The following is a 922746-nucleotide window of genomic DNA, read 5'->3' as shown; positions in this document are numbered from 1 at the left end:
GCGAGGGCAGCCGCGTGGCTCGTGGTTAGGCAAATCCGGGCGGGTGCGCGGGTAGTCGGTTTGTTGGGTTTCCCAGGTCACGAGGCCATTTTTTACGTAGATTTTCCAGCTGCATGAACCGGTGCAGTTCACCCCGTGGGTAGAACGTACGACTTTGTCATGCTGCCAGCGGCTTCTGTATCCATCTTCCCAATCCCGGTTGGTATTCAGAATCTGTCCGTGCCCATCGGCAAAAGTTTCACCCTTCTGTTTGAAGTAGCGAAACCGGTCCAGGAATTTACTCATCGGGTCTCTCCTGTTTGGAGCCTGTCGGCTCTCTGATAAATCGACATTGCTGAATTTGCAGCGAAATTAACGCTCTGAAAGAAGAAGGGAATTGATGGGGATCAAGATGAATCGGCTTAGCAATCACACGGAATTTTACATATACCACCTTGGTAGTAGTATTTTCTGCATTTTAACTTGCTGTTATATAAGCTTTTTTGTGAGTATTTTACGATTTAACATCCCATGTAGAGATGTTAATGGTATTAAGGGGTAGATGATTTTTATCCGTCGGCGTACCGCCTTTTATCAGGCCAAAAAAAAGGCGCGATTCCTCGCGCCTGATAATCAAAAAGTCGTACTTATTTTTTAGTTTTACGCCCGTATACCACCCATGTAATAAACACACAGGCAATATAGAACACGAGGAAGACTTTCATCGCCCCAGCCGGAGAACCGGTTAATTCCAGAGATGTACCGAAAGCTTTTGGAATAAAGAAGCCGCCGATTGCGCCAATTGCGGAAATAAAGCCCAGCGCGGCCGCCGTATCGGTCGCGGCTTCACGCATCGCTTTCTCTTCAGAACCGCCTTCGGCTTTAACTCGATCCATCGTCAGCTTACGGAAGATAACGGAGATCATCTGGAAGGTAGAACCGCTACCCAGCCCGGCGGTCAGGAACAGCACCAGGAAGACAGCGAAGAACGCGGTGAAGTTACCGCCCACGCCATCAGCAGGCAGGGTCATAAACAGCAGCGCACTGAAGACCGCCATCAGGATAAAGTTAATCAGCGTAACACGCGTGCCGCCCAGACGGTCGGAGATCGCCCCACCCGCAGAACGCGCCAGCGCACCGATAAACGGGCCGAAGAAAGCGTAATGCAGAATCTGCACTTCCGGGAACTGAGTTTTCGACAGCATCGCGAAACCGGCAGAGAAACCGATAAACGAGCCGAACGTTGCCAGATACAGCAAGCTCATGATCCACAGGTGGCCGCGTTTCAGAACCGGTAACTGCTCGCGCAGGGACGCTTTCGACGCTGCCAGTTCGTTCATGCCAAACCAGGCCGCGAGGGTGAAGAATGCCAGGAACGGTACCCAAATCCACGCCGCATTCGCCAGATAAAGCTGAGTGCCATCCGGCTGCTCAACGCCCTGGCTACCAAACGCCGCAAAGATAGAAAGGGAAATCGCCAGCGGTGCAACCAGTTGCATGACGCTCACGCCCATATTCCCCAGGCCGCCGTTAATACCCAGCGCCCCGCCCTGTTTCTCTTTCGGGAAGAAGAAACTGATGTTTGCCATACTCGAAGCGAAGTTCGCGCCGGCAAAACCACACAGCAAAGAGATAATGATAAAGGTGCTAAACGGCGTAGAAGTATCCTGCACCGCAAAGCCTAACCACACGCAAGGGATGATAAGGATCCCGGTGCTAAACGCCGTCCAACGGCGACCGCCCACCAGCGGCACCATAAAGGAGTAAGGTACACGCAGCAGCGCACCCGACACCGATGGCAGCGCCGTCAGCATAAACAATTGATCGGTAGTAAACTGGAAGCCGACTTTCGGTAAATTTACCGCGACGGCACTAAACAACATCCACACACAAAACGCCAACAGCAAGCACGGTACGGAGATCCATAAATTTCGGCTGGCGACGCGGTGACCGCGCGACTGCCAAAATTCGGGATCTTCCGGGCGCCAGTCAGTAATAACTGCGCCGCTTGCCCGTTCCGGGGTAGTTGAGTGACTCATAGACACCTCTGATTATTAATATCAACCACTGGCACAATAGGGTTTACACCGCGAGGTAAGTTGATATAAATCAAAGGAAAAGTCGTCATTATTCTGCGCAAAAATACATCATCACCCTTAATGAGTAGACCTTTATGCGTAAAAAGACCTGATATTTCACATGGCTGAAAGGGATATACTCCTGTCCTGTGAACTTCTCTACTATCATGGCAATTAAGGGGTAATCCTTTAGGGGTATGGGTATACTCCAGGCGATAGCCGAAAATAACGCCACTACCGGGGAACCACCCCGTCAGGGATCCTGCTGTATATGTTTAAACGTCTGTTTACACCACTGACGCTGGTTAATCAACTGGCACTCATCGTCCTGCTCTCTACTGCCATCGGCGTGGCGGGCATGATCACTTCTGGCCGCCTGGTTGATGGCGTTCAGGGTAGCGCGCACGCCATTAATAAAGCCGGCTCGCTGCGTATGCAAAGCTACCGACTGCTTGCCGCTATCCCGATTAATGAGCATGACAACGCACTGTTTGATGAGATGCGTGCCACCGTATTTAGCCCGGAGCTCATCGTCGCCGCGCGACGCGACGGTCAGCAGGCGCAACTGCTGGCATTGCAACAATACTGGCAGTCCAGCCTGGCACCGGGGATCCGCCAGGCGCACAGTCAGGAAGCGGTTGCGGATGAAGTGGCTAATTTTGTTGGGCGCATTGACCAACTGGTCACTGCCTTTGACCACACCACGGAAAAACGCATTCACCACGTTGTCTGGGTTCACCGTGCGATGGCGGCAATTATGGCGCTGTTACTGCTGTTCACCGTTATCTGGCTGCGCGCCCGCCTGCTGCGTCCGTGGCAGCAACTGTTGAGCATGGCGCGCGCCGTAAGTCATCGCGATTTTACCCAGCGCGCGCAAATCAGCGGCCGCAATGAAATGGCAACCCTCGGCATGGCACTGAATAATATGTCGGAAGAGCTGGCGGAAAGTTACGCATCACTGGAACGCCGGGTTCAGGAAAAAACAGCGGGACTGGAGCAGAAAAACGCGATTCTCGCGTTCCTTTGGCAGGCCAATCGTCGCCTGCACGCCAATGCCCCGCTCTGTGAGCGTATTTCGCCGGTTTTGAACGGTCTGCAAGGTTTAACCCCACTGCGCGAAATCGAAGTGCGCGTTTACGATATTGAAGATGAAGAGAATCATCAGGAATTCAGCTGCCATTCCGGCATGGCCTGCGATGATAAAGGCTGCTATCTGTGTCCCCGTGACGATCTTCTGACGCCGGACGGCGGCAGCACGCTGAAGTGGCGCTTAACCGATAGCCACAATCAATACGGTATTTTACTGGCGACGCTACCGCATGGCCGCCAGCTCAGCCACGATCAGCAACAGCTGGTCGACACGCTGCTGGAACAGTTGACCGCAACGCTGGCGCTTGACAGACACCAGGAGCGCCAGCAACAACTGATTGTAATGGAAGAGCGCGCCACCATCGCCCGCGAACTGCATGACTCTATCGCCCAATCACTCTCCTGTATGAAGATGCAGGTCAGTTGCCTGCAAATGCAGGGCGCAGACTTGTCGCCCGAAAGCCGTGAGCTGCTGGGGCAAATTCGTAACGAACTGAACACATCGTGGGCGCAATTGCGTGAGCTACTCACCACGTTCCGGCTACAGCTTACCGAACCGGGTTTGCGGCCGGCGCTGGAAGCCAGCTGTCAGGAGTACAGCGCGCACTTTGGTTTCCCGGTGCAGCTCGATTATCAGTTGCCACCACGCTATGTTCCGTCACATCAGGCAATCCACGTCTTACAAATTGCCCGCGAAGCGCTGAGTAATTCCCTTAAGCATGCGCAGGCCACTGAAGTCAAAGTTACCGTCACGCAGCAGGATAATCAGGTCAAACTGGTGGTGGCGGACAACGGCTGCGGCGTACCGGTTCACGCCGAGCGCAGCAACCATTACGGACTCATTATTATGCGTGACCGCGCGCAGAGCCTGCGCGGCGACTGCCAGGTGCGACGCCGTGAAAGCGGCGGTACCGAAGTGGTGGTCACGTTTATCCCTGAAAAACCTCTCTCAACTCAACAAGGAGATATCCATGAGTAATCAGGAACGGGCAACTATCCTGTTAATTGACGATCATCCGATGCTCCGTACTGGCGTAAAACAGCTCATCAGTATGGCGCCGGATATTCAGGTCGTTGGCGAAGCCAGCAATGGCGAGCAAGGCATTGAACTGGCTGAAGCGCTCGATCCCGATCTGATCCTGCTCGATCTCAACATGCCCGGTATGAATGGCCTGGAAACCCTCGACAAACTGCGCGAGAAAAGCCTTTCTGGCCGCGTGGTGGTGTTCAGTGTTTCGAATCATGAAGAAGATGTGGTCACCGCCCTGAAGCGCGGCGCAGATGGTTATCTGCTAAAAGATATGGAACCAGAAGACCTGCTGAAAGCGCTGCAACAGGCCGCTGCCGGTGAGATGGTACTGAGTGAAGCATTAACGCCTGTGCTGGCTGCCAGCCTGCGCGCCAACCGTGCCACGTCAGACCGCGATATCAATCAGCTTACCCCGCGCGAGCGCGATATTCTGAAACTGATTGCACAGGGTCTGCCCAATAAAATGATCGCCCGCCGTCTGGATATCACAGAAAGCACGGTGAAAGTGCACGTGAAGCATATGCTGAAGAAAATGAAGCTGAAATCCCGCGTTGAAGCTGCCGTTTGGGTTCACCAGGAACGCATTTTCTAAGGATTCGCCTGCCAGCTATTCCCCTCTTCTGGGAAGCTGACAAGCGGCTCGGTCAGTGACAAAGTAATCTCATTCGACGACACACGCTGACCGTGTTTATCCTCCACCACCACTTTCAGATGCCAGCGGTTGCTGGCGCCTTCGTTGTAATCCCATTCGGGGATGATGATGCTCCAGCCGCTCGCGCTATTACGTGAGGCTGGCGGCGTCAGGCTAAGAGCCTGAGTATCCCCCTCCCAACTGAGGGATTTAATCCCATCCAGACTGCGGATTTGCAATTTAAGCTGCACCGTTTCGCCGCCGCTGAGATCCCAGGGTGGCGTTGCCAGGTAGACGGTTAAATCTTTGCGCTGACGCGACTCCATCACCGGCAAAGCATTGCGTTCCGGGCTATCGTAGCGGCTGCCACGCAGGGAACGCGTCATCGCCACTTCATCGGCCTGAAGCTGTTTTTTCAATGGCACGCCAAAACGATAATTGAGTTTCATCCCCAAATTGTTCTGGCTGACGCCGCTTTCGCCCTGCTTATGCTGCGCACTGAAAGTCACCAGCGGCACCGGCGTATAATTGAGCCCAAGCGAAACCGCTACCGGGTTGTGATACCCCGTACCGCTGTGGAACAGATCGACATTATCGCCAAAATACTGCTCCAGACTCAGGCTGGTATTGATGTGATGATAAGAGGGGATCCACGCCTGCGCGGTGACATCGTAGCCGCGCGCCATACGCTGCTGCAGCGTCGCTTCTGTATTGGACCAGGTACGCAGCGGTTGGTAATAGTTGGCGGAAAAACGCAGATACTCGCCCCAGGCTTCCGCGCCCAATCCGCCACGGTCGAGGTTTTCATCCAGCAGATTGTCATAAAAGGTGTTGTACCCGAGCAACCATTTCCCGGCGACCCAGCGCTGACCCAGGCCCACATTACCGATCAATCCTTCATCCTGCTGCGCCAGACCAAGCTGGCTCCAGGTGAGGTAATCCCATTGATCCTGCAACGGCACAAACCAGCTACCGTGGCTACCGGTAAAACCACCGTCATCATCCACCTGCAGCGCCACGCTGGTATTGCCCCAGGGCGACAGCCAGTTTTCCAGCGTCTGATTCACCTCACCGCTCACCTGATCGCGGATCTTAGACAGCGCAAACATGCGCGCCTGCTCACCGGTATCCAGCCCGTTATCAACCATACTGGCTTCGCCAAAGGCTTTTGCCATTTCGGCAAGATGCTTTTCGCCTTCATTACTCTCTTTTGCCATGCCGAGATCGGGAAGATTATCCTGATTATTATCGAAGGGATTTTCGGCCTGCTGGATAAAAGATGAACGCGCAGCGCCGCTGGCACTCGCCAGCAGCAATAACAACCAGAACGGAGAACGGAAACGTGAGACTAAAAGCATTTTTTTAGTTTATCGCGTTTGCTTAACCATTTCAGCTCTAAGGGGGATTTCGGGAAAATTCTGGTTCTATACCCTCACCCCGGCCCTCTCCCTGAGGGAGAGGGAGAAACGATGCAGATCCTAAACGTAAGTGCGATCGGTCCCCTCTCCCTCAGGGAGAGGGTTAGGGTGAGGGTGTCCGCTCCCATCACAAATAAACCCTCTCAACTCCGGCACACACGAACCACAGTTTGTCCCACACTTCAGTTTTTGTCCTAATGCTTCTACAGAGGTACATCCCCCGGCGATGGCTTGTCGAATTCGCGTCTCCCCCACGCTAAAACAGCTACAGACAATTCGCCCCTGTGCGGGTTGCCCATTGACGCGGCCATTTAATAACGCATGTCGATCCGCAGGCGTGTGTGGCGCGCTATTAAACGCCGCCTTAATCAGCGCCAGTTCGATAACAGGCAATGTTTCAGCGCTCCACAACCCAAGCATTAATCTGCCTTCATGCCATGCCAGCAAATGACAAAGTGATCCTGCCCGCGCAGTCTGAACCAGCCAGTTGCGCTGCTGGCAAAACCGCAGCAGCTCATCATAGATAACCTTATCGCCGCAGAGCGTCAGGTGATGTAAGCCGTCAATCGCCTTACGCCACCACTGTACGTGATTCGGTAGCGGAATCGGCTCACGAGAAATCAATTCTCCTTGCCACGCCGGTTGCCAGGGCGCAATGCGTACCGCAACCTGTTTGCTTTCCGGTTGCCCGGAGTGCGGATCGGTCACCGCTTCAACCAGCGCATTCACTTTTCCCTGACGCGCGAAGCAGGCATTCCAGTGCATTGGCACAAACAGCGCGCCCGCTCGCTGTCCTGCCTGAATCGACACTTTGGCCACCATGACACCTTGTCTTGAGGTGATTCGGGCGAAACCACCTTCGCTAAGGTGAAAATGGTCTGCATCCTGAACCGAAACCTCCACCGTCGGCAGAGCAATATGCTGCATCAAACGCGGCACGGTGCCTGTGCGGGTCATGGTGTGCCACTGATCGCGAATACGACCGCTATTGAGCAGCAGAGGATAAAGCGGCCCGATGCGCGCCCGGGTCGGTTGCGGTTCGACGGGCACCATTCGCAGCCGCTTATCCGCCCGCCAGCCCGAAAGGAGATCCAATGCGTCACCGCAAGTACGCACTGGCCAGCGTACAGGAGCCAGCGAATCCCACTCTGCACGGGTCAAGTTCGCGAGCCCGCTAATATCGAACGCGCGCTCGCCGTGGTTTTCGACGCCGGAAAGTGCAGCATGCTCACAAAATACCTCATGGGGATGCTGCCAGCGGAACGCATCGCCATAGCCCAACGCGCGTGCCATCTGAGCGATAATCCACCAGTCGGCTTTTGCCTCGCCGGGTGCAGGAAGAAACGCGCGCTGACGCGAAATACGTCGTTCTGAATTGGTCACCGTGCCGTTTTTCTCACCCCAGCTCAGGGCCGGAAAACGAACATGCGCGTAACGCGAGGTGTCGGTATCGGCGGCCACCTCAGAAACGATGACCAGCGGACACGCCGCCAGCGCCTGACATACCGCATGACTGTCCGGTAACGAGACGGCCGGGTTAGTCCCCATAATCCACACGGCCTTGACGTCACCGCGCCCAATCGCAGCAAACAGATCGACCGCCATCAAACCCGGCGTTTGCGCCAGCCGTTCCGTTCCCCAGAAACGGGCAACACGTGCCAGATCGTCGGGTTCAAAGTTCATGTGCGCCGCCAGCATCGTCGCCAGGCCGCCAACCTCCCGGCCTCCCATTGCATTCGGTTGCCCGGTCAGCGAAAACGGCCCGCATCCGGGGCGAGCGAATTTTCCACAGGCCAGATGAACATTGATTATTGCATTGCATTTATCGCTGCCGCTGGCGGACTGATTAATGCCCATCGTGTAGAGCGTAACCACGCGCGGCGCGGCGATAAACGCCGTATAAAAATCAGTGACTTCCCGCTCCGTCAGGTCACAAAATGCCGCGACCCGCTCCACCGGCCAGGGCTCTGCAGAATTCCTTGCCGCCTGCGCATCCGCATATTTCTGAACGAATTTCCCCTGCTGCGCAATTTCGCGCAGCAACCCCACGAATAGCCCGGCGTCGCTACCGGGCGTAATGGCCAGATGACTATCCGCGATATCGCAGGTCGCAGTACGCCGTGGATCGATAACCACAATCCGCATCTGCGGATTCATCTGCCTCGCTTTCACCAGACGCTGATACAGTACCGGATGCGACCAGGCAGCATTTGAGCCGACCAGCACCACCAGGTCGCTGTTTTCAATATCTTCATAGCTACACGGCACCACATCCGCCCCGAAGGCGCGTTTGTAGCCCGTCACCGCCGAGGACATACACAGACGAGAGTTGGTATCAATATTGGCCGCGCCGATAAATCCCTTCATCAGCTTGTTAGCCGCATAATAATCCTCCGTCAGCAGTTGCCCGGAGGCATAAAACGCCACCGCCTGTGGCCCGTGTTCATCGATAATCGCCCGCAGGCGCCCCCCCGCCTCATCGATCGCGTGCTGCCAACTGACGCGCTGCCCCGCTACTTCCGGGTGCAACAACCTGCCCGACAGTCCCGTCGTTTCACCGAGCGCCGCGCCCTTCACGCACAGGCGACCAAAATTGGCCGGGTGCGCGTCATCGCCACGCACGTTGACCACGCCCTTCTCTTCGCACGCGATCACTCCGCAGCCTACGCCGCAGTAGGGACATGTGGTTCGGGTTTCAGTCATGAAGCCTCCGCGCGCAGCAGTAACGGCTGATTACTGACCCACACGGTGCCGTTCTCCACTTTCACCGGCCAGGCGCGCACCACAGCTTCTCCGCTATCGCACTGTCGGCCATCACGCAGACGAATACGCCGTTTGTAGAGCGGCGAAATAACAATGGGTTCACCCGCCGCATCACCCAGCAGACCGCGTGACAGGACGTTTGCCTGGCTACCCGGCTCAAGGTTATCAAGGGCATAGACGTTTTCGCCAAAGCGGAACAACGCAATTTGCATCTCACCGAGGCGCGCGCCAATCCCGGCCTGAGCGGGGATCGCGGTCAGCGCGCAAATCGCCTGCCACGGTTTTGTGCTGACATTACGCGTCGGCATAACCGGCATCTCCACCGGCTGCAACTGCCCACGCACATCATGACGCTGTACCGCCTCATCCGGCATGTCGCTGTTAACGTATGAGCGGAACAACGCCAGCCGCTGCGGGTCGTTCAGCGTGGTACGCCATTCACACTGATAGCTGTCGATGACGCGCGCCATTTCCCGCTCCAGCTCGTCGGCAATACCGAGGCTATCGTTAAGAATCACCTCGCGCAGATAGTCAATTCCCCCCTCAAGGTTATCCATCCAGGTGCTGGTGCGTTGCAGGCGGTCGGCTGTACGAATATAGAACATCAGAAAACGGTCAATGGTGCGCAGCAGCGTGGCGTCATCCAGGTCGCTGGCAAAGAGATCGGCATGACGGGGTTTCATACCGCCATTGCCGCACAAATAGAGATTCCAGCCTTTTTCGGTAGCGATCACACCCACATCTTTACCCTGCGCTTCCGCGCATTCCCGAGTGCATCCCGACACTGCCATTTTGATCTTATGCGGCGCGCGCAATCCTTTGTAGCGGTGCTCCAGCGTCACGGCAAGCGCGGTCGAGTCCTGCACGCCGTAGCGACACCAGGTTGAACCAACGCACGATTTCACCGTGCGTAATGATTTTCCGTAGGCGTGTCCGGTTTCGAATCCGGCGTCAATCAGCTCACGCCATATGGCAGGCAACTGCTCCAGACGCGCGCCGAATAGATCAATTCGCTGGCCGCCGGTAATTTTGCTGTATAGCTGATAACGCTTAGCGACCTGCCCGATAGTGATAAGGCCATCCGGCGTCACTTCGCCCGCAGCCATACGCGGCACGATGGAATAGGTACCGTCTTTCTGGATATTCGCGAAGTAGCGATCGTTGGTATCCTGCAGCGGTAAGTGTGCCGGTTTCAGCAAATAATCATTCCAGCAAGAGGCGAGAACAGAGGCCACAAGCGGTTTACAGATTTCGCAACCGTCGCCCTGACCGTAGCGGCTAATCAGTTGCTCAAAGGTATGGATACGGTTAACCCGCACCAGGTGATAAATGTCCTGTCGCGAATACGCAAAGTGTTCACAAACGTCTTTCTTAACCTCAACGCCCTGCCGGGCAAGCTGGAATTCCATCACCTGCTTCGCCAGTGCGCTGCATCCGCCGCAGCCCGTTGCCGCTTTGGTGCAGCTTTTGATGGCTCCCATCTCCGTTGCGCCCTCCAGGACCGCGTGGCAAATATCACTTTTACTGACGTTATGACAGGAGCATATTTGCGCGCTGTCCGGTAGCGCCGCCACACCCAGCGCTTTAGGCGCACTCCCTTCAACCGCGGGTAAAATCAGCGACGCAGGTTGCGCCGGGAGCGCAATTGCATTGAGCATCATTTGCAGCAGCGTAGGGTAATCGCGGGCGTCACCCACCAGTACACCGCCGAGCAGCGTTTTGCCGTCGGCGCTCACCACAATTTTTTTGTACACCTGCGCTGGGCCATCTACCCATTGATAGCTCTGGCAACCCGCCGTGCGCCCCTGGGCGTCGCCAAATGAGGCCACATCCACGCCTAACAGTTTCAGCTTGGTACTCATATCTGCGCCAGTAAACGGCAGTTCCGTACCGGAAAGTGTCGCCGCCACGGTACGCGCCATCTGGTAACCCGGCGCGACCAGACCGAAGATTTTGTTTTCCCACAGCGCACATTCGCCAATGGCAAAGATATCAGCGTCCGAGGTGCGGCAGTGGTTATCCACCATAATGCCGCCGCGCTCTCCCACGCTCAGGTTGCCGCTACGGGCTAGCGTATCCTGAGGACGAATGCCCGCCGAAAAGACCACCATGTCGGTCAGCAGCGTTTCGCCGTCGGCAAAACGCAGGGTCAGGCCTTCCGCCGTGTGTTCAATCGCGGTCGTCGTCTTACTGGTATGTACACCCACGCCGAGTTCGCTGATTTTCTCGCGCAGCATCGCTGCGCCGCCGTTATCGAGCTGTACCGCCATCAGATTAGGCGCGAACTCAACCACGTGCGTTTCAAGTCCTAACTGACGCAGTGCATTGGCCGCCTCCAGCCCCAGTAGTCCGCCGCCTATCACCACACCCCGCGCCGCCGTTTTGGCATGCGCTGCAATGGCATCCAGATCGTCCAGGGTGCGGTAGACAAAGCAGCCCGGCAAATCATTACCGGGTATCGGCGGAACAAACGGCCAGGAGCCGGTCGCCAGCACCAGTTTGTCCCAATGCAGTTCATGCCCCTGCGCATCACGCAGCAGGTGCGTTTGCGGGTCGATAGCCGCCACCGCCTGCGAAAGGCGTAATTCGATGCCGTTTGTGGTGAAGAAATCATCTTCCACCAGCGATAATGAAGCTGCATCGCGCCCGGAGAAGTATTCCGAGAGATGTACGCGGTCGTAGGCGGCATAACGCTCAGCACCGAAAACCACAATCTGATAGTGCTCATGCAGGTTTTGTTGTACACATTGCTGCAGAAAATGGTGGCCGACCATGCCATGCCCCACCACCGCAAGTGTTGGTTTGCTCATGATTTGTCTTCCTTCAGCCGTTGGCTGCGCTGTGAATTGGTCGAATATCCAGCCCGGCTGTGCGGGTTGGAGGGAGTGGATAAGATCGGTAAACGTGGCGGCAGCGGCGCAATCACCCATCAGCAACACACCGCGGAGCCTGCCATCGCGCAACAGCAGACGCCGATAATGGCCGCTTTGTGGGTCGAATGAAGACCAGACGTCGTCATTTCCAATCGCCTCTACCTGGCCTGCGCTAAAGAGGTCGATACCGGTCACTTTCAGGCGAGTGCCGCTATCCTGCCAGTGAAAATCCACCTGCAGCATGCCCGCAAGACGCGCACTGAGCACCTCGGCCTGCTGCAAACAAGGTGCAACGAGACCCCAGGTCTGCCCGTCGATTTCGCAGCATTCACCGATAGCACTCACACCCGGCACGGCCGTTGCCAGTTGGCGATTGACCACAATCCCTCGCTGGCAATGCATTCCGCTTCGTTGTGCCAGGGCAATATTGGGACGGACACCGGCTGCAATAACGACGCGTACTGCGGGCAGGCAACGGCCATCCTTGAGTTCAACAAACCGCTCGCGAATCGCGCGCACGTTCGCGTTGAGTTCGCAACGGATCCCTCGCGCTTGCAGGTTTTGCACCAGTAGCTGACTCGCCTGACTGTCGAGCTGCTGTTCCATCAGTTTGTTGCCACGATGCAACAACGTGACGTTGTCACCTCTCAACGCCAGTGCCGCCGCCGCTTCCACGCCCAGCACACCGCCGCCGATAACCACGGTATCACCGGGTGTCGCCAGCATGGCCTGTACATCCGCCAGGGTGCGAAAGGTGTGGACATGCGGCAAAGCAATGCCGGGAAACGGCGGCATAAACGGCAGCGACCCGCAGGCAAACACCAGCTCATCCCAGGGCAATTCGCCATGGGAGGTGACAACGCGCCGCGTTCGCGTGCAGACCTGCTGCGCCGTCTCGCCCTGCCGCACGCGAATATTGTTTTCCGCATACCATTCAGGCGATTGCAGCAGCGTCTGGCCGAAGACTTTTTCACCACTCAGCACGGGTGAAAGCTGGATGCGGTTATAGGCCTGATAGGGTTCATCACCAATTAAGGTGATGGCAAACGCCCCCGGCGCGACCTTCACCAACCGCTCTGCCAGACGGGTTGCCGCCATGCCATTGCCAATCATCACCAGTTTTCGCATCGCGCGTCCCCTTACGCCGCTTTGGGCTGTTTTTCGTAAAGGAAATGCAGAATTTGCTGGCGCAAATGGTGGTAACGAGAGTCATCGGCCAGCAGCACGCGGTTGCGCGGGCGCGGAAGGTTGACGTCAAGAATCTCGCCGACCGTTGCCGCCGGGCCATTCGTCATCATCAACACCCGGTCAGAAAGCAGCACCGCTTCATCGACGTCGTGGGTAATCAGCACAATGGTGGTATTGAGCGCCTGCTGAATCTGCATTACTGAGTCCTGAAGATGTGCCCGGGTCAGCGCATCCAGTGCGCCAAACGGCTCATCCATCAACAGCACTTTCGGCTTCATCGCCAGCGCGCGGGCAATGCCGACGCGCTGCTTCATCCCGCCCGAGATTTCCTCCGGGCGTTTATACAGCGCATGGCCCATCTGCACCCGCTCAAGATTGTGAACGATCCAGTCGTGACGTTCGGCTTTGCTCATGCTTTTGTGGAAAACGTGATCTACCGCCAGCGCCACGTTGTCGAAGCAGGTTAACCATGGCAGCAGTGAGTGGTTCTGGAAAACGACGGCGCGCTCCGGGCCCGGGCCCGCAATTTCACGGTTGTCGCAAATCAGCCCGCCTTCTGTCGGGAGCGTTATCCCGGCAATCAGATTAAGCAACGTCGATTTGCCACAGCCGGAGTGACCGATAAGGCTTATCGTTTCACCTTCGTGGATATCGAATGACACGTTTTGCAGCGCCAGAAATTCACCGCTGGTGGTGTGGAATCGTTGGCTGACAGCCTGAACCTGAATTAAGGGTTTCATCATGCGCTCCTTATTTATCCTGCCAGCTGAAACGGCGGGCGATCAGCATCAACCCTTGTTCCAGCACCAGCCCAACCACGCCAATAATGACGATGGCAATGAGAATGTTTTCGACGTTGAGATTGTTCCATTCATTCCAGATCCAAAAACCGATCCCCAGCCCGCCGGTGAGCATTTCGGCAGCGACGATCACCAGCCAGGCAATCCCGATGGAGAGACGCACGCCGGTCAGTACCGCTGGCAGCACCGCCGGGAAAAGGATCTTGCGCATCACCGTCCATTCTGAGAGCTGTAACACGCGCGCGACGTTGAGGTAGTCCTGCGGAATACGACGCACGCCTTCTGCGGTATTAATAACCATCGGCCAGATTGAGCAGATAAAAATGGTCCAGCTGGACGCAGGCTCCGCTTTCTGGAACAGGAGGAGGCCAATCGGCAGCCAGGCAAGCGGACTTACCGGGCGCAGCAGCGCAATCAGTGGCGAAAACATGCGTGAGAAAAAGAGAAAACGACCTATCAGGAATCCCAGGGGAATCCCCACCAGCGCGGCGAGGCCAAAGCCCACCGCCACCCGCTGGAGAGAGGCCAGCACATTCCAGCCCACGCCCACATCGTTCGGTCCATTGTTATAGAACGGGTCAGCAAACAGCGTCAGCGCGGAATCCAGTGTGCTGAGCGGCGTCGGAAAACCTTTGCTGTTAATAGCGGCAAGTTGCCAGGCCAGCACCAACAACCCCAGCCCCAGTACCGCAGGAACGGTACGCTCGGCAATATTACGCAACACGCGTCCCGCAGGAGGCACGCGTCGGCGCACCTGTACCGGCGGGAGTGTAATCACTTCGCCCGGAATAGCCGGTGCGGCAGCCGGTTTGACATTTAGTATCTGTTTCATCTCAGGCTCCTCTACGTTGAATGGAAAAGCTGCGGGCATACCCTTCCGGGTCGCTACCGTTCCACACCGTTCCGTCCATCAGTGTGCTGCTGCGTAACAGACTTGAGGGCGGAGTAATACCGCCAACCGCCTGTGCCGCGTCTTTCCAGATATCCGTGCGGTTAATGCGTTGCGCGATGGCCAGATAATCGGGTTCCGTTTTAAGAAGTCCCCAGCGGCGAAATTGGGTTAAGAACCACATCCCGTCGGAGAGCCACGGGAAGGTTACTTCGCCCTCCGCGTAAAAACGCATAGGATGCGTATCCTGCCAGCGACGGCCGATGCCATTGTCGTATTCACCCAGCATGCGGCCTGTGAGGTACTGTTCTTTGGTGTTCAGCCAGCCGCGACGCGAGAGGATCTGAGCGGTTTCACGTTTATTTTCTGGTGACGCTTCAATCCAGCGTGCGGCGTCAATGAGCGCCGCGACCAATGCGCGACTGGTATTGGGATTCTGCTCCACCCATTCACGACGCGTGCCGAGCACTTTCTCCGGGTGCTCCGGCCAGATATCCTGCGTGGTCGCCGCCGTGAAGCCGATGCGGTCGTTAATCGCCCGCGCGTTCCACGGCTCGCCAACACAAAAGCCCACCATGTTGCCGATGCGCATGTTCATCACCATCTGCGGCGGCGGTACCACTACGGTGCGCACATCGTCAAAGGGATGAATGCCGCCGCTCGCCAGCCAGTAATAGAGCCACATGGCGTGGGTACCGGTCGGGAAGGTGTGGGCGAAGGTATAAGCGCCCGGCGTGCTCTGACCAATCAGCTTTTTCAGCGCCGGCAGGTCTGTCACGCCTTTCTCCTGTAACTCTGCAGAAAGCGTAATGGCCTGCCCGTTGCGGTTGAGGGTCATCAGGTTTGCCATCGCCTTCGGCTTACTGGCGATACCCAACTCCAGCCCGTAAAGCAGCCCATAGAGCACATGCGCCGCATCCAGTTCGCCATTGACCAGTTTGTCGCGCACCGCCGCCCAGCTCGCCTCTTTGCTGGGAACAAGCGTAATGCCGTACTTTTTGTCAAAGCCCTTCAGCGAGGCAATTGCCAGCGGTGCACAATCGGTTAGCGGGATAAACCCCACTCTTACCATCTCCAGTTCGGGCTTATCCGAGCCCGCCGCCCACGCCGAATGCATCAAACCCGGCAGCAACATCGCGCCCCCCAATGCCGCCCCTGCCTGTAATAAACGCCGTCGAGAGAGTGAAAATGCATCGCCCATAGCTGCTCCCACATATAAAAAAAAAGCGCCCGGCAGTGCTTACACACTGCGGGACGCCGTTATCCTGATGGTCTGAGGCCGCCGTTGGCCCGCAACCGATGATTTACAGGGAATAATGCAATTCAGATGCCAGGTCGTAAATAACCGTCAAATCGGCATTAAGTGGCCAGGCAACCGCCTTCGACGCACTCTTTGCAGGCAACTCTGCTCAGGAAGAGTGCAATCAGGCAGAAAGATCGCGCTGCCACAGTGCGCTGACCGTTAACAGCGCACGCGCCACGTCCACCATGCGCTGATTTTTATCCATCGCCATTTTGCGCAGACAGTGCCATGCCTGCTCTTCATTCATTTGCTGATGTGCCATCAACACACTTTTGGCTTTATCGATGACTTTGCGCTCTTCGAGCATCTCTTTTAGCGATGCCAGTTGCCCGGTAAGTACTTCCAGTTCTCGCGCCTGTTGGCGCACCAACGGCATCAGTTGCCGATCCAGGGGGAATAACAGGTTATCGCTGGCAGGATCATCGAGCGGTACCGCATGTTGCGCCTGCGCGTCATCGTCGCTCAGCAATATCACGACCTCCGCAATGAGATCGCTTATCAGTGATTCCTCAAGGCTGCGAAGTTGCTCCAGACGCTGTGTTTGTAGGCCAAACCAGCGCAGTGCCGCCTCGCCGCCGTCGGGCGCTGGCTGACGCGTGCAGGCAATGCGACGCAGCTGTTCAATTGCAATGCCCGCCTGCGCGTGTTCATTGAACAACGTTTTCAATGTCTGGTTTGCCAGACTTAAAAACCCGTCAAAGCAGGGCTGCTGGCCATCAATTCTGTCAACCAGCTGCTGGCGAAGATCGTCGCTAAACTGCCCCAGCGTAAAGCCCTGTGCCCCCAGCGCACGTTCCTGCCCTACCAACTCTTTCCCCTGCATAAAGCTATAAAGCGCGACAAGTCGCCCGACCAACGCGGGATCATCAATGGTGTCGTTGAGTTGGGGAATGATACTGAGCAGATGGCGTATCATCCGACTATAGCGAGCCGTCGCGGTGCCGGCGTCCACACGTTGGGTATTAATGGCATGGCGCAAATCGGGCAACTGCTCCAGCGACCAGACGGCGCTGGCGATGCGCTGGCACAGCCCGGAGGCCACAGGAACCGCCTGCGGGTCAAGCAGCCGCATGAATTCGCCCGCTCGCTCATCCACCAGTGCTGCACTGGCCCGACGTTCAGGTTCATATAAACGGCCACCCGAGCATAACCAGATGTTGGATGCACCGCGTTCGCACTGTAACATGTGCACCAGATGGCTCAACTGGCTTACCAGTTGGCCCTGTTGCGCCAGCTGTTGAAGCTTACCTTTCTGAACCTGGCGCGCATAACGAAACCACTCGATTGCGCCGGGTGTCGTGTCAGCACGATTGATCATGCTCCCTCCCGGTAACGTCTCTTTGATTAACCAAAGCAATAAACGTGCCTTTTTGAAGGAGTAGAGATGCAACATATTGTGATCGTCGCTAACGGTGCTGCCTATGGTAGCGAATCCCTGTTCAACAGCCTGCGCCTGGCCATTGCCCTGCGCGAGCAACAGGGTGACCTCGATCTGAAACTTTTTTTAATGTCGGATGCGGTCACCGCTGGACTCCGCGGGCAAAAACCGGCAGAAGGCTACAATATTCAGCAGATGCTGGAGATCCTCACCGCGCAAAATGTTCCCGTTAAACTGTGCAAAACCTGCACCGATGGCCGGGGCATTACCGCGCTGCCGCTGATTGATGGGGTGGAAATCGGTACGCTGGTCGAACTGGCACAATGGACGCTGGCCGCTGATAAGGTGCTAACGTTTTAATTTTGTGTTTAGTCGACTTTACTGAATTCAGGGGCCATTGCCGAAGATTATTCCCGGCTGGCGCGCGTTATCTGGTCAATCACGCGCCACGCTGAATGGTTTCAGGTATATCCTCACTTTTGTTGAATCATTCTCAAATTTGTTGATCGAAATCATCCTCCTCCCCCTCCCTATTTGGTGTTATCAATGCGTGATTTGTGAACAACATCACATGCAGGATATCCGTCGCAGGGAGTGCATTCACAGAAAGATTCGGGGTTGAGATGGCGATGGTTAAGGCGAGTTTGACGTTATTTGGTGGGGATACGGTCGTGGTTCGTTGCTCAGAGCGCTGCCATATTCATTTGATGAGCGCCAAAAGCAGCAACAGCGATATTCTGAGCGTACAAAACAGAGAGAGCGCCTATCTTACGGTGCCTTACAGCGGTACCTGGAATGTGTTGATTGACAGCCACAGCCAGTCGCTGGAACATTCAATCAGCTATGTTGCAGCCTGATAAAACGCCCGGAAGCTGGAAAACTTCCGGGCGTTTTTTATGCCAGCCCCGGTTGTGGGTGGATCCCCAGCAAACCCCGAACGTATTTAATCAATTCATTGAGCCCCTCGTCGGGCATGCCAAGCTTTTGTAGCTCTTCATCCAGTGAGAAAAGATACTGCGCATTAGTACCCAGCGGGCCACTCGCCGCCGCAATCAATGGCGCGATCACCTGTACGCTGGTATCCGCTTCGTACTGTGGATGGCGTGGATCCATAATAAACACCAGCGCGTTAACCATACGCCCGTCATCCAGTTCAAGCTTGCACCAGGTAGGCAAATAACAACCGGTGATCATCTCGCGTTTCCAGAGCAGCGAAAGCTCATCTTCAACCGTCGCCTCTGGCAACTGATAGGCGATGCCGGTGGTGCGCCCGCCCTCTTTTAGCGCCAGCATACGACCTGGCTGGCAGGCCGTCCCACGCCCGGCAGTCAGGCGCAAACAAAATGCCCGGTGCCAACCGACAAGCGTACCGGTGCAGGAGTCGGTAAATTCCAGCGCCGGATTCCACATCAGGGAACCGTAGCCAAAAATCCACACCGGCCCGTCATCTGGCCGACACGCCAGCGTAGCGGCCAGGGATGCCGCGCGTTGCTCTGGAGACCAGAGCAGCGATTCCTCAATAGCGCCAAACGCTGTTGTACAATCCGCCTTCATTAAGAAATCACGTGTAATCACTCTCAACCTCCGCCACTGCATCACGTCCGTGCGTATTATTCAGACCTCTGGTTTTAGCAAATAGCGAACCAGGCAAATTCTCATCTGCATTTGCCTTTCCCTGAGTTTTATTGCTTAAATATTATCCAGCTTTATTAAACAATATGCAATTGTGCATCCAGCGGCAAGGGTATTGAACTGTTGGCAGGGGCTATAGGATAAACGTGCTATTGGCCTATTTCTTTTTGTGCCATTTTTCATCTTCTCCTTTTTCATAGTCATGCTTCACTGCAGCCCAGGCCACGCGGTGGGCGGTCTCCTCGCGGGTAGCGTCATCCCGGCGGTCGGATTTATCCTTGTATTGTTGCCAGGCGCTGTTAAACGCTTCTTTGTAGATCTCCTGGGCATGAGCGGGCAAAACGTGTTGTACGCTATCCGGTAAATCAGATTTGCTTTTATAGGGCATAGGGCCTCCTGTTAGTGACTTCAGGATAAGTATGGCTCAATGCGCTGCGATGGTGCATTAATTCAGAATATTACTCATCATTCACACCTAAACATCTGCTTTTTAAGCATTAATTATAGATAACAAACATTTTTGACAACTCGAATTAAAAGTTATCAATCAGGGTAAATTTTAGTAAAAAATAGTTATATATAAGACGTTGTCTGTTAATTTATAAACTTATGCTGTGACGATTAGAAATATTCTAAGTATATAATTATAAACACCTGCACTAACGGAGATGGACATGACGCATGTACAAGAGGCGGTAAAAACCCGCCATAAGGAGACTTCTCTCATTTTTCCGGTTATTGCGCTGGCAATATTGTTCTTCTGGGGAAGTAGTCAATCATTGCCAGTCGTCGTCGGGATTAATATCCTGGCGCTTATCGGTATTCTTAGCAGCGCATTCAGTGTTGTTCGCCACGCCGACGTACTGGCGCACCGCCTTGGGGAACCGTACGGTTCTCTTATTTTAAGTCTTTCTGTCGTTATTCTGGAAGTGAGCCTGATTTCCGCGCTCATGGCGACGGGTGATGCCGCCCCTACGCTGATGCGCGATACGCTCTATTCCATCATTATGATTGTTACCGGCGGCCTGGTGGGTTTCTCACTATTGCTGGGCGGGCGTAAATTTGCGACGCAGTACGTCAATCTGTTCGGTATCAAACAGTATCTGATTGCCCTCTTCCCGCTGGCGATTATCGTACTGGTGTTCCCAATGGCGCTGCCAGGAGCGAACTTCACGATCGGCCAATCTTTGCTGGTGGCACTGATTTCTGCCGCGATGTATGGCGTATTCTTGCTGATTCAGACGAAGACGCACCAGAGCCTGTTTGTCTACGAACATGAAGACGATGGCGACGACGATGACCCCCATCATGGTAAACCGTCCGCCCATAGTAACGTCTGGCACGCCGCGTGGCTGATTGTGCACCTGATTGCTGTCATTGCCGTTACCAAAATGAATGCTAATCCTCTGGAAACGCTTCTCACGACTCTGAACGCACCTGTCGCATTCACCGGTTTCCTGGTGGCGCTGTTAATACTGTCGCCTGAAGGCCTGGGCGCACTGAAAGCAGTCCTGAATAATCAGGTACAGCGTGCGATGAACCTGTTCTTTGGTTCCGTCCTGGCGACGATTTCCCTTACCGTTCCGGTTGTCACGCTGATCGCCTTCATGACCGGCAATGATCTGGTGTTTGGGCTCGGCGCACCGGAAATGGTCGTCATGGTTGCATCATTAGTGCTGTGCCAGATCTCATTCTCCACCGGGCGTACCAATGTGCTGAACGGAGCCGCGCATCTGGCGCTGTTTGCCGCCTATCTGATGACCATCTTTGCCTGATTACGTGTCCCGGCAGCCGGTATTGCGAGCGTCCGCGAGAATGCGACCGAAACGGCTGCAAACGATGATGAAAAACCGGAAGGCTTTTCGCATCGCGCGTCTTTTGAGAGTGAAGTGCGCAATGCAGACAACGTAGAATCCGCACCAAGCCGGAATCATCCGGTGAGGCGCAATGTTGCGGGGGCTTGATCCCCGGCGGCGTTGGTTGCTGGAAAGAGAAAACCCCCGCACGTTGTAAGGCGTAAACCTGACAACATAACGGGGGCCATTCTTGAACCACAACAATTCAAGGATAGCCGCGAATCGTTGTCATGACAATAGGCGGCTATATGACGCTCGTGCAGTTTAGCGTGATGTTCTGGCACGACCTGGCAGCCCCAATCCTTGCGAGTGTTATCACCGCAGCGATTGTCGGCTGGTGGCGTAACAGGAAGTAATGTGAAGGCGGGTGTCTGGCTGTCGTGATGACAACATGCGCCCGAAACGGGCCGCAGGGGTAACAACCTGCGGCCTTTTTTGTCGCTGGCACAAATTAAAAAGCCTTACTGTTAACAGTAAGGCTTTGATAGAAATGCAGTAACGCGTGATTACTTGCTGGTATCGAGCTCGTCGAAGCTTTTCACCAGGTCGTCGATCGCTTTCATCTGCTTCAGGAAGGGTTCCAGTTTATCCAATGGCAGCGCGGACGGGCCGTCGCAACGCGCGTGGTCTGGGTCTGGATGTGCTTCAATGAACAGGCCCGCAATACCGACCGCCATACCGGCGCGAGCCAGTTCGGTCACCTGCGCACGACGACCACCAGATGCTGCACCAAACGGGTCGCGGCACTGCAACGCATGGGTAACGTCGAAGATAACCGGTGAGTTGTTGGACGCTTTTTTCATTACGCCAAAGCCCAGCATATCGACAACCAGATTGTCGTAACCGAAGTTTGCGCCACGGTCACACAAGATCACTTTGTCATTACCGCCTTCGATGAATTTATCGACGATGTTTCCCATCTGGCCTGGGCTTACGAACTGCGGTTTTTTGACGTTGATGACCGCGCCGGTTTTCGCCATCGCTTCCACCAGGTCGGTCTGACGAGCAAGGAATGCAGGCAGCTGAATCACATCCACCACGTCGGCAACCGGCTGCGCCTGGCTGGCTTCGTGAACGTCGGTAATGATTTTTACGCCAAAGGTCTGTTTCAGTTCCTGGAAGATTTTCATCCCCTCTTCCAGGCCCGGGCCACGGTAAGAGTGAATGGAGGAACGGTTAGCTTTATCAAACGACGCTTTGAAAACGTAAGGGATACCCAGTTTCTGGGTAACGGTAACGTAGTGCTCACAGATGCGCATCGCCAGGTCGCGCGATTCCAGCACGTTCATGCCGCCAAACAGCACGAACGGCAGGTCGTTTGCTACGTTGATATCACCAATACTGACCACTTTCTGTTTCATAAGATCGCCTTATTAGGGTAAATACTCCAGTCATCTCGGGATGCGTCCAGGCATTCCTGCCAATAATGACGTCACATAATTGCCCGCGAGTATAACCGGAATCCCAGGATTTTAGTGAAGGGTAATTTGTTTCTGCGCGATAGTGTTTATCTGCGCGCGAATCATCTCGCTAATCGGATCTTCCGGGCACTGTTCGACAAAATAACTCAGGTCATTCAATGCAATATGCTCACATTCCAGTTGCGCATAGATAAGCCCGCGATCGCGAATTTCATACGGATCTTCCGGGTTAAACTGCAACAGCGCTTCACTGGTGCGCAGCGCCAGTTCCATCTGCTGTTCTTCCATTAATGCCGATTTCAGGGTATCGAGCAGTTTACGGATCACTTCCGCATTATCGGCTTCGTCGAGATCTTCATTGAACAGCTCCGCCATTGGGCTGATATTGCCTTTCAGCCACACTTCCAGCGTGTGTTCATCCAGCGTATCGCCGTTAAACGGGTTGATAAGCCACAACTCTTCGTTGTCAACATCCGCGCGCAACAGCAACTGGGTCGGGAAAATCACCGGCACCACAGGAATCGAAAGACGCTCGGCAAGCCAGAGCATAATTGCACCAAGCGACACGGCGCTGCCCTGGCGATTTTTCAATACCTGATCCAGCCATAACGCGTCCGAAAGACGATAAACGCCTTTTGAATCGCTGAAATGCCATTCATGATAGAAGAGTTCAATCAGGCGTTCCATCTGCCGGGTCAGCGTCCAGGAGGGGCTGATCTCCTCCTGCGCCAGCGCCAGCAGGCACTCCAGTTGTTCATTTACGCGCTGTGTCGGGAAATCATCACGGATTAACTCTGACACCAGAACCATGCCTTCGCACAGCGGCGCTTTATTAAATTCAAAATCAGCCAATGACTTCATACCTTACCCCAACAACGGAACTTTAGTGATGGCGAGTTTAACGATGATGCACAACACCACCAGCCCCAGTAGAAAGGCAATAAAGCCTCGCTGCTGACTGCGCGGACAGCGACGTCCGAGCGCAACAAAACCCAAAACGATGTAGATGATAACGCCAAACAGTTTCTCCGTCAGCCACGTACCTTGTGGGGTGAAGGGATAAACATGGGCCGTTACCATCAGCGCGATACCGCTCAGCAGCAGCACGCTATCTATAGTGTGCGGTAATACACGTACCCAACGCAATTTCAGACGTGAATCATTACTCCACGTCCACCAGTAGCGGAGCGCAAAAAGCGAGACTGAAAGAATCGCGCTGACAACATGGATAGGCAGAATGACGTTAAACAGGCTCATTGCGCGGCTCCAGGCCAGATGGCAAGCGTCAGGCGATCATTATTCCCGTAATCTTTGCAGGTTTGCGCCTGCAGATAGCCCGCGTCGGTAAACAGTTGGCGTACCGCGTCACCCTGCGTCCAGCCATGTTCCAACAGCATGACGCCACCGGACAACAGCGCCTGTCGGCCCTCATGGATAATCTGCGCGAGATCGGCAAGCCCTTCATCGGCGGCAACCAGCGCTGTTTTAGGTTCGAAGCGAACGTCACCCTGAGCAAGATGCGGATCCTGTTCATCAATATAGGGCGGATTACTGACGATCATGGCGAACTGCTGCCCGGCGAGGGCGCTGAACCAGTCACTTTGCAGAATAGTCACGTTGTCTATGCCCAGCGTTTGCGCGTTCTGCTGCGCCAGCGCGACGGCATCGGCGATAAAATCGACAGCCGTCACGCGGCAATCTGGTCTTTCGCTGGCAATCGCCAAAGCTATCGCGCCGGTGCCGGTACCTAAATCGAGGATCTCACAGGGCTCTTCAGGCAAGCGAGCTAACGCCTGCTCCACCAGACATTCGGTGTCCGGGCGAGGAATCAGGGTGACGGGAGACACCGCCAGCGGCAGTGACCAGAATTCGCGCATGCCCACTAAATGCGCAATCGGCTCACCGCGTTCGCGGCGTGCCAGCAGCGTATCAAGCGGCGCCCGTTCAGCGGACGTCAATACCGTTTCGTCAAACGCCATGATAAACGTTCGTGTCTTACCGGTGATGTGTCCAAGTAAGATCTCAGCATCCCGGCGCGGGCTTTCACTCTCCCGCAGCCGTTCAAATGCCTGTTTCAGCCACTGTTGGTAAGTCATCATTCCTGGTCGGATAGCGCCGCAAGCTGGTCGGCCTGATATTCCTGAACGATAGGCTCGATCAGCATATCCAGTTTGCCTTCCATGACTTCATCCAGACGGTAGAGCGTCAGGTTAATGCGGTGATCGGTCACACGCCCTTGCGGGAAGTTATAGGTACGATTACGGTCGCTACGATCGCCCGTGCCCAGCAGGTTACGGCGCGTGGACGCTTCCGCCTGCTGACGTTTAGCTATTTCAGCGGCACGAATGCGAGAACCCAGCACGGAGAGCGCCTTCGCTTTGTTTTTGTGCTGCGAACGTTCGTCCTGACACTCCACCACAATACCGGTTGGCAAGTGGGTAATACGGATTGCCGAGTCGGTGGTGTTAACGTGCTGACCGCCCGCGCCCGAGGAGCGGAAAGTATCGATACGCAGCTCTGACGGGTTGATATCGGGCAGCTCGGCTTCCGGCAGCTCCGGCATCACCGCAACGGTACACGCCGAAGTATGGATACGCCCCTGCGATTCCGTTGCCGGAACGCGCTGCACGCGGTGTCCGCCGGATTCAAATTTCAGACGGCCATACACGCCTTCGCCGCTGATTTTGGCGATCACCTCTTTGAACCCGCCATGCTCACCTTCGTTGGCGCTCATGATTTCCACACGCCAGCGGCGCGCTTCTGCATAGCGGCTGTACATCCGGAAGAGGTCACCCGCAAACAGCGCGGCTTCGTCACCGCCGGTGCCAGCGCGCACTTCAACGTAGGCGTTGCGTTCGTCATCCGGGTCGCGCGGCAACAGCAGAACCTGAAGTTGTTGTTCCAGCTCTTCTTCCCGCGCTTTGGCGTCCTGTAATTCTTCCTGCGCCATTTCGCGCATTTCCGGGTCGTCCAGCATCATCTGGGCGGTTTCAATATCGTCCTGAGCCTGACGCCAGTCAGTGTAACAACGTGAAACGTCGCTCAGCTGCGCGTACTCGCGCGACAGCGCCCGGAAACGCTCCTGATCGGCGATGGTCTCTGCATCACCCAGCAGCGCCTGAACTTCTTCATGGCGCTCGTACAGAGCTTCCAGTTTGGCAACAATAGAAGGCTTCATTGGCGTAAATGCACCTTGTAATAGAAAGAGTTGTGCTACTCCAGCCCGAGGCTGTTGCGCAGAATATGCAGGCGTTCGTCATCCCCGTCACGGGCGGCCTGCTGAAGAGATTTGGTTGGAGCGTGGATCAGGCGGTTGGTCAGCTTACGCGACAGGTCCTGCAAAATAGCCTGGGCGTCGCCGCCCTGCTCCAGCGCCGCAAGCGCTTTCGCGGTGAGCTCTTCACGCGCCATTTCGGCCTGTGAACGGTATTCGCGAATGACATCGCTGGCGCTTTGCGCGCGCAGCCAGGCCATAAATTCGCTGGTTTCCTGCTCGACAATGGTTTCAGCCTGCACCGCAGCGGCTTTGCGCTGGGCAAGGTTGTGCTGAATGATGTTTTGCAAATCATCCACGCTGTAAAGATAGGCGTTAGCCAGTTTGCCCACTTCGGGCTCGACGTCACGCGGTACGGCGATATCCACCAACAGCATCGGCTGGTTTCGGCGGGCTTTTAACGCACGTTCGACCATCCCTTTTCCGATAATCGGCAGCGGGCTGGCGGTAGAACTGATGATGATATCCGCGTCTTTTAAGCGCTCGTCGACATCGCTTAACGCAATCACTTCCGCGCCCACTTCCTGCGCCAGCACCTGCGCGCGTTCGCGGGTACGGTTGGCAATCAGCATCTTCTTGACGTGATGTTCACGCAAATGACGCGCCACCAGTTCAATGGTTTCGCCTGCGCCGACCAGCAGCACGGTGACGGTAGAGAGTGATTCAAAAATTTGTCGCGCCAGCGTACAGGCCGCAAAAGCTACAGACACTGCACTTGCACCGATATCGGTTTCGGTGCGCACGCGTTTGGCGACCGAGAACGATTTCTGGAACATGCGCTCAAGTTCGCTGGCATGCAAATGCCCCTGCGCGGAATCCGCGAAGGCTTTCTTAACCTGTCCAAGAATTTGCGGCTCGCCCAGCACCAGCGAATCGAGGCCGCTCGCCACGCGCATCAGGTGGCTGACGGCATCGTTATCCTGATGCCAGTACAGGCTTTCACGCAGCTCGGTTTCGTTCAACTGATGGTAGTCGCATAACCAGCGCACGATGGCGTCGTGAAGGTTGTCCTGCTCTTCCACACTCAGGTATAGCTCGGTGCGATTACAGGTCGACAACACCACGCCCCCCTGCACCATTGGCTGAGCCAGCAGGCTCTGCAGCGCCTGGTCAAGCGTATCCGGCGAAAACGAAACACGTTCTCGCAGCGCTACCGGTGCTGTTTTGTGGTTGATGCCAAGCGCTAAAAGGGTCATGTTGCGGGAGTAGTACCAGCGTTGATAAGGTTAGTCTGAGCGCATCATACAGGATGCGCGAGATCAATAAAAGAGACGCTCCCCTTTTGGAGTAGTGTCATCGCTCACCTTCTGTTCAATCGGATAGCCAAGAGAATTTAATGATTTAAGACAACTTGAGCGTAGACGCTGCTCCGCCGCGACGCTAGCATTAAGGGTTATAACTGCTACCTATCGCAAGGATTGTCATTATCATGACCCTGTCTGACTTTCGCCTGATTCGTCTGCTGCCGCTGGCAAGCCTCGTTCTTACCGCTTGTGTGACCACACCACCGCAAGGGCCGGGGAAAAGCCCGGACTCGCCACAGTGGCGTGAACATCAGCAGGAAATTCGCAAGCTGAACCAGTATCAAACCCGCGGTGCATTCGCGTATCTCTCTGATGAACAAAAAGTTTATGCGCGCTTCTTCTGGCAGCAGACCGGTCAGGATCGTTACCGACTGCTGCTAACCAACCCGCTGGGCAGCACCGAGCTGTCGCTTACCGCGCAGCCTGGCTCAGCGCAGTTGGTCGACAATCAGGGCAAAACCTACACCGCCGAGGATGGCGAAGAGATGATTGGTAAGCTCACCGGCATGCCGATTCCGCTCAACAGCCTGCGTCAGTGGATTTTAGGCCTGCCGGGCGACGCGACCGATTACACACTCGACGACCAGTATCGCCTGCGCGAAGTGAATTACACGCAAAACGGCAAAACCTGGAAAGTGGTGTACGGCGGTTACAACGACCAGAAACCGGCGCTGCCTTCAAATATGGAACTCACTGAAGGTTCCCAGCGCATCAAGCTGAAAATGGATAACTGGATCGTGAAATGATGACCCGTTGGCCCTCTCCCGCAAAGCTGAACCTGTTTTTATATATCACCGGGCAACGCGCCGACGGTTATCACGAGTTGCAGACGCTGTTTCAGTTTCTCGACTACGGCGATACCTTAACCATCGAGCCGCGTCAGGACGGGCAACTGCGCCTGCTAACGCCGCTTAAGGACGTGCCGGACGAGGATAATCTCATCATCCGCGCCGCGCGCCTGCTGATGAAAATGGCGGCGCAGACGCAGCGCTTGCCTGAAGGCAGCGGCGCTGACATCAGTATCGAAAAACGGCTGCCAATGGGCGGCGGTCTCGGTGGCGGCTCGTCTAATGCCGCCACGGTACTGGTCGCCCTGAATCATCTCTGGCAGTGTGGTTTTTCAGAAGATGAGCTGGCCGCGATTGGCTTAACGCTGGGCGCCGATGTGCCCGTATTTGTTCGTGGCCACGCCGCCTTTGCCGAAGGCGTTGGCGAGCAACTCACGCCCATCGATGTAGCTGAAAAATGGTATCTGGTTGTTCATCCTGGCGTCAGTATTCCTACGCCAGTGATTTTTAAGGATCCAGATTTGCCCCGGAATACGCCCAAAAGGTCAATAGACACGTTATTAAAATGTGAATTTCGCAATGATTGCGAGGTTATCGCAAGAAAACGTTTTCGCGAGGTTGATGAGGTGCTTTCCTGGCTGTTAGAATACGCGCCGTCGCGCCTGACTGGCACAGGGGCCTGTGTTTTTGCTGAATTCGACACAGAACTCGCTGCTCGTCAGGTGCTGGAGCAAGCCCCGGAATGGTTTAATGGCTTTGTGGCTAAGGGTGTCAACCTTTCTCCACTCCATCAATCCATGCTTTAGCCGGGCAAGCTGAGTTTCGGTGACAACGTCACCCTGTTCCAGACGTTGCATCGCGCTCTTTAATACACCGCCTGGGAAGAATATAGCCTGGCCCGCACAGTTTTTGGCTGATTCTTTCCACCAATGGACGCATGCCTGAGGTTCTTCTCGTGCCTGATATGAAGCTTTTTGCTGGTAACGCCACCCCGGAACTAGCACAACGTATTGCCAACCGCCTGTACACTTCTCTTGGCGACGCCGCTGTCGGTCGTTTTAGCGATGGTGAAGTCAGCGTACAAATTAACGAAAATGTACGCGGTGGTGATATTTTCATCATCCAGTCCACTTGTGCTCCCACCAACGACAACCTGATGGAATTGGTTGTTATGGTTGATGCTCTGCGTCGTGCTTCCGCAGGCCGTATCACAGCCGTTATCCCTTACTTTGGCTATGCCCGTCAGGACCGCCGCGTGCGTTCCGCGCGTGTACCCATTACGGCAAAAGTTGTCGCTGACTTCCTGTCCAGCGTCGGCGTTGACCGCGTACTGACCGTTGACCTGCATGCTGAACAGATTCAGGGCTTCTTCGACGTACCGGTAGATAACGTATTCGGTAGCCCAATCCTGCTCGAAGATATGCTGCAACTGAATCTGGACAACCCGATTGTGGTTTCCCCGGATATCGGCGGCGTTGTTCGTGCTCGCGCCATCGCAAAACTGCTCAACGATACCGACATGGCTATCATCGACAAACGTCGCCCGCGTGCGAACGTTTCTCAGGTGATGCACATCATCGGTGACGTTGCTGGCCGTGACTGCGTTCTGGTAGACGACATGATCGACACCGGCGGCACACTGTGCAAAGCAGCTGAAGCCCTGAAAGAACGTGGTGCAAAACGCGTATTTGCTTACGCAACCCACCCGATCTTCTCTGGCAATGCGGTAAACAACCTGCGCAACTCAGTTATCGACGAAGTGGTCGTCTGCGATACCATCCCGCTGTCGGATGAAATCAAAGCGCTGCCTAACGTTCGTACACTGACCCTGTCCGGGATGTTGGCCGAAGCGATTCGTCGTATCAGCAACGAAGAATCCATTTCTGCCATGTTCGAACACTAATCGAACCTGGTTAAAAAACCCGCTGCGGCGGGTTTTTTTGTCTATAGTAACTATTTGTATGACCTATGCCTCCTTCACCTGCCATTCACATGACAGATGATGCGCTCACGGATGAAACATTATTGTGAATAAAATCTTCTCCTCACAGGTGATGCCTTTCCGCGCTCTCATCGATGCGTGCTGGAAAGAGAAGTACACCGTATCCCGCTTTACACGCGATGTTATCGCCGGGATCACTGTCGGTATTATTGCTATCCCGCTGGCGATGGCGCTGGCAATCGGTAGCGGCGTGGCGCCACAGTACGGCCTGTATACCTCTGCCGTTGCAGGGATTGTTATTGCCCTAACCGGGGGCTCCCGCTTTAGCGTATCCGGGCCAACAGCCGCCTTTGTCGTTATCCTTTATCCCGTATCACAACAGTTTGGCCTCGCCGGGCTGCTGGTCGCCACGCTGATGTCCGGGGTATTTTTGATTCTTTTTGGCCTTGCGCGTTTTGGCCGCTTAATCGAATACATTCCTCTTTCTGTCACGCTGGGCTTTACCTCCGGTATTGGTATCACCATCGGGACAATGCAGATTAAAGACTTCCTGGGTCTGCAACTGACGCACGTGCCGGAACACTATCTGCAAAAGGTCGGCGCGCTGTTCATGGCGCTGCCTACCACCAATTTTGGCGATGCGGCGATTGGTATCGTCACGCTCGGCACGCTTATTTTCTGGCCACGCCTTGGCATTCGCCTGCCAGGCCACCTGCCCGCGCTGATTGCCGGCTGCCTGGTCATGTTTATCGTCAACATGTTGGGCGGTCACGTCGCGACTATCGGCTCTCAGTTCCACTACGTACTGGCGGATGGTTCGCAGGGTAATGGCATCCCGCAACTGCTGCCGCAACTGGTGCTGCCATGGGATATGCCGGGTTCAGACTTCACGCTAAGCTGGGCATCGCTACGCGCCCTGCTGCCTGCCGCCTTCTCAATGGCGATGCTGGGGGCGATAGAGTCTCTGCTCTGCGCCGTGGTGCTCGACGGTATGACCGGCACCAAGCACAAAGCCAACAGTGAACTGATTGGTCAGGGGCTGGGAAATATTGCCGCGCCGTTCTTTGGTGGCATCACCGCCACCGCCGCCATCGCCCGTTCTGCCGCCAACGTGCGTGCCGGGGCAACTTCACCCGTTTCTGCGGTGATCCACGCGATACTGGTTATTCTGGCGCTGCTGATCCTCGCACCGCTGCTCTCCTGGCTGCCGCTTTCAGCGATGGCCGCCCTGCTGCTGATGGTGGCATGGAACATGAGTGAAGCGCATAAAGTGGTTAACCTGCTTCGCCGCGCGCCGAAAGATGACATCATCGTGATGCTTATCTGTATGTCGCTGACGGTGCTGTTCGACATGGTTATCGCCATCAGCGTCGGGATCGTGCTGGCATCGCTGCTGTTTATGCGCCGTATCGCGCAGATGACCCGCCTGTCGCCGGTGAATGTAGACGTACCCGATGATGTACTGGTACTTCGCGTGATCGGCCCTCTGTTCTTCGCCGCTGCCGAAAATTTGTTTACCGATCTGGAATCACGTATTGCAGGTAAACGCATTGTAGTGCTGAAGTGGGACGCCGTGCCGGTACTGGATGCAGGCGGCCTGGATGCCTTTCAGCGCTTCGTTGGGAAATTACCGGAGGGATGTGAACTGCGGGTGTCGAATATGGAATTCCAGCCGCTGCGCACGATGGCGCGTGCCGGAATCAAACCGATTCCTGGTCGTCTGACCTTCTTCCCGAACAAAGAAGCGGCGCTGGCCGATATCAAATAGCAAAATGGCTCCTTCTGGAGCCATTTTTTTTATCAGATATCAGTGACTGGTGCGTTTGTCGCGGCGACAACGTTTGTCATAGTGGCGTACCCACCAGTATCTGTCGCAAACCTGTTCGTGTCCGCCGACACGCGCCCCGGCAAGCCAGAGGATTGCGCCGATAAAGATGCTTAACACAGCACCGTGCGCGAAAAACTGTGGCAAATTGAACTGTGGCAACTGGTTTAAGATAGAGTAGCCGACACCGCCGACCATCACGACCAGGCCCAGACCCATGAGCACATTACCGAGTAACGAAGCGTTTTTACGTTTCATATGTCACCTCCGAGCTTTTGGGCTTAAGGGAAATATCCCTTCTCCTTGTGTGTAAAGTATAGACACCACTTTTGGCAATTTGTGCGATGGTGATCGCAATTACGAACATTAACGCAACAAAACTTTACATTTAAGTTACTGAATTACATCAAGTCCGAATGGTCACCCGAATGAACTATTCAGTTTTTGCCGCTTTGGGCGCTTATTTTTGTCAAGTGCGCGATCACCACGTAAACTACGCGCCAGAAATACGACCAGTGCAGGAATAATAACGTGACGATTAAACTGATTGTCGGCCTGGCTAACCCCGGCGCAGAGTATGCTGCGACGCGCCATAACGCGGGTGCCTGGTATGTCGATTTGCTGGCGGAGCGCGCACGTGCCCCGCTGAAAGAAGAAAGTAAGTTTTTTGGCTACACCTCGCGCATTAATCTGGCGGGTGAAGACGTGCGTCTGCTGGTGCCAACCACATTCATGAACCTGAGTGGCAAAGCCGTCGCCGCGCTGGCAACGTTCTATCGTATTAATCCGGATGAAATTCTGGTGGCGCACGATGAACTCGACCTACCCCCGGGTGTGGCGAAGTTTAAGCTCGGCGGTGGTCATGGCGGCCATAATGGATTGAAAGACATCATCAGCAAACTGGGTAATAACCCCAATTTTCATCGCTTACGCATTGGAATTGGCCATCCGGGCGATAAAAACAAAGTTGTCGGTTTTGTTCTCGGCAAACCGCAGGCATCTGAACAGAAGCTGATCGACGAAGCGGTAGACGAAGCAGCCCGCTGTACGGAAATCTGGCTGAAGGATGGCTTAACCAAAGCCACCAACCGTTTGCACGCCTTTAAGGCGCAATAACCGTTGAACTGCGGCATTTTTGCCGCATGCCGTGTATAATAGGCAGAGTTATTTACTTTTCTGATACCTGTTATCTCTAACAGGTTGATTATCAAAAGATTAAGGTGATTTAAACATGGGATTTAAATGCGGTATCGTCGGTTTGCCTAACGTGGGCAAATCCACCCTGTTCAATGCGCTCACAAAAGCAGGTATTGAAGCGGCGAACTTCCCGTTCTGTACCATTGAGCCGAACACCGGTGTTGTACCCATGCCCGACCCGCGTCTGGACCAGCTGGCTGAGATCGTTAAACCCCAGCGCATCCTGCCAACCACCATGGAATTCGTCGACATCGCAGGCCTGGTAAAAGGCGCGTCCAAAGGTGAAGGTCTGGGCAACCAGTTCCTGACCAACATCCGCGAAACGGAAGCGATTGGCCACGTGGTTCGCTGCTTCGAAAACGACAATATCATCCATGTCTCCGGCAAAGTGGATCCGGCAGAAGATATCGACGTTATCAACACCGAACTGGCGCTCTCTGACCTTGATACCTGCGAACGCGCGATTCACCGTGTGCAGAAGAAAGCCAAAGGCGGCGACAAAGATGCAAAAGCGGAACTGGCGGCTCTGGAAAAATGCCTGCCGCAGTTGGAAAACGCCGGCATGCTGCGCGCGCTGGATTTAAGCGACGAAGATAAAGCCGCTATCCGCTACCTGAGCTTCCTGACCCTGAAGCCGACCATGTACATCGCTAACGTCAACGAAGACGGCTTCGAGAACAACCCATACCTGGATAAAGTGCGCGAAATCGCTGCTGCCGAAGGTTCTGTGGTCGTTCCGGTGTGTGCTGCTGTCGAATCTGATATCGCCGAGCTTGACGACGAAGAGCGCGACGAATTCATGCAGGAACTGGGCCTTGAAGAGCCGGGCCTGAACCGCGTGATCCGCGCAGGTTACGCCCTGTTGAACCTGCAAACCTACTTCACTGCGGGCGTGAAAGAAGTGCGCGCATGGACAATTCCTGTCGGCGCGACGGCACCGCAGGCAGCCGGTAAAATCCACACCGACTTTGAAAAAGGCTTCATCCGCGCCCAGACCATCGCGTTTGAAGACTTCATCACCTATAAAGGTGAACAGGGTGCAAAAGAAGCCGGCAAAATGCGTGCAGAAGGGAAAGATTACATCGTGAAAGATGGCGATGTGATGAACTTCTTGTTCAACGTCTAAGACAGTTAGTTCTCATCAATGTCATAAAAAATCCACGCGAATGCGTGGATTTTTTTAATGTCATGCCTGCTTTATGAGCCACTGCGCCGCCGTGGTCGTGTTGATAGCGTGCAGATAATTGAAAGTTGTTTTTTTATCCCACGCGATGCCGTCAGGTCTGGCGAAAGCTAGCCGGTATTTTGCGCCCACATCATCAGGATTATCGCGCACCTCATCCTGAAGCTGTTTTCTGACGCGTAATTCTCTTTTTACTTCTGTTTTCCAGTGCTCCTGCATTAAATCAGCCAACTGATTATAGGTGAGCGTATCCCCGGCGATATAGACAATCTCATTACGAAAAGCGGGTTGATGAAAGAATATCGTTGCCGTCAGCCGACCGATATCTTCAGGGGTAGTCAGCGTGATTGCATACTGCCAGTCACCCAGGCCATAAACCGTTTTTCTTTGGGTATCAACGACACCAAAACTGGGCTCAAAGAGGTAGCTGGTAAAAATACCGGTAGAAACAATGACCCACTCAGTTGCGTTCTGCCCCCGCAGCAGATGGCGAACGTTAAGCTGCTCATCCCATACCTGTTGTCCGCTACCTTTGCCGATGACATCATAATCTACGCCGAACTGCCACGGGAAATAGCGTTCTACGCCTGCGTCCAATACCGCCTGCGTCACCTTCATCTGCGTGCCCGGCCCTCCGACAAAACCACTGCAGTTGATAACCGCATCAAAAGAAGCAAAGATCTTACTCAGCTCTGAACAATCATTTTTCTCCAGATCCCCTATGACGACCGTCACGCCCAGTTTCATTAGCTCATCAAGCCTATCCTTACGCGAGCCTGAAATGGCGTTAGCCGCCTCTTTTCTGAGTAACACACTGATTTTCACCTGCCCATGTTGAGCTTTGTCACTCATCGCCCGGATAACCTGGATGCCGAGTTCCCCCGCGCCGAGGATAAGCACTGTATTTACAGATTTATTTTCACGCTTCATGCTTGTCTCCTGTCGTAGTACAGGCTCATCCTGACATCTGACAGGGTCTGGCTCAATTAGGCACATGAATGATACCGGAGGCGGGATGACGTCTGAACAGGAAGCATTGCTGAAGTTTTCAAAAGAATTTTGCGACGAATTAAGCCACGACGATGAAGGTTTGAAGCGTGAGATCCTTGCCCATGTTGGTAATCGCTGGTCGCTGGGAGTGTTACACATTCTGGGTACTGGCGGCGCGCTTCGTTATGGCGAGATACGACGCAATCTTACGGGTGTGACTCAAAGAATGCTGACCCGAACCCTACGGCATCTTGAGCGGGATGGGCTTATCTCTCGCTGTGATTATCAGGAAAAATTGCCAAGAGTGGTTTACGCGATTACGGTTATGGGAAAAGAGATGCTTCTGCAGATGTTGCCATTGTGGTCGTGGATCATCACATCCACTGATAATTTCAGGGTTGCCAGGGAAAAGTATGACGGCAATTAAGAAACGTACGATGACAATCTGACGACTCCTACAGCCTGAAAAAATCCACGCACTCGCGTGGATTTTCACAATCTACCCTCACTCCCCCAGCGCCCGTCTTATCTCCACCAGCGCATTCGGATCCTCAATCGTGGTTAAATCACCCGGGTCTCTTCCCTCACAAATCGCCTGCATCGCACGCCTGAGCATTTTGCCGGATCGCGTTTTCGGCAATTGTGAAACAAAGTAAATTCGCGCCGGTCGTCCGAAATGACCAATCTGGTCATCCACCCGATGCTGGATTGCCTGCTCTTCCTCCTGCGCCACATCGCGTAGCAGCAGACTATCACCCTGTTTAGGAATAACAAACGCCACGGCAACCTGCCCTTTTACCGCATCCTTTACGCCCACTACCGCCACTTCCGCGACGTTACCGTAGCCGGAGATGCTCTCCTCAATCTCGCGCGTGCCGAGGCGGTGTCCGGCGATATTAATCACATCGTCCGTGCGCCCGAGGATAAAGTAATAACCGTCATCATCCCGAATCCCCCAGTCAAAGGTCGCGTACACAGGGCGCTCGAACAGCGACCAGTAGGTATTGACGAAACGCTCATCATTGCCCCAGATGGTCTGAATACAGCCCGGCGGCAGCGGCCCTTCAATCACCACCATGCCCTTTTCATTTGCCGCGCATTCCTGGCCGGTATGTTCATTGAGCAGCTTAACGTGATAGCCGAACATCGGCACGCCAGGGCTGCCAAGACGAGTTGGGCGATCGCTAAGCTCGCGGGCAATGGCCATAATTGGCCAGCCAGATTCCGTCTGCCAGTAGTTGTCGATGACCGGGATGCCCAGCGTTTCGGTCACCCAACTGGCGGTCGGTTCATCCAGCGGTTCCCCGGCGAGATACAGCACTTCCAGCGACGATATATCGTGGTTGCGAATTTGCGCAGTCGGGAATTTTTTCAGCACACGGATAGCGGTCGGTGCCGAAAACATTCGGCTAACCTGATACTTTTCAACGATCTTCCACCAGACGCTACAATCCGGCCAGGTCGGGGTACCTTCAAAAACCACCGTCGCCGTGCCCGCCAGTAGCGGCGCATAAACGATATACGAATGCCCCACCACCCAGCCAATATCCGAGGTGCAGAAGAACACACCGCCCGCTTTACCGCCAAAAATCGTCGCCATCGTCGTCGCCAGCGCCACGGCATAACCACCGACATCGCGCTGAACGCCCTTCGGTTTCCCGGTGGTGCCGGAGGTGTAGAGAATGCAGGAGGTTTCGCTCGATTCTAACCAGACAACCGGCACCAGGGCATCGAGATGCTGCTCACGTAGCGTCGCGTAATCCACATCACGTTCAGCCACACGCTGCATCGGCGCCAGCCCGCGATCCACCAGCAGCACCCGTTTTGGCGGATGTTCCGCCAGCGAAATGGCATCGTCGAGCAGTTTTTTATAAGGGATCACTTTGCCCCCGCGCGATCCGCCATCCGCAGAGACGATCAGCACCGGACGCGCATCATCAATCCGCGCCGCCAGGCTGTGCGAGGCGAACCCGCCAAACACCACCGAGTGAATCGCGCCAATGCGTGCGCAGGCCAGCAGCGTAATATGCGCTTCGGCGATCATCGGCATATACACCAGCACCCGGTCGCCGCGGGAGACGCCAAGCGTTTGCAGCATCGCTGCCGTGCGATTCACCTCGGCGTGCAGCTCGCGGAAAGTAAATGTTCGCTCCTCACCGGTTTCCGCCGACACGGCAATCAACGCCAGCGCCTCCGGTTGTGTGGCAAGCCAGCGATCGATCGCGTTATGGCATAAGTTAGTCGTACCGCCGCAAAACCAGCGGGCAAACGGCGGGTTGTCATAGTTGAGCGTGCGCGTAAACGGCGTTTGCCAGTCGATGCGCCGAGCCTGCTCGGCCCAGAATGCCTCCGGGTCGTCAATCGACCGCTGATAGAACGTCTCATAAGACATCGAAGTCTCCTTCTGAACGGATCAGATGACGAACAGATCGAGGAACGCGTTGACCGGCATCTGCTCCAGACGCTGACGGTCCAGGGAGGCCTCCAGAATGCGTTGCTGCTGACGCGCCGGGAACTGGCGCGCCAGGTTGGTTTTAAATTTCTCAATCAGCAGCGGGATCCCCTCTTCACGGCGACGGGCGTGGCCAATCGGATACTCCACCACCACTTCCTCAAAGCGGCTACCGTCAGAAAACTCGACGGTTAAGGCATTGGCAATTGAGCGTTTTTGCGGATCGTGATAATCGCGGGTAAAGGCCGGGTCTTCGTGGCAATGGGTTTTAGCGCGCAGAATATCAATGCGCGGGTCGCTGGCGATATTCTCTTCATAGTCTGCTGCCGTCAGGCGGCCAAACAACAGCGGGATGGCGACCATGTACTGAATGCAGTGATCGCGGTCGGCGGGGTTAGTAAGTGGCCCTTTTTTATCGATGATGCGAATACAGGCTTCATGCGTGCGAATAGTCACGCGCTCAATATCCGCCGCTGTTTTCCCCGCCGCGACCATTTTTTGATGTAACGTCATCGCGGCTTCCACGGCTGTTTGCGAGTGGAACTCTGCCGGGAAGGAGATTTTAAACAGCACGTTCTCCATCACGTAGCTACCGTAAGTGCGCTGGAAGCGGAACGTTTCCCCTTTAAATGAGACATCATAGAAGCCCCAGGTTTTGGCGGTCAGCGCCGTGGGATACCCCATCTCGCCCGTCTGCGCCATCAGTGCCAGCCGCACCGCGCGTGATGTGGCGTCACCCGCCGCCCAGGATTTACGCGTGCCGGTATTCGGGGCATGCCGATAGGTACGCAGCGACTGCCCATCAACCCACGCCAAAGAAACAGCGTTTAAGATCTCATCACGGCTCAGGCCCAGCATCTCAGCCACCACCGCCGTCGAGGCCACTTTCACCAGCAGCACGTGGTCTAACCCAACTTTATTGAAGGCATTTTCCAGCGCGATGCAGCCCTGAATTTCATGCGCCTTAATCATGCCCGCCAGCACTTTCTGCATGGTGAGCGGCGCTTTACCCACGGCCACCGCGTTACGCGACAGCCAGTCGGCGACCGCCAGAATACCGCCGAGATTGTCAGAGGGATGCCCCCACTCCGCCGCCAGCCAGGTATCGTTGAAATCGAGCCAGCGGATCATCGCGCCAATGTTAAAAGCCGCCTGCACCGGGTCGAGCTGGAACTGGGTGCCCGGTACTTTGGCGCCGTTGGGCACAACCGTTCCCGGCACAATCGGCCCCATCAGTTTTTTACATGCCGGATACTCCAGTGCTTCCAGCCCGCAGCCCAGCGTGTCGAGCAGGCAGTAATGCGCGGTATTCCACGCAACGCCAGAATCAATCTGGTAATTCATCACGTAATCCACGATATCGACGATTTCCTGGTCGAATGCCTGATGAAGATTGGTCATCGGTTGAGACATATTGGTTTTCCCGTTTTCGTTATTGTCAGAGGTAAGCAGGTGAATTACTGGCGATTTTCCAGCGCGACAAAAGGTTTATCTTCCGGCCCGGTATAGTTGGCTGACGGGCGGATGATTTTATTGTCCTGGCGCTGTTCTATGACGTGGGCCGACCAGCCCGTCACACGCGCCATCACAAACAGCGGCGTGAACATCGCGGTGGGCACGCCCATCATGTTGTAGGAAACTGCCGAGAACCAATCGAGATTGGGGAACATCTTCTTGGTTTCCCACATCACCGTTTCCAGGCGGTCGGCGATGTCATACATCTTCATGGAACCCGCTTCACGGGAAAGCTGATGGGCGATGGTTTTGATCACCTGATGGCGCGGGTCGGAAATCGTATACACCGGGTGACCGAAGCCGATAACCACTTCTTTGTTGTCGATACGGCGGCGAATATCCTGCTCGGCTTCGTCCGGCGTTTCATAGCGTTGCTGAATATCGAGTGACACTTCATTGGCCCCGCCGTGCTTCGGCCCGCGCAGCGCGCCAATCCCGCCGATAATGGCGGAATAGATATCCGAGCCGGTTCCGGCAATCACCCGCGAGGCGAACGTTGAGGCGTTAAATTCGTGTTCGGCGTAGAGGATCAGCGAGGCGTGCATCGCCTTCACCTGGCTTTGTGGCGGTTTGTGTCCGTGCAGCAGGTGCAAAAAATGACCACCAATGGAGTCGTCATCGGTTTCCGGCTGAATACGCTCACCGTTGTGGCTGTAGTGATACCAGTAGAGAAGAATGGAGCCGAGCGACGCCAGCAGCTTGTCCGCGATATCGCGTGCGCCGGATACCGAATGTTCCTCTTTCTCTGGCAATGTACAGCCCAGCGCAGAGACGCCGGTGCGTAACACATCCATAGGGTGCGATGCCGCTGGCAGCGATTCCAGCACGATCCGCACGTTGGCAGGCAAGCCGCGCAGCGCTTTCAGCCGCGTCTTATACGCGTGCAACTCATCACGATTGGGCAGTTTGCCGTGAATCAGCAGATATGCCACCTCTTCAAACTCGCAGTGCTTCGCGAGGTCGAGAATGTCATAGCCGCGATAGTGCAGATCGTTGCCGCTCTTGCCCACAGAGCAGAGTGCTGTATTTCCGGCAGGCACCCCGGAGAGCGCCACGGATTTTTTCGGTTTTGTGGCAGTCGTGTTTTGCAAAATGGTCGCTTCGCTCATACTGGCCTCGTCTTATTATGGATGTGTAGGGTAAAACCGATTACTTGCCGCGTTTGCTGGCAAACAGGGCGTCGAGTTTCTCTTCAAACTGGTAGTAGTTGATGCTTTCGTAGAGTTCGCTGCGGGTCTGCATGATGTCGATAACGCTCTTCTGCGTGCCTTCCTGTCGCAGGACGTTATAGACCTGTTCCGCGGCGCGGTTCATGGCGCGGAAGGCCGACAGCGGATAAAGCGCCATCGCCACGTGCGCGCTGCGCAGTTCGTCAGTGGTGAACAGCGGCGTCGCACCGAATTCGGTGATATTGGCAAGAATCGGTACCTGCACCGCATCGGCAAACTGGCGATACATCGACAGCTCGGTAATGGCTTCCGGGAACAGCATGTCGGCCCCGGCTTCGATATAGGCGCGGGCGCGTTCGATGGCTGCCTCCAGCCCTTCCACCGCCAGCGCGTCGGTACGCGCCATAATCACAAAGTCCGGATCGGTACGGGCATCCACGGCGGCTTTAATGCGATCGACCATCTCTTCGGTTGAGACAATCTCTTTATTCGGGCGATGGCCGCAGCGTTTCGCTCCCACCTGATCTTCAATATGCAGCCCCGCCGCACCGGCTTTACTCACCGATTTCACCGTACGCGCCACGTTAAATGCCGAAGCGCCAAACCCGCTATCAACGTCCACCAACAGCGGCAGCGAACAGACATCGGTAATACGGCGAATGTCGGTCAGCACATCGTCCAGACCAGTGATGCCTAAATCAGGCAGCCCAAGCGACCCCGCCGCCACGCCGCCGCCGGAGAGATAAATCGCCTGAAACCCGGCCCGCTGCGCCAGCAAAGCGTGGTTTGCGTTGATGGTGCCTGCAATTTGCAGCGGTGATTCTTTGCTCAGTGCCTGGCGGAACGCCTGACCCGGTGATTGAGTGCTCATGCACACCTCTTTGTTGTTTAAATGTTGCTTTCACGTAACAAAACAAGAGCAAGCGATGTGCCAGAACGGCTGCGTGGGATCACAAAAAACAAAACAGCAGAATATTGATAATAAAATCATCATGTTGAATGCACTGCTTCACGCGATATCGCGTAAGCATGCGGGTAAAGCGCTTCAGCTAACGTTTCAGGGATTGTTTCGCCTCTTGATTTTGAAACATCTATGAAACACAACTACAACAGATCAGGTCTCCCTCATGTGAGTGCGTTGTCATGACCGATAACATCACGCCAGCGGCAAAACCGGTTATCTGGACCGTCTCAGTGACGCGCCTGTTTGATCTGTTCCGCGATATCAGCCTTGAGTTCGACCATCTGGCGACCATTACGCCGATTCAGCTCGGTTTTGAGAAAGCGGTGCAGTACATCCGCCAGAAACTGGCCACCGAACACTGCGACGCGATTATTGCCGCCGGTTCGAACGGCGCGTATTTGAAAAGTCGCCTCTCGGTGCCGGTTATCCTTATCCACCCCGGCGGATTTGACCTGTTACAGGCGCTGGGCAAAGCACGCCGCGTGGCCGACCGGATCGGCGTCATCACCTACAAAGCGCCGCTTCCCGCGCTGCAGGAGTTTCAGAAAAGTTTTCATCTCCCGCTCGATCAGCGCAGCTATGTCACTGAAGAGGATGCCCGTAGCCAGATAACCGAGTTGAAAGCCGCCGGGATCCGCGTAGTGGTCGGTGCCGGGCTAGTGACCGAACTCGCCGAAGAGGCCGGGCTTGCGGCAGTCTTTCTCTATTCGGCTGCCACGGTGCGCCAGGCGTTCAGCGATGCGCTGGATATGACCCGCCTTCCCGACACCGTGCGCAGCACCGCCCAACGCGACACCCTGCGTACCCGCTACGGCCTGGGCGATCTGGTCGGTGAATCGGCAATAATGGAACAGGTGCGCCGAACGATTCTGCTCTATGCGCGTTCCCCGGCGGCGGTGTTAATTGAAGGCGAAACCGGCACCGGGAAAGAGCTGGCGGCGCAGGCGCTGCATCAGGAGTATTTTGCCCGCCATCGCCCACGCGCGGGCCGTGGCTCGCCCCCCTTTGTAGCGATCAACTGCGGGGCAATAGCGGAGTCGTTGCTGGAAGCCGAGTTGTTTGGCTATGAAGAAGGCGCGTTTACCGGCTCGCGACGCGGCGGGCGCAGCGGCTTGCTGGAAACCGCCAACGGTGGAACGCTGTTTCTCGATGAAATTGGTGAAATGCCGCTGCATCTGCAAACGCGCTTGCTTCGCGTACTGGAGGAAAAGCGCGTGACGCGCGTCGGGGGGCAACAGCCGCTGAGCGTTACGTTTCGCGTGGTAAGCGCAACGCATTGCGATCTGCAACAGGCGGTTGCCGAGGGGCGTTTTCGTGCCGATCTCTTTTTCCGCCTGAGCGCCTTACGTCTACGCATTCCCGCTCTGCGCGAGCGTGGTGACGATATCGCCCTGCTGGCGCGACGCTACCTGACGCAATCGCTGGCGGCACTGGATTCGCCCCTGAGCGACGCCCTTCATCGACGCATCACACTCTGCCTGCCCCCGCTGTTGCGCTACGCCTGGCCTGGCAACATTCGCGAACTTCGCAATCTCTGCGAGCGGCTGGCGCTGCTGCTCAGTAGCGACATGATCGGCGATGAACGAGAGCTTGCAACGCTTCTGCCAGAGCTGTATGACGCGGAAGATACGCTCACATTTGCACCATCAGCCACCGAAGCGCTGGCGCAGTGTGGCGGCGATCGCAGCGCCGCCGCGCGTTATCTGGGCGTCAGCCGCACCACATTCTGGCGACGGCTGAAAGCGGAACAGAAATAAAGAGCGCTATAGGAAAAGAGTGAGAATACACGTTAACATTTTTGATTCTTTATCACTACATATAATAATAGTTACCATTATGTTTACTATTGTTTTACTTTAAACAAAAAGATATCATGAAATAAAATTCAGTTTTACTATCAATTTACTAGTATACTAAGAACAACAGGGAAATATTATGATCTTCCACGAAAGTACCATCCGTGATAAACTTGCAGAAAACCTCGACATTATCGAAAGCGGACTTAGATTAGTAGCTAAAGAGTACTATCTTAAAAATGAATTTGGCGCTAATGGTAGTATCGATATTCTTGCAAAAGATGAATATGATAATTATGTGGTTATCGAACTTAAACGTAGCAACCAGGCTGCCAGACAAGGTATTCATGAGCTATTTAAATATTTATCAATACTAACGGCACAACTTGGCGTTGGGACAAATAAAGTCAGAGCCATTTTAATTTCGACAACATGGCATGAACTTAAAGTCCCATTTGCTGAATACTTAAAATCTACACCATACTATACCATCGGACTGCAACTGAACATCGATAGCTCAGGTACACCTCTATCGACGAGTAGGATTCCAGAAGTAGTAGAACAGCATCCATTAAAAATATCACCCCAACAGAAAATTTATCTTTATAAAAATAAACAGAGCCGGGATAAGATGTCTGCTGTGATTTCAGATGCTTTTACTTCCGCAGGGATAAAAGATCACTTTTTAATCCATTGCGATCATAAAGACAATGACCCCCAAGTAATTTTCAAACATGGGATATACCTTGTTTTTTCATCACCTTTCCTCACATTAAACGACCATGAAATAAGAGAATACAAAAAAAGGATAAACTGGGATTCTGATCTATATGATCCCGAAGAAAATTTCCTTTGTGCTGTATCTAATGACCATCTCCACGCTGATTCCGTTGAGATTGGCTACCCAGAAAAATTAAGAATAATATCAGACTCATGGTCATTATTCATCGGCGACCGCAAAGGCAGATTCGCACTGAACAATGAACTAGTTACAGATGATGAACTCATTAATGATGCTATGGGTATAGATGGAGGATCATCGTTTTACTTTTACAAAACAACATCACCAAAATTTGTAAAACAGTGGTCACAAGCAATTAATAATTTAAAACAAGTAGCACTAGGTAATTCTTTATGGCAGAAAGCTGTATCTGTTACCTTGAAAGAAATACAGAAAAATGATAATGATGCCAAGGTTTCTATTGCCAGCTACAATACTGCAAATACCCCGCTTACATTATATGCTTTATGCAATAATAAATTTGATTACACACCATTCATTCAAATAGTGAGTAAAGAGTCAAAAGGTACTCGATTCATTTTTTCTATATTTCAATGGAACAACATTAAAATCACTATAAGTCCAGATGGTTTCTTTAATAAAACATATGGCAGCTTTACCAATTGGATGGCTTACCAACACTTTGGCGAAACATTTATTAAAGACGACTCTGCACGAAAAAATTCACACATTGACTACCCTTTATTTGAGATCTGGCTACCAGATGCTGATGTAGGGCAAAAAGTTACAATTAATTCCATTACTCTTATAAATGGGAAAATTAAAAAAGTATTAATCCCCCAACTCCCTAATGAAAACCATGATTGTTTTATACACAAAAATCATGATTTTTTCATTCCTTATGAGAACATGATGAGTTCTATAATGGCGAATACGTTTAAATAAAAATATGACAAAGAGATTGATAGTGTGTGCGTTTAGATTTTTCCCGGTAACGCTTCGCTTACCGGGTCTGCAAATTTACACACTCCATGGCATAGCCGGTCGGGTGAGCATAACATCACCCGGCACATGCGCAGAAACTAGTGGTTAATCAGGTTTGTCAGTAGCCACGGGTGCTTTTATTCTCCCTTCGTTAAATCGCCACCAATCCCCGCACGCCCTGCGCCTCCATTTCATCACCGCGCCCGCGCTGGATAATCGCCCCGCGCGACATCACCAGATAGTTATCCGCAAGTTCGGCAGCGAAATCGTAAAACTGCTCCACCAGCAGAATCGCCATATCACCGCGATTGGCGAGGCTTCTGATCACCGCGCCAATCTCTTTGATGACCGATGGCTGAATACCTTCGGTCGGTTCATCAAGAATAAGCAGCTCCGGGCGACAGGCAAGCGCGCGGCCAATCGCCAGTTGCTGCTGTTGCCCGCCGGAGAGATCGCCGCCGCGTCGCTGTTTCATTTCACGCAGCACCGGGAAAAGTTCATAAATCTCTTGCGGAACGGCACTGGCGTCACGCCCGGAGAAACGCGCCAGCCCCATCAACAGGTTTTCTTCTACCGTCAGACGCGGGAATATTTCGCGCCCCTGCGGCACATACGCAATCCCTTGCTGCACGCGCTGATGCGGCTTCATCCCGTTAATCACCTTCCCTTTCCAGCGGATCTCACCAGATTTCGCCGGAATCACGCCCATCAGACATTTCAGCAGCGTGGTTTTGCCCACGCCGTTGCGCCCTAACAGGCAGGTGATTTCCCCCGGCGTGGTGTCGAACGATAAGCCACGCAGAATGTGGCTGCCGCCGTAATATTGATTAAGATCCTGAACCTGCAACATATTAGCGCCCCAGATAAACGTCGATAACCTGCTCATTGGCCTGCACGTCGCGCAACGAGCCCTCCGCCAGCACCTGCCCCTGATGCAGCACCGTCACGTGGTCGGCGATACTTTCGACAAATCCCATATCGTGCTCAACCACCATCAATGAGTGCTTTCCTGCCAGCGTCCGAAACAGTTCAGCGATGTATTCCGTTTCCGCATCCGTCAGCCCGGCGGCGGGTTCATCCAGCAGCAACAGATGCGGCTCCTGCACCAGCAGCATGCCAATTTCCAGAAACTGCTTTTGCCCGTGGGATAACAACCCCGCGGCGCGCTGACTGGCGTCGGTAAGACGCAGCAGATGCAGCACCTCATGGATGTGATCCCGCTGCTCACCGCTGAGTTTAGCGCGCAGGCTGTGCCACACGGATTTGTCATTTTTTTGCGCGATTTCGAGGTTTTCCAGCACCGTCAGCGCGTCAAACACGGTGGGTTTCTGAAACTTGCGGCCAATCCCCGCGCGGGCAATCTCAACGGGCGATAAGGTGCGCAGATCGATAGTCTGATCGTAAAAAATCCGCCCATTATCTGGCTGCGTTTTCCCGGTGATCACATCCATCAGCGTGGTTTTGCCCGCGCCGTTAGGGCCAATCACGCAGCGCAGTTCACCCACGCCAATGGACAATGAGAGATCGGTTAACGCACGAAAGCCGTCAAAGGTGACGTTGATTTTTTCCAGTTGCAGCACCGGGTCGGTTTTGCCGCGATAGCGATCCTGTGGCAGCGGCTGGGTAAAAAGGGAATCAGTCATGCTTCCTCCGTTTGAGCAGGCCAATCACGCCGCGTGGTAAAAACAGGGTCACCAGAATAAACATCAGGCCGAGGAAAAAGAGCCAGTAGTCCGGGAAGGCGACGGTAAACCAGCTTTTCGCACCGTTCACAATGCCCGCGCCCAGCACCGGGCCAATCAGCGATCCGCGACCACCGAGCGCCACCCAAATCGCCGCCTCAATAGAGTTAGTGGGCGACATTTCACTGGGGTTGATAATGCCCACCTGCGGCACATACAGCGCTCCCGCCAGGCCACACAACACCGCTGACAGCGTCCAGACGAACAGCTTGAAACCACGTGGATCGTAGCCGCAGAACATCAGGCGATTTTCCGCATCGCGCACGCCGGTCAGCACGCGGCCAAACTTGCTGCGAGTCAGCGCCACGCCGATTGCCAGCGCCGCCACCAGCAGCAACACGGTGGCGATAAACAGCGCAATGCGTGTGCCCGTCGCCGACACAGGGAAGCCTAAAATGGTGGTGAATCCCGTAAAGCCGTTATTGCCGCCAAAACCGGTTTCGTTACGGAAAAACAGCAACATACCCGCGTAGGTCAGCGCCTGGGTCATGATCGAGAAGTAGACATCTTTGATGCGCGAGCGGAAAGCGAAGTAGCCAAACAGCAGCGCCAGCAGGCCAGGTACCAGAATGATCAGGCACAGCGCCCAGGCAAAATGCTGGGTACCGACCCAGAACCACGGCAGTTCCGTCCACGAGAGAAATGACATAAACGCCGGTAAGCTGTCGCCCGCGGCCTGGCGCATCAGGTACATGCCCATCGCGTAGCCGCCAAGGGCGAAGAATAACCCGTGTCCAAGCGAGAGCAGACCGGCGTAGCCCCACACCAGATCCAGCGCCACGGCGACAATCGCATAGCACAGAATTTTGCCGATTAGCGTAAGCGTGTAGGTTGACATCGCCAGCGGATGCGCCGCAGGCAACAGCGCCAGAAACGGCAGAATCAGCAGCGCGATGAAAATCAACGCGCCGAGTGCGCCCGACACACGCGGCGCGCGGCGGGCTAAAGTCAGTGTCAGTGGCTGGCTCATCAGTCAATCACCCTCCCTTTGAAGGCAAACAGCCCCTGTGGCCGCTTCTGGATAAACAGTACAATCATCACCAGGATGGCGATTTTACCCAGCACCGCACCAAGCTGCGGTTCGAGAAACTTATTCAGCACGCCCAGGCCCAGCGCGGCCACCACGGTACCTGCCAGTTGCCCAACACCGCCGGTCACCACCACCAGGAAGGAGTCGATGATGTAACCCTGTCCCAGCTCCGGCCCCACATTGCCCAACTGAGATAACGCCACGCCGCCCAACCCGGCAATGCCGGAACCCAGCCCAAACGCCAGCATATCCACACGCCCGGTCGGTACACCGCAGCAATCTGCCATCCGGCGATTCTGTGTGACCGCCCGTACGTTCATTCCGAGACGGGTTTTATTGAGCAGCAGCCAGGTCAGCGCCAGCACGCCCGCCACGAAAACAATCACCGCGATACGGTTGTACGGCAGCACCAGATTCGGCAGCGCGTTCCAGCCGCCCGATAACCACGCCGGGTTCGCCACTTCCAGGTTCTGCGTGCCAAATATTACGCGCACCAGTTGGATCAGCATCAGGCTGATCCCCCACGTCGCCAGCAGCGTTTCCAGCGGTCGCCCATATAAATGGCGAATGATCGTGCGCTCAAGCAGCATCCCGATCACGGCGGTGATGGCGAAAGCCACCGGCAGCGCCGCCAGTGGGTAAAGTGCCAGCCAGTCCGGCGCGTATCGGGCAAAGACGTCCTGCACCAGCCAGGTCGCGTATGCGCCCAACATCAGCATTTCTCCGTGGGCCATATTGATAACGCCCAGCAAGCCGTAAGTAATGGCCAGGCCCAGCGCCGCCAGCAGCAGAATCGAGCCCAGTGATAAGCCACTAAACGCCAGCCCCAGCCATTCGCCCCATTTCAGGCGTTGCTGGATCTGTTTCAGGCTATCGGCAGCCGCCTCGCGTACCGCCGCATCCGGTTCGTTTTCTGGCTGGGTGAGACGGTTCAGACTCGCCTGTACCTGCGGGTCGCTGGCCTCGCCCAGTAATTTCACCGCCTGCAAACGCTGGGCCGGGCGGCTATCGGTTAACTGTAATCCGGCGACCGCGATACCCAGCGCCTGATGTACGGCGTTATTCTTTTCAGCAGCAAGACGCTGGCTGAGAAACGGCAACTGATCTGCCTGCGCGCTGGTCTGCAACGCCTGCGCCGCCTGCAACCGCACAGCATCGTCCGGGCTTACCAGTTGATGCGCCGACAGCGCACTGACGACCAGCCCACGCAGGCGGTTATTCATAAACACTTTTTTCGTCGCGCCTGCGGGCACAGCGTCGCCCTCCAGCGGCGTCAATGTGCCCTGTTGTTGTGAAAAAAGCTGCCCCTGGGTGTCCATCACCACCGTTTCACGGTTCAACGCCTGTAACAGCGTCAGACGGGAAGCGTCCGGCGTTTGCGCCCACTGTTGCAACAACTGCGCCTGCTGGCTGCGGTTCGCCTTGCCGTACTCTTCGGCGGGGCCGGCCAGCGCCGAGGTTGCCATCAACAGACAGCTAATAAAAAGAGTGCTTAAAATTTTCATCGTGTCGGTGTCTTCTTTTGTGGCCCGACGACGCCGGGCCAGCCAACCGTTGGCAGAGGCGTCATCCGCCCCCACCGCTGCGATTATTTACCGCCCGTCTTCACCGGACTTTCCGATTTTTTATCATTGCCCGGAATGTACGGGCTCCACGGCTGCGCGCGCACCGGTTGTTCGGTCTGCCATACGACGTTGAACTGGCCGTTATCTTCGATTTCGCCAATCATCACCGGTTTATGCAGGTGGTGATTAGTGGCGTCCATGGTGAGGGTGAAGCCGCTCGGCGCAGCAAACGATTGATTCGCCATCGCTTCCCGCACTTTATCAACATCCGTGGTGCCTGCTTTTTCCACCGCCTGAGCCCACATGTGGATACCGACATAGGTCGCTTCCATCGGGTCGTTGGTCACCACGGTATCGGCGTTCGGTAATTTATGCGCTTTGGCATAGGCGCGATAATCCGCCACGAATTTGCTGTTCACCGGGTTGCTGACCGATTCAAAGTAGTTCCACGCGGCCAGGTGACCCACCAGCGGTTTGGTGTCAATGCCGCGCAATTCCTCTTCGCCGACAGAGAACGCCACCACCGGCACGTCGGTGGATTTAATGCCCTGATTTGCCAGCTCTTTGTAGAACGGAACATTGGAGTCACCGTTGATGGTGGAGATCACCGCCGTTTTACCGCCTGCGGAGAATTTTTTGATGTTAGAGACGATCGTCTGATAGTCGCTGTAACCAAACGGCGTATACACCTCTTCAATGTCTTTATCCTGAACGCCTTTTGAATGCAGGAACGCGCGCAGAATTTTGTTGGTGGTGCGCGGATAAACGTAGTCGGTGCCCAGCAGGAAGAAGCGCTTCGCCCCGCCACCGTCTTCGCTCATCATGTATTCCACCGCCGGGATAGCCTGCTGATTAGGCGCGGCCCCGGTATAGAACACATTTGGCGACATCTCTTCACCTTCATACTGCACCGGATAGAACAGCAGGCCGTTCAGTTCTTCAAATACCGGCAGCACCGATTTGCGCGACACCGACGTCCAGCAGCCAAACACCACGGCGGCTTTATCCTGGCTCAGCAGCTGGCGCGCCTTTTCCGCGAACAGCGGCCAGTTGGACGCCGGATCAACCACCACCGGCTCCAGCTTTTTACCCAGCACGCCGCCTTTGGCGTTGATTTCATCAATGGTCATCAGCGCCATATCCTTCAGCGGCGTTTCTGAAATCGCCATCGTGCCGGAGAGCGAGTGCATGATGCCGACTTTAATGGTGTCTGCTGCGTATGCCTGTAACGAGATGCCCATGCTCAAAAACGTCGCGGAGAGGGCAAAAGCTTTCAGTAAAGAACGTCTTTTCATCACTAAACCCCTAAATAATATTGATTAATGTCTCCGCAGATGCGGAGCGGGAACGTCTTACAACCTGGCCTGCTGAAGCCGGTGCAGGGTAATTTTTCTGACCTCGGCTTTACTCTGTGAAATGTGTTCCGTCAGCAGGCGCTGCGCCTCTTCTCTTTGCTGACGCAGCACCGCCTGCAAAATGCGCGCGTGCTCCTGATAGGTGGCATCCACGCGGTCCTCGCGGGTGAAGTCGAGATGGCGAATAATGCGAATCTTTTCCGTCAGCTCGATATGTACGCGCACCATTTCTTCGTTGCCGCTGGCGCGCACCAGTGTGGTATGAAAAGCCTCGTCATGGCGCGAAAGCGTTTTGCCAGGCGCCATGCGCGGCGCGTCTATCCAGAAATCCACCAGCGGCGCGAGGTGGTTCTGGCATGTTGCGGGCGGCATGTCGCACAGGCGCTTTACCGCTTCACACTCCAGTACGATGCGAAAGTCGTACAGCGCTTCGAACCATGCGAAGTCAAAGGGTTTGACTTGCCAACCGCTCCGGCTGTACACCTGCACGTAGCCCTCCTGTTCGAGACGAAACAGGGCCTGACGCACCGGCGTACGGCTGGCGGCCATCCGCTCTGAAATTTCGTTTTCGCTGAAATGCTCACCGGGCATCAGGCGAAAATCGAAGATGTCATTTTTCAGCGCGTGATAGATGCGCTCACCAAGGCCGGGGCTACGTTTGCTGCTTTCCATTCCGCCCCCTTACTCCAGCCACAGCAGCGCATCACCGGGGCTGACCGGGTGCCCCGGCTGACAGGCGATGCGTTTCACTGTTCCCGCTTTAGGTGCGTGGATCGCCAGTTCCATTTTCATCGCTTCGACGATGATCAGCGGCTGCCCGTCCGTCACCTCATCGCCCGGTTTCACCAGCACTTTCCAGATGTTGCCGTTCATATCGCCGGTCACGGCGAACGCATCATCATCGGCTTCCTCGATGACGACCTGATGCGGGCGTTCTGCGTCGACGGCTTGTTCATCCATCTGCCAGCGCGCGACTTCGCTTTCAAAGGCCAGCGCCTGCTTCTCGCGGAAATGGCGAATCTCGTCAGCGTTGTCCTCAAGGAAGCGCAGATGCTCGGCAAAATCGAACTCGCTCTCTTCGATGCGCACGGTGGCCCGTCCTTCACGGAAATCATCACGCAGTTGATTGAGTTCGCTTTCGCTGACCGGATAGAAGCGTACCTGGTCGAAGAAGCGCAGCAGCCACGGTTCGCCCGCCGCGAACTGACGGTTTTTGAGGAATTTGTTCCAGATAGGCAGCGTGCGCCCGACCAGTTGATAACCGCCGGGGGAGTCCATGCCATAGATGCACATATACATGCCGCCAATACCGACCGTGCCTTCGGCGGTAAAGGTACGCGCCGGGTTGTATTTCGAACTCAGCAGGCGGTGACGCGGGTCAATGGGTACAGCGCAAGGTGCGCCCAGGTAAACATCACCCAGCCCGAGGATCAGATAGCTGGCATCGAAAATCGTGTCACGCACCGCCTCCCGGCTCGCCAGCCCATTGATGCGCTGAATGAAATCAACGTTATTTGGCAGCCACGGCGCACTGGCGCGAACCGTATCCTGATAGCGGCTGACGGCGTCCAGCGTGGCGGTGTCTTCAAAAGCCATCGGCAGCCAGACGATGCGCGACGGGACTTTCATCGCGCTGACATCGCCCATGTGCGACTCCTGCTCCAGAAGAATCGCCACCAGCGCCTGCTGGCTGATTTCACGGCTGTCGTAGCGCACCTGTAGCGAGCGCACGCCCGGCGAAAGCTCTTTAACACCCGGATGTGATAAATCGTTCAGCCGCGCCATAAGCAGATGCACGCGCAGGCGCAGCGCCAGATCGAGGACGTTGTCACCGTATTCAATCAGGATGTAGTTATCCCCCGCCTGGCGATAGACGATGGCGGGCGTTGTCACGCTGGCGGGCAACGACACCAGCGCCGCCGCCGAGACGCCATCACGCGCGGCCAGCGATGGCACGGCAAATGTCGCCAGATGGCTGGACTGGAGTGTATCGATCGTGCGATCCATCGCCTTTTCCCGTGCGACGGCATCGGCCACGCTTATCGGGTAGAAGCGAATCGTGTCGCCCGGCTTCACCTGCCCCACTTTCCATAGCTCCGCTTTCGCAATGGTGACCGGGCAAACAAAACCGCCAAGACTTGGCCCGTCGCGCGTCAGGATCACCGGGAAATCACCGGTGAAGTTAATCGCGCCAATCGCGTACTCGCAGTCATGCACGTTGGAGGGGTGCAACCCGGCTTCGCCACCGTCCGGGCGAGTCCATTCCGGTTTTGGACCGACCAGACGCACGCCCAGGCGATTAGAGTTGTAATGCACCTGCCATTCACTGGCGAAAAAATCATCAATCGATTTTTGACTGAAGAAATCCGGTGCGCCGTGTGGGCCATACAGCACGCCGATGCGCCAGCTATCGCCATACTCTGGCACCAGCGACGCGGCCAGCGCCTGCGGTTCGCTCACCGGTGCAGGCGTAGTACAGGCGCTCAGCTCCGGGCGCGAAACGGGCAGCAGATCGGCGACTTTCAGCGTGCGTCCGGCATGGCCGCCAAACTGGCCCAGCGCGAAGGTGGAACGGCTTCCGAGGTACTCCGGCACATCAAAACCGTTACGTACGGCGAGGTACGCGCGACACCCCGCTTTTGCGCGCCCAAGGCTGAGGGTTTGCCCGCGTTTAACCGTGACCGGCTGCCAGAGCGGCACGGGCGTCTCATCCAGCAGCGCCTGACAATCAGCCCCGGTGAGGGCAATGACCGCGTCTGTGTGAAAACGCAATACTGGCCCCTGAAGCGTAAATTCCAGCCCGGCGGCGGTGTGGTGATTGCCGACAATGCGGTTCGCCAGCCGAAAGGCGTAATCATCCATCGGCCCGGACGGCGGTACGCCGATATCCCAGTAACCGAGGCGCCCCGGATAATCCTGAATACTGCTCCAGGTGCCAGGCTGCAGCACTTCAATCACCGGCGATTCTGCCTCTACGCTATCGAGCCAGCGCGTCCAGACGCGGCCTTCTGTGAACGCCTCGCTTGACGTTATCTGACGCAGATAATCGAGATTGGTGGTGATACCGTGCAACCGCGTGGCATTCAGCGCCTGAGCCAGTTTGTCCAGCGCCGCCTCGCGGGTATCCGCATGCACAATCAGCTTGGCAATCATCGGGTCGTAAAATGCAGAGACGTCACTGCCCGTCGCCACGCCGCTGTCAATGCGTACACCGTCCGGGAAGGCGACTTCCGTTAGCACGCCGGGGCTCGGCTGGAAGTTCTTCAGCGGGTTTTCCGCATAGATGCGCACTTCCATCGCCGCGCCCTGCGGGGCCTGCGCCAGACGCGCCCAGTCGATGCTTTCACCGGCGGCGACGCGCAGCATACACGCCACCAGATCCAGCCCGGTAACGCACTCGGTGACCGGATGCTCCACCTGCAAACGGGTGTTCACTTCGAGGAAGTAAAATGCGTCCTGCTCGGGGTCATAGATAAATTCCACCGTACCTGCGCTGCGGTAATTCACCAGCTTGCCCAGCTCAACGGCGGCATTCAGTAGTGCTTCGCGCGTGGCTTGCGGCAGATTCGGCGCGGGGGTCTCTTCCACCACCTTCTGATTGCGCCGCTGAAGAGAGCAGTCGCGCTCACCCAGGGCGACAACATTGCCGTTGCCATCGCCAAAGATCTGCACTTCGATATGCCGGGCGCGATCGATACAGCGCTCAATAAACACGCCGGCATCGCTAAAGAACTGTTCGCCGAGACGACGCACGCTCTCCCACGCCTGCACCAATGCTTCACGGTCGGCGCAGCGTGTCAGACCAATACCGCCGCCACCCGCCGTGCTTTTAAGCATCACCGGATAGCCAATTTTCTGCGCCGCGTTTAGTGCCTCGTCAATGGTGTCCAGCAGCCCGGTTCCCGGCGTCATCGGCACACCGGCCTGCGCCGCCAGTTCGCGCGCCCGGTGCTTTAAGCCGAACTCGCCAATCTGCTGCGCCGTCGGGCCGACGAACGCGATGCCCGCCTGCTCGCAGGCATCGGCAAACGCCAGGCTTTCCGAGAGAAAACCGTAACCCGGCCAGATGGCCTGCGCCCCGCTTTCCTGTGCGGCAGCGATGATTTTGTCGATGCGCAGATAACTGTCGCTGGCTTTCTCCCCACCCAGCGCCAGCGCGATATCCGCCTGTTTAACGTGTTCAGCGTTTTTATCCGCGTCGGAATAGACCGCAACGCTGGTAATGCCCAGACGCGTTAAGGTACGGATAGCACGGCAGGCGATTTCACCGCGGTTAGCAATCAGGACGGTGTTAAACATGATGCGTCTCCTTGCGGCCAACCCAGTGGCGCCAGCCTTTAAATTCAGTGATATCGGTGGCGTCATCCAACGCCGCCGGTTCGCAGATAAAGCCTTTCACCCAGCGCCCGTCGGCCAGTTCCAGCGAGCCAATCCCCAGCGGGGCGGTAATTTCAGCGACAAACTCGCCAAAGCGCGCCAGCGGGATATCCCACAGCTCCACCTGGATGGCTGCGCCATCGGCATAACGCGCGATGCCCGGCTTTGGCGGCTGCGTGTTCGCCAGCGCAAAAAGCCGATAGCGGGCGGCGGTTTCTGTCGCTTCAACAAACACCGCATCGCGCTGAGTCAATTGGAAATTGAGCGGCATACCGCGCAGATGTGCGCCGACAACGGCGACGCGAACGTGATGCGCGGAAAGCGGCAGCGACGAAGAGATAGCCGGGAAGGCGTGTCCGGTTGCGCCCAGCGGCAGGGCTAACTGTTGCTGCCAGCGGCGACCAAAATCGGCCAGCGCGCGGTCATGCCAGGCCGGCGCGAGCAGCGTAATGCCAGCGGGTAAGCCATCCGCACGGAACGGGGCCGGCAGCGCGAGGGCGCTGAGATCGGCAAGGTTGGTGAAATTGGTGTAAGTGCCAAACTGCGAATTAAAGCGAATGGGCTCGCGCGCCATATCAGCCAGGGTATGAATGGTTGGTGACGTCGGCACCACCAGCGCATCAACCCCGGCGAGCGCGGTCTGAATCTTGCGTGCCAGCTCTGCCCGCAGATATTCGGCTTTAAAAGCCTCAACGGCGCTGTAGTCCAGGCCTGCGGCGATGATGGTATGCACCGTAGAGTCCATCTGCTCCGGGTGATTCAGCGTGTCACCCACCGCCACGGTGCGCTCGGCCACCCACGGGCCCTGGTAAAGCTGTTCCGCCAGTTGATAGAACGCTGTGAAATCGATGGGCTTTAGGGTCACGCCGCTTTCGCGCAGCGCACCGAGCGCCGCCTGCCAGGCCTGCTCTGCCGCACTATCGTCAAAGAACACCAGCGCATCCGGAATGGCAAGTACCGGGTTTTGCGAAAAAGTCGCAGGCGCAGTTGCCGGGTTGCTTCGGGAATAGGCATCCTCGGAGTCGAACCCTCCAGCGAGCGTGGCAACTTGCCAGGCGTCGTCCACCGTGAGGGCAAATACCGAGAGCGTGTCGTTCAGACGACAGGCAGGGAAAACCCCGGTCGCTGAGAGCCAGCCTTTGGTCGGCTTCAGCCCGACAATATTGTTGAACCCGGCGGGCACGCGGCCTGAACCGGCAGTATCGGTGCCTAATGAAAACGGCACCAGCCCGCGCGCCACCACCGACGCAGATCCAGAACTGGAACCGCCGCTCACATAATCGGGGTTAAACGCATTCGCGACGGCACCGTAAGGAGAACGCGTGCCGACCAGCCCGGTGGCAAACTGGTCCAGGTTAGTTTTACCGATAAGGATCGCGCCCGCCGCTTTCAGTTTCGCCACGGCGGTGGCGTCACGTTCCGCGACGTTGGCAATCGCCGGGCAGGCGGCGGTCGTTGGCCAGCCAGCGGCGTCTACGTTGTCTTTAATCGCAAAGGGAATACCAAACAGCGGATAACGTTCTGGCTGTTGTTGGTAGTGCGGCAACAGGGCATCAATTTGCTCGCGAAGCTGCGTTTCGCTGGCAAGCACGATCCACGCATTATCCTGCGCAGACAGCGAATGAAGATGGTCATGTAATAAAGCAAATACGTTGTCACTATTTCGCGCAATGGTCTGTTGCCATTCGCCAAGTGTTTTTCCGGTCATCACTGTCATGTTGGAATTCCTGTTGGTATACAAGATGGAATTCATATAGCAACCGGCATGCCAAATTATTAACCTATTGTTTTAAAAAAGATTAACTCATCACCATTATTATTTATAAGAATTAACTGCACCCTTTCAGAACATGCGTGAGCGATAACTGTGCAAATATTCATCAGTAAAAATAATGACCAGTAAGACAGCGAAAAGATATTCCAATGATTAAGGGGCTTTCATTTTTAACCTGACGCAATGGGATCCGCGCTGAAAAAACAGCAATTAATCACGCAAATCGCCACGGCGAAGAGGAATTTCAACTAAGGTTTTCATCAGGTTGATTGCAGCGCTCCTGCTGTTTGCCGAAATGGAGAAAACCGATGAAGAACATTGCTGCGCATCCTGTTGCGCGCCACACCCTGACCTTAAGCGCTCTGCTGCTGGCTTTTGCCGCGCAGGCGCAGGAGGAGTACCCGGCCTCCCCTGATATTCTGCTTGGGCCGCTGTTTAATGATGTGCAAAGCGCGAAACTCTTTCCCGATCAAAAAACTTTTGCCGACGCGGTGCCCAAAAGCGACCCGTTAATGATCCTCGCGGATTACCGTATGCAAAAGAGCCAAACCAGCTTTGACCTGCGCCACTTTGTGGAGATGAACTTCTCGCTGCCGCAGGCGGGCGAAACCTATGTACCGCCCAAAGGGCAGACCCTGCGCCAGCACATTGATGGCCTGTGGCCGGTCTTAACCCGCACCAGCGAAACGGCGGAAAAGTGGAGTTCACTGCTGCCGCTACCGAAACCCTATGTGGTACCCGGCGGGCGCTTTCGTGAGGTGTATTACTGGGACAGTTACTTCACCATGCTCGGCCTCGCGGAGAGCGGGCACTGGGATAAAGTGGCCGATATGGTGGCAAACTTCGCCTGGGAAATCGACACCTGGGGGCATATCCCCAATGGTAACCGCAGCTACTACTTAAGCCGTTCACAACCGCCGTTTTTCTCGCTGATGGTTGAGTTACTGGCAAAACATGACAGCGACGCGCTGAAAACCTATCTGCCACAAATGGAAAAAGAGCACGCGTACTGGATGGAGGGCGCGGAAAGTCTTCAGCCTGGCGACGCCAACAAGCGGGTGGTGAAACTGCGCGATGGCGCTCTGCTGAACCGCTACTGGGATGATAACGATACGCCGCGCCCGGAATCCTGGCTCGATGACGTGACCACCGCGAAGAAAAACCCCAATCGCCCGGCCACGGAAATCTATCGCGATCTGCGATCCGCCGCCGCATCGGGTTGGGATTTCAGCTCACGCTGGATGGATAACCCCCAGCAACTGGGCACCATTCGCACCACCAGCATCGTGCCCGTCGATCTGAACGCGCTGATGTATAAGATGGAAAAACTGATCGCCGAAGGCAGCAAAGCCGCGGGCGATACGGCGAAAAGTCACCAGTACGATACCGACGCCAACGCGCGCCAGAAGGCTATCGAAAAATATCTGTGGAACGATAAAGAGGGTTGGTACGCCGATTACGATTTGAAGTCGCACAAGGTGCGTAATCAGTTGACCGCTGCCGCCCTGTTCCCGCTGTACGTGAATGCCGCATCCCATGAGCGAGCAACCAAAGTGGCGGCGGCAACGGAAAGCCGATTATTGAAACCGGGCGGCATTACCACCACGACCATTAACAGCGGGCAACAGTGGGATGCGCCAAACGGCTGGGCACCGTTGCAGTGGGTCGCCGTGGAAGGGTTGCAGAACTATGGTCAGGAGAAAGTGGCGATGGATGTCACCTGGCGCTTCCTGAGCAACGTGCAGCACACCTACGACAAGGAGAAAAAGCTGGTGGAAAAATATGATATTACCTCCACCGGGACGGGCGGCGGCGGCGGCGAATATCCGCTACAGGACGGCTTTGGCTGGACCAACGGTGTAACGCTGAAGATGCTGGATTTGATTTGCCCGAAAGAGAAACCGTGCGATACGGTGCCGGATGCGCCAGTGCAGGCGGCGAGGTAGGGCACCCTCACCCCGCCCTCTCCCTGATGGAGAGGGAGAAAACCAGCGCAGGTCTGCAAAACCGGCTCGGTCGGTCCCCTCTCCCTGAGGGAGAGGGAGAAAACCAGCGCAGGTCTGTAAAACCGGCTCGGTCGGTCCCCTCTCCCTGAGGGAGAGGGTTAGGGTGAGGGGGAAAAATCCTCACCATCAAAACGTATAACTCGCCCCCACCTGCACCGTGCGATCGCGGCCAATCCAGCAGTTGGTGCTGTCGTAGCAGCTGAAGGTTTCTTTGTTGGTCAGGTTTTGCGCGCTGGCCTTCAGCATCAAGCCGTTCAGGCTGCTGTCGAGGGCCGACATATCGTACGATATCGCCATATCATACTGCGTCGTACCGCCCAGCTTGCCTTCGTTATTGGCCGGCGAAATCTCCATCGGCCCGGTGTAGCGCACCCCCGCGCCCAGAGTGAGGCCGCTTAACAAGCTGCCATCAAAGGTGTAATCGCCCCACAGGTTAAACGCATTTTCCGGCACCTGCGTTGGGCGTTTGCCTTCATAAGTTTCATCCTCCGTGTTGATAGCGTGCGTATAGGCGTAGTTGGCAATCAGGTTGAGGTTGTCCGTTGGACGACTGACGACAGAGAGCTCCGCGCCTTTCGATTCAATCTCCCCTGTCTGGCGGTAGTTCCAGCTTGGGTCTGCGCTTACCACGTTTTTCTGGCGGATGTTAAACACCGAGGCGGTAAAGGTCGTCGCGTACTCTGCCAGCAGGTATTTCACCCCGCCCTCCACCTGTTTGCTGGTGGTCGGTTTCACGTCCTGCGCGGTCAAATTGCCGCGCGGCGATACCGGCAGGAAACCTTCCGAGTAGCTGATAAACGGTGATAACCCATTTTCAAAGGCATACAGTGCGCCCAGGCGTTTGGTGACGCGATCCTGCGAGATCCACGCTTTTTGCTGGTCATTGAGATAATCCGTGGTAGCCGACTGATACTCATCATAGCGAATGCTGCCTAGAATATTCAGGCCGCCGAACTCCACCTGATCCTGGAAGTAATACCCTTTCTGGTTGTAAGAAAGACGGTTTTTCTGCGCGGAGTAAAGCCCTAAATTATCGCTGGTGATCTGCGAGTAATCCGGATGCAGCATATCGATGCCCGGCGTGGTCGAGGCGTAGCGATAGTTATAATGCGAATTCAGTTTCTGGTAATCGAACCCCGCCAGCAGGTGATGCTGCCAGTCGCCCAGCGCGAAGGTTTTGGTAACCTGGTTATCGATATTAAAACTGTGCAGATCTTCATCGGTAGTATAAGCAAAGCGGTTCAGTTCATACACGTTTGCGCTGCCCGCATTCCCGGTGGAATAGGCGCTGCGCTGATGGGTATCGATATCAAAATAACGCGCTTTCTGGGCGATGCCCCAACCGCTGTCGAATTCATGCTCGAAGCTATACCCCACCATCCACTGGCGCTGCTCGAAGCCGCTCCACTTATCACCCGCAAAGTCGCGACGCCCGGCGTAGCTGGAACGCAGATACGAAAGCGGTAATGGATTGGACGGCGTCAGGCTTGGCGTATTTTGCGCCAGCGCGTCAAATGTCAGGCGTGTTTTATTATCGGGTTGCCAGGTGACGCTCGGCGCAACCAGGTAATCTTCGTAACGCGTGGTGTGCGGCTGGTCGTCGCCTTCACGCGCTTTACCCAGCAGGCGGTAGCTCCAGTCGCTGTCGAGGATACGTCCGGTAGAATCCAGATACCCCTCTTTCAGGTTGCGGGTACCGGTGTTAAACCCTACTTCCGTGCGCTGCTCGGTTTGCGGCTTTTTCCCCTGAATATTCACCAGCCCGCCCGGCGAACCGTTGCCGTAAAGCACCGAAGACGGCCCCTTCAGAATATCCACGTTTTCAATCAGCAGCGGGTCAATACGCGCTTTGGTGTTGCCGTTGACGTTATAGGGCAGTTGCAGGCCGTTATAAAATTCATTGTCGACGGTAAAGCCACGGATTTTATATTCGCTCATGTAGCTGGTGCTGCCGCGCACTTCCGTCGAAACGCCCGGCGCATAGCGCAGGATCTCATTAACCGAGTTGGCGTGGCGTTGGCTAATTTCTTTACTGCTGATGGTATTGATGACCTGCGGCGTTTTGCTCTCCGCGACAGCCGATTTGGTGGCGCTGTTAGTCCAGGCAGGCAGTTCACTGCTCCCCTGTGAACCGGTCACGACCATAGTGGTTTCAGCATTGTCGGCCAGGGCCGGTGTGGCGAGTGCAACGGCAATCATTGCCGAGAGCGTACGATAGGCGAAGCGCATAATGTTTGTCTGACCAATTATTAGAATAAAGAATGCTAATTATTCTCATTTTTATTTGATGCGCAATAGCCAGACGCCCGGCGGAAGAAAAATTTGTGGAGAATCAACAGAAAGGAAGAAGAACGGCCCCGAACGGGGCCGTTGCAGCGTGATGCTTAGTTGTTGCGGCGCAGGAAGCGGAAGATAACCAGCACGACAATGGCACCCACAACGGCGACCAGGAAGCTGTGCATATCAAAGCCCATCGCGCGATCGCCAAAGCCCAGCGTGGTGGCAATCCAACCGCCCACCACCGCACCGACGATCCCCAGCAGGCAGGTCAGAATAAAGCCGCCGCCGTCTTTTCCCGGCATAATCAGTTTGGCAATAACACCCGCAATAAGACCAAAAATAATCCAGGCAATAACACCCATTTTTACCATCCTCCAATTAAAAAAACCTCAAAAAAAGCGCCGACATTCTGCGCCGCTAATGTTTCAAGTATAGGTAATTACTCTTAAAAATCTCGCCGCTACGCTTATTTTTATTCATGCGTTGAATATGTTTGACCTGAACATGCCCTTATCCCCCGCACGCCGTGCAGAAAGCGCACAAAAAAATTTTTTCACTGTGGCTGAAGTTTCCTGGGCGTCAACCGATAACAACCAGACGGTTTATCCTTCAGAAGAGATAGCAGATGAATCAATACCCTTCGCAATTCCTGAAACAAAACCCGCTGGCCGTATTGAATATTCTGCGCGATCTTCATCGCGATAACGTGCCGCTACGCGTCTCATGGGGAAGCGGGCAGTTTATCAGTCGCCTTCTGGAGGTGAGTAAAACCGCGCTGGTACTCGATTTTGGCAGTCAGGAGTACGAAAACCGCGCGGTACAGCGCGTGGAGAACGTCACCATCACCGCCGAAACCGCCGGCGCTAAAATGGAGTTCACGGTGACACAGCTGCAGGCGGGCGAACATCAGGGACTTCCGGCGTTCATTCTTCCCGTTCCACCGACACTCTGGTTTATTCAGCGGCGTGAATATTTCCGCATCACCGCCCCGCTGCATCCGCCCTACTTTGGCAAAGTGCAGCTCCCCGGAAAACAGGCGCTGAGCTTTCGAATTTTTGACCTGTCGCTGGGAGGAATGGGCGCGCTGCTGGATAGCCAGCCGGAAGGTGATTTACAGCCGGGAATGCGTTTTTCTCAGTTGGAGCTGGATATGGGGCAATGGGGAAAATTCCATTTTGATGCGCAATTGATTGCGGTCAGCGAGCGCACAGTGGTCGATCATAAAAACGAAACCGTCAGTACGCCGCGGTTGAGTTTTCGATTTTTGAACGTTAACCCGGCGGTGGAACGCTCGCTCCAGCGCATCATTTTTTCGCTGGAGCGAGAGGCGCGTGAACGCGCCAGTAAGGTTCGCGATTAACTACATCGCATCCATGGCTTTCTGCATTTTCCAGATATAGCGCGGTGCCTGCGGAGCCGGATGGTTTTCGACAACGTGTTCGAAGAACTCGTCTTTATCCAGATCGTTGATTTTGCTGATAGCTTTTTTACGATCGGAGGAGAACGTCCGCAACAGCGCGCCCGCGCCGTTAGCGTAAGAGACCATCAGCGCGTACTGCATCACTTCCGGGTCTTTAATGCCCGCCAGCGAGCCATGTTCCAGTATGCTCAGATAAGCCGCGCCCATAGAGATATTACGCTCCGGGTTTTTCAGCTCGCTGGTGGACGGTTGACCGCGCCAGCCCATATGCCGGTAGACGTCCAGCCCGGAGGTCGAGGCCTTCAACTGCATCAGGCCAACAGCGTTGGATTTACTGACCAGATTCGGGTTGCCGCCGGATTCGACCGCAATGATGGCGGTGATCAAACGCGGGCTCACGCCCCACGCCGCACCGGCTTTTTCGCTAATTGGCATCCATTGCATTGCGCGCTTTACCGGCACCTGCGGATCCCAGGGCGGGTTTTTGTAATCCTGTTTTGAACTGCATCCGGCAAGTAACACAATTAAAAAAGCAAACCATCTCAATTTCACGCAACTATCCTTTTTAGCTCAAGTATGTCGCCAGTAATGACAATAACGGGTTCAGGCGGCATGATACTCGTTTCGTTCTCTGCAAGGAATTGCCATGTCACAGTTTCATCTGATCGCCCCGTCGGGCTACTGCATCAATCAATCCGCCGCCGAAATGGGCGTTAACCGGCTGATAAGCGCAGGGCATCAGGTCAACCATCAGCAGGTCATTCCTCGGCGCAGCCAGCGCTTTGCGGGCGTCGAAAGTGAACGTCTTGCCGATATCAATCAACTCGCCGAACTAACAGGTAAAAATCAGATAGTGCTGGCGGTACGCGGCGGCTATGGCGCAAGCCGTCTGCTGGATGCCATCGACTGGCCGTCCCTAATCGCGCGCCAGCAGCAGGATCCGCTGCTTATCTGCGGGCACAGCGATTTCACCGCTATTCAGATGGGGCTGCTGGCAAAAGGTGACGTCATCACCTTCAGCGGGCCAATGCTGGCGGGGAATTTTGGCGCGGAAACCCTGAACGACTTTACCGTACATCACTTCTGGCAGGCACTGCGTAATGAAACCTTCACGCTGGAATGGACGGGTGACGGGCCGCAATGCCGCGAGGAAGGTAAACTGTGGGGCGGAAATCTGGCGATGCTGACGTCGCTGGTGGGCACGCCATGGATGCCGCAAATCCACGACGGTATTCTGGTGCTCGAAGATATCAACGAACATCCCTTCCGCGTGGAACGCATGCTGCTACAACTGTTGTACGCCGGTATTCTGCCGCGTCAGAAGGCGATCGTTCTCGGCAGCTTCACCGGAGCCACACCAAACGATTACGACGCAGGTTATGATTTGCAAACCATGTACGACTATTTGCGTTCAAAGCTGGCGATTCCGGTCATCAGCGGGCTCGATTTCGGCCATGAACAGCGCACGGTCACGTTGCCACTGGGTGCGCAGGCGAAGCTGGTGCATACTTCAAGCGCCACCACGCTGACTATCACTGGGCATCCCACCCTGACGGAATAAAAAACACATTTATTACTCTTATTGTTTCAGTGTTCACGCGCTAATTATGATAACTTTTTGTAACTAGCTTGTTCGTTATCGGGGAGTACGTGAACATTGGACGCCGCGGCAGTCATTAGTCTCTTTATTTTGGGTTCAGTCTTAGTAACCTGCAGTATTCTTTTAAGTTCATTCTCTTCCCGCCTCGGTATCCCGATTCTGGTTATCTTTCTTGCCATTGGTATGCTCGCAGGCGTAGATGGCATCGGCGGCATTCCTTTCGATAATTATCCGTTCGCCTATATGGTAAGTAACCTGGCGCTGGCGGTGATCCTGCTGGATGGCGGGATGCGCACTCAGGCGAGCTCATTTCGTGTCGCCCTTGGCCCGGCCTTGTCACTGGCAACGGTAGGTGTGTTAATCACTTCGGGGCTGACGGGTATCGCGGCGGCCTGGCTGTTTAACCTTAACTGGATTGAAGGCCTGCTGATTGGCGCGATTGTCGGCTCGACGGATGCGGCGGCGGTGTTTTCCCTGTTAGGCGGCAAAGGGCTGAACGAGCGTGTCGGCTCGACGCTTGAGATTGAATCCGGCAGCAATGACCCGATGGCGGTCTTTTTGACCATCACCCTGATCGAGATGATTCAACAGCATGAAACGGGCTTAAGCTGGATGTTTGCCGTGCATATCATTCAGCAGTTTGGTCTGGGTATTCTGATTGGCCTCGCGGGGGGGTATCTGCTGTTGCAGATGATTAACCGCATCACGCTGCCGACCGGGCTGTATCCACTGCTGGCCCTCAGCGGCGGGATCATGATTTTTGCCATTACCACGTCGCTGGACGGCAGCGGTATCCTCGCCGTGTACCTTTGCGGCTTCCTGCTGGGTAATCGCCCCATTCGTAACCGCTTCGGCATACTGCAAAACTTCGACGGGCTGGCGTGGCTGGCGCAAATCGGCATGTTCCTGGTGCTCGGTCTGCTGGTGACGCCGTCTGACCTGCTGCCAATTGCCGCTTCCGCCCTGCTGCTGTCGCTGTGGATGATTTTCTTTGCCCGCCCATTATCGGTGTTTATCGGCCTGCTGCCGTTTCGCGGGTTTAACCTGCGCGAGCGCATTTTCATCAGTTGGGTCGGTCTGCGTGGCGCGGTACCAATTATCCTCGCCGTTTTCCCGATGATGGCCGGACTCGATAACGCGCGTCTGTTCTTTAACGTCGCCTTCTTCGTGGTGCTGGTGTCGCTGCTGCTTCAGGGCACCTCGCTCTCCTGGGCGGCGAAACGCGCCAAAGTGGTGGTGCCGCCTGTCGGCTTGCCAGTGTCACGCGTTGGGTTGGATATTCATCCGGAAAACCCGTGGGAGCAGCTTATTTATCAGTTGAGCGCCGACAAATGGTGCGTGGGTGCTGCGCTGCGTGACCTGCATATGCCGAAAGATACCCGCATCGCCGCACTGTTCCGCGATAACGTGCTGCTGCATCCGAACGGCAGCACACGGTTACGCGAAGGCGATATTCTGTGCGTAATTGCCCGCGAGCGCGATATTCCGGCGCTCGGCAAACTGTTCAGTCAGTCGCCGCCTGTGGCGTTGGATCAACGTTTCTTTGGTGACTTTATTCTCGAAGCCAGCGCCAAATTCGCCGATGTGGCGATGATTTACGGTCTTGACGATGTCGAGGAATTTCGCGATAAGCAGCAGTCGCTGGGCGAGATCGTTCAACAGTTGTTAGGCGCAACGCCAGTTGTTGGCGATCAGGTCGAGTTTGCCGGAATGGTGTGGACGGTCGCGGAGAAAGCCGATAATGAAGTCGTTAAAGTCGGGGTTAAAGTCGCAGAAGACGAGGCGGAATAACCGCCTGAGATTGTCTGATGCGCTTTGCTTATCAGGCCTAAGGGGATTAGCGATCTTTTGTAAGCCGGATAAGGCGTTTACGCCGCATCCGGCAACACAGTTACACCGTCACAACTGGCACGCGCGGCGCCAGCGCGCACATTAACTCGTATCCCACGGTACCGGCGCAGGCAGCAACGTCATCAATTTTGATGCTGTTGCCCCACAATTCGACGGGTGCGCCAATTCCCGCATTCGGGCACGGCGTCAAATCCACCGCCAGCATATCCATGGATACTGTTCCCACCGTGGTGGTGCGCACACTATCCACCATCACCGGCGTACCCGATGGCGCAATGCGCGGATAACCGTCCGCGTATCCACAGGCAACAATACCAATACGCTGCTCCTGGGTGGCGGTAAAGCGACTGCCGTAACCCACCGTGTCGCCCGGTTTCAGGTTTTGCACCGCGATAATCTGACTGCTCAGGGTCATCACCGGTTTGATACCGCTGTTTGCCACATCCTGCCACTGGCCGGAGGGTGACGCACCATAGAGAATAATGCCCGGGCGTACCCAGTCATAATGCGTTTGAGGGTGCCAGAGCGTTGCGGCTGAATTGGCAAGCGAGCGCGGGCAATCCAGCCCTTCTGCCGCCTGTTCGATTCGCTGCATCGGGCGTTCGACACCCTCGCTTTTTTCTGCGTCCGCGAAATGTGACATCAACGTCATCGCGCCGACGTTCGGCACTTTGCGCAGGATCTGCCACACGGTACTGACGCGATCCGGCGTAAAGCCGAGCCGGTTCATGCCGCTATTCACTTTCAGATAGATATCCAGCGGTGCATGCAGTTTTGCATCCTGGATGGCTTTAATCTGCCAGTTACTGTGGACGCTGGTGGTTAAGCGATACTTATCAAATAGCTCCAGCTCATCGGCATGGAAGAACCCTTCCAGCAGCAGAACAGGCCCTTTCCAGCCCCACTCGCGAAGGCGAATGGCGTCTTCAAGGTTGAGCATCGCAAAACCATCCGTATCGCGTAGCCCACCCCAGACATGCTTCAGGCCATGCCCATAAGCATCGGCTTTTACCACCGACCAGACACGGGAGTTCGGTGCCGCACGCCGTACAACGTTGAGATTTTGCCGCAACGCCGAAAGATCGATGCTGGCTTCTACAGGACGAGACATGCTTTCTCCTTATTGATGAGCGCCGTGCAGATGCTGAGGACGCAACGGCGTAAAGCCCGGCGAGTAGCGCGCCACGCTTAGATCGTCATAAGGAATGGCAGGCGTACGCCCGGAGATTAAATCGCTGATTAACTGCCCGGAACCGCAGGACATCGTCCAGCCCAGCGTGCCGTGGCCCGTGTTCAGCCACAGATTTTTGAATGCGGTTTTGCCAATGATTGGCGTGCCGTCCGGCGTCATGGGGCGCAGGCCGGTCCAGAACGTGGCTTGTTCAATATAGCCACCGCGCGGGAACAGATCGCCCACCACCATTTCCAGTGTTTCACGGCGAGGTTGCAGCAGTTCAGTGTTGAAACCAACAATTTCTGCCATCCCGCCAACGCGAATACGATTATCAAAACGCGTAATGGCAATTTTGTAGGTTTCATCAAGGATAGTCGAAACCGGTGCACCCGCCTCTTCCTTCACCGGAATGGTGAGCGAATACCCTTTTAGCGGATACACCGGAATGTCCACCAGCCCTTTGAGCATCGCGGTGGAATAGGAACCAAACGCCATCACGTAAGCATCGGCTTTAATCAATTCATCGCCGCACTTCACGCCATAGATGTGCTCACCTTCCCGCAGCAGCGCATCGACAGGCGTGTTATAGCGGAAGGTAACGCCCGCGTTTTCAGCCATCTGCGCCAGACGCTGGGTGAATAGCTGACAGTCGCCGGTTTCATCGTTCGGTAAACGCAGGCCCCCCGTCAGTTTGTGCGCCACGCTTGCCAGCGCAGGCTCAACCTCGGCAAGTCGGGCGGATTCCAGTAATTGATACGGCACGCCCGCGTCTTCCAGTACAGCAATGTCGCGCATCGCGTTCTCATACTGCTGTGCGGTGCGGAAAAGCTGCAACGTGCCGCCCTGCCGTCCTTCGTAGGCAATCCCGGTGGATTCACGTAGCGCTTTCAGGCAGTCGCGGCTGTACTCCGCCAGACGCACCATGCGGCCTTTGTTTTCCATGTAGTGGCGCGTGTCGCAGTTGCGCAGCATTTGCCACATCCATTTCAACTGGAACTGCGTGCCATCGAGGCTTATCGCCAGCGGTGCGTGGCGCTGGAACATCCATTTAATCGCCTTCAGCGGCACGCCCGGCGCCGCCCAGGGTGCCGCGTAACCGGGGGAGATCTGCCCGGCATTTCCGGCGCTGGTCTCCATTGCCGGGCCCGCTTCCCGATCGATAACCGTAACCTGATGTCCTGCCTGACTTAAATACCAGGCGCTGGTCACGCCCACTACGCCACTTCCCAGTATGACAACGTGCATAGCTACTCCAGAATCGAATTGAGTAAAAGAACAATCTTCTGATTACAAATTGATAACCCAGATGAAAATATTATTCAACATAGGCTTTTTTTATGGTGACGTAGTTCACATACAACCCCGCCAGCGCTGGCATGCGAGAATCAACATCTCCTGCTAAGCAATAATTTTACCCAGCATAATATGCTGCATAATTGTAAAAATATCGTCATCAAAATGAAGAAATCGCGAAGAAAAAAATGGGTGCTTGTTACAGTTTTTCCCAGGTGTTCTATTCTTTTACTGAGGCTCTCCAGACAGAGAGAGTCGCCAACAATGAGGGCGCGCTAATGGCAACGATTGATTCGATGAATAAGGACAGCACGCGTTTAAGCGACGGACCCGACTGGACATTTCCCCTGCTGGAAACCTATCTGGTTGAGATAGACCGGGTAGCCAAACTCTACCGGCTGGATACCTATCCCCATCAAATCGAAGTCATTACCTCTGAGCAGATGATGGATGCTTATTCCAGCATCGGGATGCCAATTAACTATACCCACTGGTCGTTCGGTAAGAAGTTTATCGAGACTGAGCAGGCCTATAAGCATGGCCAGCAGGGGCTGGCCTATGAGATTGTGATTAACTCCAATCCCTGTATCGCTTATTTGATGGAGGAGAACACCATTACCATGCAGGCACTGGTAATGGCGCACGCCTGCTACGGGCATAACTCCTTCTTTAAGAATAACTATCTTTTCCGTAGCTGGACGGATGCCAGCTCCATCGTCGATTACCTGCTTTTCGCCCGCAAATACATTAGCGAGTGTGAGGAACGCTATGGTGTCGATGAAGTGGAAAAACTGCTCGACTCCTGCCATGCGCTGATGAACTACGGTGTGGATCGCTATAAACGTCCGCAAAAGATCTCGCTGCAGGAGGAGAAAGCCCGGCAGAAAAGCCGTGAAGAGTATCTGCAAAGCCAGGTGAATATGTTATGGCGTACTCTGCCGAAGCGTGAAGAGGAGAAAACGGTGGAATCCGCGCGCCGTTACCCTTCCGAGCCGCAGGAGAACCTGCTCTATTTTATGGAGAAAAACGCGCCGTTACTGGAGCCGTGGCAGCGCGAAATCATGCGCATTGTACGTAAGGTAAGCCAGTATTTTTATCCGCAGAAACAGACGCAAGTGATGAACGAGGGCTGGGCCACGTTCTGGCACTACACCATTCTCAACCATCTGTATGATGAAGGGAAAGTGACCGAGCGTTTTATGCTGGAATTTCTGCACAGCCACACCAATGTGGTCTTCCAGCCACCGTATAACAGCCCGTGGTACAGCGGTATTAACCCCTATGCGCTGGGCTTTGCCATGTTCCAGGATATCAAACGTATTTGCCAGACGCCGACGGAAGAAGACCGCTACTGGTTCCCGGATATGGCGGGATCGGACTGGCTGGAAACGCTGCATTTTGCGATGCGCGATTTTAAAGATGAAAGTTTTATCAGCCAGTTCCTGTCACCAAAAGTAATGCGTGATTTCCGCCTGTTTACGGTACTGGATGACGACCGCAATAACTATCTGGAGATCTCAGCCATTCACAACGAAAGCGGCTATCGCGAAATTCGCGCCCAGCTTTCATCACAATATAATCTCAGTAACCTGGAGCCAAATATTCAGGTGTGGAATGTGGACCTGCGCGGCGACCGTTCGCTGACGCTGCGCTATGTGCCGCACAACCGCGCGCCGCTGGACAAAGGCCGTCGTGAAGTGCTCAAGCATGTGCACCGTCTGTGGGGCTTTGAAGTGCATCTTGAGCAGCAAAATGCGGATGGCAGTGTTGAATTACTTGAGCGTTGCCCGCCGAGACCGAGCGCGTTGTGATACAAAAAAGCCTCTCAATTGAGAGGCTTTTTCTATGAATGCTTACACGCCGCCCGGCATACTTTTCTGCATCCGGTGCCAAATCTCGCCACTGTCATGGCCATAACGACGCACGGTTTCATACACCTGGTCATGCAGACCCTGCTCACACAGTTCGGTTAAGCGGTGATAGAACCCCAGCGCGCAGCTACGCGCTTCCGGATTGGCGAAATAGTGACGACCAATTCGGGTATAGAGCCCTTTCATACCGTTCAGAATCAGGCCATAAATCGGGTTACCAGAGGCAAACGCCAGACCACGGAAAATGTTGTAATCAAGCTCGGCAAACGCATCGGCGTAGTCTTCGACTTCGCGCGCGGTGGCCAGCACCTCCAGCGCTTTGTCAGGATGCTGACGAAACGCGGTGCGGATAAAAATGGTGGCGATGTTGGTACGCACGGAAAGCAGGTTATCGAGCAGTTGCGGGACGCTTTCGTGATCGAGACGCGCCAGCGTTTCCAGAATATTGAGGCCTGACGTTTCCCAGAAGTTGTTTACTTTCGTTGGCTTACCGTGCTGGATAGTCAACCAGCCATCACGGGCCAGACGCTGCAACACTTCACGTAAGGTTGTACGGGTCACACCAATCAGTTCAGAAAGTTCGCGCTCGGCAGGCAGAATAGACCCCGGAGGAAAACGGTTATTCCAGATGCTTTCAACAATATACTCTTCCGCGAAACCCGCCGGGCTTTGCGCCTTAATGACCATAGTTAGAATTTCCATTACACAGCGTTGCAATCCACTCATCATACCAGACCGCTTCAACAGCAGATAGCACACGAAGCGAATTAAAAAGGGATCGCCGTTTCATTTTTTGATTTTCCTTTTCCGCACTTAAGGGCGTTTTTTGCGGCGATCTCTGCTAGAGTTTCAGCCCTGGTTGTAACAAAAGATGACTTCTACGAGGCAGACTATTGGTCATGGAAATCTCATACTGTCGCGCGTTATGGCGCAACTTTCTCGGGCAATCGCCCGACTGGTATAAACTTTTACTCCTGATATTCCTGGTAATTAACCCGATTATCTTTCTCGTTAACCCTTTTCTCGCAGGATGGCTGCTGGTTATCGAGTTTATCTTCACTCTGGCGATGGCGCTCAAATGCTATCCGTTGATCCCCGGTGGGCTGCTGGCGATTGAAGCAGTGATTGTCGGTATGACCTCAGCCGAACATGTGCGTGAAGAGGTTGCGGCTAATCTCGAAGTGTTGCTGTTGCTGATCTTCATGGTCGCCGGTATCTACTTTATGAAGCAGCTGCTGCTGTTTATTTTCACCCGCTTGTTGCTGAGCATTCGCAGCAAAATGTTGCTCTCGCTGGCGTTTTGCCTTGCGGCGGCGTTCTTGTCAGCCTTCCTTGATGCGCTGACGGTCGTGGCGGTGATCATCAGCGTCGCAGTGGGTTTCTACGGCATTTATCACCGTGCGGCGTCAAGCCGTACTGACGATGACGATCTGCTCGATGATAGCCACATCGATAAGCACTATCGCGAAGTACTGGAGCAATTCCGCGCGTTTCTGCGCAGCCTGATGATGCACGCAGGCGTCGGCACCGCGCTTGGCGGCGTGATGACGATGGTTGGGGAACCACAGAACCTGATTATCGCCAAAGCCTCTGGCTGGCACTTCGGGGAGTTCTTTATGCGGATGGCCCCGGTGACTGTGCCAGTGTTTATTTGCGGCATCACCACCTGTCTGCTGCTGGAGAAATTCAAGCTGTTTGGTTATGGAGCCACGCTTCCGGAGACTGTGCGCAAAACGCTGCATGATTTTGATGAGCGAAGCCGCAAACAGCGCTCGCGCCAGGACACCATGCGTCTGTGCGTTCAGGCGATAATTGGCGTCTGGCTGGTGCTGGCACTGGCTTTCCACCTGGCAGAGGTTGGGTTAATTGGTCTGTCGGTTATCATCTTTGCCACCTCGTTTACCGGCATTACCGATGAACATGCCATCGGCAAAGCTTTCACCGAGGCGCTGCCTTTCACCGCGCTACTGACTGTCTTCTTCGCGGTCGTGGCGGTGATTATTGACCAGCATCTGTTTGCGCCGATCATCGACTTTGTGCTGCAAGCCTCGCCGCACGCACAACGTTCGCTGTTCTATATCTTCAATGGTTTGCTGTCGTCGATTTCCGACAACGTGTTTGTGGGAACCGTCTATATCAACGAAGTGAAGGCCGCGCTGGAGTCGGGTGCCATCGACCTCAAACAATTTGAGATGCTGGCGGTCGCGATTAACACCGGCACTAACCTGCCCTCCGTCGCCACACCTAACGGCCAGGCGGCATTCCTGTTCCTGTTGACCTCGGCGCTGGCACCACTCATACGACTTTCTTATGGCCGCATGGTCTGGATGGCGCTGCCATACACCATTGTACTAACGGTGGTGGGGCTACTGTGCGTTGAATTTGCCCTGCAACCCGCCAGCAACTGGCTGTTGGCGCTGGGTTGGATCCCTTCCCCACATCTGCCTTAAGACGGTACTGCCCGGCCAATAGTGCCGGGCAATTAATGTTCATTTACGTAATAATTGCTAAACGTCAGTGGCGGCAGAATTTTTTTGGTTTACACTGCTGCTCTTAAACATGTTCCAGGGAAATGATTATGTTGCGATATTTGAACCAGTGCTCACGAGGCCGTGGCGCGTGGTTGTTGATGGCGTTTACTGCCTTTGCACTTGAACTCGTGGCGCTGTATTTCCAGCACATTATGCTGCTTCAGCCATGCGTCATGTGTATCTACGAGCGTTGCGCCCTGTTCGGCATTATGGGTGCAGGTATTGTCGGTGCCATCGCCCCGAAAACGCCGCTGCGTTACGTCGCCATGGTGATTTGGATTTACAGCGCAATTCGTGGTTTACAGCTTGCCTGGGAGCACACGATGATTCAGCTGCATCCTTCACCGTTTATGACCTGCGACTTTGCCGCACGCTTCCCGACCTGGCTGCCACTCGATAAATGGCTGCCACAGGTATTTGTCGCATCCGGCGACTGCGCGGTGCGTCAGTGGTCGTTCCTGTCGCTGGAAATGCCGCAGTGGCTGGTCGGTATCTTCGCGGCCTATCTGGTGGTCGCCGTGCTGGTGATTATTGCTCAGCCGTTTAAGCCAAAAAAACGCGACCTGTTTGGTCGATAAGAAAAACGCTCCCGAGGGAGCGTTTTTTGTAGGGGGCTTAGTCAAATACGCCATTAATAATCGCTGTGACAACAGCGGTGCTAAGGGCAACCAGAACGAGGTCGCGACCGACAATACGCCATTCATAGCCTGGATAGTAAGGTAATTCATTCAACATCGATGCGGGCACCGCTTTTTTTGCAATTCCCGGAGGAAGCGGTTTACCGCGGGCGACATTCCTGGCAATGCCTGGCGGTAGCGCGGCATAGCCTGTTAAACCGTAATTGACGGCAAGATCACGGGCGCGGGAAACAGGGATATCGCGGCTAACATGGTCAGGCTTACCGTAATTTTTACGGTGCTCCTGACTTCCGGACGATTTGCCGCTGGCCTGCCCATTATTTCCCTGTCCTTTGCTTGCGTGATTTCCCTGATTACCGCTATTACCATGGTTACCACTATTGCCGTGATTGCCCCCATTACCATTGCCATTGCCATTGCCGGGGTTTGCAAAAACGGGTGAGGCGACAAGCAAACACGTTATTGCCGCCGCAAGAAGAGTCTTAAGAGTACGAGGCTGATACATGATAGTTGCTTCCCGAATTGAATATCCATATTAGTGATAATGGATAATGGCAATTAGCTCAATCTCATTAACTCTTAATTTTCATTCAGGGTCTATTTTCAGTATGGAGGCACCTTAATCCGCCCACTCCGGCTTATTAAGGATAGGCTGTAGTATTTTTTAAGTGTGCGTTGAAGTGAGCTGAAAGCAGTCATAAAGCAAAGCGTTAGCGCAAGACGAATCACTGCCTACATAGGTTTTGAGTTGTTTTGCGCTAATTTTTTGCCCCACCCATGCCCCATCCACCCCCTACCTTCCTCCCTATCTATACTTAACGTTCGACTACTGGAGGTTTCCATGTGCGGACGTTTCTCTCAATCAATGACCCGTGAAGATTACCTGGCATTAATCGCTGAAGAAGCTGAGCGTGACATTCCGTTCGACCCGGAACCGATTGGCCGGTACAACGTGGCGCCAGGCACTAAAGTTTTGCTGTTGAGCGAACGAGATGAACACCTACACCTCGATCCGGTTTACTGGGGCTATGCTCCAGGATGGTGGGATAAGCCACCATTAATAAACGCACGCGTCGAAACAGCGGCAACCAGTCGGATGTTCAAATCGCTCTGGCAACATGGCCGGGCGATAGTCTTTGCTGATGGCTTGTTCGAATGGAAGAAGGAAGGCGACAATAAGCAGCCGTACTTCATCCACAGGGCAGACGGTAAGCCGATATTCATGGCAGCGATCGGCAGTACACCGTTCGAACGCGGAGATGAAGCAGAAGGCTTTCTGATTGTCACGGCTGCTGCCGATAAAGGACTGGTCGATATCCACGACCGCAGGCCACTGGTCTTGTCACCGGAGGCAGCGCGCGAATGGATGAGGCAGGATGTGGGCGGGAAAGAAGCGCAGGAAATTGTTTCCGACGGTTCGGTGCCAGCAGATGCATTTATCTGGCACACAGTGTCGCGCGTTGTTGGCAATGTTAAGAATCAGGGCACTGAGTTAATCGAGCCCTTTGATCAAATTAACTAATAATAATCGAATTTGTCACACTGGTATGTTTAATACTAAACAACAATGGTAGTTATAACCAAACTCTCTCAAATGTGGCTAGTTTTAGCAAAAGTGTCAAAATAACTTCTCGGTTACGCCGACTCTAAAAATCCATACCATCTTCGCAATAAATCATAAAATTTCAAAAGATGCCCTTGATTATTATGTACTTCTTATTCAAAATGTTGTATTGCAATTGGCCACTGAGAATAATTAATGAAAGTTATAGTTTTAGCGATTCTTTTATCTATAAGTTTATCAACTTATGCAACTAGTCAGTTTGTTGTAGCTCACCGCGGTGCTAGCGGCTATCTTCCTGAGCATACACTGGAGGCAAAGGCTCTTGCCTTTGGGCAAGGAGCAGATTATCTAGAGCAAGATTTAGTAATGACAAAAGATGATCAGCTTCTGGTTCTTCACGGGCTTGTCTTAGATAATGTGACTGATGTAGCTACCCGCTTCCCAGGAAGGGCAAGAAAGGACGGACATTTCTATGCTATAGATTTCACTCTGGCTGAAATTAAATCTTTAAATGTGACAAACTGGTTTCATTTTGTTGACGGAAAACCTACGCCGGGATTCAAAGACAGATTCCCAATTTTTAAATCAGAATTCCATATGCATACATTCGAAGAGGAAATTGAGTTTATTCAGGGCTTAAACTTTTCAACCGGAAAGAATATTGGAATCTTTCCGGAAATTAAGGCCCCCTGGTTCCATCTTAAAGAAGGGAAAGATATCACAGCTAAGGTGCTATCAGTTCTCAAAAAGTACGGATACACATCAAAAAATGACAATGTATATTTGCAATGCTTTGACTTCAATGAAATAAAAAGAATAAGAACAACATTAGGCCCAACCCTTGGAGTTGATGTAAAACTAGTGCAACTAATTGCATACACAGACTGGAACGAAACACAAGAAAAAGTTAACGGGGAATGGGTTAATTATAATTATGACTGGATGTTTGAGCCCGCAGGTATAAAAACCATTTCAAAATATGCAGATGCAATATCTCCAGATTATCATATGTTGTTAAATAACAGTAAAAACAAATCAGTAACAACTACAGGGCTTACTGCTATCGCGCATGCTAATCATCTACAGGTTATACCTTATTCAATTCTCTCTGATCGCCTTCCTTTATACGTAAAAACAGTTGACCAACTGTATCAGTTGTTATACGAAAATGAAAAAGTAGATGGACTATTTACAGATTTTCCTGACAAAGCAATAAACTTCTTAAAAAGGCAGAAATGACACTTCAATTATAAAGCCCATTTAAGTGGGCTTTATAAATTAAATAGCAGGGTTATCGTCGAATTTTCCGGTGCGCGCATCATTTATTATGTATGTAACCACTCCAAAAACATCTATTGCACTTCCGTCGTCAAGTCCGCGCGCCCTCTCCTTCCTGCCTGTCTCCATGCTCTCCAGATGCAAACTTGGGAACATGCGGTAATACCGAATGACAAACTGCCCATCAATGGAACAAATGACGATCGAACCATCATAGGGGTTTACTGCTGAGTCCACAACAAGCAGCGCACCTTGCTTTATGCCAGCACGTAAAATAGCTACATCAGACCTGACATAGTAGGTTGCAGAGGGATGGCTGATAAGCTCAGCATCCAGCGAAATTTCGCGCTCCACATAGTCCTTGGCCGGGGATGCAAATGCCATATCAAAGCCCTCCGTTCGGGTTGTACATGAACCAGGTCTTGTTCTCCCGTGATCAGGAGTGATGTCTTTGAAGCAGATGGTGTATCTGGCTATCCACTGATTTGCCTCTTCCATGCTGAGGTCCCAGTTAACCTTTAGTAGTTCCCGAACAAAATCAGCGGTTTTCACAATCCTGCGGCCTGACCTTTCATGCACAATAGAGGCCCTGAAAGCGATTTCGATATCTGAACGACGCGGCATGGAGTCACCTCAAAATGCATACTGTATGCATATACAGTACGCCTTATTCTGATAGTCGATCAAGTTGTCTGTTGGTGCTAAACTTCTGCCTTCTCAGAATTGACTGATTTTTCTAATGTTAAAACTTTTTGCTAAGTACACATCGATTGGCGTACTCAACACGCTCATTCACTGGGTCGTGTTTGGTGTTTGCGTGTATGGCCTATCCACAAGTCAGGCATTGGCGAACTTTGCTGGGTTCGTGGTAGCAGTCAGCTTTAGTTTCTACGCTAATGCTCGATTCACTTTTAAAGCATCCACTTCCACGCTGCGTTACATGCTTTACGTTGGGTTTATGGGAACGTTGAGTGCTGCCGTTGGTTGGGCTGCTGACAGATGTGGCTTACCGCCAATCGTCACACTGGTGGCGTTCTCTGCCATCAGTCTTGTATGTGGCTTTTTCTATTCTAAGTTCATTGTCTTTAGGGAAGCGAAATGAAAATTTCTCTGGTCGTACCGGTCTTCAATGAAGAAGCCACGATACCGATTTTCTATAAAACGGTTCGAGATTTCGAGGGGCTAAAGCAATACGATGTTGAAATCGTGTTCATTAATGACGGAAGCAAAGACGCAACAGAATCAATTATTAATGCGCTTGCTGTTGCTGACCCCCTTGTAGTGCCTTTGTCATTCACCCGAAACTTCGGCAAAGAGCCTGCACTATTTGCCGGACTTGACCATGCGACCGGTGATGCAGTTATCCCAATTGACGTTGACCTGCAAGACCCAATTGAGGTCATTCCGCACCTGATAGAGAAATGGCAGGCCGGTGCGGATATGGTGCTTGCTAAGCGCTCTGACCGTTCTACTGATAGCCGACTGAAGCGTAAATCTGCTGAATGGTTCTATAAGCTTCACAACAAAATCAGCAATCCGAAGATTGAAGAGAACGTCGGTGATTTTCGTCTGATGTCTCGTGAAGTTGTGGAAAACATAAAACTCATGCCAGAACGCAACCTGTTCATGAAAGGCGTCCTGAGCTGGGTTGGTGGCCGCACTGATGTTGTCGAATACGCCCGTGCGGAACGCGTTGCCGGAAATACAAAATTCAACGGGTGGAAGTTGTGGAACCTTGCTCTTGAAGGGATAACTAGCTTCTCTACCTTTCCGTTACGCGTGTGGACGTATATTGGCCTGATTGTAGCGGGAGTTGCTTTCTTGTACGGCGCCTGGATGATTATCGATACACTGGCTTTCGGAAACGCCGTCCGCGGTTATCCATCCCTGCTGGTTTCAATCCTGTTCCTTGGCGGTGTGCAACTTATTGGGATAGGTGTTCTTGGTGAGTATATAGGTCGCATTTATGTCGAGAGTAAAATGAGACCAAGATACATTCTGAAAAGGAGTGGCAAAAATGGGAAATAATAAATCTTCAAAATATACATATTATATAATATGTGGCATCTGCTGCATTTTTGCCATTTATTTCACATCTAGATTCAGCGTGAAATGGATAGCAGACCCTGACGCTGCTAATAGCCCTATAGTCTGGCGAGCCTTTTTACATGAGGGATTCTCAGCGTTTAAGCATTGGACTCCAACATTCGATAACTGGTACTTCACAGTTTACCCGTTAAACTTCGCTCTTTTTTATATATTGAACGATGACGGGATAGCACCCATAGTGATATCATCAGCAATATTTATAATACTAGTATCAATATTGTCATCTAAGATTACCCTTAGATTTTCTGGGTATATTCCTGCTACCGCAGCGTTGATTTCAATTACCTTTATTTCTCCGGACTTATATATTAACGGATATTACGGGCACCCATTCTCTCATAACTCTACAAATGCTTATGGATTTATAGCTTTAGCGTTGTATTTCTCATCTCTAACTGGGGAAAAAGTTTTTCATGCCATTCTTATTGGTGTTATTTTACTAATTTCTAGCGCTTCCGATCCATGGATACAAGCTTCATTCACTATCCCAATCCTTATTTCTGAATTCTACAACGCATATATTAACAAAGAAAGAAGGCCTTATGCAGCTATATTGCTTATCGCTTTTTTGCTGTCTATAACAAACAGCATACAGATCTTTTTTAACCTACCTGTGCATGGCTTTAAAATAACATCATTAGACCAAATGCTTGATAATTTCGAGCGCGCGGTTATTTTAACCTCTAAAATTCTACCTATATGGGTTGAACAAAACATAATCTTGTCATATTTTAGTTTTGTTTTTTGGATGTTTGCCTTCCTTTTTTCTGCATATACATTATTCAAAAAGGGTGGTGTGTATAGCATAATTTCTTTATTTTTCATTATGTCAATACTTGGAATTTACTCATCCTCAATTATTGGAGATCAACTTCCACATCAAAGATTCTATCTTAATGTGGCACCTGTGGTTTTAATTACTTTATCCATTTGCGCGCACTATAAAAGGATTTTATATATTCCTATAATACTAACCCTTGGAGTGTCATTATACGCTTATGCAACCACCACGTTAAATTACAATACAAATAAAAACATTGATGAGTATATTACTTTTCTCAAAAAAAATGACCTCTCTTATGGTTATGGTAGTTTTTGGGGAATGAACATGACTGTTAATTGGTTATCTAAGGGAGCATTACATATAACGCCTGTATATTTTGATAAAAAAACTGGTTTTGTTGATTTCAAAAGTGTAAGGGTGCAGACGCTTGCTACATGGCATACAAAGGCGTTTATTGAATCTCAACCAAATAGACAGTTCATATCAATTAGCAAGGGAACGTCTGGAGACAGATGTGCTGATATAGAAATATGCATCGCAGGTATAAAAAAACAAATAGGACAGCCTGATGAAATACTCCATCATTCTGGAATGACGTTCCTTGTCTATAATATCCCAATTAAGACAAATATATAATTATTGCGATATTTCCATTATACCAAAAAAAGTAAGCGTCGTCGTGACATACGGCGACGCAGCTCTTATGGATCCTGATACTGCGTCAAAAGAAATTATTGATGGCCTATTGGGTATAGCAGAACTGCTAGATCCTAGGTTTGTTGTCAACCTCTTAACATCCTGAACAATATACCCTGATGGAGGGGTAAAGTCTGCATATTGCCCATTAGTCCCATCGATCACACCATTAACCGAAGACTATGATGTTCTGCGCCACCTGTTTTTACCAATGAGGCTCCATGATGTTGAAGGTGCACACCAAATATCCATACTCCTGCAACCTTCTGTGGTAACCCTAGACTTCATCGACTCCGAAGGGCTAAATGACACAGGGGCCATTCCTGTCTCAGGTGTAAATCCAACGTATCCACCTATGAATGAATAAATGCTACCGGATGATTGTATGTTGCAGAGATATCGAGTGCTACTCGTTTCCGTTCCGATATTCCCCATGTAATATCCAGTATTCTCAACAATTAGTGATAAGTTGCCAGAAATATTGTTTAGATAAGATCTTTGAGATGGAGGAAGTTGAATCCTAGATGAGGAGGTTCCACTTATAGCCCTAATCGCTGAATCTGCCCCATCATTTCCTGTGCTCATCTTATAGTGATCATCAGGGAAAAACGAAAATGATGTTTTTAAATTGACATTCCCCCCTGACTGCACAACGTGAACACCTTGGAACTTTTCTATCCCCATAATGAAAGAGCCCCCTTCCGAGGGCCCAATTATGGTAATACCTGAGGCCGTTTCGTTATTTGAATCATAATTTTGGTCAGTGGTCACAACCCCTTTAAAATATCCTGTATATTGAGAATAATAATCTGAACCTATAGTGATAGGAAATGGAGTAACATCGACTCTTATATCGAATTGATTTGAGGTTGTTGTGCCTCCACCTGCACGCTCAGGGTCAGATAAAGTTGGAACAACAAAATATCCTTTATGACAGGAATCTACACGAATTCTTCCTCTATTACCCCAGAATGACCATGCATACAATCCATACTCGGATCCCTGTAAAGATAAGTCATACACTCCCTGAATGCCATTTCCACCATGCAAACATATTGTATTGGTTCCTTTTGTTGGCGTTCTTCTTGCCACGGGATATCTAAGCTTGAATCCATCAAACACGACACCTCTTTGAAATACATCTGCCGCTCCTGATGGGGCAGGCATTACTCGGACGATGTAACACTGCCCAAAAACTGGCGTTGATGATGGGAAGTTGCGAATCATCGTTGTTGCTGGCTTGTCGTATTGAACGTTAGCGTTTCCCTTCCACTTACTATTTTCACCAAGTTGTAAGCCATTATCACCGAAATGATATTGCGCATAAGATGGGCACCGAACCTCCTCCTTCCCCCGAGCATAATTCTCAGCAGCCTGACACGCTGCCCAGTCAATGGTCTGCGTCAGTGAGGTAACAAATGGGTATACGGCCTGCGCTGCTGCAAGAGTCGCATAACGCTCAGATAATGGATGTACCGTACCATCTCCGATGGCGCCAAACTGCTCTGGTGTAACCCAGGTGATGGCCTGCTGAAGATTCCCCCCAGGTTGAAGGCCGATTGATGCCGCCCCGGCTACAGTAGCCAGATATGCGCGCAGAGACGCATCGCCTATCCCAACCCATGCACCAACACCAACACCAACACCACCAGATGAAGCAGGGGTTGAGCCGGCATCCACGTGTTTTGGCAGTGGGCCATCCCAGCGATAATACTCACCGCTTACCTCATCACGAAGCGCCTGGTTAGGCAGGGTAATGTCGGCTCCGTCCTGGAATGAGTCAATTAGCACCCATCCCATAGATGAAATAGCCTGCTGAATAAGCCAGCGAAGCCCTTCTATCGTGTAATGCTCTCCACCGAAACGATCGACGTACTTAGATTCAAAAGAAGTAACGAATTCGTCAATTTTCCCGGCGTTAAATTTCAGATCGCGAGGTGATTCGCTTGGAACAGGCAAGTTAGTTGGTTGCGTAGTCATATTTATTCCATAAAAAACCCGGCGCAGTTGCCGGGTTGGGATTGTCTGAAAGCGTCTTATTGATAGATAGCGTCGCTGTATTCTGCGACGGTAAGAGATACCGTGTTATCGGTGTTCGGTTTAATGCTGTTAACTGTCCATAACTGGCTGTCCAGCTCCTCCACTGTCGCAATTAGATAGCGTGACGGAAGCTGCACGGAATCACCATTCCAGATGTTGAGCTGAATATCTGGCACCGCCGCGGTGAAGCCGTATTTTGTGTCGTTACGTGCCGTTGCCGGATAACGCAGCGTCGGCTTACCAAGGACGTCGGTAACCAGCACATACATCGTGCCAGTGAAGGTGATCGGTTCGCTGGTATCGAAGCTGTTGCCGGTTCGCCCGGTGATGTACCCGCCCTGCTGGTTACTGTCGTAGATATCTGCGATCTGGACGACGCTGCCGACTTGGATAATCCCGTCTTCGAATACCTTCGAGTTCATCTTCGTTCGAGAGTAAAGCAGCCGCTTAGTTTCCCGCAGCGCGCGCTCGCGGGCCTGGTACTCGTTCCGGAATCCGGCTATCTCCATCTTGTTGGGGTTCTCAGCTTCCTGTTCAACAATGGTGCCGTTCAGAACTCGGTAATTGATATAGGTCTTATTGTTCGTCGTCGGGTGGACATACGACACCTGAACCCCGTCATAACCACCGGGAAGCGTGGTTTCATACGTGATCTTGTACTCGTCCGTTTTCATGTTAGCCCGGTTGAATACTGATGCCGGATGCGTAACTTTCTGGTCTCTGGTGAACGTCAGCACGCCATCATCCCAGTAGGCGGTCACGCTGGCAGCGTTACAGATGGCCTGCACACGATCACGCAGCGAATCATTCTCATCATCAAAGGTGTAATCGAAGTACCCGAGGCGCTCGTCAGAAAGGCTCACGGCGATGGAGTACAAGCCGTACAGATCGATACTCGCTACTGGTTGATTGCCCATAACGAGCCAGGTATGCGCCACGGCATCAGCAAAAGAACGCGAAGGCCGGAGTGTGTACCCGCGCACCCACTGTCTATTCACAACGGTTGAGCGTGGCCAATTAATGGCCTTCGGAAACAAACTACTCGCTCGACGGGAGGCCGCATGATGCCAAAAACTTAGGAACAGCGTAACGCGCTTATCTCTACCGCCCGTCGCTGTAACGAAGAACTCAAAGCCGCAATGAACCAGAAGCCAAAGCCGAAATTCGACGCGGTAAGTCGCCCACTGCTCAAGAAGCATTTCGAGAAGCTCAAAGACCTGGGCATTCCATTCACTCTCTTCACATGGACTATCGGAGTGATGAACAAGCAATTCAGGGAGTACTAATATGGCGGACATTATTGATTTAGCAGCAGAAATCGAAGAGTTACAACGTAACTTCGCACTCAGTAAGCATCACCGTACCGGTAATCTCGTTTCTGCTGAGTTATGCGAAGAGTGCGGAGAGGATATCCCTCCTCCGCGGCGCACAGCCGTTCCCGGCTGTCAAACCTGCGCGAAGTGCCAAAGCGTAATTGAGCTCCGGAATAAACAGAGAGGCATATGAGGAAAGGTTGAACTGCCAGCTCGACCTTATGCAATGACACAACTGATAGCCGATTCACTGAGTCGGTTATCGGATGTAACCAACCCTAGTTTTGGCCCGGCTCGCCCGGGCGTTTTTTTGCCTGGAGAAAACCCTGAGCGACATTATCCAACTGACGCCAAATAAATGGGTATCTGAAGAGGTGCTGATGACGATTACCGGCCTCACTAAAAATGCCATTAAATCTGCTCGCGAAAAGTCCTGGCTGGAAGGTCGCGAGTATCGACACTATTCCGGCGACTGCCAGCCTAAGGACAACAGTCCAATACTCTACAACCGTCATGAGATTGATAACTGGGTAGAACGTCAACGCCCGGCGATCCCCCGTCAAAAATCTGCTTAAATACCCTCTCTTATAAACCATGAGGATGATTTATGACTAAGTATCCAACAGGAGTGGAAAACCACGGCGGCACGCTGCGAATATGATTCATGTATCAGGGGATAAGAGTTCGCGAAAGTCTTGGCGTTCTGGACACGCCAAAGAACCGAAAAGTGGCTGGTGAATTGCGAACTTCCATCTGCTTTTCCATAAAAATGGGTTCATTTAACTATGCCACTCAATTTCCTGATTCACCAAATCTCCGCAAGTTCGGTTTTGTTCGCCCAGGCGTGACAATAAAAAATCTGGCTGATCGCTGGCTTGAATTGAAGCGTATGGAGATTACTCAAAACGCACATAACCGCTACACCTCATACATCAAAATCTGCACAGAAATGTTGGGTGAAACAACCGCTGTTGCTGCTGTATGTAATGAGGATATCCAGCTGCTCAGGAAAGAACTACTAACGGGTTATCAGATATGCGGAAAGTTTCAGGTTAACCGTTCGCTGAAAAAAGGGAGGACAGTACGAACGGTAAACGTCTATATGAGTTGTCTGGGGGGAATGTTCAGGTTCGCAGTACAAAATGGGTATATTGGTAAATCACCATTTGAAGGCATTGAACCGCTACGCAAAAGCCGGGCGGATCCAGACCCACTAACACGTGAAGAATACTGGCGACTGCTTGACGCCTGCCCATCTGAACAGATTCGCAACCTCTGGATCCTTGCAGTGAATACAGGAATGCGCCATGGTGAAATCTGCGCCCTGGCCTGGGAGGATATCGACCTGAAAAACTGGACGATAACAATCAGCCGCAATATCGCGATAAAGGGCCATTTTACTCCACCAAAAACTGAAGCCGGCGTCAGGACCATCACCCTAACCGAGGCCGCTATTCAGGCACTGAAAAGCCAGATGGCCTACACCCGCATGGGGAAGCAACACTGCATTGATGTGCATCTTCGCGAGTTCGGAAAGATTCGACAGGATCCGTGCACGTTCGTCTTCGTACCGAAATTAACTGCCAGAAATGGAAAAGGAGGAGAATGGTATGCAACAGGTTCGTTTGGCACCACCTGGAACAGCATGCTTAAGCGCGCCGGAATACGCCATCGCCGGGCATATGAATCAAGACACACTTTTGCATGCTGGGCATTAAGCGCCGGGGGTAACCCAAACTTCATTGCCTCGCAGATGGTACACACATCCGCACAGATGGTTTACAACGTTTACGGAAAATGGATGACCGATAATAACGGCAACCAGATGGACATTTTGAACGCTAATTTCGGAGGTAATGCCCCACTCATGCCCCAGGCACAAAATCAGTAAGCAAAAACTCCTTTCAATTCAACGCATCAATCCGCCCACTCCGGCTTATTCAGGATATGATCCTGCCAGTCGCGGACTTCCGACTCTTTCACCGCAATATGACGTACAGAAATCCGCTCACCGTGCATTGCCGCTTTCGAACCTGTTAACAGCGGATGCCACTTTGGCAGATCTTTCCCCTCCGCCAGCAGGCGATAGGCGCAGGTGTGCGGCAACCATTCGAAGGTCGGCAAATTCTCGCGAGTGAGTTTGATGCAGTCCGGCTCATAGTCGAAGCGACGTTCGTAGTTACGGCACTGACAGGTTTTGATGTTCAGCTGACGACAGGCAACGTTGGTGAAATAGATTTCATCCGTGTCTTCATCCATCAGTTTATGCAGGCAGCACTGCCCACAACCATCGCACAGCGATTCCCACTCGGCGTCAGTCATTTCGTCGAGAGTTTTGCTTTGCCAGAAAGGTAATTCGCTCATAAGGATGTCCACATCAAAAACCGGGGTGCACCTTATAACCAGTCTGGCACAGGGATGCAAGTTTTGCCGCCCAATCAGGGCGGCAAGAAGGGATTACAGCACGCGGGTTGAGAGAGAAAGACCGTTGAACTGTACGGTCAGTTCATCGCCGCTCACTAAAGGCCCCACGCCTTCCGGCGTACCGGTCAATACGACATCGCCCGGTTTAAGAGTAAAGAAGCGGCTCATGTAAGCAATCAATGGGACGATTTTGTGGATCATGTCGGCCGTCGTGCCTTGCTGGCGCACTTCACCGTTAACCGTTAACGCCAGCGGCGTATTCTGCGGATCGGTTTCGAACTCGGCCGCCGGAATAAAACCAGAAATCGGACAGGAATTATCAAAGCCTTTGGCTTTTTCCCATGGTTGCCCCGCTTTCTTCATTTTTCCCTGCACATCGCGCAGCGTGAGATCCAGCGCCACACCATAACCCGCAATCGCTTTTTGAACGTGTTCTTCGGTTGCCTGACGCAATGTTGCGCCAATCAGTACCGCCAGTTCGACTTCATGATGGACTGAACCCAGTCCCTGCGGCAACACCAGCGGCTGGCGAATATCACAAAGCGCGGTTTCCGGTTTGATAAACAACACCGGTTCATCCGGAATAGCGCTGCCCATTTCCTGAATGTGCTTTGCGTAATTACTGCCAACACAAACAACTTTACTCACCGGATAATCGAGCAGTGCGCCTTGCCAGTTATGATGCTGATACATTCGTTTCCCCTATTCGTTTTTCAAACATATTTGTTATAACTAATAGACTCATTTTTCGACCAACATCAATAACAGACCAGGATTAATCTTGCGGTTTACCTGATTCGGCCAGATGCTGTTTCAGTAAATTCTCCGGCGGCGGCGGGATCTGTAAATAATATCCCTGATCTTTGAGTGCCTGTTTAACTTTCTCAAGATCGGCGTTCACCAGCTGTTTACGCCCATCCAGCGGCAGCAGCATCGCCAGCTGCGGTTGGCCAAAGCCTTTCATTAGCTCCTCAGGCACGCGGGAGAAATCGTCTCTTTTTTCGACATAAAGATAGGTTTGGTCGCGTTTAGCGCTCCGGTAGATCACACAAAACATACTTTTACTCTTTTTAATGCGTAATTTCGACATACGCTAACATCAATCAAACCCGCACCACAAGCCAGCCGCCACCATTTTTGTTTGCAGATTTTTGCACCCTTCACCTCATTTATGCCAATCCTGTGGCACAAATCTGTCACAGCATTTCCTCCTCCCTTTAATCAGTCCTGGCCATCACGCCTATACTTTCAGTTCGACTACTGGAGGTATCCATGTGCGGACGTTTCTCTCAATCAGTGACCCGTGAAGATTACCTGGCGTTAATCGCCGAAGAAGCCGAGCATTAAATCACCGGGTTATCATCATCCACCGCCCGGTTAATCAGGAAGGTCAGAATCCCCTTCACATCCACTTCGTCAAGAACATCTCCTTCCAGAACTTCACCGTCAACCGTTATCAGCGCATCACCTCTACGCCTGGCAAAGTGACAGCCACCCGAGTATGAAATCAGGTAGGTGCTATCTGGCGTCGGCTTCATACCCTTCTCTATCACAGCAAACCCATGCGATGTTTCAATAACCAGACTATTGGTCGTGACTCCGCATATAGTCTCTATGGTGAGCGTGCGTTCAATATAGTCTTTTGCTGGCGATGGAAATCCCATGGTTGCCTCCACTCTTGACACTGGATAAAAACACAGTATAAATACTGTATATCCAACCAGTAAAGAGGGAAGCTAAAATGTTTGTGGAATTGGTTTATGACAAGCGCAATGTGGCAGGACTTCCGGGTGCTCGTGAAATCATCCTGTCTGAGCTTACTAAACGTGTTCACCGGATTTTTCCTGATGCAGATGTGAAGGTGAAGCCGATGCAGGCGAACGCCCTAAATAGTGACTGTACGAAAACAGAGAAAGAGCGGCTTAACCGCATGCTGGAGGAAATGTTTGAAGAGGCTGATATGTGGATGGTGGCAGACTGATGGACATCGATAACATCATTATCTCTGGTGTCAGAATCTACTTTCCACCAGATAACACCCTACCCACGCCATCTTCAGACATGCTCACCTTCGCCGTAATCAGAGATGAGCAGGAGTTATCTGACTACTTTCTGATGATCCACAAAGATGGAAGATGGGGCCTGGCTACAGCCCGTTTATTCAAAGAACCGGCTGAGGCTATCAGTACGGCAACCAAAATCGGGCAAAACATGTGGTGACCGCATTATTAACTTATATACTCTCTGCACGCGCCAGGGCATGAACAACCTGGTCGCTTCCGCAGCCCGTTACGATAATCAGCGCGGCTGCGGCACTCTTAGTTAGTCCTGCTGAGGAGCATTCGACTCTTCAGCCTTAAACTTCCTCATCGCATTAATCGCTTCTTCCTGCTTTTGATTCCAGATACTGCAAACTGGCATCTCAACACGTACAGAAACAAACTGATCTTCCGGAATATCAACCGGGTCACCATTAGCTACGCCTTCAATTTCATTACGGGCGAATATAGGCGAGTTCGGATGATTTCGATGATACGTTTTAACCAATACAGAACCATCAGCATCAACCTCATAGTCCAGCCAGATTAGCGGCTGCTTATTGCGGTCTGTAGGAATGTCAAAACCGCCGTCTACACCACCCCATGCGGCGTCAGCGTTCAGGCCTGTGCATCCTTCAATAAGATATTCTCCGACGCTCAGGCGTGTTACAGAACAACCATCTGATTCATCGTTGAGCACGAACCTACCGTCGCCAAATAGCTTAACTACTGGCGACGCTGCTTTGAGTGTTCCATCACTGGCTTTGGTTGTGTTGCCCGTGCTGTATATTTCACGCCATGAATTCCACACACCTTCCGTTGTCACCCTGAAAAATGCACGGCCTTGCCCACTGTATGAAAGGCCCCATTGCCCCCTCCAGGAATCCGGAGCAGTTGGATGTAACGCTACGTTGCTCACTCCAAGTGTCGAGCCGGCCATTCCTCCAGGGCTCCCAACATTTTCAGCAAGTATATTGTAGAGGCCATTTTTAAGCGTGGTTACATTTCCTGCTGCTGAACTATCGATACGAACCCCTGCAGAGCCGCCAAGGCCAAACGCCCCAACTTTCATAACTCTCCCACTCGTAGCATCATCAAGTGATGTCTGAGAATCATTTGTGGCGCTACTTCCTAAACCGAGGCTTGTGCGAGCATCTGCAGCTGTCTTTGCGCCGGTCCCGCCCTGGGCAATACTCAGTGCTGTAGTTAACCCTTTCAGCTCTGTGATATCGCTATTTGCCCCTTTCCGGGCGAGTCCACCGATGGCTGGAATGGTTACACTGGTCCCATTAATCGTTGCGGTGATGGTCTGGTTCGCTGAGGTGCTGGCGAACGTCTCCCACGCACCAATATTCTCGTCATACTCTTTGATGAGCTGCGACATGGCCTGTGCCAGTCCATCAACCGAGATAATGTCCGACACAAGAATTCCATACTTTTGGCCGCTCAGCGCCGGGGAAGCAGCAGGCGTAACCGTCATTGACGTGGCGCTGTTCACGGATGAAATCTGGAACAGTTGCACCGGGTTAGACATCACGATAATCGTCTGGCCAGCGCGAACTTGGCTGGCTGGTGCCGTCCAGTTTGTGCCGGTGCCGGTTGCGGTATTTCCGTTAATTGCGATGGTGCCGGTGTTATAAAGCATGAACTACCTCACGATAATAACGATCGTTAAAAGCGATCAATCGTGTAAAATTGATCGCTCATATCAATCTGACTATTTTTTAAACTCAAATAAAATGGAAGTTCCCGCATAAACAGGAATGTTGAAATGAAACTTTTATTTGCTGCAGCGCTTTTGCTGTTGGCTGGATGTACGAACAAACACACAGATAACACATTCCAGATGGATTACCCGGTTGATGCAGCTCGTTTATCGCTGGGTGGTGATATTCACGTAAATATCGACTGTGCCACCAGGGAGGTGGATGTTATTTCAGACAGTAGCAATGGAATATTCAGCCGCCATATTAATAAACGGTTAAGTAATATTTGCTATAAAAAAACGGATAAGCTGGATGTGATTTATCGCTTTAATTCAGCAAAGGGCGTGAAACAAGATATGATTGCGACTCATTATCCTCGCGTTCCTCCAGTGTCAAATTCCAACAAACTGAGCGATGGGGATTCTTAAGCCCCGCCCCTGAAACGTCTGGCTCCAGTTGCGCTGATTATTTGAAATGTATCTACCCTGCAGCTGCGAGCCAGTCCATTTGAGCACCACGCCTGAATACCCGACAACCGTACCATCATCGCTGAGATTACCTGGGCAGTTGTTTACCAGAATCCAGGGGTTGAAGCCTAAACTGACTGAAAAGGTATTGTTCTGCAGGTCATAGTTCGCTGGTACATCAAAAAAACCAACTACTCTCGGCATCTTAGAGGCTGATGCAGCACTCCAGATAAGGCTACCGGCACTATCAAACACATCGAGATAGCCGCTCTGGATGCCAATATTTCGCGCAGTCCGGATCATGCTACCAGCATTATCTTCAAGCATATCAGCACCAGGAAAACCGTATTTGTTCGTGCCCAGCTGCAGCCACCTTAAACGGCCGTCATTCCAGAATGACTGCTGTGTAAAGCCGAGCGTACTGCCATCACCAAACGGACTGTTAACGCGGTAAGCGCCTTTGTCGGTAACGGCCCCCAATGCGCGCTGATCGTAAAACAGGGTCGACCTATTTTGTGAGTCCACCAGCAGTTTCCCGGCGTTGTTGTAAACTTCAAATCCGCTCATTGAAAGTTATAAACCTCAACATTGAGAGTAATTGCGGCACTTCCACCCGTGGGGAGATAGTAGAGAGTAAAGCCGCCGTTATAAGTGCGGCAAAAATACTCGTTTACAGTCACTCCAGTTGAAACGATTGTGACAAACGTACCGTCCTGCGTTGCGCCAGAAAAAGCGACATTTTTTGACGTCTCTCCTGAAGCAAGCGAAACCGTTGCGCTGCCCATGTAACGGATCGCGTAATCGCTTAAATCCACTGCAACCCGCCCTGCACTATCCCAGCACTGCAAACCCTGTGGCATTACCATAACCCCATTCTGACGCGCAGCACGTTGTTGCTGTCGTAGATGCGAATGAGAGTGCTGGATATCAGCATCCTCCCGCCCCCGGCCACGCCATTGATTTCGAACGTTCCACCTTTATCAAGCTTCCAGCCTGCAGAGCCAGCCACATAGTTATTCGACTGGATATAGTTGCCAATTTTGGCGTTCTCAATGGTGCCGTCCTGGATGAAGCTGGCCCGGATGAATGTCTGCCCGTTCTGGATCACGAACGGCAAAGCCACGCTATTTCCGGCTGCCGTGGTGACGGCGAAGCGATCAGCCAGGAAGATAACCTGCGACTGCATGCCGGATGGCGTATTCTCCACGCCGATACCCATCCCCGCGGCGTAATACTGCCCGTTGCTGGCCACACCCACTTTGATTGAATACATCGCAGACATTTTGCCGTTCACATCAGCAATCGCATTAGCGTTTGTAGTAATGGAGGACGTATGCCCTTCAACCGTCGCAGTGATGGCGTTGATTTGTGTGGCCGTCGCCTGCTGATAATTCGAAACCGTCTGGCTCAGGCTGTTAATGGAAGCTTTGTTACCAGCGACATCCGTCTCCAGGCTCAGCAGCGATTCAGTAGTGGCCTGCTTCTCATCGACGATAACCTGATCAATGCGGTCCAGTTGCGCGCTGTTTCCGGCAACCGTGGCTGAGAGCGTTTTCCGCGTGGCGACCTGCGCCAGGTTGCTCTGAATAATCGCATAGGCGGAGTTCTTCACCTGCCCGGTCACACCATCCATACTTAACGCGATTTCATCGATTTTTACTTCAGCCTGCGCCAGCCCGTCAGCGTTCTCCTGAATATCTTTGGCCTGTTGCTCAAGGTCATCGACAGCCTGTTTAATATCATCAGCCATGCCGGCGACTTTCTCGCTGGTATCTACGGCATTTTCCATCATGTCCTTAAATACCTCGGAGTCTTTCATATCCTCCAGGATGGAATCCGTGATATCACTAAAGTCATCCGTTGGCTTTCCAGAAGCCTCAACAAAATCAGAAACGCCAAATGCATTACGAGTTCGAACATAAACGTAATAAACATGGTCAAACTTAAGTTTTTGGATGGTCCACTGATTGCCACGGCCAAGGAATTGAGCTTTATTCTCAATGTCGTCGGTCAATGGAATCGGAGTCTCACCTGCGTACCAAAATTCAAAAGAAGTATCAGATGTGGCAGTAACAGACATGACCGGAACTAAAGTGGCCTGAAGTGGGCCAGGTATCCACTGAACCGAGTTCGGGGACTTAGGCGCTCCGATAATCAGGCTTACCTGAGTCTCAGCGCCTTTCATTCCATTTTCGTTTCGACCACGAACACCGAGCGTGTAACTTCCTGCATTTAGACCGTAAAACTCATATCGGAACTGATCAGTCTCATACTGAGCCACCACCTTCCCATCAGCACTGTACACGTACAGTTCAAACATCAGCTTTTTTGTGGTTGTAGCTGTTTCCCAGGTTGCTGTGACCTGAATGGTCTCAGAATTTGTGTTAATGATGCGCAGATTTTCAATGTTTGGCACACGGTAGCCATTAAGGGTATCGCTGGGAATGTCAAAAACAGCCCCCTCATCAACAATGGCCTGCTTGTTGGGGTCATGCTGAGAAACTGTGATGCTGTATGTAGAGTTGTTATCCGTCTCTGCAACGCTCAATATGCGGAATAGTCTGGTGGCTACATTACTGGTAGATATAGCAAACACGGTTCCGTCTCGAACCCATGCCGGTGCCGTTTTCAGCGTTACAACGTTACCTGAGACGCGTGCTATTTCGTATTTTACGAACTTACCATCACTACCCATTACCGACATTGCGTCACCATCAGCAATCAGCGAAGAGTCGATAGCGTCAACAGTAATGTCGGTGCCTGAGTGCGACATGATGCGCCCACCAAGCCGCGCACCAGCATAGTCATTGTCCATAATTTCTACAATATCGCCCGGAGTGAAGCGAATCGCGTCTCGGGCCATCTGAAACGACAGACGACTGCTCTCACGTTTCGCGGTTTCAAGTAACCACTTCCCGGCTCGCCATGCCTGCCCCCTGGACGTACACCCAAACGCTTCAAGGGTAGTTTCGTTGTAATTGCCACGAGCAATCATCTCGTCGTCAGAAACGTACTCCTTAACCTGCTCCCATCCATTATCCGGATCAGTCCAGGACACAACCACGGCATTGTATTTCTCTGAGCGCTTAACAGAGCTACGGCTGAACTTGCCGTCTACCACGTTAGCATTCGTAATCGTCGCAACCGGGTCCTGAGGCGCATCGAGCATGACAGACAGGCGCATCCCATCCCATAAGGCGACACCACGGAACATAGCGGCAATCTTATCCAGGATATCTCTGGCCGTTGCCTGTTCAGTAATGTAGGCGTTGAGTGTCATGCGAGGTTCCTGCCCGCCATAACCATCATCGACAAGTTGATCGCAATACTGAGACAGAACATAAAGCGCCCCATCATCAACATCGATATATCCAGCCCGACGCGCCAACCCAAAGCGCTCATTCTTCGCCATTTCACGGAAAAGCCACGCCGGATTGTTCGTCCAGGCTTTCTTGAACCCACCCAGCCATAATCCGGTATAAGTCCTGCTGATAGGATCGTAGTTATCAGGGATGTCTACTATCAGGCCTCGAAGATGATATGTGCGGCTAGGAGTGTCGGTGTACTGGTCACGGTCGACGACTGCACCGGCAATAGCTGAGAACGGATAGTTAAGGTTGTCATCGGTTATTTCTGTATAACTGTTCCACACAGTGCCATTGGTGAGAAGGTCGCTGGTACTGTCTGGAGTGATACGGCGGACACGGATATCGAATGGCTTGATATCTGGTGCGTCAATTACATGAGCTTCCAGATATTCGCCGGATATTTTACCGGTGATCGTTACTGTTTTTGCAATTCCCCAACCTGATGCATTAGTTCTGGTCTCCACAACCATCGTTACTGTCGCATTCTTCTGGTTGCCTTTTGAGTCCTGCTCAACCAGTGCTGATACACCAACGTTGAAGCGAACACGAGTGACATCCTGATCGGTAACTGTTCGAACAAGCGGCGTATCATAGGTTACTTCAGTGTTGACGATGGTCGTTGCTTCAATGGCTGCAAAACCGTTAATCGGATCCTGAGTTTCAGAGCCCGGACGCCAGGCCACACTAACACCATTGACACTCGTATTGCCGTTGGCATCGGTTACAGGTGTTTTGTTCAGCATGAACGAAGATAAATGCTCCTGATCAACTGGGCCGTAAATAGGCCCTTCGCTGATAAGGTCGAGAACGCGGTAAAACTGTTTGGATTTGAGGTTATCGTCGAGAAGTTTGGGGGTTGAGGATTTACCGCCACCAGAAGACATAGTTGCCCCTTAACTGATTGATTCTGTCCAGTCCATATTGTTGGATGTATCGATGCCAAGGCTTATGACATTGCTACCAACCTGCATTTCACCCAGCAGGATGGGAACCGGGTTTCCCTGTCCCACGCGGTTTTCCGCACTGGTGAACGAGTTATTCGTAATGGAATTTGTTTCTGCAGCCTCGGCAGAGGTTTTGGTCTTCATATTTCTTGCTGAATAAACGGAGTACGCGACCGATGCAGCAGCCAGGCTGATTGCAATCCAGCCTGCTACACCGATTTCAATACCAGCACCCTCCACCACCGGTACGAATATGACCGTTGTACCGCTTTGCAGATGTCGATCCATGTGCCAGCGCATTGATGCTGATTCGATGTCATCGCCAGCAATGCGGAGTTTGACTCTGGAATTGAGGAAAGCCTTTTTAAATTCGTGGTCTTGAGCAAGAAGTAATCGCAGCCCCTGCGCAGGAGTGTCGACATTTAATTCGACTTTGCTGAAATATCTGCGTAGATGCCCTGCAAATTTAAAGATGAGCACTGTTCGTGCCTCCAGATTGAATGCATTTGTTTTACGAATGCCGGGCGCATTGGTTCTCGCCTGCTTAAATGGCCGGCACAGTCGTGATGTAGGACCAGATTGTCATTAAGCAAAACCATCGCATGGCAGGGATCCGCGCCGGGGAATGGCTGGCGGATTATCACGTCTCCCGGCAACGCCTCTGACGGACATACCCGACGGAACCCAAACCGAGGAAGGTTTGTCAGATAGAGATTCTCCCCACGAAGCCACCACCCGCTTGTCCTTACAAAGTCTGGAAGGTCGATCCCGCAAAGATGATAAGCATCCCGGAACAGGGTGTAGCAGTCGGTTACTCCATGTTCAAAGCAGCGGCCAAGCAAATGAGGCGCCGGGCGAAATGTTCTCAATACACCGTTGCAGGCCAGTATCCACGGCAAGCCTGATGAAATTTGTGCTCGTCGATCGGAGCTTGATAGTGTCGGTAAATTCATCGGGTGAGAATGGAACACAGCCGTAACTTCTCCAGCTTCTTCGGCAGCAAGCCAGTCATCATCAGCAATGCGAAACTGGTTGCGTGGGTCAGGATGACTATTGCGGCAGCGAAAAAGCCTCTCCCCGTCGATGATTAGCCCGCATACTTCATCCTGCGACGATGCCGCATAATCGAGTAATTCTTGCATCAGGAGACCTTCTGAGAACCGGGAAAACTGCTAATTGGCATGGGTTCTGGGCGTGGGAAGCGGAATCGGCAACCACTGCGACGATGAGAACACTTATCCTTGGCAAGGTCAGTCGTAGGGTTATCGCGCTCATCAGCAACTGCCGGGCCGTCATACCCACATCCGAGTCCGCGGTATTGCCACTGACAAACGTCTGCGAGAATGGTTCGGGCCGGGATAATGGCATTGTCGCAGTCGATCGGGGTCGCCAGCGTATAAGTCACCTGCTCAGATGTCTCTTCGGTTAGTTCTTCTACAACGTAACGGGATACGGCTTCCTGCGTAGGATCCGCATCAGGGTTGCCGTTGGGGAAGTTAACAGCGTCGAGATACTTCACAGGCACCTGACGGCGGGTAATCACGACGCCGAGCATGTCGTCAAAGTCGTGGTTTATGCCCGTCAGTAAACCCGTGACGTTCGCCACCACCATTGTTGGCCGGGCATATGTGCCTTCGTTCTTTGACTCGAACCCTTCGACTGCTATCGGGTATGCCTGGTACTGATTCCCCTTCCAGATCACATTTCCGTAATATCCATTGGTGCCGGAATGGAACCGGATAAGGTCTCCGCCAAAGGGTTGCAGGTCAGCTTCAAACAAATCGATGAATGCTCCTACTCCGGCGTCTACGCTGTCGATAATTAGATTTGCTGGTATGTCGCGCACGGCAAACTCCCATAAAAAAAGCCGCTCGACGGCGGCTACTGATCTTTTGTCAGGATGTGAAACAAAATAAAGAGGGGTTAGGCTGAAGCTTCAACACAAAAGGAGGTTTTATGTCTGGCCTGATAAACCCAAAAGACTCACCAGAAGAATCAGCGTATGCATTATTGATTGAAATGATTAGAGCCCAAAGAGTACCCGTTTACTCCAGCGGAAATATTTCTGGTCTTCTATCAATGTATGACCAGGCAGTGCAGCATTTTAAAGATGAGGATAAAGAAAGCAGTTAATATCCATCGCAAAGCCTGATAAAGCTCTCACGAACGGATTCGGCAACAGCTTTGGCCTTTTCCGTTCGTTTATCATCTTCCCACGTCGATACCCCTTCAAGTTCGCGAGAAAGCGTTTTTGCTGCTGCTTCAATTACATGATCAGGTAGTTCGGTAAACTTCATAATAATCCCCTTATCGTGGCACCTGCTCAAACGTGGCCGTCAGTTCAAACAGCGGCCCGGTCTTTGTCATATTCCAGGATCGGCAGACAAACAGCGCCTGCACTCCGGTATCTGATGGCGTCCAGTAGAAGGATTCAACCGCGCCCCGTGCTTTTAGGAACGCCTCAGCATCCTTAGCGGGGTTGCTACGGCAAGCTCCGCTGACGCCGCGAAAGGTAAGCGAGTATTTATCCATTAACGGGTTGATACCCTTCACCTGTCGCTGTTCGTAACCGTCACCGAGTTTAACAACGGCTACGTTCGGCGTTCGCTCAACGGAGTAGGCTTTCTGCGGTGTCCATGTGAATGTTTCTGGCATGGATTACTCCCAATAAAAAACCCGCCGGAGCGGGTTTAGCGTTCTCGTTGCTTGAATCAAAAAGCCGACACTAAGGTGGCAAGTTGCTTTTTGGCCTCTTCAAACACGCGACTTTCGATAACTGAAAGAGATGCCTCTTTGTCCAGAGGCAGATGCACGTTAACCAGCACACTCTTAAGATGCGTTTCATAATGGAAAACAACTCTTGCGATAATTCCAGAGCCATTATCATTATCAAATGCCGTTATATCTTCGATATGGTAATCCATTTAATTCTCCTTTTTAGTTTGTCGATCTGATATATGGGGAGTTAACGGCTTTTTTCAAGCATCCCATTTGGTCGCTGTTCGTTTCTGATAGCCCTCAATGCTGCGTTATATGCTACTTTATCGAACTGCTTAATGGTCTCCTGGCTGTTTGGACTGCCCTCAAAATGATAATGATTGGTCTGTTGAATAACCACCCCACCACCCCCACCCGCCTTATCCGCCGATATCACCTTCCCTGACTGGTTAGGAATGAACATCTGCTGACCACCAGCAGTCTGGAAGATTTCAGAGCGCCCATCCTCGTTGACACGATAGGCGTTGCCACCAGATACCGTGCCGCCGTAGCGACGACCGCCGCTCATGCTGACGCTAGCAATATTTGAAAGAACAGATGCTCCAGCAGAGGCAACGGCTGCATAGTTAGCAAAACGCTGTGCAGTAGTTAATGAATCAGGAGCATTCAGCGCCTTGAGCAAAGCACCGTTAAAATCCAGTGTTGCGGCAGCAATCGCAAATGATTTGGCAGCAGCAAACATTGCGACATAAGCACTATTAGCCTTCCCAGCAGTATTGCTGATTATTCCGGCCAAGCTATCGAAGCCAGATGATGCTGCGTTCAGTATAGAAATGGTAGATGCTATCTGGCTGTCAGCTTCTTCCTGTGCAATTTTCTTCCTAGCATTCGAGGCCTGCTCCTGGATGGCTGTTTTTGCATCCTCATATTGCTGAACACTTAAGACGCCCATTTGTTGATACTGAGCCAACGCCGCCAGTTTCTGCTGCTCCTGAAGGTTTATCTGGGCTACAGGGTCTTGCACCGCGCCTGTTACAGCGTCTGGCGTGGTTTTGTTAGTAGCGATCTCCTGATCTGTGAAACGCTTGGCCTGTTCAGCCTGAGCGCGATTCTTAATGGCAGTGGTTACTTGCCATATGGCTTTAGCCTGCTGCTTCGCCTTAGCTATCTGCTCATTAGTCGCCTTGTTTCCCAGAGCTACAACAGCGTCATATTGAGCTAGCTCTAGTGATCCTTCTGCATATCCTGTGTTCAGGCGATCGAGTGCGGCTTGCTGTCTGGCGAGAGACTCTGTCGCTTCGTCGGACTGTTTCTTGGTAGACTTCCCGCCACCTCCCTTTCCTCCCTTATTGTTATCGGTCTGAGGTATCTCCACATGCGCTGTTTTTTCAGCCTGCCCAGAAAGCTCTTTTAAATCCCCGGTAAGATTGGCAATTTTCTCGCTTAATACATCGACTTGTTTTGGAGGTTCATCTCCTATAAGTCCGTCAGCTAAAAGTTTTCCAAGATATCCAGGGTTAAGTTTTGAAATAGCACCAGCGAGAGACCATAGTTTATCCGCAGTTGATGTTGATGAGTCACCGAGTAACTCGATGTATTTCGCCAACCCATCAATAACAGTAACCGCTGCGCTTGATGCTCCAGTTGCGTCATTTATTGAGGAGACAAGTTTTGCAAATGATGTTTCGAGAGAGCCGGTAGCTTGTGATAATGAACGAGGAAGCTTATTAAATTCCTCGTTAACAACTTCCGTTCTGTCCTGTATAGCATTCAGAGCATCTTGCGCTGTCAATTTTCCATCGAGCATTCGCTGACGCAACTCGCCCATGCTAATACCCATACCAGCAGCAATCTGTCTTGCTAACTCAGGCATCTGTTCGAGGATTGAGTTAAATTCTTCTGCTCTGACGGTGCCTGACGCAATTGACTGTCCAAACTGGCGAAGAGCATTCGACATTTCTTCTGTCGAGTTTCCTCCTATGCGCCCAATTTTTTGCAGCGTATCGGTCAGATTTAAGACCTGAGAATTTGATGCGCCAGCTTCCTTAAGAGACGATGTCAATGTTTCCCACAGTTTGGTTGTATCCGACAGACTGGCGCCTGTTTTTGACGATATTTGCGTCAACGATTGAAACGTTTCTTTTGCTGTGGAGGCATCAGTTGAAAGCCTGGCTATCCTTGCCTGGAGTTGTGTCATGTTGTCCGCAAGCTCAAGGAATTTCTTCCCCCACTCAACAATCAGCGCAACAGAAATAGCGGCAGACAGTTTGCTTATTGTCGTAGACAGCTTTGACGCAGAATTATCAGCCTTCTTAAACCCCGTATCCATGTTATTGGTTACAGATGTAACCTGCTTGTCAGCACGCAGCAACTGAGCCGTATCGGCCTTAATTACATATTCAATATCACCTACGTTCTCGGCCATTTCATTTTCTCCAGGCAATAAAAAACCCCGCCGGAGCGAGGTTTGTAGAATTGGTTTTAGTTAGTAACCTTGTATGGCGTTTATAGCCTGTGACCGCTGAGAGCGATCTATGATGTCTCGCGTAGTTTGCATGTCAACTTGTGCGCTTTGCTTTCCTGTCTGGATATAAGTATCGCAGTCAGCCTTGCTTATACTCAGATCTCCACGTCGAGCAAGCTCAGCCTGGATTTTAGGCATTATTTCTGTATTCCCATACCCCATAGCCTGCCCCTTCAAAACACAGAGACCCGCATCGTCATACGAAGTCATTGGTTTTTCCTGTGCGCAACCAGAAATGAATGATACGGAAGCCACAAGCGCTATTAAGAAAAATGTTTTTCTCATTTTTGGGCTCCTTGAGACGCTTCAGCGTATGCCTGTGCCGTTTTCTGCGTCGATTCCAGCATATCGTCTGTAAGCGTCTGCTGCCCCCACTTGGTGACCTTTCCGTTTACAAAGGTGACTGTCAGTCTATCTGTAGCTAACTGCTCATTGTCGACAACGGTGTACCCATAAACGGCTTTATTCCAATAAATCCAACGTTCCCGCTCTTGGTTGACATCAGTCCTCCGCGGAGTACCCATGACCTGCATTACGTCGTTTTTGCTCATCCCAAGCGAGAGCAACATTGATTTTTGGTTGTAGTCTATTTTTTGCACTGTGGGAGCACAGGCTGTAATTGTTAACGCTGAAACGCCAAGTAACGCTGCGCAAAGCCACTTTTTCATATCCCTATCCCCTTTGGTTTGTTTGCCAAAATGTTAGCACGGTATATGAGCGAGGCAATGCAAAAGAAAAAGCCACCAGTAGGTGGCCTTGTGCAGATTAACGGTTTTCGCAACCCATCTGAGATTTATCAATGATCTGCGTACCTTCCACCCGGAAGCCGTAGGTTCCGAACAGGAAAGCATGGTTGAGCTGGTAAATGACCACATCACTCAGACCAACAGCGCACTTATCTTTCTCAATAGCGCGATCCATTGCAGTTTTAACACTCGGGATGCCGAGTGGGAAAATCACAATTGGCGCTTTATCTTCGCCAGTTACGCGCTGACCTTTTTCGAATTTTGCTGCGTTCAGATTATAGTTTTTGGTACTGCCAACAGTCATGTCAGCAACACGCACGGTACACCCAGACAACAGTAAAGCTCCAAGAGCTAAAGCGACTACCTTTTTCATTTAATGTTTCCTTTGATTGCAATCGGAAACATCCTAACATCATGAAATGACAGGTCAACGACAAAACCCGCAGTTGAGCGTGTCACCGCTGCCTACATAATGCCAGGCAAATACATTTGAACTTCATCAGCAACACGATCCCGTGCTGCGTTCAGTAGTTGCTTGCGGCCGCCGGAACCCCATCTGGCCATCTGGCTGGCGCATTGGCTGATCTGCTTGGTTTCAGTATTGATGATGTGGTCAATTTTGTTCAGGCGGGACATGGCACTGATGCCGAGGCGAACCACCGTTCGGAACACCTCATATACTTCAATCTCAAATTCCGGCTTAATCCATGCGGCATAACGGATCGCCAACAGTTCAACACCCCAAACGCCTGGTTCATCCCCACCTTTAATAACATTAAGTGGTTGAATTTGTTCCAGAGTGCTTTTTTGCACTTTGGCTTTTAGTGCTTTTATGAAGCGCTTAACTTGAGCACTACGCAAAAACTGACTTGGGCGCTGCTGTTCTGTTGCCTCTCCGTTTGCCACTGCGGCAGCGTGAAGATCATTGAGGTTGTAGCGCCCTTCGTTATCGACGCGAACGGATACGCCGTTTACAGATACGGTTGGATAGTGCATGAGGTTTACCTATAGAAAGTGAGCCTGTCACACAGAGATAGCCGCCCCAGAGTACAACTAACTCTCAGGCTCGCTTTCTGTAGGCTCTAGGATTATAACGTGCGCGTGTGAAGCGCGTTGGGTTTATTGCTGGTATAAAAAAGCCCCGCAGGTGCGAGGCTGTTTGTGTTGTTCTTAAGTTGATTAATGCGGCCCGTTCCGTTGCGCGTCGATCGCCAGCATTCGTTCAGCCCAGTCCATGACTTCGTCGTATTTTTCCTGAGTCGGCACTCTGGCTTTCTCTTTCTGCGGAAATTTAGCGTTCATGGCGGCGCGGAAGCTGGTCATTGTCATGTTCCATGCGTCTGACTCGCTCATGCCGAGGTGAGCAACAGCGGTGTAGACGAATGACCGTACATCGAATTTGTCGCTGTATTCGCCTTTCTTACCTTCGAATTCTTCCGGTGGCTGGTCGCCCATTACGCCATGAAGCATCAGGTGGCGGGCAAGCAGGATAACATCCTCGATCGGAATGGCTCCCGGCTTAAACAGCAGCCGTCCTGCCGTGTTCACCGAGTACGAACCAATCACCTCTGCAATGTTACCCTCTGAGCAATGGCGAACTATGCTGGCAGCCGACGCTGCCATTTCAGCAAAGCAGCGAGCGTTGACAGCCTTCATGGTCTGGATATCAGTGATGCGGTGTTTCGGATAATGCCCGGCATGAACCTTAACGAAAGCATCAACAATCTGTTCCGGTGAGCCAATACGCGACATAGCGAGGAATGACGGATTGAGAAATATCTCTTTGCTACCGGCCCGAATGACAGCCTGGCCGATATCGGTTATTGCTTTCATGAAGCCTCTCAAAGAAAAAGGGGCTTCCGCCCCTCATGCTTACTCTGCGTTGACGATAACCGTCGCGGCGCCAGACGTCAGACTGCCAGCGGTGGTCGAAGTGATCTGACAGGTATAAGCCCCGGCATCATCTTCTGTAACGCTCGCTTTGGTGTAAGTGGAAGACGTGGCACCACTGATATCTTCGCCATCATGCTTCCACTGATAGGTCAGCGCCGAGCCATCAGAAACCGTTGCGGACACTGACAGATTCAGCGCATCACCAACGGTCAGCGTACGATTCTGCGGTTGAGCGGTGATAGTAATGACCGCACCAACGTCGCGCACGTCCACGCTACCAGCACTGGATGCTTCAATAGACCAGGTGGCAACGTCATCGTGCGGCGCTTCATCCTGCCATGAGGTCACCATGAACGGCCCTTCGGTAATATCGTTTGGAGAGATGATCTTCAGCCAGACATACGGCTGGTTACTGGTCTCTGCGGGTGGGTTATAGACGTGGCGTTTAAGCGCGTTCTGCGCATAAACATCTTCTTTGCGGGTAACGCCGTCACCTGAGAACGAAATGTTCTTGTAAGTAACGAGGTTTTCCTGCGTGAATGCAGCGCTCATATCGGCAGTTGCATCAGCGGTTTCCCATTCTGCGCCTGTCGTTTTGCCTCGCATCATGCCAAGGCGTGTATAGTCACCGTTTGAGGGTTGGACTTCCGGGCAGGAAATCGCGTAATAAACAACGACGTCACGCCCTGTGAATGCACCAGCTTCACATGCCATGTTTGTATCTCCGTTTTATCGGGAAATGATGGTTTGAAAGGAAATATCGAAGAGGTAACGACCTTCTTCTGTTTTGATGGCGGTGATGCCGCCGATTGGCTGCATCGAGATGATGCACTCAGTTTTGTAGTCGTCGATCATCGCCTGGCGGATAGCGTCGGCGCGGTCTTCAACCTGGTTAATATTGCTGTCGTTCTGACCTGACAGGAGGAGGATTCTGAAATAATCGCGGGTTATCGCCTCTTCTGGCTTGCCGCCGCCGTTCTGCTGGATAACGATAAAGCGATCGCCTGCTGATTCTTCAGAATCTTTCCAGAATCGACTCTGAACACGATAACCAACATCAAATCCATGCGACTGCAACCACGCTCTCAACGCGTCATACACTTCGCTACGTGTCATACTTTGTACCCTTGCTTGATGATGGCCTTTATCTCGTTGAGACCGTCACGCTCAAAGCCCTTACGAAGGAAGTCTGGTTCACCGTCCGGGTCCCAATAATTACCGCTACCGTCTGGTCTTGGCTTGCCTTTCAGTGTCCCCGGTGCGGCATTAACGGCGGCGGCGTAGTTTGCCGCATAGCCCACCCTTCCCATCATTCCTGACGGCATTAGCTCTAGCTTCTTGTACTGGCTGTTAATGAGAAAGGATGTTTTTGCAACCGGGGTAATTAAGGCTGCGTGATTGGCGCCAGCATTCATGACTTTATACAGAACTTTCTCCGTTCGGATGCCAGCTATATCACTCAACACCTTGCGGGTGTTCATCTGAACACGCTTGATACCTTTAACGGGCATACCACCACCTGACTATTTGAATAAACGCAGCGTGGCAAGCGAAACCTAGAGCAAAGCAAGCTAATCCAAGCGAGAACATAAATCACCTCACGTCATAACCTTATAATCGGGTTCCTCACCAAATGGTGACATATCCCATTCGGTCACCGCTTTGATGACATTGGCACCAGCCTTCAACGGATCGGCTTGAGTTGTTGTGTCACCTCTGGCGATGTACCAGTCACGCTTCGGCATGGTTGCATCGACGCCGTTACGCTTCAGTTCAGTGAAGAAAATCAGGTTCGTGGTGAACTCTTTCCCGCTGGCATCTACAGCAATTTCATTGTTCGCCGTCCAGGTGCAGTCAATCAGGTATGGAGTTCCGTTTGTCCAGGTGCTGTTCCAGTCGTCGTAGACGCGCGGATAGATTGTCGCAACGTTGGTGTAACTCCAGCGCGCTGTTTCAGACATTGCCATCCTCCCACCGGATCACCTCCGGTTTCTCCGCTGCCACCTTCCTGCACAGCAAATACCAGTCACCGTTACTTTTCACATAGCCGGTAACGCGCTTACCACTGTCGGTCATCACCCAGACCTTAACGAACGGATCAGGCAATCGCTGCTTAACCGATATCCACATCAGCGGTCTCCAACAAAAAACCCGCCGAAGCGGGATTATTTAGTATCAAAATTCTCTAGCGAACTCTCCGTGAAGTGATGACCTGGTTTTGCTTAGCCACTCCTCTACTTCGCTGCGTGATTTAGATGAAAAATGATTTCTCACACCCTTCACTTGAATACTTCCACGCCACGCTCTATCGGCCTTGTTCCAACTCAACCCCTTAACGCCGGTTGTGTTTTTGGAGCTGCGCTTTTGGTTTTGAAGGTTCTCTGAGACGCTGGCTAGCCTTAAGTTTTCAATATCATTATTTGTCCTTACCCCATCAATGTGATCAATCTGCATACCCACAGGTATTTCTCCATTGTGGAGCTGCCAAACAATGCGATGGGCGGCAATTTCCTTTCCATGAAGCTTTGTCCGGTAATAACCATAAGAACTAATGCAACCCACTTCATCACCAGCCTTTATTCTTAGGCCAATATTTATTTTCCACCTAAGAAATGATGGCGAACTCGGGTCATATGAGAAGTATTCAGATAGAATAGATTCAGCATGCTCGTTACCTCCATAACGACGATGTGGTTAGAGCCGAACTCATGTTAGCGCATGATTCGGCTTGTTTATTTTACCACTCACTGTATACATAAACAGCAAATTAGTCGTTATTTCGGCAAAAACAGCCACCTTTGCCAATCCAGATACCAGCAAACGCTGTATTGGTCGGGTCTGGAGGGATGAGGTCATTAGCACAGCCGTGTTTGTCAGCGCCACGCAACAATGCCAGCGCCCCTTTCCAGCGGTCTGAAAACGACTGATACCGGAATGAACGCGATGCACCATTGGGTGCTGTCTGTGAACTGATGTATTTATCACCCTGCCCTAGCCCCATGAGCGCCAGCAGGTAGAGCTGAATCAGGAGCGCCGTCGATGCCGGATAATGCGCATCAAGACATTCCTGAATGCTGTTGGCCTGGTCGACGAGAGCCTGAAGAACAAAACCGGGAATGGTAATTCCCTGGCCCTCCAGATACTCTTTGGCCTGTTCCAGCGTCACCATAACTATTCCAACCCTGATAATTTATTGAGTTGAAGGTCGCAAAGCGCGCGAAGATGCCTGAGGAGAATCAATCGTTCCACGCTCGACGAGTCTTTAACCAGTTCGGTGGTGCTGGATATCGCAAGACTGATCTCGTTGGCGACGCTCAACGATGAAATCTCAGAAAACTGCGTGTAAGGCAATGGTTGCTTCATATCTTCTGGGATCATGTTATGCACCTTATTAGCCCCGCCGGAACGGGGCATAAAAAAACCGCTTTCGCGGCGGTTATTCAGCAGGGAACAGTTTTTCGAGTTCACCATCAGGCAACAATTCACCGAGCTTTTCAGCCCCGAGATTGCCTTTAAACTCGATACCCAGCTCCGTCAGGCGCGCTGCGATAATCTCTTTTCGGGATTTCACATCCGTACCTGCATCTGGCGTCGCCGGGGTTAGCGCAGCGTCAGAGAGTTTCATAACATGAGGCTTAAGCGCAGGATGCAGTTTCTCAATTTCAACCACATCACCGATGTTCACCCCATGCCATGCTCTGGTTACCTGGTATTTAGCCATGTTGTTCTCCTTATGCCAGATTCGCGCCGTACAGCACACCGGACAGGCCTTCGCCGTCTTTCTTAATTTGCAAACCCTCAGCGCTCATAATCTGGAAATTATAATTCGACTGGGGCATTGGGCGCGGCAGAGGGACAACGCCGACAGCCATACCGACCAGCGGAGAAATCACGTCCTGACGACGCTCATAGGCGAGGAACTCATTGCCGGAAAGCGCGTAGGTCATCTGGATAGACTTCGCAGGAATGAACTTACTGATCGCATCCAGAACCGTTCCGCTCAGTAACGCATTGGTGCCGGTGTTAATGTCTACCAGGTATGGCTTCGCCATGTTGGCCCACACTTCCGGGCTAACCCACAGCTTGTCGTAAGCAGTTACTTTGTTGGTGCGAGCCGTCAGGCAAAACGGACCGGTCGGGCCGAAGAAGGCCAGCAACTGCGCCGGGGTTGCAGTGGTAAGGTCGATGTTGGCGCCGCCCGCTCCGCTGCCCAGGTTGATCTTCTGCGTGTTACGGTGGTTTTTCATCCCCTGAGCTGGCAGACCATCAACAACAATGCTGGAGTCACCGTTCAGATAGAAGTTGACGCGCTTCTTGTGGAACTTACGCAGCTTAGCAGACTGAGATTCCAGCACCAGATCGATGCCGACAGTGCTCAGACCTGCCGCGTGTCGCCAGTTGACGCCGTAACCGGCAGTGAATACCGGGATCGGGTCACCATCAGAACCGAATTCAGTATGGTCGAAGGAATACGGCGCCTGACCATCGATGCTGATTGACACGTCATCAGCGATGTCACCAGACACGTTATACAGCTTCGCGGTTTTGCCGATAGGCAATACAGTCTGCACGCCCATCAGGTCATTGACGATTTCCATGCCAATTTCCTGATCGCGCATCTGGATAATCTGGCGGTCAATCTCAGCCCAGAATTCACGAGCGAAGCCACCAACAGCGTTAGCCGCCAGCATTTCGGGGGTCATGCTCTGGCGATATGCGTTAACCATCATGTCGTGATGATGGTTGAAAATGTTGCGGTTGGCCCACAGCTCATTCCAGTGCCCGCGCAGTCGGCTGTTAGCAGCCAGTGTTTCGGGGGTAAAATACATTCTTATTCTCCTGAATTTTCTGCCGGGGCAGCTACAGTGCCAACGCGCATACGCACGCGGATGAAATCGGTAGTGCTGGCGGCAATGGTTGCATCATCCTGGCTGTAGCCGATCACCGAATCGGTGTCCGCCGTTGCCTTGGTGAACTGACCATTTTCGCCCAACTTAATCGGGTCATCCTTGGCGTAGGTTCCCGCCACACATAGCAGGGCCAGCTCACGGCCTTCTTCTACGTAGTTGCCCACAGCCGAATCACCAGCGGGAACTGCTTCGGTGATTTTCAAGCCTTGATGGTAGGCGACGTCGATGATGTAGAGACGACCAGTAAGCGCTGTAGCCTGCGCAAACTCATTGTCGCCATTGATAACAGCAGCCGTTCCAGGCAGCAGTGCTGCGGCTGCGGCGCGGGTTTCGGTCTTGTACAGAGACTGACCGTCGATATTAACGCGACGATAACGTGCCATTAGTCTGGCTCCTTATTTGAAATATTCGTCAGGGTTAGGCGCACCGGTTTCTTTCTGCTGTTGCGCAGAGTTGGTGCCCAGCGGCGCGGATTCACCGATTGTTTTAAACATCGCATCCAGCGCTTCGCCTGAAAGAGCGTTAGCCACGATCTCGCCGTGAACTTTCGCCACCGCTTCACGCTTGGTTTTCTCTTCCGCGCGTGAGTTTGCGGTCAGGGTTTCGGTCAGCTTGTCTTGATTGGCCTGTAGGCCGGTGATCGCGTCCTTAATCGGATTCAGGGCTTCGGCGAAGTTGGCGGCCAGACCTTTACCGATTTCGCTGATCAGCTCTTGTTTCTCTTCAGTGGTTAAAGGCATGTCGCCCTCCGTTTTGTGGTTTGGTGCAGGCTGTTCCTGCGGTGTGAAAAATGATTTGAGCTTGTTGACGACAGCAACCCATGAGCTCTGGCGTTGAACCTCTGTCCCGGTATCGTCAAAGACAATCTTTCCGCCTTCAGACTTGTATCCGTAAACCTTCGGATCGCCATTATTGAGGATGATTACGGCCTGTGAGTCGGTGAAATCAGCCACCCACGCATATTCTTTCTCGCCGGGAGCGAATTTATCTTTCGCAGCCTTCTCCAGCCTCCGCTCTCGCTCGCGGTAGGTTTCGCCAACCAGCGCGCCGGAATTAGCCTTCAGTGGCGTGGCAAGGTCGGCATTCACCATCATCCCGACACCCTGCTCGGGCGTTGCTGCGCCAACCTCATCCAGAAGAATGGCGTCATGATCCATCGCATGAATTTTCGCAACCCAGTTAGCTCCCAGAGCTTTTTGTTCTTCGTTCGCCTCCAGTTCTTCCAGGAATACGGCAACACTGGTATGAATTGGCGGTACATCCTCGCCCTTCTCCAGCGATTCGAGCCGTTCAAGGAGGCGTTTGCCGTCATCAGTACGCCCGGCTACCTCAACGTCGATCCATTTTTCGACATAGACCCGATTGCCTGACTTCTTGACGTTTTTGTTCCATGCGCCGACATACCCCACATTCAACCCTTCCGGGCTGAAAGCCGAAACAAACTGACCGTTGGCCTGTGGATGCCCCAGCGGTGCCAGCGTCCCCTCAAGACCGGTATAGTGCTGGTCAATCTCGCTAGCCGGATAAAGACCGCCATTCATAACCACGTTTGCCGGGAGGGTATAGGAAGGAACAACCCAGTGCTCACGCCCGTTGTGTTGTTCTCGCCGGATAGTCTTACTGTTCACCTTGGAGGTGACGTTCACTTGTATTGGCATGAGTTAACCCTTCGCCCACTGGTAGCCACGGGCTTTCATTGTGTTAAATGTTTTCTGAGCTTTATCGATGATGGTGTCGCTTAGCGGCTTGCCGTTTTCATCGACCAGTACCGCGATCGTGGAGCATTTGCAGTTCACGCTGTTTGCATCCTTAGCCCACCACTCCCGTTGTTCTTCTGCGGTGTACAGGTGAGCGTGGCGCGCGGCATGCGTGCTACGGGTCGTCGGGCTTAGCGCTGATATATGCATCTGCTTTGTACGGATGCCATATTGCTCCCTGGCTTCGTCGTCCTCGTCCAGGCGCGCGCGACGCAAAGCCGTAGTAATCTCCGTCCGGGCTATACGATTAGCCCGGCGAGACTCAATACCTGTCTGCTCAGTGATGCGCCTCGCTATCTCCAGCGGGTTCTGTCCGCGCCCCAGCCCATCAGTCAGTATCCGCGCCATATCTGCTTTCACAGTGGCACTGAGGTTCTTCATTTCCTCAAAGGTGCGAGCGCGAACCAGAATCAACCTGCGACGGTACGGCTCACTCAGGAGGATTGCCGATACGCTTTCCTGTCCTGCCGCGTACACAGCAGACTGTTGTGACAGATTGGCGAACTCCTGCGCCGTGCCGCGCTGATAAGCAGGGTTGACGTAATCAGTCCAGAACCAGAACCCCGTCTCGTTATCTGCACCCAAAATCTCATCCACCAGCAATGAGGCATTGCTGAGTAGCATTGATAGCTGGGTGGAGTCGAGGTCGAAGGTGTAGCGCTGGTTTACTGATGGTGATGCAGGAATGCGGTCAAGAATGTCCTTGTAGGCTTTGCCAATGCGTTTCATTCGCCTGGCGAACTCGTTCATTGCTCCGCGCTCAAGGCGGTCTGCGCCTGTCGGATCTTTAAGGTTTCCGGGTAGTATCGGTGACTTCGCTTTCTTCTTCGTCATCATCTACCTCTGGAAGTGGCTCAGGAGATCCCTCATACCCGGCCGCTACACGAATCTCTTCACCAGTAAACACCTGCTCGCCTGTCGCCAGCGATGCGCTGTTTATTTGCGACATCTTCTGCGCGGCATCCAGTTTTTCACTGTCGCTTTGCGCGTTGAGGTCGTCCCATATGACTGTTTTCTGCCCAATCGGGTCGATTATTCCGAGGTCAATCAACTTGTCACAGAAGTCCTCAATTTCGAATGACAGGTCGCCACGGCGAGACTGGCAGCGAGTATTGAAGTATTTCTGGTCTTCAGTGCTGGACCGCTCAGCCTGCTGGTTACCAACCAGAATGCGCGTCGGGATATCAACTCCGGCGGCAGCGGTTTGCAGGTTGACGTTATAGGTTGCTGACGGATCAGCCACAGCAGTAACCAGCGGTGTCACCGTGGCCCCTTGGGTTGTCATCAAAACATCGTTGCCACGGTTCATTTCCCCGGCAACTTCGTTAAACTTATCCTGCAACTCGTCGATGCTCACGCCATACAGCGACGCCAGATTATTGAAGTCGATTTCCTTTTCGAAGTTAACGTTGAGCTGACGCGCGGCGTTTTTCAGGAATGACTCACCGGAACCACCTTCCACCTTCTCCAGGCTGACAAAGGCGTTATAAGCTGGCTCAAGGAAGCCAATCGCATCATCGGTATAATCACCAAGGATGAAAACGCGACCAGGGTGGATATCGACACGGCGAGAGGAACCATTGGGTAGAATTTCTGTGTACTGCCACATCTTCGGCTGGCCGTAGTTCTTTGAAACCAGTCCGTCATGCCATTCGCTGACTTTCAGCGAGCCAGCCCATGAAATGCTTACTTTCTCCAGACCTCGCCCTTTCGTTGGCTCAAGATTCCACGCTTTATTGTCGCGGATATGAAGGAGAATCCCTGCGTATCGACCAACAAGACGCCGCCGATCGGCATCAAGGAACGCGCGCCATAGTCGATTGGTGAAAACCTGTTTAGCTCTGGACTCCCACTGTGTCTCCTTGCGAGTTTCATCTGACTTCTCACCCTCAATGATTTCAGGGTTTGACTGCCAGCATTTGCCAACAAGCTTTTCGACAGCGCCGTGAGCGATACCGCCACGCCGGTAGAGTTTATACAGATCGTCGAAGGTTAATTCTTCTTTGAATCCGTATTCCGCCCAGGCACAATTCCTTTTTGCGTCTAATCCAAGGCTTGGGGTAAGCAGAGCCATTCTTGAGCGAGCAAGCCTAGCGTCATTTATTGCATGGTTCACGGCCATCTGTAATTTGCTCATGTAGATGCTCCGTGATTATTGTGAAACCCGCTTAATTCGTTAGCTAAGATTCTGGCTTTAACTGCGTCTTCAATATTTGAGAAATACCCAAGATGCTTGCTTTTTCCGTTAACCATTATCATTGCCCGCCACTTTTGGCAGTCATTACGCCAGTGAACGCCGTTATGCCCGCTCTTGTTATTGCGGTGTAAGCTCTGATTCCTCTGGTTCTCTTTCCTCGACGCAATTCTCAGGTTGGATATTCTGTTGTCAGACCTGATGTGATTAATATGATCAATATCCTCGGCGGGGTAATAACCATGACAGAACAGCCATGCCAGACGATGAGCGCGGTGAATTGTTCCGCCAAAGTTTATTTTTAAATATCCTTGTTCAGATATTGTCCCAGCGACCTTTACGGCCTTCGTCGAGTTAAATAAATTCCATCCACGATCAGTGGAAAAATGATCTCTCGGACGCACTTTCCAGACAAACAATCCAGTTTCTGGGTTGTAGTCAAGCGCATCCTTAAAAAAGGATGTGTTTTTGTTCATGTCGTGTCCGTCAGATTAAAGCAGGCGCTTAGGTATCATCATGCCAACCCCCTGCTGTTTACGTTTGATATGCCCATCAAGGGAATAGCGGACTGCGTCCCAGGTATGCTCATCCCCGTCAGCCAGTTTCGGCAATACCTCGCCAGTGATGCGGTCCGTTTTGTACGACCACATGCGGGCCTCTCGCGCTACGTTCTTGCAACGCGGATGGATAATTATTTCATCGAAGCCGCGAAGATGTGCTATCCCATCCTCAACGCTACCCTGCCACTTCTCAGCAGCTGAGATATTGAAGCCCTGCCGCTTGAGATAACTGATCGTCTCGGGTCGCGCGGAGTCGGCCTTGATGGGCCAGTCACGCGAACCGGGAATTGTGTCGTACAACTCTGGCATGTGGTCGAGCTCTGTCTGCTGCCCGTATGCCTCGTACTCAATGTACAGCCGGTTATGCAGGATGAACGAGCGCACCAGCGTGTTAGGGTCTTTGGCGAAACCGAAGTCTGCACCGAAGAACAGGCGCTCAGCTTCTTTCCATAGCTGGTCCGAGAACTCAGCAATCCGGTATTTTCCGGCCAGCACCTGCTTATCAGAGTTTTCTAGGTAAGCACCTTCCCACACCCATGCGTATGTCGCCGGGTCTAGGCGGCGCTCATCATTGATGCGCTCACCTTCCAACACGTCGGGGAACCAGGGGTTATCCGTGTAGTTCATCTCAACGGTGATGCAGTCGTCGCCGGCTTCTTTGCGGAAACGTTTATCCGTTGCGCTGCCGTCGCGCTCCGGGTTCCACGTCACCCAAATCTCTGAACCTTCCTCACGAACGGTCGGGCTCAGCTTCTGCCATGCTATTTCGCTGACTGATTCAGCCTCGTCCACCCAGCAGAGTAGGATGCGCGCTTTCGACTTGATGCTGTCGAGGTTATGCCGCAGACCGCAGAAAACGTAGTTAACGCTCTTGTCGATGGTGCGGATGTACTTCTCGCCGATATCAAAGTTGGAAGCCAGCCAGGGAACAGACAGGATCGCCTGTTTCACCTCCTGCATGCTCGACTCTTCCAACGAGTTCATGAACTCACGCGCGCAGAGCACCACGCCGCTCTCGCCGTTCATCATCGACTGATACGCCTTTACGGCAGTCATCAGTGCGAATGTGCGCGTCTTGGCGCTACCACGTCCACCGTGCGAGCACCGGTAACGCTTATTCACCGCGGTGAACAGTGGCGCAAGCTTTGCGGGGATTGGCAGCTGAACGGCGTTACTCATGATTTGGGCTCAACTGGGAGTAGCTGGATCACGGTTGGCTTCGGAGTCATGGTTCCATCGGATGAGGTGTGATCGACAATCTGCTTATCCAGTCCAACCAGCTTGGCCTTGCCCATTGTCGCAGCCACAGCAGCTGATGATTGTGGCGTTTCTGCGCTCAAGGCTTTCTGCCTGGCCTCTTCCAATTCAGCCAGGAGAGAATCGACAGTAACGTTATGGCGCTGCTTAATCTCTCCCTGAAGTTCTTTCACCCTTAGTGCTACCTTAGCGTTATCCAGAAGTTTGCTGGCGTTTACGTGCACTGCTTCTGGCTTCATCTTGTCAGCAGCATACGCCGTCCGATAAGCCTCTGAAGCTTTACCCGTTTCGATGTATGCCTGACAGAAAGCCTCTTGCTTAATTGTCAGACTTGCCATTCGTTACTCCGTTATCTCTTTACAGGCTCATACTTCAACTTCTGGCTAATGCCATACTTAACGATGAAGTTACCCACCTTTTGGTGATCAGGCTCGCACCGCATCATCAAGCAGAGCATTGTCAGCGTCTTGATGTAAACGGGAAGCCACCACCTGCTTTTGATTTCAACTGACAGTCTGCTCATCGCCATTGGTGTCTTCCTCTGTCGGTACCGGCGTGAACTCCACGCGCTTCACATCGGCCGGAGCGAAGTAAAGCCACTGTCCCGTCTCCGTCGCCAGCGGCACAAAGCCGTTAACCAGCTCTGGCTGACGTCGTGACATCTTGCCCGTGAAGGTTTCGCCTGTTTGGGTGGTTAGCGTGATTTGGTAGATGTCAGACATGATTACCTCTTTGCCTTGTCGCAGCTGTTGCCCTGCTTCTCAGAAGTGCTTAGCCACTTACGGCTTACCCGTCAGCAAAATGTGATCACCATCCTTGCGGGGTTACACAGATCATTATCGAAGCCCCTCAGAGAAGAGCTTCTGTAACGACCTACTTATTTTCGGTCTGCTTATCCCATTCCTCGCGGAACTTGGATGGGTTGTCGAAACCTTCACTGCACTGGTTGGTTTTCATCATTTCGCCCTTTCTCAATTTTGCGAATTGCTGCCCGGTCGATGTTGCACTGACCGACGATCCCGTAAAGTGTCGCGTTCATCGAAACACTGTCACCGTATGAGGGATTGTCTGGCAGATCAGGCACATCAAGGCGCGACGTCAGCTCCGCCGGAATGTTCAGGGCCGGCTGCTTTATTACTCGGTATTCCACGGGCGGCTTCTGCTGCTGCGCGCAACCGCTCAACAGCGGCATCAGGAACAGGAGCAGCAGCGCACTTATCTGCCGCCAGGTAGCGCTTAATCTCGCTCTGGAGCATTCGGTTCTGCTTGGCCGACTCAGCCCGTTGTTCTGCGACTTCAGACATGACCACGTTTTGCCTGTTAACGGCGCCAGCAAGTTCTTTAACGCTCCCCGCCAGATCGTCATTTTTAGCCCTCAGGTCGTTGATCTGCACATCCTTGCTGTCGTTAAGCTGTGTGAGCCTGTCGTTCGTCGCCGTCAACTGATGATTGCGGGCATTTAGCCCCCACAGGCAGATAGCGACAAGGATGATGAACGCGCAAGGAATGAGAATGTGCGCATTGTTTTTGAAAATGCGGAATAAACTGATTAACCCGAACATAAAACCCCCTTAGCTTTAGTCAAGCGGGCTTTCCTGTCCTCCAGTCCGTTGGTACCACCGTTGATGATTCTGGTGATGCGGCTAACATCATCTGAGTCAGCGATAGCGTTAAGTCCGTGATTGCTCCACCAGGCAGCTGCGGATTCGGCAGCATATTGAGGCTGAGTAAGTAGTTCCGGGCTCTTCACGGTATCAACGCCAAGCTGCTTCACCAGCGCGGCGTAATTCGCTTTACCCGTCACCTGAATCAGGCCGCGCCCGCGGTAACGATATCCATCACCACTGTTGCGATCGCCGTTCCCGTTCCGGTTGGCGTAGATGATGCTGCCAATCATTTTCTGGTCGGCCGGGTGAGCATTCTGGCCGGAATCAACACGACCATATCTGAAAGCATCTTCCTGGCTGATTCGATTTCCGAACATCGCCAGCAATGCGCCGTAGCGGTAATTAAGGCTCTCTTCCACATGCGCGAAGCCAGATGATTCATGCCCCACCTGTGAGAGAAAGTGAGCCTGCCTTAACGGCGTGCTTATGTCGTACTTCTGCATTGCAGCGAGCACGACTGGAAACCACTTTCCGGCCAGTGCCGCACTGGTGCCCGTTGCTTGCTGGAATTTACTGAGGGTCAGCATTTGCTTTGTCTCCCGGTTCACTCAGGCCAAGGCGACGGCGCGCATAGGCGAAAAGAGAATCCACCCCCACATACCCGACGCCAGCCGAGATCGGCCAGCAAAGCTCAGGAGGGAAATTCCAGTTGAAGATTGCCCATATAGCCGTGAGTGTCGGCTGAGCGAAGAAGCAAAGGATCCCGCACATCGTTGCGCCGGCGATCCGGTCTTTCCACTTTGATTTCGCGCCGCGCGAGGTAGCGAGTATCGACATGACAAAAGCCAGTACCGAATAGCCAGCTTCGTTTTTGTGGTTTACAAGCCACGCAAGCATCACCGCCCAGGTATCTGGTCTGTCTTGCATAGTGGTTTTCTTCATGTTCGCACCTGCTTGGTGCTGGTTGGTTAGGTCAGGCCCTCGGGACGATTTAACAAGTAGGCGTGTCGATGATGGTTCCCGGGGCCTGGAATAAAAAACCCGGCGACAGGCCGGGAAGATGAGGGTAAGGCAATGTCGGCTCTAGGGTCGAAGGGTCCCAGGTAGTGGGTTCTGTGTGTGGCGATCGGACTCGAACCGATACTCAGGTTCAGCATTAGCATCATGCCTGCCCTGCCGGATAACCGGTTGATGCATTACTCTACCCATTCAACCCGCAAGCGGGAATTGAGTTACACCACAACGGACAGAGCACTGAGCATTTCGTTGGCGCTCCATGCTGCTGCGTGGGTTGGGTTATGAGCCCTTCACGCCAATGCTCTTTCCTGTTGTGTAGAAACGAAAAAGCCCAAGGCGTTAACCTCGGGCTTAAATTCTTTGTGTCGACAATCAAAGCTATGGCGACGATATCAGATTTACATGAAATATATGCGTTTCAATCCAGTTTTGCAAGACTTCTATCGAAATTTGTCGCCTTTTGTTGTGAACGTGATCGCGTAACCTGCAACAAAGCACCGCTGTCCAGGCGAAGGAAGATACGTCTCATCTCCACCCAGCGGTCCGTAAACGTTTCTGACCAGTTCTTTGGCGTTACGCCCACCAGTTCCGCGAGCACCTGATATTCGTACATCTCACGCCCTGCCAGTTCAGCTTTGACGTCCTGCACCGCCAGCCAAATTAGCTTCTTCAGGCGCTCCATCGTCTTGCCGGCTACTTTCTTCGCACCGAGTTGTTCCCGGAACTCTGCCCAAGCCCACTGAGTGATCGCCACCTGGTACTCGAAGCGAATGTTCTCGCTGTAGTTCCACAGCAGCCACGCTTTCTGATGCTCTTCCAGCGACAGGACTGCGCGTCGCCAGGATGCCGTAACGAACTCAACCGGCCCAACCAGCGCGATGGATGAGCCTTTGGCGCGGGACTGACTGCCGCTCATCGCCGGGCCGTCCGGGTTAACTTTCCTGCCGGTGACCGGGTCGGTTATTTTCTTCCGCCCCCGGCTTCGCGCCGTCGCCTCAAACATCGCGTTCTCGGCGAAAGCCACCAGTTGCCCTTTCGTTGCCCCGCTCATATCTGCGGTAGCCACAATGAGCTGCTGACGTACGTATTCCAGTTGCTGACTGTTCATGCGGCTTCCTTATGTGGCTGGTTGGTTTTGGTCTGGCTGTGCTTTGCTACTGGCGGCAGGTTGGCGCGCTTAACGCTTTCGGCCTGATACCGCAGGAAATCTGTGTGGTTCATTCAGCCTCCAGTTCGGTGATGGTCAGTTCAAGCCTGCCGCCTTTGACGATTGGCATCCTCTTCACGCTGTAGTAGTCGACCTGCTGGTCATCGAGCCAGAACCCGGATTTCGTCAGGGCGTCGAAAGCAGCCTTTTGCAAGTTATCCAGGTCTCGTCGGCGGCGATCCGGCATGTGGCACTCGATACGGATTTTCACGGGTGTTGCCAGGCCAATATCCAGCATTGAGTCTTTGATGATTCTGCCGACGCTGTCGCGGTACGCCTGCCCCTCTGCGCTGATGTGCGTGCGTCCGCGGTTATGCCGGTAGTAGCGGTTGTTGCTCGGCGGCCACGGGAGGCTGATGCGGTATTCATTCATGCTTTTACGAGCCCCTCTTTAAGCCAGATGACCTGCGTGCGAGCCATACCTTCAAGCGCGCACTCTTTTGCATATTCCGCATCGACCAGGCGTGTTCGGCGATCAATCTCGTCGTGACAGCTGCTGCATGCGATGGTTGCGATCAGGTCAGGTGGCTTGATTCCGGTCCCGCAGAGCCCAGCAATACGGATATGAGCCAACACTGAGGTTTCTGCATTACCGTTGCAGACTCCCGGAATGCGCACCTGACATTCTCGGCCGCGTGCGGCTTTGCATAAGTTAGCCATGCGTCCTCCTCGCCGCGAGACGCAGCCATTTCTGATCCACCAGGCTGGCGGTGTAGCCCTTCAGTGTCGGGATGTCGGACGGCTTAACCGCGGCCTTGCGCTTGCGGCGCGCCGGAACGCGGAAGATTTCGTTGGTGATGACGCGGGATAGTGGAGTAGACATCACGCCTCCTGCTTATCGCGCAGCAGCTGGTATTCACAGCTCTGCGGAATGGTCAGATGGCAGCCGATGTTCATCGCCCAGGCTTCGACTTGGCACAGGAAGATGTACATTTCACCGGTTTCCAGCTCTGACGTATGGCGGAGGGATTGGACCGTGGTTACTTCTCCGGACACGACGTCTACCCGGTCCTTGCTTTCGTAGCCGAGATAGGTGTGCTTCATCGCGTCCTTGACCCACTCAGGCGTAGCGAATGCCTTGCCCCGGGCGATGAGGTACTCACTGATTTCCGTGTACCACATGTGGCTGAGCGCGTTCTGCGACAGGCTGCGCCTCTCTCGCCACGGCTTCACCTGCAGGCGGAAGCATTGCCCGGCATCCAGCAATGGCTGAATCTGCTGGCCTATGGCCGCGAAGTTGCCGCGATGGAGTTTGATGCCGTCTACTGGCAGAGTCATACGGCCTCCTTAACGGAAACCGCAGAATGCAGAAAATCGCAGGTGCATTTCTGCATCTGTGACAAGGTGAGGAGTTCAGATTGTGGTCGCATTTAAGTCCCCTTAAATGCGCAGAAGTCACCGCTGGGTGTTCATGCCTGCGGTGACTTCATTATGGCTGCTTGATTATTAAAAATCAAAGCTTCAGTTAATCAACCCGGCCATTTGTTGAGCTGATCAGTGATAATTGATGGCTTGTCTTTTACTGTTACCGTTTGCCCGTTAGTCAACACAATTTCCGTATAGTGACCGTTTGATTTAAAGCTGATGATATGATCTCTGTTGAGAAAAACAGGATGACCTGCATTGTTGGTTAGTTCAATAATCATGTAATTACCTCATTTTAGTGAGTTTATTTTATATCAGATTATTTATTATTTTGTCAGTCTCCATTACCTGGAGGGTTGTACACAGCTGAGCATCGCGAACATAACGAAGTCGAATGGGTTAGGCATTGCGATTACCTTTTGGCCGGATGATGTGGATCGTCATTCCGCTTTCGGTGGTGATAACCACTCTCTGACCAGGCTCGATTTCTGCCAGCCTGAATGCCTTATAAAACGAGTCCATAGCCAGGGTTTTATCGTCCTTGCGATTCCACAACCTCCATCCGCTGCGAATCAGAACTCCTATTAACCAGCTATACGCTTTTGCAACCAGGTAAAACCATGCGATCACCATCGTTGCAAAAAATAACCAGTCCGTCGCACTGAAGTCTTTGAATGCGTCCATCACTTCACCTCCTGCTGCGGTGCTACTGGGTACGCACTACCTTCCTACCCTGGCTCATTGCTTCCGGTGCATGCATGCCTGTGGTCATTGGCGTGCGGACAGCGCTTATTTCCGCATTCAGGGCAGACGACAAATCTCATGTCTGTAAGCGTTATAGGGCGGCAGGTTCGGCACCAGCAGTCTGGGGCGTTGATAGCGTCACGTTCTGCAAAGATTTTCTCAGCGTCGATTTCAATGCCGGAGTTGCGAATGGTTTCCACCGCATCGCGCAACTTGTTAGCCGTCGTTACAGGTTCGGCACCCTGAAGCATGGCGGCGCGGCAGGCTTCATCTACCATCGCCTCTACATTTTCGAGTAGCACGTAGCTGTATTGCTGGCCACTAATCCACTCCTTGCGGCGCGGTAAAGCTCTCTGGTCAGCCACTAAGGAGCGCAGTCGCTTCAGAACGTCTGGCACAGATACCGGGGCTGGCGGGGCGGATTCCAGCTCATTGATACGATTGCGAAGGGCTGCTATCTCCATCTCGGCAGCATCGGCATAATGAACGTTTGAATACTCTTTAAGATGTCCGCATGCCATCATGAAACCACGGTGGTGCTCGCGGTTAGCTCGTCCAATCTCTTCTTCGATACGGCGGTCTTTGGCTTCAAGCTCATCCAGCAGCGCCAGCACGGTTTCAGGGGTTGCCAGATCCTCAAATGCGTCCACCAGGTAAAATCCATACTTCTCGGGGTTGGCCTTCTCCGCCGCTTCACGTAATGCGCGTTTGTCGATGTTGCTCATTGGGCGGCTCCTTGGCGAAGTTGGGCGGCAAAAAGCTGAAGATACAGGGCTGCTGAACGATGATGCTCCGCTGCGATTGGCGCTTCTTTTTCACTGCGCTGCGCAAGTTGGTTTAACTCTGCGATAGCGATATCAACACCATGAGCACGCACTTCAGCCAGGAAAGCCTGGTACGCAGGAATCTGCAACACCGCCAGTGAACGAATCATTTTCTGCACTTCCGGCGGGCATTGCTCATAGTGTTCGTCTGTGATGAACACGGCGTCGTTGTGAATTGTTTCAACTGCACTCAGCTCCGCAGCCAGCGCCGCGCATCTGGCTTCAAGTGCGGCGTAGTCTTCGTAATCGACCATATCGCCTTCAGCGCTCTCTACCACGTCGCAATGGCACGAATGCTCATCACAGGCCACCCACTCATAACGTTTCACGCTCATACCCCTACCCTCCCCCAAACCATCAATACTCGCTTCATAGCCGGACTGTTCCGGCACTCCTGAAATATTCCGTTGGTGCAGCTGCGCGCGGTACCGTCCTGATCTTCCGGCGTCGCCAGGCGATAAGTCACCGTTCGCCAGACCTTGCTCACCCGGACAATCTTGCGGGACCTCTCCAGATCGATAGCGTTCTTCGTGATGCAGTTAATGGTCATGCCGCACTCTGTAGCCACATCCTTCGCGGTGAAGGTCCGGTGCGTTTCGAGATAACGCAGAATTGCCTGTTTGCCTTTCATTAGAAGCCCCCTTTCTTTTTCGGCTGCTGCTCGCGCCCGCGGCGTTCTGCGGCGGCGGCCTGCTGGTCTGTGTCGTAAATTGCACCGTTGATCTGATTGCAATAAACCGTGCCGGTATTGCCGTGGCGGTTGAGTCGCAGGATTAACTCGGTTTCTCCAGGCGGCACGCTGTCATCGAAAGCACCTTCCCGGTGGATGCCAACCCAGTAGTCGCAGTCCTGCTCAATCTGTCCTGTGTCGCGGGAATCGCTCGGTAACGGGCGTTTATTCACTCGCTTCTCCAGTTCGCGGTTGAGCTGGGTCAGCAGCACGACGACGCAGCCAAGCTCTTTGGCGAGATTCTTCAGACCTTTGGTGATCATCCCGTAGGCAAGGTCATTACGGTCGGCTTTTTCGGCGGTCATTAGAGTCAGGTAGTCAACCAGAATCATTCCTACGCAGCCCTTCTCGCGCTTGATTCGGCGGCTTTCGCTAACGATGTGCGCCAGTGACAGGCCAGGAGTATCGTCGATGTACAGCATGTCGATTTCACTCAATCGCCCGGCGGTGGCGATCGCCTTCTTAAAGTCGCCGTCGTAATCGCCCTGGTACTGGTCATCGGCGTCATCCGTGGCTGGCATGTAAAAAATGCTCGGGTTAATGCCGGACTTCTGTCCAACCAGTTTTTCGAGGATCTGGTCCCCTGGCATTTCGAGGCTGAACATCAGTGCTGGCTTTTTCTCCCGAACCGCGCAGTTGATCGCCATCTTCCCGTACAGGGTTGTCTTGCCCATTTTTGGCCTTGCGCCAATCACGAACAGAGAGCCTTTAACCAGACCTTTCGGCGCCAGCAGTCGGTCGAGTGACGGGATTCCGGTACTCATTCCGCGCTGTTCGCCTGAAGGGTCAAATCGCTTCTCCAGATCTGCTACCCAGTCATCCATAACCTCGCCGAACGACCGCAACCCACGGCGACTTCCGGTTTTTGAATGGTCTGCGAGTTGGGTGAAAATACCCTGAATGGCCTCGTACTTCTGCGTGGCGCTCATGCCGTTGCGGGAATACAGCAGCTCAGTAGCTTCGGTCAGTCGGCTGATGCCATAGCGCTCCATTGCGGCTTCCCGGACTGACGCAGCGTATGCCACGATGTTTGCAGCGCTGGGAGTGTTCTTGGCGATCTCTGCCAGGTAAGCAAAGCCACCTACCTGCTCCGCGAGCCCTTTGCCTTCAAGCGCGTCAAACAATGTCAGACCATCGACTGGCTTGTTGTCGCGAAACATCTGGCGCATCTCGGCAAATATCAGCTGGTGAGGTCGGCTGTAGAACGACTCAGGCTTGAGCATCGCCAGAACCTTCTGGACTCGCTCACTGTTGTCATCGTCCAGCAGCAGGCCACCGATAACGCTTTGTTCTGCTTCGGGGTTGTGAGGAACGGTTATCATCTCAGAGGTCATCGCATGCTCCCTCTCGCGTCTTGGCGTAAACATCAACATTCAGGAAGAACTCAATGGACTTTTTACGCCATGTCTTTCCTGTGCGCTGGTCTGGTCTGTTTTCCAGCATCCAGCGGCAGTTGGTGGCGATGTAATTCAGATAAACTTCCCAGTCGTTCAGGGTGAACGCATGTCCGTCCAGTTGCCGGGTGACTTTGCTGGCTTTCTGCCAGAAAGTTCGGATCAGGTTTCTCCGCTTGTCAGTCAGGATATTTATTCCCTGAGCTTCAGGAAGAATCTTGCGGTATACATCGACCACCTGCTCACAACTTAAAGACGGTTTTTTCTGGTCTGGAATTTCTGAGGAAGATGCACTCTCTCTTACGTTAGTAAGAGAGTTATTAGTTATATTATTGTTTATGGACAACTGTTGGACATTCGTTGGACAGATACCCTGCTCAGGCCTTTCCTGATGCGGTGTTGCGTTGGACAACTGTTGGACATTCGTTGGACAATTTTGAGCCTGAAAATCGTCATATTTGCATATGGTTATCAGGCTAAATTTCCTCTCTTTCGACTCAGTTTTAATCATCCCTTTTGACTCAAAGGTTCTTAGTAAACTTCTAACCTTGTTGTCCGGAATAAAGGTTTCCATGACAAGAGTTGGACGTCCTGTGATCATCTGACCACGACCAACAATCATCTCACCGATATCAGTCATTACTACGGTATCTGCATGGTTAGCCTTGAGGATCAGGTGAAGCCATAAGTGGACGGCCTGAGAGTCCTTATAGAGCTTGCTATCCATGAACTGGCGGTGCAGATAGACAAAGCCCATGTTTGCCGCCCCTTGAGATGTTTCAGCGCGTTCTGAGCGCCTGTAGTCTGCTAACTTAACGACTGCCATGCTTCACCCCTGCCTTAGCCATTGCGATACGAATAACGCCAACAAGACGCTCTGCGAACGCCTTATTTTTAGAAGCAGCAACGACCAAACCATCTGGTGAATCAGGGTGTCGAATCTCTTCTTTTTCCTGGTACTTTTTGCGTTTAGCCATTAAAATGACTCCTGTAAATTGCTTTAAAAATCCATCGTGATTTGGTCAGATCGCTCGGTTGCCGCCGGGCGATTTTTCTTTGTCAGCACCGCAGCTACTTCTCTTGCCAACCGCGCCATATCATCATCAACGACACCCCATTCCAGAACTGCCAGCAGCATTGCCATCTTCGGCAGCCACGTTTCTTTCCAGCGGGTAATCTGTGCCTTATCGACGCCGATCTCTTTAGCTACGTTGTTGCCACCTTTCATAGCGATACGGTTAAGCAACCAGGATTCAATGCGACGGGCATTGACCTTGTTGCGGTTAATTGAGTTTTCCATTTGTTAAATTCCTAGAGTGTTAAATAGTTAAATAGGCCAATGCGCAGACACGCATAGCCATTAAGACTTGTTGTTTTGAATTGCCCTTTTTCAGGGCTGAGATGTGTAAGAGCGGGTGGTGCTTATGCTGCGTTAGATTCGCGGCGGGTACTTGGGAACGGCTTCAACTCTTCAGCAGACACTGAACCATCGGCATGAACAATTACCGTGATATCGCGCTTCGCGGTTAGTGCTTTGAAAATGGCGCTTTGATAAACCCCAAGGTCTTGAGCTGCTTTAGTCTGACCGAAACGTTGAGCGTAATCTTTAAGCTTTATGCGCTGATCCATACGACCTCCTTAGTGCATGTCCATGATTATCACCGCAGGAGGTATTTGTGTCAACACGTGCGGTGTTATTAAATTATTCCTTCCGGTGTTAGAATCAAACTATGAGCATAAAAAAGAAACCCTTAACAGCAGAACAGCTTGAAGACGCAAAGCGTCTAAAGGCGATTTATGAGAGCAAGAAGTCAATTCTTAAGCTCTCACAGGAATCAATCGCTGATGCTTTAAGCGTCGGTCAGTCAGCTATTGCAGCTCTTCTCAATGGCGTAAATGCGCTGAACGCAAGTAACGCAGCAGCACTTGCAAGGGTGCTCCAGGTGAGCGTTGGTGATTTTAGCCCCTCTCTCGCTTCAGAAATTGAAGAAATGTACAAGGCAGTGTCTTCAGAGGGGGTGACCAGCAATGACTTTGACTACCCCGTATTCTCCCACGTTCAGGCCGGGATGTTCTCTCCTGAGTTCCGTACGTTCACAGAACGCGATGCGGAGCGCTGGGTAAGCACGACCAAGAAAGCCAGCGACAACGCATTCTGGCTTGAGGTTGACGGGCATTCAATGACTGCTCCTGCTGGTTCTCGCCCCAGCTTCCCGGAAGGTATGCTGATTCTGGTAGACCCGGAAGAGCCGGTAGACCCTGGTGACTTCTGCATTGCTCGCCTTGGCGGCGATGAGTTCACTTTCAAGAAGCTGATTAAAGACAGCGGGCAGGTTTTCCTTCAGCCGCTGAACCCACAGTTCCCGATGATACCGTGTAATGACCAGTGCCGGGTTGTGGGTAAAGTAGTGGCTTCGCAGTGGCCTGAAGAGACGTTTGGGTGAGACGAAGCTGCGGCTGGTCTGATCGGCAAGGTGCTCTGGTCGGCGCATAGCTGGTAGCAAGAGCCAGAGTATAGGATTGAATGGTTGGCAAGCGATTAAACAAAAATACATTCTAAAATATTGAAAGGATTTGTATGGCTGAGTTGCTGGAGTTAGAGTTCACTGAGGATATTTATTACTCTATTGGAAACAACCCAAGCATTAAGGAAATCATAGCCTCCTTGCAGGGCTGGGAAGCCCTAATAAAGCAGTCCAGAGGTGTTCTTTCAGAATTAACAGGATCTCACGTTTTAGACGTGGATGTTCGAGTTAGTAAACTGGAAGTTGGATCGCTGAAAGAAAAATTACTCATTAGACTTTTCTTTGCCAATGAGGAAGAATTAGACAAATTTGTTGATGGTGTTAGAACCAAATATATAGGGGAAGGCAAAGTGAGGAACGCTCTTTTGTGGGCTGTCGTTATCGCCCTTGCTGGCACCGCTTTTCTTTCCTTGGCCAAGCTCATGGCCCCGAACACTACTTCTCATTTTGAAGCCAATAATAATACGATTATCAATATTGGCGCCGGACAGACAGAGATTACGCCTGAGAGAATTCAAGCGATCATTGATAGTAGCGTCACCGATAAAAAGGTACTAGCCAAAAGCGCTGTCAAAATTCTCTCTCCAGCAAGAAACGATGAGAATGCAACTCTCGTAATTGGGAGTGGGGACGTAAAATATACGATACCTGCTGAAACTATAAGAAAGGTTCCCACTGACGTGGAGTTTCCCCCAGATACATACACCCGAGATCACAGTGATGTCGACCTTGAGATCAGGGCTACTGACTTGGATAACCCTGAAAAATGGGCTGCAGTGATACCAGGTTTGGTTGACAGAAGAGTGAAGTTAGTTTTGGCTCCTGGCATAAACCCGGATGAAATAAAAAGAATTTATACAGCCAGAGCTGACGTTACTATTACGTATAAGCATACGTCCTCTAAAAGCAACCCATATCAGCCATCCGAGATTTTTCTCAAGTCTATCATCACTGATAATTGAATACTGACTCCCGGCCACCGCGCCGGGTTTTTTATTGCCCACCCATAAAGCTATCCCCCATTCTGCCGATAACTATCCAGCCTGAAGCTGATAACAATAACTATCGCAACACTACCTGCCCGCCCGTGCGGGCTTTTTTATTGCCCCTTCCTCACCAACTCCGCAGCATCCCTGTTAGCTCCCTTCCCTATCACGTTTCCTGTTTCCTTCCGGTACTGCTTCAGCTTGTCGATGATGTTTTGCTGGGTCATGGGTAAATCAGCCAGTGACAATTCCATAATCGCCCGCCCCATCGCCTAAACCCTCATATTTATACGCTCATCTTTCAGTTCTAATTGTTTTTTTTCGAGCGCAAATCCGTGAAACAAAAAATAAATACCTGTCAATTACAACAAGTTAAGCATCTGCGGTAATATTTTATCTCTTGCGGTGTTGACTTAAATACCACTTGCGGTGATTATTATACCCATCAGCAGGACGCACCACTCACCAGGAAGGTGAAGCTCTTAAAAATTTAGCCCTGAAGAAGGGCAGCATTCAAAGCAGAAAGCTTTGGGGTGAACGCAGAAGATGCCTGTGACAGATGGCACTTTGCACGGATACACGCGACCGGATTTAGTCACCCGGCTGTGCTCACCACCAAAGCTAACTGACAGGAGATCCACAATGGATGCACAAGCACGCCGCCGCGAACGTCGCGCAGAGAAACAGGCCGAATGGAAAGTTGCAAATCCCCTGTTGGTTGGGGTAAGCGCCAAGCCAGATAACCGCCCTGTTCTGTCGTTGAGTCGCAAGCCGAAATCACGCGTAGAAAGCGCTGTGAAACCGATTGATTTAACGGTGCTGGCTGAGTACCACGAACAGATTGAAAGCAACCTACAGCGCATCGAGCGTAAGAATCAACGTACCTGGTATAGCAAGCCGGGCGAACGCGGCATTACCTGCCACGGAACGCAGAAAATGAAGGGTAAATCAATTCCGCTGATTTGAGGTTGCCGATGAAAAACAGCATCAAATGCCCAGTGTGTGGGAGGGATTTCGACCCGAGAACGCCCTTCTGCCATATCAGCAAATATCACAGCGCAGCGAAAAACTGTGAGCTGGAGAAGATTCGAGACGCCAGACGCAGATATTACACACAACATTCAGGCCGATAGCTCTTTGCGAGGGGCTGACGGTAAACAATCAGAGGGGTGGCGAGGGAGTGATCCTCGCCTGACATTTTACGGGATGGTTTTCATCACACTATCGAGATCTCTCTTTTCAAACTCAGAACACCACCCGCAGGTAGCGCAATGAAAAGTCGAATCACTGAAGTCGGCACCGACCGCTTTAAAACAGTTGGGACAATAAACCGCCCTTGCATAGCCACCAGAGGTATCTTTTCTAAAGGCCGCAGTGCGATGAAGGACAAACTGCTTCTGTGCCCTATAAGCCTCTATTTGCTTCGTAAGTTCTACGTTTTTTGCTATCGCTTCGGCAAGTTTCTGCTCGGTGGCAGCATGGGTTTTCTGAAGTACGTCAATCTGCTCGCCAATGAAAACGATGCGTTCTCGAAGCACCTCGTTGCTCTGGATCGTCGAGAGAGCACCAAGTCCGTTTTTAAGGGACGCGATGATTAATCCTACATCCATGATTAGTCCTTAATTGTCTGTGGAATAACCAATTTATCAATTTCCTTTGTCTGTGGAAAGCAAGGAAACCACGCGCCGGGCGTGGATAAATATCCCGGCACTAACTGGAATGTTTTGTAGTGGGGTGTGGCTGGGCCTGCATGGACTGATCACCCATGAAAACTTCGGTTCGAATCCGGAGCACTCCACCACAAAGCATTTCTCCCGCATCAGCGGGTAACGACAGAGGGTAAGTAAATGATTCGTCTTAACAACGAAATTAAGAATCAGCTATGCCATAACCTGCTTCTCGCATCCCCATTATTTGAGAAAGCGAAAGCGGCGGTTAATGACAGGGCGAAAATTGTTGAAGAAATTCGACAGGCATTGCTCAAGCAGGAAAACACTAGCGATGAGCAAATAACTAAGGCTCGGGAAGATTTCAAAGATAACTCGTTCATCAAGATGCAGGTCGCCGCTAAAACTGCAATTTTGAAGGTCATTATCAATGGTGAGTATCACGAATTAGCCAGGAACGGTTTGGATCATCGCTATCGCCACCGTGGAAAACATATTGGTAAGCACGATCTTGAAAGTGACCTGTTCTTCGGAACTTCCTTCGCTCCTGTAGTTGATTCGGGTTTCGTTCCTGAAAGTTACAGCACGCTGAAGAAGGTTGGAAAATTACACGACCGACTTACTGAATCGACGGTAATCATCAACGTTCTTTACGATGAAGTTGATGCCTTCCAATTGCAGGTTAAAGGTGCTCTAACCAAAGTCTCAACTGTTAAAAAACTGGCTGAGATGTGGCCTGAGGCAGTGCCATATTTGCCTGAGGTGGAACGCCGTGAAGCGACCAGCACCGCACTTGCCATTCCCGTTGAAACGCTAAACGCCCTTTGCGGCATACCAAAGAATGAATGACCCGCTCCGGCGGGTTTTTTATCGGCCATACATAGGCAGATTTTCGAGTCTGCCCATTTATGACAACCGGCGGCCATCCACCGCCCATTAGCGCAGAAGTCTTGTTTAACGTTCGGCGGCGCGGCCTTAAGCGCGGAGATGATTATGAAATACACCATGAAAGTTTACGCTAACTCCTCTGAATATGGCGCCTACCTTAAAAGCAGATTTTGTGGCGATAAAAGGGGTCAGTCATTTGAATGGGCCGGTCACCGCTGGGCGTACGAAGTCACCAGATTTGACGATGCCGGCGATTACGACCTGCTTTACCGGTTTGATGACAAACCATATCCAGAAGAAGTTTCAGTCACTACAGATGACATGACGATCCGTGACTACTTTGCGGCTAAGGCTATGGCAGCAATTGTGCGCAGATGGGACGGGCATTCGTTTGGTGGCGGCCCGGAATCTCCACAATACAAAGAATTAGCCGAAGATGCTTATTACATTGCCGACGCAATGCTCCGCGCCCGGGAGGTATCATGACAGTCACCCACAACGGCAAGCAGTACACAGCCAAAAAACTCAACGATAACGAGTGGCAGCTGACGTCGGTATCGGCACCGCGCGACAAGCTGACGCTTAACCGCCAACAGATGAATATCGCCGGCCTCCTGAAACAGGTTGAGGTGAAGGTATGATCAACCACTACGGCACCACCCCGCTCATTCGCCAGTGCGTCACGCCCGGCATGATGGCAATGCATGAAGGCCGCACCTATCGAGTCTCAGCAGTCATCCAGGAGCGCAAATGGGTATACCTGCACACCGATGCAGAAATCATCCGCCTCAGTGACTGCGTGATTGACGTCCTTCTCGACGGTCACGGCAACCCTATCCAGCACTAACCACCCTACTCAACCGATCGGCCTGGCTAAAAGCGGGCGGGATCTGCACATCCAAATTTCAGGAGTTCAGTCATGAACGCATACCTCACTTACGACCGCATCGAAGATCGGCGCTGGGTTGAACAGCAGCTCACCGACGAGAAAGAGAAGTGGATCGACGACCGGGCGCAGAAAATCATCGACATGATGCCAAAAGAGCCGTCTGGCCTCTTCCACTTCACGGTCCCGATCGACTCCAGCCCATACGAAGGACTTCGCAGCGATAGAGCTGGCGAGGCCTACAACGATTTCATTTCGGCAGTTGCTTACGCCCAGGCGGAATACGACTGGGAACACCGTACCGGCTGCCCGTTTTAAGGAGAGAGTTAATGGCCCGCAGAAATTTACTCCACAAATCGAAATTAGCCGACTTTAAGGAGTGGCTCTCGATGAACGGAATTCAGTGGAGAGATGGGAAAGGTAGTTACCAGGTGATCCAGGTGAATACGGGATGCGGCTGGACACCGATTTATGACAGCAGCAAAGAGCGACGCGAGCATTTCACCATTCAGGATGCTCTCAGGCCTTTGGTAAACAGATTCATCAGAGAGGCTGCAAAATGACAGATTCAAAAACACATTACCGCAAGGCATTTGACTCTCCTTACCTGAGCAGCGCCGACATCGTTGAGCCAACGGTGCTGACGATCGCCCGCGCAACGTTAGAAAACGACAAAACAAAAAAAACCAAAGACGTTTTTAACACTGCTTATTTTGAAGAGCGCGAGCTGCGCCCTGGCGAAAAGCTCAAGCCGATGATTCTGAATGCCACGAACAGCAAGATGCTGAAAAGCATTACCGGATCCCCATTCCTTGAGGATTGGGTAGGCGTGAAGGTCACTGTTTACGTCGATAAAAATGTCCGGTTCGGAAAGGAGTCGGTTGAAGGCCTCCGCTTAAGCCCGGCGCGCGTTACAAAGCCGGTGCTTTCGCCGGAAAAAACGCAGGCATGGAATAACGCTAAGGCCGCCTTCAAACGCGATGGGAACCTTGATGCAGTGCTGGCGAGAATGGACATTTCTCCGGAGCATCGCCGCCAGCTTGAGCAGGAGTGTTCATCATGATCTGGCACGACGTCGAGCAAAACGGTGAAGAGTGGGATGCTCTTCGCCTAGGTAAGGCCACCGCGTCAAACTTCTGCCTCATTATGGCTAACGATGGAAAGGCGTTTGGCGAACCAGCCAAGCGTTACGCACTTCAGTTGGCTCTTGAGCAGATTAAGGGTTGCAAGTCTGAGTTTGGCTTCTCAAACGACCACATGGAGCGCGGGCACGAACAGGAGCCAATTGCCCGCATGCTGTATGAAGAGATGAACTTTGTCGATGTGAATAACGGCGGGTTCTTTGATCACGAAACGTATGGCGACAGCCCCGACGGCCTCGTTGGCCAGGACGGGCTCGTTGAGATTAAGTCGGTCATTGCCGCCACTCACTACTCCACCCTCACCCGCGGCTCCTTCGATCCGGCATACAGATGGCAACTGGTCGGGCACCTTGATTGCTCCGGCAGGGATTGGGTGGACTTCATCAGCTACTGCTCAGACTTCCCGGACGGTAAGCAGCTCATCGTCTATCGCCTTACAGCTGCTGAATGTGAATCAGAAATAGCCCGGCTTCGCGCGCGCAGAAAAGACTTCCTCGAACTTGTTGCGGACACGAAGCGCCGCATTCTGGAGCTCGAATGAAACGCACACCTTTCTACCGCAGGCCCGGGCGCACAGGGCAATTTTCCGGCCTCCGTGAGCGGGTTATCTGGATGATTCAGACGCGTGGTCGCCCGGTAACCGGCAGCGAAATCGCCGAGAAGTTCGGCGTAACGCTCATCGAGTTTAACCGGGTTGCCAACGGCATTACCCGCGGCTCCGGACAGATAGCTCAGATCGTTGAGTCGGAAAAATGGATCAACGAGGACGGCATCTGCGACCGGAAATTTAGCCTGGCCAGCAAGCCGAAGGTCGTAACACCACAAGGTAAATCGCGCCTGTTCACCCGGCGCGCTATAGAGCAATCACAGGAAGGTAGACGGCAGGAGTGCATTGAACGTGCCGCCCGCCGTAGCCGCCTGATTGCTCAGGGCATCTACATCGACGAAATGGAGTCAGTGCTATGAAAGCGTGGTCTCTCGAAGAGCTGGCGCTGCTGTGGCGACACTCAAACGCTGAAGTCGCTGAGATTACCGGCCGCTGCATTGAAGAGGTAGGAGATAAGCGGCTGCAAACCAATATTGAGCGCAATGGCTGGGATGTTAACGATCCGGAGCGGGAGGGTGCATGATTCATTTTCACGGCGGACCAATAACCCCTGATACATGCGCACTGAAGGCATGGAAAGGCCGTCATGCATTTATCAGCTTCGCTAACCCTGGGCAACTTAAGCTTGCCAGTGAGGTAACTCAATCTTTCGCACTTGATAACGGAGCCTTCAGCTTCTGGGATAAGGGCCAGCCTGTTAACTGGTACGACTATTACGAATTAGTTAAGGAGTGGATGAATCACCCTCGTTTCGCATTTGCAGTTATCCCTGATGTTATCGGTGGAACCAGCGAAGAGAACGATGCGCTTATAGCTGAATGGCCACACGGTAAATTCGTCGGTGCGCCTGTCTGGCATATGAGCGAACCCGACGAGCGTTTCATTCGTCTTTGCCATGAGTTTCCTCGTGTTTGCATAGGTTCAATGGGTGAATACGATGCAAAGCGACCACGCGCCTGTAGGGCAAAATTGCGAGACCTTATCCGGCACGTAGTCGATTCAAATGGCTATCCGATTACCAAGCTCCATGGCCTTCGCATGCTGAATAAAGACATTTTTACTCACATACCCCTTTCATCAGCTGACAGCACAAACGTTGCGCGCAATATCGGTATTGATAAGGCATGGGATAAATCAGCCTATGCGCCAGCCAGCAAAGAAACCAGAGCCGCTGTGCTGGTAGAACGCATAGAGGCCTTTAACTCTGCAAGTTCGCTGAATTACGACGCAGAACGCGATCGGTTCACACCACAACTTGCTTTCGAGGTGTAATTCCATGACCGGAAAATACTCTCTTATCTACGCAGATCCGCCCTGTTCTTACGGCAACACAATCAGTAACGGCGCCGCTGCCGATCACTACTCCACCATGAAGTTAATCGACATCAAGCGTCTGCCAGTGTGGGAACTTGCCGCCGAAAACGCAGTGCTGGCGATGTGGTACACCGGTACGCATAACCAGGAGGCCATCGAACTGGCTGAGGCCTGGGGTTTTACCGTTCGCACGATGAAGGGCTTCACCTGGGTGAAGCTGAATCAGAACGCCGAGCTACGCATCAATAAAGCCCTGGCCGAGGGTGAAGTTGCCGACTTTTACGACTTCCTCGATCTGCTTAACTCAGAGACGCGCATGAACGGCGGCAATCACACCCGGGCCAACACCGAAGACCTGTTGATTGCCACCCGCGGCGCCGGGCTGGAACGTAAGCACGCCGGGATTAAGCAGGTGGTATATAGCCCGCTCGGAGCGCACAGCGAAAAGCCGTGGGAAGTGCGTCATCGGCTGGAACTGCTTTACGGTAATGTGCCGCGCATTGAGCTGTTCAGCCGCAGCGCGGCTCCAGGCTGGCACCACTGGGGAAATCAGTGCGCCACCGCCGCGGTTGAATTGCTGCCCGGCTGCGCCATCGATGTTGTTAAGACGGAGGCCGCATGACGCCAGAAAATGACAACGCCATCCGCGCCGCCTGCCGCCGCTGCACCGAGGAAATCCAGCAGGCCATGCGCAAGAAGCCAAAGCCTAACTGGAACGAAACGGTGCCTCCCATCATCAACAAGCATCACAAGAAAATTGAAGCTCTGGGAGTTAGTCTCCTGGAGTTCGTCGTATACACAGGGCGGCTTAATCGCCGCTTCGGAGTTGAATCGTGAAAAGATTTCTTTTTACCACTGAGGTCAAGCTAGCAGAAGGTTCGCAGACCTTCAGAGTGGATGATGAAAGCCTGGAAGAAGCCATCGAGATTCTTGAAAGTGGCGGAGGGGATATTTACGAACACGAAGTTGAGGTTGTCGATATAGGCGAATTTAAGTTCGATCGCGAAACTGACCTTGCTGACTTCGGTGACTTTCCTGAAGGCGGTGCAGCATGACCAAATACGCGAAACTGGATAGCGAAGTATTAAGCGCTATCGGCGCTCAGCCAACCTCTTTTTCGAAGCTATTTAGCCCTTCCGTCAGGCAGGAGTGCCTCGTCATTGCTGAAGCAGAAGGAAAGCACCCGATGGACGTCTTCCGCATCCTTGATCGCCGGCTCCAGTCGCTCAGGAAGCTTGGCGTTATTCAGCACGTCAAAGGTAAAGGGTGGATACAGCCATGAAATCGCAAATCACCATGTCGCTAAAGCGGCCTTTTTTATTGCTGGCGTTCACATTCAACCGAATTAACCGACAGTTCCGGGAGCATTGACCATGGCTGACATCATCGATACCGCAGCAGAGATTGAAGAGCTTCAGCGTAACGCTGCCCTTTCCGCTCACCGAGTAAACCGCAACGCCGTATCAGCTGAGCGTTGTGAAGAGTGTGGCGAGGATATCCCGGAGCCGCGACGCGCCGCCGTACCCGGCTGCCAGACGTGCGCAGAGTGCCAGGGAGTGATCGAATTAAGAAACAAGCAGAGGGGGATCCAGTGAAAGAGCGCGGAATGATTTTTAATGAGTATCAGGTGCGCGCCTTGCTTGATGGCAGCATGACGCAGGTTCGGCGCCCTATCAAATGGCGTCAGACTCGGGCTACTGAAATTGCAGAGCGCGACGACGGAAGCATGTGGCCATGGAGCGAAGATGCGGAGCACGTGTGCGATTACTGGCATCCATGTCCATTCGGTGCAGTTGGCGATGTTATTTACGTCAGAGAGTCATTTTCACGGCTCGACTCATTTAACTTCTTCGATCCCGCAGTGCCTCATGAAGTACCGGATTTCTGGTATTGGGCCGATGGTGATCCGGAGTGGGGAGACTGGACGCGCCCACAATCTGGCGCAGTAATGCCTCGCGCCGCCAGTCGAATTACCCTGGAGATAACCGGCATCCGGGTCGAGAAACTTCAGACGGCCAATGAATCGGACTTACTGAATGACCTTGGAGACATGCTTGAACACTGCGAAACCGTAGCTGGACGAGCCTTCAACCATGCCGAGCATTATGCGATCGCTGGCGTTCCGGTGGGTCTTTGTCCAGAAATGCACGGCTTTAAAGCGTGGTGGGATAAGACCAATGGCGCTGGTAGTTTCGACTCCAACCCCTGGGTCTGGGTAATCGAATTTAAGGTGGTTGCCAATGTTCAGGATAATCCAGCCTAATACCTGGTACGCCGATCCCCACGGTGCGCCCTGCAAAATCCTCCGCGCTACACACGAAGTCATCCACTACACACGCAACGGTCGCAGCTGCATAGCCAGCATGGGCCGCTTTCAGCATGAATTCGAACCGCTGACCAAAGCACAGGCTGAGCAGATCGAAGAAGAAATAGAAACAGCAGAACACCTGAAGAAGCTGCGCGCCCAGCGTGCGGCGTAAGGAGAACTATGAGCACCATTCAGGACATCCAAAATCAGCTATCAACTCTGGTCACCGAGGCGCACAAAGTGGCGTGTTCCCTCGATATAGGTGACGAGCGAACCGAGGCCTTTGAGCTATACGAAGCGCTTCGTCGACTTCAGCGGCAGGGCGCCGCCGGAGAGATTCTCTCAGCAACTAACCCTCTTCTCGCCTCGCCTTATTACGATGAAAACTGGGAGGAAGATGAAGACGAATAACACAACTGATAGCCGATTCACTGAGTCGGTTATCGGATGTAACCAACCCTCGTTTTGGCCCGGCTCGCCCGGGCGTTTTTTGCCTGGAGTAAGCATGGATAAAGAACCATTCATGAAAATACCCGCCTTCGCTGCCCGCATCTGTGTATCGCCAAGCACCATCTATCGCAACCCTGCGCGGTTCCACATGTTCAAAGTTGGCGGTTCCTGGCGAGCTAACGAAGAAAGCGTGGCAAATTTTTCCAAAACCTCTAACAATGTCTTCCGGCTGGCTGTGGTCGGTGAGGAGTCAATGAAATGCCGATCTACAAAAGAGGTAAAAACTACTGGGTTGATATCTCAGCTCCGGACGGAACGCGAATTAGACGCTCTACTGGAACCGAGGAGAAAGTCAAAGCACAGGAGTACCACGACAAAATAAAGCATGAGCTGTGGGATGTGACGCGACTTGAGAGAAAGCCGGTTCATCTGTTCGATGAAATCATCCTCCTTGTATTAAAGGATGCGGAAGACCAGAACGCATACGAAAACAAGAAAGGCTATGCCCGGTACTGGCTCCGTGTGTTTAAGGGCCGGGTGATCACAGAGATTCAGGGATACGAAATAGCAAAGATGATGCCCACGCACTCTCAGCATAAATCGAGAAAGCCCCTGGCTAATGGAACCGTTAACCGGTATCGCGCGTTCATTATCAGAGCATTTTCACTGGCACTGAAAAACGGATGGATCGACCACCGCCCCTATGTTCCGGAGTTAAGAGAACCAAAAGTAAGGGTACGGTGGATCCGGAAGTGGCAGGCCAGAGATTTAATCGATTCTCTCAGGACAGATATCATGCGCAGAATAGCCTCCTTCGCCCTGCTTACCGGAGCAAGGCGCGGAGAGATCCTGTCACTCACATGGGAAAACGTGGATTTCGAGAACAGGAACGCTATTGTCACTGCTGAAAATGCAAAATCAGGTAAGGCACGACCAATGCCTTTAAATGAAGAAGCAATCAGAATTCTACGTGAATGTGATATGTCGTGCGAATACGTATTCACCGTAGACGGGAAAAAATTATCAGATATTGACCGCGCTGATTTTGAACAAGCGTTAATTGCATCCGATATATCTGATTTTCGTTTTCACGATCTGAGACACACCTGGGCGAGTTGGCATGTTCAGAATGGAACCCCTTTAATGACCCTTAAGGAATTAGGGGGATGGGAAACTCTGGAGATGGTTAAAAAGTACGCTCATTTAAGTGCTGAACATTTGAACAGGTTTGTAGGTTCTGTCACGTTTTTGGCACAGGAAAACGAACTCGAAACTATGCGTAATAAGAAAATTGCCGCATCCAACTGATGCATATGGCTTTTTTAATGGTCAATTTTGAGAGGCTCCATTCACAAAATAGACTTTTACTCTTATTTAAGCCCGTGGTGACTTGCCTCTATATATCAGTGACTATAACATGCCTGATAGTCTTCGGAATATCACCGCATTGTGCTGGATGATAAATAGCAAATTGAGTAAGGCCAGGATGTCAAACACGCCAATCGAACTTAAAGGCAGTAGCTTCACTTTATCAGTGGTGCATTTGCATGAGGCAAATCCCGAGATTATTCGTCAGGCGTTAGAAGACAAGGTGGCTCAGGCTCCGGCTTTTTTTCGTCACGCGCCGGTGGTGGTAAACGTCAGTAGTCTGGAAGAGACGACCCAATGGCAGCCGTTGCAGCAGGCGATTAACGCTGCGGGCTTGCGTATTGTAGGCGTGAGCGGTGCGAAGAACCCGCGAATGAAAGCCGAAATCGACAAAGCGGGCCTACCTTTACTCACTGAGGGTAAAGAAAAAATCGCCCGCCCTGCTCCCGTCGAACCGCAACCTCAGCCAGAACCTGCCCCAACTGTTAGCACGATCACAAAAACGCGATTGATTGATATGCCGGTTCGTTCCGGTCAGCGCATTTATGCGCCAAACTGTGATCTGATTGTTACAAACCACGTAAGCGCAGGCGCTGAGCTTATCGCTGATGGTAACATTCATGTGTATGGCATGATGCGGGGACGCGTGCTGGCTGGCGCATCTGGCGATCGAGAAGCACAAATTTTTTGTACACATCTGGCAGCGGAATTAATGTCCATTGCCGGGGAATATTGGCTGAGCGATCAAATCCCAGCCGAGTTTTATGGCAAAGCGGCGCGTCTGCGCTTAGACGACAGCGCTTTGACAATTCAACCGTTTAATTAATCCCTTTTAACAAGGAATTTCTATGGCACGCATTATTGTTGTGACTTCGGGTAAAGGGGGCGTGGGCAAAACCACCTCCAGCGCGGCCATCGCGACTGGTTTGGCGCAGAAGGGAAAGAAAACTGTCGTTATCGACTTCGATATCGGCCTGCGTAACCTCGACCTGATTATGGGCTGTGAACGCCGCGTTGTGTATGATTTCGTTAACGTTATTCAGGGCGATGCCACGCTGAACCAGGCGCTAATAAAAGATAAGCGCACGGAAAATCTGTTTATTCTCCCGGCGTCTCAGACTCGTGATAAAGACGCATTGACTCGCGAAGGCGTCGAGAAAGTGCTCGACGAGCTGAAGAAGATGGAGTTCGACTTTGTTGTCTGCGACTCCCCGGCGGGTATCGAAACCGGTGCGCTGATGGCGCTTTACTTCGCTGATGAAGCGATCATCACCACTAACCCGGAAGTCTCTTCCGTGCGTGACTCCGACCGTATTCTGGGCATTCTGGCCTCAAAATCGCGTCGTGCGGAAAACGGTGAAGAGCCTATCAAAGAACACCTTCTGCTGACCCGCTACAATCCGGGTCGTGTAAACAAAGGCGATATGCTGAGCATGGAAGATGTGCTGGAAATTCTGCGCATCAAACTGGTCGGCGTTATCCCGGAAGATCAATCTGTGCTGCGCGCATCCAACCAGGGTGAACCGGTTATTCTGGATGCAGTGTCGGATGCAGGTAAAGCCTACGCCGACACCGTGGATCGTCTGTTGGGAGAAGAACGTCCTTTCCGCTTCATTGAAGAAGAGAAGAAAGGTTTCCTCAAACGCCTGTTCGGAGGATAAATTATGGCATTACTCGACTTTTTTCTCTCACGAAAAAAGAGCACCGCGAATATCGCGAAAGAACGCTTACAGATTATTGTGGCAGAACGCCGCCGCAGCGATGCTGAACCGCATTACCTGCCGCAACTGCGCAAGGACATCCTGGAAGTCATCTGTAAATATATTCAGATTGACCCGGAAATGGTGACCGTACAGCTGGAGCAGAAAGACGGGGATATCTCGATTCTGGAACTTAACGTGACCTTACCAGAAGCGGAAGAGTCGAAGTCCTGATATCACTGGTCGATGTGAGAAAAACCCCGGATGGCACAGGCCACCGGGGTTTCTTTTTTAGCGCGGATACTCGGCGAGCAGCGCGTCAAGACGGCCACTCAGCAGTTCGCCGCGCCAGCCGGAGATCATCTCCGGTGCGCTGGCGAAGGTTTTCAGTTGCCAGTGCCAGTTCAGCAACTGGTTAATCTGGCGACGCGACGCCAGTAGTTCAGCACTGACGCCAGACTCCTGCCCCACTTCCTGCACCAGCGCTTTAATCTCTTTAAACGCCTTGCGATAGCCCGGCATATCCATCAGGTTCAGCAGCGGCTCCGGCAATGCGTCTTCGGGCAGTGCCTGCGCTTTTGCCACCAGGCTCAGCAGCGTTTTACCATGGAAGCGGATTTCGCTACCGGAAAGACCCAGGCTATCGAGCTCGCCCATGCTGCCCGGCATATAGCGTGCCACGCTCCACAAATGTTCTTCACGCACCACAAAATTCACCGCCAGATCGCGCTCACGGGCTTTACGCAGACGCCAGTCGGCGAGAAGTTGCAGGCACGCCAGCTGACGCGTACGCAGCTGCCAGGCGTTGGTGATGTCGCGCCAGGCTTCAGCCGGGTCAACCACTTCCTGACGGCGCTGCTGCATAAGACGACACTCATCCAGTGCAGCATCTAAGCGACCAGCCTGTTCTGTTTCCGCCATCAGCTTATGCGCGATAGGGAGCAGATACCAGACGTCTGCGGCCGCATAGATGCATTGACGCTCGGTCAGCGGGCGCGCCAGCCAGTCGGTACGCGATTCGCTTTTATCCAGTTTAACGCCGGTATACTCTTCCACCATTGCCGCGAAGCCCCAGGACATTGGGCGTCCACAAAACGCGGCCAGAATTTGGGTGTCAATCAGCGGTTTTGGCATTGAACCGAAAACATTCAGAAACACTTCCAGGTCTTCACTGCCCGCGTGCAGAAACTTGGTGATATCCGTATTCTGCAAAATCGCCTGTAGCGGTGCCCAGTCGGTAATGCCGAGCGGATCGATAAGCGACGTTTGCTGTCCATCAAACAGTTGAATTAATCCCAACTGCGGATAATAGGTTCGGGTGCGGACAAACTCAGTGTCCAGCGCGATGGAAGTGACCTGCGAAACGGCATCGCACAAGGTGCTGAGCGCTTCGTTGGTGGTGATCATCTGATAGTTCAAATCATACTCTCTTAGGTTGCGCCCAATAAAAACGCCGGCATAGCCGGCGTCTGGCGACTTAAAAATTTCTCAGCCTTTATTCTCTACTTTAGTACGGGCTTCGTCACGTAATTCTCGTCTCAAAATCTTACCAACGTTAGACTTCGGTAATTCATCACGGAATTCGACAAGTTTTGGCACTTTATAGCCCGTCAACTGGCGTCGGCAGAAGGTGATGAGCGCGTCATCGGTTAACGAGGCATCTTTCTTAACGACAAAAATTTTCACCGTTTCGCCGCTACTTCCCGCCGGTACGCCGACGGCGGCCACTTCCTGAACGCCAGGATGCTGCATCACCACATCTTCAATTTCATTTGGATACACATTGAATCCAGAGACCAGAATCATGTCTTTTTTGCGATCGACAATGCGCAGGAAGCCCTCGTCATCCATTACCGCGATATCGCCGGTATGCAGCCAGCCGTCTTTGATGATTTCGTCTGTCGCATCCGGACGCTGCCAGTAGCCAAGCATCACCTGGGGCCCTTTCACGCACAGTTCGCCCGGCTCGCCGTGCGCCACTTCGTTATCGTCGTCGTCCACAAGCTTAACGTCGGTGGACGGCACCGGCAGGCCAATGCTGCCGCTGTGATAGTCGATATCATGCGGATTTACGCTCACCAGCGGCGAGCACTCCGTCAGACCATAGCCTTCCAGCAGATACTGCCCGGTCAGTTTTACCCAGCGGTCGGCAACCGCATGTTGTACCGGCATACCGCCACCTGCCGAAAGGTGCAGCGTCGAGAAATCGAGCTGCTGAAACTCTTTGTTGTTCAGCAACGCGTTAAATAAGGTATTCACTCCGGTCATCGCGGTAAACGGATACTTTGCCAACTCCTTCACCAGCCCCGGAATATCGCGCGGGTTGGTGATTAACACGTTCTTACCGCCCAACTCAATAAACAGCAGGCAGTTCATGGTGAGCGCAAAGATGTGATAAAGCGGCAGTGCGGTGATCACAAGCTCCGTACCGCGATGCAACAGCGGCCCGTAGGTGGCGTTAACCTGTTCGAGGTTGGCAAGCATATTGCGGTGCGTGAGCATCGCGCCTTTCGCCACACCGGTAGTACCGCCGGTATATTGCAGGAACGCGAGATCGTCAGCGCTGATCTCAGGTTTAACATACTGAAGCCGATAGCCGTTGTGCAGCGCGCGACGAAAAGAGATAGCATCAGGCAGGTGGTATTTCGGCACCAGACGCTTAATGTACTTCACCACAAAATTAACCAGCGTCCCTTTCGCGGTGGAAAGCTGATCGCCCATGCGCGTCAGAATAACGTGCTTTACCTGGGTTTTCTCGACCACTTTTTCAAGGGTATGGGCAAAGTTGGAGACGATCACAATCGCTGCCGCACCGCTGTCGTTGAGCTGATGCTCCAGCTCACGCGGGGTGTAAAGCGGGTTGACGTTAACCGCAATCATGCCCGCGCGCAGAATACCGAACAGCGCGACCGGATATTGCAGCAGGTTCGGCATCATCAACGCCACGCGATCGCCCTTCTGTAACCCCAGCCCCTGCTGAAGATAGGCGGCGAACGCACGACTGCGCTCTTCCAGTTTACGAAACGTCATCACTTCGCCCATGTTGACGAACGCGGGCTGATCAGCATAGCGCGTCGTGGCATGTTCGAAGAGTTCAACCAGGGATTGATAACGGTCAGGATTGATATCCGCCGGCACATCGGACGGATAACGGTTGAGCCAAACCTTCTTCAAAGTATCACCTCTAAAATGCGTATTCGTCGTCATCACAACCCCAATTAATAAACCATCCGTTAACATAATATTAACTCAGCGTACCAGTTTATTAATTACACAAAACGCAGGTTGCGAAGCGCGTCACTTTTTATTTTTCTAGTACCAGCTAAATAAAGAGACAGCGGACTAGCCGCTGTCTCTTTTCTTTTACAAATCAATTCGTTATTCAGTAACGATAGTTTGTACCTGAGCGGGGCCGGGGTTATACCATCCCCAACCACCATAGCCATATCCCCCACGCCACGGATGCGGGCCGTAGAACCAGGGATCGATCGGCTGCGGTGGCATCACCACCTGCTGGGTCACGCGCCAGCGTTTATAGCCGGTGACCTGAACACGCAGATATTGGTAGGCGGTATTGCCTATCTTGCCTTCCACCGTACCCGCGATCGGGCCGACCACCGTGACCAGTTGCCCACGGAAATCGACGGGATCGAGGAAACCGCTCACATCGGCATAAATTCGCCCGCGTGAAGGTTCGCCAAGAATCGGGCGCGCACCGCTGTCGAGCGGCACGGTAGCAATTTCCAGACGCGTATTCCCGTTGGTATTCTGCACATTGACGACTTTCCCACCGAAACGGGACTCCTGGCCGACATACAGTTGCGGCGACGCCATCACGCGCACCAGATCCTGCTGCGGCGTGGGGCTACTGCCCTTAATAGCATCCGGCACGCTGACGCAGCCACTCAGTGCGATGGCAATGAACCCCGCAAGAGCAACGCGAACGACCGCTTTTTGACCCGCCATGATGCAACTCCTTTTTCTCAGTATTTACTTACTAAGATTCATTCACGGCCCGGAAGTTTCTTCCATGCCACTTCGTTGCGTAAATATTTAGGTTCGGCTTTCTCAACGGCGACGGTTTTGCCCTGCTCCAGCAGATAAACCGCGATGGGCAGCATGTCTTCAGCCGCGGGCAGTAGTACCTCACCATCGGTAATCGTGAGGTGCGTGACGTCGGCGGCCAGATCAGGCCATGCCGGCCAACCGGTTCCCACGGTGACCCATTCACCGGATAACTGCATAAGGCGTTCTTTCACCGCTTCTGGCTTCAGCACCGCTTCACTCTCTTCGCCGTGCCAGATCCCCTGGTCGTCGCGAACGTACTCCGCCCAGTAGACCTCGCCCATTCGCGCATCAATGGCTGCCAGAACACGCGTCGCGCCGCTTTTGCGGAATGCGCCCTGCGCCATCGTCGCAAGCGTCGAGACACCAATCATCGGCAGTTCAGCACCCAGCGCCAGCCCCTGCGCAATACCGATACCGATACGCACACCGGTAAAACTACCGGGCCCACGGCCAAACGCCAGCGCGTCTAGCTCCGCTAAGGTGACGCCACTTTGGCTAAGAATATCCTGCACTACAGGCAGAATGCGTTGGGTGTGTTCACGAGGACAGAGTTCAAAATGAGCACAGATTTCACCGGTATTCCACAGGGCAGCCGAGCAGGCTTCCGTGGCGGTGTCGATAGCCAGAATTCGCATGATTCGTCGCGCTCTCGCAATTGCAGATCAATAAAATGGCGCGCATCTTAGCACACTTTGTACCAGGCTGCGCCCCTGTTAACGAATGGATGACATCGCCAGGAAGCGCACCGCGCGTCCGATATCTCGCGTGCGCGGCGCAGGCGGCAGGCTGGCAAGGAAGGTTGCGCCATACGGACGCATCACCAGTCGATTGTCGCAAATCACCAGCACGCCACGATCGTCCGTGTCGCGAATCAGACGCCCCACGCCCTGTTTGAGGGTGATGACCGCATCCGGAAGCTGTACTTCTTCAAACGGATCGCCGCCACGCAGACGACAATCTTCCATTCGCGCCTTAAGCAATGGATCGTCCGGCGAGGTAAAGGGCAGTTTGTCGATGATCACCAACGAGAGCGCATCGCCGCGCACGTCCACGCCTTCCCAGAAGCTGCTGGTCGCCACCAACAGCGCGTTCCCGGCACTGACAAATTGTTGCAGCAGTTGGCCTTTACTGGTTTCGCCCTGAAGCAACACCGGTAACGTCATGGTGGCGCGGAACTGTTCGGCAAGGTCGCGCATCATGGCGTGTGAGGTGCAAAGCATAAAACAGCGCCCATCGTTGGCTTCGATGATCGGTTTTAACATGGCCGCCAGATGACGCGCCGCGCCTGGCTGATTAGGTAATGGCAGGTTGCGCGGCACGCACAGCAGCGCCTGATGCGCATAGTCAAACGGGCTCGGCAACAGAAGTGAGTGCGCCTCTCCGATGCCGAGGCGATCGGTGAAGTGATGCAGATCGTCGTTCACCGATAAGGTGGCCGAGGTAAAAATCCAGCTACCCGGCTTCTGCGCCATCACTTCTTTGAATTTATCGGCAACCGTGAGCGGCGTGAGCGCCATGGTAAAGTGGCGTGAGTTGCATTCATACCAGTAGCTGTAACCGGGCTGGTTGACGTCTTTCAGCCGCTTGAGTCGCGCACGATACAGCGTCGCACGTTCAAAGGCCGCATCCAGCAAGACTGAGCGCCCGAGCGAGAGTTTGGCGACGTCATAGCAGAGCTCCAGCGCATCATCTAACAGCAGAAGCGCGCGCTGAATGGTGTTATCCGCCAGCAGTTCACGCAGATTCCCGCGATAGCCAGGGTCACCCAACTGCAAGCGGAAATCCTGGGTGGCCTGCGCCAGGCGGTCGGCACATTTTTGCAGTTGTTGAGTGTCTTTCAGTTCCGTGCGGTAGGCGATGGTGATGTCTTTGGCGAGATCTAACAGCTGTCGGCTGGAGAGCGATTGGCCAAAATACTGGCTGGCGATATCCGGAAGCTGATGCGCTTCATCGAAAATCATTACCTCGGCTTCGGGAATGAGCTCACCGAAACCGCTCTCTTTAACCACCATATCGGCCAGAAACAGGTGATGGTTGACCACCACCACATCGGCATCCATCGCTTTTTTACGCGCCTTCACCACAAAGCAGTCGGCGTACTGGGGGCAGTCGCTACCGAGACAGTTGTCATTGGTGCTGGTCACCAGCGGCCAGGCCTGCGAATCTTCCGCGACGCTGACACAGGTGCTGATGTCGCCATCTATTGTCTGATTCGCCCACGAGCGTAGCAAAATCACATCGCTTAACGTGTTGACGGGCAGATCGCCGCCCGCGAGCGCCTGCTGTTCAAGACGTTCAATACACAAGTAGTTGGAACGCCCTTTCAGCAACGCCAGTTTACCTTTGAATTCCAGGGCTTTTGCCACCGTCGGTAAATCACGGCTGTAGAGCTGATCCTGCAACGCTTTCGAACCAGTAGAGATAATGACCTTTTTATCGGCGCGCAGCGCGGGCGCAAGGTAGGCGTAGGTTTTTCCGGTGCCGGTTCCCGCTTCCACCACCAACGGCTCGCCGTCACGGATTGACTGCGCCACGGCGTGCGCCATCTGACGCTGCGGTTCGCGTGGTTTAAAACCGGTAATCGCTTTCGCTAACTGACCGTCTGCTGCAAAATCGTCCGTCACACTGCCCCCTGTTTATTTGGACAGTGATTATGTCAGGCCGACCGTCCTTTCGCCAGTCGAACGGATGACGACCGGGCAACAATATGGCACTCTTGCGCCCTTAAAGGAATTTCAACAGAGGAAACTGCAATGACGATTACGCGTATTGATGCCGAAGCCCGCTGGTCTGATGTCGTGATTCACAACCAGACGCTGTACTACACCGGGGTACCGGAAAATCTGCAAGCGGATGCCTACGAGCAAACAGCAAACACCCTGGCGCAGATTGACGCAATTTTGCAAAAACAGGGTAGCGATAAAACCAAAATTCTTGATGCGACGATTTTTCTCGCCAATGGAGATGATTTCGCCGCCATGAACAAAGCGTGGGATGAATGGGTTGTTGCGGGCCATGCGCCGGTGCGTTGCACCGTGCAGGCCAGATTGATGAAAGCGGAGTATAAGGTCGAAATTAAAATTATCGCCGCGGTGTAATGCCCTACTCTTCTTCATCCTCATCTTCAAATCGCGCCACGATCTGTTCTCCCTTGTGAGTGGCGCGAATTTCTGCGGCGACCTGCGCAATCGCTTCGCCGCTGCTCACTCCCTGAGAAATGAGTTCATGAATACGTTCTACCGCTTGTTGCTGCTGCTCGTGGGTCAGCGAAGGTAATCCTGCAAACATCTTTGACTCCTGCTACATTGTTGGCGCTTATTATTTCACGCTGTTTGGGTTTGAGGAAGATGTTACTCCCGTCAATGATTACGCTACCGTGGCGACAGGATGCCGCCGAGCACTATTTTGCGCCGTTAAGTCACCAGCCATGGGCGATGTTGCTCCACTCGGGTCATGCAGAGCATCCTCACAGTCGTTACGACATTCTGGTTGCGCAACCTCTCATCACCCTGGTGACGCTCGGCGAAACAACCACGATTACGCGCGGCAGTGAGCATACCGTGTCAACGCAGGATCCGCTCTCGCTTTTACACGCTGAAGTGGATGGTTGTGCATTTAATACCACTCCCCTTGCCGATTTGCCGTTTATCGGCGGTGCGCTGGGGCTTTTCGGCTACGATTTGGGTCGCCGCTTTGAGCAGCTTCCCCATCATGCGCAGCAGGATATCGACCTGCCAGATATGGCAGTGGGTATTTATGACTGGGCGCTGATTGTCGACCATCGTCGCCAGACGGTAACGCTGGTCAGCCAGAATAACGTCCAGGAGCGCCTGGACTGGCTGCTGAATCAGCAGAAGCAATCGGGGCGGCCATTTACGTTAACCTCGGCGTGGCAGGCAAATATGAGCCGGGAAACCTACGGCGAAAAATTCCGCCAGGTACAGGCGTATCTGCAGAGCGGCGATTGTTATCAGGTCAACCTTGCTCAGCGTTTTCAGGCGAGCTATACCGGCGATGAATGGCAAGCGTTCATTCAGCTTAACCGCAGTAACCGAGCACCGTTCAGCGCGTTTATCCGACTTGAAGAAGGCGCGATTTTAAGCCTCTCGCCGGAGCGGTTTATTCTGCTGGAACAAGGCGAAATTCAGACGCGACCGATTAAAGGTACGCTTCCCCGTCTGGCCGACGCCACTGAAGACGCAGCACAGGCTGAACGGCTGGCGAATTCACCGAAAGATCGCGCTGAGAATCTGATGATTGTCGATTTGATGCGCAACGATATTGGCCGCGTCGCGGTGCCGGGCAGCGTTCGCGTACCGGAGCTGTTTGTGGTGGAGCCCTTCCCGGCGGTGCACCATTTGGTGAGTACGATTACCGCGACCTTGCCGGATACGCTCCACGCCAGCGACCTGCTTCGTGCTGCATTCCCCGGCGGTTCAATTACCGGTGCGCCGAAAGTGCGGGCCATGCAGATTATCGACGAACTCGAACCGCATCGCCGTAACGCCTGGTGCGGCAGCATTGGTTATCTCAGCGCCTGTGGCAATATGGATACCAGCATCACCATTCGTACCGTCACCGCCTGGCGTGGTCAGGTTTACTGTTCCGCAGGAGGTGGTATCGTGGCAGACAGCAACGAAGCCGCGGAATATCAGGAAACGTTTGATAAAGTTAACCGTATTCTGCATCAACTGGAGTCTTAACCATGGCATCCCCCGCTCTGAACCTGGACGATTTTCTCTCCCGTTTTCAACTGCTGCGCCCACAGGCGAACCGCTTAGCGGTCAATCAGCGGCAGGCGGCGGTGCTGGTGCCCATCGTGCGGCGTCCTGAACCGGGATTGCTGTTAACCCAGCGTTCGGCAACGTTGCGCAAACATCCTGGTCAAGTAGCGTTCCCCGGCGGCGCGGTCGATAGCACCGATGCGTCGCTGATTGCCGCCGCGCTGCGTGAAGCGCAGGAAGAGGTGGCCATTCCGCCAGAGAGCGTTGAGGTCATCGGTATGCTGCCCCCGGTTGATAGCGTGACCGGTTTTCAGGTTACGCCCGTAGTTGGCGTGATCCCGCCAAATCTGCACTATCACGCCAGCGTCGATGAAGTCTCATCCGTTTTCGAAATGCCGCTGGCGGAGGCGCTGCGACTTGGGCGTTACCATCCACTCGACATTCATCGCCGTGGAGATTCACACCGTGTATGGCTTTCGTGGTACCAGCACTATTTTGTCTGGGGAATGACCGCCGGCATTATTCGTGAACTGGCGCTACAGGTAGGCCTGAAACCCTGACTATACTTAGCGTAACAGCAAGATGTTCGGCATTAGTAAAATAGTATCGATTCATTAGTTTAATTCATGTGAATAGTTCAGCCGAATATCCGGTTCCCTCATACACTATGCGCAATTATAACATCGTTGCCGCAACACGCCGGCAACCCTGTCAGGAGTAACAACGTGATTAGTATATTCGACATGTTCAAGGTGGGGATTGGCCCCTCATCTTCCCATACTGTAGGGCCGATGAAAGCAGGCAAGCAGTTCGTCGATGACCTGGTCGAAAAAGGTTTGATTGATGATGTCACCCGCGTGGCGGTTGACGTCTACGGTTCGCTCTCGTTAACCGGTAAAGGTCACCATACTGATATCGCCATTATTATGGGCCTCGCGGGCAACGAGCCTGCGACGGTCGATATTGATGCTATTCCCGCGTTTATCCGCGATGTCGAAACCCGTGGCCGGCTGCTGCTGGCGCAGGGACGCAAAGAAGTCGATTTTCCGAAAGACAACGGCATGCGCTTTCACAACGGCAACCTGCCGCTGCATGAAAACGGTATGCAGATCCACGCCTGGGCGGGTGAAACGGAAGTCTATAGCAAAACCTATTACTCCATCGGCGGCGGTTTTATCGTCGATGAAGAGCATTTCGGCAAAGACTCGGTCGATGAGGTAAGCGTGCCTTACCCGTTCGCGTCCGCGACCGAAATGCTGAACTACTGCAAAGAGACCGGCCTGTCACTTTCCGGCATGGTCATGCAGAACGAACTGGCACTGCACAGTAAGAAAGAGATTGAAGCGTATTTTGCGAATGTCTGGCAGACCATGCAGGCCTGTATCGATCGTGGCATGAACACCGAAGGCGTGCTGCCGGGGCCGCTGCGCGTACCGCGTCGCGCCTCCGCCCTGCGTCGTCTGCTGGTTGCCAGCGATAAGCTTTCTAACGACCCGATGAACGTGGTCGATTGGGTCAATATGTTCGCGCTGGCAGTGAATGAAGAGAACGCCGCCGGGGGGCGCGTGGTCACTGCGCCGACTAACGGTGCCTGCGGGATCGTGCCAGCGGTGCTGGCCTACTACGATCACTTTATTGAATCCGTCAGCCCGGATATCTACATTCGCTACTTCCTCGCCGCCGGGGCGATTGGTGCGCTCTATAAAATGAACGCCTCTATTTCCGGTGCGGAAGTGGGTTGTCAGGGTGAAGTGGGCGTGGCCTGCTCCATGGCGGCTGCGGGTCTGGCTGAGCTATTGGGTGCCAGCCCGGAACAGGTTTGCGTGGCGGCGGAAATCGGTATGGAACATAATCTGGGTCTCACCTGCGACCCGGTGGCAGGTCAGGTTCAGGTTCCGTGCATTGAACGTAACGCTATTGCTTCGGTAAAAGCGATTAACGCCTCACGGATGGCGATGCGCCGCACCAGCGAGCCGCGCGTCTCTCTCGATAAAGTCATCGAAACGATGTATGAAACCGGGAAAGATATGAACGCCAAATACCGCGAAACCTCCCGCGGCGGCCTCGCGATTAAAGTACAGTGTGACTAACCACTCGTCGCCCATCTTCGGATGGGCGATTTATTTCTCTCTTTTCCCTCACTTTTTTCTTCGCGCACCGCTAAACTTGCATGTGTTGCCGTGAAAGGCTCTGGCCAGGTATTGAGCATCGGATATGCAATCTGCGCACTGGATAGTAAAACAATATCTTCATAAGCGTATTCTTCTCTGCGTTCTGGTGGCGCTGGGTGTCTTTTCGCTTACGCTGGGTATTGGATTTATTTTACAGCGTAGCGAAAATAAACAGCAGATAGAAAGCTATACCCTGCGCGCGGTCACCACGATGGAAAAGATCCTGCGAAGTCTGGAAAAAGAGCGTATTGACCTGCAGCCTCTCATCGGAAAACCGTGTAATGACAACCTGTTACAGCTTCGTCAGCAGGTCGCAACCTTAAAAACTGCACGCTCAATTTTCCTGGTCAAGGACGGTATTCTTTACTGCTCCAGCGCCTTTGGCGAGCGCAACATTCCGTTGCGCAAGTTGCAGCCCAGGTTAGCCGCCAGCACGCCAAATATCATCCTCACCATAGATCGTTCGCTGGTCAAAGGAAGTCCCGTTTTGATGCAGTGGTTCCCGGCGGCACAGGACGATCGCAATGGCGTAGTGATCGGGATTAACATTGATTTGGTCAGCGAGATGATTCTCGACCCTTTCCCGCCGCTCATTACGCGCACCAGTCTGGGTATTGATAATGCCTATTACATGGACGGCGTGGGTATTAGCGAGCAGCGATTGCAGCGTAAAGGTGAGATGTTCTATTCGCAGGCATCCCGGGCATACCCTTTCAGCATTGCCGTTAGCGGCCCCTCATTCTGGACGCTGGCATTGCATGAGTTACCCGGCAGGCTACCGCTGGCGCTGATCCTCAGTCTGCTTTTCGCATGGATAACCTGGATTGCCACCGCCAGGCGTATGAGCTTCTCCTGGGAAATCAACATGGGCATCGCCCAGCGCGAATTTACCCTTTTCTGCCAGCCGCTGATGAACACCCGTGCCCAGCGCTGCGACGGCGTTGAGATCCTGCTGCGCTGGAATAATCCCCGTCTCGGCCCGATTGCGCCAGATGTGTTTATCCCCATTGCCGAAGCCAAAAATCTGATCCTGCCGCTGACTCGCTATGTGCTCAATGAAACGGCGCAACAGCTGCATTACTTTCCCGCCGATCCCAAGTTCCATATCGGCATCAACGCTGCCGCGGCGCATTTCCGTGATGACAAGTTGCTTCTTGCAGACCTCAACAACCTGTGGTTCAGCGTAAATCCCACCGTCCAGTTAACCATTGAACTAACCGAGCGCGACGCGCTGCACGACGTGAACAGCAAGCTTTTACGCGAGCTGCACAGCAAGAAAGTTCAGCTGGCAATTGATGATTTCGGCACCGGCAACAGTTCGCTCTCGTGGCTTGAGAAACTGCATCCCGATGTGCTGAAAATTGATAAATCATTTACCCACGCGATTGGTACTGATGCGGTTAACTCAACGGTGACGGACATTATCATTGCGCTGGGACAGCGGTTGAACATTGAGTTGGTGGCGGAAGGGGTGGAAACGCCGGAGCAGGCAAACTATTTGCAGCGCCACGGCGTGCATTTACTGCAGGGTTATCTCTACGCGCCGCCGATGCCACTGGCGGAATTCCCCCAGTGGCTGGCGAAGCATAACGGGCTACCTCCGCCCGCTATGCCTTAAAGGTTCGCGTTACTCTTCTTCGTCATGTTCTGACGGTTGCTTCACCACGCGCACCTGGTCGATGCGATAATTATTGGCTTCGGTGATGGTTATCTGCAACGGCGCCAGTTCAATCACATCACCTACCTTCGGAATATGACCGTTAACGGCGATCACCAGGCCCGCAACGGTGGCGATATCCTCTTCGTCGTTGACCAGATTATCGATATCCAGCGCCTGTTGCAGCGCGTGCAAATCGGTACCGCCCTTCACAATCCACCCTTCGCCATCGGCGACGATCTCCGGCGTTTCATCGGCGTCCGGGAACTCACCGGCGATCGCTTCCAGCACATCCAGCGGCGTGACCAGGCCCTGTACTACGCCAAACTCATTGGTGACGATAACAAAGCTGCCTTTCGCCCGACGCAGTACGCCCAGCAGATTAATCGGGTCAAGCGTATCTGGCACCACAATGGCCGGATGGGCTGAGGCAATAGCCGCCACATCATCTCCGGCTTCCAGTGCCACCAGCATCTCTTTGGCGCGAACGATACCGATAACCTCATCCAGTTCGCCACGACACACCGGGAACAGGCTGTGCGGCGACGAAAGCAGCTGTTCGCGGATTTCGTCTTTGCTGAGGTCAGCATCGACCCAACTGATTTCGCCACGCGGGGTCATGATGCTGCGCAGGGAACGCGAAGCCAGCGTCAACACGCCGTTAATCATATAGCGCTCTTCTTCCGCAAACGCACCTTCAGGTACTGACACAGGCGTAGGGTTATCCCCTTCCTGTTGCGGGCTGGCCTGCTTACGGCTGCCCATCAGGCGCAGAATGGCATCTGCCGTACGCGCACGTAATGGCAGCGTTGACTGATGACGAATAAAGTTACGACGCGCAATCTGGTTAAACAGTTCGATGATGATTGAGAAACCAATCGCCGCGTACAGGTAGCCTTTCGGAATGTGGAAACCGAAACCTTCCGCCACGAGGCTCAAACCGATCATCAGCAGGAAGCTCAGACAGAGCACCACCACCGTCGGATGCTGGTTGACGAAGTTCGTCAACGGCTTTGAAGCCAGCAACATCACGCCCATTGCAATCACCACTGCCGCCATCATGACAGGCAGATCGTTCACCATCCCCACGGCGGTAATGACCGCATCAAGGGAGAAGACGGCATCCAGCACGACAATTTGCAGTACCACAACCCAGAAGCTGGCGTAGCCTTTGCCGTGTCCAGCATCGTGCTGGCGGTTTTCCAGCCGTTCATGAAGCTCGGTTGTCGCCTTAAACAACAGGAACAGACCACCCAACAGCATGATCAAATCACGCCCGGAGAACGAGTAATCCCACACGCTGAACAGCGGCGCGGTGAGCGTGACCATCCACGAGATCACCGAGAGCAGGCCCAGACGCATTATCAGCGCCAACGACAGGCCGATCAGGCGTGCTTTATCACGCTGTTTCGGCGGCAGTTTATCCGCAAGGATCGCAATAAAGACCAGGTTATCAATACCCAGTACGATTTCCAGGACGACAAGCGTCAACAAACCGGCCCAGATTGACGGGTCCATTAACAATTCCATGAGCGACTCCAGCTAATAAGATGACGCGTCATCGCGCTGTCAAATACAGGCGTGACAATTTCGGACAAAAGGGAACGGTGGCGCGGCTGGCCGGGGTGTACTGCACAAATGTGCGATGTGAACGTGTAAAGGCGTCGGTGACGGTCCATACTTTGGGCTGCTGCCCTATACTCCTGCAAAATTAAACGGAAGCTAAACATAGCAAAAACTGATCACAATTTGGCAAAGATTTACCTGTCTTTGCAATAAGTAAGATTATTTTTTGCGCCGCAAAATAATTGGCCCCCTTTGACTAAATTACGGATCTTCATCACATTAATTATTTTTTCACTATCTAAAATAATTCTCGGCAGTTATTAATTTTTTCTCTCAAACCCTTATCTGAATCGATTCGGTCACGATATCGCTTCAACAAGCATCAGCCCGCCTGATGCAACGATAATAAAAGGAGGTAGCAAGTGACGATTGCTATTGTAATAGGCACACATGGTTGGGCAGCAGAACAACTGCTGAAGACGGCAGAGATGCTGTTGGGCGAGCAGGAAAATGTGGGTTGGATCGATTTCGTGCCTGGCGAAAACGCCGAGACATTAATCGAAAAATACAACGCACAGCTGGCAAAGCTTGATACCAGCAAAGGCGTGCTGTTCCTCGTTGATACCTGGGGCGGAAGCCCGTTCAACGCGGCCAGTCGCATTGTCGTCGATAAAGAACAGTATGAAGTCATCGCGGGCGTCAACATTCCGATGTTAGTGGAAACGCTGATGGCGCGTGATGATAACCCGTCGTTTGATGAGCTGGTGGCGATTGCCGTTGAAACGGGTCGTGAAGGCGTGAAAGCGCTGAAAGCGAAGCCGGTTGAAAAAGCCGCGCCAGCCCCGGTCGCAGCGAAACCTGCGGCTCCGGTTAAACCGATGGGTGAAAATGACTACATGGTCATTGGCCTCGCGCGTATCGATGACCGTTTAATCCACGGTCAGGTCGCTACCCGCTGGACTAAAGAAACCAACGTCCGCCGCATCATCGTCGTCAGCGATGAAGTTGCCGCAGATACCGTACGTAAAACCCTGCTGACGCAGGTTGCTCCTCCGGGCGTAACCGCGCATGTGGTTGATATTGCCAAGATGCTTCGCGTCTACAACAACCCGAAATACGCGGGTGAACGAGTGATGCTGCTGTTCACGAACCCGACGGATGTCGAACGCCTTGCTGAAGGTGGTGTGAAATTCACCTCCATCAACATCGGCGGTATGGCCTTCCGCCAGGGTAAAACTCAGGTGAATAACGCCGTTTCGGTCGATGAAAAAGATATTGAAGCGTTCAAGAAGTTGAACGCCCGTGGTATCGAGCTGGAAGTCCGTAAGGTCTCCAACGATCCGAAACTGAAAATGATGGATCTGATTAACAAGATTGGCAAATAAGCTATCTCGTTAATTGTCACTCAGTTTTCACACTTTAGTCTTACGTTTATAGGAGAAGTACAATGGAGATTACCACTCTTCAAATTGTGCTGATATTCATCGTTGCCTGTATCGCAGGTATGGAGTCGATCCTTGATGAGTTTCAGTTCCACCGTCCGCTGGTGGCATGTACCCTGGTCGGTATCGTTCTTGGCGATATGAAAACCGGTATTATCATCGGTGGTACGCTGGAAATGATCGCCCTGGGTTGGATGAACATCGGTGCGGCGGTTGCGCCTGACGCCGCGCTGGCATCCATCATCTCAACCATTCTGGTTATTGCAGGTCAGCAGAGCATCGGCGCCGGTATCGCGCTGGCGATTCCTCTGGCTGCGGCAGGCCAGGTTCTGACCATCATCGTACGTACCATTACCGTGGCCTTCCAGCACGCAGCGGATAAGGCGGCCGATAATGGCAACCTGACGGCACTCTCCTGGATCCACGTCTCCTCCCTGTTCCTGCAGGCGATGCGTATCGCTATCCCGGCCGTGATCGTGGCAGTGTCCGTGGGTACCAGCGAAGTACAGAACATGCTGAACGCGATCCCGGAAGTGGTCACCAGCGGTCTGAACATCGCCGGCGGTATGATTGTTGTCGTCGGTTACGCCATGGTTATTAACATGATGCGTGCAGGCTACCTGATGCCGTTCTTCTACCTGGGCTTCGTTACCGCTGCTTTCACCAACTTCAACCTGGTTGCGCTGGGTGTGATTGGTGCGGTAATGGCGATTCTGTACATTCAGCTGAGCCCGAAATATAACCGCGTTGCGGGTGCTGCGGCTCCGGCTGCTGGCGCGAACGATCTTGATAACGAACTGGACTAACAGGTGAGCGACATGGTTGATACAACTCAAACTACCACCGAGAAAAAACTCACTCCGAGCGACATCCGTGGCGTGTTCCTGCGTTCAAACCTGTTCCAGGGTTCATGGAACTTCGAACGTATGCAGGCGCTGGGCTTCTGTTTCTCCATGGTGCCGGCGATCCGTCGTCTGTATCCTGAGAACAACGATGCGCGTAAACAGGCTATCAAGCGTCACCTGGAGTTCTTTAACACCCATCCGTATGTTGCGGCACCGGTTCTCGGCGTAACGCTTGCGATGGAAGAGCAGCGTGCTAACGGCGCTGAAATTGACGATGCGGCTATCAACGGTATCAAAGTCGGTCTGATGGGCCCGCTGGCAGGCGTCGGCGACCCGATCTTCTGGGGTACTGTGCGTCCCGTCTTCGCGGCGCTCGGTGCAGGTATCGCGATGAGCGGCAGCCTGCTTGGGCCTCTGCTGTTCTTCATCCTGTTTAACGTAGTGCGTCTGGCGACCCGTTACTACGGTGTGGCGTATGGCTACCGTAAAGGTGTCGATATCGTTAAAGATATGGGCGGCGGCTTCCTGCAGAAACTGACTGAGGGGGCGTCAATCCTCGGCCTGTTTGTCATGGGGGCATTGGTTAACAAGTGGACGCACGTCAACATTCCACTGGTGGTTTCGACCATCACCGGTCAGGATGGCCAGACGCGTGTCACGACTGTGCAGACAATCCTGGACCAGCTGATGCCGGGTCTGGTGCCGCTGCTGTTAACCTTCGCCTGTATGTGGCTGCTGCGTAAGAAAGTTAACCCGCTGTGGATCATCGTTGGCTTCTTCGTCATCGGTATCGCGGGCTACGCTGTCGGCCTGCTGGGTCTGTAATATCTGTTGTGCGCCGGGGGCTTACGCCCCCGGTTTTTTTATTCGGAGGCTTAATGACAATAACGGATTGGGTACTGGTTTTCTTCATCATCGCGCTGCTGGCTTTTGCCATTTACGACCAGTTCATCATGCCCCGCCGTCATGGCACCACGCTGCTTTCTATCCCCCTTCTGCGTCGTAACCGCATCGATGGTGCAATTTTCGTCGGTCTCATCGCGATACTTATCTATAACAACATCAACAATAATGGTGCACAAATCACCACCTGGCTGTTATCGTCTCTGGCATTGATGGGTCTTTATCTGTTCTGGATCCGCAGCCCCAAAATCATTTTCAAATCGGCGGGTTTTTTCTTCGCCAATATCTGGATTGAATATCCGCGGGTGAAACAGATGAATTTATCTGAGGATGGTGTTCTGGTCATGCAATTAGAACAACGACGTTTGCTGGTTCGCGTGAAGAATATTGACGACCTCGAAAAAATATCCAAGCTTCTGCTTTCATCTCAATAAGTTACAAATATAGCCAGCGCTATGATTGTGCTATTTTCCAGCACGTCAAACATAGCTCTGGCTATATCAGCACAATAAACCCACGATATTAATTAACGTTTTTCTCACCTTATTTCGAAAATGAAAATCGTTATCATTTAGTTAAAAGAAATAACACTTTCTGTTCTTGGTTTATATTCTAAAAATATGTTAAGGTTGCGTCCGTCGTTGGGGAGTAGCCGATTTTCAGTCATCTGAAAATGTGCGTGTCAACATACTCGTTGCAAAACGTGGCACGTACGAACCATTCAAACGCGAATGGTTAGGCGAGACCATAGATACGCTTACTGCTGTTTACTGGGGGCAGGAGTGTGTCATATGGATATTCCCGGTCTGGACGCTCTGATGAACGCATACGCAATTATTCTCCTCGCCCTTGGCATGTCGATGGATGCTTTCGCTGCATCGATGGGTAAAGGTGCCACACTCCACAAACCAAAATTTTCTGAAGCCATTCGTACCGGCCTTATCTTTGGCGTTATCGAAACCCTTACTCCGCTGATTGGTTGGGGGCTGGGTATGCTCGCCAGCCGCTTTGTGCTGGAGTGGAGCCACTGGGTGGCGTTCGTGCTGCTGGTCTTTTTAGGCGGACGAATGATTGTCGAAGGATTCCGGGGCGATGATAGCGATGAAGAGTGCGAACCGCCCCGCCGTCACAGTTTCTGGTTATTAGTGACCACCGCGATTGCCACCAGCCTTGATGCGATGGCAGTCGGTGTCGGTCTGGCGTTTTTACAGGTTAATATTCTGGTGATGGCGTTGGCCATCGGCTGTGCGACCTTCACCATGTCGACGCTGGGGATGATGATTGGCCGCTTTATCGGCCCGCTGCTTGGCAAGCGGGCTGAAATTCTCGGCGGTCTTGTGCTCATCGGCATTGGCGCAGAAATTCTCTACAGCCATTTCGCCGGTTAATCGTCCAAACGCTGCCAGACATGAATAGCAAAATCGGTCTGGCAGTCAAAGTGTTCCTGCCCTTTCAGCGTCTCCCACACGTCCGGTTTAGCGCGCCAGGCAAACGGCGTCATCTGCAATAACGTCACCGCTTCTGTTCCACTTAACTGCATCGGGTATGCCAGCGCATCGTGCGTTTGCAGCGTGAAGCCCGGCAACGTTTCCGAATGCGGTGCATGCAACTGAACTTCATCGTAAATCAGCCCTTTTAGCTCGACTAAATGTCGCGGCCCTGGGGTGACGGTAATCACCCACCCGCCGGGTTTGACCACTCTGGCCAGCTCTTCAGGGTTACAGGGCGCGTAAATACGTACTACCACGTCCATGCTATTCGCCTCAAACGGCAAACGCTGACTCGAAGCCACACAGAAATCGACATTAGCGTAGCGCTTCGCCCCGGCGCGAATAGCGTTTTTCGCCACATCCAGTCCCCATGTATGGCCTGCTATCTCTGCAAAAGCATGTGTGTAGTACCCTTCCCCACAGCCAATATCCAGCAAATGCGCTGGCTTTATCCCGTCAAGCTTCGCGCAAATGGCATCGCGTAACGGTTGATAGTGTCCGGCATCAAGGAACGCGCGGCGCGCCTGCATCATCTCTGCGCTGTCGCCCGGATCGCGGGAACGCTTATGCTGCACGGGCAGTAGATTGACATAGCCTTCTTTTGCCATATCAAACTGATGGCGTTGAGGACAGCAATAGCTGTTTCCGCTGCGGGTGAGCGGCGCGTGGCAGAGCGGGCAACTCCAGGACATAACAACTCCGGGGGAATATTGAAAGGGCGAAAGTGTAACGCTTTTCGCCCCTGAGTGGGAGGATTTACAGTGCAGGCGCGCTTGAAGATGTATGCATAACAATCAAATTATCTGACCCCTGCGGCAAACCATCCGGCATAACGTTTTCCAGACGGAGAACATCGCCCATTATCTGGCTGAATACCGGGGCGGATACCGCACCGCCGTAATACTGCCCGTTCTGCGGTTCGTTGATCACGACGACCAGCGCAAATTGTGGATTGCTGGCGGGCGCGACGCCTGCGGTATAGGCGACATACTTATCGACATATTTCCCGTCGTCGCCAATTTTCTTGGCGGTGCCGGTTTTCACCGCGACGCGATAATCACGAACGGCGGCTTTTGTCCCGCCGCCCCCCGGCAGCGCCACGCTTTCCATCATATGCTCAACCTGATGTACCAATGTTTCGGGCATCACCCGATGGCCGATGACCGGCGGATCAATACGGGTAATGGAGAGTGGGCGCGAAATACCAAAACCGCCGATAGTGGCATACACGTGTGCCAGTTGCAGCGGCGTGACCATCAGACCATAACCAAATGCGAACGTCGCGCGATCCAGCTCGCCCCAGTAACGTCGATGCGGTAACAGCCCCTGACTTTCACCAGTTAAGCCCAGCCCGGTCGGTTGCCCGAAGCCAAACGCGGTGTAGGTATCCAGAAGCTTTTGTACCGGCATAGCCAGTGAAAGACGCGAGACGCCCGTGTCACTCGATTTTTGCAAAATACCGGTTAGGGTGAGCTCTGGATAATAGCCCACGTCACGAATACGGTGCCCGTCCAGTACATAAGGATGGGTATCGACCACACTATCGGGACGAACAATGCCCTGCTGAAGCGCCGTCATGATCACTAAGGGTTTCACCGTGGAACCCGGTTCGAAGGTATCGCTGATTGCGCGGTTGCGGAAATCATCCAGCGTTGCAGCTTCGCGATTGTTTGGGTTGTAGTCCGGGTAGCTCGCCATCGACAATATTTCACCGGTATCAATTTTTACCAGCACCGCCGCGCCAGACGCGGCTTTGTTCCAGCGCACGGCGTTATCCAGCGCGTCTTCCGTCACCGTTTGCAGGCGTTCATCAATACTGAGCTGAATGTTATGTGCGGGAACCGGGGCTACTTCAGTAATGTTTTCGATCACCCGGCCAAATTTATCTTTACGTACCCGGCGCAACCCCGGCTTGCCAATAAGCTGGCTGTTAAAGCTTTTTTCAATACCTTCAATGCCCTGATCGTCAACATTCGTGAAACCAATCAGGTTCGCCGCCACGTGTCCTGCGGGGTAAAAACGACGCGACTCTTCGCGCAGATTAATTCCCGGAAGATGCAGCTTATCAATCCACTGCGCCTGAAGCGGATCCACCTGACGGGCAAGATAGAGAAATCGGCTGTGTGGGTGCGCGTTGACACGAGCCTGCAAAGCGCTCAGGGAGAGGTTCAAGGCTTTCGCCAGCGCCTGCCAGCGGTTATCGAACCCCACTCCACCCTTCTCCATCAGGGTTTGCGGATCGACCCAAATGGCGCTGACCGGCACACTCACGGCCAATGGTCTGTTTTCGCGATCGACAATCATGCCTCGTGGCACATCAATCGGTTCTTCGCGCACCGAGCGCATATCTTCCTGCTTGACCAGATTATCGGGAGAGACAATTTGCAACCAGCCAACTCGCGCGAGGAGGAAGCCCAGACAGCTTAAAATAACGGCGCATACCAGGCCAAACCGGACGGGGGTAAAATGAGGGGGCTTCCCTCGGGATTTATCTTGCACTCTGACTCCAGCGTTAAAAAGCAACGGACTGATTTAACAGGAATAGTTCAGAGATTCATCGTCTAACTATGCTAATAAGCTCGTGGATTTGCAACAAAGGACGACCAGAAGGGAAAAACAGAAACATCTCGTAAAGAATGTAAAAAGCCCCGCATTTGCGAGGCTTTAAGGCTGATTATGATGCGCGTACGCATCAAAGCATCAGTGGCAGTCGAATCAGATTGCAGTTACGTTAACTGCAGCGGGGCCTTTCTGGCCGTCCTGAATTTCGAACTCAACGTTCTGGCCTTCAGCCAGAGTTTTGAAGCCGTTACCCTGGATTGCAGAGAAGTGTACGAATACATCTTTGCTGCCGTCAGCCGGAGTAATGAAGCCAAAACCTTTAGACTCGTTGAACCACTTAACTTGACCTTTAATCTTTGCCATTTGCAAAATTCCTTAGAGTGTTTTCTTCGCCCGTGGGCGCATTCATAGATAAAACTGAGACATGACTGCATGAGGCACTAATATAAGGTTCGGCAGAGAAGCGGTATTCAACGTCAACGTGTTTACTCAGGACTTCTTTACTGATAATGCCATACATAGACAGAACTGTACCTCGTTTAACCCAAAACGTGTTATCACATACAACGATAATAATGGCAAGCCATTTTTAAACGTGTCTCGATCAGCCGCACAAATCATACAACAATCATTTGATCGACTACGCATTTATGCGGCAAAGCGTTATCTGATGCGCCCCGGCTCGTGTCTTAAGCCTCACCTACCTTACGGTAACGTAAGACTTTTTTACCATAGACCAGGATTTTCATTCCGTCCAGAAAAGCGAAGCGGCATCAACATTTTTTTATATCCTTAGAATATTTTCGCGCTAATTTTCAAAAGGTGCATTTCGGTAACCGGTTATAAGCAAGTAACATTTCGCTATACCGCTACGCTGATTCACGAAAGCAAAATAATGTCCTTAGGTTGCACCAAAATAATGAACGTTTAATGACAGAATGCCATCACTGCGCAATAAAAACGTTTCGCTAATAGCGTACGGCAAATGCGGCTAGCGGGTTGCGCAAATAAAGTCGATATCCATCACTCATACATTTAGATGATGGATAAATATACAAAACGATAAAGTGATAAAAAATTAATTATAAATACAATGAGATACGAACCCAGGAATGTGAGGCAACAACGAGTCAGGTCAGTGATGCATCAGGAAAGGGGAAGGTAAGGAGAGGTAACACCGTCAATGACAGCGGATGCACCGCTTCGGTGCAACCTACGGACTCCGGCAGCCTGGTCAGACAGCCGGAGTGAAGAGGAAAAGAGATTATCGTTCCGCCACCAGACGAATGAAATCATCTTCATCTTCGTTTTTTGCTTCAACGGCTTTCTCAGTGACTGCCGGTTTTTCAGGTTCATTAGCTTCACAGAGTCGACGCAGCAGCGCATTCTGACGCTTTTGCTGATCCAACAATGCTTCAAGCAGTTCTATTTGCTCACTGGTGCGCGAACTTGCACGGTTAACAAAGAACCAAAGTACCAGCCCTACAATCAACAGCAGAACAGATATCACGACAGACGCCAGATTTAATGCCCCAGAACTTACTAGATCACTCATTTCACCACCTCAATAGGAACGGACTATTCTACCACTCGCATTAAGGAAGGAAATCGTTGATGGCAAAAATGTTTTACCAGGGAATGAATTTATTGATGCTACAGATTCCGTTAAAGAACTGTACATCCTGGTCGCACAACACGTTGAGCGTCTGAGTCCAGAGCAGCAAACAGGCCGCCAGTACGACAATCAGTAACACCCACCGAAATTTTTTCACTCCACACTCCACGACTTATAGCATTAACAGATGATCAAATTAACACGGACATCTTAAACCGCGGCTAACTGTACAGATAAATTCTGCTTTTAGGAATCATGGAGTTGTCTCGCAATATTGAAAAGCTACTCTATCATCAAGGATAGAAAAGACGTGAGGATGTCATGAGATTTGCGATCAGAACAATTATTATACTGGCCATTGTCTGGATTGGCATATTGCTCAGCGGTTATGGTGTGTTAATCGGCAGTACTGAGAACGCTGGCGGTTTAGGTCTTCAATGTAAATATCTGACCGCGCGAGGCACCAGCACAGCACAATACGTTCATTCCAATAGTGGGATTATTGGCCTGACCGATTGCCCGGTCCTGCGAAAAAGTGAAACGGTCATTGATAATGGATAAAAAAACGCCGCGATACCGCGGCGTTTTTGATTAGGTGTCTTATCAGAACGGGTAATCGTTATAGCCTAACTGCTCTGAAATTTTACGCGCCGCCGTATGCAGCATCGCAACATACTCGTGCAGGCGCTCTTCGGAGAAACGCAGCGTCGGGAACGAAATACTTAACCCCGCAATAACCACGCCAAAACGGTCGAAAACCGGAACGCCGATGCAGCGCAGGCCCTCTTCCTGCTCTTCATTATCTTCCCCGTAACCCTGCTGGCGAACCAGATCCAGCACCGGCATCAGTTCCTCGGTGCTGGTGATGGTACGATCGGTGCTGTGTTTGTATTCCACACCCTGCAGAATTTCACGCACTTCATCGCGGTCGCGCCAGGCCAGCAACACTTTACCAATGGCGGTGCTATACAGCGGGTTACGACGGCCAACGCGGGAGTACATGCGCAAGTTATACATCGAGTCAATTTTATGGATATAGACGATACTGTCTTCGTCCAGCGCACCAAGGTGAATCGTCTCTTTCGTCAGACGTGACAGTTCACGCATCTGAATATCTGCACTACGAATTAAATCGACGTTCTGTAAAGCGCGGGCGCCAAGTTCAAATAGCTTCAGCGTTAACGAATACTTTTCAGATTCCCCTTCCTGGGCAACGTATCCCAATGATTTCATGGTCTGCAAAAAGCGATAAACAGTGCTTTTCGACATCATGACACGCTGCGACAGTTCGGTAATTCCGATTTCGCGCTCTTCACCAAGCGCCTGCAGGATGCCAAAAACCTTCAATACTGAAGAGACAGAATCTGGCTGTTTATCCAAATCTGCAACTGCCATTTATCACCTCATCGCAACTGTTTTATAAAAAATAGAACCGGTTTTTATTATAATTTCGCAAAGCGCTCGTCGCAATGAATCTTCTGCAACCTGGTTACAAATCTGCGACATACAGCCGAATAATCAATGCTAAAATAGTTTTCTGACAAATAATTTCTCAAAAACCGCATTTTTCCCATGGATAAAAAAATTTCGGATGGCTTACCCGTACCTCAACGGTATGGCGCCATCTTAACCATTGTGCTCGGTATTACGATGGCGGTGCTCGATGGGGCTATTGCTAACGTGGCTCTGCCCACCATCGCCAGCGATTTGCATGCGTCTCCGGCGGCATCTATCTGGATAGTCAACGCCTATCAAATTGCGATAGTCATCTCGCTACTGTCGCTGGCTTTCCTGGGCGACATGATTGGCTATCACCGGATCTACAAAATCGGTCTCATCGTCTTCACCCTCGCTTCGGGGCTATGTGCGATGTCGAATTCACTGGAGATGCTCACGCTCGCGCGCGTGGCACAGGGTCTTGGCGGCGCGGCGTTGATGAGCGTGAACACCGCGCTCATACGGCTTATCTATCCGCAGCGGCAGTTAGGACGCGGCATGGGGATCAACTCGTTTGTGGTTGCTGTCTCCTCAGCAGCCGGGCCGACCATCGCCGCGGCGATTCTCTCTGTGGCGTCATGGCAGTGGCTATTCCTCGTGAACGTGCCGCTCGGCGTTATCTCGTGGTTGCTGGCGGTGCGTTATCTGCCCGCAAACGGCTTACGCAGCCAGGCAACACGCTTCGATCTGCCCAGCGCAATCATGAATGCCCTGACGTTTGGTCTGCTGATCACCGCACTGGGTGGATTTGCGCAGGGGCAATCGACCACGCAGGTGGCGGCGGAAGTGGTGCTGTTACTGATCGTCGGATTCTTTTTCATCCGTCGTCAGTTGCGTCTACCGGTGCCGCTATTACCGGTCGATTTATTGCGCATCCCATTGTTCTCGCTCTCTATTTGCACGTCAATCTGCTCTTTCTGCGCACAGATGCTGGCACTGGTGTCGCTCCCTTTCTTCCTGCAAACCATGATGGGGCGCAGCGAAGTGGAAACAGGATTACTGCTGACGCCCTGGCCACTGGCAACCATGGTGATGGCCCCTCTGGCCGGTTATCTGATTGAGCGAGTCCACGCCGGATTTCTGGGCGCGTTCGGCATGGCGGTGATGGCCTGTGGGTTATTTGCGCTCGCCCTGCTGCCCTCTTCGCCTTCCGATCTGGATATCATCTGGCGCATGATCCTGTGCGGTGCAGGGTTCGGTCTGTTTCAGTCGCCCAATAACCACACCATTATTTCCGCCGCACCTCGACAGCGGAGCGGTGGTGCCAGCGGGATGCTGGGTACGGCTCGCCTGCTGGGGCAAAGCACCGGCGCGGCGCTGGTAGCGTTGATGTTTAATGCGTTTGGCGATAGCGGAACACATGTGTCGTTGCTGCTGGCGGGAAGTCTGGCGGTGGTTGCGGCCCTGTTTAGCGGCTTGAGGGTGACGCAACCGCGCGTACAGGGCTAAAAAAAGCGCCTCAATTGAGGCGCTTTTTACTATTTCAGGTATTCACCGGTACGCAGCGCTTCGATACGCTTGTCCAGCGGCGGGTGAGTCATAAACAGCTCACTCAGCGTTTTCGACTTACCGTTGATGCAGAAGGCCATCATAGTGCTGGCTTCCTGTGGTTCGTAGCTGGTCTTCAAACGTTGCAGGGCAGCAATCATTTTTTCACGCCCTACCAGACGTGCTGAACCGGCATCCGCATGGAATTCACGGTGACGTGAGAACCACATGGTGATAATGCTGGCCAGAATACCGAAAACCAGTTCAAGAACCATGGAGACAGCAAAATAGATAAGTGGGTTACCATTGCCGCCCTCTTCGCCTTCATCACGGTTACCGCTCAGGAAACCGGCAGCAATCTGCGCAATAATACGTGAGATGAAGATAACAAAGGTGTTTACCACGCCCTGAATCAGGGTCATCGTCACCATATCACCGTTAGCCACGTGGCTAATCTCGTGGGCGATAACCGCTTCAGCTTCGTCACGGCTCATGTTTTGCAACAGGCCCGTACTGACCGCGACCAGCGACGCATCACGGCGCGCGCCGGTGGCGAAAGCGTTGATGTCCGGCGCATGGTAGATAGCGACCTGCGGCATAGCAATGCCAGCCTGGCGCGATTGTTGCGCCACGGTGTCCATCAGCCAGCGCTCTGTTTCGTTACGCGGCTGCTCGATAACTTCCCCACCCACAGATTTCAGGGCCATCCATTTCGACATCATCAGCGAAACGAGAGAACCACCAAAACCAAATAGCAGAGCCATAATCAGAAGGCCCGTCATGCTGCTCGACTGAATTCCTGTCAGGCTTAGCACCAGCCCAAACACAACCATCACAGCAAGGTTGGTCAACAGGAAGAGCGCGATTCGCATCATAATTTACTTTTAACCTCGTTTTAACAAAACGCACTAAGCGATTACCCACATCGTATGGGTATTAATACAATTTTCAACTATCCACGGCGGGTAAGTCACGAGAAAGACACAACTTTACATTTTTTCTCACACTTGCTTACGCGCAGTTTAGAGATGTAAAAAAACAGGCACAATTGCTTGTGCCTGTTTTAATAAGGGAGAATTACTTGCTGGCCGCAGGAGTTGCGGATGGCCTCTCTTTTTCAAGATGCGCCAGGTCAACCGCAATATTCACGGTTTCATCCAGATACGGATCGGGCTCCTGATAATCCTTCGGCAAATCGTCGATTTTCTTCAGCAACGGTTTACCCTCACGTTTGTAGCGATCGTTAACGCGGGCCAAACGTGTGGCATCATCTTCCTGGTTCTCTTTTTCACGCTGAGCGTAATTTAAAGAGACGATGTTGCGCTTGTCCTTCATTGCGTTAAAGCGCGCGATATCCTTTATGATGTACTGGAATTCAGGATCTTTCGCGATACGCGCATTATGCAATTTCAGCAGTTCCGGGCCAAACGGCGTTAAATCATCAGACTTCACATAGGTCGCAGCGTCGATGCTGTCCCACGGTAATGCGTTGTCTTCAAACTTCTCACCCGTTTCCGTCTCTTCTGAACCGGTCGGCATCAGGATATCAGGTGTTACACCTTTACGTTGCGTACTGCCGCCGTTAATGCGGTAGAACTTCTGAATGGTGTATTGAACGGAACCCAGCGCTGGCCATTCCGGGCGCAGCATTTGATCGTAAATGCGATTCAAAGAACGGTACTGCTGAACGGTGCCTTTCCCGAAGGTCGGTTCACCGACGATCAGTGCACGTCCGTAATCTTGCATGGCGGCCGCAAAAATTTCAGATGCCGAGGCGCTGAAACGGTCAACCAGCACTACCAGCGGGCCTTTGTAGTACACCACGCCGTCATTGTCGCTATCTTCACGCACTTTGCCGTTATTGTCGCGCACCTGCACGACCGGGCCGGACGGAATGAACAAGCCAGAGAGCGATACCGCTTCGGTTAATGCCCCGCCGCCGTTAGTACGCAGATCGATGATAACGCTGCTGACATTCTGTTTTTCCAGTTTCTGCAGCTGTACCTTAACCTCTTCCGTCAGGCCAACATAGAAACCAGGTATATCGAGCACACCCACTTTCTCTTTGCCGACGGTTTTCACCGACATTTTCACGGCGCGATCTTCCAGACGAATACGTTCGCGCGTCAGGGTAACGATTTTGGTTTTCGCCCCTTTACCCGCCGGCAGGATTTCCAGGCGAACTTTACTGCCCTTCGGCCCTTTAATCAGCGCCACGACATCATCCAGACGCCAGCCGATCACATCGACCATCCCTTTTCCGGCCTGGCCCACGCCAACGATTTTATCGCCAACCGTGATCGCTTTACTCTTCGCCGCGGGGCCACCGGCCACCATGGAGTTGATAACCGTGTAGTCATCATCCATTTGCAGCACTGCGCCGATACCTTCCAGAGACAGGCTCATTTCGGTATTGAACTGTTCGGTGTTGCGAGGAGAAAGGTAGTTGGTATGCGGATCGATTTCCCGCGCGAATGCGGTCATCGCCAGCGAGAATACATCTTCGCTATTGGTCTGCGCCAGACGACGAATCGCGAATTTATAGCGACGCGTCAGGGTTTCGCGGATCTCTTTTTCATCTTTACCGGTCAGCTTCAGGCTTAGTTCGTCGAACTTAACTTTGCCATCCCACAGGGCGTTCAGCTCGGCTTCATCTTTTGGCCATGGCGCTTTTGCGCGGTCAAGATTGAAGGTGTCGTTGCCGGTGAAGTCCATCGGGCGTTCAAGCACTTTCAACGCGTACTGATAACGTTCGAAACGTCGCTTTTGCGCCAGGTTGTAGAGATCGTAAAACACGTCGAGCTTGCCCGATCGTAGCTCATCGCCAATCTGCCCTTTCTTCGAAGCAAACTGCGCAACGTCGCTGGCCAGCAGGACGTTGTGACTGTAATCGAGCAGGTTCAGATAGCGGTCAAAAATCTTGGCGGAAAAGGACTGGTCGAGATCGAACTGACGATAATGAGAACGGGTAAAGCGCGATGTTACGCGCTCGCTCACCGTTGCGTGCTGAGTCTCTTCCTTCAGAATCGGAATTTGATCAACACGGGTAATATCTTCCACCGCTAAGGCGTGGCCTGTTATTAAAAACAGGCCAGCGAGGGCGGAGAGCCTAAAAAGTTTGTTCATGCCTGGCCCGGCCTCCGTTTCAGAACACCAGGTGTTCTGCGCGTACTATCATTGACATACCAGAAGTTAGCTGCACGCGGACACCGTCTTTGGTGATTTCCAGAATCGTGGCGTCCATTGCGTTATTGCCCGCTTTGACTTTCAGGGATTGACCAACGGTCAGCGCAGAAATGTCGGAAACAGGAGTAAGCTTTTCTTCGCGTACGGCTTTTGCAGCAGGTTTAGCATCGCGCGGTTTACGCTCAGCGTTTTCTTTGCGGCGAACCGGAGGACGCGGCTTACGCTCGCGACGCGGTGCGTCACCTTCACCGGCAGCAGCGGCGGCTTCGCGTTTTTTCGCCTGCTGTTCAGCACGTTGAGCCTGAACACGGGCTTTGGCTTCTTCAAGCTGCTGACGAGCGTGGGCAACGTGCTGCTCATCAAGTTCACCACAAGGGTTACCGTCGAGGTCGACACGTACCGCACCAGCTTTGATACCGTAAAGGTAGCGCCAGCTTGAAGTATAAAGACGTAAAGCGGAACGTAATTGGGTTTTGCTGAGGTTCATCTCACCATCAACACGCTCGACAAGATCCTGAAAAATACCGACTTTCAGAGGACGAGCTTCACCTTCGGCACTGAAACAGCGCGGAAAACGTTCGGCCAGAAATGCGATAACTTCTTTACTGCTATTCAACTTAGGTTGATTTTCCATGAAATTTCCTGATTACAACGGACGTAGCCAACAAGCCGCAGGCATGAACAGGCGTCATTATAATGACGCCATCGTTAAATGCTACGTTATCCGTTGATTATCCTTCGACGCGGGCAAAGAATTTTTGATAATCGGTGCCAGAAAGCACATTTTCAAGATGACCGACCAGTTCTCGCAGCCCCTGCTCGTCTTCTTCGCTAAAGCGCGAATAGACCGGGCTATCGATATCCAGTACGCCAATCACTTGTCCGTTAACGACCAGCGGCAGTACGATTTCGGAGTTACTGGCGCTATCACACGCGATGTGACCGTCAAACGCGTGCACATCTTCCACGCGCTGCACTTCATTCTTCGCCACCGCCGTACCGCACACCCCTCGACCAACCGGAATGCGCACGCACGCCAGTTTGCCCTGGAACGGCCCTAAAACCAGCGTATCACCTTCCAGCAAATAAAAACCTGCCCAGTTTACATCCGCCAGACGTTCAAAAAGCAACGCGCTGGTGTTAGAGATTACAGCTAAAAAACTGTTCTCACCTGCCATCAATGCCTGAAAATCGCGGTTAAGATCCGCGTAAAGTTCTGTTTTGTTCATTATTAAACCACTATTGTCTACTTCAATTACTGATACTATCGACGACGCATACCCCTATAAAATAAGCATTAAATGCGTCAGGGCTCAAGTTCAATCCATTCATGAGTTAAGATAGAGTTATACATTCATTCTACGATGTAATAAATGCCACTAAAAACATCACGTATTACACCGACACAGAAAATTCGCATTCATGCGATAGGCGATCCTATTCCGCAGGCACAATACCAACGTTGCCCGCAGTGCGATACGCTTTTTCAGTTACCGTCGGTTAAATCGCACCAATGCGCCTATTGCCCGCGCTGCAATGCCAAAGTTCGCGACGGTCGCGACTGGTCGCTAACGCGTCTTGGCGCCATGGCAATCGCCATGATGTTACTGATGCCGTTCGCCTGGAGCGAGCCCCTGCTACGCCTGCATCTGCTTGGCGTACGTATTGACGCGAACGTACTGCACGGTATCCAGCAAATGACCACTCAGGGCGATCCCATTACCGCCGCGATGGTATTGTTCTGTAGCGTCGCCGCGCCAGCGGTGCTGGTCATCGCCATCGCCTATCTCTGGTTTGGTAATATTCTGGGGATGAACCTGCGCCCGGTGCTGCTGATGCTGGAGAAGCTTAAAGAGTGGGTCATGCTGGATATTTATCTGGTCGGGATCGCCGTCGCGTCCATTAAGGTGCAGGATTACGCATTTCTGCAACCCGGTCTGGGCCTGCTGGCGTTTATCTCACTGGTGGTACTCAGTATTCTGACGATGATTCATCTGAATATCGAAGAACTCTGGGAGCGCTTTTATCCACAACGTCCGGTGACCCGCCCTAATGAAGGGCTGATGGTATGCCTGGATTGCCATCACACCGGCTTTCCTGACTCACGCGGGCGGTGCCATCGTTGCCATGTTCCCCTCTACAGGCGGCGTAGGCAGAGTCTGCAAAAATGTTGGGCGGCGCTGATTGCCTCAATCATTTTTCTGCTCCCGGCAAACTTTTTACCGATTTCGATTATTTACGTTAATGGCGGGCGACAGGAAGATACCATCATGTCAGGGATACTTTCTCTGGCGGACAGTAACGTCGCCGTTGCCGCCGTGGTATTCTTCGCCAGTATCCTGGTCCCGTTTACCAAAGTCATCGTGTTGTTTACGCTGCTCATCAGCATTCATACCAAATGTGAACAGGGTTTACGCACACGCATTCTGTTGCTGCGATTCGTAACATGGATTGGTCGCTGGTCGATGCTGGATCTGTTTGTGATCTCGTTAACCATGTCGCTGATTAATCGCGATCAGCTTCTCGCCTTTACGATGGGCCCCGCTGCATTTTATTTCGGTGCCGCGGTTATTTTGACTATTCTTGCTGTTAATTGGCTGGACAGCCGCTTACTTTGGGACGCTCATGAGTCAGGAAACGCCCGCTTCACCGACTGAAGCGAAAATTAAAGTTAAACGTCGCATTTCACCTTTCTGGTTGCTGCCAATCATCGCGTTGCTGATTGCAGGCTGGCTTATCTGGAACAGTTACGAAGATCGCGGCACCACCATCACCATCGACTTTATGTCGGCGGACGGTATCGTGCCTGGCCGTACACCCGTGCGCTATCAGGGCGTGGAAGTGGGTACGGTGCAGGACATTCGCCTGACCGACGACCTGAACCGTATCGAAGTGAAGGCCAGCATCAAAAGCGATATGGAAGACGCGCTGCGTGACGATACCCAATTCTGGCTGGTGACGCCGAAGGCCTCTCTGGCCGGGGTTTCCGGGCTGGATGCGCTGGTCGGCGGTAACTATATCGGCATGATGCCCGGAAAAGGCAAAGCACGCGATCACTTCACCGCGCTGGATACACAGCCCAAATATCGCCTGAATAACGGCGAGCTGATGATTCACCTTCACGCACCAGATCTCGGCTCGTTAAGCAGCGGCTCGCTGGTCTATTACCGTAAAATTCCCGTTGGACGCGTGTACGATTACGCCATTAATGCCAACAAACGCGGTGTGACCATTGATGTACTGATTGAGCGCCGTTTCACCAACCTGGTGAAAAAAGGGAGCCGCTTCTGGAACGTGTCGGGTATTAAAGCCGACGTGGATTTGAGCGGCGCGAAGGTGCAGCTTGAAAGCTTAACCGCGTTGGTTAACGGGGCGATCGCCTTCGACTCCCCGGAAAACTCAGCGGTGGCGGCGCAAAATGACGAGTACGGCTTGTACGAAGATCTGGCTCATAGCCAGCGCGGTGTTATCGTTAAATTGCAGCTTCCCAGCGGCCAGGGGCTGAAAGCGGGTTCCACTCCTCTGCTCTATCAGGGGCTGGAAGTGGGGCAACTGACCAAACTGAATCTCAACACCGACAGCTCCGTAACGGGTGAAATGACCGTTGATCCCAGCGTGGTTACGCTGCTGCGTGAGAAAACCCGCATTGAGCTGCATGAGCCGAAACTGTCGCTTGAGAACGCCAACCTCAGCATGCTCCTCACCGGTAGCACCTTCGAGCTGGTACCCGGCGAAGGTGAGGCGCGCGATAGCTTTACGGTTCTCCCGGCCAGTAAGACACTGTTACAGCAGCCAGATGTCATGACGCTCTCCCTGACCGCGCCGGAAAGCTATGGCATCGATGCCGGGCAGCCGTTAATTCTGCACGGTGTAAAGGTCGGCCAGGTGATGGAGCGTAAGCTAACCAATAAAGGCGTCACATTCACCGTTGCTATCGAACCGCAATATCGTGAACTGATCCATGGCGACAGCAAGTTTGTGGTGAACAGTCGCGTGGATGTCAAAGTCGGCCTTGACGGCGTTGAATTCCTCGGCGCGAGCGCCAATGAGTGGCTGAGCGGCGGGATCCGCATTCTGCCCGGTGAAAAAGGTGAGATGAAAGCCGACTATCCGCTTTACGCCAACCTGGAAAAAGCGCAGGAAAATAGCCTGAGTGAACTGCCCACCTCCACCCTCACCCTGACGGCGGAAACCTTGCCGGATATTCAGGCGGGTTCCGTGGTGCTGTATCGCAAATTTGAAGTAGGTGAAGTCATTACCGTAAGCCCTCGCGCTAACGCGTTTGATATCTCGCTGCACATCAAACCAGAATACCGTTCCCTGCTGACCCCTGACAGCGTGTTCTGGGCTGAAGGCGGCGCAAAAGTACAACTGAACGGAAGCGGGTTAACCGTACAGGCCTCGCCGCTGTCTCGCGCCCTGAAAGGCGCTATCAGCTTCGATAACCTGAGCGGCGCGGGCGGAAATACCCGTAAAGGTGACAAACGAATTCTGTTTGCGTCTGAAACCGCCGCGCGTGCGGTGGGTGGGCAAATTACGCTGCACGCCTTTGATGCTGGGAAACTGGCGGCAGGCATGCCTATCCGTTATCTGGGCATTGATATTGGACAGGTACAAACGCTGGAGCTGAACGCCGGGCGCAACGAAGTTCAGGCGCGCGCGGTGCTTTATCCGGAATATGTGAAGACCTTCGCTCGCCGCGGCAGCCGTTTCTCGGTGGTGACGCCGCAAATTTCCGCAGCCGGTGTAGAACACCTCGATACTATCCTGCAACCTTACATCAACGTTGAAATGGGCCAGGGTTCGCCACGCCGCGAATTCGAATTGCAGGAAGCAACGATTGCTGATTCTCGTTACCTTGACGGATTGAACCTGGTTGTGGAAGCGCCAGAAGCGGGTTCGCTGGGGATTGGCACACCGGTGCTGTTCCGTGGTATCGAAGTGGGAACAGTAACGGGTTTGACACTTGGATCGCTCTCCGACCGTGTGATGGTTGAGTTACGCATCAGTAAGCGCTATCAGCATCTGGTACGCAACAACTCGGTCTTCTGGCTGGCATCAGGTTATAGCCTCGATTTCGGACTGACAGGCGGTGTGGTGAAAACCGGCACCTTCAATCAGTTCATTCGCGGCGGCATTGCCTTCGCCACGCCGCCAGGCACACCGCTCGCGCCGAAAGCGCAGGCAGGCAAACACTTCCTCCTGCAGGAAGAAGAGCCGAAAGAGTGGCGTGAATGGGGCACGGCCCTGCCACGTTAATGTAAACGCCCCGGTGTCACTGCGCCGGGGCGTTTATGCTAAACTGCACGCTCTCTGTTTATGTGTGGTACTCCCCAGTGGCTCAAAACTCTGTCTTTCTTCCCGATGAATTCCTCGCGCAGATGCGTGAGGCCATGCCTGCTCACCTCGCCTTTGACGATTTTATTGCCGCCTGTCAGCGCCCGCTGCGCCGCAGCATTCGTGTCAATACATTGAAAATCAGCGTTGCCGATTTCCTGACGCTCATCGCCCCTTATGGCTGGCAACTGACGCCAGTGCCCTGGTGTGAGGAAGGTTTCTGGATTGAACGCGAAGATGAAGAGTCACTGCCCTTAGGGAGCACCGCCGAGCACCTTAGCGGTCTGTTTTATATTCAGGAAGCCAGCTCGATGCTGCCCGTCGCCGCGCTGTTTGCTGGCGAAGCGGTGCCAAAACGGGTGATGGACGTTGCCGCCGCGCCCGGCTCGAAAACCACGCAGATTGCCGCTCGCATGGGCAACCAGGGTGCCATTCTCGCCAATGAGTTTTCCGCCAGCCGGGTAAAAGTGCTGCACGCCAATATCAGCCGCTGCGGTATCGCTAACGTGGCGTTGACGCATTTTGATGGTCGAGTCTTTGGTGCGGCAGTACCGGAAAGTTTTGACGCCATTCTGCTCGATGCGCCGTGTTCTGGTGAAGGTGTGGTGCGTAAAGATCCCGACGCGCTGAAAAACTGGTCGGTACAAAGTAATCTTGAGATTGCCGCCACGCAGCGAGAGCTTATCGACAGCGCTTTTCACGCCCTGAAACCCGGCGGCACGCTGGTCTACTCAACCTGTACCCTCAACCGCGACGAAAACGAATCGGTGCTGGCCTGGCTGCTGGAACAGTATCCGCAGGCCGTGGAGGTTGAATCGCTGGCAACGCTGTTCCCGTCAGCTAAAGAGGCACTCACGCCCGAAGGTTTCCTCCACGTCTTCCCGCAGATTTACGATTGTGAAGGCTTCTTCGTCGCGCGTCTGCGTAAAATCGCCTCGGTCGAGCCTCTGCCAGCACCGGGCTACAAAGTGGGTAAATTCCCGTTCACGCCGATGAAAACCCGCGAATCCGCGGTCGTCACGGAAGCTGCCGCTCAGGTCGGACTGTTCTGGAATGATGCACTTACCCTGTGGCAGCGCGATAAAGAGATTTGGCTCTTTCCGGCTGAGATCGAACCGCTGCTCGGAAAAGTCCGTTTCTCGCGCATTGGGCTTAAACTTGCCGAAACGCATAACAAAGGTTATCGCTGGCAACACGAAGCGGTGATCGCGCTGGCTGAAACCGATAAACTTGGGCATGAACTGACCCAGGCTGAGGCTCAGGAGTGGTATCGGGGACGTGATATCTACCCGGAAATCACGCCAAATCACGACGATGTGGTGGTCACGTATCAGGGCTTCCCGCTCGGGCTGGCGAAACGTATCAGTTCGCGGCTGAAAAACAGTTATCCGCGCGAACTGGTTCGCGATGGTAAACTTTTTGCCGAAAACACCTGATGAGCGCGCAAAAATAGCGCACTTTTTGACTGGCGATATTCTCGTCGTTGGCTACGCTAAAAAATGGGCGACCTGAACTGGTCGTACCACAATCTTAGCGACCAACGGAGAGCATCATGAGTAAAACCAACGTACGCATCGGCGCATTCGAGATAGATGATGCCGAGCTGCATGGCGAGCAGCACGGTGAACGAACGTTAAGCATCCCCTGTAAATCCGACCCTGACTTATGTATGCAACTGGACGCCTGGGATGCAGATACCAGCGTCCCTGCCGTACTCAACGGCGAACACTCTGTCCTTTACCGTAAACATTACGACCAACGTTCTGATGCCTGGGTACTGCGCTTCGCATAACCCAAAAGGAACCCGCCCACAGGCGGGTTATTTATTTGCATAACCTTCCCCGCCGCTGCTCTTCATCCCCTACACTTAATTCTTAACGGATCCGTTGTGTCATAACCTGATTATCAGACTGAGGGCAGGATGTTCGCACTGGTTTTGTTCATCTGCTACCTTGACGGTGGCTGTGATGATATTGTCGTGGATGTATATAACTCGGAAAAACAATGCCTTGCTGCGATGGACGATCAGCGGCTGCGTCGTGGGGGTTGTTTTCCTATAGAGGATTTTGTGGACGGGTTTTGGTATCCCGCCCACGAATATAGCGATTTTTGAGGGTAGCGATCAGTGCGGAGACGCCGCATGATAGAGTGACGCTTCGCCGCGAGGACGCGTTTTAAAGCGACGATGCACCCACAGATACTGTTCCGGCGCACGCAAAATCTCATTCTCAATGATTTTATTCATATAGCTGGCCGCATCGATTTCATCATTCACCGGATAATCAGACATTACGTCACTGATGTGCAGCACATAACCTTTCTTATTCGCTTTACGCACCATGGTGATGCTGAGCATTGCCGCGCCTGACAGACGTGAAAGCACCCAGGTGCCGTTAGTGGTTGCGGCTTCGTTTACCGAAAAGAACGGCGCAAAAACGCTGCCTTTTGGGCCGTAATCCTGGTCAGGGGCAAACCATACGGCTTCACCTGCTTTCAATGCCTGCACCAGACCACGTAAATTGCGGCGATCGATCATCGCTTTATTGGAACGCAGGCGACCTTTGGTCTGTACCCACTCCATCAGCGGATCGTTGTGCCGGCGATAGGTTGCCATCATTGGGCGACATAACCCCATCACCCTGCCGCCGAGTTCCAGTGACATAAAGTGTACGCCGACAACCATAACGCCACGATGCTGCTGTAACGCTTTGGTGAGGTTATCGTAGCCTTCAACGTCAAACCATTTCTTGACGCGGGCATCACTCCAGAACCAGGCCATACCGGTTTCAATCAGGCCCATCCCAAGCGACATAAAGTTTTGTTCAAGCATCGCTTCACGTGAAGCCGCATCCATCTGAGGGAAGCAGAGTTCAATATTACGTGCAGCAATGCGCTCGCGACGCTTAAGAAAGCGACGTGACATTTTACCCACCGTTGAACCGAGGGTATGTAAGACAGGATAAGGAAGCTGGACGATGAGCCAAAGCACACCTAAGCCGAACCACGTTAACCAATTACGCGGGTGCAATAACCGGGTATCAAATTCTTTTGACATCATTTTTTCCTGAAGCATGAAAAAAAGTAGCGCGTAAGGAAAAAATGAATCCTTTTCATCACTCTTTATGCGGTACGTATAAGAGTTTGACAGTAATACGTTCGGCTAATTCACTTTCAGGACAAGACTTTACAAAAGAGACCTGAAAAAAGAAAAAAACTTACCGGAAGGCTGTAACTTAACTCATGGCTAGAATGCACTTTTTTTAGCAAAAAGGATAGCGCGATTTGTACCCACCACACGATTACCTTAAAGCCTGAGCGCCCCGCCAGACGGGCGATGCGCAGATTTGCTCACTCACGCAGATGATTAATCAGGCAATTCCTAAAACGTTTGCAGCGAATCACTATCGATACATTCTAAGAACGTATTCACTGAATAAATATTTTTTATTTTCAGCATAATCTTAGGCAACTAACAATATTTTAGAAAAGAGACCAAACAGATTAGGGAAAATAATTTTTTTGGGTTGTAATATTGATAAATATCACTAATCATAAAAAAGCACACCACACTAATAATTAGCGAGGAAATTGATTTTATTAGGCTCTGGTTACCCAAATGCTTCTTTGGTAGAATCTTAAACGAAGATGTTTGACCAAGTGTAATCTAGAATGCCTGTTTTCTTCGACGATAAATGGACTACTCTCCACACCGTTCTGGGCTAATGCTGTGGCACAGTGCCAATGAACTGACTTCGAAGTTAAACGGCCTTACGGAATACGCTTCACCAGCAACACCAATCAAACAATAAATTAACATAAAATTGACCAACATGGATCCAGTATGTCCAATACACCGACCGTCTCCATTATCATACCCGCTTATAATTCTGGCCTGTTTATACATATCATACTGGATTCATTGATTGCCCAAACCTGCAAGAATTTCGAAGTCATTGTTGTGAATGATGGTTCTGCGGATAACACCGGCGCGGTGGTTGAAGGGTATATTTGTAGCAGCCCGCTTAACCTTAGGCTCATTACACAGGAAAATGCCGGCGTTTCAACCGCAAGAAACGTTGGGCTCGACAATGCTCAGGGTGAGTTTTGTATATTCATCGATAGCGATGATTACGTTGAACCCCATTTTTTGGAAAAATTATTATGCAAGCAAGAAGAAACCTCTGCGGATGTTGTCTATTGTGGCTGTAATCAGGGTGGACGTAACAGCGTTAAACCGCAACCCGCAACCTTTCAGGAAGGAAATTTATTACGCCAGAGGATTCAGCGAGAAGTGCTTTTTCATCTTGGTGGGGTCTTAATCAGAAGATCATTTTTAATACGTGAGAATATAAGATTTAATACTGAACTTGCATTAGGTGAAGACCTCCTCTTTACCTACACTATATTAGCAAAACAGCATCTACATGCTGTTCCTGAGTATTTATACCATCAAACCTATCGCGAAAATTCAGTGATGAATAGCGCATGGTCAAAAAAAGACTATGAACACAATGCGCGGGCAATGGACGTTATCTACAGCACAATGATAACGTTATGCCATGACTCACAAAAAGAAGTCATTGCGCCCCTATTGAAGAATATGGCAATTGCCGCCAAAATAAAATTCTTATGGGGATTATTACAATCCAAACAATTTAATCCAGTAATAGCTTACCTCGACGAAAAATTCCTTGAGCTATCGCCAATAGAAATTAAAGCATTAAAGTCTAAAGAAAGAAAAAAATACAAAGTCATTATGTCAAAAAACAAAATTGTTTGGACATTGTATTTTTTGTTTCGTAAGAAAAAATTTTGAATTCCGATAGTTAACCCGTAGAATCCGATTCGTAGAACCACCTGCACCTTCCTGCATACGTAGTGGTACACGATGTGAGCGGTGAGTTGGTGAGCCACACAAGTTGACGTTTGAGGATTTTCTGGTGCATTACACATTCTTAAAAGAGTGCCTACGGGTAGAAGTGATTGGCGGAAAAGATAAAAAATTCTCGTGGCCTCGCGCTATTCGCCATGCATGGCGTCAGCCTAAGCGCCGCTTCCTGTTTTGGTGGCGTATTGCATCCTATTTGCACTCTACAGGTGGTAAAAACAATAAGAAACTTGCGGCTTATCTCAACAGACGTCTGATCCGAAATTATCATACAGAAATTGGACTTGCCGCCAGGATCCAACCCGGTTTTTTCATTGCTCACTACAACGGAATCGTGGTCACGTCTTATTGCGAGATTGGCAAAGGTTTTACATTACGCCAAAACACCACTATTGGTATTAAAACGCTGGGTAAACGTGATGATGAATACAAAATCATTATCGGCGATAACGTTGCTCTTGGCGCAAATAGCTGCATCATTGGTGACAACCTCTCCATAGGTAGCAATGTCGTCATCGGGGCAATGTCTTTTATCAGCAAGGATATTCCGGATAACTGCACCTACTACACGAAAAAAGAGAACGTCATTGAGCGGTATGAAGTTTAGCCCTCCCCTGAGGTTGTCATAGGTCTAAGATAAGAACCGTGCGACGGATAGATTTGTAAGGTAATTGTTAATGCTTTTTTGTTGTGGTATAACCAACAGGAATGGCCCCGTTGCCAGATAAAAAGAGACCGAATACGATTCCTGTATTCGGTCCAGGGAAATGGCTCTTGGGAGAGAGCCGTGCGCTAAAAGTTGGCATTAATGCAGGCTAAGTCGCCTTGCTCTATAAGAATAGATGACCGTGCCAGGTTTTCCAGTCCGCGACGAAAGCGGCCAGAAAATTTCGGCGTCAGAAAACGGCAGATAATAAAAAAACCGCTCGCACATTCACAGAATGGCAGCGGTTTTTTATTTGGAATCAATTAGATGTTTTAGACAATTAGCATAGCTTTTCGGCGCGTTCGATAAACGGAGCCAGGCTCATTTTCTCTCCCGGACGCGCAGGATCATCAATTTGTATGATGCTAAGGGGCTGCGCGGTGGTCTTCCCGGCTTTAACCTGCTCTTGCGCCTCTGCGTTCAGCGGATACTGAACCAGTGTGCTTGGGTTTATCACATACAGCGCATTACCCGGGCGGCACGTCAGCATGACCTCTTCCCGATTAAACGCCCATTTATCTTTCCCCACCTCAAAGCGGCTGACGGTGATAATTTGCGGGGCAGCCAGCGCAGAACCCGCCGTCGTTAACAATAAAAGAGACAGAACGATTTTTTTCATATCTTCGCCATTATTTAAAAAGGTTCCCAGGTGGCAAACAGGCTGACGCATGCCAGCACCAGCGCCCCAAGAATAAGTTCAACCTGCGTAGCTCGCAGGAAAAAGCGTTGCGTAGCGGGCTCAGCCATGACCATTCGCGGCACAACAACGTAGCGGTTCACCAGCGCAATGACCACCATCATGGCGACCAGCGCACATTTTAACAGCAGCATGCGGCTATAAGGTGTGTCCAGCGGCCAGCCATTCTGAATTAATAACGCGTTTACGATCCCCGTCAGGACAACGCCCGCCACGGCAAGATGCCCGTAACGGGAAAAACGCATCATGGTATAAATTGCTGCCTGCCGCCAGCGTCCTTTTGCCAGTCGCAAACAATAAAGAAATGGCAGTAAGCCGCCAAGCCAGGCTGCCGCAAACAGCAGATGCAACGCATGGTTACTACGCTGAAACGCGCCAATGGCACCCTCGCGCATTGCCGAATGTCCGGTGCCTGCCAGCAGGATAAACTGCGCCGCCGTCAGGAGTAGCAGCAAACGCATCATCTGGCGCGGTTTCACCCAACCAATGGTTAATGCCACCCCCGCCAGAATGATCTGCCATAGCCAGACACCGCCAAATTGTGTCGCCGCAACGGCAAACCAAACTTCAGGCTGCCAGACGTCGCGCCAACCATCGCCCATCAACCCACCCTGCACCATCAGCATCAACAGTGCTGAAGCAGCACAGGCCAACAGCGAAAAATGAATCAGCGGTGCAAAGCGCTGGCTGAAAAGACGGCGCAGCGGCGGTGGTGCCCACCAGCCGCCATAAAGCGCACATCCGAGCACCGCCATCAGCGCGGCAAAATGTACGAAGCGTAAGCCAACATAAAGCGTCGTCAGCATACTATTTTACGCGAAACTGATACTGACCCTGGGTTTTATGCCCATCCACCGACACCACGTGCCAGTTAACGGTATAGACTCCGGATGCCAGCGGTTGATTAATCGGAACCGTCAGTTGCGTTTTATCGGTTTCACTGCGCACCGCTTTGCCCGTTTCGACTTTTTTATCATCCGCTCCGGTGAGCGTCACGCCGCTGAAGCGTGATTCGACCCCTTCAGAGAAATGCAGCGTGATAGATTGCGGTGCGGAGCTCACTTCACTTTCCGCGGCAGGCTCCTGGTGTTTAAGGTGGGCATGCGCCCAGGCAGCCGGGGCAGAGAGGAAGCCGGTAAAAACCAGCGTAGCGCAGAGTACGCGAAGGACGCGGGATCCCATATTGTTCATTCCCTTTTGTTATGGATGTAGCTGAAAGAATAACCTTGTATAATTCCTGAGTCGAGATGTGCCGCCATTAAGCTTGCCATTCTGTGAGACTCTTAGTAACGTTGCGCCCTGAAAAGGAGAGAATCTGATGCATACGAATCTGGCTAAACTACCTCAAGATGAGATGGATAAAGTTAATGTCGATCTTGCTGCCGCAGGCGTCGCCTTTAAGGAGCGCTATAACATGCCAGTGGTCGCCGAAGTGGTGGAACGTGAACAGCCGGAACACCTTCGTGACTGGTTCCGCGAGCGTTTAATCGCCCATCGTCTGGCCTCCGTTTCCCTTTCGCGCTTGCCTTACGAGCCTAAACAAAAATAATCCTTACGGACTGTTACACTTCCTTACGGCGAACGGTGTAAACTTCTTCAGGAAATTCTGAAGTAACGACCCACTGACCTCTTGTTGAAGGAAGCAACTATGCTGGCATGGTCTATTGCAGCGGCGCAGTTCGCGCCGCAGAACGGCAGCCTCGCCGAAAATATTGTCCACCATCTGCGTTTTATCCACGCCGCGGCGAAACTGGAATGTAAGGTATTAATTTTTCCGGAATTATCCCTGACTGGCCTGACGGGCGAATCCGGGCTCCCCTCACCTCCTGGCGATGAACAATTACAGCCACTTTCAGATGCGGCTCACCAGCATCAGATAACGATTGTCGCCGGTTTACCGGTGGAGGAAAATGGTCTGCGCTGCAAAGGTGTCGCCATATTCTCCCCCGACACAGCGAAACCGTATACCTGCGCGCAGGGAAACGGCACTTGCCTGACGCCGGAGTCGCGTTATATCAGCGTGTTGAATCTCAATAACGATGGCTGCGATCTTTCGCCACAGGCGTCGCTGTTGGCCACCCTCACCAGCACCGCGGAATCACAGCAAAGCCTGAATACGCAACGTTTACAGTGGTTTGCGCGTAAACATTCCATCGCGGTGCTTAAATCGAACTATAGCTGTGAGACCTTCTCCGGCGGCAGCGCTTTATGGGATGAGACCGGGCAACTGATCGTCCGGGCAGATCAGGGAGAATTGCTGGTGACCGGCAGAAAAAGCGCTCAGGGTTGGCAAGGCGACATCATTCCATTACGCTAGCTTCTTTTAGGCGGGAGTAAGCCATGTTACGCGTGATCGATACCGAAACCTGTGACCTCCAGGGGGGCGTCGTAGAGATAGCTTCTGTCGATGTTGTAGATGGAAAAATCACCAACCCGATGAGTCACCTTGTTCGCCCCGATCGCCCGATCAGTGCACAGGCGATGGCTATCCATCGCATTACAGAAGAGATGGTTGCCGATCAACCGTGGATTGAAGAGGTGCTGCCCTTTTATCAGGGCAGCCCGTGGTATGTCGCGCACAACGCCAGCTTCGACCGTCGCGTTCTGCCAGAGATGAACGGCGAGTGGATTTGCACCATGAAAATGGCGCGTCGGTTATGGCCCGGTATTAAATACAGTAACATGGCGCTGTATAAATCCCGCAAACTGAGCGTCGCTACGCCGCCGGGGTTACATCATCACCGTGCGCTGTATGATTGCTACATTACCGCCGCATTATTGATTGATATTATGGATGTTTCTGGCTGGTCGCCGGAACAAATGGTCGACGTCACCGGGCGTCCGGCGCTGCTGCGCACCTTTACCTTTGGGAAATATCGCGGTAAAGCGGTCTCGGAAGTGGCAGAAAACGATCCAGGTTATTTACGGTGGTTGTTCAACAACCTGGATCGGATGAGCCCGGAACTGCGCCTTACCTTGAAGCACTATCTGGGCGAATAACTTAGCGTTCGTTTCTGCCGGGTAAGGTGCCCTGCGCGAGAGCAATCAGAAACGTGAATTCGAGTGCCACGCCTTCATAACTTTTGAAGCGCCCCGATTTCCCGCCATGCCCGGAATCCATATCCGTACACAGCAGCAGAAGGTTATCATCGACCTTCTGCTCACGCAGTTTCGCCACCCATTTTGCGGGCTCCCAGTACTGCACCTGAGAATCATGCAACCCGGTGGTGACCAGCAGATGGGGATACGCTTTTGGCTGTACATTGTCGTAGGGGCTGTAAGACTTCATGTAGTGGTAATAGGTTTCATCCTGCGGATTTCCCCACTCTTCAAACTCTCCGGTAGTCAGCGGAATCGACTCGTCCAGCATCGTCGTCACAACATCCACAAACGGCACCTGCGCTACCACACCGTGGAACAATTCAGGACGCAGATTAATGGCGGTTCCCATTAACATTCCGCCTGCGCTGCCGCCCATGCCATAACACAGTCTGGCATCGCCGTAGCCCTGCGCTAACAGCGCATCCGTTACGTCCAGGTAGTCATAGAAGGTGTTCATCTTCTTCAGGAATTTACCGTCTTCATACCACTGCTGGCCCAATTCGCCGCCGCCGCGAACGTGGGCTATGGCATAAACGAACCCGCGATCGAGCAGACTCAGACGGCTAGCGCTAAAGTCAGCATCCATACTCGCGCCGTAGGAGCCGTAACCATACACCAGCAGCGGATTTTTTCCTTTGCGGAAATGTTCACGGTGATATACCAGCGATACCGGAACCTCTACGCCGTCGCGAGCCGTGATCCACAGATGTTCGCTCTGATAACATGCACCGTCGAAGCCTTTAACTTCCTGCTGTTTCAGCACCCGACGCTCACCGGTGTCCATATCCAGCTCAAACAGTGTGTCCGGCGTGGTCATTGACGAATAACCATATCGCAGACGCGAGGTTTCCGGCTCCGGATTGTAGGCAACCCAGGTGACATAGGCTGGGTCATCAAAGGCAATTCCGCTCTCTTCACGGGTATGGCGATTAATTTGCCGCAGGCTCGTCAGGCCGTGCTGACGCTCCTCCAGCACCAGCCAGTCGGTAAAAAGCGTAAAACTTTCGAGCATCACATCATCGCGTGCCGGAATCAGCGTTTGCCACTGTTTCTCATCGCGCACGTGGCTACGATAAAGACCAAAGTTTTTCCCTTCACGGTTAGAGCGAATATAGAAGTGATGCTGGAAGTGATCGATGCTGTATTCGTGATCTTTTCGACGCGGCAGGAACACGATCGGTTCGGCATCCGGCAGCTCAGCATCAAGAAGCCGCATTTCGCTGGTCGTGGCGCTGGAGAGCGCAATCACTACATAGTGTTTCGAAGATGTTTTATGCAGGCTGACATAGAACGTATCATCTTTCTCTTCATAGACCAGCGTGTCCTGCGCCGCTGGCGTACCGATGCGATGGCGCCATACCTGCCACGGCAGAAGCGTCGTGGGGTGCTTACGAACGTAGTAGAGCGTTTGTGAATCATTGACCCAGACAATACCGGGAGAAACGTTCTCCAGCACTTCAGGGTACCAGTTCCCGGTTCGCAAATTGCAAAAACGCAAACCGTACTGGCGACGAGAAAGATAATCTTCGGTGATCGCCAGCAGATCGTTGTCCGGTGATACCGTCAGCCCGCCAAGCGTATAAAACTCGCTGTGCGCGGCGCGCTGATTGGCGTCGAGAAGCAGATCCCAGGGTTCCCACTCCCCTTTTTGCACCGACTGGCGCTGATAAATCGCGTACTCGCAGCCTGGCTCATAAATCTGGCGATAGCGATAACCGTTTTTGATATAGGGCGCAGACTCTTCCCGCTGAGGAATACGGTCGATGATCTCCTTGAGCACGCGCTCCTGAAGGTCGCGCTGAGAATCCATCACCCTTTTTCCGTAATCATTTTCCTGATGCAGATAGTCGAGAACCTCTGGCTCTGCGCGATTGTCGTCGCGCAGCCAGAAATAGTTGTCGATACGCGTATCGCCATGAAGCGTCATGGCGTGAGGAATTCGTTTCGCTTTTGGCGGCATGTCATTGTTCTTCTGTATTAGTCACACCCTATAAGGGTGGACAAATTAAACGACGATGCAAGCGAAACCTGTGACAAGACGTTTAAAGTTGCTGTTTTTGTTGCTGCAAATCCTGCTCAATGCCTTCTCGCACTTCTGGCGGTAGCTTCAGCGCATCGCCCAGCGCATTGAGATAACTGCGCTCCATAAAGTGATCGATATCTATCGCCGCACAACTTACAAAGTAAAGCTCTAAAGCTTCCTCTTCGTTATGCACATCGCGCGCCAGACGCTGCGGGTCGAGCGGCTGCTCGATAGCCTGGGCGATTAGCGCGCGCCCCTGCTCTTCAACACCGGCTTCGCGCAGTTGCTGTTCGATAGCCGCCTGTTCTTTGGCATCGATATGCCCGTCGCTTTTGGCAGCGAACACCAGCGCCAGAATCAGCCGCTCGGTACGGACATCCAGCGGCGCGGCAGGTTCACCGTATTTCTGCTCTGTTTGCGGGTTGCCCTTTAACTTATCTTTATATTTGTTCCATAACACGCTGCCAGCCACCGCGCCACCGCCAACGAGCAGCGCCCCGGTGCCGTATTTCGCCAGCATTTTGCGCGAGGATTTACTGGCGACCAGCAACCCCGCCAGCCCGCCCAGTGCGCCAGGCACCAACATTTGGCTGAGATCTTTCTTTCCCTCACCCGATTTTTGCCCCAGCAGCGATTGCAGTTGATTAAGCCAGCCAGACATATGACCTCCAGTAATATTTTGCGATTCTTCCAGCGTAAGTGAGCGCTTGTCAGGATATGTCTGCTGCGCATAAAGATGCGCAAATTTAAGGCGATATCGCCGGACTAACCTCGACAGCAAGACAGACGCAAACGTTTTCGTTTATAATGCGCGAAATTTTGACAGACGATGGAAGATGCAATGACTTTATTAGGCACAGCCCTGCGCCCTGCGGCGACACGCGTAATGCTATTAGGTTCTGGCGAACTCGGAAAAGAGGTTGCCATTGAGTGCCAGCGACTGGGAATCGAAGTGATTGCTGTCGATCGCTATGCCGATGCGCCAGCCATGCATGTCGCTCACCGCTCGCACGTGATTAACATGTTGGATGGCCAGGCGCTGAAAGCGCTGGTCGACGCTGAAAAACCGCATTTCATCGTGCCGGAAATCGAAGCCATCGCGACCGACATGCTGGTTGAGCTGGAACGTCAGGGCCAGAACGTTGTGCCCTGTGCGCGCGCCACGCAGCTGACCATGAACCGCGAAGGCATTCGCCGCCTGGCTGCCGAAGAACTCAAGCTTCCCACGTCGGCATATCGCTTCGCCGATAGCGAAGCTGCGTTCCGTGATGCCGTCACGGAAATTGGCCTGCCCTGCATCATCAAACCGGTGATGAGTTCATCCGGCAAGGGTCAGAGCTTTATCCGCAGCGAAGCGCAGCTCGCCGACGCCTGGCAGTATGCCCAGCAGGGTGGCCGTGCGGGCGCGGGGCGTGTCATCGTCGAAGGCGTGGTGAATTTTGATTTTGAAATCACCCTGCTGACGGTGAGCGCGGTTGATGGCGTTCACTTCTGTGCGCCGGTCGGTCACCGTCAGGAAGAGGGCGATTATCGTGAATCATGGCAGCCGCAGCAGATGAGTCCACTCGCGCTGGAACGTGCGCAGGCTATCGCTCGCGACGTCGTGCTGGCGCTGGGCGGTCATGGCTTGTTCGGTGTGGAACTGTTTGTCTGTGGCGATGAGGTTGTCTTCAGCGAGGTTTCCCCACGCCCGCATGACACCGGGATGGTGACGCTGATTTCTCAAGACCTCTCCGAGTTCGCCCTGCACGTCCGCGCGTTTCTGGGCCTTCCGGTTGGCGCGATTCGCCAGTATGGCCCGTCGGCCTCAGCGGTTATTTTGCCGCGTTTACAGAGCCAGAACGTTACCTTTGATAACGTTAATAGTGCGGTAGGTGCGGGCCTGCAGGTTCGACTGTTTGCTAAACCTGAAATCGACGGTACGCGTCGAATGGGCGTGGCGCTGGCGACAGGCAATTCGGTTGACGACGCCATCGAGCGGGCTAAAACGGCCGCCGCGGCAGTGATCGTGAAGGGATAAAAAAGCGGGCCATTGGGCCCGCTTCTGGTTGCTTGCAACGTGCTCTTTGTTCTTGCCGGATGCGGCGTAAAGCCTTATCCGGCCTACAAAGTGTTGCACATTCAAGATATTGCAGGCCGGGCAAACGCAGTGCCACCCGGCATGGTCACGCGATTACAGCGTTGCAGTCTCTACAGCTTCACGAGCCAGTTTGGTAATGCGATCGTAGTCGCCTGCTTCCAGCGCATCCGCCGGAACCAGCCAGGAACCCCCGACGCACAGAACGCTTTTCAGCGCCAGGTAGTCGCGGCAGTTTTTCAGCGAGATACCGCCAGTCGGGCAGAAACGAACCTGAGAGAACGGACCTGCAATCGCCTGCAGCGCTTTCACGCCGCCATTTGCTTCGGCCGGGAAGAATTTGAACTCTTTCAGACCGTGATCCATACCCAGCATCAGTTCAGAAACAGAACTAATACCCGGGATCAGCGGGATAGTACCTTCGGTTGCTGCTTTCAGCAGAGAGTCAGTCAGGCCCGGGCTGATAGCGAACTGCGCACCTGCTTCGGTGACTTCTTTCAACTGCTGTGGGTTAGTGACAGTACCCGCACCCACGATAGCGTCCGGCACTTCTTTAGCAATCGCGCGGATAGCGTCCATTGCACACTCGGTACGCAGAGTCACTTCCAGCACGCGTACACCGCCTGCCACCAGCGCTTTTGCCATCGGCACAGCGTGTTCCAGCTTGTTCACTACGATAACCGGTACAACAGGGCCAGTCGTCAGGATTGCTTCTGCAGTGGTTTTCCAGTTTTTCATCAGATTATTCTCTCGCCAGATCTAAAAACGTATCATCTTAAAATGTGATGCAGGTTGCGCCCTGCTCTGCGCCGGAAAGATTCTCGCGCAGCGCGCTGAACATTTCGCGGCCAGTACCGATACGGGAGGCGCTCATGTCAGGAATGTGCGGTTGACGTGCGGTCAGTTCGGCCTCATCGACCAGCAGCGTTAATTCGCCGGTCTGCCCGTTGACACGGATCATATCGCCGTCACGTACTTTTGCCAGCAAGCCACCATCGTAGGCTTCCGGGGTGACATGAATTGCTGACGGCACTTTACCTGATGCACCAGAGAGCCGTCCATCGGTTACTAACGCAATTTTGAAACAGCGGTCCAATAATACACCAAGTGGCGGCATGAGTTTATGTAATTCTGGCATTCCGTTCGCTTTTGGCCCCTGATGACGCACAACAACCACGCAATCTTTGTCCAGCAGGCCCGCTTCGAAGGCTGGCAGGACATCATGCTGGCTCTCAAAGACCACGGCTGGCGCTTCAATAACCTGGTTTTCTACCGGCACAGCGGAGGTTTTCATCACCGCACGGCCAAGGTTGCCGCTCAGCACTTTCGTGCCGCCATGTTTGGAGAACGGTTTGTCGAAGGAGGCGATGATGTTTTCATCCAGAGACGCGGTCGCGCCTTCTCGCCAGTCAAGTTTGCCGTTATTCAGCCACGGTTCCATGGTGTAATGAGACAGACCGAAGCCCGCCACGGTGTTCACATCTTCATGCAGCAAGCCGCCTTTCAGCAGTTCACGCACCAGCACCGGCACACCGCCCGCCGCCTGGAAGTGATTAATATCCGCCGGGCCGTTCGGATACAGACGCGCCATCAGCGGCACAACGTCGGAGATTTCAGAGAAGTCATCCCAGTTGATGATGATGCCGGCAGCACGCGCCATGGCGACCAGGTGCATGGTGTGGTTGGTGGAGCCACCGGTTGCCAGCAGCGCAACGATACCGTTGACCACCACTTTTTCGTCGATCATCTGACCAAGCGGCATCCATTCGTTACCGTTACCGGTCATGCGGGTCACCTGACGGGCAGCAGCCGCAGTCAGTTCTTCACGCAGCGGCGCGTCCGGGTGGACAAATGAAGATCCTGGTAGCTGCATCCCCATGAACTCAATAACCATCTGGTTAGTGTTCGCGGTGCCGTAGAACGTACAGGTACCCGGCGCATGGTAGGAAGCCGCTTCGGATTCCAGCAGCGCGTTACGATCAACTTTGCCTTCCGCATAGAGCTGACGAATACGGACTTTTTCTTTATTCGGCAGGCCGCTGGCCATCGGGCCTGACGGAATGAAGACGGACGGCAGGTGACCGAACGAGAGCGCCGCCATAACAAGCCCTGGGACGATTTTATCGCAAACGCCGAGATATAGCGCGCCGTCAAACATATTGTGGGACAGGCCCACCGCCGCAGACATCGCAATCACTTCGCGGCTCAGCAGGGAAAGCTCCATCCCATCCTGGCCCTGGGTTACGCCATCGCACATCGCCGGCACGCCGCCCGCAACCTGACCGACAGCGCTAACGCTGTGCAGCGCTTTACGAATGATATCCGGATAATGCTCATACGGCTGGTGCGCAGAGAGCATGTCGTTATAGGAGGTGATGATCGCAATATTGTTACGCAGCATGCTTTTCAGCGAGGCTTTATCCTCTGCGCCGCAAGCCGCAAAACCGTGTGCCAGGTTACCGCAGGCCAGCTGGGAGCGATGAACGGTTTCTGTCTTCGCACGCTTGATGCGTTCAAGGTAGGCAGAACGGGTATCGCGCGAGCGGTCGATAATGCGATTTGTTACGCGTAACAACACAGGATTCATAAAAGCTCCTCAAAATTTTTCTGTCCAGGCTCCAGCGACATAAGGTTTTGATTAGCACTTTCTGCCACAAAACCCCCGTATTCTGTAGCTCAGGGGCAAACATCTGAAGATAGTGTAATAAAAAAAGCCCCGGGGGTGAATCCACCCGGGGCTTAAATGCATAAAAATAGCACTACATGCTGTGTTAGATCATGTTACCGGTAAAATACCCCAATGGGATTACCGGATTTCCTCACTCAAACTCGTTCCAGGAACGGCCATCGCGGGTGATCATGGCCACGGACGCCACCGGCCCCCAGGTGCCAGCCTGATACGGTTTCGGCGGATCCTGATCGGCTGCCCACGCTTCAGTGATGGAGTCGACCCACTTCCACGCCTCTTCCACTTCATCGCGACGCACGAACAGCGCCTGAATCCCGCGCATGGTTTCCAGCAGCAGGCGCTCGTAGGCATCCGCCAGGTGCGTTTGATTGAAGGTTTCGGAGTAGCTCAGATCCAGCTTGGTGATCTGCAGATTATGTTTGTGGTCCAGACCCGGCACTTTGTTCAGCACCTGAATATCCACACCTTCATCTGGTTGCAGACGAATCGTCAGTTTATTCTGCGGCAGCTCCTGCCAGGACTCTTTAAACAGATTGAGTTCCGGGTTTTTAAAGTACACCACGACTTCAGAGCATTTTGTCGGCAGTCGTTTACCGGTGCGCAGGTAGAACGGCACGCCTGCCCAGCGCCAGTTGTCGATATCAACGCGAATAGCGACAAACGTTTCTGTATTGCTCTGTTTATTGGCACCCTCTTCTTCCAGATAGCCCGGCACTTTTTTGCCCTGAGCAAAGCCTGAGGTGTACTGACCGCGTACGGTTTTTTCACGCACGTTAGAACGGTCGATACGACGCAGAGATTTCAGTACTTTTACTTTGGCATCGCGAATGCTGTCAGCAGTCAGATCGGACGGCGGCGACATCGCAATCATGCACAGAATCTGCAGCAGGTGGTTCTGAATCATATCGCGCATCTGACCAGCCTGGTCGAAGTAACCCCAACGGCCTTCGATACCGACTTCTTCCGCTACGGTGATTTCCACGTGATCGATGGTGCGGTTATCCCAGTTATTCACAAACAGAGAGTTCGCAAAGCGCAGCGCCAGCAGGTTCAGAACCGTTTCTTTACCCAGATAGTGGTCGATACGGTAAACCTGACACTCTTCAAAGTATTCCCCCACCTGGTCGTTGATTTCACGCGAAGTGGCAAGCGAAGTACCCAATGGTTTTTCCATCACCACACGCGCAGGCTTGGCGTTCAGCTTCGCTTCACCTAACCCTTTGCAAATCGCGCCGAACGTATTTGGCGGCATCGCGAAATAGTTAATGGTGACACGGTTTTTCTGATCCAGCATCGCGCCAAGGCGGCTGAAGGCGCTGGTATCGTTGACATCCAGATTGCAGAAATCCAGGCGGCCACTCAGGGTCTCCCACAAACCTTCATCAATTTTCTCCTTCATGAAGGTTTCGAGCGCCTCGCGTACTACTTTGGTGTACGCCTCTTTGTCCCAATCCGCGCGCCCTACACCGATAATGCGGGTTTCAGGATTGATCTGACCGGCTTTTTCAAGCTGATACAGGGAAGGCAACAATTTACGACGCGCCAGGTCACCTTTCGCGCCGAAAATGACCAGATCGCATGCCTGGGCCGTTTGCGTTACCGCCATGTCATTCTCCTCAGTTGTATTTCCTGGTTCTTATGCCAGGCTACAGTTGTAATTTTATTACACCGCACTGTACTGTGTTTACTAACTTACCGAAACCTTTTACCGCCTTAGACCGCACAAATGGAAATATCTGCGGCCTGGGATCTGGGCAAAGCCCTAATTTTGTTCGTTCTTTCGCCCTGTTCTAGAATGCAAAAATTCGACGTTGATCATGTTATGAAAAAAAACAACATTTTTTGCTGTTGTTTATCCCCTTTCATCAACCTTGAGGGGTATATTCTTGCTAAAACGCCTGCAGATTTCACCCATTAATGGAATCGTTTCAATCAATGAGCGCCCCATCACGATGAACATGCTGGAAAAAATTCAGTCGCAACTGGAAAACCTTAGCAAATCCGAACGTAAAGTGGCGGAGGTGATCCTTGCCGCGCCAGAGCAGGCTATCCATTCGAGTATCGCAGCGCTGGCGCTGGAAGCCGAGGTCAGCGAGCCGACGGTTAACCGTTTTTGCCGCAGCCTGGAAACGCGCGGCTTCCCTGATTTTAAGCTTCATCTTGCCCAAAGCCTTGCCAACGGTACACCGTATGTTAATCGTAATGTGGATGAAGATGACAGCGTAGAAGCCTACACCGGGAAAATATTTGAATCTGCGATGGCAAGCCTGGCGCACGTGCGTCAGTCGCTGGAGATGTCGGCAGTAAATCGGGCGGTCGATCTGCTTACCCAGGCCAAACGTATCGCCTTCTTCGGGCTGGGCTCTTCCGCCGCCGTCGCCCACGACGCCATGAACAAATTTTTCCGATTCAACGTTCCGGTGGTCTATTCCGATGACATCGTCCTGCAACGCATGAGCTGTATGAATTGCAGCGAAGATGACGTTGTGGTGCTCATTTCACATACTGGCAGAACGAAAAGTCTGGTGGAGCTGGCACAACTGGCGCGTGAAAACGATGCCATAGTGATTGCACTGACGTCGGCAAACACGCCGCTCGCGCGTGAAGCCACCCTTGCCATTACGCTCGACGTTCCTGAAGACACTGATGTTTATATGCCTATGGTTTCCAGGCTGGCACAACTGACGGTTATCGACGTGCTGGCCACCGGTTTTACGCTACGCCGGGGCGCGAAATTCAGGGATAACTTGAAGCGAGTCAAAGAAGCGTTAAAGGAATCGCGGTTTGATAAAGAACGTATGACACACAGCGATAACCATTAAAAATCGTAAAGGCACTACTGATTAGTCATTCGGCGTTAACACTGCATTCGCAGTGCTACCTTTCAGGAGCCGAATCCATGTTCACGCAACACCTGGTTGTTTAAGTTAACGGAGTATTACATGTCCAGAAGGCTTCGCAGAACCAAAATCGTTACCACGTTAGGGCCGGCCACTGACCGCGACAATAATCTTGAGAAAGTGATTGCCGCAGGCGCCAACGTTGTACGAATGAACTTCTCTCACGGCACGCCGGAAGATCATAAACTTCGCGCAGATAAAGTACGCGAAATCGCGGCGAAACTGGGTCGTCATGTGGCTATTTTAGGCGATCTTCAGGGGCCAAAAATTCGTGTATCAACCTTCAAAGAAGGTAAAGTTTTCCTCAACATCGGCGATAAATTCCTGCTCGACGCTAACCTGGGTAAAGGTGAAGGCGATAAAGAAAAAGTCGGTATCGACTATAAAGGTCTGCCTGCGGACGTGGTTCCGGGCGACATTCTGCTGCTCGACGATGGTCGCGTGCAGCTGAAAGTGCTGGAAGTTCAGGGCATGAAAGTGTTCACCGAAGTAACCGTGGGCGGCCCGCTTTCCAATAACAAAGGTATCAACAAACTGGGCGGTGGTCTCTCTGCCGAAGCCCTGACAGACAAAGACAAAGCAGATATCGTCACAGCGGCAAAAATCGCGGTCGACTATCTTGCGGTCTCCTTCCCGCGCTGTGGCGAAGATCTGAACTACGCTCGTCGTCTGGCACGCGAAGCAGGCTGCGATGCGAAAATTGTGGCGAAAGTCGAACGCGCGGAAGCCGTGTGCAGCCAGGACGCGATGGATGACATCATTCTGGCCTCCGACGTGGTGATGGTGGCGCGTGGCGATCTGGGCGTTGAAATCGGCGACCCGGAACTGGTGGGTATTCAGAAAGCATTGATTCGCCGCGCACGTCAGCTGAACCGTGCCGTGATCACCGCCACCCAGATGATGGAATCGATGATCACCAACCCGATGCCAACTCGTGCGGAAGTCATGGACGTGGCGAACGCCGTGCTGGATGGTACCGATGCGGTGATGCTCTCTGCGGAAACCGCAGCTGGCCAGTATCCGTCTGAAACTGTCGCGGCAATGGCGCGCGTGTGCCTGGGTGCGGAAAAAATCCCCAGCATCAACGTTTCTAAGCACCGCCTGGACGTACAGTTCGACAATGTGGAAGAAGCGATTGCGATGTCTGCCATGTACGCGGCAAACCACCTGAAAGGCGTCAGCGCTATCATCACCATGACCGAATCTGGCCGTACCGCGCTGATGACGTCACGTATCACCTCCGGTCTGCCGATTTTCGCCATGTCTCGCCATGAGCGCACCCTGAACCTGACCGCGCTGTATCGCGGCGTGACCCCGGTTCATTTCGATAGCGAAAGCGACGGCGTTGCGGCGGCCCATGAAGCCGTTAATCTGCTGCGCGACAAAGGCTATCTGGTTGCCGGTGATCTGGTGATTGTGACTCAGGGCGACGTCATGGACACCGTGGGTTCCACCAACACTACGCGTATTTTGACCGTCGAATAAAAATTATCTTTTACCAGAACAAAGGCCTCTTCCTAGGAAGAGGCCTTTTTTTGGTAACGAGCTGGCTGTAAATTGCCTGATGGCGCTTCGCTTATCAGGCCTACGGGATAGGTTACGTGTGTAAAACTACTCCGGATATCTCTCGCTCGGTTTATACGGCTTTATATCCCCAGGCTTGCGCGTTTTCAGCAGTTTCAGAATCCAGGTGTACTGTTCCGGATGCGGGCCGACAAAAATCTCCACTTCTTCATTCATGCGGCGCGCAATGGTGCGATCGTCTGCTTCCAGTAGATCGTCCATCGGCGGGCGCACCAGAATAGTTAAACGATGCGTTTTGCCATCATAGACCGGGAACAGCGGTACAACGCGTGCACGGCACACCTTCATCAGACGGCCAATCGCCGGGAGCGTGGCTTTATAGGTCGCGAAGAAATCAACGAACTCGCTGTGCTCCGGGCCGTGATCCTGATCCGGCAAATAATAGCCCCAGTAGCCCTGACGCACCGATTGGATAAACGGCTTAATGCCGTCGTTACGCGCATGCAGGCGACCGCCAAAACGACGACGTACGGTATTCCACACGTAATCGAATACTTTGTTGCCCTGATTGTGGAACATGGCGGCCATTTTCTGCCCCTGCGACGCCATCAGCATTGCCGGGATATCCACACCCCAGCCGTGCGGCACGAGGAAAATGACGTTCTCGCCCTTCTCGTGCATTTCGTCGATGATCTCTTTACCCTGCCAGTCGACGCGCGGCAGAATTTTCTCTGGCCCGCGAATCGCCAGTTCAGCCATCATCGCCATCGCCTGCGGCGCAGTGGTATACATACCATCAATGATAGACTCGACTTCTGCATCACTTTTATCCGGGAAGCAGTAGCGCAGATTGATTTGCGCGCGGCGACGAGCGCTTTTACCCAGGCGCCCGGCTAACCGGCCAAGCGTACCCAGTAAGGGGTCGCGAACTTTCGCGGGTAAACACGCGGCACCCGCAAAGGCGAACACGCCCAGCCACGCCCCCCAGTTCTTGGGATGACGAAACTCTTTTTCAAATTCAGGAATGTATTCACTGTTCTTTTTGGTTGTTTCCATGCTTATTCCATGAAGAGCGCTTCTGGTGCGAAACGATTACCGATAGTTTAGCGAGGCGCTCTGTTTCACACAAAAGAAAAAGCCGGTGACGCTGAGTACACCGGCTTTAATTGCCTATAAATCAAGCGAAATTAATCAAAACGCAGTTGCGGAAGTACCTGTTTAACCTGCGCCAGATAATCCGTACGATCGGAGCCGGTCAGACCTTCCGTACGCGGCAGTTTCGCCGTCAGCGGGTTCACCGCCTGCTGGTTGATCCACACTTCGTAGTGCAGGTGTGGGCCGGTAGAACGTCCGGTATTACCGGAAAGCGCTATACGATCGCCACGCTTAATTTTCTGCCCAGGTTTCACGAGGATTTTACGCAGGTGCATGTAACGGGTGGTATAAGTACGGCCATGACGAATCGCCACGTAGTAGCCCGCAGCACCGCTACGCTTCGCCATCACCACTTCACCGTCACCCACGGCCAGAACTGGTGTGCCTTGCGGCATAGCGAAATCGACGCCACGGTGCGGTGCAACGCGACCAGTAACCGGGTTCAGGCGACGCGGATTAAAGTTGGAAGAGACACGGAACTGACGCGCGGTCGGGAAACGTAAGAATCCTTTTGCCAGCCCGGTACCGTTACGGTCGTAATATTTACCGTCTTCGGAGCGGATCGCGTAGTAGTCTTTGCCTTCAGAACGAATGCGCACGCCGACCAGTTGGCTCTGCTCGCGCTTACCGTCAAGCATTTCGCGCGACATCAACACGGCAAACTGGTCATCTTTTTTCAGTTTACGGAAGTCCATCTGCCACTGCATCGCTTTGATGACCGCACTCACTTCGGTGCTGGTCAGGCCTGCGTTACGTGCACTGGTCACAAAGCTGCTGCCTACAGAGCCTTTCAGCAGACTGTTCACCCACTCACCCTGCTGCGTCTCGGCACTCATTTTAAAGCCGTTAGCCACGCGGTCGTAGGTACGGGTTTCGCGACGGGACATTTCCCAGGTGAGCTGTTGTAAATCGCCATCCGCCGTCAGCGTCCAGGAGAGCTGCTGGCCGATTTTCATATTACGCAGGTCTTTATCCGCCGCCGCAAGACGGCTGATATCACCCATATCAATACCATACTGATTGAGGATGCTGCTGAGAGTGTCGCCTGTGGAGACAACATACTCATGCTGGTTATCCGTTTTTTCATCCAGTTCATCCTGCGGAATAGCTTCATCTTCCTGTGCAGCCTGGTCGATAGGCTCGCTCGCTTCCGGCAACAAAGAACGGATTTCTTTCTGTTCCAGCTCGATGGTGCGCACGATCGGGCTGGATGTTGGGTGATAAACGTATGGTCGCCATACGGCGACCGCTAAAGTCAGGACTGTCAACGACCCCAGCATAACGCGGTGGGGTCGCGGCAAATTGTTAAACGCCAGGGCGACAGAGCGGGCTATCTGTTGCACGTATTCACTTCCTCATTAATCTCCTTTCAGGCAGCTCGAATATTGGTTCGCGAGTTGACGAAGAAACGTCGCGTAACTCTCTTTGCTCAATTGAATGTTCGTACCCAGAGGATCTAACGTGCCCATACGCACAGAAGTTCCCCGGGCCACCGCTTCAACGACCGCTGGCCTGAACTGTGGCTCAGCAAAAACGCAGGTTGCTTTTTGCTCAACCAACTGTGTTCTGATTTGATGTAAACGCTGCGCACCGGGTTGGATTTCAGGGTTTACGGTAAAGTGGCCAAGCGGCGTTAAACCGTACTGTTTTTCATAGTAGCCATAGGCGTCATGAAAAACGAAATACCCCTTCCCTTTCAGCGGTGCCAGCTCGTTGCCAACCTCTTTATCGGCTGCGGCTAATTGTGCCTCAAAATCCTTCAGGTTGGCGTCGAGTTTGGCTCGACTCTGCGGCATAAGTTCCACTAATTTGTCATGGATTGCAACCGCTGACAGCCGCGCTATCTCTGGCGAGAGCCACAGATGCATGTTGTAGTCGCCGTGATGGTGATGTGCGTCACCTTTTTCATTCTCATGGGCTGCGTGATCGTGGTCACCCTCATGGTCATGATCGTCGTCATCACCACCTTTCATGAGCAACGGTTTCACACCATCAAGCTGGGCAACGGTGACTTTATTTTTATCGGAAATGCTTTGCGCTGACTTATTCATGAAAGCTTCCATTTCCGGCCCAATCCACACGACTAAGTCCGCGTTCTGTAAGCGTTTTACATCTGAAGGACGCAACGAATAATCATGCTCAGACGCGCCGTCAGGGAGTAAAACCTGCGTTTCGGTGACGCCATCGGTGATAGCTGAAGCGATAAATCCAAGCGGTTTGAGGGAAGCGACAACAGCCGCGTCAGCGCGCTGAACGGCGGCACCGCTCAACGCAATCGATAAAGCAGCGAAAAGAAGCGTATTTTTCTGTAACATAATGCGTCTGATAATCGTAATGAATAAGTGGAATGTGATATTATAACATTCACTCACTTGTGCAACCCTTAATTGCTATGACGAATCTTGTAACACTGGAAAATGTTTCGGTCTCATTCGGCCAGCGCCGCGTGCTGTCTGACATTTCACTGGCTCTCAGGCCAGGACGCATTTTGACGTTGCTCGGACCGAACGGGGCGGGTAAGTCGACACTGGTACGCGTGGTATTAGGGCTGGTAGCACCCAATGAAGGCGTGATCAAGCGCGAAAGCAAATTGCGCATCGGTTACGTGCCGCAGAAATTACACCTTGATGCCACACTGCCATTAACCGTAGAGCGTTTTTTACGCCTGCACCCGGCAACTAAAAAAGCGGATATCCTTCCGGCGCTGAAGCGTGTACAGGCCGGTCATTTACTTAACGCCCCGATGCAGAAACTCTCCGGTGGCGAGACGCAACGCGTTCTGCTGGCGCGTGCGCTGCTCAACAGCCCGCAATTGCTGGTACTGGATGAACCGACGCAGGGCGTCGACGTTAACGGTCAGGTCGCGCTGTATGATCTGATTAACCAGCTACGTCAGGAACTGGACTGTGCGGTGCTTATGGTTTCGCACGATCTGCATCTGGTGATGGCAAAAACTGACGAAGTTTTATGCCTGAATCATCACATTTGCTGTTCCGGCACGCCGGACGTGGTGTCTATGCACCCTGAATTTATCTCCATGTTCGGCCCGCGAGGCGCAGAACAACTGGGTATCTACCGTCATCAGCATAACCATCGCCACGATTTACAGGGTCGTATCGTTTTGCGTCGGGGAAATGGTCACTCATGATTGAATTGTTACTGCCCGGCTGGCTGGCCGGGATGATGCTGGCGTGCGCCGCTGGCCCGCTGGGTTCGTTTGTGGTCTGGCGCCGCATGTCCTATTTCGGTGACACGCTCGCCCATGCGTCATTATTAGGTGTGGCGTTTGGGTTACTGTTGGATGTAAATCCCTTCTATGCGGTTATCGCCGTGACGCTGTTTTTAGCCGGCGGGCTGGTATGGCTGGAAAAACGCCCTCACCTTGCGGTCGATACCTTACTGGGGATTATGGCCCACAGTGCGCTGTCGCTGGGTCTGGTGGTTGTCAGCCTGATGTCGAATATCCGCGTGGATCTGATGGCGTATTTGTTTGGTGATTTGCTGGCGGTGACGCCAGAAGATCTGATTTCCATTGCCATTGGCGTCGTTATTGTGCTCGCAATCCTCTTCTGGCAGTGGCGTAACCTGCTGTCGATGACTATCAGCCCGGACCTGGCGTTTGTTGATGGCGTCAAGCTTCAGCGCGTGAAGCTGCTGTTGATGCTGGTGACGGCGTTAACCATCGGCGTGGCAATGAAGTTTGTCGGCGCATTGATTATCACGTCATTGTTGATTATCCCTGCCGCGACGGCGCGTCGTTTTGCACGAACGCCGGAGCAAATGGCGAGCATCGCCGTTGGCGTAGGGATGATTGCGGTTACCGGTGGCCTGACCTTCTCGGCGTTTTATGATACACCGGCTGGCCCGTCAGTCGTCCTGTGTGCAGCAGTGCTGTTTATTTTCAGTATGATGAAAAAGCAGGCTCAGTGAACCGTTGAGACGCCGGATGCGGCTTCGCCTTATCCGGCCTGGGAATACGGTTGTGCAGGTCGGATAAGATGCGCGAGCATCGCTATCCGACACGGTTCTCAGGGCATTTCCGGTGGCGTAATGCCAAAGTGATTCCAGGCGCGCACCGTCGCCATACGTCCTCGCGGCGTACGTTGCAGAAAGCCCTGCTGAATCAGGTAGGGCTCCAGCACATCTTCAATGGTTTCCCGCTCTTCGCCAATTGCCGCCGCCAGGTTATCTAACCCCACCGGGCCGCCGAAGAATTTATCGATCACCGCCAGCAGCAGCTTGCGGTCCATATAATCAAAGCCTTCCGCATCGACATTGAGCATATCCAGCGCCTGCGCGGCGATATCCGCTGAAATGGTGCCATCATGCTTCACTTCCGCGAAGTCGCGAACGCGACGCAGCAGGCGGTTGGCGATTCGCGGCGTACCACGCGCGCGGCGCGCCACTTCCAGCGCGCCCTCTTCGCTCATCTCAAGCCCCATAAAGCGAGCGCTACGACCAACAATATGTTGCAGGTCAGGCACCTGGTAAAACTCAAGACGTTGAACAATACCGAAACGGTCGCGCAGCGGTGATGTTAATGACCCCGCCCGTGTAGTCGCACCAATCAGCGTAAAGGGCGGCAAATCAATTTTAATCGAGCGCGCCGCCGGGCCTTCGCCAATCATGATGTCGAGCTGATAATCCTCCATCGCCGGATAGAGCACCTCTTCCACCACGGGTGACAGTCGATGGATTTCATCGATAAACAGCACATCATGCGGTTCGAGATTCGTTAGCATCGCCGCCAAATCGCCTGCTTTCTCCAGCACCGGGCCGGAGGTCGTACGCAAATTCACGCCCATTTCATTGGCGACAATATTAGCCAACGTGGTTTTACCCAGCCCCGGTGGGCCAAAAATCAGCAGATGGTCGAGCGCGTCGCCACGCAGTTTCGCGGCCTGAATGAAAATTTCCATCTGCGATCGCACCTGCGGCTGGCCAATATACTCTTCCAGTAATTTTGGCCTGATTGCGCGGTCTACTAAATCTTCCGGCAGCGTGCTTTCTGCACTAATCAGACGGTCTGCTTCAATCATCCTCTACCTCACAGCGCAGCGCGTAACGCTTCGCGGATCAATGTTTCGCTATTGGCATCCGGACGCGCAATTTTGCTGATCATCCGGCTGGCTTCCTGAGGTTTATAGCCCAGTGCCACCAGCGCGGCAACCGCTTCCTGCTCTGCATCATCCGTCGCCGGGCTTGCCGGAGAGGTGAGCACCAGGTCAGCGGCAGGGGTAAACAGGTCACCGTGCAGACCTTTGAAGCGGTCTTTCATTTCGACAATCAAACGCTCGGCGGTTTTTTTACCAATGCCCGGCAGTTTCACCAGTGCGCCAAGTTCTTCGCGCTCAACGGCATTGACGAACTGCTGCGCCGACATACCGGAGAGGATGGCCAGCGCCAGTTTAGGCCCTACGCCATTGGTCTTAATCAATTCTTTAAACAGGGTACGTTCCTGTTTGTTGTTAAAGCCGTACAGCAGTTGGGCATCTTCGCGCACCACGAAGTGGGTGAAAATGATGGCTTCCTGCCCCGCTTCCGGCAGCTCATAGAAGCAGGTCATCGGCATATGGACTTCATAGCCGACGCCGCCCGTTTCCAGCAGTACTAACGGGGGTTGTTTTTCAATGATGATGCCTCTGAGTCTGCCTATCACATGACGCTCCTGCGTTAATGGCTCTGATACAAAGGTGTATCATAAAAAAATGCTGGATAGATATCCAGCGAGGGATGAAGAAAAAGCAGAAACTAGCATCACCACCGCCATTGTCTGTACCTCCGATGATAAAATATTCATCAGGAAATAAAATCTTCTTACTATTACCATTTAACAAAATTATGTATTAATAAAAAACGTGCACAAGGCTTTCTGCTCATTGCAATTTGTGTTATTCACTATATCGTTTGTGAAAATAAGGGACTTGTACAATGGAATTTTATAAATCTGAGAAATATGAAGTAGGCGATATTGTTTTTACAACAATAGGAACACGTCTGTTTGGTCAAATATCAGAAGCCTCGCAGTGTTGGTGTAATCACGTCGGAATAATAATTGGTCACGATGGAAGTGACTATCTGGTTGCTGAAAGCCGCGTTCCACTCTCCACCACGACCACCTTAACCCGATTTATTGCACGTTCAGCCTGCCATCGTTTTGCGATAAAACGCCTAAAAGGTGGCCTGGACGAATCACAAAAAAAAGCGCTTATTGAGCAAGTCCCCTCCCGATTACATAAACTTTATCATACTGGCTTTAATTACGACTCTTCCCGCCAATTTTGCTCAAAATTTGTGTTTGATATTTATAAACATGCCTTATCGATAAATGTCGGAGATATTGAATCATTCAGTAAATTATTATCCGTTAACCCGAACGCCAAACTCACCTTCTGGAAATTCTGGTTTCTGGGTTCAATTCCATGGGAGCGAAAAACCGTGACACCAGCCAGCTTGTGGCATCATCCGAATTTAGTGCTGATTGATGCAAAAGGGATAGAAACGTCTCAGCCAGAACTGGCTGAGACGCTATAACTAACGCAGCCGCCCACGCGCCAGATTCAGCCGCGATTCGCTCATTTGCATCGCATTCTGGCTGACATGGCAGTGGGTGATGGCAATCGCCAGCGCATCGGCGGCATCAGCCTGCGGATTCGCGGGCAGTTTCAGCAACGTGCGCACCATGTGCTGCACCTGGCTTTTTTCCGCACTACCGATACCTACGACGGTTTGCTTAACCTGACGGGCAGCGTACTCAAACACCGGGAGATCCTGATTCACCGCCGCGACAATCGCCACGCCGCGCGCCTGCCCCAGCTTTAACGCGGAGTCGGCGTTCTTCGCCATAAAGACCTGCTCAATGGCAAAATAATCAGGCTGAAACTGGGTGATAATTTCGCTGACGCCAGCGTAAATAAGCTTCAGGCGGGACGGCAGGTCATCCACTTTGGTTCGAATGCAGCCGCTACCGAGATAGGTAAGCTGCCTGCCAACCTGGCGGATGACGCCGTAACCGGTGATGCGTGAGCCGGGGTCAATCCCGAGAATTATCGACAACACGCACCTCCGGTTGTTGAGTGAACGGCTCCATTACAGAGTCGCTGCTACCTCATCAGAGATTTCACCGTTATGGTAGACTTCCTGCACGTCATCACAATCTTCCAGCATGTCGATCAGACGCAGCAGTTTTGGCGCCGTTTCTGCGTCCATGTCTGCTTTGGTGGATGGGATCATGGAGACTTCGGCTTCATCGGCTTTCAGGCCAGCGGCTTCCAGCGCATCACGGACTGCGCCCATCTCTTCCCACGCGGTGTAGACGTCGATTGCGCCATCGTCGAAGGTCACAACGTCTTCTGCACCGGCTTCCAGCGCCGCTTCCATGATCGCATCTTCGTCGCCTTTCTCGAAGGAGATCACGCCTTTTTTGCTGAACAGGTAAGCAACGGAACCATCAGTGCCCAGGTTGCCACCGGTTTTGGTGAATGCGTGACGCACTTCCGCAACGGTACGGTTACGGTTGTCAGACAGACATTCAACCATAACCGCAGTACCGCCAGGGCCATAACCTTCATAAATGATGGTTTCCATGTTCGCATCATCATCACCGCCCACGCCACGTGCGATAGCACGGTTCAGGGTATCACGCGTCATGTTATTAGACAGCGCTTTATCGATTGCCGCACGCAGACGCGGGTTGGAACCCGGATCGCCGCCGCCCAGACGAGCAGCCGTTACCAGCTCACGAATGATTTTGGTGAAGATTTTACCGCGCTTGGCATCCTGTGCCGCTTTGCGGTGTTTGGTGTTGGCCCATTTACTATGACCTGCCATAAATATTTCCTCAAAAAGCGCGCCCTATCAGGCGGCGTTAATTACAAACTCTTCAATCGCCTGCCGGTTGCTCCACGACTTGGTTAATGCCGCGGCGTCCACAGCATTAACCCAGCGGTAGGTCAAATGTTCAGTGAACACGATCTCCCGTTCGTGAGGGAGCGCAAGGCAAAACCAGGATTCGGTATTGCGCATGACGCCCGGTGCATAGCGATGACGTAAATGACTGAAAATTTCAAACTCCACCGTACGCTGACAATCCATAAGATTCAGACGCTCCGCGAAAATATCGACAGAGACCTCTTCCTTTACTTCACGCGCGGCGGCCTGCGACGCGGTTTCCCCCTCTTCCACGCTGCCGGTAACCGACTGCCAGAAATCAGGATCATCGCGCCGCTGTAGCATCAGCACCCGCTTCGTGTCCTCGGCATAAATCACCACGAGAATCGAAACGGGACGCTTGAATGACATATTACTTGTTCTCCGCAGACTCTTTTGCTTCCTTCGCCACGACCTGAATGTTCAGTTCCGCCAGAGAAGCCGGATTCGCGAAGCTTGGGGCTTCGGTCATCAGACAAGCGGCTGCCGTGGTTTTCGGGAAGGCGATAACGTCACGGATGTTATCGGTGCCGGTCAGCAGCATGGTCAAACGGTCAAGACCGAATGCCAGACCCGCGTGCGGCGGCGTACCGTATTTCAGGGCGTCGAGCAGGAAGCCGAATTTTTCGCGCTGTTCCTGTTCGTTGATCCCCAGAATGCCGAATACGGTCTGCTGCATTTCGCCACGGTGGATACGCACGGAACCGCCACCCACTTCATAGCCGTTGATAACCATGTCGTACGCGTTGGCTACCGCGTCTTCCGGCGCCGCTTTCAGTTCGTCAGCGGTCATGTCTTTCGGCGAGGTGAACGGGTGGTGCATCGCCGTCAGGCCGCCTTCACCGTCGTCTTCGAACATCGGGAAGTCGATAACCCACAGCGGTGCCCATTTGGACTCGTCGGTCAGGTTAAGATCTTTACCCAGTTTCAGACGCAGTGCGCCCAGCGCATCGGCAACCACTTTTTTGTTGTCCGCGCCGAAGAAGATCATGTCGCCATCTTGTGCGCCGGTGCGCTCAAGAATCGCTTCTACGATTTCCGCATTCAGGAATTTCGCCACCGGGCTGTTGATGCCTTCAAGACCTTTAGCACGTTCGTTAACTTTAATATAAGCCAGACCTTTCGCGCCGTAGATCTTCACGAAGTTGCCGTATTCGTCGATGAGCTTACGGGTCAGTGCAGCACCGCCCGGTACACGCAGCGCAGCAACGCGGCCTTTCGGGTCGTTTGCCGGGCCGGCGAAGACTGCAAACTCAACGTCTTTCAGCAGGTCAGCCACGTCCACCAGCTCCATCGGGTTACGCAGATCCGGTTTATCGGAACCGTAACGGCGTTCAGCTTCGGCGAAGGTCATGATCGGGAAATCACCCAGATCCACACCTTTGATTTCCAGCCATAACTGACGCACCATCGCTTCCATCACTTCACGCACCTGCGGTGCCGTCATGAAGGAGGTCTCAACGTCGATCTGGGTGAACTCCGGCTGACGGTCAGCACGCAGGTCTTCGTCACGGAAGCATTTTACAATCTGATAGTAGCGGTCGAAACCGGACATCATCAGCAACTGTTTGAACAGCTGCGGAGACTGCGGCAGCGCGTAGAATTTACCTTTGTGTACGCGAGACGGTACCAGGTAATCGCGCGCGCCTTCCGGGGTCGCTTTGGTCAGCATCGGGGTTTCGATATCGAGGAAACCGTGGTCGTCCATAAAGCGACGTACGAAGCTGGTGATTTTCGCGCGGGTTTTCAGGCGTTGCGCCATTTCCGGGCGACGCAGGTCGAGATAGCGGTACTTCAGACGCGCTTCTTCGGTGTTAACGTGGTTTGAATCCAGCGGCAGTGAGTCTGAACGGTTGATGATGGTCAGATCAGACGCCAGCACTTCGATTTCACCGGTGGCCATGTCGGCGTTGACGTTTTTCTCGTCACGCGCACGCACGGTGCCGGTGACCTGAATGCAGAACTCATTACGCAGTTCGGAGGCCAGCTTTAATGCATCGGCACGATCCGGATCGAAAAACACCTGCACGATGCCTTCGCGGTCACGCATATCAATGAAGATAAGGCTACCGAGATCACGACGACGGTTGACCCAACCACACAGAGTCACCTGCTGCCCAACGTGGGACGGTCGAAGCTGTCCGCAATATTCTGTACGCATGAGATATCCCTTAACTTAGCCGCAGGCACAACTGTCGCAGCTTTAGCTGAATGTCACTACTGGATGAAAAAAGGGGGCTATTATACTGGAAATTCTCGCTGGCGATAAGCCCGGCGCGCTTTATACGCACGTTTGCTGAACGCTTATTGCGCAGACTCACAAAAATTAACAAAATAGAACCCGCTGATAACCGCTCAGGCGTCGTAAGGTATTGCTCTGTTTGCCTGTTTAGATGAGAAACGTGATGTTGAATATTGATGCGAAAAAAACCGCGCTGGTGATTATTGACCTGCAGGAAGGCATTTTGCCTTTTGCCGGTGGCCCCCATTCTGCGAGTGATGTCGTCACCCGCGCGGCTAGACTGGCGGAAAAGAGCCGCGCAGCCGGTTCGCCGGTAGTGATGGTGCGCGTGGGCTGGTCTGCTGATTTTGCTGAGGCGCTGAAACAACCGGTTGATGCACAGGCGGGCGCGCATGCTTTGCCAGACAACTGGTGGGCCTATCCGCAGGCGCTTGGCAAACACGAGAGCGATATCGAAGTGACAAAACGCCAGTGGGGCGCATTTTATGGCACCGACCTGGAATTACAGCTGCGCCGTCGCGGTATCGACACCATTATTCTGTGCGGCATTTCCACCAATATTGGCGTGGAATCCACCGCGCGCAACGCCTGGGAACTGGGCTTTAATCTGATCATCGCTGAAGACGCCTGTAGCGCCGCCAGTTCGGAGCAACACCAGGGCAGCATGACGCATATTTTCCCGCGCATCGCCCGCGTGCGCAGCACTGAGGAGATAGTTCAGGCACTATGATTTACATCGGTCTGCCGCAGTGGTCACATCCCAAATGGGGACGCCTGGGCATCAGCGGGCTGGAGGATTATGCCCGCTACTTTAATTGCGTCGAGGGCAATACCACGCTCTATGCCCTACCGAAAGCGGAAATCGTCACCCGCTGGCGCGAGCAAACGCGCGATGATTTTCGCTTCTGTTTTAAATTTCCGGCGACCATTTCCCACGAAGCAAAACTCCGCCACTGCGGTGACCTGACGACAGAATTTTTCCAGCGGATGTCGCCGCTGGAAGACAGGATTGGGCAATACTGGCTCCAGTTGCCCGCTACGTTTGGCCCACAGGATCTCCCGGTTTTGTGGGCTTTCCTCGATAGCCTGCCGAAAAATTTCACCTACGGTATAGAGGTGCGCCATCCACAGTTTTTCGATAAAGGCGACGCCGAGCAGCTACTGAATCGCGGGTTGATAGTACGCGGCGTCAATCGCACTGTTCTCGACAGTCGCCCGGTGCATGCCGCCGTGCCGCACAGCGAGGCTATTGTTGACGCCCAGCGTAAGAAACCGAAAGTGCCGGTGCACGCCATTGTCACCGCCCAAAATCCGATGGTCCGGTTTATCGGTAGCGATGATATGGCGCAGAATCAGGCATTTTTTGCCGCATGGTTGAAGAAACTCCCCGAATGGACAACCGCCACCACACCTTATCTGTTTTTACATACACCCGATATTGCCCAGGCGCTGGAGCTGGTTGACGCGCTCTGGCATGACCTGCAAACGGCTCTGCCGGAAATCGGTTCTGCACCCGCGATCCCACAACAATCTTCTCTTTTTTGATAATCCTACCTATCATAGTGAATGCCATCTGCCAGCGAGAAAGGGAGTTTGTATGGTAAGTGCGCTTTATGCCGTACTGGCCGCACTGTTGTTAATCAAGTTTTCCTTCGATGTCGTTCGTCTGCGTATGCAATATCGCGTCGCATACGGTGACGGCGGTTTTAGCGAACTGCAGAGCGCGATTCGTATTCACGGTAACGCGGTGGAATATATCCCCATCGGCGTGATTCTGTTGCTATTTATGGAAATGAACGGTGCGGAAACCTGGATGGTTCACCTGTGCGGTATTTTGCTGCTGGCAGGCCGTTTAATGCATTACTATGGTTTTCATCATCGCCTCTTTCGCTGGCGTCGCTCTGGCATGAGCGCGACCTACATTTCGCTTCTGCTCATGGTGCTGGCAAATCTGTGGTATCTGCCGTGGGAGTTGGTTTTCTCACTCCGTTAGCGCACAATACGCCGTTTTCGTTTTTTCGGATTTTACGTTATGTCTCACCGCGACACGCTTTTTTCTGCGCCAATTGCCCGTCTCGGCGACTGGACCTTTGATGAACGGGTAGCCGAAGTCTTCCCGGATATGATCCAACGCTCCGTCCCCGGCTACTCCAATATCATCTCAATGATCGGCATGCTGGCGGAACGCTTTGTGCAGCCGGCAACCAATGTCTACGATCTCGGCTGCTCGTTGGGTGCGGCAACGCTCTCCATTCGCCGAAACATTGCCCATGAGAGCAGCAAGATTATCGCGGTGGATAACTCGCCGGCGATGGTGGAACGCTGCCGTCGCCACATTGATGCTTATAAAGCGCCAACGCCGGTTGAGGTGATTGAGGGTGATATTCGTGATATCGAGATTGAGAACGCTTCGATGGTGGTGCTCAACTTCACTCTGCAATTCCTTGAACCCGCTGAACGTCAGGCGCTACTGAACAAAATCTACAAAGGGTTGAATCCGGGTGGCGCGCTGGTGCTGTCGGAAAAATTCAGCTTCGAAGATGCGACCGTCGGTGAACTGTTGTTCAACATGCACCACGATTTCAAACGCGCCAATGGCTACAGTGAACTGGAGATCAGCCAGAAACGTAGCATGCTGGAAAACGTGATGCTCACCGATTCCGTCGAAACCCATAAAGCACGTCTGAGCCAGGCCGGGTTTGAACATAGCGAATTGTGGTTCCAGTGTTTCAACTTCGGTTCACTGGTGGCGTTGAAAGCGGGAGCGGCGGCATGATTGAGTTCGGCAATTTTTACCAGCTGATTGCGAAAAATCACCTCTCCCACTGGCTGGAAACCCTCCCTGCGCAGATTGCCGCCTGGCAGCGCGATCAGCACGGGTTGTTTAAGCAGTGGTCAAACGCCGTTGAGTTCCTGCCCGAAATCACCCCGTGGAAACTGGATCTGCTGCACAGCGTGACCGCCGAGAGTGAAACGCCGCTCAGCGACGGGCAAATCAAACGCATTGATACGTTAATGCGCAACCTGATGCCGTGGCGCAAAGGCCCCTATTCACTTTATGGCGTGAATATTGACACCGAATGGCGCTCTGACTGGAAATGGGAACGCGTGCTGCCGCACCTTTCAGACCTGACCGGGCGCACCATTCTGGACGTCGGCTGCGGCAGCGGTTATCACATGTGGCGCATGATTGGCGCGGGCGCGCATCTGGCGGTGGGAATCGACCCTACCCAGTTATTCCTGTGTCAGTTTGAAGCCGTACGCAAACTGCTGGGAAACGACCAACGCGCGCATCTGTTGCCGCTCGGCATTGAGCAACTTCCGGCGCTGAAAGCCTTTGATACCGTGTTCTCAATGGGCGTGCTGTATCATCGCCGCTCGCCGCTGGAACACCTTTGGCAGTTGAAAGATCAACTGGTGAGCGAAGGTGAACTGGTGCTGGAAACGCTGGTGGTTGAAGGTGACGAAAATACGGTGCTGGTGCCCGGCGATCGCTACGCGCAGATGCGTAACGTTTATTTCATCCCCTCTGCCCCGGCATTAAAAAACTGGCTGGAGAAATGCGGCTTTGTTGATGTGCGTATTGTGGATATGTCCGTAACGTCCACGGAAGAACAGCGTCGTACCGAGTGGATGGTAACCGAGTCACTGGCCGACTTCCTTGACCCGAACGATCCGACCAAAACGATTGAAGGTTATCCGGCTCCGCTGCGCGCGGTGTTGATTGCCAAAAAACCTTAAGTCCTTCGCAACGCCTGATGCGCTGCGCTTATCAGGCCGACAAAGTATCGTAGGTCGGATAAGGCGAAGCCGCATCCGAAAATTCACCGCCTGCACCATGCCTGATGCGCTGCGCTTATCAGGCCTACGAAGCATCGTAGGTCGGATAAGGCGGAGCCGCATCCGACATTTCACCCACCGCAATACCGCACCACTAATCTCCGTACAACCGGATGCTGAGAATGTTGGAAATCGATCTGCCGTTCCAGTGATATTCCAGGTGCTCGGTCTGAAGGATCTTCGTTACCAGACAAGGCCGATACAGCACATAACAGCTGTGTCCGACATGGCGGACGGAACAATAGTGAATGCCGTCCACATTTTGCGCCTTCTGTTGCTGCGCAAAGGCCTTCGACTGGCTGTAATCAGTGGCATGATAAATCGAAGATGAGAGGTAAGGCTCCTGGGTGATATCCACCAGCGTGGCATTAAACTCCGTGTAAAGCACCCGCATCTGAACTTTCTGCGCCGGCTCATTGGTGTAACCAAAAATACGCTCCTGATGGTACACCGTCTCTTTCACCGCCGTATCAAGCTGCGGCGCGCAGTAATACCCGCCGAAATCCCCGGTGGTGAAACGTGCGCCTTCCGGGTTCACATGCGTAAACGCCGCCATAACATAGCTACAGCCATGGACGCCAACAAGCCAGTCTTGTTTTGGCACTCTTGATAACGTGCCCACTTGTTCCTGCAACCGCTCGTTGGTAATGGCTTCGACTGCCCATACGGCTTCTAATTCATCATTACTGGCAACATCTTCAAATAAATCGATAGTGGGATAACGGCTGGGGATAATGCGATACGCCGTTGCGCTTTTGAAGGTGGTGAAGATGGGGGCGTCATTAATCAAGCCATCCCCCCTCGCCAGGCCTGAAGGCGTGTGGCAACTTCGTAAAGGTCGGCAACCCGACCTCCGCTCATCACGTCCATTGCCGAACGCCCGGCGAAGAAAGGATGATTATTGGGTTTACGCACCCAGCCATAAATACTGTCTTCCGCGGTGAACAACACGCGCAGGCACTTATGAATATTGAGGATGTAGCTCATCCGCTCAAGCGTGTCCGCACTTAAACGAATGCCCCCGCTTACTTCTTTATATTTGTTCAATGTTGAACGTGAGCTCACCCCCAGCAGTTTTAACTGTTCATCGGTGGTGCATTGCCATTTATCGAGGATACGGAACACCACGGGCAGCGCTTTGCTGGTATCAATTGCACTTTTTTCATGCTGCTTGTGCACGCTTGCCATATATCCTCCTGCGACTTCGTGGCATTAATCACTATTAATATACGAACAATATTAGTGCATTTGTACATTTATGTACACTGTCAAATATTGCCGCGTCGCGCGGATTGGCAGATAAAAAAAGGCCCCTGTTGAATGGGCAGGGGCCTGGTACAAGCAAACATCATATTGGGCGACATGATGCGCGGTAAAAATCGGTTAGTCGGCGTGGTGTGCGATAATCGCCTTCATTTGCGCAACGGCGGCGGCGTCGACAGCATAGCGTGAGTACTCATCCGCGTCCGGGTCTGTTGACATGGAGAGCCCCGGATTACGATAACGCATTGCCGAGGGGATCCACTGCCCGGCAGAGCTGTGAACTTCCTTCACACCCGCCTCAAGAAACAGTTCAAGGTTGCTGGCCCTGACTCCTGCCCCCGCCATAATGATTGGAGCATCGGCACGGGCAATAAGTTCCCGAATTAATGCAAGACCTTTTTCCGCTGACGCTTTTTGCCCGGAGGTCAGCACGCGTGCCACACCCAGTTCTGCCAGCGTATCAATGGCTTGCAGGGGATCTGCGCACATATCAAACGCGCGATGAAAAGTCACCGCTAATGGCCCCGCCGCCGCCATAATTTGCTGCATCCGCGCGCTATCAACGTGACCGTCTTCATCCAGCACGCCAATCACCAGGCCGGGGAAACCCAGCTCGCGAACGGTACGCACATCATTGAGCATCGCCTGAAACTCACCGTCGGTATAGCAAAAATCCCCGCCGCGCGGGCGAATGATCGGATGTACCGGAATCGACACCTGCTCTCGCGTGGATTTCAACACACCATAAGAAGGCGTCAGCCCACCTTCCAGCGGCGCGGCACACAATTCGATGCGATCGGCACCGTTTTTTTCTGCGCTCAGCGCGCACTCCATGCTGTAACAGCATATCTCCAGCACTGTCATTCGATTCTCCATAACTCAAAACCGGGCGGATCATGACACGGTTCGCGGATCCAGACCCCGCGTCACTTCACATTGTTACACTGCCTGTTCGCTGGCTACGATCGCTTCAATCGTCCAGGGATGAAATTTGAGGGTGACTTTACCGTCGGTCACGGCCAGGGTCGGATTGGGCAGGCGCTCCTTCTCCCCTTTCGGTGAGCTGGTTTTTACAACAATCCCCGGCTGGCTTAGCCCTTCATCGCTCATTAGCGCTAACGCGCGGGCATTTAAGGTTTCCGGTTCTCCCGGCAGCACAATTTCAATATGCTCCCAACCCTCGTGGGGATAGCGCTTTTCGCCCGGCCAGGGAAGCTCGACCACGCTGAATTGCCAGTGCGCCACGCACACAGGTTCTCGCAGTTTAAACAGGCAGATGGGACGGCCATTGATCATATTTTCCGAGAGCAGTTCTCCACACTGTTCCAGGCCACGACGCCAGCGCTCAGCAGTGACATTTTGATGGCAGCGAAGCGAAATATGGTCAGCATCCAGCGGCGCAATATTCAATCCCAGGCGAGTGGAAAGATCTGTTAACGCCTGAACGAAACGCGGGAGATCCGCGGAAATATCATTCAGTTCTTCAATTGTCTGCCAGTTAGCCATTTTCCCACTCCCGTTTGCAATAAAGGCGCTAATCTACCCTGTTGTTCGCGGTGAACCAAGATCGGCGGCGACATGAGTGGTTATTCATTAATCGTGCAGGCGCATCTGACGGTTTGTAACGCGTCCCTGATGCTGACGCCATCAGGCAAATGCAGTATACTCCCGCCTTAATTTATCCACACCCGACGCGGCTCTTAACGGGATGCCACGTCTTTCAATGTAAGGTATTTCGGTGAATATTCAGGCTCTTCTCTCAGAAAAGGTTAGCCAGGCCCTGATTGCGGCAGGCGCGCCTGCCGATTGCGAACCACAGGTTCGTCAGTCAGCAAAAGTACAGTTCGGCGACTATCAGGCTAACGGCGTGATGGCGGTTGCGAAAAAACTGGGCATGGCGCCGCGACAACTGGCAGAGCAGGTCCTGTCTCACCTCGACCTTACCGGTGTCGCCTGCAAAGTTGAAATCGCAGGCCCGGGATTTATCAATATTTTCCTCGATCCGGCCTTCCTGGCCGAGCACGTCAACAACGCGCTGGCTTCCGATCGTCTGGGCATTACCCAGCCTGCACCACAAACCATCGTGGTTGACTACTCTGCGCCTAACGTGGCGAAAGAGATGCACGTGGGTCACCTGCGCTCCACCATTATCGGTGATGCCTCGGTGCGTACCCTGGAACTGCTGGGCCACAAAGTGATCCGCGCAAACCACGTCGGCGACTGGGGTACCCAGTTCGGCATGCTGATCGCGTGGCTGGAAAAACAGCAGCAGGAAAACGCTGGCGAAATGGAGCTGGCTGACCTCGAAGGTTTCTATCGTGATGCGAAAAAACACTACGACGAAGACGAAGCGTTTGCCGAGCGCGCGCGTAGCTACGTGGTGAAACTGCAGAGCGGCGATGAATACTTCCGCGAGATGTGGCGCAAGCTGGTCGATATCACCATGACCCAAAACCAGATCACCTATAACCGTCTGAACGTGACACTCACCCGCGATGACGTGATGGGTGAAAGCCTCTACAACCCAATGCTGCCGGGCGTCGTTGCTGACCTCAAAGCGAAAGGCATGGCCGTTGAGAGCGAAGGCGCAACCGTGGTGTTCCTTGACGAGTTCAAGAACAAAGAAGGTGAACCTATGGGCGTCATCATTCAGAAAAAGGATGGCGGCTACCTCTACACCACCACCGATATCGCCTGCGCGAAATACCGTTATGAAACCCTGCATGCCGACCGCGTGCTGTACTACATCGACTCCCGTCAGCATCAGCACCTGATGCAGGCATGGACCATCGTACGTAAAGCCGGTTATGTACCGGAGTCCGTACCGCTGGAACACCACATGTTCGGTATGATGCTGGGTAAAGACGGTAAGCCATTCAAAACCCGCGCCGGCGGTACCGTTAAACTGGCAGATCTGCTGGACGAAGCGCTGGAACGTGCCCGTCGTCTGGTCGCCGAGAAGAACCCGGATATGCCAGCTGAAGAGCTGGAAAAACTGGCCAATGCAGTCGGCATCGGCGCGGTGAAATATGCGGATCTCTCTAAAAACCGTACCACCGATTACATCTTCGACTGGGACAACATGCTGGCGTTCGAAGGGAACACTGCGCCGTATATGCAGTATGCCTACACCCGCGTGCTTTCCGTGTTCCGTAAAGCAGGAATGGAAGAGCGCGAGCTGCTGAACGCAACGGTTGAGATTAAAGAAGATCGTGAAGCCCAGCTGGCCGCACGCCTTCTGCAGTTCGAAGAAACCCTCAATGTGGTCGCGCGTGAAGGTACACCGCACGTCATGTGTGCCTACCTGTATGACCTGGCAGGTCTGTTCTCTGGCTTCTACGAGCACTGCCCGATCCTGACCGCTGAAAGCGAATCTATTCGTAACAGCCGTCTGAAACTGGCGTTGCTGACGGCGAAAACGCTGAAAACCGGTCTGGATACGTTGGGTATTGAGACGGTAGAACGGATGTAACAAAGAAACCCGGCGAAAGCCGGGTTTTTTAATTGCAGCCTGGTGCGCGTTATTCTTGCCGGATGTGGGCGACAAAATAGGCACCGTCCCGGTAGGCCGGATAAGCAAAGCGCATCCGGCACGTTACCCAATCAAAAATACTTGCGCAGATACTCCGTCAGACACAAAATCGCCATCGCCTGCCCATACGGCATAGACGTCAGCGGGATCTCGCGATAGAAATCGAGATTCGAACCCATCCCGGTGCCAAATGAGGTTTGCAGCAGTTCCCCTTCCGGCGAAATGTGTTTCACAATCCCTTTAATCGCTTTTTCCGCCACGTCCGCATACTCTGCCCCCACGTAGCGCTTACGCACGGCTTTGAGGATCCCGTAGGCAAACCCCGCCGTTGCAGACGCCTCCAGATAAGAGTTCGGATCGTCGAGCAGCGTGTGCCACAGCCCGCTTTCGTCCTGGCATTTCGCCAGCGCCTCAATCTGCGCATTCAGCACCTGCACCAGATAACGACGCACGGCGTTGTTTTCCGGCAAATCCACCAGTTCCAGGAAGTCAGGGATCACAATCGTCAGCCAGCTGTTGCCGCGCGCCCAGCGGGCGTTGGCGAAGTTATGCTGACCATCGTAAGTCCAGCCATGGAACCAGAGACCGGTCTCCCGATCCATCAGATTCTGTACATGCAGCAGGAACTGATAGACCGCCTCTTCAACATATTCCGGTCGATTGAGCAATTTACCAATTTTCGCCAGCGGCAGTACGGTCATCATCAGCGTGTCATCCCACATCTGTTGATGGTTTTCCTCCGCCAGCGTAATGTGCTGCATGCCGCCGTGATTGGTACGCGGCATTTCGTTCATCGCCCACTCAGCCCAGCTATCGAGCCACGGCAGATACGCCGGATTACCGGTCTCTTCATAGCGATACGCCAGCGTCAGGAACGGTGCCATAGTGTTGACGTTTTTGGTGGTTGCCCCCTCGGCAAAGCGATCGGCGAACCAGTTGTCGATGATGTCACGCATCGCCACATCGCCGGTCTGCTGGAAGTACTGATGAATACCGTACAGACCGACGCCGTGCGTCCACTCCCAACCTGCCCAACCTTTGGTATCAATCACGCGGCCATCGTCGAGGCGCAGCAGGAACTGACCGGTTTCATCCTTAATGTTGACCAGATTGTTGGTCACCGTCTGGATCAAAGCCTTCAGTTCTTCCCGGGAGATAAAACGCTCAGGTTGACGTAATAACGCGCTGTGTTTTACCGGCCAAACTTTCATATCCATTAACCTCTGTGATAAGTCGAATTCAATGTGACACCCTGCTTAAGCGATGGCGCAGCAGGTTTGTTACGATTCAAATAACCAATATTGTTGTTGCCCCACAGGGATTCATAGGGCATCCCTGCCAGCATTTCGACCGTAGCGCGAGCATCCGGAGTGATGCTTTCCGGCATCGTGCGGCCAGACTCACGCATTTTCGCCGTCTCTTCACGCAGCACGCTGTGCGTTTTCAGATTCAGTTTGAAACGCAGGGAGACAAGGAAGCCACAGGCCAATACCAGAATGGTGCCGAAGCTTAAGATCATCAGGATGGTGTGGCTCACTTCCGGCGGCTGAACTTTTTGCCCGGAGACGAAACCCGACATCTGCATGATGATACCCACCAGCATTACCGCGCCCGCCTGAGATGCTTTACGCGTCAGCGTCATGATGCCCGCGAAGATCCCTTCACGGCGCTGGCCGGTAATTACCTCATCAACGTCAGAAATGTAGGTATAAGTGTTCCACGGCACATAGTTGATACCACCGCGTCCCAACCCGGCAATCGCTGAGATCAGCAGCAACAGAGAATAGACGTCGCTCATACCCGCGTAATAAAGCATCGCGTAAGAGAGTGAACCCAGACCAAACAGCACCACCACCATGCGGTAAGACGGCGCAGGCCCGAAGCGGATGCACAGCGGGATCATGGCGATAACCGCAATAAACTGGAAGATAGCCATGGTGCCCAGCAGATTAGAGGCCACGGAGGCTTCCTGCATCAGCACAAAGACGACGTAGTAGGTAAACACCGCGTTAAAAACGTCCTGCGCGATATAGCCACCGAGGTACATTCCCAGGTGCTGGCGGAAAATTTTTATCCGCAGCGTAGAGGTCAGTTCGGTGATCAACCGGCTCATGCTCTGCGCAAACGTCAGGTGTTTTTTCTCCTCTTCCGCACGCAGCGCAGCTTCCGTCCACTCTTCACGCGGGCGCTCCCAGGTAAAGAACCAGACAAATGTCAGCATCATCGCGCACAGCACCGAGAAGACCAGACTTGCGTAGAAGAAGGAGATGGCGTTGTCTTTGCCGAAGGTGGTCAGCAGAATACCCGGCAGGAAAGAGGCCAGAATCGCCGACATCTGCGCCATAGAAATACGCGCGCCGGAGAACTTGGTTTTCTGTTTGAAGTCGTCGGTCATTTCCGGCACCAGCGTTTCATACGGCACCAGAATCATGGTGTAGACAATATCGAAGATCAGATACGTCAGCAGGTAATACCAGAATCCCATATCGCCGACCCACATGAAGGAGTAGCTGAAGACGCAGGGAATGCCGAGCAGAATAAAGAACTTACGACGACCAAAGCGTTTTCCAAGCCAGGTCGAGCCAAAGTTATCGGTTAAGAAGCCCATCAGCGGACTGACAACGGCATCAAGCACGCGTGCCGTCGCAAAAATGAACGTGGCTTCAATCGGCGTCAAGCCGCAAAAGGTGGTGTAGAAATAGAGCAGCCAGGCTGCCGTTAACGCAGTGGTGCCTGCGCCGAGAAAATCCCCTGACCCGTAGGCAAGGTAGTTAGCTAATCCAATTTTTCGTGTTTTCATCGCCGTGGATCCTGTGCTTTTTAAAAGCCCCCCTGACATGCAAAGGGAGGACTGACACGGCTACAGTAAAATCATGCAAAGCTTGATACCTTTCCATTATTGCCAGCGGAATCCATTCACTGGCAAAAATGCAAAGAGTGGTGGCACGTGCTTCACTGATTTATAAAACAACGTTTCTTTTCAATCAAAAGAAGGGACCAGAAATGCGAGACGCGCTACAGATTGGCGAGGCAGATGGCGAAAGAAAGCACAACTAGCGATAATTCACAATCACCTCGTAACGACGAATTTTCAGTGGCGGAATCAACCTACCGCCTCCGGGCACTTGCCAGATAAAGCGCAGTGATTCCATTGCAGTCACGCTATTGAACGCGTGTGTCGTTCCACTTTGACCGTCCAGCTCGACACAGCGCGTTGATGAGCACAGGCGCGTTTGTAAACCAGCAGGCGTCGGCCCGATAAGCTCATAGCGCCACGCGACCAGCGTCATTTTGCCCGCGACAGGCTGAGTCGCACTCAGCGGTAGAGAGGATGCCGCTTCACCACGATAGTTCAGCGTCATTCCCGCGCGGCTGGCCTGCCAGGCCCCCTCACCTGCTGCGTGAACGGTAAGGGGCAAACACAATAACAGCAGCGACTTCATCATCATTTACCACCAATCGTCGCGGTCATGCGGATATTACGGTTGTCCGAGAGTTCCAGGCTTGAGAGCACCACCAGTTGCGGCAGGCTGCGGCGTAAGAAGCGCGACAACAGCGGACGCAATGCATGATTCACCAGCAGCACCGGCGGTGCGCCGAGCATCTCCTGACGCGCCAGCGCCTCCTGGGTTTGCGCCAGTAATCTATCCGCCAGCCCCGGCTCCAGGCCGCCGCCGCTCTGTAATGCCTGCAGCAACAGACGTTCCAGCGGCACATCCAGGCCAATCACCTGCACTTCATCGCTGCCAGGGAACCAGCGCTGAGTGATAGCCCGCCCCAGCGCTACGCGCACCACCGCCGTCAGCTCATTCGGATCGTGCTGCACCGGCGCGTGTTCCGCCAGCGTCTCCAGAATGGTGCGCATATCGCGAATCGGCACTTTTTCATCAAGCAGATTCTGCAGCACCTTGTGCAGCGTGGTGAGCGTGACCACGCCCGGTACCAGATCTTCCGTCAGTTTTGGCATCTCCTGGGTGACGCGATCCAGCAGTTGCTGTGCTTCCTGACGCCCAAACAGCTCCGCAGAGTGCTGGCTTATCAAATGGTTAAGATGTGTGGCGACCACGGTACTGGCCTCTACCACTGTAAAGCCCTGAATTTGCGCCTGCTCTTTTAATGCATTCTCAATCCAAATCGCCGCCAGCCCGAATGCGGGATCGACCGTCACCTCGCCGGGCAGCGTACCCGCTGCCGTGCCGGGGTTAATCGCCAGCCAGCGCCCCGGATAAGCCTCACCGCTGCCAATCTCAACACCTTTAAGCAAAATGCGATAGCGCGCAGGCGGTAGATCCATATTGTCGCGGATGTGCACCACCGGCGGCAGGAAGCCCATTTCCTGGGCGAATTTTTTACGAATGCTGCGAATACGCCCCAGCAGTTCGCCGTCCTGCTGGAAATCCACCATTGGGATCAAGCGATAGCCGACCTCCATGCCCAGCGTGTCTTCCAGCTGTACATCATTCCAGGTGGCCTCAACCGCCTGCGTGTTCTCCACGGGTTTGGTTTGCGGTGCCGGTTCCGGTGCTTTCATTTCGCGTCCACGCAGCCACCAGGCGAGCCCGAGCAGTGCAGCAGTAAACAGCAGGAAGACAAAGTTTGGCATCCCTGGCACCAGCCCAAGCAGGCCTAACACCGCGGCACTGAGCATCATCACGCGCGGGTTGCTGAACAGCTGGCCGACCATCTGCTGACCCACATCTTGCTCGGTGCTGACGCGGGTCACAATCACGCCCGCTGCGGTAGAGATAACCAGCGCCGGGATCTGCGCCACAAGGCCGTCACCGATTGTCAACAGGGTGTAGGATTCCGCCGCTTTGCCCATCGGCAGCCCGTGCTGTAAAACCCCCACCAGCAGGCCACCGATGATATTAATGACCATGATCAGGATCCCGGCGATGGCATCGCCGCGCACAAACTTACTTGCCCCGTCCATCGAGCCGTAGAAATCGGCTTCTTGCGTCACTTCGCTACGGCGCTTTTTAGCCTCTTCTTCGCCGATGATCCCAGCGTTGAGATCCGCGTCAATCGCCATCTGTTTGCCGGGCATGCCGTCCAGCACAAAGCGCGCGCCCACTTCAGCGATACGTCCGGCACCTTTGGTGATCACCATAAAGTTGATAATCACCAGAATGATGAACACCACGATACCGATAGCAAAGTTACCACCGACCAGGAAGTGGCCGAAGGCTTCCACGACTTTCCCCGCCGCCGCGCCGCCAGTATGCCCTTCCATAAGGATGATACGTGTTGATGCCACGTTGAGCGCCAGACGCAGCAACGTAGTAAAGAGAAGAATGGTTGGGAAGGCGGCAAACTCCAGCGTCCGCTGGGTGAACATTGCCACCAGCAGCACCATAATCGACAGCGCGATGTTGAAGGTAAACAGCAGGTCGAGAACGAATGCGGGCAGCGGCAGCACCATCATCGACAAAATCAGCAGGATCAACACCGGCCCGGCGAGAACCTGCCACTGGGTCGATTTAAAATTGCCGGGCAGACGCAGCATTGCAGCCAGATTAGCCATCAGAGTCCTTCTCATTCAAAAAATCCAGCGCCTCGGGCACCGGCAGGTTATCAGGTTTTTTCGGCGGCGTTCCGCCCGCCAGACGCCAGCGTTTTAGCTGCCAGACCCAGGCCAGCACTTCCGCCACAGCGGCATACAGCTGACCGGGAATTTGCTGCCCCACTTCCGCGTGACGATAGAGCGCACGTGCCAGCGGTGGGGCTTCTAACATCGGTACGCGGTTTTCTTCGCCCAGTTCACGAATACGCAGCGCCACCAGCCCGGCACCTTTTGCCACCACGCGCGGGGCGCTCATTTTGTTTTCGTCGTACTGCAACGCAACCGAATAGTGCGTCGGGTTATTAACGATGACATCCGCCTTCGGGACGTCCGCCATCATTCGCCGCCGCGCTGCTGCGCGCTGCATCTGGCGAATGCGCCCCTTCACGTGCGGGTCGCCTTCGCTCTGCTTAAATTCATCGCGAATGTCCTGGCGCGACATGCGCAGCTTTTTAAGGTGGCTGTAGATCTGCCAGAAGACGTCAAATCCCACCATTGGGATAATCGCCAGCACCACCAGCAGGGCACAAAAACCGACCATATTCAGCGCGTTGCCCATCGCCACCAGCGGTGATTCACTGATAAGCCGCATCATGTCCGGCCAGTGCAGCCACAAGAACAGCCCGGCCATGCTGCCCATCAGCAGCGATTTCATCACCGCTTTCATCAGTTCCGCCGCCGTCTGCGCCGAGAACATGCGCTTAATCCCCGGCAGCGGGTTAAGTTTGTCGAGTTTGAACGCCAGCGATTTAGTGCTGAACACCAGCCCGCCGAGCATCACCGGAGCCACCAGCGCCACCACCACCACGCCAACAATCAGCGGCATCAGCGCCAGCATCGCCTCTTTCAGTAGCAGGATTATCTGCCCCAGAATCAGATTGGGATCGTTGATAATCGAATGATCAAAACGCAGGCCGGAGGAGAGCAAACTGGCTAACCGCCGGGCGAGGGACTCCCCGCCAAGCCAAATGACGCAGACGCCCACCAGCAGGATCAACAGCGAGGTTAATTCGCGGGAACGCGGAATTTGCCCCTCTTCCCGGGCCTTTTCTAACCGTTGGGGTGTGGGGTCTTCTGTTTTATCGTCGTTTTCTTCTGACACGCGGTGGCTCTCACAGACTCATCCACGGTCATTATTACGCGAGAGGGAAAGAACAATCGGAGGAAAAGCGGCGTAAAACGGGGGGAACTCCCCCGTTTACGCCGCAGGGATTACGCCAGCAGATACGTAAAGGTATAACGGCCAGAGCCCAGCGCGGCACGCACTCCCTCTGTGCAGGCGACGAAAGCAACCCCATCATCGTTCAGCACGCGCTCGGCGCCCTCCAGCACCACATCTGCGCGGGTATTTGGTGGAATGACCACCGAGAGCGTCAGCATTTTCTCGCCGTCGCGCTGCCAGTGCACGCCAATGTTCCCGTAGTTTGACTGATACGATGCCTTCAGCCAGCGAATATCGCCACCCGGCAGCGGGCGCAGATGAATGCGTTTAAAACCAGGCTCGCTTTCGTCCGGATTGATGCCCGCCGCCGCGCGATACAGCCACTCTCCAATCGCGCCATACGCGTAATGATTGAAGGAGTTCATATCCGGACTCCACATGGTGCCATCGGGTTTAATGCCATCCCAGTGTTCCCAGATGGTGGTCGCCCCGGCATGTACCTGGTAAAGCCAGGAGGGAAAATCCTCTTTCAGCAGCAGTTGCCAGGCGGCCTCTGTTTGGCCGTTTTCGCTCAGCGCATGGCAGAAGTACGGCGTGCCAACAAAACCGGTCACCAGGTGCCCGTCGTTCTCCTCCAGCAGTTGCAGCAGCGTTTGTACCGTGCGTTCGCGAAACGCGGTGGGCACCAGGTCAAAACAGAGCGCGAGAATATGCGCCGTTTGCGTACGTGCCGTCAGACGTCCGGTCGGAGTGAAAAACTCCTGTTGGAAGCGCGCAACAATGGCCTCATGCAGCGCCGAATACGCCGCATAATCGGCCTTATTGCCCAACACCTGCGCCGTGCGTGCAAACAGTTTTGTCGACAGCGCATAGTAAGCCATACAGATCAACTCATTCGGCGTCGCGCCAAAATAGCTTCCCTCTTTCGCATCCAGTGCCACCCAGTCACCAAATTGCAGGCGATAGCGCCACATATGCTCCACCGCGTGCGCACGCATAAAATCAACCCACGCTTTCATGCTGTCATATTGCTGGCGCAGAATAGCTTTATCGCCATACATCAGATACAGCGTCCACGGGTTGATCACCGCCGCATCGGCCCAGGCTGCGGCGGAGTGCGTCCGCCCGTGTGACAGAAAACGGTCGTTATCGCACTTCCCGGTTAAAATATCCGGCACCACGTGCGGCACGCCGCCTTCTTCCGTTTGGTCATATTTCAGGTCGAGCAGCCACTTGCTGAAGAAATTGCGCGTCTGCATCAAATAGCTGGCAGTACGGCAGAAAATTTGCGCGTCACCGGTCCAGCCCAACCGTTCATCGCGCTGCGGACAGTCGGTGGGCACATCAACAAAATTGCCCTTCAATCCCCAGACAATATTGTGGTGCAACTGGTTAAGGTCATCCCGCGAGGTCTCCAGCGAACCGGTTGGCTGCATAGCGGAATGCAGAACAACCGCACAAAAGTCTTCAGGCGCTGGCGTTCCCGGCCACGCGTCTATGCGCACATAGCGAAATCCCTGGAAGGTGAAGTGCGGGTGATAGTGTTCATCCTGGCCGCCGCGCAGGGTGTAGTCCACACACTGTTTAGCGGTGCGCAGGTTATCCAGATAGACATTGCCATCCGCGTCCAGCACTTCAAAATGGCGTAAAACCACCTTTTGCCCGCGTTCGCCACGGACGGTGAAATCAACCCAACCGCTCAGGTTCTGGCCAAAATCGAGCACCTTATCGCCCTGTGGGGTTACGATCATCGCGATCGGCTGTAGCCGCTCAACAGCCTGTACCGCGCAAGAGGTTTGCGGGGTTAAAACGGATTTATCCGCCGCGAGGAGTGTGACGTCGCGCCATAAAGTCGCGGTGAATCCGGGTTGACTCCACCCTACCTGCTCGAGCCTGGCGTCGTAGATTTCACCATCATACAGTTCGGAGAACACAATTGGTGCGTCGGACGCCTGCCAGAGACCATCCGTGGCGATGACCACTTCCCGGCCATCGCGATAACGCACCACTAGCTGGCCGATGAACGCCGTTTGTTCGCCATAATAGTTGCGATAACGGTTAAAACTCATATCACCTTTGTACCAGCCCGCACCAACCATGGCTCCCAGCGCATTTCCGCCCGGTTGTAGCAGCGAAGCAACATCATAGGTTTGATAACGCAGATGATGGTGATAGCTGGTCCAGCCCGGCGACAACTCATCCTGCCCGACACGCTGCCCGTTGAGGTATAGCTGATACAGCCCCAGCGCACTGGCATGAACTATTGCCGATACAATCTCGCCATCTGGTAGCGCAAATTCACGGCGCAGGAGAGTTCCCTTAGACCTCTCTTTATCCGCAGGCGTTTCCGCTGAAATAAACGCAGCCTGCCACTGTGCTGCCGGTAATCCCGTGATAAACCGTGCCGTCGGGCTCCAGTCACTGACATTGCCCTGGTTATCGTGAATTTTTACCCGTACGACATAGTGCGCCGATGGCGTTAACGACAGAGCAGGCAGCGTAATATTCGCTGACTCTGCGCTGCGAACGTCGCCGCTGTCATAACACAACGAGGTAAAACCCTCGTCCTGCGCTATCTGTATCTGCCACGCGATTTGCTCTACGTTGCGTTGGTCGCTGGCGATAATCCACCCCAGCACCGGCAGTGTTTCAACGCCAGTCAGGGTTGATTCGTAATCTAACGTTATCCGTTCAACTGCTAACATGATGCTTCCCTTACTGATTAACTGTAAATGTCACGGCACTGTGCGCCGCCGACGTCTGCGAAGAGACGATCTCACCTTCATCATTAAATTCATTACGCTGCTTACCGTGGAAGCACAGCCAGCCGATAACCATCCCGGCCACCACGATTGCGGTTAACAGGCAGTAGAGAACGATGGGCCCGGCGGTCAGCAAAACCGGTGTCACAAAGGCCAGCAGGCCGCAGGTCAAACGCGCGACGCCCACGATGACGCCCTGCGCGGTGGCGCGCAGCATGGTGGGAAACGACTCCTGCGCCCACACTTTCATGATCCCTTCGAAAGCAAAACCGGTGCCGATGTTGGTAAAGAGCAGACAACAGAACCAGGAGAGCGGCGAGAAATTCAGCAGCACTGGCGTGAAGTAGCCCACTGACATCATTACTGCGCCGAAGATAAAGAACGGAATACGCTTTGCGGTATCGACGATGCGCATAAACATCAGGCCAGATGCCACGCTTACAGGCAGAATCAGCAACCCCCACAGCGAGTTAGTAGAAACCGAAATACCCACCACATTAACGGCAACATAAGTACCAAACTGTCCTCCGGTATTCGCCGCCAGATTGGTAAAGGTGTAGAACGCGCACAGGGAGAGGAACGGCCACAGGTATTTTTTATCCAGCAAATCGCGCCAGCCGTTTTTCTGCGCGCGCACGGTTGCCACGCCGCGCCGCAGCTCATCACGGGCGACCAGCCACAGCGGTGACTCAGGAATTGACCATCGCAGTATCAACAGCACCAGCGCCACCAGGCCAACGTGCATATACATAATCTGCGCGCCCACCTTCCCCCAGTCGCCCACGATAGCGGAGATCCCCATTGTCGCGCCAATCCCCACCAACCACAGCAGGTTAGACAGACCAATAATTTTGCCGCGATTATTGTCGTCCGCTGCTTCGGAAATAGTCGCCAGGGAAACGGGTAAGTCAGCCCCGGTCGCCAGCCCGACAAACAACGTGCCGAATACCAAAAATGGGAAGCTCAGGCCAAAGGCCATTGCCAGCGTTCCGATTAAAATCATCGCCATCGTGATAATAAAAACATTGCGTCGGCCAATCCGGTCGCCGAGTCGCCCACCGCAAAATGCACCGACAGCAATACTCAGGGTTAATAAGCCCGATAAAATACCGATTTCCAACGCAGTCAGACCTATCGTTTTTTGGTAAATAACCAATGCGGTGCCATTTGATACAATTGCTGCCGAGTCTATATACGATGCCATTCCTGACACCACCCCAACATACCAGGGGTTTGGTGTTTTATTTTTTGACATAACGAGTCCTTAATCCAGAGCGCGACTGGAGAGACACAAAAGCCTCTCAGCCGTGGAGTTACAATAAATTTTTCTGTTATTAGCCTGAAATTAAATTGCCGTTAAAATCCGCGAATGAAGCTCTCGTTCGCGGCTCGGTGAATACTTAAAATAGCGCTTATAAGATTCCGTTAAGCGAATACCATTCATAAAGCCACAGCGTACCGCAATCTCACTCACCGTTTTATCGGTTGTGCGGAGCAGTTCTTGCGCTTTCAATAATCGAAATAACATCTGAAATTTGACGGGCGTATATCCGGTGACGCGCTTGATAAAGCGAAACATCGTGCGTCGGGCGATTCCGTTTTCATCACTGACCGCGTTCCAGTCCAGATGCCGCAGGCTGCTGGTTTTCAGTGTTCGAATGAGATTGGCCCGTCCCCTCTCTTCGGCGCTTAACGTTTGTGCTTCCCGGCCGCAGTGGCAGAGCGCGTTAAGGATATTAAAGAAAGCGCCCTCAATAGCCGAAAAATAGAGCACATCATAGACGCTATCATTGCGGGAGATGATTTCCTGACTCCAGCGCTCAATACTTTGCAGCACACTACAGGTTAAAGTTATTTCATTCTGCCGCAGTAGATGCTCTTTCACCATTGCCAGCAATACATCCATTTGTTGTAAAAAATAAAAATTGCGCGTCCGCCTGACCAGAATATTAATAACGGAAAGATTATTCGTAGAAACATAACTGTGCGTGTCATTGGTAGTCACGAGGAAGAAATCGCCTTCGCAAATAAATCTCACTTCATCATTAATGATATGAAACCCACTACCGTTACGGACAATCACAATTTCATCGAAATCATGTCCGTGCACACCTTCCATCAATTGATTATTCATTGAAAAAAGGCAGAACGTATGTTGTTCAGAGAGAAAGAATTCACTATCCCGTAAAATTCGCATAGCCCCTCCTATTTTATTAAAGGCAAAAACATTGCCTTAATAAAGAATAAGGTTTCATACTATTAATATTATCTTTCCTTGTGCTGGAGACTATTTAAGCGCATTAATTATGACAAGTCTATATAGGGGAGTGACACTCAGACGTAAACCTCTGTGATGTCTGTGTCAATTTGGGGAAAGAAGATGTGTAAGGATTATAAATGGCAGCTTCGCTTATCCGACATACCCGAAAGTAAGCCGGGTTAGCGAAGCGCCCCCGGCATCAATCAGAATCCTAGACTGTCCAGCAAATCATCAACCTGATCCTGGCTTGCGACCACGCCCGCTTTCGAGGTGTCCACCTGTGGGCCATTGAGCAGGCTTTCGTTTTCACGCTTAGTGCGTGACGCCGGTTCCGGCATGTTTTCCAGCAACACCATTAACAGCTGGCGCTCAATCTCCTGAATGACATCCATCATCCGCTTGATAACCTGACCGGTGAGATCCTGGAAATCCTGAGCCATCATAATTTCCAGCAGTTGGGCATTGGTAAAACGGGTGTGCTCCGGTACGTCTCGCAGATACTGGCGCGTGTCGGTGACCAGCTCACGCGCGTCCGATAGCGCGATGGGGTTTTCAAACCAGGCATCCCAGCGCGTACTCAGGGCGTTAGCGTTTTTCTCAAGCGTATCCTGGTGCGGCTGCGATGCCTCGACGCTGTTCAGCGCGCGTTCGGCGGCCTGCGCAGTCATTTGCACCACGTAGTCCAGACGATCGCGCGCATCAGGGATCGCTTCCGCCGCTTCAGCTATCGCTTGATCAAGCCCCAGTTCGCGCAGGCTGTCGCGCAGCATGCGGGTCAGGCTGCCGATACGCGCAATGATATCAGCAGCAGAGTGTTCGTCATCGGGCTTAATGGGGGGGTGTATCATCGTCATCTCCTCACATGCCCAGCTTCTCGAAAATCTTATTCAGCTTCTCTTCAAGCGTCGCGGCGGTAAACGGCTTCACCACATAGCCGCTGGCACCGGCCTGTGCGGCGGCAATGATATTCTCTTTTTTAGCTTCTGCGGTCACCATCAGCACTGGCATCGCGGCCATTGCACCATCGCTACGAATGGTTTTCAGCAGCTCCAGTCCGTCCATATTCGGCATGTTCCAGTCAGAAATCACGAAGCCAAAGCCGCCCGCCTGCAGTTTATTCAGCGCATCAACACCGTCTTCCGCTTCTTCAACATTATTAAATCCCAGCTCCTTTAGCAGGTTACGCACAATGCGGCGCATGGTGGAAAAGTCATCCACAACCAAAAACTTAAGCTCTTTATCCGCCATTCACTTCTCTCCTGTTATATACGTATTGCCTGTCCGGCACTGATTTTCGCCAGCATTTGCTGGCTTATCTGACTGAGATCGACCACTTCGCTGACGCCACCCATATTGATGGCTTCGCGCGGCATGCCGAACACCACACAACTCGCCTCGTTCTGGGCGATGGTCCAGGCACCCGCCTGGTGCATCGCCCGCATTCCTGCCGCCCCGTCGTTGCCCATCCCGGTAAGGATGACGCCAACGGCATTACGCCCCGCATGCTGAGCGACAGAATGAAACAACACATCCACCGACGGGCGATGGCGATTTACCGCCGGCCCATCGTGAATTTTGATTTGATAGTTCGCCCCGCTACGCGCCAGTTCAAGATGGCGATCGCCGGGGGCAATATAGGCGTGTCCAGGCAGGACACGTTCGCCGTCTTCCGCTTCTTTCACACCAATCTGGCATAGCTTATTGAGTCGATCGGCAAACGATCGCGTAAATCCTGGCGGCATATGTTGGGTAATCAACAACGCCGGGCTGGTCACCGGCAGCGGCTGCAACACGTGCCGAATGGCCTCTGTTCCGCCGGTCGATGCGCCAATCGCAATCAGCTTTTCCGAACTCAGCAAGGGGCCACTTTTTAAGGTCGCCGGCGCGATTAACGTTTTATGCGCGGAAATCTGCGCCCGCGCTGCCGCGCGCACTTTGTCGGCAATCATTTCGCTGTAGGCCAGCATCCCTTCGCGAATACCCAACTGCGGTTTGGTGACAAAATCCACCGCCCCCAGCTCCAGCGCGCGCAGCGTCACTTCCGATCCTTTCCCCGTCAATGAGGAAACCATCACCACCGGCATCGGACGCAGGCGCATCAGCTTCTCAAGAAAGTCGAGTCCATCCATGCGTGGCATCTCGACGTCAAGCGTCAGGACATCGGGGTTAAATTTTTTGATCAGATCGCGCGCCACCAGCGGGTCTGGCGCAGTGGCAACCATTTCCATATCGCTGTGGCTGTTGATAATCTCGGTCATGATTTGCCGCATCAATGCGGAATCATCCACCGACAGCACCCTGATTTTACTCATCCGTTTTCCTTACCCAGCGCGTAAACCGTTTGCCCCCGCAGGCTGAATTCATGCACGAGGTGGCTGAAGTTCTCCGAATGCCCGGCAAACAGTAATCCGCCCGGTTTCAGCAGCGGAATAAAGCGGCGGAGGATTGCCTGCTGGGTCGCTTTATCGAAATAGATCATTACGTTACGACAGAAAATCGCATCGAATGGCCCCGGTACGTTGTAATGCCTTTCCAGCAAATTGACGCTGGAAAAATCAACAAAATCGCTCAGTTCCGGGCGCACCTTTACCAGCCCGGCATGCGGGCCAGTGCCGCGCATGAACCAGTTTTGTAGCTGCTGTTGCGTCAGGGTTTTCAGCTCTTCCTGTCGGTAGATACCAGCCTGCGCTTTATTAAGGACTTCTGTATCAATATCACTGGCATACACCCTCCATCGCCCTGGCGCGTTGCCGAGCGTCTGGGCGAGCGTCATAGCGATGGAATAAGGTTCCTCGCCGGTAGAAGCCGCGGCGCTCCAGACACGATATTCGCCACGCCGTTTTGCGGCATGCTCCGCAAGCGTCGGGAAATGGTGCGCCTCACGAAAGAAAGCCGTAAGGTTGGTGGTCAGGGAGTTAATAAACGCCTGCCATTCGGTGCTTTCGGTATTCCCTTCCAGCAACGATAAATAGTGACCAAAATCATCCAGCCCAAGCGTGCGTAAGCGCCGCACCAGGCGGTTGTAAACCATATCGCGCTTATGATCGGCCAGCACAATACCCGCGCGCTGGTGGATCAATTGGCTTATCCGACGAAACTGCGCGTCGGAGAGTTCGAGACGCTGCGTCATCGATGTAGTTAACGACGAGGGAAGTGATGTCATAGCGCCTTCTTTCATTACGTTCAGGAAACCGCAGGCTGTGCGTTCGGCACAACTCGCTCAGGAGAAACAGGAGTCAGTTCTTCAATCTTAAATACGGATACCAGGGAAGTGAGCGTATCGGCCTGCCCGGTTAATTGTTCCGTTGCAGCGGCACCTTCTTCCACCAGCGCGGCGTTTTGCTGCGTCACCTGATCCATCTGGCTGACGGCAAGCGCTACCTGTTCAATGCCGCGACGCTGCTCATCCGACGCCGAGGCAATTTCGCCCATGATGTCGTTGACCTGGGTAACCGAGTGAACAATTTCGCCCATCGTTTTGGCGGCAGTATCCACCAGAGCCGATCCTTCCTGCACGCGGGCCACCGACTCTTCAATCAATACTTTGATCTCTTTCGCCGCCTGGGCGCTGCGGCTTGCCAGGTTGCGCACCTCACCCGCCACCACCGCAAACCCGCGCCCCTGTTCACCCGCGCGTGCCGCCTCTACCGCCGCGTTAAGCGCCAGAATGTTGGTCTGGAAGGCGATGCCATCAATCACGCTGATGATGTCGCCAATCTTCTGTGAACTGGTGGCAATGCTTTGCATGGTATGGGCGACGTTTAATGCCTGATCGCCCCCCTGCCGCGCGGTATGCGCCGCGTTGCTGGCAAGGAGGGATGCCTGACGCGCGTTATCAGCGTTCTGCCCGACAGTCGCGGTAAGCTGTTCCATGCTGGCCGCCGTTTCCGCCAGTGATGCCGCCTGCTGTTCGGTACGCGATGAGAGATCGTTATTGCCTGCGGCAATTTCGGAAATGCCCGTATGCATGGCGTAGCTACTTTGACGAACCTGACTGACGGTGTTGCGCAACGCATCCTGCATCGCCTTCAGCCCGGCAAAAATCGCGCTGATTTCGTTTTTTCCGTACACCGCAATCGGGCGAGCAAGGTCACCTTTGGCAATGCTGTCAAAATGATCGCTGACAATCTTTAACGGCGACACAATCATGCGCCGCGACCACAGCAGAGAACCCGCGGTGATCAGCACCGCCAGCACCACCATGGAGAGAAACATCAGCTGTGAACGCTGATAATCTTGCTGGCTTTCCGCTCGCGCATCATCAATATACGCGTCGATGTGGCGCTGCCAGCCCTGGTAATCCGCATCAAATCTGGCCTGCATTTTTTGCACCGGCGAGCCAAGGAAATCGGCAAGCTGATTGGTTTCGAGCCAGGTGGCCTGATGCTCAAGGCCGTTACGCCAGGCGTTGAAGCTGGCTTCTGTCCGCTCGCCCAACTGGCGCGATTCGGTAGAGCGTTGTTCAATCGACTTAAAAGCAGCAAATTCGCTGTCGGCCAGTTTGAGCGCCTGGCGCGCGTCCACCATCCCGGCTTTGATTTCATCAAGCGGATAGCCAAGCGCAGTCAGCGTGCCCGTGCGATTCAACACCTGGCTGGTCTGCAACAGTGCGGCTCGCGCCGCCATCAGCGAACTAAGCTGCTGGCCACTGTGTTCAATTTGCTCAAGGTTTTGTTGCCCGTCGCGAAAGGCCCAGAAAGAGAGGCCGTTGCTGCCAATCTGTAACAGGCCGCAAAGTATCAATATCAAAAACAACGTGGTCGAAATGCGAATACGAGTAAACATCACCACTCCTGTTACGCAGGCAATCGCGCCTGACTCAAATTAAAAGGTTTCCCAGTTTTCTTCTGACCGCGAGACCGCTGGCTGAACGACAGGGGCTGACGCTGTTTTTGGCGAGACGAGCGCGCGCGTGGACGACGCCAGACGAAACGCGCTAACCGCTTCGCTCAGCTTGCCTGCCTGCTCTTCGAGCGCAGCCGCCGCGGCTGCTGATTCTTCAACCAGCGCGGCGTTTTGTTGTGTCACTTTGTCCATTTCAGTCACCGCCAGCGCGACCTGATCTATCCCGCGGCTCTGTTCATCAGAGGCTGAAGAAATTTCGCCCATAATGTCGGTCACACGGGTGACGGCATTGACAATCTCATGCATGGTTTCCCCGGCGCTTTCCACCAGCCGGGAACCCGCATCAACCCGCTCGACGGAATCGTCGATCAGCGCTTTAATCTCTTTTGCCGCCTGGGCACTGCGGCTGGCCAGGTTTCGCACTTCCCCGGCGACCACGGCGAACCCTCTCCCCTGCTCACCGGCTCGCGCGGCTTCCACGGCGGCGTTCAGCGCCAGAATATTGGTCTGGAAGGCAATGCCATCGATGACGCTGGTGATGTCAGCGATTTTCTGCGAGCTACCGGCGATGTCGTGCATGGTGCTCACCACATCATCCACCACGTTGCCGCCGCGACGCGCCGTTTCCGATGCGCTTTGCGCCAGACGTGATGCCTGACGCGCGTTATCTGCGTTCTGTTTTACCGTCGCGGTGAGCTGTTCCATGCTGGCTGCCGTCTCTTCCAGTGAGGCGGATTGCTGTTCGGTACGTGAAGAGAGATCGTTATTCCCGGCAGCGATTTCGCTGGTGCCGCTGTAAATGGCATCGGTGCCCTCGCGAACACGGGTAACCGTGTCAATTAACGCGTGCTGCATATGGTTCACGGTATCCGCCAGTTGGGTCAGTTCATTGCGTCCTTTCAGCACCAGTTCGGGCGTCAGGTCACCGTTGGCGATATGGCGGATGTGGGTCATGACATGATTAAGCGGCGTCAGCAAAATACGGCGAATGCCAAACCACACGGCCAGCAGCACCGCGGCCAGTACCAGCGCCAGTATCATCAGTTGCCAACGGGCAAACTGATAATCGTGGCTGCTGGTTGTAAAGGCCTGCTGATAAAGAGACTCACTCTGCGCGCGGTACACGCCCATCGCCTCACCCATGGCGTTCTGTTTACCCTGCGTAGGTTGGGCAAAATAGGCGTCCATATTCCCCTGCTCCAGGAAACCAATCAGCTCCTGTAAGGCCGCGAAATAGGCCTGCGTTTGTTGCGCAACGCGCTGGCTGACCTGAGCCATTTCCGGGTCAACCGCCGCCTGATTAAATCGCGTGATGTGCGCCTGAGCCTGCGCCAGCGTCGATTTGGCATTCTTCAGTAAATCGGTTTTGGCGCTGCTTTGAAGATTACTGGTATCCATCATCATGCGCGCCGATGAACGACTGAGGTTAATACGCGTTTGCAGCATGAGATCCCAGGCATCCGTCAGTTCGGCCTGTTGGGTACGCAAGGTGTTAGAGAGCACAAAACTATGCTGGTTTTGCGAAAGCGATGAAAAGAGTAATCCCCCGGAGAGCAGTTGCAAAAGTGCGAATACGACCAGCACCAACATCAGCAGGGTGACAACGCGGATACGGTTTAACATACAACACCTTCTCGATGACGTGATATCGCTGTTATCGGCAAGGAGAAGTGAAACTTTAAGCAGAGAAACAGTAATCCTCCGCACGAATGCGCAAAATTACAACGTTTCCGATAAACCCTAAAAAATAGTTGTAAATCTGTCCGCTTTAATTCAATTTATACTACGAATGAATTAATGGAATTACATAATAAAAAATCATTGATCATCATGTTAATTATTCGTTATATGACGGGGAAATTTTAAGTGGCAAACGCAAATAAACTCACGGTATTTATCGTGATTTTCATGCTGGCGGGGATACTCACCGGCGCAATGATCCATTCCTACGCATCAGCAGACTCCATCACCGCATGGTCTGATAACATCACCCTCCTCACCGATATCTTCCTGCGACTCATTAAAATGGTTATTGCGCCGTTAGTGTTCAGTACGCTGACCGTGGGCATTATGCGTCTGGGAGAAACGTCGACGATTGGTCGCGTTGGCGGGAAAGCGATGGTGTGGTTTATCACCTCATCCGTGCTGTCCATCCTGGTGGGGCTGTTTATTGTCACCCTGGAACAGCCGGGTAGCGGCATGAACCTGGCTGTCCCAACCGGTACGATTGAAACGGGGCTCGCCACCAGTGGTATGTCGCTGAAAGCCTTCCTGGCGCACACCATTCCAACCAGTATCGCAGGGGCAATGGCCGATAACGAGATCCTGCAAATCGTGGTCTTCTCCATGTTCTTCGGCATTGGCGGTGCATCGTTGGGGCAGAAATTCAACGCGCCGCTGGTTGCTGCGCTGGACGTGGTTTCACATATTATGTTGAAGGTGACGGGCTATGTGATGTATGTGGCTCCGCTGGCCATTTTCGCCGCCATCTCTTCGGTTATTGCCAAAGAAGGTCTTGGCATTCTGCTGAATTACGCTTCTTTCATTGGCGGTTATTATCTGGCGATTCTGCTCACCTGCCTGGTATTGATAGGCGTTGGCTACATGGTGCTGAAAAAAGAGATTTTCCGCCTGGTCAATATGCTTAAAGATCCGGTGTTGGTTGCCTTCACCACCAGCAGCTCTGAAGCGGCGTACCCAAAAACGCTGGAACAACTGGCGAAATTTGGTTGCTCGCCGAATATTGTTTCTTTTGTTCTGCCTATCGGTTACTCCTTCAATCTGGTCGGTTCGATGGTGTACTGCTCGTTTGCATCCATGTTTATCGCCCAGGCCTACAATATTCATCTGAGTTTCTCTGAAATTACCGTGTTGATGCTGACGCTAATGCTGGCGTCAAAAGGTATCGCCGGGGTACCCCGCTCCGCACTGGTGGTGCTGGCCGCCACCATTCCGAGCTTTAACATTCCGGTAGCCGGGATCCTGCTGCTGATGGGAATTGACCACTTCCTGGATATGGGGCGTTCCGCGATTAACGTGCTGGGTAACGGCGTTGCGGCGGCGATGCTGTCACAGAATGAAGGGATGCTGAGCGACGGCGAAGCGCAAGAAGTGGAACAGCAGGAAGTGCAGGCTTAACGCATCTGCATTATGCAGGCTGTAAGATTGCCGGATGCGGCTACGCCTTATCCGGCCTACAAACCGCACCCAACCCGTAGGCCGGATAAGCGGAGCGCATCCGGCAATGCACAAACCACACCTATCCGGCATTTTTTACGCTGCTTGCGTCGCCGTACTGTCCAGCAGCGCCATCTCATCGCTACTCAACAATTTCTCAATATTCACCAGAATCAGCATGCGGTCGCCCAGCGCGCCAAGCCCGGTCAGGTATTCCGTCGATAGCGTCACGGCAAATTCCGGCGCGGGACGAATTTGATCCACCGCAAGCGACAGCACATCAGACACACCGTCCACCACAATGCCCACCACCCGCTGGCCGAGATTCAGCACAATCACCACCGTATTGTCGTTGTACTCCACGTCCTGCTGGCTGAATTTCACACGCAGATCGACGATCGGCACAATCACGCCGCGTAAATTGGTTACGCCTTTAATAAACGCGGGGGTATTGGCGATACGGGTCACCTGATCGTAGCCGCGAATTTCCTGCACCTTCAGAATATCGATGCCGTACTCTTCGTCACCAAGGGTGAAAACCAAAAACTCCTGGCCCGAGGGCTCGCCCGCCAGTTTTGCTACGCTGTTCATACCGGTCATATTATTTCCTTCTTTATTCAGGCGGCGACATGCGCCAGACGTTTTTCACGATTAAGACTTTGCAGGGCCGCGACATCCACAATCAGCGCCACGCTACCGTCTCCGAGAATGGTGGCAGCAGAGATGCCCGGCACTTTGCGATAGTTACTTTCCAGGTTTTTCACCACCACCTGATGCTGACCAATCAGTTGATCGACCAGCAGCGCATAACGACGCCCGGCACTTTGCAAAATCACCACTATGCCCTGGGTGGCTTCGGTTTTGGCCCCCTGCACATCAAACACTTTCCACAATTCCACCAGCGGCAGATATTCACCGCGCACTTCCAGCACGCGCTCCCCGCCCGCCAGCGGATGCAAATCTTCATCACGCGGCTGGAGCGATTCCATCACCGCATTGAGTGGCAAAATAAAGACTTCGTCACACACCTTCACGGACATGCCGTCGAGGATTGCCAGCGTCAGTGGCAATAAAATACGAATGGTGGTGCCTGTGCCCTGTTTCGATTGAATCTCGACGTGGCCGCCCATTTCCTGAATATTACGTTTCACCACATCCATGCCAACACCGCGTCCGGAAACGTCCGTCACCTGCTCGGCGGTTGAGAATCCTGGTGCAAAGATAAGCATGCCCACTTCGTCATCGGTCATGTTGTCGTGAACCGCCAGCCCCTGCGAAAGCGCTTTCGCCAGGATGCGTTCGCGGTTCAGACCCGCGCCATCGTCGGTGACCTCGATACAGATATTGCCACCCTGATGCTCCGCCGAAAGGATAAGATTGCCGACCTCTGATTTCCCCGCGGCGATACGCGTTTCCGGCAGTTCAATCCCGTGATCCAGGCTGTTACGCACCAGATGCGTCAGCGGATCGATAATCCGTTCGATAAGACTTTTGTCGAGTTCCGTCGAACTGCCCTGTAACGTAAGCTCAATCTGTTTACCGAGCTTGCTCGCCAGGTCGCGTACCAGGCGCGGGAAGCGGCTAAACACATACTCCATCGGCATCATGCGAATAGACATCACCGATTCCTGCAGGTCACGGGCATTGCGCTGTAACTGGCCCATGCTGGTGATGAGATCGCCATGCTGCACCGGGTCGAGTTCCGTCGAGCGTTGCGCCAGCATTGACTGAGTGATAACCAGTTCCCCCACCAGATTGATAAGCTGATCCACCTTCTCCACCGCGACGCGAATACTGGTGGATTCACTGGCACGCGCCGGTTTTTCACGTTCCGTGCGCGCAGCGGCAACAGGCACCAGCGTTGGTGTGGCGACGGGTTTACTCTGTTCAGGTTCTTGCGCAGGCTCACTATTGAACGTTATCTGATCCGCCTCGATAACAAAGCAGAGCACCGCCACGATATCGTCCTGATTCACATCGCCTTCAAGGATCGCGCTCAGACTATCGACGCTCATGGTGACCTCGCTGAGCGTGGCAAGGTTGCCCAACTCTTCGCGCAACATCTCTGGCTCGCCCGGTTTCAGGCGTGAAAGTGTGATCCGTAATGTTCCCTGCGGTGGAACCGCTTTTTCGACCACGGTCAGCCGGGTGGCTGGCGGCGCGCTCTCGCCTTTGGCTTCCAGCGCCAGCTGACGCAGCGCCTGGCAGATGTATTCAAAACTGGCGGCATCCGGCTCCTGTGAGCTTTTATAGGCGTCGAGCTGTTCCTGCATAATATCTTTGGTTTCCAAAAACAGGTTGATAATGTCGGTATTGAGCGGCAATTCCCCCCGACGCGCGTCGTCGAGCAGGTTCTCCATTAAATGGGTGGTTTCCTGCAATACAGAAAAGCCGAAGGTGCCTGCTCCTCCTTTGATGGAGTGCGCCGCCCGAAAGATGGCGTTCATCTGTTCGGTGTCGGGATCGGACGGAACCAGATCCAGCAGGTGCTGCTCCATATCGGCCAACAGTTCGTCGGCTTCATCAAAGAAAGTCTGATAAAAATCGCTGATATCCATGCTCACGCAATCACCTCTGATCGGGTTGTGGCGGTGTTGGGCTTTGTGTCGCCGGTGGCGACGGTAATGCACTTATCGGTTCATTCTGGCTTTGCGCGTTCTCGTGGAGAATCGCCTGCTCGGCCTGGTTGTTGAGCACCAGCAAACTGATCCGGCGGTTGATAGCGTCATCGCCACCATGGCTTGCGAGGCGCATGGTGTTTGCCATCCCCACCACACGCAGCACTTTGCCTTCACTCAACCCGCCAATCACCAGCTCGCGCCGGGAAGCGTTGGCGCGATCCGCCGAAAGTTCCCAGTTGCTGTATCCGCGCTCGCCGCCCGCATAGGGATAATCGTCCGTATGGCCGGAGAGACTGATTTTATTGGGAATTTCATTCAGCACCGGGGCGATACCGCGCAGGATATCGCGCATATACGGCTCCACTTCGGCGCTGCCAGTTTTAAACATCGGCCGGTTCTGGCTGTCGATAATCTGAATGCGTAATCCCTCCTGAACGAGATCGATCTTCAGGTGCGGGCGCAGCGCTTTCAGTTTGGGATCGGCTTCGATCAACTGGTCCAGCTCGCCGCGGATCCGCTTCAGGCGGTTGGTTTCCATCCGCTTTTTCAGTTCATCCATGTTGGGCTGTTTATTGACTTCGCCCTGCTGCTGCGTGACGTCATCCCCGCCGCCGGGAATGGGACTGTCACTGTTCGACATTCGCGGGCCGCCAGTCACTGCCGTCGCCAGCGGTGTACGGAAGTATTCGGCAATTTGAATCAGCTCTTTGGGGCTGGAGATGGAAATCAACCACATCACCAGAAAGAAGGCCATCATGGCGGTCATGAAATCGGCGTAGGCAATCTTCCACGACCCGTGGCCGCCTCCGCCATGCGATTTGGCTTTGCGTCTTTTGACAACGACAATCGGGTGCGGCTGATTTTTCATGCGTCCTCGGTCGTGGTTTGCTGCGCCGTCGGATTACGCACCGCCCGAACATGTTCTTCCAGTTCAACAAACGACGGACGCTCGCTGGTGTAGAGCGTTTTACGACCAAATTCGACCGCGATCGGCGGCGCGTAACCATTGAGATTCGAGAGCAGCGTAATTTTGACGCACTGCATCATTTTGGTGGTTTCCGCGCTTTTTTGTCTGAGCACGCTGGCCAGCGGCGAGACAAAACCATACGCCAGAAGAATACCCAGGAACGTACCGACCATCGCGTGGGCGATCAATGCCCCCAGCTCTGCCGCCGGGCGATCCGCCGAACCCAGGGCGTGAACAACCCCCATCACCGCCGCCACAATGCCAAACGCCGGTAACGAGTCGCCTACCAGTGCCAGGCTGTTGGCAGGAACTTCGCTTTCGCTTTCAAAGGTTTCAATTTCCTCATCCATCAGCGCTTCAATTTCGAAGGTGTTCATATTGCCGCTAATGATGAGTCGCAGATAATCGACGATGAAATCCAGCATGACGCTGTCAGCCAGAATACGCGGATAGCTGGCGAAGATTTCACTTTCGCGCGGGTTTTCAATGTCGCGCTCAAGGGAGAACATCCCTTGCTGGCGCGATTTGGCCATCAGGCGATAGAGCAGCGCCAGCAGGTCCATATACATGGTTTTGGTATATTTCGAGCGGCGAAAAAGTAGCGGCAGGGCTTTAAGTGTGCCCTTTATCGCTTTCCCGTTGTTACCGACGATAAACGCACCAACGCCGGCGCCACCGATAATAATCAACTCAGCGGGTTGATACAGTGCCCCAAGGTGCCCGCCGGTCATGGCATAACCGCCGAATACTGTCCCGATGACGACCAGGTAACCGATTAAGATAAGCACGTTTCATCCTTCCACTTTTGACCAGGCTGAAGGACAGATAAAAGCGTCGCCGAACGACAGGCAAAAAAAAGCAGCGGTCACGGGCCCCGCTGCTGGAGTGTTTGCCACACCGTTCCGGCTAAACAGCTTGCTCTATCTGTTCATCCAGCAGTTGTGGATTACTATCGGCAGCGTTGTCGGAAAGTTTACGTCTTTTTACGGCGCGGGATGGCGGCTGGCACAGACTGCAAACAAAGCTGCCCGCCGGTTGATGTGCGTGAGTGATAAAATTACCGCCGCAACTGTTGCAGTGCGACAGTTCCAGCATACCGCTCTCAACAAAACGCACCAGCGTCCAGGCGCGAGTCAGCGCCAGAAGCGGGGCTTCATCCTGAGCGGGACACTGTTCCAGGTAGAGTCGATATGCCTTAATAACGGCATCAACGCCCGAGCATAACCCGGTGCTGAGAAGAAATTGCCAGGCATTGCAGAACATGGAAGAGTGGATATTCTGCTCCCACGTCATAAACCAGTCCGTGGAAAACGGCAGCATCCCTTTCGGCGGCGGGCTACCGCGCAGCTCTTTATAGAGTTTAATCAGGCGACCACGGCTTAGCTGCGTTTCACTTTCCAGCATCTGTAAACGCGCGCCCAGCGTAATCAGCTCCATCGCAAGCTGAATATCGCGGGCTTCCTGGACAATACTTTTTTCGCTCATGCTCAGGCCCTTTTCTTACGGCCGGAATCAGCGGTCTGGCTGGCGTCGTTCAGTAAACGCGTAGAAAGAAGAATGCCGGTGTGGATCTGTTGCAGGTCGTCGACCCGGGAATCCTGTGTGAGCTGGGTGATCGTTTGATGACTGTCGAAGCGGAATTGGCAAACCAGTTGATTGGTTTCCGCCAGTTTCACCATCTGCGGAAGCGTCAGGTCACCGAGCGTTGTGGCCATCTCTTCGTTTATGCCCAGGCGAAACATGGCTGACGCTTTATCCTGACCGATAAGGCGTTGCGCAAGGAGTAGATAGGACAAATTGATGTCATAGATATGTTTTAGCAACTCGGATGTATACATTTTCCCCATCCCGAATAACCAACTATTGTTTTAATGCGGTTAGACCGCACACCCCGTGATGTCGTCGGGAAATCCCGATAAAAAAAGAAAAAGCCGAAATGCATAGCCGATGATGACAGACATATCGGCAAGTTCGCTTTAGGTTATAAAGCAACAATTTTAAACATTTCTTACAAATGACTAAGAATTTTCCTAAATCCACGCAACTTTACCCGCCAGCTATGACACATACAATCTGACCTTAGGGTAAATTTAGGAATTATGTGATTTATGTCACATAACATACCTGAATGTTAACACTCAATCCATCAGATTACGTTGTTAATTGATCATTTATTATCCAAATGACTCTTTTTTCTATTCTTCAGGGACGAATATTCATTCAGAAGAAGGAACGGTGACTCGTTAAGAGGGGAACAATAGTGAACAGAGGATTGACAGAAGCGCCGATAAAGGACTTAGCACCGAATAATATAAATTTATATTTAAAATTCATACAATTAAATAAAATTTAAATTCATATAATCCCTAAGGTAAATCATTCGCAATTTGTTAATCATCTATATCTAATTGTTAATTGATTATTGTTACTTACCGAAAGCGGTTACATCCACACTAGAATTTGCAACATGACCGCTTTTTGCACTATTCCGGACTTAAGAATAATTAATGCATATATTGAAGTCGCTCACAGTTACATTTGAAACCACCCTTGCAGTCAGGCCGCAAAAAGAGTATGAGCTTAAATATGGTTAGTGAAGTGTCCTGCAAGGAGGTTTGATGCCTTACTCTCACCTGTTAGTGGCGGTTGCGCCTACCCCAGAAAGTCACGCCCTGTTACGCAAGGCGGTTTCAATTGCGCGCCCACACAATGCCCGCGTCAGTCTGATCACGTTTTCAACCGATCCGGAAATGTATAACCAGCTGGCAGCGCCGATGATGGAGAATCTGCGTGAGTTGATGCAGGAGGAGACCCAACAGTTTCTTGATACGCTGGTTGAACAAGCCGACTACCCGATCTGGAAAACCCAAATTGCCAGCGGTGAATTGTGCGAAAGTATTAAATCCTGGTGCCAGCACTATCAGGTCGATTTGGTTATCTGCGGTAACCACAATCAAAGCTTTTTCTCTCGAGCCACCTGCTCAGCGAAGAATATCGTCGGCAGCAGTTGTGCCGACGTTTTGCTTGTGACGTTGTAACACTCCCTATGCGACGCCGGTTTTGTCAGTTCCGGCGTCATTCTTTCCTTATGCCAGCTTTGGGAACGCCGCCACTTTACTCTCCATCTGACTCTCTTCGCTACGTGGCGTGATGCGCTTCAGATCGCTCATAAACTGCGCCTGCCAGTGATGAATATCATTACGCGTGATGATCTCCAGCATTTCCGCATGGCGTGAGATACGCTCGGCGAGCGGCATATTCAACGCTCTGTCCAGCGCCGTTGCCACTTCGTCGCGATCGTATGGATTCACAATCAGCGCAGACGTCAGTTCATTGGCGGCTCCGGCAAACTGCGAGAGCACCAGTACGCCGGGGTTTTCCGGATCCTGCGCGGCAACAAACTCTTTGGCCACCAAATTCATTCCGTCTCGCAGCGGCGTGACCAGGCCAACATCGGAGTAACGGAAAACTTTCATCAGTAATTTACGGTCAAAATGCTGATTCAGGTAATAGAGCGGCGTCCAGCCAAGCTGGCCGTACTGCCCGTTAATCCGTCCTGCCGCCGTTTCCAGTTGATGACGAATATCCTGATAAGCCTGCACATCGCCACGCGATGTCGGCGCAATCTGGGTGTAACGAATTTTGCCATGATGCTGTGGAAATTTTTCCAGCAGCGCTTCATAGGCCTGAAAACGTTCCGGCAGGCCTTTGGAGTAATCCAGTCGCTCGACCGAGAAGATGTTTTTGACGTTTTTCAGCTCGGCTTTCAACTGCGCGAGTTTCGGCGGCAATGGCCCTCGCGCTTGTTTGGCGATTTCTTCTGGTTCAATCCCAATCGGATAAACTTCCGTGCGGAAGGTTTTTCCCCAGGCCGTGTGCGTTTTACTGCGCGTGGTAAGACGCGTTTGCGCACTGACACAATCGAGGAACGCCAGTCTGTCGTTTTCCGTCTGGAACCCCAGGAGATCATAATCGCAGAGTTGTTCCAGCAGTTCAGCGTGCGGCGGTAGCGCATTGAAAATTTCCGGCGTCGGAAAAGGAATGTGCAGGAAGAATCCGATACGGTTATTCACGTTACGCTTACGCAGTTCGCTGGCGAAAGGCAGCAGATGGTAATCGTGAACCCAGATGTCATCATCGTCTTGCAGCAACGGCAGCAGTTTATCTGCCAGTTTACTGTTTACTCTAAGGTATCCGTCCCAGCATTCACGCTGGAAAGTCACTAAATCCAGTCGATAGTGAAACGCAGGCCACAGCACAGCATTGGAAAATTGATTGTAATAATGTTCGTGATCCTGTTCGTTCAGCGTAAATGAAGCCCAACTGATGTTGCCCTGTGTCACTTTGTGCAGCGGGGTATTTTCATCACCGATTTCTCCATTCCAGCCAAACCAGAGCCCGCCCTTCGACTTCAATGCGCCCATAATCCCCACGGCCAACCCACCGGCGCTGGCCTTTTTGTCATCCGGAACTGCAATACGGTTAGATACTACGACTAAGCGACTCATAGCCATCTCTCCTGTTAGTAAGCGCGTTTTGTTTTTGATTTTCAGCCGCGTTTTGCAACCATTGGTGAACGGCCCCCACATCAGGCAAACGTGACTTCGCCTGTGTGTCCCCCATCCCCACTTTAATTGATAACCCACCCAGTCTGTTTACGACGGCAAAGCCCGCCTCATCCGTTAAATCATCGCCAATAAACACGGGCATCTTGCCGCGAAACGGTGCTTCCTGCATAAAGGCCTCAATTGCCGCACCTTTGTTAATGCCTCTGGGTTTAATTTCCACCACACACTTGCCCGGCTGAAGCGCCAGTTCGGGAAACTGCGTGACCATCTCCTGCGCCAGCGTCACGATCGCCGCCTGATGCTGCGGTGCCTGACGATAATGCAGCGCAAACGCCATGCCCTTGGCTTCGAGCTCCGCCCCTGGCAATAACGCCAGCGCCTCACTCAGTCGTCGTTCCACGCGTCGTGCCGTTTCATCATCGAGCGCAACGATATGCGTTTTCCCGTTGATATCGCGGCGTTCCGCCCCGTGAACGCCCGCCAGAGGAAAGCGATACGGACTGGCGAGCCTGTCAAGCTCTACCATTGAGCGCCCTGAAATCAACGCTACTGCACCGTCATGCGCCTGCGATAACCGTGACAACGCATCGCGAACGGGCTCGGGTATAGCAACATGATCGGGATGCAGTTGGATCCCAGCGAGAGTGCCATCAAGGTCAAAGAAAAAAGCGACATTTTCAGTTGGTGCAGGGGGTACAGATATCAGGTCAGCCACCCTGGGTTCCTCCTTATCAGTGAATGATTCAGTAATGTGTTATCAAAAAGTTAGCAACTTAAGTATAGACAGTGTGACACGGCTCGCCATTTTCAAATGAAAACGCCGGGGGGATTAGCCACCGGCGTTGTCAGTACATACACTTAAAAATTGAGTCCGTTTTTTAAACGGCCCGTTTCGCTTTTTGTTTATAACGGTCGAAAATGACCGCCGCCAGCAGAATCAAACCGCGAACCACATACTGCGAGAATGGCGAAATATTCAGCAGGTTCATGGCGTTTTCCACTGTTCCCAGAATCAGGATCCCGGCCACGACGTAGGAGATTTTTCCGATACCGCCTTTTAGCGACACGCCGCCCAGCACGCAGGCTGAGATGACGATCAGCTCATAACCGATAGAGGTCATCGGCTGTCCGCTGGTCATGCGCGAGGCCAGAATAATCCCCGCGGCCGCCGACACCAGGCCTGAAAGAATAAAGATGATAATTTTGGTGCGAACCACGGGAACACCCGCCAGACGCGCAGCCTCTTCGTTCCCACCAATCGCCAGGGTATTGCGCCCAAAAGTGGTCTTATTCAGTAATAATCCGAAAATGATTAAACAGGCGACAGTTAGCCAGATTGGTGCTGGTAAACCGAGCCAGTTGGCATACCCAAGTTCAAAGAAACGCTCATCTTCAATCCCTACCGCTTTACCATCAGAGATGATATAGGCAAGGCCACGCACAATCTGCATGGTGGCAAGCGTGGTGATCAGCGCGTTGATTTTCAGTCTGGCAATAACAAAACCGTTGACCAGACCGCTCAGCACGCCCAGCATCAGCCCGGCGAAGACGCCAATCCACAAACTCTCTGTTAGGTTGATCACCACCGCAGTGGTGACGCCAGCGCAGGCAATCACGGATGCGACGGAGAGGTCAAAATCGCCGGAAGCCAGACAGAACAGCATTCCACAGGCGACCATCCCGGACATGGATATCGCCAGCCCCAGCCCCTTCATGTTGACAAAGGAGGCGAAGTTCGGCACAAAAATCGCGCAGCCGATAAACAGTACCGCGAAGACAACCAGCATGCCGTATTGATCCCAGATACGGCCAAAGCTGAGTGATGGTCGGCGTGCGCCGGAAGTCGTTACAGAAGACATCATAAACTCCTTTCTCAGGCGACGGCCTGACTCACTTTAGGCATAGCGAGGCTTAACGCCTGCTGTTCATTCGCGCTGCCATGCAGCAGTTCACCGGCAATTTCGCCTTCGCGCATCACCACGATACGATCCGCAACGCCGAGCACTTCTGGCAGGTCGCTTGAGGCGAACAGCACCGCTACGCCGGACGCCGCCAGGGCGTAAATGACGTTATAAATTTCGTGCTTCGCCCCTACATCGATGCCGCGCGTGGGCTCATCAAGCAGAATGACTTTCATCTCTTCCGACAGCCAACGCCCCAGAATCGCCTTCTGCTGGTTACCGCCGGAGAGATTCATAATCAGTTGCTCAGCACCCGGCGTTTTAATATTCAAAGATTGAATATGATGATCCGCGTTGCGCGCTTCCCAACCCTTGTTGATGAGGCACCCGGCGTGAATATTGTTGCGGCGCGCACTGATGTTGATGTTGTCGCGTACGGAGTGAACCGGAATAATCCCTTCGGCTTTGCGATCTTCCGGGCACAGCATCATGCCTGCACGAATGGCATGGGCGGGCTTATCAATGGTGACCGCTGCGCCATCGATATAGACCTGACCGCTGGATATTTTGTTGCCGCCAAACAACCCCTTCATCAGTTCGCTGCGCCCGGCCCCAACCAGACCAAACAGGCCAACGATTTCGCCGCTACGTACCGTGAGGGAAATGGGTGTTCGCACGCCTGGCGCCTTTACCTTTTCCAGCCGCAGGCGTTCCGCGCCGTGTTCGCGTGGCTGCCAGCCATAAATATCGCCAATATCACGCCCAACCATCGCCTGCACCAGGCTGTCGTGGTTCACTTTTTCCATATCGCTGAAGGTGCAGACATAACGCCCGTCTTTAAAAACGGTGATAGCGTCGCTCAGGGCAAAAATTTCCTCCATGCGATGAGACACATAGATGATCACGCGGCCTTCGTTGCGTAGCTCACGGATGACGCGGAACAGATTTTCGATTTCGCGTGCAGAGAGTGAGCTGGTCGGTTCATCGAAGGCGATGACTTTGGCGTTACGCGCCAGTGCTTTAGCAATTTCCACCATCTGCCACTGCCCGATTGAAAGGTACTTCAGCGGCGTATCGGGGTCGATATCGAGCCCCAGATGCTGTAATTGCAGCCCGGCTTCGTAGTTCAGCAGCGAGCGGTTCACAATGCCGCCTTTGCTGGGCAACTGACCGAGATAGATGTTTTCCGCGACGGTCATTTCCGGCACCAGATGCAGTTCCTGATAGATAATCGCTACGCCAGCATTCAGCGCGGCGGTGGTATCAGCAAAGGCGACATCCTGCCCACGCAGCGTTAGGGTGCCCGCCGTCGGCGCATAGTTGCCGCTTAGGATCTTGAGCAGCGTAGATTTCCCGGCACCGTTTTCACCCATCAGCGCGTGTACCTGTCCGGCATAGCAGTCGAAGCTGATATCGGATAATGCTTTCACGCCCAGGAAGGTTTTGGAAATGCCGCGAAACGAGAGATAAGGGGTTGACTGTTGCATAACCACTCCTGAATTGCAGGGTCACTTCTCCCCCGACACGCTGGTCGGGGGGAAGGCGTCACGACTTAGAGACCTTTTTTCGCCAACTCTTCTTTAAAGTTATCGCGGGTAATCAGTACCACGTCGGTGACTGCGGTAAATTTCGGCGGCTCAACGCCCTTTTCAACCCAGTTGTAGAGCATTTCGCTGGTTTTATAGCCGTGAATGTCCGGGCTTGGCAGCAGAGAACCATAGAAGCCCGTGGCCTGCGCCTTCGACAGTTCGTTCACCGCATCCACACCGTTAATGCCGATACCGATGACGTCTGCCGCTTTAAAGCCCTGGCCTTCCGTCGCGCGCACGCCGCCCAGAACGGTGTTATCGTTCATGCCGACAATCAGCCAGTGTTTCACGCCTGGATGCTGAACTAACATGGAGTTACCGGCATCAAACGCGCCGGGAATATCATTCGATTTGGTTGGAACCTGATAAATCTGTTTTTCCGGGAAGCCCGCGGCTTTCAGTGCCTCCAGCGAGCCGGTGGTACGGCGACGCGCGGTATCCAGCTCGTTAGCAGTGATCGCCATCACGGCGGTCTCTTTCACGTCCCAGCCGCGTTTTTGCATCTCTTTATAGAGCTCCTGCCCTTGACGCGCGCCGATTTCGCTGGCCGCCATCATCACCAGCGGAACGGTATCCATCGGCTTGCCCTTAGCGTTAACGAACTGGTCATCGACGGTGATCACTTTCATGTCATAACCGCGGGCTTTCGCCATAATCGCCGAGCCCAGTTTCGGATCCGGCGTGCAGATAACAAACCCTTTCGCGCCGTTAGCCGCCAGGCTATCGATGGCGTTCAGGGTTTTCTCGCCGTCGGGCACGGCAATTTTAATAACGTCAAAACCCAGATCTTTACCGGCTTTGTCTGCAAACTTCCATTCGGTCTGGAACCACGGCTCTTCCGGCTGCTTCACCAGAAAACCGAGCTTCAGGTTTTCCGCCATAGCTGATTGTGACATAACCGCTGCCAGGCCGATGGCGGCCAGCGCTTTAGTGAATTTGTGCATGGTATACTCCAGCCTTAGTGCTTTTATTTGTAGGGAAATAATCGGTTTAAAATTTTAATTAGGACATAAAACAACGTATTAGCCGTTTCGTTAACGGCATTACGGTTGTTAGCACATTAATAGCGGGAAAATATTTATCCATAAGAGAGCCGCATCACACCGCAGAATTACAGTAGTTGCATGCATGGATTTAGCAGAAAATGACATACAGAAAGGGCGAATTGTCTGACAATTCGCCCCGGTAATAGCATGATAATCTATATTGTTAGCTAACCCATCCTTGTTCAGGGGTTACCACGAATAGTAAATGTGGTCTGCGTGTTCGCGTACTGGCGCTTCGTCACCTAATAAGCGTGCCGCCACAGTAAAGGCAAAATCAAATACATGACCAAAACCTTTACCGCTGATAAGATTCCCCTCTTCCACGACCGGGGCGTCGATATACACGCCATCAGTAATATCCTGCCATAAGTCGCCGGAACAGACATAGCGGCGCCCTTTAAGCAAACCATTACCTGCCAGCACGCGAGCAGCAGCTGAACAAATCGGGCAGAGATATTTCCCCGCCTCATCATGCGCGGCGACAAATTTCACGACATCTTTATTCGCAGCCAGATTGACACTGCCCTGCGGCCCACCCGGCAGAACCACGGCGTCGTAGATTTTATCCCTACGTTCTGCAAGTGTCGCATCTGCTACCATCGGAATATCGTGGTAGCTCACCACCGCACGAGATTCAGCGCAGGACACCAGTTCAACGTGAATATGCAAACGACGCAGAATATCAATTGTGACAATCGCTTCACCTTCTTCGAATCCGGGTGCTAACAGCACGGCAACCTGTTTCATGATAACTCCTGTTTTATCGTAAGCGGGGATTTGCCAAATAATTGCGCGTGAACCGATCGACCTCATATTGGCAAAAATGATCTAAAACAATTTCCTGGTTATTGAAGTGATTGTTTACCCAAAAACCAAACAAAAATAAACCACTGTTTCATTTTATTATGTGAAGAGTACGTAATGCCTGACAAACAGTGAAGTGGTTTTTTGTGATCCCGCCAAAAAATGTTAATGCGATCACAAACAAAGCTGACAGGTAATATATTCACTATATAAATCATACAACTGTAATAATTCATTACGGTCACGCGCGTAGAGATAATCCTTTTCTGGAATATAGTTGTAACAAAAAGTAAATGAACAAACTTAAGAGTTTTCTTAGGCTGGAGTGCGCGGTATTATTTTTCGAGCCGAGTCAGGAATCGTACATCGGTCACATTCAGAGGTCATTGAATATTACATTCTGTTATTGTTCTCTGACGCGTAAATAGCGTGATTTAAACGTAAATTAATTCAGGCTGCTTCATTGTAGCGTATCAATTTAAAGTAAAAATCCGCCTGTTAACGTGAGTTGTCCCTTCCAGGAAATAAGGATATTGGTATGGCAGTCCCAGGAATGGTTCAAAAACTGAATACTCAAATGAACCTTGAGTTTTACGCATCTAATCTCTATCTCCGTCTGAGCGAGTGGTGTTCTGAACAACGCCTCAACGGCACCGCGACTTTCCTTCGCGCGCAGGCGCAAACCAGCGTCACCCAAATGATGCGGGTATTTGATTACATGAAGAAATCTGGCGGCTATCCGGTCGTGAAAGCCATCGAGCCACACGAAGAACAGTGTGCATCACTCGAAGAACTCTTCCTGAAGACCATTGAAGAGTACAACCAGCGCAGCACTACGCTTTCTGAGTTGGCCGAGCAGGCAAAGGTTCTGCGCGACGACAGCACGCTGAACTTCCTGACCAATCTTGAAGAAGAGCAACAGCAGGATGGCGTTTTATTGCAGGCCATTCTTGAGGAAGTACGCAACGCCAATAAAGCGGGGCTGTGTATGCAACAAACCGATCAGCATCTGCTGAACGTGGTGAATCACCAGGTGCATTAATCCCTTCCCAAGCGACAACCGGCAGCATAAACCTGCCGGTTGCATAACCCGTATCAATCAGTGTGCTTCACCCTGCGGTGTAAACTTCAGCTCAATCAGGGCAATGGCTTTTTGGATCGCGCGCAGCGTGACCGGATCAGCTGATGGGTGCCCAGCGAAATCAATAGATTTCAGTTGAGTGGACATTTTCTCACGCACTTCGACGGGGGCGATGACATCGATGACATCAAGAATTTGCTTAATGACCAACTGGCAGGCTACCACGTCGGATACCAGTTCTTCATCAGCAGTCAGGTTCTGGGACATATACGCTCCTTAACATTTAGGGGTACTATGGTACCCGAAAGGAACGAAGCGTGCTCCTTGCAGACATAAAAAAACCTGCCGTGGCAGGTTTTTTTATCAGAACATAGCGCCTGGCGGTACGTCTTTGAAAGTTTTGCAATAGTTCTCGAACATGCTTTTGAGGATTTTGCGCATGCGTTGTTTCATTGTGATGCTCCGATTTTGTTACACAGGTGTTATTGTCTTTTGACACATAGTATGACATTCATCACAAAAATCAACCAAAACGAGATATGCGTCACGTTTAATTTTTCAGCAAACCGCGATTAAGATCTATTATCTGAAACAAATCCGTTACTTAGCTAAAAACTTATATTAGAAAAATTGCAGATTATTTTGATAGGGTAAAACAAAAATGAGTGAGCCTCTCCAGGCACAAAACAAGCGCGGACTGTCGCCTGCTGCTCTGTTGGTTGCCGGGGCGTTTTTTATGGAGTTTCTTGATGGCACCGTGATCGCCACCGCCCTGCCCGACATGGCCAAAAGTTTTGGTGAAGACGCCGTCGATCTTAACATTGGTATCAGCGCCTATCTGATCACACTGGCCGTTCTCATCCCCGCCAGCGGCTGGATTGCCGACCGATTCGGCGCACGGAAAATATTCACCCTGGCGCTGGCCATTTTTACCCTGGCATCCGTATTTTGCGGCCTGGCAACCACCGTCGATAGTTTTGTCGCCATGCGCATCCTTCAGGGAATGGGCGGCGCGCTGATGGTACCCGTTGGACGTCTGGCAGTTCTGCGTACTACACCAAAACATCTGCTCATCACGGCTATCGCCACGCTCACCTGGCCCGCGCTCATCGCCCCCATTATCGGGCCGCCGCTGGGTGGGTTTATCACCAGCGTCGCGGACTGGCGGTGGATCTTCTTTATTAACGTTCCATTGGGCATTATCGCCATTTTGCTGTCGCTACGTATCATTCCCGACATCCGCGATGACGAACGCCGCCCCTTTGACCTGCCTGGTTTTCTCGCTACCTCGGTGGCGATGGTATGCCTGGTGTGCGCCATGGAAGCGCTGGGCGGTCAACGCATACACAATTGGGTGGTGTTGACACTCTTTGCTATTGGCGGATTGGCATTTTATTACTCGCTGTACCATTTCCGGCGAGCCAAATGGCCGATGATCCGTCTGGATGCGCTGAACGTACCGACTTTCCGGGTCACGATGTACGGAGGATCGCTATTCCGGGCTTCAATCAGTGCGGTGCCTTTCCTGCTGCCGCTGCTTTTTCAGGTCGGTTTTGGGATGGATCCGTTCCATTCAGGCCTGCTGGTACTGGCGGTATTTGTCGGCAATCTGACCATCAAGCCCGCCACGACACCGCTGATTCGCTGGCTGGGATTCCGCCGCCTGTTACTGATTAATGGCGCTTTGAACGTTGTGGCTCTGGTCGCCTGCGCCTTCTTAACGCCACAAACTCCCGAGTGGGCCATATTACTGGTGCTCTATTTAGGCGGCGTATTCCGCTCCATCCAGTTCACCGGCGTGAGCACGCTGGCTTTTGCCGACGTGCCCGGCTCGCAGATGAGTTATGCCAATACGCTGTTCAGCACCGCCAGTCAGTTAGCCATTGGACTTGGGATCACCCTTGGGGCAATCGGTATTCGTCTGGGGGAGAAAGTGAGTGAAGTGCTGGCACTCGGCGCCATGCCGGGAATAAGCTTCAGACTGGCGTTTGTGTTTATCGCTCTGATCTGTCTGGTTGGGATGATGGACACGCTACGGCTGACTAAAGATGCTGGTGTGTCGGTATCTCAAAAGGTGAAAGCATAGAATCAAAAATCCCCACACCGCTGGGGATTCAGATTGCTGACGGAGTGCACTTTGTTCTTGCCGGATGCGGCGTAAACGCCTTATCCGGCCTACAAAATCGCAGTAATTCAATATATTGCAGAATTCTTGTAGGCCTGGTAAGCGGAGCGCATCAGGCAATTTCGCGTTTGCCATCAGTCTCTATCCCCACGCAAGTGGGGATTTTCATTTCATACAGAATTACCCGAGGATCTCACGCACAAACGCTTCGATCTCTTTATTCTGGCAATTTTCAAAGAAACACTGCTGGAAACGCTGGCCAGAAACGGCGGTTTTCACCAGCTCCGGGTCAATCGCACGCAGCGTATCAAGATAGTTTTCCTTCACCACAGCCGCTTTCACCTGGTTCAGAATGCCCGCGTTACGAACCTGCGGTTCTTTACGCTCTGGCGGATAACCTTCCCCGTTGCGACCGGTAAAGGCTTTTTCAAAAATAAAGCGCACGTTCAGCTCCGCGCCCCAGCCGAAGCCTTTCGCGAAGGGCAGCGACAGTGCGTTACCGTTGTTGATCTGCGCGAAAAGGAAGGCATCAGCCGGATCGATGCAGTAACCACATACCACACCCGGGTGGATGTTCAGGGACATCAGCGCCCCCTGGCCGGTACCGCATCCAGTTACGACGAAATCAACCGCTTTGGAATTCAGCAGGATGCTGGCCATGATACCCAGGTGAATATAGGTCAGATGATGGTCATTTTCATCGCTCATACCTACGTTGAAAACCGGGAAGCCTTTTTCATCGGCAACCGCTTTTAACTCATTATGAATGATGGCGTTTTTGCTGGCCTGGCTGTTTTCCATCATCAGTGCAATTTTCATTCTTTCCTCTCCTGAATGCAGCGCGGGCGTCTCCCGCAAGGGTTCGATAACAATGTATCAACCTTACAACCTCACAAACATACTTTCAAATTTTATGAAAAATGGTTTTAAAAATCACAGCAAGGCTCACATTTTTGCTTTATCAGACGCCCATCGTCGCCATAAGAAAGCACGGTTATCGTCTTTAATCGGAAGATTGCCCACACCGGCATGTGACAGGATAGAGCAATGATAGATTGCCCCGGGTAACACCATGAAAACATTCTTAACGATTAGCGCTATCGCGCTTGTGCTATCTGCCTGTAGCGTCCACCGAGAGGCCGCCGTGAGCGAAATGGATGCGACCAGCGGCGTCGTGCGTCTGACTTATGGCCAGGCAATGTTGCAGAACGCAAAGACCGATGACTATGTCGCGAACGGGACGGCGACAAAAGCTTGCCAGCAAATGGGATACGCCTCTGCCTTTGCTTACGGACAGCCAATTACCACCTGTGTTAGCAGCAGCGGGCCATTATGTATTAACGAAAGCGTGACGCTGCAGTATCAATGCAGAGGGATCGCTGTTACACCAGTTGCACCCGCATGGAATTAAATTCTACGCCGGAATAAATTCCGGCGAATTTATTATGCCAATGCGTTTTATTCCCATTCGCATTATTAAATAAGGTTTTTTAATTTTACCTTTTGCAAATAATTTAATAACAACTTATAGTTCCTCCATAATTAATTATGCCTTTATGGAGCCTGACAATGTTAAAAGCGGAAATGATCGAGAAATTAAATCAACAAATGAATCTCGAGCTTTACTCCTCCCTGCTTTATCAACAGATGAGCGCCTGGTGCAGCTTTAATAGCTTTGAGGGCGCCGCTGCATTTCTGCGCCGCCACGCTCAGGAAGAGATGCAGCACATGCAGCGTCTGTTCGATTACCTGACCGACACCGGTAGCCTGCCATGCATCCACAGTGTTGCTTCACCGGTGGCAGAATACGCGTCACTGGACGATCTTTTCCGCGCCACCTACGAGCATGAACAATTGATTACGTCTAAGATCAATGAGCTGGCGCATGCCGCGATGACCAATCAGGATTATCCAACCTTTAATTTCCTGCAATGGTATGTCGCTGAGCAACACGAAGAAGAGAAACTGTTTAAATCTGTGATTGATAAATTGACCCTCGCCGGAAAAAGCGGTGAAGGCCTCTACTTTATTGATAAAGAGCTCTCTACGCTCGATACTCAGAATTAATTAACGGGCAGCGGCGTTATTTCGCCGCAGCTTATTAATGTCGACAAATTTTACTTTCCGCCGTGGTGAATCCCGCATCCACCGGAACAAACTTGCCTTTTTTCTTCAGAAATGCAACCAGCTCAGCTGCGGTCATATTTTCTGCCGAACAGGTATGAAAACGCGCGCTCTCACCGAAACGGTTTTCAATTGCCAATACCAGACTCTCTTTTGAATAAGATTCGCCTGATGCGATCATCATATTCAGCACTTCATGACCGTGAATAGATTCCATAATGCCTCCGCTAAAACCGTCACATTAACCTGCATTTGATATACCTTTTTTGCGCTAGCGCAGGCTTTCTTAACTCACTTTATTCGTAAACTTTTTATTACACACCCTGTAATCGTGATTTGACGAATCGTCTGGTTTCACATAACCTGCGCGACATATTCGTGTCGTATATACGTGCAGTCGTAGAGGAAAGCGTGAAGAACCGTACCCTGGGGAGTATTTTAATCGTAGCGGGCACCACCATTGGTGCTGGTATGCTGGCGATGCCGCTGGCTGCGGCTGGCGTCGGCTTCGGCGTAACGCTGGTGCTGTTAATTGGGCTTTGGGCATTGATGTGCTACACCGCCCTGCTGTTGCTGGAAGTGTATCAACACGTCCCTGCTGACACCGGCCTTGGCTCTCTCGCACACCGCTATCTCGGCCGCTATGGTCAGTGGCTAACCGGTTTCAGCATGTTATTTTTAATGTACGCCCTGACTGCCGCCTATATCAGCGGTGCGGGTGAGTTGCTGGCCTCCAGTCTTAGCCAGTGGTTTTCCGTCAATATGCCGCCCGCTATTGGTGTACTGCTGTTCACGGCGATTGGCGGCACGGTGATATGTATTGGCACATCGCTGGTCGACCTTTTCAACCGCTTCCTGTTCAGCGCCAAGATTATTTTTCTGGTGGTGATGCTGGCGCTGCTGCTGCCACACATTCATAAAATCAATTTGTTGACGCTGCCGTTGCAACAGGGTCTGGCGCTATCGGCCATCCCGGTGATCTTCACCTCATTCGGTTTTCATGGCAGCGTACCCAGCATAGTGAGCTATATGAATGGCGACATTCGTAAACTACGTCGCGTGTTTATGATTGGCAGTTTCATTCCGCTGGTCGCTTATCTCTTCTGGCAGTTGGCGACACTGGGTAGCATTGAGTCCAGCGTCTTTGCCGGTTTGATGGCACAGCATACGGGGCTTAACGGTCTGCTGGAAGCGATTCGCGCCGTTGTCGCGTCAGCCCACGTCGAACTGGCGGTACATCTGTTTGCCGATCTGGCGCTGGCAACCTCTTTCCTCGGCGTGGCTCTGGGCTTGTTTGATTATCTGGCGGATTTGTTCCAGCGTCAGAACGGCGTACGCGGTCGCCTGCAAACGGGTGGCATTACCTTCCTGCCGCCGCTGGCCTTCGCCCTTTTCTATCCGCGTGGTTTTGTGATGGCGCTGGGTTATGCGGGCGTAGCACTGGCGGTGCTGGCGTTGATTATTCCATCACTGTTGACGATGCAGAGCCGTAAACATCACCCACAAGGTGGTTATCGCGTCGCTGGCGGAACGCCCGCATTATGGTTTGTGTTTACATGTGGGATTGCGGTGATTGCGATTCAGGTAGCGATAGCGGCAAATCTTTTACCTGCCGTAGGCTAAAAAAATGCCGGGTGATACACCCGGCATTTTTTCATTTATTGGCACAGCACTGTTTGTATTTCTTTCCGCTGCCGCAGGGGCATGGCTCGTTACGCCCCACTTTCCCATCATTTCTGACAGGCTGCTGCACCGGCGTCATTTTCGGATGCGCCATCCAGTAACCATGCAACATGAGCGCTGCCGGGCGGATCTTGTCGATACTTTCCAGATACTCTTCAGCCGTGAAGTTATCCAGCGCCTCTGCTTTCTGCTCTTCACCGTGCAGTCCGATGGCATCCAGCTCTTCCTGTAACGCAGGCGGCAAACCCGACCAGTCGCTTAAGCCCACGCCACGCATATAGCCATAGCACCACTCTTCCACAACCGTCAGCTCCTGGCCCTCTTCCTCGCGCGTGCCGAAAAGAGGTTCAAACTGATCGGGATACTCATTCAGACGCTCAGCAATATCGCCCATATGTTGCAACGTAAGGTTGATGAAACGATCGCGCTCACGGTCCGCTGACCAGCGCGGCACGCTATCCGCCCCACCCCATACAGCCAGAAGCCAGTCTGCCGGCTCAATCTCTTGTGGCGAGGAAAGGATGGCCGTGAGCATACCGTCCAGCTCGGAAACGTCGAGAATCGATTTATCCGTCGAATATTTCTCGATGGTCTCATCCAGCCATTCCAGCTCGCTTTCGGTTAAGGGTCCTGTTTTCATTTTTGATCTCATCACGTTTATAAGGGAGCGTTCAGACAAGTATTGAGGGAGAGCAGGATAAATGGAAGCAAAGAAAAACAGATACAAAAAAACCACCCGGAGGTGGTTTCACGACACTGCTTATTGCTTTGATTATTCTTTGCTTTCCCATGGTACCCGGAGTGGGACTTGAACCCACACAGCGCGAACGCCGAGGGATTTTAAATTCTACGCAGGATCAATGAGTTAGATAGCAGTACATTGCGAAACTTCGCTGCAATTGTCCATCTACTTTACTGTAATTGGCAGTAAATAGATAGACTTGGATAACTTTGAGCACAGAGTCAGCACAGGTAAGCCCCCCCTGGCACGGAAGCCCAAGTGCCAATCTCAGTACATGAATAACGTCTAAAAATGTAGCTTGGCTGTACCTGTACCAGGTCAGCTATGGTGGTGGTTTGCCACTAATGTTCGTTCCCCTTTCCAGTCTGATAAGGGTGATACTATTTATGAAAGACCATTGGCATTTTCTTTCGAAATTTGATTTTATGATGAGTATGTGGGTTAATGTTGAGAATTGGTATGGAAATCCAAGATTTTGTAGGTCATTACAAAAATCATCCAGTGCTTTTCATCGGCACCGGTTTTAGTCTTAGGTATCTTCAAAACTCTTTTGGCTGGAATGAATTACTTGAGTTTATATCCAATGAACTCACGGGTAATGAGGAGTTTTACTATGACCTTAAAGCAGAATCAATGGAGAATGGTGAATATAGTTATGACCTTTTGGCAACAAGGCTTGAGATAGAATTCAACAAATGTCTTGCAACTGATCGGAATGGCAAATTCGAAGCCATTAACGATATTTTTTATAAAAACATGAAAGAAGGCAAGAAACTGAGCCGTTTTAAAATTTATATAACAGAAATACTTAACGGCTTATTGATAAGACCCGAAAAAAGCAATGAAATTGACGCTCTAATTAGAGCACGTAAAAACATTGGTTCCGTCATAACCACGAATTACGATCGTTTATGTGAAAAAGTTTTTGAGTTCAACCCGTTAATAGGGAATGATATTCTTCTTAGCAACCCCTATGGCTCAGTTTACAAAATACATGGTTGTGTAACCGACTCAGACAACATAATTATAACAAGAGACGACTATAATAACTTCAATAATAAATACGAATTAATCAGGGCCCAACTCCTTTCTATTTTCATACACAACCCTATTATATTTATTGGCTATAGCATAAGTGATTCAAACATTAAGTCCCTGTTAAAAACTATTTTTTCATATGTAAATGTCAACACTGAACTAGCAAAGAAGATTCGCGATAACTTCCTGCTAGTTGAATATGCACCTGGTGATCATACGACAGAAATAACCGAGCATGATATTGATATTGAGAGCATGGCAACTATCCGCATCAATAAAATCAAAACAGATAACTATACTGCTATATATGATGCACTTTCAAAACTAGTCCTTCCAGTTTCCGCGATGGACATCAGGAAAGTGCAAAAAGTTTGGAATACTATTAAAAGCGGCGGAGAAATAAAGGTAAATATAACAGAAAACATCGATGAACTAAAAAATGAAGATATGGTTTTAGCCGTTGGTTCAGAACGGACTGTTAAATATGAATTCCAAACCAAAACTGAAATGATTCAAAATTATTTCAAAATAGTTGATGAAGCAAACTCACAACTTATATCATTACTGAATAAGCAAGTCATATCAACTCGTGAAAGGTTCCCGGTTTTCGCATTCAGTTCAATTTGTGAGAATCTCATTAATGAAGAAAAATATAAAAATCGCCAAGTTGATAAAATTATCGCTGACTTAAAGGGTTATGTTAAAGAATGCGGAAATGAATACTCAACAATAACTGACATAACGGATAACTTACCTGACTGGAAAGTCATCGGTGGAATCATGTATTCTGTTATGGATGATAATATATCAATAGAAGAATTAAAGAATTATCTTGAAGAACACTCCGGACGGTGTGACACGGATTTCAGAAAATTATTATGTCTTTATGATTACTTAGCATTTTAAATGTTCGATTTTTTTTACTAAACCGCCTTTAAGGCGGTTTAGTAAATTAAAGTTACCAACGCAAAACCTGCCAGTACTTACCATCAATGCTGCAATGTTTAAACATTATGAGTTCGACTGAAAATCTTCGATTATCTTCTGATTGTAATCATCCAGATACTTTTGCAGTTCATCCCTGTCGATCAGACGTACCAAGGCTGATTCAGCTAACTCTTTCGCAGAGCGTGTGAAGTAGGAATTAGTCACAACCATCGCCTCATCACAACCATAGAATGTTTTAGCAGAGATCACCTGCTGCACCGCCGAGTTACCTACAGAACCAGAATAATTTTTCGCCTGAATAACCATATCCTTACCAAATCGAGTGACGAAGAGATCTGCCCCCTGATCTTGCGTTCTCTTGGTTTCTTTGACGTCATAGCCCATAGTCTGGAATACTTCCACAAGGAAATCTTCAAACTGGAAACCGTCCATTGCATCAACTAAATACATGGTGACGAATTTGTTAGGGTTAAAATGTTCGAGCCGTGTAGCTAATCTATCAACCAGAATATCAAAATAAATATGTTCGCACACAGCTAAGTATTTTTTAACTTCATCAAATGAAACTAAAGGAACACCAGGCGTAGCCTCCGCTTTTTCATTGAACTCTACTGATGAGAACTCTATTTTATTGCTCCATATATAGAATAGAAACAATGAAAGATCTGCCCTAAAAGTGGTACCCGCTTCCTCAATCCATGACTTCAAGGATTCAGTAAGTGTGGATTTAATATGCCGTTTAACTTCCTTAGCGAAACCATAATAAAGAGCGTTAAATGACGTGGTAAGGAGTAATTTATCTAATAGCTCAGGTAACTGCTCAAGCTCATTGAACCCTTTTCTGACCAACACCTCACGGAAAAGTTGTAATTCGGAGTATGTACCATTATCTGTTGAGTAATCTGCTTCCGATTTATTATTATGTGAGAATCTGGAAGTGTAAATGAAGTTAGTAAAATATGGATCTTTTAAACTGGAGTATTTTTCGAGAACATTTTCAAGCAATTGATTAAGCTGAGTTTGCTCTTTCTTTTTCCCAAATAGATCTTTTAGAACACCCTTTGAACGATACTGAAATTCGGGATAAAACGATGGATTCAATGGTGTCATACGTTGTATGTCTATTGCTTGTGCGGTCGATGATGCTGAACCCCATGCAGACGTTTTTACAGGCGAAACTCCACTACACCAGGGACAATTAACCTCAAAAGTCGTTCTACTGCAAGTATCACACTGATAAATCATTTGAATATTCTCCTTTTATTCCAATATCTGTCTATTCGGCGCTTCAATTACCAGCCTAATAATCCACAATTTAAAAAGATCGTCATCACTCAGTCATATTACTTTATGTTCTTATTTTTGAGTCCATCCACTTAGTCATACCCTTAAGAAGAACCAGTGCATCTTTTTTGCTTCTCGTATTCCCCCAAAAACTCAGTTCAAGCACTTTCCCCTTCCCAGTAATTGATACTTCATAGTCCTCAGGGCTAGCTGTTGGAATGAAATCTCCAGCACTTAAAGCAACTCTTATTTCTTCTTTTAGTGCATTAACTTCAGGGTAATCATCTGAATGTATCCATCCATATACGTAGAACTCAGCTTCATCTCGTCCATCCTCTGAAGGGCGATAAACTAACGTAATTCCTGTTTTACCTTGCCCCCAGCATCCCGGCATCAGATGAATTGCTTTATAGTAACCCTTCCAGTTATTAATACCTGTTGCAATATGAATATCAGGCAATACCTCTGAGACAACCGATTTAGCTTCCTCGGTGATAGCATTTTGGTACATTTCCAGCAGTTGAACCGATTTTATCAAAGCCGTGAAATTTTCAGTGACAAACTCCACATTTTTATCAGATACCTTATCCATACTAACCTCACTCAATTTTTTAAGATGACTTAAAAACTCCTGATAAAAAAAAGTCCACTTGCTGAACCCTTGATTCATCATCTCCAACCCCAGACGTCGGATGGCGGTTTCCAGCAGCAGTGAATAATTGATAAGTTGCCAACCGTCTACGCCTTTAGCGCTGTTACCGTCAGGCTTTAATATACAGCGAAATAGTTTTTGATTGTTGCCGCCGTAACTATCAATGAGACTTACATAGCTGGGAAAAGGATTATATGTATCAGCCAGAACTTTATGCTCAATACCTATAATGAATTCATCATGTCTGATAAGAATATCAATATATTTCCCATCTTCTGTTCGGGCCTCTCTCATTAACTCCAGAGAAGTGAAATCAATTTCATCAACATCGAGGGAATCATCCAGGCAACATAGCAATGCTTTGAGCAACCATGGCGGCACCATTTTCTGGGCTCCCATAAACAAAGCCATCAAATCCGTAGTTGGATTTTCGAGATATCCGGAACCTCCCAATTCAAAGAAATTGAATTCAATATCATCCTCAACCGAGATGCCTTTCAGTTGTTCAATAAATTCGATAGCCAACGCTTCAGAATGCAATTCAACCTCCCTTTAACAATCATATTTACTATGCCATTTATTTGATATTTCAGTTATTGAAAACTGTCACTGTTAATCAATATCCATGCAGAAAACTAAAACATTATTCATTAATCCTTTTGCGGGCAATATCTATCTCTATCGCCATTTTAATTTCATCTTTCTTGGATTCTATAATCCTAATATCTTTTTCCATACTTTCAATTAAAGCATTAAGTGTTTTTATTTTTTCAGGATCAGTTTCATATTTTAACTTTACCTCCGGTTCATTCATTTTCATTCTTATTGCATGAATTTGTTCGTTAAGAGGTTTTGTCTTTTCATTTATGATTCTGTTTTTCTCATTGAACCAATGCATGCCTTTATTAAAACGTTCCAGCCCGGCATTTGTATCATTTAGCACCCTGGCTACAACATTTGATACTTCTCCTGATTTACTCTTTCTTTTACCGAGAAGTTTTATTAATAATCCAGAAACAACAATCACCGGAATAGCCACATAAGTTAAATAGACACCAACATAGCTGACAGTTAGTAATGTCAGGACATAAAGAATTAGAGTGGTATAAAAAATATACTTTGATACTGAATACATAACTTCCCCGATTAGTTTCTAAATTAGAATAAGCCCCAAAATCACATATCAGTCAACAACATCCCCGCCATCCCATCCAGTCGCTTCTTGACCTTTTCCCACCCCGGCATGACCTGCCCCATCAGACGGTAAAACTCTTCGCTGTGGTTGTGCTCAGCCACATGGCATAACTCATGTAGCAATACATAGTCGATACATTCTGAGGACGCTTTCACCAGCCATGGATTCAGAGTCAGACAGCCTTTTGCAGAGCAGTTACCCCATTGCGTTTGCATCGCCCGCAGACGTATCGGCGGACGCTCATTAATCCAAAGGGTCTGCGGTATCAGTAAATCAAGCCTGCGTTGAAAGACATCTCTGGCGCGTTCCCGATACCATTCGGCCAGCAACGCTTTAACTTTTTCTGCCGATTTGTGCCTGACCGACACTTCCAGTCGCCCACGCAACATTTTCACTCGTTGCGGCTCCGTAGCGTCTTCTGTCACTTTCAACTGATATTGCTTGCCAAGATAGTAATGGCTTTCTCCGCTGACATACTGACGCGGAACAATGTGTGTCTGCTGCTCCCTGAAATCACGCAGTTGCTGATAGATCCAGCGCCCACGTTTTTTCAGCGCAGACAATACCTCGTGCCCCGGTGTTTCAGGCGGTACAGAGGCCACAACCCGGCAGTCCGGATAAACCTTGATGAGCACCCTGCCCTTTACGACCTGACGCGGAACACACTGTACGGTGATGACCTCATCACCATAAACAATGCGTAACGCTTTCACTGCTGGCGACTCTTTTTCACTCATGTTTTCATCAAACCAACGCGCAGTATCTGGATGATAGTTTCCACAATACGGTTCACCTGGATCATTCCAGCCCCTATCTCCCGGCAGGACGTAAACAGCAGAGGTAAAAGATTTGTCTTGACCGCTTTCTCTATATCCTGAGGGTTCAGGGAATTTTCTGCTACTGCTTTGACGATAATGCTGTCCACCTCAAAGGCTAGCTTCGTCCACTTCTCCTGCACCTGAACATCGTTTACCGCAAAAACCTCAGGTAGCTCTTTTTTAAATACACCGTAATACGCCTGAGCATACTTGTTCACCGCCAGTGCATCCGGGATGTCGCTGAGCTTACGGGCTTCAACTTTTTCTTCAAACTCCCGGAATAGGAGATACTGTTTTAGTGGATGGTCGAACAGTTTTTCTGCTTCTTCGATAGCCATGCGCAGGAGTCTGGAAAATGCCTCCTGAGCGTACGGGTCATCACGCAGCTCCTGCTCAATCATCTTCGTCACACGGGTTTTAATGATGTCGGTTTCATTGCGGGTTTTATTGTTATCCCACTCTTCGGGTTTTTCGCTCTTGCCCATTTTACCTACTTCATACACGCCATCCGGTTCACGAACCTCAACGCCAGTGACATGCTTATCCAGCAGTTTTTTCACCTGCTCGGCGTAGTCGTCATAATTGACCTGCTCTCCACTTACCTGCATTGCCCACTGGCGAAGGCTGGACATCTGTTTTACGGTTTCTTTATAGAGATTTCGGTCTTGTTCCGTAAAGCTCTTGTCGGTGAAGAAGGTAGCGGACTGCAGTGCCACTTTCAGGCATCCGGCAAAGGCCGTTAACGCCTCGAAGAAATCATCACGGGTTTTCTGATGGATATCGACCATCTCTCCGTCACGTTCTTCCATTTTAGGCACCAGTACCGCACGTAACTGCTCAGTATCATTTTTGTTTTTAACACCGGCAAATATGGCCCACAGCTGGTTATACAGATGCGGTAGACGCTTGTATTCAGAGCTCATGGCGCTGTACAGCCCGTCAATATCTTTGATGTCGTATCCGCCCTGAGTTCGGGAGGCGAGGTCCTGATATTTGCCGATAGTCGTGTCCAGTTCAGCCAGAATGCCGCGATAATCTATCAGCAGGCCAAACTTTTTCAGTGGATGCAGTCGGTTTACCCGGGCAATCGCCTGGATAAGGTTATGGGATTTAAGCGGCTTGTCGATATACAGCACGGTATTCTTTGGTTCATCAAATCCAGTGAGCAGTTTATCGACGACAATCAACAATTTAAGCTTATCATCGGTATCGAAACGACTGATGATATTGCGGGTATACACGGACTCATCCTGCGTGCCGACGTTATCCTTCCACCATTTAGTCACTTCCGGCAGTTTGCTTTCATCCACTTCGGTATTCCCTTCCCGGGTATCCGGCGGGCTGATAACTACTGCTGACTCAAACAACCCGGCTTCATCAAGATACTTTTTATATTTGATGGCGGAAATCTTGCTGTCGCAGGCAAGCTGGCCTTTCAGCCCCTCATCAATATTCTTCGAGAAGTGCATGGCGATATCGAGTGCGATCAGCCGGATGCGGTCATCTGCACTGTAAACCTCACCCTTTCGGGCATATTTACGCTTAAGGTCGGCTCTTTGCGCTTCGCTTAATCCATCGGTAATACGGTCAAACCAGGCATCTATTGCCCGGTCGTTTACCTCAAGATCAGGAATACGTTCCTCATAGAGCAGAGGCGTCACGGCCTGATCTTCTACCGCCCGCTGCATGGTATAAGCGTGGACAATCGGCCCGAATTTATTGGTGGTCTTATCTTCTTTCAGCAATGGCGTACCGGTAAACGCAACAAAGGCGGCGTTCGGCAGAGCCAGTTTCATACGAACATGGTTCTCACCCCCCTGGCTACGGTGTCCTTCATCAATCAGAACGATGATGTCGGGGCTGGTGTTGACGCATTCAGGCAATTTTGTCGCTGAGTTAAATTTCTGGATAAGGGTGAAGATAATGCGTTCTTTACCAGAGCCAATCTGCTGTGCCAGTTTCTGGCCAGAGGTCGCCATTGCTTTGGCCTTATCATCCTTTCCGGCCAGTTCGCCACCAGAAGCGAAAGTGCCGCTGAGCTGCCCTTCAAGATCGACACGGTCCGTCACCACCACAATGCGACACTGCTTCAGGCTGTCATGAAGAATCAGCGCCTTACTGAGGAACACCATGGTGTACGATTTACCGGACCCCGTGGTATGCCAGATCACCCCACCTTCTCTGCCCCCGTCCGGTCTGCGGGTGCTTATGCGTTCCAGCAGCCTTTTAATCCCGAACACCTGCTGATAGCGGGCGACAATTTTTCCGGTTTTTTTATCAAACAGGGTGAAGAAGCGGGTCATCTCCAGCAGACGTTCCGGTGAAAGCAGACTGATGAGCAGCTTATCCTGCCCGCTGACTGCCAGTTCCCCCCCATCGATTAACTGTTGATACCATTTGAGATCGACTGAAGGACGATGATCAAACAACGCATGAATTTGTTCAGTCGATAACTGATGGTTGCGCAGCGCATACATCTGCGGATCGGTAATATCTTCTTCGCGCCATGCCGCCCAGAATTTCATTGGCGTATGGCATGTACCGTAGCGCCCGTCATGACCGTTAATCGAAAGTAATAACTGGCTGTAGACAAACAGCTGCGGGATTTCATCGTTGAACTGGTTGCGGATACTCTGGGATATCCCCTCGTCAATGGTTGGCCCTTTCTTGCCATGACCAGCCGGGCTTTTCGCTTCAATAACAGCCAGCGGGATACCATTAACAAAGCAGACAATATCTGGCCTCCGGGTTTCAACACCACCTGACCGCAATACCGTAAATTCTTCAGTAAAGTGGAACTGGTTATTTTCCGGATGTTCCCAGTCAATCAGCGCAATGGTGGGGTTCACCTTTTTGCCATCGACAAACTCCGTAACGGCGATCCCGTAAAGCAGATGGTTATACATCCGCTCATTGGCTTTCAGCAGCCCTTCATTCAGCGCCGGAGAACAGACCTGTGATATCAGGTTATCCAGCGCTTTTTCCGATAAGCGGCATGTTTTACCGCCCACCATAAAGTAACGCTCCGACAACACTTCACGCAGAATCGGGCGTAGCACCACCTCGTCCTGTTTATAGCCCCGGCAGTCCATAATCTGTTTCGGGGGTAAAAACGTCCAGCCAAGGCTGGTCAGTAACGTCAGTGCCGGGATTTTGGCGCTGTATTCTTCCTGGAATTTTGGCGTGTACGTCTGGTTCATCATTAATCCTTTTCTTTCTGGCGCTACTCGCTACTGGTCACATGAAGATTCATCAATGCAGACAGCACTTCTTAAATTTTTTACCGCTGCCACACGGACACGGGTCATTTCGCCCGGGCATGTTTTCTGCCCCCTTCACTGGAACAGGCCGGGATGATGCCTCTGACATTCTCACTGACAACCAGTACTGATAAAGTGCCAGTGCAGCAGGCTGAATAAGGGAAATACTTTTCTCAAACTGCTCTCCGGTCATTTTCTCAAGTACAGGAAAATTCTTCTCCACGCCATGAAGAGCGATCACTTCCAGAGAAGGCCGTAACTCACCGGGAAGACCAGACCAGTCATCCAGTGACTTTCCTTTCATATAACCAAAACACCACTCTTCCACAATGGTATATTTTTCCCCCTTTACCTCACGCTCATTGAAAATCGGCTCAAACAGTTCAGGGGCGTCATAAAGGCAACCAGCGATATCGTTCATATGCTGAAAACACAGCCCCACAAAACGCGTCATCTCTTTTTCAGTGGTCCAGCGAGGGTGGTAATCACCTCGCCCCCAGATAGCACTGAGCCAGGTATTAGGGGAAATCGTATTCGGGCCAGAGACAATCGCTGTCAGAAAGCCATCCAGCTCAGAGAAACAGAGCACAGAGTCATCATTGCCGTATTTCAGCAACACCTCTTCCAGCCAGTCGATTTCCCGGTCAGTCAGTGGACCGCTTTTCGTCAGTTTCATTCGGCAACCGCCTCATCGACCTTAACACGACGTTTGCCAGTCAGTAGCTGTTGCATCAGGGCTTTTTTCTCATCTCTCAGGCAGGCGAGTTTTTTCTCAAGTGTGGAGATTTCAGCATCTGCAGCAGAAAGTACGGCTGCGATTTTTTGCTGTTCTTCAACACAGGGGAGTTTAAGCTCTAACTTTATCAATTGCCTTTTTGAGAGGTTGTAGCGAGTTGCTCCCTGACCTAATGTCGAAATTTGACGGCGTACATGTTCACTACGGAATAGGTAACGAGCATATTTTGGAATAAGAGTCTCGAAGTTATTCAATCGAAATCCGAAGCAAAATGAGTTTAAGAAAACCTCACTAACCTCTTCCAATAAAACCGAAGACATCCCAACCTCTTCTGGCGTCTCCGATGATGTAGTGAAAAATATATCGCCGTACTTTACAACGGATTGGCGCTCATCATCATTAACCTGTACGTACTCTAGGTTTTGAATATCGATTCTGGAATTTTTGAAAATATTGATGTAAGGGATATATGGCTTACCTGCACCAAAATCCTCCTTGGTCTTCCCTGTTAAACCGGTATAGGTATCACCCAAGTTGCCGAAAATGGTATATTCCCACTCCCCACTAAACCTCACCCCATTCTCATCCCGCAACCGCTTCCTTCCAGTAAGCAATTGCTGCATCAGGGCTTTTTTCTGCTGCTGACTGTTGGTGAGAAGCTTTTCCGTCACCGAAATCGCCTTATCCCAGATTGACAGGATTTCCGCGATTTTTTTTTGTTCCGCCAATGGGGGGATAAGAACTGGTAACTCCTGTACCTGTTTAGCGGATAAGTTAGCTTGCTTCGTTCCACCTGGAAATGAATACAATACAGATAGAATCAACTCACTCCGGAGTAGGTTCAAAATATAACCAGAGCTCGAATTATTTTTAGGAACTATCTTTAGTACCCGCTGGTTTAGCAATGAGTATTGAGTGTTTGAAGGAATTTCAACTGTAAAACCATAGTCACGTTTTCCCATTGTGCCCGTCATAGACATGACTAAATCACCTGGCTTCACCAAGAACTTTTTATAGTCAACTTTAAAGGAGTCCGGTAAATACACAGGGTTACGGTTTAAATCTAACGAATTCTGGTATAGATTGCCCATCCTAAGCAAAGGAATACCTGTTGGAACAAAATCTTCACTTCTAAAGGCATATCCCATAATTGTATCTGCCAAATCATTTAAGGTTCCAAGCGTCCACCCCTTAGGCACCATAACCCAACTCCTCCAGATAACCCGCCATCTGCATTTCCAATTTCGCCAGTTCCGCTTTCAGTTGATCACGCTCAGCACGCACGGCCAGCAAATCAATCTCGTCTTCTTCTTCAAAGGTATCGACATAGCGCGGAATATTAAGGTTGTAATCATTGTCCTGAATCTCCTTCAGGCTGGCGAGATAAGCATATTTCTCGACGTTATCCCCTTCACGATAGGTGTTTACGATCTTCTGGATATTTTCTGCGCTGAGCTGGTTCTGGTTTTTTCCCGCCTTATATTCACGGCTGGCATCGATAAACAGCACCTTGTCATCAACTTTCTGCTTTTTGAAAATCAGAATCGCAGCCGGAATCCCCGTACCGTAGAACAGTTTTTCCGGCAGACCAATTACCGCATCCAGCAAATTTTCGTCGATCAGTTTCTGGCGAATTTTACCTTCGCTGGAGCCACGGAAAAGCACACCGTGTGGCACAACTACGCCCATACGGCCAGTTCCCGGTTTCAGGGTTTCGATCATATGCGAGATAAAAGCGTAATCTCCTTTAGTCTTCGGCGGTACACCGCGACGAAAACGGCCAAACTTATCGTTCTCGGCCTCGTCATGGCCCCACTTATCGAGGCTGAACGGTGGGTTAGCGGTCACGATATCAAACAGCATCAGGTCGCCATTTTTATCGAGCAGCTTCGGGTTACGAATGGTATCGCCCCACTCGATTTTATGGTTGTCTTCCCCGTGCAGGAACATATTCATTTTCGCCAGCGACCACGTAGAACCGATCGCTTCCTGACCGAACAATGCATAGTTACGACTATCATGCCCGGAGACAATTTTACGCCCACACTTCATCAATAATGAACCGGAACCACAGGCTGGATCGCAGATGGTATCACCCGGTTGCGGATCGAGCAGTTCTGCAATCAGGTCCGAAACTTCCGGCGGGGTATAGAACTCCCCGGCTTTCTGCCCACCGCTGGCGGCAAAGTTTTTGATCAGGTATTCGTAAGCATTGCCGATAACGTCCAGCGTACCGACACGACTCGGCTTCAGGTTGAGATCTTCACCGGCGAAGTCTTCCAGTAGCTGACGCAGGATGGTGTTTTTCTGTTTTTCTTCACCCAGACGGTCAGTGTTAAACGAAATATCCTGGAACACGCTTTTCCCGGCATCTTTCAGTTTGGTGCCGTTAGCTTCTTCAATAGCGTGTAGTGCCTGATCAATACGCTCGCCGTTGCCCGGCTCATGGCGACGCTCGTAAAGAGCATAAAAGCTGGCGCTTTTCGGCAGCACAAAACGCTCGTTAGCCATCATCGCTTCAATCAGTTCCGGCGCATCACCGTACTGTTTTTTGTAATCGTCATAGTGGTCCTGCCAGACATCCGAAATGTACTTAAGGAACAGCATTGTAAGGATAAAGTCTTTATAGGTGTCAGCACTGATGGTGCCACGGAACGTATCGCACGCGGCCCACAGGGCTTTGTTGATCGTATCCTGACTGATTTTGTCGTTCATGAATCATCCTGGTATGAAGAAAAGCTAGCGATGCAGGGCTTTGCATCGTAAAAAATTGTGGTAAATGATACCTCAAGAAACGCCCCTGGACACACCTGAATCACAGTATCTTTACGGAAATTGTCCACCTGATACCGACAGATGACTTACTAATTTCCTCATGTTTACAAGTTAATAAATTCTAATGATATTAGCAGGATAGACTCAATGTAAGCTATGGTGTAAAACTGCTGTTGGGGTAAATAGCCTACTCATGCTCTTGTAATCACAGCACTACCTTGCAAACCTTCATCAGTAAAAGGGTATCTGACCTAAATAAACGAGGCACATTATGTTTGAAAACTTTCTTGAACACCCTAAACGAGAACAAAAAAACGCTAACCTTCTCGCTAAATATCAGAATGACATTGATAAATTATCCGAAATTTTTACTGAGGATGATTTACTACACCTGATGACTCAAGAACAACCAGATGGCACATGTAAGATGCGCCCCTCATTAGCCTCTATCGAGATTTTCGCGCCCTCCGCATTATTATCCAATTATATTAATTTTTTTCAGCATACTGATTACCTTGAAAAATGGTGCAAACTACAACGTAAGGAGTTCGACGTACTGTCCATTAATATCTACGGCCTTAATTCCACTAAACAAAATAGAATTCCGGGTAATGTTTTAAAGGAAGTCGATGCATTTCTGGAACAATTACTCAATAACGCAACCAACGACCCAACACATCCGATATTCACATTACTAAATATTCTTGATACACTTGTGGATGTAAAGACATATCAAAATAACAAACTCTACATCTGGAATTGTAAGTTTTCAATATCGATTCATAATATAGCACTCAAAATTGCCCGCAGAAAAATCATAAACTATATCAAATCCTCGGATTTCACTAATTCACTCCCGAAAGTTTCAAATCTGCAAGCCCAGGATGCTGCCCTCCTTTTCTTTGCAAGATTTTGTGATGGATTTTATTTTCACTTTCTATTGCAAATATTAGACAAGATGAAAAACTCCGGGCTTATTAAAGATAATTGCCTCAACCACCCCGCTATGTTTCAATTGATTACTCTTGCAATGTTACCCCATGAGGTCATGCAACACTTTATTAATGAAAAAAACGATGCAATTACATTAACCAGCCCCGACCGATTTGTTATTGATGAAACCATTCCCCGAAACAAAGAAAACATGACAGGAATACAAAAAAACATAAACCAGATCTTACACAAGACCTATATTTACATTGCACTACTTTTATTTCCCAAATGGAAGCCCACAGCCAAAGAAATCATCCTTTTCCTTGAAGGTAAGAGTAAAACTGTTAAAGGATTGTTAGATCTAAAATCGACAGCACTGGGACTAAGTTCACAGATTAACGATGTAGGTCGTCTCAGCAAAGAGGAATATGTCACCCGATTACTATCACTTGCTCAGGCTAAATGAAATTATGGCGTCACAACCCACAGAGAATTGACCTCTGTAAATAAAAAGCACAGTTTTAAATTGAAATGATGAACTGTGAAAATGACAACTCGCAATTAGTTCACCAGACATCGTATTTTTCCTGGCACACATTCACAGGAGAACTACGATGTCCATTATTGATCTGCGTTTCAGCACTAAATCACTTCAACAACTGCCACATCCGAAGATAGGTTGTCAGGAATACCGTGATATTCACTGCCCCCATCTGCGGGCACTTGTTTATCAAAATAGCATCACTCTGGCATTTCGGGCGACCATCAACAATCAACGGATTTATGAAACACTGGGCACTTTTCCACTCCTCGGTGTAGAGGATGCCCGCCTGCATACCATGATTCTGCTCGGTCGCAAAAAGCGCCTTGCCTTACAGTCCCGCCGTTATACCGTTGAACAGGCTATCAACGACTTATGGCTTCCTGATATGCAGCTATATAAGAAAAGCCCTCAGTCTGAACTGTCGAAGCTCAATCGCTATATCCGTCCCTTCTGGGGACAGCGTCGCCTGCGTGATATTACTGCCGGTGAAATCGAAAAATTCGCGGCTGACCTGCGTTCAACATTACGTCCGGCAACCATAAACCGCCTCCTAGCACTACTCTCTAAGATATGCTCTCTGGCTGTACGCGCTGAATGGATAAATCATTCTCCGATGACCCACGTTCGTTATCTGAAAGAGAACAACGTCCGGTATCGCACACTTTCTGCCACTGAAATTCCATTATTTATTGCTGCCGCTGAGGCCCTGAATACGCCCGCTGCTGATGCCATATTGCTTGCACTCTATACCGGTATGCGTATTGGTGAAGTTTGTACGCTGAAATGGGATTACTGGCATCCAGATGCACAGCAATTACTTCTTCCGGATACCAAATCTGGACATCCATTCACCTGCCCGCTTGCTGCTCCCGCAGCAGCCATTATTCGGCGACAAGAGAAACTGGCACTCAGTACGTCCTGGGTTTTTCCACGCCTGACCGATGCAACTCGTCAGTTGAGCTATCCGCGTGAAACCTTTTCCCGAATCTGCCGGGATGCTGGCATTGAAAATCTGCGAATGCACGATCTCCGCCGGACGTTTGCCAGTCGTGTGCTACAGACAACAAGCGATATAGCCATGGCCTCCCGGTTACTGAATCACCATTCACTCACTGCCACCCGCCGCTATGCGTTTCACAATGCAGCGGACACTCAGTCGGTAGTTGCACAAGTGGTTGATACATTTAAATAAAAAATCTGACGGCATGAGCTGTGAGTTTTATGACGTGTAATCAAACTGCACAGCTCTTATTGTTTGAGCACTGCAGGGCCCGGCAGTGACTGACAGAACCTATAAACACCTTTAGCTCTGAGGAGCCCTGATATGTACATCAACAGTAAACAGCTTGCTATTCGCTGGGGTATTGCACCCAGCACCATTGCCAGTGACGTTACCCGTAACCCGAGCAAGCTCCCTCCGTTCATCCGGCTGGGACGTGCGATCCGTTTTCCCGTGGCTGAGGTGGAAGCCTGGGAAAAACAGCACATCACAAATACACAAACTTCGCGCTAATTTGACTTTCAAGGAGTAAAAACAATGAAAACCTCAAAAATACTCAGCTTTGACTACCTGGTTAACGCCAGCGACATACTTATCCCTGTCTCTGATGTCATCAGCATCAGTCTCGTTGAAAACCGCCTCAATTTTATCAGTCGGGCGTGCCGCCTGCTGCACACCGAGTCTTTTGATACGGATGAAGCAGCGAAAACAGCGTTTAACACCTATGCCCGCAACTTCGAAAGTAACCTGCCTGAAGAGGCTGTCTACCGGGGTAATAACTGCATTGCCCGACTTAAGTTCGTCTACGGCATCAGCCTGTTCCAGAACGCAGAGCGGGCTATCCTGACGCTCACTAATCGTTATGGCGGAACGCTCGTCAGTGAATCAGCCAAACCTGACACTCTTGATGAGGCATTTCAGGAACTGGCTACCACTCTTGGTGGTCGCGAATTTGAAGGAGTGGGCTTTCGTTGGTTGCATGCTAATTGTCTTCTCTCCTCGCGACTCTTGCCGATGGTAGAAAAGACCCCGAATGGCATCGTCATTAAAGTCAACGATAACTTCGTATCTTTCGTAGCAACGAAAGACGAAGAACAAAAAGAACAACTGTTTGCTGAGATCCGTACAGCCCTCGCCTGATTTCCCCTTACTTCTCGGTGCCAGTAATGGCACCGTTCACCTGAATAAGAGAAGCCCCAATGTTTGACATGAATGCACTGCTCGCAGATGCGGCGGGAGTGACGCAACCTGTCGCCCGCTCTGCTAAAACACTTGATAACTTTCCGTTAATACCGCAAAAGTCAAAAAATCGACTGGACGTCAGCAGCGAGCTACATCTTGATATCGGCTTTGATACTGAATATGTCTATAACCCACATACAAAGCAAAACGACATTCTGTCTTATCAGAGCTATGTCGTGCTGCCTGATGGAAAGGGTGTTCCCGGAATCCTGTACCCCGCCAGCGCCCACAAAAAAGATCGCCTGTCGCTGAAAAACTTTCTCGCGAAAACCCTGACGCCGCTATTGAAGAATGAGCAGATTAACGAATGGCCGGGTTCGATTACGCTGTATGCTCATTTTCTGCGAGCGGATGTAGCCTCATTTTCCGATTTCTGGAGCGATCACAAAATACTGCTGAAAGGAATTCGCAGTACAGTTAGCAGTTTTAAAAACCGCTACGGTATTGATTTTGATGAAGTCGAAAATCGTCGTGAAAAAAATAGCCTCATCACGTTTGATAAACGGACCAGCCCGCCCCGTTGCAGCAATGTGACGTTCACCGATACGTTGTTGATCACTCCGGGTGGGATGGGGCTGGCGGAATGTGGCCAATTACTTGGTCTGCCGAAACTCACCATTCCAGCACCTTATTCAATCAGCGATATGCGCCAGTATTTAAAAGGCGATCGACGCGGTTTCGAAGCTTATGCAGTTCGTGATGCCGAAATTGCCGTGCGCTATGCCTTACAGGTGAAATCGTTCTGCACTGAAAGTCTGATGATTGAGCGCATCCCCACCACGATTGGTGCGATGGCTGTTTCCCGGTTTCTCAAGACCATTAAGGAAAGCGGCCAGTCTCCTGAAGTCTGTATGGGTACCCGGACAATATCGCAACAGTGCTGGAATCCGGATACTCATGGATTCAGAACGTTAAAATCGACGCAGAGTATACCCGCAAGGGAACTCTATGAGACGTTCGCCATAAACTGCTATCACGGCGGTCGAAATGAGTGCTTTATGATGGGCATCACCCCTGAAAGCCAATGGTATGACTACGATTTGGCAGGCGCATACACCACTGGCCTGTTAGATGTTTTGCAACCCGATTATGACAATCTTTATACGAGCCAAAATCCTGAGGAATTTTGCGGACATACCATGGGATTTGCGCTGGTCAGTTTTCGGTTCCCCGACATGGTACGCTACCCCTGTCTGCCTGTCAGAACCGACCAGTACGGATTGTTTTTCCCTTTGACAGGCGAGTCTTGGGCGACCGCCCCGGAAATAGCCCTCGCACTGTCTCTGGGTGCGGAAATAGCTATTCAGCACGGTATTATAATCCCATGGCTTCAATATAAATCTGATAATGCCTCGTCCCCGACAAAACCAGCAAGCTCCGTGTTTTTACCCTTTGTGCAACAGGTTCGCGAAAATCGTAATCGCCATGATAAAGGGTCTCTGGAGGAGAAATTCTGGAAAGAGATCGGAAATTCTTTGTATGGAAAACTTGCTCAGGGTCTTCACGCAAAGACTGCATTTGATACCGCCCGTGGGCTGAACAGCCCTCTGCCGCCTTCGTCAGTCACCCAGCCATTCTTTGCTGCACATGTCACGGGATTTGTCCGCGCGGTGGTGGGCGAGTTGATGAATACACTTCCCCCGAATACAACCGTGGTCAGTGTGACTACAGATGGTTTTCTGACAGATGCCTCTACCGAGAATATCGATATGTCTGGTCCGTTATCGTCACGTTTTCAGGCGTTATGTGACATTGCGGATCCGGGCTCGTCTATGCTGACCTGTAAACATCAGGTCCGACAACTTGTCGCCATGAAAACCCGGGGACAGTTGACCTATAAAGAACTTGCAGGCTACCCAATCGTACACGCCCGTGCAGGAGTTAAACCCCCTGCTGATATTCCACGCGACGACTATAACCGCTATATGGTGGACCTCTATCTTAACAGGGCTCCGGGTCAGAAGCTTCGCAGGGGCTCTCTCATTTCAACCCGTGACATGTGGTTGAATGAAAGCGACCTTGTCGCCGTTGAATCGGATATCCGGTTAAATCTTGAGTTCGACTTTAAGCGCCAACTGATCGCCCCAACGATGAATGATGGCCATTTGTTGATGTATTCCCGTCCGTGGAATGATATAGCGCAGGCACTTAAGCAACGCCAGCTTTTTGATGACTGGCGGCAGACACATACCCTGAAAGACGAATCCGACTGGGAGGACTGGTGTGATTTTCTCTATTGCAGAAACATTTTTACCCCTCTGAAACTGAAAGTAGGACAAAATCGAAGCGATGACGTCCTTGTTCGCCTTTTCCTGCGGGCCCTGGCTCAATATCAATGGGGGCTTACGCCGGACGACAGAAAGCGACAAACCAGTGTGGAGATAGCTGCATGGCTGGTCGAGGCAGGCTACTCTGTGACACCCAGCGATGTAAAAAATGCAGGTCGGGCTAAGCTCCCACCCATTATCTTTGATTCCCTGACTGCCCGAATGAATCGCCTGATGGACCTTATAAAGCTGGTATATCCCGGCTTCGCATTGCCCTCGGCCGTGTTGTAAATCCTTCACGCTGAATACCTGTTTGCTAAGCCCACTCTCCCTGTCGTGGGCTTTACTGTTTGGGGGTAATGAGGCACTGGTAATAAAGCTGCTTCCCGCAACCACCACAACATGGACAGGTTGAGTCCACAAAAACCATACAGAAAATATATCACTGAATTTTATGGTTTTTATTTTTTAGAAATTCTGCTTCAGCCTGGACTCATCTTGTCCATCATCCTGCTGAAAATATCCTTCCAGCTTCAATTGATTGGATGCCTGAATGGATAAGCATGACAAACTTGGGTATCGCCTTGGATTGATACTGACTCGCCTTAACAACGGTGAATCGGTCACGGTGAGTGGGCTCGCTGAAGAGTTTAATGTCTGTGATAAGACCATCCGGCGTGACCTTACGCAGCGACTGGCTTATCTCAACCTTCTTCGCAGTGGTAAGAAATACCACCTTCCCGTTGGCGTTCTGGGACAGCGCAGCAATACGGACTTGCGCCGATTTACGCGTATTCTGGGTATTGACGGGTTATTTCCACGCTGGGATGACCGCCTGTTAGGCATATTGCTGGGCAATGCCGAAAATAATCCATTTCTGATCAAGCAGCGTCCCTACGAAAATTGTGGGGTTTTTATGACTACGTTGAATACATTGTCAGACGCGATTCGCGGCAGCAAAAAAATAAGCTTTATGTATAAAGCGAAACGTTACAGCGCTATTGAACCCTATCGTCTCGTCAGTGACCGAGGGATCTGGTATCTCGCTGCTATTAAGGGAGGTGTGCTGAAAAGTTTCGTCATTTCAGCGATGAAACAGGTTCTCCCCAGTAACATGTCATTTTCCATGTCGCCGGAAATTCATCTGCAAATCGAGAATGCTGAAAGTATCTGGTATGGCGCAGAGCTTACTGAAGTACTGATGTCAGTTTCTGCACGTGTAGCCCCGTGGTTCTTGCGCCGTGCGCTGTTACCGGGTCAGGAAATTATTCACACTTCCGCAAGCGGTGATTTGCTCGTGATTTCACGGGTGGCTCACTTCGGCCAAATTATCCCTCTCATCAAATACTGGATGCCCGAGGTTGAAGTTCTAAAACCAGCATCGATTCGTAATCAGGTTACGCAAGACATACGCCTTGCCCTGAAACGATACGAGCAGAATGAAAGTACGGAATCAACCGGAGATACCTCTAATGAATAAAGATGAAAAAGCGCTCGAGAATTTTTTCGAAAACATAGCAACGGACTTACTCAGCGGTCTTCTTGACGCCAATGATAATGAACAGAATGCGCATCTTAAAGCCTGGCTTGACGCGCCATTCAATGTGGTTCCCGAAAACCTTCTCCGACATGCCGAGATGATTTGCAATCACTTCAGTGCTGGTGAAGACGGTCATTTGTTAATGCACGGTATTGATGATCAACTGGCCGCAATGAACCTTTCCCGCAAGGAACGCTTCAGCCCTATGAAAAAAGGGATCGTCGGTTACGCGGCACCCCGTGATCTGGAAAAAGTGAATGCCTTGCTAAAAGTAATTATTTCTTATTACGAGTGTGCGTTAATTAAAGCGAGAATGGAGAATGGTGCTCAAGATGAATAATACAGAAACTAAAAATCGAAATCCTGTGAAGGATGCTCTTGAAATATTACCTGAAAATATCAGGGACAGTATTGCCCGACGCATCAATGACGTTATCAGTTATGAGCCGGTCATTGGCATTATGGGAAAGACCGGAGCCGGGAAGTCCAGCTTATGTAATGCGATTTTTAAGGGTGATATTTGTGCAGTCAGCGATGTCGCCGCCTGTACCCGTGAAACGCAGGAAATGCGCATCCAGTTTGGCAAACGCTCAGTGCGGTTGATTGATATTCCGGGTGTGGGCGAAAATGCTGAGCGTGACGCTGAATATGAACAACTTTATCGTGATCTGTTACCACAGCTGGATCTGGTTCTCTGGGTGATTAAAGGCGATGATCGCGCCTTTTCTGCGGATGAACATTTCTACAAAAATGTGCTGGCCCCTGCTGGCGGTGAGGCTAAAACACTGTTTGTGCTTAATCAGGTCGACAAAATTGAGCCATTCCGTGAGTGGGATGTTGTCAACGCCCGGCCTTCTCCATCCCAGATGCAAAATATCCTCGATAAAGAAGCATATATCACACAGCGATTTGGGTTTACTGACCATCCGGTGATCGCTGTCGCCGCCAGTGAGGGATACAATGTGACCCATTTGGTGGAGGCAATGGTTCGTGCGCTCCCAAAGCACGCTCAAAGCGGCGTCGCTTCTCAGGTGAGAGACGAGCACAAAACCCGTACAGTTACAGAAGAGGCAACGGAAGGATTTGGTGATACCGTTGATCGCGTTCTTGATGATATTATTGATAATACCCTGCCAGTGCCTTTGCGCGTGGTCGTAAAAGCCGCCAAAAAGGCCGTAGTCAGTGGATTAAAAAAGGCCTGGAACTGGATTTTCGGCTGAATATATAAAAACATAGCGGGGGCGATGGCTCCCGTGTAAGTTATCTCAGGTTAAGAGACACAACCTAACCCGAAGATCCCACAAGGTTTTCAAATTATATCTGTAAAGCTAAGAATGGTGGTTTAGCTTTGCACCTGGAAGCAGAACCACCTATAAGGACATCTCCCCCCATGAAATTTAAATATCTTGCGTTATCCCTACTCGTAAGCTTGCCTGCCCTGGCTGAATCATCCCTTATTGCGTGCAGCCCTAAAGACAAAAGTGGGGATGACTCTGCAAGTATTTGGCCGAGCCCCTATTTGTCACAAAACAAACTCTGTTTCAACATAAGTGCCAATTCAGGTAGTACGTGTGTTGCTAACGGGAAAAGTACTTCCTGGTTTACTGAAGCCGTAATTGTTGATATTGATGGCGAACCACAAGGACGGGATGATACCTGGTTCCGGGTTGTACATCCCATAATCACTGATGAAAAAATAGAGTATGTGATCGAGGGTTCAAGAGATAAAAAAAATTGGGGGGGTGTATCACATGTCTCGATTAACAGACTTACGGGAGAAGCGGTAGACTGGTTTATCGCCGACCAAGGTGGAACATCTTATCAGTGTCATCTGGAAAAACGAAAAATCTGACTGGCATTATATTGTGCCTGAAGAATACGGGAGCTTATGCTCCCGATATTATTCTTAAGGACTCAGAGTTTAACAAGTCCTGCTTTAAGAGCCAGACGGACACATTTATTGGCTTCCTGCATAATCACCTCCTGTGGATATCGGTTCATTTCCCGATATCCATCAGATTTAGCCATGCGACCTTCCATTCCGGCATTATCCAGGACGGTTTTCCAGGCATCCCGTATTTTCTTTGAATCCTTTTCTCCCACGCCCCCCGACAGCGTTCCGAATAACTCTTTCGTATTGTTATTGAGATGTTTATATTCAGCAGCGTCCGGGTCTAATAGCATGGCCATTTTTGTTGATTGTCGGGTCGCTTCATAGCAGAGCCCTGCCGTTTCAAGCGATATTTTGGCTGCAAACGAGGTGGTAGAAAATCCTATAACAAAAAATGTAATAACAATCTTTTTCATGATATGAAGCCTCGGTAAATTATGCGTGTGATATATATTTCAGGAGAAGGGTAATATGAGGGAGGGACAGGTTATGTCCTGGTTGATAAAAATATTTCGATACCTCGTTCTTAGGGGGTTCCAAAAATATCTGCTTTCAGCCGGTTTGTATTATCTGGCATTAATAAAAAACCCTCAGATACCCTGTCTGACGCGCTCTCTTATCAGAGGGGCCAGTCGCACTTTGCCGGGTGCAATCACCTCTGTTACGGTTTCCACTCTCAATAAGTCACGCTGCCCTGTGCGATGGCACACGGAAAACTGCTGGCAAATGTCATCGACTGACAGGGTATTGCCCGTATAAAGCTGAAGTAAGATCCATCCCAGTCTCTCGGCTATTTTCTCGCCTCGTGTTCGGTGCATAGTCCGTACCTTTATGGATTTGAAATTAAGAACCCTCACTCACAATTGCGTCTAACCAACTGTAATATCGACATAATTTTAAGGGTGTAAAACGTCCGTTGGGGTAATGATTAACAGACATCCCCCTGATTGGTCATTTAGGGGGAATGTTGGTAAAACCACGAGGGATCTGAGATCCCCCGTGTCTGCACTTGTTTATGCGAACAGCCAGGAAAAAGAGACATCATCTCCATGCTGTGATGCACGCAACATGCAGTAGATTACAAAGCCGCCCGCTTTCTTCCTGTTCATAACGGGTCAACAACTTTCCACAGTTACCGTTACCCGGTAAATCCCCATAGAGAGATACTCCATAAAATTACGCTCCCACAGGGACCAGAGTTCATTCCTCTCTGCTGCCAGTGAAATATCCCCAATCAGATAATGGAAGACATAATTCCCCGACCAGCAAAAATCAATTTCTTTTTCCAGCTCAGGGTAGACACGCCCCATATAACTAAAATCTGTGACATAATCAAAATACCATTCATTATTCTTACGGATAAACCGTATTTCAACGGGATGAAAGCCCCCGGATTCTGCACTGTAGTCCGGATCGCGGAAATTAATAACCACTGCCTCAGTTATTTTTTGTAAAACCTGATTTGCCAGAAGAGTAGTAATATGCTGCTGAAATTCTTTAGTAACAGGCAGAGTTAATCCTGCCTGTTTTAAGGCATATTGGGTTTGCATAATAAATTTTCCTTTAGAAAGTAAATAGTGGTGTGTGGTGATTTCTGGTTGTATAACAGTGCAGGAAATAAATTAATCCTCTGTAATCTTTCCCTGGCTACTGATCGTATTAAGTTTATTCAACCGCTCCCTCCAGTCCGGGTATAATACATGAGTAAATAACTTCTCTGGATGTGCCTCCAGCAGACATATATCCGGGGAGCGTAAAACAGCAGCCAGAAAACCTGCATTGTTGGCGCTTGCCCCTTTGAATAGCGGCCTGAATACTCCGGATGAGAAGCCGGTAGCAGGTTGTGTTTCCAGAACAGTTGCAATCTTAGAAAGTGAGATCCAGTCCTTAGAGAACAACCCTCCACAGCCATTTGCCACCAGACGAAGATAAAGTTCATTGTCCACCTCTGATATCGCCAGTTGCCATGTCAGAATACCACTTGCCTTAGGACTGATTTTTTCTGCCTGGCCTGTTTCAATGAGCAACTGATAGTCTTTTACATCAGATAATGTTTGTTCATCTGCACTGAGATTTTCATGAATAACCTCTGCCTCATTTTTAATCTCCTTCGAAACTGACTCAACATTATTTTTAACTAATTTTGATTTACTCATTTTGCGTTCCTGGTTTTGCTTGTTTTTAATAGCGTGATTCGGCCATAGAAATTAATAAATCAATACCCTTCAGAGGGCAATCGGGGTGAAATAACAGATAAATACCGTTCCCGTTATCTTCCGTAACAGAAAGCATCAGGTAATAGTCATCTGTCAGACGGACTACAAATTCTGGATTTTCAATTAACTGATGAATCACATTTAATACCTGCGCTTTAATATCTTCAGGTACATCATCGGGCTCGACATATATTAATGTCACCCCGACTTCATCCCAGAAACTCATTGCAGAGTATTCATCTTCAAATGGGAGTACCAGCTCTGTTTTCAACAGACTCATTACTGACTCCGGAAGAAGGAGCGACGGCAGGTCTTGCCAGTTTGAGATAAATTTCATTGAATAATCCTCATAAACAAAAAACCCGATACGTTTTAAGTATCGGGGTTACACAGACAGGGTAAAGAATCTGGAATTGCCTTCAGTGGTCATCTATATTCTTTCATAATATCCACAATCCTTGCAGATAAGCACTGGCGCATTATTCCTTTCACGCTGTTCAAGGAATCCAAATAGACGCTGTATCGCCCTGATGATTTCTTTAAGCAATTCTGGTAATTGCTCCGGGCTAATATAACCGGATGTCGATGTCAGAAACCGGTCATCGCGAGTCACCTTTGCTATATTTCCGGCAGTTTCTGTGACTGTATTCCGACTACCGCACTTAGGGCACTTTAACGGCATAATCATTCTCCACGTTTAAGAGATGCAAAAATCACTGTTCTTTACTGGTAGCTACGGGGGGTAAAAGAAGGTCGGTAACACCCTGCCCGGTCTGACGCATTCGCTCTGGTGTCAGTTTTGCGTAGCGCTCCGTACTCTGAATACTGGCATGCGCAAGCTGGGCTTTAACGTCATACAGACTGTACTGTCCGCTGGAGACAAGTAATGATGCGACGGAATGGCGCGTAGTGTGGAAACAGACTTCACTTTTATCTATCCCGCACTCTGCCAGTATTTTTTCATAGGCCCACCGGGGTTCTGATATTGGTTTTCCATTATCTTTTACGGCAAACAGATAGGGGTTGCTGCCAGCCCGTGGGATCGAATCAATAATAGATAATGCAACATCACTGAGATACACAGTTCTGCTGCGACCATTCTTAGTATAAGGAATGAATAACGACCTGTTATCCCGATCAATATGTTTGTGCATGACGTTAAGCATTTCTGATTTGCGGGTACCGGTTAACAACAGCATTGCTATCAGTCCCCCCGCAGCCTTATTAGGATATCGTGCTGCAGCGTCGAGGATCCTTCTGATCTCATCGGCGTCAAAAAAGCGCGTCCGCTGATTATTCTCCTTCAGCAAAGGGATCTTATCGGCTTCATTCTTCTCCAGGACATCCTGTCGTAGCGCATAACGCCCCATAGTTTTCAGAACAGCCAGTGCCCTGTTACAGGTAGACGGTGCATACTGCTGGCCGTGAATACGACCCTCAAGCATGTCGAAAAGCACCTGCTGGATTTCCCGGGCCCGAAGGTCGCAGTAACGTATCTTCCCCAGACGAGGTTCAATGTATTGCGTGAAACGCTGAACATCCTTATCCCAGGACTTTTTATGGCGCTTGATGAACGGAACATAGGTCTGGTGAAAAAACTCACTAAGTGTTGGCATCGCACGATAATTATCGCGTTCTGCTTTAGGGTCATTTCCCAGTGCAATCGCCTCCTTGTGACGACGAGCTATCTGACGGGCTGTCCCCACATCAATTTCAGGGAATCTGCCAATACTGATACTTTTTTTGGTACCGTGGAATGTGTAGCGCAGGAGGAAACGTTTGTTACCCGTTCGACCTGAGAGGCATTTGAGGCCAATGACCTCGGTATCAGATACCTCAAGCTCTGTAGATCGGGTATCTGTGTTTGCCGGAAGGGCTTTGATGGATGAATTGGTGAATCGGAAGGATTTTTGCATATTTATCCTCATATATCTGATTGATATCATGAAAATAATATATATCTGAAGGTGTTTTTATTACGGGGCAGGATTGAAGAATGGAAAGGCTATTAGACGCGTACAAACGGATATTACAGGAAGTTGACGCCCAGTCATTTAACCTGAATGAAGATAAATACTCAGGCGTCTTTTTACCCGTGCCGTTTGAAGAATACTGGCATTCACCGGTAAAAATCATGCTGGTTGGACGTGAAACCGCTGGCTGGAATACACTGAATGGTAAGAATACGATATCACGGGTGTTGGGACTTATACCTGACGTCACCATCGGGCAGGTGGTTGAAGAAGCTGTAGATCGTTACAGGAAACATCTTCCGGTACAAAATTATGGCACCGCCAACCTCAAATCACGTAGCCGCTTCACGCAATATCATTTCAGGCTGGCCCGGGAGCTTAATATCCCTCCTCAGGCTATCGTGTATGCCAATCTACTCGCGTGGGATTACGACGGACTGACCCCTCTCAATCGCCCTCAAAATGAAGTGCAGGAAGTCATATTAGCCTCGCTGAAGCTACTGGCGGTACAAATTAAACACCTTGAGCCTGATTTCATCATCTTTGCATCTGGAGCCCGGAGAACAGACTACATCATAAAACAGGTGCTTACTGAGCTAGGCGGCTATGAGACTTCTTCAGTCACTCCGGGGAAGCTGTGGGAGTTCAAAACAGGTAATACAATCTGTTTCAGAATTGCCCATCCAAGGGCTATGCGCGGACACCAGAAGTACAGAGATGAGGTGATTGCACGAATTAAGCAACTTTGTAGTAAGGGCGGCTAGAGCATTACAGCTTGCTCAGCAGGCCCCCTTCCCGGAAGAGTTCCGGAAAACAGGCAAAGCGGCCTGGTTCTCTATGCTGGAGGCGACACGTTCGATTCGGCATTGCCAGGCCGGAGATTGCAGCTCATTGCACCCCGTGAGCACAGGATATGCACAGGACATGAATTTCAGGCACAAAAAAACCACCCGGAGGTGGTTTCACGACACTGCTTATTGCTTTGATTATTCTGATGTTTCCCATGGTACCCGGAGTGGGACTTGAACCCACACAGCGCGAACGCCGAGGGATTTTAAATCCCTTGTGTCTACCGATTCCACCATCCGGGCTCGGGAAGAAAGTGGAGGCGCGTTCCGGAGTCGAACCGGACTAGACGGATTTGCAATCCGCTACATAACCGCTTTGCTAACGCGCCTTTAAAACTTAACACCCGCAACTGCCGATGTTTTAATTTGGAGCGGGAAACGAGACTCGAACTCGCGACCCCGACCTTGGCAAGGTCGTGCTCTACCAACTGAGCTATTCCCGCGTCATCAAGTTGATTTGCTAACCACTTGATTTTGCTATCGTCTGGCAATCAGTGCCGCCGTTCGATGCGTTGCATTCTACTTATCTGACGCACTGAGTCAACGGTATTTTTAGCAACTTTGTGTTGTTTGCTGAAAATTACGCCGAAACGATCACTGTTCAAGCAAATCTGCACGCGCAGCGTTCAAATATTGCAGCATTGACCACAGCGTCAGTACCGCCGCAAACAGGAACAGTACGATACCGGCCCACTCCACCCACTCATTGGGACGCCACAACAGCCACGCCAGGGCCGCCATTTGCGCAGTGGTTTTCACTTTGCCAATCCAGGAGACGGCCACGCTGCTGCGTTTACCCAGCTCTGCCATCCACTCACGAAGGGCAGAAATAATAATTTCACGGCCAATCATAATGGCAGCCGGCAGCGTCACCCACCACGTGTGATAGTGTTCAACCACCAGCACCATAGCGATGGCCACCATCACTTTATCGGCTACCGGATCAAGAAATGCGCCAAAACGCGTACTCTGGTTCCAGCGACGCGCCAGATAGCCATCAAACCAATCGGTTACCGCGGCAATACAGAAGATCAGTGCACAGGCGAACGGCGCCCAAACAAACGGGAGATAAAACGCCAACACAAAGAACGGGATAAGGATGACGCGGAACAGGGTAAGCAACGTAGGAATATTATATTGCATGCAAGGTAACTATCTGTTGTTAGTAAATATTAGCCCTATGTTGCTACAGAGCCCCTAATGTTTCAACGAGTAGAAGATCTTTTCTGCCAGGCCGTGTGAGATACCCGGAACTTTCGCTATCTCTTCAACGCTGGCGTTTTGCAAACCCTGTAGGCCGCCCATGTACTTAAGCAGCATCTGGCGACGCTTCGGCCCGACGCCTTCGATAGTCTCCAGCGTGCTGGTGCTCTTTACTTTAGCGCGTTTTTTACGGTGCCCGGAAATCGCATGATCGTGTGATTCGTCACGAATATGCTGGATAACATGCAACGCGGGGGAATCTGGCGGTAAGCTAAAGCCCTCACCTTCCGGTTCAAAAAACAACGTTTCGAGCCCGGCTTTACGATCGCTGCCTTTTGCCACACCAAGCAGTAAAGGATGGTTTTTATCCCATTTGACATCAAGCTCGGCAAAAACGGCTTTCGCCTGACCCAGTTGCCCTTTGCCGCCGTCGATCAAAATAACATCCGGGATCTTACTCTCTTCTATATCTTTACCATAGCGGCGGCGTAGCACCTGGTTCATTGCCGCGTAGTCATCACCCGGTGTGATGCCCGTAATGTTATAGCGACGATACTCGGCGCGCAGCGGCCCATTCGCATCAAACACCACGCAGGAGGCCACGGTCTGCTCGCCCATCGTATGACTGATGTCAAAACACTCCATCCGCTTAATCTCAGGCAGTTCCAACTGTGCTGCCAGCGCTTTCAGGCGCTGATGCACGGTGGACTGTTGCGAAAGTTTGGTGGTGAGCGCCGTCGCCGCGTTGGTACGGGCAAGTTTCAGGTAGCGTGCGCGGTCGCCGCGCGGTTTAGTTTCAACGTGGATGCGCCGCCCGGCCAGCTCCGACAACGAATCGGCCAGCAGGGTTTTATCGCTGAGCGCAAAGTCGAGCAGGATTTCCCCCGGCAGAGTACGCATCTGGCTACCCTGGAAGTAAAACTGACCGACAAAGGTTTCCACCACTTCGTCAAGCTCCGTACCGCCGGGCACTTTCGGGAAGTAGCTGCGGCTGCCCAACACTTTGCCCTGACGGATAAAGAGCACATAGACGCAGGCCATTCCTGCCTCAAACGAAACGCCAATGACGTCGAGGTCGTCGCCGTTATTCGAGACGAACTGTTTCTCAGTCACGCGTCGTACCGCCTGAATCTGGTCGCGAATGCGCGCCGCCTCTTCAAACTCCAGCGCCTGACTGGCTTTCTCCATCCGCGCGATCAGCATGGTTAACACCTGATCGTCTTTCCCGGCGAGGAACAGGCGCACATAATCGACCTGCTGCGCGTACTCTTCTTCGCTGACCAGCCCGGCGACACACGGCCCAAGACAGCGGCCAATCTGGTATTGCAGACAGGGACGCGAGCGGTTGCGGTAGACGCTGTTCTCACACTGACGAATCGGGAAGATTTTTTGCAACAGCGCCAACGTTTCCCGCACGGCATAGCCGTTAGGGAACGGGCCAAAATATTCCCCTTTCGCATGCTTCGCGCCACGGTGCATCGCCAGCCGCGGGTGGGTATCGCCGCTCAGGAAAATAAAGGGATAAGATTTATCATCACGCAGCAGCACGTTGTAACGTGGCTGGTAGAGTTTGATGTAGTTGTGTTCCAGCAGCAGCGCTTCGGTTTCCGTGTGCGTGACGGTCACGTCGATCTGCGCAATTTGCGCCACCAGCGCCTCCGTTTTACGGGAAGAGACCTGGCGACGAAAATAGCTGGAGAGGCGTTTTTTAAGATCTTTGGCTTTACCGACGTAAATAACGGTGCCACCGACATCATACATACGATAGACGCCGGGCTGGCTGGTGACCGTTTTCAGGAAGGCTTTTGAATCAAAAACTTCACTCACTGACTTGCTAACGACTCCGCATTACACAGACCATGGCGAATTGCCAGGTGAGTCAGTTCAACATCGCCATGAATGTTCAGTTTGCTGAACATGCGATAGCGATAACTGTTCACCGTTTTAGGACTCAGATTCAACTGCTCTGAGATCTCATTTACTTTTTGGCCTTTGGTGATCATCAGCATAATCTGCAATTCGCGTTCAGACAAACTGGCGAATGGCGATTCTGTTTTTTCCGGCTCAATCTGACTCAGGGCCATCTGCTGCGCGATATCAGATGCAATATAGCGCTGGCCAGAGAATACAGAGCGGATGGCATTCACCACTTCTTGCGGTGCTGCCCCTTTGGTTAAATAGCCAGCCGCCCCTGCCTGCATAACCCTGGCGGGGAGCGGATTTTCGGTATGAACGGTTAACATAATCACTTTTGTGTCAACCGCAGAGCGCGCAATTTTACGCGTGGCCTCAAGGCCGCCGATGCCCGGCATGTTCATATCCATCAGAACAACATCAACGGGATTAGCGCGGCACCACTTCACAGCGTCTTCGCCGCAGTTAACTTCACCGGTGACCCTAATACCTTTTGTATCTTCGAGAATGCGTCGTATCCCTGCGCGCACCAGTTCGTGGTCATCAACAAGAAGGACGTTGATCAAAGGAATAATCTCCAGAATAGGGATAACGCTACTGCCTCTTAATTCACGCCCATAGTACCGGGTTTTATATCAATTTTGAAAGTCTAAAAGTGTCACAGCGTCGATTTTGATCTCGTTTTTGGAAATTAGAATGTACATCTGATGGAAATGTCTTAAAAACAGTGAGATGCGAAGCACTCTTTTTACAACTTTCTACGCAATTTGTCCGTATATGGACAATTTTTCGCAGATGAGAAATACGCAATATAATATGTAACAATAATTAACGATGAGAGAACCAGATTTAAACATTTTGTGTGCATAATCACTGTTCTGGCCATTTTTAATTATCAGGAGAGGCGAAAGTAACGGGTAAAAAACAAGCACTCCATTTTTTATGCTGGCTTGTGGTATACTTCGCGCCCTTCACTATCCAGTATCGCGCACCAGCGCAGAAATCATACGAGGCAATAAATGAGCACACCTGATTTTTCCACCGCGGAGAATAACCAACACCTGGCCCAGGAGGTATCCTGTCTGAAAGCCATGCTGACCCTGATGCTGCAGGCAATGGGTCAGGCAGATGCTGGCCGCGTGATTCTCAAAATGGAAAAGCAAATTGCACTGCTGGAAGATGAAGCCCAGTCTGCTGTATTTTCCAGCACCGTTAAGCAAATTAAACAAGCTTACCGCCAGTAATAAAAAACCGGCTGTAAGCAATGCCTACAGCCGGTTTTCCGTCTGACACGCAGAACATTAAACAGAGTCAGATAAGACCAATCGCTACCGCATAGCAGGCAATCTGCGTTTTATTCGGCGCATCAAATTTCTTCTGCATATTCTTTTGGTGGAAGTTCACCGTATTCTCGGAAATTGACAGAATCATCGAAATCTCCGCCGATGTTTTCCCCTCTGCCGTCCATTGTAGTATTTCCAGTTCACGTTTACTGAACTTCATCTCCCTCGGCATGACCATTTCATCCTCAACGCGTAATAGCGCAAGAGAACTCATCTCTAATAACATTTGCAGGCGAAGTTCAATTTCATCACTATCTGGCCCTGCTTCTGTCGCGTGTGTTCGTGATACCGAAAAGAAACTATGAGCATGATTTGGAAGCATCAGACATTGCGTCGCGCCCGTACGCAGACCATGATCTCGTGCGGCATCCCACAACTCCTGGGCTTCGCAGAATAACGCATCGTCCCACCGTAAATGCCCAAAACGGAAATTGCCCTGCTTCAGAACCGGATCGACTGCCATATAATTAGCGGCTTTATAATGCGACATCCAGGCGTCAGGATAAGTGGTATAGAGTGAAGTTTTAGGCCGCGTGAACGGCACCGGATGGCGCACGCACAGCGAGAAGAAGTCATATTCAAGGTGTTCGGTTTGCTGCTGCAGAAGCGTATAAATTTGGTCGCTGGTTGATGCGGATTGAAAACGATGCAGCATCTCCCGCCGCCAACTGAAAAAGTCACTGTCCCTCATAACGAACGAGAAAGCCTCTTATTGAGAATTATTTTTATCAATACAGAAAACTAACACATAAACAGTGCTTATATGTATAAAATATTACATTCTCGCAAAATTATCTTAATTTTCAGCTGACAGGCGAAGAGATATCCGGGCAATTACCGTCCTGATTTTGGTTAAGGACGGTAATTGATTTCGGTTTACTGCATGAGGAATTTTTCGAGGAACTGACGGGTACGCGCCTGCTGCGGATTAGCAAACAGCGCTTTCGCCTCGCCCTGCTCCACAATGCGTCCCTGATCCATAAAGATAGCGCGGTCGGCGACATCACGCGCGAAACTCATCTCGTGCGTCACAATAACCATAGTGCGCTTCTCCTGGGCCAGTTGACGGATGGTGTTTAATACCTCGCCGACCAGTTCAGGATCCAGCGCAGACGTCGGTTCATCAAACAGAATCACATCCGGGCGCATTGCCAGCGCACGGGCAATAGCCACTCGCTGCTGCTGCCCCCCGGACAAGCGACGCGGATAGCTCCCCTCTTTCCCGGCCAGGCCCACTTTCGCCAGCAATTCACGCGCGCGGGCGCTGGCTTCAGCTTTATTTTCACCTTTAACAATGACCGGGCCTTCAATGATATTTTCCAGCACCGTCCGGTGAGGAAATAAATTGAAACTCTGGAAGACAAACCCTACATGCTGGCGCAGACGGCGGATTAACCCCTTCTGCTGGCTGATGGATTTTGCCGTGTCGATGGTAATATCACCCACCCGAATGGTGCCGCCTTCCGGCTGCTCCAGTAAATTAATACTGCGCAGCAGCGTGGTTTTCCCCGAGCCGCTCGGCCCGATAATCGCCACCACTTCACCTTCATTTACCTGCAAATCGATGCCATGCAGCACCGTCTGACCATGGAACTTTTTCACCAGGTTTTTTACGTCGATGGCACTCATTTTGGATCACGCTCCTGGCGGTTAAGCTGATTTTCAAAGTAGTTTTGCAGCGAGGAGAGCACCGTCGCCATCACCCAGTAGATCAACGAGGCCGCGAGGTACATGGTGAACACTTCCAGCGTGCGCGACGTGATAAGCTGCGCCTGACGGAACAGCTCTGGCACCTGAATCGTCGCCGCAAGCGAGGTGTCTTTCACCAGGCTAATAAAACTGTTCGACAACGGCGGCAGCGCAACGCGTGCAGCCTGCGGCAGAATCGCCCGGCGCAGCGTTTGCCACGGCGTCATCCCGATACTGGCGGCAGCTTCCCACTGGCCTTTATCGATAGAAGAAATTGCCGCACGCAAGGTTTCAGACGTGTACGCCGCCGTGTTCAGCGACAGGCCAATCATCGCTGACGGGATAGGATCTAATTCGATGCCAAACTGCGGCAGGCCGTAATAAATCATAAACAGCTGTGCAATAAGCGGCGTACCGCGAAAAACAGAGATGTAGAAACGCGCCAGCCAGCGCACCGGCCAGACTTGCGACATCCGCATCAGCGCCAGCAGGAACCCCAGCACCAAACCAAAAAACATGCCGCCAATACTCAATTGCAGCGTGAACACTGCGCCTTTGAGCAGATACGGCAGCGAATCAACAACCAGTTGTATACTCTCTTGCATAAGTCTTTTTCTACGTTAGATATGCGGATGATAGGCGAAGAGCGCAGGCGCGCCGCCCGTATGAACAAACAGAATCGGCCCTTCATCCTTAAAGCGTTTCTGGGTAATACCGTCGATAAGCCCGGCCATTGCTTTACCGGTATAAACCGGATCCAGCAGAATGCCTTCCAGGCGCGAAAGCAGTTTCACCGCTTCCATACCCGCTTCATTGGGCATGCCGTAAGCCGGGGCAAAGTAATCATCCCACAGCAGAATATCCGCACTGGCGCTCACTTCAAGACTTTCAGCGACCGCCTGTTGCAGCGTCACCACTTTTGGTTTTTGGTCCGCGACGCTGCGCGAAACGGTTACGCCAATCAGTTCCGCATCCGGCATCACCTGTTCAAGGCCTACCGCCAGCCCGGCGTGGGTGCCGGCGCTGCCGGAGGCCACTACCACGGATGAGAGAGCCACCGCGCCTTCACACTGCTGAGCGATTTCCAGCGCGCTCTCTACATAGCCCAGCGCGCCCAGCGCGTTAGAGCCACCGACCGGAATGACGTAAGGGCGAAAACCCTGCGCTTCGATGCGCGTCGCCAGTTCAGCCAACTGCGCGTTCGGATCGATCAGCGCGTCGCACATTTCCACCTGAGTATTGAACAGATCCAGCAAAAGGCGGTTACCGTTACTCAGGTAGTTTTCCGCCGTGGTGCCAATCGGATTTTCGAGCAGCGCCACGCAGTGCAGGCCGAGCTTCGCCGCCACCGCTGCCGTCTGGCGCACGTGGTTCGACTGAATGGCCCCGGCGGTAATCAGCGTATCTGCGCCTTCACGTAGCGCATCTGCGGCCAGAAATTCCAGCTTGCGCAGTTTATTGCCGCCCATCGCCAGCGGCGTGACGTCATCGCGTTTGATAAAAATGTCGCGCCCTAAGTAATCGGAAAAACGCGGCAGATATTCCAGCGGCGTCGGCGCGCCAATAAATTCGAGGCGCGGGAAGCGCGTTAAGTTTTGCAGAGACATGAAACCTCCTGACTGAATTCTCTTGATTATGCACCCAGTTGCCGCGGAAATAAAAAAAGGCGCTCTGTTAGCGCCTTTTTTAAGCAGCTTCGATTATTTTGTCACGTCAGCGCCGAACCATTTTTCAGACAGCGCCTTCATGGTGCCGTCTTTCTGCATGGCATCGATCGCGCCATCGATCGCTTTCAGCAGGTCTTCATTGCCTTTGCGCAGCGCCACGCCAGATTCCTGGTGGGAGAACGCTTCGCCGGTTACCGCCAGCGTGTTATTGGTTTTCTTCACCATATCCAGCGCCGCCAGACGGTCAACCAGAATAGCATCAACACGGCCTACGCGTAGATCCTGGAATTTCGTCGGGTCATCATCATAGGTACGGACATCAACGCCCTGCACATTCTGACGCAGCCACTCTTCGTAGTTGGTACCCAGCCCCACGCCCACTTTTTTACCTTTCAGGTCAGCCGGGGTTTTAATGGAGCCTTCATTGCCTTTTTTCACCAGCGCCTGAATACCGGAGATGGTATACGGGGTAGAGAAATCATATTTTTTCTTACGTTCAGGTGAAATGGTCACCTGGTTAATCGCCACATCAATGCGTTTGGAATCCAGAGAGGCCAGCATTCCGTCCCATTTGGTCGGTTTAAGATCGGCTTTCACGCCCAGATGTTTTGCCAGATCGTTGGCAAAATCGACTTCAAAACCGGTCAGTTTGCCATCATCACCCTGGAAGCTGAACGGTGGATAGGTGCCTTCCAGGCCCACGCGCAGGGTTCCGCGCTCTTTCACCTGGTTAAGCAGATTCTCCGCCGCGAACGTGTTCGCGCTGACACCTGCCATCAAAGCCACTGCCATCACGCCCATTAATGCCTGACGACCGAAAAGTGCTAATTTCATTATACCCCCGAAAAGATTGCTTTTTTTGTAGTGTAGGCCGTTTGTGAAAACAGACAAACACCAGACAGTTATAAGCTATTCCGTTTTAATATATATCAGAGGTCGCGGGATACGCGAAATTCTGACCCGGTGCCATGCCAGCCCGATTAACAAATTGCGTATATTTTCGTAGCGCAATACGATAATTATTGGTGCTGGTCTGCGGCAACCAGGGAATTAATATCTCATCCGGCGCGCCTTTCTGCAGCAGATTTCGGGGAATATTATTTTTTACAAGATGCTCGCCCAGACGCCGTAAGCGCACAACGTACTCGCGCACCGTGCCGGGGCTCATTTCGGTCTGTTCAAAGAGATACTGCTTAAAGCCGATAATGTCGAAGAAATCACTCTGCTCTTTGCAGTGCAGATCGCCGCAGAAACGGCATAACGCGGCCCACTCGCCACGCTGCTGCAACCACGTTTCCTCGTCCACCAGCATATCCAGCCGGGCGATGGCAAGCTTGTTAACAATTTCGCCAAGGCGAACAAGCGTTACCCGATCGAGCGCTTTATGGCAGTGAGTACAATGTGTTTGGCTGTGTTTAAAGTCTTTAAGATAGCGGCTTAGTGGCCGTCTTTTTAATTGCTGCATAGTGATGAAAACTCCACGTCGTCATTGCTTATGCGGCATTACTCCAGCTTACCCAGCTTCGTGCGCAGGCGTTTGATTGCCTGGCTATGCAACTGACTGACTCGTGACTCTCCGACTTCCAGTACCGCGCCAATCTCTTTCAGATTCAGCTCTTCCTGATAATAGAGCGTCAGCACCAATTTTTCCCGCTCAGGGAGGGCTTCGATGGCCTCCATCACGCGCAGACGGAGATTCCCCTCCAGTAATTGGTGAAGCGGGTTTTCCTGCTGATTGGCTTCCGTCACCATCTCGACGCTATCGCCATGCTCTTCCCGCCACTCATCGTAGGAGAATAACTGGCTGTTATTGGTATCGAGTAACATCTGACGGTACTCTTCAACGGGAATACCCAACCGATGCGCAACTTCTGTTTCGGTCGCGTTACGGCCCAGTTCCTGTTCCAGTTGCCCCATCGCCTGCGCAACTTCACGCGCGTTACGCCGAACGCTACGCGGTGCCCAGTCACGGCTGCGTAGTTCGTCCAGCATCGCCCCACGGATGCGTTGCACTGCGTAAGTGGTAAATGCCGTGCCCTGCAGAGCGTCGTAGCGTTCAACGGCATTCAATAACCCTATGCCGCCCGCCTGGAGCAAATCGTCAAGTTCCACACTCGCCGGCAAACGCACCTGAAGGCGCAGCGCCTCATGGCGCACCAGAGGGACGTAACGTTGCCATAGCGAGTGTTTATCCATTACACCATCAGCGGTATAGAGTGAATTCACGATAAACAGCCCTGCATTAATTAAGTTATCGGCACAATTATCCGTTTCTGCATGATTTTTAATTGAGGGAATAGTGGGTGAAATGAGGGGTTATTTGCGCAGTCGGGGAAGAGGAAACGTGAAAAACCCCGCCGGAGCGGGGTTTGCGTGGGGCAGGCGATTAGCCCTGCAGCAGAGACAGAACCTGCTGCGGTACCTGGTTGGCTTTGGAGAGCACGGAGTTACCGGCCTGCTGAATGATCTGCGCTTTCGACATGTTGGACACTTCGGTCGCATAGTCGGCGTCCTGAATACGGGACTGCGCTTCAGACAGGTTGGTGGTGGTGTTGTTCAGGTTGGTGACCGCGGAATCCAGACGGTTTTGTACCGCACCGAGGGAGGAGCGGAATTTGTCGATCTGGCTGATAGCGTCGTCCAGGGCTGCCAGCGGAGACGTGGTTTTACCATTTGGAATGGCGGTCACAGTGTTGGTGGCGCTGGAAAGGTCAGCCCCGCTCAGGTCAGCAGCAGCATAAGTTTTGCCTGATGCTGCATCGACAACAATTTCGGTTTTGCCATTATCACCACCCAGTTTTACAGCGGCATCGGTCACTGCTTTACCGTCAGCATCGGTATAGCTTGCGGTTTTGACAGTGACTTTACCTGTGGACTCATCAACGTTGGCGGCATACAGGCTGCCATCTTGTGCTTTGATTGCGTAAGTAGCAGTATCGTTGCCTTTCTCATCCTGAAGTTTAACGAGAGAAGCACCAGTGCTGATGCCTGCTGTTGCTGTATCTGTATTGTCAAAAGTCACGGTTTTAGCACCTACGCCAGTTGCCGTATTCGCGACGGAGTTAATGGCTGTGGTGTCAGAAATAGTCGGAGTTGGAGATACAACGGTCCCTGTGGTCAGGCTGATCTTACCTGCATCCGCTGAAGTACTATCGGAATCGATAGTAACCTCATAAAAACCATCTGTACTATCGGTAGATCCTGTTACCTCAGCATAATATTTATTGTCATCACCCTTCACAATCTTGCTGATATTACCATCACCAATTGTGAGCGCTAGTGCATCCAGATCCGCGGTTGAGTTTTGTAGAGCAACGGTACCGCCCGGTGCAGCAGAGCCACCAACAGAGGTAACAGCAGCACTGGTTTTCACCGCATCATTATTTTTAACGCTGAAGCCATCCAGACCCAGTGTATGGGAATCGATCTGCTGCAGGTCGATATTGATTGTCTGACCATCATTTGCACCCACCTGAATAGAAAGGGTGTCATTCTTAGCCAGTACGTTCACGCCGTTAAACTGAGTCTGACCAGAAACACGGTCAATTTCACTTAAACGAGATTTAATTTCGTCCTGAATAGAAGACAGGTCAGAATCGGAGTTCGTTCCGGTAGTTGCCTGTACAGTCAGTTCACGCACACGCTGCAAGTTGTTGTTAATCTCAGACAGTGCGCCTTCGGTGGTCTGCGCCAGAGAAATACCGTCGTTGGCGTTACGTGCAGCCTGAGTCAGGCCTTTAATGTTAGAGGTAAAGCGGTTAGCAATAGCCTGGCCCGCTGCATCATCCTTTGCGCTGTTGATACGCAGACCGGAAGAGAGACGCTCGATAGACGTCGACAGAGCAGACTGGTTTTTGTTGATGTTGTTCTGAGTGATCAGCGAGAGGCTGTTGGTGTTAATGACTTGTGCCATGATTTCTTTTCCTGTTTTCAAGTCTACGGTTTAGGTATTGGGCTTCCACCCTTCGGCTTCGTCGCCGTCAAACCTGTTATCGTCTGGTCACTCACAACCTTTAGAATTTTTTTCTAGCCGCCGAAATACTCTCCTCACACCGCCCTATTCTCGCCATTAAATAAGCAAAATTAATCGTAAACTTTGTGCCATTCCCGCCGATAACCCCGGTATTCGTTCTACGTGTCACACGATTAAGGAATTCATCATGGCAAGTATTTCAACGCTGGGCGTCGGGTCGGGTTTGGATCTGAGCGGCATTCTGGATAGTCTTGAAGCGGCGCAAAAATCGACGCTGAAGCCTATTTCAACGCAGCAGAGTTCATATACTGCGAAGCTGAGCGCTTACGGCACATTAAAAAGCGCGCTGGAAACCTTCCAGACCGCCAACACCGCGCTGAATAAAGCCGACCTGTTTACCGCCACCTCCACCACCAGCAGCAGCACCGCCTTCAGCGCCACCACCACCGGGAGCGCGATTGCCGGGAAATACACCATCAGCATCACGCAACTGGCGCAGGCGCAAACGCTGACCACCAAAAACAGCCAGACCGACACCAAAACCGCCATTGCCAGCAGCGATAGCGTGCTGACTATTCAGCAGGGCGGCGGAAAAGATCCGGTCACGATTGATATCAGCGCGGCCAACTCCTCGCTGACCGGCATTCGTGATGCCATCAATAATGCGAAAGCAGGCGTTAGCGCCAGTATTATCAACGTTGGCAACGGTCAATATCGCCTGTCGGTGACCTCAAACGATACGGGCAGCGACAACGCGATGACCCTGAGTGTGAGCGGCGATAGCGCCCTGCAAAGCTTTATGGGCTTTGACCCGAAAGCGTCCAGCAACGGTATGGAAGAGAGCGTCACCGCGCAAAACGCCAAACTGACGGTGAACAACGTTCCGATTGAGAACAGCAGCAACACCATCAGCGACGCGCTGGAAGATATCACCCTCAACCTGAATGATGTCACCACCGGTAACCAGACGCTGACCATCACCAAAGACACCTCGAAAGCGGAAAGCGCGATCAAGGCGTGGGTGGATGCGTATAACGCGCTACAGGACACTTTCAGCAGCCTGACCAAATACACCGCCGTGGATGCAGGCGCAGAGAGCCAGGACACCAGCAACGGCGCGCTGCTCGGCGACTCCACGCTGCGCACGATCCAGACGCAGTTGAAAACCCTGCTGGGTAACACACACAGCAGTTCCGATTACAAAACCTTGTCGCAGATTGGTATCACCACCGACGCCAGCACCGGCAAGCTCGAACTATCGACCGACAAACTGCAGGCGGCGCTGAAAAAAGATGCCTCCGGCGTGGGCGACATGTTTATCGGTGACGGCAAAAATACCGGCGTCACCACCACCATCGGCAATAACCTGACCAGTTGGCTTTCCTCCACCGGGATAATTCAGGCGGCGAAAGATGGTGTCAGTAAAACACTGAACAATTTGACGGATCAGTACAACGCCGCCAGCGATCGTATCGACACGATGATGGCGCGCTACAAAGCGCAGTTCACCCAACTGGACGTGCTGATGAACTCCCTGAACTCGACCAGTAGCTATCTGACGCAGCAGTTCGATACGTCCAGCAGCAACTCTAAATAATTAGCAGGAGACAACATGTACGGCGCAAAAGGCACGCAGGCCTACGCACAAATCGGAGTCGAGAGCGCAGTCATGAGCGCCAGTCAGTCGCAGCTGGTCACCATGCTGTTTGACGGCGCGCTTAGCGCGCTGGTTCGCGCTCGTCTGTTTATGCAGGACAATCAGCTGGAAGGTAAAGGCCTCTCGCTGTCGAAAGCCATTAACATTATCGAAAACGGTCTAAAAGTAGGACTGGATGAGAACAGCCGTGACGAACTGACCCTGAATCTTATTTCATTGTACAGCTACATGGTGCGACGCCTGTTGCAGGCTAATCTGCACAACGATGTTGCCGCCGTTGAGGAAGTGGAAGGCTTGCTGCGCAACATTGCTGATGCGTGGAAGGAGTCGTTACTTACGCCTAACTTGATTCAGGACGCCGTCTAATGAACCACGCACCGCACTTGTATATTGCCTGGCAGCAGTTGGTTGAGAAAAGCAAAATAATGCTCCGCCTTGCCACAGAGGGTTTGTGGGATGAATTGATCGCCAGCGAGATGGAGTACGTGCGTGCGGTGCATCAGGTCGCGGATCTCACCCAGCAGAATCCGCCGTCAAGCGCCATTCAGGACCAGCTCCGCCCGCTATTGCGCGCCGTACTGGATAACGAAGCCGAAGTGAAACGCCGCTTACAGCTGCGAATGGATGAGCTGGCTACGCTCGTTGGGCAGTCCTCCATGCAAAAATCGGTAATGACAACGTATGGTAACCAGGGTGGACATGTTCTGGTGCCACAAAGCAGTAACGACACCAGCCATTAACCTTCGCGGCGTGAAATTGCGCAAATCTCGCGCCGCGCGCATTTCCCACTTATAGTACTTGTGTCGCCTTTCACGGAGAACAGGTATGCGCAACCCCACCCTCTTGCAGTGCTTTCATTGGTATTACCCCACGGGCGGTGAGTTATGGCCCGAAGTTGAGGCGCTTGCGCCGAATCTGAATGAAATCGGTATCAATATGATCTGGCTGCCGCCCGCCTATAAAGGCGCGTCGGGCGGCTATTCTGTGGGCTATGACAGCTACGATCTGTTCGATTTAGGCGAGTTTGATCAAAAAGGTAGCGTTGCCACTAAATATGGTGACAAGCGCCAGCTACTGGCGGCCATTGACGCCCTGAAAAAGCATGATATCGCCGTACTACTGGACGTGGTGGTAAACCACAAAATGGGGGCGGATGAGAAAGAGCGCATTCGCGTGCAGCGCGTTAACCAGGACGATCGCACGCAGATCGATGAAGAAATCGTTGAGTGTGAAGCCTGGACGCGCTACACCTTCCCTGTCCGCGCAGGACAATATTCAAAATTCATCTGGGATTACAAATGCTTCAGCGGGATCGATCATATCGAGGATCCGAATGAAGACGGCATTTTTAAAATCGTCAACGATTACACCGGCGAAGGCTGGAACGATCAGGTTGATGATGAGATGGGCAATTTTGACTATCTGATGGGCGAAAATATCGATTTTCGTAATCATGCAGTGACTGAAGAGATCAAATACTGGGCGCGCTGGGTGATGGATCAAACCCACTGCGACGGTTTTCGTCTCGACGCGGTTAAACATATTCCGGCCTGGTTCTATAAAGAGTGGATTGAGCACGTTCAGGAAGTCGCGCCCAAACCGCTGTTTATTGTGGCCGAATACTGGTCGCATGAAGTGGACAAACTGCAGCAGTATATTGACCAGGTCGACGGCCAGACGATGCTGTTCGATGCGCCATTGCAGATGCATTTCCATGAAGCCTCACGCATGGGCGCTGACTATGACATGAGCCAGATTTTCACCGGCACGCTGGTCGAGGCCGATCCGTTCCACGCGGTGACGCTGGTCGCCAATCACGATACCCAACCGCTTCAGGCGCTGGAAGCCCCGGTTGAAGCCTGGTTTAAACCGCTGGCGTATGCACTGATCCTGCTGCGGGAAAACGGCGTGCCTTCCGTCTTTTATCCCGATCTTTTCGGCGCACACTATGAAGACACAGGCGGCGATGGCGAAACCTACACCATCGATATGCCGGTGATTGAACAACTGCATGAATTAATCGACGCTCGCCAGCGCTTTGCCCACGGCGTACAAACCCTGTGGTTCGATCACCCTAACTGCATCGCCTTCAGCCGCAGTGGTACCGACGACGCACCGGGTTGCGTGGTGGTCTTGTCTAACGGTGACGATGGCGAGAAAACCATTACGCTTGGCGAAAATTACGGCAACAAACGCTGGAAGGACTTCCTCAATAACCGGGAAGAAATTGTTGAGACCGACGACGCGGGCAGTGCGACCTTTACCTGTAATGGGGGAAGCGTAAGCGTCTGGGTACTGGAGGATGTGCTGTAAAACGCACCCGGCGGGATAACCGCCGGGAAAATACTTATTTGATAGGAACGATATCCGCCGGAACGCTGCTGGATGAGGTTTCCGGCTGCGTTGCAGGCAGTTCTGTCGGCAACGCGCTCGACAGCGGTTTTTTCTCCAGCGCGGCGATGCACTCGATTGTTGGGCGATCGACACGCTGCAACGTCATGCCATCGTATTCCAGCGTGCCATCTTCGCGAACAACGGAATAAACATCGCGTTTTTCAGTCACGTTATACAGATCATCCCCACGCAGCATCAGTTTGCCCGGCACGGCAATCGTACGCTGCCACTGACGACAATCCAGCGTATCGCCGTCGCGGGTGACAATCAAACTGCCAATGGCTTCCGGGCTCACCAGCGAACGCTGCGGCCCTTTCGTTTGCCAGTAACCGACAAGCCCCTCTGGCGCGGGCACTTTCACCACGTCTTTATAGTTATCGACCTGCACGCAGCCTGCCAGCGTCATCAGCGCGGCAACCATTGCTAATTTTTTCATGATTCATCCTGCATACGGAGAAAAAAATATTGTGACATTATAGCCTTAAGCCCGCCACCCTTTCACGCCCCTTGTCTGAAATTGATCTGTTCGAGGTTTTACGCAAAAAGCATTCGCCAGATGGATGGAGCAGCGTAGAATTCCCGCTCTTTCGATCCTTCTGAGTTCAGAGGCTAGCACCATGACCTGGCAACACTTCAAACAGGCGTACCTGATCAAATTCTGGGCCCCTGCCCCGGCGGTAATCGCTGCCGGTATTCTCTCCACCTACTATTTTGGCATTACCGGCACCTTCTGGGCTGTCACCGGCGAATTCACCCGCTGGGGCGGGCAACTGCTGCAACTGGCGGGCGTTCACGCTGAAGAGTGGGGCTACTACAAACTGATCCACCTCGATGGCACCCCGCTCTCTCGCATAGACGGCATGATGATCATTGGCATGTTCGGTGGTTGTTTCGCTGCGGCACTGTGGGCAAACAACGTCAAACTGCGTATGCCACGCAGCCGTGTGCGTATCCTGCAGGCTATCATTGGCGGCGCGATAGCCGGTTTCGGCGCGCGTCTGGCGATGGGGTGTAACCTGGCGGCATTCTTCACCGGGATCCCTCAGTTCTCACTGCACGCCTGGTTCTTCGCCGTGGCAACCGCCATCGGTTCCTGGTTCGGCGCTCGCTTCACCCTCCTGCCGCTGTTCCGCATTCCGGTGAAAATGCAGAAAGTCTCTGCCGCGTCGCCGTTGACGCAAAAACCGGATCAGGCGCGTCGCCGTTTTCGTCTGGGCATGCTGGTGTTTATCGGCATCGTGGGCTGGGGGCTGTTTACCGCCATTGATAAACCGAAACTCGGCCTCGCGATGCTGTTCGGCGTCGGCTTTGGCCTGCTGATTGAACGCGCGCAAATCTGCTTTACCTCGGCCTTCCGCGATATGTGGATCACCGGGCGCACCCATATGGCGAAAGCGATTATCTTCGGCATGGCGGCCAGCGCCATCGGTATTTTCGGTTACGTGCAGTTAGGCGCAGAAGCCAAAATCATGTGGGCGGGCCCGAATGCGGTGATAGGTGGCCTGCTCTTCGGCTTTGGTATTGTGCTGGCCGGCGGTTGCGAAACCGGCTGGATGTATCGCGCGGTGGAAGGCCAGGTGCATTTCTGGTGGGTGGGCATTGGCAACGTCATCGGTTCAACCATTCTGGCCTACTACTGGGATGATATTTCTCCGGCACTGGCCACCAACTGGGATAAAGTCAACCTGCTCAACACCTTCGGCCCGACGGGCGGCCTGCTGGTGACGTACCTTCTGTTATTTACCGCGCTGATGCTGATCATCGGCTGGGAAAAACACTTTTTTAAACGCAAAAATCAGTCTGCCGTTGTCACGGCGAAGGAGACAGCATGAAAGATATCGTGCCTGATTACCGCCTGGATATGGTCGGCGAGCCATGCCCGTATCCGGCTGTCGCCACGCTAGAAGCGATGCCGCAGCTGAAAAAAGGCGAAATTCTGGAAGTGGTGAGTGACTGCCCGCAGTCGATCAATAATATTCCGCTGGACGCCCGCAACTACGGCTACACCGTACTGGACATCCAGCAGGATGGGCCCACGATTCGCTATTTGATTCAGAAGTGAGTTGTTTTAGCCCCTCACCCTAACCCTCTCCCACAGGGAGAGGGAACCGATCGAGCACGTTGCTGAATTTCCTGCGTTTTTCACCCTCTCCCTGTGGGAGAGGGCCGGGGTGAGGGGCACCCGCGCGCACTCAACCATCAATTACACCTGCATGCCCATCACTTCCTGATACGCACTCACCATCTTATTCCTGACCTGAATGCCCATCTGTAACGACACGGATGATTTTTGCAGATCGGTCATAACATCATTCAGCGCCACGCCCGGTACGCCGAGAGTAAACTTTTCCGCCTGGGTGCGGGCGGCATTTTGCGTATCGCTGATGCGGTCGAGCGCGGCGCTCAGTTGTCCTGCGAAACTCACCGTAGACTGCGTATCCACTTGCTGATTGCGCGCCACATTAGCCGTCATTTGTAACTGTGACAGCACGCCCTCAATACCCTGAATTGCCATAATCCACCCCTGAAAATGTTAATGGAGCAGAGATTAGCATCTTGTCAATAAGATAAAGGCGTTAAATAGCGGCAAAAAAACGGGTTATTTGAACCATAGAAAATCCCGCAACAGCAAATAATGGCAGCGCTGTCATTTTGTGTTCGTCGCCCGGGAGTCTGCTTTGTTTTTGTACACATTTAACGCCATCTTTCAGGATCTACGAGGTGCGCAATGAGCGCGAACGCCACCACTACACCGCAAACTAAAACGCTGGAGTGGGTCAGTCGCCTGCGCGCAAACCCGAAAATTCCGTTGATGGTGGCCAGCGCCGCCGCGGTGGCTATCATCGTTGCACTGGTGCTGTGGGCGAAAAGCCCGGACTATCGCACGCTATTTAGCAACCTTTCCGATCAGGATGGCGGCGCCATTGTCAGCCAGCTGACGCAGATGAACGTCCCCTACCGCTTTGCGGATAACGGCGGCGCAATCGAAGTTCCTGCGGATAAAGTGCATGAACTTCGCCTGCGTCTGGCGCAGGCCGGTTTGCCAAAAGGCGGCGCGGTCGGTTTTGAATTGCTCGATCAAGAAAAGTTCGGCATCAGCCAGTTCAGCGAGCAGGTTAACTATCAGCGCGCGCTGGAGGGCGAACTGTCGCGCACTATCGAGACCCTGGGGCCGGTGAAAAGCGCCCGCGTCCATTTAGCGATGCCAAAACCGTCGCTGTTCGTGCGTGAACAAAAATCCCCTTCCGCCTCCGTCACTGTCAATCTTGAACCGGGTCGCGCGCTGGACGAAGGGCAAATTTCGGCGGTGGTGCATCTGGTCTCCAGTTCCGTCGCCGGACTGCCGCCGGGCAACGTGACGCTGGTCGATCAAAGCGGCCATCTGCTCACCCAATCTAATACCAACGCCCGTGACCTGAACGACGCGCAGCTGAAGTACGCCGCCGACGTTGAGAGCCGCGTGCAGCGCCGTATCGAAGCCATTCTGGGGCCCATCGTGGGCAACAGTAACGTTCACGCGCAGGTCACCGCGCAGATCGATTTTGATAATAAAGAGCAAACCGAAGAGCAGTATCGCCCGAACGGTGACGCCAGCCAGGCGGTACTGCGTTCACGTCAGGTGAACGAGAGCGAACAAATTGGAAGTCCGTACCCGGGCGGCGTGCCTGGCGCGCTCTCCAACTCGCCTGCACCGACACCGACTGCGCCAATTGCTACCCCGCCTGCCAATAATGCGACGCAAACCACCCGCACCCAGAGCAGCGGCGGGCCGCGCAATACACAGCGTAACGAGACCAGTAACTACGAAGTGGATCGCACCATTCGCCATACCAAACGCAACGTGGGCGACATCCAGCGTCTTTCCGTCGCGGTAGTGGTGAACTATCGCACGCTGGCGGATGGCAAAACGCAGGCGCTCAGCGCGGAGCAAATGAAGCAAATCGACGATCTTACCCGCGAGGCGATGGGCTTTTCCAGCCAGCGTGGCGATACCCTCAACGTGGTCAATTCGCCGTTCACTCAGTCGGACGAAACCGGCGGAGAACTGCCGTTCTGGCAACAGCAGTCGTTTATCGACCAGCTAATGTCGCTGGGCCGCTGGTTGTTGGTGCTCTTGGTGGCCTGGCTGCTGTGGCGCAAAGCGGTTCGTCCACAGTTAATGCGACGTCAGCAGGAGACGCAGGCCGCCGCCGAGCAGGCGCGCGTTATCCAGGAAACGCAGGACGCGGTAGAAGTGCATCTCAGCAAAGATGAGCAACTTCAGCAACGCCGCGCCAACCAGCGAATGGGCGCGGAAGTCATGAGCCAGCGTATTCGCGATATGTCTGATAACGATCCGCGCGTTGTCGCGCTGGTCATCCGCCAGTGGATGAATAACGATCATGAGTAAATTAAGCGGTGTAGATAAAAGCGTCATTCTGCTGATGACCCTTGGCGAAGATCGTGCTGCCGAGGTGTTTAAGCACCTGTCGGCGCGCGAAGTGCAACAGTTGAGCACCGCAATGGCCAATGTGAAGCAGATCTCCAATAAGCAGCTTACTGAAGTGCTGGCGGAGTTTGAGCAGGAAGCAGAACAGTTCGCCGCGCTGAGCGTCAACGCCAACGAATATCTGCGTTCGGTGCTGGTGAAAGCGCTGGGCGAGGAGCGTGCCGCCAGCCTGCTAGAAGATATTCTCGAAACCCGCGAAACCGCCAGCGGTATCGAAACGCTTAACTTTATGGAGCCACAGAGCGCCGCCGATATTATTCGCGATGAGCATCCGCAAATTATCGCCACCATTCTGGTGCATCTCAAACGCGCGCAGGCCGCCGATATTCTGGCGCTGTTCGACGAGCGTCTGCGTCATGATGTGATGCTACGTATCGCCACCTTCGGCGGCGTGCAGCCTGCCGCACTGGCAGAGCTGACCGAAGTGCTCAACGGCCTGCTTGATGGTCAGAACCTCAAGCGCAGCAAAATGGGCGGCGTAAGAACGGCAGCAGAAATCATCAACCTGATGAAAACCCAGCAGGAAGAAGCGGTTATCACCGCCGTGCGTGAATTCGACGGCGAGCTGGCACAAAAAATTATCGACGAGATGTTCCTGTTCGAAAACCTGGTCGAGGTGGACGATCGCAGCATCCAGCGGCTGCTGCAGGAAGTGGACTCCGAATCGCTGCTTATCGCGCTCAAAGGGGCCGAACCGCCGCTACGCGAGAAGTTCCTGCGCAATATGTCTCAGCGTGCCGCCGATATTCTGCGCGACGATCTCGCCAACCGTGGGCCGGTGCGTCTGTCGCAGGTGGAGAACGAGCAGAAAGCGATTCTGCTGATTGTGCGGCGTCTGGCGGAAACCGGCGAGATGGTAATTGGCAGCGGAGACGACACCTATGTCTGATACCACCCCGTGGAAAATCTGGCAGCCGGACGATCTCGCTCCGCCATCTGAGGAGCAGATTTTTATTCCTGAGCAGGAAGCTGACGCGCAGGAAGTCACGCTTTCCGAAGAAGCATTGCGCCAGCAGCAACTGGCGCAAATCCAGATGCAGGCCCACGAGCAGGGTTATCAGGCGGGGTTGCAGGAAGGCCGCGCCGCCGGGCAGCAACAGGGTTATCAGGAGGGTCTGGCGCAGGGGCTGGAACAAGGTCTGACGCAGGCACAGCAGGAACAAGCCCCGCTACATGCGCGTATGCAACAACTGGTCAGCGAGTTCCAGCATACGCTGGATGCGATGGATAGCGTTATCGCCTCACGGTTGATGCAGATGGCCCTGGAAGCCGCACGACAAATCATCGGCCAGACCACATCCATCGACAGTTCAGCATTGATTAAACAGATTCAGGCATTGCTCCAGCAAGAACCTCTGTTCAGCGGCAAACCGCAGTTGCGCGTCAACCCTGACGACCTTCCGCGCGTGGAAGCGGTGCTGGGTGCCACCTTAAGCCTGCACGGCTGGCGGCTGCGCGGCGATCCGACGCTGCACCCTGGCGGCTGCAAAGTCAGCGCCGATGAAGGTGACCTTGATGCGAGCGTCGCCACCCGCTGGCAGGAGCTCTGCCGTCTTGCCGCGCCAGGAGCCTGCTGATGACCGCGCGCCTTACACGCTGGTTAACAACGCTGGATAACGTCGAAGCGCGCATCGCCCAGCTTCCTGCCGTACGCCGCTATGGACGCCTGACCCGCGCAACCGGGCTGGTGCTGGAGGCCACCGGTCTGCAACTGCCGCTCGGTGCAACCTGCATTATCGAACGTCAGATCGGTGCGGATACACAGGAAGTGGAAAGCGAAGTGGTGGGCTTCAACGGTCAGCGCCTGTTTCTGATGCCGCTGGAAGAAGTGGAAGGTATTTTGCCCGGCGCACGCGTCTATGCCCGTAATGCTTCCGGCGACGGATTACAAAGCGGCAAACAGTTACCGCTCGGCCCTGCACTGCTGGGGCGCGTGCTGGATGGCAGCGGTAAACCCCTCGACGGTCTGCCTGCACCAGAGACCACCGAAACCGGCGCACTCATAACGCCACCGTTTAACCCACTGCAGCGGACGCCGATTGAACATGTGCTGGATACCGGCGTGCGGCCCATCAATGCGCTGCTCACCGTCGGGCGCGGGCAACGGATGGGGCTGTTTGCTGGCTCCGGTGTCGGCAAAAGTGTGTTGCTGGGGATGATGGCGCGCTACACCCAGGCCGACGTGATTGTGGTTGGCCTGATTGGCGAGCGCGGACGCGAAGTGAAAGATTTTATCGAGAACATTCTTGGTAGCGAAGGCCGGGCCCGCTCGGTAGTCATCGCTGCCCCGGCGGATGTGTCGCCGCTGCTACGTATGCAGGGTGCAGCCTATGCCACCCGCGTGGCGGAAGATTTCCGCGATCGCGGCCTGCACGTGCTGCTGATTATGGACTCCCTCACCCGCTACGCGATGGCGCAGCGTGAAATCGCCCTGGCGATTGGCGAGCCGCCCGCCACCAAAGGCTACCCGCCTTCCGTTTTCGCCAAATTGCCCGCGCTGGTTGAACGTGCCGGGAACGGCATCAGCGGTGGCGGTTCAGTGACCGCCTTTTATACGGTGCTGACCGAAGGCGACGATCAACAGGATCCTATCGCCGACTCGGCGCGCGCCATTCTCGACGGGCATATTGTGCTGTCGCGAAGGCTGGCCGAGGCCGGGCATTATCCGGCCATTGATATCGAAGCCTCAATCAGCCGCGCCATGACGGCGCTAATCAGCGAGCCGCACTACGCCCGCGTACGTCATTTCAAACAACTGCTTTCAAGCTTCCAGCGCAACCGTGACCTGGTGAGCGTCGGGGCTTACGCCAAAGGCAGCGATCCGATGCTGGATCGCGCCATCGCCCTGTGGCCGCAGCTGGAAGCGTTTTTGCAGCAGGGCATTCTGGAAAAAGCCGACTGGGAGAGTTCTCTTCAGGGGCTTGAGCGAATTTTCCCGTCAACCTGATGAAGCAGGAGGTACCGCAAGATGGCGCAACAAGGTGCATTGGCCACGCTCAAAGAGCTGGCGGAAAACGAGGTGGATAGCGCCGCGCTCAGGCTCGGCGAGATGCGTCGTGGTTTTCAGAAAGTAGAAGAACAATTACAGATGCTGATGGATTACCAGCTTGAATATCAAAACAACCTCAACAGCGACATGAGTCAGGGGATTGCCAGCCTGCGCTGGCAAAACTATCAGCAGTTTATTCAGACGCTGGAAAGCGCGATTGAACAACATCGCCAACAGTTGCTGCAATGGAACCAAAAAGTGGAGCAGGCGCTGACCTTCTGGCGCGAGAAAAAACAGCGGCTTCAGGCGTGGGAGACATTGCAGGAGCGTCAGGCCAGCGCCACGCTGCTGGCGGAAAACCGTCTTGACCAGAAAAAGATGGATGAATTTGCCCAGCGCGCAACGCTAAGGAATCGCAATGATTAACCTGCTCACGCTTTTAGCCCCGGACGCAGAGAGCGTCACGCCGGGTTTATCCACGCAGGCGGGCGGTGAAACCGATTTTCTGAGCCTGCTCAGCGATGCGCTGGGGAGTGAAAATACGCAACCGCTTAAAAGCCTTACCGCCGCCCTTTCCCAGGTGCCGGACGGGAAAACGCCCACGAAAACGTCCGTCACCGAATGGTTGTTGCAACAGGAGACCGCGCAGATCCCGGTTGAACTGCCGGACGGTACGACCACAGATACACAGACCCTGCTCAGCCAGTTGGCCTCACATCTGAAAAGCGATGTACAGAACAGCAAACCGCTGGAGCCTGACGATGACGACGAAACCGTCAGCGACGCCTCCCTTGCCGGGATGAGCGCGCTGATGGCCATGCTGCCGCCGGTACAATCAGTGCCATCGACCACGGTTACCGCAGACAATGACATGCCTGCCCTGAGCGGTTTAACTGCACGCAGCGACGATCAATCGATCGCCCAGCACGGTACCAGCAAAGATATCGCGCAGCCACTCGCCAGCCGTGAGCTCCCTGCCGCTGCGCAAATCGCACCGCAGTTGGCGCCGGTGGCCCTGAAAGTCGAAGCCGACAGCACGCCAACCGCAGCGGCGCCTGCGGCAATGCCGTCAGCGATCGTCACAGCACCTGCGCAAACAGCACCGCCAGCCGCCGCCCCCACCGTACAGGCTGCATTAGGTTCGCCGGACTGGCAGCAGAGCGTCAGCCAGCACATCACCCTGTTCACACGCCAGGGGCAGCAGACCGCGGAACTGCGTCTGCACCCGGAAGAGCTTGGTCAGGTGCATATCTCGCTTAAGCTCGACGATAACCAGGCGCAAATCCAGATGGTGTCACCGCACAGCCACGTGCGCGCGGCGCTGGAAGCCGCGTTGCCGGTGCTTCGCGCGCAACTGGCCGATAACGGCATTCAGCTTGGACAAAGCAATATCAGCAGCGAGAGTTTTGCCGGGCAGCAGCAGCAACAACACGCTTCAGGCCAGCCGTCGGCCTGGCGCCGCGCGACATCCGGGGATGACGAAGATGATGCGTTGACAGTCCCTGCTGCGTTGCAATCCGCCGCACGCGGCGATGGCAGAGTCGACATTTTTGCCTAAACGCCAGAGGTAGCGTGATTATTCCCGTCTTTTCCACGCTTTGACCCGCGCGGGAGTCGGGATAATCACACGATAAGCAGTATATGCAACAGGAAGACCGCATCAGATGACCGACACCGCTATCACTAAAAAACGCAAACGCGCCATTTGGCTGCCGCTGCTGATCCTCGTGACGCTCGCCGCCGTGGCGACCGCCGGTTACAGCTACTGGCGGATGCAGCAGCACAGCGCCACGGAAAGTAAAGCTGAGACGCCGCCCCCTGCCGCGCCGGTCTTTTTCGCGCTGGATACCTTTACGGTGAATCTTGGCGATGCGGATCGCGTGCTTTATCTCGGCATTACGTTGCGTCTGAAAGATGAAGCGACGCGCGCACGGCTGAATGAGTATCTGCCGGAAGTGCGCAGCCGTCTGTTGCTGCTGCTTTCTCGCCAGGACGCCACACAACTGGCGACCGATGCCGGGAAGCAAAAACTGGCCGCCGCCATTAAAGAGACGCTGAGCACGCCACTGATTGCCGGTCAGCCGAAGCAGGACGTGACCGACGTTCTCTATACCGCTTTTATTCTGCGATAACCTCATGGGCGATAGCATTCTTTCACAGGCCGAAATCGACGCCCTGCTTAACGGTGACAGCGATAACCGCGATGAGCCGAAAGCAGGCGTGGCGGGCGAAAACGACATTCGTCCTTACGATCCTAATACCCAGCGTCGCGTGGTGCGCGAACGTTTGCAGGCGCTGGAGATCATCAACGAACGCTTTGCGCGTCAGTTCCGTATGGGGCTGTTTAACCTGCTGCGACGTAGCCCGGACATTACCGTTGGGGCGATTAAAATTCAGCCGTATCACGAATTTGCGCGCAATCTCCCGGTGCCGACCAACCTGAATCTTATCCACCTGAAACCACTGCGTGGCACCGGGCTGTTCGTGTTCTCGCCGAGCCTGGTGTTTATCGCCGTCGATAACCTGTTCGGTGGCGACGGTCGTTTTCCGACCAAGGTGGAAGGCCGCGAGTTTACCCATACGGAACAGCGCGTTATCAACCGTATGCTTAAGCTGGCACTCGAAGGCTACCGTGACGCGTGGAAAGCGATTAATCCGCTTGAGGTCGAGTATGTGCGTTCGGAAATGCAGGTTAAATTCACCAATATCACCACCTCGCCTAACGACATTGTGGTCAACACGCCCTTCCACGTTGAAATCGGCAACCTGACCGGCGAATTCAATATCTGCCTGCCGTTCAGCATGATCGAACCGCTGCGTGAACTGCTGGTTAACCCGCCGCTGGAAAACTCGCGCACTGAAGATCAGAACTGGCGCGAAAATCTGGTGCGCCAGGTGCAACATTCCGAACTGGAACTGGTGGCGAACTTTGCCGACATTTCACTGCGATTGTCGCAGATCCTCAAGCTAAAACCTGGCGATGTGCTGCCTATTGATAAACCCGACCGCATCATCGCGCATGTGGATGGCGTGCCGGTGCTGACCAGCCAGTACGGTACGGTGAAAGGACAATATGCACTGCGCGTCGAACACCTGATTAACCCGATTTTGAATTCGTTGAATGAGGAACAGCCCAAATGAGTGATATGAATAACCCGTCCGACGAGAACACCGGCGCAATGGACGATCTGTGGGCTGAAGCGTTGAATGAACAACAATCCACCAGCGGTAAAAGCGCGGCTGATGCGGTGTTCCAGCAACTCGGCGGCGGCGATGTCAGCGGTACGTTGCAGGATATCGACCTGATTATGGATATTCCGGTCAAGCTGACCGTGGAGCTGGGTCGTACCCGGATGACTATCAAAGAGCTCCTGCGTTTGACGCAGGGTTCCGTGGTGGCCCTGGACGGTTTGGCGGGCGAACCGCTGGATATCCTGATTAACGGCTACCTGATTGCCCAGGGGGAAGTGGTCGTGGTGGCGGACAAATATGGCGTGCGCATCACCGACATCATTACGCCGTCCGAACGTATGCGTCGCCTGAGCCGCTAAACATGAAAAGCCCGACCCACGCGACCGTCGCGCACGCCTCTGCCCCCGACGCCTCACCGTTGATTCAGGTCAGCGGTGCGCTGCTCGGCATTATTCTGCTGATCCTCGCCGGAGCATGGATAGCCAAACGTTTTGGCGTCGGGGGCAGTAGCGTGCGAGGCGCGCAGGGTCTGAAGGTTAGCGCCAGCGCCGCCCTCGGCCCGCGTGAACGTGTGGTGGTGGTGAACGTAGAAGATGCGCGTCTGGTGCTGGGCGTCACCGCTAATCAGGTTACCCTCCTGCACACGCTGCCACCCGCATCACCCGATACACACCCAGGGCAGCCTGCTGCCGCCGATTTTTCATCTCTGATGAAAAATGTACTCAAGCGTTCCGGGAGATCCTGATGCGCCGTATTTTCGCTGTCCTCATCCCTGCGCTGTTGTTGATCTCGCCTGCCGCCTTCGCCCAGCTACCGGGGCTGGTCAGCCAGCCATTAGCGGGTGGCGGTCAAAGCTGGTCGCTGCCGGTTCAGACGTTGGTGTTTATCACTTCGCTAACGTTTATTCCGGCGATTTTGCTGATGATGACCAGTTTTACCCGCATCATTATCGTTTTTGGCCTGCTGCGTAACGCACTGGGGACGCCCTCTGCGCCGCCGAATCAGGTGCTGTTGGGGCTGGCGCTGTTTCTGACCTTTTTTATTATGTCGCCGGTCATCGATAAGATTTATACCGACGCCTATCAGCCTTTTAGCGAAGATAAGATTTCATTGCAGGAAGCAATGGATAAAGGCTCGCAGCCGCTACGCGAGTTTATGCTGCGTCAGACGCGCGAGGCTGATTTGGCGCTGTTTGCACGTCTGGCGAACAGCGCGCCGATTGAAGGCCCGGAAGCGGTGCCGCTGCGCATTCTGCTGCCAGCGTATGTGACCAGTGAGCTGAAAACCGCCTTTCAGATTGGCTTCACCATTTTTATTCCGTTTCTGATTATCGACCTGGTGATCGCCAGCGTGCTGATGGCGCTGGGGATGATGATGGTGCCGCCCGCCACGATCGCCCTGCCGTTTAAGCTGATGCTGTTCGTGCTTGTCGACGGCTGGCAGCTGCTGGTCGGTTCGCTGGCGCAAAGTTTTTACAGCTAACGGGAGCCTGCCATGACACCTGAATCCGTAATGATGATGGGCACCGAGGCGATGAAAGTTGCCCTTGCGTTGGCGGCCCCGCTGCTGCTGGTTGCGCTGATTACGGGGCTTGTGATCAGCATTTTGCAGGCGGCGACGCAAATCAACGAGATGACGCTCTCCTTCATTCCTAAAATCATCGCCGTGTTTATCGCTATCGTGGTCGCCGGGCCGTGGATGCTTAACCTGCTGCTTGATTACGTTCGCACCCTGTTCTCTAACATTCCGTATATCATCGGCTAACCCTGATGCTCACTATCACCAGCGATCAGTGGATCCACTGGATAAGCCTCTATTTCTGGCCGCTACTGCGCGTGCTGGCACTGATTTCCACCGCCCCCATTTTGAGCGAGCGAACCGTCCCCAAGCGCGTTAAAGTCGGGCTCGGGCTGGTTATCACCGTGGTGATTGCCCCCGCTATCCCTGTGCCGGACGTCCCGCTCTTCTCGCCGAATGCCCTTTGGCTGGCGCTACAACAAATCCTGATCGGCATTGCGCTGGGGTTTACGATGCAGTTCGCCTTTGCCGCCGTAAGAACTGCCGGGGAAATTATCGGCCTGCAAATGGGGTTGTCGTTTGCCACCTTTGTCGACCCCGGCAGCAACCTGAATATGCCTGTACTGGCGCGAATTATGGATATGCTCGCCATGCTGCTGTTTTTGGTTTTTAACGGCCATTTATGGCTGATTTCGCTGCTGGTTGATACTTTTCATACCTTGCCCATTGGGGGGGAGCCCCTCAACAGCAACGCCTTTCTGGCCCTTGCCCGAGCAGGCGGACTCATCTTCCTCAACGGCCTGATGCTGGCACTGCCGGTCATTACGCTGCTGCTCACCGTTAACCTTGCATTGGGTATGCTTAATCGTATGGCTCCGCAATTGTCGGTGTTCGTGATTGGATTTCCAATCACATTAACTGTAGGGATATTATTAATGGCGGCGTTAATGCCGCTTATTGCTCCTTTTTGCGAACATTTATTTAGCGAAATATTCGATCTTTTAGCGGATATTATCAGCGAGTTACCCCGGGTCAATTCTCCATAACCTCATTCCTGGTATTGTAAGGAAATTCCTAAAAGCCCATTTATAAAACATCTACCAGGATATATCTGGCGCGGATTATTTGTTTTTACTCTACTCACATAACCTAACATTTACTTTACTTTGAGAAGATTCCTGGCAAATTATACGTAACTTTACGGGATAGTTTAGGCCGCCTGATCGTCTTCGCTTGGTTGTTAGTTTTATAAATTTGCTCAGTGAGTTATGAAGCGCTCAGGCAAGGGGTTAATTATCGTTACGCATTGAGTGAGGGTATGCCATGTCAACGATTATTATGGATCTATGCAGTTACACCCGGCTAGGATTGATAGGGTACTTGACGAGTCGAGGGGTTAAGAAACGCGATATTGATAACATCAGCGATGTCGACGGACTCGCGGCATTGTGTAGCGACCGCCGCCCGTCTGTGGTGTTCATTAATGAAGACTGTTTTATCCACGATGCACAAAGCAGTCAGCACATTAAACAAATCATTAATCAACATCCCAGAACGCTGTTTATCGTTTTTATGGCGATTGCGAATATCCATTTTGATGAATACTTACTGGTTAGGAGTAATCTGTTAATAAGCTCCAAATCGATAAAGCCAGAAACACTGGATGATATTTTAGGGAATTATCTGAAAAAAGAAACTGACGAGGTAAAACAGATCAACATGTCGACATTATCGTTAAGTCGAACGGAATCGAGCATGTTGCGGATGTGGATGTCAGGGCAGGGAACGATTCAGATATCGGATCAAATGAATATTAAGGCCAAAACGGTATCGTCACATAAGGGTAATATCAAGAGGAAAATTAAAACGCATAATAAGCAAGTGATCTATCACGTTGTACGTCTTGCAGATAATGTGACCTCCGGCATTTACGTGAATATGCGTTAATGACGACTTGCTGGCGGATAAAACCGCCAGTCAATTTCATCCTAATTCAGTCTACTTTCTCGACGAAAATACCGTCCGGATGGCCATTTTCATTGAAAAACCAAATGCCGAGCGGATAATCCTCCAGCGAGACCAGATACATTGTTCCTTCACTGAACTGCTCAATCGCCAGCACCACGCCGGATCGACGTGGGCCGCCATCCGTTTTGACCGTCACACGATCGTTTACCTGCATACGCAATCTCCTCAACGTTTCTGCCCAGTGTAGAACAAAATGCCTCCGCTGACAGCGCCTTACTCCGTAACTGCTGCTTTCTTCATCAATCACTCTTCCGCTCATAAAATGAGCATATTAATAAATGCCGGATATACTTATTATTGCACGGGCGGTAAGAGGTAATGATGATGAACCATGCCAAAGCGACCCACGGCGTCAACGTTGATGCGCTGCTGGCAGCCATCAATGAAATCAGCGAAAGCGAAATTCATCGTGCCGCTGATGATCCTTATCATGTGAGCGTTGATGGCCGCGAATATCATACCTGGCGAGAGCTGGCTGAAGCGTTTGAGTTAGATATTCACGACTTTAGCGTGACCGAAGCCAATCGCTGAAAATGAGGATAAAAAAATCCCGACGCTTGAGGAGTCGGGATCAAACTTGCATCTGCAAGAAGTCATCGAAAAATTCGTTACACCAGGAAATCTGATGTGGATGAAACATTATCTGCGTTTATATCCAATGACAAGATTTATTCACCAAGCCGATCAATCCCGTTACAGACGATGCGTCGGTGTAATGCGCTACGTCCAGCATCCGACGCGGGTTGTCATCAGTTTTATCTCATTTATATCGATTTATTATTTTGAGATTTTTCTTAATAGCGAATGAGCACATAAGGAGAACTTATGTTTGATCGGCAACAACCGCTGGTTATCTTTACAGATTTGGATGGCACGTTACTGGATAACCATACTTACGATTGGCAGCCAGCCGCGCCATGGCTGATGCGTCTGAAGCAGCGGGATGTGCCGGTGATCCTCTGTAGCAGTAAGACCGCCGCAGAAATGATGCTTATCCAGAAAGAAATTGGCCTCGAAGGCCGCGCGTTTATTGCCGAGAACGGTGCGGTTATTCAGCTTGATGCAAAATGGCAGGATGACGAGTCCTGGCCGCGCATTATTTGCGGGGCGACGCATGCCGATATTGTTGGCGTCCTGCACCATCTTCGCGAACGCGAAGGGTATAAATTTACCGCGATTTCTGACGTTGACGCGCAGGTTCTCAGCGAATGGTCCGGTCTGAATGACAAACATGCGGCGCTGGCACGCCTTCAGGAGGCTTCTGAGACGCTTATCTGGCGCGACACTGATGAACGCATGACTGCGTTTTCCGCGACGTTACAACAGCTTGGGCTGCGTTTTATTCAGGGCGCGAGATTCTGGCACGTGCTGGATGAACAAAGCGGTAAGGCACAGGCGGTCAGTTTTCTGCGTCGCAGGATGTTGCAGCGGGATGGCCACAGTCGCCTTTCTCTTGGATTAGGTGATGGCCCTAACGATGCAGACCTGCTCGATAGCACCGATTATGCTGTCGTGGTGAAAAGTCTGAGCCGGGAAGGAATTCATTTAAAAAATGACGATCCGCAACGGGTGTATCATACACAATTGCGAGGCCCACGTGGCTGGGACGAAGGCCTCAGCCACTTCCTGGGGAATTAGTCTTCAGCGCGAACCTGATTGCGTCCGGCCTCTTTTGCCAGATAGAGACGACGATCGGCAACAGATTGCAAATAGGCAAAATCATAACGCCCCTGCTCATTATCGCTGCCCGACACGCCAACAGACGCGCTCACGCGAAGGGTTTGCCCTTTCGACACCAGTATCTCGCGGCGGTTGATACACTCACGGATCCGCTCGGCTATCTCTCGCGCCTGCGCGAGCGTGGCATTTGGCAGGACAACGCAGAACTCCTCTCCGCCCACACGCCCGGCAATATCCCCTTCGCGTATTTTATTGGCAATTAAGCGGGCGATATGTGCCAGCACGCGGTCGCCGGCCTGATGGCCGTAGCGATCGTTAATTGATTTAAAATGATCGAGATCGAGTTGCAGAACCGCTAGCGGTTTTCCTGACTGCCGACACTGTGCCGATGCCGTTGCAGCACGCTCGAATAAAGCACCACGGTTATATAAACGCGTCAGTGCATCGTACCAGGCACGCCACTGCAAGGATTCTTGCAATGTGGACATGTTACTCACCATATGGCGGATCACCACCCACGAAAGAATCAACATGCCGGTAAACAGCACCCACAACAGCGTTAGCGCGATGCTGATACGCCCAAAATCCCCCTTTAACCCCTCTTCAAGGCTGTGAATGCGCAGCAGAACACCGTCAAAATTACGCAGCTTTTCCCAACTGATATAGCGCGTCATTTCACGCAAACTACCGCGATTATTATCTTCGTAAGCGCGAGCAAGCTGGGCCTGCACCTCCTGCGTGAGCGGCGTGACATGCGGGTCGGACGAGGCGATGAGGTTCATGCGGCTATCATAAAGCTGATACTCCCCTTCCGTTTCGCCTTCCACGGCACGCAACAAAAACTCCCCCATTTCTCTGACGGAGAGCTGCGCCGCCAGCACACCGAACCAGTAATGCTGATAATTCAGCGGCACCGACGCCGTAACCATCTGCGCTTCGTGCTGTTTATCACTGGAGAATGTTGTATACCAGCGCACACCGCGTCCGGGATTTTCACGTTCAGACTGCTGGATGAACCACGGGCTGGTGACCAGTTCATAAAATTGTTCAGTAATATTACGCGTCACCGGTTCGCTGCTGAGGAAGAATCCGGCTCGCGAGACGTAGAGCATGCGCGGTGAAAAGCGCGAAAGATGCTGCCCGGTAATTGAAGAGAGACGCAGTAAATAGCCCAGTTCTAAGGCCGCGGTGAACTCGTTGGCGACCAAAGGGTTATCGCGAGATAAGAAATCAGACTGCTCGACAAACGCGTCCGACACACCATTGAGCGGCAGTGTACGACGGTTTTCCAGCGCAATATGCCAGTCAGGCTCCTGACGCTTACTGGAAAATTCCGCTCCCGCGTTGCGCAAAACTTCAAACCCCAGTGGCGCCTGCAGCGCCGCCTGCATACCATGACGAAAAAAAAGCAGGCGATCGACGTTGAATTGCAGCTGCCCATCCATCTCACGGGCGACATTTTCCAGATTATTGCGCTGGCTGGAAATATAAGCCTCTTCCAGCACCACCGTTTCACGCCACGTCAGAACCGTTGAAAACAGCAGAACAACGCAAAAGCAGAGGTTTACCACTCTACCGGGTCGGGTGTGCTGGCTAAGCTTTCTCAACCAACCGGGGGATTTTTCGGGGGTTACGGGATGCACAAAGGCTCCCGGCAAAACTCCTGATGAAGAGACAACGTACTTACTCCTGAACGGAAAAACAGCTTTGAATTCATGATGTACAACAATCGCGGTCTCGAGTCAAAAACGCCCGACCAGTGCCGGGCGTTTTGTCTACGCTTTCTCCTGCGCGCAATCGCCGCCGGGCATCAGTTCATCTTCACGGAAGGCCTCACGCTTGACGCCGAAACCGTCATACCAGCGACATTCAACCATCCCACTGGCATAACCCGTTACGACCATGCGCTGACCACCACTCTTAGCCCGAACTTCATCACTGACCAAAAAGACCATAGTTGCCTCCGGTATCAGGGTGAAACAGTTTCACATTAGTCGATCGCCAGCGGGTTTGCGTAATCAGGGCGCACTTTTTATCCTTCACGTTGACGAAGGCGATTGATGCCATTGACGACCGCCACCACGACAGCGCCGATAATAAAACCGAGCACCAGATTCGCAAGCGTCGGCAGCAGCATAGCGACCAGCGATCCCTGCTGCGCGGCGAAGCCTTCAATCGCATGATGCAGCGGCGCCACGCCATGAACCACAATCCCACCGCCCACCAAAAACATCGCCAGCGTACCGACCACTGACAATATTTTCATCAACCAGGGGGCAATAAAAAGTAAACCTTTGCCGGTGCCCTGGGCCAGCGCGCTCTTTTTCTCCGCCAGCCAGTAGCCCATATCGTCCAGTTTAACGATGATGCCCACCAGGCCGTAAACACCAATAGTAACCAAAATAGCGATACCCGAGAGAATCAGAATTTGATTCAGGAGCGGGGCTTCTGCCACGATGCCAAGGGTAATGGCGACAATTTCTGCGGAGAGAATAAAGTCGGTGCGGATCGCGCCTTTCACTTTATCGCGCTCGTAAACCATCGGATCCTGGTTGGCGATGGCGTCTAATCGCTGCTGACGCGCGGCATCGTCCTCTTTGTGCTTACGCGCATGTAGCGTATGCACCACTTTCTCAACACCTTCAAAGCACAGGAACGCCCCGCCTATCATTAGCAGCGGGGTTACGGCCCACGGAATAAATGCGCTGATCAGCAGCGCCAACGGCACGAGAATCACTTTATTCAGTAGTGAACCCTTCGCCACGCTCCAGACCACCGGCAGTTCACGATTCGCGCGCACCCCTGAAACCTGCTGCGCATTCAGCGACAAATCATCGCCCAGCACACCCGCCGTCTTTTTCGCCGCCAGCTTGCCCATCATGGAGATGTCATCCAGCAACGTGGCAATATCATCCAGTAAGGTTAATAAACTACTTCCCGCCACAGTACGTTCCTTTCATTATTTTGTTTATTAATCACACAGTATGATGCAAATGTACGGGTTACACATACCATACATTTTGCATACACAAATTCAACATTTCGCTACGAATAAAAGCACTCGCAGAGAATCATTTTGCCGCTTACTATATCCCGCCTTGGTGTTTTCCCGTGAGAAATTATGCGTATCAAACAGCTGTTACCGCTAATCGGTGCATTATTTGCGCTCTACATCATCTGGGGTTCGACCTACTTCGCCATCAGCATCGGCGTTGCCAGTTGGCCACCGTTGATGATGGCAGGTGTGCGTTTTCTTTCGGCGGGAATTTTGCTGCTGAGTTATCTGCTGTTAACCGGCCATCGTCTGCCGGCCTGGCGCCCATTACTGAACGCCGCGTTAATTGGCGTGCTGCTACTATCGGTGGGTAACGGCATGGTGACCGTTGCCGAACACCAGAATGTGCCTTCCGGTATTGCCGCCGTGATGGTGGCGACGGTGCCGCTGTTTACGCTCTGCTTCAGCCGCTTTTTTGGTATTGCGACGCGTAAACTCGAATGGCTGGGTATCGCCATCGGTCTTGGTGGAATTATTCTTCTTAACAGCGGCGGCAACCTCAGCGGTAATCCGTGGGGCGCGGTACTGATTTTGATTGGTTCGATGAGCTGGGCTTTCGGTTCCGTCTACGGTTCGCGCATCGAATTGCCCGTCGGCATGATGGCCGGCGCGGTTGAAATGCTGGCGGCAGGTATCGTGCTGATGAGCGCTTCCCTGCTGACGGGTGAGCGTCTGAGCACAATGCCCGATACCTCAGGTTTGCTGGCGGTGGCGTACCTGGCCGTTTTCGGATCCATCATTGCCATTAATGCCTATATGTTTTTAATCCGCAACGTCTCGCCGGCGGTGGCCACCAGCTACGCCTATGTTAACCCGGTGGTGGCTGTACTGCTGGGTACTGGGTTTAACGGCGAGCGTTTGTCGGGCGTCGAGTGGCTGGCGCTGGTGATCATTATCGCCGCCGTGGTGCTGGTGACGTTAGGGAAGTATCTGGTCGGGGCGAGAAGCAGCGTTACGTCTTGTCAGGAAGAGAAGTAACCATCAGTTGCGACATCCCCTGAGTGCCGATCTGCGCGCTGCCTTCACCGCCGCAGATCCACTCCTCCAGCCGTTCTTTCAGGTCGTTATCCGCCAGTTTTTCCCGCCCGCGCAGGGCGCATTCCCAGATAATCAATACCCGCCAGCCCAGTTGATGCAGCCGGGCAACATCGCGCCTGTCGCGCGCCACATTGCTGGCGATTTTTGTCAACCAGAACTCCGTGCGCGTGGCGGGGACTTTAAAGAGATAGCAGTCATGGTGATGCCAGAAACAGCCGTGTGTAAAGATGATGCAGCGGTATTCGTCGAGGGCAAAGTCGGGACGCCCAGGCAGGTTTTTTTGCTGGGCCGTCCAGGCGAAGCCGCACTCGGTAAGTAACGCGGCGACACGTTGTTCAATCGCCGTGTCGCGCGTACCGATTGCCCGCATGTTTTTGCTGCGGGTGGCTTTATCGTGAACGTCCGCCACTTTTCTCTCGCATTGCAACGGCCTGCAGAATGCGCGAACGCAGCAAACGCGCCACAGCGGCAAAAACCGGCACCACAACTGAATTGCCAAACTGGCGATATGCCTGGGTATCGGAAACCGGGATGCGGAACTGATGTTTCTGGGGTTGTTCAAAGCCCATCAGGCGAGCGCATTCCCGTGGCGTTAAGCGGCGCGGACGATGTTTCTGATTTTGCGGATCGTCAAAATCTTTCTCACCCAGTGCCTTATCCCAGCCGCGATCGATGAGGATCTCCGCACCATCTTTGTAATAACGTGCGGAAAGCGTACGCGCCACGCTGCCGGGACGCGTCGGGTCAACCATGCCATAACCAAAACCGTTGCCTTTTGCCTGATGCTTTCGCGCGTAACGGTAGAGATATTTCCACAGTACGGGGGTCAGAATGAATTTCTCATCCACTATGGGATCCAGCAGCTCACCAAACTCTGGCCGCCGCGCCGGGTAGTAGTGAGGAATATCACGCAGGGTAAAGCCTTTATGCAGCCCAAGATCGCGGCGGAAACCCACCAGCACGATACGCTCGCGGTGCTGCGGTAAAAAGTGCTGACCATCGATAATTTTCGGGTCGTCAGCGCCCATATCCGCCGCATCAGAGACCTCGTATCCCAGTTCATCCAGCGTTTGCATAATGATGCGGAAGGTTTTCCCGCCGTCGTGGCTTTTGAGGTTCTTGACGTTCTCCAGCACAAAGATGGGCGGGCGACGCGCATCGATGATGCGCACCACGTCAAAAAACAGTGTGCCCTGTGTATCGCAGGCAAAACCGTGTGCCCGGCCCAGCGCATTTTTCTTGGATACGCCCGCCAGAGAAAAAGGCTGGCACGGAAAGCCCGCGAGCAACACATCGTGCTGGGGAATATGTTGCTGAATATGCGCCCGGGCTTCGCTGTCGCTCACATCAGGGTGATGACTTAAGGTGATATCACGGATGTCGGCATTGAACTGATGCTCGTTTGGGTCGCAGTACCAGTTAGCTTTATAGGTACGCACCGCATGTTTGTTCCATTCACTGGTAAACACGCACTTCCCGCCAATGGCTTCAAACCCGTTTCGAATACCGCCGATACCGGCAAACAGATCAACAAACCGAAATGCGTAATCAGGATGATGTGCGGGAGGTTTAGGTAATAAAGCCGCCAGCTGGGTAACTTCATTTTCACTCAACCGCGTATTGGCACGCGCTAGCGTCACGACCCGTTTAACGATAGCCGGGCTCCAGTGCTGCTCACCCACCGAATTTAGCTGCGCCACGACAGTTTTCAGATCGTAAATTTCCAGCACATGTTCAAGCAGTGCCTGGGCATCGGTTTCAACCGCCCGATGCGGGGCCGCACTCAGTGACTCACTCTGTTGCATAGATTCAACCAGACCAGACAAATAAGCGTGAGATTACCATACTTTGCGGCAGGAAATTCATTCTGACGGCGCAAATCGCCGTACGACGGCCTCATCCAGCCCCTGCGGGTCACCGCGAAGCTCAGCGCTCAGTTTGGCCAAAAATTGCACCAGATAATCCGCGTTATGCTGTGCAAGCATGCGCCCCTTCGCCGTTTGCATGGTTTGCGGCAAACGTAACAGCTTGGTCTGGAAGTGATCCAGCGCCCAACGTTTATCGTCTAACGGGCGAGAATCGGCAAAAGGATCGTCTGCATCAAACAACGGCGTGTTCATGGCCCCCGACACGGCAAAGACACGTGCGAGGCCGATTGCGCCCAACGCTTCAAGACGATCGGCATCCTGCACGATTTTCGCTTCCAGCGTCCGTGGCGTTATCTGTGCGCTAAAACTGTGCGCTTCAATGGCGTGTGCCAGCGCGGGAAAGTGCTCGTTCGGGAAGTCAGGAAAATCCTGGCGCAGTATGACCTGCGCACGTTCGGCGGATAACCGAGACGCGCGAGAACGATCGGGATGATTTTTAGCAAGGCTGATAATGTCGTGAAAATAGCAGGCCGTGAGCAGCACCAGTAAGTTGACCGGTTCGTCTGCGGCAATGTGTCTGGCGCTGTGCCAGACCCGGCGGAAATGGGAAATATCGTGGGCGGCATCGCCGCAAGAATAGTGTTGCGTGAACCACTCTTCAAAACGCGCTTGCCAGGCATCGATTGTCATACGTGGGCTCTTCATCCTTTTAAAAGACCACGAGCATAACAAGTTTCGCTTAATGCATCAGTCCTGAATCTGGCGAGGACGGGTATACCAGGCAATGCCGCCGAGGATCAGCCCAACAAGACCCAGCACGATAAAACCGACAAGCGCACCAAGTAGTTTGCCGGATGTTGAGGCGATTTCGCCATCCAGCGTCGCACCAGGAATCGTTTCTACCTCGCTAATCACCCAAAAGTAGCGCACCATCGCCCAGACAAAATAACCGCAGAACGCATAAAAAACCCATAACGCCAGCTTACCGCCAGGGCCACGCGTCATTGTTTCTTCCATATAACACTCTCATTTAGCGAGGAAAATCGTTGTTACTGAAATTCCACTTAAGGCATAAGTGTGATTTCTGTCACATTATAGCGACTCTTTGCAGGCAGAGTAGTAGGGGGCGCTTCTGCCGGCGCGCAAAATGCCGATCGTTTGATCTTCGGCAATTTTGGTTGCTCAAAAAAGTTTTACAGACACGCGTTCCGTGGCGTAGTAACGTGTTGAGAAAAATAATTATATTATATGTAAATAGTATTTATATTTATCTTTGTGATAATCAACGCTCCGTTTTCAGACTTTCTTTTTCATCTGGTTCATGTAACTATAATTCCGTTATTAGCCTTTTGTTGTTTAACACTGCACTCGTTAATTTTTTCATCTAAAGCAGGCCCGATAAACTTTTTTATCGGGCTTTTTTTTGAATACCCTCTCCTGCTGCTCAGCAAAAACATATAACAAGCATAAATACCAAACAAAGAACATCACACATTTATCAATAAAATCACCATGTTAAATAATCAACGCAAATACATGAAAGCTTTAGTATACACATCAAAAATAATGGAAACATTTAGCAATATTTAATATAAACCCGTTACATTTTTAGCGTAAAATAAAATGAACTCTATAGATAATATCGCCATTGCAATGCCGACACATCTAAAAGCATTCATAAACATTATTATTTAAAGGAAATAAATAATGAAAAGAAAAGTATTGGCAATTATTGTCCCGGCTTTATTAGTGGCTGGTGCAGCAAATGCGGCGGAAATTTATAATAAAGACGGAAACAAACTGGATCTCTACGGGAAAGTCGATGCTCGTCATACTTTCTCTGACAATCCGGGTGATGATGGTGATGAAACCATCGTTGAACTGGGCTTCAAAGGTGAAACGCAGATCACCGACGAACTGACTGGCTTTGGTAACGCGCTGATGAAAGTTCAGGCGAACGATACCGAAGGCAGCGACAACATGTACGCAAAACTGGCTTTTGCCGGTCTGCGCTATGCCGATGCAGGTTCCTTTGACTACGGTCGTAACTACGGCGTTGTGTACGACGTAGAAGCGTGGACCGATATGCTGCCTGTTTTCGGTGGCGACTCCTATACCTGGACCGATAACTTCATGACCGGCCGTGCAAACGGTGTAGCAACCTACCGTAATACCGACTTCTTCGGTCTGGTAGAAGGCTGGAACTTCGCGCTGCAATATCAGGGCAATAACGAAGGCGATAACTCTAACGAAGATCAGCCCGCTATTCAGGAAGGCACCAAAAACGGTCATGAAGACTACCGCTTCCAGAACGGTGACGGTTTCGGTATGTCCACGACCTATGATTTCGGCGACATGCTGGAAGGCCTGAGCGTTGGTGCGGCATTCTCTTCTTCTGACCGTACCAATAAACAAGTTATTGCTGGCGGCATCGACAACCGCTACAGCAAAAACGCAGGTGGCTCTGAAGCGGAAGCCTGGACCGTTGGTCTGAAATACGATGCCAACGACGTTTACCTGGCGATGATGTACGCGGAAACCCGCAACATGACGCCATATGGTGACTACGGCATCGCCAACAAAACTCAGAACTTTGAAGCGGTTGCGCAGTACCAGTTCGACTTTGGTCTGCGTCCATCCTTAGCGTGGGTATACTCTAAAGGTAAAGACCTGGGCGGTAACGACTATCACAACGAAGTGACTTACCACGACAAAGCGCTGGTGAACTACATTTCTGTTGCGGCGACTTACTACTTCAACAAAAACATGTCTGCCTATGTTGATTACAAAATCAACATGCTGGATAACGACGCTCGCTTCTACAAAGACAACGGTATCTCTACCGATGACGTGGTGGGTGTAGGCTTGATCTATCAGTTCTAATCTCTACAGATCATAAAGCCCGCATAGCGGGCTTTATGCCTGATGCGCTACACTTATCAGGCCTACAGGGTTTCTGCAACATCATGAATTTGTACGATTGTAGGCCGGATAAGGCGTTTACGCCGCATCCGGCATTAACAAAGCGCACGTTGTCAGCAACCTGAAAGCCCGCATAGCGGGCTTTATGCCTGATGCGCTACACTTATCAGGCCTACAGGGTTTCTGCAACATCATGAATTTGTACGATTGTAGGCCGGATAAGGCGTTTACGCCGCATCCGGCATTAACAAAGCGCACGTTGTCAGCAACCTAAAAGCCCGCATAGCGGGCTTTATGCCTGATGCGCTACGCTTATCAGGCCTACAGGGTTTCTGCAACATCATGAATTTGTACGATTGTAGGCCGGATAAGGCGTTTAAGCCGCATCCGGCATTAACAAAGCGCACGTTGTCAGCAATCTGAAAGCCCGCATAGCGGGCTTTTTTCGTTTTTAAATCCAGCAACGACTATGGCGCTTCCTGCAATGCCACTCGCACAAAACCATTATTCTGCGCCAGTAACGCGTTGGCATCATTAGCTTCCATTCCGGTGAGCACCATCAGGATCGCAGTTTTACAATGATGATCGCAGCGTTCGAGTGCGGCTTTCGCCACAGCGCGCGAACAACTTCCCGCTTCCATCACAATCGCAATCTGCCGTTCGCACCACTGGGTGGTGTCCCCTTGCAGATCCACACGCAAATTGCTGTAAACCCGACCGCTGCGAATCGCCAGCCCGGTGGTCAGCATATTCAGAACCAGCTTCTGCGCGGCGTTGGCTTTAGGATTACCGTAGCCCGCAACGACTTCCGCCCCGGTTTGCGGCGCGATAACCAGCGACGCCAGCTGCGCGGCTTCGCTTTGCGGATTGCGCGTCAGCACGGCAACCGGCGCGCCCAGCGACCACGCGTGGCGCATGGCACCCCACACCCATGGCGTCTTGCCACCGACGGTCAGGCCCACCAGCATATCTTTTTCATTAAAGCCAATCGCCTGGAGATCCAGCACTCCACGATCGTAATCGTAGGCGGCATCGCTTTTTTCATTCAGCATCGCCTGCGGCCCGCCCGCGATAAGCCCGACAACCGGGCCGTGGCCCTGCGGGGTAAACTCACTGGCAGCCAGCATCCCGGCGCGCCCCGACGCCCCTGCTCCAACTATCACTAAACGCCCACCGCGGCTTAGCGCCGCCGCAGCTTGATCCACTAAACGGGTAATTTCATCCAGACAAGGCGTGATGGCATCGGCAATACGTTTATCTTCCTGGTTGATAACGTTAAGCATGTCCTCGGTGGACAATCTGTCGATATCGGCGGTAACAGCACTGCGTCGTTCCATGACTGCATCGGTAAGCTTAATGCTCATAAACTGCCTCCTTATTATGAGTTGCCTCTCAATATAAAGTGTTTCATATGGATAGCCTGAGAGTGGCGTCACAAAGAGACGTTTGTTTTACTAAGGGTCACGCCGCTTTAAGAAATCGGGCTTATCAGCGATAATGCTTGTTTATTATTGATGACAGGGATTCCGATGCACGATTTTCAGCAGCCTCAACGCGCGACAAAACGCCCGATGAAGCTCAGCACGCTGGTCACCTTAATGGTCTGCGGTGTCATCGGTGCCGTCCTGCTGGTTATCTACACGTTTTATCTTGCGCAAATCGCCAAAGCCACGCGCACGGGGTTGCAGGACACCGCCTTCGCTATCGCGCGCACACTTGCCGATTCGCCGGAAATTAAACGCGGACTCACTTCCCCCTCTTACAGCGATATTATTCAACCGATTTCAACCGCCGTGGAACAACGTAACCATTTGCTTTATGCGGTGGTCACCGATATGCATGGCATCCGCTACTCACACCCCGATCCCCGTCGCGTTGGCCAGCGCTTTATCGGAGAAGATTTACAGCCCGCCCTGCTCGGCCAGGAAAACGTTTCGGTGAACCACGGCGTTCTGGAAGAAGCGCTTCGCGTCTTTACGCCCATTTATGACGCACAGCGCCGACAAATTGGCGTGGTGATTGTCGGCATCTCCATGAACGATGTTCAGGCGCAAATCAATGCCAGCCGCTGGAACGCCATTTGGTTTGTGCTTTTCAGCGCCATTATTGGCAGTTTCGGAACCTGGGTGCTGGTTCGGGTGCTAAAAAATATTCTTTTCGGGCTTGAGCCCTACGAGATTTCTACGCTATTCGAACAGCGTCAGGCAATGCTGCAATCGCTCAAAGAAGGGGTGATTGCCGTCGACAGCCTCGGCAACGTGACGCTAATTAACCATACTGCGCGGCAAATTCTGCTTTCTGCCAACAATCGCCAGCCGGGAGAACCGCCGCATGCGCCGTTGCAGGGAAACCTGCAACAAGTTCTGGCGACCGGGGTGGCGATTCCGGATCAAGAAGTGGGCTGCAATGGGCGCCTGTTACTCACCAACACCGTACCAGTACGCAGCCAAAACCGCGTGATTGGCGCGATCTGCACCTTCCGCGATAAAACCGAAGTCAGCCAACTGATGCAGCGCATGGATGGCATGGTTAACTATGTCGACGCTCTGCGTGCCCAGTCTCACGAATTTATGAATAAACTGCACGTGATCCTCGGGCTTTTGCACATCAAGCGCTATGACAAGCTGGAAGAGTATATTCTGCAAACCGCGCAAAATTATCAGACCGATATCGGCGAGATTCAGCATAAAATTAGATCACCGATAGTTGCCGGGTTCCTGCTCGGCAAAATCAATCGCGCGAAAGAAGCCGGGTTCACGCTGACGCTGGCCGAAGAGTCACGCGTACCGGACAACGCCAACGAGCAACAGGTCGCCGTGCTGGTCACCGTGCTGGGCAACCTGATTGAAAATGCGCTGGACGCCATGTCCGGCCAGCCAGAAGGCGAGATAAGCCTGCTGCTGCACTATCAAAATGGCTGGCTCTCCAGTGAAGTCAGTGATGACGGGCCAGGCATCGCCCCGGATAAAATTGATGCTATTTTTACCAAAGGTTTTTCGACGAAAGGCGAGAATCGCGGCGTCGGGCTCTTTCTGGCCCGTCAGCAAACTGAAAACCTCGGCGGCAGTATCGCCGTAGAATCAGAGCCGGGCGTCTTTACGCAATTTTTTGTACAAATCCCCTGGGACAGCGAGAGGAATGCCGAGTGATTAATGTGTTAATTGTTGATGATGATGCCATGGTGGCAGACCTTAACCGTCTTTACATCGAACGGGTTGATGGGTTTAGCTGCTGTGGCATCGCCTCAACCCTCAGCCAGGCTCGCGAGTTTATTGAAGAGAGTGTGCAGCCCATCGACCTGGTGCTGCTGGATGTTTATATGCAACAGGATAATGGGCTGGATCTGCTGCCGATCATTCGTGCATCGGGACGGGCCATCGACGTTATCATGATCTCTTCCGCTTCGGATGCAGAAACTATTCAAACATCGATGCATTATGGCGTGGTAGATTACCTGATCAAACCATTCCAGTTCCCACGCTTTGAAGAGGCGTTAACCGGCTGGCGCGAAAAAAAGCAGCTGATGGGCAGTCATAAATATTACGAACAGGCCGATGTCGATCGCCTGCTGCACGGCGGCGCACCGGAGCTTGCCGACACCAAACGTCTGCCGAAGGGCTTAACGCCGCAGACGCTGCGCACCATTTGCCAGTGGATTGACGCACATCCGGAAAGCGAGTTTTCCACCGACGACCTGGCGAATGCGGTGAATATTTCCCGCGTATCATGCCGTAAATATCTGATTTGGCTGGCACAAATAAATATTCTGTTTACCAGCATTCACTACGGCGCAACCGGACGCCCGGTGTATCGCTATCACCTGCTGCCGGAACAGTACGGCCTGCTTAAGCAGTACGCACAGTAAGCCGGTAATCGTCATCAAGCAGCGTAAACCGGTAATGTCTGGCCGAGGAGAGAATGATCTCCCGCTGTTTGGTGACAAATATCGCTTCAATGTCCGGGCGTTTGCGCAGCGCTGCAACCCCCTTCTCAACGCCCATTCCATAAATCAGCGTGGTCCAGATATCACAGTCGAGGGATTCGCTGGCGATAATGGTGACGCTGTCGAGCTCATTATCCAGCGGATACCCGGTTCGCGGGTCAAGAATGTGGTGATAGCGGCGTCCGTCCAGCTCAAAAAAGCGCTCGTATACGCCGGAAGTCACCACCGATTTATTCACCACTTCAATGGCTCCGAGCAATGCATTGCCATGCGCAAAGGGCTTTTTCAGGCCAATCGACCAACCGCCCTCTGGCGAGCCCAGCGTTTGTACATTGCCACCAAGATTTATCAGCCCCAGCGTTACGCCCTGTTTGCGCAAAAAGTCGCGCACACGGTCAGCGATGTACCCTTTTGCAATTGCGCCTAAATCAATTTCCATACCGGGACGCGTCAAAAACACGCTGCTTTGGGTATCATCCAGCAGCACATTATGTGCATCGGTCAGCGTCAGTAACTGCGCAATATCATCAGCGGGTGGCACACTGTCGCCCTTAAAACCGATTTTCCAGCGTTTCACCAGTGGGCCAATCGCCAGATTAAACGCCCCGCCTGGCACCAGACTCGCGGCTTTGGCACATTTGATAAGCTCAAAAACCGGGCGGCTGACGCTGACGGGGTGTAATCCTGCGGCGTGATTGATATCCATTACCTGCGACTGCGCGCGGTTAACGGTAAGGAGATCTTCGTATTGCTTGATGAGGTGAAAAACGCGGGAGGCGAGCGGTTCGTTGTGTTCGAAGAGCTTGAGCAGAATGGGCGAGCCCATCAGGACTGCGGAATAACTGTACACGCGTGCATCGTCTGACATTCCAGCCTCCTTTCACAAAAGAGAACCCGGTAGCCAGGGCTACCGGGGTTTCATGGGCGGCTAGCTGCGTTTTGCGCGCATCGCAGCCTGATGACCGGCGAGTGTACCAAAGATAATGATATCGGCGACAGCGTTACCGCCGATACGGTTACCACCGTGGATACCGCCAACCACTTCACCCGCGGCATATGCGCCGGCTATAACCTTGTGCTCTTTATCCAGCACGCAGGTCTCAGTGTTGATGGTCACGCCACCCATGGTGTGGTGCACGCCCGGCGCAATCTGAATTGCATGGAACGGGCCTTCATTGATCGGTGCGCGCAGCGCGGTAGTACGACCAAAGTCATCATCGTGCTGTTTTTCCACAAAACCGTTGTAGCGTTCCAGGGTCGCCAGGAAAGCGTCTTCATTGAGCCCCAGTTTTTTCGCCAGATCGCGCGGTGAGCTGGCGCTGGTGACAAAGCCACGGCCAATGTACTCATCAGCGGCTTTGTTTTTCGTGCGAACGTGCTCATCAAACACGATATAGGCATATTTTTCTGGCAGCGCAATAATTTGCGCGGAGACTTTGTCACGGGTCTCCATTTCATTGAAGAAACGATTGCCCTGCTGATTCACCAGAATTGCCCCGCCACCGCGGATGGATTCGGAAATCAGGTACGATGTTTTTTGCTCAACGGTCGGGTGAATCTGAATTTCGCCCATATCCACCGTGCCTGCACCGATATTTTCCAGAAGCGAAATACCGCCACCGGTCGCGCCTTTGTGGTTGGTGGTCACGAAGCCGGCCAGATCCGGGCGATATTTCACTACCATCGCACTGTTGGCGCTGAAACCACCGGTCGCGACGATGATGCTTTTGGTTGCGACGGTCAGCGTTTCTTTCTCTTCGGTCAGCAGACGGACTGCGGAAACTTCACCGCCATCCATCACGATATCGACCACAGAAGTATCGAGCATGACATCAATATTTCGTTTGTTGACATTACGCACCAGGCCGCTGATAAGATAGCCGCCCACCGCCGATCCGTCGCGCGGACGGTGAGTACGGTCGATGCTCATCCCACCGGTGGTGGTGATGTCGTTCAGCATAATGCCGCGTGTTGCCAGCCATTCAATCGCTTCAGGTGCGTTTTCCACAAAGCGACGCAGCAGTTCCGGGTTATTCTTGTTTTTCCCGCCTTTCAGGGTTTCCTGGTAGAACAGCTCTTTGCTGTCCTGGATCCCTTTCACGCGCTGGAAGCGGGTTTCCGCTGCGTTCATCCCGGCAGACGCTTTAATGGTGTTCCCGCCGATGGTCGGCATTTTCTCGACAATCAGCACGCTTGCGCCTTCGTCATGCGCCTGAATCGCCGCAGCCAGACCCGCGCCGCCACTCCCCACAACCACCACGTCGTAGCTTTTCGCTTCTTCAACGTTACCGCCCTCTTCGGCTACTCGCGCTTTGCTCGATTTCAGCATCGCTTTAGAGACGGCTTTTTTCACGGCTTCACTCTGGCTGGTTGCACCGGAGATAGCATCAACGTGCGGGGTGTTAGCATCGAGAATACGGGTACGAATTTCTTCAAAACTGGTGGTGAATTCCACACTCTGATCCGGCGCGCTCGCCAGCTCAATATCGGCGATACGGTCTGTATCCAGGCTGACATTGATAACCAGTTCGTTGGTGTCGTCCATCACGGTTTCCACAAAGGTACCCGCTTTGAATTTGGACTCGCCCATGCTCATGTCGCGGATCATCGCTTCGACCAGGAAGAAACGCCACAGCGGTTCTGGAATACACAGAGCTTCACGCTGGGTGCTATCGATAAACAGCTCGGGCGCTTCGTCACGCGCAATGCGGTCTGTCCAGTCCGGATAGGCGATACAGGCGCGACCCACGGCAACCAGGTCGTAACCATTATCCAGCGCGGTATCCACATCCGCTCCATTTACGACACCGCCCACACCCATTACCGGAACCTGAGCCAGTGTTTCAGAACGCATCGCGACATATTTTTGAATCAGCGGCGTCGGATCGTTGGTTTCGACGATAGAAGGACGCAGCGTAGCACCGACGGAGAAGTGCAGGTAATCGACGCCGCGCTCTGCCAGTTTTTCCAGCAGATACATGGTGTCGTCAAAGCGGATACCGGGGACTTCCATCTCTTCCGGTGAGAAGCGATAGCCGATAATGAACGAATCATCAGCATACTGGCGCACCATTTTATGGGTGATATCCAGTACCGCCAGCGGGAATTTTGCGCGATTGTCGCGGCTACCGCCCCACTCATCGTCACGCTGGTTGGAGTTCGGCGAATAGAATTGTTGAATCAAATAAGTGTTGGCGCCGTGAATTTCCACGCCGTCGAAACCGGCCTGGATGGCACGACGTACCGCATCGCCGAATTTACCGACCATGCCATACACTTCTTCCGTGGTCAGCGCGACCGGTTTGGCAGCACCATCACGCGGCGCAGCTACAGCACTTGGGCCAACCGGTGTACGTCCGCCAATCAGCTTCGGATCGACCATACGGCCACCGTGGTAGATCTGCAGCAGCGCTTTAGAACCTTTAGATTTGATCGCTTCGGCAATTTTCGCCAGGCCGGCGATTTTGTCGTCGTTGTCGATACCCAGCGCGCCCGGGAAGGCAAGGCCGAGATCGTCAACAAAGCAGCACTCGACGATGATAGTACCGATGCTGCCGGAACGGGCGCGATAGTACTCAATCAGCTCGCTGCTGACTGAACCGTCGTAATACCCCGAACAAGTGGTCATCGGAGCCATAAACAAACGGTTTTTAATTTCAGTTCCGTTCGGTAAGGTGAATGCCTCAAGTATGCGATGGTTTGTGTTCATCATATAAAAACTCCAAACTTTAAAAATTGAAATCTGCGAATTCTGAATCGGTGTGTATTTGAGTTATTTTTTCTTGCCGATATTGATGCTACTAATATAATGGTATTTTTAGTTACTAAAGTAATTACGTTAGTTAAAAAACTAATTAAGCGCCGCTATAACACCAGTACCTCCATAGTGTTATTAATAAAAAATATTTCGTTCACAATTATTTAAATAATTATTACTTTTTTGCTACCTCAGGAGGTATGATAAAAAGTACCAGTAAAATTACAAAAACCCATTAAAACCAATAAGATAGACAAAACGCGGCTTGTGTTCTATATTTAATATATACGCGCTGGTGTGAGCAATTGACGACCAATACCCTTATAGCTCAACAGGGTTATTCAAAAATAATAAAAAGCGCATTATCGTCCTGTTTTTTTGATCGAGATCAATTGCCTTATTCTTTAAAAGAGCATTAAATAAATATAAAGAATTCCTGATTTATCGCTGACAAAATAGCGCTAAATTTCCATGCCAGTAATACAAAAAGCCGTCTTTAATAATTAAATAAAGTAAAGAAACTAAAGAAAGCAAAAAGTTATTTCTGGCATAACCGAATTACTAACAACTTAAGACGCAAAACTATGAAAGAAAAAACCGCCGTAACGCCCCCCGTGGCGAGCAAGCCAAAAGACGGAAAGAAAAACCGTCTGATGATGATGGCACTGCCGATTATCGTCGCCGTGCTGTTGCTGTTTGTGCCGGTTCCTGACGGGCTGCCGCCGTATGCCTGGCACTACTTCGCAATCTTTGTCGGCGTCATCGTCGGCCTGATTTTCGAACCCCTGCCGGGTGCGGTCATCGGTCTGACGGGCGTCGTCGCCATCGCACTGTGCAGCCAATGGGTGCTTTTCAGCCCGGAACAGCTGGCCGATCCGAAATTCAAACTGGCAGGTGCGTCCTTCAAATGGGCGGTGAGCGGCTTCGGTAACTCAACCGTTTGGCTGATTTTCGGTGCCTTTATGTTTGCCGCCGGTTATGACAAAACCCGTTTCGGTCGCCGCCTGGCGCTGATCCTGGTGAAATATCTGGGTCGTCGCAGTCTGACGCTCGGTTATGCCATTACCTTTGCCGACCTGCTGCTGGCCCCGTTCACCCCGTCTAACACCGCACGTAGCGGCGGGACAATCTACCCGATTATTGCCAACCTGCCGCCGCTGTACGGTTCAAAACCGAACGACCCAAGCGCGCGTAAAATCGGTTCTTACCTGATGTGGGTAGCGATCACCGCCGCGTGTATCACCAGTTCCATGTTCCTGTCCGCCCTGGCACCGAACCTGCTGGCGCTGGCGCTGGTAAAAAGCATCCTCGGGATCACCATCTCTTGGGGCACCTGGTTCATCGCCTTCCTGCCGCTGGGGATCCTGCTAATTCTGACCATGCCGCTGCTGGCTTACTGGTTCTATCCGCCGGAAGTGAAAGTGAACGACGAAGTGCCGCTGTGGGCGAGTCGTGAACTGGAAAAACTGGGTAAACTGTCACGTAACGAAATTCTGCTGCTGGTCTTCGTATGCTGTGCACTGCTGATGTGGATCTTCGCTGCGGCGTGGATTGAACCGGCAATGGCTGCGCTGTTAATCGTCGGCCTGATGCTGTGGACAGGCGTGCTGGAGTGGAACGATATCACCGGCAACAAAGCCGCATGGAACACCTTTGTGTGGTTCGCAACATTGGTAGCACTGGCCGACGGCCTCTCCTCGACAGGCTTTATCAGCTGGCTGGGTAAAGAAGGCGGCCTGCTAATGAGCGGTATCTCTCCGGGCGTCGCGACTATCGTTCTGCTGCTGGCGTTCTACCTGTTGCACTATCTGTTTGCCAGTACCACCGCGCACACCACGGCGCTGCTGCCAGCGATGCTGACCATCGCCGCCACTATTCCGGGCATGAACATGGAAGTGTTCGTCCTGCTGATGGTGACTTCACTGGGTATCATGGGGATCATCACCCCGTACGGTACTGGCCCGAGCCCGATTTACTACGGGAGTGGCTACCTGCCGACCAAAGACTACTGGCGGTTAGGCACCATCTTCGGTGCCATCTTCCTGGCAGCCCTGCTGCTGATTGGTTACCCGTGGATGTCCATGATGTTCTGATTCTCAACCGCCGGAGGGTAACGTCCGGCGGTTTTATTTTATGGAGCAATAGCTATGTCGAATAAACCTTTTGTTTACCAGAACCCCTTCCCGCTTGGCAAAGATGACACCGAATACTATCTGCTGAGCCGCGAGCATGTTTCCGTTGCCGAATTTGAAGGCCAGGAAATTCTCAAAGTTGAGCCTGAGGCCCTGACGCTGCTGGCACAACAAGCCTTCCACGATGCCTCTTTCATGCTGCGCCCTTCTCATCAGAAACAGGTTGCCGCCATCCTGAATGACCCGCAAGCCAGCGAGAACGACAAATACGTCGCGCTGCAATTCCTGCGCAACTCGGAAATCGCTGCCAAAGGCGTGTTGCCGACCTGCCAGGATACCGGCACCGCGATCATCATGGGTAAAAAAGGCCAGCGCGTGTGGACCGGCGGCGGCGATGAAGCCGCTCTGGCGCGTGGTGTTTACACCACTTACACCGAAGATAACCTGCGCTACTCACAGAACGCCCCGCTGGATATGTACAACGAGGTGAACACCAAAACCAACCTGCCTGCGCAGATTGACCTCTACAGCGTTGACGGCGACGAGTATAAATTTCTGTGCGTCGCTAAAGGCGGCGGTTCAGCCAACAAAACCTATCTCTACCAGGAAACCAAAGCGCTGATCACCCCGGCGAAACTGAAAAACTATCTGGTTGAGAAAATGCGCACGCTGGGTACAGCGGCCTGCCCTCCGTATCACATTGCATTTGTGATTGGTGGTACCTCTGCTGAGAGCACGCTGAAAACCGTTAAGCTGGCGTCCACGCGTTACTATGACAGCCTGCCAACCGAAGGTAACGAGCACGGCCAGGCGTTCCGTGACGTTAAGCTGGAGCAAGAACTGTTACAGGAAGCGCAGAACCTGGGCCTCGGTGCGCAGTTCGGCGGGAAATATTTCGCCCATGATATCCGCGTGATCCGCCTGCCGCGTCACGGTGCATCCTGCCCGGTCGGTATGGGGGTTTCCTGCTCGGCTGACCGTAATATCAAAGCGAAGATCAACCGCGACGGTATCTGGATCGAGAAGATGGAGCACAATCCGGCGCAGTACATTCCGGAAGCGCTGCGTCAGCAAGGGGAAGGCAGTGCAATTGCAATCAATCTGAACCAGCCGATGAGTGAAATTCTGGCGCAGCTTTCCGCACACCCGGTCTCCACGCGTCTGTCGCTGAACGGAACCATTATCGTTGCCCGTGATATCGCGCACGCCAAACTGAAAGAGCTGATTGATAACGGTGAAGAGCTGCCGCAGTACGTGAAAGATCACCCAATCTACTACGCAGGCCCGGCTAAAACACCGGAAGGTTATGCATCCGGCTCTCTTGGCCCAACCACCGCAGGTCGAATGGACAGCTACGTGGATCTGTTGCAGTCTCACGGCGCAAGCAAGGTGATGCTGGCAAAAGGCAACCGCAGCCAGCAGGTCACCGATGCCTGTAAACAGCACGGTGGCTTCTACCTCGGCAGCATCGGCGGCCCGGCGGCGATTCTGGCGCAGGACAGCATTAAGAGTCTGGAATGCGTGGCGTATCCTGAACTGGGGATGGAAGCTATCTGGAAAATCGAAGTGGAAAACTTCCCGGCCTTTATCCTGGTGGATGATAAAGGGAATGACTTCTTCCAGCAGATCCAGAACAAACAGTGCTCAGGCTGTTCACAGCGTTAATCGCCTAAAAAAGCCTGATGCGCTACGCTTATCAGGCCTACAAGGTTTCTGCAATATCATGAACAAAGCCAGGCATCTGCCTGGCTTTTTGTTTGTCTCAATAAAACGATAATAGGATTCATTTGGCTGCAATACTTTTCGTTGACAGATCCCGCAAAGAAATCACCCCAGAAGCGAGCCTGAGTCTCAAGCTGGCGCGTCCATAGTGCAATGTTGGAAACTTTCATGTTTCACCTCTTTCTCGGATGTTGATCAGTAACTTATTGTCTGTTCGACTTATTTTTCCTCACTATGCCAGTAATCAGCGTAAAAATCGTCACCGACACATCGCATTTTGCATTTACACATTTAAATTTATAAATATAATGAACCACACCTTTTGTCGCAGAAGAATGCTTTATCATGAAAAACAACACTCTCTTTAGCCCGCTCTCCCTCGGTGGCATGACATTACGCAACCGCGTAATCTTACCGCCACTCACCCGTTGTCGCAGTGAACAGCCGGGGAATGTGCCTGGCCCGCTGATGATTGAATATTACCGTCAACGCGCCAGCGCCGGGCTGTTGATCACCGAAGGCACGCAGATTGAACCTCGAGGTCAGGGCTATGCCTGGACGCCGGGCATTCACAGCGACGCCCAGGTTGAAGGCTGGAAAAAAGTGACGGACGCCGTCCACCAGCAAGGCGGTGTGATTTTCTGCCAGCTGTGGCACGTTGGGCGCGTGTCGCACACCTCGCTTCAGCCGAATCAACAACCGCCAGTGGCTCCCTCGGCTATCGCGGCAACGAACGTGCGTGTCTTTATTGAAACCGCACCCGGTGAAGGCATGCTAACCGCCCCAAGCCAGCCGCGCGAGCTGAGTACAGCAGAGGTCAAAGAATTGATCGAACTCTACCGCCAGGCCGCTATTAATGCTAAACGCGCTGGCTTCGACGGCGTGGAACTCCATGCGGCGAACGGTTATCTCATCAATCAGTTTGTTTCCGAGCACACCAACCAGCGTACGGACGAATACGGCGGCAGTCTGACAAACCGCCTGCGCTTTTTAAAAGAAGTCACCGATGCGGTGAGTGATGTATTTGGCAGCCAGCGCGTCGGCGTGCGTTTCTCGCCGCTGTTCACCACTACCGACGAAGACAGGGTTTATCTCGGCCTGGTTGAATCTGATCCACATGAAACCTGGACTACCGCTGCTCGTCTGCTGAACGATGCCGGCGTGGGTTATCTCTCCATTGCAGAAGCGGACTGGAACAACAGCCCGGAGCTACCGGAAGACTTCCGCGCCGCGCTACGTGTGGCATTCCGCAACCCGATAATGTATGCGGGCCGCTACACGGCAGAAAAAGCACAACGCATGCTGGATAACCACTGGGGCGATATGTTTGGTTTTGGCCGCCCGTTTATCGCCAACCCTGACCTTCCGGCGCGTCTGAAAAACGGCTTCCCACTGAATGCTGTTGATGAATCATCCATGTATGGTGGCGGCAGTAACGGGTATACTGATTACCCGGTTTATTCCTGAACAGAGTAATGAGGTCGCATGACACCTGAAAACGCCATGAAGTTACTGTCGAATCCCACGCGCGTTGCCATTTTGAAGTGGCTGAAAAACCCGCACGAGTCATTCGCCGAGTACAGCCAACTTTATGACTATGATGTCTATGGTGTCTGCGCCAGCCTGATTCAGGACAAAGCCGGTCTCTCGCAGCCTGCCACTTCCCTGTGCCTGAAGGCGATGCAGGAAGCAGGCTTGCTGGAGGCCAGCAAAGTGGGAAAATGGACCTACTATCGGCGCGTTGAGTCCGGCATTGATACCATGGCCCACAACGTCGCTGAGTTTCTGGAACACCTCTGAACCTTCCGGGCGACACCGCGTCGCCCATTTTGCTTCGTCGCTGTATAGACACCACCTAGCCCAACCGCTAGCATTCCATAACTATTCTTATCGCAATGTGACGCTACCATTATGAATAATGATATCAGATCGCTGGATCTCAATCTGTTAAAGGCGCTCGACGCATTGATTGACGAAGGCAGCGTCACCCGCGCCGCGCAACGGCTTTCTCTGACACAACCCGCCGTCAGCGGTATGTTGACGCGCTTACGCGACTATTTTGGCGATCCGCTGTTTGTTCGCGCGCAGCGTGGTATGGTGCCGACGGCACGAGCCCGCGAGCTTGCCGCGCCGGTGAAGCAGATCCTGACCGATATCTCTATTCTGCTGAAGCCCGCCCATTTCAACCCACTGAGCGCGGAAATGACCTATTCAATTATGGCCACCGATTACGCGTTAAAAGCGGTGATAGTGCCGCTGATGAATGCGCTAAAAAAACGCGCACCGGGTATCCGCGTCGCCGTGCGTCCGGTTGATGATGAACGGCTGTTTTCCCTGCTGGAGCGTGGCGATGTTGACCTGGCGCTGGTCACGCCTGCAACAACACCCGGCGATCTTCACGGACGTGCGCTGTATGAGGAAGAGTACGTTTGCATGATGCGCGCCGATCATCCTGTCGCCGTCTCGGGCTCACTTAGTCTCGACGAGTTTTGCGACCAGGAACACATTCTTGTCTCCTCAGAAGGCGGTTTCTGGGGCGTGACGGACGAGGCGCTGGCGAAGCTTGGCCGCACGCGGCATGTCGGCATGTCCGTAAACAGCTTCCTTGTATTGCCAGAGATTTTGCGGATGACGGATATGATTGCCGTCGTGCCCCGCCGCCTCGCCTTACAGCATGAACACTTGACGCTTATGCCACCACCGCTGGACGTGCCCGGATTCACCAAAAGTATGGCCTGGCACGAACGCAGCCATCGCGATCCTGCGCATCAATGGCTCCGCGCACTGTGTGTCGAGGTAAGCCAAAAAGCGACTTCCTGATATAAGTTATCTTATGCATAACATTGCGATTGCTAATTTGTCTTATAAGTGAATCTACCGATAATACCTTCATACCGCTGAGATGTAAGTGCTCAACGCCATTGACACGATTTGAGGAGATACACAATGAACGCGATTAACTGGCCAGACGGTTTTGTTCCGGGCTTCACCGATAACTTCGTCTCGAACGAAATGATTATTGCCGGGCTTAGCGTCAGCGACATTTGGCCACTCCTGAACCAACCTTTCCTCTGGCCAGACTATTACAAAAATTCCGCCGACGTTCGTTTCTACGATAACAAAGGGCCGGAACTGGAACTCGGCGTCCGTTTTTACTTCAGCACTTTCGGCTTCCCGGTGGAATCGCAGGTAGTGGAACACGTTCCCGCAGCGGATGGACAACCGGCACGTATCGCCTGGCATGGCTGGTCTGGTGATGAAAATGCACCTGATCGTCTCGATGTTCATCACGCGTGGCTGCTGGAAGACTTGCCGGGAAACCGCGTGCGCATTCTTACCCAGGAAACGCAGAACGGCCAGCCCGCAAAAGAGCTCGCCGCCACGCGCCCCAACCCAATGCTCAACGGACATCAGGAGTGGCTGGATGGACTGGTTGCCGCGGCGATAAGTGCGAAGAAAGCGTGATGATTACGCGTCAGGCGCCTCGCCCCTGACGCGGGTAATTTATGGTCTGGAGGTAGTGATAAAGTGCCGCACTTTTGGCGGCTCATCGCCCGTGTGATATTGCAGCAGTTCTGCCTGAATATCCGCATCGGCCTTCGACACCCTTCTGTGCTGGCGCAAATGTTCAGCCCAGGACTCCACCATAAACCACTCCAGCAAAATGCGAGGGTTGGCTGAATCTTCGGTGATCCCCCAGTTATAGGCACCATCCCGTCGCCGCTCATAAGCCAGGTTATAAATGGCTTTCAGGAAAGGCGCACGATGCTGCGGATCAACATGATATTCAATCTGAATCAATACCGGCCCACGATCGTGCTCTACCACCTCTGCCGTCAGCGGCTCGGGCCAATGGTTAGAGGGCAGCAGATCTGATTCCCCTTTTGGCAGGCGCAGGCGATAACTGACAACACCAATAACAATGATACCAATAGCACCGATAAACAACGTTTCCTGCACGCCTGCCGATTGCGCCAGCGCCCCCCAGGCCAGGCTGCCCGCCGTCATCGCCCCATTAAAGACGGTCAGGTAGACCGCCAGCGAACGCCCGCGAACCCAGTTCGGCAAAATTGACTGCGCAACACCGTTGAATGTGGTCAACGCAATAATCCAGCCACAGCCCAGCACCACCAGCGCCACTACGGCGAGCCATTGTGGGGGCGCAATTGACAGCAGCGCCATCACCGAAGCGGTAATCACTGACGCCAGTAAAAGCAGGCCATCCGCGCTGCATTTTTGCCGTAATTTAGGTAATAGAAACGCGCCAGCAATCGCCCCTACCCCGACCGCCCCCAGCAAAATCCCGTAGAAACCCGCATCACCGCCCAGCACACGGCGCGCAACCAGCGGCAGCAACGCCCAAACAGAGCTACAAAATGCAAAGAACAGAAACGTGCGCAGCAGCACGACGTGCAGCTCACGGCTCGCCATGGTGTAACGCAACCCGGCACGAAAGGCGCCGAGAAATTTCTCCGCCAGCTCATCGCTATCGGTTTTCGCTCTTTTCCACCACAGTAATGCCGTAATCACAAACAGATAACTGATTACGTCCACGCCATAAGTGACTGATGTACCAAAAGTTGCCAGCACAATCCCGCCCAGCGCCGGGCCAATGGCGCGCGCGATGTTGATGCCCAGCGAGTTCAGCGCGACGGCATCGCGCAAATCCTGCTTTTTCACCAGTTCAGGCACAATCGCCTGCCAGGTCGGCCCCATTAACGCCGCGCCAACCCCGCCCACAAAGGTCAACGCCACCAGCGAAAGAATGGTTTGCAGCCCCGTTGCGGAAAGCAATAACAGGCAAATACTGACGCTTGCCATCAATATCTGAATGCCAATTAAGAATTTACGGCGATCAAGAATATCTGAGAGTACGCCGGCAGGGATGGCGAGCAGAAACACCGGCAGCGTCGCAGCGGCCTGAACCATCGCCACGGCCAGCGGTGAAGAAGAGAGATCGGTCACGAGCCATGAGCTGGCAATATCGCGTGCGAAAGAGCCTATATTGCCAATTATTGTTGCTACCCACAGAACTGCGAATACAGTCTGGCGTAATGGGCCAAAGCCGCTGGAGGCGGTGGTGGTCATTATTCATCCTCAACAAAAGGTTGTGGATTAAATTTAGCCCAACGGCATATGTATTACACGTAATAGTGATGAAAGCGCCCCGAATATTTATCCGGGGCGTGCTGGGCATTTAACGGAAATCAAGCTTCGAAGAGGGATAACGTTCGACAGGCTGCGGAACTACGCCCTTTAGCTGATCGCGATAAAAGTGCAAACGCTGTTGGAAGTGCTCTGACATTTCTAACGGCATATTACCCACGACAGCGCGTGCACACAGGCCACGTTGTTCATACTCCATTTTCGCAACGGTAAAGGCGATAAAATCTACGTTAGTTTTCATAGACTTTGGACAAAACTCAAACATATAAGCTCCTTTATTGTTTGTTTTCTCCACCCGACATTCTGTCGGTTTTTTAAGCATAGCCTGATTTCTGACCGTTGCGTTAAATACACCCTCAACAAGTGCGGTTACTTACCCATGTTTTAATTTATGCAGATATCTATACGCAGGCTTCAGGCCATGCGAATAGCCGATAATTAATCTTTTTACACTGCTCATGCATCAAATCAGCTTATCAACTGCCTGCCAGGAAAGCGGCTCAACGTCGTTGTCGAGTCATTACTTTTTCGCCTTTCAGTTATTTCATAACGATGAAAGTCACATGGCATTTATATTTTGACGGTAGCGCTTAGCGGTAGTTGTTACTGCAACTGAAATAGAGGACAGGAAACAATTGTCAGCGTATGAGGATTAATCCGGTTTTAAGCCGATACGGAATCTACGTAAGGCGTGCACCCTTTTTTTTGCTAATACTGACATAAAGCAAAGAGGCAACGGGTTGAAGATTTTTTGTGGGGATTATCTCAATGCGAGATGAGTCACTGAAAATTGATGCGGTAAGTGCTTGAATAGTGGCGGAGAGAGGGGGATTTGAACCCCCGGTAGAGTTGCCCCTACTCCGGTTTTCGAGACCGGTCCGTTCAGCCGCTCCGGCATCTCTCCGTTTTGATGGTTGCCATGATGCCAGGTTATTTGGCATTTTAACAGACCCAGTCTCTTCAATTGCGTTCAAGTGACGAGTTTGCGAGCAAAATGATGATTAAATGGCCCTGGAAGGCAGATGAGTCTGCTGAAACAACCGACATCCCGTGGGAACAGGCGTTTTCCGTCCCACTTTTAGCCAATCTCAGCATAGATGAACAGGCCAAACTCCGCGTGCTTGCCGAACGTTTTTTACAGCAAAAGCGACTGGTTCCTCTGCAGGGGCTCATACTGGAGCCCATCACCCAGGCACGCATTGCACTGCTATTTTGCCTGCCGGTGATGGAACTGGGGCTTGAGTGGCTTGATGGCTTCCATGAAGTGCTTATCTACCCTGCCCCCTTCGTGGTTGATGACGAATGGGAAGATGATATTGGTCTGGTGCATAATCAACGCGTGGTGCAGTCTGGTCAAAGCTGGCAGCAAGGGCCCATCGTTCTTAACTGGCTCGATATCCAGGACTCCTTCGACGCATCCGGCTTTAATCTGGTTATCCATGAAGTCGCCCATAAACTGGATACCCGCAACGGCGATCGCGCCAGCGGTATTCCATTAATTCCGCTGCGGGAAGTCGCAGGCTGGGAGCACGATCTCCATGCGGCGATGGATAATATTCAGGACGAGATTGATTTAGTGGGTGAAAGTGCCGCCAGCATTGATGCTTATGCGGCAACCGATCCGGCAGAGTGTTTCGCCGTGCTGTCCGAGTATTTTTTCAGCGCTCCCGAACTTTTCGCCCCGCGCTTCCCCGCGCTGTGGCAGCGTTTTTGCCTGTTCTACCGCCAGGATCCGCTCGCGCGCATGCGAGATAACGGCACACAGGAAGATATTTCACCTGTAGTTCACTAAAACAACAGTTTGCACTAAATTCACGCAATTGAATCAAACAGTTAAATTTAGTGTTGACACAAATTTTCGGGGCCAGTAGTATTCGCCCCGTTCACACGATTCCTCTGTAGTTCAGTCGGTAGAACGGCGGACTGTTAATCCGTATGTCACTGGTTCGAGTCCAGTCAGAGGAGCCAAATTTAGAAAAGCCCGCTTATTGCGGGCTTTTTGCTTTTTCAGATTTGATAATCCAGCGCCAGCTCATCAGGCTCCATCGCCTGCCGCTTAATTTCCTCCAGCGACAACCCAGCGTTACAGAGTTCGATAAAACGCCAGACATAGTTACGCTGCAACTGCCCGCGTTTCAGGCCAAGCCATACCGTGTTAGCATCAAACAGATGATGTGTATCCAGACGCACCAGTTTTCCCGACTCCTGTGCATCCCCTGACTGCTCAGCCACCAGCCCAATACCCAAGCCCAACTCAACGTAAGTTTTGATAACGTCTGAGTCCTGCGCGCTGAGTACGATATCCGGCAACAACCCTTTACGGTTGAAGGCTTCATCTATACGCGAACGCCCGGTTATCCCCTGTCGGTAAGTAATCAGCGGCCAGCGCGCGATAGCTTCCAGCGTGAGTGGCGTGATTTGCGTTAAAGGGTGGTCATAAGGAACCAGCACGTTGTGGTGCCAACGGAACCATGGGAATGCCACCAGCGTGCTGTCATTACTTAATCGTTCACTGGCAATGCCGATATCCGCGCCGCCATTGTGCAGTAGCGCTTCGATTTCCTGCGGCGTTCCCTGCACCAGCTCCAGACGCACATCCGGGAATATTTCACGAAAGGCTTTAATCACTGGAGGCAAGCTATAGCGCGCCTGTGTATGGGTGGTTGCGACGGTCAGAACGCCGGAACCCTCGTTAGTGAAAAGATCGGCAAGACGACGAACGTTACTTGCCTCATTCAGAATACGTTCCGCAATCACCAATAACGCTTTACCCGGCTCGGTCATCCCAAGCAATCGCTTTCCGCGGCGGATGAAGATCTCAATCCCCAGTTCTTCCTCCAGCTCACGGATATGACGGCTGACACCCGATTGCGATGTATAGAGCATATTGGCAACTTCAGTCAGGTTGTAATCCTGCCTTGCTGCTTCACGAATTATTTTTAGTTGCTGGAAGTTCACCTTCCCCTCCGGGTCAAACAGACATTGCACTATTGTTAAAGTCTGTCGCGTCCGCTAACAAATAATAAAAACCAGCAACTTATTACTTAAAAGAATATACGTTAGCTTACCAACTGCAATTCGCGATTATCCAGCGCCGGGCGACTGACCAACGATATCAAGATTTCTTTCACCGCCTGCGCCTGTGGAGAGAGCGATCCGCGAGCGGACATATTCAGCGATAGCGGCAGACTCATTGATGGCGTGGTGATCCGTGCCATCCAGCCATTGGCCGCCTGTGACAGCGTGCGCGCGGCTGATTCTGGTAAAACGGTGACGCCCATTCCGCTGGCAATCGCCGCCGTCAGCGTAGAAATAGATTCTATCTCACCAATGATTTTGGCCGTCAAACGACGCAGCGAAAATGCTTCATCCACCCGTGCGCGGACTGCGCTGTAGTCGCGCGGCAGGAACAGATTCATTTCAGCAACCGCCGTTAAATCGATACTCTGCCCCGGACACTCACGCGTGCCGACCAGATAGAGATCTTCTTTCAGCAACGGCTGACTGTTAACACCTGCCACGGGAGAGCGGTCGTAAAGTACCGCCATATCCAGCTGGCCGCTCAGCAGTTTGTCGTTCAACGCCGCGCCGCTGTTTTCATGAAGATAAATCAGCACTTCCGGCAACTCGTTACGCACGGCTTGCAATAGCGGCATGGTGATAGACGATGCCGCGGTACCCGGCGCCAGACCAATGGAGACCGGGCCGCTTAACGTTTGCCCGACATTATTCACCGCCAGTTGCGCCTGTTCACACTGGCGCAGTATCGTCCGCGCATGGGTATAAAGAACCTTCCCCGCTTCCGTTGGCGTGACGCCGCGCTTGGTGCGGATCAGCAATTGCTGGTCAAGCTCCCCCTCAAGGGTGGCAACCTGCTGGCTCAGTGCGGGCTGTGCGATATGTAACACTTCAGCGGCCTGGGTCAGGCTACCGATATCGACGATTTTCACAAAGTACTTCAGCCGTCTTAAGTTCATTTTGCCTCCTGTACTGCCAACAATGGCGTTTAGATATCAGAGGAGTTGCAAGATGCTTGCCAGCTTTTAAGACAGGACGCCACACGCCCGTAACAAGCCTTTCTAATCGATAAGCCCATTTTTCCTCGCTGTCAGAGGATGTCGATCTGCCCCATTTGGGGTAAATTCGCACCAGCCCGGTGCAAAGCAGCGAAAAAAGAGCCATTCACCTGCGAATTGCTGAAATTGTCAGCAAACGAACGCAAAGTGGAGAGACACCCTTTGACAAGCCAGAGTCACCCCGTTAATATGCGCCCCGTTCACACGATTCCTCTGTAGTTCAGTCGGTAGAACGGCGGACTGTTAATCCGTATGTCACTGGTTCGAGTCCAGTCAGAGGAGCCAAATTTAGAAAAGCCCGCTTATTGCGGGCTTTTTGCTTTTCTGCGGTGGGTATGTGTTACGTGTCAGAACACGGTTGTCTGCCAATTCTCTTTAAAATGCGCCGTAACGTTACTTCAAACTCATTCATATTAATGTGGTCAATATCTTTACCCACCACAATGTTCTCTGCAATGTCCTGCATCGTCGGCCAGCGGGTTTTATACTCCGCGTAAACAGCAATCGCCGGCGTATTATAAGCACTGGCCATATGCAGTATTGATGTGTCCGGTGTGATAGCCAGAAAAGCGTCTTTAATAATGGTCGCCGAGCGCATCAGTGAGGGGGGCAATGATAATCGATAAACATGAGCGCACGCTTCGGTGAGTTTTTCCGCACTCTCAATACCTTTGGGGCTATGCACAATGACAATCGGCATTTCGCATTCCCGTTGAATTATCGCAATAAGATTGTACGCAACAGAGTATGAAAATGTTCTCGCCGCGATGCTGCCTTCAAAATTCAGAGCGATATAGGGCCCCAGCACACTCGTCTCACGGCGCACTTCTGTGATGGTCTCAGTGCTTAGCGGGAATTCATATCTCGCAGCAACAGCAGGGAAACCCGCATCTCTCATTAACGTCGCCCAGGTCATCGGGACAGGTGCGCGCAGGTGTTGGTCCATTCTGCAGGCTATCTTACATAACGGCGAGTAGCATTTCTGGGTGAGCCCCACGACCTGAAAATTCATGCCAGCTTTTAGCTTGCGGATAAAAACCATGGTTTTGAGGTTCTTTTTACGCATTGCCTCAATGCAGAGATCGGGTGTGCCATATTGCTCTTTTATCGTCTTCGCGACCTGCTTTATTTCAGCAATTGTGGCGTGATCCTGCATCGTCATTGTCATGACAGTTAATTTTGTGTGGGTTAACGTTAAAGCCTCAAATACGGGTTTATTCAGTGTGGATGACACAATTAACAGATGGCTTATTGGCTGTTGTTCCAGCGCGCGAATAAGAGGATAAATCGCCATGGCATCCCCAATCTGATCGGGAATGTGAATAACAACAAAATTGATATCATCAATGTGAATGTTTTTAGCGTGATAATCGTAAAAATTAAACAGGCTATTCCTGAACAGTGTTAGCAGTTGCATTGAATCGCGACGACTCCCTGTCGAATGAAATATCATGTTTCGCCGCAGTCTATCAGATCCCATTCCATCGACTTGATGGTTCTGCGCATCGTTTTGTGACTCATTCTGTAAAAATGAATAATTTTACTGCGCAACCAAGTGTAATTTTATCGTTACAGTAAAATTCAGCACATAAAACCATTCCCCTGACACCTCTGACGCGGTAGTCTCATAAACACCAGTTATACACTGGCGCAATGTGTACAATTTTATTTACGAATATAAGAAAAAAAACGGTACAGACAGGATAACTATGGACTCCACCCTCACCTCCACGCGCCTCCAGGAGAAAACACCTTCACTTAGCCGCGCACGACGCGCCGCGCTCGGCAGCTTTGCCGGAGCCGTGGTCGATTGGTACGATTTTCTGCTTTATGGCATTACCGCCGCACTGGTCTTCAATCGGGAATTCTTTCCGCAGGTGAGCCCGGCGATGGGCACGCTTGCCGCGTTCGCGACCTTCGGCGTCGGATTTCTGTTTCGCCCGCTCGGCGGGGTGATCTTTGGTCATTTCGGCGATCGTCTTGGCCGTAAACGGATGCTGATGCTGACTGTCTGGATGATGGGCGGTGCAACGGCATTGATTGGCCTGCTACCTTCCTTTGCTTCGGCAGGATGGTGGGCACCCACGTTGCTGGTCACCCTGCGCGCCATTCAGGGATTTGCCGTCGGCGGGGAATGGGGTGGCGCGGCACTGCTCTCGGTAGAGAGCGCGCCAGAGAATAAAAAAGCATTCTACAGCAGTGGTGTGCAGGTGGGCTATGGTGTGGGTTTGCTGCTCTCCACCGGGCTGGTATCGCTTATCAGCATGCTCACCACTGACGAACAGTTCCTGAGCTGGGGCTGGCGCATTCCTTTCCTGTTTAGCATCCTTCTGGTGCTGGGCGCGTTATGGATCCGTAATGGTATGGAAGAGTCCGCGGAGTTTGAACAACAGCAGCAAACGCCACCGGTAAAACAACGCCTGCCGGTGATGGAAGCGCTTGTTCGTCATCCCGGCGCTTTCCTGAAGATTATCGGTTTACGCCTGTGTGAACTGTTAACCATGTACATTGTCACTGCCTTCGCGCTTAACTACTCGACGCAGAATCTCGGGCTGCCGCGCGAACTTTTTCTCAACATTGGCCTGCTGGTCGGGGGCGTGAGCTGTCTGACAATCCCCTTCTTTGCCTGGCTCGCCGATCGCTTTGGCCGACGCCGCGTCTACATTATTGGTGCATTAACCGGCACGATTAGCGCTTTCCCGTTCTTTATGGCGCTGGAAGCACAATCCCTTTTCTGGATAGTGTTCTTCGCCATCATGCTGGCTAACGTCGCGCATGACATGGTGGTATGCGTTCAGCAACCGATGTTCACCGGGATGTTTGGCGCAGGCTACCGTTACAGCGGCGCTGGCGTCGGTTATCAGGTCGCAAGCGTTGTTGGCGGAGGATTCACACCGTTCATCGCCGCAGCGCTGGTCACCTTCTCGGGTGGCGATTGGCACAGCGTGGCCATTTATCTGTTGGCAGGCTGCCTGATATCCGCCGCCACTGCCCTGCTGATGAAGGATAAGCCGCAGGCCTGAGCATCTTGCTTAAAGGTTAATCAGTTGTGACAAAGGCGTCTTCTGACGCTTTTGTTTCATCTGAGGCTGACATACTATCGAAAAACGCCGCAGACCTGACACAAGGAGCGAAGGATGAATACTACAAGCGCGAGCCTGACGCCTGAACAAGCCCTGGAAAAACTTCAGGCACTGTATGACCAGTCGGTCACCGCCCTGCGTAATGCCATTTCCGTGTACATTGACAATCATTCGCTGCCTGATGCCAAAGCACGCGCCGATGGGCTTTTTGTCTACCCACAGCTCTCGGTTTCATGGAGTGGAAACGCCCACAAAGCACAGAAAACGCGCGCCTTTGGCCGCTTCACCCACTCCGGGTGTTACACCACGACCATCACACATCCCACGTTGTTCCGTCCTTACCTGCTGGAACAGCTTACGCTGCTGCATGAAGATTATGATGCGCACATTGAGGTGGGATTGTCGCAGCATGAGATCCCTTATCCGTACGTAATCGACGGCTTGATGCTCGACCGCTCTATGAGCGCTGACCTGACGCGCTTTTTCCCTACGACTGAACTGGCTCAGATTGGTGATGAAACGGCGGATGGCATTTTCCATCCCACCGAGTTCTATCCGCTTTCGCACTTTGACGCGCGTCGTGTGGACTTCTCGCTCGCCCGCCTGCGTCACTACACCGGCACGCCGGTAGAACATTTCCAGCCTTTTGTGTTGTTCACCAACTACACCCGTTATGTGGATGAGTTTGTTCGTTGGGGTTGTAGCCAGATTCTCGACCCGGAAAGCCCGTACATCGCGCTCTCCTGCGCCGGGGGGATTTGGATTACGGCAGAAACGGAAGCGCCGGAGCAGGCGATTTCCGATTTGGCCTGGAAAAAACATCAGATGCCAGCGTGGCATCTCATCACCGCTGACGGCCAGGGAATCACGCTGATTAACATCGGCGTAGGCCCGTCGAACGCCAAAAACATTTGCGATCACCTTGCGGTGCTGCGCCCGGATGTCTGGCTGATGATCGGCCACTGCGGCGGCCTGCGCGAAAGCCAGACCATCGGCGACTACGTGCTGGCTCACGCTTATCTGCGCGACGACCACGTGCTGGATGCGGTGCTGCCGCCCGATATTCCCATCCCGAGCATTGCCGAAGTGCAACGCGCGCTTTATGACGCCACCAAGCAGGTCAGCGGCATGCCTGGCGAAGAGGTAAAACAACGTCTGCGCACCGGCACCGTGGTGACGACGGATGACAGGAACTGGGAGTTGCGCTATTCAGCCTCCGCGCTGCGATTTAACCTCAGCCGCGCCGTGGCGATTGATATGGAAAGCGCCACTATCGCCGCCCAGGGTTATCGCTTCCGCGTACCTTACGGCACCCTGCTGTGCGTCTCCGACAAACCACTGCATGGCGAAATTAAACTGCCGGGTCAGGCAAACCGTTTCTATGAAGGGGCGATTTCTGAGCATTTGCAGATAGGCATTCGCGCAATTGACCTGCTGCGTGCCGAAGGTGACAAACTGCATTCGCGTAAGCTAAGAACCTTTAACGAGCCACCATTCCGGTGAGAAGACAGCAAACGGGCCGCCATGGCCCGTTTTTTTTTGGAATCTCACTCGCAATGGCTGCGCCCTCTTTCTGCAAAACATCGAATTCCCGGAACCGCTATTCCACGCTTAACTTTTGATGGATGCCTTCCCGGTTACATCGTTGCATACTGCCAACATAGCATTGCACCTATATAGTTTTTGACCTATATTATTCGGGAGGCTGTGTGTGGTTAATTAAAACAACGGATACGTTCGATCGCTGGTTTATCTCGCTGGGCGACATAGACCGTGCCAGCGTACTCGCTGGTATGATGGTGCTTAGAGTGAAAGGCCCAATGTTACCTCGCCCATGGGCCGATACGCTTAAAGGTTCCCGCTATCGCAACATGAAGGAACTTCGTGTTCAAAGCCAGGGAGATCCCATCCGTGCCTTTTTCGCTTTCGACCCGCATCGCTCAGCCATTCTGCTTTGTGCAGGTAAGAAAACGGGTAATGACAAACAATTCTATGATGAGATGCTGCCGATCGCCGAACGAGAATATAAGCACCATCTGACAAAGCTTAACGATGAGGAAAATCAACATGGGCAGAACGCTGGAACAACTGCTAAAGGATGAAAAAACCGAAGTAGTTCAACAGGCAGAAGCAATGGCAGAGGAGATGTTGCTTAATATCCACCTCGCGGAATTGCGAGAAAAGGTCAAGAAGACGCAGATGGAGATCGCTGAAACACTGGGTGTAAAGCAGCCGACAATCGCGGGAATGGAAAAACCCGGGCGAGATCTAAAACTTTCTACGCTCAAGCGCTATGTAGAAGCCGCTGGCGGGAAATTACGCCTGGATATCGAGCTCCCGGATGGTTCCCATTATGGTTTTGCACTGTAAACGCAGAAAAGCAAAAAGCCCGCTAAAAAGCGGGCTTTTCTAAATTTGGCTCCTCTGACTGGACTCGAACTTCATCTATATCTCCTGTTATTAGTGGTTTTGTTGAAGTGATATGATTTTTTACCATCATATTTACCAACATTTTTAATCTCGTATCGATATAATGTCAATTATATTCAATTGGTTATGACAACACACTTTGCTGAACTTCACTGAACTATCTTGAAATTTGGACTGGTTGTTCCGCTGCTTTCCCTGCTCTATTGAATAGATTACTGCCACCAAATCCGATATGTTTACTCATAACATATCAAAGAGATAAGTAAAGCCAGAAGGATATCTCATGACCAAAGCAGAGATCGCGAGCGCTGTTAATGAATGGTTCAACATTGAAAACTACAGCGTCCTGCAAAAATTGACAGTGGAACAGCTTTTCCAAGAGATAGAGAACAGGATTGTCGCCTATCGTATGGAACAAAACCGGGCTGAGCTGTCTCCTGAAAATCTTCGCAGGCATCAGAAATATTACGAAGAGCTGATTGAAGGCAAGGTCGTGTTTGGTGATGTTTTCGGGGGGCCAGAAAAAAGACTGTCTTCCAGCTATGCCATCAAGCCTGTCACACACCAAGGGCTGTGGGAGGTGGCGGGTTATGTTGCTGCTTTCGATAAATACGTAAACCCGGAAGGAAAACCCCTACCACATATGGAAGTCTCGCACTATCTGAAGGAAGCCGGGGTAAACAACGAAGGGCTGATGCTGGTTCAAATTAATCTGGCAGAAACGTCATCCGAAGAAATCATCAATCACCTGAAAGTCATGGTTCCTGAGTGGAAACAGCAGCTTCAGGCTCCTGAGCCTCCAGCCAGAGATTTTCGCTTTGGGGTCAGCAACCTTAAAAAAATACTCGATTACAACATTATCCCAATCATGGACCTGCTGTTCTGGGCGCAGGATGAAGAGGTCAGGATTGGTATGCCACAACTGACCAGCTTTATCTACCCAGACGAGTTTAAAGATGGCATTCGTGACGTTGAGAAAATGAAGTCTACAGACCATCCACTGGCAGTCAAGTATCTGACAAAGCTTGCTCACTATCAGTCTTTTGTCGATTTTACATACAGATACGACGACAGAAGACATTGGAAGGTTCAGGATCTCATCACTGACGAACTCGGCGAGGACTAACATTCCCGGAGGCGGTGTGTTGCGCAATGCAGATATCGCCTACATTCACTGAACCTGAACATACCCTATTTTATTCCCTTTCAAAAATTTGCGTAAAAAACTACTTCCTGAACATCCCTCTTAAATCACAAGAAAAACCCCTACAATTATCTCATCGAAACAATACAGGAGATAAATATGGTTCAAATCGTAGAAAATAAACAACACCGCCTTATTCGTTTACCAGAAGTAAAAAGAAGAACAGGTTTTGGAAAGACATGGATTTATACGCTTATTAAAGCTGGTCGCTTTCCATCGCAGGTTAAAACGGGTTTAAGGTCTATTGCCTTTATTGAAAGTGAGATTGATGCATGGATTGAGAAAATCATTTCTGATTCACGCCCTGTATCTGAATAACAAATATTCTAATAACAACAAGAGGAAATAAAATGAATAGTAATGAAACTAAAAGTATCAAAGAGTCATCTACCAATATTTTTACTGCTATGGCGAAGAATCTTTATATCTCAGGAATACGTATATATAAAGAACAAGAAGAACTTGAGGTGTTAGCAGCTATTATGTTGGATAGCGATAGAACGGAATCGTATCTTTTACATGTTAAAGATTATCTGGCAAAACGCTTTGATGAACACATGAAAGAAGAGAGTAAAAGAGAAAGACTGATTTATGTTGATATGGATAAGGTTATGCATGAAATGAGATATGTTCATACTCAAGCATTACTTTTTAGTATGAGCTAATAACACCGTGTTCTGCCCCGTAAGGGGCTAATAAAAAAACAATGAATAAAATAAGCATTTAACTATGAGGGTATAAATATGTCTAAAGAAAAAACAAGTATTAATAAATCAACCGAACTGTTCTATGAGCTTGCTTGCAGATCGTTTGCCGCAAGCTGGAATATGTTCATGGAAGTTAATGGCGATGGTGACGCCAATGATTATTTGGATGACCCGGATTTTATGAGTCCATTTATTATTCATGTGATAGACCATATTCAGAACAACTTTGAAAGATTCACTAAACAAGAGGGAAATCATGGTGATATTAATCAAGTTAACTTTGAAGTGGTTGCTGCCATGTTAGTTGAGTATTCAGACGACTTTAGAAAGTAATATTCATTCTTGCCCCGCAAGGGGCTAACCACAAAAAATAAGAGGAAATATAAATGGTAAACAATAACGAACAAAGTTCTATGACAAATAAAATATCTATAGTAGTAAGTATGCTGTGCGAAGGAACCCCGAAAGTAAAGAATACTATTCAAGAAAGTCTTGATGTGTTTATTGCTCTGAGCGGGTATTCAGTAGAAGAAATGATAGGAGATAAAAACTTAGTAGATGCATTAAATCGACATATCAATAACGATTTAGTCGATGAGTTAGGTCTAGAATACGGTTCTGTCATCATCAATGTCGTTTATAACAACTAACCATTAACATAATAAAAGGATTAAAGATGAAAGAGATTATATTAAATAAAAATGAAAAAGAACTAAACGAACTTATTGCCAATATCTTGCAAGGATACTGTGAAGAAATATATACCATTTATGAAAAACATCCTGAAACAGCAATCGATATTTTGAAGGATGGCTTCATGTCAAGCGTCATATATGATGTTTTGATAACTCGTGAGATGAAAAAATGCTCTATCAAAAATGATGTATCTGATATAAATAGAAGGGATTTAAAAGCCGCTATCTTGTATTGGCATCAAGAACACATCATTGAACTTGTTTCAAAGAATATAAATCAGGATGAAAATCAAGATCCTGTTTATTGGAAGCTAAAAGTGACAGTTGTTTGATCTTAAATATTATGATTATTCCCTCGAAAGAGGGAAATAACATGAATGATAAAACTAAGAGGTATAATATGATTGATGAATTCCACGTTATGTATATGTATAGAAAAATCCAAGCTGAAGCGGCTACTACAGATATCAAAACACTGGAACAGCTTTTGAAGAAGTTCCGCCAAGTTGTCACGGAGCGCCGGGAAGAATACTATCAGGAGATTGGTGAGAAAAAGGCTCAGAAATTGAGAGCCAAGAGATTACAACAGTTGATTGAGAAAATGGGGCGTGATCGTGTATCACCGGTGGATCTCATTGACTGGCAATAGCCAGTCATAATATTGTATCTTCATCAAGCAACGGAAGTGTCTATGGGCTGGGAACTTCATATAATAAGAACAGAAAATTGGTTCGATAGCGCAAGCAATCCAATCAGTAGTGAGGAATGGCTCCAGCTTGCTGATGATGATAAAGAACTATCAATAGATCGCAAGAATGGAGAGTTTTTTGCTATATGGAGTGGTCAAAGTGAACACAATGAACCTTGGCTTGACTGGAATGATGGAAGGATTTCGACTAAGCATCCAGACGAGGCGCTTTATTGTATGATGTTGCAGATAGCTGATAAGTTAAATGCTGTAGTTGTTGATGAGGATGACCATAAATATTTACTATCAAGCGATCTGATGAATCCGTCATGGGGTAACTCATCATCTACTGATAAAAAAACTTCTTTATAGGGCCGGTTAATGTCAAAGCTAAAATAATATTTTTATAGTGTGTTCCAGATATATTATCAATATCTTCTTTATTATCATTCATTACTATAATCATTACGTTGCCGAATGGTAACTGCATGATGTATTATTAAGTTCATTAAAGATTAAGTAAGGCTGAAGGAAGCAAAGATGACATCTATAGATAAAAGATTCCTTGATTTTATTAGATCTAAGAAAAACAATATAGTATTAGATGATATCAAGGAAGATTTCAAGAAGAATGATGGTACTAACTCTAAGATGGCAGACTACTTGTTATTTAATAGAGAGGTTATTTTAGAACAAAAATTACTTACAAATGACAGAACTGATTTGATTAATGAAAAACTTAATGAGTTAGCCAAGACTGATGAATGGCTGAAAAAATATTGGTTTGGCAGTGTTCATATAGAGGAATTGATTCAAAAGCACCCTGATTCAGATGATTTCAGAAAAAAGATAATGGATTATGCTTATAGAAATATAAAAGATCTTGTAGCAACAGCCAATAGGCAGATTAGATCAACAAAACAATCTTTAAATATTCCTAATGCAGTCGGTGGACTTGTTATTCTTAATGAAACAATAATGCCCTATGAATCAGAGAATGTAATGACAGAACTTAATTTTCTTGTTGAAAATCCTCATTATAAACATATTGATTTCGTTCTATATATATCAGAAACACGCAGAGAAACAAATAATATGATCGATATGTCAGCAATGATAAAAAGTGGTTCTGCCAGATATGAGTTTGTAAATTGGTATATAAGAAATGTTTTCTCATTTGATTTTTCTTCATTTTTTAATCACCCTATACAGTTTTTATAGTAGGGTGGGTGTTTTTATCCTTCAAGTAATAGGTTTTCATAAAGGTCAAGCGATCACCATTAAACATATAGTCCGGGTTAATAAAGTAATAGTTCTGTATCATGGTCTCTGCGATAAACTTCTTGTCAGCAAGTTCTTTCATACCTTTGAAATACGTTGTTCTTGATATTTTTACGACATCTTGATCAACAATATCGTATGACATCAAAATAGTATCAGTGTCCTTATTATCCCTGATAGCAAGGTAAAGAATATTGAAAACTTTTTTACCAGATGAAGAGAGTCCTTCAATAGCGGATACGCCATCAACATAAAGTTTCACGAACTGTGTTTTATCAACCTCCATAGCCTGAAAGAAACCGCCATTACCAACTTGTTCTCCAGTATTTTCATTTACTAATGCTAATCGATCTTTTCCTGTTGTAATACGTCTGACTCCTGTTTTAGTATGTAGGTTCGTATCATTAAGAAAAGGGTTTTTCTCGTGGCGTGGAAGACCTCTTCTTGATTTCTTTATTTCTTTTTTATCTGCTTGTGTATTATCTTCTATCATTATATTTATTCCTTTATTTTTTTAGTTATCTGCAAATTAAATACTATATATTTCCTACAAGTCAATACTTAAAGTGTATATTTTTTCAGAAAAATAATACTCTAGGTATTATATTCGGATACTTGAAGTTCGGAAGTTTATAGAAATATAATACTTCATTATTTTTATTTGAGAATAGTTCTCAACATAAGTACCGAGATTCGGGACTTTAACTCCCGGATGTCGGTACTTCGTTTTAAGCTATGACTGGCCTGAGAGCATTTTTCTTCTTCATTATTAAATTAGCGAAGCTGAGAACAACTATGCAAAGTAAACTTTTTGGTGCAGTTTTAATTTTTATTACATTGGTTTCTTTCCTGCAACTAACCAATGTTATAAGTTGTTTTCATTTTTCTTGAATTTATATTTCAGCGAAGTGATTGTTTCATACAATCACGAAGCGCTGAATGATTGTGACTAAGTATTAAAATATTACTTCTACTTTATTAGCGGCTAAAACCGAAATTCTCTATGGATAAATCCATCACTAACAGCGGCAAGCCCTGTTCCAGCAATGTGATTGTTTTGAACAATCACTAAGTGCTGCTTCTTTGAATATAGTTTTCCTATACGTTTAAGAGCAAATGCTATATGTTGAAGATAACATACCATGTTCAAAATAGGAGCAATTTTGTTGTTTTTTGATGGAATGATCTGGAAAAGATCTTTCCATTTTTTACTATCAATATTAATAAGTCACCTCATCAAGATAAAAATACATATTTCAGAGTTAGGGCGTAGCCGTGCTTCAGCACATGAGCGTTAGCTCATAGATGGTAGATATTTTCAAAAAAAAGATTTTAATGAAATAGAAAGGAAAGCTTCGCAATATAAAACAACTTGTACTCAAAAACAGCTAATCATTTTTAATGTTGAAACCCCATATGGCGATCATAAAAATCGCCCGGTTTCTTTTAATCCTCTTAAGTATTATCTCTTACTTCTTGCAAAATTAAATTAATAAATAATCAGACTGTAGCCCTTGTTGTATAAGACTTATAACGAAAATAGGCGACTGACTGTACGGTCAGTGTTCTTGACTCTATAGCCAGTATTCCTGACTGCACGGTGAGCTTTCCTGACTTTGCAGTCAGTTTCTATGTCATTTTAAGCTTAAAAACGACAGTGCTTTAAAGTATCGTCACTGGAATAGTTGCGATTTTGAAAATATTTTCGCAAAAAAATATGCAAAAAACTTGATATCTTTTTTGTGCATGGTATTTAATTTATTATAAATAAAACAACAAGAGGTAATAATGAAATGAATGAAATAGACGTTGACTTAGATTTAGGGTTAAATCCTTTTTGCTTTGAGACAGAGCTAAAGATTGAAACACGAAAGAAAAATCTGACCGTTTCAAGAGGCACAGAACTTATCGAAAAGAAAGATACAGGTAAAAGCTACTTCGCCAATATCGTGCATACACAAGAGGTCGATAAAGAAGAGTTCATTAAACTCTATACCTCTCAGATAAAAGCATATTTTGATCTCACGAAAACAGCATACAAAGTGTTTTTCATATTTTTACGAATATATCAGGATGCGATAGGCAAAGATCATTTCTACCTGAGCTGTAAAAAGGCAATGTCTCTTGCGGAAAAGATAGATCACTTTGTTTTGTCTGAATCTATCTTTTACAGAGGTATCAAAGAACTCATCGAAAAACGTATTATTGCTAAAACCAATGAGAAAAACTGGTATTTCATAAACCCTGCTATTGTCTTCAATGGTGATCGTGCTCGCTTTGTATCAGAGATTATAAAAAAGAAAGAAGCAATGGAAGAACAACCCGAAAGCATAGTCGTCAATGGCGGTGGCAATAGCATACTTAAAGATAAAAACAGGTCAATTGAAGCAGTTATACAAGAAGTTAATAACCAAGATGAGATAGATTTGTTAATCGCAAGATTGCAGGCTAAAAAGTCTCAAGGGTTAGTGAAGAGTGAAAGTATAAATGAAATCCCTTCTGTAGAGAACACAAGTCTTGTGCCACCAGAAGAACCGTTAGATTGGGATAATATTTAGTGATCCATTAACGCGACTTCTCTGAACTTTTTATACACATATATTCATATTTTAAACGTTGGAATGTGGAAGGTGAAATCCTTATTAAATTAAAAGAAGCCAGATAAACTGGCCTCTTCAGAGTATTGTAATAAATTTTTTGGAGTAATCATTTATTTACTTTTAAACAGTAATCAAAAATAAAGTCATTGTCAAATTAAATGATCGTTCTCTTGATTAATTCTATTTTATTTAATATATATTAATAAGGCATTGTATTTTTATTTAATCACAAGAAGAAAATATGGTGAATAAAATGTAATAAATTAAAGGAGTATCAAATGAATAAACTTAATAAAAATAAATGGCGAACAAATGTCTGTGTCCGCATTTTCAAAATAATCCTTCCCGCAACAATATTAATTTCAGCAACCACAGCTAATGCAGCAGTCTGTAGCCCGGATGTCAGCTCATCATTAAAACAAGCGCAATATAACGCAATGAAGCAGGATGCGGCTCAGTTAGAGCCGGTAGCGAAGAATTTCATGGATAACATCAATCAGTCACTTGAGACGATTGGTTGTACGGACGCTTGGCCTGTGGGTAACCTCGGCATCAGCCTGCCATCTGTGGATTCAATAATTAAAAAAACGAAGGAAGCAGCAATAAGTAAAGCCTGTTCGATTGCGAGGGAAAAAGTAAGTCAACTGACCGGAAGTATATCCGAAAGCATTTCTATTGATATGCCCGTGATTGGGAATATCGCAAATGGAAGTGTTTCTACAGGAACTGGCTCTTCATCAGGATCGGGAGCAACAGTCAACGGAAACGATGTCTGGAGCAGCATCAGTAATTCAATGAAGTAAGAGGCAAAGGAATGTAATGATGATAAATATAAAGAAAAAAGAAGTATCGATATTATTAGTAATATTAGCTTGCCTGTTATTAACTCAGTCAGCTTATGCCGCAGATTTATTTACCGTCCCGGAGACAGACAAATCAAAGCTGTGGTTTCTGGATATCTTATTCCCGGACAATTTAGCGGAAAGTCCCTTAGCCAGCACAATGACAATCCTTAACAGCGCCGTTTTGCTGATTGGTGGTATTTTAGCTGCCTACACGCTGATTGCCGGAACCATGTCAACGGCACATGACGGAGAAATGCTGGGTAAGAAATGGTCTTCCATGTGGTTGCCCGTAAGAACTGCATTAGGCACGGCAATGATACTCCCGGCAGCAGGTGGTTTCTGTGCCGCTCAGGTTATGGTGCTGTGGATGATTAATCAGGGAGTAGGTCTGGCGGATACCGTCTGGAATACTTACGCCTCTAACCCCTCAGATGGAGCAGTTATCACAACATCAGCGTCTTATCAGGAACTTGACCGTATAGCGAAAACTGCGTTTATCAATAACGTCTGTATGTTGAAGGCGGGTGAATTATGGAAGAAATCAGCAGCAGCCGATCCCTTCCCGCACGTCACGCCTGCGTTTGAAATGACGCCGGAGAAAGGTGCCTATTTATACACATACAGTTATGGGGCCAGCAATGCCGGTAATGATATGAATAAAAATTTACTGGTATCCAAGGCTGCATGTGGAAGCATCACGCTTACAGACCCCAAGGCCAAAGCTTCTTATGATGAACAGGCTAAAGCTCAGGCTACCATTGCTGCTGGCGGCATGTATATGGCTTATATGCCACAGGATATAAAGACGAATATTTCAGATGTTATTGAGGCACACAATGCCGCATTCATCGGTCTTGATAACAGTATGAAAACGCTGGCTGAACAGTATGTGGCCGATAATAATATTGATATTCAGACCGGAATAAACAGCGCAACAGCCTCATATGTATCCATTATTGATACTGCAGTACGAACAGTTTTCTCCACTGGCGACCAGTGGGATGATTTCAAAGAGAATGTCCAGAAAGACGGATGGTTTATGGCTGGCGCATGGAGTATGAAACTGATCCGTGTGCAGGATGCGATTAATGGAGCAGCTCATAATCTTCCTGTAGCTGGGCAAGCGACAATGGAATACGGCGATATATTCGATAACAGTCTGAACGCAATTATGGCAAAAGTAGCTCAGGATATGGCGAAATCGACGACAGCTTCAAGATATGCGAATGGTATTGATGCGCAAAGCCGAACAGAAGCCAATACCAGTGGTAAAAGTGGCGCAGGTCCTAAAACGGATGATGCCGGGAAAATTGTTTCCTCTCTTCAGAGTGAAGCCAATAAGAGTATTTCTGGTGCAATGGCGGGTTTTCTCAGCTCCAGCGTTATCAATGGCAGAAAACAAGGAAAAATTGTCTCATTTTCAACCGACACAACTGCTGCCAATTTACAGGCGATAAACCCGTTATTAGCCGTTAAAGGACTTGGGGATACAATCAGTGCCGCTGGCTGGACGTTATTAGGAAGTTCTGCGGTTGTTGGCGCAGGTCTTGGCGCATGGACCTCTTGGACGTCAAGCTGGGTATCAGGTGCATTTGGCGCTATGGGGATTGTTATGCCACTGGTTATCCCATTATGGATAGCTGGCGATACTTTAGCCGTTGTTATTCCTATGTTGCCTTACGTCATGTGGTTTGGTGTTTGCGTCGGCTGGATGATCCTGTGCCTTGAAGCAATGGTCGCAGCACCATTATGGGTAATAACACATTTACATCCAGACGGTGATGGCGTAGTGGGTCGTGGTGGCGCTGGTTATGGTCTGGTTTTATCGTTAACCATGCGACCAGCGCTAATGATAACAGGATTAATAGCAGCCTATACGATGCTCCCTATCCTTGGTGGGATCGTCAACGAAACATTCTCCGGCGCTTTTGGCATGATGTCAGCCAATGCCGGGATAGGTATCATCGAGTCACTGGCTCTCATTGCTGTTTATATTGCAATGATGTTCACGGTAGTGAAGAAATCACTTTCACTGATTCACATCATCCCTGATGAAATTATGAAGTGGCTTGGTGTTCATGGTGGTCAGAGCATGTCGGGTTACGCACAGTCGGCATCAAAAGGTGTTGAAGGTGCTATGTTTACCAAAACCGTGTTGGATCAGGTTTCCCATACCTCAAATGCGATGGGTAATCAGATCAGGAATGCGCAAATTAACAAAGACCGTGAACAGCAACGTGAGCTTCAACAACAGCAACAGGCTCAACAGGGGAAAGCACTGGCGGCTAATAAAGCCAATGATACGGGATCTGCATTCAGAACTCATATGAGTAATGCTGGCCCACTTGATCAGCAGGATGAATATCAGTCTCTTGAAAGTGCTAACTCGGCTTACAATGCAGCTGAGGCAGCAGATGCTATTGGTGATACAGCAGGCGCAGCAGGTTATATGAATGTAGCTCAAAAGGCTGCTAACAGAGCGGTATCGTTTGGTGAACATAACAGACCGTTGCTGCCTGTAAGTTTACAGGCCCAAGCTTCACCAATTGAAAGCTTTAAGGCTCCAGAGAAAGGGAGCGGTAGTGGATCTTCCGGTGGTAGTTCATCATCAAAAGAAGGTAATGATGGAATGTGATATTAAGAGGGCTTCGGTCCTCTTTCTAACTGATTATTATCTGCAATGAAACTCACTTTATATTTTTTCTTATAAACAAAGTTGAAATGGCTGCATCTAAAATAAAATATTGCTACGGCTTTTTTGAATGGAAACATTACTTTTATAAAGTTTTATGCTCCCGTAAAAGTAAAGTTATTTCATGCTATCTATCTTCATCGATAAAGCTATAAAAGCACCACGCTAGTTCATGGAATCTACTTCGTTGGATTTATACGCTTCTTTTATAATAATTTTAAAGTTGGATGCCAGATGAATATTTTTGTTAAAATTGACAGTTCATATTTAATTGGTTAAATAATAAAGAAGGTAATAAGTTAACAGGAGTGTTGTGATGAGTAATAATAAATTTAAAGTAAAGAGAATAACAGTGGTTTCAGCTTTGTGTTTTTCTGTATTATATACAAATACAGCTTTCGCTGTCTGGCCCGTCACAGAAGAGGTTTTGACACCGTATCTTATGGGGGCTTCACCCCAATCTATGGGCAATGGAATAATTGAAACATTAGTCTCAATGAACGACAAGCTGGCACAAGCAACCATAACAGCCAGTGAGAATCAGAAGAATGCGGTTGTCAGTAATGCCAGTCAGGCAATCCAAGAACAGCGCATGAAAAATATCTTAAACAGAATACCTGATGCCAACGCCTGTGAAGAAGTCACGAGCGCAGGTGGTCGTGGTGCAGCAGGATCGAATACAAGCTCAGCTAAAGAGGCTTTATCTGAAAACAGCGTTAAGATGTTTACACAAGCAAATACCAGAATAAATGAGGCCAAGAAAAACATCATGGGCAGAGTATCAATAAATGTTTGCTCCGAAGATGATGTGAAATATAACAGAGGTGGGTGCAATACTATAGGTCAGTATCCTGATAAAGATAAGTCGGCATCAAGCCTGATTACACCACCATTATCTAAATCCGATGCATTGTCTAATAAGGTTTCGAATCAGTCCTATTCTGTTGAGCAGATTGAAGTTGCTGAAGCGGCAAAAAGAAATCTTATAGGGAACTTGCCCGTTGAACCATTGAAGAACAAAGGATTAGAAGACACAAATGAAGGTCGAGAATATTTATCGGCCTTTTCGAGCTTTGTCTCCAGAAGCACTGCTGGAACAAACGCCATTGATTCCGTACTGGCAATGAAAAAAGCAAGTAATATATCAGTGAACTCCAGAGGGGCCAAAATAGGATCCACATTAGGCTCTACGCAGGGAGCAAACCTTGCTTGGTCAGATGCTTCCGTAAAAAACAAGTATGCGACCTTATTTCCCGGCACAACATTCCCGGATAATCCTTCAGAGTGGGAAATGTTAAGATATGAGATCTATTCACGCTATGCAGATACAACAGGTGCTGACGCTTGGCAGGTAAAAATCAGTAGTGCTGATGAAAAAGAAACTGCGCATGAGCAGGCAAGAATGCAGGCACTTGATTTAAGATTACAAATGCTTCAAATCGAAAGAACAGAAGACACAAATATTTTGCTTGCGGCTCTGTTAGGACAACAACTGCAACCGGTTGATAAGCAAATGCTGAATAATTTAAAAACAAATGCGACAAGAGCGACTCAGGCAAGTGAATAAATTCCTGTAGACTGCCTTGACTTATTAATGATAGATGTTAAATAATTTCCATATTTTCAATATGGAGGTTATTATGTTATTCATCAGGTATCTAAAAGAACATAGAAAAAAGAACTATTTATTTCTTATTGTGAGTGTTTTTGTGAACTTAATAGCAATGAATCAAAAGGTTTATGCATTTAATTTATTGTTTATCTTTATACATGTATTTTGGTATATCATCCTCAGGGCAGATATGGACTCTAAGGATGAGTGATTTCATTTTTCTTTTGATTTTTTAAAAGAAATAAAGCTATTATATAAATCTATTGCAGTGATATAAAAACGAACGGATGCAGCTACAGCAAAAACATATGTAATCAAAAAACCTAATCCATTTATCATATGCTTTTCAAAAAAATCGACATCATCACTTGCTGTGTTAATGACGAGATATGCTGATGTAATAGTAGCCACCAGAAAAAGAGCACAATCAGAACCAGATCTAAGCAAATCTCCATAGCGTTTGTAAGTCCCGTGTGCTAATAACCCTCCCCAAATAATAGGCAACAGGAACAGGATTTGCATACTATATGTGAGGATGTAATAACCTATGATATTTAAGGCATTTAATAAAGAAAAAATAAAAATAGCCTTTCTTAATTTATTTTCGCAAGGAGAAGTTGTAAATGTGTTTTTTAGTTCAGTGCGCATGAAGTTAATAAAGGCTTTTGATTTCATAATTAAGAACTCTTTTATTGGCATGTTAATCCCTGTAGGTTGGTTCAACAAACCCGCCCAAGAAAAATGAGCGGATTTGGTAGACATATGGTATGAAGATTACTTGATCTCGAAATCTTCCAGTGTCTTACCGGCTTCGAGCGCAGCAGCGATAGCACGAGGAGTTCGGCCCTGACCTGTCCACGTCTTTTCCGAACCATCGGTATCAACATATTTATACTTAGCTGGACGTGGGGCGCGTTTCGCTCCTGTCTTGGAAGAAGATGGGCTAACAGTTGAAAGCAACTCTGCCGGGTCTATGCCATCTTCCAACAACTTCTGACGGAATGCTTCCAGCTTGGCCTGTTTCTCTTCCTGCTGTTTTAGAAATGAGGCCTCTTCTTCACGACGTTCTTCTACAACGATAGTGAGTTTTTCTAACATCTCTTCCAAGGTTTCGAGTGTCAGTTCACGAGCCTGAGCACGGAGAGTACGAATATTGTTGATGATCTTTAAAGCATCAGACATGCGATTTCCCTAATGTTTGTGGTAAAGAATACAAGCAATAACATCATAGTTTTAATCGTTCCTGTGCACAAAATCAATACATTATACGGTATAGACATTAGTTCCATCCTGAGTTCAAATTTATTATTTGGGTTTGTGATTATCTTTAGCCGAGCGGATTTCTTCAGGTGATATATTATCAATGCGGTTTTTAAATTTCCTTGAAAATCTGTTTTTCTCAATGCATTTTTTCTCGGCCTCTTCCTGATTATTAATGTAGTATTCGATTGTATTGCCGTTATCCAAGTCATAAATGACAGAAATCAAGATATTAATATTCTCATCTCTACTATCATGTGTAATGTCAAACTTAGATATTAGCTTTGATACAACAACGTAATTTGGATGCAAAGTAGTTGTCATGATGAGTATTCCATAAAATGGATGGTTGATGTATAGGCGTGTTTTTAGGAGACACAGCAGGTTAGTGTCTTATTAAAATAAATATAATGTTATGAACGAATAGTTAATTACTTATTATGGTTTGTTTTTTATCTCTCTATTAGGAAATGGAAACTCAAGATAATCGTCAGCAAGATTATTATCTTTTATGGCATTCCACCATCTTTCTCTATAGTCCTGCTGATTACACAAAATTCTTTGTCTTTGCATTTCATCAAGGATGAATTCATTTTTATCCGGCCATTCCTCCTGAAGTCTGCGAACCGTTCTGAAGAGAATGTTTTTATGTAAAGCTACACGAAAGAAATTTTGTTTATATTCTTCAAGACGTTGCTCATAATCAGCCACAACCTTCTTATGGCTATTGATTGTGTTATTCAACTGCATCTGTATTCTGCTAACCCTGTCATTAGCCATAGACGCTTCAAACTGCGCCTGTTGAGAATCCAGCCTTGCCTCATTTGCCTGTTGGTAAGAGTCTACAATTTCTCTATTACGTTGCGCCGCATTATAATCATAATTCCAAAAAGGATTTTTCCCAGACATAAATATACCTCGATATCAATTATTCTATGTGTATATAATTAAACATTAATTTGCTAAAAAGCAAATAATTCTATTAATTAATATCATTAGTCAGATATTTATTTTCCTTTTGCTTAATACTTTGTTTATGGGTCAAAGAAAATATGGTTATTAAATACTTCCACCCATTGCTCGCAAATATAATGTGCGTGAGATGGAACCCTGAACGTCCAGACTGGATTTAATACATCATCAATCATAATACAGTTCTCGGCATCATCGGATCTGCAATCAGGCAGCGAGTAGTTGATTTCCCTGATGTTGTTATATGAATATATAAATGTGCTGTTCATATTTTTACGCAATGTCGAAGACATTACGTTATTCTTTATATTATTTTTACGCAACTGCTTGGCAGTTACGTTTTTCTTTATATTATGGTTAAAGAGAAGAACCGAGCGTTGCATTAAATTAATGGTGAAGCCCGCCTGTTCGTATTCGTAAGACAAAGCAGCATCGCTGAACGAGTCAACAAAAGCGATTTTTTGATCTTTTTCGAAGATTTCCATAGAGCTTCGCTCGTTGTTGTTTTCCATGCTCATCCCTCTCTGTTTTACTGCTTTATCTCAGCCCAGCATAGCCGCCAGTGCCAACATACTCAAGCAAAATGATCTGTAAAATCGATCGATAAATTCATATTGATAGACATTAACGATTGAAAGTGATTTATCGATCGGTTTTTTAATTGATATTATCGATCGATATATTATTTATGATAGTCTGAGACTATCATTTGTTTTATATCGATCGATTTAAACGATGTGACGAACACTAAAAATAATTCAATTCTATCAATTGATTAGACGATAACTCCTGATCTATAGGTCAGTGCGCCGGGATTGGGGTATACGAATCTGACTAAATCCTTGAGGAATAAATGAAAGGACATAACTTCTTACCACTGGCGATCTCTCTGGTGTTTCTTTCTGGCTGCCAGCAACTCAACGAAGGCGTGAATAGCGTTAATGGGGCAATTAACTCTTCACTGGCATCATTGAACAGCACCGTTGATAAAGCGCTGGGGGGGGCAGCTTCCGGTCAGGTTAGTGGTCCAGCAACGTCCATTACTGGCCTTGGTGCTGTCTGCAAAGACTATGAAGAAAATGCGATGGCGGCAGAAAAGAAATGGACTGGCAAAAGGATCTCTATCACCAATGCCACTGTTCTTGAGGTTACGAAGGGCAGAAGTGCCAGCGATATGATGACGGGAATGCCCAAATCAGCCCCTAATTATTATCTGCTCTTTAAAACAGCCGATACAAGCTACTGCGGCGGGATGGTCTGGCTGGATTACTACTCTGGTATTGATGATGCGGTTCTTACTTACAAGAAAGGCCAGAAAGTCAGTGTCACTGGAACAGTCAACAACTTCGAAGTTCGTGGCTTCGCCACAGTAAACAATGCCGATATGCCAGTTCGTCTGGTTGTTCTGAGAAACGGCACTATCAATCATTAAAAGGAATAAGAACCATGAGTAAATTTTTAGTCATTGCAGGACTTGCCGTGTTGTTATCAGGCTGCGGTGAAAAAGGCGACTTTGAGAAAGCGATAAACGAGCATATATCAAAATCTAAGGTCTGCTACTCCCTTCAGGACAATGACTTTACGTTCAATAAAGGTTTTCCGGTTAAGGTCAACCATGGCTATCGTTCTGCTGGATACAGTGCCAGTGATGAAATCTTGAAAGGTCTGGCTAATCAGGGACTGCTTGATGTTTCGCAGCAACCTAACGGCTTTAGCAGCGTAGATGTTCTGGAAGTAACAGACAAAGGCCAAGAGGTTGAGTTTTGGGATCGTAAAGATGGTGCCTGTGTTGGTCACCGTGCCGTAGCTGAGGTTAAAAGCTGGACTGAACCGAGTGAGGGTAATGGCGTTAAAATGACGCAAGTGACCTATACGTGGAAACTGGATGGCGTGCCGGGCTGGGTTGATAAAAATGCCTTCTCTGGCGTGAAAGGGATGTCTGAACCAGAAGAAGCCAAAATTGTTCTGGTGAAAACCAATAACGGTTGGCAAGCCCGGTAATTACAGGAAGAACGCTATGAACTCTATCTATTGGGTGCTTATCATCGGTCTGCTGATGAACATACCATCACTGACTCCGATGCTGTTTCTCCGTAAGACGCAAAAGAACGTGAAGGTATGGATGGCGGTCAGACTTTTTCTGCTCAACGCCTTCTTGGTGCTGTCCTTGGTGACGGTATCGCAGAACATTACACAAAAATATGGACTGTTTCCTATATGGCTGGTATGTGTTGCTATCGCTCTTTTTATGGTCACTCTACTACCAACAGTGAAATTTGTGCGTAAACATTTAACTGTTGGTAAAAGCAGAACCGTTATCCTTTCATCGTTCCTGATTGTCTATGCGGTCAGGTTTAATGGCGTGTTTTCAGATGTGAATGGAAGTGGATATACGATTAACGGCTATAATACAGTATGGACATTCTTTTTCCTGTTTGCCTGCCTGTTGGCTTACATCGGTTGTTCTATGAATGGGAAACACTATGGGACATATATCCGCACAGCCACTTCACAGCCTAATGGTTATAAGGCCTATGCTCCCCAATCAGAGATTGATGCCGATATTGCTGTGAAAGGATCAAGTGTGTTATTTGATCCAAATCTGGATGTTGTGGAACAACAGCGTTATCGTGATGCAATTGAAAAGCGAAATAATGATAGCTGGTAAGTTTTTTTAATCTGTAACCTTTAATTCATATAGCCCTGTTTGATACAGGGCTTATTGTATTGAACAACATATCAAATACATTCAGGTTTGATTGTTCTTAAATTGTCTTTAAATATTTTTGACATTTATTGTTTATATGGTATTAAATATAAAACAATAAAGGAGATAATAATGAGAAATAAAAAAGATGATGTTTTATGTGAGATAGTTAAAGCTTCAGTGATCATTGAAGAAAAAACAGGTATTAACAGAGATGAGTTTGATAAATATCCTTCAGAAGATCTAATAAAGATACTTGTTGGGATGCTGATGCCATCACAAATATCTTTTCTCAAAGAGAATCTTAAAGGATATGAATATCCATCTGATGATAAAAATATTAAATGGTTCTGTGATGCTTGGTCATTTTATTTTTATGACAGGGCGGAATAAGATGAATCTTTATCTGAATAATAGATTCTTGTATAGATAAAAAATTAATACTTACCAATAGCAAGGCATAAATGATAATGTTATGTTTAAGCGGAGAGTTTGATTTTAATATTTCCAGTAAATATAGAAAACGTCTTATCACACGATCGTGGTTTTATATTAAATATATATCTCACAGCTTAAATCTCAGTATTAATAAATATGGCAATTAAAGATTATGGGGGCAGGGTATAAATTATTAAAATCGAGGTTCATTTATAATGAAATGAGTATGGTATTTAGAAAAGCACTGCTTGAGTGCTTTTCTAATATTCAATATTCATGATTTTGGTGGAAGTAATATACTTTCAATTATTTCAAAGAATAGCTCTTTTGACATGCGCTTTGAGTTTTCCTGCCAAGCACTAGGGTTTTGAGTATCATATTGAACAAAAGTCCAATATGGTTCGGCTTCATTTTTATTGGCAGACAAACCGAAATAGTATTGAATGAATGAATTTGCGTTAGTAAAATCTAATTTTATGATACCTAGAAAAGTTCCACGTTCTACTCCTTGCGGAATAAACTGAACTTTTTTACCATCATATTCAATGCTTATGCCTGTTGTTTGAAATAAATGACCATAATCGTAATAACTAATGTTAAGTGATGAGATATTTAAATCTGCACTACTGGCCCATTCAATAACTTGTTGTATGAAATCATTTTGGTGTTTTTGATAAAAACTAATTTTTTCAGCAATGATTTGTTTTTTACGCTCTGCATCAATTTGATTTTTCCTAACAAGTTCATCTTTTTCTTGTTGAGCAGCTAGTAATTTTTTTTTGAAAGCATCCTCAGGAGTTGACATGATAACCTCGACTAATTGATGAAAGTAAGATACATTATCGTTTCTTTAATATTCTCAATCAATGTATGAAATATCTTATCACAATGCAATTGAAAATCAAAAAAACAAAATAATATACCATTTTAGTTGATAGAATTCAAGGTTTTGAGTACTTAGGAATATAGTCATGATGTTATTTAGTATATGATATGGTCAATCTTTAGGGGAAAGATATATTTTTGGGAATTATATTATCATTTATAATCTATTTTTATAGGGAGCATTTGGTTTCAATTTAGGTGCTAACGATTTCTTATCAGCCACGAGCGAAGGCATGTAGTCGAGCTCTCTATCAGTTTGTGCTGTATTAGCTAGACGGCTTGGAAAACGCTTAATCTCATCAGGTGTTGGCTTGTAACCAGAGAACTCTTTATCATCACCGTTGAATCTGGCTCGTTGTTCATGGTCAGCGCGTGATACATAGACACCCAGCACTTCATCAAAGACGTAATTTTCTGCTACATGCCTGTCATGTTCAATCTCGGTAGGATCAGGTTTCTTCTTAGCCCATATAAATTTCTCTTTGAAGAAACCGATCAAAAGCGTTGTAAAGCGTTTAAAGATATTATCCTGACGCGGATTAGCCTGTTTCCTTTTAACACTTTCAGCGGTACTTTTGGATGCCATATTTTTGGTTTTAGATGGAGATGTTTTCCAAAGAGTGTTTATGTCAGCATCAGCAACATTTGGTTCTGATATATTATTAATGACAACTTTACTCACTTTTTCTTTATCGCGGTAAGATTTAACTCCACGCACATGAGTATGAGGAATAGGCGCTACCAATACAGGTCTTTGTGCTTCATGAGAAGAAGAGCCGGAGCGCGTTTCTGGTAATACAATCTCTTCTGGTTCAGCAAGATGTGTAATCGTAAAGCTTCTGACATCAACGACGATTTCAAGATCAAGTTCCCTGAATGTTTTGTAGACTTCAACTGCCTCTTGCTTGGCAGCATCACGAACAGCCTGTTCTGCGGCTCTTTGCTCCTGAGCTGCTTTATTACGCCATTTAGCACTGTGGATACGTTTCATTGGAGGACGGTTTGTTTCAGCGGCCTTAGCAAGCCATAGCGCTTGTTCTTCATTGTCCAGAGTAGCCGCCGCTTTTTCTAATGCCTCTTCGTGCTGGGCCTGAAGGGAACGATGATCAATACGTTCTGACGAACCAGCAGCAGCAAGGTAGCTGTTCGCCATAGATGCCCATGATTCGCGCCACAACACAGACATTTTTCTGTCATTCCAGCTTCTTTCTTTTTTACCAAACCCTTCCGGGCCAATGGTTTTTAACGTCAACATAACGTGAGCATGTGGGTTGTCGCTATCGAGATCATGGAAAGCGATATCAGCAATCATGCCTTTATCAACGAAATTTTTCTGACAATACTCAAGGACAAGTTTTTTCTTGTCGTCATTGTTTAACTCGGCAGGAATAGCAACATCGAAATAACGAGCTGTTTGACCATTTTGCTGACGCTCGACCCGTTCAACTTCATTCCACAATGCTGTAGAATCTTTAACAATATGTTCTGGAGCATTAACAGGTGCTAATATGAAATGCCCATACAAATCAGTACGGCGACTATAATCATAGGTATCACCTGTTCTTTCATCTGTGATTCTGCAACGAGCATGATAGGCAGCTTTCGCAACGGAAGATTTGCCCTCACTTCGTTTCACAATTTTAAAATCAAGATGAAAAATAGCCATACAATAAAAAGAACCTCAATATAAATTTAAATATCAAACCAAAATATAAATCTCCAATGCGACTATGCTGGTTTTAGTTTTTCGCAAGAAAAACTCTGGTGTTGACGTTGACCTTGTTTCCGAAGGAAACGGTGTTAGCCTGCGGCAGGCAACCGTCGGTAGACCCCACACGCTCACGAAGTGAGTGTATAGGTGGGCATTGCTTTATTTTTATATCTCCTAAAGGAGCTAAAAAATAACGACAATGTTTTAAGTTTTTCTATATTATTAATAATAACGCTAGTTTCAATGCCTGTGAAATTAACAGGGCTAGAATCGGATAAACGGTTGAGGTAGAATAATAATATTGAATATTGGGGTTTTAGATAGCGCCCGTAAGGGCAAAAGTAGTTAAATTAGTCTCCCGCCGTAAGGCGGGAAAGTAGGATTTAGATAAAACAGTGAAAATAACAGATACTCTTATGTGTCGCACAATTCACAGGTTAAGACCAGAAATCAGTGTCTAAAAACAACAGGTAAAATTGTTTTCATTGTTTTGATAAAATAAGTAACGCGGAGAGTATCAGGTATTTTAAGTTAGTAATTGCACACGTTTGTGTTGCAAAATTTCATTTTGAGCTTACTGATATCTCATTTTTCAAACCAAAACACCATTTTTTCGGGATGAATCCTATCATTAACAGGGATGAACCCTGTTCTAGCAATGTGATTGTTTTGAACAATCACGAAGTACTGCGCCTCTTTCAACGCCACGGACCATTTCAAGCAGTTCAGCTTTACAAATGATGTTGATTTTCTATGTAAACTGGTATTTATTAATGTTATTAGAGTAGAAAGGATGCCAACATGATTCTATCTGAGAAAACGCTTGAAAAACTGAGGGTTTTGATCAATGAGGATACGGAGTATCGTTCCGGTCCAAAGCTTGTTCAGTTCTTTAATGATCTTGGTTTTCAAGATATATATGGACAGGGATTTCCGTCAAGGTGGATGTATACCGATGAAAAGTTGAACGTGATAAATGGTAGTCCGCAGTTAGATCGTTGTATCAAGAAATTGTTTGCTCCAATTAATTTTGTTGGCGATATACCTCGATTAGACTCCTTGATCACTGAATTTAATAAATATATGGCATTTGATAAATGGACGGTTAAACGGGTAAATGCTGAGATTGTTTTTGAGAAAAAGGATAAGATCGTTGTAGATACTGAGAATCAACGGAAGGATTCTGAAGATGATTTTTTGAGACGAGAGTTCAATAATGTTGAATTTACTTCTGATTTGATTGATCCATTTGTGGCGGATGTATTGAAGGGAAGAATCAAAGAAATTGAGAATTGTTATCCGGCAGGCGCGTATCTGTCAGTGATATTTCTTGCTGGAAGCACATTGGAAGGTTTTTTGCTGGGTGTTGCTTCGAAATATCCAAAATCGTTCAATACAACAAAATCATCGCCTAAAGATAATAGTGGAAAAATAAAACAATTTCATGAATGGTCATTGTCTTCCTTTATTGAAACAGTCAGAGAGTTAGGATTGATTGAGTATGATACATATCGATTCAGTCATACTCTCAGAGATTTTAGAAACTATATACATCCATACCAACAGCTATCGCATAAATTTAATCCGAGAGAACATACAGCCAAAATTTGTTTACAGGTACTAAAAGCAAGCATTACGGAGGTAAATGACCATATTTGGAAATTAAAATAGGTGCCATTATGGGCGAAAGTATTTTTATTGGGGTTTTATCATAATGACAAATCAATAACAGGTGGATCTGATGAACCTGATTTATTGAATAGACTAAATAGCTGCGTAGTTGAATTCGAAATGGAGAGCATTTAACCTTCTGCCTATGGTTTGACCTTTTCCTTTTTTAATTGTATTTGATGTTTTTAACAACTAAAAGGAAAAGTATTATGAATACGGATGATAACAGCAGAAAACCACGAACAGAAAAAACAATTAACCAAAAAATAGCTTCAGCACAGATGCGTTTGAATAGACTTAAAAGTAAAGAAAAATCCTTATCAAAGAGTGCTGAGACACGTCTGAAGATTATTTTAGGGGCAGAAGTAGCTAAAGCTGTTGGCTGTAAAGTAGAAGAGGTGGATAAAGAGTTAATATTAGGACTGATATTGCAATTATCGAATATTAGCATTGAAGATAAAGCAAAATTAAAATTACGAGGGAAAAGGTTTCTTGAGGATATGGTTGGGAGGCAGAAGTGAAGTGTCTATAGCCGTGAGAAACTTCTATATAATTTGATGCTTTATCTTGACATATATAACCTTGTGATTTATTTAAATGGTAGGTGTTTTATCCTATGCTGATGTTCCGAGCGCCCCAATAAGCTGTGAGCCGAGCGATCCAGAGTGAATAGGATAGAAATAAAAATGCTATTATCTATCTCTGGCTCTTTTATAGGAAACAGCGACGGGGAAAGGAGGTCAGCTAATAGCAGCCTTTTAAAATACTCTCTGGTTGTCATATACCTTGTCCTGATATTCAGAAATATAACATACGGTATAACAAAGATAAGGCGTCAGGAACTTGGTTTGATCCTCCAGACTGTTTGTTGTGGAGAATTAAATTTATGCAGGGTGAGCGTTTGTGATAATATTTAATTTAAATAGATAAATATATTTGACAATCAATATTTAATATTATATTTAATAAGTGTTCCTTGAGAACATTCACTTCAATGAAGTGTCTGATTGCCCCATATATGGGGAGTGGTTTACAGCCCAATGAGCTGATTTAGTTGCCCCAAGTATGGGGATATGTATTCTCTCCAATGGAGAGTTCCCTTAGCGGGAAATAAGAAAGGGCCGAAAGGCCCTTTGTTATATATCCGTCAGATGTTGCAAGATTGAAAACTTACATAAAATCAATTCTTTCTACGTTGGCGAACAATTTTAGCTTTGGCAATAATTGCTGTGAAGCTTACAGCCATTTGTATAGATTGAGTTGAATCTATGCAAGAATTTAACAATCGACCTAAAGTCAAATCATCAAAATTAGAATTAATAACATCATCAGTTGCTTGGTCGAGAGGGTCCTTCTCGTTACTTGTATCAATTCTATTATCTCTGATATGTGTGTCACAATTGTTTAAAGGTAATGTATATTGTGATTTAGAGTTTTTTACTTCAGACGAAATAGTTGGCTTTTGTGACCTTTTTTCAAAATCACTAAACTGATTTGTTATTTCTTTAGGAAGTTGCTCAGGATTTAACTCTAATTTAATTATATTTCTTCGTTTGACCAGAATAGTCTGACCAAAAGGTAATGAAAACCATTGCCATACAGCATTATTGGCATGAAATTCTTCATTGTTAACTGGTATTAACTCACCAAGACCCATCATTGCTATATTATTTTTATGCAAACCTACGACATCAATTTGGTTAACAGGGGGAGTCCAGTTGCCAATGTCAGGATAATTAAATGCCTGATATTGAGCATTACCATTTCCCATATTCATTAAGCGCAATGCTTCGGTGATTATATAGTCTTTATCTTGTATAGCCCAATCAGGGTGGGTATCGCATATTGCCCCCAGCATTGCACCACACATTGTTGCTATGGTATCTGTATCACTATCTAGCTCATTTGCTGAACAAATTAATGCTTCTTTGATACCTATATCTTTATACATATAGGCCAATGCTGAAGCAGCAAGTGCAGTTTTAATACCAGAGCCACGGAATTTACTTGTCAGGCAACCTAACCTATCTAGAATTTCATGGTAGCACTCATTACTTGAAGTTACGACCAACTTTGATATCTTATCAATGTCATTCAGTAGTTCAATTTTTATCTTTTCAATAGAGTTAGATAATGAGGTTTTATTATTTTCCTCCCATGCTGATAACCAGAATGTATTAAGCTGAGAGTCATTGGTAATAATATATGGAATGTCAGATAATTTTTCTACATAGGAAAGCCAATCTTTTGGTGACGGTATTTTTTTATTCGCAATTGTATCATAAAGAGCTAATGCATGAAAAAATGCACCGCAAAACCCATGGGGGTGACCATGAGTAACTAAAGAATCTCTTAGTGTATTTAATAAATAGTTATCTTGATAATCTTTATTGAACGAACTCCAAACATGAGGCTGAATGCGCATTGCTGCACCATTTCCTCCGCTTGTAAAATAATTTTGTTTCCCGTTTTCAAAAAAGTTAGAAAACCAAGAGACTGTTCTTTTCGATAAGTTTTGGGCCGCAGTTTTAGTTCCTAGACCACCACCTAAAGCATAACTGGGCCATATAGTAAGTTCTATTTTCGCGAAACTTTCCACATCGAAAAAACCACCTTCACGTATTGAACGTGAAACTGCAAGTCTCAACTGAGTATCATCAGAATATGCACCAGCAGGTAATTTAGCTTTGACGCCGCCTTTGCCGCCTATAACTCGTTCCCAAGGTTGAGTCTGGATTGCTCTGGCCGAACCAATCCGACGTTTAACGCCATTCTCCCCATGGGATAGTTCTGTTATCCAACCTAGAGCGTCGCCAGCAGCAGCCCATAATGATGAATTAATAATGCTTTTTTCGAGAGTTGAAATCTCTTTAACTATTTGATTTTTCATTGTTTTCAATTTGGCATCCCCGCAAATTTTTCTGGAGAAATCACGATCTCAATTCCATCAAACTCAAATTCATCTAGCCATCCTCCAACTATATCATGTGTTTCGTCATCAATCACATAGATGCGTTTTAGCCAATTGGTAGAAAGTTCTTGAGGGTAAAGGACTTCAGCTTGTTCGCAAGTTGGCAAGCATAGTGGCCGATTCCGACGAAAAGCTTTCCATCCCGTTTTTCTCTCTATGATTGGTTCAAAAAGAGAATCGAACCCAGTACTCCCTGACTGCCGTATGCATGGGGCATAGGAGTTATTTGTAGTGGCGAAATAAACATTTTCATGAGTAATAATGATTGGGTCAAAAGATAATATTGACCACCATATGTTTTGATCTTTATGCCATCTCTTGGATACATCAAAATACCTTCTATTGATCTCAGAAATTGATAAGTTTACATAGTCTATCCAGTTTTCTTTTTTATCAAAATATTCTGAAATTTCAGGGCGAATGGCTGCATTTGGATATAGTATATGCTGTAATAACTTATCATCTGTAAGCCGATATCTTGATAGGAGCTTTTTGCTAACTAAGGTTCCTAATAATCCTCTATTAGTTGTGAAATGTAATATTTCTGATATTCCTCTTCCCTTGTAATTAATCATTATAGGTTTACCTCTTTGTATGTCCCTTCCTCAAGGAATTGCAAGAGGTCAGACTCTTCTCCTTTTTTATAGCCTAAAAAAACACCTTTCCGGGACCTAGCTATTGCCATAGCTAATAATTTTCTTAAAACCAAAAATTGGTCATCAATGTTTTCTTCAGAGTAAGTAGTCGTCTGATCACTAAGCCCTAAAATGAATACGTAATCAAATTCTAATCCTTTAACTGAGTGAAATGTTGATAAGGCTATACTAGCATCCATATCGCACCAATCTGAGTCTCGTGTTATATCTCTAAAACTTAAGTTGTTAGAATGAAGTTTAGTCCTTAAAAATGAAAAAAAGCCGCCTCCTAGCGGATGTAAGAATGCAATAGTTTCGACATTTAAATCAATATTTCTTTTTATAAAATCTATCGCGTAGCTAATTTGATTTCTATATATACCACAAATGACTTCTGGTAAAATACCATCAGTAATGGCTTCATGTAAGTTTGGAATTGAGCCATCGTCTTCAACATTTATTCCTCGTAAAAAGGATGCTGCGAATTTTGCTATTTGTTTGGTATTTCTATAATTAATTTTTAGTCTGTGTGTTCTTTCTGGGCGGACGTCAAAACCAGCCTCAGACCATGTAAATCCTCTTGCATATATACGTTGGATTGTATCTGTAACAAAAGTAATCGTGTGGTAATCTGCGAGATGGTGCTTGATTGCACGAAGCTGATTTGCAGAAAAATCCTGTGTTTCATCAACAATGATAATTTCATAACCTAATGATGGGATATTTCTACCCATCATCACTGCAAGGTCATTCCAATCAATACTCCTATAATTCGATAGTGTTTTTTTATAGGGATTAACTATCTCATTTAAAATTCGCTGCCTTAATTCTCTATCGACTCTTGGCGTATTTCCTCGGCCTGTTCTTTCTGTATGTATATAATCATTAATGCTTTCAGGTGGATATCTACCTAGTAAGTATTCCACCTCTTTTATTACGTATTCTGGGGATAATATATTTGTGTTTCTAGCTAATGTATAAATGGTTTCATCAATTTTATCGAATATATTGGGGCGGCTATGTAACTTGTTGATCGCCCACCGACTAAATGTACTTATTTCAATATTTATTTTTATGCTGGGGTCAAGTTGACTATAAACTAAGTTTTTAATATATCCAGATAAAGTTCGGTTAAACGTTAATACTAAGATATTGATTGGTTCTATATTATTTTCTCGACGATGCTTTGTCTGGATCATGTAGCATAAAGATTTTAATCTCAATAGGGCGGTAGTAGTTTTACCGCTCCCTGCTGAACCATAAATGACTTCTACTCCCGGTCGATTCTGTCCCGCTAATGCACGCTGTTCGGGGGTTGGGGTGACTATTGACAAAAATCTCATAATATTTCCTTATAACTAAAAATGATATCAATGCAATAATAATATTTTGTGTATCGGGTATATGTCCTCACAAAGCTGATGTGCGATCTAATCAAATGCCACCCTTAGCATAAACGAAGTTAAATTCGCTGTGCAAACTCAAACGGTCTGACCATATCATTTCGATTGGCATCGAGATAATCAGCCCACCACTGAAGCATTAAGCGGCGCTGGTCAAGATGCTTGGCCTTGTGGGTATAAGCCGCACGGACGCTATTGCTTTCCTTATGACTCATCTGAAGCTCTACAGCGTCTTCTGACCACAAACCTGACTCAATTAGAGCACTACAGGCCAGCGTGCGGAAGCCATGACCACAAATGTCGTGTTTGGTATCGTAACCCATCTTACGTAGCGCCTTGTTTATGGTGTTTTCACTCATTGGCTTGAAGCTGTCGTAGCTGCCAGTAAAGATAAATCCTTCATCATTGCCATCTTCATAGGTGAGCTGTTTAATTTCTTTCAGCAACACGATTGCCTGACGGCAGAGAGGGATGAAATGCTTACGCTTCATCTTGGTGCCACGACCTGAATATTTCACGCCATCGATGACTTCCCGCTGTTCGGGGATAACCCACAGTTTGCTTTTGAAATCGATCTCTGACCATCTGGCGAAACGCAGCTCGCTGGAACGAACAAACACCAGCAGGTTAAGTTGAATCGTCAGTGTGGTCAGTCTGCGGCCTTTGTAGCCATCAATACGTTCAAGTAGCAATGGGATCTCTTCAAGCTCCAGCGCAGGGCGGTGTTCAGTTTCTGATTTCTGAATAGAACCTTCCAGATCGTAAGCCGGGTTATAGCGGATAAGCTGCTGTTGGACGGCATAGCGTAAAATGGACGTCACGTATTGCTTAACTCGTGTAGCAACTTCGAGATAGCCAAGGGCTTCTACTTTTTTTATGGGGGCTAACAGATCGCCAGTGGCAAGCTCGGTAACGTCTCGGTTGCCAATATCCGGGAAGATATAGGTTTCAAGGCGATTCAATACGGTATGACGATAATCTTCTGACCATTTCTTTTTGGTAGAAAACCAAGCTTTGGCCACAGCCTTGAAAGAGCGTGTGTTGTCGCGTTTGGCTTTCAGCTCTTTAACCTCTGCCTGTTTCTTTGCATTAGGGTCAATACCCTGAGCAAGAAGCCTTTTAGCTTCATCACGGCGCTGTCTTGCATCAGCAAGTGAAACAGCAGGGTAAACACCGATAGAGAAAAGTTTTTGCTTCCCTTCGAAACGATAGGCCATTTGCCAATATTTAGAACCCTTGGGGGTAACGCGAAGGAACATACCAAAGCCATCGGTTAGCTTGTATTCCTTATCAAGGGGCTTGGCGTTTTTTACTTTGGTATCAGTAAGTGGCATAACGGCATCCCTCGCTTGTTGGTAAAAACGCAATCGAACTACCATTACCAACATTTTTACCAGCAAATGGGTATGGCTTCGAGTGGTTTTTAGTGAACGAGGATGAACGTGAAAGAAGGGATAACCAACTGACAAAAATGCAGAAAGCAGACGTCAGTGAACGTCTGCTTCCCTTAAATTGGCTCCTCTGACTGGACTCGAACCAGTGACATACGGATTAACAGTCCGCCGTTCTACCGACTGAACTACAGAGGAATCGTTGTGGAGGCACATATTAGCGGCGAAAAAAATTTTGTCAAACACCAATTCTGGCTGTTCATGCTGATTGCCGATTCCGTCAACAATTTGTTGTAATTACCGACAAATATTAAGGAAAAATGTTTTGCAGGATTCGGGTTTCTCCCTCATCATTTGAAATGGAGTTTCAACTTTCTCACTAAGGTCCACTTTGAACGTCACCACCGCGCTCCGTCAGGCCGTCGCACGCACGCCCTGGTATAAAAAACGCAAAAGCTATCGAGTTCTCTTCTGGCGTGAAATCACCCCCCTTGCTGTACCTATTTTTCTGGAAAATACCTGCGTCCTGCTGATGGGGGTGTTGAGTACCTTCCTGGTGAGCTGGCTGGGAAAAGAAGCGATGGCGGGCGTCGGGCTCGCCGACAGTTTTAATATGGTGATCATGGCCTTTTTTGCGGCTATCGATCTTGGTACCACGGTGGTGGTGGCCTTTAGCCTGGGTAAACGTGACAGGCGTCGGGCGAGGGCGGCTGCACGGCAATCACTGGTGATTATGACATTGTTCGCCAGTGTGCTGGCGGCGGTTATCCACTATTTCGGTAGTGAGATTATTGATATTGTCGCCGGTGAAGCAACGCCGGAAGTGAAAGGGTTGGCCTTAACCTACCTTGAACTGACGGTATTGAGTTATCCGGCGGCGGCGATTGCGTTAATTGGTAGTGGCGCGCTGCGTGGTGCAGGGAATACGAAAATCCCGCTGATGATTAACGGTGGCATGAACATCCTCAATATTATCATCAGTAGCATCCTGATTTACGGGGCGTTCTCCTGGCAGGGGATGGGGTTCGCGGGCGCGGGACTGGGGTTAACCATTTCACGCTACATCGGCGCGGCGGCGATTATCTGGGTGCTGATGATAGGCTTTAACCCGGCGCTGCGCATTCCGCTGAAAAGCTATTTGAAACCGCTTAATTTCGCCATTATCTGGGAAGTGATGGGGATTGGGATCCCGGCGAGTATTGAGTCGGTGCTGTTTAACGGCGGGAAATTACTGACCCAAATGTTCGTTGCCGGTATGGGGACTAACGTTATCGCGGGCAATTTTATTGCATTTTCGGTGGCGGCGCTGATTAACCTGCCCGGTAACGCTCTGGGGTCGGCATCGACCATCATCACGGGCAAACGTCTGGGTACCGGGCAGATTGGTCAGGCGGAGCGACAACTGCGCCATGTCTTCTGGATGTCGACCATCGTACTGACGGCCATTGCCTGGGGTACCGCACCCTTTGCGGGGCTGTTCGCGTCGTTCTATACCCAGGAGCAGGATGTAAAAGAAGTGGTGAAAGTGCTGCTGTGGCTGAACGCCGCATTTATGCCGATCTGGGCCGCTTCCTGGGTGCTTCCCTCGGGCTTTAAAGGCGCGCGTGATGTGCGCTTTGCGATGTGGGTATCAATGCTGGGGATGTGGGGCTGCCGCGTGGTGGCGGGCTATACGCTGGGTATTGTGCTCGGTATGGGCGTCGTCGGTGTGTGGTTAGGGATGTTCCTCGACTGGGCTGTCCGTGGCGCATTGTTCTACTGGCGACTGGTCAGTGGCCGCTGGCTGTGGAAATACCCGCGCGTGAAGATGGAGTAAGCGCCGTTGCTGTGAAAATCATCAGAAACCGATGATTTTTAACCGAAGTGTGGAATAAAACAGCAAACGATATTTTTTTGTGAAAACAGGCTTTGACAACCCCGGGGCACCCCGTTAATATTCGCCCCGTTCACACGATTCCTCTGTAGTTCAGTCGGTAGAACGGCGGACTGTTAATCCGTATGTCACTGGTTCGAGTCCAGTCAGAGGAGCCAAATTCGAGAAGCCCGCTTTTTAGCGGGCTTTTTGCTATCTACAAATCAGAAACGCTCACTTACCGCACTGATATTCACCGGCATACCCGAACGGCGCTGCATTTCGCTTTGCGCCCGGTTCGCATCTACCCCTTCCCCGCGCACGAAAGCCTGCATGGCTGGCGTCACCGGAAGCGGTACTTTTTTATCCGATTCATATTCAGAGCGATTACGGGATAACGGCTCGTGAACTTCCAGCCAGCGACTACCGTCTGGTTCAGTAGTGTATTTCACCGGGCGGTCGATAATTTGTACTCGCGTCCCCACCGGCACCGTATCAAACAAATATTTGATATCGTCGTTACGCAGGCGAATACAGCCCTGGCTTACGCGCAGACCAATGCCAAAATTCGCGTTGGTGCCGTGGATGGCATAGAGCCTGCCAATATAAATCGCGTACAGCCCCATCGGGTTTTCTGGCCCGGCAGGCACCATCGCGGGCAGGGTTTTGCCCTCTTTGGCGTATTCACGGCGCGTATTGGCCGTCGGCACCCAGGTGGGGCCTTCCTTCTTACGCTCCACTTTCGTTACCCAGTTGCGCGGCGTTTCGCGTCCTGCCTGGCCGATACCAATCGGCAAGACTTCAACGCTGCTCCCGTCCGGTGGATAGTAATACAGGCGCATCTCCGCGACGTTAATCACGATACCTTCGCGTGGCGTATCAGGCAGGATGAGCTGCTGCGGGATGGTCAGCGTCGAGCCGCGCGCAGGAAGATACACATCCACGCCAGGGTTGGCCTCCAGCATATTGCTCAGCCCCTGCCCGTAGCGGGCGGCAAAGGCTTCCAGCGGGAAGTTACTGTCGAGCGGGACGATGATTTTTAACGGGCTGCCGACCAGTCGGCTTCCTTCCGGGGGCAGCGGGTAGGTCACCGCCAGGACGCTCTGGCTGGCGAGCAGCAATATCGCGGAGCATAACAGTTTGACACGACGCATAATTTCCCTTCCTCAGCCGTGAAAATATCTGTTAACTATAGCTTTTTTCTCCACCTTCTGCTGAGTAAGACAGCAATTAACGAGGAGAATTTTATTTAGGCTAAGCGAAACCGCTCCAGAGCGGAGCGGTAAGGGAAAAGATTACTTCTCTGGCAGGACGATATTGCTTTCAGCTAACGTCCCCATGTTGTTATAGATTGCGCAGGCGGATTCCACGATATGCATCGCCATTGCCGCCCCACTTCCTTCCCCCAGACGCATCTGCATATTCAGATACGGCTCAAGCTGCAATGCTTCCAGCGCAATACGCGCGCCCTTCTCCGCCGACAGATGCGAGGGGATCAGATAGGGTTTGACCGCCGGGGCAATCCGACACGCCGCCAGCGCCGAAGCGTAAGAGAGGAAGCCGTCCAGTACCACCGGCAGACCACAGGATGCCGCACCCAGCATCACGCCCGTCATGCCGACTAAATCGAAACCGCCCACTTTTGCCAGCACATCAACGCCATCGGCAGGATTGGGCTGATTGACGGCGATCGCACGTCGTACCACATCGACTTTATTCGCCAGCTGCGCCTGTGGCAGGTTCGCGCCGATACCTACGGCTTCCTGCGGATCGGCACCCGTTAACACACTGACAATCGCCGCGGCGGGCGTGGTATTCGCCATGCCCAGCTCGCCAACACCAAACAGCGTCACGCCCTGCTGTGCCAGATTTTGCGTATAGCGGATGGTTTCCAGCAGCAATTCCTGCGCCTGTTGGTGGCTCATTGCCGGGCCACGCGCAATGTTGCCGCTGCCGCGCGCCACTTTCATGTTCACCACATCAAGGATAGGATCGGCGTCAATCCCGACATCAATCACATGCACTTTCGCGCCCGCCTGTGCCGCCAGCACGCAAACGCCGGTGTTATGACGAGTCATGTTGGCGGCCTGAATCGCGGTGACCACCTGCGGCGAAATCGCCACGCCTTCATGCCAGACACCATGATCGGCGCACATCACCAGAATCGCTTTTTGCGCCACCTGCGGCTTGCCTTTTAGCCCCGGCATGCCCGCCAGCTGTATCGCCAGCGCTTCCAGACGTCCCAGGCTTCCGGGCGGTTTAAGCAACCCGTCGATATGGTGCTGCGCCTGCGCCATCGCGGCGCTATCTAACGCCGGAATGGCGGCGAGCAGCGTAGAGAGTGTTTGCATCTTTTTCCCCGATGTTCTGTTAAGGCTGGTTTAGATTAACGCCAGCAGAAAGATAAGTTCGCCCAGTTCGATGCTTGCGCCCATGGTGTCGCCCGTCTGGCCGCCCAGCGTACGTTTCAGCAACTGGCCAAGAATAAATACCGCGATGAACGTCACCAGCAGTGCGCGTAACCCATGCGCCCCCAGCAGCGTCATCACCAGAACAGCGGTCAATGCGAGGGTTATCACCGCCTGGCGGAAAGTGACTTTGCCAATAAACAGATTGCCCAGCCCCTCTTCACGCGCGTAGCGGTGGCGATACATCAGCAGCACCACACAGCCGCGACCGGCGATACAGGCACAAGCCAGCGCCGCCAGCATCGGCGTATCCCGCAGCGCCACCTCATTCACCGCCAGCACTTTGCCCAGCAGCACAAAAATGAGCGCTAATCCGCCGTGCGTGCCCAGGCGACTGTCGCGCATAATCTCCAGCATTTTCTCGCGACGACGCGCAGAGAAGACGCCATCACAGGTATCGGCCAGACCATCAAGATGGAAACCGCCGGTCAGCAGCGCCAGCGCCAGCACCGCGAAAAATGCCGCCAGCGGCACGCCGCACCAGGGCTGTAACAGCATAAAGACCAGCCCGCTTAATACCCCAAGCAACAAACCGACAAGGGGAAATGTGACGATGCCACGCACATATTGATCGATATCCAGGCCCTGCGACCAGCGCTGAGGCACCGGCAAACGACTCATAAACGACAGCGTGGCAAAGAAGATCCTGCTCATTTTATTTTGACTCCAATTCCTGACACCACCAGCCAGACGTCATCCGCCGCCTGCGCCAGTTTCTGATTCACTCGCCCGGCAATGTCGCGAAAATGGCGCGCCAGACGATTCTCCGGCACGATCCCCATTCCCACTTCATTGGTGACCAGCACCACCAATGATGGGCAGCGCTGGCACGCTATAATAAGCTTCTCAATTTCCAGGTCCACCGCCCTTTCCAGCGCCGCGAAATCCCAGTTATCGACATCGCCTTCCCCTCCGTTGGCAAACAACACGTTGGTCACAAGCGTCGTGACGCACTCCAGTAAAATCGCTTCCTCCGGATCGTTTGTCGGGGCGATCACCTCGGCTAAATTCTGCCAGCGTTCGGCAGTGCGCCAGTGCGCCGGACGACTATCGCGGTGATGCTGAATACGCGCATCCATTTCCGCATCGGTAATGTGCGAGGTGGCGATGTAGAGCACGCGCGGGTAATCGCGCAGCAGCGATTCCGCGTGATGGCTTTTACCGCTACGCGCGCCACCGGTGACCAGTATCATGATTGCGGCTCCTGATAGTCGTGCATAATCTGATAAATCTTTTCAATATCAATATGTTCACGCATCGCATTAGCGAGGATATCAAACTGCTGTGCTTTGTAATCGGCATAGCTCACCGTGACATCCAGGGCGGAAAGCCCTTTGCGCTGACGCAGAGCGTTAACGATACCGCGCGTGAAGGCATCGCTGTCGAATAAACCGTGCAGATAGGTGCCGAATACCAGCCCATCGTCGCTGACCGCGCCTTCGGCAAGCGTAGATCCGTTCGGGCGATGCAGCTCCAGCGCCGCGCGGCAGTGCGTGTGGCGGGTGGTGGTCCCCATATGAATTTCATACCCGGAGATATCCATCCCGGATACACCTGATAGCCAGCCAGGAAGCGTGGTTTGCAGGCGCGCGCGCGTTTGCTCAGTAGTTTTCTCCGGCGCAAACAGCGTGTCGGTCGCCAGCAGCCCCAGACCCGGTAGTACCCCGAGCCCGGATTCAATCTCATCGGTAATGGTTTCGCCGAGCATCTGATAGCCGCCGCAAATGCCTATCACCGGCGTGCCTTCGCGATGCCGCGCCAGCAGCGCCTGCGCGAGGCCGCTTTGCCGCAACCAGTTGAGATCCCCAAGCGTATTTTTGCTGCCGGGTAAAATGATGAGGTCGGCATCGGCCAGTTCCTCCGGCGTGCGCACATAACGCACCCGTACATCCGGCTGCGCCGCCAGCGCATTGAGATCGGTGAAGTTGGATAAATGCGGAAGTTGCGCCACCGCGATGGTCACCGGGCGATCGCCAATATGGCGATAAAGCCCTCGCTGCATGGCGACGCTGTCTTCCTCTTCAAGATCAACGTCCAGCCACGGCATTACGCCGAGCACCGGTACGCCGGTAAGGTCTTCAATCTGTTTAACGCCAGGCATCAGCAGTGAGACATCGCCACGAAACTTATTAATGATCACCCCTTTTACCCGCGCGCGCTCATGCTCAAGCAGCAGCGCCAGCGTGCCGTAAATAGAGGCAAAAACGCCGCCCCGGTCGATGTCAGCCACCAGAATCACCGGGCACTGCGCCAGTTCAGCCATGCCCATATTGACGATATCGCGATCGCGCAGATTAATTTCTGCCGGGCTCCCCGCGCCTTCCAGCACCAGCGCGTCGTACTCCTGCCCAAGGCTGGTATACACCTCAAGAATTTGCAGACGCAGACGCGGCTTATAGTCGTGATAGCTGACGGCGTCCATGTCGGTCATGACTTTGCCCATCAGCACCACCTGCGCCTTGCGGTCGCTGGTGGGTTTGAGCAGCACCGGGTTCATGCGCACATCCGGCGTTATACCGGCGGCTTCCGCCTGAAGAATCTGCGCGCGCCCCATCTCTTTGCCATCTGGTGTGATGCCAGAATTAAGGGCCATATTCTGCGATTTAAACGGTGCGGTCTTCAGCCCGTCCTGATGAAAAATACGGCACAGTCCCGCCACCAGCACACTTTTGCCGACGTCGGACGCGGTACCCTGAATCATAATTGCCTGCGTCATAATGTTTGTCTCTGACAGTTGTTGCGCATACGGCTGAAAAATTCATCTTCGGTTTTACACAGCGGCAGGCCGAGTTGGGCATGCAGCTTTACCAGCCAGGGCTGGGTCAACCCGGCTTTTGCCATCACATCCGCGCGTGAAAAAATGTCGCCCGGCGCGCCTTCGGCCAGCACTTCACCCCGGTGCATGACATACACCGCATCGCTCACTTCATAAATCAGATCAATATCGTGGCTGGAGATCACCACATGATTTCCCTGACCAACAATGCGCCTGATGATGTCAATCATCTGCGTGCGCCCGGACGGATCAAGCCCCGCCGTCGGTTCATCGAGCAACAGATAGCGCGCCTTCAGCACCAGCGCGCCGGCAATTGCCACGCGCTTTTTCTGCCCATGGCTGAGACACTGAATCGGCTGATGGCGAAAATGCTGTGCATCCACCAGCGTGAGTGCGTCCTCCACCCGGCGGGTGATTTCAGTCTCATCCACGCCGAGGTTGCGCAGCGCGAAGGCAATATCGCTGTCGATATCGGTATAGAAGATTTGCTGGTCCGGGTCCTGAAAGACGGTGGTCACCTGCTGGCGAAGCGCCAACAGCCCGCGTTTGCTGTATTCCAGCGGTTTACCCTGCCACAGTACCGCGCCCTGCTGCGGGCGTAATATGCCGCTTAAATTCATAAACAGCGTCGATTTTCCACAGCCGTTGGCCCCCACCAGCCCGGTAACGGCCTGAGCAGAGAAATCAAGATTCAGGCCCGTCAACACGAGAGAATCCTGATAGCGAAAGCTGAGATTGTTGGTCGCGAGCATCCGGGCCCCTAAAGGTGAAAATCACCCTGATATAGTTTGATATCCAGCGCTGTCGCCATCTGTTGATAACGCATAAGCACCCTCGTGAACAGCAATCCCACCAGCATCGCCAGCGAGCGATACCCTTTTGGCAGACTACGATACCCAAAACGCAGCGTTTGTGCGCGATGAATGGCAAGTGCTTCATCTAACAGGATAAAAATGAAGCGCCAGGTCAGCAGAATTTGTTCGGTGATTAAGCGCGGCACCCGCGCACGCTGAAGCAGGACGATAAGCTGATCGAACGGCAGAGTCAGCACCAGCCAGAAGGTCGCCGACAACGCGCACAGGCTGCGCCAAAACGTGTCGTTGGCGGTGATAAGCCCGGAAGACGTCATGCCCAGCCAGTAATGGCCAATGGAAATGCCCCACCACAGGCTTTGCGGGGCGCGGCCGATACTGAACAAAATCGTCAGCACGCCTACCAGCAGAAAACCAAACGGTAGCGCCATCCAGCGGCACCAGCGCCACAGGGAAATCCGTGCCACAAAGCAGGTTAACGCGGCGGTAAACAGCAGCGTCATCACGCGCCCGATAACTGGCAGCGTAAATGCCAGCACCATCAGCAGCAGCCAGAGCAGAAATTTCCACTCCGGCGCAATATGCCGCCAGCGGCTCTGATAACTGATGCGATCAAGCCCGGTCATCACGACGCTGGCGTCCTTTGGTGTAGCCAAGAATATAGAAAATCACTGCCGCGCCAATAGAGCCTTGCAGCGTGAACAGTAAACTTTCAATCTCGCCGCTGGCCGGTTCATACAACGGCTGGAACCACGGTTGATAGTCGGGCGCGACCACCTGAATCTGGTTTTCCGCTTCACCGTCCGACCCGCCATATTCGCCGCCGTGATTAATGAAAAACGGCAGGATCACCAGCGCAATTACCATCGCCAACAGAATCAACGTCTTTTTCATTTAATGCCCCTGTACGGAAATCAACTGTCGTTTAGTGAGCTGATCGTAAATCAGCACCGTTAATAACCCTTCAGCAATGGCAATCGGGATCTGCGTCAGACAGAAAATCCCCATAAATTTGACGATGGAGCCCGTCGCACCGGTTTGAGGATCCGGGAACGCTACGCCCAGCTGTACTGAGGTGACGAAATAGGTCACCAGATCCGCCAGCATAGCGCACAAAAACACGCACACATCGCGACGCAGCCCGGCGCGACAAGCCATTTTCCACACCAGATACCCGACTACCGGGCCAATGACCGCCATCGACATGCCGTTGGCGCCCAGCGTGGTTAACCCGCCGTGGGCCAGTAACAACGCCTGGAACAGCAGAACAATGGCACCCAGAATCGCCACGACGCCGGGGCCAAACAGAATTACCGCCAGACCGACCCCGGTGGGGTGCGAACAGCTTCCGGTGACCGACGGAATTTTCAGCGCGGAGAGCACGAAGATAAACGCCCCACACAGTGCCAGCAGTACCTTCTGATGGTTATCTTCCGCCACGATGCGGCGCAGGCGCACTAAGCCGTACCACAGGCATGGCAGGAACAGCAGCCACCAGGCCAGCGCCCACATCGGCGGTAAAAAACCTTCCATGATGTGCATGGCGAATGCCTGCTCAGGCACCACCATCAGCAGCAGCGCGGCGGCCAGGCCACTCAGGGAAAGCTGTTTGAGCTGTTTTTCCAGCATCATTGCGCGCCCCTCCACTGTTTATTGACCAGAATGGTGGAGAAGTACGGCAACGGCTGGTCGTCGCTGACATCAGCCAGGTTGTGCCAGCACTGCTCGCCGGGAAGGGTGGCTTCCGCCATCATCAACGCGCACTCCAGCAGCCCCGCCTGCGCCAGTAGCGCCTTAATGCGGGCGAAGCGGCCATACACTTTCATCAATACCAGGCTGTCGTGTTGCGCCAGCGCCTGAGCAATCTCCGCTTCCGGCGCAGTACAGGCGATCACCGCCATTGACTGCTGCTCCATTGCCAACGGCGTTTTACTGCGGGCGGCGATGGCGGCAAACGACGTCACGCCCGGCACAATCTCCAGCCAGTCTGGATTGCCAATACGCGCCAGCAGAAAGACCCAGGTGCTGAACAGCATCGCGTCTCCCAGCGTGATAAATCCAACCTGTTTGCCAGCTTCCACTTCCTGCACCAGCGCGGCGGCGACCTCGTTCCAGACGGCTTCTTTTTCCGCGCTGTCGGCGCTCATCGGGAAGTGGCAGCAGCGAATTTCCGTCTGCTCGCCGAGATACTCCCGCACAATAGAGAGCGCTAAGCTATCGCCGCCTTTGCGTCCGGCGGGGGCATAGAGAATATCGAGCGAGCCCAGCGTGCGGGCGGCGCGTACGGTAATCAGGTCTGATGCGCCCGGCCCGGTGCTTAGCGCATATAATTTCCCCGTCATGCGGCTTCTCCCAGGGTTTCGTTAAGTGCCTGATGCAGATGTTTCACAAACATCGCCCTTACCTGCGGATTTTCGCCCAGCCCGCGCAGCCAGGGTGTCGCGGGGATCCCGGCGGCGTTAAATAAGGTTTTCCAGGAGTCGTCTTCATCAGAAGCCATATCGTTAATCGCATGATCGCCCGCGACCAGCATCAGCGGCATCAGGTGAACCGCACTTACGCCTTCGCGTTGCATACTGGCAATCAACCCGTCCACTTCCGGGTAGCTTTCAACTGCACCGACCCGCGCAGGAAATTGCTGCGCAGTCATCATATGGTCGAGACAGGCATAGGCGGCAAAGGCATGGTGGCTGGCGCCGTGGCCCATAAAGACCACTTTCTCGTTAGCGGTGAGCGCGGGCATTTGCAGGCGTAACGCTGACATCAGGTCAACGTAATCATCGTGGGTGCTCAGCAAAGGCGCACCCAGCGTCAGGCGGGAAAAGAGCGGACGCAGCGATTGCACGTCGCTCGCAATCTTTTCGTACTCATCACCGTTGATAATATGCAGCGATTGGATCGCCACATCCTGATACCCCTGCTCCGCCAGTTTTTGCAACGCCTGCAACGGGGTATCAATATCGATACCGTCGCGCTGTTTCAGCTTGCGGATAATCATCCCGGAAGTGAACGCGCGAAACAGGTCGCGATCCGGGCAACTGGCGGCAAGCTCACGCTCGCAGGCCACGATGTTTTTCTCACGGGTTTCGGGGTAGCTGGTGCCGAAGCTGACGACCAGAAGGGCTTTTTTCATCGATTTTCTCCTTCCGCCGTCGCCAGCCAGCGTGCTAAACGCTGCTGTACATCGGCGCGGTTTTCCAGTAACTCATCTCCCGACACCAGCGGTGCCGGGCGCGTAATGACGATGCAGGGAATGCCTGCATCCAGACAGGGCTGGACTTTTTCCTGGTAACCGCCCTCGGCGCCTGAGGATTTAGTGATCACCACATCGGCGTGGCACTGGCGGTAAAACGCGGCATTAAACTCCGCGCTGAACGGGCCACAGAGAGCGAAAATCTCGCCCACACCGAAACCCAGTTCGACACACTGGTTTATCACTTCAGGCACCGGTAATACCCGGGCCAGCAGCGTTTTCTCCGGCAGGCCCGCGCGCCATAGCGCTAAATCTTTACTGCCGGTGGTGAGCAATACACGCTCGCCAAAACGGCTGGCCACGTCGCACGCCTGACGAATATCCGGCACAAAATGGAGCAACGGATGGGTGAGATCGCGAAGCTGTTCCGGTCGCTGATAGCGGCTCAGCAATACACCTGCCGCTTCGCAGGCACGCAGTACGTTACGGCTCACGACGTCGGCGTAAGGATGCGACGCATCGATCACCCAGCGCGTGTTATTTTCCTTTAACCACGTCACCATCTGCGCCAGCTCCAGCCGTCCGCAGCGCACCTGCCCGCGAATATCGCCCGCCAGTTGCTGCCCGGTTGGCGTGGCGACTGACAGGGTGTAATGCACATTTGCGGCGTCCAGCAACTGGCAAATCATCCGCGCGTCGCTGGTGCCACCGATGACCAACACATCGCCGAAACTCACAGCACGTATCCTCGCGGCGTGATCATCAGCCCATCCTGCACATAGGTGGTTTTATTGCCGACAATCACCAGGCTTGTCATATCCACCGGCGTGAAATCCATCTCGCCAAGCGTGGTCACCCATTTTTCCTCTTTCTTACGCCCGGCAGATTTCACCACCCCCACCGGCGTACTGGCACTTTTACTGCCCGCCAGCAGTTCAAACGCACGCGCCAAATGCCCTTCGCGGCCCCGGCTGCGCGGGTTATAGAAGCAGATAACAAAGTCAGCCTCCCCGGCGGCGATAATGCGTTTTTCAATGACCGGCCACGGCGTCAGCAGGTCGCTCAGGCTGATGTGGCAGAAGTCATGCATCAGCGGTGCGCCCAGCAATGACGCCGCCGCAATACTGGCGGTCATGCCAGGGATCAGGCGCACTTCCACATCAAGCTTCTGTTTGCTGACCAGTTCAAGCACCAGCCCCGCCATGCCGTAAATTCCGGCATCACCGCTACTGATTAGCGCCACATTGTGCCCCGCTTGCGCCAGGTCAATGGCGGTCTGGCAACGCTCAATCTCTTTGCACATCCCGGTTTTGATCACCTGCTTTTCACCGGTAAATGCCTTCACCAGGTGAGTGTAGGTTTTGTAGCCGACGATGATTTCTGCGGCCTGCAAAGCGTCAACCGCCTCCATGGTCATCATTGCCTGCGATCCCGGGCCAATTCCAATAACGGTTAACATCAGTGTGCTACTCCCAAAGTGATGGTGACGCCCTGTTCACGCAGGGTCTCTCCTGAGATATTTCCCTCGCTCAGCAACCAGGCCGACGGGCCGGAGACGCTGCCGACGCCCACCGTCTGGCGGACAAAATCAGAGGAGGTAAATCGGTGTTCATGTTCGCGCAACGCCTCTGCGCTGAAGGTGTAAAACGGCACGCGGTATGCGCAAGCCAGCGCGTTGAGCGCCGGTTCCTCTTTTTTCAGTGAGATGCTGCCAATCGCTTTTAGCGCCAGCGGGTCAACATCGTGCGCCGCCATCTGACGCGCGAAGAGCGTTGCCAGCAGCGCCGAATCGGTGTCGCGACGACAACCAATGCCCGCCACAATGCGCAGCGGCACCAGCTTCCAGTGCGCAATGGCGATGTCGGGAAGCTCGCGCGCCAGCGTAATGCAAACCACCCCATCCAGCGGCGGTAATGACTGTAACGACGCCACCGGGATAAACCCGCGCACATCACACTGATTAAGCGCCTCGCGAAATTCCGGCTCGCACCACAACCCCACGCGTTTTCCGCTAATCAGCATCTGATTAACCGTTTTTACCGCCGCGCGAAAATCGTTCATGCGCGCATTCAGCGCAACGGCCAGCGTGTCGAGTGCAGCCAACTCGTTAACATCGGTTGCAGTGGTAATGACCGGGTCAGCCCCCAGCAAACCCGCCAGCTTACGCGTCAGGGCGTTCGCCCCGCCCACATGGCCAGACAGCAGGCTGATCACGTGTTCTCCGCGCTCATCAATGACGATCACTGCCGGATCGCTGAACTTATCCGCGATCGCCGGAGCCAGCACGCGCACGGCAATGCCGGTCGCACCGATAAAAATCAGCGCGGAATCGCGCGCAAACGCCGTCCGTGCCGCGTGGGCAAAACCGCCGTCAAAGGGTATAAAACCCGGTTCAAGCAATTCGTCGCGGGTAAAGCAGGTCATCGGCAACATAGCCGACAGCCGTTTCGCCAGTTCAACGCCGCCGGGCGTCAGGCAAAACAGCGTGATGGATTCAGGCTTTGCGGTATTCATGGCTAAATTTCGCGTCATAGAGTTTTGAGTAGTGATACTCCTCGCCCAGGAACGCCCCCACGAGGATGAGCGCCGTTTTGCGAATATCCGCTTCGCGCACTTTGTCTGCGATATCCGCCAGCGTACCGCGCACGGTCTGGCTTTCCGGCCAGGTTGCTTTGTAAGTCACCGCGACCGGGGTGCTGGCCGGATAACCGCCTTCAATCAAGCGCTCGGCGACGCGATGGATGCGCTGAACCGAGAGATAAATCGCCATCGAGGTCTGATGCTGGGCGAAAGATTCGAGCTGTTCGCGCGCGGGTACCGGGGTACGGCCTTCCAGACGCGTAATAATCAGGCTTTGCGAGACTTCCGGTACCGTATATTCAACGCCGAGTTCCGCCGCCGCGCCAAGGAATGCGCTGACGCCCGGGACAACCTGCCAGGCGATACCACGGCGGGTGAGTTCTTCACCCTGTTCGCGCACCGAACCGTACAGCGAGACATCGCCCGTTTGCAGGCGCACCACGGTTTTGCCCGCTTTTATGCCCGCTTCCATCACATCAAGAATTTGCGTGAGATGCAGTTCCGCGCTGTCGTAGTACTCCGCTTCCAGCGGGCAGTACTCCAGCAGTTCGGTGTTAATCAATGACCCGGCGTAAATCACCACCTGCGCCTGCTGCAACAGACGGTAGCCTTTGAGGGTGATCAGTTCCCGGTCACCCGGCCCTGCGCCGACGAACCAGACGCAGCGTGGATCGAATGTTTCAGACATGCGCTTCTTCCTTCTGACAGGCAATGACATAGACGGGGTTGTTGGCTTTGAAATAGTGGCCGCTACCGAGCGGGCTCAGGGCGGAAACCTGAATCTGTTGGCAATCCAGCGAAGCAATGCCGCGCTGATGCAGATGTGCCAGCGCGGCATTAAGGTTTTCCTGCAAAATAAAGGTCATCACCAGACGACCCGCGGGATGCAGCTGTTCAAGCGCCCAGCCAATCAGCGACACCAGATTCCCGCCGCTGCCGCCGATAAAAATAGCGTCGGCCTTTTCGTCCACCACCACAGGCGCATCGGCCTGGATGCGCACAATATTTTCACAAGCAAAATGGCGGCAGTTTTGCGCCATCAGCGCCAGTGCGGCCGGGTTGCGTTCGATAGCAGTAATCTTTAGCGCCGGGAAGTGAAGCGCCGCTTCAATGCAGACGCTGCCAGTGCCCGCTCCCACATCAATAAAATGGCGGGCGTGATGTAAATCCAGTTTCGATAAGGCCAGCGCCCGCACGGCCTCCTTGGTCATCGGCACCTTCTCGCCGCGCAGAAACAGTTCATCTTTCATCGAGGATCACCACCGTGTTCATGCCGTAGTCGGCATTGACCTCACTGACGCGCAGCCAGTGGATCTGTTCATTTTCCATCGCCAGATGTTCCCCAATCACCATCCAGCGGTGCCCTTTTCCTCTTGCCACAAGCTGTTGCGCGATGTCGCGAGGGCCACAGCGGCTATCGGTCACCATCGCCACTTTGCGGTGTCGAGCCAGTTCATCAAACGACACCTCTCGCCCGTGGCTACTGGTGAGCCACATCTCGTTCATATCTACTCCTGCGCGGGCGCACAGATACTGCACCGCGCTGATCCCCGGCACGACACGCACGTTTTCGCGGCCAAAGTGGGCCACCATTCGCGTGCCGATGCCGTAAAAAAGCGGGTCGCCGGAAGCCAGCACCACGATGTTTTTCTGCCAATGCGCGGTAATCCACGCCAGCAGCTGCGGAATATCTGCATCAATCGGGCGCTGCTCGCCCGTAAACCCAGGACACTGCGCCAGATGACGTTTTGCCCCAACCAGCACCTGCGCCTGCGCGATAGCCTCGCTTGCCAGCGGTGTGATAAGCGTTAACCCGGCAGGCCCCATGCCTATGACCGTTAGCATTGCAGCGCCTCCACGATCGCTTTGACCGGGCGATTGCTGCCCAGCACCTGGTTGTCAAAGGCAAACATGATGGCGTCGCACACGGGCGGCGTTTTGGTAAAACGCAGTTTTTGCTGCACCCGCAGGCAAATCCGTTCGGCAAGATAGTTGTAGATGCGCTGATAACCAAAGGCGTCAATGTGCTCCATCGCCGCCTCGGTGGTATCGCAATCGCTCACCTGCGTCAGCAGTTCCAGCGGCGCGCCAAGCAGCGCCAGATGCGCCACCAGCGTTTCCATCCGCGCATCGGCAATATGGCTGTGGGTATGGAAAATCCCGGCGGCAATTTTGATCAGTTTGCCGGGGTGACCAATCAACACAATGTGCCGGAACCCCAGGCGCACGGCTTCATCCAGCATATAGCCGACAAAGTTGCTCATGGTGACCACCACGTCGCTATCAATGCCAAGTTGTTCGCGGACAAAACGTTCGCCATGATTGCCCGGCACCAGTACCACGTGGGTGAGGCCCGCGGCGCGCTTGATTTCCAGCTCCAGCGACAGCGAGCGTTTCCAGCTTTCTTCCGACATTGGCGTGACGATACCGGTCGTGCCGAGAATCGAGATGCCGCCCAGAATGCCGAGCCGGGCGTTGTAGGTTTTCTGCGCCCGCGCTTCGCCTTCCGGCGCAAAAATCTCGACATCTGCGCCGCGTGCCGGGCCAATCGCCTCGCGAACGGCAGCTTCGATGGTCTGACGCGGCGTACGGTTAATCGCCGCGCTGCCGAGCGGCAGGCCCACACCTTTGCGGGTTACGGTGCCCACGCCCTCCCCGCCGCGTAAGACGATTTCGCCGCTGTCGTTGAGCGTCACGCGGGCAAAAATCAGCATGCCGTGAGTGGCATCGACATCATCACCGCCGTCTTTACGGATCGCCGCCACCGCCTGTTGCCCTTCAATTTGCGGCACTTCAACGTTCAGATTGAGCGTCACGCCAGAGGGCGTCACGATCGAGACCTGATGAATAATGTGCTGGCGCAGCACCATCAGCGCCGCCACTTTCGCGGCGGCGGTGGCGCAGGAACCGGTGGTGTACCCTTTGCGCAGCGGTTTACCGTTGTGCCAGACCGGAGCGTCAAACGCGGCGTCGCTCATTGTGCATCCCGCAGGTGGTAGAGAATGGCGTTCACTATCGCCGCCGCCACGTTGCTGCCGCCCTTACGCCCCAGCGCGGCAATGGCGGGCAGCGCACTATGAGTCAGCGCGTCTTTGGATTCCGCGGCACCGACAAACCCAACCGGCACGCCCACCACGCCGCTCACCGGCACGTTCAGCTCCAGCAGGCGGAACAGCGCGGTCGGCGCATTGCCGAAGACAAAGACTTTCTCCCCCTCTTCGCGCACAGCGATATCCACGGCAGCCATCGAGCGGGTCATGCCCTGCGCGTTGGCTTCGCGCACCACGCGCGGGTCGCTGATGTAGCAGCGACATTCGCCGCCAAAGCTTGCCAGTAGCGGCTTGTTAATCCCCGATAGCGCCATGGTAGTGTCGGTGTAGAGCGTGCAAGGGCGACTCAGGGCCGCCGTCAGACGCGCCAGCGCATCCGGGGAAAACCACAGGATATCCAGCCACTCAAAATCAGCGGTGGTGTGGATTACCCGTTTGACGATGGCTTCATGGAGCGGGCTGGCAAACTGATAATCGGGCCGCGTTTCGCGAATAATCTCGCCGATAATGTCAAAGCTTTTCGCCTCAATGGCCTGCGGCTGGCGAATGTAATCCATGTGCTACTCCTCAGGCCGCGCCCATCACCAGCCACCGGGCTGCCATAAACAGCACCAGCGCCAGCGTGGAAGCTACCCACATCAGTCGAATCGTTCGGGAAATATCATCTACGGCGATGTCGCGTTGCTCGTCACCGATCCACGGCTTCTCAACACGCTCGCCAAAATAGTCATTCGGGCCGCCCAGGCGGATACCCAGCGCCCCGGCGACGGTCGCTTCAGACCATGCGCAGTTGGGGCTGCTGTGGTTATGGCGATCGCGCCAGCCAATGCGTAACGCGGCAGCGGCGTTGGCGCGGCAAAGAAGAGCGGCGGCGCTGAGCAGCAACCAGCTCAGGCGCGCGGGAATAAAGTTGGCGACGTCGTCCAGCCGGGCGCTCACCATGCCAATCGCGCGGTATTTTTCATGTTTGTAGCCGACCATGGAATCCAGCGTATTCACCGCTTTATAAGCCATCGCCAGCGGCGCACCGCCAAGCAGCAGGAAGAAGAGCGGCGCGATGATCCCGTCAACGCTGTTTTCGGCGACGGTTTCAACCACCGCACGGTTGATTTGCGCAGGTTGAAGCTGCGAGGTATCCCGCCCCACAATCCACGACAGTTTTATCCGGCTTTGCGCTAAATCACCCGCGCGCAGCGGCTGTTCAACGTCGCGGGCTGCATTCGCCAGGCAGCGCCCGGCCAGTACCGTGAAGATCATCCAAACCTCCACCGTCCAGCCTAGCCACGGATGTAACGCGTAAGCCAGCGCCAGCGCGCCCCAGGCGACAGCCCAGCTCAGGCCGACCACCACCAGCCACATCACACCGCCGCCAATCCGCAACGCGCGGTCACTGTGACAATAGCGGCGCACTGTTTTTTGTACGCGGTTAATGAGCGCGCCCATCCAGCGCACCGGGTGAGGCCAACTTTGCGGATCACCGATAAGCAGGTCGAGGATCCAGGCGATGCACCAGGCAAGCAGAGTCATTGGACGCTCCTTGCGGCATTCAACCAATGCGTGAGCATCATCGGGCGCTGGGCGAAATGAATATGCAGATAGCTGGCGAAGGTGTTACCCACCTGCCAGCCGCCAGACCAGGTTTGCAGGACGTTCCCGTCGCGTATTTTGCGGCAATCCAGCACTGCCGGCATTTCCGGCGTGAAATCGGAGTAGTGAAATTCGTGCCCGCGAAGCCATTCTCCCGCTGCCGCCAGCAGGGTGTTTTCCTGCGCCTGCGCTTCACAGTAGCCAAAGCGCGTCAGCCGTTTGCCCATTTTGCTGTGACCGGGAATGATATTCGCCATCAGATGAGTATCGCCCTGCGCATCTTCCAGCGAAGTGCCCAGATACATCAGGCCGCCGCATTCGGCGTAGATTGCCACCCCGCGTGCATGGGCCTGGCGCAACTGATTGAGCATTGGCTGATTGGCCGCCAGCGCCTTCGCGTGCAGCTCCGGATACCCGCCGCCGAGCCAAATCATCTGGCATTCTGGCAGTACGTCATCGTGGAGCGGGCTAAAACGGACAATATCGACGCCTGCACGTTCAAGCAGCGCAATGTTGTCCGGGTAGTAGAAGTTAAAGGCTTCATCATCCGCCAGCGCGAGCGTCAGGCGCTCATCTTCGTCCACTGAGGGCATCGGCGGCCATTCGCCCTGCGGCAGGGTTTTCATCTCGCTCAACGTCAGCAGTTTTTCAATATCGAGCGTGCGCCCCAACGTATCGGCAAAATCTTGCCACGGTTGCTGTTCAACAACCGATTCACGCGCCGTGACCAGACCGAGATGCCGCTCCGGCAAGGCGATACCCGCCACGGTGGGCACATAACCAATGACTGGCACTGCGCAGTAGCGCTCGATGGCGGATTTGAGAAGCTGGAAATGGCTGTCGCTGTTGACGCGATTGACCATCACGCCTGCGATATTCACAGAGGGTTCGAAGTGCTGAAAACCCAGTACGGTTGCAGCAATCGAGGTTGAGACCGCTTTGCCGTCCACCAGCAAAATGACCGGGCAACCGAGCTGTTTTGCCATCGCAGCGGTGCTGCATTGATTGGGGTCGATACCGAGACCATCGTACAGCCCCATCACGCCTTCAATCACCGCGATATCGGCATGCTGCATGTGTTGGTTAAACAAGGCGTTCAGCGCGGGGGCAGGGATCATGAAACTGTCGAGATTACGCGACGCCACGCCGGAAATTGCCGTATGCCAGCCGGTATCGAGATAATCAGGCCCCACTTTCCACGGCTGCACCCGCCAGCCGCGCTGTTTCAGCACATTCAACAAGCCAAGCGTTACCGTGGTTTTACCACAGCCGCTGCCGGTGCCTGCCAGAATAAATGCGTGATGCTTTGCCGCCATGCCCTGATCCTGCTCAGGGTGGTAGGGGTACGTCGAGATGCGCGTGTTCCCGGTCTTGCGACCGCACGCTTCTGAGCAACCCACTTCCCACCGAAGTTGTTGATATGTACCGACAGGCAGGTCTTCTGGCTTAGCGTCGTCCTCCCCCGTCCTTCCCAATCTTGCGATCAGTGGTGTTTACGGGTTCGTCAGCATTACAGCAGCGGGGGCTGCGAGGGATTTACACCCTCTTCCCTGACACATAACGTGTCTGACCTGTCGGCTTAATGTCGGAGTCAGTGTAGCGCTCATACTCCGTTGCCTTTTTGCGCTAAAACAATCTATTGCGCCGCAATGATTTATTCAATTTATAATATCGACCTGGAAAATAAGGCAAATTAGGTGACAGCGTGGCCGTTGCACAATGCCCTGCATCCTGCGGGGAACTGATTCAGGGCTGGATCCTGGGCAGTGAGAAATTGATTTCCTGCCCGGTTGGGCTTTACAGCACCGTAGAAGTAAGAGCCGGTAAACCGGCTGACGATGAACGTCCGCTGACGCGCGCAATGGTCAATCAGTTGCTGGCACTGTGGGAATTCCCGGTGGAGTGGAGCCAGCAGTTGCGCATTAATCTGCACTCCCCCATACCGGTTGCCAAAGGAATGGCCAGCAGTACTGCCGATATCGCCGCCACTGCCGTCGCCACCGCACGCTATTTTGATAAAACATTGACTGAACAGGCGCTGGCACAGCTTTGCGTTAACCTTGAGCCCACCGATAGCACGCCTTTTCGCCAGATGACGCTGTTCGATCATAATCAGGGCCATGCGCTAACGGTCGGTTCAGAGCAACCAGAGCTTGATATTCTGGTACTGGAAAGCCCACTCACGCTGCAAACCGCAGACTATCATCGTCTCGACAGACAAGCGGCCCTCCTTGCCGGCGCGCCACAGTTAGCGCAAGCCTGGCAAAAAGCTCGTCAGGCGTGTGAAACAGGCTGTGCCAGACTACTCGGAGAAGCCGCGACGCTCAGCGCTATCGCCAGCCAGCAAATTCTGCCGAAACCGGGTTTTCAGCGCGTACTGGATATTGTGGAGCGTTTTGCATTGTATGGCGTGAGCATCGCACACAGCGGGAGCGTGATGGGGTTAATGCTCGACAGGACGAAACACGATGTTGAAGCCGTGATGGCGGAACTGGAAAGGGACGATGGTAATGTTCTGTGGCCGCAAAAATATGTGCTGCCCATGGTGGAAGGCGGCGTCAGATAGTATTCAGGCGGCCCGGAGGCCGCCTGATGACAAATTACTCAGCTTTTGGCTCAGCAACCTTCTGTTCGCCCATCGCTTTCAGCTTTTTAGAGATGTCGCGGCGTTCTTTAGAAATTTCGGCATTTTTGATGATGTAATCATCAACGCGATCTTCGTAATCGCTCTTCATGCTGGCGATGATGCCCTGAATCGCTTCAACGCTCATGCCCGGTTTGATGTAGTCGCTAAGGTTGTCCAGCAGCAGGACACGCTTCTGGTTGTCACGGATCTTTTTCTCAACGTCCTGAATTTCACGCTGCAGTTTGTTTTTACGGCGGAACAGACGAACAAACTCCAGTACATCCTGAAATGAAGGCTTAGTTGTTTCCATTTTTACACCCCTGATATTTGAGACTCGGATTCGTAAATGCTACAGCGATAGAATTAACAATACGTATAGCTGAAGCTAATGACAATGGTTTTTACCTGTCCCTCATCATAACCCTAAACGCTGCTGAATCGAAACAACCCAGGGTCAAAGGTGTTGCATTCGTCGCTTATTTACGCAGCGCGCGGCAGATAAGCAGGGATAATAGCTCAAGCTGACGCGCCAGCTCCATGCTTAGCCAAACGTAGCCATGAATGGGCGTTTCCACCAAATGAGTGCTTTTATGCTCCGTCAGCAACTGGCGTAGTTCATCGACGATCTCGTTGAGTTTTTCGGTGTTCGCTTTTACCGGCTGAGGATTACCCTCATACAGGGCATGGGCGATGGTTAACAACGTTTGCTGGGTCATCTGCTGCGTTTCGCGCAGCGTATGGGCGTTGAGCATTAAAAAATGGCTTTCGCGAGACGCCCAGTGCGCGTTGATTTGCAGCTCAAGCATACACACCAGGTTGCGGCTCACGGTCTGGATGCCTTCGAATACCGATTTCTGGATATGCGTTTCTTTGCTGGCGGGCGTAATCAGCCCACGGATTTTCACCACATCGTTAAGCACCGTTTGCAGGTGTTTTTCCAGATGCGGCCGCTCCACCAGATTGGGTGAAAAGCCGGCCTGATAGAGGCGATTAAATTGGGTCACAAAGGTCGCCATCTGGATGCGCCAGTGGATAAACGCCCGCTGCGGCCAAACGCCGGTGAAAAGCATCGCCAGCAGCGAACCGAAAATAACGTCGCCGCTTCGCCACAACGCAGTATGCAGGTCGCCCGGGGGGGCGCCCACCACCACACCCAGGGTAATGCCAATCAGCAACGCCTGATAGGGACGTTTACCGAGCGTCAGCCAGCCACACAGGAACATTGCCCCGGCACACCACATCAGCATCAGCGGTAAAGAAATGAGTTCAAGTTTAAGCGCAATCAGGCCCAGCGCCGAGCCGAGGATAGTGCCGCCAATACGCTGGAAGGCGCGCGGCACCACGTTTCCCCAGAACGAGATGGGCCCCATGATAACCACAAGAGTAATCAGCGGCCACGATCCTTCCGGAATGTCGAAGATACGTACAATCAGAAAGGCCAGCACAAATGCCAGGGCTATACGGATGCCGTGCACTGCGCGGTAATTGCGGTATAGCCGAATTTCAAAAGGACTGAGTGATTTATCAGGACGCACACCGGTTCTCCGGCAGAACAAAAGAGCGCAATTGTACCTGCTTTTGCCCGGCTCGCATCATGAGGCGCAAAAAATCTTTCACTCGTTTTTCAGACCGCTTTACGCGCCACCGCGACGTACATCTGAATGTCCCAGTAGCCGTCCTTATTGCCATCGTTGAGATAGAGTTCGAAACAGGGTTTGCTATCAATGTGATACGCGTTGTCTTTGAGCAATTCATCAAAGAATTGTAGCCACGGCGTGGCAAAGTCATGCTCAAGAACCCGCGCGCTGGCAACCGCATACTCGCCGCCCTCAAGATGGGTGAGGATGACGCCCTCACTGTTGGGGGGCAATGTGAAATCATCAGCCACCGTCACAACGGTACTGCAGCGCAACTTTTCAGGCGGCACTTCATCGGGATTATCAAAATAGACTGCCACCCACTCCTTCGCCGGAATCGACTGGCCGTCTACCCACATCATCAGTTGCTCAAAACCTTGCTTAACGGTCTCCTCCCACGGCCCCACCATATGGAAACCGGCAACGGTACGGGCATGGACGTGTTCGATAGTGTAATGCATAGTTCCCCCTGATCTGGATTTTACTGTATATAGATACAGTAAAAATATAGCAGTGCTATACCGGATAGTATGTGCACTGCTTCACATTGTCGCCAGGGAATAACGGCGTATCAGCGTTACGCTTTGTGATGGAAATAGTCGCTCAGGCGCGAGAACATCCCGCCCTTATTGACGCTTTCCAGGGTGACCAGCGGCCAGTGGGCAACAATCTTATCGCGATCGTAAAGCTGAATTTCCCCTACCCGCTGATGCGCGGCGATAGGCGCTTCCAGCTCTTTGCCGTCCAGTACGTATTTCGCTTTAATGTTGGGGATCTCTTTTTTCGGCAATGCCAACCAGAAATCCTGATCGGTACCAAGATCAATCGTCTCTTTATCGCCGTACCAGATGCGTTCGGTACCCACTTTTTTGCCGTTTTGCAGCACCTGTACGGTGTCGAAATTCTGCTGTCCCCAGTGCAGCAACGTGCGCGCCTGATCTTCACGCCCCTTCGGGCTGTCTGCGCCCATCACCACCGCAATCAGGCGACGTTTGCCGTCAACCGCAGAGGCGATCAGGTTAAAGCCCGCCCCGGATGTATGCCCGGTTTTCAGGCCATCAACGTTCAGGGTTTTATCCCACAACAGACCGTTACGGTTCTGCTGCGTGATGCCGTTCCACGTCAGGCTTTTTTCGCTGTACATATGATAAAACTCAGGCTCACCGTGAATGATCGCGCGCGATAACACGGCGAGATCGTAAGCGGAACTGTGCTGCCCCGGCGCGTCCAGCCCGTGAACCGTTTCAAAATGGGTATCGCGAAGCTTCAGCGTTTCGACATAGTGATTCATCATGGCGACGAACTGTGGCTGGCCCCCGGCGATGTAATCCGCCAGCGCGACGCAGGCGTCGTTCCCGGAATCGACAATCAGACCACGGCTCAGATCGTGCACGCTGACGCGATCGCCCTCTTTCAGGAACATCAGCGAAGAGCCATTAAACACCGGATTGCCTTTCGCCCAGGCATCGCGGCCCACGGTGACGATGTCATCCGGCGTAATACGGTGGCTGTCGATGGCGCGATCGACGACATAACCGGTCATCAGCTTGGTGAGACTCGCCGGATTGCGCTGCTGGTGCTCATTTCCGGCGGTTAAAATTTGCCCGGTGGTATAATCCATTAATACCCAGGAACCGGCTTTAATGGCCGGCGGCGTGACGGGAGGAACCGCGCTGTCAGTAGCAAAGGCGCAAGAAATACTCGAAGCGAGCAAAGATACAGCAATAAACAAACGGGCTTTCAACAGCAAATCCTCAGCAATTTCAAAATCGTCGTCCTTTTTACGGAATCTCTCACTTTCATACAGCCATTAATTGCAAGAAAATATGACATAACCTGAATCGCCCCCGAAAAACCGCCCTTCTGATGGCTCTGTAAATCGTTTACCATGGTGTTAATTCGCCCGCTCGCTTATCAGGGATTACGTTTTGACCATGCAAGAACCTGCCAACACCCCCGGATTCCTCTTCCACGATTACGAAACCTTCGGCACCAGCCCGTCGCTGGATCGCCCGGCGCAGTTTGCCGCCATTCGTACCGATAACGATTTTAATATCGTTGGGGAGCCCGAGGTCTTTTACTGTAAACCCGCAGACGACTATCTGCCGCAGCCGGAAGCAGTGCTCATTACCGGCATCACCCCACAGGAAGCACGCGCAAAGGGCGATAACGAGGCCGCGTTCGCTCGCCGCATTCACGATCTGTTCACCGTGCCCAATACCTGCGTGGTGGGCTATAACAATGTTCGTTTCGATGATGAAGTCACGCGCAATATCTTTTACCGCAACTTCTACGATCCTTACGCCTGGAGCTGGCAAAATCATAACTCGCGCTGGGATCTGCTGGATGTGATGCGCGCCTGCTACGCCCTGCGCCCGGAGGGGATCAACTGGCCAGAAAATGAGGACGGCCTACCCAGCTTTCGCCTGGAGCATCTGACCAAAGCCAACGGTATTGAACACAGTAACGCCCACGACGCGATGGCAGACGTTTATGCCACCATCGCCATGGCGAAACGGGTGAAAACCCAGCAGCCAAAGCTGTTTGACTATTTATATGCCTATCGCAGCAAGCAAAAGCTGACCACGCTGATTGATGTGCCGCAGATGAAACCGCTGGTGCATGTGTCGGGAATGTTTGGTGCCTGGCGCGGCAACACCAGTTGGATCGCCCCGCTGGCGTGGCATCCGGATAACCGCAATGCGGTGATCATGGTGGATCTGGCTGGCGACATCTCCGGGCTGCTGGATCTGGACACCGATACCCTGCGCGAACGCCTTTACACGCCGAAAGCCGCATTGGGTGAGACTTCCCCGGTTCCGGTGAAGCTGGTGCATCTGAATAAATGCCCGGTGCTGGCCGTCGCGAATACCCTGCGCCCGGAAGATGCTGAACGCCTCGGCATTAATCGCCAGCACTGTCTGGATAATCTTAAAGTGCTGCGCGAAAACCCGCAGGTGCGGGAGAAAGTGGTGGCGATCTTCGCCGAAGCCGAACCGTTTGTGCCCTCAACAAATGTCGATGCGCAGCTCTATAACGGCTTCTTCAGCGATGCTGACCGCGCCGCGATGAAAATTGTACTGGAAACCGAGCCGCGTAATCTTCCCGCGCTGGATCTGACCTTTGCCGATGCGCGCATTGAGAAACTGTTGTTTAACTACAGGGCGCGTAACTTCCCGGGCACGCTGGATGAACAGGAGCAGATGCGCTGGTTAGAGCATCGCCGCGATGTCTTTACGCCGGAATTTTTGCAGGCCTATATGCAGCAACTGGAAGCGCTGTACGCGCAATATGAAGGGAACAGTGAGAAGCTGACGCTGCTGAAAGCGCTTTATCAGTATGCGCAGGAGATTGTTTAACGAAGCGCCCCGCACTTGCGGGGCGAATTATTGTGTGACCTCTGAACCTCCATTCTCTCGCTGGGCTCTTTTCTGAAAGTGCCTCATTCAGCCTAAAAGCGCTTCATCCAACACGGTGAGTTGTCTCATCATACGAGGTCGAAAATTATTCATGGAATAGAATGATGACCGTCTATCAGATAAAACCCGCTTTTCAGCGGCTTTTGCGCCCATTGATGTTTTGGTTGCATAAACACAGCATCACGCCCAATCACATTACCCTTTCTGCTATAGCGCTCTCGTTTATCACTGGCGGAATACTGGCCTTCTTTCATGAACCTCGCAGCTTTGTGTTACTGCCCATTGTGCTGTTTGTCCGCATGGCACTTAATGCACTAGATGGGATGCTCGCCCGGGAGTGCAATCAAAAAACAGTCCTGGGGGCCATTCTGAATGAAACGGGCGATGTACTCTCCGATATCGCCCTCTACATACCCTTCATGCTTCTGCCTGACAGTAACGCCATTCTGGTTTTATGCATGTTGCTTTGTGCGCTGATGACGGAATTCAGTGGGATACTGGCTCAAACCTTCACCGGTATTCGCAGTTATACCGGGCCGCTTGGCAAAAGTGATAGAGCACTGGTGTTCGGCGCGTGGGGAATCGCGTTGGCATACTGGCCATCGTTAGTGCAATGGAATAACGCATTATGGGGCGTTGCAACTCTGTTGTTGCTCTGGACGGTGACGAATCGCTGCCGCAGTGCCCTACGCCATGGAGAGACAATGTAATGTTGCTTGAGAAATCACTGGCGGCCATCTTTGTGCTTTTACTGCTCGCCACGCTTATCAATGGATTGTTGGTACTGTTACGTCCTGGCAAAAACTGGAGAGAATTGACCCTTCGGATACGCACCTGGTGGATCATCATCATTCTGTTCTCGCTGGCCCTGCTTAGCCCCCATTGGCTGGCGCTCACTTTCTTCGCGCTGGTGAGTTTTGTCGCATTAAAAGAATTCCTAACCCTGGCCCCATTACGACAAGCCGATCGTATGCCGTTACTATGGATGTTTATTGCCATCCCTATTAATTACTGGCTTATTGGAATTGGCTGGTATGGCATGTTTGCGATTTTTATCCCGGTATATGTTTTTCTGTTCTTACCGACACGCATGGTCATTGCCGGAGATACTCACCACTTTTTGCGCTCCGCGTCTCAGCTCCACTGGGGGCTGATGACCACGGTTTTTGCCTTTAGTCACGTCGCCTTTTTACTCATTTTACCGTCAGACGCTCGATCAACCGGCGCATTGCTGGTTCTTTTTCTGGTCGGTCTGACAGAACTTAATGACATCGCGCAGTATCTCTGGGGAAAATCGCTGGGCCATATCAAAGTGACACCCAAAATCAGTCCTAACAAAACGCTGGCTGGTCTGTTGGGCGGGATCGTCACCACGGCTGTTACCGCTACATTATTGGGCCCGATCCTGACGCCGCTCTCTACGCCTATGGCGCTGGCTGCAGGGGCCATCATCGGCATAACTGGATTCTGCGGCGATGTCGTGATGTCAGCTATCAAACGCGATATCGGCGTGAAAGATAGCGGTACGTTATTGCCCGGTCACGGAGGCATCCTTGATAGGCTGGATTCACTGCTCTTCACCGCGCCAGTCTTCTTCCACTTCATTCGTTATTTTTATTACTAATCTATGTTGAAACGTATCCTTCGCTTTCTATTCTCGCTTTGCATCGTCTGGCCCGTGATGTGGCTATGGTTAGGCCTGCGAATCAGACACCGCGAAAAATTGCCCCAACGCGGCCCGACAATTGTCGTGGCAAATCATAATAGCCATATGGATGTATTTGCGCTGTTGTCCCTCTTTTCGCTGCGTCAGCTGGCCAACGTTCATCCCGTTGCCGCAGCTGATTACTTCATGCGAAACAAGCTGATGGCGTGGTGTTCCATAAATATTCTCAACATTATTCCCGTTTCACGCAAAGGCGGTGATTCAAACCCGCTGGCGCTGTGTGAACAAGCATTACGCGAAGGCAAAACGGTCATTCTGTTTCCTGAAGGAACACGTGGCAAACCGGGCGTTCTTTCGCCACTAAAATCAGGCGTCTGGTACTTGAGCCAGGCTGTACCGGAAGTGCCAATCATCCCCATCTGGCTTCATGGAACTGAGCAGTCGATGGCAAAAGGAAGCATTATCCCTCTGCCGTTATTTATCGATGTCACTATCGGTGATGCTCTGCATTTTAACGCGGATAAAAAGGTGTCGATGAGCATGCTGAAGGAACGACTACTCGCGCTTGAGCAACAAACAACAGGGAATCATTCTCATGATTAATACGCGGACACCTGAAGAACGACAATTTCTTACCAGCGATAATGTCGAGTTATTTTATCGCTACTGGCCCGCAACAGCAGGCGAGACGGTGCGGAAAGTGATCGTGTTATTCCATCGTGGCCACGAACATTCAGGTCGCTTGCAGCATATTGTCGATGAGCTTGCCATGCCGGACACGGCTTTTTATGCCTGGGATGCCAGAGGCCATGGTCGCTCTCCCGGCCTCCGAGGCTTCAGCCCTTCAATGGCTCGCTCGGTGCTGGATGTCGACGAGTTTGTCCGCTTCACTGCGCGTGATAGCCATGTGCCTTCAGAGGATATCGTTGTGGTGGCACAAAGCGTTGGCGCAGTGCTGGCAGCAACCTGGGCGCATGATTATGCGCCCACGATCCGCGGGATGGTTCTGGCATCTCCGGCTTTTAAGGTCAAACTTTACGTGCCCTTCGCCCGTTCCGGGCTGGCGTTGATGCATCGGTTACGTGGCCTCTTTTTTGTGAACTCCTACGTGAAAGGTAAGTATCTGACTCATGATCCAGACCGGGTGGCGAGCTTCAACCAGGACCCGCTGATTACCCGTCCGATTGCCGTCAATATTCTGCTCGAACTCTATAAAACGGCAGAGCGCGTGATCAGTGATGCCAGCGCAATTACCCTGCCCGTTCAGATGCTGGTCTCGGGTGAAGATTACGTCGTGCATCGCCAGCCGCAGCTTGATTTCTATCATCAGCTACGTCATCAAAATAAAGAGCTGCATATTCTGCCAGGTTTTTATCACGATACGCTGGGAGAAAAAGATCGCCATCTGGCATTTGATAAAATGCGTGCATTCATTAACACGCTTTATAGCAACCCGCCTCAGCATTTTGATTACAGCGCGGAAGACAAGCGGAGCCCGGGTGCCGATACCTGGCGCATGTTGATTGGGGGACCGGAGCCCTGTTCATTCGATGACCTGGCATTTCGCGGCTTACGTTATGGCATGAAAATACTGGGAACCCAGTCCAGAGGTATAGGCCTTGGTTTTGAAACTGGCTTTGATTCCGGTAGTACGCTCGATTATGTCTATCGCAATCAGCCCAAGGGAAGCAGCATATTAGGGCGCATAATTGATAAGCACTACCTCAACAGCGTGGGCTGGAAAGGTATTCGCCAGCGTAAAATTCACCTCCAAACTCTGATTACGCAAGCGGTCGAACATCTGGCCGCACAAAACAAGCCGGTCCGTGTCGTGGATATTGCGGCCGGGCATGGGCGTTATGTGCTTGATGCGCTGGAAGACAACCCTGCAGTAACTGAAATTCTGTTGCGCGACTTCAGCGAATTAAACGTGTCAAAAGGTCAGGAAATGATCGAAGGCCGCGGCATGGCTGACCGCGCGCGTTTTGATAAGGGCGATGCGTTTAATCGTCAGGAATTGGTTGCGCTCACTCCACGTCCGACCCTTGGTATTGTCTCTGGATTGTATGAACTTTTCCCTGAAAACGAGAGAGTACGTCACTCACTTGCGGGAATGGCTGATGCCATTGAGCCTGGTGGCATTTTGATCTATACCGGGCAGCCCTGGCATCCGCAGTTAAAAACGATTGCCTGGTCGCTCACCAGTCATAAAGATGGCAAAGCGTGGATTATGCGGGTGCGCACCCAGGGCGAGATGGACGCCCTCGTCCGCGAGGCTGGTTTCGATAAATGTGCACAGCTTATTGATGAATGGGGTATTTTTACAGTTTCACTGGCGGTGCGCCGCGCATCATGACCAACCGTTCTCCCCTCTTAAGGCAAGGAGTGGGCTGGCTAATGGTGCTGGCCCCCTTTTTTTTCTTAACCTATGGAGGAGTAAATCAGTTTACCGCCAGACGAGGCGACGTCGGGAGTGTCGTCTTTAGCTGGGAACAGAATATTCCTTTCGTGCCACTGACCATCCTGCCCTACTGGAGTCTGGATCTCCTGTACGGTTTATCATTGTTTGTTTGCACGTCACGCCATGAACAGCGACGGCTGGTTTGCCAGTTGCTGCTGGCTTCGCTCGTAGCCTGCGCAAGTTTCCTGCTGTTTCCTTTACAGTTTACTTTTACCCGGCCAGAGATAACCGGCCTTGCAGGTTGGTTATTTGCGCAGCTTGAACACGTCGATCTGCCTTATAACCAATCACCTTCTTTGCACATTATTCTATGTTGGTTACTGTGGCGTCATTTCTCGCGACATTTACCTGAACGATGGCAACCACTGAATACCGGCTGGTTTTCACTGATTGCAGTTTCGGTTCTGACGACCTGGCAACATCACGTTATTGATGTCCTCACGGGATTCGCCGTGGGGTTGTTCATCGACTGGATTATCCCCGAGAAGGGTAACTGGAATGGGAAATTAGCAACCGGGAAAGGAAGGCAACTGAGCTTACGCTATCTTAGCGCCATGTTCGCTGCACTTTCCGCGACGCTCATCACGCCTTGGTTTTGGTGGCCTACATTCGCCTTGCTTATCATAACTTTAGCTTACGGCGTAGCTGGCGTGAACGCGCTCCAGAAAAATGAGCAAGGACGGATTGCACCTGCAGCATGGTGGTTATTACTGCCCTGGCGCACAGGTATGTGGATATCAATGCGTCTGTACACGCGCACGTTACCCCCGGTCAGCACGATTAGTGAGGGGGTGTCTATTTCCGTCTATCCAAGTATATTACCCACTCAACATGCCGTGCTCGATCTTACCAGTGAATTCCCTCGCTCCCATGCAACTCGCGGCAAGGCTTATTGCTGCGTACCGATGCTGGATTTGGTTAATCCGGAAGACGCTCAACTACGTCGTGCAGTTACCGAACTGGAACGGCTACGCGCAGAGCATGGCGACGTGTTGGTTCATTGTGCACTGGGCTTATCACGCAGCGCACTGGTTACCGCAGCCTGGTTGATTTACCGAAACCCACAACTCACGTCTTCAAATGCCGTGGCAATGATTCAACGAGCCAGGCCGGAGGTTGTTTTTACCGCTGAACACAGAGAACTTCTGCAAAGATGGAAATCAGAGATAATAAACTAAACAGGGAAGCGTTTTTACAACGTCAGCTTCTGCAATACACACTTGAAAGCTCGCGTTTTTTTATGTTTTTTTCAATACCGCCCGTGTTGTGGATACTTCTGTCGAGATCTTGCTTTTCCCCGGGAAGACTCATCGGATTAATGGCATTTATTTGCGGGCTAATCTGGTACGGATGCTGGCGGCTATGGCTGGATAGCCGGTATTTTCGCGTCATCGACGAAGAGAATAACTCTATCGCAGGAGAGGCTCTGTTCTTTATCTGGCGGCGAAAAAAGCTTAAAGCGCTGACTTTTGCACAACGCCAGTCAGGGGCCTTAAAGCAATATAAAATGACGATGTTGCTGACCGGTATTCTGTGGCTTATTTGGGTAGTTATACTGATCACAAGATAATACGCCCCGCACTTGCGGGGCGCACGCTATCAGGCTTTCTGAACCGTGATGCTCCAGGCGGCGTCGCCTGCCTGCTGGAAATCAGTCACGATGTGCCCCTCTTCCGCTGCCCACTGAGGAATCGCTTCCGTTGCCTGGGTGCAGTCGAATTCAATCACCAGTTGGTCGCCGCTGGCCATTTCAGCCATTGCGGCTTTCGCTTCAATCAGTGGGAACGGGCACACCTGGGTGACCACATCGAGTTTTTTTACCGTCATCTTTTTTACTCCTGTTATGCCGTAGCGGTTTTCAACTTCGCTTTACGCTGCGGACGCACATACAACATCCATGACGCGGTCCACACGCCAAGGATCATAAATACCAGGCCAATCCAACCCTGCCAGGTCATCATCGCGGTCATCACCAGGCCGTTACCGATTGAGCAACCGCCTGCAATGCTGGCACCAAAGCCCATCAATACGCCGCCCGAGGCACTGCGCAGCGTGGTGCTGGCATCGGCGGCACGCACGCGGAACTCACGGCTACCTTTGGCCGCGATAAAAGAACCCAGGAAAATACCCAGCACCAGGAAGACGCCCCAGTTAATATATTTGCTTTCGCCAGAAACGAGGAATTGCAAAATGTTGGCGGTCGGCGAGGTAATGCCTAAACCGAACATACGTCCGGTGGCTTCGCTCAGTGGCCACGCCAGCAGCGCGATAAGGCCAATCAACACGGCGGTGACAAACGGATGCCAGCGTTTTTCAAACAACAGATGCGCCAGTCCCGTACGGCGAGGCGGCAGTGAGGCGACTTTCAGCTTCGGCTTACGCAACTCTTTACTGACCAGCCAGAGAGTGGCAATCAGCAGCACGGCAATCAGCGGCCATACGGAGATATTAAGGGTTTCCGCAATGCCGTTATGCGCAGTGGTGTGCTGCCCCAGAAATGCGTTCAGCCCGGCAGCGTGCGGCGAGCGCATCACCGCGCTCATCACCATATAGGTGACCAGCGCAATCCAGCTACCGATAAGCCCTTCCCCGGCGCGGTACCAGGTACCGGTTGCACAGCCGCCCGCATAGACGATACCGATACCAAAGACAAAACCGCCCACCACGGTACCAAGCCACGGGAACGCGCCCGCGTCATAGTGTACCAGCCCGGTTTGAATCAGCGCGAAAACGCCAAGGCTCTGTACCGAGATGGCAATCAGTAAGGCATAAAACATGCGATTGTTTTTCGCGATATACATATCGCGGAAACCGCCGGTCAGGCAGAAGCGACCACGCTGCATGACAAACCCCAGCAACGCGCCACAAATTATTCCGCTCACGATCATCTGCAACATAAAAATTAATCAACCTGGAAAATATCAGTGCGTAAATTATTCCAGTCACACCTGCCAGGAACCAATAACCAAAACCTCTATGATATTCCGTTTGGTTATTTATCGATTATTTTTAGAAACCGCGTGAAATTAGGGTATAAAAAAACCGGAGGCATTTGGCCTCCGGTTTTCAGCGAATCTTAAAGATTACGCAACATCTTCGTACTGCGGAACCGGGTTACGGAAGCTTTTCGTCACGCACGCCAGGTAGATCAGGCCGATAGCCGCCCAAATCAGCCCCAGAACCATTGAGCTCTCTTCCAGGTTAACCCACAGAGCGCCAACGGTCAGCGCGCCACAGATTGGCAGGAACAGATACTGGAAGTGGTCTTTCAGCGTTTTGTTACGCTTCTCGCGGATCCAGAACTGCGAAATCACGGACAGGTTCACGAAGGTGAACGCCACCAGCGCACCAAAGTTAATCAGTGCCGTTGCCATGACCAGGTCAAAGTTGATTGCCAGCAGAGCAATCGCCCCCACCAGGATGATGTTCATCGCCGGAGTACGCCATTTCGGGTGGACATAACCGAAGAAGCTTTTCGGGAACACGCCGTCACGACCCATGACGTACATCAGTCGCGCAACGCCTGCGTGTGCCGCCATACCGGACGCCAGTACGGTGATGGTGGAGAAGATCAGCGCGCCAACCTGGAACGCTTTACCTGCGACGTACAGCATGATTTCAGGCTGTGACGCATCCGGATCTTTAAAGCGAGAGATATCCGGGAAGTAAAGCTGCAGGAAATAGGTGGAGAAGATAAAGATCAGGCCACCGATTAATGCAGTCAGGAAAATCGCACGCGGAATCACACGCTCAGCGTCTTTCGTCTCTTCAGACAGGTTGCTGATGCCGTCAAAACCGGTAAACGAGAAGCACAGAATTGTCGCCCCGGTAATCATCGGGATAACGTGCGCATCACCCGACCAGAACGGACGCGTGCTGCTAAGCGTACCCGCCCCTTCACCGTGGAACAGACCATAAATGATCATGCCCAGAATCACCGCAATCAGCACCACCTGGAACACCACGATCACGGTGTTGAAGTTGGCGACCGATTTAATGCTGCGCAGGTTAAAGGCGGTCATGAAGGCCACCAGTGCAATCACGAATACCCACGATGGGATAGACGGCACCAGTGCTTCAAAATAGATTTTCGCCAGCAGAATGTTGATCATCGGCGCGAACAGATAGTCGAGCAGCGACGACCAGCCCACCATAAAGCCTACGGTCGGGCTGATGGATTTCTGGGCGTAAGTATAGGCAGAACCCGCAGACGGGTAGCGACGTACCAGCTTGCCATAGCTCAGCGCGGTGAACAGAATCGCCACCAGTGCAAAGCCGTAAGCAGTCGGCACATGACCGTCTGTCAGACCAGATACGATACCGAACGTATCAAACAGCGTCATTGGCTGCATATAGGCAAGGCCCATCATGACAACCGGAATCAGCGTAAGGGTTTTACGTAATTCCACGCGAGAGGTGTTTGGAGTAGCGTTATGCGACATGGTTATTCTCCTTACGGGTGAAAACCGTCGCAAAAACAAAAAATTGCCCCATTTTTTTGATTTCCTCAGCGACAACAACTGTCGTTTTTTAAGTAAGTATCTATCCGGTACGAAGCCCGGCCTCTTTTATTGAATGATTTGTTTGATGCAAAAAAATAACCGACGCGTATTAAAACGTCGGTTAGTCTCATATTTTGCAAGCGGCACATTCTGCATCAAATTGACATAAAAATACAAGAGGATGTGAAGCCGATCGGCCAACTTCGCTATCTAACCGATTGATTATTCTACAGCGGTCGAATTATAGACCGCAGCTATAGCACTATTTGCTAAAACAGCATCCCGCCACCATGCACTGGCGAGCCCGGCGGTCTGTTCATTCCAGCCAATCCAGACCGGTTCAAAGGGGATATGGGCGACGACGGATTTTTCAACCAGCGCCCCACTTTCTAGGAAACGTTGAGCGAGATACCGGGGCACAAAACCACAACCTAACCCACTGATTTGTAACTCAAGTTTCGTTTTGAAATCGAAGACCGTGATCGCTTGCTGATCGTCAAAAAGTTGCTGAAATGTGGCGCATTCTGGCGAGGTGTTATCACCCACTACTATCGCGCGAAAACGCTTGATCGTGCGTCGTGATAAAGGCTCTGGCATTTGCGCCAGCGGATGATGCGCCGCCACCACAAAAATCTGTTCCAGTTGGCCAAGCGGCAGGAAACCAAAGCCACTTAGCGGCGGCGGTTCGCGTAATGCGCCGACGATAATATCCGCATGCCCCTGAATTAATGCCTGCCATGAACCGCCCAGTACGCCATTAATAAATTTCAGCCGGGTAACACTGTGATGTTGATAAAAGGTTTCTATTAATGGCGCCAGCAGTGAAAAGGGAAAAGTATCATCCACGCCAATCACCAGTTCATTTTCCCAACCTTCGTGCAGTTTAATTGCCTGCTGCTCAAGCTCGCGCACCGTGTGCAGCACTTCCCTGCCCTTTTCCAGTAGCATCTGCCCGGTGCGGGTGAATGTCGCCCGGTGGCCGCTGCGGTCGAGAAGTTGAATATTAAGGTCGCTTTCAAGCTTATGGACGGTGTAGCTGAGGGCTGACGGCGTTTTGTAGAGCTTTGCCGACGCCGCGGCAAAGCTCCCTTCTTTATCTAATGCATCAAGAATAATCAGCACATCGAGCAAAGGCTTCATGGTTGTCCCCTTGCATCAGGCTGAACGCCGAGGCGGATTATTCCATCGGCATTAACAGCGGATCAGGATGCTGGTATTCGAAACCCAGCTCATGGCAAATACGGTTGCCATCAATAAGTTTGCCCGTACCGCTGCCCGCATGCTGCGAAAACACCGGCGTCTCCAGACCCAGTTCGCGCGCCATTTGCGGATAAAAAATTTCGCGGGCCGGATGGAGGGGCGCACATATATTATAGATATGTCCGCCTTTCGGAGCCTGCAGTAACAGCGTAATCGCTGAAATCACATCTTCCAGATGCACCAGATTCACGCCATGCTGGCCGTCCGGCGCGGATTTCCCGGCAAAGAAACGGCCAGGATGACGCCCCGGCCCCACCAGCCCCGCAAGGCGCAGAATATCAACGGACGTCCCTGGCAGATGATGCAGCCAGTCCTCCAGCTCTTTGAGAACTTTCCCGCTCGACGTAACGGGGTCGCGCGGCGTGCTCTCTTTAATCGTCCCCTGCGTGTTGCCGTACACAGACGTTGAGCTGGTAAAAATAATGCGCGGAATATGATGCGCAAGCGCGGTATCGACTATTTCTTGTACCGCCTGGCGATAAAAATCTTCACCCTCACCGCTGCGACGCGCCGGCAGAGTAATCACCAGCGCGTCAACATTCATCAGCGCGTCTAAATCTTCGGCGTCACAAACCAGTTGTGGTTCAAGGCGTAACGGGTAGCTGTCAATCCCGCACATCCGCGCCGCTTCCACCCCATCCTGCGTCCTTTTGCTGCCGGTAACCTGCCACCCACGCGCCGTCAGCGCTAGCGCCAGCGGCATGCCCAACCAACCTAATCCGACAATCGCGACCTTTTTCATGCCTGCTCTCCTGGTTTCTGGCTATCCTTCTTCTATAAGGCTACGCCAGCCTGCGGGAACTGACAATTTATAGTGTGAATATGAAATGATTTAAAGATTGAAAAAACCCCTTGCCTTCAACGGTGAAAGTGGGCTAGGTTAAAAGACATCAAGTGAATACTCATTCAACGAGAAATAAATTATGTGCGTTCAATTTAAACACCACCATCATCACCATCATCCTGACTAGTCTTTCAGGCGATGTGTGCTGGGAGACGTTTAGATCTTCCAGTGGTGCATGAACGCAAGAGAGCCCCCGGAAGATTTTCTTCCGGGGGCTTTTTTTTGAACTAAATTCAGCAGGGTAAGAGGAAATCAGAATGTTAGACAACAGCCGTTTACGCATAGCTATGCAGAAATCAGGTCGCCTGAGCGATGATTCACGCGAATTACTCGCCCGTTGTGGCATCAAAATCAATCTCCACACCCAGCGCCTGATTGCGATGGCGGAGAACATGCCTATCGATATTCTGCGCGTGCGAGACGACGACATTCCAGGCCTGATTATGGATGGCGTGGTTGACCTCGGCATCATCGGCGAAAACGTGCTGGAAGAGGAACTCCTGAGCCGTCGTGCCCAGGGTGAAGATCCGCGCTACTTCACACTGCGTCGCCTTGATTTCGGTGGTTGCCGCCTGTCACTGGCAACCCCCGTGGATGAAGCCTGGGATGGCCCGGCAGGTCTGGACGGCAAACGCATCGCCACCTCTTATCCGCACCTGCTCAAACGTTATCTCGACCAGAAAGGTATTGCATTTAAATCGTGCCTGCTGAACGGTTCCGTTGAAGTCGCACCGCGTGCTGGCCTCGCTGATGCGATCTGTGACCTGGTTTCCACCGGCGCGACGCTTGAAGCCAACGGCCTGCGTGAAGTGGAAGTGATTTACCGCTCCAAAGCCTGCCTTATTCAGCGCGACGGCGAGATGAGCGAAGCCAAACAACAGCTGATTGACCGTCTGCTGACCCGTATTCAGGGCGTGATTCAGGCGCGCGAATCGAAATACATCATGATGCACGCGCCAACCGAACGTCTGGACGAAGTCATCGCCCTGCTGCCGGGTGCTGAACGCCCAACCATTCTGCCGCTGGCTGGCGACCAACAGCGTGTGGCAATGCACATGGTAAGCAGCGAAACCCTGTTCTGGGAAACAATGGAAAAACTGAAAGCGCTGGGTGCCAGCTCGATTCTGGTGCTGCCGATTGAGAAGATGATGGAGTAACGACCATGAGCTTTAACACCCTGATCGACTGGAATGGTTGTAATAAGGAAGAGCAGCAGGCGCTGCTGATGCGCCCGGCAATTTCGGCTTCCGACAACATTACGCGCACCGTCGCGGAGATCCTGGATAACGTTAAGCAAAACGGCGACCGTGCCCTGCGCGAATACAGCGCGAAGTTTGATAAAGCCGAAGTGGCGGCGCTGAAAGTCACCGAAGAGGAAATCGCCCAGGCCAGCAGTCGCCTGAGCGATGAACTGAAAGCCGCGATGAACGTCGCGGTGAAAAATATTGATACCTTCCACACCGCGCAAATTCTGCCGGGCGTGGATATCGAAACCCAGCCGGGCGTGCGCTGCCAGCAGGTTACGCGCCCTATCGCCTCGGTGGGACTCTATATTCCGGGTGGCTCCGCGCCGCTTTTCTCCACCGTCTTAATGCTGGCGACGCCGGCGCGCATTGCCGGTTGCCAGAAAGTGGTGCTCTGCTCGCCACCACCGATTGCCGATGAAATTTTGTATGCCGCGCAACTGTGCGGCGTGAAAGAGGTGTTTAAAGTGGGGGGCGCGCAAGCCATTGCTGCACTTGCACTCGGCACCGAGTCAGTTCCTAAGGTGGATAAAATCTTTGGCCCGGGCAACGCATTCGTCACCGAAGCCAAACGCCAGGTGAGTCAACGCCTTGATGGTGCCGCCATCGACATGCCTGCTGGGCCGTCCGAAGTGCTGGTGATTGCCGACAGCGGCGCGACGCCAGATTTCATCGCCGCCGATCTTCTTTCACAGGCGGAACACGGCCCGGATTCGCAGGTGATCCTGCTAACGCCCGATGCCGACATCGCGCGTGGCGTGGCAGAAGCCGTTGAACGTCAGTTGGCCTCTCTCTCGCGTGCCGACACCGCGCGTCAGGCGCTTTCCGCCAGCCGTTTGATTATCGCTCGCGACATCGCCCAGTGCGTGGAGATATCCAACGCTTATGGCCCGGAGCACCTGATCATTCAGACCCGCAACGCCCGTGATCTGGTGGATCAAATAACCAGCGCAGGCTCCGTTTTCCTCGGCGACTGGTCACCGGAATCCGCGGGCGATTACGCCTCCGGCACTAACCACGTGCTGCCGACGTATGGTTACACCGCAACCTGCTCCAGCCTGGGGCTGGCGGATTTCCAGAAACGCATGACCGTGCAGGAGCTGTCCCGCGACGGTTTCGCGTCTCTGGCCGCCACCATTGAAACGCTGGCCGCAGCCGAACTGCTGACCGCCCACAAAAATGCCGTCACCCTGCGCGTAAACGCCCTGAAGGAGCAAGCATGAGCATTGAAGAGTTAGCCCGCGAGAATGTGCGTAATCTGACGCCTTACCAGTCTGCTCGCCGTCTGGGCGGCAAAGGCGATGTCTGGCTTAATGCCAACGAATTCCCGACGCCGGTCGAATTTCAGTTGACCGCACAAACGCTGAATCGCTACCCGGAATGCCAGCCTAAAGCGGTGATTGAAAACTACGCCGCTTATGCAGGAGTGAAGCCGGAACAGGTACTGGTCAGCCGTGGCGCAGATGAAGGTATTGAATTACTGGTGCGCGCGTTTTGTGAACCGGGGAAAGACGCGATTCTCTACTGCCCACCGACCTACGGCATGTACAGCGTGAGCGCGGAAACCATTGGTGTGGAGTGCCGCACCGTACCGACGCTGGAAAACTGGCAGCTCGACCTCCCGGCTATCGCCGATAAGCTCGACGGCGTGAAAGTGGTTTACGTTTGCAGCCCGAATAACCCAACCGGGCAGCTGATTAACCCGCAGGATTTCCGCACGCTGCTGGAGATGACGCGCGGGAAAGCGCTGGTGGTTGCCGACGAAGCCTATATTGAGTTTTGCCCGCAGGCGACGCTGGCAGGCTGGCTGAACGAATACCCGAACCTGGTGGTTCTGCGCACGCTCTCAAAAGCCTTCGCCCTCGCCGGCCTTCGTTGTGGTTTTACCCTGGCGAATGAAGAGGTTATCGCCCTTCTGTTGAAGGTGATTGCCCCTTATCCGCTTTCTACACCGGTGGCGGATATTGCCGCGCAGGCACTGGCGCCGCAGGGCATCACCGCGATGCGCGAGCGCGTGGCGCAAATTCTGGCCGAGCGTCAATATCTGGTGGCGAACCTTGACGGTATCCCGTGCGTGGAGCAGGTCTTCAACTCTGAAACCAATTACATTCTTGTGCGTATTAAAGCTTCCAGCGCAGTGTTTAAATCTTTGTGGGATCAGGGCATTATCTTACGAGACCAGAATAAACAACCTTCTTTAAGCGGCTGTTTGCGTATCACCATCGGCACCCGCGAAGAGAGCCAGCGCGTTATTGACGCTTTGAATGCGGAGAATGTATGACCCAGAAGTTTCTCTTTATTGACCGCGACGGCACCCTGATTGCAGAGCCGCCGAGCGATTTCCAGGTTGACCGTTTCGACAAACTGGAATTTGAACCGGACGTTATTCCGACGCTGCTGACCCTACAAAAAGCAGGCTACAAGCTGGTGATGGTCACCAATCAGGACGGGCTGGGTACCGATAGCTATCCGCAGGCTGACTTCGATGGCCCACATAATCTGATGATGCAGATTTTCACCTCGCAGGGCGTTCACTTCGAAGACGTGCTGATTTGCCCACACTTCCCGGCGGATAACTGCGATTGCCGTAAACCGAAAACGAAGCTGGTCACCGCATGGCTCGCCGATGGCGTGATGGATAAAGCCAACAGCTACGTGATTGGCGATCGTGCCACCGATATCCAGTTAGCAGAAAACATGGATATCATCGGCCTGCGCTATAACCGTGAAACGCTGAACTGGGCGACGATTGGCGAGCAGCTCACCCGCCGCGACCGCTACGCGCACGTTGAGCGTAAAACCAAAGAAACGCAGATTGACGTCAAAGTATGGCTTGACCGCGAAGGCGGCAGCAAAATCAATACCGGCGTCGGATTCTTCGATCACATGCTGGACCAAATCGCCACCCACGGCGGCTTCCGCATGGAAATTGCCGTTCAGGGCGACCTGTATATCGACGATCACCATACGGTGGAAGACACCGGTCTGGCGCTGGGCGAAGCATTAAAAATGGCGCTCGGCGACAAACGCGGCATCAACCGTTTTGGCTTTGTGCTGCCAATGGATGAATGCCTGGCACGCTGCGCGCTGGATATCTCCGGACGTCCGCACCTCGAATATAAAGCCGAATACACCTACCAGCGCGTCGGCGACCTGAGCACTGAGATGATCGAGCACTTCTTCCGCTCGCTCTCATACACCATGGGCGTGACGCTGCACCTGAAAACCAAAGGTAAGAACGATCACCACCGTGTGGAGAGCCTGTTCAAAGTCTTTGGCCGTACGCTGCGCCAGGCGATCCGCGTGGAAGGCGATACCCTTCCCTCCTCAAAAGGAGTGCTGTGATGAACGTCGTTATCCTCGATACCGGCTGCGCCAACCTGAATTCCGTGAAGTCCGCTATCAGCCGCCACGGTTATGACCCCGTGGTAAGCCGCGACCCGGACGTGGTACTGCGCGCCGACAAACTGTTTCTGCCGGGCGTGGGCACCGCACAGGCCGCGATGGATCAGATTCGCGAGCGTGAACTGGTCGATCTGATTAAAGCCTGCACCCAACCGGTGCTGGGCATTTGCCTCGGTATGCAGATCCTCGGCAGCCGCAGCGCAGAGAGCAACGGCGTCGACCTGCTGGGGATTATCGACCAGGCGGTGCCGAAAATGACCGACTTCGGCCTGCCGCTGCCGCACATGGGCTGGAACCGCGTCTACCCGAAAGCGGGTGACCGTCTGTTCCGGGGTATCGAAGATGGCGCGTACTTCTATTTCGTGCACAGCTACGCCATGCCGGTCAACCCGTACACCATCGCACAGTGCCACTACGGCGAACCGTTCACCGCGGCGGTGCAGAAAGATAACTTTTACGGCGTGCAGTTCCACCCGGAACGTTCCGGTGCAGCCGGGGCGCAACTGCTGAAAAACTTCCTGGAGATGTAATGATCATTCCAGCTTTAGATTTAATTAATGGCACAGTGGTGCGTTTGCATCAGGGCGATTACGCCCAACAGCGCGACTACGGTAATGACCCGCTGCCGCGTTTACAGGATTACGCCGCACAGGGCGCACAAGTGCTGCATCTGGTCGATTTAACCGGCGCGAAAGACCCGGCACTGCGTCAGATCCCTTTGCTGAAACAACTGGTTGCAGGCGTGAACGTACCGGTGCAGGTTGGCGGCGGCGTGCGCACCGAAGAGGATGTGGCGGCGTTGCTGGACGCTGGCGTTGAACGCGTGGTCGTCGGCTCGACGGCGGTAAAATCCCCCGAAATCGTCAAAGGCTGGTTTACCCGCTTTGGCGCGGAACATCTGGTGCTGGCGCTGGACGTGCGCATTGACGAACAAGGCACGAAGCAAGTCGCGGTGAGCGGCTGGCAGGAGAATTCCGGCATCACGCTGGAAGAACTGGTTGAAACCTATCTGCCGGTTGGCCTGCAACATGTGCTGTGCACCGATATTTCGCGCGACGGTACGCTGGCGGGCTCTAACGTCTCGCTGTATGAAGAAATCTGCGCTCGCTACCCGCAGGTGGCGTTTCAGTCTTCCGGTGGCATCGGTTCGCTGGATGATATCGCCGCGCTGCGCGGCACCGGCGTGCGCGGCGTAATTGTCGGACGCGCGCTGCTGGAAGATAAATTCACCGTAACGGAGGCCATCCAATGCTGGCAAAACGGATAATCCCCTGCCTGGACGTACGCGATGGTCAGGTCGTCAAGGGCGTGCAGTTCCGTAATCACGAAATCATCGGCGACATCGTCCCGCTGGCGAAACGCTATGCCGACGAAGGCGCAGACGAATTGGTGTTTTACGATATCACCGCCTCCAGCGATGGCCGCGTGGTCGATAAAAGCTGGGTTTCACGCGTCGCGGAAGTGATTGATATCCCCTTCTGCGTCGCCGGTGGCATCAAATCCATCGACGATGCCGCGAAAATTCTCTCTTTCGGCGCAGATAAAATTTCCATCAACTCCCCGGCGCTGGCCGACCCGGAGCTGATCACCCGTCTGGCGGATCGTTTTGGCGTGCAGTGCATCGTGGTCGGGATCGACACCTGGTTTGACGCCGACAGCGGCAAATATCACGTCAATCAATACACCGGCGATGAAAGCCGCACCCGCGTCACCCAATGGGAAACCCTCGACTGGGTGCAGGAAGTGCAAAAACGCGGTGCGGGCGAGATCGTCCTCAACATGATGAACCAGGACGGCGTGCGTAATGGCTACGACCTGGCGCAACTGAAAAAAGTGCGTGAAGTTTGCCACGTTCCGCTGATTGCCTCGGGCGGTGCGGGCACCATGGAACACTTCCTCGAAGCCTTCCGCGATGCGGATGTCGATGGCGCGCTGGCCGCCTCGGTATTCCACAAGCAAATGATTAATATTGGTGAATTAAAAGCGTACCTGGCCGCACAGGGCGTGGAGATACGGGTATGTTAACTGAACAACTGGATTGGGATAAAACCGACGGACTGATGCCCGCCATCGTACAACACGCGGTTTCCGGCGAAGTATTAATGCTGGGCTATATGAATAAAGAGGCGCTGGCGCAAACGCAATCGTCCGGCAAAGTGACGTTTTATTCACGCACCAAAGAACGCCTGTGGACCAAAGGCGAAACGTCCGGCCATTTCCTGAACGTGGTGAGCATTACCCCCGACTGCGACAACGACACCCTGCTGGTGCTGGTCAACCCGATTGGGCCAACCTGCCACAAAGGCACTTCCAGCTGCTTCGGCGATACCAGCCACCAGTGGCTGTTCCTGTATCAACTGGAACAACTGCTGGCAGAGCGTAAAACCGCAGACCCGGAAAGCTCCTACACCGCGCGCCTGTATGCCAGCGGCACCAAGCGTATCGCGCAGAAAGTGGGTGAAGAAGGCGTAGAAACCGCACTGGCAGCAACGGTGAAAGACCGCTTTGAATTGACCAATGAAGCGTCGGACTTGATGTACCACCTGCTGGTGCTGCTGCAGGATCAGGATCTGGATTTGACGACCGTGATTGAGAACCTGCGAAAACGTCATCAGTAAATTTTCAACAGGCGTAAAAAAACCGGGCGAGCCCGGTTTTTTGTTATGTGGCGTAAGCGTTATGCTTTCGGCTTGTAGTTACGCAGCGCGTTGCGCCCCAATACAACACCGGCACCAATCATCCCGCCCAGCAGCACCGCCAGCACCAGCGTCAGACCACGTTTCGGGCTGTCGCGACGGATTGGCAACGTCGGCTTCATCACGTAGCGATAGACGTGAATGGTTTTCGGGTCGACTTTCAGTTTTTCGATGTCGAGCAGATTTTTCTTCAGCGCGTAATAACCTGCACCAAAGGTCAGGGGGCGGCTGGCTTCGTTGGCAACCATTGCCCCCAGCGCGTCAGTACCTAACAGGAACATGGTTTCCTGGGTTACGTCTTGTGTCTGCTGAAGCTGCGGTTTGGTGACGTTACTTTTCTGCGCGTACTTCAGTGATTCTGTGATCTGCTTAATACGCAGGTCTTTTTGTTCCTGAGCAACGGTTTCCTGGTTTTCCAGGGAATCTTTGATATTAGTCACACGCAGCTTGATCGTATCATTAAGGTCAAGCTCCAGCTCATCAGCGATTTGTTCGTCGATTTTCTGGATGTATTCGGCAACGCCACGCTGAGCGGCTTCCGCAGAATCACTTGCGTAGGTCACCGTCAGTGGCAGTGACTGACCTTTGATTGAAGGCTCAATCGTCAATTTTTCCGGTTTTTCCTGGTTATCCAGTGTTTCCGTCAACGCGATAAACGCGGAATTAAAGCGGCTGATAACCTGATTTTGTACATCAGAAAGTGCAACAGAAGAATCCAGTGTATTCAACGCGTTATGATAAGTAGCAATCTGCGCGGCATCAGGACGCGTAATAGTCGCCGTGGATGTCCATTTTTCTTTAGCGACGAGAAGATAAGTAACCGCAAGGAGAATGGCAACAACCACACACACGATGATTGTCAGCTTGCCACGCCAGAGTTGAAGCAACAAATCGATAAGGTCGATCTGCTCCGACTCACGGTCATAACCATTGCGCCCATTATTGTTATCTTGAATCATATAAACCTTAGTGACATCCAAACAGAAATACCCACGAGGGCACCAGTTTACCTGGAGCAATCCGAATTTCTATAGGATTTTCACCAAAAACAGAGAAACCTGAAAAGAATCAGAAAAAAGGCTGAACGCCCGTCTTCTCAGACATTCAGCTTGTGAAAAATTTTAGTTTAATCGTTGCCAAAAAGATCGCGCGTGTAGATTTTTTCTGCTACGTCCGTTAACTCGTCAGCCATACGGTTAGAAACGATAACATCCGCTTCTTGCTTGAAAGCTTGCAGATCGCGAACGACCCGCGAACTGAAGAACTCATCCTCTTTCATCACCGGTTCGTACACAATCACCGTGATCCCCTTCGCTTTCAGCCGTTTCATGATGCCCTGCACGGAGGAGGCTCGGAAATTATCAGAGCCGCTTTTCATGATCAGGCGATAGATGCCGACAACTTTCGGCTTACGCGCCAGAATCGCATCGGCAATAAAGTCTTTGCGCGTGCGGTTAGCATCGACAATGGCGGAGATGATGTTGTTAGGCACCGATTGATAGTTTGCCAGCAGCTGCTTGGTATCTTTCGGCAGGCAGTAGCCGCCATATCCAAAGGAGGGATTGTTATAGTGATCGCCGATGCGAGGATCCAGGCAAACACCTTCGATGATTTGGCGGGAATTGAGTCCCAGGGTTTCCGCGTAGCTATCCAGCTCATTAAAGTAAGCAACACGCATTGCCAGATAGGTGTTGGCAAAGAGTTTAATCGCCTCTGCTTCTGTCGAATCGGTAAACAGCGTAGGAATGTCTTGCTTAATCGCGCCCTGCTGGAGCATACGAGCAAAACGCTCTGCGCGCTCTGAGCGCTCACCAATCACGATCCGCGAGGGGTGAAGGTTGTCATACAATGCTTTACCTTCACGCAAAAACTCTGGCGAGAAAATAATATTATCAGTGGCATATTTCTTCTTTACCGAATCCGTAAAACCTACCGGCACCGTTGATTTAATGATCATGACGGCTTGCGGATTAATCTCAATAACATCCTGAATAACCGACTCAACGCTGGAGGTATTGAAATAGTTAGTTTTAGGGTCGTAATCCGTTGGCGTCGCGATTATAACGTAGTCAGCATTCTGATAAGCCAGGTATTTATCAGTGGTTGCAGTAAAACGCAGTTCACCAGAGCCCAGATACTGCTGAATTTCTTTGTCGACAATGGGTGAGATGCGCTGGTTAAGCATCTCCACACGTGAGGGAATGATATCCAGCGCCACAACGTCGTGGTGTTGCGCAATCAGCAGGCCGTTTGAGAGGCCGACATAGCCTGTACCAGAGATGGTAACTTTCATTGTACACTCTCAGAATAAACTTAATTATTTATAATGTGATATCACATCAATACGTTTCAAAATTTTTAACTCGTTAACGTATTTACTGCAATAGAATTACAAACAATTCGGACTTTCTTCAGAGAGAATAAATCGTCGATATTAAATTAATATTAAGACAATACGATAAAGCAATAAGAATTGAACGCAAAAAAAAGCCCGGCATCGCCGGGCTTCATTATTTATTTCGGATTAGTCCAACCATTCGGTATGGAATACGCCTTCTTTATCAGTACGTTTATAGGTATGCGCACCGAAGTAGTCACGCTGAGCCTGAATCAGGTTAGCCGGCAGTACCGCGGAACGGTAACTGTCATAGTAGGCAACCGCAGCGCCGAAGGTCGGAACCGGGATACCGTTCTGAACAGCGTAAGCAACCACGTCACGCAGCGCCTGCTGATACTCATCAGCGATATTTTTGAAGTACGGTGCCAGCAGCAGGTTTGCGATACCGGCATTTTCAGCATAGGCATCAGTGATCTTCTGCAGGAACTGGGCGCGAATGATGCAGCCAGCACGGAAGATCTTCGCGATTTCGCCGTAGTTCAGATCCCAGTTGTATTCGTCAGACGCGGCACGCAGCTGAGAGAAGCCCTGCGCGTAAGAAACGATTTTACCGAGATAGAGTGCGCGACGAACTTTCTCAACGAAAGCCGCTTTGTCGCCAGCCAGTTCTGCTTTCGGGCCCGAAAGCACTTTAGACGCTGCAACACGCTGATCTTTCAGAGAGGAGATATAACGCGCGAATACGGATTCGGTGATCAGAGACAGCGGCTCGCCGAGATCCAGAGAGCTCTGGCTGGTCCACTTACCGGTACCTTTGTTGGCAGCTTCATCCAGAATCACATCAACCAGGTAATTACCGTCTTCATCTTTCTTAGTGAAGATATCTTTGGTGATGTCGATCAGGTAGCTGCTCAGTTCGCCTTCGTTCCACTCAGTGAAAATAGTTGCCAGCTCGTCGTTAGACAGGTTCAGGCCACCTTTCAGCAGAGAGTACGCTTCAGCAATCAGCTGCATGTCGCCGTATTCGATGCCATTGTGCACCATTTTCACATAGTGACCCGCGCCATCAGCGCCAATGTAGGTCACGCACGGTTCACCGTCTTCAGCAACCGCAGCGATTTTGGTCAGGATTGGGGCGACCAGCTCATAGGCTTCTTTCTGACCACCAGGCATGATGGATGGGCCTTTCAGAGCGCCCTCTTCACCACCGGAGACACCGGTACCGATGAAGTTGAAACCTTCAGCGGACAGTTCACGGTTACGACGAATGGTGTCCTGGAAGAAGGTGTTACCGCCATCAATGATGATATCGCCCTTATCGAGATACGGTTTCAGGGAATCAATCGCGGCATCGGTGCCCGCACCTGCTTTCACCATCAACAGGATACGACGAGGGGTTTCAAGAGATTCGACGAATTCCTGTACCGTGTAATAAGGAACCAGTTTTTTGCCTGGATTTTCGGCAACAACTTCTTCGGTTTTTTCACGGGAGCGGTTAAAGATGGAGACGGTATAACCACGGCTTTCGATGTTGAGCGCCAGGTTGCGCCCCATCACTGCCATACCGACTACGCCGATCTGTTGCTTGGACATTATGTACTCCTGTCAGGGGTGGTCACCATGCACTTATGCACGGCTTGAATGTGACTTAGATGGTAACTCAGGTTGAGTAAAAGTAGATAGCGGAAGATGCCATACTGTCAGGAGTTCTTATGCCCTGTTAATAAACGATTTTGCTCTGGAAGGATCAAATGGACCCTCTTTGACTTCCATCATCAAGGCTTTAGGAGACAAGCACTCAACGCTGTGAATGTCGCCAGGAGCAAACTCGACAATGCAGGTTTCACTCCCTTGCCCAACTAAAAATCGATTTTTAACTTTCCCATTTGCATCATACAAGCAGACTTCTAATTGGCCTTGCATAACGACAAACATTTCCCACTGATGTGATAGTTCATGCCAATGGGGTTCGACGTAGCTGCCGCGAACAAAAGCAATCAGCAAGCGCTGAACCTTTTCTTGGTGAGAATCATGCAATAAATAATGAGATCGTAAACGTTCAGAGTTTTCTGCACTGTGAAAAAGTTCAGCCAGAATGCTGCTATCGATTAAACGCATTACCCCGCCTCCAGTCTGACTTCGATAGTATGTGCTGCCGATTCAACCGAAAATTGGGAGGTTAATAAATCATTAGCATTCTGTCCAAGCTGCTTTCTTAAAATTGAATTATTAAATAGCAATTGCGCAGATTCTAAAAGTTTATCATCCTCACCGTTAACATGAATGAGTCCTGCCTTGTGGGCATTCACCAGGTCCAGCAAATCATTCCCGGCATTGACACTGCCCAGAATCGGAAGGGACTGAACCATGTATCCCAATAATTTCCCAGGGAAATTATGCGAGGAATGACGAGATGAAAGTGAGAATAATCCAACATCGACTTCGGATAAAATCAGCTTAAACTCATCCTGGTTCACTGAAGGTAAATGAGTGAAATTAGTAAGGTTCCATTCGACAGCGAGTGAGTTAATTAAATCGACTTCATCACCTTGTCCTATAAACAGGAAATGGGCATTTGGATAACGCATCATACCACGTGCCAGGCGCATGAGGTTCGCCATATCCTGCGCATGCCCGATATTTCCGCCATAAAAAAAGATGACTTTATTTACCAAGTGATAGCGCTGACGAAGTGAAAGAGAACTATCACTCAAAGAGACTGGGCTCATCGATGCCCAATTACGCAATACTTCACAAGGATAGCCCTTGTTAGTCTGGGAAAAAATTTCAAGATTTTTTTCAGACATCAACCCAATACGCTCAGCCTGTTGGTAGGACTTTTTTTCGAAATATCTGAAATATCGATCAATTAAGGAACCGGCTTTCAACATACCGGCATCGATAATCCACTGCGGAAACATATCTCTCAGGACCAGATAAGCCGGGCAATGGCAGCGTTCTTTTATCTTTTTAACCAGCCCCCCCCAAAAAATAGAGGGCGAGTAATAAACGATACCATCGAAAGTATCTTGTTCAATCTGATGTTTCAGAGCACGCCACGCGCGAAAAGATAAAAGCGTTTCGTTTATTGCTCGCTGAATTTTTCCGACATCCTTCAGCGGGCCGCTTTTAAAACGCCAAACTTTGACACCTTCAATCACGTCGTTCGAAAAATCGGATTGCAAATTGATATCGGGTGTAATTACCGTAACATCATGGCCTTTTCGCAACAGTTCCCGGCCTAATTCATGAAACATCTTGGCCCCAACGCGGGTGCTATGGGGTAAATAATCATCAATGATTAATACAAGTTTCATTAGTACTGTTTCCAGACGACTCGCTTAACATAATCAGTGTATGAATGGATAATACGTACAACTTTATCTGACACGTTAGGCATACTGTAGTCACTCACCTGACGAAGTAAGCGTTCTTCTCCTCTAGGCTGTGTAGCTATAATCTCCAGCGCTTGTAGAACTCGTTCAGGTTCAAGACCAACCATCATTACCACCCCTTCTTCAAAACCTTCCGGTCGTTCATGTGCTTCACGAATATTGATGGCGGGGAAGTTCATGATTGATGACTCTTCTGTAATTGTCCCACTATCCGACAAAACAGCTCGCGCATGTTTTTGAAGATGGTTGTAATCATGAAAACCTAATGGTTTGAGCAGTAAGATATTCTTATGGAACTGAATGCCGTTCTCGTTGATACGATTTCGGGTACGCGGATGCGTCGAAACAATGACCGGCATATCGTATTTTTCAGCTACGGTATTGAGAATGTTTGCCAGTTTTGTCAGTTGCTTAGGCGTATCGACATTTTCTTCCCTGTGAGCACTAACAACAAAGAAGTTGCCACTGGTTAAATTCAGGCGAGAAAGGATATCAGAACTATCGATCTGCGGCATGTAATGAGTGAGAACCTCAAACATCGGACTACCTGTTTTAATAATTCGATCGGCTGGGATCCCTTCCGCAAGAAGATACTCACGAGCAATATCACTGTAAGTCATGTTGATATCAGCCGTGTGATCGACTATTTTCCTGTTCGTCTCTTCTGGCACTCGCTGGTCAAAACAACGGTTACCCGCTTCCATATGGAAGATCGGTATTTTGCGGCGCTTCGCCGGTATTGCCGATATACAGGAATTAGTGTCACCAAGCACTAACATCGCTTCTGGTTGTTCTGTCTCAAGAACCCCATCAACTTTAATAATGACTTGCCCGATGGTCTCTGCTGCATTTTTCCCTGCGGCATTGAGAAAATAGTCAGGCTTGCGAACCCCCAAATCCTGGAAAAAGACTTCGTTCAGTTCATAATCGTAGTTTTGTCCGGTATGGACGATAAGATGATCACAATATTCGTCCAATTTCGCAAGAACACGGGAGAGTCTAATTATTTCAGGGCGAGTTCCAACGACTGACATGACTTTCAATTTTTTCACGATAAAACTCTCGCTATAGTATCTGGTTCTGAACGATTAAATATTTCGTTTGCCCAAAGCATTACAACAAGCTCATCTGAGCCATTATTAGTAATGTCATGTGTCCATCCGGGGACTGTTTCTACAATTTTAAACTCATCAGATGAAACGTTAATTTCATATCGCTCGCCTGTGATAATATGTTCAAATTTGAAACAAGCACTGCCGCGAATAACGATAAATTTTTCATTTTTAGAATGGTGATAATGACCGCCGCGTGTAATTCCTGGATGTGCCGTAAAGAATGAAAACTGCCCAGCAGCTTTCGTTTTGAGCACTTCGCAGAATACACCTCTGTCATCGCTGTAAGAAGGAACCGTATAGGCAAATTGCTCTGGTGACAAATAGCTCAACCATGTTGAATACAATGCTCGGGTAAACCCTTCGCCCACATCTTCAGTAATCAATGTTTGGCGGCTTTCTTTGAATCGATGAATAAGCTGAGCGACGTCACCTACCGTGACAGAATAAATCGGACCAAATGTTCTGTAGCCTGCGTCAACGTTACCAGATAGTAGTTTTAATGCATCAGTACAAAAATCATCGATATATACCAGATTTACAACTGCCGACGGGTCATTAATTGTAATATCTTCATCGTTCGCAATACGATGACAAAATGTTGCCACAAAAGAGTTATAATTTGGACGGCACCATTTACCAAATACATTTGGTAAGCGATAGATATGATAAGGTGCTTGGGTTGTTATGCCATACTGTTGAATAATTTTTTCTGCAGATGCCTTACTCTTCCCATACGCATTATTAGATTCTGCTTGTATCGATGAACTTAGCATGACAGGAATAGCTTTGTTATTTTCCTGGAGAATATCAATAATATATTTCGTAAGGTTACTATTCCCTTCTTCAAACTCACTTTCATTCTCAGGCCGATTGATACCGGCAAGATGAAAAATGAAGTCTGCTTGCTTCAGACCATGCTCCAAGTCTTCTGTTGAAGTGTTGCGATCGATCTTAATCAATTCGTTATATCCTGCTTCCTGGAGACGAAAGCATAGATTTCGACCGATAAAACCTTCAGCCCCTGTGACAAGTATTTTCATATTATGAATCCAACTCATACTCTTTACCTTCACACAGCGCACGAATAAAAGGTAATTTAAGAAGTAAGGTTTTCATCCCTTCGACATCTAATCGCACAGTATTGTGAGAATTATAATCCTCAACCTCAGAAATTCGACGATCACCGTGCTCAACATATTTTCCATAGTTAAGATCACGGAGATCTGGCGGTACACAGTAGTAGTCACCCATGTCAACTGCAGCAATCATTTCTTCACGACTAAGCAAAGCTTCATAAAGTTTCTCGCCATGGCGCGTACCGATTACGTTCACTGGATGTTCGCTTACATCAAGCAGTTCCTTAAGAGCGATAGCGAGTGTTTCGATGGTTGCAGCCGGTGCCTTTTGAACAAAAATATCGCCGTTGTTACCATGCTCAAATGCATATAGAACCAAATCGACAGCATCTTCAAGAGTCATCATGAAACGGGTCATATTAGGATCCGTTACTGTCATTGGCTTACCAGCTTTAATAAGATCAACAAATAATGGAATAACTGAACCACGAGACGCCATTACGTTGCCATAACGTGTACCACAAATGACTGTTTTTGAACCATCGACATTGCGCGATTTAGCGACCATTACTTTTTCCATCATTGCCTTGGAAATACCCATAGCATTGATAGGATAGACAGCTTTATCGGTACTCAAACAAACAACCCGTTTTACTCCATTAGAAATTGCGGCCTCAAGAACATTCTCAGTACCTAAAACGTTCGTTTTAACCGCTTCCATCGGATGGAATTCGCAAGAAGGTACTTGTTTTAATGCTGCAGCATGATAAATGAAATCGACACCTCGAGAAGCATTGAGTACGCTGAAATAATCACGTACATCACCAATATAGAATTTTAACTTAGCGTTATTATATTTTTTCCGCATGTCATCTTGTTTTTTTTCATCTCGCGAAAAAATTCTTATTTCTTTTATATCAGTTTCTAAAAAACGATTTAATACAGCATTTCCAAATGAACCAGTACCACCGGTTATTAATAAAACCTTATCAGTAAACATTTCGACCCCTACAACTTAATTATTTTTACAAACACTTTCAATAAATAAATTAAAAGTATCCCAATCATCTTTATAACTAAACTTAGCTCTTACTTTGCTTCTCTGCTCAATAGATTTCTTTATTGCATCAACCCACATAGAAACATCGTCAGGATCTGCAAAGTAAACGTGATCATAATCTTCAATAGCTTCCTTAGCATAGGGCAAAGAAGGCGCAATTATGTAAAGTCCTTTACATGCAGCCTCGACCAATGGTAGCCCGAATGATTCGATCTTGCTTGCAAAGATAAGTGAATATGAAGAGTTATAAATGTCATTTAATTCTTTTGCACTCTTAGAACCAATAAATAAAATATGCTTAGATAAACCTAAACAATCGACTTTTGATTTCAGCCGTGAATCTTTACCTACTGTAAATAGAATTACAATATTATTTCTTTTTAAGTACTCAGATCCTAAATGATGAATTGCATCTATGACGACATCATGATTTTTATACTTATAATCAGCCGCGGGATAAATAAACTTCATTTCATTTAGATTACAAGGGTCATCGCTAATTTCTTGAAAAATATCTAAAACACCTGGTTTAAAGACTAAAATATTTTCTCTGTTATATGTTATTTTTTTAGATAATGCATCAGCAATCCAATTAGCTTGGACAATGAAATAATTCGCACTTTCCTTATAAAGTTTTATGAAATAAGCGTAAAACTTACTATATAACCAGTATTTTAATTCTGACTTATCAAAAATATTCCAATTATGCTCATAAAAAGGTAATGATTGATGCATATAAACAATTTGTTTTATTTTATCTAACCGACAAGGAATATTTTGAAAATTGATACAGACTTCGACGCTTAGTTTTAAACGTCGAATTAGTAGTGAATAACCATAAAAATCATAGTAAATTCTACGAGACCATTTGCTAGTATCTATGTAATAGCACTCAAAACCTTCAACTATCTGGCTTAATTTTAGCGTATCAGATACAAAAAGCACATACGATTTTTTTTTATCTAACGGTATGGAATTAAGAAATTGAGTCAGAATTGTGAGAGCACCACCCTCAAGGGCAGCAGAAACAATAACAAGTTTTTTCTTCATGGTTATTCATCAATGATAATTTTATCTCGTTCCAACCAATGTGCAATTACTTCTCGTTCACGCTTCAAATCGTGAGAATGATCTGGATTAAAGTAATTTACAAGTGAATTGGAATATCTAAACTGTTTAATAAAGTAGTCATTTTGTGAAAACTTCAATATGTTACTTAATGAATAACAAATGATAACCACTATCATTAACTGACTATATACTTTATTTTTTGCATAAATAATTATAAAGGATAGTATTAATATAAAATAAGGATTTAGATACTCATCTAATCTTAATCTAATAGAACCATATTTACCTAAAAATATATCAACTACTAACATCAGATAGAATAAGGAAACAATAGTATTAAATACATTATTCGATATTTTAACCTTTGAGTTCTGAATGATGCTTTTTCTATTTATATATAGAAAAGCAAGTATAATTAATTTAAAGACAAGATTCAGTGTCAATATACTACTAACATTGCTACCCAACGTGTAAATTTTAATCTTATATATATATGGATTAGAGATGTATGAAGATACTATGTTTATCAACACATCGATTGGATAAACACTTAAAGCTGCGAGAATTGCGCCAATAAAAATAGTGGGCAGAGCCATATTGCGAAATATTTTATTATCGATTAAGGGTATCAACAATAAAAATAATGCAGAAACATGCATAAATGATGCACAAATAACAAAAATCAAAGACTTTATTTTCTTATCATTCATATAATAAATCGCTGCCCACAAAGTAATTGCGACAGCTATAATTTGCCTTAGAGCTTCAATATTAAAAGCAAAACTAAGAATGAAATAAAATGTAAGACAGAAAACGTACGTCGGACTAAACTCTTTATAAAAACGAATGAATGTGTATAAAGAGAATAAAGTTATAAAAAATACCCAAGCCCAAAACCCTATTCCCATAAAAGAGAATAAATTGTTTAATAAAACATATCCATATTCAAATGGAACGTAAACAACCCTTCCTACGAATAAATCTTCATATACAGCCCAATCGACACCGAGTTTGTACCGGAAGCCTATAAATATAATAATATTAATAGACGCAATAAATAATAATAACCTTTGCGGCCTAACCTTTACTACATCCAGAAATCCGCATATGATATTAATAGTAAAATAGATGATCCACGACATTAAGCCACCAAATCTTTATATGTTTTATTCCAAATGATATAAAAACACATCAAAGAAACGCACATAACTTTAATTATAAGAGCTTTGTACCATTCTAAATCATCTAATATCAGTGATAATGAATAAGCAATAAGCATCCCAGCAAAAAACAAGAATAGTATTTTAATATTTATTAATGACGAATCAAAAAGGCTAATTATATATTTTGCAGAGATGAAGTGACAAATACATAAGAAAAGGTAAGCTATCACGGTAGCAATAGCCGAACCCATAATTCCATATAAAGGTATGAGTACATAGTTTGCAGCGATATTCACTGCTAACGCTATGAACGTTGTCGCTGAAATTAAAAGAGTTTTCTTTTCAAAGAAAACAAAATTCACGTACATCAAGTAAATATGTATTAATGCATTCCCCATGATTATTAGCGGAACAATATATATACCTGAATAGTATTCCTCACTGGACATGATGAGAACCATTTCTTTTGAGAAAAGAATACATGAAGATGTAATAATGAAGAATATCAGAGTGCTTGCTTGTTGAATTTTTTTGATTGATTCTGAATCCCTATCGTTTATCAACTGGTACAGCTTTGGCTGCCATGACGAATTCCAAGCCATTATCAATACAATTACACACATTCCTAAATTGTAAGAAAATGAATAAATACCTGCACTTCCGCTACCAAGAGTATTATTAATGATTATTCTATCAACTTGTGAAAGAAGTGAATTTGATAGCACATGAATTATTAAAGGCACAGAAAATAATAATGCAGATTTAAGCTCATCCATATTAAATCTTAGTACCATAAACCTTCTAAGCTTATAAAAGCTGTAAATCAATAACGGTACAGTGATTATCAATTGGGCATAGATCTTTGACAAATACTGATCACTAGATAAATAAAGTGCAAAGATAAAAATTAACGCTAACTCACCAATTTTATTAATAACATTAATCTTTGCATACTCCGCTCCCTTTTCAGCCCCCTGTAAATAACTAGTATAAATAAATATATATGACAGCATAATGCAAATAATCAGAACGAAGTTAAAATCGGCTGGTGAGAATCCAAGAAGTTCACTGAGCGGTGCTGCATAAATGGGAGTAAGCAATAATAGCAATATGTGAAATGGAATCAAAAATATGACGCAGGTACTTAAGTAGATAGAAAAGCCATTTTTGTCTTTCATGTAGCGATTTAATATCGCACTTTGTAAGTTAAGGCTTGTCAATACATATAAAATAAGAATTGCTGTATTCAGAATTGATAATTTGCCATACTGCTCTGGAGACATAACCCTAGTAAGCAAGGGCAGTGAAATAAAAAGAATCCCTTTCACAAACAAATCGCCGAGTGCGTAATTAAAAAAGTTTTTAATGTTTTTCAATTTATATCTCCCCCTTCGTTAGTTTAAAATAGGGGGTTATTTTTTCGTAGAGCAACGCCTGCACATCAATCTGATTAACACTATGTTTATAAAAAACATAGTTCTGTTCTATTTTTTCTAATGCCGTCAATAATGATTTCTTATCATCATATTTAAAAATGACACCAGTGCTTTTATTGGTAACAAGTTCATTTTTCGAGCCCACCATATCACTAACCACAACAGGCAGCCCTGAGCAAAGAGCCTCTTCAACAACAAGCCCCCAAGGTTCAGACTTTGATGGCAAGATGAAGACCTGGTGTTCTTCATAAATTTTTTTTAATTCATCGTTATTCTTTTCACCTAAAAAAACAATATCCTTATGATATTTTTCCATCAATTCTTCTTCTTGCGGCCCATATCCGACAATTGTTAGACGTCGAGCACTTGATGAGAAAACCTCACATAAAAGCTTGAGATTTTTTTCTTCTGAAATGCGACCGACATATAAATAGTTGAGTGAACTATTTATTTCTTTACTTTGATGTTTTGATTTTTTATAAAAGCTCTCGTTAAGAACACCGACTCCATTTGTATAAACAAGTTGTCCTTTGAATCCCATCAGTCTGAAAATTTCGGCCTGTAAATCTCCGGATGGAAGACCCGTAGACATTCTTTTTAAAAATATCTTTTTTACCCACCACACTATTCCCGTTTTTTTAGTCTCCAAAATGGAGCTTTCAACGGCAACACAGTTACTTTTTTTAGATGTAAGTAATGAAAGGAAAAATAATTCCTTAACTTCCCACCCTGGGTAAACTATTTTTCTATAGTTACATCCATTTAGAATGGTAGATATTTTCATTAAACAACGTAGCTTTGACCTTGTTTCGTAGCTTGAATCACTTATGAACACGTGTTCAAAATGCATATTCCCCTTATAAAAATCTCCTTTCCTAATTTCAGATGTTGTAGAAATAAAGATAACCTTTATTTTCAATTTCTCTGCCAATATATTATACAAGTTGATTTTATAAAAAGACGGTATATTTGTAATAAAAACAATATCATAGCACATTTGCTTACCGCCCATTTATAAAAATATCGAATACTCGTTTGCTATTGAAGCCATCTTTATATGTATTTAATGCATCATTAACTTGCGTACGATTTAATATATGTGAATCCTTTAGCTCTATTAATACAGTATTCAAAAAATCTATAAGCTCACATTGCAAAGATAATTTTTCGCCAGGCATCCAAAAACTTATGGGCTCTAATGTAAATCCACCACGACTATTTATATAACTTTCACAATCAGGAATAAGAAACCCAATGGGTTTATTGAGAATTAAATAGTCAAAATATATTGACGAATAATCGGTTATTAGGCAATCCGATATTGCAAGCAAGTGGTTAATATCATACCCATGCGAGTTAAATCCTTCACTTTTTATTATTTTTATATTATCTGGAAATTCAATACCATTTAGAGCATTTTCTTCGAATGGATGTAGCTTGACCAATAATAATACGTCATTTAATTTCAGAAACTCTTGAAGCTTACCTAAGTCAAAATCCTGAACACGAAGAAAATTTGCATTTTCGATCTTGGCGCCATCCGTTTTATCATGAACATATGAGTTCTGTCTAAATGTTGGTGCAAACAAAACAATCTTTTTATATTCTCTCTCGCTTAAAAAATCAAAATCTTTTTTATCAAAAAGAAAATCATTACGTGGCTGTCCTGTTACAATAACATTATCAACTCGCTCATTAAACGCAGAGGCGATTATAGAACGCATTATCTCTGATGTTGCGATTCTCTTTGCCGAAAATGATTCCATCAACATAACTTCTTTATCTGCTAGGTAACAGACTTTTTTTAGTGGCATCCCATGCCATAGACTTAAATATACTTGATTAAATGCTTTAACGCCTATCATCTCGTTATGCGTTGTAACTATATATTTGCTAGTAAAAACATACCAATACCCGAGAAACGTTCCTTTCTTTACCCAATTAATTCTCCCTTCATCGCTTTTATATTTAGAATATAACCAAACAACTTCATATTCTGGATGTTCTTTTAATATATAATCACTTAAAGCCTTACAATTACCAGCATAATCGGGGACACTCTTAAACAAAACCCTATTGTTTTTTTTAGGAATCAACCCGTTCAGCACAGATAATATTAGTTTTGATAGTTTTATTATTTTTTTGTTCATTTCAGAGCTTTAACAACCTCAATAATTTCAGTTGTTGATACTGAAGGGGTTCTTGGCAAATAAATCACCTCACAGACATCACTAACCCAATCAAACCTCCCCAGCCAATCATCTCCCATTACCAATACATCAGCATTATTTTGCGTTATATATTCTTTTTTTAACTCAAGTGAGTTTTCAATAAATACTTCATTCACGAAACGTAATGAACTGATAATTTTGCATCTTTCACCTTGAGAATATATTGGATAACGGCCTTTCTTACTAAAATTCAAATTATCCGAGCTGACGCCAACGATCAAATAATCGCCTAAGGAAGCTGCACGCTCGAGTATATTTACATGACCAACATGAAAGACGTCGAATGTACCAAAAGTAATAATTCTCTTCATAGTTATCTCACTAAAGGTATGCTACCGCCCCTGGCTCAACAGCTACCAGTGCACTGCACAAAATTCAGTATGTCGTGGACCAGCTCCCCACAAACCTTCACGTTTGCATCGAATCTCGCCCACCAATTTAGCCCACTATTTTGGGCGCAATCCCTGTGTAAGACAAGGAGAAATCCGGCATTTTTTATCAAAAAACACCGCGCAATCACTAATTTTAGTTGTTGTTTTTAAAAGCAAAAACGGCAGCTGCTGTGAAATGAGAGTTCCTCAACCACAATCATCTGCCGTTCTGTTACTCACCAACATTCCGTGTTGTTGCGTAGTGTCTTATTCTGAAAGCAACTTCTCAATCCCTTTCCGGAACTTCGCCCCTTCTTTCAGGTTGCGCAGCCCGTACTGAACAAAAGCCTGCATGTAACCCATTTTCTTGCCGCAGTCGTAGCTGTCGCCGCTCATCAGCATCGCGTCAACGGACTGTTTCTTCGCCAGCTCGGCAATAGCATCCGTCAGTTGAATACGGCCCCAGGCACCCGGCGCGGTTTTTTCCAGTTCTGCCCAGATGTCAGCGGAAAGCACATAGCGCCCTACGGCCATCAGGTCGGAATCCAGCGTTTGCGGTTGGTCTGGTTTTTCGATGAACTCGACGATACGGCTCACTTTACCTTCTACGGTTAGCGGCTCTTTGGTCTGAATAACAGAGTACTCAGAAAGATCGCCCGGCATACGTTTCGCCAGCACCTGGCTGCGGCCTGTTTCGTTGAAACGCGCCACCATGGCAGCAAGGTTATAACGCAATGGGTCGGCAGTCGCACCATCAAGAATGATATCCGGCAGAACAACCACGAACGGGTTATCGCCAACGATCGGACGCGCGCACAGAATGGAGTGGCCCAGGCCCAGCGGCTGTGCCTGGCGGACGTTCATAATGGTTACGCCCGGCGGGCAAATGGACTGAACTTCTGCCAGTAGCTGACGCTTTACGCGCTGCTCAAGCAGAGCTTCCAGTTCGTAGGAGGTGTCGAAGTGGTTTTCCACGGCGTTTTTAGAAGCGTGGGTGACCAGGACGATTTCTTTGATCCCTGCAGCAACAACTTCGTCGACGATGTATTGGATCATCGGCTTGTCAACGATTGGTAGCATCTCTTTAGGAATGGCCTTGGTGGCAGGGAGCATATGCATGCCCAGCCCGGCTACCGGAATGACTGCTTTCAAATTAACCATTTTCGTGTCCACCTATATACGGTTGATGAATTATAGCTATTAACGATGTTTGATCCACTATGTTTTCTCATAGTATCGGGTAAAGACCACTAAATCTCTGGATACAATCCGAGAATGCGTCTGAAGAGGTGGGTTCGGCTAAAAATTCAGCGTTTGGGTAGGGTAAAATTCAGCGCATCGACATTGACAACATACTGATCAATAAGGTCAATGTCCGCAGACTGCTGGCCATTTTCATTGATTGCTTGAATATTTGACATTGAGAGTAGCGTCTCGTGTTTGGCCATAAATTTTCCGCGAACATCCTTGCGTAAGTCGAAGTGAAGTTGTAACGCGGGCCCGCGCACTTTGGGTTGCATCACTTTGATATTACGCATAAAAATGTGTTGTGGTTTATTGTGAATCTCCAGGGATGCGTGGTTCAGGTCGAGGTTAGTCAGCGCCACAAACGACGGCGCATTGCCCGATGAAATCTGTATTCCCCGCAGTTTCAGCGTTAATTGGCGATTATCCATCCGCACATTATTCACCCTGAAATTCTGCGGTATCGACAGATATTTCCCTTTGATAACACCATAGCCAATTAGCATACCCGCACTATTAACCATACCCACACCATCGATAACGAAATTATCACAGCCATATATTGCTACCGTAGCGTTATCAATTCCGGCTTTCTTACTGTATTCCGGGGTGATATTTCGTGCCTTAATATTACGAATAATAAAGTGTTTACCGTTTTCGACGTGAACCAACTGTCGACAGTGGCTGCCGGTGATATTGGCGACGACAAAGTTTTTCACCGCCTGGTGCTCCGGGTAGTCGTTATCGTAGGTGCTGCCCGCAAGCCCAATGCCGATGCCCCAGTTGGTCTTGCCATTGGTGCAATCGATATGGTCAATCACATGGTCAGAGATAAGGATATTCTTGTCGTTAATCGCGACGTTCCATTCAATGGCATCACCCTGCAGGTGGCTAAATTTGCTGTGGGTGATTTTTACGCCGTCGAGTTGATTATGGAATCCCTGGCGTAAAATGCCGTAGTTAGCCTGGTTAACATTGATGCGTGTGATAGTGAGATTGCGCATCGTCCTTTTTTGTTTGCCGCCGATGTAAATTTGCGCCACCGGGCCGAAACCACTCATCTCCAGCCCTTCGATGGTGCAGTCAGATCCGCGAACGTCGAGGGTAATATTATTGAGGCTCCCCTCCCCCACCACTTTACACTCATCCTGCAACGCAAAACGCCCACGACCATTGCCTTTCAGGCTACCGTTAACCTGCAACGTTTTACCCGGCGGCATGATGATACCGGTGTTGATATTGTCGCAAACCACGCCCTTAGGAACGTCGATAATATCGGCGTCGTCAAACGCCTGACGAAATGCGCGGATCCAGTCATTACCGACCAGATAGTTGCGGATATCGACTGCATCATTACGCCCCAGCGCGCGCGCAGCGGGGGTGTGTAGCAGAGGAATGGCGGCAAGCGTAGCGCCTGCCGACAGGAAGCGTCGTCGGGAGAATTTTTTATCCATGCAACCTCAATAGCAAAGGGTTTGCAGCAGGCTCGCAAGCTGGCGGTTAATCACCTGCTGATTGAACTCGGTTTCAACTTTTTGGCGGGCGCGTTGCAGCACCGGGCGCAGCGTCGGCTCATCAAGATGGCGCAGTTCGCTGAGTTTGTTTGCCAGTGCGGGGGCGTCGTTTTCCGCCACCAGCCAGCCGGACGCATTAGCGTCTATCAGTTCCGGAATACCGCTGTGCTCGGTGGAGAGCACCGGAATACCTACCGCCATCGCTTCCATCAGCGCGACGGGAATGCCTTCCATATCGCCATCCGCGCCGGTAATCGACGGCAGCAGAAAGACATCCGCCTCATCGAGCATTGCTTTTACCTCGTGGCTGGGCTTAAAGCCCGGCATCTCCACGTACCCTTCCAGTTGATACTGTTCGATAAGCGTGCGCAGGCGGCGTTCCCACGGGCCGATGCCGAGAATGCGATAGTGAAACGCCACACCGCGCTCTTTCAACTGACGGCACGCTTCAATCGCTACATGCAGCCCTTTTTTCTCGGTCAGGCGGGCGACGGAGATAATTTGCAATGTCTCACCTGGCGCTTTGGTCGGACGCAGGGCAAAACGATCCATATTGACACCCATCCGCGAGACAGCGATTTTTGCACTCGGGCAGCCCATTCCCTGCAAGCGTTTCGCCCATAAGTCACTGATCGGCAACATCAGATCGCCCCGCCGAAAAAGCTGTTGATACTCCGGCGTATAGTGATTCAGTACATCGCGGCTGGAGATGTCAATGCCGTGAAAAACGGTGGCGATTTTGCCGCGTATCACACCCAGTTCGCGCAGTTTCGCCGCCGTGACGCCCGCCGGGCCGAAGTGAGCGATAAACACATCGGCGCGGAACGGTTGAGGGTTATTGCCACAAATGGCCGAGAGGATCAGGTTGCGCGCTTCGTGACCGTAACGCTTCATGTTCAGCGCCTGCCAGGTCGCCGGGCGATGCAATCCGCGCAGTGTACTCATCGCACGGTGGCGAAACTTCGCCCCCGTACTCGTGGGTTCATCCTGCAGCCAGCGGGTTTTCGCGGCCAGGTTATATTGGGTGTACGCCGCGTGAGTGTTGGTCATATCGCCCTTTTGCAGAGCGATAATTTCGACCTCGTGGCCCATTTCGATAAAGGCCACAATCTGATTGAGCACAAAGGTTTCAGACGACAGCGGGAATTTCAGCAAGAAGAAAGCAACCTTCATTTCCCCTCCCCGATGCGCGTTAATACCGATTCGACCATCGCCAGCCCCGCCGCACGCTCACGTGCCACCGCTTCGTTCAGGCGCGGTACCAGTGTCGGAAGCTGGCTTAATGTGTCCGCCGCCATCGCTTCCAGGTCGCCGTTCAGCAGATGGCGAATATCCACCGCCATTTCCGGCATACCCAGCTGCTGCATAATGCCCGCTGATTTGTGTTCGTAGTTAATCGCAATCGCCGGTGTTCCGAAGTTCATGGAGATAATCGCTGAATGCAGACGTGTACCGACCGTCAGGTCACAGGCGCCCAGCAGTTTGCCCATTTCGAGATCGTTAAGCTCATCCATCACCACGTGGTAGCGCGATGGGTTCTGAATATGTTTACGCAGGTTAAGCGCCACCATGCGATCATCTTTGTTATAGCTGTCGATGCCCGTACAGGTAGAGAGCGCCATCACCTGCCAGCCGCTGGCGATAATGCGGTTGACCACGCCTGCAAACGCTTTTTCGTAGGCTTCCTGCGTGGTGCCGAGGCGCTTATCAAACGGCGCCAGTTCACGCAGGGTAATGGCGACGGTTTTCTGCTGCTGCGCGACATTCAGCCAGTGCTGTACGGCGTAACTCGCGTCAAAGCTGTCATTGTGATGATCCACCAGCCAGGCGGTATCAACGCCCTTCTCCACTTTCGAGGTGTCAATATCGCTGCGTTTCATCAAATCAAGGCTGACCGACTCGCGCAGGAACAGGGCGTCGCAATGTCCGAAGACATAGTTTGCCATCTGGTTAAACGCCGGTGCCTGGAACGGCCCGACACTATGGCCGACCATATAAATCGGTTTTTTCGCCATAAAGGTACACAGCGCGTGCTCAAACTGCGTCACACCATACAGGTCGACGAAGAACGAGCCGCCCACCTGGATAATCGCGTCATAACCGGACAATAGACGCACAAAATCGGTAAAGCCCTGGGCAATGGCGATATTGCGTAGCTTGCCGCTGTCGGTCACGCGCGAGAGCAGCACCTGGTGCTGATAGCGACGGCGCAGCACTTTTTTTACTCGCCCGACCATGCCCGGCGCGTTGTTATGCGCTTTCATCTGCAAATAGAGCGGATCGCCCATCACCGGGCGATTGAGCAGCCAGGAGGAACTCACCGGATAACGGCTCATCACATCCACTTCAGCCTCAGGCGAGAGCGTGTTGATGGCATCTAAAAGCCCGCGCAGAATGGCGCTGTCGCCACGGTTGCCGCAGGTGTGGTTGCCAAGAATCAATAATTTCATAATGACCTCAAAAATTAGCCTGCGCGAAGCAGCGTTTTCATTTTCTCGTTACGGCACAGCTGGCGCTTCATCTCCACCACCAGCGGATGGCGGGAGAGCACAATCATCGCCACAAAAGCCAGTACGCCCGCGGCAATCTGTGTTGCCAACAGTAACGCCAGCGGCAGTTGACCGTTCAGCGCCCACCCCAGGCCGTAGCTCACCGCGAGCGTGGGCAAAGAGAGGTAAAACGGTAGCCACAGGCTGAGAATGTATTCACGGTAGCTGGAGCCCAGAATGGGTTTGATCAGAACGAAATAGCTCAGAATGGTGTTGATAATCTGCACCAGCAGGAAGCCCAGCGTGACGCCAATAGCACCGCCCAACTGGCCGCCGACGATGATCGCCGGGATAAACAGGCAGGTTTTAAAAACGTTGAATTTAAAACTGATATCGACGCGTGCTTTCGCCATCAACAGCGAACCAATCGGATTCCCCACCGACCGCAGCAGCCCCACCACGCACAGCAGTTGCAGCACCGGAATGATGCTCACCCACTTCTCACCAAAAACCAGCGGCACAAAGTTGTTGCTCACCACCATCAGCCCGAGCAGCGCCGGGAAGTTGATAATGCCGACCACAGAAAGCAGCTTGTAGAAGTTGACGCGCAGTTTGGCCGTGTCGTCCTGGATTTTGGCAAATGCCGGGAACAGTACGCGGGTGATAATCGGATTCAGTTTCATCGGCGGTACCACCGCCACGTTGTAGGCCAGGTTGTAGCCGCCCGCGACGCTCGCCCCCAGAATACGCGCCAGTACCAGCGTTGAGAGGTTGGTATTCACGTAGTTGATGACACTATCCGCCGTCAGCCAGGCGCCAAAACGCAGGTTAGACGACACGCTCGCCAACGAAAAATGCAGCCCCGGGCGATAAATTTTGCGGCCAAAGTAGCCAAACAGCAGCGTACGCACTGCGCTGTTGACCAGATAACCGAGGATAGCGGTCATGGCTAACGGCCAGAAGTGCGCCGACACCACGGTGAAAGTAAAGCCCGCCAGCACCGAACTGGTTTCAATCAGGCCAATCTTGTTGAACTCCAGCTCTTTTTGCATCAACGCGCGAAACTGCTGCCCGTGGGGGATCACAATAAAGGCCAGCGATAAGGTCTGGATCAGCGGCTGTAAATCCGGGTTATGTAACACGCTGGCAATCGCCCCGCTCAGGGCAAATACCGCCACGCACACCACCACGCCCAGCCCGACGTTCAGCCAGTACAGGGTGGTGAGTTCAAGGTGGCTTATCTCTTTACGCTGAATAATCGAGTTCGCGATACCGAAATCAGATAGCGTATCCGCCAGCGCGATAATCACCAGCGACACGGTCAGCAGACCGAACTGGTGGTTATCGATGATGCGCGCCAGCACCGTCATCTGCACCAGCCCCAGGCCAATGATAATGACGGTCGCCATGGCCGACCACTTCGCGCCGCTGATGGTTTTCTCTCTCAGGCTCATACCCGTTCCTCAATACGCCGTTTTACTGACGAAGCCTTTGAACACCGTCAGGAAAACAATTTTGATATCGAACCACAGGCTCCATTCGCGAATGTATTCCAGGTCGAACTCGACGCGTTTTTCCATTTTTTCCAGCGTGTCGGTCTCGCCGCGCCAGCCGTTGATTTGCGCCCAACCGGTAATGCCTGGCTTCACTTTGTGGCGCAGCATGTAACCCTCAATCAACTGGCGATACTGTTCGTTGTGCGCCACCGCATGAGGACGCGGGCCGACGATCGACATGCCGCCGGTCAACACGTTGATAAACTGCGGCAGTTCATCGAGTGAGGTACGACGCAGGAAATTACCAACCGGCGTCACGCGCGGGTCGTTTTGTGTCGCCTGAGTGACCACCGCGTCGTTTTCCATCACCTTCATGGAACGGAATTTCCAGACTTTGATAGGCTTACCGTCCATGCCGTAACGGGTCTGGCGGAAAATGACCGGCCCGGCGGAAGTGAGTTTCACCGCCAGCGCGATGCAGCACAGCGCAGGCGAAATCAGCAGCAGGATCATGCTGGCGAGCACGATATCTTCCAGCCGTTTAATGATGCGGTTGACGCCAGAGAGCGGCGTGTCGTACAGCGGCACGACCGGCACACCGTTGACCTCTTCAATACGCGAATGAAGAATGTTGAAGGTAAACACATCGGGGATAATCAGCACCGAGCAGGTGGTATCCGCCAGCTCGCGCATCAGTTTTTTGATCAGCCCCTCTTCCTGCATCGACATGGCGATATAGACGTTATGAATTTTGCCCGCGCGCGCGTCGTCCAGCAGTTGCTGAATATTGCCCGCCCAGTCGGCGCTGACACCACCCGGTTTAGCGTCATGATAGGTGCCCACCACTTCATAACCGATCCACGGCTGATTACGGAAGCTCTCCAGCAGCGCCTGCCCCTGCGGGAGATCGCCCGCTACCGCGACGTAGCGTTTGTTGTAACCATGATTGCGCAGCACGCCGGCACCATAACGAATAAACGCCCGGCTGGCCAACATGCCGCAGGTGGTCAGTAAATACCAGCTCAGCCAGACGCTGATATGGGTGCTGAAATCGTCGTCAAACGCCAGCAGTCCGGCGCTGAATACCAGGCTCAGCGTCCAGTTCTGTAGCAGCAACAACAGTTCGGTGGTTATGCGCACGCCGCGCCATGACCGATAGAAATCCGTGATCCCGCCGATCATCTGGAACACCACCAGCGTCACCAGCGCCATCAGCAGATGGAGATACAAAAACGGCAGCGCCGCGGCTTTGCACACTACCCACAGCCCGCCGAGCATAATGGTGATATCCGAAAAACGCTGCACCATTGAGATTAACGATGCATTCGTTTTGGCTCGCTCGCGCTTTTTTAGAGTCGTCATCGTTGTTCCTTTTTCATCACCAGTCACCCTCACCCCGGCCCTCTCCCTGAGGGAGAGGGTGAAAACCCGCGCAGATGTTAAGCCTGTGCATGATCTGTCCCCTCTCCCTCAGGGAGAGGGTTAGGGTGAGGGGGGCTTTTACTGCTTAAGCAGCGCCAGAATATCCTGCGTTCGTGCCTGCATCAGCGGGGTATCGCCGCGCGATTCCACGTTCAAACGCACCACCGGTTCGGTGTTCGAGGAACGCAGGTTGAAGCGCCAGTCGGCAAACGCCAGGCTGATGCCATCGGTACGGTCAATTTCCAGCGCCTCGTGAGCAAAGTGCTGCTCTACGCGGGCAATTGCCGCAGCAGGCTCGGCCAGTTTGCTGTTGATCTCGCCGCTTGCCGGGAAGGCAGACATCCGATCGCGCACCAGTTCGCCCAGCGTTTTCCCTTTCAGGCACAGCAGTTCGCTTACCAACAGCCACGGGATCATTCCGCTGTCGCAGTAGGCAAAATCGCGGAAATAGTGATGAGCACTCATTTCGCCGCCGTAGATGGCGTCGTCTTTGCGCATGCGTTCTTTGATAAAAGCGTGGCCGGTTTTCGACATCACCGGCGTGCCGCCCGCCGCCGTCACCACATCTACCGTGTTCCAGGAAAGACGCGGGTCGTGGATAATTTTGGCGCCCGGATTTTTCTCCAGGAACGCTTCTGCCAGCAGGCCGACAATGTAATACCCTTCGATAAACTGCCCGGTTTCATCGAACAGGAAGCAGCGGTCGAAATCGCCATCAAACGCGATACCCATATCCGCGCCGTGTTCGATTACCGCGTTGCGGGTGTCGTCGCGGCACTCAGGTAACAGCGGGTTAGGAATACCGTTGGGGAAATTGCCGTCCGGGGTGTTGTGCACTTTAATCAGCGTCACCGGCACATTCAGAGCTTTAAAGCGCGCCTCGAGCGCATCAATCACCGGGCCTGCCGCGCCGTTGCCAGCGTTCACCACCAGCTTGAGGGGCGTCAGGTTGTTGACGTTGATGTACTGCAACAGGTGATCGATATACGCATCGCGCAGGTTAATTTTCTGATAGCTGCCGCGCTGACTTTCATCCACCGGCGGGAAGTCGTTAGCCTCCGCCAGACGCTGCACATCGCGCAGCCCGGTATCACCGCTGATTGGACGCGCCCCTTCGCGCACCAGCTTCATGCCGTTGTAATCCATCGGATTATGGCTGGCGGTGACTTCAATGCCGCCATCAATCCCCAGATGGAAGGTCGCAAAATAGATCTCTTCAGTACCAGAAAGCCCGATATCGAGCACATCAACGCCCGCATCGCGCAGACCGCGTGCCAGCGCCAGTTTCAGCGCTTCGCTGGTCAGACGCACATCGCCACCCAGTACAATGGTTTTCGGTTTCAGAAATTCGCCATAGGCGCGGCCAATACGCCACGCGATATCTTCATTCAGCTCTTCGCCTAATTTGCCGCGAATGTCATAGGCTTTAAAACAGGTTAATGTTTTCATGTTTTTACCTTTCTTCAGGCAACAGTTGGCCCTGACCGGTGAGGGTCATTATTTTCAGTGTTGTGAATTGCCGGACGGCACTGCACTTATCCGGCTAACAAAACGCGCTATACGCGCCCGTAGCGATCCGCGAAGCGCACCACATCGTCCTCTTCCAGATACGAACCGGAGCGGACTTCAATTAAATCGAGCGGGATCTTGCCGGGATTCTCAAGGCTATGAGTCGCGCCAAGCGGGATATAAATAGATTCGTTTTCACCCAGCAGCTTGATGTCATCGTTGATGGTGACTTTGGCGGTGCCCGCCACCACAATCCAGTGTTCTGCCCGGTGGTGATGCATTTGCAGTGAAAGCCCCTCGCCCGGTTTCACGGTGATCCGTTTCACCTGATAGCGATCGCCAGCATCAATCGAGTCATATTTCCCCCACGGGCGATACACTTCGCGGTGAATATGATGCTCATGACGCCCCTCGGCTTTAATTTGCTCGACGACTTTTTTGACGTCCTGAACCGCGCTGCGATCGGCGATCAGAACCGCGTCTTTGGTCTGCACCACCACCAAATCCTTTACACCGACGGTCGTCACCAGGCCGGATTCGGCGTACACATAGCTGTTTTCGGTTTTGTGGCTGATCACGTCACCGTGATGCACGTTGCCTTCCGGCGTATGGTTGCTGATTTCCCACAGTGAAGACCAGGAGCCCACGTCGCTCCAGCCTGCGTCCATCGGCACCACCACCGCGTCGGCGGTCTGTTCCATTACCGCGTAATCGATAGACTCTTCCGGGCAAGCGAGGAACGCGGCTTCATCGACGCGGATGAAATCAAGATCCGGGTCGGTGACGCTCATGGCTTTCTCGCACGCTTCAAGAATATCCGGGCGATATTTTTTCAGCTCTTCCAGGAAGCGTCCGGCACGGAACAGGAACATACCGCTGTTCCAGTAATATTCGCCGCTGGAGACATACGCCTGGGCGGTATCGAGATTCGGTTTTTCGACAAACTGCGCCACATCGAAGGCCACCGCGTCTTTTTCACCTGGTGAAACATCACCACGACGAATATAGCCATAGCCGGTTTCCGGCAGATCGGGCACGATACCAAACGTGACCAGTTTGCCGCTTTCCGCGTACGGTGTCGCATTGCGCACCGCCTCACGGAACGCGTCTTCATTCTGAATAACGTGGTCTGCCGCCAGCACCAGCATCAGCGGGTCGCAGCCGGTTTCACGACGCACCGCCGCCAGCGCCGCAAGGGCAATCGCCGGGGCGGTATTGCGCCCCACAGGTTCGAGAATAATATTCTCGGTCAGCTTATTCATCTGGCGCAATTGCTCGGCCACGATAAAGCGGTGCTGCTCATTGCAGATAACCACCGGGCTTTCACACTCCACGCCGTGCAGACGATTAATCGTCGCCTGCAGCATGGTCAGTTCGCCTTTCAGGCACAGGAACTGTTTGGGATAAAGCACTCGGGACAGCGGCCACAAACGGCTGCCGGAGCCACCGGCCATTACTACCGGAAAAAGTGTTGATTGACTCATCGTTTAACCCCGAATATCAGCAATAAATTGACTCAGCACGTTCTCTTTCTCGAGCGTGCGTTCCGCGTAGGCCAGCGCCTGCGCGTTGCGTTTCGGCATCAAGAGTGCCTGTTCAATACCGTCCATTAACGCCGGAACCGATTCCGGCTCGACGCACACGGCGATCCCCGGTTCATTGAGGCATAACTGCCCTAATTCGGTTTCAGCTTCCGCGGTAATCACCGCATTACCGCCCACCGCCAGAATATTGGTCAGTTTGGACGGCAGTACCGCATCCGCCGCGCCGCGTTTTTGAATCACCAGATGGCAGTCGGCCATCGAAAGCAGCGCGGGCAGTGCGTCGTAAGATTGCAGCGGGAAGAAGCGCACATTGTCTAACCCACGCTCTGCCGCCAGTTTTTCCAGCCGCGCTTTCCCGCCACCCTGGCCGACAATCACAAACAGCCACGGTTTGTCACGCAGCAAGGCGGCGGCCTCAATCACGCTTTCCAGCCCCTGCTTCTCGCCGATATTGCCGGAGTAAAGAATCAGTTTGCGGTCGGCTGGCAGGCCAAGCTGTTCGCGTAAAACCGCAACATGGGTGTTGTTCACATCGCGAAAACGCGCCACTTCCGACCAGTTTGGGAAGAAAATGACCTTCTCTTCCGGCACGCCCTTCTCACGGGCTTTATTCATCATTGAGCGTGAGATAGTTGAGACATTATCGACGTTAAGCAGGCCGCTACGCTCAAAGGCGCTGGCGAGCTTCGCCACTTTGCCCGGTTTGCCTTTACCTGCCATGCCCAGGCCGAGCATCGCGTCCACTTCATAATCCTGAATATGCAGCAGCGTGCGCGCACCGGAGAGTTTTGCCAGCAGGCGCATACCCGGCGTGCAAAAGAGCGTTGGCACCACGCCGATAATGCGATCCGGCTTCCAGCGACGCTGGGCCAGCAACGGGAAGACGCTGCTGACGGCAAAGCTGCCTAAATGGATCAGGCGCTTCAGCGTGGAGGGCTGTTTCGGCACATACAGTGGGCAACGCCAGACGGTGGCGGCCCCCTCTTCCCGACGATAGCGCCAGGCGGAGTAGTGCTCGCCCACCTGCCACTGCGGATAGTACGGCGGCGCGGTGATCACCCGAACTTCATGCCCCTGGCTTGCCATCCACTCGACCATTTCGCCGGTGTATTTGCCGATACCGGTCAGCTCCGGTGAATAATTGATGCCATAAACCAATATCTTCATAACCCTGGCACCTCGGCCCGCTTCTCATCGAGGAAGTAGGCGCGGCTGTTGGCATGCACATTGTCCGCAGCCAGCAGCGCCGACGGCGTCAGCCAGCGGTAATCATTGTGCTGTTCATCCGGGAGCGTCAGATCGCTTGCATCCACGCACAGACGGAAACCCAGCACGATGTAATGGGTAGAGAAATCCGCCCCGGAAAAGTTATCGTCATAAAAATGCTGCCAGACGCCGTAGAACTGGCCTGCCGATATCGGCAGGCTCAGGCCCAGCTCCGCCTGCGTTAAGCGGGCGAAGGCGTCAGCGAGCGTTTCATCTTTCTGCACGCGACCGCCAGGAACAAACCAGAACCCCTGCGCCGGGCGGTTGGTGCGTTTGCCAAGCAGATATTCGCCCTGCGCGTTTTCCACAATCAAATCAATTGAGATAAGCGGTGTAGAACGCACTACGGTGGCAAAATCCTGCGTGCTCAGAAACATCGGTTACCCCCGGAAACGCTGCTGGTTTTGCAAAAACCACTGGTAGGTGCTGGCAAGACCAGCTTCCAGGGTGATTTCGTGGTACCAGCCCAGTTGATGCAGGCGGGTGACGTCGAGCAATTTGCGCGGCGTGCCGTCCGGTTTGGACGCATCAAAGACCACACGTCCCTTAAAGCCCACCACTTTCGCCAGCGTCTGCGCCAGTTCGCGAATGGTGCAGTCGATGCCGGTGCCGACGTTGATATGCGACAACATCGGCTGGGTGTTCTCCTGCCATACGTCGCGATCCAGCTCCATCACGTGGATGCTGGCAGCCGCCATGTCGTCCACGTGGAGGAACTCGCGCATCGGCGTACCGCTGCCCCACACCACCACATCCGATGCATTCTGCTGGGCGGCTTCGTGGAAGCGGCGCAACAGCGCAGGAATGACGTGCGAATTGCTGGGGTGGAAGTTATCGTTCGGCCCGTACAGGTTCGTCGGCATCACCGAGCGATAGTCACGACCGTACTGGCGGTTATAGGATTCACACAGCTTGATCCCGGCAATTTTGGCAATCGCGTAGGGCTCGTTGGTCGCTTCCAGCGTGCCCTGCAGCAGCTCACTTTCGGCCATTGGCTGCTTCGCCAGCTTCGGATAGATGCAGGATGAGCCAAGGAACAGCAGCTTATTCACGTTATGCACATGTGCAGCGTGAATGATGTTGCTTTCAATCATCATGTTTTCGTAGATGAAATCGGCGGGATAGGTATTGTTCGCCACAATACCGCCCACTTTTGCCGCCGCCAGATAAACCTGGTCAATCTGTTCGGTGGCAAAAAATTCGTTCACTGCATTGCTGTCGAGCAGGTTGAGCTCATCGCGAGTACGCAGAATCAGATCCACGTTTTCTCGCTGCTCAAGCTGGCGGACAATGGCCGAACCGACCATTCCCCGGTGGCCCGCCACAAAAATACGTTGTCTGGTCATTCTCAGGACTCCAGCGCGATCGCCACATCGTAGCCGTGGGATTTCAGCAGAGAGTGTTTCTTCGCCGCTTCGAGGTCTTTGGCAACCATTTCAGAGACCATTTCCTGGAGAGTGGTTTCCGGTTTCCAGCCCAGCGTTTCGTGCGCTTTGGTCGGGTCGCCCAGCAGGGTTTCCACTTCCGCAGGACGGAAATAGCGCGGGTCAACGGCAATGATGATATCGCCCGGTTTCACGCCCGGCGCATCATGGCCGGTGACAGAAACCACAATGCCCTTCTCTTCCACGCCGGTGCCTTCAAAGCGCAGCTTGATACCCAGCTGAGCCGCCGCCATTTCGACGAACTGACGCACGGAGTACTGCACGCCGGTGGCGATAACGAAATCTTCCGGCTTGTCCTGTTGCAGCATCATCCACTGCATTTTCACGTAGTCCTTGGCGTGGCCCCAGTCACGCAGGGAATCCATGTTGCCGAGATACAGGCAGGACTCCAGCCCCTGCGCAATATTGGCAATCGCGCGGGTAATTTTGCGGGTGACGAAGGTTTCGCCACGGCGCGGGGATTCATGGTTGAACAGAATGCCGTTGCAGGCATACATGCCGTAGGATTCGCGGTAGTTGACGGTGATCCAGTAGGCGTACAGTTTTGCTACCGCATACGGAGAGCGCGGATAGAACGGCGTGGTCTCTTTCTGCGGAATTTCCTGTACCAGGCCGTACAACTCAGAGGTGGACGCCTGATAGAAACGAGTTTTCTTTTCAAGACCGAGGAAGCGAATAGCTTCCAGCAGGCGCAGCGTACCCATTGCATCCACATCGGCGGTATATTCCGGGGATTCAAACGAAACGGCCACGTGGCTCATCGCGCCCAGGTTGTAGACTTCATCCGGCTGGACTTCCTGCAGAATACGGGTCAGGTTCGAGCTGTCAGTCAGGTCGCCGTAGTGCAGGTGGAATTTCGGGTTGCTGCTGTGTGGATCCTGATAGATGTGGTCAACGCGTTCCGTGTTAAAAGAGGAAGCGCGGCGCTTAATGCCATGCACTTCGTAGCCTTTTTCCAGCAGAAGCTCTGCCAGGTAAGAACCATCCTGGCCGGTTACGCCGGTGATGAGAGCGACTTTTGACATGTTTTTATCCTCTGTACTTATCAGAAATTAATCAGTTTCAACGCGTTCGCGTATCACCACTGCGGGGTTGCCACGGCAAATCACGTTTGCCGGAAGCGATTTAAAAACGCTGCTTCGCGCACCAACGATGGTGCCGTCGCCAATTTCAATGCCGGGAGCAACAAAGACATCCGTCGCCAGCCAGCATTTCTCGCCAATCACAATCGGTGTGGCGGTAATATCAAAATGTTGACTCTGGAAGTCATGACTTCCGGTACATAAATAACACTTCTGTGACACCACAGAATTTGCGCCGATGGTAATATTGCCCAGCGTATATAACACTGCGTCATCACCCACCCAGGCATAATCACCAAGGGTTAATTTCCATGGATAGGTAATTTTCACTGACGGGCGAATGACTACGTTTTTTCCTATTTTTGCACCAAACAGACGTAACAAAAATGCACGCCAGCGATAGAGTATCTGCGGTGACCATGCAAAAAGTGTTGATTGCACCGCCCACCATAATTGCACTTTAATTCCCCCCGCCCCGCGAAAATTCTTCGGCACAGAGAATCCCGATAAATCTTGCATACCTTTCCCTTATATTCAGGATTTGTTATATAGGGCTTTTGTTTTGCCGGTGGTGCGCAGACGTAATAAATAAGACAATTCTGTCAGAAGCTTTGGCATGCGTAATATTTCTCGCTGAACATTCTTTGCATCCTGACATAACTGTAAATTATTAGTGGTTGATACCCCGCCCATCGAAAATTCAGACACCAACCCTTTTATGCGTTTAAAGGCATAGCCTGCTTTATACATTTTGGCGGCCAGTGCATAATCAGATGAAACACGATATTGCATATCATACGGATTTTGTTTCAACCCCACGCAGGGGAAGAAGATTGCCTGATGACTGGCGGGTAAACTGTGATAAATATACCAGCCACTTTTTGCCCGACGGGTGAGTTGTGTGCCATCGCCAAAATCGAGCATCGCATCACCCAGATACATCGCATCATCTTTTTTATTACGCAGTTGACGGACGAATTGTGAGACGTCCTGATGAAACACATCGCCGGAATTCAGGAACAGAGCAAATTTGCCTTTCGCCATCGCGATGCCTTTATTCATCGCATCATACAGGCCGTTATCCGGCTCGCTAACATAACGTAAGTTATACTGTCCGTTACGTTTTTCCAGAAACTCCGCCGTGCCGTCAGCCGACCCGCCGTCGACCACAATCCACTCAAACTGAATGCTCGGATCGTTCGCCAGATGCGCCAGTGAACGCCAGGTTTTGACGATGCCGTCATGGTTACGAAACGCGACGGTAATGACACTCAGCAGCATTGTTTTTTCCACCTTATCCGTTGTCGGCCATATTGAGCGCTTTACGCAAAATAAAGGGACAGACAATTAAAAATGCATATTCCGGGCTAAATATCGAACCGGTAAAAAACAGCGATATTGGCGTAAAAAGAAACAACTGCACGCGGAAATTGCGATTATTCCCAAAAGCGTTAATTGTCATCTTTCCGACATTAATCATGTACCATGCCGTCAATATCACTGCAAACCACGAAAAATAAATAATGAGCAGATACAAACCATTGTCTATTGTTTTTCCGACATCCGCACCGTTAAAGATTCCGAATGATGCCACATATTCATAAAGAGAACCGAAACGCACAATACCATCAATATTGGTTAACGAATAACCTACCATTACCAGTGGACCTATTATACGGTAATAGGATGATGATCCTTCCGTCCCCAGATCGCCCAGACGCTCAGATATATACGGAAAAGCAAACACTAAACCGACCAAAAATACAGCCAACGAGATAATCGCCAGCGGCAGTTTTTTCTTAATGGCGTCTTTGTTCAGATACTGAAAAGCCCACTCCAGCAAATAGAACAGAATAAACGTCATTACCCCGGAAAATGATCCTGAAAGAATAATCCCTGCCAGAATCATAGCATCTGCTTTAGGGGTTTTGATACCGAACTGTTTGATACAGAGCCAAATTGAGATTAACGCCAGAGCGAAGAATGCCGGTTCGAAATAAAGTGCCGTGGTACGCTTGCCGCCGAACTTGATAAAATTCAGAACATAGCTGTTACTGTATATAAGATATTTCGAAATTGTCTCCATCAGGCTACTGCCTCCGGAGACGATAATTTGCAGCATCTCGACAGCGGCCAGCATGACGATGACGCCAATCACCATATAAAAGCCACGCAAAATTTTGCGGTGGTTATGTGGCGAGATAACCTTGAAGCGAATACTCCATACCATACCGACAATAATCACGATATAGACAAACAGCATCGTCGAGGTAACGTACTTACTGGCATCGTAAGACTGGCCGAACAGATAGTTAAACAGCGTCAACCCTGCCCCCGCGCCGAGTGCAATCATCAACTTTTTCAGGTTAATCAGGTCAACGTAGAGTAAAAGCAGCAGCGGCAAAAAGGTCACAACGGTGATGGGAAAGCTCTCGCCGATCTGGGCGATTTTGACGTTAACCAGCAGGTAGATTAACGGTAGCAGGAGATAGCTACAGATTCTGATAGAACGAGACATACTCCTCCAGCATCTGTTGACCACTGTAGGCCTGGCGGCTACGGGCGCTGAACTGCGCAAGCGTGGTGCCGAAAATCGCCTGAGCGATGTCTGCTTTCGGCAACTGCGCAAGACGCAGAACGTCGCTGTCATCAACCGTATGTCCACCCGATTTGCTCAGCACCTCCTGCGCAGCATCACTGTGAGTCGCAATAACCGGCACGCCAATCGACAGCGCTTCACACAGGATCAGCGGATAGTTATCGACGCGTGAACTGAACAGCAACGCATCCATACCGTGAAGTTGGCTCATCAACTGGCGCTTATCGGTCAGGAAGCCATGATTCACCACGTTATCGGCATTAAACGGTGAGAATTTGCCGAAGGTATGCACCTCCACTTTATCGCCAAGGGCCATCAGCGCCTGCACCAGTTGCTGATTGGTTTTCCCGTCGTAGCGCAGGTCATGGGCCACCACGGCAATTTTGGGACGCTGTGAGTTTGCCGCTTTTGGCTGAAGATCGGCCAGAATGGTTTCCGTCGCCACATCAATGCCGTTGTTAATCACCAGACAGCGCCCCGCACCGTAAAGGGTGTTAAAGGCATCGGCTACGTGATGGCTGGGCGAAATAAAGTTGCAGCCCAGCGTCAGCATCTGGCGAAACAGCGCGCGTTTCTCATCAACCTGCAGATGAGCACGATCGACTTTTACCGGTGGGTAATTACTGAGAGTCGGGCATTGCGCACAGCCGTGCTTCCACCCTTCACAGCCGTCAAGAAACGCGCAGCGACCGGTAACGCTCCAGTGATCGTGCAGCGTCCAGACGAAGGTGACGTCCGGTTTATGCGCTTTTACGCGCTGGCAAAATTTCACCACCTCTGCCAGATTGAGCCAGTAGCTATGCAGCACATGAAAATGCAACACCACCGGGCCGGTAGTCTGTACCACCGTGCGATATAACCCGTTCAGATTGCCGAACAGATCGCGATTCAACAGGCGAAACAGCGCCAGGTTGGCTATTGAGGTGGCGCGCGCCGTATGCTTAATCACATTCGGGTAGCGGTCATGGCTTTCGCTTTTTTTGCCGCCTTTGCCATAGCCGTAGATAAACTGCGAGTTCATTCCCAGCTGTAGCGCGCGCTGATGGAGATCAAGCGCCACGCCCGCCGCGCCGCCTTCAGCCAGGCGAACGTTAAATTGCATAATATTCATTTCAGTACCTTCACCCGCGCTTTCTCACCCACCACCAGCGCATGGTCGGGAATGTTATCCAGCACGACGCTGCCTGCGCCGATGGTGACCTGATTGCCAATCGTAATGTCACCGATAATCACCACGTTGGCCCCGAGTTCCACGCCATTGCCAATCACAGGACACGCCAGGCTGTTCGGGCCACGATTACCGATGGTGACGCCGTGGCGAATGGTAAAATCATCGCCCGCCACCACGTTCTTATTGATAACCACGGCATAACCGTGGTGAATGGTAAAGCGGCGACCAATCGTCGCGGCGGCCTGAATTTCGTAGCCAAACAGACATTCAGTCACGAAGCGATAGAGCAGCAACACCGGTGCGGCCCACAGATTGTTGAGCACATTTTTCTTACGCCACACGGTGCAAAAATGGGCGATACGATACGCCATCACCATGCAGCACGGGCGCAGACTCCAACTGTTCGCGCGCAAATCTTCCAGCATGATTATTTCCCCCGCAGCCCGTCGGCAAGGCGTTTGCCGTTGCGCACAGAAAACAGCGTCAACAGCGTGCGCCAGTTCATGCGTTTATTGCGGATTTGATACAGGGTGAAGAGCTGGTACTTCTTGCTTGCCCGGTCAAATTTGTCTTTGTGTTTGCGGTAAAAATGGAAGTAGCCGGAAAACTTTTTCGGCGAATTGGTGATTTGCATCTCGCCGTGGTTGATGTGCAGGATTTGTGTGGCTTCTTCGATTTTCCACGGCTCACCGTAGGCCACTACCATCCGCAGGAAAATGTCGTAATCCTGTGCCGCTTTCAGTTGTGTATCGAACAGGCACTCTTTAAAACGCCACGCCGAGCTAAACACCTGGTTGCCGACAATATTGCGTTTGTAGAATAACTTGCGGGAAAACGGCGATTTCGGATACAGCGGCAGGCTCGCGGGCTGCGAGTAGACTTCTCCCTGGCAAAGATAGTCGTTGGCATACAGAAACGCGTGGGTCACCAGTTGATGCTTTTGTGCGAGAAACACCGACAAACGATTTGGCGTCCATTCATCGTCGTCATCAATACCGGTGATGAACTGGCCTTTCGACTGCATAATGGCCTGGTTACGCACCGCGCACGCGCCGGAGTTCACATCGTTATGGATGTAGCACACGCGCGGATCGTTCAGTTCGCTCACAAATTGCTGAAGCTGTTCGTAGGATTCGGAACAATCATCAACAATAATCATCTCCCAGTTTGGGTAATCCTGGCGCAGCACCGATTTGATGGCGCGGATAGCCAACTGCTGGCGATTCCAGGTCGGCATATAGATAGAGATCAATGGATTTTCTGTGGTCATGAGGATCCCCCGGAGAAGCAAAGTCATGGCATTTTTCCCCTCACCCCGGCCCTCTCCCTCAGGGAGAGGGAGAAAACCAGCACCGACCAGTCCCCTCTCCCTGCGGGAAAGAGTTAGGGTGAGGGCAAACACACCTTATTTAGAATCAGATTTATATTCGTACTCGTAGTAGCCGTAATCCTGATACCCCGTCGCGCGACGGAAGATTGAGTTCAGGATCACCCCTTTCACATTGATGCCGTTCTGCTCAAAGCGGCTGAGGCTGGTTTCCACTTCTTTCAGGGTGTTAACCGCATAGCGCGCCACCATCAGGGTGGTACCGGCATGGCGACCCACAATGGCCGCATCGGTGACGGCCAGAATAGGCGGCGTATCGATCAGGATCAGGTCATAGTTGGCGCTGGCCCAGGCCATCAGTTCACTGAATCGCTCGCTCATCAACAGCTCCGACGGATTCGGCGGCACCTGACCGCGCGGCACCAGGTCGAAGTTGTTAATGGATGTGCGTTTGGCACTGGACGCGATATCCGCTTTGCCCACCAGCACTTCCGATAACCCATTGTCATTGCTGGTGCCCAGCAGTTCGTGGGTGTAACCCTTACGCATATCGCAGTCGATCATCAGCACGCGCTTGCCGGTCTGGCTGATAACTGCCGCCAGGTTGGCACAGACAAAGGTTTTACCGATCGACGGGCTGACGCCGGTCATCATCAGCACTTTATTGCCCGCCTGCATCATGGCGAAGTGCAGACTGGTACGCAGACTGCGCACCGCTTCGATCGCCAGATCCGTTGGGTTACCCACCGCCAGCAGTTGGCTCTGTTTATAGCGCTTAACGCCTTTCACCGTTTTCACGCTGTCACGCGCTTTTTGCCATTCCGACAGCGGGATGCTGGCATAAACATTGATACCGTGCTCTTCCAGCACCTGCGGGCTTTCGATACCGCGGTTGAACAGCGAACGCAGCAGCACGCCAACAATCGAGAGCATCAGGCCGAGGATCAGGCTGCCGAGAATAATCAGCGCTTTCTTCGGCTTCACCACGCCCGGTTGAGCAATCGCCGGGTCGACGATACGCACATCCCCCACGGTGCTGGCTTCGGTGATTTTCAGCTCCTGCTGTTTATTCAGCAGTTGCATGTAAACCTGTTGGCCGGATTCCACATCACGCGTTAAACGCACTATTTCCTGCTGGGTTTTCGGCATCGCGGTCACTCGTTTCGACAGGCGAGCTTTCTCTTCTTCCAGCGCCCGGCGTTTTTCCAGCAGCGTGCGGTAAGCCGGGTGAATACGGGTGTAGAGCTTGGAGATTTCCGCTTCTTTGAAGGTCAATTCGTTAAGCTGCGCATCAATGTTAACCATTGAGTCGAGCACGGATTTCGCTTCCAGCGGCAGGTCAACCGAGTCTTTCTGCTGGCGATAGGCGTTGAGATTATTTTCTGCGACGTCCAGATTGTGGCGCACCACCGGCAGTTGTTTATCGAGGAAGGCGAGACTCTTCGCCGCTTCTTCAGATTTACGCGCCACGTTCTGTTCGAGGTAGTTACGCGCAATGCTATCGAGGATCTTGCGGATCTGCTCTTTATCTTCTCCGGTAATGCTGAGGGTCAGCACGCCGGAATCTTTACCATCTTCCGTGACGCTCAGGCTGTTTTGCAGTGAGTTAATCATGCCGAGCGTGGAGAATCGCGTCAGGGTAAACGATGCGCCTTCATGAGCGGCAATCGCCGTCACCAGCAGCGACACGCCACCTTTTTCCAGCGGTTTACCCACCTCGCCCTGCGCGCTGAAGCCATCGTCATTGCTCAGTTGATAGCGCGTCGGGCTCAGCACATCCAGCGTAAAGGTGCTCTCCGCCATCGACTGTGGGCGATTGAAGGTGGTGACTTTGACCGTTTCGTTTTTACGCCCCATCAGGCGATCCCATCCTGCACCGATCAGCGGGAAGGTGTTTTTCTCAACCGAAATATCGAGGTCAAGGTCGTCGACGGTTTTGCCCAGCACCAGACGCGAGGTGATCATTCTGATCTCCGCGTCGGACGCTGGCGGTTTATTGCTCAGCGCGCTGCTGATGTCCTGCACCAGCGCGCTGCCCTGATTTTGTTCAATACGCACCAGCGCATCGGCGCTGTAAATCGGCGTCGCAAATAGGGTGTAGATAATGCCAACCAGCGTAAACACGCCGGTAATACCCAGCACCCACCATTTCGCTTCGATGACCGTGCCCACAAGACGACCAATATCAATTTCATCACTGCCCGTGGTCTGCGGGGCTATCTGTTTTACTTTTTCTGTCATTGTTATCCCTGCTGAGCTTTCAGTGCCTGCGCCCACTGTTGAGCAGACCGGTCGAGTAACTGATATACCGCTTCAAAGGCTTCGCGGCTTTTGCGATAGGGATCGGGAATGTCGCGTTCATCATCCCAGTGCCCAAACAGCATCACCTTGCCGCGCATTTCCGGCGCGAGGTCATGCAGTTTCGAGATGTGGCGGCGTTCCATTGCCAGAATCAGGTCATACTCCCGGCACATTGCGCCGGAAATTTGGCGGGCACAATGCCCGTCAAGCGAGAGTTGATGGTCTGCTGCCACGCTCACCGCGCTGGCATCCGCCCCCTTCCCCACCAGCGCGCCCAGACCCGCAGACGCAATGGTGAGTGACGGCAAATGGCTTTTCAGCAGACGCTCTCCCGTTGGGGAACGACAAATGTTCCCCACGCATACCACTAGAATTTTGTTAAACATGGCCGCTTACCAGGTGTGAATGTCTTTTGCCGTGTCCGTCATGTAGCGAACGCCACTGATGGTCGGCAACAGTTGATTGATCAGACGGTTCCAGCGCGTTACCGGCGCGGTCGTCACGTACACGACGTCATACGGCTGCAGTACGAAGTTGGTCGCCATCACCAGCGAGGTCGCATCGGACATATCAAGCTGATAAACGTTCGCCATCTTGCCGTTGTTGCCCTCTTTGGTCGGACGGATCACGAAGATACCGCTGGCATTCGAAGAGGTGAGATCTAACCCTTCCGCCTGGCCCAGCGCTTCGGTCAGCGTCATACCGCTGAAGTCCATTTTGAGGGTGCTCTGTTTTTTCACTTCGCCCATCACGAACACTTTCAGGTCGTCGTTGCGCGGCACGAAGAGAATGTCGCCCGGATACAGCAACCGGTTCTGTTTCAGGTCGCCGTTCTGCATCAGCGCCTGAATCGAGATACGCTCTTCGCGTCCGTTATGCGTCAGCACCACGTTGCGCCAGTCCGCCATATCGGTCAGGCCGCCTGCGGCGTTGATGGCATCCAGAACGGTCAGCGGCACGTTAGTAATCGCCTGCTGGCCGGACTTGTTGACCTGGCCAGACACATAGGCTTTTTGCGAGCGGAAGGCGGCGACGTTCACATCTACCTGTGGATCCGTGATATAGGCGGCCAGACGCTGGCTGACAATCTGCCGGATTTCAGAGAGGGTTTTGCCTTTTACGTCAACTTTGCCGACGTAGGGGTAGAAAATGGTGCCGTCAGGCTGCACCCAGTTCCCGGTATCGCTTGAGCTGCGATACTGGCCAGCCGGGGTGGTGAGTTCCGGGTGATCCCAGACGGTAACGTTCAACACATCCCCCGGCCCCACGCGGTACTGGTAATTGCTTAACTCCTGATCCAGCGAAGTATTTGGCTGTGCGACATTTGGACGCGGACGCAGTTGTTCAATCAGTCGCGGGGTCAGCGGATAAACATTCACCATCTTGTCGATGTCAAAATCAGCGTCTTGCTGTTTAATGACATCTTTCCCGTAGGTAGACATATTGCTGCCAGGAAAGACGGTGCAACCACTCATAAAGGTTACCGACACCAATAATGGCATCAATTTTAGTTTGGATTTCATCATTGATTATTTATCACTTTGGCAGAGAAATTATCCTGTGCGAATTAAATAAACCCGAACATCTCCATTACCTGAGCATTCAGAATGCATTTAATCGTGCGTGAATATAAATGGCATATATCCTAAAAAAGATCGTATTCATCCGCAGGCTATTGACAGAATAATCGAGGCTGATTATCTCGCCTTCAGGCACGCTACCGCCCTTGGCTTTAAGCTACCAAATCACCTAAAATTCAGAATGTTAGAAATAGGTCAACATTTTCAGCATTGAATAAAGATTAGTCCTGGCATTAAAACTTCTGGCCGATAAATACCCGCCGGATACGTTCCCATACCTTTTATCATTCAATGCCGGAAGAATTGTTGCAGCAATGCAAACAGCAGGCAAGGTAACGTCTCCTTAAAAATAGTTTTTAAGAATAATATTAAGCACCACAAAAACAATTTTTTAGGATTTTATTTATATTGACATACGGGAATGGTTAATAATATCTGAATAGCGCTATCTTCACCCATTGAGTATTTTTATAATAAACAGGAGTAACCATAAGGTTTTATTTCTGTGAGACTCTCATTTTTAGTCGGACAAATCTCAGGGAAACATTGCAATTTGCGCTGGCTTTATCCATGATCGAAGTGTGACAAATGTCATATGACTTAAGGTATTAAACAACGTATGGAATGGATTGCCGATCCCTCAATCTGGGCGGGTCTTATCACGCTTGTCGTCATCGAGCTCGTTCTCGGGATTGATAACCTGGTGTTTATCGCCATCCTCGCAGAAAAGCTGCCTCCGGCGCAGCGCGACCGCGCCCGTGTCACCGGCCTGATTCTGGCAATGTTGATGCGTCTGGTGCTGCTGGCCTCAATTTCCTGGCTGGTTACGCTCACCAAACCGCTTTTTGTGTTCCGCGATTTAAGCTTCAGCGCGCGTGACCTCATTATGCTGTTCGGCGGCCTCTTCCTTCTCTTTAAGGCCACCGTCGAACTTAACGAACGGCTTGAAGGTAAAGACAGCGATAATCCCACCCAGCGGCGCGGCGCGCGTTTCTGGGGCGTCGTCGCACAAATTGTGGTGCTGGACGCCGTCTTCTCGCTCGACTCCGTCATTACGGCAGTCGGGATGGTTGATCACCTGGCGGTCATGATGGCGGCGGTGATTATTGCCATCAGCCTGATGCTGCTTGCCAGTAAATCCCTCACCCGTTTTGTCAACAGTCACCCGACTATCGTTATTCTTTGTCTCAGCTTCCTGCTGATGATCGGTTTCAGCCTCGTTGCCGAAGGTTTTGGCTTCGCCATCCCGAAAGGCTACCTGTATGCGGCGATTGGCTTCTCGGTGATGATTGAAGCCCTTAATCAGCTGGCGATCTTTAACCGCCGCCGCTTTCTGTCGGCAAACCTGACGATGCGTCAGCGTACCACTGAAACGGTAATGCGCCTGCTGAGCGGTCGCAAAGAGGACGCCGAACTGGATGCCGATAGCGCATCCATGATTGCCGATAACCGGGACGATCCCATCTTCGAGCCGCAGGAACGGATGATGATTGAGCGTGTACTCAACCTCAATCAGCGTACCGTCAGCAGCATTATGACCTCGCGCCACGACATCGAGCACATCGACCTCAGCGCCCCGGAAAACGAAATCCGCGCGCTGCTGGAGAAAAACCAGCACACGCGTCTGGTGATTACCGGCGGCGATGATGAAGAAGAGCTGTTAGGCGTGGTACACGTCATTGACCTGCTGCAACAGTCTCTGCGCAACGAGCCGCTGGATCTGCGTGCGCTCATCCGTCAGCCGCTGGTCTTCCCGGAAACGCTGCCGCTGCTCTCGGCACTGGAACAATTCCGTAGCGCGCGTACCCACTTCGCGTTCGTGGTTGATGAATTTGGTTCAGTGGAAGGCATTGTGACACTCAGTGACGTTATGGAAACTATCGCCGGCAATCTGCCGAACGAAGTGGAAGAGATTGATGCCCGCCACGATATCCAGCGCAACCCGGATGGTACCTGGACGGCAAACGGCCATATGCCACTGGAGGATCTGGTGCAGTACATTCCGCTGCCGCTGGACGACAAACGTGAGTATCACACCATTGCCGGGCTACTAATGGAACATTTGCAACGCGTACCGAAAGCGGGTGAAGAGGTACAAATTGGCCCCTTCACGCTGAAAACGTTGCAGGTTGAAAGTCACCGCGTGCAAAAAGTACAGATAATCCCACCGCCACAGGAAGAGGATGAACTGAACTACGAGGTGTAGTGCCTATAAGGGCTGATTATTAATCAGCCCTTTACTCTTCTTGTCTTCTATCAATTTTCCCACACATTTCTTCTGCCCCACCGCGCACATTTGCCCTACGCTTATACACGAGCCCTTTTTTCAGGTGGGCCATGACCACCGCATTCATTAATGAGATAACATTATGGAATTAAAGGATTATTATGCGATTCTGGGGGTTAAACCAACGGACGATCTGAAGACCATCAAGACCGCCTACCGCCGCCTGGCGCGCAAATATCACCCCGATGTCAGCAAAGAAAACGATGCCGAAGCCCGCTTTAAAGATCTCGCCGAAGCCTGGGAAGTATTGAAAGACGAGCAGAAGCGCGCTGAATATGACGAGCTCTGGGCGCATCGTAACGATCCGCATTTTGGCCGCCAGCAGCAGGGCCATGAACAGAGCTACAATCAGCGAGATTTTGACGATATCTTCTCTTCGATGTTTGGTCAGCAGGCGCATCACGCCCGCCGTCAGCGCGCCTCACGCGGCCAGGATCTGGAAATTGAAGTGGCGGTGTTCCTCGAAGAGACGCTGGCCGAGCAGCAGCGCACCATCAGCTATAAGGTGCCGGTGTATAACGTTTTCGGCATGGTTGAACAGGAACTGCCAAAAACACTGAACGTGAAAATCCCTGCGGGCGTCAGCGACGGGCAACGTATTCGCCTCAAAGGCCAGGGCACGCCGGGCGAAAATGGCGGGCCAAACGGCGACCTGTGGATGATTATTCACATCGCGCCGCATCCGTTGTTTGATATCGTCGGCCACAATCTGGAGATTGTTCTTCCTTTAGCACCGTGGGAAGCCGCGCTGGGCACCAAAGTGGAAGTACCAACGCTCAAAGAGAGCATTCTGCTGACCATTCCAGCGGGCAGTCAGGCCGGCCAACGGTTGCGGATTAAGGGCAAAGGCCTGGTCAGTAAAACCGTCATCGGCGACCTGTTTGCGGTGATTAAAATCGTGATGCCGCCGAAACCGGATGAGAAAACGAGCGCGCTGTGGCAACAACTGGCTGAGAGTCAGGCCAGCTTCGACCCGCGTAAAACCTGGGGGAAAGCATAATGACCACCGTAACTGTAACCTTAACCGTCACGGAATTTTGCCTGCGCACGGGCGTATCGTCTGATGAGCTGAATGAAATTGTCGGGCTGGGGATGATTGAACCGCAGGTCTCTCAGGCCCAGGAGTGGTTGTTTGATGATCACGCGGCGGTGGTGGTACATCGCGCAGTGAGACTGCGTCATGAGCTGGAACTGGACTGGCCGGGGATCGCTGTCGCGTTGACGCTACTGGATGAAAATGCGCGACTGGCGCGGGAAAATGAACGGCTGAGACAACGGCTGGAGCGGTGGTAGAGTTGGCCCCCTCTCCGGCAGGGAGAGGGGGCAGAGTGTGCAAATCTACATGTTCTGCGCTGGTTTTCTCCCTCTCCCTGTGGGTGAGGGCGGGGTGAGGCGGACGTGTCTTAATGACTCTCTAAAAACTGCTTCACATCCTTCCCTGACTGGCGGTCTTTATTTTTCTCCGCCCAGTCGCTCAAACGACGGCGCGCTTCGCTTTGCAGATGTTTACGCAGCGCCTGATCCACCTGAAGACTGTAATTGAGCGCCTGCCATTTGCCGTAGACGCGCAGTGGGATAGCCGTTTCTTTCAGGATTTGCACCAGGGAGCTCTGGCCCTGCCAGCCGTCAACGACACGGACGTTAAACTGCATATCGCCCTCTTCTTTGACCAGATCCAGCGCACCTTTGCCATCAACCGCCAGCAGCGGCGACTCGCCCTGCATATTGCTCAGGGTCAGTTTGCCATGATCCAGGCTGAACGCGGTGGTCAGATTATCAAGACGCGTGGCGCTGTCGTAGCTTTCCTGCGCTTTGACATCGGCACTGCGCTCGACCGCCTGCTGCACCAGTTGCTGGAAGTTGAGCCCCTCCGCACGCACGTCTTTCAGAGAGATATCTGCCTTCCCTTCCCAGTTGCGGCGGAAGCTCTCCGCGTCAATCGCCGTACCGGCAAACTCGCCGTCCAGCGTTAAGCGCCCGGTCAGTTCGATAGGATAGTTAAAGGCTTTCAGCAGGCTGCCAATCTGGACGTTCTCAAGTTGCGGGTGGAATTCCGCCGCAGGCGTGACTTCCCGGGCATCCAGTTGGCCAGGCAGTGAGAGTTTCCCGCCGTCCAGCGTGCCTTCAAGCTGGGTAATATCCAGCAGACCACGCGTATTGGTCGCCTGATGCGCGACGTTGGTAAAGTTCATCCCGCGCCAGGTCACCTGTTTGGCGACCAGAGAAAGCGTGCCATCAAAGCTTTTCAGACCGCTGTATTGCGGAACGCTGTCGCTGTTGGCAATGACCGGGCGTGCCTGTTTCGGCGCGCTCTGGGCCTGCTGGCCACCGTTGGCGTCGGTCAATGTCGCGCTGCGCGTTAACAGATTATCGAGATTGAGCTTGTCAGACTGTAAATCGAGCGTCCATACCGGATGGTCGCTCAATACCACGCTGCCTGAGCCGCGCAGTGAGCTGTCGTTAGCCGTAAAATTGATGTCGCTGAAGCTCAGCGTTTTCTGCTCTTCCTGCCAGCGTGCATTCACGCTGCCCGCACCACTGATGCCCTGGGAAGGCAGGTCGGCGCCCTGAAGTTGCCAGGTGATTTGCGAGAGTTGCGCGTCCAGACGGTGCGGATAATCTCCGGCCTGGATACGCGCGGTAAGCGCCAGCGCTAAGTCACGCTGATCGCGATTGATGCGACCAGAAAAATCGAGCGTGGCCAGATGATGTTCGTCCTGCTCCATCTCCAGACGAATATCGCGCACCGTTATCTGCTCATCATCGGCATGCTGGAACACCAGCACGCTATCGGCCACCTTAAGACGGGAGATATCAAATGACCAGCCGCGATCTTCCGGTACCAATGGTAAGGTGTTTTCTTTCGGCACTACGGGCGTATGTTCAACCGGTGCGGCTTCACTTTGCGGCGTAAGTTGAATCACTCCGCCCTTAAGCATCACCTGTTTAACCTGTAACTGGTGCGAAAGCAGCGGCAACAGCGCCACGTCCAGACGCATGTTATCGGCGCGCACCAGCGGCTCCGTCGCGCCCGGCGCGGTGAGACGCATTCTGCCGGACAAAATGCTGAGCTGCGGCCAGACGTGCCAACGCAGCGGGCCATCCAGCTGAAGCTGATAGCCGCTACGTGCTTCGACCTGCCGCACCATATAGCTGCGGAAATCGTTCGGGTTGACCAACAGAACCAACGCCGAGAGGCCGGCGATAAGCACCACCAGCAGAATCATCAGCGTCGTTAAAATACGTCTCATGGTATCCTCACCAGACCAGCTTCAACTCAGTCTTTATCAATACGACTGGCGACCGCGCCCTGCTGGTCACGGTACTTCGCGTCTTCACGACGGTTGTAGGGGCGTGCTGCCGGGCCGGAAAGCGGCTCGAAGCTCAGCGCGCCAATCAGCATCCCCGGACGCAACGCCAGCGGCAATTTACCGGAATTATAGAACTCAAGCACGATACAGCCTGACCAGCCCGGATCGATCCGGTGCGCGGTCACGTGAACCATCAGGCCAAGACGCGCGAGGGAGGAACGACCGTCAAGCCAGCCGACTAAATCCGCAGGCAGCGTGACCGATTCCAGCGTCACCGCCAGCGCCAGTTCACCCGGGTGCAAATAAAACGCATCACCTTCTGCGAGAACGATCTCTTCGCTCATCACGCGGTCGAGCGCCGCGCTGACTTCCGCTTTCGGGCCGCTCAAATCAATATAGGCGGCAGTATGACCGCTGAAGGTACGAAATTTATTGCCCAGGCGCACATCGACCGTCGCGCCATTAATACGCTCAACGGGAGGACGCGGGTTAATCGCCAGTCGGCCTTCATCCAGCCAGGCTTCAATATCTCGGTCACACAGACGCATGCCATTCTCCTTTGGTACAACCGGCCCCCATTCTCATATACGCGGGGGCGATTACTGCACGTTACACAATTCGCGTGAGTTATTCAAAAAACTGACTAATTTTCGCTTTCAGAATATCAATTGCAATGCGGTTTTTCCCGCCACGCGGCACGATAATATCGGCATACTGTTTGGAAGGATCGATAAACTGCAGGAACATCGGGCGAACGGTTTTCTGATACTGGGCCATCACCGAGTCCATCGAACGACCACGCTCGTTAACGTCACGCTTAATGCGGCGCATCAGGCAGATATCCAGCGGCGTATCGACGAAAATAGAGAAGCTCATCTCTTCACGCAGACGCGCTTCCGTCAGCAGCAGAATACCTTCAAGAATAATGACTTTTTTAGGTTCGACATGAACCGTCTCGGCGGTGCGGGTGTGTTCTACATAGCTGTAGACCGGTAATTCGATAGGTTCGCCGCGTTTGAGCATTTGCAGATGCTGCAATAAAAGGCTGTGATCCATCGCGTTCGGATGGTCATAGTTGGTCTTAACACGCTCTTCCATCGACAAATGACTTTGGTCTTTGTAGTAGCTGTCTTCGGGAATAACGCCAATGTGTTCATCACCAACCTGTTCACGTAATTCGCGATACAGCGTGCTGGCGATAAGACTTTTACCCGAAGCCGATGCGCCGGCGATGCCTATGATGACGCACTGATGAGACTTATCAGTCATAAATTTTTGCGACCTGATTAACCTGGATGATAAGGAAGGACGACGCCAGAGCGTCAAACGCCGCAATTATAGGGATTTCACGCCCGCGATACCAGTCGAATGCATGGGATTGCACGGGTCGAGGGCGAAAAGTTCCTCTGCCGCACGCGCATCTGGGCAGATGCAGCGCAGGTTTTCCCTTTCGTCAGGTTGCGCAACCCCGGTCTCAGTGCTATCAATTTATGTGCTACCACCCTATAAATTATTAATGCCTTGTACTAGCATGACGTCATCTTCTATCAGATAAATCTGAAACCCGCCCAACAGCACTCTCGCGAAAATGGTAATGAATAAAGTAGCCCGGCCCGTCTTCGTTGTCCCTGCTCATCCTGTGCTTCGTCTGGCCAGTCTGGGGCTGGTGACCTTCATTTTCACCCTCTTCTCGCTTGAGCTGACCCAGCTTGGCGCGCTACTGGCCCCGCTCTGGTTCCCGACGTCGGTGATGATGGTGGCGTTTTATCGCCACAGCCGCAGAATGTGGCCAGCCATCGCCGTTGCCTGTACGCTGGGCAATGTGGCGGCATCGTTGTTACTCTTCCCGCTGCATGAGCTGAATCTGATTTACTCCGGTATTAACATCATCGAAGCCGTCGTGGGTGGCCTGCTGTTGCGTAAGCTGTTACCTCACTATAACCCACTGCAAAATCTGCATGACTGGATCCGCCTCGCCATTGGCGGCGCGCTGATTCCGCCGCTGGTCGGCGGGTTGATGGTGTATCTGCTGGTGCCAGACGACAACCCGCTTCAGTCGTTTATTATCTGGACGCTTTCGGAAGCCATCGGCGCACTGGCGCTGGTGCCATTAGGGCTGCTGTTTAAGCCGCATTATCTGCTGCGTCACCGCGACCCGCGCCTGCTGCTGGAAACGCTGCTAACGCTAGCCGTGACGCTTGCGCTAAGCGCACTGTCGATGATTTATATGCCATGGCCTTATACCTGCATCATCGTATTACTGATGTGGAGCGCCGTGCGCTTACCGCGTATGGAAGCGTTTATGATTTTCCTGTGCACCGTGATGCTGGTGTCGCTGATTATGTCAGATGCCACACTCTCGCAGCACGTTTCCGTCGTTTATACCGTCACCAACGCCTCATGGATGCCGTTTGTGATGATTCTGCTTCCGGCGAACGTCATGACCATGGTGATGTATGCGTTTCGCGCCGAAAGTAAGCATATCGTTGAAAGCGAAGAGCGTTTTCGCAATGCGATGGAACACTCAGCGATCGGTATGGCGCTGGTGGGAACGGAAGGCCAGTGGTTGCAGGTGAATAAATCCCTGTGCCAGTTTCTGGGATACAGCCCGGATGAGTTACGCGAAATGACGTTTCAGGAGCTCACCTTAGCGGAGGATTTAGACTCCGACCTGAATCAGCGCGACAGCCTGCTACGCGGGGAAATCAACACCTACACCATGGAGAAGCGCTATTACACCCGTCAGGGCGAAGTGGTTTGGGCGCTGCTCGCCGTGTCGTTAGTGCGCAATCCGGACAGCACGCCGCTCTATTTTATTGCCCAGATTGAAGACATTAACGAACTGAAAAAAACGGAGCAGGTTAATCAGCGGCTGATGGAGCGCATTACGCTTGCCAACGAAGCGGGCGGTGTCGGCATCTGGGAGTGGGATCTTAAACCCAACAAAATCAGTTGGGATAAACGTATGTTCGAACTTTATGGCATCCCTTCACATGTCCAACCCACCTGGCAGATTTGGGAGTCGTGCCTGGTCGAAGAAGATAGAGAGAACGCCACCCGCAAAGTGCTTAACTCGCTAAAATCGAGCGCGCCGCTGATGCTGGAATTCCGCGTCCAGCTTAAAGGCAAAATTCGTCATATCCGCTCGCTTGCCAATCGTGTTCTCAATAAACAGGGTGAAGTGGAACGTCTGCTCGGCATTAATATTGATATGACGGAAGTGAAGGAGCTGAACGACGCGCTATTTCAGGAAAAAGAGCGGCTGCATATTACGCTCGATTCCATCGGCGAAGCGGTTGTTTGTACCGACATGAATATGAATATCACCTTTATGAACCCGGTGGCGGAAAAAATGAGCGGATGGACGCAGCAAGAAGCGTTGAACAAACCGCTCCTTTCGGTATTTCACATCAGCGTCGGCGATCACGGCGCCCTGATAGACAACTTCAAGACGGGCGACCTCTGTCGCAGTGATATCGATGACGATTTGGTTCTGCATAGCCGGCATGGCGGTAGCTTTGATATTCAGTACAGTATTACGCCACTCAGCACGTTGAATGGCGAAAATATTGGTTCAGTACTGGTTATCCAGGATGTGACGGAATCACGCGAAATGCTGCGCCAGCTCAGCTACAGCGCCTCGCATGACGTGCTGACCCATCTGGCGAACCGGGCGAGTTTTGAAAGCCATCTCAAGCGCCATCTGATCAATATTGATAACGCGCAGGAACGTCATGCGCTGGTCTTTATCGACCTTGATCGCTTTAAGTCTGTGAACGATAACGCCGGGCATGCCGCCGGTGACGCGCTGCTGCGTGAAATATCAGCGCTAATGCTGAGCCTGTTACGTAAAGGCGATATTCTTGCGCGTCTGGGCGGCGATGAATTCGGTCTTCTGCTGCCAGAGTGTAAGGAAGAAGATGCGCGCGATATCGCCCAGCGCATTGTCGATGGCGTAGACGCCTACCCTTTCACCTGGGAAGGCCATGCGCACCACATCGGTGCCAGCGCAGGGATCACGTTTATTGACCGGCATAACGCCAATCTCACCGATTTACTGTCGCAGGCGGATATGGCGTGCTATGCCTCTAAGCACAATGGCCGCGGGCGCGTGACAATATACAGCGCACAGCCGGATGCCATGCCGCGCGTCCACAACCGCTTCTCACAAAAAGAGTAGCCGGTTACGGTGCCCACCCTTCTGTATACCAGATATGCAGCAGCGCGTAAGAGCGCCAGGGGTGCCAGCGCTCGGCATAACGGCGGATCTGCGCGGGCGTCATGCCAGGAAAACGCTGCTTGATCAAATAGTCATCCGGCAAAAAGACATCGCTGGCCTGCCAGCCGCGCAGGGCGAAATAGTTCGCCGTCCAGCGACCAATCCCGGGGAAGCTTTGCAGTGTTTTCATCCCCTGCTCTATATCCTCAGGCGCGTTGACCGGCAGCTCACCGGATGACGCCGCCTTTGCCAGATAGATAAGCGATTCCGCCCGCTTGCGCGGCATGCCCAGCGCCTTTAACTGCTGCGGTTCGGCACTCATCAGGTGTTCTGGTCGTGGGAAAAGGTAAAAGCCGGGAAACTCAGGCAACGGCTCGCCAAAGGCGGCGACCACTTTACCGGTTAATTTTGCCGCCATCGACACGCTCACCAGTTGCCCAAGTATCGCCCTGACGCCCTGCTCAAAGGCATCCATCGAACCCGGTAAACGTAACCCTGGACGGGCGCGTGCCAGTGCGCCAAGCGTGTCATTAATTATCTGAGGCTCACAATTAAGATCCAGCAAACGCGACACGCGCGTCAGACAACTTTCCGCCACGGGCAATAACCCTTCCGAAAGCGTGACGCGCAGCACCTGGCGTGATTCATCTGGCGTCATCGTGATCACACCACAATGCCCGTCGAATTCAAAACTGCGCGCGTAGCTGTCTGCCTCGAAACGCTCAATGCCCGTCACCGCACGCGCCTGTAAAAATCCCCACATCCACGGCCAGTCGTAAGGCGCCTGCCACGATAATTCGAACATAATTTCTCCCCGGTTTGCGCCTACAGCATAGCGGCAAAACCGCTTTTGTTCCTTGCTTTCATATTCCGACTTGTCGTCAGGAAAAAATGCAAGTAAAGTCGCCCCCCTTCTTCACCGGCATGGGGATTTAAAGGTGTTTATTGGTTTTGACTACGGTACGGCAAACTGTTCAGTGGCGGTGATGCAGGAGGGAAAACCTCGTCTGCTCACTCTGGAAAACGGCAGCTCGCTGCTTCCTTCAATGCTCTGTGCCCCTACCCGCGAAGCGGTCAGCGAATGGCTCTACCGCCATCATCAGGTTCCCGCAGCCGGCGATGAGACCCAGGCGCTGCTGCGCCGGGCCATCAACTATAATCGCGATGAAGATATCGACGTACTGAGCCACAGCGTCCAGTTCGGCCTCGCCTCGTTGCGCCAGTACATCGACGACCCGGAAGAGGTCTACTTCGTTAAATCGCCCAAATCATTCCTCGGCGCCAGCGGGCTGAAGCCGCAGCAGGTGGCTGTATTCGAAGACCTGGTGTGCGCGATGATGCTGCACATTCGCCAGCAGGCACAGCGCCAGTTACCCGAAAGCATTGATCAAGCGGTCATTGGACGGCCAATCAACTTCCAGGGGCTCGGTGGGGAAGACGCCAACGCGCAGGCGCAGGGGATTCTGGAACGTGCGGCGAAACGTGCCGGTTTCCGCGATATCGTGTTCCAATATGAACCGGTTGCCGCCGGACTTGATTTCGAAGCCACGCTGGATAAAGAGCAGCGTGTGCTGGTCGTCGATATCGGCGGGGGCACCACGGACTGTTCCGTTTTGCTGATGGGCCCGCAGTGGCGTGAAAAACACGATCGGAAGCAAAGTCTGCTTGGCCACAGCGGTTGCCGCGTCGGCGGAAACGACCTCGACATCGCGCTGGCCTTCAAAAGCCTGATGCCGTTACTCGGTATGGGGGGCGAAACCGAAAAAGGCATCGCCCTGCCGATTCTGCCCTGGTGGAATGCCGTGGCGATTAACGACGTTCCGGCGCAGACCGATTTCTACAGCAGCGCCAATGGCCGCATGCTGCGCGACCTGGCTCGCGACGCGCGCGATGCCGAGAAAGTCGCCCTGCTCTATAAAGTGTGGCAACAGCGTCTGAGCTATCGCCTGGTGCGCTGCGCGGAAGAGAGCAAAATTGCACTCTCCGATCGCCCGGAAGTGGCGACCACCTTGCCGTTTATCAGCGATGAACTCGCCACCGCCATCACCCAGCAAGGGCTGGAAACGGCGCTGGATCAACCACTGACCCGCATTATGGAGCAGGTGCATCTGGCGCTGAACGCAAGCGCAGAAAAGCCGGATATCATCTACCTGACTGGCGGCAGCGCCCGATCGCCACTGATCAAAAAGGCGCTGGCGGCGCAACTGCCGGGGATCCCGATTGCCGGTGGCGATGATTTTGGCTCGGTCACCGCCGGGTTGGCCCGTTGGGCGCAGGTGGTGTTTAGTTAACTGCTCGCCGTGTCGCAAAGTGGCTGGCATAGCCATTGACTTCCTGTGGAGGCAATCCTAAATTAAGGAGTGAGGGTAAGGGAGAGGTTTCCCCCTCCCCCTGGTGTCTTAGTAAGCCGGTAAGCTAATCACTAAGAGAATCACCAGTATGATGACCAGTCTCATCATAACCCTTTCCTTATTTAGGGCCCCTTCTTCGGGAGGGGCTTTCCCTTTTCAGCCCCTTGCTGAACGCCTTTTCTGCAATGCCCGACATCATTCCAGCGGAAAACGTCAACTGCTACCTGCGCCGCAAAGTCTGCCGCGCACGATTGACTTCCCGTTGATGCAACCCTAAATTAAGGAGTGAGGGTAAGGGAGAGGTTTCCCCCTCCCCCTGGTGTCTTAGTATGCTGGGTAGCTAATCACTAAGAGAATCACCAGTATGATGAGCAGCTTCATCATAACCCTTTCCTTATTTAAGGCCCCTTCTTCGGGAGGGGCTTTCCCTTTTCAGCCCCCTGCTGAACGCCTTTTCTGCAACGCAGCAATTCTGGATGCACTCTAGCTCACCCGACTTGTGCTGTGCTTCCAGCGTGTCAATTCCCCGAGCGGCCTCGCAAAGCGTTCGTGATTCGGACGATTCGTCCCTGTGTTTCATATTTCCTCCATTTTTTCCGACCATCCGGTAACTAAACTAGTATCATTCCGCGAAATGATTCAGGACGAGAAACTCATTAAAATGAAAGGCAGTAACAAATCCCGCTGGCTGGTTGTGCTGGCATTGCTGATTGTGGCCGGAGCAGTCACTGGCTACTGGCTGATGAATCGCACACCAGAATCCGCAGGCCCGGCAGCCGGCGCTCAGGGAGAACGCCCGGCAGGTGGTGGGCGTCATGGTGGCCGTTTTGGCGCAACCCTTGCGCCCGTTCAGGCCGCGACCGCCACCCAGGAAGCCGTGCCGCGCTATCTGAGTGGATTAGGCACCATCACCGCCGCCAACACCGTGACGGTGCGCAGCCGCGTGGATGGTCAGTTGATGGCGCTGCACTTTCAGGAAGGTCAACAGGTAAAAGCCGGCGATCTGCTGGCGGAAATCGATCCGAGTCAGTTTAAAGTCGCCCTCGCTCAGGCGCAGGGGCAACTGGCGAAAGACAAAGCGACGCTTGCTAACGCCCGTCGCGATCTTGCCCGCTATCAACAACTGGTGAAAACCAATCTGGTTTCACGTCAGGAGCTGGATACCCAACAGTCGCTGGTCAGCGAGACACAGGGCACCATCAAGGCTGATGAAGCCGCCGTTGCCAGCGCGCAGTTGCAGCTCGACTGGAGCCGTATCACCGCGCCAGTGGACGGGCGCGTAGGTCTGAAGCAGGTGGATATCGGCAACCAAATTTCAAGCGGCGATACCACAGGAATTGTGGTTCTGACACAAACCCATCCCATCGACCTGGTGTTCACCTTGCCGGAGAATGACATTGCCACGGTAGTCAACGCGCAGAAATCCGGTAAACCCCTGACCGTCGAAGCGTGGGATCGTACCAATAAACAGAAACTGAGCGACGGCGTATTGCTGAGCCTCGATAACCAGATTGACGCCACCACCGGCACCATCAAGCTGAAGGCGCGTTTCAACAACCAGGATGACGCCCTCTTCCCCAATCAATTCGTTAACGCGCGGATGCTGGTGGATACTCAACAGGATGCGGTGGTGATTCCGGCGGCTGCTCTGCAGATGGGCAATGACGGGCACTTCGTTTGGGTGCTGAACAGCGAGAATAAAGTCAGCAAGCACACCGTGGTTCCAGGCATTCAGGATAGCCAGAAAGTGGTGATCAGCGCCTGGCTCTCCGCGGGCGATCGCGTGGTGACGGACGGTATAGACCGTCTGACCGAAGGCGCGAAAGTGGAAGTGGTGGAAGCACACAGCGCCGCCACCGAGGCGAAAGAGGCTGAACCCGCGACCGCCGCGGGCCATAAAGGAGCGCGCTCCTGATGCACGTTTTACCGCCGAGCAACACGGGCGGCCCCTCCCGTCTGTTTATCATGCGCCCGGTCGCCACCACTCTGTTGATGGTGGCGATCCTGATTGCCGGGATCATCGGCTATCGCTTCCTGCCCGTCTCCGCGTTGCCGGAGGTTGATTACCCCACCATTCAGGTGGTCACGCTTTACCCTGGCGCCAGCCCGGACGTGATGACGTCTGCGGTCACCGCGCCGCTGGAGCGACAGTTTGGCCAGATGTCTGGCCTTAAGCAGATGTCCTCTCAAAGTTCGGGCGGGGCGTCAGTGGTCACCCTTCAGTTTCAGCTCACCTTACCGCTGGATGTCGCCGAGCAGGAAGTGCAGGCCGCGATTAACGCCGCCACCAACCTGCTGCCGGACGACCTGCCTAATCCGCCGGTCTACAGCAAAGTGAACCCGGCGGATCCGCCAATCATGACGCTCGCCGTTACCTCTTCCGCCATGCCGATGACGCAGGTGGAAGATATGGTGGAAACGCGCGTGGCGCAGAAAATTTCCCAGGTCTCCGGCGTCGGGCTGGTGACGCTGGCGGGCGGTCAGCGCCCTGCCGTACGTGTGAAGCTGAACGCACAGGCTATTGCGGCATTAGGATTGACCAGCGAAACGGTGCGCACCGCGATCACCAGCGCGAACGTTAACTCGGCCAAAGGGAGCCTCGACGGCCCGACTCGCGCCGTCACGTTATCCGCGAACGACCAGATGCAGTCAGCGGAAGAGTATCGCAAGCTGATAATTGCTTATCAGAACGGCTCCCCGGTACGCCTGGGCGACGTTGCGACCATTGAGCAGGGTGCGGAGAACAGCTGGCTTGGCGCGTGGGCTAACAATAAACACGCGATTGTGATGAACGTCCAGCGTCAGCCCGGCGCAAACATTATCGCCACCGCCGACAGCATTCGTCAGATGCTGCCGCAGCTCACCGAAAGTCTGCCAAAATCGGTGAAAGTTGAGGTTTTGTCCGATCGCACCACCAATATTCGTGCGTCGGTCACCGATACGCAGTTTGAACTGATGCTGGCGATAGCCCTGGTGGTGATGATCATCTACCTGTTCCTGCGTAACGTGCCGGCCACCATTATTCCCGGCGTGGCGGTACCGCTGTCGCTTATCGGCACCTTCGCGGTGATGGTCTTTCTTGATTTCTCGATCAACAACCTGACGCTGATGGCGCTCACCATTGCCACCGGTTTCGTGGTCGATGACGCCATTGTGGTGATTGAGAACATCTCGCGCTATATCGAGAAAGGCGAAAAACCGCTGGCAGCGGCGCTGAAGGGCGCAGGCGAAATTGGCTTTACCATTATCTCCCTCACCTTCTCGCTGATTGCGGTACTGATTCCGTTGCTATTTATGGGTGATATTGTGGGCCGCCTGTTCCGTGAATTTGCGGTGACGCTTGCGGTGGCGATACTCATTTCCGCAATTGTGTCGCTGACCCTGACGCCAATGATGTGCGCACGCATGCTCAGCCATGAATCCCTGCGTAAACAGAACCGTTTTTCCCGCGCCAGCGAACGTTTCTTTGACCGCGTCATTGCCGGTTACGGGCATATGCTGGCCCGCGTTCTGAAGCATCCGTGGCTGACGCTCAGCGTGGCGCTGGGCACCCTGGCGTTGTCGATTATTCTGTGGGTGGTTATTCCGAAAGGCTTCTTCCCGATTCAGGATAACGGCATTATTCAGGGCACGCTGCAGGCACCACAATCGGCCTCTTTTGCCAACATGGCACAGCGTCAACAGCAGGTTTCCGAAATCATTCTCAAAGATCCGGCGGTGGAAAGTCTGACGTCCTATGTCGGTGTGGACGGCACCAACCCGGCGCTGAACAGCGCGCGTTTGCAAATCAACCTCAAACCGCTGGATGAGCGCGACGACCGCGTGCAGAAAGTGATTAAGCGCCTGCAACAGAATGTCGATCGCGTACCGGGTATCTCACTCTATTTGCAGCCGACACAAGATCTCACCATCGATACCACCGTGAGCCGCACGCAATACCAGTTCACGCTTCAGGCAAACTCGCTGGACGCGCTGAGCCTGTGGGTGCCGCAGTTGGTCTCGCAACTGCAAACCCTCCCGCAGCTTTCTGACGTCAGCAGCGACTGGCAGGATCAGGGGCTGGTGGCATACGTTAACGTTGATCGCGATAGCGCCAGCCGTTTGGGCATTTCCATGGCGGACGTGGACAATGCGCTCTATAACGCCTTTGGCCAGCGTCTTATTTCCACCATTTATACCCAGGCCAACCAGTACCGCGTGGTGCTGGAACATGACACACAAGCCACGCCAGGGCTCGCCGCGCTGGATAACGTGCGCCTGACCAGCAGCGATGGCGGTGTGGTGCCCCTCACAGCCATCGCCAAAATCGAGCAGCGTTTTGCCCCACTCTCCATCAACCATCTGGATCAGTTCCCGGTCACCACCATTTCGTTTAACGTGGCGGGCGACTATTCATTGGGCGATGCGGTTGATGCGATTATGAACGCTGAAAAAACGCTCAGTTTCCCGACGGATATTCGTACCGAATTCCAGGGTAGCTCGCTGGCCTTCCAGTCGGCACTCAGCAGCACCGTCTGGCTGGTGGTTGCCGCCGTCGTGGCGATGTATATCGTGCTCGGCGTGCTGTATGAAAGCTTTATCCACCCAATTACCATCCTCTCTACTCTGCCGACCGCAGGCGTAGGGGCGTTGCTGGCACTGATGATTGCCGGCAGTGAGCTGGATGTGATCGCCATTATCGGCATTATTTTGCTTATCGGCATCGTGAAGAAGAACGCCATCATGATGATCGACTTTGCCCTTGCGGCAGAGCGTGAACAGGGCATGCCGCCACACGAAGCGATTTATCAGGCGTGTCTGCTGCGTTTCCGCCCGATTCTGATGACCACGCTCGCCGCCCTGCTCGGCGCGCTGCCGCTGATGCTGAGTACCGGCGTCGGCGCGGAACTGCGTCGCCCGTTAGGGATTGGCATGGTTGGCGGCCTGCTGGTCAGCCAGGTGCTGACGCTGTTCACCACGCCGGTGATTTATCTGCTGTTTGACCGTCTGGCGCTGCATCTGAAAAAACGCTTTCCGCGTCATGAGGAGGAGGCGTAAATGAAGTTTTTTGCCCTCTTCATTTACCGCCCGGTGGCGACGATTTTAATCGCTATCGCCATTACCCTCTGCGGTGTGCTGGGTTTCCGGCTGCTGCCGGTGGCCCCGCTGCCGCAGGTTGATTTCCCGGTCATAATGGTCAGCGCCTCGCTGCCTGGCGCATCGCCGGAAACCATGGCCTCGTCGGTGGCCACACCGCTGGAGCGTTCGCTCGGGCGCATTGCCGGGGTGAGCGAAATGACCTCCAGCAGCTCACTTGGCAGCACGCGCATCATTTTGCAGTTCAATTTTGACCGCGATATCAACGGCGCGGCGCGCGATGTGCAGGCCGCCATCAACGCCGCACAAAGTCTGCTGCCGAGCGGTATGCCCAGCCGTCCGACCTACCGCAAAGCCAACCCGTCCGATGCGCCGATCATGATCCTGACACTCACCTCGGAGACGTATTCACAGGGTGAACTGTATGATTTCGCCTCAACCCAACTGGCGCAGAGTATCGCGCAAATTGACGGCGTGGGCGATGTTGACGTCGGCGGCAGTTCCCTGCCCGCCGTGCGCGTGGGGCTTAACCCGCAGGCACTGTTTAATCAGGGCGTCTCGCTGGACGATGTGCGCAGTGCCATCAGCAATGCCAACGTGCGTAAACCGCAGGGGGCGCTGGAAGATAACGCCCATCGCTGGCAGATTCAGACCAACGACGAGCTGAAAACCGCGGCGGAATATCAGCCGTTAATCATTCACTACAACAACGGCGCGGCGGTACGTCTGAGCGACGTCGCGACGGTGACGGACTCGGTGCAGGACGTGCGTAACGCCGGGATGACCAACGCCAAGCCGGCGATTTTGTTGATGATCCGCAAACTGCCGGAAGCCAACATTATCGAAACGGTGGACGCCATCCGCGCCGAACTGCCGGAGCTTCAGCAGACCATTCCGGCGGCGATTGACCTGCAAATTGCGCAGGATCGCTCGCCAACGATTCGCGCCTCCCTCGAAGAGGTCGAGCAGACGCTGGTGATTTCCGTCGCACTGGTGATCCTGGTGGTATTCCTGTTCCTGCGATCCGGTCGCGCGACGTTGATCCCCGCGGTCGCCGTTCCCGTCTCGCTGATCGGCACCTTTGCCGCCATGTATCTATGCGGCTTTAGCCTGAATAACCTGTCGCTGATGGCGCTCACTATCGCCACCGGTTTCGTGGTGGATGACGCCATTGTGGTGCTGGAAAACATCTCGCGCCATATCGAAGCCGGGATGAAACCGATGCAGGCCGCCCTTCAGGGAAGCCGGGAAGTCGGGTTTACGGTGCTGTCGATGAGCGTGTCACTGGTGGCGGTCTTCCTGCCGTTATTGCTGATGGACGGGCTTCCGGGCCGCCTGTTGCGCGAATTTGCGGTGACGTTGTCGGTGGCAATTGGTATTTCGCTGGCGGTATCGCTGACCTTAACGCCGATGATGTGCGGCTGGATGCTCAAGCGCCAGCCCGCCCATACCCCCACCCGGAAAAAAGGTCTCGGGCGTTTGCTGGTTGGCCTGCAACAGGGCTACGGCAAATCCCTGCACTGGGTGCTGAAACACTCGCGGATGGTTGGCCTGGTCTTCCTCGCAACCGTTGCGCTGAACGTCTGGCTCTATATTGCTATTCCGAAAACCTTCTTCCCGGAGCAGGATACCGGCGTGCTGATGGGCGGCATTCAGGCTGACCAGAGCATCTCTTTCCAGGCGATGCGCGGAAAATTGCAGGACTTCATGAAGATCATCCGTGAAGATCCGGCAGTAGACAACGTGACCGGGTTTACCGGCGGCTCGCGCGTCAACAGCGGGATGATGTTTATCACCCTGAAATCACGCGATGAACGGCATGATTCAGCCCAGCAGGTGATCGACCGCCTGCGCAAGAAGCTGGCGAAAGAGCCTGGGGCGAACCTGTTCTTGATGGCAGTACAGGATATCCGCGTCGGCGGGCGTCAGTCCAACGCCAGTTATCAATACACGCTGCTTTCTGACGATCTGAGTGCCCTGCGCGAGTGGGAACCGAAAATTCGTAAAGCGCTGGCGGCGCTGCCTGAACTGGCGGACGTTAACTCGGATCAGGAAGATAACGGCGCCGAGATGGCTCTGATCTATGACCGGGAAACCATGTCGCGCCTTGGCATCAGCGTGCAGGCAGCCAACAGCCTGTTAAATAACGCCTTTGGTCAGCGGCAGATTTCAACCATCTATCAACCGCTTAATCAGTATAAAGTGGTGATGGAAGTGGATCCGGTTTATACCCAGGACGTCAGCGCGCTGGATAAAATGTTCGTCATAAACAACGAAGGGAAAGCGATTCCGCTTTCTTACTTCGCCAAATGGCAACCTGCTAACGCGCCGCTATCGGTCAACCATCAGGGGCTGTCGGCGGCCTCCACGGTGTCGTTTAACTTGCCTACTGGAAAATCGTTATCAGAGGCCAGTGACGCGATTGACCGCGCCATGACGCAACTCGGCGTGCCTTCCACGGTGCGTGGCTCATTTGCCGGTACCGCGCAGGTATTCCAGGAGACGATGAACTCGCAGGTGATTTTGATTATCGCCGCAATTGCGACGGTGTATATCGTGCTGGGCATCCTGTATGAAAGCTACGTCCACCCGCTCACGATCCTCTCGACCTTGCCTTCAGCAGGCGTCGGGGCACTGCTGGCGCTGGAGCTGTTCAATGCCCCGTTCAGCCTAATCGCGCTTATCGGGATTATGCTATTAATTGGCATTGTGAAGAAAAACGCCATCATGATGGTCGATTTTGCGCTGGACGCGCAGCGAAACGGCAATCTGTCGCCTGAAGAAGCCATTTTCCAGGCGTGTCTGCTGCGTTTTCGTCCGATTATGATGACCACGCTGGCAGCGCTGTTTGGCGCCTTACCGCTGGTGATTTCCAGCGGTGACGGTTCAGAACTGCGCCAGCCGCTGGGGATAACGATTGTCGGCGGCCTGGCGGTCAGCCAGTTGCTGACGCTGTACACCACGCCGGTGGTTTATCTGTTCTTCGATCGTCTGCGCCTGCGTTTTTCGCGTAAATCCCGGCAATCGGTAACCGAGTAAAATGACAGAACTCCCCGCCAGCGTGCGCTGGCAACTCTGGATAGTGGCGTTCGGCTTCTTTATGCAATCGCTGGACACCACTATCGTCAATACCGCCCTCCCCTCTATGGCGGCAAGCCTGGGAGAGAGCCCGCTGCATATGCATATGGTGGTGGTCTCTTACGTGCTGACCGTGGCGGTGATGCTTCCCGCCTCCGGCTGGCTGGCGGACAGAGTGGGCGTGCGCAATATCTTCTTCACCGCCATTGTCCTGTTCACCGCCGGCTCGCTGTTTTGCTCCCTGGCGAGCACGCTCAATGAGCTGGTGATGGCGCGTGTATTACAGGGCGTTGGCGGTGCGATGATGGTGCCCGTCGGGCGTCTGACAGTGATGAAAATCGTCCCGCGCTCACAGTATATGGCGGCGATGACCTTCGTCACCCTGCCCGGTCAGGTCGGCCCGTTGTTGGGCCCGGCGCTCGGCGGCGTGCTGGTAGAATACGCCTCCTGGCACTGGATCTTCCTGATCAACATTCCGGTCGGCATTATCGGCGGGATCGCCACGCTGATGCTGATGCCCAACTACACGTTGCAAACTCGCCGTTTTGACCTGAGCGGATTTATCGTGCTGGCGCTGGGCATGGCGGTGCTCACCCTGGCCCTCGACGGGCAGAAAGGGCTGGGCATATCAAGCCTTACGCTGGCGATTCTGGTTGCCGTTGGTGTCGCCTCAATACTGTTTTATCTCTGGCACGCCAAAGGAAATGACAACGCGCTGTTCAGCCTGAAACTATTTAATACGCCGACGTTTTCGTTGGGTCTGGCAGGCAGTTTCGCCGGACGCATTGGTAGCGGCATGCTGCCGTTTATGACGCCGGTCTTTTTGCAAATCGGACTCGGTTTTTCACCGTTCCATGCCGGGCTGATGATGATCCCGATGGTGCTCGGCAGCATGGGGATGAAACGGATTGTGGTGCAGGTGGTTAACCGTTTTGGTTACCGGAATGTGCTGGTCACCACCACGATTGGCCTCGCGCTGGTGAGCCTGCTGTTTATGGCGACGGCGCTGGCAGGCTGGTATTACGCCCTGCCGCTGGTGCTGTTTATTCAGGGAATGGTCAACTCCAGCCGCTTCTCGTCAATGAACACGCTGACGCTGAAAGATTTGCCCGATGAGCATGCCAGTAGCGGCAATAGCCTGCTGTCGATGATCATGCAGCTCTCAATGAGTATTGGCGTTACCGTAGCAGGCTTACTGCTGGGCATGTTCGGCCAGCAGCATGTTGCTGCCGATAGCGCCGCCACGCACCATGTCTTTATGTATACCTATCTGTGCATGGCGCTGATTATCGCCCTGCCCGCCCTGATTTTTGCCCGCGTACCTGACGACGTCACCAAAAACGTGGTTATCGCCCGACGAAAAAGGAGTGAACAGTGAAACTATGGCGTCCGGGGATCACCGGAAAACTTTTCCTCGCCATCTTCGCCACCTGTATCGTGCTGTTAATCACGATGCACTGGGCGGTACGCGTCAGTTTTGAACGCGGGTTTATTGATTACATTAAACACGGTAACGAACAGCGTCTTGAACTGCTGAGCGACGCGCTGGCGGAGCAGTATGCGCAACACGGTAACTGGCGTTTTCTGCGCAATAACGATCGCTTCATCTTCCAGATTTTGCGCTCTTTTGAGCACGATAATAGTGACGATCATCGTCCACCCGGCCCGCCAGGGCCACCGGGGCCATCCATGCCACCTCATGGCTGGCGAACACAGTTTTGGGTCGTCGATCAGCGTGAACGCGTGCTGGTTGGCCCACGTGAGCCTGTTCCACCTGACGGTACCCGTCGCGCGATTGTGGTTGATGGGCTAGAAGTCGGTGCGGTTATCGCCTCACCGGTGGAACGCCTGACGCGTAACACGGATATTAATTTCGACCAACAGCAGCGCCGTACCAGTTGGTTGATCGTCGCGCTCTCGACGCTGCTCGCCGCGCTGGCGACCTTCCCGCTGGCGCGTGGTTTGCTGGCACCGGTGAAACGGCTGGTGGAAGGCACGCATAAACTGGCGGCGGGCGATTTCTCGACGCGCGTTGATGCGCGCGGCAGCGATGAACTTGGCAGACTGGCGCAGGACTTCAACCAGCTCGCCAGCACGCTCGACCGCAATCAACAGATGCGCCGCGATTTTATGGCCGATATCTCCCACGAACTGCGCACCCCTCTTGCCGTTTTACGCGGTGAACTGGAAGCCATTCAGGATGGCGTGCGTAAGTTCACCCCGGAATCGGTCGCCTCGCTTCAGGCGGAAGTCGCCACGCTGACCAAACTGGTGGACGATCTGCATCAGCTTTCGATGTCTGACGAAGGCGCGCTGGCGTATCAAAAAGCGCCGGTAGATCTCGTTTCACTGCTGGAAATTGCCGCCGGAGCGTTCCGCGAACGTCTTGCCAGCCGTGGCTTAACGCTGCATCTTTCTTTACCGGATAGCGCAATGGTTTTCGGCGATCGCGACCGTTTGATGCAACTGTTCAATAACGTGCTGGAAAACAGCCTGCGTTACACCGACAGCGGCGGTGAGGTGCATATTCGCGCCAGTAAAACGCTGCAAAACATTACGGTTGAATTCGCCGACAGTGGGCCGGGCGTCAGCGATGAACAGCTCGCCATGTTGTGTGAGCGTTTTTATCGTACTGAAGGATCGCGCAACCGCGCCAGCGGCGGCTCCGGCCTGGGGCTGGCGATATGCGTAAACATTGTTACCGCCCACGGCGGCAGGCTTGATGCCGCGCATTCGCCTTTTGGCGGGGTAAGCATTAAAGTAGAACTACCGCTGGATCGCGACACATCGAGAGAGTTATGACTGAGTTACCGATAGATGAAAACACCCCGCGTATTTTAATTGTCGAGGACGAACCCAAGCTGGGGCAGTTGCTGATTGATTATTTGCTGGCGGCCAATTACGCGCCCACACTTATCAGCCACGGTGATCAGGTTCTGCCTTTTGTGCACGATACGCCGCCGGATCTGATCCTGCTGGATCTCATGCTGCCAGGCACCGATGGCCTGACGCTGTGTCGCGAAATTCGTCGCTTCTCTGAAGTGCCGATTGTGATGGTCACGGCCAAAATCGAAGAGATTGATCGCCTGCTTGGGCTGGAAATCGGCGCGGATGATTACATCTGCAAGCCTTACAGCCCGCGTGAAGTGGTGGCGCGTGTGAAAACCATCTTGCGCCGCTGCAAACCGCGTCGCGATATACAGGCGCTGGACGCGCAAAGCCCGCTGATTGTCGACGAAAACCGTTTTCAGGCCTCCTGGCGTGACCGCCTGCTGGATTTAACGCCCGCAGAATTCCGCCTGCTGAAAACACTTTCACAGGAGCCGGGAAAAGTCTTCTCGCGCGAACAGTTGCTGAATCATCTTTACGACGACTATCGCGTGGTCACCGATCGTACCATCGACAGCCATATTAAAAACCTGCGCCGCAAACTGGAAGCGCTCGACGCCGAACAGTCGTTTATCCGCGCGGTGTATGGCGTGGGATATCGTTGGGAAGCGGATGCGTGCCGGATGGCGTAAGCCCTCCCACCCAGCCCTCTCCCCCGGGAGAGGGTGAAAACCGTGTCATTCTCAACACCGAATCTCATTACTTCCTGCCAGGTGGAAAAGAGCGAGGGTTTACTCCCCTCACTCCCGGCGCTACAATGCCCGCCCTAAAAGTATGGGAACCCTCCCTGCCGCGCGCACCGTGACGCGGATCTGACCTGTCATCAGAACGAGAACATCATGTTTAAACCGGAACTCCTTTCCCCGGCGGGAACGCTGAAAAATATGCGTTACGCTTTCGCTTATGGCGCGGATGCTGTTTATGCGGGTCAACCGCGTTACTCCCTGCGCGTTCGCAACAACGAATTCAATCACGAAAATTTGCAACTTGGCATTAACGAAGCCCATGCGCTCGGAAAAAAATTCTATGTGGTGGTGAATATCGCGCCGCATAACGCCAAGCTGAAAACCTTTATTCGCGATCTGAAGCCGGTGGTGGATATGGGGCCGGATGCGCTGATTATGTCCGATCCGGGTCTTATCATGCTGGTGCGAGAACATTTCCCGGATATGCAAATTCACCTCTCCGTCCAGGCGAACGCAGTGAACTGGGCGACGGTGAAATTCTGGCAGCAGATGGGGCTCTCCCGCGTCATTCTTTCGCGCGAACTGTCACTGGAAGAGATCGAAGAAATTCGCCAACAGGTGCCGGAGATGGAGATTGAGATCTTCGTTCACGGCGCATTGTGCATGGCTTATTCTGGCCGATGCCTGCTCTCTGGCTACATCAACAAACGCGATCCGAATCAGGGTACCTGCACCAACGCCTGCCGTTGGGAATACAACGTGCAGGAAGGCAAAGAAGATGTGGTCGGCAATATCGTTCACAAATATGAGCCGATTCCGGTGCAGAACGTTGAGCCAACGCTGGGTATTGGCGAGCCAACCGATAAAGTATTTATGATTGAGGAAGCCCAGCGTCCGGGCGAATACATGACCGCGTTCGAAGACGAGCACGGCACATACATCATGAACTCGAAAGATCTGCGTGCCATCGCTCACGTTGAGCGTTTAACGCAAATGGGTGTGCATTCGCTGAAAATCGAAGGCCGCACCAAATCCTTCTACTACTGCGCGCGCACGGCGCAGGTGTACCGCAAGGCGATTGACGATGCCGCCGCAGGCAAACCGTTCGATACCAGCCTGCTGGAAACCCTGGAAGGTCTGGCGCATCGCGGTTATACCGAAGGCTTCCTGCGTCGCCATACGCACGACGATTACCAGAATTACGAATACGGTTTCTCTGTGTCTGAACGTCAGCAGTTTGTCGGCGAATTTACCGGCCAGCGCAAAGGCGCACTGGCGGAAGTGGCGGTGAAAAACAAATTCGCTGTCGGCGATAGCCTGGAACTGATGACCCCGCAGGGTAACGTGAACTTTACACTGGAGCAGATGGTTGACGCCAAAGGTGCCGATAAACCGGTCGCACCGGGTGATGGTCACATCGTCTGGCTGCCAGTACCGGAAGATATCGCTCTGGAGTACGCACTGCTGATGCGCAACTTCAACGGCGAGTCGACGCGTAACCCGCACAGCAAGTAGTTCATAATGGGTAATTTCGCAAGCGAGAAGAATCTTAGAATTGGATCACATACCTAATTGTTTATTCCGGGTATTATCGCTTCGCTGAAAAACATAACCCATAAATGCTAGCTGTACCAGGAACCACCTCCTTGGCCTGCGTAATCTCCCTTACGCAGGCTAATTTTTTATCTGTTACCCGCCTTTTCTGAAAATCAGTTGGTTCTTATCCCGCTATACTTTTTCTGCCATATACTTTTATTACGTTGATTAACGAGGAAAAAGGATGACCAACTTTCCCGCCAGCTTATTAATTCTCAACGGCAAGAGCACGGATAATCCGCAGCTGCGTCAGGCGGTTGAGACCCTTCGCAAAGAAGGCGCCGAACTTCATGTTCGCGTCACCTGGGAAAAAGGCGATGCACTGCGTTATATCCGGGAAGCGCAGCAACTCGGCGTCGCGACGGTAATTTCCGGCGGCGGTGACGGCACCATTAATGAAATTGCCACCGCGTTGATTGAGCTTAAGGACGCCAATGCCCCGGCGTTAGGCATTCTTCCTCTCGGCACCGCGAATGATTTCGCCACCAGCGTCGGTATTCCAATGGATCTGGAGAAAGCCCTGCGTCTGGCGATTTCCGGGCGCGACGTGCCGATTGATACTGCGCGCGTTAACGACAAAACCTGCTTTATTAATATGGCGACGGGCGGATTTGGCACGCGTATTACCACCGAAACACCGGAAAAACTGAAAGCGGCACTGGGCGGCGTCTCGTATTTGATTCACGGATTAATGCGGATGGATACGCTCAAACCCGACCGCTGTGAAATTCATGGAGAAAATTTCCACTGGCAGGGAGATGCGCTGGTAATAGGGATTGGGAACGGTCGTCAGGCGGGCGGCGGGCAGCCTCTCTGCCCTGACGCGCTGATAAATGATGGTCTTCTGGATTTGCTGGTCATAACCGGGGAAGAGATTATTCCGGCGCTGTTCACGACGTTGACACAACGAGAAGAGAGTCCTCATCTGGTACGTGGACGTTCAGCCTGGTTTGAAATTACGTCACCCCATGAAATGACGTTTAATCTCGACGGTGAACCGCTTAGCGGACAGACGTTTCGCATCGACATTCTCTCGAACGCGCTCCGCGCGCGCCTGCCGCCAGATTGTCAGCTATTGCGCTAATCTGCAGGAATGCCGGATGCGGCTTCGCCTTATCCGGCCTACACCAACCCTCGTAGGCCGGGCAAGCGCAGCGCCCCCGGCAAAGCCCGCACCAGCGCCGGATGCGGCTTCGCCTTATCCGGCCTACACCAACCCACGTAGGCCGGGCAAGCGCAGCGCCCCCGGCATGGCTTAATACGCTGCCACTTCCCGCGCCATCTCGCGGGTGTACTGTTGGCTGGCGTTGACCAGCATCCGCGTATAATCCGTTTGCGCTTTTCCGGCGACCAGATCATCGACGGTGAGGGTTTCGAGAATTTTGCCGTACTGCATCACCGCCACTTTCTGGCACAAATGGGCAATCACGCCCAGATCGTGCGTCACCATCAGATAGGTCAATCGCGACTCCTGCTGCAACTCTGCCAGCAGATTCAAAATTTCCGCCTGCACCGACACATCCAGCGCCGAGGTTGGTTCATCCAGCAGCAGCACCTGCGGCTCCAGAATCAGCGCCCGGGCAATCGCCACGCGCTGGCGCTGCCCGCCCGAAAGCTGATGTGGGTAGCGATCGCGGAAAGCGCGGGTTAACCCTACGCGATCCAGCAGCGTGTTGATCCGCCTGTCGCGATCGGCGATGCCGTGGATTTGCAGCGGCTCCTCCAGAATATCGCCAATGGTATGGCGTGGATGCAGCGAACCGTAGGGATCCTGAAACACCATTTGCACCTGACGACAACGCGTGCGGCTGATGCTGTGTTCAAGCGGCTGGCCGTTAATCGCCAGCGCCCCCTGCCAGTGGGTAAACAGCCCGGCGAGGCACTTTAGCACCGTGGTTTTACCCGAGCCTGACTCCCCCACCAGCCCGTAAATCTCACCCGGTTTAACGTGGAAGCTCACGTCATACAGCACCTGGTTACGCTTCTCACCTTCGCCAAACACCAGATTCAGGTTATTCACTTCAATCATGACGCGTTCCTTATTCTGTCAGCCAGCTCGCCTGACGCTGAAGCACCGGTAACACCGGGCGACGTTGATGCATATCGGGTAGCGAATTGATCAACCCCTGCGTATAGGGATGCTGCGCCTTATCGAGATCTTTAGCGGCAATCGATTCCACCACCCGCCCGGCGTACATCACCAGCACTCGGTCGCAAAAACTGCGCACCAGGTTAATATCGTGGCTGATAAAAATCAGCCCTAACCCGCGTGATTTCACCAGATCGTCTAGCAACCCCAGCACCTGCAAACGCACGGAGACGTCCAGCGCCGAGGTCGGTTCATCGGCGATCACCAGTTCCGGGTCGGTTATCAACATCATGGCAATCATCACCCGCTGCCCCTGCCCACCGGAGATTTCATGGGGATAGAGCGCGTAAACCCGCTCCGGCTGGCGAATACGCACCACCTCCAGCATCGCCATCGCTTTGGCTTTCGCCTCGGCTTTATGCCCCGGATGGTGCGTCAGCCAGGCTTCAGCAATCTGATCACCCACACACACCACCGGATTCAGCGAATATTTCGGATCCTGCATGATCATCGAAATCCGTTTACCACGAATGCCGCGCATCTGCGCTTCCGTGGCATGCTGCAAATCGATATCGCCGAACTGCATCCGTTCTGCGGTAATGCGGGATTTTTTTGGATGTAGATGCAACAGCGCGCGCCCAACGGTCGATTTACCGGAACCTGATTCACCCACAATCGCCAGCTTTTCGCGCCCCAGTTGAAAGGAGACACCGCGCACCGCGTGGGTCACCGCCTGGCCGTTAACAAACTCAACGTGCAGGTCGCGCACATCAAGCAACGGCGTATTACATGCTGCGAGGATCGAGGATGTCACGTAAGCCATCTCCTAAGAAATTGAACGCCAGACTGTTAATCAGAATTGCCAGCCCCGGAATGGTGACCACCCACCAGCACTCCATCATGTAGGTGCGGCCACTGGAGATCATCGCCCCCCACTCCGGCTCCGGCGGCTGTGCGCCAAGGCCGAGGAAGCCGAGCCCGGCGGCGGTCAGAATGATCCCCGCCATATTCATGGTGATACGGATGATCACCGACGGCAGGCACAGCGGCACAATATGACGCCACAGCACGCGCACCGGCGATGCGCCCTGCAAACGCACTGCTGAGATAAAATCGGCCTGACGTAAGGAGAGCGTTTCGGCGCGTGCCAGGCGGGCAATCGGCGGCCAGGCGGTTAAGGTAATCGCGATAACCACATGCTCCAGCCCTGGCCCCAACGCGGCGACAAACGCCAGCGCCAGCACCAGGCTTGGGAAGGAGATAAATATGTCGGTCACACGCATCAGCACCATATCGACTTTGCCGCCAAAATAGCCTGCCGTAACGCCGAGCAGCAGCCCCAGCGGGCCAACGGTAATCGACACCAGCAGTACGATGTAAAGGGTGATGCGCGAGCCGTATACCAGGCGGCTGAAGATATCGCGGCCAAATTCATCGGTTCCAAACCAGTGCTGCGCATTGGGTGCGGTGAGCGCGTTGTTGAGATCCTGCACCAGCGGGTTATACGGTGCGATAAGCGGTGCAAAAATCGCCACCACCAGCAGCAGAAAAATAATCCCGCCGCCGATAGCGGTAAGCGGATTACGCGCCATCTTGCCGATAAACCCGCCCGTACGCTGCAACGCGCGTTTGATGCGCGCGACACCTTCGCCGCCGCCGGAGTTGACTGGCGTATCCAGAGAAACGGTCATGATTTTGTCCTCGGATCAAAGAGTTGATAAAGCATGTCGGAAAGCAGGTTGAGCATCACGAAGATCACCCCGACCACCAGCACGCAGCCCATCACCGCGTTCATATCCCCCAACAGCAGGCTGCCGGTGAGATAAGAACCAAAGCCCGGCCATGAGAAGACGGTTTCAATCAGCACCGCGCCTTCCAGCAGTGAGCCGTAAGCCAGCGCAACGACGGTCAGCAGCTGTACCAGAATGTTACGAAACGCGTGATTCCAGATGACCTGACGTTCGGTCAGCCCCTTCACACGGGCGGTGATGATGAACTCCTGCGACAACTGCGCCAGCATAAAGCTGCGGGTCATACGGCTGATGTAGGCCAGCGAGTGAAAACCGAGAAGCGCAGCGGGCAGGATCAGGTGGTTAATCGCGTTCCAGAACACCGTGCCGTTACCCGCCAGTAGCGCATCGACGGTCATTAACCCGGTTCGACGCTGCACCAGGCCGTCCAGACCTAAATCCATACGCCCCGCGCCGCCCACCCAGCCGAGCCACGCGTAAAACACCAGCAGCCCCATCATCCCCACCCAGAAGATTGGCGTGGAGTAGCCCGCCAGGCTGATAATTCTCACCACATAGTCGGAAACGCTGTTACGACGCGCCGCCGCCAGTACACCCAGCGGAATGCCGAGCCCGGCACCGACAATAATCGCCATCGTCGCCAGCTCCATGGTGGCCGGAAAGACGCGGATAATATCGTCGAGCACAGGCTTCCCGGTAAGCAATGCGTTGCCTAAATCACCGTGCAGCAGGTTGCTGAAGTAGATGCCAAACTGCGCCGCCAGAGACTTATCAAAGCCCAGTTGCTGATAAACCTGCTGATAGGTGCTTTGATCCGCATCCGGGCCGACAATCGCTAATACCGGGTCGATAGGCATGACCCGCCCGATGAAAAAGGTGAGTAATAGCAGGCCAAACAGCGTAATCGCGACCTGCATCAATCGCTGAGAGAATCGCCGGGCGCGCGAGCCCGGCGCAAGTATGACCATACTCATCCTTTGTCTCCTTCGCTGACTTTATAAACTCCACGCAAAAACGTGGTGGCCGAGGGATGCGACTGGAAATCTTTGACGTCGTTACGCACCACTACCGAATCAACCATCTGCGACAGCGGTTGCAGCGCCGGGATAAGCTGGTCATAACGGGTCTGGATGGCCTGATAGTCAGCCAGTTGTTTTTGCGGATCGCGCTCAAGCAGCGCAGTGTCGATCATCTCGTTGAGTTGCTTGTCGTAAAATCCGGTACGCCAGCCCTGGAAGTTGGTCAACCGCGCTTCATCGCGGTTATCCGGGTTGTACACCAGCGCACGCAGGCTGGAGTGCGGATGGGGCTCCATCCCGCTGCCGCCACGCCCCACCAGCAGGTCAAATTTGCGTTCACGCATCGCGCCGTAAATCTGATTACCGGTGCCGGTAATGATTTTGGCGTTGATGCCCGCCTGCATCAGCGTTGACTGAACGGCAATCGCAATGTTGAGAAAGGGCTGATCGGCAAGGACGCGCAGCGTAGTGTCGAAACCCTCAGGGTATCCCGCTTCCGCCAGCAGTTTCTTCGCCCGAGGAATATCGAGCTGATACCCAGGGTCAGGCAGGGTTGACGGCATTCCGGCTTTGATAGGACGCTGGTGCAGCACCCCGTAGCCTGGCATCAGCGCTTTGTTGATTCCCTGATAATCAATCAGATAGCGCACCGCTTCGCGTACTTTCGGGTTGGCAAAGTGGGCCTCTTTCATGCTCATCGCCACGTAATACACCGTGCCTTTCTGCACCGCTTCCACCGTCAGATTGGGATCGTTACGCAGGGCATTGATATCGGACACGGCCATATTATTAGCAACGTCCAAATCCCCCTTTTCAATCATCAGACGCAGGGTTTGCGACTCCTGAAAATGGCGCAGCACCACCCGGCTCATTTTGGCCTCTTCACGCCAGTAGTGCGGGTTGCGCTTCATGCGCAGTACATCTTTCGCCTGCCAGGTTTCCAGCATAAAGGGGCCCGAACCGGCTTCATTGGTGGTCAGCCAGCGGTTACCCCAATCATTATTGATTTCATGCTGCTGCACGGTTTTGCTGTCGAGCACGCCAAGGTTACCGAGCGCCCCCAGAGAGTAGATAACCAGTTGTGGATCGTTGGCCTTCGGCAGCGTGATTTGCACCGTGTAGGGGTCGGGTGCGCTCACCTGGTTATCAATATTTTTCTTACTGAAGCCGTAGGATTTCCACACCGACGCCTGCGCGAGATTCAGGTGCAGAATACGGCGCATCGACCACACCACATCATCAGCAGTAAGCGGGTTGCCGGAATGGAAGGTAACGTTGTCGCGCAGATGGAAGGTCAGCACCTTGCCGTCCGGGCTGATATCCCAGGATTTCGCCAGCGCCGGTTTCACGTTGGTGAGTTGATTGGCATCAAGCTCCACCAGCGAATCGTAGAGATTAACGACAATGCCTACCACCTCGTTCCCGGTCATCGCCGCCGGGTCGAGGGTCAGCAGATTGTTCATATTCATACCAATGATGAGCTGATCGGGAGGCGTTTTCGCAAGCGTCACCCCGCTCCCCATCATCAGCGATAGCGCGAGTAAACACGCGCCCGCGAGGGAAGATTTTTTCATCTGTGTATACCGTTTGTAGGGTTGAAGTATTTTTATCTGTCAGTCGTGGCTGACGGTATTGGCTTCGATATACGCAAAATTAATATCTTCCCCGAGACCCGGCCCCTGCGGCAGATGCACAAAACCATCGGCGTCCATTGGGTCAACAATGGCGTTCAGGTAAGCCGCGGGCTCATCGTAGTTCAGGAAAGGATGCAGCAGGCCACGTTCGTACCAGCGACAGTTGCGAATCGCCCCCACCACCGCCAGGCTCGCCGCGCCGTTGCCATGCACTTCGCAATCCATGCCGAAGGATTCCGCCAGCGCCGCGACCTTCATGGTTGGCGTTATGCCGCCGACGCCGTTCGCGCCCGCACGCAGAATGTCGCAAGCTCCGGCTTTCACCCAGTCGGCGCGGCTGTGGTGCTTGCCGCCAAAGCTTTCCGGGCCAATCACCGGAATAGAAAGATTTTCCGCAAGCCAGGCATAAGACGACATGCTGTCCTCTTCCATCGGCTCTTCAAACCAGGCGAAGTTGAGTTTTTCCAGCTCTTTACCGATCCACAGCGCTTCGGTGCGGCTGTACCAGTGATAACCGTCGATCATCAGGTCGATATCCGGGCCAACGGCTTCACGCACAGCGGCGCAGGCTTTGATATCCATTTTCGGGTTGGGCGCAAAAGAAACTGGCGGCATCCAGGTGTGCAGTTTGATGGCCTTATACCCGCGCGCCACCAGCGTTTCGGCAAACGCAGCGTACTCTTCCGGCGTGGAGAGCCCGCCTTTCAGATCGTCGCCGCACATGGTGCTGCCATAGGCCGGAACTTTATCGCGGAAGCCGCCCAGCAGTTTATACACCGGCATATTGAGTTTGCGGCCCATTAAATCCCACAGCGCCTGCTCGATAAACGACAGCGCGCGCTCGGTCAGTTGGTGTGCGCTCCCGCGCTGCCAGTGCACCAGATCCTGCCAGAGGCGCTCACGGTTAAACGGATCCTGCCCGACCAGCACTTTGCGGAAAAAGGTATTCACCACAAACGGGCGCACCACTTCCGGCGGGGCAAACGAAAAGCCCTGAGTGCCGTCATCAGCAGTAATCGTGAGCATCGCCATTTTTGCCAGGCTTTCCGCTCCGGGGTGCGAATGGCCTGCGCTGTCGGATACCCGACGTGTAGGGTATTGAAATACAGTGACGTTTACAGATTCAATTTTCATTATGTGTCCTTAGTACAACAAAAAGTGGGCATTGTGGATGCCACAATCCTGTGACTTACACTTCCCGGCAAGCCGGTTTTAAGTAATTGAAAAAGCGTTTCACTGGATAATCTAAGCACAAAATATGAGACCTGCCTCGGACAAATCCCGCTAACGATTGACTGTTTTTTGGGCATAAGCACGAGGGGACGTGACTGTTTTCACAAAAGGAGAGAGAAATGTGAGGGGGATCGTGACGAGAAAAGGTAAACCCGGCGAGGCAAAAACTCGCCGGGAAAGGCATTATGCGATAGTGACTTTACTATCCAGATACACATCCTGAACCGCGTTGATCAACTGCACGCCATCGGCCATTGATTTTTTGAAGGCTTTACGCCCCAGAATCAGGCCCATACCGCCCGCGCGTTTATTGATAACCGCTGTACGCACCGCGTCGGAAAGGTCGGTTTCACCGCCTGCCGCACCGCCGGAGTTAATCAGCCCGGCGCGTCCCATATAGCAGTTCGCCAACTGGTAACGCACCAGGTCAATGGGATTCTCGCTGGTGAGTTTGCTGTAGACGCGATCGTCCGTATAGCCAAAGTTCACCGCTTTATAGCCGCCGTTATTCTCGGCCATTTTCTGCTTCACGATATCTGCGCCGATGGTTGCTGCCAGATGATTGGCCTGCCCGGTCAGGTCGGCAGAAACGTGGTAATCGACACCGTCTTTCTTGAATGCCGGGTTACGCAGGTAGGCCCACAGCACGGTAACCATACCCAGCTCATGCGCGCGTTCAAAGGCGGCGGAGATTTCTTCAATCTGGCGACGAGACTCTTCGGAGCCGAAATAGATGGTGGCGCCCACGGCAACGGCGCCCAGGTTGAATGCCTGCTCAACGCTGGCATACAGCGTCTGGTCGAAGGTGTTCGGGTAGCTCAGGGTTTCGTTGTGATTCAGCTTAACGAGGAACGGAATGCGGTGCGCGTAACGACGCGAGACGGAGGCCAGCACACCATAGGTTGATGCCACGCAGTTACAGCCCGCTTCAATCGCCAGCTCAACGATATTTTTCGGATCAAAATAGAGTGGGTTAGCGGCAAATGACGCACCGGCAGAGTGCTCTACCCCCTGGTCAACAGGCAGAATCGATAAGTAGCCGGTTCCGGCCAGACGTCCGGTATTATAAAGCGTCTGCATGTTTCGCAGCACGGCAGGCGGACGGTTATTGTCCATCATCACCCGGTCAACGTAATCGTGACCTGGCAGATAGAGTTGGTCGGCTGGAATGGTCATACAACGATGCTGTAAAAGGCTGTCGGCGTCTTTGCCAAGCAATTGCGTAATATCAGTCATGGCGATGCTCCCGTAATGCCAACGTCGTGTCGGCGTGAATTTCCTGCCCGGAATTTTTGGGCAGCAATAAGTCTGGTCGCGGAAACGGGAATTTTCCATTCTCCGGGCATTTTTAAGCGCAATCTGCTGGCACGATTCATGGACGGTAAAGTGTTACACCGGTCAAAGTTTCACCTCAAAGGTATTTAAAAGGTATTGCATGATGGTATTGTCTCTACGTACCTTACCTGTCATGAAGGATTTAAAGATGAAAACTACAGTAAAGCTGTCGTTCATGATGTTCATTGAGTGGTTTATCTGGGGCGCGTGGTTTGTTCCCTTGTGGCTGTGGCTAAATAAGAGCGGATTTTCAGCGGGCGAAATTGGCTGGTCTTATGCCTGTACTGCGATTGCAGCTATCCTCTCACCGATTCTGGTCGGCTCGCTGACAGACCGTTTTTTCTCGGCACAGAAAGTTCTCGCCCTACTGATGTTTGTTGGTGCAGCGCTGATGTATTTTGCCGCACAGCAAACCACGTTTGCCGGCTTTTTCCCGCTGCTACTCGCCTACTCGCTCACCTATATGCCGACCATTGCGCTCACCAACAGCATTGCCTTTGCCAACGTGCCGGACGTCGAACGTGACTTCCCGCGCATTCGCGTCATGGGCACGATCGGCTGGATAGCCTCCGGGCTGGTGTGCGGTTTCCTGCCGCAAATGATGGGCTATAACGATATTTCACCCACAAACATTCCTTTGTTAATCACGGCGGGTAGCTCGCTGCTGCTGGGGATTTTCGCGTTCATGCTGCCGGACACCCCACCGAAAAGCACGGGGAAACTGGACTTCAAAGTCATGCTGGGGCTGGATGCGTTAGTCCTGCTGCGCGATAAAAACTTCCTCGTCTTTTTCTTCTGCTCATTCCTGTTCGCCATGCCGCTGGCGTTCTACTACATCTTTGCCAACGGGTATCTCACCGAAGTCGGCATGCAAAATGCGACCGGCTGGATGACGCTCGGTCAGTTCTCCGAAATCTTCTTTATGCTGGCACTGCCGTTCTTCACCAAACGCTTTGGCATTAAAAAGGTATTATTGCTTGGTCTTATTACCGCAGCGATCCGCTATGGATTCTTCGTTTACGGTGGCGCAGAGCAATACTTCACTTATGCCCTGCTGTTCCTCGGTATTTTGCTCCACGGCGTGAGCTACGATTTTTACTACGTTACCGCCTACATCTATGTAGATAAAAAAGCGCCGGTACATATGCGAACTGCCGCACAAGGGCTTATTACCCTCTGCTGTCAGGGTTTTGGCAGCCTGCTCGGCTACCGCATTGGCGGCGTAATGATGGAAAAAATGTTCGCTTATAAAGAGCCGGTGAATGGGTTGACCTTCAACTGGGCGGGCATGTGGGGCTTCGGCGCTATCATGATTGCCGTTATCGCTGTGCTGTTTATGCTTTTCTTTCGCGAGTCGGATAAAGAGATCACCGCCATTAAGGTGCAAAACGACCCACGCGACGCTGCACTGACACAAGGGGAAATAAAATGAAAACAGAACGTATTCTTGGCGCGCTGTACGGCCAGGCATTGGGCGATGCGATGGGAATGCCTTCAGAGCTTTGGCCGCGTTCACGCGTGAAGGCGCACTTCGGCTGGATCGACCGTTTCCTGCCGGGGCCTGCTGAAAACAATGCCGCCTGCTACTTTAACCGCGCGGAATTCACTGACGATACATCAATGGCTTTGTGCCTCGCAGACGCCATTCTTGAGCGCCAGGGGCAGATCGACCCGGATCTTATTGGCCGTAATATTCTGGCCTGGGCGGAAGGCTTCGATGCGTTCAACAAAAACGTACTGGGCCCGACCTCCAAAATTGCGCTAAATGCGATCCGCGATGGCAAACCCCTTAGCGCACTGGAAAATAATGGCGTCACGAACGGCGCAGCGATGCGCGTTTCGCCGCTGGGTTGCCTGCTGCCCGCGGCCCATCTCGACCACTTTATTGATGAGGTTGCGCTGGCCTCAAGCCCAACGCATAAATCGGATCTTGCCGTGGCAGGCGCGGTAGTGGTGGCCTGGGCCATCTCCCGCGCAATCGACGGCGAACGCTGGCAGACCATCGTCGATTCACTGCCTTCCGTGGCTCGTCACGCACAGGAAAAGCGCGTAACCACCTTCAGTGCCTCACTTGCCGCGCGTCTGGAACTGGCGTTAGATATTGTTCGCAATGCAAGCGGTACAGAATCCGCCAGCGAGCAGCTTTATCAGGTGGTGGGGGCGGGAACCAGTACGATTGAATCCGTGCCCTGCGCTATCGCAATGGTCGAACTGGCGCAGGGCTGCCCCAACCGTTGTGCTATTTTATGCGCCAACCTCGGGGGGGATACAGATACCATCGGGGCGATGGCAACGGCGATTTGCGGGGCACTGGGCGGTATTTCGGCCATTGACCCAGTGCTGAAAAAGCAACTCGACGACGTCAATCAACTCGATTTTTCCCGCTACGCAACCGCACTGGCGAAGTATCGCGAGCAACGGGAGGCGTTATGAATGTCGCGTCGCGATTAACCACCTTAGGTAATCGACGTCCAATAACCGTCGTTGGCGCGGCGGTCATCGACGTAATTGCCGACGCCTATGCCCTTCCCTGGCGTGGCTGCGATATCGAGCTGCAACAGCAAAGCGTCAATATTGGCGGTTGTGCGTTGAATATTGCCGTAGCGCTCAAACGCCTCGGTATGCAGGCTCACAACGCGTTGCCTCTCGGCCAGGGCGTCTGGGCCGATATCATCCGCAACAGTCTGGCCCGTGAGGGGCTTGTCAGTTGCATTGATGGTGTACAGGGCGATAACGGCTGGTGTCTGGCGCTGGTCGAGCCGGATGGCGAGCGTACGTTTATGTCGTTCAGCGGCGTCGAGAATCAGTGGAATGCGGACTGGCTGGGACAGTTGTCCGTCGCTCCGCAAAGCCTGGTGTCGCTTTCCGGTTATCAGCTTGCGTCGCCGTGCGGCGAGTTACTTGTCCGTTGGCTTGAAAGTCTGCAAGACGTCACGCCATTTATCGATTTTGGCCCGCGCATTGCCGATATTCCTGATGCGCTGATGGCACGTATTATGGCCTGCAAGCCTGTTATTTCGCTGAATCGCCAGGAAGCCGACATCGCCGCCGCACGCTTTAATTTACCGCCGGAAACCCGGCAGTTCGGTCGTGCATGGATGGCGACGTTTGGCACACCGCTTATCGTGCGTCATGACAAAGAGGGAGCATGGTATTTCAGCCCGCAGGAACAGGGGCTGGCAGCACCGTTTCCTGTGACGGTCGTTGACACCATCGGCGCGGGCGACAGTCACGCAGGCGGTACGCTGGCAGGTCTTGCTTCTGGCTGGACGCTCAGCGAATCCGTATTGCTCGGAAACGCGGTCGCGTCCTGGGTGGTCGGTCACCGTGGCGGCGACTGTAGCCCCACGCGCGAAGCACTACTCCTCGCACACAAAGACATATAAATCACTGCGGCAGTGGCTGATGCTGTACTCAATCGGCCGCTGCTGCTGGTCAAGCGCAACCTGTTTAATCACCAACACCGGGATTTTTTCATCCATCCGAATGTGCGACTGAAATTCCGCATCCGGCATCCGGGCGCTGACTCTTGAGCGCGTGCGTTGTGGAAAAATGTGCTGGCTGCGAAAATAGTCATACAGGGACACGCCAATCTCATCCACATCATGAATCAACTGGGCGGGCACCCAGGACTCTTCAATGGATACAGCCTCTTCATCCACATAACGAATGCGTTTGAGCAGAAAAACCTCGCTTCCTGACGCAATAGCCAGTTGTGACGCCACCTCTTCCGGGCAAGGCACAATCCGTTTATTCACCCAAAGGGTATCTGGCTTTTTACCCCGTAACACGACCTGCTGGGAAAATCCGCGTGCTTCCTTCAGGGAATATTCAAAAATATTATTGATTTGCGTGCCATAACCGCGCGCACGCGTCACCACGCCTTCCTCTTCCAGCGTTTGCATTGCTTTGCGCACCGTGATGCGCGACACGCCGGTTAACTGGCTCAGATCACGTTCACCCGGCAAAATATTGCCGTGCTCAAGTATTCCGCTGCGTACGGCATTTTTCACCGTTTCAGCGAACTTCAGATAGAGCGGCGTGTTATCCGCTGCGGCAATACGCTCAGTAATTTGTGCGATTAACCGCGTATGTGATTGTTCCATTTATCTTTCCCTGCAATGGTCTCCGAGCCAGTATAGGTGGCGTCACGCCGGAAGACTACTCCCGGCAAGGAAATGGGGTTTATTCATCCCGCACGACGCGTTGTAACAACGTAAAAGTCTGTTCGACCTGCGGTGGCAGCGGTGCGGCGTTGCGCATCAACGCCACCGTTCGTGTAAGCTCCGGCTGCTGAAGCTGCACCACTTTTAGCTGCGGATCGCAGAGGTGCGCGGTGTAAAGCTGCGGCAAAATCGCCGCCGCCAGCCTGGAGCGCACCAGTCCGTACAGGGTTTCAATGTAATCGACGTGATAGCGAATATGCAGCTTCAGACGCTGACTCTCGTCGAGCGCCCCCACCAGCCGCTGAATATTACCTTTTGAAAAGACGGCCACATCGCGGCCAGCAAGTTGCTGCCACGGAAGATGGGCCGATTGGGCAAGCGGATCGCCAACATGCAGGACGGCGACAAACGGATCTTCCAGCACCGGGAAAACCTGTAAGGCCGGGGACACAGAACTGTCCAGCGCGCCAATGCCGAAATCCAGCTGCCCGTTCAGGATCTGCGTCACTAACGCATCGTTAGTGAGATCGTGAAACTCCACCTTCAGCCGGGGAAATGCCTGCGCCAGCCGTTCGGCCACGGTCGGGAACAACAGCGAACTGACCGAGGGTACCAGGCCAATCCGCAAGGTGCCGTCGCCGCCGGATTCGACAATTTGCCGCATATCGCTGAACGCCTGCTGGGCGACGTTAAGCACCCGCTCGGCATGAGGAAGAATGGCAACGCCCAGCTCCGTCAGCGTCACGGCGGCGGCGGTTCGGTTGACCAGTTTTCCGCCCAGCACCGTTTCAATCTGCCGCAGCGCGCTGCTCAGTGCGGGCTGGCTTATCGCGAGCTTACTGGCGGTATCGGTGAAGTGGCGCAACCGGGCCAGGGTAACAAAATACTGAAGCTGCTTTAGGGAGAGTGCGGGAAGCCGTTGCCAGGGTTCAGTCATGATGGGTTTCGCATTGTTGGTTTGTCGCAGAATAACCTTTTCTTATCAGGTGATAAATTTTTTCAGTGAGGCAAACGTTTGCCATCACCTTTCACACTTCGTAAAGTAGCGCCCATATTGAATGACCGGACGAAAGCTATGCTTACCACTGACTCCCTTCGCCGCCGGGCGATAGCCGCCGCAAAAGGCGACGCGCCTTTCGATCTCCTGCTTACCGATGCCAGCATTGTGGATATGGTCACCGGCGAAATTCGCGAAGCGGATGTGGGGATCGTCGGCGAAATGATTGCCAGCGTGCATCCGCGCGGCAGCCGCAGCGACGCATCAGAAACACACTCACTGCCAGGCTCTTACCTCTCGCCAGGTTTTATCGACACCCACGTCCACCTCGAAAGTTCTCATCTTCTTCCTGCCCGTTACGCGGAAATCGTGCTGGCGCAGGGCACAACGGCAGTATTCTGGGATCCGCACGAACTGGCGAACGTGCTGGGCGTGGAGGGCGTGCGTTTTGCCATCGATGCCAGCCGCAATCTTCCGCTGCAGGTGATGATTGCCGCACCCTCCAGCGTGCCCTCCACGCCGGGGCTGGAGATGTCAGGCGCCGATTTCGCCGGCGCAGAAATGGAAACCATGCTCAACTGGCCGGAAGTGTGTGGCGTCGCGGAAGTGATGGATATGCACGGCGTGCTGAACGGCAGCACGCGGATGCAGGAGATCCTTAGCTGCGGCTTACAAAGCGGTAAGCTGATTGAAGGCCACGCACGCGGGCTGAGCGGGGCCGGGTTACAGGCTTACCTCGCGGCGGGCGTGACGTCGGATCATGAACTCACCTCCGCCGAAGATGCGCTGGAAAAACTGCGCGCCGGGCTAACGCTGGAAATTCGGGGTTCGCATCCTTATCTGCTGCCGGACATCGTGGCCGCGCTGAAGACGCTCCCGCATCTCTCCTCGCAGATCACCCTCTGCACCGATGATGTGCCCCCGGATATGTTGCTGGAAAAAGGCGGTATCGTGGCGCTGCTGAATCTGCTGATTGAGCATGGCTTACCCGCCGTCGATGCGCTGCGTTTCGCCACGTTCAACGGCGCTCTGCGGCTCAAGCGCGATGATTTAGGGCTGATTGCCGCGGGTCGTCGTGCGGATTTGGTGGTGCTGAATTCACTGGACACCATTACCCCTCAGCAGGTCTATGTTGCCGGGAAACGTATCGCCCGCGATGGCGCAATGATTGAACCGCTGCCGGCGGCGAGCCACCCTACGCTGCCAGATACCATGCATCTTTCAGCGCTCAGCCCGGACGATTTCGCCCTTCGGATCGCTGACATCACACATGGCAACGCACGGTTGAAACATATTCGCGGCGCACGTTTTACCGAATGGGGTGAAGTCGATGTGCAAATCCGCGAGGGCCGCGTCGTGCTGCCAACCGGGTTCAGTCTGATTTGGGTACAGCATCGCCATGGTCGCCACGAGGCCAGGCCGCAAATCGCCCTGCTGGAGGGCTGGGGTGAACTTCAGGGGGCGATCGCCACCAGCTACTCGCACGATTCGCATAACCTGGTGGTACTGGGCCGCTGCCCGCGCGAGATGGCGCTGGCAGCCAATACCCTGATTGCCAGCGGCGGCGGGATGGCGCTGGCTCAGCATGGTGAGATCATCGCCCACGTGGCGATGCCGATAGCCGGTATGCTCTCTGACCTTCCAGCCCCTGAACTGGCGAGCGCATTCCGCAACCTGCGCGAACGTAGCGGTGACATTGCCGACTGGCAGCCGCCGTACCGGGTATTTAAGGCCATTGAAGGCACCTGTCTTGCCTGTAACGCCGGGCCGCATCTGACGGATTTGGGGCTTACCGATGGCGCAACACGTCAGATTGTCGACCCGCTTATTCACTCTTCGCACCAGGAAAGGAGCACCCACTAAATGGCTGACCACTCCCTTAATACGCCTGCCTCTGAGAGCTGGCTGGAACGTTGTTTTTCCCTACGCGCTCGCGGAAGCTCTGCACGCACCGAATGTCTGGCGGGCATCACGGGATTTCTCGCCGCCGCGTATCTGCTGGTGGTGATCCCCGGACTGCTGGCTGCGGGCGGGATGGATAAAGGCGCGGCGACTACTGGTACAATCCTGGTATTTGTGGTCGGCACGTTGCTGATGGCGTTTTATGCCAATCTGCCGTTTATTGTTGGGCCGGGAATTGGCGGCTCGGTATTAGTCGGCGTCTCGCTGGCCGGGAACGCCGGAATTGGCTGGCCGATTGGGCTGGGGATTGCCTGCTGGTCAGGCGTGCTGTTTTTCCTGCTTACCCGTTTTGGCCTGCGCGAAGTGGTCACCCGCTCGGTGCCGCAATCCATCAAACTGGGGCTGACGGCGTCTATCGGTATTTTTGTCGCCCTGCTCGGGTTTCGTAATGCCGGGTTGGTGCTGGCAAGCGCCAAAAATAACGCCTTGATGCTGGGGGATTTTCTTTCGCCGGGCGCACTGGTGGCGCTATGCGGGCTGTTTCTGGCAATTGCCCTGCAGGCACGGCGCATTCCTGGCGCTATCCTGTGGGCAATTCTGTGTGCGACGCTGGTGGGGATTCCGGCAGGCGTCACGCATCTGCCATCAAGCTTTATCGCCCTGCCCCACTCGTTAACACCGGTGTTTGCACAGGTGGATATCATTGGCGCATTGAATATCGCTTTCCTGCCCTATCTGTTTGTCTTTTTCGCCTCAGAGTTTTTCTCAACTATGGGCACCACGCTTGCCGTCGGCGGTGAGGCGGGCCTGCTGGATAAAGAAGGCAATATGCCGCACATCAACCGCCCGTTTATGGTTGACTCCATCGCCGCCGCGCTGGGCCCGTGGGTCGGCATTCCGGCCGCGACGGCGCTGATTGAGTCCTCAGCCTCGGCGGAAGCAGGCGGCAAAACCGGCATGACCGCGCTGGCCGCCGCCATGATGTTCCTGCTGATGCTGCTGTTTACGCCCGTTGCGTTGATGATCCCCAAAGAAGCAACCGCCCCGGCGTTGATCCTGATTGGTCTGAATATGTTTAGCGGCCTGCGTAAGGTGGATTTGGCGAATTTCACCGACGGTTTACCGGTGTTGATGATGGTGATGATCACGCTTATCGCCAACAGCTTCGGAACAGGTATCGCGGGCGGGTTGCTGTTTTATGTGGTGATTAAAACCATTGCCGGGAAGTGGCGGGAAATCCCTCTTGGTTTATGGATTCTGGCAGTACCGCTGGTGTATTACTTTGCGACGCTGGTACGCCATTAATTAGGAATTCATCAAGAGCGTTTTGTTGGCGTAGTGCAGTAGACTATCTGCGGGTGCTTGAGGCTATCTGTCTCAGGCATTTGCAGGATGGCAGATAGAGAAAAGCCCCAGAATACATTCAACGTCTTGCAGGACGTTTAACATGCATCTGAGGCCATATCTAATGCTAGACACATTAAGATTAGCCTCTTACTGGCCTACGGGTCAAGGAGTAGACGGCTATGAAGCAGTACAAGGCGATGCTTATCGCCCTGATAATTCTGTGTGTCACCACAATTCTGGTGGTGCTGGTCACGAGAAAGGATCTCTGCGAGGTCCGAATTCGAACTGATCAAACGGAGGTTGCTGTTTTCACGGCTTACGAATCCGAGTAAGAGCACCGGCGGGGGTTATCCCCGCCACTCTTTATATGCTAGCTCTCTTCTTCATAGCACCCTTTTATCCCGCTAAGCCCGCCTCGGCGGGCTTTTCAATGCGCCATTACCACCAGGCGTGAAAATGATGTACCGGGCCAATCCCGCTGCCAACTTCCAGCGTATCGGCTTGCGCCAGCGCGGCAGAAAGCCAGGTTTTCGCTTCCAGCACCGTATCGCCCCAATTGCTATGGCGCGGGCGCAGTGCCGCCAGCGCGGCTGATAATGTACAGCCGGTGCCGTGGGTATTTTTGGTATTGACGCGCGGCGCGGTAAAACGCTGCTCGCCGTCGCGGGTAAACAGCCAGTCGGGGCTTTCCGCGTCGTCCAGATGACCACCTTTCATAAGAACGGCGCCGCAGCCCATCGCCAACAGCGCACGCCCCTGCTCCAGCATTTCTCGCTCATTACGCGCATGCGGTGCATCCAGCAATGCGGCCGCTTCCGGCAGGTTCGGCGTAATTAATGACACTTGCGGTAGCAGGCGTTTACGCAGGGTTTCCACCGCCGAAGGCGAGAGTAGCGCATCACCGCTTTTCGCCAGCATGACCGTATCCAGCACCACATTTTCCACCCGATGGCGCTGTAATCGTTCCGCCACGGCTTCAACGATGTCCGTTTCCGCCAGCATACCGATTTTGGTGGTGTCGATGCGCACATCGTTAAACACGGAATCCAGCTGCGCGGCGACAAAATCCGGTTCAATACGATAGACCGACTGCACGCCATGGGTGTTTTGCGCCACCAGTGCGGTGATCACCGAACAACCGTATGCGCCCAGGGCGGAGAAGGTTTTCAGGTCAGCCTGAATACCCGCACCACCACTTGGATCGGTACCCGCAATAGTTAATGCATTAATCCGTTTCATGCCAGTGCCTCCCCATTCAGTGCATACAGCGCATCTAAAAATGCCGGGACAAAACTGCCCGGCCCGTTATCCTGCGCCGCTCGACCGCCAGCCTGTTTCATAAAGGCGCAGGCTGAGGCAACGTTATCCAGCCTGTCGCCCGGCAGCGCACAGCTTGCCGCGACGACCGCCGACAATGCACAACCCGTCCCCACTACGCGGGTCATCAGCGGGTTACCGCCCGTGACCGCGACAACGCGTTGTCCATCGGTGATGTAATCCACTTCGCCCGTCACCGCGACAATAGTCCCAATTTGACGAGCCAGCGCCTGCGCCGCAGGTAGCGCAGCGGCGGCCGTATCCGTAGTGTCCACGCCGCGCCCGCCCGCGCTCATCCCCGCCAGCGCCATAATTTCAGAGGCATTCCCCCGAATGGCGGCAGGTTTTAAGGTCAACAGGTCGTGGCAAAACTCGGTACGTAGCGTTAACGCGCCCACGGCGACAGGGTCGAGAGTCCAGGGTTTACCTGCGGCATTCGCACTCAACGCGGCGGATTTCATCGCCTGCGCGCGCGGCTGCGTCAGCGTGCCGACGTTTATCAATAACGCATCGGCAATGGCAGAGAACTGCGCGGCTTCCTGCGCATCAATCACCATCGCGGGGGATGCGCCGAGCGCCAGCAGTACGTTAGCGGTAAAGGTCTGCACAACGTCGTTAGTCATGCAGTGAACAAGGGGGGCGTGATGACGAAAAAGATGTAACGAATGCGCGATTTGCGCGGGGCTAAGCGGCTCTGCTTGCATGGTTTGCTCCTGCCAGAACGTCCAGAAGCAATGACCTGACGGTCTCTGACTTCCCTACGCCGGCATTACAAGGGAAATTTACGTTTATTTTATCAGGAATCTGGAGCATAGGTAACAGCTGGATTTGACAAGAAAATCCTATGTCTGCGTTCATCTTTTTTTCTCGTCCAGGCAGGAGAAAAAGAAGATTTAACCCTACTGATTTTCGCCATCTAAAGGTAGCGTGAGTGACGGTGTTCGTGAAGCGTGGTGACGTGAGAAAGGCCAAAGGTAAAGGTGGGGAAAGAGAAAACCCTTAATCATGCAGGATTGTCCACGGAATTTTCGATACAAAGAGCCCCGTTAAAGCAGGCAAATATTTTGGCTAATCCCATAAAGGTTAGTGAGTCCTTCTAAAAAGGTATCACAGAAACTCATGATGTAAATATTGGTAGCCATGGGGGCCAGAGCTTCTCGCCCTTCTTAAAATTGATATTATTTTTCACAGCCCGGTGAAATATCTTAATACTGCTAACATTAAATAATCACTTAACTCCCACGGCAGAACTTATAACAACATGTTTTTAAAGACACTGATCCATTCAGAACGATAGAAAGTTAGATTTAATATCTGAATGTACTGTTAGGCACTGTAAGAAAAGCAAGCCATCAGCAAGAGCACGTCTAAATCCGGGTCACTTCAGCCTATTTGATTGTTATTCTCATTAACTACTTAACAACTTGAATTATTATGTTTATTAGAAAAATCGCATACCCGCCAATTGAAAAATATTCATGATTAATTGTGTTGACTAGTTACTCTCGGTAAGCAATTATGCGCATCCAGAACTTATTTTACGAATCGAAATAAGTTATAAATTTGTTAATTAATCATCAATGCCGTGATGATGCAAACCCTTATTGAGCGCCCTTGTGGATTGTTCAAATACCCTCTTAACCTGTTCCGTGTGAGGGTACTTTTAAGAATGTATCGGGGTTGTTATGAAACGTATTATTTTATGTGTTGTTCTTATTGTGTTACTGATTATCGCTTATTTCGTAGGTGGCGCTACTTATAAGGTTTACAAAATAAACAAGGCTCATGAAGCCTCTTTAAACAAAGGCTAGGTAATATGAAATATGTTTTTGCTGCTGTTCTGGTTTCTACTGTTGTGCTTAGTGGTTGCGTTGTCGCTAAGTCGCATCATGAAAATGATATTAAGGCTACTCATACTGCACAAGTAGAAGAAAGTTACACTACTGAGCAAGTAGCCGCACCTGGTGTCGTAGATCGTCTACACGCTATCAAGTTCACAGGAAATGATTACATTGATGGTAAGGATGTTCCTATTGCCGTTAGTGTGGGTAATGGCTTCACTAAGGCTATGATCCAGGACGAACCAGCAAAGATTACCCGTAAGAATCCTAACTTTTATGAAGTCAAAGGTAGTGGTTATATTATTTCTATCGCCCTTGATGATACGGGGGTAGTTAGCGCTTCCTGGAATCATACCAAAGGCCGCGCTCATGGTGGCTTAAACATCATAAAATAATTAAAAAATAAATCCGATCGTTATCAAGTAGTTAAGGTGGTTTTTAACTACCTTAACTAATTTAATATAAAACAATACCTTGCCACATTTGTAGCAGGTCTCTATATATCGTATTCAATGGGAATAAAACCCATTACGTTTTAAAGTTCACTTAAGAGATTCATTCAATGAAAATTTCTATTATCGCTGTGGTTATCACTGCTGCTTTTTCTTTTTCTGTTAACGCTGCTACTGGTACAACTTATGACTCTATTCAAGATGCACGTATTAGCTCTTTAAATACTAACTCTAATGCTGCCTTTCAACAGATTAACGACAACAAAGTAGACCAGGACGCTTATAACAATCAAATAGCGACCTCACTCCATACAGTGGATAGCAAAGCTTCACAAGCTAAAGATACTGCTGATGCTGCACAAGTTGTTGCTGATCGCGCTGATCAACAATCTATTTCTAACTACGTTGCTATCAGTGATGAAATTGCACAGCGTCAACGTGTAGAGCATGACTTACAAAACCAGGTTCAACAGGTGTCGGCAAGCCAACAAAATTACGCCACACAAGCTGACCTGCTCCCCGTTGATTAGTACACCCCGATGTTAGTAATGTCTTCATAAGCCACATGAGGACATCCCCATGAAGAAGCGTTTTTCCGATGAACAGATCATCAGTATTCTCCGCGAAGCCGAAGCTGGGGTACCCGCCCGTGAACTCTGCCGCAAGCATGCCATTTCCGATGCCACGTTTTACATCTGGCGTAAGAAGTATGGCGGTATGGAGGTGCCTGAAGTTAAGCGCCTGAAGTCGCTTGAGGAAGAGAACGCCAGACTCAAGAAGCTGCTTGCCGAAGCCATGCTGGATAAAGAGGCGCTTCAGGTGGCTCTTGGGCGAAAGTACTGACGACAGACCAGAAGCGGGAAGCCGTGATGTTGATGTGTGATGCGACCGGTCTGTCGCAACGTCGTGCCTGCAGGCTTACAGGTTTATCCCTGTCGACCTGCCGCTATGAGGCTCACCGTCCGGCTGCTGATGCGCATTTATCAGGGCGCATCACTGAGCTGGCACTGGAGCGCAGGCGTTTTGGCTACCGTCGTATTTGGCAGTTGCTGCGCCGTGAAGGGCTTCATGTTAATCATAAGCGCGTGTACCGGCTTTATCACCTCAGTGGCCTGGGCGTAAAACGCAGAAGACGTCGTAAAGGGCTGGCAACAGAACGTCTGCCGCTGCTCCGTCCGGCGGCGCCCAATCTGACCTGGTCGATGGATTTCGTCATGGACGCACTTTCCACCGGTCGCAGGATCAAGTGTCTTACCTGCGTCGATGATTTCACAAAGGAATGCCTGACGGTCACTGTTGCCTTTGGGATTTCAGGCGTTCAGGTCACGCGTATTCTGGACAGCATTGCACTGTTTCGAGGCTATCCGGCGACGATAAGAACTGACCAGGGGCCGGAGTTCACTTGCCGTGCACTGGATCAATGGGCCTTTGAGCATGGTGTTGAGTTGCGCTTAATCCAGCCGGGCAAGCCAACGCAGAACGGATTTATTGAGAGCTTTAACGGACGATTTCGCGATGAATGTTTGAATGAGCACTGGTTCAGCGATATCGTTCATGCCAGGAAAATTATTAATGACTGGCGGCAGGATTATAACGAATGCCGCCCGCACTCCACGCTGAATTATCAGACACCGTCTGAATTTGCAGCGGGCTGGAGAAAGGGTCATTCTGAGAATGAAGATTCCGACGTTACTAACTGAGTGTTGTATCTAATCGTGGGGGCAGGTCAAAGCCAACGTTGATAAAGTTGACGCTCAACATAACTCGCGTCTTACGGCACTTGAGAATGCCCCTAAACCTATGAATGGTAAAGATGGTGCGAAAGGTGATAAAGGCGATACTGGCGCACAAGGAAAGCAAGGTTTAACGGGCGCTACTGGATTAAACGGAAAAGATGGAAAAGCCGGAATTAACGGGCGTGATGGAAAGAACGGAGTTAACGGCGTAACATCCACCGTTACGAAAGTGCAAGTCGATACAGCTACTCAAAGTACTGTTAAACGTAACAGCACTTCTACCGCCAGTAACGCTGCTGATTTGAAAGCTGTTCACCAGGCGCTTAATAAACTTTCTGCTGCTAATAATAATTTCTCCTCTTTGAAAGATGAAGTTGATAGCAATAAAAAAGAAGCTCGTTCAGGTAGCGCCGCAGCGGTTGCTATCGCTTCTATGCCTCAAGTTGAAGCAGGCCAAACAATGATGTTCTCTGCTGGCGTGGGCACTTTTAAAAGCGAATCAGCGTTAAGTGTTGGTGCTTCTCTCCATGCAGGTAGCAACACAGTTATTAAGGCTGGTTTAAGTACCACGACAAATAACGATTTCGCTATGGGAGCGGGTGTTGGCTTCGGATTCTAACGAAGAATTCTTTTAGAGCCTCTTATTTAGAAGATTCATCAAAGCTGATTATGGAAATCGCTTTCAGCTTCTTACTAATAACGTTACTGAGTTAAAGGAAATAATACAAAAGGAGGTGGCAAGAGGTAGAGCAAGGTAATAAAAAATATCAATTACAGTAAGGTAAGTTAATGAAATCTCTTTTTGCTGTAGTAGTGGTGGCGCTTGGGCTCTCTGGATGCTCTACACGCCCCACTACCCTCTCTAATGAGGCGTTGTGTAGTCAGTACGGTAAAAACCTCTCACAAGGTGATGAGGCCGCTTTAAACAGCTATTGGAATGAGATCGACAAGCGACAATTGAATCTTGATGATTGCTCTTTCCTGGCTACGCTAGCTTACTATTATAACGTTGAAGCAGTTGATAGCTAAGCCATATGAACAAGCCTCTTACGGCGGACTGCGCCCATAAATTGGACAGTTAATGTTAAGCGGCTTTCAAGGCCTGGATTCGGTATCAACCGGACTCAGGTCTTTTCATTTCAGACTTAACCGCTCATTGTTATAATAATGTATATAACCCTCTATCGCCTAAGCAAGGTAAAGAACTATCCTTTGAAAAAAAGATTGCTACTGTTAGTAGACAACCATCTAAAGTTTAAGATGGATGAAATAAGAACTCATACCATTCAACAAAACAAATAAGGGTTGCAAACGATTTTTAATTCATTCAAATAACACTCTTTCCAATGTTTGCTGTCGTGATAATGTTCTTCTGATCAAGATGAAGCATTAGAGAATTAATCTGGCAACAGTGGAGCCCTTAAGAAAGTTCATTCTTACGTTGCTGTATGTCGTGATGAATGAGTAATGTACGGGTTTTTCTCAGCCTTCACGAAGGAAGGGCCCCTGAATCATCAATACAACAAATTGGTTTATCGCGACAGGTTACGGCAAGTGCCGGGCGGAAGCAAGCCGCACAAACCATTTGCAATCCCCCCATCATCGGCCCACAATTATTCACAAAGGTGATGGCGTTCCACCTTTCCCAACCGCCCTGCTGGGGCTGATGACGCCTGGTATACCCTCTTAACATGGAGGTATGTCAGGCTGTCTGTCGTTTGAAGACCCGCGCATACCTCGCAACCTGACGAGGTTTTTTTATGCCTGTTTATCACCATGCGCTGGTGCTGATTAATAGCAGCCTTGATGGCATTCCCCTGCTTGATCACGCCGCAAAAATGGCGCAGGAGAACGCGATGACGATAACCATCGCGCATATCAGCACCGATTATCGCGCCCTCAATTATGTCTCTGACAGCCTGATGGATGACGTGGTTTCGCAGGAAGTCATTCAGGCCAAAGCCCTGTTGAGCGAGCTGGCGGAATCCGTTTACCTACCGGTACAAACGCTGGAGTTAGTCACGACCCGTCGCTTTGAAGATGTCGAATCCTGTATCCGCGATCGCCGTATCGATCTGGTCATCGCCGGGCATCACAATCGCTTGCTGGGCGTGCTCGCCTCCCACTCCCTTGAGTACATCAACCACTTGACGGTGGATGTGCTGATCAAACATTTAGCATAAGGATTTACGCGCGTGATGTATCGTTCATTACTGGCCGTTATAGTGGGCGGCTCAACCGGGTGTGTGATTCGTTGGTGGTTGTCGATGAAACTGAACAGCCTTTTCCCGAGCCTACCACCTGGCACGCTGGTGGTTAATCTGGTGGGTGGTTTTATTATTGGCGCGGCGCTGGCGTTCTTTTTGCGCCAGCCGCAGTTAGATCCGGCGTGGAAGTTACTGATTACCACCGGTCTTTGCGGCGGGATGACGACCTTTTCCACTTTTTCGGCGGAGATCGTCACCCTTTTGCAAAACGGCAACTATCTGTGGGCGATGATTTCCGTGATAACTCACGTGGTGGGATCGCTCCTGATGACGGCTGCCGGGTTCTTTTTGATGACGCTGGTTTAGCGCGCCAGCGACGCCGCCATTCTCACCCAGGTATGGCGGCGACCGCGAACGGCCATTGAAAACGCATATAATGCTTGCGGATCCGCCATGCCTGCGACGCCAGCATCGCCGAAGTTATACATATCGGCACCGCAGCGTTTACTGGCGAGCGCAATCTGACGCACAGTCTCTTCGTCTGCGCCTTCCTGGCTGCTGCTGAGCGTGGTGATGCCCACGCCACCGGCGGCCTGGATAGCCTCCAGCGCGCGCGTGACTTTTTCCTCTGACGCGCCACGACATCCGGCAGGCGCAGGAACAATGACGCCATCTGCACCCGCCGCGACGTAACTGGCGTATTCCAGTGGTTCGGCAACGCCGGACGCATAGAACTTCGCCACCAGAATCAGCTTATCGGTCATACCGCGAATCTGGCGTAGCGCGTCAATGACGCGCGAAGCGGTGACGCCCGGTTTGTCATACGCCGTCAGGCAGTAAAAATCCGCCTCCTGTAGCAGCGCGAGGTTGCTCAGATTACAGGCGCGAGGATCGTCCAGCGAGGGATCGGCGAGCACTTCCATACTGACACCAACCAGTCGCCCCGTCAGCGTTTTGAAATGGGCAAGGTTCTCGCATCCCTGAATCGCCTGAGTGCGGCAATTCATTCCTTTGACTAATAACAGGTCGCACCCAAACGCACAAAGCAGCTCGCCATTCGTCACTTCACCATAAAGCGGACTGGCGCTCGCCGCGACTTCAGCCATAAGCACCCGTCCTTCCGAAGCAATAATCGCTTGTTTTAACTCACCGGCGCTAACACATTTAGCAAAATCATGCGTGCGGCAATTCAGAATCCGTTGCATAAAAACTCCTTACGACAAAGTTATCAGAGAAGGCGATGGCTGATGGAACGCGCGCTCCAGAATCTCCAGATTGGTCAACGCCTCCAGCTCGCTAACATAGTTCGCACATCCGGTCGTTAATGTTTCATACAACGCGTCATACACGCGACCATAGTCACCTTTAACCGCGGGAATATACACCTGCTGGTTGTTGCCCTGCCCATCGATGTAGTCCAGCACGCCCGGATGTTCTTCCGCGGCGAATAACGGATTATCCGGCATAATGTTGGCTTTCAGGCTGGTTTCCTGCTGATCGATTTCATCGCGAATAAAGGTGCCCCGCGTTCCGTGAACCAGGAATTTAGGATACGGTTTTTTCACCAGATGACTGGTTTTAATAATGGCTTTCATGTCGCCATAAATAAGCTGTGCTTCGAACGTGTCGTCAGGGTTATCCGGCTGGCGCAAATGACGCAGATGGTAGTAAACCTGCTGGGGGCGTCCAAATAATGCCAGCATCTGGTCGAGCGTGTGTACGCCAAGGCCATAAAATGCGCCATCAAAATGACCTCCCGGCTGACGTTCTGCCTCTGGGCGGAAATAGTCGAAGTGGCTCTCTACCTCCACAATTTTGCCAAGCTTGCCACTTTCAATAGCCTGTTTCATGGTCAGGAAACAGCTATCAAAACGACGATTCTGGAAAGGTGTTACCCGCAGCCCTTTTTCACGTGCCAGCGCGAACAGTATTTTCGCTTCATCGACGGTGGTGGTGAACGGTTTTTCAACCAGCACATTTTTGCCATGCTCAAGGCAGAGTTTGGCATAAAAAAAATGGCTATTCGGAGGCGTACAAACCGTAACCAGTGAAATAGATGCGTCGTTTAAAATATCCTCTACCTGCGAGGTAAACTGGATACCGACATATTGAGACTGCTGTTCGCGTGCGGGAACCCGTACCCGGTCAAATATTCTGCTGACGTTAAACTTATCCTTGCGCACCAGCACATAGGGCAGATGATAACGGGTTGCGCTTTTTCCAAAGCCTATAAAGGCGCAATTAATCACAATTAACCTCCAGTGTATGTTGTGCTCTGTTATTCAAAATAACAACAGCGTCTTCGATGGCAGATTTACCATCCAGCTTGCTGAAGTACTCTGCATTGATTGCCATTACCGGACAGGCGTTGTCGATGTTCTTAATAATGGATTCCTGCATATACACCACCTGCGGGCCAAGCAGAATCAGATCGGCTTTCTGATACTCCTCTTCTATACGGCCAATATTGATGGCGTACACATTGAGCGCATAACCGCACTCCTCGGCGTATTTGCGCATTTTGTTCGCCATAATTGACGTCGACATACCTTCGTTGCAGGTCAAAATAATGGTTTTATTGCGCAGGACGGTGAGTTCAGCAGCCTGTTTCTCAGTGGATAATGAATCGACGAGCGTTTTCACTTTGGCTTCCACAATCGTCTTTTCATAGGCCATCAGGAAAGGCAGATAAATCATTACGCCGAGCGCCAGTAAAGCAACCTGCAAAATAACGTTGCGAACATCGCCGCCGGATCCTAACCAACCGGAGAGCAGCGGTGGCACAGACCACGGAACGAAAGCGACTATTCTGGAGACCATGCCCAATTGCGTAGCGAAATACGCAATCACAAAGTTAATTTGTGGGTAAATGATGAAAGGGATCATGATCAGCGGGTTATACAACACCGGGAAACCAAAAATGACCGGCTCGTTAATATTGAATAACCCCGGCGCCAGCACCGTTCGCCCCAGTTTTTGATGGCTTGAGACTTTACTGCGCAGAAATATCGCCAACAGCAGTGCAAGCGTGGTACCCGTGCCGCCCATATGCCCGTAGAGATCGCGAAACGGCAGCACAATAATGTGCGGCGGCATATCGCCCCGGGCAAACGCGGCCATATTTTCCTGCATCGCGACCAACAAGGGAGGCTCAAGTATTGGGTTAATAATGCCGGATGGGTGAATACCGAGGGAGAACAGGAAATTGGTGAGCGTCGTCAGCACCAGAAAACCCGATAAGTTCGTGGTCAGGTGCACCAGTGGTGCCTGAATTAATGCCTGAATAATCTCGTGAACCTCTTTGCCCGTTCCGGCTTTGACGCCCGCCGCCAGTAGCGCAAAAGCCAGTACCACCAGGATTATCGAAAACATCGACTGAAAGGATTGCGTTACCATTGGCGGCACTTCATCGCCCATGCGTATTTGCAGCCAGCGGGTTTTGGCCACCCACAGGAAAAGGTCGGTGGCGACGATAGCGGTTAAAATCGCCATAAAGACGCCGCCCGCGTTGGTCAGCCCCAGCGATATCACCCCGCCAACGGCAACCGCCGTCTCGCTATTAACTGGCGTTAACAGTACTTGTTGCGGCATCAGCACCAAAAATGCCGCCAGCGATACCATCGCCGGAATCATCGGCGCGGCGAATTTACGCTTGCTGGCAATGCTCCAGGCAATGAGCACCACCAGCATCAGCGCCAGAATACTCATCGTTCCGGTCAGAATACGGTCGCCAATACTTCTGGCCGCCAGTAGCGCCTCGCTGGAAAACCACTTCCCCATCATGCCATTAGGATCAAGAAAAACGTAGTTGACCATAATGAACAGACCCGCCAGCACCAGAAACGGTACGGTGATAATAAAACTGTCGCGCAGGCTTCGAAGATGAACTTCCGACGCCATCTTCTGCGACGCGTCTGTGATGCGCGTTAAGAGGGTTGCATTGCTCATGACGCCGCCTGTTTTTCTGTGAGCGACAGCGCGTGATCCAGTACCGCTTTGGCATTAATTCGCCCGAAATCCACCGGGTTAATTGCACCAACCGGGATTTCGTCATTAACACGCTGGCGAATAGAGTCGAGCAGATAGCTTATTTGCGGGCCAACCATAATAACATCCGCCGTGCGATAATGTCCTTCGAGCGCCGATTCAGGGATAGCCCAGGCTTTAGCTGCAATATTGTCTGCCTGGGCGACTTCATTCATTTTGTTGCACAGAAAGCCTGTGGACATACCTTCGTTGCAGAGAAGCAGAATACTTTTCATCATTCATCCTTGTTTTCAGTTTATTAATGCGCCGGGTTATCCTGTGCATTCAGCACTTTTTCATAAAGCATCAGAAATGGCAGATAAAGTAATACGCCCAGCACCAGAAGAATAAATTGCAGAATCACGTTGCGATAATCCCCACCGCTGGCCAGATACCCGGAAATTAAAGGCGGAACAGACCAGGGTACGAAAACGACGATTTTGGATACCCATCCCCATGCCGTCGCATAATACGCGAGGACATAGAGAATTGACGGAATAAAAGTAAAGGGAACCATTAATATGGGATTAAAGATAATGGGAAAGCCAAAAATAACCGGCTCATTAATATTAAACAGCGTAGTTGGCATCATCGTACGTGAGAATGAACGCAGTTCTTTGCGTTTACTGCGGATAAAAACGGCGATAATCAGGCACAGCGTAATGCCCGTTCCCCCCATTCGGCCATAGAGGTCACTAAACGGGCGCACAATGATATTTGGGATTTCGCGACCTGCGGCCCAGGCATCCATATTCTGCTGCATGGCGACTAACATTGGCGCTTCCAGAATCGCGCCAGTGATCCCGCCGGGGTTGATGCCAAGTGAGAAAACAAAGTTATTGATGATATCGATGAAAATATACGCCGGCAGGCTCGTTGCCAGGCCCAACAGCGGTTTCTGAATCACCTTGTTAATTAACTCATGGAGCTCAACGCCTGCGATAACCACCATAAAATAAGAGACAAAAGCAAACAGCAGCACGGTAATCATCACTGCAAACAGAGTGTTAAAAGATTGAATGACCGCAGGCGGCACATTACCTTCAATGCGAATTTGCAGGCGTCTGTTTTTACTGATGCGGATAAAGAGTTCCGTTGACAGCCCACCGCAGACCAGCGCCACAAAGGTTCCACTGGTGCCAAGTAGTGCGTACGGTACCGCGCTTTTAACCATCACCTCTGCCGTTGCGCCCTCGGGCGTTAAGGCGTTCAGCACCGGCATGAGGACGAATAAACAACTGACGGCGACCAGCGCTGCCATCAGCGGATTAGCAAACTGACGGTTACGCGCCAGGTTGTAGCTGAACACCAGACCAATCAGCATGCCGAGGATATTCATGGTTCCATTAACCACTTTATTACCAACTGTTTGCCAGGAGGATAACGTGGTATCGGCAATTATCCCCGATAAGATCCCACCGGGATTAATCACCACGTTATTAATCAAAATCATCATTCCGGACAGGACTAAAAAAGGTATTAACATTATGAATGCATCGCGCATCGTGCGCAGATGTATTTGTGAACCCATCCACTGAGCTAATGAAAGTGTTTTCTTCAATAAGATATCTTTCATGGCATGTTCCCGTATGAATTATTTAATAAATCACAACAATGAATACGCAATATTAATTATCTATATGAATATTTTATTTATTCATTACCACCGACAGGAACAAGGATGTCGCCGGGTTAGACTCAAGTCAATGCCTTTATTTTAAAAGTAGACTACTTTTAAAATAAATGAGATCTGGATAAAAATTTAGCATCTGCGATATACTGCCGCTGAGATAAAAGGAGAGATGCGTTGCGCCGATATATTGAAATATCAAATATAATCAGAGAAAGAATTAAGAATAAATTATATTTGCAGGGTGAAAAGATCCCCTACGGGCATCAGCTTTGCGAAGAGTTTAGCTGCAGCAAAATTACGCTAAATAACGCACTGGATATTCTGGTTAATGAAGGCTTTATAACCCGTCAACGCGGGCTGGGAACGGTGGTGAAAACCGCAACACCACAGCCATTGCCGCAGACGGGAACAAGAAATCCGCCTATCCTCGGCGTAAGCACCCTGAATGCCGCGCAAGGGCATAATGTCAGTAGTCTTTTGCTGGCCTTTGAAACGGCTAACCCGCCGCCAGATATCGCTGCACACCTGGCGATAAGCGTCGATCAATTTTCCTGGCATTTTCGCCGCGTGCGCTATATCGACGAACTTCCGCTTTCAATCGAAGAAACCTGGATCCCGCTGCGCATTCTGCCCGACTTTACCCGCCAGGATGCGTTGGGTTCGGTGTATCAATATGTGGAAAAAACGCTGAAAAAGATCCCGGCCAGCAGTCATACCCAGTTTTCCTCGCTGCCGAGCGATGCAGACGCGCAAACCTGGCTGAAACTCGCACCGACCGAGCCGGTGAGCGTGACACGTTCCGTGACCTATCTTAACGATGGTCAGCCGTTCGAATTTTGCGTAAGCCACTATCACTATCAACGCTTTAACTATAATTCTGTCGTCCAGCGCCAGGGAAATTAACCCCTGCGCTGCACCAGCGCTTCACAGCGTTCCTTCACCGCTTCATACAACAACCGCACCGCAGGCGAGAGCTGCTTGCGATGCGGGCAAATCATATTCAGCGGCACGCAGTCGCCTTCATAGTCTGGCAGCAGCAGTTTCAGGCGGCCCTGAAAGACATCTTCACTGACGTCGAGCCAGGACTTATTGGCAATGCCTTCCCCGGCAATTGCCAACCGGCGAATCACTTCCGCATCATCACTAATAATTGTGCCATTGACCTGCACCTCGTGGGTTTCCCCCCCGGCAGTGAGCGTCCAGCGATCGAACAATCGGCCTCGCAGCACATACGTCAGCGCATCACACTTTTCTAAATCGGCAGGCGTTACCGGTTGGCCATTTTTGGCGATCCACTCTGGCGAAGCGACCAGTACACGGCGATTATCCGGTGCGATCGGCAGCGCAACGTATGATGCGTCCTCATTGGTGCCGTAGCGAAATGCCACATCGACCGGATCCTTAAACACATCCGTCACCTGGTCTGAGAAAAGAATGCGTAGCTTAAGCGCCGGGTGACGCAGTCGAAACTGGCGGAAAATACCGAGCAGCAGATTTCGCCCCAAATCAGAAGGCACCGCAATTTGCAGCGTACCGCGAATTTCATCATCCGGCGTTTGGATCTGCTGAAGCCCGGCCTGCATCGTTTCCAGCATCTGCGTAGCATAAGGCAGCCAGGTTTCGCCCTCCGGCGTCAAGCGCAGACTGCGCGTTGAGCGGGCGAACAGACGGATATTGAGCGCCGTCTCAAGACGCTTAATGGCGGAACTCACCTGCGCAGGCGGCAGACCAGCCTCGCGCGCCGCTTCGCTGAAACTGCTTAACGCCGCTGCGCGCACGAACAGGGTTAAATCTTCCAGCCTGAGCATTTTCACTCCTCAACGATAAGTCCTGTCGCCGCGAATGGATTTTTCCGGCAAATATCACCGGATAATATCATTCTTAGAGTTTACCCAACATCACAGAGGTGGTTATGAAAGCGATTGCGATTACTCAGGCAGCTGGCGCGCACGGCAATATTGAAGCATTAGAAGAAATTACCCTGCCCGTTCCCGTGGCGGCGGGCCACGATTTGCTGGTAGAAGTCAACGCCATCTCCGTTAACCCGGTCGATACCAAAGTGCGTGCCGGTTTTAGCGGCGACACGCCGCGCGTACTGGGCTGGGATGCTGTCGGCGTGGTGAAATCCGTTGGCGAGAAGGTCACCCTGTTTAAAGCGGGCGACGAAGTCTGGTACGCAGGCGCGTTAACGCGTCCAGGCAGCAACAGCGAGTTCCAGTTGGTCGATGAGCGTATTGTCGCCCTTAAGCCGCGTTCGCTGGATAACGTTTCTGCCGCCGCCCTGCCGTTAACCTCCATTACTGCGTGGGAACTGCTATTCGATCGCCTGGGCATTCAGGAAAATGGCAATGAAGGCGACGTACTGCTTATTGTTGGTGCGGCGGGCGGTGTGGGTTCCATTTTGACTCAACTGGCGCGCAAGCTTACGAAAATGACGGTGATCGGCACCGCATCGCGCCCGGAAACGCAGAAATGGGTCGCGGATGCCGGAGCACATTACGTTATCGACCACAGCAAACCTATCGCTGAAGAACTTGTTCGCATCGGTATTCCGGCAGTGACGCACGTCGCCAGCCTGACGCACACGGATAAACACTATTTGCAGCTGATTGAAGCCCTCGCCCCACAGGGCAAACTGGCGCTGATTGACGATCCTGAAACCCTGGATGCACGCCCGTTAAAAGCCAAAAGCATCTCACTGCACTGGGAATTTATGTATACCCGCTCGATGTTTGAAACGCCGGATATGATTGCTCAACATCAGTTGCTGACTCGCGTCGCCGCATTGATTGATGAGGGTGTGATCAAAACGACGTTGGGCGAGAAATTAGGAGCGATTAACGCGGAAAATATTCGCCAGGCGCATCGCCAGCTTGAGACCGGGAAAACCATGGGCAAACTGGTACTGGAAGGCTTCTGAGGCGGCGCTGTTACATTTTTTACTAAAAAACCTATTCTGTGATACAAAAGAGCGTCGATCTGCCTGTTAATTTTAAGAGAAAAAGGCAGACTCTACACCCTTAAGCATTCTGGTTATCGTTGGAGAAAGAATGGGTAAATGTAGATTATGGCTTCTGGCTGGCCTGATGGCCGCCGGAACCGCCTTCGCCGCGCCAGGCACGGGCATTCAGAAGTATGAACTGAAAGAGTTTGTCGCTGATTTCACCCACTTTAACATCGGGGACACCGTTCCTGAGATGTACCGTACTGACCAGTACAACATCAAGCAGTGGCAGCAGCGCAATCTGCCTGCGCCAGACGCGGGAACACACTGGACTTACATGGGCGGCAACTACGTGCTGATTTCTGACACGGACGGGAAAATCAGTAAAGTTTACGACGGCGAAATCTTCTATCACCGTTAATGAAAGAGGCGCATAACCCGCCTGGGTTATGCGCCTGAACGCTTATACCGCGCGGAAGGCAATTTCGCCGGGGATCACTTCACCCTGCCAGTAAAGCTGGGCGGCGGTTAAATCCGCCAGTCGACGATAAATTTGCGTAAATTCACTGTCCGGGCGATTCACCACCGTCGGGGTGCCTTTATCCAGATCTTCACGCAGGCTGATGTGCAGCGGCATCTGACCCAGCAACTGGGTATGATATTTCTCCGCCAGTTTTTCTGCGCCGCCGGTACCAAAGATAGGTTCGTGGTGACCACACTGGCTGCAAATATGCATGCTCATGTTTTCCACGATGCCCAGCACCGGCACTTCCACTTTCTCAAACATCACGATGCCTTTTTTGGCGTCGATAAGCGCGATGTCCTGCGGGGTGGTAACCACCACCGCGCCGGTAACCGGAATGTTTTGCGCCAGCGTCAGCTGAATGTCACCGGTGCCCGGCGGCATATCCAGCACCAGATAATCGAGATCCGGCCATAAAGTCTCCTGTAGCATCTGCATCAGGGCTTTACTGGCCATCGGGCCGCGCCACACCATCGCGTTATCGTCGGTAACCAGGTAACCAATCGAGTTTGTCGCCAGACCGTGAGCCATAATCGGCGCCATATGGGTGCCGTCTGGTGAGGTCGGACGCTGATTTTCCGCGCCCAGCATGGTCGGAATTGACGGGCCGTAGATGTCAGCATCGAGAATGCCGACTTTCGCCCCTTCCGCTGCCAGCGCCAGCGCCAGGTTGACGGCTGTAGACGATTTCCCTACCCCGCCCTTACCCGAACTCACGGCAATAATATTTTTCACGCCATTCACACCCGGCTGATTTTTAACGCGCTTCAGCGTGGCGATGTTATGGGTCAGTTTCCAGTCGATCGCATTCGCACCCGTGATGCGCAGCAGGTCAGCACTGCATTGCTCTTTCAGCTCTTCAAACGCGCTATTCCAGACAAACGGCATTTGCAGCTCAATGTGCACGGTGCCATCCAGCAGCGCCACATGGTGCAGCGCCTTCAGCGTGGTGAGATTATGCTTCAATGTAGGATGCTGAAAATTAGCCAGCGTCCCGGCAACCATCGCGCGCAGGCGCTCGGGGGATGTGGCCTGGGATTGAGAACTCATCCCGACTCCTTTGTTCTTGTGAGTAAACCTTCGTTGAACAAGTTTACCTGAAACACTTAGGTTTGTGCTTACTTAATAATGCCCCTTTTGGTAATATCGAAAACCCTTTTCACTACATAAGAAGTAATGTTCATTATGACTCAAGTCGCGAAGAAAATTCTGGTAACGTGCGCTTTGCCGTACGCCAACGGCTCAATCCACCTCGGCCACATGCTGGAGCATATCCAGGCTGATGTCTGGGTCCGTTACCAGCGAATGCGCGGCCACCAGGTAAACTTCATCTGCGCGGACGATGCACACGGCACGCCGATCATGCTGAAAGCTCAGCAGCTCGGGATTACCCCGGAGCAGATGATTGCCGAAATGAGTCAGGAACATCAGGCTGATTTTGCTGGCTTCAACATTAGCTACGACAATTACCATTCAACGCACAGCGATGAAAACCGCGAGCTGTCGGAGCTCATCTACGGTCGCCTGAAAGAGAACGGTTTTATCAAAAACCGCACCATCTCTCAGCTTTACGATCCGGAAAAAGGCATGTTCCTGCCGGATCGTTTTGTGAAAGGCACCTGCCCGAAATGTAAATCGCCGGATCAGTACGGCGATAACTGCGAAGTGTGCGGCGCGACCTACAGCCCGACCGAGCTTATCGAGCCGAAATCGGTGGTTTCCGGTGCGACGCCGGTGATGCGTGAATCGGAGCACTTTTTCTTTGACCTGCCTTCCTTTAGCGAAATGCTCAAAGCGTGGACCCGCAGCGGCGCGCTGCAGGAGCAGGTGGCGAACAAAATGCAGGAGTGGTTTGAATCTGGCCTGCAACAGTGGGATATCTCCCGTGATGCACCGTACTTCGGTTTTGAAATCCCGAATGCACCGGGCAAATATTTCTACGTCTGGCTGGACGCGCCAATCGGCTACATGGGCTCTTTCAAAAACCTGTGTGATAAGCGCGGTGACACCGTAAGCTTTGATGATTACTGGAAGAAAGATTCCGACGCCGAGCTGTATCATTTCATCGGTAAAGACATCGTTTACTTCCACAGCCTGTTCTGGCCTGCCATGCTGGAAGGCAGTCACTTCCGTAAGCCAACCAACCTGTTCGTGCACGGTTATGTGACGGTCAACGGTGCGAAGATGTCAAAATCGCGCGGGACTTTCATTAAGGCCAGCACCTGGCTGAACCACTTCGATGCGGACAGCCTGCGCTACTACTACACCGCCAAGCTCTCTTCACGCATTGATGATATTGACCTCAACCTGGAAGACTTCATCCAGCGCGTGAACGCCGATATCGTGAACAAAGTGGTTAACCTGGCATCGCGTAACGCAGGTTTCATCAATAAGCGTTTCGATGGTGTGCTGTCTGCTGAACTGGCTGACCCTGAGCTGTATAAAACCTTCACCGACGCGGCTGCCGCGATTGGCGAAGCGTGGGATAGCCGCGAGTTCGGTAAAGCGATTCGTGAAATTATGGCGCTGGCTGACGTGGCTAACCGCTACGTTGATGAACAAGCGCCGTGGGTCGTCGCGAAACAGGAAGGTCGCGATGCCGACCTGCAGGCTATCTGCACTATGGGCCTGAACATGTTCCGCGTGCTGATGACCTGGCTGAAACCCGTGCTGCCATCGCTGACCGAACGTGCCGAAGCGTTCCTCAATACCACGCTTGAGTGGGATGCTATCGCCCAGCCGCTGCTGTCGCATAAAGTGAATCCGTTTAAAGCGCTCTACAACCGCATCGAAACCAAGCAGGTTGACGCGCTGGTTGAAGCGTCGAAAGAGGAAGTGAAAGCCGCTGCCGCACCGGTCACCGGCCCACTGGCAGACGATCCTATCCAGGAAACCATCACCTTTGACGATTTCGCCAAAGTGGATATGCGCGTGGCGCTGATTGAAAACGCGGAGTTTGTTGATGGCTCAGATAAACTGCTGCGCCTGACGCTGGATCTCGGCGGAGAGAAACGCAATGTCTTCTCCGGCATTCGTTCTGCGTATCCGGAACCTGAAGCCCTGATTGGCCGCCTGACGGTGATGGTCGCCAACCTGGCCCCGCGTAAAATGCGTTTCGGCATCTCTGAAGGCATGGTGATGGCCGCAGGCCCTGGCGGGAAAGATATCTTCCTGTTAAGCCCGGATAGTGGCGCACAACCAGGTCAGCAGGTGAAATAACCTCCCGCATAAAGCGCTGCTCCGGCAGCGCCCTTATTGCTGGCAAAGTGCGTCTGGTACTTGCCGGATGCGGCGTAAACGCCTTATCCGGCCTACAAAATATTGCAGAGACCTTGTAGGCCTGATAAGCGCAGCGCATCAGGCAATGTTGAGTTTGCCATCAGTCTTAGCGCTGCTCCTGCAGCGCTTTTTATTTCTATCCCGAAAATGTCCCTCCGCAGCTATGCTTTTTTCTTTTTGGCTATATGATAATAGTTTGCATTTGCCAAAAGGAACTCTCATGCGCAAACTTCGCCCTACTCTCACACTGATTATCCTCTGCCTCGCGGGCAGCCTGCTGGGCTGCGATAACAAAGAGACACCTAAAGAACCGCAGACCTATGTCCAGAGCATTGCCGCCAGCAACACGCCAGAGGAAAAAGCCACGTTCTTTAATGCCGTCAACGGTGTTGAGATTAAAGTGACCTATTACTACAAAGGGGATGTCGTCCTGCGCCAGGATGTCGATAACAAAATGACCTACGCCAGCGCAGGCGTGAGCAACAAAGAAGAAGCACAACGGCGCTTTGAGCAGATCAGTAACGCGTACAAGAACACGGCCGGTGTGACGGAGACCATAAATTACCAGGACAATTATGTTACAGAGAACATCACCGTTGATTACACCAAAGCCAGCATCAGCGAGCTGTGTAAACTTCCGGGCACATCATTGACCGATTGCAACGCGCAGTATTTATCAATGATTCTTTCGGAGAAGATGGTCTTAAAACAGGGATTTAAGAAAGAGTAATGATGAAGCCGGGGAAGCATTGCCCCGGCTAAAAATGCATTAGCTTTTCGCCGCGTGCTCACGTACCGCCAGGCCGCGCAGGAAATAACGCAGGAACTGGTCACCGCATTCGCGGAAGTTTTTGTGGTCTGGCGCGCGCATCATCGCGGTGATTTCCGGCATCGAGACGCGGAATTTCTGCTCGGTCAGAATGGCAAGGATATCATCCGTTTTCAGGGAAAAAGCGATACGCAGCTTCTTGAGTATGATGTTGTTGTTTACGCGACGTTCAACCGCCAGCGCGGGCGCAGATTCATCGCGGCCGCGTTTTTCGTAAATCAGCCCATTCAGGAAGCAGGACAGCATAATATCCGGACAGCGTACAAATCCTTCTTCATCTTCTTTGCGCAACCACGGTGCCAGCTGCTCTGCGGTGACCACGGTGTCGCCCAGCGCAAAAATACGCAGCAGATCTTGATTGTTCATTTTCAGGATGTAGCGCACGCTACGTAAAATATCGTTACTGACCATAGTGCCTTCGGTAATGAAAAATGCGGTCGGCTAGTTTAACACGATTTACAGGCCCAACGCCTCTTTCAGGCTTTTTAAGTAGCGTCGGCTGACCGGTACGGTCTGCCCGTTGCGCAGCAACAGTTCGGCCTGGCCGTTGTCCTCCAGGCGAATCTCCTGCAAATGCGCCATGTTGACAAGATATTGTCGATGGCAGCGCAACAGCGGCGTGCGCTGCTCCAGCGTTCTTAACGTCAGCTCGGTGAACCCCTCTTTCCCTTCGTGATTGGTGACATAAACCCCGCTCATTCGGCTACTGACAAACGCCACATCATCCATTTGCAACAGCCAGATGCGGCTATGCCCGGAACAGGGGATAAATTTGAGCGCTTCCTGATTCTCGGTGAGGGCGGAGATATCCTGCGCATTCCGTTCCTGACGCAAACGCGTGAGGGTTTTCTCCAGCCGTTTTTCTTCAATTGGCTTGAGAAGATAATCGAAGGCATGCTCTTCAAAAGCTTTAACCGCGTACTCGTCGAACGCGGTCAGGAAAACAATATAGGGACGGTGTTCCGGGTCGAGCATACCGACCATCTCCAGCCCGCTGATACGTGGCATCTGGATATCAAGGAACAGCACGTCCGGATGGAGCTTATGCACCGCGCCAATCGCTTCCACCGCGTTACCGCACTCGCCGACAATCTCGACATCCGGCTGCGTCTGTAACAGTACCCGCAGATTCTCCCGCGCCAACGGTTCATCATCGACAATCAGCACTTTAATCATGCGTTCTCCTCCAGAGGCAACCTTAGGGTAATACGGGTGAAAATATCGGGTTCGCAGGCGACGTTGATCCCGCAGTCATCACCAAAACGTGTGCGCAGGCGCTTATCCACGAGGCTCATACCCAGCCCGCTGGCCTGCGCATTCGGTTGATACAGCCCGGCGTTGTCTTCAATCGCCAGCAGCAAATGTTGACCGTCACGGCTGGCGTTGATACGAATTTCACCCACGCTCAACAACTGCGATGTGCCGTGCTTAATGGCATTCTCAACAATCGGTTGCAGCGTGAAGGCCGGAAGCCGTATATGTGCCAGCTCGTCGGGCACATGCAACTGAACCTGTAAATTTTCCTGGAAACGCGCTTTCTCAATTTGTAGATACGCATTCACATGCTCAACTTCATCAGCGAGCGTCACGATTTCCGATGGGCGTTTCAGATTCTTGCGGAAAAAGGTTGAGAGATACTGCACCAGTTGGCTGGCCTGTTCGCTGTCGCGGCGAATCACCGCTTTCAGGGTGTTAAGCGCGTTAAACAGGAAGTGCGGGTTCACCTGCGCGTGCAGCAGTTTAATTTCCGACTGGGTGAGCAGTGCTTTTTGCCGCTCATACTGGCCCGCCAGAATCTGCGCCGACAGCAGTTGCGCGATCCCCTCTCCCAGGGTGCGGTTGATCGAGCTGAACAGGCGATTTTTGGCTTCATAGAGTTTAATGGTGCCAATAATGCGCTGGTTCTCACCGCGTAGCGGAATAACCAGCGTTGAGCCGAGCTTACACTGCGGATGAATCGAGCAGCGATACGGCACTTCATTGCCGTCGGCATACACCACCTCGCCGGTTTCAATCGCTTTTTGGGTATAACTGGAAGAGATAGGCTTACCGGGAAGATGGTGATCCTCCCCAATGCCGGTAAAGGCCAGTAGCCGTTCACGATCGGTAATCGCCACCGCGCCAATATCCAGTTCCTGGATGAGCACCTGCGCCACCTTCATACTGTTCTCTTCATTAAAACCTTGCCGCAAAATCCCTTCCGTCGACGCCGCCACTTTCAGCGCGGTGGCGGAAAAAGCCGATGTATATTTTTCAAACATCGCGCGCTTGTCGAGCAGAATGCGCATAAACAGCGCGGCCCCGACGGTATTGGTCACCATCATCGGCGCGGCAATGCTTTGCACAAGGTGAAAGGCATCCTGGAACGGACGCGCAATCAGCAGAATAATCAGCATCTGCACCAGCTCGGCGAAGAAGGTGATCGCCCCGGCGGTCCACGGGCTGAAAACTTTATCCGGACGGCCTCGTTTCACCAGCATGCTGTGCACCAGCCCACCCAGCAGGCCTTCAACGATGGTGGAGATCATACAGCTCAGTGCTGTCATGCCGCCCATTGAGTAGCGATGTAAACCACCGGTTAACCCCACCAAACCACCGACCAGCGGCCCGCCAAGCAGACCGCCCATGACCGCGCCAATGGCGCGCGTGTTGGCGATGGAGTCTTCGATATGCAGGCCAAAATAGGTGCCGAGAATGCAGAAAATCGAGAAGGTCACGTAGCACAGGAGTTTATGCGGCAGGCGCACGGTCACTTGCATCAACGGGATGAATAAGCGCGTTTTACTCATTAACCACGCAATAACCAAAAACACGCACATCTGCTGAAGCAGCAGCAACACCAGATCAAATTCGTACATACCCGAAAACCACAAGACCCATGAAGCTGCGTAACATACACCGAGTGAACATAACTTTCTTTGAAGCTATGCAAATAATGGTGAAATAGCGGCCAGAATCACATTTTTAATACGTCTGGCGATGAAGTTATGCCTAAAAAACCATCACTTCAGGGCAAGGAATAAAACCCGACCTACAGTTAAAAGGATATATTCATCCAGGGAGTTATCATGGCGTGGTATACGATTGGCGAGGTGGCGCAACTGTGTGACATCACCCCGGTGACGCTCCGCGCGTGGCAGCGTCGTTATGATCTGCTAAAGCCCCAGCGTACCGACGGCGGGCACCGATTATTCACCGAGTCCGATATTGAACGCATCCGCGAAATTAAACGCTGGGTGGATACGGGCGTTCAGGTCAGTAAAGTCAAAAAGCTGTTGATAGAAGGCAGTAAGGAGCAGCAACAGGACTGGCGGGAGCGCCAGGAGGAAGTGCTGCGCTATCTGCAAAGTGGTCGCATCGACCGTTTACGCCAGTGGCTGAAAGAGAGCACGCGACACTACCCCGCCCGCACGCTGGTGAATCAACTCATTACCCCTCTGCGCCAACGTCTGGCCGGTTCGCAATCGACGTTCTGCGCCATGTTGGGCATTCTGGATGGCGTGCTGATCAACACTATTGCACTTATCCTCGCCGCATCACGGAAAAAACCAGGCCACGATGCGCTGGTGGTCGGCTGGAACGTTAACGATATCACGCCATTATGGCTGGAGGGGTGGGTCGCCTGCGAACAGGGCTGGCGGGTGGATGTGCTGGCACATTCACTGCCGCAACTGCAGCCAGACCTCTTTCCAAAACAGACATTGCTGGTGTGGTGTGGGGCCGTTTCCGCGCCGCAGCAGGCTTTACAGATTCAGCGCTGGCAGGAACAGGGTTACGCGATTCGTTTGTGTACAAATTAATGGTTCATTAACAAGCATGCTTCGCAGTATAATCCTTTAATTAACATAAGGAGCACACTATGAAGCCAGCTAAACTTGCCGTCGTGGCGCTATTTCTGTTTATGGCCGTGAGCGGAATTGGCGGCGTGATGCTCGCCGGATACTCATTCATTGTTCGCGGCGGTATCGGCTAAGCCTGCGGCTCAGGCGTTCAAACCCGCGGTCGACGATGACCGCCGCCAGTGCCACCAGTACCGCTCCCTGCAATACATAGGCGGTGTTAAAACCGCTTAACCCGATGATAATCGGCGTACCCAGCGTGTTCGCGCCCACGGTCGAGGCGATTGTCGCCGTGCCGATATTAATAATGACCGACGTGCGAATGCCTGCCAGCATCACCGGCGCGGCCAGCGGGAGTTCAACTTTCAGCAGGCGCTGAACGCTGCTCATTCCCATCCCTTGCGCGACGCTACTCACCCCGGCGGGTACGGATACCAGCCCGGCAAGCGTTCCCTGAAGAATCGGTAAAACGCCGTAGAGAATTAATGCAATCATCGCCGGCTGCTGGCCAAAACCCATCACCGGTACGGCAATCGCCAGTACGGCAACGGGCGGGAATGTTTGCCCCATTGCGGCAAGGGTCTCGACCAGAGGGCGAAACTCTTTGCCTGCGTCACGCGTCACCGCAATGCCTGCGCCAGTGCCCAAAACAATCGCCACCAGGCTTGAGACGCCCACCAGCCAGAAATGCGCCAACGTCAACGTGACAAAGCTTTCCTGCTGATAAAGGGGGCGTGACTGTTCCGGGAATAGCGCATGAAAAAAGGGCTCGCTGTGCGGCAAGCCGAGTAAGAGCGCAACGAAAAACAGCACAAGCCAGAGTAGCGGATCACGCAGAAATCTCACTGTCGCCCTCCTCGCGCAACAGATCGGCGAAGTGCAGCGCACCGCTAATCTCACCGTTTTCATTCGCCACAGGAAGTACCAGACGCCGCTGTGCCACAAACTGTGATAATGCTTCCCGCAGCGACATGGACACATGCAGCGGTTCACCCGCAACGCGTTCACCACGACGCTGATACTCCCCTACCTGTCGCAGCGAAAGCAGGCGCACGCCCAGCTCGCTTTGGCCGAAAAAGGTGCGCACAAACGCATTGGCAGGCTGCGTGAGCATCTCCAGCGGCGTACCTTGTTGAACCACTTCCCCGTTATCCATCAAAATCAAATGGTCAGCCAGGCGCAACGCTTCGTCGATATCGTGCGTCACCAGGACAATCGTGCGCCCCAGTAACTGGTGAATGCGGCGCATCTCCTGCTGAAGAGCGCCACGTGTCACCGGATCCAGCGCGCCGAAAGGTTCATCCATCAGCAATACTTCCGGATCGGCCGCCAGCGCGCGTGCCACGCCGACGCGTTGTTGCTGCCCACCTGAAAGCTGATGCGGATAACGATTGAGTAGCTCGGGTTCAAGCCCCAGTAATGCCATCAGTTCATCACTGCGCGCCTGAGTACGCGCTTTCGGCCACTTCAACAGCTGCGGCACAGTGGCGATGTTCTGCGCCACCGTCCAGTGGGGGAAGAGACCAATAGACTGAATGGCGTACCCCATGCGCCGCCGCAGCGCCAACAGCGGCTGCTGGCGAATATCTTCCCCGGCGAAACGGATGGTGCCGCTATCGTGGTTTTCCAGGCGATTGATCATCTTCAGGGTGGTCGATTTTCCGGAGCCGGAGGTGCCAATCAGCACCGTGAAAGCGCCCTCTTTAAAATGCAGAGTGAGATCTTTTACCGCTGCCCGGTCGCCAAAATATTTACTGACCTGCTGAAACTCAATCACCCTGCTCTCCTTTCACTAACGCGATGCATAAACTAAACAGCGCATCGGTGATAACCGCTAACGCCACCACCGGAATGACACCCAGCAACACGAGATCCAGCGCGCTACTGAGAAGCCCCTGGAAGACCAGCGCGCCGAAGCCGCCCGCGCCAATCAATGCCGCCACAACGGCCATCCCTATCGTTTGTACCGCCACCACCCGCAGGCTACGCAGTAAAACCGGTAACGCCAGCGGAAGCTGAACCTGCCAGAAGCGCTGCCCGCGCCCCATGCCCATTGCCCGCGCGCTTTCCAGCACATCCTCTGGCACCTGCTGCATACCTGCCACTACGCCGCGTACCAGCGGCAATAGCGCATAGAGCACCAGCGCAATTATGGCAGGTGTCAGGCCGGTTCCCGCCACGCCAAGACGCGCAAGCCAGGGAAACTGTTGTGCGAGTCCCGCCAGCGGCGCAATAAGCAGGCCAAACAAGGCTACCGAGGGAATGGTTTGAATCACATTAAGGACGGCAAAGACGTTGGTCTGACGAGCCGGGTGTCGCCAGCACCACAGGCCTAATGGAATGCCAAGCAGAAGCCCGGGCAACAGCGTGCCAAAAAGCAGCACCAGATGCTGCGCAAGCGCGTCATTAAATACATCCTGGCGATTGGCGTACTCTTTTAACAAAGAGAGTTGATCAAGTTTCCCCATCCACAGTAACAGCAGCGGCAGTAGCCAAATCTGGATTTGCAGAATCCAGCGCCAGAATGTGCTGAGCCGTAGCCGACGTAAAGTGTCGCTACAGATAAGTAACGCCAGCAACATCCATAACCAGAGCCCGCTACCGGGTGAGGTTCGCGCGAGGGCGCTTCCCGTTGACGCCAGAGTGCTTGCCACCTCTCCGGCGGCCCACACCAGCAGGGTGAAGAGTGCCTGCCCCAGCACGAAACTTGAAACCATGGCAGCACGCCCCGGTATAAAACTCAGGGCCATCAGCAGCACCGGAAACACTAACAGCCACAGAGGGCGAAACTCACCGGTCTGCCACAACGTAAGTGATTCCCCTGAAACAAGCCGGTTAGGCGCGTAGTTCACGAAAGGTAACAGCACAGCCGCTGTTATCAGCAGGACAAGCAGAAACTGCACGCGATGGTGGCAACCCGGTCTCATCATCGAAACAGCCACATCCTTTGGTGGGGGGTCACCAACACCTTTTCTTTCAGGAACCGCTCCCTGTGATGTTTATGTTCTCCCTTTACCGTCAAACCAGCCTCCCGCGCTTCTGTTCATGATGAGTTTTCAGTTTATACGCATTCTCAGATTTAACCTGGTCGATTTTAATATTCCATAGGCGAACTAGCAGTTAAAATATGTCTTTTCCACTCCAATTCGCGGTTTATTAATTTACAAAACCTCAAAATCAAACTCTTACTGATGATAGAAATATCTTATTTCATCCGTAATGCAGATTAACCTTTTCTTTTTTACCGCATAAAAATGTTAACTTTTTCATATAAACAGTAAATAGCGCCATTAAATGTTGTATATGTGATATTTTTGTCTATCTAATGAACTTACCAGAACTTAAGATATCAACCAGACACTTTACAATCTAAAATATACAGCCAGACTTTCCACTGTTTTACCACCAAAAGGAGATGATTCTTCTTTGTATTAAGAAAAAACCATTAACGAGTTCTGACTATGAGATTTTTATTTAACAAACAGGTCATCTTTGACGCAGATTCTGGAACCTTATTTCTGGCTGATACTCCCGACGATGCGGTACAAATATCCAACCCAACTAAGCGATTATTATTACTACTCACATGCCATCAAGGGGAAGTAATTAACCGCGAGATAATATTTAAAAAAGTCTGGGATGACTTTGGTATGGTTTCCAGTAATAACAACCTCAACCATTGCATCAGCAAACTGCGCCGAATACTCCGTAACCTCGGGCTGGAAGAAGAGGTCATCACGACCGTACCCAAGATGGGGTTTATGCTCCATCAGCAGATCGGGGTCGAACTGCTTCCTGAACCCGAGACGCATCCTCCCATTGAAATTTTCAATGATATTTCAATGCGTAAACAGAGTGACTCTCCCACTACACCGGCTATCGAGGCGAAAGCGCCCCCCTCTTCAGGGAAAATCCAGATCCTTTCCATCATAATGCTTTTTTGCGCAATTCTTGCGCTTTGCGTGACGCTCGCCTTCTGGTACCAGAATCGCCCGGAAGACCGTCGGGAAATTTATATCGGCGAAGCGGGAAACTGTAATGTACTGGTCTCCGTCCCTCTACCGAACAACACCGATACCGAAAGTTTGAAAAAGGGCATTCTGAGTTACGCGCAATCATTAAACCCGCAATGTCGCAGCGACCAGTATGTATTGGTTATAAAAAGCAATACTTTCAGAGTATACAGTAACGATCTTTCTCGCCTGTATATGATGCTTTGCGGCTCACTTCGTGAAAATAAAGCGGAGGTTTGCTGGAGTCTGAACGAACCCGCCCCCACCCCCAACCGCTAATTTTTCTATGGGCAGCGCCTGACTGCCCTTTTTTGCTCTATATCAATTTTGCATTTTTGATTCGACAAGAGAAATGCGATCTCGATCCTCTCTGGTGATTATCACTTCAGATTTTACCTAAGTCACCTTTACTAACCGATAACATTACCGCCGGTTATTTCAGCGTATAAAACTACACCTACGTATAATTCCGCATCATTAACAGAATATTAATCTTAATATTCACCTGTTAATAGTTAATGATTACACAGCCTAGGAAATATCTTAACCTTTTCGTACATGTTACTGCTGGTTTGCAACACCTCGTTTACCCGCGTTTAAAGCTGCCCGCAGAAGCCATGGAACAAGCAATCAGGTCTACTCAGGATTAACAGGAAACGCATCATGTTGAAAAAATGTTACTTAGCTATGCTGTCAGGCTCTCTTCTGGTGTCCGCCAATGCAATGGCTCTTTCAGATAACACCATCACTTTCCAGGGCGAAGTCACGGACGAAACCTGTTCTGTGGCGATTAACGGTAACCAGGCCACTCCCGTTGTTCTGCTGCCAACGGTAAGCAGCACCGATCTCGGCGCCAGTGGTGATACCGCGGGCCCGGTAACCTTTGATATCGGCCTTACCGGCTGCACCGGCGACACCACAAACGCCACCAAGATCTCTACCGTCTTCGTCGGCAACCAGGTGACCACTAACGGTAACCTGGGCAATACCGGCACCGCGTCCAACGTTGAAGTACAAATTCTGGATACCAAAGGTACCGAAATTAACCTGACGAACGGATTCACCGGTACCGGCGACCTGACGTTAGCCGCGGGCGAAAAAGAAGTGTCCGCAACCTATACCGCGCAGTACTACGCGAATGGCAAAGCGACCGCGGGTACTGTTGAAGCCACCATGCAGTACGCCGTCTCTTACCAGTAATTCTCTTCAGGGCACAGCCCGTGCTGTGCCTTTTTTTGACGGAAGGAATCCATGATTTCAATGCGCGTCTTTCATCGCAGTTTTCTGTGGCTGGTCGCCTTTAGTCTGAGCGGTCTTGCCACGGCCCACGCCAGCGTCACCATGCTGGGCAGCCGTATTATTTACAACGCGAAGTCTTCCTCCGTGGATGTTCAGCTCAAAAATAATGACGCCTACCCCTACGTTGTGCAGACGTGGTTTGACGAAGGTAATGTCGACGCCAATCCGCAAAATAGCCATGCGGTACCGTTTTTATCAACGCCGCCGGTTTTCCGCATTCAGGCTAAAGCAGGGCAAATCGTGCGCATCGTCTACAGCGGCGCGAAACCGTTGCCGAAAGACAGAGAATCCGTCTACTGGTTCAACTTCTTACAGGTTCCTCCGACTAACGTGGCGGGCGATCAAAAGCAAAACAAGATGCTGATTATGCTGCGTACCCGGGTGAAGCTGTTTTTCCGCCCGGAAGGTCTCTCCGCGCCGGGAGATATTACCAAAAGCCTGCATGTTTCTGCCGTACGCGATAGCCGTAAAGGCGTAGGCATTCAGGTAAAAAATACGTCGGCATGGTTTGCTTCACTTTCCAATATGACCGTCGACGCAGGCGGCAGCAAAATCCCGGTTAACGTGGATATGGTCTCGCCCTTTTCCAGTGAAACATTTTGGCTAAACGGTACACGCGCACCTCAGCAGAGCCGGGGAAAAGTCACTCTGACGGCGATTAATGACCAGGGCGCAAGGATAAGCGAGCACTACGATGTTACGTACCCCTGATTTCCCTTTAAAACGGCTCACATCGCTGATTGCCTTGATCGTTGCGGGTGCCGCGCAAGCTGAGGATTACTATTTTGATCCCGCGCTGTTTCAGGGATCTGCATATGGGCAAAATATCGGGCAGTTTAATCAGCAACATATTTCTCCAGGGAATTACCTGGCGGATGTGTATGTGAATAACACGCTGGTGAAAACAGGTGTCAAAGTCACATTTGCAGACAAGGGCCCCGACAGTGCGCCGGAGCCCTGTCTGACCGCTTCATTGATGAAAAGCGCACAGCTCAAAGCTGTGTCGGAAGACGATGAGCCCACAACCTGCAAACCGTTTACCGTCTGGGTGCCGGACGGTAGCTGGCAGTTCGAGTCATCGACTTTACGGCTACAGCTCGCCATTCCCATGACCGAACTGGTGCACAATCCGCGCGGTTATATCTCACCCGAAGAGTGGGATAGCGGCGCATCCGCGATATTTTTACGCCACAACACCAGCTATACGGTTAATGAAAATACCGACAGCCACTACCGCTATCAATATTTATGGAGCGGTATTAACGCTGGCACCAACCTTGGCCTGTGGCAAGTGCGCCACCAGGGCAATATGCGCTATGTCGATAATAATCAGACCGGCAGCGCCTATCGCTATAACAGCGTACGTACCTGGGTTCAACGTCCGATCGAGCAGCTTGAGAGCATCATGACGCTTGGTGATAGCTACACCGACAGCAGCCTGTTCGGCAGCCTATCATTTAATGGGGTTAAGCTCGCCACCGACGCAAGAATGTGGCCGCAGGGAAAACGCGGTTATGCGCCAGAAGTGCGCGGTATTGCCGGCAGCAGCGCGCGGGTAATCATCAGTCAGTTGGGTAAAACTATCTATGAAACAAATGTTCCTCCGGGGGCGTTTGTCATTAACGATCTCTATAACACCCGTAATCAGGGCGATCTCCAGGTTGAAGTGGTGGAAGCCAACGGCAAAACGTCGACCTTCACGGTGCCCTACTCTGCCGTGCCCGACTCGGTTCGCCCCGGGAACTGGCACTACTCGCTGTCGATGGGACGCGTGCGTCAGTATTACAGCGTGAATAACAATTTCTTTGAAGGCACGCTGCAGCACGGCATCAATAATAACTTTACGCTCAACGCCGGGGCACGTATCGCCAAAGAGTATCAGGCCTGGCTGGCCGGTGGCGTGTGGGCAACCGAGCTCGGCGCATTTGGCATGAATGCCACCTGGTCAAACGCGCAGGTTGAAAATGGCGATCGTCAGCAAGGCTGGCGCAGCGAGTTAAGCTACAGCAAAACGTTTTCATCCGGCACGAATCTGGTGCTGGCGGCGTACCGCTATTCCACCAGCGGGTTCCGCGATCTCCAGGATGTCCTTGGCGTTCGCCGGGAAAACAAAAGTGGTGAAGATTACTACTCTGATACGTTGCATCAGCGCAACCGACTGTCGGCGACGGTAAGCCAGCCCTTATGGGGTTTTGGCACACTCAACATGAGTGCCAGCACAGCGGATTACTACAATAATCAGTCGCGCATTACGCAGTTACAGCTGGGCTACAGCAATCAGTGGCAGCGTATCAGCTACGGCTTCAACGTTGCACGTCAGCGTACGTCGTGGGACTACGGACGTTTTTATAGCAGCGTGAACGATCCCGATGACGCCAGCAGCCGACAAAAATACACCGAGACCACCGTCTCGATGAATATTTCCATCCCACTCGACTGGGGGCAAAGCCGTTCCTCTGTTGCCATGAACTACAACCAGACGCGCCAAAGCCGTTCCGCCACAGTCTCAATGACCGGCTCTGCAGGGGAAGGCGGCGATTTCTCCTGGTCCATGTATGGCGGATATGAGCGTTATCGCGATGGCAGCACCGACAGTTCCGCGACTTTCGGCGCGGGCGTTCAGGAAAATACCCGCATCGGCGCACTGCGGGCCAATTACGACCAGGGAAGCAACTACCGTCAGACCGGGCTGGGCGCGTCGGGCACGATCGTGCTGCATCCTGGTGGCGTGACGCTCGGGCCCTACACCAGCGATACCTTTGCGCTTATCCATGCCGATGGCGCGCAGGGTGCCCGCGTACAAAACGGCCAGGGCGCGGTCGTCGATAGCTTCGGCTACGCCATTCTGCCTTCACTGGCACCGTATCGTGTCAATAACGTTAGCCTTGATACACAGCAAATGACGGCAGATGCCGAGCTCACCGGCGGCAGCCAGCGCGTGGTGCCCTATTCCGGCGCTATCGCGCGGGTGAACTTCAACACGCTAAAAGGAAAAGCGGTGTTGATAAACCTTAATGCGGGCAACGGCGTTCTGCCACCGATGGGGGCCGATGTGCTGGATAGTGAAGGGACGCTGATAGGCATGGTCGGTCAGGGCGGGCAAATTTACGCGCGAATTCCGGCGGCGTCCGGCTCGCTGCTGGTGCGCTGGGGCGCGAACGCTCATCAACGCTGCCGCGTACCGTATCAGCTTCCCGCCGATGACGAGAAACAGATAATCACCTTAAATCAACGCTGCGAGAAGGAATAACATCATGCGCGCCTGGCTTCAACTCCTGAGCATCCTCGTTGGCATTCTCTTTTGCACCTCGCTATGGGCCACTTGCACCCGCGTGACCAGTACAAGCTCGCTCTCTGACGCCGCCAAAAGCGCAGGCTATACGGCAGCAAGCTGGACAGGCGCCTGCGATACCTGCAGCGGCAACGTAGGTCTTCCAGCGGTCATTAGCCTGAACAGCGGCAGCAACTTTCAGCCGTCAGGCACACTGCTGGGCAGCGGCGTGGGGAGCTTTTTGACCGCCGCCACCAATAGCCCCTATACCGCGAATCAGATACTGTTTCGCTGCGCCGTCGCGGATGCCGACAGTCTGTATGAGTTTTACGCCACCAACGGCGACGCGACGTATGCCGGGAAATATACCACCTCAGAAGTGGACGGGGCTTACTACGACTATGTGAAAAACGTCGCGGTACGCATGACGAATCTCACCACTGGCGAGTACTACAGCCGCTACTGGAAGTCGCGTAAATTTACCGCCAGCGACTGGTACAGCGATGGAACCTATATTTATATTCCAGCCAGCGCATTCAGTAACGTGCTGTATGAGATGTTCAAAATCACCTCAACGACTTACGGCTATCAAAGTGCAAATCGTTATGTGGATACCTATACCCAACCACGCGGTTATATCGCCTTTAAAGGCCCAGGTATCTCCCCATCGCTGGCCGATGGCGCGGACAGTCTCTCCAACTATTCAGGCTGGTATACCGGCTGGCCGGGTGCATGGGGCAGCTACGGCAGCGTCACCTATATTCGCGGGGCGATTTGCCAGGTCAGCGATTATCCCGCGCGCGTACTGCTACCGACGATGAGTGTCGCTCAGTTGCAGGCCGGAAACGCCAGCCAGGCGCCGTTCACCGTCAGTCTGCAGTGTGAATCCGGCGCGATTTCAAGCACCAGCGCCTCAACCTCCAGCGCCGCAAACGTCGCCATGGGCTTTCTGGTCAATCAGCCCGCCGCCGTGGCTGCGGCGCGCACGCTGAATCTGGTGACCAGCGGCGGTGGCCTGACATGGTTGCTGGATACCCAGTACGGCAGCAGCGGCGTCGCCTCAGGTGTGGGGATTAAGATTTATAACAGCAATGGCACCGCGCTTAATCTGCTGCCAGACCAATCCAGTATGGGCACCGGGAACACGCGAGGCTGGTACGCCTACAAAGATCTCACCACACTGGTTTCATCAGACACCGTGACAACGTATACCGGCGATTTCACCGCCTCTCTTGAAGCCATCAGCGGCCAAACGGTTACCGCAGGAACAGTCAATGCGCAATTACAAGTGGTGGTCAGTTTTCAGTAAGGTGGCGTTACTGCTGGCATTTTCGGCTCAGGTGAGCGCCGCAGTAAACGTTGATCGCACGCGGATCGTTTTCAGCGCCCGCGACGTTGCTCGCACGTTAAACCTGTCTAACGATGGGGCAATGCCAATGGTCATTCAGGTATGGGCAGACGATGGCGATCCGGCCAGCACGCCGGATGTGAACCCTACGCCGGTGGTCGTCATTCCACCGGTCTTTAAAATGCTCCCGGGCGAGCTTCGGTCATTAAAACTGATGCTCGCCTCTCGCCAGGGACTGGCTGAGGACAGGGAAACACTCTTCTGGCTCAATATTTATCAAATTGCCCCGGATAACGCGGCAAGTGGCCGTGAAGGGCAAAAGGTGATTTTGCCACTGCGATTACGCATGAAGATTTTCATTCGCCCGGCAGGCTTGCCGCCGCCTGAGGAAAAAGATGAACGCGGGTTGCGCTTTCGCGTTAGCGAAGAGACGTTGCGGGTGGAAAATCCCTCACCCTGGTATATGAGTTTATCGCTGCACCTTCCCGGCCAGCAGAAACCGACCAGTATGATGATTGCGCCTCACGCTCAGGAGCAGATAACGCGCCCTGCGTCCCTCAACGCGGGAAGCCGTCTGGTTTATGATGTGATTACCGATGACGGCAACTACCGACGTTATCAGGCAAACCTGACCACTGGCGGGTAAACGTTCAGGGCGTCATTAATGACGCCCTGGAATATTATTTCACCAGTCCCTTCTCTTTCAGGTAGTCCGTCGCCACTTTCTTAGCATCGACGCCCTCCACCGCAATGCGGGCGTTAAGCTGCTGAAGGGTTTTCTCATCCAGGCTTTCGAATACCGGTTTCAACCAGTTTTCCAGCTGCGGATATTCCTTCAGCACCGCTTCGCGCACCACGGGCGCTGGAGCGTAAATCGGCTGCACGCCTTTCGGATCGCTCAGGGTGATTAATCCCAGCGCGGCCACCGGGCCATCGGTGCCGTAGGCCATCGCCGCATTCACGCCTGACGTTTGCTGGGCGGCGGCTTTAATCGTTACCGCGGTATCACCGCCCGCCAGCGACAACAACTGTGGCTGGTTCAGTTTGAACGCGTAGGCTTTCTCAAAGGCAGGAAGCGCATCCGGGCGTTCGATAAACTCAGCGGAGGCCGCAAGCTTAAAGCTCCCGCCCGTTTTCAGATAGCGGCTAAGGTCGTCCAGAGAAGAGAGTTTATTTTTCTCCGCGAGATCCTGACGCACGGCAATGGTCCAGCTATTGTTGGCGGGTGCAGGCGTCAGCCAGATAAGATGATTTTTCTCACCATCGAGCTTTTTGACTTTCTCGTAACCCTGCTGTGCATTTTTCCACGCCGCGTCGTTTTCATCTTTAAAGAAAAACGCGCCGTTGCCGGTGTATTCCGGGTAAATATCCAGCTCGCCTGAAGTGATAGCGCCGCGCACCACCGGCGTCGTGCCAAGCTGCACTTTATTGACTGTTTTTACGTCGTGGCTTTCCAGTACCTGCAAAATAATATTACCGAGCAGCGCCCCTTCGGTATCAATTTTTGAGCCGACTTTTACCGGAGAGGCGGCCTGAAGCGGCAGGCTCACGGCTGCCAGAAGTGCCAGTGAACCTGCCCAACGTTTTGTACCTGACATACTGATTCCTCATTATTTTCATGTTCCTGAGGAAAAAGCGTAGTCGATCAATCTTCGTGTGGCACTTTTAACGGTATCGCCAGCACACTGGCGGCGAAATAGAGTATCGCGATCACCCACAGCGTACCTTCCACGCCGAGCGGATCGACGCAGAGCGTGACGATAAGCGGCCCGGCGAAGTTGCTTAAGCCAGATCCTAAATTAAGGCAGGAAATCGCTGCACCTTTGTTTTCCGGCAGCAGCGCAGGGATCAGCGCGCTCAGCGGGCCGAATGCGCCAAGCCCGATGGCGTAAATAGCCAGCGCGGCAAACAACGCCACACCGCTATTGCCGAACAGTACCGGGGCGTAACACACCGCCAGCGACGCTGCGCCGCACAGCGTGCCGGAGAAAAAGACTACCGTTTTGCGCCAACCAATGGTGTCGCCCAGCCAACCGAAGAAGTATCCGGCAAAGATGTTCAGCACATTGACCAGCCCCCAGATAGTCAGCCACGCCTGAATACTGAAACCGAAGCGCGGCAGGTAAACCGGCATCAAAATCACCAGCGAGAATTTACCGATATCGTTGATGGTTTTTACCAGTACCGCCAGGCGCATTTTCGGCTCGCGCGCCAGCACCATCAGCCCTTCGCCCAGCGCTGGTAAGATTTTACTATCTGACTCGCGCTCGGGCTGTGCACGGTTAAGCACCAGCGCACATCCGCTGCCCGCCAGCACAAAAACGAAGCCAACCAGCAAGGTGGTGGTTTCCCCGCTACGCGGGATCATAAAGCCCGAAAACCACGGCGCGACAATGGTCATGCCCACGCCAAAGGCAATCCAGAACCAGGAAACCGCACGCCCCAGAATGCGCGTTTCGCAGCACTGGTTAATCCACACCAGAAACGAGTAGGCAAAAAGCGGATAAGCCACCCCACGCAGCGCATAGCTGGCAACCATCAGCGGATAGTTTCCGTGCGGCAGCGCCCAGAAAATAAACGGTACTGAGCCAATAAAATAGACCAGCGTCGCCGCCCACATAAGGCGACGAATCCCCAGCACGCCAGCACCAATCCCGGAGAACCAGGAGACCAGCGCCACGCACAGGCCGAAGACCGATGACATCATACTGATATCACGCGCGTCAAAGCCGCGCTGTTGTAAAAGCGACGCCAGCCAGCTCTGTTCGACAGTCGCGCCGGTAATAAACAAAAAGACGCCAATAAACCCCCACAACAATTGGCGAGGAAGGCCAATTCGCGCCCAAATGCCTTGTTGAATGTACACGCTATGTTCAGTCATAAATGCCAGTCAAAAAAGTAAGCCCGGCGCGTGCGGCACCGGGCGGGTCAATGATTACGCGTTCTTCAGTTGCACCGCGTTTTCTTTCGCTTTCATCAGGCTGCGGTTAACGCAGCCGACGGTGTTATCTCCCCAGCACTGCTCGTAAGGCAGGCCGGTCAACGATTCGATAACCTCTTTGGTTTCGGCGGTGACCGTTGCTTTGCTGCCGCCCTGTTTCAGGCGCGCCACTTCTTCGTTGAGAATCGCATGGGTGCGACCATTTACTTTGAACTGGACAGCAGACCAAATGCCCCATGCAGTGAGGAGCACAGGCAGAATTATCATGATGGCAAGAATCATGTTGATAGCCGACTGCGGCTGGCTCGCCTGACCGGTGACAAAGCCGGACATCTGCAACGCAACTCCCACCAGGAAGATTGAGAGCGCCTGAGAGGCTTTACGCAGCAGGCTCATAAAGCCAGCAAAGATCCCTTCACGGCGGTTACAGGTGAGAATTTCATCCACATCCGCCACGAAGGTGTAGTTATTCCATGGAATGGAGTAGATACCGCCGCGCGCCAGACCCGCAATCCCCGCCGCCAGATAGAGCAACACCATGCTGGTTGAGCCGCTCAGGTAGGTGAAGGAGAACAAAGCAAAAGCAATCAGCGCCATGCTGGCCTGAGTAGCAAACGCGCGGGACGGCGAGTAGCGCAGGGTCAGCCAGGTGGCGACGCCGACGCCGAAGAATTGCAGGCCGTTAATCGCACTCAGCAAGTTAGAGGCCACAATCGACGAGGTGGAGAGCGCAAACACCACAAAGTAGGTGAAGACGGAGTTGAAGATGTCCTGCCCTACCGAGCCTCCCAGATACATCCCCAGATGAGAACGAAACGTTTTGATTTTTAAGGTAGAAACGAAGTCGTAGTAGATATTGAAAATACGCGTGGAAAGCGGCAGTTTCTCGGTAGTTTCAATGGTGCGCTCGCTCAGTTCAATTTCCTCGATTGAACGTTCCCAGGTGCCGAAATAGACGAAGAACAGCACCACCATAAAGGAGACGGTGAAAATCGCCCCGGCGTAGAAAAAGGAATCCGCCGAATCGGAACCAAAAGAGTCAATCAGACGCCCCGGCAAAAACGCGGCGGTAAAGCCCGCAAACTGCGCGATGTACATGCGGGCGCTGGTGAGCTTCGAGCGTTTGGTGAAATCAGAGGTCATTTCCGCCGACAGGGTGTCGTAAGGAATCAAAATCATCGAATAGACGATTTCGAACAGGATGTAGACCAGCAGATACATCCAGTAGTTGAAGCCTTCCACCCACAGCAGGCTGTAAACCGAGACCAGCGGAATACTGAGCAGCAGGAAGAAGCGGCGACGGCCAAAGCGTCTGCCCAGCCAGGTTTTATGGAAGTTATCGGAAATGTAGCCCATCAGCGGGCACATAATCACATCGACAATACGCGCCACGGCAAACAGCGACCCGGCTTCAATCGGCGTCAGGCCGCAGAAGGTGGTTAAGAAAAACAGCAACCAGGCGCTGACCAGCGTGAAGGCCCCGGAGCCGATTACATCCGCGAGACCGTAACAGACATAGTTATGGAGTTTTATCTCCCTGACTTTTTTTATCATTTTCCATCCCCTTAAACTGACATCCGGCGATTGCAGCCCCAGAGCCGCGCCGCCGCTCTGAATGCTTATTTCCCGTTCACCCTCACCACATCCTGCGGATGCCAGCCTGCGGGTAGCGGCGTTGGGCGCACAGCGTTGAACTCGCGTAGCACCAGCCCGGTAACGCCGTCGGCATACAGCGCCGGAAGCCCGCCAGGATACGGCTCAACGCCCCATGCGCGCCCGGTTTCCGGGTTCACCAGATAGGCGTTATCCAGCCCCATTCCGGTCGGTTTCGCCGGGTTGCACGGCGGACGAACGTCATAGCAGCCCTGCTCCTGCGCAGCGCCCTGTACCTGCTGAAGCTGAACGCCGTTAAAGGTGATGTCGTGAATATCACCTGCGGTTTCGCTGTGCAGGTTGATTGCCCCTTCGCTGATACCGGAAAGATTGCTGAAAGTGATGTGCTGAATCTGCCCGGCGGCCACCTGCGGAGCGCGACGACGCGCGGAGAGATACACCGGATCGGCTTTCCCCCAGTGGCACGGATGACCGTGACGGCAATCAAACAGAATGTTGCTGAAGCTCATCTGGCTCAACTCGCCGCCATCCCGTGATACCAGGCCGATGCCGCGATTGGACTCAAAAATGGTGCAATTGCTGACGATGATGTGGCTGATATCCGCCGCCGTTTCGGTGCCCACTTTGATGGCGCAGCTTTTTGAGCGAATGATGCAGTTGTTCACCACTACATGGCGGGTAGGCTGTTGCAACGCGGGAGCTTTGCGGGTGGTTTTCAGGCAAATGCCGTCATCAGCGGCGCTGAAGTAGCTGTCGCTGATATGGACAAACTGGCAGCTATCGAGATCCAGCGCGTCGGTATTAGAGAGCGCCAGGTCGTTATCAATGGTTAAACGGTGAATGAAAATATGTTTGCAGCTCACCAGATGCGCGGTCCACATCGGTGAATCCGCCAGGGTGATATCGCACAGGCGCACCCGCTCGCACCCTTCCAGCACCATCAGACGCGGGCGCTGTGCGGCAGGCTGACGATAGCCCTGAGCATCTGCCTGCGGCGCGAACCAGGCCGCGGCATTGCCTTCAACGCGCCCTTCTCCGCTGAAGGTTATCTGTTGCTGATTACGGGCGTACAACAGCGCCATATGCGACAACTCGGCCATAGACTGCGTCAGGTCTGCCGGGTAATCCTCCACGTTCGGGCTGGCGCGCAAACAGGCGCCTGCGTCGAGATGCAGTGTGAAATGGGACGGAAGTACCAGCGTGCCGGTCAGCCAGACGCCAGGCGAGAGAGTTAACGTACCGCCGCCTGCCGCCGCAATAGTATCAATCATTTGCTGCAACTGTGCCGTAACCGGACGCGTGCCGGTGTTATCAAGCCCGGCCTGTTCGAGGGAGAGTTTCATTGCGCTACCTGTGTCATTTTCGATAGCCGCATTTAACGAAGTTTTCGCCCTTGGCTCGCGCGCTGTTTCCAGGCTTTTTTACGTAATAGTGAAAATCATCACGTCCACCAGACGGGGGATAAATAGCTTTTGATAGTGCGCACAAAATCGCCATTACAGAGGAAAGGGAAATGCGTTGAAGGTCACATTGTCCTGTGCGATGAAGAATAAAAGAGGGAGCAAAATGGGGGTGACGGCGAAATGTTATTGAGGAAGGTGACGATGTTCACGGAAGTGGGAAATTGACGAGGGATGGGGATTGATTTTTGGTTGGTACGGTGGGTTTGCCCCTCACCCCGGCCCTCTCCCGCAGGGAGAGGGGGAAAACCAGCACAGAACAATCAGATTGGCACGATCGGTTCCCTCTCCCTGCGGGAGAGGGGGAAAACCAGCACAGAACAATCAGATTGGCACGATCGGTTCCCTCTCCCTGCGGGAGAGGGGAAAACCCAGCACAGAACAATCAGATTGGCACGATCGGTCCCCTCTCCCTTCGGGATAGGGGGAAAACCAGCACAGAATAATCAGATTGGCACGATCGGATCCCTCACCCTGCGGGAGAGGGGGAAAACCAGCACAGAACAATCAGATTGGCACGATCGGTTCCCTCTCCCTACGGGAGAGGGTTAGGGTGAGGGCCTACTTCAGCTCAAACGCTCCCTGCTTCACGCGCGCCGAATCGACACCAATAAAGACGTTGAACTTGCCTGGTTCCGCATCGTATTTCATGCTCTGATTCCAGAACTTCAGCGCTTCAACATCAATCGGGAAGCTGACGGTCTGCGTTTCACCGGGTTTCAGCGTCACTTTCTCAAAGCCTTTCAGCTGTTTCACCGGGCGACTCATCGACGCCGTGACGTCCTGCAAGTACATCTGGATCACCGTCGCGCCTTCGCGCTTGCCGCTGTTAGTCACCTCCACACTTGCGGTGACTTTACCGTCACGCGTCATTGACGGGGCCGACATTTTCACGTCAGAAACCGTGAACGTCGTGTAGCTCAGGCCATAGCCGAACGGATACAGTGGGCCGTTAGCTTCATCGAAATAGCGCGAGGTGTATTTGTTTGGCTTATCCGCATTATACGGACGACCGGTGTTAAGGTGGCTGTAGTAAACCGGGATCTGCCCGACAGAGCGCGGGAAGGACATCGGCAATTTACCCGACGGGTTGTAATCACCAAACAGCACGTCGGCAATAGCGTTCCCGCCTTCGGTGCCGGCGAACCAGGTTTCCAGGATGGCATCTGCCTGCTGATCCTCTTTCACCAGCGCCAGTGGACGCCCGTTCATCAGCACCAGCACCAGCGGTTTGCCGGTGGCTTTCAGCGCGGCAATCAGGTCGCGCTGGCTTTGTGGGATTTCAATATTGGTACGGCTGGAGGCTTCATGCGCCATGCCCTGTGCCTCACCGACTACCGCAACCACCACATCAGATTGCTTCGCGGCGGCAACCGCTTCATCAATCATCGCCTGCGGGGAACGCGGGTCAACTTTCACCGCCTCTTCATACAAATTCAGGAAGTCGACAATACCTTTATCGTTGGTGACATTCGCGCCTTTGGCGTAAACCACGTTGCCCTTATCACCCAGCGCGTTTTTAATCCCGGTGAGCACGGTCACCGACTGGTCTGCCACACCCGCCGCCGACCAGCTTCCCATCACATCACGCTCACTGTCGGCCAGTGGGCCAACCACGGCAATGGTGCCGGTTTTTTTCAGTGGCAGCGTCTCGAGACGGTTTTTCAGCAATACCAGACTTTCCCGTGCGACTTCACGTGCGTCTTTACGATGCAGACGGCTTTCGGCGTTGGTGTCCTGCGGGTCAGACTCTTTCGGCCCAAGATGGCTGTACGGGTCGTTAAACAATCCCATATCATATTTGACGTTCAGCACATGACGCGTGGCATCATCCAGCTCCGCCATCGTCACCTTGCCAGATTTCACCAGCCCTGGCAGGTATTTGCTGTAATATTCGTCGCTCATACTCATGTTGATGCCGGACTTCAGCGCCACGCGTACCGCATCTTCCGGGTCGGAAGCTGTGCCGTGTTTAATCAGCTCTTTAATCGCGCCGTGGTCGGAAACGGTAATACCCTTAAAGCCCCATTTATCACGCAGGATCTCTTTCAGCAGCCAGGCATCTGACGTTGCAGGTGTGCCGTTCAGCGAGTTCAGCGCCACCATTACCGCGCCGCTGCCCGCATCCAGCCCCGCCTTGTATGGCGGCATATAATCGTTAAACAGGCGCTGCGAGCTCATATCAACGGTGTTGTACTCTTTCCCGCCCTCAACCGCGCCGTAAGCGGCGAAGTGTTTAACGCTGGTCATCACCGAATAGCGATCCGCCGGGCTTTTGCCCTGCATCGCTTCCACCATGGTTTTGCCCATGATGGAGGTCAAATAGGTATCTTCACCAAAACCTTCCGAGGCACGCCCCCAGCGCGGGTCGCGCGAGACATCAACCATCGGCGCCCAGGTCATGTTCAGGCCGTCGTCCGCCGCTTCATACGCAGACACACGGCCAACGGTGCGCACCGCATCAAGGTTAAAACTTGACGCCAGGCCGAGGCTTATCGGGAATACGGTACGCTGGCCATGCAGCACGTCGTAGGCGAAGAAGAGAGGAATTTTCAGGCGGCTCAGTTCCATCACCTGATCCTGCATTTTGCGGATATCCTGGCGGGTCACGGTGTTAAAGATAGCGCCAACCTGGCCCTCTTTAATCATGTCGCGGATCGCCTCTTTCGGGTTATCCGGCCCCACGCTTATCAGGCGAAGCTGGCCGATTTTTTCATCAACCGTCATTTTTTTGAGCAAGCCGGTAACGAACGCATCCCGCGCCTCGGGCGTCAACGGGTGATTGCCGAACAGATCTTCCGCCAGCGCGGGTTGCAGCGCCAGGCTCACGGCGACGCCTACAGAACATAACCATTTCATGTTGTCAGTCTCTTTATTCCATGCCAGTCAATCGGCGAAAGTTGATGAAAAACCGCAGTTTGCCATAAGCCTAAACGGCTGAGGAGCAGAAAGCGAAGGTTATTCTCTGAAATTTCGAAACATTCGTACTCCCAATAAATCTGCAAAGCGCTATTCTTAGGGACGACAAATTAGTCTCACCACAAGGAGTGGAATGATGTCTGCACAAGCCACCACTGATAATAAAGCGCTAATTAACGAACTCACCCGTCTGGTCGGTCACGCTCACCTGCTGACTGACCCGGCGAAAACCGCCCGCTATCGCAAGGGCTTCCGCTCCGGTCACGGTGACGCACTGGCCGTTGTCTTCCCCGGCTCCCTACTGGAACTGTGGCGCGTCCTCAACGCCTGCGTGAACGCGGATAAAATCATTCTGATGCAGGCGGCGAACACCGGCCTGACCGAAGGCTCAACGCCGAGCGGCAATGATTACGATCGCGAGATTGTCATCATCAGTACCCTGCGTCTTGATAAGCTGCATCTGCTCGATAAAGGCGAGCAGGTACTGGCCTGGCCGGGCACCACGCTCTATTCTCTGGAAAAAGCGCTTAAGCCGCTGGGACGCGAGCCACACTCTGTGATTGGTTCTTCCTGCATTGGCGCATCGGTTATCGGCGGGATCTGCAACAACTCCGGCGGTTCGCTGGTGCAGCGTGGCCCGGCGTATACCGAAATGTCGCTGTTTGCGCGTATTGATGAGAACGGCAAGCTGGTGCTGGTTAATCACCTGGGCATTGATCTGGGCGAAACACCCGAGCAAATCCTCAGCAAACTTGACGATGAACGCGTGAAAGACAGTGACGTGCGCCACGATGGCCGTCACGCCCACGACCACGATTACGTCACTCGCGTGCGTGATGTAGAAGCCGACACCCCTGCCCGCTACAACGCAGACCCGGCACGCCTGTTTGAATCATCCGGCTGCGCCGGAAAACTGGCCGTTTTCGCCGTGCGTCTGGACACCTTCCCGGCGGAAAAACGTCAGCAGGTGTTTTATATCGGCACCAACCAGCCGGACGTGCTGACCGAAATCCGTCGCCACATTCTGGCGGAATTCAAGAACCTGCCGGTGGCGGGGGAATATATGCATCGCGATATTTACGATATCGCCGAGCAGTACGGCAAAGACACCTTCCTGATGATCGACAAACTCGGCACCGACAAAATGCCGTTCTTCTTTACTCTGAAAGGGCGTACCGACGCGATGCTGGAAAAGGTGTCGCTGTTTAAGCCGCACTTTACCGACCGTTTTATGCAGAAAGTCGGCCACGTCTTCCCGGCACACCTCCCGGCGCGCATGAAACAGTGGCGCGATAAATATGAGCATCACCTGCTGCTGAAAATGGCGGGAGACGGCATTGAAGAAGCGCAGGCCTGGCTGGCGGAATACTTTAAACAGGCAGAAGGCGGCTATTTTGTCTGTACCGCTGAAGAGGGCAGTAAAGCCTTCCTGCACCGTTTTGCCGCGGCGGGTGCGGCCATTCGTTATCAGGCGGTTCACGCCGACGAAGTCGAGGATATTCTGGCGCTGGATATTGCCCTGCGTCGTAATGATACCGAATGGTTTGAGCATCTGCCGCCGGAAATCGACAGCCAACTGGTGCATAAACTCTACTATGGCCACTTTATGTGCCACGTATTCCATCAGGATTACATCGTCAAAAAAGGCGTGGACGCCCACGCGCTGAAAGAAAAAATGCTGGTGCTGCTGCGCGAACGCGGCGCGCAGTATCCGGCGGAGCATAACGTTGGGCATCTGTACGAAGCCGCCGACTCGTTAAAACGTTTTTATCGTGAAAACGATCCGACGAACAGCATGAACCCGGGCATCGGTAAAACCAGTAAACAGAAATACTGGGGCGAAGGAAAGCCGCAGAATAATCCCGTTTGTGCCGCAACCGACGAGCCCTCCGTGAAATAAGAGAGACGGATTGTTATTCAGGTTCGCACCGTATTAGAGTAAGTGAATGACGCCGGAGGAACGTTTCTCCGGCGATTTTTTTCACAAGGAATCTGAGTATGTCCGCGCGCGTATCCGCTACTGCCACTGATGTTGAAATTCGTTTAGCCCAGCCCGATGACGTCCACGCCATTTCCGCTATCTACGCCTGGCACGTGCTGAACGGGCGGGCCTCCTTTGAAGAAACGCCCCCCTCTATTGAAGAAATGCGCGAGCGCATGAAGAAGATCAATGACCACGGTCTGCCCTGGCTGGTTGCCCTTTATCGCGGCGTGGTGGTTGGGTACTGCTATGCGTCACCTTACCGCCCTCGCCCGGCTTATCGTTATACGGTGGAGGAGTCGATTTATCTGGATACCACCATGACCGGGCTCGGCATTGGCAGCGCGCTGCTGGGCCGGTTGATTGAGATTTGCGAACAGGGGCCGTGGCGCCAGATGCTGGCGGTGGTTGGGGATGGGCACAATAATCCGGGGTCGCTTAACCTGCATAAAAAAATGGGATTTGAGGTTGCCGGGCAGTTGCGCAGCGTGGGTTATAAACTGGGGGACTGGCGGGATACGTTGATCATGCAGCGCCCGCTCAATGATGGGGATTGGACGCTGCCGGAGTAGTAGGTTCGGTGCTGGGTTATGCCGGATGCGCTGCGCTTATCCGGCCTACGGGGGGCTTTTGGTAGGCCGGATAAACGTTACCGTGCCGAAGCCAAAGAACCTTAATCTTCCTGGGTCGTCACTTTACCGTGCGCCAGGTTGCCTGCAATCTGCGACTCTTTCTGCTTTTTATAGCTCAGTGCGGCCGCAGGAACCGGCATCACTTTACCGGTTTCCACCCAGGTACGCAGACGGCTGGCGTCAGCGAAGTGGGTATATTTCCCAAACGCATCCATCACCACCATCGCCACCGGACGTTTATTCATCACCGTGCGCATCACCAGGCAGTGACCCGCCGCATTGGTGAAGCCGGTTTTGGTCAACTGGATATTCCAGTTATCGCGGTACACCAGATGGTTGGTATTGCGGAACGGCAGCGTATACGCCGGGTTTGCAAAGGTCGCCATATCTTCACGCGTGGTGCTCAACTGACCAATCAGCGGGTACTGTTTGGTGGCAATCAGCATTTTGGTCAGGTCGCGCGCCGTTGACACGTTGTGAATCGACAGCCCGGTCGGTTCCACATAGCGGGTGTGCGTCATGCCCAACGATTTAGCCTTCGCGTTCATGGCGCGAATAAAGGCGTCGTAACCGCCAGGGTAATGATGCGCCAGGCTTGCCGCCGCACGGTTCTCCGACGACATCAGCGCCAGCAGCAGCATATTTTTACGGCTGATTTTACTGTTCAGTCGCACGCGGGAGTAGACCCCTTTCATCTCCGGCGTGTGGCTGATATCGACGCTCAGCATCTCATCAAGCGGCAGGTGTGCATCCAGCACCACCATCGCGGTCATCACTTTGGTGATAGAAGCAATCGGGCGCACCAGATCCGGTTCACTGGCGTAGATCACTTTATTGGTTTCAAGATCGACAATCATCGCGCTCCCGGAAGCAATTTCCGGGCGCGAGGCTGCGGCAGTGGCTGCCGTTTTAGCACTCGCCTGAGGCGCAAAAGGCACAGCCAGCATTAACGCCAGGCTGAGCAGGGAAACGCGAAATTTCTGCATGATGTGTTTTCTGGTGGTTATTTATGCACTGTATGGAATATGGACGCCACACGCGTTAAGGCAACGCAGCGAGGACATCATCATAGCGCGGAGCGCAAGGCACCTACCAGAAAAGAATAGTGAATAAATGCTGCATTGCTGGCGCGAAACAATTCACACCAGCAATGCATTAGAACGGATCAGAACAATCGGTAACCATAGCCCCACAGAATGACGGTGATCGCCAGCAGCACCTCCAGCACCAGCACGCCAATCGCCAGCGTTGAGCTGGCAAAACTCAGCCCCTCTTCCCGGTCAATATTCAGGAACGTTGGAATACCGACATAAAGCAGATAACCGGTATAGAACAGCGCAACGGTACCGATCAGCGCACAGAGCCAGACCAACGGATAGAGCGCCACAATACCGCTCAGGAACATCGGCGTTGCCACATAGCCGGCAAACACCATACAGCGCTTGAGCGACGGACGCTCCGGATAGTTACGCGCCATCCACCAGATTACGCGCCCCATCACCGCGACGCCCCCGAGCATGACCCCATAGAAAAGTACGGCCAGGATTAAACCGGTTACCGGTGACAGTTTAACCACATTGCCATCGCCGAAATTCCAGCCCAGCTGTGTTGTGCCTATAAATGCACAGATAACAGGAATCGCGGCCATCAACAGAACATGGTGCGTGTAATGATGTGAAACGGTTTCGTTTTCACTGCGAATAACATGCATTTCCCGATCGGGATGGGAAAACAGCCCCCAGACATGGTTCATAACGCCTCCTCGACACGGCTTCGTACCACGTAACGTAAGTATAATCCACGCTAATAGATTATTTATTGAGCAGACAAAAAATAACGTCGCCCCCGGTTTAGGTTCAGGGGTGTATGCTTAAAGGAGATGTTTAAAGGAAACCAGGATAACGATGGATATACCGGCTCTGATTTCACAATATGGTTATGCCGTGCTGGTACTGGGCAGTATGGCGGAAGGCGAAACGGTGACGCTGCTGGGTGGCGTGGCGGCGCATCAGGGGTTACTGCGTTTTCCGCTGGTGGTGGTTTTCGTCGCGCTCGGCGGGATGATTGGCGATCAGGTGCTCTATTTGCTGGGCCGCCACTTTGGCGGGCGTATGCTGAAGCGTTACTCGCGCCAGCATACCAAAATCCGCAAAGCGCAACGGCTGATCCAGCGTCACCCTTACCTCTTCGTCATTGGCAGCCGTTTTATGTATGGATTTCGTATCATCGGCCCACTGTTGATCGGTGCAAGCCGCATACCGCCTAAACTTTTTCTGCCGCTCAATATTGTTGGCGCGCTGCTGTGGGCACTGATCTTCACCACCCTCGGCTATGTGGGTGGTGAGGTGATCGCACCATGGCTGCACAACCTCGATACCCATTTGAAACATTGGATCTGGGTAATTCTGGCCGTCGCCGTCGTGTTTGCATTGCGCTGGTGGTTCAAACGCCGCGAGAATAAATCATAACGCCTGATACCCGCCACCGAGTGCAGAAGTCAGTTGGATGGAGGCATCCAGCCATTGGCCCTGTAATTTCAGGGCGTTAATCTGCTCATGCAGCGCGGGCAGTTTCGCGTGGCTATACTGCGCACTGGAAATAATGCCCACCTTCAGCCGCGCCTGCGCGAGCGTCGCCACGCGCCCGGCATCACGCAGCACCTTCATCTGCTGCTGATTTTTGGTCGCCAGCGTGTCCATCTGGCTGGCGCACTTCGCTACCTGGTTGACGGCTTCAACCACCGCTTTGTTGTAGCGAGCGATGGAGTAATTATTTTCCGCGCTGGCGATATCCAGATTTGCGTTCAGCCTGCCGCTGTCAAAGATGGGCAGCGTTAACCCTGCCGTGACGCCCATCTGCTGTGCGGAGTGGCGGAACAGATCGCTCAGATGCAGGGCATCCTGTTGCAGGAACGCCATGATGTTGATATCCGGGTAAAACGCCGCTTTCGCCGCATCGACATCGCTCAGAGTGGATTCCACCAGCCAGCGCGCTTCCTGTAAGTCCGGGCGACGTGCGAGCAGTTCGAAGTCCAGTTGCGCGGGCAATTGTGCCACTACCGTCGGTAACGCCACCGTCTTCAACTGCAACGCCGTTGATTGCGCGTTGGTGAGCGCCATCAACCGCGCTTCAATCTCTTTCAGATTGCCGTCGATTTCCGCCAGTTGCTGCCCGGTTTTGCCGACGTTAATATCGTTTTCAACGCCTTCCACCGAGTTAGTGATACCCGCCTGATAAAGTTTTTTATCCACCGAGACAATCAGATTTTGTTCTTCCTGAATCTGTTCAAGCTGCTGGCGAATTGCCGATTCCGTTTGCCACTGCCAGTACAGCCGCGCCACGCTGCTCGCCAGCAGTTGACGAGTTTGCGCCATCCCGGCAATGTCAGCCTTAACTTTGCCAATTCGCGCACTCACCTGCGCCGAATCTTTTCCCCACAGGTCGATATTCCAACCCGCGGTTAAACCAAACGTGCCGTTGGTGTACCACGGGCCCGTGGTTCCCGCGGCCGGATCATCAAATGCAAATGGCCCCATCAGCCCTTCGGCTGACATTTTTTGTCGTTCCAGGTCAGCGGAGAAATTCACCTGCGGCCCGCCGTTCGCTTCGGCCATTTTCGCCTGCGCTTCCGCAAGCGCAATGCGCTGCTGTGCGATAGCCATATCCGGCGCATCGTGCAGCGCACCTTCTATCAGCGCGTTAAGCTGTGGGTCATGATAATCGTGCCACCACGAGGATGTCGGCCAGCCATTTTTCAGCGCCACAGGCAGTGACGAATCAATATGCGAGACGGGTACCTTTTTGGCCAGACGCGCATCGGTTTCATGTGATGGCGCACAGGCGCAAAGCGTAAAGAGTAGCGGTAAGCTTAATACCGCGAGCGTTTTAGCAGAATGTTTCATGGAATTTGCGTGCGTCTGAAAAGAGGCGCAAATAATAGAGAAAATCAGAGGCTTTGCTTTAGTAACCCGTGTGCAAGGGGCATCCATGAAAAATCATTACATCGCGTTATTTATTCGCCTCATAAATACGTTAGCGACATTTTGAAATACTTCTGCGCTTATTTTTTGATTCAGATCGAATTTAACCGTGCGACTTAATATAATTTAGCCTTTAATATTGGCACAATTATTTATTATATAAATATTTCAGAGGTTATTGATGACGCAAAATATTTATGATGATCCGCACTTTTTTGCCGGTTACGCCACGCTTGACCGCTCAGTAAAAGGGTTAGACGGCGCGCCGGAGTGGGCACATATTCAAACAATGCTGCCTGAAATTCAGGGCAAAACCGTTGTAGATTTGGGTTGCGGCTACGGCTGGTTCTGCCGCTGGGCGCGCGACAACGGCGCGGCAAACGTGCTGGGGCTGGATGTTTCGCAGAAAATGCTCGCGAAGGCGCAGGAGATGACATCCGGTGAACGCATTACCTATCAGCGAGCTGACCTGGAAACGCTTGTTCTGCCTGCAGCTTCCGTCGATCTGGCCTACAGTTCGCTGGCCCTGCACTATCTCACAGACATCGACCGTTTATTCCGCACCCTGCATCAGACGCTTAAGCCCGGCGGTAAACTGGTTTTCTCCGCCGAGCATCCTGTTTACACCGCGCCGGCGAATCAACAATGGGTGATGGATAATCAAGGAAACAAGCACTGGCCGGTCAGCCAGTATCAGCAGGAAGGCGAGCGCATCAGCAACTGGTTTGCCGATGGCGTAAAGAAGCAGCACCGCAAACTCGCCACCTGGATTAATGCGTTAATTGCCGCCGGTTTTATCATTGAAGCGCTGGATGAATGGGGGCCGACGGCTGAGCAAATCGCCGCTAACCCGGCACTGGATGAAGAGAAAGAGCGCCCGATGATTTTTATTCTCAGCGCCCGAAAAGCTTAACGCCAGCGCAGGATTTCGCGCGCCACCGACGCGGAGTCCTGCAACGCCCGCACCGCCATAAACAGTTCCGTGGCTTCCTCATACTCTTTACGCAGATAGCCCAACCACTGTTTAATACGCGCCAGATGATACAGCCCGGTGTCGTCCTGTTTTTCCAGCAGGCAATATTTTTGCAGCAGACGCACCACGTCCGGCCACGGCATACGCGGTTCGTTATACTTAATGACCCGGCTCAGGTTCGGTACGTTCAGCGCCCCGCGGCCAATCATCACCGCGTCACACCCGGTCACCGCCATGCATTGTTGCGCGCTCTCCCAGTCCCAGATTTCGCCGTTGGCGATGACCGGAATAGTCAGACGCTGGCGAATATCCGCAATCGCCTGCCAGTTAATGCGCTCGGCCTTGTAGCCATCTTCTTTAGTACGACCATGAACGACCAGCTCGGTTGCGCCCGCCTGCTGCACCGCATCGGCAATTTCGAACTGGCGCGCGCCGCTGTCCCAGCCCAGACGCACTTTAACGGTCACGGGAAGCGCCGCTGGCACCGCTTCACGCATCGCTTTCGCGCCGCGATAGATAAGCTCAGGATCTTTTAGCAACGTCGCCCCACCGCCGCTGCCGTTAACCATTTTGGACGGACAGCCGCAATTAAGATCTACGCCCCATGAACCCAGTTCCACCGCGCGGGCGGCATTTTCGGCCAGCCATTCGGGATACTGGCCGAGAAGCTGAATGCGCACCAGCGTACCGCTCGGTGTGCGACTGTGGTTGTTCAGTTCCGGGCACAGTTTATGGAACGATTTTACCGGCAGCAGTTTATCCACCACGCGCAAAAATTCGGTGACGCAGAGGTCGTAATCATTCACTTCGGTCAGCAGCTCTCGCACCAGCGAATCGAGCACGCCTTCCATCGGCGCCAGTAACACACGCATATTGATACCCGGTAAAAAAAGAGGCGCTATGTTAGCGCCTCTTTTCATCGGTTAAAAGCCTGTTAGCGGGGTTCGAGGCAGTTATCCTCTTTCCAGCCGTAGAGCCACTCCATGCCGCGATAGAACTCGGCCTGGGTTTTGCCTTTCCACAGCAGGTTACGCACGTGACGTTCGACGCCTGCAGCGTGATAAATACGCCCCATTTCGCGCGTCGACCAGACAATGCGCGCAGTGCGTGGAATACGGACGGACTCATACAGCGCGAAAGCTTCTGCCGCATCGCCGTCGCATTGCGCCAGCGCTTTGCCGATAGTGACCGCATCTTCCAGCGCCATACACGCTCCCTGCGCCATATACTGCGCCACCGGGTGTGCCGCGTCGCCCACTAAGGTAATGCGATCGTTCCCCCATTTTTCCACCGGCTCACGGTCAGCGGTAGACCAGCGACGCCACGAGGTCGGTTTGTCGAGCATCTGGCGTGGACGCGGGTGAATACCTTTAAAGTAAGAGAGCACCTCTTCTTTACTGCCATCCTTCACGCCCCACTCTTCCGTTTCACGGCTGTGGAAGGTCACCACCAGGTTGTACTGTTTGCCGCCACGCAGCGGATAGTGCACCAGGTGACAATGCGGGCCCGCCCACAACACCGGGGCGTTGATGCGTAAATCATCCGGCATATCGTCGCAGTCAATCACCGCGCGATACACCACATGCCCGGTAACTCGGGGAGTGTCCCCCAGCAGGCTCTGACGCACGACGGATTTCACGCCATCGCAACCAATCAGAACATCTGCCGTCCAGCTATTGCCTTTGTCATCAAACACGGTGACATCATGGTCGGTCTGGCGGATATCTACCACGTGCGTTGAGGTGCGATATTCCACACACGGATGCACCATCGCCGCTTCCCAAACGGTCGCGTGAATATCAACACGGTGAATAACCGCATAGGGGCCACCGAAGTGATCTCGGAACGCCTGCCCGGTTTCGATATGCACCACTTCTTCGCCGTTCACCGCGTCCATCATCGTGATATGGTCGGTAAATACCGCACGCTGGCGGGCAACGTCCCCCACGCCCAGGCTATCCAGTGCCGAAAACGCGTTCGGGCCGAGCTGAATGCCCGCGCCGATTTCACCAATTTCATGCGCTCTTTCCAGCAGCATCACTTTGATGCCCTGACGCGCCAGAGACAACGCGGTCGCCGCGCCGCCAATCCCGCCACCGACAATAATTGCACTTGTCACTTTTGCCATGATAACTCTCCTTATTATGCCGGGATTTTGTCCTGTTGGTTCTCAGGTGCGGCAGCGACGAACGCTGGCAGCGCGGAACAGGTTTCATACACGGCTTTACAGCGGGGATACCCGCTAAGATCGCAACCCATACGTAACGCATTGGCCCACTGCGGCACTAAGCAGCAATCGGCCAGCGTCGGCGTATCGCCCACGCAGAATTGCCCCGACTGGCTGTGGCGCAGCAGTTGCTCCACTGCGCTCAGCCCCTGCTGGACCCAGTGCGCATACCAGCGTTGTTTATCCTCTTCGCTCACCTTCAGTTCATCGGTCAGGTAGCGCAGGACGCGCATGTTATTGATTGGGTGAATATCGCAACTGATGGCGTAGACGATTTCCAGAATCCGCATCCGCGCCGGATCGTTGTCCGGCAGCAGCGGGGTTTGCGGGAAATGCCGGTCCAGCCAGTCAATAATCGCCAGCGACTGTCCCAGTGATTCGCCATCGTCCGTCACCAGCGCGGGCACCAGCCCAACCGGGTTGAGCCTGCGGTACTCCAGCGCGTTTTGCTGGCCGATACGAATATTGACGCCGACGGTGTCATAATCGATTCCCTTGAGCGCCATCGCGATGCGCACCCGATAGGAGGCCGAGCTATTGAAAAAACTGTACAGCTTCATCCGTCACCTCAAACAATCTTCACGGCGATAGGCGTTAAACCATCCACGTTGCCGGTAATCGTGTCGCCTTTCACTACCGCGCCAACGCCTTCCGGCGTGCCGGTGAAAATCAGGTCGCCGGGTTGCAGCTCGAAAAAGCCCGACAGATAACTGATGGTTTCATTTACTGACCAGATAAGATGTTTGATGTCGCTACGCTGGTGATCTTCACCGTTCACCTGCAACCAGATTGGCGCGTTATCGACGCCGGAAACGTCAGCGGCTTTATGCAGCGGCGAAATGGGCGCGGAGTTATCGAACGCTTTACCGATTTCCCACGGACGGCCCATCTGGCGCATCTCCATCTGACGGTCACGGCGCGTCATATCCAGGCCGGTCGCATAGCCCCAGACATATTCATGGGCCTTTTCCAGCGGAATATCACTGCCTTTTTTGCCAATCGCCACCACCAGCTCAATTTCATAGTGATAGTTGTCAGTTTGTGCCGGGTACGCCAGATTGAGCGTTTCGCCTGCGGCAACGGGAACGACGGCATCAGCGGGTTTGCAGAAGAAGAATGGCGGTTCGCGATCCGGATCAAAGCCCATTTCACGGGCATGGGCGGCATAGTTACGCCCTACGCAATAGACGCGGCGTACCGGGAATTGTTCATCGCTACCAACAACCGGGATCGCAACGGGGGCCTGGGGTTCAAATACATACTTGCTCATTATTCTTCTCCTGATTAGTAGCGTGCTTCGCGGAACAGGCCCAGCGCTTCCTGAACGGGGCGGTCCGAGAAACTGAATAACACGGTGTCGTCCTGCGCATCGAACGACACGCTGTGCCAGGTTGGCACGACAAAGACATCTTTTTCTTTAAAGCTGAAGGTCTGATCGCCAATCGTGACCTGCCCACTGCCTTCCACCACGTGATAAATCGTGCTGTCAGTAGTACGCGCCTGGCGGGAGCGGAAGCCCTTCGGCAGCAGTTGCAGGAATGCGCCCATGGATGGCATCGGGTAGCCGCCCGTCACCGGGTTGACATAGCGCATTTTGTAACCGTCCCACTCATCGGCATCGCCCAGACGAGTCAGGTCATGCAACGCTTCGCGGCTGCGGTCATAGCGATAGTTGAAAATCGGTGATGAGTTACCGGTTTGATGGCGCAGCGGCAGCATATTGGCGGCGTAGCGCGGCAGGTAGTCGCCCTCTTTACGGGTAACCGGTTGCTGATCTTCCGGGTAATCCTCGGCAAAACCGCAACCAAGGTAATTCACCAGCGGCAGATCCAAACCATCCAGCCAAATCACCGGCTCATCGCCAGGGTTGCCGTGGTCGTGCCAGCGCCACTGCGGGGTGAGGATAAAGTCGCCCGGGTGCATCTGAGTACGCTCGCCATCGACGGCGGTAAATGCGCCTTTTCCTTCCACGATAAAGCGCAACGCTGACTGGTTATGGCGATGGCTCGGAGCGACTTCACCCGGCATAATTAACTGTAAACCGGCGTACAGCGATGAGGTAATCGACGATTGTCCGCGCAGAGCCGGGTTTTCCAGCACCAGCACGCGGCGCACCGCCTCTTTCGCACCAATCAGGCTGCCACTTTCCAGCAACAGCGGGCGAATTTCCTGATAGCTCCAGTGCGCAGGCGCGCAGGTCGGGTTTGGCGTTTGCGGCACCAGGTGATGCAGCGATTCCCACAGCGGGGTCAGGTTCTGCCCGGAAATGTGCTGGTAGTACTGTTGCCGTTCATTTTTGACGTCCGGATTTAACTGGCTCATTGTTATTCTCCTTATTTATTCACCACACCTGTAGCAGGCAGCGGGTTGGGTACTCTTGTCGTCCGGCGAACAGCCAGGGTAAGCAGCGTCAACATGATGGCGCTGATGGCTGCCGGGACGGCAATCACGTAAAACAGAGTGTCGAAAGAGAAATTCAGCGCCATCATTACCCCGCCGGAAACCGAGCCGACAATGGCACCACAGCGACCAATCGCGTTTGCCCAGCTCACGCCTGTCGCGCGGCTTTGGGTTGGGTAGAGCATGGCGGTTAAGGCATTAAGGCCAACCTGCGAGCCGCTGATCCCAATTCCGGTGCCGAAAATCGCCAGCGCCATCAGCCAGAGGCCGTTTTCACTGAGGCCAATCATCACGATGCACACCGCGCCCAGCGCGTAGCTCACTGCCAGCACCCGGAAGGGATTGAATTTATCCATTAATACGCCGAGCAGAATCGCGCCCATTGTGCCGCCAATCTGGAACGCCGCCGTCACCCATGACGCGTGTTGCAGGTCGATGCCACGATGGTTAAGCAGCGTCGGCATCCAGCTTGAGAGCAAATAGATAATCAGCAGGCTCATAAAGAACACCACCCACAGCATCAGTGTGATAGCGAGCTGGCGTCCGGCGAAAAGCTGGCCGATGCTGCCTTTGTTTACCGACGTCGGTTCATCGAGCCAGAAGATGGTGTCGTCATGGCGCGCCTGGGTCATCTCACTGACCAGCCTCGCGATGTGCGCCTGAGGTCGCTGACGGCGCACCATCCAGCGGGGAGATTCCGGCAGCGCAACCAGTAAGTAGAAGAACAGGATCATCGGCAGCACGCCACCGAGTACCAGAATACCCGCCCAGCCGATCATGCCAACCAGTTGTGCGCTGACAATCCCGCCAAAGGCGGAGCCGAGCGTGAAGCCGCAGAACATCAGGGTCACCAGCGCGCCGCGTCGACGAGCTGGCAGGTATTCGGAGGTCATGGTGATGGTATTGGGCATTGCGCCGCCTAAGCCCAGCCCGGTTAAGAAGCGCAAGATCACCAGCGTTTCCAGATCCGGTGAAAAAGCGGAGAGCAGGCTGAGGATACCGAAAAACGCCACGCACCACTCAATGACGCGCTTACGGCCAAAGCGATCGGAGAGTGGCCCACAAAGCAGTGCTCCAGCGGTAAGACCGAGCAGGCCAGCACCAAATAGTGGGGCCAGTTCTGCTGCCGTCAGTTGCCAGTGTGCGCGGATATCGGGGGCGATAAAGCCAATCGCTGCCGTGTCAAAACCATCCATCATCACCACCAGAAAACAGCAGATAATGACACGCCACTGGAGCGCGCCGATGGGGGCTGCATCAATCAGAGCTTGTAGTTCACGTCGTTGAGTCATGGTAAATGCCTCAGGTGTGTAGGGCAGATGTTGTATTTGTTGTTTGTATGTAGCAATTTTGTGGTAATTGAAATGAGTTGTACAATGGCTTTCCATGCAGCGTCATAACCTGGAGGTTATTGCTAATGGCAAACTGGACGCAGAAACTGAAGCTTCATCACCTGCAAATGCTGGTCGCGCTGGGCGAACAGTGCAATCTGACGCAGGTGGCGAAAATGATGCACATCACCCAACCTGCCCTTTCCAAGTGGCTGACACAGTTCGAAGAAGAGGTCGGGATCACACTTTTCGAACGCCATAGCAAAGGATTACGTCCCTCGGAAGGGGGAAAGCTGCTGCTTGCGCACGCGCAACGGTTAATCAACGATCTCGAACGTTCGCAGTTTGAGATGGAACGGTTTAAGCAGGGTGGCCTGGTCGGTAGCCTGAAAATCGGCTGCTCGCCGGTCGCGACCGATTGCGTCTCGCAGGCGATTTTCCCGCTCCTCAAAGAGATGCCTTCCCTGCATCTGAACATTGAAGAAAAAGTAATGACGCCGTTGCTGCATGATTTGCAGTCTGGCGTAGTGGATGTGGTGGTCGGGCGAATTGGTGGGCGAGCGCTGGAACTGCCGTTAAATTACCAGGTGTTATATACGGAACCCGTTTGTTTTGTTGCCCGCACCGATCATCCTCTCGCCGCTTACGACCGTCTAAGCTGGAAGGATCTGGAGCCCTGGCGCTGGATAGTCTGGCCGAGCGGCACGCCCATCCGCCAGAGTATTGATAACGCCCTCGTAGATAACGGCGTGATGCTGCCGGAAAACACCATCGAATCCGCCTCAATGAACGTCAGCGTCAACCTGCTGCAAAGCAGCGAGATGATTTCTATTCTTTCTTTACGACTGGCTGAACGTTACGCCCAACAGGGGCAACTCACTATTCTCGCGCTGCCCAAAATTGAGCAAAAAGGCAGCGTCGGCGTATTCTGGAGAAAAAACGATCAGCCCTCGCAGGCGCTGAGTCGTTTTCTTTATCATTTATCGCATCCGCTTCTGTCAGATGCCTGATGTTCCGCTTGTCTATGTCAGGTATGCTCACAATTCATGATGTGATCAGTAGCACATTTCTGGCTTTAATTGTATGATGAATGCGTTCCATCAAGGGTAACCAACATGAGCAAATCGCTGAATATTATCTGGCAATACCTGCGTGCTTTCGTCCTGATATATGCCTGTTTATATGCGGGAATCTTTATCGCCTCGCTGCTACCGATCACCATCCCCGGCAGTATTATCGGGATGCTAATTATGTTCGTTTTACTGGCACTGCAAATTCTGCCGTCGAAGTGGGTTTTGCCGGGCTGCTACATTCTTATCCGCTACATGGCGCTGCTGTTCGTGCCCATCGGCGTGGGCGTGATGCAATATTACGACCTGCTGAGCGCCCAGTTCGGCCCTATCGTCGTCTCCTGCGCGGTCAGTACGCTCGTCGTTTTCCTGGTGGTGAGCTGGAGTTCGCACATTATTCATGGCGAGCGCAAAGTGGTTGGTCAAAAAGGAACTGACGAATGATGCACTCTATCTGGTGGTCGTTGCCGCTGACGCTGGCGGTCTTTTTTGCCGCACGCTGGCTGGCCGCACGGGTCAAATTCCCGCTACTGAATCCGCTGCTGGTGGCGATGGTGGTGATTATTCCCATCCTGCTACTGACAGGTACACCTTACGATCACTATTTTCAGGGCAGCAAAGTCCTGAACGATCTGCTGCAACCGGCGGTCGTGGCTCTTGCTTTCCCGCTGTATGAACAGTTACATCAAATCCGCGCGCGCTGGAAATCGATTATCACCATCTGCTTTTTCGGCAGCGTGGTCGCGATGATTACCGGTACCTCGGTGGCGCTGTTAATGGGCGCATCGCCTGAAATTGCCGCCTCTATTTTACCGAAGTCGGTCACGACGCCGATTGCAATGGCGGTTGGCGGCAGCATTGGCGGCATTCCAGCGATTAGCGCTGTCTGCGTGATTTTCGTCGGGATCCTGGGCGCGGTATTTGGCCATACCCTGCTGAACCTGATGCGCATTAATACCAAAGCCGCGCGTGGCCTGGCGATGGGGACAGCTTCGCACGCCCTCGGTACTGCCCGTTGTGCAGAAGTCGATTATCAGGAAGGCGCGTTCAGTTCGCTGGCACTGGTGCTGTGCGGGATTATTACCTCGCTCGTCGCCCCGTTCCTGTTCCCGATTATTCTCTCTGTGGTCGGCTAAAATGCGACAAGTCACACATTTTGTAAAACGATTGCATGTGTTGCATAAATAATGAGATTTAGATCACTCATTTAAGCGTGATCGGCACGTACACTGTTTACCCTTACACTGTTACGAGGCAACGACATGCATCCACGTTTTCAATCTGCTTTTTCGCAACTGCCTGCGGACCTGCAAACAGCCATCGCCCCTGTGCTGGCTGATGCACACTTCTCCGCAATGCTGAGCGCCGGGCAGGTCTCATCGCTGCGTAGCGCGACAGGACTGGACGAAGACGCGTTGGCCTTCGCGCTCCTGCCGCTGGCTGCCGCCTGCGCGCGCGCCGACCTTTCCCACTTCAACGTTGGCGCCATTGCGCGCGGCGTCAGTGGGAACTGGTATTTCGGCGGCAATATGGAATTTCTGGGCGCGACCATGCAACAAACCGTCCATGCCGAGCAAAGCGCCATCAGCCACGCCTGGCTGCGCGGTGAAAAAGCCCTTGCGGCGATCACCGTTAACTACACCCCTTGCGGTCACTGCCGTCAGTTTATGAATGAACTGAACAGCGGGCTGGCGCTGCGCATCAACCTGCCGGGCCGTACGCCGCATACGCTGAAGGATTATTTGCCGGACGCGTTTGGGCCAAAAGATCTCGACATCAAAACGCTGTTGATGGATGAGCAGGATCACGGTTACCCACTGGAAGGCGATGCGTTAACTCAGGCTGCCATTAAAGCCGCGAATAAAAGCCACACCCCATACAGCAAATCGCCTTCTGGCGTGGCGCTGGAACTGGCTGATGGTACGATTTTCAGCGGCAGCTACGCTGAGAATGCGGCCTTCAACCCAACGTTACCGCCGTTGCAGGGTGCGCTGAATCTGTTAAGCCTGCATGGCTATGATTATCCTGCCATTACCCGCGCGATGCTTGCTGAACGCGCCGATGCGCCGCTCATCCAGTGGGATGCGACGGTGGCGACGCTCAAAGCGTTAGGCTGCCAGAACATCGACCGCGTCCTTCTCGGTTAATCATTCAGTGCGGGCGAAAGCCCGCAACTGGCGAATTTCCCTGCAATTAACGCGCTGATTCTTGCTCTTAAGCGGCGGGTACAGTAGCCTGAAGACTCCTTTTCACCATCATTGAGCCTTTTATGTTGAAGCGCGTGTTTTACAGCCTGTTAGTCCTGCTCGGCCTGCTGCTGTTGACCGTGTTAGGTCTTGATCGGTGGATGAGCTGGAAAACCGCGCCGTATATCTATGACGATCTGCAGGATCTCCCATACCGCCAGGTCGGTGTGGTATTAGGCACCGCTAAGTATTATCGCAAAGGCGTCATTAATCAGTATTACCGTTATCGTATTCAGGGTGCGCTTAATGCTTATAACAGCGGCAAGGTGAATTATCTGCTGCTGAGCGGCGATAACGCACTGCAAAGCTATAACGAGCCGATGACCATGCGCAAAGATTTCATTGCCGCTGGCGTCGACCCGGCGGATATCGTGCTCGACTACGCCGGTTTCCGTACGCTTGATTCCATCGTTCGCACACGTAAGGTCTTCGATACCAACGATTTTATTATCATCACCCAACGCTTCCACTGCGAACGCGCGCTGTTTATCGCGCTGCATATGGGCATTCAGGCCCAGTGCTACGCCGTGCCTTCGCCGAAAGATATGTGGAACGTTCGCCTGCGTGAATTCGGTGCGCGATTTGGTGCGCTGGCCGATCTCTACGTCTTTAAACGTGAACCGCGATTTTTAGGCCCGCTCATTCCGATTCCGACACAGCATGAAGTGCCGGAAGATGCCCAGGGCTACCCGGCAGTGACGCCGGAGCAGTTGCTGAAATTGCAGAAACCGTAATGTGTAAAATATTACGCATTACGTAACGCCGGAACAGATTATGACAATGCCTGCGAATAATAAAATCAATAATTCGATAGCAACGGTCAATAAAGTATTCAGGCCTTTTGGCTTACAAATGGGTTTAATGCCCACAACACCCAGTCGGCTGATTAATTTGCTCGGTACGGTAAAAAATAACGACATCATGACAGGCCGCGTGTAAATCATAAACAAAAGCCCGAAGCCAGACAGCTTCGGGCTTTTTGTTATCCGTGACTTATTTCTTACGCGCGTATTTCAGTGAATCCAGCGCTACGGCGAAGATAATAATTGCCCCTTTAATAATGTACTGCCAGTACGGGTTAACGCCGATGTAGGTCAGACCATAGTTGATAACCGTAAAGATAATCACACCGGTGACCACACCAAGCACCGTACCCACGCCGCCACTGAAGGAAACCCCTCCCACAACGCAGGCTGCAATGGCATCCAGCTCATACATAAAGCCAAGGTTGTTGGTCGCAGAACCAATTCGCCCCGCTTCCAGTAGACCGCCGAAAGCGTAGAACACACCGGACAGCGCATAGATAACCAGCAGGTTTACCGCCACGTTCACGCCGGAAACTTTCGCCGCTTCCGGGTTACCGCCGATGGCGAAAATGTTTTTACCGAAGCGGGTTTTGTTCCACAGCACCCAGACAAACGCTACGGCAATCAACGCATAGAACGTAATGTAGGAGAGACGGAAACTGCCGAGCGCAATAAAGCCCTGCGCAAAAGTGGAGAAGCCGCTATCAAAACCAGAAATCGGCGAGGCGCCCACAAAGTCGTAATACAGGGAGTTAATCCCGTACACAATAATCATGGTACCCAGGGTGGTAATAAACGGCGTCACGTTCAGATAAGCAATAATAATGCCGTTGATCAGGCCGATGATCGCACCAATCGCGCAGACAATCAGGATGACCAGCGCAATCGGCATGGTCGCCATTTCCGGGAACACCTTGTTGGCGTTATCCACGGATTGGAGCAGCGTCGCGGCAATCACCGCCGCCAGCCCTACCTGGCGACCAGCAGACAGGTCAGTACCCTGGGTGACAATCAACCCCGCCACCCCAAGCGCGATGATAATACGTACAGAAGACTGGGTCAGGATGTTACTTAAGTTCAGCAAACTTAAAAACGTCGGGTCCTGAAAAATAATAATCGCCAGCAGAACTAAAAGAACGACGTAAATACCGCCCTCTTTCAGATAAGTGAGAAAGCTTTTTTTATTTAACGCACTCATGTCGAGCCCCTGATCTTAAAGGTGCAATGACGCAAGACGGAGAATTTCGTTTTGCGTTGTTGTTTTTGTGTCTACAATTCCGGCAACCAGACCGTTGCTCATTACCAGAATGCGATCGGTAATGCCCAGCAGTTCCGGCATTTCGGATGAGATAATAATGATCCCTTTATCTTTCTTGGCCAGCTCAGCAATCAGCTGATATATTTCAAATTTCGCACCGACGTCAATCCCGCGTGTCGGTTCATCGAGCATTAAAATTTCAGGCTGGGTTAACAGCCAGCGGCCAATAATGACCTTTTGCTGGTTTCCGCCGGAGAGTGAACCAATTTGCGTATGGTGGCCCGGCGTTTTCACGCGCATGGAATCGATAACCCATTGGGTATCGCTCTTCATGCGGGAATTATCGAGTAGGCCGACTTTGTTCTTATAATTTTTAATATTGGAGATCAGCGAATTAAAGCCGATATCCAGATAAGCATAAATACCGGTTGAGCGCCGCTCTTCAGTCACCAGTGCGAAGCCGTTATTGATGGCTTCATTGGCATTGTGGTTATTAATTTTTTTACCGTGCAGGGTTATGGTACCGGACGATTTTTCACGCACGCCAAACAGCGTTTCGACGATGTCGGTACGTTTTGCCCCCACCAGCCCGGCAATACCCAGGATTTCACCTTTACGCAGCTGGAACGATACATCACGGATAGACGGTTGACGCAGCGAGGTCAGATTCTGCACGTCCAGAATAACCTCACCAGGCGTATTGGAACGATCCGGGAAGCGCTGGTTCAGCGAGCGGCCCACCATCATGGCGATAATCTTATCCATATCCAGCCCTTCCAACGGCTGGGTGGCGATCCACTGACCATCACGCAGAACGGTGATTTCATCACATAACTGGAAGATCTCTTCCATTTTGTGAGAGATATACACGATGCCGCAACCGCGATCTTTGAGCTTGCGAATAATCGTAAACAGGTGATTGACTTCTTTCTCGGTCAGAGACGATGTCGGCTCATCCATAATGACGATTTTAGCGTTATAAGAAAACGCTTTGGCGATTTCAATCATCTGCATTTGCGAAACGGATAGCGTGCCAACACGCGCGCGCGGGTCGATATCGATATCCAGTTCATCAAAAATCGCTTTGGTGTCGCGATACATTTTGTCCTGATCGACAAACACGCCTTTGGCCGGGTAACGCCCCAGCCACATGTTATCCATCACGGAGCGTTGCAGTACCAGGTTCAGTTCCTGGTGCACCATCGAAATACCATTTTCCAGCGCTTCTTTTGCCGAATGGAAATCGATCTCTTTGCCCTGAAAAATAATGCTACCGGAATCTTTTTGATAGATCCCAAACAGGCATTTTAATAACGTCGATTTTCCGGCGCCATTCTCCCCCATCAGTGCATGGATTGAATGCGGGCGAACCTTTAAATTAACATTATCGAGTGCCTTAACGCCTGGAAACGACTTGTTGATATGGCTCATTTCCAACAAGAATTCGCCCGACGACTCTCTATTATCGCTGACCATAGTTTTACCTGGCTGCTGGTTTTTAATGGCTATTTACGCGAAATAGCCATGGTCTTAATCGTCAATAAAGGGCGCACTCACGCGCGCCCAAAGAATATAAAATTACTTGTTGGTAAATTCGCTGAGGTTTTCTTTATCGACGCCGACATACGGCACGCGAACCACTTTATTTTCAATTTTCCAGTTCGTGCCTTCCGCCGCGGCTTTACCATCCGCCAGGTTTTTCGCCAGATCGAATGTGGCTTTCGCCTGGTTGTTAGCATCGTTCAGAACCGTACCGGCCATTGCGCCGGATTTAACCAGCGCCAGTGCTTCTGGCAGGGCATCAACGCCGAAGACCGGAATGCTGCTCTTGTTGTGCGCTTTCAGTGCTTCAACCGCACCCATTGCCATCGCATCGTTGTTGGCGATAACCACTTCGATTTTGTTAGCGTTCGGGCCAGAAAGCCACGCGTCCATTTTGTCTTTCGCCTGTGCGGTATCCCACATCGCGGTATCTAACTGCAGCTGCTGGGTTTTCAGCCCTTTGTCGTTCAGCTCTTTAATCACGTAGGTGGTACGCGCTTCCGCATCCGGGTGTCCCGGTTCGCCTTTCAGCAGCACGAATTGAACCTGACCATCTTTGTTCAGATCCCAGTTCGGGTTAGCCGCCCAGTGTTTGGCAATCAAATCACCCTGAATGATACCGGACTCTTTCGAATCGGTGCCCACGTAATAGGCTTTGTCGTAGCTGTCCAGCGCCTTACGGGAAGGTTCTTTGTTAAAGAAAACGATAGGCACATTCTGGCCGCGCGCTTTCTCAATGACCGTGCCTGCCGCCGCCGGGTCAACCAGGTTGATCGCCAGCGCTTTAACGCCCTTCGCCAGCAGGACGTCAATCTGGTCGTTCTGCTTGGACTGGTCGTTCTGGGAGTCGTTCATCAGTAGCTGTACATCCGGCGCTGCTTTGCCGTCTTTTTCGATAGCTTTGCGGACCACGGACATAAAGTTATCGTCATACTTATAGATCGTCACACCAATGCGGGTATCAGCAGCGTGCGCCGCGGCACCGAATAACATGCTTGCCATCACAGCAGACAGGGTTAACACCTTCTTATTCATGGTATCTCCGGTTTTATTATGCAGGGTAGTTCGTATGGAAAAAGTCGGCGGGCAGTGTTAAAGAAACGTTACTGCACGACGAAATTCATTCTTAAGTAAAATTACTCTTCCGTGGTCGATAACGCTCCAGAGTGCGCTTTATTGCTTGCTTTTGGCTTGACTGCTATACAAAAAGTGATTAATCACCGTGATGTCATATTCGGCCTTTACAAACGCTGACATCATAGTCAGCGCAATGTTAATATACTGTGAAATCACTCACAGATTGAAAACGGTTACATCGGGTCATGAAATCAGTTAGTGACGGGCAGCACAGATTGCCGCTGCGCCACCGAATGACGTCGAACCAGCGTTGGCATAAAACAATGCGTTGCCGACGCATCCAGTTTCCCTGCCGCCCCCAGTAAAGCCAGTTCGGTCGCCAGTTTTGCCATGGAAACAATCGGGTAGCGAATGGTGGTGAGTTGTGGATCGGTGTAACGCGCCAGCGGAATATCATCAAAACCGATGATTGAAACCTGCTGTGGCACCGCAACGCCGTTGTCTTTTAGTGCCGTGAGCGCGCCCGCAGCCATATTATCGTTATAGGAAAACACCGCCGTCAGGCCCGGATTGCGTCCCAGCAGTTCAACCATTGCGGCTTCTCCACCCTGCATATCCGGCGATCCGGTTCCGATCCAGTTGTCAGGCGCCGTGATGCCCTGCTCGCGTAATGCCCGTTGCCAGCCTTCACGGCGTAAGTCTTCATCTTCAATCTGATGACTTGAGGCAAGATAACCAATGCGCTGGTGACCGTGATTCAATAATGTGCGCGTAGCCATGACTGCGCCACTGACGTTGTCCAGCCCCACGCAACGATGTGCATACCCCGGTACGATGCGGTTAATCAGCACCATTCCCGGAATATGATCCATAAAATCGCCCAGTTCGCGATCGCTGAGGGCTTTTGAGTGCACGATAAGCGCGCTGCATCGCTGGCGGATCAACACCTCAATGGCGTTACGCTCTTTTTCCGCTTCATGGTAGCTGTTGCCGATAAGTACATATTTTTGCTGTAACTGAGCAATGGTATCGACGGCTTTTACCAGCGCGCCAAAAAAGGGATCGGAGACGTCCATCACTACCACGCCGATGGTATCGCTCGCCTGCGTCGCCAGCGCCTGTGCATTGGCGTTAGGTCGATAGCCCAGCGCCGCCACCGCTTTCATTACCGTTTCGCGCGTTTCGGGGCTAACCAGCGCGCTATTATTCAGCACGCGAGAAACCGTTGCCACCGATACACCCGCCTGACGCGCCACGTCACGAATGGTGATCATCGCCACCGCCCTGCTGTGCATTGCTGCCATTCATAGCCAAACCCTCTTTCTGGGAAGAGCGCTATTCTGGCAATGAATGCACCAGCGCTACGTGAAGAAGGTCACACGGCTGGAAACGGTTACATCCGTTTTGTTAATGATTGTGATCCAGATCGTTATCTTAATGTTTTGCGTAAGGACACACCAGAAGCGCGTGCGGTGAGCTGTCGCCAGAGCCATTCGAGCGGCCCCTGACGGAAATAACGCAGCCACAGCAGCGAGAAGACAATGTTAACCAGCCAGACCGGCACGACAAATGCCAGCAACGTCAGGCGGTCAAATTTCATAAAGAGATCAAACCGATAGAACAGCGTGGTGCAGATAAGCGTTTGCAGTATGTAGTTTGAGAGCGCCATTCGTCCCACGCAGGCGATAGCCATCGCCAGCCGGGAATGGCAGATTTGCGGCCAGAATCCCCACGCCAGCGCCGCGTAGCCCAGCGTTTGCAGCGGCGCGCTCAGTTCACGTGGTGCCTGAAGCAGAAAAGCACACCAGCGATAATCCCAGCCCAACTGCCACTGCACAATAATCGCCGGCAGGTTGATCAACATGCCAATAGCAATCAGCGATGCGCCGGTTCGCCGGTAATGCCGCAGGCTAAACTGCCCTTTCAGCCAGCCGCTGCGCATCAGCGCCGCCCCCATCAGCATCATCCCCGCCAGTTGCCAGCCATACTGCGCGCCAAGCGCCAGCAGGTTTGCAGACAGCATATCCACCCGATTGCTGATGGCTTCTCTGCCGCCGGTCACCTTCCAGAAGTGTTCATAAAGCAGCGTGGAGGCATCCGGCACCCAGGAGCGACTCTCCCCCGAGTCGGCAATCAGCCCCAGCAGCACCAGCAAGCCGACGCCCACCAGGTATAGCATCGCCCCGGTTTTAAACAGTGATTTCACATCGCGCGCGTCGCGGATTAAACGCCAGCTAATTAATCCCACCAGCGCATAGGCCAGCAGAATATCGCCGTCCCAGAGGAGTAAACCGTGAATAAAGCCGAGTAAAGCAAGCAGCGTTAAGCGTGACTGGATCCAGCGTTTGCCGCGAGGCAGAAGCAGTTGCAGACCTGCACCAAATAGCAGCGCAAACAGCGTGAGGAATTTGACCTGCGCGAAGAGGTCGAGCACCGCCCAGGTCCAGGCATCGCGTGAGGTGATATCGCCATACCAGGCGGGGTTAAGATAGGCGGCTTTGGGCAAGCCAAAGCCGTTAATATTCAGCAGCAGGATACCGAGGATAGCCACGCCCCGCACAAAATCCAGGGTGACATTTCGTTCCATGTATCCTGCCCCGCTTAGTTGTGGTGGCGCACGGCGCGCAAGAATTCCTGACGGGTATTCTGGCTGGATTTAAACAGGCCGCCGAGCGAGGTCGTGGTCGTCGCGCTGGTGGCATCACGAATGCCGCGCGCTTTCACGCAATAATGCACCGCATCAATGGAAACCGCCACGTTGTTGGTTCCCAGCAGGGTTTGCAGCGCGGTGAGAATTTGCTGCGTGAGACGCTCCTGCACCTGCGGGCGCTGAGCGAAGAACTGCACGATACGGTTGATTTTGGACAACCCAATCACCGACTCTTTCGGGATGTACGCCACCGTCGCTTTACCATCGATGGTCACAAAATGGTGTTCACAGGTGCTGGTGAGGGTGATGTCGCGCACGGTCACCATTTCATCAACCTTCATTTTGTTTTCAATGACGGTGATTTTCGGGAAATTGGCGTAATCGAGGCCAGAGAAAATCTCATCAACATACATTTTGGCGATGCGATGCGGGGTTTCCATCAAACTGTCATCACTCAGATCGAGATTCAGCAACTGCATAATCTCGGTCATATGCCCTGAAATCAGACGCTTACGGGTTTCATTATCCATTTCGCGCACCGGTGGGCGCAGCGGCGTTTCCAGCCCACGAGCAACCAATGCTTCATGAACCAGTGCAGCTTCTTTACTCAGTGATGACATCTTTTTTTCTCCAGCAGGTGGGGCACTCCGCCCTTCATGGGGCAAAGTTTGCACTTATTGTGCGTGAGGCCGCGCACATAATCCAGTATTCGTAACGATAATTATTGCAATTGCTGCTGCCTTGCATGCTCTGGTCGCCATACCAGTACGCCGCCAATAAACAGCGCCAGCGCCGCGACGCCAAGCGCAGGGTCCAGGCGATGCGTAAGCCAGGTCGATAACGCCGAGGTCATTGGGCCAACCAATTGACCGACTGCATAGCCGGTAGTCAGCAATCCGGCCATATAGCGCGAGTGACGCGGCGCCAGCTCCCGCCCATATAACAGCGAAAGCTGCACCGCGCAAAGGAAGCCGCCACCCACCAGCGCTGCCCCCAGGGCTAAGCCCGGCAAGCCGGGTACCAGCCACGCGAACAGCACGCCAATCCCCTGCAACCACAGAACCACCGCCAGACGGTGATGGCTTTTACCCAGGTGACGCATCGCAATACTCAGAGCGATACCGATTACCGACGCAACGCCAAATATCGGCCAGACAAACTGGGCGAACAGGCTACCGGGAAAGCGCTGCGAGGCCATTTGTGAGAGAAAAGTCGCGGGCAAAATATAGCCGAATCCCGCCAGGCTGTAGCTCCAGACCAGACGTTTGAGGTCGGCGGTTAAATGTAGCGGTTCGGGCGTTGTGCCTGACGGATGCAGCGCGCCAGGATGCGGCAACCAGCGCGCCACCAGAATAATCAGCACTAACGCCAGCAGGCCATAAAGCAGCCAGCCCTGCGACGCGGTCAGCGACTGAGAGTGGATCCACACCGCCAGCAGGCCGCTCAGTGCAATTCCCGCGCCTGGCCCCGCGAAAACAGCGGCACTCAACCCAACATGGCCTGACTGCGCAAGACGCTCGTTGGTCCAGGCGGCGGTGAGCACCAGCGCCCAACCGCTCATGCAGCCCAGAATCAGGCGCAGTATACCGTGCAGCCAGGCATTATCGGCCCACGCGGAAAGCAGCGTGAACACCACCGCCCCGGCAATGCCCAGATACAAGCGCGTTTCAACGTGACGCTGCGCGCGCATCGCATCCCACGCGCCAATCAGATAGCCCAGATAGTTCATCGCCGCCACCAGCCCGGCGCTGGTCAGCGTCAGCTGGTTGTCAGCCATCATTAATGGCACCTGGGGGGTAAAGGCAAAGCGCCCTATCCCCATAATCACCACCAGCACCGTAAAACCGCTGAATGCGATGCGTAAGGCCATATCGCCTCAATTGTTAACAATAAGTTATATGTATGATGCGATATATCAGGTCGATGCGGAAGTGAAAGTTACTCAACGGCGATGAATTATCTGTATGATGATCCCAGTATTTCTGTTTTTGAATATAAGGAGCCTTGCATGGAATTGCTTGAAGAACATCGTTGTTTTGAAGGCTGGCAACAACGCTGGCGGCACGACTCCACTACGTTGAACTGCGCCATGACGTTCAGCATCTTTTTACCGCCAACGCAGGGGACAACCCCGCCGCCGGTACTTTACTGGCTATCCGGCTTGACCTGTACGGACGAGAATTTCACCACGAAAGCGAACGCACAGCGCGTTGCCGCTGAGTTGGGCATAGTGCTGGTGATGCCCGATACCAGCCCGCGCGGCGCGGATGTCGCTAATGATGATGGCTATGATCTGGGCCAGGGTGCGGGTTTTTATCTGAACGCCACGCAGCAGCCGTGGGCGGCACATTTCCGAATGTATGACTATATTCGCGATGAGCTACCAGCCCTGATTCAGGATAAGTTCAATGTCAGCGATCGCTGTGCTATCAGCGGTCACTCAATGGGCGGCCACGGCGCACTGCTGCTGGCGCTGAAGAATCCGGATAAATATGTGAGCGCATCGGCGTTTGCCCCTATTGTGAACCCAGCCACTGTGCCGTGGGGTAAGAAAGCGTTTACAGCGTATCTGGGTGAGGATCAATCCGCCTGGGCGCAGTGGGACAGTTGTGCGTTGTTGCATGAGAGCCATGCTGATGCGGCGATTCCGATGCTTATCGATCAGGGTGACAACGATCAGTTCCTGGCCGATCAACTGCAGCCTGCGGTATTCGCGGAGATCGCGCGGCAAAAAGACTGGCCGCTGACGCTGCGCATTCAGCCGGGTTACGATCACAGTTATTTCTTTATTGCGTCGTTTATTGAGGATCATCTGCGCTTCCATGCGCAGTATTTGTTGAAGTAAGCGTGGGTTGCCGGATGCGGCTACGCCTTATCCGGCCTACGCGTGCATATGAACTGGTAGGTCGGATAAGGCGTCGCCGCATCCGACCTTACCGCTACCGCACCATCAGAAGCGGTAATCCACCGCCATAAAGTAGCGACGACCATCTTCGTTATAGCTGTAGTCATCACGACTCAGGTCTTTATCCCCCAGGTTGAGCACACCGGCACGCAGCTTAACGTTTTGCGTGGCCTGCCATGCGCCGCCCAGATCCCAGGTCGTGTAGCCGCCCGGCGTTTTCGACGTTGCGCTCACCGCACGCTGTTCGCCGTTGTAACGCGCCGCAAGGTAGAACGACCAGTCCTGTACCGGCGTCCAGTCTACGCGACCGTTAGCCGTATGGAACGGTAGCTCCTTCAACGGCTTATTCCCGCCATTACTGAGATCGCGACCATCGTTGTAGGTGTAGTTCAGCGTCACTTTCCACTGCTCACCAAACGGCACTTTCAGCTCGGTTTCTACACCCTGAATTCGTGCTTTATTCACGTTGTAATACGCGAAAATTGGCTTGCCGCTGGAATCAAAACCGACGAAGTTGGAATAGCCTGGCGCTGCGCTGACATCAGAAGTACGCGCAATGTTGATCATATCTTCCACATCGTTGCGGAAGGTGGTCACGCTACCCTGCACGCCTTCCAGCCAGCCTTCTTCCCCCTGGTAGTAGAGGCCGATTTCCCAGCTTTCGCTGGTTTCGGGTTTCAGGTCAGGGCTCCCCACGATACGGCAGCCGCCGCGGCAGGAGTTAGTCGTCCAGTCGGGGCTCAATTGCAGCAACGATGGCGCTTTAAAGGCCGTTGCCCAGCCGCCTTTCACCGTAATGGTATCCGTCGCGCTATACACGAGGTAAGCACGCGGGCTCCAGTGGTCGCCATAGGTTTCGTGATCGTCCATACGAATACCGGTGGTCAGCGCCAGTGGTTCAAAAATACGCCATTCATCTTCAATAAACAGCGCGTACTGACTGGCAGAGGTCTCGCTGCTGGTGCCGCCAGTGAGGTTAACCGGATCTTTCAGCTTGTCGTGTCGCCATTCGCCACCGAACGTGATCAACTGGTTGATAGCGCCTACCGGCAGCACATATTTACCGTCGATGGTGTTGCTTTCTGAGGTGATTGGGCTGCTGTTGCCAGGATTCTTGTTATCGACTTTTTCGCCGTAGAACTTCAGCTCGCTGTTACCGACATCCCAACGACCGTTATGACTCAGGGAATAGTTTTGACGCTCAAGACGGTTCTTATCCAGCGAGTCTGAATTTCTGTCCTGACGGTCAAAACCGTAACCGGCGGTGATGTCCTGATTCTCCGTGGGGGTCCAGGCAAATTCGACGTTGGCGTCGCGGCTGGTAAAGCCTTCGATGCGCGGCGTTTCGCCGGTAGCGCTGGTGGTGGACGATTCCTGCTTATCTTTCTCACGTTTGGAGAGGCTACCAAAGGCTTTCACTCCCAGTACGCCATCCACCAATGGGCCGCTGGTAAAGAACTGGCCATTATAAGTATCGCCGCGATCGCGGTTTTCCTGAATGGTGGTATCAGCCGTGATGCTGCCCGTCCACTTCTGACCAATCTTTTTCGTGATGATGTTGACCACGCCGCCCAGCGCATCGGAACCGTAAAGTGAGGACATGGGCCCGCGCACCACTTCGATACGCTCGATGGAATCTGCCGGGATCCAGTTCAGGTCAAAATCGTTATGACGGAAAACGGCGTTGCGCGAATTCACGCGTTTACCATCGATGAGAATCAGAGTGTAGCTGCTGTCGAGGCCGCGAATACTCACGCCCTGGCGGTTATCGCCTTCGTTGGTGAGCTGTACGCCCGGCACTTCCTTGAGGATATCTTTCAGGTTTTGCACCGGCTTGCGTTGCAGATCTTCCTGAGTGATCACGCTGATACTGGCGGGGGCATCTTTGACGCTCTGCTCGGTTGCAGCTGCGGTGACGACCATTTGTTCGCCTTCAGTGGCGGCGGTAACCGGCAGCGCCAGTGACAAAGCGGACACGCAGAGCCCGCCCCGGACGAAGGGGTTTAACCTGAACATTCCAAATCTCCATGAGGTGAATACGTAATTATTTCAAAAGGGTATTGCTCACACTGACTGCTTCACGCTGCTGACCTTCAGCGCTTATTTTTTTATGCAGATGTGGCTGTCGCCTCTTGTCGGTCACGATTTACCGTAAGAGAGGGAGTGGCTTCATCCAGTATTAACGCGGAGATGATAAAGAGAATGATAACAATTATCAATTTACTTATTTAAAGTTATGTCAATATGTAATCGTTTAATTCTATCAATAGGGGAATAATCTTAGGCGGGATGTAATTTTGGGTAAAAAAAAGCCCTCTTTGCGTGAAGAGGGCTTCTCAGACAGAGCGCTAATTATTTCTTAAAGCGCTCCGGGAAGTGCATTTCGCTGTAGCGAACGAAGCGTGTTCCACGGCTCAGCTTGTAACCGAACCAGATAATCAGGAACAGCGGAATACCGATATAAGTCGCGGCAACAGCCCCCCAGTCGATGGTATCGGCCAGGAACGCTTCATAGTTCTGGCCCAGGGTGATAATCAGACACAGGACGAACGCGAAGATCGGCCCCAGCGGGAAGAACCCGGAACGGTACGGCAGATTGTTAATATCATTGCCCTGCATCACGTAACCACGACGGAAGCGATAGTGACTGATGGCTATCCCCAGCCAGGCGATGAAGCCTGTCATCCCGGAGGTGTTCAGCAGCCACAGGTAAACGGTCTGGTTGCCAAACATAGAGGTCAGGAAGCACAGGCCCGCAATCACCGTAGTTGCATACAGCGCGTTACGCGGCACGCCGCCTTTTGACAACTTCGAGAAGATACGCGGTGCTTTACCGTCGCACGCCAGGGTATAAAGCATACGCGTGGATGCGTACATCCCGGAGTTACCCGCCGACAGTACCGCCGTCAGGATAACGGCATTCATCACCGCGGCCGCTGAGAGCAGACCCGCGTGCTGGAAGACCAGGGTGAACGGGCTGACGCTGATGTCTTTAACATCATTACGCAGCAGGCTCGGATCGGTATACGGAATAATCAGGCTGATAATCAGAATGGCGAACACATAGAACAGCAGGATTCGCCAGAACACCTGACGCACCGCACGCGGAATGTTTTTCTCTGGATCTTCAGACTCCCCCGCCGCGATACCAATCAGCTCGGTGCCCTGGAAGGAGAAACCGACAATCATCGCCACGCCAATCATCGCCGACAAGCCACCGGCAAACGGCGCATCGCCGGTTGTCCAGTTGCTCCAGCCCACAGGCTGTGCACCTTTGAAGATGCCAATAATCATCATTACACCCACAACGATGAAGATGATGACGGTGGCGACTTTAATTAGCGAGAACCAGTATTCTGCTTCGCCGAAGCCTTTAACAGAGATGTAGTTAAGCAGGAAAATAACGCACAGGAACACAGCGCTCCAGATCCAGCCCGGCGTATCCGGGAACCACCAGCTCATCACCAGTTGTGCGGCGACCAGGTCAACGGCGATTGTCACCGCCCAGTTGTACCAGTAGTTCCAGCCCAGCGCGAAGCCGAAGCCCTCTTCAACATAGTTCTGACCATAAGTGGCGAACGAACCGGAAACCGGCATGTATGCCGCCAGTTCGCCCAGACTGGTCATCAGGAAGTACACCATCAGGCCAATCAGAATATAGGAGAATAACGCCCCGCCGGGGCCTGCTGCGGAAATGGTTGCGCCTGATGCGACAAAAAGGCCTGTACCGATTGAACCGCCAATGGCGATCATCGTCAGGTGACGCGCCTTGAGTTCGCGACGGAGCGCGGGCGCTTGTGTGGTTTTAGTTTCGGAACCCATGTGAAAATACTGTCCATCCAAAAATTGAGGCGCGATTGTAGCAGACGATAAGCGCATCATCTGGCAGAAATGCGCAGTTATAAGAGACCTTCATGATTAGCGGCCAATTATAAGTAAAGCAGTACATGCTGTGGCTGGCGAGTTTCTCGCCAGCTGGCGACCTCTATGAGATGGTGCAGTACGAGAGAAAACGCTGTAACGCATTAGACAGATGTTTCTGCCGATGATGAATGCGCCACAGCGTACGGTTCAGGCCCGGTAACGGCACCGTCACCTCAACCAGTTTTCCGCTTTCCAGCTGTTCGGCAATCACCCGACGGGACAGACAACTGATGCCGAGCCCGTGGCGCACCGCATGTTTGATGGCTTCTGAGTTGCCAAGCTCCATCCCCAGGCGGAACTGCGGCAAATGCGAAAGCAGCAGATAATCGACGATTTCGCGGGTACCGGAGCCTTTCTCACGCAAAATCCACGGCTGCGCCGACAAACGCGCGAGGGTCACCTCCCCTTCCAGCAATGGCGAATCCGGTGCGGCAAACACCACCAGTTCATCCTCCAGCCAAGGCTCCGCCACGATATCTGCTGAATGACACGGCCCCTCAATAAAACCGATATCCACGCGAAAATCCGCCACGGCATTAATAGCATCCTGGCTGTTGCCGACGCTGAGCTCAATCGGCAAATCAGGAAAATCCCGGCGATAGCGACCAATCATTTCCGGCAGGAGATAGTTACCTATAGTGCTACTGGCGTAGACGCGGATGGCACCGTTATCTTCCCGGAACAGTTGCTCAATTTCAGTTGCCTGTTCCAGCAGCGCCAGCGCGCGCGGATAAAGCAGACGTCCGTGCTCATTCACCACCAGCCGTTTACCGACGCGGTCAAAAAGCTGCACGCCCAGTTGCCCTTCGAGATCGGTTAACGCCGCGCTGACCGCAGACTGTGACAGCGCCAGCATCTGCGAGGCCTGGGTGGTGGAACCGCTTTTAAGTACTTCCGCGAACACTTCAAGCTGTCGCAGCGTGATATGCATATCTTTCCTGCCCGTTAAATCGGTGCTTACCAGTTATTACGATTAATTATAAATATATAATCAATTTTATCTTTAAACCAGCACGGCGTAATCTTTTGCCCAGACAAAGGAGAAGGTTATGGCAGAAATCACATTACGCGAACCTCATCGTACTGTAAGACACTATCTCCCCGGGCTGGCGCTTAGCGCGGTGATCACCGGGGCGGCACTGTGGGCCGGGGGTATTCCCGCTATTTCAGGCGCAGGCTTCAGTGCATTAACGCTGGCTATCCTGCTGGGGATGGTCATCGGTAACACGGTTTACCCTAAAATCTGGCAGTCCTGCGACGGCGGCGTCCTGTTTGCCAAACAGCACCTGCTGCGGCTCGGTATCATTCTTTATGGCTTCCGCCTGACGTTTTCGCAAATTGCTGAAGTGGGCGTCAGCGGGATTGCCACCGATGCCCTCACGCTGACCAGCACCTTTTTACTGGCCTGTTGGTTGGGGCAAAAGGTATTTGGTTTGGATAAACAAACCAGCTGGCTGATTGGTGCGGGTAGCAGTATCTGTGGTGCGGCAGCCGTACTGGCGACGGAACCGGTGGTAAAAGCAGAAGCGAGTAAAGTGACCGTAGCAGTCGCGACCGTCGTTATCTTCGGTACGCTGGCTATTTTCCTTTACCCGGCGATGTACCCACTGCTGGCGCACTGGTTCACCCCGGAAACCTACGGTATCTATATTGGTTCAACCATGCACGAAGTGGCGCAGGTGGTTGCTGCGGGTCATGCGATTAACCCGGATGCGGAAAACGCGGCGGTGATATCGAAAATGCTGCGTGTGATGATGCTGGCTCCGTTCCTGCTCATTCTGGCAGCGCGCGTGAAGCAGCTTGCTCCGGCGGGCAGCGGTCAGAAAAGTAAAATCACTATCCCCTGGTTTGCGGTGCTGTTCATTGTGGTCGCGATTTTCAACTCCTTCCACCTGTTGCCGAAAGCCGTAGTGGATGTGCTGGTGACGCTGGATACAGTACTGCTGGCAATGGCGATGGCGGCACTGGGCTTAACCACCCACGTGAGCGCGTTGAAAAAAGCCGGTGCAAAACCGATGCTGATGGCGCTGGTGCTGTTCATCTGGTTAATCGTCGGCGGTGGCGCTATCAACCTTGCGGTTCACGCCCTGATGGCATAATCCATCACGACTTCTCCCTGTTAACCCGCTATGATTACGGTTTGCTTTCCCCTCCTCTGGCGGGTTTAACAGGAGTCGTTATGAAATACATTGGAGCGCACGTGAGCGCCTCCGGCGGCGTAGCCAACGCCGCCATTCGTGCAGCAGAATTAGAAGCGACCGCTTTCGCCCTGTTCACCAAAAATCAGCGCCAGTGGCGCGCCGCCCCTCTCACAACCGAAGTGATTGATGATTTCAAAGCGGCCTGCGAAAAATATCACTACACCGCCGCGCAGATCCTCCCCCACGACAGCTATCTGATTAACCTCGGTCACCCTGTGGAAGAGGCGCTGGAAAAATCTCGCGAAGCTTTTATTGATGAGCTCAGCCGCTGCCAGCAGCTTGGCCTGACGCTGCTGAACTTCCACCCCGGCAGCCACCTGATGCAAATTGATGAAGATAAGTGCCTGGCGCGTATCGCTGAATCCATCAACATCGCGCTGGCGCAAACCGAAGGCGTGACCGCGGTGATTGAAAACACGGCCGGTCAGGGCAGCAACCTTGGCTTTAAATTCGAACATCTGGCGGCCATCATCGACGGTGTGGAAGATAAATCCCGCGTCGGCGTCTGCATTGATACCTGCCACGCCTTTGCCGCCGGATACGATCTGCGTACGACTGACGAATGTGCAAAAACCTTTGCCGAATTTGAGCGTATCGTGGGCTTTAACTACCTGCGCGGGATGCACCTCAATGATGCGAAAAGCGCCTTCGGCAGCCGCGTCGACCGCCATAACAGCCTCGGTGAAGGCAATATCGGCCACGATGCCTTCCGCTGGATTATGCAGGACAACCGTTTTGACGGTATTCCGCTAATTCTGGAAACCACAAACCCGGATATCTGGGCTGAAGAGATTGCGTGGCTGAAAGCGCAGCAAACTGAAACGGCGGAAGCCTGATGTAAAAAAGGGCCGAAGATTCGGCCCTTTTATCGTTTAAGCACGCTTACGCCGCTTTCGCGACCCCTTCCGCGTCAGCACGTTTCACCACCGCGTAGGACAAGCCTGCCACCAGCGTACCCGCCACAATCGCCAGCAGATAACCCAGAACCGGAGTGATTGCGCCAGGGATCAGCAGAACAAACAGACCGCCGTGCGGCGCCATCAGTTTTGCGCCTACCGCCATGGAGATAGCGCCGGTGATTGCGCCGCCAACGATACAGCATGGCAGAACACGCATCGGGTCACGCGCTGCGAAAGGAATTGCCCCTTCAGAGATGAAGCACAGACCCAGCACCAGCGCCGCCTTACCGCCTTCACGCTGACCTTTATCAAACTTGTTGCGCGCAACCAGCGTTGCAACGCCCATCGCCAGCGGTGGCACCATGCCCGCGGCCATAATTGCTGCCATCGGCGCGTAGGTTTGTGTACTGAGCAGACCGACGCCGAAGGCATACGCCGCTTTATTCACCGGGCCACCCATGTCGGTACACATCATACCGCCGAGAATGGCACCCAGCAGAACGGCATTCGCCGTGCCCATGGTTTGCAGCCAGTGCGTCAGACCCGCCAGGATACCGGCAACCGGTTTACCGATAAGGTAGATCATCGCCAGGCCAACGATCAGGCTGGAGATCAGCGGAATGATCAGAATCGGTTTCAGCGCCTCCATGCTCGGCGGCAGTTTCAGCTTCGTGCTGATGGCTTTCGCCACGTAACCGGCGAGGAAGCCCGCGATGATACCGCCGATGAAGCCTGAACCGGTGCTCACGGCTAACATACCGCCAATCAGACCCGGCGTCAGGCCAGGACGGTCAGCAATTGAGAAGGCAATGAAGCCCGCCAGAACAGGAACCATCAGGGCAAAGGCTGAACCACCGCCGATTTGCATCAGCGCGGCAGCCAGCGTGTCCGGTACTTCGAACGCTTTGATACCAAAGGCAAAGGAGAGCGCGATACACAGGCCGCCCGCCACCACCATCGGCAGCATGTAAGAAACACCGGTCAGCAGGTGGCGATAAGCGCCGCCGCCCTCTTTCTTCGCGCTGGTCGCGGCCTGGGTTTGGCCGGTCGGTTGATACGGCTTCGCTTCGGCCAGGGCTTTATCAAACTCCTGCGCCGTTTTCTTCAGCGCCAGGCCGGTCGAGGTGCGATACATCGGTTTACCGGCGAACTTCGCCAGATCCACTTCGATATCCGCCGCCACAATAACCAAATCGGCCTGCTCAACTTCTTCCGGGGTGATGGCATTGCCTGCGCCCACGGAGCCGCGGGTTTCAACCTTCACCCACATACCGCGTTTTTTGGCTTCGGTTTCAATTGCTTCCGCCGCCATAAAAGTATGTGCTACGCCTGTCGGGCACGCGGTGACCGCCACGATGCGTTTGACCGCGCCAGAGGTTGTCGGTGCCGCGATAGCCGGTGCTTCGTAAGGCAGCGCATGACCTTTCGCTTCGCCAAGGAACAGTTCTGGATGCGCGACTGCGCGATTGATATCACCGAGATAGACCTTCTTTCCGACCAGAGCGTTGTCTGTTGGTAAGGCTGATCCCAGCACAATCACCAGTTCCGCATCGTTCGGGTTATCAATCAGTTCGAGCTTTGCTTTTTGTGCCGCCGCGCTCAGCAGGGTTTTCGCCATGTAGGCGCGAGCCTGTCCGAGTCCGGCATCAATAATCAGCAGCGTTCTCATGATTTCTCTCCTGCTGTTAATTAAACGGTTGTAAGTCAACGCGCGCCATCATGGCCGCCAGTTGGGTACGGTCGGTAATGCCGACGTTGCTCTGACTAACGGCCAGTGCCGCTACTGCCGTCGCCAGACGCAGTGTGTGCTCGCTGGATTCACGCATCAGCAAGCCGTAAATCAGGCCACCGACCATGGAATCCCCTGCACCCACGGTGCTGACCACTTCCATTGAAGGCGGTTTAGCGATCCACTCACCAGAGGCATTCACCCACAACGCGCCTTCCGCGCCGAGGGAAATCACCACATGAGCGATACCCTGTTCACGCAGAGCGTGAGCCGCGTCAATCACGTCTTTCATTTCCGGCAGCTTGCGACCTGCCCAGATTTCCAGTTCGCGACGGTTCGGTTTCACCAGCCACGGCGCGGCTTTCAGGCCCGCCACCAGCGCCTCACGGCTGCTGTCGAAAATGATGCACGGACACTGGCTGCGCAGACGCGTCATCCAGTCTGTAAACGCTTCCGGGCTGACGCCTGCCGGCAGGCTGCCGCTGACGCACACCATGTCGAACTGCCCCAGCCAGCTCAGGGAGTCGTTCACAAAACGTTCCCAGTCTGCGGCAGTCACGTCGAAACCGGAGAAGTTGAAGTCGGTGACTTCACCGTCTTTTTCCGTCAGCTTCACGTTAATGCGGGTACGCCCCTGCACCACCTGAAAACGGTTGGCGATGCCAAGTTCACTGAACAGTTGCTGAAAACCGTCCTGGTTGTCTTTGCCGAGGAAGCCGCCGACGGTGACATCGATGCCCAGGTCCTTCAGCACTTTTGCAACGTTAATCCCTTTACCCGCGGCGTGCAGGCCGGTAGTGCGTACCAGGTTAACTTCGCCACGCTCAATTTCTGGCGTGAAGCCAACCAGATCGTAGGCCGGATTTAGTGTGATTGTTGCAACGCGTCTGCTCATTTATGCGCCCTCCCCGAGGCCAGAGGCGATCGCCTCTCCAATTGCGTCCAGTGCCTGACGAGCATCGTCCCCCTGAGCGGTGAAGCGCAGGCGATGGCCTTTCTTCACGCCGAGCGCGACAACTTTCATCAAACTACGACCGTTCGCCGGTTTACCGCTGCCATCAAGGTTGGTGACGGTGATATCACTGCTGAACTGTTTGATTGTATTGACTAACATGGTACCCGGACGGGCATGTAAGCCATGCTCGTTGCGCACCACAAACTCTTCGCTTAAGACGTCTTCCGCTGCCGCATCGTCGCTGGTCAGCAGCGCCAGCAGGGTAGCCGCATCGGCTTTCAGCAGACGTTCAGCTTTATTTTCCAGCAGCAGATTACTCAGTCGGCTGAGCACGGCTGTCGGTTGATCGTCCGCCATTGCCACGGTAATCAACATGGCAGCCTGAGATTCGCCCACGCTAACCGGGCTTGCCGCACGGCTCACCGCCACGGCGCTACGCAGGTTGCCGTTAACACCATCGCTCAGCCAGATACCCTGACCGAGATTCAACGGCTGTTCGTTAATCGCATCGGCGACAAAAGCGCTATCGACCGCTCCGGCCTCTTTCAGACGCGCGGCGTTCAGCGCCTGCAGCGTCACCAGATCGTTTGCCGCGACATCCAGCGACAGCGTATCGTTATCAAGCTTCAGCGATTCGCTCTGCTTTTCGCCCATCAGCAATGCACGCAGCTCTTCCGCCGTGGTGGCGCTTTTCAGCTGTTCAGCAACCGAGTCATCGCTCAGCACGTGCGTCAGCTGACGCAGCAGACCAAGGTGTTCATCTGAGCTTGCGGCAATACCGATAGCCACATACGCCGTTTGCCCTTCGCCCCAGGTCACGCCCTGCGGGAACTGATAAACCTGGACGCCAGTTTTCAGCACCTGGTCACGCGTATCGGTGGTGCCGTGCGGAATGGCGATGCCATTGCCTAAGAAAGTGGACGTTTGTTGCTCACGCGCCAGCATCCCGGCGACGTAACCTTCCGCCACGTTGCCTGCACTGACCAGTGCTGAAGCAACCTGCCGAATAGCCTCTTCTTTATCCGCGGCCTGCTGACCGGGATGAATATCCTGAACAGATAACTGGAACATGGTTCTCCTCTCCTGCTGAATTGAATCGTTTCAGCTAACATGAGAAAAAAGGCGTCACCTTATGCCGAAAGAAAGGTCAGATGACGCTGAAACGTTTCAATGGAGTCTGTCCCTTTCTTGACCACCCTGCAAGATAAGTTGAATTTCTGATGTTTAAAGTTAGATCTACAGCACATTTTATTAGCATTAATGCCACAACTGCTGACGCGTAAATCGGCTGATTTTTACAGCGTCAGCAAACGTCAGCTTGAGTGAGAATTATTTTGAAATAGCTTTTTAATTTTTTTGTGCGGAATTTGATGTAGATGACTGTTCATTTTCTGAGTGGCGACGTAAACTCCCGCCTCCTGTCACGCTACCGATAAAGAGATATGCACAACAGTTCCGCCGCCGTTCCTCGACGTCCGTTTGATCTCACCTCATCGTCGTTTCTGATTGTCGCGTTTTTAACCGGTATCGCCGGGGCGTTGCAAACGCCGACCCTGAGCCTGTTTCTGAGCAATGAAGTCCACGTTCGCCCGGCGATGGTGGGTTTCTTTTTTACCGGTAGCGCGGTCATCGGCATTTTCGTCAGCCAGTTTCTGGCCAGTTGGTCAGATAAACGCGGCGATCGTAAAAACCTGATTGTCTTTTGCTGCCTGCTTGGGGTGATGGCGTGCATTCTTTTCGCCTGGAATCGCAACTACTTTATTCTTCTGTTTGTCGGCGTGTTCCTTAGTAGCTTTGGCTCTACCGCTAACCCGCAGATGTTCGCGCTTGCTCGCGAACATGCCGATAAAACGGGACGCGAAGCGGTAATGTTCAGTTCCATCATGCGTGCGCAAGTCTCACTGGCCTGGGTTATTGGCCCGCCGCTGTCCTACGCGCTGGCAATGGGGTTTGGTTTCACGACGATGTACCTGGCAGCCGCTGGCGCATTTGTTGTTTGCGGCGCGATGGTCTGGCTATTCCTCCCCACCATGCGCAAAGAGAAAGTGATGATCAGCGGCGCGATTCAGGCGCCGCGAACCAACCGAAAAGACGCCCTGCTGCTGTTCGCCATCTGCACGCTGATGTGGGGAACCAACAGCCTGTATATCATCAACATGCCGCTCTACATTATTAATGAGCTGCATCTGCCTGAAAAACTGGCTGGCGTAATGATGGGGACGGCGGCCGGCCTGGAAATACCGACAATGCTTATTGCCGGATATTTTGCTAAGAGGTTGGGTAAACGCTTTCTGATGCGTTTGGCCGCCGTCGCCGGACTGCTGTTCTACGCGGGTATGCTGACCTTCCATAACCCCATGCTGCTTCTGGCAATGCAGGTGCTGAATGCGATCTACATTGGGATCCTTGGCGGCATCGGAATGCTCTACTTTCAGGATTTGATGCCGGGCCAGGCGGGGTCAGCGACAACGCTTTATGCCAACACTTCACGCGTGGGCTGGATTATCGCCGGTTCGCTGGCGGGCGTTGTTGCGGAAATCTGGAACTACCATACGGTGTTCTGGATAGCGCTGGTTCTGTGCGTTTGTGCGGTTGGCTGTCTGGTCAGAATTAAAGACGTTTAAGGTGCCGTTAGCGTTTCAAGGGTCAAAAGCCATGTGATTGCCTCTGTGCGGTTCGCGCCGCACATCTCCGCGGACGGTTGAAGTCCGGCACAGACGTTAGGCCGCAGCGGCGAGGTGAAAATCTTACATCGCTGACGCTCGTCAAGCTGTACGCAGGGAGTGTTAGCCGGCTTGCCGTTCGGCATGCCAGGGATGGGGCTGGAGATAGACGGCGCAGTGCAGCAGGCCCCACAATCCGGGCGACATTCCATAATGTAGACTCTTATCAGGGGCGCAATGGCGCGCACAGTAACACCTTTTAGCGGAAGATAGCAAAACCCTTCAATTCCTCTTGCCTGAAAGGCCCGGCGCGAGTACTTTTACGCGATATTTTTGACACCCTTGTACACAGGATAATTGCAATGCCAAGAGCGAACGAAATTAAGAAAGGTATGGTGCTGAATTACAACGGCAAACTGCTGATTGTAAAAGATATTGATATTCAGTCACCGAGCGCCCGTGGCGCTGCAACGCTGTATAAAATGCGTTTCTCTGATGTCCGCACCGGTCTGAAAGTCGAAGAACGTTTTAAAGGCGACGATCTGCTTGATACCGTGACTCTGAACCGCCGCTTTGTTGACTTCTCTTATGTTGATGGCAACGAGTACGTCTTTATGGATAAAGAAGACTATACCCCGTACACCTTCACCAAAGATCAGATTGAAGAAGAGCTGCTGTTTATTCCTGAAGGCGGCATGCCGGATATGCAGGTGCTGCTGTGGGACGGTCAGTTGCTGGCGCTGGAACTGCCGCAGACCGTTGATCTGGAAATCGTTGAAACGGCACCGGGTATTAAAGGTGCTTCTGCCAGCGCGCGCAACAAACCCGCTACGCTGACCACCGGCCTCGTTATTCAGGTTCCTGAATACCTGAGCGCAGGTGAAAAAATCCGTATTCATATTGAAGAAAAACGCTATATGGGCCGCGCGGATTAATCGCGATGCCTTCGCCTGATGCGCTTCGCTTATCAGGCCTACAGTGTTTGTGCCGTTGTAGGCCGGGCAAGCGCAGCGCCCCGGCAAAAATACAGGCTCTCGCATTAACGTAAAAAAGCCAGCTCAATGAGCTGGCTTTTTTTATTCTGAAACCAAATTACAGCAAATCGCGAAATTTAGTCGCTTTCAGCGCCATCTCAACGCCACGCACTTCCGCCAGCCCCTTCAGACGACCAATCGCGGAATAACCTGGGTTGGTTTTCTTTTTCAGATCGTCAAGCATCTGATGGCCGTGGTCAGGACGCATCGGAATTGGACGCAGATCGCCGGCATTCTTACGACGCTGCTCTTCAGTCAGAATCGCATCAACCACCGCAACCATATTCACGTCGCCCTGTAAATGCGCAGCTTCGTGGAAGGTTTTCGGGTTGTCTTCACGGCAGGTGGAGCGCAGGTGCGTGAAGTGAATACGATCGCCGAAGGTTTGAATCATTTTCACCAGGTCGTTATCAGCGCGCACGCCATAAGAACCGGTGCACATGGTGAAGCCATTGTTAATGCTGTCAACGGTCTCTTTCAGCCACTGCATATCTTCGATAGTGGAAACGATACGCGGCAGGCCGAGGATCGGACGCGGCGGATCGTCCGGGTGAACCGCAAGGCGCACGCCCACTTCTTCCGCAACCGGCACAATCGCACGCAGGAAGACGGCCATGTTTTCACGCAGTTGCTCTTTGCTGATGTGATCGTACTCAGCCAGACGCGCACGGAACTGATCAAGGGTATAGCCCTCTTCCGCGCCCGGCAGGCCAGCAATGATATTGCGTGTCAGTTTTTCAATATCGGCAGCGGTCATGGCCTCGAAATAGGCTTTCGCTTGCTGCTGCTCTTCTGCGGTGTAATCAGCTTGCGCGCCTTCACGCTTGAGGATATGCAGCTCAAAAGCGGCAAACGCAATCTGGTCAAAACGCAGCGCTTTGGAACCATCTTCCAGCGTGTATTCGAGGTCAGTACGCGTCCAGTCAAGGATTGGCATAAAGTTGTAGCATACGGTATCAATGCCGCAGGTCGCCAGATTGCGAATGCTCTGCTGGTAGTTAGCAATCCAGGTTTTGTATTCGCCGGAAGCCGTTTTGATATCTTCGTGAACCGGGATACTTTCAACAACAGACCAGGTCAGCCCTTTTTCCGCCAGCATCGCCTGACGTTTTTGAATTTCTTCGACCGGCCACACCATGCCATTCGGGATGTGGTGCAGTGCAGTCACAACACCTGTTGCACCCGCCTGACGCACATCATCAAGGGAAACCGGATCATTTGGGCCGTACCAACGCCATGTTTGTTCCATCGCCTCAACCTCTCAACTTGTTATACCAATAAAATGTTCGTTAATGACGACTACCATACATGTTTATTCGTAGTGGTCAAATACGGCCCCTGCAATGATTGATCTGGCTCACATTACCCGGATAAATTCGGCACACCAATTTAATTTGTTGTCATATAACTTTACACTGGCATTGTTAATTTCTGGTTAATTGGACGTGTAAAGAATGAAAACAATCGCCAACAGTACGCTCCCTGAGAATGTGCAACTGCCTCATTATGATAGAAAAGCGCTGCGCTCACGGATTGTGCATTTTGGTTTCGGCGCCTTCCATCGCGCGCACCAGGCGCTGCTGACTGACCGTGTACTGAATGCCGTGGGCGGCGATTGGGGGATCTGCGAGATCAGCCTGTTTAGCGGCGACCAGTTGATGAGCCAGCTTCGCGCGCAGGATCATCTGTTCACGGTGCTGGAAAAAAGCGGTGACGGTAATCAACCAATAGTGATTGGCGCAGTGAATGAGTGCCTCAATGCCAAACTCGATTCGCTGGCGGCGATTATTGAGAAATTCTGTGAGCCGCAGGTGGCGATTGTTTCTCTGACAATCACCGAGAAAGGCTACTGCATCGACCCGGCGACCGGGCAACTGGACGTGAATCAGCCACGCATTGCACACGATCTCGGCCATCCGCAGGAACCCCACTCTGCGCCGGGTATTCTGGTCGAAGCCCTGCACCGCCGTCGCCAACGCGGACTGCCGGCTTTTACGGTTCTCTCCTGCGACAATATTCCGGACAACGGACACGTGGTGAAAAACGCCGTGCTGGGAATGGCGAAACAGCGCGATCCGGCACTGGCGGCGTGGATATCAACGCATGTTACCTTTCCCGGCACCATGGTTGATCGCATCGTACCGGCGGCAACCGAGGCGTCGCTTGCGGAAATCACCGATGAGCTGGGCGGCGTGAACGATCCTTGTGCAATCAGCTGTGAGCCATTTATTCAGTGGGTTATTGAAGATAACTTCGTGGCGGGCCGCCCGGCATGGGAAATCGCCGGCGCGCAACTGGTTAACGATGTGTTGCCGTGGGAAGAGATGAAGTTACGCATGCTCAACGGTAGCCACTCGTTCCTGGCGTATCTCGGTTATCTGGCGGGTTATCAGCACATCAGCGACTGCATGCAGGACGCGGATTACCGCCTCGCCGCTCAACGTTTAATGATGACGGAACAGGCTCCTACACTGAAGATAACCGATGTGGACTTAGGCGCTTACGCCGAGAGCCTGATGAGCCGATTTAGCAACCCGGCGCTGAAGCATCGTACCTGGCAAATCGCCATGGACGGTAGCCAGAAGCTGCCACAGCGCCTGCTGGACGGCATTCGCGTACACCTGGCACAGGGCACAGCGTGGCCGCTGCTGGCATTAGGCGTCGCGGGCTGGATGCGTTATGTCAGCGGCATCGACGATGCGGGTGAAAAAATTGATGTGCGCGACCCGTTATCCGAGAAGATCGCCCGGATCGTTGCCGACAGCCGTGACGAAGAACGCGTCACCGCCCTGTTAACACTCAGTGAAATCTTTGGCAGCGACCTGCCGCGCAACGCGACCTTTGTCGAAAATATCCAACAGGCATGGCAGCGTCTGGTGCAACTCGGTGCACGTCAGGCCATTATCACAACCCTGAATAGTTAACAATTTCTGCTGTTATGCGAAGAGAAATCATTTCTCTTCGCGAATTACTTCTCTTTTCATCGCCTTTTCGCCAGGATTAATGCAACCCGTAACAACATTGCAGATTTTTATCCTGGAGTTTTCGTGACAAAGACCAACCTGATAACCGGTTTTCTCGGTAGCGGTAAAACCACCTCCATCCTCCATCTGCTCGCGAATAAACCAGCCGATGAGAAGTGGGCGGTGCTGGTAAATGAGTTCGGCGAAGTGGGCATTGATGGCGCGCTGTTGGCCGATAGCGGTGCGCTGCTCAAAGAGATCCCCGGCGGTTGTATGTGTTGTGTGAATGGTTTACCGATGCAGGTGGGCCTGAATACGCTGCTGCGTCAGGGAAAGCCAGACCGTCTGCTCATTGAGCCCACCGGGCTGGGCCATCCTAAGCAGATCCTCGATATTCTCACCGCCGCGGTCTACGAGCCCTGGATCGACCTGCGGGCGACACTTTGCATACTTGACCCGCGTCAGCTGCTGGATGAGAAAGTGGTGCTCAATGAGAACTTCCGCGACCAGCTCGCCGCCGCCGATATCATCATTGCCAATAAAGGCGATCGCGCGACGGCGGAAAGCGAGCAGGCCCTGGAAAGCTGGTGGCAACAATACGGCAACAATCGTCAGCGGGTTAGCGCGACGCAGGGTAACATTGATATCGCCCTCCTCGACCAGCCGCGGAGCAATCTCACACAACTCCCTGCCAGCGCCGCACACTCGCACGCGCATCCGGAGAAAAAAGGGCTCGCCGCGCTCAGCCTGCCGGAACATCAACGCTGGCGTCGCAGCCTGAATAGCGGCCAGGGTTATCAATCCTGCGGCTGGATTTTTGACGCCGACACAACTTTCGACACCGTGGGGATTCTCGAATGGGCACGTCTTGCTCCCGTTCAGCGCGTTAAAGCGGTCATGCGGATCCCGGAAGGGCTGGTGCGGATAAACCGCCAGGGTGCAGATCTGCACATTGAAACGCAGAGTGTCGCACCGCCGGACAGTCGCATCGAGCTGATTAATGATGCGGATGCCGACTGGAATGGGTTGCAAACCACTCTGTTGAAGCTCCGTTTAGCGTAAAAGCGCTAAGGTTGCGGTCGTTGTTGAATTAAGGTGATGAAAAAATGAAAACGCGATATCCGTTAATCCTGCTGCTGAACGCTGCGGGCATAGCGCTCTTTTTATGCTGGTTCCTGCCGCCCAACCATGGCGTCTGGTTTAATGTTGATTCCGCGATTTTCCACTTCTTCAATCACGGGCTCGATGAGAGCCGCGTTTATCAGTGGTTCCTCGCTATAACCAACAACCGCGCCTTTGATGGCTGTTCGCTGCTGGCCATGGGCTGCCTGATGCTTAGCTTCTGGCTGAAAGAGGATGCCGCTGGCCGTCGCCGGATAATTATTATTGGCCTGGTCATGCTGCTTGCCGCAGTGATTATTAACCAGCTGGCACAGAATTTGATGCCGGTTAAGCGCGCCAGCCCAACGCTATTTTTCCCGGATACCCATCGGGTGAGCGATTATTTGCACATCTCGACCAAGGATGCTTCACGGGATAGTTTCCCAGGCGACCACGGCATGATGCTGCTCATTTTTTCAACATTCATGTGGCGTTATTTTGGTAAAAAAGCGTTCGCCATCGCGCTGGCTATTTTCGTGATTTTTGCCTTCCCGCGCGTAATGATTGGCGCACACTGGTTTACTGATATCGCCGTGGGTTCTCTGACAGCCGTGTTGATTGGCATTCCGTGGGTATTGATGACCCCGCTGAGTGACAAAGCAATATCGCTTTTTGAACGTTATCTTCCGCGGTTCAATATGGCCCAATCCGAAAATAAATAACGGACGTTATAAAATTATCATCAGGGATCGTTTTAGATCCCTGATTTATCTCCGCCGATAAATCATTCTGAACAACGTTTTCCGCCACAAATATTCGCCTTATGAATGAGTGAGTTGCCTATTTTTCAGGCTAAATTGACACTATTTTACGCATTCACAAATTTTAACTTTCTGTATCACAATTTCTTATAAGAAATCCTGTAAAACCACTCGCAATGCCCTTGTCAATCGGGTAATCTCAATCGCGTTTGCCAATAATGAGCAATTATTCTCACAGTGAATAAATTTGTGCGCTAGTCCACAGATCTGACTTTAAAGAATTGTCTCATTGTTAGCGTGTATTTAGTCTCAGACGCGTTTGGCATTTTTTATAACGACATTGTCGTTAAGGACTTCAAGGGAAAACACATAAAATGGTCAAATCTCAACCAATCTTGAGATATATCTTGCGAGCGATTCCAGCAGTAGCAGTTGCGGTTCTGCTTTCTGCCTGTAGTACAACAAAAGACACCGCCAGGAATATGCATTCTGAGACGCATGCTGTGGGCACCAACGATGCCTCGTCACTGCAAGCCTCTCAGGATGAATTTGAATCAATGGTACGCAACCTCGACGTGAAATCACGTTTGATGGATCAGTACGCAGGCTGGAAAGGCGTTCGTTATCGTTTAGGCGGTGACACCAAACGCGGCGTTGATTGCTCCAGCTTTGTACAGCGCACCTTCCGCGAACAATTTGGTTTAGAGCTGCCGCGTTCTACGTGGGAACAGCAGGAAACCGGTAAATCCGTTTCTCGTAGCCAGCTTCGCACCGGCGATTTAGTTCTGTTCCGTGCAGGATCAACAGGTCGTCATGTCGGCATCTATATCGGTAATAATCAGTTCGTTCACGCGTCTACCAGCAGCGGTGTTACGATCTCCAGCATGAATGAACCATACTGGAAGAAGCGCTATAATGAAGCGCGCCGAGTGTTAAGCCGCTCTTAATATCACTTGCTGTCAGTATCCCTTGATTGACCGCAAGCATAAGAAAGCACTGCTCTGGCAGTGCTTTTTTTTTCCTGATGATTTTGCAAAACCGATTTAAATAACCGAGACCCGCAATCTTTATGCTAAGCCGCAAAACGCTGTTAAGCCGCAGAATCGCCATCACCAGTTTGTTGGTCGGCGTGGTATTTGCTCTGCTGGCAGGCGGTACTCAGTTTTACGTCTCTTACCACAAACGCACCGAGCAGTTTGACAACACCATTACCGAGCTGAAAACCTATCTCAACAGCTATTTTGGCGAGGTGCTCAGTACTATCGATACGCTGCAACCGCTGACCATGAGTTTGTGTGAGGACGTCTCCTCTGAGCTCACCTCGCGGGCGGCTTTTAGTCTTAATATTCGCGCTTTTCTGCTGGTCAAAGACGGCCATGCGTTTTGTTCATCGGCAACAGGGCCGCTGGATATCGCGATTAAAGATCTCGTCCCTGCTCTTGACCTGTCACAAAATAAAGCGATGACGATTTTGCCCGGCACCCCCATGATGCCGCACCGCCCGGCATTTATTCTGTGGGCGCGTAGCCCACTGTTGGCTGACCGAGGGGTATTTACGTCCATCAACGCCAATCTGATGCCGTGGATACTGAATTCATCGAAACAGAGTCAGTACAGTGGCATCGCGCTGGTGATTAATGGCAATACGGCGATCTCAACTTTTAACCACCAGCCCGTGGCGCTGACAAGCATTGAAAATAGCCCCATTCGCCGGGCTAAAATCAACGGCGTGCCGCTTGAGATTTATCTCTATGGCAACGAAGTCGCCACGGATAATATGCTTTACGCACTGCTGTTAGGGGCGATGTGTGGCCTGCTGAGTGGAATTTTGTGCGCCTACGTAATGACGATAAGAATGCGGCCTGGCCGGGAAATTCTATCGGCAATTACCCGAAATCAGTTTCATGTGGTCTACCAGCCGGTGGTGCATGCCAGCGATTTGCATATTGGCGGCGTGGAAGTGCTGATGCGCTGGACGCATCCTGTTGCCGGCAATATTCCTCCCGACGCCTTTATCAGTTTCGCAGAGGGGCAAAACCTGATGGTTCCTCTCACCCGCCATCTTTTTGAGTTAATTGCCAACGATGCGCCTGCACTGCAAAAAGTGCTGCCGCCCGGCACAAAGCTTGGGATAAATATCTCGCCAAGTCATCTGCACGCTGAGAGCTTCAAACAGGATATCCGTCACCTGCTTGCCAGTTTGCCTGAAAACTATTTCCAGGTGGTGCTGGAGCTCACCGAGCGCGACATGCTCAATGAAAAGCAGGCGGTGAAACTGTTTGAATGGCTACACGGCGAGGGCATAGAAATTGCCATTGACGATTTCGGTACCGGTCATAGTGCGCTGATTTATCTTGAGCGCTTCACGCTGGATTATCTGAAAATCGACCGAGGTTTTGTCAAAGCCATTGGTACGGAAACGGTCACCTCGCCGGTACTGGATACTGTACTGACGCTTACGCATCGTCTAAATCTGGTCACCGTGGCAGAAGGCGTGGAGACGCAGGAGCAGGCAACGTGGCTGCGCGACCACGGCGTCGATTTCCTGCAGGGCTACTGGATAAGCCGACCGCTCACTCTCCCTCAGCTTGTTGAGGCGCATAATGAGCCTGCGAAATATTTCACAAGCCGCTAAGGGTCAATTATGATTCAAGGACATCAGGAACGGATCATAAAGGGAAGGTAGCCCGGTGATATTTGTGCGCATGTGTCTCGTGCTGTTGGCGCTGAGCAGTTTTCCCCTCGGCGCACAGACGATTAAAGAGAGTTACGCGTTTGCCGTCATTGGCGAGCCGAAGTATGCCATTAACTTTAATCACTTCGATTACGTCAATCCGGCTGCACCGAAAGGCGGCGCGGTGACGCTTTCTGCTATTGGCACCTTCGATAACTTTAACCGTTATGCGCTACGCGGCAACCCCGGCGTGCGTACAGAATCGCTTTATGATGCGCTCTTCACCACCTCGGACGATGAACCGGGCAGCTACTATCCGCTGATTGCCGAAAGCGCCCGCTACGCCGATGATTACTCATGGGTCGAAGTCAGCATGAACCCCCAGGCTCGCTTTCATGATGGAAGCCCCATTACCGCCCGCGACGTCGAGTTTACCTTCCACAAGTTTATGACCGAAGGTGTGCCGCAATTCCGTTTGGTCTACAAAGGCACGACTGTTAAAGCCATTGCGCCGCTCACGGTGCGTTTCGAGCTGGGCAAACCGGGCAAAGAGGATATGTTGAGCCTTTTCTCCCTGCCGGTGATGCCAGAGAAATTCTGGCGCGACCACAAACTCAGCGATCCGCTCTCTACCCCACCGCTCGCCAGCGGCCCCTATCGCATTACCGACTGGCGGCTGGGGCAATATATTGTCTATTCACGAGAAAAAAATTACTGGGGCGCGAATTTGCCCGTCAACCGTGGCCGCTGGAATTTTGATACGCTGCGCTACGACTACTACCTTGATGACAATGTCGCCTTTGAAGCATTTAAGGCGGGTGCCTTCGATCTACGTAACGAAGGCAGTGCCAAAAACTGGGCCACGCGCTATATCGGCAAAAACTTCGCCAATGGCTATATCGTGAAAGAGGCGCAAAAAAATGAGGCCGCTCAGGATACACGCTGGCTGGCGTTTAATATTCAGCGCCCGGTCTTTGCCGATCGGCAGGTACGTGAAGCCATCAGCATGGCCTTCGATTTTGAATGGATGAATAAGGCGCTGTTTTATCACGCCTACAGCCGCCCCGTCAGCTATTTCCAGAATACAGAGTACGCGGCGCGCCATTATCCGAATGCCGAGGAACTCACGCTGCTGGCTCCGATGAAAAAGGATCTTCCACCCGACGTCTTTACCACTATTTATCAGCCGCCCGTCTCAAACGGTGATGGTGCGAACCGCCAAAACCTGCTTAAAGCGGGCGAGCTGCTCACCCAGGCGGGCTGGGTGCTGAAAAATCAGCAGCGCGTAAATGAAAAAACGGGCCAGCCACTTCGCTTCGAACTGCTGGTCGCCTCTGGCGGGAATAACCAGTGGGTGCTGCCGTTCCAGCGCAATCTGAAGCGCCTCGGCGTCGATATGTCTATTCGCCAGGTCGATAACTCTCAGTTGCTCAGCCGCTTACGTAAACGCGATTACGATATGATGCCAAGCCTGTGGCGCGCCACGCCGTGGCCCAGCTCCGACCTGCAAATTTCCTGGTCATCCGAGTACATCAACTCAACCTATAACGCGCCCGGCGTCGCCAGCCCGGTCGTTGACACGTTAATCAATCAAATAATCCAGGCAAAAGGTGACGAGAAAAAATTGCTGCCGCTGGGTCGCGCGCTGGATCGCGTCTTAACCTGGAACTTCTACATGCTGCCGATGTGGTATATGGCGGAGGATCATGTGGCTTACTGGGATAAATTCTCACATCCACCGGTTCGCCCGCTCTATGCCAGCGGCTTTGACAACTGGTGGTATGACGTCAATAAAGCGGCGAAACTGCCGGAAGCCAGGCGTTAAGGAGAAGAGATGAGCGCCTATTTGCTCCGCCGCTTATTGCTGATTATCCCGACGCTGTGGGCAATCATCACGCTTAACTTTTTTATTGTTCAGATTGCCCCTGGCGGCCCGGTCGATCAGGCCATTGCCGCCGTTGAGTTCGGTAACCCCGGCGGCCTGCCTGGCACCGGCGGAGGCGGCTCGGGCGGCAGTCATGCACGCGCGGGCGTGGGTAATATCGCCGACAGCCAGTATCGCGGCGGGCGTGGCCTTGACCCGGAAGTGATCGCCGAAATTACTCAGCGCTACGGTTTTGATAAACCGCTGCACGAACGCTACGTCAAAATGCTGTGGGATTACATCCGCTTTGATTTCGGCAACAGCCTGTTTCGTAACGCCTCCGTTTTACAGTTAATGAAGGACAGCCTGCCCGTGTCGATTACGCTCGGCCTGTGGAGCACGCTGATTATTTACCTGGTGTCGATACCGCTGGGGATTCGCAAAGCGGTGCAAAACGGCAGCCGTTTCGACACCTGGAGTAGCGCACTGATTATTATTGGCTACGCCATTCCGGCGTTTCTGTTCGCTATTTTGTTGATCGTGTTCTTCGCTGGCGGCAGTTACTATGACCTGTTCCCGCTACGTGGGCTGGTATCGGCCAATTTCGACACGCTTCTCTGGTATCAGAAAATCACTGACTACCTCTGGCACATCACGCTGCCGGTGCTGGCGACGGTGATTGGCGGCTTTGCGGCGCTTACCATGCTGACTAAAAATTCGTTTCTGGACGAAATTCGCAAACAATACGTGGTCACCGCCCGCGCCAAGGGCGTCAGCGAGCACAACATCCTTTGGAAGCATATTTTTCGTAACGCCATGCTGCTGGTGATTGCCGGTTTTCCTGCCACTTTTATCAGCATGTTCTTTACCGGCTCGTTGCTGATCGAAGTGATGTTTTCACTGAACGGGCTGGGGCTTCTGGGTTATGAGGCGACCGTCTCACGCGATTACCCTGTGATGTTCGGTACGCTCTATATTTTTACCCTGATCGGCCTGCTGCTGAATATCGTCAGTGATATCACCTACACGTTGGTCGATCCGCGCATCGATTTTGAGGGCCGGTGATGATGTCGTTAAACCCAATAAATCAGGCCCGCTGGGCGCGCTTTCGCCATAACCGACGCGGTTACTGGTCGTTATGGATCTTTCTGATCATCTTCGTTTGCAGCATGTGCTCCGAACTCATCGCCAACGATCGTCCTTTGCTGGTGCAGTACAAAGGCAGCCTCTACGTGCCGCTGGTAAAAGAGTACAGCGAACAAACCTTTGGCGGCCAGTTCGCCACCGCCGCCGATTACCAGGATCCGTGGCTGCGTAAGCAGTTGAGCGAAAATGGCTGGGTGCTGTGGGCGCCGGTTCGCTACGGTGCAACAACCATCGACTTTAATACCGACCTCCCCTTCCCTTCGCCACCTTCTTCACAAAACTGGCTGGGCACCGACGCCAACGGCGGCGATGTGCTGGCGCGCATTCTTTACGGCACTCGCATCTCGATTTTGTTTGGCCTGATGCTGACGATTTGCTCGAGCGTAATGGGGGTAACAGCCGGCGCGATTCAGGGATATTACGGCGGTAAGATTGACCTCTGGGGGCAACGCTTTATTGAGGTATGGTCCGGCATGCCGACGCTGTTCTTGATCATTTTGCTTTCAAGCGTCGTGCAACCGGGCTTCTGGTGGCTGCTGGCGATTACTGTCCTGTTTGGCTGGATGGCGCTGGTCGGCGTGGTGCGCGCAGAATTTTTACGCACGCGAAACTATGACTATATTCGCGCGGCACAGGCGCTTGGCGTCAGCGACCGCAGCATTATTTTCCGTCATATGCTGCCCAACGCGATGGTTGCCACCCTCACCTTCCTGCCGTTTATTTTATGCAGCTCCATTACCACGCTGACCTCGCTGGATTTCCTCGGCTTCGGCCTGCCATTGGGGTCGCCATCGCTGGGAGAACTGCTTTTACAGGGCAAAAATAACCTTCAGGCTCCGTGGCTTGGCATCACGGCATTTCTTTCCGTTGCTGTGCTGTTGTCGCTGCTGATTTTTATCGGCGAAGCCGTGCGCGACGCTTTTGATCCGAATAAGGCGGTTTAAGATGAGTCATCATCTGCTTGAGATAGACAATCTTTCCATCGCCTTTCGCAATCAGGGCGTCACACGTACGGTTGTTAGCGAGCTCTCATTACAGATTGACGCTGGCGAAACGCTGGCGCTGGTTGGTGAATCGGGCTCGGGAAAAAGCGTCAGCGCGCTCTCCATTTTGCGCCTGCTGCCGCAGCCGCCAGTGAGCTATCCTGGCGGCGATATCCGTTTTCAGGGCGAAACTCTGCTTCATGCCAGCGAACACACGCTGCGTGGCGTGCGTGGCAACCGCATTGCGATGATTTTTCAGGAGCCAATGGTCTCGCTGAACCCGCTACATACGCTGGAAAAACAGCTTTATGAAGTGCTCTCGCTGCATCGGGGGATGCGCAAAGAGCCTGCGCGGGCAGAAATCCTGGATTGCCTGGACAGGGTTGGCATTCGTAACGCGGCCAAACGGCTGGCGGATTATCCGCATCAGCTCTCCGGCGGCGAACGTCAGCGCGTGATGATTGCGATGGCATTGCTGACGCGTCCTGCCCTGCTGATCGCCGATGAGCCCACCACCGCGCTGGATGTATCTGTGCAGGCACACATTCTCACCCTACTGCGCGAGCTAAAGCACGAGTTAAACATGGGCTTACTGTTTATCACCCATAACCTGAGCATTGTGCGCAAGCTGGCTGACCGGGTTGCGGTCATGCAGCAGGGCCGCTGCGTTGAACAGAATCGCGCTCAGACGCTGTTTGCCGCACCAGTGCACCCGTATACCCGCAGGCTGCTCGACAGCGAGCCATCGGGCTCTCCAGTACCTTTACCGGAGGATGCCGCCACGTTGCTCAAGGTAAACGATCTCAGCGTCGAATTTCCGATACGTAAAGGCGTCCTGCGCCGCATCGTTGATAACAATCGTGTGGTGAACAATTTAAGCTTTACCCTGCGCGCGGGCGAAACGCTGGGGCTGGTAGGGGAATCGGGTTCAGGGAAGAGCACCACCGGGCTTGCGCTACTGCGCCTCATTGCCTCCAAAGGCGAGATTCAGTTTGCCGGGGAAATGTTGCAGGGCCGTAGCCGTAAGCAACTCCTGCCGCTGCGCCATCGCATTCAGGTGGTCTTCCAGGATCCGAACTCGTCGCTTAACCCGCGTCTGAACGCGCTACAGATTATTGAAGAAGGTTTACGGGTACACCACCCAGCGCTGTCGGCAATCGATCGCGAACAACGCGTCATTCAGGCCATGCAGGAAGTGGGGTTAGATCCGGACACACGTCAGCGCTATCCGGCGGAATTTTCCGGCGGCCAGCGACAACGTATCGCCATCGCGCGCGCCTTGATCCTGAAACCTGAATTGATCATCCTCGATGAACCCACGTCATCGCTCGATCGCACCGTTCAGGCGCAGATACTGACGCTATTAAAGGAATTGCAGAAAAAGTACCGGCTGGCCTATATCTTTATCAGCCACGACCTGCATGTGGTACGTTCGCTGTGTCACCAGGTGATTGTGCTGCGACAGGGAAAAGTGGTCGAACAGGGAGAGTGCCAGCGCATTTTCGCAGCACCAGAGCAGGATTACACCCGTCAGCTCATTATGCTGAGCTGACGATCAGAACGGATTATTGCCGGAGAAGGTTTCGGCAATCGCCACGCCAAAATTTTTCAGACGGCAGGTCGCGGCACATTCGTCCTGACGTTTTACAAACAGGCACGGCTCCCCTTCACACTCCAGAACGGAGCTTTCGAGCGAGATATCCGACAATGCCTGGCTTAAGGTATGCATCACTGGCCAGGCTTTATCACCGTCCGGGCTCAGCAGTTTCAGGGCCACCAGCGCATTTTCGTTGCTATCACCGCTTTGCGGAATCGGTTCAACTCTTGAACCTGCGAAACCCGCCGCCCAGCGATAATCCTGCGGCAGTCGATGTACTATAGAAAGCTGTAATGTCGTCACGTTCTTTTCCCCGGAAGCAATTTACTTCACAATTATTTTACATCCATATTAACACATTGTTGACAAATCGTCCTGCATCCAGAAAAAAACGCCTGCAACTCACGGCTTATTCATTGACTGAGTGATTATTTTTGTCGCGACAAGCGAATTGGGTGATGCTTTTCGGCGCTATATGTACCCGTTTCTGTGATCTAACACAACCTTTTTATCTACAACAATGTGACTTTTTACATTATTAGATTTTACATAAAAGAAACATACATAAGTACCACGAATAGTACTTCGGTTGATATGCATCAAAAAAAAGGGGCGAAAAATCGCCCCTTTATCAAAATGTTTGTACTACGCGCATTTTCGTCGACGGCTGGCGTAAAGCAGGAAAAAGAGTGAGCAACTGGCGCACAGCCCAATGGAGAGAATCATTGGCCAGGCTGAGTTGAACGTCGCCAGCGACAGCAGCGCACCAATGATAGCGCCAATGCCGAAACGGAAGGTTCCGGCGAGCGACGACGCCGTGCCTGCCATATGCGGGAACTCGTCAAGAATGACCGCCATCGCATTCGAGGAAACCATCGACACGCAGCCGACAAATACCGCAATGCCCAGCACCAGCGACCAGAACCCCACGTCCAGCAGCGCACACGCCACCATCCACACCGCCATAGCAAACTGTACCAATAACCCGGCACGGAACATGTTTAATGCCCCTACGCGGCGCACAATGCGGCTGTTGATGGTGGTCATGATGAACAGGAAGACGATATTCAGCGCAAAGTAGTAACCGAAATGCTGTGGCGAGACATGGTTCAGTTCAATATAAACAAACGGCCCGGCGCTCAAAAACGAGAACATCGCGGCAAAGCTAAAACCGCTCGCCAGCATGTAGGAAAGTACGCGTTTGTGACGGAACAGCGAGGCGAAGTTACCCAGCACCGTGCGCAAATGAAACGTCTGCCGCTTTTCAACGGGCAGCGTTTCCGCGATAAAGAACCAGATAGCCAGCGACGCCAGAATCGCCGCTGCGGCGAGGATCCAGAAAATCGCCCGCCAGCTAAACCAGACCAGCACCGCGCCCCCCGCCATCGGTGCGACCAACGGTGCAATGGTGGTAACCAGCATGACAAACGACATCATCCGCGAGAACTCTTCTTTAGGATAGATATCACGCATCAGAGCGTTAATCACCACGCTTGCCGCCGCAGCCGCCAGGCCGTGGAAGAAGCGCATCACAATGAGCTGATCGATACTTTTTGACAGCGCGCAGGCAATGGCGGCAACCGCAAAAATCAGCGTCCCGCCAAGGATAACCGGCTTGCGGCCCAGGCTATCGGCCATCGGGCCATACAAAAGTTGCCCGAACGCGAACCCCAGTATGTACGTACTGAGGGTCATCTGTGCGCTACCCGCAGGCACGCCAAACTGTTGTGAAATAACCGGCAGCGCCGGGAGATACATATCAATAGAAAGCGGCATCAGCATGGCCAGAAGGCCAAGGATAAACACGATATTGAATGACGATGGCTGCCTGGATGTCACAAGTTACCTCAATGTTAGCGCGGCGGCAGGCCGACGCTTGCGATTTCTTCTTCGGTTAACGGACGGTATTCGCCCGGCTCAAGATCGTCGTCGAGCGCAATCTCACCGATACGTTCACGATGCAGCCCCACCACGTGGTTGCCCACGGCGGCGAACATACGTTTCACCTGGTGATAACGACCTTCGCTGATGGTCAGTCGTACCTGCGTCGGGGTAATCACTTCCAGCACCGCCGGTTTGGTGAGATCTTTTTCGTTGTGCAGTTGAACGCCTTTGGCGAATTGCGCTGCGGTATCGTCGCTGACCGGGTTTTCCAGGGTCACGAGGTAGGTTTTTTCACAGTGGTGACGCGGTGAAGTGATGCGATGCGACCACTGGCCGTCATCGGTCATCAGCACCAGACCGGTGGTGTCGATATCCAGACGACCGGCAGCATGCAGTTTGTGCGCCACAGGTTCATCAAGGAAATAGAGCACGGTAGGATGATCCGGGTCGTCGGTTGAGCAGACATACCCTTCCGGCTTGTTGAGCATAAAGTAGCGCGGGCCGTGCTGCTGGGCCAGAGGGTTCCCCTCATAAGCCACCTCATGTTCAGGAAGCAGTTTAAACGCCGTATCTCGCACAATTTCGCCATCCACGGTGATGTGGTTGCCGCGGATTTGACGCCCGGCAATAGCACGGCTGACGCCGAGTTGCTGAGCGATAAACTTATCAAGTCGCATGAAAATTTTTAGCCTGTATGATGCCGGGTGTCGGGCAACGCGCCCGAAAAATGGAGTAACAACAATCGAGTATAGACTCAAAATCATTCGAGTTGCTTCAAGGCGGCAAAGATGTGAACAAGTGCAGCCAACGCAGAAGCAGCTTGAAGGATGAAGAGTATAACGGGGTTGTTATACCACTCAAGTGAAAAGATTCGTGGCATACTAATCGCGAGCAAAACCAATAAACGAGCCCCATGACTTTTACACTTCGCCCCTATCAGCAGGAAGCCGTCGACGCCACGCTTAACCACTTTCGCCGCCATCAGCACCCTGCCGTGATTGTGCTGCCCACCGGCGCGGGCAAAAGCCTGGTGATTGCCGAACTGGCAAGACTGGCGCGTGGACGTGTGTTAGTACTTGCACATGTTAAGGAGCTGGTCGCGCAGAACCACGCCAAATATTGCGCGCTGGGTCTTGAGGCCGATATCTACGCGGCGGGCCTGAAGAAAAAAGAGAGCCACGGCAAAGTGGTGTTTGGTAGCGTGCAGTCCGTCGCGCGCAATCTTGACCATTTTCAGCGTGAATTTTCGCTGCTGATCGTCGATGAGTGCCACCGCATCAGCGATGATGACGACAGCCAGTATCAGCAAATCCTTACCCACCTGAAGAGCGTAAACCCCACCGTGCGCCTGTTAGGGTTGACCGCCACGCCCTTCCGCCTGGGAAAAGGCTGGATTTATCAGTTCCATTATCATGGTATGGTGCGGGGCGACGAAAAAGCCCTTTTCCGCGATTGCATCTATGAGCTGCCGCTGCGCTATATGATCAAACACGGCTACCTGACGCCACCCGAGCAGCTTGATATGCCGGTGGTGCAGTACGATTTCAGCCGCCTGCAGGCCAACAGCAACGGGCTGTTCAGCGAAACGGATCTCAATCGCGAACTGAAACAGCAAAAACGCATTACGCCGCACATTATCAGCCAGATTGAAGAGTTTGCTCAGGGCCGCAAAGGGGTGATGATTTTCGCGGCCACCGTTGAGCACGCGCGCGAAATTACCGGGCTGCTGCCCGCCAACGATGCGGCGCTGATCACCGGTGAGACGCCCGGCCCGATGCGCGATGAACTCATCAACGCCTTCAAGGCGCAGAAGTTTCGCTATCTGGTGAACGTATCGGTATTAACCACCGGCTTTGACGCCCCGCATGTCGATCTCATCGCTATCCTGCGCCCAACCGAATCAGTGAGTCTTTACCAACAAATTGTGGGTCGCGGCCTGCGCCTGTCACCGGGAAAAACGAGCTGCCTGATTCTGGACTACGCCGGAAACCCTCACGACCTTTACGCGCCGGAAGTCGGCGCGCCAAAAGGCAAAAGTGACAACGTACCTGTCCAGGTTTTCTGCCCCGGCTGCGGCTTTGCCAATACCTTTTGGGGCAAAACCACCGCTGATGGCACGTTGATTGAACACTTTGGCCGCCGCTGTCAGGGCTGGCTGGAAGATGACGAAGGGCACCGGGAACAGTGCGACTACCGCTTCCGCTTCAAAAACTGCCCACAGTGTAATGCGGAAAACGATATCGCCGCCCGCCGCTGTCGGGAGTGCGACACGGTGCTGGTCGACCCGGACGATATGCTGAAGGCGGCGCTGAAGTTAAAAGATGCGCTGGTACTGCGCTGTAGCGGCATGGTGCTTCAGGACGGCGCGGATGACAAAGGCGCGTGGCTGAAAATCACCTACTACGATGAAGATGGCGCTGATGTAAGTGAGCGCTTCCGTCTGCACACACCGGCACAGCGTACCGCTTTTGAGCAACTTTTTATGCGCCCGCATACCCGAACGCCGGGCGTACCGTTACGCTGGATAACGCCTGCTGACATCATTGCCCAGCAGGCGCTGTTGCGTCATCCCGATTTCGTGGTAGCGCGTAAAAAAGGGCAGTTCTGGCAGGTACGCGAGAAAGTTTTTGATTATGAGGGGCGCTTCCGTCGCGCCAACGAATTGCGCGGATAAACGTCCTTTTGATTGATACGGCGCGCATTTAAGTATAAAATGCCGCCCGCTTTCACATCCGTGAAGCAGATCATTTGCCTGCTGCTGGGTCGCCTGTAGCAGGAATAATTAAGAGAGATTTCAATGTTTACTATCAATGCAGAAGTACGTAAAGAGCAGGGTAAGGGTGCGAGCCGCCGCCTGCGCGCAGCTAACAAGTTCCCGGCTATCATTTATGGTGGCGAAGCTGCTCCGGTTGCAATCGAACTGGATCACGACAAACTGTGGAACATGCAGGACAAAGCTGAGTTTTACGCAGAAGTTGTTACCATCGTAATCGATGGCAAAGAAGAAAAAGTGAAAGTTCAGGCTGTACAGCGTCACGCTTACAAACCGAAACTGTCTCACATCGACTTCGTTCGCGCGTAATCGCTGACAAGTTGTGAAAAAGCCCCGCTTGCGGGGCTTTTTTGTGCACAGCGTTTATTTCCCGCCAACGCGGCGCTGAAGCTGATCGCGCAGGTTCGGCGGCGTACCTTTAATGGTCAGTGTATCCGTTGCCGGATCCCAGAAAATACGCTCGCCCAGCAGCAAAGAGTCGAAGTTAATCGTCAACCCGCCGCCGCTACCGGCAAATTTCGTCAGTTGACGCAGAGTGCTGCGATCTGCCGGGAAGCTCTCTTCCAGTTCATAGCCTTTTTCAGCCGTAAACTCGCTAAAGCTCACTTCACTCACGCCTGAAATCTCTTTGGAAAGGGATTCCAGTTCAATCTCTTCGCCCGCCTGCAACTGCTCATTACAGTAGTCGTAAACCTGCTGACGCACGGTCTGACGCTCGTTTTTATCAAGCTGCGCTTCGGCGGAGAAATCATCCAGCGCCTGCAACAGGCCACGGTTTTGCACTTTGGCGTTTAGCCCTTCGCTGGCACCGAGGAAATCCATAAAGAAATCCGCGACTTTACGCCCGACGCGCCCTTTCAGGAACGTCAGGTAACGGGTCGATTCCGGGTTGGTTTCCCACTCGGTTAAATCGATACGCGCCACGATATCCGCATGATTAATATCGAGATAGTGTGTCGAGCTGATATCCAGCTGTTCGTTGACGCGCATGCTGCTGAGATTATTCAGCACCGCCACCAGCAGGTATTCCACCGCCAGATAGCGATAATGGCAAAACAGCACGATGCCGCCATCGGCAAACGGATACTTGGCCAGCTCATCGCGCAGACGGCCAGTCGCCGCCCGGCTGAATGCCAGAAAATCTTCTTCTCCCTGACGCTGCAGACGCAACGCCTGGGCCAGCTCGCTTTCTTCGTTAAACAGCCCGTAGGCCTTATTTTTAGCGCTGTAGACCCGATGCAGTTCCGCCATCATTTCTTCGACGGGCGCAGTGGGCTCCAGCAGCGAATCACGCAGTACCAGTTCAAGCGTCTGCTCATCGCGTTTGATAAGCTGGTGCAGCGCAATCTGGTCGATATCCAGACTCATGTTAAACTCTCCTTTTAGATCGGGTGTATTCAACCACCCCTTAGGCTGCTGTGCAACTTGCTCTTTCTTCTGATGCCCGATCCTTTCAACCCTGAGGAAAGGATGACGTTTAGGGCGAAAAAATGCGGAAAAAATGCTGGTGCTACGGTAATATATTGCCCTTCCATATAAAGACAGATTTGATTTATGCCACAACAATCCCGCTACAGTGATGAACACGTTGAACAACTGCTCAGTGAACTGGTCAACGTACTGGAACAACACAAGACTCCAACAGACCTCTCTTTGATGGTTCTGGGGAATATGGTGACGAACCTGATTAACAGCAGCGTCGCCCCGGCTCAGCGCCAGGCTATCGCCCGCTCGTTTGCTCAGGCGTTACAGTCTTCGATTAACGACGACCCGGCGCACTAAGGGATACACACAACAGTTTATGGTGACTCATCGTCAGCCCTACCGAGAAAAAGTCTCCCAGATGGTTAGCTGGGGGCACTGGTTTGCTATGTTCAACATGTTGTTGGCCATGGTGCTCGGCAGCCGCTATCTTTTTGTTGCCGACTGGCCGACAACGCTTACCGGTCGCGTCTACTCGTACCTGAGCCTTGTCGGGCATTTCAGCTTCCTGGTGTTCGCCGCCTATCTGCTGATTCTTTTTCCGCTGACATTTATCGTCGGATCGCAGCGTTTAATGCGGTTCCTTTCCGCTATTCTGGCGACCGCCGGAATGACGCTGCTGCTAATCGATACTGAAGTTTTCACCCGCTTCCACCTGCACCTCAACCCGGTGGTGTGGGAGCTGGTTATCAACCCGGACCAAAATGAAATGGCCCGCGACTGGCAGCTGATGTTTATTAGCGTGCCAGTGATTTTACTTATCGAAATGCTGTTCGCCACCTGGAGCTGGCAAAAGCTGCGCAGTCTGATGCGCCGACGCCGCTACTTCCGCCCCGTCGCCTGGCTCTTTTTTGTGGCATTTATCAGTTCTCACGTGATGTACATCTGGGCTGATGCTAACTTCTATCGCCCAATTACCATGCAGAAAGCGAACCTGCCGCTCTCTTACCCAATGACCGCGCGCCGCTTCCTTGAAAAACACGGCCTGCTGGATGCGCAGGATTACCAGCGTCGTCTGGTTGAGCAAGGCGATCCGGAAGCCGTTTCGGTGCAATATCCCCTGAGCGAACTGCGCTATCGTGATATGGGCGCGGGGCAAAACGTCCTGCTGATCACCGTCGATGGCCTGAACTACTCACGCTTCGAGAAACAGATGCCATCACTGGCCCAGTTTGCCAGTGAAAACGTCAACTTTACCCAGCACCTCAGCTCGGGTAATACGGCGGATAACGGTACCTTTGGCCTGTTCTATGGTATCTCCCCGGCTTATATGGATGGCGTGCTCTCGGCACGTATCCCGGCGGCGTTAATTACTGCACTGAACCAGCAGGGTTATCAGTTGGGCCTGTTCTCATCAGATGGCTTCAGTAGCCCGGTTTACCGTCAGGCACTGCTTTCGGACTTCTCGCTGCCGCCTGGCAAATCGCAAAGCGACCAGCAGACGGCAAACCAGTGGATTAACTGGCTGGGCCGCTACGCGCAGGAAGAAAACCGTTGGTTCTCGTGGGTCTCCTTTAACGGTACTAACCTCGATAACAGCCAGCAGCAAGGCTTCACCCGCCGTTATGCGGCCGCGGCATCCGATGTCGATACACAGATTAGTCGTGTACTGAGCGCGCTGCGTGATTCCGGCAAGCTGGATAGCACAGTGGTCATTATTACCGCCGGTCACGGCGTGCCGCTGGGCGATGAACGTGAGCAGTTCGACTGGTCACGCGCGCGGCTTCAGGTTCCGCTGGTAGTCCACTGGCCGGGCACCCCGGCGCAGCGTATCGACGCCCTGACCGAACATAAAGACGTGATGACCACCCTGATGCAGCGTTTATTGCACGTCAGTACGCCGGCGAATGAATACTCGCAGGGTCAGGATCTCTTCAGCGCCACGCGTCGCCACGTCTGGGTGACCGCCGCAGATAACAACACGCTGGCGATTACGACCCCGCGCTTTACCGTCGTGCTCGACCACAATGGCCATTACCAGACGTGGAACAGCGACGGCGAGAAAGAGCGCGAGCAAAAACCTCAGTTGAGCCTGCTGTTGCAGGTACTGACCGAGGAAAAACGATTCATCGCTAACTGATTGATTACTTATGCATCAATCGCGCGACCGCTGACTTGCAATCAGCAACGAAAAGGGTACTATTGCCTCCACGTGTCGGCACGTAGCGCAGCCTGGTAGCGCACCGTCATGGGGTGTCGGGGGTCGGAGGTTCAAATCCTCTCGTGCCGACCAAAAAGATTTTCTGATACGTTTTTTAACGTTCAGTACCCCTTAAGAGCCCGCATTCTCTCTGAGTTTGCGGGTTTTTTAATGCCTGCTTTTCGCCTCTCCTGCCAAAATGTGCCCCCGCTCACCAACTCCATCGAATGCACGGTTTGTCCTGTCTTACGTCATTTCTGTCCGTTGACTGAAAAGGGCTTCCGGCATGATATGAAGCCTCGAGTTTCATACCAGTCCGTTAGAGGCTGGAATCACCTGCAACCCGAGGATAAGAACAATGAGCCATCAGGTTACCCTACGCTTTGAAGACGGCGCGACGCATTTTATTCAGTGTCTTACCGGTGAGTCTGTCGCCGATGCGGCGCTGCGCGCAAAAATTGCTATTCCACTCGACTGTCGTGACGGTGTGTGCGGCACCTGCAAAGCCACCTGTGAATCAGGCCAGTTTGTGCCTGGCGATTACGTGCCTGACGCCCTTTCCGATGATGAAGCGAATGCCGGACATGTACTGACCTGCCAGATGCGTCCGTTGAGCGATTGCGTGGTACAGATTGCCGCTACATCTGAAGCAGCGGGCATCAGCAGCACAGCCTTCACCGGGCGCATCACCGCGTGTGAAGCGCTCTCGCCCACTGCAATCACTTTCTCCGCCGAGGTGGAAAACCGCAGCGCTCTCCGCTTCCTTCCGGGTCAGTACGTCAATGTGCAGGTACCTGGCAGCACGCAAACGCGCTCCTACTCATTTAGCTCTGGCCCCTCGGCCAACGAAGTTTCCTTTCTGATCCGCAATGTTCCGCAGGGTTTAATGTCCAGCTATCTTGCCGAGCGAGCTAAACCCGGCGACGCCATTACGTTTCGCGGGCCGATGGGCAGTTTCTACCTGCGCCCCATCGAACGCCCGCTTTTATTCCTCGCGGGCGGCACGGGGCTTGCGCCGTTTTTGTCCATGCTGGATAAGATCGCTGAAGAAGGTGAAGTCACGCAGCCGATCCAGTTGATCTTCGGCGTCACCCACGACGAGGATCGGGTTGAACTGGCTCGGCTTGAAGAATACGCCCGGCGCCTGCCGAATTTTCGCTATCTCTGCACGGTCGCCAGCCCTGAAAGTTCATCGCCGCACAAAGGCTACGTGACTCAACATATTACTGCGGCGCAGCTTAACGGCGGCGATGTTGATATTTATCTCTGCGGGCCGCCGCCCATGGTGGAAGCCGTGCGCGACTGGCTGGCCGCAGAAGGCGTTATGCCGCGTAACTTCTATTATGAGAAGTTTGCCGGAGCCGGGCTGGTGGTGCAGACGGGGGAAGAACACATTGCCCCGCAAGACGTCGATGACACGTTTGATCTGCGTCTGGCGCTGGAGCTGGGCGCCGTACAACTCACCATGGGGCGCCTGTCAGGTGCACAGTTACTTGAGTTCCGCAGGCTGGCTGACGCTACCGCACCGTTTGTTATCGGTAAGCGTTTTAGCGATGTCACGCGCTACGCGCAGGCAAATCATGCGTTTCATCTGTTCCTGATTGAAGCCTCAAGAAATGCACCGCTGATCGCCCTCTATAAGCAACTCGCGGTGCAGGACTATATTGGCCGGGCGCTACGGGATGACATAGAGATCGTGGGTGATATCGTTCAGCAGCATCGGGATCTGGTTAACGCATTTGAGTATGGCGACATGAACGCCGCGAGAGAAATTATTGCCCAACACGCCCTTCATTCCAAAGCGACCATGAGCCGCGCACTGGGCAAAAAATCCGCACCTGCAGCTGTGGCGGCAGCGCCAGAACCGGAGCCCACACGCTGCCCGTTCTCGGCAATGGTTGAACAGCCCCCCTACTCTCATGAGCTGAGCTGGCCGCAAGAACTGCAGCCCTTCAAAGTGGTGGACGACGGTTCGCAGGGCGATCCGTACGAACATTATCGCTGGATGCGCGAGCATGCTCCGGTATTGCGCTGCCAGTCGGCCACCTCGGATGTCTGGTTCCTGTCGCGCTACGATGATGTCTGGCAGGCCATACGCAACCCAAAACTCTTCTCATCAGAAGTGGTCAGCCCGCCGCCGCTCACTTTTCTGACGCTGTACGATGCGCCCGATCACACGCGCCTGCGCAAAATTGCTCAGCCCTCCTTTATGCCGTTGGCCATTGAGCCGTTTGCCGCCGAGATCGCGCGCCGCGCGGAGGTATTAATTGATGCAATGATTGCCAAAGGCGGCGGCGATGTGGTGGAAGAGTTCGCCATTCCGCTCAGCATCGCCACCATCTCAGCAATGATCGATGTGCCAAATGAAGACGAAGAAAAGATGAAGTTCTGGTCGGACGAAACCTTCAGCTACTTCGGGCGCCTGGCGCGTAACGCCCCAGGCACCGGCACCGATGAACAAAGCGCCATGGCCTTCTTTGCCTATCTGAAAGACGCCATGGAGCGACTTTACCTCACAAATAGCCAGTCGATTGGGGGACATATCGCCCGCATGTGGAAGGAGGGTCTGCTCAGTGAAAAAGAAGCCAAAGAGCTGTGCGCCTTCGTCTTTATCGCCGGACACGACACCACCACCATTCTGGTCGCCAATGCGTTTCGCATGTTCGCAGAACACCCGCATCTGGTGCAGCGTATTCGCGATAATGAAGCGGATGCGGATAAATTTGTCGAAGAGGTAGCGCGCTATCGCGGTACCGTCCAGCGCGTCAGCCGCATGACCACTGAAGCCACCACCGTGGCAGGCGTTAAGTTACCCAAAGGTGCGGTGGTGCGATTGTTGCTCTCATCCGCCAATCGCGATAGCCGTAAATTCGCGGATGGCGAGACGTTTAATATCGACCGCGATACCACCGGTCATTTGGGTTTTGGCAACGGGATGCATAAATGTCTCGGTCAGCCGCTGGCGAAGCTTGAAACGCTGATCGCCACCCGATTAGTGGCACGTAAGGTCTCCGATATTGCGCTCGATCCCGCGCGGCCTATCGAGTATGTTCGCGGCAATAATCTGACTAACTCCGGGCCGGCACATTTATTTGTGAAACTGCGTTAATCGGCCAAACCGGCTTTCTTTAAGGAAGCCGGTTTTCTCTGTGATAACCGCCCCTGCTCGCGCAGACGATACTCCGTTGGCCGCAGGCCAGTTTGCTTGCGAAAGAAGCGACCAAAATAGGCTTCATCGCGAAATCCTAATTCCGCTGAGATTTGCTTCACGCTAAAAGAGGAGTAGACCAGCAGACGCTGCGCTTCATGTACGGCACGCCGGTCGATAGCTTCAATCGCTGAAATACCAAAGGCTTCGCGACAGATTCGCGTCAGTTGCCCGGTCGAAATCCCCATTGCCGCCGCATAGTGAGCAACGGGTTGTCGCTGCCGACAACGTTCATCGAGTAAAGCACGAAAACGTTCAATTCTGGCAACCAGCGCCGCCCTTGCCGGGTTGCCCGCCAGCACCGCTTTTTCACTCAAACGCGCGATCTGCACAAATAGCGCGACAGTGAGCGCCAGCCCGGCGGTGTATTGCCATCGCTCGCTGTTCTCCGCTTCCCGGCCAATCGCGTCAAAAAGTGTTTCAAGACGCACCCCTCGCCGGTGGGCGACGTCAACCGTCAACACCGCGGGCGTGCGCACAAAGTCCAGTAAATCCGGCGCGGCGGTCAGCGCGACCGATTCGATTGCCGATTGCGCCGTGGTAATGACATGACCATCGATATCTACGCAAAAACGAAAACCGTGTACCGCGCGAGCGGGAATAACGACCAGAGACGGCGCGTTAAAGGCCCACACCTCGCCGTCAATGGTGGCTTCGCCGCTGCCGCGCGTAACATACAGGGTCTGAATCAGAACATCATGGAAATGGGGCTCAATAGCAAAACCAAAGCGGCTGGCGCGCGAGGGTATGCGCTCATAGTGCACCATATCCAGCGACGACTGCCCGGCATCTGCGCCATAGAGCGCGTAGTTAGGCAGCCCACGACGACGCGGCCAGTCAATTAACATCGGTCACCCGGAAATCTGAATGAAAGACTTTTTTATAGGCAGGAATTCCGTATCCCGCCTGCCAGAGTGTCTAAAACCTCGATTCAGCCCCGGATTTCGTGAAAGACACCCTTCAGCGCCAGATGCTGCAACAGCATGATGGTTTTCCCGTCGACGATTTCACCGCGCGTAATCGCCGCCAGCGCCTGTTCAAAAGGCCACTCCAGCACTTCAATGTCTTCGCCCTCTTCCGCCAGCCCACCACCGTCACCGGTACGGTCGCGCTCGCTATATTCCGCGATGAAAAAGTAGAGTTTCTCCGTGACCGAGCCAGGGCTCATGTAGGCTTCAAACACCTTTTCCAGGTGGCTCACTTTAAAGCCGGTTTCTTCTTCTGCCTCCGCCAGAATGCGCGCTTCGGGCGACGCTTTATCCAGCAGACCGGCTGCCGCCTCGATCAGCAAACCTGAATGGCCGTTCACTGAAACCGGGAAGCGAAACTGTCGGGTCATCACCACGCTTTTTTTCTCACGGTTATAGAGCAGGATGGTCGCGCCATTGCCCCGGTCATAGACCTCACGGCTTTGCGTCTGCCAGCTGCCGTCGCGGCGCTGTAAATCGAAGGTATATTTTTTTAATACGTACCAGTTATCAGACAGAAGCTGTTCCTGAACGTTGCGAAGGTGGGGTGTGTTATTGTGCATTTTTATTCCTCAGGTGAATGACAAAAACGATAATGTCATGCACAATCGTGCAACATCAAGAAAAAACGTGAAGAGAAATATTCATGCTCGCCAGCCAACGTAAAAAAGTGATCCTCGAACTGCTTGCACAACATAAGCAGGTTTTATCTCGCGAACTAAGCCAAAAGTTCATGATTTCAGAGGACTCTATCCGGCGTGATTTACGTGAACTGGCGGCTGAAGGTTTGCTGCAACGCGTTCACGGTGGCGCACTGCCCGCGTCAGCCGCAACAGCACCAATTGAAACGCGCAAAAACGTGCAAAACCGTTCAAAACAGAAAGTGGCGGAAAAAGCGGTAAAACTGATACAACCAGGTCAGGTGGTGATGATTGATGGCGGAACCACGGCACACGAACTGGTGGCGCGCATACCGCAGGATATCGCGTTTACTGTGGTCACCCACAGCCCGGGCATTGCCGTCAGCCTGGTCGATCACCCTCAGGTTGAAGTGATCGTCATTGGCGGGAGATTGTTTAAACACTCGGTTGTGACAGTGGGATCGGCAATGATCGATGCCATCAGCCATATCAATGCCGATCTGTTTTTTATGGGCGTGACAGGTATTCACGCCAGGGCCGGTTTTACCACGGGTGATTACGAAGAAGCCTGTGTGAAACGCGCACTGTCGCAACGCGCGGCAGAAACCGTGGTCATGGCCTCGGCTGAAAAGATGAGCGCCGCTTCTGCTTTTGCCATCGGCCCGCTTTCCCTTGCCAGCACAATCATCATCGATGGTGAACCCGATGCCGCTTTACGCGAAGCGTGCGCAAAACAGCAGATTGCGCTGCTTTGATAAAGGTAGTGATAAACGTCGTTTTCAGATTAATACGCAAAACAGTTCACTACACTTAATGCAAAAATCAGTAAATGGCACTTAACATTCACGACAATGATGATAATCTTGCCAATGAACTACTGATAAAAAGGATTCACAGTGAAAAACACATTTACGCTCGCTGCTTTACTACTGACCGCTGTTTCGCTTTCTGCCACGGCGGCAGAGCAACCGCTGGAAAAAGTTGCGCCTTATCCGCAAGCGGAAAAAGGCATGAAGCGCCAGGTGATTCAGTTACCTGCGCAGCAGGATGAATCAGCGCTGAAAGTTGAGCTGATGATTGGTAAAACGCTGGAAGTTGACTGTAACCGTCACCGTCTGGGTGGCAAGCTGGAAAGCAAAACGCTGGAAGGTTGGGGATACGACTACTACGTCTTTGACAAAGTGGGCGAGCCGGTCTCCACCATGATGGCCTGCCCGGATAAAACGAAGACCAAACAGTTCGTTGCGGCGTATCTCGGTGACGACGGCATGCTGCGTTACAACAGCAAACTGCCGATCGTGGTCTACACCCCGGATAATGTGGAAGTTAAATACCGCGTCTGGAAAGCCGAAGAAGAAGTGCATAACGCTGTAGAGCGTTAATAACGTGCCCTTGTTGATGCCGGATGCGGCGTGAACGCCTTATCCGGCCTACAAAATCATACAAATTCAATATATTGCACTTTGTATGTAGGCCTGATAAGCCTAGCGCATCAGGTATTGACTCTCTGCAAGAAGCCCCGACATTCGGGGCTTTTTATCATTTACAGCGCAATATCCGCCATCTCATTCACCACCACCGGCTGCGATTTGGTCTGCGGTTGCGGGGTAGGATCGGCATCACGAACCGGCACATAGCTCAGTTCCAGCACTTCGCTGGTGTGCGCCAGAGTCTCTTCGATGGCCTGCGGATGTTCGTTCAGGCGCGAGCCATACGTTGGCACCACCGCCTTGATTTTTGCCTGCCAGGCTGCGGTCTGCATTTTCTCGTGGAACACTTTTTCCAGTAGTTGCAGCATGATTGGCGCAGCGGTCGATGCCCCCGGTGACGCGCCGAGCAGTGCCGCGACAGTACCTTCATCGTCGCTTACCACTTCTGTGCCCAGACGCAGAACGCCACCTTTCTGTGCATCGCGTTTGATAATCTGCACGCGCTGCCCGGCCTGCCACAAGCGCCAGTCACCTTTCTGCGCCATCGGGTAGTATTCACGTAACGCGGCGTGACGATCTTTATCTTTCTGAAGAACCTGGCTGACCAGATATTTCACCAGATCGAAATTGTCCATCCCGACGTTGATCATCGGCATGATGTTTGACTTGTTGATCGACGCCAGCAGATCCCACAGCGAACCGTTTTTCAGGAAACGCGTTGAGAAGGTCGCAAATGGCCCGAACAGAATGACGCGTTTGCCGTCAATCACGCGGGTATCAATATGCGGCACCGACATCGGCGGCGCGCCAACATCGGCCTGGCCATACACTTTCGCCAGATGATGGTTCACCACGTCCGGGTTTTCGCACACCAGGAACTGACCGCCAACCGGGAAGCCGGCATACTCTTTCGCCTGGGGGATTTTCGTTTGTTGCAGCAGTTTCAACGCCGCGCCGCCCGCGCCGATAAAGATGAATTTGGCTTTAATTGTGCGTTTCGCGTGGCTGTTATTGGCGTCAGAAACGGTGACAGTCCAGCTCTTGTCTGCATTCTGGCGGAAACGACGCACTACCGTATTAAGCTGCAGATTGAAGTTTTTATGCATCTGCAGCGACGAAATTAGCTGGCGGGTGATTTCACCGTAGTTCACGTCTGTACCAGCTTCAGTGCGCGTCGCGGCAATTTTCTGCTGCGGATCGCGCCCTTCCATCACCAGCGGTGCCCACGCTTTAATCTGTTCATGGTCTTCGGAATAGCGCATCCCGCGGAACAGCGGGTTCTGCTGAAGCGCACGGTAGCGCGCACGCAGGAAATTGACGTTAGCATCGCCCCAGACAAAGCTCATGTGCGGGACGGTGTTGATAAAGGATTTCGGCTGCGTAAGAACGCCGCGTTTCACCTGATGCGCCCAGAACTGGCGAGAGACCTGGAACGCTTCGTTGATGTCGATAGCTTTTTCAATGCTGACGGAACCATCCGCTTTTTGCGGCGTATAATTCAGCTCCATCAGTGCGGAGTGGCCAGTGCCTGCGTTGTTCCAGCCGTTGGAACTCTCTTCCGCAACGCTTTCCATCTGCTCAACCATGGTGATCGACCAGTTCGGTTCCAGCTCTTGCAGCCAGGTACCCAGCGTAGCGCTCATAATACCACCACCGATCAACAAAACATCCGTCTCGTGTATAACGCGGGAGTTGGTTTTGGCCACAACAGAAGCAGTATCGGAACCCGCTTTCTGTGCATTGGGTACAGCTGTCTTTTTCTTCATTGTAGGGAGGCCTTACTTGAGATGCGATTTGTTACACGCAGGTAAAAACAATTCGTGGCTATACGGTATCACCAGCAACATAAAATTTAAATATTGTTTAAATTTTAAGTTGTGTTTTGAGACCTGTTATCAAAATGTTTAATAAATGTATACACGAATTAAATTTTTGTATTGGCATTCTGTGACATAGAGCGGTAAACTGCTCCGTTTTGTGATAAATAGCACGAAAGTACGGCTTATAGAAAACCGGCTATCGATAACCAGTGAAGATCCCATGTCAGACACCTCTTTTGCTTCCCAGGATGGCCGCATCCTTTCTGTTATGCGCTCGCCCAAACTACTGCTGCGTGAAACACTGGCTGGCGTGATTACCGCACTGGCGCTGATCCCCGAAGTCATCTCCTTTTCCGTCATTGCCGGTGTCGATCCTAAAGTCAGTTTGATCGCCTCGGTCGTGCTTTGTCTGGCGATGTCATTTCTGGGCGGACGTCCGGCGATGGTCACCGCCGCGGCCGGTTCCGTGGCGTTGGTCATCGGACCGATGGTGCATCAACACGGCGTCGGTTACATCCTCCCCGCCGTGGTGATGGCTGGCGTGATTCAAATTCTGTTTGGTCTGTGCGGTATGGCGCGATTGATGCGTTTTATTCCGCAGCCGGTAATGACCGGTTTTGTTAACGCGCTAGGAGTGCTGATCTTCTTTGCCCAGGTGCCGCACTTCTGGAGCCGTAATCCCCTGATTATTGCGCTTTTCGTCGCGACCCTGCTGATTGTGCTGTGGGCACCGCGGGTGATTAAAAGCGTGCCATCACCGTTGATTGCCATTGTGCTGTTAACGTTATTTACCGTCACCAGCGGTCAGCTACTGCCCACCGTTGGCGATGAAGGTTCGATGAGCGGCGGCCTGCCCGGTCTGACGCAATTACTGGTGCCGCTGAATCTCGACACCCTGAACATTATCTGGCCTTGTGCGCTAAGCATCGCATTCGTCGGGTTGATGGAGTCGTTACTCACGGCAAAGCTTGTCGATGATTTGACCGCAACGCCGTCAAACAAAGCGCGCGAAAGCGCCGGGCTTGGCATCGCTAACATCCTGGCAGGGTTTTACGGCGGCATTGCCGGCTGTGCGATGATTGGTCAGACGATTGTCAACGTCGAGATGGGGAAAGGCCGCAGTCGCCTATCCACCATTATGGCGGGGCTGGTGCTACTGCTATTGGTGACAGCATTAAGCAACGTAATGGCTGATATTCCGATGTCGGTGCTGGCCGGAATTATGGTGATTGTGGCGTTCAAAACCTTTAGCTGGCATAGCATTCAGCCCGCTACGCTGAAACGCGCGCCGTGGCCGGAAACCGTGGTGATGGTGGTCACGGTCGCGGCAACCGTCAGCACCGGTAATCTGGCGATTGGCGTTCTGGCGGGCGTGGTTTGCATGGTGCTCATCCCTGCCCGCCTGAAAGCGAAACTGGCTGCTAAAGCAGAAAAATCGTCGCCAGCCCAAGGAAAATAAAGAAGCCGCCGGTGTCGGTGATGGCGGTGATCATCACGCTGGAACCCACCGCCGGATCGCGGCCAAACTTCACCATGATCATCGGGATCAGTACGCCCATCAGCGCCGCCACCAGCAGGTTCAATACCATCGCCAGCGTCATCACCGCACCCAGGTGCGGGTCGCTGTAAAGCAGCCAGGTGACGCAGCCCATGATCCCGCCCCACACCAGGCCGTTAATCAACGCCACGCCCATTTCACGCAGGATCAGAAACGAAAAGTTACCCGGCTGGATCTGCTGTAGCGCCAGCGCGCGCACGATCATCGTAATCGTCTGGTTCCCGGTGTTACCACCAATTCCCGCGACAATCGGCATCAGCGATGCCAGCGCCACCAGCTGCGAAATGGTGTGCTCAAAGCCATCAATAACGCGCGACGCGATAAATGCAGTGCAGAGGTTGATCGCCAGCCACGCCCAACGGGTTTTCACCGCTTTGGTCACTGGCGCAAACACATCTTCTTCGGCACTCAGGCCGCCCATGCGACGCAGATCGCTGTCCGTCTCTTCGTACACCACGTCGACGATCTCATCGATGGTCAAACGCCCCATCAGCTTGCCCTGCTGGTCGATAACGGCGGCGCTGACCAGGTTGTCACGTTCGAAGGTACGCGCCACCTTTTCCGACTCTTCTTCCGGGTGGAAAGCCACCGGTTCGGATTCCATCACCGCCTCAACGGTGCTTTGCGCCGGGCTGAGCAAAATGGTGGTCAATTCCAGTTCGCCCACGAGCGTCATATCCCGCCGGGTGACGAACAGTTTATCGGTGTTTTCCGGCATTTTCCCCAACCGGCGCAGGTAGCGCTGCACGGTCGCCAGCGTCACTTCCGGGCGTACGGTAATGACTTCGAACTCCATGATCGAGCCGACGCGATCGTGGGCATAGTTCATCACCTGACGCACGCGAGCGCGCTCGGACGGCGGGAGCGTTGCCAGCAGGCGGCCGGTTAAATCGCGCGGCAGATGCTGAACCAGGTAAATCTGTTCATCGATGTCCAGCGTTTGCAGTGCATCGAGCAACGCCCGGTCGCTCATATCGTCAATGAGGTCGTCCCAGACGTTCTCCGATGCTTCAAGCAACACTTTGCCGCGTTTGTCATCTTCCACCACGTTCCACAACGCGTGACGTTCATCGGAGGGCAATGCCTCCAGCACGTCCGCCAGGTCCGGGCCAGGAAGATGCGCCACCAGCGCACTGACTTCCGCGAGATCGTCAATGAGCGTACTTTCATCGTACTGCTCAGCGAGGGTGAGTTTGCCCAGCAGGACAGAGGTAATCGCTTTATCGGTGGTTAAGAGCCAGATAAGACGCGCGCGCTCTTCATCGCGCAGCTTCGCGCTGTTTTTCATTATTGCGGACATTGCCGGTCATCCTTTCGGTCATCTGAATGCCCGGCAGGTCAGCCGGGAGCATTAAGCATAGCGTGGAGTAATGTAAATAATAATAAACAGCATTTTAATACCTACAAAAAAAGCGGCGAATGCCGCTTTTTTCATCAGGTTACGCCGTTCGGGCGACCGCATCGCGTGAGGCGGCGTCGCGCTCCTCGCCAGTGAGTTCGCTTAACTGGCCATTGCGCATCTCCAGCAGGCGATCGGCATGAATAAAGTAATGGTCGTCGTGGCTGATAGCAAAAATAGTTTTGCCCATCTGCTGCATCAGCGGGAGTAATATTTGATAGAACTCACGGCGGAAGTGTGGATCCTGATCGGCGGCCCACTCATCCAGCATAATGATGTCTCGCTCTTCCGCTAAGGCCAGCAGCAACGCCACGCGCTTCTTCTGCCCTTTCGAGAGTTTAAGGTCAAGGATTTTGCCGTTTTCCAGCTTCACCTTGTGCCCCATTTTCAGCTGTTCCAGCCACTTATCCACCAGCGCCGGGTCGGCCTGTTTTCCTTCCGGCCCCAGCAACTGGTCAAACAGCCAGACGTCCGTGAAGACCGCCGAAAATAGCTTGCGGTAATCTTCCGGTTTGTCCGCTGCCAGCGGTTTACCGTCCAGCAAAATTTGTCCTTTAACCGGTTGATAGAGCCCGGTAAGCAGCATCGCCAGCGTCGATTTACCGCTGCCGTTGCCGCCAATCAGGAACACCAGTTCGCCGCGATGGAGCGTCAGGTTAATCGGGCCGACGGCGAACGTGTTGTCTTCATAATGGAACTCCACATCGCGCAGTTCGAGCGTTTGCCAGTTCGGATACGCTTTCGGCACCGGAAACTCCGGCTGGTAAGGCGCAAGCGAGAAGGTGTTGAGCTTTTTGAACGCCACCTGCGCGCTGAGCAACGTCGGCAGTGCGCCTACGGCAGAGAGCAGCGGCGTACGCAGGAACAGCAGCGTCAGCGAGTACGTCGCCGCCACGGCGGTATCCGCCCAGCCCAGACTGTTTGCCATCCAGAAGACCAGCCCGATGGCGCCCAGCATCATAATGTTCGACCAGTTCACCGCGCTCAGGTGGAAGGTGTCGGCGCGCACAATGTGGTGACGGTAGTTTTTCGCATCCGGAATATAGAGCTGATTAAAGACATATTCGGCGCGCTCCCGGTTGAGCGTGAGCTCTTTGCGCCCTTCGAGCACGGTTTGATAATCCTGATACAGCGCATCTTCCGTCTCACGCAGAATCGCCATATGTTTATAGACCCGCGCCACCAGTACAAAACCGCCCCAGATGGTCAGCGCCATCCACAGCACCGTGACCAGCAGCATTTTCGTCGACAGAAACGCCAGGTAAGCGGCGGAACCAAAGGTCAGGATAATCCCCTGCACCAGTTCCGGCAGACGTACGAAAGCGATAGTGATCGCGCGCACATCGCTGGTCAGGCCCGCCAGCAGCGCCGCGCTGCCGAGCTTTTCGATGCGTTCAACCTGCGTGTCCAGAATACGTTTAATGAACTCGCTGCGCAGACGGTAAACAAAGTGATGACCAAGGGTCGTCAGCGCCAGTTGCGAACCGAGCGTGACCGCCATCAGCAGTAGCAGTAGCCCGAGAAACTCTGGCAGCACTGTCAGCGACATATCGACCGTCGTGATTAAACGCAGGTTAATAAAGGCAATCAGCCCAATCCCCAACGCTGCGCTCAACAAACTCAGCGCCATGACGGCAATAAATGGCCAGCGGTACTGGCGCCACACAAGCAGGAGAAGTTCCATAAAACAGCAATCCGGAAAAGAAAAACAGCGAGCAGTGTAAACTGCCTTACGAGTACATCAAGAATAATTCTTATTTTTATTCTTTATTACCCGCATGACGAAAAGTGAGGTTATAGCGCATTGGGCCAACCTGCGGATGGTGACCCGGTTTGAGCGGCTGAATACCGTGATAAAAGAGACGCGATTCGCCGCCCCACACCACCACATCGCCGTGCTCCAGCAGCACGCGCTGGAGGGGATCGTTACGCTTCAGGCCGCCAAACTGAAACACGGCAGGCAAGCCCAGTGAAACCGACACAATCGGCGCACTCAGCGTGGCTTCGTCTTTATCCTGATGCAGCGACAGTTTCGCCCCTGGAAGATAGCGGTTAATCAGGCAGGCGTCCGGCGAAAAATCGGCATAGCCCGCAAGCGACGCTGCCTCCAGCGCCAGATTGAGGAAAACATCCGGCATGGAGGGCCAGGCGTTGCCCGTCAGCGGATCGCGCGGCGTATAGCAGTAGCCGTGCAGATCGGTGCTCCAGCCAAGTGGGCCGCAGTTGGTCATCGCCACCGACATGGTATAGCCGCCGGGCGTCACCATCTGGCGAAACGGCGACAGCGCGGCAACCTGATCAATCGCCGTTAGCAGTACGCGAGCCTGGCTTAACGCCTGGCGGCGAAGAATGATCGCGCCAGCCGCCAGCGGTTCCTGCCAGGGCGCTTCATCAGCAAAGAGATCGAGCATTATTTCCCTCCGGCATTTTTCTCATCGGCCAGCAGCGCGGCTTTTCGCCCCACGCCCCAGCGGTATCCCGACAGACTACCATCTTCACGTACCACGCGATGACAGGGAATCACAATCGCCAGTTTGTTCGCCGCGCACGCGCCAGCCACCGCGCGAACGGCTTTCGGTTTGCCGATGGCGGTGGCAATTTGTTGATAGCTGCGTGTTTCGCCTGGCGGAATCGCGCGTAGCGCCTGCCAGACCTGCTGTTGAAAGGCGGTGCCGCGAATATCCAGCGGTAAATTCAGCGGCAACTGTTGATCGTCCAGCCGCATCACCACTTCATAAATTTGCTGGTGAAAAGCCGAGCTGCCCTGCTGTGATTGTGCAGAAGGGAAAAGCCGCCGCAGTTCAGTTATGAGTTCCACATCGTTATCGCCTAATAACACGGCGCAGATACCGCGCGCGCTTAGCGCCACCAGACAACGTCCGAAACGGCAATCTTCCAGCGCATAATGAATAATGGCGTCTTCACCGCCGCGCCGAAACTGTTTTGCCGTCATACCCAGAAGCTGGTCGGCATGGCGATAGTAGCTGCTGCTGTCCGGGAAACCAGCGTTGAGGACGGCATGAGTCACCGCTTCGCCTTCCGTCAGCGCTTCACGCAGGCGCCGGGCACGCCACGCCTGCTGCCACGCTTTCGGCGTAACGCCGGTGACTGATTTAAACAGACGATGAAAATGGTAGGGGCTGACAGCCACCGCCCCGGCCAGGGTGTCCAGCGTCACGGGCGCATCCTGTTCGAGCATCCGGCAGGCTATCGCCACTTTGTTCACTTTTTGCAGTTGCGGATCGAGCGTATCCGGCTGGCAACGTTTGCAGGGGCGAAAACCCGCTTTTAGCGCCGCTTCGGCATCAGGATAAAAATGTACATTCTGGCGCAACGCATGGCGCGCTTTGCAGGAGGGGCGACAAAAAATACCGGTGGTACGAACCGCAAACACAAACTGCCCGTCGGCTCCGGCATCGCGCGCGAGCACCGCCTGCCAGCGGCGCTCATCAGTATGAAAAGTGTGAGATGTCATATCAGGCTCCTCCAGTAAGTGTATGACGACTTTGCCCTGGAGGAGACAGCAAAAAACCAGCAATCTTGCTTTTTAATTTTTACCGCTCACCAGAAACGCTTTGAACTGCGGCGACATCCAGGTGGTGAAGTTATCACCCTCTTTCATGATCATGTACACCGCCAGCCCCTGCTCGCGCACCACTTCTTTGGCTCTTTCCGGGCCAAGAACCATCAGGCCGGTATCCCAGGCATCGGCTTCCAGCGCCGTCGGCGCAATCACCGTTACGGAAACCAGTTTGTGGGTAATGGGCCTGCCAGTTTGCGGATCGATAACGTGAGAGATTCGCTGACCGTCGAGCTCATAATAGTTGCGGTAGCTGCCGGACGTACTGATTCCGTGACCGTTGATATCGACAATCGCCTGGACGGCATTTTCTTTATCGGTCGGTTTTTGAATCGCCACGCGCCACGGGCGACCTTCCGCATTCATGCCGCGGCTCGACAGCGCCCCGCCAACGGACACCAGGTAACGCGAGATCCCCTCCTGGCCCATCAGGCGCGCAAGGTGATCCGCCGCATAGCCTTCGCCAACGGTCGACAGATCAACATAGAGTTCCGGGAGATCTTTTTGCAGATACTGGCGGCCTGCGGTGTTAATCACCGTCAGATGCTGCAAGCCGGTTTTGGCTTTTGCCGTATCGATTTGTTCCTGCGTCGGCGTGCTGACAGGCTGTTTATCCGGGCCGAAGCCCCACAGATTGACCAACGGGCCGACGGTCACATCCATCGCACCCTGGGTTTTTTGCCCAATGCGCAGAGATTCGGTGACGATATCCGCCATGGCTTCGGTAACTGGCCACGGCGCGGTACTGGATGAGAGATTAAAGCGCATCAGCGCGGAATCGTTTTTCCACGTTGAGAGTAGCTGGTCGTCGCCATCAAGCTGCGTCTGAATTTTTTCGCGTAGTTCATCGGCACGTTTTTTGTCGATATCCACCACGCTCACGCGCCAGAAGGTACCCATGGTTTTACCTTCGAGCACCGTTGCGGTTTGGGTTGGCGATGTGGAGGTGCTGGCATTATCGCAGCCAGCCAGAAGTAACGCGGCGCTCACCAGGGCCGCACGTAAAATATTCATTTCCATCCGTTATTATTTCTCCTGCAATGCGCGCAAGAGTACACCAATTCATCTAAACAGGGCATAAAAAAAGGAGCCTTTCGGCTCCTTTTCTGTCGGTTTGCAGTCGATTAGAACTGGTAAACCAGACCCAGTGCTACGACGTCATCAGTAGAGATGCCGGCGCGACGGGTGAATTCATTGTCATCAAGCAGGTTGATTTTGTAATCAACATAGGTAGACATGTTTTTGTTGAAGTAGTAGGTCGCACCAACATCAACATATTTAACCAGATCCTGGTCGCCGAAGTTGCGAACACCATTGTTGATGTCTTTACCTTTGGACTGCAGATAAGCAACGGACGGACGCAGACCGAAGTCGAACTGGTACTGAGCAACAACTTCAAAGTTCTGCGCTTTCTCAGCAAAACCGCTGATAGCGTCAGCATTGCCGTTACCGCTGAAGCGAGTTGCATTGTAAGCCTGGGTGTACTGCGCAGCCAGGTAAATGTTGTTCGCATCATATTTCAGACCACCAGTGTAGGTAGTCGCTTTGTCGCCACTACCATACTGAAGGTTGTTCTGCTCATCAGTACGTTTAGAGCTAGCAACTGCCGCACCAACGCTGAAGCCTTCGCCGATGTCATAAGACAGGGAGCCGCCGAAGCCGTCACCATTCTGTTTCAGTTCTTTACGACCGTTGTTGGTCTGGCCTTCGCCAGACTGGCTACCGTTTTTACCCTGATACTGCAGAGCAAAGTTCAGGCCATCAACCAGACCGAAGAAGTCAGAGTTGCGGTAGGTTGCAACGCCGTTAGCACGCTGCTGCAGGAAGTTGTCAGAACCGTAGGTGTCGCCGCCGAATTCCGGCAGAACGTCGGTCCAGGAAGTGATGTCGTAAACAACGCCGTAGTTACGACCGTAGTCGAAGGAGCCTGCATCACCAAAACGCAGACCAGCGAATGCCAGACGAGTCCACGCCTGATTGCCGGAATCTTCAGTGTTGTTCGCCTGAACGTTGTATTCCCACTGGCCGTAACCGGTCAGCTGGTCCTGGATCTGAGTTTCGCCTTTAACGCCGATACGCATGTAGGTCTGGTCGCCGTCAGCGCTGTTGTCATCGGAGAAGTAGTGCAGACCAGCGATTTTACCGTACAGATCTAATTTGTTGCCGTCTTTGTTATAAATTTCAGCCGCATTTGCTGCGCCCGCTACCAGCAGAGCTGGTACCAGGAGGGACAGTACTTTAACTTTCATGTTAATAACCCTCTGTTATATGCCTTTTTATATGCCACTGCTTACTGGTCAACCCTCATTAACCAGTCGGCAAACCCATTGTGCTGCAAAATGCAGAATAATCCAACACCAAAATGATACTAAAACCTTAAAGGTGTTTCATTTATCCATATAGATGTTTCAAAATGTAAATTTTGCGGAACTTTTTTTCGCACAAATCGGTAAGAAAAATAGCACGGATAAACAAAGAGCCAGAAAATAACTACTAACAATCAATAACTTAAAATTGGTTACAGGTATAGCACTGAATGGTAAAACAAAAGTTTCACCCGCAACTAAAATAGATATCGCTATCATCATTAACTTTATTTATTACCGTCATTCAGTTCTGAATGTCTGTTTACCCCTATTTCCACCGGATGCATCGCATCCGGTTTTTTTTACCTTTCTTTACGTAACTTTAATCCTCGCATACTTACGCTTGTGAACAATAACGTTCATTAATTAATCACACATAGCATTGGTAACAAATTGCTAACATAATTTTCATAAAATATTCCGTTTTAATGCCAGCCGTTTTTACCTGACTAAAACGCCTCTTTTCCTCTTTCCTCTTCTATATTAGCCGCGCGTATTTGCCCATTTCAGCGGCTGAAAAACGCGGAAGTATGGCAATTGGCACAGTTCCCTTTATACTGCCTGCTGTACTCTCACCTGTTACACAGAATTTGACGTGGGTTCGCCGCGCAAAACAGGTTAAGACGTTTCACGCTCACCTAAGTCTGAGCATATTCTCATTCAGATGCCGTTATGATGGGTTACACACGCCAATGAGTCAGTCTGACAAGAAAACGTCCGGTAAATTTTCCCTGCTGCCGGGCAGCATCACCCGCTTCTTCCTGTTAATGATCATCGTGTTGCTGGTAACGATGGGCGTGATGATTCAGAGCGCGGTTAACGCGTGGCTGAAGGACAAAAGCTATCAGATAGTCGACATGACCCACGCTGTACATAAGCGCATTGATACCTGGCGTTATGCGACCTGGCAGATTTACGACAACATTGCCGCCGCCCCCTCAACTGCCACGTCCAGCGAAGGGTTACAGGAAACACGTCTGAAGCAGGACGTCTACTATCTGGAAAAACCACGACGCAAAACCGAGGCGCTAATTTTCGGTTCCCACGACAGCTCGACGCTGGAAATTACCCAGCGCATGTCCACTTATCTCGATACGCTGTGGGGCGCAGAGACTATCCCGTGGTCGATGTATTACCTGAACGGCCAGGACAACAGTCTGATCCTGATTTCTACGCTGCCGCTCAAAGATCTCTCTTCCGGTTTTAAGGAGTCGACGGTCGGAAACATCGTCGATTCGCGCCGTGCCGAAATGCTCCAGCAGGCGAACACGCTGGACGAACGTGAAACCTTCTCTTCCTTGCGCCGCCTGGCGTGGCAAAACGGTCATTACTTCACCCTACGCACCACCTTTAACCAGCCGGGACATCTTGCGACGGTGGTGGCGTTTGATCTGCCGATTAACGATCTGGTGCCGCCGGCGATGTCGCTCGACAGTTTCCGACTGGAGCAGGATCCTTCGCAGAACGCCCTGCGCAGCCAGGATAAAGAACCCAGTGATAGCGTCGCGATAAACTTTAACAGTTCGCGTATTGAGATCTCTTCGTCGCTGAATTCAACCGGCATGCGTCTGGTGTGGCAGGTACCGTTTGGCACGCTGCTTCTGGATACCTTCCAGAACATAATGCTGCCGTTACTGCTCAATATCGGCCTGCTGGCGCTGGCGCTGTTCGGTTACTCCACGTTCCGTCACCAGACGGGCCGCAAAAGCGCAGCCTCCGCACCGGTATCCGGCGCGAATAACGAGCTACGTCTACTGCGCGCGATCAATGAAGAGATTGTGTCACTGCTGCCGCTGGGGCTGCTGGTGCACGATCAAGAATCGAACCGTACGTTAATCAGTAATAAAATCGCCGATCACCTGTTGCCGCACCTTAACCTGCAAAATATCACCAGCATGGCGGATCAGCATCAGGGCGTAATTCAGGCCACCATTAATAATGAGCTGTACGAAATCCGCCAGTTCCGCAGCCAGGTCTCACCTCGGATGCAGATCTTCATTATTCGCGATCAAGACCGCGAAGTGCTGGTGAATAAAAAGCTCAAACAGGCGCAGCGTCTGTATGAGAAAAACCAGCAGGGCCGCGCGGCCTTTATGCAAAATATCAGCGACACCTTAAAGCAGCCGATCAAAACACTGGCCGCCGAAGCCGCGGCGATAGATACCAGCGAAAGCCAGAAGCTGGCGAACAACGCCGATCTGCTGGTGCGTCTGGTGGATGAAATTCAGCTCGCCAATATGCTGGAAAATGACAGCTGGAAGGGCGCGTCCACACTCTTCTCGCTACAGGATTTAATTGATGAAGTGGTGCCTGAAGTCCTGCCCGCCATCAAACGTAAAGGCCTGCAACTGCTGATCAACAATCAGCTACCGGCCAAAGAGCAGCGTCATGGCGATCGCGATGCCTTGCGCCGCATTCTGTTGCTGCTGATTCAGTACGCGGTGACCACCACGCAAATCGGCAAAATCACGCTGGAAGTGAACGCCGATGAGTCTGCGGGTGAACGGCTGACCTTCCGCATTCTGGATACCGGTAACGGCGTCTCCCATGGGGAAATCGACAATTTGCATTTCCCGTACCTGAATGACACGCAGTCTGACCGTTACGGAAAAGCGAACGCCCTCACCTTCTGGCTGTGCGATCAGTTAGCGCGCAAGCTGGGTGGACATCTGAATATTAAAGCGCGCGAATCACTGGGCACCCGTTACTCACTGCACGTAAAAATGGCGCCGCGCGAAGAGGATAGCGAACAGGAAGAGCGCCTGCTGGATGACGTGGTTGCCATGGTGGATATCACCTCTAACGAGATTCGTACTATCGTGACGCGTCAGCTGGAAAGCTGGGGGGCGACCTGCATCACGCCGGACGAAAGAGCGACGAGTCAAGAATTTGATATCTTTTTAACAGATAATCCGTCTAATCTTACTGCTTCGGGCTTGCTTTTAAGCGATGATGAAGCTGGGATACGCAAAATTGGCCCTGGCCAATTGCGGGTTAACTTTAATATCAGTAATGCTATGCAGGACGCGGTCCTTCAGCTTATTGAAGAGCAACTGGCACAGGAAGAGGTCACGGAATCACCTCTTGGCGGCGATGAAAACGCCGAACTTCAGGCCAGCGGCTATTATGCGCTGTTTGTTGATACGGTACCGGAAGATGTTAGCAGGCTGTATACTGAATGCGACGCGCGTGATTTCGCCGCGTTGGCACAGACAGCCCACCGCCTGAAGGGGGTGTTTGCTATGCTTAACCTGGTTCCTGGCAAGCAGTTGTGTGAAACGCTTGAGCATTTAATTCGCGAGAAAGATGCTCCGGCCATAGAAAAATATGTCAGCGACATTGACGCCTACGTCAAGAGCTTGCTGTAGCAAGGTAGCCTTTATTATGAACAATATGAACGTAATTATTGCCGATGATCATCCGATAGTTCTGTTTGGTATTCGTAAATCACTAGAACAAATCGAATGGGTCAACGTTGTCGGCGAATTTGAAGACTCCACCGCGCTGATTAACAATTTACCGAAACTGGATGCACATGTCCTGATCACCGACCTTTCCATGCCGGGCGATAAATATGGCGATGGGATCACGCTTATCAAATATATTAAGCGTCATTTCCCGGGCATTTCCATTATCGTTCTGACCATGAATAACAACCCGGCGATTCTGAGCGCCGTGCTGGATCTGGATATCGAAGGTATTGTCCTGAAACAGGGTGCGCCAACCGACCTGCCGAAAGCGCTGGCCGCGTTGCAGAAAGGGAAGAAATTCACCCCGGAAAGCGTCTCTCGCCTGCTGGAGAAAATCAGCGCTGGCGGCTATGGCGACAAACGTTTGTCACCAAAAGAGAGCGAAGTATTGCGCCTGTTCGCGGAAGGCTTCCTGGTAACCGAGATTGCCAAGAAACTGAACCGCAGTATCAAGACCATCAGTAGCCAGAAGAAATCAGCGATGATGAAACTGGGTGTGGAAAACGATATTGCGCTGCTGAACTATCTCTCCTCTGTCACGCTATCCCCGACAGATAAAGAGTAATGCTCTATGAATCCCCCGGCCAGCCGGGGGATTTTTTTATCTTACGACTCCCGCGTTTTTCTCACCCGCGCCGCATAGACCGCCAGCGTTTGCTTCAGCACATCCAGCGTCACCGGTTTTGACAGGCAGCTATCCATCCCTGACTCCAGGCAGCGCTGCTTCTCTTCCGCCAGGGCGTTGGCAGTCACGCCGACAACCGGCAGCGTCAGGCCAAGCTGACGAATACGCTGTGTTAAACGATAGCCGTCCATATTTGGCATGTTGACGTCGCTCAGCACGATATCAATATGATTTTTGCTCAGCACATTGAGCGCATCAACACCGTCATTCGCCGTCATGCACTGATAGCCAAGCGTACCCAACTGATCTGCCAGAAGACGACGGTTGATAGGATGATCGTCCACCACAAGGATCATCATATCGTCATTGCTGTCGGCGGTCACATCGTGCGCCGATGAAGACTCTGCGTGATCCGTGTTGCCGACTTTGATGCGGTAAATGCGCCCCAGCAGGGTCATTAACTCGTGCGGCGAAACAATACTGTGTACCCATTCGCCCGGCGCTCGTTCGAGAGGGATCCCGATATGGCGACGGCAGAAGATCACCGCCGCCTTGCCCGTCCACGGTTTTTCCAGGTCATCGTCGGTTATCAGCAGATCATCCTGCGCCGGTTCTTCACCTTCGTAGCGTTGAACGTCCACGCCGTGCCAGGTCAGCAGCGTTTCAATAAACTGATACAGAGACTCGTTGCGAATCGCCAGCCAGCAGCGTTTTTGCGCCAGCGCATCAATCACCAGCGGCGTGGCAGCCTGCGCGCCATAGAGCGGAATACGCACCGTAAACTGGCTACCCATGCCCGGTTCTGTGTCGACGGCAATATCACCGTCCATCATATTGATGAGTTTCTCACAAATCGCCAGACCCAGCCCGGTGCCCTGGAAGTTACGCTGCACGCCGGTTCCGACCTGGAAGAACGGGTCAAACAGGCGCACCACCTCTTTCGCCGGAATGCCTACGCCGGTATCACGGATGCTGATACTCAGGTAATCACCTACGCGTTTGAGATGCAAAATGATGCAGCCAATATCGGTAAACTTGATGGCATTACTCAGAATATTGGAGATAACCTGCTGCAAACGCATCGGGTCGCCAAGCATCTGCGGCGGCACGTTTGGCTCGATAAAGCAGTACATTCCAACCCGTTTACGCACGACCAGCGGCAGATAGTTGGCGGTAATGTGATTCATCACCTCTTTTGGTGAGAATTCGCGCGGCTCGATTTTCAGCTGCTCTGATTCAATTTTCGAGAAATCGAGAATGTCGCTGATGATTTTCAGCAGCAGGCTCGAGGAGTTGTTCATCGCCGTCACCAGACGCCCGACGCCTTTTGGTAACTCTTTGGTTTGTAACAAATCAAGGTTACCAATGATGCCGTACAGCGGCGTGCGCAGTTCATGGCTGACGGTGGCGAGGAACATCGATTTCGACTGGCTGGCCTGTTCTGCCGCCTGCGCCATCTCCTGCAACGACTCTTCCATTTTGACGCGCGAACTGACGTCAACCAGCACGCAAATCGCCACGTTTTCATTGCGATAACGCGAATGCACGAAGCTGATTTGCAGGTTAGTGTTGTTACTGGTCAACACATCGACAAAGTTAACCTGTTGACCACAGATAATCTGCGTTAAGCGCTGCCGATCTTCATGCGTCAGCATATTCAGATAATTATGCGCGAGTTCATTACTCAGGATATTAGTACCGTCCTGGGTACGCAGAATACAGATCCCTACCGGGGCGGAGGCGACGATTTTACGATTGAACTGCTCATGCTCTTCCAGACGTTGAGCGTCAGACTCGGCAGGAATAAATATCCGTCGCTCGTACATTCTCGCCATTGTGAACAGCGCGACCCCGGTCAGGATATTAAGCAGCACGGCGTTGAGAATCAGCATGCGGATGCGCTCAAGCACTAAATCAACCGGTACCGAATACACAATGCTGAGCGACGATGGCGGCAGATTCTTTTTCAACACCAGTTCACGGAAGCCGCTGCTGTAGCCAAACCACGCGCGTTCTTGCATCCAGCGCTGATCGATACGCAGTTTGCTGTCCGGGCCCGTGAGCGAAATCAGTGAATCGCCGTTTTCATCAAGAATCGTCACGCCAATTGGCAAGCTACCCGGCGTGAAGAAGTTTTCCATGCGAATGGTTTGCTCAACGCCCAGCAGCGCCTGCAAACGGTTTGCCAGATACACCGGCGTTAAGGCATAGAAATAGCCAACGCCCGGGCGCGGGCCCTGGCTTATCCAGAACAGGTTGCTACCGCTCTCATCCTGCGGCGCACTACGGTACTTCACGATGCGATCGTGCAGGGTTTTCAGCGCCTGGTTACGTTCAATCGGCATATCCCGCAGGCCAAAATTCGCCATGCACAGGTTTTCACTGCCAATTAAAAAGACGCGGTTGAGATCGTAGGCGGCGGAGAAATTGTCGCGCCAGTAGCGCAGAAACCAGGAAAGCGACTCCAGCGAGCCGCGCCACGCATCGTCCAGCGCGGAACAATCAGAATCGGTGAACAGTGGCTCGAAGTCAGGGACTTCGGTATTCTCTTTTATCGCCGTGGGCGGCAGTACGCCATTCGTCGCCGTGAGACGATTTTCAGCAATGTACTTCAGCTCTTTGATGACATCCGACGTACGCTGAATATAGCGCTGCGCCTGATCGGAACTCAGATTAAATTCCTGCCGTATTTCTGACTCTTTCTGATGCAAGGCATTCACGATATAGAAAACCGATGCGAGGGCAATCAGCAACCAGAGTAGCAGCGCCAGCGCCCGGAACAGGTAGCGTGAGACTTTAAGCGTCGTACGAAAGGAGACAAGATATTTCAAGGGGGCGAAACTCCGCCATCAAAGGCTAACAGGATGTGGTTAAGGTAACGGGAAAACCCATTTGTCGCAACGCAGAAAAAAGGCCGGTTTATAACCGGCCTTTATTGGTACGTCTCACGATTTACTCGTCAGCGTCATCCGCTACGTCGTCATCGGTGTCCGTTTCCGGTGCGATTTCATCGTCACCTTCTGCGGCGCTGCCGTCAATGGCGTCGAGTTCTTCGTCATCAACCGGTTCAGCCACACGTTGCAGACCCACTACGTTTTCATCTTCCGCAGTACGGATGAGGATCACGCCCTGGGTGTTACGACCGACGATGCTCACTTCGGAAACACGGGTACGCACCAGCGTACCGGCATCGGTGATCATCATTATCTGATCGCAATCGTCGACCTGCACCGCGCCCACAACGGAACCGTTACGCTCGGTCACTTTGATCGAGATAACGCCCTGCGTCGCGCGTGACTTGGTCGGATACTCTTCCGCCGCAGTACGTTTACCGTAGCCATTCTGGGTAACGGTCAGGATTGCGCCTTCGCCACGAGGAATGATCAGGGAAACGACTTTGTCTTCACCTGCCAGTTTAATGCCACGTACACCGGTCGCTGTACGCCCCATGGCGCGGACGGCGTCTTCTTTGAAGCGCACCACTTTACCGGCAGCAGAGAACAGCATGACTTCATCGGAACCGGACGTCAGGTCAACGCCAATCAGTTCATCGCCTTCGTTCAGGTTCACGGCGATAATACCGGCAGAACGCGGACGGCTGAACTCGGTCAGCGCCGTTTTCTTCACGGTACCGCTGGCGGTCGCCATAAAGACGTTCACGCCCTCTTCGTACTCGCGAACCGGCAGAATCGCAGTGATACGTTCGTCGGCTTCCAGCGGCAGCAGGTTGACGATCGGACGACCACGCGCGCCACGGCTGGCTTCCGGCAACTGATAAACTTTCATCCAGTACAGACGACCACGGCTGGAGAAGCAGAGTATCGTGTCATGGGTGTTCGCCACCAGCAGGCGGTCGATAAAGTCTTCTTCTTTAATACGTGCTGCTGATTTGCCTTTCCCGCCACGACGCTGCGCTTCGTAATCGGTAAGCGGCTGATATTTGACGTAACCCTGGTGAGACAGAGTCACGACAACATCTTCCTGGCTAATCAGATCTTCGATGTTGATGTCTGCGGTGTTAGCCGTGATTTCTGTACGACGATTATCGCCAAACTGCTCACGCACCAGCTCCAGCTCTTCGCGGATCACTTCCATCAGACGATCGGCGCTGCCAAGAATGTGCAGCAGTTCAGCGATCTGCTCCAGCAGCTCTTTGTATTCGTCGAGCAGTTTTTCATGCTCCAGGCCGGTCAGTTTCTGCAGACGCAGATCCAGAATCGCCTGTGCCTGCTGTTCGGTCAGGTAGTATTTACCGTCACGAACGCCGAATTCCGGCTCCAGCCACTCAGGGCGCGCGGCGTCATCGCCCGCACGTTCCAGCATGGCGGCAACGTTACCCAGATCCCACGGCTGTGCGACCAGGCCCGCTTTCGCTTCAGCCGGGGTCGGCGCACGACGGATCAGCTCGATGATCGGGTCGATGTTCGCCAGCGCAACGGCCAGTGCTTCAAGGATGTGCGCACGATCGCGCGCTTTACGCAGTTCGAAAATGGTACGACGTGTCACCACTTCGCGACGGTGACGCACGAATGCGGAAAGAATATCTTTCAGATTCATGATCTTCGGCTGGCCATGGTGCAGTGCCACCATGTTGATGCCGAAGGAAACCTGCAACTGAGTCTGGGAGTAGAGGTTGTTGAGAACCACTTCACCCACTGCGTCACGTTTCACTTCAATCACGATACGCATACCGTCTTTATCAGACTCGTCACGCAGCGCGCTGATGCCTTCCACGCGTTTATCTTTCACCAGTTCGGCGATTTTCTCGATCAGGCGCGCTTTGTTCACCTGATACGGAATTTCATGCACGATAATGGTTTCGCGGCCAGTTTTCGCGTCAGTTTCCACTTCCGCGCGAGCACGAATGTAGATTTTGCCACGACCGGTACGGTAGGCTTCTTCAATACCGCGACGACCATTGATGATGGCGGCCGTCGGGAAGTCCGGGCCCGGAATGTGTTCCATCAGCCCTTCGATGGTGATGTCTTCATCATCGATATAGGCCAGACAGCCATTGATCACTTCCGTGAGGTTGTGTGGCGGAATGTTCGTCGCCATACCTACCGCGATACCGGAAGAACCGTTGACCAGCAGGTTGGGAATTTTCGTTGGCATGACGTCCGGAATTTTTTCCGTGCCGTCATAGTTATCCACGAAGTCTACCGTCTCTTTTTCGAGATCGGCCATCAGCTCATGGGCAATTTTCGCCAGACGGATTTCCGTATAACGCATTGCCGCCGCGGAGTCGCCGTCGATAGAACCGAAGTTACCCTGGCCGTCAACCAGCATGTAACGCAGTGAAAACGGCTGCGCCATACGGACGATGGTGTCATACACCGCGGAATCACCATGGGGATGGTATTTACCGATTACGTCACCAACGACACGGGCAGATTTTTTATAGGCTTTGTTCCAGTCATTGCCCAATACGTTCATGGCGTAAAGTACGCGACGGTGTACCGGCTTCAGGCCATCTCGGACATCCGGCAGCGCACGGCCAACAATGACCGACATCGCGTAATCCAGATAGGAGCTCTTCAGCTCTTCCTCAATGTTGACCGGTGTAATTTCTCTCGCAAGGTCGCTCATCTAACCGCTATCCCTCTACTGTATCCCGGATTCAAAGGTCGCAAATTATAACACAACCGCGTAAAGACAGGTAAACCTATAGCGTTCTGCCGGAGCTTTATTCGCGTCGTTGTGCTGATATACTCGCGGTAATAATGAAATAAGGACCAGGAGTGCCCATGAATGCCGAAAAAAACACGTTAGCGCCCAACGTTGACCACGACGAGATTGCCAAATTTGAAGCCGTGGCTTCGCGCTGGTGGGATTTGGAAGGCGAGTTTAAACCGTTGCACCGGATCAACCCCCTGCGTCTGGGCTATATCGCCGAACGCGCTGACGGCCTTTTTGGCAAGAAAGTGTTGGATGTTGGCTGCGGCGGCGGCATTCTGGCCGAGAGCATGGCGCGTGAAGGCGCACAAGTCACCGGCCTAGATATGGGCTTCGAACCATTACAGGTGGCACGTTTGCACTCGCTGGAATCCGGGATTCACGTCGATTACGTGCAGGAAACGGTCGAAGAACATGCCGCGAAACATGCGCAGCAATATGATGTGGTCACCTGCATGGAAATGCTGGAGCACGTGCCAGACCCGCAATCGGTCGTAAAAGCCTGCGCACAATTGGTGAAGCCGGGCGGTCACGTCTTCTTCTCCACCCTGAACCGCAACGGCAAATCCTGGCTGATGGCGGTCATCGGTGCAGAGTACATTCTGAAAATGGTGCCAAAAGGCACGCATGATATTAAGAAGTTTATCAAGCCTGCCGAACTGCTGCGCTGGGTCGATGAAACCAACCTGCGCGAGCAGCATATGATCGGCCTGCACTACAACCCGCTGACCAACTCCTTTAAGCTGGCTCCGGGCGTTGATGTTAACTATATGTTGCATACAACGGACAAAAATAGCTGACATCAGAAGATATTCTTATATAGATTTGCGCTGCATCAAGCAGCGCTATCCTCCCTGTCGATGAAGAAATCGGCACTCGATCAAATTTTCATTTTTTTTTGCAAATCGTTGACATCCCTTACAGCCCTTACTGCGTGCGGACTTAGCCTTTTTTACGCTTTCTAAACCTCAATTTAACCTCAAAATCAACTCTTGTATGAGAAAGAAAGCAGACTAGAATACTCACCATATAGCGTTTCACTTATCAAAGAACCCCCATATATAGTATTTATCCACAGACTTAGCCACAAGCAACGTTTGTGGATAAGTGGGGGGATATTTCCTTTTCACGGACAGGTAAAAAGCACATGAATCAGAGTCTGCTGGTGACTAAGCGTGATGGCCGCACTGAGCGCATCAATCTCGATAAAATCCATCGAGTGCTCGACTGGGCGGCTGAAGGTCTGGAAAACGTCTCTATCTCTCAGGTTGAACTGCGTTCTCACATTCAGTTCTATGATGGGATTAAAACTTCCGATATCCATGAAACCATCATTAAAGCTGCAGCCGATCTGATCTCCCGCGACGCCCCGGATTACCAGTACCTGGCCGCACGCCTGGCGATTTTCCACCTGCGTAAAAAAGCCTACGGCCAGTTTGAGCCGCCGAAGCTGTTCGACCACGTACTGAAAATGGTTGAACTGGGTAAATACGACAATCATCTGCTGGAAGACTATACGGAAGAAGAGTTCAAGCAGATGGACTCTTTCATTGTCCACGACCGTGATATGACCTTCTCTTACGCTGCTGTAAAACAGCTTGAAGGCAAATACCTGGTACAGAACCGCGTAACGGGCGAAATCTACGAGAGCGCCCAGTTCCTCTATATTCTGGTTGCTGCGTGCCTGTTCTCGAACTATCCGCGCGACACGCGTCTGAGCTACGTTAAACGCTTCTATGATGCGGTTTCTACGTTCAAGATTTCTCTGCCGACGCCGATTATGTCCGGCGTGCGTACCCCGACTCGCCAGTTCAGCTCCTGTGTGCTGATCGAGTGCGGCGACAGCCTGGATTCCATCAACGCCACCTCCAGCGCGATCGTGAAATACGTTTCCCAGCGTGCGGGTATCGGCATTAACGCCGGTCGCATCCGTGCGTTGGGTAGCCCGATCCGTGGCGGTGAAGCGTTCCACACCGGCTGTATCCCGTTCTACAAGCACTTCCAGACGGCAGTGAAATCCTGCTCTCAGGGCGGCGTGCGCGGCGGTGCGGCAACGCTGTTCTACCCGATGTGGCATCTGGAAGTGGAAAGCCTGCTGGTACTGAAAAACAACCGCGGCGTCGAAGGCAACCGCGTGCGTCACATGGACTACGGCGTGCAGATCAACAAACTGATGTACACCCGTCTGCTGAAAGGCGGCGACATCACGCTGTTCAGCCCGTCTGACGTTCCTGGCCTGTACGACGCGTTCTTCGCCGATCAGGACGAATTCGAGCGCCTGTACGTGCAGTATGAAAACGACGACAGCATCCGCAAACAGCGCGTGAAAGCCGTTGAACTGTTCTCGCTGATGATGCAGGAACGCGCCTCCACTGGCCGTATCTACATCCAGAACGTCGACCACTGCAACACCCACAGCCCGTTTGATCCGGCGATTGCGCCAGTACGCCAGTCTAACCTGTGCCTGGAAATCGCCCTGCCGACCAAACCGCTGAACGACGTTAACGACGAAAACGGCGAAATCGCCCTCTGTACGCTTTCTGCGTTTAACCTGGGTGCTATCAAAGATCTGAGCGAGCTGGAAGAACTGGCCGTGCTGGCGGTGCGTGCGCTGGATGCGCTGCTTGATTATCAGGATTACCCAATTCTGGCCGCTAAACGTGGCGCCATGGGTCGTCGTACTCTGGGTATTGGCGTCATCAACTTTGCATACTGGCTGGCGAAAAACGGTAAACGTTATTCCGATGGCAGCGCCAACAACCTGACGCACGAAACGTTCGAAGCGATTCAGTACTATCTGCTGAAAGCCTCTAACGAACTGGCGATCGAACAAGGCGCATGCCCGTGGTTCAACGAAACCACCTACGCCAAAGGTATTCTGCCGATCGATACCTACAAGAAAGATCTGGATGCGATCACCAGCGAACCGCTGCACCTTGACTGGGAAGCCCTGCGCGAGTCTATTAAGACCCACGGTCTGCGTAACTCCACGCTCTCTGCCCTGATGCCATCCGAGACATCATCGCAGATTTCCAACGCCACTAACGGTATTGAACCGCCGCGCGGCTACGTCAGCATCAAAGCGTCGAAAGACGGTATCCTGCGTCAGGTTGTGCCGGACTACGAACACCTGCACGACGCGTATGAACTGCTGTGGGATATGCCGAACAACGACGGCTACCTGCAACTGGTGGGCATCATGCAGAAATTTATCGATCAGTCGATTTCTGCCAACACCAACTATGATCCGTCACGCTTCCCGTCAGGGAAAGTGCCGATGCAGCAGTTGCTGAAAGACTTGCTCACCGCCTATAAATTTGGCGTGAAAACCCTGTACTATCAGAACACCCGCGACGGGGCTGAAGATGCACAGGATGACCTGGTGCCGTCTATTCAGGACGATGGCTGCGAAAGCGGCGCGTGTAAGATCTGATCATTATTTCCCCCTCACCCCGGCCCTCTCCCGGAGGGAGAGGGTGAAAAGCGCACCGAGCCATTCCCTCTCCCTCCGGGAGGGGGTTAGGGTGAGGGGGCATTAAAACCACAGGACACATTCATGGCATATACCACCTTTTCACAGACGAAAAATGACCAGCTCAAAGAGCCGATGTTCTTCGGCCAGCCGGTCAACGTGGCCCGCTACGATCAGCAAAAATACGACATCTTCGAAAAGCTGATTGAAAAGCAGCTCTCCTTCTTCTGGCGGCCGGAAGAGGTTGACGTCTCCCGCGACCGCATTGATTACCAGGCGCTGCCAGAGCACGAAAAACATATTTTCATCAGCAACCTGAAGTATCAAACGCTGCTCGACTCCATTCAGGGCCGTAGCCCGAACGTCGCGCTGCTGCCGCTGATCTCCATTCCGGAACTGGAAACATGGGTGGAAACCTGGGCGTTTTCAGAAACTATCCACTCCCGCTCTTACACCCATATTATCCGTAACATCGTCAACGATCCGGCGATTGTGTTTGATGATATTGTGACCAACGAGCAGATTCAGAAACGCGCGGAAGGCATCTCCAGCTACTACGACGAACTGATTGAGATGACCAGCTACTGGCATCTGCTGGGTGAAGGCACGCATACGGTGAACGGCAAAACCGTTACCGTCAACCTGCGCGAACTGAAGAAAAAGCTCTACCTGTGTCTGATGAGCGTTAACGCGCTGGAAGCAATTCGTTTCTATGTCAGCTTCGCCTGCTCCTTCGCGTTTGCGGAACGTGAGCTGATGGAAGGCAATGCCAAGATCATTCGCCTGATCGCTCGTGACGAAGCGCTGCACCTGACCGGCACGCAGCATATGCTGAACCTGCTGCGCAGCGGCGTCGATGACCCGGAAATGGCAGAAATCGCGGAAGAGTGTAAACAGGAGTGTTATGACCTGTTCGTGCAGGCGGCCCTTCAGGAAAAAGAGTGGGCAGATTACCTGTTCCGCGACGGTTCGATGATCGGCCTGAACAAGGATATTCTTTGCCAGTACGTGGAATACATCACCAACATCCGCATGCAAGCGGTAGGTCTCGATCTGCCCTTCCAGACACGTTCTAACCCGATCCCGTGGATCAACACCTGGCTGGTGTCCGATAACGTGCAGGTGGCACCGCAGGAAGTGGAAGTGAGCTCTTACCTGGTCGGTCAGATTGACTCTGAAGTTAACACCGACGACCTGAGTGATTTCCAGCTCTGATGAGCCGCGTTATCCTTCGCATCTCTGGCACACAGTTAGTGTGCCAGGATGAACACCCTTCTCTGCTGGCGGCGCTGGAATCTCACAATGTTGCGGTTGAATATCAGTGCCGCGAAGGCTACTGCGGCTCATGCCGCACGCGGCTGGTCACGGGTCAGGTCGACTGGCTGACGGAGCCGCTGGCATTCATTCAGCCAGGCGAGATTTTGCCCTGCTGCTGCCGGGCGAAGGGCGATATTGAAATAGAAATGTAGAAAGGCGTGAGACCTTAATCAGGCCGGATAAGGCGCACGCCGCATCCGGCAGTTTTTCCTCACAATGCGTAATAGTACGCTTTCACCTTTTCCCAATCTGCTTTCGGAATCGGGTCGAGGTATTTTTCCAGCTGCGAGAAGTCATGATGAATCGCTTTTTCGCGACTCAGACGACGACGGCTTTTCTCAAGATCGAGGAAACCAGCTTCTACCGTACCTTCCGTTTTGACATAGATATGACGCACATAGCAACAACCGTGCTGACGATTCACGCTGTGCATCTTTTTGAAAGCCACGGCAACGGCCTTCAGCATGGCTTCACGGACGTCGTCCGGGAAAGGGGTAACCGCATGCTGATGATACCAGTCGCCAATGCTGATAAAACCTTTCATGTCTTCGGTGACCAACAACGCGCGCCATTCGCCATCAATCTTCATCGCTTTGCCATAAACGATCTTCGGCACGATAACGCCCGCTTTTTCGAGATCTTTAATCACGGCAATTTCACGCACAATGGTCGGGCGACCAAACGGATAGCGAACCGAGCGGAACAGGTGCTGGGTCATACGCTTCACGTACAGTTTTTTACCATCACGCTCAATACACTGGACGCCACTCATTCCGTTTCGGCGGTAGTTCGGCTCTTCAACCCAGTCACCTTCTGTCGCCCACCACTGATTAAATTCATCCAGTCCATTTGACACAGCCATTACTTGCCTCGCCCGCTATCGCTTAAACATTACCAAAAGTGAATCATATAATACCTTTATCAAAGCGCTTAGCATTTATCTGTTCATCTCATTTTTAGGCCCACAATGCGCGAAAACGAAAGCAATAAGTTCGAATGTGCGCAACATCAAACAAATTCTCCACAAATTATGGCCTACTGAAGACAAGGATATTGTTATGTAGGGGCAGGAAAATGCAGCAATCAGGGGAGTACGATGCGATTATCATCGGCGGTGGCGCCACCGGCGCGGGAATTGCCCGCGACTGCGCACTGCGTGGCCTCAAGGTCGTCCTGGTCGAACGCCACGACATTGCCACTGGCGCGACCGGACGCAACCACGGTCTGCTTCACAGCGGCGCACGCTACGCCGTCACCGATAGCGAATCGGCACGTGAATGCATCAGCGAAAACCGTATTCTGAAACATATCGCCCGCCACTGCATTGAGCCCACCGGCGGGCTGTTTATCACCCTGCCGGAAGATAGCCTCGACTTTCAATCGACCTTTTTACAGGCCTGCGCAAGCGCGGGTATCGACGCGCAGGCGATCGAGCCAGAGGAAGCCCTACGCATCGAACCGGGCGTTAACCCGGCGCTGACAGGCGCGGTAAAAGTGCCGGACGGCACGGTTGATCCCTTCCGTTTGACGGCTGCCAATATGCTGGATGCGCGCGAACACGGCGCGGACATTCTCACCGGTCATGAAGTCATTGGGCTGATTCGCGACGGCGCGAACGTGCGTGGCGTACGGTTATGCGCTCGCCAAACAAAGGAAACGCGTGAGCTTCGTGCGCAAGTAGTGGTGAACGCCGCCGGTATCTGGGGGCAACGCATCGCCGAGTACGCCGACCTGAGCATTCGCATGTTCCCGGCCAAAGGATCCCTGCTCATTCTCGATCATCGCATCAACCAGCACGTGATTAACCGCTGCCGCAAACCAGCTGATGCCGATATTCTGGTGCCGGGTGATACCATTTCGTTGATTGGCACCACCTCTATGCACATCGATTACAATGAAATTGACGATAACCGCGTCACCGCCCAGGAAGTGGATACACTCATCCGCGAAGGTGAAAAACTGGCGCCGCGCATGGGCCGCACGCGCATTCTGCGCGCTTACTCAGGCGTGCGCCCGTTAGTGGCCTGCGATGACGACCCCACCGGGCGCAACGTCAGCCGCGGCATTGTGTTATTCGATCACGCGCAGCGCGACGGTTTAGAGGGATTCATTACCATCACCGGTGGCAAACTGATGACCTATCGCCTGATGGCCGAATGGGCCACCGACGCGGTGTGTCGCAAAGTCGGAAACACGACATCGTGTTCCACCGCCGCAACACCTTTACCCGGTTCACGTGAAAGCCAGGAGAAAACACTCCAGCGCATCATCTCGTTGCCTGCGCCACTGCGGGGTTCCGTGATTTATCGTCACGGCGACCGCACGCCAGGCTGGATCGGCGACAACCGCCTGCATCGTAGCCTGGTATGTGAATGTGAAGCCGTTACGGCAGGCGAAGTGCAGTATGCCGTAGAAAACCTGAATGTTCGCAATCTGCTCGATCTGCGTCGTCGCACCCGCGTCGGTATGGGCACGTGTCAGGGCGAATTGTGCGCCTGCCGCGCGGCGGGTCTGCTGCCACGTTTTCACGCCACCAATGCCAGCCAGTCGCTGAAACAACTGTCCGATTTCCTTAATGAGCGCTGGAAAGGCGTGCAGCCAATCGCCTGGGGCGATGCGCTGCGCGAAAGCGAACTGACACGCTGGGTTTATCAGGGGCTATGCGGGCTGCAAAAGGAGCATCAGGATGAAATTTGATACGGTTATCATTGGCGGTGGCCTGGCCGGGCTCGTGTGCGGGTTACAGCTTCAGTCACAAGGCTTGCACTGCGCCATTGTCAGCCGCGGGCAAAGCGCGCTGAACTTCGCATCAGGCTCGCTGGATCTCCTGAGCAAGTTGCCCGATGGGCAGCCTGTTGAGGATGTGCTTCTCGGCCTGAAAGCATTAGTGCGGCAAGCCCCTGAGCATCCTTACAACAAAGTGGGCTGCGAGAACGTTTTCTCGTACGCCCGTCAGGCACAAGCGCTGTTCAGCGCTTGTGGTATCGATTTTCAGGGCGACGCCGGGCAGCCGCATCAACGTGTGACTCCACTGGGCTTGTTGCGCAGCGCCTGGCTCAGCCCACGTGAGACGCCGCGCTTCCCGCCCGTTGCCAGCAAAGTCCGTATTGTGGGAATAACCGGCTTTCTCGATTTTCAGGCTCCGCTTGCCGCTGCATCATTACGCAAACAGGGCCTCGACGTTGATTCGGTTGAAATCGACCTGCCGCAACTGGATGTACTGCGCGAAAACGCCAGCGAATTCCGCGCGGCAAACATCGCACGCCTGCTCGACCAGCCGGAACAATGGCAACCGTTGTACGATGCACTCGCTCCGCTGGCAGAAGGTTACGATGCCCTGTGGCTTCCGGCCTGTTTTGGCGCCAGCGATAGCCAACTGTATGACTGGCTTTCCGCAAAGCTCAGCTGCGCGCTCCATCTACTGCCAACGCTCCCACCATCCGTACCCGGCATGCGGTTACAGGCGCAGCTTCAGCGGCAGTTTATCCGCGCGGGCGGCGTGTGGATGCCGGGCGATGAGGTACAAAAAGTGACGCTGGAACATCAACGCGCCACCGCTGTCTGGACGCGTAACCACGCAGATATTCCCCTGCGTGCACGTTATGTCGTGCTGGCGAGCGGCAGTTTCTTTAGCAACGGATTAATCGCCAACCGTGAAACGATTCGCGAGCCGGTGCTTAATCTCGATGTGATGCAGGCGGCAAGCCGCGCATTATGGTCTCGACCGGATGTTTTTGATCCTCAGCCCTGGCAGCAGTTTGGGGTTGCGACCGATGCAATGCTGCGCCCGGCCATTGGTGGAAAGCAACTGGAAAATGTGTTTGTGATTGGTTCGGTGCTGGGCGGCTGCGATGCCATCGCTCAGGGCTGTGGCGGTGGCGTTTGTGCGGTGACGGCACTTCATGCCGCGCAGCAAATCGCCCTGCTGGTGGGAGGTGAAGCATGAGTAACGGCCAGTTCGAGAATTGCATCAAATGTACCGCCTGCACCACGGCCTGCCCAATCAGCCGGGTGAATCCGCGTTATCCGGGGCCGAAACAGGCAGGGCCGGACGGCGAACGGCTGCGCCTGAAAGATGGCGCGCTGTATGACGAGGCGCTGAAATATTGCATCAACTGCAAACGCTGCGAAGTGGCCTGCCCGTCCGATGTCAAAATTGGCGATATCATCCAGCGCGCCCGCGCGCGCTATGACGTCACCACGCCGTCATTGCGTAACCGCATACTCAGCCATACGGATCTGATGGGGCAGATGTCGACGACGTTTGCACCTCTGGTGAATGCGGCAACGGGGCTGAAGCCCGTGCGTCATCTGCTGGATGCAGCGCTTAAAATTGATCATCGCCGCACGCTGCCAAAATACTCCTTCGGCACCTTCCGCCGCTGGTATCGCAGCGTGGCAAAACAGCAGGCGCAGTTTGCCGAGCAGGTGGCTTTTTTCCACGGCTGCTACGTCAACTATAACCATCCACAATTGGGCAAAGATTTAATTAACGTGCTGAATGCGCTGGGAACGGGCGTCCAGCTGTTGAGCAAAGAGAAATGTTGCGGCGTGCCGTTGATTGCTAACGGGTTCACCGATAAGGCACGCAAGCAGGCACAAAGCAACGTCGCATCACTGCGCGAGGCCATTGAAGATAAATCGCTGCCGGTTATCGCGACCTCTTCCACCTGTACCTTTACGCTGCGCGATGAATATCCGCATCTGCTGAATGTCGATAACGGCGGCCTGCGCGAGCATATCGACCTTGCCACGCGCTGGCTGTGGCGAAAACTGGACGAAGGGAAAACGCTGCCGCTAAAACCGTTGCCGCTGAAGGTGGTGTATCACACACCGTGTCATATGGAGAAAATGGGCTGGACGCTGTACACACTGGAACTGCTGCGGCAAATTCCCGGGCTGGAGCTTACGGTGCTCGATTCCCAGTGCTGCGGTATTGCGGGTACCTATGGCTTTAAATCGGAGAATTACCCCACGTCCCAAGCCGTCGGCGCCCCGCTGTTCCGCCAGATAGAGGAAAGCGGCGCGGATATCGTGGTGACCGATTGCGAAACCTGTAAGTGGCAAATCGAGATGTCCACCAGCAAGCGCTGCGAACACCCGATTACGCTGCTGGCGCAGGCGCTGTCGGCATAAACCGAGGACAAAGCCTGATGCGCTTCGCTTATCAGGCCTACCATATCAGGTGAAATGTGTAGGCCGGATAAGGCGCAGCCGCATCCGGCAATGCCACCGGCACAATGCCTGATGCGCTTCGCTTATCAGGCCTACCGGGTCAGGTGAAATGTGTAGGCCGGATAAGGCGCAGCCGCATCCGGCAACGCCACCGGCACAAAGCCTGATGCGCTTCGCTTATCAGGCCTACCCGGTCAGGGGAAATTTGTAGGCCGGATAAGGCGCAGCCGCATCCGGCAATGCCACCGGCACAAGGCCTGATGCGCTTCGCTTATCAGGCCTACCGGGTCAGGGGGAATCTGTAGGCCGGATAAGGCGCAGCCGCATCCGGCAATGCCACCGGCACAATGCCTGATGCGCTTCGCTTATCAGGCCTACCGGGTCAGATGAAATTTGTAGGCCGGATAAGGCGCAGCCGCATCCGGCTATGCCACCGGCACAATGCCTGATGCGCTTCGCTTATCAGGCCTACCGGGTCAGGTGAAATGTGTAGGCCGGATAAGGCGCAGCCGCATCCGGCAATACCACCGGCACAATGCCTGATGCGCTTCGCTTATCAGGCCTACCCGGTCAGGGGGAATTTGTAGGCTGGATAAGGCGCAGCCGCATCCGGCAATGCCACCGGCACAAAGCCTGATGCGCTTCGCTTATCAGGCCTACCCGGTCAGGGGAAATCTGTAGGCCGGATAAGGCGCAGCCGCAGCCGGCAATGCCACACCACTACACCTTCAGCGTTTCCACCACTTCAATCCAGCCGTGCTCGCTCGCAACATCCATACCGTTAAGCCAGCGGCGCAGCATGTTCATTGCCATCATGGCGCAGACCTGCTGACGCACAACCAGACTGTGACGCGTGGTATTGAACTTCACGCGCAGCGCCCAGGTGCCTTCCACGGTGGAGAGCGCGAAGTTCAGATGCTCATTTTCGAGCCCGGTTACCGCTAGCGCTACGCCAGCAAAATGGTTTTCGCGGCGTTCTTGTGCCCAACGTGCCGTTTGTGCCAGCGTTTCTTCCTGCGACGGAATCACCTCACTGGCCAGTAGCGGCGCGCCCGCGCGTTGCAGTTCCAGCGCCAGCAGCCCACCGGTAAACTGCTCGCTAAGCGTCAGGCTCAGTTGCTTATCCAGCAAGGCGCGAGCAAGCTGTTTCGGCAGGCCTTCCGTTCCTTCAAAAATCAGACTCTCGCCCGCCACTTTTTTCACTTCCGGCCACAGGGCTTCCATTGCCTGACGTTCACTCGCCGGGCCAGTCAGCTTGAGTTCTATAATCGGCATCGATGAACGATAGCCCATCGATACGCCCGCAGGCAGCGTCAGATGTTCAAGGCTTTGCGCAAGGTCGCTTTCCGAACGTCCGAAGGTAGTGAGACGCAGGCACAGCGGCGGCTCAGGAATGTCAAAGCGAGCTCGCAGACGTGGCAAAATTTCCTGCTGAACCATCACTTTAAATTCAGACGGCACGCCAGGGGTGAAGAAAATAAGGCAGCGGTTAAGCTTGATGGCAAAACCGCAGGCCGTACCCACCGGGTTATCGATAAACTCGGCGCTGGCAGGAATTTCCGCCTGTTTGCGATTGGCTGGTGCCATCACGCGGCCACGCTCTTTGAAAAATTTCTCCATCTGCGCCAGCCACGGTTCATGCAGTACCAGCGATTCACCTTTCGCCGTTGCGGCAGCAAGCGCGCTTAAATCATCGCTGGTCGGCCCTAAACCGCCATTTACAATCAGGACATCAGCCTGGGTGCTGCGCTCGCGCAAAATCGCCACCAGGTCATCGAGTTTGTCGCCTACGGTGTTACGCCGGGAAAGCGGTAAACCTTGTTCAAATAAGAAATCAGCAAGCCAGGCCGCATTGGTATCAACAATTTGCCCGTATAAGACTTCATCGCCCGTAGACAGCATCTCTACGTTTATCATCGCTTTCTCCAGTAAAAGAGGACGATTTACTATAGCGCAAGGCGAGGAATAAAAACGAGAAAACTGGCGCGGCAGCGTGCCACGCCGGGGGGAGAATCAGAAATTGGCGCTGACGCCGACGTAGGGGCCATCGGCAACGGCACTGTCGCGATTGCCATCTTTGCCCGCGAGGTTGATATAGCGATAACCCGCTTCCACGCTTAACGGACGCATAATCATAAAGCGGCCACCCGCGTTAGCTTCTTCGTAATCTTTGACGCCGCTGGAAAGTGAATCCGGCGAGTAGTAATACTCACCGAACAAACGGAAGCGCTCACCCAGTTCCCACTGTAACCCACCGCCAACTGCCGCCGCGTAACCATCGTCACCGTAGTTCGGGCTCAGATAAACACCTTTGCCGCCCGCTGTTGCCATAAACGGCCCTAATGGAATGTTCAACCCCAACGCCGCGCCCACAATATCGCCGTGATCGTCGTTATGCGCCCAGTTACCGCTCAGCGCAAGCCCTGTAGATTCGGTACCAAAGCCGACGCCGATATTGGTATATTCTTCGCCAGCCTGGCCGCTGATGCTAATTGCATTTGCCGCAACCGGGAGCAACAACATCCCCATCAGGCCAAATAGAATGCTCTTTTTCATTTTATTCCTTTCCCGCAACCACTGTGTGAATAGCCAAAAAAAACGGGCGAATTGTACTGCTCAATTTTGCCAACCGCATGAACTAAAAGGGCGATCATACTTTTAAATGTAACTAATTACGTCACAAAAGTATTTTGAGAAATACGCAGAAAGACAGGGAAAGAAGAATCGGGAAACAGAGGCTTATCCCGATTCATTACAGAGGAGAGCTAGCGGGGAGATGGACCTAAAATCTGTGAGACCCACGTCCGCAATTGATGACGCGAGACTTTGATCCCGCTATTTTTCATCGTTTCCGGCAACCGTAGCCAGTGACACGGTTGCTGGAAGCCGGCCAGTTTACCTTTCACCCAGCCAGCGAGGAGAGTAAGGTCGACATCGCCTTCACAGTCCACTACCGCGACCGGGCGCTGCCCGAACTCGGGGTCGTCCAGCGGAACGATAAACACCTGTGAAACCGCAGGGTGCGCCACAATCACCCGCTCCACTTCTTCCGGCTGTATACCTTCCCCACCGCTAAAGAAGAGGTTATCCATGCGCCCAACGATATAGAGCTTACCGTCGCGAATTTCGCCGCGATCGCGCGTGGCAAACCAACCTTCGGCATTGACCAGCGGCACAAGCGCGCCATCGCGCCAATAGCCCGAGGCCATACTTTGCGCGCGTAGCCAGATTTCACCGTTCACCAGTTTGAGCTCACGCCCGGCAAGCGGCGTCCCCACATCATCGCCACCGTTGGCTTCCCGCGCGCAGACGGTAGAGGCAAATTCGGTCAAGCCGTAGCCGCAGAAGGTACGGATACCCATCGTGCTTGCCTGCTCAGTAAGCTCGGCGGGAATGGCTGCACCGCCTAACAGCACGGCTTTCAGCGACAGAGGCTGTTTATCATTCAGCAAACGCCAGAGCTGAGTCGGCACGAGCGAGGCGTGGGTACACCCTTGCAGCGCTTCGGCGAGTGGACGCTCGCTCACCGCCATCTGCGCGCCGGCGTAAAGCCAGCGCCAGAAAATCCCCTGCCCGGAGACGTGGAATAGCGGCAACGACAAGAGCCAACATTCATCCTGTGCAAACGGAATTAAACTTAACACGCCCTGCGCGCTGGCAAGATGCGCCGCGCAGGTGTGCGCCGCCGCTTTCGGCAGGCCCGTGGAGCCCGATGTGAGCGTCATCGAAGTCAGACGTTCAGGTCGCCAGCCAATATCGTGATAATCCGTTGATTCTTGCAGCGTGAGGCGCGGCAGTGAATCGGCAATCTCACTGCTTTCCAGAGTGAGCACGTGACGCAGCGTTAACGCTGGCAGTAAGGCATTAATCAGCGTCGTGGGCAGACGAGGGTTGAGCGGCAAAATGCGCGCCCCGCACTGTAACAATGCCAGCCAGGCCAGCACCGTTTCATCCCGGTTGCGGGCGCAGAGGGCGACCCCGTCGCCATCACGTACACCCTGCGCCTGAAAACCGGCCGCCAGCGCGTCGATGCGCTCACATAACGCAGCCCAGTTAAGCGTCTCGTTGTCGAGACGCAGCGCAGTCATATCACCCCGCTGCGCTCGCCAGTCACGCCAGGGCCAGGTTGAAAAACTCACAACAGCGGCTCCAGCGACAGCATATCCAGGCACGGCAACGGGTTATCCGGCCAGCGGCGAAGTAACTGTGCCTGCATCAGGTTCAGCGTGTCGAGACCCGGAATCGTATCCGGCGTCAGCCAGGCCGCAATCCGCGCTAGCTGCGTCAGCCCAAGGCTCGACTCAATGGAAGAGCTGATGACCGCCGTCAAGCCCAATGCATGTGCTGCCGCCACCTGCGCCTGCACTTTTTGCAGGCTACCGGTGAGGGTCGGTTTAATCACCACCGCGCGCACGCCGGGCTCCGCTTCAAAGCGGAAATCGTCATCGCGCAGACTTTCATCCCATGCGATAGCAATGCCGGTTTCTGCGGCAAACGTGCGCGAATCGTCGCGTGTTTTGCACGGTTCTTCGAGAAAAGCGATGCGTTCGCGGAACGCCGGGTTGACGTATTTGGCAAACTGCTGCGCTTTCAGCGGCGTCCAGGCGCGATTGGCATCCAGACGCAGATGTAAATCGGGAATCGCTTCCAGCAGCAGATTGACCACCATGCCGTCGCGCACGGCCTCGTACAGCCCGACTTTCACCTTCGCCACTTTTTCGCCGGACATATCGGCCAGCGCCAGCACCAGTTCATCCGGGTCGCCGGTGCACAGTGGCGCGGCACGATAATCCGCCGTTATCGGCAGCGTATCGTCGAGTTCCGCCAGTGCGCAGCTAATGCCAAACGCCGCCGAGGGCAGCTCCGGCAACGGGGTCTCAACCCCCTGTCGCCAGTGTTGAACCCAGTCCAGTAAAGCGGATTGCGCCTCGTCCAGCGTTTCACGGCTAAAGCCCGGAAGTGGGGAGACTTCCCCCCAGCCTTCGCGCTCACCGTCACGCAGCCAGACAAACAATCCGTCGCGGGTTTTCAGCCGCCGTTCGCGCAGTACCACACTCGCGTCCATCGGTACCTGCCAGCGGTAAACCTGCGCGTGTCGCATTACGGGTTCCGTTTAAATTTGCTGAAATCAGGCTGACGTTTCTGGTTAAACGCATTGCGCCCTTCCTGACCTTCTTCAGTCATGTAGAACAGCATCGTGGCGTTACCCGCCAGTTCCTGCAGGCCCGCCTGACCATCACAGTCGGCGTTCAGCGCGGCTTTCAGGCAACGCAGCGCCATCGGGCTGTTTTGCAGCATTTCGCGACACCAGCGAATGGTCTCTTTTTCGAGGTCAGCCAGCGGTACCACGGTGTTCACCAGGCCCATATCCAGCGCTTCCTGAGCATTGTACTGACGGCACAGGAACCAAATTTCACGCGCTTTTTTCTGCCCGACGATACGCGCCATGTAGGATGCGCCCCAGCCGCCGTCGAAGGAGCCCACTTTCGGGCCCGTCTGACCAAAGATAGCGTTTTCTGCCGCAATCGTCAGGTCACACATCATGTGCAGTACGTGACCGCCGCCGATGGAGTAGCCAGCCACCATCGCCACCACCGGTTTCGGGCAGGTGCGGATCTGGCGCTGGAAATCGAGCACGTTCAGGTGGTGCGTACCCGCATCATCCTGGTATCCGCCGTAGTCGCCGCGCACTTTCTGATCGCCACCGGAACAGAAGGCCTTGTCACCTTCGCCAGTCAGGACGATCACGCCAATATTGTCGTCATAGCGCGCATCCGCGAGCGCCTGGATCATCTCTTTGACCGTCAACGGGCGGAACGCATTACGTACCTGAGGACGGTTAATGGTGATTTTGGCGATGCCGTCAGCGGATTTCTGGTAACGAATGTCAGTGTAGCCTTCAGAACAGTCTTGCCATTCAATCGGGGCGTAAAGCATAGCTTCATCAGGATAGATCATAGTGTGTCCTATAGTCAGAGATGCACAATCTGCGCCAGACACGCCACCACGCCCTCGGGGTTTTCCCGGTGCGCGTTGTGTCCGGCATTACGAATTACATGGCAAGGCGCGGCAAGTTCATCGGCAATGGCCCTGAATTTGCTATCGCGTTCGCCGCAGAGATACCAGAATGGGAAGGCACGATCGCGCAGGGCACCGCGCAGATCGTCCTGCACGCTTAACGACGTTGCTAAAAGCATAGCCGCCAGCGCGCTGCCGTCATTATTTTGGCGTAGCGCCACCAGCGCGTCGCGCTGTGCAGGCGTCAGGCTGGCAAAGACCGGCTGCCGATACCAGGCGTCAAACACCTGGTTCAGGGGTTCATGGGCAAAACGCTGCGCCCAGCGATTGTCCGATTGCCAGCGCTGCGCGCGTTGTTCGGCACTTTGCAGCCCGGGATGGCCGCCCTCAACCACCACGCCCAGCAACCCTTGCGGCTGATGCTGGCAGGCAAAGGTCATCGCAATACGACCGCCCAGCGAGTAGCCAATCAGCCAGTAGCTGAGGATGTTGTAACTAAGTAACGTAGTCTGTAACGCCGCGCAAACATCGGCGAAGTGGGTTACCCGGCAATCGGCAGAACTGCCGTGACCGGGGAGATCGATATAAAGCCGCGAGGCGCGCGGGAACGCCTCGCCTACCGTTTGCCACTCATGGCAGTCGCCGGAGAAACCGTGCAGAAATACCAGCCACGGTTGCCCCGCATCACCTTCGCGCGCAACGGCATTTAACATCATAGGTGGCTGACCTGCGCCAGCAGTTGTTGCAGGGTTTGCGTGCCATCGGTGTCATTCACCACCAGCTCAATCACCGTGGTGGCGGGTGTACGCCAGGCTTTATCAAGCGCGGTTTCAAGCGCGGCCCAGTCCTGCGGCTGATGATAATTCAGGCCAAACATTTTCGCCGCATGTTCGAAATGTACATTCTGCGGCATGGCGTAGAAGCGTTCGCGTTCTTCCACCGGGGTGGGTAGCAGTGAGAAAATCTGCCCGCCGTTGTTATTCACCACGATGAGTACGAAAGGTGCGGAAACCTGACGCAGCAACGCCAGTGCATTGAGGTCATACAACGCGGAGAGATCGCCCACAATCGCCAGCGTTGATTTAGCGCTGGCACGCTGCACGCCCGCCGCCGTGGAGATCAAACCGTCGATACCGCTGGCCCCGCGATTGCTGTAGACCGGATACCCGGCAGGGAGCTGGCTTAGCGCGTCAATCAGACGTACCACCAGGCTGTTGCCGACAAAGAGCTGCCCCTGCTGCGGTAAATAATGGCGAATGCGGTGCGCCAGCTGCGCTTCACCGAAGGTTTCGCTGATGGCGCACACGCCCTCCCACGCCTGCTCAGCAAGACGCGGGATCGCCGTACACCACGGCGTGCGTTTTTCTGCCGGATGCAGTTCCAGCCAATGGTCGATGTCGCATACCAGTCGGCGACCACGATGATGTGCCGGATCGAGCCGCCCGGTGAGATTATCCACCAGCCAGTACTCCTCCGGTTCACAGGCCTGCTGCCACTGCAACAGGCGTTTGCCCGTCAAGCTGCTGCCAATCTGCACCACGATTTGCGCCTGAGCCAGTTCACTCACTGCCGCCGCATTACCCAGCCACAAATCCGCGCAGGGCAAGGGTTGGCCCGTTTGCGAAAGGACATCGCCAATCAGCGGCCAGCCGAGCGTTTTCGCCCATTCGGCAACCTTTTTGCCCTCTTCCGCGCTCATGCGTCCGGCAACCACAACGCCACGCTTTTGCCGCCAGAAGAACCAGTCACGCTGCTTATTGCTTTCAAGATGCAGCGACTCGCGCAGCCAGGGTTTGTCTTCCTGCCACCAGTTACCCAGCGCCTGCTGCCAGTCGAGGCCCGTGTCGTCCATCTCACCGTACAGTGGTTCCGCGAACGGGCAGTTAATGTGTACGCCGCCCGCATGCAGCGAACCCAGCGCATGATCAATCGAAGAGACCAGCCAGCGAGCCGGAATATCCTGGCTCGGACGCGGCAGAGAAAGCGTTTCAGAGGGATGTGAAGCAAACATGCCCGGCTGACGAATCGCCTGATTCGCCCCACAGTCAATCAGCTCCGGCGGCCTGTCGGCGGTCAGAAGTATGATTTTTTCCCCGGTGAGCCCGGCTTCAATTAGCGCCGGATAGAGGTTCGCCACCGCAGTTCCTGAGGTAACAATCACCGCAACCGGTTGGCGACTGACCTTCGCCAGCCCTAACGCCAAATGCCCCAGCCCACGCTCATCAAAATGCGTGTGATGAATAAATGTACGGTTTTCAGCTGCCGCCAGGGTGAGCGGTGTGGAACGTGACCCCGGAGCGATGCAGATATGGCGCACGCCGTGACGGGTTAAAGCTTCAAGGATCACCGCCGCCCAGCGTCGGTTGAAAGCGCTTACTGACATATGTTTGTCCGGTATCAATATTGCGACTCAGTATAAATAATACGAAACAATGAGATTTTGATATGAGTCGTTAATGTTCTACTCAAAGAACAATAAAGAACGCAGGCCCGCTGCTTTATTTTCTATTTCCTGCCATTCGGAATCGGCCTGCGACCCGGCAACAATTCCCGCGCCCGCATACAGACGCACCGTGTTGCCGCTCACTTTCGCCGACCGCAGCGTCACGCAAAACTCGCTTTGGCAGCGGCTGATATAGCCCGCCGAACCTGCGTACCATTCCCGCGAGAATGGCTCAAAGCAATCAATAAAATCAAAAGCCTGAGTACGTGGTAAGCCAGAGACGGCGGCAGTAGGTTGCAGTTGCATTAAACAGCGGTCATCGCTGGCTTCTTTCAGCGTAGCCTGGATAACACGGCGTATATGCTGAACTTTTCTCAGGCGAACGATTTCGGCGGGCAGAATGTCGAGCGCATCGACATGTTTCTGCAGGCGCGCACAGATATCGTCCACCACCAGCATGTTCTCGCGCTGGTTTTTGTCGTCATTCATTAACCAGTCGGCCAGGTGCTGCGCCTGCGTCGGGTCCGGATGACTGGCGACGGTTCCCGCCAGTGCTTCAGTTTCCAGTTCGAGACCACGCCTGCGCCAGAGACGTTCCGGCGATGAGCCGAAAAAGGCCTGCCCGGCGTCAAACGCCATAAAGAAGTGATAACAGTGGAGATTAACGCGGCGGCTGGCGGCCATTAACGCCCCGGCATCGGGTGGCGTCGTAAACGTCAGGTCGGTAGCACGCGCCAGCACCACTTTCTCAAATTCGCCATTGGCGATAGCAAGCGTGGCTTGTTCAATCAGACCGCGCCATCCGGCTTCGCCTGGTCGGTGTAACTCGCTTTCCAGCGTCAGCGCAGAGGTGTGACAGACGCTTTGCGACGACAGTTGCGTAATAAACGCTTTTGCCGCTACGGCGTCAGCGTGCAACGAGGTCTCGCTCGCCAGGTTCACTCTTAACGACGCGCGTCCGCCCTCACGACGCCACTCCAGGCGCGGTAAAAAAAGCGCTATCTGTCGGTAGTCAAAACTATTCAGGCCGCAAATGCGGGCATCATCCGCATCATAGCGAGTTAAAAAATCTTCGGCCTGAGCCAGGGAGGAAAACGAAACGGCCGCGCCCAGGGCGGCAAGTTCATCATCGCCGCTGCGCTGCTGCCACCAGAATTGCGGCCACACAGTCTGGGCATTTAACCAGCAAAGCGGGTCGAACGCGTCATTCAGGGGGAAAGGAACTTCGATAATTCGCGTGCCGGGTGAAGCGGGAAAATCGTCCGACAGAGAGTCAGCCAGACTCTTTAGCGCAGCAGAAACGGATAGCACGCGAACCTCCCTATTCTAAAAACCGTACATTATACGGGGTACTGCCTGTAAAAAGCAGTACCCATGATTAGGGAGTGTGATTTTGCTCAGCGACGGGTCAATAAAAGACCTAACACCAGCCCGACCGCTGCACCTACACCAATACCCTGCCACGGTTTTTCGTGCACATAATCGTCGGCGCGATAGACCGCTTTTTTCGCCCGGTAATAGTAAGTGTCGGAAGCATGGCTCACGCGGGATTTAACCTCATGCAGCGCATTTTCCGCGCGCGCTTTCAGCTCGACATATTTCTGGTCAGCGGGATCGCCGGAAGAACGTAGCACCTCTTCCAGGGTATCGCTCAGCAGAGTCAGGTCGTCGTCAATATGTGTTTCATTAACCATAATATATCTCCATGTTTGCTAAACCAGTGGGATAACTATAGTCAACGCTTGCCGGTTACGCCTGGCCAACCTCGCGCGCCATCCCGACATGCGGGATGCCATCTTCATCATAGATCTCCGTCACCGGAATAAAACCAAAGTGCCGATAGAAATTCTGCAAATGCGCCTGCGCGCCCAGATAGAGCGCGTGTTCCGGCCAGTGTTGCGCGCAGCTTGCCAGCGCGTATTCCATCAGTTGATAACCCATTTTCTCCCCACGAACGCCAGGGCTGACAATCACCCGACCAATGGTAACAGGAGAAAAATCATCCTCATTTTTCAGAAGTCTCGCATACGCCACCAGCCTGTCGCCCTGCCAGCCGAGGATATGACGGTTTTCGCCAAGCAGATCCTCGCCGTCAATATCCTGATAGACACAGGCCTGCTCAACCACAAAAACTTCACAGCGTAATTGCAGCAGCGCGTACAACTGCGGGACGGTTAAATCAGAATGGTGCAAATCTTGCCACTGAATCATGATAGGCTCCTTCATCGTTATTGTTTTTTTACCGCCAGGGGAGCGGCGTTATGCAACTGACTTTTTTGGGAACATCCGCTGGCGTACCGACCCGGACGCGCAACGTCACCGCCATTCTGCTGCATCATCAGCATCCAACGCAACCGGCAGTCTGGCTGTTTGACTGCGGCGAGGGCACGCAGCATCAACTGCTGGAAACCACCCTGCATCCGGGAAAAATCGACCGCATCTTCATCACCCATTTGCATGGTGATCATCTGTTTGGCCTGCCGGGGCTGCTGTGCAGTCGTTCAATGGCGGGCAATATGAATCCCGTCACGATCTATGGGCCAAAAGGGCTGCGCGAATTTGTAGAAACCGCGCTGCGGCTGAGCGGCTCGTGGACCGATTACCCGATGGAGATAATCGAAGTCACAGCCGGTTTTGTGATGGATGATGGGCTGCGCAAAGTGACGGCCTATCCGCTAAACCACCCGGTAGAGTGCTATGGCTATCGCATTGAAGAACATGACAAGCCCGGTGCGCTGGATGCAAAAGCGCTGGCTGCCGCAGGCGTGAAGCCCGGGCCACTGTTCCAGCAACTTAAAGCCGGGCAATGCGTGACGCTGGAAGATGGGCGCGTGATTGATGGCCGTGACTATCTTTCTCCCGCAACGCCAGGTAAAACGCTGGCGATTTTTGGCGACACGGCCCCCTGCGAGGGCGCGTCCGCGTTAGCACAGGGCGTGGATATGATGGTGCATGAAACCACCCTGGAAACAGCGATGGAAGAGAAAGCTAACAGCCGCGGGCATTCGTCAACGCGTCAGGCCGCCGAACTGGCGCGCGACGCAGGCGTGGGGCGTTTAGTTATTACGCACGTCAGTTCGCGCTATGACGCCGAAGGATGCAGGCGGATGCTGGCAGAGTGCCGGGATATTTTCCCGGCAAGTGAAATGGCGGAGGATTTTACCGTCATTACGCTGTGATTGTGACGGGGGCAAAATAGCCCCCTTCGTTTTTTACGGATAACGAAACTCGGAAAACCATTTGAATCGATAACGTTGATTGCGTAGCTTTCGCGCTTCGTCATAACGTCCCAGGCGTTCCCAACAATCGGTAAGGTAATCCGGACACTGGCTGCGGCGAAATGCGTACATTTAATCTCCCGTAGACTTTTCTAATATCCGTTGCATCTGACGCAGTTCCATCGTTACTAGGGCATTCGTAAAAATATCACGCGCCTCTCGCCACGGAACGAAATTAAGACACATTGCCAGATCCGCGATCCAGGAAATGATATCGTCAGCCCCGATACATTTTTCACAAAACGGCAAATTCTTGATAAGGATTCATCATAAATTTCGGCTTCACTTTCTGCAAAATCCAGGCGCGCCAGCGCAGCCTTGAGTTCCATATATAAAAAAACCGCCGATAAATCGGCGGTTTTTTCACATCAACGCGTAACCTTACATCAGCGGCATTGCCATCTGAACCAGGTCGATTAACGGCTGCGGCCAGACGCCCAGCACCAGCACCAGCAGTGCGGAAATCAGCACCACGATACCGCCCGCGCTGTATTGCCAGTTCGACGGCGCATCGCGGTTCAGCTGTTCCGGCGCATGCAGGTACAGGCTTACCGCCACACGCAGGTAGTAGTAGAGGCCGATTGCCGAACCAACCACCACGGCGCCAACCAGCCACCACAGATGCGTTTGCACACCGACGGCCAGAACGTAGAACTTGCCGATAAAGCCCAGCGTCATCGGGATCCCCGCCAGCGACAGCATCATCACCGTCATTACCGCAGAGAGGATCGGGCGATGCCAGAACAGACCGCGATAAGAGAACAGTGATTCTGCGTCCGGGCCGCGATACGGGCTGGACATCAGGCTCACCACGCCGAACGCGCCGAGGCTGCTGAACAGGTAACCGGCCAGATACACACCTACCGCTTCCATCGACATTTCGCCGCTTTGCAGCGCAATCAGCGCCACCAGCAGGTAGCCGAGGTGAGAGATAGAGGAGTAGCCGAGCAGACGTTTGATGTTGGTCTGGCTCAGGGCCATCAGGTTACCGAAGATGATGGAAGCAAAGGCAATCAGACCCAGCACCACGCGTACCGCTTCGCTATCCCCCACTGGCGCATAGAGGAACAGACGCATCACCACGCCGAAGATAGCGATTTTGCTCGCCGTCGCCAGGAAGGTGGAGACCGGCGCTGGTGCGCCCTGGTATACGTCTGGCGTCCACAGGTGGAACGGCACCAGAGAGAGTTTAAAGCCAAGGCCGACAATCATCATGCCCAGACCCGCCAGCAGCAGCGGTTCATGCAGCATGTTGTCCGCCAGGCTCTTACCAAGCGCGACGAACGACAGGTTACCGGAGTTAGCGTAAACCAGCGCCATACCGAACAGCAGGAAAGATGATGCCGCCGCGGACAGAATGGTGTACTTGATACTCGCTTCCAGCGAACGTTTCTGCCGGAAAGCGTAGCCAATCAAACCGAACAGCGGCAGCGAGATAAGTTCAATACCCAGGAACAGCGCGGCCAGGTGATTGGCGTTCGCCAGCAGAATGCCACCCAGTGCAGCAATCAGCACCAGCAGGTAGAACTCTTCTTTGTTATCCGGGTAGCCTTCCAGCCACGGGTAGGCAAACGTACAGGTCGCGAGGCTCGCCAGCAACACCAGCCCGGTATAGAGCATGGCATAGCCGTCGACGCGCATCAGCGGCGTCACGTCCATTGCGCCTGCCTGGCCAACAAACCAGAGCGAAACCAGCGCCGCGTTAAGCCCGATAACCGCAAGCGTAGCGTTGAGGAAGTGATTGCGTCGCCACGCAATGGAGAGCATCACAACCACCACCGTCAAGCCGACGATCAGCAGCGGTAACAGCGCGATCAGTTGTTGTGGAGTTATTGTCATGGCGAATTACGGCCTTGTAGTTGAAACAGAATTAACAAACCACTGCTGAATGTTGCCCATCGCAGAGTGTGACGTGTCCAGAATCGGCTGAGGATAGAAGCCCAGCAGAACCAGCAGCACGACCAGCAGAAGAATGATGAACAGTTCACGCAGCGACATCCCTGGCAGCTCTTTGGCCGCGATTTCACTCTTCGCTTTACCGAAGTAAGCGCGGTGCAGCATCGCCAGCGAGTATACGGAAGCGAAAACCAGACCGAAAGTCGAGATGACGGTGATCAGCGGCACAACGTGGAAGCTGCCGAACAGGATCATGAACTCACCGACGAAGTTACCGGTACCCGGCATCCCAAGCGTTGCGACTGCAAAGAACAGGGAGCAGGCTGGCAGCCATTTAATTTTGCTCCACAGACCGCCCATCATGCGCATATCACGGGTATGCAGACGCTCGTAGAGCTGGCCGCACAGGATGAAGAGACCCGCCGCAGACAAACCGTGAGCAATCATCTGAATCACCGCGCCCTGATACGCCAGTTGGCTACCGGTGTAGATAGCAATCAGCACGAAGCCCATGTGCGAAACAGAGGTGTAGGCAATCAGACGCTTGATATCGTACTGGGTGAAGGCCATCCACGCACCGTAGAAGATACCGATTACGCCGAGCCACATGGCAATAGGCGCGAATTCAGCAGAAGCATTCGGGAACAGTGGCAGAGAGAAACGCAGAAGACCGTAGGCCGCGGTTTTCAGCAAAATCCCCGCGAGGTCAACAGAACCGGCGGTCGGTGCCTGGGAGTGCGCGTCTGGTAACCAGCCGTGCAGTGGAACCACCGGCATTTTCACCGCGAAGGCGATAAAGAAGCCCAGCATCAGCAGGTATTCTACGCCGTGAGACATCGGGGTTTTCAGCAGGTCTTCGTAGTTGAAGGTCCAGACGCCCGTCGCATTGTGATGGACGAACACCAGCGCCAGAATTGCAATCAACATCACCAGACCACTCGCCTGGGTATAGATGAAGAACTTGGTGGCCGCCGTGATACGCGTTTTACCGTCGGACGCCTTATGGCCCCAAAGTGCTATCAGGAAGTACATCGGCACCAACATCATTTCCCAGAAGAAGAAGAACAGGAACATGTCGATGGCGAGGAACACGCCGATCACGCCGCCCAGGATCCACATCAGGTTGAGATGGAAAAAGCCCTGATATTTCTGGATTTCATTCCACGAGCAGAGTACCGCCAGCACGCCCAGCAGGCCGGTTAGCACCACCATCAGCAGCGACAGTCCGTCGATAGCCAGATGGATAGTGATACCGAAGCGTGGGATCCACGGCAGGATAAACTCAGACTGCCACTGCGGCAGGCCGGTGGATTGCGTCAGTGAGTAACCGCCTTGCAGCCACAGTTGCAGGCCAAGTGCGAGCGTCAATCCCATGGTAATCAGCGCAATCCAGCGCGGCATCTTCACGCCAAAGCGTTCAGTCTGCCAGCACAAGAAGCCGCCGATAAAGGGAATCAGTATTAGCCAGGGTAATAACATGGCGATCTTTATTCCTTGTTAAAGTCCTATCAAGGACCGATTTTCAACGAATTCGACAAATTTCACGGTTGAGTGCGGTTTGTGGTCTCGGGTGGCGCTAACGCCACCGGGCAAACCGCATTCGTCAAACTCAACGCAATACCATCAGCAGCGCCAATACAACCACTGCGCCAATGCTCATGGAAGCCACATACCAACGCAGATAACCGTTCTCGCTCAGCACCAGCCCTTTGCCCGCCACGCGAGAAAGAATGGCCGGAATGTTCATCAGGGCGTTCATCGGGTCGCGTTTCAGCAGCCACGCAATACCCAGGAACGGTTTAACGAACACTTTGTCGTAGAGCCAGTCGAAGCCCCAGGCGTTATACCACCAGGTTCCCAGCAGACGGCCAGGGCCGCTGTTGGCAATCGACGTCACCAGAGTACGTTTGCCCAACCACAGCCATGCGGCAATCAGGATGCCTGCAATCGCGACCACACCGGAGGTAATTTCCAGCGTCAGTACGCGGCCATGCTCAAGCTCGGTGGTATCCGGCAGCACACCCTGCAGCGGCGGAACAATCAGCGCGCCAACAAAGGTGGAGAGGATCATCAGCACAATCAGCGGCAGGTGGTGGGTGATCCCCTTCCCTGCGTGAGCGTGAATTTGTTCTTTTCCGTGGAACACGATGAAAATCATACGGAAGGTGTAAAGCGAGGTCATGAACGCGCCGACCAGGCCCGCTACCATCAGGTTGATATGACCGTTCGCCATCGCACCCGCCAGAATCTCATCCTTACTGAAGAAGCCAGCGGTAATCAGCGGCAGTGCGGAGAGCGCAGCACCACCAATCAGGAAGCAGGCGTACACCAGCGGAATGGATTTACGCAGACCGCCCATCTTAAAGATGTTCTGTTCGTGGTGGCAGGCCAGAATAACCGAGCCGGACGCCAGGAACAGCAGCGCTTTAAAGAAGGCGTGCGTCATCAGGTGGAAAATCGCCGCATCCCACGCCTGAACGCCCAGCGCCAGGAACATGTAGCCAATCTGACTCATGGTGGAATAGGCGAGTACGCGTTTGATGTCGGTTTGCACCAGCGCGGCAAAGCCTGCCAGCACCAGCGTAACCGCACCCACGATACCGACCAGATGCAGAATTTCCGGAGTCATCAGGAACAGACCGTGCGTACGCGCAATCAGGTAGACACCGGCGGTGACCATCGTTGCGGCGTGGATCAGCGCGGAGACAGGCGTCGGGCCCGCCATTGCATCAGCAAGCCATGTCTGCAACGGCAGCTGTGCCGATTTACCGACCGCACCACCCAGCAGCATCAGCGTCGCCCAGGTGAGCATGTTGTTGCCCGCCTCGAAGTGCGCCGGTGCCAGTTCCACCATTTCACGGAAGTTCAGGGTGCCCAGTTCGTTGTAGAGAATGAACAGTGCGAAGGCGAGGAAGACGTCACCCACGCGGGTCACGACAAACGCTTTCATCGCCGCCGCGCCATTCTTCGGATCGGTGTAGTAGAAACCGATCAGCAGATAGGAACAGAGGCCCACGCCTTCCCAGCCGAGGTACATCAACAGCAGGTTATCGGCCAGCACCAGAACAACCATGCTGGCGATAAACAGGTTGGTGTAGGCGAAGAAGCGGGAGTAACCCTCTTCCCCGCGCATATACCAGGAGGCGAACATGTGGATCAGGAAGCCAACGCCGGTCACCACTGAGAGCATGGTCAGCGACAGGCCGTCCAGCACGAGGTTGAAACCGATGTTGAAATCGCCTACGGACATCCAGGTCCACAGCGGAACGCTGAGCACCTGTTTGCCGTTATTAAAGAAATCGACGCCGACAATCGCGGTCACCAGCGCCGCCAGGCCAATTGACCCCACGCCCACGGTGGCGGAGAGATTTTCCGACCAACGTCCACGGGAGAAGGCCAGCAGAACAAAGCCAATCAATGGCAAAATAATGGTTAAGGCAAGCATATTCATCCGCGCAACTCACTTACTGAATCGATGTTCAGGTTCTGGCGGCGACGATGGAGCTGCAGCAGCAGCGCCAGGCCAATACTCGCTTCCGCAGCCGCAAGGCTGATGGCGAGGATATACATCACCTGACCATCGGTCTGGCCCCAGTAGCTTCCGGCGACCACAAAGGCCAGTGCGGAGGCGTTAATCATGATTTCCAACCCAATCAGCATAAACAGCAGGTTGCGGCGGATAACCAGACCGGTCAGCCCGAGAACGAAGAGGATCGCGGCGAGGATCAGTCCATGTGTTAAGGGGATCATGCGTGCTCCTCCGGTTTTCTTTTCGCGCTGTCGTTCGGACGGTTGCTGATAAGCTCACCCGGACGGTCTTCACGGCCAATGTGGAAGGCCACTACCAGGCCCGCCAGCAGCAGCATGGACGCCAGTTCAACCGCCAGAACATACGGGCCAAACAGGGCGATACCCACTTCTTTCGCGCTGATGGGATTGCCGTCGATACCCTGGTCGTTGAGGCCCATAATGGCGTACACCATCACCGCCAGCAGAACAGCGGAGAGAATCGCCGGGCCAATCCAGATTTGCGGCTTCAGCCACTCGCGTTCCTGGGCAATTTCTGCCCCACCGAGGTTCAGCATCATCACCACAAACACGAACAGCACCATGATGGCCCCGGCGTAAACGATGATCTCCAGCGCCCCGGCGAAGTACGCGCCCAGCGAGAAGAAGACGCCTGCGATAGCCAGCAGTGAAATGATCAGGTACAGCAAGGCGTGTACCGGATTCGTGTGCGTTATAACCCGCAACGTCGCGAGGATGGCGATAAGGCCACAGATATAAAAAGCGAATTCCATTGCCCCTCTCCTTAAGGTAACAGGCTCTTGACGTCGATAGGCTTGGCTTCGTTCTCTGCTTCGCCTTTATCTTTGCCGTCGATTGCCATACCCGCCATCCGGTAGAAGTTATATTCCGGGTATTTACCCGGGCCGGAAATCAGCAGATCCTCTTTTTCGTACACCAGATCCTGACGTTTGTACTCGCCCAGTTCAAAGTCCGGGGTCAACTGAATCGCCGTGGTCGGGCACGCTTCTTCGCACAGGCCGCAGAAAATACAGCGTGAGAAGTTGATGCGGAAAAACTCCGGATACCAGCGGCCATCTTTGGTTTCTGCTTTCTGCAGTGAGATACAGCCCACCGGGCACGCTACCGCACACAGGTTACAGGCCACGCAGCGCTCTTCGCCGTCCGGGTCGCGCGTCAGCACGATACGGCCACGATAACGCGGCGGCAGATAAACCGGCTCTTCCGGGTACATTTGCGTTTCGCGTTTGGCGAACGCATGCAGGCCGATCATCCAGATACTGCGTACCTGGGTGCCGAAACCTACCAATAATTCTTTTAAGGTCATGGTCTATTCGCCCCTTATGGCTGCTGCCAGAGAATGACAGCCGCCGTTACCAGCAAGTTGATTAGCGTCAGCGGCAGACAAATTTTCCAGCCGAAGGACATTACCTGGTCATAACGCGGACGCGGTAATGAGGCGCGAATCAAAATGAACATCATCATGAAGAACGCGGTTTTGATCGCGAACCAGATGAACGGCGGTAAAAACGGGCCTTGCCAGCCACCGAAGAACAGGGTCACCATCATGGCCGAAATGGTCACGATACCGATGTATTCCCCCACGAAGAACAGACCGAATTTCATACCGGAATATTCAATGTGGTAACCATCCGCCAGTTCCTGCTCGGCTTCAGGTTGGTCAAACGGGTGACGGTGGCACACAGCCACGCCCGCGATAGCGAAGGTCACAAAACCAAAGAACTGCGGGATAACGTTCCAGATGTCGGCCTGGTTGTTGACGATGTCGGTCATGTTGAATGAACCGGCCTGCGCCACCACGCCCATCAGGGAGAGTCCGAGGAACACTTCATAGCTCAGCGTCTGGGCGGAGGCACGCATCGCGCCCAGCAGGGAGTATTTGTTATTGCTCGACCAGCCTGCGAACAGCACGGCGTAAACCGCCAGCCCTGCCATCATCAGGAAGAACAGAATGCCGATGTTCAGGTCAGCCACTACCCACGTCGGGCTTACTGGCACAATGGCAAACGCCAGAAGCAGCGAAGTAAAAGCAATCATCGGTGCCAGGGTAAAGATGACGCGATCCGAGAATTTCGGGATCCAGTCCTCTTTAAAGAACATCTTGATCATGTCCGCCACCAGCTGGAGCGAGCCGCCCCAGCCTACGCGGTTCGGCCCATAACGGTTCTGGAACAGACCGAGCAGACGACGTTCACCGAAGCTCATAAACGCACCGCAGGTGACAACCACCAGCAGGATGACCACCGCCTTGAGAATAGTGAGCAGGATCTCAATCAGATCCGGTGTTAACCAACTCATTGCTGTGCCTCCTGCAGATTTTCAAGACGTCCACCGGCCAGCACCGGCGCGATGCCAGGCATACCCATCGGTAATCCCACCTGCCCTGCCGTCAGACCTTCAGAAATCACCAGCGGCAGCGTGACGGTTTGGCCGTCATAGCTGAACGCGATTTTCGCGCCTGCGTTAACGCCAAGTTTCGCGGCGTCCGCCGGGTTCAGCGCGATATACGGTTGCGGCATACGCGACTGGAAGACCGGAGAACGCTGTGACATCTCGTCGCTACCAAACAGATGATAGTACGGCGCGATACGCCATTTGCCCTCTTCCGCCTGGAAGCTTGCCGGAACGGTGGTGAAGTAATCGAGACCGTTTTCAGACGCTTCAATCAGACGCACGCCCGGATCGCCATGACGCAGGTGACCGCCCACTTCGGCCTGGAACTTGTTCCATGCCTGCGGGGAGTTCCAGCCCGGTGCCCATGCAAACGGAATTTGCGAGCGCGGCGCGCCTGGTTGGTTGTTCCCTTCCATAGAGAAGGCGAACATGGTGTCTTTATCCTGCGGCTGACGCGGTTCGTGCACGCTGATATTGGCACGCATCGCGGTACGACCGCTGTAACGGTGCGGTTCACGCGCCAGTTTCTGGCCGCGAATACGGAAGGTCGCATCCGGCGCAGCATCTTTGATGCCTGCCAGTTGCGGCAGTTTTTCGACAACCGCGTCGATAACGTGGTCAAGCTGCGTCCAGTCCACTTCACGGCTCTGTACTGTGCTGTGCAGGGAGTGCAGCCAGCGCCAGCTTTCCAGCATCACGGTGTTGCTGTCGTAATACGCCGGGTCATAAACCTGGAAGAAGCGCTGTGCGCGGCCTTCGTTGTTGATAACCGTACCATCGCTTTCGGCAAAACTAGCCGCAGGCAGCACCAGATGCGCTTTTTCCATAATCGCCGTGCGTTGATGATCAATCACCATCACCAGCGGCGCTTTGGAGAGTGCGGCATCCACACGGGTCGCGGAAGCGTGACGATGCAGATCGTTTTCCAGCACGATAACCGCATCTGCCGCGCCGCTTTCCAGCTCGTTCAGTGCGTCATCAAGGGAACCGCCGCCAATCATCCCGAGGCCCATGCTATTCACGGCGCGGGCAACCATGGTGATGCCCACGTCAGCGCCACGGGTTTTCAGTGCTTTTGCTACGTTTGCTGCCGCCTGAATGACATCCGCGCTTCCGGCGTTGGTGCCGGAAATAATCAGCGGTTTCTTCGCGCCAACCAGTGCCTGAACCACGACATCAATTTTGTTCTGCAGGTCGCGATCGATACCCTCTACCGCCGGGGCGCTGTTATCCAGTGCGTGGGCGATAGCGAAACCGAAGCGCGCCTGATCTTCAACCGGAGCGCGATACGTCCATGCGGCAATGTCATCCAGACGGGTGTTATCGACGTTGGTGACAAACAGCGGGTGCTTCGCACGCTGACCAATGTTGAGGATTGCCGCAATCTGCCAGTCGGCTACTTTCTGCGCCGCCGCCATTTCGCGTGCTTTACCTTTCACCGCCTGACGAACAGCGAGCGCTACGCGTGCGCCGGTCTGGGTGATATCTTCGCCCAGAATCAGCACCGCATCGTAAGACTCGATTTCACGCAGCGCCGGCGTGTGAACGCCGCCTTCACGCAACACGGTCAGTGCCAGTTGCAGACGTTCCTGCTCCGCTTTGGCGATGCCGGTATAGAAGTTCTCTGCACCCACCAGTTCACGCAGCGCGAAGTTGCTTTCCACGCTGGCACGCGGGGAGCCGATACCAATCACTTTCTTCGACTGACGCAGAATATCCGCCGCGCCCTGCATCGCCTGCTCGGCGTTGAGAGTAATGACGTCGTTGCCGCGCAGTTGTTCTGGCTGGCGTGGACGATCTTTCAGGTTCACGTAGCCATAACCGAAACGACCACGGTCACAGAGGAAGTAGTGGTTTACGGTACCGTTATAACGGTTTTCAATGCGACGCAGTTCACCGTAGCGCTCGCCCGGGCTGGTGTTACAACCGATGGAGCACTGCTGGCAGATGCTTGGCGCAAACTGCATGTCCCATTTACGGTTGTAACGCTCGGAGTGCGTTTTGTCGGTGAAGACGCCGGTCGGGCAAATTTCGACCAGATTGCCGGAGAACTCGCTTTCCAGCGTGCCGTCTTCCGGGCGACCAAAGTAGACGTTGTCATGTGCGCCATAAACGCCCAGATCGGTACCGTCTGCATAATCTTTGTAGTAACGCACGCAGCGGTAACAGGCGATACAGCGGTTCATTTCGTGAGAGATGAACGGCCCCAAATCCTGATTGCGGTGGGTACGTTTGGTGAAACGGTAGCGACGGAAGCTGTGGCCGGTCATCACGGTCATATCCTGAAGGTGGCAGTTACCGCCCTCTTCACAGACCGGACAGTCGTGCGGGTGGTTGGTCATCAACCACTCGACCACGCTCTCACGGAACTGCTTCGCTTCGTCGTCATCAATAGAAATAAAGGTGCCATCGGTGGCCGGTGTCATACAGGACATCACCAGGCGGCCACGCGTGTCTTCCGCGTTTTGATATTGCTTCACCGCACACTGGCGGCAAGCGCCGACGCTGCCCAGCGCCGGATGCCAGCAAAAGTACGGAATATCAAGGCCGAGGGAGAGACACGCCTGTAGCAGGTTGTCCGCCCCGTTGACCTCATATTCTTTGCCGTCTACATGAATTGTAGCCATTAGCATGCTTCCAGTTTTCTCAGTCAGAGACTGAGCGTTAATCGAAACCTTACCCCTCACCCTAACCCTCTCCCTTAGGGAGAGGCGACAGAATGTGCGCGTTTTAAACCCGGCACTGGTTTTCTCCCTCTCCCTTAGGGAGAGGGCGGGGTGAGGGTGAAAATTACCAGCGCGTCTTAAGCAGGTTCGGCTGAATCCCATGGATCGCATGGGTGTTGCTGAACTGCTGCTTGATGCCCGCTTCAAATTCTTCGCGGAAGTATTTAATCGCGCTCTGCAGCGGTTCTACCGCGCCAGGTGCGTGCGCACAGAATGTTTTACCCGGGCCCAGGAATCGACACAGTTGCTCAAGTGTCTCGATATCGCCCGGTTGGCCTTCGCCTTTTTCCAGCGCGCGCAGAATTTTCACGCTCCACGGCAGGCCGTCACGGCATGGCGTACACCAGCCGCAGGACTCACGGGCGAAGAACTCTTCCAGGTTACGCACCAGGCCAACCATGCCAATTTCATGGTCGACGGCCATCGCCAGCGCCGTACCCAGACGGCTGCCCGCTTTACCGATGCTTTCGAACTCCATCGGCAGGTCGAGATGCGCTTCGGTGAGGAAGTCAGTTCCCGCACCCCCTGGCTGCCAGGCTTTGAATTTGAGGCCATCGCGCATGCCGCCCGCGTAATCTTCGAGAATTTCACGCGCGGTCGTGCCGAATGGCAGTTCCCACAGACCCGGATTTTTCACGCGCCCGGAGAAGCCCATCAGCTTGGTACCCGCATCTTTACTTTTCGAGATGTTCTGGTACCACTCCACGCCATTAGCGAGGATGGCCGGGACGTTACACAGGGTTTCCACGTTGTTAACGCAGGTTGGTTTGCCCCATGCGCCAGAGGTCGCCGGGAATGGCGGTTTGGAACGTGGATTGGCGCGACGCCCTTCGAGGGAGTTGATCAGCGCGGTTTCTTCACCGCAGATATAACGCCCTGCCCCGGTGTGCACGAACAGTTCAAAATCAAACCCGGTGCCCATGATGTTTTTGCCAAGCAAGCCGGCTTCGGTTGCTTCAGCAATCGCGCGGCGCAGATGCACCGCCGCTTCAACGTATTCACCACGCAGGAAGATGTAACCACGATACGCTTTCAGCGCAAACGCGGAGATCAGCATGCCTTCCACCAGCAGGTGCGGCAGTTGCTCCATCAGCAGACGGTCTTTGTAGGTGCCGGGTTCCATTTCATCGGCGTTACACAGCAGGTAACGGATGTTCATAGATTCGTCTTTCGGCATCAGGCTCCATTTCAGGCCGGTAGAGAAGCCTGCACCGCCGCGCCCTTTCAGGCCAGCGTCTTTCACCTGGTTGACGATTTCGTCTGGCGACAGCCCGGTCAACGCTTTACGCGCGCCCTCGTAACCGTTTTTGCTACGGTATTCATCCAGCCAGACCGGCTGTTTGTCATCACGCAGACGCCAGGTCAGCGGATGCGTTTCGGGAGTACGGATAACGTTTTTCATTTATACCGCTCCAGTAGTTCAGGAATGGCTTCCGGCGTCAGATGGCTGTGAGTATCCTCATCAATCATCATGTTTGGCCCTTTATCGCAGTTCCCCAGGCAGCAGGTCGGCAGCAGCGTAAAGCGACCGTCAAAGGTCGTCTGCCCCGGTTTGATGTTGAGCTTTTGCTCCAGCGCCGCCTGGATCCCCTGGTAACCCGTGATGTGGCATACCACGCTGTCGCAGTAACGGATCACGTGACGGCCCACCGGCTGGCGGAAGATCTGGCTGTAGAACGTTGCCACGCCTTCGACATCGCTTGCCGGAATACCCAGCACATCGGCGATCGCGTGGATCGCGCCGTCCGGTACCCAGCCACGCTGTTTCTGGACAATTTTCAGCGCTTCGATGGACGCCGCACGCGGGTCTTCGTAGTGGTGCTTCTCGTGCTCTATCGCTTCACGCTCTGCCGCACTCAGCTCAAAAGCCTCGGTTTGTGGTTGTTGATTCTCGTGCATAATTAGCGGTCCACGTCTGACATAACAAAATCGATACTACCCAGATAGACGATAAGGTCTGATACCAGGCTGCCACGGATAGCCGACGGAATCTGCTGAAGATGCGCATAGCTCGGCGTGCGGATACGGGTACGGTAGCTCATGGTGCTGCCGTCGCTGGTCAGGTAGTAACTGTTAATACCCTTGGTCGCTTCCACCATCTGGAACGATTCCTGCGCCGGCATAACCGGGCCCCAGGAAACCTGCAGGAAGTGGGTGATCAGGGTTTCGATATGTTGCAGCGTGCGCTCTTTCGGCGGCGGCGTGGTCAGCGGGTGATCCGCTTTGAACGGGCCTTCCGGCATGTTGTCGAGGCACTGCTGAAGAATACGCAGGCTCTGGCGCAGCTCTTCCACTTTCAACATCACGCGGGTGTAGCAGTCAGAAACGCCACCGCCGGTCGGGATTTCAAAGTCGAAGTTTTCATAGCCAGAATATGGACGCCATTTACGCACGTCGAAGCCGATACCGGTCGCGCGCAGGCCAGCACCGGTGGTGCCCCACTCAAGCGCTTCTTTTGCGGTATAGGCGGCAACGCCTTTAGAGCGGCCAATCAGGATAGTGTTACGCAGCGCGGCTTTCTCGTAAGAGTCGAGACGCTTCGGCATCCACTCCAGGAATTCACGCAGCAGGCGATCCCAGCCTTTCGGCAGGTCGTGCGCGACGCCGCCAATGCGGAACCATGCCGGGTGCATACGGAAACCGGTAATCGCTTCTACCAGATCGTAAATTTTCTGACGGTCGGTAAAGGCGAAGAACACCGGTGTCATCGCGCCGACGTCCTGAATAAACGTCGAGATGTACAGCAGGTGGCTGTTGATGCGGAACAGTTCGGAGAGCATCACGCGGATTACGTTGACACGATCCGGCACGGTGATACCCGCCAGTTTTTCAACGGCCAGTACATACGGCATTTCGTTTACGCAGCCGCCGAGGTATTCGATACGGTCGGTATACGGAATGTAGCTGTGCCAGGACTGGCGTTCGCCCATTTTCTCCGCGCCACGGTGGTGGTAACCCACGTCAGGCACACAGTCGACGATCTCTTCGCCATCAAGCTGCAGGATAATACGGAATGCACCGTGCGCAGACGGGTGGTTCGGGCCGAGGTTGAGGAACATAAAGTCCTCGTTTTCGGTACCGCGCTTCATGCCCCACTCTTCCGGTTTGAAGGTCAGCGCCTCCATTTCCAAATCCTGCTTGGCTTTAGTCAGCTCAAACGGATCGAATTCGGTTGCGCGCGCCGGGTAGTCTTTACGCAGCGGGTGACCTTCCCAGGTATTCGGCATCATGATACGACGCAGATTCGGGTGGCCGTTAAAAGTAATGCCAAACATCTCCCAGGTTTCACGCTCATACCAGTTGGCGTTAGGGAAGAGTTTGGTGAAGGTCGGCACGTTCAGGTCGTTTTCAGACAACGCCACCTTGAGCATAATATCGCTATTACGTTCAATGGAGATGAGATGGTAGAAAACGGAAAAATCCGCCGCGGGTAAGCCCTGGCGGTGCGTGCGAAGACGTTCGTCCATGCCATGTAAATCAAACAGCATGACGTAAGGCTTAGGCAGTTTCTTCAGGAAGTCGCCGACTTCCAGCAGCTGTTCGCGCTTGACCCAAACGACGGGAACCCCGGTGCGGGTCGCCTGAACGGTAAAAGCATCCGGCCCAAAACGGTTGCGCAGTTCGCCGATGACCGGATCATCAAGGTGATCGCGGGTTTGCCATCCGGCTGCGTCATGCGCGGTTAAATCGGTCATATTGTTCACCATTGCAAAAGGTCCGTGGTGACTGCTGACGAGGCTTCGCGCTGTTGTAGATTGATTTGCGAAGTTTTTATCCCGTCTGCAGGCGCAAATTAAATCTCGTCAGGCGTGCGCAGGTTGGTCACTGCAATTCGTTCGCCGCGTTTACGCTCGCGTTCCGACTGCATATTGGCGCGATAAACGCCCTGATCGCCTACTACCCATGACAACGGGCGGCGTTCTTTACCGATTGACTCCTGCAGCAGCATCAGCGCCTGCATATAGGCTTCCGGACGCGGTGGGCAGCCCGGGATGTAAACATCAACCGGAATAAACTTATCCACGCCCTGTACAACGGAGTAAATGTCATACATACCGCCAGAGTTCGCGCAGGCGCCCATTGAGATAACCCACTTCGGTTCCAGCATCTGTTCGTACAGGCGCTGAATAACCGGAGCCATCTTGGTGAAGCACGTGCCCGCCACCACCATCAGGTCAGCCTGACGCGGAGAAGCACGCAGCACTTCCGCACCGAAACGCGCCACGTCATGCACCGCAGTGAAGGACGTCACCATCTCAACGTAGCAGCAAGAGAGACCAAAGTTGTAAGGCCAGATGGAGTTTTTGCGACCCCAGTTGACCATATCGTGCATCGCGTGTTCGAGCTTGCCCATATACACGCTTTTGTTAACTTCCTGCTCCAGGGGATCGGTAACAATCTCCTGTTTTTGCAGGGGATAACGGTCGTTCTCACCGTTAGGATCTATGCGGGTGAGCGTATAATCCATCGTATTGCCTCGCTTTTACTGCGTATTACGGTTAGTGACGCTGTCAGTATCAGAGTTAACCAGGGTGCGGCGAGAACGCGCAGGCGTCCAGTCAAGTGCGCCAACACGAACGAGGTAAACCAGACCAGCCAGTAGCACCAAAATGAAAATTGCGGCTTCGATAAACCCTACCCAGCCACTTTCGCGGATAGACGTTGACCAGGCGAAAAGGTAGAGCGCTTCCACGTCGAAGATGACGAAGAACATAGCGACCAGATAAAACTTCGCGGACATGCGCAGGCGTGCGGTACCGACAGAATCGATACCCGATTCAAACGGCGTGTTTTTACTTCTTGCGCGCGCGCGACCGCCGAGATACCAACCGCCAATCAGCATGAGGCAGCAAAGGCCGATGGCAATGACCAGAAAGATAGCGAATGCCCAGTGATGAGCGATGATTTCAGTGGATGTTGACATACGCACAGCTTTACCAAATAGGTAGCATAACCACGTCTGCTCTTACCGGCAGATGGACGCTACATTGATTCATGGGGAGGATTAAAAAACCAGCAAAACGGCCAGAATCACAGCATAGACCGAAAAAATTTGAGGTTTTTTACTCCTTTCGATAACCTTTTGTCAACTTTAACAAAGGTTTCATCACATTAATTTACATCAATTCCATTTCATTAACATTACGTGCCCTTTGCGGCATATCGACTCATGTCACCCTCCGGATTGAGTGCTGGTGAATCGTGTCCGTTTTCGAACAATAACAATTAGTACCCTTCTATTTTGACAGGAATTTCACACGATTCCTCCCCCTCTGGAGGAGTATTTTCTTGATCTAAGACACGGTTCTGTTAATTCAGCCTGAAAAACAGCAACAAAACACCCGGTTTTTTAACATTAGCAGGATATGTTAAAAGTGGATCACAATTGACCTAAATAGCGGCAAAAAACCATTTAATTAACTGATTGTATTACAAATAGTAAAAAGCATTAATTGCCAAAAGCATTAGCGCAGGCGAAAAAAAAGCCACTGGCTGACTTTCGCTGGCCAGTGACTCTTTTTTACACTTACAATTTGTTACCAGTTTTCTGCGAGGTTGTTACTCAATGACCTCGTCATCAGCATGGGAATTATCTCCCCCTTCCAGGGTATAGAGCGTGCTCTGTGTCCAGGGCTTGATGCTCGTCTCAACCGACTGGAAGATCATCTGCATTAATTCATTTGGATTCTGCACGTTACAGCTTAGTAAATATTCGGTATCTGGCAATACCGGCATTTTATCGGCACGACCCAGCACGCGCAGTTCCGGACTCATCATCTCGACCGGCCTTGCCGTCACACCGAGTCCCGCCTTCACCGCGGCGCGTACCGCTGACGGAGTAGAGGCCACATACGCCAGTCGCCACGGCACATTTGCCGCATCCAAAGTAGAGATGATCATATCGCGGAACGGGCTTGGATCATCAAGCAACACCAGCGGTACGGGCTCTCCTGGTCGCAGAGCGAATTCAGCGGCGCAGTACCAGTGCGTCGGTGAGGTGCGTAACACCGTCGAGTGGAACGCATCAATTCGATGCGTGGTGAGTACCAGGTCGACCTCATTCTTGTGGAGCATTTCTGCCATATCCGCGTGTCGCTTAACGCGCACATCCAGCCCAAGCTTTGGCCAGGCGGAGCTAATACGGTTGAGCAGGAATGGCAGAATGGTATCCGCTGATTCATCGGAGGAACCAATCGTCAGTTGCCCCTGAAGCGTACTGAACATCAGCGATGTGCAGGCTTCATCATTAAAGCGCAGAATTTTACGTGCATAGCCTAATAACTGGATACCGTGCTCGGTTAACAGTTTATTACGACCATGACGGGCAAAAAGTTCTTTGCCGACAAGTTGTTCCAGCCGCTGCATTTGCTGGCTAACGGCGGATTGGGTGCGACAAACGGCTGCTGCTGCTGCGGCAAAAGTGCTTAAATCGGCGACCGCAACAAATGTTCTCAGCAGATCGAGGTCGAGATTAAGTATCGGACGATTTGCATTTATCATATTTATTCACTTACAGGTCGCTAAGGCTAACCTGCCTTGTTGATGCCGCGCTCTGAAATCAGGCTCATCCTTTTAAAAGCCCATCCTTCGGCATGATGCAACCGAATGACTGCCTGACGGAGCGGTATTACATTAAAATTGTCTGCCTCCCATCGGGTGACAGTCCCCTCTGCGATAAAGTGTTTATCTTCAGGTGTGAGACTATTCTTCTCAGTACCTTTGTGTGTGCTCTTTCAAAATCCGGTTATCTGGCCAGTCTATATAATGCTGACTACCCAATAATACCGGAGGGAAACGAATGATTAAAAACTGTTTAATAACATCATGTTGTCTGTTTGCAGCGATAATCACTCACAAGAATGATGAATGAATGCACGCGATAACATCATTATCCTAACCTAAATCCATTATATTTATAAGTATTAATAAGTAAGATCTTTAGGCAAAAATTCCATTAAAATCAAAATGCTTTAATAAAACTAACAATTCTTAAGGATTACTTTGCAATTTAAAATAAAACATTAATGACCCTCCGAAGCGTTCATTAACAATGATTAACATTGAATTCACAGCGAAATGTATTAGTCATGATGTATATGTTTCATGAATTCATTCACAATTAATATTACTAAAGCATTGCTAAAGTATATCGCGACACGTTTACCGCCTGACTTCACAACTTCGATTTTAATCAGTTGAAAAAACTGCCATTCCACCACCCTCCCACACATGACGCTATCAAACAATAAATTAACAAAACATACAATCCGTGATATCGCTTAATTATAGTTAAATAGAATGTGCTGCAACATTAGCACTGGCAAAATCTTCTCCTGTTGACCCTTCAAAACACCGGTGATGCGGAGTACATTATTCCGAGCTGACTTCCATGGCTGGGAGTGGCGATAACAGCTAAAAGGTTAAAGGTTCATGTCCCCCATCGAAAAATCCAGTAAGTTAGACAACGTCTGTTACGACATCCGTGGCCCGGTTCTGAAAGAGGCCAAACGCCTTGAAGAAGAAGGCAATAAGGTTCTGAAGCTCAATATCGGCAACCCGGCCCCCTTCGGGTTCGACGCGCCGGATGAAATTCTGGTCGATGTGATCCGCAACCTGCCGACGGCGCAAGGTTATTGCGACTCCAAAGGGCTCTACTCGGCCCGTAAAGCTATCATGCAACACTACCAGGCACGCGGCATGCGCGACGTGACGGTAGAAGATATTTACATCGGTAATGGTGTATCTGAACTCATTGTGCAGGCAATGCAGGCCTTACTGAATAGCGGCGATGAAATGCTGGTGCCGGCACCAGATTACCCGTTATGGACGGCTGCGGTATCACTTTCAGGTGGCAATGCGGTGCACTATCTGTGCGATGAATCCGCAGGCTGGTTCCCGGATCTCGCTGATATACGCGCTAAAATCACCCCGCGTACCCGCGGCATTGTGATCATCAACCCGAACAACCCAACCGGCGCGGTCTATTCCAAAGAGCTGCTGCTGGAGATCGTCGAGCTTGCCCGCGAACATAACCTGATCATCTTCGCTGACGAAATCTACGATAAGATCCTCTACGATCACGCTCAGCACCACTCTATCGCCGCACTGGCCCCAGATTTGCTGACCGTAACGTTTAACGGCTTGTCAAAAACCTATCGCGTGGCAGGCTTCCGCCAGGGCTGGATGGTACTGAATGGGCCGAAAAAGCATGCGAAGGGTTATATTGAAGGGCTGGAAATGCTGGCCTCAATGCGTCTGTGTGCCAACGTTCCGGCGCAGCACGCCATCCAGACGGCGCTTGGCGGTTATCAGAGCATCAGCGAATTTATCGTACCGGGTGGTCGTCTGTATGAACAGCGTAACCGCGCGTGGGAACTGATTAACGAGATCCCGGGCGTGTCCTGTGTGAAGCCTGACGGCGCGCTCTACATGTTCCCGAAAATCGATGCGAAACGCTTTAACATTCACGACGACCAGAAAATGGTGCTCGACTTCCTGCTACAGGAAAAAGTGCTGCTGGTTCAGGGAACGGCTTTTAACTGGCCGTGGCCGGACCACGTGCGTATCGTCACGCTGCCGCGCATTGACGATCTGGAAATGTCGATATCCCGCTTTGGTCGCTTCCTGTCGGGCTACCGCCAGGCGTAAGACGTTGGCCGGATTTGCATCCGGCCCTCATCTCAGCGCACAATGACCCTTACTGATGTTACCGAGTAAGGGTCGTTATGAATCAGAGTCATTTTTTTGCCCACCTCTCCCGCCTGAAGTTAATCAACCGCTGGCCATTGATGCGCAACGTGCGCACGGAAAACGTCTCTGAACACAGTTTGCAGGTGGCGATGGTTGCCCACGCGCTGGCTGCAATTAAAAACCGCAAATTTGGCGGGCAGGTTAACGCCGAACGCATCGCACTGCTGGCGATGTACCACGATGCATCAGAAGTCCTGACCGGCGATTTACCGACGCCAGTGAAATACTTCAACTCGCAAATCGCTCAGGAATATAAAGCTATTGAGAAGATTGCCCAGCAGAAGCTGGTCGAGATGGTGCCGGAAGAGTTGCAGGATATCTTTGCGCCGCTGATCGATGAACATCAATACAGCGAGGAAGAGAAATCGCTGGTTAAACAAGCCGATGCATTGTGCGCGTATTTGAAATGTCTGGAAGAGTTATCGGCCGGAAATAACGAATTTTTGCTGGCAAAAGGTCGGCTGGAGAAAACCCTGTCCGAACGGCGTAGTGAAGAGATGGATTATTTTATGGCGGTGTTTGTACCGAGCTTCCATTTGTCGCTGGACGAAATCAGTACCGATTCGCCGCTGTAGTGCGGCCTGTTGTTGCCGGATGGCGCTTATCCGTCATCCGGCTCAATAGCCACTTAAAACGGGAACAATACCGGTATCAGCAGCACGCTGACAATCATCACCAGAATGGTGAAAGGTACACCGATCTTCACGAAATCACTGAAGCTATATTTCCCCGGCCCCAGCACCAGCGTGTTCACCGGCGATGAAACCGGCGTCATAAAGGCCGCCGAGGCCGCCATCGCGACGACCATGGCGAACGGATAAGGTGAAACCCCCATTGATTTCGCTGTCGCCAGCGCAATCGGCGCCATCAATACCGCCGTTGCGGTGTTAGAAATAAACAACCCGATAGTCGCACACATCACAAACAGACAGCCCAGCATCAGGTAAGGCCCCTGCCCGCCGCCGATATCCATCAGCCCTTTCACCACCAAATCAACACCGCCGGTTTTTTGCAGCGCCAGCGCGAACGGCATCATCCCCACAATCAAAATGATGCTCGGCCAGTGGATCGATTTATAGGCGCTTTGCGCATCAATGCAGCGGAATTTCCCCATCAGCAGGCAGGCGATGATCGCCGCAATGGGGTTGGAAATTTCATCTGTCAGCATTAAAGCAACCATCAGCACCAGGCAGAAAATCGCATGCGGAGCCTGACTGTGCGCAGGCGAGGCGTCGCTCACTTCAACCGGCAGGTTAAGCACCACGAAGTCGCGCCCTTTCTGCGCCAGTTGATTGATGAGTTTCCAGTTCCCCACCACCAGTACGATATCGCCAAGTTCCAGCGGGATATCCACCACCGAGCCGTCCAGCGCTTCGCCGTTACGTTTCATCCCCACGACATTCAGACCATAACGGGTACGAAACGCAATTTCGCGCACCGTTTTCCCCAGCAGTTCCGACTCCGGGATCAGCGAGACTTCCGCCATCCCCACATCCAGCGCCTGATCGGCAAAGTATTCGCCGCGCAGCACCATCGGCTCAAGCATCTGCTCGGCGCAAAACTCACGCAGGTCAACGTCTGCCGCGGACATATCAATCAGCAGCACATCGCGCGCGCGGAATTCCGATACCCCGTTAACGTTCACGATTACCCGGCGAAAACGACGCCAGCGCTCAACGCCGATAACGTTCGCGCCGTAGCGTTCACGCAGTTTCAGGTCATCGAGTCGCTGACCAATCATTGGCGAGCCGGGGCGAATCGCCAGCCGACGTGCGCGCCCGGTCAGACGGTAGGCTTTGATGAGGTCGCGAAACGAGCTGCGTTTACCGCCATCGCGGGACGATGACGGGTCTTCGCCTTTGAACATAAAGCGCATCAGCAGCATATAAACGATGCCGAGCAGCAGCACGACCAGGCCTATCGGCGTGACGCTGAAGAAACCAAAGCCGTGCAGCCCTTCACGCAGTAATTCACTGTTAACCACCAGGTTCGGCGGCGTTGCCACCAGTGTCATCATTCCGCTGATAAGCCCGGCAAAACTGAGCGGCATCATCAGGCGCGACGGCGAGATATTCATACGCAGGGATACACTGAGGACGACGGGAATAAAGATAGCCACCACGCCGGTCGAACTCATAAACGCGCCGAGACCGGCTACGGTGAGCATCAGATAGACCAGCATCTTGGTTTCGCTGCTGCCAGCAACCTGAACCAGCCACGCCCCCATCTTGGTGGCCACGCCGGTACGCACCAGGCCATCGCCGATGATAAAAAGGGCGGCAATCAGAATAACGTTGGGATCGCTAAAACCAGAAAAGGCTTCGCTGAGAGTTAAGGTGCCACTTAAGACGAAGGCCACAATGACCAACAGCGCGATAGCATCCATGCGCACTTTGCCCATCGCGAACATCACAACCGCGATAGCCAGTAAAGAGAGCACCCAAATCAATTCACCGTTCAAAACACATCCTTGTCAGAAAGATAAGTGATAAGTATTGGCATGATGGCAGAAAAAAGCCCCATGAATACGGGGCCAAATCATAAGATTATGCTTTTAACGTAACGTCTACAGTACCGTCGGGCTGTTTAACAATATTGAGCACATCAAGCGTCGTCAGGACAAAATCGGCTTCGTTAAGACGTGGCGCATCTGCCGGGACGTTAACCGCAATAACATGACACCCCGCCGCCAACCCGGAGAGCACACCCGCCGCGGCGTCCTCCACAACCGTGCAATCCTGCGGAGCGAGCCCTAACAGCTCCGCGCCCAGCAGATACGCATCCGGCTCTGGCTTGCCGCGCTTCACGCGCTCGGCAGTGACAAACACCTCCGGCATCGGCAGCCCCGCCGCTTTGTGGCGAGCATGCGCGACCGGGATGGAACCCGAAGTAACAATCGCCCACGGAATATGGTTCGCGTTCAGCGTTTCGAGCAACTCAAGCGCGCCTGGCAGTGCAATCACGCCGTCCGTATCGCTGGCTTCAATCTGCTCAAGGCGGGTGAACTCAGCCTGAATCGCCTCTTCAGATTGCCCCGGCATAAAGTGGCGCAGCGAGGTGATCGCTTGTTTACCGTGGATAAAACCGAGGATCTCATCGTGCGGGATCCCGAAGCGATCGCCCCAACTGCACCATGAGCGTTCCACCACTGGCAGAGAATCCACCAGCGTACCGTCCAGATCAAACAGAAAACCTTTACACTGCACAGGCGCCTCCATCAGGCGTTGATGATTTGATTAATTTCGTTGCTGCTCAGGTGGTACTGGCGCGGGCAGGAGTGCCACACGTTCAGCATGCGCTGATACTTATCCCACATTGGGGTCTGAGCGTTAAAGCCGTGCGTACCCGCGTCGAAATGGGTATAGCGGCCTTCAACATTGACCATGAAGCGGACATAGCTCAGGAAGCGGGCTTCAGTCGCCGCGTCAAAGCCCAGGAAGGTGACGCGACGTTCATCGATGGTGTCGGCGTCTTTCAGGTTGGTCCATGAGACGTGCAGCGCGTGATACATCTCCATGATGTCGATAACAATGCGGCAGGTTTCTTCTTTTAACTCACCGAAGTCGCGATCCAGTTCGCGCATTTGCAGGCCAAAACCGCGCTCGATGATGGTCTGCAGACGGCGATAGCGTTCCGCGTTATCGGGATCAAGCATAGTCATCATTTTGTATTGATTGGACAAAATCAGACGTTGAGCATGGGTCATTTCCATTTTTACGACTCCTGTTGCGCTTTGCAGCATAAAAAAAGACACAAACGTTGTGCCTTCTTTTATATGCGTTTTTGATGGTTAATTACAAATCATCAAGGAAAGTTTTATCCAGTTGTTTGAAGGCGCGCTTAAGCGTGTCAGCCAATGCCTGATAATCGGGCTTGCCTTCGACCGGGGCCAGCGCTTGCCCGGCCTCCTGCAATTTTCCCCGCACTTCGTAAAACCACTGCAAGGTGGACGGCGGCAACGGCGTAACAGAGCGTTTTCCCAACCACCATAAACCCTGCATTGGCAGGCTCAGGGCAAACAGCGCGGTAGCGACGGCCGGGCCAAGTTGCCCACCCAGGGCAATTTGCCAGCACAGCGTAAAGACCGCTACCGGCGGCATAAAGCGGATTGCGTGGCGAGTGATACGGATGGCGCGGTTTTCGATAAATACCGGCGCGAGGCGTTTTTCCAGCGGCCACGTCTTAGAGTAGTGCTGCCCCCGGCGGAACAAACTAAAAAAACTGACCGAGCGATTTTCGGGCGTCGACATGGCTTACCTCAACTTCACATATAAAAATTAAAAAATTCGTGCAAATCCACAACTGGGTATGACAACGTTCAAAACATTTTGGCATACACCCTGCAATCGGGTATCCTGTGCCAGCCTGAGATGAGGGCTAGTCTATCTCGTCCAGTCCGTCAAATTATCGCATATTCTGCCATTGGCTGAAAAATATGCAAAATGACTTAGAATCAATATGTATTTCTTTCATCCTGCCTCAAAATCGATTCAGGCATGATGTTAATCATAAATGTCAGCTTCATCCTGCGCTACGCTTTGTGACTCCTGACGTTTTTTTAGCCACGTATCATAAATAGGTACTTCCATGTCGAGTAAGTTAGTACTGGTTCTGAACTGCGGTAGCTCCTCACTGAAATTTGCCATCATCGATGCACTGAACGGTGACGAGTACCTCTCTGGTTTGGCCGAATGTTTCCATCTTCCTGAAGCACGTATCAAATGGAAAATGGACGGCAGCAAACAAGAAGCGGCTTTAGGTGCAGGCGCCGCTCACAGTGAAGCGCTGAACTTTATCGTTAACACTATTCTGGCACAAAAACCAGAACTGTCTGCACAGCTGACTGCGATTGGTCACCGTATCGTACACGGCGGCGAGAAGTACACCAGCTCCGTTGTTATCGACGAATCCGTCATCCAGGGCATCAAAGACTCCGCCTCTTTTGCTCCGCTGCATAACCCGGCTCACCTGATCGGTATCGCCGAAGCGCTGAAATCCTTCCCGAATCTGAAAGACAAAAACGTGGCTGTATTCGACACCGCGTTCCATCAGACCATGCCGGAAGAATCTTACCTTTATGCTCTGCCGTACAGCTTGTACAAAGAGCATGGCGTTCGTCGCTACGGCGCGCACGGCACCAGCCACTTCTTCGTGACTCAGGAAGCGGCCAAAATGCTGAACAAACCGGTTGAAGAACTGAACATCATCACCTGCCACCTGGGCAACGGTGGTTCTGTTTCTGCAATCCGTAACGGCAAATGCGTTGACACCTCTATGGGTCTGACGCCGCTGGAAGGTCTGGTTATGGGTACGCGCTCTGGCGACATCGACCCGGCTATCATCTTCCACCTGCACGACACCCTGGGCATGAGCGTTGACGCTATCAACAAAATGCTGACCAAAGAGTCTGGCCTGCTGGGTCTGACCGAAGTCACCAGCGACTGCCGTTATGTTGAAGACAACTACCAGGAGAAAGCAGACGCTAAACGTGCAATGGACGTTTACTGCCACCGTCTGGCGAAATACATCGGTTCTTACACTGCACTGATGGACGGTCGTCTGGACGCTGTTGTCTTCACCGGTGGTATCGGTGAAAACGCCGCGATGGTTCGCGAACTCTCCCTGGGTAAACTGGGCGTTCTGGGCTTCGAAGTTGATCACGAACGTAACCTGGCTGCACGTTTCGGTAAATCTGGTTTCATCAACAAAGAAGGCACCCGCCCTGCTGTTGTGATCCCGACCAACGAAGAGCTGGTTATCGCGCAAGACGCCTGCCGTCTGACCGCCTGATTCCACACCGCCAGCAATGCTGGCGGTGCTGTTTTGTGCCCGCCCAAATCGGCGGCAACGAGCAAAAGAGGATAAACCGTGTCCCGTATTATCATGCTTATTCCTACCGGAACCAGCGTCGGCCTGACCAGCGTCAGCCTGGGCGTCATCCGTGCTATGGAACGTAAAGGCGTTCGTCTGAGCGTCTTCAAACCTATCGCTCAACCGCGTACCGGTGGCGATGCACCAGACCAGACCACCACTATCGTGCGTGCGAACTCTGCTATCCCGGCGGCTGAACCGCTGAAGATGAGCCACGTTGAGACTCTGCTGTCCAGCAATCAGAAAGATGTGCTGATGGAAGAGATCATCGCTAACTACCACGCGAACACCAAAGACGCGGAAGTGGTTCTGGTTGAAGGTTTAGTGCCGACGCGCAAACATCAGTTTGCTCAGTCTCTGAACTATGAAATCGCTAAAACGCTGAATGCAGAAATCGTCTTTGTGATGTCTCAGGGTACTGATACCCAGGAACAGATCAACGAACGCATTGAGCTGACTCGCAGCAGCTTCGGCGGCGCGAAAAACACCAACATCACCGGCGTTATCGTTAACAAACTGAATGCCCCGGTTGATGAACAGGGCCGTACTCGCCCGGATCTGTCCGAAATCTTCGACGACTCCACCACGGCAAAAGTGATTAAAGTCGATCCTGCTAAGTTGAGCTCTGCCAGCTCTCTGCCGGTTCTGGGCGCGATTCCGTGGAGTTTCGATCTGATCGCGACGCGCGCAATCGACATGGCGCGTCACCTGAACGCGACCATCATCAATGAAGGCGACATCAAGACCCGCCGCGTGAAATCCGTGACCTTCTGTGCACGTAGCATCCCGCACATGCTGGAACACTTCCGTCCGGGTTCACTGCTGGTGACCTCCGCAGACCGTCCTGACGTTCTGGTTGCCGCTTGTCTCGCAGCCATGAACGGCGTTGAGATCGGCGCGCTGGTTCTGACCGGTGGCTATGAAATGGACGCACGCATCAGCAAACTGTGCGAACGTGCCTTCGCGACTGGCCTGCCGGTATTCATGGTGAACACCAACACCTGGCAGACCTCTCTGAGCCTGCAGAGCTTCAACCTGGAAGTCCCGGTTGACGATCACGAGCGTATTGAGAAAGTTCAGGAATACGTTGCTAACTACATCAACGCTGACTGGATCGAGTCTCTGACCGCGACCTCCGAGCGCAGCCGCCGTCTGTCTCCGCCGGCATTCCGTTATCAGCTCACCGAGCTGGCGCGTAAAGCCGGTAAACGTGTTGTTCTGCCTGAAGGCGACGAACCGCGTACCGTTAAAGCGGCTGCTATCTGTGCTGAGCGTGGTATCGCAACCTGCGTGCTGCTGGGTAACCCGGATGAAATCAACCGTGTTGCTGCAGCGCAGGGCGTTGAACTGGGCGCTGGTGTAGAAATCGTTGACCCGGATGTGGTTCGCGAAAGCTATGTTGCGCGTCTGGTTGAACTGCGTAAAAACAAAGGCATGACCGAAACCGTTGCCCGCGAACAGCTGGAAGACAACGTGGTTCTTGGTACCCTGATGCTGGAGCAGGACGACGTTGACGGCCTGGTTTCCGGTGCCGTTCACACGACTGCGAACACCATCCGTCCGCCGCTGCAGCTTATCAAAACTGCGCCAGGCAGCTCGCTGGTTTCCTCTGTGTTCTTCATGCTGCTGCCAGAACAGGTTTATGTTTACGGTGACTGCGCGATCAACCCGGATCCGACCGCTGAACAACTGGCAGAAATCGCGATTCAGTCCGCTGATTCCGCTACTGCATTTGGTATCGAACCGCGCGTTGCGATGCTCTCCTACTCCACCGGTACCTCTGGTGCAGGTAGCGACGTAGAGAAAGTTCGCGAAGCGACTCGTCTGGCGCAGGAAAAACGTCCTGACCTGATGATCGACGGCCCGCTGCAGTATGACGCCGCTGTGATGGCTGACGTTGCGAAATCTAAAGCGCCGAACTCCCCGGTTGCCGGTCGCGCTACCGTGTTCATCTTCCCGGATCTGAACACCGGTAACACCACCTATAAAGCGGTTCAGCGTTCTGCCGACCTGATCTCTATCGGGCCGATGCTGCAAGGCATGCGCAAACCGGTTAACGACCTGTCTCGTGGCGCACTGGTTGACGATATCGTCTACACCATCGCGCTGACCGCGATTCAGTCGGCTCAGCAGGACTAATATAGTCTGCCGCCCCTTCACCGGGGCGAAAAAAAATCCAGGGGTGTAAACCTCTGGATTTTTTTATGGGCGCGAGACGCCATCACATTTGCCGTACGCTACTCTTTGTCAGCCGTTTCAGGCTCATGCGACTGATTCTTCGCATTGCGGCTCATCCACAGCGCCAGCGCTTTTAGCGAGTCTGCGGTAAACTCGTCACAGCGGGCGGTGATCTCTTCCGGCGTCAGCCAGCACACTTCGCTGACCTCTTCTTCCTGCAATGCAAACGGCCCGTGCGACACGCAACTGAACAAGCTTCCCCAAACGCGGCAGTGTTTATCTTCAAAGTAGAACTGCCCATGGTCGGCAAACGGCACACCGGCAATGCCAAGCTCTTCTTCTGCTTCGCGACGCGCGGAGTCCAGCATCTGCTCATCAGACTGCACCACACCGCCTGCCGTCGCATCCAGCAAGCCAGGTTGGTAATCTTTGGTATCGGTGCGACGCTGCACCAGTATCTTGCCCATACCGTCATGAACGACAATATAAGTAGCACGATGACGCAGACATTGAGCCCGCATCTGTTCACGGCTGGCCTGCGCGATAACCTCATTGTCTTCGTTGACGATATCTACCCATTCCGTGCTTGCCAAATGATTCTGCTCGACCATCAGAAAACCTTCTCCAGGAGCGCTCTTGCGGCGCATTTTACGTTTGTCGGCTAAATTACGGGTTAATCACAACCTCTGCAATAACCTGTTGATCATTGAGTGCGAAAACTTGCAATTTATCGCCATCCAGCATGCCGTAACTGGCGACATTTCCGCCTTTCGGAATACTGACCGAACCGGGATTAAACAGGAAAATCTCACCTCGCTTCTCGGCAACCGGAAGATGCGTATGCCCGGAGACCAGCACATCGCCTGCCGCCAGCGGCGGGAGGTTATCGGGGCCATAGAGATGACCGTGCGTCAGAAACAAGCGCTGATTTTCTGTCAGGATCTGCTGCCAGGGCGCTGTGATGGGAAAGTGCAACAGCATCTGGTCAACTTCGCTGTCGCAGTTGCCGCGAACGGCAATAATCTGGCTCGCCAGCGGATTGAGGCGTTCGGCTACCTGCGCCGGCGCGTAGCCTTCAGGCAATGCATTACGCGGCCCGTGATAGAGGATATCGCCAAGGATAACCAACCAGCGGGCACCGCTTTGTGCAAAGAGTGACAATACGCGTCCAGTCGCGGGCAGAGAACCATGAATGTCCGATGCAAACATCAGCTTCATTTATCAAATCTCCACACATGAAAACCGTACTATCATAATGGATTCCGTTCGCGTTTTCAGCCTGCGCGTTTTGCTGAAAGCGCAACGTAACGCAGAACAGAAGAACGCTGCCACTGGAACTCGGCGTAATCAGCAAGCGCCTGCGGGACATCATCCCCGTTCAGCACCAGGCGATTAAGCATCAGCGCCAGGTCCGTATCTGCGATACACCATTCACCAAACAAATTTTGCTGTCCATGAGCCAGTAATGTACTCGCCGTGTCAAACAGTTTAGCGGCGCTTGCTTCTCCTGCCCGGCTTAATGGCGGTTTTTTTACGCCAGCGAATACCACATCCGTTGAGCGCTCTTCGCGAATCGGCATCAGGTCGCTGCGCAACCATGCCTGAATTTGCCGGGCCCGGGCGCGTTTTTGAATGTCGTGAGGATAGAGCCGCTCCCACTGCGGCGGGGCAAAGCGCTCATCAAGGTATTCAGTGATTGCCGATGACTCGCTCAACTGGAAGTCATCGATTTCCAGCAGCGGCACGCGTCGCGTCTGGCTATAGCCTTTCCAGCCTGACTGAAGATGTTCACCGTTATTCAGCGACACGGATTTAAGGGTGAACGGCAGGCTTTTTTCCTGCAGTGCCACGTAAACGGATAAAACATAAGGCGAGAAAAAATCGGAATCTGACCAAAGGGTAATAGCAGGGTTGCTCATAACATACTCACTGTCTGATGGCGATAAATCAACATATCCTGTCTTTTCACGCTTGTCACTTACCGCCACCATGAGGATTTTGCATGTCATCCCCGTGTCGCAACTGAGGCCTATACTTAGGTCACACCCCGCCACAAATCGGAGAGACGATGATAGACCTCTACTATGCGCCCACCCCGAACGGCCACAAAATAACGCTTTTTCTGGAAGAAGCCGAATTGCCCTACCGTTTGATTCGCGTCGATATCAATAAAGGTGAGCAGTTTAAGCCGCAATTTCTCGCCATTTCGCCGAATAATAAAATTCCGGCAATAATTGATCATCAACCGGAAGACGGCGGTGCCCCCTTTAGCCTGTTTGAATCCGGTGCCATTTTGCTTTATCTCGCTGAAAAATCCGGCAAGTTGCTGAGCGGCGAACTGCGCGAGCGCCATACGACGTTGCAGTGGTTGTTCTGGCAGGTCGGCGGTCTTGGCCCGATGCTGGGGCAGAACCATCACTTTAATCACTTCGCCCCTCAGCCCGTCCCCTATGCCATTGAGCGATATCAGGTGGAAGCTCAGCGCCTGTATAGCGTGCTGAATCAACGCCTTGCCAGCAATCCATGGATTGCTGGCGATCACTACAGCATTGCCGATATTGCCTGCTGGCCGTGGATAAACTCTCACGTTCGGCAACGTATCGATCTTGCCGCTTATCCGGCAGTGCAAAACTGGTTTGAGCGCATACGCCAACGCCCGGCCACCGCGCGTGCCATGCAGCTGGCCCAGCCCCATTAAGCAGCCGATTGCTTTCGTGTATGATGGCTGAGACAACGATAAAAAGGAGTAATCTGCAATGTCTCAGCCAGACGCTATTATCCGCATCAAAAATCTTCGCCTGCGCACCTTTATCGGGATTAAAGACGAAGAGATAGCCAACCGTCAGGATGTGGTTATCAATATTGAGATTCGCTACCCGGCAGACCGCGCGCGCAACAGTGAAGATATTAACGATGCGCTGAACTATCGCACTATCACCAAAAATATCATTAGCCACATTGAGGGTAACCGTTTCTCACTACTGGAAAAATTAACTCAGGATGTGCTCGATATCGCACGTGAACATCACTGGGTCACCTATGCTGAAGTGGAGGTCGATAAACTTCACGCGCTGCGTTACGCCGACTCTGTTTCCATTGCTATGAGCTGGCAACGTTAAGCGCTTCCTGACGGAGGTGGCATGAAGATTCTGATAACCGGCGGTACCGGGCTGATTGGCGGCCATTTAGTTCCGCGACTGCTGGAACTGGGCCATGCGGTGACCGTGGTTACCCGCAGCCCGGATAAAGCCCGGCAGCGTTTTGGCTCGCGCGTTGAGATCTGGAAGGGGCTTGACGACAAGCGCACGCTTGATGGCATTGACGCCGTCATCAATCTGGCGGGCGAGCCGATTGCCGATAAACGCTGGACTGATGCGCAAAAACAGCGGCTGTGCGAAAGCCGCTGGCATATTACGGAAAAAATAAGCACATTAATTCAGGCCAGCGAAACACCGCCTCACGTGCTAATTTCAGGTTCTGCGACGGGATATTATGGCGATCTCGGTGAAGTTGTGGTGACGGAGGAAGAGCCGCCGCACAATGAATTTACCCACAAACTCTGTGCGAAGTGGGAACAGATCGCCTGCACCGCGCAAAGCGATCGTACTCGCGTTTGCCTGCTTCGCACCGGCGTCGTGCTGGCGGCAAAAGGCGGCATTCTCGGCAAAATGCTCCCACCGTTCAAACTTGGGCTTGGCGGGCCAATCGGCACCGGTCGACAATATCTGGCGTGGATCCATATCGACGATATGGTCAACGGCATTTTGTGGTTGCTCGATAATCCACTTCGCGGGCCGTTCAATATGGTCTCCCCTTATCCGGTCCACAATGAACAATTCGCCCATTCCCTCGGCCATGCGCTACATCGCCCCGCTATTCTCCGCGTTCCCGCCACGGCGATCCGCCTGCTAATGGGAGAATCGTCGGTGCTGGTGCTGGGCGGGCAACGCGCCCTGCCAAAACGGCTGGAAGAGAGCGGTTTTGTCTTCCGCTGGCACGACCTCGATGAAGCGCTAGAGGATCTTTTAGCCTGGGGGAAGTGAGAGTGATGACATTGCCTGATGCGCTACGCTTATCAGGCCTACAATATTTTTGCAATATATTGAATTTGCAATATTTTGTAGGCCGGATAAGGCGTTTACGCCACATCCGGCAATAACGAAGCGCACTTTGTCAGCAATCAGGCGCCTTTAAACTGGGGGCCTTTGTAAACCTTCATGTTCTTATACCATGGTCTTAGCCATCACCACGCTGCACTCAAGAGCCTGTAATCCCACACGTCGAGGTGTTAAGGTACTCGCTTCTTTACCCGTTATGGCATTGAATATGATTACCCTCACCACGCCGCGTCTGCAGCTCTCCTCCTTCAACGCATCTGACTGGCCCTTTTTCCTGCGACTTCGTCAGGATCCTCAGGTGATGCGTTATATGGGCGAGGTGTTGAGTGAAGCGGCGCTGCGAACCGTTTTCGATGCGCGCTGCGCCGATAGTGGCGTATTCGTTCTGCGTGAGACTCACGGCGAGCCAATCGGTGATATTGGCTTGCGCATCAGCAGTAAAAATCCACACGAAGCCGACGTCGGCTATGCGCTGTTACCGGGTGCGCAGGGGAAAGGCTATGCCCGCGAAGCACTGAGCGCTATCTGCCAGTACGGGTTTACTGAACTGGGTGTGAATGCCATTAATGCCTGGGTGCTGGGCGAGAACCGCAGCTCTTCGCGCCTGCTGGAAAAACAGGGGTTTGTGCGCATTCAGGTACTGGAAAATGCCTATCATCTGAACGGTATTGACTACGACGACTGGGTCTATCGGCTGGAACGTCCACACGAATAGCCCGGCAGAGCGCCGGGCTGAGAAGATTACTTCAGAGAACCTTTGAGGAACTGCTGCAAACGCGGGCTTTGCGGGTTATCGAACAGTTGTTCCGGGGTACCCTCTTCCTCAATTTTGCCCTGATGCAGGAAAATAACATGTGACGATACGTGACGGGCAAAGCCCATTTCGTGCGTCACCACTACCATGGTTTTCCCCTCTTCCGCCAGTTGCTGCATGATGCGCAGCACCTCGCCCACCAGCTCCGGATCCAGCGCGGAGGTCGGCTCATCAAACAGCAGCACTTCCGGCTCCATCGCCAATGCACGGGCAATCGAAACACGCTGCTGCTGGCCACCGGAAAGGTGCACCGGATATTTCGCCTGCTGGCGCGCATCAATGCCCACCTTCGCGAGATACTTTTCCGCACGTTCACGCGCTTCCTGCTTGCTCAGGCCCAGCACCTGAATCGGCGCTTCCATCACGTTCTCAAGCACCGTCATGTGGCTCCAGAGATTAAAGTGCTGGAAGACCATCGTCAGACGGGTACGTAGCAGGCGCAGCTGATTTTTATCAGCGACTTTCAACTGTCCGTCTTTATCCCGTACCAGCCCGATATTCTGACCGCTCACCACAATCGTGCCTTCGCTCGGTTTTTCGAGGAAGTTAATACAGCGCAAAAACGTACTTTTCCCCGACCCGGACGAACCAATAATAGTGATCACATCACCGGCATCCGCCTTCAGTGATACCCCTTTCAGCACCTCGTGTTCGCCGTAGTGCTTATGCAGATCGATTACGTTTAATTTATTCTCAGGCATCGTGTTCTCAGTGCGAAGAAGAAGGTTTTACATGCTGCAACCAGCGTTTTTCCGCTTTGCGGAACAGAGAGATAAGCACATACGAGATAATCAAATAAAGTACCGCCGCGATCCCAAATGCCGTAAAGGGCTGATAGGTGGCAGAGTTGATATCTCGGGCAATCTTCAGTAAGTCCGGCACGGTGGCGGTGAATGCCAGCGCCGTCGAGTGCAGCATCAAAATCACTTCATTGCTGTAAGCCGGCAGCGCAATACGCAGCGCCGACGGTAAAATAATGCAGCGGTAAAGCTTAACGGAGGAGAAACCATAGGCGCGCGCCGCTTCAATTTCACCCGCCGGTACCGCGCGAATCGCGCCCGCGAAAATCTCGGTAGTATAGGCGCAGGTATTCAGCGTGAGCGCCAGCACCGTACAGTTCAGGCCGCTGCGGAAAAAGGCGTTCAGCAGTTCGGTGCCTTTCACAATTTCGAGCGTATACATGCCGGAGTAGAACACCAGCAGTTGCACATACAGCGGCGTGCCGCGAAAAATATAGGTAAACAGCCACACCGGGAATCGGATGTATTTATTGCTGGAGACGCGGGCAATGGCGAGAAACAGCGCCAGAATGCCGCCCATCACCACCGAAGAAATCAGCAGCCACAGCGTAATGGCAACGCCCGAGAAGCGATACCCATCCGTCCACAGCAGGGATTTCCAGTATTCCTGAATAATGTCAATCACAGGTCAGCCCTCTTCACGCCCACGGAGTAACGGCGTTCGAGCAAGAGCAGCACACCATTGGAAACGGTTGTAAATACCAGATAAATCAGGCCACAGACGATGGCGAAATAGAAAGGCTCCCAGGTACTCTTCCCGGCCAGCTGTGTCGCTTTCACCACATCTTCCAGCCCCAGCAGCGACACCAGCGCTGTCGATTTGAGAATAACCTGCCAGTTGTTGCCAATTCCCGGTAGCGCGTAGCGCATCATCGCCGGGAACAGAATGCGACGGAACGTCTGCCCACCGGTAAAGCCAAAGGCCGTCGCCGCCTCGATGTGCCCTTTCGGCACCGCCATAAACGCACCGCGGAAGGTCTCGGTAAAATAGGCGCCGTAGATAAACCCAAGCGTAATAATACCGGCAATCATCGGGTCGATGTCGAACTGGCTTAAACCGAGTGAATCGGTGACCACGTTCAGCGCCATCTGTAACCCATAGAAAATCAACAACATCAGCACGAGATCTGGCACGCCACGAATCAGCGTGGTATAGCCTTCAAAAATCAACGCCAACAGGCGATTATTGGAAAGCTTTGCACCAGCCCCAACCAGGCCGATAAGCACCGCCAGTACCACTGAGCTGATTGCCAGCTCAAGCGTCACCAGCGCGCCCTGAAAAATGACTTGTGAAAACCCGTAAAGCATTCAGCCTGCCCTGTCTTATTATCACCGTCGCCCCATTCAGAGGCGGGGCGACGGGTGGTCAGCGACGGTTATTCACCGTATACGTTAAAATCGAAGTACTTTTTCGCCAGCTTGTCATACGTGCCGTCAGCACGCATTTCAGCAAACGCTTTATTCAGCGCTTCACGCAGTTCGTTATCTTCTTTACGCAGGCCCATACCGGTACCCACGCCAAACAGTTTTTCATCTTTGATGGACGGGCCACCAAACGTGTAATCTTTACCAATTGGCTGCTTCAGGAAACCTTCGCTTGCCGCGACTTCATCCTGAAACGCCGCGTCAATGCGCCCCGCGGTCAGGTCAGAATAAATGTTGTCCTGGCCCTGATAAGAGACAATCTCAACGCCTTTTGCCGCCCAGTGTTCATTACCGTAAGTTTCCTGGGTCGTCCCCTGCAGTACGCCGACACGTTTACCTTTCAGCGTGGTGAGGTCTGGCGTCACCGGAGAACCTTTTTTCACCACCAGGCGAGAATCCGCTGCATAAAGCTTGTCGGTAAATGCGATTTCCTGCTGACGTTTTTCGGTGATAGAGAGCGAAGACATAATGGCATCGATTTTCTTCGCTTTCAGAGACGGGATCAGCGCGTCCAGCGGGTTCTCAACGAAGGTACATTGTGTCTGGATACGCTTACACAGCTCTTTTGCCAGATCGATATCAAAACCAATCAATTCACCCTTTGCATTCTTTGATTCAAACGGTGCATAGGTTGGGTCGGTGCCAATTCGTACTTTTTGTGGGATTGCTGCGAAAACACTCGAAGCGCTGGAAAGCGCCAATACCAGAGAAAAAGATAACGCCAGCTTTTTCATATTTATCCTCGACTGCCTTTGATTTCTGCGGGTTTGTCCAAAAAATCCTGAGCAGTTATCGTGCCACTTTTCAGCCCAGAATGGCAAAGCATTCTGCCCTGTCTGTTGGCTTTTTTCTCACTAAAAATGCGTATTTATGCAGGAATGCACCACTTTTGTGCACAGAGTGCACAACATCGAGACATTGGCAGCACCAATGCACCATTAAAGTGCATTGGTGCTGTCGGGAAAATTAATCCCCGTAGACGTTGAAGTTAAAATACTTCTTCGCCATTTTGTCGTAAGTACCATCTGCGCGGAGCTCAGCCAGTGCTTTATCAAAGGCCTGCTTCAGCTCAACATCATCTTTACGCAGGCCAACGCCTGTGCCGTCGCCAAAGAATTTTTTATCCTTCACGGAAGGCCCGGCGAAGTCAAAATCTTTCCCGGCAGGCTGCTTAAGGAAACCTTCACTGGCGGCCACTTCATCCTGCAATGCAGCATCCAGACGACCCGCGGCCAGGTCGGAGTAAATCAGGTCCTGGTTCTGGTACGCCACGACATCAACGCCTTTGCTGCGCCAGTTCTGGTTCGCATACGCTTCCTGAGTCGAGCCCTGCAATACGCCGACGTGCTTCCCTTTCAGTGAATCCAGAGTGGGCTGGATAGGCGAACCTTTTGCGGCAATCAGACGGGAATCTGCCGCGTAGAGCTTGTCGGAGAAGGCAATCTCCTGCTGGCGTTTTTCGGTGATAGAGAGAGAAGAGATGATCGCATCGATTTTCTTCGCTTTCATGGAGGGGATCAGGGCATCAAAATCACTGCCGACCCAGGAGCACTTTACCTGCATGCGTTTGCACATCTCATTACCCAGATCGATATCAAAGCCGATGAAATCGCCTTTAGCATCTTTGGACGAGAACGGTGCATAGGTGGTGTCGGTGCCGATGCGGATACTTTGCGGCAATGCGGCAAACGCGCTGGAAACGCTGCCAAGACCGAGCAGTAAAGAGAGAGCCAGAACCGTCTTCTTCATACATACCCCTTTAAAAATCGTGATGCAGTGAGCTGCTATCTAATAGGTTGTGTTGTGTGTTGCAGACCAACAGTGCAGCTTTTATGCCATCTTTATCGTCAGCGCTAACTTTGACGTTAAATATGTTAATAAAAAGATGCAATATGGTAACAAGATAGGAAGATAGCAGTTCGGACACATAATCCGCAGCAGTAAAACGCAAAATGCGTGATTAAATATCGAGGATTTGATCGGCGTTACAAAATCGCCCTGCAACAGGGCGAAAAGCACAGATGGGCACCACACTGGTGCAGTTCAGGCACCTTGCCAGCGGGTAAAGAGATCGTGTGGCAGGTCGATATTGAAGAGATCGAGAACGCGGTTAACTGTCTGATTTATAATATCATCAATGGTTTGTGGGCGATGATAAAACGCCGGAACAGGCGGCATAATCACCGCGCCAATCTCGGCGGCCTGAGTCATTAAGCGCAGATGCCCAAGATGCAGTGGTGTTTCCCGCACGCAGAGCACCAGCGGGCGACGTTCTTTGAGCACCACATCCGCGGCGCGGGTCAGCAGCCCATCGGTATAACTGTTCACAATGCCGGAAAGGGTTTTCATCGAACACGGCAGAATCACCATGCCCATGGTTTTGAAGGAGCCCGAAGAGATGCTGGCGGCGATATCGCGCGCATCATGCACGATATCAGCAAAGGCCTGCACCTCGCGCAACGAGAGATCCGTTTCCAGCGCAAGAGTTTGCCGCGCGGCCTGGCTCATCACCAGATGTGTTTCAATATCAGGCACGTCGCGTAAAACCTGAAGCAGACGCACGCCATAAATTGCGCCGCTGGCACCGGATATTCCAATAATAAGTCGTTTCACTGTGACTGCCCTTTTTGCGTAATGCTGCAACTTTGCCGAATTATTGTCTGCCGTGCAACTACGCACCATTAACTGAACTTTCACGCACCACCAGTTTTACCGGCAGGAGCATGTTTCTGTCGCTCTCGTCATTAAGCAGTAAGCGGAAAGCATCGCGCCCCAGTTCACGCTGGTCGATAGCCACCGTAGTGAGCGGGGGATAAGCCCAGGCGGCGGCGTCAATGTCATCAAAACCGACAATGGCGATATCCTGCGGCACCCGTACGCCCCGACGCGCGCATTCCCGCATCGCGACCAGCGCCGCCACATCGTTGTAGGCAAAGATGGCATCGGGCGGTTCGGACAAAGCCAACAGCTTTTCCATCCCCTTCACCAGCGCATCTTCGATATCTTTAACCGGAGGAACTTCAATTCTGTAGTCAGAGGAAATGGTTAAACCCGCATCAAAAATCGCCTGCTGGTAGCCTTCTACACGCTGGCGAATACTGTAATGCCCCTGTGAATTACCTAAAAATGCAACCCGGCGTCGACCTTGCTCAATCAGGTGGCGCGTAGCGATAAACCCACCGTAAAAATTATCAGGGTTTACGCAGGGAAAATCTGCCGCCCACAGATCAACCAATACCGTCGGTAAGGTGATTTTGCTAAGCTCTGCCAGAATTTCAGGCTCCAGATACCCGGCCCCCATCACCGCATCCGGCTGATGTAACTGAATGACTTCGGCAAGCGCATCGTCCGGCCCTACGGGCTGAAAACTCATGGCAATGTCATTTTCGCGACAGGCATCGGCAACGCCGAGCATAACGTTCGAATAAAACGGCAGCGCGCTGGCGATGTTATGTTGACGATGGAGCAGAAACAACAGTCGCTTAATACGCCCACCGCGTAACCGGGTGAAGTCGTATCCCTGCGCTTCAGCAATCGCCAGAATTCGCTGGCGCGTTTCTTCCCCAAGGCCTGATTGCCCTTTCAGCGCGCGCGAAACAGCGGCAATTGAAACACCGCTGGCTGCCGCGATGTCCTTAATTCGTGTTTTCTTTACCATCCCTATCTTTCTCCGCCCTTCGCCATCCGCTGCTCATATAGCGTTTTAGTATAAATGTTTTTACTAAAAAATAAGCGTTAATTCTTCAAAGCGCGAGCGATTTGCTGGCCCGTCGCCTGTCATCTCGGGCACAAAAGTGATTCAAATCACATTTAACTATCTATTTATAGTAAAAAACAGATCAAATTCACATTGAAAACATCTCATCATTTACGTCTAAACCCCATCAGACCTACTCTAAAAATCGCACTATTTTTACTAAAAAAACTGTCAGAGATGCGCCGTAATGACTGTTTAGCCCTTAGAACTGCTAACACTTATGGAGATTGATTATGGCTACTGCCGATAATCTGGATGGTGATGTACTCAGAGGAGAGGATGCCGGAGAAACGCTCTCAACCCGCGAAAAAATCGGCTACGGATTAGGTGATGCGGGCGGACACTGCATCTCTGATTTAATTAGCGGTTTCCTGCTCTTTTTTTATACGGATATTTTTGGCCTGAGCCCGGCGATCGTTGGGGCAATGTTCCTGATTCTGCGCATTTTTGATGCCATCTCTGACCCGGTGATGGGCGTCATTGCTGACCGCACACGTAGTCGCTGGGGGCGATTCCGTCCCTGGCAGTTATGGATTGCGGTGCCATTAGGTGTGATTGGCATTCTCACCTTTACCGTTCCCGAAATGGGCCCAAATATGAAAATCGCCTGGGCATTCGGTACCTACTTCCTGCTTTCTGTCGGCTACACCGCGATCAACGTCCCGTACTGCGCGCTGATTAATGCAATGACCCATCGCCACGACCAGGTGATGTCCTGCCAGTCCTGGCGCTTTGTATTAAGCGGCATCGCCGGTTTTCTGGTCGCCGTCGGGTTGCCGTGGATGGTGGAATTTTTCGGTAAAGGGAATCTGGCAAAAGGTTATCAATATGGTGTCACGGTAATTTGCACCGTTGGCGTGGTGATGTTTCTTCTGTGCTTTTTCTGGGTGAAAGAGCGTGTACCGCTTTCGCTTGCGGGAAAATTTACGCTGCGTCAGCATCTGCAAGGCTTATGGAAGAACGACCAGTTACTGCTGATACTGGTGATGTCTTTCCTGCTGGTGAATATTCTGTGTATTCGCGGCGGCGGTTATATGTATTTCATCTCCTACGCTCTTGAAGGTAGCGCCGGATTTATGTCGCTGTTTTTTGCCGTGGTTACCTTAGCCGCCATCATCGGCGCTATCGTGGTTAACCCGCTCTCACGCCGCATCGACCTGGTAAAACTCTATTTTTATACCAACCTGGTGCTGGTCGCCTTTGGCGTAATGATGTGGTTCCTGCCAACCGGAGCGCAGCATCAAACGTTGTGGTTGGGCTGCATTCTGATCAACAACATCGTTCTGGGATTCACCCTGCCCCTGCACTTTTCCATTATGGCTTTCGCCGACGACTACGGCGAATGGAAAAATGGCGTCCGTTCTTCGGGTATGAACTTCGCCTTTAACCTCTTTTTTATCAAACTCTCATGGGCCTCTTCTGGCGGCATTATCAGCCTGATTCTGATTATGGTCGCTTATCAGCCCGGACTCGAAAACCAGACGGCGGCATCCATTCAGGGGATCACCGCACTGCAAAGCCTGGCCCCCGCTATTTTCCATCTTGTACTGGCGTTATGCCTGCTCAAATGCCGTTTGAATGGCCCTATGATGCAGCGCATTTCCACCGACCTTCATCAACGTCATTCACAGTTATCCTGAGGTATAGAAAATGCACGCTGAAGTGATAGAAGCACCTTTGAATCACATCACCATCACCGATCCGTTTCTTGGAGAGTATCAGAGGCTTATCCGCGATGTGGTTATCCCTTATCAATGGCAGGCGCTTAATGATGCCATTCCGGAAGCGGAACCCAGCCATGCGCTGGCGAACTATCGCATTGCCGCAGGAATGCAAAAAGGCGAATTCTACGGCATGGTTTTTCAGGATAGTGACGTCACAAAATGGCTTGAGGCGGTTGCCTGGTCACTGTCGCAGAAGGCGGATCCTGCGCTTGAACAAACGGCGGATGACGTTATTGAATTACTGGCCCAGGCGCAGTGTGAAGACGGCTATCTTAATACCTGGTACAGCGTGAAGGAGCCTGGCCTGCGCTGGACAAACGTTGCCGAGTGCCATGAGCTTTATTGTGCAGGTCATCTGTTTGAGGCCGCTGTCGCCTTTTATCAGGCAACCGGAAAGCGTCGTTTACTGGAAATTGCCTGCCGCTTTGCCGACCATATCGACACGGTTTTTGGTCCTAACGAAGGTCAGTTACGCGGATACCCCGGTCACCCGGAGATTGAACTGGCGTTGATGCGACTGTACGAAGTCACGCTGGAAAGTCGCTATAAAGAGCTGGCTCGCTTCTTCCTTGAAGAGCGCGGAAAACAGCCCTACTACTACGATATTGAATTTGAGAAGCGCGGCGGAACCTGGCACTGGAATGACTGGGGTGACGCATGGATGGTGAAAGACAAAGCGTATACCCACGCGCATAAACCGCTCAACGAACAGCATCAAGCGGTCGGCCATGCTGTGCGTTCCGTTTATCTGATGACGGGATTGGCCCATATCGCACGCATGACGCATGACGAAGAAAAACGCCAGACCTGCCTGCGCATCTGGAACAATATGGTGCACAAGCGCATGTATATCACCGGAGGCGTTGGTTCACAGGCCGTGGGTGAAGCGTTCACCAGCGATTACGACCTGCCCTCAGATACCGCCTATGCTGAAAGCTGCGCCTCCATCGGCCTGATGATGTTCGCCCGTCGAATGCTGGAGATGGAAGGCGACGCCCAGTATGCCGACGTCATGGAACGCGCGTTCTACAATACCGTGCTTGGCGGTATGGCGCTGGATGGTAAACATTTCTTCTACGTTAACCCGTTGGAAACGCAGCCCAAAAGCATAGCCTGCAACCATGTGTACGATCATATCAAACCCGTCCGTCAGCGCTGGTTCGGCTGCGCCTGCTGCCCGCCCAATATCGCGCGCACGCTGGTTGCTATCGGGCATTATCTTTTTACTCCGCGTAAAGATGCGCTGTTCATCAACATCTATGCGGGTAGCAAAGCACGGTTTGAAATTGAGGGAAAATCCCTGCAACTGCGTATCGACGGCAACTATCCGTGGGAGGAGCAGGTGAGCATAACCTTTGATAATGCAACGCCTGTTGCGCATACGCTCGCCCTGCGACTTCCGGAATGGTGCGAAAATCCAACTGTTCAGGTTAACGGTGAACAGGCTCAGGGTGAGGTCATTAAAGGGTATCTTCACCTGCATCGCCACTGGCAAAAGGGAGACTGCATAAAGCTCAATTTACCGATGAAGATCATGCGCGTTTATGCTAACCCTCGGGTCCGCCATACCGCAGGCAAAGTCGCTATACAGCGCGGGCCGCTGGTGTACTGCCTGGAAGAGGCGGATAACGGGGTGGACTTGCACAATCTTTATTTGCCGCAAGACGCTGAATTTTGTCTTGAGCAAGGCAACGGAGTGTTGAAGGGAAAAGTACTGATTCAGACTGAAGGCGCCCGGCTGGCGACGCCATCAGAAGGTGAAGCGTTGTATCACTTCAACCATCGACGCACTGCCCTTCAGCCGCAAACCCTCACCTTTATACCGTGGTTCAGCTGGGCAAATCGCGGCGAAGGTGAAATGCGCATTTGGTTAAACGAACAAGCGTAATGGCTAAACAGGCGTTCCCATAAGGGAGCGCCTCACACCACCTTTTCGTCAAGTTCCATCTGCCGCAGCGCAGCCAGCGTCGCCTGCGCTTCGGCTTCATCAATAATGCTCATGGCAAAGCCCACGTGCACCAGCACCCACTGCCCAACGAGGTCGGCGGTGTCGCCTTCGCAGATAAGCGCAATATTCACATCGCGTTTCACGCCGCACACTTCCACCTGCGCGAGCTGGTGAATATCTTCACCCACGGCCAGCACCTGGCCCGGTACGCCAATACACATAATTAACTCCGGTTATTCCACTTCAATACTTTTTACCCGCAGCGAGTCGCCCGTATCGACACGCAAATTCGCGCCATCACACTGTGGGCAATGCGCATCATGCTGGGTGATTTCCACCGCGCGGCTGCAATCCCAGCACCAGGCCTGCGCGGGGCGGTATTCAATATGCAGTTCACAGCCCTGCGCGACGGTATTCTGACAGACAATATCAAAGCTGAAACGCACGGCGCTCTCCTCCACGCAGGAGAGCGCACCGATCTCGAGCCATACGCCCGTCACGCGGTTAACACCGTGCTGCGCGGCCTGCTGCTGGATGATTTCTACCGCGCTCTGGCACAGCGACAGCTCATGCATCCGCCACGCTCCGACGGCCAAACAGCAGCGAGCGGCGGCTTGTCATGCCCGGCGCATCCGGGTTGCTCACCGGGAGGGAAAGCAGCATCCGCGCACAATCATCCACCAGCCGCAGCCCCTCTTCCACCGCAAGCGTTTGAGGTAGCGGTGACAACAGCGAGCAGGAAAGATATTGCGAAACGCCCTCCAGCTCGCCCACGGTAAAGGTCATGATGCCGTAAGGCAGTTGCAGCCCCAGTTTTTCACTGACGGTGCGACGCGGCCAGCGCTGCTCCGGGCCGGGAAAAATAACCGCGCTCAGCATCCACGGGGTGATAACGCAGCCCGTCCATTGCCCTTCAAAGAGCGTGAATTCGGAGACAGACACTGGCATCGTTGGATGGAGAAACGCCAGGTCATGCATCGAACGGCGCGCCACTTCCTCAAAGGCTGCCTGCACCAATAACTGTGGCGATGCTGAGAAACCGGTAATTTCATCAGACATGCGTTTCCTCCCGGGCTACCACCTCAACGCCCGATTCGCGCAGCGCCAGCAGCACCTGCTCCAGCGCCGGCGTAATCATCGCTTCTACGGTTGGCGTTAAACCGATATGGGGCTCAAGGGATTCAGGAATAACGCCCACCAGGGTGAGTTTTTTCGGAAACTCACCGGTGAAACGCAGGGCCGACAGAACGTCGGCCAGTCCAAGCTGATGCGGGGAGATTTTGTTGGTAAACAGCGCCGGAACTTCATCATCGCGCAGCACCATAATCGTGCCCGGCGCATTTTTGCGTGAGACAATGGCATCGGCAATAATCAGATGATCGCGATCGGCCATATCCCCCAACAACTCCATGCCGGCCGTACCGCCGTCAAGTACCTCGACGTAATCCGGCAGGATGTAACGCTGTTCCAGGGCTTCAACAATACGCACACCGATTGCCTCATCGGTGAGCAAAATGTTGCCCACGCCTAACACTAAAATCCGCATCACAGCACCTTCACCGCGACAACATCGTTGCCGTCGGCGTCCACCACATGCACCGCGCAGGACATGCACGGGTCGAAAGAGTGAATCGTGCGCACCACTTCCAGCGGTTTTTCCGGATCGGCAACCGGCGTCCCCACCAGCGAACGTTCATACGGGCCAACTTCGTCGTTGAAATTACGCGGGCCGGAGTTCCAGGTGGAAGGTACAACCGCCTGATAGTTGCTGATAATCCCGTCTTTGATCACCATCCAGTGCGACAGCATCCCGCGCGGCGCTTCGAGGAAGCCGACGCCTTTAAACTCACCGGTGGCCGGGATATTCGGTTTCACAAAAGTGGTATGGTCGCCCTTGCCGATGTTAGTCACCAGCGCACTATATTGATGCTGCAGAATATGTTGCAGTTCGCAGCAGTGAACGGTACGCCCGATGATGCGGCCAAGCGTAGAGTGCAGTTGCTCTACACCCAACGTTTTACCCGTCAGTTTGGTATAAATGGCGATGATTTCATTGAGCTTCGTGTAGGTAGATTCGCGTTTTGCCGCCAGTTTACACAGCATGTTCGCCAGCGGCCCCACTTCGACGGTTTTACCGTAGAAGGTCGGCGCTTTCACCCAGGAGTATTTTCCATCGTCTGACCAGCCGGTGTAGTTCGGCACGGTGGTGCCTTCCCACGGTGCCTGCGGCGATTCGTCTTTATACCACGCGTGCTTCGCGCTCTCCTGAATGCCTTTGATCAGGAACTCATCGGACTGAGAGCTGATCGGGCGATAGGTCGAGAGGTCACTGTTGGTGATGTAGCCACCCGGGAAGAGGAAGCTGCCGTTTTTACCATCGGTCGGGAATTCCGGCGTTGCAAGATAGTTCACCGCCCCGCGACCGCGCTCCAGCCACTCAGGATAAAACGCCGCAATGACCGCAGTATCGACTTTATAAACTTGCTCAACGAAATCGCTCAGTTTGTCGATAAAGGATTTGATGTACATCAGGCGTTCAAGGTTCAGCACGCCCAGACCATCCAGGTTGATTGGGTTCGCTACACCGCCAACGGCGAGGTTCTGAATGTGCGGCGATTTACCGCCCAGCAGCGCCACCACGCGGTTCGCGTCACGCTGGCACTCCAGCGCCTGAAGATAGTGCGCCACCGCAATCAGGTTGACTTCCGGCGGCAGTTTCATCGCCGGGTGCCCCCAGTAGCCGTTTGCGAAAATGCCTAACTGGCCGCTGGCAACTAAGTCCTTAATTTTATTTTGAACCTTCGTAAACTCTTCCGCGCTGTTCAGGTGCCAGCTCGATACACCGTTCAGCATCGCCGAGGCTTTCGCCGGATCCGCTTTCAGGGCTGACGTGATATCCACCCAATCGAGCGCCGAAAGCTGATAAAAGTGCACGATATGATCATGCGTGGTGTGGGCCGCCAGAATGATATTGCGGATATGCTGCGCATTCACCGGCACATCAATTTTCAGCGCGCTTTCTGCCGCACGCACGGAGGCAATCGCATGGGTGGTCGTACACACGCCGCAGATACGCTGAACAATCATCCAGGCGTCACGCGGATCGCGATTTTTGACAATCTCTTCCATGCCGCGCCACATGGTGCCGGACGCCCAGGCCTTAGACACCACCCCATTTTCAATTTCACAGTCAATGCGCAGGTGCCCTTCAATTCGGGTTACCGGGTCAATCGTAATTCTCTGGCTCATGCTTTGCTCGCCTCATGACGCTTGTTGTCGTTTTGTTTTAAAGGGGGAAGTATCGGCAACAGACGAATGAGCAGAATGTATGCACAAATCTCAATTGCCACAAAACCCATAGAAATCAGCAGCTCTTCCCAGGTCGGGAAGTAGTGGTAACCGCCACCGGGGTTGAACGCTACCAGTGAATAGGAGATACGCCAGGTCGCACAGCCAAGCAGCGCGCTCAGTGCGGACAGGTACAGCATGCGCGAATCATTACGCAGTTTCCCAACGCGCAGTACCACCAGCGGGAAGAGCATCAGCAGCGCTTCCAGCCAGAACAGGAAGGAGTAGAAATCCCCTGCAAAGGCATACGACAGCTTGTGACGATAAATCAGCTCGCCTACGCGTAACACCAGGAACAGGGCAAGCAACACGCTGGCGGTATTCATCAGCTTCACAAACAGCGATTTCTCATCCGGCCCTCTTCCCCGTAGCCCGGTCTGCACCAGCGAACCTTCAAACACCACAATGGCGAAGCCCATGATGAAAGCGGTCAGCACCGAGAACAGCGGCAGCATCTCGTAGCTTTGCCACAGCGGATGCACTTTATAGCCCGCCGAGATCATCAATGACCCCATGGAAGACTGGTGCATCGTCGGCAGCAGCGCGCCGAGCGCGATGATGAAGAACATCAGTTTATTGAGGAACTTCAGCGGTACTTTCCAGCCCATACGTTCCAGCAGCGCGGGCGCAAACTCCAGCGCCATCACACCGATATAGATGGTCATACAGACGGCGGTTTCAAACAGCACCGAGTTAACGTTAAAGTGCCCCGGAATGTAAAAGTACGGCAGGTTCCAGTAACGCCCAACGTCGATGGTAATCGACAGTCCACCGAGGGAATAACCAAACAGGCTCGCCAGCAGCGCCGGACGCACCAGCGGGTGATAACGCCCTTTATTGAACACATACACCGCCCAGGCCAGCGCCCAGCCGCCGCAGGCAAAGCCGGTGCCGATCAGCAAATCGAAAGCGATCCAGATCCCCCACGGGTATCCACCGTTAAGATCGGAAACGGAACCCAATCCCCAGATCAGACGTTTGACGATCATGATCAGGCACAGCACAGCCAGCGGCGCGAAAATAATGATCGGCTTGCTGATAATTTTCCCGCCCAGCGGTTTTGGATCATGACTCATGATCGTCTCCTCCATCGTGAGGGCCGCTCTTCGTATTGCGACGCACCAGCACGGTTAGCCCCGCCAGCAAAGCAAGCGGCAGCATCATGCCCTTATAAACCGTGTGTTGAACATGCTCGGAACGTGCGCCAGTAGAAAGCTCATCCAGCTTCGGCAAGCCCAAATTCTCATAGGGCACACCGGTCAACACCATCACCTGCGTTCCTCCCCCCTCTTTCTCTCCGTAAAGATGTGGATAGTAGTGTGGTACCGTATGCAGGTAGGTATCCCCGGTTTTCAGGGTCTGACGCGGGTAGTGGTATTCGCTTCCCGGCTTCAGGGCCAGACGTTTTTTCGCCTCCGCCATCAGTTCTTCGCGGGTGCCAAAAATCACCGCACCCGCCGGGCAAACGGAAACGCAGCCCGGTAATCCGCCTTTATCTAAGCGTTCAACGCCCTTCTGGTTGCACAGTTCACACTTGTGAATCGCACCAAACGGGTTGTTGTAGTCGTATTTCGGTACGTTATACGGGCAGGCGACCATGCAGTAGCGGCAGCCGGTGCAGACATCTTTGTTGTAATGCACGATGCCGGTTTTCGGGTCTTTTCTCAGCGCCTGAACCGGGCAGACGGAGACACAGTTGGGGTCTACGCAGTGCATGCACTGTTTTTTGATGTAGGCGTACCCGTTCTCTTCCTTGTCTTTGTTGACGCCCGTTCCGCTACGCCACACCTGAATGATGTTATTGGTGTAGGGCGAAAGTTTGTCGTTGTTGGACCAGGTTTGTTCGCCCTGCGGGTTGCGTGCCGGGAAGTTGATATTCTGGCACTCGGTCACGCAGGCCTGGCAGCCGACGCAAAGTGTTGAGTCGTATAGCATGCCCAACGAACCCGGAATGGGCGGGCGGTTTTCCGCAGCCTGAGCCACGGAAGGCGCAGCCCCCAGCAGCAATGCGCCACCGGAGGCAGCTTTAATAAAGTGTCTTCTGTTCACGGTTATTCTCCCCGTGAGTCAGTGTTGTCTTTCTTCTGCTGACGCCCCAGTTCACGCACAGCCATTACGCTGACGCCCGCCACCAGGCCGACCACACCGCCCAATAAACCCACGGCGCCAGCAGAAATCTCGCCGCCCTCTTTCAGGTTTACATCCGGCTTTTCCGCCCGTGGCGTTTGATTCTCAACCGTTGCCAGTTGGTGGATACCTTTGTGGAAACCGACGCCCTCTTCGTTACAACCGTAACAAGGATGACCAATCGCCACCGGCCAGACGCCACCGACGTCGCAGAATTGCAGCGTTGAGCAGTTGCCGTACGTTTCTGGCCCTTTGCAGCCCAGATGGTACAGACACCAGCCCTGGCGATGTCCTTCATCGCCAAACTCTTTCGCAAAGCGCCCGGCGTCAAAGTGCGGACGGCGTTCGCAGTGTTCATGGATCAGACGGCCATAGGCGAAGGTTGGGCGATTTTTGCCATCGAGCTTCGGCGGTTTGCCAAAGGTGATGATATGCGCGACGGTCGCGAGGAAGTTATGCGGGTTGGGCGGGCAACCCGGAATGTTGATTATCGTTTTGCCCGGCAAGGCTTCCTGAAGCCCTACCGCGCCGGTCGGGTTAACGCCCGCCGCCGCCACGCCGCCCCAGGCCGCGCAGGAGCCGATAGCAATAATTGCCGCTGCCCCTTCTGCCGCTTTGCGGATATGGTCGATAATCGGCTCGCCGGCGACCATGCAATAAATTCCGTTATCTTTTAACGGGATCGAGCCATCGACCACCAGCACGTACTGACCTTTATATTTCTCTAGGGCGTTGTGCTTGTTCTCTTCAACCTGATGGCCGAAAGCGGCGGAGAGCACTTCGTGGTATTCCAGAGAGATAGTCTCCAGCACGAGGTTTTCGACGGTTGGATGGGTGGCGCGGAGCAGAGATTCCGTGCATCCGGTACACTCCTGCGCGCCAATCCAGATTACCGGCGGACGCTGCGGGCGGGTGATTGATTCGGCCATCTCGGCGGCCGCTTTACTACTGAGCCCCATCGTGGCGGCCAGTGCTGCACAAAGCTTCATAAAATCACGGCGGTTAACGCCATGAGAAGTGCTGAGGGTGTTATCTCCAGTCATCTTGTTGTTATTCCGTAACGAAGACTTGGGTTTCTCCTGCACCTCTCGCAGGTTGCAAAAGGCGCACCATTGACCACATTTATTTTATGGTTATTGGCAGCATACTACTCCGCCATATAGACAAAACGAAGGGTCGAGAGGGTTTTGTAACCAATGAAAGCAGTTTTTCTTACCACCTCACTAACCCCTGATTGGTATTATCCACATATTAAAAATGGTTAATGGACGCTACTATAAAATTTATGGCAGTGATGTTTATCCGGTTTGTTCACACTATTGAAAAACGGATTCTGAAAAATGTGAGGAAGACGAAATTACTGCGAAAAGAGAGGGATAGGATTGGGGGTACAGAAAAGAAAACGCCAGGTTGCCCTGGCGTTAGACGCGTTAACCTTCGTTATGCATCTCTAAGTTTTCCACTTCGTTCTGCAACTGCACCGCTTTGGCGTCGTCGTTACGCAGGGAATCGAGATAATCGAGGTACTGTTGATCGACATCTTTAGTGACGTATACACCGTTAAATACAGAACATTCAAACTGTTGAATATCCGGGTTTTCTGCGCGTACCGCGTCGATCAGATCGTCCAGATCCTGGAAGATAAGACCGTCTGCGCCGATGATCTGGCGAATTTCGTCGACTTCACGACCGTGGGCAATCAGCTCGGTCGCGGTTGGCATGTCGATACCGTAGACGTTCGGGAAACGAATTTCCGGTGCGGCGGAGGCCAGATACACCTTCTTCGCCCCGGCTTCACGTGCCATCTCGATAATCTGCTCTGAGGTGGTGCCGCGCACGATCGAGTCATCGACCAGCAGGACATTTTTATCGCGGAACTCGGCACGGTTGGCGTTAAGCTTACGGCGCACCGATTTACGACGCAGTTGCTGGCCCGGCATGATAAAGGTACGGCCAACGTAGCGGTTTTTCACGAAGCCCTGACGATACGGTTTGCCCAGAATACGCGCGATTTCCAGCGCGATATCGCAGGAGGTTTCCGGAATCGGGATCACCACGTCAATGTCCAGGTCTTCCCACTCGCGGGCAATCTTTTCACCCAGTTTGGTGCCCATATTCACGCGCGCGCTGTAAACGGAAATCTTGTCGATAAAGGAGTCCGGGCGCGCGAAATAGACGTACTCGAACAAGCACGGGTTGCTGACCGGGTTATCCGCGCACTGGCGGGTGAAGAGCTGCCCCTTCTCGGTGATATACACCGCTTCGCCCGGCGCCACGTCGCGCAGGAACTCAAAGCCCAGGGTATCGAGCGCCACGCTTTCGGAAGCAACCATATATTCCGTGCGGCCATCACCAATATCGCGTTTGCCCAGCACCAGCGGGCGAATGCCGTTCGGGTCGCGGAAGGCGACCATGCCGTGACCGATAATCATTGCCACGCAGGCGTAAGCGCCACGGATTTGACGGTTGGTCGCCGCAATTGCGGCGAAGATGTTATCGGCTTCCAGCGGATAATGACGGAAGTTGTCGAGTTCGCTGGCGAAGATATTCAGCAGGATCTCGGAATCAGAGGTGGTGTTGATGTGGCGGCGCTTCTCTTCGAACAGTTTTTGACGCAGTTCGTGCGCGTTGGTCAGGTTGCCGTTATGGGCAAGCGTAATGCCATACGGGGAGTTGACGTAGAAAGGTTGCGCCTCAGACGCGCTGGAGCTGCCAGCGGTTGGGTAACGCACGTGGCCAATCCCCATGTTGCCCTGCATACGCTGCATATGGCGAGCTTCAAAGACATCGCTGACCAGCCCGTTTGCCTTACGTAAACGGAAACAGTTGTTTGCATCAATGGTGATGATGCCCGCGGCATCCTGTCCACGATGCTGCAGCACCGTTAACGCATCATAAATCGACTGGTTGACCGGCATAACACCGGCGATACCGACAATACCGCACATACGTCTTTTCCTCGTTAAGCCACATCTCAGGACTTATGTCCTGGGCAAGAAACTTGACGAGCTTTGCAGATAGTCAAAGAACCATCTGATGATGAAACTGAACTGCGGGATAAGCTGCGATTTATGCCAGTCTTCGCTTTTCGCCACACCGGTAAAGGTATCAAGGAAGAACAGAATAGCGGCGACGATTAACACCCCGCGTAGCGCACCAAAACAGATGCCCAACACCCTGTCCGTTCCCGATAAACCGGTTTTTTCCACCAGTTGACCGATAACGTAGTTAACGATAGCGCCGACGATAAGCGTCGCGATAAACAGTACCGCGATAGCAATCCCGTTGCGAACCAGTTCATCATCAAAGCCCGTGAACCAGACGGACAGGTACGTGTAGTAATGACTCGCGACAAAGAAGGCACAGCCCCATGTCACCAGCGATAACGCTTCACGAACAAAGCCACGGATAAGGCTAACCAGACAGGAAAAACCTATTACCGCGATAATGGCGTAATCAATCCAGACCATATGTGTCCCACGATGCTACGCCCTGTCATCCGGTTCGGGGCGCATTCTAACAGAAAAAGAAAACGTTTGCGTAGGGATTTCCTTTCCCTGCGAAAATAAAAATGGCGCTGAAAAAATGTTCAACGCCATCGCTTCTGGAGGGGTTTTTAATCCCCTCACCCCGGCCCTCTCCCTCAGGGAGAGGGAGAAAACCCACACCGACCTTTACATCGTGCTCGATCGGTTGCCTCACCTTAGGGAGAGGGAGAAAACCCGCACCGACCTTTACATCGTGCTCGATCGGTTCCCTCACCTAAGGGAGGGGGAAATACCCGCACCGACCTTTACATCGTGCTCGATCGGTTCCCTCACCTCAGGAAAAGGAGAAAACCCGCACCGACCTTTACACCATGCTCGATCGGTTCCCTCTCCCTCAGGGAGAGGGCTAGGGTGAGGGTCACCTTTAATTTGGCGAATACCCCATCACCACCCCGCTCAGCCCGGAGAGCTGCTTAAGCTCGCCAAGCGAACCTTTAAGCTTCTCTTTCGACGCATCAGGCCCTACCAGGATGCGGGTAATTTTACCCTGAACTGGCGTGGAAGGCGACGTGTAGACGCGATAGCCCGCACCGCGAAGCGACGCGACAATCTCGTTGACTTTATCGGCGTTTTTCAACGCGCCAAGCTGCACGACGTACGCCTTCCCTTCCGGGGCCGGTTTTTCAGCAGGCGTCGGTTTGGCGGGCGGTGTTTCAGTCGCGGCGGCGATTTGCTCGCTGGCGACATCACGCGCTGGCTGCGGCTTCGGTTTCGGCGGCTCAACCGGTTTGGGTTTTGGCTTCGGTTGTTCCACTTGCACCGGCGCAGGATCGATGCCGTTGTTGTTCGCTGCGGCAAAACGCCCCGGATCGAGCGACGGTGCAGCCGCATCGCCCGCTCTCACTTCTTCCGCCGCGCCTTCCGGCGGCTGAGCAGGCAGCGCCTGCGTCGCCGTCGGCAGCATATCGGGCTCATCGCGGTCGCCCGGTTTTGGCACCAACGGGATCGCGGCAAACTCATCCTGGTAGTGTTTTTTCTGCCCGTCGAGCAGCCCTGGCAGCACAATGACGCCCAGCGCTACCAGCACAATTGTCCCGACTAAGCGGTTCTGAAACTTACTTGCCACCGGCTCTCCCCGCGTCTAACTCTTCCATTACATGCGCTACCGTGTGGAATGAGCCACACACCAGCACCGTATCTTCTGGCCCGGCATCGGCCATCGCCGCGTGCCACGCCTGCGCCACGCTGGCGTAGACGGTTCCTGCGCGTAAGTGTTTCACCAGCTCTTCAGCGGTGGCCCCGCGCGGCCCTTCTAAAGGCGCACAATACCAGCTATCGACCACACCTTCCAGACACGCCAGCGTACCGGCGATATCCTTATCATGCAGCATACCAATAACCGCCAGAACGCGCCCGGTCAGCGGCTCAGATTTGAGACGCCCGGCGAGGTACGCGGCGGCATGCGGGTTATGAGCAACGTCCAGAATCACGCGCGGTGAGGTCTGGATAGTCTGAAAGCGCCCCGGCAGAATGGCACCGGCGATACCGTCACGAATGGCCTGCTCGCTAACGTTAAGGCCACTGGCACGCAGTGCCGCCAGTGCGGTCGCCGCATTAGGTTGCGGCACCTGCGGCAACGGCAGCGCATCCAGGCGGCCTGTCGCATCGCTAAACCACCAGCTTTCAGCGTCCACGCCATACTGCCAGGCAATATCACGTTGTAACAACTGTGCGCCCTTTTCACGCGCCACATCAGCAATTGTCGTCGGCATATCAGGTTCACCGACGACCGCAGGACGCCCGGCACGGAAGATACCGGCTTTTTCACGACCAATACTTTCGCGATCCGGCCCCAGCCAGTCGGTGTGATCCAGTGCGATACTGGTAATGACCGCGACATCCGGATCCACCAGGTTGGTGGCATCCAGTCGCCCGCCGAGCCCAACTTCCAGAATGACCACATCCAGCGCGGCTTGTTTAAACAGCCACAATGCGGAAAGCGTACCGTATTCAAAATAGCTCAACGAGATATCGCCACGCGCCTGCTCGATAGCGGCAAACGATGCCGTATGCGCGCTCTCCATGAGTTCTGCGCCCTGCACGCGTACACGTTCGGTGTAACGCACCAGATGTGGAGAACTGTAAACGCCCACTTTGTAGCCCGCCGCCGTCAGCATCGCTTCCAGCGTCCGGCAGGTGGTGCCTTTGCCGTTGGTTCCGGCAACAGTAAAGACAAATGGCGCAGGTTTCTGCACGTTCAGCCGGGCAGCCACCTCGCCCACGCGTTCCAGGCCCAGGTCGATGGTTTTGCTATGGAGGTGTTCCAGATAAGAAAGCCACGTAGCCAGGGGCGACGTGGCCTGAGGAATAAGTTTGTTGTCCATGATGCCCGCGATTTGTTTAACGGTGATGAGAAGCAAAAAGGGCAGCGCCGTCTGGCCCTGCCCTTTGCATTATCAGGCCTCTGGTTCCTGATCCGGTACCGGTGGTACCACCACACTTTCGTGGGCTTCTTCCGGGTTTGGTGCCGGAAGATTCATGAGCTTCGCCAGGATGCTCGCCAGCTTCAGGCGCATTTCCGGACGACGAACAATCATATCGATTGCCCCTTTCTCAATCAGGAACTCACTGCGCTGGAATCCCGGCGGCAGTTTTTCACGAACCGTTTGTTCGATAACACGCGGGCCGGCAAAGCCGATCAGCGCTTTCGGTTCAGCGATGTTCAGGTCGCCCAGCATCGCGAAGCTCGCCGATACACCGCCCATGGTCGGGTCGGTCAGTACCGAGATATACGGCAGACCACGTTCCTGCATTTTCGCCAGCGCCGCAGAGGTTTTCGCCATCTGCATCAGCGACATCAGCGCTTCCTGCATACGTGCCCCACCGGATGCGGAGAAGCAAATCAGCGGGCAGTTATCTTCCAGCGCCTGCTCAACCGCACGAACAAAACGCGCGCCAACTACGGAGCCCATCGAACCGCCCATAAAGGCGAATTCGAATGCCGCAGCCACCACCGGCATTTCGTGCAGCGTGCCTTTCATGACCACCAGCGCATCTTTCTCGCCCGTTTCTTTCTGAGCAGACGCCAGACGGTCTTTGTATTTTTTGGAGTCACGGAACTTCAGCACGTCTTTGGGCTCAAGCTCGCTTCCCAGTTCCACCAGTGATCCTTCATCCAGCAGGCTATGCAGGCGATTACGCGCTGACATACGCATGTGGTGGTCACACTTAGGGCAAACCTCCAGGTTACGCTCCAGCTCGGCGCGGTACAGAACCTGCCCACAGCTGTCGCACTTGGTCCATACACCCTCAGGAATGCTCGCTTTGCGTGTAGGGGTGATGTTGCTTTTAATTCGTTCAATCCAGCTCATTGATAACCTTTCTGCCTGAACCTGGTCGATGCCAGTTTTGTCATAAGGGGCGCATAATGCCATTTTTGCCCCTTACAGACCATGAATGTTGCACATTAAAACATAACAGCCCGAAACTTTGGATAAAAAAGTGGTCGAACCGCGAATTCGCGCTTACTTCGCTTGTTTTGCCGCCGCGCGACGATGGCGCACAATTTCGATAACCCCTGGCAAAACAGAGACCACAATAATCCCGACAATCAGTAACTTAAGGTTATCCTGAATCATCGGGATGGTACCGAAGAAGTAACCTGCATAGGTAAACAGCAGCACCCATAATACCGCGCCAATTACGTTATAGGCGGCAAAATGGCGATAGGACATGTGCCCCATCCCCGCGACAAACGGTGCGAAAGTGCGCACAATCGGCACGAAGCGCGCCAGAATAATCGTTTTTCCGCCGTGTTTTTCATAAAACTGGTGCGTTTTATCCAGGTAGCTGCGACGGAAAATTTTCGAGTTCGGGTTACTGAATAGCTTCTCGCCAAACAGCCGTCCAATCGTGTAGTTCACCGCATCTCCGGCAATTGCCGCAATCAACATTAATGCCACCATCAGATGGACGTTAATGTCGTTGGTGCCCAGCGAAGCCAGCGCCCCGGCGACAAACAGCAGGGAATCGCCCGGTAAAAACGGCGTAACAACCAGGCCTGTTTCACAGAAAAGAATTAAAAACAGAATGGCATAAACCCAGACGCCGTATTGCGCGACAAGTTCTGCCAGATGCACGTCAATATGTAGAATAAAATCAATGAGAAAGTGAATCAGATCCATAATTGTCTTCAGCCTTTGTGAACTGCTCTCAGTCCGCTAAAAATAGCGGCCCCATGGGTACGCGCGGCAGGTCAAAACGTTCCGGGTAATCAACAGAAACCAGATACAAACCTTCCGCTTTCGCCGTTGCTGCCGCCAGCGTTCTGTCTTTTGCGGCTAACAACTCAGCAATCCAGCTCTCTGGCTGGTTTTGGGCGCCGACTTCCATCAGGCTGCCGACGATATTCCTTACCATATGATGCACAAAGGCATTCGCTTTAATATCTACCACCACGTACGCGCCATAGCGGGCAACATTAATATGCATAACATTGCGCCACGGCGTGCGTGACTGACACTGCACCGCGCGGAACGAGGTGAAATCGTTCTCGCCCAACAAACACTGGGCGGCACGGTGCATTCGCGCCTCATCCAGCGGTTGATGGTAGTGGGTTACTCCCTGACTCATCACCGCCGGACGCAACCGATGATTGTAGATGATGTAGCGATAACGGCGAGCCGTGGCGCTAAAACGTGCATGAAAATCTTCCGGCACATGTTTCACCCAACGCACGGCAATGTCACCAGGTAAATTCGCATTTACACCAAGTGTCCACGCCGCGTCTTTACGATCGGCGGTGGTTTCAAAATGCACCACCTGCCCGGTACCGTGTACGCCTGAATCGGTACGCCCGGCGCAGAACACGGTGATCGGTTCGTTGGCCACCTGAGTGAGCGCTTTTTCCAGCTTCTCCTGCACGCTGCGGACTTCGTTCTGACGCTGCCAGCCATAATATTTGCTGCCGTCATACTCGATGCCCAGCGCAATTTTATAGACGGGCTGTTGCTGCACTTCTGACATTAGTACATATACTCCTGCACTAATTTTTCAGCGATTTTCACCGCCATCAGCGCGCCGCCAAAGCGAACGTTATCAGCGACCGACCAGAACTGTACCTGTTCCGGCATACCGTAGTCATTACGCACACAGCCGACAGAGAGATGCGCGCTGCCGGAGGCGTCGCTTACCTGCGTCGGGAATTCATTCTCTTCAGAGAGCACGACATCTTCGCCACGAGCGAAAGCATCGCGAGCTTCGTCTGCCGCCAGTGGACGCATGGCTTCAAATCCGACCATCTGCGCGTGGCCATAGAAGACCGGCGACTGGACGCAGTTCGCGGAGATAATCAGGCCTTCATCCTGCAAAATTTTGCGCGTTTGATCGACGATACGCTGCTCTTCATGCACGATACCTTCACGATTCGGCAGCAGCGGCAGCATGTTAAACGCCAGCTGGCGACCGAAGAAATCGTCATCATCAATCGGAATGCCGTTGAGCAGTTTTGCACTCTGCCCCGCCAGCGCATCGACGGCTTTCTTGCCGTGAGCCGATGCGGAAAGCAGGCAGGTCACGTTGATACGCGCCAGACCGCCCTGGTCGATCAGCGGTTTCAGCGCTGCCAGCAGTTGACTGGTCTGGCTGTCCGGCACAGCAATCAAGTTACGGTTACGGTAATCGGCCAACACAAACGGGTTCACTTCCGGCACAACCAGCGGCACGTCCGGTTCAAGCGCGAACTGTCCACTCAAATCAATAACCAGGCAGCCTGAGTTAGTGGCTTCTTCCACATACGTTGACGTGGCTTCAACACCCGCTGCAAAGAACGCGAGTTGAACCTGTGTCCAGTCGAATTCCGCCGCATCCTGAACGCGCACGGTTTTCCCGCCAAAGCGCAGCGATTCCCCGGCACTTTCGCTACGCGCCAGCGCATAGAGTTCACCTACCGGGAACTCACGCTCCGCCAGTGTTTCAAGCAGGGCTTCCCCAACGGCGCCCGTTGCGCCCAGTACGGCAATATTCCAGCCTTCAGACATGGTGATTAACTCCAGAAATAGCGACGTGCCTCGCCGACGGGCAAGGCACAAAAGAAATAATCTTAACGAATCGGATGATGAACGGCGTTAAACCCGAGCTTTTTCAAAAGCGTTGCCGCATCTGCGTCATCACATTGTACATACAGTGACGACCACTCGCGGCGCTCAAGGTAATTCTTACGCAGCTTGTCGAACTCACCCGGAATGCCCGCCACTTTTCGCAGCGGCGCATCATCGCGGCGCACATCATACACCAAATGCACCAGCCTTTTCAGCGTTGGCTGATCGAGCTTACCGTGCAAGGTGATGCGGCCGAATTCTGGCGGCGGCAGCAGCGTATCCAGCGCCACCTGCTGCGCCTGGCCGATAAACTTGCTATAGGCTTCAAACACCTGCGTGGTGCCGCGCGCTTTGCCTTCCAGCGTGTAGCCGGCGATGTGCGACGTGCCGATATCCACTTTTTCGAGCAGCGCCAGGTTGAGATCCGGTTCCGGCTCCCAGACATCAAGCACAACGCTAAGATCCTGACCGGCTTCAAGGCATTTTAGCAAGGCCGCGTTATCCACCACCGGGCCACGGCAGGCGTTAATTAAAATCGCGCCCGGCTTCAGACTGCGGATCAGCGCTTCATCGGCCAGGTGCAGCGACTTATACGGGCCATCTTTAAACAGCGGCGTATGGAAGGTCAGGATATCGGCTTCCTGTACCAGTTCATCGAGCGCGCGGAAATCGCCCTCGTCGCCGTTATCGGCACGCGGCGGATCGCACAGCAGCGTGCGCACACCCAGCGCTTCCAGACGTTTTTGCAGCCGTCCGCCTACATTACCGACACCTACAATCCCGACCGTACGGTCAGTGAGCGTAAAACCGTCGCGCTCAGCCAGATACAACAGTGAGGAGAAAACGTATTCCACGACCGCAATGGCGTTACAGCCAGGGGCGGCGGAAAAACCAATGCCCGCCTGCGCAAGCCACGCCTGATCGACATGGTCCGTACCCGCGGTCGCCGTGCCAACAAATTTAATCGACTGATTCGCCAGCAGGGACTCATTCACCTTCGTGACGGATCGCACCATCAGCGCGTCGGCGCCCGCCAGTTCCGCTACCGGAATGGGACGTCCTGGAACAGCCTTCACCTCACCCAAACGGCTGAAGAGCTCACGGGCGTAGGGCATATTTTCATCAACAAGGATTTTCACGTTACGGTACCTGTCTGAGAACGAGAGTTAACCGGGGAAGTGTGCCATAATCTGGCCGCCAGGCATACTCGACATCCTGGTTAAGTAGAGCAATAAGGTTAAGGATAAATCATGACGCAACCCATTTCAGGTATGCCCTCGCGCCCTCCGGGGGAAGGTTCAACCACCACTTCTGTCGCCGGAGAACAACCGCTCTCCACGCAGCAGCGCACGGTACTTGAACGTCTCATCACGCGTCTTATGGCGTTGACCTCACAAACGAATGCGCAGGTGTGGGCTGGCGTGCGTCACGATTTGGGGTTGAAGAATGATTCACCGCTGGTGTCGCGCAATTTTCCTGCCGCCGAGCAGAATCTGAATCAGCGCCTCGAAACGGCACAGCAGAATCTTAGCACCCGGCAAACCCTGTCACAGCTGACGGAACTGTTGAATCACGGTAATAATCGCCAGGCGGTGAGTGATTTTATTCGCCAGCAGTATGGGCAAACCGCGCTGAGTCAGTTAACACCCGCTCAACTGAAAAGCGTGCTGCAACTCCTGCAAAACGGCCAGCTGTCGATTCCGCAACCGCAGCAACGCCCGGCAACCGATCGCCCGCTGCAGCCAGCCGAGCACAATACGCTGAATCAGTTGGTGACCAAACTTGCCGCTGCCACGGGCGAGTCGAGCAAGATTATCTGGCAATCAATGCTGGAGCTTTCCGGCGTGAAAACCGGCGAGTTAATTCCGGCCAAACATTTTACGGCACTGGCGACCTGGCTACAGGCGCGTCAGACACTAAGCACCCAGCCGGCGCCGACGCTCAATGCACTGCAGGCGGCGCTCAAACAGCCGATGGAACCGCACGAGTGGCAGGCCCTGAAGGATTACGGTCAGCAAAACTGGAACATCACGCCACAGACGGTGCTGACAATGACGCAGGTGCAAACGCTGTTGAATCAGCTTTTCCTCAAGCGCGTCGAGCGTTCGCAGGATACGCTGGATGTGCGATATGTGCAGCCCATCACCAGCCCGTTCGCACCGATCATTGAGGCATATAAATCCGCTTCTGCGCGACCGGGCCTGATGCTTATCGTGCTCGTTGTGGTGATGGCGCTGTTATGGATGGTGCTCTAAGCCTGCAGTAACAACAGACGAATGATGGTGGTCATCACCGCGTCATCATCATTCGTTCCGGTGATTCAGTTCGCCTGTTGAGGAACATTACTTTTTACGAAACGCGACGAGCGTCACCACAATGCCCAGCAGCGCTGAAATCGCCCCGGCGAGGAAGACGGAAGGATATCCCGCCATTGTCGCCAGCATCCCCGCCAGCGGGCCGGAGACACCGAGCGCGATGTCCTGAAATGCCGCATAGCCGCCTAATGCCGTGCCGCGCACCTGCGGCGGTACACGCTTGACGACTTCGACGCCCAGCGCCGGGAAAATCAGCGAACAACCTGCGCCGGTCAACGCCGCGCCGGCCAATGCCATCCATGCATCCGGTGCCTGCCACAGCAGCGCAAGTCCCACCGTTTCAACCAGCAGCGAGCCCACCGCCACCTTCACGCCGCCAAAGCGGTCAGGCATCCAGCCAAACAGAATACGCACCAGCACAAACGCGCCGCCGAAGGCCGTCAAGGTGAAACCCGCCATCGCCCAGCCGTTGCTGGCAAAGTAGAGCGACACGAAGGTACCTATCATCGCAAAGCCCACGCCCTGCAACGCCAGGCCCAGACCCGGCTGCCAGATAAGCCCAATGACGCTCCACAGCGAAGGCCTCTCGCCTGCGTTGGCGGGCACTTTGCGTACACTGCCGTTAAATGCCCACGCCGCCACAGGCAGCAACATCGTCACCACGGCGAGCGTGGCAAAACTGTAATGGCTGTTGAGGAAAAGCCCCAATGGCGCACCGACCGCCAGCGCGCCAAAAATCGCCATCCCGTTCCACGACATCACCTTTCCGGAGCGTTTTGGGCCAACGAGCCCCATTCCCCAGGTAAGTGTTCCGGTCAGCAGTTGGCTTTCACCAAAGCCCAGAATCAAACGGCCGACAATCAAGAGGCCAAACTTCACCATCGCATCAACGGGAAGCAGTGCCGCCGCCAGCCAGGCCGCCCCGGCCAGCGCACAGGCGGCCATTCCCTGAAGCGCCGAACGCTTCGCACCGTATTGATCGGCCAGACGCCCGGCATAGCCGCGCGTTAATACGGTGGCGAGAAACTGAATACCCACGGCGATACCGACCATGGTATTGCCATACCCCAGTTCCTGATGCACAAACAACGGAATAACGGGCAGCGGAATACCGACGGTCAGATAGGTGAGAAAAACGGCAAAGGCGATACGGAACAGCGAGCCGTTACCGGAAGATGCTGGAACAGATTGAGAAACTTCGGACATGCTTTACTCCAGAATGCAGAGTAAGGCGGGGAATAGACCACGCCTCCTCCACCTGATAATCAGGGTGTCGGCGCGTTGATTGACGTTAAACGCTTACGCACTCGTATAAGAGTGTTGAGGGCCGATTTTGCCTTTTTTAACAGCAAGATGTCAACGCACAAAAAAGGAGCCTTCCGGCTCCTTTTTTAAGGCGTTCAGCAATTACGCTTTCAGCTTACGCATCACCAGCGTTGCGTTAGTGCCGCCGAAGCCGAAGCTGTTGGACATCACGGTGGTCAGTTCACGCTCGGTCGGTTCGGTTACGATGTTCAGGCCAGCGGCCTGCTCGTCCAGCTCTTCAATGTTGATGCTTGGCGCGATAAAGCCATGTTCCAGCATCAGCAGAGAATAGATAGCTTCCTGCACGCCAGCGGCACCCAGAGAGTGACCGGTCATGGCTTTGGTTGCGGAGATAGCCGGGCTGTTACTGCCAAACACTTCCTGAATAGCGCCCAGTTCTTTCACGTCGCCAACCGGCGTAGACGTACCGTGGGAGTTCAGGTAGTCGATAGGAGTATCAACGCCGTTCATTGCCATCTTCATGCAACGTACTGCGCCTTCGCCAGACGGAGCAACCATGTCAGCGCCATCAGACGTTGCACCGTAGCCCACGATCTCTGCATAAATATGCGCACCGCGCGCCAGAGCGTGTTCCAGCTCTTCGACAACAACCATACCGCCGCCGCCCGCGATGATAAAACCGTCACGGTGTGCGTCATACGTACGGGACGCTTTTTCCGGGGTGTCGTTGAATTTCGTGGACAGCGCGCCCATTGCATCGAACTCGCAGGCCATTTCCCAGCCCAGTTCTTCGCCGCCACCGGCAAACACGATGTCCTGTTTGCCCAACTGGATTTGTTCTACCGCGTTACCTATGCAGTGTGCGGAGGTGGCACACGCGGAACTGATAGAGTAGTTCACACCGTGAATTTTAAACGGTGTTGCCAGGCACGCGGAAACCGCGGAGCCCATGGCTTTGGTCACCACATAAGGGCCGACTGCTTTCAGGCCACGTGGGCTACGCATTGCGTCGGCACCGAACACCTGCGCTTTAGAGGAGCCGCCGGAACCAGCGATCAGCCCCACACGCGGGTTGTTCTGATAATCTTCAGCTTTCAGGCCAGAGTCTTCAACTGCTTGCTGCATAGAGAGGTAAGCGTAAATAGAGGCATCGTTCATGAAACGGACCACTTTGCGGTCGATAAGACCGGTGGTGTCCAGTTTGACGTTACCCCATACGTGGCTACGCATACCAGAGTCTTTAAACTCTTGAGAGAAAGTGATCCCCGAGCGTCCTTCACGCAGAGATGCCAGGACTTCCTGCTGGTTGCTACCGATGCTGGAAACGATGCCCAGGCCAGTAATCACTGCACGTTTCATTCATAACCTCTGTAAGTCATCACTATTTTAAAGTTTCGAGAGGCAAGATAGCGTACACTTGTACGCCGAACAAGTCCGATCAGCCAATTTATGCATAAATTTGCGCCTTCCGGCACGCATCGCTAAGATCGGCAGACTCCTTGCCGCACGAGTAACTTACGTGAAACAAAACGCCATACAATCTGCCAACCTCGAATTCAACAGTGAGGGTACACCTGTTTCCCGAGATTTCGACGACGTCTATTTCTCCAACGACAACGGTCTGGAAGAAACGCGCTACGTCTTTCTGGGAGGTAACCAGTTAGAGGCACGCTTCCCCACCCATCCGCATCCTCTGTTTGTAGTAGCGGAAAGCGGGTTCGGAACGGGGCTCAACTTCCTGACCCTTTGGCAGGCATTTGATGCCTTTCGCCTCAAGTGGCCTGAGGCGACACTGCAGCGGCTGCATTTTGTCAGCTTTGAAAAATTCCCGCTCACCGCAGCCGACCTGCGCTTAGCGCATCAGCACTGGCCGGAACTGGCTTCGTGGGCGGAACAGCTTCAGGCCCAGTGGCCATTGCCACTGGCGGGCTGCCATCGTTTATTGCTTGATGGCGGGCGGGTGACGCTTGATTTGTGGTTTGGCGATATTAACGAACTGACCGATCAACTGGATGATTCGTTTAATCAGCAGGTGGATGCCTGGTTCCTTGACGGTTTTGCCCCGGCGAAAAACCCGGATATGTGGACGCCACAACTCTTTTCCGCGATGGCACGCCTGGCCCGGCCCGGCGGCACGCTAGCCACGTTCACCTCGGCGGGGTTTGTCCGTCGCGGGTTGCAGGACGCTGGTTTTACGATGCATAAAACCAAAGGCTTTGGTCGCAAGCGTGAAATGCTGGTCGGTGAAATGACGCAACCGAACGCACTTCCCGCACGTGCGCCGTGGTTTGCCCGCACCGGCGCCAGCTCGCGTGAAACCGCGATTATCGGCGGGGGTATCGCCAGCGCCCTGCTCTCACTGGCCCTGCTGAGACGCGGCTGGCAGGTGACGCTTTACTGTGCCGACGATGCCCCGGCGCAGGGCGCATCCGGTAATCGTCAGGGGGCGCTGTATCCGTTGTTGAGCGCGCACGATCCCGCGCTGGAAACATTCTTCCCGGCGGCGTTCACCTTCGCTCGTCGGCTTTATGATTCGCTTCCGGTGGCCTTTGATCATCAGTGGTGCGGCGTCACCCAGCTTGGCTGGGATGCAAAAAGTCAGCAGAAAATCGACCACATGCTGTTGCTGGGGCTGCCTGAAGGATTGGCTCATGCGGTAAGCGCACAGGAGGTTGCCGCCGCTACGGGTGTGGAAACTGGCTGCGGTGGCATTCAGTACCCGGCGGGCGGCTGGCTCTCTCCGGCACAGCTTACGGCGGGCGTATTTGCACTGGCCCGCCAGCAGGGGCTGGTCGTGCACTGGAACAAATCCCTCACTTCGCTGGAAAAACAGGATGAGGCCTGGCAATTGCATTTCGCTGATGGAGAAAGCGCCCGCGCCGCGAGCGTGGTGCTGGCGACCGGGCATAATATTAACCAGCTTCCACAAACCGCCGCGTTGCCTGTGTACGCTGTTGGCGGACAGGTAAGCCATATCCCCACTCGCCCTACGCTGGCGCAGCTTCGCCAGGTGCTGTGCTATGACGGTTATCTGACGCCGCAAAACCCGGCTAATCAGCATCACTGCATTGGTGCAAGCTACCATCGTGGTGAACGCGAGATGACCTTTAACGAGGAAGACCAGCAGCATAATCGTCAGCGATTGATCGACTGTTTCCCCGATGCCGAATGGGCAAAAGCGGTCGATGTCAGCGCCAACGAGGCGCGCGTTGGTGTGCGTTGCGCCACGCGCGATCATCTGCCGATGCTCGGCAATGTGCCGGATTACGACGCCACGCTGGCGCAATATGCCCATCTGCTGGAGGAGCAGGACACCGCAGCAACAGCCCCGGTTTATCCGAATCTGTTTATGCTGGGTGGGCTTGGGTCTCGCGGATTATGTACCGCCCCGCTGGCGGCCGAAGTGCTGGCATCGCAAATGAGCCATGAACCACTGCCGCTGGATGCACGCACGTTATCGGCGTTAAATCCGAATCGGTTGTGGATAAGGAAGTTATTGAAGGGAAAGAAGGTTAAGTAAGCTCCCCCTCACCCCGGCCCTCTCCCGCAGGGAAAGGGAGAAAAACCAAAACGCACGAACGATCCCCACTCCTACAGGGAGAGGGGATCGGGCCAGGGCTCTACTGCTGCGCCTTCTGGAACAGCGTCTCCCACATCCCCAGCACCAGCGCCTGATCGCGCGGTGACAGTTCGCCGGCCTGAATCGCTTTCTCCAGGCTGCGAGTGACGTTATGTGACACCGCTTGAGCAGAGTGGTCGTCGCCCTCTTCCAGCTCGGCAACCGCCAGCGTCAGGTGACCACGCAGATAACCGCTGGCAAACAGTTCATCGTCGCTGGCGTGCTCCACCATGTCATCAATTAACGCCAGAATGCGTGATTCAAACTCGGCGATCATCTTCTTTCCTCTTTTTGAACGTGGCGTTAGTTAAGGTCTTCCGGCCACGGAAATTGTTCTGCCGCGAGCGGCGGCGTCTGATAATAGTTTTGTAATGCGTTGATAAATCTGGCCGGGCGTGCAGGAATGCCCTTCTCCAGATATTCCATCACCTGCGCATGTACGCGGCGCTGAAAAACAATGCGGTCCGGCTCGAAGTCGCCTTCCAGGTTGTCGCAACTTACGTTAAACGGATAGCCCGCCGCCACGCAGAAAAGCCAGTCGAAAGCCTGTGGTTTCACTTCCACATCTTCAAACTGCCCCTGCGTTTTGGCATCGCGTCCGTCCGGGCAGTACCAGTAACCGAAATCGACCAGCTCACGACGCGCCTTTCCGGCGATACACCAGTGCGAAATCTCGTGCAGCGCGCTGGCGTAAAAGCCATGGGCAAAGACGATGCGGTTATAGGGCACATCGGCATCAGCAGGAAGATAGATCGGTTCGTCGTCGCCTTTAATCAGACGGGTATTAAAATCATCGGCAAAGCAACCATCGAAAATATCGATCAGCTGCTGCGCGTTATGCGTTGCGTTCATTACTTAATTCATCCCTAACCACTGAAGGATTTCCTGTCCATGGCTGTCATACAGAAGTTTGGCGCTCATCACCGCCGAGACGATGACAATCATCGGGCGAATAAGCGATTGCCCTTTGCTGAGAACCAGCCGTGACCCCATTCGGGCACCGAAGAACTGGCCGACCATCATCACGAAGCCGGTTGCCCAGATAACTTTGCCGCCCAGAATAAACAGTAGCAGCCCGCCGACGTTTGACGTGGCGTTCAGCACTTTCGCATGGGCGGTTGATTTGGCGAGGTTGAAGCCTGCCAGGGTGACAAACGCCAGTGCGTAGAATGACCCCGCGCCGGGGCCAAAGAAACCGTCATAAAAACCGACGCCCCCCCCCGCCACCAGCGCAAATGGTAGACCGTGCAGACGACGTGCGCGGTCGCCTTCACCGATTTTCGGCATCAAGAGGAAGTACAGACCAATACCGATAATCAGCAGCGGTAAAATCTGGCGCAATACGTCAGCTTTCACATACTGAACCAGCAGCGCACCCGCCATTGAACCGATAAAGGTCATCAGGATATTGAGCTTCTGATCGGCCAGATTCACCACCTTCTGGCGGATAAAATAGAGCGACGCAGAAAGCGATCCGCCGCAGGCCTGCAATTTATTTGTCGCCAGCGCTTGCGCCGGCGACATGCCCGCCGCCATTAGCGCGGGAACGGTGAGTAAGCCGCCACCGCCCGCTAAAGAATCAATAAATCCGGCCAGTGCGGCGATAAAAAACAGCGCCACCAGCATGAGGGGTGATACCGTGAATATCTCAACAAAACTGTCCATCAGAGTACGTGCTCATCCAGTAACGCCTGGCAGGAAGGCGGTAATGGCGGCGGCGTCTTCTTCACAGGTTTGGTGGTGCCCGGTTTAGGCGGTTCGAACCAGCTTTGCAACTCCGCACCGCAACCGTCACCTGCCGGCGGCAAAGCTTGATCTTCACATTCAAGGCTGTTCGCCGGGCAACGCAAACGCACGTGCATATGCGCGCGATGCTGGAACCACGGGCGAACTTTACGTAACCAGTCGCGATCGCTCCCCGCCTCCAGACAAAGCTGTTGCTTAATTGCCGGGTTCACAAAGATGCGCGTGACGTCGTTGTCCTGCGCGGCAAGCTTAATCAGATGGCCAATTTCCGGCTGCCAGACGCGCGAGTTAATGCTTTTACCATCCGCCGCGACCAGATCCAGCGCCTGCGGTTTCAGCAGTTGCGCCGACGTCCAGCGGGTTTTCGGCAATTGCAGGAAGATATCGACATCCAATCCGCTCTGGTGGCTGGCATGGCCGCCGTTAAAGCGCCCACCGGCTGGCATGCCCATATCGCCAATCAGAACCGTTCCCATGCCGTGGTTCTGCACCTGCTGACTGAGGCGCTGAATAAAACGCACCAGATCCGGGTGGCCGAAATAACGACGCTGATCGGTGCGCATCACCTGATACGTGTTCGATTGCAGCGGCAGCGCTTCTGCCCCGACAATACAGCCGTTGGCGAACGCGCCGATTGACTGCGCACTGCCCGCAATAGGCTGCGTTACTTTTTGCCACGGCGTTGCCGCCAGGCTGGCGGTGCTGACCACAAGGGCCAGCAGAGCGAGAACGGTTTTTTTCATGATTACCAGCGTGGAAGAGTGGTCGTCACATCGGCGTTTTGCGCACGTTGACGCATAAAGTGATCCATCAAAACTATCGCCAGCATCGCTTCCGCGATAGGCACCGCACGAATACCGACACACGGGTCGTGACGGCCTTTGGTGATCATCTCAACTTCTTCACCAAAGCGATTGAGCGTTTTACCCGGCACGGTAATGCTGGAGGTGGGTTTCAGAGCGATGTTCGCGACAATCTGCTGACCGCTGCTGATACCGCCCAGAATGCCGCCCGCGTGGTTGCTCTGGAAACCGTCTTTGGTGATTTCGTCGCGATTTTCACTGCCACGCAGTTTCACTACGTCAAAACCGTCGCCGATTTCCACGCCTTTCACCGCGTTGATGCTCATCAGTGCGTGCGCGATATCGGCATCCAGGCGGTCAAAGACTGGCTCGCCAAAGCCCGCAGGTACACCATCGGCAACCACAGTGACTTTCGCCCCGATAGAGTCGCCCTCTTTTTTCAGGCCGCGCATCAGTTCATCCAGGGCGTCGATTTTGTCTGGATCCGGGCAGAAGAATGGGTTCTGCTCAACCTGATCCCAGTCTTTTATCGCCAAAGGAATATCACCCATCTGAGTCAGGCATGCGCGGATCTGAATTCCGAATTTCGTCGCGAGGAATTTTTTGGCAATGGCGCCCGCCGCCACGCGCATTGCCGTTTCACGGGCAGAAGAACGGCCACCGCCGCGATAGTCGCGCAGGCCATATTTCTGTTCATAGGTGTAATCAGCGTGCCCTGGGCGGAACACATCTTTGATAGCACCGTAATCCTGCGAGCGCTGATCGGTATTTTCAATCAGCAGGCCAATGCTGGTACCGGTGGTCACGCCTTCAAACACGCCAGAGAGAATTTTCACCTGGTCCGGCTCGCGGCGCTGGGTGGTGTAGCGCGAGGTGCCAGGGCGACGACGGTCGAGGTCGTGCTGCAAATCCGCTTCCGTTAACGGGATGCCTGGCGGCACGCCATCAACGATGCAGCCCAGTGCCAGACCATGCGACTCACCGAAGGTGGTTACGCGAAAGAGTTGTCCAATTGTATTTCCTGCCATCACGGCTCCGCTGTCGTTGTTGTGTTGTTGCGTGCTGGATTAATCTTTGTAAATCGCGAAATGATCGCGGGCAGCCACCAGCTGCGCTTTGGTCAGCATGAAGACGCCGTCACCGCCGTTATCAAACTCCAGCCAGGTAAACGGTACGTCCGGGTACTGCTCCATGAGATGCACCATGCTGTTGCCGACTTCACAAATCAGCACGCCATCGTCCGCAAGGTAATCCGGCGCACAGGCCAGAATGCGGCGCGTCAGCTTCAGCCCATCCGTACCCGAAGCGAGGCCCAGCTCTGGCTCGAAACGGTATTCGCTTGGCAAATCGGACATATCTTCAGCATCGACGTACGGCGGGTTAGTGACGATTAAATCGTACTGCAACTGCGGCAGGTCGCGGAAGAGGTCTGAGCGAATTGGCGTGACGTTATGGATCATGCCGTGTTCTTCAATATTTTGTTCGGCCACGGCCAGCGCATCCAGCGAAATATCCACGGCGTCCACTTCCGCTTCCGGGAAGGCATAAGCGCTGGCGATCGCGATACAGCCGCTGCCGGTACACATATCAAGGATATGCTGCGGCTGATGATTGATAAGACCGGCAAACTTATTGTTGATTAATTCGCCAATCGGCGAGCGCGGTACCAGCACGCGTTCATCGACGTAAAATTCATGGCCACAGAACCAGGCTTTGTTGGTCAAATACGCGACCGGAATACGCTCGTTCACGCGGCGGATCACGCGCTCAACAATGCGGTGTTTTTCACTGGAGGTGAGGCGTGCGCTGCGCATGTCTTCCGGAATATCCAGCGGCAGATAGAGTGAAGGCAGAACCAGCTGTACGGCTTCATCCCACGGGTTATCGGTGCCGTGCCCGTACCAGATATTCGCCGCGCTAAAACGGCTTACCGCCCAGCGCAGCATGTCCTGAATGGTTTGCAGCTCATTGACCGCTTCATCGACAAAAATCTTATCCACATTATTCTCCAGGGCATGCGTCGGGGTAAATTCGGCGGCTAGTTTGCCACGAAGACGCCGATAAATCAGCATTCTTACGCAGGCGACCGGGGAAAAAACCGTTTTCACTGCCAACCGCCGTCTTCAGAAGGTAAACTAACGAAAATGCCAGATGAGAAGAATCCATGAAAAAGAAAGCATCGCTTAGCGAGGAGGATCAGGCGCTGTTTCAGCAACTGATGACGGGCACGCACAAAATTAAGCAGGACACCATTGTCCATCGCCCGTTACGTAAGAAAGTGAGTGACGTGCCGGTGAAGCGGCTTATTCAGGAGCAGGTGGACAACAGCCACTACTTCTCCGACGAATTTCAACCGCTGCTGAATACCGAAGGGCCGGTAAGGTACGTGCGCGAAGGCGTCAGCCATTTCGAGCTGAAAAAACTGCGCCGTGGCGATTACTCCCCGGAGCTGTTTCTCGATTTGCACGGTTTGACGCAGCAGCAGGCTAAACAAGAACTGGGCGCGCTGATTGCCGCCTGTCGCCGCGAACATGTATTTTGCGCCTGCGTGATGCACGGGCACGGAAAGCATATTCTTAAACAGCAAACGCCGCTATGGCTGGCGCAGCATCCGCACGTTATGGCATTTCATCAGGCATCGAAAGAGTATGGCGGAGACGCCGCGCTGCTGGTGCTGATTGAAGTGGAAGAGTGGCTGCCGCCGGAATTGCCGTAGGCCCAAAGCGTTGCCGGATGGCGACTCGGGTATATCTGTAGGCCGGATAAGCGCAGGCGCCATCCGGCACAACAGCAGGCAAGGTCTTAAATCGCTTTCGCCATTTTCAGATTGCAGGGGCTCATTTGCCATTTGAAGACGCCCATGCCGTCCGCTTCCAGCGTGACGCAGGCGATCGCAGAGGTGGTGAACATTGGCGGCGTTTCGCCAGGGCAAAGTTCAGAGACCAGGTAGCCAACCAGTGGCAGGTGAGATATCACCAGTACAGACGCGACACCTTCATTCGCCAGCGCTTGCAGATACGCGCTGACGAGTCCGATATCACCGCATGGTGTCAGTTCAGGCAGCACTTCGACATCTTCAGGCAAGTGCATGCACTCCCCTACCATATCAAGAGTCTGTTCCGCACGCAGGAACGGGCTAACCAGAACACGTTCAATATCCACTTTTTGGCCTTTCAGCCAGGTTGCCATCTGACGGGATTCATCACAACCACATCCCGTAAGAGGACGAACCGAGTCACTGGCTGCTTCAAGAGCAGCGTCGCCGTGACGCATAATAAAAACTTGCATATTGCACCGCTTTTGTTAAACAGAAGCACCGATCAACATCGCAGGAAACGAGACCTGCGATGTTTCGGTAGCCGGGCATTGTGCCTGATCCATCCAATGAATGAAACGCTGTCTTTTACCTTAATGGCGTAAGTATAGTCAATATTTGTTTACAAAATGACCAGCACAGCGTCACTCGCTGAGTGATATACCTTTGACCTCAACCCTCTGAGCCAGTTTCCAACGGAGAATAAAAAGTTTCTCCTCGTTCGCTCATGGCGACCAACACCTCGCACGGCGTAAAACGTGGGCCGTACTGTGAAGCCAGGCGTTGTAATCTGGCAACCACTTCACCCGCGCCCAGCGAATCCATGTAACGGAACGGGCCACCTAAGAACGGTGGAAAACCAATGCCAAACACCGCGCCAATGTCACCATCGCGCGCGCGGCGGATCACGCGTTCATCAAAGCAGCGCGCCGCTTCGTTGAGCATAAGCAACACACAGCGTTCGGCTATCTGTTGCGGCGAAAGCTGGCTGTTACGCGAAGCCATTCCAGGTAGCGAATAGATTGCGCTATCCGGTTGTTTCTTGCTTGTACGCCCTTTTGCGCCATAAAGATAGAATCCGCGACCGTTTTTTCTGCCTTTGCGATCGTCGTTCAAAATCGCTGAAATAAGCGTTGCAGGGGCGCTGAAACGATCCCCATACGCTGCTTCCAGCACCGGCATAATTTTGGTGCCTGTATCAATTCCCACCTCATCCAGAAGCTGGATAGGCCCAACGGGGAAACCGAATTTAACCAGAGCATTATCAATATCTTCGATGCGTTCACCGTCGGTAAGCATACGCATCGCCTCGTTAATGTACGGCGCTAAAATACGATTTACATAAAACCCAGCGCGATCGGCCACCACAATCGGCATTTTCCCCTGTTTCTTTGCCAGCTTCACGGTGGTGGCGATAGTCTGTTCAGAGGTTGCCGCGTGTGGGATAACCTCCACCAGCGGCATTTTTTCGACCGGGCTGAAAAAGTGCAGGCCGATCACCTGTTCAGGGCGTTGTGCCTGGGCGGCAATATCGCCAATCGGCAGCGACGACGTATTCGACGCAAAGATGGTGTGCGGCGCACACTGTTGCTCCACTTCACTCACCATTTTCTGTTTCAGCGCCAGATCTTCAAACACCGCTTCAATAACCAGATCCCGATGCGCAAACCCGCGATAATCGGTCGATCCGGAAATCAACGCCAGCTGACTATCACGCTCATTAGCCTTGATATGGCGGCGACGCACCTTGTTATCAAGCAGCTCCCAACTGTACTTGAGTGCATGGTTGATGCCCTTAGCATTGATATCTTTGATACGTACCGGAAGTTTTCCTTTAGTGGCGGTCACGAAGGCGATCCCTCCGCCCATCAGACCGCCGCCTAAGATCCCCACCGCACGCAATGGCCCGGCCTCAACGCTGGCACCCGGATCTTTTTTGATCTCCGTGCTGGCGAAGAAGATATGCCGCAGCGCTTTAGACTGCGGAGTCATCGCCAGCTCGCCAAAGGCGCGCGCTTCCGCGTCATAGCCGCTGCTGGTGCCTTGTGCCAGCCCGGTTTCAATAACGTCCAGGATCTTTTTGGTCGCCGGATAGTTGCCGTGCGTTTTCTGCTCGGTTTTCTTTCCGGCAAGCGTAAACAGAATATTGCGCCCCAATGGGCCCGCCAGAATGCGCTCTTTGACCGGCAGATGACGTGAACGGGATGGCACTTGCTTTGCCAGCTCAACCGCGGCTTCCAGCAAAATCGTCTGTGGCACCACGTCATCCACCAGCCCAACCTTAAGCGCCTGGCGCGCGCGCAGTTGCTTGCCTGTCAGAATCATATCCAGCGCTGTACTCACGCCAATCAGACGCGGCAATCGCTGGGTACCGCCTGAGCCCGGCAGCAAACCAAGTTGCACTTCCGGTAACCCAAGCACCGTTTTCGGATCGTCAGAGCAGACGCGCCCATGGCAGGCAAGCGCCAGTTCCAGCCCGCCGCCAAGGCATGCTCCGTGAATGGCGGCAATCACCGGGATCGACAAACCGTTCAGATCCGCCATGATCTGCTGGCCCTGCCGCGCCAGCTCTTCGGCTTCCTGCGCGCTGGCGCAGTTACCAATCATGTTGATATCAGCGCCGGCAATAAAGTTGTCAGGCTTGGCAGATATGATAACCACACCCTGAAGCGCTTTATTGTCGCGAATTTGCCTGAGAATCGTCCGCACCTGCGCACCAAACTCCGCCTTCAGGGTATTCATTTTTTCATCCGGCACATCGATGGTAATTATGGCGACGTTATCCGGGCGAACAGTGAGAGAAAATGCGGATATTGTCGTCATTATTCAGCCTCCAGTACCATTGCCGCGCCCAAACCACCCGCCGCGCAGGCGGTGACAAGGCCAAAACCGCCTCCCCGGCGGCGTAATTCATTGAGCGTTTGCGTGATCATTCGGGCACCGGTGGCGGCAAAGGGGTGCCCATAGGCTATCGATCCGCCCAACACATTGAACTTACTTTCGTCAACCTCACCGGTCGCCTGGGTACGCCCCAGCACGTCGCGGGCAAAACGATTGCTGGCAAGGCACTGAATATTTGCCAGCGTTTGTGCGGCAAACGCTTCATGCATATCAAACAACGTGAGATCTGCGAGGGTGAGCCCCGCGCGATCGAGCGCCAGCGGTGTGGCCCACGCCGGGCCGAGCAGCATATCCTGCTGCACCTCAATGGCGGTAAACGCGTAGCTGCGCAGATAGCCCAGCGGTGTTAAACCCAGTTCGCGGGCGCGCGATTCAGTCATTAAAATCACCGCCGCCGCGCCATCAGTCAGCGGCGTACTGTTGGCTGCCGTGACCGAGCCATGTTTACGGTCGAAGGCCGGGCGCAGTTTGGCGTAATCCGCCAGCGTCGAGCTACCGCGTATATTATTGTCCTGCTCCAGCGGGTCACGGAACGGTGGCGCGTAGGCCGTCATCACTTCATCCGCCAGTTTGCCTTCCGCCCATGCCTGCGCTGCCAGCTGATGCGAGCGATGCGCCAACGCGTCCTGCTCTTCACGCGTAATGTGGTACGTTTTCGCCATCTGTTCAGCCGTATCGCCCATGCGCAGGCCGGTAGAATATTCCGCAACCGCCGGGGGAACCGGCATCAGGTCGCGCAGCTTAAGGCGGGAAAAGAGTTTCAGGCGCTGGCCGAGCGTCCGCGCTTTATTGGCGTCAACCAGCGTCCGCGCCAGCTTTTTACTGACGCCAATCGGCAGCACGGAGGAGGAGTCCGCCCCGCCTGCAATCCCTGCGCGAATCGTCCCTGCCATCAGGCTTTCGGCCACGTTGGCGACCGCCTGAAAACTGGTGGCGCAGGCGCGACTGACGCTGTAGGCATCCGTGTGCACATTCATCCCCGTACCGAGGACAATTTCGCGGGCAATGTTAGGCGCTTCTGGCATCTGAACAACCTGGCCAAAAACCAGCTGTTCGATAATTTCAGGGGGAATTTCGCTACGCGCCAGCATTTCGCCCACTACCATTTTGCCGAGATCTATCGCCGGTACGCCGTGAAACGCGGTGGCCTGACGGGCAAATGGGGTACGTAAACCACTGACAATGGCAATGCGATCGCCCTGACGGGTGATAAGCGGTAATGCCTGACTCATAAAACTCCCCTGTTAAAAAATAAAACCAAAGTGGTCTGACCTGATAACAGTCTTAACTAATTTTTTACATTAAGCCAATCGGAGAGAGAGAAAAATGGGAGCTAAAACACACTGAAGGGAGAAAAGAAAACGCCCCTGCGGTGCAGAGGCGTTTGGGAAGGATTAACGCAGACCTAACTGGAAGATCAGCGTTTCAGCTTCGCAGGCGAAGACAAAATCGATGTCCATCTGTACACCGCCCTCAACGTCTTTGAAGACCGGGGTGATGACGCACGGATCGGATTCGACGCCACGCGCACGTTCAGTCAGCGCAGCGAGGGTTTCTTCAGCTTCAGCGCGAGTTGCAAAAACGCGGCTATAGGAGGCTGTGCAATCGGAGTTGTCCATGATGGTACCAACATCCATACAGCAGCAAACCGGGGTTTCATCAGCACTGCATTTACTCATTGTAGATTTCCTCTGTACATGCACGCGAAGGTGCCAGATAAACGATGCCCTTATTTTACGCTCCCCGGAAAGCTCCCTCCAGTTGTTCGTTATGCCAATTGAGATAAGTGACCGAAATCACACTTAAAAATGATCTAAAACAAAAATCACCCAAACAGATGAAGCTCAACCTCGCCAAATTTGCTAACCAGATCCCGTTTCGGTGATCATCTACGTAAAATCCGAGAAACAATATTGCAACATCATATCTGGTCAGACCTATACTCTCGTCACTGGTCTGATTTCTCTGACGTAGTCCAGCCCCTACACTTCGCGCTTCTGTTACTACATGTAACATTTTTTGTATAAAAATAACTCAATGAGGTTATGGTCATGAGCCAGAAAACCCGGTTTACAAAGTCTGCTCTCGCAGTCGCAGTGGCACTCGTTTCAACCCACGCCTGGTCTGCAGGCTTCCAGCTTAATGAGTTTTCTTCCTCTGGTCTAGGCCGCGCCTATTCCGGTGAAGGTGCCATCGCTGACGACGCAGGCAACGCCAGCCGTAACCCCGCGCTGATTATGATGTTTGATCGCCCGACGTTTTCTGCCGGTGCGGTTTATATTGACCCGGATGTAAACGTTTCAGGCCGCTCGCCAACCGGCAACAGCCTGAAAGCGGACAACATCGCGCCTACCGCATGGGTACCGAACGTTCACTTCGTGATGCCTATCAACGATCAATTCGGTTGGGGGGCATCTGTTACCTCTAACTATGGTCTGGCAACCGAGTTTAACGATACCTACGCCGCTGGCGCGTACGGCGGTACCACTGACCTTGAAACCCTGAACCTTAACCTGAGCGGCGCTTACCGCTTGAGTCCTCAATGGAGCTTCGGGGCTGGCTTCAACGCAGTCTACGCCCGTGCAAAAATCGACCGCTATGCGGGTGATTTAGGTCAGATCGTTGCTGGTTCTGGGGCTCTGCCACCTGCTCTGGCAGGCCAGGTAAGCCAGATCCCGGCAAACACGAAAATTGCGCACCTGAAAGGTGACGAATGGGGCTTTGGCTGGAATGCCGGTATTCTGTTTGAGCTTGATAAGAATAACCGTTACGGCTTTACCTACCGTTCTGAAGTGAAAATCGACTTTGATGGCGATTATAAGAGCGATCTTCCGTCAGCCTATAACCAAATTCTGGGTAATTTCGGCCTTCCGGCAGGCACCAACGGCAGCACCACGAATGGTTCTCTGACGCTGAATCTGCCAGAAATGTGGGAAATCTCCGGTTATAACCGTGTGGCTCCGCAGTGGGCTATCCACTATAGCGCCACCTACACCAGTTGGAGTCAATTCGAAGAGCTGAAGGCAACCAACAGCAGTGGCACACTGTTCCAGAAAGACGAGAACTTTAAAGACGCATGGCGCCTGGCGCTGGGTACCACCTATTACTATGACGATAACTGGACATTCCGTACCGGTATCGCTTTCGATGATAGCCCGGTCCCGTCTAATTACCGTTCTATCTCTATTCCGGATCAGGATCGCCTGTGGCTGAGCGCCGGTACGACCTATGCATTTAATGAAGATGCATCTGTCGATGTGGGGGTATCCTACATGCACGGCCAGAGTGTTAAATTCCAGGAAGGCCCATACACCTTTAAATCAGAAGGTAAAGCCTGGCTGTTCGGTACCAACTTCAACTATCGCTTCTAAGTTTTACCCCAATAAAAAAGGTGAGCCTCAGTGCTCACCTTTTCTCTATCTACACTCCGCGATTTACTCAGAGTCGATATCTTTTAAATCATCCTGAATCGCCTGGGCGTTCGGGTTTTCTTCCGGTTTCAGCTTACCGCCATTGGCAATAAAGTCGTGACGCTGGAAGTAAGCTTCGCGCACCAGAATGTATGGATCGGAAGACTGCCGCAGCAGACCATCGGAGTCGAGCAACTGGGCGCGCGTTTCCACCCCTTCAACCGCCCATTTACCGATAGACATTGGCCAGGTCAGCCAGGAGAGCACCGGATACAGGGTATCGGCCATATCGCCGCCCTCATCACGCAGGGTGAAACTTCCGTAGAACGGCAGTTGCATGTACGGGCCGTAACCCACGCCATAATGGCCCAACGTACTGCCGAAGCGGTGCGGTTCTACGCGTTGCAGTTTCGGGTTTGCCATCCCGGCCACATCAATAAAGCCGCCCATCCCCAGAATGGTGTTCAGGAAGAAGCGCGTGAAGTGCACCATCCCCTGGTAGGGGTCACCTTGCAGGAAGTAGTTGGCCATTACCGCTGGCTCTTCCAGGTTGCTGGTAAAGTTGCCAAGGCCGGTACGCGCAGGCTGCGGAACATAATCGCGCCATGCAACAGCCACCGGACGCAGCACATAAGGGTCCAGCACATTAAAGTTGAAGTTGTACATCGAGCGGTTGAAACCTTCAAAAGGGTCTGACCGCCCTTGCTGTTCAGTGCCAGAACTCGCACAACCGACAAGCAGTGTGGTGCCCAGCGCAACCGCCGACAGGCGAAGCTTCATAAATGTCTCCCTGTAAATTATGGCTATCGCTGATTGCCATCCATGACGGAACGCATGAGTGTCCGCCTGTTTAGGTGTGAGCGATTGTAACAGCACGTCGAATGATGTCTATATTCGCGGTCTCGTTGCTCTAATTTTAGCCTGGTAACCGCCGCATTGTGCATATCTATTCTACCGAAGCCGCTGACATTAAACGTTACTATTCTTGCCATTTCAGAATAACTCCCGACCTGACTGTTACAAAAGCCGCTACGCTTTAACTGGTTTGTGTACAGAAAAGGACAACGCGATGGACAACCTCAAAGACGATAAAATTGACGCTCACAGCGATGAGCTGGAAGTCGAGAGCGAAGAGAAGCAAAGCGGGAAGAAGATTGAGATAGATGAAGAGCGCCTTCCCTCGCGCGCGATGGCTATCCACGAGCATATCCGCCAGGACGGCGAAAAAGAGCTGGAGCGCGACGCCATGGCGCTGCTGTGGTCTGCCATCGCCGCCGGGCTTTCGATGGGCGCATCGCTGCTGGCAAAAGGCATTTTTCACGTCCAGTTGGATGGCGTCCCTGGGGGTTTTCTGCTGGAGAACCTTGGCTACACCTTTGGCTTTATTATCGTCATCATGGCGCGCCAGCAGCTTTTCACAGAGAACACCGTCACCGCGGTTCTGCCGATCATGCAAAAACCGACCGCGAGTAATTTCGGCCTGTTGATGCGCCTGTGGGGCATCGTGCTTTTTGGCAACGTGCTGGGCACCGGCGTGGCGGCATGGGCGTTCGAGTATATGCCGATATTTGATGAAGAGACGCGCGATGCGTTTGTCAAAATTGGTATGGACGTGATGAAAAACAGCCCCACCGAGATGTTTGCCAACGCAATCATCTCCGGTTGGCTGATTGCCACAATGGTCTGGATGTTCCCGGCAGCAGGTGCAGCGAAAATCGTGGTCATTATCCTGATGACCTGGCTTATCGCACTGGGCGACACTACGCATATAGTGGTCGGTTCGGTCGAAATTCTCTATCTGGTCTTCAACGGCACCGTGCACTGGAGCGAGTTTTTCTGGCCTTTCGCCCTTCCCACTCTCGCCGGAAACATCTGCGGCGGCACCTTTATCTTCGCCCTGATGAGCCACGCGCAAATTCGCAACGACATGAGTAACAAGCGCAAGGAAGAGGAGAAACAGCGCGGGGAGCAGGAAAAAATGTCGAAAAAACAGCGCTAAATGGTGATGCTTTGAGCAGTTAAGCGGCACGAGGCTTACCCGACAGGGCAAAAAACGCTATACTCGTGCCGCTTCGTCCCCTTAGTTAAATGGATATAACGAGCCCCTCCTAAGGGCTAGTTGCAGGTTCGATTCCTGCAGGGGACACCATGCCCCTCACCTACCCTCGTTTTTATTCCACTACATCTTATAATGCTCTTTACTCAAACCATGCTTTTTCATCCGCAGATAGAGCTTTTTGCGGGGAATCTGCAAATACTCTGCAACCTCATTAATGCGTCCCTGATGAATATTTAACGCCTCGGTAATGATCTGCCGTTCAATTTCGTCGATGCGTCGATCCAGCGGCGTCGGTTCACTGACATGCAGATGCGGGTTAGCCACTTCCGCCAGCGGCAGTACGCCCACCGCGAATAATTCAGCGGCATTCGCCAGTTCACGGATATTATTTGACCACCCCCGACGCAGCATTCTTTTCAGGACTTCGGCCCCTACGTCGGGTACAGGATGATTAAGACGCTGGCAGGCCTTGTGTAAATAGTGATGAAATAATGGCTCAATATCGTCCAGTCGCTGGGATAAGGGCTGACAGAAAATTTGTGTCATGGCAAAGCAGTAATAAAGCTCAGCAACAATATAATTGGCGGCGGCTAACTCAACCAGAGAAGAGGGGCTGATGCCAATCAAACGGAACGGACGCTGTTCCAGGCTTTGAAGCTGAGCAAGCTGGTATTGCTGCTCCCGGTTTAGATTTTCCGGACGACTTATTACCAGCGTGCCGCCATAAGCTCGGGCAATAACGTCCTGAAACGGGGCCCTGTTTTCAGGCATCACGTCGTGGCAGATGAACGGCCCGTCTGCATTGCGTCCCAATTGATGAAGATAACGCGCGCCGGTCATGCGCCCGGTTCCCGCCTCCCCGTGAAACCAGACGGCAATATCCGTTTCACTGAGTTGCTCCAGACGTTGCCGATAACGTTGCGTCCATTCGCTACGCCCTACCACCTCGACCTGTAATCGTTGTTGGTGGCGTAAACGGCGGGCGATCACCGACTTTCTTTGGCGTAAGGCAGCATCAACAAGTGTCAGCAATTTACCGGGATCGACCGGTTTTTGCAGGAAATCCCAGGCCCCTTTTTTCACCGCTTCGACGGCCATAGGGACGTCGCCATGGCCAGTAATCAATAAGACAGGCAGCTGTTTATCGTCGCGATGCAGCATCGTCATTAAATCAATGCCAGAGCAACCCGGCATACAGACATCGCTAAGCACGATTCCAGACCAGTCTTTCTCAATCCATTGCTGCGCATCCAGCGGGTTATTACAGACAAAAATGCGGTAACCCGCCTGTTCAAGCAGAAGGGTATAGGCATCCAGCACGTCGGCATCATCATCAATCAGCAGAATGGAAAACTCGTTACTCGACATCATTTACATCCATCATTTTAAATTGCAGCACCACACAGGCATTTTTTGTTACGGTCGATGCCAGACGCAGTTCTCCTTCCATTTGCGTCATGAGCGAGACGCAAATCGATAAACCAATGCCCAGCCCCACATCTTTGCTGGTTGTAAAAGGCTTCAACAGCGTCGGCAGCAAATGCTCGGGCCACCCCGGGCCATTATCGGCAATGAGCACACAAAGCGTGTCCCCCTCTCTTTGCCAGCTTACGTTTATCTCTGCGCCGCCTGGGCACGCATCCAGGGCGTTCGCCAGAATATTCACCAGCACCTGTTGCAGACGAACCTCTTCCCCGCGAACCCATGCATTTGTCTCGGGCAGAAACATCACGGCTTGTTGCGGCTTATGGCGCATGGCAAGTAATTCCCAGGCGGCATTAAAGGTCTGCGTTAAGTCGACCGGTTTTAGCGCAATATCCTGATCCGCACGCCGTGTGAATTGCCGCAAAGACCGTATGATGGCACCAATCCGGCTGACCAGTCCCTCCCCTTTAAGCAAGGTTGTTTTAGCCTGATCGGTTTGCCCCATATCGATAGCACGGCCCGCAGTATATAAATACATCGATAACGCATTCAGAGGCTGATTAATTTCATGCGCAAGCGTGGTCATGGTTTGCCCGACCATGGCCAGTTTTGCCGTCTGAATCAGTTCATCCTGCGTTGAGCGTAAATCCTCTTCGATGGCTTTACGCTCGGTAATTTCCTGCTCAAGTTGTCGCTTTTGTGAATGTAACAGGCCAAGCGTATGACGCAGTAAACCGGCAATGCGTCCAAGTTCATCCCGGCCATACACGGGAATATCCGTGGTGGTAGTGCCCAAACCAATTTGCACAACAGCCTGATTCAACGCGGTAAACCGCTTAACCAGTCGCGATCGAATAAAATAGTGGTTCAACACCCAGGCCAGTAAAAGCGCGAGACATGTCGCGACCAGAATTAACCCGCCACTCACGCGAACAATCTGTTCCATTCGCTGATTAAAGCGTTGCATTTGCTGATGACTATTACCGAGTTGTGTCTCCAGCAATACGCGAAACCGCCCCAGTGTCGCTTCACGCGTGCGGCTGACATCGATGAGGGCTTTTTGCGCGGCGACATAATCGCGCATTGTGTCAGGCATATTATTTTTCACCATGCCGATTTCCAAAAGCTCATCAATTGTTTGCCGCAGCGTAATAGTGCTGGGCCAGTCATCCAGCGCGCGGATATTTTCATCCGCCGTTTTTTTGAGATTTTCAAGATAACGAATATGCGTCTCAACCAACATCCCGTCATCATTTCCGGATTTCAGTTCATTCAGGCGGTCGCGAAGATCGTCAACAATCTGATTTTCAATGCGCGAGAGCGTATAGACCTGCTGTTGCTCATTCTGCACTTCCCGGGAACGCTTCAGGTATTGCGCGGTATCGCCCTGGCGGGTTTCAATTTGATCAAGCAATGTTCCCTGCTGCCAGGTAAAATCCTGCACCAGCGAATTTAGCTCGGTCGTAAAGTCATCATGCAGCCAATCGATTCTGGCGGAAAGTTCACTGACCTTTTCACGTACCAGAAACATGTTATAAAGCGCTCTGTCCAGCGCGGATAACAATTTCCGGCTATCCTGCAAAATCATTGATAGTTGTTGATGCTCTTTGGGCGTCAGGCCCTGGCTGAGCCGCTCAATTTTATCCAGTTGCTGGATAATCTGATTTCGCAGTTGTAAACGCACCGTGGTGTTAGGTGCTAATAAAAACTCGTTTAACTGATCGACGGCCAGATTTAAGCTTCCTTCAATCTGAAAAGCAGAATGAATGCGCGGAAAATACTCATCAAGTGAATAACGTATCTGCGAACTTTGTTCGTGCCAGGAGTAAAGGCTAACGCTACTGACAATTAAGGTCAGAAGTGCCCCCATTAAAAAAGCGCCGCGTAAGCTATTACTGATACTCATTTGCCGCACGCGTTGCAGCACCGACTTGCCCTTCATTTCAACTCTTCCAGTTTATTGATTGCCTGGCGTTGGTTATTCAGAAACCAAAGCTGCCATTCCATCATCTGTTGCTCGGCAAAACTTTTATTATCAAACTGCGCCAGCCAGGCTTCATTTTCGCTGCTCGCAGCATCAACCGGCACGCGGGTGAGCAACGCGCGAATGTCAGGCAAAGGCCGTTTAAGCCGCGCTTCAGCGCTGTGAAGCGCTCGCCAGGCATCTTTGAGTTGCGCGAGACGGAAGCTGATCGCCGTATCGAACATGCGCTGCACCAACTGCTGACGTTTCAGTATCAGTCGATAGTTCAACGGCGGCTGGTTCATCAACACGGCCTGCTGCGCGGCTCTGGGATTGTCGGAACTCAGCGGCGTCACCGGGTATTTCCCGGTATTGGCATCAGCCAAAATACGCTGACCTTCCGGGCTGAGCAGATAGCGAATAAAACGCCGGGCTTCCCCTGCATGCTGGCTTTTCTTGAGCACCGCCACATAGGTAGGCGAAACCGCCGATTGGGGGAAATAGCTAAACGTCAGATGCGGATCGTTTAACAGCAAATTGGCATAGTTATCAATAACCGGCCCGGCGACGCCGAGCCCGCTCTTAATTTTATCGGCAACGCCAAAACTTCGTGATGAAATGGTCACTAAATTGCCGGCGCTCGCCAGAAGCGTTTCCCAGCCCTGCGCCCAGCCTTTTTGCTGCAACAGCGCTTCAATCATCAAATGATTGGTATCAGACCTCGACGGGCTGCTCATCAGCAGAGCCCCCTGGTAGCGCGGATGCATCAAATCATCCCAATCTGCGGGAGCAGGAAGATGACGTGCAGCCAGCGCCGAGCGGTTAATCAACAGGCCAAACCCCGAAATCGCAACGGCAACGGAGGTAGATCGAATCGACTCAGGCACCAGGCGCAGACTGTTCTGTGGAACCTCTTCCAGCGGTGCAAGCTTTTGATGTTCCTGAAGGTGCTGGAGCAGCATCGGTGAGGAAGTCAAAACAAGGTCGACATTTTCAGCGTTGGAGGTATCCAGTAATTGCTCCAGAGAAGCGCTGGTACGGTTGAGTGTCCGGATGGTCACGGAATCAGGCTGCGTTTGCCAGCGCTGAATAATCCACGCGGTCGCCCCGGGTGAAAATGTTGTCGCCATCACCAGTTCGCCATGTTGTGCCAACGTCGGCCTGGAAAGCAGAAACAGCGATAACAAAATACCGATTTTGCCCAATGTTCTGACCAGGTGGCAAAACACGAATGTGATCCCTCTCATAAATCTCAAATTCCCGCGAAATAAAAATTGTGGCAAAACTTACCCGTTTTAAATTATCCGTAATGCCGTTGACGAATACGGAGATATCCTGGCAAGCATTGCTGAACTGTAATAATGATACCAGAGGAGGATAATGCAATTTGTTAATAGCCGCACAAGACGAAGATAAATCTGATATCAAAAATAATAATAAGCTGGTTAGTCATAAATTACTGAGTCAAAAATGGCCTATCTGCATACTCATTTGAGTCACTTTTGACACATTTCCTGAACTTGAAGCCATACGGTAATTACCGCACTCTTTATGTCGATTACTCCTGCTGTCTATATCAATTAAAAGTACAGGTGACACCATGTTATCAATATTTAAAACAGGACAGTCCGCCGATAAAGTTCCGGCGGAGAAAGTTCAGGCAACCTATAATCGATACCGGATGCAAGCGTTGCTTAGCGTATTTTTGGGCTATCTGGCATATTATATTGTTCGTAATAACTTCACCCTCTCGACGCCTTATTTAAAAGAGCAATTAGATCTCAGCGCAACGCAGATAGGCTTACTCAGCAGCTGTATGCTAATTGCCTACGGCATCAGTAAGGGTGTGATGAGTAGCCTGGCTGATAAAGCCAGCCCAAAAGTATTTATGGCGGCGGGCCTGGTACTGTGCGCCATCGTCAACGTTGGGCTGGGTTTCAGCACCGCATTCTGGATTTTCGCCGCGTTAGTTATTCTTAATGGCCTGTTTCAGGGGATGGGCGTTGGCCCCTCTTTTATTACCATTGCAAACTGGTTCCCTCGTCGGGAACGCGGGCGTGTAGGTGCATTCTGGAATATTTCTCATAACGTGGGTGGCGGTATTGTCGCGCCAATCGTTGGGGCTGGATTCGCTATTCTGGGAAGCGAACACTGGCAAAGCGCCAGCTATATTGTCCCGGCCTGCGTGGCCGTCGTTTTTGCACTGATCGTGCTGGCACTGGGTAAAGGCTCTCCGCGTAAGGAAGGTCTGCCTGCGCTGGAAGAGATGATGCCGGAAGAAAAAGTGGTGCTCAAAACGCGCCATGCGGTCAGCGCACCGGAAAATATGACGGCGTTCCAGATTTTCTGCACCTATGTCCTGCGCAATAAAAATGCCTGGTACGTCTCTCTGGTCGATGTTTTCGTCTACATGGTGCGATTCGGTATGATCAGTTGGTTACCCATTTACCTGCTGACCGTTAAACACTTTTCCAAAGAACAAATGAGCATTGCGTTCCTGTTTTTTGAATGGGCCGCGATCCCCTCTACGCTGCTGGCGGGATGGTTATCCGATAAGCTCTTCAAAGGGCGTCGTATGCCACTGGCAATGATCTGCATGGCGCTGATTTTCGTTTGCCTGATCGGCTACTGGAAAAGTGAATCTTTGCTGATGGTGACCATTTTTGCCGCCATCGTGGGCTGTCTGATTTATGTCCCGCAGTTCCTTGCCTCTGTGCAAACAATGGAGATTGTACCCAGCTTTGCGGTGGGCTCCGCAGTCGGTTTGCGTGGCTTTATGAGCTACATCTTCGGCGCCTCACTGGGTACCAGCCTGTTTGGCGTCATGGTTGATAAAATGGGCTGGCACGGTGGTTTTTATCTGCTGATGGGCGGGATTGTCTGCTGTATTTTGTTCTGCTACCTGTCCCATCGTGGGGCACTGGAACTGGAACGGCAGCGTAAAAAAGACGCCGAGGAAGCGTCTTCACTTCAGCTCGCTGACGCCTGATCCCAGGCACTTTGCAGGGAGACTTCCCCACCGCTCCCTGCAGTGTTCTTTCTGCTCAATCTCCATTTGTTATACATTTAATGCTCATAAGTTTTACATTTATCTTACAAATAAATAAACTTCCTTACGTTGTAGGCGCAGGCACTTCCCCTTCGGATTACCCACCATAACAACAGGATCTCAGGCGGCTAACGTCCTTCGCAGGATGATGCGCCAGCCCGCTGAGCAATCACGCATTGAATGACTGACTTTGTATGGGATGAACAATGGACGAACAAAAAAGCAGAGGCGGAGGCGTGTTCTTTACGCTCTACCGCTTACTCTTCGTATTGCTCAGTGTTGGCACTGGGCTGTTTTTAACCATATGGGGCGGCAAGCTCCTGTCGCTGGGCGGTAGCGCCTGGTACCTGATCGCCGGCCTGGCGTATTTGGTTATCGCAGTAGGCTATCTGCTGCGCCGTATATTTGCCCTCCCCCTTTCTATTATTACCTTTGTCCTTACCCTTTTCTGGGCGCTCTATGAAGTGCAGTTCAGCTACTGGGGGCTGATTCCTCGTCTGGTGGTTCCCGCGCTCTTATTCATGCTCGCCCTGTGGCTCACCACCACGTTGCCCGTTCAGCGTGCATCGGTGCGTGCGGCTAACCGCAGCGCCACGGTGATTTTTGTCGCCCTGCTGGCGACACTGATCTCGGCGTTTTTCCCACACGGTGGCATTCATAATGGTGTTGTCGATACCCACGCTGGTAAAGAACCTACGCTGGCGTCAAAAAGTGATAACTGGGAATTCTTTGGCCGGGATGCATCTGGTACGCGTTATGCGCCCTACACAGATATCACGCCAGAGAATGTAAAAAACCTGAAAGTCGCGTGGACCTATCACACCGGTCGCCGTTTAACCGGCCCGGGTATCGGTGTTGATGAAAACACACCGCTGCAAATTGGCGACACACTCTACTCCTGTACACCACTAAACGTGGTAGCGGCCATCGATGCTGATACCGGTAAAGCTCGTTGGCGCTTTGATCCGCACGCGCAGACCGCCGAACACGTGACCTGTCGCGGCGTGGGTTATTACGATGCGCAAAAAGATGATTCGCTGAGTGCGGAAGAGAAAGCCAGCCCGGCGCTTCAGCAATGCCCGCAGCGTATTATCATCTCGACCGTCGATGCCCGTCTGATTGCCCTGAACGCCAAAACCGGCGAGCTGTGCGACAGCTTTGGTGACAAAGGCAGCGTCGATCTGAAACAGGGTATGGGCGATACGGAAAACAGTAAGCGCTATCACCCGACATCCATTCCGATGATCATGGGACACATTGCGGTGATTGGCGGCTGGGTGCGCGATATTGTGCACGGCGAGCCTTCCGGCGTGGTGCGCGCCTATGATGTGCGTACGGGTGATGTGGTCTGGGCCTGGGATGTCGGCCAGCCGGAAAACATTACCGACCCGGAAAAAGCACGCGCCTACACCCTTGAAACGCCTAACGTCTGGACGGTACCCGGCTTTGATAAAGAGCTGAATCTGGTGTATCTGCCAACCGGTAACGGCCCGCCGGATTACTGGGGCGGCGATCGTAACGAAGCCAAAGAGAAATACGGTTCGTCCGTGGTGGCTGTCGATGCCAGTACCGGTAAAACCAAATGGGTCTTCCAGACCGTTCACCATGATATCTGGGACTACGATTTACCGTCTCAGCCCGTTCTGTTCCACATGAAGAACGAGAAAGGCGAAGCGATCCCGGTTCTGATTCAGACAACTAAAACCGGGCAAATCTATGTTCTCGACCGCCGTACCGGGAAACCGGTAACCAAAGTGGAAGAGATTCCGGTACCGCATCAGGGTGCGGAAGGTGAACACCTTTCCACGACTCAACCGTTCTCTACCGGCATGCCGCAGTTAGGCGTTGAACCGCTAACCGAGAAATCAATGTGGGGCGTCACGCCGTTCGATCAGCTGATTTGCCGAATCGATTTTAAAGAATCGACCTATCTGGGCATGTTCACCCCACCGTCAGAGAAACCGTATATCGAATGGCCAAGTCTGCTGGGCGGGATGAACTGGGGCGGCATCACCATCGATGAACGTACCGGCACGCTGTTCGTCAACGATATGCGTATGCCGCTGCGGATGTCGCTGGTGCGCCAGAAAGATATGGCGAAATACCACGTCTCGACCGACGAAGTCCCTGGCTTTATGGGCACCGTGCGCCCGCAGGTCGCGGGCCCTTATGGCGGTGTACGTATCGATATTCTGCAATCTGCGCTGGGGGTGCCGTGTAACACCCCGCCGTTTGGCACCATGAGCGCGATTGACCTCAATACGCGTCAACTGGTGTGGCAGGTGCCGATGGGTTCGGTAGAAGATACCGGCCCGCTGGGAATGAAAACCGGCATGCACATTCCGCTGGGAATGCCGACCCTGGGCGGCCCAACCTCAACCGCCTCTGGCCTGGTCTTCTTTGCCGGTACGCAGGATAACTATCTGCGTGCGCTCGACGCCTCAACCGGGAAAGAGCTATGGCGTGCCCGTCTGCCGGTCGGCGCCGTTGCCGCGCCGCTGATTTATAAATCACCGAAAACCGGTAAAGAGTATGTCGTTATTTCCGCAGGTGGTGCCAGCCACTCGCCGGATGTGGGTGACAACATTATTGCTTACGCGCTGGAAGATTAAGTTCTGACAGCAAAAGGCCGAAGCGTTTATTCCCTCTTCGGCCTTTTTTAACTAAATTTTTCTAACGACTTCGTTAATTTTTCTGCCTTTAATCCGCCACAATAGTTTGCCACTATGCTATCCGGGTTCTTTTGCCCAAATTTCCGTTTTTATTCTTCTGGGTTCACTTAATAAGGACTGTTCTATGCTCAATGCGTTAACGCAACGGTTCGATCATCCGGATGGCGCTAAGCTTTTACTCCGCCTGACATTTAGTGGGTTACTTCTGTTTCATGGCATTCATAAAGCCTTACCGGGCGGCGATCTGGGGTTTATTCAGGCGTTGCTGATAAAAGCCGGGCTACCGGGTTTTATGGCCTGGGGTGTGTATATTGGTGAAATTGTTTGCCCGATTTTGATTATTCTCGGTATCTTCACTCGCTGGGCGGCGATTATTGTTTCGTTCACCATGTTGACCGCAGTGGCACTGGCAAACGGTACAAATATTTTCGCGCTGGCACCGACGGGCGCGTGGATTATTGAAAGCGCCGCGTTCTATTTCCTGCTGGGTATCGTAATATTTTTACTCGGTGGCGGGCGTTACAGCGTGATGTCGAACCCCGATTATCGTTAAGTAAATTGCCTGATGCGCTACGCTTATCCGGCCTACAAGGTTCCTGCAATATATTGAAGTTGCATGTTCTTGTAGGCCGGATAAGGCGTTTACGCCGCATCCGGCACGCACAATACGCACGTTGTCAGCAATCTGAGCCGACAGCGTTAATTTACTCCTTCACGCGTAACCGCTTCCCACGTTCCTCTTCACTGTTCTGCGCCGCCGCCACCAGCGTAAAATCAAAGTTCACTTCCGTATGCGGCTGATGAATACCCCGCTCATAGGCGACGGCATCGTCTTCCACTTTCACCGGGTCAGCAATCAGTCCATCACAGGTGGCGAAGGCGAAATCATCCCACAGATAGGCATCACCATTGAGGTTAATCTGCGTCGTCAGGTGTTTATAACCCGGCGCGGATACAAAGAAGTGGATATGCGCCGGACGGTTGCCGTGACGGCCTAAGCCGTTGAGCAGTTTTTGCGTCGGGCCATCCGGCGGACAGCCATAACCGCACGGCACAATGCTGCGTACCGCATAGTGACCGTTGGCGTCGGTCAGTACGCGGCGGCGCAGGTTGTATTCGCTCTGGGATTGGTCAAAGAACGAGTAACCACCGAGCGTGTTGGCGTGCCAGATATCCACAACAGCATTCGTCACCGGACGCCCCTGCTTATCTTTCACCACGCCCTGTAACCACATGATTTCACCCGCCTCTTTACCATCATCCATACGCGCATAACCTTCGCTCAGCGGCGCATTCGCCACGTACAGCGGCCCTTCGATGGTGCGCGGGGTGCCCGTTTCATTGCCGGCTGCCGCCTCTTTTTCATCGGCGCGAATATCGAGATAGTGCTCCAGCCCCAACCCCGCCGCCAGCAGCGCCGCTTCTTTGCGCTCGCCCAGCTCGTTGAGATAGTTCACCGCCAGCCAGAACTCTTCGTCGCTGATATCAAATTTTTTAATGGTCTTGCAGATATCACCCAGCAGGTGATGCATGATCTCCTGAAGGCGCTCGTTCCCCTGTTCAGAGAGAAAACCGCTGCTGACGGCGAGTAATTTTTCCACTTCAGATGTCGTAACCGGATTCACTGACATTGCTTATACCTCATTGTAGGGTAAGGTTTTTGTAGGTTGACTTAGTACAGGTGTCTCCTGCGAAGGCAGGCTCCGCAACGCAATCCACGCCAGTAGCGCATAGACAATCAACAACAGCGATACCGGCCAGGCGGCGTCAAATTCGATTAACAGCGCGACGGCGAGCATCGGCCCGAGACCGCCGGAGAAGATAGATCCCACTTCATGCCCCAGTGCCAGGCCGGAGTAACGCACGCGCACCGGGAACAGATCGCTCATGATGCAGGGTTGCGTCCCTGTCATCGCCCCATGGCAGACGGGCAGACCGAGGAACATCGCTACCATGATCCCGCTGAATTCTCCGCTGGAAAGTAGCCAGAAGAACGGGAAGGCCATCACCAGCAGGCCGATGACACCAATGTAGTAAACACGTTTCAAACCGATGCGATCGGAAAGCGCGCCCCAGAACAGAATTGAGAAAAACTCGACCACCATCGCCAGCGTCACCGCACTGATGATGATGTCTGTTGAGATACCAATATGTTTGGCGTAGACCACTGAAAAGGTGAAGAAAATATAGGACGCACCATTTTCAGGCAGACGCAGCGCAATGGCCTGCATCAGCGCTTTTGGATGCTCACGCAGCAGTACGATCAGCGGAATTTTTTCATGTTTCTCTTCGGGTTTAGCCTGGCGAAACGCTTCGCTTTCACGAATGTTTTTTCGGATATAAACGCCCACCAGGAAGATCAGCAGACTGAGCAGAAAAGGGACTCGCCATCCCCATTGCATAAAATCGGACTCGGGTAATTTCTGCACCAGATAAAAGGCAAAGGCAGAGAGTACGAACCCGCCAGCCACACCCATCTGGCTCCAGGCGGTAAAGAAACCGCGCCTTGATGCCGGGGCATTTTCACTCAGCATCAACACGCCGCCGCCCCACTCGCCCCCCGATGCCACGCCCTGCAAAAAGCGAAGGGTAATCAGACAAATCGGCGCCCAAATGCCAATCTGGCTGTAAGTCGGCAGCAGGCCGATGACGAAAGTTGTCGCGCCCATCAGCGTCAGGGTCATGATTAACGTCATCTTTCGGCTGTAGCGATCGCCTAAATGACCAAAGACAATCCCGCCCAGCGGGCGCGCCAGAAAGCCGACCGCAAAGCCGGAAAACGCCAGTAATGTGCCCTGTAGCGGGTCGCCGCCAACCGGGAAAAAGAGCGGGCCGAACACTAACGCCGCCGCCGTGCCATAGAGAAAGAAGTCGTACCATTCCAGCGCGTTGCCCAGTACGGAGGCAATCACCAGTTTACGCATTTGCTTTGGGTCGTGCGGTGCTGCTGCGGTATTGCTCATAAGCCAGGCTCCTCAATGGGTTAGGCTTTCACCTCAATATCGCCGCCTACCGTATGGTAACGACGGTTAAAATAGACCAGCCCGCGCGGCTGCTCGCTGATGCGAATCGCCTGCACCTGGCAATAAAAAACCGTGTGGCTGCCCACTTCATGGCAGTTATCTATCGCACAATCGAAGCTGGCAACGGCGGAACTGAGTACCGGCGCGCCGCTCGCCATCACCTGCCAGTGGTCATGTGCAAACCGCTCTTCTGAGCGCAGGCTGGCGTTGGCAAAAATACCCGACAACGCCTGATGCGCGCCGGAAAGCACGTTCACGCACAGCGCGCCGTTTTGCTTGAAGTGCGCATTGGCAAAAGAGTTGCGATTCATACACACCAGCAGGGTCGGCGGTTGATCCGTGACGCTACACACGGCAGAGGCGGTAAAGCCAAATTTCCCCGCCGGGCCATCGGTCGTAATCACCGACACCGCGCTGCCCAGTTGCGCCATCGCATTACGAAACTCGGTCTGCAAATTCATGCTGAACTCCTCAGAGATCGATAATCAGACGGGCGCTTTTCGCCCGGGAACAACAGAGCAGGATCTGGTCGCCATCGGCTTTCTCCTCGTCTGTCAGATAGCTGTCGCGGTGATCTGGCTCGCCCTCAATCACATCCGTCAGGCAACTGCCGCAAATCCCCTGCTTACAGGAGACGCACACCTTTAATCCGGCCTGCGCCAGCGCCTCGACAATGGTCTGGTTTTCCAGCACCTGCACGGTAATCCCGCTGGTTGCCGCCACCACCTCGAACGCTTTACCAGAAACTTCCACTTCCGCGCTGAAACACTCCTGATGAATTTTTTCAGCGGCATACCCGAGGCCATTCGCCTGTTCGCTTACCGCGTCCATTAAGCGCGTCGGCCCACACACATAAACATGCGTATTGTCAGGTACATCACTCAATACCGCGGGCAAATCAATGCGTTGCTCATCGCTGAAGTGCAGCCAAACACGATCGGCCCACGGCGACTTTTCCAGTTCGGCAACAAACGCCGCCTGCGAACGCGAACGGGCGCAGTAATGCAGCGAAAATGCGCGTCCGGCGGCGTGGAGTTCCGCCGCCATCGCCAGCATCGGCGTAATACCAATTCCGCCGCCAATCAGCAGGCTGCGCGCTGCCCCTTCATCCAGGGCAAACAGATTGCGCGGCAGGCTGACCGTCACCGATTCGCCTTCCCGAAGCGCGTGCGCCGCCAGCGATCCGCCTTTGGACTGGCTATCTTTGAGAATACCCAGTTGATAACAGTGACGATCAGCCGGATCGCCACACAGCGAATACGGCCGCACCAGATCGTCGGTTAAATGCAGGTCAATGTGCGCCCCGGCGGTGAACGCAGGCAGTTCAGCGCCGGTGGCATCGGCAAGCGTCAGCAGAACGACCTCCCCCTGAAGCTCGCGTTTCAAAATCTGTAGTGTCAGCATGGCAACTCCTTAACGCATGAACAGACCGCCGTTGATGTCCCAGGTTGCCCCGGTGACAAACGCCGCCTGCGGTGACGCCAGCAGCGCCACAGCCTGAGCAACAAACTCGGCGTCGCCGAGCTTGCCCACGGGGATCATCTGTAACAGCCCGGCCATTTTCTCTTCCGGCACCAGTGCGTGAACGGACGGGAGATCCATCGGCCCCGGCGCAATGGCATTGACCGTCACACCCGATTTTCCCAGCTCGCGGGCGAAGATTTTGGTCAGCGTCAGAATGCCGCCTTTCGACGCGGCATAGTGCGCCCCGGACGCCGTGCCGCCGTTCTGCCCGGCGAGCGACGCGAGGTTGATAATCCGTCCGTAACCTTTTTTGGCGAAGTAGCGACCCACCGTCTGGCAGCCAACGAACGTGCCGCGCAGATTGGTTGAAATCACCTGGTCGAACTCTTCAACATCAATTTCCATCACCGGTGTCGCCAGCGTCAGAGCGGCATTGTTCACCAGCACCTCCAGGCTACCGAAGCGGGCTTCAATCGCCTTAAGTGCCTGCTCAAACGCCTGCGGCTGGCGGATATTCAGTTCCAGCGCCAGCACGTGGCCCGCGCCGTTATCGAGTTTGTCCACCGCCTGTTGCGCGCGCGCCAGGCTGACATCGGACAGCACCACCTGATATCCCTGTGACAACAAATGCGTGGCGATGACGTTGCCCAGCCCGGCGGCCGCGCCGGTGACTAATACGGTTTGCGTCATAACGCGCTCCTCACAGGATGTAGCCGATGCTGTGCAGCACATCGTCACTGTTGATAAGACGGATAATCTTCTGCTTAATCAGAAGCCGGTTGCCCTGCGGCTGCAGGTGCCAGGTGATATCTGCCGCGTAGTGACGGCTAAAGCCTTTGCGGTGTTCCCACAGCGACTGCGCACCGCGCACCACGATGTCGTCGCCCTCACTTTCCAGCAGACGGAAGCGGGAGAGCGTACGCAACGTGCGGGCGCGTGGCGTGGTGGAGATAGACTCACCGCTGTAAAGGCGCTTCACCCGGCGCTCGCGCATTTCGTGATCGTCGCAGGCATAGTTGAGGGTGTTTTTGAAATCCGTTTCCTGTGGATCGATTGGCACGATATACAGGCCATCGCGCTGCCACAGCTCCAGCCAGGCGTTGAACTCGCCCTGATCGAGCAAGTCGCCCTCAAGGTTAATCGTCTCGATAGCGGCAATCAGTACTGCATCTGGCGTTACCATTTATTCCGCCTCCGTCATCAGTTTTTTCCACTGTTGATACGCCGCGCGCATCCCCGTTTCGGCGCTCACGTCGCTGCGCAGGCCATCATCAGTGCGGTACTCACCCGCCAGCCCACGGTTGAGCATGATCCACAGGTCGTTGCCCGCCGTCGCCCCGCGCTGTACACGTTCCCACGCCTCGGAATCATCCGGCGTGCCGAAGCCCATCGGCCCCTGGAAATGTTCATGCAGACGAAGACGCGCCTGGTTGGCAATTTCCGGGCCGCCGTCCATGGTGATTACCGCATGATGAATTTCGGTTTCGTTCACCGAGACGGGCTGCAGCACGCGGAAGAAGGCCATTGAACAGGCAATATTCGGGAAAATGTTGAGGTTAAAACCGGAACCGCCAACGGCGCGCACAATACGGCGCACCTGATCTTCATCGTGGTCTTTACGCAGTTCATCGGCCAGCGCGATAAAGCGCTCCGGAATTGGCGCATCGAGATTGGCTTCCAGATCCACCAGTTCCGGGATCATCACCATCACGCTATGGCCGTTGCCGAGATCTTCCACATAGCCGCTGCCGTCAACGAAGTTGAGCATCTCTTCGGTCTGCTTATCGACCGAACTTAAAAACGAGCGGTGAACGACCGGGAAGTGGTAGCCATCGGTGGTATTCTCCAGTTGGATCTTCCAGTTGCCGGGGAAGCGGAAACGGTGTGCCGGGCCGGTTTTAATCGGATAACCCGCGCCCTGCTTCATAAACAGATCCATCCACTTTTTCGCCGCGCCGAGGAAATCTTCCAGCGGTTCGATGTGCTCATTAAAGGTGGCGAAGATCATGCCGGCGTACTGTTCTGTACGCAGCGACACCAGCCCCAGTTCGCCTTTTTCCAGTTGATCGGCATAGCTTTCCGGGTGCGGCACGCCGCGCAGGCTGCCGTCCAGCGCGTAGCCCCAGCCGTGGTACGGGCAGACAAAACTGTTGGTTTTACCGCTGCGGTGCTCGCACACGGTAGCGGCGCGGTGGCGGCAACGGTTGAGCAACGTGTGTACGTTGCCTTTGCGGTCGCGCACGACGATCACCGGCTGGGTGCCTACCTCGGTGGTTTTGAAACTACCGGTTTCCGGGATTTCGCTGGTATGCGCCACCCATACCCAGGTTTTAGTAAAGATCCTGTCCAGCTCAAGGTTGAACAGGGTCTCGGAATTATAAAGTGAGGTATGCACCCGGTCAGACTGCACCAGCGCGGCGATTTCCGCGCAGTCGGGCACATTGGCTTCGATATTTTTTACGGGGATCTGGTTATCACACTGCATCGCTCGTCTCTCTATTTATTGTCAGGTACAGGCAGCACATCATCGGCGTGCCAGTGTTCGACGGGCCGGCTAAACAGATTGCGCGTCGTGAAATGGTGCATTCGCATCACACCGGCTTCGCGACGGAACTCCACGTTCAGTTCCGCCGCATTGAGATGCGATCCTCCGGCGGTAAAACTGGAGGTTTGCAGCATCAGCCAGCGCCCGAAAAGCAGGCCATCTGGCTGCTGGATGAGGGCTTCCGAACACAGAAAATGGGCGTTCATCGCAAAATGCGCGGGCGTTCTGACGTATCCGGCCATCATGTTTTCAATGGCGTTGCGCCCGACATGCCTGCCAAGGCGCGTGGCATACGGTTCGCCCACCCCTTCCCAGCAAGCATCAGTGGTAAACAGCGCACCAATCGCCCGCACCGTTGCCGGGGTTTCAAGCTGGTCGCACAGGCGCATATAGTTGCTGATGCATACCCGCGCGTCCTGCTGATCTTCAAGCTGCTGCAAACGCTGCGCATCCTGTGAGTTCATCGCCTGCTCCTTAATTCTGAATAATTAGCTCGCGGCCCACGCGCGCTTCAATCTTGCAGTACTTCCAAAGTTTGCTTTCGCCGACCGGCGTGGTGCGGAACAGGTTGCAGACCGCCGCGACACTTTCCAGGGTGTCGGCATCAGCCAGCACGTAGGTAGTCCACGGGGCGGTGGTCGAGGGGCCGACCATCAACTGATCATCATCCATATTGCCGATGACGCGGATGCCCGGCGTCTCTTCCATACCTTTCATCATCACGCCGAACGCGCCCCACACCTGTTTGGCCTCCGCCGGGGTGGCGTCGAAAAAGTTCTGGTTCACACCGATACAAAACAGCACGCGTAATGTGTTCTGGCTCATTTGTTGCTCCTTACAGAAATTCAGAGATAACCCGGCAGCGGTTTGCCGCCGAAAAAGACCGTACCGGCGTTCAGGTACGAGAGGTCGCCCATAAAGGCATGTTGAGTAATCACCATCGTGTCGCGCACATAACGCTGGAGCGGGCTGGTCATGGTGACGCCGCCCATGCCGTTGAGCGCCAGCGCCTGACGGGCAACCTCTGCCGCCACCCGGGTGACGTGCGTAGAGGAAAGACGCAGGGCGTTGACCTGCTGCTGGCTCGGTTCGTTGCCCACCAGCAGACGCTGCCAGACATCATCAATGGCCTCGTAAAACCAGGCGCGCGCCGAGCGCAGTTCCGCTTCACAACGGGCGATTTGCATCTGCGCCTGCGGTCGGTCGGCCAGGCGCGGCGCACCGGTAACGGACTGCTGACGATGGGCAATCTGATAGATTTCATTCAGCGCCGCGCGGGCCACCCCCAGCGCCACAACGGACAGCACCTGCGTGGCGAGCGACAGCACCGGATAGCGATACAGCGGGCCTTCCAGATTCAGCGCCCCGCCGCGAATAAAGGTCCACTCCTGCGGCACATAGGCGTCATCCACCAGCAAATCATGGCTGCCGGTTCCCGCCAGCCCGACCGTATCCCACACCGGGTCGATATGAATGCTTTCGCGCGGCAGCACCGCCATGCGCGGCAGCGTGTTCTCCCCTTCCGGCTGAATACCGACACCAAACACCGAAGCGCCCATACTGCCGCTGGCAAAGCACCAGCGCCCGCTTACGCGGTATCCACCGTCGGCGAGTTGCGCTTTGTGGGTCGGGTAGATACCCCCGGCAAACACCACATCAGGGCCATCGCGGTAGAGTGCTTTCAGGGTATCCGGCGGCAGCGCGCCGAGATAAAACGGGCTCATGCCGAAGCTCGCAACCCAGCCTGCCGAGCCATCTGCGGTGGCAATTTGCTCAATCAGTTCGCAAAACTGTGCCGGAGAACACTCATCACCGCCGTAGATTTTCGGCACCAGCGCACGGTAGACGCCCACCTGTTTAAAGCGGCTGATGATGTCGTCTGAAACATGGCGCTGGCGCTCAAAATCGGCGCTGCGCGCGGTCACTTCAGTCAATAACGGAACAAGCTCTTCACGGACATGTACGACGGACATAGCTGACTCCCGATTAACGTGGGCGGGCGGCAAAAAGGTGCACGATGCCGCAACGCCGAAAGGCATTGAGTGGTCGATTCAACGGTTTCAGGACGCGGTGAGCGTCAGAGGCGGCGGCGCATCAGCCACTCGGCGGCCTGGACGAGAACCCCTTCCTCACCAAAGCCTGCCACCAGTTGCAGCGCGACAGGTCGGCCCTGAAGTTCGCCCATCGGCAGCGAGAGCGCTGGATGACCGCTGAGGTTGAAGGGGCGCACCAGCCGCGTCAGATTCACCACGCTAAGCGGATCTTCCGCCTCTTCCAGCGTTGGCGGCAGTTCTGGTAGGGTCGCCAGCGCCAGTAACGGTATGTCTTCCAGCAGGGCATTCACCTGAGCGGTGAACTGCGCGCGCACGTTTTCCGCGCGGGCGAGCTGTTCACTGGTGATAGATTCTCCGGCCTGAATTCGGCTGGCAACATCCGGGGAGACCGCGTGGCTCGCCAGCAGCGCGTTAAACGCCAGCCAGTTTTCGCGGTTGATGATGGTCAGCCCGGCACGATGTGCTTCGCCCAGCAGCGGTAACGTCACGCTGTTTGCGGCGATGCCCAACGCTTCCAGCGCATCCACCAGCAGCGCGTCAATCTCCGGCTGAGCCGCAAAGATAAAGCCCATTGAGGGTAGAGAATCCAGCGGCGCGTCAACCGGTAACGCGAGGCGCGCCAGCACGTCGCGCAGAATGTGCGGCTCGCGGGCAAAAATGCCAACGCAATCAAGAGAGCTGTAGGCAGGCAACACGCCCTGACGGCTGAGTACACCGTAGCCCGGTTTGAGCCCCAGCACACCGCAACAGGCTGCGGGCATACGCACAGAACCACCGGTATCTGTGCCGAGGGCAAAATCCACATCGCCACTGGCGACCACGGCCGCGGAGCCGCTCGATGATCCGCCGGGGATCAGTGCAGGATAGTTGGCATTTACCGGCGTACCGCTCCACGGGTTGATCCCGGTGACACCAAACGCCAGTTCGTGGAGGGTGGTTTTGCCCGTCAACTGGCAACCGCTGTCAAGCAGCACCTTGACGATGCGAGCATGCTGTTTCGCTTTCGGCGCATCGGCCAGCGCCGGGCAACCGGCGCGGGTCGGGTGACCGGCAATATCCAGCGTATCTTTGACGGCGAACCGCAGCTCGCCTGCGCCGAGCGTGAATTGCTCAACGTAACCATTGCTCTCAAAAACTGGCTTCATGATTAACACCTTGACCAGAAAAAGTGAATCACATTCAGGCGGACAGTCATCGCTGCTTTTTTACCCTGAATGGCGATAAATCAATCATGAGAGATTTATGTGAATATTCAAGTAATATTTCACGTTATTTTCACAATGCGATAACGCAAATATAATCATTCATTCACCATGGCTACTGCGTTATGTTGATGAATTGTCGCAGAAAAAGGGAGGAAACGCGTCAACGTCGCCGTGAAAACTCAGGGCGACAGATAAGAATTAACGATAGTATTTACAGTGAGTTATAAGAAAATTTTAGCGCGATCACAAATCTTAACGATCGCTCTTCGAGGCTACAGTTCGTTGAGGTTACTCAGGACTTTCGACAGCGACAAATTCATTTTTTCTACCTGCGCGGGTGTCATTCCCTTAAACCCTTTTTCGAAAACTTTCTGTGCCAGGCGGTGCGCTTCTTCAATTTTGGCCTTTCCGGCAGGCGTGAGCATCACCTCCGTCACCCGGGCATCCTGCTCGCTGCTGGCGGTGGTCACCATCCCATCGTCACGCAGACGGCCAACGATTTTGGTGACGGTCGGCATTTTCGCCATCGCATATTCCGAAATTTGCGAGATGCTGGCCTTGCCGTACTGATGGGTAATCATCATCACCCGAAAGCGCGAAACGTCGAGCTGCACCTTTTTCAACGTCACTTCCATCACCTGGGTGTAGCGCGCATAGACGTTAACAATCCAGTAGAACGGGAACTCTTCACGATGAAAAGCCGCATCCGCGCTCTTCACATCCGCTGTTTTTTTGATTGAACTCATGAGCTTCCTTAGTCAAAAGACGTCGATACGCTGAGTATACCGGGTTATAAGTTCACGCTATAGCATCATCGCGCATTCGCTCTGCCATGAATGTTCTAAAACCCACCTTATGATTCAAAAAACGCCACACAGCTAACAATTTCGTCTCATTTTTTACGGTTCCCATTGACACTTTATCAGGCTGTTACCTATACGTTAGCGCACGTGTTCAGATGGCCTCTGTCAATAAAACATTCTGAGCATGTTAAATATTCGCCTGCTAACAAAATAATATTACATTGCAATGTGGAGCCCGACATGAATGATTCTTCGAGCGTATTATCGCCACCTACCGATACGCAGGATACACTGGACCCGCGACAACAAGCAGTGATAAAAAAGTTATTCCGCCGATTAATTGTTTTCTTATTTATTTTATTTGTTTTCTCTTACCTCGATCGTATTAATATTGATTTTGCCGGTTTAACGATGGGCAAAGATTTAGGCTTAACCAGCACCATGTTTGGCCTGGCCACTACCTTATTTTATGTGATGTATGTAATTTGCGGGATCCCCAGCAATATTATGTTAGGGATTGTCGGCGCCCGACGCTGGATTGCGGTGCTGATGGTGGTATGGGGAATTGCCTCAACCGCGACCATGTTCGCGACCGGGCCAAATAGCCTGTATGTCCTACGCATGCTGGTTGGGATCGCCGAAGCAGGCTTCCTGCCAGGGCTGCTGCTCTATTTAACTTACTGGTTCCCGTCGCAGTATCGCGCCCGCGCTAACGCCTTGTTTATGATAGCGATGCCGGTAACCATGGCATTGGGTTCGCTGGCGTCAGGCTACATTTTGAATATGGATGGTTTATTAAACCTGAAGGGCTGGCAATGGTTATTTTTGCTGGAAGGTTTCCCGTCCGTATTATTAGGCCTGGTGGTCTGGTTCTGGCTCGATGACTCTCCGGCGAAAGCCAAATGGCTAACCGACGATGATAAAGCCTGTCTGAATGAAATGCTGGAAGCGGATAAACGGGCAATTCAACAATCGCAGCAGGGTATCAGCACCGGAATGATGTCGCAGCGCAGTATGCTGCGCGAGTTATTTACGCCGGTCATTATGCTCTACACCCTGGCGTATTTTTGCCTGACCAATACCCTGAGCGCATTAAGCGTCTGGACGCCGCTTATTCTGCGTAGTTTTAATCAGGAGAGTAATAACATCACCATTGGGTTACTCAGCGCCATTCCGCAAGTGTGTACCATTATTGGCATGGTGTGGTGGAGTAAGCGTTCCGATCGTTTTAATGAGCGGAAAATCCACACGTTGCTGCCCTATCTTTTTGCCGCCGCGGGCTGGATACTCACCGCCACCAGCAGCAATCCAATGCTGCAATTCAGCGGTATCGTAATGGCATCCGCCGGGGCATTTGCCGCAATGGTGATTTTCTGGACCACGCCGGATCAATCCATCTCGGTTCAGGCGCGCGCCCTGGGAATTGCGGTGATTAACGCTACCGGGATGACCGGCGCGGCGCTGGGGCCGCTGCTGATGGGCTGGATGAAAGATATCACCGGTAGCTTCAACGCCGGAATTTATATGGTCGCCGCCTTCCTCGTGCTCGGCGCTGTAGTGATTGCCTTCATTCCGATGAAAAAAATGGCGCAGAAGAAGAGTCTGGCGCTGTAAAGCACGCGTGATATGCCCCGCATGCCGGATAAGGCGCGAGCTGCATCCGGCAGTTTCACCGATCCATCACTCATTTACCCTGTGTTTAGGCTCCAGCCCTATTAGGCTGTGCTAGTATACAAACACATTGGTTATCTGGGGATATATGCATGGAATGGCTGGTTGTTGATATCTTAAAAACTGAAAAAAACGATATTTTTTCAGTCATCACCCAGTGCGGCAAAATTAAAACCATTACTAAAATCAAATCTGCCTTCAGCATTAACAAGGGCGATGTTCTCACGCCAACACTTAATGCGACTTACTACATTAATAACAATAAGGATCGCACTATCGTGATTCTCTCGTCTGTCTGCTTTTCCAGCGAAGCATGGGCTGCGTTAAAGCTGAGCTAGGACATTCTGATAGAGTTGAGAATAATTCTTAGAAAGCCACCCTCGCGCTGCAATATTTGTTAGCAACTCCTTGCGTATTAATCAGTAATTCCTTTCCCTCCCTATGCCATGACAGGCTATGATTAGCACAGCCAGTACTCTTATTTGAATTGAGGCAATGTCATGGATAAAGAACTTCTCGACGCCGGATACCGGGTATACACCGGTGAAAAAATCGACGTCTATTTCAACACAGCCCTGTGCCAGCACTCGGGCAACTGCGTGCGTGGCAACAGCAAGCTCTTCAATTTGAAGCGCAAACCGTGGATTATGCCCGATAATGTAGAGAGCACCGTGGTGCAGCAGGTCATTGATACCTGCCCAAGCGGCGCGCTGAAATACCGTACCAAATAACCCATAGCGAGAGACAAATGGAAATTCTGGAAGGTAACAACCGTTTTTACGTTAACGATGCTGAAGGTAACCTACTGGCCGAAGTGGTTTTTGTTCCCACAGGCGAGCATCTGAGCATTATTGAGCACACCGATGTAGACCCCAGCCTGAAAGGCCAGGGCGTCGGCAAGAAACTGGTGGCAAAAGTGGTGGAAAAAATGCGTAACGAGAATCGCAAAATTATTCCGCTTTGCCCCTTCGCTAAACACGAATTCGATACCACCCCGGAATACGCCGATATTCGCGCCTGATTCTCAGCGCTCTGCGGAGCGCTGTTCTTCTTTGCCCCCGATACAGATCGCAAAAAAAAGAAAAACTCCCCGTAGTAAAATCAAAACCCTGTTTTAGTTGACCAATATCAATTTCGTAAACTTTCCGTTACGGTAAAAAGCCCGTCCCGTATAAGAAAAGTCCTACACTATCCTATGAAAAAATTGTTTTTTATCGCTGCGCTGGTGACGCTTTCTTCCCCTGCCCTCGCGCTTAATTTCAACTCAACGGTACTGAAACTGAAATGCCCCTCACGCGGTCTGATTGAAATCACGTTGCATGCCTTTGGACATATCTCTGAGTTGTGGAAAGGGCATTATTATGTCGGCTCAGGGCATGAGGTACATAATGGTACGGAATATTTCAAATTCAGTAACGGCGATACCTTAATGCATCATCCAAAGAGCGATAAGTTCATGTTCTATTTCGCCAGGAGTCATACACTGAAAGCCTGCCAAAAACTCTCTGAACAGCCGATCAAAGTGGCCTTTAATTAAGAGAAAAGCGACGAAACGGCAGCGGATGTTTCCGCCGTTTCGCCACTATTTTCAGCGAAACCGCCGGATGCGGCTGCGCCTTATCCGGCCTACGGGCTGGGTGCGGGTAGGCCTGATAAGCGCAGCGCATCAGGCATGGCTCTCCTGCAATAACGTTTTAATCGCCGCTTCCTGCTCGTCATAATTCCCCTCGCCAAAGAAGGTATACCGTAGCTGCCCGCGCGCATCAAACAGGTAGTGCGCAGGCCAATATTGGTTGCCGAACGTATTCCAGATTCGGTAGTTGTTATCCATCACCACCGGGTAGCTAAGTTGCCATTTTTTCACCGCTGACGTGACCGCATCAACGGGTTTCTCGTGGGGATATTCAGGCGTGTGCACCCCGATGACCGTGAGGCCAGGGTATTTCTGCGACCATTCACGAACATGGGGCAATGTGTGCTGACAGTTGATGCAGTCAAAAGTCCAAAAATCTACCAGTACCACCTTCCCTTTCAGCGAATCGGCTGAAAGCGGCGCACTATTGATCCACGTCGTTCCGCCCGTCAGTGGGGGGAGCTGACTGCTGGGTGTGGTGTCAACTACCGGCTGTAAACGCACAGGTTGTTCAGGCAGCAAGCCCACCAGACGCTGTTCCAGCTGTTGTGAAAACGCACTGGCCCCTTGAAGCACGCTGGTAGTACAGGTTGCAATCAGCGCCACTGACGCCAGCATTGCGACACCCGCGCCCTGACGCAGACGTGCCACCACCGCCGTTTTTGCCCGCAGCCCGTGCATCACACGTTTACCACCAAACCACAGCAGGGCCAGCATCGCCGCGCAACCGCTACCGTACGCTGCCAGTAAAACACTGCCGGAAACGCTACTCCCCTGAAGCAAACTCAGGCTGAGAATTGCTCCCAGCACCGGCCCGGCGCAGGGTGCCCACAAAAGCCCGGTGGCAAACCCGGCCAGCAGCGCGGCAAGGAGCCCGCGATGATGGTTGCTTTGATCATTCACCTGATTGCCCAGCCGCACCACCGGCTTCGCCAGCCACTGCGCCACGCGCGGGAATATCAGCGACAGTGCCACCGCGCTCATAAACAGCAACGCTATCCAGCGCCCGACGGTGGCGACCTGTGCCACCCAGGCACTGGCCACGGTCACCAGCGATGACACCAGAGTAAACATCAGCACCATCCCGGTTAACATTGCCGCCAGATGCCGTTTCTGCCCCTTCACGCTGGCAAATAAAAATGGAATAACAGGCAGCGTACAGGGACTTAACAACGTCAGCATGCCGCCGATAAACGCAATGATAATAGCCATATCTCACCTCACCTTTAGGTTGCCTGGGTATCAGGCGGTGAGAAGATTTAACCGCGTCGATGTGTGCGTGGTGTGTCGGCAAAATGCCGTTTTGTCTCGTTACTTGTCGTGTGACGAAGGGGATACAGAAGGATACAAAGCGCGCGGCAAACGCAGGGTAACCACCAGACCGCCTTCAGGATGGTTATGTAAACGTAATTGCCCGTGAAGTTGCGCCGCCAGTTGATCTGCAATCGCCAGCCCCAGCCCGGTACCGCCGGTGTGGCGATTGCGCGAGTTTTCGATACGGTAGAAAGGTTGCAGCACCGCATCCTGCTCGGCCTCATCAATACCGGGGCCGTTATCCCGCACCTGAATTTCCAGCCACTGCGCATCGTGCAAAAGCAGATGAACCTGCGCTTCACTGCCGTACTTCAGCGCATTATCAAGCAGATTGGTCATGATGCGCCGTAGCGCCTGCGGCCGGGTCTCCAGCGGTAAAATCGTTGGGGCGGGCAAGAAGGTGACCGCCTGGCCGGTGTCCGTATAGTCGCAAACGAGGGTGTCGAGGAAGGCATTGAGCTCGAGCCGATGCGTCGGCTCCAGCAAGGGTTCAGCGCTTCGGGCATAAGCTATACCCTCGCGCACCAGCCGCGTCATACTCTCAAGATCCTGCATGAGCTTATCGCGCAGCATCGGCTCCTCGCTCATCTCCACGCGCAGTTTCATCCGCGTGATGGGCGTTTGCAGGTCGTGGGAAATTGCGGCGAGGATTTGCGTGCGCTCCTTCAGATAACGCTGGATACGCGCCTGCATCGCATTAAACGCGCGGGCCGCCTGCGCCACTTCCAGCGGCCCCTGGTCATTCATGATTCGCGGTTGCGTCGCGGCGGGTTCTAAGGTTTCCACCGCGTCGGTAAATCGTGCAAGCGGGCGAACCACCTGGCGTACCGCCAGCCAGGCGCAGAGCAATAGCAGCAGAGGCTGGATGACCAGTACCACGGGCAGCCAGCGCGCCAGCGCGGGCAACTGCGGGCGCAGATCTATTGTCAGCGGGGAACCATCGCTTAATCGCAGATGTGCCTGAATATGTTCGCGCGGGCCGGGGATCGTGCTCATCGTCAACGCGTATTGTGTGCCGAGCGCCTCCTGAAGTGACGCCACTATCGGGCGCGAGCGCCAGCTGTCAGGGACGGGGCCCGGTTCACCCGCATCGGTTTGATAGTGATAATTACCCCGCGCAAGCCGCGCAAGCCACGCGGCGCGCTCGTTCGCCGGAAGACGGTCAAGAATCGCCACGCTGGTCGCCACGTCATAACCCAGGTTATCGAGCATGACCGTGCGCGCGCTGCTCATTCGCTCGTAAAGCAACAGTGACAGCGTCAGGCCGTTCGCCAGTAACAGCCCGGCCAGCACCAGCAACACCAGCCGATAGAGCAGCGTTTTCGGCCACAACCTCACTGACGGATCTCCACCGGCATCGCCAGCACATAGCCTTCGCTGCGCACGGTTTTGATGTAAGCAGGCTCGCGCGCGTCATCGCTCAGCCGTTGGCGCAGGCGGCTAACCAGCAAGTCGATGGAGCGTTCAAACAACTCCGCATCACGGCCCTGAGTAAGGCTTAACAACTGGTCGCGGTTCAGAACCCGCTGCGGGTGGTCGAGAAAAACTCGCAGCAGGCGATACTCTGCCCCGCTGAGCGCGACAACCAGGCCGTCATCATCAATCAAATGGCGAGCGGCAGTATCCAGTTGCCAGCGGCCAAACGCAATCAGCCGCCCGGCATCGGTGATTTGCAAATTCGGCGGTAAGGCGCGATAGCGACGCAAAATCGCTTTAATCCGCGCCAGCAGTTCGCGGGCAACGAACGGTTTCACCAGATAATCATCCGCACCCATTTCGAGACCAAGGATCCGATCCGCGTCGTCGCTGCGGGCAGTCAGCATCAGTACAGGCAGATTTTGCTGGCGATCGCTGCGCAGTTCACGGCACAACGTCAATCCGTCATCGCCCGGCATCATGATATCGAGCACCACCAGATCCACCTGGTGGTGTGCCAGATACGCCCGCATCTCCTTCCCGTTAGCGGCCCCCGTCGCGCGATAGCCCGCATTATTCAGATAGTCGACGACCAGCTCGCGAATATCACGATCGTCATCGACTACCAGCACCGTGTCGATATGTTCCATCGCGGCCCCGTTACAGTTTATCGGCGTCAACCACCGCCTGGGTAAACGCCACCGGGTCTTCCTGCGGCGGATTATGCCCGACATTCGCGCCAAAAGTACGGTGCTCATATTTGCCGGTAAAGCGGGCGGCATAGGTTTTAGGGGCCGGATGTGGTGCACCGTTGTTTCCGCCTTCAAGGGTGATGGTTGGCACGGTGATAGCCGGCAGCGTCGCCAGTTTTTGCTCGTATTTATCGTACTTCGCTTCGCCCTTTTCGAGCCCTAACCGCCAGCGGTAGTTGCTGATGGTCACCGCAACGTGATCCGGGTTATCCAGCGAGGCGGCGCTGGTGGCAAAGGTTTTATCGCTAAACTTCCAGCCCGGTGATGCCTGTTGCCAGATGAGTTTCGCGAAATCATGGGTATTTTTGGCATAGCCCGCTTCGCCACGCGGGGTGGCAAAGTAAAATTGATACCACCAAAGCAGCTCTGCCTGTGGCGGCAACGGTTGCTCACCAATTTTCTGGCTGCTGATGAGATAACCGCTCACCGACACCAGTGATTTCACCCGCTCCGGCCACAGTGCAGCGACGATATCCGCCGTGCGCGCCCCCCAGTCAAACCCGGCAAGATCCGCCTGTCTGATCTTCAGCGCATCCATCAGTGCCACAATATCCGCCGCCATCGCCGACGGCTGACCGTTACGCGGTGCAGTCTCAGAGATAAAACGCGTTGTGCCGTAGCCGCGCAAATGCGGAACGATCACCCTGAAACCTTTGCTGGCAAGAGCCGGAGCCACCTCCGCATAGCTATGAATATCGTAGGGCCAGCCGTGCAGCAGTATCACCGGTTGCCCGTCACGCGGGCCAATATCGACATAGCCGATATTCAGATCGCCCGCGTTAACCTGATGGATATTATTAAATTCACTGGCGTAATTCTCAGCCGCCAGCGCCGGAAGCACAGGCGTCAGCAACATCGCGAGCAGAAAAGCAGATTTTACCGTTTTGTTTTTTAAACATTGAACCGGGAGGGCCGACATATTCATTTTTTACTCCTGCACATGGGCATGGACGAGAGGTCGATAAAAAAGCAAAAACGATAGTGAGCGAAGGAATTATAGTGAGTAAATTCTAACCAGCAGGGACTATTTCTCTTCGCCTCATCGCCTGACTATTAAAACAGCCGCATGTGTCGAAGGTATTCCGCCACTCCCCCCTTTTTGCCTGCCTCTGTATCACCGTACGTGCCAGATACAGTGTGATACACAGTGAGCAAAAATCAGTCTTGACGCTCAGGGGCGTTGAGGAGGAGATTAAGCCTGCAAGATGGTCATTTTTTAACCTCTCACAAAAGGTGTCGCGCAATGACTCAATCACTGGCAGGAAAAAAGGCTCTGGTTATCGGCGGCTCGCGCGGTATTGGCGAAGCGATTGTTCGCAGGCTTAGCGATGAAGGGGCGAGCGTCGCCTTCACCTGGGTCTCATCCGGCGAGCGCGTGCAGCAGCAGGTAGATAATTACCGACAGCAGGGGAAAGCGGTGCAGGCTTTTCAGGCCGACAGCGGCGATGCCGCGCAGCTTACAGAAGCCGTAAATCAGGCGGCCCAGGCATTGGGCGGGCTGGAGATTCTGGTCTATAACGCGGGCGTTTTGCGGATGGGTGATATCGAGAGTTTTTCGCTGGAGGATTTCGACCTTAGCTACAACGTTAACGTGCGTGGGCCGTTTGTCGCAGTTAAAGCGGCGCTCCCCCATTTTCAGCCCGCCGGGCGGATTATCACCATCGGCAGCATCGTCAGCAGCGCAGGCCGGGGGCCTGGCTCCACGGTGTACGGCGTAACTAAAGCCGCCGTCGCCCGCATGGTGCGTGGGCTGGCGTGGGATCTGAGCGAGCGCAAAATTACGGTGAATGATGTTCAGCCGGGGCCGGTCGCAACGGATATGAACCCACTCGACGGGGAGCATGCTGAGTACTTAATCAACGCCAATCCGATGAAACGTTTTGGCGAACCCCATGAAATCGCCAACCTTGTCGCCTGGCTTGCCGGGCCGGAATCGTCGTACGTGAACGGCGCGTGTATGGCGGTGGATGGGGGGTTAACGGCGTAGCCCTCAGCACAACGGCCTAGCTAAATCAGAGAGGGCCGATAAAATCATCGTCCCTCTCACTTGCCTTTATGAATTCTGAAAAATTTCCCGTAGGGTTCGTTTCCCGCTGCGCTTCATCTACTTTGGAGTTTGCGTTTCAGGGATAACGTCAACCGGAGGGAAGTATGGAAAAAACATCCCCGATACAGGAGAAGGTCAGTTGGGTGGGTTACCTCGCCTTTTTTATGACCGTCATTTTCTTTTCAGGCTTTTTTGCGAAATCCACCGAATGGTGGCGAGTATTTGACTTTACCGTGCTGAACGGCACGTTTGGCGCGGTTAACAGCGCCGGAGAAAGCGTCGTGTCGTTTCGCGGAACAGGCGGTACGGGGGCGAAGGATGGTTTTCTCTTTGCCCTTGAACTGGCACCTTCGGTAATTTTGTCGCTTGGTATTATTTCTGTTACCGAAGGGCTGGGTGGCTTACGCGCCGCGCAGCAGCTCATGACGCCTATCCTCAGGCCTCTTCTTGGCATACCGGGCATTTGCTCGCTGGCGTTGATTGCCAACCTGCAAAATACCGATGCCGCGGCGGGGATGACGAAAGAACTGGCGGAGGAAGGCGCTATTAGCGACCAGGAACGCGCGATATTCGCCACCTTTCAGACCAGCGGCAGCGCCATTATTACTAACTATTTTTCCTCTGGCGCGGCGCTATTTACGGTAATAACGGTGCCGGTGATCACCCCGCTGGCGGTGATTCTGGTATTTAAGTTTGTTGGCGCAAACCTGTTACGGTTATGGATCGCGCAAATCGAAAGCCGTCAACGCAAGGAGGCCGTGGATGAGCACGCACGCCCGTAAGAATGTGATGGATCTGTTTGTCGAGGGGGCCCGCCGCGGTTTCACCATCGCCACCACCAGCCTGCTGCCCAACGTGGTGATGGCATTTGTGATCATTCAGGCACTGAAGGTCACGGGATTGCTGGATATAGTAGGCAAGGTTTTCGAACCGGTGATGGGGCTGTGGGGATTGCCCGGAGAAGCGGCGGCCGTGCTGCTGGCCTCGGTGATGAGTATGGGGGGCGGAATCGGCGTCTGCGCAAGCCTTGTGGTTTCAGGCGCGCTAAACGGCCATGATGCGACGGTGTTGCTTCCCGCGATATATCTGATGGGTAACCCGGTACAAAATACCGGGCGCTGCCTGGGCACGGCGGGGGTTAACCCGAAATATTATCCGCACATCATCACCATTTGCGTCATCAACGCCCTGCTTTCCCTTTGGGTAATGCAATTGCTTGTATAGGAGAGGTTTTATATGGAAATCACCCTACCCGGTCTGCGTCTGTTTAAGCAAGCGCATCTCTATGCACCGGACGATCGCGGCGTACAGGATTTTCTGATTGCCGCAGGAAAAATTGTCGCCATCGCCCCGGAAATCGACGCCAGCGGGCTGCCTGGCTGCGAAGTCATTCATCTGCAACAGGCCATTGTCTGCCCCGGTTTTATTGACCAGCACGTGCACCTGATTGGCGGTGGTGGCGAAGCCGGGCCGCATACACGTACGCCGGAAGTGCGGCTGTCGAAGCTGGTAGAAGCGGGTATTACCTCCGTTGTCGGGCTGCTGGGTACCGATGGCATTAGCCGTCATCCGGAATCGCTACTGGCGAAAACCCGGGCGCTGGAGAATGAAGGTATTAGCGCGTGGATGCTGACGGGTGCATACTCCCTGCCCTCGCCAACCATCACCGGCAGCGTGGATCGCGATGTGGCACTCATCGATAAAGTGATTGGCGTGAAATGCGCGATCTCCGATCACCGCTCCTCCGCGCCGGGCAATGAGCAGCTCGCCAATATGGCGGCGCTCGCGCGCGTCGGTGGTTTACTGGGTGAAAAAGCAGGCGTTAGCGTATTTCATATGGGTAACAGCCCGCGCGGGATTGCACCACTGGAAGCCATCCTGCAACACGCTGATGTGCCGATAAACAAGCTGCTGCCTACCCATGTTAACCGCGCTGAGCCGCTATTTACCGAGGCAAAAGCGTTTGCCATCCGGGGCGGATTTATCGATATCACCAGCAGCATTGAGACGCCCATTGATGCGGCAAGCGCTATCGCCAGCGCTCTACGCGACGGCGTGCCGCTTGAGCGTATGACGGTGAGTTCCGACGGTAACGGCAGCCAGCCAGTGTTTAACGCCGAAGGCAAGCTGACCGGAATCGGTGTCGCCGGATTCGAGTCGTTGCTGGGGACGCTTCAACAGTTGGTTCAACACCATCAACTTCCGCTGGAACAGGCCCTGCGCCCGTTCACGCAAACCGTCGCCGAATTCCTCGGTTTCGCGCATAAAGGGCGCCTGGCTGAAGGCTGCGATGCCGATTTTATTATTATGACGGCGGGCTTACATATTGATGAGGTCTGGGCGAAAGGGAGAATGCTGGTGCGGAACGGCTATGCCTGTGTGAAAGGAACTTTTGAGTAATGCCTTACGGGCGGGAGAAGCACGTTCTCCCGCCTGCGTTTTAGGCAAAATTAACCATTAAATCAATGTGGTTTACTTAGAATGCTTTCCAAAAAAAGCGCGTCGCTGAAAGGCAAAATATTACCGTGAGAAATTAATGTGTCGTCGATTCACGACAGTTGTAAGTAACTAAAAATTAATAAAAAAATCTCACTTGTCACCCCCTAAAATTAAGCGTACATTAGCGCCATCTGGAGCAGTGATGCACCAAATTCTGAGGTGATGCCAATGTGCGTCAGCTCACAATGTCACAACAGGACATGTTTTCGTTAGAGCGTATAAACGTGAAGTACGCGGAGAGATGAGTCGTGAAATATTTATTTATGGGTGTGTCGTTTATGGTCATCGTTTGGGCCGGTACATTTGCCCTGATGATCTAATTAAGAATGTAAAAAAACAGGAGCCTTTTGGCTCCTGTTTGCGTTTTATTATTCGGCGTTTTCCGCCGCGTGCTTCGTACCGGAAGGCAGCAGGCCATCGGCGCGGAACATGGCTTTAATACCCCTCACCGCCTGACGAATACGGTCACGGTTTTCAATCAGTGCGAAGCGCACGTGGGTATCGCCGTAATCACCGAAACCAATGCCTGGCGAAACGCACACTTTCGCGTCCTGCAGCAGCTTTTTAGCAAACTCCAGCGAGCCCATTGCAGCATACGGTTCAGGGATTTTCGCCCATACGTACATTGACGCTTTCGGGCATTCAACCATCCAGCCCGCCTCATGCAACCCTTTCACCAGCACGTCACGGCGACGTTTATACTGCGCGGCAATGTCGCGCACACACTGCTGATCGCCTTCCAGTGCCGCAATGGCCGCAACCTGAAGTGGCGTAAACGTACCGTAGTCATGATAGCTTTTAATCCTGGCCAGCGCGTTAACCAGCGTTTTGTTACCGACCATAAAGCCGATGCGCCATCCGGCCATGTTGTAACTTTTCGATAGGGTGAAGAACTCAACCGCCACATCGCGCGCACCGGGCACCTGCATGATCGACGGTGCTTTCCAGCCATCGTAGACGATATCGGCGTAAGCGAGGTCGTGCACCACCAGCACGTCATAGCGTTTCGCCAGCGCGACCACTTTTTCGAAGAATTCCAGCTCAACGCACTGGGCTGTCGGGTTCGACGGGAAGCCCAGAATCATCATTTTCGGCTTTGGATAGCTTTCACGAATGGCGCGTTCCAGCTCGTTGAAGAAGTCGACGCCTTCCACCAGCGGCACCGAGCGCACCTGCGCGCCGGCAATCACCGCACCGTAAATGTGAATCGGATAACTGGGATTGGGCACCAGCACCGTGTCGCCATGGTCGAGCGTGGCTAACATCAGGTGCGCCAGCCCCTCTTTCGAACCGATGGTGACGATCGCTTCGCTTTCGGGGTCGATCTCTACATCGTAGCGCTCCTGATACCAGCGCGAAATGGCGCGACGCAGACGCGGGATCCCGCGCGAGGTTGAGTAACCGTGTGTATCCGGACGCTGGGCGACGGTACAGAGTTTTTCGACAATATGCGGCGGGGTCGCACCGTCCGGGTTACCCATACTGAAATCGATAATATCTTCGCCGCGCCGACGCGCAGCCATTTTCAGTTCAGCGGTGATGTTAAAAACATACGGGGGCAAGCGATCGATACGCGTAAAACGGCGTTCAGGACTGAATTCAGCCATAGGTTCCTCAGATTCACGTTAGCGCCCGGACCGTCCGAGCGACGCTGCCACGACAGTGGCGTGTTTAGAAAATAGCCTGAAAAAAAACCGTCTGTCGAGGGGTAAGGCAAAAAATAGTTTTTACTGCCAAAAGGGGAAGCTTAAAAAACGAAGAATCCACCAGCGTTCATAACTGCATTTTTTGACAACATTTAATTAACTTAATTTTATCCTGTTGTTCTCATGAGAAAATCTTAAGCATCCCCTTTTCCCCGTTGATTAGCCGATCATCGTTTAATCCCCTTTTATTTTTGTGGATTATGAATTTTCATCCTCCTATCCAGACAACTGGTCATCTGGCGCGGGGTTTCTTATCATAAGACTTTCCTGATAAACCCGGCGTTCCCATGCACGAAATTTTCAACATGCTGCTGGCGGTGTTCGACCGCGCAGCGCTGATGCTGATCTGCCTGTTTTTCCTGATCCGCATCCGCCTCTTCCGCGAACTGCTACACAAAACGGCCCACACCCCAAAAGAACTGCTTGCCGTCAGCGCGATCTTCTCGCTCTTCGCCCTGTTCAGCACCTGGTCGGGCGTACCGGTGGAGGGATCGCTGGTGAATGTGCGTATTATCGCGGTGATGTCCGGCGGCATTTTGTTTGGCCCGTGGGTTGGGGCAATCGTCGGGTTGATTGCCGGAGTGCACCGCTATCTGATTGATATTGGTGGCGTTACTGCCGTGCCCTGTTTCATCACCAGTATCATTGCCGGGCTACTTTCCGGCTGGATTAACGTCAAAATCCCTAAAGCGCAACACTGGCGCATCGGTATTCTGGCCGGGATGCTGTGTGAAACCCTGACCATGATACTGGTGATCATCTGGGCACCAACCACCGCCCTCGGTATCGATATCGTTTCTAAAATCGGTATTCCGATGATTCTTGGTAGCGTCTGTATCGGTTTTATCGTACTGCTGGTGCAGAGCGTCGAGGGGGAAAAAGAGGCCAGCGCCGCGCGACAGGCCAAGCTGGCGCTTGATATCGCCAACAAAACGCTGCCGCTGTTCCGTCATGTGAATAGCGAATCCCTGCGTCAGGTGTGTGACATCATTCGCAACGATATCCACGCCGATGCGGTGGCGATCACCAATACTGACCACGTACTGGCGTATGTTGGCGTAGGGGAAAATAACTATCGCGATCAGGACGATATAATTAGCCCAACCACATTCGAAGCGATAAGCAGTGGAAAAATCATTATTAAAAACAATGATGAGGCTTATCGTACCCCGGAAATCCACTCGATGCTGGTGATTCCCTTGTGGGAGAAAGGCGTGGTAACCGGAACGCTGAAAATCTACTACTGCCACGCACACCAGATCACGTCATCCTTGCAGGAGATGGCGGTTGGCCTGTCGCAGATTATCTCGACGCAACTGGAAGTGTCGCGCGCCGAGCAACTGCGGGAAATGGCAAATAAGGCAGAGCTTCGCGCCCTGCAAAGCAAGATTAATCCCCATTTTTTGTTTAATGCGCTAAACGCGATTTCGTCCTCCATTCGCCTGAATCCGGACACCGCGCGCCAGTTGATTTTTAATCTCTCTCGCTATCTGCGCTATAACATTGAATTGAAAGATGATGAGCAGATTGATATCCGCAAAGAGCTGTACCAAATCAAAGATTATATTGCCATCGAGCAGGCACGATTTGGCGATAAGCTGACGGTTATCTATGACATTGATGATGAAGTGAACTGCGTGATCCCAAGCCTGCTGATTCAACCATTGGTCGAAAATGCCATCGTTCACGGCATCCAGCCCTGTAAGGGTAAAGGCGTGGTGACCATTAGTATTACTGAAAGCGGCAACCGCGTGCGCATCAGCGTGCGCGACACTGGGCACGGTATTGACCCACAGGTCATCGCCCGCGTTGAAGCCAATGAAATGCCGGGCAATAAAATTGGCCTGCTGAACGTTCATCACCGGGTAAAATTGTTGTATGGCGAGGGGCTGCATATCCGCCGTCTGGAACCCGGCACGGAAATCGCGTTTTATATTCCTAACGCGCGCACGCCGGTAACAGCTCCCGCCACTCTGCTGCCGTTATAGGGAGAGAAAATGAAAGTCATCATTGTTGAAGACGAAATTCTGGCGCAACAGGAACTGACCTGGCTTATTAAAGAACACAGCCAGATGGAAATAGTCGGTACGTTTGACGACGGCCTTGACGTGCTGCGTTTTTTGCAACACAACAAAGTGGACGCCATCTTCCTTGATATCAATATTCCTTCGCTGGATGGCGTGCTGCTGGCGCAAAGCATCAGCCAGTTTGCCCAAAAACCGTTTATCGTGTTTATCACTGCATGGAAAGAACATGCGGTAGAAGCATTCGAACTGGAGGCGTTTGATTACATTCTTAAACCCTACCAGGAATCGCGGATTATCAGCATGTTGCAGAAACTGCAAAGCGCCTGGCAACAGCAGGCGGGCGGCAGTACAGCGATACCGGGGACGACTGCGCGCGAAAATGACACCATCAATCTGATCAAAGATGAGCGCATTATCGTCACCAGTATCAACGATATTTACTACGCCGAAGCGCACGAGAAAATGACCTTCGTGTACACCAAACGTGAATCGTATGTGATGCCCATGAACATCACGGAGTTTTGCAGCAAGCTTCCGGCCACCCACTTCTTCCGCTGCCATCGTTCGTATTGTGTGAATCTGGATAAGATCCGCGAGATTGAGCCGTGGTTTAATAACACCTATATCCTGCGCCTGCGCGACCTGGATTTTCAGGTGCCCGTCAGCCGCAGTAAGGTGAAAGAGTTTCGTCAGTTGATGCATTTGTAAGGAGCTTGCATGGCCGCCCCCCGCTTACCCGCTGACCAGCAATTTTTTGCCGACCTGCTAAGTGGGGTGGTGTTAAATCCACAGCGGCTTGGACGGGTGTGGTTTGCGGGTAGCGCAAAAAAGCTGCCTCCGGGAAGCTTATGTATCGATATCCCGCGTCTTGATATCGTTTTGCGCGGCGAGTACAGCAATGCCCTTGAGCCCAAACAACAGCATCTGACGCAAGGAGAGATGCTGTTTATTCCCGCCCGCGCAGCAAACCTTCCCGCTAGCAAGGGGCCAGTGATTCTGTTAAGTCTCGTGTTTTCCCCCGCCTGGCTTGGCCTGTCGTTTTACGATAATCGAACAACACCTTTTTTTCGCCCAACCCGACAGCTTGAGCTTCCCCACCCACAACGCGGTGAAGCGGAAGCCATGTTGACCGCCCTTACCCATCTTAGCCGCACGCCGCAGGATCAGCCCATCATACAGCCACTTACCTTAAGTCTGCTGCACCTTTGCCGAAAGGTTGTTACGTCAGATCCGCGTAAACAGCAGCCACGAACGGAATTTTTATACCAGAGTGTCTGTAACTGGATTCAGGATAACTTTGCCCAACCGCTCACGCGGGAGAGCGTGGCTGAATTTTTCAACATCACGCCAAATCATCTTTCAAAGCTTTTTGCTCAACACGGAACAATGGGATTTGTCGATTACGTGCGATGGGTACGGATGGCGAAAGCGCGGATCATCTTGCAGAAGTACAACTTGTCGATAGGCGATGTGGCGGGTCGCTGTGGGTATCCGGACAGCGACTATTTTTGCCGCCTGTTCCGGCGTCAGTTTGGTCTGACGCCGGGTGAATATCGCGCCCGTTTTCAGTAGATTCAGAACGCGATTTCTGACGTTAATAACGCAATTAAACTCTCTGCATCATCGGCAGAAAAAAGCCGCTCACGAAACGCTTTGTTAACCAGTTTTCTCGCCAGTTGGGAGAAAACTTTGACATGATTAATCCCTTCGTCAGCGCCAAGCGTCAGCATAATAACCAGTTCAACGTCCCCCATTTCCGAACGCCAGTCTATCGGGCGGGGTAGCCGCGCAATGCTAATGCTGGAGTGGCGAATCCATTGCGATTTAGTATGTGGAATTGCGACACCAAATCCCACCGCGGTAGTGACAATATCTTCGCGCTGCCAGATATCTTCCTCAAGTTCCAGCGCATGCTCAGTGCGGCCGTTGACAGCTAAATTTCCGCACAGATACTGAATGACCTGTTCTTTGCTGGTTAACGCCTCATTAAAGCAAATGTTTTCCAGCGCCAGCAGAGGCTTAACCTCGTCGGGTGGAGAGAACGCATCAAGCAGCCCTTCAATTTCCTCACTGCTGCGACATTCGCAGGCCTGGCTTGCCAGTTCGCAGCACTCTGCGCGATTCAATTTACGCAATGCGCTCTTGATGGCCGGAATTCGTGGGCCGCTCATACTGAGCTCATCAAGTCCCAACCCCAGGAGCAGCGGAAAATAACGCAGCTCCCCGCCAAGCTCACCGCATATCCCTATCCATTTTCCGTGACGATGCGCAACGCTGACAATTTGCTGTAACATCCTTAAAAAAGAAGGCGTTATCGGGTTATAGAGCGGAGAAACACGCGGATTGTTACGATCGACGGCATAGAGATACTGCGTCATGTCGTTTGAGCCAATGCTGAAGAAATCGACCTCTTCACAAAAGTGATCGATGATGTAACAGACAGAAGGAACCTCTACCATTATGCCCAACGGAAGCGACTGAGCATGGCGTAAACCCTCCGCTTTCAATTCAGCCTGTACCTGCCGAAGCGCATTTTTCACCCATAATATTTGGTCAAGGCTATGCACCATTGGAATCATCAACCTCGCCTGCCCATGAGCTGCAGCACGCAAGATTGCGCGTAACTGAGTATGGAAAAGCGCTGTAAATTCAGGATATATACGTACCGCGCGATAACCCAGGAAAGGGTTTTCTTCCTGCGGAATATTGAGGTAGCGGATCTGCTTATCGCCGCCAATATCCATGGTGCGAAAAATAACAGGTTTATCACCGGCGGCGATTAACACCTGTTGATAGGCTTCAAACTGCTCTTGCTCATCGGGTGCACTATCCCTGTCCAGATAGAGCATTTCAGTACGGAATAGCCCAACGCCCTGCGCACCATTCGCAAACGCGCCCGGGGCCTCCAGCGCGCTACCAATATTTGCGGCGATATCCATTGCATAACCATCCGCGCTGACCGCGGGCAGCGCGGCATCCAATGACTGACGATACTGACGTTTTTCTTCAAGTTTGCGGGCGACAGCATAGTACCCCTTCACCGACGACGTCGGATCGATTGCCAGAACACCACACTGCGCATCCAGAATAGCGGGATGCCCGACATGCCGTAGTAACCCACCGGTTGGAAGACCGCTCAAGACAGGAATAGCCGAAGCGCGCGCCAGGATTAACGTGTGCGATGTCCTGCCGGTTTTTTCCAGCACCATACCTTTGAGATGGCGCAGTTCCAGGCTTAAAAACTGGCTGGGGGTTAAGTCTTCCGCCACCAGAATGGTTGGCTCAACAAGCTGAAGACGATTTTGCGGCTGCCGCTCAGGCCAGGCAATGTGTAAAAGCTGTTCGCTGATATCACGAATATCGCTCACTCTTTCACGCAGATAATCACTGCTGGAGGAAGAAAGCTTTTCACAAACTTCTTCCATATTACGAACGATTGCCGCCCCCAACCCTAGCGCCTGCTCATGGCATAAGCGACGGATGTTACCCGCGAATTCATCATCCAGAATTAATGAAAGATGCGCGCTGAGGATCGTTTTACTCTCTCCGTCACGCTCGCGGAGCTGTAGATTCAACCGCTCGGCAAGGGTTGCCAGGCTGTGTTCAAGACGCGTACCGTCTTCAGCGCTGGCTGGAATTGCCCGGTATGCATCGAGGTTGTCGCTCTGCCAGACGGTCAGGATGCCCTCTCCGATGCCATTTGCCAGTGCAGTGCCGTAAAGCACATCGGGATTCAGATAAACCAGAGAACGGGGTAAAGGATGCGCAATCAATTCAGCTGCGCTCGGCTCTATGCTATCGCTGTCAATGAAGTGATTGACTATCCAGTGTTCCAGCGCCCGCCTGGCCTGCTCTTCATCGCGGCCGATAATTTCGAGGCTGCAACTGTCATTAAATAACGTGCACGTACTGATTAGAGCCAGAGAGCTTTTTGCATCCGCACGGTTATTCAGGCGATGGTTGATGAGTGTAATTTCACTGTGCCACTTTGCGCACTGCTCTTTCAGTTCCCAGGCGGGCCGTGCATGCAATCCGTTTGGCAATGGGCAAAGAAAATGGATGGTTAACATAACGGCTCCTTAGCAACCATTGTGCTGGCATCTGAAATCCGTCAGATGCGCGAATGTGTCTTGAGTGAGATCATGAATCAATGCAGAGAGCAGTTGTTGTGTCTGAACAATGTCGTGACAATCGGCAATTGATGCCGCGCAGTGTCCATAGCGAGTAGCCGGCCCCATAACCAGCGTGGGTACACCGCGACCATTCAGATGCACCGCACCGCCATCGGTACCGCCATTACTGAACATATCCAGTTGAAGCGCGATCTTTTCGCGTGCCGCAATCTCTTCAACCCATTGGGTGAGTTTTGCCGGGGCGATTAACGATTTATCACTGAGCACCAACATCGGGCCTTTGCCAATTTGTCGGTGGTTAGCGGTGCCATAATCGAAATTTTTCGCCCAACAGGCGGTATCCAGCACAATGGCCAGATCGGGTTGAAGCTGATGCGTAGCGGTTCTCCCTCCCCGTAAGCCGACCTCTTCGCTGGAGGTTGCCACCAGCCACACCTCCGCTGGCAATGTCGTCTGAGAAAGTTCGCGAAGCAGTGCTATCAACAGATAACAGCCCAGGCGATCATCGAAAGCTTTACCCATCACTCGTTGACCCGGGAGCGCATGAAATTCACTGTCAAAGGTCACGCGGTCGCCAGGATGAATCCCAGCCCGAAGCAATTCATCCTGTGAGCTCGCGCCAATATCAACACGTAACGCGCTAACCTCACTGCCGGAACGATCCCCCTCTAACATTCCGGCAATCTTATTGCCTGAACGCGTGGTAATACGAACGCGCTGAAGTTCTCTTGCAGCTTGCCGAACGTTTCCCACAGGCAAAACATCAATCGCGCCAGAAGAAGAGAGTGAGCGGACAATAAAACCGACTTCATCCATGTGGGCACAAATCATCAGTTTTGGGCCTGCGCTTTCATTCAGACGTATTAATACCGAGCCAAGGCCATCAAACTCGATATGCTTTTGATATTTCTGCGCTTCAGTAATAAATATGTCCCGAACTTCCTGCTCGGATGCGGCGATGGCATCCGCTTCGCTGAGTGCTTTCAGCAACGTTAAGTCCATTATTGTTCTCCGGTGAGTAACAATGTTTTCGGCATGCGATAGAGCACTTCAGCCCCCTGAGGCGTGACTAACACTACATCCTCAATCCGCACGCCGCCCGCATCAGGTAAATAAATTCCAGGTTCTACCGTAAGGAGCATGCCTGCTTCGAGTGGAGTAAAGTCCTGCGGTGAAAAATAGGGTGATTCATGAACCTCAATGCCCAGGCCATGCCCGGTGTTGTGACCAAAAAAGTCTCCATACCCGGCGTTCTTGATTATCTTCCGTGCCGCCGCATCAACCGATTGACAAAGAACGCCCGGTTTTATTGCCGCAATCGCGGCAAGCTGCGCCTGAAGCACCGTGTGATAGATGTGATTAAGTGGCGAGTCAGAGGGAGTGGCATAGCGTCCATGAACCAAAAAAGTGCGCGTCATATCTGAGCAGTAGCCCCCATATTGCGCACCGAAATCCAGGGTAACCATCTCACCTGCGACAATCACCTTTTCGCTGGCTTTTCCGTGGGGCAACGCCCCACGAGGCCCGCTGGCGACAATGGTGTCGAATGACGGTTTGTCTGCCCCCAGCGTTTTCATATACCACTCAAGTTCCGCGGCCACTTCTCGTTCGCGCATGCCTGGCTGTATAAATTGCCTGATGTATTCAGCACTGCGATCGGCAATTGCGCATGCGGCACGCACGGAGGCTATTTCATCGGTGGTTTTAATCTGCCGCAGGGAATCAAGGGAGATACCGCGCAGAGTCGTGTGAAGATCATTTCGCCACTGCTCAGCGTTGTGCCAGCTTACCTGCTCCCCTTCAAACCCGAGCGTTCGCCATCCCTCTTCGGCAATCAGTGTGTTTATAACGTCAGTAAAACGATGATGGTTATCCAGCAAGTGGAGCTGATAACCCTGCGCTTTTGCGGCAACCTCAGCGTAGTAGCGAAAATCCAGTAAAATATGCGCCTGCGTGCGGCTTATCACTACATAACCCGAACCGCTGGAAATCTGCATATGCGGCTGCTTATTAGCGCGTGAAGAGATCATCACGGCATCCAGATTATTCGCGCGCAACCAGTCGCGAACAGAAACTAACAGGGTCATCGCGACTCCTTGTCTTAGAGACCTTCGATAATCAATTTGCCTTTGCGATAGAGCATATGGCGTGAGAAGACCACCAGCAGCGCGGTAATCAGTGCCCCCAGCGCAATCCCTGCCATGTAGACGCCAAGGTTGCTGACCAGCGGCCAGGCCCAAATCGCCGACTCAGGGAACCACTGCACGGCCCCCAGCCAAACGGCGGTTGTCGAACCGACGATTGCGCCGATCATGTAGGACGGAATAGCGGTGAGCGGGCTCTCCAGCGCAAAAGGAATCGCCCCTTCGCTAATGCCCATAAAGGCCAGAAACATCGCCGTTTTACCCTGCGGGTAAAGCTGCGCGCTGAACAGGCGCTTACCCGTTAAACGTCTATCGAGAAGCGTGGCAAGACCGAGACCAATCGGTGGAATAACGATCGCGATGGATCGTGCGGTAACGGGCAGAACATGGTCGGTTGTAAAGCTAAAGGCAACAAAACCAGCCGCTTTATTGATGGGGCCTCCGAGGTCAATTGCCGTCGCAGCAGCGATCCCCATGGCATACATCAGCGCGCCTTTTTCACCCGCTGCCGTCAAAACGGCGCGTATTCCACCGTTTATCCATCCGCCAAATGGTGTGATGACGTAGTACATCGCCAGCATGACGAAAATGGCTGACAGAATGGGCAGCAGAAAGGTGGTTTTAAACGCCAGCAGGAAATCCGGCAGCTGGATTTTCTGATTCATCCACTTAACCAAATACCCGGCCACAATGGAAATAATCAGCGCGCCAATGAAGGTTGACGGTACGGGAGATGTGGTTACCCACTGCAATTGAGCAGTATCAAAACTCAGTAACTGAGTCGGTTGTGTCGACATTAATCCGCCGATGAAACCGGCGGGAAAAGCCAGTTTTCCGCCGATAGAGTTCGCCACAAAAGCGGCAAACATGGGGATCGCAAAACCGAAAAGCACGCCACCAAACGATTGTGAGAGCCAGGCAAATTTAAGTAATGAGAGATTAAACCCGCTAAATTTCCCGCTGTTAAGGGCATCCATGATGCCAATATCGGCGGGAATTTTGAGCCAGCTGTATGCGATAAGCTGGGAGAATGCGAGAATCACCCCACCCATAATGAGCGTAGGCACCATGCGGGATATCCCGGACATGACGTGTTGCGGCAGTTCACTCCAGAAGCTAATACGCGTGGCCTGCGGCGCTTTAATCGCCGCTGCGCCGCCTGAGGTACCGGGCACCACGCTTGCACTGCGTTTCTTAATGGCCATAGAAATTATCCTGTCGACATTACTGTTGCTCTTCGGCAATCATCTCTTCGATTTCTTTAATAATGCCCGCCGCGTTTTTAATGGCGTCCTGAAGCGTGATTTCATAAACATCACGCGATTCAAAGCGCTCGTTGTCTTCTGGTGTGACGGCGACCGAATGAATGATTAGCGTGGCTTCGGCAATATCCTGCGGCGTTAATCGATTCTGAATACCGTCAGCACCCTGCGTTTCTATTTTGACTTCATAACCGGCTTCCACTGCGGCTTCTTCCAGTGCCTGAGCGGCCATAAAGGTATGTGCCAAGCCCATGGGACAGGCACAAACTGCAATCAGTTTTTTGCTCATAATTGACTCCTTGTGTTGAAAACAAGGTGATTATGGCTACGGAAAACCATCCCCGGTTACCAGACAATTAATTCATTTACTGGACAAAACATCCCGTAAATAAAAAGTGTGATGATTATCGGTTTATAGGGGGTAAGCGTGGGGGATAACACAGAATGCCGGGCGAAAGATCGCCCGGCAGAAGAAGAGAATTACAGAATTTGCCCCAGCGTCTGGCGCAGGTGCGCCCCGGAGCCCAGTAGACCGGGGTTATCGTGAACAATCAGATAGACCGGAATATCCTGCACATAGGCTTTGAATCGGCCTTTGTCCTCAAAACCGCCTCGGAAGCCGGACGCTTTAAAGAATTCAAGGAAACGCGGCACGATGCCGCCCGCGATATAGACGCCGCCAAAGGTGCCGAGCGTCAGCGCCAGATTGCCGCCAAAGCGCCCCATGATGACACAGAACAGCGACAGCGCGCGGCGACAGTCGATGCAGGTATCTTCCAGCGCACGCTGAGTGATGTCTTTCGGCTGTAAGTTTTCCGGCAGACGGCCATCAGATTTCACAATCGCGCGATACAGATTGACCAGCCCCGGCCCGGAAAGCACGCGTTCAGCTGAGACGTGGCCGATTTCAGCTCGCAGCTCTTCAAGGATAATCCCCTCTTCTTCACTGTTCGGTGCGAAATCGACGTGACCGCCCTCGCCCGGCAGGCTAACCCAACGCTTATCAACGTGAACCAGATGAGCAACGCCCAACCCGGTGCCAGCGCCATAAACCGCGATCGGTTTGCCTTCTACCGGTTCCGCGCCGCCAAACTGAATCAGATGCTCTTTTTTCAGCATCGGGATAGCCATCGACACGGCGGTGAAATCATTAATGATTTCCAGATGCGCGAAGCCAAGATTCTTCTTCATTTCAGCAATGGAGAAGGCCCAGGTGTGGTTGGTCATCGCCACCCAGTCACCGGTGATCGGGCAGGCGATGGCGATGCAGGCGTCTTCCACGTCCACGTTGTGTTCTTTGAGATAGACGCGAACCACCGCTTCGAGGCTTGGGTAATCCAGGCCTGAGTAGGTCTTCGCCTGCGAGATTTCACCCGTGGCGAGGTCACATAACGCTAAACGCGCGTTGGTGCCCCCGACGTCTCCTGTTAATGCAAACTTTGTCATTCCGTTACGGCTCCGCTAAAGTCAGGATAAATCTTTATCACAGAGTAAATTCAAGGCGCTGTAACAACAATGACGATTGTGTGAGCACCCCAGAATTATCGATCTACGTCACATAATTTTATGTATCAACCTTAAGGATATCTCTGTTTCGCCGTATCGTTTCAGCATCTATTGCGCTGAAGGCATTTACAGAACCCGGCAAAGTGATGCCAGCTTTTAGCCTAAAGGAAATCATCATGCTCCATCCGCGAGCCCGAACGATGTTATTACTCGCCATTCCGGCGATGGTCATTGGTATTGCCGCCAGCCTGATTTTGATTGTGGTGATGAAAATCGCCTCGGTATTACAGCACCTGCTGTGGAGTACCCTTCCCGGCGCATTAGGCGTCTCATGGGATTCACCGTGGTGGATACTACTTGTCCTGACACTGACCGGCCTGGCGGTAGGTCTGGTTATTCGCTTTAGCCCAGGGCACGCCGGGCCCGATCCGGCAACAGAACCCTTAATTGGCGTGCCCGTCGCGTCCTACTGTTTGCCGGGGTTAATTCTCGCCCTGGTGCTGGGTCTGGCGGGCGGCGTTAGTCTCGGCCCGGAACATCCGATTATGTCGGTTAATATCGCGCTCGCCGTGGTGCTGGGCGCGCGTTTTTTCCCACGTGTCAGTTCTCTTGAGTGGACGATTCTCGCCGCCGCAGGGACTATCGGCGCGCTCTTTGGCACGCCGGTGGCGGCTGCGCTGATTTTCTCGCAAACCCTAAATGGCAATAACGATGCACCACTGTGGGATCGCCTGTTTGCGCCACTGCTGGCCGCCGCCGCCGGGGCGCTCACCACCAGCCTGTTCTTCCAGCCGCACTTTTCACTGCCGATTCCTCATTATCAGCAGATGCGGATTATCGATATTTTCAGCGGTGCGGTGGTTGCTGCAATCGCCATTGCGCTGGGCATGGTGGCGGTGTGGTGTCTGCCTCGTCTGCACGCCCTGATGCACCGGTTAAAACATCCTGTTCTGGTGCTCGGCACGGGCGGCTTTTTGCTGGGCCTGCTGGGGATTATCGGCGGCCCGATTACGCTGTTTAAGGGGCTCGACGAGATGCAGCAGCTCGCCTTTAGCCAGACGCTGACCAGCAGTGATTTTATGCTGATTGCCGCCGTGAAGCTGGCGGCGCTGGTGATTGCTTCGGCCAGCGGTTTTCGCGGTGGCCGTATCTTCCCGGCGGTATTTGTCGCCGTGGCTTTAGGGCTGATGCTGCACGCCCACGTGGATGCCGTTCCGGCGGCAATTACCGTTTCCTGCGCAATTCTGGGACTTGTACTGGTGGTGACCCGCGATGGCTGGCTGAGTCTGTTTATGGCCGCGGTGGTGGTGCCGGATACCACGCTTTTACCGCTGTTATGTATTGTGATGCTGCCCGCCTGGCTCCTGCTGGCGGGCAAGCCGATGATGATGGTTCCGCGTAAAGACAAACCCTAGCCTTTACTGTTGCGCGTCTCCAGCGCCTGAGTGACGGCACGAAGCAGGTCAGGAATGTCCTGCTTCGGCAACACCACCTCCACGAGGGTTAAGCGTTCAATTTGCGCGGTTTTCGCCAGCACCTCGTCCAGTTGAACGCTTTCGGTCACGCGCCAGCACTGCGCCTGGCTATCGAGGTTTAGCGCCTGCGGCAGTTGCGTCCAGTTCCACAAACTGATGTCGTTATAACGCGCTTCGGGGCCATGGATCGCCCGCTCCACCGTATAGCCATCATTGTTGAGCAGCAGAATGAGCGGTCGCAGGCCGTCGCGCAACATTGAACCGAGTTCCTGAATTGTCAGTTGGGCTGCGCCGTCACCGACAATCAACACGACACGTCGCCCCGGGCGAGCGGTTTGCGCGCCAAATGCGGCAGGCAGCGTGAAACCGATAGAGCCCCACAGCGGTTGCACAATCAGTGAAGCATCGCTGGGTAACTTAAGCGCCGCCACGCCAAACGCCGCAGTCCCCTGATCGCCCAGAATGATGTCACCAGGCTGAAGGTGTTTTTGCAGCGTTTGCCAGAAGCGCGCCTGCGTTAACTCGCCCTCTTTCCCGGAGGAAAATGGCGCAATCACACGTGTTTCCGTTCGCCAATTCGCCGACAACTCATGACTCACCGCAATCAATGCCTGCGTCGCCTGCGCCATCGGAATACCGCTGAACCAGCGTTCGCCGACGCGTGCTGCAAACGGTTGAATTGAAATCGATTTTTTGTCCGGGATTTTATGGGTAAAGCCGGCGGTGGTGGTATCCGTAAAGCGCGTGCCGATACACAGAATCGCCTCCGCGTCCTCTATCGATTCGCGCGTTTGCGATAAACTCGCCACACCGCTGTAAATCCCCACGAAGCCCGGTTGTTGCTCATCAAACAGACCTTTCCCCATCAGCAACGACGCGTGCAGAATCGGCGTCTTTGCCATCCAGTCGCGTAGCGTTTCTTGCAGGCCGAAGCGCAGCGCGAGGAAGTCCGCCAGCAGAGAGACCCGATGACAGGGTTGCAGCAGGTCGCGGACGGCTTGTGTAAAGCGTTGAATCTGACCGTCGTTGATAACCGAATCGTTAAGCGTTAGCGCGTTTACCGGACGACTGGTCGGCGCTTTCGCCACGTCGGCGGGCAGCGAGAGATAGCCCGGACGGCGGTGTTTGATCATTTCAGTCAGTACACGGTCGATTTCATCCGTCGCATTGCGGACGGTTAACACGCCCTGCGCCACGGAAATCGGCGCGCTCATCTGACGAAAATGGTCGAATTTTCCGTCACCCAGCGTATGGTGCAATAATTCCTGACGCTGCTGAGACCCGGTGCAAGGCGCCCCCACAATATGCAGCACCGGCACATATTCCGCGAAGCTTCCCGCCACGCCGTTTAACGCACTCAACTCTCCCACGCCATAGGTCGTGAGTAACGCGCCGCACCCCTGAACGCGCGCATAGCCATCGGCGGCATAAGCGGCATTGAGTTCATTAGCGCAGCCGACCCAGCGCAGCGCAGGATGGGCAATCACATGGTCGAGGAATTGCAGGTTGTAATCTCCCGGCACGCCAAACAGATGGTCCACGCCGCAATCCGCGAGGCGATCCAGTAGATAATCCGCAACAGTGTAAGACGTTTGCATGATAAGTACCCTTTAGCCACTTGCTCATCTCTGAGTATTGAAGAAGCGGTTCGCCTGTCCAGACAGATACGAAAATGCTATTGGAAAGTAAAATTTACAGCGAAAGGGAGTATACGGCGGGGGAAACTATGGGTAGTGTAAACGTATACACTACTGATGCTTTGCGGAGGAACGTATGGTTTATCAGGCACATCCTGCGCGTTACGCGTCGATGGAATATCGACGCTGCGGCGCAAGCGGGCTGAAACTTCCCGCCATCTCGTTGGGTTTATGGCATAACTTTGGCGATACCACGCATATCGAAACCAGCCGGCAACTGCTGCGCCATGCCTTCGACCTCGGCATTACCCATTTTGATTTAGCCAATAACTATGGGCCGCCGCCGGGCTCGGCAGAGAGTAATTTTGGCCGCATTCTGCGGGAAGATTTTTTACCCTGGCGCGATGAGCTGATTATCTCCAGCAAAGCGGGCTACACCATGTGGGATGGGCCTTATGGCGACTGGGGATCGCGTAAGTATCTGGTCGCCAGCCTCGATCAAAGCCTGAAACGCATGGGTCTGGAGTATGTGGATATCTTCTATCACCATCGTCCGGATCCGGATACGCCGCTGGCAGAAACCATGCGTGCGCTGGATCACATTGTACGTCAGGGAAAAGCGCTGTACATCGGGCTTTCCAATTATCCGGCTGACCGTGCAAAAGAGGCCCTTGCGATTCTGAACGATCTGGGCACTCCCTGCCTGATCCATCAGCCAAAATATTCCATGTTTGAACGCTGGGTGGAAGATGGGCTGCTCGATCTGCTGAAGCAGGAAGGCGTTGGCAGTATCGCCTTTTCACCGTTAGCGGGCGGCCAGCTTACGGATCGCTATCTCAACGGTATTCCGGCAGATTCCCGTGCCGCCAGCGGCAGTCGTTTTCTTAATCCGGAGCAACTGACGGAAGAAAAACTCACGAAAGTTCGCAAGCTCAATGAGATTGCCACGCAGCGTGGGCAGAAATTATCGCAGATGGCGTTGGCCTGGGTATTACGTGACGACAAAGTGACATCTGTATTGATTGGTGCCAGTAAAACAGCACAACTGGATGACGCCGTGGGCATGTTGAATAACAGACACTTGAGCGCTGAAGAATGCGCCGCCATAGACGCAATTCTTGGATAGCGCAAATTAGCAGCACTTTTAGCAAAAAGTGCTGCTCCTTGCGATTTAGGAGTTACCCCGATGATACGGATATTTACTTGTTCGTAATATAGGGTTAACAGGCCCGACAAGGCCCCGATCGTGAAGGAGATAAACTATGTTCAGGTCACTGATTCTGGCTGCAGTATTGATGGCCTCAGCAGCACCACTGGTTGCTAATGCTGGCGAAATTACCCTGTTGCCATCAATAAAATTACAAATTGGCGATCGTGACAATTACGGTAACTACTGGGATGGTGGCCGCTGGCGCGACCGGGACTACTGGCATCGTCACTATCAATGGCGTGACCGCGGTTGGCATCGCCATGACAATGGCTGGCATCGCGGTTGGGATAATCGTAAAGCCTATGAGCGCGGTTATCACGATGGTCGCCATGACGGGCGTGGACGTGGCCCGGGACGTGGTCATGGTCATGGGCACGGGAAGCATCATTAATCTTTTGCAGAAAGCAGCCGGAAGGCTGCTTTTTTATAACCCCAATAGCGTCCCCACCAGTAACCAACCGTTCAGCGCCACCACCAGACCGACAATCAGCCAACCGGTGCGTCTTATCAGCGCCGAGTTAACCAACTCACCCATCAGCTTTTGATTGCTGGTAAAGACCAGCAGCGGCACCAGCGCCAGCGCAATTCCGAAGCTCAGCAACACCTGGCTCATCACCAGAATGCGAGTCGGATCCATCCCCATCAGAATCACAATAAAGGACGGCAACATGGTGACAGAACGGCGCACCCAAAGCGGAATGTGGAAGCGGATAAAGCCCTGCATCACCACCTGCCCTGCCAGGGTACCTACAACGGTAGAGGAGAGACCGGCGGCAATCAGGCTCAGGCCGAAAATTGTTGCCGCGGCATGGCTGAGCAACGGTTCCAGCGTCAGATAAGCCTCGTCGAGATCCGCAATTCCGGTATGCCCATGGAAGTGAAACGCCGCGGCGGCGGTGGCCATCATCGCGAGGTTAACAAATCCGGCGATAGTCATGGCAATCGCCACATCCCAGCGCGTAGCGTTATAGCGTTCCCGCGCGCTACCACCGTGCAGATTCTGCGTCAGTGATGAGTGCAGGTAAATCACGTGCGGCATGATGGTCGCCCCCAGCACGCCGGCCGCGAGGAACACCGCTTCCGAGGTGGGCAGAGAAGGAATAATCATCCCTTTTGCCAGCGGAGCCAGCGCAGGTTGCGAGAAGATCAGTTCGACGATGTAGGCTGCGGCGACAAAGAGCAGCAGCCCGCCGATCACTTTCTCCAGCGGTTTTTGCCCACGCCGTTGCAGCATCAGGATCAAAAACGTCGCAATCCCGGTTAATACCGCGCCCTGAAGCAGCGAAATCCCCAGGATCAGCTTAAAGCCGATCGCCGCGCCAATAAATTCCGCGAGATCGGTCGCCATGGCGATGATCTCCGCCTGCACCCAATAGAACCACACTACCGGCCTCGGGTAATGGTCGCGAATCTGTTCCGCAAGGTTTTTACCCGTGGCGATGCCGAGCTTGGCGGAAAGCACCTGAATCAGCATTGCCATCAGATTAGCCCATACCACCACCCACAAAAGCTGATAGCCAAAGCTGGCCCCGGCCTGAATGTTGGTCGCAAAGTTACCCGGATCGATGTAGCCGATGGCGGCAATGAATGCAGGCCCCATCAGCGCAAGCCTCATTCGGCGCGCTGTACGACTACGGTTGTTACTTGCCACGCGACTGTCTGTCATTCTTTGCCTCAAAAACATAGCCTTTGCTATGTTTCATGCTACCAAAATGAGAATGATTATCAAGTTCATTTAAAAAGGTGATAATGATTGCTCTGATAGATGAAACCGATAGCCGGGCTGGAGGTTGGGAAGGTTTGGTATACGCTTATTGTGAGGTTAGTACATTATACAAACTTTAAACACATTTACTTAACATAATAAAAATGTATGTTCGATCACTCTTTTTGAGATTGCTCACAGGTTCTGAATATAGTGCGACATTGATCTCGTTTTATTTAGTTACGTTACATAGAATGTGCAAGAAAATTAAACCTGCCTCATATTTGGAGCAAATATGGACCGCGTTCTTCATTTCGTCCTGGCGCTTGGCGTTGTGGCGATTTTAGCGTTGCTGGTCAGCCATGACCGCAAAAAAATTCGAATTCGTTATGTAATTCAATTACTTGTCATTGAAGTTTTACTGGCATGGTTCTTCCTGAACTCTAACGTCGGTCTGGGCTTCGTGAAAGGCTTTTCCGAAATGTTCGAAAAACTGCTCGGATTCGCCAACGAAGGTACTAACTTCGTCTTCGGCAGCATGAACGATCAAGGCCTGGCATTCTTCTTCCTGAAAGTCCTGTGCCCTATCGTCTTCATCTCCGCGCTGATCGGGATTCTGCAACACATTCGCGTGCTGCCGATTGTTATCCGTGCGATTGGTTTCCTGCTCTCCAAAGTTAACGGCATGGGCAAACTGGAATCTTTCAACGCCGTGAGCTCGCTGATTCTGGGTCAGTCTGAGAACTTTATCGCCTATAAAGATATTCTCGGCAAAATGTCCCGCAACCGCATGTACACCATGGCGGCGACCGCAATGTCTACCGTGTCGATGTCTATCGTCGGCGCTTACATGACCATGCTGGATCCGAAATATGTGGTGGCGGCACTGGTTCTGAACATGTTCAGCACCTTTATCGTCCTCTCTATCATCAACCCGTACCGCGTTGATGCCAGCGAAGAAAACATTCAGATGTCTAACCTGCATGAAGGTCAGAGCTTCTTCGAAATGCTGGGTGAATATATTCTGGCTGGTTTCAAAGTAGCGATTATCGTTGCGGCGATGCTGATTGGTTTTATCGCGCTGATCGCGGGCCTGAACGCACTGTTTGCTGCCGTTCTGGGTATCTCCTTCCAGGGCATCCTGGGCTACATTTTCTACCCGGTTGCCTGGGTAATGGGTGTGCCAGCCAGCGAAGCACTGCAGGTGGGCAGTATCATGGCGACCAAACTGGTTTCCAATGAATTCGTCGCGATGATGGATCTGCAGAAAGTTGCGTCTACGCTCTCTCCGCGCGCGGTCGGGATCATCTCCGTGTTCCTGGTCTCCTTCGCGAACTTCTCCTCTATCGGTATCATTGCCGGGGCGATTAAAGGCCTGAACGAAGAGCAAGGTAACGTGGTTTCCCGCTTCGGTCTGAAACTGGTTTACGGCTCTACGCTGGTGAGCGTGCTGTCAGCGTCAATTGCAGCGCTGGTTCTGTAACGCATAACCGGGCTAAAAACGTAAAAAAACGGGACGCTATTCGTCCCGTTTTTTATTTCTTCAGTTCACTGAGAGGCGCGGGTTTACCCAGCAAATAGCCCTGCAGATAATCTACGCCAAGCTCGAATAACGTCTCTTTCTGCGCCTGCGTTTCAACATATTCTGCCACCAGCGTAAGATTCTTCACCTTCGCCATGTCGCAAATCGACTTCACGATCAGCTGGTCCATCTTTTCGCTGACAATATCGCGTACAAAACAGCCGTCAATCTTGATGATATCCGCTTCCAGTCGTTTGAGGCGCTCATAGTTAGCATAACCGGTACCAAAGTCGTCAATCGCAATCAGACAGCCGTAGGCGCTGAGCTGGCGAATATTGTGCAGGCTGTTCTCGGAATCCGAAAACGCCTGCTCTTCCGTGACCTCAATGGTGATGGCTTCGGGCGTGACGCGATAGCGTTTCAGCAGGCGAATGATTTCATCCGCCGCGCCTTTTTGCATCAGGGTAAAGGGCATCAGATTGATGGAGAAACGATGCCCCGGATAGTGCTTCATTTTGCTCAGCAGCGTATCCACCACCTGCATGTCAAAGCGGTAGCTCAGGTTAAACTGGGTGATAATCGGGATAAATTTATCCGGTGTAATCAGCTCGCCGTCGCACTGCAAGCGGCTCAGGATCTCATGATACCCTTTGCCGTTTTTATCCACGATGGGCTGTGCATAAAGCTGAATACCGCCATGCGCCAGCGCGCGCTTAACCCGATTGAGCATCATGACGCGCTCAGTCGTAAAACCAGAGATAGCCTTTTCCCGACTGTCCAGCGCCAGCACCTGATGCGAACTACACGCCTGTTCAGAGAGCCAACTCAACTGCCCCAGCATAGGGTGCAGTTGGTTATATTCTTTGCCGTCGATAACGCCCCAGGACGCGCCAAATTCGAGGTCGATGACATTGTTATTCCAGCTAATCTTGTGATTATTCAGGAATTCAACAATGTGCGTCAGGCGTGCTTCGGTTTCCGGGCCAGTCAGAACCAGCAACAACTCATTGCCGGGGATCTGAAAGAGTTTTTCATCGCGCATCAGAAGCGGTTGTAAATTTCGGGTGATCGCACGCTTGCAGTGAATGCGCATCATCATGCCGTAATGACGGCTTAAGAATTCCAGGTTATCGATACGCAGGCAGCAAACGGTCGCCTGCTGGTTCTCTTTTAACCACGATTCGAACTCACGCAGGTTCGGCAGGCCAGTTAGCGGATCGATCAGCGCCTGGTCGTGCCATTTACGCTTCAGCGCTTCGCCCCGTGCGTAAATCTGCACCATATACAGAATACAAATGGTGAACGAGATCAATACGGACAAAACAAAAGCCACCGAGTAGGCACTCAGCACCCCAAACAGGAAATGCTTGTTATTCAGTACCAGCAGGAAGGCGGATACAGACCAAATCAGAACGATAAGTACACCGCTTAAGCGGCTGATTCCTGAGAAGAAGAGGATGAAGATTATGGGAACCAGATAACCGGCAATGTACTCCGTCTCATAGGGCGAACACAGTACGGTCAACAAAACCACAAGCCCAAGAACCCAGTACAGCACAAACGTTCGATTTTGCGATGACAGACAAGCAACCACATGACGTTGCCAGAAGGCTTTCGCAAAATGTGGGTTGAGGATCATCCGCATTGGATAATAGAAGAGCGGCGTAAATATCAGGGCCGCACAGATAAGACTTTGCACATCCACGACGCCATAAACCAACGAATGGGTGCCAAAGTAGCTGGAAACATTGACGGGAAAATCAAGGTAGTGGCCAACCAGGTACATAACAACTTTGATAATCGCCGGGGCGACAAAGCCAATCCAGAAAACTACGGCGCCCATATGATGGCTGGGTAATCCGTAACGCCACCGCCGGCCAACGATCCAGCGCAACATCAACGATGAGATCAGCACGCCCAGTAACTGGCAGGTAAGCAAAACGACTGCCTGGAAAAGCGTCAGATGAACCACGAAATTGTTGACGACTAAAAAGGTAATGATCAGAGGAATAACGGCGTGGCGACCAAACAGCAGAACGATAGCGAACGCTGCGCTAAGTGGTAACCAGGCCAGATAAGCTTCAGTACCATCAATAACGGCTTTAGGCGAGACAAAGCGAGCAAAGGGAATTGCGATTAAAGAGAGAGCTAATGCTATAAAAAACTTACGCGACAAAATATCTGTATTCAATCTCATTAGTATTCAGAACTGCATCCTTGTCGATACACCTATAATCCAGACTGATACTATGGGCATTATTCGAGCGAATCAAGGTGCTAAAGGAGGAAATTCCGACTAAACAAGGCGGAACAGGAATGTTGTTGTGGCTGGTTTAGAAACAGTATAGACAAACAAAAAACCCCCGCCACAGGCGAGGGTTTAAATTTGGTGGAGCTAAGCGGGATCGAACCGCTGACCTCTTGCATGCCATGCAAGCGCTCTCCCAGCTGAGCTATAGCCCCAACGGTGCTTTTACGTTCCAAACCTGATGGGAGCAGGATTTGGTGGAGCTAAGCGGGATCGAACCGCTGACCTCTTGCATGCCATGCAAGCGCTCTCCCAGCTGAGCTATAGCCCCAACGTAAAGCGTGTCGTGTTGACGGGCGGCATAATATGAATTCCATTGCGAGGTGTCAACGGCAAAATGCTGCGCGGCAAACTAATCGCTGAAAAAGCAGGCAGATGAATAACATTCCGAGCACGCTCGCAGAGAGAAGTTAAACCTGTCACGCTTTCTCATAAAAGGATGCTATAACATGAACTCGTAATTCCCACACTGCGATTCAGGAAATAGCATGCTCAAGGAACGAATGACACCGGAAGAAATCGCCCACCTGACTGGCTACAGTCGGCAAACCGTTAATAAATGGGTACGCAAGGAAGGATGGCAAACATCACCCCGTCCAGGCGTTCAGGGTGGAAAAGCCCGCCTGGTCCATATTAACGATCAGGTAAGGGAATTTATCTATAGCGCGCAACGCGCATCCGACACTACCGCGACTTACTCCACACAGAATGGGAATGACAATGCGTTTCATGGCCTGTTGCTGAATCTGGCGCAGGAAATGACGCTTGAAGAGCAGCGACAGTTAACCTCATTACTGTTGCGTGAAGGGATCAGCGGCCTGCTGCAACGTTTGGGTATCCGTGGCGCATAATCGTAATGAAAAGACTTAAAGATAAAATGTCTACCGAAGAGCTGGCTCGCTGTCTGGGAATGACGCGTCAGACAATCAACCGCTGGATCCGCGAACAACACTGGCAAACCGAACCTATGCCGGGCGTGAAAGGTGGCCGCGCAAGGTTGATACATATCACGCAACAGGTGAGAGACTTTCTGGCTAATACGCCTGCCCTGCTCCACATTGACGCATTCGACGCGCAAATGAATGAACCGGCGAAAAGCTACTCGACCAACGAAGCGAACGTTATCTGGCAACAGATCAGCGATACCTTACAGGTGATGACGCCAGACGAGATGGAAAAGCTGAATGTTTTGCTGCGTCGTGAAGGCATTTGCGGGTTTATGTCGCGGCTTGGGTTGAGCGAAACCCAGGGATAAAATGCGTGCTGTACTTGCCGGATGCGGCGTAAACGCCTTATCCGGCCTACAAAACATTGCAAATTCAATATATTGCAGAAGTCTTGTAGGCCTGATAAGCGTAGCGCATCAGGCAATCTTGCATTTGCCTTCAGGCTCAAACGGGCTTTCGCCCGTTTCTTATTACTGCTGGCTTTCGCGCTCAGCAATAAAGCCCAGCGCTTTGTTGATGCGCTCGATGCTACGGTTTTTACCAATCGCATGAACGGTTACGTCCAGCGCTGGCGATTGACCTGCACCCGTTACGGCTACGCGCAGTGGCATCCCCACTTTACCCATGCCCACTTCCAGCTCATCGGCAGTCGCCTGAATCGCGTGGTGAACATTTTCCGCCGTCCAGTCAGTGATGGCAGACAGTTTATCGCGCACCACTTCCAGCGGCTGACGCGCAACTGGACGCAGGTGTTTTTTCGCCGCATCGGCGTCAAACTCAGCGAAATCTTCGTAGAAGTAACGGCAGCTCTGCGCCATCTCTTTCAGCGTTTTGCAACGCTCGCCCAGCAGTTTCACCAGCTCAGACAGCTGCGGCCCCACGCGGGTGTCGATATTTTCCTGCTCAATATGCCACTGCAGATGCGTTGCAACATACTCGGCGGGCAGATTGTTGATGTAGTGATGGTTCAGCCACTGCAGTTTTTCAGTGTTGAAGGCGCTGGCAGATTTACTCACTGCGCTCAGGGTGAAGAATTTAATCATCTCTTCACGGGTGAAGATTTCCTGATCGCCATGAGACCAACCTAAACGCACCAGATAGTTCAGCAGCGCTTCCGGCAGGTAGCCGTCGTCGCGATACTGCATCACGCTGACTGCACCGTGACGTTTAGAGAGTTTTTTACCGTCATCGCCGTTGATCATCGACACGTGCGCGTAAACCGGTACCGGCGCATTCAGCGCTTTCAGGATGTTGATCTGACGCGGCGTATTGTTGATATGGTCTTCACCACGGATTACGTGGGTGATTTCCATATCCCAGTCATCCACCACAACGCAGAAGTTGTAGGTTGGGGAACCATCGGTACGACGGATGATCAGATCGTCCAGCTCCTGGTTGCTGAACTCGATCGGGCCGCGGATCTGGTCATCAAAGATAACCGAACCTTCCTGCGGGTTCGCGAAACGCACCACGCATGGCTCATCATCGGCGTGATGTTCATGGTTGTGGCGGCAGCGGCCGTCATAACGCGGTTTTTCACCTTTTGCCATCTGCTCTTCACGCAGCGCTTCCAGACGTTCTTTGGAGCAGTAGCATTTATAGGCGGTGCCCGCTTCCAGCATTTCGTCGATAACATTGTTGTAGCGATCGAAACGCTTGGTCTGATAGTACGGGCCTTCGTCCCATTCCAGATTCAGCCAGTTCATGCCATCCATAATGGCTTCGATAGCTTCCGGCGTGGAGCGCTCGAGATCGGTGTCTTCAATACGCAGCACAAACTCACCATCGTGATTACGTGCAAAAAGCCAGGAGTAAAGAGCAGTACGAGCACCGCCGACGTGCAGATAGCCTGTCGGGCTGGGCGCGAAGCGAGTTTTGATTTTCATTAAATGGCCTTACGTTTATTAAAGATGCCGACAACCGGCAAAACCTGGAACTTAGAAGGGCAATATTCTATCACTCCTGGCTGATTCCTCAATCTTCATCCCTCATCACGCTCAAAGTTAGTCGTTTTTGTATAGAAATCATGCATGAGCGCATAAAACCCCACCGCATTGTTTAATTTTACGACGAACAAACAAATTCTTTAGAAAATGCGTTGACTCATTTTCAACTCTCCCTATAATGCGACTCCACACAGCGGGGGTGATTAGCTCAGCTGGGAGAGCACCTCCCTTACAAGGAGGGGGTCGGCGGTTCGATCCCGTCATCACCCACCAACTACTTTATGTAGTCTCCGCCGTGTAGCAAGAAATTGAGAAGTGGGTGATTAGCTCAGCTGGGAGAGCACCTCCCTTACAAGGAGGGGGTCGGCGGTTCGATCCCGTCATCACCCACCACTTTCTCGCCAGCTGGATTTCTTGCAACAATGTGAAGTACCGAAGTGGGTGATTAGCTCAGCTGGGAGAGCACCTCCCTTACAAGGAGGGGGTCGGCGGTTCGATCCCGTCATCACCCACCACTTCGGGTCGTTAGCTCAGTTGGTAGAGCAGTTGACTTTTAATCAATTGGTCGCAGGTTCGAATCCTGCACGACCCACCAATGTAAAAAGGCGCCCTAAAGGCGCCTTTTTGCTATGCGCAAAAATCAACGATTCGAACCTGCAGCAGGTTCGGTGTTGAGCGTAGCGAAACAACGGAGCCGCTCGCGGCGACGGCCCGAAGGGCGAGCGAAGCGAGTCATCCTGCACGACCCACCAATGTAAAAAGGCGCCCTAAAGGCGCCTTTTTGCTATGCGTGATTCACAAGATAGAATTTTTTCTTACTCAAGTTCCCCGTTCTTCTGCCGATATTATCTCGTACAGCGACGAGGACTGAGCAATGGCCACTATATCTTCAACATCGATTCCTTCCATACAAACACAACGTAGTAACAAGGCGCCAGAAGGTAACGATATTGCTTCTCAAATTGCGCGCATCAGTCAGCAAATCGTTAAACTCACTCAGCAACTTAAAGAGATTGCAGACACGAACGGCAGTGCAGAAGATAAGCAAAAACAGGCTGAATTAATTCAACAGCAAATTACCCTCCTGGAAGCGCAACTGGCGCAGTTACAGAGACTGCAGGCGGAAAGAGCGCAGGAGCGAGAGCAACGTTCATCGCTGAATGCATCCCTTCCGGGTTCCGCTGAAAAAACGTCACATATTGATATCTATATCTGATACAACGGATCCCCTTCCCGCCCTGCCATTAACGCGCAGCCTTCATCACGCACCACATCCCATAACGCCTCAGCGGCGGTTGAAAGCGACCGGTTCTTCCTGCGCGCCAGCATCAACTGGCGTTCCACCACTGGCGTTATACGTTTCACCACCAGCGGGCTGCCCTCCGGTAACGGTAGCGCCAGCGCCGGAAGAATGCTGATGCCGATACCGGCGGCCACCATCGGGAAAAGCGTCGCCGGGTGACCAATCTCCTGCACGATATCCGCCTGAATAGCGTTACGTGCCAGCGCGGCGTCAATCAGCGGGCGGCTGCCTGAAGCGTAATCCTGTAACACCAGTTTTGCGCCCTGTAGCGCCTGCCAGGGCACATAATCCCGGGCTGCCAGCGGGTGTTCACGATGGCAAAGCAGAAAAAAAGGTTCGGAAAGAATGGCTTCACACTGCAGATCGCCCACTGCGCCAGGATCGATGACAATGCCAAAATCTACATCCCCCTGGCGGATACTTTCCATCACCCACTGCTGCGGACGATCGTGCAGGACAAACTGAATATCAGGATAGCGACGATGGCTTTCGGCAATACATTGCGGAATAAGATGCGCGGAAATGGTCTGGCTGGCGGCGACGCGGACTTTTCCACTTAACTGTTGCCCCATTCGTCCGGCGTCGCGCAGGGTACTGTTCAGTTCATCCAGCAACCTCTCCAGACGCAAAGCCAACTGTTGCCCTGCCTCTGTGAGCACCACTTCGCGCGTGGTTCTGTCCAGCAGGCGAACGCCTGTATGGTGCTCCAGCTCCTTCACGCTGTGACTGACCGCCGACTGGCTCAGACCGATACGCTCTCCCGCGCGGCTGAAACTTTTCTCCTGCGCCACCGTGACGAAAACCTTTAATTGTTTTAATGAGTAATTCATCTATTTTCTTCATGAATGGATGCAATAAATCAATTTTATTTCTCAAACTGAAAGAAGCACAATAGCGCCATCGATTTTCAGGAGTCTTTATGAAACTTTTTCGTATTCTTGACCCGTTTACGTTGACGCTCATTACCGTGGTGCTGCTGGCCTCTTTCTTCCCGGCACGCGGCGAGTTTGTGCCGTTTTTTGAACATCTGACCACCGCCGCGATTGCGCTGCTGTTTTTTATGCACGGTGCCAAATTGTCTCGCGAAGCGATTATCGCCGGGGGCAGCCACTGGCGATTACACTTGTGGGTAATGTGCAGCACTTTCATTCTCTTCCCGGTGCTGGGCGTGCTGTTGGTGTGGTGGTCACCGGTGGCGGTGGATCCGGCGCTGTATACCGGTTTCCTCTATCTGTGCATACTGCCGGCAACCGTCCAGTCAGCAATCGCGTTTACGTCGCTTGCGGGCGGGAACGTTGCGGCGGCGGTCTGTTCTGCGTCAGCGTCCAGCCTACTGGGGATTTTCCTGTCGCCATTGCTGGTTGGTTTGCTGATGAACATGCACGGCGCGGAAGGTAGCCTTGAGCAGGTTGGTAAAATTATGCTGCAACTGCTGTTGCCGTTCGTGCTTGGGCATCTTTCTCGCCCGTGGACCGGCGCGTTTGTCGCGAAGCATAAAAAGTGGATTGGCAAAACCGACCAGACCTCCATTCTGTTAGTGGTTTACTCGGCATTCAGCGAAGCGGTGGTGAACGGTATCTGGCACAAAGTGGGCATGGGTTCGCTGCTGTTTATTGTGGTGGTGAGTATCATCCTGCTGGCGATTGTGATTGCCGTGAACGTACTGGTGGCACGTAAAGCAGGCTTCAATAAAGCGGATGAAATTACGATTGTGTTCTGCGGCTCGAAGAAAAGCCTGGCGAACGGGATACCGATGGCGAACATCCTGTTCCCGACATCGGTTATCGGCATGATGGTACTGCCGCTGATGATATTCCATCAGATCCAGTTGATGGTGTGCGCGGTACTGGCGCGTCGTTACAAACAGCAGGCAGAAAAATTGCAGGCCGAAGAGCAGGCCCGCGCGGCCGGGACATCCGACGCTTAACGCTTCAGGGGCTGCACCAGCTGGGTCAGCCCCTCGGTTTTAATCAGCAGCGTTAAGGCCATCAGCTCGCCCAAATGCCCGGCAGGAAACTGATCCTTACGGGCAAACCACAGCAGATACTCTTCGGGGACGTCAATCAACCGACGCCCCTTGTATTTACCAAACGGCATTTCCGTATTGGCGATTTCAATGAGCTGCGCCTTATCCATATCAGGCGCCTAACAGCCGCAGCATTTCGGCTTCATCAATGACCTCAATCCCCAGCTCCTGCGCTTTCGCAAGCTTAGAGCCTGCTGCTTCACCGGCAATCACGAGGTCAGTTTTCTTCGACACGCTGCCCGCCACTTTTGCGCCGAGTTCCACCAAACGCGCCTTTGCGTCATCGCGCGACATCTGGCTCAGGCTACCGGTCAGGACAACCGTTTTCCCGGCAAACGGGCTGTCGATCTCTTCAGCATTGATCATAACCGCCGCAGGCCAGTTCACGCCCTCTTTCAGCAACTGCTGGATGACGTCGCGATTGCTCTCTTCTGCAAAGAAGTTAAAGACATGCGTGGCGACCACAATGCCGACGTCCGGCACTTTTTGCAGCTCTTCAATCGATGCGGCTTCCAGCGCCTCCAGCGTGCCGAAATAACCTGCCAGGCCAGCCGCCGTGGCTTCACCCACTTCACGGATACCGAGGGCGTAGAGGAAGCGTGCAAAGGTGGTGTTTTTCGCTTTTTCCAGCGCGTTGACCACATTTTGCGCCGATTTCGGCCCCATACGATCGAGACCGGTCAGCTTACCTGCGGTTAACGTGAACAGATCGGCAGGGGTGTGGACGTACTCTTTTTCCACCAGTTGGTCGATAATTTTATCGCCCATACCGTCAACATCCAGCGCACGGCGCGAGACAAAGTGCTTCAGCGACTCTTTGCGCTGCGCCCCGCAAATCAGGCCGCCGGTACAGCGAGCCACTGCTTCACCTTCCACGCGCTCAACGTCAGACTGACAAACCGGGCAGTGGGTCGGGAACACAATTTCCTGCGTCTCTTCCGGGCGCTCGGAAAGCACCACGTTGACCACCTGCGGGATAACATCCCCGGCACGGCGAATCACCACTTTATCGCCAATACGCAGCCCAAGACGCTCGATTTCATCGGCATTATGCAGCGTGGCATTGCTGACCAGTACGCCCGCGACCTGCACCGGTTCAAGGCGCGCAACCGGGGTGATGGCTCCGGTGCGGCCCACCTGGAACTCTACGTCGCGCACAAAGGTCATTTGTTCCTGAGCCGGGAATTTAAAGGCTACCGCCCAGCGTGGAGCGCGCGCGACAAATCCCAGTTGTTCCTGCAATGCCAGCGAGTCGACTTTAATCACCACGCCGTCGATATCAAAGCCGAGCGTCGGGCGATCTTCTTCAACCTTGTGATAGTAAGCGAGCACTTCCTCCGGGGAGGAGCAGAGTTTTACGCGATCGCTCACCGGTAAACCCCAGGCTTTAAATTGCTGCAAACGCCCCATGTGGCTGGCGGGCAGTTCGCCCCCCTCCAGAATACCCACGCCGTAGCAGAAGAAAGTAAGTGGTCGCTTCGCCGTAATCCGCGGGTCAAGCTGACGCAATGAGCCTGCCGCCGCGTTACGTGGGTTGGCAAATAATTTGCCACCGGTACGTCGCGCGTCATCATTGATTTTTTCAAACCCCGCCTGCGGCAGGAACACTTCACCACGCACTTCGAGGCGTGCCGGGATATTGTCTCCGCGCAGTTTTAGCGGGATCGCACGAATGGTGCGCACATTAGCGGTGATGTCTTCCCCGGTGGTGCCATCGCCACGCGTCGCCGCCTGCACCATGACGCCGTTTTCATAAAGAATACTCACCGCCAGGCCATCCAGCTTCAGCTCACAGCAATAGACCAGCGCATCACTGCTTTTCAGTCGATCCTGCACGCGCTTGTTGAAAGCGAGGAAGCTCTCTTCATCAAACACGTTATCCAGCGACAGCATAGGCACTTCGTGACGCACCTGGCTGAACGCGGCCAGCGGCGATGCACCCACGCGTTGCGTCGGCGAATCTGGCGTAATCAGTTCGGGATGTTGCGCCTCAAGCTCGCGCAGCTCGCGCATCAGGCGGTCATACTCGGCGTCCGGAACTTCCGGCGCATCCATAACGTGGTAAAGGTATTCATGATGGCGAAGCGTGGTTCGCAGTTCATTCAGTTGTTGTTCGATCGGTTCCATATCACACCATCAATGATAAAAAACCCCCGACAGGCGGGGGTTCAGGGAGAGTTGATAAAACGCCAGCCGTGATCAGGCGTTCGATTCCAGCACGTCGCGGATACGGTCCTGGTATTCGCGCAGTTTCTGCGGCGTCATCATCCGACGTTGATCGTCAAGCACCACACCACCTACTTCATCGGCAATATACTGTGCGGACTGCAACATCAGTTTGAAGTTTTGCAACGCATCGCCGTAAGCCGGTACCTGCATAAAGATAGTAATACCTGGCGTCGCCATATCAGCCATATTTTCCGGGTCGAAGGTGCCAGGTTTCAGCATGTTCGCCAGGCTGAAGAGCGCAGGGCCACTGCCGTCAGGGCTTAAGTGGCGATGGAAAATATTCATATCGCCAAATTTGAACCCGGCCTGCTGAATACTGTTCAGCAGCAGTTCGCCGTTGATCTGCGTGCCCTGATGTGCGGAGACGTTCATTACAATAACGGTCTCTTTACGCTCAGGTTTCGCGGGTGCTTCTTCAACCGGTTTAGGCTCTGGCTGCTGTACCGCGGCTGGCGCAGGTTGTGGTTGCGCGACCTGAGGTTCTGGCGCAGCAGGCTGTGGCGGAGCAACCGGTTGAGGCTGCGGCGCGGCGGGCTGCACCGGCTGAGGTGCGGCAACAGGCTGCGGCTGCGAATGAGGTTGTGGCTGGTGAACCGGCTGTGGCTGCGCATGCGTCTGTTGTACAGGCGAATGCTGGACAGGCGGTTGCTGCACGCGCGGCTGTTGAGGCTGCGGTGCGGATGGCCGGGCTGGCTCCTCGTGGCGCACAGGCTGTTGCACCTGACGCTCATACGGGGGCTGGTACTGGTGCGAAGGCGCCTGATGAGGTGCGTCATGCTCCCCTGCAACGCCCGGGGCGTGATTGACCTTGTGGACTCGAACTTCTCCCACGCCTTCATCACTATCATCAAAGCCATCATCAGACTCGTCGTCTTCACGAGACTTCATGCGTTTTAGTGGGCGATCGCGGAACATTGACGAGCGCTCTTTACGGCTGGTCCAGAAACCATGAACCAGAAGAGCGAGTATGGCGATCGCGCCAACAATGATTAATATCAGACGCAAATCCTGCATCATTATATTCTCTGTTGTTCTAACACCTTGCCACCACGGCAAACATTTACTCCCTAAGAGTATTTGCCCAACACGTCAAGTGCAAGTGCGCACATGACATTCCCCGCAGAAAGATAACCTAAATCGTGCTTTTTGCTGTTTTTTCGAACATTTCCTAACTGGTCATTCCCTGGCAACCCGATAATATACGCAGGTAATTTCGTAGCTGTCAGACACAGGAGCATTTGCTGACCATGGTTTCATCATCCACCCCTTCCCCGCGCAGCGGTCTCTACTATTTCTCGCAGGGCTGGAAACTGATCGGGTTACCCGGCATTCGCCGGTTTGTTATTTTACCGTTGCTGGTCAACATTGTACTGATGGGGGGCGCGTTCTGGTGGCTGTTCAATAAGCTCGGGGAGTGGATCCCCTCGTTGATGGCACGAATCCCTGACTGGCTGCAATGGCTGAGCTACCTCTTATGGCCGGTGGCGGTTATTTCGATTTTGCTGGTCTTCGGCTATTTCTTCTCGACTATCGCGAACTGGATTGCCGCGCCGTTTAACGGCCTGCTGGCAGAACAGCTTGAGGCAAGGCTGACCGGCGCGACGCCGCCGGATACCGGTGTGCTGGGCGTAGTAAAGGATGTGCCGCGTATCATGAAGCGTGAGTGGCAAAAGCTGGCGTGGTATCTGCCGCGTGCGCTGGTGCTGTTGGTGCTCTATTTCATCCCCGGCATCGGGCAGACGGTCGCGCCAGTATTATGGTTCCTGTTCAGCGCATGGATGCTGGCGATTCAGTATTGCGATTATCCGTTCGACAACCATAAAGTGCCGTTTAAAACGATGCGCGCGTCTCTACGCGAGCGCAAGGTTTTGAACATGCAGTTCGGCGCGCTGGCGAGTCTTTTCACTATGATCCCGGTGTTAAACCTGGTCATCATTCCGGTCGCCATCTGCGGCGCAACGGCGATGTGGGTCGACTGCTATCGCGATAAACACGCAATGTGGAAGTAACCGTTTCAGGCGCTCGCACCCGTGAGCGCCGTTATGCTTTCCTTATTCCATCCTGACAGCCATTATTTCCCTTCTGAATATAGATATGCTAATTACTTACTTCCGCAGAATCTTTAAGCAGGTATGCTGGGGCAGTACCCCAAATTTCATACAGTTAAGGACAGGCCATGAGTAAGATTTTTGAAGATAACTCGCTGACTATCGGTCATACGCCGCTGGTTCGACTGAACCGCATCGGTAACGGACGCATTCTGGCGAAGGTAGAATCACGCAACCCAAGCTTCAGCGTTAAGTGCCGTATCGGTGCCAACATGATTTGGGATGCAGAAAAACGTGGCGTGCTGAAACCGGGCGTGGAGCTGGTTGAACCAACCAGCGGTAATACCGGTATCGCGCTGGCCTATGTTGCCGCCGCGCGTGGCTACAAACTGACGCTGACCATGCCGGAAACCATGAGTATTGAACGCCGTAAGCTGTTGAAAGCGCTGGGGGCAAACCTCGTGCTGACCGAAGGCGCGAAAGGCATGAAAGGTGCGATTCAAAAAGCAGAAGAAATTGTTGCCAGCGATCCGGAAAAATTCCTGTTGCTGCAGCAGTTCAGCAACCCGGCTAACCCGGAAATTCATGAAAAGACCACCGGCCCTGAAATCTGGGAAGATACCGATGGTCAGGTTGATGTGTTTATCGCCGGCGTCGGTACTGGCGGTACGCTGACCGGCGTGTCGCGTTATATTAAAGGCACAAAAGGCAAAACCGATTTGATTTCCGTCGCGGTTGAGCCGACAGATTCCCCGGTCATTGCCCAGGCGCTGGCGGGCGAAGAGATCAAACCAGGCCCACACAAAATTCAGGGCATAGGCGCAGGTTTCATTCCTGGCAACCTCGACCTTAAGCTGGTTGATAAAGTTGTCGCTATCACTAACGAAGAAGCCATTTCCACCGCGCGTCGCCTGATGGAAGAAGAGGGTATTCTGGCAGGCATCTCTTCTGGAGCAGCTGTTGCAGCAGCGTTGAAACTTCAGGAAGATGAAACCTTTACCAATAAGAATATTGTGGTTATTCTACCGTCATCGGGTGAGCGTTATCTGAGCACCGCATTGTTTGCCGATCTCTTCACAGAGAAAGAACTGCAACAGTAGTGCCAGCATGTTAAAAGCGCGTAAAAAAGCACCCTTTTGGGTGCTTTTTTGTGGCGCGCATCAAACTTTTACCCCCCCTGGCATTGCTTCACCGCATCAGGTCTGGTATTTAACATTCAGATTTATTTTGATGCGCGAAATTATTCATTTCCGGATTTGCACAAGCTGAATCGATTTTATGATTTGGTTCAAATCTCGCTTTCGCGGCATAATGTTTAATGATAAGCGAAACGCCGAAGGCCAGAAGCGCAAGAATCGGATACGCTTGTACCGATTCCGGCGCTCAGAATCGTGACATCGCTGATTACTACAGGCTAAAGTCAGGCCACCAGGCTAGACTTTAGTTCCACAACACTAAACCTATAAGTTGGGGAAATATAATGTTCCAGCAAGAAGTTACCATTACCGCTCCGAACGGTCTGCATACCCGCCCTGCTGCTCAGTTTGTTAAAGAAGCGAAAGGCTTCACTTCTGAGATCACTGTGACCTCCAACGGCAAAAGCGCTAGCGCGAAAAGCCTGTTCAAACTGCAAACTCTGGGCCTGACTCAGGGTACCGTTGTGACCCTGTCCGCTGAAGGTGAAGACGAACAAAAAGCAGTTGAGCATCTCGTTAAGCTGATGGCTGAACTCGAGTAATTTCCAGAGTTCTTTTTCATATCAGTCACAAGTAAGGTAGGGTTATGATTTCAGGCATTTTAGCATCCCCGGGTATCGCTTTCGGTAAAGCACTGCTGCTGAAAGAAGATGAGATTGTCATCGACCGGAAAAAAATTTCTGCCGATAAGGTTGATCAGGAAGTTGAGCGTTTTCTGGCTGGTCGCGCCAAGGCGTCGGCACAGTTAGAAGCCATCAAGACTAAGGCTGGCGAAACTTTCGGTGAAGAAAAAGAAGCTATCTTCGAAGGGCACATCATGCTGCTCGAAGATGAAGAGCTGGAGCAGGAAATCATAGCCCTGGTTAAAGATAAGCACATGACGGCTGACGCAGCGGCTCATGAGGTTATCGAAGGTCAGGCGACTGCCCTGGAAGAACTGGATGATGAATACCTGAAAGAGCGTGCGGCTGACGTACGTGACATCGGTAAGCGCCTGCTGCGCAACATCCTGGGTCTGGCAATCATCGATCTGAGCGCAATTCAGGAAGAAGTTATCCTGGTTGCGGCTGACCTGACCCCGTCCGAAACCGCACAGCTGAACCTGAAGAAGGTGCTGGGCTTTATCACTGACGTCGGTGGCCGTACTTCTCACACCTCTATCATGGCGCGTTCTCTGGAACTGCCTGCGATTGTGGGTACCGGCAACGTCACCTCTCAGGTGAAAAACGACGACTATCTGATTCTGGATGCCGTAAACAACAAAGTTTACGTCAACCCGACTAACGAAGAGATCGAAAAACTGCGCGCCGTTCAGGAGCAAGTTGCGACTGAAAAAGCTGAACTGGCAAAACTGAAAGATCTGCCGGCCATTACTCTTGATGGTCACCAGGTTGAAGTGTGCGCGAACATCGGTACCGTGCGTGACGTTGAAGGCGCTGAGCGCAATGGCGCTGAAGGCGTTGGTCTCTATCGTACTGAATTCCTGTTCATGGACCGTGACGCGCTGCCAACTGAAGAAGAACAGTTTGCGGCGTACAAAGCCGTTGCTGAAGCGTGTGGCTCACAGGCGGTTATCGTCCGTACCATGGACATCGGTGGCGACAAAGAGCTGCCGTACATGAACTTCCCGAAAGAAGAGAACCCGTTCCTGGGCTGGCGTGCCGTGCGTATCGCAATGGATCGTAAAGAGATCCTGCGTGACCAGGTTCGTGCCATCCTGCGTGCGTCCGCTTTCGGTAAACTGCGCATTATGTTCCCGATGATCATCTCTGTTGAAGAAGTCCGCGCTCTGCGCAAAGAGATCGAAATCTACAAACAGGAACTGCGCGACGAAGGTAAAGCATTTGATGAGTCCATTGAGATTGGCGTGATGGTGGAAACACCGGCTGCGGCCACGATTGCTCGTCATTTAGCCAAAGAAGTTGATTTCTTTAGTATCGGTACCAATGATTTAACGCAGTACACTCTGGCAGTTGACCGTGGTAATGATATGATTTCACATCTTTACCAACCAATGTCACCGTCCGTCCTTACGCTTATCAAGCAGGTTATTGATGCTTCTCATGCGGAAGGTAAATGGACTGGCATGTGTGGTGAGCTTGCAGGCGACGAACGTGCTACACTTCTGTTGCTGGGTATGGGTCTGGACGAATTCTCAATGAGCGCCATTTCTATCCCACGCATTAAGAAGATCATTCGTAACACGAACTTCGAAGATGCGAAGGTATTAGCAGAGCAAGCTCTTGCTCAACCGACAACGGACGAGTTAATGGCGCTGGTTAACAAGTTCATTGAAGAAAAAACAATCTGCTAATCCACGAGTTCGGCCCAATTACTGCTTAGGAGAAGATCATGGGTTTGTTCGACAAATTGAAATCTCTGGTTTCTGACGACAAAAAAGACACCGGTACTATTGAGATTATTGCACCGCTCTCTGGCGAGATCGTTAACATTGAAGACGTGCCGGATGTAGTTTTTGCTGAAAAAATCGTTGGCGACGGTATTGCCATCAAACCAACTGGCAACAAAATGGTTGCGCCGGTTGATGGGACTATCGGCAAGATTTTTGAAACCAACCATGCCTTCTCTATCGAATCCGATAGCGGCATTGAGCTGTTCGTTCACTTCGGTATCGACACCGTTGAACTGAAAGGCGAAGGTTTCAAACGTATCGCTGAAGAAGGCCAACGTGTGAAAGTCGGCGACCCGGTAATCGAATTCGATCTGCCGCTGCTGGAAGAGAAAGCCAAGTCTACTCTGACTCCGGTTGTTATCTCCAACATGGACGAGATCAAAGAGCTGATCAAACTGTCCGGTAGCGTAACGGTGGGTGAAACCCCGGTTATCCGCATCAAGAAGTAATTCTTGCTGAACTGAAAAAGGCGCCGAAAGGCGCCTTTTTTGTCTCTATCGCCCCTTTGCTGGCTCGCTGGCGTATACTTCCAGTTCATCAGATAAAAATGGATGGCAGATGAAGTGGTCGGCACAACGCTAAGAACCTTCACCACCCTTTTCTGCGTGCTGACAATCCTCGTAGGTGGCGCAGTGTTAACCTGGTTTCAGGTGATTGGCGCGGAGCTTGAGCAGACCGCTGCGGTGGCGAAAAAGACCGTGCAAAAAATCGATACGCTGCTGAATGCATCCCGACTGGCAGCAACAAAAGCCCATCCTCTGCTTTCACAACCCTGCACCGCCCAAACGCGTACCGAACTTGAACGGCTGGTGGTTTCCTTTCCGCATATTCGTATCATCAATCTCTATAAAGATAAGATTCTGTACTGCTCTTCTTATGATGATGCCAACGCTATCAATATGAATTATGCGGCACATATCGCGCAGGAACTGAGCATCATTGATGATAAGACCATCTCACCGGGCGATAAGGTAATTGTGCTGCAAACGGCATATCCGGATGGGATGATTACCTCAAGTTTCAGTAGCCAGTGGTTGGCCGAGGTACTGGAACTCTTAAGCAACCAGCGGCCTCTGACGTTACATATTGGCGATACGGCGATACGACAAAACCACAATACGTCTGCGGAAGATAACGCCAGGCATGTCAATGTGCAGTCAGAGAAGTTCCCCTACTCCGTCGATTATCCGGCCTGGAAGACGGTTCCCGTTTCGTTGTATCTGCAACAGGGCTGGCTGTCGTTGCTGCTAACGCTGTGCCTGGCGCTGATCGTCGGGGTTGTGCTGTGGCGACATATTCTTCATCGTCCCACATTGTATGAAAACCTCGAACGCGCCATCGCTGAAGGGGAAATTGTCCCATGGTATCAACCGGTCATCCGCAGCAGCTCAGGGAAATTCTACGGCGTGGAAGTGCTTGCACGCTGGGTGACGCCTTCTGGAGAGATCATCTCGCCCGACAGCTTTATTCCGCTTGCTGAAGAGAGTGGGCTGATTGTGCCGTTGACACGAAAATTAATGGCGCTGGCAGGCGATGAACTGCCTTCCCTGCTTGAGGCGCGCCCCCTGCCTTTCCATGTAAGTTTTAATTTCACCGCCTCACATATTCAGACACCGAACTTTATCGACGAGTGTCGCGCATTTCTGAAACGCTTCCCGGAAAACAGTATTCGCCTCACCGCCGAAATCACCGAGCGTGAGCCGTTTGAGAAGGTGAACGAGTTAAAAGAAACGCTCATTTTTCTCGAAAGCCGCGGTGTCACCATCGCACTGGATGATTTTGGTACCGGTTATTCCAATCTGAATTTACTCACCGGGTTGCCGGTCGGGCTGATTAAAATCGATAAGCTGTTTGTAAACGGGATTTCCAGCGCGACGGACTCGACCAAACTGATTGATTGTGTTATCGATATGGCAAAATCGCTGGGGATGAAAATTATCGTTGAAGGCGTGGAAACGGAGTATCAGGTGGCATATCTGACGCATAAACAGGTCGATTACTTTCAGGGCTACTACTTTTCTAAACCCCTGCCCGTCAGCGAACTGGCTACCGTAGTGAAAAAAACGTACCGCATTCCGCAGCTTGAAGAGATTTCCCACGCCTGACGACGTGGGAAACGTTTTACAGCGGAGGGAGCATCAGCTCATGACACTCGTGTTCATGGGTCCAGGTCATGACCTGCAGGACGCGATTGGCCGCGCGTTCCGCCGCATCGCCCAGAGATGCGCCTTCCAGCAGGCGACTCACTAACTCAGCACAGAACAGGTCACCGGTGCCTTTCAGGTCAGTGACGATTCTTGGGTGCTCAATGACGCGAATATCCTCTGCCGTCACCGCCACCACCGAGATAGCCTCAGGATTTTTCGACGGCGCACTGGTGATAATCACCCATTTTAAGGTGTCTGAAAGCAGACTACGCGCAGCCAGAATCGCCTCTTCGAGGGTATGACATGGCATATCGCTCAACATCTGCAACTCGAACAGATTCGGCGTAATGCCCTGCGCCTGCGGCAGTAAATGCCGGCGATACGCGAGAGGAATCTCCGCCTTCACATACATCCCGCTGTCGATGTCGCCGATAACCGGGTCGACCAGCACAAAAATATCGGGATGCGTTTGACGAATCGTTGCCAGCCAGTCAGCCAGCAGAGCAATCTGTTCCGCGCTGCCCATATAGCCGGTCGTCACCGCTTTAAGCGTTTGTAGCGCATTACGCTCTTCCAGTGCCAGCAAATATCCGCGGAACCACTCAGCCGGGATCACCCCGCCATAAAACGTGTCGTAATGGGGGGTGTTGCTGAACAATACCGTCGGCACCGCCATGACCTGCCAGCCGTGCTGCTTGATGGCCGGCACCGCAATACTGTTGCCCACGCTGCCATAAATAACCTGAGACTGCACGGCAACAATATCTGCCTGCAATGCCTGGCGCGTGTCGCTAAACAGCACCGATTGTATGTCGTCTTGCTGGTCCATTGTTTCTCCTCCCGCTGGACGGCGGGTCATGCGCTATCCACTATTGGCTCTATGTTATGCCAGCCAGAGGCAAAGGTCGATTCCCCCACGGGGTAATCATGCAGAAACATGAAAATCCAAAAATGAAGAAACCATCACAAATTCAATGAGAAACCCGGCAATTTACCAACGGTTTCTCCCAGCACACATATACTGAATATCACTACGATTAATACGGTGAACCCCGCCAACCCACGAGGCCCATCGCGATGACCCAGGTACAGACCCAAATCAAGGCCGTTATCGAAGCCTGTGACCAGGCCATTTCGCAGGAAGATTACGACACACTGATGAACTACTACGCCGAGGACGCTACGCTTGTGGTGAAGCCGGAGATGATTGTGAAAGGCAAAGTGAATATTCATAAAGCGTTTATCGCCATCGCCGACTTCTTCCAGCATCGCCTGGTGGTCACGCAGGGAAAGATGGAGATTATTGAAGGCGGCGACACGGCGCTGGTGATTATGGAAACCCGGCTGGATATTCCAACGGAAGACGGCGGCAGCACGCAGGTCACCAGGCGGGCAACCTACGTGTTTGCCCACCGCAATGAGCGCTGGCTTTGTACCATTGATAATTCCTACGGAACAGAGCTTCTCAATCCCCGCGCGATTTAAATCCCCAGCCCCTGGCTAAAGTGCTCTTCACCGAATACGCCGGTAGAGAGATAGCGATCGCCGCGATCGCAGATGATCGCCACAACCACTGCGCCGGGGTTCGCTTTTGCCACGCGTATCGCGCCAGCGACCGCACCGCCGGAGCTCACGCCGCAGAAAATCCCTTCCCGCACCGCCAGTTCGCGCATGGTGTTTTCCGCATCACGCTGGTGAATATCCACCACTTCATCCACTAATGAGGCGTTGAAAATGCCCGGCATATACTCTGCCGGCCAGCGGCGAATGCCCGGAATACTGCTACCCTCTTCCGGTTGCAAACCGACAATAGTGACGGGTTTATCCTGCTCACGCATAAAGCGCGAAACGCCGGTTATCGTGCCGGTCGTCCCCATGCTGGAGACGAAATGGGTAATGCGACCGCCGGTCTGCTGCCAGATTTCCGGCCCAGTCGTCATGTAATGCGCATAAGGGTTATCAGGGTTGTTGAACTGATCGAGCAGCTTGCCTTCACCGCGATTCTCCATTTCCTGCGCCAGATCGCGTGCACCTTCCATACCCTGCTCTTTAGTGACCAGAATCAGTTCCGCACCGTAGGCACGCATCGCCGCGCGGCGTTCCTGGCTCATGTTGTCCGGCATCAGCAATTTCATGCGATAGCCTTTTAGTGCGGCGATCATTGCCAGCGCAATGCCAGTGTTACCACTGGTGGCTTCAATCAGGACATCGCCCGGTTTTATTTCCCCGCGCTTTTCCGCCTCGACAATCATCGATAACGCGGCACGATCTTTCACCGAACCTGCCGGGTTATTGCCTTCCAGCTTCACCCACACTTCACTGCCGTTATCCGGCCCCAGACGTTGTAATTTGACCAGCGGCGTATTGCCGATGGTTTGTTCTAATGTGTTCACGTTTTCTGCCCAAGAAAAAGCCGGGTGGCGCTTCGCTTACCCGGCCTACAAAACCACGACATACGCTGTAGGCCCGGTAAGCGAAGCGCTACCGGGCGATAAACCTGCAAATTAACCTATCAGGCCGTTTCCGCCAGAGCAAGCGTCTCATGAGACTCGATGCGCTCGTCGCCGTTGTACAGCCGCGCATGTTGCAGCCCGACAAACAAACGATCGCCGCGCACTGGCGCGTCATCCCCGCGCATCACCACGGTCAGCGGGTCTTCATACCACCCCAGCGGCTGCACAACTAATTGGGTGTAGTGGCCTTTCGGACTGGCTTCCAGTACCTGGACCGGCAGTGGCGATTCAAGGCTGGTGCGGCGGCTGATATCCACTTCCCACGGGCGCAGGAAGAGTTCCACCGGCCCCTGATACGCAGGCGTGTAGCCCAGCGGCCAGCGATGTGCGCCAACGTGGAACTGCCCACCGCGAACGGTGCCGCGCAGACGGTTCACTTCACCCATAAATTCGAGCACAAAACGGGTCGCCGGTTCGCGCCATACTTGATCCGGTTCATCGGCCTGTTCAATATTGCCCTGGCTCATCACCACCACGCGGTTGGCGACTTCCATCGCCTCTTCCTGGTCGTGAGTAACGAACACGCTGGTGAATTTCAGTTCTTCATGCAGTTGACGTAGCCAGCGACGCAGCTCTTTACGCACCTGCGCATCCAGCGCGCCGAACGGTTCATCGAGCAGCAGAATTTGCGGTTCAACAGCAAGCGCACGCGCCAGCGCCACACGCTGTTTCTGACCGCCCGAAAGCTGTGCCGGATAACGATCCGCCAGATGGGCAAGCTGCACCATTTCCAGTAATTTGGTCACTTTCGCTTTGATCGCCGCCGTATTTGGCCGCTCGCGACGAGGCAGCACCGTCAGGCCGAAAGCGATATTGTCGAATACCGTCATATGGCGGAACAACGCGTAATGCTGGAACACGAAACCGACTTTACGGTCGCGCGCGTGCAGGCGGCTGACGTCAGTACCGTGAAAACGGATATGCCCACTGGTTTGATGTTCCAGCCCGGCGATAATACGCAGCAGCGTAGTTTTCCCGGAGCCGGACGGCCCCAGCAACGCGACCATCTGACCAGAAGGAATATCCAGTGAGATATCGTTCAGCACCTGGGTGCGACCAAAAGACTTCTTAATATTGGCAATCTCAATGCTCATGATGTTCCTCCTGCTGTGCGCGTTTTTCCTGATTCTCCAGGCGCCACTGCAACATACTCTTTAAAAACAGGGTGATAATCGCCATCAGCGTCAACAGTGCGGCGGCGGTAAAGGAGCCGACGGCGTTATAGTCCTGCTCCAGCAATTCAATTTGTAACGGCAGCGACAGGGTTTCGCCGCGAATCGAGCCAGAAACCACCGATACCGCGCCAAACTCGCCAATTGCGCGGGCGTTGGTCAGCACCACGCCGTAAAGCAGCGCCCAGCGAATATTCGGCAGCGTGACGCGACGGAACATCTGCCAGCCGGATGCGCCTAGCAAAATCGCCGCTTCGTCTTCCTGGCTGCCCTGGCTTAACATCATCGGCACCAGCTCGCGCACCACAAACGGGCAGGTCACGAAGATGGTGACCAGTACCATCCCCGGCCACGAGAACATAATTTGCAGGTTATGCTCGTCGAGCCAACCGCCCAGCGGGCCATTGGAGCCGTAAAACAGCAGATACACCAGACCAGCAACCACCGGCGATACGGCAAACGGAATATCCAGCAGCGTCAGCAGTAACTGACGCCCAGGGAAGTTAAAGCGCGTCACCAGCCAGGCCAGCAGAATGCCAAAAACCAGGTTCACCGGTACGGCAATCAGCGCAATCAGCACCGTCAGCCAGATAGCATGCAGCATGTCCGGATCGGCCAGATTCTGTAAAACCGGCATCAGCCCTTTGCTGAACGCCTGCACGAAGATGTAAATCATCGGCACCAGCAGGATGAACGCCGACACCAGCATCCCGGTGCCAATCAGAAACCATTTGCCCCAGTTAATCGGGCGCGCGTCATAACGCTTCAACTGTGTCACTTCCGCCATTAATGACCTACCACACGCCGACCAAAGCGACTTTGCAGAGTGTTAATTGAGAACAGCAGCAACAGTGATGCCGCGAGGATGACCGACGCAATCGCGCTCGCTGCCGGATAATCAAACTCTTGTAAACGCACAAAAATCATCAGCGACGTCACTTCCGTTTTCCAGGCGATGTTCCCGGCGATAAAAATCACCGCACCGAACTCACCGAGGCTGCGGGTGAACGATAACGCCACGCCCGCCACCAGCGCCGGGGAAAGCTCCGGCAGTACAACCTTGCAGAAACTCTGCCAGCGCGTTGCGCCGAGGGTTTCCGCCGCTTCTTCGTATTCCGGGCCCAACTCTTCCAGTACCGGCTGCACCGTACGCACCACAAACGGGATGCTGGTAAAGGCCATCGCCACCGCAATCCCAAGCCAGGTATAGGTGACTTTGATATCAAATTTCGCCAGCCACTCGCCGTAAAAACCGTTTACGGAAAAGAGCGAGGCCAGCGTTAAACCGGCGACCGCCGTCGGCAACGCAAAGGGTAAATCCATCAGTGCATCAAGCAGCGTACGGCCTGGAAAGCGATAGCGGGTTAAAATCCACGCCATCAGCAGGCCGAAAACACCGTTAAAAATCGACGCCACAAACGCCGACAGCAGCGTCACTTTATAGGCCGCGACCACTTGCGGGTTGGTGATCACTTCCCAGTACTGCGCCCAGCTCATCTCTGAGAGCTGCATCACCAGCGCGGAAAGTGGCAGCAGTAAAATCAGGCACACAAACAGCAGACTGGTGCCGAGGCTTAAGGTAAAGCCCGGCAACACGCGTCGTGAAGAAACTGCAAACATTACTTACGCCCCGCCGCTAACAGCTTGTCTAACTCGCCGCCGCTGGTGAAGTGGGTTTTCATCACTTCCGGCCAGGAGCCAAATTTCTCTTCCACGCGGAACAACTCAGTCTGCGGGAATTTGTCTTTCAGTTTGTCCATCACTTCCGGGTTATTTACGCGGTAGTAATAGTCGGTGATGATGGTTTGCGCCTGCGGGCTGTAGAGCCAGTTCAGGTAAGCTTTGGCGGCTTTTTCCGTACCGTTGGCCTGCACGTTTTTATCAACCCACGCCACCGGGAATTCCGCCAGAATGTTGGTTTTTGGAATCACTACTTCAAAGCCCTGCGCTTCATACTGTTTACGGATGTTGTTCACTTCCGATTCGAAGCTTATCAGCACATCGCCCAGACCACGCTCGGCAAACGTGGTGGTCGCGCCACGGCCACCGGTATCAAACACTTCAACGTTCTTCAGGAACTGGGTCATAAACTGTTCGGTTTTGGCTTTATCGCCACCGTCGGCTTTATCCGCAGCACCCCACGCGGCTAAATAGGTGTAACGCGCGTTGCCGGACGTTTTTGGATTCGGGAAAATCAGCTTCACGTCGGAGCGCACCAGATCGTTCCAGTCGTGGATATTCTTCGGGTTGCCCTTACGCACCAGGAAACCCATGGTGGAGTAGAACGGTGAGCTGTTATTCGGCAGACGCGACTGCCAGTCGGCCGGAATAAGCTTGCCTTTATCATGCAGAATTTGTACGTCGGTCACCTGGTTATAAGTTACAACGTCTGCTTTTAAGCCCTGCAAAATCGCCAGTGCCTGTTTTGATGACCCGGCATGGGATTGTTTTATCGTCAGTTTGTCACCGCCGTTATCTTTTGCCCATTGTTGCTCAAACGGCGGGTTCAGGGCGGCAAACAGCTCGCGGGAGACGTCATAAGAACTGTTCAGCAACTCAGTTGCCTGCGCCTGGGCGACCAGCAACATGGAAGCTGCCAGCGTCAGGTATCCTTTTTTCAGTAAGTTAACGGCCATTGCGCACCCTTGTCGTGTGATGATTCTCTAAGCATCAGTGTATTTATAACGGGTGTGAAAGGAGTAACGGTTTTATATACCGTTTGGTGATTTGGAAGTTTAAAAGGGAATAAGGCTTTTAGCCTCTTCGCAGAATACGAAGAGGCGAGTAGTCAGACTCAGATACCGACGCTAACGCTTTCCGGCAGCGTACTGCCGCCGTCGATGACGTTCTGTGTACCCGTCAGGTAGCTCGACTCATCGGAGGCGAGGAATGCCGCCAGTTCACCGACTTCCAGCGGGTTCGCCAGACGGCGCATTGGGATCGCTTTCGCCATCTCCGTCAGCACCGATTCCGGGTCTTCCGGGTTCGACTGACGGGCGATGCTTTCCGCCATCGGCGTACGCACGTAGCCCGGGCAGATGGCATTCACACGGATACCCGACTGTGCGTATTCCACGGCGAGCGATTTCGTCAACCCAATGATAGCCGCTTTCGACATCGCGTAGGCCGTTTCACCCGGGTCAGCGACCATATCACCGGTGACCGAAGACATCATCACGATACGCCCATCGCCACGCGCCACCATATCGGGCAACACGGCTCGCGTGACGTTCCAGACGCCTTTGATATTCACATCAATGTGGAAATCGCGATCTTCCTCACTCATCTCAAGGAAGCTGCCTAAGCGGCAAACACCCGCGTTATTGACCAGAATATCGATTTTATTTTCCCGCTCTTTGGCCTGCGCAATGGCCGCCTGAACGGCAGAATAATCACGTACGTCAGCCTTCACGACCGTGCAGCGATAGCCACGCCCGGCCAGATCGTAGGCCAGTTTTTCAAGCTCATCGGAAATATCCAGCAGGATCAGGTTCGCACCGTGGCGAGCAAAGGTTCTGGCGATACCCTCGCCGATGCCCTGATATGCGCCCGTAATCAATGCTGTTTTGCCCGTGAGTTTACCCATTTCAATGTTCTCCCTTTTGAAGATAGAGTCTTACACTCCATTAACAATGAAAATACATTAAAAACAAATGAATACTGAGGAACAGCTCACTAATTAGGGTAAATCTCAGGTAAAAAAAATCCCCGCGGATGCGGGGATGAGCAGGGAGGCCTGATAAGCGCAGCGCATCAGGCAATTTTCACAGCGCCAGCAAACGATCCAGCGACGGCGCGAAGTAGTAGCCGCCGGTGACCGGTTTGGTGAAGCGCAGCATTGCGTCACGTTTACCGTCTGTGTCGCCGAACATGCTCAGCAGTTGCTGTTCGATGTTATGCAGACGCGCGCAGTAAGCGCAGAAATAGAGACCGTGGGTACCGCTGGCGGTGCCGTACGGCAGGCTCTGACGAACAATTTTCAGCCCTTTGCCCTCTTCTTTCAGGTCAACGCGGCTCAGGTGAGAGGTCACCGGACGCTCATCGCCGTCGATCTCTTCATTGGCTTCTTTGGTACGGCCAATCATCATTTCCTGATCCGGGACACTCATGCGGTTCAGCTGTTTGAGATTGTGTTCCCAGCGCTGAACAAACACATAGCTCCCGCCCGCATCAACACCGTCTTTAATAACAGCCACTTCGCGACGCGTTTCTTCACCCGCCGGGTTTTCGGTGCCATCGACGAAACCGCTCAGGTCACGTTCTTCCACCCAACGGAAACCGTGGATCTCTTCCTGCACGTCAATGCTGTCGCCAAACGCTTCCACCGCGGCCTGCGCAACGGAGAAGTTAATATCCTGGCGTAAAGAGAGAATATGGATCAGCACATCAAACTGAGTTGCGGGTGCAAGACCTTTGCCGTACCCCGGGAAATCTTTCAGCTCTTCTGCACCCACGCCGCCGCTCAGTTCGCGCCACACTTTCGGGCCGAAGGCCACAACCGCGCCTAAATGCGCATCGGGGAATTTGGCCTGAAAACCAGCCAGTTTATCGGCAAAAATTTTGCTGCTCTGACGAAGGGCGTTTACATCCCCTTTCACATTGGCTTCAATCCAAATCGCCGCGCGGCAATGTTCCGGCAAAATGCCGCTCTGAACCTGAGACATCGCTCTTCCTCCACAAAAATGCCACGACATCGTGGCATTAAATTTATGGGGGCTATTGTACGCGTTTTTATTGAACGAAGGATTAACCTTGCGCAAAATTAACGACGCCAGACGATTTTCTTTAGCGTCCAGTTTTTCAGTGCGTCATCGGATGGCATTAAATCCTGTGGGCCGCTCCACTCGCCGGTGAAGAGATAACTAATATGCTGGCTACCTTCAGCTTTACATTCGACACCCGCACTGTCATCACCGGTGGCTTTCTGACAGTGCCCGTAGGCTTTGCTGTAGATATCGCTGAAGGTCGAGCCAATCTCCACGCCGCTGTCGGTTTTGATGGCGCTATCCAGCACGTCAATGCGGCTTACGCTGCCATTTTCGCCATTTACCACCAGTGCCAGCTTGTCGCCGTCAAGCGCTTCAAAGTAACGCACGATGGTACCGTTATCGGTTTTCATCCCGCTGCGCAGGCGATAGTCGCCGTCCAGCGCGTCGGTAATCGCCTTTTCATCCAGCGCGGTGGTGCTGGTGATACCGCCAACGCCCTGCTCCGTGACTTCGGTCGAAGAGCCGAACCAGTTCCACGGATTTGCCGCAGACCAGTTCACCGCAGAGAGCGTGGAACAGCCGGTCAGGGCCAGCGGCAGGGCACATACAAGTAAACGCAGCGATTTCATCTCTAAGTCCTTTCTTATTTGTTCAACGCCTGTTGGAGTTCACACTCGGCAAAAAGTGCACTTTATTCTGTGATTTCCTGGAAACAGGCGCGTAATCGGGGATGGGTCATCAACCACCAGAGCGCAAAGAGGTCGATAAGAACCAGGCTAAGCCCAATGCCGGAAAGCGGTTCGCCCTGAAGCCAGAGCCAGGGTTGCCAGACCAACAGCACACACTGGGCGATAATCAACAGCGGACGCAGCGCGCGCCAGCAACGTGGAAAATGCTGCCGTCTCCCGCTCATCAGAAAAGTCAGCACCGCAGGCACGCCGGGCAGCAGGCCGAGCCAGAAATTATTATGATCCGGATAAAACAGCCCAAGCAACGCGCCGCCCTGCTCGCGCGACGCCCCGGCAATCACAAACAGCACCCACGTTCGGGCCTGTAACAAAAGTACAAGCCAGAACAGGAAAGGTAAACGCAGGCGGCCATGATGGTCGTAATCGGAAGGGAAAAACTCAGTACTCTTCATCTTCAATCAGGCGCTTACCTAAATTCAGCACGTCGCTGTGCTCGTAGCCCAGGCGTTCATACATCCCCAGCACCACGTCGTTATCTTCGCGAATCATGATCTGGATTTTCGGGCAGCCGCGCGCAATGAGCTTTTTCTCAAGACGATTGAGCAACGCATTGGCAATGCCGCGCCCGCGAAATTCCGGGTGCACCCCAAGGTAGTAGGCCGAGCCGCGATGACCGTCATAGCCGCCCATCACCGTGCCTACCACTTCGCCGTTCACTTCTGCCACCAGAAACAGGCTGACATCGTGGTGCACTTTGCGTTCGATATCCATTTCAGGATCGTTCCATGGGCGCAACAGATCGCATCGCTCCCACAGGGTGATGACCTCTTCGAAATCGGCCTGGCGAAAAACGCGTATCTCCATGGTATCCCTGCCCCTTTTCGGGTTTAAAAACAGTGATTATGGCGTGATCGTCCGAATTAGCCAATATCTGGCGAAAATAGCGCAAAAAAATGCCATAATGCCGCTTCGTCACGTATTGAAATGAAAAGTAAAACAATTCTAATCTTCAGTAGTCGTAACGAAATACGCGATACGATATAACATCTGGAACACTATTTTTTACAACTCAGGCCGAATGAGCACTTTTAAACCTTTAAAATCACTTGCTTCGCGCCGCCAGGTGCTGAAAGCCGGACTGGCAGCCCTGACGTTGTCAGGAATATCCCATGCAACCGCCAAAGAGACGTCGTTAAAGACCAGCAACGGGCACAGTAAACCTGCGGCGAAAAAATCGGGTAAACGTATTGTGGTTCTCGACCCCGGTCACGGCGGTATTGATACCGGCGCGATTGGCCGCAACGGTTCGAAAGAGAAACACGTAGTGCTGGCGATTGCCAAAAACGTGCGTTCCATTCTGCGCAGCCAGGGCATCGACGCGCGCTTAACCCGTTCCGGCGATACCTTTATTCCGCTGTACGACCGGGTAGAGATCGCCCACAAGCACGGCGCGGATCTCTTTATGTCGATTCATGCCGACGGTTTTACCAACCCGTCTGCCGCCGGGGCGTCGGTGTTTGCCCTTTCCAACCGTGGCGCCAGTAGCGCAATGGCAAAATACCTTTCCGACCGTGAAAACCGGGCGGATGAAGTTGCGGGTAAGAAAGCCACGGATAAAGATCACCTGCTTCAGCAGGTTCTGTTCGATTTGGTGCAAACCGATACCATCAAGAACAGCCTGACACTGGGCTCGCATATTCTGAAAAAGATTAAGCCAGTGCATAAACTGCACAGTAAAGGCACTGAACAGGCCGCGTTTGTGGTGCTGAAGTCGCCGTCCATTCCGTCGGTACTGGTTGAGACCTCGTTCATCACCAATCCGGAAGAGGAACGTCTGCTGGGCACCACGGCATTTCGTCAGAAAATCGCCAATGCGATTGCGTCGGGTGTGGTCAGCTATTTCCACTGGTTCGATAACCAGAAAGCTCACGCCAGGAAACGCTAATGACCGTTGATGCCAACCAGGTAAAAACCTTTTTACTGCAGTTGCAGGACGATATTTGCCAGCAACTCTCGGCGCTGGATGGCGGCGAGTTTATCGAAGATAGCTGGCAGCGCGACGCGGGCGGCGGCGGTCGCAGCCGTGTGCTGCGCGACGGCGCTATCTTCGAACAGGCTGGCGTAAACTTTTCGCACGTTCATGGCGATGCCATGCCCGCATCGGCCACCGCGCATCGCCCGGAACTTGCCGGACGCAGCTTCGAAGCAATGGGTGTGTCCTTGGTGGTGCATCCGCACAACCCGTATGTTCCCACCAGTCATGCCAACGTGCGTTTCTTTATCGCTGAAAAACCGGGCGCTGACCCGGTGTGGTGGTTTGGCGGCGGCTTCGATCTCACGCCGTTTTACGGTTTCGAAGAAGATGCCATTCACTGGCACCGCACCGCGCGTGACCTGTGCCAACCCTTCGGAGAAGACGTTTATCCGCGCTATAAAAAATGGTGCGACGATTACTTCTTCATTAAGCACCGCAACGAGCAGCGCGGCATTGGCGGGCTGTTCTTTGACGATCTGAATACCCCCGATTTCGCCAGTTGCTTTGCTTTCATGCAGGCGGTCGGTCACGGTTTTACCGACGCGTATTTGCCGATCGTTAAGCGGCGCAAAGCGGCCATCTGGGGCGAGCGCGAGCGCAATTTCCAGCTTTACCGCCGTGGCCGCTACGTCGAATTTAATCTGGTGTGGGATCGCGGCACGCTGTTTGGTTTACAAACCGGCGGACGCACCGAATCCATTTTGATGTCGATGCCGCCACTGGTGCGCTGGGAATATGATTATCAGCCAGAAGCGGGTAGCCCGGAAGCAGCGCTGAGCGAATTTATTAAAATCCGCGAGTGGATTTGAGGTAGTTATCTTTCCAAATAGTCTGGGTTTTATATCTGAATGCTGGATTTCAGTGTTCGGTGCAAACCCTTTGAACACTGCCATTCCACAGCGGTAAGTGCGCTCTTTTCGTTTTCACTTCATGGCCTTGTTTGATCTCTTACTTGTCTCTTGCACCTGCCAGACAAAAAAAGCGCGGAACTTATGCCGCGCTTGAATGCTGACTCAACACCCGGAGTAAATTTACCGATTAACATCCTCTCATAAAACGCTTAGAGCGCTATTGTCAGACGCTATTTCAGTACTCCATGATAAAAGCCATCCAGGGCTTTAAAATCCTGTTTTCATCTGTTCCAGCCATATTACTGATAATCACACGCCCCGCCTCGAGCTGCTTGAGATCTTGCCATTCAAAACTTACCTCACCGTCGGATAAATTAGCGACCACCAGCCAACATTTGTCTTCTAAGCGGCGCATGTAGCAAAAAAGCTGCGGATGCTCAGGCAATAACAGTTCAAAATCACCCTCGATTAAAATACGTTCCCGATGCCTCAGGGCGATTAACTGCTGGTAGTAGCGAAAAACCGAAAGATTATTTTGCCTGTCCTGCATCACATTAATTTCCTTATAGCGGGGATTAACAGGCAGCCAGGGGGTTGCACTGCTAAAACCAGCGTAAGGAGAGGAATCCCACTGCATCGGCGTACGCGCGTTGTCGCGACCAATCTGGTAGACGGCCGCCATAAAAGCATCGTGTGACTGCGTTTTTTGCTTCACGACCAGTTCATTGTAGTTATTGACGATCTCGACATCGTTGTACTGTTCCAGAGGCAGGTGAATGTTGGTCATGCCGATCTCTTCACCCTGGTAGACGAACGGCGTGCCCTGCATCCCATGCAATACCGTCGCCCAGGCGGTGGCGCACTCAGCCCGGTACGCCTGGTCGTTGCCCCAGCGCGAAACGATACGCGGCTGATCGTGGTTTTCGAAATAGAGCGCATTCCACCCCAGCCCGTGCAGGCCATCCTGCCATTTCGCCAATATCGATTTTAGGCGTGGTAATGAAAACGGCTGCAATTGCCATTTACGGTTGATCCCTCCCGGAAGAATATCCACGTCGGTATGCTCAAACGTAAACACCATATCCAGTTCACGCCGAGAGTCAGCAATATATTGCAGCGCATTCTCAGGCGTTGACCCCGGTGCTTCTCCCACCGTCATCATTCCATAAGGAGCCAGTACTTTGTCATGCATTTCCTCTATAAATTCATGAACCCGCGGGCCATTGCTGTGCATCCAACCGACGACCGGCAAATTATGGTCAACCTGGTAGTTTGGAAAATCGGTATATTTAGAGATCAAAGTGATGACATCCATCCGCCAGCCATCAATGCCTTTTTGCGCCCAGAATTCCATTATTCGATAGATCTCATCGCGAACCCGTGGATTCTCCCAGTTAAGGTCGGGCTGCTCTTTGGCAAACAGATGTAAATAGTATTGTTGCCGCTCTGGGCACCACTCCCAGGCACTACCGCCAAAATTTGCTCCCCAATTATTGGGAACGCCGCCATCAGGAAGAGGATCGCGCCAGATATAGTAATCACTATAAGGATTGTCTCGCGAGGTTTTGCTTTTTAGGAACCAGTCATGCTGATCGGAAGTATGATTGGCAACCAGATCCATTATCACTTTTAAACCACGTTGATGGGCCTGAAGAATCAGCTCATCAATATCGTCATTGCTTCCAAACTGAGGATCGATGCAGCAGTAATCCTGAATGTCATAACCGTTATCTTTACCTGGCGAGAGAAAGATTGGGCTAAGCCAAATAGCATCGACACCTAATGCCTGAATATAATCTAACCGAGATATAATTCCTGGCAGATCGCCCACACCATCGCCATTACTGTCCATAAAGCTTTTTGGATAAATTTGATAAATTACCGCGTTACGCCACCAATCATTTTTCGCCGTCATGATAGATTCCTTGTAGTTGCCAACATTCCACTTCAACTTTCTGAGACACACCGTGATTTTCGATCATCAGCCACTGCTGATCTTCCGCAGGAAAAATGCGCGATGACGAAACAAACATCCCGTTATTGATAAAGATCTCAAGAGAGGAAACATCTGAGAAGACATGTACAGTTGTCTCAGAGGTAAATGACCAGGCCGTCACCCGACGTTCCCCATATTCCGGGTTAACAGCTTCGCCCGCCTCGCTACGGTCGAGGACAATTTGCCCCTTTACCGCATCCAGCGTCAGCATTGTTTTTCTTGTGCCTGATGGATTGGCACGTAAAGCAATCGTCACCCGATCGTCAATTTTTCCACTAATAACAATTCGCGCTTCGAATACAGCGCCGCTGTGCATGATTACAGGTTGCTCATTGTCCAACTGCGCAAATTGTTGCTGATAATCCCCCCGCAGGGTTTGTAACTCTTTCAGAGGTTGTTGATAAAGAATGCCATCCTGTACTTTCAGCTCACGCGGAATAGTGAGAATGCCACAATGACCGTACGCCTCAGTGGGATAATGCATTTCAGAGATGCCCATCCAGCCAATCAAAATCCGTCGACCATCAGGCGTCTTCATTGTTTGCGTTGCGTACATATCAAAGCCGTTATCCAATAGCTGCGGCTTACGGTGCAAAAAAGTGAGGTCATGCAGTGAAAGAGGCTCACCACACAGTGCGTAAACTTCATAAAGATTACGCTGCGTTTTGTCATGACTCAGCCCCTGCGGGCAAAACAGTAATACTCCCTGGCCGTCCTGTTCAAAGTAATCAGGGCACTCCCACATATAGCCACGTGGCGTGAAATCCGTCTTTATCTCACCCTGAATATGCCAGTTGATGGCATCGTCTGAGCGCATCAGCAGACAGGCACCTTCAAGGCTTTCGCGTTGCGCTCCGATGACCGCATAAAAAGCATCGTCTCCACGCCAGATTTTCGGGTCGCGGAAATGGTCTGTATATCCCTTCGGTTGACCGCTCAGAGCCGGAGGAAGCTGGCGGGTAAGTCGCCCCTGTGTATCCAGCCGGGCAATGAGCTGATAAGGCGTACGTTGCCAGCATGCATCGCGAGTGTTACCGGTATAAAAAAAGAGCAATTCATCGCCTACTGAAATGGCACTTCCGGAGTAAGGGCCATGACTGTCATAAGCGGTTTCCGGTTCAAGCAACGGCCCAAGGGGAGACCAGTGAACCAGATCCTCTGAAACAAGATGAAACCACCCCTGATACCACTCCCCTTCGCAATAGCGCAGTGGACTCCATTGGTAGCAAAGATGATATTGCCCGTTAAAGTAACTCAGCCCATTAGGATCGTTCAGAAAACCTGTTTTTGGTTCAATGTGATATTGCTGACGCCAGGGCGATTTGGCGCTCAGCGCCTGAGCCTGTCGTCGCACATCAGACGGAATATCAGCGTAGCGTTTATAACGGCGAAGCCCATTCATAGGATTAGCACTCCGCTCGTGTGGCAAATTTGCCAACTATATAGGTCAATATCGCACCGGTGGTTAAAGCCAGCAGATGAGCCACGACGTAATTAACATGCCCATGATTTGCAGGATCAACGATCGTTATTCCCGGCAAGGCAGTTGTGCCATAGCCCACCGCCGTTAACTTTGATAGATATACCCACGCCGCGCCTGCCGCACCCGCTACGCATCCGGCCATCAGCGGAAAACGATATTTCAGATTCACACCGAATAGCGCTGGTTCTGAAATGCCGAACAAGATAGAAGTGAAAGCCGACACACAGAGCGTCTGCACTTTTTTATCATTGAAATGCAAGAGCATGTACCCTACCACTGCGCCCCCCTGCCCCATCAACGCTACCGACATCAAAGGGTTGAGGAAATCACGTCCGGTACTTGCCAGCAGTTGGCCCTCAATCGCGCCAAAGGTATGATGCAGACCGGTAATTACAATCAATTGCTGTACCGCGCCGAAAATCATATAGCCGAAAATACCAAGGTATTCCGCCATCCACAGCAGACCACCGGTAATACCGCTCCCCAGCAGACGGCCAAAAGGTCCGATTATCGTAAACAACAGTAGCGACGACAGCAGAATGGTGAGCATTGGCGAGAGCACGAACTTGATAATATCCGGGAGCTTACGGTTAAAGTACTGATCCAGCCAGGCAACCGTATAACCAATCATCAACGCGATGATAATGCCTCCCTGAAAGCCGACCAACTCAACGGGTAGGCCGAATATGCTGATTGTTTCAGCCGCTGCATTGCCGGAAGCAGCACTGAACGCATCGACCAAACCTGGATGAACCATAATGGCACCGATTGCCAACCCCAGCGCGGGTCGCCCACCGTAGCGACGCGTTGCTGACCAGGCCACCACCATAGGTAATAAGGCAAAAATCCCTGACGACGCGATCGCAATTAATCTATTTAATCCTGAGATCTGCGGGTACATCTCTACGATGGAGCGGTCACCAAACAGGCCTTTTGTTGTCAGAAGCGATGTTAATCCCATCAAAAGCGCCGCTGCGAGGATGGAAGGCATAATCTCAAGAAATACATCGGATATGGATTTAACAAACCTTTGCAACGGTTTCTGTCGCTGCTGACTACTTTGCAGATTGGCCTCATCCAGTGAAAGGGTCTCTTTCAATGCCTGACAAACCTCATTCACCCGTCCTGCACCATAAATAATCTGCAGCTGGTCACCCACGTTAAATACACCTTTAACCCGTTCGAGATTTCCAATCTCCTCAAGGTTTACTTTATGATTATCCTGCAGCGAGAGGCGTAGTCGCGTCGCACAATCGGTTATATAAATAATATTTTCCTTACCGCCGACGGCGGCGACAAGGTCGGCTAAATGGCCGGAGTAATCCTCTCGCATTCTTTTTTCCTTGTGGCAAGTTAACATATTCCCACTATATGTTCCGCCCACCAGGAGTAGAATGGAAAAATGTAGACAATCAAGAGAGGTTTGTTGCTTCTACAAAAACATATATGCGCTACTTATATAATAACCCCAATATCGATGACGCCATGTATTTATACTCCTGCGGATTTGATACCACAAAACCCGGCCACGTCTATGGCCCGACCGTGCGTAGCGGTTACATGCTGCATTACATCATTTCTGGCAGCGGTATTTTTACCAGTGGTGGGCACACCTGGCCCCTGCATAAAGGTGACTTATTTTTCATTGAGCCCGGTCGACAAATTAAATATGAGGCCAGTCGCTCCACTCCCTGGGCTTTCTTCTGGATGGGGTTTCGTGGCTCGTTGGTGGAAAAATATCTTCAGCGCTGCATGCTCTCAGCCAGCAACCCGGTATTTAACGAAACAGAGGCGGGGATAGTCAAAAACCTATTCAGCGAAATTATTGAAGTCTCTATCCTGGAACAAGAAACAGATATATTACTGAATGCAAAACTCATGGAAGTGCTTTATCAGCTCTGTTTGTACTTCCCGAAAACGCCCGCAAAAAAAGGAATAGAGCGAAATAAAATCGCTGTGCAATCGCTACAATATATTCGTAACCATTATGATACAGCAATGAAAATCGAAGATGTCGCAGCCTATTTTAATATTGACAGAACCTGGTTACATCGTCAGTTCAGGAAGGAGTTTGCGATGAGCCCAAAAGCATATCTTACAAAATTACGAATGAATAAAGCCGCAGAGCTATTGATAAACACCCGGTTTCCGATAGCCACTATAGCCCTCTCAGTCGGCTACCAGGATCCCCTGCTGTTTTCCAAAATATTCCGCCATACAACAGGTTTGTCGCCCAGTGATTTTCGGCAGCAGAAAGGAAACGCTGGGAGTGAACGCCCCCCAGCGTTTAAATGAATTACAGCGGCTGCGTCTGCGCCTCAACCACCGCCAGCGCCACCATATTCACAATGCGACGCACAGAGGCGATCGGCGTCAGAATATGCACTGGCTTCGCTACACCCATCAGCACCGGGCCGACGGTCACGCCTTCAGAACTGGAGACGCGCAGCAGGTTATAACTGATACGCGCGGCTTCCATATTCGGCATCACCAGAATGTTTGCCGAGCCTTTCAGCGGGCTGTCCGGCATGCGGTCGGCACGAATACTTTCCACCAGCGCAGCATCACCGTGCATCTCACCGTCAATCATCAGCTCCGGCGCACGCTCTTTCACCAGCGCCAGCGCGTCGCGCATTTTGCTGGCTGACGGGCAGTCAGACGAACCAAAGTTCGAGTGAGACAGCAGCGCCACTCGTGGTTCGATACCGAAGCGACGCACACTTTCCGCCGCCATCAATGCGATTTCCGCCAGCTGTTCCGGGGTCGGATCGTTATTAACGTAGGTATCGGCAATAAAGGTGTTGCCGCTTGGCAGCAGCAGCGCGTTCATTGCGCCTGCGGTGTGTACGCCATCGCGATAGCCAAACAGCGGCTGAATCACGCCGTAATGCTCGTGGTAATCACCGATAGTACCGCAGATCAGCGCATCCGCTTCGCCACGATGCACCATGATCGCGCCAATCACTGTGGTGTTGCTGATCACCGCGCGCTGTGCCTGTTCCGGGCTGATACCACGGCGTTTCATCAGGTTATAGTACTCATTCCAGTACTCTTTAAAGCGCGGGTCAGATTCATTGTTGACGATCTCGAAATCAACGCCCGGTTTGATTTGCAGGCCCAGTTTCTGGACACGCATTTCGATGACGCTCGGACGACCGATCAGAATCGGTTTCGCCAGCCCCAGCGTGATCAGTTCCTGAGTCGCGTGCAGCACACGCGTGTCTTCACCTTCCGCCAGCACCACGCGTTTTGGCTCTTTACGCGCCTGCGAGAAAATCGGCTTCATGAACAGGTTGGTTTTGTAGACAAACTCGCTCAGTTTTTCAACGTAGGCGTCGAAGTCGGCAATCGGACGCGTCGCCACGCCGGAGTCCATCGCCGCTTTGGCGACAGCCGGGGCGATCTTAACGATCAGGCGTGGATCGAACGGTTTTGGAATGATGTACTCCGCACCAAAGCTCAGATCCTGATCGCCATAGGCCGATGCCACCACTTCGCTCTGTTCCGCGTGCGCCAGTTCAGCAATCGCATGCACCGCCGCCAGCTTCATCTCTTCGTTGATCGCCGTCGCGCCAACGTCCAGCGCGCCACGGAAGATGAACGGGAAGCAAAGCACGTTGTTGACCTGGTTCGGGTAGTCCGAACGACCGGTACAAATAATCGCATCCGGGCGCACTTCTTTTGCCAGCGGCGGCAGAATTTCCGGCTCCGGGTTTGCCAGCGCGAGGATCATCGGCGCGCGCGCCATTTTCTTCACCATCTCCTGGGTCAACACTTTTGGCCCGGAGCAGCCGAGGAAAATATCTGCATCGGCGATCACGTCATCCAGCGTGCGCTTGCCGTCGTCGTCCACCGCGTAAGCCGCTTTGGTTTCGGCCATATTGGCTTCGCGATTTTTATAGATTACGCCTTTAGAGTCGCAGACCACGATATTGTGTTTCTGCATTCCCAGCGCCACCAGCAGGTTCATACAGGCGATTGCCGCCGCCCCCGCGCCGGATACCACCATGCGCACGTCAGAGATATTCTTCTCAACCACGCGCAGGCCGTTGAGGATAGCCGCCGTGCTGATAATCGCCGTGCCGTGCTGGTCATCATGGAATACCGGGATATTCATGCGTTCGCGCAGTTTCTGCTCAATGTAGAAGCACTCCGGCGCTTTGATATCTTCGAGGTTGATGCCGCCGAAAGTCGGCTCCAGCGCCGCGACCACATCGATAAATTTGTCGGGATCCAGTTCATCCACTTCGATATCGAACACATCAATACCGGCGAATTTTTTAAACAGGACGCCTTTGCCTTCCATCACCGGTTTACCGGCCAGTGCGCCGATGTTACCAAGGCCAAGCACCGCCGTACCATTAGACACCACGGCCACCAGGTTGCCACGGGCAGTGTATTTGAAGGCGGCTAACGGATCCTTCTCAATTTCCAGACACGGCGCGGCAACGCCCGGTGAATAAGCCAGCGCCAGATCGCGCTGCGTCGCCAGCGGTTTTGTCGGAGAGACCTGAATTTTCCCCGGAACCGGGAATTCGTGGAAATCGAGGGCACTTTGTTTTAACTGCTCGTCCATTTGGGGTTCCTTTCACGTATCGAACTAAAAAGTGATGCGCCACGGCCGGGCCTGTGGGTTCACATTGTTATTGGTATATGAGGAACATGTTACCAACTATCGGAAACAATGCTATGCCTGTCTGCTATGCTTTTTTGTTATGCATCTCATAACTTATCAAGATCGCCACTTTTGCTAAGGAGTCGTTAATGTCACGAAGAGATCTCGCTAATGCCATCCGTGCCCTGAGTATGGATGCCGTTCAGAAAGCCAATTCCGGACACCCTGGCGCGCCAATGGGCATGGCGGATATTGCTGAAGTCCTGTGGAACGACTTCATGAAACATAACCCCACGGATCCGACGTGGTATGACCGCGATCGCTTTATCCTCTCTAACGGCCACGCCTCAATGCTGCTCTACAGTCTGCTGCATCTGAGCGGTTACGACCTGCCGATTGAAGAGCTGAAAAATTTCCGTAAGCTGCATTCGAAAACGCCAGGCCACCCGGAGATAGGCTATACACCCGGCGTTGAAACCACTACCGGGCCGCTCGGTCAGGGGCTGGCGAATGCCGTCGGTCTGGCTATCGCCGAACGCACGCTGGCCGCCCAGTTTAACCAGCCGGGGCATGAGATTGTCGATCACTATACTTACGTATTTATGGGCGATGGCTGTCTGATGGAGGGGATTTCGCACGAAGTGTGTTCCCTTGCCGGAACGCTGGGGCTGGGCAAACTGATTGGTTTTTACGATCACAACGGCATTTCAATTGACGGTGAAACGGACGGTTGGTTCACCGACGATACGGCGAAACGTTTTGAAGCTTACCACTGGCACGTGGTGCATGAAATTGACGGACACGATCCGCAGGCGGTGAAAAAAGCGATTGAAGAGGCGCAGAGCGTTAAGGATAAACCGTCGCTGATTATCTGCCGCACGGTTATCGGTTTCGGCTCGCCAAATAAAGCCGGTAAAGAGGAAGCCCACGGCGCGGCGCTGGGCGTGGAAGAAGTCGCGCTGGCGCGTAAACAGCTTGGCTGGAACCACCCGCCGTTCGAAATTCCCAAAGAGATTTACAAAAAATGGGATGCCCGCGAGCGCGGCGAGAAAGAACAGCAGCGCTGGAAAGAGAAGCTCGCCGCCTATCAAAAGGCACACCCGGAACTGGCTGCGGAGTTCATCCGTCGGATGAGCGGCGGCTTACCGGAAAACTGGGCGAGTACCGTCCAGGCATACATCGAGAAAATGCAGTCAGAGCCGGCGAAAATCGCCAGCCGTAAAGCCTCGCAAAATACCCTCAATGCCTATGGCCCAATTCTGCCGGAGCTGTTGGGCGGCTCGGCGGATCTCGCGCCCAGTAATTTGACGATTTGGTCCGGCTCGAAATCCCTGAAAGAAGATCATGCGGGTAACTATATTCACTATGGCGTACGTGAGTTCGGTATGACCGCGATTGCCAACGGGATTGCCCACCATGGCGGCTTCGTACCCTATACCGCCACCTTCCTGATGTTTGTCGAGTACGCACGTAATGCCGCGCGTATGGCGGCGCTGATGAAGGCGCGGCAGATTATGGTTTACACCCACGACTCCATCGGTCTTGGCGAAGATGGCCCGACGCACCAGGCGGTAGAGCAGCTTGCCAGCCTGCGCTTAACGCCGAATTTCAGTACCTGGCGTCCTTGCGATCAGGTTGAAACCGCGGTCGCCTGGAAAGCGGCGGTTGAGCGTCACCATGGCCCAACGGCGCTGATTCTTTCCCGACAAAACCTGGCGCAAATGGAGCGTACGCCAGAGCAGGTTCAGGAAATCGCCCGCGGCGGGTATGTGTTGAAGGATGCGGGTGGTAAGCCGGATCTGATTCTGATTGCCACCGGTTCAGAAGTGGAAATCACCGTGCTGGCGGCAGAGAAACTGCGGGCGGACGGGGTGAACGTGCGGGTGGTTTCGCTGCCTTCGACGGATACCTTCGATGCGCAGGATGAGGAGTACCGTGAGTCGGTGCTGCCTTCCGGCGTCAGCGCCCGCGTTGCGGTCGAAGCAGGCATTGCCGATTACTGGTACAAATATGTCGGCCTGAAAGGGGCGATTGTCGGGATGACCGGCTATGGCGAATCGGCGCCTGCAGAAAAACTGTTCCCCTACTTTGGCTTTACGGTTGAGAATATTGTCGAGAAGGCAAAAGCGGTATTGAAGAAGCGTTAGGTTATGGCGCAAGTGCCTGATGCGCTTCGCTTATCAGGCCTACGGACGGATGTTTTGTAGGCCGGATAAGGCGCAGCCGCATCCGGCAATTTCCCGCACCACGCCTACCCGGTTATCCACTGGGTAGGCCACGCATCAGCGCCCTGCCAGTTATCGCACTCCGGTTGCCCGGCGTAACGCACTAAACGAAAACGCTGCCCATCATAACGCCAGCGGGTTTGCACGCCACAGTCACCCAGACCACGTCCTTTCTCAAGCGTAATAAGCTCGCGCGTATTTTCGTTGAAGGTCAGGTTCATCAGTTCCACTTCACGGTTGTCCTGCCCGGAAGGCAGGAACGGCAGACGCAAGCGTACCGGATGCGAAGCATGGGGCTTTTTACGCGATACCAGCCAGGCACGGTAAATCGTGTTATAGGCGCCGGATTCACAACTGATCATCATCAGCGCTTTATCATCGGTAAGGGCGGTAACCCATACTTCGCGGCGCAGCGGATCCAGCGAGCACTGGGTATTGTTCATCCGCCAGGTGCCATAATCGAGCAGATCGTTGTATTCATCGCGGGTGAGCGGCGTCGGCGTCGGATTGACTTTGGCGACCGTTTTCAGCGGGGGCGCAGGAGGTACGCTCAGCGGCGGTTCATCGCCTTTACGCACCCACGCCGTTTCGCTGCCAACACGCTTTTGCTGTGAATCGATAAACAGCAGCGCGGCTTTCAGCCCTTTCAGAGAAATCGCCTGAACCCCTTTTTGCAGCGTTATCGCCTGCGCGTCCTGCACCAGTTGCAAAAACGCATCAATCGTCGCGCTATCATCCGTGGCGAGAAGCTTTGGCTGAACCTTCCAGTGTTCTTCGCCGCGCTGGAGCGGCTTGTCATCCAGCAGCAGTCGCGGGGCAATCGGCGGAACAGCGGCAACCGGGTTTACCAGCCCGCCCAGTTCGATGCGTAGCGCTGCGTCCATATGCGCGCCCGCACTCCGGCTGAGGGTCATGACCAGTCCATGATGCAGGCCAACGTTACGCGCCACGCAGAAATTCTGATTGTTACAGGTGACCAGCCAGTCAGAAAAGATCTGCTGGACGGGAGACGCCCACGTCACAGACGTTGGGAGCAGCCCCATAAACAATAAGAGAAGAACGCGGTAGCGCATGGACGGTACAACCCCAGAAGAAAAAAACATCAATTAACCGGGGTATCTTCAACGCCAGCGCCGCCACGCTCAATCGGATTTATCGGATTGATTCATATAAAATACATAATTATTTCTTTATATAAATCAATCCATTAACCCTGAAGATTGCAAATACTGTAACAAGATCACCGTCTTACCATCGCAAATTTCACCTCGCGTTACCATCGCCAGCGCCTCAAGGAACGGGATTTCCAGTACTTCAATATCTTCATCGTCAACGCCGCCGCCCGCACTGCGCCGTTGATTGTCATCATATTCACCAATGAAGAAATGAGCGATTTCCGTGACGCCGCCTGGTGACATGTAGAGCTGGAATACTTTACGCACCTCACTGACCTGATAGCCCGTCTCTTCTATCGCCTCTTTGCGAATGCACACTTCCGGCTCATCGTCATCCAACAGGCCTGCACAGGTTTCGATTAATCGGCCATCAGCATTACCGTTGACCCAGGTGGCGACACGAAACTGGCGCACCAGCACCACATTCTTTTTGCGCGGGTTATAGAGCAGAATGGTGGCACCGTTACCCCGGTCATACACTTCGCGTTTATGCCGGATAACCTCGCCATTTTTGCGGGTTAAATCGTAGGTAATATTGCGCAGAACAAAGTAGTTATCGGAGAGGACTTTATCTTTAATCAGTTCAATCTTAAATGACATACGGGCTCCACAACGCGATTCGAAGCGAACCATACTACGCCGTGGCGCCCGTTTTGTCGTTAATGTACGCCGTGCGTTTTCACACCTAACCAGTCGATAATCCCTTGCGCAGCATGGCGGCCCTCTGCCATCGCGGTTACCACCAGATCCGCTCCGCGCACCGCATCGCCGCCGGCAAACACTTTCGGATTTGTCGTCTGATAACGATAGCGGCTTTCGACGTTCGCGCGAATGCGCCCCCAGTCATCCACCTCAACGCCCTGGGCGTTAAGCCACGGCATGCTGTGCGGATGGAAACCAAACGCCATAATCACCGCATCGGCAGGCATGACAAACTCGCTGCCCTCAATCGGTACCGGACGACGGCGTCCCTGGCTGTCGGGTTCGCCCATCGCGGTGCGGATGAAGCGAATCCCGTTCACCTTGCCCGTTTTATCCAGCTCAAGCGTCAGCGGCTGAACGTTAAATTCAAACTCCGCCCCCTCTTCCCGCGCGTTTTTCACTTCTTTTCTGGAGCCAGGCATGTTGGCTTCATCACGACGATAAGCGCAGGTGACCTTCGCTGCACCGTGACGCAGCGCGGTTCGCACGCAGTCCATCGCCGTATCGCCGCCGCCCAGTACTACCACATTTAACCCGGCGGTGTTGATGAACGGCTCGTTCGGCAGTTCGTTCAGCCCCATCACATTTTTGGTGTTAGCGATCAGGAAGGGCAGCGCATCATAAACGCCCGGCGCATCTTCATTGGCTAAATTGGCTTTCATCGAGCGATAGGTACCCACGCCGACAAAGACCGCATCGTACTCTTCAAGCAGATCGTTCATCGCCACGTCTTTACCGATTTCACAGTTCAGCTCAAAGCGAATACCCATCGCGGTAAAGATTTCACGGCGGCGCGCCAGCAGCGATTTATCCAGTTTGAAGGAAGGAATGCCGAAGGTCAGCAGGCCACCAATTTCCGGGTGGCGGTCAAATACCACAGGCTCCACACCCTGACGCACTAACATATCCGCACAGGCAAGCCCTGCAGGGCCCGCGCCGATAATCGCCACGCGTTTACCACTCGCCGCCACCGGGCCTACTTCTGGCCGCCAGCCCTTCGCCAGCGCCTGGTCGGTAATATAGCGCTCAAGGTTGCCAATGGTCACCGCGCCATGCTCGTCACGCACGGTGCAGGCCCCCTCGCAAAGCCGGTCCTGTGGGCAGACGCGTCCGGTAATTTCCGGCAGCGGGTTAGTCTGATGCGACAGCGCCACCGCGGCATCTATATCCCCGGCTTTCACCCGGTCAATCCACTGTGGAATAGGGTTGTGCAGCGGGCAAGTCCATTCGCAGATACTGTGCTCGCCGCAGGTCAGGCAGCGTGAAGAAGCCTGCTGAGCCTGATTGTCACTGAGCGGCAGGTAGATTTCCGCAAAACCAGTTTTGCGCGCCTCAATCGCCAGTTTGTCGGCTTCACCCCGTGCAGGCGTTTGCGCCATCTGCTGCACTTTACTCATCGCGACGGTGTTCTGACCCGCGCTTTCGCTGTGCCACGGCTGCGCATCACGGCAGGCCGCCTGCATGCGGCGGTTTTTCGACATGTCAGCCAGACGCTGCGGGCTCACCAGCGCCAGCGCATCCGCCGGACAATTTTCCACGCAGGCCGGGCCTGCGTCACGCCCGCTGCAAAGGTCACATTTCTGCGCATTGGCTTTTACCCGCCCCTCGGCGGCGGGCGTCAGGACAATCTGCATGGTGCCAAACGGGCACGCCACGGCGCAGGATTTACAGCCAATACATTTGCTTTGATCAACCTGGATTGCATCATCGCGTTGACTGATAGCGCCATTCGGGCAGCTTCGCGCGCAGGGCGCATCTTCGCAGTGGCGACAGGTTATCGCGCTCCGCTGCGTCTGATTTTTGAAGACAGTGATGCGCGGTTGAAAACGCGCAGGCGTTAAGACATGCTGTTCATGGTTATGCGACATTACGCAGGCAACTTCACATGCCCGACAGCCAATGCATTTTTGGCTGTCAGCCATTATAAAACGGTTCATAGCATCCCCTTGTCCGGGTAATATAAGCTTTATATTTATAAGGTCTATTTATTAGCCGAGGAGCGATGCATCAGGCAATGTCCATTTGCCCAGGAATGACGACTATTTATCACTATGCTGTGGCAGATCAAAAAATTTCATCTTAAATGAAATTACGTTTCATTCAGTTAATGGCAAGATCCCCACTGAAAACGTCTTGTTACGTGACCGTAATAATCTTGACGAAATGCCTGCCTATGCAGAAAAGCGGCATGATAATTTACACTATCTCCTTATTTTCTCCACGATTGCCGGGATCCTTGCGGCTAGAGTGTTCCGAGCATTGGCGTCATTAAAAATACGTATAACGAGGTCTCCTTCTGATGGCGAATTTCTTCATCGATCGCCCCATTTTTGCCTGGGTACTGGCAATCCTGTTATGTCTGACGGGAACCCTGGCTATTTTTTCGTTGCCTGTTGAGCAATATCCGGATCTTGCGCCGCCGAACGTGCGCATTACCGCGAACTATCCGGGGGCGTCCGCGCAGACGCTGGAGAACACCGTCACCCAGGTTATCGAACAGAACATGACGGGCCTCGATAATCTGATGTACATGTCATCACAAAGTAGCGCCACCGGCCAGGCGAGCGTGACGCTCAGCTTCCTTGCGGGCACCGATCCAGATGAAGCCGTCCAGCAGGTGCAAAACCAGCTGCAATCGGCGCTGCGTAAACTGCCTCAGGCGGTGCAAACCCAGGGCGTCACGGTGCGTAAAACCGGTGATACCAACATTCTGACCATCGCTTTCGTCTCCACGGACGGCAGCATGGATAAGCAGGATATTGCTGACTACGTCGCCAGTAATATTCAGGAGCCGCTCAGCCGCGTTAACGGCGTGGGCGATATTGACGCCTACGGTTCGCAATACTCCATGCGTATCTGGCTGGACCCTGCCAAACTTAATAGTTTCCAGCTCACCACCAAAGACGTTACCGATGCGATTTCCTCACAAAATGCCCAGGTCGCCGTCGGGCAGTTGGGGGGGACGCCTTCCGTTGATAAGCAGGCGCTGAACGCCACCATCAACGCGCAGTCGTTGCTGCAAACGCCACAGCAGTTCCGCGACATCACGCTGCGTGTAAACCAGAATGGTTCGGTGGTGACGCTTGGCGATGTAGCTGAAGTGGAAATGGGCGCGGAAAAATATGACTACCTGAGCCGTTTTAACCGCAATGCCGCCTCGGGACTCGGGGTGAAACTCGCGTCGGGTGCCAACGAAATGGCGACGGCGGAACGGGTTATCGCGCGCCTGGATGAACTCAAAGAGTATTTTCCGCGCGGGCTGGAATACAAAGTCGCTTACGAAACCACCTCGTTCGTTAAAGCTTCTATCACCGATGTGGTAAAAACCCTGCTGGAAGCCATTCTGCTGGTGTTCCTGGTGATGTACCTGTTCCTGCAAAACTTCCGTGCAACGCTTATTCCCACCATCGCCGTTCCGGTGGTATTAATGGGTACTTTCGCCACGCTCTACGCCTTCGATTACAGTATCAACACCCTCACCATGTTCGCGATGGTGCTGGCGATCGGCCTGCTGGTCGATGATGCCATTGTGGTGGTCGAGAACGTCGAACGCATCATGAGCGAAGAAGGGCTGACGCCTCGGCAGGCGACGCGTAAATCGATGGGGCAAATTCAGGGCGCGCTGGTCGGCATTGCGATGGTGCTCTCAGCGGTATTCATCCCGATGGCGTTTTTCGGCGGCACCACGGGGGCCATCTACCGTCAGTTCTCGATTACGATTGTCGCGGCGATGGTGCTTTCAGTGCTGGTGGCGATGATCCTCACCCCCGCCCTGTGCGCTACGCTGCTCAAGCCTATTCATAAAGGCGAATCCCAGCACACGAAGAAAGGTTTCTTCGGTTGGTTTAACCGCGTCTTTGATACCAGCTCACGTCGTTATGAATCGGGCGTAGCAAAAATTCTGCATCGTAGCCTGCGTTGGATTGTGATTTATGTCCTGCTGCTGGGCGGCATGGTGTTCCTGTTCCTGCGTCTCCCCACCTCCTTCCTGCCGCAGGAAGATCGCGGTATGTTCACCACCTCTGTGCAGTTGCCCAGCGGCGCGACGCAACAGCAAACGCTGAAAGTGGTGCAGAAAGTGGAAGATTACTTCTTCGCCAATGAGAAAGATAACGTTACCTCTATTTTCGCCACCATCGGTTCCGGCCCTGGCGGTAATGGGCAGAACGTGGCGCGTATGTTTATTCGTCTCAAAGACTGGGACGATCGCGACGCCAAAACCGGTACCTCATTCGCCATTATTGAGCGCGCGACCAAAGCGTTTAATAAAATTAATGAAGCCCGCGTCTTTGCCAGCAGTCCGCCAGCCATTAGCGGCCTGGGTAGCTCTGCCGGGTTTGATATGGAGCTTCAGGATCATGCGGGTGCAGGCCACGATGCGTTGATGTCTGCGCGTGATCAGTTGCTGGAAATGGCGGCAAAAAATCCGGAACTGACACGCGTGCGCCACAACGGTCTTGATGATAGCCCGCAGTTGCAGGTTGATATCGATCAGCGTAAAGCGCAGGCCCTCGGAGTGTCGATTGATGATATCAACGACACTCTGCAAACCGCGTGGGGCTCAAGCTATGTGAACGACTTTATGGATCGTGGCCGCGTGAAGAAAGTCTACGTTCAGTCGGCGGCGAAATACCGTATGCTGCCGGAAGATATCAACCTGTGGTATGTGCGTAACCAGTCCGGTCAGATGGTGCCGTTCTCCGCCTTTGCCACGTCGCGCTGGGAAACCGGTTCGCCGCGTCTGGAGCGTTACAACGGCTATTCGGCGCTGGAAATTGTCGGTGAAGCCGCACCGGGCGTCAGTACCGGGACGGCAATGGATATCATGGAAAATCTGGTGCGCCAGCTTCCGGCGGGCTTTGGCCTCGAATGGACGGCGATGTCCTATCAGGAACGGCTCTCCGGTGCGCAGGCTCCGGCGCTTTATGCTATCTCACTGCTGGTGGTGTTCCTCTGCCTGGCCGCGCTGTATGAGAGCTGGTCAGTACCGTTCTCGGTGATGCTGGTGGTGCCGCTGGGGGTTATCGGCGCGCTGCTGGCAACCTGGATGCGCGGACTGGAGAATGACGTCTACTTCCAGGTGGGGCTATTGACCGTGATTGGGCTATCGGCGAAGAACGCCATCCTGATTGTCGAATTTGCTAACGAGCGAAACCAGGAAGGGGAAGACCTGCTTCAGGCGACGCTGGATGCCTGCCGTCAGCGTCTGCGCCCGATTCTGATGACCTCGCTGGCATTCATCTTCGGTGTGCTACCCATGGCCACCAGCACCGGTGCCGGCTCTGGCGGACAGCACGCCGTGGGTACAGGTGTGATGGGCGGAATGATTTCCGCAACGGTTCTTGCCATCTTCTTTGTGCCGCTGTTCTTTGTACTGGTGCGACGTCGTTTCCCGTTGAAAGAGAAAGCGGAATAACCGTTCTTGCAGCCAACAAAAAAGGCGACTGGAAAGTCGCCTTTTTATTTGTACATCCGTACATATAATGAGAAGAAGAACAGCGCGCCCTTAACTCACAATGCTGGAATCATTTACGAAGCATAACTTCGATAAAATCTTTCCAGTTCCCCAGTTCACGTTCAATCATAACAGCCTCTCTTATTATTATGCTTATCTTACGTGGAATTTTATGGCCTGTGAAGATCGTTTACCCTATTGCTATGATTGTTGCCTCCAGGACTGCTTTTACTTCTTGCGGTAACTATGGGCCTGCTCAATATAAAAATATGTGATACACAGCAACATTTTGAAATAGTTTATCCGCACCGCATTTATTGAAGAAAAACAGCGGTCAGAAGCTGTTATAACGGCCATAGTGGAAGCGCCGGGGCGTGATTCCCCCTCGACAATATCCTGTGTTTGCATGTTCATCTTTCCTGCCAATAACTTACCTTTCCGGCTTTCAGCAGAAATAGTATGCACCGTCAGTGAAAAATTATTCACTTACCTTTGGAAATCCTGCTGAATTAATTGATAATACGGATTGCTAAGAGTATTCCGTGTATATTTGTTCTCTCATTAAACCTGCTAATCGATAAAAATAAGGATGCCAATACATGATCACTCTGTATGGAATTAAAAATTGTGACACCATAAAAAAAGCCCGTCGCTGGCTGGATGAACACCAGGTCACCTATCGTTTTCACGATTATCGCGCCGATGGATTAACGGCAGAATTATTAGCCACCTTTATAAATGAACTGGGTTGGGAAGCGTTGCTCAATACGCGTGGCACCACCTGGCGTAAACTGGATGAATCCGTTCGCGCCAGTATCAATAACGCGGATAGCGCCGCGGCGCTGATGCTCGAAATGCCAGCAATCATCAAACGCCCATTGCTCTGCGCGCCCGCACAGCCTATGCTGCTGGGTTTTAGTGATGAACGTTACAGCCAGTGGCTTGCCGACATCGCCCCGGCAGCCGGTCAATAAACCGCCTGTCAGCAACAGCACGCTCGGTGCGGAGCACGCAAACTGACTTCGTACCGATAAAGAAAACACGCAAACATCAGCAGTTAATCAATGAGGTGTAGTCTATGTCTTGCCCGGTCATTGAGCTGGCTCAGCAGCTTATTCGCCGCCCTTCCCTTAGCCCCGATGATGCGGGCTGCCAGGCGCTAATGATTGAACGCCTGCGCGCAGCGGGTTTTACCATTGAACATATGGATTTTGGCGATACGCAGAATTTCTGGGCGTGGCGCGGTCAGGGAGAGACACTGGCTTTTGCCGGTCATACGGACGTCGTGCCTTCCGGCGATGCGGATCGCTGGATCAACCCTCCCTTCGAACCGACCATCCGTGACGGGATGCTGTTTGGTCGTGGCGCGGCAGATATGAAAGGTTCACTGGCCGCAATGGTGGTTGCCGCCGAGCGTTTCGTGGCGCAGAACCCGAATCATAAGGGGCGCCTGGCGTTTCTCATCACCTCCGATGAAGAAGCCAGCGCCACAAATGGCACGGTGAAAGTCGTTGATGCGTTGATGGCGCGCAACGAGCGTCTGGATTACTGCCTGGTGGGCGAACCGTCCAGCACGGCAGTGGTCGGCGATGTTGTAAAAAATGGCCGTCGCGGTTCGATGACCTGCAACCTGACCATTCACGGCGTTCAGGGACACGTCGCCTACCCGCATCTGGCCGATAACCCGGTTCACCGCGCCGCCCCGTGGCTCAATGAGCTGGTGGCGGTTGAGTGGGATCAGGGGAACGAATTCTTCCCGCCAACCAGCATGCAGATAGCAAATATTCAGGCTGGTACCGGGAGCAACAACGTGATTCCGGGCGATCTGTTCGTGCAGTTTAATTTCCGTTTCAGCACCGAACTGACCGATGAAATGATCAAGGCGCGCGTAATTGCGCTGCTGGAAAAACATCAGCTGCGCTACAGCGTCGAGTGGTGGATTTCCGGGCAGCCGTTCCTGACCGAACGCGGTAAACTGGTCGATGCGGTGGTCAACGCCATTGCGCACTATAATGAAATTAAACCGCAACTGTTGACGACGGGCGGCACATCGGATGGTCGATTTATTGCCAGAATGGGCGCACAGGTGGTGGAACTGGGTCCAGTCAACGCCACTATTCATAAAATCAATGAATGTGTGAACGCTGCCGATTTGCAACTGCTGGCGCGAATGTATCAGCGCATTATGGAACAGCTTGTCGCCTGACAACACATTTAAGAGGTAACGCACATGGACTGGCTGTCAAAATACTGGTGGGTTCTGGTACTGGTGTTTCTGGTTGGCGTGATGATCAACGTGATTAAAGATCTCAACCGCGTCGATCACAAGAAATTCCTCGCCAATAAGCCGGAGCTTCCTCCGCATCGCGACAATAACGCGAAGTGGGACGAAGACGACGATTGGCCGAAGCACGATCAATCAAAAAAACCGTAACAATAAACGGGCCGGAAATCCGGCCCGTTTTGTTTTAAAGCATCTCAATGAGATCGTCATTCTTCGGCGTACTGCCGCTTAACGCTTCATCGAAGTAATGTTTCGGAATGGTGTAACGCAGATGATCGAGCGCAAACTGCATACTGTGTTCATCAATCGCGTGCCCCAGATCGTCTACGATATCGAGCGTTACATCCCCGCCTGCTGCCAGTAAGGCTTCCTGACCCGCCACAGCATGCGCAAGATCGATAACCCGGTCTTCACCACCGTGAATCAAATGCACCGTCGTGGATGTCGATGCGGCTTCAGGCAGCGTCGCATAACGACCATTAAAGGCGATGACGCGTGATGCCAGATTGGGTTCCGCTTTAATGCTTTCAAGTGACATGATCGCGCCTTGCGAGAACCCTATTAACGCGGTTGCCAGTGGGCCAACGCCGCTCTGTTTTTGCCAGTAACGAACGATTTCGATAAAGGTTGGCATAATCGCATCAACGCGTGCCTGCCGATTCTCTTCGGTCACGCCTTGCACAGAGAACCATTGACGCGCCGGTGCCGGGCCACAAGGCTCTGCGCCGCCGATGCTTACGATGAGCGCATCAGGAAACAGCGGCGCGAACCAACTGCCAATTTGCCCCATTGCCACCGGGTTATCACCCACGCCATGGAACAACAGCAGCAGCTGTTGCGCGGGTTTAGCGGGGCTTTGAACGACAAAATGATCGTGTTTCATGGCTATCTCCTTTGTTACCGCTCAGTTTACGCTGGCCGAAAAGAATGACCATGCCATTTAACTGAATGAGATAGTTAAAAAAATTGCACCTGCTTTATACGTTCGCGAAGCTGCCCGGTACGTTCGTGGTCAAGGTCACACATCGCCTGCGCCACCTCTTCACGCAGACGTACAAGCAGCGCTTTACGCCCATGGAGATTCAACGCCGTACAAAGCGCCGCTTCATTTTCCCGCGCCAGCCTGCGCCGCAGTGCCAGCAACGGCAACGGGCTGAGAGAAACCAACAGGTGCAGATTACCCAGCGTAGCCAGCAGCGGGCGATGGGCGAATGCAAACCCCGCCAGATCCCACCACGCTTCATCATTAAGCATAGCCTCCGGCCCCTGCGGCAGCGTCAATTTCTCATCAACCCACCCCTGCAGCCAGCGCCACTGCTGGCATAAACGCAAATGCTCATGCTCTGCCAGATATTTTCCAGCATCGGTGAGTGGGAACATCGCCATCGCCGCATAACAGCCGCTGCTGGCTTCGCGCTGCGTGCCGATGCGCACCAGGGTAAAACCACAGCGCTGCCAGAACTGCCAGAGTGCTTCGGTATAGCCAAAGCTGACGGAGAGATAATCGCAGCCCGAGGCGTTTTTACAGGCACGGGCGATGAGCGCAGAACCGATACCCTCGCGCTGGCGCAAAGGGTGTACTGCCACCCGACTAATGCGCCGACCAATCAAGGTTGCCGCAAGCGGGCTTCCGCCATGCGCGGCGAGCGACTGCGCCACCAGGTTACCGCGCGGTCGACGAAAACCCGCCCAGACCGCCTGACTTAATTCGGCGGTCAATCCACCTTCATCCACCAGCCACAGCGCGCCTGCGAGGCCATTCGGCGTATCGGCAGCGATAAAGTGTTGCCCCGGCGCATCCATCATCCGCCGCAAATCGAGCGGTGAAGTGCGGTAGTGCGCACCAGAAAGTAGCTGGTACATCGCCGTGGGGAGCTGAGGTTCCGACAGCCATTGCACCTGTTCTATCGCCCTGAAACTTAACGGGCCGGACGGGGGAACCGTAAAGCTATCGTCAGCAAAAATCAACAGATCATTTACCACCACTTCCAGCGGGCAGCCCTGCACCCAGCGAACGGGCGTATTGAGCGTAAATTGCCGTAGCGTGGGGAAATGCGCGCAGAATTTCAGCAGAAATCCCCGTCCCGTGCCTTCATAGCCCTGCACGGTGGTGGTCAGTAAAAGATGTGGGAATCGTGAGGCGAGTTGTTCCAGCAGTGGTGCGGGGAGCGCGGCGGCTTCATCCACCACCAGCCAGTCAGCGGTTTCAGCAGAGGCCAGCAGCGCGTCCGGTGCCATAAAGTGAAAACGCTCGCCGGCAAAAGCAGCAATGACGTCAGCAGAGGCCCGCGTCGGCGCGGTCACAATGGCTCGCCCCTTCAGGCTGCGGATATGCATCCCCGCCAGCGCCGATTTTCCCCGCCCGCGCTCGGCGGTAATGGCGGTAATGCCCGAGGGATTATCCGCCAGCGCGTTAAGGATCGCAGCTTGCTCTGCATCCGGCTCACCGCTGACGCGTTGCCAGTGTGGCCGCGAGGGAAAGTTGACAACGGGGAATACATCACCCTGTCGCCACAGCAGCGCTTCAGGGTTTTCGCACAGTATTCTGCAAAAATGGTCAACAAAGCGCGGCGTAGCAATCGCTTCTGGCGAGTCGCTCCAGCGCAGGGAATCGGCATCCGGCTGATGTGGCCATCGCGCCCATTCCGGCACCAGCAGCACCAGCCAGCTTCCGGCACGCAACGTACCGGCGAGCGCGGCAAAAGCCGAAACATCGAAACCGTGGCGGGCATCAAAGATGGCGTGCTGGAACTCACGCCCGAGCAGCGTCACCAGTTTTGCTGGCGCGCAGTACGGCTCGGCTTGCGCTTCAGGCCCCACCCACAGTACGTCTGTCTGCGCGTCGTCACGAAAGGCTTGCGCCTGCTGCTGTACCCAGTGTGACTCGCCGCTAATAACCAACAAGCGGCGTACACCTTCCCGCGCCATGCGCGGCGCGAGGGTCAAAAGTTCATCCATGATTGCGATTCATCAACTTACAGCATTTTGCCGAACGTATTACACTGCGCCGGGTCACCGCTATCCAGGCCACGTTTCAGCCAGGTATAACGCTGCTGTGATGTGCCGTGGGTGAAGCTATCCGGCACCACGCGCCCCTGGCTCTGCTGCTGGAGACGATCATCACCAATGGCTTGTGCCGCATTCAGCGCCTCTTCCAAATCGCCCGGCTCCAGCACGCCCTGCTGCTGCATCGCATGGCCCCAAACGCCCGCAAAGCAATCCGCCTGCAGTTCCATACGCACAGAGAGTTGATTGACTTGTGATTCGGACGCATTCTGCTGCATCTGACGGACTTTTGGTTCGATACCCAGCAGTTTTTGCACGTGGTGCCCTACTTCATGCGCAATCACGTAGCCCTGGGCAAAATCGCCATCCGCGCCCAGTTTCTCTTTCATATCATCGTAGAAAGAGAGATCGATATATACCGTGGTGTCCGCCGGGCAATAGAAGGGGCCCATGACCGACTGGCCGGTACCACAGCCCGTGCGCGTCGCGCCGCGATACATCACCAGTTTCGGCACCTGATAGGTTTTACCCATTTTTTCAAACTGCTGGGTCCAGGTATCTTCGGTGGTCGCAAGTATCACCGAGGTGAATTTGGCGGCTTCGTTATCCTGAGGGCTAACGGTCCGCTGTTGGGAGGATTGCTGGGATACAGGTTCCCCGGTCAGAAAGCCTGTGAGATCGACGCCGTAATAGCCCGCGACAACCACGACAATCAACAGAATGATGCCGCCTTTCCCGCTGGGAATACGAATGTTTCGCCCGCCGCCTGAAATCGGCGAACCGGAATCATTTCGTCTGTCTTCAACATTGTCGCTTTCGCGACGACCTTGCCAACGCATATCTACCTCGAACCTATCCTATTAATTATAGTTATGATCGTAGGCGGTTCAGACGAGGATTACCACAGGAAATAACGGGGAAATTCAGAGGGTGCAGGCACCCTCTGCGATGCAGTGACTCAGGAGACTCAGTCCAGGTTGACACCCAGACGACGCGCCACTTCTTCGTAAGCTTCAATCAGGCCACCCAGGCTCTGGCGGAAACGGTCTTTATCCATTTTATCCATGGTTTGCTTATCCCACAGACGGCTACCGTCCGGCGAGAACTCATCACCCAGAACAACTTCGCCTTTGTACAAACCAAATTCCAGCTTGAAATCGACCAGGATCAGGCCCGCATCATCAAACATTTTTTTCAGGACATCGTTTGCTTTGAAGGTCAGTTCTTGCATACGTGCGAGGTTTTCTTTGCTCACCCAGCCAAAGGTTTCGCAGTAAGATTCGTTGACCATCGGGTCATGCATCGCATCATTTTTCAGGAACAGGTCGAACAGCGGTGGGTTCAGTTCGATGCCTTCTTCAATCCCTAAGCGTTTCACCAGCGAGCCTGCCGCACGGTTACGCACCACGCACTCTACCGGCACCATATCCAGTTTTTTGACCAGACATTCGGTATCAGAGAGCAGACGTTCCATCTGAGTCGGGATACCCGCTTCTTCCAGTTTGGTCATAATGAAATGGTTGAACTTGTTGTTCACCATACCTTTACGATCGAACTGCTCAATGCGCGCTCCGTCACCTGCTGACGTATCGTTACGGAATTCGAGCACCAACAGGTCCGGGTTTTCCGTACTGTAGACGGTTTTCGCTTTACCACGATACAACTCAGCTTGCTTTTGCATCTTTATTACTCCTGGTGGAATTTAACTATAAAATCGCGCTTTTCTGCCGACGCACACGTTTGCGTATCATATCAGAAAAAAGGGCCGGATTACTCCAGCCCTCAATATTACTTGCTAAATGCTGCCTGGAAGACGGCGACCAGCGCGTCGTTCTGAGACTGCGTCAGCGTATGACCTTTCGGGTCGATGAATTGCAGACTGCTGCGGTTATCGAGGTCGCCAACCTGCAGTTTGTAATCACCGGAGACCAGACCCGGATCGCTTGCGCCCAGTTCCTGCCAGCTACTGTCAGACAGCGGCTTGTAGGTCACGTTGATGCTGCCCTGAGAACGGGTGCTGTCGGTCACTTTCATGCCCACTTTTTCCAGCACGCCAGGCAGACGTTGCCATACCTGGTTGAACGGGCCACGCACTACCAGCATTGGCAGGCCAGTGTCATCCGCTGCGCTCTGCACGTCGTAGGTGGAGCCTGCCGCGCTTTGTGAAGCATTCTGCGCGGCGATAGCTTTCTGATCGAGACCGGCGGAAATCACGTTCAGCATCTCGGCGCTATAGCGCTGCAGCGATGCGGTATCGGCAACCGGTTTGCCCGCTTGTTCCAGGTTAACCAGTTTCACCACGACCGCCTGCTGATAGCCCTGCGGTTTCACGGAGACTTGATAACGACCACGGTATTGCTGGTCTTCATCGAGACGGTTCCACTCAACCCAATCGGTGGTTAACGTCTGGGTGGCATCATCACGCTTATCAATGGTGTAGTTTTTACCCTGAAGGATGCTCACTACCTGCGGCCACAGGTTACCGCTACGGCCACTTTCGACCAGCAGCGTGGCGGTATCGCCCGTGAACTGCGTGCGCGCACCAGAAACCAGCGCCAGAGGCTGTGCCGGCGGACGGATGTCCAGGGCTTTACCTACTGCGCCGCTACCGTTAGCAACCGGAATGTTATAATCACCGCGTTGAACCGGCAGGATCATGCCAGCCGGCGCGTGAAGTTCACTTAACGGCGCGGCATCCAGATAGGATTCATCGCCGCTCACCTGGCGCTTATAACGCGAGTCGGAACTACACGCTGCAAGCAGCAGGACAAGTGAAACACCCGCAACCTTTGCCAGGCGCGACTTCTGTACTGAGTAAGCCATCAAATCTCCCTAAACTTTACAGCAAACCGGCGTGCTTCATTGCTGAGGCGACGATATCACGACCATGGTCGGTGATAGGTGTCATCGGCAAACGCATCGTATCGGTTGCTACAAGCCCCAACTCCTTACATGCCCATTTAACCGGGATAGGATTGGGTTCGACAAATAATTTATTGTGCAGCGGCATCAAACGTTGGTTGATGACGCGCGCTTTTGCAAACTCGCCCGCGGCGGCCAGTTTACACATTTCTGCCATATCACGTGCAGCAACGTTTGCAGTGACGGAAATCACACCCTGACCGCCAAGCTGCATGAAATCCAGACCCGTGGCATCATCACCGCTCAGCAGGATGAAATCGTCTGAAACCAGCTCTTTGATCTGGTGAACACGACTTAAGTTCCCTGTTGCTTCCTTGATTGCGATAATATTTTTTATTTCAGCCAGGCGACCCACGGTTTCTGGCAGCATATCGCAACCCGTACGAGACGGCACATTATACAGAATTTGCGGCAAGTCAGTATGTTCTGCGATCGCTTTAAAGTGCTGGAACAGACCTTCCTGAGTAGGACGGTTGTAGTAAGGGGTCACGGTCAGGCAGCCGACGACGCCGGTGTTATTGAAGCGCTGGGTCAGGCTTATCGCCTCTGCGGTGGCGTTCGCCCCGGTGCCTGCGATAACCGGAATACGGCCATCGGCCAGCTCTACGGTCATCATCACGACATCGCCGTGCTCATCGTGGCCAAGCGTCGCCGATTCTCCTGTCGTCCCTACAGATACAATCGCCGAGGTCCCGTTGGCGACATGGTAATCAATCAGTTTTTTCAGGCTTGAACGGTCGACATTACCTTTCTCATCCATCGGCGTGACAAGCGCTACAATACTTCCCGTGAACATGGGGCCATCCTCTGTGCTGACGTGCGGACATGAGTCTCAATGGTACGTTTGGAACTGTAATAAAAGCAAGCGACTGAAGCCCCTCAGAATGTTGTATGCCGGTTTTTTTTATGCTTTCCTAAGGAATACCTCACCTTTTTGAAGGAAGCACCGGTTTGACAGCCACATTACAACACTATTTGGTCATTACAGCTCTGGGGGCCGATCGCCCTGGCATTGTCAATACCATTACGCGTCACGTCAGTAGCTGCGGCTGTAACATTGAGGACAGCAGGCTGGCCATGCTGGGCGATGAGTTCACCTTCATCATGCTGCTTTCCGGTAGCTGGAACGCGATCACCTTGATTGAATCCACCCTGCCGTTGAAAGGGGCAGAACTGGATCTGCTGATTGTGATGAAGCGCACCACCGCGCGACCGCGCCCGTCAATGCCTTCCACCGTATGGGTGCAGGTTGAGGTGCCTGATTCTCCCCATATTATCGAACGCTTCACCGCGCTTATCGACTCATGGGAGATGAATATTGCGGAGCTGGTTTCCCGCACCCAACCCGGCGATGAAAATACGCAGCCACAGCTGTTTATTCAGATAACCGCACACAGCCCGGCTACGAAAAATGCATCAAATATTGAGCAAGCGTTTAAAGCCCTATGTACAGAATTGAATGCACAAGGCAGTATAAACGTCATAAATCATTCTCAGCATGACGAACAAGATGGAGTTGCCTAATGAACCCACTGAAAGCCGGTGACATCGCACCGAAATTTAGTTTGCCCGATCAAGACGGCGAGCAAGTAAATTTGACCGACTTCCAGGGACAACGCGTACTGGTCTATTTCTATCCGAAGGCCATGACGCCGGGCTGCACCGTGCAGGCCTGCGGTCTGCGCGATAATATGGATGAACTGAAAAAAGCGGGCGTCGAAGTGCTGGGCATCAGCACCGATAAGCCAGAAAAACTCTCCCGCTTTGCTGAAAAAGAACTGCTGAACTTCACCTTGTTGTCCGATGAGGATCATCAGGTTTGCGAGCAGTTTGGCGTCTGGGGCGAGAAGTCCTTTATGGGTAAAACCTATGACGGCATCCATCGTATCAGCTTCCTGATTGACGCTGATGGGAAAGTTGAGCACGTTTTTGATGATTTCAAAACCAGCAATCACCACGATGTGGTGCTGAACTGGCTCAAAGAGCGCGCCTGATGTGCTACGCTCATCAGGCCTACAAGGTTTCTGCAATACATTGAAATTGCACTATTTTGTAGGCCAGATAAGGCGTTTTCGCCGCATCCGGCAAGAACAACGCGCGCTTTCCCTGCTATAAAAAGCCGACGCTTGCGTCGGCTTTTTGTTTACTCTTCGTCGGCCACCAGACCATCCGGCCAGGCATGCACCACCGCTTTAATCAGCGTCGCCAGCGGAATGGCGAAAAACACGCCCCAAAATCCCCACAGCCCGCCGAAAATCACCACCGACAGAATAATCACCAGCGGATGCAAATTCACCGCTTCCGAGAAGAGCACAGGTACCAGCAGGTTTCCATCCAGCGCCTGGATAATGAGGTACACCGCAAACAGACTCCAGAACTCGGTGCCCAGGCCAAACTGGAACAGCGCCACGCACACCACGGGAATGGTCACGACAAACGCGCCGATATAGGGAATCAGAACAGAGAACCCCACCAGCACCGCAAGCAACAGCGAATAATTGAGGCCAAACAGGATAAAGCCTATCCAGGTCGCCACGCCGACCACCACCATTTCCAGCACCTTGCCGCGGATATAGTTGGTGATTTGCTGGTTCATCTCTTTCCAGACCAGCCCGGCCAGGCCGCGATTACGCGGCAATACGCGGCGCACGGCGTTCAGCATCTGTTCTTTATCCTTCACCAGGAAAAAGACCATTAACGGCACCAGCACCAGATAGACCGCCAGCGTCAGCAGCCCGACCAGCGACGCCACGGAATATTTCACCACCGAGTCGCCCATGGTCTGCATACGCGCGCGCATGTTTTCTGCCATCGCATCAATGATGCCCGCATCCATCAGCGCCGGATAGCGACGCGGCAAGGTGGCGGCAAAATCAGAAAGTTTATTGAGCATGCCAGGCATATCGCGAATCAGATAGATTCCCTGCTGCCAGGCTACTGGCATGACCACAAATGCCATTAGCAGCAGAATACCGACAAAGACGACCAACACAGCCGTGGTGGCCCAGCGTCGCGAACAGCCAAGCTTCTCCAGACGAATCGTGGGCCATTCCAACAAATACGCGAGAACAATCGCCACCAGCAGCGGTGCTAACAGACCGCTAAAGAAAAACAGGATACCGAAACCGGCCACCAGAATAACCAGCAGCGCTATCGCTTCCGGGTCACTAAAACGGCGGCGATACCACTGCATCAACATTTCGAGCATAAACACTTCCCTGACGCACATTGGCGGATCACAGTGCCCGAATTGTATCTAAATGTCACAGAAAAGACTTCGCTTTTTCTATTTATAGACACAAACAGCAAAAGTTATGTGAATATCATTTTCAACCTCTGTGAGGCCAGATAAACTGCCTGAGCAGTCACGCAGGGAACGTAACGCCGCCCTGTCGGTCAAACTGAAACATCCCACATTACAGGACAGAGGTTATGTTCAGGCAGTTGAAAAAAACGCTGGTGGCATCCCTTATTGCAACGCTCACACTCGGCCAGGCGGCCCCCGCATTTGCGGATGCGGCTGATACGTTGCCAGATATGGGCACCTCCGCAGGAAGCACGCTCTCCATTGGTCAGGAGATGCAAATGGGGGATTTCTACGTACGCCAGCTGCGCGGCAGCGCACCGCTGATTAATGATCCCCTGCTGGTGCAGTACATCAATACCCTGGGTATGCGTCTGGTGTCGCACGCCTGGTCGGTGCGTACGCCATTCCACTTCTATTTAATCAACAACGACGATATCAACGCCTTCGCCTTCTTCGGCGGGAACGTGGTGCTGCACTCGGCGTTGTTCCGCTATTCCGATAATGAAAGCCAACTGGCCTCGGTGATGGCGCACGAAATCTCCCACGTCACCCAGCGACATCTGGCGCGTGCGATGGAAGATCAGAAACGTAACGCCCCGCTTACCTGGGTCGGCGCGTTAGGCTCAATTCTACTGGCGATGGCCAGCCCGCAGGCTGGGATGGCGGCGCTGAGCGGTACTCTTGCCGGAACGCAACAGAGCATGATCAGCTTCACTCGTCAGAATGAAGAAGAAGCGGATCGTATCGGGATTCAGGTGTTACAACGATCCGGCTTCGATCCGCAGGCGATGCCGGCATTCATGGATAAATTACTCGATCAGGCGCGCTACTCCTCGCGTCCACCGGAAATGCTGCTGACCCACCCCCTGCCGGAAAGCCGTCTGGCCGACGCGCGCAACCGCGCCAACCAGATGAAACCAATGGTGGTGCAATCCTCCGCCGATTTCTATCTGGCGAAAGCGCGTACGCTTGGGATGTATAACTCCGGGCAAAATCAGCTGACCAGCGACCTGCTCGATGCCTGGTCGAAAGGTAATATTCGCGAACAAAATGCCGCGCAGTATGGCCGCGCACTTCAGGCGATGGAAGCGAAGAACAATGCTCAGGCGAGTAGCCTGCTGCGCCCACTGCTGGCTGCCGACCCGCAGAACCCATGGTATCTTGACCTGGCGACCGATATCGACCTCGGCCAGAACAAAGCCGCTGATGCCATTAGTCGCCTGAAAAGCGCGCGCGACCTGCGCACCAACCCGGTACTGCAGCTCAACCTGGCGAACGCGCTGCTCGAAGCAGGGCAGGCCTCCGAAGCGGTGACCATTCTTAACCGCTACACGTTTAACTATAAAGACGATACCAACGGCTGGGAATTGCTGGCTCAGGCGCAGGCCAAACTGGGCCATCGCGATCAGGAACTGGCTGCCAGAGCCGAGAATATGGCATTGGTTGGACGCCTCGACCAGGCGATTTCCCTGCTGAGCAGCGCCAGCGCCCAGGTCAAACTCAGAAGCCTGGAACAGGCGCGCTACGATGCGCGTATCGACCAGCTTCGCCAATTACAGGAACGTTTCCGCCCTTATACGAAAATGTAAGCGGGAACGAATGAACGTCAGACACACGGGAGATTTTATGACTGATGCGGTAAAAATTTACCACAACCCGCGCTGTTCCAAGAGCCGCGAAACCTTAAGCCTGTTGAAAGCTAACGGCGTGGAGCCGGAAGTGGTGCTTTATCTGGAAACGCCGCCTGATGTGCAGGGCATTAAGCAGTTGCTGCAAATGCTGGGCATGAACAGCGCACGCGAGCTGATGCGCCAGAAAGAAGATCTTTATAAGTCGTTGAATCTGGCCGATAGCCAGCTTACCGAAGCGCAGTTGATTCAGGCGATGGTTGAGAATCCGAAGCTGATTGAACGCCCGATTGTGGTCAGCAACGGCAAGGCGCGTATTGGTCGCCCGCCGGAGCAGGTTCTGGAAATCGTTAGCTAATGTGAGTTTGTCGCAGCCGCCTTTTGCCGGCTGCGTCCGCCTTATGGCCTCTGAAATACGAGCATCCACGCCGTTCTTATGCAACGTTGCATGCGAATAAACAGGGTTCTGATAGCGTCTCGCAACCTGCAAATCGTCATATTGTCGTCTTGTCTCTCTCCTGCCAGAGTTCCTCCAACGGTTAGCATCCCATGGAGGGAGTTATGCAAGAGCAAAGCACATCCACGCCGCACGACGCGATTTTTAAACATTTCATGGCCCACGTAGACACGGCCCGTGATTTTCTCGACATTTATCTGCCCGCTCCGTTACGCGCCATTTGCGATCTGAGCAGTTTAAAGCTGGAAGCCACCAGTATGGTGGAGAAGAATCTGCGTTCGCGCATTTCAGATATTCTCTATTCGGTGAAAACGCAGGCGGGCGATGGCTATATCTACACACTGATTGAGCATCAAAGTCGTCCGGAAAAACACATGGCCTTTCGGATGCTGCGCTATTCACTGGACGTTATGCAGCGGCATCTGGATGCCAAAAATAAACAGTTACCTATTGTTATTCCCCTGTTGTTTTATCATGGCGAAGCCACGCCCTACCCCTACAGCCTGCGTTGGCTTGATGGGTTTTCTGACCCGGATCTGGCTAAGCGACTCTATTGCCAGCCTTTTCCACTGGTGGATATCACCGTTGTCCCCGATAGCGAAATTATGCAGCACCGGCGCGTTGCCACGCTCGAACTGCTGCAAAAACATATACGTTTGCGGGATCTTTCCGAGCAAATCGCCCCGCTAGCCGCACTTTTAACGATGGGATACACTAGCAAGGATCGACTGGTTGCCATTCTGAATTACATGCTGCATACCGGCACAGCCGAGAATCCTGAGAAGCTTCTTCAGGAGCTTTCTCAGCGCACGTCACATCATGAGGGAACGCTAATGACTATTGCTGAATATCTCGAGCAGAAAGGCTGGACCAGAGGAGTTGAAGAGGGGCAACAGAAAGGACGTAGTGAAGAAGCGCGACGTATTGCGCTTGCGATGCTGAGAAACGGAATGGAACCCGTGCTGGTGAAAGAAATCACCGGCGTCTCAGATACCGAACTGACGGGCACAAGCACGCACTAACCGCTACAGCTTCAGGATCTCTTTTACAAACGGAATCGTGAGTTTTCGCTGGGCAGTAATCGACGCGTGATCCAGCTGGTCGAGCGTTAAAAACAGGGTACGCATCTCTCTGTCCAGCCGTTTAAGCAGGAAACGACACACATCTTCCGGCAGTTCAAACCCGCGCAGACGCGCGCGCAGTTGCAACGCTTGTAGTTTGTCTTCATCAGAGAGCGGCTGAAGCTTATATATTTGCCCCCAGTCGAGACGAGAAGCGAGATCCGGCAAACCGAGATTAAGCTGACGCGGCGGACGATCGCCGGTGATCAGCAGCCGGGTGTTCCCTGTTTCGAGGATCCGGTTATAGAGGTTGAAAATCGCCATCTCCCAGAGTTCATCTCCGGCGACGCACTCAATGTTATCAATACACACCAGCGCAAGCTGTTCCATCCCTTCCAGTACTTCCGGTACAAACCAGGTACGTTTATCCAGAGGAACATAACCCACGGCATCACCGCGCGCCGAGAGTTCCGCACAGGCTGCGTGCAGCAGATGGCTACGCCCTGCCCCTTCCCGCGCCCAAAGATAAATGTATCCGCTGTGTTCCTGGCGCAGGACGTTTTGCACGGCTGCAAGGAGAGAAGGGTTATCACCCGGCCAGAAACTCGCAAAGGTTTCATCGTCGGGAAGATAGAGTGGCAAAGAGAGCTGTGCCGGTGCGTTCAGAGGGACCTCTTCATGAGCTTACGTAAAAACGCGATGAGTTTATCACAGAATTATCCCATGAGAGAACCGGACGGCGCACCGCCCGGTCAGAGGATCAGCGGGTGGAGACGTCGCTGTCATCAGCATCCAGCACCACTTCTTCCGGACGCAGCACGCTAATGAGTTTGAAGATCAGGCTCAGGCAGACGCCCACTACGGTCGCCAGCGCCATGCCTTTAAGCTCAGCAGCACCAATGTGCACTTTCGCGCCGCTAACACCGATGATCAGAATCACGGAGGTCAGGATCAGGTTTTGCGCTTTGCTATAGTCAACTTTTGATTCGATCAGAACGCGAATACCGGATGCGCCGATCACGCCGTACAGTAACAGAGAAACGCCTCCCATCACTGGCAGCGGGATAATCTGGATAGCCGCCGCAAGTTTCCCGACGCAGGAGAGCAGTATAGCAATCACCGCCGCGCCGCCGATTACCCAGGTACTGTAGACGCGGGTAATCGCCATTACGCCGATGTTTTCGCCATAGGTAGTGTTCGGCGTGGAACCAAAGAAGCCAGAGATTACCGTCGACAGACCGTTAGCAAACATAGAGCGGTGCAGGCCCGGATCGCGAATCAGGTCTTTTTTGACAATATTCGCCGTCACCACCAGGTGGCCGACGTGCTCGGCAATCACCACCAGCGCCGCAGGCAGAATCGTCAGAATAGCGAACCACTCGAAACGCGGAGTATAGAACGTTGGCAGCGCGAACCAGTGCGCTTGCGCGATCGGCGTGGTATCGACAACGCCCATCACAAAGGAGAGCGCATAGCCCACCAGAACACCAATCAGAATAGGAATAATGGCAAGGAAGCCGCGGAACAGAACTGAACCAAATACCGTTACCGCAAGCGTTACCATGGAGATAATAATGGTTTTGCTATCCGGCGATTGCCCTTCTGCTGGCAAGAGGCCCGCCATGTTTGCCGCGACACCCGCCAGTTCAAGGCCGATGACGGCAACGATTGCGCCCATCGCCGCCGGAGGAAACATCACATCCAGCCAGCCGCTACCGGCTTTTTTAACGATAAACGAGACCAGGCAGAACAGCACGCCGCACATGATAAAACCGCCGAGTGCCATTTCGTATCCCAACGGCAGCAGAAGCATAACCGGTGAAATAAACGCAAAGCTCGATCCCAGATAAGCCGGAATTTTACCTTTACAGATAAAGAGGTAGAGCAAGGTGCCGACGCCGTTGAACAGCAGCACGGTTGCCGGGTTGATGTGAAACAGAACGGGCACCAGAACGGTGGCACCAAACATGGCGAACAAGTGCTGCAAGCTAAGCGGGATCGTCTGTAACAGTGGCGGTCGTTCACTCACTCCGATAGCACGGCGCGTCATAATGTTTTCCTCAGTGTCAGTGTTATTAGATTTTGCATTTAGTTTTATTCAAAAAAAAGCCGACTCTTAAGTCGGCTCTTTATGATTTATTTTCTTATTTGGTACCAAAGATTTTGTCACCGGCGTCGCCGAGGCCAGGAATGATATATCCCTGCTCGTTTAACCCCTGGTCAATTGACGCGGTGTACAGCTCAACGTCCGGGTGCGCGCTTTCCAGCGCGGCGATACCTTCTGGCGCCGCGACCAGCACCAAAACTTTAATGCTGCTGCAGCCCGCTTTTTTCAGCAGGTCGATGGTGGCGATAACCGAACCGCCGGTTGCCAGCATCGGGTCGACAATCAGCGCCATGCGCTCATCAATATTGGAAACCAGTTTCTGGAAATACGGTACCGGCTCCAGCGTCTCTTCGTCGCGATACATGCCCACCACGCTGATACGCGCGCTTGGAACATTTTCCAGCACGCCGTCCATCATGCCCAGGCCCGCACGCAGGATTGGCACAACGGTAATTTTCTTGCCTTTGATCTGGTCGATTTCTACCGGGCCGTTCCAGCCTTCAATAGTCACTTTTTCGGTTTCCAGATCGGCGGTGGCTTCATAGGTCAGTAAGCTGCCAACTTCGGAGGCGAGTTCACGGAAGCGTTTAGTACTGATATCTTGCTCGCGCATCAGGCCTAGCTTGTGTTTGACGAGTGGGTGTTTCACTTCCACAATCTTCATTCTCTTTCTCCTTTGAATGGGGCAGCCACAAAAAAAATCGACGGATTATACCGCCATTCTTTTCATCGGCAACATTTTTTTACTTGACGCTGATCAAGCATAGGCGGGGTTAATGTGAAGAGAGAAACGATTGTCGGCGCTGAACCGTATTTCGCAAGGGAAGCGGCCAACCAGGGTTGACCGCTTCATCGTAGTTACAGCTTTTCACCATTAGTGGCGATCACGTCTTTATACCAGTTGAAAGATTTTTTACGGCTGCGTGCCAGCGTGCCATTACCTTCGTTATCTTTATCAACGTAGATAAAGCCGTAACGCTTTTTCATCTCACCGGTCCCGGCAGAGACCAGATCGATACAGCCCCATGGGGTGTAACCCATCAGGTCGACGCCATCTTCCACCACCGCTTTTTTCATCTCTTTAATGTGAGCGGCGAGATAATCGATACGGTACTGGTCGTTGACTGAGCCATCGCTCTCCTGCACGTCGATCGCGCCAAAGCCATTTTCGACGATAAACAGCGGCAACTGATAGTGATCGTAGAACCAGTTCAACGAGTAACGCAGCCCTACCGGGTCAATCTGCCAGCCCCAGTCGGATTTCTGTACGTAGGGGTTTGAGACCAGACTGGTGGTTTCATCGTAATCGAGCTGCGGGTTATCGTCGGTCGCTTTGGTGGCAAACGACATATAGTAGCTAAAGCCGATGTAATCGACACAGCCCTGCATCAGTGCCTGCTTGTCTTGTTCGGTGATATCCAGTGAAAATCTGCGACGTTCGAAGTAGTTCAGCAGATGTTGCGGATATTTCCCACGAACGTGCACATCGGTAAACCAGTAGCGGCGATGCATGGCATTCATCGCCATCATCATATCGTTTGGAGCGCAGGTCAGCGGATAGATGGGGCACATGGCAATCATGCAGCCGATTTGCAGCGACGGATTAATCTCACGCCCCGCTTTTACCGCCAGGGCGCTGGCCACCAGCTCATAGTGCGCCGCCTGGTACATTACCGGCTCGCGATCTTCACCTGGCTGATATTTCAGCCCGGAGTTCGTGAACGGAGCGAAATCCTCATGGAAGTTAGCCTGGTTATTAATCTCGTTGAAGGTCATCCAGTACTTCACTTTGTGCTGGTAGCGCGTGAAGACAACCTTTGCAAAACGCACAAAAAAGTCGATGAGTTTACGGTTTCGCCAGCCACCATATTCAGTCACGAGGTGATACGGCATCTCGAAGTGCGATAGAGTGATAACCGGCTCAATGCCGAGCTTCAGGCACTCATCAAACAGATCGTCGTAGAACTGCAATCCGGCTTCATTGGGTTCCCGTTCGTCGCCTTTTGGAAAAATACGCGTCCAGGCGATAGAGGTTCGGAAACACTTGTAACCCATCTCGGCAAACAGTTTGAGATCGTCTTTGTAGCGATGGTAGAAATCAATGGCTTCATGATTAGGATAATTTTTGCCGGGCAATACGCCATCGGTGATTTCTCGCGGCACGCCGTGCGCGCCCGCCGTCATCACATCAGCCACGCTGATGCCTTTCCCACCTTCCTGCCAGCCGCCTTCCAGCTGATGCGCAGCTACCGCGCCGCCCCACAGAAATCCCGCTTTAAATCCAGACATAACTTTCCCTCATTAAACAGTCGCGTTCTGTTGATTGAAATGGTAAACCGCGCCCAGCAGCCCGGCGTCGTTGCCCTGGCTTGCCGCACACACGAAGTCGTCGATACCGAACCAGCGTAGATGCTCACGCAGCAGCGTCAGGAACCCCGGGCGTTCAATAATGCCGCCGCCAATAAAAATGGTTTCAGGGTCGAAAAGATTGACCAGGTTATAGAGCCCGGTGGCGATGCCATTAAGGAAGTCATCGACCAGACGATGCGCTGCGCGATCGCCGGCTTCATAGGCGTCAAACACCGCCTCACCTGTGATGGCTTCCAGCGGTTGCCCAAGGCTGTCCGCGTAGCGTTTACGCAGCACGCGCAGCGTACAGGTTGTGTTCATGGTGTAATTCGTTACGCGACGCGAGGCTGGTCTATCGGTGAACATGTAACCGAATTCACCGGCGCGAAAGCGCTTGCCGTGAACCAGTTTGCCGTTGCAGAAAATCGCGCCGCCGATTCCGGTGCCGATAGTCAGCACCAGAAAATCATTCATCTTCGTAGCCATACCCTGCCAGCGCTCCGCCAGCAGCACGCAGTTGGCATCATTTTCGACCGTAACCGGGCGCGATGTTTTCGCCTCCAGCCATGCTTTCATCGCAAAGTTATCGAAGCGACGGATAGCGCCGCCCATTTCGATAAACCCGGTATGAGGATTAACATAGCCCGGCGCGCTGATCGCAATGCCGGTACAGTGGGGATGCGCGGCAACCCAGTCGAGCATTGCCTGCAAAATTTGGTCTCCGTCACTGTCGACGATCGCCGCTTTGCCTTTCTCTACAATCGTCCCCTGCGCGTCCACAACACCCATTTTTAACGCGGTGCCGCCAATATCAAATGCTGCAATGCTCATCGTTCTCATCCCTCCCGAATGGTAAAACGACACGCTTAATGCTCGTTCCTGCATAACAGAAACCGGTTTCAGTGGCATCATGTGCATTCAAAGCAACCGATGCAAGGACAAAAATGTACCCGGTTTCATTTTCGTGAACGGTATCAAACTTGACCATCTTCTTAGGTGAAAGGGCAAAAATCCGCGCCCTTAAAAATGGATGCACAATGGGCTCGCAAACGTTTGCTTAGACTGTTAGAATTGCGCCGATTTTTCTTGCTAACGCAAACGCGTGGAGACTTAGCAGTGACCGACAAAACCTCTCTCAGCTATAAAGATGCCGGTGTTGATATTGACGCAGGAAACGCTCTGGTTGACCGAATCAAGGGTACGGTGAAGAAAACCCGTCGCCCGGAAGTGATGGGTGGATTAGGTGGATTCGGCGCATTGTGCGCACTGCCGCAAAAATATCGTGAACCGGTGCTGGTCTCTGGCACGGATGGCGTTGGCACCAAACTGCGTCTGGCAATGGATTTAAAACGTCATGACACCATTGGTATCGACCTTGTCGCCATGTGTGTCAATGACCTGGTCGTTCAGGGCGCCGAGCCCCTGTTCTTCCTCGACTACTACGCCACCGGCAAACTGGACGTCGACACCGCGGCCAGCGTGATCAACGGCATCGCGGAAGGCTGTTTACAGTCTGGCTGCTCCCTTGTGGGCGGCGAGACGGCAGAAATGCCGGGCATGTACCACGGTGAAGATTACGATGTGGCAGGCTTCTGCGTCGGGGTAGTAGAAAAATCAGAAATCATCGATGGTTCAAAAGTCACCGACGGCGACGTGCTGATCGCGCTGGGCTCCAGCGGCCCGCACTCTAACGGTTATTCACTGGTGCGCAAAATTGTGGAGGTCAGCGGTTGTGACCCGGAAACCACGCAACTGGAAGGCAAATCGCTCGCCGACCATCTGCTGGCGCCAACCCGCATCTACGTGAAATCCATTCTGGAACTGATCGAAAACGTCGACGTCCACGCCATCGCCCACCTGACCGGCGGCGGTTTCTGGGAGAACATCCCGCGCGTCCTGCCGGATAACACCCAGGCGGTAATTGACGAATCTTCCTGGCAATGGCCAGCCATCTTTAACTGGATGCAGGACGCAGGTAATGTCAGTCGTCATGAAATGTACCGCACCTTTAACTGTGGCGTGGGCATGGTGATTGCACTGGCAGCCGATGAGGCGGATAAAGCCATTGCCCTGATGAACGAAAAAGGTGAAAACGCGTGGAAAATCGGCTATATCAAAGCCACTGATTCTGAACAGCGTGTGGTCATCGAATAATGAAAAATATCGTGGTGCTCATTTCCGGCAACGGAAGCAACTTACAGGCTATCATCGACGCCTGTGCGCAAAAGAGAATAAAGGGCACCATTCGTGCGGTATTCAGCAATAAGGCCGATGCGTTCGGCCTTGAGCGCGCTCGCGAAGCGGGGATCCCGCAGCATGCGTTAACCGCCAACCAGTACGCCAGCCGTGAAGCATTTGACCGCGAGCTGATGCACGAAATCGACGCTTATGCGCCGGATGTCGTGGTGCTGGCAGGCTATATGCGGATTCTGAGCGCCGAGTTTGTCAGCCACTATCAGGGGCGGTTGCTGAATATCCACCCTTCCCTTTTGCCGAAATATCCGGGCCTTGATACGCATCGCCAGGTACTGGAAAACGGCGATGCTGTACACGGCACCTCGGTACACTTTGTCACCGAAGAGCTGGACGGCGGGCCGGTGATTTTACAGGCCAAAGTCCCCGTGTTTGACGGTGACGACGAGGCCGATATTACCGCGCGAGTTCAGGCTCAGGAACATGCTATTTACCCGCTGGTGGTGAGCTGGTTTGTCGAAGGTCGCCTGGCTATGCGTGAAAACAGCGCCTGGCTGGATGGCGTAAAACTGCCGGTCAGTGGTTATGCTTCCGAAGATGAGTAATCCTGTTCACCATCGTCCCAGACGGTGGTGAAATTCATTAAATAAATATTTCCCTCGTTAACGCTCTCTATTAATTATAATGCAAGCAAAATATTATAATACTTTTGACTTTCATCACTAAATCCCCTCTAATTCTCCCCAGATTAATTATTTCATCTGGCATAAGGTTATGTTTAAAAACAGGACGTTGTTATTAAGTGTTTGGGTTATTCCTGTCTTTTTCTTATTTTATTCATGCGTAAGCTATTTACACATTCAAAAGGCAGCATTATCTATCCACAACATGGAAGCAAAATTCGAGCTGGCACAGGCCTCTGACAAAGAGACCTACCAATGGGAGGGGCGTTCTCTTTCAAAACAAAACACTATCGAATTTTATCAGGCCGCTAACGAAAAATTCGGCAAATACATTAACTGCATAAATATTTCACACCCCATATCAATATTCGCAATTATATTTTCAGTATTAACGCTATTTTCGGGTGTTTTTGCTCAGCGCCTGTGTTCGCGGGTCATTTCGATTAACGCCAGCGGTCTTGAGCCGGAAGAACAAGCGCCTTCATTCCACTGGTTTCGGACTATCCTTGCATTGGCGACTTTCCTTCATAGCGCCTGTTTTCTGTTAACGCTGATTTGTATTTTGGTCTGCAAATTGTTGCTCCTTCCGTGGTCAATTAAATTTCTCACAACGTCGCCGTCAGTCATCCTGATACTTGAAATTGTGGGTGCGGTGGTGGTTGCGGCGTTAATCGTTTGTCTCGCCTGGAGTCGTCGCTGTCTTATGCTTTTTAGCACGACTGAACCCGTCATCTACGGCATCATGATCAGTGTCCATGATGAACCAGAATTCTGGAAGTGGCTGAGTAACACGCTGCAGGCCAGCCATCACCCCGTGCCGGACAATGTCATATTAAGCCTTCAACAAGAGTGCCACGCCACGGTTGCACCGCTGGTGATGACCACGGGGGAGAAATTACATGGCTTAACCCTTTGCATTCCAGTTGACCGTATTAACACGCTCAGTAAGCGTCGGATGGCGGAGCAAATTTGCCAGGCGATGTCGCAGCCTGCCGAACTGGCACCCGAAGTTCGACACGATCTTCTCGAATCGCACCTTCGTCTGGTACAGGCGCAGCATCCTGTCGCACGTAACCAGCTTGATCGGGTTATGTTTCGCTGCGCCACCGCGGTAGCCTCGACGTTGGCAGGTTATTTCCTGCATGCATGGCGTGAGGCCATATATCAACAATCCACCCGCCAGATATGGTCAATGAGCAATTTAACCGTCAAGTCTGACGGCAGCCACACCGCTGGCCTGCTAAGCAGTATGCGCCTCTATCTTACAAAATTGGCTCAACAGCTACCCAAAGCCGATTTTCCCGCCTGATCCCCTGCCCTGGCCCAGTGCCGGGGCACAACATCCGTGATTTTTCCCTGTCATCGCGTAATAAGTGTCATACTCTTCTGGCACAGTTGGACAATCAACTGGAATGCTCGCCATAATAGCCAGGCCATAACGCGTGGATGGAACGGAGTGTAAGTAGTAATGGGTCAGGACAAACTGTATATCGAGAAAGAGCTAAGCTGGTTATCCTTCAATGAGCGGGTTCTTCAGGAAGCTGCGGATAAAAGCAATCCGCTGATTGAGCGCATGCGTTTCCTGGGGATCTACTCCAATAACCTGGATGAATTCTACAAAGTGCGTTTCGCCGAACTGAAGCGGCGCATTATCATCAGCGAAGAACAGGGCTCTACCGCCCACTCTCGTCATCTGTTGGGCAAGATCCAATCCCGCGTACTGAAAGCCGATCAAGAATTCGACGGCCTCTACAACGAACTGCTGCTGGAAATGGCGCGTAATCAAATCTTTCTGATTAACGAGCGTCAGCTTTCTGTGAACCAGCAAAGCTGGCTGCGTCATTACTTTAAACACCAGTTGCGTCAGCACATTACCCCGATTCTGCTGAACCGGGAAACGGACCTGGTGCAGTTCCTGAAAGACGACTACACCTATCTGGCGGTAGAGATTATTCGCGGCAACGAGACCCACTATGCGCTGCTGGAAATCCCGTCCGATAAAGTGCCGCGCTTTGTCAATCTGCCGCCTGAAACGCCGCGACGTCGCAAGCCAATGATCCTTCTGGATAACATTCTGCGCTACTGCCTGGATGATATCTTCAAAGGCTTCTTTGATTACGATGCCTTAAACGCCTACTCGATGAAGATGACCCGTGATGCCGAGTACGATCTGGTACACGAGATGGAATCGAGCCTGATGGAGCTGATGTCCTCCAGCCTGAAGCAGCGTTTAACCGCCGAACCAGTGCGTTTTGTTTATCAACGCGATATGCCAGACGCGATGGTGGAAATGCTGCGTAAAAAGCTCACCATCTCCCGCTACGATTCCATCGTTCCGGGTGGACGCTATCACAACTTTAAAGACTTCATTGGCTTCCCGAACGTCGGCAAAGCCAATCTGGTTAATAAACCAATGCCGCGTTTACGCCATATCTGGTTTGACAAATTCCGCAACGGCTTCGATGCCATTCGCGAACGGGATGTGCTGCTCTATTATCCGTATCACACGTTCGAGCATGTGCTGGAACTGCTGCGCCAGGCGTCGTTCGACCCGAGCGTGCTGGCCATCAAAATCAACATCTACCGCGTGGCCAAAGATTCCCGCATTATTGATGCGATGATCCACGCAGCGCACAACGGCAAGAAAGTGACGGTCGTGGTGGAATTACAGGCGCGTTTCGATGAAGAGGCCAACATCCACTGGGCCAAGCGTCTGACAGAAGCGGGTGTTCACGTTATCTTCTCGGCGCCAGGGCTCAAAATTCACGCCAAGCTGTTCCTTATTTCGCGTAAAGAAGGCGAAGATGTGGTGCGTTACGCCCATATTGGTACCGGAAACTTTAACGAGAAAACCGCGCGTATCTACACCGACTACTCGTTGCTGACCGCCGATGCGCGCATTACCAATGAAGTGCGTCGGGTCTTTAACTTTATTGAAAACCCGTACCGTCCGGTCACTTTCGATTATCTGATGGTATCGCCACAAAACTCCCGTCGTCTGCTCTACGCGATGATTGACCGGGAAATCGCTAACGCGCAAAACGGCCAGAAAGCGGGCATTACGCTCAAACTGAACAATCTGGTAGATAAAGGCCTTGTCGACAGACTGTATGCCGCGTCAGGCTCTGGCGTACAAGTTAACCTGCTGATTCGTGGTATGTGTTCGCTGATCCCGGAACTGGAAGGGCTGAGCGATAACATCCGCGTGATCAGTATCGTTGATCGTTTCCTTGAACATGACCGTGTCTATATTTTTGAAAACGGTGGCGACAAGCAGGTTTACCTCTCTTCCGCCGACTGGATGACGCGTAACATTGACTACCGAATTGAAGTGGCGACGCCGCTGCTCGACCCGCGCCTGAAACAGCGCATTCTCGACATCATTGAGATCCTGTTCAGCGATACGGTCAAAGCACGTTACATTGATAAAGAGCTGAGTAATCGCTATGTTCCGCGTGGTAACCGTCGTAAAGTGCGGGCCCAGCAGGCGATCTACGACTATATAAAATCCCTTGAACAACCTGAATAACCTATGCCCATAAAAAGCAAAGCCCCCCGCCCGCAGGAATTTGCAGCGGTCGACCTTGGTTCGAACAGTTTTCATATGGTTATCGCCCGTGTGGTTGACGGCGCGATGCAAATCATTGGCCGCCTGAAGCAGCGCGTGCATCTGGCTGATGGTCTGGATGAAAACAACATGCTTAGCGAAGAAGCGATGGAGCGCGGATTAAACTGCCTGGCGCTGTTTGCTGAGCGTCTGCAAGGGTTCTCCCCTTCCAGCGTCTGTATCGTCGGCACACACTCCCTGCGTCAGGCGGCAAACGCCACGGAATTTTTAACCCGTGCTGAAAAAGTTATCCCCTATCCAATTGAAATCATTTCGGGTAATGAGGAAGCGCGTCTGATTTTTATGGGCGTTGAGCATACCCAACCCGAGAAAGGCCGTAAGCTGGTGCTGGATATTGGCGGCGGCTCGACAGAGCTGGTAATCGGCGAAGATTTCGAACCCAAGCTGGTTGAAAGCCGTCGCATGGGTTGCGTTAGCTTTGCGCAGCAATTCTTCCCGGGCGGAGTGATTACCCGGGAAAGCTTCCAGCGCGCCCGTCTGGCGGCGGTACAAAAGCTGGAGACACTCTCCTGGCAATATCGTATTCAGGGCTGGAATGTGGCGCTGGGCGCGTCAGGCACGATTAAAGCCGCCCATGAAGTGCTGATCGAAATGGGGGAAAAAGATGGTTTCATCACCCCGGAACGTCTGGAGATGCTGGTTGAAGGCGTGCTGAAGTGTAAGAACTTTTCGGCGCTAAGCCTGCCTGGTCTTTCCGAAGAGCGTAAAAACGTGTTTGTGCCCGGTCTGGCGATTCTGTGCGGCGTTTTTGACTCACTGGCAATCAAAGAGCTGCGTTTGTCCGATGGCGCGCTACGCGAAGGTGTGCTGTATGAAATGGAAGGTCGTTTCCGCCATCAGGATGTCCGTAGCCGTACGGCGCAAAGTCTGGCAAACCAGTACAATATTGACCGTGAACAGGCGCAGCGCGTACTGGAAACCACTACGCATATGTATGAACAGTGGCTGGCGCAAAACCCGAAACTGGGACACCCGCAGCTTGCGGCTCTGCTGCAATGGGCATCTTTGCTGCATGAGGTCGGGCTGAATATTAATCACAGCGGTATGCATCGCCACTCCGCATATATCCTGCAAAACAGTGACCTGCCTGGGTTCAATCAGGAACAGCAATCGTTGATGGCGACGCTGGTGCGTTATCACCGTAAGGCCATTAAGCTGGATGATATTCCGCGCTTCACGCTGTTTAAGAAGAAACAGTTCCTGCCGATGATTCAGCTACTGCGTCTGGGGGTTTTGCTGAATAACCAACGTCAGGCCACGACCAAGCCACCGACACTGACGCTGAAAACAGAGGCCCATCACTGGACACTCTGTTTCCCCCACGGCTGGTTTAGCCAGAATGCGCTGGTTCTGCTCGATCTGGAAAAAGAGCAGGAATATTGGGAAGGTGTTTCCGGTTGGTGGTTAAAAATCACCGAAGAAAGTTCACCGGAAATCGCTGCTTAATGACAATGGTGAAGGCTCGGCAGCCAGTTCCTCCAGAGGCACTGGTTTGCCGATGCAATATCCCTGAAGATAATCAATGCCCAGCGATATCGCGGCTTCACGAATCTCTTCATTTTCGACAAACTCCGCCACCACCCGCATGTTTTTCATCCGCGCCAGATGACAAATGGAAGCGACGATTTGGTAATCGAGGCTGCTGGTCGCAATATTGCGGATAAAGCTTCCGTCTATTTTGAGAATATCGGCGCTGACGTGTTTCAGACGCGCATAGCTCGCATAACCGGTGCCAAAATCGTCAATCGCCACGCGGCATCCCATATCCTGAAGCACGGCCAACGTCTGACGAGCCTGCTCCGGGTTGCTCAGCGAATGGCTTTCGGTGACTTCAAAAATCAGCTGCCAGGCTTCAATATTGTATTTCGCCAGTAAATCAGCCACCTGCTTGGAAAAATCCAACCCGCAGGCAGTAGAAGGCGATAAATTGACCGACAGGCGCATACCAGGGTGCTGCTCACGGTTGTTATCCATAAAGCTCAGAGTATGTTCCAGAACCCACAAATCAATCCGCGACGCCATACCAAATTCATGGGCAACTGGCAGAAAATCATTGGGTGAAATCAGTTCCCCTTCATCGCCAATCATCCGCAGCAGCACTTCATGATAATCATCGCCACGAATGCTCACGATCGGTTGCGCCATCAGGCAGAAACGATCGTTTTCCAGCGCCTGTTGCACGCGCAGCATCATCGCGACTTTATCTTTCAGTTCCTGCTGCAAATGCAGGGCACCGCGCCGCTGAAGGTTTTCCGGCTGGTGAGAAATCAGTGACAAATCGGCAATCGTGCTCAACTCGCCTAGCAACAGGGAAAGATGTGAAACCGGCGAATGAATGTAGCAGTAGCTCATCCCGACCTGTGGCTGAAGCGGCATCCCGTTCCAGATATAGCGAAATTGCTTCACTCTGGCATCAACCCGCGCAATATGTTGCTGATAATCTTCAGTATTCAACCGCATCGCCAAATCGTGCCCTGAAAGTTGATATACGTCTTCCCCTGGCCGAAGTACCTTGCTCAGCCACTCTGCCAGTTTCTGCTTATAGTTGATGCGGAGCATCACGCCATAATGGCGACCCAACACTTCCAGATCGGGCATCCGCAGGAAACAGACAACCGACCATGGCGCAGCATCAATTGCCCGATTCAGGGCACGAAGATTGGGTAAATGCACTACCGGGTCGAGGAATGCCATCCTTCGCACTCTGGCATGGATGGTTCGCTCACGCGTCGACAGCACAGCGATATAAGCAATGATAAAGGAGAACACCAGATAACTTGATGAAGTGATGGCCAGTTGAGAGCTATATCCTGGGTGAATAGGCAAATAGTGATAATGGAAATGAATCGCCACAATGAGCAGCACAGTCCACAACGGCGAGATAAAGCGATAGCCAAAACGCATCGCTCCCCACAGCGTCACGGGCAACAACAGCGACAACGTGTAGTTGGTGCTAAAAATGGTGCTCTGATTGGTCAAAGGCATCAACAACAGGCCAAGCAGCAATGAGAGCACAACCAGCCAGGCGACAACTTCCATCCACTTTACTTTTGGATCGAAATCCAGCCGCATCTGCGAAATCAGCCCGCGAATATAACAAGGATTACGCGCGAGACGAATCAGCATGTAACAGAACGGTACGCCGGTTAAACAACTCACCAGCAGCGACTGATAGTTAATCAGACTGCGTAACGTCAGCGGCGATACCCACTGAAACTCACTGCGGCTGGGATAGAGCCCCACGTAGATTGCGAACTGAAACAGTAACTGGAACACGGTCGCAGGGAAAAACATTTGCCAGAACAGGCGATGTGCTATCAGCCGCGTATCACCATGTGAAACCATTTGGCGCCGCGGGATAAAAATACGATAACCGCCCCAGGCAAGAACCAGCGGAATAATAAAATGCAGGACAATACCGATTCGCTCAAGGAAACAGAGATCCTTGCTCAGGTAAAGCAAGATACTTGCAGCTATCCCCGGTATCGCTTTCCAGCCAAAAAAAAGCATCAGACATAGCATAAACGGCAGCGGCAGGTAATAAAGCGATACCTTGCCTCCATCAATCCATGCATATGTATTAGCAAGCTTTATGATTGGAAGTAAAATCAAGGGCAAAGCAAGCGGTAATGCCCACCAGCAATCACGATATTTTTTATATGTTTTACAGAAATACATAGATGCTCTAAGGATATCCCAAATCCTGCTGGGTATATTCAGACAGGCATCCAACCTGGCTTAGTGGCCCGCAAAGTAAGTCACCATGCGGTTCGGATTGGGAATTCTAGAGGTGAACAGGCTTTAGCACTTGATACAAATCAACAAATAAGGCGCATAAAAACATAAAGTTTCATTTTTTTGCGGTGAGGCAGATTAATTAATGGATTTTGTAAATAGCATTATTATCTTATATAACATTAATTAATGTTTCATTTGACGTTTTTTTACATTGCCTTTGATTGACCCCGATGATTCCCTATGCCTTAATGTAGACATCGCCCCGTTTGAGGGTATTGTGAAAGGACCCCTTTGTGAGCCAGGCTACCAGTATGCGAAAACGACACCATTTCAACGGTCGAATGATTCGAATCATACTACTCATCAGTTTGATGTTCTTCCTTGGGCGTTTCGTCTACTCCTCTATCGGCGCGTGGCATCATCATCAGGATAAAAAAGAATCACAATCAACGAACCTGACGGTTGAGGCGCCTGTACGAGCTGACTGACACATTATGGTGTCCGTAATCCTGCGTTTTTTCCCCTTGTACTCTCCCAATCAGGATTATTCGTACAATATTCTTCTCGCCATTGATTTAGCCTGCGTTTTTCATTTCAGTTGCTGTAAATAAAAAAACCCGCCGTTAAGCGGGTTTCAAATTACTTTACCGTATCAGGGTAGGAATAATTATTCCCACTCAATTATAAATTATATAAAAATAAACTTATAAAACAGCAAGTTACCAACCGACCTGTTTACTGAACCATGAAAAATACCACGTTCAAATCAGCGAAATAAAGCGCGCCCTGTATCGGCGTCATCCGACCTCGCGCAACCTTCCGAGGCTGTGGCCATCTGCCGCAACAGAATGGCTAGCTCAGCAGGGTTGCCTTCGCGGCAGACTTCAGCAAGCAGCTCCGCTGCATACGTCGGATGGGCGCGGAAGTGCTCGGCCATCGCCACGTCATGCGGTCTATCTTTCATTCCATGTATCCTTTTCGATACGTTAGCAAATAGCCCATATCAGCTCAGACTAAATCGTAACTCAATCGTTGGTCCGCGACTGTCGACGCATATTCTCTACGGCAGCAATCAAATCAACGTCGGCCTTTGGCTTATCCCAGCGCGTCCAGAACGGAATAGTTGCGCTACGAGGTTCATGCTTGGGCTTAGACATTTTAATCCGTGTGGGTAGCAATGTTGCATCTCCCACAACGACAGCTTCACCTACGTCCAGCGTCGGCAGCACCTCCATCAACCCCTCCAAGCTCTCGGGCAAAAGTTGCTTAACCACAGATTGGTCTGTCTTATTAGCGAGACGCAAACTTATAATGTTGCTACATTGACTCAAAATGGTTGTACTCACATCAGAAGGCCTCTGGCTAACCACCATTAAACCAACACCGTATTTACGTCCCTCCTTCGCGATGCGCTCGTAGTTCTCCAAAGCCCGCTTTTCTAATGGTCCAGTAGAGGCTGCACTGCTGGGAAGGTACAAGTGTGCCTCATCACAAACGATCACTACTGGATGACGTCCATCACCATCTTTACCCGGATCGCTCCAGAACTGAATTTGATAGATCAACCTCCCAACCAAACCTACTACAACAGGTAAAATATCTGAGGGAACTTCTGAAAAGTCGATAATTTTGATACCTGGGTTTACGCCATCTGCAACATTTCCCGTACCGAGTAACTTACTCGCTAGTTCGTGCAATGCTTCATAAGTTTCGTATTCCTTGGGAGATTGATACATGAAGGCATAACGTCGATCATTCATTTTTGTCCTCAACCGAATGAGGAATCGAGAGAGTTTGCCGTTCAATGGACCTTTTTCAGTCTTAGGCTGCCCCTTCTTCGCCCCAGTGACGTATTCTTCCCCAGTTGGAATAACTTCTTCATTTTTCTTATCAAGGGATTCAACCAAGTCATCTAATTTGTAAGGTACTGGCGTATCGACTGTAAAACCTTCAAGTAATTCATGTTTGCCAAGCGCCGCTATGGCAGCACGCTTCATCTCTACCACGGAATCCATAAGGGCCAGAGCCTGGTTAGGTGCATTATCTCCCGAACGATCAACAAATACCGATTGCATCTCATCATAGGTCAGCAACCAGAACGGCAGAAAAATTGCACCATCCCCCTTCGCCTTAATATCGCTAATGCCCGCAATACGATAATGGGAAGCGAACTTCATACTGGAATATTCGCCATGTAAGTCAAGAACAACAATATTGGCGTGAGCTAGCTGCGCAGACTGTTCAAGTATGGAAGCAACAGTGAAAGATTTCCCTGAACCGGTGCTACCCAATAACGCCGCATGACGTTGAAAAAGTTTATCACCGTCAATATAAGCACTAGCTTTGCCATCTAAAGTATAAGTACCCACTTTGAGCGGCGCGACTGCATCAGCTTTAGATGACGCGCTTAATATGCCCATAAAATCTTCGAGTGACTTTTCCTCAATAGGGAACACTGACCTATTAATCTCTGGCAATATAAATACTGCACGCGTAAATACATCCTTTCGCAGGCCATCACGAGAACGATAAGTTCCTACCAAACTTATAGAAATTCCATTTTCTTCTTGCGGCACTGCTGACAAATCAATTGTTTCATCTACTTCTGGAAACGAAGGCAACTCTACTGGATGTCGCCAAACTCTTTCGATAATTCCAATTAACCATTCATCTCCTACAGATTGAATAGCTACTAATCTTCCAACTCGTGCTTTCTGTAAACGCTGGCCGTCAGTCACTCGCACAGTTATTCTTGAGGTTTCAACACTGCGAACTTCGCCCAAGGATTGCTCTTCTGAAAAATTAAAAATACTCATCGCGCTCTCACTCCAGAAATTTTTTGAGGAAATCGTCAAGTTGCCAAAGAGGCTCGGACACTCTGAACTGCTCACCATTCCAATGACAAATAGCTCCATCACCATCCTTAAACAAAGCGATCACGTGAGGATGTTCACCGAGCAACCGATCAATGCTGGAGGTTGAATCACGAGTAACTATGATTGCAGGCATTCCAGCCGCCAAACGGTGTTTGATAACGCCTTGTAAATGATCATCGTTGAACCCGAAACCTATACACAGGAGAGCTTGAGCCTCCGCAAGTACCTGATTCATCTCAGTACGCATTGCGTCAAATAGGGTGTTGACTAATGCGTCTTGGTACTTCGAAGGGCCCGGCACAACAATAGCTCGCTCAGCAACAGATACGTCATTTAGTACTTCAATTGGTCCATCTTTTGTTGTCAACCAACTGATAGAACCGTGCGGTTTGTATAATCGCACCGTTTTACATAGACGGTGATCGACCTGCTGTTGGCGCTTCTCGGCTACTAACACTCGGCTGTATTGAGTTTGAAAAAGCGGATGAGGTCGCGGCCTACGCCGTCGAAACCCCATAAATCCAGTGTCTAACGGCAGCTCTGCCAGGTCGCAAAAGAGCTCTAGCAGGGTATCGTAATTTGTCGTGATGACATGAATGCTTTCCGCATTCTGAGGAGATCCTAAAAATAGACGCTTCAGAAGGCGTGAGGGGGCATGGTGGTCCGCTATTTTTTCGACAAGAATTTGCGCCTCTGCCGCTATTGCTTTATCAAGAATTAGCTTCGCTGTTTCCCCACGGATTGCCGACAAAATCTCATCCCACCCCGCCATTCCAAGTGGAATATTATTTAAGCCTGTCTCCAAATTCTCCTTTATCGCATTAATTGATTGGGTCCAAGCATTCCGTGCCGAATCCGTCGCGAGTGCGCCATAAACGTTATTAGCCAGATGCTCAGCCAACGCCCCCATCCCTGGCAGGCCATAACCACATGAGAACCCCGACCCAATAAGTAAAACAGGTGTTTTGCGGAAAACCCCTTGTATATTTGCAAAAAAATCCTCTGGTAGCTCGACTGCCGTCATACCCACCTACTTCAACAGCCCTCGAAGTGCGGAGGCACTTCGAGCAGCGAAGGTTAATTACAGAAAATCCTTATCCGCAATCATCACGAAGCTATAAGCGTCGTGCATCTGCAACAGCAAGAATCTGAACGGACAGAATCCCCCCAACAAATTGTCATTACTGCATATTCATCATACACGCAGCAACTAATAAAAAAAGACAGCTTATTGCACATAGGTAAATTGAAAATGGGCCATACCAACAACTGTGAGAAATGACTCCTTTCGGTGCCCGTGGCTCCTTTGTCGCGGCAGCGACCGTCAGCCTCGCAGAGCAAGATGCCGTCGAGCCGCAGGCGAGTAAGGGGCGGTGTTGGAGGCCCTAGCTGCGTAGCAGCGTAGGCCTACAACACACATCTTGCCGTACTGCTTCATGCGATTCTATGCGACTAGAGCAGAATCGCCAGTAAAATATGGCGTAATCGCGTACATTCGCGCTAATTCGCATACATTCGCGTAGCATCGCATTAATCAATTCTTCTAATCGCATAGAATCGCGTACATTCGCATAAAAACGCGTTTCCGAATGAGTTCATGAGCATCAAGGACGGACTGACACCCAAATGAGGGGGCTTTGAGAGACCATCAACTAGACCAGCCAAATCTAAGTCTTGTAAATTGCTCGACTCGGGTGAGAACATAGCCTCCGTTTACGCGCTTTTTTCGAAACTCGATCATCAAGAAACAACGGAGTAATCATGGCACGAAAAACCCTCGCAGAGCGCCGTTCTGATGCCCTTTCGGAGCTTGAAATGGCGAAAGCCAGATTGGCAAAACTCGACAATGAGGCAGCAGAAAGAATCGGAAGAATTGCAATAAAGTCAGGATTGGTTAATCTTGAGCTGACGGACGATCAAGTCCGGGAAGAATTCGACAAAATAGTGGAAAGGATCAGCAAGGGGAATTGATCATGAAGACAGCTCACCGCATCAGCGCATTGGCCAATCAACTCAACGAACTGCAAGCCTGCCTCGGTCGAGCCAGTGGGCGGCCTAGCAAGAGCGTTATGGAAGCCCAGCGCATAGCGGCCGAGCTGGCTTCTTTACTCGAAGATTGGCACCTTGAAACGCTACACATCCCTGAACCGGAGCGTGACCTCTATCGCGTACAGAATCCCTATTACACGGCCCACTGACGCCGCGCACCGCCTTATCAAAAGCTCACTTCGGTGGGCTTTTTTTTATCCGCAAAACGTATCAAAACGGACAGCCAAGCCCCGTCCGCTCGTCAAGAAAAACGCGATCAAAATCATACTGTTGAGAAACAATCTGTGAAGATTGGCGGACAGTTTACGGACATAAATCATTGAATTTTATGCGGATACAAGATTATCCGCATATTTAAAACCGCTCCATATCGGTCAATAATCAAACCTCGGACGATGACAAAATGAGGTATTCGGTATGGAAATGGAATCGCAAAAAACGTCGACTTATGCCGCCCGAAAATTCGGTCGAGGCGCGGCGCTCGCTCTGGCAATGGCAAGCGCAGGCCTTGGTGTAAGTCTCTACATGGCACCGGCTCCGGCCTATGCCATCTACTGCTCGAACTGCTCGACGTTCTATCAGCAGATGTACGAGTACGCCGAAGCGGTCAACACGCAACTAAACACCGCGCAGCAGTTGCAGACGCAGATCCAGCAGTACGACAACATGATTAAGCAGGGCATGTCACTGCCCAGCCGCATGTTCAACACCATCACTGGCGACCTTCAGCGTGTAGTGAGCGTCTATAGCTCGGCGCAATCGCTCGGCCGTAACATTAGCAATCTAGATGAACAGTTCCGCCAACAGTTCAAGGGCTATGACAGCTATCTGAACTCGATTGGCCAAGGACAGAACAACATTCCGCAGCGCTATCGGGATTGGTCGAAATCCGGCTTCGATAACGCCCGCACGGCCTTGCAGGCCGCAGGCGTAAATACCAGCACTTTCGGCGATGAAAACGCAATGCTGGATCAGTTGGTAAACCGTTCGCAGTCGGCCGTTGGTCGGCAGCAGGCCATTCAAGCAGGGAACGAGATTGCGGCGCAGAATGTGCAGCAGCTCCAGAAGCTGCGCGATCTGGTGGCCACACAAATCACCCTGCAAGGCAACTACATGGCGCAGCAAAACGAACGACAGTCCGTTAGCGATGCCTCCGAACAGCAATTCCGCAGCCGTGAAAATACACGCGGCCCGTCTGAGGGGTTCTAACCATGATGATTTCTAAGGCGCTGATTGCCGCCCTCTGCCTCGTCTCGGCCCTTGGTGGGTCGGCAATGACGGCCGTAGTCGTCACGAACACCGCCGCGCCGGAATGCGCAGCGGTCGGCAATGGCCATCAGGATGACCAATTCCGCAGCCGCCCAAACACTCGCGGCCCGTCTGAGGGGTTCTGACTATGCGACGTTCAACCGTTTTCGCACTTGTCGGCGCGGCGCTCTTGCTATCTGCAACTAGTGCGATGGCTGCCGGGGTCGATTTGGCGCAGAGCAACACGTCTATGAACAGCCTTCTGCGGCTGATTCAGAACGCTTCAAACCAATGGGCACCGCGCCTGCATGACTACGCCTTGTGGCTCTTGGGATGCCTTGCCGTCATCCAGTTAGTTTGGACTTTTGCTCCTTTGGTCATACGCGGAGCTGAACTGGGAGACATCCTCCATGAGCTGGTGAAATTCATCCTCGTGATAGGGTTCTTCTATGCGATGCTCGAGCACGCGACCGAGTGGGGCGGGGCCATCGTCAACAGCTTCCGGCAGGCTGGGGCGCACGCGGCAGGGTTGGGTAGTGCGGAGCTGATGCCGGGGGATATGTTCTCAACTGCTGTGGACTTTTCACGGCAGGTGCTGACGGCCGGTGTGTCGATGTTTAGCCCAATCACATCGGTTGTAGTGGCCGTGTCTGCATTGATCGTTCTAATGTGCTTTACGTTCATAGCGGCTCTGGTGTTCGTGACGCTCGTAGAGGTCTACGTCATTATCAATGCCGCCGTCCTGTTCATGGGTTTCGGTGGCTCTCAATGGACACGCGAATATGCACTGGCTCCCATTCGCTATGCCGTTGCAGTAGGTGCCAAGCTGTTTGTCCTGACTCTGATTGTGGGGCTGATCATGCAGGTTTCCGCAGAATGGTCGGCAGCCTACACCAACGACGAAGCGTCGTTGATGACCTTGGTCGGCCTGTCTTTGGTGTGCGCCTACCTGACCAAAACCATCCCTGAACTGATCGGCGGCATGATTAGCGGCACGTCGATGGGCGGCGGCTCTGCAATTGGGGGCATGGCCGCAGCCGGTGCAGCCGGTGCGGCGGCCGCAATCGCTACTGTTGCAACAGCAGGGGCAGCAGCCCCGGCTGCTGGAGCACTAGGAGCCGCGGGAACTGGCGGAGGCGCTGCCAGTGCCGCGGGTGGTGGACTGGCCTCCGCATTGAACGCCAGCATGGCAGGCGGCAGTACCGCAGGAGGCATCGGTGGTGCGACGGGCGTCGGCAGTGCTGGAATTGGCGCAACCACAGGAGGGAGCAGCGGTGCGACCGCAAAGGCCGCAGGTTCTCGCGTCGGGGGTGGTGCCGCGTCAGGATCGGCGAATCCAGTGTCGGCGGCCGCTTCGCCTGCTAGCCAAGAATCAGGCAGCGGCTTGAAGCAAGCCGCCAAACAGGTCGGAAAAGCTGCGAAGGGTGGTGACGACGATATGGATCAGCAAGCCGTCGCGCAGCAACGGCAGATGACACCAAAAGAAGGGACTGGCGGCAACGGCAAGGCTGTTGCGCAGGGCGCCGAGGTGGCCACACGGGCGCTTGGCGTGCTGGGCGCTATCAGCGTACCCGGCATGGAAAGCTCCCACGGGCTTTCGCTCGGGGGCACCGGATCTCCCCCTCCAGTCCCCGGCGGTGACAGTCCAACGCCTGACGACGGCGCTGAGCCGACTGCACAAGCGGAATCCAACATTATTCGTCCGACATCGGACACCACTAGCACCGGAGACGTCGGCGCGCTCAATGTGCCCGGCATGGCTTCTAATGTTAACTCTCAATCGGAGGCGTAATCATGATGAACGATATATTTTTTGGCCTGATGATGCTCGGCGGCTTTTTTGGTCTCGGTATTGGTATGTGGGCGCTTGGCCAATGGCTGCGACGCAAAGGCTTCGGTCCGCAGCTCGATGCACTGGATAAGCAATACACGGCACTACAGCATCGTGTGAACCGATTGTCTCTGCCTGCCGCTGCGCATTTTTACGGCGGCATGGGTATGCTTAATCGCATGCCACTGTTCGGCAGCAAGAATCAGGTAGTACTGGTAGAGCGTGTGAGAATGGCCATCCTTCAGATGGAAGAGGAAGAACGGCAGCGAGTCAGGGGCATCAATCGCTGACGCGCACAGCCAGCTCCATCACCCACAACCCCGCCTGAGTGCGGGGTTTTGTTTTCCTACCGTTGCTTCTCCGTCTATTACACACCGAAAAAACGGCCTGTATCGCCCTATGAGAAGTTTTCACACATGACAGCCACAACCCGTTTCGACACTGAAAAAACGCCGCCACGGCCCATACGGGAGGAATTTTGGACGCTTTCGCAGGCCGTTAGAGGCCTTATGCCGGTTTTGGCCCTGCCCTTCCCTTTTTGGTGCCTGATGTCTTTTTGCCGGTTTCAACGGCTCGACCAGGTGCTACGACCGGTGGGTAATCCACGGAACTAACCGCATCGACGACGGCAGGCCCGCCCTACCTTTTTTGATGCCCAACGGCCGTAGGCCGACCAAGAGCAGCAAGCGATGAGCTGCGCCATCAAGGTGCGGCGCTTAGCGCGGATGTTGGAGATTCTTAGAGAATCTTGGATGGAATTTGCGAACAGCCCGCAAAGGCCCGCCGTTGCTGGGTTTTCAGAAACTGGCCGGGTGCCGTTAAACAGGGGGTTGGGTACTGTTAAACAGGGGGTGGGGTGCCATTAAACAGGGGGAGCAGCGTTACGGTCGGATGCCTTGGGTCGCCCGTTTCCCATTTGCCCTTAGCGTACTCGTCCAGCCTCCAACCCACGGCAGCAAGCTCGGCCAGCGCCTTGGGGCGGAGCGAACGCCTTTCATGAGGGAGGGGAGCTGCCGCGAAGTGGTGGGAACCCCGCAGGGGGCCACGCTTTTGGATCGTGGCGCGATTTCGCACGAATAGGAGTTCCGAACTAACGGATGGGGGCCATCGACTTATGCACAGGCAAAAGGGTTTTAAACAGTTTTATATATAGTTTTAAAAGATTTAGCGTAAAAATAAGGAGGTTTAATCTTTTAATTCAATGAATTACGCGCGACGCCGGTTCCTAATAGACGGATACCGGTTCCTAATAGACGGCGAAACGGTTCCTAATAGACGGTTTCAGGTTCCTAATAGACACTCTATCCACAGCGTGACGGGTTGTTCCCACTTTGTCCGTCAACTGTCCGTCAATCAAAATGAAAAAAGCCCGCAACGGGGCTCTTTTGCGATCTCACTCACCGTCTATTAGGAACCGCCCAGCGGTTCCGACGAGGAATTGCGGTGCCTCATGACCAGTAGAGGGCCATCCTTCCCCGCTTCTTCGCACAAGGCATATTCAGGCAGGTCATCGGCTTTGATGATCCCGCGAAGTAAGAAACAGAATTTTTTGAACGAGCCACCGCTTCCACTGCGTTCGTAAAGGGTCTTGAAAGCCCATTTAGCGCTATCCCTGCCTGCGGCACGGCGAGCCAGTCGGTAGATAAAGCGTCCTATGCCCGGCTCGATCAGAAAGTAGTCCCGGTGTACTGTAAGTACCTCCGGCCGCTTGCCCTCGGTGACTTCTCGATAAATCCACTCCGGGGCTTCAATCTCGACAGAACTTATCTTCTTGGTGTCCGTGCGTGACAGAACACGATAGCGCGCGATCAGCCCCTCGGCTTCGGTTGTCCGGAACTTGCCGCTTTCGCGCACTGTCTTGATGGTAGTGCCCCGCAACCGATCTAGCGCGGCTTCCACTCCCTTAACCTGACTACTACCGTTACCACGTCGGGCAAATCTGAGGATGTCGCTAACATGCAGCCGAAACACTCTCCCCGGCTTGCCACCCTTTCCTTCTCGATAGCGGTTCATAGCATCGGTCAAGTGAGACACCATCATCAGCACAATGTCGTAGTCCCAAACGGAGGCCATTCCGTGCGCTCCTGCGGACACTTCCACGTATCCATCCGGCAGGTCGTAGCGGATCAGTTCTCCGGCTCGCTTGTCCTTCTTGGATAAACGGAACACGGCCACATCCATGACGCTGCGATTGTCGCGGCCGCCCACGTCATAGAGGCTGGGCGCAAAAAAATCTGGCTGAGCGTCGCCTTGTGGAGGCTTGCGGACAAGTGACAACGCTTTGTCCCGCTCTTTTGCCCTTTCCATCTGTTCATGCACGGTCGAGACGTTAGACGGTCTACCGCGTTCAGCAGCCGGAGTTCGGTCACTGTTCCGCTTCCTGATATTTTCAAGGCGTTCCAGTAGCCCGCCAGAGTCGCCTATTACCGCGCCTATGGGCTTAAGACCGCTGTTTCGGCTACTCATGCACGGCCCAACCGGAGCTGTATTAAGCCCAGTACAAGCGGTCTACTCGTAAATGTCGCCTGCAAGTTGGCCGCCACAATTCAGGCCCCCATTCCGGGACGAGGGGCCGGGCTGGAATGTTTGCACGCATCAATCCATGCCTCGACCTCCGCCAAATCCCACACGACCTTGCGGCTACTGAGCGCAATGCGCTGAGGAAATTTCCCCTGCTTTTCAAAGTTGTAGATCGTGCGCTCGCACAGCGGAATCATCTCCAGCAGTTGCTTTTTGCTAATGAGAACTTTACTTGCTCTCCTTAATTCTTTTTCCACACCGAATACCTCGTTTTGTCATCATCCGAGGTTTAATTATTGCTACACAATTCCGGAAAATTCCAGCATCTACGATCATATTTTTTCAATTAAATCAATCGCTTATCGTCCAAAAACCCAACGTTTGACGGACAATCTTGATAACGCAAACCGCTGTTTTAATTAGGTTTGCAATAGGCACTTAAAGCCAATTTATCGCGTCCGGGAATTCATACGTTTTGCGGACAAAAAAAAGCCCACCGAAGTGGGCATTTCGCGACAAAATACAGGTCTCAAGGCTCCGAATCAGTTCTTGGGGCGGGTCTTCCTGATTGTCCACTCGTCGATCATGTCGGCCCAATCTTGGAGCATCGCCCGGCGCTGATCGCGGTACTCGGCCTTGTTGTAGATGGCACGAACGCCCTTCTGTTCGTGCGCAAGGCACTTCTCGATCCAGTCGGTGTTATAGCCCGCCTCATGCAACAGCGTGCTGGCCGTACGCCGCAAATCGTGCGGCCCAAACTTGCCGAGCGAGTGCCCTTCCTTCTGGGCCAGCCGATAGGTGAGGGTAAGCACCTGATTGAGCGTTGCGCTGCTCATCGGCAAGTCTGAGTCATAACGTGATGGCAGAACGTACTCCGAACCGCCGGCGAAGGTCTTCAGTGCTATGAAAATATCCAGCGCCTGCCTCGACAGGAACACCAAATGGGGATTGCGGCGCTTCATCCGCTCCTTGGGGATTGTCCAGAGCGCGTCGGTGAAATTGATTTCGTTCCACGTTGCGTTGGTCAGTTCGCTTTTGCGAACCATCGTTAGCAACAGCAGCTTGGCAGCCGCGCGGATCGAAGGTGTGGTGCCAATGCGCTCCATGTACTGGTACATCAAGCCAATTTCATCTGGCGTCAGTGCTCGATCTCGTGGCTCAAACTTGGCGATAGTTGACGGGCGCACCAGATCGGCCGGATTCTCAACCTTCTGTCCGCGTTCGATAGCCCAGCGGAAGACCTGCATCATAATTTCGCGGCAAAGCACGGCCGTTGATGGCCTGCCTTGTTCTACGATGGCATCAGTAAGCGCCCGCAAGTCCTCGTGGGTAATTTCTATCAGTTTCCTGTTGCTGAATTTCGGCTTTAGCTCTCGCTCGTATGTTCCACGGCGCATGTCGCGGGTGGAATCTGCCATTTGATAGCCGCGCAACCACTTCTCGGCCCACGCGCCGAATGTCTCAGCATCCTTGACGCGGGCTTTGTCTCGTGCCTTCTCCTTGGCTGGAGATTTTCCTGAGGCGATCATCTTCTTGGCTTCGCCCAGCCGTTCGCGGGCTTCCGCTAGCGTGATCCCTCCGACACCGTAGCGGCCGAAGGTGATGGTCTCTTGCCTGCCGTGGATCGAGTAGTTGTAGCGGAACGAAATCGAACCCGCAGGGGTGACGGCCACGTAGAGGCCGTCACGGTCATTCACTTTGTAGAGCTTGTCCTTTGGCTTGAGGTTGCGCAGCTTGGTATCAGTCAGCATGGTCGGGTTGGGTTTCCTCTCAAAAATACCATGCTCAAAAAACCCCGCACATTCCATAAAAAACCATTACAGAACAATGCGTTATATGAATTCAATACCATGATTACTCCATCAGGAGCAACATGGTATCGATTGCTGAACATGGCATCAGGTTCAAATCGTACCATCTACCATGCCATAGAAACCGGGTGCTTGGCGATGCGAAAATTTGCCAGACTGTGCCAAGCCAATAATGAAAAAAGCCCGCAGTTACGCGGGCTTATAGGTGTTTTAGTGCTCTTTGATGCCGGTCGATGCCGGACGCAGGATCACTCCCACTCGATCGTTGCTGGCGGCTTACCGCTGATGTCATACACCACGCGGGAAATGCCGTTCACTTCGTTGATAATGCGGTTGGACACGCGGCCCAGGAAGTCATACGGCAGGTGCGCCCAGTGTGCGGTCATAAAGTCGATGGTTTCGACGGCACGCAGGGAAACAACCCAGTCGTACTTACGGCCATCGCCCATAACGCCTACGGAACGAACCGGCAGGAACACGGTGAACGCCTGGCTCACTTTGTTGTACAGATCAGCTTTGTGCAGTTCTTCAATGAAGATAGCATCCGCACGACGCAGCAGGTCGCAGTACTCTTTCTTCACTTCGCCCAGCACGCGAACACCAAGGCCCGGCCCCGGGAACGGGTGACGGTAGAGCATGTCGTACGGCAGGCCGAGTTCCAGGCCAATTTTGCGCACTTCATCTTTGAACAGTTCGCGCAGCGGTTCGACCAGGCCCATCTTCATCTCTTTCGGCAGGCCGCCCACGTTGTGGTGAGATTTGATGACGTGTGCTTTACCGGTGGCAGAGGCCGCAGATTCGATAACGTCTGGATAGATAGTGCCCTGCGCCAGCCATTTCACATCTTCCAGTTTCAGCGCTTCTTCGTCGAACACTTCAACGAAAACTCGACCGATGATTTTACGTTTCGCTTCCGGGTCATTCTCGCCAGCCAGTGCGTCGAGGAAGCGTTGCTCGCCTTCAACGTGAACAATATTCAGGCCAAAGTGGTCGCCAAACATGTCCATCACCTGCTGCGCTTCATTCAGACGCAGCAGGCCGTTATCGACAAAGACACAGGTCAGGTTTTTGCCGATTGCGCGGTGCAGCAACATCGCGGTGACAGACGAATCCACGCCGCCGGAGAGGCCGAGAATCACTTTGTCATCGCCAACCTGCTCGCGGATGCGGGCTACAGCGTCGTCGATAATTTTTGCCGGTGTCCACAGCGCTTCACACTGGCAGATATCGCGAACAAAACGCTCAAGCATACGCATGCCCTGACGGGTATGAGTCACTTCCGGGTGGAACTGCACGCCGTAGAAGCGTTTTTCTTCGTTCGCCATAATCGCGAACGGACAGGTTTCAGTGCTGGCAACAGTGACGAAGTCAGCCGGGATCGCGGTGACTTTGTCGCCGTGGCTCATCCAGACATCCAGCAGCGGTTTGCCTTCCGGCGTCAGGGAGTCTTCGATACCGCGCACCAGCGCGCTGTCGGTCAGCACTTCAACCTGCGCGTAGCCGAATTCACGCTCAGAAGAGCCTTCCACATGGCCGCCAAGCTGCATGGCCATGGTCTGCATGCCATAGCACACGCCGAATACCGGTACGCCCGCTTCGAAGACATACTGCGGTGCACGCGGGCTGTTTTCTTCAGTGGTGCTTTCCGGGCCGCCGGAAAGAATGATGCCGCTTGGATTGAATTCACGGATTTGTGCTTCAGTAACATCCCACGCCCACAGCTCACAGTAGACGCCCAGCTCACGTACGCGACGAGCAACCAGTTGGGTGTACTGAGAACCGAAATCGAGAATAAGAATGCGATGCTTATGAATATTGTCTGTCATTTGACGATTGTTCCGAGGCAAGTGAAACAGAGTAAATAAATCGCCCGACGCGGAGTCGGGCGAAGAAAATCAGGAACCCAGACGGTAGTTCGGGGATTCTTTAGTGATGGTCACGTCGTGAACGTGGCTTTCCTGAATGCCCGCACCGCTGATGCGTACGAATTCAGCTTTAGTACGCAGCAGGTCAATCGTACCACAACCGGTCAGGCCCATACAGGAGCGCAGGCCGCCCATCTGCTGGTGGATGATCTCTTTCAGGCGACCTTTGTAAGCCACGCGGCCTTCGATACCTTCCGGTACCAGTTTGTCGGCGGCGTTATCGCTCTGGAAGTAACGGTCAGAAGACCCTTTGGACATCGCTCCCAGGGAGCCCATCCCACGATAAGACTTGTAAGAACGGCCCTGGTAGAGCTCAATTTCACCCGGGGATTCTTCAGTACCGGCCAGCATGGAACCGACCATAACGGCGGCTGCACCTGCGGCGATGGCTTTGGCAATATCACCGGAGAAACGAATACCGCCGTCGGCGATAACCGGGATACCGGTGCCTTCCAGCGCTTCAACCGCGTCGGAAACCGCGGTGATCTGCGGAACACCTACACCGGTAACAATACGGGTAGTACAGATGGAGCCTGGACCGATACCTACTTTAACCGCGCTGCAACCCGCCTCAGCCAGTGCGCGAGCGCCTGCGCCCGTTGCAACGTTACCGCCGATGATTTGCAGGTCAGGATATTTTGCACGGGTTTCACGAATACGTTGCAGAACGCCTTCGGAGTGGCCGTGTGAGGAGTCAATCAGCAGGACGTCAACGCCTGCGGCAACCAGCGCATCAACACGCTCTTCGTTACCCGCGCCCGCGCCAACCGCCGCGCCTACGCGCAGACGGCCATGTTCGTCTTTACAGGCATTCGGTTTACGTTCTGCTTTCTGGAAATCTTTAACGGTGATCATGCCGCGCAGATGGAAGCTGTCGTCAACAACCAGCGCTTTTTCAACGCGTTTTTCGTGCATTTTCGCCAGAACCACTTCGCGGGTTTCACCTTCACGCACAGTAACCAGACGCTCTTTCGGCGTCATGTAAACGCTGACCGGCTGGCTGAGGTCTGTCACGAAACGCACATCACGACCGGTGATGATCCCCACCAGCTCATAGTCTTCGGTCACAACCGGGTAACCGGCAAAACCGTTGCGCTCGGTCAGCTCTTTCACTTCGCGAAGCGTCGTGGTCGGCAGAACGGTCTGCGGGTCGGTGACAATACCGGATTCATGTTTCTTCACGCGCTTCACTTCTTCAGCCTGACGCTCGATAGACATGTTTTTGTGGATAAAGCCGATGCCGCCTTCCTGCGCCAGCGCGATAGCCAGGCGAGCTTCAGTCACGGTGTCCATTGCCGCAGAGAGCATAGGAATATTCAGGCGAATAGTTTTCGTCAGTTGGGTGCTGAGGTCAGCAGTATTCGGCAGAACGGTGGAATGAGCGGGAACAAGGAGGACGTCGTCAAACGTCAGAGCTTCTTTAGCGATACGTAGCATGGGCAATATCTCGACCAGAGTGGTTAATAAATATTGCCGTGGCATTATACAGAGCGTAATCGGTTGCATCCACCTTTTTTTGCAAATAATGCTTGCGCTCCCCGGTCAGCACGTTACTATCGATTGAATAACCTGCTGATTTAAAGTTTGATCTCGCTCACATGTTACCATCTCAATCCCCCGCAATTTTTACGGTTAGTCGCCTGAATCAGACCGTCCGTTTGCTGCTTGAGCAGGAGATGGGACAAGTGTGGATCAGCGGCGAAATTTCTAACTTTAGCCAGCCCTCTTCCGGGCACTGGTACTTTACCCTCAAAGACGATACCGCCCAGGTGCGCTGTGCAATGTTCCGCAACAGCAATCGCCGGGTGACCTTTCGCCCGCAGCACGGGCAACAGGTTTTAGTTCGCGCAAATATTACGCTCTACGAGCCGCGCGGCGACTACCAGATAATCGTCGAGAGCATGCAACCTGCCGGTGAAGGTTTGTTGCAACAAAAGTACGAACAGCTTAAAGCGAAGCTGCAGGCAGAAGGGTTGTTCGACCAGCAACTGAAGAAACCACTTCCCTCTCCTGCGCACTGCGTGGGTGTCATCACTTCAAAAACCGGTGCCGCACTCCACGATATTTTGCACGTGTTAAAACGTCGCGACCCTTCCCTGCCGGTGATTATTTACCCTACTGCCGTTCAGGGCGATGATGCACCAGGGCAAATCGTTCGCGCCATTGAGCTGGCGAACCTGCGCAACGAGTGCGATGTGTTAATTGTTGGACGCGGGGGCGGCTCGCTGGAAGATTTATGGAGCTTTAACGACGAACGGGTCGCGCGCGCGATTTTTGCCAGCCGCATCCCGGTGGTCAGCGCTGTTGGGCATGAAACGGATGTGACCATTGCCGACTTTGTGGCCGATTTGCGCGCGCCCACACCGTCTGCGGCCGCCGAGGTCGTGAGCCGCAATCAGCAAGAGTTGTTGCGTCAGGTGCAATCTGCGCAGCAGCGTCTGGAAATGGCAATGGATTATTACCTCGCCAACCGTACGCGTCGCTTCACACAGATTCATCATCGGTTACAACAGCAGCATCCACAATTAAGGCTGGCGCGTCAGCAGACCACACTCGAACGTCTGCAGAAGCGGATGCGTTTTGCGCTGGAAAACCAGTTAAAGCGGGCGGGTCAGCAACAGCAACGCCTTAGCCAGCGCCTGAATAATCAAAATCCGCAACCGCGGATCCATCGCGCACAAACGCGCATTCAACAAGTTGAGTTTCGCCTTGCAGAGTCTCTTCGCGCCCAACTCAGCGCCACGCGCGAACGCTTTGGTAATGCGGTCACGCACCTCGAAGCGGTAAGCCCGCTCTCAACCCTCGCACGCGGATATAGCGTTACCAGTGCCGCGGACGGGGCGGTGCTAAAACAGGTGAAGCAGGTAAAAGCAGGCGATACCCTGACGACTCGACTGAATGATGGCGTGGTGATAAGCCAGGTCAGCGCCGTCACCCGCACGCGGAAGTCACGTAAGAAAACAACGAATCCATAAGCCTGGTCATATCTCTCTACATCGCATCCGGCACAGTAACCACTGTAAGGCCGGATGCGACATAAATATTACTGGAAGCAGGTGGCAAATCCCGGTGTACTCCCCGGCATGATACCGCAGTCCTGCGCGCCGGTGGTGCCAACAATCCCGCAATAGAGAGTACCCGAGCGGCTGCGCGATAAATACGGGAAACTGGGGGACGTTGGCCATCCCAGATCGTTAAAGCGCGAATGCAGCGCCTGTAAATCCTCATATTCCGGTGCCTTATCCAGCGTGCCGCACTGCCGGGCAATATCCCATTTATTTTTATCGACAGTATGTGCCAGCGCCCAGATTTCGTTATTCACCTCCGGCGTAGCTGCTGCAAATTCGTTCGACGGCAATTCCGACTTCAACAATGGTCGTTGCAGCGTCTTGCCATTTTCCGTCGCCGTATCACTCATATGCCCCCAGAAGTTCGCACTCGCCACATCCGGGCTGGTTACCACGGTGAAAATGACATCCATCGTGGCGGCAATACCGGTGTTATTGTCCAGCGTTACCGTCAGCGGCGTTTTATAGCCCGGGGTATTGTCCTGTTTAATCATAAACGTCGCCGTGCCGTCAGAGCCTGTGGTGCCCTGTATCGAATTACCGTTAGCGGCGAGCGTCGTCACGCCACCCGATGGCGGCTGAACCGTCAAATCGTCCATCTCGTCGACATTTCCGTACAGTGTCGCCCCCGGATTGCGCGGCATAGCGTCGCCGCGTTTCAGGGTAAAAGCCACGTTCGACACCGGTTTTCCGGCGCTGTCTTTGACCGTCACGGTAACCGGCATCGCTTCACCCTTCTTAACTTTCGCCGCCTGAGTACCCGCGTCGAACGCCGTTGAGGTGAGCGTTACGGTAGACACCGAGACGTTAGGGTTCAGCAGACAAACCTGGAATGCGCGGCTTCGATCATTCTCATGAATCTGACCGTTATACAAATCCACAGACCTGCATCTTGCGCTGCCATTCACACTACTGTACTTACAATCAGTATCAAGCGCCCACCAGTCGTAGCTTGATGGCTGCACTGGCCAGCCCGTTTGCTCCATCATCGTACCGTTAGGGTAGCGATGATAGAGCGAGACGAGCTGGTCAGACGTCGGATAACGCGACTCGTCACACGCCTGAACTTGACCATTGTGCTCATTTACCGTCGGCATGATCCAGGTCTCATTGTTGATAATCTTGCTGGTCACCCCCGATGGATTAGAGAATTCAGCCCGGATTTTTGGACGTTCTAATACGCTGCCGTCGGCCGCCGTCACTGTTTCTGGCATATGCCCCCACATATTTGCCACACTGACGTCCGGGCTGGTAATAACGGTGAAAATCGCGCTCAGGGTATTCGACGTTCTCCCACTGCCGTCATCAATTTGCGCCGTCAACGGGATACGCGTTCCGTTTCCCTTATATATCTGGCGCAGAATAAAGGTAACCGTACCGTCAGCACCGGTCATGCTGTAATACTTATTGTTGTCGCTAAAATAACCGCTTGAGTTATTGTAACTATCCAGGACATAAATCGACTTACCCTGATTGGTGATGTAGCCTTTGTTTGTGTCATTAATAATACGAGGCACCGTAACACCGTGATTCAGTGTAAACGGCACATAAGCTTTGGGATTTCCCAGCGAATCACGGGTTGTAACCGTCATCGTGATTTGATCCCCTGACGTGTTGTAATCCGTTCTGGCTTTTACGCCCTCAATATCATCGTATTTTGCGGCCTGGGCTGAGCTTAACTCGATGGTGCTCACCTTCGGATTCTCTGTGGTCTGGCACATCAGATAGCCCATTGTGGTTAACGGCACGCTGCTGCTGGTGACTTTGGCGAGATCCACAAATTTATATTTACGATCGCCGATACTGTTTTTGTCAGGCGTACTGGAGTCGTATGTTTTCAGAACCGGCCAGCCGTCAACTATATGCCCTTCCCAACTGCCGGCAAGCGTCAGCAGAGCCTCCTCGGAAGGAATAAAACTTTCGCCACAACCATTGTCGTTAGTACTTGCAGCCTGCGCTTCAGTAAACAATGCCCAGGATTCATTATCCTCCTCAGGCGATTTACGATCGGTGGAGGGGCTTCCTGTTAACTCAGCAAAAAGGAGTGGACGTCTGAACGTCAGCCCGCCTGCTGACAATGTTTCCGGCATATGGCCCCACATTTTCGCCTTATCGGAGTCCGGGCTGGTGACCACAGTAAAAATGGTGTCCATAGAAGCCTGAATTGTCGGGTCGAAATAGAGCCCCGCGATGATTGCCGTTTTGGTGCCATGGGTATCCGGACGCGTGATAGTCAATGTTTTCGAACCATTACTGTCGGTGATACCTGCAAACGTAGCGGCCATGTCATTCAGTGCTTCGCCATTAACAACGACCGAGGAGACAATACCATCGCCGCTGCCTGCGATATGTTTCTCTTTCTGACGGGTAAAACCATCACCACGGTTGATGGTAAACGGCATCTCCGGCATCGGGTTGCCCGCCGCGTCTTTCACCGTGACCTTAAGCTGCAAAGTTTCGCCTTTTTTTAGCTTCGCGGCATTAAGCGCGCTATTCCACTGCGCTTGATCCACCACTTCCAGCGTGATGCTGGCCGCCGGAGCATTCGCCGTAGCGAGGCAGCTCATATAGGCTGGCGCGGTATTATTGGTTACCAGCGAACCATTATTCAGCCATTCGACAAACAGATGCGGCGTTTTATCGGCGGGGGTACTGCTCCAGTACTCCTCTCGTTGGGTCGGCCAGCCGTGTACAGTTTGAATCGTATTGCTACTGTTAGCGTCATACAGTGAAGCCAGTTGCGCCCTGCGCGGCACCATGTTGGCTCCGCAGCCGCCTGCATCGGTATTCAGGACATCCGCCTGTGCCACGCGCGTCCAGAGCTCGTTATTTTCGGTAAGCGTGCTCTTTTCATTTGCCACCTCCGCGGCAAGTTTTGGACGCCTGAAAACCAGGGAACCCACGGTAATCGTGTCATCCATATGGCCCCACATCTGTGCGCCAATAACATCCGGGCTGGTCGGGACGGTAAACACGGTATACAACTTAACGCTATTGGGAATGGCTGAATGAATTGGCGTTATGATTAGCGGCGTTCTTAACCCAACGCCCTGCGGCTGCTCAATAACCACTGTCGCGACGCCCTGCGCGTCCGTAATACCGGAATAGACCGCTGAAGGCTGCGAAGCGCCATACTGCACGCCGTTCATCGTCAGCGCGCCATTAGAGGGATCCGTATAACCCGCAGCCTTCCCGGCCCGGTTGAGGCCAATATCTTTAGTAATGGTAAAATCGGTAAAAGGGACAGGCTCATCGTTGGATGCATTGACGGTACGCACCGTCATGGTGATTTTTTCCCCCACCTTCGCTTTCGCTACCGTCGAACCTGTTTCGACATTCTTGTCCGTCGTCACCACGACGCGCGACACCAGTTCGTTGGCAGAACAGGTAAGGTAATTTGTTTTCAGACCGGAATAGCTATCAATGTTGCCGTTGCTCAGATCGACCGAATCATGGGAGTCAGGTTTTTCCACCGCGCTCAGATAATCATTATTTGCCGTTGGCCAGCCGTATTCGGTGGCAATGGCATTACCCGGGTTTGCGGAATAGAGGCTTTGCAGCGAGCTTTTAGCCGGGATTTGGCCTTCCCCGCACTCTGCCACCATGCTGCTTCCCTGATCAAACAAGGCCCAATCTTCATTGTGTTCCCGCACAGAGCCAACTTCATTCGCCGTTTCTTCCGCGAGGCGCGGGCGTTTGAACAGGTTGCCTCTTGCAATGATACCGTTGCCCATATGCCCCCACATGCGGGCCTGCGGCACGTCCGGGCTGCTGACAACGGTAAAAATCACGTCTTTCGCGTCAGAGGCGGTAAAATTACTGCGCATTTGTGCCGTAATGCGCGTTTTCACCCCCGCCCCACCAGAGTTGCTCAGCACCAGCGTCGCCTGGCCGTTAACATCGGTGATGCCCTCATTGTTATGCGAATCTACTTTTCGCAAATCGCTGTTGCCGGTTATCTGCACCGGATGCGCTTCCCACTCAGCGTTGGTTTCGCCCTTACGGTTGACGCCGTTATCCAGGTGCAGCGTGAAATAGTAGTACGACAGCGGTTGGTTATTTTCTTTTTTATCGGTAATGGTCAACACCATGGTGGTTTCATCGCCAACCGCTACTTTTACGGCCTGTAAGTCCGAGTCAAAATGTTCCGGGGTTAAGGTCAGTTCAGGGTCAACTTCCGGTGCTTCCTTATCCACACAACTCACCAAAAACTTTGCGTTATCAGGCTGTTGCGTTTCGCTACGGTTGGAAACGTCCGCCGCATGGTGCTGGCCGGTCATACCGGCGAGTGACGACCAGTAATAATCCCCCTGCATCGGCCAGCCCAGCACTTCCTGAATGGAAGTGGGGATCACCGTCGCCAGCGCGCCAAACTGGCGCATACCCGGCAGAATATCGCAGTGATTATCGGCCCCGCTCCAGGCAAACGTCGACCAGGTTTCGTTATGATCGATAACCGTGCCGTCTTCATTAGAGACCTCCGCCGCCAGTTTCGGACGGGTGAAAGTATACTCCTGAGCCTTTACCGTCTCCGCCATATGGCCCCACATATTGGCCTGGGGGATGTCCGGGCTAGTGAGGACGGTAAAAATAACCGCCGTCTCGCTGAATTGGGAAATACCAGGCAAACTGACGGTAAGCGACGTTTTTGTCCCCGGGCCACGGGGCTGCGTCACGCGGAGGGTTGCTATGCCGCTGGCATTCGTGGTGCCATGATATTCCGTTGCCGTGGTGCTCAGTTCGGTGGTCTCGACAACCACTGGGCCAGTGTTATTCACTGCATCCTGGCGGTTTTTCGCATCACCGCGTTTAATGATAAAGGGGAGATTGCCCGCAACGTTTCCCGCGCAGTCGTAGGTTGTCACCGTGAGCGTGATGGTGTCGCCAACCTTAGCCTTTGCCGCCTTCAGCGTGTCATCAAATCCCGTCGCGCTCACCGTGACTAAATCGCCCTTTGCAGCCGCAATGTTGAGCGTCACCTGCTTCTCGCTTAACAAAACCGTACCCTTATTTGGTACGCCGGTAACGGTAAACAGAGCCAGTACCGGTAGCGTTTGGCTTGAATCAAATTGAGGAATTGCAACAAGTTTCCGTCCCGCCAGGTTTTGTGCGCAGAATGAGCGATCCACGCGAGGCTGGGGATCTAACGGTACATCAGGCGTGGTGGCGTCGGCCCAAACCAGTGACACTGCGGGAAGCGTCTGATTCTCCCAGCGCAGGGCGGGAGGTGTAGAAAAGCGATCGCCTTCGATATCGCGCGGGTTAAGTAAAATCATGTTGCTTGCTGTTGCGTCGACGCTGAAATCTCCCGGCTTCGCGCTAAAAGCAACATCATGTTCTTCCTCTGGAGAGAGCTGAATACTCCCCTGGTAAATCGGTACACTGGCGCTGTCGGCAAGCGGGGCAGAGCCATTAAATTCACCTGTAGATTCGGGGTACATCTGCCAGGCAGTATTAGCCTGTGCAAAATCCGACAGAAAAATAGCCGTCAGTAAGCTAATCAGAACGATAATTTTACCCGGTTTAAGACATATCGACATGCAAGGCACCCCAGCCGAAAAATTGCGATTTCAACCCCTTTTGATTAGCCTCTGCTAAGCAAAAAAGGCTGAAAACAGCACTCCCTTGCGGGAATGCTGTTTGGCTATGATTAATGGTGTTTATAAATAATGGATAAGGTATATCCCTGAACGCCATCGCCGTTATCCGGAATGGCCAGACCGGATTTACCATTACGATCGCCACCGTTAAGGCTGGTTTTCGCCGCGGTATTCGTTTGAGGAATAACGAGCTCATTATTATCGAAGCTGGAATTCGCAATGCCGCCAGCAGTGCCGAGTTGCTTACTGTTACCGTTGAAGACCCAGGCAAAGTCATAATTAGCGGTAACATCAATATCACCCGTGCTCCACTTGCCGTCGCCGTCTTCATCCGAGAACAATTTGGCCACATAGGTTTTATTAAGCGCAATCGGTGTACTGCCGCCAATAAGGTTGGTATTGGTGCCTTTCTCGAAGATAGCAACTTTCAGATTCTGGTTCACAACCGGGCCAGGATCGACATTATCGTCGTCACTACCACCACCGTTGGCCGTCGTAATATCCAGTAAACTCAATGCGGTTCCCTGATAAGGATTACCGGTTTGCGTCGTAGCCTGAATTTCGACGCCAATATAGCGCCCACGATCGCTATCCGTGATTTTATAGCTCGATTTTCCAGCTGCTGACGTGATCTCTTGTTTATCGGTACCGGCATTATCGCTATAGCTAAACCATTTAATGGTCTCCGTGGTAGCGCCATCGTTGCCTTTTGCCCCGGCATCCACGTCTTCTTCGGTATCGCCAATATCCCAGCCTAAAGTGATGGTATCGCCAACATAAAGTCGTTTATCGTTTTCACTCCCTTGCGGGCGCGCTCCCTGATTATCCGAAGTGACTTTAATGTGACCGGCGTCAGCCGAATTGATGCTTTTATCTCCACCCTCGCGATAAATCCACGGAATGGTACCCTGAAATTCTGCAGTTGCTCCGCTCGCAACCCAGGCAGCATCACCTGCCATGGCAGAAGGAACGGCGCAATATCCGACCACCATCAGTGCTAACGTGGCTTTTCTCAACCCACGTTTCATATGAGGTTTCATTAAACACTCTCCTTAGTTAACTTTCAGCGGTGGCCAGATCAGCCATTACGCTGACCCTATTTCTTGCTGTAGCTCACCTGTAACCCGTATCCCTGCACCCCATCACCAGGCTGAGCGTTAAATTTCTTCGCGGCTTCACCATTGGTGGCGGGTATCACAATATCTTCATTGGCCGTTTTAGCCTGTGCGCCCGTCTCGCCATGGGCGCTCTGCCCGGTAAACTCCCAGCGATAGTCATATTGTTTCATCTCTTCATCTGTCAGTTTTTCTGACTGCTGAAACACACCGTCTTTGTTGGAATCGCGCCACAAAACAAACCGATAGGTGTTATTAAGGGGAAGCGGTTCTTTATCGTTACCAATCAGATTGACCGGCTTGTCTGCACCAATCCGATAGATAAAGGCATTGAGCCCGCCAATATCTGAGCCAATAAAGGTGACATCGACATAATTACTGTCGTCATACGGCGCGGCTTTCGCCTTCCAGCGGAAGGTTCCCGGCAGGGTACTTGAGAGGGTTACCGTCCCTTTCTCTTTATCCTGTTTGGCGATAAAGACGCAGGGGTTGTCCGTTGAACAAGGCTTGTTGGTGAGCGTGACTTTCTTATCTTGCGTATCATAAAGCTGAGGAGACAGGTTATCTTCCGGCAGCGCATCGCCGTTACGATCGGTGTCATCACCGAAGCTATCAGTAACGTCGAGATCCATCACCACACCATCGACACCATCCGCCTGCGCGCTGGCTTCATGGCGATGATTGTTTTCTTCAGGCACGTCAGCGATGTTATTGACGATGAGTTCAATTTTACGATCCTGCTGAACCGTAATTTCCACCACGCCAGAGTTCTGCCGATTTCCCTTCTCATCTTCCAGAGCCAGACGTACTCGCCAGGTGTTCAGTTTTTCCTGTTCTGCTTTATCGGAACTGTACTGCCAGGCCGGAAGCACAAGATTCCAGTGATTGTTATTCCCGTCAGTAAGGGTATTTTCTTTTATGACCGGCATGACCAACGTTCGGGCGGCGTTGTTCTTTGCCTGCCAGGAGGCGGCGACGATCTTATAGTGATGATTGATGAGCGCATTTATCGTCCATTTGCATTTTTCCAGACCAATTGCTTCTTCGGGCGTATCTTTAATGACACATTCGGGATGCGTATTGGTGGTATCCGCTTTCAACCACAGAGTGACGTCCAGTGGATCTTTTTCTTTATATTCCAGAACAATGAAATTGTTACGCTCAACAAAGTCCAGCCGGCTACCCATCAGCGAATGGGCTGTACTCACATTGTCAGAATCAAGCTGTTCTTTAAGAGGAACACCGAATTGATAGGTCAGGGTTGCGTTAACGCTAATGTCAGTATTATCGCCGGTGCCGGCCTTGAAATCCGTACCGACAGAGAGTAGCGGAACGGGCTGATATTTCAGACCAACCGTCACCGCATAAGGATCTTTCTCAAGATTATCTGTGCCAAAAAGGGCAACTTCATCGCCATAATACTGCTCGAAAACAATTTTACCGCCCAATTGTGGATAGGATGGCAACCAGGCTTCCGCACGAATATCCCACCCCCGTGCGGGACGCTCTTCATAGAAGTCAAAATCCTCTGAGTCTTGCCAACTGGAAAGGGGATGATAATAGTTCCCGGAGAATTTTAAATAATCCGTCCAGGCTTCCGCTCCTAACCCTAAACGACGGTGCCCTCGGGTAAAATCATAATCATAAAATATATTTCCACCCAGCAGCCACCTCTGAGTATTATGCCTTATGCCAAAACCCAGGTTACCTATCGTTCTGTCATCTTTTCGTTGAGCTGATAATTGACTAAATAATACGTTTTGTTGGTTATCATATAAGGGAACAAAATAATCCAGCGAACTCCCATCAAGATCGCCGCCCTGACCAAGGGAGAGGTTTGAGCGAACCTTACCAAAAGGAGAGAGCGCCCCTTCAACCAAAGATTGCGCGCCGGACGTAACCTGCCTCTGGACATAGCTTCTGGCCTGCGACTCCAGAGCCTCTGGCGTCAGGTTATCAAAACCCTGAGTCGCGGAGTTAATAAAGTAGTCTGCGCCTTGTTCTTTAAGGGAATGTCCCTTGTCTTCTGGCGCTTCCTGCTGTGCTGCCTGACTGCCGAGATCGGGAAGGGACGTTTCCATAGTGGACTTTTTCTCAGATACAGAAATATCAGATTCGGCATAAACCGTACCTGATAAAAGCATCAGTATCGTAAGGCGCATCCATTGCACAATAAATATTCCCGAAAGAAAATTTTAACGTGCCAATTTTAATTCCCTGCGGAAATAAGTAAAACGAATTTGTCTCTAAATGAATGCCTAAAAATCATAAAACATGATAAAGAGCAAAGATGTCATCATCAAACAATATAAATACCATATAACAATGCCAGATATATTTATTTAAAAAATACCCGGCATTTTATTAATTAACAGAACCATTAATTCACGCAGGAATACGATATTCCACGCGTTTACGTGAAATCAACCCATGTCCGTTCTGGCAGAAATAATCTACCGCGCCGCAGGCTTTCAACACCTGTAACGGTAGATGGCAGTCAGGGCAACAGGCTTGCAGTTCAACATCGTTACCGCAGGATGGGCATTGCGCATGGGCGCCGTCCTGCTCCAGCAGGTGCTGACATTTAGGGCAGTGCAATTCCATAGAAGCTCCTTAATAATAATGGCCTCATAAAGAGGCCATCGATTAGTAATTACTTACTTTTCTTAATGTGTTTAATGAGACGCTTACGCTTACGCATCTGGGTGGGGGTCAGCGTATTGCGCTTATTCGCATACGGGTTCTCCCCTTCCTTGAACTGGATACGAATCGGCGTACCCATGACATCCAGCGACTTGCGGAAGTAGTTCATCAGATAACGCTTGTAGGAATCCGGCAGGTCTTTCACCTGGTTGCCGTGAATCACCACGATTGGCGGGTTATAACCGCCGGCGTGGGCATATTTCAGTTTCACGCGACGGCCACGCACCAGCGGCGGCTGGTGATCTTCCACCGCCATAGTCATGATACGGGTCAGCATCGCGGTGCCAACACGACGCGTCGAGCTGTCATAAGCTTCACGTACGGATTCAAACAGATTACCCACGCCGCTGCCGTGCAGTGCAGAGATAAAGTGCACGCGCGCGAAATCGATAAAGCCCAGACGGTAGTCCAGCGTCTCTTTCACCTGCTCTCTGACTTCGTTGCTCAGGCCATCCCATTTGTTGACCACAATAACAAGTGAGCGCCCACTATTCAGGATGAAGCCCAGCAGCGACAAATCCTGATCGGAGATACCTTCACGGGCATCAATGACCAGCAGCACCACGTTAGCGTCTTCAATCGCCTGCAACGTCTTGATGACGGAGAATTTCTCGACCACGTCGGTTATCTTGCCGCGCTTACGCACACCGGCGGTGTCGATGAGCACGTATTCACGCTCGTCGCGCTGCATCGGGATGTAGATACTGTCACGCGTCGTACCCGGCATGTCATAGACCACTACGCGGTCTTCGCCGAGAATACGGTTTGTAAGTGTAGACTTACCTACGTTCGGGCGACCGACAATCGCCAGCTTGATAGGCAGTGTTGTCGGGTCGAAATCATCTTCCGGCTCTTCCAGCGCTTCGCCGTTCTGCTCCGCTTCAAATTTCGCCCAGTACTCCGCGTCTTCGTCTACTTCTTCCGGCGGGTTCACGTCATCAACAAACGGCAGCAACACGTGTTCCAGCAGGCTGGTCACGCCGCGACCATGGGAGGCAGCAATCGGGTAGATATCACCCAGACCGAGCGACCAGAAATCAGCGATGGCCTGATCGGCATCAACGCCGTCCGTTTTGTTCGCCACCAGGAAGGTCGGTTTTTCACGGGAACGCAGATGTTTGGCGATCGCTTTATCCGCCGGCATCAGCCCGGCGCGCGCATCGACCATAAACAGCACCACGTCAGCCTCTTCAATCGCCAGCAGCGACTGCTCCGCCATACGGGTTTCCACGCCCTCTTCCGTACCGTCGATACCGCCGGTATCGATACAGATAAACTCACGGCCTTCCACTTCAGCACGACCGTATTTACGGTCACGAGTCAGACCCGGGAAATCCGCGACCAGCGCATCACGAGTGCGCGTCAGGCGGTTAAATAGCGTGGATTTTCCAACGTTAGGGCGCCCGACAAGCGCGACCACAGGAATCATGTTAAAGCCTCATTAACTCAAAATTTGCTTTGCCTGGTGGCGCATCGCCATCAGGCACAAAAACAATAATAATAAAAATAGCAAACGGCCCCTGATTCAACAGGAGCCGTTATTCACTGAATCACCGCACTATTTTAACGCGTAATCGCGTACAGCGTACCGTCTTTTGCCTGAATCAGCAGTTTGCCATCGGCAACCACAGGCTCAGTCAGGAAGCCAGAGCTGTCCACTTTTTGCTGAGCAACAAAGCGGCCATCTTCGGTGTTAATCCAGTGCATGTAACCTTCGCTATCGCCAACCACCAGGTTGCCGTTATACAACGCTGGCGCTGTCAGCAGACGGTGCAGCAGATCGCTTTGCGTCCACAACGTTACGCCGCCGTCAGTGGTGAGCGCCAGCAGGCGGTCATTCTGATCGACCATGTAGATGCGGTTGCCATCGACGATGAAATCATTCACCGAGCCCAGCTCGCGTTTCCACAGGATCTGGCCGCTGCGCAGATCCAGCGCGGTCAGGTTACCGTTATACGCCAGCGCGTAAACGACGCCATTGGCGATAACCGGCGTGGTGTCGACATCGCTCAGACGATCAATTTCAGTGTTACCCGTTGCCTGAGAGATACGTTGCTGCCAAATCAGCTGGCCCTGCTGCATCAGCACGGCGCTAACGCGGCCGTTATCACCGCCCACAATCGCTGCACCGTAAGCAACAGCCGGAGCGGATTCACCGCGCAGAGACAGCGCTGGCATATCCAGGTTGACAGTCCATTTGATCGCGCCGTCTGCTTCGTTCAGCGCCTGCAACTGACCGTTGCTGGTGTGAACCAGCACCAGACCATCGCTGACAACCGGACGAGAGAGCACTTCACCCGCCATAGCCGTCTGCCAGGTGATGGAACCATCGCCAGCGTCCAGAGAATAGACTTTCGCTTTTTCACTGCCGACATAAACGTGACCGCCAGAAACGGTCAGGCCGCCGGAAAGCAGCGCCGGTTTACGAGACAGCCAGCCATCTTTTTCCGCCAGATCGACAGACCAGACTTCTTTGCCGTCATCCGCGTTCACCGCTTTGACGGTACCACGACGGTCAGCCGCATAAACCACGCTGTCCGCATAGGCCGGATGCAGGTTGGAATAGAAGTTGCCAATTCCGTTACCCACCGACACATCCCATGCGGTAGAAGGTGTGAACTGGTTTTCAACCGTCGGCAGCGGGGACATTTTTACGATATCTTCTTCGCCGCTAAACCAGGAACAACCACTCAACAGAGTGACAGAAAGCAGTCCTGGCAAAAGTAATTTACGCAATTGCATCGGGTCCCTCTCAGATGGACAAATTATTAATTTTCATGCGCATCATTTCGCTGAGCGCAGGTGAAGCATCGCTTTTCGCCCCTGCTTCCCAGGCCGCGCGAGCGCCTTGTTTGTCACCTTTGCTGAGCAGAATTTCCCCGCGCAAATCGGCGACGATAGCCGTCCAGCCTTCGCCTTTAATGCTTTCAACGGTCTTCAGCGCCGCATCAGGCTGCTTCATTTGCAGCTGAACGCGAGCCAGACGCATGCTGATAACCGATTTCAGATTCTCATCAGAAGCCGCAGCTAAGCCCTGGTTCAGCTGTTTTTCCGCTTTATCCAGTTCATTTTTGTCTACGTATTGCTGAGCCAGTTCCAGCGAGGCGAAAGCACCGTAGGTGTTTTTCGATTCGGCCGCGAATTTCTCCGCGCCGGCCAGCGCTTCCGGTTTCCCTGAACTGAGAGAAGAAACGGCATTTTCATAGGCCTGTGAAGATTCACGCGCCGTATTCAGCTGATGGGACGTCCAGTAACGCCAGCCAACCAGCGCACCAATCCCTAAAATGACCCCAACGGCCAGGGCTTTACCGTTTTCGGCAAAGAAACGCTTAAGCGCGTCAACCTGGTCGTTTTCATTATTGTACATTTCCACGCAGTCCTTCTCCTGATAAAAATGTCCGGGAGATTAACCCAGAATAGTGCGCAAATGCGCGGCAACGCCGTCCTGCGTTACGGTTGTCTGTTCGCCAGAACGTAAATCCTTCACGACCACATTCGCTTGTGCGACTTCAGACTCACCTAACACCAGAGCAACGCGTGCACCCCATTTGTCCGCACGGGCGAACTGTTTCTTGAAGTTGCCGCCGCCGTGGTTTGTCATCAGTTTCACACCTGGAATGGCATCACGTACCTCTTCAGCCAGGCGCATTGCGGCGGACTGAGTATCGGCACCTGAGGCTACCAGGTATATATCGACAACAGGATCGGCTTTAAATTCCGGATTAACTGCCTGAACTAACAAAACAAGTCGTTCGAGGCCCATCGCGAAGCCCACCGCCGGAGTTGCGCGACCGCCCAATTGCTCAACCAGACCGTCATAACGCCCACCAGCACAAACGGTACCCTGCGAGCCCAGGCTGTTGGTCACCCATTCAAAAACGGTGCGGTTGTAGTAGTCCAGACCACGCACCAGACGCTGGTTGACGGTGTAAGCAATGCCTGCCGCATCCAGCAGAGCGCACAGCCCGGCAAAGTGTTCGCGAGAGTCATCGTCAAGGTAGTCACCGAGCGCAGGAGCATCATTCAGCAGCACCTGAACGTCCGGATTTTTTGAATCCAGCACGCGCAGCGGGTTGCTGTACATACGACGTTTACAATCTTCGTCCAGCTTCTCTTTATGCTGTTCGAGGAAAGCAATCAGCGCATCACGATAGTTCGCACGCGCTTCGAGGGAACCGATAGAGTTCAGTTCCAGCGCCACGTGCTCTGAAATGCCGAGCGCGCGCCACCAGCGAGCGGTAAGCATAATCAACTCGGCGTCGATATCCGGCCCTTGCAGACCAAACACTTCGCAACCCAACTGATGGAACTGGCGGTAGCGGCCTTTCTGCGGACGTTCATGACGGAACATCGGCCCGATATACCACAGACGCTGCTCCTGATTGTACAGAAGACCATGCTCGATGCCGGCGCGTACGCAGCCCGCAGTACCTTCCGGGCGCAGGGTCAGGCTATCGCCATTGCGGTCCTCAAAGGTATACATCTCTTTTTCAACCACGTCAGTCACTTCACCGATCGCGCGTTTGAATAACGGGGTCTGCTCTACAATCGGCAAACGGATTTCACTGTAACCGTAGCTGCCGAGCACGTTTTTGAGTGTGCCTTCAATGCGCTGCCAGATGGCGGTCTCGCCAGGCAGATAATCGTTCATGCCGCGAATGGCTTGAATGTTTTTTGCCACGTTTATTCTCTTTATAAATATAAAAATGAACCCTCAGCGGATTACCCGCAGGGGTTCAATCATACACGGGAAGTTCGGGTCGTCATATACACTTCATCCTTCAAGTTGCCTCTGCGTTGGCTTGCCGCCTTGACGCAACCTGAATGATTTTATGTATACCTTGAGAACGCGAACTTCCCATCTTGTTATTTTTCGACCTGCTGAACGTCGATGCGATTAGCTTCATCCAGAATCGTCGCCTTCGCACGAATGCGGGCTTCAAGCTGGTCAATCATATCGTTGTTATCCAGACGGTCTTTACGCACGCCATCTTCGTACAGGCCGCTTTTCTTATTACCGCCTGTTACGCCCAGCGTTGACACCAGCGCTTCACCCGGGCCATTCACCACGCAGCCGATAATGGAAACGTCCATCGGTGTGATGATATCTTCCAGGCGTTGCTCCAGCGCGTTGACCGTACCAATGACGTCAAATTCCTGACGTGAACAGGTTGGGCAGGCAATAAAGTTGATGCCGCGCGAACGGATGCGCAGGGATTTCAGAATGTCGAAACCGACTTTGATCTCTTCAACCGGATCGGCCGCCAGCGAAACGCGCAGCGTGTCGCCAATCCCTTCTGAAAGCAGTAATCCTAAACCGATCGCTGATTTTACCGCCCCGCTCCGGGCGCCACCCGCTTCGGTGATCCCCAGATGCAGTGGCTGATCGATCTGCTTCGCCAGCAGACGATACGACTCAACGGCGAGGAAAACATCAGAGGCTTTCACGCTGACTTTGAACTGATCAAAGTTCAGACGATCGAGGTGATCGACATGACGCATCGCGGATTCCAGCAGCGCCTGCGGCGTCGGCTCACCGTATTTTTCCTGGAGATCTTTTTCCAGAGAACCGGCGTTTACGCCAATGCGGATAGGGATATTTTTGTCGCGCGCGCAGTCCACAACCATGCGGATACGTTCTTCGTTTCCGATATTGCCGGGGTTGATACGCAGACAATCGACGCCGTATTCCGCCACTTTTAGCGCAATACGGTAGTCGAAGTGAATATCAGCCACCAGCGGCACGCTGACCTGCTGTTTGATGAGTTTGAACGCTTCTGCCGCGTCCATCGTCGGCACGGAAACGCGAACGATATCCGCTCCGACGCGTTCTAACGCTTTGATCTGATTGACCGTGGCTTCCACATCAGTGGTGCGCGTATTGGTCATCGACTGTACGGCGATGGGAGCCCCATCGCCAATCGGCACGTTCCCAACGTAAATGCGTTTCGATTTTCTACGTTGAATTGGAGCCTGGTTGTGCATGAAAAATCTCCCGCGTTGCCGTCTGTTACTGTGCCGGTGATTGTTCGGCATTCACGGTCAGACGCGCAACCTGGTTAGTTCTGATAAAACGACTCAGATCGACAGGTTTACCCTGATACTGGATCTGCACTGCAGCCGGCGCGCCAATTTTCAGTTTGTACGGCGCCTGGCCGACGAGATTCAAGTTACCATCTTTACGCTGCAAACCGCTGAACAGTTTTTTACCGGTCGCATCGGTAACTTCGAGCCAGCAATCCGCGGTAAAGTTCATTACCAGCGCATTGGGATCCACGGCTGGCGTAGCAGACTGAGCCGGATCGGTTGGCAGGCCTGTGGCAACCGGTGCGGTCGTTTGCGCGGTCGCGGCCGGGTCGACATTCGCCTGAGACGGCGCAACAACGGCATTATTCTGCGCGTCGGTTGCTGGCGCTGGCGTTGTTGTCTGCGCTGGCGTTTGCGTCGCGGCGGTATCAGCAGGAGCGGTCGTCGGTGCCGTCGCTTCAGGTGCGGCTGGCCCGCTGGTTGCACCAGTGTCCATTGGCACATCCTGAGAACCGGTATTGCTGCTGTTATTGAGTTCTACAGAGGATTGATCCGCCATAGTAGTGATCTCTTCCTGCTGCGCTTTGTGGTTTTGCCACCACCACGCCACCGTAAGACCGACGACCACAAACAGCACCAGCCAGGTGAAGCTCATCAGCCAGCCATCACGTTTTTTACGACGTTTACCCAGCGAGAAGCTCTGCATCGGCGCGACTTTGGCGGCGCGAACCGGTGCCTGCTTTTCCATCATCGGCAGCAGTTCTTCTTCAGGAATATGAACGAGGCGAGCGTAAGAACGGATATAACCACGCAGGAATGTTGAAGCGAGTTCAGCGGGGGCTTTATCTTCTTCAATATCGCGAACGGTGGAAACCTTCAGGCATAACCGTTCAGCAACCGCCTGCTGGCTGAGTCCGAGTTGTTCACGGGCATTGCGTAAACGGGAGCCCGTGGTACGTGCATCTTGTTGATCAGGGTTGGTTTCAGTATTCATTCGCTACAACTGCTGGTTCGTGAAATTAAGACTCTGATGCAGACTACGCCTACACCGCGAAACATCCGATCGTTGACTTCGAACAGACAGGACAAGCTGCCCGGTTAGCGACCTCAAAACAGCACCGAAGACGGTAGCGGCACTGTCATTCCAGGGCTACATACTGCCTCAATACTGGCGGAAACGCACCGTAATTATTAACCAGATCAGTACGTTTCGCCTAATCCTTGCCCATTTAACGTCGCGCACGCCATTTCTGCCGTGCGCGAAGGCAGAGTTACACGGCTTTTACGTCAATAGCCTCGCCCTGCATACGCTTACGCAGGGTACGTTTGGTACGGTCGATAACGTCGCCGGCCAGCTGGCCGCACGCGGCATCGATGTCATCACCGCGCGTTTTACGCACGATAGTGGTGAATCCGTACTCCATCAGTACCTTAGAGAAACGGTCGATGCGGCTGTTAGAGCTACGGCCATACGGCGCGCCCGGGAACGGGTTCCATGGAATCAGGTTGATTTTGCACGGCGTATCTTTCAGCAATTCGGCCAGTTGATGCGCGTGTTCAGTACCGTCATTGACATGGTCGAGCATCACATACTCGATAGTCACACGCCCCTGATTGGCGTTGGATTTTTCCAGATAACGGCGCACCGCCGCCAGGAAGGTTTCGATATTGTACTTTTTGTTGATCGGTACAATTTCGTCACGAATTTCGTCGTTTGGCGCATGCAGAGAGATCGCCAGCGCAACGTCAATCATATCGCCGAGTTTATCCAGTGCCGGAACGACGCCAGAGGTGGACAAGGTGACTCGACGTTTGGACAAACCAAAACCGAAATCATCAAGCATGATTTCCATTGCCGGGACGACGTTCGTCAGGTTCAGCAACGGCTCACCCATGCCCATCATCACCACGTTGGTGATAGGACGCTGACCGGTGATTTTAGCCGCGCCAACGATTTTCGCCGCACGCCAGACCTGGCCAATAATTTCCGAAACGCGCAGGTTACGGTTAAAACCCTGCTGCGCCGTAGAACAGAATTTACACTCTAACGCACAGCCAACCTGTGAAGAAACGCACAGGGTCGCGCGATCGTCTTCCGGGATATAAACCGTTTCAACGCGCTGATCGCCCACCGCAATCGCCCATTTGATGGTGCCGTCTGAAGAGCGCTGCTCTTCAACCACTTCCGGCGCACGAATTTCAGCGACTTCTTTCAGCTTATTACGCAGAACCTTGTTGATATCGGTCATCTCATCAAAGTTATCGCTGCAGTAGTGATACATCCACTTCATGACCTGATCGGCACGGAAGGGTTTCTCGCCTAAGTCTTTAAAAAACTCGCGCATCTGCTGACGGTTGAGATCCAGCAGGTTAATTTTTCCATCTTTATTGGGAACCGCCGGGATGGCGCTCTCAGGCGTGACAATTTGTTCAGACATAATCTTTACCGGCCTCGTTGTTACACGTTATGGCCCCTGGAGGGTTAATAAAAAGAAACGCCCCGGGAGAGCGGTCTGCTCGTCCGGGGGCGTTGCATTGTACAAATTCTGGCGCACGGACGCCACGTCTGCACGTGACATTCGTAAAAATAATCATACCTGTCTCAACCGTAGCCTGATAAGCGAAGCGCCATCAGGTGTCATTCGGTGAAACTGCCGGATGGCGCTTCGCTTATCCGGCCTACAGGCTGATCAATTAGCGAGTGCGCGGGCAGACTTCGCCTTCGCCGAAGAAGTAAGCGATTTCGCGCTGTGCAGATTCAACGGAATCGGAACCGTGGGTGCCGTTTTCGGTGAAGCTGTCAGCGTAATCTGCGCGCAGGGTACCTGCCAGAGCGTTAGCCGGGTTGGTCGCCCCCAGCAGATCGCGGTGACGCTGTACCGCATTTTCGCTTTCCAGTACGGAAACGACGATTGGGCCAGAGGTCATGAATTCAACCAGACCGTCGAAGAACGGTTTGCCATCATGCTCCGCGTAGAAACCACGCGCCTGCTCAACGGTCAGATGCAGCATTTTCGTGCCAACGATTTTGAACCCTGCCGCTTCAAAACGCGCAAAGATGCTCCCAATAACGTTTTTTGCCACCGCGTTTGGCTTGATGATGGAAAAAGTACGTTCAATAGCCATGATTACCTCTAAAATGTGTTCTGTTGTTATGCATACATCGTATGACCTGGCGCGGATTATAATGAGACAAACTCGCCTTGCCTATGGACGAAGGTAACATTTTTTTAAAATAAAACGATGTTAGGCAACAAAGGAATTAGGCTTAATCACGCATGCCGTGAGAATGACGCTGACAAAACAGGCATCGTTTCGTAGTCGCGTTAAGCGACCAGAAGCGTTTATGACAGCAAACACAGTGTGATTCCGAGGCTATAAAATGTTGATGCTCTCTTTGTGAAACGAAAGGCATCAGAGTCAGCGCCTGATAGACGCAAACTGCGGCACAAGCGCCACAGCCTGTACACTTCACATCTTCAATAATCAGTTCTTCACCATTGAATATCATTAATTTTTGCGGACAGGCACGCCAGCAGGCTCCACACAGGGTGCATTTATGCTTGTCTATTGTTACCCGAAAATCACTCATCCAGGCCCACAATTGCCGCCAGCGACGTAAGCCTGGCTGAACTCTGGCAGATGCCGTCTTTTCAGGCCGCACATGAAAAAGTGCGCGTCGGGAAGTATTAATTTTGCTTTGTGCGGGTCGTGAAAATGTCCACTCAGGCTGACCATATTCCCGAAGTCGAAGATTAAGCCTGGCGATTGCCAGCATCCATTGCGGATGGCGGAGCGGATCCATTTCGACTCCGCGGATATGATTTTCCACATGCCAAAAAAGCAGCTCTTCTACCGTTGGGGCAATCACGGAGAAAGGCGCAACCAGAATATGATCGCGAAAAAAACGTTTCTCCGTTTCTACGCCTTCAATCGCCTCAACCGGACACACAAAAAGGCACGCTGCACATTTTACGCAGTGGTCATTGTCTACCACCAGTTTGCCATCTGCGCATGACAACGCCTGCGTCGGGCACACCCTGACGCAGGCGTCACACGAAGCGTAACGAAACTGGCGGCGCACGCAGCGCTCGCCAGGCTCCACGCCTTTTAACAGCGCGTTACTGATCATCAGCCGATACTGAAGAACACACTACGCAGAACGACTTCCGCCACGAGCAACAGCACACCGCCAGTCACCAGCCAGAAGGACGCGGCATTGCGGCGTACACCGCAAGCGAAGCACACAAGCCCTGCGACGCCAAGGCACCAGCCAGCGATATGCACATCGCGAAGCTGCTGCAATTGGTGCATTGGAGAGTGTGGGAATGTCACGCTTTGTGGCGCTGCAGCAGTGATATCGTGTACCCAAACAGGCTGCATTAGCAGGCGGATCAACATGATAATTACAATGATCCCCAGTACCCAGCGCAGCGACACGACCTGTGAAGGCAGGATGTCGAAACCTCGTAGAGCCGCCAGAGCCAGGGCTCCCAACGTTCCTGCTGTACCCGCAAACATCACCAGTGTATTGATATGCTGCCAGCTGATAACCCCGGTATGGATGTAAATCTGCGCCATGCAGAACACATCAACCGCCCCCAACAATGCCGCGAGCCATAGCAGAAATTGCCAGCCTGGTTTACGGACAAATGCAACCACGATACTGAGTCCCAATGCCGCAAGGTAGAAACTGGCAAAGATAATTTCGCGGCTCAGCCATGAACTACCAAAATGGCGAAGCGCATTAAAAGCGTTAAGCGGATAGCCGAGATGGAGCGTGGAGGCCGTCAGGCCAATAGCTGCCAGAATGAAGCTTATTCCCAACGGCCACTGCATCCTGCGCCGCACATCGACAATCTTCTCCGCACGGCGGTAAGTTAATGCAAGGCCAATGGTCATACCGACCGAGCATTGCAACAGCAGCGTGAAGAGGATCAGCGGTAACTCATGCATGGCGCACCTCTTCTTTTTCCGCGCCCTGATGTGGCTTAATCACCAGATTTGGATGAGTGAGCGACGAATCCGGCAACCCCTTAACATCACACAGGTTGCCATTCTTCGCCCTCAATTCCTCAATAGGCCCAAACTGAATAGCCCCCAGCGGACAGGTTGCTACGCAAACGGGTTGTTCGCCCTTCGCCTGAAGGTCAACGCAGAAATCACACTTCGACATCTGCCCGGTCAGCTCATTCATCTGTGGCGCACCGTAAGGGCAGGACCAGGCGCAGTAGCCGCAACCGACACATTTATCCGTATTTACCCGCACGATACCATCGCCGGAACGCTTGTGCATCGCCGTAGTCGGACAGTTTTTAGTGCATATAGGATCAGCGCAGTGGTTGCAGGAAATGGAGAGCGTATAGGCAAAAACGTTATTCTGCAGCCCGCCCTGCCCGGTCGGCATAAAGCCTCCGCCATTGACCTCATAGACACGACGAAAACGACGTCCGACTTCAAGGTTATTTTTATCTTTACACGCCACCTGGCACGCTTTACAGCCGGAGCAGCGGGAAGAGTCGATAAAGAATCCCAACTGCTTGTCGCTCACCGGCGCATACTCTTTAAAGTGACTCATACTTTCACAACCTCAACCAGCATCGTTTGATGGGAATTCCCTTTCGCAAGCGGCGTTATCCGTGCAGAACTGAGCACGTTGGGGCATCCGCCATGATCCACCCCTTGTTCATCCGGTTGCCACCAGGCGCCGGCCTGTATGGCCACCACGCCCGGAATGATCCTTGGTGTAACCTCAGCGGGGATCTCACACACGCCTCGATCGTTGTGAACACGAACGATCGTCCCTTGTTCGATGCCGCGCTTCTGCGCATCCTGAGGATTGATCCACAGTTTTTGCGTTTGAACTTCCTGCAGCCAGGGATTGGCGTACTGCGTAGAGTTGGCGCGATTTTTACCTTTCCAGGTGATTAACTGCAGGGGATATTTCGCCGTCAGGGGATCTTCCGGGCCTTCGTGCGCGGGTACATAGTGTGAAAGTGCCGGGATCTCCGCGTGTTTCATCTCATAAAGGCGCTGGGAAAAGATCTCAATTTTTCCTGACGGCGTCGGGAATGGATGATTCTTCGGGTCGCGGATGTTTTCTTCAAACGCGACATAAGGCCGGTCTTTAAAAAGATACTGACGCGTTTTTTGCAGCGTGGCGAAATTCGGTAGATTTTCATCCGGCGTTGATTCCACCGTTTGTTGCCAGATGTGCTCAATCCACTGCTTTTCATCTCTGTTCTGACTGAATTCCGCCTCAATTCCCAGCTTTGCTGCAACTTCACGTAACCAGTCATAATCAGAGCGGCGTTCGAATTCCGGCTTAATCACTTTCTCAGACAGGATCAAATAGCTCGCCGTTCCCCAGGTCTCACCAATGTTCCACCGTTCCATAAAGCTGGTTTCCGGCAGGAGCACGTCCGCATACTTCGCGCTTGGTGTCATAAACAGATCGCTTGCGACGATAAATTTTATCTTCGACTCATCTTCCAGCACCTTCACGGCCTGGTGAAGATCAGGGTTCTGGTTCGCGAGGTAATTACCGGCCAGAGAGAAGAGCAAGCGGATATTGCTGTCGAGCTTATCCGCATCCTTCAGGCCCATCTCTGGTGTTACCTTCGAGGCATCATCTGCCGCTTGTACCCAGTTCATTACCGAGATTTTTGCTTTAACCGGATTATCGGGCATCTCTGGGCCCGTGGTGAATTTACGGCTGGCAATACCGCCATAACCCGCGGCCCAGCCGCCTTTTACCCCCACATTCCCGGTGATGGAAGCCAGCAGCGTCGAGCCACGCGCGGTACGTTCGCCACAGTTATGTCGCTGAGGCCCCCAACCCTGAATTAATGCTGCTGGCCTGGTGTTGGCATAATCGCGCGCCAACTGACGGATGGTCTGTGCCGGAACATGGGTAATTTTTTCGGCCCACTCAGGCGTCTTACGCACGCCGTCCTTTTCCCCCATCAGATAAGCGACCAGAGATTCATTTGCCGGAATACCTTTCGGCATACTCGCTTCATCGAAGCCGAGGGTGTAGCGCTGAATAAAGTCGGTATCGTGTAGATTTTCGCTGACGATGACATACATCATCGCATCCATTAGCGCGTTATCCGTCGTCGGCAACAGGGGAATCCACTGGTCAGCCAAAGATGACACCGTATCTGAGTATCGCGGATCGACCACAATGAAGCGTGTGCCGTTTTGCTTCATCTTCTGAAAGTAGTAATTCGTATGACCGAAGATGGTTTCCGTTGGGTTATGCCCCCACAGGATCACCAGTTTGGTATCCATCAGTGTATCCAGGGAGCTGCCGCTGGCTGGCGTGCCATAGGTATACGGCGTGGCGGCGGCGGTGTTGCCCATACTGACCGAGTGATAGCTCTCAAGATAGCCACCGGTCAGATTCAACAAGCGCCGGGCCATTTTATCGCCGGAAAAGGTTCCGCCTGAAACAGCGGTACCCACGTGCACATAACGGGAGCTCGGGCCATATTGTTGCGTGATCGCTTTTATATTATCGGCAATAAGCGTTGTCGCCTCATCCCAGGTGATACGCTCAAATTTACCTTCACCCCGTTTTCCAACCCGCTTCATCGGATATTTCAGACGGTCAGGATGATAAACAAATTTGCGGTATCCACGCCCACGAACACAGGCTCGCATTATTGGCATTTGCTCGTCCAGAGCTTCATCAGGACGCGTGGAAATACGTGTTACTACGCCGTCACGAATATGCGTGCGAATATCACACTTACCGCCACAGTCAAAGGTACTGCAAGTCTGAACAACACGCTCATCCTGGGCCCCTGATGACGTTTCATTTTTCGCCTGCGCCGCGCTGACGGAAGTTGCAAGAAAGGGAAGCGTGACCAGCGCTGAGCTGGCCTGTAAAAATCCACGTCGGGTTACCGCCGGGAAAATATCATCTTCTGTATTGTCCGTTTTATCCACTGCCACTTGTCCCTATAAATAAAAAATATTCTCTTTTCTTCTGCGGGGCGTGATAATGACAGTAATCAACTAACTTAAGATAATAACATCATGTTACATTATTATTTGTTGCGCCATTATATTAAGCGAATAAATAAATATACTGAAACACATTCACTGAATAAATAAGACAATAAACAGCAAGATAATAAAGTTTATTTTTATCTTTCATTCTGGTTTTGTTACGTCAGGAAGACGGGTTAGGGTCAGATAAAGTCAATTAAGAAGAAATGATGCGACAAAACCATCAAATATTAACGAGTTACTTATAACTCTGATAGTTCCTGGTCTGCCCCTTGTTCTGAATAATTTCCAGTCAAAGCTGGGATCCCGATTTAAATGAGAAATGCACCGTAGCCATTTGCCCCGCTTCATCTAATACCACCAGCTGATATTGACCTTCTTTATGCAATACCAGGGTAAAACGGCTACTGGCGCTCTCCTGAGGCTCACCATTCACGAACCACCAGCGTTGTCCCTCTCCGCCGCTGGTTTGCAACGCAAGGGTAACCTGCGACTCGCCGGGTGCACGCTGAATCACCGCGCCTTCACGCACGCCCGAAAGGATCAATGGCGGCGCGTCCGGTGAAACTTGCGGCGGACAAACGGTTGAAGCAATAGGGAGTCTGGCAGCGCGTCGCTCGCTGACGGGAAGCCAGGGCTCCAGTGGCAGCGGCCAGACATCCAGAGTGGTTTGCCTCGCATCCGGACAATCGGCTGCGACGCGTTTACCCTGCGCATCCAGCCAGACCGGGAAGCGAATACCGCGAATACCTTCCTGACCCGGCAACAGCAGCGTGGGCGGCTGACTGTTGTCCAAAAGCCAGGTGGCGAGACGACGGCGGCAGTTCGCGTCGCCTTCAGGCAGCGACTGCCCACCCGGCCAGCATATTGTTCCACCGCTCACCGAAGCAGGACGTGGGTCGGTCGGTAATCCGTTTTTCCCCGTACTGGCGTGGGAAAGCAACAGATTGCTGACCTGATTCAATAGTGGCACCGCGCTGGCGAAACCAAACTGCCCGGCAACGGGCGTGCCGTCTGGCCTGCCGGTCCAGATACCGATGCTGTAACGCGCATTCAGGCCAACGGCCCACGCATCGCGATAGCCGTAGCTGGTGCCGGTTTTCCATGCCAGCGGAACCACCTGCGGCAGCGAATCATCCGCCATCGGTTGGTCTTCTCCCGCCAGAATACGACGGATGATCCACGCCGATCCCGGCGACAATAGCGGGCGTTCCACCAGCGGATCGTCGGCAAGCAAACGTAAGCGCCCTGCTTTACCATGACGTGCAAAAGCGCTATAGGCGGCAGTGATATCTGCAAGCCTCGCCCCCGCCCCGCCGAGGATCAACGATAAATTCGGCTCCGCGCCAGCGGGCAATATCAACGGCAGACCGGCGTTTCGCAGACGCGCGGCAAACTGTTTCGGGCCGTAGGCTTCCAGAACCTGCACCGCTGGGAGATTCAGCGATCGCACCAGCGCCTCGCTCATACTTACCGGGCCGTGAAAACCGCTATCAAAGTTGCCAGGTCGGTAATCCCCCACCCGGCGCGGAACATCCTGAAGCAGCGAGGCAGGATGGATCAACCCTTCATCCATCGCCATACCATACACAAACGGTTTCAATACCGATCCCGGCGATCGGATCGCCGACACCATGTCGATATGTCCAAATCGACTGTCGTCACTGATGTCTACCGATCCCACCCAGCCGCGTACCTGCATTGTACTGTTATCCACGACGATCATCGCCAGCGAACTGCGCGGCGGCAGGCGCGATTTCCAGTTAAGCGCCATCTCTTCCAGCTGACGCTGCAACCCGGCATCGAGCGTGGTGGTGATTTTTTCTGCTTTGCTCATCGCCAGCACTTTGCGCGAGAAGAGCGGCGCCAACTGCGGCATCTGCCGTGGGAACAACCAGACCGGCTCTTCACTCGCCTCTTTCACCACCTGCGCGGGCCACACCTGCTGCGTTTCCATGCGGGCCAGCACTTTATTGCGTGCCGCCTGCGCGCGTTCCGGCCAGCGATCCGGGCGTAAACGGCTGGGAGCCTGCGGCAGCACGGCCAACAGCGCAGCATCGGCATAGCTCAATTGTGCCGGCGGTTTACCCAGATAGGCCCAGCTTGCCGCGCCCACGCCCTGCAACGTGCCGCCGAAAGGGGCACGATTGAGGTAGAGGGTGAGAATCTCACGTTTTGACAGATGACACTCCAGCTGTAACGCACGCCAGAGCTGACGAAATTTACCGCCGAAAGTACGAGGATGAGGATCCAGCAGGCGTGCCACCTGCATGGTAAGCGTGCTGCCACCTGAGACCACGCGCCCGGAGGTCAGATCCTGCCAGGCGGCACGGAGTATGGACAAGGGGTTAACACCGGGATGATCCCAGAACCAGCGATCTTCATACTGGATCAGCGCATCAAGATAGCGCGGCGACACCTCTTCGATAGTGACCGGATAACGCCAGATTCCCTCGGCGTCAGCAAAGCGCCATAGCGGTGTGCCATCCCGTGCGACCACCACGCGGGCGGGCGTGACTTCATGTAACGGCAGCGGCCAAAGTCGATCGGCCCCCAGCACCGCCAGCCACGCCACCACCGCGCTCGCCGCGAGCCAAAGCCAGCGGCGTTTAAACACAGACCACAACCACATCTTACGGCGTAACGATCAGCGGGCCATCCGCCTGGCCGGTCGCACGCCACTGCGGCACGTACATCGACTCCACCTGTGGCTGCGGCAACTGATAGGTTCCCGGCATCACCGCACGCGCCAGATAAACCAACGTGACCGGCTGGTTCTCATTGACGGCAACGGCTGCCACAAAACGATCGTCGCGGAATTCCATATGCTGAATATCCGCCTGTTGCATCTGGTTGATCAGGTTCTGCGCTTCACCAGCGTTATCCGCAAGGCTGGCACTGCTGTTTGCCAGGTTTTGATTTTCCAGCTCCAGCCCGGCAGGCAGCATATCAACGACCAGTGCATCCGGAACGTTCTGGCTGGCGTTGATCTCAAGGCGCACCAGAACCAGGTCACCGCTGCGCAGTGAAGAGATGGCTTTAGGTTTACCGTCTGTACCGAGAATCTGGCGTTCAATCTGCAACACGTTGCTGACCGGCTCCGGTGAATACTCCGGATACCCGGTTGCGTCGAGGCGCAACCACAGAGGCTGGAGGCCACTATTCGTCACCTGCAACGCGCCCAACTGGTCTGCATCCAGATTACGGGTTTGTGCTTTATCACTTTGCAACGGCGCGGCATCCAGCGACGTTTGTGCCTGCCAGTTGCCCGGTAAATCAGCAAGACCCCGCCCCGCCAGGAAGAGCGAATTGCTCTCTTGGGTGGATAACCAACGCTCGCCAAATGCCTGTTCAGAGAGCGTTTGCAGCAGCGTGTTTTGCGCATCTGGCAGCAGCTTGTTCTCTTCCATCAACGCCAGCATCAGCGCGTTATCACGCAGCGCGCTGCCGTAATCGCCAATCCAGCGCGGCGTGTCTGCACGCGGTGTTTTCAGCGCCAGTTGAATCGCTTCCTCGCTACGCGGCGCGTCACCCATTGCTTTCAGCGCGACACCCAGTTGCATCAGCGGCAGGCCAGATTTTGCCTGCGCGTGACGTTCCCAGATTTCGCGCAGTGCGCCAAGCGGCGCCTTCTGCTGACGCGCCAGCACCTGTGCGGCATAAGCCTGCACGGCAAAGCGGCTGGCCGCGGTATCATCGCTGTAGCGAATTGTCATCAGCCCCGGCTCTTGCAAATAACGCAGCAGACGGTTATTGCCTTTGTTGATGGCATCTGCCGGCACGCTGTAACCCTGCTCGCCGGCGCGCACCAGGAAGTCCATCGCGTAGGCCGTCAGCCAGTACTCTTCGGGGCCTTCTTTATCCCACAACGCGAAACCGCCATCCTGACGCTGCATTTGCAGCATACGGGAGATCCCAACGTCCACCGCCGCGCGGCGTTTCTCATCGCTGTCGCCGGTAATACCGAGCATTTTGAGCTGCGCCGCGTTGGTGTACAGCGATGGGAAAAGACCGCTGGCGGTCTGCTCCAGACAACCGTACGGATACGCTTTCAACTCGCGAATATAGCGCGCCAGGTTCAGCGGCGGCTTGCCGCTCAGCAGCAGTTGCCCCTGCACCGTTGCCGGGGAGAAATTCGCCAGATAGCCCTGCGGCACACTCCAGCTTTCACCCGGCTGCAACGCCGCGCCGCTGTTCACCGTCTGTGCCGGGAAGGCCGGGCGCACGCCCAGCTTCCAGGATTTACTCACCGGTGGCAGCGTTTCACCCGGTAATGTCAGGCCACTTACCGTGATATCCACCTGACCGTCGCCAAACCCCTCTTTCGCGCTGACTGGCACAAACTGAATATTGCGCACGCCCGGCTGTAACGTAATGGGTGCGGGTTGGGCGCCTTCCAGTTGAATCAGCCCGCTTGCGGCTAATTGTACGTTCAGCGTCTGCGGTTTATCCGTCAGGTTAGTGATATCGAGCGTCAGACGCGCGGTATCGCCACCCGCCAGGAAGCGCGGCATGTTGAGCTCAGCAATGACCGGCGCGGCAACCACCACTTTATCTTCGCTGCTGCCAAAATCTTCATCGCTCCACGCCTGCGCCATCACGCGCAACTCGCCGTTAAAATCGCCGATTGGCAGAGTGACAGTGCCTTCACCATTTTCATCAAGCGTTACCGGCTGGGCCTGTTGCGCGATAATGGTGACGTGGTTAACCGGCGGCTTACCGCCGCGTTTCAGTTCGTCACCATCACCACCAAAGCGCAGGTTCGCCAGACGTCCCTGCCCTTCAATCACCTGGCCGTAGATATCATAGATATCCGCACCATAGCGTTTCTGGCCGAAGAAGCCCTGCCACGGATCCGGCGTGGTGTAATCAGTAATGTTCAGCACGCCGCTGTCCACCGCCGAAAGCAGTACATTCACCTGTTTCGGTGCCGCGCCTTCTTTGTGATCGACTTTCACTTTCACCGTCAGCGGCTGATTCGGGCGCATTTTCGCAGGCGCATCAAGGGCGATATTCAGACGACGGTTTTCATCGCCGAGCGGCAGATGCAGTACACCGACCGCGCGTTTTGGCGTAGCGGAACGGGATTTATCACCCGGACGCACCACCAGCGTGCTCAAATAGAGGTCATGACGGTTCCAGCTTTTATCCACCGGAATGGAGAGATCCAGCCCTTCCGCCGGAACGGTTATCTCCTGCCACCACAAGGGGCCTTCACTCGATTCCACCATCGCGTAACCCTTGCCCGCCGCCGGTGCGGCAACGTGCAACTTGATGGTGTCTCCTGGTTTATAGGACGGTTTATCCAGCTTCATGGTCACCCGATCCGGACGCGCCGCGCCGCTGCCATCGCTGTTATCCTGCCAGCTGTAACCGGCCCAGAAACGAACACTACTGATGGTGTCGTTCGGCCCTTTGACTTCCAGACGATAAGCGCCCCACTCAACCGGGAAACTGACCTTACCGGTTTCATCGGCTTTCAGGTTAAGGCTCTCTTCGCCTTCCACCAGGTCTTTCTGGTCAAACTGGGATTTCCAGCCTTCATCTTCCGACCAGTTCCAGTAATAGTCGCGACGTTCGCGGATCAAGCGTACCTGAAGGCCTTCAACCGCCTTGCGCTCACCCTGAGCGTTGGCGTAAACGATATCAAATGCGGCCTGACTGTCTTCATCGACAATCGGCTGATTCACCGTGGTGTCGGTGCGATAGTCATACACCGCTTTGCTGGCGAACTGCGGACGAATACCCGGCAGTTCTGATGCAGGCCAGATAGCCTGTTCGGCACGACGCGTCACCGGACGGCCACCCGATTCCAGCAGGCTGGCCTGTAAAATGACCTGCAACGGGGAATGTGCTTCCTGCCACTGGCTGGAGGTAGTCACTTCCCCGCGCCCTTTTTCGTCCAGCGTCAGGCTGGCTTCATCGAGACTGCGCGAGAGATTCTCTTCAGCAATATCGCCAAACTGGAAACCCGGCAGGGCAGCCACCGCATCACGAAGCGGACGCAGGAACAGCTTGCCCTGTAAGGTGTTGCCATTGGCCGGTGCGCCATAGAGGTAGTAACCGACTACGCCAAACTTCACCTCATCTTCTGGCGCCAGCGGGGTTTTCTCGGCGCTCAGGTTTAGCGCCAGACGCTCTGGCATGAAATCTTCGACGTGGAAATCCCACTCCTGACGCTGGTTATCGCCGGTGTTGGCGCGGATATGCCACATCCCGGTCGCCGCGCCGCTGTCGAGCGGATAGGTGAACTGATACAGACCGTTCACCGGTTTGCTGACCACGCTGCGCACCACCTGACCGTCAGGTTTCACCACCTCGATTTTGACCGGTTGTTCCGCCAGCGGTTTGCCATCGCCATCGCGAAGCAGGCCGTTAAGAATGACGGTTTCACCAGGACGATAGAGATCGCGTGGGCCAAACATGAAGAACTGTTTGCTAAAGCCAGGCGCACCGGCAATGGCGAATTCTGCGAGATCGAGCGCCGGAAGTTTGAGATCGAGAAGCGTGGTTTGACCATCTTTTCGCGCCAGCACCAGCGCCGCGTCTTTATCGGTTTGCAGCGTGGCGTGGCCCTGCGCATCGCTGTTCGCCTGCGCCAGGGTTTGCCCTTTTTCGTTCAGCAGTTGGACATCGACCGCCCCCTGCGCCGCGCCGTTTTCCAGACTTTGGGTAAAGACGTCCAGTCGATTGTGATAGCGGTGCGCAGAAAGGCCGATATCGCTCAGGGTAAAGAGCGTGGCGGCGTTGCTGTAGTTGTAGTGTCCTGCCTGATTCATCACCGCGATATACACACCGGACTGTTGCAGCGGTTTAATATCTTTCAGCGGCAGCAGCAGTTTCTCGCGGGTGTTACGTTCCGGGTTGAGATCGAATCGTCCGGTATAGACTAAATCCGCCATCTTCAGCAGTTCGTCAGATTCCCAGTTACTCAGTGAGTTACGGTATTCCCACGAACTAACAAACGACGCCAGCGATTCCGGCTTCACGCGGTAGAAGTTGACATCAACATTGTTGACGTTGAGCGCCATCACTGGCAGCCCTTCCACCACTTTACCCGGCAGCAGCGAGCCGCGGCTGGCGAAGCCGACCGTTGGCGCAATATCACGGGTAGAAATTGTTTTTTCGACGCCTTTGCCCAGCGTCTCTTTATTCACCGCGACCAGCTCAGGGTCGACGGTGACAATCAGTTCACGTTTTGGCTCCAGATGCCGCAGACGCAACTCTTTCAGATTTGGGGCAAGCTCCCAGGCACCGTCAATTTTGCCGTTCTTTTTATCAACGACATGGACGGTTTTGGCGAAATCCTGATTGGGGTCGAGCGGCACCGAGAAAGTGAGCACCAGCGCTGACGCGCCTTCAAGCTGCACTTCAGAGGCATCCAGCAGGGTTAATGCTTTGCCCTGATTCTGTTGAGCCAGTTTGGCGAGTTTTTCCGGTTGGACAACATCAGTTTTCGGCGATTTTTCATCAGCTTTATGGGAAGCCGCTGATTCAGACGACACTGTTGTGGTTTTTTCATCACTATTATCACAACCACTCAATGTAAAAGTGGTCAGTAACGCGAAAGCGATCGCGGCTAAACGAAATGGTTTCATCCTTTATCCCTGGCCCGAGGAGCCTGTTGCTCATACCCGATAAGTATTATCCGCTAGTTTTAGTAAAACCCAACGACAGAATCAAATAGTGGAAAGCTCGTCGCAATTACGATTGATTGCCGATGCGCGATGTTACATCGATCACACCGCTGAAGGTTACATGTAACCTTTCAAGTAATTCATTTCTAAAACAATAAGATAGATAGAAACTCTCTCACAATAGCTGTTAGTTTAACCCCTAACCTTACCCATGTGCGCGGTTCAATTTGAGAGAAAACTATGAAAAGAGTCGTGAACGCCCTACAAAATTTCGGAAAATCACTTTATGGCCCGGTACTTATTTTACCTATTGTGGGCCTGTTTATTGCCTTTGGTAACGTTCTGAGCAATAGCACCCTTTCAGACTACCTGTCTTTTACAGGCCACCCCATAGTTCAAGGAATAGGACAGCTCATCGCCAAATCTGCCGTATCGATTCTGGTCAATCTGGCACTCGTCTTTGCGGTCGGTATTCCAGTGGGTCTTGCAACACGTGACAAAGGCTATGCGGCATTAATCGGTATGGTGACCTTTGTCGTCTTCATCAATGCGATGAACGTTACGTTACAGCTCCTGGGCGAACTTGCTCCCGCTGCCCAGATGAAAGCCGCCGGCCAAAGTATGGTGCTGGGTGTACAGGTTCTTGAGATGGGTGTTTTTGCGGGCATTCTGACAGGTGCTCTTTCAGGGTATCTCTACAACAAATATTCTGGCGTTCAATTTTCGGGAGCGATGGCGATCTATTCCGGCCATTGTTTTGTCGCTATTGTGATGCTGCCTGTTGCAATCGTACTTGGCGCTGTGATGAGTGAACTCTGGCCGTTTGCACAACACGGGATAAGCGCGATGGCGTTGGCTATTAAGGGCGCAGGCCCTTTAGGTGTAGCGATTTACGGCTTTCTTGAACGTATTCTGGTGCCCACTGGATTACATCATCTGGTTTATACCCCTTTCCTTTATACCGAGCTTGGTGGCACTCAAGATGTGTGCGGCACTGCCTATCAGGGCGCACGTAATATCTATTTTGCGGAAATGGCCTGCCCCGATGTGAAGCAGTTGAGCCAAACTGTGGTCTGGGATGCCCGTGGTATTAGTAAAATGTTCGGCCTGCCTGCAGCCGCCCTTGCGATGTATCTCACAGCCAAACCGGAACGTAAGGCAGCAGCAAAAGCCATTCTTATTCCCGCAGCACTGACCTCATTTCTGGTTGGCGTTACTGAACCTATCGAATTCTCGTTCCTTTTTGTCGCACCACTGCTGTTTGTTGTTCATGCCGTACTCACAGGAATTGGCATGATGTTGTTTTCTCTTTTTGGTGTCCATGCGATCGGGGCTAACGGCATTATCGACTTCATTCTTTATAATCTGCCGCTCGGCACTGATAAATCCAACTGGCCGATGTATCTCGTTGTCGGCTTTATTATGTTCGCACTCTATTTTGTCGTGTTTCGATTCTTGATCGTTCATTTGAATATGAAAACGCCGGGTCGAGAAGAGGAACAACAAGAAACACGCCTGTACAGTAAAAAGGATTTCCAAAATCAAGATAAAAGCGGTGAGTTGGGGGAGTCCATTATTACTGGTCTGGGTGGCCGTGAAAATATCGTTGTCGTCGATAATTGTTACACCCGATTGCGCGTAACGGTAAAAGATGTCAATTGCATAAATGAGCCGGAGCTAAAATCCACAGGCGCAAAAGGCATCATTAAGCAGGGAAATAATGTTCAGGTAGTCTACGGACTGCATGTTAAAAAAATGCGTGAAGCTGTTGAGACGTTTCTTTGAAGGAGGAAAATATGTTTAAACCACCCTTTATTCTGTCAATTGCGGGCGGCGGTAGCACCTACACACCGGGGATTGTTAAAAGCTTAATGGTGCGACTGGCTGAATTCCCGCTCGCCGAAATTCGCCTCTATGATATTGATGAAACCAGGCAAAATACCATTGCTCCGGTGGTTGAAAAAGTTCTCCGCGATCACAGTGCGTCAATAAAATTTACCGTGACCAACGATCCTGAGGTTGCGTTCAGTGGCGCACACTTTATTTTTGCTCAAATGCGCGTAGGCCAGTACAACATGCGCGAACAGGACGAAAAAATTCCGCTACGGCATGGCGTTGTGGGTCAGGAGACCTGTGGCCCGGGAGGATTGGCATACGGTTTACGTACCATCATGCCAATGGTAGAACTGATTGATTTCGTTAATCGCTTTGCGGATCCAAAAGCGTGGATCGTGAATTATTCAAACCCTGCTGCTATTGTCGCCGAAGGGATTCGTCGCCTGCGTCCAGATGCTCGTGTATTAAATATTTGTGATATGCCAGTCGCGGCTATGCGTAATATGGGCGCTATTCTGGGCGTCGATCGCCACAAACTTGAAGTTGAATATTTCGGATTAAATCATTTCGGATGGTTTACCCGGGTAATGGTTGACGGTGAAGATAAATTGCCATTGCTTCGACAACATATCGCTAAATTCGGTCTTCTAACGGAAGATGCTGCTAAAACGGATCCTCAACATTCAGATCCTTCATGGGTAAAAACCTGGCGCAACATTAAGCCAATCATGGATAATTTCCCTGAATATCTGCCCAACCCCTACCTACAGTATTACCTGATGCCAAATCAGATTGTTGAAAAACAAAACCCTGACTACACCCGTGCGAACGAGGTAATGAACGGTAGAGAGAAGAAGTTATTTGCGGCGGCTCAGGAATATAAACAAACCGGCATTTTATCTGATGCTTTTCACGTTGGAGTGCATGGTGAGTTTATTGTCGATGTTGCTCGCTCACTGGCATTCAACCTTCGCCAGCGTCATCTGGTAATGGTCGAAAACCGTGGGGCCATCACGAATCTGCCTTATGATGCCATGGTTGAAATCCCGGCTTATATCACATCCGAAGGCCCTGAAGCCGTGCGTATTGGGAAGGTACCGCTTTTCCATCAAACCCTTTTGCAGCAACAACTGGCAAGTGAACAGTTACTGGTTGAGGCCACACTGGAAGGCAGCTATGAAAAAGCGCTACAGGCGTTCACGCTCAATCGTACTGTTCCCACAATGGAACATGCCAAAGCCATTCTTGATGAGATGATTATCGCAAATCGCGAGTACTGGCCGGAGCTAAAAAAAGCGTACCAGGACGGACATCCGGTTAAAAAATAGGGGCTTGTTCGCGAGTTGAACGTGCTTTGCTTGTCGGTGTCAGAAAAAACACCGACAATCCGTTTTTATACCAAGAAAGATGGAGGCAATCATGTCCACCTCATATTTTGTCGCAGCCGACTGGTTGGCGGAACATATCGACGATCCTGAAGTACAAATTCTTGATGCGCGGATGGCTCCGCCAGGGCAGGACGATCGTGATATCCCCGCAGAGTACCGTGCCGGGCATGTGCCTGGCGCCGTTTTCTTTGATATTGAGACGCTTTCAGATCGCAACAGCGCGTATCCTCACATGATGCCTCGTGCGGAAGCCTTCGCTGTGGCCATGCGAGAACTGGGCGTTAGCCATGATAAGCATCTTATCATTTATGATGAAGGCAGCCTTTTTTCAGCGCCGCGCGCATGGTGGATGCTGAAAACGTTTGGAGTAGACAACGTTTCCATTTTGGCTGGAGGGCTTTCCGGCTGGCAACGTGAGGGAGGCCTGTTACAACGCGGTGTCGTCACCCTGCCAGACAGCGATTTCAGTGCGAAATTTGACTCCCACGCAATCATCCGTCTTACTGATGTGCTTCTGGCGAGTCATGAAAAAAGTGCCCAAATAATTGATGCCCGCCCCGCGCCGCGTTTTAACGCCGAGGTGGATGAACCACGGCCTGGACTGAAACGTGGACATATCCCCGGCGCCTGCAATATTCCCTGGAATGAACTGGTTTTCGAAGGTGAGTTAAAAACCACCGACGAGCTGGAAACTATTTTTTCCCAAAAAGGTATCAACCTTAATGAACCAATTATTGCCAGTTGCGGATCTGGCGTAACGGCAGCGGTGATCGTGCTCGCACTGTCGACGTTGGGTGTAAAAAATATCGCTTTATACGATGGAGCCTGGAGCGAATGGGGAGCTCGGGATGACCTCCCAGTGGAACCGGCTAATTAATGGATAATCGCCTCACGACGTTATTAATGCGCGGGGAAGCACTAACTCGCGCAGAATATCGCGTACTTGCCTACATTACAGAACATCCGTTATTGCTAGGACAACTTACAGTCCGTGAACTGGCGCAGACAACGTATGTCTCCACAGCCACCATAATGCGTTTATGCCAGAAACTCGGCTTCAGTGGTTATAGTGAGTTTACCTGGCACTGTAAACAACTACTCTCCAGTGAGCCGCATATTGCTTTTACGGCCCATACCCTGCCGAAACTCCCTTCTGCCTTTGAACAATTCATGGCAAATTATCGAACCACCTTTTCCTGGGTTAGTGACGATAAACGTAATGCGTTTGCCACACTTCTGCGAAAGCAAGAGAGTTTCTTTCTTTACGGTGCCGGCTTTTCCTATCTCTTTGCGGAATATTTTACTAAGAAGCTACAAGTGTTGGGTAAAACGGCTTTCCTTTCCGGCCCTGGCGATAGTAGAAATATATTTTTAAACAATGCTTCCCGTTATCAGGTTTTTATCGCCGTCTCACGTAGTGGTGAGACTGAGCAGGTTCTGGATAAAGCCCGTATCGCAAAAAATGTTGGCATGACGGTTATTGCTTTTACCCGCGCATCGGCCAACCCCCTGGCTGAAATCGCCGATCTGCATTTTGCTCTTTATGATGAAGCGATTCATTACGCGGCTGAAGCCTCTGGAATAACTTCATTCGAATCCAACCTGGTACTATTGATGGATTTATTGCTATTGGAAGCAACCGAGTAATAACACCCGTAAGTTTGGCAATGATTTCTCTTCTAGACGCAGCAATATCTTTTAGGTGTGAATAAAGGCAGCAGGAAAGACAGGATGCCGCCCTGTAGGGCGGCATTCCACAAACTCAGATAATGCGGTTCTGTTTAAAATCACGCAGGAAGCCGCCCCAGCGGCGTTCGTAGAACGGCGTGATGTGTTCGGTAATAAAGTGGCTGATTCCCTTTTCCCCTTTTACCACCTGGCAGATGTCAATCGGTTCATCGCCCGGTAGCGTATCGGTCGCCACGCTGCCTGCGGCGTGAATAATCTCTTCAATATCACCGTCTGCTTCAATACCAATCAGCAGATTCGCTTCGCCTTCTGTGCTCTCTTTAATAGAACAGATAAACGCGCGTTTCACCGGTTTGATGGTTTTAAACAGCGTCGTGAGTGAGTCGACCATTTGGGCTGGCGGCTCCGCCACTTCTGACAGGATCAGCGATTCGCCGCCTTCCAGAATTTCCTGGGTACTGAGCGGATTGCCTTCTTCTCCAATCAGATGGCTGATTTCGCGCGGGGTGAACGCTTTCCCGGTTGGCAATTTGGCGTTGAGGAACAGCGTTTCGCCAAGAGTCATTTCAAACAACGTGCGAACGGGCATGACCACGAACGCCTGTTCCTCTTCAACGGCCTGCTGCAAGGCTTCCAGCGAGGTGAAAAAGGGAATAACGGAAGTACCATCATCCTTTTCCCAGTGCTGTAAATCGAGTGCGCTGTCTTCCACAATTTGTTCGCCTTCCGCCGCTGTACCGGGCACCCACACGGTGGATTCCAGCAGCGTGCGGAAAAACGCCGGGCGATGCGCCGGTTCGGTCGCCGCCTGCTCAAGCAGGGTTTCTAATTCGTTTTTGGTTTCGGACATAGTGGGTTCCAGAATGTCGGTTTTCCCCCTCACCCCGGCCCTCTCCCAAAGGGAGAGGGAGAAAACCGCACAGAACAGTTCCCTCTCCCTTTGGGAGAGGGCCGGTGTGAGGGGTAATAATTTATTCAGCGGTCAGCAGATTCGCAATCGTACGCACGCCCAGCCCGGTCGCGCCGGCGGCCCACTGCTCTACCGCGCCTTTGCGATAAGTCGCGGAGCAGTCGATGTGCAACCAGCCTTTGTGATAGTTCTCAACGAAGTGAGACAGGAAACCCGCCGCCGTGCTTGCACCCGCCGGATAGGTGGCGTTCGCAGTGTTGTTCAGCTCGGCAAAGTTGGACGGCAACTGGTTACGATGGAACTCCGCCAGCGGCAGGCGCCAGAACGGTTCGTTTTCTGCTGCGGCACTCGCCATCAGGCGATTCACCAGGCTATCGTCAAAGCTCAACAGCGCATGGTAGTCGTTACCCAACGCCGTTTTTGCCGCCCCGGTCAGGGTTGCAGCGTCGATGATCAGTTCTGGTTTCTGCGCAGAGGCATCAATCAGGCCATCGGCCAGCACCAGACGCCCTTCAGCATCGGTGTTCATCACTTCGACGTTTTTACCGTTGCGATAGTGAATGATATCGCCCAGTTTGAACGCATTGCCGCTCACCATGTTGTCGGCACAACACAGGTACAGTTTCACACGCTTGTTCAAACCACGCGTAATAGCAAACGCCAGCGCGCCAGTGACCATCGCCGCACCGCCCATGTCGGACTTCATCGAGTCCATGAACGCGCTTTGCTTCAGGCTATAACCGCCGGAATCGAAGGTAATACCTTTCCCGACCAGGCAGGCGTAAACCGGCGCGTCTTTATCGCCGGTTGGGTTGTAGTCCAGCGCCAGCAGTACCGGCGCACGCTCAGAGCCACGGCCTACGGTGTGAATACCCATGTAATTCTGCTCACGCAGATCTTCGCCTTTGGTGATGCGATAAGAAACCTGATCACAAGCGACGCTGCACAGCAGATCCACCGCGCGTTGTGCAAGTTGTGACGGGCCGACGTCTTCCGCCGGTGCGTTGATGGTATCGCGCACCCAGTCGATGATAGTCAGGCGGTTATCAAGTTCCTGACGCTGCGCGTCATCCAGCTCTGGCCATTCCACTTTACGCGTGCCTTTCGGCCCTTTATAACCGGCCCAGAAAGCCCACGCGCTGTCAGCGCTCCAGCCTTCGCCGATCAGCGCCACGTGTTTAATGCCCAAGCCATCAATTTTACGCGCCGCGCGCTGAATCAGGCCCAGGTCGTCCTTACCGGTCAGGTGCAGAGAGATTCCATTATCGTTAATGCTATAAGTCGCTTTTTCGCCCCAGCGCGCATCGGCGGGCTGCGTGGTCAGCGTAATGTTCATCGCTTCGGTCATTTATTTATCCTTATTCGTAAACGGGCCGTATTAGCAATACGGGCCACCCGAAGGCAGCCCGTTATGTGACTTATTCAGCTTCGTCTAACCAGACTAGCAGAATTGCCTCAAGGATTTTTTCATTTGATGCCTGAGGGTCATCATCAAAATCCTCAAGGTCGCAAATCCATTGGTGCAGGTCAGTAAAGCGCACGGTCTTCGGATCGGTATCCGGGAAGGTGTCGTAAAGCGCTTCGCCGATTTCACGGCTGTCGGTCCACTTCAGTCCCATACTATCCTCTGTTAATGCTCGCGTGCGTGGTTAATAGTGTAACGCGGGATTTCGACCACCAGATCTTCGTCGGTGACGCGCGCCTGACAGCTCAGACGGCTATCCGGTTCCAGCCCCCAGGCTTTATCCAGCATATCGTCTTCGTCTTCAGTGCTTTCCGGCAGAGAATCGAAACCTTCACGCACGATGCAGTGGCAGGTGGTGCAGGCACAGGATTTTTCGCAGGCGTGTTCAATCTCGATACCGCTACGCAGCGCCGCATCCAGAATAGTTTCACCGGTCTCAGCTTCCACAACTACGCCATCCGGACACAGATCCTGGTGGGGCAGAAAAACAATCTTTGGCATATTAAACCTCGTCCACGGATTGGCCTTTCAACGCAGTACGGACGGATTTATCCATACGGCGAGCGGCGAATTCCTGGGTTTGTTTATCAACGTTTTTAATGGCTTGTTCTATTGCGTCAGTATCATTGCCTTCGGCTACCGCGCGCAGCTGCGCAGCGGCTTCATCAATCTCCTGACGTTCTGCGGCGCTTAACAGCGCGGCATCGGCGGCCAGAGCACCGGTCAAACTCTCCAGTACGCGTGCTGCTTCTACTTTTTGCTCCGCGAGCATACGGGCTTTAACATCGTGCTCAGCGTAGCTCATGGAATCCTGAATCATGGTGGCGATTTCACCGTCGGTCAGACCGTAGGACGGTTTGACCTGAATTGAGGATTCAACCCCGGTGGATTTCTCCATCGCGGTCACGCTTAACAGCCCGTCGGCATCCACCTGGAAAGTGACGCGAATATGCGCGCCACCCGCCGGCAGCGCCGGAATACCACGCAACGCAAAGCGCGCCAGCGAGCGGCAATCCTGCACCAGTTCGCGCTCGCCCTGCATCACGTGAATAGACATCGCCGTCTGGCCATCTTTGAAGGTGGTAAACTCCTGCGCTCGCGCCACCGGAATGGTGGTGTTACGCGGGATCACTTTCTCAACCAGCCCGCCCATGGTCTCCAGACCGAGCGACAGCGGGATAACGTCCAGCAGCAGCATTTCACTGTCTGGCTTGTTACCCACCAAAATATCGGCCTGAATCGCCGCGCCAATGGCGACCACTTTATCCGGGTCGATAGAGGTAAGCGGCGTGCGGCCAAAGAATTCACCCACGCGTTCACGCACCAGCGGCACACGAGTAGACCCACCGACCATCACGACTTCCAGCACCTCATCCGCTTCCACGCCTGCGTCTTTCAAAGCGCGGCGACAGGCCATCAGAGTACGTTTAACCAGCGGGGAAATAAGGTCGTTAAACTGTTCGCGGGTGATGTCGCCTTTCCAGCCAGCAACCTCAACCGCCACGCTGTCAGCGTCACTCAGGGCGATTTTAGCGGCGATGGCAGCATCCAGCAGTTCACGCTGGACGCGGTTATCGCTGCGATCGGGAATACCCGCCTGTTCGCGAATGTAGTCCGCCAGCAAATGGTCGAAGTCATCACCGCCGAGGGCGGAATCACCACCGGTCGCCAGCACTTCAAACACGCCGCGGCTTAAGCGCAGAATAGAGATATCAAACGTACCGCCGCCCAGGTCATAGACGGCAATCACGCCTTCCTGACCGGAATCCAGGCCATAGGCAATGGCCGCAGCAGTCGGTTCGTTGAGCAGACGCAGCACGTGCAGGCCCGCCAGACGCGCGGCGTCTTTGGTGCCCTGACGCTGTGCATCGTCAAAATAGGCCGGAACGGTAATCACCACGCCGTCAAGTTCACCGGCGAGCGATTCAGTAGCCCGCGCCGCCAGCGCTTTGAGGATATCGGCCGAGACGCGAATCGGGTTCAGCACACCGGCTTCAGTGACCAGCATCGGCAGGCCATTTTCGCTCGCCTCAAACTGGTACGGCAGGTGCGGATAACGCGCCTGAATGTCTGCCAGCGAGCGGCCCATCAGACGTTTGACGGAGCTTATCGTATTAGCTGGATCCTGCGCGGCATTGGTGCGCGCATCATAACCCACGACGTGGCCCTGTGCCTGGTAATGGACAACAGAGGGCAGCAGGTGACGGCCCTGGCGGTCAGCCAGTGTTTCCGCCTGACCGCTACGGACCGTCGCAACCAGAGAATTGGTGGTGCCTAAATCAATGCCAACCGCCAGACGACGCTGATGCGGCGCGGCACTCAGACCAGGCTCACTAATTTGTAATAAGGCCATATTGAGCTTCCGAAATTAATAGTCGAGCAGTTTTTCTTCGAGTTGTTCAGCACTGCTGCGCAGTTTATCGAGAAAACGCAGTTTACGCACGGTATCGGCCGCCGTCTCCCACGCTTCATCGTCTAATTCTTTCACCATCTGCTGATGGCGAGTGTCGAACATCGCTTTCACGCGTTTAATAAACCCTTCCAGCCGCGCGTCATCCTTCGCCTGTTCAATCTCGTCCAGCTCTTCGCGCAGTTCCAGTTGTTCCATCAGAAAGGCGGTATCGCGCACCGTGTGCTGCTCGCTGGCTAAATCAAATCCGTGCAGCGAAAGCAGATACTCTGCGCGCGGCAGCGGATGGCGCAGCGTTTGCCAGGCCTGATTAATGGTTGCGGAGCGTTGTACTGCGGCCAGTTGTTCGGACTCGCTTGCGCTGGCGAATTTGTCGGGATGGTTCTGACGTTGCAGATCCTGAAAACGGGTCGCAAGGGCCTGAGTATCGACGTGATAGTGGGCGGGTAACCCGAAGAGGCTGAAGTAATCCATAACAATCTCAGGGTAAATAAAACAAAACCCCACCCACAGATGGCCTGCGGTGGGGTTGGTGACGTTCAGTTACACGTTAAAGCTTTCGCCGCAACCGCACTCATCTTTGACGTTCGGGTTGGTGAATTTAAACCCTTCGTTCAGGCCTTCTTTAACGAAGTCCAGTTGAGTGCCGTCGAGGAATTGCAGGCTTTTACCGTCGATCACTACCTTCACGCCTTTGTCTTCGAACACGGTATCTTCTGCCGCAGGTTCATCAACAAATTCCAGTACATACGCCATACCCGAGCAGCCGGAAGTTCTCACGCCCAGACGCAGACCAAACCCTTTACCACGGTTGGCCAGGAAGGTATTGACTCGCGCTGCTGCACTGTCGCTCAATGTAATCGACATAACAAAACCTCAATTCTTATTTTGCTTCACGTTTGCTTTTGTAATCCGCAATGGCGGCTTTAATCGCGTCTTCTGCCAGGATAGAGCAGTGAATTTTCACTGGCGGCAGTTCAAGCTCGTCTGCGATGTCGGTGTTTTTAATCGCCTGTGCTTCGTCCAGAGACTTGCCTTTTACCCATTCGGTAACCAGCGAGCTGGACGCAATGGCAGAACCGCAGCCATAGGTCTTGAAACGCGCGTCTTCAATGATACCTTCATTGTTGACTTTGATCTGCAACTTCATCACGTCGCCACACGCTGGTGCGCCAACCATGCCGCTACCGACGCTCTCATCGCTGTTGTCGAAAGAGCCAACGTTGCGCGGGTTCTCGTAATGATCAATAACTTTTTCGCTGTATGCCATGATTGAATTCCTCTTATCTACCGATTAGTGATGTGACCATTCGATGCTGTTCAGATCCACGCCCTGTTTGAACATTTCCCACAGCGGAGAAAGGTCGCGCAGACGGCCAATGGAGTTACGAACCAGTTGAATGGTGTAGTCAATCTCTTCTTCGGTAGTAAAACGACCTAAAGAGAAACGGATAGAGCTATGTGCCAGCTCGTCGGTCATACCCAGTGCGCGCAGCACGTAGGATGGCTCGAGGCTTGCAGACGTACAGGCGGAACCGGAAGACACGGCCAGATCTTTCAGCGCCATAATCAGCGATTCACCTTCAACAAAGTTGAAGCTGACGTTAAGGATGTTCGG

Annotated in this window: 878 protein-coding genes, 16 tRNA genes, 9 pseudogenes, 3 riboswitches and 1 other annotated feature (2 of these 907 running past the window's edge); of the genes and pseudogenes, 354 read left to right on the top strand and 549 right to left on the bottom strand. The window is 52.8% G+C overall.

All coding sequences use genetic code 11. The annotated features are described in order from the left end of the window. On the bottom strand, positions 1–285 hold the 5' end (the start) of the coding sequence (locus ACOXYR_RS08970) for a nitrate reductase subunit alpha (protein ID WP_407731162.1). 3459 nt of this gene lie to the left of the window's left edge; 285 of the gene's 3744 nt are visible here — the first part of the coding sequence; its start codon is at positions 283–285; its stop codon lies beyond the left edge, outside the window. Positions 286–626: 341 nt separating this feature from the next. Next, a complete protein-coding gene (locus ACOXYR_RS08965; protein ID WP_108477097.1) occupies positions 627–2018 on the bottom strand; it encodes a NarK family nitrate/nitrite MFS transporter in 1392 nt (463 codons plus the stop codon). Between the two features lie 310 nt (positions 2019–2328). Between ACOXYR_RS08965 and narX the strand changes: the two genes are divergently transcribed. Continuing rightward, the gene (gene narX / locus ACOXYR_RS08960; protein ID WP_108477099.1) at positions 2329–4125 is read left to right on the top strand and encodes a nitrate/nitrite two-component system sensor histidine kinase NarX; all 1797 of its coding nucleotides are present in this window, start codon (positions 2329–2331) and stop codon (positions 4123–4125) included. After that, positions 4118–4768 (top strand): two-component system response regulator NarL, encoded by a 651-nt coding sequence (narL, locus tag ACOXYR_RS08955; RefSeq protein WP_108477100.1) that lies wholly within the window; start codon positions 4118–4120, stop codon positions 4766–4768. The genes narX and narL overlap by 8 nt, the downstream gene beginning before the upstream one ends. Here the strand turns inward: narL and ACOXYR_RS08950 are convergent. The 7 genes from ACOXYR_RS08950 to nasR all read right to left on the bottom strand — a co-directional run bounded on the left by ACOXYR_RS08950 (position 4765) and on the right by nasR (position 17359). Further along, positions 4765–6165 (bottom strand): YchO/YchP family invasin, encoded by a 1401-nt coding sequence (locus ACOXYR_RS08950; protein WP_421355255.1) that lies wholly within the window; start codon positions 6163–6165, stop codon positions 4765–4767. The genes narL and ACOXYR_RS08950 overlap by 4 nt on opposite strands. 120 nt (positions 6166–6285) lie before the next feature. After that, positions 6286–8928: a nitrate reductase gene (locus tag ACOXYR_RS08945; RefSeq protein WP_350436646.1), complete on the bottom strand. Its 2643-nt coding sequence runs from the start codon at positions 8926–8928 to the stop codon at positions 6286–6288. Continuing rightward, positions 8925–12989 (bottom strand): nitrite reductase large subunit NirB, encoded by a 4065-nt coding sequence (gene nirB, locus ACOXYR_RS08940; RefSeq protein WP_421355256.1) that lies wholly within the window; start codon positions 12987–12989, stop codon positions 8925–8927. Before nirB ends, ACOXYR_RS08945 begins: the two co-directional genes overlap by 4 nt. 11 nt (positions 12990–13000) lie before the next feature. Next, positions 13001–13789 (bottom strand): ABC transporter ATP-binding protein, encoded by a 789-nt coding sequence (locus ACOXYR_RS08935; protein ID WP_350436654.1) that lies wholly within the window; start codon positions 13787–13789, stop codon positions 13001–13003. Positions 13790–13799: 10 nt separating this feature from the next. Then, complete coding sequence (gene ntrB, locus ACOXYR_RS08930) at positions 13800–14681, bottom strand: nitrate ABC transporter permease (RefSeq protein WP_108477105.1); 882 nt, start codon at positions 14679–14681, stop codon at positions 13800–13802. Position 14682: 1 nt separating this feature from the next. Further along, entirely contained in the window at positions 14683–15939 is a 1257-nt protein-coding gene (locus ACOXYR_RS08925) for a CmpA/NrtA family ABC transporter substrate-binding protein (protein WP_421355257.1), read from the bottom strand. A 223-nt stretch (positions 15940–16162) separates the two neighbouring features. Then, positions 16163–17359, bottom strand: coding sequence for a nitrate regulatory protein NasR (gene nasR, locus ACOXYR_RS08920; protein WP_421355258.1), 1197 nt, complete (start codon positions 17357–17359; stop codon positions 16163–16165). A 66-nt stretch (positions 17360–17425) separates the two neighbouring features. Here nasR and ACOXYR_RS08915 point away from each other — a divergent pair, with 66 nt between their 5' ends. Both ACOXYR_RS08915 and ACOXYR_RS08910 read left to right on the top strand, forming a co-directional pair. Next, entirely contained in the window at positions 17426–17779 is a 354-nt protein-coding gene (locus ACOXYR_RS08915; RefSeq protein WP_015964137.1) for a DsrE/DsrF/TusD sulfur relay family protein, read from the top strand. Positions 17780–18042: 263 nt separating this feature from the next. Next, on the top strand, positions 18043–18276 hold the full coding sequence (locus ACOXYR_RS08910) for a DUF1883 domain-containing protein (RefSeq protein ID WP_041686229.1): 234 nt from the start codon (positions 18043–18045) through the stop codon (positions 18274–18276). 37 nt (positions 18277–18313) lie between these two features. On the opposite strand, the gene ACOXYR_RS08905 is transcribed toward ACOXYR_RS08910, so the two are convergent. Continuing rightward, positions 18314–18994, bottom strand: a complete 681-nt coding sequence (locus ACOXYR_RS08905; RefSeq protein ID WP_146745495.1) for a gamma-glutamylcyclotransferase — start codon at positions 18992–18994, stop codon at positions 18314–18316. Positions 18995–19208: 214 nt separating this feature from the next. After that, positions 19209–19439 (bottom strand): putative cation transport regulator ChaB, encoded by a 231-nt coding sequence (gene chaB, locus ACOXYR_RS08900; protein WP_108477110.1) that lies wholly within the window; start codon positions 19437–19439, stop codon positions 19209–19211. A gap of 286 nt (positions 19440–19725) precedes the next feature. On the opposite strand from chaB, the gene chaA reads away from it, so the two are divergent. Together chaA and ACOXYR_RS08890 are read left to right on the top strand one after the other, a co-directional pair. Further along, positions 19726–20826, top strand: coding sequence for a sodium-potassium/proton antiporter ChaA (chaA, locus tag ACOXYR_RS08895; RefSeq protein WP_108477111.1), 1101 nt, complete (start codon positions 19726–19728; stop codon positions 20824–20826). Positions 20827–21155: 329 nt separating this feature from the next. Beyond that, complete coding sequence (locus ACOXYR_RS08890; RefSeq protein WP_113857314.1) at positions 21156–21263, top strand: type I toxin-antitoxin system toxin Ldr family protein; 108 nt, start codon at positions 21156–21158, stop codon at positions 21261–21263. Between the two features lie 150 nt (positions 21264–21413). Here ACOXYR_RS08890 and kdsA read toward each other — a convergent pair whose 3' ends face one another. The 6 genes from kdsA to hemA form a co-directional block, all read right to left on the bottom strand. Continuing rightward, complete coding sequence (gene kdsA, locus ACOXYR_RS08885; RefSeq protein ID WP_108477113.1) at positions 21414–22268, bottom strand: 3-deoxy-8-phosphooctulonate synthase; 855 nt, start codon at positions 22266–22268, stop codon at positions 21414–21416. A gap of 111 nt (positions 22269–22379) precedes the next feature. Continuing rightward, positions 22380–23189, bottom strand: coding sequence for an invasion regulator SirB1 (gene sirB1 / locus ACOXYR_RS08880; protein ID WP_015964130.1), 810 nt, complete (start codon positions 23187–23189; stop codon positions 22380–22382). Positions 23190–23192: 3 nt separating this feature from the next. Then, positions 23193–23585, bottom strand: coding sequence for a SirB2 family protein (locus tag ACOXYR_RS08875; protein WP_421355259.1), 393 nt, complete (start codon positions 23583–23585; stop codon positions 23193–23195). Further along, positions 23582–24424, bottom strand: a complete 843-nt coding sequence (gene prmC, locus ACOXYR_RS08870) for a peptide chain release factor N(5)-glutamine methyltransferase (protein ID WP_421355365.1) — start codon at positions 24422–24424, stop codon at positions 23582–23584. Before prmC ends, ACOXYR_RS08875 begins: the two co-directional genes overlap by 4 nt. After that, positions 24424–25506, bottom strand: coding sequence for a peptide chain release factor 1 (gene prfA, locus ACOXYR_RS08865; RefSeq protein ID WP_421355261.1), 1083 nt, complete (start codon positions 25504–25506; stop codon positions 24424–24426). Before prfA ends, prmC begins: the two co-directional genes overlap by 1 nt. Before the next feature lie 35 nt (positions 25507–25541). Next, the gene (gene hemA / locus ACOXYR_RS08860) at positions 25542–26798 is read right to left on the bottom strand and encodes a glutamyl-tRNA reductase (protein ID WP_108477117.1); all 1257 of its coding nucleotides are present in this window, start codon (positions 26796–26798) and stop codon (positions 25542–25544) included. A gap of 233 nt (positions 26799–27031) precedes the next feature. Here hemA and lolB point away from each other — a divergent pair, with 233 nt between their 5' ends. The 4 genes from lolB to dauA all read left to right on the top strand — a co-directional run bounded on the left by lolB (position 27032) and on the right by dauA (position 31404). Beyond that, the gene (lolB, locus tag ACOXYR_RS08855) at positions 27032–27652 is read left to right on the top strand and encodes a lipoprotein insertase outer membrane protein LolB (RefSeq protein WP_113857040.1); all 621 of its coding nucleotides are present in this window, start codon (positions 27032–27034) and stop codon (positions 27650–27652) included. Further along, positions 27649–28500, top strand: a complete 852-nt coding sequence (gene ispE, locus ACOXYR_RS08850) for a 4-(cytidine 5'-diphospho)-2-C-methyl-D-erythritol kinase (protein WP_108477119.1) — start codon at positions 27649–27651, stop codon at positions 28498–28500. The genes lolB and ispE overlap by 4 nt, the downstream gene beginning before the upstream one ends. A gap of 149 nt (positions 28501–28649) precedes the next feature. Then, entirely contained in the window at positions 28650–29597 is a 948-nt protein-coding gene (prs, locus tag ACOXYR_RS08845; RefSeq protein ID WP_003856663.1) for a ribose-phosphate diphosphokinase, read from the top strand. Between the two features lie 124 nt (positions 29598–29721). Continuing rightward, positions 29722–31404 (top strand): C4-dicarboxylic acid transporter DauA, encoded by a 1683-nt coding sequence (gene dauA / locus ACOXYR_RS08840; RefSeq protein WP_421355262.1) that lies wholly within the window; start codon positions 29722–29724, stop codon positions 31402–31404. 39 nt (positions 31405–31443) lie between these two features. Here the strand turns inward: dauA and ychH are convergent, their stop codons facing one another. Further along, positions 31444–31719: a stress-induced protein YchH gene (ychH, locus tag ACOXYR_RS08835; protein WP_108475377.1), complete on the bottom strand. Its 276-nt coding sequence runs from the start codon at positions 31717–31719 to the stop codon at positions 31444–31446. 273 nt (positions 31720–31992) lie between these two features. Here ychH and pth point away from each other — a divergent pair, with 273 nt between their 5' ends. Together pth and ychF are read left to right on the top strand one after the other, a co-directional pair. Then, positions 31993–32577, top strand: a complete 585-nt coding sequence (pth, locus tag ACOXYR_RS08830) for an aminoacyl-tRNA hydrolase (RefSeq protein WP_108475376.1) — start codon at positions 31993–31995, stop codon at positions 32575–32577. Between the two features lie 115 nt (positions 32578–32692). Continuing rightward, complete coding sequence (gene ychF, locus ACOXYR_RS08825; RefSeq protein ID WP_108475375.1) at positions 32693–33784, top strand: redox-regulated ATPase YchF; 1092 nt, start codon at positions 32693–32695, stop codon at positions 33782–33784. A 60-nt stretch (positions 33785–33844) separates the two neighbouring features. Here the strand turns inward: ychF and ACOXYR_RS08820 are convergent, their stop codons facing one another. Beyond that, entirely contained in the window at positions 33845–34771 is a 927-nt protein-coding gene (locus tag ACOXYR_RS08820) for an aromatic alcohol reductase (RefSeq protein WP_421355263.1), read from the bottom strand. 85 nt (positions 34772–34856) lie between these two features. On the opposite strand from ACOXYR_RS08820, the gene ACOXYR_RS08815 reads away from it, so the two are divergent. Then, a complete protein-coding gene (locus tag ACOXYR_RS08815) occupies positions 34857–35258 on the top strand; it encodes a winged helix-turn-helix transcriptional regulator (protein WP_421355264.1) in 402 nt (133 codons plus the stop codon). A 78-nt stretch (positions 35259–35336) separates the two neighbouring features. Here ACOXYR_RS08815 and prpE read toward each other — a convergent pair whose 3' ends face one another. The 4 genes from prpE to prpB are packed head-to-tail and all read right to left on the bottom strand — an operon-like array spanning position 35337 to position 40838. Continuing rightward, positions 35337–37223 carry a propionate--CoA ligase gene (gene prpE, locus ACOXYR_RS08810; protein ID WP_350435936.1) on the bottom strand — a complete coding sequence of 629 codons (1887 nt, stop codon included), beginning with the start codon at positions 37221–37223 and terminating at the stop codon, positions 35337–35339. Positions 37224–37244: 21 nt separating this feature from the next. Next, entirely contained in the window at positions 37245–38696 is a 1452-nt protein-coding gene (locus ACOXYR_RS08805; protein WP_421355265.1) for a bifunctional 2-methylcitrate dehydratase/aconitate hydratase, read from the bottom strand. Positions 38697–38740: 44 nt separating this feature from the next. Then, positions 38741–39907, bottom strand: coding sequence for a bifunctional 2-methylcitrate synthase/citrate synthase (prpC, locus tag ACOXYR_RS08800; protein ID WP_113857046.1), 1167 nt, complete (start codon positions 39905–39907; stop codon positions 38741–38743). A 40-nt stretch (positions 39908–39947) separates the two neighbouring features. Then, positions 39948–40838 carry a methylisocitrate lyase gene (gene prpB / locus ACOXYR_RS08795; RefSeq protein WP_108475370.1) on the bottom strand — a complete coding sequence of 297 codons (891 nt, stop codon included), beginning with the start codon at positions 40836–40838 and terminating at the stop codon, positions 39948–39950. Between the two features lie 272 nt (positions 40839–41110). Here prpB and prpR point away from each other — a divergent pair, with 272 nt between their 5' ends. Both prpR and ACOXYR_RS08785 read left to right on the top strand, forming a co-directional pair. Continuing rightward, a complete protein-coding gene (gene prpR / locus ACOXYR_RS08790) occupies positions 41111–42688 on the top strand; it encodes a propionate catabolism operon regulatory protein PrpR (RefSeq protein WP_421355266.1) in 1578 nt (525 codons plus the stop codon). Between the two features lie 178 nt (positions 42689–42866). Further along, positions 42867–44414: an endonuclease NucS domain-containing protein gene (locus tag ACOXYR_RS08785; RefSeq protein WP_421355267.1), complete on the top strand. Its 1548-nt coding sequence runs from the start codon at positions 42867–42869 to the stop codon at positions 44412–44414. Between the two features lie 190 nt (positions 44415–44604). Here the strand turns inward: ACOXYR_RS08785 and urtE are convergent, their stop codons facing one another. The 8 genes from urtE to atzF all read right to left on the bottom strand — a co-directional run bounded on the left by urtE (position 44605) and on the right by atzF (position 56239). Then, complete coding sequence (gene urtE, locus ACOXYR_RS08780) at positions 44605–45303, bottom strand: urea ABC transporter ATP-binding subunit UrtE (RefSeq protein ID WP_421355366.1); 699 nt, start codon at positions 45301–45303, stop codon at positions 44605–44607. A gap of 1 nt (position 45304) precedes the next feature. Beyond that, the gene (gene urtD, locus ACOXYR_RS08775) at positions 45305–46096 is read right to left on the bottom strand and encodes an urea ABC transporter ATP-binding protein UrtD (RefSeq protein ID WP_421355268.1); all 792 of its coding nucleotides are present in this window, start codon (positions 46094–46096) and stop codon (positions 45305–45307) included. Continuing rightward, on the bottom strand, positions 46089–47165 hold the full coding sequence (gene urtC / locus ACOXYR_RS08770; RefSeq protein ID WP_108475365.1) for an urea ABC transporter permease subunit UrtC: 1077 nt from the start codon (positions 47163–47165) through the stop codon (positions 46089–46091). Before urtC ends, urtD begins: the two co-directional genes overlap by 8 nt. Next, a complete protein-coding gene (gene urtB / locus ACOXYR_RS08765) occupies positions 47165–48730 on the bottom strand; it encodes an urea ABC transporter permease subunit UrtB (protein ID WP_421355269.1) in 1566 nt (521 codons plus the stop codon). Before urtB ends, urtC begins: the two co-directional genes overlap by 1 nt. An 83-nt stretch (positions 48731–48813) precedes the next feature. Continuing rightward, on the bottom strand, positions 48814–50085 hold the full coding sequence (gene urtA / locus ACOXYR_RS08760; RefSeq protein WP_421355270.1) for an urea ABC transporter substrate-binding protein: 1272 nt from the start codon (positions 50083–50085) through the stop codon (positions 48814–48816). Between the two features lie 57 nt (positions 50086–50142). After that, a complete protein-coding gene (locus ACOXYR_RS08755) occupies positions 50143–50817 on the bottom strand; it encodes a GntR family transcriptional regulator (RefSeq protein WP_421355271.1) in 675 nt (224 codons plus the stop codon). Between the two features lie 9 nt (positions 50818–50826). Continuing rightward, positions 50827–54444 carry an urea carboxylase gene (uca, locus tag ACOXYR_RS08750; protein WP_421355272.1) on the bottom strand — a complete coding sequence of 1206 codons (3618 nt, stop codon included), beginning with the start codon at positions 54442–54444 and terminating at the stop codon, positions 50827–50829. Further along, positions 54437–56239: an allophanate hydrolase gene (atzF, locus tag ACOXYR_RS08745; RefSeq protein ID WP_421355273.1), complete on the bottom strand. Its 1803-nt coding sequence runs from the start codon at positions 56237–56239 to the stop codon at positions 54437–54439. The genes uca and atzF overlap by 8 nt, the downstream gene beginning before the upstream one ends. Positions 56240–56604: 365 nt before the next feature. Here atzF and ACOXYR_RS08740 point away from each other — a divergent pair, with 365 nt between their 5' ends. Further along, positions 56605–58242: an alpha,alpha-trehalase gene (locus ACOXYR_RS08740; protein WP_421355274.1), complete on the top strand. Its 1638-nt coding sequence runs from the start codon at positions 56605–56607 to the stop codon at positions 58240–58242. 186 nt (positions 58243–58428) lie between these two features. On the opposite strand, the gene ACOXYR_RS08735 is transcribed toward ACOXYR_RS08740, so the two are convergent. Together ACOXYR_RS08735 and ACOXYR_RS08730 are read right to left on the bottom strand one after the other, a co-directional pair. Continuing rightward, complete coding sequence (locus tag ACOXYR_RS08735; RefSeq protein ID WP_421355275.1) at positions 58429–60531, bottom strand: TonB-dependent siderophore receptor; 2103 nt, start codon at positions 60529–60531, stop codon at positions 58429–58431. A 155-nt stretch (positions 60532–60686) separates the two neighbouring features. Then, positions 60687–60944, bottom strand: coding sequence for a GlsB/YeaQ/YmgE family stress response membrane protein (locus ACOXYR_RS08730; protein WP_108475358.1), 258 nt, complete (start codon positions 60942–60944; stop codon positions 60687–60689). A 263-nt stretch (positions 60945–61207) separates the two neighbouring features. On the opposite strand from ACOXYR_RS08730, the gene ycgR reads away from it, so the two are divergent. Next, positions 61208–61942 (top strand): flagellar brake protein YcgR, encoded by a 735-nt coding sequence (ycgR, locus tag ACOXYR_RS08725; RefSeq protein WP_421355276.1) that lies wholly within the window; start codon positions 61208–61210, stop codon positions 61940–61942. Here the strand turns inward: ycgR and emtA are convergent, their stop codons facing one another. Further along, positions 61943–62554 (bottom strand): membrane-bound lytic murein transglycosylase EmtA, encoded by a 612-nt coding sequence (emtA, locus tag ACOXYR_RS08720; protein WP_108475356.1) that lies wholly within the window; start codon positions 62552–62554, stop codon positions 61943–61945. Between the two features lie 94 nt (positions 62555–62648). Between emtA and ldcA the strand changes: the two genes are divergently transcribed. Further along, the gene (gene ldcA / locus ACOXYR_RS08715) at positions 62649–63563 is read left to right on the top strand and encodes a muramoyltetrapeptide carboxypeptidase (protein WP_421355277.1); all 915 of its coding nucleotides are present in this window, start codon (positions 62649–62651) and stop codon (positions 63561–63563) included. Between the two features lie 96 nt (positions 63564–63659). Next, a pseudogene (locus ACOXYR_RS08710) lies at positions 63660–65375 on the top strand (potassium/proton antiporter); the annotation flags it as partial. Here the strand turns inward: ACOXYR_RS08710 and ACOXYR_RS08705 are convergent. The 3 genes and pseudogenes from ACOXYR_RS08705 to ACOXYR_RS08695 all read right to left on the bottom strand — a co-directional run. Further along, positions 65334–65447, bottom strand: a pseudogene (locus ACOXYR_RS08705) (hypothetical protein); the annotation flags it as partial. The pseudogenes ACOXYR_RS08710 and ACOXYR_RS08705 overlap by 42 nt on opposite strands. Before the next feature lie 46 nt (positions 65448–65493). Then, a complete protein-coding gene (dadX, locus tag ACOXYR_RS08700; protein WP_108475353.1) occupies positions 65494–66564 on the bottom strand; it encodes a catabolic alanine racemase DadX in 1071 nt (356 codons plus the stop codon). 9 nt (positions 66565–66573) lie between these two features. After that, positions 66574–67872: a D-amino acid dehydrogenase gene (locus tag ACOXYR_RS08695; RefSeq protein ID WP_113857063.1), complete on the bottom strand. Its 1299-nt coding sequence runs from the start codon at positions 67870–67872 to the stop codon at positions 66574–66576. Between the two features lie 326 nt (positions 67873–68198). On the opposite strand from ACOXYR_RS08695, the gene ACOXYR_RS08690 reads away from it, so the two are divergent. Further along, complete coding sequence (locus tag ACOXYR_RS08690) at positions 68199–69731, top strand: SpoVR family protein (protein WP_113857064.1); 1533 nt, start codon at positions 68199–68201, stop codon at positions 69729–69731. 42 nt (positions 69732–69773) lie between these two features. On the opposite strand, the gene fadR is transcribed toward ACOXYR_RS08690, so the two are convergent. Then, the gene (gene fadR / locus ACOXYR_RS08685; RefSeq protein ID WP_108475350.1) at positions 69774–70478 is read right to left on the bottom strand and encodes a fatty acid metabolism transcriptional regulator FadR; all 705 of its coding nucleotides are present in this window, start codon (positions 70476–70478) and stop codon (positions 69774–69776) included. Between the two features lie 212 nt (positions 70479–70690). Between fadR and nhaB the strand changes: the two genes are divergently transcribed. Next, entirely contained in the window at positions 70691–72241 is a 1551-nt protein-coding gene (gene nhaB / locus ACOXYR_RS08680) for a Na(+)/H(+) antiporter NhaB (protein WP_350435951.1), read from the top strand. A gap of 128 nt (positions 72242–72369) precedes the next feature. Next, positions 72370–72900, top strand: coding sequence for a disulfide bond formation protein DsbB (gene dsbB, locus ACOXYR_RS08675; protein ID WP_108475348.1), 531 nt, complete (start codon positions 72370–72372; stop codon positions 72898–72900). 37 nt (positions 72901–72937) lie between these two features. On the opposite strand, the gene ACOXYR_RS08670 is transcribed toward dsbB, so the two are convergent. Continuing rightward, a complete protein-coding gene (locus tag ACOXYR_RS08670; RefSeq protein ID WP_108475347.1) occupies positions 72938–73465 on the bottom strand; it encodes an anti-virulence regulator CigR family protein in 528 nt (175 codons plus the stop codon). Positions 73466–73801: 336 nt separating this feature from the next. Between ACOXYR_RS08670 and ACOXYR_RS08665 the strand changes: the two genes are divergently transcribed. Continuing rightward, entirely contained in the window at positions 73802–74482 is a 681-nt protein-coding gene (locus tag ACOXYR_RS08665) for an SOS response-associated peptidase (RefSeq protein ID WP_350437415.1), read from the top strand. Positions 74483–74719: 237 nt separating this feature from the next. Continuing rightward, complete coding sequence (gene glpQ / locus ACOXYR_RS08660; RefSeq protein ID WP_350437416.1) at positions 74720–75763, top strand: glycerophosphodiester phosphodiesterase; 1044 nt, start codon at positions 74720–74722, stop codon at positions 75761–75763. A 39-nt stretch (positions 75764–75802) separates the two neighbouring features. Here the strand turns inward: glpQ and ACOXYR_RS24790 are convergent, their stop codons facing one another. Next, positions 75803–76186: a HumD family translesion DNA polymerase gene (locus ACOXYR_RS24790; protein WP_478212400.1), complete on the bottom strand. Its 384-nt coding sequence runs from the start codon at positions 76184–76186 to the stop codon at positions 75803–75805. A 355-nt stretch (positions 76187–76541) separates the two neighbouring features. On the opposite strand from ACOXYR_RS24790, the gene ACOXYR_RS08650 reads away from it, so the two are divergent. Genes ACOXYR_RS08650 through ACOXYR_RS08640 form a run of 3 tightly spaced genes read left to right on the top strand, consistent with a single transcriptional unit; the run spans position 76542 to position 79331 of the window. Next, positions 76542–76904: a GtrA family protein gene (locus ACOXYR_RS08650; protein WP_024242460.1), complete on the top strand. Its 363-nt coding sequence runs from the start codon at positions 76542–76544 to the stop codon at positions 76902–76904. Further along, positions 76901–77830, top strand: a complete 930-nt coding sequence (locus ACOXYR_RS08645) for a glycosyltransferase family 2 protein (protein ID WP_350437084.1) — start codon at positions 76901–76903, stop codon at positions 77828–77830. Before ACOXYR_RS08650 ends, ACOXYR_RS08645 begins: the two co-directional genes overlap by 4 nt. After that, on the top strand, positions 77820–79331 hold the full coding sequence (locus ACOXYR_RS08640) for a hypothetical protein (protein ID WP_350437083.1): 1512 nt from the start codon (positions 77820–77822) through the stop codon (positions 79329–79331). The genes ACOXYR_RS08645 and ACOXYR_RS08640 overlap by 11 nt, the downstream gene beginning before the upstream one ends. 240 nt (positions 79332–79571) lie before the next feature. Here the strand turns inward: ACOXYR_RS08640 and ACOXYR_RS08635 are convergent, their stop codons facing one another. After that, positions 79572–81371 (bottom strand): tail fiber/spike domain-containing protein, encoded by a 1800-nt coding sequence (locus ACOXYR_RS08635; protein WP_350437082.1) that lies wholly within the window; start codon positions 81369–81371, stop codon positions 79572–79574. A gap of 56 nt (positions 81372–81427) precedes the next feature. Then, positions 81428–82405: pseudogene (locus tag ACOXYR_RS08630) on the bottom strand (host specificity factor TipJ family phage tail protein); the annotation flags it as partial. A 313-nt stretch (positions 82406–82718) separates the two neighbouring features. On the opposite strand from ACOXYR_RS08630, the gene ACOXYR_RS08625 reads away from it, so the two are divergent. The 3 genes from ACOXYR_RS08625 to ACOXYR_RS08615 all read left to right on the top strand — a co-directional run bounded on the left by ACOXYR_RS08625 (position 82719) and on the right by ACOXYR_RS08615 (position 84635). Next, positions 82719–82937 carry a TraR/DksA family transcriptional regulator gene (locus ACOXYR_RS08625; RefSeq protein ID WP_350437081.1) on the top strand — a complete coding sequence of 73 codons (219 nt, stop codon included), beginning with the start codon at positions 82719–82721 and terminating at the stop codon, positions 82935–82937. 133 nt (positions 82938–83070) lie between these two features. Beyond that, positions 83071–83319, top strand: a complete 249-nt coding sequence (locus tag ACOXYR_RS08620) for an excisionase family protein (protein WP_187225275.1) — start codon at positions 83071–83073, stop codon at positions 83317–83319. Between the two features lie 89 nt (positions 83320–83408). Then, positions 83409–84635: a tyrosine-type recombinase/integrase gene (locus tag ACOXYR_RS08615; RefSeq protein ID WP_350437080.1), complete on the top strand. Its 1227-nt coding sequence runs from the start codon at positions 83409–83411 to the stop codon at positions 84633–84635. A gap of 26 nt (positions 84636–84661) precedes the next feature. On the opposite strand, the gene ACOXYR_RS08610 is transcribed toward ACOXYR_RS08615, so the two are convergent. The 4 genes from ACOXYR_RS08610 to ACOXYR_RS08595 form a co-directional block, all read right to left on the bottom strand. Then, a complete protein-coding gene (locus ACOXYR_RS08610; protein ID WP_421355279.1) occupies positions 84662–85108 on the bottom strand; it encodes a YcgN family cysteine cluster protein in 447 nt (148 codons plus the stop codon). Between the two features lie 93 nt (positions 85109–85201). Beyond that, positions 85202–85861, bottom strand: a complete 660-nt coding sequence (locus ACOXYR_RS08605) for a fumarylacetoacetate hydrolase family protein (RefSeq protein ID WP_350437079.1) — start codon at positions 85859–85861, stop codon at positions 85202–85204. A gap of 82 nt (positions 85862–85943) precedes the next feature. Continuing rightward, positions 85944–86225 (bottom strand): YcgL domain-containing protein, encoded by a 282-nt coding sequence (locus ACOXYR_RS08600; RefSeq protein WP_108475344.1) that lies wholly within the window; start codon positions 86223–86225, stop codon positions 85944–85946. A gap of 286 nt (positions 86226–86511) precedes the next feature. Beyond that, positions 86512–86832: a S24/S26 family peptidase gene (locus ACOXYR_RS08595; protein ID WP_421373514.1), complete on the bottom strand. Its 321-nt coding sequence runs from the start codon at positions 86830–86832 to the stop codon at positions 86512–86514. Between the two features lie 77 nt (positions 86833–86909). Here ACOXYR_RS08595 and ACOXYR_RS08590 point away from each other — a divergent pair, with 77 nt between their 5' ends. Then, complete coding sequence (locus tag ACOXYR_RS08590) at positions 86910–87149, top strand: DinI family protein (RefSeq protein WP_097475495.1); 240 nt, start codon at positions 86910–86912, stop codon at positions 87147–87149. Further along, positions 87149–87388, top strand: a complete 240-nt coding sequence (locus ACOXYR_RS08585) for a hypothetical protein (RefSeq protein ID WP_097475494.1) — start codon at positions 87149–87151, stop codon at positions 87386–87388. The genes ACOXYR_RS08590 and ACOXYR_RS08585 overlap by 1 nt, the downstream gene beginning before the upstream one ends. A gap of 102 nt (positions 87389–87490) precedes the next feature. Here the strand turns inward: ACOXYR_RS08585 and ACOXYR_RS08580 are convergent, their stop codons facing one another. Beyond that, on the bottom strand, positions 87491–88852 hold the full coding sequence (locus ACOXYR_RS08580) for a phage tail fiber protein (RefSeq protein ID WP_421355281.1): 1362 nt from the start codon (positions 88850–88852) through the stop codon (positions 87491–87493). A 126-nt stretch (positions 88853–88978) separates the two neighbouring features. On the opposite strand from ACOXYR_RS08580, the gene ACOXYR_RS08575 reads away from it, so the two are divergent. Continuing rightward, positions 88979–89341: a hypothetical protein gene (locus tag ACOXYR_RS08575; protein WP_164875007.1), complete on the top strand. Its 363-nt coding sequence runs from the start codon at positions 88979–88981 to the stop codon at positions 89339–89341. Here the strand turns inward: ACOXYR_RS08575 and ACOXYR_RS08570 are convergent. The 6 genes from ACOXYR_RS08570 to ACOXYR_RS08545 are packed head-to-tail and all read right to left on the bottom strand — an operon-like array spanning position 89306 to position 95457. Further along, positions 89306–89947, bottom strand: a complete 642-nt coding sequence (locus ACOXYR_RS08570) for a hypothetical protein (RefSeq protein ID WP_128111320.1) — start codon at positions 89945–89947, stop codon at positions 89306–89308. The genes ACOXYR_RS08575 and ACOXYR_RS08570 overlap by 36 nt on opposite strands. Further along, complete coding sequence (locus tag ACOXYR_RS08565) at positions 89944–90246, bottom strand: hypothetical protein (protein ID WP_421355282.1); 303 nt, start codon at positions 90244–90246, stop codon at positions 89944–89946. Before ACOXYR_RS08565 ends, ACOXYR_RS08570 begins: the two co-directional genes overlap by 4 nt. Then, complete coding sequence (locus ACOXYR_RS08560) at positions 90240–93632, bottom strand: TipJ family phage tail tip protein (protein WP_421355283.1); 3393 nt, start codon at positions 93630–93632, stop codon at positions 90240–90242. Before ACOXYR_RS08560 ends, ACOXYR_RS08565 begins: the two co-directional genes overlap by 7 nt. A gap of 9 nt (positions 93633–93641) precedes the next feature. After that, entirely contained in the window at positions 93642–94172 is a 531-nt protein-coding gene (locus tag ACOXYR_RS08555; RefSeq protein ID WP_421355284.1) for a tail assembly protein, read from the bottom strand. Continuing rightward, positions 94115–94834: a C40 family peptidase gene (locus ACOXYR_RS08550; RefSeq protein WP_421355285.1), complete on the bottom strand. Its 720-nt coding sequence runs from the start codon at positions 94832–94834 to the stop codon at positions 94115–94117. The genes ACOXYR_RS08555 and ACOXYR_RS08550 overlap by 58 nt, the downstream gene beginning before the upstream one ends. Further along, positions 94834–95457, bottom strand: coding sequence for a phage minor tail protein L (locus tag ACOXYR_RS08545; RefSeq protein ID WP_421355367.1), 624 nt, complete (start codon positions 95455–95457; stop codon positions 94834–94836). Before ACOXYR_RS08545 ends, ACOXYR_RS08550 begins: the two co-directional genes overlap by 1 nt. Positions 95458–95648: 191 nt before the next feature. On the opposite strand from ACOXYR_RS08545, the gene ACOXYR_RS08540 reads away from it, so the two are divergent. Then, the gene (locus tag ACOXYR_RS08540) at positions 95649–95825 is read left to right on the top strand and encodes a hypothetical protein (RefSeq protein ID WP_045265501.1); all 177 of its coding nucleotides are present in this window, start codon (positions 95649–95651) and stop codon (positions 95823–95825) included. Here ACOXYR_RS08540 and ACOXYR_RS08535 read toward each other — a convergent pair. The 47 genes and pseudogenes from ACOXYR_RS08535 to ACOXYR_RS08305 form a co-directional block, all read right to left on the bottom strand. Next, complete coding sequence (locus ACOXYR_RS08535) at positions 95822–95989, bottom strand: hypothetical protein (protein WP_171847562.1); 168 nt, start codon at positions 95987–95989, stop codon at positions 95822–95824. The two genes, ACOXYR_RS08540 and ACOXYR_RS08535, sit on opposite strands and share 4 nt — an antisense overlap. A gap of 10 nt (positions 95990–95999) precedes the next feature. Further along, on the bottom strand, positions 96000–96347 hold the full coding sequence (locus tag ACOXYR_RS08530; protein WP_421355286.1) for a phage tail protein: 348 nt from the start codon (positions 96345–96347) through the stop codon (positions 96000–96002). Positions 96348–96403: 56 nt separating this feature from the next. Continuing rightward, positions 96404–96616: a hypothetical protein gene (locus tag ACOXYR_RS08525; protein ID WP_253897082.1), complete on the bottom strand. Its 213-nt coding sequence runs from the start codon at positions 96614–96616 to the stop codon at positions 96404–96406. Positions 96617–96657: 41 nt separating this feature from the next. Then, positions 96658–98835: a tape measure protein gene (locus ACOXYR_RS08520; protein WP_421355287.1), complete on the bottom strand. Its 2178-nt coding sequence runs from the start codon at positions 98833–98835 to the stop codon at positions 96658–96660. A gap of 60 nt (positions 98836–98895) precedes the next feature. Continuing rightward, positions 98896–99219 carry a hypothetical protein gene (locus tag ACOXYR_RS08515; protein WP_421355288.1) on the bottom strand — a complete coding sequence of 108 codons (324 nt, stop codon included), beginning with the start codon at positions 99217–99219 and terminating at the stop codon, positions 98896–98898. After that, entirely contained in the window at positions 99216–99602 is a 387-nt protein-coding gene (locus tag ACOXYR_RS08510) for an outer membrane protein assembly factor BamE (protein ID WP_421355289.1), read from the bottom strand. The genes ACOXYR_RS08515 and ACOXYR_RS08510 overlap by 4 nt, the downstream gene beginning before the upstream one ends. 97 nt (positions 99603–99699) lie before the next feature. Beyond that, entirely contained in the window at positions 99700–100053 is a 354-nt protein-coding gene (locus ACOXYR_RS08505) for a hypothetical protein (protein WP_198447801.1), read from the bottom strand. A 92-nt stretch (positions 100054–100145) separates the two neighbouring features. Next, complete coding sequence (locus tag ACOXYR_RS08500; RefSeq protein WP_421355290.1) at positions 100146–100676, bottom strand: KilA-N domain-containing protein; 531 nt, start codon at positions 100674–100676, stop codon at positions 100146–100148. Positions 100677–100859: 183 nt separating this feature from the next. After that, on the bottom strand, positions 100860–101513 hold the full coding sequence (locus ACOXYR_RS08495) for a DUF6246 family protein (RefSeq protein WP_047596085.1): 654 nt from the start codon (positions 101511–101513) through the stop codon (positions 100860–100862). 39 nt (positions 101514–101552) lie between these two features. Continuing rightward, the gene (locus ACOXYR_RS08490) at positions 101553–102287 is read right to left on the bottom strand and encodes a phage tail tube protein (protein ID WP_415729413.1); all 735 of its coding nucleotides are present in this window, start codon (positions 102285–102287) and stop codon (positions 101553–101555) included. Between the two features lie 15 nt (positions 102288–102302). Then, entirely contained in the window at positions 102303–102689 is a 387-nt protein-coding gene (locus tag ACOXYR_RS08485; RefSeq protein ID WP_112001856.1) for a phage tail termination protein, read from the bottom strand. Next, entirely contained in the window at positions 102686–103084 is a 399-nt protein-coding gene (locus tag ACOXYR_RS08480; protein WP_421355291.1) for a hypothetical protein, read from the bottom strand. Before ACOXYR_RS08480 ends, ACOXYR_RS08485 begins: the two co-directional genes overlap by 4 nt. Positions 103085–103171: 87 nt before the next feature. Then, the gene (locus tag ACOXYR_RS08475; RefSeq protein ID WP_421355292.1) at positions 103172–103534 is read right to left on the bottom strand and encodes a hypothetical protein; all 363 of its coding nucleotides are present in this window, start codon (positions 103532–103534) and stop codon (positions 103172–103174) included. After that, positions 103527–103706, bottom strand: a complete 180-nt coding sequence (locus ACOXYR_RS08470; protein WP_421355368.1) for a hypothetical protein — start codon at positions 103704–103706, stop codon at positions 103527–103529. The genes ACOXYR_RS08475 and ACOXYR_RS08470 overlap by 8 nt, the downstream gene beginning before the upstream one ends. 42 nt (positions 103707–103748) lie before the next feature. Beyond that, positions 103749–104135 (bottom strand): HNH endonuclease, encoded by a 387-nt coding sequence (locus ACOXYR_RS08465; protein ID WP_421355293.1) that lies wholly within the window; start codon positions 104133–104135, stop codon positions 103749–103751. Positions 104136–104340: 205 nt separating this feature from the next. Beyond that, positions 104341–104742 carry a DUF7370 family protein gene (locus ACOXYR_RS08460; protein ID WP_421355294.1) on the bottom strand — a complete coding sequence of 134 codons (402 nt, stop codon included), beginning with the start codon at positions 104740–104742 and terminating at the stop codon, positions 104341–104343. 2 nt (positions 104743–104744) lie between these two features. Further along, the gene (locus ACOXYR_RS08455; protein WP_421355295.1) at positions 104745–104951 is read right to left on the bottom strand and encodes a hypothetical protein; all 207 of its coding nucleotides are present in this window, start codon (positions 104949–104951) and stop codon (positions 104745–104747) included. Positions 104952–105009: 58 nt separating this feature from the next. Then, positions 105010–105294, bottom strand: a complete 285-nt coding sequence (locus ACOXYR_RS08450; RefSeq protein WP_421355296.1) for a hypothetical protein — start codon at positions 105292–105294, stop codon at positions 105010–105012. Between the two features lie 10 nt (positions 105295–105304). Then, complete coding sequence (locus ACOXYR_RS08445) at positions 105305–106402, bottom strand: major capsid protein (RefSeq protein ID WP_421355297.1); 1098 nt, start codon at positions 106400–106402, stop codon at positions 105305–105307. Between the two features lie 2 nt (positions 106403–106404). Then, on the bottom strand, positions 106405–106866 hold the full coding sequence (locus ACOXYR_RS08440) for a gp53 minor capsid family protein (protein WP_115614632.1): 462 nt from the start codon (positions 106864–106866) through the stop codon (positions 106405–106407). A gap of 12 nt (positions 106867–106878) precedes the next feature. Further along, positions 106879–108141 (bottom strand): hypothetical protein, encoded by a 1263-nt coding sequence (locus tag ACOXYR_RS08435; RefSeq protein WP_421355298.1) that lies wholly within the window; start codon positions 108139–108141, stop codon positions 106879–106881. 3 nt (positions 108142–108144) lie between these two features. Beyond that, a complete protein-coding gene (locus tag ACOXYR_RS08430) occupies positions 108145–109074 on the bottom strand; it encodes a phage minor head protein (RefSeq protein ID WP_115614630.1) in 930 nt (309 codons plus the stop codon). Next, positions 109028–110377, bottom strand: a complete 1350-nt coding sequence (locus ACOXYR_RS08425) for an anti-CBASS protein Acb1 family protein (protein ID WP_421355299.1) — start codon at positions 110375–110377, stop codon at positions 109028–109030. Before ACOXYR_RS08425 ends, ACOXYR_RS08430 begins: the two co-directional genes overlap by 47 nt. Continuing rightward, positions 110374–110910, bottom strand: a complete 537-nt coding sequence (locus tag ACOXYR_RS08420) for an HNH endonuclease (RefSeq protein WP_421355300.1) — start codon at positions 110908–110910, stop codon at positions 110374–110376. Before ACOXYR_RS08420 ends, ACOXYR_RS08425 begins: the two co-directional genes overlap by 4 nt. A 15-nt stretch (positions 110911–110925) precedes the next feature. Next, positions 110926–112173, bottom strand: coding sequence for a PBSX family phage terminase large subunit (locus ACOXYR_RS08415; RefSeq protein WP_421355301.1), 1248 nt, complete (start codon positions 112171–112173; stop codon positions 110926–110928). Continuing rightward, positions 112170–112589, bottom strand: a complete 420-nt coding sequence (locus tag ACOXYR_RS08410) for a terminase small subunit (protein WP_421355302.1) — start codon at positions 112587–112589, stop codon at positions 112170–112172. The genes ACOXYR_RS08415 and ACOXYR_RS08410 overlap by 4 nt, the downstream gene beginning before the upstream one ends. A 165-nt stretch (positions 112590–112754) precedes the next feature. Next, positions 112755–112973, bottom strand: coding sequence for a hypothetical protein (locus tag ACOXYR_RS08405; RefSeq protein WP_058655832.1), 219 nt, complete (start codon positions 112971–112973; stop codon positions 112755–112757). A gap of 212 nt (positions 112974–113185) precedes the next feature. Beyond that, complete coding sequence (gene lysC, locus ACOXYR_RS08400) at positions 113186–113443, bottom strand: Rz1-like lysis system protein LysC (protein WP_421355303.1); 258 nt, start codon at positions 113441–113443, stop codon at positions 113186–113188. Next, entirely contained in the window at positions 113337–113813 is a 477-nt protein-coding gene (locus ACOXYR_RS08395) for an Rz lytic protein (protein ID WP_421355304.1), read from the bottom strand. The genes lysC and ACOXYR_RS08395 overlap by 107 nt, the downstream gene beginning before the upstream one ends. Further along, the gene (locus ACOXYR_RS08390) at positions 113801–114445 is read right to left on the bottom strand and encodes a glycoside hydrolase family 19 protein (RefSeq protein WP_421355305.1); all 645 of its coding nucleotides are present in this window, start codon (positions 114443–114445) and stop codon (positions 113801–113803) included. The genes ACOXYR_RS08395 and ACOXYR_RS08390 overlap by 13 nt, the downstream gene beginning before the upstream one ends. After that, a complete protein-coding gene (locus ACOXYR_RS08385) occupies positions 114429–114785 on the bottom strand; it encodes a phage holin family protein (RefSeq protein ID WP_421355306.1) in 357 nt (118 codons plus the stop codon). Before ACOXYR_RS08385 ends, ACOXYR_RS08390 begins: the two co-directional genes overlap by 17 nt. 508 nt (positions 114786–115293) lie before the next feature. Further along, on the bottom strand, positions 115294–115983 hold the full coding sequence (locus ACOXYR_RS08380; RefSeq protein ID WP_421355307.1) for a bacteriophage antitermination protein Q: 690 nt from the start codon (positions 115981–115983) through the stop codon (positions 115294–115296). Beyond that, positions 115980–116096: a hypothetical protein gene (locus ACOXYR_RS08375; RefSeq protein WP_065782684.1), complete on the bottom strand. Its 117-nt coding sequence runs from the start codon at positions 116094–116096 to the stop codon at positions 115980–115982. The genes ACOXYR_RS08380 and ACOXYR_RS08375 overlap by 4 nt, the downstream gene beginning before the upstream one ends. Beyond that, positions 116093–116455, bottom strand: coding sequence for a crossover junction endodeoxyribonuclease RusA (rusA, locus tag ACOXYR_RS08370; RefSeq protein ID WP_060578461.1), 363 nt, complete (start codon positions 116453–116455; stop codon positions 116093–116095). Before rusA ends, ACOXYR_RS08375 begins: the two co-directional genes overlap by 4 nt. Next, positions 116452–116742: a DUF1364 domain-containing protein gene (locus tag ACOXYR_RS08365; RefSeq protein ID WP_028013586.1), complete on the bottom strand. Its 291-nt coding sequence runs from the start codon at positions 116740–116742 to the stop codon at positions 116452–116454. Before ACOXYR_RS08365 ends, rusA begins: the two co-directional genes overlap by 4 nt. Further along, a complete protein-coding gene (locus ACOXYR_RS08360; RefSeq protein ID WP_421355308.1) occupies positions 116735–116905 on the bottom strand; it encodes a NinE family protein in 171 nt (56 codons plus the stop codon). The genes ACOXYR_RS08365 and ACOXYR_RS08360 overlap by 8 nt, the downstream gene beginning before the upstream one ends. After that, positions 116905–117360 (bottom strand): YbcN family protein, encoded by a 456-nt coding sequence (locus ACOXYR_RS08355; RefSeq protein WP_421355309.1) that lies wholly within the window; start codon positions 117358–117360, stop codon positions 116905–116907. The genes ACOXYR_RS08360 and ACOXYR_RS08355 overlap by 1 nt, the downstream gene beginning before the upstream one ends. A gap of 191 nt (positions 117361–117551) precedes the next feature. After that, complete coding sequence (locus ACOXYR_RS08350) at positions 117552–117728, bottom strand: flagellar FlbD family protein (RefSeq protein WP_080298621.1); 177 nt, start codon at positions 117726–117728, stop codon at positions 117552–117554. 118 nt (positions 117729–117846) lie between these two features. Further along, positions 117847–118131, bottom strand: coding sequence for a DUF4752 family protein (locus ACOXYR_RS08345; RefSeq protein WP_421355310.1), 285 nt, complete (start codon positions 118129–118131; stop codon positions 117847–117849). 479 nt (positions 118132–118610) lie between these two features. Then, positions 118611–118916, bottom strand: a pseudogene (locus ACOXYR_RS08340) (ead/Ea22-like family protein); the annotation flags it as partial. Beyond that, positions 118913–119350, bottom strand: coding sequence for a hypothetical protein (locus ACOXYR_RS08335; RefSeq protein ID WP_421355311.1), 438 nt, complete (start codon positions 119348–119350; stop codon positions 118913–118915). The pseudogene ACOXYR_RS08340 and the gene ACOXYR_RS08335, both read right to left, overlap by 4 nt. Beyond that, complete coding sequence (locus tag ACOXYR_RS08330; protein ID WP_421355312.1) at positions 119347–119646, bottom strand: protein ren; 300 nt, start codon at positions 119644–119646, stop codon at positions 119347–119349. Before ACOXYR_RS08330 ends, ACOXYR_RS08335 begins: the two co-directional genes overlap by 4 nt. Continuing rightward, positions 119646–121079 (bottom strand): DnaB-like helicase C-terminal domain-containing protein, encoded by a 1434-nt coding sequence (locus ACOXYR_RS08325; protein ID WP_421355313.1) that lies wholly within the window; start codon positions 121077–121079, stop codon positions 119646–119648. The genes ACOXYR_RS08330 and ACOXYR_RS08325 overlap by 1 nt, the downstream gene beginning before the upstream one ends. Next, a complete protein-coding gene (locus ACOXYR_RS08320) occupies positions 121069–121965 on the bottom strand; it encodes a DNA replication protein (protein ID WP_421355314.1) in 897 nt (298 codons plus the stop codon). The genes ACOXYR_RS08325 and ACOXYR_RS08320 overlap by 11 nt, the downstream gene beginning before the upstream one ends. Further along, positions 121952–122116, bottom strand: coding sequence for a lysophospholipid acyltransferase family protein (locus ACOXYR_RS08315; protein ID WP_179239897.1), 165 nt, complete (start codon positions 122114–122116; stop codon positions 121952–121954). Before ACOXYR_RS08315 ends, ACOXYR_RS08320 begins: the two co-directional genes overlap by 14 nt. Before the next feature lie 23 nt (positions 122117–122139). Continuing rightward, positions 122140–122439 carry a CII family transcriptional regulator gene (locus tag ACOXYR_RS08310; protein WP_088902569.1) on the bottom strand — a complete coding sequence of 100 codons (300 nt, stop codon included), beginning with the start codon at positions 122437–122439 and terminating at the stop codon, positions 122140–122142. A 122-nt stretch (positions 122440–122561) separates the two neighbouring features. Beyond that, a complete protein-coding gene (locus ACOXYR_RS08305) occupies positions 122562–122768 on the bottom strand; it encodes a Cro/CI family transcriptional regulator (protein WP_421355315.1) in 207 nt (68 codons plus the stop codon). Positions 122769–122869: 101 nt separating this feature from the next. Between ACOXYR_RS08305 and ACOXYR_RS08300 the strand changes: the two genes are divergently transcribed. Next, positions 122870–123583, top strand: coding sequence for a LexA family protein (locus tag ACOXYR_RS08300; protein WP_421355316.1), 714 nt, complete (start codon positions 122870–122872; stop codon positions 123581–123583). Between the two features lie 134 nt (positions 123584–123717). After that, on the top strand, positions 123718–124626 hold the full coding sequence (locus tag ACOXYR_RS08295; protein ID WP_023306034.1) for a hypothetical protein: 909 nt from the start codon (positions 123718–123720) through the stop codon (positions 124624–124626). A 137-nt stretch (positions 124627–124763) separates the two neighbouring features. Here the strand turns inward: ACOXYR_RS08295 and ACOXYR_RS08290 are convergent, their stop codons facing one another. Then, entirely contained in the window at positions 124764–124904 is a 141-nt protein-coding gene (locus ACOXYR_RS08290) for a hypothetical protein (RefSeq protein ID WP_421355317.1), read from the bottom strand. Positions 124905–125292: 388 nt separating this feature from the next. On the opposite strand from ACOXYR_RS08290, the gene ACOXYR_RS08285 reads away from it, so the two are divergent. Next, on the top strand, positions 125293–125616 hold the full coding sequence (locus tag ACOXYR_RS08285) for an antitermination protein N (protein ID WP_421355318.1): 324 nt from the start codon (positions 125293–125295) through the stop codon (positions 125614–125616). Between the two features lie 233 nt (positions 125617–125849). Here the strand turns inward: ACOXYR_RS08285 and ACOXYR_RS08280 are convergent, their stop codons facing one another. Beyond that, complete coding sequence (locus ACOXYR_RS08280) at positions 125850–126260, bottom strand: hypothetical protein (RefSeq protein ID WP_421355319.1); 411 nt, start codon at positions 126258–126260, stop codon at positions 125850–125852. Between the two features lie 237 nt (positions 126261–126497). Here ACOXYR_RS08280 and ACOXYR_RS08275 point away from each other — a divergent pair, with 237 nt between their 5' ends. The 24 genes and pseudogenes from ACOXYR_RS08275 (at position 126498) to minE (ending at position 137214) form a co-directional block, all read left to right on the top strand. Then, positions 126498–127166, top strand: coding sequence for an Nmad5 family putative nucleotide modification protein (locus ACOXYR_RS08275; protein ID WP_129318007.1), 669 nt, complete (start codon positions 126498–126500; stop codon positions 127164–127166). 144 nt (positions 127167–127310) lie between these two features. Then, positions 127311–127691 (top strand): hypothetical protein, encoded by a 381-nt coding sequence (locus tag ACOXYR_RS08270; protein ID WP_421355320.1) that lies wholly within the window; start codon positions 127311–127313, stop codon positions 127689–127691. Continuing rightward, positions 127688–127846 carry a hypothetical protein gene (locus tag ACOXYR_RS08265; protein ID WP_326286547.1) on the top strand — a complete coding sequence of 53 codons (159 nt, stop codon included), beginning with the start codon at positions 127688–127690 and terminating at the stop codon, positions 127844–127846. Before ACOXYR_RS08270 ends, ACOXYR_RS08265 begins: the two co-directional genes overlap by 4 nt. Further along, complete coding sequence (locus ACOXYR_RS08260; RefSeq protein ID WP_006809788.1) at positions 127843–128052, top strand: cell division protein FtsZ; 210 nt, start codon at positions 127843–127845, stop codon at positions 128050–128052. The genes ACOXYR_RS08265 and ACOXYR_RS08260 overlap by 4 nt, the downstream gene beginning before the upstream one ends. 72 nt (positions 128053–128124) lie before the next feature. Next, complete coding sequence (gene gamL / locus ACOXYR_RS08255) at positions 128125–128409, top strand: host nuclease inhibitor GamL (protein WP_045350985.1); 285 nt, start codon at positions 128125–128127, stop codon at positions 128407–128409. Between the two features lie 11 nt (positions 128410–128420). Further along, on the top strand, positions 128421–128654 hold the full coding sequence (locus tag ACOXYR_RS08250; RefSeq protein WP_023328770.1) for a hypothetical protein: 234 nt from the start codon (positions 128421–128423) through the stop codon (positions 128652–128654). Beyond that, positions 128651–128849: pseudogene (locus ACOXYR_RS08245) on the top strand (hypothetical protein). The gene ACOXYR_RS08250 and the pseudogene ACOXYR_RS08245 overlap by 4 nt, the downstream one beginning before the upstream one ends. Positions 128850–128872: 23 nt before the next feature. Then, on the top strand, positions 128873–129154 hold the full coding sequence (locus tag ACOXYR_RS08240) for a hypothetical protein (RefSeq protein ID WP_162148171.1): 282 nt from the start codon (positions 128873–128875) through the stop codon (positions 129152–129154). Beyond that, positions 129151–129774: a YqaJ viral recombinase family protein gene (locus ACOXYR_RS08235; protein WP_421355321.1), complete on the top strand. Its 624-nt coding sequence runs from the start codon at positions 129151–129153 to the stop codon at positions 129772–129774. Before ACOXYR_RS08240 ends, ACOXYR_RS08235 begins: the two co-directional genes overlap by 4 nt. Next, on the top strand, positions 129771–130199 hold the full coding sequence (locus ACOXYR_RS08230; RefSeq protein ID WP_048244430.1) for a hypothetical protein: 429 nt from the start codon (positions 129771–129773) through the stop codon (positions 130197–130199). The genes ACOXYR_RS08235 and ACOXYR_RS08230 overlap by 4 nt, the downstream gene beginning before the upstream one ends. After that, positions 130196–130363 carry a hypothetical protein gene (locus ACOXYR_RS08225; protein WP_164552435.1) on the top strand — a complete coding sequence of 56 codons (168 nt, stop codon included), beginning with the start codon at positions 130196–130198 and terminating at the stop codon, positions 130361–130363. The genes ACOXYR_RS08230 and ACOXYR_RS08225 overlap by 4 nt, the downstream gene beginning before the upstream one ends. Further along, the gene (locus tag ACOXYR_RS08220; protein ID WP_048244432.1) at positions 130360–131112 is read left to right on the top strand and encodes a hypothetical protein; all 753 of its coding nucleotides are present in this window, start codon (positions 130360–130362) and stop codon (positions 131110–131112) included. Before ACOXYR_RS08225 ends, ACOXYR_RS08220 begins: the two co-directional genes overlap by 4 nt. Before the next feature lie 4 nt (positions 131113–131116). Next, entirely contained in the window at positions 131117–131776 is a 660-nt protein-coding gene (locus ACOXYR_RS08215) for an MT-A70 family methyltransferase (protein ID WP_421355322.1), read from the top strand. Further along, positions 131773–131991 carry a hypothetical protein gene (locus ACOXYR_RS08210; RefSeq protein WP_048244436.1) on the top strand — a complete coding sequence of 73 codons (219 nt, stop codon included), beginning with the start codon at positions 131773–131775 and terminating at the stop codon, positions 131989–131991. Before ACOXYR_RS08215 ends, ACOXYR_RS08210 begins: the two co-directional genes overlap by 4 nt. Then, the gene (locus tag ACOXYR_RS08205; protein WP_048244438.1) at positions 131988–132209 is read left to right on the top strand and encodes a hypothetical protein; all 222 of its coding nucleotides are present in this window, start codon (positions 131988–131990) and stop codon (positions 132207–132209) included. The genes ACOXYR_RS08210 and ACOXYR_RS08205 overlap by 4 nt, the downstream gene beginning before the upstream one ends. After that, the gene (locus ACOXYR_RS08200; protein WP_048244440.1) at positions 132206–132436 is read left to right on the top strand and encodes a hypothetical protein; all 231 of its coding nucleotides are present in this window, start codon (positions 132206–132208) and stop codon (positions 132434–132436) included. The genes ACOXYR_RS08205 and ACOXYR_RS08200 overlap by 4 nt, the downstream gene beginning before the upstream one ends. Positions 132437–132527: 91 nt before the next feature. Next, positions 132528–132749, top strand: coding sequence for a TraR/DksA family transcriptional regulator (locus ACOXYR_RS08195; protein ID WP_421355323.1), 222 nt, complete (start codon positions 132528–132530; stop codon positions 132747–132749). Then, on the top strand, positions 132746–133417 hold the full coding sequence (locus tag ACOXYR_RS08190; protein ID WP_421355324.1) for a hypothetical protein: 672 nt from the start codon (positions 132746–132748) through the stop codon (positions 133415–133417). Before ACOXYR_RS08195 ends, ACOXYR_RS08190 begins: the two co-directional genes overlap by 4 nt. After that, entirely contained in the window at positions 133395–133634 is a 240-nt protein-coding gene (locus tag ACOXYR_RS08185; RefSeq protein WP_421355325.1) for a DUF4222 domain-containing protein, read from the top strand. The genes ACOXYR_RS08190 and ACOXYR_RS08185 overlap by 23 nt, the downstream gene beginning before the upstream one ends. A gap of 8 nt (positions 133635–133642) precedes the next feature. After that, positions 133643–133873: a hypothetical protein gene (locus tag ACOXYR_RS08180; RefSeq protein ID WP_421355326.1), complete on the top strand. Its 231-nt coding sequence runs from the start codon at positions 133643–133645 to the stop codon at positions 133871–133873. A 297-nt stretch (positions 133874–134170) separates the two neighbouring features. After that, on the top strand, positions 134171–135220 hold the full coding sequence (locus ACOXYR_RS08175) for a tyrosine-type recombinase/integrase (RefSeq protein WP_189622938.1): 1050 nt from the start codon (positions 134171–134173) through the stop codon (positions 135218–135220). Between the two features lie 178 nt (positions 135221–135398). Beyond that, a complete protein-coding gene (minC, locus tag ACOXYR_RS08170; protein ID WP_113857077.1) occupies positions 135399–136106 on the top strand; it encodes a septum site-determining protein MinC in 708 nt (235 codons plus the stop codon). A gap of 22 nt (positions 136107–136128) precedes the next feature. Further along, entirely contained in the window at positions 136129–136941 is an 813-nt protein-coding gene (minD, locus tag ACOXYR_RS08165) for a septum site-determining protein MinD (protein WP_108475342.1), read from the top strand. 3 nt (positions 136942–136944) lie between these two features. Continuing rightward, positions 136945–137214, top strand: coding sequence for a cell division topological specificity factor MinE (minE, locus tag ACOXYR_RS08160; protein WP_015964086.1), 270 nt, complete (start codon positions 136945–136947; stop codon positions 137212–137214). A 57-nt stretch (positions 137215–137271) separates the two neighbouring features. On the opposite strand, the gene rnd is transcribed toward minE, so the two are convergent. From rnd to ACOXYR_RS08135, 5 genes are all read right to left on the bottom strand, one after another. Next, positions 137272–138399, bottom strand: a complete 1128-nt coding sequence (gene rnd / locus ACOXYR_RS08155; protein WP_421355327.1) for a ribonuclease D — start codon at positions 138397–138399, stop codon at positions 137272–137274. A gap of 69 nt (positions 138400–138468) precedes the next feature. Continuing rightward, on the bottom strand, positions 138469–140154 hold the full coding sequence (gene fadD, locus ACOXYR_RS08150; RefSeq protein WP_108475340.1) for a long-chain-fatty-acid--CoA ligase FadD: 1686 nt from the start codon (positions 140152–140154) through the stop codon (positions 138469–138471). 204 nt (positions 140155–140358) lie between these two features. Continuing rightward, positions 140359–140946: a Slp/YeaY family lipoprotein gene (locus tag ACOXYR_RS08145; RefSeq protein ID WP_189622937.1), complete on the bottom strand. Its 588-nt coding sequence runs from the start codon at positions 140944–140946 to the stop codon at positions 140359–140361. A gap of 38 nt (positions 140947–140984) precedes the next feature. Next, positions 140985–141683, bottom strand: a complete 699-nt coding sequence (tsaB, locus tag ACOXYR_RS08140) for a tRNA (adenosine(37)-N6)-threonylcarbamoyltransferase complex dimerization subunit type 1 TsaB (RefSeq protein WP_421355328.1) — start codon at positions 141681–141683, stop codon at positions 140985–140987. Between the two features lie 78 nt (positions 141684–141761). Further along, positions 141762–143672 carry a DNA repair helicase YoaA gene (locus ACOXYR_RS08135; RefSeq protein WP_421355329.1) on the bottom strand — a complete coding sequence of 637 codons (1911 nt, stop codon included), beginning with the start codon at positions 143670–143672 and terminating at the stop codon, positions 141762–141764. Positions 143673–143801: 129 nt separating this feature from the next. Between ACOXYR_RS08135 and ACOXYR_RS08130 the strand changes: the two genes are divergently transcribed. Then, the gene (locus ACOXYR_RS08130) at positions 143802–144146 is read left to right on the top strand and encodes a RidA family protein (RefSeq protein WP_015964080.1); all 345 of its coding nucleotides are present in this window, start codon (positions 143802–143804) and stop codon (positions 144144–144146) included. A gap of 4 nt (positions 144147–144150) precedes the next feature. On the opposite strand, the gene ACOXYR_RS08125 is transcribed toward ACOXYR_RS08130, so the two are convergent. After that, complete coding sequence (locus ACOXYR_RS08125; RefSeq protein WP_108475336.1) at positions 144151–144336, bottom strand: YoaH family protein; 186 nt, start codon at positions 144334–144336, stop codon at positions 144151–144153. 59 nt (positions 144337–144395) lie between these two features. On the opposite strand from ACOXYR_RS08125, the gene pabB reads away from it, so the two are divergent. The 4 genes from pabB (at position 144396) to ACOXYR_RS08105 (ending at position 149561) form a co-directional block, all read left to right on the top strand. Next, positions 144396–145751 carry an aminodeoxychorismate synthase component 1 gene (gene pabB, locus ACOXYR_RS08120; RefSeq protein WP_421355330.1) on the top strand — a complete coding sequence of 452 codons (1356 nt, stop codon included), beginning with the start codon at positions 144396–144398 and terminating at the stop codon, positions 145749–145751. Positions 145752–145753: 2 nt separating this feature from the next. After that, positions 145754–146332 carry a CoA pyrophosphatase gene (locus ACOXYR_RS08115; protein WP_108475334.1) on the top strand — a complete coding sequence of 193 codons (579 nt, stop codon included), beginning with the start codon at positions 145754–145756 and terminating at the stop codon, positions 146330–146332. 165 nt (positions 146333–146497) lie between these two features. Continuing rightward, the gene (sdaA, locus tag ACOXYR_RS08110) at positions 146498–147862 is read left to right on the top strand and encodes an L-serine ammonia-lyase (protein WP_108475333.1); all 1365 of its coding nucleotides are present in this window, start codon (positions 146498–146500) and stop codon (positions 147860–147862) included. 124 nt (positions 147863–147986) lie between these two features. Continuing rightward, entirely contained in the window at positions 147987–149561 is a 1575-nt protein-coding gene (locus ACOXYR_RS08105) for an EAL domain-containing protein (protein ID WP_113857085.1), read from the top strand. Between the two features lie 9 nt (positions 149562–149570). Here ACOXYR_RS08105 and yoaE read toward each other — a convergent pair whose 3' ends face one another. After that, on the bottom strand, positions 149571–151130 hold the full coding sequence (yoaE, locus tag ACOXYR_RS08100) for a CNNM family cation transport protein YoaE (protein WP_108475331.1): 1560 nt from the start codon (positions 151128–151130) through the stop codon (positions 149571–149573). A gap of 458 nt (positions 151131–151588) precedes the next feature. On the opposite strand from yoaE, the gene manX reads away from it, so the two are divergent. From manX to mntP, 5 genes are all read left to right on the top strand, one after another. Continuing rightward, positions 151589–152551 (top strand): PTS mannose transporter subunit IIAB, encoded by a 963-nt coding sequence (gene manX / locus ACOXYR_RS08095; RefSeq protein ID WP_015964073.1) that lies wholly within the window; start codon positions 151589–151591, stop codon positions 152549–152551. A gap of 62 nt (positions 152552–152613) precedes the next feature. Further along, a complete protein-coding gene (gene manY, locus ACOXYR_RS08090; RefSeq protein WP_108475330.1) occupies positions 152614–153414 on the top strand; it encodes a PTS mannose transporter subunit IIC in 801 nt (266 codons plus the stop codon). 12 nt (positions 153415–153426) lie between these two features. After that, the gene (locus tag ACOXYR_RS08085) at positions 153427–154278 is read left to right on the top strand and encodes a PTS mannose transporter subunit IID (protein WP_015964071.1); all 852 of its coding nucleotides are present in this window, start codon (positions 153427–153429) and stop codon (positions 154276–154278) included. A gap of 53 nt (positions 154279–154331) precedes the next feature. Continuing rightward, positions 154332–154790 carry a DUF986 family protein gene (locus ACOXYR_RS08080; protein WP_421355331.1) on the top strand — a complete coding sequence of 153 codons (459 nt, stop codon included), beginning with the start codon at positions 154332–154334 and terminating at the stop codon, positions 154788–154790. Between the two features lie 197 nt (positions 154791–154987). After that, positions 154988–155093, top strand: a riboswitch (yybP-ykoY riboswitch). A gap of 81 nt (positions 155094–155174) precedes the next feature. Beyond that, positions 155175–155744 carry a manganese efflux pump MntP gene (gene mntP / locus ACOXYR_RS08075; RefSeq protein WP_421355369.1) on the top strand — a complete coding sequence of 190 codons (570 nt, stop codon included), beginning with the start codon at positions 155175–155177 and terminating at the stop codon, positions 155742–155744. Here the strand turns inward: mntP and rlmA are convergent. From rlmA to mgrB, 6 genes and pseudogenes are all read right to left on the bottom strand, one after another. Beyond that, positions 155741–156538 (bottom strand): 23S rRNA (guanine(745)-N(1))-methyltransferase, encoded by a 798-nt coding sequence (gene rlmA, locus ACOXYR_RS08070; protein WP_108475328.1) that lies wholly within the window; start codon positions 156536–156538, stop codon positions 155741–155743. The two genes, mntP and rlmA, sit on opposite strands and share 4 nt — an antisense overlap. Before the next feature lie 64 nt (positions 156539–156602). Next, positions 156603–158345, bottom strand: a complete 1743-nt coding sequence (gene ftsI / locus ACOXYR_RS08065) for a peptidoglycan glycosyltransferase FtsI (RefSeq protein WP_421355332.1) — start codon at positions 158343–158345, stop codon at positions 156603–156605. Positions 158346–158561: 216 nt separating this feature from the next. Beyond that, complete coding sequence (gene cspE, locus ACOXYR_RS08060; protein WP_001062678.1) at positions 158562–158771, bottom strand: transcription antiterminator/RNA stability regulator CspE; 210 nt, start codon at positions 158769–158771, stop codon at positions 158562–158564. 12 nt (positions 158772–158783) lie between these two features. Further along, positions 158784–158928, bottom strand: a pseudogene (locus ACOXYR_RS08055) (DUF2627 domain-containing protein). 744 nt (positions 158929–159672) lie between these two features. After that, a complete protein-coding gene (locus ACOXYR_RS08050; protein ID WP_421355333.1) occupies positions 159673–159963 on the bottom strand; it encodes a YebO family protein in 291 nt (96 codons plus the stop codon). 73 nt (positions 159964–160036) lie between these two features. Next, positions 160037–160180, bottom strand: a complete 144-nt coding sequence (mgrB, locus tag ACOXYR_RS08045) for a PhoP/PhoQ regulatory lipoprotein MgrB (RefSeq protein ID WP_015964064.1) — start codon at positions 160178–160180, stop codon at positions 160037–160039. A 164-nt stretch (positions 160181–160344) separates the two neighbouring features. Here mgrB and ACOXYR_RS08040 point away from each other — a divergent pair, with 164 nt between their 5' ends. Beyond that, positions 160345–160584 (top strand): YobH family protein, encoded by a 240-nt coding sequence (locus ACOXYR_RS08040; protein ID WP_108475325.1) that lies wholly within the window; start codon positions 160345–160347, stop codon positions 160582–160584. A gap of 42 nt (positions 160585–160626) precedes the next feature. Here ACOXYR_RS08040 and kdgR read toward each other — a convergent pair whose 3' ends face one another. Continuing rightward, on the bottom strand, positions 160627–161418 hold the full coding sequence (kdgR, locus tag ACOXYR_RS08035) for a DNA-binding transcriptional regulator KdgR (RefSeq protein WP_108475324.1): 792 nt from the start codon (positions 161416–161418) through the stop codon (positions 160627–160629). A gap of 177 nt (positions 161419–161595) precedes the next feature. Between kdgR and ACOXYR_RS08030 the strand changes: the two genes are divergently transcribed. Continuing rightward, positions 161596–162969, top strand: a complete 1374-nt coding sequence (locus ACOXYR_RS08030) for an MFS transporter (RefSeq protein ID WP_421355334.1) — start codon at positions 161596–161598, stop codon at positions 162967–162969. A 29-nt stretch (positions 162970–162998) separates the two neighbouring features. Here ACOXYR_RS08030 and htpX read toward each other — a convergent pair whose 3' ends face one another. The 4 genes from htpX to ACOXYR_RS08010 form a co-directional block, all read right to left on the bottom strand. Continuing rightward, complete coding sequence (gene htpX, locus ACOXYR_RS08025; protein WP_108475322.1) at positions 162999–163883, bottom strand: protease HtpX; 885 nt, start codon at positions 163881–163883, stop codon at positions 162999–163001. Positions 163884–164085: 202 nt separating this feature from the next. Next, positions 164086–166134 (bottom strand): carboxy terminal-processing peptidase, encoded by a 2049-nt coding sequence (gene prc, locus ACOXYR_RS08020; protein ID WP_421355335.1) that lies wholly within the window; start codon positions 166132–166134, stop codon positions 164086–164088. Between the two features lie 19 nt (positions 166135–166153). Further along, positions 166154–166828 carry an RNA chaperone ProQ gene (proQ, locus tag ACOXYR_RS08015; protein WP_108475320.1) on the bottom strand — a complete coding sequence of 225 codons (675 nt, stop codon included), beginning with the start codon at positions 166826–166828 and terminating at the stop codon, positions 166154–166156. Positions 166829–166925: 97 nt separating this feature from the next. Then, entirely contained in the window at positions 166926–167423 is a 498-nt protein-coding gene (locus tag ACOXYR_RS08010) for a GAF domain-containing protein (RefSeq protein ID WP_113857092.1), read from the bottom strand. Positions 167424–167567: 144 nt separating this feature from the next. On the opposite strand from ACOXYR_RS08010, the gene yebS reads away from it, so the two are divergent. From yebS to ACOXYR_RS07985, 5 genes are all read left to right on the top strand, one after another. Then, entirely contained in the window at positions 167568–168851 is a 1284-nt protein-coding gene (gene yebS, locus ACOXYR_RS08005) for a membrane integrity lipid transport subunit YebS (RefSeq protein WP_415729361.1), read from the top strand. Next, the gene (locus tag ACOXYR_RS08000) at positions 168820–171453 is read left to right on the top strand and encodes a PqiB family protein (protein ID WP_421355336.1); all 2634 of its coding nucleotides are present in this window, start codon (positions 168820–168822) and stop codon (positions 171451–171453) included. The genes yebS and ACOXYR_RS08000 overlap by 32 nt, the downstream gene beginning before the upstream one ends. 77 nt (positions 171454–171530) lie before the next feature. Then, on the top strand, positions 171531–172967 hold the full coding sequence (gene rsmF / locus ACOXYR_RS07995) for a 16S rRNA (cytosine(1407)-C(5))-methyltransferase RsmF (protein WP_421355337.1): 1437 nt from the start codon (positions 171531–171533) through the stop codon (positions 172965–172967). A gap of 116 nt (positions 172968–173083) precedes the next feature. Beyond that, positions 173084–173323 (top strand): YebV family protein, encoded by a 240-nt coding sequence (locus ACOXYR_RS07990; protein ID WP_015964053.1) that lies wholly within the window; start codon positions 173084–173086, stop codon positions 173321–173323. A 129-nt stretch (positions 173324–173452) separates the two neighbouring features. Next, positions 173453–173644: a YdfD/YebW family protein gene (locus ACOXYR_RS07985; RefSeq protein WP_108475316.1), complete on the top strand. Its 192-nt coding sequence runs from the start codon at positions 173453–173455 to the stop codon at positions 173642–173644. 9 nt (positions 173645–173653) lie between these two features. Here the strand turns inward: ACOXYR_RS07985 and lpxP are convergent, their stop codons facing one another. After that, the gene (lpxP, locus tag ACOXYR_RS07980; protein ID WP_108475315.1) at positions 173654–174586 is read right to left on the bottom strand and encodes a kdo(2)-lipid IV(A) palmitoleoyltransferase; all 933 of its coding nucleotides are present in this window, start codon (positions 174584–174586) and stop codon (positions 173654–173656) included. A 786-nt stretch (positions 174587–175372) separates the two neighbouring features. On the opposite strand from lpxP, the gene ACOXYR_RS07975 reads away from it, so the two are divergent. Further along, positions 175373–176347, top strand: coding sequence for a glycosyltransferase family 2 protein (locus ACOXYR_RS07975; RefSeq protein ID WP_350436998.1), 975 nt, complete (start codon positions 175373–175375; stop codon positions 176345–176347). A gap of 124 nt (positions 176348–176471) precedes the next feature. Then, on the top strand, positions 176472–177026 hold the full coding sequence (locus ACOXYR_RS07970; RefSeq protein WP_407731200.1) for a serine acetyltransferase: 555 nt from the start codon (positions 176472–176474) through the stop codon (positions 177024–177026). A gap of 379 nt (positions 177027–177405) precedes the next feature. Here the strand turns inward: ACOXYR_RS07970 and ACOXYR_RS07965 are convergent, their stop codons facing one another. The 3 genes from ACOXYR_RS07965 to yobA are packed head-to-tail and all read right to left on the bottom strand — an operon-like array spanning position 177406 to position 179004. Continuing rightward, positions 177406–177744: a YebY family protein gene (locus ACOXYR_RS07965; protein WP_108475314.1), complete on the bottom strand. Its 339-nt coding sequence runs from the start codon at positions 177742–177744 to the stop codon at positions 177406–177408. Positions 177745–177758: 14 nt separating this feature from the next. Beyond that, on the bottom strand, positions 177759–178628 hold the full coding sequence (gene copD / locus ACOXYR_RS07960; protein WP_113857095.1) for a copper homeostasis membrane protein CopD: 870 nt from the start codon (positions 178626–178628) through the stop codon (positions 177759–177761). A gap of 1 nt (position 178629) precedes the next feature. Then, entirely contained in the window at positions 178630–179004 is a 375-nt protein-coding gene (gene yobA / locus ACOXYR_RS07955) for a CopC domain-containing protein YobA (protein ID WP_113857096.1), read from the bottom strand. A 136-nt stretch (positions 179005–179140) separates the two neighbouring features. Between yobA and ACOXYR_RS07950 the strand changes: the two genes are divergently transcribed. The 3 genes from ACOXYR_RS07950 (at position 179141) to exoX (ending at position 180822) form a co-directional block, all read left to right on the top strand. Continuing rightward, entirely contained in the window at positions 179141–179371 is a 231-nt protein-coding gene (locus ACOXYR_RS07950; RefSeq protein ID WP_015964045.1) for a DNA polymerase III subunit theta, read from the top strand. A gap of 99 nt (positions 179372–179470) precedes the next feature. Next, the gene (locus tag ACOXYR_RS07945) at positions 179471–180139 is read left to right on the top strand and encodes a carbon-nitrogen hydrolase family protein (RefSeq protein WP_108475311.1); all 669 of its coding nucleotides are present in this window, start codon (positions 179471–179473) and stop codon (positions 180137–180139) included. Between the two features lie 23 nt (positions 180140–180162). Then, on the top strand, positions 180163–180822 hold the full coding sequence (exoX, locus tag ACOXYR_RS07940; protein WP_108475310.1) for an exodeoxyribonuclease X: 660 nt from the start codon (positions 180163–180165) through the stop codon (positions 180820–180822). A gap of 1 nt (position 180823) precedes the next feature. Here exoX and ptrB read toward each other — a convergent pair whose 3' ends face one another. After that, positions 180824–182884, bottom strand: a complete 2061-nt coding sequence (gene ptrB, locus ACOXYR_RS07935; protein WP_421355338.1) for an oligopeptidase B — start codon at positions 182882–182884, stop codon at positions 180824–180826. Positions 182885–182966: 82 nt separating this feature from the next. Further along, positions 182967–183608, bottom strand: coding sequence for a tellurite resistance TerB family protein (locus ACOXYR_RS07930; RefSeq protein ID WP_015964041.1), 642 nt, complete (start codon positions 183606–183608; stop codon positions 182967–182969). Between the two features lie 180 nt (positions 183609–183788). On the opposite strand from ACOXYR_RS07930, the gene purT reads away from it, so the two are divergent. Then, positions 183789–184967, top strand: coding sequence for a formate-dependent phosphoribosylglycinamide formyltransferase (gene purT, locus ACOXYR_RS07925; protein ID WP_421355339.1), 1179 nt, complete (start codon positions 183789–183791; stop codon positions 184965–184967). Positions 184968–185120: 153 nt separating this feature from the next. Here purT and ACOXYR_RS07920 read toward each other — a convergent pair whose 3' ends face one another. The 3 genes from ACOXYR_RS07920 to zwf form a co-directional block, all read right to left on the bottom strand. After that, the gene (locus ACOXYR_RS07920) at positions 185121–185762 is read right to left on the bottom strand and encodes a bifunctional 4-hydroxy-2-oxoglutarate aldolase/2-dehydro-3-deoxy-phosphogluconate aldolase (protein ID WP_421355340.1); all 642 of its coding nucleotides are present in this window, start codon (positions 185760–185762) and stop codon (positions 185121–185123) included. A gap of 37 nt (positions 185763–185799) precedes the next feature. Next, entirely contained in the window at positions 185800–187611 is a 1812-nt protein-coding gene (edd, locus tag ACOXYR_RS07915; protein WP_108475305.1) for a phosphogluconate dehydratase, read from the bottom strand. 232 nt (positions 187612–187843) lie between these two features. Then, on the bottom strand, positions 187844–189319 hold the full coding sequence (gene zwf, locus ACOXYR_RS07910; RefSeq protein WP_015964037.1) for a glucose-6-phosphate dehydrogenase: 1476 nt from the start codon (positions 189317–189319) through the stop codon (positions 187844–187846). A gap of 346 nt (positions 189320–189665) precedes the next feature. Between zwf and ACOXYR_RS07905 the strand changes: the two genes are divergently transcribed. After that, positions 189666–190535, top strand: a complete 870-nt coding sequence (locus ACOXYR_RS07905; protein WP_421355370.1) for a MurR/RpiR family transcriptional regulator — start codon at positions 189666–189668, stop codon at positions 190533–190535. Positions 190536–190655: 120 nt separating this feature from the next. After that, a complete protein-coding gene (gene pyk, locus ACOXYR_RS07900) occupies positions 190656–192098 on the top strand; it encodes a pyruvate kinase (RefSeq protein ID WP_108475302.1) in 1443 nt (480 codons plus the stop codon). A gap of 126 nt (positions 192099–192224) precedes the next feature. Here pyk and lpxM read toward each other — a convergent pair whose 3' ends face one another. From lpxM to znuA, 3 genes are all read right to left on the bottom strand, one after another. Continuing rightward, complete coding sequence (lpxM, locus tag ACOXYR_RS07895) at positions 192225–193193, bottom strand: lauroyl-Kdo(2)-lipid IV(A) myristoyltransferase (protein ID WP_421355341.1); 969 nt, start codon at positions 193191–193193, stop codon at positions 192225–192227. A 131-nt stretch (positions 193194–193324) separates the two neighbouring features. Continuing rightward, positions 193325–194635, bottom strand: a complete 1311-nt coding sequence (gene mepM / locus ACOXYR_RS07890) for a murein DD-endopeptidase MepM (protein WP_108475300.1) — start codon at positions 194633–194635, stop codon at positions 193325–193327. 15 nt (positions 194636–194650) lie between these two features. Continuing rightward, a complete protein-coding gene (gene znuA, locus ACOXYR_RS07885) occupies positions 194651–195607 on the bottom strand; it encodes a zinc ABC transporter substrate-binding protein ZnuA (protein WP_146745458.1) in 957 nt (318 codons plus the stop codon). Between the two features lie 77 nt (positions 195608–195684). Between znuA and znuC the strand changes: the two genes are divergently transcribed. Next, a complete protein-coding gene (gene znuC, locus ACOXYR_RS07880) occupies positions 195685–196440 on the top strand; it encodes a zinc ABC transporter ATP-binding protein ZnuC (RefSeq protein ID WP_108475387.1) in 756 nt (251 codons plus the stop codon). Beyond that, complete coding sequence (znuB, locus tag ACOXYR_RS07875; protein ID WP_350436217.1) at positions 196437–197222, top strand: zinc ABC transporter permease subunit ZnuB; 786 nt, start codon at positions 196437–196439, stop codon at positions 197220–197222. Before znuC ends, znuB begins: the two co-directional genes overlap by 4 nt. 98 nt (positions 197223–197320) lie before the next feature. Here znuB and ruvB read toward each other — a convergent pair whose 3' ends face one another. Then, complete coding sequence (ruvB, locus tag ACOXYR_RS07870) at positions 197321–198331, bottom strand: Holliday junction branch migration DNA helicase RuvB (RefSeq protein ID WP_108475298.1); 1011 nt, start codon at positions 198329–198331, stop codon at positions 197321–197323. A gap of 8 nt (positions 198332–198339) precedes the next feature. Next, on the bottom strand, positions 198340–198951 hold the full coding sequence (gene ruvA, locus ACOXYR_RS07865; RefSeq protein WP_108475297.1) for a Holliday junction branch migration protein RuvA: 612 nt from the start codon (positions 198949–198951) through the stop codon (positions 198340–198342). 272 nt (positions 198952–199223) lie between these two features. Between ruvA and ACOXYR_RS07860 the strand changes: the two genes are divergently transcribed. Further along, positions 199224–199826, top strand: coding sequence for a YebB family permuted papain-like enzyme (locus ACOXYR_RS07860; protein ID WP_421355342.1), 603 nt, complete (start codon positions 199224–199226; stop codon positions 199824–199826). Here ACOXYR_RS07860 and ruvC read toward each other — a convergent pair whose 3' ends face one another. Genes ruvC through aspS form a run of 4 tightly spaced genes read right to left on the bottom strand, consistent with a single transcriptional unit; the run spans position 199827 to position 203382 of the window. Further along, the gene (ruvC, locus tag ACOXYR_RS07855; RefSeq protein ID WP_006176048.1) at positions 199827–200348 is read right to left on the bottom strand and encodes a crossover junction endodeoxyribonuclease RuvC; all 522 of its coding nucleotides are present in this window, start codon (positions 200346–200348) and stop codon (positions 199827–199829) included. A gap of 33 nt (positions 200349–200381) precedes the next feature. Beyond that, entirely contained in the window at positions 200382–201122 is a 741-nt protein-coding gene (locus tag ACOXYR_RS07850) for a YebC/PmpR family DNA-binding transcriptional regulator (protein ID WP_108475295.1), read from the bottom strand. Between the two features lie 27 nt (positions 201123–201149). Then, complete coding sequence (gene nudB, locus ACOXYR_RS07845) at positions 201150–201593, bottom strand: dihydroneopterin triphosphate diphosphatase (RefSeq protein ID WP_108475294.1); 444 nt, start codon at positions 201591–201593, stop codon at positions 201150–201152. A gap of 1 nt (position 201594) precedes the next feature. Then, positions 201595–203382, bottom strand: coding sequence for an aspartate--tRNA ligase (gene aspS / locus ACOXYR_RS07840; protein WP_108475293.1), 1788 nt, complete (start codon positions 203380–203382; stop codon positions 201595–201597). Between the two features lie 244 nt (positions 203383–203626). Between aspS and ACOXYR_RS07835 the strand changes: the two genes are divergently transcribed. From ACOXYR_RS07835 to cmoB, 5 genes are read left to right on the top strand one after another with little or no spacing between them, the layout of a single operon-like run. After that, a complete protein-coding gene (locus ACOXYR_RS07835; RefSeq protein ID WP_421355343.1) occupies positions 203627–204193 on the top strand; it encodes a hydrolase in 567 nt (188 codons plus the stop codon). Beyond that, the gene (locus tag ACOXYR_RS07830; RefSeq protein ID WP_421355344.1) at positions 204190–205008 is read left to right on the top strand and encodes a DUF72 domain-containing protein; all 819 of its coding nucleotides are present in this window, start codon (positions 204190–204192) and stop codon (positions 205006–205008) included. The genes ACOXYR_RS07835 and ACOXYR_RS07830 overlap by 4 nt, the downstream gene beginning before the upstream one ends. Before the next feature lie 52 nt (positions 205009–205060). Next, positions 205061–205456 carry an MAPEG family protein gene (locus ACOXYR_RS07825; protein WP_113857109.1) on the top strand — a complete coding sequence of 132 codons (396 nt, stop codon included), beginning with the start codon at positions 205061–205063 and terminating at the stop codon, positions 205454–205456. A gap of 39 nt (positions 205457–205495) precedes the next feature. Next, the gene (gene cmoA / locus ACOXYR_RS07820) at positions 205496–206239 is read left to right on the top strand and encodes a carboxy-S-adenosyl-L-methionine synthase CmoA (RefSeq protein ID WP_108475289.1); all 744 of its coding nucleotides are present in this window, start codon (positions 205496–205498) and stop codon (positions 206237–206239) included. Beyond that, positions 206236–207204, top strand: a complete 969-nt coding sequence (gene cmoB, locus ACOXYR_RS07815; RefSeq protein ID WP_113857110.1) for a tRNA 5-methoxyuridine(34)/uridine 5-oxyacetic acid(34) synthase CmoB — start codon at positions 206236–206238, stop codon at positions 207202–207204. The genes cmoA and cmoB overlap by 4 nt, the downstream gene beginning before the upstream one ends. A 193-nt stretch (positions 207205–207397) precedes the next feature. Here cmoB and ACOXYR_RS07810 read toward each other — a convergent pair whose 3' ends face one another. The 4 genes from ACOXYR_RS07810 to ACOXYR_RS07795 form a co-directional block, all read right to left on the bottom strand. Continuing rightward, the gene (locus tag ACOXYR_RS07810; RefSeq protein ID WP_421355345.1) at positions 207398–208093 is read right to left on the bottom strand and encodes an RES family NAD+ phosphorylase; all 696 of its coding nucleotides are present in this window, start codon (positions 208091–208093) and stop codon (positions 207398–207400) included. Next, a complete protein-coding gene (locus tag ACOXYR_RS07805) occupies positions 208090–208491 on the bottom strand; it encodes an MbcA/ParS/Xre antitoxin family protein (RefSeq protein ID WP_350436221.1) in 402 nt (133 codons plus the stop codon). Before ACOXYR_RS07805 ends, ACOXYR_RS07810 begins: the two co-directional genes overlap by 4 nt. 195 nt (positions 208492–208686) lie before the next feature. Next, a complete protein-coding gene (cutC, locus tag ACOXYR_RS07800) occupies positions 208687–209430 on the bottom strand; it encodes a copper homeostasis protein CutC (RefSeq protein ID WP_189622918.1) in 744 nt (247 codons plus the stop codon). A gap of 75 nt (positions 209431–209505) precedes the next feature. Further along, complete coding sequence (locus ACOXYR_RS07795; protein ID WP_113857114.1) at positions 209506–210072, bottom strand: VOC family protein; 567 nt, start codon at positions 210070–210072, stop codon at positions 209506–209508. Between the two features lie 232 nt (positions 210073–210304). Between ACOXYR_RS07795 and argS the strand changes: the two genes are divergently transcribed. After that, a complete protein-coding gene (argS, locus tag ACOXYR_RS07790; RefSeq protein ID WP_113857115.1) occupies positions 210305–212038 on the top strand; it encodes an arginine--tRNA ligase in 1734 nt (577 codons plus the stop codon). A 131-nt stretch (positions 212039–212169) separates the two neighbouring features. Here the strand turns inward: argS and bglB are convergent, their stop codons facing one another. The 14 genes from bglB to tar form a co-directional block, all read right to left on the bottom strand. Then, positions 212170–213309 (bottom strand): beta-galactosidase BglB, encoded by a 1140-nt coding sequence (bglB, locus tag ACOXYR_RS07785; protein WP_421355346.1) that lies wholly within the window; start codon positions 213307–213309, stop codon positions 212170–212172. A gap of 5 nt (positions 213310–213314) precedes the next feature. Continuing rightward, complete coding sequence (locus ACOXYR_RS07780; protein WP_113857118.1) at positions 213315–214898, bottom strand: MFS transporter; 1584 nt, start codon at positions 214896–214898, stop codon at positions 213315–213317. A gap of 253 nt (positions 214899–215151) precedes the next feature. Beyond that, positions 215152–215544: a flagellar protein FlhE gene (gene flhE, locus ACOXYR_RS07775; RefSeq protein ID WP_108475384.1), complete on the bottom strand. Its 393-nt coding sequence runs from the start codon at positions 215542–215544 to the stop codon at positions 215152–215154. Next, complete coding sequence (gene flhA, locus ACOXYR_RS07770) at positions 215544–217622, bottom strand: flagellar biosynthesis protein FlhA (RefSeq protein WP_421355347.1); 2079 nt, start codon at positions 217620–217622, stop codon at positions 215544–215546. Before flhA ends, flhE begins: the two co-directional genes overlap by 1 nt. Then, positions 217615–218763: a flagellar biosynthesis protein FlhB gene (gene flhB, locus ACOXYR_RS07765; protein ID WP_015964003.1), complete on the bottom strand. Its 1149-nt coding sequence runs from the start codon at positions 218761–218763 to the stop codon at positions 217615–217617. Before flhB ends, flhA begins: the two co-directional genes overlap by 8 nt. A gap of 110 nt (positions 218764–218873) precedes the next feature. Then, entirely contained in the window at positions 218874–221528 is a 2655-nt protein-coding gene (locus tag ACOXYR_RS07760) for a family 78 glycoside hydrolase catalytic domain (RefSeq protein ID WP_421355348.1), read from the bottom strand. A 10-nt stretch (positions 221529–221538) separates the two neighbouring features. After that, the gene (locus ACOXYR_RS07755) at positions 221539–222789 is read right to left on the bottom strand and encodes an MFS transporter (protein WP_421382088.1); all 1251 of its coding nucleotides are present in this window, start codon (positions 222787–222789) and stop codon (positions 221539–221541) included. Between the two features lie 141 nt (positions 222790–222930). Continuing rightward, complete coding sequence (locus ACOXYR_RS07750; protein ID WP_421355350.1) at positions 222931–223782, bottom strand: helix-turn-helix domain-containing protein; 852 nt, start codon at positions 223780–223782, stop codon at positions 222931–222933. Between the two features lie 266 nt (positions 223783–224048). Continuing rightward, positions 224049–224693 (bottom strand): protein phosphatase CheZ, encoded by a 645-nt coding sequence (cheZ, locus tag ACOXYR_RS07745; protein WP_113857121.1) that lies wholly within the window; start codon positions 224691–224693, stop codon positions 224049–224051. Positions 224694–224703: 10 nt separating this feature from the next. Next, the gene (cheY, locus tag ACOXYR_RS07740) at positions 224704–225093 is read right to left on the bottom strand and encodes a chemotaxis response regulator CheY (protein ID WP_113857122.1); all 390 of its coding nucleotides are present in this window, start codon (positions 225091–225093) and stop codon (positions 224704–224706) included. A 14-nt stretch (positions 225094–225107) separates the two neighbouring features. Beyond that, on the bottom strand, positions 225108–226157 hold the full coding sequence (locus tag ACOXYR_RS07735) for a protein-glutamate methylesterase/protein-glutamine glutaminase (protein ID WP_108475278.1): 1050 nt from the start codon (positions 226155–226157) through the stop codon (positions 225108–225110). Continuing rightward, the gene (gene cheR, locus ACOXYR_RS07730) at positions 226154–227008 is read right to left on the bottom strand and encodes a protein-glutamate O-methyltransferase CheR (RefSeq protein ID WP_421355351.1); all 855 of its coding nucleotides are present in this window, start codon (positions 227006–227008) and stop codon (positions 226154–226156) included. Before cheR ends, ACOXYR_RS07735 begins: the two co-directional genes overlap by 4 nt. A gap of 20 nt (positions 227009–227028) precedes the next feature. After that, positions 227029–228630 carry a methyl-accepting chemotaxis protein gene (locus ACOXYR_RS07725; protein WP_421355352.1) on the bottom strand — a complete coding sequence of 534 codons (1602 nt, stop codon included), beginning with the start codon at positions 228628–228630 and terminating at the stop codon, positions 227029–227031. A 39-nt stretch (positions 228631–228669) separates the two neighbouring features. Further along, complete coding sequence (gene tar / locus ACOXYR_RS07720) at positions 228670–230313, bottom strand: methyl-accepting chemotaxis protein II (protein WP_108475275.1); 1644 nt, start codon at positions 230311–230313, stop codon at positions 228670–228672. A 243-nt stretch (positions 230314–230556) separates the two neighbouring features. Here tar and ACOXYR_RS07715 point away from each other — a divergent pair, with 243 nt between their 5' ends. Then, on the top strand, positions 230557–231828 hold the full coding sequence (locus ACOXYR_RS07715; RefSeq protein WP_421355353.1) for a dicarboxylate/amino acid:cation symporter: 1272 nt from the start codon (positions 230557–230559) through the stop codon (positions 231826–231828). Positions 231829–231963: 135 nt separating this feature from the next. Here ACOXYR_RS07715 and cheW read toward each other — a convergent pair whose 3' ends face one another. The 6 genes from cheW to flhD form a co-directional block, all read right to left on the bottom strand. Continuing rightward, entirely contained in the window at positions 231964–232467 is a 504-nt protein-coding gene (gene cheW, locus ACOXYR_RS07710) for a chemotaxis protein CheW (protein ID WP_421355354.1), read from the bottom strand. Between the two features lie 17 nt (positions 232468–232484). Then, entirely contained in the window at positions 232485–234431 is a 1947-nt protein-coding gene (gene cheA / locus ACOXYR_RS07705; protein ID WP_421355355.1) for a chemotaxis protein CheA, read from the bottom strand. Between the two features lie 4 nt (positions 234432–234435). Next, the gene (gene motB, locus ACOXYR_RS07700; protein ID WP_350437048.1) at positions 234436–235356 is read right to left on the bottom strand and encodes a flagellar motor protein MotB; all 921 of its coding nucleotides are present in this window, start codon (positions 235354–235356) and stop codon (positions 234436–234438) included. Next, positions 235353–236243, bottom strand: a complete 891-nt coding sequence (gene motA / locus ACOXYR_RS07695; protein WP_113857128.1) for a flagellar motor stator protein MotA — start codon at positions 236241–236243, stop codon at positions 235353–235355. The genes motB and motA overlap by 4 nt, the downstream gene beginning before the upstream one ends. A gap of 118 nt (positions 236244–236361) precedes the next feature. Then, positions 236362–236946 (bottom strand): flagellar transcriptional regulator FlhC, encoded by a 585-nt coding sequence (gene flhC / locus ACOXYR_RS07690; protein ID WP_189623065.1) that lies wholly within the window; start codon positions 236944–236946, stop codon positions 236362–236364. Continuing rightward, positions 236943–237293: a flagellar transcriptional regulator FlhD gene (gene flhD, locus ACOXYR_RS07685; protein WP_108475269.1), complete on the bottom strand. Its 351-nt coding sequence runs from the start codon at positions 237291–237293 to the stop codon at positions 236943–236945. The genes flhC and flhD overlap by 4 nt, the downstream gene beginning before the upstream one ends. A 780-nt stretch (positions 237294–238073) precedes the next feature. On the opposite strand from flhD, the gene uspC reads away from it, so the two are divergent. Next, positions 238074–238493 (top strand): universal stress protein UspC, encoded by a 420-nt coding sequence (uspC, locus tag ACOXYR_RS07680; protein ID WP_108475268.1) that lies wholly within the window; start codon positions 238074–238076, stop codon positions 238491–238493. Positions 238494–238541: 48 nt separating this feature from the next. Here the strand turns inward: uspC and otsA are convergent, their stop codons facing one another. From otsA to ACOXYR_RS07650, 6 genes are all read right to left on the bottom strand, one after another. Beyond that, complete coding sequence (gene otsA / locus ACOXYR_RS07675; RefSeq protein WP_407731216.1) at positions 238542–239963, bottom strand: alpha,alpha-trehalose-phosphate synthase; 1422 nt, start codon at positions 239961–239963, stop codon at positions 238542–238544. Further along, positions 239938–240738: a trehalose-phosphatase gene (gene otsB, locus ACOXYR_RS07670; RefSeq protein WP_113857129.1), complete on the bottom strand. Its 801-nt coding sequence runs from the start codon at positions 240736–240738 to the stop codon at positions 239938–239940. The genes otsA and otsB overlap by 26 nt, the downstream gene beginning before the upstream one ends. A gap of 163 nt (positions 240739–240901) precedes the next feature. Beyond that, positions 240902–241882 carry an L-arabinose ABC transporter permease AraH gene (gene araH, locus ACOXYR_RS07665; protein ID WP_108475265.1) on the bottom strand — a complete coding sequence of 327 codons (981 nt, stop codon included), beginning with the start codon at positions 241880–241882 and terminating at the stop codon, positions 240902–240904. Positions 241883–241896: 14 nt separating this feature from the next. Further along, a complete protein-coding gene (gene araG / locus ACOXYR_RS07660; RefSeq protein ID WP_421355356.1) occupies positions 241897–243411 on the bottom strand; it encodes an L-arabinose ABC transporter ATP-binding protein AraG in 1515 nt (504 codons plus the stop codon). A gap of 65 nt (positions 243412–243476) precedes the next feature. Continuing rightward, positions 243477–244457, bottom strand: a complete 981-nt coding sequence (locus ACOXYR_RS07655) for an arabinose ABC transporter substrate-binding protein (protein WP_113857131.1) — start codon at positions 244455–244457, stop codon at positions 243477–243479. Positions 244458–244748: 291 nt separating this feature from the next. After that, on the bottom strand, positions 244749–245306 hold the full coding sequence (locus ACOXYR_RS07650; protein ID WP_113857133.1) for a DJ-1/PfpI family protein: 558 nt from the start codon (positions 245304–245306) through the stop codon (positions 244749–244751). 595 nt (positions 245307–245901) lie between these two features. Between ACOXYR_RS07650 and ACOXYR_RS07645 the strand changes: the two genes are divergently transcribed. Then, positions 245902–246405 (top strand): non-heme ferritin-like protein, encoded by a 504-nt coding sequence (locus ACOXYR_RS07645; protein WP_113857134.1) that lies wholly within the window; start codon positions 245902–245904, stop codon positions 246403–246405. A gap of 57 nt (positions 246406–246462) precedes the next feature. Here ACOXYR_RS07645 and ACOXYR_RS07640 read toward each other — a convergent pair whose 3' ends face one another. Next, the gene (locus tag ACOXYR_RS07640) at positions 246463–246711 is read right to left on the bottom strand and encodes a DUF2766 family protein (RefSeq protein ID WP_015963981.1); all 249 of its coding nucleotides are present in this window, start codon (positions 246709–246711) and stop codon (positions 246463–246465) included. 96 nt (positions 246712–246807) lie between these two features. Beyond that, positions 246808–246897 carry a stress response protein AzuC gene (gene azuC, locus ACOXYR_RS07635; protein WP_015963980.1) on the bottom strand — a complete coding sequence of 30 codons (90 nt, stop codon included), beginning with the start codon at positions 246895–246897 and terminating at the stop codon, positions 246808–246810. A gap of 208 nt (positions 246898–247105) precedes the next feature. Here azuC and ACOXYR_RS07630 point away from each other — a divergent pair, with 208 nt between their 5' ends. Beyond that, positions 247106–248530, top strand: coding sequence for an MFS transporter (locus tag ACOXYR_RS07630; RefSeq protein WP_189622902.1), 1425 nt, complete (start codon positions 247106–247108; stop codon positions 248528–248530). Positions 248531–248749: 219 nt separating this feature from the next. Here the strand turns inward: ACOXYR_RS07630 and ACOXYR_RS07625 are convergent, their stop codons facing one another. Continuing rightward, entirely contained in the window at positions 248750–249388 is a 639-nt protein-coding gene (locus ACOXYR_RS07625) for an RpiB/LacA/LacB family sugar-phosphate isomerase (protein WP_108475258.1), read from the bottom strand. Positions 249389–249641: 253 nt separating this feature from the next. Here ACOXYR_RS07625 and yecR point away from each other — a divergent pair, with 253 nt between their 5' ends. Next, a complete protein-coding gene (gene yecR, locus ACOXYR_RS07620) occupies positions 249642–249980 on the top strand; it encodes a YecR family lipoprotein (protein ID WP_108475257.1) in 339 nt (112 codons plus the stop codon). A gap of 158 nt (positions 249981–250138) precedes the next feature. Beyond that, positions 250139–250636, top strand: a complete 498-nt coding sequence (ftnA, locus tag ACOXYR_RS07615) for a non-heme ferritin (protein ID WP_253899016.1) — start codon at positions 250139–250141, stop codon at positions 250634–250636. Positions 250637–250670: 34 nt separating this feature from the next. On the opposite strand, the gene ACOXYR_RS07610 is transcribed toward ftnA, so the two are convergent. Beyond that, positions 250671–250910: a YecH family metal-binding protein gene (locus ACOXYR_RS07610; protein WP_421355357.1), complete on the bottom strand. Its 240-nt coding sequence runs from the start codon at positions 250908–250910 to the stop codon at positions 250671–250673. 194 nt (positions 250911–251104) lie between these two features. On the opposite strand from ACOXYR_RS07610, the gene tyrP reads away from it, so the two are divergent. Next, positions 251105–252316, top strand: a complete 1212-nt coding sequence (tyrP, locus tag ACOXYR_RS07605; protein WP_421355358.1) for a tyrosine transporter TyrP — start codon at positions 251105–251107, stop codon at positions 252314–252316. 31 nt (positions 252317–252347) lie between these two features. On the opposite strand, the gene ACOXYR_RS07600 is transcribed toward tyrP, so the two are convergent. After that, entirely contained in the window at positions 252348–253016 is a 669-nt protein-coding gene (locus ACOXYR_RS07600; protein ID WP_421355359.1) for a YecA/YgfB family protein, read from the bottom strand. Between the two features lie 561 nt (positions 253017–253577). Between ACOXYR_RS07600 and ACOXYR_RS07595 the strand changes: the two genes are divergently transcribed. After that, positions 253578–255062, top strand: coding sequence for an SIR2 family protein (locus ACOXYR_RS07595; protein WP_032236390.1), 1485 nt, complete (start codon positions 253578–253580; stop codon positions 255060–255062). A gap of 105 nt (positions 255063–255167) precedes the next feature. On the opposite strand, the gene ACOXYR_RS07590 is transcribed toward ACOXYR_RS07595, so the two are convergent. From ACOXYR_RS07590 to ACOXYR_RS07555, 8 genes are all read right to left on the bottom strand, one after another. Further along, positions 255168–256349: a restriction endonuclease gene (locus ACOXYR_RS07590; protein ID WP_045619641.1), complete on the bottom strand. Its 1182-nt coding sequence runs from the start codon at positions 256347–256349 to the stop codon at positions 255168–255170. 103 nt (positions 256350–256452) lie between these two features. After that, positions 256453–257580: a PD-(D/E)XK nuclease family protein gene (locus tag ACOXYR_RS07585; RefSeq protein WP_045619639.1), complete on the bottom strand. Its 1128-nt coding sequence runs from the start codon at positions 257578–257580 to the stop codon at positions 256453–256455. 103 nt (positions 257581–257683) lie between these two features. Beyond that, positions 257684–258175: a hypothetical protein gene (locus ACOXYR_RS07580; RefSeq protein WP_127348412.1), complete on the bottom strand. Its 492-nt coding sequence runs from the start codon at positions 258173–258175 to the stop codon at positions 257684–257686. A 41-nt stretch (positions 258176–258216) separates the two neighbouring features. Continuing rightward, complete coding sequence (locus ACOXYR_RS07575; protein WP_045619636.1) at positions 258217–258972, bottom strand: M48 family metallopeptidase; 756 nt, start codon at positions 258970–258972, stop codon at positions 258217–258219. Then, positions 258969–262253 (bottom strand): type I restriction endonuclease subunit R, encoded by a 3285-nt coding sequence (locus ACOXYR_RS07570; RefSeq protein WP_047719925.1) that lies wholly within the window; start codon positions 262251–262253, stop codon positions 258969–258971. The genes ACOXYR_RS07575 and ACOXYR_RS07570 overlap by 4 nt, the downstream gene beginning before the upstream one ends. Positions 262254–262305: 52 nt before the next feature. Further along, positions 262306–262989 carry a YecA/YgfB family protein gene (locus ACOXYR_RS07565; RefSeq protein ID WP_045619632.1) on the bottom strand — a complete coding sequence of 228 codons (684 nt, stop codon included), beginning with the start codon at positions 262987–262989 and terminating at the stop codon, positions 262306–262308. After that, on the bottom strand, positions 262986–264251 hold the full coding sequence (locus ACOXYR_RS07560) for a restriction endonuclease subunit S (protein ID WP_047719921.1): 1266 nt from the start codon (positions 264249–264251) through the stop codon (positions 262986–262988). The genes ACOXYR_RS07565 and ACOXYR_RS07560 overlap by 4 nt, the downstream gene beginning before the upstream one ends. After that, positions 264241–265764 (bottom strand): type I restriction-modification system subunit M, encoded by a 1524-nt coding sequence (locus tag ACOXYR_RS07555; protein WP_047719919.1) that lies wholly within the window; start codon positions 265762–265764, stop codon positions 264241–264243. Before ACOXYR_RS07555 ends, ACOXYR_RS07560 begins: the two co-directional genes overlap by 11 nt. 331 nt (positions 265765–266095) lie before the next feature. Between ACOXYR_RS07555 and ACOXYR_RS07550 the strand changes: the two genes are divergently transcribed. The 9 genes from ACOXYR_RS07550 (at position 266096) to ACOXYR_RS07510 (ending at position 275202) form a co-directional block, all read left to right on the top strand. Beyond that, positions 266096–267223, top strand: coding sequence for a hypothetical protein (locus ACOXYR_RS07550; RefSeq protein ID WP_421355360.1), 1128 nt, complete (start codon positions 266096–266098; stop codon positions 267221–267223). Between the two features lie 148 nt (positions 267224–267371). After that, positions 267372–268493 (top strand): tyrosine-type recombinase/integrase, encoded by a 1122-nt coding sequence (locus tag ACOXYR_RS07545; protein WP_045619627.1) that lies wholly within the window; start codon positions 267372–267374, stop codon positions 268491–268493. Between the two features lie 132 nt (positions 268494–268625). Continuing rightward, positions 268626–268814: a helix-turn-helix transcriptional regulator gene (locus tag ACOXYR_RS07540; RefSeq protein ID WP_021536930.1), complete on the top strand. Its 189-nt coding sequence runs from the start codon at positions 268626–268628 to the stop codon at positions 268812–268814. Between the two features lie 24 nt (positions 268815–268838). Beyond that, on the top strand, positions 268839–269441 hold the full coding sequence (locus ACOXYR_RS07535; RefSeq protein WP_045619626.1) for a hypothetical protein: 603 nt from the start codon (positions 268839–268841) through the stop codon (positions 269439–269441). Between the two features lie 59 nt (positions 269442–269500). After that, a complete protein-coding gene (locus ACOXYR_RS07530) occupies positions 269501–272101 on the top strand; it encodes a DNA polymerase type-B family protein (RefSeq protein ID WP_045619624.1) in 2601 nt (866 codons plus the stop codon). 262 nt (positions 272102–272363) lie between these two features. Further along, entirely contained in the window at positions 272364–273290 is a 927-nt protein-coding gene (locus tag ACOXYR_RS07525) for a helix-turn-helix transcriptional regulator (protein ID WP_045619623.1), read from the top strand. Continuing rightward, positions 273283–273690, top strand: a complete 408-nt coding sequence (locus ACOXYR_RS07520; protein ID WP_045619621.1) for a hypothetical protein — start codon at positions 273283–273285, stop codon at positions 273688–273690. The genes ACOXYR_RS07525 and ACOXYR_RS07520 overlap by 8 nt, the downstream gene beginning before the upstream one ends. After that, the gene (locus tag ACOXYR_RS07515) at positions 273683–274570 is read left to right on the top strand and encodes a GTPase family protein (protein WP_032634193.1); all 888 of its coding nucleotides are present in this window, start codon (positions 273683–273685) and stop codon (positions 274568–274570) included. The genes ACOXYR_RS07520 and ACOXYR_RS07515 overlap by 8 nt, the downstream gene beginning before the upstream one ends. 170 nt (positions 274571–274740) lie before the next feature. Continuing rightward, positions 274741–275202, top strand: coding sequence for a hypothetical protein (locus ACOXYR_RS07510; protein ID WP_021536924.1), 462 nt, complete (start codon positions 274741–274743; stop codon positions 275200–275202). A gap of 62 nt (positions 275203–275264) precedes the next feature. On the opposite strand, the gene ACOXYR_RS07505 is transcribed toward ACOXYR_RS07510, so the two are convergent. From ACOXYR_RS07505 to ACOXYR_RS07485, 5 genes are all read right to left on the bottom strand, one after another. Continuing rightward, positions 275265–275657: a hypothetical protein gene (locus tag ACOXYR_RS07505; RefSeq protein ID WP_021536923.1), complete on the bottom strand. Its 393-nt coding sequence runs from the start codon at positions 275655–275657 to the stop codon at positions 275265–275267. A 699-nt stretch (positions 275658–276356) separates the two neighbouring features. Then, entirely contained in the window at positions 276357–276791 is a 435-nt protein-coding gene (locus ACOXYR_RS07500) for a DUF2787 family protein (protein WP_001194747.1), read from the bottom strand. A 72-nt stretch (positions 276792–276863) separates the two neighbouring features. Further along, a complete protein-coding gene (locus ACOXYR_RS07495; RefSeq protein WP_045619618.1) occupies positions 276864–277397 on the bottom strand; it encodes a hypothetical protein in 534 nt (177 codons plus the stop codon). Positions 277398–277422: 25 nt separating this feature from the next. After that, complete coding sequence (locus tag ACOXYR_RS07490) at positions 277423–277794, bottom strand: hypothetical protein (RefSeq protein WP_229218499.1); 372 nt, start codon at positions 277792–277794, stop codon at positions 277423–277425. Positions 277795–278170: 376 nt separating this feature from the next. Next, on the bottom strand, positions 278171–279373 hold the full coding sequence (locus ACOXYR_RS07485) for a site-specific integrase (protein WP_045619615.1): 1203 nt from the start codon (positions 279371–279373) through the stop codon (positions 278171–278173). An 80-nt stretch (positions 279374–279453) separates the two neighbouring features. Here ACOXYR_RS07485 and ACOXYR_RS07480 point away from each other — a divergent pair, with 80 nt between their 5' ends. Continuing rightward, positions 279454–280194: a hypothetical protein gene (locus tag ACOXYR_RS07480; protein ID WP_021536916.1), complete on the top strand. Its 741-nt coding sequence runs from the start codon at positions 279454–279456 to the stop codon at positions 280192–280194. A 240-nt stretch (positions 280195–280434) separates the two neighbouring features. Here ACOXYR_RS07480 and ACOXYR_RS07475 read toward each other — a convergent pair. The 6 genes from ACOXYR_RS07475 to uvrY all read right to left on the bottom strand — a co-directional run bounded on the left by ACOXYR_RS07475 (position 280435) and on the right by uvrY (position 283961). Further along, positions 280435–280521, bottom strand: a tRNA-Leu gene (locus ACOXYR_RS07475). 12 nt (positions 280522–280533) lie between these two features. Next, positions 280534–280607: transfer RNA gene (locus ACOXYR_RS07470), tRNA-Cys, on the bottom strand. A 38-nt stretch (positions 280608–280645) separates the two neighbouring features. Then, positions 280646–280721, bottom strand: a tRNA-Gly gene (locus tag ACOXYR_RS07465). 151 nt (positions 280722–280872) lie between these two features. Further along, positions 280873–281421, bottom strand: coding sequence for a CDP-diacylglycerol--glycerol-3-phosphate 3-phosphatidyltransferase (gene pgsA / locus ACOXYR_RS07460; protein WP_015963969.1), 549 nt, complete (start codon positions 281419–281421; stop codon positions 280873–280875). A 54-nt stretch (positions 281422–281475) separates the two neighbouring features. Beyond that, positions 281476–283308 carry an excinuclease ABC subunit UvrC gene (gene uvrC, locus ACOXYR_RS07455; protein ID WP_113857138.1) on the bottom strand — a complete coding sequence of 611 codons (1833 nt, stop codon included), beginning with the start codon at positions 283306–283308 and terminating at the stop codon, positions 281476–281478. After that, positions 283305–283961, bottom strand: a complete 657-nt coding sequence (gene uvrY / locus ACOXYR_RS07450; RefSeq protein WP_108475251.1) for a UvrY/SirA/GacA family response regulator transcription factor — start codon at positions 283959–283961, stop codon at positions 283305–283307. The genes uvrC and uvrY overlap by 4 nt, the downstream gene beginning before the upstream one ends. Positions 283962–284414: 453 nt before the next feature. Between uvrY and ACOXYR_RS07445 the strand changes: the two genes are divergently transcribed. Continuing rightward, positions 284415–284639: a DUF2594 family protein gene (locus ACOXYR_RS07445; RefSeq protein WP_015963966.1), complete on the top strand. Its 225-nt coding sequence runs from the start codon at positions 284415–284417 to the stop codon at positions 284637–284639. Between the two features lie 67 nt (positions 284640–284706). Here the strand turns inward: ACOXYR_RS07445 and sdiA are convergent, their stop codons facing one another. From sdiA to ACOXYR_RS07405, 8 genes are all read right to left on the bottom strand, one after another. Further along, positions 284707–285429 (bottom strand): quorum-sensing transcriptional regulator SdiA, encoded by a 723-nt coding sequence (gene sdiA, locus ACOXYR_RS07440; protein ID WP_421355361.1) that lies wholly within the window; start codon positions 285427–285429, stop codon positions 284707–284709. A gap of 185 nt (positions 285430–285614) precedes the next feature. Then, entirely contained in the window at positions 285615–286367 is a 753-nt protein-coding gene (gene tcyN, locus ACOXYR_RS07435) for an L-cystine ABC transporter ATP-binding protein TcyN (protein ID WP_108475249.1), read from the bottom strand. Next, positions 286364–287032: a cystine ABC transporter permease gene (gene tcyL / locus ACOXYR_RS07430; protein ID WP_113857140.1), complete on the bottom strand. Its 669-nt coding sequence runs from the start codon at positions 287030–287032 to the stop codon at positions 286364–286366. The genes tcyN and tcyL overlap by 4 nt, the downstream gene beginning before the upstream one ends. Positions 287033–287047: 15 nt before the next feature. After that, positions 287048–288034 (bottom strand): D-cysteine desulfhydrase, encoded by a 987-nt coding sequence (gene dcyD / locus ACOXYR_RS07425; protein ID WP_113857141.1) that lies wholly within the window; start codon positions 288032–288034, stop codon positions 287048–287050. Between the two features lie 93 nt (positions 288035–288127). After that, the gene (gene tcyJ, locus ACOXYR_RS07420) at positions 288128–288928 is read right to left on the bottom strand and encodes a cystine ABC transporter substrate-binding protein (protein WP_108475246.1); all 801 of its coding nucleotides are present in this window, start codon (positions 288926–288928) and stop codon (positions 288128–288130) included. 85 nt (positions 288929–289013) lie between these two features. Then, positions 289014–289565, bottom strand: a complete 552-nt coding sequence (gene fliZ / locus ACOXYR_RS07415) for a flagella biosynthesis regulatory protein FliZ (RefSeq protein ID WP_113857142.1) — start codon at positions 289563–289565, stop codon at positions 289014–289016. 32 nt (positions 289566–289597) lie between these two features. After that, positions 289598–290320 carry an RNA polymerase sigma factor FliA gene (locus ACOXYR_RS07410; protein ID WP_113857143.1) on the bottom strand — a complete coding sequence of 241 codons (723 nt, stop codon included), beginning with the start codon at positions 290318–290320 and terminating at the stop codon, positions 289598–289600. Positions 290321–290480: 160 nt separating this feature from the next. After that, positions 290481–292007, bottom strand: a complete 1527-nt coding sequence (locus ACOXYR_RS07405) for a flagellin N-terminal helical domain-containing protein (protein WP_421355362.1) — start codon at positions 292005–292007, stop codon at positions 290481–290483. Between the two features lie 247 nt (positions 292008–292254). Here ACOXYR_RS07405 and fliD point away from each other — a divergent pair, with 247 nt between their 5' ends. From fliD to amyA, 4 genes are all read left to right on the top strand, one after another. Continuing rightward, positions 292255–293664 (top strand): flagellar filament capping protein FliD, encoded by a 1410-nt coding sequence (gene fliD / locus ACOXYR_RS07400; RefSeq protein ID WP_421355363.1) that lies wholly within the window; start codon positions 292255–292257, stop codon positions 293662–293664. A 15-nt stretch (positions 293665–293679) separates the two neighbouring features. Next, entirely contained in the window at positions 293680–294090 is a 411-nt protein-coding gene (gene fliS, locus ACOXYR_RS07395) for a flagellar export chaperone FliS (protein ID WP_108475241.1), read from the top strand. Further along, positions 294090–294464: a flagella biosynthesis regulatory protein FliT gene (gene fliT / locus ACOXYR_RS07390; protein ID WP_108475240.1), complete on the top strand. Its 375-nt coding sequence runs from the start codon at positions 294090–294092 to the stop codon at positions 294462–294464. Before fliS ends, fliT begins: the two co-directional genes overlap by 1 nt. Positions 294465–294549: 85 nt before the next feature. Then, entirely contained in the window at positions 294550–296037 is a 1488-nt protein-coding gene (gene amyA, locus ACOXYR_RS07385) for an alpha-amylase (RefSeq protein ID WP_407731225.1), read from the top strand. A 106-nt stretch (positions 296038–296143) separates the two neighbouring features. On the opposite strand, the pseudogene yedD reads toward amyA, so the two are convergent. Beyond that, positions 296144–296554 (bottom strand): annotated as a pseudogene (gene yedD, locus ACOXYR_RS07380) (lipoprotein YedD); the annotation flags it as partial. A 181-nt stretch (positions 296555–296735) separates the two neighbouring features. On the opposite strand from yedD, the gene yedE reads away from it, so the two are divergent. Both yedE and yedF read left to right on the top strand, forming a co-directional pair. Then, entirely contained in the window at positions 296736–297950 is a 1215-nt protein-coding gene (gene yedE, locus ACOXYR_RS07375) for a selenium metabolism membrane protein YedE/FdhT (protein ID WP_146745462.1), read from the top strand. Beyond that, complete coding sequence (yedF, locus tag ACOXYR_RS07370) at positions 297947–298180, top strand: sulfurtransferase-like selenium metabolism protein YedF (protein WP_108475236.1); 234 nt, start codon at positions 297947–297949, stop codon at positions 298178–298180. Before yedE ends, yedF begins: the two co-directional genes overlap by 4 nt. Positions 298181–298321: 141 nt before the next feature. On the opposite strand, the gene fliE is transcribed toward yedF, so the two are convergent. After that, positions 298322–298636 (bottom strand): flagellar hook-basal body complex protein FliE, encoded by a 315-nt coding sequence (gene fliE / locus ACOXYR_RS07365; protein ID WP_108475233.1) that lies wholly within the window; start codon positions 298634–298636, stop codon positions 298322–298324. A 210-nt stretch (positions 298637–298846) separates the two neighbouring features. On the opposite strand from fliE, the gene fliF reads away from it, so the two are divergent. The 14 genes from fliF (at position 298847) to rcsA (ending at position 310253) form a co-directional block, all read left to right on the top strand. Next, positions 298847–300508, top strand: a complete 1662-nt coding sequence (gene fliF / locus ACOXYR_RS07360; RefSeq protein WP_113857151.1) for a flagellar basal-body MS-ring/collar protein FliF — start codon at positions 298847–298849, stop codon at positions 300506–300508. Beyond that, entirely contained in the window at positions 300501–301496 is a 996-nt protein-coding gene (gene fliG, locus ACOXYR_RS07355; protein ID WP_113857152.1) for a flagellar motor switch protein FliG, read from the top strand. The genes fliF and fliG overlap by 8 nt, the downstream gene beginning before the upstream one ends. Next, complete coding sequence (gene fliH, locus ACOXYR_RS07350) at positions 301489–302184, top strand: flagellar assembly protein FliH (protein ID WP_421356674.1); 696 nt, start codon at positions 301489–301491, stop codon at positions 302182–302184. The genes fliG and fliH overlap by 8 nt, the downstream gene beginning before the upstream one ends. Next, complete coding sequence (fliI, locus tag ACOXYR_RS07345) at positions 302184–303554, top strand: flagellar protein export ATPase FliI (protein ID WP_108475229.1); 1371 nt, start codon at positions 302184–302186, stop codon at positions 303552–303554. Before fliH ends, fliI begins: the two co-directional genes overlap by 1 nt. 21 nt (positions 303555–303575) lie before the next feature. After that, positions 303576–304022 (top strand): flagellar export protein FliJ, encoded by a 447-nt coding sequence (gene fliJ, locus ACOXYR_RS07340; RefSeq protein WP_108475228.1) that lies wholly within the window; start codon positions 303576–303578, stop codon positions 304020–304022. Beyond that, complete coding sequence (locus ACOXYR_RS07335; RefSeq protein ID WP_421356675.1) at positions 304015–305154, top strand: flagellar hook-length control protein FliK; 1140 nt, start codon at positions 304015–304017, stop codon at positions 305152–305154. Before fliJ ends, ACOXYR_RS07335 begins: the two co-directional genes overlap by 8 nt. A 106-nt stretch (positions 305155–305260) precedes the next feature. Further along, complete coding sequence (gene fliL, locus ACOXYR_RS07330; RefSeq protein WP_108475226.1) at positions 305261–305728, top strand: flagellar basal body-associated protein FliL; 468 nt, start codon at positions 305261–305263, stop codon at positions 305726–305728. A 4-nt stretch (positions 305729–305732) separates the two neighbouring features. Beyond that, on the top strand, positions 305733–306737 hold the full coding sequence (gene fliM / locus ACOXYR_RS07325) for a flagellar motor switch protein FliM (protein WP_108475225.1): 1005 nt from the start codon (positions 305733–305735) through the stop codon (positions 306735–306737). After that, entirely contained in the window at positions 306734–307147 is a 414-nt protein-coding gene (fliN, locus tag ACOXYR_RS07320; RefSeq protein ID WP_108475224.1) for a flagellar motor switch protein FliN, read from the top strand. Before fliM ends, fliN begins: the two co-directional genes overlap by 4 nt. Positions 307148–307149: 2 nt before the next feature. Further along, the gene (gene fliO, locus ACOXYR_RS07315; RefSeq protein WP_108475223.1) at positions 307150–307533 is read left to right on the top strand and encodes a flagellar biosynthetic protein FliO; all 384 of its coding nucleotides are present in this window, start codon (positions 307150–307152) and stop codon (positions 307531–307533) included. Next, positions 307533–308270, top strand: a complete 738-nt coding sequence (gene fliP / locus ACOXYR_RS07310; protein ID WP_108475222.1) for a flagellar type III secretion system pore protein FliP — start codon at positions 307533–307535, stop codon at positions 308268–308270. Before fliO ends, fliP begins: the two co-directional genes overlap by 1 nt. A 12-nt stretch (positions 308271–308282) precedes the next feature. Continuing rightward, positions 308283–308552, top strand: a complete 270-nt coding sequence (gene fliQ, locus ACOXYR_RS07305; RefSeq protein WP_043953144.1) for a flagellar biosynthesis protein FliQ — start codon at positions 308283–308285, stop codon at positions 308550–308552. A gap of 5 nt (positions 308553–308557) precedes the next feature. Next, positions 308558–309352, top strand: a complete 795-nt coding sequence (gene fliR, locus ACOXYR_RS07300) for a flagellar biosynthetic protein FliR (RefSeq protein WP_421356676.1) — start codon at positions 308558–308560, stop codon at positions 309350–309352. 277 nt (positions 309353–309629) lie between these two features. Next, the gene (rcsA, locus tag ACOXYR_RS07295; RefSeq protein WP_108475220.1) at positions 309630–310253 is read left to right on the top strand and encodes a transcriptional regulator RcsA; all 624 of its coding nucleotides are present in this window, start codon (positions 309630–309632) and stop codon (positions 310251–310253) included. Positions 310254–310299: 46 nt separating this feature from the next. On the opposite strand, the gene dsrB is transcribed toward rcsA, so the two are convergent. After that, a complete protein-coding gene (gene dsrB, locus ACOXYR_RS07290) occupies positions 310300–310488 on the bottom strand; it encodes a protein DsrB (RefSeq protein ID WP_112296194.1) in 189 nt (62 codons plus the stop codon). 164 nt (positions 310489–310652) lie between these two features. Between dsrB and ACOXYR_RS07285 the strand changes: the two genes are divergently transcribed. Together ACOXYR_RS07285 and ACOXYR_RS07280 are read left to right on the top strand one after the other, a co-directional pair. Next, positions 310653–310865 carry a YodD family protein gene (locus ACOXYR_RS07285; protein ID WP_108475218.1) on the top strand — a complete coding sequence of 71 codons (213 nt, stop codon included), beginning with the start codon at positions 310653–310655 and terminating at the stop codon, positions 310863–310865. 294 nt (positions 310866–311159) lie between these two features. After that, positions 311160–311972: a mannosyl-3-phosphoglycerate phosphatase-related protein gene (locus ACOXYR_RS07280; RefSeq protein WP_108475217.1), complete on the top strand. Its 813-nt coding sequence runs from the start codon at positions 311160–311162 to the stop codon at positions 311970–311972. On the opposite strand, the gene dgcQ is transcribed toward ACOXYR_RS07280, so the two are convergent. The 3 genes from dgcQ to ACOXYR_RS07265 form a co-directional block, all read right to left on the bottom strand. Then, positions 311969–313657, bottom strand: a complete 1689-nt coding sequence (gene dgcQ / locus ACOXYR_RS07275) for a cellulose biosynthesis regulator diguanylate cyclase DgcQ (protein ID WP_108475216.1) — start codon at positions 313655–313657, stop codon at positions 311969–311971. The two genes, ACOXYR_RS07280 and dgcQ, sit on opposite strands and share 4 nt — an antisense overlap. Before the next feature lie 132 nt (positions 313658–313789). Then, complete coding sequence (locus tag ACOXYR_RS07270; RefSeq protein ID WP_421356677.1) at positions 313790–313969, bottom strand: YodC family protein; 180 nt, start codon at positions 313967–313969, stop codon at positions 313790–313792. 77 nt (positions 313970–314046) lie between these two features. Continuing rightward, positions 314047–314958 carry a DUF808 family protein gene (locus ACOXYR_RS07265; RefSeq protein WP_350436106.1) on the bottom strand — a complete coding sequence of 304 codons (912 nt, stop codon included), beginning with the start codon at positions 314956–314958 and terminating at the stop codon, positions 314047–314049. 177 nt (positions 314959–315135) lie between these two features. On the opposite strand from ACOXYR_RS07265, the gene yedA reads away from it, so the two are divergent. Further along, complete coding sequence (gene yedA, locus ACOXYR_RS07260) at positions 315136–316047, top strand: drug/metabolite exporter YedA (RefSeq protein WP_108475213.1); 912 nt, start codon at positions 315136–315138, stop codon at positions 316045–316047. On the opposite strand, the gene ACOXYR_RS07255 is transcribed toward yedA, so the two are convergent. The 4 genes from ACOXYR_RS07255 to drpB are packed head-to-tail and all read right to left on the bottom strand — an operon-like array spanning position 316022 to position 318992. Beyond that, positions 316022–316516, bottom strand: coding sequence for a very short patch repair endonuclease (locus tag ACOXYR_RS07255; RefSeq protein ID WP_407731235.1), 495 nt, complete (start codon positions 316514–316516; stop codon positions 316022–316024). The two genes, yedA and ACOXYR_RS07255, sit on opposite strands and share 26 nt — an antisense overlap. Beyond that, complete coding sequence (locus ACOXYR_RS07250) at positions 316497–317912, bottom strand: DNA cytosine methyltransferase (RefSeq protein WP_113857163.1); 1416 nt, start codon at positions 317910–317912, stop codon at positions 316497–316499. The genes ACOXYR_RS07255 and ACOXYR_RS07250 overlap by 20 nt, the downstream gene beginning before the upstream one ends. Positions 317913–317969: 57 nt before the next feature. Continuing rightward, positions 317970–318665 carry a phosphohydrolase gene (locus ACOXYR_RS07245; RefSeq protein WP_421356678.1) on the bottom strand — a complete coding sequence of 232 codons (696 nt, stop codon included), beginning with the start codon at positions 318663–318665 and terminating at the stop codon, positions 317970–317972. A gap of 57 nt (positions 318666–318722) precedes the next feature. Continuing rightward, a complete protein-coding gene (gene drpB, locus ACOXYR_RS07240; RefSeq protein WP_108475209.1) occupies positions 318723–318992 on the bottom strand; it encodes a cell division protein DrpB in 270 nt (89 codons plus the stop codon). Positions 318993–319682: 690 nt separating this feature from the next. Between drpB and ompC the strand changes: the two genes are divergently transcribed. Beyond that, positions 319683–320858, top strand: a complete 1176-nt coding sequence (gene ompC, locus ACOXYR_RS07235; RefSeq protein ID WP_421356679.1) for a porin OmpC — start codon at positions 319683–319685, stop codon at positions 320856–320858. A 506-nt stretch (positions 320859–321364) separates the two neighbouring features. On the opposite strand, the gene ACOXYR_RS07230 is transcribed toward ompC, so the two are convergent. Then, positions 321365–322261, bottom strand: coding sequence for an N-acetylmuramic acid 6-phosphate etherase (locus ACOXYR_RS07230; protein ID WP_421356424.1), 897 nt, complete (start codon positions 322259–322261; stop codon positions 321365–321367). 165 nt (positions 322262–322426) lie between these two features. Here ACOXYR_RS07230 and ACOXYR_RS07225 point away from each other — a divergent pair, with 165 nt between their 5' ends. Together ACOXYR_RS07225 and dcuR are read left to right on the top strand one after the other, a co-directional pair. Then, complete coding sequence (locus ACOXYR_RS07225; protein ID WP_189622884.1) at positions 322427–324046, top strand: sensor histidine kinase; 1620 nt, start codon at positions 322427–322429, stop codon at positions 324044–324046. Beyond that, positions 324043–324762, top strand: a complete 720-nt coding sequence (dcuR, locus tag ACOXYR_RS07220; protein ID WP_421356425.1) for a two-component system response regulator DcuR — start codon at positions 324043–324045, stop codon at positions 324760–324762. The genes ACOXYR_RS07225 and dcuR overlap by 4 nt, the downstream gene beginning before the upstream one ends. On the opposite strand, the gene ACOXYR_RS07215 is transcribed toward dcuR, so the two are convergent. Next, a complete protein-coding gene (locus ACOXYR_RS07215) occupies positions 324743–325708 on the bottom strand; it encodes an FAD:protein FMN transferase (RefSeq protein WP_421356426.1) in 966 nt (321 codons plus the stop codon). The two genes, dcuR and ACOXYR_RS07215, sit on opposite strands and share 20 nt — an antisense overlap. A gap of 60 nt (positions 325709–325768) precedes the next feature. Beyond that, a complete protein-coding gene (locus ACOXYR_RS07210) occupies positions 325769–328549 on the bottom strand; it encodes a flavocytochrome c (RefSeq protein WP_421356437.1) in 2781 nt (926 codons plus the stop codon). 632 nt (positions 328550–329181) lie between these two features. On the opposite strand from ACOXYR_RS07210, the gene ACOXYR_RS07205 reads away from it, so the two are divergent. Both ACOXYR_RS07205 and fumA read left to right on the top strand, forming a co-directional pair. Continuing rightward, entirely contained in the window at positions 329182–330690 is a 1509-nt protein-coding gene (locus tag ACOXYR_RS07205; RefSeq protein ID WP_199538667.1) for an anion permease, read from the top strand. Positions 330691–330744: 54 nt separating this feature from the next. Continuing rightward, the gene (gene fumA, locus ACOXYR_RS07200; RefSeq protein WP_421356427.1) at positions 330745–332394 is read left to right on the top strand and encodes a class I fumarate hydratase FumA; all 1650 of its coding nucleotides are present in this window, start codon (positions 330745–330747) and stop codon (positions 332392–332394) included. Between the two features lie 113 nt (positions 332395–332507). Here the strand turns inward: fumA and ACOXYR_RS07195 are convergent. After that, a pseudogene (locus ACOXYR_RS07195) lies at positions 332508–332621 on the bottom strand (glyoxalase/bleomycin resistance/extradiol dioxygenase family protein); the annotation flags it as partial. Between the two features lie 175 nt (positions 332622–332796). Here ACOXYR_RS07195 and ACOXYR_RS07190 point away from each other — a divergent pair. From ACOXYR_RS07190 to ACOXYR_RS07175, 4 genes are all read left to right on the top strand, one after another. Beyond that, complete coding sequence (locus ACOXYR_RS07190; RefSeq protein WP_113857168.1) at positions 332797–333918, top strand: alkene reductase; 1122 nt, start codon at positions 332797–332799, stop codon at positions 333916–333918. A gap of 18 nt (positions 333919–333936) precedes the next feature. Further along, positions 333937–334251 carry an ArsR/SmtB family transcription factor gene (locus ACOXYR_RS07185; protein WP_113857169.1) on the top strand — a complete coding sequence of 105 codons (315 nt, stop codon included), beginning with the start codon at positions 333937–333939 and terminating at the stop codon, positions 334249–334251. Positions 334252–334362: 111 nt separating this feature from the next. Next, positions 334363–335271 (top strand): LysR family transcriptional regulator, encoded by a 909-nt coding sequence (locus ACOXYR_RS07180; RefSeq protein ID WP_421356428.1) that lies wholly within the window; start codon positions 334363–334365, stop codon positions 335269–335271. A gap of 126 nt (positions 335272–335397) precedes the next feature. Then, positions 335398–335916, top strand: a complete 519-nt coding sequence (locus ACOXYR_RS07175) for an SRPBCC family protein (protein ID WP_350436364.1) — start codon at positions 335398–335400, stop codon at positions 335914–335916. 39 nt (positions 335917–335955) lie between these two features. Here ACOXYR_RS07175 and ACOXYR_RS07170 read toward each other — a convergent pair whose 3' ends face one another. From ACOXYR_RS07170 to ACOXYR_RS07160, 3 genes are all read right to left on the bottom strand, one after another. Further along, a complete protein-coding gene (locus ACOXYR_RS07170) occupies positions 335956–337539 on the bottom strand; it encodes an MFS transporter (RefSeq protein ID WP_189622878.1) in 1584 nt (527 codons plus the stop codon). Positions 337540–337648: 109 nt separating this feature from the next. After that, positions 337649–337939 (bottom strand): hypothetical protein, encoded by a 291-nt coding sequence (locus tag ACOXYR_RS07165; protein WP_421356429.1) that lies wholly within the window; start codon positions 337937–337939, stop codon positions 337649–337651. A 492-nt stretch (positions 337940–338431) separates the two neighbouring features. Further along, a tRNA-Ser gene (locus ACOXYR_RS07160) sits at positions 338432–338521 on the bottom strand. Positions 338522–338611: 90 nt separating this feature from the next. On the opposite strand from ACOXYR_RS07160, the gene mtfA reads away from it, so the two are divergent. Beyond that, positions 338612–339409, top strand: coding sequence for a DgsA anti-repressor MtfA (mtfA, locus tag ACOXYR_RS07155; RefSeq protein WP_421356430.1), 798 nt, complete (start codon positions 338612–338614; stop codon positions 339407–339409). Positions 339410–339509: 100 nt separating this feature from the next. Next, positions 339510–339585 (top strand) — tRNA-Asn (locus tag ACOXYR_RS07150). A gap of 39 nt (positions 339586–339624) precedes the next feature. Here the strand turns inward: ACOXYR_RS07150 and cbl are convergent. Together cbl and nac are read right to left on the bottom strand one after the other, a co-directional pair. Then, positions 339625–340575 (bottom strand): HTH-type transcriptional regulator Cbl, encoded by a 951-nt coding sequence (cbl, locus tag ACOXYR_RS07145; RefSeq protein ID WP_189622876.1) that lies wholly within the window; start codon positions 340573–340575, stop codon positions 339625–339627. Positions 340576–340676: 101 nt separating this feature from the next. Further along, positions 340677–341594, bottom strand: a complete 918-nt coding sequence (gene nac / locus ACOXYR_RS07140) for a nitrogen assimilation transcriptional regulator NAC (RefSeq protein ID WP_350436361.1) — start codon at positions 341592–341594, stop codon at positions 340677–340679. A 308-nt stretch (positions 341595–341902) separates the two neighbouring features. Between nac and ACOXYR_RS07135 the strand changes: the two genes are divergently transcribed. Further along, a tRNA-Asn gene (locus tag ACOXYR_RS07135) sits at positions 341903–341978 on the top strand. Between the two features lie 55 nt (positions 341979–342033). Here the strand turns inward: ACOXYR_RS07135 and ACOXYR_RS07130 are convergent. Beyond that, positions 342034–343110 carry a glycosyltransferase family 9 protein gene (locus ACOXYR_RS07130; RefSeq protein WP_421356431.1) on the bottom strand — a complete coding sequence of 359 codons (1077 nt, stop codon included), beginning with the start codon at positions 343108–343110 and terminating at the stop codon, positions 342034–342036. A gap of 292 nt (positions 343111–343402) precedes the next feature. Here ACOXYR_RS07130 and shiA point away from each other — a divergent pair, with 292 nt between their 5' ends. From shiA to ACOXYR_RS07065, 13 genes are all read left to right on the top strand, one after another. Further along, a complete protein-coding gene (gene shiA / locus ACOXYR_RS07125) occupies positions 343403–344716 on the top strand; it encodes a shikimate transporter (protein WP_108475192.1) in 1314 nt (437 codons plus the stop codon). Positions 344717–344830: 114 nt separating this feature from the next. Beyond that, complete coding sequence (locus ACOXYR_RS07120) at positions 344831–346279, top strand: AMP nucleosidase (RefSeq protein WP_108475191.1); 1449 nt, start codon at positions 344831–344833, stop codon at positions 346277–346279. A 206-nt stretch (positions 346280–346485) separates the two neighbouring features. After that, a complete protein-coding gene (locus ACOXYR_RS07115; protein WP_407731265.1) occupies positions 346486–346878 on the top strand; it encodes a type II toxin-antitoxin system RelE/ParE family toxin in 393 nt (130 codons plus the stop codon). After that, positions 346844–347146, top strand: a complete 303-nt coding sequence (locus ACOXYR_RS07110; RefSeq protein WP_350436358.1) for a helix-turn-helix domain-containing protein — start codon at positions 346844–346846, stop codon at positions 347144–347146. Before ACOXYR_RS07115 ends, ACOXYR_RS07110 begins: the two co-directional genes overlap by 35 nt. Positions 347147–347489: 343 nt before the next feature. Beyond that, positions 347490–348332 carry a DUF6387 family protein gene (locus ACOXYR_RS07105; RefSeq protein ID WP_070612301.1) on the top strand — a complete coding sequence of 281 codons (843 nt, stop codon included), beginning with the start codon at positions 347490–347492 and terminating at the stop codon, positions 348330–348332. Positions 348333–348509: 177 nt separating this feature from the next. Beyond that, positions 348510–348728 (top strand): helix-turn-helix transcriptional regulator, encoded by a 219-nt coding sequence (locus ACOXYR_RS07100; protein WP_077270051.1) that lies wholly within the window; start codon positions 348510–348512, stop codon positions 348726–348728. A 32-nt stretch (positions 348729–348760) separates the two neighbouring features. Further along, on the top strand, positions 348761–349075 hold the full coding sequence (locus tag ACOXYR_RS07095) for a hypothetical protein (protein WP_421356432.1): 315 nt from the start codon (positions 348761–348763) through the stop codon (positions 349073–349075). Positions 349076–349153: 78 nt separating this feature from the next. Further along, on the top strand, positions 349154–349450 hold the full coding sequence (locus ACOXYR_RS07090; protein ID WP_070612299.1) for a hypothetical protein: 297 nt from the start codon (positions 349154–349156) through the stop codon (positions 349448–349450). An 80-nt stretch (positions 349451–349530) separates the two neighbouring features. Next, positions 349531–349767 carry a hypothetical protein gene (locus tag ACOXYR_RS07085; protein ID WP_117070049.1) on the top strand — a complete coding sequence of 79 codons (237 nt, stop codon included), beginning with the start codon at positions 349531–349533 and terminating at the stop codon, positions 349765–349767. 26 nt (positions 349768–349793) lie between these two features. Continuing rightward, entirely contained in the window at positions 349794–350144 is a 351-nt protein-coding gene (locus tag ACOXYR_RS07080) for a hypothetical protein (RefSeq protein ID WP_421356433.1), read from the top strand. Positions 350145–350212: 68 nt separating this feature from the next. Beyond that, the gene (locus tag ACOXYR_RS07075; RefSeq protein WP_077270053.1) at positions 350213–350461 is read left to right on the top strand and encodes an H-NS family histone-like protein; all 249 of its coding nucleotides are present in this window, start codon (positions 350213–350215) and stop codon (positions 350459–350461) included. A 42-nt stretch (positions 350462–350503) separates the two neighbouring features. Further along, positions 350504–350872 (top strand): hypothetical protein, encoded by a 369-nt coding sequence (locus tag ACOXYR_RS07070; protein WP_421356434.1) that lies wholly within the window; start codon positions 350504–350506, stop codon positions 350870–350872. A gap of 168 nt (positions 350873–351040) precedes the next feature. After that, positions 351041–351721 carry a hypothetical protein gene (locus ACOXYR_RS07065; RefSeq protein WP_070612296.1) on the top strand — a complete coding sequence of 227 codons (681 nt, stop codon included), beginning with the start codon at positions 351041–351043 and terminating at the stop codon, positions 351719–351721. On the opposite strand, the gene ACOXYR_RS07060 is transcribed toward ACOXYR_RS07065, so the two are convergent. Next, the gene (locus ACOXYR_RS07060; protein ID WP_070612295.1) at positions 351705–352274 is read right to left on the bottom strand and encodes a replication/maintenance protein RepL; all 570 of its coding nucleotides are present in this window, start codon (positions 352272–352274) and stop codon (positions 351705–351707) included. The genes ACOXYR_RS07065 and ACOXYR_RS07060 overlap by 17 nt on opposite strands. A 1300-nt stretch (positions 352275–353574) precedes the next feature. On the opposite strand from ACOXYR_RS07060, the gene ACOXYR_RS07055 reads away from it, so the two are divergent. The 4 genes from ACOXYR_RS07055 (at position 353575) to ACOXYR_RS07040 (ending at position 359485) form a co-directional block, all read left to right on the top strand. After that, complete coding sequence (locus ACOXYR_RS07055) at positions 353575–354339, top strand: hypothetical protein (protein WP_001002320.1); 765 nt, start codon at positions 353575–353577, stop codon at positions 354337–354339. 320 nt (positions 354340–354659) lie between these two features. After that, positions 354660–355184, top strand: a complete 525-nt coding sequence (locus tag ACOXYR_RS07050; protein WP_001037949.1) for a hypothetical protein — start codon at positions 354660–354662, stop codon at positions 355182–355184. A gap of 16 nt (positions 355185–355200) precedes the next feature. Next, entirely contained in the window at positions 355201–357861 is a 2661-nt protein-coding gene (locus ACOXYR_RS07045) for a DotA/TraY family protein (protein ID WP_070612294.1), read from the top strand. Positions 357862–358234: 373 nt separating this feature from the next. Continuing rightward, positions 358235–359485: a hypothetical protein gene (locus ACOXYR_RS07040; protein WP_000069445.1), complete on the top strand. Its 1251-nt coding sequence runs from the start codon at positions 358235–358237 to the stop codon at positions 359483–359485. A 258-nt stretch (positions 359486–359743) separates the two neighbouring features. Here the strand turns inward: ACOXYR_RS07040 and ACOXYR_RS07035 are convergent, their stop codons facing one another. The 5 genes from ACOXYR_RS07035 to ACOXYR_RS07015 all read right to left on the bottom strand — a co-directional run bounded on the left by ACOXYR_RS07035 (position 359744) and on the right by ACOXYR_RS07015 (position 362274). Beyond that, positions 359744–360292, bottom strand: a complete 549-nt coding sequence (locus ACOXYR_RS07035; RefSeq protein WP_421356435.1) for a hypothetical protein — start codon at positions 360290–360292, stop codon at positions 359744–359746. A 12-nt stretch (positions 360293–360304) separates the two neighbouring features. Beyond that, positions 360305–360712, bottom strand: coding sequence for an H-NS family histone-like protein (locus ACOXYR_RS07030; RefSeq protein WP_001278198.1), 408 nt, complete (start codon positions 360710–360712; stop codon positions 360305–360307). Between the two features lie 123 nt (positions 360713–360835). Next, positions 360836–361114, bottom strand: coding sequence for a hypothetical protein (locus ACOXYR_RS07025; protein ID WP_000214010.1), 279 nt, complete (start codon positions 361112–361114; stop codon positions 360836–360838). A gap of 114 nt (positions 361115–361228) precedes the next feature. Then, complete coding sequence (locus ACOXYR_RS07020) at positions 361229–361699, bottom strand: hypothetical protein (protein ID WP_000014600.1); 471 nt, start codon at positions 361697–361699, stop codon at positions 361229–361231. Positions 361700–361824: 125 nt separating this feature from the next. After that, complete coding sequence (locus ACOXYR_RS07015; protein WP_000429935.1) at positions 361825–362274, bottom strand: hypothetical protein; 450 nt, start codon at positions 362272–362274, stop codon at positions 361825–361827. 341 nt (positions 362275–362615) lie between these two features. Between ACOXYR_RS07015 and ACOXYR_RS07010 the strand changes: the two genes are divergently transcribed. The 4 genes from ACOXYR_RS07010 (at position 362616) to ACOXYR_RS06995 (ending at position 364862) form a co-directional block, all read left to right on the top strand. Continuing rightward, positions 362616–363194: a hypothetical protein gene (locus ACOXYR_RS07010; RefSeq protein ID WP_070612291.1), complete on the top strand. Its 579-nt coding sequence runs from the start codon at positions 362616–362618 to the stop codon at positions 363192–363194. A 14-nt stretch (positions 363195–363208) separates the two neighbouring features. Next, the gene (locus tag ACOXYR_RS07005) at positions 363209–363763 is read left to right on the top strand and encodes a hypothetical protein (RefSeq protein WP_000033071.1); all 555 of its coding nucleotides are present in this window, start codon (positions 363209–363211) and stop codon (positions 363761–363763) included. A 16-nt stretch (positions 363764–363779) separates the two neighbouring features. Next, positions 363780–364430: a hypothetical protein gene (locus tag ACOXYR_RS07000; protein ID WP_001084938.1), complete on the top strand. Its 651-nt coding sequence runs from the start codon at positions 363780–363782 to the stop codon at positions 364428–364430. A gap of 171 nt (positions 364431–364601) precedes the next feature. Beyond that, entirely contained in the window at positions 364602–364862 is a 261-nt protein-coding gene (locus ACOXYR_RS06995) for a hypothetical protein (protein WP_001244671.1), read from the top strand. Between the two features lie 319 nt (positions 364863–365181). Here ACOXYR_RS06995 and ACOXYR_RS06990 read toward each other — a convergent pair whose 3' ends face one another. After that, positions 365182–365712, bottom strand: a complete 531-nt coding sequence (locus ACOXYR_RS06990) for a hypothetical protein (protein WP_000106676.1) — start codon at positions 365710–365712, stop codon at positions 365182–365184. A 237-nt stretch (positions 365713–365949) separates the two neighbouring features. Continuing rightward, a complete protein-coding gene (gene mobQ / locus ACOXYR_RS06985) occupies positions 365950–367458 on the bottom strand; it encodes a MobQ family relaxase (protein WP_421356436.1) in 1509 nt (502 codons plus the stop codon). 846 nt (positions 367459–368304) lie between these two features. Here mobQ and ACOXYR_RS06980 point away from each other — a divergent pair. Both ACOXYR_RS06980 and ACOXYR_RS06975 read left to right on the top strand, forming a co-directional pair. Next, a complete protein-coding gene (locus ACOXYR_RS06980; RefSeq protein ID WP_070612289.1) occupies positions 368305–369174 on the top strand; it encodes a hypothetical protein in 870 nt (289 codons plus the stop codon). A 209-nt stretch (positions 369175–369383) separates the two neighbouring features. Next, entirely contained in the window at positions 369384–369695 is a 312-nt protein-coding gene (locus tag ACOXYR_RS06975; RefSeq protein ID WP_048264286.1) for a conjugal transfer protein TraD, read from the top strand. Positions 369696–370354: 659 nt separating this feature from the next. Here ACOXYR_RS06975 and ACOXYR_RS06970 read toward each other — a convergent pair. From ACOXYR_RS06970 to ACOXYR_RS06950, 5 genes are all read right to left on the bottom strand, one after another. Then, positions 370355–372064 (bottom strand): ADP-ribosylglycohydrolase family protein, encoded by a 1710-nt coding sequence (locus tag ACOXYR_RS06970; RefSeq protein WP_077270049.1) that lies wholly within the window; start codon positions 372062–372064, stop codon positions 370355–370357. A 5-nt stretch (positions 372065–372069) separates the two neighbouring features. Further along, entirely contained in the window at positions 372070–372720 is a 651-nt protein-coding gene (locus ACOXYR_RS06965; RefSeq protein WP_077270048.1) for a DarT ssDNA thymidine ADP-ribosyltransferase family protein, read from the bottom strand. Then, a complete protein-coding gene (locus tag ACOXYR_RS06960) occupies positions 372720–374123 on the bottom strand; it encodes a UvrD-helicase domain-containing protein (protein ID WP_070612288.1) in 1404 nt (467 codons plus the stop codon). The genes ACOXYR_RS06965 and ACOXYR_RS06960 overlap by 1 nt, the downstream gene beginning before the upstream one ends. Before the next feature lie 119 nt (positions 374124–374242). Next, the gene (locus ACOXYR_RS06955; protein WP_070612287.1) at positions 374243–375517 is read right to left on the bottom strand and encodes a tyrosine-type recombinase/integrase; all 1275 of its coding nucleotides are present in this window, start codon (positions 375515–375517) and stop codon (positions 374243–374245) included. Positions 375518–375696: 179 nt separating this feature from the next. Further along, positions 375697–375772 (bottom strand) — tRNA-Asn (locus tag ACOXYR_RS06950). A gap of 6 nt (positions 375773–375778) precedes the next feature. Between ACOXYR_RS06950 and ACOXYR_RS06945 the strand changes: the two genes are divergently transcribed. The 3 genes from ACOXYR_RS06945 to ACOXYR_RS06935 all read left to right on the top strand — a co-directional run bounded on the left by ACOXYR_RS06945 (position 375779) and on the right by ACOXYR_RS06935 (position 377605). Then, positions 375779–375871 carry a DUF5951 family protein gene (locus ACOXYR_RS06945; RefSeq protein WP_223145796.1) on the top strand — a complete coding sequence of 31 codons (93 nt, stop codon included), beginning with the start codon at positions 375779–375781 and terminating at the stop codon, positions 375869–375871. Positions 375872–375965: 94 nt separating this feature from the next. Further along, a complete protein-coding gene (locus ACOXYR_RS06940) occupies positions 375966–377390 on the top strand; it encodes an EmmdR/YeeO family multidrug/toxin efflux MATE transporter (protein ID WP_108475190.1) in 1425 nt (474 codons plus the stop codon). Between the two features lie 139 nt (positions 377391–377529). Continuing rightward, positions 377530–377605: transfer RNA gene (locus ACOXYR_RS06935), tRNA-Asn, on the top strand. 45 nt (positions 377606–377650) lie between these two features. On the opposite strand, the gene ldtA is transcribed toward ACOXYR_RS06935, so the two are convergent. The 21 genes from ldtA to ACOXYR_RS06830 form a co-directional block, all read right to left on the bottom strand. Further along, the gene (gene ldtA / locus ACOXYR_RS06930; RefSeq protein ID WP_350436357.1) at positions 377651–378580 is read right to left on the bottom strand and encodes a L,D-transpeptidase; all 930 of its coding nucleotides are present in this window, start codon (positions 378578–378580) and stop codon (positions 377651–377653) included. A 141-nt stretch (positions 378581–378721) separates the two neighbouring features. Then, positions 378722–379777, bottom strand: coding sequence for a nicotinate-nucleotide--dimethylbenzimidazole phosphoribosyltransferase (gene cobT / locus ACOXYR_RS06925; RefSeq protein ID WP_421356338.1), 1056 nt, complete (start codon positions 379775–379777; stop codon positions 378722–378724). A 30-nt stretch (positions 379778–379807) separates the two neighbouring features. Beyond that, positions 379808–380548 (bottom strand): adenosylcobinamide-GDP ribazoletransferase, encoded by a 741-nt coding sequence (gene cobS, locus ACOXYR_RS06920; RefSeq protein WP_108475186.1) that lies wholly within the window; start codon positions 380546–380548, stop codon positions 379808–379810. Then, positions 380545–381090: a bifunctional adenosylcobinamide kinase/adenosylcobinamide-phosphate guanylyltransferase gene (gene cobU, locus ACOXYR_RS06915; RefSeq protein WP_113857177.1), complete on the bottom strand. Its 546-nt coding sequence runs from the start codon at positions 381088–381090 to the stop codon at positions 380545–380547. Before cobU ends, cobS begins: the two co-directional genes overlap by 4 nt. Beyond that, a complete protein-coding gene (locus ACOXYR_RS06910; RefSeq protein ID WP_421356337.1) occupies positions 381084–382610 on the bottom strand; it encodes a cobyric acid synthase in 1527 nt (508 codons plus the stop codon). Before ACOXYR_RS06910 ends, cobU begins: the two co-directional genes overlap by 7 nt. Beyond that, complete coding sequence (locus tag ACOXYR_RS06905; RefSeq protein WP_421356336.1) at positions 382607–383422, bottom strand: energy-coupling factor ABC transporter ATP-binding protein; 816 nt, start codon at positions 383420–383422, stop codon at positions 382607–382609. Before ACOXYR_RS06905 ends, ACOXYR_RS06910 begins: the two co-directional genes overlap by 4 nt. An 8-nt stretch (positions 383423–383430) precedes the next feature. Next, positions 383431–384108: an energy-coupling factor ABC transporter transmembrane protein gene (locus ACOXYR_RS06900; RefSeq protein ID WP_421356342.1), complete on the bottom strand. Its 678-nt coding sequence runs from the start codon at positions 384106–384108 to the stop codon at positions 383431–383433. After that, positions 384095–384376, bottom strand: coding sequence for an energy-coupling factor ABC transporter substrate-binding protein (locus ACOXYR_RS06895; protein ID WP_015963893.1), 282 nt, complete (start codon positions 384374–384376; stop codon positions 384095–384097). The genes ACOXYR_RS06900 and ACOXYR_RS06895 overlap by 14 nt, the downstream gene beginning before the upstream one ends. After that, complete coding sequence (gene cbiM, locus ACOXYR_RS06890; RefSeq protein WP_415728916.1) at positions 384377–385114, bottom strand: cobalt ECF transporter S component CbiM; 738 nt, start codon at positions 385112–385114, stop codon at positions 384377–384379. It lies immediately after the preceding gene. Continuing rightward, complete coding sequence (locus ACOXYR_RS06885) at positions 385111–385824, bottom strand: cobalt-factor II C(20)-methyltransferase (protein ID WP_415728915.1); 714 nt, start codon at positions 385822–385824, stop codon at positions 385111–385113. Before ACOXYR_RS06885 ends, cbiM begins: the two co-directional genes overlap by 4 nt. Continuing rightward, positions 385821–386615 (bottom strand): sirohydrochlorin cobaltochelatase, encoded by a 795-nt coding sequence (cbiK, locus tag ACOXYR_RS06880; RefSeq protein ID WP_421356335.1) that lies wholly within the window; start codon positions 386613–386615, stop codon positions 385821–385823. The genes ACOXYR_RS06885 and cbiK overlap by 4 nt, the downstream gene beginning before the upstream one ends. Next, positions 386612–387412, bottom strand: coding sequence for a cobalt-precorrin-6A reductase (locus tag ACOXYR_RS06875; RefSeq protein WP_350436349.1), 801 nt, complete (start codon positions 387410–387412; stop codon positions 386612–386614). The genes cbiK and ACOXYR_RS06875 overlap by 4 nt, the downstream gene beginning before the upstream one ends. After that, a complete protein-coding gene (locus ACOXYR_RS06870; RefSeq protein WP_113857186.1) occupies positions 387409–388134 on the bottom strand; it encodes a precorrin-3B C(17)-methyltransferase in 726 nt (241 codons plus the stop codon). Before ACOXYR_RS06870 ends, ACOXYR_RS06875 begins: the two co-directional genes overlap by 4 nt. Next, a complete protein-coding gene (cbiG, locus tag ACOXYR_RS06865) occupies positions 388134–389189 on the bottom strand; it encodes a cobalt-precorrin 5A hydrolase (RefSeq protein WP_421356334.1) in 1056 nt (351 codons plus the stop codon). The genes ACOXYR_RS06870 and cbiG overlap by 1 nt, the downstream gene beginning before the upstream one ends. Then, positions 389170–389943, bottom strand: coding sequence for a cobalt-precorrin-4 methyltransferase (locus tag ACOXYR_RS06860; protein WP_421356333.1), 774 nt, complete (start codon positions 389941–389943; stop codon positions 389170–389172). Before ACOXYR_RS06860 ends, cbiG begins: the two co-directional genes overlap by 20 nt. Further along, positions 389936–390505, bottom strand: coding sequence for a decarboxylating cobalt-precorrin-6B (C(15))-methyltransferase (locus ACOXYR_RS06855; protein WP_421356332.1), 570 nt, complete (start codon positions 390503–390505; stop codon positions 389936–389938). Before ACOXYR_RS06855 ends, ACOXYR_RS06860 begins: the two co-directional genes overlap by 8 nt. Next, positions 390495–391100: a cobalt-precorrin-7 (C(5))-methyltransferase gene (locus ACOXYR_RS06850; RefSeq protein WP_113857190.1), complete on the bottom strand. Its 606-nt coding sequence runs from the start codon at positions 391098–391100 to the stop codon at positions 390495–390497. The genes ACOXYR_RS06855 and ACOXYR_RS06850 overlap by 11 nt, the downstream gene beginning before the upstream one ends. Next, on the bottom strand, positions 391094–392233 hold the full coding sequence (cbiD, locus tag ACOXYR_RS06845; protein ID WP_421356331.1) for a cobalt-precorrin-5B (C(1))-methyltransferase CbiD: 1140 nt from the start codon (positions 392231–392233) through the stop codon (positions 391094–391096). The genes ACOXYR_RS06850 and cbiD overlap by 7 nt, the downstream gene beginning before the upstream one ends. Continuing rightward, complete coding sequence (locus ACOXYR_RS06840; RefSeq protein WP_189622853.1) at positions 392230–392862, bottom strand: cobalt-precorrin-8 methylmutase; 633 nt, start codon at positions 392860–392862, stop codon at positions 392230–392232. The genes cbiD and ACOXYR_RS06840 overlap by 4 nt, the downstream gene beginning before the upstream one ends. Positions 392863–392872: 10 nt before the next feature. Continuing rightward, entirely contained in the window at positions 392873–393832 is a 960-nt protein-coding gene (cbiB, locus tag ACOXYR_RS06835) for an adenosylcobinamide-phosphate synthase CbiB (protein WP_421356330.1), read from the bottom strand. Further along, entirely contained in the window at positions 393829–395208 is a 1380-nt protein-coding gene (locus ACOXYR_RS06830) for a cobyrinic acid a,c-diamide synthase CobB (RefSeq protein ID WP_421356329.1), read from the bottom strand. Before ACOXYR_RS06830 ends, cbiB begins: the two co-directional genes overlap by 4 nt. A gap of 98 nt (positions 395209–395306) precedes the next feature. Next, a riboswitch (cobalamin riboswitch) is annotated at positions 395307–395482 on the bottom strand. A gap of 115 nt (positions 395483–395597) precedes the next feature. On the opposite strand from ACOXYR_RS06830, the gene ACOXYR_RS06825 reads away from it, so the two are divergent. Further along, positions 395598–396458 (top strand): GHMP family kinase ATP-binding protein, encoded by an 861-nt coding sequence (locus ACOXYR_RS06825; protein WP_421356328.1) that lies wholly within the window; start codon positions 395598–395600, stop codon positions 396456–396458. A 34-nt stretch (positions 396459–396492) separates the two neighbouring features. Here the strand turns inward: ACOXYR_RS06825 and ACOXYR_RS06820 are convergent, their stop codons facing one another. The 4 genes from ACOXYR_RS06820 to dacD form a co-directional block, all read right to left on the bottom strand. Beyond that, positions 396493–396828: a DUF496 family protein gene (locus tag ACOXYR_RS06820; RefSeq protein ID WP_015963878.1), complete on the bottom strand. Its 336-nt coding sequence runs from the start codon at positions 396826–396828 to the stop codon at positions 396493–396495. A gap of 166 nt (positions 396829–396994) precedes the next feature. Continuing rightward, positions 396995–398053 carry an FUSC family protein gene (locus ACOXYR_RS06815; protein ID WP_108475167.1) on the bottom strand — a complete coding sequence of 353 codons (1059 nt, stop codon included), beginning with the start codon at positions 398051–398053 and terminating at the stop codon, positions 396995–396997. Between the two features lie 89 nt (positions 398054–398142). Then, positions 398143–398616, bottom strand: a complete 474-nt coding sequence (gene sbmC / locus ACOXYR_RS06810) for a DNA gyrase inhibitor SbmC (RefSeq protein WP_113857196.1) — start codon at positions 398614–398616, stop codon at positions 398143–398145. A 116-nt stretch (positions 398617–398732) separates the two neighbouring features. After that, complete coding sequence (gene dacD, locus ACOXYR_RS06805) at positions 398733–399899, bottom strand: serine-type D-Ala-D-Ala carboxypeptidase DacD (protein ID WP_108475165.1); 1167 nt, start codon at positions 399897–399899, stop codon at positions 398733–398735. A 190-nt stretch (positions 399900–400089) separates the two neighbouring features. Between dacD and sbcB the strand changes: the two genes are divergently transcribed. From sbcB to ACOXYR_RS06770, 7 genes are all read left to right on the top strand, one after another. Next, entirely contained in the window at positions 400090–401514 is a 1425-nt protein-coding gene (gene sbcB, locus ACOXYR_RS06800; protein ID WP_421356341.1) for an exodeoxyribonuclease I, read from the top strand. Between the two features lie 164 nt (positions 401515–401678). After that, positions 401679–402284 carry a CDP-alcohol phosphatidyltransferase family protein gene (locus tag ACOXYR_RS06795; protein WP_421356340.1) on the top strand — a complete coding sequence of 202 codons (606 nt, stop codon included), beginning with the start codon at positions 401679–401681 and terminating at the stop codon, positions 402282–402284. Then, positions 402284–403198 carry a phosphatidate cytidylyltransferase gene (locus ACOXYR_RS06790; RefSeq protein ID WP_421356327.1) on the top strand — a complete coding sequence of 305 codons (915 nt, stop codon included), beginning with the start codon at positions 402284–402286 and terminating at the stop codon, positions 403196–403198. Before ACOXYR_RS06795 ends, ACOXYR_RS06790 begins: the two co-directional genes overlap by 1 nt. Before the next feature lie 6 nt (positions 403199–403204). Next, a complete protein-coding gene (locus ACOXYR_RS06785; protein ID WP_421356339.1) occupies positions 403205–403843 on the top strand; it encodes a lysophospholipid acyltransferase family protein in 639 nt (212 codons plus the stop codon). Further along, positions 403836–405596 (top strand): bifunctional alpha/beta hydrolase/class I SAM-dependent methyltransferase, encoded by a 1761-nt coding sequence (locus ACOXYR_RS06780; RefSeq protein WP_421356326.1) that lies wholly within the window; start codon positions 403836–403838, stop codon positions 405594–405596. Before ACOXYR_RS06785 ends, ACOXYR_RS06780 begins: the two co-directional genes overlap by 8 nt. Then, the gene (locus ACOXYR_RS06775; protein ID WP_421356325.1) at positions 405593–406879 is read left to right on the top strand and encodes a phosphatase PAP2/dual specificity phosphatase family protein; all 1287 of its coding nucleotides are present in this window, start codon (positions 405593–405595) and stop codon (positions 406877–406879) included. Before ACOXYR_RS06780 ends, ACOXYR_RS06775 begins: the two co-directional genes overlap by 4 nt. Continuing rightward, positions 406855–407271 (top strand): hypothetical protein, encoded by a 417-nt coding sequence (locus ACOXYR_RS06770; protein ID WP_421356324.1) that lies wholly within the window; start codon positions 406855–406857, stop codon positions 407269–407271. Before ACOXYR_RS06775 ends, ACOXYR_RS06770 begins: the two co-directional genes overlap by 25 nt. Before the next feature lie 29 nt (positions 407272–407300). Here the strand turns inward: ACOXYR_RS06770 and tsuB are convergent, their stop codons facing one another. The 6 genes from tsuB to ACOXYR_RS06740 all read right to left on the bottom strand — a co-directional run bounded on the left by tsuB (position 407301) and on the right by ACOXYR_RS06740 (position 412205). Then, positions 407301–407528 (bottom strand): thiosulfate utilization sulfurtransferase TsuB/YeeD, encoded by a 228-nt coding sequence (gene tsuB / locus ACOXYR_RS06765; RefSeq protein WP_108475163.1) that lies wholly within the window; start codon positions 407526–407528, stop codon positions 407301–407303. Between the two features lie 14 nt (positions 407529–407542). Continuing rightward, on the bottom strand, positions 407543–408598 hold the full coding sequence (gene tsuA, locus ACOXYR_RS06760; RefSeq protein ID WP_407731278.1) for a thiosulfate utilization transporter TsuA/YeeE: 1056 nt from the start codon (positions 408596–408598) through the stop codon (positions 407543–407545). Between the two features lie 186 nt (positions 408599–408784). After that, a complete protein-coding gene (gene plaP / locus ACOXYR_RS06755) occupies positions 408785–410143 on the bottom strand; it encodes a putrescine/proton symporter PlaP (protein WP_108475161.1) in 1359 nt (452 codons plus the stop codon). Next, positions 410133–410195: a membrane protein YoeI gene (gene yoeI, locus ACOXYR_RS06750; protein ID WP_108475379.1), complete on the bottom strand. Its 63-nt coding sequence runs from the start codon at positions 410193–410195 to the stop codon at positions 410133–410135. The genes plaP and yoeI overlap by 11 nt, the downstream gene beginning before the upstream one ends. Before the next feature lie 230 nt (positions 410196–410425). Further along, entirely contained in the window at positions 410426–411343 is a 918-nt protein-coding gene (locus ACOXYR_RS06745; protein WP_108475160.1) for a LysR family transcriptional regulator, read from the bottom strand. A gap of 37 nt (positions 411344–411380) precedes the next feature. After that, positions 411381–412205 carry an SDR family oxidoreductase gene (locus ACOXYR_RS06740; RefSeq protein WP_108475159.1) on the bottom strand — a complete coding sequence of 275 codons (825 nt, stop codon included), beginning with the start codon at positions 412203–412205 and terminating at the stop codon, positions 411381–411383. A 178-nt stretch (positions 412206–412383) separates the two neighbouring features. Here ACOXYR_RS06740 and hisL point away from each other — a divergent pair, with 178 nt between their 5' ends. The 9 genes from hisL (at position 412384) to hisIE (ending at position 419574) form a co-directional block, all read left to right on the top strand. Next, positions 412384–412434 (top strand): his operon leader peptide, encoded by a 51-nt coding sequence (gene hisL, locus ACOXYR_RS06735; RefSeq protein ID WP_113857321.1) that lies wholly within the window; start codon positions 412384–412386, stop codon positions 412432–412434. Then, positions 412410–412531 (top strand) — a sequence feature (His leader region). (Overlaps the previous gene by 25 nt.) 33 nt (positions 412532–412564) lie before the next feature. Beyond that, positions 412565–413464 carry an ATP phosphoribosyltransferase gene (gene hisG / locus ACOXYR_RS06730; protein WP_108475158.1) on the top strand — a complete coding sequence of 300 codons (900 nt, stop codon included), beginning with the start codon at positions 412565–412567 and terminating at the stop codon, positions 413462–413464. A 5-nt stretch (positions 413465–413469) separates the two neighbouring features. Beyond that, positions 413470–414774, top strand: coding sequence for a histidinol dehydrogenase (gene hisD, locus ACOXYR_RS06725; protein ID WP_421356323.1), 1305 nt, complete (start codon positions 413470–413472; stop codon positions 414772–414774). Continuing rightward, positions 414771–415832 (top strand): histidinol-phosphate transaminase, encoded by a 1062-nt coding sequence (gene hisC / locus ACOXYR_RS06720; protein WP_113857204.1) that lies wholly within the window; start codon positions 414771–414773, stop codon positions 415830–415832. The genes hisD and hisC overlap by 4 nt, the downstream gene beginning before the upstream one ends. Further along, entirely contained in the window at positions 415829–416896 is a 1068-nt protein-coding gene (gene hisB / locus ACOXYR_RS06715) for a bifunctional histidinol-phosphatase/imidazoleglycerol-phosphate dehydratase HisB (protein WP_021579314.1), read from the top strand. The genes hisC and hisB overlap by 4 nt, the downstream gene beginning before the upstream one ends. Further along, positions 416896–417486 (top strand): imidazole glycerol phosphate synthase subunit HisH, encoded by a 591-nt coding sequence (hisH, locus tag ACOXYR_RS06710; RefSeq protein ID WP_113857205.1) that lies wholly within the window; start codon positions 416896–416898, stop codon positions 417484–417486. The genes hisB and hisH overlap by 1 nt, the downstream gene beginning before the upstream one ends. Beyond that, on the top strand, positions 417486–418223 hold the full coding sequence (gene hisA, locus ACOXYR_RS06705) for a 1-(5-phosphoribosyl)-5-[(5-phosphoribosylamino)methylideneamino]imidazole-4-carboxamide isomerase (protein ID WP_421356322.1): 738 nt from the start codon (positions 417486–417488) through the stop codon (positions 418221–418223). The genes hisH and hisA overlap by 1 nt, the downstream gene beginning before the upstream one ends. Beyond that, the gene (gene hisF, locus ACOXYR_RS06700; RefSeq protein ID WP_189622839.1) at positions 418205–418981 is read left to right on the top strand and encodes an imidazole glycerol phosphate synthase subunit HisF; all 777 of its coding nucleotides are present in this window, start codon (positions 418205–418207) and stop codon (positions 418979–418981) included. Before hisA ends, hisF begins: the two co-directional genes overlap by 19 nt. Then, positions 418975–419574, top strand: coding sequence for a bifunctional phosphoribosyl-AMP cyclohydrolase/phosphoribosyl-ATP diphosphatase HisIE (gene hisIE / locus ACOXYR_RS06695; protein WP_421356321.1), 600 nt, complete (start codon positions 418975–418977; stop codon positions 419572–419574). The genes hisF and hisIE overlap by 7 nt, the downstream gene beginning before the upstream one ends. A 59-nt stretch (positions 419575–419633) precedes the next feature. Here the strand turns inward: hisIE and wzzB are convergent, their stop codons facing one another. The 35 genes from wzzB to ACOXYR_RS06520 form a co-directional block, all read right to left on the bottom strand. Continuing rightward, positions 419634–420611: an LPS O-antigen chain length determinant protein WzzB gene (gene wzzB, locus ACOXYR_RS06690; protein ID WP_350436564.1), complete on the bottom strand. Its 978-nt coding sequence runs from the start codon at positions 420609–420611 to the stop codon at positions 419634–419636. A gap of 167 nt (positions 420612–420778) precedes the next feature. Continuing rightward, positions 420779–421945, bottom strand: a complete 1167-nt coding sequence (gene ugd, locus ACOXYR_RS06685; RefSeq protein ID WP_113857210.1) for a UDP-glucose 6-dehydrogenase — start codon at positions 421943–421945, stop codon at positions 420779–420781. A gap of 231 nt (positions 421946–422176) precedes the next feature. After that, a complete protein-coding gene (gene gndA / locus ACOXYR_RS06680; RefSeq protein ID WP_108473768.1) occupies positions 422177–423583 on the bottom strand; it encodes an NADP-dependent phosphogluconate dehydrogenase in 1407 nt (468 codons plus the stop codon). Positions 423584–423700: 117 nt separating this feature from the next. Then, on the bottom strand, positions 423701–424108 hold the full coding sequence (locus tag ACOXYR_RS06675; RefSeq protein WP_421356320.1) for a WbuC family cupin fold metalloprotein: 408 nt from the start codon (positions 424106–424108) through the stop codon (positions 423701–423703). Then, positions 424108–425307 carry a glycosyltransferase family 4 protein gene (locus ACOXYR_RS06670; RefSeq protein ID WP_350436560.1) on the bottom strand — a complete coding sequence of 400 codons (1200 nt, stop codon included), beginning with the start codon at positions 425305–425307 and terminating at the stop codon, positions 424108–424110. Before ACOXYR_RS06670 ends, ACOXYR_RS06675 begins: the two co-directional genes overlap by 1 nt. Then, positions 425307–426437, bottom strand: coding sequence for a non-hydrolyzing UDP-N-acetylglucosamine 2-epimerase (gene wecB / locus ACOXYR_RS06665; RefSeq protein WP_350436559.1), 1131 nt, complete (start codon positions 426435–426437; stop codon positions 425307–425309). The genes ACOXYR_RS06670 and wecB overlap by 1 nt, the downstream gene beginning before the upstream one ends. Beyond that, positions 426434–427540, bottom strand: coding sequence for a UDP-2-acetamido-2,6-beta-L-arabino-hexul-4-ose reductase (gene wbjC / locus ACOXYR_RS06660; protein WP_350436576.1), 1107 nt, complete (start codon positions 427538–427540; stop codon positions 426434–426436). Before wbjC ends, wecB begins: the two co-directional genes overlap by 4 nt. 1 nt (position 427541) lies before the next feature. Beyond that, on the bottom strand, positions 427542–428576 hold the full coding sequence (fnlA, locus tag ACOXYR_RS06655; protein ID WP_350436558.1) for a UDP-N-acetylglucosamine 4,6-dehydratase/5-epimerase: 1035 nt from the start codon (positions 428574–428576) through the stop codon (positions 427542–427544). 15 nt (positions 428577–428591) lie between these two features. Then, positions 428592–429686 carry a glycosyltransferase gene (locus ACOXYR_RS06650; RefSeq protein WP_421356319.1) on the bottom strand — a complete coding sequence of 365 codons (1095 nt, stop codon included), beginning with the start codon at positions 429684–429686 and terminating at the stop codon, positions 428592–428594. Between the two features lie 2 nt (positions 429687–429688). Beyond that, positions 429689–430849, bottom strand: coding sequence for an EpsG family protein (locus ACOXYR_RS06645; RefSeq protein WP_421356318.1), 1161 nt, complete (start codon positions 430847–430849; stop codon positions 429689–429691). Beyond that, on the bottom strand, positions 430849–432246 hold the full coding sequence (locus ACOXYR_RS06640; RefSeq protein WP_421356317.1) for an oligosaccharide flippase family protein: 1398 nt from the start codon (positions 432244–432246) through the stop codon (positions 430849–430851). The genes ACOXYR_RS06645 and ACOXYR_RS06640 overlap by 1 nt, the downstream gene beginning before the upstream one ends. Position 432247: 1 nt before the next feature. Then, positions 432248–433303 carry a glycosyltransferase family 4 protein gene (locus ACOXYR_RS06635; RefSeq protein ID WP_421356316.1) on the bottom strand — a complete coding sequence of 352 codons (1056 nt, stop codon included), beginning with the start codon at positions 433301–433303 and terminating at the stop codon, positions 432248–432250. Positions 433304–433307: 4 nt separating this feature from the next. Further along, positions 433308–434456 (bottom strand): CDP-glycerol glycerophosphotransferase family protein, encoded by a 1149-nt coding sequence (locus ACOXYR_RS06630; protein WP_421356315.1) that lies wholly within the window; start codon positions 434454–434456, stop codon positions 433308–433310. Beyond that, on the bottom strand, positions 434453–434848 hold the full coding sequence (locus tag ACOXYR_RS06625) for an FAD synthase family protein (protein ID WP_350435612.1): 396 nt from the start codon (positions 434846–434848) through the stop codon (positions 434453–434455). Before ACOXYR_RS06625 ends, ACOXYR_RS06630 begins: the two co-directional genes overlap by 4 nt. 327 nt (positions 434849–435175) lie before the next feature. Further along, positions 435176–436069, bottom strand: coding sequence for a GalU regulator GalF (gene galF, locus ACOXYR_RS06620; RefSeq protein WP_108473758.1), 894 nt, complete (start codon positions 436067–436069; stop codon positions 435176–435178). Between the two features lie 146 nt (positions 436070–436215). After that, complete coding sequence (gene wcaM / locus ACOXYR_RS06615) at positions 436216–437607, bottom strand: colanic acid biosynthesis protein WcaM (protein ID WP_421356314.1); 1392 nt, start codon at positions 437605–437607, stop codon at positions 436216–436218. Positions 437608–437613: 6 nt separating this feature from the next. Further along, a complete protein-coding gene (wcaL, locus tag ACOXYR_RS06610) occupies positions 437614–438840 on the bottom strand; it encodes a colanic acid biosynthesis glycosyltransferase WcaL (protein ID WP_407731300.1) in 1227 nt (408 codons plus the stop codon). Continuing rightward, positions 438837–440117, bottom strand: coding sequence for a colanic acid biosynthesis pyruvyl transferase WcaK (gene wcaK, locus ACOXYR_RS06605; RefSeq protein ID WP_421356313.1), 1281 nt, complete (start codon positions 440115–440117; stop codon positions 438837–438839). Before wcaK ends, wcaL begins: the two co-directional genes overlap by 4 nt. A gap of 14 nt (positions 440118–440131) precedes the next feature. Further along, on the bottom strand, positions 440132–441610 hold the full coding sequence (wzxC, locus tag ACOXYR_RS06600; protein WP_108473754.1) for a colanic acid undecaprenyl disphosphate flippase WzxC: 1479 nt from the start codon (positions 441608–441610) through the stop codon (positions 440132–440134). A gap of 9 nt (positions 441611–441619) precedes the next feature. After that, positions 441620–443014 carry an undecaprenyl-phosphate glucose phosphotransferase gene (gene wcaJ, locus ACOXYR_RS06595; RefSeq protein ID WP_108473753.1) on the bottom strand — a complete coding sequence of 465 codons (1395 nt, stop codon included), beginning with the start codon at positions 443012–443014 and terminating at the stop codon, positions 441620–441622. Between the two features lie 138 nt (positions 443015–443152). After that, the gene (gene cpsG, locus ACOXYR_RS06590; RefSeq protein WP_421356393.1) at positions 443153–444523 is read right to left on the bottom strand and encodes a colanic acid biosynthesis phosphomannomutase CpsG; all 1371 of its coding nucleotides are present in this window, start codon (positions 444521–444523) and stop codon (positions 443153–443155) included. A 107-nt stretch (positions 444524–444630) separates the two neighbouring features. Next, a complete protein-coding gene (cpsB, locus tag ACOXYR_RS06585; RefSeq protein WP_108473751.1) occupies positions 444631–446067 on the bottom strand; it encodes a mannose-1-phosphate guanyltransferase in 1437 nt (478 codons plus the stop codon). Between the two features lie 3 nt (positions 446068–446070). Beyond that, a complete protein-coding gene (gene wcaI, locus ACOXYR_RS06580; RefSeq protein ID WP_421356392.1) occupies positions 446071–447294 on the bottom strand; it encodes a colanic acid biosynthesis fucosyltransferase WcaI in 1224 nt (407 codons plus the stop codon). Next, a complete protein-coding gene (locus tag ACOXYR_RS06575; RefSeq protein ID WP_421356391.1) occupies positions 447291–447770 on the bottom strand; it encodes a GDP-mannose mannosyl hydrolase in 480 nt (159 codons plus the stop codon). The genes wcaI and ACOXYR_RS06575 overlap by 4 nt, the downstream gene beginning before the upstream one ends. Before the next feature lie 3 nt (positions 447771–447773). After that, positions 447774–448739 (bottom strand): GDP-L-fucose synthase, encoded by a 966-nt coding sequence (gene fcl / locus ACOXYR_RS06570; RefSeq protein WP_108473748.1) that lies wholly within the window; start codon positions 448737–448739, stop codon positions 447774–447776. Between the two features lie 2 nt (positions 448740–448741). Continuing rightward, positions 448742–449863 (bottom strand): GDP-mannose 4,6-dehydratase, encoded by a 1122-nt coding sequence (gene gmd, locus ACOXYR_RS06565; protein WP_108473747.1) that lies wholly within the window; start codon positions 449861–449863, stop codon positions 448742–448744. 27 nt (positions 449864–449890) lie between these two features. Further along, positions 449891–450439: a colanic acid biosynthesis acetyltransferase WcaF gene (gene wcaF, locus ACOXYR_RS06560; protein WP_189622833.1), complete on the bottom strand. Its 549-nt coding sequence runs from the start codon at positions 450437–450439 to the stop codon at positions 449891–449893. Positions 450440–450454: 15 nt separating this feature from the next. Beyond that, a complete protein-coding gene (gene wcaE, locus ACOXYR_RS06555) occupies positions 450455–451201 on the bottom strand; it encodes a colanic acid biosynthesis glycosyltransferase WcaE (protein WP_108473745.1) in 747 nt (248 codons plus the stop codon). A 13-nt stretch (positions 451202–451214) separates the two neighbouring features. Next, a complete protein-coding gene (gene wcaD / locus ACOXYR_RS06550; RefSeq protein WP_421356390.1) occupies positions 451215–452438 on the bottom strand; it encodes a colanic acid polymerase WcaD in 1224 nt (407 codons plus the stop codon). Beyond that, positions 452413–453630 carry a colanic acid biosynthesis glycosyltransferase WcaC gene (gene wcaC, locus ACOXYR_RS06545; protein ID WP_108473743.1) on the bottom strand — a complete coding sequence of 406 codons (1218 nt, stop codon included), beginning with the start codon at positions 453628–453630 and terminating at the stop codon, positions 452413–452415. Before wcaC ends, wcaD begins: the two co-directional genes overlap by 26 nt. Then, positions 453627–454115, bottom strand: coding sequence for a colanic acid biosynthesis acetyltransferase WcaB (wcaB, locus tag ACOXYR_RS06540; RefSeq protein WP_421356389.1), 489 nt, complete (start codon positions 454113–454115; stop codon positions 453627–453629). The genes wcaC and wcaB overlap by 4 nt, the downstream gene beginning before the upstream one ends. A gap of 2 nt (positions 454116–454117) precedes the next feature. Next, positions 454118–454960 carry a colanic acid biosynthesis glycosyltransferase WcaA gene (wcaA, locus tag ACOXYR_RS06535; protein ID WP_407731306.1) on the bottom strand — a complete coding sequence of 281 codons (843 nt, stop codon included), beginning with the start codon at positions 454958–454960 and terminating at the stop codon, positions 454118–454120. 135 nt (positions 454961–455095) lie between these two features. Further along, complete coding sequence (gene wzc, locus ACOXYR_RS06530; RefSeq protein WP_113857230.1) at positions 455096–457258, bottom strand: tyrosine-protein kinase Wzc; 2163 nt, start codon at positions 457256–457258, stop codon at positions 455096–455098. 2 nt (positions 457259–457260) lie between these two features. Beyond that, on the bottom strand, positions 457261–457704 hold the full coding sequence (gene wzb, locus ACOXYR_RS06525) for a low molecular weight protein-tyrosine-phosphatase Wzb (protein WP_108473739.1): 444 nt from the start codon (positions 457702–457704) through the stop codon (positions 457261–457263). Positions 457705–457710: 6 nt separating this feature from the next. Then, positions 457711–458844 (bottom strand): polysaccharide export protein, encoded by a 1134-nt coding sequence (locus ACOXYR_RS06520; RefSeq protein ID WP_108473738.1) that lies wholly within the window; start codon positions 458842–458844, stop codon positions 457711–457713. A gap of 673 nt (positions 458845–459517) precedes the next feature. Between ACOXYR_RS06520 and ACOXYR_RS06515 the strand changes: the two genes are divergently transcribed. The 3 genes from ACOXYR_RS06515 (at position 459518) to cbpM (ending at position 462478) form a co-directional block, all read left to right on the top strand. Then, positions 459518–461104 carry a TerC family protein gene (locus tag ACOXYR_RS06515; protein ID WP_407731307.1) on the top strand — a complete coding sequence of 529 codons (1587 nt, stop codon included), beginning with the start codon at positions 459518–459520 and terminating at the stop codon, positions 461102–461104. A gap of 163 nt (positions 461105–461267) precedes the next feature. Further along, positions 461268–462185, top strand: coding sequence for a curved DNA-binding protein (gene cbpA / locus ACOXYR_RS06510; protein WP_421356388.1), 918 nt, complete (start codon positions 461268–461270; stop codon positions 462183–462185). Then, positions 462185–462478: a chaperone modulator CbpM gene (cbpM, locus tag ACOXYR_RS06505; protein WP_113857232.1), complete on the top strand. Its 294-nt coding sequence runs from the start codon at positions 462185–462187 to the stop codon at positions 462476–462478. The genes cbpA and cbpM overlap by 1 nt, the downstream gene beginning before the upstream one ends. 110 nt (positions 462479–462588) lie before the next feature. On the opposite strand, the gene asmA is transcribed toward cbpM, so the two are convergent. The 3 genes from asmA to udk all read right to left on the bottom strand — a co-directional run bounded on the left by asmA (position 462589) and on the right by udk (position 465765). Beyond that, positions 462589–464436 carry an outer membrane assembly protein AsmA gene (asmA, locus tag ACOXYR_RS06500; RefSeq protein ID WP_421356387.1) on the bottom strand — a complete coding sequence of 616 codons (1848 nt, stop codon included), beginning with the start codon at positions 464434–464436 and terminating at the stop codon, positions 462589–462591. 26 nt (positions 464437–464462) lie between these two features. Further along, on the bottom strand, positions 464463–465044 hold the full coding sequence (gene dcd, locus ACOXYR_RS06495) for a dCTP deaminase (protein ID WP_015963821.1): 582 nt from the start codon (positions 465042–465044) through the stop codon (positions 464463–464465). A 79-nt stretch (positions 465045–465123) separates the two neighbouring features. After that, the gene (gene udk / locus ACOXYR_RS06490) at positions 465124–465765 is read right to left on the bottom strand and encodes a uridine kinase (RefSeq protein ID WP_015963820.1); all 642 of its coding nucleotides are present in this window, start codon (positions 465763–465765) and stop codon (positions 465124–465126) included. A gap of 325 nt (positions 465766–466090) precedes the next feature. Between udk and ACOXYR_RS06485 the strand changes: the two genes are divergently transcribed. Further along, positions 466091–468676 (top strand): diguanylate cyclase, encoded by a 2586-nt coding sequence (locus ACOXYR_RS06485; RefSeq protein ID WP_147251867.1) that lies wholly within the window; start codon positions 466091–466093, stop codon positions 468674–468676. Between the two features lie 4 nt (positions 468677–468680). On the opposite strand, the gene alkA is transcribed toward ACOXYR_RS06485, so the two are convergent. Continuing rightward, the gene (gene alkA / locus ACOXYR_RS06480; RefSeq protein ID WP_108473732.1) at positions 468681–469520 is read right to left on the bottom strand and encodes a DNA-3-methyladenine glycosylase 2; all 840 of its coding nucleotides are present in this window, start codon (positions 469518–469520) and stop codon (positions 468681–468683) included. A gap of 133 nt (positions 469521–469653) precedes the next feature. Between alkA and yegD the strand changes: the two genes are divergently transcribed. Next, positions 469654–471006: a molecular chaperone gene (gene yegD / locus ACOXYR_RS06475; RefSeq protein WP_108473731.1), complete on the top strand. Its 1353-nt coding sequence runs from the start codon at positions 469654–469656 to the stop codon at positions 471004–471006. Between the two features lie 108 nt (positions 471007–471114). Here yegD and ACOXYR_RS06470 read toward each other — a convergent pair whose 3' ends face one another. Beyond that, entirely contained in the window at positions 471115–471174 is a 60-nt protein-coding gene (locus tag ACOXYR_RS06470; RefSeq protein WP_112919032.1) for a type I toxin-antitoxin system Ibs family toxin, read from the bottom strand. Between the two features lie 216 nt (positions 471175–471390). After that, positions 471391–471450, bottom strand: a complete 60-nt coding sequence (locus ACOXYR_RS06465) for a type I toxin-antitoxin system Ibs family toxin (protein WP_108473785.1) — start codon at positions 471448–471450, stop codon at positions 471391–471393. A gap of 277 nt (positions 471451–471727) precedes the next feature. Here ACOXYR_RS06465 and ACOXYR_RS06460 point away from each other — a divergent pair, with 277 nt between their 5' ends. From ACOXYR_RS06460 to yegS, 8 genes are all read left to right on the top strand, one after another. Next, complete coding sequence (locus ACOXYR_RS06460; protein ID WP_421356386.1) at positions 471728–472981, top strand: MdtA/MuxA family multidrug efflux RND transporter periplasmic adaptor subunit; 1254 nt, start codon at positions 471728–471730, stop codon at positions 472979–472981. Continuing rightward, a complete protein-coding gene (locus tag ACOXYR_RS06455) occupies positions 472981–476103 on the top strand; it encodes an MdtB/MuxB family multidrug efflux RND transporter permease subunit (RefSeq protein ID WP_113857237.1) in 3123 nt (1040 codons plus the stop codon). The genes ACOXYR_RS06460 and ACOXYR_RS06455 overlap by 1 nt, the downstream gene beginning before the upstream one ends. Then, complete coding sequence (gene mdtC, locus ACOXYR_RS06450) at positions 476104–479181, top strand: multidrug efflux RND transporter permease subunit MdtC (RefSeq protein WP_407731312.1); 3078 nt, start codon at positions 476104–476106, stop codon at positions 479179–479181. A gap of 1 nt (position 479182) precedes the next feature. Continuing rightward, a complete protein-coding gene (mdtD, locus tag ACOXYR_RS06445; protein WP_407731313.1) occupies positions 479183–480598 on the top strand; it encodes an MFS transporter in 1416 nt (471 codons plus the stop codon). Further along, positions 480595–482022: an envelope stress sensor histidine kinase BaeS gene (gene baeS / locus ACOXYR_RS06440; RefSeq protein WP_108473725.1), complete on the top strand. Its 1428-nt coding sequence runs from the start codon at positions 480595–480597 to the stop codon at positions 482020–482022. Before mdtD ends, baeS begins: the two co-directional genes overlap by 4 nt. Then, positions 482019–482741 carry an envelope stress response regulator BaeR gene (gene baeR / locus ACOXYR_RS06435; RefSeq protein ID WP_113857241.1) on the top strand — a complete coding sequence of 241 codons (723 nt, stop codon included), beginning with the start codon at positions 482019–482021 and terminating at the stop codon, positions 482739–482741. Before baeS ends, baeR begins: the two co-directional genes overlap by 4 nt. A 207-nt stretch (positions 482742–482948) precedes the next feature. Continuing rightward, positions 482949–484310 carry a prephenate-dependent tRNA uridine(34) hydroxylase TrhP gene (trhP, locus tag ACOXYR_RS06430; RefSeq protein ID WP_350435597.1) on the top strand — a complete coding sequence of 454 codons (1362 nt, stop codon included), beginning with the start codon at positions 482949–482951 and terminating at the stop codon, positions 484308–484310. 265 nt (positions 484311–484575) lie between these two features. Continuing rightward, positions 484576–485475: a lipid kinase YegS gene (gene yegS, locus ACOXYR_RS06425; protein ID WP_108473723.1), complete on the top strand. Its 900-nt coding sequence runs from the start codon at positions 484576–484578 to the stop codon at positions 485473–485475. A gap of 171 nt (positions 485476–485646) precedes the next feature. On the opposite strand, the gene ACOXYR_RS06420 is transcribed toward yegS, so the two are convergent. The 7 genes from ACOXYR_RS06420 to fbaB all read right to left on the bottom strand — a co-directional run bounded on the left by ACOXYR_RS06420 (position 485647) and on the right by fbaB (position 493353). After that, complete coding sequence (locus ACOXYR_RS06420; protein ID WP_108473722.1) at positions 485647–486420, bottom strand: ABC transporter ATP-binding protein; 774 nt, start codon at positions 486418–486420, stop codon at positions 485647–485649. 10 nt (positions 486421–486430) lie between these two features. Beyond that, complete coding sequence (locus ACOXYR_RS06415; protein WP_350435617.1) at positions 486431–487294, bottom strand: ABC transporter ATP-binding protein; 864 nt, start codon at positions 487292–487294, stop codon at positions 486431–486433. After that, positions 487266–488171: an ABC transporter permease gene (locus ACOXYR_RS06410; RefSeq protein ID WP_421356385.1), complete on the bottom strand. Its 906-nt coding sequence runs from the start codon at positions 488169–488171 to the stop codon at positions 487266–487268. The genes ACOXYR_RS06415 and ACOXYR_RS06410 overlap by 29 nt, the downstream gene beginning before the upstream one ends. Beyond that, positions 488168–489205 (bottom strand): ABC transporter permease, encoded by a 1038-nt coding sequence (locus tag ACOXYR_RS06405; protein WP_421356384.1) that lies wholly within the window; start codon positions 489203–489205, stop codon positions 488168–488170. Before ACOXYR_RS06405 ends, ACOXYR_RS06410 begins: the two co-directional genes overlap by 4 nt. Next, the gene (locus ACOXYR_RS06400) at positions 489202–490824 is read right to left on the bottom strand and encodes an ABC transporter substrate-binding protein (RefSeq protein ID WP_108473719.1); all 1623 of its coding nucleotides are present in this window, start codon (positions 490822–490824) and stop codon (positions 489202–489204) included. The genes ACOXYR_RS06405 and ACOXYR_RS06400 overlap by 4 nt, the downstream gene beginning before the upstream one ends. A 39-nt stretch (positions 490825–490863) precedes the next feature. After that, positions 490864–492018, bottom strand: a complete 1155-nt coding sequence (locus ACOXYR_RS06395) for a mandelate racemase family protein (RefSeq protein ID WP_421356383.1) — start codon at positions 492016–492018, stop codon at positions 490864–490866. Between the two features lie 282 nt (positions 492019–492300). Beyond that, positions 492301–493353: a class I fructose-bisphosphate aldolase gene (fbaB, locus tag ACOXYR_RS06390; RefSeq protein ID WP_108473717.1), complete on the bottom strand. Its 1053-nt coding sequence runs from the start codon at positions 493351–493353 to the stop codon at positions 492301–492303. Between the two features lie 247 nt (positions 493354–493600). On the opposite strand from fbaB, the gene ACOXYR_RS06385 reads away from it, so the two are divergent. From ACOXYR_RS06385 to ACOXYR_RS06375, 3 genes are read left to right on the top strand one after another with little or no spacing between them, the layout of a single operon-like run. After that, positions 493601–494884 (top strand): nucleoside permease, encoded by a 1284-nt coding sequence (locus tag ACOXYR_RS06385; protein WP_108473716.1) that lies wholly within the window; start codon positions 493601–493603, stop codon positions 494882–494884. Beyond that, positions 494881–495885, top strand: coding sequence for an ADP-ribosylglycohydrolase family protein (locus ACOXYR_RS06380; RefSeq protein WP_421356382.1), 1005 nt, complete (start codon positions 494881–494883; stop codon positions 495883–495885). The genes ACOXYR_RS06385 and ACOXYR_RS06380 overlap by 4 nt, the downstream gene beginning before the upstream one ends. Continuing rightward, positions 495882–496838: a PfkB family carbohydrate kinase gene (locus ACOXYR_RS06375; protein WP_421356381.1), complete on the top strand. Its 957-nt coding sequence runs from the start codon at positions 495882–495884 to the stop codon at positions 496836–496838. Before ACOXYR_RS06380 ends, ACOXYR_RS06375 begins: the two co-directional genes overlap by 4 nt. On the opposite strand, the gene ACOXYR_RS06370 is transcribed toward ACOXYR_RS06375, so the two are convergent. Beyond that, entirely contained in the window at positions 496812–497558 is a 747-nt protein-coding gene (locus ACOXYR_RS06370; protein WP_189622816.1) for a GntR family transcriptional regulator, read from the bottom strand. The genes ACOXYR_RS06375 and ACOXYR_RS06370 overlap by 27 nt on opposite strands. A 79-nt stretch (positions 497559–497637) precedes the next feature. Beyond that, the gene (locus ACOXYR_RS06365) at positions 497638–498555 is read right to left on the bottom strand and encodes a LysR family transcriptional regulator (RefSeq protein WP_421356380.1); all 918 of its coding nucleotides are present in this window, start codon (positions 498553–498555) and stop codon (positions 497638–497640) included. A gap of 138 nt (positions 498556–498693) precedes the next feature. Between ACOXYR_RS06365 and ACOXYR_RS06360 the strand changes: the two genes are divergently transcribed. The 3 genes from ACOXYR_RS06360 to ACOXYR_RS06350 all read left to right on the top strand — a co-directional run bounded on the left by ACOXYR_RS06360 (position 498694) and on the right by ACOXYR_RS06350 (position 502196). After that, entirely contained in the window at positions 498694–500478 is a 1785-nt protein-coding gene (locus ACOXYR_RS06360; protein WP_421356379.1) for an adenine deaminase, read from the top strand. After that, positions 500479–501822: an NCS2 family permease gene (locus tag ACOXYR_RS06355; protein ID WP_421356378.1), complete on the top strand. Its 1344-nt coding sequence runs from the start codon at positions 500479–500481 to the stop codon at positions 501820–501822. Between the two features lie 221 nt (positions 501823–502043). Next, the gene (locus ACOXYR_RS06350; RefSeq protein ID WP_421356377.1) at positions 502044–502196 is read left to right on the top strand and encodes a Hok/Gef family protein; all 153 of its coding nucleotides are present in this window, start codon (positions 502044–502046) and stop codon (positions 502194–502196) included. A 106-nt stretch (positions 502197–502302) separates the two neighbouring features. Here ACOXYR_RS06350 and thiD read toward each other — a convergent pair whose 3' ends face one another. Next, on the bottom strand, positions 502303–503103 hold the full coding sequence (gene thiD, locus ACOXYR_RS06345) for a bifunctional hydroxymethylpyrimidine kinase/phosphomethylpyrimidine kinase (protein WP_350435583.1): 801 nt from the start codon (positions 503101–503103) through the stop codon (positions 502303–502305). Next, complete coding sequence (gene thiM, locus ACOXYR_RS06340; protein ID WP_421356376.1) at positions 503100–503885, bottom strand: hydroxyethylthiazole kinase; 786 nt, start codon at positions 503883–503885, stop codon at positions 503100–503102. Before thiM ends, thiD begins: the two co-directional genes overlap by 4 nt. Before the next feature lie 1112 nt (positions 503886–504997). On the opposite strand from thiM, the gene ACOXYR_RS06335 reads away from it, so the two are divergent. The 7 genes from ACOXYR_RS06335 to crcB all read left to right on the top strand — a co-directional run bounded on the left by ACOXYR_RS06335 (position 504998) and on the right by crcB (position 509783). Further along, positions 504998–505417: a hypothetical protein gene (locus tag ACOXYR_RS06335; protein WP_113857253.1), complete on the top strand. Its 420-nt coding sequence runs from the start codon at positions 504998–505000 to the stop codon at positions 505415–505417. Positions 505418–505584: 167 nt separating this feature from the next. Beyond that, positions 505585–506004 carry a hypothetical protein gene (locus ACOXYR_RS06330; protein ID WP_421356375.1) on the top strand — a complete coding sequence of 140 codons (420 nt, stop codon included), beginning with the start codon at positions 505585–505587 and terminating at the stop codon, positions 506002–506004. A 49-nt stretch (positions 506005–506053) separates the two neighbouring features. Further along, positions 506054–507174 (top strand): IS3-like element ISSen4 family transposase gene (locus ACOXYR_RS06325; protein ID WP_096147877.1). Its coding sequence is split into 2 segments (ribosomal slippage): positions 506054–506312 and positions 506312–507174, totalling 1122 coding nucleotides; the frame shifts between segments, so codons are not numbered across the junction. A 100-nt stretch (positions 507175–507274) separates the two neighbouring features. After that, positions 507275–507829: a YadA C-terminal domain-containing protein gene (locus ACOXYR_RS06320; RefSeq protein WP_421355541.1), complete on the top strand. Its 555-nt coding sequence runs from the start codon at positions 507275–507277 to the stop codon at positions 507827–507829. Between the two features lie 170 nt (positions 507830–507999). Continuing rightward, positions 508000–508239, top strand: coding sequence for a hypothetical protein (locus ACOXYR_RS06315; protein WP_421355540.1), 240 nt, complete (start codon positions 508000–508002; stop codon positions 508237–508239). A 586-nt stretch (positions 508240–508825) separates the two neighbouring features. Further along, positions 508826–508893: riboswitch (Fluoride riboswitch) on the top strand. Between the two features lie 77 nt (positions 508894–508970). Beyond that, positions 508971–509393, top strand: coding sequence for a universal stress protein (locus ACOXYR_RS06310; protein WP_421355539.1), 423 nt, complete (start codon positions 508971–508973; stop codon positions 509391–509393). 15 nt (positions 509394–509408) lie between these two features. Further along, the gene (gene crcB / locus ACOXYR_RS06305) at positions 509409–509783 is read left to right on the top strand and encodes a fluoride efflux transporter CrcB (RefSeq protein WP_108473705.1); all 375 of its coding nucleotides are present in this window, start codon (positions 509409–509411) and stop codon (positions 509781–509783) included. Here crcB and ACOXYR_RS06300 read toward each other — a convergent pair. From ACOXYR_RS06300 to ACOXYR_RS06280, 5 genes are read right to left on the bottom strand one after another with little or no spacing between them, the layout of a single operon-like run. Beyond that, positions 509780–510622: a DUF7916 family protein gene (locus ACOXYR_RS06300; protein WP_421355538.1), complete on the bottom strand. Its 843-nt coding sequence runs from the start codon at positions 510620–510622 to the stop codon at positions 509780–509782. The two genes, crcB and ACOXYR_RS06300, sit on opposite strands and share 4 nt — an antisense overlap. A gap of 9 nt (positions 510623–510631) precedes the next feature. Continuing rightward, on the bottom strand, positions 510632–511669 hold the full coding sequence (locus ACOXYR_RS06295; protein ID WP_421355548.1) for an oxidoreductase: 1038 nt from the start codon (positions 511667–511669) through the stop codon (positions 510632–510634). Then, a complete protein-coding gene (locus ACOXYR_RS06290; protein WP_421355537.1) occupies positions 511659–513365 on the bottom strand; it encodes a PTS transporter subunit EIIC in 1707 nt (568 codons plus the stop codon). Before ACOXYR_RS06290 ends, ACOXYR_RS06295 begins: the two co-directional genes overlap by 11 nt. Continuing rightward, positions 513362–513682 (bottom strand): PTS sugar transporter subunit IIB, encoded by a 321-nt coding sequence (locus ACOXYR_RS06285; protein ID WP_421355536.1) that lies wholly within the window; start codon positions 513680–513682, stop codon positions 513362–513364. The genes ACOXYR_RS06290 and ACOXYR_RS06285 overlap by 4 nt, the downstream gene beginning before the upstream one ends. 20 nt (positions 513683–513702) lie before the next feature. Beyond that, complete coding sequence (locus tag ACOXYR_RS06280; RefSeq protein ID WP_421355535.1) at positions 513703–515019, bottom strand: PTS sugar transporter subunit IIC; 1317 nt, start codon at positions 515017–515019, stop codon at positions 513703–513705. A 231-nt stretch (positions 515020–515250) separates the two neighbouring features. On the opposite strand from ACOXYR_RS06280, the gene ACOXYR_RS06275 reads away from it, so the two are divergent. Then, positions 515251–515979 carry a GntR family transcriptional regulator gene (locus ACOXYR_RS06275; protein WP_421355534.1) on the top strand — a complete coding sequence of 243 codons (729 nt, stop codon included), beginning with the start codon at positions 515251–515253 and terminating at the stop codon, positions 515977–515979. Here ACOXYR_RS06275 and ACOXYR_RS06270 read toward each other — a convergent pair. Further along, positions 515976–516884, bottom strand: coding sequence for a LysR family transcriptional regulator (locus ACOXYR_RS06270; RefSeq protein WP_421355533.1), 909 nt, complete (start codon positions 516882–516884; stop codon positions 515976–515978). The genes ACOXYR_RS06275 and ACOXYR_RS06270 overlap by 4 nt on opposite strands. 104 nt (positions 516885–516988) lie before the next feature. Here ACOXYR_RS06270 and ACOXYR_RS06265 point away from each other — a divergent pair, with 104 nt between their 5' ends. Then, on the top strand, positions 516989–517996 hold the full coding sequence (locus ACOXYR_RS06265) for a zinc-binding alcohol dehydrogenase family protein (RefSeq protein WP_421355532.1): 1008 nt from the start codon (positions 516989–516991) through the stop codon (positions 517994–517996). A gap of 166 nt (positions 517997–518162) precedes the next feature. Then, positions 518163–518441: an RcnB family protein gene (locus ACOXYR_RS06260; RefSeq protein ID WP_229837630.1), complete on the top strand. Its 279-nt coding sequence runs from the start codon at positions 518163–518165 to the stop codon at positions 518439–518441. Between the two features lie 42 nt (positions 518442–518483). On the opposite strand, the gene apbC is transcribed toward ACOXYR_RS06260, so the two are convergent. Then, complete coding sequence (gene apbC / locus ACOXYR_RS06255) at positions 518484–519593, bottom strand: iron-sulfur cluster carrier protein ApbC (protein ID WP_113857260.1); 1110 nt, start codon at positions 519591–519593, stop codon at positions 518484–518486. Between the two features lie 135 nt (positions 519594–519728). On the opposite strand from apbC, the gene metG reads away from it, so the two are divergent. Next, positions 519729–521762, top strand: a complete 2034-nt coding sequence (gene metG / locus ACOXYR_RS06250; protein WP_421355531.1) for a methionine--tRNA ligase — start codon at positions 519729–519731, stop codon at positions 521760–521762. Between the two features lie 280 nt (positions 521763–522042). Further along, positions 522043–522552 (top strand): YehR family lipoprotein, encoded by a 510-nt coding sequence (locus tag ACOXYR_RS06245; protein WP_421355530.1) that lies wholly within the window; start codon positions 522043–522045, stop codon positions 522550–522552. A 39-nt stretch (positions 522553–522591) separates the two neighbouring features. Here the strand turns inward: ACOXYR_RS06245 and ACOXYR_RS06240 are convergent, their stop codons facing one another. The 3 genes from ACOXYR_RS06240 to ACOXYR_RS06230 are packed head-to-tail and all read right to left on the bottom strand — an operon-like array spanning position 522592 to position 525509. Further along, entirely contained in the window at positions 522592–523062 is a 471-nt protein-coding gene (locus ACOXYR_RS06240; RefSeq protein WP_113857262.1) for a YehS family protein, read from the bottom strand. A gap of 45 nt (positions 523063–523107) precedes the next feature. Further along, positions 523108–523827, bottom strand: coding sequence for a two-component system response regulator BtsR (btsR, locus tag ACOXYR_RS06235; protein ID WP_421355529.1), 720 nt, complete (start codon positions 523825–523827; stop codon positions 523108–523110). After that, positions 523824–525509 carry a sensor histidine kinase gene (locus tag ACOXYR_RS06230; protein WP_108473697.1) on the bottom strand — a complete coding sequence of 562 codons (1686 nt, stop codon included), beginning with the start codon at positions 525507–525509 and terminating at the stop codon, positions 523824–523826. Before ACOXYR_RS06230 ends, btsR begins: the two co-directional genes overlap by 4 nt. A gap of 210 nt (positions 525510–525719) precedes the next feature. Between ACOXYR_RS06230 and ACOXYR_RS06225 the strand changes: the two genes are divergently transcribed. Together ACOXYR_RS06225 and ACOXYR_RS06220 are read left to right on the top strand one after the other, a co-directional pair. Continuing rightward, the gene (locus ACOXYR_RS06225; RefSeq protein ID WP_108473696.1) at positions 525720–526451 is read left to right on the top strand and encodes a MerR family transcriptional regulator; all 732 of its coding nucleotides are present in this window, start codon (positions 525720–525722) and stop codon (positions 526449–526451) included. A gap of 59 nt (positions 526452–526510) precedes the next feature. Beyond that, positions 526511–526624, top strand: a complete 114-nt coding sequence (locus tag ACOXYR_RS06220) for a protein YohO (protein ID WP_015963773.1) — start codon at positions 526511–526513, stop codon at positions 526622–526624. Here ACOXYR_RS06220 and ACOXYR_RS06215 read toward each other — a convergent pair. Genes ACOXYR_RS06215 through ACOXYR_RS06205 form a run of 3 tightly spaced genes read right to left on the bottom strand, consistent with a single transcriptional unit; the run spans position 526599 to position 529417 of the window. Next, positions 526599–527336 carry an ABC transporter permease gene (locus tag ACOXYR_RS06215; RefSeq protein ID WP_421355528.1) on the bottom strand — a complete coding sequence of 246 codons (738 nt, stop codon included), beginning with the start codon at positions 527334–527336 and terminating at the stop codon, positions 526599–526601. The two genes, ACOXYR_RS06220 and ACOXYR_RS06215, sit on opposite strands and share 26 nt — an antisense overlap. Next, positions 527320–528267 carry an ABC transporter ATP-binding protein gene (locus tag ACOXYR_RS06210; protein WP_421355527.1) on the bottom strand — a complete coding sequence of 316 codons (948 nt, stop codon included), beginning with the start codon at positions 528265–528267 and terminating at the stop codon, positions 527320–527322. The genes ACOXYR_RS06215 and ACOXYR_RS06210 overlap by 17 nt, the downstream gene beginning before the upstream one ends. After that, a complete protein-coding gene (locus tag ACOXYR_RS06205; protein WP_421355547.1) occupies positions 528260–529417 on the bottom strand; it encodes an ABC transporter permease in 1158 nt (385 codons plus the stop codon). Before ACOXYR_RS06205 ends, ACOXYR_RS06210 begins: the two co-directional genes overlap by 8 nt. Positions 529418–529951: 534 nt before the next feature. On the opposite strand from ACOXYR_RS06205, the gene ACOXYR_RS06200 reads away from it, so the two are divergent. The 6 genes from ACOXYR_RS06200 to ACOXYR_RS06175 all read left to right on the top strand — a co-directional run bounded on the left by ACOXYR_RS06200 (position 529952) and on the right by ACOXYR_RS06175 (position 537067). Then, entirely contained in the window at positions 529952–530782 is an 831-nt protein-coding gene (locus ACOXYR_RS06200; protein WP_415728815.1) for a winged helix-turn-helix domain-containing protein, read from the top strand. 384 nt (positions 530783–531166) lie between these two features. Further along, the gene (locus ACOXYR_RS06195; protein ID WP_108473692.1) at positions 531167–531703 is read left to right on the top strand and encodes a fimbrial protein; all 537 of its coding nucleotides are present in this window, start codon (positions 531167–531169) and stop codon (positions 531701–531703) included. A gap of 54 nt (positions 531704–531757) precedes the next feature. After that, on the top strand, positions 531758–532513 hold the full coding sequence (locus ACOXYR_RS06190; RefSeq protein WP_375875601.1) for a fimbria/pilus periplasmic chaperone: 756 nt from the start codon (positions 531758–531760) through the stop codon (positions 532511–532513). Then, entirely contained in the window at positions 532497–535052 is a 2556-nt protein-coding gene (locus tag ACOXYR_RS06185) for a fimbrial outer membrane usher protein (protein ID WP_421355526.1), read from the top strand. Before ACOXYR_RS06190 ends, ACOXYR_RS06185 begins: the two co-directional genes overlap by 17 nt. A 4-nt stretch (positions 535053–535056) precedes the next feature. Next, positions 535057–536382, top strand: a complete 1326-nt coding sequence (stbD, locus tag ACOXYR_RS06180; RefSeq protein WP_421355525.1) for a fimbrial usher protein StbD — start codon at positions 535057–535059, stop codon at positions 536380–536382. After that, complete coding sequence (locus ACOXYR_RS06175; protein WP_407731328.1) at positions 536348–537067, top strand: fimbrial assembly chaperone; 720 nt, start codon at positions 536348–536350, stop codon at positions 537065–537067. The genes stbD and ACOXYR_RS06175 overlap by 35 nt, the downstream gene beginning before the upstream one ends. 34 nt (positions 537068–537101) lie before the next feature. On the opposite strand, the gene osmF is transcribed toward ACOXYR_RS06175, so the two are convergent. The 5 genes from osmF to bglX all read right to left on the bottom strand — a co-directional run bounded on the left by osmF (position 537102) and on the right by bglX (position 545295). Then, positions 537102–538019, bottom strand: coding sequence for a glycine betaine ABC transporter substrate-binding protein OsmF (osmF, locus tag ACOXYR_RS06170; RefSeq protein WP_421355524.1), 918 nt, complete (start codon positions 538017–538019; stop codon positions 537102–537104). A 47-nt stretch (positions 538020–538066) separates the two neighbouring features. Beyond that, on the bottom strand, positions 538067–539302 hold the full coding sequence (locus tag ACOXYR_RS06165; protein WP_108473686.1) for an MFS transporter: 1236 nt from the start codon (positions 539300–539302) through the stop codon (positions 538067–538069). Between the two features lie 54 nt (positions 539303–539356). Next, the gene (locus tag ACOXYR_RS06160; protein ID WP_421355523.1) at positions 539357–540916 is read right to left on the bottom strand and encodes an MFS transporter; all 1560 of its coding nucleotides are present in this window, start codon (positions 540914–540916) and stop codon (positions 539357–539359) included. A 65-nt stretch (positions 540917–540981) separates the two neighbouring features. Next, the gene (locus ACOXYR_RS06155) at positions 540982–542319 is read right to left on the bottom strand and encodes a glycoside hydrolase family 28 protein (protein ID WP_421355522.1); all 1338 of its coding nucleotides are present in this window, start codon (positions 542317–542319) and stop codon (positions 540982–540984) included. A 678-nt stretch (positions 542320–542997) separates the two neighbouring features. Next, positions 542998–545295, bottom strand: a complete 2298-nt coding sequence (gene bglX, locus ACOXYR_RS06150) for a beta-glucosidase BglX (RefSeq protein WP_421355521.1) — start codon at positions 545293–545295, stop codon at positions 542998–543000. Between the two features lie 196 nt (positions 545296–545491). Here bglX and dld point away from each other — a divergent pair, with 196 nt between their 5' ends. Both dld and ACOXYR_RS06140 read left to right on the top strand, forming a co-directional pair. Continuing rightward, positions 545492–547255, top strand: a complete 1764-nt coding sequence (gene dld, locus ACOXYR_RS06145) for a D-lactate dehydrogenase (protein WP_350437297.1) — start codon at positions 545492–545494, stop codon at positions 547253–547255. Between the two features lie 98 nt (positions 547256–547353). Then, positions 547354–547908 (top strand): GNAT family N-acetyltransferase, encoded by a 555-nt coding sequence (locus ACOXYR_RS06140; protein ID WP_108473680.1) that lies wholly within the window; start codon positions 547354–547356, stop codon positions 547906–547908. A gap of 101 nt (positions 547909–548009) precedes the next feature. On the opposite strand, the gene pbpG is transcribed toward ACOXYR_RS06140, so the two are convergent. Together pbpG and ACOXYR_RS06130 are read right to left on the bottom strand one after the other, a co-directional pair. Then, complete coding sequence (pbpG, locus tag ACOXYR_RS06135) at positions 548010–548954, bottom strand: D-alanyl-D-alanine endopeptidase (RefSeq protein ID WP_108473679.1); 945 nt, start codon at positions 548952–548954, stop codon at positions 548010–548012. Positions 548955–549133: 179 nt separating this feature from the next. Next, a complete protein-coding gene (locus tag ACOXYR_RS06130; protein WP_015963755.1) occupies positions 549134–549721 on the bottom strand; it encodes a Yip1 family protein in 588 nt (195 codons plus the stop codon). Between the two features lie 151 nt (positions 549722–549872). Between ACOXYR_RS06130 and ACOXYR_RS06125 the strand changes: the two genes are divergently transcribed. Then, on the top strand, positions 549873–550436 hold the full coding sequence (locus tag ACOXYR_RS06125; RefSeq protein WP_421355520.1) for a DedA family protein: 564 nt from the start codon (positions 549873–549875) through the stop codon (positions 550434–550436). Here ACOXYR_RS06125 and mdtQ read toward each other — a convergent pair. After that, a complete protein-coding gene (mdtQ, locus tag ACOXYR_RS06120; protein ID WP_421355519.1) occupies positions 550431–551870 on the bottom strand; it encodes a multidrug resistance outer membrane protein MdtQ in 1440 nt (479 codons plus the stop codon). The genes ACOXYR_RS06125 and mdtQ overlap by 6 nt on opposite strands. Before the next feature lie 259 nt (positions 551871–552129). On the opposite strand from mdtQ, the gene ACOXYR_RS06115 reads away from it, so the two are divergent. Continuing rightward, positions 552130–552861, top strand: a complete 732-nt coding sequence (locus ACOXYR_RS06115; protein ID WP_421355518.1) for a class I SAM-dependent methyltransferase — start codon at positions 552130–552132, stop codon at positions 552859–552861. Here ACOXYR_RS06115 and dusC read toward each other — a convergent pair. The 6 genes from dusC to mhbT form a co-directional block, all read right to left on the bottom strand. Then, positions 552858–553793 carry a tRNA dihydrouridine(16) synthase DusC gene (dusC, locus tag ACOXYR_RS06110; protein ID WP_108473674.1) on the bottom strand — a complete coding sequence of 312 codons (936 nt, stop codon included), beginning with the start codon at positions 553791–553793 and terminating at the stop codon, positions 552858–552860. The two genes, ACOXYR_RS06115 and dusC, sit on opposite strands and share 4 nt — an antisense overlap. A 62-nt stretch (positions 553794–553855) precedes the next feature. Next, positions 553856–555049 (bottom strand): 3-hydroxybenzoate 6-monooxygenase, encoded by a 1194-nt coding sequence (locus ACOXYR_RS06105; RefSeq protein WP_108473673.1) that lies wholly within the window; start codon positions 555047–555049, stop codon positions 553856–553858. A 14-nt stretch (positions 555050–555063) separates the two neighbouring features. Continuing rightward, positions 555064–555708 carry a maleylacetoacetate isomerase gene (gene maiA, locus ACOXYR_RS06100; protein ID WP_421355517.1) on the bottom strand — a complete coding sequence of 215 codons (645 nt, stop codon included), beginning with the start codon at positions 555706–555708 and terminating at the stop codon, positions 555064–555066. A gap of 8 nt (positions 555709–555716) precedes the next feature. After that, the gene (locus ACOXYR_RS06095; RefSeq protein WP_108473671.1) at positions 555717–556418 is read right to left on the bottom strand and encodes a fumarylacetoacetate hydrolase family protein; all 702 of its coding nucleotides are present in this window, start codon (positions 556416–556418) and stop codon (positions 555717–555719) included. A 14-nt stretch (positions 556419–556432) separates the two neighbouring features. After that, positions 556433–557470, bottom strand: coding sequence for a gentisate 1,2-dioxygenase (gene gtdA, locus ACOXYR_RS06090; protein ID WP_113857281.1), 1038 nt, complete (start codon positions 557468–557470; stop codon positions 556433–556435). Between the two features lie 11 nt (positions 557471–557481). After that, positions 557482–558840, bottom strand: a complete 1359-nt coding sequence (gene mhbT / locus ACOXYR_RS06085) for a 3-hydroxybenzoate transporter MhbT (protein WP_108473669.1) — start codon at positions 558838–558840, stop codon at positions 557482–557484. Positions 558841–558965: 125 nt separating this feature from the next. Here mhbT and ACOXYR_RS06080 point away from each other — a divergent pair, with 125 nt between their 5' ends. From ACOXYR_RS06080 to sanA, 5 genes are all read left to right on the top strand, one after another. Beyond that, on the top strand, positions 558966–559889 hold the full coding sequence (locus ACOXYR_RS06080) for a LysR substrate-binding domain-containing protein (protein ID WP_421355516.1): 924 nt from the start codon (positions 558966–558968) through the stop codon (positions 559887–559889). A 105-nt stretch (positions 559890–559994) separates the two neighbouring features. Then, positions 559995–560393, top strand: coding sequence for a CidA/LrgA family protein (locus ACOXYR_RS06075; protein WP_149462463.1), 399 nt, complete (start codon positions 559995–559997; stop codon positions 560391–560393). Further along, complete coding sequence (locus ACOXYR_RS06070) at positions 560390–561085, top strand: CidB/LrgB family autolysis modulator (protein ID WP_189622791.1); 696 nt, start codon at positions 560390–560392, stop codon at positions 561083–561085. The genes ACOXYR_RS06075 and ACOXYR_RS06070 overlap by 4 nt, the downstream gene beginning before the upstream one ends. A gap of 126 nt (positions 561086–561211) precedes the next feature. Continuing rightward, positions 561212–562096 (top strand): cytidine deaminase, encoded by an 885-nt coding sequence (gene cdd / locus ACOXYR_RS06065; RefSeq protein WP_189622790.1) that lies wholly within the window; start codon positions 561212–561214, stop codon positions 562094–562096. 122 nt (positions 562097–562218) lie between these two features. Continuing rightward, a complete protein-coding gene (sanA, locus tag ACOXYR_RS06060) occupies positions 562219–562929 on the top strand; it encodes an outer membrane permeability protein SanA (RefSeq protein ID WP_015963741.1) in 711 nt (236 codons plus the stop codon). A gap of 259 nt (positions 562930–563188) precedes the next feature. Here the strand turns inward: sanA and mglC are convergent, their stop codons facing one another. From mglC to ACOXYR_RS06025, 7 genes are all read right to left on the bottom strand, one after another. Beyond that, positions 563189–564199: a galactose/methyl galactoside ABC transporter permease MglC gene (gene mglC, locus ACOXYR_RS06055; RefSeq protein ID WP_015963738.1), complete on the bottom strand. Its 1011-nt coding sequence runs from the start codon at positions 564197–564199 to the stop codon at positions 563189–563191. A 15-nt stretch (positions 564200–564214) separates the two neighbouring features. Next, a complete protein-coding gene (gene mglA, locus ACOXYR_RS06050) occupies positions 564215–565735 on the bottom strand; it encodes a galactose/methyl galactoside ABC transporter ATP-binding protein MglA (RefSeq protein ID WP_421355515.1) in 1521 nt (506 codons plus the stop codon). Between the two features lie 102 nt (positions 565736–565837). Next, positions 565838–566836 (bottom strand): galactose/glucose ABC transporter substrate-binding protein MglB, encoded by a 999-nt coding sequence (gene mglB / locus ACOXYR_RS06045; protein ID WP_108473663.1) that lies wholly within the window; start codon positions 566834–566836, stop codon positions 565838–565840. 293 nt (positions 566837–567129) lie between these two features. Further along, positions 567130–568152 (bottom strand): HTH-type transcriptional regulator GalS, encoded by a 1023-nt coding sequence (gene galS, locus ACOXYR_RS06040; protein ID WP_421355546.1) that lies wholly within the window; start codon positions 568150–568152, stop codon positions 567130–567132. Between the two features lie 155 nt (positions 568153–568307). Beyond that, positions 568308–569465 carry a DUF418 domain-containing protein YeiB gene (yeiB, locus tag ACOXYR_RS06035; RefSeq protein WP_421355514.1) on the bottom strand — a complete coding sequence of 386 codons (1158 nt, stop codon included), beginning with the start codon at positions 569463–569465 and terminating at the stop codon, positions 568308–568310. A 14-nt stretch (positions 569466–569479) separates the two neighbouring features. Continuing rightward, positions 569480–570148 carry a GTP cyclohydrolase I FolE gene (gene folE / locus ACOXYR_RS06030; RefSeq protein ID WP_041686408.1) on the bottom strand — a complete coding sequence of 223 codons (669 nt, stop codon included), beginning with the start codon at positions 570146–570148 and terminating at the stop codon, positions 569480–569482. Positions 570149–570249: 101 nt separating this feature from the next. Then, a complete protein-coding gene (locus ACOXYR_RS06025; RefSeq protein ID WP_415728234.1) occupies positions 570250–571398 on the bottom strand; it encodes a YbfB/YjiJ family MFS transporter in 1149 nt (382 codons plus the stop codon). 138 nt (positions 571399–571536) lie between these two features. Between ACOXYR_RS06025 and fghA the strand changes: the two genes are divergently transcribed. Next, positions 571537–572373: an S-formylglutathione hydrolase gene (gene fghA, locus ACOXYR_RS06020; protein ID WP_421355513.1), complete on the top strand. Its 837-nt coding sequence runs from the start codon at positions 571537–571539 to the stop codon at positions 572371–572373. Between the two features lie 105 nt (positions 572374–572478). Here fghA and cirA read toward each other — a convergent pair whose 3' ends face one another. The 3 genes from cirA to yieE all read right to left on the bottom strand — a co-directional run bounded on the left by cirA (position 572479) and on the right by yieE (position 577288). Continuing rightward, positions 572479–574449: a catecholate siderophore receptor CirA gene (gene cirA / locus ACOXYR_RS06015; protein WP_421355512.1), complete on the bottom strand. Its 1971-nt coding sequence runs from the start codon at positions 574447–574449 to the stop codon at positions 572479–572481. A gap of 336 nt (positions 574450–574785) precedes the next feature. Next, positions 574786–576255 carry an amino acid permease gene (locus ACOXYR_RS06010; RefSeq protein ID WP_108473657.1) on the bottom strand — a complete coding sequence of 490 codons (1470 nt, stop codon included), beginning with the start codon at positions 576253–576255 and terminating at the stop codon, positions 574786–574788. Positions 576256–576418: 163 nt separating this feature from the next. After that, complete coding sequence (yieE, locus tag ACOXYR_RS06005) at positions 576419–577288, bottom strand: DNA-binding transcriptional regulator YeiE (RefSeq protein WP_015963728.1); 870 nt, start codon at positions 577286–577288, stop codon at positions 576419–576421. Positions 577289–577406: 118 nt separating this feature from the next. Here yieE and ACOXYR_RS06000 point away from each other — a divergent pair, with 118 nt between their 5' ends. Together ACOXYR_RS06000 and nfo are read left to right on the top strand one after the other, a co-directional pair. Next, positions 577407–578456 carry a YeiH family protein gene (locus ACOXYR_RS06000; RefSeq protein WP_189622785.1) on the top strand — a complete coding sequence of 350 codons (1050 nt, stop codon included), beginning with the start codon at positions 577407–577409 and terminating at the stop codon, positions 578454–578456. An 80-nt stretch (positions 578457–578536) separates the two neighbouring features. Continuing rightward, positions 578537–579394: a deoxyribonuclease IV gene (gene nfo / locus ACOXYR_RS05995; RefSeq protein WP_015963726.1), complete on the top strand. Its 858-nt coding sequence runs from the start codon at positions 578537–578539 to the stop codon at positions 579392–579394. A 46-nt stretch (positions 579395–579440) separates the two neighbouring features. On the opposite strand, the gene fruA is transcribed toward nfo, so the two are convergent. Genes fruA through fruB form a run of 3 tightly spaced genes read right to left on the bottom strand, consistent with a single transcriptional unit; the run spans position 579441 to position 583212 of the window. Beyond that, positions 579441–581126 (bottom strand): PTS fructose transporter subunit IIBC, encoded by a 1686-nt coding sequence (gene fruA, locus ACOXYR_RS05990; protein ID WP_189622784.1) that lies wholly within the window; start codon positions 581124–581126, stop codon positions 579441–579443. 16 nt (positions 581127–581142) lie between these two features. Continuing rightward, positions 581143–582081, bottom strand: a complete 939-nt coding sequence (fruK, locus tag ACOXYR_RS05985) for a 1-phosphofructokinase (RefSeq protein ID WP_108473649.1) — start codon at positions 582079–582081, stop codon at positions 581143–581145. Then, positions 582082–583212 carry a fused PTS fructose transporter subunit IIA/HPr protein gene (gene fruB / locus ACOXYR_RS05980; protein ID WP_421355511.1) on the bottom strand — a complete coding sequence of 377 codons (1131 nt, stop codon included), beginning with the start codon at positions 583210–583212 and terminating at the stop codon, positions 582082–582084. It abuts the gene before it with no gap. A 371-nt stretch (positions 583213–583583) separates the two neighbouring features. Between fruB and setB the strand changes: the two genes are divergently transcribed. Next, on the top strand, positions 583584–584765 hold the full coding sequence (gene setB / locus ACOXYR_RS05975) for a sugar efflux transporter SetB (RefSeq protein WP_113857292.1): 1182 nt from the start codon (positions 583584–583586) through the stop codon (positions 584763–584765). On the opposite strand, the gene ACOXYR_RS05970 is transcribed toward setB, so the two are convergent. Further along, complete coding sequence (locus ACOXYR_RS05970; RefSeq protein WP_421355545.1) at positions 584762–585016, bottom strand: YkgJ family cysteine cluster protein; 255 nt, start codon at positions 585014–585016, stop codon at positions 584762–584764. The genes setB and ACOXYR_RS05970 overlap by 4 nt on opposite strands. 150 nt (positions 585017–585166) lie before the next feature. On the opposite strand from ACOXYR_RS05970, the gene yeiP reads away from it, so the two are divergent. Next, a complete protein-coding gene (yeiP, locus tag ACOXYR_RS05965) occupies positions 585167–585739 on the top strand; it encodes an elongation factor P-like protein YeiP (RefSeq protein ID WP_015963720.1) in 573 nt (190 codons plus the stop codon). A 157-nt stretch (positions 585740–585896) separates the two neighbouring features. Here yeiP and uxuA read toward each other — a convergent pair whose 3' ends face one another. Beyond that, entirely contained in the window at positions 585897–587087 is a 1191-nt protein-coding gene (gene uxuA / locus ACOXYR_RS05960; RefSeq protein WP_108473646.1) for a mannonate dehydratase, read from the bottom strand. 205 nt (positions 587088–587292) lie between these two features. Here uxuA and ACOXYR_RS05955 point away from each other — a divergent pair, with 205 nt between their 5' ends. The 9 genes from ACOXYR_RS05955 (at position 587293) to yejF (ending at position 598882) form a co-directional block, all read left to right on the top strand. After that, on the top strand, positions 587293–588762 hold the full coding sequence (locus ACOXYR_RS05955) for a mannitol dehydrogenase family protein (protein ID WP_421355510.1): 1470 nt from the start codon (positions 587293–587295) through the stop codon (positions 588760–588762). Between the two features lie 123 nt (positions 588763–588885). Then, on the top strand, positions 588886–589863 hold the full coding sequence (locus ACOXYR_RS05950; protein WP_189622782.1) for a CobW family GTP-binding protein: 978 nt from the start codon (positions 588886–588888) through the stop codon (positions 589861–589863). Positions 589864–589907: 44 nt separating this feature from the next. Next, positions 589908–590624 carry a phosphatase PAP2 family protein gene (locus tag ACOXYR_RS05945; RefSeq protein WP_113857295.1) on the top strand — a complete coding sequence of 239 codons (717 nt, stop codon included), beginning with the start codon at positions 589908–589910 and terminating at the stop codon, positions 590622–590624. 413 nt (positions 590625–591037) lie between these two features. Continuing rightward, positions 591038–591610, top strand: coding sequence for a bifunctional murein DD-endopeptidase/murein LD-carboxypeptidase (gene mepS / locus ACOXYR_RS05940; protein WP_108473642.1), 573 nt, complete (start codon positions 591038–591040; stop codon positions 591608–591610). Between the two features lie 122 nt (positions 591611–591732). Next, positions 591733–593298, top strand: coding sequence for a cyclic di-GMP phosphodiesterase (locus ACOXYR_RS05935; protein ID WP_108473641.1), 1566 nt, complete (start codon positions 591733–591735; stop codon positions 593296–593298). A gap of 70 nt (positions 593299–593368) precedes the next feature. Further along, positions 593369–595162 (top strand): extracellular solute-binding protein, encoded by a 1794-nt coding sequence (locus tag ACOXYR_RS05930; protein WP_373300306.1) that lies wholly within the window; start codon positions 593369–593371, stop codon positions 595160–595162. Between the two features lie 9 nt (positions 595163–595171). Further along, on the top strand, positions 595172–596266 hold the full coding sequence (gene yejB, locus ACOXYR_RS05925; RefSeq protein ID WP_421355509.1) for a microcin C ABC transporter permease YejB: 1095 nt from the start codon (positions 595172–595174) through the stop codon (positions 596264–596266). Next, positions 596266–597291: a microcin C ABC transporter permease gene (locus ACOXYR_RS05920; protein ID WP_113857297.1), complete on the top strand. Its 1026-nt coding sequence runs from the start codon at positions 596266–596268 to the stop codon at positions 597289–597291. The genes yejB and ACOXYR_RS05920 overlap by 1 nt, the downstream gene beginning before the upstream one ends. A gap of 1 nt (position 597292) precedes the next feature. Further along, positions 597293–598882 carry a microcin C ABC transporter ATP-binding protein YejF gene (yejF, locus tag ACOXYR_RS05915; RefSeq protein WP_189622780.1) on the top strand — a complete coding sequence of 530 codons (1590 nt, stop codon included), beginning with the start codon at positions 597293–597295 and terminating at the stop codon, positions 598880–598882. 3 nt (positions 598883–598885) lie between these two features. Here yejF and ACOXYR_RS05910 read toward each other — a convergent pair whose 3' ends face one another. The 3 genes from ACOXYR_RS05910 to rsuA form a co-directional block, all read right to left on the bottom strand. Continuing rightward, on the bottom strand, positions 598886–599230 hold the full coding sequence (locus ACOXYR_RS05910; RefSeq protein ID WP_108473637.1) for a YejG family protein: 345 nt from the start codon (positions 599228–599230) through the stop codon (positions 598886–598888). A gap of 342 nt (positions 599231–599572) precedes the next feature. Continuing rightward, positions 599573–600766 (bottom strand): Bcr/CflA family multidrug efflux MFS transporter, encoded by a 1194-nt coding sequence (locus ACOXYR_RS05905; protein WP_108473636.1) that lies wholly within the window; start codon positions 600764–600766, stop codon positions 599573–599575. Between the two features lie 14 nt (positions 600767–600780). Further along, positions 600781–601488: a 16S rRNA pseudouridine(516) synthase RsuA gene (rsuA, locus tag ACOXYR_RS05900; protein WP_108473635.1), complete on the bottom strand. Its 708-nt coding sequence runs from the start codon at positions 601486–601488 to the stop codon at positions 600781–600783. Between the two features lie 236 nt (positions 601489–601724). Here rsuA and radD point away from each other — a divergent pair, with 236 nt between their 5' ends. Both radD and rplY read left to right on the top strand, forming a co-directional pair. Then, complete coding sequence (radD, locus tag ACOXYR_RS05895; RefSeq protein WP_421355508.1) at positions 601725–603485, top strand: DNA repair helicase RadD; 1761 nt, start codon at positions 601725–601727, stop codon at positions 603483–603485. A 123-nt stretch (positions 603486–603608) separates the two neighbouring features. Continuing rightward, complete coding sequence (gene rplY / locus ACOXYR_RS05890) at positions 603609–603893, top strand: 50S ribosomal protein L25 (protein ID WP_015963705.1); 285 nt, start codon at positions 603609–603611, stop codon at positions 603891–603893. Positions 603894–603947: 54 nt separating this feature from the next. Here the strand turns inward: rplY and yejK are convergent, their stop codons facing one another. Then, positions 603948–604952, bottom strand: coding sequence for a nucleoid-associated protein YejK (yejK, locus tag ACOXYR_RS05885; protein ID WP_113857300.1), 1005 nt, complete (start codon positions 604950–604952; stop codon positions 603948–603950). Between the two features lie 186 nt (positions 604953–605138). Here yejK and ACOXYR_RS05880 point away from each other — a divergent pair, with 186 nt between their 5' ends. The 5 genes and pseudogenes from ACOXYR_RS05880 to ACOXYR_RS24780 all read left to right on the top strand — a co-directional run bounded on the left by ACOXYR_RS05880 (position 605139) and on the right by ACOXYR_RS24780 (position 610315). Continuing rightward, on the top strand, positions 605139–605366 hold the full coding sequence (locus ACOXYR_RS05880; RefSeq protein ID WP_108473632.1) for a YejL family protein: 228 nt from the start codon (positions 605139–605141) through the stop codon (positions 605364–605366). 19 nt (positions 605367–605385) lie between these two features. Continuing rightward, positions 605386–607146 carry an LPS biosynthesis-modulating metalloenzyme YejM gene (yejM, locus tag ACOXYR_RS05875; protein WP_421355507.1) on the top strand — a complete coding sequence of 587 codons (1761 nt, stop codon included), beginning with the start codon at positions 605386–605388 and terminating at the stop codon, positions 607144–607146. A 76-nt stretch (positions 607147–607222) separates the two neighbouring features. Then, positions 607223–607299, top strand: a tRNA-Pro gene (locus ACOXYR_RS05870). A 265-nt stretch (positions 607300–607564) separates the two neighbouring features. Then, a pseudogene (benC, locus tag ACOXYR_RS24785) lies at positions 607565–608560 on the top strand (benzoate 1,2-dioxygenase electron transfer component BenC); the annotation flags it as partial. A gap of 15 nt (positions 608561–608575) precedes the next feature. Beyond that, the gene (locus ACOXYR_RS24780) at positions 608576–610315 is read left to right on the top strand and encodes a cytochrome P450 (RefSeq protein WP_478212402.1); all 1740 of its coding nucleotides are present in this window, start codon (positions 608576–608578) and stop codon (positions 610313–610315) included. Here the strand turns inward: ACOXYR_RS24780 and ACOXYR_RS05860 are convergent. Then, positions 610312–611262 carry a helix-turn-helix domain-containing protein gene (locus tag ACOXYR_RS05860; RefSeq protein WP_421355505.1) on the bottom strand — a complete coding sequence of 317 codons (951 nt, stop codon included), beginning with the start codon at positions 611260–611262 and terminating at the stop codon, positions 610312–610314. The two genes, ACOXYR_RS24780 and ACOXYR_RS05860, sit on opposite strands and share 4 nt — an antisense overlap. Positions 611263–611345: 83 nt before the next feature. Then, positions 611346–611945 (bottom strand): NUDIX domain-containing protein, encoded by a 600-nt coding sequence (locus ACOXYR_RS05855; RefSeq protein WP_113858023.1) that lies wholly within the window; start codon positions 611943–611945, stop codon positions 611346–611348. 83 nt (positions 611946–612028) lie between these two features. Here ACOXYR_RS05855 and ACOXYR_RS05850 point away from each other — a divergent pair, with 83 nt between their 5' ends. Both ACOXYR_RS05850 and eco read left to right on the top strand, forming a co-directional pair. After that, a complete protein-coding gene (locus ACOXYR_RS05850; protein ID WP_189622775.1) occupies positions 612029–612778 on the top strand; it encodes a DeoR/GlpR family DNA-binding transcription regulator in 750 nt (249 codons plus the stop codon). A 141-nt stretch (positions 612779–612919) separates the two neighbouring features. Next, on the top strand, positions 612920–613405 hold the full coding sequence (eco, locus tag ACOXYR_RS05845) for a serine protease inhibitor ecotin (protein ID WP_015963697.1): 486 nt from the start codon (positions 612920–612922) through the stop codon (positions 613403–613405). A 161-nt stretch (positions 613406–613566) separates the two neighbouring features. On the opposite strand, the gene mqo is transcribed toward eco, so the two are convergent. Further along, entirely contained in the window at positions 613567–615219 is a 1653-nt protein-coding gene (gene mqo, locus ACOXYR_RS05840; RefSeq protein WP_421355504.1) for a malate dehydrogenase (quinone), read from the bottom strand. A gap of 274 nt (positions 615220–615493) precedes the next feature. On the opposite strand from mqo, the gene ACOXYR_RS05835 reads away from it, so the two are divergent. Continuing rightward, entirely contained in the window at positions 615494–616732 is a 1239-nt protein-coding gene (locus tag ACOXYR_RS05835; RefSeq protein ID WP_113858021.1) for a SulP family inorganic anion transporter, read from the top strand. Here ACOXYR_RS05835 and mgtE read toward each other — a convergent pair. From mgtE to ACOXYR_RS05805, 6 genes are all read right to left on the bottom strand, one after another. Further along, positions 616695–618131 (bottom strand): magnesium transporter, encoded by a 1437-nt coding sequence (mgtE, locus tag ACOXYR_RS05830; protein ID WP_108473624.1) that lies wholly within the window; start codon positions 618129–618131, stop codon positions 616695–616697. The two genes, ACOXYR_RS05835 and mgtE, sit on opposite strands and share 38 nt — an antisense overlap. A 139-nt stretch (positions 618132–618270) precedes the next feature. Continuing rightward, positions 618271–619914, bottom strand: coding sequence for a multidrug ABC transporter permease/ATP-binding protein (locus ACOXYR_RS05825; protein ID WP_113858020.1), 1644 nt, complete (start codon positions 619912–619914; stop codon positions 618271–618273). 76 nt (positions 619915–619990) lie between these two features. Next, positions 619991–620641, bottom strand: coding sequence for a DNA oxidative demethylase AlkB (gene alkB / locus ACOXYR_RS05820; protein ID WP_415728256.1), 651 nt, complete (start codon positions 620639–620641; stop codon positions 619991–619993). Further along, positions 620641–621705 carry a bifunctional DNA-binding transcriptional regulator/O6-methylguanine-DNA methyltransferase Ada gene (gene ada, locus ACOXYR_RS05815; RefSeq protein WP_421355503.1) on the bottom strand — a complete coding sequence of 355 codons (1065 nt, stop codon included), beginning with the start codon at positions 621703–621705 and terminating at the stop codon, positions 620641–620643. Before ada ends, alkB begins: the two co-directional genes overlap by 1 nt. Positions 621706–621777: 72 nt before the next feature. After that, a complete protein-coding gene (apbE, locus tag ACOXYR_RS05810; RefSeq protein ID WP_113858017.1) occupies positions 621778–622830 on the bottom strand; it encodes an FAD:protein FMN transferase ApbE in 1053 nt (350 codons plus the stop codon). Positions 622831–622934: 104 nt separating this feature from the next. Next, a complete protein-coding gene (locus ACOXYR_RS05805) occupies positions 622935–624059 on the bottom strand; it encodes a porin OmpC (protein ID WP_421355502.1) in 1125 nt (374 codons plus the stop codon). Between the two features lie 809 nt (positions 624060–624868). Here ACOXYR_RS05805 and rcsD point away from each other — a divergent pair. Both rcsD and rcsB read left to right on the top strand, forming a co-directional pair. Next, entirely contained in the window at positions 624869–627544 is a 2676-nt protein-coding gene (gene rcsD / locus ACOXYR_RS05800) for a phosphotransferase RcsD (RefSeq protein WP_189622770.1), read from the top strand. Between the two features lie 16 nt (positions 627545–627560). Beyond that, a complete protein-coding gene (rcsB, locus tag ACOXYR_RS05795; RefSeq protein WP_015963687.1) occupies positions 627561–628211 on the top strand; it encodes a response regulator transcription factor RcsB in 651 nt (216 codons plus the stop codon). Positions 628212–628252: 41 nt separating this feature from the next. Here the strand turns inward: rcsB and rcsC are convergent, their stop codons facing one another. Both rcsC and gyrA read right to left on the bottom strand, forming a co-directional pair. Further along, positions 628253–631102 carry a two-component system sensor histidine kinase RcsC gene (rcsC, locus tag ACOXYR_RS05790; RefSeq protein WP_113858014.1) on the bottom strand — a complete coding sequence of 950 codons (2850 nt, stop codon included), beginning with the start codon at positions 631100–631102 and terminating at the stop codon, positions 628253–628255. A gap of 121 nt (positions 631103–631223) precedes the next feature. After that, on the bottom strand, positions 631224–633860 hold the full coding sequence (gyrA, locus tag ACOXYR_RS05785; protein WP_108473616.1) for a DNA topoisomerase (ATP-hydrolyzing) subunit A: 2637 nt from the start codon (positions 633858–633860) through the stop codon (positions 631224–631226). 158 nt (positions 633861–634018) lie between these two features. Between gyrA and ubiG the strand changes: the two genes are divergently transcribed. The 4 genes from ubiG to yfaE all read left to right on the top strand — a co-directional run bounded on the left by ubiG (position 634019) and on the right by yfaE (position 638888). Continuing rightward, positions 634019–634747 (top strand): bifunctional 2-polyprenyl-6-hydroxyphenol methylase/3-demethylubiquinol 3-O-methyltransferase UbiG, encoded by a 729-nt coding sequence (ubiG, locus tag ACOXYR_RS05780; protein WP_407731344.1) that lies wholly within the window; start codon positions 634019–634021, stop codon positions 634745–634747. Positions 634748–635094: 347 nt separating this feature from the next. Continuing rightward, positions 635095–637380: a class 1a ribonucleoside-diphosphate reductase subunit alpha gene (gene nrdA / locus ACOXYR_RS05775; protein ID WP_108473614.1), complete on the top strand. Its 2286-nt coding sequence runs from the start codon at positions 635095–635097 to the stop codon at positions 637378–637380. A gap of 123 nt (positions 637381–637503) precedes the next feature. Beyond that, positions 637504–638634, top strand: coding sequence for a class Ia ribonucleoside-diphosphate reductase subunit beta (gene nrdB / locus ACOXYR_RS05770; protein ID WP_113858012.1), 1131 nt, complete (start codon positions 637504–637506; stop codon positions 638632–638634). Next, the gene (yfaE, locus tag ACOXYR_RS05765; protein ID WP_108473612.1) at positions 638634–638888 is read left to right on the top strand and encodes a class I ribonucleotide reductase maintenance protein YfaE; all 255 of its coding nucleotides are present in this window, start codon (positions 638634–638636) and stop codon (positions 638886–638888) included. The genes nrdB and yfaE overlap by 1 nt, the downstream gene beginning before the upstream one ends. 59 nt (positions 638889–638947) lie before the next feature. Here the strand turns inward: yfaE and inaA are convergent, their stop codons facing one another. Next, a complete protein-coding gene (gene inaA / locus ACOXYR_RS05760; protein WP_108473611.1) occupies positions 638948–639598 on the bottom strand; it encodes a lipopolysaccharide kinase InaA in 651 nt (216 codons plus the stop codon). Between the two features lie 212 nt (positions 639599–639810). Here inaA and glpA point away from each other — a divergent pair, with 212 nt between their 5' ends. Genes glpA through glpC form a run of 3 tightly spaced genes read left to right on the top strand, consistent with a single transcriptional unit; the run spans position 639811 to position 643872 of the window. Then, complete coding sequence (gene glpA, locus ACOXYR_RS05755; protein WP_421355501.1) at positions 639811–641433, top strand: anaerobic glycerol-3-phosphate dehydrogenase subunit A; 1623 nt, start codon at positions 639811–639813, stop codon at positions 641431–641433. After that, positions 641423–642682 (top strand): glycerol-3-phosphate dehydrogenase subunit GlpB, encoded by a 1260-nt coding sequence (gene glpB, locus ACOXYR_RS05750; RefSeq protein WP_421355500.1) that lies wholly within the window; start codon positions 641423–641425, stop codon positions 642680–642682. The genes glpA and glpB overlap by 11 nt, the downstream gene beginning before the upstream one ends. Then, positions 642679–643872, top strand: coding sequence for an anaerobic glycerol-3-phosphate dehydrogenase subunit GlpC (gene glpC / locus ACOXYR_RS05745; RefSeq protein ID WP_421355499.1), 1194 nt, complete (start codon positions 642679–642681; stop codon positions 643870–643872). The genes glpB and glpC overlap by 4 nt, the downstream gene beginning before the upstream one ends. Before the next feature lie 759 nt (positions 643873–644631). On the opposite strand, the gene ACOXYR_RS05740 is transcribed toward glpC, so the two are convergent. The 10 genes from ACOXYR_RS05740 to ACOXYR_RS05695 form a co-directional block, all read right to left on the bottom strand. Then, positions 644632–645828 (bottom strand): nicotinamide mononucleotide deamidase-related protein YfaY, encoded by a 1197-nt coding sequence (locus tag ACOXYR_RS05740; RefSeq protein ID WP_421355498.1) that lies wholly within the window; start codon positions 645826–645828, stop codon positions 644632–644634. Between the two features lie 96 nt (positions 645829–645924). Further along, entirely contained in the window at positions 645925–646467 is a 543-nt protein-coding gene (locus ACOXYR_RS05735; RefSeq protein WP_189622763.1) for a YfaZ family outer membrane protein, read from the bottom strand. A 209-nt stretch (positions 646468–646676) separates the two neighbouring features. Further along, the gene (menE, locus tag ACOXYR_RS05730) at positions 646677–648050 is read right to left on the bottom strand and encodes an o-succinylbenzoate--CoA ligase (protein ID WP_421355497.1); all 1374 of its coding nucleotides are present in this window, start codon (positions 648048–648050) and stop codon (positions 646677–646679) included. After that, positions 648047–649012 carry an o-succinylbenzoate synthase gene (menC, locus tag ACOXYR_RS05725; RefSeq protein WP_421355496.1) on the bottom strand — a complete coding sequence of 322 codons (966 nt, stop codon included), beginning with the start codon at positions 649010–649012 and terminating at the stop codon, positions 648047–648049. Before menC ends, menE begins: the two co-directional genes overlap by 4 nt. Continuing rightward, positions 649012–649869 carry a 1,4-dihydroxy-2-naphthoyl-CoA synthase gene (gene menB / locus ACOXYR_RS05720; RefSeq protein WP_108473603.1) on the bottom strand — a complete coding sequence of 286 codons (858 nt, stop codon included), beginning with the start codon at positions 649867–649869 and terminating at the stop codon, positions 649012–649014. The genes menC and menB overlap by 1 nt, the downstream gene beginning before the upstream one ends. 14 nt (positions 649870–649883) lie before the next feature. Continuing rightward, positions 649884–650645, bottom strand: a complete 762-nt coding sequence (gene menH, locus ACOXYR_RS05715) for a 2-succinyl-6-hydroxy-2,4-cyclohexadiene-1-carboxylate synthase (protein WP_108473602.1) — start codon at positions 650643–650645, stop codon at positions 649884–649886. After that, entirely contained in the window at positions 650642–652312 is a 1671-nt protein-coding gene (gene menD, locus ACOXYR_RS05710) for a 2-succinyl-5-enolpyruvyl-6-hydroxy-3-cyclohexene-1-carboxylic-acid synthase (protein ID WP_421355495.1), read from the bottom strand. Before menD ends, menH begins: the two co-directional genes overlap by 4 nt. A 78-nt stretch (positions 652313–652390) precedes the next feature. Next, entirely contained in the window at positions 652391–653683 is a 1293-nt protein-coding gene (gene menF / locus ACOXYR_RS05705) for an isochorismate synthase MenF (RefSeq protein ID WP_421355494.1), read from the bottom strand. Positions 653684–653769: 86 nt separating this feature from the next. Next, positions 653770–654066 carry a stress response protein ElaB gene (gene elaB / locus ACOXYR_RS05700; protein ID WP_108473599.1) on the bottom strand — a complete coding sequence of 99 codons (297 nt, stop codon included), beginning with the start codon at positions 654064–654066 and terminating at the stop codon, positions 653770–653772. A 55-nt stretch (positions 654067–654121) separates the two neighbouring features. Further along, positions 654122–654583 carry a GNAT family N-acetyltransferase gene (locus ACOXYR_RS05695; protein ID WP_421355493.1) on the bottom strand — a complete coding sequence of 154 codons (462 nt, stop codon included), beginning with the start codon at positions 654581–654583 and terminating at the stop codon, positions 654122–654124. Positions 654584–654633: 50 nt separating this feature from the next. On the opposite strand from ACOXYR_RS05695, the gene rbn reads away from it, so the two are divergent. Next, the gene (gene rbn, locus ACOXYR_RS05690) at positions 654634–655551 is read left to right on the top strand and encodes a ribonuclease BN (protein WP_421355492.1); all 918 of its coding nucleotides are present in this window, start codon (positions 654634–654636) and stop codon (positions 655549–655551) included. 33 nt (positions 655552–655584) lie between these two features. On the opposite strand, the gene ACOXYR_RS05685 is transcribed toward rbn, so the two are convergent. The 15 genes from ACOXYR_RS05685 to lrhA all read right to left on the bottom strand — a co-directional run bounded on the left by ACOXYR_RS05685 (position 655585) and on the right by lrhA (position 672716). Further along, entirely contained in the window at positions 655585–655722 is a 138-nt protein-coding gene (locus tag ACOXYR_RS05685; RefSeq protein ID WP_415728270.1) for a hypothetical protein, read from the bottom strand. A gap of 309 nt (positions 655723–656031) precedes the next feature. Then, entirely contained in the window at positions 656032–657489 is a 1458-nt protein-coding gene (gene nuoN, locus ACOXYR_RS05680; protein ID WP_108473596.1) for an NADH-quinone oxidoreductase subunit NuoN, read from the bottom strand. 6 nt (positions 657490–657495) lie between these two features. Continuing rightward, positions 657496–659025 (bottom strand): NADH-quinone oxidoreductase subunit M, encoded by a 1530-nt coding sequence (gene nuoM, locus ACOXYR_RS05675; protein WP_108473595.1) that lies wholly within the window; start codon positions 659023–659025, stop codon positions 657496–657498. A gap of 130 nt (positions 659026–659155) precedes the next feature. Next, complete coding sequence (gene nuoL, locus ACOXYR_RS05670; protein ID WP_108473594.1) at positions 659156–660997, bottom strand: NADH-quinone oxidoreductase subunit L; 1842 nt, start codon at positions 660995–660997, stop codon at positions 659156–659158. Further along, complete coding sequence (gene nuoK / locus ACOXYR_RS05665; RefSeq protein WP_003861496.1) at positions 660994–661296, bottom strand: NADH-quinone oxidoreductase subunit NuoK; 303 nt, start codon at positions 661294–661296, stop codon at positions 660994–660996. Before nuoK ends, nuoL begins: the two co-directional genes overlap by 4 nt. Next, positions 661293–661847 (bottom strand): NADH-quinone oxidoreductase subunit J, encoded by a 555-nt coding sequence (gene nuoJ / locus ACOXYR_RS05660; protein ID WP_421355491.1) that lies wholly within the window; start codon positions 661845–661847, stop codon positions 661293–661295. The genes nuoK and nuoJ overlap by 4 nt, the downstream gene beginning before the upstream one ends. A gap of 11 nt (positions 661848–661858) precedes the next feature. After that, entirely contained in the window at positions 661859–662401 is a 543-nt protein-coding gene (gene nuoI / locus ACOXYR_RS05655; RefSeq protein ID WP_000172742.1) for an NADH-quinone oxidoreductase subunit NuoI, read from the bottom strand. Between the two features lie 14 nt (positions 662402–662415). Further along, positions 662416–663393, bottom strand: coding sequence for an NADH-quinone oxidoreductase subunit NuoH (gene nuoH / locus ACOXYR_RS05650; RefSeq protein WP_015963658.1), 978 nt, complete (start codon positions 663391–663393; stop codon positions 662416–662418). Continuing rightward, complete coding sequence (gene nuoG, locus ACOXYR_RS05645; RefSeq protein ID WP_421355490.1) at positions 663390–666116, bottom strand: NADH-quinone oxidoreductase subunit NuoG; 2727 nt, start codon at positions 666114–666116, stop codon at positions 663390–663392. The genes nuoH and nuoG overlap by 4 nt, the downstream gene beginning before the upstream one ends. Before the next feature lie 163 nt (positions 666117–666279). Next, on the bottom strand, positions 666280–667617 hold the full coding sequence (gene nuoF / locus ACOXYR_RS05640) for an NADH-quinone oxidoreductase subunit NuoF (protein WP_015963656.1): 1338 nt from the start codon (positions 667615–667617) through the stop codon (positions 666280–666282). After that, complete coding sequence (gene nuoE, locus ACOXYR_RS05635; RefSeq protein ID WP_015963655.1) at positions 667614–668114, bottom strand: NADH-quinone oxidoreductase subunit NuoE; 501 nt, start codon at positions 668112–668114, stop codon at positions 667614–667616. Before nuoE ends, nuoF begins: the two co-directional genes overlap by 4 nt. 2 nt (positions 668115–668116) lie before the next feature. Further along, positions 668117–669922, bottom strand: coding sequence for an NADH-quinone oxidoreductase subunit C/D (gene nuoC, locus ACOXYR_RS05630; RefSeq protein WP_350436475.1), 1806 nt, complete (start codon positions 669920–669922; stop codon positions 668117–668119). An 86-nt stretch (positions 669923–670008) separates the two neighbouring features. Then, positions 670009–670683, bottom strand: a complete 675-nt coding sequence (gene nuoB / locus ACOXYR_RS05625; protein ID WP_015963653.1) for an NADH-quinone oxidoreductase subunit NuoB — start codon at positions 670681–670683, stop codon at positions 670009–670011. A 15-nt stretch (positions 670684–670698) separates the two neighbouring features. After that, entirely contained in the window at positions 670699–671145 is a 447-nt protein-coding gene (nuoA, locus tag ACOXYR_RS05620) for an NADH-quinone oxidoreductase subunit NuoA (RefSeq protein ID WP_108473591.1), read from the bottom strand. A 629-nt stretch (positions 671146–671774) separates the two neighbouring features. Next, positions 671775–672716 (bottom strand): transcriptional regulator LrhA, encoded by a 942-nt coding sequence (gene lrhA, locus ACOXYR_RS05615; protein WP_108473590.1) that lies wholly within the window; start codon positions 672714–672716, stop codon positions 671775–671777. Between the two features lie 930 nt (positions 672717–673646). On the opposite strand from lrhA, the gene alaA reads away from it, so the two are divergent. Together alaA and yfbR are read left to right on the top strand one after the other, a co-directional pair. Continuing rightward, entirely contained in the window at positions 673647–674864 is a 1218-nt protein-coding gene (gene alaA, locus ACOXYR_RS05610) for an alanine transaminase AlaA (RefSeq protein WP_113857997.1), read from the top strand. A 77-nt stretch (positions 674865–674941) separates the two neighbouring features. Next, on the top strand, positions 674942–675541 hold the full coding sequence (gene yfbR / locus ACOXYR_RS05605; RefSeq protein ID WP_108473588.1) for a 5'-deoxynucleotidase: 600 nt from the start codon (positions 674942–674944) through the stop codon (positions 675539–675541). Positions 675542–675594: 53 nt separating this feature from the next. Here the strand turns inward: yfbR and ACOXYR_RS05600 are convergent, their stop codons facing one another. The 4 genes from ACOXYR_RS05600 to yfbV form a co-directional block, all read right to left on the bottom strand. Further along, positions 675595–677427 (bottom strand): SLC13 family permease, encoded by a 1833-nt coding sequence (locus tag ACOXYR_RS05600; protein WP_421355489.1) that lies wholly within the window; start codon positions 677425–677427, stop codon positions 675595–675597. A gap of 85 nt (positions 677428–677512) precedes the next feature. After that, positions 677513–678172 (bottom strand): sugar phosphatase, encoded by a 660-nt coding sequence (locus ACOXYR_RS05595; protein ID WP_421355488.1) that lies wholly within the window; start codon positions 678170–678172, stop codon positions 677513–677515. An 11-nt stretch (positions 678173–678183) separates the two neighbouring features. Continuing rightward, entirely contained in the window at positions 678184–678678 is a 495-nt protein-coding gene (locus ACOXYR_RS05590; RefSeq protein WP_015963646.1) for a YfbU family protein, read from the bottom strand. A gap of 82 nt (positions 678679–678760) precedes the next feature. Further along, positions 678761–679216 (bottom strand): terminus macrodomain insulation protein YfbV, encoded by a 456-nt coding sequence (gene yfbV, locus ACOXYR_RS05585; RefSeq protein WP_108473586.1) that lies wholly within the window; start codon positions 679214–679216, stop codon positions 678761–678763. Between the two features lie 337 nt (positions 679217–679553). Between yfbV and ackA the strand changes: the two genes are divergently transcribed. Then, positions 679554–680756 carry an acetate kinase gene (gene ackA, locus ACOXYR_RS05580; protein WP_108473585.1) on the top strand — a complete coding sequence of 401 codons (1203 nt, stop codon included), beginning with the start codon at positions 679554–679556 and terminating at the stop codon, positions 680754–680756. A 78-nt stretch (positions 680757–680834) separates the two neighbouring features. Next, a complete protein-coding gene (gene pta / locus ACOXYR_RS05575) occupies positions 680835–682976 on the top strand; it encodes a phosphate acetyltransferase (RefSeq protein ID WP_108473584.1) in 2142 nt (713 codons plus the stop codon). A gap of 98 nt (positions 682977–683074) precedes the next feature. Here pta and yfcD read toward each other — a convergent pair whose 3' ends face one another. The 3 genes from yfcD to yfcF are packed head-to-tail and all read right to left on the bottom strand — an operon-like array spanning position 683075 to position 684934. After that, positions 683075–683626, bottom strand: coding sequence for an NUDIX hydrolase YfcD (gene yfcD, locus ACOXYR_RS05570; RefSeq protein ID WP_108473583.1), 552 nt, complete (start codon positions 683624–683626; stop codon positions 683075–683077). Between the two features lie 55 nt (positions 683627–683681). Then, positions 683682–684233 carry a phosphodiesterase gene (gene yfcE, locus ACOXYR_RS05565; RefSeq protein WP_421355487.1) on the bottom strand — a complete coding sequence of 184 codons (552 nt, stop codon included), beginning with the start codon at positions 684231–684233 and terminating at the stop codon, positions 683682–683684. A 56-nt stretch (positions 684234–684289) separates the two neighbouring features. Further along, a complete protein-coding gene (gene yfcF, locus ACOXYR_RS05560; RefSeq protein WP_421355486.1) occupies positions 684290–684934 on the bottom strand; it encodes a glutathione transferase in 645 nt (214 codons plus the stop codon). 149 nt (positions 684935–685083) lie between these two features. On the opposite strand from yfcF, the gene yfcG reads away from it, so the two are divergent. The 4 genes from yfcG to ACOXYR_RS05540 all read left to right on the top strand — a co-directional run bounded on the left by yfcG (position 685084) and on the right by ACOXYR_RS05540 (position 687848). Beyond that, the gene (yfcG, locus tag ACOXYR_RS05555; RefSeq protein ID WP_189622753.1) at positions 685084–685713 is read left to right on the top strand and encodes a GSH-dependent disulfide bond oxidoreductase; all 630 of its coding nucleotides are present in this window, start codon (positions 685084–685086) and stop codon (positions 685711–685713) included. Between the two features lie 58 nt (positions 685714–685771). Beyond that, the gene (gene folX / locus ACOXYR_RS05550; protein WP_015963638.1) at positions 685772–686134 is read left to right on the top strand and encodes a dihydroneopterin triphosphate 2'-epimerase; all 363 of its coding nucleotides are present in this window, start codon (positions 685772–685774) and stop codon (positions 686132–686134) included. Between the two features lie 21 nt (positions 686135–686155). Beyond that, the gene (locus tag ACOXYR_RS05545) at positions 686156–687058 is read left to right on the top strand and encodes a TIGR01777 family oxidoreductase (protein WP_350436796.1); all 903 of its coding nucleotides are present in this window, start codon (positions 686156–686158) and stop codon (positions 687056–687058) included. A 283-nt stretch (positions 687059–687341) separates the two neighbouring features. Beyond that, entirely contained in the window at positions 687342–687848 is a 507-nt protein-coding gene (locus tag ACOXYR_RS05540; RefSeq protein ID WP_421355485.1) for a GNAT family N-acetyltransferase, read from the top strand. 26 nt (positions 687849–687874) lie between these two features. On the opposite strand, the gene hisP is transcribed toward ACOXYR_RS05540, so the two are convergent. The 7 genes from hisP to ACOXYR_RS05505 form a co-directional block, all read right to left on the bottom strand. Then, on the bottom strand, positions 687875–688648 hold the full coding sequence (gene hisP / locus ACOXYR_RS05535) for a histidine ABC transporter ATP-binding protein HisP (protein WP_108473577.1): 774 nt from the start codon (positions 688646–688648) through the stop codon (positions 687875–687877). Between the two features lie 7 nt (positions 688649–688655). Further along, positions 688656–689372 carry an ABC transporter permease gene (locus ACOXYR_RS05530; protein WP_421355484.1) on the bottom strand — a complete coding sequence of 239 codons (717 nt, stop codon included), beginning with the start codon at positions 689370–689372 and terminating at the stop codon, positions 688656–688658. Beyond that, positions 689369–690055, bottom strand: coding sequence for a histidine ABC transporter permease HisQ (locus tag ACOXYR_RS05525; RefSeq protein WP_108473575.1), 687 nt, complete (start codon positions 690053–690055; stop codon positions 689369–689371). The genes ACOXYR_RS05530 and ACOXYR_RS05525 overlap by 4 nt, the downstream gene beginning before the upstream one ends. A gap of 68 nt (positions 690056–690123) precedes the next feature. Further along, positions 690124–690906: a histidine ABC transporter substrate-binding protein HisJ gene (gene hisJ, locus ACOXYR_RS05520; protein WP_108473574.1), complete on the bottom strand. Its 783-nt coding sequence runs from the start codon at positions 690904–690906 to the stop codon at positions 690124–690126. 232 nt (positions 690907–691138) lie between these two features. Further along, complete coding sequence (gene argT / locus ACOXYR_RS05515; RefSeq protein WP_108473573.1) at positions 691139–691921, bottom strand: lysine/arginine/ornithine ABC transporter substrate-binding protein ArgT; 783 nt, start codon at positions 691919–691921, stop codon at positions 691139–691141. 294 nt (positions 691922–692215) lie between these two features. After that, positions 692216–692785 (bottom strand): UbiX family flavin prenyltransferase, encoded by a 570-nt coding sequence (locus tag ACOXYR_RS05510; RefSeq protein ID WP_421355483.1) that lies wholly within the window; start codon positions 692783–692785, stop codon positions 692216–692218. 58 nt (positions 692786–692843) lie between these two features. Continuing rightward, the gene (locus tag ACOXYR_RS05505) at positions 692844–693830 is read right to left on the bottom strand and encodes a LacI family DNA-binding transcriptional regulator (RefSeq protein ID WP_421355482.1); all 987 of its coding nucleotides are present in this window, start codon (positions 693828–693830) and stop codon (positions 692844–692846) included. A 332-nt stretch (positions 693831–694162) separates the two neighbouring features. Between ACOXYR_RS05505 and ACOXYR_RS05500 the strand changes: the two genes are divergently transcribed. Next, positions 694163–695569: an MFS transporter gene (locus tag ACOXYR_RS05500; protein WP_421355481.1), complete on the top strand. Its 1407-nt coding sequence runs from the start codon at positions 694163–694165 to the stop codon at positions 695567–695569. 10 nt (positions 695570–695579) lie between these two features. After that, positions 695580–697541: a glycoside hydrolase family 127 protein gene (locus tag ACOXYR_RS05495; protein WP_421355480.1), complete on the top strand. Its 1962-nt coding sequence runs from the start codon at positions 695580–695582 to the stop codon at positions 697539–697541. Between the two features lie 32 nt (positions 697542–697573). Here the strand turns inward: ACOXYR_RS05495 and hybG are convergent, their stop codons facing one another. From hybG to pdxB, 17 genes are all read right to left on the bottom strand, one after another. Next, positions 697574–697822, bottom strand: a complete 249-nt coding sequence (hybG, locus tag ACOXYR_RS05490) for a hydrogenase maturation factor HybG (RefSeq protein ID WP_421355479.1) — start codon at positions 697820–697822, stop codon at positions 697574–697576. Positions 697823–697834: 12 nt separating this feature from the next. Then, on the bottom strand, positions 697835–698176 hold the full coding sequence (gene hypA / locus ACOXYR_RS05485; RefSeq protein WP_415728282.1) for a hydrogenase maturation nickel metallochaperone HypA: 342 nt from the start codon (positions 698174–698176) through the stop codon (positions 697835–697837). Beyond that, the gene (gene hybE, locus ACOXYR_RS05480; RefSeq protein WP_421355478.1) at positions 698169–698660 is read right to left on the bottom strand and encodes a hydrogenase-2 assembly chaperone; all 492 of its coding nucleotides are present in this window, start codon (positions 698658–698660) and stop codon (positions 698169–698171) included. The genes hypA and hybE overlap by 8 nt, the downstream gene beginning before the upstream one ends. Continuing rightward, positions 698653–699147: a HyaD/HybD family hydrogenase maturation endopeptidase gene (locus ACOXYR_RS05475; protein ID WP_108473568.1), complete on the bottom strand. Its 495-nt coding sequence runs from the start codon at positions 699145–699147 to the stop codon at positions 698653–698655. Before ACOXYR_RS05475 ends, hybE begins: the two co-directional genes overlap by 8 nt. Beyond that, positions 699147–700850 (bottom strand): hydrogenase 2 large subunit, encoded by a 1704-nt coding sequence (gene hybC, locus ACOXYR_RS05470; protein ID WP_421355477.1) that lies wholly within the window; start codon positions 700848–700850, stop codon positions 699147–699149. Before hybC ends, ACOXYR_RS05475 begins: the two co-directional genes overlap by 1 nt. Then, positions 700847–702025, bottom strand: coding sequence for a Ni/Fe-hydrogenase cytochrome b subunit (hybB, locus tag ACOXYR_RS05465; protein ID WP_108473566.1), 1179 nt, complete (start codon positions 702023–702025; stop codon positions 700847–700849). The genes hybC and hybB overlap by 4 nt, the downstream gene beginning before the upstream one ends. Further along, entirely contained in the window at positions 702015–702998 is a 984-nt protein-coding gene (gene hybA / locus ACOXYR_RS05460) for a hydrogenase 2 operon protein HybA (RefSeq protein WP_189622746.1), read from the bottom strand. Before hybA ends, hybB begins: the two co-directional genes overlap by 11 nt. A gap of 2 nt (positions 702999–703000) precedes the next feature. Further along, positions 703001–704119: a hydrogenase 2 small subunit gene (gene hybO, locus ACOXYR_RS05455; RefSeq protein ID WP_108473564.1), complete on the bottom strand. Its 1119-nt coding sequence runs from the start codon at positions 704117–704119 to the stop codon at positions 703001–703003. A 387-nt stretch (positions 704120–704506) separates the two neighbouring features. Next, positions 704507–706024 carry an amidophosphoribosyltransferase gene (gene purF / locus ACOXYR_RS05450; protein WP_108473563.1) on the bottom strand — a complete coding sequence of 506 codons (1518 nt, stop codon included), beginning with the start codon at positions 706022–706024 and terminating at the stop codon, positions 704507–704509. Between the two features lie 33 nt (positions 706025–706057). Then, a complete protein-coding gene (cvpA, locus tag ACOXYR_RS05445) occupies positions 706058–706546 on the bottom strand; it encodes a colicin V production protein (protein ID WP_015963619.1) in 489 nt (162 codons plus the stop codon). Positions 706547–706988: 442 nt separating this feature from the next. After that, the gene (gene dedD, locus ACOXYR_RS05440; RefSeq protein WP_415728286.1) at positions 706989–707690 is read right to left on the bottom strand and encodes a cell division protein DedD; all 702 of its coding nucleotides are present in this window, start codon (positions 707688–707690) and stop codon (positions 706989–706991) included. Further along, positions 707680–708948 carry a bifunctional tetrahydrofolate synthase/dihydrofolate synthase gene (gene folC, locus ACOXYR_RS05435; RefSeq protein ID WP_421355476.1) on the bottom strand — a complete coding sequence of 423 codons (1269 nt, stop codon included), beginning with the start codon at positions 708946–708948 and terminating at the stop codon, positions 707680–707682. Before folC ends, dedD begins: the two co-directional genes overlap by 11 nt. Positions 708949–709020: 72 nt before the next feature. Further along, positions 709021–709935 (bottom strand): acetyl-CoA carboxylase, carboxyltransferase subunit beta, encoded by a 915-nt coding sequence (gene accD, locus ACOXYR_RS05430; RefSeq protein WP_421355544.1) that lies wholly within the window; start codon positions 709933–709935, stop codon positions 709021–709023. A 153-nt stretch (positions 709936–710088) separates the two neighbouring features. Then, on the bottom strand, positions 710089–710748 hold the full coding sequence (locus ACOXYR_RS05425; protein ID WP_108473560.1) for a DedA family protein: 660 nt from the start codon (positions 710746–710748) through the stop codon (positions 710089–710091). A 28-nt stretch (positions 710749–710776) separates the two neighbouring features. After that, positions 710777–711589: a tRNA pseudouridine(38-40) synthase TruA gene (truA, locus tag ACOXYR_RS05420; RefSeq protein ID WP_350436835.1), complete on the bottom strand. Its 813-nt coding sequence runs from the start codon at positions 711587–711589 to the stop codon at positions 710777–710779. Continuing rightward, the gene (locus tag ACOXYR_RS05415) at positions 711589–712602 is read right to left on the bottom strand and encodes an aspartate-semialdehyde dehydrogenase (RefSeq protein ID WP_421355475.1); all 1014 of its coding nucleotides are present in this window, start codon (positions 712600–712602) and stop codon (positions 711589–711591) included. Before ACOXYR_RS05415 ends, truA begins: the two co-directional genes overlap by 1 nt. A 62-nt stretch (positions 712603–712664) precedes the next feature. Beyond that, complete coding sequence (gene pdxB, locus ACOXYR_RS05410) at positions 712665–713801, bottom strand: 4-phosphoerythronate dehydrogenase PdxB (RefSeq protein WP_108473558.1); 1137 nt, start codon at positions 713799–713801, stop codon at positions 712665–712667. Positions 713802–713912: 111 nt separating this feature from the next. Between pdxB and flk the strand changes: the two genes are divergently transcribed. Then, a complete protein-coding gene (flk, locus tag ACOXYR_RS05405; protein WP_421355474.1) occupies positions 713913–714917 on the top strand; it encodes a flagella biosynthesis regulator Flk in 1005 nt (334 codons plus the stop codon). Positions 714918–715004: 87 nt separating this feature from the next. On the opposite strand, the gene ACOXYR_RS05400 is transcribed toward flk, so the two are convergent. Together ACOXYR_RS05400 and fabB are read right to left on the bottom strand one after the other, a co-directional pair. Continuing rightward, positions 715005–716183, bottom strand: a complete 1179-nt coding sequence (locus ACOXYR_RS05400; protein ID WP_350436833.1) for an MFS transporter — start codon at positions 716181–716183, stop codon at positions 715005–715007. A gap of 201 nt (positions 716184–716384) precedes the next feature. Continuing rightward, positions 716385–717602 (bottom strand): beta-ketoacyl-ACP synthase I, encoded by a 1218-nt coding sequence (fabB, locus tag ACOXYR_RS05395; protein ID WP_108473555.1) that lies wholly within the window; start codon positions 717600–717602, stop codon positions 716385–716387. A 160-nt stretch (positions 717603–717762) separates the two neighbouring features. Between fabB and mnmC the strand changes: the two genes are divergently transcribed. Next, positions 717763–719763, top strand: a complete 2001-nt coding sequence (gene mnmC, locus ACOXYR_RS05390) for a bifunctional tRNA (5-methylaminomethyl-2-thiouridine)(34)-methyltransferase MnmC2/FAD-dependent 5-carboxymethylaminomethyl-2-thiouridine(34) oxidoreductase MnmC1 (RefSeq protein ID WP_421355473.1) — start codon at positions 717763–717765, stop codon at positions 719761–719763. A gap of 100 nt (positions 719764–719863) precedes the next feature. Here mnmC and ACOXYR_RS05385 read toward each other — a convergent pair whose 3' ends face one another. The 6 genes from ACOXYR_RS05385 to prmB are packed head-to-tail and all read right to left on the bottom strand — an operon-like array spanning position 719864 to position 724411. After that, complete coding sequence (locus ACOXYR_RS05385) at positions 719864–720139, bottom strand: YfcL family protein (protein WP_113857973.1); 276 nt, start codon at positions 720137–720139, stop codon at positions 719864–719866. Positions 720140–720165: 26 nt separating this feature from the next. Beyond that, positions 720166–720714, bottom strand: a complete 549-nt coding sequence (locus ACOXYR_RS05380; protein WP_421355472.1) for an elongation factor P hydroxylase — start codon at positions 720712–720714, stop codon at positions 720166–720168. Between the two features lie 3 nt (positions 720715–720717). After that, complete coding sequence (locus ACOXYR_RS05375) at positions 720718–721527, bottom strand: sulfite exporter TauE/SafE family protein (RefSeq protein ID WP_421355471.1); 810 nt, start codon at positions 721525–721527, stop codon at positions 720718–720720. Then, positions 721527–722351 carry a penicillin-insensitive murein endopeptidase gene (gene mepA / locus ACOXYR_RS05370; RefSeq protein ID WP_113857971.1) on the bottom strand — a complete coding sequence of 275 codons (825 nt, stop codon included), beginning with the start codon at positions 722349–722351 and terminating at the stop codon, positions 721527–721529. Before mepA ends, ACOXYR_RS05375 begins: the two co-directional genes overlap by 1 nt. A gap of 2 nt (positions 722352–722353) precedes the next feature. After that, complete coding sequence (gene aroC / locus ACOXYR_RS05365) at positions 722354–723439, bottom strand: chorismate synthase (protein ID WP_108473549.1); 1086 nt, start codon at positions 723437–723439, stop codon at positions 722354–722356. Positions 723440–723478: 39 nt separating this feature from the next. Next, positions 723479–724411: a 50S ribosomal protein L3 N(5)-glutamine methyltransferase gene (gene prmB / locus ACOXYR_RS05360; protein ID WP_108473776.1), complete on the bottom strand. Its 933-nt coding sequence runs from the start codon at positions 724409–724411 to the stop codon at positions 723479–723481. 164 nt (positions 724412–724575) lie between these two features. On the opposite strand from prmB, the gene smrB reads away from it, so the two are divergent. Continuing rightward, positions 724576–725127, top strand: coding sequence for an endonuclease SmrB (smrB, locus tag ACOXYR_RS05355; protein WP_421355470.1), 552 nt, complete (start codon positions 724576–724578; stop codon positions 725125–725127). Positions 725128–725213: 86 nt separating this feature from the next. On the opposite strand, the gene sixA is transcribed toward smrB, so the two are convergent. The 4 genes from sixA to ACOXYR_RS05335 all read right to left on the bottom strand — a co-directional run bounded on the left by sixA (position 725214) and on the right by ACOXYR_RS05335 (position 729806). Beyond that, positions 725214–725699, bottom strand: a complete 486-nt coding sequence (sixA, locus tag ACOXYR_RS05350; RefSeq protein WP_108473547.1) for a phosphohistidine phosphatase SixA — start codon at positions 725697–725699, stop codon at positions 725214–725216. Positions 725700–725898: 199 nt separating this feature from the next. Further along, complete coding sequence (gene fadJ / locus ACOXYR_RS05345; protein WP_421355469.1) at positions 725899–728049, bottom strand: fatty acid oxidation complex subunit alpha FadJ; 2151 nt, start codon at positions 728047–728049, stop codon at positions 725899–725901. Continuing rightward, positions 728049–729359 (bottom strand): acetyl-CoA C-acyltransferase FadI, encoded by a 1311-nt coding sequence (gene fadI, locus ACOXYR_RS05340; protein ID WP_108473545.1) that lies wholly within the window; start codon positions 729357–729359, stop codon positions 728049–728051. The genes fadJ and fadI overlap by 1 nt, the downstream gene beginning before the upstream one ends. 162 nt (positions 729360–729521) lie before the next feature. Next, complete coding sequence (locus ACOXYR_RS05335; RefSeq protein WP_015963594.1) at positions 729522–729806, bottom strand: YfcZ/YiiS family protein; 285 nt, start codon at positions 729804–729806, stop codon at positions 729522–729524. Between the two features lie 372 nt (positions 729807–730178). Here ACOXYR_RS05335 and fadL point away from each other — a divergent pair, with 372 nt between their 5' ends. After that, a complete protein-coding gene (fadL, locus tag ACOXYR_RS05330; RefSeq protein ID WP_167405885.1) occupies positions 730179–731498 on the top strand; it encodes a long-chain fatty acid transporter FadL in 1320 nt (439 codons plus the stop codon). A 63-nt stretch (positions 731499–731561) separates the two neighbouring features. On the opposite strand, the gene mlaA is transcribed toward fadL, so the two are convergent. Further along, complete coding sequence (gene mlaA / locus ACOXYR_RS05325; RefSeq protein WP_113857969.1) at positions 731562–732317, bottom strand: phospholipid-binding lipoprotein MlaA; 756 nt, start codon at positions 732315–732317, stop codon at positions 731562–731564. Positions 732318–732606: 289 nt separating this feature from the next. Here mlaA and ACOXYR_RS05320 point away from each other — a divergent pair, with 289 nt between their 5' ends. Next, positions 732607–733536 (top strand): formate/nitrite transporter family protein, encoded by a 930-nt coding sequence (locus tag ACOXYR_RS05320; protein WP_407731371.1) that lies wholly within the window; start codon positions 732607–732609, stop codon positions 733534–733536. 75 nt (positions 733537–733611) lie between these two features. Next, positions 733612–733686 (top strand) — tRNA-Arg (locus tag ACOXYR_RS05315). Between the two features lie 30 nt (positions 733687–733716). Here ACOXYR_RS05315 and pgtA read toward each other — a convergent pair. Genes pgtA through pgtC form a run of 3 tightly spaced genes read right to left on the bottom strand, consistent with a single transcriptional unit; the run spans position 733717 to position 738171 of the window. Further along, a complete protein-coding gene (pgtA, locus tag ACOXYR_RS05310; protein WP_421355543.1) occupies positions 733717–734964 on the bottom strand; it encodes a two-component system response regulator PgtA in 1248 nt (415 codons plus the stop codon). Beyond that, the gene (pgtB, locus tag ACOXYR_RS05305) at positions 734954–736948 is read right to left on the bottom strand and encodes a two-component system sensor histidine kinase PgtB (protein ID WP_167405889.1); all 1995 of its coding nucleotides are present in this window, start codon (positions 736946–736948) and stop codon (positions 734954–734956) included. Before pgtB ends, pgtA begins: the two co-directional genes overlap by 11 nt. Before the next feature lie 11 nt (positions 736949–736959). Further along, a complete protein-coding gene (gene pgtC / locus ACOXYR_RS05300; RefSeq protein ID WP_415728383.1) occupies positions 736960–738171 on the bottom strand; it encodes a phosphoglycerate transport regulator PgtC in 1212 nt (403 codons plus the stop codon). 413 nt (positions 738172–738584) lie between these two features. Between pgtC and pgtP the strand changes: the two genes are divergently transcribed. The 3 genes from pgtP (at position 738585) to ACOXYR_RS05285 (ending at position 743258) form a co-directional block, all read left to right on the top strand. After that, complete coding sequence (gene pgtP, locus ACOXYR_RS05295) at positions 738585–739973, top strand: phosphoglycerate transporter PgtP (protein WP_421355468.1); 1389 nt, start codon at positions 738585–738587, stop codon at positions 739971–739973. Between the two features lie 266 nt (positions 739974–740239). Beyond that, positions 740240–742645, top strand: coding sequence for a membrane-bound PQQ-dependent dehydrogenase, glucose/quinate/shikimate family (locus tag ACOXYR_RS05290; RefSeq protein WP_421355467.1), 2406 nt, complete (start codon positions 740240–740242; stop codon positions 742643–742645). 184 nt (positions 742646–742829) lie between these two features. Next, positions 742830–743258, top strand: a complete 429-nt coding sequence (locus tag ACOXYR_RS05285) for a DoxX family protein (protein ID WP_108473515.1) — start codon at positions 742830–742832, stop codon at positions 743256–743258. 151 nt (positions 743259–743409) lie between these two features. On the opposite strand, the gene catA is transcribed toward ACOXYR_RS05285, so the two are convergent. From catA to ACOXYR_RS05225, 12 genes are all read right to left on the bottom strand, one after another. Next, positions 743410–744336: a catechol 1,2-dioxygenase gene (catA, locus tag ACOXYR_RS05280; RefSeq protein WP_421355466.1), complete on the bottom strand. Its 927-nt coding sequence runs from the start codon at positions 744334–744336 to the stop codon at positions 743410–743412. A gap of 3 nt (positions 744337–744339) precedes the next feature. Further along, the gene (locus ACOXYR_RS05275; protein ID WP_421355465.1) at positions 744340–745668 is read right to left on the bottom strand and encodes an MFS transporter; all 1329 of its coding nucleotides are present in this window, start codon (positions 745666–745668) and stop codon (positions 744340–744342) included. Between the two features lie 20 nt (positions 745669–745688). Next, entirely contained in the window at positions 745689–746189 is a 501-nt protein-coding gene (locus ACOXYR_RS05270; RefSeq protein ID WP_421355464.1) for a flavin reductase, read from the bottom strand. Positions 746190–746199: 10 nt separating this feature from the next. Then, positions 746200–747132 (bottom strand): PDR/VanB family oxidoreductase, encoded by a 933-nt coding sequence (locus ACOXYR_RS05265; protein ID WP_421355463.1) that lies wholly within the window; start codon positions 747130–747132, stop codon positions 746200–746202. A 9-nt stretch (positions 747133–747141) separates the two neighbouring features. Beyond that, on the bottom strand, positions 747142–747882 hold the full coding sequence (locus tag ACOXYR_RS05260; protein ID WP_350436585.1) for an SDR family NAD(P)-dependent oxidoreductase: 741 nt from the start codon (positions 747880–747882) through the stop codon (positions 747142–747144). Positions 747883–747892: 10 nt separating this feature from the next. Continuing rightward, positions 747893–748375, bottom strand: a complete 483-nt coding sequence (locus ACOXYR_RS05255; protein WP_108473509.1) for an aromatic-ring-hydroxylating dioxygenase subunit beta — start codon at positions 748373–748375, stop codon at positions 747893–747895. Beyond that, entirely contained in the window at positions 748376–749677 is a 1302-nt protein-coding gene (locus ACOXYR_RS05250; protein ID WP_113857962.1) for an aromatic ring-hydroxylating oxygenase subunit alpha, read from the bottom strand. Positions 749678–749688: 11 nt separating this feature from the next. Continuing rightward, positions 749689–750201 (bottom strand): nuclear transport factor 2 family protein, encoded by a 513-nt coding sequence (locus ACOXYR_RS05245; RefSeq protein ID WP_350436584.1) that lies wholly within the window; start codon positions 750199–750201, stop codon positions 749689–749691. A 10-nt stretch (positions 750202–750211) separates the two neighbouring features. Continuing rightward, positions 750212–750562, bottom strand: a complete 351-nt coding sequence (locus tag ACOXYR_RS05240) for an IacB protein (protein ID WP_189622734.1) — start codon at positions 750560–750562, stop codon at positions 750212–750214. A gap of 20 nt (positions 750563–750582) precedes the next feature. Continuing rightward, complete coding sequence (locus tag ACOXYR_RS05235; RefSeq protein WP_421355462.1) at positions 750583–751710, bottom strand: acyl-CoA dehydrogenase family protein; 1128 nt, start codon at positions 751708–751710, stop codon at positions 750583–750585. A 104-nt stretch (positions 751711–751814) separates the two neighbouring features. Then, a complete protein-coding gene (locus tag ACOXYR_RS05230) occupies positions 751815–752936 on the bottom strand; it encodes an amidase (RefSeq protein WP_421355461.1) in 1122 nt (373 codons plus the stop codon). Positions 752937–753268: 332 nt separating this feature from the next. Continuing rightward, a complete protein-coding gene (locus ACOXYR_RS05225) occupies positions 753269–753742 on the bottom strand; it encodes a MarR family winged helix-turn-helix transcriptional regulator (protein WP_108473503.1) in 474 nt (157 codons plus the stop codon). A 297-nt stretch (positions 753743–754039) separates the two neighbouring features. Between ACOXYR_RS05225 and hpaX the strand changes: the two genes are divergently transcribed. The 5 genes from hpaX (at position 754040) to ACOXYR_RS05200 (ending at position 757007) form a co-directional block, all read left to right on the top strand. After that, positions 754040–755413, top strand: a complete 1374-nt coding sequence (gene hpaX, locus ACOXYR_RS05220; RefSeq protein ID WP_421355460.1) for a 4-hydroxyphenylacetate permease — start codon at positions 754040–754042, stop codon at positions 755411–755413. Positions 755414–755562: 149 nt separating this feature from the next. Next, a complete protein-coding gene (locus tag ACOXYR_RS05215) occupies positions 755563–755808 on the top strand; it encodes a histidine kinase (protein WP_350436580.1) in 246 nt (81 codons plus the stop codon). Between the two features lie 162 nt (positions 755809–755970). Next, entirely contained in the window at positions 755971–756201 is a 231-nt protein-coding gene (gene yjdI, locus ACOXYR_RS05210) for a 4Fe-4S mono-cluster protein YjdI (RefSeq protein WP_108473500.1), read from the top strand. Between the two features lie 17 nt (positions 756202–756218). Next, positions 756219–756491 (top strand): GNAT family N-acetyltransferase, encoded by a 273-nt coding sequence (locus tag ACOXYR_RS05205; RefSeq protein ID WP_108473499.1) that lies wholly within the window; start codon positions 756219–756221, stop codon positions 756489–756491. A 174-nt stretch (positions 756492–756665) separates the two neighbouring features. After that, positions 756666–757007 carry a hypothetical protein gene (locus tag ACOXYR_RS05200; RefSeq protein WP_113857955.1) on the top strand — a complete coding sequence of 114 codons (342 nt, stop codon included), beginning with the start codon at positions 756666–756668 and terminating at the stop codon, positions 757005–757007. 129 nt (positions 757008–757136) lie between these two features. Here the strand turns inward: ACOXYR_RS05200 and ACOXYR_RS05195 are convergent, their stop codons facing one another. The 4 genes from ACOXYR_RS05195 to ACOXYR_RS05180 all read right to left on the bottom strand — a co-directional run bounded on the left by ACOXYR_RS05195 (position 757137) and on the right by ACOXYR_RS05180 (position 761510). Further along, positions 757137–758315, bottom strand: coding sequence for a cytochrome c biogenesis protein DipZ (locus tag ACOXYR_RS05195; protein ID WP_421355459.1), 1179 nt, complete (start codon positions 758313–758315; stop codon positions 757137–757139). Between the two features lie 99 nt (positions 758316–758414). Next, complete coding sequence (locus tag ACOXYR_RS05190; protein WP_421355458.1) at positions 758415–759755, bottom strand: ATP-binding protein; 1341 nt, start codon at positions 759753–759755, stop codon at positions 758415–758417. Beyond that, entirely contained in the window at positions 759752–760483 is a 732-nt protein-coding gene (locus ACOXYR_RS05185) for a response regulator (RefSeq protein WP_421355457.1), read from the bottom strand. The genes ACOXYR_RS05190 and ACOXYR_RS05185 overlap by 4 nt, the downstream gene beginning before the upstream one ends. A gap of 10 nt (positions 760484–760493) precedes the next feature. Next, positions 760494–761510: an alpha/beta fold hydrolase gene (locus ACOXYR_RS05180; protein WP_421355456.1), complete on the bottom strand. Its 1017-nt coding sequence runs from the start codon at positions 761508–761510 to the stop codon at positions 760494–760496. Between the two features lie 318 nt (positions 761511–761828). Between ACOXYR_RS05180 and ACOXYR_RS05175 the strand changes: the two genes are divergently transcribed. From ACOXYR_RS05175 to ypdK, 5 genes are all read left to right on the top strand, one after another. Continuing rightward, positions 761829–762572, top strand: a complete 744-nt coding sequence (locus ACOXYR_RS05175) for an SDR family NAD(P)-dependent oxidoreductase (protein ID WP_421355455.1) — start codon at positions 761829–761831, stop codon at positions 762570–762572. Positions 762573–762736: 164 nt separating this feature from the next. Beyond that, on the top strand, positions 762737–763414 hold the full coding sequence (locus ACOXYR_RS05170) for a nucleoside recognition domain-containing protein (protein WP_421355454.1): 678 nt from the start codon (positions 762737–762739) through the stop codon (positions 763412–763414). Continuing rightward, complete coding sequence (locus tag ACOXYR_RS05165) at positions 763395–763856, top strand: YjiG family protein (RefSeq protein WP_189622727.1); 462 nt, start codon at positions 763395–763397, stop codon at positions 763854–763856. The genes ACOXYR_RS05170 and ACOXYR_RS05165 overlap by 20 nt, the downstream gene beginning before the upstream one ends. 12 nt (positions 763857–763868) lie before the next feature. Continuing rightward, complete coding sequence (gene iadA / locus ACOXYR_RS05160; RefSeq protein ID WP_421355453.1) at positions 763869–765032, top strand: beta-aspartyl-peptidase; 1164 nt, start codon at positions 763869–763871, stop codon at positions 765030–765032. Between the two features lie 347 nt (positions 765033–765379). Then, on the top strand, positions 765380–765451 hold the full coding sequence (gene ypdK, locus ACOXYR_RS05155) for a membrane protein YpdK (protein ID WP_108473772.1): 72 nt from the start codon (positions 765380–765382) through the stop codon (positions 765449–765451). A gap of 48 nt (positions 765452–765499) precedes the next feature. Here the strand turns inward: ypdK and alaC are convergent, their stop codons facing one another. Then, entirely contained in the window at positions 765500–766738 is a 1239-nt protein-coding gene (alaC, locus tag ACOXYR_RS05150; RefSeq protein WP_108473489.1) for an alanine transaminase, read from the bottom strand. Positions 766739–767124: 386 nt separating this feature from the next. Here alaC and ACOXYR_RS05145 point away from each other — a divergent pair, with 386 nt between their 5' ends. Genes ACOXYR_RS05145 through ACOXYR_RS05135 form a run of 3 tightly spaced genes read left to right on the top strand, consistent with a single transcriptional unit; the run spans position 767125 to position 770436 of the window. Continuing rightward, the gene (locus tag ACOXYR_RS05145; protein WP_108473488.1) at positions 767125–768825 is read left to right on the top strand and encodes a sensor histidine kinase; all 1701 of its coding nucleotides are present in this window, start codon (positions 767125–767127) and stop codon (positions 768823–768825) included. Positions 768826–768834: 9 nt separating this feature from the next. Continuing rightward, on the top strand, positions 768835–769572 hold the full coding sequence (locus ACOXYR_RS05140; RefSeq protein WP_421355452.1) for a LytR/AlgR family response regulator transcription factor: 738 nt from the start codon (positions 768835–768837) through the stop codon (positions 769570–769572). Positions 769573–769581: 9 nt separating this feature from the next. Further along, positions 769582–770436 carry an AraC family transcriptional regulator gene (locus tag ACOXYR_RS05135; protein WP_421355451.1) on the top strand — a complete coding sequence of 285 codons (855 nt, stop codon included), beginning with the start codon at positions 769582–769584 and terminating at the stop codon, positions 770434–770436. 2 nt (positions 770437–770438) lie between these two features. Here the strand turns inward: ACOXYR_RS05135 and ptsP are convergent, their stop codons facing one another. The 6 genes from ptsP to glk form a co-directional block, all read right to left on the bottom strand. Then, the gene (ptsP, locus tag ACOXYR_RS05130) at positions 770439–772934 is read right to left on the bottom strand and encodes a phosphoenolpyruvate--protein phosphotransferase (RefSeq protein WP_421355450.1); all 2496 of its coding nucleotides are present in this window, start codon (positions 772932–772934) and stop codon (positions 770439–770441) included. A 9-nt stretch (positions 772935–772943) separates the two neighbouring features. Beyond that, entirely contained in the window at positions 772944–773999 is a 1056-nt protein-coding gene (gene ypdE, locus ACOXYR_RS05125) for an aminopeptidase (protein WP_421355449.1), read from the bottom strand. Then, positions 773999–775084, bottom strand: coding sequence for an aminopeptidase (gene ypdF, locus ACOXYR_RS05120; RefSeq protein ID WP_421355448.1), 1086 nt, complete (start codon positions 775082–775084; stop codon positions 773999–774001). The genes ypdE and ypdF overlap by 1 nt, the downstream gene beginning before the upstream one ends. Positions 775085–775098: 14 nt before the next feature. Continuing rightward, on the bottom strand, positions 775099–776346 hold the full coding sequence (locus tag ACOXYR_RS05115; protein ID WP_189622723.1) for a PTS fructose transporter subunit IIC: 1248 nt from the start codon (positions 776344–776346) through the stop codon (positions 775099–775101). 19 nt (positions 776347–776365) lie between these two features. Then, on the bottom strand, positions 776366–776692 hold the full coding sequence (locus tag ACOXYR_RS05110; RefSeq protein WP_108473481.1) for a PTS fructose transporter subunit IIB: 327 nt from the start codon (positions 776690–776692) through the stop codon (positions 776366–776368). A gap of 191 nt (positions 776693–776883) precedes the next feature. Further along, positions 776884–777849 (bottom strand): glucokinase, encoded by a 966-nt coding sequence (gene glk / locus ACOXYR_RS05105; RefSeq protein ID WP_108473480.1) that lies wholly within the window; start codon positions 777847–777849, stop codon positions 776884–776886. Between the two features lie 236 nt (positions 777850–778085). On the opposite strand from glk, the gene ACOXYR_RS05100 reads away from it, so the two are divergent. Beyond that, positions 778086–779324 carry an ion channel protein gene (locus ACOXYR_RS05100; RefSeq protein WP_421355447.1) on the top strand — a complete coding sequence of 413 codons (1239 nt, stop codon included), beginning with the start codon at positions 778086–778088 and terminating at the stop codon, positions 779322–779324. Here ACOXYR_RS05100 and ACOXYR_RS05095 read toward each other — a convergent pair. After that, positions 779321–780982 (bottom strand): alpha-keto acid decarboxylase family protein, encoded by a 1662-nt coding sequence (locus tag ACOXYR_RS05095; RefSeq protein ID WP_421355446.1) that lies wholly within the window; start codon positions 780980–780982, stop codon positions 779321–779323. The two genes, ACOXYR_RS05100 and ACOXYR_RS05095, sit on opposite strands and share 4 nt — an antisense overlap. A 175-nt stretch (positions 780983–781157) precedes the next feature. Between ACOXYR_RS05095 and mgrA the strand changes: the two genes are divergently transcribed. Together mgrA and ACOXYR_RS05085 are read left to right on the top strand one after the other, a co-directional pair. Continuing rightward, on the top strand, positions 781158–782147 hold the full coding sequence (gene mgrA / locus ACOXYR_RS05090; protein ID WP_108473477.1) for an L-glyceraldehyde 3-phosphate reductase: 990 nt from the start codon (positions 781158–781160) through the stop codon (positions 782145–782147). A gap of 136 nt (positions 782148–782283) precedes the next feature. Beyond that, positions 782284–782622 carry a DUF2502 domain-containing protein gene (locus ACOXYR_RS05085; protein ID WP_108473476.1) on the top strand — a complete coding sequence of 113 codons (339 nt, stop codon included), beginning with the start codon at positions 782284–782286 and terminating at the stop codon, positions 782620–782622. Between the two features lie 33 nt (positions 782623–782655). Here the strand turns inward: ACOXYR_RS05085 and ACOXYR_RS05080 are convergent, their stop codons facing one another. Together ACOXYR_RS05080 and ACOXYR_RS05075 are read right to left on the bottom strand one after the other, a co-directional pair. Beyond that, the gene (locus ACOXYR_RS05080; RefSeq protein ID WP_350437312.1) at positions 782656–783897 is read right to left on the bottom strand and encodes an Nramp family divalent metal transporter; all 1242 of its coding nucleotides are present in this window, start codon (positions 783895–783897) and stop codon (positions 782656–782658) included. After that, positions 783872–783934 (bottom strand): hypothetical protein, encoded by a 63-nt coding sequence (locus tag ACOXYR_RS05075; RefSeq protein WP_421355542.1) that lies wholly within the window; start codon positions 783932–783934, stop codon positions 783872–783874. The genes ACOXYR_RS05080 and ACOXYR_RS05075 overlap by 26 nt, the downstream gene beginning before the upstream one ends. A gap of 297 nt (positions 783935–784231) precedes the next feature. Here ACOXYR_RS05075 and nupC point away from each other — a divergent pair, with 297 nt between their 5' ends. Then, on the top strand, positions 784232–785419 hold the full coding sequence (nupC, locus tag ACOXYR_RS05070; protein ID WP_108473474.1) for a nucleoside permease NupC: 1188 nt from the start codon (positions 784232–784234) through the stop codon (positions 785417–785419). Positions 785420–785471: 52 nt separating this feature from the next. On the opposite strand, the gene ACOXYR_RS05065 is transcribed toward nupC, so the two are convergent. From ACOXYR_RS05065 to ACOXYR_RS05055, 3 genes are all read right to left on the bottom strand, one after another. Beyond that, entirely contained in the window at positions 785472–787655 is a 2184-nt protein-coding gene (locus ACOXYR_RS05065; protein WP_350437311.1) for a sensor domain-containing phosphodiesterase, read from the bottom strand. Between the two features lie 190 nt (positions 787656–787845). Continuing rightward, positions 787846–787921: transfer RNA gene (locus tag ACOXYR_RS05060), tRNA-Ala, on the bottom strand. Positions 787922–787961: 40 nt separating this feature from the next. Further along, positions 787962–788037: transfer RNA gene (locus ACOXYR_RS05055), tRNA-Ala, on the bottom strand. A gap of 217 nt (positions 788038–788254) precedes the next feature. Between ACOXYR_RS05055 and ACOXYR_RS05050 the strand changes: the two genes are divergently transcribed. Beyond that, complete coding sequence (locus tag ACOXYR_RS05050; RefSeq protein ID WP_108473472.1) at positions 788255–788617, top strand: YfeC-like transcriptional regulator; 363 nt, start codon at positions 788255–788257, stop codon at positions 788615–788617. A gap of 5 nt (positions 788618–788622) precedes the next feature. Further along, a complete protein-coding gene (locus ACOXYR_RS05045) occupies positions 788623–789021 on the top strand; it encodes a YfeC-like transcriptional regulator (protein WP_108473471.1) in 399 nt (132 codons plus the stop codon). A 162-nt stretch (positions 789022–789183) separates the two neighbouring features. Here ACOXYR_RS05045 and gltX read toward each other — a convergent pair whose 3' ends face one another. Further along, complete coding sequence (gene gltX, locus ACOXYR_RS05040; RefSeq protein WP_108473470.1) at positions 789184–790599, bottom strand: glutamate--tRNA ligase; 1416 nt, start codon at positions 790597–790599, stop codon at positions 789184–789186. Between the two features lie 257 nt (positions 790600–790856). Between gltX and ACOXYR_RS05035 the strand changes: the two genes are divergently transcribed. The 5 genes from ACOXYR_RS05035 (at position 790857) to ACOXYR_RS05015 (ending at position 791875) form a co-directional block, all read left to right on the top strand. Beyond that, positions 790857–790932 (top strand) — tRNA-Val (locus ACOXYR_RS05035). 44 nt (positions 790933–790976) lie between these two features. After that, positions 790977–791052 (top strand) — tRNA-Val (locus tag ACOXYR_RS05030). A gap of 46 nt (positions 791053–791098) precedes the next feature. Further along, positions 791099–791174, top strand: a tRNA-Val gene (locus ACOXYR_RS05025). Positions 791175–791178: 4 nt separating this feature from the next. Beyond that, positions 791179–791254 (top strand) — tRNA-Lys (locus ACOXYR_RS05020). 279 nt (positions 791255–791533) lie between these two features. Further along, on the top strand, positions 791534–791875 hold the full coding sequence (locus ACOXYR_RS05015; protein WP_421355768.1) for a FlxA-like family protein: 342 nt from the start codon (positions 791534–791536) through the stop codon (positions 791873–791875). On the opposite strand, the gene ACOXYR_RS05010 is transcribed toward ACOXYR_RS05015, so the two are convergent. Next, positions 791866–792792, bottom strand: coding sequence for a LysR family transcriptional regulator (locus ACOXYR_RS05010; protein ID WP_189622716.1), 927 nt, complete (start codon positions 792790–792792; stop codon positions 791866–791868). The genes ACOXYR_RS05015 and ACOXYR_RS05010 overlap by 10 nt on opposite strands. 89 nt (positions 792793–792881) lie before the next feature. Between ACOXYR_RS05010 and ACOXYR_RS05005 the strand changes: the two genes are divergently transcribed. Then, positions 792882–793889 carry a bile acid:sodium symporter family protein gene (locus ACOXYR_RS05005; protein WP_421355767.1) on the top strand — a complete coding sequence of 336 codons (1008 nt, stop codon included), beginning with the start codon at positions 792882–792884 and terminating at the stop codon, positions 793887–793889. On the opposite strand, the gene ACOXYR_RS05000 is transcribed toward ACOXYR_RS05005, so the two are convergent. The 3 genes from ACOXYR_RS05000 to zipA all read right to left on the bottom strand — a co-directional run bounded on the left by ACOXYR_RS05000 (position 793886) and on the right by zipA (position 797234). After that, positions 793886–794098, bottom strand: coding sequence for a DUF3820 family protein (locus tag ACOXYR_RS05000; RefSeq protein WP_015963519.1), 213 nt, complete (start codon positions 794096–794098; stop codon positions 793886–793888). The genes ACOXYR_RS05005 and ACOXYR_RS05000 overlap by 4 nt on opposite strands. 1 nt (position 794099) lies before the next feature. Beyond that, entirely contained in the window at positions 794100–796115 is a 2016-nt protein-coding gene (gene ligA / locus ACOXYR_RS04995; RefSeq protein ID WP_189622715.1) for an NAD-dependent DNA ligase LigA, read from the bottom strand. A gap of 72 nt (positions 796116–796187) precedes the next feature. After that, complete coding sequence (gene zipA, locus ACOXYR_RS04990; RefSeq protein ID WP_113857935.1) at positions 796188–797234, bottom strand: cell division protein ZipA; 1047 nt, start codon at positions 797232–797234, stop codon at positions 796188–796190. 230 nt (positions 797235–797464) lie between these two features. On the opposite strand from zipA, the gene cysZ reads away from it, so the two are divergent. From cysZ to ACOXYR_RS04960, 6 genes are all read left to right on the top strand, one after another. Further along, positions 797465–798226 (top strand): sulfate transporter CysZ, encoded by a 762-nt coding sequence (gene cysZ / locus ACOXYR_RS04985; RefSeq protein WP_113858070.1) that lies wholly within the window; start codon positions 797465–797467, stop codon positions 798224–798226. A gap of 167 nt (positions 798227–798393) precedes the next feature. Next, entirely contained in the window at positions 798394–799365 is a 972-nt protein-coding gene (gene cysK, locus ACOXYR_RS04980; protein ID WP_015963515.1) for a cysteine synthase A, read from the top strand. A 380-nt stretch (positions 799366–799745) separates the two neighbouring features. Then, the gene (ptsH, locus tag ACOXYR_RS04975; RefSeq protein WP_002913505.1) at positions 799746–800003 is read left to right on the top strand and encodes a phosphocarrier protein Hpr; all 258 of its coding nucleotides are present in this window, start codon (positions 799746–799748) and stop codon (positions 800001–800003) included. Positions 800004–800047: 44 nt separating this feature from the next. Further along, on the top strand, positions 800048–801775 hold the full coding sequence (ptsI, locus tag ACOXYR_RS04970) for a phosphoenolpyruvate-protein phosphotransferase PtsI (protein ID WP_108473463.1): 1728 nt from the start codon (positions 800048–800050) through the stop codon (positions 801773–801775). A 38-nt stretch (positions 801776–801813) separates the two neighbouring features. After that, complete coding sequence (crr, locus tag ACOXYR_RS04965; RefSeq protein WP_008803873.1) at positions 801814–802323, top strand: PTS glucose transporter subunit IIA; 510 nt, start codon at positions 801814–801816, stop codon at positions 802321–802323. A gap of 102 nt (positions 802324–802425) precedes the next feature. Further along, positions 802426–803979, top strand: coding sequence for an EAL domain-containing protein (locus ACOXYR_RS04960; protein WP_421355766.1), 1554 nt, complete (start codon positions 802426–802428; stop codon positions 803977–803979). Positions 803980–803995: 16 nt separating this feature from the next. On the opposite strand, the gene pdxK is transcribed toward ACOXYR_RS04960, so the two are convergent. Further along, positions 803996–804850: a pyridoxine/pyridoxal/pyridoxamine kinase gene (pdxK, locus tag ACOXYR_RS04955; protein ID WP_108473461.1), complete on the bottom strand. Its 855-nt coding sequence runs from the start codon at positions 804848–804850 to the stop codon at positions 803996–803998. A 248-nt stretch (positions 804851–805098) separates the two neighbouring features. On the opposite strand from pdxK, the gene ACOXYR_RS04950 reads away from it, so the two are divergent. Then, positions 805099–805506 (top strand): YybH family protein, encoded by a 408-nt coding sequence (locus ACOXYR_RS04950; RefSeq protein WP_421355765.1) that lies wholly within the window; start codon positions 805099–805101, stop codon positions 805504–805506. Here the strand turns inward: ACOXYR_RS04950 and cysM are convergent. From cysM to ACOXYR_RS04900, 10 genes are all read right to left on the bottom strand, one after another. Next, the gene (gene cysM / locus ACOXYR_RS04945; protein WP_421355764.1) at positions 805503–806414 is read right to left on the bottom strand and encodes a cysteine synthase B; all 912 of its coding nucleotides are present in this window, start codon (positions 806412–806414) and stop codon (positions 805503–805505) included. The two genes, ACOXYR_RS04950 and cysM, sit on opposite strands and share 4 nt — an antisense overlap. Positions 806415–806533: 119 nt before the next feature. Beyond that, on the bottom strand, positions 806534–807628 hold the full coding sequence (cysA, locus tag ACOXYR_RS04940; protein WP_421355763.1) for a sulfate/thiosulfate ABC transporter ATP-binding protein CysA: 1095 nt from the start codon (positions 807626–807628) through the stop codon (positions 806534–806536). Then, the gene (gene cysW / locus ACOXYR_RS04935) at positions 807618–808493 is read right to left on the bottom strand and encodes a sulfate/thiosulfate ABC transporter permease CysW (protein ID WP_421355762.1); all 876 of its coding nucleotides are present in this window, start codon (positions 808491–808493) and stop codon (positions 807618–807620) included. The genes cysA and cysW overlap by 11 nt, the downstream gene beginning before the upstream one ends. After that, positions 808493–809326, bottom strand: a complete 834-nt coding sequence (cysT, locus tag ACOXYR_RS04930) for a sulfate/thiosulfate ABC transporter permease CysT (protein WP_000458420.1) — start codon at positions 809324–809326, stop codon at positions 808493–808495. The genes cysW and cysT overlap by 1 nt, the downstream gene beginning before the upstream one ends. Further along, positions 809326–810342, bottom strand: a complete 1017-nt coding sequence (cysP, locus tag ACOXYR_RS04925; RefSeq protein WP_113857928.1) for a thiosulfate/sulfate ABC transporter substrate-binding protein CysP — start codon at positions 810340–810342, stop codon at positions 809326–809328. Before cysP ends, cysT begins: the two co-directional genes overlap by 1 nt. Before the next feature lie 158 nt (positions 810343–810500). Then, positions 810501–811292, bottom strand: coding sequence for an SDR family oxidoreductase UcpA (gene ucpA / locus ACOXYR_RS04920; protein WP_113857927.1), 792 nt, complete (start codon positions 811290–811292; stop codon positions 810501–810503). 178 nt (positions 811293–811470) lie between these two features. Next, positions 811471–812370: a Dyp-type peroxidase gene (locus ACOXYR_RS04915; RefSeq protein ID WP_108473454.1), complete on the bottom strand. Its 900-nt coding sequence runs from the start codon at positions 812368–812370 to the stop codon at positions 811471–811473. A gap of 98 nt (positions 812371–812468) precedes the next feature. Next, a complete protein-coding gene (locus ACOXYR_RS04910; RefSeq protein ID WP_108473453.1) occupies positions 812469–813044 on the bottom strand; it encodes an RpoE-regulated lipoprotein in 576 nt (191 codons plus the stop codon). Between the two features lie 62 nt (positions 813045–813106). Beyond that, entirely contained in the window at positions 813107–813556 is a 450-nt protein-coding gene (locus tag ACOXYR_RS04905; RefSeq protein WP_415728339.1) for a DUF2919 domain-containing protein, read from the bottom strand. Beyond that, positions 813543–813968 carry a GNAT family acetyltransferase gene (locus tag ACOXYR_RS04900; RefSeq protein WP_015963500.1) on the bottom strand — a complete coding sequence of 142 codons (426 nt, stop codon included), beginning with the start codon at positions 813966–813968 and terminating at the stop codon, positions 813543–813545. Before ACOXYR_RS04900 ends, ACOXYR_RS04905 begins: the two co-directional genes overlap by 14 nt. 214 nt (positions 813969–814182) lie before the next feature. Here ACOXYR_RS04900 and amiA point away from each other — a divergent pair, with 214 nt between their 5' ends. After that, positions 814183–815049, top strand: coding sequence for an N-acetylmuramoyl-L-alanine amidase AmiA (amiA, locus tag ACOXYR_RS04895; protein WP_421355761.1), 867 nt, complete (start codon positions 814183–814185; stop codon positions 815047–815049). Further along, entirely contained in the window at positions 815049–815948 is a 900-nt protein-coding gene (gene hemF, locus ACOXYR_RS04890) for an oxygen-dependent coproporphyrinogen oxidase (protein WP_113857924.1), read from the top strand. The genes amiA and hemF overlap by 1 nt, the downstream gene beginning before the upstream one ends. Positions 815949–816225: 277 nt before the next feature. On the opposite strand, the gene ACOXYR_RS04885 is transcribed toward hemF, so the two are convergent. From ACOXYR_RS04885 to ACOXYR_RS04875, 3 genes are read right to left on the bottom strand one after another with little or no spacing between them, the layout of a single operon-like run. Continuing rightward, complete coding sequence (locus ACOXYR_RS04885) at positions 816226–817905, bottom strand: glycoside hydrolase family 13 protein (RefSeq protein WP_421355760.1); 1680 nt, start codon at positions 817903–817905, stop codon at positions 816226–816228. Further along, positions 817889–819388, bottom strand: a complete 1500-nt coding sequence (locus tag ACOXYR_RS04880) for a glycoside hydrolase family 32 protein (protein ID WP_421355759.1) — start codon at positions 819386–819388, stop codon at positions 817889–817891. The genes ACOXYR_RS04885 and ACOXYR_RS04880 overlap by 17 nt, the downstream gene beginning before the upstream one ends. Before the next feature lie 4 nt (positions 819389–819392). Then, entirely contained in the window at positions 819393–820802 is a 1410-nt protein-coding gene (locus ACOXYR_RS04875) for a PTS transporter subunit EIIC (protein WP_421355758.1), read from the bottom strand. Between the two features lie 113 nt (positions 820803–820915). Here ACOXYR_RS04875 and ACOXYR_RS04870 point away from each other — a divergent pair, with 113 nt between their 5' ends. After that, entirely contained in the window at positions 820916–821764 is an 849-nt protein-coding gene (locus ACOXYR_RS04870) for an AraC family transcriptional regulator (protein WP_421382133.1), read from the top strand. A gap of 1 nt (position 821765) precedes the next feature. On the opposite strand, the gene maeB is transcribed toward ACOXYR_RS04870, so the two are convergent. After that, a complete protein-coding gene (gene maeB, locus ACOXYR_RS04865) occupies positions 821766–824045 on the bottom strand; it encodes an NADP-dependent oxaloacetate-decarboxylating malate dehydrogenase (RefSeq protein WP_108473443.1) in 2280 nt (759 codons plus the stop codon). A gap of 188 nt (positions 824046–824233) precedes the next feature. On the opposite strand from maeB, the gene tkt reads away from it, so the two are divergent. After that, on the top strand, positions 824234–826231 hold the full coding sequence (tkt, locus tag ACOXYR_RS04860) for a transketolase (RefSeq protein WP_421355756.1): 1998 nt from the start codon (positions 824234–824236) through the stop codon (positions 826229–826231). Between the two features lie 104 nt (positions 826232–826335). On the opposite strand, the gene ACOXYR_RS04855 is transcribed toward tkt, so the two are convergent. The 3 genes from ACOXYR_RS04855 to aegA all read right to left on the bottom strand — a co-directional run bounded on the left by ACOXYR_RS04855 (position 826336) and on the right by aegA (position 830123). Then, positions 826336–827382, bottom strand: a complete 1047-nt coding sequence (locus tag ACOXYR_RS04855; protein WP_108473441.1) for a DUF1176 domain-containing protein — start codon at positions 827380–827382, stop codon at positions 826336–826338. A gap of 126 nt (positions 827383–827508) precedes the next feature. Beyond that, on the bottom strand, positions 827509–828084 hold the full coding sequence (nudK, locus tag ACOXYR_RS04850; RefSeq protein WP_108473440.1) for a GDP-mannose pyrophosphatase NudK: 576 nt from the start codon (positions 828082–828084) through the stop codon (positions 827509–827511). Between the two features lie 59 nt (positions 828085–828143). Beyond that, the gene (gene aegA / locus ACOXYR_RS04845; RefSeq protein ID WP_421355755.1) at positions 828144–830123 is read right to left on the bottom strand and encodes a formate-dependent uric acid utilization protein AegA; all 1980 of its coding nucleotides are present in this window, start codon (positions 830121–830123) and stop codon (positions 828144–828146) included. Positions 830124–830485: 362 nt separating this feature from the next. On the opposite strand from aegA, the gene acrD reads away from it, so the two are divergent. After that, positions 830486–833602: a multidrug efflux RND transporter permease AcrD gene (acrD, locus tag ACOXYR_RS04840; RefSeq protein ID WP_407731417.1), complete on the top strand. Its 3117-nt coding sequence runs from the start codon at positions 830486–830488 to the stop codon at positions 833600–833602. A gap of 109 nt (positions 833603–833711) precedes the next feature. On the opposite strand, the gene ypfM is transcribed toward acrD, so the two are convergent. Then, entirely contained in the window at positions 833712–833771 is a 60-nt protein-coding gene (ypfM, locus tag ACOXYR_RS04835; protein ID WP_001386977.1) for a protein YpfM, read from the bottom strand. 98 nt (positions 833772–833869) lie between these two features. Continuing rightward, positions 833870–834127: a hypothetical protein gene (locus ACOXYR_RS04830; protein WP_421355754.1), complete on the bottom strand. Its 258-nt coding sequence runs from the start codon at positions 834125–834127 to the stop codon at positions 833870–833872. 113 nt (positions 834128–834240) lie between these two features. Here ACOXYR_RS04830 and ACOXYR_RS04825 point away from each other — a divergent pair, with 113 nt between their 5' ends. The 3 genes from ACOXYR_RS04825 to ACOXYR_RS04815 all read left to right on the top strand — a co-directional run bounded on the left by ACOXYR_RS04825 (position 834241) and on the right by ACOXYR_RS04815 (position 836075). Further along, a complete protein-coding gene (locus ACOXYR_RS04825; RefSeq protein WP_113857918.1) occupies positions 834241–834615 on the top strand; it encodes an ArsC family reductase in 375 nt (124 codons plus the stop codon). A gap of 104 nt (positions 834616–834719) precedes the next feature. Beyond that, positions 834720–835847 carry a succinyl-diaminopimelate desuccinylase gene (gene dapE, locus ACOXYR_RS04820; protein ID WP_421355753.1) on the top strand — a complete coding sequence of 376 codons (1128 nt, stop codon included), beginning with the start codon at positions 834720–834722 and terminating at the stop codon, positions 835845–835847. 24 nt (positions 835848–835871) lie between these two features. Further along, on the top strand, positions 835872–836075 hold the full coding sequence (locus ACOXYR_RS04815; RefSeq protein ID WP_108473434.1) for a YpfN family protein: 204 nt from the start codon (positions 835872–835874) through the stop codon (positions 836073–836075). 34 nt (positions 836076–836109) lie between these two features. Here the strand turns inward: ACOXYR_RS04815 and ypfH are convergent, their stop codons facing one another. The 6 genes from ypfH to dapA form a co-directional block, all read right to left on the bottom strand. Beyond that, positions 836110–836808: an esterase gene (gene ypfH, locus ACOXYR_RS04810; RefSeq protein WP_108473433.1), complete on the bottom strand. Its 699-nt coding sequence runs from the start codon at positions 836806–836808 to the stop codon at positions 836110–836112. A 74-nt stretch (positions 836809–836882) separates the two neighbouring features. Then, on the bottom strand, positions 836883–838883 hold the full coding sequence (locus ACOXYR_RS04805; protein ID WP_421355752.1) for a tRNA(Met) cytidine acetyltransferase TmcA: 2001 nt from the start codon (positions 838881–838883) through the stop codon (positions 836883–836885). 17 nt (positions 838884–838900) lie between these two features. Then, positions 838901–839770 (bottom strand): KPN_02809 family neutral zinc metallopeptidase, encoded by an 870-nt coding sequence (ypfJ, locus tag ACOXYR_RS04800; RefSeq protein WP_108473431.1) that lies wholly within the window; start codon positions 839768–839770, stop codon positions 838901–838903. Positions 839771–839898: 128 nt separating this feature from the next. After that, positions 839899–840612, bottom strand: coding sequence for a phosphoribosylaminoimidazolesuccinocarboxamide synthase (gene purC / locus ACOXYR_RS04795; protein ID WP_108473430.1), 714 nt, complete (start codon positions 840610–840612; stop codon positions 839899–839901). 107 nt (positions 840613–840719) lie between these two features. Then, entirely contained in the window at positions 840720–841754 is a 1035-nt protein-coding gene (bamC, locus tag ACOXYR_RS04790; protein ID WP_421355751.1) for an outer membrane protein assembly factor BamC, read from the bottom strand. A 16-nt stretch (positions 841755–841770) separates the two neighbouring features. Beyond that, a complete protein-coding gene (gene dapA, locus ACOXYR_RS04785; protein ID WP_108473428.1) occupies positions 841771–842649 on the bottom strand; it encodes a 4-hydroxy-tetrahydrodipicolinate synthase in 879 nt (292 codons plus the stop codon). 155 nt (positions 842650–842804) lie between these two features. Between dapA and ACOXYR_RS04780 the strand changes: the two genes are divergently transcribed. Beyond that, positions 842805–843377, top strand: coding sequence for a glycine cleavage system transcriptional repressor (locus tag ACOXYR_RS04780; RefSeq protein ID WP_108473427.1), 573 nt, complete (start codon positions 842805–842807; stop codon positions 843375–843377). Then, complete coding sequence (bcp, locus tag ACOXYR_RS04775) at positions 843377–843847, top strand: thioredoxin-dependent thiol peroxidase (RefSeq protein WP_113857915.1); 471 nt, start codon at positions 843377–843379, stop codon at positions 843845–843847. Before ACOXYR_RS04780 ends, bcp begins: the two co-directional genes overlap by 1 nt. Positions 843848–843996: 149 nt before the next feature. On the opposite strand, the gene ACOXYR_RS04770 is transcribed toward bcp, so the two are convergent. Continuing rightward, positions 843997–845061, bottom strand: a complete 1065-nt coding sequence (locus ACOXYR_RS04770) for an AI-2E family transporter (RefSeq protein WP_108473425.1) — start codon at positions 845059–845061, stop codon at positions 843997–843999. 224 nt (positions 845062–845285) lie between these two features. Between ACOXYR_RS04770 and bepA the strand changes: the two genes are divergently transcribed. The 3 genes from bepA (at position 845286) to ACOXYR_RS04755 (ending at position 848267) form a co-directional block, all read left to right on the top strand. After that, positions 845286–846749, top strand: a complete 1464-nt coding sequence (gene bepA / locus ACOXYR_RS04765; protein WP_108473424.1) for a beta-barrel assembly-enhancing protease — start codon at positions 845286–845288, stop codon at positions 846747–846749. A gap of 37 nt (positions 846750–846786) precedes the next feature. Then, a complete protein-coding gene (gene arsC, locus ACOXYR_RS04760) occupies positions 846787–847146 on the top strand; it encodes an arsenate reductase (glutaredoxin) (protein WP_108473423.1) in 360 nt (119 codons plus the stop codon). A 203-nt stretch (positions 847147–847349) separates the two neighbouring features. Further along, positions 847350–848267 (top strand): Rpn family recombination-promoting nuclease/putative transposase, encoded by a 918-nt coding sequence (locus tag ACOXYR_RS04755; protein ID WP_421355750.1) that lies wholly within the window; start codon positions 847350–847352, stop codon positions 848265–848267. 3 nt (positions 848268–848270) lie between these two features. On the opposite strand, the gene ACOXYR_RS04750 is transcribed toward ACOXYR_RS04755, so the two are convergent. From ACOXYR_RS04750 to bglK, 5 genes are all read right to left on the bottom strand, one after another. Then, positions 848271–848972 (bottom strand): DnaA inactivator Hda, encoded by a 702-nt coding sequence (locus tag ACOXYR_RS04750; RefSeq protein ID WP_071843484.1) that lies wholly within the window; start codon positions 848970–848972, stop codon positions 848271–848273. A gap of 94 nt (positions 848973–849066) precedes the next feature. After that, positions 849067–850356, bottom strand: a complete 1290-nt coding sequence (gene uraA, locus ACOXYR_RS04745; protein WP_108473421.1) for a uracil permease — start codon at positions 850354–850356, stop codon at positions 849067–849069. A gap of 94 nt (positions 850357–850450) precedes the next feature. Then, the gene (upp, locus tag ACOXYR_RS04740; RefSeq protein WP_108473420.1) at positions 850451–851077 is read right to left on the bottom strand and encodes a uracil phosphoribosyltransferase; all 627 of its coding nucleotides are present in this window, start codon (positions 851075–851077) and stop codon (positions 850451–850453) included. 194 nt (positions 851078–851271) lie between these two features. Beyond that, complete coding sequence (locus tag ACOXYR_RS04735; protein ID WP_421355749.1) at positions 851272–852702, bottom strand: 6-phospho-beta-glucosidase; 1431 nt, start codon at positions 852700–852702, stop codon at positions 851272–851274. 12 nt (positions 852703–852714) lie between these two features. Further along, entirely contained in the window at positions 852715–853593 is an 879-nt protein-coding gene (gene bglK, locus ACOXYR_RS04730; protein ID WP_421355748.1) for a beta-glucoside kinase BglK, read from the bottom strand. Positions 853594–853878: 285 nt separating this feature from the next. Here bglK and purM point away from each other — a divergent pair, with 285 nt between their 5' ends. From purM to ppx, 5 genes are all read left to right on the top strand, one after another. Then, positions 853879–854916: a phosphoribosylformylglycinamidine cyclo-ligase gene (purM, locus tag ACOXYR_RS04725; RefSeq protein ID WP_108473417.1), complete on the top strand. Its 1038-nt coding sequence runs from the start codon at positions 853879–853881 to the stop codon at positions 854914–854916. Next, positions 854916–855560 carry a phosphoribosylglycinamide formyltransferase gene (gene purN, locus ACOXYR_RS04720; RefSeq protein ID WP_108473416.1) on the top strand — a complete coding sequence of 215 codons (645 nt, stop codon included), beginning with the start codon at positions 854916–854918 and terminating at the stop codon, positions 855558–855560. Before purM ends, purN begins: the two co-directional genes overlap by 1 nt. 169 nt (positions 855561–855729) lie before the next feature. Next, positions 855730–856947 (top strand): hypothetical protein, encoded by a 1218-nt coding sequence (locus ACOXYR_RS04715; protein ID WP_421355747.1) that lies wholly within the window; start codon positions 855730–855732, stop codon positions 856945–856947. Between the two features lie 159 nt (positions 856948–857106). Then, positions 857107–859167 (top strand): polyphosphate kinase 1, encoded by a 2061-nt coding sequence (ppk1, locus tag ACOXYR_RS04710; RefSeq protein WP_108473414.1) that lies wholly within the window; start codon positions 857107–857109, stop codon positions 859165–859167. A gap of 3 nt (positions 859168–859170) precedes the next feature. Beyond that, the gene (gene ppx / locus ACOXYR_RS04705) at positions 859171–860712 is read left to right on the top strand and encodes an exopolyphosphatase (RefSeq protein WP_108473413.1); all 1542 of its coding nucleotides are present in this window, start codon (positions 859171–859173) and stop codon (positions 860710–860712) included. Here the strand turns inward: ppx and ACOXYR_RS04700 are convergent. After that, positions 860692–862944, bottom strand: a complete 2253-nt coding sequence (locus ACOXYR_RS04700; protein WP_421355746.1) for a sensor domain-containing phosphodiesterase — start codon at positions 862942–862944, stop codon at positions 860692–860694. The two genes, ppx and ACOXYR_RS04700, sit on opposite strands and share 21 nt — an antisense overlap. Positions 862945–863297: 353 nt before the next feature. Between ACOXYR_RS04700 and ACOXYR_RS04695 the strand changes: the two genes are divergently transcribed. Continuing rightward, positions 863298–863492 carry a YfgG family protein gene (locus ACOXYR_RS04695; protein ID WP_108473411.1) on the top strand — a complete coding sequence of 65 codons (195 nt, stop codon included), beginning with the start codon at positions 863298–863300 and terminating at the stop codon, positions 863490–863492. 278 nt (positions 863493–863770) lie between these two features. On the opposite strand, the gene ACOXYR_RS04690 is transcribed toward ACOXYR_RS04695, so the two are convergent. From ACOXYR_RS04690 to ACOXYR_RS04680, 3 genes are all read right to left on the bottom strand, one after another. Continuing rightward, complete coding sequence (locus ACOXYR_RS04690) at positions 863771–863968, bottom strand: hypothetical protein (protein ID WP_023342664.1); 198 nt, start codon at positions 863966–863968, stop codon at positions 863771–863773. A 61-nt stretch (positions 863969–864029) separates the two neighbouring features. Next, positions 864030–865820 (bottom strand): ATP-binding protein, encoded by a 1791-nt coding sequence (locus tag ACOXYR_RS04685; RefSeq protein WP_023342663.1) that lies wholly within the window; start codon positions 865818–865820, stop codon positions 864030–864032. A gap of 7 nt (positions 865821–865827) precedes the next feature. Beyond that, positions 865828–866904, bottom strand: a complete 1077-nt coding sequence (locus tag ACOXYR_RS04680; RefSeq protein WP_021241837.1) for an SIR2 family protein — start codon at positions 866902–866904, stop codon at positions 865828–865830. 737 nt (positions 866905–867641) lie between these two features. Here ACOXYR_RS04680 and ACOXYR_RS04675 point away from each other — a divergent pair. The 5 genes from ACOXYR_RS04675 to ACOXYR_RS04655 all read left to right on the top strand — a co-directional run bounded on the left by ACOXYR_RS04675 (position 867642) and on the right by ACOXYR_RS04655 (position 871298). Next, entirely contained in the window at positions 867642–867851 is a 210-nt protein-coding gene (locus ACOXYR_RS04675; protein ID WP_000101767.1) for a TraC family protein, read from the top strand. Positions 867852–867853: 2 nt separating this feature from the next. Beyond that, complete coding sequence (locus ACOXYR_RS04670; protein WP_045325992.1) at positions 867854–868078, top strand: hypothetical protein; 225 nt, start codon at positions 867854–867856, stop codon at positions 868076–868078. A gap of 268 nt (positions 868079–868346) precedes the next feature. After that, complete coding sequence (gene trbJ, locus ACOXYR_RS04665) at positions 868347–869138, top strand: P-type conjugative transfer protein TrbJ (RefSeq protein ID WP_045325993.1); 792 nt, start codon at positions 868347–868349, stop codon at positions 869136–869138. Positions 869139–869325: 187 nt separating this feature from the next. Continuing rightward, positions 869326–870969 (top strand): P-type conjugative transfer protein TrbL, encoded by a 1644-nt coding sequence (gene trbL, locus ACOXYR_RS04660; protein ID WP_421355745.1) that lies wholly within the window; start codon positions 869326–869328, stop codon positions 870967–870969. A 2-nt stretch (positions 870970–870971) separates the two neighbouring features. Further along, the gene (locus ACOXYR_RS04655) at positions 870972–871298 is read left to right on the top strand and encodes a hypothetical protein (RefSeq protein ID WP_421355744.1); all 327 of its coding nucleotides are present in this window, start codon (positions 870972–870974) and stop codon (positions 871296–871298) included. Between the two features lie 550 nt (positions 871299–871848). Here ACOXYR_RS04655 and ACOXYR_RS04650 read toward each other — a convergent pair. The 6 genes from ACOXYR_RS04650 to guaB all read right to left on the bottom strand — a co-directional run bounded on the left by ACOXYR_RS04650 (position 871849) and on the right by guaB (position 878701). After that, positions 871849–871959 carry a hypothetical protein gene (locus tag ACOXYR_RS04650; protein WP_421355743.1) on the bottom strand — a complete coding sequence of 37 codons (111 nt, stop codon included), beginning with the start codon at positions 871957–871959 and terminating at the stop codon, positions 871849–871851. Between the two features lie 456 nt (positions 871960–872415). Continuing rightward, positions 872416–873474, bottom strand: coding sequence for a replication initiator protein A (locus ACOXYR_RS04645; protein ID WP_045325999.1), 1059 nt, complete (start codon positions 873472–873474; stop codon positions 872416–872418). Positions 873475–873554: 80 nt separating this feature from the next. After that, positions 873555–873785, bottom strand: coding sequence for a helix-turn-helix transcriptional regulator (locus tag ACOXYR_RS04640; RefSeq protein ID WP_000410046.1), 231 nt, complete (start codon positions 873783–873785; stop codon positions 873555–873557). A gap of 285 nt (positions 873786–874070) precedes the next feature. Then, on the bottom strand, positions 874071–875279 hold the full coding sequence (locus tag ACOXYR_RS04635) for a tyrosine-type recombinase/integrase (RefSeq protein ID WP_045326133.1): 1209 nt from the start codon (positions 875277–875279) through the stop codon (positions 874071–874073). Positions 875280–875587: 308 nt separating this feature from the next. Then, on the bottom strand, positions 875588–877165 hold the full coding sequence (gene guaA / locus ACOXYR_RS04630; RefSeq protein ID WP_108473410.1) for a glutamine-hydrolyzing GMP synthase: 1578 nt from the start codon (positions 877163–877165) through the stop codon (positions 875588–875590). A 69-nt stretch (positions 877166–877234) separates the two neighbouring features. Next, the gene (gene guaB / locus ACOXYR_RS04625; RefSeq protein ID WP_108473409.1) at positions 877235–878701 is read right to left on the bottom strand and encodes an IMP dehydrogenase; all 1467 of its coding nucleotides are present in this window, start codon (positions 878699–878701) and stop codon (positions 877235–877237) included. 161 nt (positions 878702–878862) lie between these two features. On the opposite strand from guaB, the gene xseA reads away from it, so the two are divergent. Then, the gene (gene xseA / locus ACOXYR_RS04620) at positions 878863–880239 is read left to right on the top strand and encodes an exodeoxyribonuclease VII large subunit (RefSeq protein WP_350436139.1); all 1377 of its coding nucleotides are present in this window, start codon (positions 878863–878865) and stop codon (positions 880237–880239) included. A 68-nt stretch (positions 880240–880307) separates the two neighbouring features. On the opposite strand, the gene ACOXYR_RS04615 is transcribed toward xseA, so the two are convergent. From ACOXYR_RS04615 to ACOXYR_RS04530, 18 genes are all read right to left on the bottom strand, one after another. Continuing rightward, positions 880308–885872 carry an adhesion domain-containing protein gene (locus tag ACOXYR_RS04615; protein ID WP_421355742.1) on the bottom strand — a complete coding sequence of 1855 codons (5565 nt, stop codon included), beginning with the start codon at positions 885870–885872 and terminating at the stop codon, positions 880308–880310. Positions 885873–885982: 110 nt separating this feature from the next. Then, on the bottom strand, positions 885983–886972 hold the full coding sequence (locus ACOXYR_RS04610) for a SinI family autotransporter-associated protein (RefSeq protein WP_421355741.1): 990 nt from the start codon (positions 886970–886972) through the stop codon (positions 885983–885985). A gap of 56 nt (positions 886973–887028) precedes the next feature. Then, entirely contained in the window at positions 887029–889221 is a 2193-nt protein-coding gene (gene sinH, locus ACOXYR_RS04605; RefSeq protein ID WP_421355771.1) for an intimin-like inverse autotransporter SinH, read from the bottom strand. 211 nt (positions 889222–889432) lie between these two features. Then, positions 889433–889651 (bottom strand): zinc ribbon domain-containing protein, encoded by a 219-nt coding sequence (locus ACOXYR_RS04600; protein WP_108473404.1) that lies wholly within the window; start codon positions 889649–889651, stop codon positions 889433–889435. A gap of 49 nt (positions 889652–889700) precedes the next feature. Continuing rightward, positions 889701–891179, bottom strand: coding sequence for a ribosome biogenesis GTPase Der (gene der, locus ACOXYR_RS04595; protein ID WP_108473403.1), 1479 nt, complete (start codon positions 891177–891179; stop codon positions 889701–889703). 134 nt (positions 891180–891313) lie between these two features. Continuing rightward, on the bottom strand, positions 891314–892492 hold the full coding sequence (gene bamB, locus ACOXYR_RS04590) for an outer membrane protein assembly factor BamB (protein WP_108473402.1): 1179 nt from the start codon (positions 892490–892492) through the stop codon (positions 891314–891316). Between the two features lie 10 nt (positions 892493–892502). Beyond that, positions 892503–893123, bottom strand: coding sequence for a YfgM family protein (locus tag ACOXYR_RS04585; RefSeq protein WP_421355740.1), 621 nt, complete (start codon positions 893121–893123; stop codon positions 892503–892505). A gap of 33 nt (positions 893124–893156) precedes the next feature. Further along, on the bottom strand, positions 893157–894431 hold the full coding sequence (hisS, locus tag ACOXYR_RS04580) for a histidine--tRNA ligase (RefSeq protein WP_108473401.1): 1275 nt from the start codon (positions 894429–894431) through the stop codon (positions 893157–893159). A 185-nt stretch (positions 894432–894616) separates the two neighbouring features. After that, on the bottom strand, positions 894617–895735 hold the full coding sequence (ispG, locus tag ACOXYR_RS04575; RefSeq protein ID WP_108473400.1) for a flavodoxin-dependent (E)-4-hydroxy-3-methylbut-2-enyl-diphosphate synthase: 1119 nt from the start codon (positions 895733–895735) through the stop codon (positions 894617–894619). Between the two features lie 25 nt (positions 895736–895760). Further along, positions 895761–896771: a cytoskeleton protein RodZ gene (gene rodZ, locus ACOXYR_RS04570; protein ID WP_421355739.1), complete on the bottom strand. Its 1011-nt coding sequence runs from the start codon at positions 896769–896771 to the stop codon at positions 895761–895763. A gap of 277 nt (positions 896772–897048) precedes the next feature. Beyond that, positions 897049–898215, bottom strand: coding sequence for a dual-specificity RNA methyltransferase RlmN (rlmN, locus tag ACOXYR_RS04565; protein WP_108473398.1), 1167 nt, complete (start codon positions 898213–898215; stop codon positions 897049–897051). Positions 898216–898471: 256 nt separating this feature from the next. Next, entirely contained in the window at positions 898472–898903 is a 432-nt protein-coding gene (gene ndk, locus ACOXYR_RS04560) for a nucleoside-diphosphate kinase (RefSeq protein ID WP_015963434.1), read from the bottom strand. Positions 898904–899045: 142 nt separating this feature from the next. Continuing rightward, entirely contained in the window at positions 899046–899774 is a 729-nt protein-coding gene (locus ACOXYR_RS04555; RefSeq protein WP_189622684.1) for a 4Fe-4S binding protein, read from the bottom strand. A gap of 134 nt (positions 899775–899908) precedes the next feature. Further along, positions 899909–900733, bottom strand: coding sequence for a dimethyl sulfoxide reductase anchor subunit family protein (locus ACOXYR_RS04550; RefSeq protein ID WP_421355738.1), 825 nt, complete (start codon positions 900731–900733; stop codon positions 899909–899911). Next, complete coding sequence (locus ACOXYR_RS04545; RefSeq protein WP_421355737.1) at positions 900726–901355, bottom strand: DMSO/selenate family reductase complex B subunit; 630 nt, start codon at positions 901353–901355, stop codon at positions 900726–900728. Before ACOXYR_RS04545 ends, ACOXYR_RS04550 begins: the two co-directional genes overlap by 8 nt. Beyond that, a complete protein-coding gene (locus ACOXYR_RS04540) occupies positions 901352–903730 on the bottom strand; it encodes a DMSO/selenate family reductase complex A subunit (protein ID WP_421355736.1) in 2379 nt (792 codons plus the stop codon). Before ACOXYR_RS04540 ends, ACOXYR_RS04545 begins: the two co-directional genes overlap by 4 nt. A 355-nt stretch (positions 903731–904085) precedes the next feature. Continuing rightward, a complete protein-coding gene (gene pbpC / locus ACOXYR_RS04535) occupies positions 904086–906425 on the bottom strand; it encodes a peptidoglycan glycosyltransferase PbpC (protein WP_421355735.1) in 2340 nt (779 codons plus the stop codon). Position 906426: 1 nt separating this feature from the next. Next, complete coding sequence (locus ACOXYR_RS04530; protein WP_421355734.1) at positions 906427–911391, bottom strand: alpha-2-macroglobulin family protein; 4965 nt, start codon at positions 911389–911391, stop codon at positions 906427–906429. A 279-nt stretch (positions 911392–911670) separates the two neighbouring features. Between ACOXYR_RS04530 and ACOXYR_RS04525 the strand changes: the two genes are divergently transcribed. The 4 genes from ACOXYR_RS04525 (at position 911671) to ACOXYR_RS04510 (ending at position 916301) form a co-directional block, all read left to right on the top strand. Further along, the gene (locus ACOXYR_RS04525; RefSeq protein WP_421355733.1) at positions 911671–913215 is read left to right on the top strand and encodes a PTS transporter subunit EIIC; all 1545 of its coding nucleotides are present in this window, start codon (positions 911671–911673) and stop codon (positions 913213–913215) included. Positions 913216–913226: 11 nt separating this feature from the next. Continuing rightward, a complete protein-coding gene (locus ACOXYR_RS04520) occupies positions 913227–914594 on the top strand; it encodes a 6-phospho-alpha-glucosidase (RefSeq protein WP_415728357.1) in 1368 nt (455 codons plus the stop codon). Positions 914595–914685: 91 nt separating this feature from the next. Further along, a complete protein-coding gene (sseA, locus tag ACOXYR_RS04515; RefSeq protein WP_421355732.1) occupies positions 914686–915531 on the top strand; it encodes a 3-mercaptopyruvate sulfurtransferase in 846 nt (281 codons plus the stop codon). Then, positions 915531–916301: a MurR/RpiR family transcriptional regulator gene (locus ACOXYR_RS04510; protein WP_421355731.1), complete on the top strand. Its 771-nt coding sequence runs from the start codon at positions 915531–915533 to the stop codon at positions 916299–916301. Before sseA ends, ACOXYR_RS04510 begins: the two co-directional genes overlap by 1 nt. A gap of 115 nt (positions 916302–916416) precedes the next feature. Here ACOXYR_RS04510 and sseB read toward each other — a convergent pair whose 3' ends face one another. The 9 genes from sseB to iscS all read right to left on the bottom strand — a co-directional run. Beyond that, positions 916417–917193, bottom strand: coding sequence for an enhanced serine sensitivity protein SseB (sseB, locus tag ACOXYR_RS04505; protein WP_421355730.1), 777 nt, complete (start codon positions 917191–917193; stop codon positions 916417–916419). A 121-nt stretch (positions 917194–917314) separates the two neighbouring features. Further along, positions 917315–918601, bottom strand: coding sequence for an aminopeptidase PepB (gene pepB / locus ACOXYR_RS04500; protein ID WP_421355729.1), 1287 nt, complete (start codon positions 918599–918601; stop codon positions 917315–917317). 70 nt (positions 918602–918671) lie between these two features. Further along, positions 918672–918872, bottom strand: coding sequence for a Fe-S cluster assembly protein IscX (gene iscX / locus ACOXYR_RS04495; RefSeq protein ID WP_015963428.1), 201 nt, complete (start codon positions 918870–918872; stop codon positions 918672–918674). A gap of 11 nt (positions 918873–918883) precedes the next feature. Next, complete coding sequence (fdx, locus tag ACOXYR_RS04490; protein WP_015963427.1) at positions 918884–919219, bottom strand: ISC system 2Fe-2S type ferredoxin; 336 nt, start codon at positions 919217–919219, stop codon at positions 918884–918886. A 1-nt stretch (position 919220) separates the two neighbouring features. After that, a complete protein-coding gene (gene hscA, locus ACOXYR_RS04485) occupies positions 919221–921071 on the bottom strand; it encodes a Fe-S protein assembly chaperone HscA (protein ID WP_421355728.1) in 1851 nt (616 codons plus the stop codon). A 15-nt stretch (positions 921072–921086) separates the two neighbouring features. After that, the gene (hscB, locus tag ACOXYR_RS04480) at positions 921087–921602 is read right to left on the bottom strand and encodes a co-chaperone HscB (protein WP_421355727.1); all 516 of its coding nucleotides are present in this window, start codon (positions 921600–921602) and stop codon (positions 921087–921089) included. A 69-nt stretch (positions 921603–921671) separates the two neighbouring features. Continuing rightward, complete coding sequence (gene iscA, locus ACOXYR_RS04475) at positions 921672–921995, bottom strand: iron-sulfur cluster assembly protein IscA (RefSeq protein WP_004104506.1); 324 nt, start codon at positions 921993–921995, stop codon at positions 921672–921674. A 16-nt stretch (positions 921996–922011) separates the two neighbouring features. After that, positions 922012–922398, bottom strand: coding sequence for a Fe-S cluster assembly scaffold IscU (gene iscU, locus ACOXYR_RS04470; protein ID WP_005120408.1), 387 nt, complete (start codon positions 922396–922398; stop codon positions 922012–922014). A gap of 24 nt (positions 922399–922422) precedes the next feature. Further along, positions 922423–922746, bottom strand: the 3' end of a protein-coding gene (iscS, locus tag ACOXYR_RS04465; RefSeq protein WP_015963424.1) for a cysteine desulfurase. 891 nt of this gene lie beyond the right edge of the window; the window shows 324 of its 1215 coding nt (coding positions 892–1215); its start codon lies off the right edge, out of view; it ends in the stop codon at positions 922423–922425.

The sequence above is a fragment of the Pseudocitrobacter faecalis genome (assembly GCF_965231525.1).
GTDB lineage: Bacteria > Pseudomonadota > Gammaproteobacteria > Enterobacterales > Enterobacteriaceae > Pseudocitrobacter > Pseudocitrobacter faecalis.
Note: the sequence above shows the minus strand (reverse complement) of the source record. Positions and strands in the feature narration are given on the sequence as shown.

Coding starts and splice junctions, on each gene's coding strand:
- ACOXYR_RS08965 (WP_108477097.1), bottom strand. CDS start 2,018: ATGAGTCACTCAACTACCCCGGAACGGGCAAGCGGCGCAGTTATTACT.
- narX (WP_108477099.1), top strand. CDS start 2,329: ATGTTTAAACGTCTGTTTACACCACTGACGCTGGTTAATCAACTGGCA.
- narL (WP_108477100.1), top strand. CDS start 4,118: ATGAGTAATCAGGAACGGGCAACTATCCTGTTAATTGACGATCATCCG.
- ACOXYR_RS08950 (WP_421355255.1), bottom strand. CDS start 6,165: ATGCTTTTAGTCTCACGTTTCCGTTCTCCGTTCTGGTTGTTATTGCTG.
- ACOXYR_RS08945 (WP_350436646.1), bottom strand. CDS start 8,928: ATGACTGAAACCCGAACCACATGTCCCTACTGCGGCGTAGGCTGCGGA.
- nirB (WP_421355256.1), bottom strand. CDS start 12,989: ATGCGAAAACTGGTGATGATTGGCAATGGCATGGCGGCAACCCGTCTG.
- ACOXYR_RS08935 (WP_350436654.1), bottom strand. CDS start 13,789: ATGAAACCCTTAATTCAGGTTCAGGCTGTCAGCCAACGATTCCACACC.
- ntrB (WP_108477105.1), bottom strand. CDS start 14,681: ATGAAACAGATACTAAATGTCAAACCGGCTGCCGCACCGGCTATTCCG.
- ACOXYR_RS08925 (WP_421355257.1), bottom strand. CDS start 15,939: ATGGGCGATGCATTTTCACTCTCTCGACGGCGTTTATTACAGGCAGGG.
- nasR (WP_421355258.1), bottom strand. CDS start 17,359: ATGATCAATCGTGCTGACACGACACCCGGCGCAATCGAGTGGTTTCGT.
- ACOXYR_RS08915 (WP_015964137.1), top strand. CDS start 17,426: ATGCAACATATTGTGATCGTCGCTAACGGTGCTGCCTATGGTAGCGAA.
- ACOXYR_RS08910 (WP_041686229.1), top strand. CDS start 18,043: ATGGCGATGGTTAAGGCGAGTTTGACGTTATTTGGTGGGGATACGGTC.
- chaB (WP_108477110.1), bottom strand. CDS start 19,439: ATGCCCTATAAAAGCAAATCTGATTTACCGGATAGCGTACAACACGTT.
- chaA (WP_108477111.1), top strand. CDS start 19,726: ATGACGCATGTACAAGAGGCGGTAAAAACCCGCCATAAGGAGACTTCT.
- ACOXYR_RS08890 (WP_113857314.1), top strand. CDS start 21,156: ATGACGCTCGTGCAGTTTAGCGTGATGTTCTGGCACGACCTGGCAGCC.
- kdsA (WP_108477113.1), bottom strand. CDS start 22,268: ATGAAACAGAAAGTGGTCAGTATTGGTGATATCAACGTAGCAAACGAC.
- sirB1 (WP_015964130.1), bottom strand. CDS start 23,189: ATGAAGTCATTGGCTGATTTTGAATTTAATAAAGCGCCGCTGTGCGAA.
- ACOXYR_RS08875 (WP_421355259.1), bottom strand. CDS start 23,585: ATGAGCCTGTTTAACGTCATTCTGCCTATCCATGTTGTCAGCGCGATT.
- prmC (WP_421355365.1), bottom strand. CDS start 24,424: ATGACTTACCAACAGTGGCTGAAACAGGCATTTGAACGGCTGCGGGAG.
- prfA (WP_421355261.1), bottom strand. CDS start 25,506: ATGAAGCCTTCTATTGTTGCCAAACTGGAAGCTCTGTACGAGCGCCAT.
- hemA (WP_108477117.1), bottom strand. CDS start 26,798: ATGACCCTTTTAGCGCTTGGCATCAACCACAAAACAGCACCGGTAGCG.
- lolB (WP_113857040.1), top strand. CDS start 27,032: ATGACCCTGTCTGACTTTCGCCTGATTCGTCTGCTGCCGCTGGCAAGC.
- ispE (WP_108477119.1), top strand. CDS start 27,649: ATGATGACCCGTTGGCCCTCTCCCGCAAAGCTGAACCTGTTTTTATAT.
- ychH (WP_108475377.1), bottom strand. CDS start 31,719: ATGAAACGTAAAAACGCTTCGTTACTCGGTAATGTGCTCATGGGTCTG.
- ychF (WP_108475375.1), top strand. CDS start 32,693: ATGGGATTTAAATGCGGTATCGTCGGTTTGCCTAACGTGGGCAAATCC.
- ACOXYR_RS08820 (WP_421355263.1), bottom strand. CDS start 34,771: ATGAAGCGTGAAAATAAATCTGTAAATACAGTGCTTATCCTCGGCGCG.
- ACOXYR_RS08815 (WP_421355264.1), top strand. CDS start 34,857: ATGACGTCTGAACAGGAAGCATTGCTGAAGTTTTCAAAAGAATTTTGC.
- prpE (WP_350435936.1), bottom strand. CDS start 37,223: ATGTCTTATGAGACGTTCTATCAGCGGTCGATTGACGACCCGGAGGCA.
- ACOXYR_RS08805 (WP_421355265.1), bottom strand. CDS start 38,696: ATGTCTCAACCGATGACCAATCTTCATCAGGCATTCGACCAGGAAATC.
- prpC (WP_113857046.1), bottom strand. CDS start 39,907: ATGAGCGAAGCGACCATTTTGCAAAACACGACTGCCACAAAACCGAAA.
- prpB (WP_108475370.1), bottom strand. CDS start 40,838: ATGAGCACTCAATCACCGGGTCAGGCGTTCCGCCAGGCACTGAGCAAA.
- prpR (WP_421355266.1), top strand. CDS start 41,111: ATGACCGATAACATCACGCCAGCGGCAAAACCGGTTATCTGGACCGTC.
- ACOXYR_RS08785 (WP_421355267.1), top strand. CDS start 42,867: ATGATCTTCCACGAAAGTACCATCCGTGATAAACTTGCAGAAAACCTC.
- urtE (WP_421355366.1), bottom strand. CDS start 45,303: ATGTTGCAGGTTCAGGATCTTAATCAATATTACGGCGGCAGCCACATT.
- urtD (WP_421355268.1), bottom strand. CDS start 46,096: ATGACTGATTCCCTTTTTACCCAGCCGCTGCCACAGGATCGCTATCGC.
- urtC (WP_108475365.1), bottom strand. CDS start 47,165: ATGAGCCAGCCACTGACACTGACTTTAGCCCGCCGCGCGCCGCGTGTG.
- urtB (WP_421355269.1), bottom strand. CDS start 48,730: ATGAAAATTTTAAGCACTCTTTTTATTAGCTGTCTGTTGATGGCAACC.
- urtA (WP_421355270.1), bottom strand. CDS start 50,085: ATGAAAAGACGTTCTTTACTGAAAGCTTTTGCCCTCTCCGCGACGTTT.
- ACOXYR_RS08755 (WP_421355271.1), bottom strand. CDS start 50,817: ATGGAAAGCAGCAAACGTAGCCCCGGCCTTGGTGAGCGCATCTATCAC.
- uca (WP_421355272.1), bottom strand. CDS start 54,444: ATGTTTAACACCGTCCTGATTGCTAACCGCGGTGAAATCGCCTGCCGT.
- atzF (WP_421355273.1), bottom strand. CDS start 56,239: ATGACAGTGATGACCGGAAAAACACTTGGCGAATGGCAACAGACCATT.
- ACOXYR_RS08740 (WP_421355274.1), top strand. CDS start 56,605: ATGAAGAACATTGCTGCGCATCCTGTTGCGCGCCACACCCTGACCTTA.
- ACOXYR_RS08735 (WP_421355275.1), bottom strand. CDS start 60,531: ATGCGCTTCGCCTATCGTACGCTCTCGGCAATGATTGCCGTTGCACTC.
- ACOXYR_RS08730 (WP_108475358.1), bottom strand. CDS start 60,944: ATGGGTGTTATTGCCTGGATTATTTTTGGTCTTATTGCGGGTGTTATT.
- ycgR (WP_421355276.1), top strand. CDS start 61,208: ATGAATCAATACCCTTCGCAATTCCTGAAACAAAACCCGCTGGCCGTA.
- ldcA (WP_421355277.1), top strand. CDS start 62,649: ATGTCACAGTTTCATCTGATCGCCCCGTCGGGCTACTGCATCAATCAA.
- dadX (WP_108475353.1), bottom strand. CDS start 66,564: ATGTCTCGTCCTGTAGAAGCCAGCATCGATCTTTCGGCGTTGCGGCAA.
- ACOXYR_RS08695 (WP_113857063.1), bottom strand. CDS start 67,872: ATGCACGTTGTCATACTGGGAAGTGGCGTAGTGGGCGTGACCAGCGCC.
- ACOXYR_RS08690 (WP_113857064.1), top strand. CDS start 68,199: ATGGCAACGATTGATTCGATGAATAAGGACAGCACGCGTTTAAGCGAC.
- fadR (WP_108475350.1), bottom strand. CDS start 70,478: ATGGTCATTAAGGCGCAAAGCCCGGCGGGTTTCGCGGAAGAGTATATT.
- nhaB (WP_350435951.1), top strand. CDS start 70,691: ATGGAAATCTCATACTGTCGCGCGTTATGGCGCAACTTTCTCGGGCAA.
- dsbB (WP_108475348.1), top strand. CDS start 72,370: ATGTTGCGATATTTGAACCAGTGCTCACGAGGCCGTGGCGCGTGGTTG.
- ACOXYR_RS08670 (WP_108475347.1), bottom strand. CDS start 73,465: ATGTATCAGCCTCGTACTCTTAAGACTCTTCTTGCGGCGGCAATAACG.
- ACOXYR_RS08665 (WP_350437415.1), top strand. CDS start 73,802: ATGTGCGGACGTTTCTCTCAATCAATGACCCGTGAAGATTACCTGGCA.
- glpQ (WP_350437416.1), top strand. CDS start 74,720: ATGAAAGTTATAGTTTTAGCGATTCTTTTATCTATAAGTTTATCAACT.
- ACOXYR_RS24790 (WP_478212400.1), bottom strand. CDS start 76,186: ATGGCATTTGCATCCCCGGCCAAGGACTATGTGGAGCGCGAAATTTCG.
- ACOXYR_RS08650 (WP_024242460.1), top strand. CDS start 76,542: ATGTTAAAACTTTTTGCTAAGTACACATCGATTGGCGTACTCAACACG.
- ACOXYR_RS08645 (WP_350437084.1), top strand. CDS start 76,901: ATGAAAATTTCTCTGGTCGTACCGGTCTTCAATGAAGAAGCCACGATA.
- ACOXYR_RS08640 (WP_350437083.1), top strand. CDS start 77,820: ATGGGAAATAATAAATCTTCAAAATATACATATTATATAATATGTGGC.
- ACOXYR_RS08635 (WP_350437082.1), bottom strand. CDS start 81,371: ATGACTACGCAACCAACTAACTTGCCTGTTCCAAGCGAATCACCTCGC.
- ACOXYR_RS08625 (WP_350437081.1), top strand. CDS start 82,719: ATGGCGGACATTATTGATTTAGCAGCAGAAATCGAAGAGTTACAACGT.
- ACOXYR_RS08615 (WP_350437080.1), top strand. CDS start 83,409: ATGTATCAGGGGATAAGAGTTCGCGAAAGTCTTGGCGTTCTGGACACG.
- ACOXYR_RS08610 (WP_421355279.1), bottom strand. CDS start 85,108: ATGAGCGAATTACCTTTCTGGCAAAGCAAAACTCTCGACGAAATGACT.
- ACOXYR_RS08605 (WP_350437079.1), bottom strand. CDS start 85,861: ATGTATCAGCATCATAACTGGCAAGGCGCACTGCTCGATTATCCGGTG.
- ACOXYR_RS08600 (WP_108475344.1), bottom strand. CDS start 86,225: ATGTTTTGTGTGATCTACCGGAGCGCTAAACGCGACCAAACCTATCTT.
- ACOXYR_RS08595 (WP_421373514.1), bottom strand. CDS start 86,832: ATGGGATTTCCATCGCCAGCAAAAGACTATATTGAACGCACGCTCACC.
- ACOXYR_RS08590 (WP_097475495.1), top strand. CDS start 86,910: ATGTTTGTGGAATTGGTTTATGACAAGCGCAATGTGGCAGGACTTCCG.
- ACOXYR_RS08585 (WP_097475494.1), top strand. CDS start 87,149: ATGGACATCGATAACATCATTATCTCTGGTGTCAGAATCTACTTTCCA.
- ACOXYR_RS08580 (WP_421355281.1), bottom strand. CDS start 88,852: ATGCTTTATAACACCGGCACCATCGCAATTAACGGAAATACCGCAACC.
- ACOXYR_RS08575 (WP_164875007.1), top strand. CDS start 88,979: ATGAAACTTTTATTTGCTGCAGCGCTTTTGCTGTTGGCTGGATGTACG.
- ACOXYR_RS08570 (WP_128111320.1), bottom strand. CDS start 89,947: ATGAGCGGATTTGAAGTTTACAACAACGCCGGGAAACTGCTGGTGGAC.
- ACOXYR_RS08565 (WP_421355282.1), bottom strand. CDS start 90,246: ATGGTAATGCCACAGGGTTTGCAGTGCTGGGATAGTGCAGGGCGGGTT.
- ACOXYR_RS08560 (WP_421355283.1), bottom strand. CDS start 93,632: ATGTCTTCTGGTGGCGGTAAATCCTCAACCCCCAAACTTCTCGACGAT.
- ACOXYR_RS08550 (WP_421355285.1), bottom strand. CDS start 94,834: ATGCAAGAATTACTCGATTATGCGGCATCGTCGCAGGATGAAGTATGC.
- ACOXYR_RS08540 (WP_045265501.1), top strand. CDS start 95,649: ATGTCTGGCCTGATAAACCCAAAAGACTCACCAGAAGAATCAGCGTAT.
- ACOXYR_RS08535 (WP_171847562.1), bottom strand. CDS start 95,989: ATGAAGTTTACCGAACTACCTGATCATGTAATTGAAGCAGCAGCAAAA.
- ACOXYR_RS08530 (WP_421355286.1), bottom strand. CDS start 96,347: ATGCCAGAAACATTCACATGGACACCGCAGAAAGCCTACTCCGTTGAG.
- ACOXYR_RS08525 (WP_253897082.1), bottom strand. CDS start 96,616: ATGGATTACCATATCGAAGATATAACGGCATTTGATAATGATAATGGC.
- ACOXYR_RS08520 (WP_421355287.1), bottom strand. CDS start 98,835: ATGGCCGAGAACGTAGGTGATATTGAATATGTAATTAAGGCCGATACG.
- ACOXYR_RS08515 (WP_421355288.1), bottom strand. CDS start 99,219: ATGAGAAAAACATTTTTCTTAATAGCGCTTGTGGCTTCCGTATCATTC.
- ACOXYR_RS08510 (WP_421355289.1), bottom strand. CDS start 99,602: ATGAAAAAGTGGCTTTGCGCAGCGTTACTTGGCGTTTCAGCGTTAACA.
- ACOXYR_RS08505 (WP_198447801.1), bottom strand. CDS start 100,053: ATGAAAAAGGTAGTCGCTTTAGCTCTTGGAGCTTTACTGTTGTCTGGG.
- ACOXYR_RS08500 (WP_421355290.1), bottom strand. CDS start 100,676: ATGCACTATCCAACCGTATCTGTAAACGGCGTATCCGTTCGCGTCGAT.
- ACOXYR_RS08495 (WP_047596085.1), bottom strand. CDS start 101,513: ATGAAAGCAATAACCGATATCGGCCAGGCTGTCATTCGGGCCGGTAGC.
- ACOXYR_RS08490 (WP_415729413.1), bottom strand. CDS start 102,287: ATGGCATGTGAAGCTGGTGCATTCACAGGGCGTGACGTCGTTGTTTAT.
- ACOXYR_RS08485 (WP_112001856.1), bottom strand. CDS start 102,689: ATGACACGTAGCGAAGTGTATGACGCGTTGAGAGCGTGGTTGCAGTCG.
- ACOXYR_RS08480 (WP_421355291.1), bottom strand. CDS start 103,084: ATGCCCGTTAAAGGTATCAAGCGTGTTCAGATGAACACCCGCAAGGTG.
- ACOXYR_RS08475 (WP_421355292.1), bottom strand. CDS start 103,534: ATGTCTGAAACAGCGCGCTGGAGTTACACCAACGTTGCGACAATCTAT.
- ACOXYR_RS08460 (WP_421355294.1), bottom strand. CDS start 104,742: ATGGTGACGCTGGAACAGGCCAAAGAGTATCTGGAGGGCCAGGGAATT.
- ACOXYR_RS08455 (WP_421355295.1), bottom strand. CDS start 104,951: ATGATCCCAGAAGATATGAAGCAACCATTGCCTTACACGCAGTTTTCT.
- ACOXYR_RS08450 (WP_421355296.1), bottom strand. CDS start 105,294: ATGGCTAAATACCAGGTAACCAGAGCATGGCATGGGGTGAACATCGGT.
- ACOXYR_RS08445 (WP_421355297.1), bottom strand. CDS start 106,402: ATGTATTTTACCCCCGAAACACTGGCTGCTAACAGCCGACTGCGCGGG.
- ACOXYR_RS08440 (WP_115614632.1), bottom strand. CDS start 106,866: ATGGCACGTTATCGTCGCGTTAATATCGACGGTCAGTCTCTGTACAAG.
- ACOXYR_RS08435 (WP_421355298.1), bottom strand. CDS start 108,141: ATGCCAATACAAGTGAACGTCACCTCCAAGGTGAACAGTAAGACTATC.
- ACOXYR_RS08430 (WP_115614630.1), bottom strand. CDS start 109,074: ATGACGAAGAAGAAAGCGAAGTCACCGATACTACCCGGAAACCTTAAA.
- ACOXYR_RS08425 (WP_421355299.1), bottom strand. CDS start 110,377: ATGAGCAAATTACAGATGGCCGTGAACCATGCAATAAATGACGCTAGG.
- ACOXYR_RS08420 (WP_421355300.1), bottom strand. CDS start 110,910: ATGAACAAAAACACATCCTTTTTTAAGGATGCGCTTGACTACAACCCA.
- ACOXYR_RS08415 (WP_421355301.1), bottom strand. CDS start 112,173: ATGAGTAACGCCGTTCAGCTGCCAATCCCCGCAAAGCTTGCGCCACTG.
- ACOXYR_RS08410 (WP_421355302.1), bottom strand. CDS start 112,589: ATGGCAAGTCTGACAATTAAGCAAGAGGCTTTCTGTCAGGCATACATC.
- ACOXYR_RS08405 (WP_058655832.1), bottom strand. CDS start 112,973: ATGTCTGACATCTACCAAATCACGCTAACCACCCAAACAGGCGAAACC.
- lysC (WP_421355303.1), bottom strand. CDS start 113,443: ATGCCGCTGTTGAGCGGTTGCGCGCAGCAGCAGAAGCCGCCCGTGGAA.
- ACOXYR_RS08395 (WP_421355304.1), bottom strand. CDS start 113,813: ATGTTCGGGTTAATCAGTTTATTCCGCATTTTCAAAAACAATGCGCAC.
- ACOXYR_RS08390 (WP_421355305.1), bottom strand. CDS start 114,445: ATGCTGACCCTCAGTAAATTCCAGCAAGCAACGGGCACCAGTGCGGCA.
- ACOXYR_RS08385 (WP_421355306.1), bottom strand. CDS start 114,785: ATGCAAGACAGACCAGATACCTGGGCGGTGATGCTTGCGTGGCTTGTA.
- ACOXYR_RS08380 (WP_421355307.1), bottom strand. CDS start 115,983: ATGAACAGTCAGCAACTGGAATACGTACGTCAGCAGCTCATTGTGGCT.
- ACOXYR_RS08375 (WP_065782684.1), bottom strand. CDS start 116,096: ATGAACCACACAGATTTCCTGCGGTATCAGGCCGAAAGCGTTAAGCGC.
- rusA (WP_060578461.1), bottom strand. CDS start 116,455: ATGAATGAATACCGCATCAGCCTCCCGTGGCCGCCGAGCAACAACCGC.
- ACOXYR_RS08365 (WP_028013586.1), bottom strand. CDS start 116,742: ATGGCTAACTTATGCAAAGCCGCACGCGGCCGAGAATGTCAGGTGCGC.
- ACOXYR_RS08360 (WP_421355308.1), bottom strand. CDS start 116,905: ATGTCTACTCCACTATCCCGCGTCATCACCAACGAAATCTTCCGCGTT.
- ACOXYR_RS08355 (WP_421355309.1), bottom strand. CDS start 117,360: ATGACTCTGCCAGTAGACGGCATCAAACTCCATCGCGGCAACTTCGCG.
- ACOXYR_RS08350 (WP_080298621.1), bottom strand. CDS start 117,728: ATGATTATTGAACTAACCAACAATGCAGGTCATCCTGTTTTTCTCAAC.
- ACOXYR_RS08345 (WP_421355310.1), bottom strand. CDS start 118,131: ATGGACGCATTCAAAGACTTCAGTGCGACGGACTGGTTATTTTTTGCA.
- ACOXYR_RS08335 (WP_421355311.1), bottom strand. CDS start 119,350: ATGAGCGTGAAACGTTATGAGTGGGTGGCCTGTGATGAGCATTCGTGC.
- ACOXYR_RS08330 (WP_421355312.1), bottom strand. CDS start 119,646: ATGAAAGGCAAACAGGCAATTCTGCGTTATCTCGAAACGCACCGGACC.
- ACOXYR_RS08325 (WP_421355313.1), bottom strand. CDS start 121,079: ATGACCTCTGAGATGATAACCGTTCCTCACAACCCCGAAGCAGAACAA.
- ACOXYR_RS08320 (WP_421355314.1), bottom strand. CDS start 121,965: ATGGCAGTCGTTAAGTTAGCAGACTACAGGCGCTCAGAACGCGCTGAA.
- ACOXYR_RS08315 (WP_179239897.1), bottom strand. CDS start 122,116: ATGGCTAAACGCAAAAAGTACCAGGAAAAAGAAGAGATTCGACACCCT.
- ACOXYR_RS08310 (WP_088902569.1), bottom strand. CDS start 122,439: ATGGAAAACTCAATTAACCGCAACAAGGTCAATGCCCGTCGCATTGAA.
- ACOXYR_RS08305 (WP_421355315.1), bottom strand. CDS start 122,768: ATGGATCAGCGCATAAAGCTTAAAGATTACGCTCAACGTTTCGGTCAG.
- ACOXYR_RS08300 (WP_421355316.1), top strand. CDS start 122,870: ATGAGCATAAAAAAGAAACCCTTAACAGCAGAACAGCTTGAAGACGCA.
- ACOXYR_RS08295 (WP_023306034.1), top strand. CDS start 123,718: ATGGCTGAGTTGCTGGAGTTAGAGTTCACTGAGGATATTTATTACTCT.
- ACOXYR_RS08290 (WP_421355317.1), bottom strand. CDS start 124,904: ATGGAATTGTCACTGGCTGATTTACCCATGACCCAGCAAAACATCATC.
- ACOXYR_RS08285 (WP_421355318.1), top strand. CDS start 125,293: ATGGATGCACAAGCACGCCGCCGCGAACGTCGCGCAGAGAAACAGGCC.
- ACOXYR_RS08280 (WP_421355319.1), bottom strand. CDS start 126,260: ATGGATGTAGGATTAATCATCGCGTCCCTTAAAAACGGACTTGGTGCT.
- ACOXYR_RS08275 (WP_129318007.1), top strand. CDS start 126,498: ATGATTCGTCTTAACAACGAAATTAAGAATCAGCTATGCCATAACCTG.
- ACOXYR_RS08270 (WP_421355320.1), top strand. CDS start 127,311: ATGAAATACACCATGAAAGTTTACGCTAACTCCTCTGAATATGGCGCC.
- ACOXYR_RS08265 (WP_326286547.1), top strand. CDS start 127,688: ATGACAGTCACCCACAACGGCAAGCAGTACACAGCCAAAAAACTCAAC.
- ACOXYR_RS08260 (WP_006809788.1), top strand. CDS start 127,843: ATGATCAACCACTACGGCACCACCCCGCTCATTCGCCAGTGCGTCACG.
- gamL (WP_045350985.1), top strand. CDS start 128,125: ATGAACGCATACCTCACTTACGACCGCATCGAAGATCGGCGCTGGGTT.
- ACOXYR_RS08250 (WP_023328770.1), top strand. CDS start 128,421: ATGGCCCGCAGAAATTTACTCCACAAATCGAAATTAGCCGACTTTAAG.
- ACOXYR_RS08240 (WP_162148171.1), top strand. CDS start 128,873: ATGCTGAAAAGCATTACCGGATCCCCATTCCTTGAGGATTGGGTAGGC.
- ACOXYR_RS08235 (WP_421355321.1), top strand. CDS start 129,151: ATGATCTGGCACGACGTCGAGCAAAACGGTGAAGAGTGGGATGCTCTT.
- ACOXYR_RS08230 (WP_048244430.1), top strand. CDS start 129,771: ATGAAACGCACACCTTTCTACCGCAGGCCCGGGCGCACAGGGCAATTT.
- ACOXYR_RS08225 (WP_164552435.1), top strand. CDS start 130,196: ATGAAAGCGTGGTCTCTCGAAGAGCTGGCGCTGCTGTGGCGACACTCA.
- ACOXYR_RS08220 (WP_048244432.1), top strand. CDS start 130,360: ATGATTCATTTTCACGGCGGACCAATAACCCCTGATACATGCGCACTG.
- ACOXYR_RS08215 (WP_421355322.1), top strand. CDS start 131,117: ATGACCGGAAAATACTCTCTTATCTACGCAGATCCGCCCTGTTCTTAC.
- ACOXYR_RS08210 (WP_048244436.1), top strand. CDS start 131,773: ATGACGCCAGAAAATGACAACGCCATCCGCGCCGCCTGCCGCCGCTGC.
- ACOXYR_RS08200 (WP_048244440.1), top strand. CDS start 132,206: ATGACCAAATACGCGAAACTGGATAGCGAAGTATTAAGCGCTATCGGC.
- ACOXYR_RS08195 (WP_421355323.1), top strand. CDS start 132,528: ATGGCTGACATCATCGATACCGCAGCAGAGATTGAAGAGCTTCAGCGT.
- ACOXYR_RS08185 (WP_421355325.1), top strand. CDS start 133,395: ATGTTCAGGATAATCCAGCCTAATACCTGGTACGCCGATCCCCACGGT.
- ACOXYR_RS08180 (WP_421355326.1), top strand. CDS start 133,643: ATGAGCACCATTCAGGACATCCAAAATCAGCTATCAACTCTGGTCACC.
- ACOXYR_RS08175 (WP_189622938.1), top strand. CDS start 134,171: ATGCCGATCTACAAAAGAGGTAAAAACTACTGGGTTGATATCTCAGCT.
- minC (WP_113857077.1), top strand. CDS start 135,399: ATGTCAAACACGCCAATCGAACTTAAAGGCAGTAGCTTCACTTTATCA.
- minD (WP_108475342.1), top strand. CDS start 136,129: ATGGCACGCATTATTGTTGTGACTTCGGGTAAAGGGGGCGTGGGCAAA.
- minE (WP_015964086.1), top strand. CDS start 136,945: ATGGCATTACTCGACTTTTTTCTCTCACGAAAAAAGAGCACCGCGAAT.
- ACOXYR_RS08145 (WP_189622937.1), bottom strand. CDS start 140,946: ATGGCGGGTCAAAAAGCGGTCGTTCGCGTTGCTCTTGCGGGGTTCATT.
- tsaB (WP_421355328.1), bottom strand. CDS start 141,683: ATGCGAATTCTGGCTATCGACACCGCCACGGAAGCCTGCTCGGCTGCC.
- ACOXYR_RS08130 (WP_015964080.1), top strand. CDS start 143,802: ATGACGATTACGCGTATTGATGCCGAAGCCCGCTGGTCTGATGTCGTG.
- ACOXYR_RS08125 (WP_108475336.1), bottom strand. CDS start 144,336: ATGTTTGCAGGATTACCTTCGCTGACCCACGAGCAGCAGCAACAAGCG.
- pabB (WP_421355330.1), top strand. CDS start 144,396: ATGTTACTCCCGTCAATGATTACGCTACCGTGGCGACAGGATGCCGCC.
- ACOXYR_RS08115 (WP_108475334.1), top strand. CDS start 145,754: ATGGCATCCCCCGCTCTGAACCTGGACGATTTTCTCTCCCGTTTTCAA.
- ACOXYR_RS08105 (WP_113857085.1), top strand. CDS start 147,987: ATGCAATCTGCGCACTGGATAGTAAAACAATATCTTCATAAGCGTATT.
- yoaE (WP_108475331.1), bottom strand. CDS start 151,130: ATGGAATTGTTAATGGACCCGTCAATCTGGGCCGGTTTGTTGACGCTT.
- manY (WP_108475330.1), top strand. CDS start 152,614: ATGGAGATTACCACTCTTCAAATTGTGCTGATATTCATCGTTGCCTGT.
- ACOXYR_RS08085 (WP_015964071.1), top strand. CDS start 153,427: ATGGTTGATACAACTCAAACTACCACCGAGAAAAAACTCACTCCGAGC.
- ACOXYR_RS08080 (WP_421355331.1), top strand. CDS start 154,332: ATGACAATAACGGATTGGGTACTGGTTTTCTTCATCATCGCGCTGCTG.
- mntP (WP_421355369.1), top strand. CDS start 155,175: ATGAACGCATACGCAATTATTCTCCTCGCCCTTGGCATGTCGATGGAT.
- rlmA (WP_108475328.1), bottom strand. CDS start 156,538: ATGTCCTGGAGTTGCCCGCTCTGCCACGCGCCGCTCACCCGCAGCGGA.
- cspE (WP_001062678.1), bottom strand. CDS start 158,771: ATGGCAAAGATTAAAGGTCAAGTTAAGTGGTTCAACGAGTCTAAAGGT.
- ACOXYR_RS08050 (WP_421355333.1), bottom strand. CDS start 159,963: ATGAGTGATCTAGTAAGTTCTGGGGCATTAAATCTGGCGTCTGTCGTG.
- ACOXYR_RS08040 (WP_108475325.1), top strand. CDS start 160,345: ATGAGATTTGCGATCAGAACAATTATTATACTGGCCATTGTCTGGATT.
- kdgR (WP_108475324.1), bottom strand. CDS start 161,418: ATGGCAGTTGCAGATTTGGATAAACAGCCAGATTCTGTCTCTTCAGTA.
- ACOXYR_RS08030 (WP_421355334.1), top strand. CDS start 161,596: ATGGATAAAAAAATTTCGGATGGCTTACCCGTACCTCAACGGTATGGC.
- htpX (WP_108475322.1), bottom strand. CDS start 163,883: ATGATGCGAATCGCGCTCTTCCTGTTGACCAACCTTGCTGTGATGGTT.
- prc (WP_421355335.1), bottom strand. CDS start 166,134: ATGAACAAACTTTTTAGGCTCTCCGCCCTCGCTGGCCTGTTTTTAATA.
- proQ (WP_108475320.1), bottom strand. CDS start 166,828: ATGGAAAATCAACCTAAGTTGAATAGCAGTAAAGAAGTTATCGCATTT.
- ACOXYR_RS08010 (WP_113857092.1), bottom strand. CDS start 167,423: ATGAACAAAACAGAACTTTACGCGGATCTTAACCGCGATTTTCAGGCA.
- yebS (WP_415729361.1), top strand. CDS start 167,568: ATGCCACTAAAAACATCACGTATTACACCGACACAGAAAATTCGCATT.
- ACOXYR_RS08000 (WP_421355336.1), top strand. CDS start 168,820: ATGAGTCAGGAAACGCCCGCTTCACCGACTGAAGCGAAAATTAAAGTT.
- ACOXYR_RS07990 (WP_015964053.1), top strand. CDS start 173,084: ATGAGTAAAACCAACGTACGCATCGGCGCATTCGAGATAGATGATGCC.
- ACOXYR_RS07985 (WP_108475316.1), top strand. CDS start 173,453: ATGTTCGCACTGGTTTTGTTCATCTGCTACCTTGACGGTGGCTGTGAT.
- lpxP (WP_108475315.1), bottom strand. CDS start 174,586: ATGTCAAAAGAATTTGATACCCGGTTATTGCACCCGCGTAATTGGTTA.
- ACOXYR_RS07975 (WP_350436998.1), top strand. CDS start 175,373: ATGTCCAATACACCGACCGTCTCCATTATCATACCCGCTTATAATTCT.
- ACOXYR_RS07965 (WP_108475314.1), bottom strand. CDS start 177,744: ATGAAAAAAATCGTTCTGTCTCTTTTATTGTTAACGACGGCGGGTTCT.
- copD (WP_113857095.1), bottom strand. CDS start 178,628: ATGCTGACGACGCTTTATGTTGGCTTACGCTTCGTACATTTTGCCGCG.
- yobA (WP_113857096.1), bottom strand. CDS start 179,004: ATGGGATCCCGCGTCCTTCGCGTACTCTGCGCTACGCTGGTTTTTACC.
- ACOXYR_RS07950 (WP_015964045.1), top strand. CDS start 179,141: ATGCATACGAATCTGGCTAAACTACCTCAAGATGAGATGGATAAAGTT.
- ACOXYR_RS07945 (WP_108475311.1), top strand. CDS start 179,471: ATGCTGGCATGGTCTATTGCAGCGGCGCAGTTCGCGCCGCAGAACGGC.
- exoX (WP_108475310.1), top strand. CDS start 180,163: ATGTTACGCGTGATCGATACCGAAACCTGTGACCTCCAGGGGGGCGTC.
- ptrB (WP_421355338.1), bottom strand. CDS start 182,884: ATGCCGCCAAAAGCGAAACGAATTCCTCACGCCATGACGCTTCATGGC.
- ACOXYR_RS07930 (WP_015964041.1), bottom strand. CDS start 183,608: ATGTCTGGCTGGCTTAATCAACTGCAATCGCTGCTGGGGCAAAAATCG.
- purT (WP_421355339.1), top strand. CDS start 183,789: ATGACTTTATTAGGCACAGCCCTGCGCCCTGCGGCGACACGCGTAATG.
- ACOXYR_RS07920 (WP_421355340.1), bottom strand. CDS start 185,762: ATGAAAAACTGGAAAACCACTGCAGAAGCAATCCTGACGACTGGCCCT.
- edd (WP_108475305.1), bottom strand. CDS start 187,611: ATGAATCCTGTGTTGTTACGCGTAACAAATCGCATTATCGACCGCTCG.
- zwf (WP_015964037.1), bottom strand. CDS start 189,319: ATGGCGGTAACGCAAACGGCCCAGGCATGCGATCTGGTCATTTTCGGC.
- ACOXYR_RS07905 (WP_421355370.1), top strand. CDS start 189,666: ATGAACATGCTGGAAAAAATTCAGTCGCAACTGGAAAACCTTAGCAAA.
- pyk (WP_108475302.1), top strand. CDS start 190,656: ATGTCCAGAAGGCTTCGCAGAACCAAAATCGTTACCACGTTAGGGCCG.
- lpxM (WP_421355341.1), bottom strand. CDS start 193,193: ATGGAAACAACCAAAAAGAACAGTGAATACATTCCTGAATTTGAAAAA.
- znuA (WP_146745458.1), bottom strand. CDS start 195,607: ATGTTACAGAAAAATACGCTTCTTTTCGCTGCTTTATCGATTGCGTTG.
- znuC (WP_108475387.1), top strand. CDS start 195,685: ATGACGAATCTTGTAACACTGGAAAATGTTTCGGTCTCATTCGGCCAG.
- znuB (WP_350436217.1), top strand. CDS start 196,437: ATGATTGAATTGTTACTGCCCGGCTGGCTGGCCGGGATGATGCTGGCG.
- ruvB (WP_108475298.1), bottom strand. CDS start 198,331: ATGATTGAAGCAGACCGTCTGATTAGTGCAGAAAGCACGCTGCCGGAA.
- ACOXYR_RS07860 (WP_421355342.1), top strand. CDS start 199,224: ATGGAATTTTATAAATCTGAGAAATATGAAGTAGGCGATATTGTTTTT.
- ACOXYR_RS07850 (WP_108475295.1), bottom strand. CDS start 201,122: ATGGCAGGTCATAGTAAATGGGCCAACACCAAACACCGCAAAGCGGCA.
- nudB (WP_108475294.1), bottom strand. CDS start 201,593: ATGTCATTCAAGCGTCCCGTTTCGATTCTCGTGGTGATTTATGCCGAG.
- aspS (WP_108475293.1), bottom strand. CDS start 203,382: ATGCGTACAGAATATTGCGGACAGCTTCGACCGTCCCACGTTGGGCAG.
- ACOXYR_RS07835 (WP_421355343.1), top strand. CDS start 203,627: ATGTTGAATATTGATGCGAAAAAAACCGCGCTGGTGATTATTGACCTG.
- ACOXYR_RS07830 (WP_421355344.1), top strand. CDS start 204,190: ATGATTTACATCGGTCTGCCGCAGTGGTCACATCCCAAATGGGGACGC.
- ACOXYR_RS07825 (WP_113857109.1), top strand. CDS start 205,061: ATGGTAAGTGCGCTTTATGCCGTACTGGCCGCACTGTTGTTAATCAAG.
- cmoA (WP_108475289.1), top strand. CDS start 205,496: ATGTCTCACCGCGACACGCTTTTTTCTGCGCCAATTGCCCGTCTCGGC.
- cmoB (WP_113857110.1), top strand. CDS start 206,236: ATGATTGAGTTCGGCAATTTTTACCAGCTGATTGCGAAAAATCACCTC.
- ACOXYR_RS07805 (WP_350436221.1), bottom strand. CDS start 208,491: ATGGCAAGCGTGCACAAGCAGCATGAAAAAAGTGCAATTGATACCAGC.
- cutC (WP_189622918.1), bottom strand. CDS start 209,430: ATGACAGTGCTGGAGATATGCTGTTACAGCATGGAGTGCGCGCTGAGC.
- ACOXYR_RS07795 (WP_113857114.1), bottom strand. CDS start 210,072: ATGGCTAACTGGCAGACAATTGAAGAACTGAATGATATTTCCGCGGAT.
- bglB (WP_421355346.1), bottom strand. CDS start 213,309: ATGAAAGTTTGGCCGGTAAAACACAGCGCGTTATTACGTCAACCTGAG.
- ACOXYR_RS07780 (WP_113857118.1), bottom strand. CDS start 214,898: ATGAAAACACGAAAAATTGGATTAGCTAACTACCTTGCCTACGGGTCA.
- flhE (WP_108475384.1), bottom strand. CDS start 215,544: ATGATGAAGTCGCTGCTGTTATTGTGTTTGCCCCTTACCGTTCACGCA.
- flhA (WP_421355347.1), bottom strand. CDS start 217,622: ATGGCTAATCTGGCTGCAATGCTGCGTCTGCCCGGCAATTTTAAATCG.
- ACOXYR_RS07760 (WP_421355348.1), bottom strand. CDS start 221,528: ATGTTAGCAGTTGAACGGATAACGTTAGATTACGAATCAACCCTGACT.
- ACOXYR_RS07755 (WP_421382088.1), bottom strand. CDS start 222,789: ATGGCATCGTATATAGACTCGGCAGCAATTGTATCAAATGGCACCGCA.
- ACOXYR_RS07750 (WP_421355350.1), bottom strand. CDS start 223,782: ATGCGAATTTTACGGGATAGTGAATTCTTTCTCTCTGAACAACATACG.
- cheZ (WP_113857121.1), bottom strand. CDS start 224,693: ATGATACACCCCCCCATTAAGCCCGATGACGAACACTCTGCTGCTGAT.
- cheY (WP_113857122.1), bottom strand. CDS start 225,093: ATGGCGGATAAAGAGCTTAAGTTTTTGGTTGTGGATGACTTTTCCACC.
- ACOXYR_RS07735 (WP_108475278.1), bottom strand. CDS start 226,157: ATGAGTAAAATCAGGGTGCTGTCGGTGGATGATTCCGCATTGATGCGG.
- cheR (WP_421355351.1), bottom strand. CDS start 227,008: ATGACATCACTTCCCTCGTCGTTAACTACATCGATGACGCAGCGTCTC.
- ACOXYR_RS07725 (WP_421355352.1), bottom strand. CDS start 228,630: ATGTTTACTCGTATTCGCATTTCGACCACGTTGTTTTTGATATTGATA.
- tar (WP_108475275.1), bottom strand. CDS start 230,313: ATGTTAAACCGTATCCGCGTTGTCACCCTGCTGATGTTGGTGCTGGTC.
- cheW (WP_421355354.1), bottom strand. CDS start 232,467: ATGACCGGTATGAACAGCGTAGCAAAACTGGCGGGCGAGCCCTCGGGC.
- motB (WP_350437048.1), bottom strand. CDS start 235,356: ATGAAAAATCAGCCGCACCCGATTGTCGTTGTCAAAAGACGCAAAGCC.
- flhD (WP_108475269.1), bottom strand. CDS start 237,293: ATGTATACATCCGAGTTGCTAAAACATATCTATGACATCAATTTGTCC.
- uspC (WP_108475268.1), top strand. CDS start 238,074: ATGCCTTACTCTCACCTGTTAGTGGCGGTTGCGCCTACCCCAGAAAGT.
- otsA (WP_407731216.1), bottom strand. CDS start 239,963: ATGAGTCGCTTAGTCGTAGTATCTAACCGTATTGCAGTTCCGGATGAC.
- araH (WP_108475265.1), bottom strand. CDS start 241,882: ATGTCTTCTGTAACGACTTCCGGCGCACGCCGACCATCACTCAGCTTT.
- araG (WP_421355356.1), bottom strand. CDS start 243,411: ATGCAACAGTCAACCCCTTATCTCTCGTTTCGCGGCATTTCCAAAACC.
- ACOXYR_RS07655 (WP_113857131.1), bottom strand. CDS start 244,457: ATGCACAAATTCACTAAAGCGCTGGCCGCCATCGGCCTGGCAGCGGTT.
- ACOXYR_RS07650 (WP_113857133.1), bottom strand. CDS start 245,306: ATGAAACAGGTTGCCGTGCTGTTAGCACCCGGATTCGAAGAAGGTGAA.
- ACOXYR_RS07645 (WP_113857134.1), top strand. CDS start 245,902: ATGGCAGTCCCAGGAATGGTTCAAAAACTGAATACTCAAATGAACCTT.
- ACOXYR_RS07640 (WP_015963981.1), bottom strand. CDS start 246,711: ATGTCCCAGAACCTGACTGCTGATGAAGAACTGGTATCCGACGTGGTA.
- azuC (WP_015963980.1), bottom strand. CDS start 246,897: ATGAAACAACGCATGCGCAAAATCCTCAAAAGCATGTTCGAGAACTAT.
- ACOXYR_RS07630 (WP_189622902.1), top strand. CDS start 247,106: ATGAGTGAGCCTCTCCAGGCACAAAACAAGCGCGGACTGTCGCCTGCT.
- ACOXYR_RS07625 (WP_108475258.1), bottom strand. CDS start 249,388: ATGAAAATTGCACTGATGATGGAAAACAGCCAGGCCAGCAAAAACGCC.
- yecR (WP_108475257.1), top strand. CDS start 249,642: ATGAAAACATTCTTAACGATTAGCGCTATCGCGCTTGTGCTATCTGCC.
- ftnA (WP_253899016.1), top strand. CDS start 250,139: ATGTTAAAAGCGGAAATGATCGAGAAATTAAATCAACAAATGAATCTC.
- ACOXYR_RS07610 (WP_421355357.1), bottom strand. CDS start 250,910: ATGGAATCTATTCACGGTCATGAAGTGCTGAATATGATGATCGCATCA.
- ACOXYR_RS07600 (WP_421355359.1), bottom strand. CDS start 253,016: ATGAAAACAGGACCCTTAACCGAAAGCGAGCTGGAATGGCTGGATGAG.
- ACOXYR_RS07595 (WP_032236390.1), top strand. CDS start 253,578: ATGGAAATCCAAGATTTTGTAGGTCATTACAAAAATCATCCAGTGCTT.
- ACOXYR_RS07590 (WP_045619641.1), bottom strand. CDS start 256,349: ATGATTTATCAGTGTGATACTTGCAGTAGAACGACTTTTGAGGTTAAT.
- ACOXYR_RS07580 (WP_127348412.1), bottom strand. CDS start 258,175: ATGTATTCAGTATCAAAGTATATTTTTTATACCACTCTAATTCTTTAT.
- ACOXYR_RS07575 (WP_045619636.1), bottom strand. CDS start 258,972: ATGAGTGAAAAAGAGTCGCCAGCAGTGAAAGCGTTACGCATTGTTTAT.
- ACOXYR_RS07570 (WP_047719925.1), bottom strand. CDS start 262,253: ATGAACCAGACGTACACGCCAAAATTCCAGGAAGAATACAGCGCCAAA.
- ACOXYR_RS07565 (WP_045619632.1), bottom strand. CDS start 262,989: ATGAAACTGACGAAAAGCGGTCCACTGACTGACCGGGAAATCGACTGG.
- ACOXYR_RS07560 (WP_047719921.1), bottom strand. CDS start 264,251: ATGGTGCCTAAGGGGTGGACGCTTGGAACCTTAAATGATTTGGCAGAT.
- ACOXYR_RS07555 (WP_047719919.1), bottom strand. CDS start 265,764: ATGAACGACAAAATCAGTCAGGATACGATCAACAAAGCCCTGTGGGCC.
- ACOXYR_RS07550 (WP_421355360.1), top strand. CDS start 266,096: ATGTTTGAAAACTTTCTTGAACACCCTAAACGAGAACAAAAAAACGCT.
- ACOXYR_RS07545 (WP_045619627.1), top strand. CDS start 267,372: ATGTCCATTATTGATCTGCGTTTCAGCACTAAATCACTTCAACAACTG.
- ACOXYR_RS07540 (WP_021536930.1), top strand. CDS start 268,626: ATGTACATCAACAGTAAACAGCTTGCTATTCGCTGGGGTATTGCACCC.
- ACOXYR_RS07535 (WP_045619626.1), top strand. CDS start 268,839: ATGAAAACCTCAAAAATACTCAGCTTTGACTACCTGGTTAACGCCAGC.
- ACOXYR_RS07530 (WP_045619624.1), top strand. CDS start 269,501: ATGTTTGACATGAATGCACTGCTCGCAGATGCGGCGGGAGTGACGCAA.
- ACOXYR_RS07525 (WP_045619623.1), top strand. CDS start 272,364: ATGGATAAGCATGACAAACTTGGGTATCGCCTTGGATTGATACTGACT.
- ACOXYR_RS07520 (WP_045619621.1), top strand. CDS start 273,283: ATGAATAAAGATGAAAAAGCGCTCGAGAATTTTTTCGAAAACATAGCA.
- ACOXYR_RS07515 (WP_032634193.1), top strand. CDS start 273,683: ATGAATAATACAGAAACTAAAAATCGAAATCCTGTGAAGGATGCTCTT.
- ACOXYR_RS07510 (WP_021536924.1), top strand. CDS start 274,741: ATGAAATTTAAATATCTTGCGTTATCCCTACTCGTAAGCTTGCCTGCC.
- ACOXYR_RS07505 (WP_021536923.1), bottom strand. CDS start 275,657: ATGAAAAAGATTGTTATTACATTTTTTGTTATAGGATTTTCTACCACC.
- ACOXYR_RS07500 (WP_001194747.1), bottom strand. CDS start 276,791: ATGCAAACCCAATATGCCTTAAAACAGGCAGGATTAACTCTGCCTGTT.
- ACOXYR_RS07495 (WP_045619618.1), bottom strand. CDS start 277,397: ATGAGTAAATCAAAATTAGTTAAAAATAATGTTGAGTCAGTTTCGAAG.
- ACOXYR_RS07490 (WP_229218499.1), bottom strand. CDS start 277,794: ATGAAATTTATCTCAAACTGGCAAGACCTGCCGTCGCTCCTTCTTCCG.
- ACOXYR_RS07485 (WP_045619615.1), bottom strand. CDS start 279,373: ATGCAAAAATCCTTCCGATTCACCAATTCATCCATCAAAGCCCTTCCG.
- ACOXYR_RS07480 (WP_021536916.1), top strand. CDS start 279,454: ATGGAAAGGCTATTAGACGCGTACAAACGGATATTACAGGAAGTTGAC.
- pgsA (WP_015963969.1), bottom strand. CDS start 281,421: ATGCAATATAATATTCCTACGTTGCTTACCCTGTTCCGCGTCATCCTT.
- ACOXYR_RS07445 (WP_015963966.1), top strand. CDS start 284,415: ATGAGCACACCTGATTTTTCCACCGCGGAGAATAACCAACACCTGGCC.
- sdiA (WP_421355361.1), bottom strand. CDS start 285,429: ATGAGGGACAGTGACTTTTTCAGTTGGCGGCGGGAGATGCTGCATCGT.
- tcyN (WP_108475249.1), bottom strand. CDS start 286,367: ATGAGTGCCATCGACGTAAAAAACCTGGTGAAAAAGTTCCATGGTCAG.
- tcyL (WP_113857140.1), bottom strand. CDS start 287,032: ATGCAAGAGAGTATACAACTGGTTGTTGATTCGCTGCCGTATCTGCTC.
- dcyD (WP_113857141.1), bottom strand. CDS start 288,034: ATGTCTCTGCAAAACTTAACGCGCTTCCCGCGCCTCGAATTTATTGGC.
- tcyJ (WP_108475246.1), bottom strand. CDS start 288,928: ATGAAATTAGCACTTTTCGGTCGTCAGGCATTAATGGGCGTGATGGCA.
- ACOXYR_RS07405 (WP_421355362.1), bottom strand. CDS start 292,007: ATGGCACAAGTCATTAACACCAACAGCCTCTCGCTGATCACTCAGAAC.
- fliD (WP_421355363.1), top strand. CDS start 292,255: ATGGCAAGTATTTCAACGCTGGGCGTCGGGTCGGGTTTGGATCTGAGC.
- fliS (WP_108475241.1), top strand. CDS start 293,680: ATGTACGGCGCAAAAGGCACGCAGGCCTACGCACAAATCGGAGTCGAG.
- fliT (WP_108475240.1), top strand. CDS start 294,090: ATGAACCACGCACCGCACTTGTATATTGCCTGGCAGCAGTTGGTTGAG.
- amyA (WP_407731225.1), top strand. CDS start 294,550: ATGCGCAACCCCACCCTCTTGCAGTGCTTTCATTGGTATTACCCCACG.
- yedE (WP_146745462.1), top strand. CDS start 296,736: ATGACCTGGCAACACTTCAAACAGGCGTACCTGATCAAATTCTGGGCC.
- yedF (WP_108475236.1), top strand. CDS start 297,947: ATGAAAGATATCGTGCCTGATTACCGCCTGGATATGGTCGGCGAGCCA.
- fliF (WP_113857151.1), top strand. CDS start 298,847: ATGAGCGCGAACGCCACCACTACACCGCAAACTAAAACGCTGGAGTGG.
- fliG (WP_113857152.1), top strand. CDS start 300,501: ATGAGTAAATTAAGCGGTGTAGATAAAAGCGTCATTCTGCTGATGACC.
- fliH (WP_421356674.1), top strand. CDS start 301,489: ATGTCTGATACCACCCCGTGGAAAATCTGGCAGCCGGACGATCTCGCT.
- fliI (WP_108475229.1), top strand. CDS start 302,184: ATGACCGCGCGCCTTACACGCTGGTTAACAACGCTGGATAACGTCGAA.
- fliJ (WP_108475228.1), top strand. CDS start 303,576: ATGGCGCAACAAGGTGCATTGGCCACGCTCAAAGAGCTGGCGGAAAAC.
- ACOXYR_RS07335 (WP_421356675.1), top strand. CDS start 304,015: ATGATTAACCTGCTCACGCTTTTAGCCCCGGACGCAGAGAGCGTCACG.
- fliL (WP_108475226.1), top strand. CDS start 305,261: ATGACCGACACCGCTATCACTAAAAAACGCAAACGCGCCATTTGGCTG.
- fliM (WP_108475225.1), top strand. CDS start 305,733: ATGGGCGATAGCATTCTTTCACAGGCCGAAATCGACGCCCTGCTTAAC.
- fliN (WP_108475224.1), top strand. CDS start 306,734: ATGAGTGATATGAATAACCCGTCCGACGAGAACACCGGCGCAATGGAC.
- fliO (WP_108475223.1), top strand. CDS start 307,150: ATGAAAAGCCCGACCCACGCGACCGTCGCGCACGCCTCTGCCCCCGAC.
- fliP (WP_108475222.1), top strand. CDS start 307,533: ATGCGCCGTATTTTCGCTGTCCTCATCCCTGCGCTGTTGTTGATCTCG.
- fliQ (WP_043953144.1), top strand. CDS start 308,283: ATGACACCTGAATCCGTAATGATGATGGGCACCGAGGCGATGAAAGTT.
- fliR (WP_421356676.1), top strand. CDS start 308,558: ATGCTCACTATCACCAGCGATCAGTGGATCCACTGGATAAGCCTCTAT.
- rcsA (WP_108475220.1), top strand. CDS start 309,630: ATGTCAACGATTATTATGGATCTATGCAGTTACACCCGGCTAGGATTG.
- dsrB (WP_112296194.1), bottom strand. CDS start 310,488: ATGCAGGTAAACGATCGTGTGACGGTCAAAACGGATGGCGGCCCACGT.
- ACOXYR_RS07285 (WP_108475218.1), top strand. CDS start 310,653: ATGATGATGAACCATGCCAAAGCGACCCACGGCGTCAACGTTGATGCG.
- ACOXYR_RS07280 (WP_108475217.1), top strand. CDS start 311,160: ATGTTTGATCGGCAACAACCGCTGGTTATCTTTACAGATTTGGATGGC.
- ACOXYR_RS07270 (WP_421356677.1), bottom strand. CDS start 313,969: ATGGTCTTTTTGGTCAGTGATGAAGTTCGGGCTAAGAGTGGTGGTCAG.
- yedA (WP_108475213.1), top strand. CDS start 315,136: ATGCGTATCAAACAGCTGTTACCGCTAATCGGTGCATTATTTGCGCTC.
- ACOXYR_RS07250 (WP_113857163.1), bottom strand. CDS start 317,912: ATGCAACAGAGTGAGTCACTGAGTGCGGCCCCGCATCGGGCGGTTGAA.
- ACOXYR_RS07245 (WP_421356678.1), bottom strand. CDS start 318,665: ATGACAATCGATGCCTGGCAAGCGCGTTTTGAAGAGTGGTTCACGCAA.
- drpB (WP_108475209.1), bottom strand. CDS start 318,992: ATGGAAGAAACAATGACGCGTGGCCCTGGCGGTAAGCTGGCGTTATGG.
- ompC (WP_421356679.1), top strand. CDS start 319,683: ATGAAAAGAAAAGTATTGGCAATTATTGTCCCGGCTTTATTAGTGGCT.
- ACOXYR_RS07230 (WP_421356424.1), bottom strand. CDS start 322,261: ATGAGCATTAAGCTTACCGATGCAGTCATGGAACGACGCAGTGCTGTT.
- ACOXYR_RS07225 (WP_189622884.1), top strand. CDS start 322,427: ATGCACGATTTTCAGCAGCCTCAACGCGCGACAAAACGCCCGATGAAG.
- ACOXYR_RS07215 (WP_421356426.1), bottom strand. CDS start 325,708: ATGTCAGACGATGCACGCGTGTACAGTTATTCCGCAGTCCTGATGGGC.
- ACOXYR_RS07210 (WP_421356437.1), bottom strand. CDS start 328,549: ATGAACACAAACCATCGCATACTTGAGGCATTCACCTTACCGAACGGA.
- ACOXYR_RS07205 (WP_199538667.1), top strand. CDS start 329,182: ATGAAAGAAAAAACCGCCGTAACGCCCCCCGTGGCGAGCAAGCCAAAA.
- fumA (WP_421356427.1), top strand. CDS start 330,745: ATGTCGAATAAACCTTTTGTTTACCAGAACCCCTTCCCGCTTGGCAAA.
- ACOXYR_RS07190 (WP_113857168.1), top strand. CDS start 332,797: ATGAAAAACAACACTCTCTTTAGCCCGCTCTCCCTCGGTGGCATGACA.
- ACOXYR_RS07185 (WP_113857169.1), top strand. CDS start 333,937: ATGACACCTGAAAACGCCATGAAGTTACTGTCGAATCCCACGCGCGTT.
- ACOXYR_RS07180 (WP_421356428.1), top strand. CDS start 334,363: ATGAATAATGATATCAGATCGCTGGATCTCAATCTGTTAAAGGCGCTC.
- ACOXYR_RS07175 (WP_350436364.1), top strand. CDS start 335,398: ATGAACGCGATTAACTGGCCAGACGGTTTTGTTCCGGGCTTCACCGAT.
- ACOXYR_RS07170 (WP_189622878.1), bottom strand. CDS start 337,539: ATGACCACCACCGCCTCCAGCGGCTTTGGCCCATTACGCCAGACTGTA.
- ACOXYR_RS07165 (WP_421356429.1), bottom strand. CDS start 337,939: ATGCTTAAAAAACCGACAGAATGTCGGGTGGAGAAAACAAACAATAAA.
- mtfA (WP_421356430.1), top strand. CDS start 338,612: ATGATGATTAAATGGCCCTGGAAGGCAGATGAGTCTGCTGAAACAACC.
- nac (WP_350436361.1), bottom strand. CDS start 341,594: ATGAACTTAAGACGGCTGAAGTACTTTGTGAAAATCGTCGATATCGGT.
- ACOXYR_RS07130 (WP_421356431.1), bottom strand. CDS start 343,110: ATGCAACTGCTAACACTGTTCAGGAATAGCCTGTTTAATTTTTACGAT.
- shiA (WP_108475192.1), top strand. CDS start 343,403: ATGGACTCCACCCTCACCTCCACGCGCCTCCAGGAGAAAACACCTTCA.
- ACOXYR_RS07120 (WP_108475191.1), top strand. CDS start 344,831: ATGAATACTACAAGCGCGAGCCTGACGCCTGAACAAGCCCTGGAAAAA.
- ACOXYR_RS07110 (WP_350436358.1), top strand. CDS start 346,844: ATGGGCAGAACGCTGGAACAACTGCTAAAGGATGAAAAAACCGAAGTA.
- ACOXYR_RS07105 (WP_070612301.1), top strand. CDS start 347,490: ATGACCAAAGCAGAGATCGCGAGCGCTGTTAATGAATGGTTCAACATT.
- ACOXYR_RS07100 (WP_077270051.1), top strand. CDS start 348,510: ATGGTTCAAATCGTAGAAAATAAACAACACCGCCTTATTCGTTTACCA.
- ACOXYR_RS07095 (WP_421356432.1), top strand. CDS start 348,761: ATGAATAGTAATGAAACTAAAAGTATCAAAGAGTCATCTACCAATATT.
- ACOXYR_RS07090 (WP_070612299.1), top strand. CDS start 349,154: ATGTCTAAAGAAAAAACAAGTATTAATAAATCAACCGAACTGTTCTAT.
- ACOXYR_RS07085 (WP_117070049.1), top strand. CDS start 349,531: ATGACAAATAAAATATCTATAGTAGTAAGTATGCTGTGCGAAGGAACC.
- ACOXYR_RS07080 (WP_421356433.1), top strand. CDS start 349,794: ATGAAAGAGATTATATTAAATAAAAATGAAAAAGAACTAAACGAACTT.
- ACOXYR_RS07075 (WP_077270053.1), top strand. CDS start 350,213: ATGATTGATGAATTCCACGTTATGTATATGTATAGAAAAATCCAAGCT.
- ACOXYR_RS07070 (WP_421356434.1), top strand. CDS start 350,504: ATGGGCTGGGAACTTCATATAATAAGAACAGAAAATTGGTTCGATAGC.
- ACOXYR_RS07065 (WP_070612296.1), top strand. CDS start 351,041: ATGACATCTATAGATAAAAGATTCCTTGATTTTATTAGATCTAAGAAA.
- ACOXYR_RS07060 (WP_070612295.1), bottom strand. CDS start 352,274: ATGATAGAAGATAATACACAAGCAGATAAAAAAGAAATAAAGAAATCA.
- ACOXYR_RS07055 (WP_001002320.1), top strand. CDS start 353,575: ATGAATGAAATAGACGTTGACTTAGATTTAGGGTTAAATCCTTTTTGC.
- ACOXYR_RS07050 (WP_001037949.1), top strand. CDS start 354,660: ATGAATAAACTTAATAAAAATAAATGGCGAACAAATGTCTGTGTCCGC.
- ACOXYR_RS07045 (WP_070612294.1), top strand. CDS start 355,201: ATGATGATAAATATAAAGAAAAAAGAAGTATCGATATTATTAGTAATA.
- ACOXYR_RS07040 (WP_000069445.1), top strand. CDS start 358,235: ATGAGTAATAATAAATTTAAAGTAAAGAGAATAACAGTGGTTTCAGCT.
- ACOXYR_RS07035 (WP_421356435.1), bottom strand. CDS start 360,292: ATGTCTACCAAATCCGCTCATTTTTCTTGGGCGGGTTTGTTGAACCAA.
- ACOXYR_RS07030 (WP_001278198.1), bottom strand. CDS start 360,712: ATGTCTGATGCTTTAAAGATCATCAACAATATTCGTACTCTCCGTGCT.
- ACOXYR_RS07025 (WP_000214010.1), bottom strand. CDS start 361,114: ATGACAACTACTTTGCATCCAAATTACGTTGTTGTATCAAAGCTAATA.
- ACOXYR_RS07020 (WP_000014600.1), bottom strand. CDS start 361,699: ATGTCTGGGAAAAATCCTTTTTGGAATTATGATTATAATGCGGCGCAA.
- ACOXYR_RS07015 (WP_000429935.1), bottom strand. CDS start 362,274: ATGGAAAACAACAACGAGCGAAGCTCTATGGAAATCTTCGAAAAAGAT.
- ACOXYR_RS07010 (WP_070612291.1), top strand. CDS start 362,616: ATGAAAGGACATAACTTCTTACCACTGGCGATCTCTCTGGTGTTTCTT.
- ACOXYR_RS07005 (WP_000033071.1), top strand. CDS start 363,209: ATGAGTAAATTTTTAGTCATTGCAGGACTTGCCGTGTTGTTATCAGGC.
- ACOXYR_RS07000 (WP_001084938.1), top strand. CDS start 363,780: ATGAACTCTATCTATTGGGTGCTTATCATCGGTCTGCTGATGAACATA.
- ACOXYR_RS06995 (WP_001244671.1), top strand. CDS start 364,602: ATGAGAAATAAAAAAGATGATGTTTTATGTGAGATAGTTAAAGCTTCA.
- ACOXYR_RS06990 (WP_000106676.1), bottom strand. CDS start 365,712: ATGTCAACTCCTGAGGATGCTTTCAAAAAAAAATTACTAGCTGCTCAA.
- mobQ (WP_421356436.1), bottom strand. CDS start 367,458: ATGGCTATTTTTCATCTTGATTTTAAAATTGTGAAACGAAGTGAGGGC.
- ACOXYR_RS06980 (WP_070612289.1), top strand. CDS start 368,305: ATGATTCTATCTGAGAAAACGCTTGAAAAACTGAGGGTTTTGATCAAT.
- ACOXYR_RS06975 (WP_048264286.1), top strand. CDS start 369,384: ATGAATACGGATGATAACAGCAGAAAACCACGAACAGAAAAAACAATT.
- ACOXYR_RS06970 (WP_077270049.1), bottom strand. CDS start 372,064: ATGAAAAATCAAATAGTTAAAGAGATTTCAACTCTCGAAAAAAGCATT.
- ACOXYR_RS06965 (WP_077270048.1), bottom strand. CDS start 372,720: ATGATTAATTACAAGGGAAGAGGAATATCAGAAATATTACATTTCACA.
- ACOXYR_RS06960 (WP_070612288.1), bottom strand. CDS start 374,123: ATGAGATTTTTGTCAATAGTCACCCCAACCCCCGAACAGCGTGCATTA.
- ACOXYR_RS06955 (WP_070612287.1), bottom strand. CDS start 375,517: ATGCCACTTACTGATACCAAAGTAAAAAACGCCAAGCCCCTTGATAAG.
- ldtA (WP_350436357.1), bottom strand. CDS start 378,580: ATGCGTCGTGTCAAACTGTTATGCTCCGCGATATTGCTGCTCGCCAGC.
- cobT (WP_421356338.1), bottom strand. CDS start 379,777: ATGCAAACACTCTCTACGCTGCTCGCCGCCATTCCGGCGTTAGATAGC.
- cobS (WP_108475186.1), bottom strand. CDS start 380,548: ATGAGCAGGATCTTCTTTGCCACGCTGTCGTTTATGAGTCGTTTGCCG.
- ACOXYR_RS06910 (WP_421356337.1), bottom strand. CDS start 382,610: ATGACGCAGGCAATTATGATTCAGGGTACCGCGTCCGACGTCGGCAAA.
- ACOXYR_RS06905 (WP_421356336.1), bottom strand. CDS start 383,422: ATGCTCGCGACCAACAATCTCAGCTTTCGCTATCAGGATTCTCTCGTG.
- ACOXYR_RS06900 (WP_421356342.1), bottom strand. CDS start 384,108: ATGACCGGGCTTGATCGCATCAGTTATCAGAGCCGCTGGCGGCATATT.
- ACOXYR_RS06895 (WP_015963893.1), bottom strand. CDS start 384,376: ATGAAAAAGACGTTGATTCTGTTGGCGATGGTAATTGCGCTGGTGATC.
- cbiM (WP_415728916.1), bottom strand. CDS start 385,114: ATGATGCTGGAAAAACAGCTCAAACAGCTTTCCCTGAGTGGCCTGGCC.
- ACOXYR_RS06885 (WP_415728915.1), bottom strand. CDS start 385,824: ATGACGGGGAAATTATATGCGCTAAGCACCGGGCCGGGCGCATCAGAC.
- cbiK (WP_421356335.1), bottom strand. CDS start 386,615: ATGAAAAAAGCCCTTCTGGTCGTCAGCTTCGGCACCAGCTACCCCGAA.
- ACOXYR_RS06870 (WP_113857186.1), bottom strand. CDS start 388,134: ATGTTAACCGTTATTGGAATTGGCCCGGGATCGCAGGCAATGATGACC.
- cbiG (WP_421356334.1), bottom strand. CDS start 389,189: ATGAATACCGCAAAGCCTGAATCCATCACGCTGTTTTGCCTGACGCCC.
- ACOXYR_RS06860 (WP_421356333.1), bottom strand. CDS start 389,943: ATGTCTGAAACATTCGATCCACGCTGCGTCTGGTTCGTCGGCGCAGGG.
- ACOXYR_RS06855 (WP_421356332.1), bottom strand. CDS start 390,505: ATGAAAGATGAACTGTTTCTGCGCGGCGAGAAGGTGCCGATGACCAAG.
- ACOXYR_RS06850 (WP_113857190.1), bottom strand. CDS start 391,100: ATGCTAACGGTCATAGGCATGGGGCCTGCCGGGTTAACGCTTATCACA.
- cbiD (WP_421356331.1), bottom strand. CDS start 392,233: ATGAGCGACGCCGCGTTTGACGCTCCGGTCTGGCACAACGGTAAACCG.
- ACOXYR_RS06840 (WP_189622853.1), bottom strand. CDS start 392,862: ATGGATTACATTCGCCAGCCGCAGGCCATTGAGGCGAAAAGCTTTGAC.
- cbiB (WP_421356330.1), bottom strand. CDS start 393,832: ATGACTCTGCTTGCCTGGTGCATCGCCTGGATCCTCGACCTGCTTATC.
- ACOXYR_RS06830 (WP_421356329.1), bottom strand. CDS start 395,208: ATGGCGGCAAAGCATCACGCATTTATTCTGGCAGGCACCGGCAGCGGC.
- ACOXYR_RS06820 (WP_015963878.1), bottom strand. CDS start 396,828: ATGGAAACAACTAAGCCTTCATTTCAGGATGTACTGGAGTTTGTTCGT.
- sbmC (WP_113857196.1), bottom strand. CDS start 398,616: ATGCATTACACTATCGAACACGTCCATGCCCGTACCGTTGCCGGTTTC.
- sbcB (WP_421356341.1), top strand. CDS start 400,090: ATGCAAGAACCTGCCAACACCCCCGGATTCCTCTTCCACGATTACGAA.
- ACOXYR_RS06795 (WP_421356340.1), top strand. CDS start 401,679: ATGACCGTCTATCAGATAAAACCCGCTTTTCAGCGGCTTTTGCGCCCA.
- ACOXYR_RS06790 (WP_421356327.1), top strand. CDS start 402,284: ATGTTGCTTGAGAAATCACTGGCGGCCATCTTTGTGCTTTTACTGCTC.
- ACOXYR_RS06780 (WP_421356326.1), top strand. CDS start 403,836: ATGATTAATACGCGGACACCTGAAGAACGACAATTTCTTACCAGCGAT.
- ACOXYR_RS06775 (WP_421356325.1), top strand. CDS start 405,593: ATGACCAACCGTTCTCCCCTCTTAAGGCAAGGAGTGGGCTGGCTAATG.
- ACOXYR_RS06770 (WP_421356324.1), top strand. CDS start 406,855: ATGGAAATCAGAGATAATAAACTAAACAGGGAAGCGTTTTTACAACGT.
- tsuB (WP_108475163.1), bottom strand. CDS start 407,528: ATGACGGTAAAAAAACTCGATGTGGTCACCCAGGTGTGCCCGTTCCCA.
- tsuA (WP_407731278.1), bottom strand. CDS start 408,598: ATGTTGCAGATGATCGTGAGCGGAATAATTTGTGGCGCGTTGCTGGGG.
- plaP (WP_108475161.1), bottom strand. CDS start 410,143: ATGTCGCATAACGCTACTCCAAACACCTCTCGCGTGGAATTACGTAAA.
- ACOXYR_RS06745 (WP_108475160.1), bottom strand. CDS start 411,343: ATGAAGCCTTTGCTCGATGTGCTGATTATTCTTGATGCATTAGATAAA.
- ACOXYR_RS06740 (WP_108475159.1), bottom strand. CDS start 412,205: ATGAAAAAGGTCGCGATTGTCGGATTAGGTTGGTTGGGCATGCCGCTG.
- hisG (WP_108475158.1), top strand. CDS start 412,565: ATGTTAGACAACAGCCGTTTACGCATAGCTATGCAGAAATCAGGTCGC.
- hisD (WP_421356323.1), top strand. CDS start 413,470: ATGAGCTTTAACACCCTGATCGACTGGAATGGTTGTAATAAGGAAGAG.
- hisC (WP_113857204.1), top strand. CDS start 414,771: ATGAGCATTGAAGAGTTAGCCCGCGAGAATGTGCGTAATCTGACGCCT.
- hisB (WP_021579314.1), top strand. CDS start 415,829: ATGACCCAGAAGTTTCTCTTTATTGACCGCGACGGCACCCTGATTGCA.
- hisH (WP_113857205.1), top strand. CDS start 416,896: ATGAACGTCGTTATCCTCGATACCGGCTGCGCCAACCTGAATTCCGTG.
- hisA (WP_421356322.1), top strand. CDS start 417,486: ATGATCATTCCAGCTTTAGATTTAATTAATGGCACAGTGGTGCGTTTG.
- hisF (WP_189622839.1), top strand. CDS start 418,205: ATGCTGGCAAAACGGATAATCCCCTGCCTGGACGTACGCGATGGTCAG.
- hisIE (WP_421356321.1), top strand. CDS start 418,975: ATGTTAACTGAACAACTGGATTGGGATAAAACCGACGGACTGATGCCC.
- wzzB (WP_350436564.1), bottom strand. CDS start 420,611: ATGATTCAAGATAACAATAATGGGCGCAATGGTTATGACCGTGAGTCG.
- ugd (WP_113857210.1), bottom strand. CDS start 421,945: ATGAAAGTTACCATCTCTGGTACAGGCTATGTCGGCCTCTCAAACGGC.
- gndA (WP_108473768.1), bottom strand. CDS start 423,583: ATGTCCAAGCAACAGATCGGCGTAGTCGGTATGGCAGTGATGGGGCGC.
- ACOXYR_RS06675 (WP_421356320.1), bottom strand. CDS start 424,108: ATGCGTTTAATCGATAGCAGCATTCTGGCTGAACTTTTTCACAGTGCA.
- ACOXYR_RS06670 (WP_350436560.1), bottom strand. CDS start 425,307: ATGAAACTTGTATTAATCATTGATGATTATTTACCCCATAGCACCCGC.
- wbjC (WP_350436576.1), bottom strand. CDS start 427,540: ATGAAAATACTTGTCACAGGGGCTGAAGGTTTTATCGGTCGAAATCTA.
- fnlA (WP_350436558.1), bottom strand. CDS start 428,576: ATGTTTACTGATAAGGTTTTATTAATAACCGGTGGTACTGGTTCATTT.
- ACOXYR_RS06650 (WP_421356319.1), bottom strand. CDS start 429,686: ATGAAGAAAAAACTTGTTATTGTTTCTGCTGCCCTTGAGGGTGGTGCT.
- ACOXYR_RS06645 (WP_421356318.1), bottom strand. CDS start 430,849: ATGTCGTGGATCATCTATTTTACTATTAATATCATATGCGGATTTCTG.
- ACOXYR_RS06635 (WP_421356316.1), bottom strand. CDS start 433,303: ATGTGCTATGATATTGTTTTTATTACAAATATACCGTCTTTTTATAAA.
- ACOXYR_RS06630 (WP_421356315.1), bottom strand. CDS start 434,456: ATGAACAAAAAAATAATAAAACTATCAAAACTAATATTATCTGTGCTG.
- ACOXYR_RS06625 (WP_350435612.1), bottom strand. CDS start 434,848: ATGAAGAGAATTATTACTTTTGGTACATTCGACGTCTTTCATGTTGGT.
- galF (WP_108473758.1), bottom strand. CDS start 436,069: ATGGTTAATTTGAAAGCAGTCATTCCGGTAGCCGGGCTGGGCATGCAT.
- wcaM (WP_421356314.1), bottom strand. CDS start 437,607: ATGGATAAAAAATTCTCCCGACGACGCTTCCTGTCGGCAGGCGCTACG.
- wcaL (WP_407731300.1), bottom strand. CDS start 438,840: ATGAAGGTTGCTTTCTTCTTGCTGAAATTCCCGCTGTCGTCTGAAACC.
- wcaK (WP_421356313.1), bottom strand. CDS start 440,117: ATGAAATTATTGATTCTTGGCAACCACACCTGCGGCAACCGTGGCGAC.
- wzxC (WP_108473754.1), bottom strand. CDS start 441,610: ATGAGCCTGAGAGAGAAAACCATCAGCGGCGCGAAGTGGTCGGCCATG.
- wcaJ (WP_108473753.1), bottom strand. CDS start 443,014: ATGACGACTCTAAAAAAGCGCGAGCGAGCCAAAACGAATGCATCGTTA.
- cpsG (WP_421356393.1), bottom strand. CDS start 444,523: ATGAAAACATTAACCTGTTTTAAAGCCTATGACATTCGCGGCAAATTA.
- cpsB (WP_108473751.1), bottom strand. CDS start 446,067: ATGAGTCAATCAACACTTTTTCCGGTAGTAATGGCCGGTGGCTCCGGC.
- wcaI (WP_421356392.1), bottom strand. CDS start 447,294: ATGAAGATATTGGTTTATGGCATCAATTATTCACCGGAGCTGACCGGT.
- ACOXYR_RS06575 (WP_421356391.1), bottom strand. CDS start 447,770: ATGTTTCTGAGCACGCAGGATTTTGCCACCGTAGTGCGTTCTACACCG.
- fcl (WP_108473748.1), bottom strand. CDS start 448,739: ATGACCAGACAACGTATTTTTGTGGCGGGCCACCGGGGAATGGTCGGT.
- gmd (WP_108473747.1), bottom strand. CDS start 449,863: ATGTCAAAAGTCGCTCTCATCACCGGCGTAACCGGCCAGGATGGTTCT.
- wcaF (WP_189622833.1), bottom strand. CDS start 450,439: ATGCAAGATTTATCGGGATTCTCTGTGCCGAAGAATTTTCGCGGGGCG.
- wcaE (WP_108473745.1), bottom strand. CDS start 451,201: ATGCTGCTGAGTGTCATTACCGTCGCGTTTCGTAACCATGACGGCATC.
- wcaD (WP_421356390.1), bottom strand. CDS start 452,438: ATGTCTCGTTCTATCAGAATCTGTAGCTATCTCCTGCTACCGTTAATC.
- wcaC (WP_108473743.1), bottom strand. CDS start 453,630: ATGAATATTATGCAATTTAACGTTCGCCTGGCTGAAGGCGGCGCGGCG.
- wcaB (WP_421356389.1), bottom strand. CDS start 454,115: ATGCTGGAAGATTTGCGCGCGAACAGTTGGAGTCTGCGCCCGTGCTGC.
- wcaA (WP_407731306.1), bottom strand. CDS start 454,960: ATGACCACAGAAAATCCATTGATCTCTATCTATATGCCGACCTGGAAT.
- wzc (WP_113857230.1), bottom strand. CDS start 457,258: ATGACAGAAAAAGTAAAACAGATAGCCCCGCAGACCACGGGCAGTGAT.
- wzb (WP_108473739.1), bottom strand. CDS start 457,704: ATGTTTAACAAAATTCTAGTGGTATGCGTGGGGAACATTTGTCGTTCC.
- ACOXYR_RS06520 (WP_108473738.1), bottom strand. CDS start 458,844: ATGATGAAATCCAAACTAAAATTGATGCCATTATTGGTGTCGGTAACC.
- ACOXYR_RS06515 (WP_407731307.1), top strand. CDS start 459,518: ATGGAATGGATTGCCGATCCCTCAATCTGGGCGGGTCTTATCACGCTT.
- cbpA (WP_421356388.1), top strand. CDS start 461,268: ATGGAATTAAAGGATTATTATGCGATTCTGGGGGTTAAACCAACGGAC.
- cbpM (WP_113857232.1), top strand. CDS start 462,185: ATGACCACCGTAACTGTAACCTTAACCGTCACGGAATTTTGCCTGCGC.
- asmA (WP_421356387.1), bottom strand. CDS start 464,436: ATGAGACGTATTTTAACGACGCTGATGATTCTGCTGGTGGTGCTTATC.
- dcd (WP_015963821.1), bottom strand. CDS start 465,044: ATGCGTCTGTGTGACCGAGATATTGAAGCCTGGCTGGATGAAGGCCGA.
- udk (WP_015963820.1), bottom strand. CDS start 465,765: ATGACTGATAAGTCTCATCAGTGCGTCATCATAGGCATCGCCGGCGCA.
- ACOXYR_RS06485 (WP_147251867.1), top strand. CDS start 466,091: ATGAATAAAGTAGCCCGGCCCGTCTTCGTTGTCCCTGCTCATCCTGTG.
- alkA (WP_108473732.1), bottom strand. CDS start 469,520: ATGTTCGAATTATCGTGGCAGGCGCCTTACGACTGGCCGTGGATGTGG.
- ACOXYR_RS06460 (WP_421356386.1), top strand. CDS start 471,728: ATGAAAGGCAGTAACAAATCCCGCTGGCTGGTTGTGCTGGCATTGCTG.
- ACOXYR_RS06455 (WP_113857237.1), top strand. CDS start 472,981: ATGCACGTTTTACCGCCGAGCAACACGGGCGGCCCCTCCCGTCTGTTT.
- mdtC (WP_407731312.1), top strand. CDS start 476,104: ATGAAGTTTTTTGCCCTCTTCATTTACCGCCCGGTGGCGACGATTTTA.
- mdtD (WP_407731313.1), top strand. CDS start 479,183: ATGACAGAACTCCCCGCCAGCGTGCGCTGGCAACTCTGGATAGTGGCG.
- baeR (WP_113857241.1), top strand. CDS start 482,019: ATGACTGAGTTACCGATAGATGAAAACACCCCGCGTATTTTAATTGTC.
- trhP (WP_350435597.1), top strand. CDS start 482,949: ATGTTTAAACCGGAACTCCTTTCCCCGGCGGGAACGCTGAAAAATATG.
- yegS (WP_108473723.1), top strand. CDS start 484,576: ATGACCAACTTTCCCGCCAGCTTATTAATTCTCAACGGCAAGAGCACG.
- ACOXYR_RS06420 (WP_108473722.1), bottom strand. CDS start 486,420: ATGATTGAAGTGAATAACCTGAATCTGGTGTTTGGCGAAGGTGAGAAG.
- ACOXYR_RS06410 (WP_421356385.1), bottom strand. CDS start 488,171: ATGACCGTTTCTCTGGATACGCCAGTCAACTCCGGCGGCGGCGAAGGT.
- ACOXYR_RS06405 (WP_421356384.1), bottom strand. CDS start 489,205: ATGAGTATGGTCATACTTGCGCCGGGCTCGCGCGCCCGGCGATTCTCT.
- ACOXYR_RS06400 (WP_108473719.1), bottom strand. CDS start 490,824: ATGAAAAAATCTTCCCTCGCGGGCGCGTGTTTACTCGCGCTATCGCTG.
- ACOXYR_RS06395 (WP_421356383.1), bottom strand. CDS start 492,018: ATGAAAATTGAATCTGTAAACGTCACTGTATTTCAATACCCTACACGT.
- fbaB (WP_108473717.1), bottom strand. CDS start 493,353: ATGACTGATATTACGCAATTGCTTGGCAAAGACGCCGACAGCCTTTTA.
- ACOXYR_RS06385 (WP_108473716.1), top strand. CDS start 493,601: ATGAAAACTACAGTAAAGCTGTCGTTCATGATGTTCATTGAGTGGTTT.
- ACOXYR_RS06380 (WP_421356382.1), top strand. CDS start 494,881: ATGAAAACAGAACGTATTCTTGGCGCGCTGTACGGCCAGGCATTGGGC.
- ACOXYR_RS06375 (WP_421356381.1), top strand. CDS start 495,882: ATGAATGTCGCGTCGCGATTAACCACCTTAGGTAATCGACGTCCAATA.
- ACOXYR_RS06370 (WP_189622816.1), bottom strand. CDS start 497,558: ATGGAACAATCACATACGCGGTTAATCGCACAAATTACTGAGCGTATT.
- ACOXYR_RS06365 (WP_421356380.1), bottom strand. CDS start 498,555: ATGACTGAACCCTGGCAACGGCTTCCCGCACTCTCCCTAAAGCAGCTT.
- ACOXYR_RS06360 (WP_421356379.1), top strand. CDS start 498,694: ATGCTTACCACTGACTCCCTTCGCCGCCGGGCGATAGCCGCCGCAAAA.
- ACOXYR_RS06355 (WP_421356378.1), top strand. CDS start 500,479: ATGGCTGACCACTCCCTTAATACGCCTGCCTCTGAGAGCTGGCTGGAA.
- ACOXYR_RS06350 (WP_421356377.1), top strand. CDS start 502,044: ATGAAGCAGTACAAGGCGATGCTTATCGCCCTGATAATTCTGTGTGTC.
- thiD (WP_350435583.1), bottom strand. CDS start 503,103: ATGAAACGGATTAATGCATTAACTATTGCGGGTACCGATCCAAGTGGT.
- thiM (WP_421356376.1), bottom strand. CDS start 503,885: ATGCAAGCAGAGCCGCTTAGCCCCGCGCAAATCGCGCATTCGTTACAT.
- ACOXYR_RS06335 (WP_113857253.1), top strand. CDS start 504,998: ATGAAATATGTTTTTGCTGCTGTTCTGGTTTCTACTGTTGTGCTTAGT.
- ACOXYR_RS06330 (WP_421356375.1), top strand. CDS start 505,585: ATGAAAATTTCTATTATCGCTGTGGTTATCACTGCTGCTTTTTCTTTT.
- ACOXYR_RS06320 (WP_421355541.1), top strand. CDS start 507,275: ATGAATGGTAAAGATGGTGCGAAAGGTGATAAAGGCGATACTGGCGCA.
- ACOXYR_RS06315 (WP_421355540.1), top strand. CDS start 508,000: ATGAAATCTCTTTTTGCTGTAGTAGTGGTGGCGCTTGGGCTCTCTGGA.
- ACOXYR_RS06310 (WP_421355539.1), top strand. CDS start 508,971: ATGCCTGTTTATCACCATGCGCTGGTGCTGATTAATAGCAGCCTTGAT.
- crcB (WP_108473705.1), top strand. CDS start 509,409: ATGTATCGTTCATTACTGGCCGTTATAGTGGGCGGCTCAACCGGGTGT.
- ACOXYR_RS06300 (WP_421355538.1), bottom strand. CDS start 510,622: ATGCAACGGATTCTGAATTGCCGCACGCATGATTTTGCTAAATGTGTT.
- ACOXYR_RS06290 (WP_421355537.1), bottom strand. CDS start 513,365: ATGAGCAATGCAACCCTCTTAACGCGCATCACAGACGCGTCGCAGAAG.
- ACOXYR_RS06285 (WP_421355536.1), bottom strand. CDS start 513,682: ATGATGAAAAGTATTCTGCTTCTCTGCAACGAAGGTATGTCCACAGGC.
- ACOXYR_RS06280 (WP_421355535.1), bottom strand. CDS start 515,019: ATGAAAGATATCTTATTGAAGAAAACACTTTCATTAGCTCAGTGGATG.
- ACOXYR_RS06270 (WP_421355533.1), bottom strand. CDS start 516,884: ATGCTCAGGCTGGAAGATTTAACCCTGTTCGTGCGCGCAGCGGCGTTA.
- ACOXYR_RS06265 (WP_421355532.1), top strand. CDS start 516,989: ATGAAAGCGATTGCGATTACTCAGGCAGCTGGCGCGCACGGCAATATT.
- ACOXYR_RS06260 (WP_229837630.1), top strand. CDS start 518,163: ATGGCCGCCGGAACCGCCTTCGCCGCGCCAGGCACGGGCATTCAGAAG.
- apbC (WP_113857260.1), bottom strand. CDS start 519,593: ATGAGTTCTCAATCCCAGGCCACATCCCCCGAGCGCCTGCGCGCGATG.
- metG (WP_421355531.1), top strand. CDS start 519,729: ATGACTCAAGTCGCGAAGAAAATTCTGGTAACGTGCGCTTTGCCGTAC.
- ACOXYR_RS06245 (WP_421355530.1), top strand. CDS start 522,043: ATGCGCAAACTTCGCCCTACTCTCACACTGATTATCCTCTGCCTCGCG.
- ACOXYR_RS06240 (WP_113857262.1), bottom strand. CDS start 523,062: ATGGTCAGTAACGATATTTTACGTAGCGTGCGCTACATCCTGAAAATG.
- btsR (WP_421355529.1), bottom strand. CDS start 523,827: ATGATTAAAGTGCTGATTGTCGATGATGAACCGTTGGCGCGGGAGAAT.
- ACOXYR_RS06230 (WP_108473697.1), bottom strand. CDS start 525,509: ATGTACGAATTTGATCTGGTGTTGCTGCTGCTTCAGCAGATGTGCGTG.
- ACOXYR_RS06225 (WP_108473696.1), top strand. CDS start 525,720: ATGGCGTGGTATACGATTGGCGAGGTGGCGCAACTGTGTGACATCACC.
- ACOXYR_RS06220 (WP_015963773.1), top strand. CDS start 526,511: ATGAAGCCAGCTAAACTTGCCGTCGTGGCGCTATTTCTGTTTATGGCC.
- ACOXYR_RS06205 (WP_421355547.1), bottom strand. CDS start 529,417: ATGAGACCGGGTTGCCACCATCGCGTGCAGTTTCTGCTTGTCCTGCTG.
- ACOXYR_RS06200 (WP_415728815.1), top strand. CDS start 529,952: ATGAGATTTTTATTTAACAAACAGGTCATCTTTGACGCAGATTCTGGA.
- ACOXYR_RS06195 (WP_108473692.1), top strand. CDS start 531,167: ATGTTGAAAAAATGTTACTTAGCTATGCTGTCAGGCTCTCTTCTGGTG.
- ACOXYR_RS06185 (WP_421355526.1), top strand. CDS start 532,497: ATGTTACGTACCCCTGATTTCCCTTTAAAACGGCTCACATCGCTGATT.
- stbD (WP_421355525.1), top strand. CDS start 535,057: ATGCGCGCCTGGCTTCAACTCCTGAGCATCCTCGTTGGCATTCTCTTT.
- ACOXYR_RS06175 (WP_407731328.1), top strand. CDS start 536,348: ATGCGCAATTACAAGTGGTGGTCAGTTTTCAGTAAGGTGGCGTTACTG.
- osmF (WP_421355524.1), bottom strand. CDS start 538,019: ATGTCAGGTACAAAACGTTGGGCAGGTTCACTGGCACTTCTGGCAGCC.
- ACOXYR_RS06165 (WP_108473686.1), bottom strand. CDS start 539,302: ATGACTGAACATAGCGTGTACATTCAACAAGGCATTTGGGCGCGAATT.
- ACOXYR_RS06160 (WP_421355523.1), bottom strand. CDS start 540,916: ATGATAAAAAAAGTCAGGGAGATAAAACTCCATAACTATGTCTGTTAC.
- ACOXYR_RS06155 (WP_421355522.1), bottom strand. CDS start 542,319: ATGAAACTCTCCCTCGAACAGGCCGGGCTTGATAACACCGGCACGCGT.
- bglX (WP_421355521.1), bottom strand. CDS start 545,295: ATGAAATGGTTATGTTCTGTAGGCGTCGCCGTGAGCCTGGCGCTGCAA.
- dld (WP_350437297.1), top strand. CDS start 545,492: ATGTCTGCACAAGCCACCACTGATAATAAAGCGCTAATTAACGAACTC.
- ACOXYR_RS06140 (WP_108473680.1), top strand. CDS start 547,354: ATGTCCGCGCGCGTATCCGCTACTGCCACTGATGTTGAAATTCGTTTA.
- pbpG (WP_108473679.1), bottom strand. CDS start 548,954: ATGCAGAAATTTCGCGTTTCCCTGCTCAGCCTGGCGTTAATGCTGGCT.
- ACOXYR_RS06130 (WP_015963755.1), bottom strand. CDS start 549,721: ATGAACCATGTCTGGGGGCTGTTTTCCCATCCCGATCGGGAAATGCAT.
- ACOXYR_RS06125 (WP_421355520.1), top strand. CDS start 549,873: ATGGATATACCGGCTCTGATTTCACAATATGGTTATGCCGTGCTGGTA.
- mdtQ (WP_421355519.1), bottom strand. CDS start 551,870: ATGAAACATTCTGCTAAAACGCTCGCGGTATTAAGCTTACCGCTACTC.
- ACOXYR_RS06115 (WP_421355518.1), top strand. CDS start 552,130: ATGACGCAAAATATTTATGATGATCCGCACTTTTTTGCCGGTTACGCC.
- dusC (WP_108473674.1), bottom strand. CDS start 553,793: ATGCGTGTGTTACTGGCGCCGATGGAAGGCGTGCTCGATTCGCTGGTG.
- ACOXYR_RS06105 (WP_108473673.1), bottom strand. CDS start 555,049: ATGGCAAAAGTGACAAGTGCAATTATTGTCGGTGGCGGGATTGGCGGC.
- maiA (WP_421355517.1), bottom strand. CDS start 555,708: ATGAAGCTGTACAGTTTTTTCAATAGCTCGGCCTCCTATCGGGTGCGC.
- ACOXYR_RS06095 (WP_108473671.1), bottom strand. CDS start 556,418: ATGAGCAAGTATGTATTTGAACCCCAGGCCCCCGTTGCGATCCCGGTT.
- gtdA (WP_113857281.1), bottom strand. CDS start 557,470: ATGAGCCAGTTAAATCCGGACGTCAAAAATGAACGGCAACAGTACTAC.
- mhbT (WP_108473669.1), bottom strand. CDS start 558,840: ATGACTCAACGACGTGAACTACAAGCTCTGATTGATGCAGCCCCCATC.
- ACOXYR_RS06080 (WP_421355516.1), top strand. CDS start 558,966: ATGGCAAACTGGACGCAGAAACTGAAGCTTCATCACCTGCAAATGCTG.
- ACOXYR_RS06075 (WP_149462463.1), top strand. CDS start 559,995: ATGAGCAAATCGCTGAATATTATCTGGCAATACCTGCGTGCTTTCGTC.
- ACOXYR_RS06070 (WP_189622791.1), top strand. CDS start 560,390: ATGATGCACTCTATCTGGTGGTCGTTGCCGCTGACGCTGGCGGTCTTT.
- cdd (WP_189622790.1), top strand. CDS start 561,212: ATGCATCCACGTTTTCAATCTGCTTTTTCGCAACTGCCTGCGGACCTG.
- sanA (WP_015963741.1), top strand. CDS start 562,219: ATGTTGAAGCGCGTGTTTTACAGCCTGTTAGTCCTGCTCGGCCTGCTG.
- mglC (WP_015963738.1), bottom strand. CDS start 564,199: ATGAGTGCGTTAAATAAAAAAAGCTTTCTCACTTATCTGAAAGAGGGC.
- mglA (WP_421355515.1), bottom strand. CDS start 565,735: ATGGTCAGCGATAATAGAGAGTCGTCGGGCGAATTCTTGTTGGAAATG.
- mglB (WP_108473663.1), bottom strand. CDS start 566,836: ATGAATAAGAAGGTGTTAACCCTGTCTGCTGTGATGGCAAGCATGTTA.
- galS (WP_421355546.1), bottom strand. CDS start 568,152: ATGATCACCATTCGTGACGTGGCGCGTCAGGCGGGTGTATCGGTGGCA.
- yeiB (WP_421355514.1), bottom strand. CDS start 569,465: ATGGAACGAAATGTCACCCTGGATTTTGTGCGGGGCGTGGCTATCCTC.
- folE (WP_041686408.1), bottom strand. CDS start 570,148: ATGTCATCACTGAGTAAAGAAGCTGCACTGGTTCATGAAGCATTGGTT.
- ACOXYR_RS06025 (WP_415728234.1), bottom strand. CDS start 571,398: ATGGCCTTACGCATCGCATTCAGCGGTTTTACGGTGCTGGTGGTGATT.
- fghA (WP_421355513.1), top strand. CDS start 571,537: ATGGAATTGCTTGAAGAACATCGTTGTTTTGAAGGCTGGCAACAACGC.
- cirA (WP_421355512.1), bottom strand. CDS start 574,449: ATGTTCAGGTTAAACCCCTTCGTCCGGGGCGGGCTCTGCGTGTCCGCT.
- ACOXYR_RS06010 (WP_108473657.1), bottom strand. CDS start 576,255: ATGGGTTCCGAAACTAAAACCACACAAGCGCCCGCGCTCCGTCGCGAA.
- yieE (WP_015963728.1), bottom strand. CDS start 577,288: ATGCATATCACGCTGCGACAGCTTGAAGTGTTCGCGGAAGTACTTAAA.
- ACOXYR_RS06000 (WP_189622785.1), top strand. CDS start 577,407: ATGGCAGAAATCACATTACGCGAACCTCATCGTACTGTAAGACACTAT.
- nfo (WP_015963726.1), top strand. CDS start 578,537: ATGAAATACATTGGAGCGCACGTGAGCGCCTCCGGCGGCGTAGCCAAC.
- fruA (WP_189622784.1), bottom strand. CDS start 581,126: ATGAGAACGCTGCTGATTATTGATGCCGGACTCGGACAGGCTCGCGCC.
- fruK (WP_108473649.1), bottom strand. CDS start 582,081: ATGAGCAGACGCGTTGCAACAATCACACTAAATCCGGCCTACGATCTG.
- fruB (WP_421355511.1), bottom strand. CDS start 583,212: ATGTTCCAGTTATCTGTTCAGGATATTCATCCCGGTCAGCAGGCCGCG.
- setB (WP_113857292.1), top strand. CDS start 583,584: ATGCACAACAGTTCCGCCGCCGTTCCTCGACGTCCGTTTGATCTCACC.
- ACOXYR_RS05970 (WP_421355545.1), bottom strand. CDS start 585,016: ATGGAATGTCGCCCGGATTGTGGGGCCTGCTGCACTGCGCCGTCTATC.
- yeiP (WP_015963720.1), top strand. CDS start 585,167: ATGCCAAGAGCGAACGAAATTAAGAAAGGTATGGTGCTGAATTACAAC.
- uxuA (WP_108473646.1), bottom strand. CDS start 587,087: ATGGAACAAACATGGCGTTGGTACGGCCCAAATGATCCGGTTTCCCTT.
- ACOXYR_RS05955 (WP_421355510.1), top strand. CDS start 587,293: ATGAAAACAATCGCCAACAGTACGCTCCCTGAGAATGTGCAACTGCCT.
- ACOXYR_RS05945 (WP_113857295.1), top strand. CDS start 589,908: ATGAAAACGCGATATCCGTTAATCCTGCTGCTGAACGCTGCGGGCATA.
- mepS (WP_108473642.1), top strand. CDS start 591,038: ATGGTCAAATCTCAACCAATCTTGAGATATATCTTGCGAGCGATTCCA.
- ACOXYR_RS05935 (WP_108473641.1), top strand. CDS start 591,733: ATGCTAAGCCGCAAAACGCTGTTAAGCCGCAGAATCGCCATCACCAGT.
- ACOXYR_RS05930 (WP_373300306.1), top strand. CDS start 593,369: ATGTGTCTCGTGCTGTTGGCGCTGAGCAGTTTTCCCCTCGGCGCACAG.
- yejB (WP_421355509.1), top strand. CDS start 595,172: ATGAGCGCCTATTTGCTCCGCCGCTTATTGCTGATTATCCCGACGCTG.
- ACOXYR_RS05920 (WP_113857297.1), top strand. CDS start 596,266: ATGATGTCGTTAAACCCAATAAATCAGGCCCGCTGGGCGCGCTTTCGC.
- yejF (WP_189622780.1), top strand. CDS start 597,293: ATGAGTCATCATCTGCTTGAGATAGACAATCTTTCCATCGCCTTTCGC.
- rsuA (WP_108473635.1), bottom strand. CDS start 601,488: ATGCGACTTGATAAGTTTATCGCTCAGCAACTCGGCGTCAGCCGTGCT.
- radD (WP_421355508.1), top strand. CDS start 601,725: ATGACTTTTACACTTCGCCCCTATCAGCAGGAAGCCGTCGACGCCACG.
- rplY (WP_015963705.1), top strand. CDS start 603,609: ATGTTTACTATCAATGCAGAAGTACGTAAAGAGCAGGGTAAGGGTGCG.
- yejK (WP_113857300.1), bottom strand. CDS start 604,952: ATGAGTCTGGATATCGACCAGATTGCGCTGCACCAGCTTATCAAACGC.
- ACOXYR_RS05880 (WP_108473632.1), top strand. CDS start 605,139: ATGCCACAACAATCCCGCTACAGTGATGAACACGTTGAACAACTGCTC.
- yejM (WP_421355507.1), top strand. CDS start 605,386: ATGGTGACTCATCGTCAGCCCTACCGAGAAAAAGTCTCCCAGATGGTT.
- ACOXYR_RS05860 (WP_421355505.1), bottom strand. CDS start 611,262: ATGTTAATTGACTGGCCGCGTCGTCGTGGGCTGCCTAACTACGCGCTC.
- ACOXYR_RS05855 (WP_113858023.1), bottom strand. CDS start 611,945: ATGCACAATAACACACCCCACCTTCGCAACGTTCAGGAACAGCTTCTG.
- ACOXYR_RS05850 (WP_189622775.1), top strand. CDS start 612,029: ATGCTCGCCAGCCAACGTAAAAAAGTGATCCTCGAACTGCTTGCACAA.
- mqo (WP_421355504.1), bottom strand. CDS start 615,219: ATGAAGAAAAAGACAGCTGTACCCAATGCACAGAAAGCGGGTTCCGAT.
- ACOXYR_RS05835 (WP_113858021.1), top strand. CDS start 615,494: ATGTCAGACACCTCTTTTGCTTCCCAGGATGGCCGCATCCTTTCTGTT.
- mgtE (WP_108473624.1), bottom strand. CDS start 618,131: ATGTCCGCAATAATGAAAAACAGCGCGAAGCTGCGCGATGAAGAGCGC.
- ACOXYR_RS05825 (WP_113858020.1), bottom strand. CDS start 619,914: ATGGAACTTCTCCTGCTTGTGTGGCGCCAGTACCGCTGGCCATTTATT.
- alkB (WP_415728256.1), bottom strand. CDS start 620,641: ATGCTCGATCTCTTTGCTGATGAAGCGCCCTGGCAGGAACCGCTGGCG.
- ada (WP_421355503.1), bottom strand. CDS start 621,705: ATGACATCTCACACTTTTCATACTGATGAGCGCCGCTGGCAGGCGGTG.
- apbE (WP_113858017.1), bottom strand. CDS start 622,830: ATGGAAATGAATATTTTACGTGCGGCCCTGGTGAGCGCCGCGTTACTT.
- ACOXYR_RS05805 (WP_421355502.1), bottom strand. CDS start 624,059: ATGAAAGTTAAAGTACTGTCCCTCCTGGTACCAGCTCTGCTGGTAGCG.
- rcsD (WP_189622770.1), top strand. CDS start 624,869: ATGAGTCAGTCTGACAAGAAAACGTCCGGTAAATTTTCCCTGCTGCCG.
- rcsB (WP_015963687.1), top strand. CDS start 627,561: ATGAACAATATGAACGTAATTATTGCCGATGATCATCCGATAGTTCTG.
- gyrA (WP_108473616.1), bottom strand. CDS start 633,860: ATGAGCGACCTTGCGAGAGAAATTACACCGGTCAACATTGAGGAAGAG.
- ubiG (WP_407731344.1), top strand. CDS start 634,019: ATGAATGCCGAAAAAAACACGTTAGCGCCCAACGTTGACCACGACGAG.
- nrdA (WP_108473614.1), top strand. CDS start 635,095: ATGAATCAGAGTCTGCTGGTGACTAAGCGTGATGGCCGCACTGAGCGC.
- nrdB (WP_113858012.1), top strand. CDS start 637,504: ATGGCATATACCACCTTTTCACAGACGAAAAATGACCAGCTCAAAGAG.
- yfaE (WP_108473612.1), top strand. CDS start 638,634: ATGAGCCGCGTTATCCTTCGCATCTCTGGCACACAGTTAGTGTGCCAG.
- inaA (WP_108473611.1), bottom strand. CDS start 639,598: ATGGCTGTGTCAAATGGACTGGATGAATTTAATCAGTGGTGGGCGACA.
- glpA (WP_421355501.1), top strand. CDS start 639,811: ATGCAGCAATCAGGGGAGTACGATGCGATTATCATCGGCGGTGGCGCC.
- glpB (WP_421355500.1), top strand. CDS start 641,423: ATGAAATTTGATACGGTTATCATTGGCGGTGGCCTGGCCGGGCTCGTG.
- glpC (WP_421355499.1), top strand. CDS start 642,679: ATGAGTAACGGCCAGTTCGAGAATTGCATCAAATGTACCGCCTGCACC.
- ACOXYR_RS05740 (WP_421355498.1), bottom strand. CDS start 645,828: ATGATAAACGTAGAGATGCTGTCTACGGGCGATGAAGTCTTATACGGG.
- ACOXYR_RS05735 (WP_189622763.1), bottom strand. CDS start 646,467: ATGAAAAAGAGCATTCTATTTGGCCTGATGGGGATGTTGTTGCTCCCG.
- menC (WP_421355496.1), bottom strand. CDS start 649,012: ATGCGACACGCGCAGGTTTACCGCTGGCAGGTACCGATGGACGCGAGT.
- menB (WP_108473603.1), bottom strand. CDS start 649,869: ATGATCTATCCTGATGAAGCTATGCTTTACGCCCCGATTGAATGGCAA.
- menH (WP_108473602.1), bottom strand. CDS start 650,645: ATGATGTTAAATGCCGTTGCGCGCGAAGGTGATGCGGGGCAACCGTGG.
- menD (WP_421355495.1), bottom strand. CDS start 652,312: ATGTCAGTAAGCGCTTTCAACCGACGCTGGGCGGCGGTGATCCTTGAA.
- elaB (WP_108473599.1), bottom strand. CDS start 654,066: ATGGTTAATGAAACACATATTGACGACGACCTGACTCTGCTGAGCGAT.
- ACOXYR_RS05695 (WP_421355493.1), bottom strand. CDS start 654,583: ATGATTCAGTGGCAAGATTTGCACCATTCTGATTTAACCGTCCCGCAG.
- rbn (WP_421355492.1), top strand. CDS start 654,634: ATGCAACTGACTTTTTTGGGAACATCCGCTGGCGTACCGACCCGGACG.
- ACOXYR_RS05685 (WP_415728270.1), bottom strand. CDS start 655,722: ATGTACGCATTTCGCCGCAGCCAGTGTCCGGATTACCTTACCGATTGT.
- nuoN (WP_108473596.1), bottom strand. CDS start 657,489: ATGACAATAACTCCACAACAACTGATCGCGCTGTTACCGCTGCTGATC.
- nuoM (WP_108473595.1), bottom strand. CDS start 659,025: ATGTTATTACCCTGGCTAATACTGATTCCCTTTATCGGCGGCTTCTTG.
- nuoL (WP_108473594.1), bottom strand. CDS start 660,997: ATGAATATGCTTGCCTTAACCATTATTTTGCCATTGATTGGCTTTGTT.
- nuoK (WP_003861496.1), bottom strand. CDS start 661,296: ATGATCCCCTTAACACATGGACTGATCCTCGCCGCGATCCTCTTCGTT.
- nuoJ (WP_421355491.1), bottom strand. CDS start 661,847: ATGGAATTCGCTTTTTATATCTGTGGCCTTATCGCCATCCTCGCGACG.
- nuoI (WP_000172742.1), bottom strand. CDS start 662,401: ATGACCTTAAAAGAATTATTGGTAGGTTTCGGCACCCAGGTACGCAGT.
- nuoH (WP_015963658.1), bottom strand. CDS start 663,393: ATGAGTTGGTTAACACCGGATCTGATTGAGATCCTGCTCACTATTCTC.
- nuoG (WP_421355490.1), bottom strand. CDS start 666,116: ATGGCTACAATTCATGTAGACGGCAAAGAATATGAGGTCAACGGGGCG.
- nuoF (WP_015963656.1), bottom strand. CDS start 667,617: ATGAAAAACGTTATCCGTACTCCCGAAACGCATCCGCTGACCTGGCGT.
- nuoE (WP_015963655.1), bottom strand. CDS start 668,114: ATGCACGAGAATCAACAACCACAAACCGAGGCTTTTGAGCTGAGTGCG.
- nuoC (WP_350436475.1), bottom strand. CDS start 669,922: ATGGTGAACAATATGACCGATTTAACCGCGCATGACGCAGCCGGATGG.
- nuoB (WP_015963653.1), bottom strand. CDS start 670,683: ATGGATTATACGCTCACCCGCATAGATCCTAACGGTGAGAACGACCGT.
- lrhA (WP_108473590.1), bottom strand. CDS start 672,716: ATGATAAATGCAAATCGTCCGATACTTAATCTCGACCTCGATCTGCTG.
- alaA (WP_113857997.1), top strand. CDS start 673,647: ATGTCCCCCATCGAAAAATCCAGTAAGTTAGACAACGTCTGTTACGAC.
- yfbR (WP_108473588.1), top strand. CDS start 674,942: ATGAATCAGAGTCATTTTTTTGCCCACCTCTCCCGCCTGAAGTTAATC.
- ACOXYR_RS05590 (WP_015963646.1), bottom strand. CDS start 678,678: ATGGAAATGACCCATGCTCAACGTCTGATTTTGTCCAATCAATACAAA.
- yfbV (WP_108473586.1), bottom strand. CDS start 679,216: ATGTCGACGCCCGAAAATCGCTCGGTCAGTTTTTTTAGTTTGTTCCGC.
- ackA (WP_108473585.1), top strand. CDS start 679,554: ATGTCGAGTAAGTTAGTACTGGTTCTGAACTGCGGTAGCTCCTCACTG.
- yfcD (WP_108473583.1), bottom strand. CDS start 683,626: ATGGTCGAGCAGAATCATTTGGCAAGCACGGAATGGGTAGATATCGTC.
- yfcE (WP_421355487.1), bottom strand. CDS start 684,233: ATGAAGCTGATGTTTGCATCGGACATTCATGGTTCTCTGCCCGCGACT.
- yfcF (WP_421355486.1), bottom strand. CDS start 684,934: ATGAGCAACCCTGCTATTACCCTTTGGTCAGATTCCGATTTTTTCTCG.
- yfcG (WP_189622753.1), top strand. CDS start 685,084: ATGATAGACCTCTACTATGCGCCCACCCCGAACGGCCACAAAATAACG.
- folX (WP_015963638.1), top strand. CDS start 685,772: ATGTCTCAGCCAGACGCTATTATCCGCATCAAAAATCTTCGCCTGCGC.
- ACOXYR_RS05545 (WP_350436796.1), top strand. CDS start 686,156: ATGAAGATTCTGATAACCGGCGGTACCGGGCTGATTGGCGGCCATTTA.
- ACOXYR_RS05540 (WP_421355485.1), top strand. CDS start 687,342: ATGATTACCCTCACCACGCCGCGTCTGCAGCTCTCCTCCTTCAACGCA.
- hisP (WP_108473577.1), bottom strand. CDS start 688,648: ATGCCTGAGAATAAATTAAACGTAATCGATCTGCATAAGCACTACGGC.
- ACOXYR_RS05525 (WP_108473575.1), bottom strand. CDS start 690,055: ATGCTTTACGGGTTTTCACAAGTCATTTTTCAGGGCGCGCTGGTGACG.
- hisJ (WP_108473574.1), bottom strand. CDS start 690,906: ATGAAAAAGCTGGCGTTATCTTTTTCTCTGGTATTGGCGCTTTCCAGC.
- argT (WP_108473573.1), bottom strand. CDS start 691,921: ATGAAGAAGACGGTTCTGGCTCTCTCTTTACTGCTCGGTCTTGGCAGC.
- ACOXYR_RS05505 (WP_421355482.1), bottom strand. CDS start 693,830: ATGGTAAAGAAAACACGAATTAAGGACATCGCGGCAGCCAGCGGTGTT.
- ACOXYR_RS05500 (WP_421355481.1), top strand. CDS start 694,163: ATGGCTACTGCCGATAATCTGGATGGTGATGTACTCAGAGGAGAGGAT.
- ACOXYR_RS05495 (WP_421355480.1), top strand. CDS start 695,580: ATGCACGCTGAAGTGATAGAAGCACCTTTGAATCACATCACCATCACC.
- hybG (WP_421355479.1), bottom strand. CDS start 697,822: ATGTGTATTGGCGTACCGGGCCAGGTGCTGGCCGTGGGTGAAGATATT.
- hypA (WP_415728282.1), bottom strand. CDS start 698,176: ATGCATGAGCTGTCGCTGTGCCAGAGCGCGGTAGAAATCATCCAGCAG.
- hybE (WP_421355478.1), bottom strand. CDS start 698,660: ATGTCTGATGAAATTACCGGTTTCTCAGCATCGCCACAGTTATTGGTG.
- ACOXYR_RS05475 (WP_108473568.1), bottom strand. CDS start 699,147: ATGCGGATTTTAGTGTTAGGCGTGGGCAACATTTTGCTCACCGATGAG.
- hybC (WP_421355477.1), bottom strand. CDS start 700,850: ATGAGCCAGAGAATTACGATTGACCCGGTAACCCGAATTGAAGGGCAC.
- hybB (WP_108473566.1), bottom strand. CDS start 702,025: ATGAGTCATGATCCAAAACCGCTGGGCGGGAAAATTATCAGCAAGCCG.
- hybO (WP_108473564.1), bottom strand. CDS start 704,119: ATGACTGGAGATAACACCCTCAGCACTTCTCATGGCGTTAACCGCCGT.
- purF (WP_108473563.1), bottom strand. CDS start 706,024: ATGTGCGGTATTGTCGGTATCGCCGGTGTTATGCCGGTCAACCAGTCG.
- cvpA (WP_015963619.1), bottom strand. CDS start 706,546: ATGGTCTGGATTGATTACGCCATTATCGCGGTAATAGGTTTTTCCTGT.
- folC (WP_421355476.1), bottom strand. CDS start 708,948: ATGGACAACAAACTTATTCCTCAGGCCACGTCGCCCCTGGCTACGTGG.
- accD (WP_421355544.1), bottom strand. CDS start 709,935: ATGAGCTGGATTGAACGAATTAAAAGCAACATCACCCCTACACGCAAA.
- ACOXYR_RS05425 (WP_108473560.1), bottom strand. CDS start 710,748: ATGGATCTGATTCACTTTCTCATTGATTTTATTCTACATATTGACGTG.
- truA (WP_350436835.1), bottom strand. CDS start 711,589: ATGTCAGAAGTGCAGCAACAGCCCGTCTATAAAATTGCGCTGGGCATC.
- ACOXYR_RS05415 (WP_421355475.1), bottom strand. CDS start 712,602: ATGTCTGAAGGCTGGAATATTGCCGTACTGGGCGCAACGGGCGCCGTT.
- flk (WP_421355474.1), top strand. CDS start 713,913: ATGACGCAACCCATTTCAGGTATGCCCTCGCGCCCTCCGGGGGAAGGT.
- ACOXYR_RS05400 (WP_350436833.1), bottom strand. CDS start 716,183: ATGTCCGAAGTTTCTCAATCTGTTCCAGCATCTTCCGGTAACGGCTCG.
- fabB (WP_108473555.1), bottom strand. CDS start 717,602: ATGAAACGTGCAGTGATTACTGGCCTGGGCATCGTTTCCAGCATCGGT.
- ACOXYR_RS05385 (WP_113857973.1), bottom strand. CDS start 720,139: ATGATCGCCGAGTTTGAATCACGCATTCTGGCGTTAATTGATGACATG.
- ACOXYR_RS05380 (WP_421355472.1), bottom strand. CDS start 720,714: ATGAACGCAACGCATAACGCGCAGCAGCTGATCGATATTTTCGATGGT.
- ACOXYR_RS05375 (WP_421355471.1), bottom strand. CDS start 721,527: ATGGACAGTTTTGTTGAGATATTCACGGTATCACCCCTCATGCTGGTG.
- mepA (WP_113857971.1), bottom strand. CDS start 722,351: ATGAAAAAAACCGTTCTCGCTCTGCTGGCCCTTGTGGTCAGCACCGCC.
- aroC (WP_108473549.1), bottom strand. CDS start 723,439: ATGGCAGGAAATACAATTGGACAACTCTTTCGCGTAACCACCTTCGGT.
- smrB (WP_421355470.1), top strand. CDS start 724,576: ATGAAAAAGAAAGCATCGCTTAGCGAGGAGGATCAGGCGCTGTTTCAG.
- sixA (WP_108473547.1), bottom strand. CDS start 725,699: ATGCAAGTTTTTATTATGCGTCACGGCGACGCTGCTCTTGAAGCAGCC.
- fadJ (WP_421355469.1), bottom strand. CDS start 728,049: ATGACGACAATATCCGCATTTTCTCTCACTGTTCGCCCGGATAACGTC.
- fadI (WP_108473545.1), bottom strand. CDS start 729,359: ATGAGTCAGGCATTACCGCTTATCACCCGTCAGGGCGATCGCATTGCC.
- ACOXYR_RS05335 (WP_015963594.1), bottom strand. CDS start 729,806: ATGAGTAAATGCAGTGCTGATGAAACCCCGGTTTGCTGCTGTATGGAT.
- fadL (WP_167405885.1), top strand. CDS start 730,179: ATGAGCCAGAAAACCCGGTTTACAAAGTCTGCTCTCGCAGTCGCAGTG.
- mlaA (WP_113857969.1), bottom strand. CDS start 732,317: ATGAAGCTTCGCCTGTCGGCGGTTGCGCTGGGCACCACACTGCTTGTC.
- ACOXYR_RS05320 (WP_407731371.1), top strand. CDS start 732,607: ATGGACAACCTCAAAGACGATAAAATTGACGCTCACAGCGATGAGCTG.
- pgtA (WP_421355543.1), bottom strand. CDS start 734,964: ATGTCGAGTAACGAGTTTTCCATTCTGCTGATTGATGATGATGCCGAC.
- pgtP (WP_421355468.1), top strand. CDS start 738,585: ATGTTATCAATATTTAAAACAGGACAGTCCGCCGATAAAGTTCCGGCG.
- ACOXYR_RS05290 (WP_421355467.1), top strand. CDS start 740,240: ATGGACGAACAAAAAAGCAGAGGCGGAGGCGTGTTCTTTACGCTCTAC.
- ACOXYR_RS05285 (WP_108473515.1), top strand. CDS start 742,830: ATGCTCAATGCGTTAACGCAACGGTTCGATCATCCGGATGGCGCTAAG.
- catA (WP_421355466.1), bottom strand. CDS start 744,336: ATGTCAGTGAATCCGGTTACGACATCTGAAGTGGAAAAATTACTCGCC.
- ACOXYR_RS05275 (WP_421355465.1), bottom strand. CDS start 745,668: ATGAGCAATACCGCAGCAGCACCGCACGACCCAAAGCAAATGCGTAAA.
- ACOXYR_RS05270 (WP_421355464.1), bottom strand. CDS start 746,189: ATGAATTTGCAGACCGAGTTTCGTAATGCGATGGCGCAACTGGGCAGC.
- ACOXYR_RS05265 (WP_421355463.1), bottom strand. CDS start 747,132: ATGCTGACACTACAGATTTTGAAACGCGAGCTTCAGGGGGAGGTCGTT.
- ACOXYR_RS05260 (WP_350436585.1), bottom strand. CDS start 747,882: ATGACGCAAACCGTATTAGTCACCGGCGCGGCCGCCGGGCTGGGCAAC.
- ACOXYR_RS05255 (WP_108473509.1), bottom strand. CDS start 748,375: ATGGTAACGCCAGATGCAGTACTGATTGCCGCTATCGAGACGATTAAC.
- ACOXYR_RS05250 (WP_113857962.1), bottom strand. CDS start 749,677: ATGCAGTGTGATAACCAGATCCCCGTAAAAAATATCGAAGCCAATGTG.
- ACOXYR_RS05245 (WP_350436584.1), bottom strand. CDS start 750,201: ATGAACTCACAGGATGCGCAGCGTTTGCAGCAGCTTGAAGATCAGCAG.
- ACOXYR_RS05240 (WP_189622734.1), bottom strand. CDS start 750,562: ATGAGCCAGAACACATTACGCGTGCTGTTTTGTATCGGTGTGAACCAG.
- ACOXYR_RS05235 (WP_421355462.1), bottom strand. CDS start 751,710: ATGTCCGTCGTACATGTCCGTGAAGAGCTTGTTCCGTTATTGACTGAA.
- ACOXYR_RS05230 (WP_421355461.1), bottom strand. CDS start 752,936: ATGAAGCCAGTTTTTGAGAGCAATGGTTACGTTGAGCAATTCACGCTC.
- ACOXYR_RS05225 (WP_108473503.1), bottom strand. CDS start 753,742: ATGAGTTCAATCAAAAAAACAGCGGATGTGAAGAGCGCGGATGCGGCT.
- hpaX (WP_421355460.1), top strand. CDS start 754,040: ATGAATGATTCTTCGAGCGTATTATCGCCACCTACCGATACGCAGGAT.
- ACOXYR_RS05215 (WP_350436580.1), top strand. CDS start 755,563: ATGGAATGGCTGGTTGTTGATATCTTAAAAACTGAAAAAAACGATATT.
- yjdI (WP_108473500.1), top strand. CDS start 755,971: ATGGATAAAGAACTTCTCGACGCCGGATACCGGGTATACACCGGTGAA.
- ACOXYR_RS05205 (WP_108473499.1), top strand. CDS start 756,219: ATGGAAATTCTGGAAGGTAACAACCGTTTTTACGTTAACGATGCTGAA.
- ACOXYR_RS05200 (WP_113857955.1), top strand. CDS start 756,666: ATGAAAAAATTGTTTTTTATCGCTGCGCTGGTGACGCTTTCTTCCCCT.
- ACOXYR_RS05195 (WP_421355459.1), bottom strand. CDS start 758,315: ATGGCTATTATCATTGCGTTTATCGGCGGCATGCTGACGTTGTTAAGT.
- ACOXYR_RS05185 (WP_421355457.1), bottom strand. CDS start 760,483: ATGGAACATATCGACACGGTGCTGGTAGTCGATGACGATCGTGATATT.
- ACOXYR_RS05180 (WP_421355456.1), bottom strand. CDS start 761,510: ATGAATATGTCGGCCCTCCCGGTTCAATGTTTAAAAAACAAAACGGTA.
- ACOXYR_RS05175 (WP_421355455.1), top strand. CDS start 761,829: ATGACTCAATCACTGGCAGGAAAAAAGGCTCTGGTTATCGGCGGCTCG.
- ACOXYR_RS05170 (WP_421355454.1), top strand. CDS start 762,737: ATGGAAAAAACATCCCCGATACAGGAGAAGGTCAGTTGGGTGGGTTAC.
- ACOXYR_RS05165 (WP_189622727.1), top strand. CDS start 763,395: ATGAGCACGCACGCCCGTAAGAATGTGATGGATCTGTTTGTCGAGGGG.
- iadA (WP_421355453.1), top strand. CDS start 763,869: ATGGAAATCACCCTACCCGGTCTGCGTCTGTTTAAGCAAGCGCATCTC.
- alaC (WP_108473489.1), bottom strand. CDS start 766,738: ATGGCTGAATTCAGTCCTGAACGCCGTTTTACGCGTATCGATCGCTTG.
- ACOXYR_RS05145 (WP_108473488.1), top strand. CDS start 767,125: ATGCACGAAATTTTCAACATGCTGCTGGCGGTGTTCGACCGCGCAGCG.
- ACOXYR_RS05140 (WP_421355452.1), top strand. CDS start 768,835: ATGAAAGTCATCATTGTTGAAGACGAAATTCTGGCGCAACAGGAACTG.
- ACOXYR_RS05135 (WP_421355451.1), top strand. CDS start 769,582: ATGGCCGCCCCCCGCTTACCCGCTGACCAGCAATTTTTTGCCGACCTG.
- ptsP (WP_421355450.1), bottom strand. CDS start 772,934: ATGTTAACCATCCATTTTCTTTGCCCATTGCCAAACGGATTGCATGCA.
- ypdE (WP_421355449.1), bottom strand. CDS start 773,999: ATGGACTTAACGTTGCTGAAAGCACTCAGCGAAGCGGATGCCATCGCC.
- ypdF (WP_421355448.1), bottom strand. CDS start 775,084: ATGACCCTGTTAGTTTCTGTTCGCGACTGGTTGCGCGCGAATAATCTG.
- ACOXYR_RS05115 (WP_189622723.1), bottom strand. CDS start 776,346: ATGGCCATTAAGAAACGCAGTGCAAGCGTGGTGCCCGGTACCTCAGGC.
- ACOXYR_RS05110 (WP_108473481.1), bottom strand. CDS start 776,692: ATGAGCAAAAAACTGATTGCAGTTTGTGCCTGTCCCATGGGCTTGGCA.
- glk (WP_108473480.1), bottom strand. CDS start 777,849: ATGACAAAGTTTGCATTAACAGGAGACGTCGGGGGCACCAACGCGCGT.
- ACOXYR_RS05100 (WP_421355447.1), top strand. CDS start 778,086: ATGCTCCATCCGCGAGCCCGAACGATGTTATTACTCGCCATTCCGGCG.
- ACOXYR_RS05095 (WP_421355446.1), bottom strand. CDS start 780,982: ATGCAAACGTCTTACACTGTTGCGGATTATCTACTGGATCGCCTCGCG.
- mgrA (WP_108473477.1), top strand. CDS start 781,158: ATGGTTTATCAGGCACATCCTGCGCGTTACGCGTCGATGGAATATCGA.
- ACOXYR_RS05085 (WP_108473476.1), top strand. CDS start 782,284: ATGTTCAGGTCACTGATTCTGGCTGCAGTATTGATGGCCTCAGCAGCA.
- ACOXYR_RS05080 (WP_350437312.1), bottom strand. CDS start 783,897: ATGACAGACAGTCGCGTGGCAAGTAACAACCGTAGTCGTACAGCGCGC.
- nupC (WP_108473474.1), top strand. CDS start 784,232: ATGGACCGCGTTCTTCATTTCGTCCTGGCGCTTGGCGTTGTGGCGATT.
- ACOXYR_RS05065 (WP_350437311.1), bottom strand. CDS start 787,655: ATGAGATTGAATACAGATATTTTGTCGCGTAAGTTTTTTATAGCATTA.
- ACOXYR_RS05050 (WP_108473472.1), top strand. CDS start 788,255: ATGCTCAAGGAACGAATGACACCGGAAGAAATCGCCCACCTGACTGGC.
- ACOXYR_RS05045 (WP_108473471.1), top strand. CDS start 788,623: ATGAAAAGACTTAAAGATAAAATGTCTACCGAAGAGCTGGCTCGCTGT.
- gltX (WP_108473470.1), bottom strand. CDS start 790,599: ATGAAAATCAAAACTCGCTTCGCGCCCAGCCCGACAGGCTATCTGCAC.
- ACOXYR_RS05015 (WP_421355768.1), top strand. CDS start 791,534: ATGGCCACTATATCTTCAACATCGATTCCTTCCATACAAACACAACGT.
- ACOXYR_RS05010 (WP_189622716.1), bottom strand. CDS start 792,792: ATGAATTACTCATTAAAACAATTAAAGGTTTTCGTCACGGTGGCGCAG.
- ACOXYR_RS05005 (WP_421355767.1), top strand. CDS start 792,882: ATGAAACTTTTTCGTATTCTTGACCCGTTTACGTTGACGCTCATTACC.
- ACOXYR_RS05000 (WP_015963519.1), bottom strand. CDS start 794,098: ATGGATAAGGCGCAGCTCATTGAAATCGCCAATACGGAAATGCCGTTT.
- ligA (WP_189622715.1), bottom strand. CDS start 796,115: ATGGAACCGATCGAACAACAACTGAATGAACTGCGAACCACGCTTCGC.
- zipA (WP_113857935.1), bottom strand. CDS start 797,234: ATGATGCAGGATTTGCGTCTGATATTAATCATTGTTGGCGCGATCGCC.
- cysZ (WP_113858070.1), top strand. CDS start 797,465: ATGGTTTCATCATCCACCCCTTCCCCGCGCAGCGGTCTCTACTATTTC.
- cysK (WP_015963515.1), top strand. CDS start 798,394: ATGAGTAAGATTTTTGAAGATAACTCGCTGACTATCGGTCATACGCCG.
- ptsH (WP_002913505.1), top strand. CDS start 799,746: ATGTTCCAGCAAGAAGTTACCATTACCGCTCCGAACGGTCTGCATACC.
- ptsI (WP_108473463.1), top strand. CDS start 800,048: ATGATTTCAGGCATTTTAGCATCCCCGGGTATCGCTTTCGGTAAAGCA.
- crr (WP_008803873.1), top strand. CDS start 801,814: ATGGGTTTGTTCGACAAATTGAAATCTCTGGTTTCTGACGACAAAAAA.
- ACOXYR_RS04960 (WP_421355766.1), top strand. CDS start 802,426: ATGGCAGATGAAGTGGTCGGCACAACGCTAAGAACCTTCACCACCCTT.
- pdxK (WP_108473461.1), bottom strand. CDS start 804,850: ATGGACCAGCAAGACGACATACAATCGGTGCTGTTTAGCGACACGCGC.
- ACOXYR_RS04950 (WP_421355765.1), top strand. CDS start 805,099: ATGACCCAGGTACAGACCCAAATCAAGGCCGTTATCGAAGCCTGTGAC.
- cysA (WP_421355763.1), bottom strand. CDS start 807,628: ATGAGCATTGAGATTGCCAATATTAAGAAGTCTTTTGGTCGCACCCAG.
- cysW (WP_421355762.1), bottom strand. CDS start 808,493: ATGGCGGAAGTGACACAGTTGAAGCGTTATGACGCGCGCCCGATTAAC.
- cysT (WP_000458420.1), bottom strand. CDS start 809,326: ATGTTTGCAGTTTCTTCACGACGCGTGTTGCCGGGCTTTACCTTAAGC.
- cysP (WP_113857928.1), bottom strand. CDS start 810,342: ATGGCCGTTAACTTACTGAAAAAAGGATACCTGACGCTGGCAGCTTCC.
- ucpA (WP_113857927.1), bottom strand. CDS start 811,292: ATGGGTAAACTCACGGGCAAAACAGCATTGATTACGGGCGCATATCAG.
- ACOXYR_RS04915 (WP_108473454.1), bottom strand. CDS start 812,370: ATGTCTCAGGTTCAGAGCGGCATTTTGCCGGAACATTGCCGCGCGGCG.
- ACOXYR_RS04910 (WP_108473453.1), bottom strand. CDS start 813,044: ATGAAATCGCTGCGTTTACTTGTATGTGCCCTGCCGCTGGCCCTGACC.
- ACOXYR_RS04905 (WP_415728339.1), bottom strand. CDS start 813,556: ATGAAGAGTACTGAGTTTTTCCCTTCCGATTACGACCATCATGGCCGC.
- ACOXYR_RS04900 (WP_015963500.1), bottom strand. CDS start 813,968: ATGGAGATACGCGTTTTTCGCCAGGCCGATTTCGAAGAGGTCATCACC.
- amiA (WP_421355761.1), top strand. CDS start 814,183: ATGAGCACTTTTAAACCTTTAAAATCACTTGCTTCGCGCCGCCAGGTG.
- hemF (WP_113857924.1), top strand. CDS start 815,049: ATGACCGTTGATGCCAACCAGGTAAAAACCTTTTTACTGCAGTTGCAG.
- ACOXYR_RS04885 (WP_421355760.1), bottom strand. CDS start 817,905: ATGACGGCGAAAAATGATTGGTGGCGTAACGCGGTAATTTATCAAATT.
- ACOXYR_RS04880 (WP_421355759.1), bottom strand. CDS start 819,388: ATGAATGGGCTTCGCCGTTATAAACGCTACGCTGATATTCCGTCTGAT.
- ACOXYR_RS04875 (WP_421355758.1), bottom strand. CDS start 820,802: ATGCGAGAGGATTACTCCGGCCATTTAGCCGACCTTGTCGCCGCCGTC.
- ACOXYR_RS04870 (WP_421382133.1), top strand. CDS start 820,916: ATGCGCTACTTATATAATAACCCCAATATCGATGACGCCATGTATTTA.
- maeB (WP_108473443.1), bottom strand. CDS start 824,045: ATGGACGAGCAGTTAAAACAAAGTGCCCTCGATTTCCACGAATTCCCG.
- tkt (WP_421355756.1), top strand. CDS start 824,234: ATGTCACGAAGAGATCTCGCTAATGCCATCCGTGCCCTGAGTATGGAT.
- ACOXYR_RS04855 (WP_108473441.1), bottom strand. CDS start 827,382: ATGCGCTACCGCGTTCTTCTCTTATTGTTTATGGGGCTGCTCCCAACG.
- nudK (WP_108473440.1), bottom strand. CDS start 828,084: ATGTCATTTAAGATTGAACTGATTAAAGATAAAGTCCTCTCCGATAAC.
- aegA (WP_421355755.1), bottom strand. CDS start 830,123: ATGAACCGTTTTATAATGGCTGACAGCCAAAAATGCATTGGCTGTCGG.
- acrD (WP_407731417.1), top strand. CDS start 830,486: ATGGCGAATTTCTTCATCGATCGCCCCATTTTTGCCTGGGTACTGGCA.
- ACOXYR_RS04825 (WP_113857918.1), top strand. CDS start 834,241: ATGATCACTCTGTATGGAATTAAAAATTGTGACACCATAAAAAAAGCC.
- dapE (WP_421355753.1), top strand. CDS start 834,720: ATGTCTTGCCCGGTCATTGAGCTGGCTCAGCAGCTTATTCGCCGCCCT.
- ACOXYR_RS04815 (WP_108473434.1), top strand. CDS start 835,872: ATGGACTGGCTGTCAAAATACTGGTGGGTTCTGGTACTGGTGTTTCTG.
- ypfH (WP_108473433.1), bottom strand. CDS start 836,808: ATGAAACACGATCATTTTGTCGTTCAAAGCCCCGCTAAACCCGCGCAA.
- ACOXYR_RS04805 (WP_421355752.1), bottom strand. CDS start 838,883: ATGGATGAACTTTTGACCCTCGCGCCGCGCATGGCGCGGGAAGGTGTA.
- ypfJ (WP_108473431.1), bottom strand. CDS start 839,770: ATGCGTTGGCAAGGTCGTCGCGAAAGCGACAATGTTGAAGACAGACGA.
- purC (WP_108473430.1), bottom strand. CDS start 840,612: ATGCAAAAGCAAGCTGAGTTGTATCGTGGTAAAGCGAAAACCGTCTAC.
- bamC (WP_421355751.1), bottom strand. CDS start 841,754: ATGGCTTACTCAGTACAGAAGTCGCGCCTGGCAAAGGTTGCGGGTGTT.
- dapA (WP_108473428.1), bottom strand. CDS start 842,649: ATGTTCACGGGAAGTATTGTAGCGCTTGTCACGCCGATGGATGAGAAA.
- bcp (WP_113857915.1), top strand. CDS start 843,377: ATGAACCCACTGAAAGCCGGTGACATCGCACCGAAATTTAGTTTGCCC.
- ACOXYR_RS04770 (WP_108473425.1), bottom strand. CDS start 845,061: ATGCTCGAAATGTTGATGCAGTGGTATCGCCGCCGTTTTAGTGACCCG.
- bepA (WP_108473424.1), top strand. CDS start 845,286: ATGTTCAGGCAGTTGAAAAAAACGCTGGTGGCATCCCTTATTGCAACG.
- arsC (WP_108473423.1), top strand. CDS start 846,787: ATGACTGATGCGGTAAAAATTTACCACAACCCGCGCTGTTCCAAGAGC.
- ACOXYR_RS04755 (WP_421355750.1), top strand. CDS start 847,350: ATGCAAGAGCAAAGCACATCCACGCCGCACGACGCGATTTTTAAACAT.
- uraA (WP_108473421.1), bottom strand. CDS start 850,356: ATGACGCGCCGTGCTATCGGAGTGAGTGAACGACCGCCACTGTTACAG.
- upp (WP_108473420.1), bottom strand. CDS start 851,077: ATGAAGATTGTGGAAGTGAAACACCCACTCGTCAAACACAAGCTAGGC.
- ACOXYR_RS04735 (WP_421355749.1), bottom strand. CDS start 852,702: ATGTCTGGATTTAAAGCGGGATTTCTGTGGGGCGGCGCGGTAGCTGCG.
- bglK (WP_421355748.1), bottom strand. CDS start 853,593: ATGAGCATTGCAGCATTTGATATTGGCGGCACCGCGTTAAAAATGGGT.
- purN (WP_108473416.1), top strand. CDS start 854,916: ATGAAAAATATCGTGGTGCTCATTTCCGGCAACGGAAGCAACTTACAG.
- ACOXYR_RS04715 (WP_421355747.1), top strand. CDS start 855,730: ATGTTTAAAAACAGGACGTTGTTATTAAGTGTTTGGGTTATTCCTGTC.
- ppk1 (WP_108473414.1), top strand. CDS start 857,107: ATGGGTCAGGACAAACTGTATATCGAGAAAGAGCTAAGCTGGTTATCC.
- ppx (WP_108473413.1), top strand. CDS start 859,171: ATGCCCATAAAAAGCAAAGCCCCCCGCCCGCAGGAATTTGCAGCGGTC.
- ACOXYR_RS04700 (WP_421355746.1), bottom strand. CDS start 862,944: ATGTATTTCTGTAAAACATATAAAAAATATCGTGATTGCTGGTGGGCA.
- ACOXYR_RS04690 (WP_023342664.1), bottom strand. CDS start 863,968: ATGAAAGATAGACCGCATGACGTGGCGATGGCCGAGCACTTCCGCGCC.
- ACOXYR_RS04685 (WP_023342663.1), bottom strand. CDS start 865,820: ATGAGTATTTTTAATTTTTCAGAAGAGCAATCCTTGGGCGAAGTTCGC.
- ACOXYR_RS04680 (WP_021241837.1), bottom strand. CDS start 866,904: ATGACGGCAGTCGAGCTACCAGAGGATTTTTTTGCAAATATACAAGGG.
- ACOXYR_RS04675 (WP_000101767.1), top strand. CDS start 867,642: ATGGCACGAAAAACCCTCGCAGAGCGCCGTTCTGATGCCCTTTCGGAG.
- ACOXYR_RS04670 (WP_045325992.1), top strand. CDS start 867,854: ATGAAGACAGCTCACCGCATCAGCGCATTGGCCAATCAACTCAACGAA.
- trbJ (WP_045325993.1), top strand. CDS start 868,347: ATGGAAATGGAATCGCAAAAAACGTCGACTTATGCCGCCCGAAAATTC.
- trbL (WP_421355745.1), top strand. CDS start 869,326: ATGCGACGTTCAACCGTTTTCGCACTTGTCGGCGCGGCGCTCTTGCTA.
- ACOXYR_RS04655 (WP_421355744.1), top strand. CDS start 870,972: ATGATGAACGATATATTTTTTGGCCTGATGATGCTCGGCGGCTTTTTT.
- ACOXYR_RS04645 (WP_045325999.1), bottom strand. CDS start 873,474: ATGAGTAGCCGAAACAGCGGTCTTAAGCCCATAGGCGCGGTAATAGGC.
- ACOXYR_RS04635 (WP_045326133.1), bottom strand. CDS start 875,279: ATGCTGACTGATACCAAGCTGCGCAACCTCAAGCCAAAGGACAAGCTC.
- guaA (WP_108473410.1), bottom strand. CDS start 877,165: ATGACAGACAATATTCATAAGCATCGCATTCTTATTCTCGATTTCGGT.
- guaB (WP_108473409.1), bottom strand. CDS start 878,701: ATGCTACGTATCGCTAAAGAAGCTCTGACGTTTGACGACGTCCTCCTT.
- xseA (WP_350436139.1), top strand. CDS start 878,863: ATGTTACCATCTCAATCCCCCGCAATTTTTACGGTTAGTCGCCTGAAT.
- ACOXYR_RS04615 (WP_421355742.1), bottom strand. CDS start 885,872: ATGTCGATATGTCTTAAACCGGGTAAAATTATCGTTCTGATTAGCTTA.
- ACOXYR_RS04610 (WP_421355741.1), bottom strand. CDS start 886,972: ATGAAACCTCATATGAAACGTGGGTTGAGAAAAGCCACGTTAGCACTG.
- ACOXYR_RS04600 (WP_108473404.1), bottom strand. CDS start 889,651: ATGGAATTGCACTGCCCTAAATGTCAGCACCTGCTGGAGCAGGACGGC.
- der (WP_108473403.1), bottom strand. CDS start 891,179: ATGATTCCTGTGGTCGCGCTTGTCGGGCGCCCTAACGTTGGAAAATCC.
- bamB (WP_108473402.1), bottom strand. CDS start 892,492: ATGCAATTGCGTAAATTACTTTTGCCAGGACTGCTTTCTGTCACTCTG.
- ispG (WP_108473400.1), bottom strand. CDS start 895,735: ATGCACAACCAGGCTCCAATTCAACGTAGAAAATCGAAACGCATTTAC.
- rodZ (WP_421355739.1), bottom strand. CDS start 896,771: ATGAATACTGAAACCAACCCTGATCAACAAGATGCACGTACCACGGGC.
- rlmN (WP_108473398.1), bottom strand. CDS start 898,215: ATGTCTGAACAAATTGTCACGCCTGAGAGCGCCATCCCGGCGGTTCCC.
- ndk (WP_015963434.1), bottom strand. CDS start 898,903: ATGGCTATTGAACGTACTTTTTCCATCATCAAGCCAAACGCGGTGGCA.
- ACOXYR_RS04550 (WP_421355738.1), bottom strand. CDS start 900,733: ATGCATGAGTTACCGCTGATCCTCTTCACGCTGCTGTTGCAATGCTCG.
- ACOXYR_RS04545 (WP_421355737.1), bottom strand. CDS start 901,355: ATGAGTCACTTTAAAGAGTATGCGCCGGTGAGCGACAAGCAGTTGGGA.
- pbpC (WP_421355735.1), bottom strand. CDS start 906,425: ATGTGGTTGTGGTCTGTGTTTAAACGCCGCTGGCTTTGGCTCGCGGCG.
- ACOXYR_RS04530 (WP_421355734.1), bottom strand. CDS start 911,391: ATGAAACCATTTCGTTTAGCCGCGATCGCTTTCGCGTTACTGACCACT.
- ACOXYR_RS04525 (WP_421355733.1), top strand. CDS start 911,671: ATGAAAAGAGTCGTGAACGCCCTACAAAATTTCGGAAAATCACTTTAT.
- ACOXYR_RS04520 (WP_415728357.1), top strand. CDS start 913,227: ATGTTTAAACCACCCTTTATTCTGTCAATTGCGGGCGGCGGTAGCACC.
- sseA (WP_421355732.1), top strand. CDS start 914,686: ATGTCCACCTCATATTTTGTCGCAGCCGACTGGTTGGCGGAACATATC.
- ACOXYR_RS04510 (WP_421355731.1), top strand. CDS start 915,531: ATGGATAATCGCCTCACGACGTTATTAATGCGCGGGGAAGCACTAACT.
- sseB (WP_421355730.1), bottom strand. CDS start 917,193: ATGTCCGAAACCAAAAACGAATTAGAAACCCTGCTTGAGCAGGCGGCG.
- pepB (WP_421355729.1), bottom strand. CDS start 918,601: ATGACCGAAGCGATGAACATTACGCTGACCACGCAGCCCGCCGATGCG.
- iscX (WP_015963428.1), bottom strand. CDS start 918,872: ATGGGACTGAAGTGGACCGACAGCCGTGAAATCGGCGAAGCGCTTTAC.
- fdx (WP_015963427.1), bottom strand. CDS start 919,219: ATGCCAAAGATTGTTTTTCTGCCCCACCAGGATCTGTGTCCGGATGGC.
- hscA (WP_421355728.1), bottom strand. CDS start 921,071: ATGGCCTTATTACAAATTAGTGAGCCTGGTCTGAGTGCCGCGCCGCAT.
- hscB (WP_421355727.1), bottom strand. CDS start 921,602: ATGGATTACTTCAGCCTCTTCGGGTTACCCGCCCACTATCACGTCGAT.
- iscA (WP_004104506.1), bottom strand. CDS start 921,995: ATGTCGATTACATTGAGCGACAGTGCAGCAGCGCGAGTCAATACCTTC.
- iscU (WP_005120408.1), bottom strand. CDS start 922,398: ATGGCATACAGCGAAAAAGTTATTGATCATTACGAGAACCCGCGCAAC.